This window comes from Wolbachia endosymbiont (group B) of Apotomis betuletana (genome assembly GCF_947250475.1).
Taxonomy (GTDB): Bacteria; Pseudomonadota; Alphaproteobacteria; order Rickettsiales; family Anaplasmataceae; genus Wolbachia.
This window is the reverse complement of sequence record NZ_OX366320.1, coordinates 57,672-980,417: the sequence shown is the minus strand read 5'-3', so window position 1 is coordinate 980,417 and position 922,746 is coordinate 57,672. Positions and strand designations below refer to the sequence as shown.

The 922,746-nt window shown below is 34.0% G+C and carries 762 protein-coding genes, 14 tRNA genes, 3 rRNA genes, 2 other RNA genes, 64 pseudogenes and 1 riboswitch (1 of these 846 cut by a window edge); of the genes and pseudogenes, 445 read left to right on the top strand and 400 right to left on the bottom strand.

The features are described 5' to 3' along the window. Positions 1 to 7 precede the first annotated feature (7 nt). Positions 8 to 1,027 carry an Mrp/NBP35 family ATP-binding protein gene (locus OOK82_RS04445; RefSeq protein ID WP_264686898.1) on the bottom strand — a complete coding sequence of 340 codons (1,020 nt, stop codon included), beginning with the start codon at positions 1,025 to 1,027 and terminating at the stop codon, positions 8 to 10. 79 nt (positions 1,028 to 1,106) lie between these two features. On the opposite strand from OOK82_RS04445, the gene OOK82_RS04440 reads away from it, so the two are divergent. Beyond that, entirely contained in the window at positions 1,107 to 1,343 is a 237-nt protein-coding gene (locus tag OOK82_RS04440) for a hypothetical protein (protein ID WP_264686899.1), read from the top strand. Positions 1,344 to 1,417: 74 nt separating this feature from the next. Beyond that, entirely contained in the window at positions 1,418 to 1,918 is a 501-nt protein-coding gene (locus tag OOK82_RS04435; RefSeq protein ID WP_264704499.1) for a WD_0033/WD_0034 family tandem repeat-containing protein, read from the top strand. Between the two features lie 79 nt (positions 1,919 to 1,997). Here the strand turns inward: OOK82_RS04435 and OOK82_RS04430 are convergent. Beyond that, positions 1,998 to 2,379: pseudogene (locus tag OOK82_RS04430) on the bottom strand (IS4-like element ISWosp8 family transposase); the annotation flags it as partial. 391 nt (positions 2,380 to 2,770) lie between these two features. On the opposite strand from OOK82_RS04430, the pseudogene OOK82_RS04425 reads away from it, so the two are divergent. Further along, a pseudogene (locus OOK82_RS04425) lies at positions 2,771 to 2,995 on the top strand (ankyrin repeat domain-containing protein); the annotation flags it as partial. A gap of 102 nt (positions 2,996 to 3,097) precedes the next feature. On the opposite strand, the gene tyrS reads toward OOK82_RS04425, so the two are convergent. Together tyrS and rsfS are read right to left on the bottom strand one after the other, a co-directional pair. After that, entirely contained in the window at positions 3,098 to 4,360 is a 1,263-nt protein-coding gene (gene tyrS, locus OOK82_RS04420) for a tyrosine--tRNA ligase (protein ID WP_264704498.1), read from the bottom strand. 230 nt (positions 4,361 to 4,590) lie between these two features. Then, entirely contained in the window at positions 4,591 to 4,908 is a 318-nt protein-coding gene (gene rsfS, locus OOK82_RS04415; RefSeq protein WP_264375992.1) for a ribosome silencing factor, read from the bottom strand. A 128-nt stretch (positions 4,909 to 5,036) separates the two neighbouring features. Between rsfS and OOK82_RS04410 the strand changes: the two genes are divergently transcribed. Genes OOK82_RS04410 through OOK82_RS04400 form a run of 3 tightly spaced genes read left to right on the top strand, consistent with a single transcriptional unit; the run spans position 5,037 to position 6,895 of the window. Then, positions 5,037 to 5,636 carry an AAA family ATPase gene (locus OOK82_RS04410; RefSeq protein ID WP_264704497.1) on the top strand — a complete coding sequence of 200 codons (600 nt, stop codon included), beginning with the start codon at positions 5,037 to 5,039 and terminating at the stop codon, positions 5,634 to 5,636. Continuing rightward, the gene (locus tag OOK82_RS04405) at positions 5,629 to 6,117 is read left to right on the top strand and encodes an RNA pyrophosphohydrolase (RefSeq protein ID WP_264686903.1); all 489 of its coding nucleotides are present in this window, start codon (positions 5,629 to 5,631) and stop codon (positions 6,115 to 6,117) included. The genes OOK82_RS04410 and OOK82_RS04405 overlap by 8 nt, the downstream gene beginning before the upstream one ends. Further along, the gene (locus OOK82_RS04400) at positions 6,107 to 6,895 is read left to right on the top strand and encodes a TatD family hydrolase (RefSeq protein ID WP_264704496.1); all 789 of its coding nucleotides are present in this window, start codon (positions 6,107 to 6,109) and stop codon (positions 6,893 to 6,895) included. The genes OOK82_RS04405 and OOK82_RS04400 overlap by 11 nt, the downstream gene beginning before the upstream one ends. Positions 6,896 to 6,900: 5 nt before the next feature. On the opposite strand, the gene mdh is transcribed toward OOK82_RS04400, so the two are convergent. The 7 genes from mdh to OOK82_RS04365 are packed head-to-tail and all read right to left on the bottom strand — an operon-like array spanning position 6,901 to position 10,685. Then, positions 6,901 to 7,845: a malate dehydrogenase gene (mdh, locus tag OOK82_RS04395; protein ID WP_211907691.1), complete on the bottom strand. Its 945-nt coding sequence runs from the start codon at positions 7,843 to 7,845 to the stop codon at positions 6,901 to 6,903. Positions 7,846 to 7,848: 3 nt separating this feature from the next. Continuing rightward, positions 7,849 to 8,424, bottom strand: a complete 576-nt coding sequence (locus OOK82_RS04390) for an NADH-quinone oxidoreductase subunit C (RefSeq protein WP_017532371.1) — start codon at positions 8,422 to 8,424, stop codon at positions 7,849 to 7,851. A gap of 1 nt (position 8,425) precedes the next feature. After that, positions 8,426 to 8,929: a NuoB/complex I 20 kDa subunit family protein gene (locus OOK82_RS04385; protein WP_007302257.1), complete on the bottom strand. Its 504-nt coding sequence runs from the start codon at positions 8,927 to 8,929 to the stop codon at positions 8,426 to 8,428. Further along, complete coding sequence (locus OOK82_RS04380; protein ID WP_064085468.1) at positions 8,920 to 9,273, bottom strand: NADH-quinone oxidoreductase subunit A; 354 nt, start codon at positions 9,271 to 9,273, stop codon at positions 8,920 to 8,922. The genes OOK82_RS04385 and OOK82_RS04380 overlap by 10 nt, the downstream gene beginning before the upstream one ends. Before the next feature lie 17 nt (positions 9,274 to 9,290). Beyond that, positions 9,291 to 9,659 (bottom strand): HIT domain-containing protein, encoded by a 369-nt coding sequence (locus tag OOK82_RS04375; protein WP_006014413.1) that lies wholly within the window; start codon positions 9,657 to 9,659, stop codon positions 9,291 to 9,293. A 6-nt stretch (positions 9,660 to 9,665) separates the two neighbouring features. After that, positions 9,666 to 9,947, bottom strand: coding sequence for a hypothetical protein (locus tag OOK82_RS04370; RefSeq protein WP_010403548.1), 282 nt, complete (start codon positions 9,945 to 9,947; stop codon positions 9,666 to 9,668). Between the two features lie 3 nt (positions 9,948 to 9,950). After that, positions 9,951 to 10,685, bottom strand: a complete 735-nt coding sequence (locus OOK82_RS04365) for a hypothetical protein (RefSeq protein WP_264686906.1) — start codon at positions 10,683 to 10,685, stop codon at positions 9,951 to 9,953. A gap of 184 nt (positions 10,686 to 10,869) precedes the next feature. Between OOK82_RS04365 and OOK82_RS04360 the strand changes: the two genes are divergently transcribed. Further along, positions 10,870 to 12,246: a UDP-N-acetylmuramoyl-tripeptide--D-alanyl-D-alanine ligase gene (locus OOK82_RS04360; RefSeq protein ID WP_264336529.1), complete on the top strand. Its 1,377-nt coding sequence runs from the start codon at positions 10,870 to 10,872 to the stop codon at positions 12,244 to 12,246. A 33-nt stretch (positions 12,247 to 12,279) separates the two neighbouring features. Beyond that, positions 12,280 to 13,245: a complex I NDUFA9 subunit family protein gene (locus tag OOK82_RS04355; RefSeq protein WP_064085471.1), complete on the top strand. Its 966-nt coding sequence runs from the start codon at positions 12,280 to 12,282 to the stop codon at positions 13,243 to 13,245. Positions 13,246 to 13,253: 8 nt separating this feature from the next. On the opposite strand, the gene OOK82_RS04350 is transcribed toward OOK82_RS04355, so the two are convergent. The 4 genes from OOK82_RS04350 to rpmF form a co-directional block, all read right to left on the bottom strand. Continuing rightward, positions 13,254 to 13,327: transfer RNA gene (locus tag OOK82_RS04350), tRNA-Arg, on the bottom strand. Positions 13,328 to 13,469: 142 nt separating this feature from the next. Continuing rightward, positions 13,470 to 14,426, bottom strand: coding sequence for a beta-ketoacyl-ACP synthase III (locus OOK82_RS04345; protein WP_264377619.1), 957 nt, complete (start codon positions 14,424 to 14,426; stop codon positions 13,470 to 13,472). Beyond that, positions 14,419 to 15,456, bottom strand: coding sequence for a phosphate acyltransferase PlsX (plsX, locus tag OOK82_RS04340; RefSeq protein ID WP_264704495.1), 1,038 nt, complete (start codon positions 15,454 to 15,456; stop codon positions 14,419 to 14,421). The genes OOK82_RS04345 and plsX overlap by 8 nt, the downstream gene beginning before the upstream one ends. A gap of 8 nt (positions 15,457 to 15,464) precedes the next feature. Continuing rightward, a complete protein-coding gene (gene rpmF / locus OOK82_RS04335; RefSeq protein ID WP_029237672.1) occupies positions 15,465 to 15,647 on the bottom strand; it encodes a 50S ribosomal protein L32 in 183 nt (60 codons plus the stop codon). Positions 15,648 to 15,881: 234 nt separating this feature from the next. Here rpmF and OOK82_RS04330 point away from each other — a divergent pair, with 234 nt between their 5' ends. After that, a complete protein-coding gene (locus OOK82_RS04330) occupies positions 15,882 to 16,664 on the top strand; it encodes an MlaE family ABC transporter permease (RefSeq protein ID WP_029237671.1) in 783 nt (260 codons plus the stop codon). After that, complete coding sequence (locus OOK82_RS04325) at positions 16,657 to 17,358, top strand: ABC transporter ATP-binding protein (RefSeq protein ID WP_010405332.1); 702 nt, start codon at positions 16,657 to 16,659, stop codon at positions 17,356 to 17,358. The genes OOK82_RS04330 and OOK82_RS04325 overlap by 8 nt, the downstream gene beginning before the upstream one ends. Before the next feature lie 259 nt (positions 17,359 to 17,617). Here the strand turns inward: OOK82_RS04325 and ffh are convergent, their stop codons facing one another. The 8 genes from ffh to rseP form a co-directional block, all read right to left on the bottom strand. Next, the gene (gene ffh, locus OOK82_RS04320) at positions 17,618 to 18,961 is read right to left on the bottom strand and encodes a signal recognition particle protein (protein ID WP_264377620.1); all 1,344 of its coding nucleotides are present in this window, start codon (positions 18,959 to 18,961) and stop codon (positions 17,618 to 17,620) included. Then, the gene (locus tag OOK82_RS04315) at positions 18,946 to 20,505 is read right to left on the bottom strand and encodes a proton-conducting transporter transmembrane domain-containing protein (protein ID WP_064085475.1); all 1,560 of its coding nucleotides are present in this window, start codon (positions 20,503 to 20,505) and stop codon (positions 18,946 to 18,948) included. Before OOK82_RS04315 ends, ffh begins: the two co-directional genes overlap by 16 nt. A 627-nt stretch (positions 20,506 to 21,132) precedes the next feature. Beyond that, positions 21,133 to 21,537, bottom strand: a complete 405-nt coding sequence (locus OOK82_RS04310) for a hypothetical protein (RefSeq protein WP_264377622.1) — start codon at positions 21,535 to 21,537, stop codon at positions 21,133 to 21,135. A gap of 85 nt (positions 21,538 to 21,622) precedes the next feature. Continuing rightward, positions 21,623 to 24,436, bottom strand: a complete 2,814-nt coding sequence (locus OOK82_RS04305) for an FAD-dependent oxidoreductase (protein WP_264686908.1) — start codon at positions 24,434 to 24,436, stop codon at positions 21,623 to 21,625. Positions 24,437 to 24,481: 45 nt separating this feature from the next. After that, on the bottom strand, positions 24,482 to 24,913 hold the full coding sequence (gene fabZ, locus OOK82_RS04300; RefSeq protein WP_264375982.1) for a 3-hydroxyacyl-ACP dehydratase FabZ: 432 nt from the start codon (positions 24,911 to 24,913) through the stop codon (positions 24,482 to 24,484). A 4-nt stretch (positions 24,914 to 24,917) separates the two neighbouring features. Beyond that, positions 24,918 to 25,478, bottom strand: coding sequence for an OmpH family outer membrane protein (locus OOK82_RS04295; protein WP_010404220.1), 561 nt, complete (start codon positions 25,476 to 25,478; stop codon positions 24,918 to 24,920). Continuing rightward, entirely contained in the window at positions 25,479 to 27,812 is a 2,334-nt protein-coding gene (gene bamA, locus OOK82_RS04290) for an outer membrane protein assembly factor BamA (RefSeq protein WP_264686909.1), read from the bottom strand. Between the two features lie 7 nt (positions 27,813 to 27,819). Beyond that, on the bottom strand, positions 27,820 to 28,935 hold the full coding sequence (gene rseP / locus OOK82_RS04285; RefSeq protein ID WP_264704494.1) for an RIP metalloprotease RseP: 1,116 nt from the start codon (positions 28,933 to 28,935) through the stop codon (positions 27,820 to 27,822). Between the two features lie 99 nt (positions 28,936 to 29,034). Here rseP and OOK82_RS04280 point away from each other — a divergent pair, with 99 nt between their 5' ends. Continuing rightward, the gene (locus OOK82_RS04280; protein ID WP_010404229.1) at positions 29,035 to 29,301 is read left to right on the top strand and encodes a succinate dehydrogenase assembly factor 2; all 267 of its coding nucleotides are present in this window, start codon (positions 29,035 to 29,037) and stop codon (positions 29,299 to 29,301) included. On the opposite strand, the gene OOK82_RS04275 is transcribed toward OOK82_RS04280, so the two are convergent. The 3 genes from OOK82_RS04275 to OOK82_RS04265 are packed head-to-tail and all read right to left on the bottom strand — an operon-like array spanning position 29,279 to position 31,590. Further along, the gene (locus OOK82_RS04275) at positions 29,279 to 29,596 is read right to left on the bottom strand and encodes a cell division protein ZapA (protein WP_010404232.1); all 318 of its coding nucleotides are present in this window, start codon (positions 29,594 to 29,596) and stop codon (positions 29,279 to 29,281) included. The genes OOK82_RS04280 and OOK82_RS04275 overlap by 23 nt on opposite strands. Before the next feature lie 43 nt (positions 29,597 to 29,639). Beyond that, the gene (locus OOK82_RS04270; protein ID WP_010404234.1) at positions 29,640 to 29,918 is read right to left on the bottom strand and encodes an HU family DNA-binding protein; all 279 of its coding nucleotides are present in this window, start codon (positions 29,916 to 29,918) and stop codon (positions 29,640 to 29,642) included. A 19-nt stretch (positions 29,919 to 29,937) separates the two neighbouring features. Beyond that, positions 29,938 to 31,590 carry a 30S ribosomal protein S1 gene (locus OOK82_RS04265; protein ID WP_264704493.1) on the bottom strand — a complete coding sequence of 551 codons (1,653 nt, stop codon included), beginning with the start codon at positions 31,588 to 31,590 and terminating at the stop codon, positions 29,938 to 29,940. Positions 31,591 to 31,693: 103 nt separating this feature from the next. Here OOK82_RS04265 and trmB point away from each other — a divergent pair, with 103 nt between their 5' ends. After that, entirely contained in the window at positions 31,694 to 32,338 is a 645-nt protein-coding gene (trmB, locus tag OOK82_RS04260) for a tRNA (guanosine(46)-N7)-methyltransferase TrmB (RefSeq protein ID WP_063631013.1), read from the top strand. 208 nt (positions 32,339 to 32,546) lie between these two features. Here the strand turns inward: trmB and OOK82_RS04255 are convergent, their stop codons facing one another. Together OOK82_RS04255 and terL are read right to left on the bottom strand one after the other, a co-directional pair. Next, positions 32,547 to 33,068, bottom strand: a complete 522-nt coding sequence (locus OOK82_RS04255; RefSeq protein ID WP_006013204.1) for a pyrimidine dimer DNA glycosylase/endonuclease V — start codon at positions 33,066 to 33,068, stop codon at positions 32,547 to 32,549. Between the two features lie 130 nt (positions 33,069 to 33,198). Then, a complete protein-coding gene (gene terL, locus OOK82_RS04250; protein WP_264686911.1) occupies positions 33,199 to 34,596 on the bottom strand; it encodes a phage terminase large subunit in 1,398 nt (465 codons plus the stop codon). 68 nt (positions 34,597 to 34,664) lie between these two features. Here terL and OOK82_RS04245 point away from each other — a divergent pair, with 68 nt between their 5' ends. Next, positions 34,665 to 35,807: an alpha/beta hydrolase family protein gene (locus OOK82_RS04245; RefSeq protein WP_264686912.1), complete on the top strand. Its 1,143-nt coding sequence runs from the start codon at positions 34,665 to 34,667 to the stop codon at positions 35,805 to 35,807. A gap of 666 nt (positions 35,808 to 36,473) precedes the next feature. On the opposite strand, the gene OOK82_RS04240 is transcribed toward OOK82_RS04245, so the two are convergent. From OOK82_RS04240 to purE, 7 genes are all read right to left on the bottom strand, one after another. Further along, positions 36,474 to 37,796 carry a hypothetical protein gene (locus OOK82_RS04240; RefSeq protein ID WP_264704491.1) on the bottom strand — a complete coding sequence of 441 codons (1,323 nt, stop codon included), beginning with the start codon at positions 37,794 to 37,796 and terminating at the stop codon, positions 36,474 to 36,476. 4 nt (positions 37,797 to 37,800) lie between these two features. Next, the gene (locus tag OOK82_RS04235) at positions 37,801 to 41,556 is read right to left on the bottom strand and encodes a collagen-like protein (protein WP_264704490.1); all 3,756 of its coding nucleotides are present in this window, start codon (positions 41,554 to 41,556) and stop codon (positions 37,801 to 37,803) included. Between the two features lie 372 nt (positions 41,557 to 41,928). After that, positions 41,929 to 43,392, bottom strand: coding sequence for a DegQ family serine endoprotease (locus tag OOK82_RS04230; RefSeq protein WP_264375972.1), 1,464 nt, complete (start codon positions 43,390 to 43,392; stop codon positions 41,929 to 41,931). A gap of 3 nt (positions 43,393 to 43,395) precedes the next feature. Continuing rightward, positions 43,396 to 44,268, bottom strand: coding sequence for a protease modulator HflC (gene hflC, locus OOK82_RS04225; RefSeq protein ID WP_010407101.1), 873 nt, complete (start codon positions 44,266 to 44,268; stop codon positions 43,396 to 43,398). Positions 44,269 to 44,270: 2 nt separating this feature from the next. Further along, complete coding sequence (hflK, locus tag OOK82_RS04220; protein WP_264375971.1) at positions 44,271 to 45,296, bottom strand: FtsH protease activity modulator HflK; 1,026 nt, start codon at positions 45,294 to 45,296, stop codon at positions 44,271 to 44,273. Positions 45,297 to 45,710: 414 nt separating this feature from the next. Then, positions 45,711 to 47,540, bottom strand: coding sequence for a DNA mismatch repair endonuclease MutL (gene mutL / locus OOK82_RS04215; RefSeq protein WP_007302432.1), 1,830 nt, complete (start codon positions 47,538 to 47,540; stop codon positions 45,711 to 45,713). Beyond that, positions 47,540 to 48,040, bottom strand: coding sequence for a 5-(carboxyamino)imidazole ribonucleotide mutase (purE, locus tag OOK82_RS04210; RefSeq protein WP_007302433.1), 501 nt, complete (start codon positions 48,038 to 48,040; stop codon positions 47,540 to 47,542). Before purE ends, mutL (OOK82_RS04215) begins: the two co-directional genes overlap by 1 nt. An 862-nt stretch (positions 48,041 to 48,902) precedes the next feature. Between purE and OOK82_RS04205 the strand changes: the two genes are divergently transcribed. The 10 genes from OOK82_RS04205 (at position 48,903) to OOK82_RS04160 (ending at position 54,411) form a co-directional block, all read left to right on the top strand. Beyond that, positions 48,903 to 49,199, top strand: a complete 297-nt coding sequence (locus OOK82_RS04205) for a helix-turn-helix domain-containing protein (protein ID WP_064085421.1) — start codon at positions 48,903 to 48,905, stop codon at positions 49,197 to 49,199. 60 nt (positions 49,200 to 49,259) lie between these two features. Beyond that, complete coding sequence (rpoZ, locus tag OOK82_RS04200; RefSeq protein WP_264682592.1) at positions 49,260 to 49,652, top strand: DNA-directed RNA polymerase subunit omega; 393 nt, start codon at positions 49,260 to 49,262, stop codon at positions 49,650 to 49,652. 29 nt (positions 49,653 to 49,681) lie between these two features. Beyond that, positions 49,682 to 49,927 (top strand): monovalent cation/H+ antiporter complex subunit F, encoded by a 246-nt coding sequence (locus OOK82_RS04195; RefSeq protein WP_010404268.1) that lies wholly within the window; start codon positions 49,682 to 49,684, stop codon positions 49,925 to 49,927. A 6-nt stretch (positions 49,928 to 49,933) separates the two neighbouring features. Then, a complete protein-coding gene (gene mnhG / locus OOK82_RS04190) occupies positions 49,934 to 50,206 on the top strand; it encodes a monovalent cation/H(+) antiporter subunit G (RefSeq protein WP_064085418.1) in 273 nt (90 codons plus the stop codon). Positions 50,207 to 50,217: 11 nt separating this feature from the next. Continuing rightward, complete coding sequence (locus tag OOK82_RS04185; protein WP_010404272.1) at positions 50,218 to 50,742, top strand: DUF4040 domain-containing protein; 525 nt, start codon at positions 50,218 to 50,220, stop codon at positions 50,740 to 50,742. Further along, the gene (locus OOK82_RS04180) at positions 50,735 to 51,154 is read left to right on the top strand and encodes a Na(+)/H(+) antiporter subunit B (protein ID WP_064085417.1); all 420 of its coding nucleotides are present in this window, start codon (positions 50,735 to 50,737) and stop codon (positions 51,152 to 51,154) included. Before OOK82_RS04185 ends, OOK82_RS04180 begins: the two co-directional genes overlap by 8 nt. Then, positions 51,151 to 51,453: a cation:proton antiporter subunit C gene (locus OOK82_RS04175; RefSeq protein ID WP_010404276.1), complete on the top strand. Its 303-nt coding sequence runs from the start codon at positions 51,151 to 51,153 to the stop codon at positions 51,451 to 51,453. The genes OOK82_RS04180 and OOK82_RS04175 overlap by 4 nt, the downstream gene beginning before the upstream one ends. Positions 51,454 to 51,592: 139 nt before the next feature. Then, a complete protein-coding gene (rpoD, locus tag OOK82_RS04170) occupies positions 51,593 to 53,491 on the top strand; it encodes an RNA polymerase sigma factor RpoD (protein ID WP_264376177.1) in 1,899 nt (632 codons plus the stop codon). A 616-nt stretch (positions 53,492 to 54,107) separates the two neighbouring features. Continuing rightward, positions 54,108 to 54,254 carry a GDSL family lipase gene (locus OOK82_RS04165; RefSeq protein ID WP_236607939.1) on the top strand — a complete coding sequence of 49 codons (147 nt, stop codon included), beginning with the start codon at positions 54,108 to 54,110 and terminating at the stop codon, positions 54,252 to 54,254. Positions 54,255 to 54,267: 13 nt separating this feature from the next. Continuing rightward, positions 54,268 to 54,411, top strand: a complete 144-nt coding sequence (locus tag OOK82_RS04160; protein WP_264686918.1) for a GDSL family lipase — start codon at positions 54,268 to 54,270, stop codon at positions 54,409 to 54,411. 707 nt (positions 54,412 to 55,118) lie between these two features. On the opposite strand, the gene OOK82_RS04155 is transcribed toward OOK82_RS04160, so the two are convergent. Next, a complete protein-coding gene (locus tag OOK82_RS04155; RefSeq protein ID WP_029237695.1) occupies positions 55,119 to 55,736 on the bottom strand; it encodes a hypothetical protein in 618 nt (205 codons plus the stop codon). Between the two features lie 153 nt (positions 55,737 to 55,889). On the opposite strand from OOK82_RS04155, the gene OOK82_RS04150 reads away from it, so the two are divergent. The 19 genes from OOK82_RS04150 to rnc all read left to right on the top strand — a co-directional run bounded on the left by OOK82_RS04150 (position 55,890) and on the right by rnc (position 75,821). Continuing rightward, positions 55,890 to 57,393: ribosomal RNA gene (locus OOK82_RS04150) — 16S ribosomal RNA — on the top strand. A 102-nt stretch (positions 57,394 to 57,495) separates the two neighbouring features. Then, positions 57,496 to 57,873, top strand: a complete 378-nt coding sequence (gene sdhC / locus OOK82_RS04145; RefSeq protein ID WP_010407125.1) for a succinate dehydrogenase, cytochrome b556 subunit — start codon at positions 57,496 to 57,498, stop codon at positions 57,871 to 57,873. Then, entirely contained in the window at positions 57,870 to 58,235 is a 366-nt protein-coding gene (sdhD, locus tag OOK82_RS04140) for a succinate dehydrogenase, hydrophobic membrane anchor protein (protein WP_064085698.1), read from the top strand. Before sdhC ends, sdhD begins: the two co-directional genes overlap by 4 nt. A gap of 76 nt (positions 58,236 to 58,311) precedes the next feature. After that, entirely contained in the window at positions 58,312 to 59,559 is a 1,248-nt protein-coding gene (locus tag OOK82_RS04135; protein ID WP_264704487.1) for a hypothetical protein, read from the top strand. A 109-nt stretch (positions 59,560 to 59,668) separates the two neighbouring features. Further along, on the top strand, positions 59,669 to 60,970 hold the full coding sequence (locus OOK82_RS04130; protein ID WP_264686920.1) for a sugar phosphate nucleotidyltransferase: 1,302 nt from the start codon (positions 59,669 to 59,671) through the stop codon (positions 60,968 to 60,970). A gap of 116 nt (positions 60,971 to 61,086) precedes the next feature. Then, on the top strand, positions 61,087 to 62,316 hold the full coding sequence (locus OOK82_RS04125) for a lipoprotein-releasing ABC transporter permease subunit (protein ID WP_264686921.1): 1,230 nt from the start codon (positions 61,087 to 61,089) through the stop codon (positions 62,314 to 62,316). Then, positions 62,309 to 63,040, top strand: a complete 732-nt coding sequence (locus tag OOK82_RS04120) for a hypothetical protein (protein WP_264686922.1) — start codon at positions 62,309 to 62,311, stop codon at positions 63,038 to 63,040. The genes OOK82_RS04125 and OOK82_RS04120 overlap by 8 nt, the downstream gene beginning before the upstream one ends. After that, a complete protein-coding gene (locus tag OOK82_RS04115; protein ID WP_010404310.1) occupies positions 63,037 to 64,257 on the top strand; it encodes a tetratricopeptide repeat protein in 1,221 nt (406 codons plus the stop codon). The genes OOK82_RS04120 and OOK82_RS04115 overlap by 4 nt, the downstream gene beginning before the upstream one ends. Before the next feature lie 166 nt (positions 64,258 to 64,423). Further along, entirely contained in the window at positions 64,424 to 65,296 is an 873-nt protein-coding gene (atpG, locus tag OOK82_RS04110) for an ATP synthase F1 subunit gamma (RefSeq protein ID WP_264686923.1), read from the top strand. An 18-nt stretch (positions 65,297 to 65,314) separates the two neighbouring features. Then, on the top strand, positions 65,315 to 66,649 hold the full coding sequence (locus tag OOK82_RS04105) for a TldD/PmbA family protein (RefSeq protein WP_264704485.1): 1,335 nt from the start codon (positions 65,315 to 65,317) through the stop codon (positions 66,647 to 66,649). Between the two features lie 174 nt (positions 66,650 to 66,823). After that, positions 66,824 to 67,075: a cold-shock protein gene (locus OOK82_RS04100; RefSeq protein ID WP_064085705.1), complete on the top strand. Its 252-nt coding sequence runs from the start codon at positions 66,824 to 66,826 to the stop codon at positions 67,073 to 67,075. A 34-nt stretch (positions 67,076 to 67,109) separates the two neighbouring features. Further along, positions 67,110 to 68,336, top strand: a complete 1,227-nt coding sequence (locus tag OOK82_RS04095; protein ID WP_010404320.1) for a DEAD/DEAH box helicase — start codon at positions 67,110 to 67,112, stop codon at positions 68,334 to 68,336. Between the two features lie 297 nt (positions 68,337 to 68,633). After that, positions 68,634 to 70,913: an AAA family ATPase gene (locus tag OOK82_RS04090; RefSeq protein WP_064085706.1), complete on the top strand. Its 2,280-nt coding sequence runs from the start codon at positions 68,634 to 68,636 to the stop codon at positions 70,911 to 70,913. A 353-nt stretch (positions 70,914 to 71,266) separates the two neighbouring features. Continuing rightward, positions 71,267 to 71,968: a hypothetical protein gene (locus OOK82_RS04085; RefSeq protein ID WP_264704484.1), complete on the top strand. Its 702-nt coding sequence runs from the start codon at positions 71,267 to 71,269 to the stop codon at positions 71,966 to 71,968. A gap of 58 nt (positions 71,969 to 72,026) precedes the next feature. Continuing rightward, positions 72,027 to 72,917 carry a class I fructose-bisphosphate aldolase gene (locus OOK82_RS04080; RefSeq protein ID WP_264336825.1) on the top strand — a complete coding sequence of 297 codons (891 nt, stop codon included), beginning with the start codon at positions 72,027 to 72,029 and terminating at the stop codon, positions 72,915 to 72,917. A 5-nt stretch (positions 72,918 to 72,922) separates the two neighbouring features. Further along, positions 72,923 to 72,994 (top strand) — tRNA-Cys (locus OOK82_RS04075). A 107-nt stretch (positions 72,995 to 73,101) separates the two neighbouring features. Continuing rightward, positions 73,102 to 73,899, top strand: a complete 798-nt coding sequence (locus tag OOK82_RS04070; protein WP_006015735.1) for a hypothetical protein — start codon at positions 73,102 to 73,104, stop codon at positions 73,897 to 73,899. A 72-nt stretch (positions 73,900 to 73,971) separates the two neighbouring features. After that, the gene (locus tag OOK82_RS04065; protein WP_264377646.1) at positions 73,972 to 75,039 is read left to right on the top strand and encodes a quinone-dependent dihydroorotate dehydrogenase; all 1,068 of its coding nucleotides are present in this window, start codon (positions 73,972 to 73,974) and stop codon (positions 75,037 to 75,039) included. A gap of 89 nt (positions 75,040 to 75,128) precedes the next feature. After that, a complete protein-coding gene (gene rnc, locus OOK82_RS04060) occupies positions 75,129 to 75,821 on the top strand; it encodes a ribonuclease III (RefSeq protein WP_264704659.1) in 693 nt (230 codons plus the stop codon). Between the two features lie 52 nt (positions 75,822 to 75,873). Here the strand turns inward: rnc and OOK82_RS04055 are convergent, their stop codons facing one another. From OOK82_RS04055 to OOK82_RS04045, 3 genes are read right to left on the bottom strand one after another with little or no spacing between them, the layout of a single operon-like run. After that, positions 75,874 to 76,473 (bottom strand): SCO family protein, encoded by a 600-nt coding sequence (locus OOK82_RS04055; protein WP_010404358.1) that lies wholly within the window; start codon positions 76,471 to 76,473, stop codon positions 75,874 to 75,876. Between the two features lie 35 nt (positions 76,474 to 76,508). Continuing rightward, positions 76,509 to 77,213, bottom strand: a complete 705-nt coding sequence (dnaQ, locus tag OOK82_RS04050) for a DNA polymerase III subunit epsilon (protein WP_010404360.1) — start codon at positions 77,211 to 77,213, stop codon at positions 76,509 to 76,511. Positions 77,214 to 77,227: 14 nt separating this feature from the next. After that, positions 77,228 to 77,887 (bottom strand): Tim44/TimA family putative adaptor protein, encoded by a 660-nt coding sequence (locus tag OOK82_RS04045; protein ID WP_010404363.1) that lies wholly within the window; start codon positions 77,885 to 77,887, stop codon positions 77,228 to 77,230. Between the two features lie 164 nt (positions 77,888 to 78,051). On the opposite strand from OOK82_RS04045, the gene secB reads away from it, so the two are divergent. The 14 genes from secB (at position 78,052) to uvrC (ending at position 98,020) form a co-directional block, all read left to right on the top strand. Next, a complete protein-coding gene (secB, locus tag OOK82_RS04040; protein ID WP_064085710.1) occupies positions 78,052 to 78,555 on the top strand; it encodes a protein-export chaperone SecB in 504 nt (167 codons plus the stop codon). A gap of 6 nt (positions 78,556 to 78,561) precedes the next feature. Next, positions 78,562 to 81,183: an aconitate hydratase AcnA gene (acnA, locus tag OOK82_RS04035; RefSeq protein ID WP_264704479.1), complete on the top strand. Its 2,622-nt coding sequence runs from the start codon at positions 78,562 to 78,564 to the stop codon at positions 81,181 to 81,183. A gap of 121 nt (positions 81,184 to 81,304) precedes the next feature. Further along, the gene (gene putA / locus OOK82_RS04030; protein WP_264686928.1) at positions 81,305 to 84,445 is read left to right on the top strand and encodes a bifunctional proline dehydrogenase/L-glutamate gamma-semialdehyde dehydrogenase PutA; all 3,141 of its coding nucleotides are present in this window, start codon (positions 81,305 to 81,307) and stop codon (positions 84,443 to 84,445) included. 166 nt (positions 84,446 to 84,611) lie between these two features. Continuing rightward, positions 84,612 to 85,253 (top strand): protocatechuate 3,4-dioxygenase, encoded by a 642-nt coding sequence (locus OOK82_RS04025; RefSeq protein WP_064085711.1) that lies wholly within the window; start codon positions 84,612 to 84,614, stop codon positions 85,251 to 85,253. Positions 85,254 to 85,349: 96 nt separating this feature from the next. After that, positions 85,350 to 86,846, top strand: coding sequence for a leucyl aminopeptidase (locus OOK82_RS04020; protein WP_264686929.1), 1,497 nt, complete (start codon positions 85,350 to 85,352; stop codon positions 86,844 to 86,846). Between the two features lie 257 nt (positions 86,847 to 87,103). Further along, a complete protein-coding gene (locus OOK82_RS04015; protein ID WP_006279675.1) occupies positions 87,104 to 87,316 on the top strand; it encodes a hypothetical protein in 213 nt (70 codons plus the stop codon). Between the two features lie 5 nt (positions 87,317 to 87,321). Beyond that, the gene (nuoG, locus tag OOK82_RS04010) at positions 87,322 to 89,370 is read left to right on the top strand and encodes an NADH-quinone oxidoreductase subunit NuoG (RefSeq protein ID WP_264704478.1); all 2,049 of its coding nucleotides are present in this window, start codon (positions 87,322 to 87,324) and stop codon (positions 89,368 to 89,370) included. Next, positions 89,354 to 89,803, top strand: a complete 450-nt coding sequence (locus OOK82_RS04005; RefSeq protein ID WP_010404400.1) for a hypothetical protein — start codon at positions 89,354 to 89,356, stop codon at positions 89,801 to 89,803. The genes nuoG and OOK82_RS04005 overlap by 17 nt, the downstream gene beginning before the upstream one ends. Next, the gene (gene nuoH, locus OOK82_RS04000) at positions 89,787 to 90,812 is read left to right on the top strand and encodes an NADH-quinone oxidoreductase subunit NuoH (protein ID WP_010404403.1); all 1,026 of its coding nucleotides are present in this window, start codon (positions 89,787 to 89,789) and stop codon (positions 90,810 to 90,812) included. Before OOK82_RS04005 ends, nuoH begins: the two co-directional genes overlap by 17 nt. Beyond that, positions 90,805 to 91,803, top strand: a complete 999-nt coding sequence (gene hemB, locus OOK82_RS03995) for a porphobilinogen synthase (protein WP_010404406.1) — start codon at positions 90,805 to 90,807, stop codon at positions 91,801 to 91,803. The genes nuoH and hemB overlap by 8 nt, the downstream gene beginning before the upstream one ends. Before the next feature lie 661 nt (positions 91,804 to 92,464). Then, on the top strand, positions 92,465 to 93,223 hold the full coding sequence (locus OOK82_RS03990) for a hypothetical protein (protein ID WP_010404500.1): 759 nt from the start codon (positions 92,465 to 92,467) through the stop codon (positions 93,221 to 93,223). 44 nt (positions 93,224 to 93,267) lie between these two features. After that, positions 93,268 to 94,107 carry a glycine--tRNA ligase subunit alpha gene (locus OOK82_RS03985; RefSeq protein ID WP_264374578.1) on the top strand — a complete coding sequence of 280 codons (840 nt, stop codon included), beginning with the start codon at positions 93,268 to 93,270 and terminating at the stop codon, positions 94,105 to 94,107. A 3-nt stretch (positions 94,108 to 94,110) separates the two neighbouring features. Next, positions 94,111 to 96,219 carry a glycine--tRNA ligase subunit beta gene (glyS, locus tag OOK82_RS03980; protein WP_264704477.1) on the top strand — a complete coding sequence of 703 codons (2,109 nt, stop codon included), beginning with the start codon at positions 94,111 to 94,113 and terminating at the stop codon, positions 96,217 to 96,219. After that, positions 96,203 to 98,020: an excinuclease ABC subunit UvrC gene (gene uvrC, locus OOK82_RS03975; protein WP_264686932.1), complete on the top strand. Its 1,818-nt coding sequence runs from the start codon at positions 96,203 to 96,205 to the stop codon at positions 98,018 to 98,020. The genes glyS and uvrC overlap by 17 nt, the downstream gene beginning before the upstream one ends. Before the next feature lie 11 nt (positions 98,021 to 98,031). Here the strand turns inward: uvrC and OOK82_RS03970 are convergent, their stop codons facing one another. After that, positions 98,032 to 98,523 (bottom strand): Smr/MutS family protein, encoded by a 492-nt coding sequence (locus OOK82_RS03970; protein ID WP_264374581.1) that lies wholly within the window; start codon positions 98,521 to 98,523, stop codon positions 98,032 to 98,034. Positions 98,524 to 98,615: 92 nt separating this feature from the next. Between OOK82_RS03970 and rlmB the strand changes: the two genes are divergently transcribed. Beyond that, a complete protein-coding gene (gene rlmB, locus OOK82_RS03965) occupies positions 98,616 to 99,383 on the top strand; it encodes a 23S rRNA (guanosine(2251)-2'-O)-methyltransferase RlmB (RefSeq protein ID WP_264704476.1) in 768 nt (255 codons plus the stop codon). Between the two features lie 210 nt (positions 99,384 to 99,593). On the opposite strand, the gene OOK82_RS03960 is transcribed toward rlmB, so the two are convergent. The 3 genes and pseudogenes from OOK82_RS03960 to OOK82_RS03950 all read right to left on the bottom strand — a co-directional run bounded on the left by OOK82_RS03960 (position 99,594) and on the right by OOK82_RS03950 (position 105,651). Then, positions 99,594 to 100,823 (bottom strand): IS256 family transposase, encoded by a 1,230-nt coding sequence (locus tag OOK82_RS03960; RefSeq protein WP_264704249.1) that lies wholly within the window; start codon positions 100,821 to 100,823, stop codon positions 99,594 to 99,596. 205 nt (positions 100,824 to 101,028) lie between these two features. Next, complete coding sequence (locus tag OOK82_RS03955; protein ID WP_264704475.1) at positions 101,029 to 101,886, bottom strand: hypothetical protein; 858 nt, start codon at positions 101,884 to 101,886, stop codon at positions 101,029 to 101,031. 299 nt (positions 101,887 to 102,185) lie between these two features. After that, positions 102,186 to 105,651 (bottom strand): annotated as a pseudogene (locus OOK82_RS03950) (peptidase M2). A gap of 529 nt (positions 105,652 to 106,180) precedes the next feature. Here OOK82_RS03950 and OOK82_RS03945 point away from each other — a divergent pair. The 3 genes from OOK82_RS03945 (at position 106,181) to OOK82_RS03935 (ending at position 109,045) form a co-directional block, all read left to right on the top strand. Beyond that, positions 106,181 to 106,253: transfer RNA gene (locus tag OOK82_RS03945), tRNA-Val, on the top strand. A gap of 28 nt (positions 106,254 to 106,281) precedes the next feature. Beyond that, on the top strand, positions 106,282 to 107,178 hold the full coding sequence (locus OOK82_RS03940; RefSeq protein WP_264704473.1) for a cation diffusion facilitator family transporter: 897 nt from the start codon (positions 106,282 to 106,284) through the stop codon (positions 107,176 to 107,178). A gap of 55 nt (positions 107,179 to 107,233) precedes the next feature. Next, positions 107,234 to 109,045: a hypothetical protein gene (locus OOK82_RS03935; protein WP_264686687.1), complete on the top strand. Its 1,812-nt coding sequence runs from the start codon at positions 107,234 to 107,236 to the stop codon at positions 109,043 to 109,045. Here OOK82_RS03935 and plsY read toward each other — a convergent pair. Genes plsY through OOK82_RS03910 form a run of 5 tightly spaced genes read right to left on the bottom strand, consistent with a single transcriptional unit; the run spans position 109,040 to position 113,904 of the window. Continuing rightward, positions 109,040 to 109,615, bottom strand: coding sequence for a glycerol-3-phosphate 1-O-acyltransferase PlsY (gene plsY, locus OOK82_RS03930; RefSeq protein ID WP_264704472.1), 576 nt, complete (start codon positions 109,613 to 109,615; stop codon positions 109,040 to 109,042). The two genes, OOK82_RS03935 and plsY, sit on opposite strands and share 6 nt — an antisense overlap. Before the next feature lie 12 nt (positions 109,616 to 109,627). Continuing rightward, the gene (locus OOK82_RS03925; protein WP_264704471.1) at positions 109,628 to 111,094 is read right to left on the bottom strand and encodes an alanine/glycine:cation symporter family protein; all 1,467 of its coding nucleotides are present in this window, start codon (positions 111,092 to 111,094) and stop codon (positions 109,628 to 109,630) included. A 2-nt stretch (positions 111,095 to 111,096) separates the two neighbouring features. Beyond that, positions 111,097 to 112,431: an alanine/glycine:cation symporter family protein gene (locus OOK82_RS03920; protein ID WP_264686685.1), complete on the bottom strand. Its 1,335-nt coding sequence runs from the start codon at positions 112,429 to 112,431 to the stop codon at positions 111,097 to 111,099. A gap of 22 nt (positions 112,432 to 112,453) precedes the next feature. After that, a complete protein-coding gene (locus OOK82_RS03915; protein WP_019236894.1) occupies positions 112,454 to 113,224 on the bottom strand; it encodes a CDP-alcohol phosphatidyltransferase family protein in 771 nt (256 codons plus the stop codon). Continuing rightward, on the bottom strand, positions 113,221 to 113,904 hold the full coding sequence (locus OOK82_RS03910; RefSeq protein WP_264686684.1) for a phosphatidylserine decarboxylase: 684 nt from the start codon (positions 113,902 to 113,904) through the stop codon (positions 113,221 to 113,223). Before OOK82_RS03910 ends, OOK82_RS03915 begins: the two co-directional genes overlap by 4 nt. A 218-nt stretch (positions 113,905 to 114,122) precedes the next feature. Between OOK82_RS03910 and OOK82_RS03905 the strand changes: the two are divergent. From OOK82_RS03905 to OOK82_RS03880, 6 genes and pseudogenes are all read left to right on the top strand, one after another. Beyond that, positions 114,123 to 114,893 (top strand): annotated as a pseudogene (locus OOK82_RS03905) (ankyrin repeat domain-containing protein); the annotation flags it as partial. Positions 114,894 to 115,343: 450 nt separating this feature from the next. Further along, positions 115,344 to 116,576, top strand: coding sequence for a hypothetical protein (locus tag OOK82_RS03900; RefSeq protein ID WP_264686682.1), 1,233 nt, complete (start codon positions 115,344 to 115,346; stop codon positions 116,574 to 116,576). Positions 116,577 to 116,797: 221 nt separating this feature from the next. Then, positions 116,798 to 119,170: a DNA topoisomerase (ATP-hydrolyzing) subunit B gene (gyrB, locus tag OOK82_RS03895; protein WP_264686681.1), complete on the top strand. Its 2,373-nt coding sequence runs from the start codon at positions 116,798 to 116,800 to the stop codon at positions 119,168 to 119,170. A 186-nt stretch (positions 119,171 to 119,356) separates the two neighbouring features. Continuing rightward, positions 119,357 to 120,823, top strand: a complete 1,467-nt coding sequence (gene gatA / locus OOK82_RS03890; RefSeq protein ID WP_064085246.1) for an Asp-tRNA(Asn)/Glu-tRNA(Gln) amidotransferase subunit GatA — start codon at positions 119,357 to 119,359, stop codon at positions 120,821 to 120,823. Positions 120,824 to 120,934: 111 nt separating this feature from the next. Further along, a complete protein-coding gene (polA, locus tag OOK82_RS03885; RefSeq protein WP_264704469.1) occupies positions 120,935 to 123,463 on the top strand; it encodes a DNA polymerase I in 2,529 nt (842 codons plus the stop codon). A 967-nt stretch (positions 123,464 to 124,430) separates the two neighbouring features. Next, positions 124,431 to 125,321 carry a hypothetical protein gene (locus OOK82_RS03880; protein ID WP_406718772.1) on the top strand — a complete coding sequence of 297 codons (891 nt, stop codon included), beginning with the start codon at positions 124,431 to 124,433 and terminating at the stop codon, positions 125,319 to 125,321. 8 nt (positions 125,322 to 125,329) lie between these two features. Here OOK82_RS03880 and OOK82_RS03875 read toward each other — a convergent pair whose 3' ends face one another. The 4 genes from OOK82_RS03875 to OOK82_RS03860 form a co-directional block, all read right to left on the bottom strand. Then, positions 125,330 to 126,112 carry an exodeoxyribonuclease III gene (locus OOK82_RS03875; RefSeq protein ID WP_017532452.1) on the bottom strand — a complete coding sequence of 261 codons (783 nt, stop codon included), beginning with the start codon at positions 126,110 to 126,112 and terminating at the stop codon, positions 125,330 to 125,332. Then, complete coding sequence (locus OOK82_RS03870) at positions 126,112 to 126,819, bottom strand: uroporphyrinogen-III synthase (protein ID WP_064085243.1); 708 nt, start codon at positions 126,817 to 126,819, stop codon at positions 126,112 to 126,114. The genes OOK82_RS03875 and OOK82_RS03870 overlap by 1 nt, the downstream gene beginning before the upstream one ends. A gap of 233 nt (positions 126,820 to 127,052) precedes the next feature. Then, entirely contained in the window at positions 127,053 to 128,582 is a 1,530-nt protein-coding gene (locus OOK82_RS03865; RefSeq protein ID WP_264686679.1) for an actin-bundling T4SS effector WalE1 family protein, read from the bottom strand. 193 nt (positions 128,583 to 128,775) lie between these two features. After that, positions 128,776 to 130,824, bottom strand: coding sequence for a coiled-coil domain-containing protein (locus OOK82_RS03860; RefSeq protein WP_264704468.1), 2,049 nt, complete (start codon positions 130,822 to 130,824; stop codon positions 128,776 to 128,778). Positions 130,825 to 130,953: 129 nt separating this feature from the next. Between OOK82_RS03860 and OOK82_RS03855 the strand changes: the two genes are divergently transcribed. Next, a complete protein-coding gene (locus OOK82_RS03855; RefSeq protein WP_010407162.1) occupies positions 130,954 to 132,279 on the top strand; it encodes a phosphomannomutase/phosphoglucomutase in 1,326 nt (441 codons plus the stop codon). Positions 132,280 to 132,409: 130 nt separating this feature from the next. Here the strand turns inward: OOK82_RS03855 and OOK82_RS03850 are convergent, their stop codons facing one another. The 3 genes from OOK82_RS03850 to OOK82_RS03840 are packed head-to-tail and all read right to left on the bottom strand — an operon-like array spanning position 132,410 to position 135,413. Then, positions 132,410 to 132,997 carry a CvpA family protein gene (locus OOK82_RS03850; RefSeq protein WP_064085309.1) on the bottom strand — a complete coding sequence of 196 codons (588 nt, stop codon included), beginning with the start codon at positions 132,995 to 132,997 and terminating at the stop codon, positions 132,410 to 132,412. Positions 132,998 to 133,054: 57 nt separating this feature from the next. Beyond that, positions 133,055 to 133,651 (bottom strand): riboflavin synthase, encoded by a 597-nt coding sequence (locus tag OOK82_RS03845; RefSeq protein ID WP_064085308.1) that lies wholly within the window; start codon positions 133,649 to 133,651, stop codon positions 133,055 to 133,057. A 40-nt stretch (positions 133,652 to 133,691) separates the two neighbouring features. Beyond that, positions 133,692 to 135,413 (bottom strand): hypothetical protein, encoded by a 1,722-nt coding sequence (locus tag OOK82_RS03840; RefSeq protein ID WP_264375932.1) that lies wholly within the window; start codon positions 135,411 to 135,413, stop codon positions 133,692 to 133,694. Between the two features lie 681 nt (positions 135,414 to 136,094). Between OOK82_RS03840 and pheS the strand changes: the two genes are divergently transcribed. The 13 genes and pseudogenes from pheS (at position 136,095) to ruvC (ending at position 145,341) form a co-directional block, all read left to right on the top strand. Next, entirely contained in the window at positions 136,095 to 137,138 is a 1,044-nt protein-coding gene (pheS, locus tag OOK82_RS03835; RefSeq protein ID WP_264686674.1) for a phenylalanine--tRNA ligase subunit alpha, read from the top strand. Continuing rightward, complete coding sequence (locus OOK82_RS03830) at positions 137,139 to 138,374, top strand: NTP transferase domain-containing protein (RefSeq protein WP_064085986.1); 1,236 nt, start codon at positions 137,139 to 137,141, stop codon at positions 138,372 to 138,374. A gap of 78 nt (positions 138,375 to 138,452) precedes the next feature. Next, on the top strand, positions 138,453 to 139,013 hold the full coding sequence (locus tag OOK82_RS03825; RefSeq protein WP_264377670.1) for a P44/Msp2 family outer membrane protein: 561 nt from the start codon (positions 138,453 to 138,455) through the stop codon (positions 139,011 to 139,013). A 235-nt stretch (positions 139,014 to 139,248) separates the two neighbouring features. Further along, a complete protein-coding gene (locus tag OOK82_RS03820; protein ID WP_007302508.1) occupies positions 139,249 to 139,719 on the top strand; it encodes a P44/Msp2 family outer membrane protein in 471 nt (156 codons plus the stop codon). 234 nt (positions 139,720 to 139,953) lie between these two features. Continuing rightward, a pseudogene (locus OOK82_RS03815) lies at positions 139,954 to 140,417 on the top strand (outer membrane beta-barrel protein). Between the two features lie 218 nt (positions 140,418 to 140,635). Further along, positions 140,636 to 140,938, top strand: coding sequence for a 50S ribosomal protein L21 (rplU, locus tag OOK82_RS03810; RefSeq protein ID WP_264686671.1), 303 nt, complete (start codon positions 140,636 to 140,638; stop codon positions 140,936 to 140,938). 10 nt (positions 140,939 to 140,948) lie between these two features. Further along, on the top strand, positions 140,949 to 141,218 hold the full coding sequence (rpmA, locus tag OOK82_RS03805; RefSeq protein WP_006012184.1) for a 50S ribosomal protein L27: 270 nt from the start codon (positions 140,949 to 140,951) through the stop codon (positions 141,216 to 141,218). Between the two features lie 8 nt (positions 141,219 to 141,226). Then, positions 141,227 to 141,303, top strand: a tRNA-Ile gene (locus tag OOK82_RS03800). A gap of 39 nt (positions 141,304 to 141,342) precedes the next feature. Continuing rightward, the gene (metK, locus tag OOK82_RS03795; RefSeq protein WP_264704467.1) at positions 141,343 to 142,509 is read left to right on the top strand and encodes a methionine adenosyltransferase; all 1,167 of its coding nucleotides are present in this window, start codon (positions 141,343 to 141,345) and stop codon (positions 142,507 to 142,509) included. 109 nt (positions 142,510 to 142,618) lie between these two features. Continuing rightward, positions 142,619 to 143,284: a TenA family protein gene (locus OOK82_RS03790; protein ID WP_264686669.1), complete on the top strand. Its 666-nt coding sequence runs from the start codon at positions 142,619 to 142,621 to the stop codon at positions 143,282 to 143,284. Between the two features lie 39 nt (positions 143,285 to 143,323). Continuing rightward, on the top strand, positions 143,324 to 143,983 hold the full coding sequence (locus OOK82_RS03785; RefSeq protein ID WP_264374610.1) for a TenA family protein: 660 nt from the start codon (positions 143,324 to 143,326) through the stop codon (positions 143,981 to 143,983). Between the two features lie 47 nt (positions 143,984 to 144,030). Continuing rightward, the gene (locus tag OOK82_RS03780) at positions 144,031 to 144,858 is read left to right on the top strand and encodes a cytochrome c oxidase subunit 3 (protein ID WP_264682306.1); all 828 of its coding nucleotides are present in this window, start codon (positions 144,031 to 144,033) and stop codon (positions 144,856 to 144,858) included. Beyond that, complete coding sequence (gene ruvC, locus OOK82_RS03775; protein ID WP_264686668.1) at positions 144,859 to 145,341, top strand: crossover junction endodeoxyribonuclease RuvC; 483 nt, start codon at positions 144,859 to 144,861, stop codon at positions 145,339 to 145,341. It begins immediately after the preceding gene. Between the two features lie 29 nt (positions 145,342 to 145,370). Here ruvC and ruvX read toward each other — a convergent pair whose 3' ends face one another. Genes ruvX through OOK82_RS03760 form a run of 3 tightly spaced genes read right to left on the bottom strand, consistent with a single transcriptional unit; the run spans position 145,371 to position 148,799 of the window. Continuing rightward, entirely contained in the window at positions 145,371 to 145,838 is a 468-nt protein-coding gene (gene ruvX, locus OOK82_RS03770; protein WP_264686667.1) for a Holliday junction resolvase RuvX, read from the bottom strand. 57 nt (positions 145,839 to 145,895) lie between these two features. Continuing rightward, positions 145,896 to 147,680: a ribonucleoside-diphosphate reductase subunit alpha gene (locus tag OOK82_RS03765; RefSeq protein WP_264686666.1), complete on the bottom strand. Its 1,785-nt coding sequence runs from the start codon at positions 147,678 to 147,680 to the stop codon at positions 145,896 to 145,898. A 48-nt stretch (positions 147,681 to 147,728) separates the two neighbouring features. Then, complete coding sequence (locus OOK82_RS03760) at positions 147,729 to 148,799, bottom strand: class I SAM-dependent DNA methyltransferase (RefSeq protein ID WP_264375925.1); 1,071 nt, start codon at positions 148,797 to 148,799, stop codon at positions 147,729 to 147,731. 331 nt (positions 148,800 to 149,130) lie between these two features. Here OOK82_RS03760 and OOK82_RS03755 point away from each other — a divergent pair. From OOK82_RS03755 to OOK82_RS03745, 3 genes and pseudogenes are all read left to right on the top strand, one after another. Beyond that, positions 149,131 to 151,895 (top strand): 23S ribosomal RNA (locus OOK82_RS03755). 67 nt (positions 151,896 to 151,962) lie between these two features. Beyond that, positions 151,963 to 152,069: ribosomal RNA gene (gene rrf, locus OOK82_RS03750) — 5S ribosomal RNA — on the top strand. Positions 152,070 to 152,259: 190 nt separating this feature from the next. Then, positions 152,260 to 153,070 (top strand): annotated as a pseudogene (locus OOK82_RS03745) (IS66 family transposase); the annotation flags it as partial. A gap of 32 nt (positions 153,071 to 153,102) precedes the next feature. Here the strand turns inward: OOK82_RS03745 and OOK82_RS03740 are convergent. The 3 genes from OOK82_RS03740 to rpmH form a co-directional block, all read right to left on the bottom strand. Beyond that, positions 153,103 to 153,312 carry a hypothetical protein gene (locus OOK82_RS03740; protein WP_264686664.1) on the bottom strand — a complete coding sequence of 70 codons (210 nt, stop codon included), beginning with the start codon at positions 153,310 to 153,312 and terminating at the stop codon, positions 153,103 to 153,105. 73 nt (positions 153,313 to 153,385) lie between these two features. Next, positions 153,386 to 153,763 carry a ribonuclease P protein component gene (gene rnpA, locus OOK82_RS03735; RefSeq protein WP_080589533.1) on the bottom strand — a complete coding sequence of 126 codons (378 nt, stop codon included), beginning with the start codon at positions 153,761 to 153,763 and terminating at the stop codon, positions 153,386 to 153,388. Beyond that, entirely contained in the window at positions 153,747 to 153,881 is a 135-nt protein-coding gene (gene rpmH / locus OOK82_RS03730) for a 50S ribosomal protein L34 (RefSeq protein ID WP_010404613.1), read from the bottom strand. Before rpmH ends, rnpA begins: the two co-directional genes overlap by 17 nt. 107 nt (positions 153,882 to 153,988) lie before the next feature. Between rpmH and pstC the strand changes: the two genes are divergently transcribed. The 3 genes from pstC to OOK82_RS03715 all read left to right on the top strand — a co-directional run bounded on the left by pstC (position 153,989) and on the right by OOK82_RS03715 (position 156,955). Then, positions 153,989 to 155,077: a phosphate ABC transporter permease subunit PstC gene (pstC, locus tag OOK82_RS03725; RefSeq protein WP_264375924.1), complete on the top strand. Its 1,089-nt coding sequence runs from the start codon at positions 153,989 to 153,991 to the stop codon at positions 155,075 to 155,077. A 94-nt stretch (positions 155,078 to 155,171) separates the two neighbouring features. Beyond that, a complete protein-coding gene (gene atpD / locus OOK82_RS03720) occupies positions 155,172 to 156,608 on the top strand; it encodes a F0F1 ATP synthase subunit beta (RefSeq protein ID WP_029237661.1) in 1,437 nt (478 codons plus the stop codon). A 5-nt stretch (positions 156,609 to 156,613) separates the two neighbouring features. Continuing rightward, positions 156,614 to 156,955, top strand: coding sequence for a F0F1 ATP synthase subunit epsilon (locus OOK82_RS03715; RefSeq protein WP_010404622.1), 342 nt, complete (start codon positions 156,614 to 156,616; stop codon positions 156,953 to 156,955). 362 nt (positions 156,956 to 157,317) lie between these two features. On the opposite strand, the gene OOK82_RS03710 is transcribed toward OOK82_RS03715, so the two are convergent. Beyond that, a complete protein-coding gene (locus tag OOK82_RS03710) occupies positions 157,318 to 159,600 on the bottom strand; it encodes a coiled-coil domain-containing protein (protein WP_264686663.1) in 2,283 nt (760 codons plus the stop codon). Between the two features lie 409 nt (positions 159,601 to 160,009). Between OOK82_RS03710 and fsa the strand changes: the two genes are divergently transcribed. After that, complete coding sequence (gene fsa, locus OOK82_RS03705; protein WP_007302527.1) at positions 160,010 to 160,654, top strand: fructose-6-phosphate aldolase; 645 nt, start codon at positions 160,010 to 160,012, stop codon at positions 160,652 to 160,654. A 774-nt stretch (positions 160,655 to 161,428) separates the two neighbouring features. Here fsa and OOK82_RS03700 read toward each other — a convergent pair. Together OOK82_RS03700 and OOK82_RS03695 are read right to left on the bottom strand one after the other, a co-directional pair. Beyond that, positions 161,429 to 161,896 carry a hypothetical protein gene (locus OOK82_RS03700; RefSeq protein ID WP_010407187.1) on the bottom strand — a complete coding sequence of 156 codons (468 nt, stop codon included), beginning with the start codon at positions 161,894 to 161,896 and terminating at the stop codon, positions 161,429 to 161,431. A 132-nt stretch (positions 161,897 to 162,028) separates the two neighbouring features. Continuing rightward, a complete protein-coding gene (locus OOK82_RS03695) occupies positions 162,029 to 162,658 on the bottom strand; it encodes an SDR family NAD(P)-dependent oxidoreductase (protein WP_264682331.1) in 630 nt (209 codons plus the stop codon). Positions 162,659 to 162,947: 289 nt separating this feature from the next. Between OOK82_RS03695 and carA the strand changes: the two genes are divergently transcribed. From carA to OOK82_RS03515, 36 genes are all read left to right on the top strand, one after another. After that, a complete protein-coding gene (gene carA / locus OOK82_RS03690; protein WP_264704465.1) occupies positions 162,948 to 164,036 on the top strand; it encodes a glutamine-hydrolyzing carbamoyl-phosphate synthase small subunit in 1,089 nt (362 codons plus the stop codon). Positions 164,037 to 164,145: 109 nt separating this feature from the next. Next, a tRNA-Tyr gene (locus OOK82_RS03685) sits at positions 164,146 to 164,227 on the top strand. 4 nt (positions 164,228 to 164,231) lie between these two features. Next, positions 164,232 to 164,302: transfer RNA gene (locus OOK82_RS03680), tRNA-Gly, on the top strand. 78 nt (positions 164,303 to 164,380) lie between these two features. Further along, entirely contained in the window at positions 164,381 to 165,553 is a 1,173-nt protein-coding gene (gene tuf / locus OOK82_RS03675) for an elongation factor Tu (RefSeq protein WP_264686636.1), read from the top strand. 14 nt (positions 165,554 to 165,567) lie between these two features. After that, a complete protein-coding gene (rpsJ, locus tag OOK82_RS03670; RefSeq protein ID WP_012482004.1) occupies positions 165,568 to 165,888 on the top strand; it encodes a 30S ribosomal protein S10 in 321 nt (106 codons plus the stop codon). 9 nt (positions 165,889 to 165,897) lie between these two features. After that, positions 165,898 to 166,620 (top strand): 50S ribosomal protein L3, encoded by a 723-nt coding sequence (gene rplC / locus OOK82_RS03665; RefSeq protein ID WP_264704463.1) that lies wholly within the window; start codon positions 165,898 to 165,900, stop codon positions 166,618 to 166,620. Positions 166,621 to 166,622: 2 nt separating this feature from the next. Then, the gene (gene rplD / locus OOK82_RS03660) at positions 166,623 to 167,237 is read left to right on the top strand and encodes a 50S ribosomal protein L4 (protein ID WP_006012216.1); all 615 of its coding nucleotides are present in this window, start codon (positions 166,623 to 166,625) and stop codon (positions 167,235 to 167,237) included. Beyond that, positions 167,234 to 167,521 (top strand): 50S ribosomal protein L23, encoded by a 288-nt coding sequence (locus tag OOK82_RS03655; RefSeq protein WP_264686659.1) that lies wholly within the window; start codon positions 167,234 to 167,236, stop codon positions 167,519 to 167,521. The genes rplD and OOK82_RS03655 overlap by 4 nt, the downstream gene beginning before the upstream one ends. 1 nt (position 167,522) lies before the next feature. Beyond that, a complete protein-coding gene (gene rplB / locus OOK82_RS03650; RefSeq protein ID WP_264686658.1) occupies positions 167,523 to 168,347 on the top strand; it encodes a 50S ribosomal protein L2 in 825 nt (274 codons plus the stop codon). A gap of 3 nt (positions 168,348 to 168,350) precedes the next feature. After that, complete coding sequence (gene rpsS, locus OOK82_RS03645) at positions 168,351 to 168,635, top strand: 30S ribosomal protein S19 (protein ID WP_010404687.1); 285 nt, start codon at positions 168,351 to 168,353, stop codon at positions 168,633 to 168,635. A 9-nt stretch (positions 168,636 to 168,644) separates the two neighbouring features. Further along, positions 168,645 to 168,995, top strand: a complete 351-nt coding sequence (gene rplV, locus OOK82_RS03640; protein WP_007302537.1) for a 50S ribosomal protein L22 — start codon at positions 168,645 to 168,647, stop codon at positions 168,993 to 168,995. Positions 168,996 to 169,034: 39 nt separating this feature from the next. Next, positions 169,035 to 169,655, top strand: coding sequence for a 30S ribosomal protein S3 (rpsC, locus tag OOK82_RS03635; protein WP_007302538.1), 621 nt, complete (start codon positions 169,035 to 169,037; stop codon positions 169,653 to 169,655). 11 nt (positions 169,656 to 169,666) lie between these two features. Then, complete coding sequence (gene rplP, locus OOK82_RS03630; RefSeq protein WP_006012233.1) at positions 169,667 to 170,080, top strand: 50S ribosomal protein L16; 414 nt, start codon at positions 169,667 to 169,669, stop codon at positions 170,078 to 170,080. An 11-nt stretch (positions 170,081 to 170,091) separates the two neighbouring features. Beyond that, positions 170,092 to 170,295 carry a 50S ribosomal protein L29 gene (gene rpmC, locus OOK82_RS03625; protein WP_007302540.1) on the top strand — a complete coding sequence of 68 codons (204 nt, stop codon included), beginning with the start codon at positions 170,092 to 170,094 and terminating at the stop codon, positions 170,293 to 170,295. Then, positions 170,288 to 170,518 (top strand): 30S ribosomal protein S17, encoded by a 231-nt coding sequence (rpsQ, locus tag OOK82_RS03620; RefSeq protein ID WP_010404696.1) that lies wholly within the window; start codon positions 170,288 to 170,290, stop codon positions 170,516 to 170,518. The genes rpmC and rpsQ overlap by 8 nt, the downstream gene beginning before the upstream one ends. Before the next feature lie 18 nt (positions 170,519 to 170,536). After that, positions 170,537 to 170,896 carry a 50S ribosomal protein L14 gene (rplN, locus tag OOK82_RS03615; protein ID WP_264686656.1) on the top strand — a complete coding sequence of 120 codons (360 nt, stop codon included), beginning with the start codon at positions 170,537 to 170,539 and terminating at the stop codon, positions 170,894 to 170,896. Then, positions 170,896 to 171,213 (top strand): 50S ribosomal protein L24, encoded by a 318-nt coding sequence (gene rplX / locus OOK82_RS03610; protein ID WP_010404700.1) that lies wholly within the window; start codon positions 170,896 to 170,898, stop codon positions 171,211 to 171,213. Before rplN ends, rplX begins: the two co-directional genes overlap by 1 nt. 6 nt (positions 171,214 to 171,219) lie before the next feature. Then, positions 171,220 to 171,756, top strand: a complete 537-nt coding sequence (gene rplE / locus OOK82_RS03605; RefSeq protein WP_264374629.1) for a 50S ribosomal protein L5 — start codon at positions 171,220 to 171,222, stop codon at positions 171,754 to 171,756. 12 nt (positions 171,757 to 171,768) lie between these two features. Further along, positions 171,769 to 172,077 carry a 30S ribosomal protein S14 gene (gene rpsN, locus OOK82_RS03600; protein ID WP_007302545.1) on the top strand — a complete coding sequence of 103 codons (309 nt, stop codon included), beginning with the start codon at positions 171,769 to 171,771 and terminating at the stop codon, positions 172,075 to 172,077. Between the two features lie 22 nt (positions 172,078 to 172,099). Further along, positions 172,100 to 172,495, top strand: coding sequence for a 30S ribosomal protein S8 (rpsH, locus tag OOK82_RS03595; protein ID WP_007302546.1), 396 nt, complete (start codon positions 172,100 to 172,102; stop codon positions 172,493 to 172,495). A gap of 16 nt (positions 172,496 to 172,511) precedes the next feature. Then, complete coding sequence (gene rplF, locus OOK82_RS03590) at positions 172,512 to 173,057, top strand: 50S ribosomal protein L6 (protein WP_010404706.1); 546 nt, start codon at positions 172,512 to 172,514, stop codon at positions 173,055 to 173,057. 5 nt (positions 173,058 to 173,062) lie between these two features. Continuing rightward, positions 173,063 to 173,434: a 50S ribosomal protein L18 gene (gene rplR, locus OOK82_RS03585; protein WP_052265059.1), complete on the top strand. Its 372-nt coding sequence runs from the start codon at positions 173,063 to 173,065 to the stop codon at positions 173,432 to 173,434. A 12-nt stretch (positions 173,435 to 173,446) separates the two neighbouring features. Beyond that, positions 173,447 to 173,959, top strand: a complete 513-nt coding sequence (gene rpsE, locus OOK82_RS03580; RefSeq protein ID WP_010404712.1) for a 30S ribosomal protein S5 — start codon at positions 173,447 to 173,449, stop codon at positions 173,957 to 173,959. Positions 173,960 to 173,962: 3 nt separating this feature from the next. Beyond that, the gene (gene rplO, locus OOK82_RS03575; RefSeq protein ID WP_006012263.1) at positions 173,963 to 174,433 is read left to right on the top strand and encodes a 50S ribosomal protein L15; all 471 of its coding nucleotides are present in this window, start codon (positions 173,963 to 173,965) and stop codon (positions 174,431 to 174,433) included. Between the two features lie 3 nt (positions 174,434 to 174,436). Next, the gene (secY, locus tag OOK82_RS03570; RefSeq protein WP_010404717.1) at positions 174,437 to 175,765 is read left to right on the top strand and encodes a preprotein translocase subunit SecY; all 1,329 of its coding nucleotides are present in this window, start codon (positions 174,437 to 174,439) and stop codon (positions 175,763 to 175,765) included. Then, entirely contained in the window at positions 175,762 to 176,403 is a 642-nt protein-coding gene (locus OOK82_RS03565) for an adenylate kinase family protein (RefSeq protein WP_052265056.1), read from the top strand. Before secY ends, OOK82_RS03565 begins: the two co-directional genes overlap by 4 nt. A 59-nt stretch (positions 176,404 to 176,462) precedes the next feature. Next, the gene (gene rpsM, locus OOK82_RS03560) at positions 176,463 to 176,831 is read left to right on the top strand and encodes a 30S ribosomal protein S13 (protein WP_006012270.1); all 369 of its coding nucleotides are present in this window, start codon (positions 176,463 to 176,465) and stop codon (positions 176,829 to 176,831) included. 24 nt (positions 176,832 to 176,855) lie between these two features. Then, positions 176,856 to 177,242 carry a 30S ribosomal protein S11 gene (gene rpsK / locus OOK82_RS03555; RefSeq protein ID WP_006012273.1) on the top strand — a complete coding sequence of 129 codons (387 nt, stop codon included), beginning with the start codon at positions 176,856 to 176,858 and terminating at the stop codon, positions 177,240 to 177,242. 20 nt (positions 177,243 to 177,262) lie between these two features. After that, a complete protein-coding gene (locus OOK82_RS03550) occupies positions 177,263 to 178,330 on the top strand; it encodes a DNA-directed RNA polymerase subunit alpha (protein ID WP_264375913.1) in 1,068 nt (355 codons plus the stop codon). Positions 178,331 to 178,337: 7 nt separating this feature from the next. After that, positions 178,338 to 178,766: a 50S ribosomal protein L17 gene (gene rplQ, locus OOK82_RS03545; RefSeq protein WP_010404731.1), complete on the top strand. Its 429-nt coding sequence runs from the start codon at positions 178,338 to 178,340 to the stop codon at positions 178,764 to 178,766. An 11-nt stretch (positions 178,767 to 178,777) separates the two neighbouring features. Beyond that, positions 178,778 to 179,131: a YraN family protein gene (locus tag OOK82_RS03540; protein WP_010404733.1), complete on the top strand. Its 354-nt coding sequence runs from the start codon at positions 178,778 to 178,780 to the stop codon at positions 179,129 to 179,131. A 38-nt stretch (positions 179,132 to 179,169) separates the two neighbouring features. After that, positions 179,170 to 179,718, top strand: coding sequence for an ATP synthase F1 subunit delta (gene atpH / locus OOK82_RS03535; protein WP_007302557.1), 549 nt, complete (start codon positions 179,170 to 179,172; stop codon positions 179,716 to 179,718). Further along, the gene (gene atpA, locus OOK82_RS03530; protein ID WP_007302558.1) at positions 179,715 to 181,256 is read left to right on the top strand and encodes a F0F1 ATP synthase subunit alpha; all 1,542 of its coding nucleotides are present in this window, start codon (positions 179,715 to 179,717) and stop codon (positions 181,254 to 181,256) included. The genes atpH and atpA overlap by 4 nt, the downstream gene beginning before the upstream one ends. 9 nt (positions 181,257 to 181,265) lie before the next feature. After that, entirely contained in the window at positions 181,266 to 181,760 is a 495-nt protein-coding gene (greA, locus tag OOK82_RS03525) for a transcription elongation factor GreA (protein WP_007302559.1), read from the top strand. Positions 181,761 to 181,763: 3 nt separating this feature from the next. Then, complete coding sequence (ribB, locus tag OOK82_RS03520; protein ID WP_007302560.1) at positions 181,764 to 182,408, top strand: 3,4-dihydroxy-2-butanone-4-phosphate synthase; 645 nt, start codon at positions 181,764 to 181,766, stop codon at positions 182,406 to 182,408. 71 nt (positions 182,409 to 182,479) lie between these two features. Beyond that, positions 182,480 to 183,769, top strand: a complete 1,290-nt coding sequence (locus OOK82_RS03515) for a M48 family metalloprotease (protein WP_264704462.1) — start codon at positions 182,480 to 182,482, stop codon at positions 183,767 to 183,769. A 1-nt stretch (position 183,770) separates the two neighbouring features. Here the strand turns inward: OOK82_RS03515 and OOK82_RS03510 are convergent, their stop codons facing one another. Both OOK82_RS03510 and fabG read right to left on the bottom strand, forming a co-directional pair. Continuing rightward, positions 183,771 to 184,106, bottom strand: coding sequence for a TrbC/VirB2 family protein (locus OOK82_RS03510; protein WP_007302562.1), 336 nt, complete (start codon positions 184,104 to 184,106; stop codon positions 183,771 to 183,773). Between the two features lie 95 nt (positions 184,107 to 184,201). After that, entirely contained in the window at positions 184,202 to 184,936 is a 735-nt protein-coding gene (fabG, locus tag OOK82_RS03505) for a 3-oxoacyl-[acyl-carrier-protein] reductase (protein WP_264704460.1), read from the bottom strand. Between the two features lie 566 nt (positions 184,937 to 185,502). On the opposite strand from fabG, the gene ppdK reads away from it, so the two are divergent. The 3 genes and pseudogenes from ppdK (at position 185,503) to OOK82_RS03485 (ending at position 190,976) form a co-directional block, all read left to right on the top strand. Beyond that, positions 185,503 to 188,130: a pyruvate, phosphate dikinase gene (gene ppdK, locus OOK82_RS03500; protein ID WP_264686654.1), complete on the top strand. Its 2,628-nt coding sequence runs from the start codon at positions 185,503 to 185,505 to the stop codon at positions 188,128 to 188,130. Positions 188,131 to 188,314: 184 nt separating this feature from the next. Next, a pseudogene (locus OOK82_RS07705) lies at positions 188,315 to 189,684 on the top strand (hypothetical protein). 257 nt (positions 189,685 to 189,941) lie between these two features. Next, entirely contained in the window at positions 189,942 to 190,976 is a 1,035-nt protein-coding gene (locus tag OOK82_RS03485) for an efflux RND transporter periplasmic adaptor subunit (protein WP_264375907.1), read from the top strand. A gap of 50 nt (positions 190,977 to 191,026) precedes the next feature. Here OOK82_RS03485 and OOK82_RS03480 read toward each other — a convergent pair. From OOK82_RS03480 to OOK82_RS03465, 4 genes and pseudogenes are all read right to left on the bottom strand, one after another. Beyond that, positions 191,027 to 191,847: pseudogene (locus OOK82_RS03480) on the bottom strand (IS630 family transposase). Between the two features lie 61 nt (positions 191,848 to 191,908). Beyond that, positions 191,909 to 192,222 (bottom strand): annotated as a pseudogene (locus tag OOK82_RS03475) (transposase); the annotation flags it as partial. A gap of 226 nt (positions 192,223 to 192,448) precedes the next feature. Beyond that, positions 192,449 to 193,207, bottom strand: a complete 759-nt coding sequence (locus OOK82_RS03470) for a cell division protein FtsQ/DivIB (protein WP_010401947.1) — start codon at positions 193,205 to 193,207, stop codon at positions 192,449 to 192,451. Beyond that, positions 193,188 to 194,141 carry a D-alanine--D-alanine ligase gene (locus OOK82_RS03465; RefSeq protein WP_039833309.1) on the bottom strand — a complete coding sequence of 318 codons (954 nt, stop codon included), beginning with the start codon at positions 194,139 to 194,141 and terminating at the stop codon, positions 193,188 to 193,190. Before OOK82_RS03465 ends, OOK82_RS03470 begins: the two co-directional genes overlap by 20 nt. A 449-nt stretch (positions 194,142 to 194,590) precedes the next feature. Between OOK82_RS03465 and OOK82_RS03460 the strand changes: the two genes are divergently transcribed. Together OOK82_RS03460 and OOK82_RS03455 are read left to right on the top strand one after the other, a co-directional pair. Further along, positions 194,591 to 194,914, top strand: coding sequence for a hypothetical protein (locus OOK82_RS03460; RefSeq protein ID WP_264686649.1), 324 nt, complete (start codon positions 194,591 to 194,593; stop codon positions 194,912 to 194,914). A gap of 160 nt (positions 194,915 to 195,074) precedes the next feature. Continuing rightward, positions 195,075 to 195,341 (top strand): hypothetical protein, encoded by a 267-nt coding sequence (locus tag OOK82_RS03455; RefSeq protein WP_264704457.1) that lies wholly within the window; start codon positions 195,075 to 195,077, stop codon positions 195,339 to 195,341. A 32-nt stretch (positions 195,342 to 195,373) separates the two neighbouring features. On the opposite strand, the gene OOK82_RS03450 is transcribed toward OOK82_RS03455, so the two are convergent. Then, on the bottom strand, positions 195,374 to 195,748 hold the full coding sequence (locus OOK82_RS03450; protein WP_010405211.1) for a ferredoxin family protein: 375 nt from the start codon (positions 195,746 to 195,748) through the stop codon (positions 195,374 to 195,376). Positions 195,749 to 195,809: 61 nt separating this feature from the next. Between OOK82_RS03450 and dprA the strand changes: the two genes are divergently transcribed. From dprA to OOK82_RS03435, 3 genes are all read left to right on the top strand, one after another. Beyond that, positions 195,810 to 196,886, top strand: a complete 1,077-nt coding sequence (gene dprA / locus OOK82_RS03445; protein ID WP_010405215.1) for a DNA-processing protein DprA — start codon at positions 195,810 to 195,812, stop codon at positions 196,884 to 196,886. A 254-nt stretch (positions 196,887 to 197,140) separates the two neighbouring features. After that, a complete protein-coding gene (locus OOK82_RS03440; protein WP_010405218.1) occupies positions 197,141 to 197,281 on the top strand; it encodes a hypothetical protein in 141 nt (46 codons plus the stop codon). 630 nt (positions 197,282 to 197,911) lie between these two features. Then, a complete protein-coding gene (locus OOK82_RS03435) occupies positions 197,912 to 198,220 on the top strand; it encodes a transposase (RefSeq protein ID WP_264375903.1) in 309 nt (102 codons plus the stop codon). Positions 198,221 to 198,350: 130 nt separating this feature from the next. On the opposite strand, the gene secA is transcribed toward OOK82_RS03435, so the two are convergent. Next, a complete protein-coding gene (gene secA / locus OOK82_RS03430; protein WP_010405317.1) occupies positions 198,351 to 201,002 on the bottom strand; it encodes a preprotein translocase subunit SecA in 2,652 nt (883 codons plus the stop codon). Between the two features lie 225 nt (positions 201,003 to 201,227). On the opposite strand from secA, the gene OOK82_RS03425 reads away from it, so the two are divergent. The 4 genes from OOK82_RS03425 to OOK82_RS03410 all read left to right on the top strand — a co-directional run bounded on the left by OOK82_RS03425 (position 201,228) and on the right by OOK82_RS03410 (position 206,092). Then, positions 201,228 to 202,250, top strand: coding sequence for a hypothetical protein (locus tag OOK82_RS03425; RefSeq protein WP_264686554.1), 1,023 nt, complete (start codon positions 201,228 to 201,230; stop codon positions 202,248 to 202,250). Positions 202,251 to 202,422: 172 nt separating this feature from the next. Continuing rightward, positions 202,423 to 203,067: a hypothetical protein gene (locus OOK82_RS03420; RefSeq protein ID WP_264686553.1), complete on the top strand. Its 645-nt coding sequence runs from the start codon at positions 202,423 to 202,425 to the stop codon at positions 203,065 to 203,067. Between the two features lie 260 nt (positions 203,068 to 203,327). Continuing rightward, positions 203,328 to 204,488 carry a porin gene (locus OOK82_RS03415; RefSeq protein WP_264375900.1) on the top strand — a complete coding sequence of 387 codons (1,161 nt, stop codon included), beginning with the start codon at positions 203,328 to 203,330 and terminating at the stop codon, positions 204,486 to 204,488. Between the two features lie 263 nt (positions 204,489 to 204,751). Continuing rightward, positions 204,752 to 206,092: a DNA recombination protein RmuC gene (locus OOK82_RS03410; protein WP_064085792.1), complete on the top strand. Its 1,341-nt coding sequence runs from the start codon at positions 204,752 to 204,754 to the stop codon at positions 206,090 to 206,092. Positions 206,093 to 206,124: 32 nt separating this feature from the next. On the opposite strand, the gene OOK82_RS03405 is transcribed toward OOK82_RS03410, so the two are convergent. Then, positions 206,125 to 207,231, bottom strand: a complete 1,107-nt coding sequence (locus OOK82_RS03405; protein WP_010405178.1) for a D-alanyl-D-alanine carboxypeptidase family protein — start codon at positions 207,229 to 207,231, stop codon at positions 206,125 to 206,127. A 649-nt stretch (positions 207,232 to 207,880) separates the two neighbouring features. On the opposite strand from OOK82_RS03405, the gene radC reads away from it, so the two are divergent. Then, entirely contained in the window at positions 207,881 to 208,561 is a 681-nt protein-coding gene (gene radC, locus OOK82_RS03400; protein WP_264375899.1) for a RadC family protein, read from the top strand. Between the two features lie 337 nt (positions 208,562 to 208,898). On the opposite strand, the gene OOK82_RS03395 is transcribed toward radC, so the two are convergent. Beyond that, on the bottom strand, positions 208,899 to 210,131 hold the full coding sequence (locus tag OOK82_RS03395; RefSeq protein ID WP_264704456.1) for a hypothetical protein: 1,233 nt from the start codon (positions 210,129 to 210,131) through the stop codon (positions 208,899 to 208,901). Positions 210,132 to 210,286: 155 nt separating this feature from the next. Here OOK82_RS03395 and OOK82_RS03390 point away from each other — a divergent pair, with 155 nt between their 5' ends. After that, the gene (locus OOK82_RS03390; RefSeq protein WP_458694684.1) at positions 210,287 to 212,359 is read left to right on the top strand and encodes a heme lyase CcmF/NrfE family subunit; all 2,073 of its coding nucleotides are present in this window, start codon (positions 210,287 to 210,289) and stop codon (positions 212,357 to 212,359) included. A gap of 41 nt (positions 212,360 to 212,400) precedes the next feature. Here OOK82_RS03390 and OOK82_RS03385 read toward each other — a convergent pair whose 3' ends face one another. Next, positions 212,401 to 214,941 carry an ankyrin repeat domain-containing protein gene (locus tag OOK82_RS03385; protein WP_264704455.1) on the bottom strand — a complete coding sequence of 847 codons (2,541 nt, stop codon included), beginning with the start codon at positions 214,939 to 214,941 and terminating at the stop codon, positions 212,401 to 212,403. A 113-nt stretch (positions 214,942 to 215,054) separates the two neighbouring features. On the opposite strand from OOK82_RS03385, the gene mutS reads away from it, so the two are divergent. After that, positions 215,055 to 217,565 carry a DNA mismatch repair protein MutS gene (mutS, locus tag OOK82_RS03380; protein ID WP_264704454.1) on the top strand — a complete coding sequence of 837 codons (2,511 nt, stop codon included), beginning with the start codon at positions 215,055 to 215,057 and terminating at the stop codon, positions 217,563 to 217,565. A gap of 61 nt (positions 217,566 to 217,626) precedes the next feature. Here the strand turns inward: mutS and OOK82_RS03375 are convergent, their stop codons facing one another. Further along, positions 217,627 to 219,003 carry an ankyrin repeat domain-containing protein gene (locus OOK82_RS03375; protein ID WP_264704452.1) on the bottom strand — a complete coding sequence of 459 codons (1,377 nt, stop codon included), beginning with the start codon at positions 219,001 to 219,003 and terminating at the stop codon, positions 217,627 to 217,629. A gap of 133 nt (positions 219,004 to 219,136) precedes the next feature. On the opposite strand from OOK82_RS03375, the gene aspS reads away from it, so the two are divergent. Together aspS and OOK82_RS03365 are read left to right on the top strand one after the other, a co-directional pair. After that, complete coding sequence (gene aspS, locus OOK82_RS03370) at positions 219,137 to 220,939, top strand: aspartate--tRNA ligase (protein WP_264686546.1); 1,803 nt, start codon at positions 219,137 to 219,139, stop codon at positions 220,937 to 220,939. Between the two features lie 35 nt (positions 220,940 to 220,974). Next, positions 220,975 to 222,237, top strand: a complete 1,263-nt coding sequence (locus tag OOK82_RS03365) for an MFS transporter (RefSeq protein ID WP_264704451.1) — start codon at positions 220,975 to 220,977, stop codon at positions 222,235 to 222,237. Between the two features lie 7 nt (positions 222,238 to 222,244). On the opposite strand, the gene OOK82_RS03360 is transcribed toward OOK82_RS03365, so the two are convergent. Both OOK82_RS03360 and OOK82_RS03355 read right to left on the bottom strand, forming a co-directional pair. Further along, the gene (locus OOK82_RS03360) at positions 222,245 to 223,168 is read right to left on the bottom strand and encodes an RluA family pseudouridine synthase (RefSeq protein ID WP_264704450.1); all 924 of its coding nucleotides are present in this window, start codon (positions 223,166 to 223,168) and stop codon (positions 222,245 to 222,247) included. Positions 223,169 to 223,276: 108 nt separating this feature from the next. Beyond that, the gene (locus tag OOK82_RS03355; RefSeq protein ID WP_264704449.1) at positions 223,277 to 225,634 is read right to left on the bottom strand and encodes an ankyrin repeat domain-containing protein; all 2,358 of its coding nucleotides are present in this window, start codon (positions 225,632 to 225,634) and stop codon (positions 223,277 to 223,279) included. Between the two features lie 173 nt (positions 225,635 to 225,807). Here OOK82_RS03355 and OOK82_RS03350 point away from each other — a divergent pair, with 173 nt between their 5' ends. Next, complete coding sequence (locus tag OOK82_RS03350; protein ID WP_211908158.1) at positions 225,808 to 227,094, top strand: Na+/H+ antiporter NhaC family protein; 1,287 nt, start codon at positions 225,808 to 225,810, stop codon at positions 227,092 to 227,094. A 174-nt stretch (positions 227,095 to 227,268) separates the two neighbouring features. On the opposite strand, the gene prfB is transcribed toward OOK82_RS03350, so the two are convergent. After that, positions 227,269 to 228,370, bottom strand: a protein-coding gene (gene prfB / locus OOK82_RS03345) for a peptide chain release factor 2 (RefSeq protein ID WP_264704448.1) whose coding sequence is annotated in 2 segments (ribosomal slippage) — positions 227,269 to 228,303 and positions 228,305 to 228,370 — 1,101 coding nt in all. Because the reading frame shifts where the segments join, the coding sequence is not laid out codon by codon here. A gap of 155 nt (positions 228,371 to 228,525) precedes the next feature. Here prfB and mgtE point away from each other — a divergent pair. The 8 genes from mgtE to OOK82_RS03305 all read left to right on the top strand — a co-directional run bounded on the left by mgtE (position 228,526) and on the right by OOK82_RS03305 (position 250,873). Beyond that, entirely contained in the window at positions 228,526 to 229,896 is a 1,371-nt protein-coding gene (gene mgtE / locus OOK82_RS03340; protein WP_064085731.1) for a magnesium transporter, read from the top strand. Positions 229,897 to 230,385: 489 nt separating this feature from the next. Further along, on the top strand, positions 230,386 to 233,637 hold the full coding sequence (locus OOK82_RS03335; protein ID WP_264704447.1) for an ankyrin repeat domain-containing protein: 3,252 nt from the start codon (positions 230,386 to 230,388) through the stop codon (positions 233,635 to 233,637). Between the two features lie 406 nt (positions 233,638 to 234,043). Then, positions 234,044 to 235,771, top strand: coding sequence for an ankyrin repeat domain-containing protein (locus OOK82_RS03330; protein ID WP_264704446.1), 1,728 nt, complete (start codon positions 234,044 to 234,046; stop codon positions 235,769 to 235,771). Positions 235,772 to 236,153: 382 nt separating this feature from the next. Continuing rightward, entirely contained in the window at positions 236,154 to 237,392 is a 1,239-nt protein-coding gene (locus tag OOK82_RS03325; RefSeq protein ID WP_264704445.1) for a hypothetical protein, read from the top strand. Between the two features lie 103 nt (positions 237,393 to 237,495). Further along, entirely contained in the window at positions 237,496 to 238,707 is a 1,212-nt protein-coding gene (locus OOK82_RS03320; protein WP_264704444.1) for a hypothetical protein, read from the top strand. Then, positions 238,673 to 243,529, top strand: a complete 4,857-nt coding sequence (locus OOK82_RS03315) for a hypothetical protein (RefSeq protein WP_264704443.1) — start codon at positions 238,673 to 238,675, stop codon at positions 243,527 to 243,529. Before OOK82_RS03320 ends, OOK82_RS03315 begins: the two co-directional genes overlap by 35 nt. Next, positions 243,499 to 244,926 carry an ankyrin repeat domain-containing protein gene (locus tag OOK82_RS03310; RefSeq protein WP_264704442.1) on the top strand — a complete coding sequence of 476 codons (1,428 nt, stop codon included), beginning with the start codon at positions 243,499 to 243,501 and terminating at the stop codon, positions 244,924 to 244,926. Before OOK82_RS03315 ends, OOK82_RS03310 begins: the two co-directional genes overlap by 31 nt. Before the next feature lie 61 nt (positions 244,927 to 244,987). Next, positions 244,988 to 250,873 (top strand): ankyrin repeat domain-containing protein, encoded by a 5,886-nt coding sequence (locus tag OOK82_RS03305; protein ID WP_264704441.1) that lies wholly within the window; start codon positions 244,988 to 244,990, stop codon positions 250,871 to 250,873. On the opposite strand, the gene OOK82_RS03300 is transcribed toward OOK82_RS03305, so the two are convergent. After that, positions 250,857 to 251,753, bottom strand: a complete 897-nt coding sequence (locus OOK82_RS03300; protein ID WP_264376226.1) for an Rpn family recombination-promoting nuclease/putative transposase — start codon at positions 251,751 to 251,753, stop codon at positions 250,857 to 250,859. The two genes, OOK82_RS03305 and OOK82_RS03300, sit on opposite strands and share 17 nt — an antisense overlap. Positions 251,754 to 252,117: 364 nt before the next feature. On the opposite strand from OOK82_RS03300, the gene wmk (OOK82_RS03295) reads away from it, so the two are divergent. The 6 genes from wmk (OOK82_RS03295) to wmk (OOK82_RS03270) all read left to right on the top strand — a co-directional run bounded on the left by wmk (OOK82_RS03295) (position 252,118) and on the right by wmk (OOK82_RS03270) (position 259,128). Then, positions 252,118 to 253,047 carry a WO male-killing family protein Wmk gene (gene wmk, locus OOK82_RS03295; protein ID WP_264704440.1) on the top strand — a complete coding sequence of 310 codons (930 nt, stop codon included), beginning with the start codon at positions 252,118 to 252,120 and terminating at the stop codon, positions 253,045 to 253,047. 171 nt (positions 253,048 to 253,218) lie between these two features. Further along, a complete protein-coding gene (locus OOK82_RS03290; RefSeq protein ID WP_264339511.1) occupies positions 253,219 to 253,884 on the top strand; it encodes a JAB domain-containing protein in 666 nt (221 codons plus the stop codon). A gap of 170 nt (positions 253,885 to 254,054) precedes the next feature. Further along, positions 254,055 to 255,242 carry a hypothetical protein gene (locus OOK82_RS03285; protein WP_264704381.1) on the top strand — a complete coding sequence of 396 codons (1,188 nt, stop codon included), beginning with the start codon at positions 254,055 to 254,057 and terminating at the stop codon, positions 255,240 to 255,242. Between the two features lie 572 nt (positions 255,243 to 255,814). Then, positions 255,815 to 257,086 carry a group II intron reverse transcriptase/maturase gene (gene ltrA, locus OOK82_RS03280; RefSeq protein ID WP_264377358.1) on the top strand — a complete coding sequence of 424 codons (1,272 nt, stop codon included), beginning with the start codon at positions 255,815 to 255,817 and terminating at the stop codon, positions 257,084 to 257,086. Between the two features lie 117 nt (positions 257,087 to 257,203). Further along, a complete protein-coding gene (wmk, locus tag OOK82_RS03275) occupies positions 257,204 to 258,112 on the top strand; it encodes a WO male-killing family protein Wmk (RefSeq protein WP_264374906.1) in 909 nt (302 codons plus the stop codon). 89 nt (positions 258,113 to 258,201) lie between these two features. Then, entirely contained in the window at positions 258,202 to 259,128 is a 927-nt protein-coding gene (gene wmk, locus OOK82_RS03270; protein ID WP_264704382.1) for a WO male-killing family protein Wmk, read from the top strand. 95 nt (positions 259,129 to 259,223) lie between these two features. On the opposite strand, the gene OOK82_RS03265 is transcribed toward wmk (OOK82_RS03270), so the two are convergent. The 13 genes and pseudogenes from OOK82_RS03265 to OOK82_RS03205 all read right to left on the bottom strand — a co-directional run bounded on the left by OOK82_RS03265 (position 259,224) and on the right by OOK82_RS03205 (position 268,542). Then, positions 259,224 to 260,138 (bottom strand): patatin-like phospholipase family protein, encoded by a 915-nt coding sequence (locus tag OOK82_RS03265; protein WP_264376222.1) that lies wholly within the window; start codon positions 260,136 to 260,138, stop codon positions 259,224 to 259,226. A gap of 14 nt (positions 260,139 to 260,152) precedes the next feature. Continuing rightward, entirely contained in the window at positions 260,153 to 260,374 is a 222-nt protein-coding gene (locus OOK82_RS03260) for a hypothetical protein (RefSeq protein WP_214303297.1), read from the bottom strand. Positions 260,375 to 260,441: 67 nt separating this feature from the next. Then, positions 260,442 to 260,987, bottom strand: coding sequence for an ankyrin repeat domain-containing protein (locus tag OOK82_RS03255; protein ID WP_214303457.1), 546 nt, complete (start codon positions 260,985 to 260,987; stop codon positions 260,442 to 260,444). Positions 260,988 to 261,045: 58 nt separating this feature from the next. Then, positions 261,046 to 262,011 carry a phage late control D family protein gene (locus OOK82_RS03250; RefSeq protein WP_264339203.1) on the bottom strand — a complete coding sequence of 322 codons (966 nt, stop codon included), beginning with the start codon at positions 262,009 to 262,011 and terminating at the stop codon, positions 261,046 to 261,048. Further along, positions 262,008 to 262,217, bottom strand: coding sequence for a tail protein X (locus OOK82_RS03245; protein ID WP_343327296.1), 210 nt, complete (start codon positions 262,215 to 262,217; stop codon positions 262,008 to 262,010). Before OOK82_RS03245 ends, OOK82_RS03250 begins: the two co-directional genes overlap by 4 nt. Continuing rightward, on the bottom strand, positions 262,214 to 262,561 hold the full coding sequence (locus OOK82_RS03240) for a phage tail protein (protein ID WP_214303300.1): 348 nt from the start codon (positions 262,559 to 262,561) through the stop codon (positions 262,214 to 262,216). The genes OOK82_RS03245 and OOK82_RS03240 overlap by 4 nt, the downstream gene beginning before the upstream one ends. Continuing rightward, positions 262,561 to 264,852, bottom strand: coding sequence for a phage tail tape measure protein (locus OOK82_RS03235; protein WP_264704383.1), 2,292 nt, complete (start codon positions 264,850 to 264,852; stop codon positions 262,561 to 262,563). The genes OOK82_RS03240 and OOK82_RS03235 overlap by 1 nt, the downstream gene beginning before the upstream one ends. Before the next feature lie 109 nt (positions 264,853 to 264,961). Continuing rightward, positions 264,962 to 265,219 (bottom strand): phage tail assembly protein, encoded by a 258-nt coding sequence (locus tag OOK82_RS03230; RefSeq protein ID WP_010405430.1) that lies wholly within the window; start codon positions 265,217 to 265,219, stop codon positions 264,962 to 264,964. A gap of 83 nt (positions 265,220 to 265,302) precedes the next feature. Then, positions 265,303 to 265,584 (bottom strand): type II toxin-antitoxin system RelE family toxin, encoded by a 282-nt coding sequence (locus tag OOK82_RS03225; protein ID WP_010082215.1) that lies wholly within the window; start codon positions 265,582 to 265,584, stop codon positions 265,303 to 265,305. Next, positions 265,568 to 265,768: a hypothetical protein gene (locus OOK82_RS03220; RefSeq protein ID WP_007303020.1), complete on the bottom strand. Its 201-nt coding sequence runs from the start codon at positions 265,766 to 265,768 to the stop codon at positions 265,568 to 265,570. Before OOK82_RS03220 ends, OOK82_RS03225 begins: the two co-directional genes overlap by 17 nt. Before the next feature lie 61 nt (positions 265,769 to 265,829). After that, a complete protein-coding gene (locus tag OOK82_RS03215; protein ID WP_264686530.1) occupies positions 265,830 to 266,336 on the bottom strand; it encodes a phage major tail tube protein in 507 nt (168 codons plus the stop codon). Positions 266,337 to 266,351: 15 nt separating this feature from the next. Next, positions 266,352 to 267,218: pseudogene (locus OOK82_RS03210) on the bottom strand (phage tail sheath family protein); the annotation flags it as partial. Continuing rightward, complete coding sequence (locus OOK82_RS03205) at positions 267,217 to 268,542, bottom strand: IS4 family transposase (protein WP_264686529.1); 1,326 nt, start codon at positions 268,540 to 268,542, stop codon at positions 267,217 to 267,219. The gene OOK82_RS03205 and the pseudogene OOK82_RS03210, both read right to left, overlap by 2 nt. A gap of 100 nt (positions 268,543 to 268,642) precedes the next feature. Here OOK82_RS03205 and OOK82_RS03200 point away from each other — a divergent pair. Further along, positions 268,643 to 268,987, top strand: a pseudogene (locus OOK82_RS03200) (baseplate assembly protein); the annotation flags it as partial. A 256-nt stretch (positions 268,988 to 269,243) separates the two neighbouring features. Beyond that, positions 269,244 to 270,203, top strand: coding sequence for a phage tail protein (locus OOK82_RS03195; RefSeq protein WP_264704384.1), 960 nt, complete (start codon positions 269,244 to 269,246; stop codon positions 270,201 to 270,203). Between the two features lie 81 nt (positions 270,204 to 270,284). On the opposite strand, the gene OOK82_RS03190 is transcribed toward OOK82_RS03195, so the two are convergent. Beyond that, entirely contained in the window at positions 270,285 to 271,229 is a 945-nt protein-coding gene (locus tag OOK82_RS03190; RefSeq protein WP_264336326.1) for an IS110 family RNA-guided transposase, read from the bottom strand. 425 nt (positions 271,230 to 271,654) lie between these two features. On the opposite strand from OOK82_RS03190, the gene OOK82_RS03185 reads away from it, so the two are divergent. From OOK82_RS03185 to OOK82_RS03135, 11 genes and pseudogenes are all read left to right on the top strand, one after another. Continuing rightward, positions 271,655 to 271,858, top strand: coding sequence for a hypothetical protein (locus OOK82_RS03185; protein ID WP_264377302.1), 204 nt, complete (start codon positions 271,655 to 271,657; stop codon positions 271,856 to 271,858). A 20-nt stretch (positions 271,859 to 271,878) separates the two neighbouring features. Continuing rightward, the gene (locus OOK82_RS03180; RefSeq protein ID WP_264378050.1) at positions 271,879 to 272,565 is read left to right on the top strand and encodes a hypothetical protein; all 687 of its coding nucleotides are present in this window, start codon (positions 271,879 to 271,881) and stop codon (positions 272,563 to 272,565) included. Between the two features lie 6 nt (positions 272,566 to 272,571). Continuing rightward, positions 272,572 to 274,503 carry a DUF4815 domain-containing protein gene (locus tag OOK82_RS03175; protein WP_264704385.1) on the top strand — a complete coding sequence of 644 codons (1,932 nt, stop codon included), beginning with the start codon at positions 272,572 to 272,574 and terminating at the stop codon, positions 274,501 to 274,503. Positions 274,504 to 274,517: 14 nt separating this feature from the next. Continuing rightward, positions 274,518 to 275,705 carry a hypothetical protein gene (locus OOK82_RS03170; protein ID WP_264685153.1) on the top strand — a complete coding sequence of 396 codons (1,188 nt, stop codon included), beginning with the start codon at positions 274,518 to 274,520 and terminating at the stop codon, positions 275,703 to 275,705. A gap of 4 nt (positions 275,706 to 275,709) precedes the next feature. Next, a complete protein-coding gene (locus OOK82_RS03165) occupies positions 275,710 to 275,904 on the top strand; it encodes a hypothetical protein (RefSeq protein ID WP_264685152.1) in 195 nt (64 codons plus the stop codon). After that, the gene (locus OOK82_RS03160; protein ID WP_264686604.1) at positions 275,901 to 277,349 is read left to right on the top strand and encodes a hypothetical protein; all 1,449 of its coding nucleotides are present in this window, start codon (positions 275,901 to 275,903) and stop codon (positions 277,347 to 277,349) included. The genes OOK82_RS03165 and OOK82_RS03160 overlap by 4 nt, the downstream gene beginning before the upstream one ends. 34 nt (positions 277,350 to 277,383) lie before the next feature. Further along, positions 277,384 to 277,884: a hypothetical protein gene (locus OOK82_RS03155; protein WP_264704657.1), complete on the top strand. Its 501-nt coding sequence runs from the start codon at positions 277,384 to 277,386 to the stop codon at positions 277,882 to 277,884. After that, positions 277,877 to 279,055, top strand: a complete 1,179-nt coding sequence (locus tag OOK82_RS03150; RefSeq protein WP_264704386.1) for a phage tail sheath subtilisin-like domain-containing protein — start codon at positions 277,877 to 277,879, stop codon at positions 279,053 to 279,055. Before OOK82_RS03155 ends, OOK82_RS03150 begins: the two co-directional genes overlap by 8 nt. 11 nt (positions 279,056 to 279,066) lie before the next feature. Then, entirely contained in the window at positions 279,067 to 279,573 is a 507-nt protein-coding gene (locus OOK82_RS03145) for a phage major tail tube protein (protein WP_264377165.1), read from the top strand. A gap of 87 nt (positions 279,574 to 279,660) precedes the next feature. Continuing rightward, positions 279,661 to 280,560, top strand: a complete 900-nt coding sequence (locus OOK82_RS03140) for an Rpn family recombination-promoting nuclease/putative transposase (RefSeq protein ID WP_264704439.1) — start codon at positions 279,661 to 279,663, stop codon at positions 280,558 to 280,560. Positions 280,561 to 280,681: 121 nt separating this feature from the next. Further along, a pseudogene (locus OOK82_RS03135) lies at positions 280,682 to 280,774 on the top strand (phage tail assembly protein); the annotation flags it as partial. A gap of 120 nt (positions 280,775 to 280,894) precedes the next feature. On the opposite strand, the gene OOK82_RS03130 reads toward OOK82_RS03135, so the two are convergent. The 6 genes and pseudogenes from OOK82_RS03130 to wmk (OOK82_RS03105) form a co-directional block, all read right to left on the bottom strand. Further along, positions 280,895 to 281,794, bottom strand: a complete 900-nt coding sequence (locus OOK82_RS03130; protein WP_264686951.1) for a DMT family transporter — start codon at positions 281,792 to 281,794, stop codon at positions 280,895 to 280,897. A gap of 456 nt (positions 281,795 to 282,250) precedes the next feature. Then, complete coding sequence (gene wmk, locus OOK82_RS03125) at positions 282,251 to 283,162, bottom strand: WO male-killing family protein Wmk (protein ID WP_264686952.1); 912 nt, start codon at positions 283,160 to 283,162, stop codon at positions 282,251 to 282,253. A 25-nt stretch (positions 283,163 to 283,187) separates the two neighbouring features. Next, a complete protein-coding gene (gene wmk / locus OOK82_RS03120; RefSeq protein WP_264704438.1) occupies positions 283,188 to 284,102 on the bottom strand; it encodes a WO male-killing family protein Wmk in 915 nt (304 codons plus the stop codon). 103 nt (positions 284,103 to 284,205) lie between these two features. Beyond that, positions 284,206 to 285,396 (bottom strand): hypothetical protein, encoded by a 1,191-nt coding sequence (locus tag OOK82_RS03115; RefSeq protein WP_264704437.1) that lies wholly within the window; start codon positions 285,394 to 285,396, stop codon positions 284,206 to 284,208. 101 nt (positions 285,397 to 285,497) lie between these two features. Continuing rightward, positions 285,498 to 286,154 (bottom strand): JAB domain-containing protein, encoded by a 657-nt coding sequence (locus OOK82_RS03110; RefSeq protein ID WP_264704436.1) that lies wholly within the window; start codon positions 286,152 to 286,154, stop codon positions 285,498 to 285,500. A gap of 169 nt (positions 286,155 to 286,323) precedes the next feature. Continuing rightward, positions 286,324 to 287,211 (bottom strand): annotated as a pseudogene (gene wmk / locus OOK82_RS03105) (WO male-killing family protein Wmk). Positions 287,212 to 287,573: 362 nt separating this feature from the next. On the opposite strand from wmk (OOK82_RS03105), the gene OOK82_RS03100 reads away from it, so the two are divergent. The 3 genes from OOK82_RS03100 to OOK82_RS03090 all read left to right on the top strand — a co-directional run bounded on the left by OOK82_RS03100 (position 287,574) and on the right by OOK82_RS03090 (position 293,663). After that, a complete protein-coding gene (locus tag OOK82_RS03100) occupies positions 287,574 to 288,494 on the top strand; it encodes an Rpn family recombination-promoting nuclease/putative transposase (RefSeq protein WP_264686955.1) in 921 nt (306 codons plus the stop codon). A 115-nt stretch (positions 288,495 to 288,609) separates the two neighbouring features. After that, on the top strand, positions 288,610 to 290,085 hold the full coding sequence (locus OOK82_RS03095) for a hypothetical protein (RefSeq protein ID WP_019236549.1): 1,476 nt from the start codon (positions 288,610 to 288,612) through the stop codon (positions 290,083 to 290,085). A gap of 53 nt (positions 290,086 to 290,138) precedes the next feature. Beyond that, a complete protein-coding gene (locus OOK82_RS03090; RefSeq protein WP_019236548.1) occupies positions 290,139 to 293,663 on the top strand; it encodes a cytoplasmic incompatibility factor CifB in 3,525 nt (1,174 codons plus the stop codon). 1,035 nt (positions 293,664 to 294,698) lie between these two features. Here the strand turns inward: OOK82_RS03090 and OOK82_RS03085 are convergent. Next, complete coding sequence (locus OOK82_RS03085) at positions 294,699 to 295,355, bottom strand: exopolysaccharide biosynthesis protein (RefSeq protein WP_141456732.1); 657 nt, start codon at positions 295,353 to 295,355, stop codon at positions 294,699 to 294,701. A 379-nt stretch (positions 295,356 to 295,734) separates the two neighbouring features. On the opposite strand from OOK82_RS03085, the gene OOK82_RS03080 reads away from it, so the two are divergent. Further along, positions 295,735 to 297,993 carry a hypothetical protein gene (locus OOK82_RS03080; protein ID WP_264704374.1) on the top strand — a complete coding sequence of 753 codons (2,259 nt, stop codon included), beginning with the start codon at positions 295,735 to 295,737 and terminating at the stop codon, positions 297,991 to 297,993. A gap of 179 nt (positions 297,994 to 298,172) precedes the next feature. Here OOK82_RS03080 and OOK82_RS03075 read toward each other — a convergent pair. Then, positions 298,173 to 299,136 (bottom strand): IS630 family transposase gene (locus OOK82_RS03075; RefSeq protein WP_264704656.1). Its coding sequence is split into 2 segments (ribosomal slippage): positions 298,173 to 298,721 and positions 298,723 to 299,136, totalling 963 coding nucleotides; the frame shifts between segments, so codons are not numbered across the junction. A gap of 302 nt (positions 299,137 to 299,438) precedes the next feature. On the opposite strand from OOK82_RS03075, the gene OOK82_RS03070 reads away from it, so the two are divergent. The 3 genes from OOK82_RS03070 (at position 299,439) to OOK82_RS03060 (ending at position 301,771) form a co-directional block, all read left to right on the top strand. Further along, positions 299,439 to 299,894 carry an Hsp20/alpha crystallin family protein gene (locus tag OOK82_RS03070; RefSeq protein WP_141456730.1) on the top strand — a complete coding sequence of 152 codons (456 nt, stop codon included), beginning with the start codon at positions 299,439 to 299,441 and terminating at the stop codon, positions 299,892 to 299,894. 197 nt (positions 299,895 to 300,091) lie between these two features. Beyond that, positions 300,092 to 301,174, top strand: a complete 1,083-nt coding sequence (locus OOK82_RS03065) for a hypothetical protein (RefSeq protein WP_264704373.1) — start codon at positions 300,092 to 300,094, stop codon at positions 301,172 to 301,174. Between the two features lie 384 nt (positions 301,175 to 301,558). Then, positions 301,559 to 301,771, top strand: coding sequence for a plasmid pRiA4b ORF-3 family protein (locus OOK82_RS03060; protein WP_141456728.1), 213 nt, complete (start codon positions 301,559 to 301,561; stop codon positions 301,769 to 301,771). A 117-nt stretch (positions 301,772 to 301,888) separates the two neighbouring features. Here OOK82_RS03060 and OOK82_RS03055 read toward each other — a convergent pair whose 3' ends face one another. The 6 genes and pseudogenes from OOK82_RS03055 to OOK82_RS03030 form a co-directional block, all read right to left on the bottom strand. Then, on the bottom strand, positions 301,889 to 302,899 hold the full coding sequence (locus OOK82_RS03055) for a hypothetical protein (RefSeq protein ID WP_141456727.1): 1,011 nt from the start codon (positions 302,897 to 302,899) through the stop codon (positions 301,889 to 301,891). Positions 302,900 to 302,965: 66 nt separating this feature from the next. Beyond that, positions 302,966 to 304,453: a recombinase family protein gene (locus tag OOK82_RS03050; RefSeq protein WP_264704372.1), complete on the bottom strand. Its 1,488-nt coding sequence runs from the start codon at positions 304,451 to 304,453 to the stop codon at positions 302,966 to 302,968. After that, complete coding sequence (locus OOK82_RS03045; protein ID WP_264704370.1) at positions 304,446 to 304,886, bottom strand: DUF2924 domain-containing protein; 441 nt, start codon at positions 304,884 to 304,886, stop codon at positions 304,446 to 304,448. The genes OOK82_RS03050 and OOK82_RS03045 overlap by 8 nt, the downstream gene beginning before the upstream one ends. 4 nt (positions 304,887 to 304,890) lie before the next feature. Continuing rightward, a complete protein-coding gene (locus tag OOK82_RS03040; RefSeq protein WP_264704369.1) occupies positions 304,891 to 305,352 on the bottom strand; it encodes an ankyrin repeat domain-containing protein in 462 nt (153 codons plus the stop codon). A 33-nt stretch (positions 305,353 to 305,385) separates the two neighbouring features. Then, positions 305,386 to 306,114 carry an ankyrin repeat domain-containing protein gene (locus tag OOK82_RS03035; protein ID WP_264704368.1) on the bottom strand — a complete coding sequence of 243 codons (729 nt, stop codon included), beginning with the start codon at positions 306,112 to 306,114 and terminating at the stop codon, positions 305,386 to 305,388. Positions 306,115 to 306,281: 167 nt separating this feature from the next. Continuing rightward, a pseudogene (locus OOK82_RS03030) lies at positions 306,282 to 306,656 on the bottom strand (phage tail protein); the annotation flags it as partial. A gap of 221 nt (positions 306,657 to 306,877) precedes the next feature. Between OOK82_RS03030 and OOK82_RS03025 the strand changes: the two are divergent. From OOK82_RS03025 to OOK82_RS03010, 4 genes and pseudogenes are all read left to right on the top strand, one after another. Continuing rightward, positions 306,878 to 307,822: an IS110 family RNA-guided transposase gene (locus OOK82_RS03025; RefSeq protein ID WP_264336326.1), complete on the top strand. Its 945-nt coding sequence runs from the start codon at positions 306,878 to 306,880 to the stop codon at positions 307,820 to 307,822. Positions 307,823 to 308,124: 302 nt separating this feature from the next. Continuing rightward, positions 308,125 to 309,174, top strand: coding sequence for an AAA family ATPase (locus tag OOK82_RS03020; RefSeq protein ID WP_264704435.1), 1,050 nt, complete (start codon positions 308,125 to 308,127; stop codon positions 309,172 to 309,174). Between the two features lie 514 nt (positions 309,175 to 309,688). Further along, the gene (gene ltrA, locus OOK82_RS03015) at positions 309,689 to 311,020 is read left to right on the top strand and encodes a group II intron reverse transcriptase/maturase (protein ID WP_264686936.1); all 1,332 of its coding nucleotides are present in this window, start codon (positions 309,689 to 309,691) and stop codon (positions 311,018 to 311,020) included. Between the two features lie 21 nt (positions 311,021 to 311,041). Continuing rightward, positions 311,042 to 312,999: pseudogene (locus OOK82_RS03010) on the top strand (AAA family ATPase). A 12-nt stretch (positions 313,000 to 313,011) separates the two neighbouring features. Here OOK82_RS03010 and OOK82_RS03005 read toward each other — a convergent pair. The 3 genes from OOK82_RS03005 to OOK82_RS02995 are packed head-to-tail and all read right to left on the bottom strand — an operon-like array spanning position 313,012 to position 315,283. Next, positions 313,012 to 313,455 (bottom strand): hypothetical protein, encoded by a 444-nt coding sequence (locus OOK82_RS03005; protein ID WP_264704434.1) that lies wholly within the window; start codon positions 313,453 to 313,455, stop codon positions 313,012 to 313,014. A 45-nt stretch (positions 313,456 to 313,500) separates the two neighbouring features. Next, positions 313,501 to 314,121 carry a hypothetical protein gene (locus OOK82_RS03000; RefSeq protein WP_264704433.1) on the bottom strand — a complete coding sequence of 207 codons (621 nt, stop codon included), beginning with the start codon at positions 314,119 to 314,121 and terminating at the stop codon, positions 313,501 to 313,503. Next, a complete protein-coding gene (locus tag OOK82_RS02995) occupies positions 314,087 to 315,283 on the bottom strand; it encodes a hypothetical protein (protein WP_264704432.1) in 1,197 nt (398 codons plus the stop codon). The genes OOK82_RS03000 and OOK82_RS02995 overlap by 35 nt, the downstream gene beginning before the upstream one ends. A gap of 342 nt (positions 315,284 to 315,625) precedes the next feature. Between OOK82_RS02995 and OOK82_RS02990 the strand changes: the two genes are divergently transcribed. Genes OOK82_RS02990 through OOK82_RS02970 form a run of 5 tightly spaced genes read left to right on the top strand, consistent with a single transcriptional unit; the run spans position 315,626 to position 320,360 of the window. Continuing rightward, on the top strand, positions 315,626 to 317,320 hold the full coding sequence (locus OOK82_RS02990) for a recombinase family protein (RefSeq protein WP_264704430.1): 1,695 nt from the start codon (positions 315,626 to 315,628) through the stop codon (positions 317,318 to 317,320). A gap of 48 nt (positions 317,321 to 317,368) precedes the next feature. Beyond that, positions 317,369 to 317,956 carry an L-threonylcarbamoyladenylate synthase gene (locus tag OOK82_RS02985; RefSeq protein ID WP_006013379.1) on the top strand — a complete coding sequence of 196 codons (588 nt, stop codon included), beginning with the start codon at positions 317,369 to 317,371 and terminating at the stop codon, positions 317,954 to 317,956. A 17-nt stretch (positions 317,957 to 317,973) separates the two neighbouring features. Beyond that, positions 317,974 to 318,825, top strand: a complete 852-nt coding sequence (locus OOK82_RS02980) for a DNA polymerase III subunit delta' (protein WP_211908312.1) — start codon at positions 317,974 to 317,976, stop codon at positions 318,823 to 318,825. Positions 318,826 to 318,861: 36 nt separating this feature from the next. Next, a complete protein-coding gene (locus OOK82_RS02975; RefSeq protein WP_264337251.1) occupies positions 318,862 to 319,656 on the top strand; it encodes a hypothetical protein in 795 nt (264 codons plus the stop codon). 44 nt (positions 319,657 to 319,700) lie between these two features. After that, on the top strand, positions 319,701 to 320,360 hold the full coding sequence (locus OOK82_RS02970; protein WP_139686506.1) for a VirB8/TrbF family protein: 660 nt from the start codon (positions 319,701 to 319,703) through the stop codon (positions 320,358 to 320,360). Between the two features lie 6 nt (positions 320,361 to 320,366). On the opposite strand, the gene OOK82_RS02965 is transcribed toward OOK82_RS02970, so the two are convergent. Next, positions 320,367 to 321,863: a proton-conducting transporter transmembrane domain-containing protein gene (locus OOK82_RS02965; protein ID WP_264687250.1), complete on the bottom strand. Its 1,497-nt coding sequence runs from the start codon at positions 321,861 to 321,863 to the stop codon at positions 320,367 to 320,369. 347 nt (positions 321,864 to 322,210) lie between these two features. Continuing rightward, positions 322,211 to 323,653 (bottom strand): replicative DNA helicase, encoded by a 1,443-nt coding sequence (locus tag OOK82_RS02960; RefSeq protein ID WP_139686507.1) that lies wholly within the window; start codon positions 323,651 to 323,653, stop codon positions 322,211 to 322,213. 102 nt (positions 323,654 to 323,755) lie between these two features. Here OOK82_RS02960 and OOK82_RS02955 point away from each other — a divergent pair. The 10 genes and pseudogenes from OOK82_RS02955 (at position 323,756) to OOK82_RS02910 (ending at position 332,365) form a co-directional block, all read left to right on the top strand. Then, positions 323,756 to 323,838, top strand: a tRNA-Leu gene (locus tag OOK82_RS02955). 22 nt (positions 323,839 to 323,860) lie between these two features. Beyond that, positions 323,861 to 324,478 (top strand): RDD family protein, encoded by a 618-nt coding sequence (locus OOK82_RS02950; protein ID WP_264704427.1) that lies wholly within the window; start codon positions 323,861 to 323,863, stop codon positions 324,476 to 324,478. Positions 324,479 to 324,544: 66 nt separating this feature from the next. After that, a pseudogene (locus tag OOK82_RS02945) lies at positions 324,545 to 325,172 on the top strand (IS6 family transposase). Between the two features lie 183 nt (positions 325,173 to 325,355). Next, entirely contained in the window at positions 325,356 to 325,634 is a 279-nt protein-coding gene (locus OOK82_RS02940; protein WP_010401649.1) for a YggT family protein, read from the top strand. Then, complete coding sequence (locus OOK82_RS02935) at positions 325,635 to 327,743, top strand: FtsK/SpoIIIE family DNA translocase (RefSeq protein ID WP_264687220.1); 2,109 nt, start codon at positions 325,635 to 325,637, stop codon at positions 327,741 to 327,743. A gap of 127 nt (positions 327,744 to 327,870) precedes the next feature. After that, the gene (locus OOK82_RS02930) at positions 327,871 to 328,416 is read left to right on the top strand and encodes a hypothetical protein (RefSeq protein WP_264687221.1); all 546 of its coding nucleotides are present in this window, start codon (positions 327,871 to 327,873) and stop codon (positions 328,414 to 328,416) included. A gap of 176 nt (positions 328,417 to 328,592) precedes the next feature. Then, positions 328,593 to 329,219, top strand: a complete 627-nt coding sequence (locus OOK82_RS02925) for a TRP75-related protein (protein ID WP_264330408.1) — start codon at positions 328,593 to 328,595, stop codon at positions 329,217 to 329,219. Positions 329,220 to 329,235: 16 nt separating this feature from the next. Continuing rightward, positions 329,236 to 330,516 (top strand): flavodoxin-dependent (E)-4-hydroxy-3-methylbut-2-enyl-diphosphate synthase, encoded by a 1,281-nt coding sequence (ispG, locus tag OOK82_RS02920; RefSeq protein WP_264687223.1) that lies wholly within the window; start codon positions 329,236 to 329,238, stop codon positions 330,514 to 330,516. A gap of 177 nt (positions 330,517 to 330,693) precedes the next feature. Next, a complete protein-coding gene (locus OOK82_RS02915; RefSeq protein WP_264704426.1) occupies positions 330,694 to 331,848 on the top strand; it encodes an ankyrin repeat domain-containing protein in 1,155 nt (384 codons plus the stop codon). A 27-nt stretch (positions 331,849 to 331,875) separates the two neighbouring features. Then, positions 331,876 to 332,365, top strand: a pseudogene (locus OOK82_RS02910) (transposase). Positions 332,366 to 332,588: 223 nt separating this feature from the next. Here the strand turns inward: OOK82_RS02910 and OOK82_RS02905 are convergent. Next, positions 332,589 to 332,918 (bottom strand): hypothetical protein, encoded by a 330-nt coding sequence (locus tag OOK82_RS02905; RefSeq protein WP_064085722.1) that lies wholly within the window; start codon positions 332,916 to 332,918, stop codon positions 332,589 to 332,591. A gap of 151 nt (positions 332,919 to 333,069) precedes the next feature. Between OOK82_RS02905 and gap the strand changes: the two genes are divergently transcribed. The 11 genes and pseudogenes from gap (at position 333,070) to OOK82_RS02855 (ending at position 348,649) form a co-directional block, all read left to right on the top strand. Beyond that, positions 333,070 to 334,041, top strand: coding sequence for a type I glyceraldehyde-3-phosphate dehydrogenase (gene gap / locus OOK82_RS02900; RefSeq protein WP_019236363.1), 972 nt, complete (start codon positions 333,070 to 333,072; stop codon positions 334,039 to 334,041). 3 nt (positions 334,042 to 334,044) lie between these two features. Beyond that, on the top strand, positions 334,045 to 334,803 hold the full coding sequence (gene tatC / locus OOK82_RS02895; protein WP_010401503.1) for a twin-arginine translocase subunit TatC: 759 nt from the start codon (positions 334,045 to 334,047) through the stop codon (positions 334,801 to 334,803). 155 nt (positions 334,804 to 334,958) lie between these two features. Continuing rightward, positions 334,959 to 336,392, top strand: a complete 1,434-nt coding sequence (locus OOK82_RS02890; protein WP_264704425.1) for a WD_0033/WD_0034 family tandem repeat-containing protein — start codon at positions 334,959 to 334,961, stop codon at positions 336,390 to 336,392. A gap of 188 nt (positions 336,393 to 336,580) precedes the next feature. Continuing rightward, positions 336,581 to 336,733 (top strand): annotated as a pseudogene (locus tag OOK82_RS07700) (IS630-like element ISWpi11 family transposase); the annotation flags it as partial. A gap of 93 nt (positions 336,734 to 336,826) precedes the next feature. After that, complete coding sequence (locus OOK82_RS02885; RefSeq protein WP_264704424.1) at positions 336,827 to 337,120, top strand: hypothetical protein; 294 nt, start codon at positions 336,827 to 336,829, stop codon at positions 337,118 to 337,120. Between the two features lie 267 nt (positions 337,121 to 337,387). Beyond that, on the top strand, positions 337,388 to 338,578 hold the full coding sequence (locus OOK82_RS02880) for a hypothetical protein (protein ID WP_264704423.1): 1,191 nt from the start codon (positions 337,388 to 337,390) through the stop codon (positions 338,576 to 338,578). A 142-nt stretch (positions 338,579 to 338,720) separates the two neighbouring features. Then, positions 338,721 to 339,348: pseudogene (locus OOK82_RS02875) on the top strand (IS6 family transposase). A gap of 397 nt (positions 339,349 to 339,745) precedes the next feature. Next, positions 339,746 to 342,307: an ATP-dependent chaperone ClpB gene (clpB, locus tag OOK82_RS02870; RefSeq protein WP_264704422.1), complete on the top strand. Its 2,562-nt coding sequence runs from the start codon at positions 339,746 to 339,748 to the stop codon at positions 342,305 to 342,307. Positions 342,308 to 342,334: 27 nt separating this feature from the next. Next, positions 342,335 to 347,005, top strand: a complete 4,671-nt coding sequence (locus tag OOK82_RS02865) for an NAD-glutamate dehydrogenase (RefSeq protein ID WP_264687229.1) — start codon at positions 342,335 to 342,337, stop codon at positions 347,003 to 347,005. A gap of 5 nt (positions 347,006 to 347,010) precedes the next feature. Then, entirely contained in the window at positions 347,011 to 347,301 is a 291-nt protein-coding gene (gene tatB / locus OOK82_RS02860; RefSeq protein ID WP_264687230.1) for a Sec-independent protein translocase subunit TatB, read from the top strand. Then, positions 347,273 to 348,649, top strand: a complete 1,377-nt coding sequence (locus OOK82_RS02855; protein WP_010401888.1) for a PleD family two-component system response regulator — start codon at positions 347,273 to 347,275, stop codon at positions 348,647 to 348,649. The genes tatB and OOK82_RS02855 overlap by 29 nt, the downstream gene beginning before the upstream one ends. A gap of 22 nt (positions 348,650 to 348,671) precedes the next feature. On the opposite strand, the gene recO is transcribed toward OOK82_RS02855, so the two are convergent. Next, positions 348,672 to 349,400: a DNA repair protein RecO gene (gene recO, locus OOK82_RS02850; RefSeq protein ID WP_007302913.1), complete on the bottom strand. Its 729-nt coding sequence runs from the start codon at positions 349,398 to 349,400 to the stop codon at positions 348,672 to 348,674. Between the two features lie 196 nt (positions 349,401 to 349,596). Between recO and OOK82_RS02845 the strand changes: the two genes are divergently transcribed. Beyond that, positions 349,597 to 350,124, top strand: coding sequence for a hypothetical protein (locus OOK82_RS02845; RefSeq protein WP_010401890.1), 528 nt, complete (start codon positions 349,597 to 349,599; stop codon positions 350,122 to 350,124). Positions 350,125 to 350,176: 52 nt separating this feature from the next. On the opposite strand, the gene OOK82_RS02840 is transcribed toward OOK82_RS02845, so the two are convergent. Further along, the gene (locus OOK82_RS02840) at positions 350,177 to 350,515 is read right to left on the bottom strand and encodes an outer membrane protein assembly factor BamE (RefSeq protein WP_029237605.1); all 339 of its coding nucleotides are present in this window, start codon (positions 350,513 to 350,515) and stop codon (positions 350,177 to 350,179) included. Positions 350,516 to 350,644: 129 nt separating this feature from the next. Between OOK82_RS02840 and OOK82_RS02835 the strand changes: the two genes are divergently transcribed. Both OOK82_RS02835 and OOK82_RS02830 read left to right on the top strand, forming a co-directional pair. Continuing rightward, positions 350,645 to 351,634: a ribonucleotide-diphosphate reductase subunit beta gene (locus tag OOK82_RS02835; RefSeq protein WP_264687232.1), complete on the top strand. Its 990-nt coding sequence runs from the start codon at positions 350,645 to 350,647 to the stop codon at positions 351,632 to 351,634. A gap of 131 nt (positions 351,635 to 351,765) precedes the next feature. Continuing rightward, positions 351,766 to 351,978, top strand: a complete 213-nt coding sequence (locus tag OOK82_RS02830) for an ankyrin repeat domain-containing protein (protein ID WP_064085231.1) — start codon at positions 351,766 to 351,768, stop codon at positions 351,976 to 351,978. A gap of 649 nt (positions 351,979 to 352,627) precedes the next feature. Here OOK82_RS02830 and tnpA (OOK82_RS07750) read toward each other — a convergent pair. The 3 genes and pseudogenes from tnpA (OOK82_RS07750) to ygfZ all read right to left on the bottom strand — a co-directional run bounded on the left by tnpA (OOK82_RS07750) (position 352,628) and on the right by ygfZ (position 355,119). Next, positions 352,628 to 353,047, bottom strand: a pseudogene (tnpA, locus tag OOK82_RS07750) (IS200/IS605 family transposase). Between the two features lie 380 nt (positions 353,048 to 353,427). Continuing rightward, on the bottom strand, positions 353,428 to 354,135 hold the full coding sequence (locus tag OOK82_RS02820) for a hypothetical protein (protein WP_264687234.1): 708 nt from the start codon (positions 354,133 to 354,135) through the stop codon (positions 353,428 to 353,430). A gap of 129 nt (positions 354,136 to 354,264) precedes the next feature. Next, on the bottom strand, positions 354,265 to 355,119 hold the full coding sequence (gene ygfZ, locus OOK82_RS02815) for a CAF17-like 4Fe-4S cluster assembly/insertion protein YgfZ (protein WP_264704421.1): 855 nt from the start codon (positions 355,117 to 355,119) through the stop codon (positions 354,265 to 354,267). Positions 355,120 to 355,231: 112 nt separating this feature from the next. Here ygfZ and OOK82_RS02810 point away from each other — a divergent pair, with 112 nt between their 5' ends. The 3 genes from OOK82_RS02810 (at position 355,232) to OOK82_RS02800 (ending at position 358,061) form a co-directional block, all read left to right on the top strand. After that, positions 355,232 to 355,522, top strand: coding sequence for a co-chaperone GroES (locus OOK82_RS02810; protein ID WP_007302813.1), 291 nt, complete (start codon positions 355,232 to 355,234; stop codon positions 355,520 to 355,522). Positions 355,523 to 355,611: 89 nt separating this feature from the next. After that, a complete protein-coding gene (gene groL, locus OOK82_RS02805) occupies positions 355,612 to 357,270 on the top strand; it encodes a chaperonin GroEL (RefSeq protein ID WP_264687237.1) in 1,659 nt (552 codons plus the stop codon). A 287-nt stretch (positions 357,271 to 357,557) separates the two neighbouring features. Then, positions 357,558 to 358,061: a protein-disulfide reductase DsbD domain-containing protein gene (locus OOK82_RS02800; protein ID WP_264376423.1), complete on the top strand. Its 504-nt coding sequence runs from the start codon at positions 357,558 to 357,560 to the stop codon at positions 358,059 to 358,061. A gap of 144 nt (positions 358,062 to 358,205) precedes the next feature. On the opposite strand, the gene OOK82_RS02795 is transcribed toward OOK82_RS02800, so the two are convergent. From OOK82_RS02795 to OOK82_RS02785, 3 genes are all read right to left on the bottom strand, one after another. Next, positions 358,206 to 358,685: a hypothetical protein gene (locus tag OOK82_RS02795; RefSeq protein WP_264704420.1), complete on the bottom strand. Its 480-nt coding sequence runs from the start codon at positions 358,683 to 358,685 to the stop codon at positions 358,206 to 358,208. Positions 358,686 to 358,844: 159 nt separating this feature from the next. Beyond that, positions 358,845 to 359,096 (bottom strand): hypothetical protein, encoded by a 252-nt coding sequence (locus OOK82_RS02790; RefSeq protein WP_264704419.1) that lies wholly within the window; start codon positions 359,094 to 359,096, stop codon positions 358,845 to 358,847. A 75-nt stretch (positions 359,097 to 359,171) separates the two neighbouring features. After that, a complete protein-coding gene (locus OOK82_RS02785; protein WP_064085506.1) occupies positions 359,172 to 359,399 on the bottom strand; it encodes a hypothetical protein in 228 nt (75 codons plus the stop codon). Between the two features lie 387 nt (positions 359,400 to 359,786). On the opposite strand from OOK82_RS02785, the gene OOK82_RS02780 reads away from it, so the two are divergent. Together OOK82_RS02780 and OOK82_RS02775 are read left to right on the top strand one after the other, a co-directional pair. Then, on the top strand, positions 359,787 to 361,124 hold the full coding sequence (locus OOK82_RS02780; protein WP_264687251.1) for an alanine:cation symporter family protein: 1,338 nt from the start codon (positions 359,787 to 359,789) through the stop codon (positions 361,122 to 361,124). A gap of 380 nt (positions 361,125 to 361,504) precedes the next feature. Continuing rightward, positions 361,505 to 363,772 (top strand): hypothetical protein, encoded by a 2,268-nt coding sequence (locus OOK82_RS02775; protein WP_264704418.1) that lies wholly within the window; start codon positions 361,505 to 361,507, stop codon positions 363,770 to 363,772. On the opposite strand, the gene OOK82_RS02770 is transcribed toward OOK82_RS02775, so the two are convergent. The 4 genes from OOK82_RS02770 to OOK82_RS02755 form a co-directional block, all read right to left on the bottom strand. Beyond that, on the bottom strand, positions 363,759 to 364,349 hold the full coding sequence (locus tag OOK82_RS02770; protein ID WP_264686397.1) for a Maf family nucleotide pyrophosphatase: 591 nt from the start codon (positions 364,347 to 364,349) through the stop codon (positions 363,759 to 363,761). The two genes, OOK82_RS02775 and OOK82_RS02770, sit on opposite strands and share 14 nt — an antisense overlap. Next, positions 364,327 to 364,590 (bottom strand): translation initiation factor IF-1, encoded by a 264-nt coding sequence (infA, locus tag OOK82_RS02765; RefSeq protein ID WP_052264695.1) that lies wholly within the window; start codon positions 364,588 to 364,590, stop codon positions 364,327 to 364,329. The genes OOK82_RS02770 and infA overlap by 23 nt, the downstream gene beginning before the upstream one ends. A gap of 71 nt (positions 364,591 to 364,661) precedes the next feature. Continuing rightward, positions 364,662 to 366,791, bottom strand: coding sequence for a hypothetical protein (locus OOK82_RS02760; protein ID WP_264704417.1), 2,130 nt, complete (start codon positions 366,789 to 366,791; stop codon positions 364,662 to 364,664). Positions 366,792 to 366,949: 158 nt separating this feature from the next. Then, entirely contained in the window at positions 366,950 to 368,227 is a 1,278-nt protein-coding gene (locus OOK82_RS02755) for an adenylosuccinate synthase (RefSeq protein WP_264686399.1), read from the bottom strand. A 179-nt stretch (positions 368,228 to 368,406) separates the two neighbouring features. On the opposite strand from OOK82_RS02755, the gene OOK82_RS02750 reads away from it, so the two are divergent. Then, complete coding sequence (locus OOK82_RS02750) at positions 368,407 to 369,939, top strand: hypothetical protein (protein WP_007302823.1); 1,533 nt, start codon at positions 368,407 to 368,409, stop codon at positions 369,937 to 369,939. A gap of 371 nt (positions 369,940 to 370,310) precedes the next feature. Here OOK82_RS02750 and argB read toward each other — a convergent pair whose 3' ends face one another. Beyond that, positions 370,311 to 371,249, bottom strand: coding sequence for an acetylglutamate kinase (gene argB, locus OOK82_RS02745; protein WP_017531630.1), 939 nt, complete (start codon positions 371,247 to 371,249; stop codon positions 370,311 to 370,313). Continuing rightward, positions 371,224 to 371,820 (bottom strand): ribosome biogenesis GTP-binding protein YihA/YsxC, encoded by a 597-nt coding sequence (gene yihA / locus OOK82_RS02740; protein ID WP_369800778.1) that lies wholly within the window; start codon positions 371,818 to 371,820, stop codon positions 371,224 to 371,226. Before yihA ends, argB begins: the two co-directional genes overlap by 26 nt. Before the next feature lie 110 nt (positions 371,821 to 371,930). Between yihA and prfA the strand changes: the two genes are divergently transcribed. The 3 genes from prfA to OOK82_RS02725 all read left to right on the top strand — a co-directional run bounded on the left by prfA (position 371,931) and on the right by OOK82_RS02725 (position 373,583). After that, entirely contained in the window at positions 371,931 to 373,022 is a 1,092-nt protein-coding gene (gene prfA / locus OOK82_RS02735) for a peptide chain release factor 1 (RefSeq protein WP_010401258.1), read from the top strand. Between the two features lie 118 nt (positions 373,023 to 373,140). After that, a complete protein-coding gene (locus OOK82_RS02730) occupies positions 373,141 to 373,404 on the top strand; it encodes a hypothetical protein (RefSeq protein WP_264375588.1) in 264 nt (87 codons plus the stop codon). Further along, complete coding sequence (locus OOK82_RS02725; protein WP_264686401.1) at positions 373,398 to 373,583, top strand: hypothetical protein; 186 nt, start codon at positions 373,398 to 373,400, stop codon at positions 373,581 to 373,583. The genes OOK82_RS02730 and OOK82_RS02725 overlap by 7 nt, the downstream gene beginning before the upstream one ends. 362 nt (positions 373,584 to 373,945) lie before the next feature. Here the strand turns inward: OOK82_RS02725 and OOK82_RS02720 are convergent, their stop codons facing one another. Continuing rightward, positions 373,946 to 374,875: an AEC family transporter gene (locus OOK82_RS02720; protein WP_064125222.1), complete on the bottom strand. Its 930-nt coding sequence runs from the start codon at positions 374,873 to 374,875 to the stop codon at positions 373,946 to 373,948. 254 nt (positions 374,876 to 375,129) lie between these two features. Continuing rightward, positions 375,130 to 375,687 carry an acetyltransferase gene (locus OOK82_RS02715; protein ID WP_264686402.1) on the bottom strand — a complete coding sequence of 186 codons (558 nt, stop codon included), beginning with the start codon at positions 375,685 to 375,687 and terminating at the stop codon, positions 375,130 to 375,132. Positions 375,688 to 375,703: 16 nt separating this feature from the next. Between OOK82_RS02715 and OOK82_RS02710 the strand changes: the two genes are divergently transcribed. Further along, the gene (locus OOK82_RS02710) at positions 375,704 to 376,864 is read left to right on the top strand and encodes a multidrug effflux MFS transporter (protein WP_064085443.1); all 1,161 of its coding nucleotides are present in this window, start codon (positions 375,704 to 375,706) and stop codon (positions 376,862 to 376,864) included. A gap of 424 nt (positions 376,865 to 377,288) precedes the next feature. Here the strand turns inward: OOK82_RS02710 and OOK82_RS02705 are convergent. After that, positions 377,289 to 378,077 (bottom strand): annotated as a pseudogene (locus OOK82_RS02705) (Mur ligase domain-containing protein); the annotation flags it as partial. A 52-nt stretch (positions 378,078 to 378,129) separates the two neighbouring features. Between OOK82_RS02705 and OOK82_RS02700 the strand changes: the two are divergent. The 13 genes and pseudogenes from OOK82_RS02700 to OOK82_RS02640 all read left to right on the top strand — a co-directional run bounded on the left by OOK82_RS02700 (position 378,130) and on the right by OOK82_RS02640 (position 386,803). Next, positions 378,130 to 378,757: pseudogene (locus OOK82_RS02700) on the top strand (IS6 family transposase). A 167-nt stretch (positions 378,758 to 378,924) separates the two neighbouring features. Continuing rightward, positions 378,925 to 379,566 (top strand): HAD family hydrolase, encoded by a 642-nt coding sequence (locus OOK82_RS02695; RefSeq protein WP_264704416.1) that lies wholly within the window; start codon positions 378,925 to 378,927, stop codon positions 379,564 to 379,566. Beyond that, a complete protein-coding gene (locus OOK82_RS02690; RefSeq protein ID WP_064085312.1) occupies positions 379,566 to 380,039 on the top strand; it encodes an RDD family protein in 474 nt (157 codons plus the stop codon). The genes OOK82_RS02695 and OOK82_RS02690 overlap by 1 nt, the downstream gene beginning before the upstream one ends. Positions 380,040 to 380,092: 53 nt before the next feature. Beyond that, positions 380,093 to 380,569, top strand: a complete 477-nt coding sequence (bfr, locus tag OOK82_RS02685) for a bacterioferritin (protein WP_007302660.1) — start codon at positions 380,093 to 380,095, stop codon at positions 380,567 to 380,569. A 1-nt stretch (position 380,570) separates the two neighbouring features. After that, positions 380,571 to 381,182, top strand: coding sequence for an SURF1 family protein (locus tag OOK82_RS02680; protein WP_052264983.1), 612 nt, complete (start codon positions 380,571 to 380,573; stop codon positions 381,180 to 381,182). A 9-nt stretch (positions 381,183 to 381,191) separates the two neighbouring features. Beyond that, positions 381,192 to 382,190: a recombinase zinc beta ribbon domain-containing protein gene (locus tag OOK82_RS02675; protein WP_179945640.1), complete on the top strand. Its 999-nt coding sequence runs from the start codon at positions 381,192 to 381,194 to the stop codon at positions 382,188 to 382,190. Positions 382,191 to 382,211: 21 nt separating this feature from the next. Then, a complete protein-coding gene (locus OOK82_RS02670) occupies positions 382,212 to 382,514 on the top strand; it encodes a WPE palindromic element domain-containing protein (RefSeq protein ID WP_264687165.1) in 303 nt (100 codons plus the stop codon). Next, positions 382,511 to 383,785 carry a phosphopyruvate hydratase gene (gene eno / locus OOK82_RS02665; RefSeq protein WP_264337087.1) on the top strand — a complete coding sequence of 425 codons (1,275 nt, stop codon included), beginning with the start codon at positions 382,511 to 382,513 and terminating at the stop codon, positions 383,783 to 383,785. Before OOK82_RS02670 ends, eno begins: the two co-directional genes overlap by 4 nt. After that, positions 383,773 to 384,786 (top strand): Obg family GTPase CgtA, encoded by a 1,014-nt coding sequence (gene cgtA, locus OOK82_RS02660; RefSeq protein ID WP_264704414.1) that lies wholly within the window; start codon positions 383,773 to 383,775, stop codon positions 384,784 to 384,786. Before eno ends, cgtA begins: the two co-directional genes overlap by 13 nt. A gap of 448 nt (positions 384,787 to 385,234) precedes the next feature. Then, positions 385,235 to 385,570, top strand: a transfer-messenger RNA (tmRNA) gene (gene ssrA / locus OOK82_RS02655). Positions 385,571 to 385,586: 16 nt separating this feature from the next. After that, positions 385,587 to 385,739, top strand: a complete 153-nt coding sequence (locus tag OOK82_RS02650; protein ID WP_264704413.1) for a hypothetical protein — start codon at positions 385,587 to 385,589, stop codon at positions 385,737 to 385,739. Between the two features lie 283 nt (positions 385,740 to 386,022). Continuing rightward, positions 386,023 to 386,358, top strand: a transfer-messenger RNA (tmRNA) gene (gene ssrA, locus OOK82_RS02645). Between the two features lie 16 nt (positions 386,359 to 386,374). After that, complete coding sequence (locus tag OOK82_RS02640) at positions 386,375 to 386,803, top strand: ClpXP protease specificity-enhancing factor SspB (protein ID WP_007302665.1); 429 nt, start codon at positions 386,375 to 386,377, stop codon at positions 386,801 to 386,803. Between the two features lie 212 nt (positions 386,804 to 387,015). Here OOK82_RS02640 and OOK82_RS02635 read toward each other — a convergent pair. Further along, a pseudogene (locus OOK82_RS02635) lies at positions 387,016 to 387,643 on the bottom strand (IS6 family transposase). A 291-nt stretch (positions 387,644 to 387,934) separates the two neighbouring features. Here OOK82_RS02635 and OOK82_RS02630 point away from each other — a divergent pair. Together OOK82_RS02630 and OOK82_RS02625 are read left to right on the top strand one after the other, a co-directional pair. Continuing rightward, positions 387,935 to 388,711, top strand: coding sequence for an enoyl-ACP reductase FabI (locus tag OOK82_RS02630; protein ID WP_010406361.1), 777 nt, complete (start codon positions 387,935 to 387,937; stop codon positions 388,709 to 388,711). A 198-nt stretch (positions 388,712 to 388,909) separates the two neighbouring features. Next, a complete protein-coding gene (locus OOK82_RS02625; RefSeq protein ID WP_010406363.1) occupies positions 388,910 to 389,035 on the top strand; it encodes a hypothetical protein in 126 nt (41 codons plus the stop codon). 71 nt (positions 389,036 to 389,106) lie between these two features. Here OOK82_RS02625 and OOK82_RS02620 read toward each other — a convergent pair whose 3' ends face one another. After that, positions 389,107 to 390,288, bottom strand: a complete 1,182-nt coding sequence (locus tag OOK82_RS02620) for a hypothetical protein (protein ID WP_264704412.1) — start codon at positions 390,286 to 390,288, stop codon at positions 389,107 to 389,109. Positions 390,289 to 390,406: 118 nt separating this feature from the next. On the opposite strand from OOK82_RS02620, the gene ychF reads away from it, so the two are divergent. Next, on the top strand, positions 390,407 to 391,501 hold the full coding sequence (gene ychF / locus OOK82_RS02615; protein WP_006013808.1) for a redox-regulated ATPase YchF: 1,095 nt from the start codon (positions 390,407 to 390,409) through the stop codon (positions 391,499 to 391,501). A gap of 7 nt (positions 391,502 to 391,508) precedes the next feature. On the opposite strand, the gene OOK82_RS02610 is transcribed toward ychF, so the two are convergent. Then, a complete protein-coding gene (locus tag OOK82_RS02610; RefSeq protein WP_264704411.1) occupies positions 391,509 to 392,945 on the bottom strand; it encodes a hypothetical protein in 1,437 nt (478 codons plus the stop codon). A 143-nt stretch (positions 392,946 to 393,088) separates the two neighbouring features. Beyond that, the gene (gene glpX / locus OOK82_RS02605; RefSeq protein WP_264376888.1) at positions 393,089 to 394,012 is read right to left on the bottom strand and encodes a class II fructose-bisphosphatase; all 924 of its coding nucleotides are present in this window, start codon (positions 394,010 to 394,012) and stop codon (positions 393,089 to 393,091) included. A 119-nt stretch (positions 394,013 to 394,131) separates the two neighbouring features. Between glpX and OOK82_RS02600 the strand changes: the two genes are divergently transcribed. Next, on the top strand, positions 394,132 to 395,973 hold the full coding sequence (locus OOK82_RS02600; protein WP_264687159.1) for an ankyrin repeat domain-containing protein: 1,842 nt from the start codon (positions 394,132 to 394,134) through the stop codon (positions 395,971 to 395,973). Between the two features lie 66 nt (positions 395,974 to 396,039). Here the strand turns inward: OOK82_RS02600 and OOK82_RS02595 are convergent. Further along, positions 396,040 to 396,113: transfer RNA gene (locus OOK82_RS02595), tRNA-Arg, on the bottom strand. Positions 396,114 to 396,264: 151 nt separating this feature from the next. On the opposite strand from OOK82_RS02595, the gene OOK82_RS02590 reads away from it, so the two are divergent. The 6 genes from OOK82_RS02590 to OOK82_RS07690 all read left to right on the top strand — a co-directional run bounded on the left by OOK82_RS02590 (position 396,265) and on the right by OOK82_RS07690 (position 400,630). Continuing rightward, positions 396,265 to 397,002 (top strand): ABC transporter ATP-binding protein, encoded by a 738-nt coding sequence (locus OOK82_RS02590; protein WP_007302769.1) that lies wholly within the window; start codon positions 396,265 to 396,267, stop codon positions 397,000 to 397,002. 140 nt (positions 397,003 to 397,142) lie between these two features. After that, complete coding sequence (gene tatA / locus OOK82_RS02585) at positions 397,143 to 397,310, top strand: twin-arginine translocase TatA (RefSeq protein WP_006013840.1); 168 nt, start codon at positions 397,143 to 397,145, stop codon at positions 397,308 to 397,310. A 126-nt stretch (positions 397,311 to 397,436) separates the two neighbouring features. Further along, a complete protein-coding gene (locus OOK82_RS02580; protein ID WP_264704410.1) occupies positions 397,437 to 398,090 on the top strand; it encodes an exopolysaccharide biosynthesis protein in 654 nt (217 codons plus the stop codon). 114 nt (positions 398,091 to 398,204) lie between these two features. Continuing rightward, positions 398,205 to 398,861, top strand: coding sequence for an exopolysaccharide biosynthesis protein (locus tag OOK82_RS02575; protein ID WP_007302767.1), 657 nt, complete (start codon positions 398,205 to 398,207; stop codon positions 398,859 to 398,861). After that, on the top strand, positions 398,854 to 400,248 hold the full coding sequence (gene cysS, locus OOK82_RS02570) for a cysteine--tRNA ligase (RefSeq protein WP_064085935.1): 1,395 nt from the start codon (positions 398,854 to 398,856) through the stop codon (positions 400,246 to 400,248). The genes OOK82_RS02575 and cysS overlap by 8 nt, the downstream gene beginning before the upstream one ends. After that, entirely contained in the window at positions 400,217 to 400,630 is a 414-nt protein-coding gene (locus OOK82_RS07690) for a YqaA family protein (RefSeq protein WP_012481730.1), read from the top strand. The genes cysS and OOK82_RS07690 overlap by 32 nt, the downstream gene beginning before the upstream one ends. Before the next feature lie 30 nt (positions 400,631 to 400,660). On the opposite strand, the gene OOK82_RS02565 is transcribed toward OOK82_RS07690, so the two are convergent. From OOK82_RS02565 to hemJ, 7 genes are all read right to left on the bottom strand, one after another. Next, complete coding sequence (locus tag OOK82_RS02565; protein WP_264704408.1) at positions 400,661 to 403,597, bottom strand: DUF3971 domain-containing protein; 2,937 nt, start codon at positions 403,595 to 403,597, stop codon at positions 400,661 to 400,663. Then, on the bottom strand, positions 403,590 to 404,027 hold the full coding sequence (rnhA, locus tag OOK82_RS02560) for a ribonuclease HI (protein WP_264704407.1): 438 nt from the start codon (positions 404,025 to 404,027) through the stop codon (positions 403,590 to 403,592). The genes OOK82_RS02565 and rnhA overlap by 8 nt, the downstream gene beginning before the upstream one ends. 175 nt (positions 404,028 to 404,202) lie before the next feature. Continuing rightward, complete coding sequence (locus OOK82_RS02555; protein ID WP_264704406.1) at positions 404,203 to 405,090, bottom strand: heme o synthase; 888 nt, start codon at positions 405,088 to 405,090, stop codon at positions 404,203 to 404,205. A 1-nt stretch (position 405,091) separates the two neighbouring features. Continuing rightward, positions 405,092 to 406,642 carry a cytochrome c oxidase subunit I gene (gene ctaD / locus OOK82_RS02550; RefSeq protein ID WP_139686463.1) on the bottom strand — a complete coding sequence of 517 codons (1,551 nt, stop codon included), beginning with the start codon at positions 406,640 to 406,642 and terminating at the stop codon, positions 405,092 to 405,094. Positions 406,643 to 406,657: 15 nt separating this feature from the next. Next, positions 406,658 to 407,422 carry a cytochrome c oxidase subunit II gene (gene coxB / locus OOK82_RS02545; RefSeq protein WP_264704405.1) on the bottom strand — a complete coding sequence of 255 codons (765 nt, stop codon included), beginning with the start codon at positions 407,420 to 407,422 and terminating at the stop codon, positions 406,658 to 406,660. Between the two features lie 556 nt (positions 407,423 to 407,978). Then, a complete protein-coding gene (locus tag OOK82_RS02540) occupies positions 407,979 to 409,490 on the bottom strand; it encodes an HlyD family type I secretion periplasmic adaptor subunit (RefSeq protein ID WP_264375606.1) in 1,512 nt (503 codons plus the stop codon). Positions 409,491 to 409,644: 154 nt separating this feature from the next. After that, positions 409,645 to 410,073 carry a protoporphyrinogen oxidase HemJ gene (gene hemJ / locus OOK82_RS02535; protein WP_264704404.1) on the bottom strand — a complete coding sequence of 143 codons (429 nt, stop codon included), beginning with the start codon at positions 410,071 to 410,073 and terminating at the stop codon, positions 409,645 to 409,647. A gap of 65 nt (positions 410,074 to 410,138) precedes the next feature. Between hemJ and pdhA the strand changes: the two genes are divergently transcribed. Together pdhA and gatB are read left to right on the top strand one after the other, a co-directional pair. Next, entirely contained in the window at positions 410,139 to 411,119 is a 981-nt protein-coding gene (pdhA, locus tag OOK82_RS02530) for a pyruvate dehydrogenase (acetyl-transferring) E1 component subunit alpha (protein ID WP_108784629.1), read from the top strand. 205 nt (positions 411,120 to 411,324) lie between these two features. After that, on the top strand, positions 411,325 to 412,755 hold the full coding sequence (gene gatB / locus OOK82_RS02525) for an Asp-tRNA(Asn)/Glu-tRNA(Gln) amidotransferase subunit GatB (RefSeq protein ID WP_264687148.1): 1,431 nt from the start codon (positions 411,325 to 411,327) through the stop codon (positions 412,753 to 412,755). Between the two features lie 213 nt (positions 412,756 to 412,968). On the opposite strand, the gene OOK82_RS02520 is transcribed toward gatB, so the two are convergent. The 4 genes from OOK82_RS02520 to OOK82_RS02505 form a co-directional block, all read right to left on the bottom strand. Continuing rightward, a complete protein-coding gene (locus OOK82_RS02520; protein ID WP_264704403.1) occupies positions 412,969 to 413,889 on the bottom strand; it encodes a tyrosine-type recombinase/integrase in 921 nt (306 codons plus the stop codon). A 2-nt stretch (positions 413,890 to 413,891) separates the two neighbouring features. Next, entirely contained in the window at positions 413,892 to 415,271 is a 1,380-nt protein-coding gene (lpdA, locus tag OOK82_RS02515) for a dihydrolipoyl dehydrogenase (protein ID WP_264687146.1), read from the bottom strand. Continuing rightward, positions 415,264 to 416,373 carry an outer membrane protein assembly factor BamB family protein gene (locus tag OOK82_RS02510; protein WP_264687145.1) on the bottom strand — a complete coding sequence of 370 codons (1,110 nt, stop codon included), beginning with the start codon at positions 416,371 to 416,373 and terminating at the stop codon, positions 415,264 to 415,266. Before OOK82_RS02510 ends, lpdA begins: the two co-directional genes overlap by 8 nt. An 84-nt stretch (positions 416,374 to 416,457) precedes the next feature. After that, positions 416,458 to 416,634 (bottom strand): hypothetical protein, encoded by a 177-nt coding sequence (locus OOK82_RS02505; protein WP_160141980.1) that lies wholly within the window; start codon positions 416,632 to 416,634, stop codon positions 416,458 to 416,460. Positions 416,635 to 416,696: 62 nt separating this feature from the next. On the opposite strand from OOK82_RS02505, the gene OOK82_RS02495 reads away from it, so the two are divergent. After that, positions 416,697 to 417,989 (top strand): cbb3-type cytochrome c oxidase subunit I, encoded by a 1,293-nt coding sequence (locus OOK82_RS02495; RefSeq protein ID WP_458694681.1) that lies wholly within the window; start codon positions 416,697 to 416,699, stop codon positions 417,987 to 417,989. Positions 417,990 to 418,101: 112 nt separating this feature from the next. Here the strand turns inward: OOK82_RS02495 and OOK82_RS02490 are convergent, their stop codons facing one another. Beyond that, the gene (locus OOK82_RS02490) at positions 418,102 to 418,761 is read right to left on the bottom strand and encodes a hypothetical protein (protein ID WP_264687144.1); all 660 of its coding nucleotides are present in this window, start codon (positions 418,759 to 418,761) and stop codon (positions 418,102 to 418,104) included. 157 nt (positions 418,762 to 418,918) lie between these two features. Here OOK82_RS02490 and OOK82_RS02485 point away from each other — a divergent pair, with 157 nt between their 5' ends. The 13 genes from OOK82_RS02485 (at position 418,919) to OOK82_RS02425 (ending at position 433,908) form a co-directional block, all read left to right on the top strand. After that, positions 418,919 to 421,483 (top strand): valine--tRNA ligase, encoded by a 2,565-nt coding sequence (locus tag OOK82_RS02485; protein ID WP_264687143.1) that lies wholly within the window; start codon positions 418,919 to 418,921, stop codon positions 421,481 to 421,483. Positions 421,484 to 421,524: 41 nt separating this feature from the next. Further along, positions 421,525 to 423,621 (top strand): coiled-coil domain-containing protein, encoded by a 2,097-nt coding sequence (locus tag OOK82_RS02480; RefSeq protein WP_264704402.1) that lies wholly within the window; start codon positions 421,525 to 421,527, stop codon positions 423,619 to 423,621. Between the two features lie 137 nt (positions 423,622 to 423,758). Continuing rightward, a complete protein-coding gene (locus OOK82_RS02475; protein ID WP_406718701.1) occupies positions 423,759 to 424,925 on the top strand; it encodes a hypothetical protein in 1,167 nt (388 codons plus the stop codon). Positions 424,926 to 424,968: 43 nt separating this feature from the next. Further along, positions 424,969 to 425,649 carry an orotidine-5'-phosphate decarboxylase gene (gene pyrF, locus OOK82_RS02470; protein ID WP_017532286.1) on the top strand — a complete coding sequence of 227 codons (681 nt, stop codon included), beginning with the start codon at positions 424,969 to 424,971 and terminating at the stop codon, positions 425,647 to 425,649. 891 nt (positions 425,650 to 426,540) lie between these two features. Next, positions 426,541 to 427,704 carry a phage major capsid protein gene (locus tag OOK82_RS02465; RefSeq protein ID WP_264704401.1) on the top strand — a complete coding sequence of 388 codons (1,164 nt, stop codon included), beginning with the start codon at positions 426,541 to 426,543 and terminating at the stop codon, positions 427,702 to 427,704. A 74-nt stretch (positions 427,705 to 427,778) separates the two neighbouring features. After that, on the top strand, positions 427,779 to 428,366 hold the full coding sequence (locus tag OOK82_RS02460; RefSeq protein ID WP_264687139.1) for a hypothetical protein: 588 nt from the start codon (positions 427,779 to 427,781) through the stop codon (positions 428,364 to 428,366). 131 nt (positions 428,367 to 428,497) lie between these two features. Beyond that, complete coding sequence (locus OOK82_RS02455) at positions 428,498 to 429,238, top strand: hypothetical protein (protein WP_264704400.1); 741 nt, start codon at positions 428,498 to 428,500, stop codon at positions 429,236 to 429,238. A 28-nt stretch (positions 429,239 to 429,266) separates the two neighbouring features. Continuing rightward, positions 429,267 to 429,731, top strand: a complete 465-nt coding sequence (locus OOK82_RS02450; protein ID WP_264687137.1) for a hypothetical protein — start codon at positions 429,267 to 429,269, stop codon at positions 429,729 to 429,731. Between the two features lie 141 nt (positions 429,732 to 429,872). Next, positions 429,873 to 430,070, top strand: a complete 198-nt coding sequence (locus tag OOK82_RS02445) for a hypothetical protein (protein ID WP_149168885.1) — start codon at positions 429,873 to 429,875, stop codon at positions 430,068 to 430,070. Positions 430,071 to 430,392: 322 nt separating this feature from the next. Further along, positions 430,393 to 431,220 (top strand): hypothetical protein, encoded by an 828-nt coding sequence (locus OOK82_RS02440; protein ID WP_264687136.1) that lies wholly within the window; start codon positions 430,393 to 430,395, stop codon positions 431,218 to 431,220. Positions 431,221 to 431,435: 215 nt separating this feature from the next. Next, positions 431,436 to 432,230, top strand: a complete 795-nt coding sequence (gene dapB, locus OOK82_RS02435) for a 4-hydroxy-tetrahydrodipicolinate reductase (RefSeq protein WP_264374698.1) — start codon at positions 431,436 to 431,438, stop codon at positions 432,228 to 432,230. Next, positions 432,227 to 432,985, top strand: a complete 759-nt coding sequence (pstB, locus tag OOK82_RS02430) for a phosphate ABC transporter ATP-binding protein PstB (protein ID WP_010401422.1) — start codon at positions 432,227 to 432,229, stop codon at positions 432,983 to 432,985. The genes dapB and pstB overlap by 4 nt, the downstream gene beginning before the upstream one ends. 68 nt (positions 432,986 to 433,053) lie before the next feature. Further along, entirely contained in the window at positions 433,054 to 433,908 is an 855-nt protein-coding gene (locus OOK82_RS02425) for an ankyrin repeat domain-containing protein (protein ID WP_264687135.1), read from the top strand. Positions 433,909 to 434,206: 298 nt separating this feature from the next. Here the strand turns inward: OOK82_RS02425 and dxr are convergent, their stop codons facing one another. Together dxr and OOK82_RS02415 are read right to left on the bottom strand one after the other, a co-directional pair. Continuing rightward, on the bottom strand, positions 434,207 to 435,382 hold the full coding sequence (dxr, locus tag OOK82_RS02420) for a 1-deoxy-D-xylulose-5-phosphate reductoisomerase (protein ID WP_264687134.1): 1,176 nt from the start codon (positions 435,380 to 435,382) through the stop codon (positions 434,207 to 434,209). Positions 435,383 to 435,409: 27 nt separating this feature from the next. Further along, a complete protein-coding gene (locus tag OOK82_RS02415) occupies positions 435,410 to 435,904 on the bottom strand; it encodes a hypothetical protein (RefSeq protein ID WP_010406678.1) in 495 nt (164 codons plus the stop codon). 777 nt (positions 435,905 to 436,681) lie between these two features. Here OOK82_RS02415 and ltrA (OOK82_RS02410) point away from each other — a divergent pair. The 5 genes from ltrA (OOK82_RS02410) (at position 436,682) to OOK82_RS02390 (ending at position 441,809) form a co-directional block, all read left to right on the top strand. Beyond that, the gene (ltrA, locus tag OOK82_RS02410) at positions 436,682 to 438,229 is read left to right on the top strand and encodes a group II intron reverse transcriptase/maturase (RefSeq protein WP_264330863.1); all 1,548 of its coding nucleotides are present in this window, start codon (positions 436,682 to 436,684) and stop codon (positions 438,227 to 438,229) included. Then, positions 438,226 to 438,357 carry a hypothetical protein gene (locus tag OOK82_RS02405; protein WP_256365558.1) on the top strand — a complete coding sequence of 44 codons (132 nt, stop codon included), beginning with the start codon at positions 438,226 to 438,228 and terminating at the stop codon, positions 438,355 to 438,357. The genes ltrA (OOK82_RS02410) and OOK82_RS02405 overlap by 4 nt, the downstream gene beginning before the upstream one ends. Before the next feature lie 166 nt (positions 438,358 to 438,523). After that, entirely contained in the window at positions 438,524 to 440,107 is a 1,584-nt protein-coding gene (locus OOK82_RS02400; RefSeq protein WP_264704399.1) for a WH2 domain-containing protein, read from the top strand. A 74-nt stretch (positions 440,108 to 440,181) separates the two neighbouring features. Next, entirely contained in the window at positions 440,182 to 441,441 is a 1,260-nt protein-coding gene (proS, locus tag OOK82_RS02395) for a proline--tRNA ligase (RefSeq protein ID WP_264704398.1), read from the top strand. Next, positions 441,438 to 441,809 carry a holo-[acyl-carrier-protein] synthase gene (locus OOK82_RS02390; RefSeq protein WP_264687132.1) on the top strand — a complete coding sequence of 124 codons (372 nt, stop codon included), beginning with the start codon at positions 441,438 to 441,440 and terminating at the stop codon, positions 441,807 to 441,809. Before proS ends, OOK82_RS02390 begins: the two co-directional genes overlap by 4 nt. Positions 441,810 to 441,861: 52 nt before the next feature. Here OOK82_RS02390 and OOK82_RS02385 read toward each other — a convergent pair whose 3' ends face one another. The 5 genes from OOK82_RS02385 to OOK82_RS02365 form a co-directional block, all read right to left on the bottom strand. Continuing rightward, positions 441,862 to 442,596 (bottom strand): hypothetical protein, encoded by a 735-nt coding sequence (locus OOK82_RS02385; RefSeq protein ID WP_264687131.1) that lies wholly within the window; start codon positions 442,594 to 442,596, stop codon positions 441,862 to 441,864. A gap of 58 nt (positions 442,597 to 442,654) precedes the next feature. Continuing rightward, on the bottom strand, positions 442,655 to 443,044 hold the full coding sequence (locus OOK82_RS02380; RefSeq protein ID WP_007302803.1) for a phage tail tube protein: 390 nt from the start codon (positions 443,042 to 443,044) through the stop codon (positions 442,655 to 442,657). Continuing rightward, on the bottom strand, positions 443,019 to 443,420 hold the full coding sequence (locus tag OOK82_RS02375) for a DUF3168 domain-containing protein (protein WP_264687246.1): 402 nt from the start codon (positions 443,418 to 443,420) through the stop codon (positions 443,019 to 443,021). Before OOK82_RS02375 ends, OOK82_RS02380 begins: the two co-directional genes overlap by 26 nt. A 510-nt stretch (positions 443,421 to 443,930) precedes the next feature. Beyond that, positions 443,931 to 444,461 (bottom strand): head-tail connector protein, encoded by a 531-nt coding sequence (locus OOK82_RS02370; RefSeq protein ID WP_007302801.1) that lies wholly within the window; start codon positions 444,459 to 444,461, stop codon positions 443,931 to 443,933. A gap of 102 nt (positions 444,462 to 444,563) precedes the next feature. Continuing rightward, positions 444,564 to 444,857, bottom strand: a complete 294-nt coding sequence (locus OOK82_RS02365) for a hypothetical protein (protein WP_139686435.1) — start codon at positions 444,855 to 444,857, stop codon at positions 444,564 to 444,566. Between the two features lie 632 nt (positions 444,858 to 445,489). Here OOK82_RS02365 and dut point away from each other — a divergent pair. Continuing rightward, positions 445,490 to 445,951, top strand: a complete 462-nt coding sequence (dut, locus tag OOK82_RS02360) for a dUTP diphosphatase (protein WP_264687129.1) — start codon at positions 445,490 to 445,492, stop codon at positions 445,949 to 445,951. A gap of 102 nt (positions 445,952 to 446,053) precedes the next feature. Here the strand turns inward: dut and OOK82_RS02355 are convergent, their stop codons facing one another. After that, positions 446,054 to 446,248 (bottom strand): hypothetical protein, encoded by a 195-nt coding sequence (locus tag OOK82_RS02355; RefSeq protein WP_039833188.1) that lies wholly within the window; start codon positions 446,246 to 446,248, stop codon positions 446,054 to 446,056. On the opposite strand from OOK82_RS02355, the gene OOK82_RS02350 reads away from it, so the two are divergent. Continuing rightward, the gene (locus OOK82_RS02350; RefSeq protein ID WP_264687128.1) at positions 446,247 to 446,657 is read left to right on the top strand and encodes a hypothetical protein; all 411 of its coding nucleotides are present in this window, start codon (positions 446,247 to 446,249) and stop codon (positions 446,655 to 446,657) included. The two genes, OOK82_RS02355 and OOK82_RS02350, sit on opposite strands and share 2 nt — an antisense overlap. A gap of 91 nt (positions 446,658 to 446,748) precedes the next feature. Here OOK82_RS02350 and OOK82_RS02345 read toward each other — a convergent pair whose 3' ends face one another. From OOK82_RS02345 to OOK82_RS02335, 3 genes are all read right to left on the bottom strand, one after another. Then, positions 446,749 to 447,978, bottom strand: coding sequence for an IS256 family transposase (locus OOK82_RS02345; RefSeq protein WP_264704249.1), 1,230 nt, complete (start codon positions 447,976 to 447,978; stop codon positions 446,749 to 446,751). A 195-nt stretch (positions 447,979 to 448,173) separates the two neighbouring features. After that, positions 448,174 to 450,264 carry a PD-(D/E)XK nuclease domain-containing protein gene (locus OOK82_RS02340; protein ID WP_264704248.1) on the bottom strand — a complete coding sequence of 697 codons (2,091 nt, stop codon included), beginning with the start codon at positions 450,262 to 450,264 and terminating at the stop codon, positions 448,174 to 448,176. An 8-nt stretch (positions 450,265 to 450,272) separates the two neighbouring features. Beyond that, the gene (locus OOK82_RS02335) at positions 450,273 to 451,745 is read right to left on the bottom strand and encodes a hypothetical protein (RefSeq protein ID WP_077188281.1); all 1,473 of its coding nucleotides are present in this window, start codon (positions 451,743 to 451,745) and stop codon (positions 450,273 to 450,275) included. A 408-nt stretch (positions 451,746 to 452,153) separates the two neighbouring features. Between OOK82_RS02335 and OOK82_RS02330 the strand changes: the two genes are divergently transcribed. Both OOK82_RS02330 and OOK82_RS02325 read left to right on the top strand, forming a co-directional pair. Further along, entirely contained in the window at positions 452,154 to 453,053 is a 900-nt protein-coding gene (locus OOK82_RS02330; protein WP_264704247.1) for a DMT family transporter, read from the top strand. A 39-nt stretch (positions 453,054 to 453,092) separates the two neighbouring features. After that, positions 453,093 to 454,400: a UDP-glucose dehydrogenase family protein gene (locus OOK82_RS02325; RefSeq protein ID WP_264704246.1), complete on the top strand. Its 1,308-nt coding sequence runs from the start codon at positions 453,093 to 453,095 to the stop codon at positions 454,398 to 454,400. A 17-nt stretch (positions 454,401 to 454,417) separates the two neighbouring features. Here the strand turns inward: OOK82_RS02325 and OOK82_RS02320 are convergent, their stop codons facing one another. The 13 genes from OOK82_RS02320 to OOK82_RS02260 all read right to left on the bottom strand — a co-directional run bounded on the left by OOK82_RS02320 (position 454,418) and on the right by OOK82_RS02260 (position 478,006). Then, positions 454,418 to 455,563: an MFS transporter gene (locus tag OOK82_RS02320; protein WP_406721478.1), complete on the bottom strand. Its 1,146-nt coding sequence runs from the start codon at positions 455,561 to 455,563 to the stop codon at positions 454,418 to 454,420. Positions 455,564 to 455,703: 140 nt separating this feature from the next. Next, positions 455,704 to 456,747: a threonine aldolase family protein gene (locus OOK82_RS02315; RefSeq protein ID WP_264704244.1), complete on the bottom strand. Its 1,044-nt coding sequence runs from the start codon at positions 456,745 to 456,747 to the stop codon at positions 455,704 to 455,706. Then, on the bottom strand, positions 456,744 to 457,793 hold the full coding sequence (locus OOK82_RS02310) for a threonine aldolase family protein (RefSeq protein ID WP_264704650.1): 1,050 nt from the start codon (positions 457,791 to 457,793) through the stop codon (positions 456,744 to 456,746). Before OOK82_RS02310 ends, OOK82_RS02315 begins: the two co-directional genes overlap by 4 nt. 1 nt (position 457,794) lies before the next feature. Then, the gene (locus tag OOK82_RS02305; RefSeq protein WP_264704243.1) at positions 457,795 to 459,570 is read right to left on the bottom strand and encodes an ABC transporter ATP-binding protein; all 1,776 of its coding nucleotides are present in this window, start codon (positions 459,568 to 459,570) and stop codon (positions 457,795 to 457,797) included. Further along, a complete protein-coding gene (locus tag OOK82_RS02300; protein ID WP_264686622.1) occupies positions 459,571 to 460,560 on the bottom strand; it encodes a phytanoyl-CoA dioxygenase family protein in 990 nt (329 codons plus the stop codon). A gap of 4 nt (positions 460,561 to 460,564) precedes the next feature. After that, entirely contained in the window at positions 460,565 to 462,241 is a 1,677-nt protein-coding gene (locus OOK82_RS02295; protein WP_264686621.1) for a WG repeat-containing protein, read from the bottom strand. Continuing rightward, positions 462,202 to 464,529 carry a glycosyltransferase gene (locus OOK82_RS02290; RefSeq protein WP_264686620.1) on the bottom strand — a complete coding sequence of 776 codons (2,328 nt, stop codon included), beginning with the start codon at positions 464,527 to 464,529 and terminating at the stop codon, positions 462,202 to 462,204. The genes OOK82_RS02295 and OOK82_RS02290 overlap by 40 nt, the downstream gene beginning before the upstream one ends. Then, a complete protein-coding gene (locus OOK82_RS02285) occupies positions 464,486 to 465,439 on the bottom strand; it encodes an NAD-dependent epimerase/dehydratase family protein (RefSeq protein ID WP_264704397.1) in 954 nt (317 codons plus the stop codon). Before OOK82_RS02285 ends, OOK82_RS02290 begins: the two co-directional genes overlap by 44 nt. Before the next feature lie 125 nt (positions 465,440 to 465,564). Continuing rightward, on the bottom strand, positions 465,565 to 466,314 hold the full coding sequence (locus tag OOK82_RS02280; RefSeq protein WP_264704396.1) for an NTP transferase domain-containing protein: 750 nt from the start codon (positions 466,312 to 466,314) through the stop codon (positions 465,565 to 465,567). 121 nt (positions 466,315 to 466,435) lie between these two features. Further along, positions 466,436 to 473,860 (bottom strand): ankyrin repeat domain-containing protein, encoded by a 7,425-nt coding sequence (locus OOK82_RS02275; protein ID WP_264704395.1) that lies wholly within the window; start codon positions 473,858 to 473,860, stop codon positions 466,436 to 466,438. A gap of 371 nt (positions 473,861 to 474,231) precedes the next feature. Then, entirely contained in the window at positions 474,232 to 475,311 is a 1,080-nt protein-coding gene (locus tag OOK82_RS02270) for an ankyrin repeat domain-containing protein (RefSeq protein WP_174516910.1), read from the bottom strand. Positions 475,312 to 475,406: 95 nt separating this feature from the next. Next, a complete protein-coding gene (locus OOK82_RS02265) occupies positions 475,407 to 477,803 on the bottom strand; it encodes an ankyrin repeat domain-containing protein (RefSeq protein WP_406721600.1) in 2,397 nt (798 codons plus the stop codon). 38 nt (positions 477,804 to 477,841) lie between these two features. Further along, on the bottom strand, positions 477,842 to 478,006 hold the full coding sequence (locus OOK82_RS02260) for an ankyrin repeat domain-containing protein (protein WP_264704393.1): 165 nt from the start codon (positions 478,004 to 478,006) through the stop codon (positions 477,842 to 477,844). Between the two features lie 517 nt (positions 478,007 to 478,523). Between OOK82_RS02260 and OOK82_RS02255 the strand changes: the two genes are divergently transcribed. Continuing rightward, a complete protein-coding gene (locus OOK82_RS02255; protein WP_174516912.1) occupies positions 478,524 to 478,676 on the top strand; it encodes a hypothetical protein in 153 nt (50 codons plus the stop codon). 201 nt (positions 478,677 to 478,877) lie between these two features. Here OOK82_RS02255 and OOK82_RS02250 read toward each other — a convergent pair whose 3' ends face one another. Next, the gene (locus tag OOK82_RS02250) at positions 478,878 to 479,798 is read right to left on the bottom strand and encodes a patatin-like phospholipase family protein (protein WP_264704392.1); all 921 of its coding nucleotides are present in this window, start codon (positions 479,796 to 479,798) and stop codon (positions 478,878 to 478,880) included. Beyond that, complete coding sequence (locus OOK82_RS02245) at positions 479,795 to 480,019, bottom strand: hypothetical protein (RefSeq protein WP_264377157.1); 225 nt, start codon at positions 480,017 to 480,019, stop codon at positions 479,795 to 479,797. Before OOK82_RS02245 ends, OOK82_RS02250 begins: the two co-directional genes overlap by 4 nt. Before the next feature lie 128 nt (positions 480,020 to 480,147). On the opposite strand from OOK82_RS02245, the gene OOK82_RS02240 reads away from it, so the two are divergent. Continuing rightward, complete coding sequence (locus tag OOK82_RS02240) at positions 480,148 to 480,696, top strand: ankyrin repeat domain-containing protein (RefSeq protein WP_264377158.1); 549 nt, start codon at positions 480,148 to 480,150, stop codon at positions 480,694 to 480,696. On the opposite strand, the gene OOK82_RS02235 is transcribed toward OOK82_RS02240, so the two are convergent. The 17 genes from OOK82_RS02235 to OOK82_RS02155 all read right to left on the bottom strand — a co-directional run bounded on the left by OOK82_RS02235 (position 480,633) and on the right by OOK82_RS02155 (position 493,868). Continuing rightward, complete coding sequence (locus tag OOK82_RS02235; protein WP_264704391.1) at positions 480,633 to 481,397, bottom strand: phage late control D family protein; 765 nt, start codon at positions 481,395 to 481,397, stop codon at positions 480,633 to 480,635. The two genes, OOK82_RS02240 and OOK82_RS02235, sit on opposite strands and share 64 nt — an antisense overlap. After that, positions 481,354 to 481,629 (bottom strand): hypothetical protein, encoded by a 276-nt coding sequence (locus OOK82_RS02230; RefSeq protein WP_264704390.1) that lies wholly within the window; start codon positions 481,627 to 481,629, stop codon positions 481,354 to 481,356. The genes OOK82_RS02235 and OOK82_RS02230 overlap by 44 nt, the downstream gene beginning before the upstream one ends. Position 481,630: 1 nt before the next feature. After that, on the bottom strand, positions 481,631 to 481,837 hold the full coding sequence (locus OOK82_RS02225) for a tail protein X (RefSeq protein WP_406718390.1): 207 nt from the start codon (positions 481,835 to 481,837) through the stop codon (positions 481,631 to 481,633). Then, positions 481,815 to 482,231 carry a phage tail protein gene (locus OOK82_RS02220; protein WP_264377161.1) on the bottom strand — a complete coding sequence of 139 codons (417 nt, stop codon included), beginning with the start codon at positions 482,229 to 482,231 and terminating at the stop codon, positions 481,815 to 481,817. Before OOK82_RS02220 ends, OOK82_RS02225 begins: the two co-directional genes overlap by 23 nt. 3 nt (positions 482,232 to 482,234) lie before the next feature. After that, the gene (locus OOK82_RS02215) at positions 482,235 to 483,944 is read right to left on the bottom strand and encodes a phage tail tape measure protein (RefSeq protein WP_264704389.1); all 1,710 of its coding nucleotides are present in this window, start codon (positions 483,942 to 483,944) and stop codon (positions 482,235 to 482,237) included. Between the two features lie 302 nt (positions 483,945 to 484,246). After that, positions 484,247 to 484,396: a hypothetical protein gene (locus tag OOK82_RS02210; RefSeq protein WP_264686608.1), complete on the bottom strand. Its 150-nt coding sequence runs from the start codon at positions 484,394 to 484,396 to the stop codon at positions 484,247 to 484,249. Between the two features lie 112 nt (positions 484,397 to 484,508). Then, the gene (locus OOK82_RS02205) at positions 484,509 to 484,760 is read right to left on the bottom strand and encodes a phage tail assembly protein (RefSeq protein ID WP_262986631.1); all 252 of its coding nucleotides are present in this window, start codon (positions 484,758 to 484,760) and stop codon (positions 484,509 to 484,511) included. Between the two features lie 118 nt (positions 484,761 to 484,878). Then, complete coding sequence (locus tag OOK82_RS02200) at positions 484,879 to 485,862, bottom strand: Rpn family recombination-promoting nuclease/putative transposase (RefSeq protein WP_264704387.1); 984 nt, start codon at positions 485,860 to 485,862, stop codon at positions 484,879 to 484,881. Between the two features lie 87 nt (positions 485,863 to 485,949). Beyond that, positions 485,950 to 486,456, bottom strand: a complete 507-nt coding sequence (locus OOK82_RS02195) for a phage major tail tube protein (RefSeq protein WP_264377165.1) — start codon at positions 486,454 to 486,456, stop codon at positions 485,950 to 485,952. Between the two features lie 11 nt (positions 486,457 to 486,467). Beyond that, entirely contained in the window at positions 486,468 to 487,646 is a 1,179-nt protein-coding gene (locus OOK82_RS02190) for a phage tail sheath subtilisin-like domain-containing protein (protein ID WP_264704386.1), read from the bottom strand. Next, positions 487,639 to 488,139 carry a hypothetical protein gene (locus OOK82_RS02185; RefSeq protein ID WP_264704657.1) on the bottom strand — a complete coding sequence of 167 codons (501 nt, stop codon included), beginning with the start codon at positions 488,137 to 488,139 and terminating at the stop codon, positions 487,639 to 487,641. The genes OOK82_RS02190 and OOK82_RS02185 overlap by 8 nt, the downstream gene beginning before the upstream one ends. A 34-nt stretch (positions 488,140 to 488,173) precedes the next feature. Beyond that, on the bottom strand, positions 488,174 to 489,622 hold the full coding sequence (locus OOK82_RS02180; protein ID WP_264686604.1) for a hypothetical protein: 1,449 nt from the start codon (positions 489,620 to 489,622) through the stop codon (positions 488,174 to 488,176). Beyond that, complete coding sequence (locus OOK82_RS02175) at positions 489,619 to 489,813, bottom strand: hypothetical protein (RefSeq protein ID WP_264685152.1); 195 nt, start codon at positions 489,811 to 489,813, stop codon at positions 489,619 to 489,621. The genes OOK82_RS02180 and OOK82_RS02175 overlap by 4 nt, the downstream gene beginning before the upstream one ends. Before the next feature lie 4 nt (positions 489,814 to 489,817). Next, positions 489,818 to 491,005 (bottom strand): hypothetical protein, encoded by a 1,188-nt coding sequence (locus tag OOK82_RS02170; RefSeq protein WP_264685153.1) that lies wholly within the window; start codon positions 491,003 to 491,005, stop codon positions 489,818 to 489,820. A 14-nt stretch (positions 491,006 to 491,019) separates the two neighbouring features. Continuing rightward, positions 491,020 to 492,951: a DUF4815 domain-containing protein gene (locus tag OOK82_RS02165; protein ID WP_264704385.1), complete on the bottom strand. Its 1,932-nt coding sequence runs from the start codon at positions 492,949 to 492,951 to the stop codon at positions 491,020 to 491,022. Between the two features lie 6 nt (positions 492,952 to 492,957). Continuing rightward, on the bottom strand, positions 492,958 to 493,644 hold the full coding sequence (locus tag OOK82_RS02160) for a hypothetical protein (RefSeq protein ID WP_264378050.1): 687 nt from the start codon (positions 493,642 to 493,644) through the stop codon (positions 492,958 to 492,960). 20 nt (positions 493,645 to 493,664) lie between these two features. Continuing rightward, on the bottom strand, positions 493,665 to 493,868 hold the full coding sequence (locus OOK82_RS02155) for a hypothetical protein (protein WP_264377302.1): 204 nt from the start codon (positions 493,866 to 493,868) through the stop codon (positions 493,665 to 493,667). 425 nt (positions 493,869 to 494,293) lie between these two features. Here OOK82_RS02155 and OOK82_RS02150 point away from each other — a divergent pair, with 425 nt between their 5' ends. Beyond that, positions 494,294 to 495,238 (top strand): IS110 family RNA-guided transposase, encoded by a 945-nt coding sequence (locus OOK82_RS02150; protein WP_264336326.1) that lies wholly within the window; start codon positions 494,294 to 494,296, stop codon positions 495,236 to 495,238. A gap of 81 nt (positions 495,239 to 495,319) precedes the next feature. On the opposite strand, the gene OOK82_RS02145 is transcribed toward OOK82_RS02150, so the two are convergent. Together OOK82_RS02145 and OOK82_RS02140 are read right to left on the bottom strand one after the other, a co-directional pair. Next, positions 495,320 to 496,279, bottom strand: a complete 960-nt coding sequence (locus OOK82_RS02145) for a phage tail protein (protein WP_264704384.1) — start codon at positions 496,277 to 496,279, stop codon at positions 495,320 to 495,322. A gap of 256 nt (positions 496,280 to 496,535) precedes the next feature. Then, a pseudogene (locus tag OOK82_RS02140) lies at positions 496,536 to 496,880 on the bottom strand (baseplate assembly protein); the annotation flags it as partial. Between the two features lie 100 nt (positions 496,881 to 496,980). Here OOK82_RS02140 and OOK82_RS02135 point away from each other — a divergent pair. The 13 genes and pseudogenes from OOK82_RS02135 (at position 496,981) to OOK82_RS02075 (ending at position 506,299) form a co-directional block, all read left to right on the top strand. Continuing rightward, the gene (locus OOK82_RS02135; RefSeq protein WP_264686529.1) at positions 496,981 to 498,306 is read left to right on the top strand and encodes an IS4 family transposase; all 1,326 of its coding nucleotides are present in this window, start codon (positions 496,981 to 496,983) and stop codon (positions 498,304 to 498,306) included. Then, positions 498,305 to 499,171: pseudogene (locus OOK82_RS02130) on the top strand (phage tail sheath family protein); the annotation flags it as partial. The gene OOK82_RS02135 and the pseudogene OOK82_RS02130, both read left to right, overlap by 2 nt. Positions 499,172 to 499,186: 15 nt before the next feature. Continuing rightward, the gene (locus tag OOK82_RS02125; RefSeq protein ID WP_264686530.1) at positions 499,187 to 499,693 is read left to right on the top strand and encodes a phage major tail tube protein; all 507 of its coding nucleotides are present in this window, start codon (positions 499,187 to 499,189) and stop codon (positions 499,691 to 499,693) included. A gap of 61 nt (positions 499,694 to 499,754) precedes the next feature. Further along, on the top strand, positions 499,755 to 499,955 hold the full coding sequence (locus tag OOK82_RS02120) for a hypothetical protein (protein ID WP_007303020.1): 201 nt from the start codon (positions 499,755 to 499,757) through the stop codon (positions 499,953 to 499,955). After that, positions 499,939 to 500,220, top strand: a complete 282-nt coding sequence (locus OOK82_RS02115; RefSeq protein WP_010082215.1) for a type II toxin-antitoxin system RelE family toxin — start codon at positions 499,939 to 499,941, stop codon at positions 500,218 to 500,220. The genes OOK82_RS02120 and OOK82_RS02115 overlap by 17 nt, the downstream gene beginning before the upstream one ends. Positions 500,221 to 500,303: 83 nt before the next feature. Continuing rightward, positions 500,304 to 500,561, top strand: a complete 258-nt coding sequence (locus OOK82_RS02110; RefSeq protein WP_010405430.1) for a phage tail assembly protein — start codon at positions 500,304 to 500,306, stop codon at positions 500,559 to 500,561. A gap of 109 nt (positions 500,562 to 500,670) precedes the next feature. After that, the gene (locus tag OOK82_RS02105; RefSeq protein ID WP_264704383.1) at positions 500,671 to 502,962 is read left to right on the top strand and encodes a phage tail tape measure protein; all 2,292 of its coding nucleotides are present in this window, start codon (positions 500,671 to 500,673) and stop codon (positions 502,960 to 502,962) included. Next, entirely contained in the window at positions 502,962 to 503,309 is a 348-nt protein-coding gene (locus OOK82_RS02100) for a phage tail protein (RefSeq protein ID WP_214303300.1), read from the top strand. The genes OOK82_RS02105 and OOK82_RS02100 overlap by 1 nt, the downstream gene beginning before the upstream one ends. Then, a complete protein-coding gene (locus OOK82_RS02095; RefSeq protein WP_343327296.1) occupies positions 503,306 to 503,515 on the top strand; it encodes a tail protein X in 210 nt (69 codons plus the stop codon). The genes OOK82_RS02100 and OOK82_RS02095 overlap by 4 nt, the downstream gene beginning before the upstream one ends. Further along, complete coding sequence (locus OOK82_RS02090) at positions 503,512 to 504,477, top strand: phage late control D family protein (RefSeq protein ID WP_264339203.1); 966 nt, start codon at positions 503,512 to 503,514, stop codon at positions 504,475 to 504,477. Before OOK82_RS02095 ends, OOK82_RS02090 begins: the two co-directional genes overlap by 4 nt. Positions 504,478 to 504,535: 58 nt before the next feature. Continuing rightward, on the top strand, positions 504,536 to 505,081 hold the full coding sequence (locus OOK82_RS02085; RefSeq protein ID WP_214303457.1) for an ankyrin repeat domain-containing protein: 546 nt from the start codon (positions 504,536 to 504,538) through the stop codon (positions 505,079 to 505,081). A 67-nt stretch (positions 505,082 to 505,148) separates the two neighbouring features. Next, a complete protein-coding gene (locus OOK82_RS02080) occupies positions 505,149 to 505,370 on the top strand; it encodes a hypothetical protein (RefSeq protein ID WP_214303297.1) in 222 nt (73 codons plus the stop codon). A gap of 14 nt (positions 505,371 to 505,384) precedes the next feature. Beyond that, complete coding sequence (locus OOK82_RS02075) at positions 505,385 to 506,299, top strand: patatin-like phospholipase family protein (protein WP_264376222.1); 915 nt, start codon at positions 505,385 to 505,387, stop codon at positions 506,297 to 506,299. A 95-nt stretch (positions 506,300 to 506,394) separates the two neighbouring features. Here OOK82_RS02075 and wmk (OOK82_RS02070) read toward each other — a convergent pair whose 3' ends face one another. From wmk (OOK82_RS02070) to mutL (OOK82_RS02040), 7 genes are all read right to left on the bottom strand, one after another. Then, positions 506,395 to 507,321: a WO male-killing family protein Wmk gene (wmk, locus tag OOK82_RS02070; RefSeq protein WP_264704382.1), complete on the bottom strand. Its 927-nt coding sequence runs from the start codon at positions 507,319 to 507,321 to the stop codon at positions 506,395 to 506,397. Positions 507,322 to 507,410: 89 nt separating this feature from the next. Further along, positions 507,411 to 508,319 (bottom strand): WO male-killing family protein Wmk, encoded by a 909-nt coding sequence (gene wmk, locus OOK82_RS02065; protein WP_264374906.1) that lies wholly within the window; start codon positions 508,317 to 508,319, stop codon positions 507,411 to 507,413. A 117-nt stretch (positions 508,320 to 508,436) separates the two neighbouring features. After that, the gene (gene ltrA / locus OOK82_RS02060) at positions 508,437 to 509,708 is read right to left on the bottom strand and encodes a group II intron reverse transcriptase/maturase (protein WP_264377358.1); all 1,272 of its coding nucleotides are present in this window, start codon (positions 509,706 to 509,708) and stop codon (positions 508,437 to 508,439) included. Between the two features lie 572 nt (positions 509,709 to 510,280). Then, positions 510,281 to 511,468: a hypothetical protein gene (locus OOK82_RS02055; protein ID WP_264704381.1), complete on the bottom strand. Its 1,188-nt coding sequence runs from the start codon at positions 511,466 to 511,468 to the stop codon at positions 510,281 to 510,283. A 170-nt stretch (positions 511,469 to 511,638) separates the two neighbouring features. Continuing rightward, positions 511,639 to 512,304 carry a JAB domain-containing protein gene (locus tag OOK82_RS02050; RefSeq protein WP_264339511.1) on the bottom strand — a complete coding sequence of 222 codons (666 nt, stop codon included), beginning with the start codon at positions 512,302 to 512,304 and terminating at the stop codon, positions 511,639 to 511,641. Between the two features lie 171 nt (positions 512,305 to 512,475). Beyond that, complete coding sequence (gene wmk / locus OOK82_RS02045) at positions 512,476 to 513,414, bottom strand: WO male-killing family protein Wmk (RefSeq protein WP_264704380.1); 939 nt, start codon at positions 513,412 to 513,414, stop codon at positions 512,476 to 512,478. 68 nt (positions 513,415 to 513,482) lie between these two features. Next, positions 513,483 to 515,273, bottom strand: coding sequence for a DNA mismatch repair endonuclease MutL (gene mutL, locus OOK82_RS02040; protein ID WP_264704378.1), 1,791 nt, complete (start codon positions 515,271 to 515,273; stop codon positions 513,483 to 513,485). A 205-nt stretch (positions 515,274 to 515,478) separates the two neighbouring features. On the opposite strand from mutL (OOK82_RS02040), the gene OOK82_RS02035 reads away from it, so the two are divergent. Next, on the top strand, positions 515,479 to 516,408 hold the full coding sequence (locus OOK82_RS02035) for an Rpn family recombination-promoting nuclease/putative transposase (RefSeq protein WP_264704377.1): 930 nt from the start codon (positions 515,479 to 515,481) through the stop codon (positions 516,406 to 516,408). A gap of 344 nt (positions 516,409 to 516,752) precedes the next feature. Here OOK82_RS02035 and OOK82_RS02030 read toward each other — a convergent pair whose 3' ends face one another. The 3 genes from OOK82_RS02030 to OOK82_RS02020 all read right to left on the bottom strand — a co-directional run bounded on the left by OOK82_RS02030 (position 516,753) and on the right by OOK82_RS02020 (position 528,996). Continuing rightward, positions 516,753 to 526,409: an ankyrin repeat domain-containing protein gene (locus OOK82_RS02030; RefSeq protein WP_264704376.1), complete on the bottom strand. Its 9,657-nt coding sequence runs from the start codon at positions 526,407 to 526,409 to the stop codon at positions 516,753 to 516,755. Between the two features lie 101 nt (positions 526,410 to 526,510). Continuing rightward, the gene (locus OOK82_RS02025; protein ID WP_264704375.1) at positions 526,511 to 527,746 is read right to left on the bottom strand and encodes a hypothetical protein; all 1,236 of its coding nucleotides are present in this window, start codon (positions 527,744 to 527,746) and stop codon (positions 526,511 to 526,513) included. Positions 527,747 to 528,339: 593 nt separating this feature from the next. Further along, on the bottom strand, positions 528,340 to 528,996 hold the full coding sequence (locus OOK82_RS02020; RefSeq protein WP_141456732.1) for an exopolysaccharide biosynthesis protein: 657 nt from the start codon (positions 528,994 to 528,996) through the stop codon (positions 528,340 to 528,342). 379 nt (positions 528,997 to 529,375) lie between these two features. On the opposite strand from OOK82_RS02020, the gene OOK82_RS02015 reads away from it, so the two are divergent. Then, a complete protein-coding gene (locus tag OOK82_RS02015) occupies positions 529,376 to 531,634 on the top strand; it encodes a hypothetical protein (protein ID WP_264704374.1) in 2,259 nt (752 codons plus the stop codon). Between the two features lie 179 nt (positions 531,635 to 531,813). On the opposite strand, the gene OOK82_RS02010 is transcribed toward OOK82_RS02015, so the two are convergent. Continuing rightward, positions 531,814 to 532,777, bottom strand: a protein-coding gene (locus OOK82_RS02010) for an IS630 family transposase (RefSeq protein WP_264704656.1) whose coding sequence is annotated in 2 segments (ribosomal slippage) — positions 531,814 to 532,362 and positions 532,364 to 532,777 — 963 coding nt in all. Because the reading frame shifts where the segments join, the coding sequence is not laid out codon by codon here. 302 nt (positions 532,778 to 533,079) lie between these two features. Between OOK82_RS02010 and OOK82_RS02005 the strand changes: the two genes are divergently transcribed. The 3 genes from OOK82_RS02005 (at position 533,080) to OOK82_RS01995 (ending at position 535,412) form a co-directional block, all read left to right on the top strand. Next, positions 533,080 to 533,535 (top strand): Hsp20/alpha crystallin family protein, encoded by a 456-nt coding sequence (locus OOK82_RS02005; protein ID WP_141456730.1) that lies wholly within the window; start codon positions 533,080 to 533,082, stop codon positions 533,533 to 533,535. Between the two features lie 197 nt (positions 533,536 to 533,732). Further along, positions 533,733 to 534,815, top strand: coding sequence for a hypothetical protein (locus OOK82_RS02000; RefSeq protein WP_264704373.1), 1,083 nt, complete (start codon positions 533,733 to 533,735; stop codon positions 534,813 to 534,815). A 384-nt stretch (positions 534,816 to 535,199) separates the two neighbouring features. Further along, on the top strand, positions 535,200 to 535,412 hold the full coding sequence (locus OOK82_RS01995; RefSeq protein WP_141456728.1) for a plasmid pRiA4b ORF-3 family protein: 213 nt from the start codon (positions 535,200 to 535,202) through the stop codon (positions 535,410 to 535,412). A gap of 117 nt (positions 535,413 to 535,529) precedes the next feature. Here the strand turns inward: OOK82_RS01995 and OOK82_RS01990 are convergent, their stop codons facing one another. The 6 genes and pseudogenes from OOK82_RS01990 to OOK82_RS01965 form a co-directional block, all read right to left on the bottom strand. After that, positions 535,530 to 536,540, bottom strand: a complete 1,011-nt coding sequence (locus OOK82_RS01990; protein WP_141456727.1) for a hypothetical protein — start codon at positions 536,538 to 536,540, stop codon at positions 535,530 to 535,532. Between the two features lie 66 nt (positions 536,541 to 536,606). Next, on the bottom strand, positions 536,607 to 538,094 hold the full coding sequence (locus OOK82_RS01985; protein ID WP_264704372.1) for a recombinase family protein: 1,488 nt from the start codon (positions 538,092 to 538,094) through the stop codon (positions 536,607 to 536,609). Then, positions 538,087 to 538,527, bottom strand: a complete 441-nt coding sequence (locus OOK82_RS01980) for a DUF2924 domain-containing protein (RefSeq protein ID WP_264704370.1) — start codon at positions 538,525 to 538,527, stop codon at positions 538,087 to 538,089. The genes OOK82_RS01985 and OOK82_RS01980 overlap by 8 nt, the downstream gene beginning before the upstream one ends. Positions 538,528 to 538,531: 4 nt before the next feature. Next, a complete protein-coding gene (locus OOK82_RS01975; RefSeq protein ID WP_264704369.1) occupies positions 538,532 to 538,993 on the bottom strand; it encodes an ankyrin repeat domain-containing protein in 462 nt (153 codons plus the stop codon). Positions 538,994 to 539,026: 33 nt separating this feature from the next. After that, positions 539,027 to 539,755 (bottom strand): ankyrin repeat domain-containing protein, encoded by a 729-nt coding sequence (locus tag OOK82_RS01970; RefSeq protein ID WP_264704368.1) that lies wholly within the window; start codon positions 539,753 to 539,755, stop codon positions 539,027 to 539,029. Positions 539,756 to 539,922: 167 nt separating this feature from the next. Continuing rightward, positions 539,923 to 540,297: pseudogene (locus OOK82_RS01965) on the bottom strand (phage tail protein); the annotation flags it as partial. A 221-nt stretch (positions 540,298 to 540,518) separates the two neighbouring features. Here OOK82_RS01965 and OOK82_RS01960 point away from each other — a divergent pair. Further along, positions 540,519 to 541,463, top strand: a complete 945-nt coding sequence (locus OOK82_RS01960; protein WP_264336326.1) for an IS110 family RNA-guided transposase — start codon at positions 540,519 to 540,521, stop codon at positions 541,461 to 541,463. A gap of 81 nt (positions 541,464 to 541,544) precedes the next feature. Here the strand turns inward: OOK82_RS01960 and OOK82_RS01955 are convergent, their stop codons facing one another. From OOK82_RS01955 to OOK82_RS01855, 21 genes are all read right to left on the bottom strand, one after another. Beyond that, positions 541,545 to 542,504: a phage tail protein gene (locus OOK82_RS01955; RefSeq protein WP_264704367.1), complete on the bottom strand. Its 960-nt coding sequence runs from the start codon at positions 542,502 to 542,504 to the stop codon at positions 541,545 to 541,547. 264 nt (positions 542,505 to 542,768) lie between these two features. Continuing rightward, a complete protein-coding gene (locus tag OOK82_RS01950) occupies positions 542,769 to 543,569 on the bottom strand; it encodes a baseplate assembly protein (RefSeq protein WP_264704366.1) in 801 nt (266 codons plus the stop codon). Positions 543,570 to 543,571: 2 nt separating this feature from the next. Next, positions 543,572 to 543,898, bottom strand: a complete 327-nt coding sequence (locus OOK82_RS01945) for a GPW/gp25 family protein (RefSeq protein WP_264704365.1) — start codon at positions 543,896 to 543,898, stop codon at positions 543,572 to 543,574. Positions 543,899 to 543,900: 2 nt separating this feature from the next. Next, entirely contained in the window at positions 543,901 to 544,155 is a 255-nt protein-coding gene (locus OOK82_RS01940; RefSeq protein WP_264704364.1) for a PAAR domain-containing protein, read from the bottom strand. Further along, on the bottom strand, positions 544,156 to 544,620 hold the full coding sequence (locus OOK82_RS01935; RefSeq protein WP_264685225.1) for a phage baseplate assembly protein V: 465 nt from the start codon (positions 544,618 to 544,620) through the stop codon (positions 544,156 to 544,158). After that, positions 544,607 to 545,077, bottom strand: a complete 471-nt coding sequence (locus OOK82_RS01930) for a hypothetical protein (protein WP_264704363.1) — start codon at positions 545,075 to 545,077, stop codon at positions 544,607 to 544,609. The genes OOK82_RS01935 and OOK82_RS01930 overlap by 14 nt, the downstream gene beginning before the upstream one ends. A 9-nt stretch (positions 545,078 to 545,086) precedes the next feature. Beyond that, positions 545,087 to 545,578 (bottom strand): phage tail protein, encoded by a 492-nt coding sequence (locus tag OOK82_RS01925; RefSeq protein ID WP_264704362.1) that lies wholly within the window; start codon positions 545,576 to 545,578, stop codon positions 545,087 to 545,089. A 1-nt stretch (position 545,579) separates the two neighbouring features. After that, complete coding sequence (locus OOK82_RS01920; RefSeq protein ID WP_264704361.1) at positions 545,580 to 545,885, bottom strand: head-tail joining protein; 306 nt, start codon at positions 545,883 to 545,885, stop codon at positions 545,580 to 545,582. Positions 545,886 to 545,984: 99 nt separating this feature from the next. Next, entirely contained in the window at positions 545,985 to 546,989 is a 1,005-nt protein-coding gene (locus OOK82_RS01915) for a major capsid protein (RefSeq protein ID WP_264704360.1), read from the bottom strand. Between the two features lie 32 nt (positions 546,990 to 547,021). After that, complete coding sequence (locus tag OOK82_RS01910) at positions 547,022 to 547,390, bottom strand: head decoration protein (protein WP_047759659.1); 369 nt, start codon at positions 547,388 to 547,390, stop codon at positions 547,022 to 547,024. A gap of 67 nt (positions 547,391 to 547,457) precedes the next feature. After that, positions 547,458 to 548,471, bottom strand: a complete 1,014-nt coding sequence (locus tag OOK82_RS01905; RefSeq protein WP_264704655.1) for a S49 family peptidase — start codon at positions 548,469 to 548,471, stop codon at positions 547,458 to 547,460. Then, positions 548,471 to 549,889 (bottom strand): phage portal protein, encoded by a 1,419-nt coding sequence (locus OOK82_RS01900; RefSeq protein ID WP_264704359.1) that lies wholly within the window; start codon positions 549,887 to 549,889, stop codon positions 548,471 to 548,473. Before OOK82_RS01900 ends, OOK82_RS01905 begins: the two co-directional genes overlap by 1 nt. Further along, the gene (locus OOK82_RS01895) at positions 549,886 to 550,590 is read right to left on the bottom strand and encodes a glycoside hydrolase family 25 protein (protein WP_264376381.1); all 705 of its coding nucleotides are present in this window, start codon (positions 550,588 to 550,590) and stop codon (positions 549,886 to 549,888) included. Before OOK82_RS01895 ends, OOK82_RS01900 begins: the two co-directional genes overlap by 4 nt. Beyond that, entirely contained in the window at positions 550,587 to 550,811 is a 225-nt protein-coding gene (locus tag OOK82_RS01890) for a gpW family head-tail joining protein (RefSeq protein ID WP_114517459.1), read from the bottom strand. The genes OOK82_RS01895 and OOK82_RS01890 overlap by 4 nt, the downstream gene beginning before the upstream one ends. After that, complete coding sequence (locus tag OOK82_RS01885; protein WP_264704358.1) at positions 550,812 to 552,638, bottom strand: phage terminase large subunit family protein; 1,827 nt, start codon at positions 552,636 to 552,638, stop codon at positions 550,812 to 550,814. Next, a complete protein-coding gene (locus OOK82_RS01880) occupies positions 552,638 to 554,137 on the bottom strand; it encodes an ankyrin repeat domain-containing protein (RefSeq protein WP_264704357.1) in 1,500 nt (499 codons plus the stop codon). Before OOK82_RS01880 ends, OOK82_RS01885 begins: the two co-directional genes overlap by 1 nt. A 3-nt stretch (positions 554,138 to 554,140) precedes the next feature. After that, positions 554,141 to 554,620: a hypothetical protein gene (locus OOK82_RS01875; protein ID WP_264378236.1), complete on the bottom strand. Its 480-nt coding sequence runs from the start codon at positions 554,618 to 554,620 to the stop codon at positions 554,141 to 554,143. A 33-nt stretch (positions 554,621 to 554,653) separates the two neighbouring features. After that, on the bottom strand, positions 554,654 to 555,865 hold the full coding sequence (locus OOK82_RS01870) for a DNA modification methylase (RefSeq protein ID WP_264704356.1): 1,212 nt from the start codon (positions 555,863 to 555,865) through the stop codon (positions 554,654 to 554,656). 114 nt (positions 555,866 to 555,979) lie between these two features. Further along, positions 555,980 to 556,429, bottom strand: a complete 450-nt coding sequence (locus OOK82_RS01865) for a crossover junction endodeoxyribonuclease RuvC (protein ID WP_026097221.1) — start codon at positions 556,427 to 556,429, stop codon at positions 555,980 to 555,982. Positions 556,430 to 557,367: 938 nt separating this feature from the next. Then, positions 557,368 to 558,786, bottom strand: a complete 1,419-nt coding sequence (locus OOK82_RS01860) for an AAA family ATPase (RefSeq protein WP_264704355.1) — start codon at positions 558,784 to 558,786, stop codon at positions 557,368 to 557,370. 886 nt (positions 558,787 to 559,672) lie between these two features. Further along, the gene (locus tag OOK82_RS01855; protein WP_264704354.1) at positions 559,673 to 561,742 is read right to left on the bottom strand and encodes an AAA family ATPase; all 2,070 of its coding nucleotides are present in this window, start codon (positions 561,740 to 561,742) and stop codon (positions 559,673 to 559,675) included. 230 nt (positions 561,743 to 561,972) lie between these two features. Between OOK82_RS01855 and OOK82_RS01850 the strand changes: the two genes are divergently transcribed. From OOK82_RS01850 to OOK82_RS01830, 5 genes are all read left to right on the top strand, one after another. Then, complete coding sequence (locus OOK82_RS01850; protein ID WP_264375668.1) at positions 561,973 to 562,467, top strand: RNA polymerase sigma factor; 495 nt, start codon at positions 561,973 to 561,975, stop codon at positions 562,465 to 562,467. 52 nt (positions 562,468 to 562,519) lie between these two features. Beyond that, positions 562,520 to 563,329: an ATP-binding protein gene (locus tag OOK82_RS01845; RefSeq protein ID WP_264375667.1), complete on the top strand. Its 810-nt coding sequence runs from the start codon at positions 562,520 to 562,522 to the stop codon at positions 563,327 to 563,329. A 23-nt stretch (positions 563,330 to 563,352) separates the two neighbouring features. Then, the gene (locus OOK82_RS01840) at positions 563,353 to 564,159 is read left to right on the top strand and encodes a helicase RepA family protein (protein WP_264704353.1); all 807 of its coding nucleotides are present in this window, start codon (positions 563,353 to 563,355) and stop codon (positions 564,157 to 564,159) included. Between the two features lie 33 nt (positions 564,160 to 564,192). Further along, entirely contained in the window at positions 564,193 to 564,693 is a 501-nt protein-coding gene (locus OOK82_RS01835) for a hypothetical protein (RefSeq protein WP_264375670.1), read from the top strand. A gap of 103 nt (positions 564,694 to 564,796) precedes the next feature. Further along, positions 564,797 to 564,946 carry a hypothetical protein gene (locus tag OOK82_RS01830; RefSeq protein ID WP_264704352.1) on the top strand — a complete coding sequence of 50 codons (150 nt, stop codon included), beginning with the start codon at positions 564,797 to 564,799 and terminating at the stop codon, positions 564,944 to 564,946. 191 nt (positions 564,947 to 565,137) lie between these two features. Here the strand turns inward: OOK82_RS01830 and OOK82_RS01825 are convergent, their stop codons facing one another. Both OOK82_RS01825 and OOK82_RS01820 read right to left on the bottom strand, forming a co-directional pair. Next, complete coding sequence (locus tag OOK82_RS01825; protein WP_264704351.1) at positions 565,138 to 566,208, bottom strand: hypothetical protein; 1,071 nt, start codon at positions 566,206 to 566,208, stop codon at positions 565,138 to 565,140. Next, positions 566,168 to 567,403: a hypothetical protein gene (locus OOK82_RS01820; protein ID WP_264704350.1), complete on the bottom strand. Its 1,236-nt coding sequence runs from the start codon at positions 567,401 to 567,403 to the stop codon at positions 566,168 to 566,170. Before OOK82_RS01820 ends, OOK82_RS01825 begins: the two co-directional genes overlap by 41 nt. A 146-nt stretch (positions 567,404 to 567,549) precedes the next feature. On the opposite strand from OOK82_RS01820, the gene OOK82_RS01815 reads away from it, so the two are divergent. The 14 genes and pseudogenes from OOK82_RS01815 (at position 567,550) to OOK82_RS01750 (ending at position 580,109) form a co-directional block, all read left to right on the top strand. Further along, positions 567,550 to 568,233: a hypothetical protein gene (locus OOK82_RS01815; RefSeq protein ID WP_264704349.1), complete on the top strand. Its 684-nt coding sequence runs from the start codon at positions 567,550 to 567,552 to the stop codon at positions 568,231 to 568,233. Positions 568,234 to 568,249: 16 nt separating this feature from the next. Beyond that, on the top strand, positions 568,250 to 570,184 hold the full coding sequence (locus OOK82_RS01810; RefSeq protein WP_264374867.1) for a DUF4815 domain-containing protein: 1,935 nt from the start codon (positions 568,250 to 568,252) through the stop codon (positions 570,182 to 570,184). Beyond that, entirely contained in the window at positions 570,156 to 571,385 is a 1,230-nt protein-coding gene (locus OOK82_RS01805; RefSeq protein WP_264704348.1) for a hypothetical protein, read from the top strand. Before OOK82_RS01810 ends, OOK82_RS01805 begins: the two co-directional genes overlap by 29 nt. Then, positions 571,385 to 571,579 carry a hypothetical protein gene (locus tag OOK82_RS01800; protein WP_114517444.1) on the top strand — a complete coding sequence of 65 codons (195 nt, stop codon included), beginning with the start codon at positions 571,385 to 571,387 and terminating at the stop codon, positions 571,577 to 571,579. Before OOK82_RS01805 ends, OOK82_RS01800 begins: the two co-directional genes overlap by 1 nt. After that, entirely contained in the window at positions 571,576 to 573,042 is a 1,467-nt protein-coding gene (locus OOK82_RS01795) for a hypothetical protein (RefSeq protein ID WP_264704347.1), read from the top strand. Before OOK82_RS01800 ends, OOK82_RS01795 begins: the two co-directional genes overlap by 4 nt. Positions 573,043 to 573,359: 317 nt before the next feature. Next, positions 573,360 to 574,540: pseudogene (locus OOK82_RS01790) on the top strand (phage tail sheath subtilisin-like domain-containing protein). A gap of 15 nt (positions 574,541 to 574,555) precedes the next feature. After that, entirely contained in the window at positions 574,556 to 575,062 is a 507-nt protein-coding gene (locus OOK82_RS01785; protein WP_264704346.1) for a phage major tail tube protein, read from the top strand. 82 nt (positions 575,063 to 575,144) lie between these two features. After that, on the top strand, positions 575,145 to 575,399 hold the full coding sequence (locus OOK82_RS01780) for a phage tail assembly protein (RefSeq protein WP_262986551.1): 255 nt from the start codon (positions 575,145 to 575,147) through the stop codon (positions 575,397 to 575,399). Between the two features lie 115 nt (positions 575,400 to 575,514). Continuing rightward, positions 575,515 to 577,794, top strand: a complete 2,280-nt coding sequence (locus OOK82_RS01775; RefSeq protein ID WP_264704345.1) for a phage tail tape measure protein — start codon at positions 575,515 to 575,517, stop codon at positions 577,792 to 577,794. After that, positions 577,794 to 578,150, top strand: a complete 357-nt coding sequence (locus OOK82_RS01770) for a phage tail protein (RefSeq protein WP_213863735.1) — start codon at positions 577,794 to 577,796, stop codon at positions 578,148 to 578,150. The genes OOK82_RS01775 and OOK82_RS01770 overlap by 1 nt, the downstream gene beginning before the upstream one ends. After that, on the top strand, positions 578,147 to 578,356 hold the full coding sequence (locus tag OOK82_RS01765; protein WP_264704344.1) for a tail protein X: 210 nt from the start codon (positions 578,147 to 578,149) through the stop codon (positions 578,354 to 578,356). The genes OOK82_RS01770 and OOK82_RS01765 overlap by 4 nt, the downstream gene beginning before the upstream one ends. Continuing rightward, positions 578,357 to 579,292 carry a phage late control D family protein gene (locus tag OOK82_RS01760; protein ID WP_264704343.1) on the top strand — a complete coding sequence of 312 codons (936 nt, stop codon included), beginning with the start codon at positions 578,357 to 578,359 and terminating at the stop codon, positions 579,290 to 579,292. A gap of 39 nt (positions 579,293 to 579,331) precedes the next feature. After that, positions 579,332 to 579,829: an ankyrin repeat domain-containing protein gene (locus OOK82_RS01755; RefSeq protein WP_264376280.1), complete on the top strand. Its 498-nt coding sequence runs from the start codon at positions 579,332 to 579,334 to the stop codon at positions 579,827 to 579,829. Between the two features lie 61 nt (positions 579,830 to 579,890). Next, positions 579,891 to 580,109, top strand: a complete 219-nt coding sequence (locus tag OOK82_RS01750; protein ID WP_264376279.1) for a hypothetical protein — start codon at positions 579,891 to 579,893, stop codon at positions 580,107 to 580,109. Here the strand turns inward: OOK82_RS01750 and OOK82_RS01745 are convergent. Next, positions 580,100 to 580,606: pseudogene (locus OOK82_RS01745) on the bottom strand (phospholipase D family nuclease); the annotation flags it as partial. The gene OOK82_RS01750 and the pseudogene OOK82_RS01745 sit on opposite strands and share 10 nt — an antisense overlap. Between OOK82_RS01745 and OOK82_RS01740 the strand changes: the two are divergent. Then, entirely contained in the window at positions 580,605 to 581,534 is a 930-nt protein-coding gene (locus OOK82_RS01740; protein WP_264704342.1) for a patatin-like phospholipase family protein, read from the top strand. The pseudogene OOK82_RS01745 and the gene OOK82_RS01740 overlap by 2 nt on opposite strands. 78 nt (positions 581,535 to 581,612) lie before the next feature. Here OOK82_RS01740 and OOK82_RS01735 read toward each other — a convergent pair whose 3' ends face one another. From OOK82_RS01735 to wmk (OOK82_RS01705), 7 genes are all read right to left on the bottom strand, one after another. After that, positions 581,613 to 581,945 carry a WD_0736 family protein gene (locus OOK82_RS01735; protein ID WP_264704341.1) on the bottom strand — a complete coding sequence of 111 codons (333 nt, stop codon included), beginning with the start codon at positions 581,943 to 581,945 and terminating at the stop codon, positions 581,613 to 581,615. Between the two features lie 296 nt (positions 581,946 to 582,241). Further along, positions 582,242 to 583,183 (bottom strand): WO male-killing family protein Wmk, encoded by a 942-nt coding sequence (wmk, locus tag OOK82_RS01730; RefSeq protein WP_264704334.1) that lies wholly within the window; start codon positions 583,181 to 583,183, stop codon positions 582,242 to 582,244. A 117-nt stretch (positions 583,184 to 583,300) separates the two neighbouring features. Continuing rightward, the gene (locus OOK82_RS01725) at positions 583,301 to 583,666 is read right to left on the bottom strand and encodes a hypothetical protein (RefSeq protein WP_264704332.1); all 366 of its coding nucleotides are present in this window, start codon (positions 583,664 to 583,666) and stop codon (positions 583,301 to 583,303) included. Beyond that, on the bottom strand, positions 583,620 to 585,287 hold the full coding sequence (locus tag OOK82_RS01720; protein WP_264704331.1) for a recombinase family protein: 1,668 nt from the start codon (positions 585,285 to 585,287) through the stop codon (positions 583,620 to 583,622). The genes OOK82_RS01725 and OOK82_RS01720 overlap by 47 nt, the downstream gene beginning before the upstream one ends. Positions 585,288 to 585,555: 268 nt before the next feature. After that, positions 585,556 to 586,506, bottom strand: coding sequence for a hypothetical protein (locus OOK82_RS01715; protein ID WP_264704330.1), 951 nt, complete (start codon positions 586,504 to 586,506; stop codon positions 585,556 to 585,558). A 288-nt stretch (positions 586,507 to 586,794) separates the two neighbouring features. Further along, on the bottom strand, positions 586,795 to 587,463 hold the full coding sequence (locus OOK82_RS01710; RefSeq protein WP_264704329.1) for a JAB domain-containing protein: 669 nt from the start codon (positions 587,461 to 587,463) through the stop codon (positions 586,795 to 586,797). Between the two features lie 187 nt (positions 587,464 to 587,650). Continuing rightward, positions 587,651 to 588,541 carry a WO male-killing family protein Wmk gene (gene wmk, locus OOK82_RS01705; RefSeq protein WP_264704328.1) on the bottom strand — a complete coding sequence of 297 codons (891 nt, stop codon included), beginning with the start codon at positions 588,539 to 588,541 and terminating at the stop codon, positions 587,651 to 587,653. 113 nt (positions 588,542 to 588,654) lie between these two features. Between wmk (OOK82_RS01705) and OOK82_RS01700 the strand changes: the two genes are divergently transcribed. Further along, complete coding sequence (locus OOK82_RS01700) at positions 588,655 to 589,608, top strand: Rpn family recombination-promoting nuclease/putative transposase (RefSeq protein ID WP_264704340.1); 954 nt, start codon at positions 588,655 to 588,657, stop codon at positions 589,606 to 589,608. Positions 589,609 to 589,956: 348 nt separating this feature from the next. Here OOK82_RS01700 and OOK82_RS01695 read toward each other — a convergent pair whose 3' ends face one another. Both OOK82_RS01695 and OOK82_RS01690 read right to left on the bottom strand, forming a co-directional pair. Further along, on the bottom strand, positions 589,957 to 600,513 hold the full coding sequence (locus tag OOK82_RS01695) for an ankyrin repeat domain-containing protein (RefSeq protein WP_264704339.1): 10,557 nt from the start codon (positions 600,511 to 600,513) through the stop codon (positions 589,957 to 589,959). 22 nt (positions 600,514 to 600,535) lie between these two features. Beyond that, on the bottom strand, positions 600,536 to 601,819 hold the full coding sequence (locus tag OOK82_RS01690; protein WP_264704338.1) for a hypothetical protein: 1,284 nt from the start codon (positions 601,817 to 601,819) through the stop codon (positions 600,536 to 600,538). A 955-nt stretch (positions 601,820 to 602,774) separates the two neighbouring features. Here OOK82_RS01690 and OOK82_RS01685 point away from each other — a divergent pair. The 4 genes and pseudogenes from OOK82_RS01685 (at position 602,775) to OOK82_RS01670 (ending at position 607,628) form a co-directional block, all read left to right on the top strand. Then, positions 602,775 to 604,763, top strand: a complete 1,989-nt coding sequence (locus OOK82_RS01685; protein ID WP_264704337.1) for an ankyrin repeat domain-containing protein — start codon at positions 602,775 to 602,777, stop codon at positions 604,761 to 604,763. Positions 604,764 to 605,119: 356 nt separating this feature from the next. Beyond that, a complete protein-coding gene (locus OOK82_RS01680) occupies positions 605,120 to 605,797 on the top strand; it encodes a hypothetical protein (RefSeq protein WP_246485338.1) in 678 nt (225 codons plus the stop codon). A gap of 282 nt (positions 605,798 to 606,079) precedes the next feature. Further along, positions 606,080 to 606,427, top strand: coding sequence for a hypothetical protein (locus OOK82_RS01675; RefSeq protein WP_264704336.1), 348 nt, complete (start codon positions 606,080 to 606,082; stop codon positions 606,425 to 606,427). A gap of 355 nt (positions 606,428 to 606,782) precedes the next feature. Further along, positions 606,783 to 607,628: pseudogene (locus tag OOK82_RS01670) on the top strand (IS982 family transposase). Positions 607,629 to 607,795: 167 nt separating this feature from the next. Here OOK82_RS01670 and OOK82_RS01665 read toward each other — a convergent pair. The 5 genes and pseudogenes from OOK82_RS01665 to OOK82_RS01645 form a co-directional block, all read right to left on the bottom strand. Continuing rightward, positions 607,796 to 609,352: a recombinase family protein gene (locus OOK82_RS01665; protein ID WP_096097267.1), complete on the bottom strand. Its 1,557-nt coding sequence runs from the start codon at positions 609,350 to 609,352 to the stop codon at positions 607,796 to 607,798. 2 nt (positions 609,353 to 609,354) lie between these two features. After that, the gene (locus tag OOK82_RS01660) at positions 609,355 to 609,777 is read right to left on the bottom strand and encodes a DUF2924 domain-containing protein (protein ID WP_019236408.1); all 423 of its coding nucleotides are present in this window, start codon (positions 609,775 to 609,777) and stop codon (positions 609,355 to 609,357) included. Positions 609,778 to 609,794: 17 nt separating this feature from the next. Continuing rightward, positions 609,795 to 610,364 carry an ankyrin repeat domain-containing protein gene (locus tag OOK82_RS01655; RefSeq protein WP_019236409.1) on the bottom strand — a complete coding sequence of 190 codons (570 nt, stop codon included), beginning with the start codon at positions 610,362 to 610,364 and terminating at the stop codon, positions 609,795 to 609,797. Further along, the gene (locus OOK82_RS01650) at positions 610,365 to 611,057 is read right to left on the bottom strand and encodes an ankyrin repeat domain-containing protein (protein ID WP_264704335.1); all 693 of its coding nucleotides are present in this window, start codon (positions 611,055 to 611,057) and stop codon (positions 610,365 to 610,367) included. A 168-nt stretch (positions 611,058 to 611,225) separates the two neighbouring features. Beyond that, positions 611,226 to 611,600: pseudogene (locus OOK82_RS01645) on the bottom strand (phage tail protein); the annotation flags it as partial. A 221-nt stretch (positions 611,601 to 611,821) separates the two neighbouring features. On the opposite strand from OOK82_RS01645, the gene OOK82_RS01640 reads away from it, so the two are divergent. Continuing rightward, the gene (locus OOK82_RS01640; protein WP_264336326.1) at positions 611,822 to 612,766 is read left to right on the top strand and encodes an IS110 family RNA-guided transposase; all 945 of its coding nucleotides are present in this window, start codon (positions 611,822 to 611,824) and stop codon (positions 612,764 to 612,766) included. A gap of 637 nt (positions 612,767 to 613,403) precedes the next feature. Here the strand turns inward: OOK82_RS01640 and wmk (OOK82_RS01635) are convergent. From wmk (OOK82_RS01635) to wmk (OOK82_RS01610), 6 genes are all read right to left on the bottom strand, one after another. Beyond that, positions 613,404 to 614,345, bottom strand: coding sequence for a WO male-killing family protein Wmk (gene wmk / locus OOK82_RS01635; RefSeq protein WP_264704334.1), 942 nt, complete (start codon positions 614,343 to 614,345; stop codon positions 613,404 to 613,406). A 117-nt stretch (positions 614,346 to 614,462) separates the two neighbouring features. Then, positions 614,463 to 614,828 carry a hypothetical protein gene (locus OOK82_RS01630; protein WP_264704332.1) on the bottom strand — a complete coding sequence of 122 codons (366 nt, stop codon included), beginning with the start codon at positions 614,826 to 614,828 and terminating at the stop codon, positions 614,463 to 614,465. Continuing rightward, a complete protein-coding gene (locus OOK82_RS01625; protein ID WP_264704331.1) occupies positions 614,782 to 616,449 on the bottom strand; it encodes a recombinase family protein in 1,668 nt (555 codons plus the stop codon). Before OOK82_RS01625 ends, OOK82_RS01630 begins: the two co-directional genes overlap by 47 nt. A gap of 268 nt (positions 616,450 to 616,717) precedes the next feature. After that, complete coding sequence (locus OOK82_RS01620; RefSeq protein WP_264704330.1) at positions 616,718 to 617,668, bottom strand: hypothetical protein; 951 nt, start codon at positions 617,666 to 617,668, stop codon at positions 616,718 to 616,720. A 288-nt stretch (positions 617,669 to 617,956) separates the two neighbouring features. Next, entirely contained in the window at positions 617,957 to 618,625 is a 669-nt protein-coding gene (locus OOK82_RS01615) for a JAB domain-containing protein (RefSeq protein WP_264704329.1), read from the bottom strand. A gap of 187 nt (positions 618,626 to 618,812) precedes the next feature. After that, on the bottom strand, positions 618,813 to 619,703 hold the full coding sequence (wmk, locus tag OOK82_RS01610) for a WO male-killing family protein Wmk (protein ID WP_264704328.1): 891 nt from the start codon (positions 619,701 to 619,703) through the stop codon (positions 618,813 to 618,815). Between the two features lie 113 nt (positions 619,704 to 619,816). Between wmk (OOK82_RS01610) and OOK82_RS01605 the strand changes: the two genes are divergently transcribed. Next, positions 619,817 to 620,746, top strand: a complete 930-nt coding sequence (locus OOK82_RS01605; protein WP_262986565.1) for an Rpn family recombination-promoting nuclease/putative transposase — start codon at positions 619,817 to 619,819, stop codon at positions 620,744 to 620,746. A 347-nt stretch (positions 620,747 to 621,093) separates the two neighbouring features. On the opposite strand, the gene OOK82_RS01600 is transcribed toward OOK82_RS01605, so the two are convergent. Beyond that, entirely contained in the window at positions 621,094 to 630,132 is a 9,039-nt protein-coding gene (locus tag OOK82_RS01600) for an ankyrin repeat domain-containing protein (protein WP_264704327.1), read from the bottom strand. A gap of 188 nt (positions 630,133 to 630,320) precedes the next feature. Beyond that, complete coding sequence (locus OOK82_RS01595) at positions 630,321 to 631,577, bottom strand: hypothetical protein (RefSeq protein WP_264376371.1); 1,257 nt, start codon at positions 631,575 to 631,577, stop codon at positions 630,321 to 630,323. A gap of 657 nt (positions 631,578 to 632,234) precedes the next feature. Here OOK82_RS01595 and OOK82_RS01590 point away from each other — a divergent pair. Next, entirely contained in the window at positions 632,235 to 634,733 is a 2,499-nt protein-coding gene (locus OOK82_RS01590) for a TomO hydrophobic C-terminal domain-containing protein (protein WP_264704326.1), read from the top strand. 89 nt (positions 634,734 to 634,822) lie between these two features. Here OOK82_RS01590 and OOK82_RS01585 read toward each other — a convergent pair. Continuing rightward, positions 634,823 to 635,376 (bottom strand): annotated as a pseudogene (locus tag OOK82_RS01585) (IS256 family transposase); the annotation flags it as partial. Positions 635,377 to 635,497: 121 nt separating this feature from the next. Between OOK82_RS01585 and OOK82_RS01580 the strand changes: the two are divergent. The 4 genes and pseudogenes from OOK82_RS01580 to OOK82_RS01565 form a co-directional block, all read left to right on the top strand. Further along, positions 635,498 to 635,711, top strand: a pseudogene (locus tag OOK82_RS01580) (transposase); the annotation flags it as partial. Positions 635,712 to 635,731: 20 nt separating this feature from the next. Continuing rightward, positions 635,732 to 635,989, top strand: a pseudogene (locus tag OOK82_RS01575) (ankyrin repeat domain-containing protein); the annotation flags it as partial. 38 nt (positions 635,990 to 636,027) lie between these two features. Next, on the top strand, positions 636,028 to 636,489 hold the full coding sequence (locus tag OOK82_RS01570) for an ankyrin repeat domain-containing protein (protein ID WP_264704325.1): 462 nt from the start codon (positions 636,028 to 636,030) through the stop codon (positions 636,487 to 636,489). A gap of 4 nt (positions 636,490 to 636,493) precedes the next feature. Then, a pseudogene (locus tag OOK82_RS01565) lies at positions 636,494 to 636,667 on the top strand (DUF2924 domain-containing protein); the annotation flags it as partial. Positions 636,668 to 636,903: 236 nt separating this feature from the next. On the opposite strand, the gene OOK82_RS01560 reads toward OOK82_RS01565, so the two are convergent. After that, complete coding sequence (locus OOK82_RS01560; RefSeq protein WP_264704324.1) at positions 636,904 to 637,842, bottom strand: TomO hydrophobic C-terminal domain-containing protein; 939 nt, start codon at positions 637,840 to 637,842, stop codon at positions 636,904 to 636,906. Between the two features lie 940 nt (positions 637,843 to 638,782). Here OOK82_RS01560 and OOK82_RS01555 point away from each other — a divergent pair. The 3 genes from OOK82_RS01555 to OOK82_RS07685 all read left to right on the top strand — a co-directional run bounded on the left by OOK82_RS01555 (position 638,783) and on the right by OOK82_RS07685 (position 649,867). Further along, on the top strand, positions 638,783 to 642,160 hold the full coding sequence (locus tag OOK82_RS01555) for a C48 family peptidase (protein WP_264704323.1): 3,378 nt from the start codon (positions 638,783 to 638,785) through the stop codon (positions 642,158 to 642,160). Between the two features lie 33 nt (positions 642,161 to 642,193). Then, positions 642,194 to 649,303, top strand: a complete 7,110-nt coding sequence (locus OOK82_RS01550; RefSeq protein WP_264704322.1) for an SET domain-containing protein — start codon at positions 642,194 to 642,196, stop codon at positions 649,301 to 649,303. Positions 649,304 to 649,630: 327 nt separating this feature from the next. Continuing rightward, positions 649,631 to 649,867: a hypothetical protein gene (locus OOK82_RS07685; RefSeq protein WP_406721504.1), complete on the top strand. Its 237-nt coding sequence runs from the start codon at positions 649,631 to 649,633 to the stop codon at positions 649,865 to 649,867. A 35-nt stretch (positions 649,868 to 649,902) separates the two neighbouring features. Here OOK82_RS07685 and OOK82_RS01540 read toward each other — a convergent pair. Further along, positions 649,903 to 650,504 (bottom strand): annotated as a pseudogene (locus OOK82_RS01540) (IS630 family transposase); the annotation flags it as partial. Between OOK82_RS01540 and OOK82_RS01535 the strand changes: the two are divergent. Further along, positions 650,478 to 651,137 carry a tetratricopeptide repeat protein gene (locus OOK82_RS01535; RefSeq protein ID WP_264704321.1) on the top strand — a complete coding sequence of 220 codons (660 nt, stop codon included), beginning with the start codon at positions 650,478 to 650,480 and terminating at the stop codon, positions 651,135 to 651,137. The pseudogene OOK82_RS01540 and the gene OOK82_RS01535 overlap by 27 nt on opposite strands. Before the next feature lie 77 nt (positions 651,138 to 651,214). Here OOK82_RS01535 and OOK82_RS01530 read toward each other — a convergent pair. Further along, positions 651,215 to 651,551, bottom strand: a pseudogene (locus OOK82_RS01530) (integrase core domain-containing protein); the annotation flags it as partial. 408 nt (positions 651,552 to 651,959) lie between these two features. Then, positions 651,960 to 652,586, bottom strand: a pseudogene (locus OOK82_RS01525) (recombinase zinc ribbon domain-containing protein); the annotation flags it as partial. A gap of 67 nt (positions 652,587 to 652,653) precedes the next feature. Here OOK82_RS01525 and OOK82_RS01520 point away from each other — a divergent pair. The 3 genes and pseudogenes from OOK82_RS01520 to OOK82_RS01510 form a co-directional block, all read left to right on the top strand. Continuing rightward, a pseudogene (locus tag OOK82_RS01520) lies at positions 652,654 to 653,281 on the top strand (IS6 family transposase). A 163-nt stretch (positions 653,282 to 653,444) separates the two neighbouring features. Then, complete coding sequence (locus OOK82_RS01515; protein WP_012481726.1) at positions 653,445 to 654,113, top strand: septal ring lytic transglycosylase RlpA family protein; 669 nt, start codon at positions 653,445 to 653,447, stop codon at positions 654,111 to 654,113. A 319-nt stretch (positions 654,114 to 654,432) separates the two neighbouring features. Continuing rightward, positions 654,433 to 654,616 (top strand): annotated as a pseudogene (locus OOK82_RS01510) (IS630-like element ISWpi11 family transposase); the annotation flags it as partial. A 29-nt stretch (positions 654,617 to 654,645) separates the two neighbouring features. Here the strand turns inward: OOK82_RS01510 and OOK82_RS01505 are convergent. From OOK82_RS01505 to OOK82_RS01495, 3 genes and pseudogenes are all read right to left on the bottom strand, one after another. After that, positions 654,646 to 655,466, bottom strand: a pseudogene (locus OOK82_RS01505) (IS630 family transposase). Between the two features lie 61 nt (positions 655,467 to 655,527). After that, positions 655,528 to 655,841 (bottom strand): annotated as a pseudogene (locus tag OOK82_RS01500) (transposase); the annotation flags it as partial. Between the two features lie 122 nt (positions 655,842 to 655,963). After that, on the bottom strand, positions 655,964 to 656,125 hold the full coding sequence (locus tag OOK82_RS01495; protein WP_264686405.1) for a hypothetical protein: 162 nt from the start codon (positions 656,123 to 656,125) through the stop codon (positions 655,964 to 655,966). 171 nt (positions 656,126 to 656,296) lie between these two features. On the opposite strand from OOK82_RS01495, the pseudogene OOK82_RS01490 reads away from it, so the two are divergent. The 3 genes and pseudogenes from OOK82_RS01490 to OOK82_RS01480 all read left to right on the top strand — a co-directional run. Further along, positions 656,297 to 656,707 (top strand): annotated as a pseudogene (locus OOK82_RS01490) (helix-turn-helix domain-containing protein); the annotation flags it as partial. A 237-nt stretch (positions 656,708 to 656,944) separates the two neighbouring features. After that, positions 656,945 to 658,254 (top strand): annotated as a pseudogene (locus OOK82_RS01485) (IS110 family RNA-guided transposase). Between the two features lie 219 nt (positions 658,255 to 658,473). Beyond that, a complete protein-coding gene (locus OOK82_RS01480; protein WP_264686406.1) occupies positions 658,474 to 658,728 on the top strand; it encodes a transposase family protein in 255 nt (84 codons plus the stop codon). Positions 658,729 to 658,744: 16 nt separating this feature from the next. Here OOK82_RS01480 and OOK82_RS01475 read toward each other — a convergent pair. From OOK82_RS01475 to OOK82_RS01460, 4 genes and pseudogenes are all read right to left on the bottom strand, one after another. Continuing rightward, positions 658,745 to 659,265 (bottom strand): annotated as a pseudogene (locus OOK82_RS01475) (IS6 family transposase); the annotation flags it as partial. A gap of 82 nt (positions 659,266 to 659,347) precedes the next feature. After that, the gene (gene fumC, locus OOK82_RS01470) at positions 659,348 to 660,736 is read right to left on the bottom strand and encodes a class II fumarate hydratase (RefSeq protein WP_264704320.1); all 1,389 of its coding nucleotides are present in this window, start codon (positions 660,734 to 660,736) and stop codon (positions 659,348 to 659,350) included. Positions 660,737 to 660,927: 191 nt separating this feature from the next. Beyond that, complete coding sequence (locus OOK82_RS01465) at positions 660,928 to 662,334, bottom strand: ankyrin repeat domain-containing protein (RefSeq protein ID WP_264704319.1); 1,407 nt, start codon at positions 662,332 to 662,334, stop codon at positions 660,928 to 660,930. Between the two features lie 215 nt (positions 662,335 to 662,549). Next, entirely contained in the window at positions 662,550 to 665,468 is a 2,919-nt protein-coding gene (locus OOK82_RS01460; RefSeq protein ID WP_264686408.1) for a PD-(D/E)XK nuclease family protein, read from the bottom strand. A 108-nt stretch (positions 665,469 to 665,576) separates the two neighbouring features. On the opposite strand from OOK82_RS01460, the gene OOK82_RS01455 reads away from it, so the two are divergent. The 6 genes from OOK82_RS01455 (at position 665,577) to OOK82_RS01430 (ending at position 674,301) form a co-directional block, all read left to right on the top strand. Further along, positions 665,577 to 668,663, top strand: coding sequence for a phosphoribosylformylglycinamidine synthase subunit PurL (locus tag OOK82_RS01455; RefSeq protein WP_264704318.1), 3,087 nt, complete (start codon positions 665,577 to 665,579; stop codon positions 668,661 to 668,663). A gap of 77 nt (positions 668,664 to 668,740) precedes the next feature. Further along, complete coding sequence (locus OOK82_RS01450; protein ID WP_264704317.1) at positions 668,741 to 669,253, top strand: hypothetical protein; 513 nt, start codon at positions 668,741 to 668,743, stop codon at positions 669,251 to 669,253. Between the two features lie 262 nt (positions 669,254 to 669,515). Next, positions 669,516 to 669,593: transfer RNA gene (locus OOK82_RS01445), tRNA-Arg, on the top strand. A gap of 82 nt (positions 669,594 to 669,675) precedes the next feature. Then, positions 669,676 to 670,794, top strand: a complete 1,119-nt coding sequence (gene dnaJ / locus OOK82_RS01440; protein ID WP_012481762.1) for a molecular chaperone DnaJ — start codon at positions 669,676 to 669,678, stop codon at positions 670,792 to 670,794. Positions 670,795 to 670,963: 169 nt separating this feature from the next. Further along, positions 670,964 to 672,598 (top strand): ribonuclease J, encoded by a 1,635-nt coding sequence (locus OOK82_RS01435; RefSeq protein WP_264704316.1) that lies wholly within the window; start codon positions 670,964 to 670,966, stop codon positions 672,596 to 672,598. A gap of 446 nt (positions 672,599 to 673,044) precedes the next feature. After that, positions 673,045 to 674,301, top strand: coding sequence for a Tol-Pal system protein TolB (locus OOK82_RS01430; RefSeq protein WP_064085826.1), 1,257 nt, complete (start codon positions 673,045 to 673,047; stop codon positions 674,299 to 674,301). A gap of 38 nt (positions 674,302 to 674,339) precedes the next feature. Here the strand turns inward: OOK82_RS01430 and gatC are convergent, their stop codons facing one another. Beyond that, on the bottom strand, positions 674,340 to 674,693 hold the full coding sequence (gene gatC, locus OOK82_RS01425; protein ID WP_010401704.1) for an Asp-tRNA(Asn)/Glu-tRNA(Gln) amidotransferase subunit GatC: 354 nt from the start codon (positions 674,691 to 674,693) through the stop codon (positions 674,340 to 674,342). Continuing rightward, positions 674,683 to 675,603, bottom strand: a complete 921-nt coding sequence (locus OOK82_RS01420) for a ribose-phosphate diphosphokinase (RefSeq protein ID WP_264686413.1) — start codon at positions 675,601 to 675,603, stop codon at positions 674,683 to 674,685. The genes gatC and OOK82_RS01420 overlap by 11 nt, the downstream gene beginning before the upstream one ends. Before the next feature lie 286 nt (positions 675,604 to 675,889). Between OOK82_RS01420 and OOK82_RS01415 the strand changes: the two genes are divergently transcribed. Further along, positions 675,890 to 677,893: an AAA family ATPase gene (locus OOK82_RS01415; protein WP_264704315.1), complete on the top strand. Its 2,004-nt coding sequence runs from the start codon at positions 675,890 to 675,892 to the stop codon at positions 677,891 to 677,893. Positions 677,894 to 678,239: 346 nt separating this feature from the next. On the opposite strand, the gene tkt is transcribed toward OOK82_RS01415, so the two are convergent. Continuing rightward, complete coding sequence (tkt, locus tag OOK82_RS01410; RefSeq protein WP_264686415.1) at positions 678,240 to 680,204, bottom strand: transketolase; 1,965 nt, start codon at positions 680,202 to 680,204, stop codon at positions 678,240 to 678,242. A gap of 113 nt (positions 680,205 to 680,317) precedes the next feature. Between tkt and rpsD the strand changes: the two genes are divergently transcribed. The 8 genes from rpsD to dnaQ (OOK82_RS01370) all read left to right on the top strand — a co-directional run bounded on the left by rpsD (position 680,318) and on the right by dnaQ (OOK82_RS01370) (position 684,551). Next, positions 680,318 to 680,932: a 30S ribosomal protein S4 gene (gene rpsD, locus OOK82_RS01405; RefSeq protein WP_006012690.1), complete on the top strand. Its 615-nt coding sequence runs from the start codon at positions 680,318 to 680,320 to the stop codon at positions 680,930 to 680,932. A 10-nt stretch (positions 680,933 to 680,942) separates the two neighbouring features. Next, positions 680,943 to 681,029, top strand: a tRNA-Leu gene (locus tag OOK82_RS01400). A gap of 20 nt (positions 681,030 to 681,049) precedes the next feature. Next, the gene (iscX, locus tag OOK82_RS01395) at positions 681,050 to 681,244 is read left to right on the top strand and encodes a Fe-S cluster assembly protein IscX (protein ID WP_007302643.1); all 195 of its coding nucleotides are present in this window, start codon (positions 681,050 to 681,052) and stop codon (positions 681,242 to 681,244) included. Positions 681,245 to 681,511: 267 nt separating this feature from the next. After that, positions 681,512 to 681,835, top strand: a complete 324-nt coding sequence (locus OOK82_RS01390) for a DUF721 domain-containing protein (RefSeq protein WP_006012687.1) — start codon at positions 681,512 to 681,514, stop codon at positions 681,833 to 681,835. Positions 681,836 to 681,889: 54 nt separating this feature from the next. After that, positions 681,890 to 682,204, top strand: a complete 315-nt coding sequence (gene rpmB, locus OOK82_RS01385) for a 50S ribosomal protein L28 (RefSeq protein ID WP_264704314.1) — start codon at positions 681,890 to 681,892, stop codon at positions 682,202 to 682,204. Then, positions 682,197 to 683,060: a lipoyl synthase gene (gene lipA, locus OOK82_RS01380; protein WP_264686416.1), complete on the top strand. Its 864-nt coding sequence runs from the start codon at positions 682,197 to 682,199 to the stop codon at positions 683,058 to 683,060. Before rpmB ends, lipA begins: the two co-directional genes overlap by 8 nt. Before the next feature lie 204 nt (positions 683,061 to 683,264). After that, entirely contained in the window at positions 683,265 to 683,450 is a 186-nt protein-coding gene (locus tag OOK82_RS01375; protein WP_264704313.1) for a hypothetical protein, read from the top strand. Between the two features lie 441 nt (positions 683,451 to 683,891). Then, positions 683,892 to 684,551 (top strand): DNA polymerase III subunit epsilon, encoded by a 660-nt coding sequence (gene dnaQ, locus OOK82_RS01370; RefSeq protein WP_372436136.1) that lies wholly within the window; start codon positions 683,892 to 683,894, stop codon positions 684,549 to 684,551. Positions 684,552 to 684,632: 81 nt separating this feature from the next. Here the strand turns inward: dnaQ (OOK82_RS01370) and OOK82_RS01365 are convergent, their stop codons facing one another. From OOK82_RS01365 to OOK82_RS01340, 6 genes and pseudogenes are all read right to left on the bottom strand, one after another. Continuing rightward, positions 684,633 to 685,460, bottom strand: a complete 828-nt coding sequence (locus tag OOK82_RS01365) for a hypothetical protein (RefSeq protein WP_264686417.1) — start codon at positions 685,458 to 685,460, stop codon at positions 684,633 to 684,635. Positions 685,461 to 685,551: 91 nt separating this feature from the next. Further along, a complete protein-coding gene (locus tag OOK82_RS01360) occupies positions 685,552 to 686,646 on the bottom strand; it encodes a hypothetical protein (RefSeq protein ID WP_264704312.1) in 1,095 nt (364 codons plus the stop codon). Between the two features lie 214 nt (positions 686,647 to 686,860). Further along, positions 686,861 to 688,024: pseudogene (locus OOK82_RS01355) on the bottom strand (hypothetical protein). Between the two features lie 88 nt (positions 688,025 to 688,112). Next, positions 688,113 to 691,307, bottom strand: coding sequence for a glycoside hydrolase/phage tail family protein (locus OOK82_RS01350; protein WP_264686421.1), 3,195 nt, complete (start codon positions 691,305 to 691,307; stop codon positions 688,113 to 688,115). Between the two features lie 511 nt (positions 691,308 to 691,818). Continuing rightward, positions 691,819 to 693,153, bottom strand: coding sequence for an AAA family ATPase (locus OOK82_RS01345; protein WP_264704311.1), 1,335 nt, complete (start codon positions 693,151 to 693,153; stop codon positions 691,819 to 691,821). Positions 693,154 to 693,458: 305 nt separating this feature from the next. Next, complete coding sequence (locus OOK82_RS01340) at positions 693,459 to 694,616, bottom strand: ankyrin repeat domain-containing protein (RefSeq protein ID WP_264704310.1); 1,158 nt, start codon at positions 694,614 to 694,616, stop codon at positions 693,459 to 693,461. Between the two features lie 482 nt (positions 694,617 to 695,098). On the opposite strand from OOK82_RS01340, the pseudogene OOK82_RS01335 reads away from it, so the two are divergent. Next, positions 695,099 to 695,380, top strand: a pseudogene (locus OOK82_RS01335) (transposase); the annotation flags it as partial. Between the two features lie 115 nt (positions 695,381 to 695,495). On the opposite strand, the gene OOK82_RS01330 reads toward OOK82_RS01335, so the two are convergent. Next, positions 695,496 to 696,200 carry a ComF family protein gene (locus OOK82_RS01330; RefSeq protein ID WP_264704309.1) on the bottom strand — a complete coding sequence of 235 codons (705 nt, stop codon included), beginning with the start codon at positions 696,198 to 696,200 and terminating at the stop codon, positions 695,496 to 695,498. A 51-nt stretch (positions 696,201 to 696,251) separates the two neighbouring features. Next, a complete protein-coding gene (gene uvrA / locus OOK82_RS01325) occupies positions 696,252 to 699,065 on the bottom strand; it encodes an excinuclease ABC subunit UvrA (RefSeq protein WP_010405033.1) in 2,814 nt (937 codons plus the stop codon). A gap of 325 nt (positions 699,066 to 699,390) precedes the next feature. Between uvrA and OOK82_RS01320 the strand changes: the two genes are divergently transcribed. Further along, positions 699,391 to 700,290, top strand: a complete 900-nt coding sequence (locus OOK82_RS01320) for an ankyrin repeat domain-containing protein (RefSeq protein WP_264704308.1) — start codon at positions 699,391 to 699,393, stop codon at positions 700,288 to 700,290. Between the two features lie 492 nt (positions 700,291 to 700,782). Next, positions 700,783 to 701,781, top strand: a complete 999-nt coding sequence (locus tag OOK82_RS01315; protein WP_264375491.1) for a pyruvate dehydrogenase complex E1 component subunit beta — start codon at positions 700,783 to 700,785, stop codon at positions 701,779 to 701,781. Positions 701,782 to 701,783: 2 nt separating this feature from the next. On the opposite strand, the gene OOK82_RS01310 is transcribed toward OOK82_RS01315, so the two are convergent. After that, entirely contained in the window at positions 701,784 to 702,140 is a 357-nt protein-coding gene (locus tag OOK82_RS01310) for a TrbC/VirB2 family protein (RefSeq protein WP_264704307.1), read from the bottom strand. A 199-nt stretch (positions 702,141 to 702,339) separates the two neighbouring features. Here OOK82_RS01310 and lepB point away from each other — a divergent pair, with 199 nt between their 5' ends. Beyond that, positions 702,340 to 703,125 (top strand): signal peptidase I, encoded by a 786-nt coding sequence (gene lepB, locus OOK82_RS01305; protein WP_264686426.1) that lies wholly within the window; start codon positions 702,340 to 702,342, stop codon positions 703,123 to 703,125. A gap of 3 nt (positions 703,126 to 703,128) precedes the next feature. On the opposite strand, the gene OOK82_RS01300 is transcribed toward lepB, so the two are convergent. Genes OOK82_RS01300 through iscU form a run of 4 tightly spaced genes read right to left on the bottom strand, consistent with a single transcriptional unit; the run spans position 703,129 to position 706,234 of the window. Further along, positions 703,129 to 705,030 (bottom strand): Hsp70 family protein, encoded by a 1,902-nt coding sequence (locus OOK82_RS01300; protein ID WP_264686427.1) that lies wholly within the window; start codon positions 705,028 to 705,030, stop codon positions 703,129 to 703,131. Beyond that, the gene (locus OOK82_RS01295; RefSeq protein ID WP_006012616.1) at positions 705,008 to 705,466 is read right to left on the bottom strand and encodes an iron-sulfur cluster co-chaperone HscB C-terminal domain-containing protein; all 459 of its coding nucleotides are present in this window, start codon (positions 705,464 to 705,466) and stop codon (positions 705,008 to 705,010) included. Before OOK82_RS01295 ends, OOK82_RS01300 begins: the two co-directional genes overlap by 23 nt. Continuing rightward, entirely contained in the window at positions 705,459 to 705,845 is a 387-nt protein-coding gene (locus OOK82_RS01290) for a HesB/IscA family protein (protein WP_006012614.1), read from the bottom strand. The genes OOK82_RS01295 and OOK82_RS01290 overlap by 8 nt, the downstream gene beginning before the upstream one ends. A 5-nt stretch (positions 705,846 to 705,850) precedes the next feature. Next, positions 705,851 to 706,234 (bottom strand): Fe-S cluster assembly scaffold IscU, encoded by a 384-nt coding sequence (gene iscU, locus OOK82_RS01285; protein ID WP_007302620.1) that lies wholly within the window; start codon positions 706,232 to 706,234, stop codon positions 705,851 to 705,853. A gap of 177 nt (positions 706,235 to 706,411) precedes the next feature. Between iscU and ftsY the strand changes: the two genes are divergently transcribed. Next, positions 706,412 to 707,323, top strand: a complete 912-nt coding sequence (gene ftsY / locus OOK82_RS01280; RefSeq protein WP_264375488.1) for a signal recognition particle-docking protein FtsY — start codon at positions 706,412 to 706,414, stop codon at positions 707,321 to 707,323. A 784-nt stretch (positions 707,324 to 708,107) separates the two neighbouring features. Here ftsY and radA read toward each other — a convergent pair. Together radA and OOK82_RS01270 are read right to left on the bottom strand one after the other, a co-directional pair. Next, positions 708,108 to 709,451 (bottom strand): DNA repair protein RadA, encoded by a 1,344-nt coding sequence (gene radA, locus OOK82_RS01275; protein ID WP_052264751.1) that lies wholly within the window; start codon positions 709,449 to 709,451, stop codon positions 708,108 to 708,110. A 66-nt stretch (positions 709,452 to 709,517) separates the two neighbouring features. Continuing rightward, on the bottom strand, positions 709,518 to 710,789 hold the full coding sequence (locus tag OOK82_RS01270; RefSeq protein WP_264686428.1) for an MFS transporter: 1,272 nt from the start codon (positions 710,787 to 710,789) through the stop codon (positions 709,518 to 709,520). A gap of 735 nt (positions 710,790 to 711,524) precedes the next feature. Between OOK82_RS01270 and topA the strand changes: the two genes are divergently transcribed. Next, positions 711,525 to 713,975 carry a type I DNA topoisomerase gene (gene topA, locus OOK82_RS01265; RefSeq protein ID WP_010404951.1) on the top strand — a complete coding sequence of 817 codons (2,451 nt, stop codon included), beginning with the start codon at positions 711,525 to 711,527 and terminating at the stop codon, positions 713,973 to 713,975. A 185-nt stretch (positions 713,976 to 714,160) separates the two neighbouring features. Here the strand turns inward: topA and OOK82_RS01260 are convergent, their stop codons facing one another. The 8 genes from OOK82_RS01260 to OOK82_RS01225 all read right to left on the bottom strand — a co-directional run bounded on the left by OOK82_RS01260 (position 714,161) and on the right by OOK82_RS01225 (position 722,441). Next, positions 714,161 to 715,045 (bottom strand): P44/Msp2 family outer membrane protein, encoded by an 885-nt coding sequence (locus OOK82_RS01260; RefSeq protein ID WP_264704305.1) that lies wholly within the window; start codon positions 715,043 to 715,045, stop codon positions 714,161 to 714,163. 100 nt (positions 715,046 to 715,145) lie between these two features. After that, a complete protein-coding gene (locus OOK82_RS01255; RefSeq protein WP_264704304.1) occupies positions 715,146 to 717,164 on the bottom strand; it encodes a type IV secretory system conjugative DNA transfer family protein in 2,019 nt (672 codons plus the stop codon). Between the two features lie 30 nt (positions 717,165 to 717,194). Then, positions 717,195 to 718,187: a P-type DNA transfer ATPase VirB11 gene (gene virB11, locus OOK82_RS01250; RefSeq protein ID WP_149168821.1), complete on the bottom strand. Its 993-nt coding sequence runs from the start codon at positions 718,185 to 718,187 to the stop codon at positions 717,195 to 717,197. Between the two features lies 1 nt (position 718,188). After that, positions 718,189 to 719,700 (bottom strand): TraB/TrbI/VirB10 family type IV secretion system protein, encoded by a 1,512-nt coding sequence (locus tag OOK82_RS01245; RefSeq protein ID WP_108784158.1) that lies wholly within the window; start codon positions 719,698 to 719,700, stop codon positions 718,189 to 718,191. 16 nt (positions 719,701 to 719,716) lie between these two features. Then, entirely contained in the window at positions 719,717 to 720,508 is a 792-nt protein-coding gene (gene virB9, locus OOK82_RS01240) for a P-type conjugative transfer protein VirB9 (RefSeq protein ID WP_264687249.1), read from the bottom strand. After that, entirely contained in the window at positions 720,495 to 721,175 is a 681-nt protein-coding gene (locus tag OOK82_RS01235) for a VirB8 family type IV secretion system protein (RefSeq protein WP_007302609.1), read from the bottom strand. Before OOK82_RS01235 ends, virB9 begins: the two co-directional genes overlap by 14 nt. Before the next feature lie 72 nt (positions 721,176 to 721,247). Further along, on the bottom strand, positions 721,248 to 722,333 hold the full coding sequence (locus OOK82_RS01230) for a GTP cyclohydrolase II (protein ID WP_264687212.1): 1,086 nt from the start codon (positions 722,331 to 722,333) through the stop codon (positions 721,248 to 721,250). A gap of 20 nt (positions 722,334 to 722,353) precedes the next feature. Beyond that, positions 722,354 to 722,441 (bottom strand) — tRNA-Leu (locus OOK82_RS01225). Between the two features lie 190 nt (positions 722,442 to 722,631). On the opposite strand from OOK82_RS01225, the gene OOK82_RS01220 reads away from it, so the two are divergent. Next, positions 722,632 to 723,867: a metallophosphoesterase family protein gene (locus tag OOK82_RS01220; protein WP_264704303.1), complete on the top strand. Its 1,236-nt coding sequence runs from the start codon at positions 722,632 to 722,634 to the stop codon at positions 723,865 to 723,867. A 15-nt stretch (positions 723,868 to 723,882) separates the two neighbouring features. Next, a pseudogene (locus tag OOK82_RS01215) lies at positions 723,883 to 724,223 on the top strand (transposase); the annotation flags it as partial. Positions 724,224 to 724,378: 155 nt separating this feature from the next. Here the strand turns inward: OOK82_RS01215 and dcd are convergent. Both dcd and OOK82_RS01205 read right to left on the bottom strand, forming a co-directional pair. Then, positions 724,379 to 724,936, bottom strand: a complete 558-nt coding sequence (gene dcd, locus OOK82_RS01210) for a dCTP deaminase (RefSeq protein ID WP_006012513.1) — start codon at positions 724,934 to 724,936, stop codon at positions 724,379 to 724,381. A 71-nt stretch (positions 724,937 to 725,007) separates the two neighbouring features. Then, positions 725,008 to 726,465, bottom strand: a complete 1,458-nt coding sequence (locus OOK82_RS01205) for a TrkH family potassium uptake protein (RefSeq protein ID WP_264687210.1) — start codon at positions 726,463 to 726,465, stop codon at positions 725,008 to 725,010. Between the two features lie 124 nt (positions 726,466 to 726,589). On the opposite strand from OOK82_RS01205, the gene OOK82_RS01200 reads away from it, so the two are divergent. Beyond that, on the top strand, positions 726,590 to 727,885 hold the full coding sequence (locus tag OOK82_RS01200; protein ID WP_264704302.1) for a hypothetical protein: 1,296 nt from the start codon (positions 726,590 to 726,592) through the stop codon (positions 727,883 to 727,885). A gap of 123 nt (positions 727,886 to 728,008) precedes the next feature. Here OOK82_RS01200 and OOK82_RS07680 read toward each other — a convergent pair. The 6 genes and pseudogenes from OOK82_RS07680 to OOK82_RS01190 form a co-directional block, all read right to left on the bottom strand. After that, a pseudogene (locus OOK82_RS07680) lies at positions 728,009 to 728,465 on the bottom strand (transposase). 19 nt (positions 728,466 to 728,484) lie between these two features. Next, positions 728,485 to 728,622: a hypothetical protein gene (locus tag OOK82_RS07675; RefSeq protein WP_010401598.1), complete on the bottom strand. Its 138-nt coding sequence runs from the start codon at positions 728,620 to 728,622 to the stop codon at positions 728,485 to 728,487. Positions 728,623 to 728,676: 54 nt separating this feature from the next. After that, positions 728,677 to 728,751, bottom strand: coding sequence for a hypothetical protein (locus tag OOK82_RS07670; RefSeq protein WP_264375244.1), 75 nt, complete (start codon positions 728,749 to 728,751; stop codon positions 728,677 to 728,679). After that, positions 728,739 to 728,924, bottom strand: coding sequence for a transposase (locus OOK82_RS07665; RefSeq protein ID WP_406721496.1), 186 nt, complete (start codon positions 728,922 to 728,924; stop codon positions 728,739 to 728,741). The genes OOK82_RS07670 and OOK82_RS07665 overlap by 13 nt, the downstream gene beginning before the upstream one ends. A gap of 56 nt (positions 728,925 to 728,980) precedes the next feature. Next, the gene (locus OOK82_RS07660; protein ID WP_010401597.1) at positions 728,981 to 729,151 is read right to left on the bottom strand and encodes a hypothetical protein; all 171 of its coding nucleotides are present in this window, start codon (positions 729,149 to 729,151) and stop codon (positions 728,981 to 728,983) included. Positions 729,152 to 729,586: 435 nt separating this feature from the next. After that, positions 729,587 to 731,482 (bottom strand): hypothetical protein, encoded by a 1,896-nt coding sequence (locus OOK82_RS01190; RefSeq protein ID WP_264704301.1) that lies wholly within the window; start codon positions 731,480 to 731,482, stop codon positions 729,587 to 729,589. A 436-nt stretch (positions 731,483 to 731,918) separates the two neighbouring features. On the opposite strand from OOK82_RS01190, the gene OOK82_RS01185 reads away from it, so the two are divergent. Together OOK82_RS01185 and ccmA are read left to right on the top strand one after the other, a co-directional pair. After that, positions 731,919 to 732,350, top strand: coding sequence for a hypothetical protein (locus OOK82_RS01185; RefSeq protein ID WP_064085636.1), 432 nt, complete (start codon positions 731,919 to 731,921; stop codon positions 732,348 to 732,350). Between the two features lie 347 nt (positions 732,351 to 732,697). Next, complete coding sequence (gene ccmA / locus OOK82_RS01180) at positions 732,698 to 733,321, top strand: heme ABC exporter ATP-binding protein CcmA (RefSeq protein WP_064085635.1); 624 nt, start codon at positions 732,698 to 732,700, stop codon at positions 733,319 to 733,321. Between the two features lie 62 nt (positions 733,322 to 733,383). Here the strand turns inward: ccmA and argS are convergent, their stop codons facing one another. The 3 genes from argS to OOK82_RS01165 all read right to left on the bottom strand — a co-directional run bounded on the left by argS (position 733,384) and on the right by OOK82_RS01165 (position 737,115). Next, entirely contained in the window at positions 733,384 to 735,090 is a 1,707-nt protein-coding gene (gene argS / locus OOK82_RS01175; protein WP_264687207.1) for an arginine--tRNA ligase, read from the bottom strand. A gap of 141 nt (positions 735,091 to 735,231) precedes the next feature. After that, complete coding sequence (locus tag OOK82_RS01170) at positions 735,232 to 736,455, bottom strand: ENY2 family protein (RefSeq protein ID WP_264704300.1); 1,224 nt, start codon at positions 736,453 to 736,455, stop codon at positions 735,232 to 735,234. An 87-nt stretch (positions 736,456 to 736,542) separates the two neighbouring features. Further along, a complete protein-coding gene (locus OOK82_RS01165) occupies positions 736,543 to 737,115 on the bottom strand; it encodes a hypothetical protein (RefSeq protein WP_264687205.1) in 573 nt (190 codons plus the stop codon). 64 nt (positions 737,116 to 737,179) lie between these two features. On the opposite strand from OOK82_RS01165, the gene OOK82_RS01160 reads away from it, so the two are divergent. Further along, positions 737,180 to 737,431 (top strand): hypothetical protein, encoded by a 252-nt coding sequence (locus OOK82_RS01160; protein ID WP_264704299.1) that lies wholly within the window; start codon positions 737,180 to 737,182, stop codon positions 737,429 to 737,431. Between the two features lie 335 nt (positions 737,432 to 737,766). Here the strand turns inward: OOK82_RS01160 and OOK82_RS01155 are convergent, their stop codons facing one another. Continuing rightward, positions 737,767 to 739,464 carry an ABC transporter ATP-binding protein gene (locus tag OOK82_RS01155; protein ID WP_264687204.1) on the bottom strand — a complete coding sequence of 566 codons (1,698 nt, stop codon included), beginning with the start codon at positions 739,462 to 739,464 and terminating at the stop codon, positions 737,767 to 737,769. A gap of 182 nt (positions 739,465 to 739,646) precedes the next feature. Beyond that, positions 739,647 to 740,345: a bifunctional demethylmenaquinone methyltransferase/2-methoxy-6-polyprenyl-1,4-benzoquinol methylase UbiE gene (gene ubiE, locus OOK82_RS01150; RefSeq protein ID WP_264704298.1), complete on the bottom strand. Its 699-nt coding sequence runs from the start codon at positions 740,343 to 740,345 to the stop codon at positions 739,647 to 739,649. Between the two features lie 149 nt (positions 740,346 to 740,494). On the opposite strand from ubiE, the gene OOK82_RS01145 reads away from it, so the two are divergent. The 3 genes from OOK82_RS01145 to OOK82_RS01135 all read left to right on the top strand — a co-directional run bounded on the left by OOK82_RS01145 (position 740,495) and on the right by OOK82_RS01135 (position 743,892). Continuing rightward, complete coding sequence (locus OOK82_RS01145; protein WP_264704297.1) at positions 740,495 to 741,649, top strand: Bcr/CflA family efflux MFS transporter; 1,155 nt, start codon at positions 740,495 to 740,497, stop codon at positions 741,647 to 741,649. A gap of 78 nt (positions 741,650 to 741,727) precedes the next feature. Beyond that, positions 741,728 to 743,701: an ankyrin repeat domain-containing protein gene (locus OOK82_RS01140; protein ID WP_264704296.1), complete on the top strand. Its 1,974-nt coding sequence runs from the start codon at positions 741,728 to 741,730 to the stop codon at positions 743,699 to 743,701. A 29-nt stretch (positions 743,702 to 743,730) separates the two neighbouring features. Then, positions 743,731 to 743,892, top strand: a complete 162-nt coding sequence (locus tag OOK82_RS01135; RefSeq protein ID WP_264687199.1) for a hypothetical protein — start codon at positions 743,731 to 743,733, stop codon at positions 743,890 to 743,892. Positions 743,893 to 744,321: 429 nt separating this feature from the next. Here the strand turns inward: OOK82_RS01135 and OOK82_RS01130 are convergent, their stop codons facing one another. The 8 genes from OOK82_RS01130 to pgsA all read right to left on the bottom strand — a co-directional run bounded on the left by OOK82_RS01130 (position 744,322) and on the right by pgsA (position 750,434). Beyond that, positions 744,322 to 745,002, bottom strand: coding sequence for a thiamine diphosphokinase (locus tag OOK82_RS01130; protein WP_319803546.1), 681 nt, complete (start codon positions 745,000 to 745,002; stop codon positions 744,322 to 744,324). Next, positions 744,974 to 745,258, bottom strand: a complete 285-nt coding sequence (locus tag OOK82_RS01125) for a SemiSWEET family sugar transporter (protein WP_017532519.1) — start codon at positions 745,256 to 745,258, stop codon at positions 744,974 to 744,976. Before OOK82_RS01125 ends, OOK82_RS01130 begins: the two co-directional genes overlap by 29 nt. Next, positions 745,247 to 745,349, bottom strand: a riboswitch (TPP riboswitch). (Overlaps the previous gene by 12 nt.) Positions 745,350 to 745,425: 76 nt before the next feature. Continuing rightward, positions 745,426 to 746,295, bottom strand: coding sequence for an SPFH domain-containing protein (locus OOK82_RS01120; protein WP_264687197.1), 870 nt, complete (start codon positions 746,293 to 746,295; stop codon positions 745,426 to 745,428). Next, a complete protein-coding gene (locus OOK82_RS01115; protein ID WP_264375469.1) occupies positions 746,279 to 747,337 on the bottom strand; it encodes a M23 family metallopeptidase in 1,059 nt (352 codons plus the stop codon). The genes OOK82_RS01120 and OOK82_RS01115 overlap by 17 nt, the downstream gene beginning before the upstream one ends. After that, positions 747,334 to 748,074, bottom strand: coding sequence for a YebC/PmpR family DNA-binding transcriptional regulator (locus OOK82_RS01110; RefSeq protein ID WP_264687196.1), 741 nt, complete (start codon positions 748,072 to 748,074; stop codon positions 747,334 to 747,336). The genes OOK82_RS01115 and OOK82_RS01110 overlap by 4 nt, the downstream gene beginning before the upstream one ends. A gap of 7 nt (positions 748,075 to 748,081) precedes the next feature. Further along, positions 748,082 to 748,768: an outer membrane protein assembly factor BamD gene (bamD, locus tag OOK82_RS01105; RefSeq protein ID WP_264704295.1), complete on the bottom strand. Its 687-nt coding sequence runs from the start codon at positions 748,766 to 748,768 to the stop codon at positions 748,082 to 748,084. A gap of 67 nt (positions 748,769 to 748,835) precedes the next feature. Then, complete coding sequence (locus OOK82_RS01100) at positions 748,836 to 749,792, bottom strand: hypothetical protein (protein WP_264704294.1); 957 nt, start codon at positions 749,790 to 749,792, stop codon at positions 748,836 to 748,838. A gap of 99 nt (positions 749,793 to 749,891) precedes the next feature. Continuing rightward, entirely contained in the window at positions 749,892 to 750,434 is a 543-nt protein-coding gene (gene pgsA, locus OOK82_RS01095; protein ID WP_006012406.1) for a CDP-diacylglycerol--glycerol-3-phosphate 3-phosphatidyltransferase, read from the bottom strand. Positions 750,435 to 750,555: 121 nt separating this feature from the next. Between pgsA and OOK82_RS01090 the strand changes: the two genes are divergently transcribed. From OOK82_RS01090 to grxD, 3 genes are read left to right on the top strand one after another with little or no spacing between them, the layout of a single operon-like run. Continuing rightward, a complete protein-coding gene (locus OOK82_RS01090; protein ID WP_264687195.1) occupies positions 750,556 to 751,875 on the top strand; it encodes a malic enzyme-like NAD(P)-binding protein in 1,320 nt (439 codons plus the stop codon). Between the two features lie 38 nt (positions 751,876 to 751,913). Beyond that, complete coding sequence (locus tag OOK82_RS01085) at positions 751,914 to 752,132, top strand: BolA/IbaG family iron-sulfur metabolism protein (protein ID WP_006012412.1); 219 nt, start codon at positions 751,914 to 751,916, stop codon at positions 752,130 to 752,132. Positions 752,133 to 752,148: 16 nt separating this feature from the next. Continuing rightward, positions 752,149 to 752,487 carry a Grx4 family monothiol glutaredoxin gene (gene grxD, locus OOK82_RS01080; protein ID WP_264687194.1) on the top strand — a complete coding sequence of 113 codons (339 nt, stop codon included), beginning with the start codon at positions 752,149 to 752,151 and terminating at the stop codon, positions 752,485 to 752,487. A gap of 57 nt (positions 752,488 to 752,544) precedes the next feature. On the opposite strand, the gene OOK82_RS01075 is transcribed toward grxD, so the two are convergent. Beyond that, the gene (locus OOK82_RS01075) at positions 752,545 to 753,516 is read right to left on the bottom strand and encodes an ankyrin repeat domain-containing protein (RefSeq protein WP_264687193.1); all 972 of its coding nucleotides are present in this window, start codon (positions 753,514 to 753,516) and stop codon (positions 752,545 to 752,547) included. Here OOK82_RS01075 and OOK82_RS01070 point away from each other — a divergent pair. Then, positions 753,497 to 754,116 (top strand): annotated as a pseudogene (locus tag OOK82_RS01070) (IS256 family transposase); the annotation flags it as partial. The gene OOK82_RS01075 and the pseudogene OOK82_RS01070 sit on opposite strands and share 20 nt — an antisense overlap. Positions 754,117 to 754,193: 77 nt before the next feature. On the opposite strand, the gene ligA reads toward OOK82_RS01070, so the two are convergent. Further along, positions 754,194 to 756,149, bottom strand: a complete 1,956-nt coding sequence (gene ligA, locus OOK82_RS01065) for an NAD-dependent DNA ligase LigA (RefSeq protein ID WP_264704293.1) — start codon at positions 756,147 to 756,149, stop codon at positions 754,194 to 754,196. Between the two features lie 154 nt (positions 756,150 to 756,303). Between ligA and OOK82_RS01060 the strand changes: the two genes are divergently transcribed. After that, a complete protein-coding gene (locus OOK82_RS01060; protein ID WP_264704292.1) occupies positions 756,304 to 757,032 on the top strand; it encodes a hypothetical protein in 729 nt (242 codons plus the stop codon). A 317-nt stretch (positions 757,033 to 757,349) separates the two neighbouring features. Further along, positions 757,350 to 758,412 (top strand): annotated as a pseudogene (locus OOK82_RS01055) (IS256 family transposase). Positions 758,413 to 758,453: 41 nt separating this feature from the next. Here the strand turns inward: OOK82_RS01055 and OOK82_RS01050 are convergent. Further along, a complete protein-coding gene (locus OOK82_RS01050) occupies positions 758,454 to 759,089 on the bottom strand; it encodes a hypothetical protein (RefSeq protein ID WP_264686455.1) in 636 nt (211 codons plus the stop codon). 161 nt (positions 759,090 to 759,250) lie between these two features. Between OOK82_RS01050 and ubiH the strand changes: the two genes are divergently transcribed. Continuing rightward, positions 759,251 to 760,420 (top strand): 2-octaprenyl-6-methoxyphenyl hydroxylase, encoded by a 1,170-nt coding sequence (ubiH, locus tag OOK82_RS01045; RefSeq protein WP_264686456.1) that lies wholly within the window; start codon positions 759,251 to 759,253, stop codon positions 760,418 to 760,420. Between the two features lie 46 nt (positions 760,421 to 760,466). Beyond that, a pseudogene (locus OOK82_RS01040) lies at positions 760,467 to 761,094 on the top strand (IS6 family transposase). A gap of 143 nt (positions 761,095 to 761,237) precedes the next feature. Here OOK82_RS01040 and metG read toward each other — a convergent pair. From metG to OOK82_RS01025, 3 genes are all read right to left on the bottom strand, one after another. Then, positions 761,238 to 762,767, bottom strand: a complete 1,530-nt coding sequence (gene metG / locus OOK82_RS01035) for a methionine--tRNA ligase (protein ID WP_264375458.1) — start codon at positions 762,765 to 762,767, stop codon at positions 761,238 to 761,240. A gap of 390 nt (positions 762,768 to 763,157) precedes the next feature. Continuing rightward, a complete protein-coding gene (locus OOK82_RS01030) occupies positions 763,158 to 764,051 on the bottom strand; it encodes a DUF1129 domain-containing protein (protein ID WP_264704290.1) in 894 nt (297 codons plus the stop codon). A gap of 81 nt (positions 764,052 to 764,132) precedes the next feature. After that, positions 764,133 to 765,536, bottom strand: a complete 1,404-nt coding sequence (locus OOK82_RS01025) for an NAD(P)H-dependent flavin oxidoreductase (RefSeq protein ID WP_264686461.1) — start codon at positions 765,534 to 765,536, stop codon at positions 764,133 to 764,135. 135 nt (positions 765,537 to 765,671) lie between these two features. On the opposite strand from OOK82_RS01025, the gene coaE reads away from it, so the two are divergent. Beyond that, entirely contained in the window at positions 765,672 to 766,250 is a 579-nt protein-coding gene (gene coaE, locus OOK82_RS01020; RefSeq protein ID WP_264686462.1) for a dephospho-CoA kinase, read from the top strand. Positions 766,251 to 766,533: 283 nt separating this feature from the next. Here the strand turns inward: coaE and OOK82_RS01015 are convergent, their stop codons facing one another. The 6 genes and pseudogenes from OOK82_RS01015 to OOK82_RS00990 form a co-directional block, all read right to left on the bottom strand. Then, on the bottom strand, positions 766,534 to 767,712 hold the full coding sequence (locus OOK82_RS01015; protein ID WP_029237687.1) for a ribonuclease D: 1,179 nt from the start codon (positions 767,710 to 767,712) through the stop codon (positions 766,534 to 766,536). A gap of 84 nt (positions 767,713 to 767,796) precedes the next feature. Continuing rightward, positions 767,797 to 769,116: a dihydroorotase gene (locus OOK82_RS01010; RefSeq protein WP_264686463.1), complete on the bottom strand. Its 1,320-nt coding sequence runs from the start codon at positions 769,114 to 769,116 to the stop codon at positions 767,797 to 767,799. A 104-nt stretch (positions 769,117 to 769,220) separates the two neighbouring features. Then, a pseudogene (locus tag OOK82_RS01005) lies at positions 769,221 to 769,478 on the bottom strand (TomO hydrophobic C-terminal domain-containing protein); the annotation flags it as partial. 132 nt (positions 769,479 to 769,610) lie between these two features. Continuing rightward, positions 769,611 to 770,238, bottom strand: a pseudogene (locus tag OOK82_RS01000) (IS6 family transposase). A gap of 300 nt (positions 770,239 to 770,538) precedes the next feature. Continuing rightward, positions 770,539 to 770,889: a transcriptional regulator gene (locus OOK82_RS00995; RefSeq protein WP_264704654.1), complete on the bottom strand. Its 351-nt coding sequence runs from the start codon at positions 770,887 to 770,889 to the stop codon at positions 770,539 to 770,541. Between the two features lie 16 nt (positions 770,890 to 770,905). Then, on the bottom strand, positions 770,906 to 771,451 hold the full coding sequence (locus OOK82_RS00990; protein WP_264686464.1) for a helix-turn-helix domain-containing protein: 546 nt from the start codon (positions 771,449 to 771,451) through the stop codon (positions 770,906 to 770,908). A 129-nt stretch (positions 771,452 to 771,580) separates the two neighbouring features. Here OOK82_RS00990 and OOK82_RS00985 point away from each other — a divergent pair, with 129 nt between their 5' ends. From OOK82_RS00985 to OOK82_RS00950, 8 genes and pseudogenes are all read left to right on the top strand, one after another. Next, positions 771,581 to 772,501: an Rpn family recombination-promoting nuclease/putative transposase gene (locus OOK82_RS00985; protein ID WP_264704288.1), complete on the top strand. Its 921-nt coding sequence runs from the start codon at positions 771,581 to 771,583 to the stop codon at positions 772,499 to 772,501. Positions 772,502 to 772,559: 58 nt separating this feature from the next. After that, positions 772,560 to 772,974 (top strand): annotated as a pseudogene (gene tnpA / locus OOK82_RS07745) (IS200/IS605 family transposase). A gap of 91 nt (positions 772,975 to 773,065) precedes the next feature. After that, positions 773,066 to 774,128 (top strand): annotated as a pseudogene (locus OOK82_RS00975) (IS256 family transposase). 302 nt (positions 774,129 to 774,430) lie between these two features. After that, positions 774,431 to 774,559, top strand: a complete 129-nt coding sequence (locus tag OOK82_RS00970; RefSeq protein ID WP_264375850.1) for a hypothetical protein — start codon at positions 774,431 to 774,433, stop codon at positions 774,557 to 774,559. Continuing rightward, on the top strand, positions 774,546 to 774,752 hold the full coding sequence (locus OOK82_RS00965) for a hypothetical protein (protein WP_264683336.1): 207 nt from the start codon (positions 774,546 to 774,548) through the stop codon (positions 774,750 to 774,752). Before OOK82_RS00970 ends, OOK82_RS00965 begins: the two co-directional genes overlap by 14 nt. 175 nt (positions 774,753 to 774,927) lie before the next feature. Next, positions 774,928 to 775,461 carry an HK97 family phage prohead protease gene (locus OOK82_RS00960; RefSeq protein ID WP_264374754.1) on the top strand — a complete coding sequence of 178 codons (534 nt, stop codon included), beginning with the start codon at positions 774,928 to 774,930 and terminating at the stop codon, positions 775,459 to 775,461. A 101-nt stretch (positions 775,462 to 775,562) separates the two neighbouring features. Then, a complete protein-coding gene (locus OOK82_RS00955) occupies positions 775,563 to 777,839 on the top strand; it encodes a coiled-coil domain-containing protein (protein ID WP_264704287.1) in 2,277 nt (758 codons plus the stop codon). Positions 777,840 to 777,874: 35 nt separating this feature from the next. Then, complete coding sequence (locus OOK82_RS00950) at positions 777,875 to 779,104, top strand: IS256 family transposase (RefSeq protein WP_264704249.1); 1,230 nt, start codon at positions 777,875 to 777,877, stop codon at positions 779,102 to 779,104. 104 nt (positions 779,105 to 779,208) lie between these two features. Here OOK82_RS00950 and OOK82_RS00945 read toward each other — a convergent pair whose 3' ends face one another. After that, positions 779,209 to 780,435 carry a CCA tRNA nucleotidyltransferase gene (locus tag OOK82_RS00945; protein ID WP_264686469.1) on the bottom strand — a complete coding sequence of 409 codons (1,227 nt, stop codon included), beginning with the start codon at positions 780,433 to 780,435 and terminating at the stop codon, positions 779,209 to 779,211. A 333-nt stretch (positions 780,436 to 780,768) separates the two neighbouring features. Next, positions 780,769 to 782,598 (bottom strand): translational GTPase TypA, encoded by a 1,830-nt coding sequence (gene typA, locus OOK82_RS00940; RefSeq protein ID WP_264704286.1) that lies wholly within the window; start codon positions 782,596 to 782,598, stop codon positions 780,769 to 780,771. Positions 782,599 to 782,820: 222 nt separating this feature from the next. Here typA and gltX point away from each other — a divergent pair, with 222 nt between their 5' ends. Next, positions 782,821 to 784,170, top strand: coding sequence for a glutamate--tRNA ligase (gene gltX, locus OOK82_RS00935; protein ID WP_064085301.1), 1,350 nt, complete (start codon positions 782,821 to 782,823; stop codon positions 784,168 to 784,170). Positions 784,171 to 784,377: 207 nt separating this feature from the next. Here gltX and holA read toward each other — a convergent pair whose 3' ends face one another. The 5 genes from holA to OOK82_RS00910 all read right to left on the bottom strand — a co-directional run bounded on the left by holA (position 784,378) and on the right by OOK82_RS00910 (position 787,720). After that, entirely contained in the window at positions 784,378 to 785,397 is a 1,020-nt protein-coding gene (holA, locus tag OOK82_RS00930; protein ID WP_007302689.1) for a DNA polymerase III subunit delta, read from the bottom strand. Between the two features lie 5 nt (positions 785,398 to 785,402). Further along, a complete protein-coding gene (locus OOK82_RS00925) occupies positions 785,403 to 785,585 on the bottom strand; it encodes a hypothetical protein (RefSeq protein WP_015588477.1) in 183 nt (60 codons plus the stop codon). Between the two features lie 114 nt (positions 785,586 to 785,699). Beyond that, positions 785,700 to 786,509, bottom strand: a complete 810-nt coding sequence (locus tag OOK82_RS00920; protein WP_007302687.1) for a metal ABC transporter permease — start codon at positions 786,507 to 786,509, stop codon at positions 785,700 to 785,702. Then, complete coding sequence (locus tag OOK82_RS00915; protein WP_264704284.1) at positions 786,503 to 786,850, bottom strand: Mth938-like domain-containing protein; 348 nt, start codon at positions 786,848 to 786,850, stop codon at positions 786,503 to 786,505. The genes OOK82_RS00920 and OOK82_RS00915 overlap by 7 nt, the downstream gene beginning before the upstream one ends. A gap of 3 nt (positions 786,851 to 786,853) precedes the next feature. Beyond that, positions 786,854 to 787,720, bottom strand: a complete 867-nt coding sequence (locus OOK82_RS00910; protein WP_264686446.1) for a 4-(cytidine 5'-diphospho)-2-C-methyl-D-erythritol kinase — start codon at positions 787,718 to 787,720, stop codon at positions 786,854 to 786,856. A 74-nt stretch (positions 787,721 to 787,794) separates the two neighbouring features. On the opposite strand from OOK82_RS00910, the gene OOK82_RS00905 reads away from it, so the two are divergent. Continuing rightward, entirely contained in the window at positions 787,795 to 791,064 is a 3,270-nt protein-coding gene (locus OOK82_RS00905) for a UvrD-helicase domain-containing protein (protein WP_264686447.1), read from the top strand. Positions 791,065 to 791,123: 59 nt separating this feature from the next. On the opposite strand, the gene OOK82_RS00900 is transcribed toward OOK82_RS00905, so the two are convergent. From OOK82_RS00900 to dnaG, 7 genes and pseudogenes are all read right to left on the bottom strand, one after another. Beyond that, positions 791,124 to 791,525, bottom strand: a complete 402-nt coding sequence (locus OOK82_RS00900) for a cytochrome c-type biogenesis protein (RefSeq protein ID WP_010401557.1) — start codon at positions 791,523 to 791,525, stop codon at positions 791,124 to 791,126. Then, positions 791,509 to 792,522, bottom strand: coding sequence for a hypothetical protein (locus OOK82_RS00895; protein ID WP_064085306.1), 1,014 nt, complete (start codon positions 792,520 to 792,522; stop codon positions 791,509 to 791,511). The genes OOK82_RS00900 and OOK82_RS00895 overlap by 17 nt, the downstream gene beginning before the upstream one ends. Before the next feature lie 7 nt (positions 792,523 to 792,529). Next, the gene (locus tag OOK82_RS00890; protein WP_006013713.1) at positions 792,530 to 792,877 is read right to left on the bottom strand and encodes a ferredoxin family 2Fe-2S iron-sulfur cluster binding protein; all 348 of its coding nucleotides are present in this window, start codon (positions 792,875 to 792,877) and stop codon (positions 792,530 to 792,532) included. A gap of 237 nt (positions 792,878 to 793,114) precedes the next feature. Beyond that, positions 793,115 to 794,401 (bottom strand): TomO hydrophobic C-terminal domain-containing protein, encoded by a 1,287-nt coding sequence (locus tag OOK82_RS07740; protein ID WP_458694683.1) that lies wholly within the window; start codon positions 794,399 to 794,401, stop codon positions 793,115 to 793,117. Positions 794,402 to 794,602: 201 nt separating this feature from the next. Then, positions 794,603 to 794,884: pseudogene (locus tag OOK82_RS00885) on the bottom strand (DnaJ domain-containing protein); the annotation flags it as partial. Positions 794,885 to 795,019: 135 nt separating this feature from the next. Beyond that, positions 795,020 to 796,318 carry a Na+/H+ antiporter NhaC family protein gene (locus OOK82_RS00880; protein ID WP_264686450.1) on the bottom strand — a complete coding sequence of 433 codons (1,299 nt, stop codon included), beginning with the start codon at positions 796,316 to 796,318 and terminating at the stop codon, positions 795,020 to 795,022. 98 nt (positions 796,319 to 796,416) lie between these two features. Next, entirely contained in the window at positions 796,417 to 798,150 is a 1,734-nt protein-coding gene (gene dnaG, locus OOK82_RS00875; RefSeq protein WP_264686451.1) for a DNA primase, read from the bottom strand. A 145-nt stretch (positions 798,151 to 798,295) separates the two neighbouring features. Here dnaG and ubiG point away from each other — a divergent pair, with 145 nt between their 5' ends. From ubiG to tsaB, 3 genes are all read left to right on the top strand, one after another. Next, on the top strand, positions 798,296 to 799,462 hold the full coding sequence (gene ubiG, locus OOK82_RS00870; protein ID WP_264704283.1) for a bifunctional 2-polyprenyl-6-hydroxyphenol methylase/3-demethylubiquinol 3-O-methyltransferase UbiG: 1,167 nt from the start codon (positions 798,296 to 798,298) through the stop codon (positions 799,460 to 799,462). A 107-nt stretch (positions 799,463 to 799,569) separates the two neighbouring features. Beyond that, positions 799,570 to 800,700, top strand: a complete 1,131-nt coding sequence (locus tag OOK82_RS00865) for a cation:dicarboxylate symporter family transporter (protein WP_064085278.1) — start codon at positions 799,570 to 799,572, stop codon at positions 800,698 to 800,700. Continuing rightward, complete coding sequence (gene tsaB / locus OOK82_RS00860) at positions 800,700 to 801,305, top strand: tRNA (adenosine(37)-N6)-threonylcarbamoyltransferase complex dimerization subunit type 1 TsaB (protein ID WP_007302675.1); 606 nt, start codon at positions 800,700 to 800,702, stop codon at positions 801,303 to 801,305. Before OOK82_RS00865 ends, tsaB begins: the two co-directional genes overlap by 1 nt. Here the strand turns inward: tsaB and OOK82_RS00855 are convergent. Continuing rightward, on the bottom strand, positions 801,275 to 801,859 hold the full coding sequence (locus tag OOK82_RS00855) for an AAA family ATPase (protein ID WP_264686453.1): 585 nt from the start codon (positions 801,857 to 801,859) through the stop codon (positions 801,275 to 801,277). The two genes, tsaB and OOK82_RS00855, sit on opposite strands and share 31 nt — an antisense overlap. 235 nt (positions 801,860 to 802,094) lie before the next feature. Between OOK82_RS00855 and OOK82_RS00850 the strand changes: the two genes are divergently transcribed. Continuing rightward, positions 802,095 to 802,805, top strand: coding sequence for a class II aldolase/adducin family protein (locus OOK82_RS00850; RefSeq protein ID WP_139686912.1), 711 nt, complete (start codon positions 802,095 to 802,097; stop codon positions 802,803 to 802,805). A 190-nt stretch (positions 802,806 to 802,995) separates the two neighbouring features. On the opposite strand, the pseudogene OOK82_RS00845 reads toward OOK82_RS00850, so the two are convergent. Together OOK82_RS00845 and OOK82_RS00840 are read right to left on the bottom strand one after the other, a co-directional pair. Next, positions 802,996 to 803,816, bottom strand: a pseudogene (locus tag OOK82_RS00845) (IS630 family transposase). Between the two features lie 78 nt (positions 803,817 to 803,894). Further along, positions 803,895 to 804,542: a heme exporter protein CcmB gene (locus OOK82_RS00840; protein WP_264686454.1), complete on the bottom strand. Its 648-nt coding sequence runs from the start codon at positions 804,540 to 804,542 to the stop codon at positions 803,895 to 803,897. 108 nt (positions 804,543 to 804,650) lie between these two features. Between OOK82_RS00840 and OOK82_RS00835 the strand changes: the two genes are divergently transcribed. Next, positions 804,651 to 805,028 carry a TraR/DksA family transcriptional regulator gene (locus OOK82_RS00835; RefSeq protein ID WP_007302671.1) on the top strand — a complete coding sequence of 126 codons (378 nt, stop codon included), beginning with the start codon at positions 804,651 to 804,653 and terminating at the stop codon, positions 805,026 to 805,028. Positions 805,029 to 805,164: 136 nt separating this feature from the next. Beyond that, positions 805,165 to 806,227: pseudogene (locus OOK82_RS00830) on the top strand (IS256 family transposase). A 158-nt stretch (positions 806,228 to 806,385) separates the two neighbouring features. Here OOK82_RS00830 and OOK82_RS00825 read toward each other — a convergent pair. From OOK82_RS00825 to secG, 4 genes are read right to left on the bottom strand one after another with little or no spacing between them, the layout of a single operon-like run. Beyond that, positions 806,386 to 806,793 carry a nucleoside deaminase gene (locus OOK82_RS00825; protein WP_010404879.1) on the bottom strand — a complete coding sequence of 136 codons (408 nt, stop codon included), beginning with the start codon at positions 806,791 to 806,793 and terminating at the stop codon, positions 806,386 to 806,388. A 17-nt stretch (positions 806,794 to 806,810) separates the two neighbouring features. Continuing rightward, a complete protein-coding gene (locus OOK82_RS00820) occupies positions 806,811 to 807,104 on the bottom strand; it encodes a hypothetical protein (RefSeq protein ID WP_007302591.1) in 294 nt (97 codons plus the stop codon). A gap of 39 nt (positions 807,105 to 807,143) precedes the next feature. After that, positions 807,144 to 808,751 carry a CTP synthase gene (locus OOK82_RS00815; protein ID WP_264704282.1) on the bottom strand — a complete coding sequence of 536 codons (1,608 nt, stop codon included), beginning with the start codon at positions 808,749 to 808,751 and terminating at the stop codon, positions 807,144 to 807,146. Further along, positions 808,751 to 809,071, bottom strand: coding sequence for a preprotein translocase subunit SecG (secG, locus tag OOK82_RS00810; RefSeq protein WP_007302593.1), 321 nt, complete (start codon positions 809,069 to 809,071; stop codon positions 808,751 to 808,753). Before secG ends, OOK82_RS00815 begins: the two co-directional genes overlap by 1 nt. Before the next feature lie 116 nt (positions 809,072 to 809,187). Between secG and OOK82_RS00805 the strand changes: the two genes are divergently transcribed. Continuing rightward, the gene (locus tag OOK82_RS00805; protein WP_010404888.1) at positions 809,188 to 809,712 is read left to right on the top strand and encodes a gamma carbonic anhydrase family protein; all 525 of its coding nucleotides are present in this window, start codon (positions 809,188 to 809,190) and stop codon (positions 809,710 to 809,712) included. Here OOK82_RS00805 and OOK82_RS00800 read toward each other — a convergent pair. Together OOK82_RS00800 and OOK82_RS00795 are read right to left on the bottom strand one after the other, a co-directional pair. Continuing rightward, positions 809,702 to 810,727: a hypothetical protein gene (locus tag OOK82_RS00800; RefSeq protein ID WP_264704281.1), complete on the bottom strand. Its 1,026-nt coding sequence runs from the start codon at positions 810,725 to 810,727 to the stop codon at positions 809,702 to 809,704. The genes OOK82_RS00805 and OOK82_RS00800 overlap by 11 nt on opposite strands. A gap of 226 nt (positions 810,728 to 810,953) precedes the next feature. Next, the gene (locus tag OOK82_RS00795) at positions 810,954 to 811,703 is read right to left on the bottom strand and encodes a hypothetical protein (RefSeq protein ID WP_010407202.1); all 750 of its coding nucleotides are present in this window, start codon (positions 811,701 to 811,703) and stop codon (positions 810,954 to 810,956) included. Between the two features lie 213 nt (positions 811,704 to 811,916). Between OOK82_RS00795 and OOK82_RS00790 the strand changes: the two are divergent. Beyond that, positions 811,917 to 812,093 (top strand): annotated as a pseudogene (locus OOK82_RS00790) (IS481 family transposase); the annotation flags it as partial. A gap of 232 nt (positions 812,094 to 812,325) precedes the next feature. Here OOK82_RS00790 and glmS read toward each other — a convergent pair. From glmS to OOK82_RS00775, 3 genes are all read right to left on the bottom strand, one after another. Next, the gene (gene glmS / locus OOK82_RS00785) at positions 812,326 to 814,137 is read right to left on the bottom strand and encodes a glutamine--fructose-6-phosphate transaminase (isomerizing) (protein WP_264704280.1); all 1,812 of its coding nucleotides are present in this window, start codon (positions 814,135 to 814,137) and stop codon (positions 812,326 to 812,328) included. A gap of 8 nt (positions 814,138 to 814,145) precedes the next feature. After that, positions 814,146 to 814,559: a preprotein translocase subunit YajC gene (yajC, locus tag OOK82_RS00780; protein ID WP_006012489.1), complete on the bottom strand. Its 414-nt coding sequence runs from the start codon at positions 814,557 to 814,559 to the stop codon at positions 814,146 to 814,148. Between the two features lie 130 nt (positions 814,560 to 814,689). After that, a tRNA-Asp gene (locus OOK82_RS00775) sits at positions 814,690 to 814,766 on the bottom strand. A 181-nt stretch (positions 814,767 to 814,947) separates the two neighbouring features. Between OOK82_RS00775 and rpsB the strand changes: the two genes are divergently transcribed. The 5 genes from rpsB (at position 814,948) to OOK82_RS00750 (ending at position 819,107) form a co-directional block, all read left to right on the top strand. Further along, positions 814,948 to 815,763, top strand: a complete 816-nt coding sequence (gene rpsB / locus OOK82_RS00770) for a 30S ribosomal protein S2 (RefSeq protein WP_139686382.1) — start codon at positions 814,948 to 814,950, stop codon at positions 815,761 to 815,763. Beyond that, the gene (gene tsf / locus OOK82_RS00765; protein WP_010407216.1) at positions 815,760 to 816,605 is read left to right on the top strand and encodes a translation elongation factor Ts; all 846 of its coding nucleotides are present in this window, start codon (positions 815,760 to 815,762) and stop codon (positions 816,603 to 816,605) included. The genes rpsB and tsf overlap by 4 nt, the downstream gene beginning before the upstream one ends. Next, a complete protein-coding gene (gene pyrH, locus OOK82_RS00760; RefSeq protein ID WP_010407219.1) occupies positions 816,589 to 817,332 on the top strand; it encodes a UMP kinase in 744 nt (247 codons plus the stop codon). The genes tsf and pyrH overlap by 17 nt, the downstream gene beginning before the upstream one ends. Before the next feature lie 7 nt (positions 817,333 to 817,339). Next, a complete protein-coding gene (frr, locus tag OOK82_RS00755) occupies positions 817,340 to 817,897 on the top strand; it encodes a ribosome recycling factor (protein ID WP_017532537.1) in 558 nt (185 codons plus the stop codon). A gap of 193 nt (positions 817,898 to 818,090) precedes the next feature. Then, a complete protein-coding gene (locus OOK82_RS00750) occupies positions 818,091 to 819,107 on the top strand; it encodes a substrate-binding domain-containing protein (protein ID WP_010407224.1) in 1,017 nt (338 codons plus the stop codon). A 632-nt stretch (positions 819,108 to 819,739) separates the two neighbouring features. On the opposite strand, the gene pyrE is transcribed toward OOK82_RS00750, so the two are convergent. Both pyrE and OOK82_RS00740 read right to left on the bottom strand, forming a co-directional pair. After that, positions 819,740 to 820,330, bottom strand: a complete 591-nt coding sequence (gene pyrE / locus OOK82_RS00745) for an orotate phosphoribosyltransferase (RefSeq protein ID WP_010402118.1) — start codon at positions 820,328 to 820,330, stop codon at positions 819,740 to 819,742. Beyond that, complete coding sequence (locus OOK82_RS00740; protein WP_010402120.1) at positions 820,327 to 821,511, bottom strand: dicarboxylate/amino acid:cation symporter; 1,185 nt, start codon at positions 821,509 to 821,511, stop codon at positions 820,327 to 820,329. Before OOK82_RS00740 ends, pyrE begins: the two co-directional genes overlap by 4 nt. 118 nt (positions 821,512 to 821,629) lie before the next feature. Between OOK82_RS00740 and OOK82_RS00735 the strand changes: the two genes are divergently transcribed. Then, complete coding sequence (locus tag OOK82_RS00735; protein ID WP_264704279.1) at positions 821,630 to 822,103, top strand: hypothetical protein; 474 nt, start codon at positions 821,630 to 821,632, stop codon at positions 822,101 to 822,103. Positions 822,104 to 822,185: 82 nt separating this feature from the next. Here the strand turns inward: OOK82_RS00735 and murB are convergent, their stop codons facing one another. Together murB and hemC are read right to left on the bottom strand one after the other, a co-directional pair. After that, the gene (gene murB, locus OOK82_RS00730; protein WP_012481841.1) at positions 822,186 to 823,070 is read right to left on the bottom strand and encodes a UDP-N-acetylmuramate dehydrogenase; all 885 of its coding nucleotides are present in this window, start codon (positions 823,068 to 823,070) and stop codon (positions 822,186 to 822,188) included. After that, positions 823,061 to 823,939, bottom strand: coding sequence for a hydroxymethylbilane synthase (hemC, locus tag OOK82_RS00725; protein ID WP_064085264.1), 879 nt, complete (start codon positions 823,937 to 823,939; stop codon positions 823,061 to 823,063). Before hemC ends, murB begins: the two co-directional genes overlap by 10 nt. Positions 823,940 to 824,058: 119 nt before the next feature. On the opposite strand from hemC, the gene OOK82_RS00720 reads away from it, so the two are divergent. Both OOK82_RS00720 and secD read left to right on the top strand, forming a co-directional pair. Further along, the gene (locus OOK82_RS00720) at positions 824,059 to 824,433 is read left to right on the top strand and encodes a hypothetical protein (RefSeq protein ID WP_264374926.1); all 375 of its coding nucleotides are present in this window, start codon (positions 824,059 to 824,061) and stop codon (positions 824,431 to 824,433) included. A 72-nt stretch (positions 824,434 to 824,505) separates the two neighbouring features. Beyond that, positions 824,506 to 826,020 carry a protein translocase subunit SecD gene (gene secD / locus OOK82_RS00715; RefSeq protein WP_010405309.1) on the top strand — a complete coding sequence of 505 codons (1,515 nt, stop codon included), beginning with the start codon at positions 824,506 to 824,508 and terminating at the stop codon, positions 826,018 to 826,020. Between the two features lie 279 nt (positions 826,021 to 826,299). Here the strand turns inward: secD and OOK82_RS00710 are convergent, their stop codons facing one another. The 3 genes from OOK82_RS00710 to OOK82_RS00700 all read right to left on the bottom strand — a co-directional run bounded on the left by OOK82_RS00710 (position 826,300) and on the right by OOK82_RS00700 (position 829,274). Then, the gene (locus tag OOK82_RS00710; protein ID WP_010402131.1) at positions 826,300 to 827,214 is read right to left on the bottom strand and encodes an outer membrane protein; all 915 of its coding nucleotides are present in this window, start codon (positions 827,212 to 827,214) and stop codon (positions 826,300 to 826,302) included. A gap of 59 nt (positions 827,215 to 827,273) precedes the next feature. Then, a complete protein-coding gene (gene mtaB, locus OOK82_RS00705) occupies positions 827,274 to 828,500 on the bottom strand; it encodes a tRNA (N(6)-L-threonylcarbamoyladenosine(37)-C(2))-methylthiotransferase MtaB (RefSeq protein WP_010402133.1) in 1,227 nt (408 codons plus the stop codon). Between the two features lie 219 nt (positions 828,501 to 828,719). Continuing rightward, the gene (locus OOK82_RS00700) at positions 828,720 to 829,274 is read right to left on the bottom strand and encodes a hypothetical protein (RefSeq protein WP_264704278.1); all 555 of its coding nucleotides are present in this window, start codon (positions 829,272 to 829,274) and stop codon (positions 828,720 to 828,722) included. A 363-nt stretch (positions 829,275 to 829,637) separates the two neighbouring features. On the opposite strand from OOK82_RS00700, the gene OOK82_RS00695 reads away from it, so the two are divergent. Continuing rightward, positions 829,638 to 829,886 (top strand): hypothetical protein, encoded by a 249-nt coding sequence (locus tag OOK82_RS00695; protein WP_007301923.1) that lies wholly within the window; start codon positions 829,638 to 829,640, stop codon positions 829,884 to 829,886. 372 nt (positions 829,887 to 830,258) lie between these two features. Here OOK82_RS00695 and OOK82_RS00690 read toward each other — a convergent pair whose 3' ends face one another. Further along, on the bottom strand, positions 830,259 to 831,203 hold the full coding sequence (locus tag OOK82_RS00690; protein ID WP_264704277.1) for a hypothetical protein: 945 nt from the start codon (positions 831,201 to 831,203) through the stop codon (positions 830,259 to 830,261). A gap of 144 nt (positions 831,204 to 831,347) precedes the next feature. Between OOK82_RS00690 and recG the strand changes: the two genes are divergently transcribed. Together recG and OOK82_RS00680 are read left to right on the top strand one after the other, a co-directional pair. Then, positions 831,348 to 833,387, top strand: coding sequence for an ATP-dependent DNA helicase RecG (recG, locus tag OOK82_RS00685; protein WP_264687184.1), 2,040 nt, complete (start codon positions 831,348 to 831,350; stop codon positions 833,385 to 833,387). Positions 833,388 to 833,716: 329 nt separating this feature from the next. Further along, positions 833,717 to 833,911, top strand: coding sequence for a hypothetical protein (locus tag OOK82_RS00680; protein WP_010402151.1), 195 nt, complete (start codon positions 833,717 to 833,719; stop codon positions 833,909 to 833,911). A gap of 212 nt (positions 833,912 to 834,123) precedes the next feature. On the opposite strand, the gene ykgO is transcribed toward OOK82_RS00680, so the two are convergent. Together ykgO and OOK82_RS00670 are read right to left on the bottom strand one after the other, a co-directional pair. Continuing rightward, positions 834,124 to 834,252 (bottom strand): type B 50S ribosomal protein L36, encoded by a 129-nt coding sequence (ykgO, locus tag OOK82_RS00675; protein ID WP_006015378.1) that lies wholly within the window; start codon positions 834,250 to 834,252, stop codon positions 834,124 to 834,126. Between the two features lie 69 nt (positions 834,253 to 834,321). Further along, positions 834,322 to 835,140: a pyruvate, water dikinase regulatory protein gene (locus tag OOK82_RS00670; RefSeq protein WP_010402159.1), complete on the bottom strand. Its 819-nt coding sequence runs from the start codon at positions 835,138 to 835,140 to the stop codon at positions 834,322 to 834,324. Positions 835,141 to 835,282: 142 nt separating this feature from the next. Here OOK82_RS00670 and ccmC point away from each other — a divergent pair, with 142 nt between their 5' ends. From ccmC to OOK82_RS00645, 5 genes are all read left to right on the top strand, one after another. Continuing rightward, the gene (ccmC, locus tag OOK82_RS00665; protein WP_264704276.1) at positions 835,283 to 835,993 is read left to right on the top strand and encodes a heme ABC transporter permease CcmC; all 711 of its coding nucleotides are present in this window, start codon (positions 835,283 to 835,285) and stop codon (positions 835,991 to 835,993) included. Positions 835,994 to 836,332: 339 nt separating this feature from the next. Next, entirely contained in the window at positions 836,333 to 836,929 is a 597-nt protein-coding gene (locus OOK82_RS00660; protein WP_241653902.1) for a hypothetical protein, read from the top strand. Between the two features lie 564 nt (positions 836,930 to 837,493). Then, on the top strand, positions 837,494 to 838,969 hold the full coding sequence (locus OOK82_RS00655; RefSeq protein WP_264377143.1) for a type II secretion system protein GspD: 1,476 nt from the start codon (positions 837,494 to 837,496) through the stop codon (positions 838,967 to 838,969). Positions 838,970 to 839,196: 227 nt separating this feature from the next. Continuing rightward, on the top strand, positions 839,197 to 840,759 hold the full coding sequence (gene guaA / locus OOK82_RS00650; protein ID WP_264687181.1) for a glutamine-hydrolyzing GMP synthase: 1,563 nt from the start codon (positions 839,197 to 839,199) through the stop codon (positions 840,757 to 840,759). Between the two features lie 272 nt (positions 840,760 to 841,031). Further along, complete coding sequence (locus tag OOK82_RS00645; protein ID WP_264704275.1) at positions 841,032 to 841,835, top strand: ankyrin repeat domain-containing protein; 804 nt, start codon at positions 841,032 to 841,034, stop codon at positions 841,833 to 841,835. A gap of 232 nt (positions 841,836 to 842,067) precedes the next feature. Here the strand turns inward: OOK82_RS00645 and OOK82_RS00640 are convergent, their stop codons facing one another. Further along, a complete protein-coding gene (locus OOK82_RS00640; RefSeq protein WP_029237607.1) occupies positions 842,068 to 842,760 on the bottom strand; it encodes a TerC family protein in 693 nt (230 codons plus the stop codon). Between the two features lie 282 nt (positions 842,761 to 843,042). Here OOK82_RS00640 and OOK82_RS00635 point away from each other — a divergent pair, with 282 nt between their 5' ends. The 3 genes from OOK82_RS00635 to lepA all read left to right on the top strand — a co-directional run bounded on the left by OOK82_RS00635 (position 843,043) and on the right by lepA (position 847,393). Beyond that, positions 843,043 to 844,419 carry a malonyl-CoA decarboxylase gene (locus OOK82_RS00635; protein ID WP_264704274.1) on the top strand — a complete coding sequence of 459 codons (1,377 nt, stop codon included), beginning with the start codon at positions 843,043 to 843,045 and terminating at the stop codon, positions 844,417 to 844,419. A 277-nt stretch (positions 844,420 to 844,696) separates the two neighbouring features. Next, positions 844,697 to 845,515: a hypothetical protein gene (locus OOK82_RS00630; protein WP_264687178.1), complete on the top strand. Its 819-nt coding sequence runs from the start codon at positions 844,697 to 844,699 to the stop codon at positions 845,513 to 845,515. A gap of 81 nt (positions 845,516 to 845,596) precedes the next feature. Then, a complete protein-coding gene (gene lepA, locus OOK82_RS00625; protein WP_264687177.1) occupies positions 845,597 to 847,393 on the top strand; it encodes a translation elongation factor 4 in 1,797 nt (598 codons plus the stop codon). 239 nt (positions 847,394 to 847,632) lie between these two features. On the opposite strand, the gene OOK82_RS00620 is transcribed toward lepA, so the two are convergent. Together OOK82_RS00620 and OOK82_RS00615 are read right to left on the bottom strand one after the other, a co-directional pair. Beyond that, positions 847,633 to 848,505 carry a hypothetical protein gene (locus OOK82_RS00620; protein ID WP_007301937.1) on the bottom strand — a complete coding sequence of 291 codons (873 nt, stop codon included), beginning with the start codon at positions 848,503 to 848,505 and terminating at the stop codon, positions 847,633 to 847,635. A gap of 95 nt (positions 848,506 to 848,600) precedes the next feature. Beyond that, positions 848,601 to 848,972, bottom strand: a complete 372-nt coding sequence (locus OOK82_RS00615; protein ID WP_006015443.1) for a glutaredoxin — start codon at positions 848,970 to 848,972, stop codon at positions 848,601 to 848,603. 68 nt (positions 848,973 to 849,040) lie between these two features. Here OOK82_RS00615 and ribF point away from each other — a divergent pair, with 68 nt between their 5' ends. Genes ribF through OOK82_RS00595 form a run of 4 tightly spaced genes read left to right on the top strand, consistent with a single transcriptional unit; the run spans position 849,041 to position 853,088 of the window. Further along, complete coding sequence (gene ribF / locus OOK82_RS00610) at positions 849,041 to 849,973, top strand: riboflavin biosynthesis protein RibF (RefSeq protein WP_264704273.1); 933 nt, start codon at positions 849,041 to 849,043, stop codon at positions 849,971 to 849,973. Next, entirely contained in the window at positions 849,970 to 850,446 is a 477-nt protein-coding gene (lspA, locus tag OOK82_RS00605; protein ID WP_007301940.1) for a signal peptidase II, read from the top strand. The genes ribF and lspA overlap by 4 nt, the downstream gene beginning before the upstream one ends. A gap of 4 nt (positions 850,447 to 850,450) precedes the next feature. Then, a complete protein-coding gene (locus tag OOK82_RS00600) occupies positions 850,451 to 851,779 on the top strand; it encodes a M16 family metallopeptidase (protein WP_264687259.1) in 1,329 nt (442 codons plus the stop codon). After that, positions 851,766 to 853,088 carry a M16 family metallopeptidase gene (locus OOK82_RS00595; RefSeq protein WP_264704272.1) on the top strand — a complete coding sequence of 441 codons (1,323 nt, stop codon included), beginning with the start codon at positions 851,766 to 851,768 and terminating at the stop codon, positions 853,086 to 853,088. Before OOK82_RS00600 ends, OOK82_RS00595 begins: the two co-directional genes overlap by 14 nt. On the opposite strand, the gene purN is transcribed toward OOK82_RS00595, so the two are convergent. Beyond that, on the bottom strand, positions 853,082 to 853,648 hold the full coding sequence (gene purN, locus OOK82_RS00590) for a phosphoribosylglycinamide formyltransferase (protein WP_264686556.1): 567 nt from the start codon (positions 853,646 to 853,648) through the stop codon (positions 853,082 to 853,084). The genes OOK82_RS00595 and purN overlap by 7 nt on opposite strands. A 266-nt stretch (positions 853,649 to 853,914) precedes the next feature. On the opposite strand from purN, the gene OOK82_RS00585 reads away from it, so the two are divergent. After that, positions 853,915 to 854,331: a hypothetical protein gene (locus OOK82_RS00585; RefSeq protein ID WP_007301944.1), complete on the top strand. Its 417-nt coding sequence runs from the start codon at positions 853,915 to 853,917 to the stop codon at positions 854,329 to 854,331. Here the strand turns inward: OOK82_RS00585 and OOK82_RS00580 are convergent. Further along, on the bottom strand, positions 854,324 to 854,845 hold the full coding sequence (locus OOK82_RS00580) for a Na+/H+ antiporter subunit E (RefSeq protein ID WP_006015458.1): 522 nt from the start codon (positions 854,843 to 854,845) through the stop codon (positions 854,324 to 854,326). The two genes, OOK82_RS00585 and OOK82_RS00580, sit on opposite strands and share 8 nt — an antisense overlap. 103 nt (positions 854,846 to 854,948) lie before the next feature. Here OOK82_RS00580 and OOK82_RS00575 point away from each other — a divergent pair, with 103 nt between their 5' ends. The 5 genes from OOK82_RS00575 to lgt all read left to right on the top strand — a co-directional run bounded on the left by OOK82_RS00575 (position 854,949) and on the right by lgt (position 857,200). Continuing rightward, entirely contained in the window at positions 854,949 to 855,311 is a 363-nt protein-coding gene (locus tag OOK82_RS00575; protein WP_264704271.1) for an ankyrin repeat domain-containing protein, read from the top strand. Between the two features lie 18 nt (positions 855,312 to 855,329). Then, on the top strand, positions 855,330 to 855,524 hold the full coding sequence (locus OOK82_RS00570; protein WP_264686558.1) for an ankyrin repeat domain-containing protein: 195 nt from the start codon (positions 855,330 to 855,332) through the stop codon (positions 855,522 to 855,524). Then, positions 855,505 to 855,864 carry an ankyrin repeat domain-containing protein gene (locus OOK82_RS00565; RefSeq protein ID WP_264686559.1) on the top strand — a complete coding sequence of 120 codons (360 nt, stop codon included), beginning with the start codon at positions 855,505 to 855,507 and terminating at the stop codon, positions 855,862 to 855,864. The genes OOK82_RS00570 and OOK82_RS00565 overlap by 20 nt, the downstream gene beginning before the upstream one ends. An 88-nt stretch (positions 855,865 to 855,952) precedes the next feature. After that, the gene (smpB, locus tag OOK82_RS00560; RefSeq protein ID WP_007301946.1) at positions 855,953 to 856,402 is read left to right on the top strand and encodes an SsrA-binding protein SmpB; all 450 of its coding nucleotides are present in this window, start codon (positions 855,953 to 855,955) and stop codon (positions 856,400 to 856,402) included. 6 nt (positions 856,403 to 856,408) lie between these two features. Next, a complete protein-coding gene (gene lgt / locus OOK82_RS00555; RefSeq protein WP_010402205.1) occupies positions 856,409 to 857,200 on the top strand; it encodes a prolipoprotein diacylglyceryl transferase in 792 nt (263 codons plus the stop codon). 214 nt (positions 857,201 to 857,414) lie between these two features. Here the strand turns inward: lgt and OOK82_RS00550 are convergent, their stop codons facing one another. The 4 genes from OOK82_RS00550 to OOK82_RS00535 all read right to left on the bottom strand — a co-directional run bounded on the left by OOK82_RS00550 (position 857,415) and on the right by OOK82_RS00535 (position 862,028). Beyond that, a complete protein-coding gene (locus OOK82_RS00550) occupies positions 857,415 to 857,957 on the bottom strand; it encodes a hypothetical protein (RefSeq protein WP_064085547.1) in 543 nt (180 codons plus the stop codon). A gap of 84 nt (positions 857,958 to 858,041) precedes the next feature. Further along, positions 858,042 to 858,569 carry a phospholipase D family nuclease gene (locus OOK82_RS00545; RefSeq protein ID WP_007301949.1) on the bottom strand — a complete coding sequence of 176 codons (528 nt, stop codon included), beginning with the start codon at positions 858,567 to 858,569 and terminating at the stop codon, positions 858,042 to 858,044. A 40-nt stretch (positions 858,570 to 858,609) separates the two neighbouring features. Then, positions 858,610 to 860,097, bottom strand: coding sequence for a UbiD family decarboxylase (locus tag OOK82_RS00540; protein WP_264686560.1), 1,488 nt, complete (start codon positions 860,095 to 860,097; stop codon positions 858,610 to 858,612). A 47-nt stretch (positions 860,098 to 860,144) separates the two neighbouring features. Beyond that, positions 860,145 to 862,028: a DUF3857 domain-containing protein gene (locus tag OOK82_RS00535; protein ID WP_264686561.1), complete on the bottom strand. Its 1,884-nt coding sequence runs from the start codon at positions 862,026 to 862,028 to the stop codon at positions 860,145 to 860,147. Positions 862,029 to 862,422: 394 nt separating this feature from the next. On the opposite strand from OOK82_RS00535, the gene OOK82_RS00530 reads away from it, so the two are divergent. From OOK82_RS00530 to OOK82_RS00520, 3 genes are all read left to right on the top strand, one after another. Beyond that, entirely contained in the window at positions 862,423 to 863,163 is a 741-nt protein-coding gene (locus OOK82_RS00530) for a DsbA family protein (RefSeq protein WP_264375692.1), read from the top strand. A 191-nt stretch (positions 863,164 to 863,354) separates the two neighbouring features. Continuing rightward, the gene (locus OOK82_RS00525; RefSeq protein WP_264686562.1) at positions 863,355 to 864,875 is read left to right on the top strand and encodes an OTU family ubiquitin thioesterase; all 1,521 of its coding nucleotides are present in this window, start codon (positions 863,355 to 863,357) and stop codon (positions 864,873 to 864,875) included. A 53-nt stretch (positions 864,876 to 864,928) separates the two neighbouring features. Beyond that, positions 864,929 to 865,522, top strand: coding sequence for a TIGR02217 family protein (locus OOK82_RS00520; protein ID WP_010405410.1), 594 nt, complete (start codon positions 864,929 to 864,931; stop codon positions 865,520 to 865,522). A 222-nt stretch (positions 865,523 to 865,744) separates the two neighbouring features. Here the strand turns inward: OOK82_RS00520 and OOK82_RS00515 are convergent, their stop codons facing one another. Further along, the gene (locus tag OOK82_RS00515) at positions 865,745 to 866,038 is read right to left on the bottom strand and encodes a hypothetical protein (protein ID WP_264375694.1); all 294 of its coding nucleotides are present in this window, start codon (positions 866,036 to 866,038) and stop codon (positions 865,745 to 865,747) included. A gap of 152 nt (positions 866,039 to 866,190) precedes the next feature. Then, on the bottom strand, positions 866,191 to 868,866 hold the full coding sequence (locus OOK82_RS00510) for a 2-oxoglutarate dehydrogenase E1 component (protein ID WP_264704270.1): 2,676 nt from the start codon (positions 868,864 to 868,866) through the stop codon (positions 866,191 to 866,193). A 392-nt stretch (positions 868,867 to 869,258) separates the two neighbouring features. Between OOK82_RS00510 and OOK82_RS00505 the strand changes: the two genes are divergently transcribed. Further along, positions 869,259 to 870,626, top strand: coding sequence for a hypothetical protein (locus OOK82_RS00505; protein WP_264704269.1), 1,368 nt, complete (start codon positions 869,259 to 869,261; stop codon positions 870,624 to 870,626). A gap of 7 nt (positions 870,627 to 870,633) precedes the next feature. On the opposite strand, the gene trpS is transcribed toward OOK82_RS00505, so the two are convergent. The 5 genes from trpS to OOK82_RS00480 form a co-directional block, all read right to left on the bottom strand. Further along, positions 870,634 to 871,632, bottom strand: a complete 999-nt coding sequence (trpS, locus tag OOK82_RS00500) for a tryptophan--tRNA ligase (protein WP_264686565.1) — start codon at positions 871,630 to 871,632, stop codon at positions 870,634 to 870,636. Between the two features lie 15 nt (positions 871,633 to 871,647). Then, positions 871,648 to 872,208 (bottom strand): nucleotide exchange factor GrpE, encoded by a 561-nt coding sequence (locus tag OOK82_RS00495; RefSeq protein WP_010402249.1) that lies wholly within the window; start codon positions 872,206 to 872,208, stop codon positions 871,648 to 871,650. A 62-nt stretch (positions 872,209 to 872,270) separates the two neighbouring features. Then, the gene (locus OOK82_RS00490; protein ID WP_264375699.1) at positions 872,271 to 873,257 is read right to left on the bottom strand and encodes a polyprenyl synthetase family protein; all 987 of its coding nucleotides are present in this window, start codon (positions 873,255 to 873,257) and stop codon (positions 872,271 to 872,273) included. A gap of 10 nt (positions 873,258 to 873,267) precedes the next feature. After that, the gene (gene rpsP / locus OOK82_RS00485) at positions 873,268 to 873,582 is read right to left on the bottom strand and encodes a 30S ribosomal protein S16 (RefSeq protein WP_006015540.1); all 315 of its coding nucleotides are present in this window, start codon (positions 873,580 to 873,582) and stop codon (positions 873,268 to 873,270) included. A 134-nt stretch (positions 873,583 to 873,716) separates the two neighbouring features. Further along, complete coding sequence (locus tag OOK82_RS00480; RefSeq protein WP_264686566.1) at positions 873,717 to 875,516, bottom strand: peptidylprolyl isomerase; 1,800 nt, start codon at positions 875,514 to 875,516, stop codon at positions 873,717 to 873,719. 189 nt (positions 875,517 to 875,705) lie between these two features. Between OOK82_RS00480 and OOK82_RS00475 the strand changes: the two are divergent. From OOK82_RS00475 to nth (OOK82_RS00465), 3 genes and pseudogenes are all read left to right on the top strand, one after another. After that, positions 875,706 to 876,448 (top strand): annotated as a pseudogene (locus OOK82_RS00475) (IS5 family transposase); the annotation flags it as partial. Positions 876,449 to 876,490: 42 nt separating this feature from the next. Further along, a pseudogene (locus OOK82_RS00470) lies at positions 876,491 to 876,862 on the top strand (molecular chaperone DnaJ); the annotation flags it as partial. A gap of 21 nt (positions 876,863 to 876,883) precedes the next feature. Continuing rightward, complete coding sequence (gene nth, locus OOK82_RS00465; protein WP_108784611.1) at positions 876,884 to 877,522, top strand: endonuclease III; 639 nt, start codon at positions 876,884 to 876,886, stop codon at positions 877,520 to 877,522. A gap of 297 nt (positions 877,523 to 877,819) precedes the next feature. Here nth (OOK82_RS00465) and alaS read toward each other — a convergent pair whose 3' ends face one another. Beyond that, a complete protein-coding gene (alaS, locus tag OOK82_RS00460; RefSeq protein ID WP_264686568.1) occupies positions 877,820 to 880,393 on the bottom strand; it encodes an alanine--tRNA ligase in 2,574 nt (857 codons plus the stop codon). Positions 880,394 to 880,611: 218 nt separating this feature from the next. Between alaS and OOK82_RS00455 the strand changes: the two genes are divergently transcribed. The 6 genes from OOK82_RS00455 to fmt all read left to right on the top strand — a co-directional run bounded on the left by OOK82_RS00455 (position 880,612) and on the right by fmt (position 884,869). Further along, entirely contained in the window at positions 880,612 to 881,568 is a 957-nt protein-coding gene (locus OOK82_RS00455) for a hypothetical protein (protein WP_064085574.1), read from the top strand. Positions 881,569 to 881,857: 289 nt separating this feature from the next. Next, on the top strand, positions 881,858 to 882,619 hold the full coding sequence (locus OOK82_RS00450; protein ID WP_010402780.1) for a hypothetical protein: 762 nt from the start codon (positions 881,858 to 881,860) through the stop codon (positions 882,617 to 882,619). A gap of 211 nt (positions 882,620 to 882,830) precedes the next feature. Then, the gene (locus tag OOK82_RS00445) at positions 882,831 to 883,274 is read left to right on the top strand and encodes a PAS domain-containing protein (protein WP_063630563.1); all 444 of its coding nucleotides are present in this window, start codon (positions 882,831 to 882,833) and stop codon (positions 883,272 to 883,274) included. Between the two features lie 98 nt (positions 883,275 to 883,372). Continuing rightward, on the top strand, positions 883,373 to 883,579 hold the full coding sequence (gene rpmI, locus OOK82_RS00440; RefSeq protein ID WP_010402777.1) for a 50S ribosomal protein L35: 207 nt from the start codon (positions 883,373 to 883,375) through the stop codon (positions 883,577 to 883,579). Positions 883,580 to 883,600: 21 nt separating this feature from the next. Then, entirely contained in the window at positions 883,601 to 883,957 is a 357-nt protein-coding gene (gene rplT, locus OOK82_RS00435; RefSeq protein ID WP_063630562.1) for a 50S ribosomal protein L20, read from the top strand. A 12-nt stretch (positions 883,958 to 883,969) separates the two neighbouring features. Beyond that, entirely contained in the window at positions 883,970 to 884,869 is a 900-nt protein-coding gene (gene fmt, locus OOK82_RS00430; RefSeq protein ID WP_264704268.1) for a methionyl-tRNA formyltransferase, read from the top strand. A gap of 87 nt (positions 884,870 to 884,956) precedes the next feature. Here fmt and OOK82_RS07650 read toward each other — a convergent pair. Next, a pseudogene (locus OOK82_RS07650) lies at positions 884,957 to 885,112 on the bottom strand (WPE palindromic element domain-containing protein); the annotation flags it as partial. A 152-nt stretch (positions 885,113 to 885,264) separates the two neighbouring features. Between OOK82_RS07650 and purH the strand changes: the two are divergent. Together purH and OOK82_RS00415 are read left to right on the top strand one after the other, a co-directional pair. Beyond that, on the top strand, positions 885,265 to 886,785 hold the full coding sequence (gene purH, locus OOK82_RS00420; RefSeq protein ID WP_006013536.1) for a bifunctional phosphoribosylaminoimidazolecarboxamide formyltransferase/IMP cyclohydrolase: 1,521 nt from the start codon (positions 885,265 to 885,267) through the stop codon (positions 886,783 to 886,785). A 476-nt stretch (positions 886,786 to 887,261) separates the two neighbouring features. Then, positions 887,262 to 887,333 (top strand) — tRNA-Asn (locus OOK82_RS00415). A gap of 87 nt (positions 887,334 to 887,420) precedes the next feature. On the opposite strand, the gene OOK82_RS00410 is transcribed toward OOK82_RS00415, so the two are convergent. Then, a complete protein-coding gene (locus OOK82_RS00410; protein ID WP_264686572.1) occupies positions 887,421 to 888,155 on the bottom strand; it encodes a leucine-rich repeat domain-containing protein in 735 nt (244 codons plus the stop codon). A gap of 195 nt (positions 888,156 to 888,350) precedes the next feature. Here OOK82_RS00410 and gpmI point away from each other — a divergent pair, with 195 nt between their 5' ends. Further along, a complete protein-coding gene (gpmI, locus tag OOK82_RS00405; protein WP_264704267.1) occupies positions 888,351 to 889,859 on the top strand; it encodes a 2,3-bisphosphoglycerate-independent phosphoglycerate mutase in 1,509 nt (502 codons plus the stop codon). On the opposite strand, the gene OOK82_RS00400 is transcribed toward gpmI, so the two are convergent. Next, positions 889,854 to 890,600, bottom strand: a complete 747-nt coding sequence (locus OOK82_RS00400) for a hypothetical protein (RefSeq protein ID WP_007302088.1) — start codon at positions 890,598 to 890,600, stop codon at positions 889,854 to 889,856. The genes gpmI and OOK82_RS00400 overlap by 6 nt on opposite strands. Positions 890,601 to 890,651: 51 nt before the next feature. Next, the gene (gene fabD / locus OOK82_RS00395) at positions 890,652 to 891,620 is read right to left on the bottom strand and encodes an ACP S-malonyltransferase (protein ID WP_264704653.1); all 969 of its coding nucleotides are present in this window, start codon (positions 891,618 to 891,620) and stop codon (positions 890,652 to 890,654) included. A gap of 125 nt (positions 891,621 to 891,745) precedes the next feature. Between fabD and rpmE the strand changes: the two genes are divergently transcribed. The 9 genes from rpmE to OOK82_RS00350 all read left to right on the top strand — a co-directional run bounded on the left by rpmE (position 891,746) and on the right by OOK82_RS00350 (position 902,730). After that, the gene (gene rpmE, locus OOK82_RS00390) at positions 891,746 to 891,958 is read left to right on the top strand and encodes a 50S ribosomal protein L31 (protein ID WP_006013575.1); all 213 of its coding nucleotides are present in this window, start codon (positions 891,746 to 891,748) and stop codon (positions 891,956 to 891,958) included. Positions 891,959 to 891,979: 21 nt separating this feature from the next. Continuing rightward, positions 891,980 to 892,765: an NAD kinase gene (locus OOK82_RS00385; protein ID WP_264704266.1), complete on the top strand. Its 786-nt coding sequence runs from the start codon at positions 891,980 to 891,982 to the stop codon at positions 892,763 to 892,765. A gap of 83 nt (positions 892,766 to 892,848) precedes the next feature. Continuing rightward, positions 892,849 to 894,012 (top strand): hypothetical protein, encoded by a 1,164-nt coding sequence (locus OOK82_RS00380; protein WP_264704265.1) that lies wholly within the window; start codon positions 892,849 to 892,851, stop codon positions 894,010 to 894,012. A 123-nt stretch (positions 894,013 to 894,135) separates the two neighbouring features. Continuing rightward, positions 894,136 to 895,152 (top strand): extracellular solute-binding protein, encoded by a 1,017-nt coding sequence (locus OOK82_RS00375; protein WP_264704264.1) that lies wholly within the window; start codon positions 894,136 to 894,138, stop codon positions 895,150 to 895,152. A gap of 80 nt (positions 895,153 to 895,232) precedes the next feature. Then, positions 895,233 to 896,120, top strand: coding sequence for an aspartate carbamoyltransferase catalytic subunit (locus tag OOK82_RS00370; protein ID WP_264686576.1), 888 nt, complete (start codon positions 895,233 to 895,235; stop codon positions 896,118 to 896,120). A 661-nt stretch (positions 896,121 to 896,781) separates the two neighbouring features. Beyond that, a complete protein-coding gene (locus OOK82_RS00365; RefSeq protein ID WP_264704652.1) occupies positions 896,782 to 897,756 on the top strand; it encodes an ankyrin repeat domain-containing protein in 975 nt (324 codons plus the stop codon). Next, positions 897,740 to 899,506, top strand: coding sequence for a pentapeptide repeat-containing protein (locus tag OOK82_RS00360; RefSeq protein ID WP_264704263.1), 1,767 nt, complete (start codon positions 897,740 to 897,742; stop codon positions 899,504 to 899,506). The genes OOK82_RS00365 and OOK82_RS00360 overlap by 17 nt, the downstream gene beginning before the upstream one ends. Before the next feature lie 35 nt (positions 899,507 to 899,541). Beyond that, entirely contained in the window at positions 899,542 to 900,150 is a 609-nt protein-coding gene (gene gmk, locus OOK82_RS00355) for a guanylate kinase (RefSeq protein WP_010406904.1), read from the top strand. A gap of 243 nt (positions 900,151 to 900,393) precedes the next feature. After that, positions 900,394 to 902,730 carry an ankyrin repeat domain-containing protein gene (locus tag OOK82_RS00350; protein WP_264704262.1) on the top strand — a complete coding sequence of 779 codons (2,337 nt, stop codon included), beginning with the start codon at positions 900,394 to 900,396 and terminating at the stop codon, positions 902,728 to 902,730. Here OOK82_RS00350 and sdhA read toward each other — a convergent pair. After that, positions 902,702 to 904,501 carry a succinate dehydrogenase flavoprotein subunit gene (gene sdhA, locus OOK82_RS00345; protein ID WP_264683083.1) on the bottom strand — a complete coding sequence of 600 codons (1,800 nt, stop codon included), beginning with the start codon at positions 904,499 to 904,501 and terminating at the stop codon, positions 902,702 to 902,704. The genes OOK82_RS00350 and sdhA overlap by 29 nt on opposite strands. A gap of 208 nt (positions 904,502 to 904,709) precedes the next feature. Further along, the gene (locus tag OOK82_RS00340; protein WP_010406912.1) at positions 904,710 to 905,120 is read right to left on the bottom strand and encodes a zinc-ribbon domain-containing protein; all 411 of its coding nucleotides are present in this window, start codon (positions 905,118 to 905,120) and stop codon (positions 904,710 to 904,712) included. A gap of 38 nt (positions 905,121 to 905,158) precedes the next feature. Here OOK82_RS00340 and dapD point away from each other — a divergent pair, with 38 nt between their 5' ends. Further along, on the top strand, positions 905,159 to 906,001 hold the full coding sequence (gene dapD, locus OOK82_RS00335) for a 2,3,4,5-tetrahydropyridine-2,6-dicarboxylate N-succinyltransferase (protein WP_010406915.1): 843 nt from the start codon (positions 905,159 to 905,161) through the stop codon (positions 905,999 to 906,001). Here dapD and OOK82_RS00330 read toward each other — a convergent pair whose 3' ends face one another. After that, a complete protein-coding gene (locus OOK82_RS00330; RefSeq protein WP_264686579.1) occupies positions 906,002 to 906,283 on the bottom strand; it encodes a DUF2610 domain-containing protein in 282 nt (93 codons plus the stop codon). Further along, positions 906,284 to 906,655, bottom strand: coding sequence for a hypothetical protein (locus OOK82_RS00325; RefSeq protein WP_264336858.1), 372 nt, complete (start codon positions 906,653 to 906,655; stop codon positions 906,284 to 906,286). It abuts the gene before it with no gap. Positions 906,656 to 906,750: 95 nt separating this feature from the next. On the opposite strand from OOK82_RS00325, the gene OOK82_RS00320 reads away from it, so the two are divergent. Further along, positions 906,751 to 907,779, top strand: a complete 1,029-nt coding sequence (locus tag OOK82_RS00320; RefSeq protein WP_264686580.1) for a class I SAM-dependent methyltransferase — start codon at positions 906,751 to 906,753, stop codon at positions 907,777 to 907,779. Between the two features lie 932 nt (positions 907,780 to 908,711). Here OOK82_RS00320 and OOK82_RS00315 read toward each other — a convergent pair. The 6 genes and pseudogenes from OOK82_RS00315 to OOK82_RS00290 form a co-directional block, all read right to left on the bottom strand. Beyond that, entirely contained in the window at positions 908,712 to 910,052 is a 1,341-nt protein-coding gene (locus OOK82_RS00315) for an ankyrin repeat domain-containing protein (RefSeq protein ID WP_264374963.1), read from the bottom strand. A gap of 110 nt (positions 910,053 to 910,162) precedes the next feature. Continuing rightward, a pseudogene (locus OOK82_RS00310) lies at positions 910,163 to 910,612 on the bottom strand (helix-turn-helix domain-containing protein); the annotation flags it as partial. Between the two features lie 339 nt (positions 910,613 to 910,951). Beyond that, a complete protein-coding gene (locus tag OOK82_RS00305) occupies positions 910,952 to 911,542 on the bottom strand; it encodes a COQ9 family protein (protein ID WP_007301970.1) in 591 nt (196 codons plus the stop codon). Positions 911,543 to 911,560: 18 nt separating this feature from the next. Next, a complete protein-coding gene (murD, locus tag OOK82_RS00300; protein WP_264704261.1) occupies positions 911,561 to 912,916 on the bottom strand; it encodes a UDP-N-acetylmuramoyl-L-alanine--D-glutamate ligase in 1,356 nt (451 codons plus the stop codon). Positions 912,917 to 913,066: 150 nt separating this feature from the next. Beyond that, positions 913,067 to 913,777: a triosephosphate isomerase gene (locus OOK82_RS00295; protein ID WP_264686627.1), complete on the bottom strand. Its 711-nt coding sequence runs from the start codon at positions 913,775 to 913,777 to the stop codon at positions 913,067 to 913,069. A 24-nt stretch (positions 913,778 to 913,801) separates the two neighbouring features. Next, positions 913,802 to 913,874 (bottom strand) — tRNA-Thr (locus OOK82_RS00290). Between the two features lie 77 nt (positions 913,875 to 913,951). On the opposite strand from OOK82_RS00290, the gene rsmA reads away from it, so the two are divergent. Together rsmA and guaB are read left to right on the top strand one after the other, a co-directional pair. Next, positions 913,952 to 914,746: a 16S rRNA (adenine(1518)-N(6)/adenine(1519)-N(6))-dimethyltransferase RsmA gene (rsmA, locus tag OOK82_RS00285; protein ID WP_264704260.1), complete on the top strand. Its 795-nt coding sequence runs from the start codon at positions 913,952 to 913,954 to the stop codon at positions 914,744 to 914,746. Positions 914,747 to 914,869: 123 nt separating this feature from the next. Then, entirely contained in the window at positions 914,870 to 916,357 is a 1,488-nt protein-coding gene (gene guaB, locus OOK82_RS00280) for an IMP dehydrogenase (protein ID WP_010402276.1), read from the top strand. 272 nt (positions 916,358 to 916,629) lie between these two features. Here the strand turns inward: guaB and rho are convergent, their stop codons facing one another. The 6 genes and pseudogenes from rho to icd all read right to left on the bottom strand — a co-directional run. After that, positions 916,630 to 918,036, bottom strand: a complete 1,407-nt coding sequence (gene rho / locus OOK82_RS00275; protein ID WP_264378026.1) for a transcription termination factor Rho — start codon at positions 918,034 to 918,036, stop codon at positions 916,630 to 916,632. Positions 918,037 to 918,230: 194 nt separating this feature from the next. Continuing rightward, a complete protein-coding gene (locus OOK82_RS00270; RefSeq protein WP_064086031.1) occupies positions 918,231 to 918,836 on the bottom strand; it encodes a cell cycle transcriptional regulator TrcR in 606 nt (201 codons plus the stop codon). Positions 918,837 to 918,950: 114 nt separating this feature from the next. Continuing rightward, positions 918,951 to 919,065, bottom strand: a pseudogene (locus OOK82_RS00265) (IS5/IS1182 family transposase); the annotation flags it as partial. 279 nt (positions 919,066 to 919,344) lie between these two features. Continuing rightward, the gene (gene nth, locus OOK82_RS00260; protein WP_010402332.1) at positions 919,345 to 919,992 is read right to left on the bottom strand and encodes an endonuclease III; all 648 of its coding nucleotides are present in this window, start codon (positions 919,990 to 919,992) and stop codon (positions 919,345 to 919,347) included. Positions 919,993 to 920,013: 21 nt separating this feature from the next. Next, complete coding sequence (locus OOK82_RS00255; protein ID WP_264704259.1) at positions 920,014 to 921,315, bottom strand: molecular chaperone DnaJ; 1,302 nt, start codon at positions 921,313 to 921,315, stop codon at positions 920,014 to 920,016. 66 nt (positions 921,316 to 921,381) lie between these two features. Continuing rightward, positions 921,382 to 922,746, bottom strand: the 3' portion of a protein-coding gene (gene icd, locus OOK82_RS00250) for an isocitrate dehydrogenase (protein WP_264686630.1). The gene runs 63 nt beyond the window's last position; 1,365 of the gene's 1,428 nt are visible here — the last part of the coding sequence; its start codon lies beyond the right edge, outside the window — the gene reads right to left on this strand; its stop codon occupies positions 921,382 to 921,384.

Here is a 922,746-nt window from a genome sequence, read left to right as displayed (position 1 = left end):
AAAAACTTTATAGACTGCATACAAAAGACCTAACATCTTTAGCAATGCCTTCATAAATCCTTACTAAATCCTCACTTAGTATTGAAGGATTTCCACAATCAGAAGCACTACATATTTGCGGATCTAGAGGAACTCTGCTCAAGAGTTTGACTCCCAGCTCTTCAGACATTTTTTTTGCACCACCTTTTCCAAATATGTGTATTTTTGAATTATCTTGAACAAAATAGCTCATATTTTCCACAATGCCGATAATTGGCACGCTGAGCTTTGTGAACATATCATAAATTTTTTGTGCATCGATTAAAGCAAGCTCCTGTGGAGTTGAAACTATTATTGCTCCAGTTAAACTAAAATTCTCCATCAGACTTAAATGTACATCGCCAGTGCCAGGCGGTGTATCAATGATTAAATATTCTATATCAGACCACCTTGTTCCCATTAGCAAATTGTAAAGTGCTTTTGTGATCATAGGTCCACGCCATATTACTGCGCGGTCCTTATCAATAAAATAGCCAATTGAAATAGTATAGAGACCATGTTTCTCTATAGGCATTGCTTTACCACTCTGTATTTCTGGTTTTAATTTCTCAGTGCCCAACATTTTAGGAATCGAAGGACCATATATATCTGCATCAACTAGCGCAACTTTATGTTTTAATTCTGCTAACGAAAGAGCTAGATTTAGTGCAACTGTCGACTTACCCACACCTCCTTTACCAGAAGCAACGACAATTATATTTTTCACTCCTTCGATATGAAGTTTAGCTTTTTGTTGCCTAGCTTGTTTTTGACCAGTAGCAACTACAGTAACCTTTCCTACTCCCGGTATCGCCTTAACAGCTTGCTCACAATTTTTTCTTAATTCTTCATTTGGCTCAGTAACTTCAAGAGCAAAAGCAACATCTTTACCTTTAATAATAATTGAGGATACTACACCAACATTCTTACCACTTTTCTTCTCTATAACCTTTTTTAGGCTCTCTCTTACGGTTTCCTCATTAACCTGTGTAAATTTTTTCCAGAACATATGATGAAATTTTTTCTATTGGTGTATACTAACATAGAATAATTAAACTGCACTGACTTTAAAACGAGGTTACAAGAATATGCTAAATGATAACAACTTAACACAAGCACAACGAAATTTGCATTTTAAGTTGAAAAAGGTAATATCAAATGGTGAGGGAATTAGTAATATCTTGAAAGTAGCCTCAGAGAATGATTTACTAAAAGTTCTTACAATAGGATATACTACACGATTTCCAACAGATGGAGGACGCACTTTAATACTGCTTAGCCTAGCTATACATAGAGACAATAATGAATGTGTTAATTCTATTTAGAACAAGCTCAAAACAATGGTATACTACAAGATATTCTTACTGCTCCAAATATTATAAATTATCAAGATGGTTTGATGTACAACTTAACATCGCTTAGCTTTGCCATACATTACAACAAGGAAAGATATGTTGATGTTATTTTAACAAAAGCCCAGGAAAATGGTATATTACAAGATATCCTTGCTTCTAGAAATATTGTACAGTATTTAAATATTATAGCGTATACTTTAACGCCACTTAACTTTGCTATATATAAAGGCAATAACAAGTGTATCAATTCTATTTTTATACGAGTTCAAAATAGTGATACACTACGAAATATCCTTACTTCTAAAGATATTGTGCAGCTTCCAGGCGTGACGTATGTCATTAAACCATTTGCCTTTGCTATACATAAAGGTAATATTGAATGTATTAATTCTATTATAGTACGAATTAATGACATACCACAATATATCTATGCCACTTTTCAACCAACTGCAGCGATTAATGAAAGGAATACTAGGATTAGTAGTGCATTAGATAATGTATCTATTTCTTCTAGGTATGTTAGAGAAAATAGCAAAGTTAATTAATTTCTTAAGTAACTCTTTCTTGCAAGTACTACTTTTTTATGTATCTGTTCAGGCAATGACGTTAACTTAAGAGAATAAATTAGCAAGCTCTCCTAAAGACATTATGGCGTTTAGGCTTATCTACTTTATTGCGGCTATACAATCTTCACGTTAACTTTAGTGCGTATTTTAAAAAGGGCTTGAAAGTTTTTTGGTGCTAATAAGCACCTGATAAAGTTTCTGTCTCATTACACCAAATAAAACTGAAAAATTTAAACGATACTCAGCAATTTGATCTGGGTTCCAAGGCTCTTGTGCATCACACATATGAAGTATTGCACATGACCAAGTTTGCACAAAATTCTTGTTTCTAAATTTATCCCAGAAAAATTCTCTAATTCTCCTTCTACTTTGAGTCGTTTATAGCACTCCTCTATGTGACACCTTAATAGATAAGCTTTACTGATATCTTCTTTATTGAAATAAAATAGAAACCAAAGGTCCTATTTTTCACAGTATTTTACTCCTTAACATCTTTCCTTAAGTTGACGCTATTGGGTTTTGTTGCATCGCTATCTACGATGGATAAAAGATAAAATGTAGAATATCAATAGCTTATTATTCTAGCATTTATAGTAAGGACAGTCAGTAAATATCTAAATTTAAGTAAAAGAAGTTTTACTATCATTCACTAATCTAGCTAGAATTCAAGCATTTCAATGCTTTAGCTATTTTAAGTAGAATTAAATTTACTAGTACAAACAATAAATTACTATTCTTAAATTTGATCAGATTGATTGCAAAAAATAAGATTTTCAATAAGCTGCTTGTATAGTTAGCCTTTCATAGATAGTGATGCAACAAAGCCCCGTTGGAGTAACTGCATTATTAGGTACTGCTATATCTATAGCACTTTTTACAGCCGGAGCAATTACAGCTGAGTTAATACCTATAGTTATAGCAGTAGTTGCAATTACAGCAACAGCACTAATAGTTGGCAATGCTATATATAAATTGTCAAAGCCTGATACTCAAGTTGATAAACCAATCTTAGCAAATCGACAGCAAGAAACTGCTAGCGATAGTAGGATTGCCTAGCGATTCTGCCACAGTGTCAGCTGCTTCAATGATATCCATTTGTTCCTATAATTATCTTTTCTTGGCTACCTTATTTTACCACTCTGCTGAACAGATACAAATTCACTTTCTTACTTCACTCACTAAAATTTTAATATGGCGTTTCTTTCCTGCAGATAATTTGATAAATGGCTGACCTTCAAAGCTTTCAGAGTTTATTGTATAGTTAACATCGTTTATAGTATTATCATTAACTTTACATCCATTTCCCTGTATTAAACGCTTTGCCGCACCTTTTGAAGGTTCAAAACCGGTGTCATGAAGCAAGTCTATCAGGAGTATGCCATTTGCAACTTGTTCTCTTGTGATAGTGTAACCAGAAAGCAATGAACTGTCTTCATTTTCAAAAGCAGAGATTGCAGCAGATCGTGCAAGTTTCGCTTCTTTGCAACCATGACATATTTTTGTCGCTTCTGTTGCCAAGACCTTTTTTGCTTCATTTATTTCTTGATCCTTCAAGGATTCTAGTTTTTTAATTTCATCAATTGATAAATCGGTGAAAAGCCTCAAAAAACGACCAACATCTTGATCATCAACATTGCGAAAATATTGCCAGTAGTCATAAGGCTTGAGCATGCTGCCATCGAGCCATATAGCTCCACTTTCAGTTTTGCCCATCTTTTTTCCTTGCGCGTTTAATAAAAGAGGTGTGGTAAGACCAAACAGCTCAGGTAAATTTAACTTTTTGCCAAGTTCAATTCCGTTTACTATATTTCCCCATTGGTCTGACCCTCCAATCTGGAGACGACAGCCATACTTTTTATTCAACTCGACAAAATCATAGGCTTGTAACAACATGTAATTAAACTCGAGAAAGCTTAGATTTTGCTCCCTATCTAGCCTAATTTTCACACTATCAAAGCCTAACATGCGATTTACAGAAAAATGTGTCCCTATATCACGCAAAAAATCTATATATTTTATGTTATCTAACCAATCTGCGTTGTTTACTATGATTGCACCAGTTTTTCCATAATCGAAAGATATCATCTTCTCGAGGGTTTTCTTTATACCAAGTATATTTTGATTGATATCTTCTATCGGCAAGACGCTTCTTGCTTTGTCTTTACCAGATGGGTCACCAATTTTTGTTGTGCCACCTCCAAGTAGAATTATTGGCTTATAACCGAATTTTTGTAGGTGACGGAGCATCATGATTTGAATGAGACTGCCAATATGCAAACTTGGTGCCGTACAATCAAACCCAATGTATGCAATTATATAATTATCTTGTGATAATAGCTGGTCTAACCTATCAATGTTTGTACATTGATATAGGTATCCTCTTTCTTGAATGAAGTTTAAAAACTCGGATTTATGTTTCATAATATGTTATTTTGTGTGTAAACGGTGTTGTTAACGATGGCGTCATTCCAGTGCTTGACGCTGGAATCCAGTTTATTATGAAATTTCATCAAAAATGTTGTATAGTGTGCTCGTTTATGATTAAGTTTTCTAGATTCCAGTGTCAAGCACTGGAATGACACCACCAACTTCATAAGGGTTGCCTTCAAAATTACAACATTTGAGCAAGTGTATACCAGCTACCTGGATAATCAATTCCATAACTCTTCTATCTTATAATATTCTCTTACTTCTGGCCTGAATAGGTGAACCATTATACCTTGAAAATTCACAATCACCCAGTTACCTTCATCCATACCTTCTACATCTATTTTATCATATTGCTTGAGATTTTTCATCACGTGCTCAGCTAATGCTTTTACATGGCGGCTCGAATCACCGGATGCAATGATCATATATTTTGCAATGACAGTTTTATTCTGCACATCAAAAGTAACTATATCTTGACCTTTGTTTTGATCTATTATATCTACAATCTTACTTTTTATTGATTCTGTATCACCATTCATTATTCTAAATTATATAATTTATCTGTAATGATACACTCAAAATTTCTGAATATGAACTATTTTTGATATGTTTCTAGTGTAACGTTTATAATACATATATTTGTAATATATGATAGTTTTCTGATGGTATGGTCATTTACTTAATCGGATTTCCGGGTAGTGGCAAACTTACGATTGCAAAAGAGCTGTGTAATATTATTGATGGGGTGATAGTAGACAATAACCTGTTTAATAATATTATATTTGATATGATTGATTTCAGAAACGCTGAGGTTACAAGTGAAATATGGGAAAAAATTTTTGTGATTAGAGAGAATATGTTAGCAATATTGGAAAAATACCATATAGAATCAAAGCATTATATATTTACAAACGAATTGATAAAAGGTGATTCCTATGATCAAAAAGTATATAACTCAGTGGTGAATTTAAGTAAAAAAATGAACGTGGAGATTCTCCCTGTGGTGTTATATTGTAATAGTGGAGAACTAGTAAAGCGCGTTCAATTAAAGGAAAGAGAGCAGGAGAGAAAAATTACTGATTCAGATTTTGCTATGAGAAGAATTAAAGGAAAGAAACTATTTGTGCCTCAAGGTTCACTTGAAATTGATAACTCAAACTTAAGCGAAAAAGAAGTTGCAAAAAAAATTGTTGAAAAAATGAATAGTAAAAAAGTAGTTGGAACTTCTATGATAGATAATTTAGCAACAGAGAGTATTTGTGATTAGTGAGGAGAAAGAGTATCGCCCTTGTGTTGGCATAATGTTATTTAACAAACAGGGAAATATTTTTATTGGAAAACGTTTTGATAGTGACTCTTATTGGCAGATGCCACAAGGAGGAGTTGATGAAGGTGAAGAGCTAGAGCAGGCAGCGCTACGTGAGCTATTGGAAGAAGTTGGTACTGATAAAGCAGAAATTGTGGCTAAAAATAAAGAGTGGATACACTATAACTTACCTGAGGAAGTTATACCAACATGCTGGAATGGGAGATATTCTGGCCAAAAGCAAAGGTGGTTCTTAATGAAATTTTGTGGGAAGGATAAGGATATTAATATTAACCATACTGATCATCCAGAGTTCAAAGAGTGGCGTTGGCAAAATGTGGATGATTTGGTAGCCAGTGCCATACCGTTCAAAAAAGAAGTTTATAAAAAAGTGATAGAAGAGTTTTCTTCTATCATAAAAGGATCTATTTATGATAGTTGATTCTCATTGTCATCTAATTTATTTTTCTTATGATGAAATACCAAAGGTAATTTCAAGAGCAGAGCAAAATGGTGTGAGAATTTTGCATAACATATGTATAAGCATTAATGATATCCCTAAATTATTAAAAATCTCTTCATCCTATGATCAAGTCTACTGCTCCGTTGGTATACATCCGCTTGATACTAATGTGGAAAAAGGTGAATGTATAAATGCTGATGAATTGATTGAATTTACTAAGGGCAAAAAGGTAATTAGTATCGGTGAAACCGGATTAGATTTTTATAAATCTGATAATAAAAGCAATCAAAAAAAAAGTTTTGCATCACATATAGAAGCGGCAAAAGTAACAGGATTACCTTTAGTTATTCACACTAGAAATGCTGATAGTGAGATGATTGATATTTTAAATTCAGAAATGAAGAAGGACGCTTTTAGTGGAGTAATGCATTGCTTTGCTTCTTCTAAAGAGCTTGCTTATAAGGCTATGGACTTGGGATTATACATTTCATTTTCTGGAATTATTACTTTTAAAAATGCGAACTTACTAAGAGAAATTGCACAAAATGTGCCACGTGAGCGTGTTTTAGTTGAAACTGATGCACCTTATCTATCTCCTGAGCCTTACAGAGGAAGAAAAAATGAACCGGCAATGGTGAAATATGTTGTGAATTGTTTAGCAGAATTATGGAATGAATCGCCGGAACAAGTAGCAAAAATAACTACAAATAATTTTTTTAGACTGTTTTCGAAGCTTGAGCTCAAAGAAATTCTATAGGGCAATTAATTTAGCTGACAGAGCTCTTTTACTGCACTTACAGATTTATAAAACATCTCTTGTTCACTATCGTTCATTTTAACTTCTAGAACTTTCTCAACTCCATTTTTGCCAATAATAGTAGGAACACCAATGAATAAGTCTTTCACACCATATTCACCATTAAGATAAGCAGCGCATGGTAATATACGCCTTTTATCTTTTAAGTATGATTCTAGCATACTTATGGCTGAAGATGCAGGAGCATAGTATGCAGATCCAGATTTAAGTAGATCAACTATTTCTTTTCCACCATTACGAGTGCGCTCAACTATTTCATCAACTTTTCCTCGCGTAATCAAACCCATCTCAATGATTTGGGTAAGTGGAATGCCAGCAATTGAAGCATAATTGATTAGTGGTACCATAGTGTCACCATGTCCTCCAAGCACAAAAGCAGATACATCTTCGACAGAAATATTTAACTCACTTGCAAGAAAATAACGAAAACGAGCAGAGTCAAGCACTCCTGCCATACCAACAATCATATTAGTTGGCAGACTTGAAGATTTGTATACTACTGAAACCATAGCATCTAAAGGATTGGTAACCACTATTACAAATGCGTTTGGAGAATGTTTTTTAATATTTTCCCCAACCTCTTTCATTACTGCAGCATTAGTTTGCAGAAGGTCATCTCTGCTCATTCCAGGTTTTCTGGCAATGCCAGCAGTTATTATAATTGCGTCAGAGTTTTTTATATCTTCATACCTATTTGTACCAGTAATATTGACATTAGATCGATCAATAGGAGATGATTCTGTAATGTCAAGCGCTTTACCTTGTGGTATTCCATCGCTTACATCAAGCAAAATAACATCTCCTAGCTCTCTTAGTGCAATCATATGGGCAAGAGTCCCACCGATATTTCCTGCACCAATCAAAGATATTTTTTTTCTTTGTGCTGTCATTTTCTACTCCTTTATATTTACTTTTGTGGCTTTACTACCTTCCCAAGGGGATAAGCTGTCAAACATACGAAAATCTTGTGGTAAGTCTATAGGATTATATACAACCTTTTTTGCCTCTATATCGTATCTTACTTCCTCGTAGCCAGTGAGAGGAAAATCTTTTAACATTGGATGACCTTTGAATCCATAATCCGTTAAAATCCTACGTAAATCTGGGTGATCAGAAAACTCTATTCCATACATATCAAATACTTCACGCTCAAACCACGAAGCTGCGTTAAATATCTTTGCTACACTTAGAGGTATATCACCTTCACATAACTGAAGCTTTATGTGCACTCTGATATTGTGTACAACGCTGAGCAAATTGTATATTAGCTCGAAACGTTTTTCTCTATCTGGGTAATCAACTCCAAAAACGTCAACTAATAATTCAAGCCTACACTTTTCATCATCACGTAGAAAGAGTAAGTGATTTTCAATGTCATTCAAAGCTGAATATATTACAATAGTGCCATCATTTTTCTGAATACATTCACATTTAGTCTTTTTTTGTATGTATTTTGCAGTTTTATCCATGCTATATATTTTTAGTTCGTTTTATTTTATTTTGTAGACATAGCATTCCATATAGCAACGCCTCAGCAGTTGGAGGGCATCCAGGAACATACACATCAACTGGCACAATTCTATCGCAACCACGGACTACTGAGTAAGAATAATGATAATAGCCACCGCCATTTGCACAACTTCCCATAGAGACGACGTATTTGGGATCTGCCATTTGATCATAAACTTTACGCAATGCTGCTGCCATTTTATTAGTTAACGTGCCAGCAACAATCATAACATCTGCTTGCCTTGGGCTTGCACGAAAGATTATGCCATATCTATCAAGATCATAACGACTGGATGCAGTGTGCATCATCTCTACTGCGCAACATGCAAGACCAAATGTCATTGGCCACAATGAACCAGACCTTGCCCAGTTCATTATATAATCTATTAAATCGCCAAATTTAGTGATAAGAAAACCTTCTTTTTTGTAACGATTCCAGTCGCCATTAGATAAATTTATTCCCATTCCAACGCACCTTTACACCACTCATAAATAAAGCCTATAGTAAGTATTGCAAGGAATATCATCATAGACCAAAATCCGCAATAGCTTATTTTAGATAAAGAAACGGCCCAAGGGAAAAGAAAAGCAATTTCTAAATCGAATATTATGAACAATATTGCAACTAAGTAAAATTTTATGTCGAAACTTTTTCTGGCTCTTGATAAAGGATTAAAGCCACACTCATATGTAGAAAGCTTTTCACCATCTGGGTTACTGACTGCAAGAAACATAGGTAATACACCTAAAGTAAAGGATACTACAATTGATACACAGATAAAAATTAATATGGTTAAATATTCACTCATTTAAAAAACATATAACACTATGAATTTACATGCTTTCCTAATCTTTTACCACCTAAAATATGTATGTGAAAGTGCGGTATAACTTGCTCTCCATCTTTACCGTGATTAGTAACTAATCTATATCCTGTTTTTTCTAAGTTATATTTATGTGCTATTTCTCTAACAGTTTTAAAAAAACTTACTATTTCCTCTTCGGAAGCTTTCAGAACAAAATCATCGTATGAAACGTATTGAGCTTTTGGTATAACTAGAATATGAACTGGTGCATCAGGATACTTATCACGAAAAGCTAGCACATTTTCATTTTTATGTATTTCCTCATAAGACAACTCACCTCTTAATATCTTAGCAAAAATATTAGTGTCATCATAAGCTGTACTACCCATACTTTATTAAATTCCTGGTCCTCTTCTATTTTGCTTATGATTTGGTGTAGAAGGTGGGCTTATTGCTGCTTCGCTAGAAGCATCTTCAAGACTTGAAACATCTTTTAGTTGTATATCTTGTCCACGCAAAACTGACCCATAGTCCATTTGGTGTCTTTTTGAAAACGTTTCTATTCTTTTTGCCCTTCTTGCAGCAATAACTTCTGGTTGTAAATGATACATATCTCCAGGAACAGTTAGGCTATGATACCTTTCCTCTATTTTAACTTCTTTCATAACACTCTCCATAATTTATTTCCCCCTACCTCTTATGCTTTCGCAACTTTCAAAATCTTGTTTAATAGCTTTTTGCCAATTATTTAAAATTTTCTCTGATGACTTTTCTTTACCTATAGACCTTATAACTTCTTGTGACTGTTGCTTTTTACTATCGTATCCACTATACAACTTTTCTGCAATATCATACAGCAACTTTCGGTCTGTGTGAACTTTAAACTCTCCACCAGTAATTTTTGCCAAATTTTTGAGATCATAATCAATTTTATTATAAATTTCTTCAAGAGCGTACTTTTTCATTACTTTTTCATCTATACCTGGATTTTTATCTTTTATTTCTTGGATAATCTTCTCAACATCAACTTCAATTACAATTTTGTTTTCTTCTCTAAAAATAGTTATATTTGGCAGATCTTTCCTTATTTTATCTAATTTCTCTGGACTCAAGTAAGGTATATCCTCCGTTAAAGTTCTTGACGCTAAAAAACTTACCTTACCTTTTTCTTGTTTTGTTATTTGTATGCCAAGGTACTTACTAGCTTCTGTGGTTTTTATAGGTGGGTCATATTTCTCTTCTTCTTTAGGTACATCACTCACAGCCTTTTTTAATGAAACTTTAGCATCATGCTTCATTTCATCAATTGAAGCAAACGGTTTCTTTATAGGATAAATAAGTGCTTTAGGCACAAGAAAAAACACGCCTTTTATCTTAGCCAAAATAGACTTTTTATTTGACTCATCTTTTGCCATACATACCTCCAAGTCACTTTCTACAATCAGATAGTAAAATACACCCAATTATAGACGAAAATATTTAAGCTTGTATATCTATTATAAGATGAAATTATAGAGATAGCAATCATTATTTGTACATTACCAAAGTATGTAGTATTTTTGCTGCTTTTCTTGTTCAAATTACCTTTAAAGATAAATTATGTTAAAATGGAACGCAAATAATATTATCGATGCTACTGGCGGAAGAGGGGAGGGTGTTTGTAATTCGGTATATAGCTCAAATATTTCAACGGATACAAGAAGCATAAAAAAAGGCGATTTATTTATTGCTCTCAAGGGAAAGAAATTTGATGGGCATGATTTTCTACATGAAGCATTTTTAAAAGGAGCTGTTGCTGCGGTAGTAAGCGAAGATAAATATAGAAATTTTCCTCTAATTATTGTGCAAGATACTCTAAAAGCTTTGCATAATATGGCATCATATTACATTAGAAATGTTCTTGTTAATGCTAAAGTTATTACAATTACAGGTAGTGTCGGGAAAACGACTACAAAGGACATGCTGCACACTGTTCTATCGCAATATGGAGCGTCTTATGCAAACAAAGATAACTTGAATAATAATATAGGATTACCTTTTACTATTCTAAAAGTCCCAAAAAACTGCCAGTACTTAATCCTTGAAATGGGAATGAATAGAGCTGGTGAGATAAAAGAGCTATCGAAGATTAGCAATCCGGATATTGCAGTTATTACCAACATCGAACCTGCGCATGTTGAAAATTTTTCATCTCTACTTGATATTGCGCAAGCGAAGTTAGAAGTCCTATGTGGTATGAAAAATAATGGTACTTTGATTTTGAACAAGGATAATAAACATTATGATTATCTTTTATCAAATGCTGACAGAAATGTAGTGAGCTTTGGTAAGAATGAAAGTGCTACTGTTCGTTTGTTAGACCTAATAAGAAACGATAGCGGTATAAATTTAAAAATTAAACCGCACAACGGTCAAATTATAAACTGTAATTTACGTTTGCGGGGTGAGCATTTTACATACTCTGCATTAGTTGTGACAGCAGTTGTGCAAAGTCTAGGACTTGATTTATCGAAATTACCACTAGCACTTGAGAATTTTACTGTAACAGAAGGTAGAGGTAATGTTCATCAAGCTAAATACAATGGAAAATTAGTACATTTGATTAACGACTCCTATAATGCTAACCCTACTTCAATGAAGGCTGCAATAAGAACTTTAGGTACATATTCTAATTTAAGAAAAGTGGCACTACTCGGCGATATGTTAGAACTTGGTAATGAAAGCATAGTATTTCATACAGAATTGCTTGATTCTATAGTAGAACAAAATGTGAATAAAGTTCATACAGTTGGTAAATTTATGTTAGAATTGAATAAACTTTTACCGGAGAATATAAAAGGCATGCATTTCGATGATTCTAACCAATTGAAAAGTAATTTAGCTAATATTGTTCAAGGTAATGATGTAATTTTAGTTAAAGGTTCTCATGGAATGAGAATGGACCTTATAGTGCAGGAATTCACAATAGAATATTAAATAAAACTATTGTATTAATTTAAAGTTAAGTTATTGGAAGTTTTAACTGTGATAAAACGTATAGTTATTTTTGGTGGAACGGGATTTATAGGAAAACACATCGTAAGACGCTTGGCAGCGGCGGGGTATTTAATAAGAATATTTACTCGTGATCAGGAAAAAGCTGCTTGTCTAAAGTTATGTGGCAACTTAGGGCAAATATCAATACTTGAAGGAGATTTTTTTAATGAAAAATCAATTTTAGAAAGTATGGAGGGGTGTGATGTTGTTATAAACTTAGTAGGAATATTATATGAAAAAAGAAAATACGATTTCTATACAGTTCATGTTGGAATAGCTGAAAGAATAGCAAAAGCTGCGCAAATAAAAAATGTATCCATGATGATACATTTTTCTGCCATGGGAATAGAAAATGATAAGTTATCAAAATATGCCCAAAGTAAATTGAAAGGTGAGAAAGCTGTAGCTTCGGCGTTTCAAGGAGCAATGATAATTAAGCCCAGTCTTGTATTTGGTAAAGAAGATAATTTCTTTAATAAATTTGCAAGATTAGCAACAATTCTTCCTTTTTTGCCGTTGATCGGTAGTGGAATAACGAAGTTTCAGCCGATATGTGTAACAAACTTAGCTGAAGTGGTATACCGTATTATCAGCTTTAATAAGCAAGATAAAAAAATTTATAATATAGGTGGATCAAAAGTTTACTCTTTTAAAAGCTTATTAAAGTTTATTCTGAATGTGACTAACAGAAAGTGTCTACTGATCAATGTACCTTTTCCAATGGCAAGATTGATAGCCTTTTTCTTAGAAAGTAAAGTTGTTTCTGTGCTGTTAAAACCTATAACTGGAGATGCAAGCCCTATACTTACTCGAGATCAGGTGAAAGTTATGATGAGTAGTTCAATCGAAAAGTCAGATGATCTCGAAACAATGAAAATTAGACCACTAGCAATTGAAAATGTGGTACCAGAATACTTGAAAATTTATAGAAAGCATTGATAGAAGAATGTGCCCGGTAGGATTCGAACCTACGACCCACAGCTTAGAAGGCTGTTGCTCTATCCAACTGAGCTACGGGCACACATCATATATAAAATGCTTCTTAGTACACGTGAAGTCAAGTATTTCTTGTGAATATAATGTTTGTGATAATATCTCAAAACTTTGTCAGTACAGCATGTAACGATAAAATTGAGAAAAAAGAAGCGTGGGTAATAGGAAGTCTAATAGCGCAGTAACACAGAACCCCAGGCTAAACCTGCACCTATTGAAATCAGCAATATCAGATTTCCTGACTTTATTTTTGATTCTTGTACTGCATAGTCTAAGGCTAGTGGAATTGACGCTGCTGAGGTGTTTGCATGCTTATCAACTGTATTAATTACTTTTTCTATAGGAAAATCTAATTTCTTTACTACTGCTTCAATAATGCGAATGTTTGCTTGATGGGGAATTAACCAGTCAATATCAGTAATCTTCAAACTATTGCATTTTAGAGTTTCCTCTACTGAGGCTGTTAATTTCTCTACTGCATGTTTAAACACTTCTCTTCCATTCATAAGTATCTTTCCAGAATCACGAGTAGAGGATATTCCTCCGTTTGTACATAATAAGTCCACATTGCCATCAGAGTGTAAGTTTGTTGATATAATGCTACTGCTACTCATTTCTGATTTCATTATCACTGCACCAGCACCATCACCAAAGAGTACACAAGTTGACCTATCTTCCCAATCAACAATCCTAGACATTATTTCAGCACCAATAACAAGCGCGTATTTAATTCTATCGTTAGACTTTATAAGTGAATCAGCAACTGTAACTGCATATATAAAACCAGAGCATGCTGCCTGTACATCAAAAGCAAATGCGTTTTTACACTTTAATTTACTTTGTATAATCGTTGCACAGCTAGGAAAAGTTTTGTCAGGTGTTGTTGTTGCAACTATGATCAAACCAATTTCATCTATTGAAATTTTCGCTTTTTCTATAGCATTTTTCGCTGCATTAACAGCTAAATCTGACGTTAGTTCTCCTTCATCTGCTATATGTCTTTGAACTATTCCTGTTCTTTGCCTTATCCATTCATCGTTTGTTTCAACTATCGATGCAATTTCGTTATTACTCAAAATTTTTTTTGGTAGGTAAGAACCAGTGCTCAATATGAAACTTTTATTCAATATGACTTACCCCGTTAATTATCTTCTGGTTTAAATTTTCACTGATTGCATTTACTGCAAATTTTATAGCGTGAGCAAAAGAAATAGCATCAGAATTTCCGTGGCTCTTTATAATGATACCATTTAGCCCTAAAAACATAGCTCCACTTCTAATTTTAGGATTAAAACGCTCTAATGCTTTATTTAGCTTGGGTTTCAACAATATGCCGACAAGCATTTTTGTCATCCATGAGTTAAATACTTCCTGTTTTATTAGACTGATAAAAGTACCAGCAGTTGCCTCAGCTGTCTTGAGCATTACATTACCAACAAAACCATCAGCAACAATTACGTCTATATTACCATCTAAAAATTCACTTGCCTCTATATATCCTTTGAAGTTAATACTTGGAGCATTTTTGAGTAACTCAAAAGCTCCTCTTACTGAGTCAGTACCTTTCACTTCTTCTGTACCAATGTTTAGCAAAGCGACTTCAGGATTTTCAACTTTTAATGCTATTTTTGCAAATATACTCCCCATTAATGCAAATTGAAATAATGAGTCAGTATTACAGTCAACATTTGCACCAAGATCAAGCAATGCAAAGCTTTTTGTCTTAGTTGGACAGACAGATGCAATAGCAGGACGATAGATATTGGGTAATGTTCCTAAAATAAATCTGGAGATAGCCATCAATGCTCCAGTGTTGCCTGAAGACACCATTCCAAAAGCTTTACCTTTTTTCACTGCTTCAACAGCTGCCTTCATACTTGAATCTTTGCGATGTTTCAGTGCAAAAGAGGGTTTATCATTTGGAAGAACATTATCAGAGCAATGGGTAAATTCGGAGCTATCGATTACTTTTTTGTATTTTGAAAGCAAAGGAGATATTTCTTTCTGATCTCCATAAATATGAAAAAAAACTTCAACACCTGGATCAACAAGATTATCCAAGAAAAAACTAGCACCCTGAATTACGGAAAGAGGTGCAAAATCCCCTCCCATAGCATCAAGTGCGATAACTATGTTGTTGTTGACCGTGGGTAACATATCATGAGTTACTCCGCCTTTTGTTTAATGAAAACACGTTTTCCTTTGTAACTATTGTCAACTGCTATGTTGTGAGGCAACATGAATTCTCCAGTTGTTGCACATACCACAATATTCTTAGGCTTAATAGTATGATGAGAACGATGCATATTACGCCTTGACTTTGACTTTTTTCTCTTCGGAACTGCCAAAACTTACTCCAATTCAATTATATAACACAATTTATTAGTAGCATGTTTTTTACAAGAAGTAAATAGCGAAATAAGTAAGGTTTTCTTATACAATTCAGTCTTATAAACTTAAACTCAAGCATTTTGATCAAAGTATATTGAACTTAAGATATATCTTGACTATATTCTGCGATAGAGTTAATAAAAATTTTAATAAAATCAGTAAAACTAATTTTTAGCTAAGATAAATGCAAAGTGAGTTCCTTTGATGTAAACAGTGTTAGAATAATCGGTAGGTGCTTTATCAACTTTCTGTTGAGGCTTGGTAACGCATTTGTGTTTTTTATTCAATCTCTATACCACTGCTTTGTGCCACCGTATTATTTTAGCAATGTAGCAAAACAAATTATAGAGATAGGCTTTTTCTCTTTACCAATTGTTGGGCTCACTGGAGTTTTTATAGGAGCGGTGATAGTTTTACAAAGTAGCTTAAGTGGTCTATTGATTAATCAAGAACAAGTAGTACCTAAGCTTGTTACGATCACTATCATTAAAGAGTTAGGGCCAGTTTTGATTAGCTTAATAATGGTAGGAAAGGTTGGGTCCTCAATTGCAGCAGAAATTGGCACGATGCGCATCACTGAACAAATAGATGCACTTACAACTTTGGACATCAATCCTTTCAAATATTTAATTGCACCAAGAATTCTAGCGTCAGTTATAGTATTTCCAATACTTACAGTATGTGCAGATCTAATAGGAATATTTGGAGGGTATGTCACCGCAGTCTTTGAATTTAACCACAATTTAAATATATACATAAAATATACAGCTCAATTCTTTAATATAAACGATTTTGTTGTTGGGCTAATGAAAGCGACTGCTTTTGGGGCTATAATTTCTGTTTCAAGTTGTTATTACGGTTACCATTGTAGAGAAGGTGCACGAGGAGTAGGTGTTGCTACAACATCAACTGTTGTTTTTTCGTCCATATTGATCATTTTAGCAAACTACTTGATTACTTTGATACATGTATAGCCCCATAATATCAATATTGAACCTAAGCTTGTCTTTTGATGATAGAACGATATTAAACAACATAAGTTTTAATATATCGAAGGGGGAATCATTAGTCATACTTGGCGGCTCAGGAAGTGGTAAATCTGTATTAACAAAAATAATCATTGGATTGCTAAAACCAGACTCAGGGTCTATTAAAATAAATAGTGAAAGCAAAAATAAATTTGGAGTCTTATTTCAAAATTCTGCTTTATTTGACTACGTTACAGTGTGGGAAAATATATCTTTTAATTATAAAAAGCGCTTTAATATCAGCGAAAAGGAGGCAAAACAGCTAGCAATCGAGAAGTTAAATGATGTTGGACTGGAGGAAAGCATAGCAGATATGTTTCCAATCGAGCTATCAGGCGGAATGAAAAAAAGAGTAGCACTTGCAAGGGCGATTGCGCACAATCCAGAAATTATTGTATTGGATGAGCCAACTTCAGGATTGGACCCAATTATGTCAGATATGGTAAACGAGATAATAATAAAATTATCTAAAGACTTTAACCCTACAATTATCACGATTACACATGATATTCATAGTGCATTTAAAATAGCTGATAAAATAGCAGTATTATACGAAGGGAATATTATCTACCACGGAACTGTCCAAGAAATACAAAATACTAATAACGAATATATAAAAAAATTCATTCATTATATATAGCTATAGGTTTACAAACGATATTGTGAATGCTATATCTAGCCTAACTTGAGCTACTGACAATTGTCGTTCTGTTACTAGTGTAGTGCCACGGTGGTATGGTGTGTTAGCTATAAAACAACGCATTAAATATAGCTAAAGTAACTTATATCAATTTTTATTATTATGCCAATTCCAACTGCGGAAATTTATTGAATTTGTTACTTCACTACTCAACAGCAATTACAACTGATGATTTTATTTCATTCTACTACCTGCTGATTTATTTTCTGCTCAGCATATCCATTAAATCAGATTCTTTGAGTTTATTATGATCAACTTTACTGAATTTATTCACCATAGAGCTCATTTGATTATACTGCTTAATTAGAAGATTAACGTCAGTTACACTTGTTCCGGACCCCTTAGAAATTCTAAGTCTTCTTTTGCCATTTAAAATATCTGGATTTTGCCTTTCTTTTTCGGTCATTGAGTTTATGATGGCTATATATTTTTTCACTTTATTGTCGTCTGGCACACTGCTACTTAGCTTTTTTGTGAATGAACTAGGGATGAATTTCATTATGTTGCTAATGCCATCCATTTTACTCAGAGTTTTTAACATTCCCACTAGGTCGTTTAGGTCGAATTTACCCTTTTTTACTTTCTTTTGTAACTTATCAATTTCTTCCTGACCAACAATCTCAGCAGCTTTTTCAACCAATGATACAACATCACCCATGCTAAGTATCCTTTTTGCAATTCTATCGGGATAAAAATCATCGAGGTCACTTAATTTTTCACCACAAGCAATAAATTTAATTGGACAATCGGTGATCATTTTCATAGAAAGAGCAGCACCACCACGTGCATCACCATCAACACGGGTGAGAATAATGCCGGTTACACCTATTACCTCATTGAATGATTTGGCAATGTTGACCGCATCCTGGCCTATCATTGCGTCGGCTACTAAAATAACTTCTGCAGGTGAAGCTATTTCCTTTACGGCTTTCAACTCATTCATCATATTATTGTCAATATGAAGCCTGCCTGCGGTGTCTAGTATTAATACATCATAATTATCGTTCTTTGCTGCTGCCAGTGCCCTTTTTGTAATTGCAATAGGCTCCTCATTTATTACTATAGATAAAGTTTGTACGTCTATCTGTTTACCCAGCACCTCAAGTTGTTTCTGGGCAGCCGGCCTATAAATGTCTAAAGAGGCAAGCATCACTTTTTTCTTTTGCTTTTTTAGCTTTAAAGCAAGCTTTCCTGAGGTAGTTGTTTTACCTGCACCTTGTAAGCCCACCATCATAATCACAGCAGGGGGTTTAACTGCTAGATTTAAGTCACTTTTCTCTGATCCGAGAACTGCAACTAAATTATCCTGCACAATTTTAATTATCATTTGTGCTGGAGAAACACTTTTTATGACTTTTTCCCCAATCACTTTATCTTTAATGTCGTTGATGAATTTTTTTGCAACTTCAAGTGAAACGTCAGCTTCAATTAAAGCTATACGTATTTCACGCATGGCAAGATTAAAATCATTTTCAGAAATGATCGACTTTCCTCTCAGTTTACTAAATACAGAATTTAAACTTTCAGTTAACGATTTAAACATAATAGCATTAGTAGAATACTCATTAAAAAGAGAGAAGAAGCTGAAACAAAACTTACTGAGTTATAACTTATCACTTCTTTAAGTTTAGTAATATTATTAAAGTATAAATTAGTAAGTGAATTAGTCAAGTTTTGCAGTACGTTGGCAGACATTTCTCTCACTTTAAAGACCAATTGATTGAACAGCAAGACAATATAGGGTACGAAAGCTCTAAAAATCCAATCAATATCCATTTTAAAATTTATTCTTGGGTAAAATAACTTGCGTAAAGGAATAAACAATAAAGTGGTACATAATAACAAATTAAATTGCGACAAAATATTTTTTGTGTTGTACACAAAATCGAAAATCGAAGGGTTATTGTAAATAGGCAAGTAAGGGTTGCCAGCAATTATACATATGAATGCTAAAATAATCATTGTTATTCTACCTTCTTTCCCTTCTGAAGGTTTGGACTTGCTTTTAGCGATAAATATGTAATAGAAAAACTTGAGCCCCACGCTTAAATAAAGCAGTAAATTTAGAATCTTGTATAAATTTTTATACACTTCTAAATTAGCACCACTTGCTTCAATCTCGGCTGTAATGTATGATTTGCTAATAAATCCAACGGTTCCAGGAAATGCAGCCACTGTGAATATCGCAATTATAGCACACATGCCTTCGACTGACATCAATTTACCCACTCCATTAAAACTAATTGTTTTTGTCCGCGAAATAATCGCATTGCTAACCACAAACAATAATGATTGATAAACAAGAGAGAAAATTATGTGTAGCATCAAAATTGGTATTGCCTTTTCCGAAGGGCTGAGTAAACCTCCTGCAATAATCAGCAAGCCCATTTGTCCTACAACATTATAGCATAGAAATCTACGAATATTTTGCTCAAGAGAAGCAAATATAATGCTGTAAATTACAGTGATGGCGCCTACAAGTGCTAATATTTCAGTACAATCTTGCCATAGGGTGTAAGTGTGTAAAAGCATCACTAAAAAAGAGACTTTAGTGGTAAATAAAGAGAGATATGTAGTGCCATGTAGTGATGCAGCAGGATATGCATCAACAACCCAAAACGAAAAAGGAAAACAAGCGCAGTTTATCAATAAACCCAAAATTATCAGGTTAGTGCTTTGAAGTGCCAATCCTGCTGTCAATATAACTCCAACCAAAAAGTGTACACAAGCGTACCTTATTGCAGATCCACTATCTCTACAGCTAGCTGCGATAATAAAAAATGCACTGATGGTCATTAATTCAAAGAATATTATAACCAACATTATCTGCTTGGATAAAATTGCACAGAGTGAGCAGGTAGTATAAGCAAAAAAAGATAGCATCTCTGAAAAAGTCAAATTTTGTGTTGGTAGAACAGCTAAAAATGCAACTGATAAAAAAGATATTAGTACGATACGAAAAGATAAATCAAAATTTAGAACTGGATGAGAGCAATTCAGTGTAGTACCTAAATTTTCAGGTAATATTAGGACTATCACTATTAATGTAGTCAACAGAAATAGCAATAAAAATTTATAAAGTTGCACAATGATGTAAAACAGTATGGTTTATGCTACCTCAACATACAAATAAAATCAATTTGCATATTAACCACTAGTTAAGCTAATTACCATATAATTATATCAGGGTTTAGAAGGTTATAGAGAAACCGGTCAGATTAGGTTTTTAATCTAATCTGACCGATAGCTTTAATAGTGAGGTAAGCTTTAATATAGCACTCCTAATTCACAGTGCTACACTCGTGCATAATTTATTTTTAATTTGTGCACGAGCGTTAGTAAATTATTTACTTTTTGAAATAAAATTTGGCATCAATTCAATATCCAGAACTTCAGTAAGTCTGATAGTTGAGAGTGATTTACTTTCTTTGTTTTAAGTATCTGCATAAATCTAATGGAGCTGCCAGTTTTCAATGCACTCATTCGACTTTTATGCTCTTCGCAATATTTGATTCTATTAAAGAATTCTTTGCTAATCTAGTCTTTAACGCTTTTTTTAGATACCGCCGCGGTGTCTCAGCATAGATTCCACTAACACGTAGCGGAATCTTAAATTGTTTTAGCTATAGATCCCTGTATCAAGTACTGTAATGACGGCATTCGAGTAGCGGACACTGGAATCAAGAAAGCTCTTTAGTAGCTGTATAATGAAAATTAGATCATAAAATCCTCTGACAGCATATTCTGTGTTTTACCGTCATCCATAACTGTGTAATCAATATCATATTTATCGAATTCATTGCGCATCCTAGTGAAATGTCCTTTATCATGATCCAAAAGAACACTTACGTATTTAAAGCTATCATTAAAAAGATCATTATAAATTACTGGAGATTGAACTGTGTAGGATTTTGTACACTCATCTTGACCGTTATTATCTTTACAAAGGGACATTTTTCCTGTTTTGCCAGTATCATCTTTAGTAGAAATAAGAAATTTCATACCTACGTCTTCGTTTTTTGCTATAAACTCCTTACACTTTCTACTTTTTGCAGAACATGGTCCTATATCTATAGAGTAGCTTTCTTTTGGAAGTGTGAATCTTAACTTATGTGTCATAATACTACCTTAATAAAAATCATTATTATAGTATAGATTTATTAATAAATAATATACATTATGGTATAATTAGTACAAAATAGGTTTAACCAATCTCAGTAGGACTGCCAGTTGGACCCATAAGAATTATTTGTTCACCTTTTTTAAAACATTTACATAAATTAGTGGAACCGCCAGTTTCAAGCACAATAGTAGAAATAAATCCTTTTTTTTTGTCTACTTCAGTGCCGGTTACTGCTATACCTTCCATAGTGAGGTGAGTTTTTCTGCTATTGGTTTCAAAATTTTGCAACCTAAAGAATTGTCCAGGTTTAAAATTCTTTGCCGCAAGTGGTGCTTTGATCACTATTTCCACAACTTTGTCTGTTAAATATTGAACTTTTATAACCTTTGCAGTGAATTGCTCTTTGATTCTATTAAAGAATTCTTTGTTAGCTTGACGGAACAGCGTCACTCCAGCGCGTGACGCTGGCTGATTAGCTGTTTGGATCACTCCACTCAAAAGCTGAGAAATAATAGGGTAGCCGTTCTTAGCACTTGCCATAGCTTTCACGACGCTGCCGCTATACGAAGGGTGAAGATCACCAAAAAAGCTGATTGTTTTATTGCCTTGCTTATACACTAATATTCTATCTTTATTTTGCATTTTAGGAGAAAATATTGGGTCTATTTCTTTTCCTGATGAATTCAAATGAGTAAAATACCCATTACTTAATTTAAAATGCTTTTTATCTTCTGTTGCAATAACTGTATTTGGCTCAGTACCTGCTGCTATAAAAATAGAACGTGCTTTTATACATTTGATTTCGCCGGATTTTGTGTCTATCAGTTTTATTGACTCAGCATGGTTATATTTATCTGTCACAACTTCAACTGGCTCTAAGTTTTCAATAAAGTAAATCCCTTCTGATAATGCGTTTTGCACCTCTTCGCTATTTAATCGATAACTTGGCGAGTCTTTCAGCTCTTTTCTATATACAACTTTCACTCCCCCAAGACTCTGCATTAACTCTAATATTTTTATTTCTCTACTTTCTTTTTTTGCTAATTCTTGCTCTGCTTGGATCAACTTTGCGTGCGATATGAGCTCATTCGCAATTTCGTGCTCTTCTTCTGTCCAATCTTTTTCAACACAGTCCTTTCCATACTTATCAACTAATATCTCATAACGAAGTAGAAATTTGTCTACTTGAATTGGATAATACGCTAAAGCTTCAGTGGCAGTGTCAATCGCAGTAAGCCCAGCCCCTATTACAACTATCGGCATACGAACTTGCAGACTTGCTATAGAATCAAATTTAAGAGCGCCAGTCAGTTGTAACGACATAAGAAAGTCAGATGCCATACGCACTCCACGAGCTAGTATATTCTTTATTTTGATCATTCGTGGCTTGCCAGAGCCAAGTGCTAGGGCGATGTGATCAAAACCCGAGTTGAACGCGTCATCAACATTAATCGTGCCACCAAAACGAATACCTCCATAAAGTGCGAAATTCTCACGTCTTTCCAGCAAAAGTCTAATGATTTTTAGATAATTTTTGTTCCATCTAGAGGTTATGCCATACTCTGCTACTCCACCAAATCCACCAGCTGTGCGTTCACTTAGTTTTTCATGCTCGAAATCTTTAATTAGCTGAAAATTATCGATCAAAGGTTCAATCTTTAGTCCATCAATGGCGATAACGTTATGCCCATCGTTTAATAAATGATGAGCTAAATTAAAACCCGCAGGACCAAGCCCTACAACTAGGACGTTTTTTCCTGTGTTTCCTTTTGGCAATGGACGCTGAAAATTTAAAGGATTCCAACGGCTAAGCAGAGAATATATTTCAAATCCATACGGTAAAATGAGCACATCATCTAGAATCCTTGTTTCAATCATTGGCACATTTACAGGCTCTTGTTTCTGATATATGCATGAGTTCATGCAATCATTGCATATTCTGTTCCCAGTAGCTGCACATAAGGGGTTATCTATTACCACAATTGCAAGGCTTGCTATGCTGTACCCTTCGCTTTTCACCAGATTCATTTCTGATATTTTTTGTTCTAGTGGACAGCCGTGCAATTCAACTTTGAGTGGGGACTGTTTAAAGGTATTGTCGTTATTACTTAGCCCCTTTGAACAACTGTCCTTATTTTGCTTATGACAAAATATGCAGTAATGAGCATTATCCAATGCTTTATTCAAACTCACCTTTTCACTTGTCAGATCAAAACCATGTCGTCTTTTTGTTTTGCTTGAATACAATACCTCAACTTCGTCTACTTCTTTTTTGAAGAACGATACGAGATTTTCGTGATCAATTTTTCTGTGAATACTAAAAAGTATACTCTGTTTATTTTTCACTCTCCACGCTGCATATTGCGCTGCAAGTTCTATTTCTTCTTTGTGATCCTCTTTATTTTCCAACCAACGCATCACCTGCTCAGCAAAATTTTTTTCTGTTGTTGGTAGGGCAAGAAAGCGATTTAATTTGCTGGTAACATAATCAATATCTATATCTGCTATATCAGTGTACTTCTTTAATGCATAGCGTTGAACAAATAACCTTTTACACTTATATATTGCAGCAAAGTCGTTGTGCTTTTTCTTTAGCTCCTCTGCTTCTTTTCCAATATTAAAAAGTTTTGCAATAAATTCATCAAGTAAATATGAGAGGTCTATTATTAACTGACTATCTGTCATTTGAGAGGCCAACATTGGTTGTTCTATGGATCCCAGTGTCAAGCACTGGGATGACATCAAAGAAGAAGCTGCTTTTTCTCTTGCTTCAATTAATGAACAAAACAAGCTTTCATCGCACGATTTTATATAATCTAAAAACGTCTCATCTAATTTTATTAATCCACTACAAGTGTATAAGTTTGAAAATGAGATTTTGAAATTCAGTTGCATTGTTATACTATACAGTGTACATACTGTTTCTTAGAGATGAAGATTTTATTTGTCTTGCAGTCTTGCTAAGATTGTTGCTTCTGCAGCTTTTTCTTCCCCAACATATGCAACACACTCAAATTTGCGTGCACCCAAACACGCATTTTTTATATTGGATTGAAGAACCAACGTGTCCCCTGGAATAACTGGTCTTCTGAATTTTGCGTTTTCAATAGACATAAAGTAAACAACTTTATTTTCTATTGTTTCTTTACCGAGGACACATATAGCAGATGCCTGAGCTAAAGACTCAACTATCAAAACTCCTGGCATTATCGGATGGCCAGGAAAATGGCCAATAAAAAATGGCTCATTGAAAGTCACATTTTTGATTGCTTTTATGCTTTTACCATGGTCACATTCTATTACTCTATCTACTAAGAGAAACGGATAAGAATGTGGTAGTATTTTTATAATATCACTGATATTAAATTGCATAAGCCTACTCAATGCTTTGCAAAGCAAATTCAGGTATTTCCTTATTTACATTTTTTAATACCACATCTGATAAATCAACCTCATCCATAGAGTATAGAACTTGGTTCTTTTTTGAAATAAATAGTACTAAATCTACATTGTTTTTTTCTGCCGTTCTTTTAGCCACTTCTTTTATTTTGTTAAAGACACTTTCTACTGCTTCTCTATAGTTTTCTTCTAAATTTGACATTTTCTTAGCGTAATTATCCCTAACGCTTACAGTGTACTTACTAAATTGTTCCGTCTTTTCTTTTTTTGCTTCTTCTGACAAAAGGTCAAATTCTTCTTTCGATGGCTTAAATTTTTCTAACTCATTTTCAAATTCTTGCTGTAATCTAGAATTCTGCTCCTTTATTTGTTGTTGTATATTTTGCAGAGCCAGAGATTCGTTGATAACTTTGTCACTATCAATAATGGCAGCCTTTGTATTAATCGCGCTCTGAGGTTGATACCCTACAAACTTATACCCTACAAATAAGGAAACAATTAAGGCAATGACTGATGTAAATAACTGTATATATTTCATTCAAATCCCCGCTTCAATAGAAATTTTAACGTTTGGTGATGGTATTATATCATAAGTTTCCTTTACTAAAGGAAACCCAAAATCTAATCTAAGTCTACCAAAAGGAGAGGGCATTGAAAAGCCAAAACCTGGTGATACTCTTATAAGCTTACTATCGTAATATTTTCCACTATATATCTCCTTTTCATCTAAACCAAAAAGTGTTGCGTAGTCAACAAATAGTGAGCCTTTGATACCAGCATAGTCGTATAATTTAGATAGTGGAAAATCTACTTGCTGTGTTAAATTAAAATAAGTTTTGCCTCCCAATGAGCTTTTATTTTTGTCTTCTGCTCTTGGTCCAATGCCGGAAAGGTCAAATCCTCTAATTTCATTACCACCTTTAAAAAAGTGCTGGCCAATATTTAGCTCTTTATCGGTATAAGAGAAAATATGACCTGCTGCTATTTTAAAGCGCAATGTTATATCATCATCAATTTTGCTTAGTATAGGGCGTGTATAAAAAGACAAAAACTCAGATTTTAGGAAATTTACATTTCCTCCCAATCCTGAAATATCCTGATTTAAGCGCAATAAATATCCCTCTTTAGGAGTATAGAGGTTATCCAGTTTATTGTATGATAACGTATATCCCACTGATGAAACCTGATACTCACCTTCTTGATCTCTTATTATCTCAGAGATATCCTCATCTTTTCCACTCTTATTGTCCATATGTATATGGTTATATTTATAAGAATAGCGAATAGAGTTGGTTAGATTTTCTAAAATTTTATAAGATAATTTTACTGTTCCTCCCCAGTCACAAGTATCAAAAGTGGTGTTTGGCTTATCTTGTTTTTCATAAAATATACCTACGCCTAATGACGTATCAGAATCGTTAAAATTATTTTCAACAGCGTCTATACTAGTAGAAAGAACATATTGACTTTTTTCAAGAGCAAAAGATACCTCTTTACCACTACCAAATAAATTACGATCTGTGAAATCGGTTTTAACAAATACTCCACCAGGAAGAGACATGCCACCTGTTAAAGATAACGAGGCAGTTCTTTTTTCTTTGACATTTAAATCAAGATTTACTGCATTTTCATCCACTATATAACTATTTATTTTTACTGTTTCAAAAAAATCGCTATATATAAGTTTTCTACGTGATTTTTGAATCTCAGATGTGTTATATGCGTCGCCTTCTGCCATGCTAAGTTTTCTTCTAATTACTTTATCTAAAGTGCGGTCATTGCCATCAATAGTAATTTGGTTTATATAAATCTTTTTACCTGGTAGCACTTTGTAAGTTACATCCACAATATTGTTATGTTGTGTATATTCTGGATTAACTTTTGCAAATATATATCCTTTTTCGTTTAAATGTTTACTTATTTTTTCTGCTGTATTGTTAATTTTAACTCTATTAAATATTTGATTATTTTCCTCTTTGATAAATTCTAATATTTCTTCCCTTAAACTTAAATCCTTAATCTCAGTTTCAATATCAACTTCATTATTTCCAAATAAGTATTGCTGCTTTTCATCAATCAAAAAAGTTAACTCTATTTGGTTGTTATTATCAACCTCAACAATTGGTTGGATATTATTTTGAATATATCCCTTAGATGAATAGAAGCGATCAAGCAGTTCTGTGTTAATCAGTAGATATTGAGGTGAATAATGAGTTCCGCTTTTAAAAATGGCTCTAAATAACTTACTAAATATATCATTGCTATGCCTTTTGATAACTTGCTCTAGCTCATTTGCTGAAAAGTTTTTATTACCTATGAATCGTAAACCCTTAATTTTAGACGTTCTTCCTTCTTTTATCTTAAAAATTAGGTTTATCCTATTGCTACCAAGCTTATCTAGCTCATATGCAATTTTAACACCAATTTTACCACTGTTCCTATAAAGAGTAGCTAGATTTATTAAATCGTTTTGTAATTTTGTTTCAGTGAAAATAGTTAGTGATTTTGACTGGATAACGTTATTTAGCAACTCTTTACTGTTAAATAACTTATTGCCTTTCAATATTACTTTGTTAATCAATGGATTCTCATGAATTTTTACTACTAAGTTTTTTTCATCATCGATATAGGCGTTAATACTAGCAAATAACTTTGTTTTGTATAAATCTTTTATAACTGAATCTACATCATCATCATTTATATGACTACCTGGTTCTAATTTTGTATAAAACCTTATTGTTTGATCACTTACTCGCTCATTGCCAATATACTTAATATTTTTTATCTGTACTTTTTCTTTATTTTCTAGAGCAACAAGTAGAGTGGGAAAAGAAATAAGTATTATTATTAGTATGTGAAATAACTTTTTCATATGTATCTTAAAAAAGATGCCTAATATCATTTGTGATTGCAACTGCCATCAACAAAAACAGTATGGTAGCACCAAAAGTGACTGCATATTTTTGATATTTCAAACTCAAATCTCTACGTATAACTGCTTCTATAATATAATGAAATAAATGCCCACCATCTAGTAGTGGTATTGGCAGCAAGTTAATTGCAGCTAAATTAGCTGCAATAATTGCCATAAAATATAGAACCATCATAAGTCCCTTTTTAGCTGATTGCCCTGAATATTTTGCAATTTTTATTGGCCCACCTATTTCATTTATACTCCTTTTACCAACAACAATTTGAAAGAGTGCTTTGATTGTTAAACACATAGTGTGGTAGGTTTCATTCACTGATAGGCTAGCAGCTCCAAGAAAAGATGACTGTTTTAACCCTATCATATTAATTGAGGTAATTCCTATAGTTTTTCTTTCTATTATGTTACCAAAGACATCTCTATCCTGAACTGTAAACGGAGTTAGAATAGTTCTGTACTCTTCGTTATTTCTGCTATACTTAATTTCTATTCTTGTTTCAGGATTGGACATTATCACGCGTGAAATATCTTCAAAGTATTTTATTTTGTACTCATTGATCTGTGTAATAGTGTCACCTGGTAATAGGCCAGCTTGCTTTGCTGCACTTTCTTCAATTACATTACCAATTACTGGTGGAGTACGATAATAACCTGCCACGCTGAAAAATATTGTGAAAGCTATAACGGTAAATATCATGTTTGCAAAAGGCCCTGCAAAAACTATTGCTGCTTTTTGATATCGAGGTTTTGTATGGAATGAGTATAATTTTTCTTCTTCAGTTAATTTTTGTTGATCAACAGGAACGCTTGCTGCATTAGTATCCCCTAACATTTTAACGTAGCCACCCAATGGAAAGGCACTTAATTTCCATCTAGTTCCAGACTTGTCGTTAAAACCAAAAATTTCAGGACCAAAGCCTATAGAAAAAGATTCAACTTTAACCTTGCATGCTTTAGCGACAATATAATGCCCATATTCATGCACGAATACTATGATAGAAATTATTAAAGAAAACGATAAAAAATAATATATTCCAGCGCTAAGTTGATGAGAAATTAATTCCACCTATGTTTTAAATCTTAATCAAACGTTGAGTATATTAAAATGCGCCTTGCTTGACAAGTATTTAGTTTAGTCTTTAAATTAAAAAAAAGTTTAATGACAATGATAGATATCTCCTTATTAAGAAGAAAACTGATGTATAGGAGTTGGCATAGGGGTTGTAAAGAAACTGATATACTTTTAGGGCATTTTGCATTGAAATATCTTGATAAATTTTCCTTAAGTGAACTAATTGAATACGAAAAAATAGTTGATCTTGATGATTGCGAATTATATTGTTACATCACTCGTAAGAAACTTCTCCCCCCTGATTTGAGTAGTGAGGTAGTCGATTTGATTGCTTGCTTTAATCACTTATGCACCCAATAATCTTGTTTACCCTATCTAATACTTCAGCATATTCTACTCTTTTTTCCTCCCTATACTTTTTGCATTCTTGATTTATTTCGTCTAATCGCTTTGTTAATTCTAAAATTTTGTCTTCGAGAGTCAATGCTGCAAGTAAGAAATTTAATGCATCTGAGCCCTTACCTCCAGTTCTTTGAGATATGGAGCTAACTAGCTTGTTGAAGCTATTAGCAAGTTGTAATAAATGGTCCTTCTTTTTACTTTCGCAAGATATTTTATATGTGTTATTATGTATAACTATTTCTACTACTTGCATATGATGCTATATTGTACAACTTTCAAAATTACAATATAGATTTTTATTCATTTATCAAGAGGGATAACTTTTTACTGCTACGAAAATAAGTTTTAAAGTATTGATGTTTTGCAACCTTCTGTGACGTCAAATTACTTGCTTCTTTCAAGTTATAGCTTCTAATTGAAAAAGAACCAAACCCCCTGATTTCAACTCTATTATGATATTTCAACGTGTTTGAAAACACTCGAAAGAAACTATCAACTATGTCTGCTATAATGACCTTATCTAACAAAAGGTGTTTTTTTGCCACTTTTGCTATTATATCAGATTTCGTTGCCATTTATATGAAGCACAAGAAGTTATTTGGCAGATAATATTATATTATATTTTTCAACACCTACTACTTCAACTTGTATTTTTTCTGATATAGAAAACTTTTTATTTTCTGGTAAATGCTCTTGATCTACTAAAAGGGTTACATTGTTCTCAACCTCAACGATTAGACCATTTTCCTCTCTCTTACTTACAGTAACCTGAATTTTATCCCCTACTTTAACTTTCTCTATCAGTTCTTCAAGAGGATCATACTCTATTTGCTTTACTCCAAGATAAATTCTTGTCCGATCTACGTTAGCCCTTATCACTTTTGCTTCTATTTCATCACCTACATTATACTTTTTTATCTCATCTGAATTGTTTTTCGACCAACTTAGATTTTGCATATAAATTGTTCCTTCTACGTCCTCAGATATCTCAGAATTATCAAAAGTCACAGATATTTGTGAACCATTGTTGCTTTTAACTTTACCAGAAACAATAGAACCAAGAGGATATTTATCAATAAATACTTGCCAAGGATTCTCTACGCACCTTTTTGTGCTTAAACTCATCTTATTTTTAATAATGTCAATACCGAGAATTTTTACATCCACTTCTTGTCCTATTGTTACAAAACTACTGATTGGTAAATTACTCTTGCTCCAAGTTATTTCTGATGAGTGTACCAAACCCGCAATCCCAGGTTTAATCTCAACAATGAATCCACAATCTTTTATACCCGTTACACATCCTTTGTGTATGCTGTTAATTGGACATTTTGACTCTAGATCTTGCCAAGGATTGTCTCCTAATTGTTTTACACCCAGGGAGATTTTTCCATTTTCTCTATCTATTTTTATAATTTTAGTTTTTATATGCTGACCATAAGAAAAAATTGCAGATGGATGACTTACATTACTCCAAGAGATATCTGTAATATGTAGCAGCCCATCTATAACTCCCACTGTATCTGATTCATGAATGCCAACAAATGCACCGTAGTGAGTGATGCTTTTTATTTTGCCTTCTACTACATCACCTTCATTTAAAGATTCTAAAAACTTAATTTTTTCACCAGCATGCAATTTCTCTAATACCAGCTTTCTTGATACTACAATATTCCCCTGCTTCTTATCCATTTTAAGCACGATGAATTTTTGTTCAGTTTCAATAAGGTGATTAGCATCTTTTATTTGCTTCAAATCCACATGACTCAGCGGTAAAAACGCACTTATTCCATCACCAAGATCAACAATAAAACCGCATTTAATTGAGCGTTTAATGATTCCTGTTACTTCATCTTTTGTAACTGCGCTTTCTTCCAATTTATTCCATTTTTTGTCTCTGATTGCTTTCTCACGACTAAGAACAACATTACCATGGTAATCTTCAATTCTCTCAACATAAACTCTAATTTTCGAGCCAACAGTGATATCATCATTACAACTGAGCTCCTTAATCAGAATTCTTCCGTCTGACTTTAAACCAACATCAACCACAATATCATTAGAATTTCTTCTTGTGATTATACCTTCTACCACATCTCCTTCTTTGATTTTGTTAGCAAAAGAATCTTCACAAAAGTCATTGTCTTGATTATCAAATTGATCTTGAAATATCTCTTCTATGAACCTATTTGATGATAGCCTCTTGATAGCAACTGTACTTTCCATACCTTTTAATTTTAACTTCATTAGAACTCATATATTATATAATATTAATAATTAGTGACAAGTAAATTCTCATTAATTCATTTCGAGAATTGTTTAAGCTATAAAAGATTAAGTTATGTAAGATATGTTATCTAGGAATAATAATTGGATTAGGTCATTTTCCAGAAGATCTAGGTTGAAGTTGAATGTTCTGGAGAAGTATTCTATTAAAAACAGCAAGGAATCTATAAAAAAGATCGTAGACTTACAAAAAAGAATACGGGTAGAAATAGGTTTCGGTAATGGTGAAAATATGCTCCATCAGGCATTCAATGAATCTGATCTATTATTTATAGGATGTGAGCCTTATTTAAAGGGGGTCTCTTCCTTGCTAAAAAGCATAGAAGCACACAGCATAAAAAATATTTTAATATGGACAGAAGATGCAAGAGAATTAATTGTCAATTTTCCTGACCACAGTGTTGAAAAATTCTTTATTCTCTTTCCAGATCCATGGCCAAAAAGAAGTCACAACAAAAGACGGTTAATTAATACGGAATTTTTAAATTTATTAGCAAAAAAAATACTTGTCACAGGTGAAATATTTATTGCAACTGATCATCAGGATTATGCAGAGTGGATAGAGTTACATATAAAGCAGTGTAATTTTTTAACCTATAAGGAAGATAGTTTTGCAAATTATACCCCAACAAAATACCACAGAAAAGCGCTAGAATATCAGCGTAAAATAAAGTTTTTTAAAGTAAATGTTATATCTAAACTGACTTAGATTTACCTCTGCTTGTTAGTACAGATGTGTACATGACACTCTATAGTGCAAGTAGCCTACCATATACTGGGAATAACAGTTTACTGAATTCTTTAATCTCACAAATAGAAAGATCAATAAACTTGATAAACATCAACATTATCAGCCAGCATTGCTTTTGCAACTTCAATTCTACCTTTTTTATGATCGGTTTGGATAATTTTATAACCTATAGCATTTTGTCTAGCAACCAATCTGGTGCTTCTCTACCTTTTTCCCACTTAGCAAATCTCATCTTTTCTTTTAGGTAATATTCTCTATATGCTTCTATTGGGTTACTACATTTATATCGATCAGGTAACGCTTGTGTAAAAGCTTGTATATCAGCTGATCGAAATATTAGCAAATCCTTGTTATTATCGCACCAATCTATAACTTCTTCGGATTTATGCGTTCTTTTGTATCGCAAGCTATATTCTATACACAATTCTTTTCCATGTTTTATTAACCAATCAAAGTTTCCTTTTGATTGTCTAGCCCATAAAGAACAAGGATGGTTTTTGTGAGTAAGTTTATATGGAACTTCTATATTCTGGTTTGTAATGCTGACTAAAGGATTTGGCTCTTTTAATGCTATTGAAAAAACACTGCTAAGCAATTGAGCAGTTTCTAGCGGCATTTTTACTATGTGCTTATCGCATAACATTTGTGCTGCAGTTACAGGATTTTCGTCTAATATAAAGATATTCATCTAAGCACCCAGAGATAGAATTTTTGCGTAGTATTTATTTCAATAAACCCTAAAATATCATTCAGAAAATGGATAAGTTAAATAAGCTCAGTTAAAAAAATTATACACAATTCCGAGGAACCTTTTCAAGCTACAATGAACGTATAGCTACCACTCTAGCAATATTATTTCTCACCCACTGAAGATATTGCACGGTACTGTCTACTTGATCGTCGTGACGGATTTCTGGAAACATTAAAATCTCATACTCAAAGTCGCTAAGCCATACTGCTTGGTTAGGGAGAAAAACCCGCTCAGATTCTATAATTGGGACAATTCGGTGAAATCGAGTTAATTTGTCATCATGTGGTACTATTTGAATAATAGGTAAATCACTGTTTTTCCTGAGCTCCTGAACCAATTGCTGACCGCTTGCTTTTGCTTCGATTAAAATTGCGTGTGGCTTCCACCTTGCAGCCAGCGACAGAACTTTCTCTTTAAGTTTTGGATATTCAAGTTTTGCGCGATATACATCGAGTAAATAGAATGTATTATCTACTTTTGTCCAGGTAGTGCAGACACTAAAGTCACTTGTATTGTTTGTTGAAATTGCAGTATCCCAACTTTGTGTTACATGCAAGAGGCTATCAGGAAAATTTTTATAGCGCTTCAACCACTCTCGTTTAATTATAGCACTTGAAAGTGGTAGAGGGTTTTGTTGGTATTGAGCAGCAAAACCATAACTCCCAAGTTCAGCTTTTATCATCTCAATTTCTTCTTTTCCTTCAGTTAGGGAATACAACAATTGACCTTCTTTTCTTGAGTATATTTCCTGTTCATGCTCTGGAATATGATTATTAACTGAATAAATAATCTCCTTATCTTCAGCTATTATTGGTAAACAGACATGATGCCATATGTTTCTTGGTTTACAGAGGAGGTGACCAGTTAAATCTTCTAAATGGAGTCTGTGCATCACAAGAACGATAACTCCTTTTTTTCTGTCGTTGAGCCTGGTTACTAAAGCCTGATCAAACCAGTTTGCAGCACGCTTTCTAAATGTTTCGCTCAAAGCTTGTGTGGGACTTAGTGGATCATCCACGATAATGAAATCTCCACCTTCACCGGTTAATGTTCCCCCAACTGAGGTTGCAATCCTACATCCTCTTTGCACTGTTTGAAATTTATATTTAGTGTTTTGATCTTTGCATAATTCTACTTTCGGAAATAGCTCTCTATACCAATCAGATTGCATTATGCACCTTGTATCGAGTGAGTGCTTTTCGCTAAGCAAACGAGAATAACTTGCAACTATTATTCTTGCAGTTGGCTGATTTCCAAGTATCCATGCGGGCCATGCAACACTTACACAAATGGACTTCATTGAACGCGGCGGCATATTGAATATTATTCTTCTTGCTTCACCAGCGCTTGCTGCTTCAAGCCTGTCTGCTATGACTTTTATATATTGATAATCATTATACTCACACCCCGGCACTACCGTTTGAAAGCATAATTCAATGAATTTGAGAAGGTTTATATTGTTCATAAATTAAGGTTTGTTGATTTTTTTAAGATTTTGTTGTGTAATTAAACCAGCATAGTGAGAGTTAAAATATGAAAGAAACAAGAGAGCAAACTGAGAGAGAATTTATAAAAACTCAAAACGGGATGAAAATAGAGACAATTACGCTTCTTGGTAAAAATCAAAACAATAATCGAGGTGAAAAACATCTGGTATATTTTATTGGCGGGAATAGAGCATTAAGTCCTAGTAAAGATTATTCCCAAAATTGGAATTGGGCTACAGAGCAAGGGATAACTGTACATCTTTTTAATTATCCTGGACTTGGTTTAAGTAAAAACAGTTCATTGATAAGTAGCAATAGGGTTAAATCTGGTGTAGCAGTTGTAACTAACTTATTGGAAAAGGGTATAAAGCCAGATGATATCATATTGTTTGGAGACTGCCTTGGTGGACATGTAGCTGCAGAGGTTCATAAAAATTTTAAGTATAAGGATATACATTTAAGATGCATCGTTAGCAATGCTGCAAGTTCACTTAAACAAGCTTCTCTTTATTATTTTGGATTCATAGCAAAATTAAAAATTTTTCTTGCTCCGATAATCAAATTGGTACTAAAGATTTTTGGCTGCCACTGGAAGACATATAAAATCGTAAATTCAATTACTCCTTATACAATGTACTTTAATCGAGAGGGAGATAAAACGATAAAACAGCCAGCGCAACTTGCAACAAAAATAGAAAAAACAGATCAAAGCGGTAGAAGGAAAGATTACCAAAAAAAAGAAGTATTTGAAGGATTTGAGGAATATGAAGGCTTTTTTAAGCAGCATACAACATTAAGAAAGAATGATAAATGTATTGATTCTAAAAAAGCTGATAAAGATATACATAAATTGCCAATTACGTGTTTAAAGTCTTCCAACAAAACTGATTACACTTTTCCTGAGTTGATTAGTTTATATATTTATATTACAGATGAATATTTTTCTAAATATGGCTCATTAAATAATGAAGAGAAGATTAAAGCATTTAAAGAAAGTAAATTTTATAAAGATTTTTCAAGCTGCAAAAATTCAAAGGACTTTTTGCATAATTACATGAAGAAGCAAGAGCATCCTTCGATGTCATTTCAGCATGTGACAATAGAATCTGAGGAAAAAAGACCTTTCTTAACAAGTCAAAGAAGGCTAGTTGCTCTTAACTTGACGCGTATGCTTTCTTCAATATTTTAGCCATCTGTATCTGTTCAGATGCATGCAAATATTGAAACCAGTGTTTCTTTTCTTATCATCCGAGTACTGGGATCCAGAAGAATTAATTGTGAACAAATAGCTATACGATATTTTCAATAAAATTACAAAAAAGATGGATTCCAGACTGGAATGACACCGTCATAAACTGCTAGGTCTTTATAATGTCATCCCGGCCCTCATGATGTCATCCCAGTGTCCTCTTTCTCTTGTCATCCCAGTACTTGATACTGGGATCCAGATGCATGGCTAATGCTGAAACCAATACTCCCTTTTCTTGTCATACGAGTACTGGGACCCAGAAGACTCAGGTAATAAGAACTAGATTCCAGCGCCACGCGCTGGAATGACACCGTCATAAACTGCTAGGTCTTCATAATATCATCCCAGTACTGGGATCCAACTAAATTGGTGAACACTTTACAGCATTTTTGATAGAAAGAACTAGATGCCAGTGTCAAGCACTGACCCATTTTTTCCTTAAGTTTTTGCAGCTTGTGTTCTATTACAAAACCACTGCGGTACTAACGAGCGGCAAAATGGTAGCGAATCTAAACTAAAAAAATACATTTTTACACTGCTTGAAAGTCTACTCGATTCAATTTTAAAAACAATTATTGAAACAATTATAATATACTTTGTGCGTGGTTAAGATAGCTCTGGAATAGTATAAAGAACTATGTCATCATTGAAGAGAAATTCATCTGTTGTTTTGTACTCTTTATTAATTTTATAAGAATCATAAACATCGTAATCTGCTTTTGTATGGTAATCACAATATTGAAACTTACCCTCTTTATTAAAAACGCCAAATTGATCAATTAATGTAGCCATTTTCTTACCTTTTCCACTTTTTGTTAATTCAAATACATCAGCTGGGCAGTGGCCTGAAGAATCTTGATTAGTAGTTCCTTTTGCAATAAAAAAAGATGGTTTATCGTTAAGTAACTTGCAGAAATTTGGCTTATATTCCTTTTTCATACAGTTTAAACTTATATATTGATATTTATCTGGAATATTTGAGTATTGAGAATCGTATTTTTTATGTTCAAAAAACTCATTACCTAAGAAATTACAAAACGTTAATTGATAATCATCATTACTACTGGACTTGACTACTTTAAGATAATGAAAGTCTCTAGGAATTTTTATCTCTTCTTCTGTAACGTGATTATGTATGACCAATTGGTCATCAAGCATGCAGTAACCTATTTTTGGTAAAGTAGCTACAAGCTTACCGTTTAACATGATATCTGCTTGATAGATATTATCCGATAATTCTTTTCCCTTTTGCAAAGTAAAATTCTGCCCTGCCTTAGCTGGTGCACTGCATTGCTCAGTTTTAGTTAAGTTTTTTATTATTGTTGATATCTCACTAATTTCTAATATATCATGTTCATTTTTTGTGTATTGATACTTATAGCAACTACCATCTTCACATACTGGAAGACATTTTCCTTCTTCATCTGATATATAGATATAATCACCTTCTATTGTAAAATAAAGTCCACCTTTTTCTTCTTGAATTTTTTGTAGTACTGGGTCATTTTCATCGTTAAAATTGATAAAATTGAGCATTCCAATAAAATTATTTCCATCATCATCACTCATTATGAGTTCAATAACAAAATTATTACTGTCTTTTATGTACTTACGTGAAATTAACGCTTCTTCTACTAATTTAAGCTGTTTTATAATATTCTCTTGATTCTCGCCTATGATAGCTTTTTGTTCTATAATAAAGTCCGTGCCATTTAATTTCAGAGGTGAGTTGTTTGTAAATAAAACTATCTCATCACCCTGCTCCTTTAACTTTAAATCATTAATATTCCCTACTTCAACTGTACCAATATGTGAAGAAACAGTATTAACATTACCATTTTCCTTTACTATGTAATATGCAGTGGGAAGTTTAATCAATTTTTTATAAAGCGGATTTTTATCGTCTATTTTAAATATATGTTTTTCCATGATATTACCTTAAATAACCAATAACTTGCTGATTAATGGCACTGAGGCTACTAGGAGGAGCAACATAACTCATAAAACTCCTTGGCTGCTCATTATCTGCCACTATTTTTTCAGTATTAACGAAAGCTCTTTTCTGCTCATTGTCTTTTAATCTTTTTTCCATATGATCTTTAAAAGTAAACAAACATTTACTAGTTTGTTTGTAATTAGGGAGTGATTTTTTTGCAGTTACACACAAGAACTTCAACAACTCATTATGATTTTCATCATTAAGTAATGACTTATTGATAATGGTTGACTGCAGTTCCACTGGATCAAAATTTAGACTTTTCTTTGAAATGCCACATTTCACAGCTGTTGCTCCCAATACTTCTTCAAATTTTGTTACAACATCTGCTGCATCTATTATTTTTGCCACTTCCTGTATTTCATTTTTTACTTTATATTCATCCTGTCCTACCGCAGGGTAAAAGAAATTTATTACTTGAGATATAAATGAAGTTGGTCTGCTTGCTCCGCTTGTCACTGATGATTTTTTAATTTCCCTCCTTCTTCTACGTGCACCACAAATTTGATCTGCTGGACTTGTTCTACAAAATATATCTTTTGTTTGACGATAGAGCGCCTCTGTGTCTCTTTGCGATCGCAAAGCTTGAGTGTTAAAACTTTTAGCATTTTTTGTAAAAATAGCTGTTTTATTGTGCAGTTCTTCGACTTTGTTTGTAAAACCTTCTGAAGCATTTTTAGCTGCCTCTGCTGCTTTTTTAGCATCCAGAGTTTCATTTTTTGCTTTTCTTATCTCACGTAAAAACTGATCAGCTAATGTAGCACCTATTCCATCTATACCTGGCTCACCTTTTATGCCTTGAGGACCAATATCTCCTTTTAATCCTTCTATACCCGGCTCACCCTTGTTACCTGTAAGACCTTGCGTACCATTGAAGCCCCTCAGACCTGGCTCTCCTTTTGAACCTGGCAACCCATCTGATCCTTTAGGACCTTCTGGACCTTGCAACCCATTCGCACCTGGTTCTCCTTTGTCACCTTTAGAACCTATCTCTCCTTTCTCACCCATATCACCTTTTATTCCCATGGCTCCGTCTAATCCTTTAGGACCAATATCTCCCTTTGTTCCATCTATACCTGGCTCACCTTTTATGCCTTGAGGACCAATATCTCCTTTTAATCCGTCTATACCGGGCTCACCCTTGTTACCTGTAAGACCTTGTGTACCATTGAAGCCCCTCAGACCTGGCTCTCCCTTAGGACCTTCTGGACCTTGCAATCCATTTGCACCTGGTTCTCCTTTCTCACCCATATCACCTTTTATTCCCATGGCTCCATCTAATCCTTTAGGACCAATATCTCCTTTTTCTCCCTTTGGACCTTGGACTTCTCCTGGATTTTTCCTTAGTTCTTCTGCAATGCTTTGTGTTAGCTCGGTATTATTTGCAAGGTTTTCTACTAATGTATGATTAGCATCACTTAGTAACACATCTGCTAGCTCTTCCATTCTGTTATCAGCTAATGCAATGGCTATTCCTGTTTGAATATCTTGATTACTAATAATTCTTCCTGCAACTTGCTTCTCTAATACTAAATCTCCGCCTTGGTCACGATATTCAAGCACCTGATTAGCAATAGTGCCATTATTAATTAATTTTTGTGCAACTTCTTCAGGACTTGCATCTCTACCTTTATCACCTTTAGACCCAGTATCTCCTTTGTCACCTTTAGAACCTATCTTTCCTTTCTCACCCATATCACCTTTTATTCCCATGGCTCCATCTAATCCTTTAGGACCAATATCTCCCTTTGTTCCATTTATACCTGGCTCACCTTTTATGCCTGGCTCTCCTTTAGGACCGATATCACCTTTTTGTCCTTGTGTGCCTGGAGGACCTTGATCACCTTTTGGTCCAGGTGCACCTGACGCTCCAGTATCTCCTTTGTTACCTTGAGGACCTAGCTCACCTTTTTGACCATTTCGGCCTGGTTCGCCCTTTTGGCCTGGAGGACCTTGTACGCCTTTATCACCTTTAGAACCAGGTATACCTTGTGCGCCAGTCTCACCTTTTTCGCCGTCACGACCTTTTTTACCTATCTGACCTACACCAGTTGCTCCCGGTTTACCTTGAGGACCTGGCAATCCAGCGTCTCCTTTATCGCCTTTTGATCCATGCGCACCTGACGCTCCAGTATCTCCTTTGTTACCTTGAGGACCAGGAAAACCTCGGTCACCCTTACCACCTTTGAAACCTTGGTTGCCCTTTAGACCTGGTTCGCCCTTTTGGCCTGGAGGACCTTGTACGCCTTTAACTAACGCTTTTAAAGAATCTTCTCGCTTTACACGCTCACCAAAAAAATGTGCTATTCTTTCTGAAAATCCCATGGAATTACGCTTATCTTCTTCCATTATAGCTGCTGCTAAAGGATATAGATGGGCTCTGTTAGAAGAAAATTCGGTAACAACTTGATTAATACTTGGAGTTATTCCATTAGTGCCTTGATTTCCTTTTTCTCCTTTAGGTCCTTGATCGCCTTTTGATCCATGCGCACCTGACGATCCAGTATCCCCCTTGTTACCTTGAGGACCAGGAAAACCTCGGTCACCCTTATCACCTCTGGAACCTTGTTTACCGTGGAACCCCGGTTCACCGGGTGCACCGGTATAACCTAGTTCGCCCTTTTGTCCTGGAGGACCTTGTATACCTTGAGGAGCAGGCTCTCCATCGAAGCCTCTATCACCTTTTTGTCCCCTTTCACCTGGCTCACCTTTAGGACCTTGTACACCAGTACGTTCTAATCTGTCTATTCTGCGTTTTAAAAGTTCAATTTCTGTTTCTAAATTTATATGTTCTTGAATATTCACATCAACCTCCAAAAAGTTATCAAAATTTTCTAAGTTATAATAATAAGGATATGGACCTGGTCTATTGTCGTGCTCATACCCAAAAGAATTAGGGTTAAAATTATAAAAATTTTTGCATGTGCTATTTTCATACGATATGCAACCAACATAACTATTGCCTAACTTTTTTACTGCGAAATAGGTATCTTGTGCTTTCAAGCTCTCCATTTCATGAAAAGGGAATAACTGGAATGTATTGCTTATACGAGTAAATACTGAAAGGATATTATTCAATATGCCAACTTTTCCACCAGTTAAATTATATACCTGAGCGCTCCTATATCCTTTGTACATATTTCTTGATTCTTTAAACAAATAGTCTCCTATTTTTATTTTGAGTCTTTTATCAGGTGAACTTTTAAGATCTTCCAAAATAAGACTGACATTTTCGCTACTAATTATGTCTTTTGGATCTATTAAAACCTTCCTGTTTTCTAGCAGTTCATAATAAATACTACAGTTTTCACGATTATATGCGTTAACATAGAAACCATTTGTGTAACCATGAGGTATACGATCAATAGTATCTATCATAGTATCGTTGCCATCATAGTAATAATAATAAGGTTGATCAGAGGTAGTAACTAAAGCGAATTTGTAATCATTTCTTACGCTTTCTAGCTTTAGTTGTAGCTCTTGAGATAAGTCGTTTAGTATACTTGCCACGTCATGCTTGAAATCCCAAATTTCAAAACGCTGACCAGTAGCGTCATCCTGAATAATGTAAGATACACTAGGCAGGCTAAATGTTGTTTTGTTATTTAATCTTATTTGTGCAGGTATCCTACGACCAGTTCTATTATTACAATCGTTTTGTGGAATATCTTCTTTTTCTAGTTTAAAACGCATCTCCACCTCCCTTTGCGATTAGATATAATTAATTTATGGGTATTAATTATTGATTAATAATGATGATAAGTAAATATGATTATGCTTTATACTAATTTAATTATAAATTAATTTGTGAAAGAAAGTTATCCTTTTTAAACTGATTATAAAAAGGCTTTATATCATCCAGTTTCTTACCACTACAGCTCTTTCATCTTATGGATGATATCGTTCCAGTGCTTGATACTGAAGTCTAGTTCTTTCATAACCTCGTTGGAAAGGTTTTCAGTATAGGGATAAATTTTATTAATCTACAGAAAAGCCCTCACCCTTAGGGTAAAGAAGCTAGTTAAATTTGTCAAGCAATTTTTTCATGACCAGCTAGATAAATAGCTACTTCTTCAATTTGATTGAAGTAAAAAACTGGTTTCCATTGCGGTAAATAAGCAACATTACTGAATCTTTGCCGTCTTTTTTTACTGCTGAATCAATTTGTTTTTGAAAATCATTAGTATTTTCAATATCGATTCCATCTAGTTGGATAATTATATCACCTTTCTTAATAACACGTAGTGTAGAATTACTACTACTATCTACACTGGTAACTACTACACCCTTTGTGGGTGCATTTTTTTTTAGTTCTTTTGGCAAATTTGAAACGGTTAAACCACTTATATAACTAGATGTTGATTTATTTTCTTCTTGATTATTACCTGAATCATCATTTGTAGATTCCTCGATTGCAACCTTGATATTGACTTCTTTACCTTTTCTAAGTAACTTAACCTGTACTTTCTTTCCGGGCTCAGTTCGTGAAACCATATGAGGTAATTGCGTCATTCTATCAATTTTTTTGCCGTCAAACTCTAATAGTATATCACCTACTTTGATTCCTCCTTTCTCTGCAGGACTGCCCTTTACTACGCTTGCAACTAATGCACCTTTGATATCTTTTAAACTCAAGGATTCAGCAAATTCTTTTGTTATAGGCTGAACTTGCACGCCAAGCCAACCATGTTTTATTTTTTTACCACTTTTTAATGTGTCAATAATTGAAATAGCTAGATTAGATGGTATAGCAAAGCCTATACCCACGTTACCGCCAGACTCAGATGGGGAATAAATAGCAGTATTAATACCTATAACTTTTCCATTTAGATGAAATAGTGGTCCCCCTGAGTTACCTCTATTAATTGCAGCATCAGTTTGAATAAATTCATTCATAGTACCAATACTAATGTCTCTAGATCTTGCAGACACAATTCCTGTACTTACAGAGCCACCCAAACCAAAAGGGTTGCCTATTGCAATAACTGTATCACCAACTCTTGCTTTATCAGAATTACCAAATTCAACAAAAGGAAGATCTTTATCAGAATTAATCTTAAGCACAGCAAGATCAGTTTTTGCATCATAGCCTAAAACTTCTGCTTTGAAATAAGTATTATCGTTCATAGTAACTGTAATATCTTGGGCATTTTTAATAACGTGATAGTTGGTTACTATGGTTCCACTTTTATCTATAATAAATCCAGACCCAAGTAACGTCACTTCTCTATTAATGCTAGGAGCTCTATCGAAAAATTGATCAAAATGCTCGAAAAATTCTCTAAAGTCATCAAAGAAATTATTTCTTGGCGTAAAGGGAATTTTAGTTCTACTGTTATTTTCTTGCTTAACTATTTGCTCACTTGAAATATTTACAACTGCGGGAATAAGTTCTTCCACTATATCAGCAAGCCCTTTATTACAACTACATACAGGATCTGCAACTGTTTTTGCAAACAGATTAGCATATGAAGAAAATGAAATTAAAAAATATGCAAATATAGATAAAATAAATGCTTTACTTTTCATAAACTATTTCCATCCCTTGTTCAAAATATCTAAGAAATTATTATTTGGTGAAAGCACAAATTTAGTATTACCCTCAGCAAATGATTTACTGTAAGCTTTCATAGAGCGATAAAAGTTAAAAAACTCTTCATCAACCTTGAATGCCTCATTATAGATTCTAGTTGCTTCAGCATAACCACGGCCTCTTATTTCATGTGATTCTTTTACTGCACTAGAGACAATTCCCCTTTTTAATTTATCAGCTTTTGATCTAATTTCTTGTCCAGCTTGTTCTCCTTCTGCTCTAATTTCTTTTGCTTCCTTTTCTCTTTCAGTTTGCATGCGGCGGAATATTGCAGAACTATTTTCTTCTGGTAGATCTGCTCTCTTAATTCTTACATCTATTATCTCTATGCCAAATTTTCCAGCTTCAGAATAAACTCCACGTTGAATTAATTGCATAACTTCTGATCTCTTTTCATTCAACAAACTAATTAATGAAAATCTTCCTATATTCTCCCTTATGTGAGCTTCTATGACAGGATATAATCTTCTAACTAGCCCTGATTCATTTTTCACAGTTTGATAAAAAGTAATAGGATCTATTATTTTATATTTTGCATAAGCATCTACTATAATACGCTTTTGATCTGCAGTTATCACTTCCCTTGGAGTTTTATCAGGACTTAAATCTAAAATTCTCTTATCAAGAAATTCTACGTTATTTATAAATGGCAATTTAAAATATAAACCACTGTCCCTAACATCTTTTACGACTTTACCGAGTTGTATAACTATTGCTTGTTTTGTTTCTTGAACAACGAAGATTGAATTAGATAAGGCAATCAATAATACAACAAATATAAAAGCAAAAACAATTTTTATATTACTACTCATGGCTATTTTCCTAAATTTGTAAGAGGTAAATAAGAGAACATACCTTTCAGATCGTCTGTTATAACAAACTTATCTACCTTGCTGAAAATATTTTCCATAGTTTCAAGATAAATACGATTCTTAACAAGAGAAGGATTTTGTCTATATTCTTCGTAAAGAGATAAAAAGCGATTTGCATTACCTTTTGCTTCATTTATTATTTCATTCTCGTATGCTTCTGCATCTAATTTTATCTTTATTGCTTCACCTTTTGCACGAGGTATAATATCATTACTGTAAGCGTATGCTTCGTTTATGGTACGCTCCTTATCTGCGCGAGCACTTTGTACATCCCTAAATGAGCTAATCACCTTTTCTGGTGGATCAATTTTTTTCATTTGAACGGATAAAATCTCTATACCCATTTGATATCCATCAAGAATCTGTTGCAATAAAATTATAGTATCTCTGGAAATTTCAGCTCTGCCTTGACCTTCGAGTGCAAAAGAGATCGTATTCTTACCTATTATTTCTCTCATAGCACTTTCAGCAGCATTTTTAACGCTAAAACCAGGTTTATAATCCCGCACTTTGAATAAATAATCTTTAGCATCCCTGACTCTCCATTGGACCTCAAAGTTAACGTTGACTATGTTCTCATCTCCGGTAAGCATCACTCCTTCACCACGATCTGTATCTCGCCCATAAGAGCTGCTTATCCCAATTTCTTCACGATTTACTTCTTTAACATTTACTTTAAAAACCTTACCAATAGGGTAGGGAAAGTGATAACGCAAACCAGATGTTTCTGTATTGGAATATTTGCCAAAAGTAAGTTCTATACCTTCCTCACTCGGATGGACAATATAGAAACCAGTACAAAGATAAAACAACAAAACAATAAAAATGATGAAATAAGGTTTTTTCCCTCTATTTCTGGTTAAGCCATTAAAAAAGCATCTTATATCAGACACAGCTTTACTTAAAATATCTTCATTACTTGAACCTGACGGTTTCTTTCCAAGATTCCAAGGATTACGCTCATCCATAAAAATTATTAATTGTATAACTAATACGCTGATATTACTTAATCTTATCAAAAAATGCAAAACTATTTTGTTTGCAGATTAATGATCGGAGTGAAGGATGTGATCATACACTTCCTTTTTCTCTATATGATATGGTCAATTCTACAGAATTTCTGGCTTTTTTTGAATTCTTTATTGTCGTTTTTGATAAGTATCTTTAGTTGTATATTAATTATTAACATAAAAGACAATGCCTGGGATTTAGGAAACTTAATTTTAATCAAGTAGCTGCATAATAAATCATCGTCAAGTAATAGAATGACATTATCTACTATACAAATTACCTGCAAATTGCAATGTTCGAACAATTGTGTATCTGAGTTTTGAGATGACGAAACTAGGGTTGTATAATCTATACACATTTGTGACAATTTCTTACCTTCGCTCAAATAACTTTTCAATATCGCTTAATTTCATTTCTATATAGGTTGGTCTTCCGTGATTGCATTGTCCAGAATATGGTGTTTTTTCTATTTGCCTCAACAACTCATTCATCTCCTCTAATTTCATCTTTCTACCTGCTCTAATTGATCCATGACAAGCAATTGTAGCTAGTATTTTATTTATTTTATCCTCTATAGGTAGAGTATCTTCTATTTCTATTAATCTATCCACTATATCAATTAGCATTTTCTTCACATCTATTGACCCTAAGATTGCAGGTATTTCTTTTACTATGATCGCATTTTCTGATTTAATTTCGATATCAAAGCCCATTTCGAAAAGCTTATCCTTATAAACTTCTATCATTTCCATACCGGCTTGACTTTTGATTTCAACCATTTCAGGCAAAAGAAGTTTTTGTCTTTTTATACTTGATTTCTCCTTTAAGCACTCGTATACTAGTCTTTCATGGGCTGCATGCTGATCTACTATAATTAGTTTGTCTCTTACCTCGGCAATAATATAAGTATTGTAGATTTGACAGTGTGCAAACCCAAGTGGATAGTCCCTTATTAGATCGGTTTGTTTCCTTTCCAAAATTGTAGTTTCTGCTCGTGGAGGAGATTTTTGCATACCAGTATAATCAAACGATTTTGAATGTTCTGATAAGCTTTTTGTCTCTATATTTGGAGAAGTAAATTTTCTCATTAACTGGTTTTCAAAAGGATCCGACCTTCTTCCATAAAATTCATTTTTAAGACTAGACCTACTAAAAGGATCTGATGATAGATGATTCGTTGTTGTTCCATTCTGAGCCAATACAGTTTCTGCAAGATCTATTCTCTTTGATAGCACTTTTATTAGCCCTCTTCTCACTATTTCATATATTAGCCTCTTGTTCTGAAACCTTACCTCTGATTTATTTGGATGCACATTTACATCAACTTGATCATACGGTATCTCTAAGTGCAGCGCTGCAAAAGGATATCTATTGCTTGGAATAAGGTCGTGATACGCATAACGAATTGCACCAATAAGTAGATTATCTTTAATTGGTCTACCATTAACAAATGTATAGATCTGAGTTGAATTGCTACGATTGACAGTAGGTTTACAGATGTATCCTGTAAGTCTAATGCCATCTTCTTCTTCACTAATTTGCAAAGAGTTTTCATGAAATTCTTCTTCTACTTCGCATAGCCTGCTAAATAATGAGTTCTGCTTAGCATACTTAAGAAGCTTCTTATTATCGGAGATAAGAGTAAACTCAATTCCATAATTGATCATTGCTAAGTTGTTTACAATATCAACAATGCTTTGTGTTTCTGCCCTTTCGGTTTTGAGAAATTTTAGTCTATTTGGTGTGGCAAAAAATAAATCTCGTACTTCAATATATGTTCCTATCGATAAAGGATAAGGAACAAGCTCTCCTATTTTTTCTCCCCCCTCATACCTTATAGACCATGCTTGATCTGCTTTGCTTGCCTTAGATGATAATTTTATTCTGCTTACTGCTGCAATTGAAGGCAAAGCTTCTCCTCTAAAGCCAAGATGCTTGATCTCTATCAATTCACTGTCACTCAATTTTGAAGTAGCATGGCGCATAAACGCAAGTTCTAAATCATCCTTTTTTACTCCGCTACCATCATCGATTACAGTAATGAGGTTACGCCCACCACTTTCTATCTTAATTTCTATCTCTGAGCTTCTGGCATCTATTGCATTTTCCACTAATTCCTTTACCACACTTGCAGGCCTTTCTATTACCTCTCCTGCTGCTATACGATTTATGGTTTTTGTATCTAAAAGAACTATTGCCATTATAATGTTGGTTTTTCTTTTACTGCTTTAGTTTGCCCCTCTCTCCATTTTTTTAATCTATCTGCAATTTCACTATTAGAAATCGACAATATAGATGCAGCAGTAATAGCGGCATTGCATGCTCCACTCTCTCCTATAGACATTGTTGCAACTGGAACACCTTTTGGCATCTGCACTATAGATAATAGACTATCTAGCCCATTTAATTGCTTGCTATGCACAGGAATACCGATAACAGGTAAATAAGTAAGCGATGCAGTCATACCAGGTAAATGAGCCGCTCCTCCTGCACCAGCTATAATAACCTTAAAGCCTTTTTCTTGAGCAGACTTAGTAAAATTAAAGAGTCTCTCTGGTGTTCTGTGTGCGGATATTATAAATACATCATGTGAAATTTCCAATTCTTTTAATAGGTTAATAGCATGCACCATAGTGCCATAATCCGACTCGCTTCCCATAATTACAGCAACATCCTTTTTCATTTTTTCTGTATTAGACATGATTTTATTTACTAACCAAATAGTATTTCAGAAGCAACAGATATTTAAATTAAATTACGAATGTGATATAGCATTCTTATTAAATAGAAACTTTAAAAATTGAAATGAATCCCTATATTAAAATATAGAGGTATAAATTTCGGATATAAGGGTCTATTCATAATCTTTTTAGAAGCAAAGCGGTGGAAGCAAGAAGACGATTTGTAAGCTAGTATTGAATTTTGCTTATCACAATTGTCTACACTTTTCTATAAGAGTATTAGAGACTTACCTTTTGACAATACGGCAAAGATTTCTACAGTTACATCCTTTTATTTGTTTCTTTGCAATTACTTTTTTATATATGTTTCAAAACACTTTCTTTACTTCCGCTATGTTTTTTACTTCATTTATTAAAATAATCTTGCCATTTTGAAAACATTGTTGATTCACTGAAGCCACTTTTTAGGACCTGTAACACTATGTAAAATATATCCTAAATCTTCTTGATTTTGTTTCTTTCTACAGAACTCTACTCAGTTTTTCTCCTACTCATCTTGCTCTGTTTTCATAATTTACATACTCTATCTCCTGCTTTATTCCTTTCTTGAGATCATGTACAGTCTCTAAAACGAGTTTGTAAAATGATTATTTCTGTATTTTAAACTTTGCAATTTCAACTTATTCTCTTTAATAGTAAGTTTTTTACAAAATAATAGTTTGAAATTACTAGTATTTTGATAAAAATTATAGTCAATTTAAAATTTTGAGTATCAGTATATCATTATAGTTATTGACAAATTATATAATATTAATATATTGGTATATTAAATATTATGATATAATATTTAATAAAGCTAGTTGGTATGTGAGAGTAAAAATTATGGAAACAATATCATTAAACAATCTGGATAGTGAAGCAATAAAAAAAAAATTGCTGAGCATAATAAGTAAAATTATAGGAAAAAATACTTGGACTCAAGCTTGTGCGGCTGAGAAACTTGGTATTGATCAACCAAAGGTGTCACAAATTAAAAGTGGTAAGACAAGTGGTTTTTCTTTAGAGAGACTGTTAGGTTTTTTGAAAAAGCTTGATCATGAAATAACAATTACAATAACAGAAAATCAATCAGTAAAAGCTAAAGAAGAAAAAGTAGAATGTAGAATTGGATCTCAATAGATCCGAAGTTGACATCTTATTTTTTGTGATATAGTATAAAGTTTATCAAGGTAGTATTTTATGATTGAGTCTATTGTAGAAAAGTGTGTAGAACAGGTACACAACCGTTTTAAATTGGTTCTGCTAGCAAGTCAAAGAACGCATGATTTGAGTACAGGGGCAAGCGATCCCGTTGAAATGGTTAAGTTTAAAGATCATAAGGATACGATAGTTTCTTTATATGAAATAGCAGAAAAGAAGGTGAATACTCATGAGTTGTTTAACCTTTTGGTGAAAAGGTGCAAGGAGCACATGAAAGGAAACACAGATAATACTTATATTAATAGTCCAAGTAAGCTAGCAAATTTGTTAAATTTTTCTGATCATCAACTTAACACAAGTCTGGATGTAAGTCAAGAAAGCCACGATGATGAAATAGATGATCAAGATAGTGGTGAAGAAGTACCGATTTAGAAATCTGCAGAGGTTATAATAGCTTATAAATGATTAGTATTGCTATCTATGCGCTTTTGTTCTGTATGAGTGTAATGTTATGTTGTATAGTATTTAGGTCAAGTGATGTGTACAATAAGATTTTAGCATTCAATAGTTTATCAACACAAGTAGTTTTACTCATAACAGCAATATCGATTACTCTGAATGATTTTTTTTTAATTGATATAGCATTACTATATGCTAGCATCAGCTTTATATCAACTATAGCGCTAATGAGATTAATGTTGTTTTGATAATTTATGGTAGCATCCATTCTCATATTTTTAGGTGTTTGTTTAATATTCATTTCAAGCGTAGGAGTAGTAGTATTTCCTGATTTCTATACTAGACTACATGCTGCAGGTATTGCAGATTCTAGTGGCGCAATGTTGTTGTTGATTGGTTTTGCTTGGCAAAATGAATTTTCAATCAATACTATTAAAGTTATATTATTGATTTTTATAATATGGATAGCCAATTCAACTAACAGTTATATTTTAGCGCGTACTTATTATAAAAGTAAAGACTATTAAAGAAGGTTAAGATGCTAGAAATACTGAATCTAATATTACTTTTGCTGTTACTCACGGTTACAGTTTTTATAGTTCTTTCGAAACATTTGGTTGTAAGTGCTGTTCTAATGTGTGTATTTAGTTCACTTATTGCACTTATGTACTTGATTATGAATGCGCCAGATGTTGCAATTACTGAAGCTTCTGTTGGTGCAGGATTGAGCACAGTCTTTACGTTTGCAGCACTCTCTTTGGTAAAGAATTACAAAGCAAATTTATCTCATAGCCCCACAACACTTTTTTTTATGTTATTTTTGACTGCATGTTTATCATACTTTATGATTCAATTACCAGATTTTGGCAGTCATAATGCTCCAGTTCACTTGCACGTTGCTCCTTATTATGTAGAAAATACTGAAAAAGCTATTGGTATTCCTAATATAGTGACAGCTGTTTTAGCAAGCTTTCGTGGCTATGACACATTTGGAGAAACTATAGTAGTTTTTACTGCTGCACTTTGTATAATGTTAATATTAGAAGAGAAAGAAAGTGATTAAAGATCCGGTATTAAGTGCAGTAACATTTTTGATGATACCTTTTATCATTTTGTTTGGTTTATACATACAGTTTCATGGTGACTATACTCCAGGTGGAGGTTTTCAGGCGGGAATAATTATTGCTTCTGGGATAATATTATATTCTATGTTATTTGATATACCTACAACTTTAAAAGCAATACCTTACTCTATTATCAAATTTACTAACGTACTAGGTATTTTAACCTATGGAGGAGCTGGTATTATAACAGTTTTATTTGGCCAAAATTTTTTATCCTATAGTATATTGTCAGCTGATAGTAGAACAGGTCAAAAATTGGGTATTTTCTTAGTGGAGCTGGGTGTATTGCTTACCGTCTCTTCTTCCATGTTAATCATATATATAAATTTCGCTCGCAGGAAAAAACAATGACTCTATATAATTATGTAGGCATTACTATATTAATGGTGCTAGGTTTCTATATCATTGTAAATGATAAAAACTTAATCAAAAAAATGATGGGATTAAGTGTCTTACAAGCATCTGTTTTGTTGTTTTACATATCTTTAGGGTATGTAAAAAGTTCTTTACCTCCTATATTGACTTCAAATTTTCACTTATATACCAATCCTATACCTCACGTCTTAATGCTTACTGCTATAGTGGTTGGAATTGCAACATTTTCAGTTGGATTGTCCATAGTAGTAAGAATGGAGAGATTAGTTGATTAAGAAGAGTGTGAATAAATTGACAGTATCTTAAACTATATGAAGTAGCAAGTAACTATAAATTAAGAATAAAACTATAAGCTTGCTAATTGTAAGTTTATTTGATAAATAAGAAATAAAATTATAAACTGTAAAGGTAATGATGTCAACTATTAATGGTACGGAAGATAGGAAAAAGATCATCAAAGATCTTGTAACCAAAAGTATAAGAAAGGGCGGTTTTATCACTTTTGATGATATAAATGATAAGTTGTCAGATGAAAGTTTTCCACCTGATTTTATAGATGATACTATAGCTTTATTGCAAGACTCTGGAATTAACATACTCGAAAGTAGTGAAGATGAGGAAGAAGCTCCTTCTAATGATGATGGTAATAAGCTTGATGATGATGAGACATCGTTGAATACTACTACAACTTTAGTGCAAAATGATGATCCAGTAAGGATTTATTTACAAGATATGAGCTCTGTAAAGCTTTTGTCACGAGCAGATGAAATTAAGATAGCAAAAAAAATTGAATCTGAAAAGCATAACATGTTACGTGCAATAATTGAAACATCAGTGGCATTCAACATGATCAAAACATGGCGTGATGATTTAAGTGGGGGAACTTTTTTGCTGAGAGAAATGATAAATCTAGATGCAATTTATAACTCTGATTTCAATATGGTAGCCAAAGAAGAAAGTGAAGCTGAAGATGTTAAAGATTATGTTGATGATGAGGAAAAAGGCAACGATGAAAAGGGAAATGAGAGTGAAGATATAAGTTCAGCGAATTTAAACATTTCTGTTCTTGAAATGGAAAGTGATTTATTGCCAAAGGTTATCACAGCATTGGATGAGATCATTACTTTAACAAATGAAGCATTGGTATTGAAAAAAAATTCTAAAGATTTCTCTAATGAGCTAGAAAATTTATATAATCAAATATGGTCTGTAGCATTACAAATTCAGTTTAGTGATGCTGCTATTGCCAGAATTACACAAAAACTTTACGAAATAAATAGACTAATCACGTTTGAAGAAGCTAATCTTATTACTGAGGCTAGAAAGTACGATATTGATAGAGAAAGTTTCTATAATATTTATTGTGCTGTGCTTTTAGAGCACGAATTGAGCGAAATCAGTCTTTTAAAGAAGAATGAAAATCATTCCCTTTTTACAGGTGAATTAAAAAATAAATTCTTAAGGTTTATAAACGATAACTATGAATATATAGCTAGTGCCTTAAGAAATATTAAGAGTTATGTACAAGGAGATAAAGTACAAGAGTTTAAGGAGCTAATCAAGAGAATACAAAAACACGAACGAGAAGTCTCTGAAGCAAAGCAAGAGATGATAAAGGCTAATTTAAGGCTAGTGGTTTCAATTGCTAAAAAGTATTCAAAAAGAGGACTTGATCTACTTGACTTGATACAAGAAGGCAATATTGGTCTTATGAAGGCTGTAGATAAGTTTGATTACAAACGTGGATATAAATTTTCGACTTATGGTACTTGGTGGGTAAAACAATCAATAACTAGGGCAATACCTGAACAGTCTAAAGTAGTTAGAATACCAGTTCATATGGTGGAAATTATCAGTAAAATCAATAAAGCATTAAGAAAGATGACTCATGGAATGGGTAGAGAGCCAACATTAGAGGAATTAAGTATAGAATTGGCAATGCCGATAGAAAGAATACGTAAAGTTATGAAAATAGCAAGAGATCCAGTAAGTCTTGAAGCTCCAACAGGAAAGGATGATAGTAGTACCTTCGGTGATTGTATAGAAGATAAGCGAGTTTCTAAACCAGAGGATGCTGCAATACTTGCCGACTTGCGTGGCATTACGACCAATGTTCTTGCAACTTTAACACCAAAAGAAGAAAGAATTCTAAGGATGCGCTTTGGCCTTGGTAAAGATGGAAAGGAGCATACCTTAGAAGAAGTAGGAAAAATTTTTAATGTTACACGTGAAAGAATTAGGCAAATAGAGGCAAAAGCACTACGTAAGTTGAAACATCCAAGCCGTGCTAAAAAACTTAGAGGTTTCTTTTAAGGCAGAAGGGCTGCTCAAAAAATAGGTAAAATTCAGCCAAAGTTCTATAATTTTACCCTATTTTTCTTTTTTTATAGGCTTCATAGAGCAGTATGATTAGATATTGAATGTTATGGCAAATGAAAAGAATAACTCTAATTCAAAGTGTAAAAATTTTTGTGTTCTGGGTGATAGTTTATCTGATAATGGTGTAATTATTGAAATTTTAATAACTTATCCTTTGTAAGAAACGTGAAACTTAATGCCCCTTTTTATTAAGGAGGATTTTTAGCAATGGCCTTACTGTTGTTGAATATGTAGCAAGGTATTTAGGTTTAGAAGAATTTAAGTCATCATGGAGATGCTCATTTTTTGATCGATACTATGAACAGTAAGGTCATAACTATGCGATTTTATATGCAACAGCATCTGAAATTCTTAACCCTATTTTTTCTTATTTCCTCAATAAATTTCGTTTAGTTAATCAGCTAAACGCAGTAATTAAACATCATCCAGACGTAGGTAAAGGAGATTTTATTTTTCATTATAATCGAGGAAATAATATTATGGGTGCCACTGCTTATAACAATGTTAAAGCAGAAAAAGTATTAAAATAAAGCGGTTAGTGAAATATGTAATGCATTTGGTTCTAAATGAATATGGTGTAAAGCATGTGATTGTTGCAAATGTGACTGAGGTTGGTTTGATACTAGCTTTAATAAAGACGAAAAGCAAGAGAGCTGGCTGCAAAGCTTACACAGAGTTTCAATACAAAATTAGCTAATGATTTAGATTATATGAAGAAAGGTGCAGATCTTGAAATAAAAGCATTCGATCTTAATTCTAAAATGAAAAGTATGCTTGGTAAATATAAGAGCAAAGGGTTAAATAATCGAGATGCATACCTATCAAACATCGTAGACCAGTTTGGGGGAGGGTGATTTGGAAAAAGTATAAAGATACTCTTGTTGATATTTAAAGGAAGGCTTGATACTTACTATAATTCTGGATGCAGCCAGAAATACTAAAGGATTATTTCTTTTTTGATTATTTTTATCCAACTGCAGAACCTTATTGTGAAGTTGGTAATGAAATGTATGAGTTGATAAAAAATTAGATTTCTTTTAAACATCTTTACGGTTTGTAGTAACTATCTGTGTAGCTGAATGGTAAAGGGAGGGGGTAAACAAAGTAATCTAAAATATAGAGAAAATACAACGGTGCTTGATACATAGCTATTGCAATTTTATCCTCTTTTTGTCATTTTAGTGCTAGAATGACATTCTGCGAGTGAAGTTTATTCTTTGATATATTAACTATAAATATAGAGAAGTCTTACTAAATAAAAAGGTAAAAGGAACCTCTGAGTAGTGAAATTTTGACTCTATATTACTGTAAGTGGTGCTGTAATAATGTTCTAACAAGCGCGACTTGGCTGAGTATAGAAAAAATTTAAAAAACCGCTATAATTTTACGTAATCTACCAATAAACACCTAAGTTTTTACTGGATTTTGTGATTGATCCTACAGTCAAAAACAAATTTTGAGTCATAAATACTTTTAGTGCCATAATAAAATAGGGAGGTTTGTCAAGTAAAGTTCTTTATTTCATCAGATGCGCTGCCAAATTGTTATGCAAGCAAGTTTTTTAGTTTTCGTATATCCGAAGTAATTCTTGTGCATTGGCCTTGATTAGAGTCGGACATTCTCTATCATTTAATAATGAATGCAATATTTCAATTGCACCTTTAATGTCGTTACTGTGTATCTTTACTATAGCGATAGCTTCTTGGCTTGAATAAGGGTACACTGCATTTGATTCTAAATTACTAATTTTATCTCTATTTGTTTTTTCACCGCTGGAGTGAAGTAAGCTCATTACTTCTAAGTATTGTGCTAACTCACGCAAAACATCAGGAGCATCTTTATCGTCTGCCAAATCATTATAAATAATAGATGCTGTGTCTGTTGGCATTGAATCTGAGATATGATTGAATGCGCGTTCAAAATTTGCTAAATACTCCCAATTTGAATCTATTTCTTCTAGCAGTGACTTATTATCTTTTTTTAAGAATAATACTTCGTAAAACTTGTCACCTGCAGTTATAGATTGTTTTGTGTTATCAATGTTGCGCAATAAGTATAATGTGATGCCAACTAACATTGGCGCGAGTGCAAGCAGAAAGATGTATTTTTTCATGGTAATATTCCAAATAGTTATATATTTATACATTAATGCTTTTGATTTGCAAAAACATATTGACATAGTGATTATATCACATAATAATATTCTTAGAGTTGTTTGAATAGTTGGAGATTAAAATATTTCTAAAGTAGAAATAAAGACAGCAGTATTAAGCTAAATTATTTTTTGTCGGATTTATCCGATGTACCTTCAACCTTTTATAGGTTGAAGTCTAAATTTGAGAGTTTGATCCTGGCTCAGAATGAACGCTGGCGGCAGGCCTAACACATGCAAGTCGAACGGAGTTATATTGTAGCTTGCTATGGTATAACTTAGTGGCAGACGGGTGAGTAATGTATAGGAATCTACCTAGTAGTACGGAATAATTGTTGGAAACGGCAACTAATACCGTATACGCCCTACGGGGGAAAAATTTATTGCTATTAGATGAGCCTATATTAGATTAGCTAGTTGGTGGAGTAATAGCCTACCAAGGCAATGATCTATAGCTGATCTGAGAGGATGATCAGCCACACTGGAACTGAGATACGGTCCAGACTCCTACGGGAGGCAGCAGTGGGGAATATTGGACAATGGGCGAAAGCCTGATCCAGCCATGCCGCATGAGTGAAGAAGGCCTTTGGGTTGTAAAGCTCTTTTAGTGAGGAAGATAATGACGGTACTCACAGAAGAAGTCCTGGCTAACTCCGTGCCAGCAGCCGCGGTAATACGGAGAGGGCTAGCGTTATTCGGAATTATTGGGCGTAAAGGGCGCGTAGGCTGGTTAATAAGTTAAAAGTGAAATCCCGAGGCTTAACCTTGGAATTGCTTTTAAAACTATTAATCTAGAGATTGAAAGAGGATAGAGGAATTCCTGATGTAGAGGTAAAATTCGTAAATATTAGGAGGAACACCAGTGGCGAAGGCGTCTATCTGGTTCAAATCTGACGCTGAAGCGCGAAGGCGTGGGGAGCAAACAGGATTAGATACCCTGGTAGTCCACGCTGTAAACGATGAATGTTAAATATGGGAAGTTTACTTTCTGTATTACAGCTAACGCGTTAAACATTCCGCCTGGGGACTACGGTCGCAAGATTAAAACTCAAAGGAATTGACGGGGACCCGCACAAGCGGTGGAGCATGTGGTTTAATTCGATGCAACGCGAAAAACCTTACCACTTCTTGACATGGAAATCATACCTATTCGAAGGGATAGGGTCGGTTCGGCCGGATTTTACACAAGTGTTGCATGGCTGTCGTCAGCTCGTGTCGTGAGATGTTGGGTTAAGTCCCGCAACGAGCGCAACCCTCATCCTTAGTTGCTATCAGGTAATGCTGAGTACTTTAAGGAAACTGCCAGTGATAAGCTGGAGGAAGGTGGGGATGATGTCAAGTCATCATGGCCTTTATGGAGTGGGCTACACACGTGCTACAATGGTGTCTACAATGGGCTGCAAGGTGCGCAAGCCTAAGCTAATCCCTAAAAGACATCTCAGTTCGGATTGTACTCTGCAACTCGAGTACATGAAGTTGGAATCGCTAGTAATCGTGGATCAGCATGCCACGGTGAATACGTTCTCGGGTCTTGTACACACTGCCCGTCACGCCATGGGAATTGGTTTCACTCGAAGCTAATGGCCTAACCGCAAGGAAGGAGTTATTTAAAGTGGGATCAGTGACTGGGGTGAAGTCGTAACAAGGTAGCAGTAGGGGAATCTGCAGCTGGATTACCTCCTTAGGCTTTGTACGTAATTCACCATTTCAAATAATAGTGTCATTATGTACTATACTGCTGTCTTTACTTCTACTTTATTTTTTAATTTCTCGATAACGAAATTTTATGAGTAACAGGCCTCTTTCCCCACATTTACAAATATATAAAGTACAAGTTACTAGTTTTTTTTCTATTATGCATAGATTGACTGGTATCTTGCTATTTCTTTTATTAATCATACTTTCTTGGTATTTTATATTATATGTTTACTCCCCTAAGTTAATTATAGTAAGGTGCTTAAATGCATTATTGTTCACTCCTGTTGCTAAATTAGCTTATATCTTATGCTTTGTAAGCTTTATGTATCATTTTCTTAATGGTATTCGTCATTTATTGTGGGATGCTGGGCTTAATTTAGAAATTGCTAGTGTTTTAAAAAGTGCTATATTACTAACAATAATGCTATTTCTTTCTACTATGGCTTTTTTATTTATATTTATATGAGTCAATCTGTAAATTCAGTACATCATTGGTGGATCCAGCGTGTTTCTGCGGTGATTTTGTTATTTTTATTTCCTTGGTTTATTTACTCATTTTCTTGCACATTTTATGTTGATAGCCCTTTATCTTTTAATGAAAAATTATTTCAGGCTATTAATCATCCACTAGAGCTTTTGTTTTTTGTTATACTGGTGTTTTGCATTTTTTGGCATGCAGTTCTTGGAATGCAGGTAGTGTGTGAAGATTATATAGACAGAGTACCTCTAAGGATTTTTACAATTACATGCATGAAATACTTATCAAGCATTACTTATATAGTCCTTGCTTTTACGACTTTTTTCTTTTATAGGCATATTTTCTTGTAAAGTTGCCAGTTCTATGTTAATATATTATTAGTGTACTAGTTTTATTATTGAACTATAGCGATTTTGGTTTAGCAATATGTTAGAGACATTGAAAAAGTGGGGAATAGACCTTACGCTAAAGGTGAAGGATCTATTTAGTTCATCTGAGTCTCAAGTTTATGTCAAAGACCTTAGAAAGGTAATGATATATGAGGATGGACGAAAGTGTCAATATCCAAAAAATTATGATCAGATTGTAGATTCTGGGAGAGTTGTAAAAAAAAATGACAAGCTTGTAAAAGATAAAGACGGAAATCCAGAGTACCAGCTTATATATAATGAATACAAATTTGATCTAGCCTTGGTTAAGGAAATTGATAAAAAATCTTACTTTACTATTGACTTTTTAGTTAGTGAAGGTAGGCGTGAGGTTAATGATTATAGTAAATTTTATAAGCCATTTAAGTTTTCAAAAATAGATCTTGAAAAACACTTGCCGGTCTTTGAGGTTGATACTAAGTTACTTAGATTAACTAATTCTTCTTTTCTTGCTAAAAAAGGTTGCTTCATCAATGATGACACGGGAGAAGTTGATGAGAAAGATAGAGATGAAAAAGGAAGAAATGGAAAATTACTATACGCTAGTGATTACAAGAAGCTAAGCACCCATTTTTCAGAAATTAGAGATCAGGATGGTAATCTAGAGCTAGATAAAAGTCTTATATCTGTTTCTATCGTTTTTGCTACAAGCTTGGCTAAAGTTTGTACTAAATTGTTGACCTCTCTTCCTATAAAGTTAGGGGAGTATTTAATAAGCGAACAAAACCCAATTGCAAAGTCTTTTGGCTATCTTTTGTTCACCCCTGCAATGGCAGTAAAAAATTTAGTGAATATGGGAGCTACCATACTTAAGGCTCCAATTTTATTGTTTGTAGCAAATGAGAAAAAGTATGGTGATGCTTATCTTACTATGTGGAAACACCAATTGAAAGAATGTTGGAAAGAAGTAAAAAGCGACTTTAATGTTGTTACAAATGGGGAAAGGCCAAAGCCGAAGCAGAAGGATCATAAGCCACTTAGCATAGCGGGTACATGGAAAGAGCTTAACGCTAGAAAATCAGATATTGAAAAAAACTTAGAGAAGGGGTTGAGCAAAAATAGTGAAAGTATAGATAAATCTAGAGAACTAGGTGTTGGAGAAAGCTTAAAGGAAAAGTTGCAAAACAAAACTGATGAAAAAGTAGCTGCAGCCGTTAATCAAAAAAGCAACACTCCTCATATTGATAGAGAGATAGAAAGAAGACAAGACTCATCACGAAATGTAGGGACTCCATCACGCTCGTAGTCAACCATCACTTTAAATTACTTTTTACTTTAATCATCTCACAATAAAAACTTGCATGCATTTTGCCGTTAGTATAAGATATTAATCAAATAATTAATATCTTAATTAAATGCGCCCTGTAATACTGTGTGGTGGTAGTGGCAGCAGACTTTGGCCTCTATCTAAGCCAAAGCAATTTCAGAAAATATTTAGTCAGAATACTATGTTTCACAACACTTTGTTGAGGCTAAAAGGCGATTATATGCCACCCATCATTACCACAAATATACAATATGAGTCATTATTGATGCAGGAATTACATGCATTGCAGGAATATAAAGTAGTTTTTGAACCAGTTAAAATTGGGACAGCGGCAGCAATACTAATTGCTGTGCTTCTCTGCGATAGGAACGAGACAATCTTAGTTCTGCCTTCAGACCATTTTATAGGTGATTTGAATAGTTTTTATGTTTCTATTGAGAAAGCGTCTAAGCTAGCCTCTGAAACTGACTCTATAGTCACTTTTGGGATAAAGCCTCATGAATTCAATTCGGAATACGGCTATATAAATGCAGTATATGGTCAGAAAGGGAAATATCACATAGTAAAGAGCTTTATAGAAAAGCCTGAATATGAGCTGGACAATAATCATTATTGGAACTCTGGAATATTTGTGTTTAGAGCAAAACGCTATATAGATGAGATAAAAAAAATTGCTCCGACTCTCTATAATTTATGTTGTGAAAGTATGAAGCATTTTGTACCACGAGAGAGATTTCTGTATTTAGAACAGCAAAATTGTGCAGGAATGGGTGATACATCTATTGATCACCTAGTGATAGAAAAAGCAGAAAATATTGCAATGGTAGAAGCTAATTTTGATTGGATGGATATTGGTACTTGGAGTTCAGTTTTAGAACTGAGTAAGAGATTTAGTGAGAATTTAGTTTCATTTCAGCATGTAGCAAAAGGAAGAGAGCCAGTTTTGATGACAGAAAATGATGAAAAGATTTTATTAGGTAGAGTTTATAAACGGCAAAATAAGAGCCTAATGTTGTTCATTAATAAAGTTAAAGAAGCAAAGCCAACAAGGAAAGAGATTAAGCCATGGGGATTTTATAGTGTGATTTTAATGGGTAAGGATTTTCTTATAAAATACCTTTTTATAAATCCACTGAGCTGCACTTCTAAGCAATTTCACCACTATAGAGATGAGTACCATATAATACTATCAGGGGTTGGATGCGTGAGTTTAGATGACAAAACATATGCTATAACAAAAAATCATGTAGTAGAGATTCCAAGGAAGGTGTTTCATAAAATTGAGAATAAAAGTACAAGATTTCCTCTTGAGATAGTTGAGTTTCAGGTAGGAAAGTTTTTATCTGATAATGATATAGTAAGATCGGACGATATATATGGAAGGTCTTAATATAGAATATTGAATATATTCTATAAGCTTGCTAAATTTAGACAACCTAATTTGAGGTAAAGGAAAAATTACAGTTATATGAAGCATAAAAAGTATGATATTTAAATCTTAGTATAATGTCTATTGCCTTTGAATTTACTATGGCTATTCGCTATTTGCGAGCAAAGAATTCTAGATTTTGCTCTATAATGGCCTTGTTTTCTATTATTGGTATTGCTCTTGGAGTTGCAACGCTAATAGTAGTAATGTCTGTAATGAATGGGTTCAGAGCAAAGCTGCTCGACTCTGTACTTGGCATTAATGGCCATATTAATGTTTACTTTGATAGAAGCATAAATTCAGATTACCACGCAGTGTTAAAATCTATTGAGAAAATCCCAGGTGTATTAAAAGCTACTTCTATGACCAATGATCAAGTAATCGTTGCAGCAAATGGTGGAATTGCAGGTAGTGTAGTTCGTGGTGTATCAGCTAAAGACTTATTTAATAACACTACCGTTACAAATAATGTGATTGTGGGTAATGTGGAAAAATTCGATGAAGGAGTAATAATAGGGGCACGATTGGCAGAAGCCTTGAATATTGATTATGGTGATAATATTATACTTGTATCTCCTGAAGGATTTGATGTATTGCTTGATGAAATGCCAAGAATGAAAGAATATAAAGTTGTAGCAATATTTGATATGGGTATGTTTGAGTACGATAATACCTTGATGTATATGCCCATGAAATCAGCTCAGGCTTTTTTTAATTATAAAGATAGTGTGAGAAATATAGAAGTGTTCATAGACGATATTGCTGCGGCTAATAAGCTAGCAAATGCTATAGTAGAAGAAACAGGAATGAAAGCTGAAAGTTGGCAATCTCAGCAAAGCCATTATGTTAATGCTTTAAAAACTGAAAGAAATGTGATGTTTTTAATTCTTACTTTGATTATAGTTGTGGCAGCATTCAATATTGTTTCAAGTTTGATGATGATAGTGCAAGAAAAGAAATCCGCAATTGCAATTATGCGTACGTTTGGTGCAACAAGTGGAAGCATTATGCGCATATTTTGTGCTTGTGGGCTATTAATTGGTTTTACAGGAACTTGTCTTGGCTCTGTTATAGGAGTTATTTTTTCTCTCAACATTGAAAATATTAGAGTGTTTTTAGAAAACATTACCAACATCAAGCTATTTGATCCTATGATATACTTTTTTTCAAGTTTGCCAGTGATATTAGTTTCTCAAGATGTAGTGAACATTTCTGCACTTGCATTGTTCTTGTCATTTTTAGCAACAATTCCTCCTGCATTGCAGGCAGCTGCACAAGACCCAGCGGAGATATTACGTTATGAATGATACTCGAAAAAAATGCATAGGTTGGTTCTTAATTATATTCTTATTTGTTAGCCATATTGCAATAAATAACATAATATTTTTCAAAATAAATCAGCAAGAAAGTGAAAATAGTATAAATGGTTTAACGGAAAAGATGGATGAACTTAGAGTATTGCTTGAAGTGAATCAATCTAGGGTAGAGAAAAGGATATTTGACTTAAAGAGAAATCTGCACACTCAATGTGAGCAAGGTGATGGTAGTTTAAGGCATAAGAACCTCGCAAAGTTGCTGCTACTTGTGATTAAGATGAAGAATTCGTTATTGCGAGAAGCCAAGTTTGATAATCATATAAATTCAATAAAGCCTTTGATATCAGAGCTTGACGATCCAGAGATAGAAAATGCAGTAAATGAATTGGAAAATTTGAAAGAGGTAGATACTTTACGCGGGTTGAAATTGTCTTTTGAGAAGAACATGACTGTTATTAACTACAATAAAAGTAACTTGTTTAAAAAAATCATTTCAAATTGGATAAAGATAGATGATCGTAGTGATCCACTCAGGTTAAAGCTTGCGGAAATTGAAGAATTAATAAGCGATAATGATTGGCAGAGCATAGCCACCGCAATAAGTGACTTAACATACCCAGAATTCAAACCATGGCTTAATAAATTGAATGATTTTATTGTAGCTTTCAAGAATACTTCAATAATATATCGTCACTTATTACAATACATCTCATGATTTATTTTATAATTTTTGCTTTTTCGTTTTTATTTGGCATATGGATCAAGGTAAGTGGTGAAGTAATAAAATTGGAATTAGGCAATTACACTATAAGTATTGATCTATATTTCGTTATTCTTGCTTGCGTAGTCTTATTATTTTTATTGATTGCAGTTGCACGTTTTTGTTCTTCTATTTCATCAACATTTGCTAACATAAAAAATAGAAGAAGAAGTAGGGAAGAATTGCTTCTCTTTGAAGCTTTCTTTAGCTTAGACTTAGGTAATATAGAGAACACCAATAAGCTAATTAAAAATCTAAATGAAGAAAGTGATAAATTATCTTTAGTAAAGCTCTTTAATTCAGGTAAAACGGGAAATTACAGCTTTTTCAGCCATAATTTAACGAGTATTGCAAGTAAAAATCGCAACTTAGCTCTACTTCTGATAAATAAACTGATTATTCACCTAAAGCAAGAAAGGTTAGTCTTTCAAAAATTTATAGAATATTGCTCTAGTTCAATTAATGATAAAATTTTGTCTATTCCCTTTCAAATAGAGCATTGTATATTGCAAGAAGATTGGATAAATGCAATTTCAAAGTTAAAGGAAGCTATCAAATTCAATATTTTTCTTCCCTTTGATCGTAAAAAGATGTTAGCGGTTTTTTATTGCGCTTTAGCAAAGCAATACGAAAGTAAAGGAAGTTTTTACAAAGCTATAGATTATTTAGCTAAAGCACAAAGTTATTATGCAACTTTTCAGCCCATCAATTATTTAAAGGCAGAATTATATATCAAGCTTGAAAAAATCAGAAAAGCTTCCACAGTATTAGAGGAAGAGTATAGAGTAAATCCTACTCCTCAATCAGCTAGAATGTATATCAAGTTAAATAATAAAGGCGCTGAAAGACTATATAACTTACGCCCTGATTATTATTTTAGTTATTGCTTGCTTGCTTTGTCTTCAATTAGCTTAGGGAAATATGATCTTGCAAGTCAGCATTTAGATATTGCTATGAAAAAAGCTAATTACATATCAATCTACCTTGTTATGGTACAGCTCAAGATTATGTTGCAAGAGTATGATCAAGCAATTTATTGGTTAAACAGGATGGACTCAGAAGCTGTGCCTGATCCAGGTTGGAAATGTGCTGATTGTAATAAAGAGCTAAAGCAATGGGATTATAAGTGCTCAAGTTGCAATAGTCTTAATTGTATTTACCTTATATTATAAGACTCCATAAGGTGTGATACTTTTACATCGAGATTGCTTTAATATAATCTTTATCTCAAAACAGTAAATCTGTGAGTTTCTTAGTTAGGTTTGACTCCAATGTCAAAAAAACTTGTTTTTAGACATTACCAGTTATATATTTTAATAAATTAGAATTATATACAAAATGAAGAGCTTAAAGGAATTATCCTTAAGAATTAAAAATATTAAGTCTGTGCAGAAAACCACGAAAATAATGCAAATGGTTTCTGCAGCAAAATTATTACAAAGCCAAAAGAAATTATCAAATTCAAAATTGCATATATCTAAGCTGCATAGCATTATTTCTTCACTAGCGCTATCAGCGGATCAAGAGTTACTAGCAAGAATTCTAAATATCAATAATGAAGATTCTTTCCTAGTATTTATTATTGCATCTGATCGTGGTTTATGTGGCAGCTTTAACTCCTCTGTTGTTAAATTCAGTCAGGAGCATATAAACAAATTAATTGCAAATGATAAGAAAGTAGAAATTGTTTTTTTTGGTAAGAAAGCTTTTGAGACAGGCAAAAATAGATTTAATTCTAAAAATATCTTGAAGGTTGAAAATAGTAAGGGAATCACACTAAAGCGTGTGGAAGCCTTGGTTAGTGATATAGATCTAAGTAAATACAATAAAGTTAAGGTTTTTTACAGTAAATTCTATAATACCTTCATGCAAAAGCCAATATTAGAAACAATAAAACCATGGAGTAAAGACTCATTATTAATTGATAATTCTGTAGTTAGTCCTCTAACAGATTACAGCTATGAGTATGAACCACAAAATATTGAGTTTATTTTAAAATCTTTGACTCAAGATTATGTTACAGCTGCTCTTTATTCTGCTTTACTTGAAAGTGCAGCAAGTGAAAATAGTGCTAGGATGGTTGCTATGGAATCAGCAAACAGAAATACAAAAGAAATGCTAAATAAACTAGCATTACTTTATAATCGTTCTCGTCAAGCAGCAATTACAACTGATTTGATTGAAGTTATAGGTGGTGCAGAATCTTTATAGAAACTCAAGGAACGAAAAATGAATATATTAAATATTGTAGCAGATATCACTAAACTAATAAAAAAGCAGAATCAAGACGCAGAAGTTACAATATATGAAACTAATAAGACCTCGGTTTCTCAGCGTCTATCAAAAATTGAACAAATATCACAATCTAGAAACTGTACTGTCGGAATTAGAGCTATAGCAGGTAAGAACAAAGCTGCGTATATTTCCACAAACGATTTGAATAATCTTAGTAGTGCAGTGAGCCAAGTGGTGGAAATGGCAAAGAATGCCCAGGAAGATCCTTATATTAGTTTTGCTGTAGATGGCAGTAATTATATCTCTTCTGCAGATTTAAATATCTCAGATAATAATGTTGTAACAATTGATAAATTAAAAGAAATTACTGAAGCTACAGAAAATTCAGCTCTTGCACATAAAAATATTATTAATTCCGAAGGAGCTTCATCTTCACATACTTCAGTAAATACAGTATTATCAACCGTTTCTGGTTTTGTTGGTTCATTTAGTAAGTCAACTTTTGTTAATCAGGTTTCTGTTGTTGCTGGAGAAAAGAGTGAAATGAAAATAGGCTACGATTACGATGTAGCATGCAACTTCAGTGATTTAAAAATACCGGAGTCAATAGGGAAAGGAGCAGCAAAAAGAGCAATAGATCAATTGGGTTCATGTACAATCAGGACAGGCAAATTTCCGGTTGTTTTTGAAAAAAGAGCAGCAAAAGAGCTAGTAAAGAGCTTTGCTTCTGCCATAAATGGTAGCAATATTGTAAATAATAGCTCTTTTTTGAGAAATAGTTTAAATAATCAAATTTTTAATACTGAGATTAGCATTATTGATGACCCATTGTTACCAAGGGGTATAACATCAAGACCGTTTGACGGGGAAGGAATAATGAGCAGAAGAAATGAATTTGTAAAAAATGGAGTACTGCAAAACTGGATTTTAGATCTATATTCGGCTAGGAAATTAAACTTGGAAACGACCGCAAATGCAACTCGTGCAAGTAATGCTGCAATTATTCCTTCAGCTAGTAATTTCTATTTCAAAAATGGTAATAGATCGTTTAAGGAATTAATTGACGAAGTAAAAGAAGGAATATATGTAACTGATTTATTTGGTTTTGGTGTTAATTTAATCAATGGCGATTATAGTCAAGGTGCATGCGGATTTTTTATAGAAGATGGTAAAATAACGTATCCAATACACGAGATTACTGTTGCCGACAATTTGAAAAATATGTTTAGCAATTTAGTTGTTGCAAATGACCTAACTTTCTGTGGGCAGTTTAATTCACCAACGATTAAAGTTAGCGAAATGACAGTAGCAGGTTCACTTAGTGATTAAAAATTTTAGTTGCATTAAGTACAATAATTGTGTACTATTACTATGTAATGTTAAGAATAGACTATGGAGTATAGAAGTTTAGTTGCAGTAACTAAGCTTAAAGCATTCTAAATCGTAATTTCAAAGTTTTTCATCACATTAATAATATTAGTTAGTAGTTTAGGAGTTATCCATATGGAATTTGGTAATATAAAATGGTTTAATGTTGAAAAAGGCTATGGTTTCATCAAGCCAGAAGGTAAAGGTGAGGACGTTTTTTTACATGTTAGTACATTAGAACGTTCAGGAATAAGACCTGATGCACTTCGAGGAGAGGATAAAAAGGGAGGAATGAAAGGGGAAAGAGTAAGTTATGAGCTTAAAGAAGAGCGTGGTAGGAACGGAGAAAATAAAAAGTCTGCAATAAATTTAAGATTGGAAGATTAGTCTATCGTGAAGCTTTTTAATAGGGTAATGTATTGTGAGTAATTTTCATGAAATGGGGCTTCCAACTTTGCTTAGGCAAGCTCTAAGTAAAAATAATCTTTGTGTTCCAACCCCGATTCAGGTGCAAGCGATTCCTCTAGCTCTTCAGGGCAAAGATATTCTTGGGTCTGCTCAAACGGGAACTGGAAAAACCTTAGCGTTTGCTATTCCACTGGTTGCTAAATTGATGAATGAGCCAAGCATTGGTTCAGCTTTAGTCATCGTGCCAACCAGAGAGCTTGCTCATCAGGTAACAAGTGAGATAAGAAAACTCTTATCTCAAAGTTCTTTACTAAGAGTTGCTTTGTTGATCGGAGGCGAGCCTATTTTTAGGCAGCTAAATCAGCTTCAGAAAAAACCACAAATTATAATAGGTACTCCTGGTCGTATTATAGACCATATTGAGCGTAAAACTTTAGTTACTCGGAATGTTGGTATTCTTGTGCTTGATGAGACGGATCGTATGTTTGATATGGGCTTTGGAATTCAGATTGAAGAAATTATGAAGCATTTGCCTAAAATAAGGCAAAATCTTATGTTTTCTGCAACTCTTCCTGGAGAAATAGTAAAACTTACTGAAAAATATCTTAATCAACCAGAGCGTGTTTCTGTTGATTGCCAGGCTACAACTTCTGTAAAAATTAAACAAGAAGTTGTTTATGCATCAGAATCAGAAAAATATGGCAAGCTTGTTACACAATTATGTCAGCGCAAAGGATCGATCATTATTTTTGTTAAAACAAAGCGAGGAGCGGATCAGCTAGCTGACAAATTGCACAAAGATGACTATAGCGCTTTGGCAATTCATGGTGATTTAAGGCAGCACAAGCGTGAAAGAGTCATTGATTCTTTTCGTCGTGGCCGCAATCAAATCATGGTTGCAACAGATGTTGCTTCTCGCGGCCTTGATATTCCGCACATTCAACATGTTATCAATTATGATGTACCACAATCGCAAGCTGATTATGTTCATCGTATAGGTAGAACTGCACGTGCGGGAGCTGAAGGATTTGCATTATCTTTTGTTACACCTCAAGATAAGAGAAGACTGCCTGCACTAGCAGATAAAGAAGGAGAGCCAAATTTTGATTGTAGTATGCAATCTCAAAAACGTAACAGCAAAAAGATCTTTAAAAGGCCAAGTACGTTAAAGGCTAAATACGGTAGAAAAAAGATCAATGTATTTAAGAAGAAAAGCAGAGTACTAGAAAAAGCGTATTAATGTACTTAACTATTCTTCTATTCTTTAAAAGCTCCAGTAAACTTGCTGCAAAGTGAAGTGATTGGAGGATGGTAGAAAGAATATATAGCTAGCCCAAATTAGATTTACCTACAATTTGATAATCTTAATTCTGCTGCTTATAACGTTTTGAGATTATCACAACGGTATAATGTTAGGCTGTGTGGACTATAATCTGTAGCTTAATTCAATTTGGCTACAACGAGCTGCTAGATTTCAGTTTTTTTAATAATTGTGTGCTACTAATTATATATAAATTTACACTTTTAAAGAGAATAGATGATTTCTAAAAATTTAGAGGCAAGTTTAAATAGAGCGTTACAGATTGCTTCTGATTGTAAGCTTAAATATGCAAAAGTGGAACATTTGTTGCTAGCATTAACCAAAGATGTGGATGTAAATTATGTTTTATCAAGATGTAACATCAGAGCTGGTGAAATCATAAATATAGATAATATTATATTAAGGAATGATCGTGGTAATAATACAAAAGGTTTTTTACAAGACAACTCCGAATTAACTGTCAATAAAGTTGAGCCTGATGTGCTATTTCAACGCATAATACATAAAGCCATGATACGAGCTCATCGTCTGGGAAGAAAAGAAATAAATGGAGCAAGTATTCTATTAGAGATTCTGTCTGAGCAAGATTTATATATTGAAGAGCTATTACGCAAACAGAATGCAAAGGATTCTAATTTGATTTATAACATATCCAATATAAAATATTCAGGTGATATAGAAGAATATGTAACTAATCGCAAGATAAAACTTGATAAGAATAACGATATCTCTACTGTAGCAAATAAAGGTGAATTATTAAAAGATGAAGAAGTTCTACAAAATTATTGTAGAAATTTAAATGATTATGCAAGAAGCAAAAAAATAGATTATGTCATTGGTCGTGATTATGAATTAAATCGCACTATAGAAATCTTGCTAAGACGCAGAAAAAATAACCCTTTATATGTCGGAGAACCAGGTGTTGGTAAAACAACAATAGTTGAAGGCTTGGTATTGAAAATTATTGAAGGTAGTGTTCCGAGTGCACTGAGATCCAGCATAATTTATGCTTTGGATTTAGGATCACTTCTTGCAGGAACACGCTATAGAGGTGACTTCGAAGAGAGAATAAAATCTATAATAAAAGTAATTGAGGCAAAACCTGGCGCTATTCTTTTCATTGATGAAATACACACTATTATTGGAGCAGGTTCAACAAGTGGCAGCTTTCTTGATGCTGGCAATCTGCTCAAACCTGCACTTGCAAGAGGTGCGTTGCGTTGTATAGGTGCAACTACATATAGAGAATATAGCAATAGCTTTGAAAAGGATAAAGCATTAGCAAGGAGGTTTCAAAAAATTAATGTAAAAGAGTCTTCTATTAATGATACAGTAAAGATACTAGATGGTATAAAGCATTACTATGAAAGGTATCATGGGGTATATTACACGAAACATGCCATTAAATCTGCAGCTGAACTTTCACACAAGTATATTACTGGGCGAATATTACCTGATAAAGCAGTTGATGTTATAGATGAAGCAGGGGCGTATTGTAAGTTACAAAAAAACAGGCGAAAAATTATAAACAGTAGAGATATTAAGAATACTATCACTAGGATTACAAACGTACCTTGCGAGCTTGATGATGTGCAAAGAGTAAAATCTTTGAAAGAAAATCTCAAGAAAGCCATTTTTGGTCAAGAGCAAGCGATAGAGTCTCTTGTTAATTCTATTAAAATTGCTAAATCTGGTCTGAGAAGTTACAGTAAACCCTTGGCAAATTATCTTTTTGCAGGACCAACTGGCGTAGGTAAGACTGAGCTTGCAAAGAAATTAGCACAGAATATGGGTATGAACCTTATACGATTTGATATGTCCGAGTATATGGAACCTCACACAATATCTAGAATGATTGGTTCCCCTCCTGGATATGTGGGTTACGACCAAGGTGGATTGCTTACAGAATCTGTATCTAACAATCAATATAGTGTGGTACTTCTTGATGAAATTGAGAAAGCTCATAGTGATATTTACAATATATTACTACAAGTCATGGATTATGGTTATGTTACAGATACTTACGGGCGTAAAGTTAATTTTTCCAATACAATTTTAATTATGACAACCAATGCAGGTGCATTTGAGCGTAGCAAAAGTTCTATTGGCTTTGGGTATAAGGACTTTAATATTGGTGATAGCGAAAAAGCAGTAGAACGGATTTTTAGCCCTGAATTTCGTAATCGCTTGGATGCAGTCATTTCTTTTTCTGACCTCAATTTAGATGTCATTTTGTATATTGTGGATAAATTTGTTCAAGAATTGAAAAAGCAACTTATGCAAAAGGGCATAAGTTGCTCAGTCGAAGAGGAAGTAAAGTTTTATCTTGCACAAACTGGCTACAGCAAAGAAATGGGAGCACGTCCGATAGAGAGGTTGATTGAAAAAGAGATAAAAAGTCATTTGGCTGAAGAAATGCTGAATCGTCAATTAATCAAAGGAAAGAAATTAAGGATTTATATGGATAAACAAGAAATTGCTTTTGATATAGTTTAAATTCTTGCTTGAGTATTAAATTTGTAGTATAGTCACTATTTTTTAATGAGGCTATAGTGGCAAGTTTAACCAGAAATCAATATTAAAGTAATCAAGATTTACAGAACTTATTTTCAAGGCTGGGAATAAAAGCAGAAGAAGTAATAAGCCAGGAGTTTGATGATGTACTTAAGTTAGTTGAGCGGCACTTTAGAAGAGCTTCATTAAAATGTCACCCTGATAAAGTAGTAGGAGAGAAAGAGAAAAAAATAGCTGAAGAAAAGTTTAAAAAACTTAGTGCAGATAAAGATAAGCTAGAGAAATATCTTAACGACTTAAAAGCAGCTGGCATATCTATAACATTACAGCGAGAAGTGCAGGAAAAACAAAGGAGAATCAATGAGATTCTATTGCGTAGAGAGAAAGCTGTGAATAGAGCATGTTTATTTTTTATATTAGCAAATGTGGTACTTGGTCCGTCGCCTCAAGTCAAATATTGCTTATCACAACTTGCTAACAGTGGCAAAGTGCAAAATATTGCTTATAAATTTTATGCATTCAGCATCGGAGTTTGGCCATGGTTATTTATTATATCCTTTTGTAGTATTATCTATGCAGCAAGTAAACAAAGAGGCTCACAAGAAGGAAATATGGATAGATTCAACCGAAGGTTTAATTTACTTATTGCTGCTGATAATTATGTGATATGTATTGCAGTAGCGTTTGCTGTGTGCAGTTTAGCATCGGAAATTGCACAAAATGGCTGGCCTGTTCAATATGGAACAATGCTGATAGTTAATTTGGCATTGGATTTATTATTGATTGCTTTACTTAGAACTTTTACGAAAGCTTCTGAATTATATAGTGAGCACTGCATCCAGCGTTTATACGAAGAAGATGCAGAATTTAGCTACAAGGAAAAGTTTGCATGGTATGACTATAAATTAGTGCTTATGTCGCTCATTCTTCCTATTGTTAAAATGTATTTTGAAGATTTAATTCAAGAAAAACCACAACAGCACACCACCGATCCTAAAGTTACACCTTTAAATATAGGTGTAGGAGCAAGAGTATAAAAAGGTCTTTGCTTCAACTATAGTTTTTGCTACACTTTAAGTAAATTTGAAGATATTAATGAGTGAAGAAGTAAAACAAATCCTAAGTTATTACGAAAGTGAAAATCCTGGAGTAAAAGCAAATCTTGCTCGTATTCTTATGCATGGAAAACTTAGTGGAATTGGCAAGTTAGTAATTCTTCCTGTAGATCAAGGATTTGAGCATGGGCCAATAAAAAGTTTTGAAGTTAATCCTGATGCTTACGATCCGCATTATCATTTTCAGCTTGCAGTTGATTCGGGAGTAAGCGCGTACGCTGCTCCGCTTGGTATGATCGAAGCTGGTGCTTCAACTTATGCTGGAATGCTACCACTTATTTTGAAGCTTAATAGTGCTAACTCCTTGCACTCGAAAAACTTAACTTCTGATCAAGCAATAACTGCTTCTGTAAAAGATGCGCTGCGTTTGGGTTGCGTAGCTGTTGGGTTTACTATATATCCTGGTTCTGCTAAGTGCTTCGATATGATGGAAGAAGCTCGCGAAATTATAGCTGAGGCTAAGTCTTGCGGCCTTGCCGTAGTGCTATGGTCTTATCCACGCGGTGAAGGAATTTCCAAAGAAGGTGAAACAGCAGTTGATGTTATTGCCTATGCTGCGCATATAGCGGCTTTGCTCGGTGCCAACATAATAAAAGTAAAACTTCCAACCAATCATCTGGAAAGAGAAAAAATAGAAAATATTGAGTCATTATCTAAAAGAATTGAATATGTTAAAAGATCTTGTTTTGCAGGGAAAAGAATAGTAGTTTTTTCTGGTGGCGAGTCAAAATCAGTGAATGACATATGCAATGAAGCGAAAGAAATTAAGCAAGGCGGTGGTAATGGTTCAATTATCGGGCGTAACACTTTTCAAAGAAAAAAAGAGGATGCTTTATCTATGCTAAAAGATATAATGGATATCTATGCATAAAAAACGGCTGGGTGGCAGAATGGCTTATGCGGAGGACTGCAAATCCTTTTATACCGGTTCAATTCCGGTCCCGGCCTCTTACTCCAATTAGATCGTTTTTTCTTCTGAAATTTTAACAAGAAGTGTGGCTTTTAATGAAATATTTAAAAAAATAAGATACTATATTCAAAATATAAGCAGTAAAATGCCAAAGAGATTAACAGAAGTTTTATTATTGATTGGTTTGCCCTTCTTGCTTACCAGTTGCACTTTTCACTATTTATTAAAGAGCTCGTATACTCATCTTGCACCAGAAAAGTACCCTTCATCCAACAAACAGCCGGTTTACGTCGGTACAGCTTACAGTGCACAGACTATATATAATGCGTTATTTAATGACTTTCTGTTAATAGGTAAGTCATCATTCACAGCCAAACATGGGCGTGCTAGTCAATATGTTAACTATGGAAGAGAAGTTGGAGCAGATGTGATAATCGTATCATTTCAAAATATGCAAAAGGATAAAGAGCATTTTAGCATCACAGAAAAACTATTATGGGACACAAGCTTAACAACATTTCATACAAGGACCATTATAAACTTTGATCAGGACGTACTCTTTCTAAAAAAGGTAGGTGATGCAAAAGCTCCATGGGAATATGTCAAAGGAGAGTTCAAGCTTCACGAAAAAGACGATACTGATCCATATCTAGGGAATTGGGTAGGGTATAGAATATGCAAGATTGCAATATCTTCTTCAGAAGATGAATACTTAGGATTTGTAAATGAAGATAATTGTAAAGAAAAATCTGGAATAAATAAGATGCTTGCTTGGAAAAATGGGGATGTAAGGTTGAGGATTAATAAACAATCAAAACAGGGATTTTATTTAAATCGAAATAAGATTCCTATACTAATAAAATCTCAAATTAACAAATTTGGCTACCTCGAATTAGTAGATAAAAATACTGATCAAGTTCTGGTTTCCCTTCAGAAAAATTAGTTTTTACTACTCATAGAAACTATATACTTACTATTTTGATAAACCTCAAGCTTTCTAAGTTATTCTTGTTGCATGGTAAAAAATAAACTAAAAATAAGCAAAGTGTTTTACAAAATGATATTACGTAATTTATTGTTTTTACTGCCGCCTGAAATTGCTCACTCCTTGGTAATAACGGCGTTAAAAAAGATGCCCTGTAGGAAACCTATAGAACTACCTAAGTCTTTAAATGTAAACTTTTTTGGTAATAAAATTAGGAGTCCTGTAGGTCTTGCTGCAGGTTTTGATAAAAATGCGGAAGTTGTAAAGCCGATGCTCTCATTTGGTTTTGGATTTATTGAGGCTGGTACTGTAACTAAACATCCCCAATATGGAAACAAGAAACCGAGAATTTTTCGATTAATTAAAGATGAAGGAATAATTAATAGATTGGGATTTAATAATAAAGGAATAGACTATCTTCTTAAACAGATCAGCGAAGCTAAGCTTGATGATTGCATTTTTGGCATCAATATAGGAAAAAACAGTACATCAAAGGATCAAATAAGCGATTATGTTGAGTTGCTAAAGATAGTATATGGAAAGAGCAATTATATAGTACTGAACATCTCATCTCCAAACACACCTAACTTGCGCAATTTGCACAATAAACAAGAATTATCCAAATTGTTGAAATCTATCACTCTAACCCGAAAATCAATCGATAGCTCTGAATCCATACCGATAATATTAAAAATTTCTCCAGATATAGATCAGCAAACAAAAGAAAATATCGCTGAGCTTACACTAGAATATAAAATTGACGGCTTAATAGTAAGCAACACTACGATAAGTCGAGATTCTTACTATAATGAGAGCGGTGGGTTGAGTGGCAGACCATTGTTTCAACTTTCAACTGAGTTATTGAGTGATATGTACAAGCTTACTAAGAGCAGAATTTTATTGATAGGATGTGGGGGAGTTTCAAGTGGTGTTGACGCATATGAAAAAATAAAGGCAGGAGCTTCTTTAGTCCAGCTATACACTGCTCTTGTATACCAGGGGCATCAAGTTGTGAACAAAATTAACCTGGAGCTTGCGGAACTAGTAAGAAGGGATGGATTTAGTAACGTTACTGAAGCGGTGGGTTGTATACATTAATTTTGGAAGTGGTGGTATTATTTTAATAAAATAAAACTAATTCTCTGGTATAAAGGTGGTAGAAAGCGTTTTTCTTTTGAATGATGAACATGAAAGTTTTGAACGATATAATATCTAAAGTTATTAATTATCAATTTACAGATCATGCAATATTAGAAGAGGCATTAACCCATCCAAGCGTAAATAAAAGGAATAGCGAAGACCAGATCGTAAGCTACGAAAGGCTAGAGTTTTTGGGCGATAGTATTTTGAACATGGTTGTATCTGCTATGCTGTTTAAAATGTTTCCTGAAGAAAAAGAAGGAGCATTGGCAAAAAGAAAAACGGATTTAGTTTGTGGTAGTACCATTGCTAATGTTGCTAAAGAAATAGAGTTAGGTAACTTTATTATCATGAATAATAGTGAACGTTGCAACGGAGGGAAATGTAACTTAAAAAATTTAGAAAATTCGCTTGAGGCACTAATAGGTGCAATTTATATTGACGGTGGACTTGAGAGTGTTGAAAAATTTATTATCCGACATTGGGAAAAGCTAGCTAAAGACATCCTCGATCCTCCTCAAGATCCTAAAACTTCACTGCAAGAGTGGACTCAGAAAAACAAATTACCTTTACCAGAGTATGAACTTGTAAAACAAACTGGAACAGCACACAATCCTGAGTTTACTATATCAATTTTCATAGAGAATTATGGCAAAGTTTCTGCATGCGCTTCTAGTAAGAAAATTGCTGAACAAAAAGCTGCTGAGTTGATCCTAGAAAAAATTAAAAAAACGACTTAGTTTAATCAAAATAGCTGTTAGCATAAATTTAAAGTAAGCTAAGCTCTTTAGTTCAGCTTACATATTTTTTTATCTCAGCCAGAATCTTATCAGATTGACTTTCATCTGAATTTAAATCAGCTACAAAGTGTGTGACATATTTTCCTTCAGGGCTAATAAGGTATATCATTGAAGAATGGTTAATTTCCTCTTCTCCATCTACTTTACTTGCATATACTTTATACTTTGCAACTACTTCATCTATTTTTTGTCTTTCACCAGTTAGCATTTGTATTCTATGGTCAAATTGCTGCTGAAATTCTTTAAGCCTTTCTGTGTTATCGCGCTCAGGATCAACTGTGATAAAAAATGTTTGTAGCTTATTGTCAGTTTTCTTATCTAACTTTGCAAGTGTTTCTGAAATTATGCCGAGATTCATAGGGCAAATTCTTTTGCATGAGGAAAATCCGAAAAAAATCATCATATACTTATTTTTAAAATCACTACTGCGTACTGTTTGTCCGTCTTGATTGATCAAAGAAAAATCTCCACCTACCTTAATTTCTGTATTTTGTGAAACAAATATGCCTTGCTTGGTAAAATAACAATAACCTAAGAAGATAGCTGCTACTGTTATTAGCAAACTAGACAATAACCTTATAAACTTTATCATTAAAGCGTTTCCAATAAAGTTAAATCATATATTGATTAGTTGATTGATTCAATATATTCCTTCCAAAGTGGGTTATTAATTTTATCTAACAATTTCTTATGCTCATCAATTTCTTTAATACTTGGTGAATGTTCTCTGCGAGCTAAATTACGCACTTTATGCTGAATAAACGTAGAGTTATTGTCCTGAGCACATTCATTATTAAATAAAAAGGTTTGCAATCCTCCTGTAAGCTCAACATAGACCTTTGCAAGCAATTGAGCATCAACTAATGCTCCGTGTAACTCTCTACCTTCTAGCGATATATCAAAACGCTTGCATAATGCATTTAAAGAAGCAGGTGATCCTACAAACTTTTTTCTTGCAAGTGGTAATGTATCTAGCACTCTATCTGAGGAAATTAACCCGGCATTCAACTTGTTTAACTCCATATTAAGGAACTTAATATCAAACTCAGCATTATGAATTACCAAGATGTCATTAGATATGAAGTCAAGAAATTCAAGTGCAACATCTGAAAATAGTGGCTTATCTTCCAAAAACTCCTCACTAATACCATGAATCTTAAATGAGTGGTAAGGTATATCTCTCTCTGGATTAAGATATCGATGAAATGTTTTACCTGTTGGAATACGGTTAATTAGTTCTACACATCCTATCTCAATAATTCGATGGCCAGACTCAGTGTCAAGACCTGTAGTTTCAGTATCAAGTACTATTTCTCGTAGCCTACTTTCCATCGGTGTAACTAATCTTACTTGTCATTTGCTGTTAAATTTTTATCGGTACTTGCCTTCTTGTAGTTAATGGAAACAAGCAACCAGGTTGGATCTGATGAATTAATATTTTTTTTGAATTGCCATACATCCTCAACTTTGTTAATAGTAGACATACTACCTGATATGATATCTCCTTCATTATTCTTAACGAAGTTAATTTGCTCTGAAAGGAAATATACTGCAATAAATATTACGTTTTTTACTAGCTTTATTTCTAAGATCTTTTGTGAAACGATAGAAACAATTATAGACTCGTGTATCTCTTTACGATGCTTAATCTTATCCACAAAGCTGTTATACAAATCTTTGTCCAGAAGGGATTTTAATTGAGGTAAATTCCCTTGGTTAAAATATTTAATTATTAATTCAAAAGCTATGCTTGAACCTTCTATAAAATTGGAAATAGAGAACTCTCTGTTTTTTTGTAATATTTGTTTATAAGTAGCTTCTATTGAACTTTTGTCGTTGCTATAAATATAATCTTCGATATTTTCTACCACATCCTCTTTACTTTGACTTGCATCCAATACAACTGTTAGCTTTTTTAGGTTGAGACTGGCTGATCTTCCTAAAGAATTGTATAAGCGTGAAAAAATAAACGCCGCTAGTAAAGCATATATTACAAGCTCTATCATGGTAACTTAACCCCTTGGTATATAAAGTATCTAAATATTATTAATTATTGATAAAAATATGTTTTGCATATTAGCCTATAGTTAGGTTTGCTATTCGTTTATAAATGAATATATTATATAAGAAAGTATTAAATATCTCAACTTAATTAAAGGAGAAGTAAGAAATGTTACAACACAAAATGAAAATTCATGGTCAGTATGTCAAAGATCTTTCGTTTGAGAATCCAAATTCGCCATTCCTTCCTTCTAGTAAAGCTCCCGATATTAATGTAACGGTTAATATTAATTCAGCAAAATTAGAAGGAACGGAAAGCAAAGAAGGAATAAATGAAGAAAAACCTTTTCATGAAATTACTTTGCATATAGAAGTCAAAGCGACGGTAAAAGATGAAGATATAAAAAATGGTATAGCTTTCATTTGTGAGATAAAGTATTGTGGTATTTTTTCAATAGAAAATTTGAAAGAGTTGAGTGAAGAGGAAGTAAGACAAGCTTTGTTTATTGGCGGGCCTACTTTTCTTTTTCCTTTTGCAAGAGAAGTAATTGCAAGAACTACAAGTAGTGGTGGGTTTCCTCCACTTATGCTAGATCCTATAGATTTTGAAACTATGTATCAGCAGCAAAGTCAACAACAAAAAAGTAGCGCTAGTAATTCCAATTTTAACTAATACAGGATGAACAATTCTTTAAATGCAAAGACGACTTTAAATATTGATGGAAGGTTATATAACTACTTTAACCTAAGTAACGCTGGTAAATTCTTAGGAGTAAATTTAACCAAATTGCCTTGTTCACTCAAGGTATTGCTTGAAAATTTATTGCGCAACGAAGATGGAGTAAGCGTTAAATTAGATGACATAAAGATATTAGCAAATTGCGTCAAGAAACACATTAATCACGAAATTAGCTACAAGCCAGCAAGGGTTTTGATGCAGGATTTCACAGGAGTTCCTGCTGTCGTTGACTTAGCTTCAATGCGTAATTATGTGAAGAAAAACGGAGGTAACCCAAGCAAAATAAATCCATCTGTAACTGTTGATCTTGTGATCGATCACTCTGTTCAAGTAGATAGTTATGGAAGCACTTCCGCATTCAGTAAAAATGTTGAGCTAGAAGTAAAAAGAAATTTGGAGAGATATCAATTTTTAAAGTGGGGAGAGTCGTCCTTCACAAATTTTAGAGTAGTACCACCAGGTACTGGAATTTGCCATCAAGTAAACCTTGAGTATTTAGCGCAAGTTGTGTGTAATAATGATGGGGTCATATATCCTGACACTTTAGTTGGTACTGACAGTCACACTACAATGATTAACGGGTTATCAGTCCTTGGTTGGGGTGTTGGAGGCATAGAAGCTGAGTCTGTGATGCTTGGTCAACCAATTAGTATGGTGATTCCAGAAGTAGTTGGATTTAAATTAATTGGCAGACTACCGGAAGGAGTAACTGCGACTGATTTAGTGCTGACGGTTACCAGTATCCTAAGAACAAAAGGTGTTGTTGGTAAATTTGTAGAATTTTATGGTGATGGTTTAGATTATTTATCTCTAGCAGACAGGGCCACTATAGCTAACATGGCCCCAGAGTATGGTGCAACTTGTGGGTTTTTTCCAATTGATCAGAAAACACTCGATTATTTACATTTAACAGGGCGACCAGAAGAGCTGATCAAATTAGTTGAAGTCTATTCAAAAGAGCAGGGATTGTGGCGTAGCAGTAATGAGTTAGCATTTTTTGACACACTAGAGCTTGATTTATCAAGCGTAAAGCCAGTGATGGCTGGTCCTAAAAGAACACAGGATAAGGTTTTCCTTTCAGAAGTAGCGGAATCTTTTTCTACATCTTTTCCTATTAATGAGACAAACAGACCTCCGTTGGAACCTATCTATGGCGATCAGCTCCAGAGTGGCAGCGTAGTGATTGCAGCAATAACAAGCTGCACTAACACCTCAAATCCAAGTGTGATGATTGCTGCAGGTCTTGTAGCTCGTAATGCAATTAAACTTGGATTAAAATCAAAGCCTTGGGTTAAAACTTCTCTTGCTCCAGGGTCACAAGTTGTGACAGAATATTTAGAAAAGTCTGGATTACAGGTAGATCTAAATGCTTTGGGTTTTAATCTAGTTGGATATGGCTGCACAACTTGCATTGGAAATTCTGGTCCACTTAATAAGGATATAGAGGATGATATAAAAAACAAAAACTTAACTGTTGCTGCAGTTTTGTCTGGCAATCGTAACTTTGAAGGAAGAATTCATCCGTTAGTCAAAGCTAATTACTTGGCATCTCCGCCACTTATTGTTGCATATGCACTTGCAGGCACTGTGCAAATTGATTTGACAAAAGATTCAATATGCAAAGATAAGAATGGAAATGATGTCTATCTCAAAGATATATGGCCAACAAATAATGAAGTTGAGAGCTGTGTTAAAAGTGTTGTGACGCGTGAAATGTTCATACAAAAGTATAAGGATGTTTTTTCTGGTGATGAGCATTGGCAAAAGATAAAGTGTGAGAAAGGTGAAATCTATGATTGGGACACGAAAAGCACTTATATACAAAACCCTCCCTATTTTGATAATTTATCGACTAAGAACAATGGAAGCAACATAGTTGATATAAAGAATGCGCAAATACTAGCGATGTTTGGCGATAGCGTCACTACCGACCACATTTCCCCTGCTGGAAATATTGCCTCAAATAGTCCTGCAGGCATATATTTAAAAGGTCTTGGAGTTGAACCGCAAGATTTCAATTCATATGGATCTCGCCGCGGTAACCACAACGTAATGATGCGTGGAACCTTTGCTAATATCAGAATAAGAAATAAAATGGTGAGCGCTGAGGGTGGCTATACAAAACATATTCCTTCTCAAGAAACTATGTCAATTTTTGATGCAGCAATGCAATATAAAAGAGAAGCTGTTCCATTAGTTGTCATTGCAGGAAAAGAATATGGTACAGGTTCAAGTAGGGATTGGGCAGCAAAGGGTACTGCATTACTGGGAATTAAAGCTGTGATTGCAGAAAGTTTTGAACGCATACATAGGTCCAACTTGGTCGGCATGGGTGTTCTTCCACTTATATTCCAAAATGGAATAACCAGAAAGATATTTGATGGTAGTGAGATAATAAGCATAAAAGGTGAAATAGTATCAAATGGAAATCTAGAATGTATCATTAAAAGACAGGATAATTCAAAGCAATCAATACAACTCAAATGCTGTGTACAAACCGCAACTGAGATTAAATACTTAATGAGTGGTGGAGTGTTAAGCTACATACTTCTTTCGACTTAGTAAAAGTAAGTACTAGACTTCTTTTAGCTCCAGCCCTGGTCCTTTTAAATAATGATTTGTTCTATGCGAAGTTATGATATAATTTTACCTTACATATAGTAAAGGTGTTTTATAGATAATTATGATTAGCTCTATACAAGAACCTAATGAACTCAGAAAACGTTTACAAGGATTTTATCGTACTGATGAAAAAAGCTGTGTACGTTATCTTGTAGAAAAAGTAGAACTTTCGGTTGATTCGAAAAACAGAATTTACAATATTGCAAAACAAGTTATTGAAAAAATCAAACACAATAAATTAAGTATTGTAGATTCCTTTATGCAGCAATATTCGCTTTCCAATGATGAAGGAATAGCATTGATGTGCCTTGCTGAATCGCTACTTAGAATACCAGATGATTACACAATAGACGAATTGATCAAAGATAAAATTACCAACCAAGAATGGAATAAACACTTGGGGCGTTCCTCTTCATTGTTTGTTAATGCTTCCACATGGAGCTTGATGATAGGTAGCAGTATATTGAGAGATAATGAAGGCGATTCGAAGTTCTATTACGCAATTTCTAAGTTACTTAAGAATTTAGGAGAACCGATCATTCGCAAAGCAGTAAAACAAGCAATGTCTATGCTTGGTAATCATTTTGTTGTTGGAGAAACCATAGAAGAAGCTTTAAGATATGCAAAACTAGATGACAATAGTAAGTTTTTATACTCTTTTGATATGCTTGGCGAAGCTGCTCACACAGCTGAAGATGCAGAAGAGTGTTTTGATTCATACATGCACTCAATAAAAGCTATAGGTGCAACTACTGAAGTGAATGATTGTTTTAAATCCCATGGAATTTCAATAAAACTTTCTGCTTTGCACCCACGTTATGAATTTGGTCAATTTGACCGAATTGCTGGTGAGATATTTACTAGGGTTTTAGAGCTCTGTCGTGAAGCAAAAAAATACAACATTTCACTATGCATAGATGCAGAAGAATCAGAAAGACTTGAGATGTCATTAGTTTTATTCGAGCAACTGCGTCTTGATGAGTCACTTTCTCAGTGGGGAGGGCTTGGCTTGGCTGTACAAGCATATCAAAAACGTGCTTTATCTGTGCTTGATTTTGTTGAGGATGTTGCTATCCGATCAAAGCATAAAATTATGGTGAGGCTTGTGAAAGGTGCATATTGGGACTCAGAAATCAAGTGTGCACAAGAGCTAGGGTTAAGTGGTTATTCAATATTTACAAGAAAAAGCTATACTGATGTATGCTACCTTGCGTGTGCACAGAAGCTTTTAAGCAAAGTAAATCACTTTTACCCATGCTTTGGAACTCATAATGCCTATACTTTTGCTACTATAATAGAGCTTGCTGACAAAGATCATCCTGGATTTGAGTTTCAGCGTTTACACGGAATGGGTGAGGATTTATATGATTATGCAATGTCAGAACTTGCAACAAGCATCAGCTGTCGTATATATGCACCAATTGGTAAACGTAGTGATTTATTACCATATCTTGTTAAGCGTCTTCTTGAAAATGGAGCTAATAGTTCGTTCGTCAATCAAATAAATGATCCTAACGTTAAAATTGAAGAATTAGTCTCGGATCCATTAGAAAAAGCTAAAAGTTTAGAATATGAACCTCATCAAAACATTCCATTGCCACAAGATATTTTTGGAGAGGAAAGAAAAAACTCCTTGGGGATGGATATTAGTGATTCAATTACAGTTTCGCAATTTGCAAATGATATAAAAAAATTTAGTGAAAAGAAATGGCAAGTTGGGCCAATAATTGATGGAAAGGCACTACTTGATAGTGCTGAATTTATCGAAGTAGTAAATCCTGCACATTTGGAAAATGTAATTGGAGAAGTGTCAAGTACAACAAGCGCTCAGGCTTTAAATGCTCTTGAAATAGCACATAGTGCTTTTACTAAGTGGCAGAATATTTCAGCAGAAGAGCGCGCTAAATGCCTTGAAAAAGCTGCAGATTTGCTTGAGGAAAGGATGAAAGAGTTGGTTTACATTCTGATCTTGGAAGCAGGAAAAATTTTATCCGATGCAATAGCAGAAGTAAGAGAGGCAATCGACTTTTTGCGCTATTATGCAATGATAGCAAAAAACGAACTGAATGACTGGAAAAAATTGCCAGGTCCAACAGGTGAAGATAACTTCATCTTTTTTGAGGGCAGAGGAGTTTTCTTATGCATATCACCGTGGAATTTTCCACTTGCTATCTTCATTGGGCAGGTTTCAGCTGCACTTGTAGCAGGTAATGCAGTGCTGGCAAAACCGGCAGAGCAAACGCCGATTATTGCCTATGAAGCCGTTAAGATACTACACGAAGCTGGAATACCAAAAAATGTATTACATCTTGTTCCAGGAGATGGTCGATATTTAGGTAAAATATTAGTGCCAGATAATAGAATTTCCGGTGTAGCTTTTACCGGCTCAACACAGACCGCTCAAATAATTAATAGAATGCTTGCCAGCAGAGATGGTCCTATTGTGCCACTTATCGCTGAAACTGGTGGATTAAATGCTATGATTGTTGATAGTTCTGCTCTTTTAGAGCAGGTAACTAAGGATGTTTTAATTTCTGCATTTCGCAGTGGCGGTCAACGTTGTTCTGCTCTCAGAGTGCTATTTATTCAAGAAGATATAGCAGAAAAACAGATAAAAATGATATGCAATGCAGCTCAAGAACTAAAGATAGGTGACCCAATACAACTGAGCACAGATATTGGTCCAATAATTGACAAAGCATCTATTGATATGCTCACTAAACATACGGAAAAAATATCAAGGGATGAAGATTCAAACCTTTTGTCCAAGGTACCCATGGATACAAATTCTTATAATGGTTATTTCTTTCCTCCGTACATTTATGAGATACAAAAAATTTCGCAATTAAAGCAAGAAGTGTTTGGGCCTATTTTACATATCATACGTTTTAATAAGTCGCAGTTAAATGAAGTTATAAGTGATATAAACAATACAGGATATGGACTTACGTTTTCTTTGCAAAGCCGTGTACAAAGTAAGATCGATTTAATAAGCAAGAAAATATCAGTTGGAAATGTATACATCAATCGCAATCAAATAGGTGCAGCAGTTGGAATGCAACCATTTGGCGGTAGAGGACTGTCAGGTACCGGACCAAAAGCTGGTGGTCCTAATTATCTGCAACGTTTTTCTATAGAAAAGGTTGTAAGTGTCAACACTACAGCATGTGGCGGTAACATTACACTTGCGTGTTTGGATTGATTTGCAATTTCTAAATTGGAAGTCCGTGCAGTTGTGTATGCAGTACTAAAACCTAAAACTCATACACTGAAAGGATAGTTGTGATTCTAAGGAGGATTCAAAGAAAGTCTTGTCTTTAATAAAAGAAAAAGGTTGCTATAATTCTGATAAAAGCACTATAAACAAAATGAATGTAAAAAATATCTTATTAGCGTTTTTAGTACAATTTATATTCGATTTGTCATTATTTGCGGCTGATCCTATTTTGCTTAATTGTATTGAAACTCCAGGGATTTATGATCTTGAAACAAGGCCAAAAAGCTTTAACTCTTCAAATAATTTAAGAAGAAAACCTGGCTCTCCAAATAATGCAGCAGGAGAATTAATAAATGTAGTGGGTAGAGTTACTGATGTAAATTGCTTACCGATACAAAATGCTGTGGTTTCTATATGGCACGCAGACTCACTTGGCATGAGCTATTATGATGAAAATGTGGAGCTTGATCCAAATTTTGCTGGATCAGGAAGATTTGTAGTAAATAACCTTGGCTATTATAATTTTATTACAATAGTACCAGGTAAAATTGGTGATAGGGCTCCACACATCAACTTTTTGGTCCAACATCCAGATTTTCCAGAATTCACAACACAAATGTTTTTTGCTGATCATAATTGCGATAACTGTGATGATCTTCTTCTTGGTAATCTTATTGAGAGTGGACTTGCAAGCCTTCTGATAGCACCATTTACTTATAACAATCAGGCCATGAAGACCTACACATTTAATATAACCCTAGGTGGGCATAACAAATTTTCTGATAAAAGATAAAGCCCTTGCATATCAGGGGAGTTCATAGTAGTCTTAAGCGCTATTGTACTTAAAATGTATATGAAAAATATCTTACTAATGTTTTTACTATGTTTTATGTGCAGCTTACAATTATTTGCAACGGAGATGTCAACGATGAAGATAACAATTTCTAAAGCTTTACCCGATTTTGAGACGCTAGTGGTAGGTTTGTTTGAGGGTGATAAGCTCATAACTAATGTTCTACAAGATAAGCAAGCTATAGATAACATCAAGAAATTTAGTGGTTTTAATGGAGGTTTTGGTGAATTTTTCTCCGTTACTTCATCAGAGGGAAAAAATATTATAGTTGCTGGTCTTGGAATGAGAGATGAATGGGATGAAAGCAAAGGATTAAATATTGGTGGTAAAATATATTGTGAGCTAAGCAGATTAAGAATCAAGCGAGCAGCTATTTCAATCGAGGGCAGTACAGCAAATGTTGCATATGGAGCATTTCTGCGCAGTTTCAAGTTTAATAAGTATAAAACTAAAAAGGATGAAAAAATTACAGAAGTAGAGGAAATTACATTATTAGTAAAAGATGAACAGTTAAGTAGCATTGAAAAATCATTTGAGCGTTTAAAACACGAAGGTGAAGGTATCTTTCTTGCACGTGCTTTTACTACTGAGCCACCTAATATTTTATATCCAGAGTCTTACGCTAATCGTATAAAAGCTGAACTTACTAAACTTGGTCTTGAGGTTGAAGTGCTTGATAAAAAGCAAATGGAAGAGAAAAAAATGGGAGCCCTGCTTGGAGTAGCACAAGGAAGTAGTAAAGAGCCAAAGTTAGTGGTGATAAAATGGAATGGGGCTTCTCAAGAACAAAAACCAATAGCTTTTATAGGCAAGGGTATAACGTTTGACACTGGTGGAGTGTCACTTAAACCCTCACGCGGTATGGAGTCAATGAAATATGACATGGCAGGTTCTGCTACTGTAGTTGGAGTGATGCATACTCTAGCTGGGCGAAAAGCAAAAGTAAATGCAATTGGTGTGGTTGCACTTGCAGAAAATGCAGTGGATGGTAATGCTCAAAGACCGAGCGATGTAGTCACTTCAATGTCTGGACAAACAATAGAAATATTAAATACCGATGCAGAGGGAAGACTAATACTTGCGGATGCTTTATGGTATACACAAGATAGATTTGCACCGAAATTTATGATCGACCTTGCAACTTTAACTGGTGCTATAGTGGTTGCACTGGGAAATAATGAATATGCTGGTCTTTTTTCAAATAACGATGAATTAGCGAATCATCTGATTGATGCAGGAAATGAAGTAAATGAGAAATTATGGCGTTTTCCTATGAATGAAACTTATAACAAAATTATTGATTCGCCGATTGCTGATGTGCAAAATATAGCTCCTGCAGGTTCTGGTGGAGATAGTATAATGGCTGCACAGTTTCTACAGCGTTTTGTAAACGACACTTGTTGGGCACATTTAGACATTGCAGGCACTGCTTGGCACGAAAAAGGCACTGATATTTCTCCAAGAGGGGCAGTAGGTTTCGGTGTAAGGTTGCTAAATAAGTTGGTTGAGAAGTACTATGAGATTAATAATTAAGGATCTTTGTATTGAGTTTATAGCTTAATTTACGGCTACATGAATGTCTATTTATAAGACGTAGAAAATGATATCATCAAAGTAACTTACATTTTCTTTTTTGGGGATTCTAAAGTTACACACTTGAGCAGCATCAAGAGAAAGTATTTTGTTCAAATGATGATTGTAATGATGGACTATTAAAACTTTAAAGCTATTTGGTATTGACGGTATATACTTAAGTGTTAGAATAAAATAGGAAGTTTTTAGGAGTTTATATGGCAGCAGGCGGAAAAGCGAAAACAGCTAGTAAAAATAACCCTACTCAGCGTAAGAAAGCAGAACAAAAAATGTATAAGGATAAACCGGTAAAGCCGGTTAGATATATAGACCGTGATTCACGTATGAACTATATGTCTGCTCAATACGATAACGGCAATCTAGTTGAAGATGAGGTAAGCGGCAATCCTATAAAGTGGGAAGCTGTATAGTAGTTGTGGTTAAAGTTACTATTAATTCTAAGGAATGTGAAGTAGAGCATGGGCTCACTATAATTCAAGCTTGTGAAGTTGTGGGCGTTGAAGTTCCGCGGTTTTGTTATTATGAGCGTTTAGCAATTGCTGGTAACTGCAGAATGTGTTTGGTTGAAGTTGAGGGTAGCCCTCCAAAACCAGTAGCCTCTTGTGCAATGCCAGTTGCAGAAGGGATGGTTATTCACACTGATACCCCTAAGGTTAAAAAAGCACGTGAAGGTGTGCTTGAGTTTTTGCTAATTAACCACCCGCTTGATTGCCCAATTTGCGATCAAGGTGGTGAATGCGATTTGCAAGATATCACGATGGCTTATGGTAAAGGAATCAGCAGACTTGATGAATATAAGAGGGCTGTGCCAAAAAAACATTTTGGTCCGCTGATTGAAACTGCAATGAACAGGTGTATTCATTGCACTCGGTGTGTTAGATTTTTGTCTGATGTTGCAGGTACAAATGAACTTGGAGGAATTGGAAGGGGAGAAAATATAGAGATTAGTACTTACATAAAAAGGCATATTAGCTCTGAATTATCTGGGAATATTATAGATCTTTGCCCGGTGGGAGCTTTAACTTCAAAGCCCTATTCTTTTACAGCACGTCCATGGGAGCTATCACATTGTGAAACTATAGATGTGCTAGATGCTGTGGGAAGTAATATTAGAGTTGATTGTCGTGGTCCTGAAGTTATGCGAATATTGCCAAGACTCAATGAAGAAGTGAACGAAGAATGGATATCAGACAAAACTCGTTTTGCTTACGATGGACTCAAAGTACAACGCCTCGATCGACCTTATATAAAAAAAGAGGGCAAATTAATTCCAGTTGATTGGAATGAAGCATTGGCTTTTGCTGCAAAGAAACTAAAGAGTACGAAATCAAACAAAATAGCTGCAATTGCAGGTGATTTAGCAGATTGTGAGTCTATGCTTCTACTCAAAGAAGTGATGCAGAAGCTTGGTTCGGGGAATATAGACTGCAGGCAAGATGGTGCAAATCTTATATCAAGTAATCGTGGATCTTATGTGTTCAATACCACTATTCAGGGTATAGAAAGTGCAGATTTATGCTTGCTAATCAATACGAATCCAAGGATAGAAGCACCAATCATTAATGCAAGATTGAGAAAGAGATATTTACAAGGCAATTTTCCTATTGCAAGCATTGGCCCTAACGTTGAGTATTTATACCATGTTGAGAGGTTAGGCAATAACCCAAATATCTTAGACGAAATAGCAAAAGGAAATCATAAATTTTGCAAGCTGCTGAGTGTTGCCTCAAATCCTATGCTCATCATCGGTCAAGATGCATTAGTAAGAGATGATTCTGAATCAATTTTAGCGCTAACTGGCAAAATTGCAGAAAAATTTAACATGATCAGAGATAACTGGAATGGCTTTAACGTACTGCATAAGGCTGCAGCAAGAGTTGGTGGACTCGATATTGGATTTGTTCCTAAAAAAGATGGAAAAGATATTAGTCAAATACTAAAGCAAGCAGAAAGTGGCGAGGTGGAAGTTGTTTATCTTCTTGGTGCAGATGAAATTGATACATCAAAATTAGAAAATACATTTGTAATTTATCAAGGCCACCATGGTGATAGGGGAGCGCATATAGCAGATGTCATTCTACCTGGAGCTGCATACACAGAAAAATATGCAACTTATGTAAATACTGAAGGGCGAGTACAGAGAACAAATTTAGCTGTTTTTCCTCCTGGTGAAGCAAAGGAAGATTGGTTGATTATTAAAAATTTATCCCAATATTTGAGCCTTTCCTTGTTATATGATAGTTTATTTGATGTGAGAAAAAAATTAGATACTATCGGTCCACAGTTTAGAAGTGTTGATCAAGTGGTAAAAAATACATGGGTACCAATCAGCAATGGTAAAATAAATTTAAGTAATACGCCTTTTACTTTAAAGGAGTGTAATTTTTATATGACAGACTCAATAGGTCGTGCTTCAAAAATAATGGCAGATTGTACTAAGGATTTTTATGAACACTCTACTTAATATTTTATTTATTCTAACACCATTATTACTAATAACTCTGGTATATTTTCAACGAAAATTAAACTCTATATTTTTGTGTAAAGAACAAAATACATTAGAAAAACAGTTCGTTTATAAGCTAGTTGATTTTATCAATGATATTATTGCACTATTTACGGAAGGATATGTATGGATGGCAATAACATTTATTATAGTTACCGAGGGAAGAGGGAATTATTTGCCTCTCACAATGATCTTAATTATGATGTCACTAGTGTCATTCATATGCATATCATTTTACTATTCTATTAAGCTAAATGCTGTACAGAAAAGTGTTGTCCTATTGATTTCAATAGGGACATTGTCTTTTGTGTCTAGAGCATTTGCTGTATTTTTTATTGCCACAATTATGAACTATTTTTTTGATTTAGGGTTGCATGTACTTGATATTTGATATTCTTTTTCTTCTTATTCCACTTTTGCTTTCAGTAGCATATTTAGTGTACTTTGAGCGTAAAGTTATTGGTGCAATTCAACTAAGGCATGGTCCAAGTGTAGTAGGGCCATTTGGGCTACTACAGCCATTTGCAGATGCTATCAAATTGATAATTAAAGAGCCGATAATACCATTTAGAGCAAACACCATACTGTTTATTATGGCTCCAATGCTCACCTTTATTTTAGCATTAATTTCCTGGGCAGTTATACCATTTGGAGCTGAAATAATTACAGAAAATGGACAGCAGGTAATAATCCCTAAGGTAATATCAAATATTAATGTTGGAGTGCTTTATGTGCTAGCTATATCCTCTTTGGGAATATATGGCATTATTATTGCAGGCTGGTCTAGTAATTCTAATTATGCATTTCTTGGCGCTATAAGGTCAGCTGCTCAAATGATTTCATATGAAGTTTCAATAGGTCTAATAGTTGCTACAGTTGTTATTACAACTGGCACATTAAATCTTGGAGAGATGGTGGTAGCGAAACATAATATGCCATTTTGGATTGATTTATTACTAATGCCTATAGGAATAATATTTTTTATTTCTTTGCTTGCCGAAACTAATCGTCACCCATTTGACTTACCAGAAGCTGAAGCAGAGCTCGTCTCTGGGTATAACGTCGAGTATTCATCAATGCCTTTTGCTCTCTTTTTCTTGGGAGAATATGCAAATATGATTTTAGCAAGCGCTATGATGACAATATTCTTTCTAGGAGGGTGGTATCCTCCATTAGAGCTTAGTTTGCTGTATAAAATTCCTAGTTTAATCTGGTTTGTTTTGAAGATAGTTGTACTTTTGTTTATATTTGTTTGGATTAGAGCTACAATACCTCGTTATCGTTATGATCAATTAATGCGTCTTGGTTGGAAAGTATTTTTGCCAATATCGGTACTTTGGGTAATACTCATTTCAGGAGTGTTGCTTTTTACTGGGAATTTGCCTGGATCCAATGTTTAATTTCCCAAATACAAGGTTAAGGCGTAGGCGCTCAGGCAAGTGGATTCGCAATTTAACAAGTGAAAGCACTTTATCAGTAAATGATTTGATTTTTCCCTTATTTGTTCATGACGGAGAAGAAACAATTGAGCCAATTTCTGGCTTACCTGATATCAAATGTTATTCAATAGATGGATTAATTTCTATAATTCAGAAAGCTAAGGACTCGGGGATTAATGCTGTTGCAATTTTTCCTGTAGTTGATAGTAAACTAAAATCTGAAAACGCCGAGGAAGCGTACAATCCTGACAATTTAATCTGTAAAGCAATTTGTGCTGTAAAATCAAATGTACCGGATATTGGCATTATTGCAGACATTGCACTAGACCCATACACTACTCACGGTCATGATGGCATTTTAAAAAGCAGTAGGATAGATGTAGAAAATGACGAGACTGTGTCAGCATTATGTAAGCAAGCACTTGTTTTAGCAAAAGCAGGATGCGATATAGTTGCTCCTTCTGATATGATGGATGGCAGGATAGGAAAAATAAGAAAAACATTGGATGATAATAACTTTCAGAATGTGTCAATATTGTCCTATGCAGTAAAGTACTGTTCTAGCTTCTATGCGCCGTTCAGGCAAGTTGTCGGTTCGTGCGCATCATCAAATTTCATCGACAAAAGTGGTTATCAAATGGATTATAGAAATGCACGTGAAGCAATCTGCGAAATCGAAATGGATATAGATGAAGGTGCAGATTTTATTATGATAAAGCCGGGTATGCCATACTTAGATGTAATAAAAACAGCAAGTGAAAAGTTTAATTTTCCGATTTTTGCTTACCAAGTAAGCGGTGAATACGCAATGATAAAAGCTGCAGCAAATAATGGCTGGTTGGATTATAACAGAGTGATTTATGAGTCCTTAATTGGTTTTAAACGTGCAGGTGCAAGTGCAATATTTACCTATGCTGCACTTGATGTTGCAAAAAATTTGGTATCTACTTAGCAGTGTGGAACATCTAAGTAGGTAGCTGGCCGAAGTGACTTGACAAACCTTCCCACTTTCCTTATCATATCAATAAAAGTATTTATCCTTGTTTTTAATCTCTGCAGATTTAACAACAAAAATTCAGTAAAAAACTCAGGTATTTATTGGCAAATTACATAAAATTATAGCGGCTGCATGTCTTTTTTATTTTTTCTACGTTCAGCCAAATCGCGCTTGTTAGCACATTATTACAACGCCAATTTAAATTATAAAACTCGCTATAAGGGGGTTCTTTTGCCTTTTTTTATTTAGTAAATTTTTTAATATTTTGAATTAGCTATACATACTGACATCATATCACAGTGCGTGACACTGTGATCCAGAAAAACTAACCGCAAATTGAATCATAATAAAGACTAGATTCCAGCGTCATGAGCTGGAATGACATCAACTTTTGAATTCCAGTTATGCAAGAGATCTAATGACGCAAAGGGGCTACTTGAATGACAGGAAAAGGAGCACTGGGATAGAGGCACTAATATGAAGAAAGAAGGGATAACGGTTATTGGTAAATTTAGATCGTTTTTAACTATTTGCCTTTTTTCTATGCAAGAAGTGTATTGATAAGTCCATTACAATTCAGTATTGTGAAAAATATAAGTCAAGTGTTAGTTAGGACATGGGGATTTTTTTTCAATTTTTGGGTAAGGTGCTAGGCAAGGTTTTTCCTGCCAAAATAGTAAGCTCTTTTTTAGGAGTAGGATATTTACCGGGTTGGCAGCATTATTGGTCTTCTTTTCTAATATTATTTATTACCGACATTATATTAATGCTTACATACGGAGGTGATTTTATACTATATAAAATGCCGAATTCAGGCATAGTTGTAGCTGCTATTTTTACCAAGCTAGCAATAGTTATGTTAGTGCTGCAATTAGTTGGCATATCTATTTTTCATACTCAAGATCCTTCAGCCAGCAGTGATGAGAATATAGTAATACAAATAGCATCAGGACAGGTGATGACTGTTGCGTTTTCGATGCCGGCAATAATGTCAATTTATTATATTGTAAGTAAATTCTATTTAAGTATATGCAAGGCAATACTTCAATGTCCATTTTGGTTTAATGATCTTATGCATTTGTTCTTTTTCTTTATAATACCTTATTTATTTTTTAATATTGTAGAAGTAATAAAACCATGGCCGATAAGTACGATACAGCTTAGTTATAACAATGCAATATCAATCACATTTGAAGGGATTTTTCATGTGTTTTATGCAGTGATTTTATTGTACTTGACTGCATTTATATTCTGCGATCTGACTATGCATGATGCGATTGTTTTAAACAAAAGCATATTTGAGTATGTAAAAGAAAGTTCAATAGCCTTGAGTGACTATTTTCATGGCACTATTAAAAAAATAAGTATAGAATAGTACTTATTTGCTTATGTATTCAGTTTAAAAGATATACAGTTTGCGTGAATCTACAGGATATAATAAAGGGATTACAAGATTTTTGGGCAGATGAAGGGTGTACTATACTTCATCCATATACGTCTGAAGTTGGAGCTGGAACACTACATCCCGCAACAATCATGTCAGCGATTGACGAAAAATCAACAAAAATTGCGTATCTACAACCAGTAATCAGACCTGCAGACGGACGCTATGGCGACAACCCTAATCGTTTATATCAGCATCATCAATACCAAGTTATAATAAAACCATCTGGCAGCAATTTGCAAGATATTTACTTAAATAGCTTAAAAGCTCTTGGTGTATCGACAAAAGAATATGATATTAAGTTTATTGAAGATGATTGGGAAAACCCAAGTGTTGGCGCATCCGGTCTTGGTTGGGAGGTTACATGCAACGGAATGGAAGTAACACAACTTACTTATATACAGCAAGTGGGAGGTATTGACTGCAGAATAATTCCTGGTGAAGTAGCATATGGGTTAGAGCGTTTAGCAATGTGCATACAGGGTGTAGATAATGTTTACGACATAATGTGGAACGGTAGCGGTGCAACTTATGGAGATATTTTTAAACAAAGAGAGCGAGAGTTTTCTTACCTGGCACTTGATTATTATGATACTAAAGTAGTACAACAGCAGTTTGAGGATACAGAAAAACTGTGTAAATTCCTTGTTGAAAAAGAATTGCCGATAGCAGCTTATGACCAATGTATTAAAACGAGCCATCTACTTAATCTACTTGATGCAAGAGGTGTGCTTGGTGTGAATGAACGTACAGCCTATATTGGTAGAGTGAGAGAGTTAACAAAAAAATGCTGTGAATTATATAGAGCAAAGTAGAATATGTTGTCACAATTATTGTTTGAATGTCTTTCAGAAGAAATTCCATCAAGAATGCAGAATTCATCTGCAGCTCAGGTTAAGAGCTATATCACTAATGCTTTTAGTAAAAATAATGTGAAATTTGCATCTATAGAAGTTTATGTGACTGCACGTCGCATTGCTCTTTTTATTGATGGCATAAGTGCTTTGGAGCTAAAAGATTCTAACAATGAGATTAAAGGACCAAGAGTTAATGCACCGAAAAGTGCTATCGAAGGTTTTTTGAGAAAAAATCGGAAAGGTGAAGAAGATTTACTCATTCGCAAAGTAAACGATGAAGATTTTTACTTCATTAAGAGAGAAAGCTGCTTATTTAACATCAACGGGTTTCTCAAAAATCAACTGGAGGAAATGCTAAAAAACTTTTCTTGGCCAAAGAGTATGAGATGGAGTGAAAGAAAAGAGAGATGGGTTAGGCCAATTAAAAATATTCTATGTATTTTAAATGACGAAATAATACCTATATCTTTTGCAGGGGTTACAGCATGCAACGTGACGTATGGTCATAGGTTTCTTTCAGGTGATGCAGTACTTACTGTTAAAACACCCAAAGACTATTTTGAATTGTTAGAAAAAAATAATGTCATTCTCCAGTTGGACAAAAGAAAGCAATTTATACTAGATCAGATTAATAAGTTTACAAAAGAGGAGAACTTACAACTTGAAAAAAATGATTATTTACTTAATGAATTGGCAGGGCTTATAGAGTGGCCAATAGTATTATTTGGTAAAGTAAAATCATCAGAATTACCGAAGGAAGTAATACTTAGTATAATTAATACGCAGCAAAAGTATCTTGCTTTAAGTGATGGACAGAAAATATCACATTTTGTTACTGTTGTAAATGTTAACAACAATGAAGTTGTCAAAGGCCATGAAAGAATATTAGAAGCACGTCTTGCTGATGCCCAGTTTTTGATATCTCAAGACAAGAAGGAAAACCTAGATTACTATGTCAAAAAATTGAGCTCTATTTCATTTCATGCTTCGCTCGGTAGCGTAGAAGAAAAAGTGAAGCGTATTATCGCTCTTTCAAAGTATGTAGCGATATTTATTCCACATGCTTCATTAATTAAAGTTGAACGTGCTGCATATTTAGCAAAGGCAGATCTTGCAACGTTGATAGTGAAAGAATTTCCGGGATTGCAAGGAGTAATGAGTGGATACTACGCTTCTTATTTTCAAGAGGATAAAGAAGTAGTGGAAGCTATAACTGAGCACTATAAGCCAATTGGATCGGACCAAGAATGCCCTAAATCTCCTACTGCGATTGCTGTAGCTATTGCAGACAAAATGGATAGTTTGGTTGGCTTAATTGCAGCAGGTGAGAAAATCTCTGGTTCGTATGATCAGTTTGGTTTGCGGAGAATGACAATTGGTATAATTAGAACAATACTTGAAAATAATTTGCATATTCCAATTAGATTGCTGATAGATAAGTCAGTATCTTTATGTTCAAGGCTTCTATTGAATAAAAATATAACTCCAGTTGATAAGCCAAGTGAAAAACAAATTTCAGAACTAGTATTTAAATTCTGCTTAGAAAGGTTCAAGATTATTTTAAAAAATAGAAATATAAGGCAAGATGTTGTAGATTCAATACTATATAAAGTCGATATTAATGATCTGCTGAAAGCGGAAAAGCAAACTGTGATATTGGATCGTTATCTTAGTACAAAAGAAGGTGAACAGGTTCTAAGCACTTATAAAAGAGCCAGTAACATGATGAGCAAAGTGAGAAAAAGTGATGGCACTACTTATAATGCATCTTACAGTAAGAAGTTTTTGATTGAAGATGAGGAGATTGCGCTATCAAATTGTGCTATAGCTGCTTGTAAAAACATCAAACAAGCGATAGAAAATAACGACTTTAATACAGCGCTTGATGAACTTGCTCGTTTTGCTCCATTTATCAATCAATTTATGGACAGTGTAAAGATTAACTGTGATTCTAATGAGCTTAGAATAAACAGGTTATCTTTGCTTGCAAATGTTGTTTCTACCTTTCATTTAGTAGCAGAGTTTAACCTTATACAGGTTAAACAATTGATAAATGCTCAGGCAATATAAGGAACAAATCAAATCATCTCCACAATCCTGTGGCGTTTATAAGATGATTGGAGATAAGAATAAGGTTTTATACATTGGTAAAGCAAAAAACTTGAAGTCGAGATTATCCGACTACCTTCAATTCGAAAACCTTTCTGAACGAATCAGAGTAATGATCTTACAGGTTATTAAGGTTGAAATATTCATCACTGAGAATGAAATCGAAGCATTGCTTCTTGAAGCACAGTTAATAAAATCGTTAAAACCATCTTATAATATTTTGCTTAGGGATGGAAAATCTTATCCTTATATAACAATTTCTAAGCATGATTATCCAAGAATAGCGAAATATAGAGGTAAGTTTAAGAAGAATGAGTTTCATTACTACGGCCCTTTTCCATCTGCCGCTGCTGTTAAGAACACTATATTATCATTGCAAAAAGCTTTTCTCTTAAGAGTATGTTCAGATCAATATTTCTCTTCAACAAAAAGACCATGTCTTGAGTATCAAGTTAAGCGCTGTTCAGCACCATGCGTAGATAAAATTACAAAAGATGATTACTGCAAATCAGTAAAACAAGCACAAGATACTCTGCTAGGAAGGAATAAAGAAGTGCAAAGACAGCTATTTTCTACAATGGAAAAGTGCAGTAGGGAGATGAACTACGAGCTTGCTGCTGTCTATAGAGATCGATTGAAATTTCTTCAGCAAATTCAAATGCAGCCAATGGATTTTTCTTTTGAAGAAGATGCAGATTTCTTCAGCATTGTACGTGAGGCAGACTTAGCATGCATTGGTGTACTATCTTTCAGAGATAAAGGTAACTATGGAAGCATTCCTTACTTCATTGAGAATTGTAGTGATCATCCAAATGATGAAATTTTATCCACCTTTTTGGTCAATTTGTATAATCCAGTTAATACACCACCAGCACAAATTTACGTTCCCGATTTTATTAAGGATAAGGAAATTATAGAGCAAGCACTTTATGCTCTTACTCAAAAATCAATAAAAGTTTTGTATGCGAAAAATAGTAAAGAGCGTGATTTGTTGAATTTTATTTACAATAATTCTAAGCATAGCCTAGAGCAGAAGCTTACTGATTATAGAAATAACCTAGAAAAGCTCGAAGAGCTTAGCAAAATCTTTTTGTTACCAAATATTCCAAAGCGTATCGAGGTTTATGATAATAGCCATATATCTGGAAATCAACAAGTTGGTGTGATGATTGTTGCAGGGCAGGAAGGTTTTTTAAAAAGTGAGTACAGAAAATTTACTATAAAAGAAGAAATTTCAGGTGATGACTATAAAATGATGAGAGAAGTGCTTACTAGACGTTTCTCTGGCAATATAAAAGACATCATTCCTGATTTTTTACTGATAGATGGTGGGCCAGGACATGTTTCCATAGTGCAGAATGTGTTGGAGATATTGAATATAAACGTTCCTTTTGCTTGTATGGCAAAAGGTCATGATCGTAACGCAGGAAATGAAAGATTTTATGTGCCGAGCAGAGAAGAATTTACTCTAGCAAGTGACAGCAAGGTCATGCTTTATTTACAATTGCTGCGTAATGAAGCTCACCGTTTTGCGATAACTTCGCATAGAAAAAAACGCGATAAACAGTTTTTTGCTTCACAATTAAGTAAAATATCTGGTGTTGGCAGTAAAAGAAAGAAGGCACTCATGTCTCATTTTGGTTCGGTAGAAAACATAAGCAAAGCTTCTCTAGCTGAAATTCAAAACGTACCTGGAATTAGTAAAGGTTTAGCAGAAATCATTCTTCAACACGTGAATTCTAAGAAAGGTACTCCTAAATAGGTACTCTAAAATTAACCTTTATTTCTTCTTAATAAGACATAAAAAGCTCCTTTGCCACCATGTTTTTTTATGGCTTGCTGATAGTATAAGATCATATTTCGAACTTTTGTGTCATTCAACCACTTATTTAAGCTATTCTTTATAGTGTCTATTTTATCTGTACTATTACCATGCCCCGTAATTACCAATAAGCACCTATTCCTTGCTTGATAATTTTTGATAATAAAATCTATCAATTTACAATAAGCATTATCTATACTATAGCCATGCAAATCGAGTTTATCGCTTATAAAATATTTGCCCCTATCGATCTTTAATTTTGTATTGTAGTCAAGACAAAATGATGAATCACCATTATCAGTATTAAGAAAATTTTCTTGTAAGCCAGAGATACCTTTATCAATCATAGATTTTATATTTACTTTGTGATCAACTTTCAAAGTAACTTTTCCACATTCTATTGGCTTAACATTTTTTTGCCAATCTAACTCATCATCTGACATAAATTCATTAATTGAACTGCATAATTTTACAACAATATATAAACACAGTAAAATATTGCTTACTCTATAAAAATCTGATTTTTAATAATGAGATGAAATCATCAAAAGCTAATGAAAACTGTTGGATATATGGAAAGCACACTTGTATTTCAGCATTAAGAAACAAAAATAGGCGGTGTATAGAACTGTTAGTAACAGAAAATTTCTACAGAGAATTTGAGAAAGAAATTAAACAATGTGCAGATAGTAAGGGCATTAAAGCTCGACTGGTAGAGAACAAAATGTTCAATGATGTTTTACCCAAAGGTGTAAATCACCAAGGAATTGCTTTAAAAGTTACTCCTATTTTTCACAGCTTAAATATTAAAGAAATAGCTGAAAGATCAGGTGAAAACTCTACTATAGTCATTTTAGATCAAATTACTGATACACACAATATAGGGTCGATTTTAAGAACCTCAGCTTGTTTCAACATTGATGCATTGGTTTTACCGTATCACCATTCACCAAGCGAAAATGCATCTATCGCAAAAACAGCAAGTGGCGCATTAGACATTGTTCCTCTAATATACGTTACAAACATAGTAAAGACGATGGAGTCTTTAAAAAAGATAGGCTACTGGTGTTATGGGTTTGATTGCAATGCAAAGGAAAATATAGATGAAATAAAGAATTTTGGGCAAAAAAGAGTAATTGTTTTTGGTTCTGAAGAGAAAGGAATGCGGAGACTAGTTAAAGAAAATTGTGATTATCTTTTAAAAATCCCAATGTCAAACGTAATTAACAGTCTAAATGTTTCAAACGCAGCAGCAATAGGACTATATTCCATCTACATTAAAACAAAAATCACTGCAAATTAGTTGCAATGAAAAATATACTTTTTGCCTGCTATCAAGACCGTTGGAATCTAGAAAAAAGAATGCCATTTTAGCTTCACATGCACAGCTGGAAGATGTCATCCCAGTGCGTGACACTGGGATCCAGTTAAATTTGCGAGTATAAAAAAAATATAACGTTTCTGATGATGATGGAAAAAGGGAATGTTCAAAAAAGTGTGTCAAAGCGAATTTTTAGTTCAACTCAATTTTTAACCTATCAGGAAAAAAGATATCAAGTTGAGATATAGTTAGAGCCCAATTAGGCAAAGCCATAGCCCATTTTTGCTCTATCTTTTTTATAGCACAATATACCAATTTGTACAAGGCATTTGTACTGGTAAATGAACCTTTGGTTTTAGTAAATTTTCTGATTTGTCTGTGCAACCCCTCAATTGGATTGGTGGTATAAATTAGCCTTCTAACAGGGCCAGAATACTTAAAATAACTAGACAAATTTTCCCAATTGTTTTGCCACGATTTTATGACTAAAGGATATTTTTCACCCCATTTTTCCTCCAGTTCAAGTAAATAATTTTCGGCGATTTCTCTACTTGTAGCACGGTATATTTTTTTCAAATCATTCATAAAAACTTTTATATCTTTGCTGGATACGTATTTTAGTGAATTTCTTATTTGGTGCACAATGCATAACTGTACCTCAGCATTGGGAAATACGCTATTTATAGCTGTAGGGAAGCTTTTCAGACCGTCAACACAAGCTATCAAAATGTCTTCTACTCCTCTCTCTTTTAAGTCATTTAATACGCCTAGCCAGAAGTTAGCTCCCTCACTTTCTGCTAAGTAAAAACCCAGTACTTCTTTTCTGCCATTTTGGTCTATTCCTAATATATTGTACATGCATTTACTTATGCAATGTCCATTCTCTTTGACCTTAAAAAACATCCCATCCATAAATACTATCGGGTATACTGATTGTAGGGGACGACTCCTCCATTCATTGATTATAGGCAGTAATTTATCTGTAATTCCAGATATCTCTGCTGCAGATATTTTATGGTCATAGATTTCTTCCACATAGGATGCTATATCCCTGTATCCCACACCGCTTGCAAACATGTTCAAGACCTTTGTTTCAAGTTCTGTTGTTTGCCTTTTTTTCACTATCTGTGGTTCGAAACTTCCCTCTCTATCTCTTGGTGTCAATAGTTCAAATGAACCTGCACTCGTCTTCAAAGTTTTGCCATTCTTTCCGTTTCTTCGATTCTTTTCTTCTCTTTCATTGGATAAATGATGCTCTATTTCACCTTCTAGACTTGCTTCCAGCAGCCTTTTTACAAATGGTGTTAATGCTCCATCTCTCCCCATCAATGGTTTACCTTCCCTTATTGATGACAGTATATTTGCTTCCAGCTCTTTGTAATCTACCAGGCCAGTCGTTCCATTTTCTATTTTGTAACTCATATATCAAACCTCTATTTTTTGTTTCTATTTTATTTTTATTTCTCGGTTTGACACACTTTTTTGAACATTCCCTGGAAAAATGGATGCCAGTGTCTGGGCACTGGCATGACATCTTCCTACAGAATAATGTTCGTACAGCTGTGTATCACATGCTGTAATGACAACAGTGAATGACATCTTGCGATGTCATTCACTAGCACTTACATTACCAATCCCAAGAAAGAGGTGAACTTGAATCTGTTGGAATCTCGAAGGATGGCTGTGACACTATCTCTTTTATCTCATTTCTAAGCCATTCGCTACCATCTTCTCCAGCTTCTTTAATAGCTTTCTTGAAACTGCTCTCTAGTACAGCTTTAGCAGCTGCAGTGACGTGACCATTACCATTTATAGCATTTCCTATTGTAGTTAACTTAATTAACTCATCGTTTAAGTCATCAGGCATCTTATCAGTCTTAGTTTGTATTGCAGTAACCTTATTTCCTAAATTAGCAGCACTTGTAGCATCTTTTATAGCAGCAACATCAGCAGTAAAGGTATCTGTAATCTTATCAGTCTTAGTTTGTATTGCAGTAACCTTGTCTCCTAAATTAGCAGCATTTGTAGCAGTTTCTATAGCAGTTACTTTAGCTGTTAAGTCAGCTGGAATAGTATCAGTTTTAGCCTTTATAGCAGTGACATCAGCTCCTAAGGTATCTGTAATCTTATCAGTCTTAGCCTTTATTCCTGATATCAGATCTGTTCCGACTTGAGTTTTTATGGTAACTAAGTCAGCGCTTAAGTCAGCTGGAATAGAATCAGTCTTAGTTTTTATTGCATCTACATTAGTTCCAATACCTAATAATGTAGCAATTGCACCTCCAGTCATGAAGTTTGTTGCTGTAGCACTGTAATCTATTTCAGCAGCACCATTAGGTTCATACTTAAAAGTGTTGAAAACATTAGTAGCATTGTCTACACCAAAGGTATACTTATTCTGTGCAGCATCTTCATAAATTATGCTTTCAATGTTAGGGGATGGTACATTTGCTCCAGAGTTGTCTTTAAAAGTTAAACTAGCCATATCACTTTCCGTTAATTATAAAAACCATAATGTGCATGAAAATAATATAAATTCCGTAAATACTAGATTTTGCATAAGATTTCCTTGAAGCTTTTCGCTTCAGAATTCTTCTCTTGTGATCTAAGTATGTAGCAGACGATGTCATCCTAGTAGCCCCTTTGGTGTTATTCCAGTGCTTGACACTGGAATCCATTTTTCCATCATAAGAAACGTTGATTACTTTTATACTAGCAAATTTAACTGGATGCCAGTGTCTGGGCATTGGAATAACAAAAAGAGGGCAGGGCCCTCCTTGTATATTAGATATAGGCTGAGTTATGATCGTGATAAACGTGATCGCTTGCGCAGGTCGAACATTTTCACAAAACCATTCTCTAGATAGAGATTATATTCATGATGTTGATCTAATAACTCAAAGTTATCTTGTGTTTCTAAGCTGAAGTGACTTGAATCTGATAGCAATTCGTAATTTGGATTATCTATTTTACTAATGCTGCTTATTACTTTGCCATTACCATTTGATATAGCCAAACTATAACTATCACCATCCTTCATTATTTTGATGGATACCTTATCTTCAGGTAACACTATAAGCTTTTTCGTGTCACTATCGTGAATTAGAAATTTGCCATCTTTAAAGTAATACTTGTCTTCCGGCAAAGCACCAATCTTATAATCCCATGTATGCAGTTTGTTCCAAAAATCTAACACAGATTGCTTATCTGCTCCTTCTGCTCTATTATACAAGGCTTTCACATCATTATAATCTATGATTACATTTGCCTTATGCTTTCCTTCTACATCTCGATCATAGCTCTTTTCTATTTTCAAGATTGTGTCTTTCAACACTACCTGCTCTTTCTCCTCCACTGAAGCTGACCTTTTTGCCCTTGTTGGAATTTGTGGTTGATCAGACTGTATTTCACTATTGTCGTTTGATACAGTTCTCTCTTCAGCAACAACATTAGTAGTACTATGAACTTCTGTCTTAGTTTCACTTAATTGCCCTTTTGGACTTTCGGTTTGTTTCTCTTTTGTGAATATTCTCTGATAGTCCGTGTAGCCTCTGTTAGTATCGCCGATATCGCCACTGCCTTGATCGAAAGTTATTTTTTTGCTTCCATTTCCCATATTCTCAATTTCAACTTGAGGAGAAACAGATGCGAGGAAATCATTATAGCTGTAGTTATAATCAGCAGAAAAGAATATTTTTCCTTTGAAGTTATGGAAATTATTAGATAACATTCCAATTTCTTCATCAGTATCACCATCAAATAGTTTTACTTTAGTGAAATATGTTTGATCTTTTATTCTAACTATTTGACCACTCGAGTTTCTTTGTATCTGATAATCATTTGGATCATGTTTAATTGTAAAAAGTTTACCAGGGGCATATTTTTCTAAGTTTATAAGGCCCACATTTATATGTTTATGAGAATAATCTCTCTTTTCATATTCATGTGCAAATACTGGGTCAATATATTTGTATTCGTCTGGTATGCTACTGTATTCTCTTCCTTCAGAATCAGATGGTGCTAATTTATATTGTCCATCTTTTTCCACCAATTTTAGGTGAGTAACATTGCCTGGCAATTGAAACCTTACGTTTTTTCCATGATCATGAATGAACAAGTTACTTTCATTTATAACTTCACCTCTTTCATTTTTCATCTCTTCAGTGATATAGAAGCCCATATTTTTGAATGCATGTAGATTTTCGCCTCCTTGCTTTACAACCGCTTCGTATACATCGTCGTCTGTTCTATCAGTCCCTTTATCATCCAATAATGTTCCTTTTTCTACGATTACGCCGCTTTCTCTTTGCTCATCAGAATATTGAGCATGCTTTGAATCCTGATGATTTAGAATTTTGGTCCCTCTAAGAAGCAGAGAATCTAAATCTTTTTGAATGTGTCCAGTGCTAGGATGCAACAATTCATTTTCATGTAAATGTGCTTCATCAAAGTATTCATCACGTTCAACTGTTCTGCCATCTATCAGAGAAGCTTTATAATGACCATTTTCTTTTGTAATAGCCATATAAGCACCACCGTCATATTGAGTATTCAAGTTGTGCAATATGTCCTCAAAAACAAAAGTTTCTTTAGTTTGACCTTCAACTTGCTTAAAAAAGCCCGATTCGCTCGACAACTCTCCAAGCTTTGTATTCCCATCATATATAGATAGTGCACCCATATCTCCGTGACCAAGAGCTTTGATAGAGAAAACTTTACCTTCTTGTAGATTAATATGAGCACCTCTGATTAGGTTTGGATCGATATTAACCATCTCTTCTAACATCTTTTCTACGTCAATGTTCTGAGTTTCTTTTACTTGTTTCAAGCCAGCGTTTATGGTTTTATCAAGCAAATCATCTTTCAGTTGTGTATATTTGTCCTGTGTAGTATTATATAATCTCTTATCTTCATTATGATAATTAGTGCTGGCTGAATTGCATTTTTCTACAAATTTCTCATAAGAGATCTCTCCTCTTTTGTATTGCTCGTATGCATCATGACGCTGTGTTTCTTCCTGTTCACGCAGGCTTTTCAACACATCATTATATTTTATATCCTTCTGCTTATCTAAGTCTTCTTTCCCATCATAGTAAGATTTTCTAAGATCTTCACCATGTTTTGATAATATCCTCAAAGCTTGCATTTTATACTCTTGACTGTTTTGATATTCATTACCTTGTTGATCAGAGTAAGTCAGCTTAACCTGCCCATCAGTAGTTTTTACTGCCTTTAAGAAATGATATTCCTTTGATATATCGAGGGTATCATTTGTTGCCCTATTAACAGCACGAGCATAATCGTAAAATGACACATGCTCTACAGCAGAGAAACTTCCAACGTTTTCTCCATCTATTTTTTCTATATTTGCTTTATAATACGATACATCTTTAATTTCTCCACCCACTATTTCTTGACCAGTTGCTATAAAATCTCCTTTTGTAACTTGCAAAGCGTTGAGATGTTCCATTGCAGTTTCTGTATCATTCTCAGCAAGCCAACTTTTGAAGTCAGCATCATGTCCTTTTATGTCTTTCAAGAAACTTTTTGATTCATCTGAGTTACCTTGACGTAAAGCATCTAGGTAGTCTCTTAATAAACTAGGATCTTTTTCCTGTAAGTACATTATCAACGCATGACCAGTTTTATACACTAAACTGTTTTCTTCACCATTGGCTGAGTATTGTAAATTTAAAATTCCACCTAGATCCAAATTTGCGGCTTCAGTTTTATCAATGCTTGACCCTTGAGCATTGAACTTGTGATCTGAATGATGTTCAAAGTAATCTGCAATTCCCTCCATTAATACTGTAGGTAGAGATTTTCCTCCTGTAGCCAAGTAAGTTAAACCATGTGCAAATTCATGCTGAAGGTTATGAACGCCACCTTGCTGATAGACATACATCTCAGCAAAAATATCAGCTTCTCCTTTGTAGTAACATTTACCACCTTCATCTCCAAGGTAAGAACCAAAACGTTCGCTTCCACCAAGGTGAGTGTAATCAGCCTTATCATCAAACACATAAATTTTGAATGTTTGTTCTGAGCTACCAGGCTCCAGCTTAAATGCATCTTTAAAATTAGTAGCTGTTTCTCTTATCTCACTTTCAATGTGAGCAACTTTACTTGTTCTTAAATCATGAGAATGAACCTCTACTTTGATATTTAAATCTTTAACTTCTATGATATGCTTATTGTTAAAATATTCTTCTTTAGTTATATTTTTATTTACTTGTTGACTGATTGTCATAACTTTAACCTCTAATTTATTAGTCTCCACAATATCAAGCATAAAGCTACTTCCGCTAAGAAAGTGTAAATTCTCATATTGATATAATTTATATCTTAATAAAAAAGTATAGATAGTTAACTCAATATGAAAAATCGAGAATATAGCTAAAATTCCATGGCTGTTAATAAGTAGCGGAATTATAATTAAGAAATTTACTGAGTAGAAAAAAAGGTAAAAAAATCCTTTAGTAGCGAGTTTTATAATGTAAATTGGCGTTGTAATAATGTGCTAACAAGCGCGATTTGGCTGAATGTAGAAAAAATAAAAAAGACATGCAGCCGCTATAATTTTTATGTAATTTGCGAATAAATATCTGAGTTTTTTACTGAATTTTTGTTGTTGAACCCGCGAGGATCAAAAACAAGGATAAGTACTCTTATTGGTATGATAAGGAAAGTGGGAAGGTTTGTCAAGGAGTTTCATTCAGCAAGAAGTCTAAAAGCAAATTGACTTTCATTTCACTGAAGCACTATACTAAGGTTAAGATGGGTAATTAGCTCAGTTGGTAGAGCACTTGCTTGACGTGCAAGGGGTCGCTGGTTCGAGCCCAGTGTTACCCACGTTTTTTTGCTCATAAAAAGATTTTGTATGACAGCAGTGCACAATGGCAAACACTCAATAGCAGAGTCCAAGCGCTTAATTTATTCTATAATAATAGTTGCAATAACAATGCTTATGGAAATAGCAGGTGGAATGATTTCACACTCACTTGCTCTGTTATCAGATGCAGGACATATGCTCACTGATCTTTTTGCCTTGGTTTTAAGCTGGATAGCACACAAATTTTCAGCTAAGAAATCTGATTTACAGAGGTCATATGGGTATCACAGATTGCAGATAATTGCAGCATTTGTTAATGGTTTAACTCTATTTTTCATTGCAGCGGTCATTATAATTGAATCAATAAAGAGATTCATTTGTCCGGTCAATGTTGAATGGAAAGTAATGCTAATAATTGCCACACTTGGCCTGATCTCTAACATTATAGTCTTTTTTATATTACATAGTAAATGCGAAAGTAATATAAACATAAAAAGTGCTGTATTGCATGTTATCGGAGATATTTTAGGTTCTGTAGCTGCTATACTTGCATCCATAATTATCATGTTTACCGGATGGCAAATAGTGGACCCTATTTTGTCAGTATTTGTCAGTGTAATAATCTTAAACAGTGGCTATAAAATTCTCAAGAATTCTTGCCATATACTCCTTGAAGGTACACCTGAGAGTGTATCTGCTGAGGAGATAAAAAGTGAGATTGTATCTAAGTTACCTGAAGTGATAGATGTGCATCATATACATACATGGTCACTATCTGATAATTATTTTATACTTACTATGCATGCCAAGATAAAGCAAAATGGACAACACACTAATATTTTGTATGAGATAAAAAAAATACTATTAAATAGGTTCGAAATTGCGCACTCTACAGTTGAAATTGAATACGATGAGTGCGTAGACAGTAAAATACTTAAGCATTGACATCTGTAGGCTATTTGTTATTACTACAATATCATAATATTATAGAGAGTAGGCTATGATAGGTGTTTCCCAAATACAATTTCCTGGAAAGGATTCTTACAGATTAAAGACAGCAAGTTACTTCGCAGCTTTTGTTTCTTTAAGCATTTTAGTTAATCCTGCCAATGTCTTTTTATCTTTTGCCACATTGTTTTTTAGATCTGAAATAAAAACTTTTTACGTTTATAAAGACATAAAAGCTGCAAAGCAGGAAAAAATAAGTAAAAAGGAATATTGGGAAATATTTTTTGAGAAAAATAAAATTAAGATAGCATCTTTCCTTTTATTTTTTGCTTCTGTAACATATCTAACTTTTACAATTACTTTTCTACTTGTTTCGTTACTTGCAACAATACCACTTGCAATGGTTTTAATTCTATTACAAAGTGAATTAAGGCCAAAGGATTTTAATCCATTTACGTTACTCAAAGCTGCTATTAGTTTCTTTTTAGAAGGCATAAAAGAAAATACTCGCAGTATGACAAATAAGTTTGATGGTACTTATGAGCATTTACTGCCCCATCAATTGAATGACGATATTAGTAATAATATTAGTAAGTTAATACGCAAATATGATCCAGTACCAGAAGACACTATTAATGATGAGGGATTTAAAGAGTTTATTGAATATATAAATCACTTACATATGCTTGATGGTCAACCATTTAGTAATGAGAATAAGGGAAAATTAGTAATGTTTTTGCAAGATTTTTGCAAAGGTAATGAGAAACATAGCTCTGGTTTCACTGGTGGACAAATTCTTCTGTTAGTTCTTAGAGCCTGCAATGATGGAGATAGAGAAGCTGTAAAAAATAAAAAAGACGCGTTAATTGCAAATTTACTGGATAGTCAAACTTTCTCTAGAAAAGAACGAATTCCTAACACATGTTTTACTGGTGTTATCTACAGAATGTTAAGTACATTAGAGGGTATTCATTCCGATCCAGAGATTAAATTTACACCACCTAGACAAATGCTCCTTACAGAAGCAGAAAATGAAGCACGTAAGTTTATGTTAGACAGGCTAAAAAATAAGAAGAACAGTAAAGAAATTCTTAGGGCTTGGCATAACGCCCAAAATAATTATGAAGATGATAAAAGTCAAAAAGTAGTTGATGATTTTATTGCAGAAGTAAGCGTTCCTTTAATGAGAAGGTTGCTAAGTTTTACTTCTCAGTATAGTGAACAAATTGTGCTGACATTAATGAAAAATATCAGCTCTGTAAAGTTAAATAAATTAGAGCACTTTGTGTTGGGTCAGCACATGAGAGATAGACTGCAGGAGCATGCTTTAGATGACCAACTCGAAAATATCAAAGAAAAAGTCTTTTTGAAGCTTTTAAACCAAAATTTACTTAGGATAGATTTTTCTCTTAAGGATTCATTTTTGAATGAAGCTAAGGGAATAGCTGACGAAATAATAAAAGAAGAAGTAGAGAAATTTAGGTCAGAAACTGCTGAAAAGGCTAGGAAAGTTAACCCTATAGAAGCTCAAATAGATGCTACATTGCAAAATCTGTCAGCCTTGCCACGAGAAAGGAAGTGTTGCATTGCATATAACAGACTAAATGGACAATATAAAGGTGATGAAAGAGAAATAATGGAGAACATCTTACTAAAAAAATTAGAGATAACGAAAGAAGAAATGAATAAGATGCTAGAAGAGTATGATATACGTAAGCTAAAATTAGCACTTGATGATGCATGTAAAAAAAGTGGAAAAAACATGGAAGAAATAATAAAAGAAGTAGAAGAAGTGGTCTCAAGTCGTCTCTCACATGGAGTATCCGCTAGTAATGTAGCAGAAGGAATGAGACATAGCTCATAAAAACTTACGTTCTCTGCCTTGCAGAAGATTTGCAATATTTTTGTAATGCTTCAAGAAAATTAATATCGCTACAGTGAGTAGTATAAGGAATAACTCCTTTTGAAAAAAGAAAGATGCTATAACAGCTGCTGCAGTAGCAGCCAAGGAAGCAAGAGAGGAGTACCGAAAGATAAAAAATACTATTAGCCAGACAAATACAAATGCTAATGCTATAGAAATGTTAAGTACTATCAAAACTCCCAAAGTTGTTGCAACCCCTTTTCCTCCATTGAACCTTAGCCAAATAGGAAACATATGCCCTAGAACTGCTAAAATTGCAGATACATATATATAAAAATCGTTATTATCACAAAATTGTTGTGCTGTATAAACCGCGACAAATCCTTTCAAAGAGTCTAAAAATAATGCGAGGACAGCAAGTCTCTTATTTCCTGTTCTTGCAACATTTGTAGCACCAATGTTTCCTGAACCTACTTCTCTTAAATTTATACCATTTATTTTTGCAATAATTAAGCTAAACGGTATTGAACCGATTACGTAAGATAATATAAGAATTATATATTTCTCCATTATACTAAAAATCTAGTTGATCTTGTTATTCCTCAGTCTTTTTAGATAGCATTGAACTTCATCATTAATCTGATTGCTAAACAGTATAAGTGCTGTCATATTGATGAGTGCTAAACAAGAGAATAAAGCCCCACCAATATTAGCAATAGCCATTATATCTTTAGACAAACCTGACAAAAATGCAACTACCACCACCGCTATACGATATATTACTACACTTTTTACACCAAACAAATACAGCCATCCCATTTCACAACAATATACAAATGAAATTACTGAGGAAAACGCAAACAAAGGCGCAGCGATGGTTAAAAGTATAGGAAACCAAGAAGAAACTGTTTCAAATGCTTTTTGGGTGATCAATATTCCCTCGCCAATGCCAGTCTGGTATGCGCCTGTTATTACTATTGTTATTCCTGTCAAACAACAAATTAACATTGTATCGAAGCATGGTTCTATCATAGCAACTAGACCAGTCCTAACCGGCTCCTCATCTTTAGCTACAGCGTGAGTAATTGCAGCAGAACCAACACCTGCTTCACTGGCAAAAATTGCCCTTTGAATCCCAGCGACAAATGCTCCTACTACTCCACCACCAACAGCATTGAAGTCTATCATACTGGAAAACAATATTTTTAATGTATTGCTAAAATTGTGAATATTGAATGCAATAATCGTGAAACAACTCAAAATATATATGAGTGACATAATAGGCACTAGTGCAGAAGATACTCTAGCTATTCTCCTGATTCCACCGATAATCACTAGAGCAAGTAATGTAGAAATTATGAAGGAAAGAACCCAACGATGACTATCTATCCAGCTTGAATAGCCAGATAATATTGAAACCATTTGATTAGTCTGAAATGCTACACTTCCACCAAGACCTGACAATACAAAAAACACTGCATATATTGCAGCTATCACAATACCAAGCTTCTTAAATCCAAATTCCTCTAGTCCATTTCTTATATATTGAAAGGGACCACTGAATAACTGCTCCTGGCCTTCTGTTCTGTGTCTGAATGCTAAAGTTACTTCAGCAAACTTTGCAGACATACCAAAAAAGCCTGTGATCATCATCCAAGGTACCGCTCCTGGCCCTCCCATTGAAATTGCAATTGCAACACCAGCAACAGTTCCAAGGCCGACTGTACTTGAAAGTGCAGTTACAAATGCCTGAAAATGAGTAATGTGACCATCGTGATGATCTGTGTCATATTTTCCACATAAAATAGCGAACGCATGCTTAAACATCCTTATGTTGAGAAATCTAAAACGTAGTGTTAGAAATATATAACCAAAGGCCAATAAAAGAATTATAAATGGTACGTGAAAGATCTTGAAAAACAACACTTCATTCATGAAGTTGCTTACTCCATTTAATGCAGTGTCATAACTTTTATGAAAAACTGAAGCAGCGTATACATCGTTAAACGATAGGCAAAATAACATCATGCAAAGCAATCTATAAATCATGTTTAATACCTTTTGTAATAAGAATCTATTGTATTTAAGACTTCCCTTCTCAGTAGATATATTGCAACAGCATTTGGAATCATAAGGCACATAAACAGGCTATCACCTAAATAAGATATAAATTCTATATTTTTTGATATACAGCTGATATACACTGAACCCACTATAAAAAACTGAAACAATATTAGTACTTTTTTGTTACCAAATAAGTACACTAGGGCAACTTCACAGTAGTAATAGTAAGCTATTATTGTGGAAAATGCAAAGGAAAACATTATCAGCGGAAGAGCTAGCTTGCTCAATAAAGGCAAGGCTGTTGAAAATGCTGAGCTAACTAACGTAATATCACCTACGGTATTAGTGCTATGCATATCGGTGATAATTATCACAATACCAGTCAAAAATGAGACTAATATTGTGTCTACAAATGGTGCAATCATTGCAACACTTCCAACTTTAACTGGGTCTTTCTCTTTTACAATCGAATGTGCTATAGCTGCTGTTCCAGTACCTGCTTCATTAGCAAACACTGACCTTCTTACCCCTGCTATTAATCCACTCAATACTCCACCTCCTATAGCTGATTTGTTAAAGATATCTTGAAATATTATAGATAGAGCATTCAGTAGATTATTTCCGTTTACACAGATTAAATATATACACATGCCTATATATAACATTATCATGATCGGCCCTAAACCTGTTGCAACTAAAGCAATTCGCTTTATTCCTCCCAGTATTACAATTAATACAAATAGCGAGATAATAACAGATGTGTTGTATTCAAATAAGTTACTTGACAACGCTGCAATTTGATTTGCCTGAAATGGTATGCCGCCTAGAATCATTGCAACAAGCAGCATAACTGCGTAGATAAATGCAAGGAATTTGCCAGTCTTCATAAATCCAATCTTTGCAAGTCCATGTTCCATATAATAAAAAGCCCCACCAGTTGTGTTTTCAGAGCGATGAGTAAATGCAAGCACTACTTCAGCAAATTTTATTGACATGCCAAGTACTCCGGTAATTATCATCCAAAAAACTGCACTTGGCCCCCCTATTGTAATAGCTATTGCAACTCCTGATATTGTTCCAAGACCAACTGTTCCTGAAATTACCGTTGCAAATGCCTGAATGTGGGTGATTATGCCGTTATTATTATGGCTCTCTAGGTTGAATAGTGTTTGTATCCCATATTTGAACAACCTAAAGTTAATGAATTTGAATCGAATCGTACAAAAAACCCCAGTTGCAATTACCCAAATAATTATAAATGGTATGTTGAATATCTTTATATATAAAAAAGAGTTTAATAGATCAGTTGCTTTTACAATCATGCTGCTCACTACTTTTATATATCTAATGAGTTTTATATGTGTAGTATATATAAAGTCCAGTGCTTATTGGAATAGTAAGTATATACAATGCGCCTAAAATTGGTAGTGTTATCCAGGGCTTGCTTATAAACAGTATGATCAATATTCCAAAAAACGACACAAATATATAGGATAGGCTTCTAGGAACATAAATGTACTTTGCAGAGAAAGTTGGAATATGACTTATCGAAAAAAATGAAATGGCCAAAAAGTAACAAGCTGTATTCTTTACGTTAAAAAATTGCTCTATAAGAAGTAAGTATTCACTCTCATGAGATTGAAAGGTAATAATTATTGGTAACAGAGCAAGTAAAGCGCATACAGGAGCTGGAACGCCGGAAAAGAAAAATTTTTTCCAGTATAATTGTTCTGAATGTAACGAAACATTGAATCTGGCAAGTCTTATTGATATGCAGATTACATATATCATTACTAAAATCCATCCTACAACTTTAATTTCATTTAACTTCCAAAAATATAAAAGAAAAGCAGGTGCTGAACCAAAATTTAGAAAATCTGCAAAAGAATCGAGTTGTGCTCCAAAATCGCTAGTTGATTTTAAAATTCTGGCTATCCTGCCATCCATTCCATCTATTATTGCTGCAATGATAATAAAAATTGCTGAAAATTCCCATTGTTCATTAAATGTGAATTTAAGTGAAGTAAGGCCAGCACATAAACCCAGTAAAGTTATAAAATTTGGAAATAACTTGGTAATAGGTAAGGATTTACCGTTACTTTCATCGTTATTCATACAATGTCAAAGGTAAGCTTCTCTTGTTTATTTAAATCTGCTATAACTGTCTCACCACCAATAACAGTTTGGCCTTCTGAGACTCTTACCTCTATTCCAGCAGGGATATAAATATTTACTCTACTGCCAAATCTTATAATTCCAAACCTTTCACCTGCTTTTACATTCTGAGACGCTCTTAAATTACAAACAATGCGGCGTGCGATAAATCCAGCTATTTGTTCCACAATGATTTCTTTTCCCTTTTCATATTCAATCACAATAATCTGCTTTTCATTTTCATTACTGGATCTATTACTCATTGCAGAAACAAACTTGCCTTTTTTATAGTTCATTTCCTTTATCGTACCAGATATTGGTATACGATTCACATGGACATTCAAAACGCTTAGAAATATGCTGACAAGTGTAAATTTCTTTTCTTCTTCATTCTCTTCTGATAAAGAGTAACTAACTTCTTCTATCTTTGAAATCACACCATCAGCGGGGCTTAATATAAAATCCTTATTGCTTGGTACAGCTCTTGCTGGATCACGAAAAAAATAGGTACATAATAACGTTGGAAATAAGCAAGTAATTCCAGCTCCCCAAGATATAGAGAATGCTATACATGTTACGATAAAGGAAACAACTATAAATAAATAACCTTCTCTGTTTATGTTAGGTAAACCAAAGCACATAATTTATTCTTGATAATTCATTATTAACAATTTATCATTTATAATTTCTCATGAAAAGCTTTTTTTCACTTCTTCACTTTTGGAATGCTTATATAAGCATTGATGGATATTAAATCTTTAATAAAAATTAAAGATTTTTAGCTGTTGTTAATATTATTTTAATAAAAAATTAACAATAATTCTTAATAATGTATGAATTATTATGTTCGTAATTTCGTATGACAGGGGAAATAGAAAAAGATGAATCTCCTTCCTTATACTCTGCAATTCGGATGGGTGATATTGAAGCTACAGAGCTGCTAATAAAGTTTGGTGCAAATGTCAATGATAATTATGAACGTAATCGTACACCACTACATATTGCTATCGGGTATAAGCAGTTTGAAATAGCGAAATTGCTGATAAATAACGGAGCAAACGTTAACGCAAAAACTGGAAATCATGGCAAAGATGACTTAACACCAATGCACCTTGCAATTTTTGCAAACACGCCAGAGTTTATAGAATTGCTAGCTAGCAATGGTGCGTTAATTAATGAAAGGGAAAGCACTGAAGGACATACACCTTTTCACCTTGCTGCTTTATATGGGAATAAAAGTGTAATACAAGCCTTAGTTGATAAGGGACAGGATATTGAAGATATTGATAATAATGGGCGGACAGCTTTATTTTTAGCTATTAGACAATGCACTGAAGCAAAGGATGATAGCAGAGTAGAAGTTATCGAGTATTTGATAAATAAACTCAAAGCAGACATAACGAAAAAAGATAATAATAACAACACAATACTTTTTCCTGCTGCTAATAATTGTCCTGGAAAAGTAGTGGAACTCATCATTAAACAATATATAGAAAGCTTTGGTAGAGATCGGTTGAAGAATTTTATCAACCACAAAAATAAAGCTGGAATGGATGCCTTGGATATTGCACTCAATAGTGGAAATGAAGAGGCCATTGAAGTACTTAGATCATATGGAGCAGACATTGAGAAGATAGAGGGTGAAAGTCGTCTATTTCGTACAGTAAAAGAAGGTAATATAGAAAAAACGAGGCTTCTTTTAGAGCAAGGAGCAAACGTTAATATAAAAAATGGAAAGGGGCTTACTCCTTTAGATATTGAGATGCGGGAAAACGATCAAGACATGGCTCGATTCCTAAGAGAGAATAAAGCAAAAACAAGTTTAGAGATAAAAGTTCAGTTAGCGGCATTAGTTATGCTAACTATTATAACTCTTGGTTTAGCACTAGTAGTGTATTTTGTTGTGAAAGGTATTCAAGAAATTGCTGCACAAAAAACAGGCAGTACTCTCAATAATGTAGAAAGTACAAAGATAGAACCTCCTATCAAGCAAAAATAAAGCTTTTTACAGGTAGTTGATAAGTTTCTTGCTTTATTTACATTCTTTCTATAGTATGATATATTAATGTTAGAATAGGGTATGTTTGCAGGTCAAAATAATAATCAACAGCAAAATAGAAATAGAGTACAGGCTTTAATAGAAAGAGTGCAAAATGCTTACAACAACACTAATAAAATTAAAAGATTCATTAATATAGTTTTATTAGTAAGTATGATTCCTTCATTTTTTCTTCTTGTACAGCTCTCTTTGTATTTATCATTAGTAAATTATTTTTTCAAACCAAGGGAAAATGAAAAAAGATTATCAGCGTGGCCAAAAAATGTTATTAGAATAACATTAAGCATTTTTTTAATTATACACATTATTAATTCCTGTGTGCTTTTGGTACTGCCTATATTGTGCTTATGGTTGCTAAACAAATCACTCATTGAAGAAATACAGCAGTTTAACGATTTAATACAACAAATTCCAGAGGAAGAAAGGCCTATTTTCTTTCAAGATTTAGCAGCCATTCCTTTTATGGCACAAACTACTCATGACCCAAGTGCAGTTGCTAGTATAAACTTGAGTGTTGATAGACTCATAGAAAAGTATAAAGAGAATTTAAGCAAAGATGAATTCTATGTACAGCTAAATAGAGGCAACACAACCGACATTGAAGAGTACATCAAACAGTTAAGTGAGTTTACAGAAGGCGATAAATCTCATGCACTTGAGTGCTTAAGATTTATCAATAGAACAGGAGATAATTTTAAAGACAATCATAGTAAGTTAACACTAAAGCAAGCAGCTATTTTATGTTGGAAAGCCTGCAATGATAGAAATACAGGAACAGAGAATCAAAGAATTCCTTTGAGTGATGCAGGCATAAAAAATAGAAAGGATATGTTTGTAAAAGGTCTTGTAGACGCTGCAACAACTTACGGTAATCAAGGTCAAAGTTGTGCAGGTGGAACATACAATAAATTATTTGAGTCTTTATCTGGCTTACATCCATCAGTGGTTATTACACTCGATGGAGAAGAGGCTAGAGAAATGATAAAAGAAACGATCACACAAAAATTCCCTGAAATGGCCAGAGCCAATTTCACCAATTTCTCTGGAACAGAACAAGAAAGGATCCGTAGCGAGTTACCAGAGTTATCATCTGAAACAGTAAGGTATATTATGACTACGCATTCAGCTCTTGAGAGAAGGTGTCAAGAGTTCAGCAATAGATTAAACAATGATAAAAAGAATGAAATATTAGAAGAGTGTATGAGCAACTTATCCTATGTTAAATTGGAAAATCTAAGTGGAAGGAAAAGGTAAATTGTATTTGATTGTAGCCATTTATCTTGAAATATGAAGCAGAGTTTTGTATGATTATTTGAACTTAAGTTTATGTATTGAAATAACATGTAAAACCACTTCGTGTAGGTGATGTATTATATTTTATCTACATGTCAAGGATCCTTCTTTCAACTTAAAGATGTTGCTAATCAGCACATACAAATGTAATATTAATTAATATTTATAAATAAAGCAATTCCATGGAAAGTAACTACAACGCTGACGCAATAAAAATCCTAAGAGGTCTTGATGCTGTAAGAAAGCGTCCAGGTATGTACATTGGTGATACTGATGATGGATCTGGTCTGCACCATATGGTGTACGAGGTTGTTGACAATGCGATAGATGAGTCTTTAGCTGGTTATTGTAGTAAGATTGAAGTTAGCATAAATGAAGATGGCTCAGTATCTGTAACCGATAATGGTCGTGGCATTCCAACTGATATTCATGCAGAGGAAGGAATATCAGCAGCAGAAGTAATAATGACCCAATTGCATGCAGGAGGTAAATTTGACAGCAATACCTATAAGGTTTCTGGAGGATTACATGGTGTTGGAATTTCAGTTGTTAATGCGTTATCGAGTTGGCTGGAATTAACCATCTGGCGCAATAAGAAGGAATATTTCATACGCTTTGAAGATGGTGAGTCTGTTGAATCTTTAAAGGTAATTAATGAAAACACAAATAAAAGAGGAACTAGAGTAACGTTTATGCCATCAACGGGGACTTTTAGTAGTATTGATTTTAGTTACTCCACTCTTGAGAGTCGCATCAGAGAATTGGCATTTTTAAACTCAAATATTGAGATCATTTTGTGTGATCTCCGTAATAAACCACATGTAAAGTCTCATTTTAACGATAGTAAAGAGTCTGAAGATAATTTTGGTACAGCTAATTTTGTACGGTACTTAGACAAGAATAAGACACATGTTACTAAAATTGCCAGCATTAGAGATGATGTAAAAGATCTAGGTACCAGTGTAGAAATATCAATGGAGTGGAATGATTCCTACTATGAGAATATGCTATGCTTCACAAATAATATAAGACAACGGGATGGTGGTACGCATTTGGCAGGGTTTAGATCTGCACTAACCAGATGTATCAATAACTATGCAAACAATGAAGGTTTTTTGAAGAAGGCAAAAGTGAATTTGACTGGAGAAGATGTTAGAGAAGGCTTAACTTGTGTTTTATCTCTCAAGATGCCTGATCCTAAATTTTCTTCACAGACAAAAGATAAATTGGTCAGTTCTGAAGCGCGGGCAGTTGTAGAGAGCATAGTTTTTGACAAGTTGAGTACAATACTTGAAACTGACCCCAAGTTAGCAGCAAGTATAGTAGAAAGAGCGATTAGGTCAGCAAAAGGAAGAGAAGCAGCAAGAAAAGCACGAGAGTTAGTTAAAAATAAAAACAATATTAATATTGCAACTCTACCTGGAAAGCTTGCCGATTGTCAGGAAAAAGTTCCTGAGTTATCGGAATTGTTTATAGTAGAGGGTAATTCCGCAGGTGGTACTGCAAAGCAGGGACGTAATCGTAAAACACAGGCGGTACTTGCTTTAAGAGGGAAAATTCTAAACGTAGAACGTGCAGGGCTGGATCGTATTTTTTCATCTGCAGAAATTGGCTCTCTGATCACGGCAATTGGGGCTGGAATAGGGAGTGAGCACTTCGATATTGAAAAAACTAGGTATCATAAAATTATCATTATGACAGACGCAGATGTTGATGGCTCGCATATAAGAACTTTGATTCTAACTTTCTTTTTTAGACATATGCGTGAAGTAATTGAAAAAGGATATTTATACATAGCGCAGCCACCGCTCTATAAAGTTACAAAAAATGCTAAAGATACTTATATCAAAGATGATGAAACTTTTGAAGAGTATATAGTAAATTCAGCGATTAAAAGATTAACATTAAATGGTGTAGGCAAAGATTTGCGTTTCGTTTTGAATAAGTGCCTCAGTATTTCAAACATTAGCAAAAATTATGATAGGGAAATACCAAAAGATCTCTTAGAATCATTGCTAATTTTAAGCAAAAAGAATGCTCTATTGTCTGCTGATGAGATATTAAAATATTTAAAATTGATGTATAGTGAATATAATTGGGAAGTAGAAGTAAAAGATGAGGAAATTCACATTGCTAAATTGTTTCAAGGGTTAGCAGACAAATATGTATTCTCGCTTAGTATGCTTGAAAGTAAAGAAATACGGAATATATTGAGTTCTCTTGATAACATAATTGACTTATTTAATGGTGATTCATTTTTACAGTCACAAGAAACTGAAATAAAAATAAAGTCTCCAAGTGCACTCGCAAAAATAGTGATGGATTATGGTAAAAAAGGTTTAACTCTGCAGAGATTTAAAGGCCTTGGTGAAATGAATGCTGATCAGCTTTGGGAAACTACACTCAATCCAGAAACTAGAACTCTGCTAAAAGTTGAAATAAAAGATTGTGAAGAAGCAGATAGCATATTCTCGGTGCTAATGGGTGATATAGTTGAACCACGTCGTGACTTTATAAATAACAATGCACTTAACGTGCATGATGTTGATATTTGATTTTAGAAACGCTAAACCCTTATGGCTTAGCATTGTGTGCCAAACCGGCTATTTAAAACGTACTACTAACCAATCCATTTCAGAAATCTGAATTGATCTCGGTTGTATTCCCGTTTTCGATCATAAATATATAGATTTTCTGTCCTATTGTTGTTATAATTAATGCCTCGATAAAATTGAATATTAATGAATGAATTGAGAAGGCTCACTATTACAGAGATGCATGATGGACTTAGGCGGGGGGATTTTTCTGCTGTTGAGCTTGTAGAGACGCATGTTAATGCAGTTGAAAATGAGCAACTAAATGCATTTGTAACAAAAACCCCAGAAATCGCGATAAAAGCTGCTAAAATAGCAGATGAATACTTCTTGAAACAAAAAGATAATATTTCACCACTTATGGGCATACCAGTTGGTGTTAAAGATTTATTCTGTACAAAAGGAATAAAAACAACAGCATGCTCAAAAATGCTGGAAAATTTCATCCCGACTTATGAATCTACGGTATCTAACTTGCTTTTAAAAAATGGAGCAGCCATGCTTGGTAAACTTAACATGGATGAGTTTGCTATGGGTTCTGCGAACACAAATAGCTATTTTGGTCCTGTTAAAAATGTATGGATTAGAAAAAGTGACGGAGAAAAAGTTGTTCCTGGTGGATCATCTGGTGGATCTGCAGCATCAGTTGCTGGGTTTTTATGTGCTGGAGCACTAGGAAGTGATACTGGTGGTTCTGTACGCCAACCAGCAGCTTATTGTGGAGTTGTTGGAATAAAGCCAACTTATGGAAGGTGTTCGCGTTTTGGTATGATTGCGTTTGCAAGTTCTCTCGATCAAGCAGGAGTAATTACTCGTTCCGTTTCTGATTCAGCATTAATGCTTGAAATAATTTGTGGCTATGATGAAAAAGATTCAACATCGAGCAAAAGGACAGTGCCTAAATTTTCCAGTTTTATAAATGGTGATATTAAGGGTAAGCGCATTGGTATACCAAAAGAGTATAAGATGGATGGAATTTCAGATGAAATAGTTCATAATTGGGAAAAAATTGCTTCCTATTTAAAAGAAAACGGTGCTGAAGTTGTTGACATTACTCTGCCTCATACTAAATATGCGATACCGGTTTACTATCTAATTTGTTCTGCTGAAACTTCATCTAACCTTGCTCGCTATGATGGTGTACGTTACGGATTCAGGGTTGATGCTGATACCCTTGAAGAAATGTATTCGCTAACAAGAGCAGAAGGTTTTGGTAAAGAAGTGAAAAGGAGAATTTTAATTGGTGCTTATGCGCTTTCTTCAGGTCATTACAATGAGTATTATGAAAAAGCACAGTGCATTAGGGCATTAATTAGAAATGATTTTATAAAAGCGTTTGAAAAAATAGATTACATACTTGTGCCATCTGCTCCAACAGAAGCTTTTGGCTTAAATGAAAAGCCAGACCCGCTAATTATGTGCATCAATGATGTGTTTACCGTGCCGGCAAGCTTAGCGGGGTTACCTGCTATTTCTGTTCCTGTTGGACTTTCCAATGAAGGCTTACCACTTGCTTTGCAAGTAATTGGAAATTATTACGATGAAGCTGGAATATTAAATATGGCAAGTGTGATAGAGCAAAATTGTGGCAGAATAGTTAATTCCCTTACGTAATATGTTTTCTTATAGTAACTATAGCATTATGATTATTTTGGCTATAGGAAACAAGAGCTTGATTTTTATAGCTAAATAACAGACCATCAAAGGCACACATAAATATCTACAATGAAAGAAAAAACTTTCACAATCATTGATGGTTATGGTTTTCTTTTCAGAGCTTATTACGTTTTGCATCATTTGACTACCACAGCTGGTATTCCAGTAGGTGCTGTGTACGGTTTTCTTAATATGGTTCTGAAGTATATTTCCCATTCGGACTACTTAACTATAGCACTTGATTCTGGCAAAAAAAATTTCAGGCACAGTTTATATTCTGAGTACAAAGCAAACAGAGTAACACCTCCTGAGGATCTAATTCCACAATTTACAATACTGAGAGAAGCGGTAGAAGCTTTTAACTTCAGCTATGAAGAGATTGAAGGCTATGAAGCAGATGACATAATTGCAACACTAGCTGCAAAATATGCCAACCACGAAGACTTTAAAGTAGTAGTAGTCTCATCAGATAAAGACTTATTTCAACTTTTGAATTACAACATTCTAATATTTGATCCTATCAAAAATATATACGTAGATGAAAAACAAGTGATAGAAAAATTTGGTGTAAATTCAAATAAGCTTCTTGATTTATTTTCTCTAACTGGAGATGCATCTGATAACATTCCAGGCGTTCCAGGAATAGGCCCAAAAACTGCAGCTAAATTGCTGGATAAATTTGATTCGTTGGATAACATTATAGAAAACATCAATAACATTGAGCAAACAAGAGTTCGTAATATTCTTACTGAGCATAAGGAAAAAGCACTAATTTCAAGAGAACTTTTGTCACTATGCAAAAAAGTAGATCTTCAACATGATATTGTAAAATATGAAGTCCATCCTCCAAATATGGAAAAATTGTTATCCTTTTTGAAGAAATATGAATTTAATTCATTGATAGGAAAAGTAGAAAAGCTCTTTTCTTATAGTGGATCTAGCACAAAAGAGAAAATAGAATATAGTAGTGAAGAATTAGAAAAATTTTTGGAGCATTGCAGATATGAAGGTAAAATTGCAATTCATTGCCACTTTGAAAACAATAGATTGAACAAAATCTCCTTATCTTGCAGTGAAGATAATATTTTCTACATAGATCAAAGCTGCCTACAAGATGCACTTACTATAATAAATTCAACTTTATTTTCAAATGGGGTGCTTAAAATAGTACATGATATTAGAAAGATCAGAGAAATATTTCCTACAATAGAGAGAGTGCTAGACTCAATTTATGACCTGATGATCATGTCATACAGCCTTGACACAGGTAAGCATGATCACAGCATTCCAAACATAATTGCACACAATTTAAGTAAAAATGTAGAAACTTTCTCGGCAAAAATTTTAATAGCGATCCATGAGAAACTGACACAAAGATTATTTCAGGAAAAACTTTTTACGATTTACGAGCGCTTTGATAGACCTCTCATGAAAGTAATATTTGATATGGAGCAAAATGGAATACTGCTCAATATTCAAAAACTACAGGAATTGTCTGATAAGTTTGAGCAGCTAATTGCTGTACTTGAAAACGATATACATAATTTAGCAGGAGAAAAATTCAACATTGCATCGCCAAAACAATTAAGTGATGTTTTGTTTAATAAAATGGAGCTAAGTAAAAAGAAAAAGTCAAAATCTGGGTCTTATAGCACAAACTCTGAAGTTCTAGAGGCACTTGAAGAGGAGGGGACAGAAATCGCAGGTAAAATTTTAAGTTGGCGACATTCAAGTAAATTAAAGGGTACCTATACTGACACGTTAATAAAACAGGTTGATCCGCTTGATGGTAGAATACATACAAGCTTTTCAATCACTGTGACTGCAACTGGAAGGCTGAGCTCTAGCAATCCTAATTTACAAAATATTCCTATCAGAAGCGAAGAAGGTAGTCTTATCAGGCAAGCCTTTATTGTGCCAAAAGGTTGCAAGATAATTTCTGCTGACTATTCACAAATAGAATTAAAAATCCTGGCACACGTTGCAAATGTTACCGCATTTAAAGAAGCTTTTGCAAACAGGCAAGATATTCATGATATCACTGCAAGACAAGTTTTTGGAGTGCAAGAAATAGATGAGCAATTAAGACGCAAAGCAAAAACCATTAATTTTGGCATTATATATGGCATTAGTCCATTTGGCCTTGCAAAGCGACTTGGCATTACCTTTCAAGAGGCTGCTGAATACATTAATTACTATTTTTCTTGTTACCCAGAAATAAAGGTCTATATGGAAAAAGCAGTATCTATCGCGAGAAATCATGGTTATGTAGAGACTTTGTTTGGTAGAAGATGTTTTGTAAGAGACATCAACAATAAAATTCCTTATCTAAGACAATTTGCAGAAAGGGCAGCAATAAATGGACCACTGCAGGGAACTGCCGCTGATATAATAAAACGCGCGATGATTCGGCTTTTTGATCAGTTAAAGTCAGGTAAAATAATCCTCCAGGTTCATGATGAATTACTTGTAGAAGTGGAAGAGAGCAGAGTGCAAGAAACAGCAAAACTTATGAAAGATATAATGGAAAATGCAGTAGAAATTTCTATACCACTTGAAGTAGAAATAAAAATTAGCGACAACTGGGGCTTTTCTTAATTATACCGTAGACCCTAAGAACCTGTCTTGAAAGGACTTAAGTAGTATCTGTTCAGATGCATGGCTAATGTGTAAATATTGAAGCAAAAGTAATGTCATCCCAGTGCTTGACACTGGGATCCAAATTGCTCACAAGCAACCTAATCATAGATATTAAAAGCAACGCTTTCAATGAGACTACAAAAGGCTGGATTCCAGTGTCAAGCACTGGAATGACACCTTATTGTTGTAAATTCACTTTTACCTTATTTTGCCACACCCCTGAACGGATGCCTTGAGTGGTTAATTTCGTAAGTATAATAGTAGTCATATTAAAGAGTTCTTGAAGTAAGGAGAGTACACTCATACGTCAAGCAAACAACATTTACCTAAAATTCTGTGACATTAGCAGCTTTCTTGCCCCGTTTTCAGTAAACAGTGATTTTGTAATTCTTCTATATATTAGAAAAATTTTTATTTTAATTAGCGTTAAACAATAGGCGCCTATTGGTTTTTAGCTAAAATAAAGGTCAAGTATCTGGAATTCTGAACATAAAATCCCCCTGTGTAAAAAAGATTAGAAAAAAGTGCAGCGCACATACGACAGAGATTAAGTATACGTGTATACACTGAAGAAGATACACTACATTTTTTAATTAATTTGATTGTTTAGTAGAAAAAGTCTGCAGACAAAGATAAGTTTTTGAGCTCTCAAAATATCTCTAACTGTAATTATAATCAGATTTAAAATATATGGAAGCAATTTTTTACATTCCCTTATCATTTGTTACTTTTCTATTTCTTGCTTTATTCTTTTCTTTTTTCCCTTTCAAGACAGGTTCTAAGAAATTTGAATTAATGCGAAAAATATGCTATAATTAAAGCATAGGTTAGTACGGATAGATCAGTTATGACAGGAATACCAATTTCACAATCAAAGAATCAGGAACCTTCGAAGCCACCTGTTCAGGCGGTGGAGAAAAATGAGATGGTCCTCAAGGAGGAACATAGGGTAATTTATGATGACTTTGTGAAAGTGCTACAAGATAAGGCCAAAGAGAATCAAGGAATAACTAATGCTTTCATATCAGTTTATAAGGACATACTACTTAATAATGTCAATCCGGAAAAAATAAGACCACTCAGTGAAGAGAATTTTTGTCAGTTTTTACTTTCTGTATTTAAAGAAGTTAGAGAGAAAAAATTAGCGAACAAAGAGAATGTCAAGAATGTTGAAATAAAGAAAGTAGATGATTGTGTAGCTGATATACGTGGTACAGAAGCTAAGGATTCACTAATAAAACTTGTTGGGTTACCATTGGGAATAAAAATAGACCCGAAAAATATTTCTGATTCTTGTATGAGTGGGCTAAAAGAGAAAATACCATTCTTAGGCGGTGGTAAAAAAGAGGATGATGAACCACTACTTAGTGATGAAGAGATGGTAACAAAGTTCTTACGTAAAGTTTTTCTTCCTATTCTTTTTTCCATTGCTTCAATATTAATTTTTGGTCCTACTACACTTGCGATAATTGCTGCTGTTATTGGTACAATATTTGCTGTAAAGGGAGGAATTGAAGTTCTTTTTTCAAATAATAGGCCAGGTACTTTATATGACCCTAGCTCACCAGATAAAGATGATACAGAAAAGAGAGAAAAATTGAATGAAAAAATTCGCAATGGCATTGATGATATTTTAAAAACCGAAATCAAAGAGATTACTGAACAAATTTCTCAGGGAGACGGAGAGAATAAACAGCATTTTACTTCTGAGCGAGTTTGCAGTCCACGAAAAGAAACACCTGCTACCCTTAAACAACCTACTTTAGATCAGCCAGCTAAAAGTACAGGACAGCAAACAGATTTACCAAATATGTAAGAGGTCTTTTATTGTTTTATAACACATACAACAGGAGTATGATCAGATGGGTTTTCTAGTTTACGCAACCTATCATCTATGTAACATGTTTCCAATTTATCTGCAGCTTGTGGCGATAGCAGCATATGATCTATTCGCATTCCTTGATTGTTTCTGAGTGAATTACCTTGATAATGCCACCAAGTGAATTGTTGTAAGTTGAGGTGAGATATTCTAAATGCATCTTTAAAACCAAGATTCAAGATCGCTCTTAATTTCTCACGCTCTTTTATATGAAAGCACACTTGGCCATTTAATAAATTTGAATCAAAAACATCAATTTCATCCAGTGCAACATTATAATCGCCAGCTATAATAGTTAACTCTTCATTTTTCAACAAAGTGCCCATCCTTTCATATAGGTTATCAAAAAACTTGAGTTTATACTCAAAAGTATGAGAGTCTGGGCTTTGACCGTTTGGAACGTATACACTTCCTACCCTTACCTTATTATTGGTGTGTTTTATCACACACTCTATATAACGTGCTTCTTGATGACTCTCTACAATATCAATTTTAAACTTCTCCAGTATTGGATATTTAGATAAAACACAAACACCATTTCTTGCAACCTGTCCATAGACAGCATATTCATATCCTAATTCTTCTATCTCTGCATAAGGAAATTGCTCTTCTGTACATTTTATCTCTTGCAGCAAAACTATATCTATCTGACTATCAACTATAAAACTACAAAGTTGGTTAATTCTTTTACGTATGGAGTTTACATTCCAAGTTGCAATCTTTAGCATCAACAATCCTTATTAATTATATCAATTAAACTCTCCCCTGTAGGCAACCTCGATGTTATAATTTTTTTCCACTTGATTAACTTTAAACTATCAGCAATGTTTTTACTCATGGTATATGCAACTGTATTATTCATCACAGGAGATAGCCCACTTTTTAGAACTAATGAACAAAATACCCTTGCAGTTTGTGAGGAAAAAAAAGCAACGCTATCAATTTTACCGTCCAATAGTAAATTTTTACACCTATTAGTTAGACTCCTTTTAGTAATTGTTTTATAGAGTACAACTTCTCTTACGTTAAAACCTTCTTCAGATAATCTTTTTTTTAGGTCACATGATACTTCTTGTCCCCTTATATATAAGAACTTTATTGCATTTGAATAATGAGATTTTATGAATGATATCAGACCATCAACGTTGCTGTCTGCTGAGATTATATCGGAAAATCCCAAATTTTTTGCAGCCTGCATAGTTGAATTACCAACTGTAATAATCGAAAAGTTATCCTCTTTGCATATTTGACTGAAAGCCTTTACACTGTTTTTACTTGTAGATATCACAACATCAAATTCGTGCGCGGATATATCAGGATTTAAGTACTTTATTGTGAATACTGGCTCTATAAAAACTTTGTATCCATATTTTTTTAGCGTGCTTCTTGTGCTCAACGAATCTAATAAAGGCCTTGTCAATAAAATAGACTTCATTCTGGTTTATTTCGCTAGCAGTAAAATGATATCCCTTATACACAAATTATTGAATAAAAATTTTATTTTTCAAGTTTCTTGCATAACCTAGAAAAAAGGCAAAAGAAACTCCATAATTGGCCCAGTGCTAGAAAACTGATCTTAAATAAGCGAATGTTTTTGATCAAATGAAAAAAAGATGTTACTCAGTGAGTAACATCTTTTTTAAGAAGATAGATAGTTTTGTTTACTCTCTATATCTTCATTTTTGGAGCTTGATGCTCTACATCGACTTCAGCAGTTACTGTTGAAGAAGGTCCCACCAATTTTTCCAAAGAACCTGTCTTTCTTAAGTTATCTTGGGTTTTTAACTTGCCATTTTTCTCAGTGAACATACCATGTTGCGGAGAAGAACTTGGTGAATTGAACCCACTATCAGAATTACGACGGTAACTGGCAAAGCTAGAAGTTGTAGCAGTACTGTCAGTGCTTAAAGAACCCGTTGAATTGCTTCTTGGCGGTTTCTCCGGAGCAACATAAAAACGGCTATTTCCTATCTCCGCAGATTGTATCTGATCCAACTCAGAATCTTGATATCTTATATAAGTAGCTTCCTCTGGCTTTTTGCCACCTTTTAGTGATGGTAACAACTTGCTCCAAAATGAAGTAGGTTCTTTTACTTCCTTATGCTCATTAGGATTTAATAATTCTGCTTTGCTGCTAACAGTACTTATAGAACTCGTTGAACTACTACCTGATAAGCTATTTTCCAGTGAATTCATAGAACTTGCTTTATGCCTTTTTGCTGACTTATTAAGCCTTTCTAAAGTATTAAAACGAGTATGCTCTTCCTTGCATTCTTTAATAACTTCCTTAATCTCATCATGATATTCAGAAAAAATTTCATATAGGCTGCTATTATCTTTAGCTAACAAATGTTGCAACTTCTTAGCATCTAATTTATTGATAAAATCTATTTGCTGCTTCAATCGGTTGATCAACTGGTCCTTTTTGGCACTGTGTTGACCATCAACAGAATAAGCTTTCTCTAATATTTTTTCCCCCAGCTTAGAAAATATTTTCCTAGTTAAAGCAGAGCTATTCACACCTTTGTCTTCAAAAACTTCCTTGACAAACATTTCCTTTACACTATTAAAACTTCTCGTTTTTTCTTTTGTTTTCAAAATAACAGTTTGATCTTCATTACCTATTGAATATGCGATGCCATCTAAACTAGACATGCTTGCACCACTATCACTCATCTTCCTTCCAAGGTTTTGAATGTTATCCCCCATTTTTCTTAATGTAGAGCTAGCTCTCTCTTGTGTTGCCTGTTTTACAGAACTTGCAGTTTCTTTTACCGAATTCTTGGCATATACAGCACCATCTTTGATTTTTCCGCCAATATGCTTCGCTCCTTCAACTGTTTTTTCTGCTGACCATTTGAGCCCTTTATATCCAGATTGAACTGCTTTTACAGCAACTTTCGCAGCGAAAAATAGAGTAAGACCAACTATAGCACTTGGTATAGCAAGTGTTGCACCAACTGCCAAAAATGGTAACACTGCTGCAAATAATCCACTTGCTGTACCTACTACAAGGGCCTTATCTCCTTGCTTCATCTTGGAGAATTCTGTATCTCCTTTTAACAGATCCATAATTCTGTCTTTTAGCTTCTTGGGATCGTGAATGATATCTGAATTTAATGAAGAATCTTGAATCATTTTAAGATCATCTTGCTTAGTTTCAACAAAATTTGAAGAGTTTTTTTCACTAGGTGACATTTTAAACCTCACTATTAATTAAACATACTAATATTGTATATATCTGATTCTTAAGTTAGGGTTAATTCATCTAACAATGTCCACTTACTCTCAAATGATTTTGCTTGATGTGTTTTTTTGAAAGCACAGAAAATTAGTGATTATTGCAATATAATATCTCGTTTGGATTAGCTATAGTTGAAGTAAAAACTCATCATCCTAAAGGGGTAGATTTTTCCGTAGTCTTAGCAGGAACTGTGTTTGGATTTGATAGTTCTGTATTGACCTTAGTTGGTTCTAATGGAGTTTGCTGTTTTTCCGGTTTATCATTCGGAATTGGAACAGGCCAATCCATAATGTTTTGTGGTATGTTTGTTCGAGCTTCTTCTTCCTTAGTCTTTTTTTGATCTGTTGAAGATGATGCATCAACACCTGTACCTTTAGTAGCTTTTTGTCTTAGTTGTGTGTTTTCTTCTTGTAATTGTTTTAAATTTTTCTTTAACTCATCAATCTCTTTTGTTTTTTGTTTTAATTGTTCAGATATCATTAGTTTGTCCCTAGCCAAACTTTTATTTTCCTTTCCTAATTTACTAATTCTTTTGCTTGAAGATTTATCCGCAGCTTGTGTACCTTGGTCTTGTGTTTTAGGAACTGTAGTTTCGTGATCACTTGCCTGGATTCTTCTACTTTCATATTCAACTTCAGTTTGAGTTGAAGTAGCTACTTTCGCATTTACTTCACTGAACTCATCCGCAAGTGATCTTCCAGATTTAAGTTGCCAAATTTCCCTTTCTAAATTTCCCTTTTCTTTTTGCAGTTGATTTAATTCTCTAGCTAATTGATTTACTTTATCAGTCAATTTTTCGTTTTCATTTTTTGCTTCCATCCATTGTTCTACAAACTGCTTTTCGTGATTATCTTGTGAACCTTCTACCAATATTTTCTTGAGATCATTTTCAAAATTTGTATTCTTTTTTTCTAGTGTACTTAACTTAGCTTCACTTTGCTTAAATTTTTCCTGTAGTTCCGCATTTATTCTATTTGTTGACTGAATCTCACTTTCTTTATCTTTCAATTGATTAATTAAATCTTTTATTCTAGCATTTTTATCTTTTTGACTTTGTTCTAGTACGGTTACTTTTTGTGCTAATCGATCTATGTCTTTATCCTTTTCAGCTAACTCTTTTTCCTTTCTTTTCAATTCATCTTTAAGTCTTGTGACTTCTTTTGCCAAATCTTGCTTTTCCTCGATTAATTGACTTGCTTCTGCTTCACCTTCTTCTGTTATCTTCGTATTACGGCTTTTTAACTCCGCGTTTTCCTTCTTGAGATATGTGTTTTCTTCCTCTAACTCATTTCCTTCTTGTTTGTTCTCTTCTTCATCACTAAACGTATCACTCTCAAATATTTCATCTTCACCATTAAATTCACTACTAATAGACAAAGAACTTCTGCGTGAAGAAGGTGTATTAAGAGAAGAATATCCACTGCTACTTGGTGTAGCTGACTGTGGTGAATCTTTTGTAAATGTTTCCTCTGCTGGTGTTTGCTGCTCGTTCACACTTTTGACCATGTCAGTGAAAGTTTGATATAGAGTTTTGCCATTGATAAAAACTTCTTTATTCTGCTCAACTAATTTTAATACCTCTTCTGGGTCAGTTATTTCTCCAAATTTTGGTTCATCAATCACTCTTTTTATGCCCTTAGAATTTACTTCTACAGTCATGCTACAATCTATGCTATTGCCTTTAGAATCCTTAGCTTGCCAGTTAATGGTCATCTCACATGAGCTTGAACCAGTAAAATCATAGTGCCTTTCGCTGCCTTTTTTGGTTGCAGTTATTTGACTATCTTTCCCTAAAGATAGGTTATAAACCTTGCCTTCGTCACTGACTCTTAAAAGGGTGCTAATCTCTATTGGTTTTTCTTTATTTTCAAATCTAATTTTAAATTCATTATCTTGTGTTGTATATACTAAGAAATTTTCACTTGGTAGAGATTCTGCGAATTTTTTATGTGTTGCATTTATTGATTGCTCAAACTTTTGAAACTCCTCTTTCCACTTTGAACTTACCTGTTCTTTAATGTTCTCATCTTTGTGTAAAGGACCAATAAAGTACCAGATTAAATTTTCTTCTTCTAGTTTTCTGATAAAATCCTGAAAATTTTTGCAAGATTTAATGAAACTTAAAATATCATTTTTCTTTTGCTCATCTACATCTAAACCTTGATTTTCAGCTATAAATAAGTTTTCTTTTAGCATAATTTCTATTTTTAGAGAACTATATTATAATATTAGCATATTTTCTTAAAAAATCAACTAATCTTATAGTTAAATAAACTTGAGTATTTGGCGGGAATGTTATATATTAACCACTCCAAGAAGTGCAGTATGGACAATACTATTATAAGAAAATACGATATTAGAGGTGTGGTAGGCAGAGACCTGCAAATCAGTGATGGGTATGAAATAGGTAGAAAATTCGGTCAAACTGCAGCTAACGTTTGTGTAGGCTATGACAGCAGGATAGATTCACCAAGCATAGAAAAAGAATTAATCAGAGGCTTGATTTTATCCGGTGCGAATGTTATACGCGTTGGGCTCTGTTCTTCACCTATGCTCTACGCTGCAACAATGCAGGCAGATCTTGGGATTATGATCACTGCTTCTCATAATCCCAGAGAATATAACGGCTTTAAATTTTTCAGTAGTAAAAAAGTTTACTCAGATCAAGAAATGAAGGAAATTATAGGCAATACAATTAAAAACAGCACGAAAATTGGAAGCTTAATTAACACGAATATATATAGTGAGTACGTTAACATATTAAAAAATGCGCTCAAGAATAACGCTACACAAAAACTAAAAATAGCTTGGGATTTTGGCAATAGCCCAACAATTGTAAGGTATATTGAAAAGATTTTACCAGATCATATACACATCGTAACCAATAGCTTTATAGATGGAACGTTTCCACTGCATGACCCAGATCCCATAGAAGAGAAAAATCTTGCTCAGTTAATAGATATTGTCAAGAAAGATAAATGTGATCTTGGTATTGCACTTGATGGTGATGGTGATAGGGTACGCTTGATTGATAATAAAGGTAATGTTGTTTCCAATGATCACTTGTTTATGATTTTTTCACGTGAAGTATTGGCGGAACACCCAAAAAGCAAGGTTATTGCCAACGTAAAAATGAGTATGAAAGTGCATGATTTCGTTAGCAAATTAGGAGGGCAAATAATTACCTGTGCCACTGGACACTCACTAGTTAAGAAAAAGATGGTAGAAGAAGGAGCAAAGTTTGCCGGTGAACTGAGTGGACATTTTTTCTTTTCTGAGCTAGGTTTTGATGATGGACTATATTCTGCTATTAAAGCCATTGACATTTTACTTAAGAAAAACCAAAGCCTATCTGAGATGATTAAAGATTTACCAAAGTTATATATCACTCATGAAGTGAAAATTGTAGTGAAGGATGAGAAAAAATTTCAAATAATTGAATCAATAAAGGAGACACTAAAGCAGCAAAACATTGTATTTTCAGAGCTTGATGGAATTAAGGTAACTGATGATAAAGGTTGGTGGCTTCTTAGAGTATCAAATACGCAAAACTGCATAACAGCAAGATGTGAAGGAAATACCTTAGAAGATTTTGAATTCACTAAAAAAGTTTTGTTGTATTACATTGATGAACTAAAATTATACATTTAAATTTTTTTGATGATTTACTTATTCGTCAATGTTTGCAGTTTTGTTTGATTAGTAATAGGAATTGGTAACCTATGGCGCACTGCTGTGGATAACAGCTGTCTAAGCTAATTTAGCTATAGAAAATGAACACTCACTTTTCTTTATTGTTTTGAGATTTTTCTTGATCAACCATTTCCTCACCAATCTCTTTTATTTTTAGTATCAATGACTCTGGTACATACATGTTAATTACTTCTTCTGTTGTCACAAATAAAGCCTGATAAGAGTGTGAATTTATTATCCAATTGGGCAATATGTCTTCTGCGTCTATTTTAGACTCTCCCTCTTTTTTATCATATACTGTGTGGCAATATAAGTGCACAGCAAAAAATAGTACATAAGAAAGCAATATTCCTCTGAGTGCTCCGACAAAGATTCCAGTAACTCTATCCATTAATCCCAACCTTATAGGTGATAATATGTACATTAGCCAGTTATTCATTGTCATGAATGTAAGATTAAGTATGATAAATACAGAGATTGTAGAAAGTATGTTTTGTGTAACTTTAGAGTCAAAATACTTACTATAATTTATAATAAAAAAATCATAGTAACTAGCTGTCAAAAAGACTGATAAGAGCAAGAACATTAATGCACATAGCTCTTTTATAAAACCTCTAGTTATCGATATTATTACACACAAGACAATAATAAAGATAATTAGGCTATCGAAAAACATATTTTGTATCTATATGATTTTCAAGATATAATAGTTGTAAATAACAAAGTTGTAAAATTAATTGTGTTGATATTTTATCAGCTGGTCTAAGTACCGAGCAATCATATCAACTTCTAAATTTAGGTAATTACCTGTTTTGTTATATTGAAAAGTTGTATTTTTCCATGTGTAGGGAATAATGTTCACAGTGAATTCTTGATCGACAACTGAATTTACTGTAAGGGAAACTCCATCTAGCGTTACAGAACCTTTTTTTGCAACAAATTTAATTAATTCTTGTGGGCATGATAGTCTGATTTCATGAGATTCTAAATTTTGATTGATTGTTAAAATTTCTGTTGTGTCATCCACATGACCCTGAACCAAGTGGCCGTCAATTCTGTCACTCAGTTTCATTGCTTGTTCTAGGTTTATTTTTTTCCCTGTTTTCCACGTATTTAAGTTAGAAACCTTCATGGTTTCTTGAGATACTTGAACTGTGAATACATTGCTCATTATGTTGACAACAGTTAAACACACTCCGGAGCAGGATATTGAATCTCCTTTGTTTATAGAGGATAAATTTTGTGTCTCAATATGGAAGATTTGATCAGAGTTAGGGTGGATAGTGATATCAGTTATAGTGCCAATATCTTTGATAATTCCTTTAAACATGCAATAAAATAAATAATTATATCACAAAAGATCTTATTTGTTAGGTGCGCAAAGGAAGATCTTTTTTACTTATCTGCTCAATAGATTCTACAGAATATTCAGAATATAGAAAGTAAGCCAGGTTCAAAACGCACAGTGTAATTAATATTGGTAACCCTATGTTTAATGTTAGACCGATACTTTCCCTTTTTTCTGTTAGCACCAATTCCTTTAAAATTGACACTTTTCCCAGCGGCAAGTGCCATAGGCAGAGTGCTGATATAGAAGCTGCTACTAAAAATAGACAAAAATAAGTCTCTTTCGAAGAAAACATAGCTTTTAATGGTGATTTGAGCCTAATATTAGTAGGCAATCGAGTTTTAGCTTCATTTGTTTTTGGTAAATGGTCTACAGCTTTGCTTGGTAAAATTTCATGAGAAACATTTTTAGGCTGTGGAGAAGGTTGGCCTGAAACTAATTTAATCAACTGCTCTTTTTTTCTATATACTTGCTTGTGTAAATACTCTTTTGGAAAAGAAGATTTGCCGGCTGTTTGTGGTATCTTCAGCATTTCTAATGCTTCTGATATCTCATCTGGTTCTAATACTTCATGTAGTTGTTTATCTTGGAAATAAATAATATTAAACATTGAGTTGAAAATATTGTGAAATATTTCTGGATCTTGATTTTTATATTCACTTACTACTTCTACGAATATTTCATCGAGTTTTTTTCCCTTGTGCTTAGCTACATTATCTATCATAGCTACTCTAGCATCAATTTGAGCTTGTTTTATGATTGATTGTTTTTCTTCTTGCAATAATTCTTTAGCCTGCTTTTTTGACTTCTTTTTTCTATTAGCCTTAAAATAATCTGTGTGTGACCTAATTTGACCTATATCCCGCTCTGTTTCTTGAGGGACTAAATTTCCTATACTACCCTCTGTTATCCGAGTGTCTAACACTGGTTCTTTTTCTTTTTGGTCAAGTGCTGGAATAACACCAGGTGGCATATTGTTACTCTGTATAGAAAATTTGGGCAGTTGTGGGAAAAAGAATTGTGCCGTATTAAAAAAATTGAATGGCTGAAAAAGAGACCTAAGCCAGGAAATATTTTCATGCATTGCAGCAACAATTACTGGTGCGCGTGTAATTTGCTTTCTGTTACTTACTATATTGTAGCCAAACGAACCTTGCACAATTTGTTTATCTTGCTTGTTCCTTTTTTCAACCACATTTTCGTTTTTATTTTCAGTTTCTTCTACTTGTGATATATCTTGACTTTGCTCCTCATTTTTGGCTTTTTCTACATGTTTTAGCTTCTCATTTAAGAGTGCCTCGATTTGTTGCAAGCTATCTAGATTGATGTTTTTGTCTGTTTTTAGCGTTATCGTTATGCCCTGCAGAAGGATTTGAATTGAAGCATTACTTATGAATTCTTCTACAGTTTTATTCGCTTTATGGTGGTTGTTGTATAGTTCTTCACTTTCTTTTGGTACTTTTATATTGGCTGTGAAGTTTTTCTCCTGAGAAAGGCAGATTTTAAAAAAGTCAATTAAATGTTTTATTTGAGCTAATATTGTATTAGGGTTTACCTCTGTTAGCAGTTTGAGCTTAAATGAAAACTCTTGTGTATCACTTACAACACTTCTTGAGCGAATGGTGCTAATCTCCAGTACTTCATTAGAAAATGCCTTACTTATTTTTTTAGATCTATCCTTAAAAAACTTAGGTAAACCCTCAATTTCGTATTTTTTCTTAGTTTCTATGTTACTACTATGCATGAGTAAATTTTTTAATGTAGAGTGAAATAAAAAACATAATTAGTCAATAAATTAATAATTATAGCACCCTTGCATAACAGCGGCGCGTTGGATTCAATAAGAGCAGAAGAAGTTACTTTACAAACCTCATCAGTTTCCTTATCATGACAATAAGAGTATTTATCCTTGTTTTTGATCTGCGCAGATTCAATGACAAAATTCAGTAAAAAAACTCAGATATTTATTGGCAAATTACATAAAATTATAGCGGCTGCATGTCTTTTTTATTTTTTCTACATTCAGCCAAAATCCGCTTAAAATAAGCGTTAGAACATTATTACAATGCCAATTTACATTATAAAACTCACTACTGGGAGATTCTTTTGCCTTTTTTTTGCTTGGTGAATTTCTTAATATTTTGGATTGGTTAGGAGTCCTATAGAGATGTCATTCCAGCACTTGATGCTGGAATTCAGGAATTTTTTGAGCACGAAAGTTATGCTAAGTTTTTATTGTTAAGTAAAGGCTGGATTCCAGTGTCGTAGCACTGGAATGACAGAAGAAGGAAACACTCGGATAGGGGCAATTTTAATGATACCATCATAGAGATCAGCTACTCTGATGACAACTTTTTATGCGAATAGTTTTATTGATGATATTAAAGACTTCACTATAATGAAAGTTTAAGCTAGCGTTTTTAAGGTGAATAAAGAGCTAATAAGTGAAATACCTTTACTTGAAGATAAGGCAGTTTCTGAGATTGAAAATGCTGCTTCTTTGCAAGATTTAGAAAAAGTTAGGTTGTCATACTTGGGGAGAAAGGGTCTAATAAAGGCTTATTTCGATGACTTAAAGAATATAGATGATGCAGGAGAAAAACGCGACCTAGGTGCAGTGATTAATGTTTTACGCAATAAGATAGACCAGCTTATAACAAGCAAAGAAAATGAACTAAAAGATAAAGAAGTTAAGTTAAAACTGCAAAATGAAGCAGTTGATATCACACTGCCTGTCAGACCAGAAAGAATTGGCAAGATTCATCCACTGAGCAAAGTTATAAGTGAAGTAAAGCTCATTTTTGCACATATGGGCTTCAAAGCAGTTGATGGTCCTGATATTGAAGATGAATTTCACGTGTTTGATGCGCTAAATACTCCAAGTCATCATCCTGCGCGAGAGGAGCAAGATACCTTCTACTTAAAGAATAAAATAAACGATAAAAGAATGGTGCTGCGCACTCATACCTCATCTGTGCAGATTAGAACTATGGAAAAGATAAAAGCTTTTCCAATTAAAATAGTTGCTGCAGGCAGGGTATACAGAAATGACTTTGATGCAACTCACACTCCTATGTTTCATCAGATAGAAGGGCTTTATGTTAATGAAAATGTCAATATGGGCCAATTAAAATTTACTATTCATCGCTTCCTTAGTAAATTTTTCGGAGATAAAGGTCTAAAAATACGCTTTCGTAATAGTTTTTTTCCTTTTACTGAGCCTTCTGCAGAAGTGGACATAAGTTATAAAGGTAGTAAATGGATTGAAGTACTTGGATGTGGTATGGTGCATCCAAATGTCTTTAAAAATGTTGGAATAGACCATACTAAATACAGTGGCTTTGCATTTGGGATTGGTATAGAAAGGCTAGCAATGCTGAAATATCAAATTAGTGATCTAAGGAGCTTTTACGACAATAGAGTTAGTTGGCTCAACCATTATGGGTTTCATTTTTCGTCTTTAAGATAAGTGACAAATAAATCTTATACATTTGTTGTACTTGCTGCTGGGCATGGTAAACGAATGAATTCAAGCTTGCCTAAGGTTCTGCACAAAATAGGTAATTTCTCCATGCTTGAGCATGTCATTTACAATGCAAAGCAGCTGAATCCTGAAAAAATAGTTATTGTAGTCGATTTGCCTTTAACTCAAAGGCTGAAATGCTTTGAGGGTATAAAACTAATTACACAAGAGTCAACGCTCGGTACAGGGGATGCAGTCAAAATTGCAATGAGAAACCTGAAAGAATTGTCAGATATAGTTGTTGTGCAGTATGGGGATACTCCACTAATAAAAAGCAGCACAATAACTAAAATGATAAGCTGCTTAGGAGAGAGCAATGCTTTAGTTTGTCTTGGGTTTAAAACTAATAATAAAGGATACGGTAGACTAATTATTGAGAACGGTTCCCTAAGAGAAATCGTAGAAGCACAAAATGGTAGAAATAATGATGAGGAATTTCTTGCTAATGCCGGAATAATGGTTGCACGTGAAAAGAATCTACGTGAATTGGTGGAGAAAATAGAGTGTAATAACCAAGCTCATGAATATTACTTGACCGATATCGTTGCCATTGCAGTAAAGAGTAATTTAAATGTCGGCTATGTTATTGCTGATGAGGAGGAGGCAACTGGCATAAATAATAGGAATGACCTTGCAACGGCCGAGTTTTACTTTCAAGAAGAAAAAAGAAAGTTTTTCACTAACTCTGGAGTAACGCTTGTTGCTCCAGAAACTGTTTTCTTCTCTCTTGATACGCAAATTGGTATGGATTCGATTGTTTACCCATACGTTTTTTTTGGTCCTGGAGTAAAAATAGGATCTGGTGTTAGGGTTGGTCCATTTGCCAAATGTGAAAATACAACAATAGGTGATGGTGCAATCATAGGTAATTTTGTTGAAACAAAAGCAAGTGATATAGGTATAAATACTAAGATAAAGCATTTAAGTTATATAGGAAATACTCAGGTAGGGCAGGGGAGTAACATAGGTGCAGGTACCGTTATTTGTAATTATGATGGAAAAAAAAAACATAAAACAAATATTGGAAGCAATTGTTTTATTGGTGCCAATAGTTCATTAATTGCACCGCTTAATGTTCATGATGACTCTCTAGTTGCAGCAGGTAGCGTTATAGTAGAGGATGTGCCAGAGAAAAGTCTTGCAATTGCAAGAGAAAGGCAAATAACTAAGAAAATAAAATAACTCTAATTTTTATTACACGAATTATGTTATTTTTAACATATATATTAGTATACATGTATATCAATATACATGTTAAAAATGAAAAAGTTGCTTATTTTGGTGGTCTGTTGTTTCCTGTCAGTACCGTCTTTTGGAGTTGATTGGATTAAAGATAGAATTTATACTTCTTTGTCATATAGCCGACTTGGTGTTAATTATGACGTTGGTTTTCACTATACAGATAGCGTTAAAATTTCAGTTGGCTATGTAATCAAACCTATTATTAATTCTCTAATCAAACCTACTCTTGATGAAGAATTTGGAGCAGTGGTGGGGCTTATGGCAAAGCTTCATTATCATCATAAATTTGAAAATACGGGTATTACTCCTTATATTACTGCTGGTGTTGGTGCTGTTATAGTGCGTACAATGAAGGCTAAACCTAATGTAGGTAGAGCTGATAGTATAGGTGAAAACATAAGTGCTCTACTTGGAGAGGCTTTCAAAGCTGTAGTCAATGATGAATTTTTTTCTTATCAAATAGGTTCTGGTATTAATCTTCCACTTTCTGAAAGAACAAGTGTTTTTGCTGGCTACAAATTGCAAAGGTTTCATAAAATTTTCCATGGAATTGAGCTAGGAGTGAGTTTTAATTTATAAACTCTGATTGAATATTTTTAGTAAAGGCTAGTGGGAAATTATATTGAAGTGAAAGTAAGTGATGTAGACTCAAATGATGATTGCAGCAGATAGTGAAAGATATGCCAATTTGCAATTGCAAGAGAAAGACAAATAACAAAAAAAATAAAATAATTCCAATTTTTTACTTGCAATTTATACTATTTTTAATATTTATATGCTTGTATGTGCATATATTAATCTTTGGAGGATAAAAATGAAAAAGTTACTTACTTTCTTGGCTTGCTGTTCTTTGTCAGCACCGTCTTTTGGAGTTGATTGGGTTAAAGATAGAACCTACACCTCTTCGTCGTATGGTATGCTTGGTATTAATTATGATCTTGGCTATCATTGTACAGATAGCATTAAAATTTCATTTGGTCCTGCAGTTAAACTTGTTATGAGTGAAGGGATTTTAGACGCGGGACTTATGACAAAGCTTCATTATCATTATAAATTTGAAAATACAGATATTACTCCTTATGTTACTTTTGGTGTAGGAGGAGTTGCTAAAATTCCTCTTTCAGAAAATCAAGGGCCAGACGTAGAAGAATTTTTTTCTTATCAAATAGGTTCTGGTATTAATCTTCCACTTTCTGAGAGAACAAGTGTTTTTGCTGGCTACAAGCTGCAGAAGTTTCATGAACTTTCGCATGGGGTTGAATTTGGAATGAGTTTTAATTTGTAAGCTCCGATTGAATGTTTTTAGTGAAGTCTGGTTTGAATTTTTGTTGAAAAAAAGCAAGTGATATAGGCTAAAATGATGATTGCGGTAGGTAACAAAATGTGACAAAGAGAAGTTTGGCAATTGCAAGAGAAAGGCAAGTAGCTAAGAAAGTGATTCCGATTTTATTATGTAAGTTATGTAATTTTTAACTTTTCTGTGAGTATATATGCGTATATTCATGGTTAGAGGGTAAAAATGAAAAAATTACTTACTTTAGTAGTCTGCTGTTCTCTGTCAGCACCGTCTTTTGGAGTTGATTGGATTAGAGATAGAATCTATACTTCGTCGTCATATGGCAATCTTGGTGTTAATTATGATCTTGGTTATCACTATACAGATAGTGTTAAATTTCGGTTGGTTCTGTAGTTAAACCTACTCTCAATAGTCAGTATAACCTTGCTGGACTAGAGTTGGGACTTATGGCAAAGCTTCATTATCATCATCAATTTGAAAGTACGGATATTACTCCTTATATTACTTTTGGCACAGGAGGCATTATTGCAATGTCTCAAAAACAAGAAGGATTTTTTTCCTACCAGATAGGTGCTGGTATTAATCTTCCACTTTCTGAGAGAACGAATGTTTTCGCTGGCTATAAACTTCACAAGTTCAGTGATTTTTCTCATGGGTTTGAACTTGGAATGAGTTTTAATTTATAAGCTCCGATTGAATGTTTTTAGTGAAAGCTTGAGTTTTTATTAACGTCGTAAAGTTTTCATGAGACTAAGAGAATTTGAGAGTAGTCAAGTTTTAAAACTTGACTACTCTCCACGAGGAAAAGCAGATAAAGGTAGAAGTATTTCATGTTTTTATTTATATTGACAGTATGTGTAACATCATTTACGATTAGTGTTAATAACAATAATTGATATTTGTCATGTTTGCAGTAATCGAAACTGGTGGAAAGCAGTATTTAGTAAAAAAAGGCAGCATAATTAAAGTAGAAAGATTACAAGCTGAAGAAAAAGAGGAAGTGGAAATCAATAAAGTGATTTGTGTTTCAAACAATGGCTTATCTTGTTCATCCAATGCTGTTATTAAAGCTGAAGTACTGGAGCAGTGTAGAGATAAGAAAATTATAATCTTTAAGAAAAAGAGAAGAAAAAATTACCGTAGGAAAAATGGTCATAGGCAGTATATTACTGTTCTTCGTATCAATGAAATTAGTCTTCAAAAGTAAGAGGTAAGATATGGCAACTAAAAAATCAGGTGGTAGTTCCTGTAATGGTAGAGATTCGGCAGGGCGTCGACTCGGGATAAAGAAGAATGGTGAGGTTATTCCAGGTAACATAATTGTACGTCAAAGAGGTACAAAATTTCATCCTGGAAAGAATGTTGGTATGGGTAAAGATCATACGATTTTTGCTAAAACGAAAGGCTGGGTGAGTTTTAGAAAATCAGCAAATAAAAAGACGTTTATTGATGTTGTGCCTACAGATGATATGCAAGCCTTGGCTTGAATAGATACGGGTCTGTAGCTCAGGTGGTTAGAGCGCACGCCTGATAAGCGTGAGGTCGGAGGTTCAACTCTTCCCAGACCCACCATTTAAATTTGCAATAGTTTTGATATCGTGTAACTAAGCGATGGTTTTACATAAGAATTCAGTAACCAGTGAATCAGTAGCAGCCGGTCATCCAGACAAAGTAGCAGACCAGATTTCAGATGCAATACTTGACGAATACCTTTTTAATGACTCTTCCTCTCGTACTGCAATAGAGACTTTAGTTACTAAAGATAATGTTATTATAGCTGGGGAAGTATTTGGGCCGAACATTGAAAATAGCAAGATTGAAAGTATTGTACGGAATACAATAAAAGATATTGGTTATGAGCATGATGGTTTCCACTGGGAAACAGTGAAAGTAAATATATTGCTACATGAACAATCAAATGACATTGCAATAGGTGTGGATCAAGGTGCTGGGGATCAGGGCATAATGTATGGCTATGCAACAATAGAGACAGAAAGCCTCATGCCAGCACCCATTTTTTATGCACACTCGATTCTGAGAAATATCATGAGTATGGTCAAAGAGGTAAAGCTTGGTCCGGATGCAAAATCGCAAATCACTTTGGCGTATGAGAATAACCTTCCAGTGCGTGCTGAAAGTATTGTTGTTTCAATACAGCATCTTGAGGATCTGAGTCAATCGAAAGTGAAGGAAATAATTTATCCTTACATAGCTTCATCTTTACCTGAAGGGTGGATGTGCCCTAAAGAAAATCTCTTAGTCAATCCAACAGGTAGATTTGTTATTGGCGGACCAGTTGGTGATTGTGGATTAACCGGACGAAAAGTTATGGTTGATACTTATGGAGGCTATATTCCACACGGTGGAGGAGCGTTTTCTGGAAAAGATGCAACAAAAGTTGATAGATCCGCAGCTTATATGGCGAGATACCTTGCTAAAAATATTGTCTTTGCAGGTTTAGCTGAACGTTGTCTTGTGCAGCTTTCTTATGCAATTGGTGTCTCAAAACCTACTTCATTTTACATTGATACATTTGGCACGAATACAATAGATGAAGAGAGGATTAAAGGGTTTATTGAAGGTAACATAGATTTATCAACTAAAGGCATAATAAGACATTTATCACTTAACCATCCTATATATAAACGTACAGCCTGCTATGGGCATTTTGGTAAAGAATCGGAAAGTGATGGTGGATTTTCTTGGGAAGGTGTGGACTTATCTACTGATTTTTGTAAAGAATTTAATATAGAAGAAGAAAAGAGAGAATTTCTTTAAACTATTAAACTCTTTTATTTCTAGCTTGATACTTATATAATAACTTATTATAAATTGTAAGTAACTCTTTAGTAACTATACTAGTTTTAATATTTATGAGGCTTGCAAGATGTCCGACAAACCAAAAGAAGAATTTTATGATATTGCTATAAAAGAATCATCTGGTCTTATTGAAAAAATAAAAGGACATCCTTTCAATGTTGAGTTGATGAATAATACGCTAGATTATGAAAAGTTCAAATTTTATCTTCAGCAGGATTTTTTATATTTAGTGGACTGTACTCGTGCTTTATTGATTATTGCAGCTAAAGTTCATGATATTGAAATAATGAGCAGCTTAATAAATGTGGCAAGAGGAATATTTGATGTTCGGAGGCAATATAAAGAACATTTTGGAGATTGTGATTTATCTGATAATCACAAAAAATCAAGATCCTGTTCTGCCTTTACTGACTTTTTCATGCGCGCTGCATATCACAGTTCTGTTGCTGAAGCTTTATCAGCATCTTACCCTTGCTTTAACATATACCAAATCATTCTACATAATATGATGAGTGAGGTAACACCTGATGAGGTTAAAAATAGCAAGTACGAAGGATGGATCAATATTTACAATAGCAAAGCAATGAATGCTGCAATTGATGAGTTTACTAATGTTACGAATAAATTTTATAAGAAAGCTGGCGATTGTGAAAAAAGAAGGATGCATGAGTTTTTTAAGAGAGGTCTAGAGCTAGAAATAATGTTTTGGGATGAGATGTATTCTCTAGCATAGTCTGTAGTATTAACACTAAATTATGTTATAATTTATGTGATGTTCAGTGGTATAATTAAGAGCTATTATGGGTCAAATCTTTTAAAGGATATTATTGAGCATCCTTTCAATGTTGAATTAGCAAATAATACTTTAAACATAGAAAACTTCAAATTTTATATACAACAAGATGCATTCTTTTTAGCTGATTATGTTCGTACTGTTTTAATGATTGCATCAAAAATGGAGAGTTGTAACAACATTGTTCCATTTATTGAGGTGGCTAAAGGGGTAGTAGAGATTATGAAAGTGTTATACAACCACTACTTTGCTGTGTATTCCATAAATCGTGGAGAAAAGTCGCTTGAGTGTTTCAATTTTACTAACTTTCTTTTGTCTACTTCATATAGTAACGTTTATGAAGCTGTAACAGTTCTCTACTCTTGCCATTTTATATATAAAGTTGTTGTTAATAGTATGAGAAATAAAATTAAAAAAAATAATAGGTATAAGGATTGGCTTGATTTTTTTGGCAGTAGCTTGATGGAATCTGGATGTGTTGCTTTGGAAGGTATTGTTGACGAGTATTGTAACAAAGTAAGGGAAAGTGAAAGGACCAGAATGCTTGAATTATTTAAAATAACTGCACAATTTGAGTTAGACTTTTGGAACAGCGCATATAATTTTTCAAGATTTAATCAATTTCCTAAGAAATATTGACAATTTTAAGCTAATTTGTATGCTTAATACGTATTTTTGAAGATGATATGAAAAGTAAAGAACATGATTTTCATTTAGTGGACCCAAGTCCCTGGCCAATTGCTATATCAGCAGCAATTTTTGTTCTTGCACTTGGGTTAGTTGGTGTATTTCATAAACAAACTTCTGGAATATTTGGTTTAGTTTTAGGAATCTCTGCAGTATCAGGTGTACTGTTTTATTGGTGGAGAGATGTAATAAGAGAAGCAATTTATGATAAATGCCATACTGCCATTGTAAAACATGGACTCAAGCTTGCAATGTACTTATTTATCCTCTCGGAAGTTGTGTTTTTTATAGCGTTCTTTTGTTCATTCTTTAAAGCCTGGCTTGATCCGGTTTTTTTATTTGAAGCGTTTTCTCCTACAAAAAAAGTTGAATGGCCCCCTGAAGGGATTTTACCACCGGATCCGTGGTCTTTACCATTTATGAATACACTAATATTATTGCTTTCTGGTACAACAATTACTTCAGCACATCATTTTTTACTTGAAAATGATAAAAAAAGCATGATTAAAATGCTGTCTATAACTATATTGCTTGGGATGTTCTTTATAATAGTGCAAGCAATCGAATATCATGAAGCAAGTTTTTCTTTGCGAGAAACAGGAGAAAAACTTATTTATACATCTAACTTTTACATGATTACTGGTTTTCATTGTGTGCATGTTATAATAGGTATAATATTTTTGTCAGTATGTTTATTTAGAGCTCGAAAAGATCAATTTACACCTCAAGATCACTTATGCTTTGAGTTTGCTTCTTGGTATTGGCACTTTGTCGATCTAGTCTGGATATTTTTATTTCTGTTTATTTATTGGTTAAGCCTTTATTAAGTGATTAAAATAATAGGCCTAGATCCAGGGATGAGTAAGACTGGTTGGGCCATTATTAGACTGGAAGAAAAGAATAATATTAAATTTTTGGGTGGCGGTACCATATCAACTGATGGTAAATTGGGTGTAGGTGAACGTCTACATATAATTTTTGAACAATTAAAGAAAGTAATTTTCCTATACTCTCCAAATGAAGCTGCTGTGGAAAAAATTTTTATTAATAAGAATCCAAAATCTTCGCTAACTTTAGGATATGCAAGAGCAATTGCAATTTTAATATTACGAATGACGGATTTACCCATGAATGAATATGATGCAAACTATATAAAAAAGAGCATTACTGGAAATGGTCATGCTGATAAGGGTCAGATTATATTTATGGTAAAGCAAATAGTTAAAAGCTCAAATATAAAATGTCACCATACTGCTGATGCTCTTGCTACAGCAATTTGTCATGCTTATACGAAAAATTTTTGTTATTGAGTAGTTTTACATGAATTCAGTTTAAAAAACTATTTGATGGCGTTTATCTTATCTAATGTTTGTTGTAGAATAATACATGCAGCAATTTTATCATCTATTTTTTTTGATTTTGTGATTGATATTCCAGTAATTTTTAGTGCGTGAGTTGCAAGAGATGTTGATAGACTTTCGTCTTGTAGGTATATGTGTACTTTGCATTTTTTTATTATTTTATTTGCAAACTGGATTATTACTTTGCACCATTCGGTCTCTTGTTCATCTATTGTGAATGGTAGTCCTATTACCATTGATCCAGCTTCATTTTCTTTAAGCACTCTATTTAGATAACCTAAATCTTTGCTCATATTTCTTCTATAATATATACTATGAGGTGTAGCTATAAGCTGTGTTTTATCACTAAATGCTATGCCTATTTGTTTTTCTCCCATATCAAGGCACATTATACGTTTATCTCTTGGAATAGACTTTAGAAATTCATCTGGATTTCTATGTAGCATCTATGAAAACATAACTTTTGTACAATTGTATTTTTGTGACAGTAAGTTATGTACAGTCTACTGGCATGATAGACATTCATCATAATTAATATCTGTTTTTTGTTGCAATATTTCACTTTTTTTGAATATGTCATGTGAGACCTTGTCAGCTCTCTGCATTGATTGTGATCTGCAATAATACAAGCTTTTTAATCCTTTTTTCCAAGCAAGCATATGTATTTTGTGTAAGTAACGTTTATGCACATTGGCAGGTAAGAACAGATTTACTGATTGAGATTGACAAATATAAGGAGTTCTATCACTTGCATGTTCTATGATCCATTGTTGATCAAGTTCGTATGCTGTTTTAAATGTCAGTTTTTCATGCTTGCTAAGAAAATCTAAATGCTGAACAGAACCCTCATTTGTTGAAATTGAGGACCATGTTTCATCATTGTCTTGATTTTTTTCTGCTAGTAGTTTTTGCAAGAATTTATTTCGTACTACAAATGAACCTGTAAGTGTCTTCTGTATAAATACGTTTGCTGCATACGGCTCTATTCCAGGAGAAGTGTTGCCTGCGATAATCGAAATTGAGGCAGTTGGAGCAATAGCGAGCTTATGTGTAAACCTTTCCATTAGATCGATTTCTTTAGCGTCAAGACATGGCCCTTTTTCTTCTGCTAATTTTTTAGAAACTACATCCGCTTGCTCGCGCAAATGCTTAAATACTTTTTTATTCCATTGTTGGGCTGTTACTGATTCAAAAGGAACCATTTTACTTTGTAAAAATGAATGAAAGCCCATCACACCAAGACCGATACTACGCTCTCTTATTGCGGAATATTTTGCTCGCTGTATTTCATTTGGTGCGTGGTTTATGAAATCCTCTAATACATTATCAAGAAAACGCATTATATCTTCTATGAAAAGCTCATTATCTTTCCATTCTTCGTAGTATTCAAGATTTACGGATGATAAACAACATACAGCAGTGCGTGACTTTTTCAGGTGATCGTAACCTGTAGTTAAAGTTATTTCACTGCATAGGTTTGACATTTTGATATCTAAATTGAGCTTTTTGTAAGGTTCTGGTTTATTGTTATTTGTTGCATTAAGAAAGATAATATAAGGTTCTCCAGTTTCAATTCTTGCTGTTAATATTTTAATCCATATATCCCGTGCTTTTACTGTTGAAATAACTTTATTGTTATGAGGGCTTATTAAATCCCATTCTTGATCATCTTCAACAGCTTGCATAAACTTATCTGTTACTATTACAGCATGATGTATATTTAATGCTTTGCGATTTGGGTCACCACCAGTTGGCTTACGTAAGTCTAGAAACTCTTCTATTTCTGGATGCCATACAGGAAGATAAACTGCTGAGCTTCCTCTTCTTAAGGATCCTTGGCTGATTGCAAGCGTCAGAGCGTTTTGTACTACGATAAATGGCACAATTCCTGATGTTTTACCGCTACCTTTGACACTTTCACCAATTGAACGTAAATTTCCCCAATAACTACCTATTCCACCACCACGTGCAGCGAGCCAAACATTTTCATTCCATAGATCAACTATTCCCTTCAAGCTATCTTCAGTTTCATTAAGAAAGCAGGAAATAGGCAATCCTCTTTTGGTACCGCCGTTACTAAGTATTGGTGTTGAAGGCATGAACCACAAGTTGCTCATGTAATCATAAAGACGTTGTGCATGTTTTCTATCATCAGAATAGTAATTAGCAATACGTATAAAGAGATCTTGATAACTTTCATTTTCTATTAAATACCTATCCAATAGAACTGCTTTTCCAAAATCGGTTAATTTACTATCTTTTGCGTAATTAATAGTAATGTAATTCATAAGGCTCCTTTTATGATAATATAGAAATTTATTTGAGCGATTTCTCGATTAAGTTGTTGAATTTGTTTGTGGATGTTGTAATGCAAATAAGATACCATCAACCTGACTGCCATATATTTTACAGTAACTCATTTGACTTATTTGCATATTTGTTTCTTTTGCAACATGCTGAATATAATCTTCTGAATGACGAAAATAATCTCCTTTGTTTACAAAGTCAATACCTTTACCTTCCTTTCTTCTTACTAAACATACAATAACCCCTTTTTTGTTTGTCAATCCTTTTGCTAGTTCCAATTCTGCTAGAAAATCATGTAGATAGTGTAGCACTTCAGCAAAGATAATTACATCATACTGCTGGTTCTTCTCTTGTTTAAGAAATTCTTTCATTTCTGTATGTATTAACTCATCGTAAACAGGTTTACCTTTTATAAGGCATCCTCTTGCAATATTGAGCATTCTATTTGAGATGTCAACTCCTGTTATGCGACTTCTAATATTACTTATTTTTAGGAAGTGACCACATATTCCAGTACCGCAACCAAGGTCGAGTATATTCAGTTTAGAAGTGGAGTTGTTAAAGACTTTTGTAATTATCATGTGTACTAGTTCATGCCCTCTGTATTGTTTGGCAATTAGCCAATGCTCAACAAAATATTCACCTGTGTAATCAAAATATTGTTTTATGAGATTTTCAGGCAATTCTACGATATCTGATGTGTTTGTTATTTTTTTTAAGTAGTAAGAAGCTTCTTTGTGACTACTATCTAATTTTAGTGTCTTTGTTAAATAATTATAAGCTTTATTAGTATTTCCTACTGCAAAATGACATCTTCCAATATTATAACAGACTAGAGGTAAATTGGGGTAGAATATGCTAATTAACCAAAATCTTAACTTTGCATCTGATATATTACCTTTATAGAAGTGATATAACCCGATTTCAATGTTGGTATTTAACAGGTTTTTAGATTTTTCAAGAAACACTACAATTTCTTTATGGAGAGTATTGTATTTATCCATAATGAAATTTTTTACTTTTTTAATATTTAATAAGCCAGTGAGCTTAGATATACAATTTAAAGCAAAGTTTTTTATAAAAGATAGATTACTTTTCATACATTAGAAATACTCCAAATGTTCATTTTCATTTTTAGGTAACTAATTTTAACACATTTTATCTTACAAAATATCTTTTTCATTAATTTTTCTGTACATATCAATTTGTCGAATATTTCTCAGATTGTACTGTTTAAGATTGCTGGTATATTGTTGTTGATAATAATAGGTAAATGTTTTGTGTAAAAAGGCGTTGACATATGATTTATCAGATTGTAACATATAAAAGATTAGTTTTTAGATGTTTGAAAAGTTTTATGGTAGAGATTATTTAATCTCAATTCAATTATAAGTTAATATTTAACTCTGCATATTCTACATATAGTCAGATAAATAAATTATTAAGAGCACTTGATGGATGCCTTGGCGTTAAGAGGCGATGAAGGACGTGGCAGGCTGCGATAAGCTGTGGGAAATTGTCAACAAATTTTGATCCGCAGATTTCCGAATGGGGAAACCCAACTAGCTTAGCTAGTTATTATATACTAAGTATATAAAGCAAACTTGGTGAACTGAAATATCTAAGTAGCCAAAGGAAAAGAAATCAACCGAGATTCTGTTAGTAGTGACGAGCGAAAGCGGAAAAGGCTAGTGATTTAAAAATAAGAATTAGAATACTCTGGAAATGGTAACCATAGAAGGTGATAGTCCTGTATAAATAGAAAGTTTTTAAATCCTTGAGTAGAGCGGGGCACGTGAAATCCTGTTTGAATATGGGGGGACCATCCTCCAAGCCTAAATACTCCTTAACGACCGATAGTGAACAAGTACCGTGAGGGAAAGGTGAAAAGAACCCCGGGAGGGGAGTGAAATAGAATCTGAAATCAAGTGCTTACAAACAGTTGGAGCTCTATATCAATTTATTGATATTTAGAGTGACAGCGTACCTTTTGCATAATGGGTCAGCGAGTTAATCTATGAAGCAAGCTTAAGCCGGTAGGTGTAGGCGTAGCGAAAGCAAGTCTGAATAGGGCGTTTAGTTTTATGGATTAGACCCGAAACCAAGTGATCTAGTCATGACCAGATTGAAGGTATGGTAAAACATACTGAAGGATCGAACCAGTTAATGTTGCAACATTATTGGATGAGTTGTGATTAGGGGTGAAAGGCCAATCAAACTTGGAAATAGCTGGTTCTCCGCGAAATCTATTTAGGTAGAGCGTTGTATGTATGTTGTTGGGGGTAGAGCACTGGATAGACTAGGGGGATTCATCATCTTACCAAATCTAACCAAACTCCGAATACCAACAATTAATTATACAGCAGACACACTAAGGGTGCTAAGTCCGTGGTGGAAAGGGAAACAGCCCAGATCACTATCTAAGGTCCCAAAATTACAGCTAAGTGGGGAAGGAAGTGGAAAAACCATTACAGCTAGGAGGTTGGCTTGGAAGCAGCCATCCTTTAAAGAAAGCGTAACAGCTCACTTGTCTAAATAAGTTTTTCTGCACCGAAAATGTACCGGGGCTAAAGCTGTATACCGAAGATGTGGGTGCTTATTAATTTCGATTAATAGGCGCGGTAGCGGAGCGTTCCGTAAGTCTGTGAAGGCGGTTTGTGAAAACTGCTGGAGATATCGGAAGTGAGAATGCTGACATAAGTAGCGTAAAAGAGTGTGAAAAACACTCTCACCAAAAATCTAAGGGTTCCTACGTTAAGTTAATCTGCGTAGGGTTAGTCGGTTCCTAAGGCGAGTCCGTAAAGGAGTAGTCGATGGCAATTAGGTTAATATTCCTAAACCTCTTAAGTGTGACGGGTTTTGTATTTGTATAGGTCTTATTGGATTGATCTATGCTTAAAAGAAGCTCCAGGAAATAGCACTTATATTTATGAGGCCGTACCGTAAACCGACACTGGTGGATGAGTAGAGTATACTAAGGTGTTGAAAGAATGATGTTGAAGGAACTCGGCAAATTATACCTGTAACTTCGGAAGAAGGGTAACCTGCTTTTAGGCAACTATGAGTAGGTGGCACAAAATAGGGAGTAGCGACTGTTTACTAAAAACACAGGACTCTGCAAACACGTAAGTGGAAGTATAGGGTCTGACGCCTGCCCGGTGCTGGAAGGTTAATAGGAGGGGTGCAAGCTCTGAATTGAAGCCCCAGTAAACGGCGGCCGTAACACTGACGGTCCTAAGGTAGCGAAATTCCTTGTCGGGTAAGTTCCGACCCGCACGAATGGCGTAACGATTTCTCCACTGTCTCCAACATCACTTCAGCGAAATTGAATTCCCCGTGCAGATGCGGGGTACCCGCGGTTAGACGAAGAGACCCCGTGCACCTTTACTATAGCTTTACATTGCTATTAAAAGTGTGATGTGCAGGATAGGTGGGAGACTTTGAAGTTATGGCGCTAGCTATAATGGAGTCAACCTTGAGATACCACCCTTTACACTTTTGATATCTAACTACGTTTCATTATCTGGAACTAGGACATTGTATGGTGGGTAGTTTGACTGGGGCGGTCGCCTCCTAAAAAGTAACGGAGGCGTGCGAAGGTAAGCTAGAGCTGGTCGGAAATCAGCTTGATAGTACAATGGCATAAGCTTGCCTGACTGCGAGGCTGACAAGCCAAGCAGAGACGAAAGTCGGTCATAGTGATCCGGTGATTCTGTATGGAAGGGTCATCGCTCAACGGATAAAAGGTACGCCGGGGATAACAGGCTGATGGTGTTCGAGAGTTCATATCGACGACACCGTTTGGCACCTCGATGTCGACTCATCACATCCTGGGGCTGGAGAAGGTCCCAAGGGTTCGGCTGTTCGCCGATTAAAGTGTTACGTGAGTTGGGTTTAGAACGTCGTGAGACAGTTCGGTTTCTATCTGCCGTGGGTGAAGGAAATTTGAGAAGATCTGACTCTAGTACGAGAGGACCGAGATGGATATACCTCTGGTGTACCAGCTGTTATGCCAATAGCATCGCTGGGTAGCTATGTATAGATGGGATAATTGCTGAAAGCATATAAGCAAGAAACCCTCTTCAAAAAGATTTCCCAATTAAGGCCGTGGAAGACTACCACGTTGATAGGCTAGGTGTGGAAGCATGGTAACATGTGAAGCTAACTAGTACTAATAGCCTGATTGATTTATTTCCTTTCTATATGTGCATATGCAGTGTTAAATATTAAATTGAAATTTGTTAAGTCAGAAATTTTTATTGACTTGGTGACTATAGCAAAAATGAACCACCCGATCTCATTTCGAACTCGGAAGTGAAACTTTTTAGCGCCGATGATACTTAAAAAGGGAAAGTAGGTCGTTGCCAAGTTTATAAAAATTTCTTTTTATTTATATCTGTTCAGTAGAGCGATGAAACAAGGTAAACATAGAGTAGCTGTGAGGTAATATAACTGATCTTTTAGAACTTTGCGAAAACTTTAAAATAAAAGTAGAAAATTTAAAAGTAGAATTTGTTACCTATTTGCAAATGAGGAGAGAGATAGCAACATTTAACAAATCATCAAACAATTGGTCTTCCGAAAATCAAACTTTATATAATTGAATATTAATTAAGTTGTTGGAGATGAGGAGAAAGAAGAAGTAGCAAACTACCAAAAAGCAGATACATTTGGTCCAATAGTTAGGTGATAATTGTAGCACTCAGTGGATTTTATAAAAATTAAAAACGTGAAAATTATAAGTGATGTTTTTAATGTGAATTGAAAGCGTATCAAATAGTGAATATAGAATTCCCTCAAAATGCAAAAAGGTGTATGAGCAAATCGAATAAGAAAAGTGAGGTTTTGCGCATCAACGTGTTATAATAAAGGTAAACTTGGTTAGTGCTGAAGCAATACTGCAAGTTTTAAAGGGAAAGAAGATTTAAAAGACAGTGTATGTTGCAATCGTAATAGTCGCTGACAGGTACTTTGAAACATAGCTGGACTATTGAAGTTAAAATTCTGGGCTGTTACTTAAAAAACGCATCCACTGAATTATTTATGCTAAAAAAAGCTTTATTAAAAAATGAAACAGAAGTGTAAGAAAGTTGCAAAACGTATAAGGTATTACTTGAAGCTACCTATCTGAAGCAACTGGAGCTTTTCAAGTTGCGAAAAATATTTTAAAATCTGAAAGAATGATGTGAAATTTTTTAAGTAAACCAGAAAGTATTCCACTATCGCGCTGAACAGCAAATTAGGCATTATATCATTTACTGTAAAAGCTCATATTTTACGTAATCAGAGCTAGGAATTTGAAAGGATAATTTCATTATACTTAACATGGAAACAAAGAGAACTATACAATCCCCTGCCTATCGTTTCTTGAACCACTCCCCTGAACGGGTACTTTTACTTTTATCAAACTATTCTCTTATTGTAATAAGTTGCTTCTATATTCAAATTTAGCAACTTCCCTCTAGGATTATCCTTATTTTGTTCTAAGTATTGGCTTTGTTCAAATGCCATTCCCCATTGTGTACGATAGCTAGACTTTCTATATTCATAAAAACTCTCTTCAGCATTATTTGTATCGAGCTTTTTATCTTGTTTTCTTATACTCTCTACCATCAAGCACCCACATCTATTAATTTATTTTAAAAAGTTTACTTATCTTATCATAAAAAATATAGCTGTAAATACTTTAGTGAAAATTTCTTCTTATTTTATCTTTCTTTAAGCAAATATTGAGGTCTTTTTGTAAATTTTTATAGCCTGCTTGCATAATGTTTTTATGGGTTAGTATTATGTAATAGTATCCTACATTACTTATATTAGAAATGCTAACTTTAGCTAGCATTCGTAATTGCCTTTTTATTTTATTTCTTTTTGCTGCTTTTCCGACTTTTTTACTGATAGCCAGACCTACTCTAATAACATGAATATACTTTTCAGGTTCTCTTTCTTTTATAGCATATAGTGATATATATACCCCTCGATAAAAAAGACTGTCAGGTGCTAATCTGTTTTTAAAAGCAAAGGAAAACTCTTTTTTTTTATGCTTACTATGCGCATAATTTATTACACCCTAATGAGCGACGCTTATTAAGAATTTTTCTTCCAGCTTTTGTTGACATACGTGAACGAAATCCATGTTTGTGCTTTTTTTTTAAATTTTTTGGTTGAAATGTTCTTTTCATTGTTTTTATATTAATATAACTATTTATTTTAAATTATTTTTCTCTATTGTCAAATAATGGTCAACTTCTATGGCATTCTTATTGAATAAAATTTGATATATGGAAAAATGAATTTAATTATAGGCGTACCTGTTTTACTAATCCTTTTATTTTGTTTGAGTAAGTTTCAAGCAGTAAGTAAAGTTAAGTCTTATATATATTTGAGTTGTATGTGGATGCTACCTTGTTTGTTAGCATTCTATGATGGTTATTTTATAACTTCTATTTCTATAGCGTTACTTTTTTTTATGCTGATTTTTATCTTTAAAGGTAAAAGAAATAAGATGGTAAAATTTTTGTTATTTATGGCTTTAGCAATATCACTTTTTATCACTTTATTTATAATGCTATCTATTTTTGTTCAGTCCATTTCTTTTTTTAATAAAGTAGCTATTTCAGAATTCTTATTTTGCTTAAAATGGAAGCATAATGTAGCTATTATTGGTGAAGGAGAGGTGGGGTGTTTTGGTATAGCGCCACTTTTAGTGGGGACATTACTTATAACTATTGTAGCAATGTTAGTTGCGGTGCCGCTTGGTTTATTTTCTGCAATATATATTAGTGAGTATGCGAGTGAAAAAGTGCGTTATGTTATTAATACAGCCTTACAGGTTTTGTCTGCTATTCCTACTGTTGTATATGGATACTTCTCAGTTGTATTTTTGTCTTTTTTTATAAAGCAGGTAGCGAATTTTTTTAATCTAAGTATACACTCAGAAAGTGCTTTGATTGCTGGTTTATCGATTGGAATAATGATTCTTCCTTTTATTATTTCTTTGCTTGAAGATGCTATAAGATCTGTTCCAAAAAGTTTACGTTATGGTTTTATGGCGCTTGGCGCAACACCAGCGGAAACTATATGGCATATAACAATACCTTATGCAATGCCTACAATTTTAAGTGCAGTTTTATTATCAATTTCAAGGGTGATAGGTGAAACAATGATTGTACTAATGGCTGTGGGAATCAATGCAAATTTGACCTTTAATCCTCTCAATTCAGTTACTACTATCACTGTACAAATTGCTACATTACTTACCGGAGATCAGGATTTCAATAGTGTGCAAACTCTTGCTGCTTATGCGCTTAGTTTGGTGCTGTTTGTTATTACTTGGCTATTGAATGCATTTGCACTATTTATAATGAAACGTAACTAGTAAGTGTTTTAATATTGCAAAATTTCTGTTAATAATATAAGATTTATTTTTTAGAAGTTCTTTTATAGAATTATAGTGTTAGGTGATGAAAGAGATGAATATAGGTAGAACGGTTAAGATAACTCAAGCAGTTGTTGATCTAAAATTTGAAGGCGAGTTACCTAAGATATTTAATGCTTTAAAAAGCAAACTAAAATGTAAGGGCAAGGAGCTAGTTTTAGAGGTTTCACAACATATAGGTGACAATATAGTTCGTTGCATTGCTATGGATAGCACAGATGGTATGTCAAGAGGTGATGAGTTTGTTGATACAGGTGCACCAATATCAGTTCCGGTTGGACGCTCAACTTTAGGAAGGATTTTTAATGTTGTAGGGGAGCTTATAGATGAGTGTGGTCCTTTAAAAGGAAAGTATAATTTAGAACCTATACATAGATCACCTCCAAGTTTTACCGAGCAGAAGATACAGGAAGAGGTTTTAGTCACAGGAATAAAGGTTATAGATCTTCTTGCTCCTTATCTTAAAGGAGGAAAAATTGGCTTATTTGGTGGAGCTGGTGTTGGTAAAACAGTTCTGATAATGGAGCTGATTAACAACATAGCAAAAGCTCATAAAGGATTTTCTGTGTTTGCCGGAGTAGGAGAGAGAACGCGTGAAGGTAATGATCTTTATAACGAGATGATTACTTCGAATGTAATAGATATAAATGAGCACGAAAAATCTCAAGCCGTTTTGGTTTATGGTCAAATGAATGAACCTCCTGGAGCAAGAGCTAGGGTTGCTTTAACAGCACTAACTATGGCGGAGTATTTTCGTGATCATGAAAATCAAGATGTTCTATTTTTTGTAGATAATATCTTCCGTTTTACTCAAGCTGGCTCTGAAATTTCTGCTTTGCTTGGAAGAATACCGTCTGCTGTTGGTTATCAGCCAACTCTTGCGACTGATATGGGCGCTATGCAAGAGAGAATAGCCTCAACTACTGCTGGTTCTATTACTTCTGTACAGGCTATATATGTTCCTGCAGACGATTTGACCGATCCAGCTCCAGCAACGACATTCTCTCATCTTGATGCAACCACAGTGTTGTCAAGGCAGATAGCTGAAATGGGTATATATCCTGCTGTTGATCCACTTGACTCAACTTCTCAGTCTTTATCTGCTGAAATCATTGGTGAAGAGCATTATAATGTGGCTTCTGAAGTGAAACGTATATTGCAAACTTATAAGTCGCTGCAAGATATTATCGCAATACTTGGTATGGATGAACTATCTGATGAAGATAAAATTATTGTTGATAGAGCTCGTAAAATTCAGAAGTTTCTTTCTCAACCTTTTCATGTTGCGGAGGTATTTACTGGCATGTCTGGCAAATTTGTTTCACTTTCTGATACTATTTCTAGTTTTAAAGGAATTATTGAAGGTAAATATGATCACCTGCCAGAAGCTGCTTTTTATATGGTGGGAAGTATAAGTGAAGCAATAGAAAAGGCTGAATCAATAAAAGCTGAAGTTGGAGCCGGACATTAAAGATTATGAACACTTTTAAGGTGCAATTTTTTTCTCCTGATAATCGAATTTCATTCGATGAAGTGGTTTCGCTTTCAGTGAATGGGCTTGAAGGAGAGCTAGTGATTTTAGCTTACCATTCTCCTTACTTAATTTATTTATTGCCTGGTATAATTACTGTTCAAATGAGTAACCAGACAAAGGAAAAAGTTGTAATTGATAATGGTATATTAGAGGTTGCAAATAATAATTGTAGCATTATAACGAATCAAATTCAGGTTTTTGATCATTTGACTCATGATGAGGAATCATTAAAAAATAAGAGAGTTGGTATATATTTAAGTTATCTTGATGTCAAATCTCTTTAGGGGCTCTTTTTGTGTTCAAGAAATGAGTTTACTCTTGTCATTCCCACTTCAAGTAGCTGACACACAACTGTACGAACATTATGGTTCAGGGAAGATGTCATTCCAGTATCTTCCTTCTTGTCATCCCAGTGCGTGACACTGGGATCCAGATATAAAAAGTATTTGAAAATTATGCAGTAAACAATAGTTCTTAAGGACATATGTCAAAAACAATGTCCAAAAACTAGATCCCAGTGTCTAGGCACTGGCATGACATTATTTATTATGTGCCGTATTGCAATGTTCGTACAGCTATGTCTCACACTACTCGGATGACAAGAGGGGCTACTTGAATAAAGAAGCCGCTGGTCTCATGTGCATCTTTAAACATTTTCACGCTGACTTTGGCTACACACCTTTGAGGGACTGCTGATTAAGTCTAGAAGTGAATTACAGTGATCGCTATGAAATGCGCTATCAAGGCTTAAAGACCTAGATTTTTTTTCTGAATCATCAATTTTCTCTGTAAGCTGGTAAAACATTTTTGAATTATTATCAAAAACTTCCTTTTTATTAACAAGTACTTGATCAATTACTGGACTTAACAGTTCTACTTGGCTATTTAAGTATTGTACTTTATCGTTTAGCTCTTTTTTTTCTCTTATTAATCTTTCAATCTCATCTTCATATTCTTTAAACTTTAATTCCAGTGATGGACGGTACTTATTAACTATTTCTTCTTCTATCTCCTGCCGTAATTGCCCTCTTATTGTCTCGATCTGCTCATCTTTAAGCTCTAGCTCGTTCTTTAACGTTTCAAAATCCCACGTTAGCTGATCTGCCTCTTGTTCATCAGATTCCAAATGTGCGTTATGCTCATTTTCTAAATTTTGTATTTGAGATTTATAACTCGCTATACACTTATCCCTTGCACTTATCATGTGTTCTGCTTCCTCTATCTCTTCCTCTTTTTTTTCAAACTGGTTCAATTTACCTTGTCGTTTCTCTTGTTCTGCATTAGCAGTTTTTAGCTTTTCCTTCAGTTCTTCTACCTTTTCTTCCAGTTCCTTATTTTTTCCATAAATTTCTTGAATTTTCTGCTCTTGCTCCTTATTGAGCTGGATTATTCGCTCATCTGTTTTACTCATTTCTTTCTCAAGTCTTTGTTCCTTTTCTTTACACTCAACTTGTAAATCATTGCACTGTTCCTCCAATTCCTCAATTTTTTGCTTAGCCTCCACGAGTTCTTGTTCTGATTCTACTTGCTTTGCTTTTAACATTTGATTTGCTTCTTTCAGTAATAATAACTCTTCTTTCAAATCTGATATTTGTTGTTCACTGCTTTCTTTTGTACTATTGCTATAGTGTTCTAATTGATCAAGCTTGTCTTCCAAACTATACTTTTCTTCTTTCAGTTGATTTAATTCCTCGTGCAATTTTCTTAACTCACTTATCAACTCTTCTTTTCCTGCATTGGCAACTTCCAGCTTTTTCTTCAGGTCTTTCTTTTCTTCATATGCACCTTCAAGTTCTTGCGCTCTTTCTTGCAGCTCTGTTGACATATTTGCTAGCTTTGCATTTTTTTGTGTCAGTTCAGCTTGCAATTTTGCATTTTTTTGCTTTTCTTCTCCAAGTTCATTCTGTAAATCACTATTATGCTTTTCAAATTCTTGCTTGGCCTCTTCGAGCCTATGCTGTAAATTGTTCCTCTGCTCATTTAATTCTCTAATTTCTTGCTCAGCTTTTGTAAGCTTTTGATCTAGTTGTTGTGAATTAACTTCTGTTTGAGTTGCAATTGCCTGAGTTGCAATCTGCTGTGGATTAACCTCTGATACATTGTTGCTAGTGAAAGAAAGAATAGGATTGCTTTTAGCATCATTTTCAAGATCTTTCATCTTTTCGTCTTGATTGATTACGATATGTTCGTTATTTTGCAGATTACTAACAGCCGGTGCAATGTTAGCATTTTTGTTCTTTTTCAATAATGCTTTTACAGCATCATGTAGAGAGAGGCCTTGAATATATAATTCCTCATTTTGTCTTATTAATTCCAAAAACTCCTCAGGTGGCGATTCAAAATCTTTACCATTAAACTGTAGTACTTTAGTTATACCAGAATTACTTACATTCATAACCATAGTACAGGTAAAAGTTTTCCCATCCTTGTCCTGCACAGGCCAAGTGCTTGTCATTTCATAATATGCACCCTCTTTAAATTCATAATGTCTTTCCTTACCTTTTCGGTAAGCGTATATGTCATGCTTTTTATCGCAATAGATATTCAATGTGCTAATATCCCTTTCTTGCTGTAAGATATCACTAATTCTTATTGGCTCACTTCTATTGTAATTAATAAGATTAATGTTTAACACTTTATCAGAATTGTTAGTTTCTACATAAAAAGCTCGAAGGTCTATGTCTTTGTCTCTAAAATACTTACTTACAGCTTTTTTTGCCTGATTTGCTAATTCTATAAAGTTTTTTTTAAAGCTCTTGTTGAAAGATAGATCTATATATGCTTGCTTAAAATTTTCATCATTTGTTAAATCCATGAGCAAGTCATAAACCTCCCATTTTTCCTGACAATGTTCTTCTAAAACAGTAATGCTATTTTTTCTTTTCAGCTCTGCTAATATGTTTTTCAATGTCGGGAAATTTGTTGACATAGTATACCCCTTGTTACTATTGTTCTGATAATATATTTACTTTAGGAGTGATTAACTCCTTTTATATTAACCTTTTTAGTTGAATTTAATTGCGAGCGTTAAACTCGAACTTAGTCATTTTGTTTATTGTTCCTCACTACCTATTTGTGTTACTATACTAATAGTAGCACTAAGTTTTAGGCTATGCAAGAATTTCTATTGAACGTAAAGCTAGTAAACTTCAGAAATTGGTTATGCTAATTTTGTTAATAAAATGCAACCAATTAAGGAAAGCGCTATACTGTGTCTCAGTGCAATATTTTCTTTCCTAACGGACTGAAAATTGAGTTGAGTTAAAAATCCGATTTTATTTAATACTTTTCAAAGATGACAATATTTTGTAAAAATAGGTTTTTAATAGGACAATAATATGGAAATTTTTCTTGATAGTGTTGATTTGAATGAAATTAAGGAGCTAAAAGAGTTCATTGATGGTATAACAACTAATCCTTCTTTAATAGCAAAATCTGGACATAAAGATAAGTACGAAGATTTAGTAAGCGAAATATGTTCTATTATAAAAGGACCTGTTAGTGTTGAAGTTGTTGCAGATAGCCATGAAGATATGGTTAAGGAAGGCCTTAAGTTAGCGAAAATCGCTAGTAATATCGTAGTAAAGTTACCCCTTACACATGAAGGATTAATTTCTTGTAAAAAGTTGTGGACAGAACATAAAATACCTGCTAATATCACATTATGTTTTTCTCCTGGACAAGCACTGTTTGCCGCTAAGGCCGGTGCTTGTTTTATTTCTCCCTTTGTTGGTCGCCTTGATGATATAAGCTATGATGGCTTATCGCTAATAGAAGATATATGCACTATATATTCTAATTATAATTTTAAGACAAAAGTTCTTGTTGCATCAGTAAGAAGTCCAGCACATGTAATAGAAGCTGCACGGCTCGGTGCTCATTCAATTACTGTGCCAGCAAAAATACTTAGACAGTTAATTAATCATCCACTTACTGATCAAGGGCTCGCAATATTTGAAAAAGACTGGGGCGTAAAACAATAAATGACATTGCTAAAAAAGACATAAAAACACAATAATTTATATAAAAAGGACATAGGTACCATCTGTCCTTTAAAGACATGTAGGTCAATGATATGCGTAATTCAGTGTTTTAAACATGATAGTCCTCCACTAATAAAAAAGATTGAGAAAAATGTATACAGCTACGACCGAAGTATAGCTAAAATATATTTTAACTGAAGATTATAGATTAGTTGAATTGAAAAGTCTGCAGACGAAGATAGATTCCGAGCTCTAAAACACCTTCACTGTGCATGGTAACAAAACTATTAGAGTTTGTCAAGTAATTTTTTATCGTAATTTTACGAACGTGCCATGCCAGTAATTATATCTAGTTAAATTTGTAAAGTAATACAGTGTTTTCGATAGTTATAAAAAAGCTGGATTTCAGTACTGGAGTAACATTTTGGAAATTGGGATGAAAAGAGGGAAAGTACTGGTTTGAAATTAAGTTTTCTGGATTCCAGTGCTGGAATGACAAGAGAGGAGCTCCAGGTACAGCTGTTACCTATAGAATGGCAGTACTAGAATGATAACAAACTGAATGACATATTTAATCTCTATACAGATGTACATCACGCACCGATTTCCATTCAAGGTAATGTCATTCCAGCATTGGAATCCAGTTAGATTTGCGAGTATAAAAGTAATACAACATTTTTGATGATGGAAGCCATTACTAGGATAACAAGAAAGGAAGTGCTGATTTCAGTGTTTATACGTTAGCCATGCATCTAAAAATTTATAAACAAAAGATTACACTTCACAACTTTGTGATGGAATAAGTTTTTCAATGCTGTTGACGCAAAACTCAGTTGTATTATTAGCTATTTCATCGAATTTATCATTTATATCCTTACCTATTTTTTCATCTTTAATATATTCATACAGAGCTAAAATAGCTATAGTTGAACATATTGCGATGAAACCAACTTTTGCTGTAATAAGTAATGATATCCCACCTGCAAGTATGGACACTGCTCCAATAGCTAGGTTTATAATTTTATTTTGTGTTGATTGATTCTCTTTATCCTCTAAAACGTTTGATATTGCTTTTGAGGCAATTTTTATTGCTATTGCTGTAGTTGAGATTATAACAAACATCATAGCTATTTTTGCTAAGAGAAAAATTGATGGTAGCATTATTACAAGAAACAGTGAAGCACCTCCTATAAATAACCATTTCTCATTTATTTTTTTAGACTGATCTGTATTATTAGGCATTGCAACCCTCCACTTTCATTAACAGTTTATTCATATAATATGAAACATGCGATAGTCAAGATGTTTTTGTGTGGAGAAGCTTGCGATTGAGTTTTGAAGAGCTTTAGCTTTACAAGATGGTAGATTTGGTGATTATCGTAAGATTCTTGCAGTCATTTTAGTGGGAAGAATTTGTAAAATATGAAAAAATAACCGCCAGAAAATTGGAAACGCTATAACTTTCTTTCCTTTAAATATACTTTTTAAAATATATGCTGCAGCTTTTTCTGGCTCCCATATGAAGGGAAGTGGTTTATTAGACTTAAACATATCTGTTTTTACTGGCCCTGGCATTATGGTGATAAACTTTGTGCTACTGTTAGCATATTGGATTTTTAGTGATTGAAAACAACTTTTTAGTGCTGCTTTGCTGGCACAGTATGCAGAAGCATGTGGTGTTGCATGCATAGCAACAAGAGAAGATATAACCGCAAAAGTTGCCAAGGAATTATGATGAATCCATTCTTCAATCCAGTTGATAACTCCAAAATAATTGGTTTCAAATGTTTTTCTATGAATGTTGGTATGAAACTTATCTTCTATTTCGCCACATCCTGCATTAAGAAAAAAGAGATTTGGTATAATATTTTGCTTTTTTAAAAAATCAGACGAGTTTTTAATATTTTCACTTTTGCTTACATCACATGTTATAGGTAAAAAATTACTACCTAATTCTTCTTTTAATTTTTCCAGTTTTTCAGTGCGCCTTGCAATGCCAACCACAAATCATCCATCTTTAATGAGCAACCGTGCTAGACTTTCTCCAATGACAGATGATGCTCCTGTAATGAGACAAGTTTTTCTATCCATGTGAATTTATATAACATGAAGTATGAATGTAATGACTATTGCCTATTCACACAAGTTAAGTTTGCTATAATTTTGCTAAATAATAAAAAAAGAAAGCTACTTATAATTTTGAATTTTATATAAACTTAAAGGGAAGTTTAGTATTTGCTTACTTGTAATTTAAAATTCTTATATAATATTTTAAATGAGTTGAGAGAATTAAATGCAGGATGCAGCTTTAGTTTTACAAGATGGCAAGTGCTTTTTGGGAAAATCGGTAGGTAAAAGAGGCAAATGTATAGGTGAAGTTTGTTTTACCACTGGTATGACCGGGTATCAACATACTATAACCGATCCTTCTTTTGCTAATCAAATCATAGCGTTCACTTTTCCTCATATTGGTAATGTTGGAATAAATCATAAAGATAATGAAGGAGAGAAAATTTTTGCAAGTGGTGTGGTTATGCGTGAACTTTCTCCTATGTCTCACTCTTCTTCATATATTAGTTTAAATGATTGGTTGGAGAAAAATAATGTAGTTGGGATATCGGGAATTGATACTAGAGCTTTGACGACATATTTGAGAAAACATGGATCTCAAAATGGAATGATATGTCCGTCAAGTGAGGCACATATATTAGATGAATTGAAGAAATACAAATCTGTAAATGGAATAGAAATAACTAAGAAAGTCAGTTTAAGTAATAACTTTCAAAGCGCTCTTAATGCAAAATATAGGGTTGTAATTGTTGATTTCGGTGTAAAAAATAGTATAATCTCACGCTTAGTAGAACTTGATTGTACGGTTGAATTAGTCAAACCAGATACAGGTTTTGCTCACAAAATATTAAGCATGAATCCAGATGGTATAGTGCTTTCAAATGGCCCTGGTGATCCACAAGAGATAGGAGAGAGTGTAACTTCAGAAATAGAAATTATTGTGAAATCTAAAATACCAGTTTTTGGAATATGCCTGGGCCATCAATTACTTGCAGTTACTTTGGGAGCAAAGACTGTCAAGATGGATATTGGTCATCGAGGGAGTAATCATCCAGTTTATGATCTGGAGAGTAAAAAAGTTGAGATAACTAGCCAAAATCATGGTTTTGTTGTTGATTCAGCTTCTCTTCCAAGTAACGTTGAAGTTACTCATATTTCTCTATTTGATAATAGTGTAGAGGGGATAATGATGAAGGATTACCCAGTCTTTTCTACTCAATACCATCCAGAAGAAGCGCCAGGTACACATGATTCACATTATTTATTTGGGCGTTTTATTGACAATATTTTGTTATATAAAAGTAAAATCTAACTGAAATCAGTTAGATTAGCTTTTATTACTTGATCTTTTGGATTTGGATGTTTAATATTAGGAATAATAAAACTTAAGTTAAGGTAGTGTTCTCTTAACAGATTTTTGTGGAGGAGTGACCGAGTGGTTAAAGGTAACAGACTGTAAATCTGTCCGCATTGCGTACGTAGGTTCGAATCCTACCTCCTCCATTGTGCGGGTATAGCTCAATGGTAGAGCTCTAGCCTTCCAAGCTAGTGACGTGGGTTCGATTCCCACTATCCGCTCTTTTTTTTGTTGTATTTATATGAAATCAACATATTATTTATTGATGTATTTGTATTTTAGGTAGAAGAGTTAAGATTATGACAGCGATAGTAGAAGCATTTGGAAAGCCGCATGTAAACGTGGGAACGATAGGACATGTGGATCATGGGAAGACAACGTTAACAGCGGCGATAACAAAGCATTATGGTAATTTTGTAGCATATGATCAAATAGATAAAGCGCCAGAAGAGAGAAAGAGAGGTATAACAATAGCAACAGCGCATGTTGAATATCAAACAGAAAAGAGACACTATGCACACGTTGATTGCCCTGGACATGCTGATTATGTAAAGAATATGATAGTAGGTGCAGCACAGATGGATGCAGCGATATTGGTAGTGTCAGGGGTTGATGGGCCGATGCCACAAACGAGAGAGCATATATTGCTGGCAAAACAGGTGGGTGTTGGATATATCGTGGTATATATAAATAAAGCTGATGTTGCTGATGCTGATATGATAGATTTGGTAGAAATGGAAGTGAGAGAGTTGCTGAGTAAGTATGGATTTCCAGGTGATGAAGTGCCTGTGATAGTTGGGTCTGCGTTAAAAGCATTAGAGGATGATAATAGTGAGTATGGAAAGAAATCAATAGATAAATTGATGGAGAAGTTAGATGAGTATGTGGCAGTACCTCCAAGGCCTGTAGATTTGCCGTTTTTGTTGCCAATAGAAGATGTATTTTCAATATCGGGCCGAGGGACGGTAGTAACAGGAAGAATAGAGAAGGGGGAGATAAAGACAGGGGATGATATAGAGATAATAGGTCTGAAAGCGACGCAAAAGACGACATGTACTGGTGTTGAGATGTTTAAGAAGTTGCTAGATAAGGGAAGTGCAGGACTCAATGTAGGAATACTACTAAGAGGAACAAAGAGAGAAGAAGTGGAGAGAGGGCAAGTATTGGCAAAACCAGGGACAATAACCCCGCATAAGAAATTTAATGCGGAGGTGTATATATTGAAGAAAGAAGAAGGAGGAAGGCATACACCATTTTTTGGAAATTATCAGCCACAGTTTTATTTAAGGACAACGGATGTAACTGGGAGCATAAAATTGCTAGATGGAAAGGAGATGGTAATGCCAGGGGACAATGTAAGTATAGAAGTGGAGTTGCAAGTACCAATAGCAATGGATAAAGGATTACGTTTTGCGATAAGAGAAGGTGGTAGAACTGTTGGTTCTGGCGTTGTTTCGGAAATTTTAGAATGAGTATAATAACTAAGATGAAGCAAGATATATATATTAGAATCAAAGCTTTCGATTGTTCTTTGTTGGAAAAGTGTATTCGCGAGTTTATTGATCAATTAAAGCAGTTTAATGCAGATTTATCTGGTCCGATTGCGTTGCCAAGAAAAGATTCTAAATTTACTGTTAATAGGTCTCCTCATGTTGATAAAAAATCTCGTGAGCAATTTGAAATGAGAATTTCTAAGCGGTTAATTATTGTGCATAATCCTACTTCTACTATGATGAAGATGCTTGCAGATTTATCTTTTTCTGCTGGTGTAGAAGTGGATTTAAAGGTTAAGGAAGTTAATATTTAGGAAAAGGAAATGAAGAGAATAAATTCGCTTAGGAGAATTGGTTTGTTAATGACGAATGTTGGCCATACTGCTATGTATTTTGATAATAGTCGCATGGCTGTAACCTTATTGCATCTCAGCGAAACTTATATTATCGATATAAAAGGACAAGATAAATGTGGCTACAATTCAGTCATTTTAGGCACAGGAGATTTAAAAAAAATAGTAAAACCTCAGTTGGAATATTTAAAGAAAAAGGGTATAAATAGTAAATGTAAATTATACGAAAGTAGATTAACTGATCTATTCGGAATAGAATGTGGTAAAAAGGTGGGGGTTAATCATTTTGTAGTTGGTCAATATCTTGACATTACGGGTTATTCTTTAGGTAAAGGGTTTGCTGGTGTGATGAAGCGGCATAACTTCAGTGGGCTTAGGGCATCTCATGGCGTTTCTATTGCTCATAGATCACAAGGTTCTACTGGTCAATGTCAAGATCCTGGTAGAGTATTCAAGGGGAAGAAAATGGCTGGTCATTTAGGTAATAGCAGAGTAACTGTACAGAATATGAAAATATTATCCATTGATTATGAAAATAGCATAATTGCTGTAAAGGGTAATAATGTTCCTGGGTTTAAAAACTCTTATGTTTTTGTGAGAGATGCAGTTAAAAAGCCTTTACATAAAGATGTTCCTTTTCCAGCAGGTCTGCTGTTGAATATGAGTGATGATGCTAATAATTTGGTGAGTTAGTTATGGAATGTGAATTAGTTGATCTATCTAATAATAATGTAGGTAGTGTTGAGCTTAATCCCTTGATATTTTCTGCCAAGCAAAAATTGAGTATTTTGCATGATATAGTGAGATGGCAATTAGCAAAGAGAAGAGTTGGTGCTCATAAAACAAAGGGTATCAGTGATGTTTCTGGTACAACAGCTAAGCCGTATGGTCAAAAACGTACCGGTAGGGCGAGACAGGGGAGCTTGCGATCTCCTCAGTTTAGAGGTGGTGGAATTATTTTTGGTCCTGTTGTGAGGAGTCATGCTTATTCTCTTAATAAAAAAGTACGTAAATTTGGTTTGAAAATTGCTTTATCTCTAAAATATTTAAATAATCAAGTTATTGTTCTTGATAGTTTGAATGTTGATGTGAAGAAAACATCTAAAATGTGTGAATATATTAAAAATTTTAAATTTTCTTCTTTTTTAATAGTTGGTGATTATGGAGATGATTTGTTACGTGCTGCTAAAAATTTGCATTATGTAGATTTAATCAAACCTATTGGGTTAAATGTTTTTGATATATTGAATCATGAATGCGTGATGTTAACAAAAGACACTTTAAAGCATCTTGAAGGTAGATTGTTATGATTAAATATAATAATATAATAAAATCTCCTGTAATCACAGAAAAGGCTTCTCTTTTAAGAGAGAAGTTTAATAAATACTCTTTGTATGTTTCTGTAAATGTAAATAAGCGTCAAATAAAATCGGCAATAGAGTCTTTATTTAATGTCAGAACTTCTTCTATAAATGTTATTAGAGTTAAACCTAAATATAGACGTTTCAGGGGTGTGGTTGGTTGTAAAAAACAGAGAAAAAAGGTTTATTTTTCTTTGATGGATGGTCAAAAATTAGATATAATGAGCGTTTAATATGGGTATGAAATTTTTTAATCCTGTTACTCCGTCTTCTCGTGGGACTATATTAATAAGTAAAGTTGGTTTATCAAAAGATAAGCCGGAGAAGTCTCTTGTATTTGGTAAAAAATCCAGTGGTGGAAGAAATAATCATGGTAGAATTACAACTCGTCATAGAGGTGGTGGTCACAAGAAGAAGTATAGAGTTATAGATTTCAAACGTAATAGAAGTGATCAGGGTATAGTTGAGAAAATAGAGTATGATCCAAATAGAAGTGGGTTTTTAGCATTAATATCATATAAGGAAGATGATACTAAATCTTATATATTAGCTCCTCAAGGTATGAAGCCTGGTGATGTTGTGACAGCTGGAGATGATGCTGATATTTTGCCAGGGAATTGTTTACTACTCAAGCATATACCTGTTGGTTCTTTCGTTCATAATGTTGAGCTGAAGCCAGGTAATGGTGCTGCGATTGCTAGAGCTGCTGGTTGTTATGCACAAATCGTTGGTCGTGATGGCCAATATGTTTTATTACGACTCAGGTCTGGTCAAATTAGGTTGATTTTATCTTCTTGCAAGGCTACTATTGGTGTAGTATCTAACCCTGACCATAAGAATAGAAAGTTGGGTAAAGCTGGGAGAAGTAGGTGGCTTGGGATTAGACCTACTGTACGTGGAGTTGCAATGAATCCGGTTGACCATCCTCATGGAGGTGGAGAGGGAAAAACTTCTGGCGGTCGTCATCCTGTTACTCCTTGGGGTGTTGCAACAAAAGGAAAAAAAACTAGGAAAAAAAATAAATCTAGTGATAAGTATATAAAAAAATTGAAAGGTTAATTTATGAGTAGATCTGTATGGAAACCACCTTTTTTACACCCATCTGTACTAAGATTAGTTCAGAGAGCTTTAAAAGAGGGTTCTATTAATAAGGTGATAAAAATTCATTCCAGGGCTTCTGTAATTCTTCCTAATTGTTTGGGTTTAAAATTTGCTGTTTATAATGGTAAAGATTACATTCCTGTTAGTGTTGATAATCAGAATATGATAGGTCATAAATTCGGTGAATTTTCACCTACTCGTAAATTTACTGGGCATGGTGGTGATAAAAAGGCAACAAGAAGGTAGGCAATTGATATGAAAAATAGGGATATAATAGTTGAGGCTGGTTCTAAGGTTTTAAGATCAACTCCTCGCAAATTAAATTTGGTTGCTGATTTAGTGCGTAATAAAAAAGTTTCTTTTGCTAATGTACAATTAAGATTTTGTGAAAAAAAGGCTGCCGGTTTTATAATGAAGGTGTTGAATTCTGCAATTGCTAATGCTCAAAATAATTATGGATTGAACGTTGATAATTTATATATAAAGGAAATTTTAATAGGTAAGTCACTTACTTTGCGTAGAGTATATCCAAAAGCTATGGGTAGGGCTAATAGAATGAGCAAATTTTATAGTAATATAACTATAAAATTGAAAGAAATTGTATGATTTATAGAAATGGAAAATTAATAAGGAAAGTGTAAAAATATGGGACAGAAGGTTAATCCTAAAGTATTTAGATTGCAAATAAATAGTAATACCTGGGATTCTGTTTGGTGTGCTACGGACGATTATAAACAGAAATTGCATCAAGATCTATTTATTCGCAGTTATATAAATGAATCCTTTAAGCATGCTGGTATTTCTAAAGTAACTGTAGAGCGTACAGTTACTTTAGTGTCTGTAATAATACATTCTTCTAAACCTGGGGTTATAATAGGTAAGAAAGGTTTGGATGTTGAGAAGATAAAGCAAAAAATAGCTAAAAAAGTAGAAAGTAGTGTCGAAGTGAATGTAGTAGGAGTTAAAAAGTCTGAAATAGATGCAGTTTTAATATCAAGGAGTATTACACATCAGCTAGAAAAAAGGATTTCATGTAGAAGAGCGATGAAAAAAGCTATTCAAAATTGTTTGAAGATGGGTGCTGAGGGTATTAAAGTAAGTTGCTCTGGGCGTCTTGGCGGAGCTGAAATAGCTCGTACTGAATGGTACAAAGAAGGTCGTTTGCCTTTACACACTTTGCGTGCTAATATAGATTATGCTTTTTGTGAAGCGAAGACTATATGTGGTATTATAGGAGTTAAAGTTTGGGTTTATGTTGGTAGTTAAGGTATATTGAAATGTTTGTTCCCAAAAAGAGTAAATATAAAAAGGTATTTAAGGGGAGAATTAAGGGTAATGCTAAGGGTGGTAGCACGCTGTCTTTTGGAGATTATGGATTAAAAGCTATGGAAGTAGGTAAGGTTCAGTCTAAGCATATTGAAACTGCAAGGCGTGTAATATCTAGAACGTTAAAACGCTCTGGTAAAGTGTGGATAAGAATTTTTCCTGATACCCCGGTTAGTAAAAAGCCAGCAGATGTACGTATGGGTAAAGGGAAAGGTAGTGTTGAATTTTGGGTATTTAAAGCTAAGCCCGGTAGGGTTTTGTTTGAAATTAGTAGTGATGTTCCCATGCATTTAGCAAGATTGGCGCTTGAAAAAGCGACTGCTAAGCTTCCTATGAAGTGTAAATTTATATCTAATCATAATTGAATGGAGTTGCAATGGATATAGTTAAATTTGAATCAGAATCTTCACAAGGATTACATGAACTTCTTGTGAATTTGAGGAAAGAATTTGTTAATTTGGCTTTTCAAAAAAAGCTGGGCCAGTGCAACAATTTTTCGCGTTTTAGCTTAATAAGAAAGAGCATAGCTCGTAGTCTAACTGTATTAAATAGAAGAAAGAGAGAGGGAAAAAATGCCTAAGAAGGTTTTTTGTGGTGTCGTAACTAATGCTGAGTCTGATAAGACTGTAAAGGTTTCGGTGTTACAAGTGTATAAGGATAGGCTGTATAAAAAAGTTATTAAAAAATACAAGAAGTATACAGCACATGATGAGAATAATAGTTGCAAAAAGGGAGATAGGGTTTTAATACAGGAACATAAGCCTATTTCTGTTACTAAAAAATGGGTTGTTATCAATAGCTAAAAAGGAATAGGTATTTATATGATTCAAAAAAATACATTGTTAGAAGTAGCTGATAATTCTGGTGCGCGTGCAGTGCTTTGTATTGGCTTGTTAGGTGGTAGGAAATCTGCATCTGTAGGTGATACGATTATTATATCTACTAAGTCTATTAACCCAAAAGGTAAAGTTGAAAAAGGAAAAGTATATAAAGCAGTTGTTGTTAGAGTAAAAAATAGTGTTAAGAAATCTGATGGTTCTGTAATTCGTTTTTCTAGCAATGCTGTGGTTTTAATTAATGCTCAAGGTGAACCACTTGGCACTCGGGTGTTTGGTCCAGTAAAAAAGTTGTTATCTGGTTCTTTTATGAAAATAATGTCATTAGCTGATGAGGTTTTATAATGAGTGCTAAAATAAAAAGTGGTGATGATATTATAGTTTTAACTGGTAAAGATAAGAGAAAAATTGGTAAGGTAATCAAAGTTATAATACGTGATGCTAAAAAGAAAGTAGTTGTTTCTGGCGTAAATGTGTGTAAGAGACATACTAAACCAAGAGCTGGTAGTGGTGGTGGTATATTGAATAAAGAGTTAGCTATTGATGTATCCAATGTTGCAATATTGGATCCTAAGTGTAAAACTCCAACTAAAGTAGGATTTAAGATTATAGATGGTAGAAAAGTGCGTTTTGCAAAAGTTTCTGGAGAAGTGATAGATTAGGTTGATATGTTTAAACAATTGTATAAAGATAATATAGTAAAATCCTTAAAGGATAAGTTTAATTACGGCAATGTAATGCAAGTGCCTAAACTTGTCAAGGTGTGTATCAATATGGGCGTTGGAGATGCTGCTACGGACAATAAAGCGATAAATGAGCCATTTGATAATCTACATTTGATTGCTGGGCAAAAGCCTGTGTTAACCTTTGCAAAAAAATCTATTTCTGGTTTCAAAATTAGAAAAGGTGCAACTGTAGGTTGTAAAGTGACTTTGCGTAGAAATAAAATGTATGAATTCTTAGAAAGATTAATATATATTGCTTTGCCAAGGGAAAAAGATTTTAGAGGGTTTAGTGTGAAGCAATTTGATGGTCATGGTAATTTTTCCCTTGGTATCAAGGAGCATATATCATTTTTAGAAATAGACTATGATAAAATAAGTAAAATTAGAGGTATGGATATTAATATTATAACAAGTGCAGTTAGTGATAAGGAAGCAAAGGAATTATTACTGGCTCTTAAATTCCCTTTTTTTGATAATTGAGAGAAAATATATATGGCAAAAAAATCCATGATACAGAAGAATCTTCGTAGAATAAAGTTATGCGATCAGTATAGGGAGAGAAGGGAAGAATTAAAATCTATAATGAATAATAAGGATTTATCTATTGCAAAAAGGTTTGCAGCTCAAAGTAAGCTGATTAAAAAATTGCCTAGAGATTCTTCTAAAATCAGAATTAGGAATAGATGCGCTTTAACTGGTAGGCCGAGAGGAGTATATAGAAAATTTGGTTTATGTAGGATTGTTTTACGTGATTTGTGTTCTTTTGGACAAGTTCCAGGGGTTACAAAATCTAGTTGGTAAATGTGATATAAGGAGTGTAATAGTGTCGTTATCTGATGGTATTGGTGATTTTTTAACAAGAATACGTAATGCTCAATTGGCAATGCATAGGGAAACAAGAGTCCTATTCTCTAAAGTGAATTCTTCTATATTGAAGATCTTAAAAGAGGAAGGGTATATTCTTAATTATGAAAAGCAAGAGAGTGATAGTATCCCTTCGCTTGTTGTGCAGTTGAAGTATTATGATAAATCACCTGTGATTAATGATATAGCTAGGGTATCAAAGCCCGGTTGTCGTTATTATTCTAAGTGTAAGGACATTTCTAAAGCATATAATGGTCTTGGAATTTTTATTATATCTACACCGAAAGGAGTGATGACCGATTATAATGCACGTAGATTAAAAGTTGGTGGAGAAGTTTTGTGTCGTGTATTTTAAATGATAGGAGAAATGTATGTCTCGTATAGGTGCCGCACCTATCAATATTCCTGCTGATCTTTCAGTTGAATATAATGATGGTAGGGTATTAATAAGAAGTGTTAGGGCAGAAAAAGAGCTGAACTTGTGTAGTGGCATTCTGTGTCAGATAGTTGATAATCAATTGTTACTTTCTGTTGATCAAGGCAGGGATGATTATGATAAAATAAAATCTATATGGGGCACTTATAGAAGTAATATTAATAACATGATTAACGGTATGGTTAATGATTTTTCTGTTGATCTTGAGATTAATGGTGTGGGGTATAAAGCAGAATGTGATGATAAGTATTTGACTTTATATCTTGGTTATAGTCATAATATTAAGTATAAAGTGCCTAAAGACGTTGAGATTAAGTGTATAAAGCCAACTCATTTAGTGATTCGCGGTATGGATAAGCAAAAAGTCTATATGGTGGCTTCTGATATATGCAAAATTAGAAAATATGATCCTTATAAAGGTAAGGGTATTGTAATAAAAGGCAAATTTATGCTGCGTAAGGTTGTAAATAAAAAGAAGTAATTAAAATGAAAAGATTGTATAATTTTTTAAGTAGCTATGAAAAAAGGAAACTTCGTAATAGAGCGAAGCTCGATAAGAGCGCTGGACGTTTACGTATATCCGTATTTAAGTCTAATAAACATTTTTACGTTCAGTTGATTAACGATGCAAAAGGAATAACCCTAGCTTCTGCTTCTACTTTGGATGATAAAATTAGGAATGTATGTAAAGGTAGGGTCAATGCTGAAACTATAAAACAGGTTTCTTCTTTATTGATTGAGCGTCTGCCTAGTACAAAATTGCAGCAGCGGTTCGTCTTTGATCGGGGAGCATATAAGTATACAGGATTGATTTCTCAATTTGCTGAGGCTTTAAGAAGCTCTGGATTTAAATTTTAGAAGGTTTTAAATATGGCTGTAAAGAATTTACAAAATAATAATGATTTATCAGAACTTTTGGTTTCAGTGCGAAGGGTAACAACGGTTACTAAAGGTGGTAGAAGATTTTCATTTTCAACTTTGGTTGTTGTTGGTGATGGTAAGGGTAGGGTAGGATGTGGAATAGGTAAACACGCAGAGGTTGCTGAAGCAAGAGTGAAAGCTGTAAATGCTGCAAAGAAGTCGATGATTAGGGTGTACTTACGTGAAGGTAGAACTTTACATCATGATATTAAAGCTAAATTTTGTTCTGGTGAGATAGTTTTAAGAGCTGCAAGAACTGGAACAGGTATTATTGCTGGTGGAGCAATGAGGTCGGTTTTTGAGGTATTAGGTATAAAGGATGTGGTAGCTAAGTCTACTAGATCAAATGATCCCCATAATATTATATGTGCAGTATTTAAGGCTTTTGATGTTATGTTATCTCCTCGCCAAGTGGCAGGTAAGAGGGGTAAAAAGATTAGTGAGATAGTTGGAAATAGGTAAAGTATGAATGATGCTGTAAAATTAAATTCTGTGTTTACCAAATTATCTAAGAAAAAGAAGCCTAAATTATTAGGTAGAGGTATTGGTTGTGGTAAAGGTAAAACATCTGGTAGGGGGCATAAAGGGCAAAAAGCGAGAAGTGGCGTTTCTATAAATGGTTTTGAAGGTGGACAGCAGTCTATATATACTCGTTTACCTAAAAGAGGTTTTAAGCCTATACGCAAAAACTTATACTCTATATTTAATGTTGGTGATGTACAGTGCTTAATGGAAGCTAAAAAAATAGTCAAGGATTCTATCATAGATAAGGAGCTACTGCATAAATTAGGTTTTATCAGATCTGTTAAAAGTAAAATCAAACTTCTTAATAAGGGTAAATTAAGCGAAAAATTTGTGTTTCATGTTGATTTTGCATCAGAAGCTGCAAAAAGATCTGTAGCTTCAGTTGGTGGTAGTGTAGAAATACTATCGTAAATCATGAGCAGTAAATTTGCATTTAATAGTTTGGATTCTACGTTGTTATATAAAAGTGATTTACTAAAGCGTATATTTTTTACGCTAATGGCTTTAGTTTGTTATCGTTTAGGCACTTATGTTCCTATTCCTGGAGTTAATCTTGATATAATCAATGATATATTTCCAAAAGAGAGTTCTGGTGTTTTTGGAGTATTTAATTTATTTTCTGGTGGCGCTTTAGCTAGAATGACGATCTTGGCGTTAAACGTTATGCCATACATAGTTGCATCCATAGTTATGCAATTATTATCTTCTGCCGTTAAAGGAATCAATGAAATTAAAAATGAAGGAGAGTTAGGACGTCGAAAGATGAACTCTTATATACGCTATATGACTATAGTGTTTTGTATCTTTCAATCAATTACGATCTTAATAGGGTTAGAAAGAATGAATAGGGAAGGGGTATTAGTTGTAGTTGAACCTGGTATTATGTTTCGTACTATAGGTGTCTTTAGCCTTTTAGGTGGAACTATATTTTTAATATGGCTTGGTGAGCGGATCAGTGTGAGCGGTATAGGCAATGGTATCTCATTAATCATTTTTACTGGCATAACATCTGAATTACATAATGCTTTATCATCTCTGCTAACATTAAATAAAAATGGTAGTATGTCGTTTTTCATTACCCTTTTTGTTATAGCATTGTTTTTTTTACTGCTCCTTTTAGTCATTTTTACAGAATCTTCTTATAGAAAGGTAATTGTTCAATATCCCAAAAAACAGTTTAAAAAATTACATAATGATGATTTTACTTACATTCCATTGAAGATCAATTTATCTGGTGTAATACCAACTATTTTTGCTAACGCAATTCTATTAACACCTATTTCAATTGCAAATTTCTATAAAGGTCATGCCATTGCTGATTTTATTTTAAACTACTTTATGGCAAATAAAGTGATGTACATTATAACTTACTTAATACTCATAGTACTTTTTAATTTTTTCTATACCAATTTTATATTTAATCCAGAGGAAAATGCTGATTTTCTTAGGAAAAATGGTGGTTTTATTCCTGGTAGAGGGCCTGGAAAACATACTTCTGATTATCTTCAAGATATAGTTTTTAAATTAACATTTATTGGGTCTGCGTATTTGGTGGTAATATGTACTATACCTGAAATTATGAGGTATCATTATGATATACCATTTATTTTTGGTGGGACGAGCTTGCTGATTATAGTTAACGTTATTACTGATACTATTATGCAAGTACAATCTTATGTTTTTTCAAATAGGTACGATAGTTGGATAAAGAAATATGAGTCTAAAACAAGGAGACTAAAGTGATTATTACAATTTTTGGTCCTCCTGGCTCTGGTAAGGGTACTCAGTCCAGTTTGTTAATAGCAAAGTATAATTTTAAATTAGTTTCAGTAGGAGATTTATTAAGGAATATTATATCTAGTGGGAGTAAATTAGGTAAAGGAATAAAGGATACTGTTGAATCTGGTAATTTAATTCAAGATGAAGTTATATGTAAATTATTGTGTGACCAGCTTGCATTAATAGATGGTGATTTTTTGTTAGATGGTTTTCCAAGAAATTTAAATCAAGCTCATTTTTTAACTCAAGTTTTGCAAAAAAGATGCAATAGGGATGTTGATCTTGTAATTGAGTTGCAGCTTGACGATAATATTGCAATTGATAGATTAAAAGATCGTCTTACTTGTTTGGATTGTAAAAGTATATATAGTATATCTTCTTTTAAGAATACTACTTGTGCTAAATGTAAAAGTACGAGATTGGAGAAGAGAATTGATGATGCTAATATGCTTGCAATTAATAAGAGGATAAGAGAATATCATTCTCAGATAGAGGGTTTGCGCGAGTATTATAAGGACAAGTTGTTAACAATTAACGCTAATTTGAGTGTTGATAGAGTAATGCAAGAGATTGAAAGTAAAATTTCTTGTAATTTGATTTGACTATAAGTTGTTTTATGGTATAAATTAAGAGTTATTATTAATAAAGTATCGAGGTATCAGTGGCACGTATTGCAGGCATAAATGTTCCGGTGAAGAAGTGTATTCCTTTTGCATTAACTTATATACATGGTATAGGTATTACTACTGCGAATATAATTTGTCGTAGCTGTAAAATTGATGAGCGTAAGCGTGTTTCAGAATTACAAGATGAAGATATAGAGAAAATTAGTAGTTTTATTAGGCAAAAATATGTCATAGAGGGTGAGCTCAGAAAAAAAGTGGCTATGGATATAAAATCTTTAATGGAAATCGGTTGCTATAGAGGATTAAGGCATAGAAAAGGTTTGCCTGTGAGGGGACAAAGAACCCATACTAATGCTAAAACTCGTAAAGGCAGATCTAAATTGCCTATTGCTGGAAAAAAATAAAATTTGTTATTATCGTGAGTTTTTATGAAAAAAGTTAAAACGGTTGGTAAGAATACAAAAAGGTTTATTACTGGTATTGTCCATATTCGTGCAACTTTTAATAATACTTTTGTAAATGTGACTGATGTTTGTGGTAATACGCTTTACCAGACTTCTGTTGGTGCATGTGGTTTTTCTGGTTCGAGAAAATCTACACCTTATGCTGCAGGTAAGGTTGCCGATTCTGCTGCGAAGAAAGTAATAGAGAGATTTGGTATGAAGGTTGTTTCTGTAATAATTCGTGGTCCTGGTTTTGGTGCAGAAGCTGCAGTTAAAGCACTTAGGAATTGTGGATTGACTGTCACTTCAATTGCAGATAAAACGGCGATACCTCATAATGGGTGTAGACTAAGGAAAAAAAGAAGAGTATAGGATATTTGGAAGGTTTTTGTATGTATTATAGTGATAATGTCTCTTTCTGTGGAAATTTAGATAGATTAACTAAGCCTAATGCGATTAAGGTAATATCAGGTGATTCAAGTAAAAAAGGTGATATAGTTCTAGAACCTTTGGAAAGTGGTTTTGCTTTAACGTTGGGTCATGCATTAAGGCGTGTAATGTTGTCTTCTCTTCGCGGTAGTGCTGTTTATGGAATAAAAATTGAAGGCGTGAATCATGAATTTACTTCGATCCAAGGAGTTAGGGAAGACATAACTGATATAGCATTAAATATGGGCATGTTGAGATGTAAGCTAAATAACACGTCTAATAAGTGCTTAAATTTGAGCGCTAAAGGGCCTTGTCAAGTATTAGCTGGAATGATAGAAACTGATGACCAATGCTCTATTGTTAATAAAGATTTGGTGATATGTACACTAGGTCAAGATGTGGAGCTTAACATTACTATATATGTTGCTAGCGGAAAAGGTTATCTTCCTGTAAATAAATATAAAGAAAATGAATTTTTAAAGCTTATGAATGAACAAGATTTAATTGGTTTTATTCCAGTTAATGCTTTATATAGTCCTGTCGAGAGGGTTTCGTATAGAGTAGAGAATAGTCGTGTTGGTCAAGTTACTGATAAAGATAAGCTAATATTGTCAATTGAAACTGATGGTACAATCTCTCCAAGTCAAGCTGTTGACTATGCTGCAAGAATATTACAGGAGCAATTTCAGCCTTTTATTAGTTCTGATATGAGTTATAAAAAATCGCAGGTTTCTTTGTCTAGTGGTGCTAAAGATTTGGGCTATGATCCTGTTCTATTGCGTAAAGTAGATGAAATGGAATTATCTGTTAGATCTCATAACTGTCTGAAAAATGAAAATATCACTTATATAGGTGATCTTGTGCAAAAGACGGAAGTTGAAATGTTAAGAACTGCTAATTTTGGCCGAAAGTCTTTGAATGAAATCAAGGCAATTTTAAATAATTCAGGTTTGTCTTTGGGTATGAATATACCAAATTGGCCGCCTAAGGATATAGATGAACTGGCTAAACAACATACTGATGAGGATTAGGTAGTATATGAAACATGGAATAAAGAAAAATAAACTGTCTCGTTGTACCGAGCATAGGTTATCAATGTTAAAGAATCTATCTATCTCGTTAATTAATCATGAGCAGATTGTAACTACTTTACCAAAGGCTAAAGCACTTCGTCCATATGTGGAAAAGTTTATTACAATTGCTAAGAATAACGATTCTTTACATGGTAGAAGGCTTTTGCTTTCACGTCTTCATAATAGTAAGTTAGTAGTTGATAAATTATTAAGCGTTCTAGCTAATCGTTATCAAGACCGTAAAGGTGGATATTCTAGAATAATAAAATTTGGTACTCGAAAGGGTGATTGCGCTCCAATGGCAGTGATAGAGCTAGTTGATAGAGATATTTCAGCAAAAGGTGAGATTTATAGTAAAAATAAAAAAGGAAGCAAAGTAGTTACACAAAGCTAATTATTCTTTTTATGGTAAGTAGGTTACGCTATTTTGTAGGTTACTTTGGAGAATTGTTAGTTTCGATATATTTAAAGCTGAAATTCTATAATGTTATAAAACGTCGCTTCCGTTGTAAGTTGGGTGAAATTGACTTAATTGTATCTAAAAAAAGGGAGCTGATTTTTATAGAAGTTAAAACAAGTTTATTTGGAAAAGAAGTACCGATATCTCATTTTCAGTGTCAGTCTATTATAAATTCTTCTAAATATTTCTTAAGTAAAAATCTTGATTTTTTAGATTATTCAGTCAGATATGATTTATGTTTTCTTTCCTTAAGGAGAAGACCTATTTATATAAAAAATGCTTGGATTGAACAATGGTAGCTAAAATAATTTAGATTTACTAGAACAGGTAATTGAATATGAAAAACAATAATTTAGTTTCATCTTATGCTAGAGCACTGTTTCATGTCTCAGGAAGCAGATTAGGTATTATAAGAAAAGAAGTAGAATTTTTGTTAGCTTTTTTTAAAGATCAAGATGTTTTTGTGTATCTATCTCATCCTATGGTTTCTCTTTTGCACAAAAAAGAAGCGATACTTTCTATAAAGGAGAACTTGAGTGAAAACTTAGTCAAATTTATTATGGTTACACTTGCAAACAAGCGCTCCCGTTTATTAATCCTTATATTAGAAAAATTCTTAAATCTTGTAAGGGAAAGTGAAAATGAATTGGAAATTACTATAAAATCAGCAGAGATTTTAAAGAAACCTGATATAAAAATAATTACTGAATCTTTGAACTTTCTTGGTAAAATAATAAAAGTCAGTCATGTGGTTGATCCTTCTATACTAGGTGGCTTTGTAGTTAGGTATGGTTTTAACGTGATTGATGCTTCGCTTAAGAGTTATTTGGATAGATTGGTTGATTTGAGTAAAATGGAAATGTTGAAAATAAGGAATTGTATATGAAGAATAGCATAAATGCCTCTGAAGTAGTAAACATAATAAAAGAGAAGGTTGAGACATTTGATAATCCTATAAAACGAGAAAATATAGGTGAAGTAATTTCAGTAACGGATGGTATCACATTGGTCTATGGGCTGGAAAAAGCAAAGTTTGGTGAAAAGGTATCTTTTGCAAGCGGTGTAGAAGGAATAGTTCTTGATTTAGATCATGATACAGCTGGAATAGTTGTGCTTGGCAATGACCGTGATGTAAAAGAAGGGGACGTTGTAAAATGTAGTGGTGATGTTGTACAGGTGCCTGTAGGTCATGAATTATTAGGGAGAGTTGTAAATGCATTAGGCGATCCTATAGACGATGGCGGAGAAATTAGAGCCAAGAACAAAATGTATATAGAATCTAAAGCGCCAGGTATTATTGACCGTAAATCTGTGCATGAACCTCTGCAGACAGGAATTAAAATTATAGATTTGTTGATTCCTATAGGTAGAGGGCAACGTGAATTAATTATTGGCGATAGACAAATTGGTAAAACCACTATTGCGATTGATACTATTATCAATCAGAAGAAGATTAACGATGAGGTAAACGAAAATCAAAAAATTTACTGTGTTTATGTTGCTATTGGACAAAAAATTTCGACAGTAGCAAAAGTGGTGAATAAGCTAAAAGAAAGTGGAGCATTAGAGTATACAACCGTAGTTGTGGCTAGCGCATCTGACTGCGCGCCTATGCAATTTTTAGCACCTTATACCGGTTGCACTATTGGAGAATTTTTCCGTGATAATGGAATGCATTGCTTGGTGGTATATGATGATTTATCTAAGCATGCTGTGGCATATAGGCAGATGTCCTTATTGCTCAGACGTCCTCCTGGTCGTGAAGCTTATCCTGGAGATATATTCTATGTACACTCTCGCTTGCTTGAAAGAGCTGCCAAAATGTCTGATGAAAAAGGACAGGGATCTTTGACTGCTTTGCCGATTATTGAGACTCAGGCTGGCGATGTATCTGCATATGTTCCAACTAATGTGATTTCAATTACAGATGGACAAATTTTTCTTGAGTCTGAATTGTTTCACAAAGGATTTCGCCCTGCAGTGAATATAGGTTTATCGGTTTCTCGGGTTGGCTCTGCTGCACAATTGAAATCTGTGAAAAAAGTTGCTGGTTCTATAAAGCTGAGTTTGGCCCAATATAGAGAACTGGAAGACTTTGCTAAATTTGGTTCTGATCTTGATGCTACTGTTCAATTGTCCTTAAACAAAGGTAAATACCTTATTGAATTATTAAAGCAAAAACAGTATTCACCTATGCAAATAGAAGAGCAAGTATTGCTTATGTATATCTTTTCTAATCTGTATGGTCAATTAAATAAGGTACAGGTGAGCAACATCAATAGGTTCGAGTGTGATCTTATCAATTATTTTCAAACTGTTCACCCTGGAGTTTTAAAAAAGTTGTCAGGTGACATGAATGATGATATAAAAGATGATATTCTTGGTATTGTGAGTGATTTTGTCACTCAATTTAATTGCGTTTAGGCGGTGATTATGACTTCATCCATTGTTAACAAGTTTCCTATTACAAGGGAAGGTTTTGAGAGTATGCAAGTTGAACTTGAGAAATTAAAGGAAGAAAAACCTTCTATCATACAGGCTATTTCTGATGCTCGTGATCAAGGCGATTTATCTGAAAATGCAGAATATCATGCAGCACGGGAAAGATTAAGTTTTATTGAAGGCCGCATAATTGAGGTAGAGAGTAAACTTTCACATGCAGAAGTGATAGAAGTAAAAAATTTGTCTGGTGATACAGTAATGTTTGGTGCAACTGTTACGGTAAGCATGCTCGGTGATGATAACAGTGAAATAGAATATGTTTATAAGATTGTAGGTGGGTATGAAGCTGATGCTTCAAAGCAGTTGATCTCTACGGATTCACCACTCGGTAGTGCTTTAATTGGCAAAAAAGTTGGTGAGTATGTGGAAGTGATAGTGCCAAATGGAGAGAAATTGTATAAAATAGTTAAGATTGAGTTTAAGTAAATCATGGTACAAGTAACTTATCCTTCAATTAGTCTACCCGGTATTTCTTCTGTGGAAGATGTATTGAGGGATGCTAGTTCTGGTAAATTATTCATTTTAGTTGACGATGAAAACAGAGAGAATGAAGGTGATCTGATTGTATTAGCTGAGAAATTAGAGCCAGAACATGTGGCTTTTATGGTTAGATACGGTACAGGGATTGTTTGTTTAGCAATGACTAAAGTTCACATGAAAAGGTTAGGCCTTAGTTTCATGGAAAAAAAAAATGTTGGTGAAAATCATACTGCTTTTACTACATCAATTGATGCACGTTATGGTATTACTACGGGTGTTTCAGCTGAGGATAGAACAAAAACTATACATGTTGCTATTGATAAAAATAGAACTCAGGATGACATTATAACTCCCGGTCATATTTTTCCTGTGATTGCACATGAGGGTGGAGTAGAGCAACGTGCTGGTCATACTGAAGCAAGTGTTGAGATAGCTAAGTTAGTGGGATGTAATCATTCTGCAGTTATTTGTGAATTAGTGAATGATGATGGCTCTATGATGCGCTTACCCCAGTTGCTTGAATTTGCTGAACAACATAATATTAAGTTAACTACCATTGATAAACTTATCAGTTACGTTCAAAATTTAAACTAGCGTTTATAGATTCGTATAGTTTAAGTGTTAAAATATAAAATTCCTCAAAGTTATACAAACAAGGAATTTCCATGTCTAAGCTTTTTGTTTTACTATTTTTTTTCGTATACTGTAATAGCGCTTACTCTGTTAGTATTATTAGAGATAGTGAAGTGGAAGCGGTAGTTAAGGATCTAGCGCAACCTTTATTTTCTGCTGCGGGTATTGATAATGATAAAATAAAAGTTTTTATAGTTGATGATAGATCGATTAATGCTTTTGTAATTAACAATAATAGCATTTTCATTCATTTAGGGCTTTTACAATATTCGACTGAACCTTATGTCTTACTTGGTATATTAGCACATGAAATTGCTCATATATCTGCTGGTCATGTATTACAAATGAGTAGTGCTGTAGGTTATTTTCAATCAATAGCAATGATTAGTTATATGGTAGGATTAGTTTCTAGTATTGTCATTAACCCTCAGGTTGCGAGTGCAATCTTGCTTAGTGGTGTAACGCTTAGTTCAAGGTTGTTTTTTAACTATTCTCAAGAGCAAGAGAGTGTAGCAGATAGCTATGCTTTAAGATACCTAGATGAATCTGGCTATGATAATTTGGGTATGAAAGAGATTTTTGACTATTTTAAGAGTATTGAGCATGAAAACACTGAAGAGTATTTCCGCACTCACCCACTTAGTGATAAGCGTATATTTGCTGTACAGAATTATAAGGTTAAAAACAATATAAAACCAATCCTTGCAGATAAATTGCTGAAGTTTGAGCGTATGGTTGCAAAGCTAGACTCTTTCTTTGCTCCTATTCATGTGTTATCTAATAAATATGAAGGTAGTTCTAAGTATGTAAATTCTGTAATTCACTATAGGCAAGGAAAGATCGAAGAGGCTATTACTAAAGTTAATTCATTGATTCAAGAGTCACGCAATGATCCTTATTTATATGAATTAAAAGCGGAGATGTTATACAAAGCTGGAAATTTAAGTGAAGCAATAAAAATGTATGAAGAATCACTTAGATATTTATCTGAGAAGAATAACTATTTAGTGAAACTTGCATTATCTCATACTTTATTGTTATACGGTGACGTAGAGAAGGCAATTTTTTACCTGGAGCAGATTGCAAGCGTAGAAGCAAATAACGCTTTTGTCTGGAAGTATTTAAGTATTGCATATAAACGTAGCGCTGATATGGCAATGTATTACTTTGCTTTGACAAAGAAGGCTTGTATTGAAGGTGATTTAGAGAAATTTATGAAATACGCTGAGGTAGCTGTTAAAACTTTACCGAAAGACAGTCATTATTTGTTACAGATTGAAGACATGAAGGAACAATACACACAAAAATATCCTGATTTTTAAGTTATTTTTCCCCACACTTGCTCAACATACTATCTTGTTTAATGCTATCGGGTATAATTTTCATTATAATCGCTTTGGCACCAAAAAATACACCACAAAACATACCTAGGGCAAAGAGAGCTGGCCATGGCATTCTACCAAATATTGCAAGCAAAGCTGCACCTATTATGACTACAGTCATAAGTGGCCCACCTATTCCCCAAATATAACCAATAATATTGCATATTACTTGGGCAGTTGTATCATCTATATCAGTAGCAGCATTTGCGTAATCTGAAAAAGAGAGAAACAGCACTATACATAAAGCATTAAAAAATTTTTTTATTATATAGCTCATTCTTTTGCCTCCAAGTAATAAACTAGTGTGAATCTAAATTTATATATATATTTATTTTAGGGTAAAACTCATAGTTTGTCCATAAATAAGTGTTGCTACATAAATAGCCCACCATTGATGTTAAGCACATGCCCCGTTATATATCTTGCTTCGTCGCTTGCTAAAAACAATACTCCTGCTGCTATTTCTTTCCCTGTTCCCATTCTTTGCATTGGAATATTATCTAATATTTTTTCTTTTTGTTTTTCATTTAAAACTTCAGTCATCTTAGTATCTATAAACCCAGGAGCAATGCAATTTACTGTTACACCGCGACTTGCAACTTCTTTTGCTATAGATTTACTCATGGCTATTATCCCAGCTTTAGAAGCTGCATAATTTGCTTGCCCGGCATTGCCTGTTAAACCTACTATTGAGGAAACATTTATAATTCTTCCCCAGCTATTTTTAATTAATTTCCTGCATGCTTCTCTATTTAGTGTAAATGTAGAGCTCAAATTAATATCAATCACCTTTTGCCATGATTCATCTGTCATTCTCAGTAATAAACTGTCTTGTGTAATGCCTGCATTGCATATGAGCCCATCAAAGCCTTTCATCAACTCACTTGCTTTATTTATTAGTTGATTTACCTCTTCAGGATTTGATAAGTCGCAAGGAAGTACATAAATGTTTTTTTCATATTTTTTAGCAACTTCTTCTAGTACTTCTTTTTTTGTGCCAGAGATACATAAAGTTGCTCCGGCTTTATGCATAACCTCTACAATTGCCTGCCCTATTCCGCCTGATGCACCAGTAATCAGAAATTTCCTGTCTTCTAATCCGAACATGATAATTTTTATATTATCCCAGCTCTTAACAGAATATTAAAAGACTTGCAATAGATTTTTTTCATAACTTTCATTTAATAGAAGATTCTTGACAAATCTTGTGTTTATTGGCGAAATTATGGCGGCTGCATGCCTTTTTTTATTTTTTTCTATTCAGCCTAAACACGCTTCGTTTAAGCGTTAGCACATTATCAATTACAGTAATAAAATCAGCACCATGTGGATTCTTTTGCCTTTTTTTGATTGGTAAATTTCTTAACACTTATAGCTAAAGTAATTTAAGAGAGCCAGCGCGTGACTAGTTCTTATTACTTGATCAGTCTTCTGGATCCCAGTGTCTGGGCACTGGGATGACAGGAGTGTGAGATAAGGCTACATTCATACTCCAACAGGAATGACATCATAGAGGTCATTGAGATGACAGACTTGAATGACAATAGGGACACTAGAATGAAAGGGAGAGAGGCTATTTAATTGTGCTGAATTTTACAAAATTTATTACTCCTGCCTGACAAATTTATTAGAATAGTATGTATAGTATGTTTATTAGTGAAAATCCGAAAAAAATGCAAGAAAAGTTAATATATTACTTTAGCCAAAGCAACTGTGAAGGTAATGCAGCAATGAGAAATCTACTAGGAGGGAAGGGAGCAAATCTGGCAGAGATGTGTAACATTGGCATTCCTGTTCCACCTGGTTTTACAATTTCCACTGCTGTTTGTCAGGCCTATTGTCAAGATAATGAATTGTCTTGTGATCTACGTAACGAGATAAAAAACTACATGGCGATGCTCGAAAGTGACATCGGTTGTAAATTCAGGGATTCAAATAATCCTTTATTAGTTTCCATACGCTCTGGTAGTGTGAATTCAATGCCGGGCATGCTTGATACTATTTTAAATGTTGGTCTAAATGATGAAACCGTTGTTGGGCTTGCAAAAAAAAGTGGCGAACGTTTTGCTTACGATAGCTACTGCCGTTTCATCATGATGTACTCCAATGTTGTACTACAGCTTGATCATCACCTATTTCAAGATGTTATTGATAATGAGCAGCAAAAGAGTGGAGCAAAAAGCTTAGCTGATCTTGATGTTAATGTTTTAAAGAAAATTGTTAATGATTTTAAAGAGATAGTATGTGAGAAAATAGGAAAAAATTTCCCGCAGAACGTTGAAGAGCAATTGTTAAACTCAGTTAATGCAGTATTTGCCTCTTGGAAAAATGATAGGGCTGTTTCCTATAGAAGAATACATAATATTCCTGAAAACCTTGGAACAGCGGTCAACGTGCAAGCAATGGTTTTTGGTAATTTAAATGATAATTCTGCAACCGGCGTGATATTTACACGTAATCCTTCAACTGGAGAAAAAAAGCTTTTTGGTGAGTTTTTAGTTAATGCTCAGGGTGAGGATGTGGTTTCTGGTGTTTATACTCCTATGCCAATTGACGGGGAGCAAGAAAGTACCATGGAGAAGTTGCTACCAAGTGTCTACCGAGAATTATGCGCGGTATGTGAAAAACTTGAAAGTCATAATAAGGACATGCAGGATATCGAATTTACTGTACAGGACGGTAAGTTATGGATTTTGCAGACTAGGTCTGGCAAGCGCACAGCCGAAGCTGCTATTCGCATAATAGTTGATATGGTAAACGAAGGAGTGATTACAAAAGAGGAAGGAATATTGAGAATTGATCCAAAAACTTTTGACAATTTATTGCATCCAGTTCTTGATGTTAAAATCGATCAAGAAGTAATAGGCAAAGGACTGCCAGCTTCTCCAGGTGTTGCTTCTGGATATGTAGTATTCAGTGCAAGTGATGCTGAAAAAGCTGCAGAGCAGGGTAAAAAAGTAATTTTGGTAAGATCAGAGACGAGCCCTGAAGATATTAATGGAATGAATGCTGCAAGTGGAATAGTAACAGCGCGAGGAGGTATGACCTCGCATGCCGCTGTTGTAACTCGTGGAATGGGTAAACCATGCATTTGTAGTCTAAATGGACTTTATATTGATAAAGATGAAAAATTTCTTTCTATGGGGGATATAAAAGTAAATAAAGGTGAATCAATCACCATCAATGGAGGAACAGGAGAGGTTATGCTTGGTATTCTTCCTACAATTTTGCCTGAATTATCTCAAGAATTCAAAACGATAATTAACTGGGTAGATGAAATCAAAACAGTGAAGGTGAGAGCGAATGCTGATACTCCAAAAGATGCAAAAATTGCAAAAGAATTCGGTTCAGAAGGTATAGGATTATGTCGCACAGAACATATGTTTTTTGCTAGTGATAGAATCGAATTCATTCAAAAGTTGATAATAGCTGATGATGAAAATGAAAGGACAAATGCATTAAATAAACTCGAAGAAATGCAAAAGTCTGATTTCAAAGAAATATTTTCTATTATGGAGGGCAGGGAGGTTACTATACGTTTACTTGATCCACCTCTACATGAGTTTTTGCCCCACAATCAATCTATTATAGAGAAAATTGCCAAATCACTGAATAAGTCAGTTGAATCAGTAAAAAATAAAATAGCACAGTTATCAGAAAAAAATCCAATGCTTGGCCATCGAGGTTGTAGACTTGCTATTTCTCATCCTGAAATATATAAAATGCAGATTAGGGCAATACTCAGTGCTGCAAGTGAATTAAGGAAAGAAAAGAAGATAGAAGTGAAACCTGAAATCATGATTCCTTTTATCATGAGTGAGAAAGAGTTTATTCTGATATGCGAGTTAATAAAGAAAGAAGCCGAAAATTTCGATGTGAACTATTCAATTGGAACGATGATAGAACTGCCAAGAGCAGCACTTATTGCTGACAAACTCGCAAAACACGCAGAATTTTTTAGTTTTGGCACTAATGATTTAACACAAACAACTATGGGACTTTCACGAGATGATTCAGTTAATTTTCTCGATTCTTATAAGGAAAGCAACATATTCAAAAACGATCCCTTTGAGGTGCTAGATGTCGAAGGGGTAGGGGAATTAATCAGAATAGCTATCGAAAGGGGCAAAAAAACCAGAAAAGAAATTAAACTTGGTATATGTGGAGAGCATGGAGCGAATCCACAGTCCATAGAGTTTTTCATCAAATCAGGGGTTGATTATGTGTCATGCTCGCCTTATAGAGTACTGGTTGCAAAATTAGTGGCAGCACAGCTTAGCATAAGTTTGTTGGGTAAATAGCGATAACTAACTGTGCGAACATAGATTCCGCTAACAAGTAGCGGAATGATGATTTTTCAAATTGTCGATAAATCTAAGTCAGTTTAGCTATTTTGCTGCTGCTTTTTCTTTTCTTAATATCTTAAGAAAGATTGACTTTTTGTCTAAAATAATATAGGATAAAATAATAGTGAGTGAGGTAAAAATGTCAATATCAAAAGAACGTAAGGAATATTTACTAGAAAAGTTTAAATATGCTGCCAAAGAATTTGGCAAGTCTGGTACAAAGTCCAATCATCTAGCAGTACCAAAGGAACAGCAACTCTCTATTGATTTAGGTAATAGAAAAGTTTTTGGTATCATAAATAAGATTCTGTATTGGATAGAGAATAATTTTACTTATTTTTTTCCACGATATAATTTGTTTCCAGAAGTTGGAGTTGAAGGAAGAAAAATTCCTGGAACTAATACAAGGGTTAAGTATTTTAACTCTGATGAACAATTTGATCAAAGAAAATTTATTGGCGAGCAAGATGGGGAACTTAAGTTATACAACTTAGAGGGCAAATTATATGATACAACTGATAAAATTAGTAAGGGTAAAAAGGTTGTGTAGCTTATGTTATCACGCTTGATGGAAAATTAGTAACTCATGAACATATTAATGTTAACAAAAGCGAATGGGCTTATCGTCATTCAACTCTTGCAGGCGGTAAGCCGATTTTATGTTCTGGTTTAATGAAAGTGGTAAATGGTAAAATAACTTATATAGACAATAATAGCGGGCATTATAAACCAGAATCAGCAAACTTATACAATGCAGTGAAAAAGTTAGAAGGTCTATTTTCGAAAGATGCGAAAGTTGTTTGCTTACCATATTGGATTAGCTTGAAAAAACAAATTCCGCTTACACGCAAAATTAATCTAGCCAAACGAGAGCCAGTAGAGGAATTCTTGAAAAGGATGGAGAAAAAAGGGAAAGATGGATTGACTCAATATGAAAGACATTTTGAAAAGATAAAGAAATTTAATGAGCAATATGAACAAAAATTGCTTCTTGCAAACTATAAGTCACCTACAAATGAACTGTCCTACAAACCAACTATACATAAAAAACACAGATTGAAATACTCTGAATATATTAACTTACACCTTAATTTTTTGAAAGAGTTTGATGAAAGTCCTGAAGTGCAAAAAATAGCAATAGAACATTCAATAAGAAGGGTTATTGGAGCAAATTATGGCCATAAGCCTACAGTTGCGCTTGCTAAGGCACAGGTAATAGATAAAGATGGAAAGCTGCAAGAAACGGACGAAATAGTAGGTGTAAATGTTGCTTTTCACCATGAGAATGATCGTGATGGCTTTGCTAAACTTCTAGATTTTAAAAAGTATAGCTATATTTGCGAACCTCATTTGCAAGATAAAAAAAATAGAGCAGATATGGAAAAATTAATGCCCAATAAACATACAGTTTTTATGAGTACAGACCAGGCTAATAAATTTATAAAGGGCACTTTACAAATTAAAATTGATAGTGTTGAGCAATTGGGTGTTGGTTTAGTGATGGGCTAAAGCTCTGTTTAAATATATATTTAGTTTTGTTACAATATTCTTATTTTCATCATATAATATGATGGAAATTTTATGCACAACTTTTTTATTTGATTAAAAATTGCATTTTTGCAATAAAAACTTATTTATTGTAAGAAAACTTGCTCATATAAAACTATTTATAGAGTGACAATAGCTGTGTTATACTTACACTTCTGATTCGAAAACTTATGCAGTTATTTCTAACAAGATTGGTCAATAAATTTTACTGTTTAAGGATGAGAAACAAAGTAATCATCGTTTCTGGTATTGCTCTTATTCTACTGTTTTTTATCAACAGTACATTTTTAAAAAAAGATCAGGCGGTTCATAGTGATAATCCAATTAGTAGTTTTTCAGTAAAAACTCAGGATTATACTCCACAAAATCGCACTGTATATTTAAATTTTTCTGGTACGGTAAATCCCTTGCATAGGGTCAGCCTTGTCTCAAGAACAAGTGGTCAAGTTATTGCTATTTATTTGTCTGATGGTGAAAAAGTAAAAAGAGGCGATGTAATTTTAAAGATAGAAGATTATGACAGAGTTGCACAGGTTGAGAAAGCCAAAGCTTTATTAAATCAGCGTGAAATTGAGTATGATTCCTCTCGAAAATTGAATAAAAAAGGCTATGGAGCACAGATAAGAGTGGAATCAGCTTTTACTGCATTGCAGAGTGCAAAAGCTGACCTAAAAAGGCTAGAATTGGATTTAGAAAACACTGCGATTAAATCTCCTATTGATGGTTATATAGATAAGATCAACGTAAATGAAGGGGATTTTGTTAATCTTGGACATAAGATAACTGACATAGTTAATTTTGATCAGGTTCTTGTAGTGTTGTATGTTTCAGAAAATGAAGTAAATAAAATAAAACTGGGTAGTGCAGCGCAAATTAATTTGCTAGACGGAAGGGAATTAGTAGGTGAAGTGAGTTTTATTAGTAAAATTGCTGAGCCTAAAACTGGATCTTATAGAGTGGAGGTCAAGGTAACTGATAATGAAATTATATCCTTGCAAGGACTGACTGCTAGTGTAAGCCTACCTTCAGGTGAAAAATTTGCATATAAAATTCCTTCTTCAGCCTTGAGCTTAAGTGACGATGGTGTTCTTGGAATAAAGATTGTTGATGACAATAATTATGTAGTATTTACACCAATAGAAATTGTTGATCATGAAAACGATGGTGTTTGGGTGGTGGTAAATAACGAAGATAAGCCTATAAAGTTAATAACATTGGGCCATCTATTTGTTAAGCCTGGTGATAAGGTTTAAGACATAACTTCAGTATCAGTTATAGCCCTTCCCATAATAGTCCAAAAAGGTCATAAGAAAGAAGAATCGACAGCATGACGAAAAGATTTGAATAAAGGAATGTTTTTCCTGGTTCTGTTTTTTATAGCAAACCAATAATATTCAATTTTGTTAAAATCTGGAGAATATGGAGGAAGATATAAAATTTCTGCACCAACTCCTTTAGCAAATCTTATTAGACTTATGAAAAGTAGCATTATCAAGGATAACAGTTTGTCCAGGTTCCAAAATCGGTGTCAGAAACTGCTCAAACCATTTATTAAAGATATCCATATTGCAGTGGCCTTCAAAGGTTAACGGAGCAATTATTTTTCTTCCACTTAAGGCTGCAACCATGCTAATTCGTTGAGTTTTCTTCCCAGATTTTAGGGCATAAAACCGCTGTCCTTTCTGGCAATAACCATAGGTTCAGTGTCCAGACTCATCTATATACACTAATTCTTTAGGTTCTTTTGTTGCTATAACCTTTGAAAATTGAGCTCGCTTTTCTTCATTTCTTTCTTTATATCTGTAGGTCTTTTTTTTCTTGTGAATCCTATATTTTTAAGTGCTCGATGAATTGTTTGTCTACTAATATTGCCCCAGCATCTCTGACTGAGTTTTGCCACCTTGCTCATTTGCAAATTCGGCAAATGCATTCCAGTCGGTAATTTTATGCCACGCTTCCAGGCTTTTTTGACTGAAAATCTCCCGTTTTCTCACGTCTTTTCTTCCACTCATATAAAGTTGTTTTTCCGATCTTAAATCTCTTGGCAACAGTTTCTCCACTCTCTCCTTCATCCAATGCTTCCATTACCTTTTTTCTTAAGTCATAACTATTTGCTACTGGCATCCTTACCTTCCACTACTATCAATCCATCTTACTCTTTTTGGACTATTATGAGAAGGGCTATACTTAAAACCTTTGCTTCAAGTTCGGTTGTTTGCCTTTTTCTGACTACTTGTGGCTCGAAACTTCCTTCTCTATCTCTTGGTGTCAATAGTTCAAATACTTGTCCGTAAAGTCTTTGAATTTCTTCGGTTGTTTTCTTCGCTTTCAGCTGACAAATGGTTTTCTATCTCGCCTTCCCTCTAGCAGTTTTTTTATAAATGGTGTTAATGCTCCATCTCTTCCTGTCAATGGTCTTCCTTCTCGTATAGATGATAAGATATTTGTTTCTAATTCTTTATAGTCTACCAAACCGGTAGTTGTGTTTGCTTGACTCATTGTCAAACCTCCATTTTTTTATCAATTTATTACTTTACTTCTCGGTTTGACACAGTTTATTTAACACTCCCCTTTTTGTTTAGTAATGGTTAATGCTTCCTTCTATAATGCAAAACCCATACTCACCCAACCCAATCAATTACTTGCAATCTGGATTCCAGTTTTAAGCTACTCATATGACAGAGAAAGGGCTACTTGCATGAAATGAAAAGGAGCACCGAGCAGATCACTTCTTCACAAAGATCTTATCAGCAACACGCATATCAATTATGCTCCAATTGCTAAAAGTAAAGTCGGTTGTATTTTGCAAGTGGCTTAAATAATCCCATGCGCTATAAGGATTATCTTCAGGCAATTTTACTGTGGCACTGTTATCGAGTATGATATTCCATCTTCTATTGCCTACATAAACACAAGAAGAAATATGATCACTTAATTGAGTTTTCCTCTCTAGTATATCTTTAATGAATTTTAGGCTTGATAACGAATTTTGTCCTTTGATTATAACGAGGTTATCTATCTGGTAATCATCTACGATTACTTTACCTTCAGAGTCAATTACTGAAGTTCTGTTATCATCTTTCCAAAGAGCAAAAGGTTTGTGTTCATTTACATCAATGCGTAAGGTGTTGGGTAAAATCCTATAAATTCTTACATGTTTTATCCATTCGCTTACAGATTGTATATTATCTGTTAGTTTTGAGAGTGATACATACATGATAGGTTGTGTTCTATCTACTAAACTTAGAATGTCCTGTTCATTTGTAAATTTGTTTCCAGTAACGGTTACTTTGTCGATTGAAAATCCATTGCTAATTAATAAGCTCGATAAGCGATCGTTACACCAAGTAAAGTAGTAATTGAATCGATTTGTTATTTTATCAAGTGAACTATAAAGTACTAGTGTAAGGAAAAGTGCAGTTATAATCATGAAAGCACACTTGCGCAAAAAACTCCTTTGGCTTCTAGTAACATTGTTCAACATCGGCTTGATCTCTAATATTCTTGTGGTGTAAACTGTCTTTGACAATAATTTTAATTAATTCATTAAAATCAATTCCTTTTGTCAATTTTGCAATTTCTGGTACTAACGATAATTCAGTAAAGCCAGGATGTGTATTAATCTCAAGCATTTTTAAAGTGTTATTTTGGGGATTATAACGGAAGTCTGAGCGGGAAACAGTTTTGCATCCTAAAAATTGATGAACTTTTAGTGCGTGTTCCAAGGTCATTCTATATATGTTGTCAGGAATTTTAGCAGGAAATATATGTTCTGCAAATCCATCTGTATACTTTGCTTCATAATCATAGAATTTATTTTTTGGTCGTATTTCCATAGTGCCAATTGCTTCATTCAGCAACACAGCAGTATGTAACTCTATACCCGGTATGTATTCTTCTATGATCATCTTTTCCATTATAGTAGAACTGTTATTTTTCAGCTCTAAGTAATCCTCATGTGAGAAAATCATGTGTACTCCAATGCTTGAGCCTTCGTTAATCGGTTTTAAGACGTACGGATAATCAACTTTAATATTATTTTTTAGCACATCTTCTCGACTAATTACATAACCTCTTGGAGTGTCGATATTAAGAGAATGGAATATATGCTTTGACATCACTTTATTCATAGCAACAGCCGAAGCCATAACTTCTGAGTGTGTATATTTTATACCTAAAATCTCCAGTAAACCTTGAATACAGCCATCTTCACCATAAGGTCCATGTAGAGCAATAAAAGCAAGAGCGGGATTAGTTTTTTTAAGCTTTTGAGCAATGTTGCTATCAACATCTATTTCTATTGCATTATATGAAAGGCTATCAAGCGCCTTCTTTACTGCTTTTCCGCTCATAAGCGATATTTCTCTTTCGCAAGAAAATCCACCACTTAAAATTGCTATAGTTGGAACCATAAGCACCCTAATATTTTGCTATATATCATATATAAAAGATACTTTTATCTTCAATAGAAAAAACGCTTTGAAAAATTCCACAGCTGTACAGATATTGCAATTTGCAGGTGGCAAGTAGTTTTATGTAAACTGGTTCCTTTGTGATCAGACACCAGATTGCAAGTAATACATTGGGTTTTGCATTATAGAATAGGGTTATTGCAAAACATATTTCCTTCAAACGTAAATGGTGTCCCTATATCCTATTGTAACGATAGTTACTTCATGTTTTTGGTGTCTGTATAATACACATCGCCAACTCTTAGTCTTCTAAACCCTTTAAAGCTATGGTGCAAGATTCACTGAATCAACTGTAAGACGTTCCTGTATTGCTTTATTTACTTTTGATTCCATATTTAATATAGTATTAATACTTTTATACTATATTAAATATAATATTAATTAAGGAGAATATTATGTCAGAAAAAGATAATAATCAATGTTCATTAAGTAAAGTTTGTATTAAATCAATCACTGGACCGTTATGGGGAGCGCATTATAACTCAAAGAAGACAATTGAAACAATTAAAGAAGATTTCAAGAATCTAAGCAATAATATTCATTTAACCAATACCAAGTTATGGGGAGAGTATGGTAATTTAAAGAAGACAATTGAAACAATTCAAAAAGATTTCGAGAATCTGAACAATGAACTTAAACCAGACAATATTGATAGTAATATATCATCTGCTGATATATTTTCTGATGAAACGCACATTTACGATTCAATGTCTATTTAACCAAAAAGATGTGAGGCTTCTTTTGTACTCTCTATTTATTCTGAACTTTTCAATAAAGTAATAAACGTATCTGAAAAGTAATTATGCTAATATAAATATTACAATTTTATTAACACATAAATGCTACCGTGGAGTTAGTTTTTTAATTTAGGAGTATATTATGGTTATGTCTACACAAAACTCGAATTCATTAACGTTTCAGGCACGCAACCTATCTCATATTTGCCATAAAAACTGTGAAGAGGCGCTCAATGAAACAGACAAACCTCTGTGCAAGGCTAGATGTGATGCTTTCTTTTCAGTGCCTGAACCTCGTTCACAAATTAGTGAGAAATTAATAGACATTGCAAACAATCTCCGTTTTGAGAGTGCACAATTATCGTCTATGGCAGATGAAATAGATGCTTACAATTCAATGTCTATTTAATCAAAAAAGTGTGAGTCCACTTTCGTACTCTATTACCCTAAATTTTCGTCAAAATAAGCTGTTTTATCCTTTTTTTCTTTATACTCTTCTGCTGTATCTAGGGGTTGCTTTTTAGCTGTGACATTTGGCCACTTTTGCGAATATTCTACATTTATGTTGTAAAATGATTTAAAGATTTTTTGTTCATTGTTCAGTAAGCCTTCATCTAGCTCTAGAATATCTTTTATGGAATCATCAGTTACAATTGCATCTACTGGACATTCAGGTATACACACTCCACAATCAATACACTCATCTGGGTTAATCACGAGCATATTTTTACCTTCATAAAAGCAGTCAACGGGACATACTTCTACACAGTCCGTATATTTACATTTTATGCATTTATCTGTAACAAAATGCGTCATAAAATACTGTATATTTGCATTATCTTGGGTACACTAAACTGATAAGAAATTCAAGCCTTTTATGAAGATAAATAAATTAAATAACGAAGAATTAGAAATATGGCTAAGCTTGGCTAGAACTGTGGGACCAGTAAAGTTTTTTAGTATACTAAGAGCATGTGGCTCACTAGATGAAGTGCTTAAGTATCTTAATGAATTGGCTAACAAGGATTATGGAATTAAAAATGTACAAGAAGAAATTAAGAATGCAGAAAAAATTGGAGCCAAAATAATACCAGCATGTGATCCAGATTACCCTGACATTTTAAGGAATATACCGAGTTGTCCTCCTGTAATAACTACACTTGGTGATATATCATTGTTAAGCCGTGAGATAATTGCAATAATCGGTGGACGTAATTCTTCAATCAATGGAAGAAATTTTGCCAATAAGTTGGCACTTGATTTAAGCGAAGTTGGTTTCATCGTAATTTCTGGACTTGCAAGAGGGATCGATACTGCAGCAAACAGTGTAATATACAAAAATCACCCAACCATTGCTGTCACAGCAAGCGGAATTGACGTAGTATACCCAAGAGAAAATTTTGATCTATACAAAAGAATCACTGAAAATGGCGGGTTAGTAATTACCGAGCTTCCATTTGCTACTAAACCAAAGCCTCAGTATTTTCCCCAAAGAAACCGAATTATATCTGGCCTTTCACTCGGTGTTGTGGTAATTGAAGCATCAAAAAAGTCTGGTTCTCTCATCACAGCAGATTTTGCTTTGAATCAAGGAAGAGAGGTGTTTGCAGTTTCTGGTTTCCCTTTAGATTCACGCTGTAGTGGTAGTAATTATTTAATTAAGAACGGCGCTAAACTTGTTGAATCCGCTGATGATATAGTAGAGAGCGTGAGATTTAGTTTACCGCTTCAGCAAAAAAATCTATTTGATACCGTTGCTGACCAAAAACAAGAAAAATTACAACAGGCAAAATCTGTTATAGTTGATCATATTAACTCTGTACCTGTTGATATAGATGAACTTATATTAGCAAGCGGACTTTCTACCAACATAGCTCTAATGGCTCTTTTGGAACTAGAGACGGAAAATAAAATAGAGCGTTTGCCGGGGAATAAAATATCATTAATTTTCTAGATTGCTTTAGTTATAAATCCACAACCGTACAAACATTATGATTTGAGTCCACCAAGAAAGATGTCATTCCAGCGTGTGACGCTGGCTTTCCGTAATCTCACTAAAAACGTTGTATTTTTACATAACTTTTATACTTACTAACTTAATATATAATCAGAATTCCTAGATTCCAGACTCATGCATCAATAGACCTGCTGCAAAAGGTAATGATAAAATGATGAAAGAGGAATAAGCAGATAGAGTAAGGTAAAAAAATGAGCTTTAGTTACTACAATATAAAGAAACACCCAAGAAATTTTCGTAATATAACAGGCTTAACTGTAGAAGAATTTGAAAAGGTGATAGAAAAAGTGGGGAACGTTCAAAAAAGTGTGTCAAGCCGAAAAGAAAAGTAATAAATTGATATAAAAAATGGAGGTTTGAAATGAGTCAAGCAAATAGAACTACCGGATTAGTAGACTATAAAGAACTAGAATCAAATATTTTATCATCTATAGCTAACCCAAGAAAGGTTTAGCTATATGGCAAAATTGGTTAGAATGGTATAATAAGTAATGAGAAAGAAGAAGATGCCAAGTCCATATAGTGAGGATCTGAAAGAACGTGTTCTCAAAGGAGTCGATAAAAAAACAATGACGATAAAAAAATCAGTCAAATATTCAAAGTGAGCATAAAACCAATATATTTGTGGAGGAAAAGGAAAAAAGAAACAGAAACCATCTTCAGGCTATCACAAAGGATATGGTCATAAGATTAAAGACTTAGATAGATTTGCCAAATTTCTGAATGGAAATTAAGATATTAGAATTGAAAAGATAATTGAAGAATTTGGTAATATGTGTAGAAGCACAGTATATAACTACCTTAGCAAAGTAAACTATACATATAAAAAAAACTTTTCTTTATCGAGAAAGAGATAAAGAGAAACGCAAAGAGTTCATAAAAAAAGTAGAAGAAATAAATAAAGGAAACTTGATATACATAGATGAGTCTGGAATAGAGGACAATGAATTTTATGAATATGGGTGGTCTCAAAGAGGCAAGAGGTTATTTGCCCAGGGTTTAAAAGAAAGAGGGTAAGCATAATTGGAGCACTGAATGAAGGAAAAGTTAAAGCATCATGGATAATTGATGGCTACTGCAACAGGGAGATTTTTGATGCTTATGTAGAAAATGTACTTGTTCCTGTATTTAAACCTGGACAGACTATTGTTCTCGACAATGCGAGCTTTTATAAATCTGCAAGGATGAAAAATTTGATAGAAAATATTGGGTGTAAAATTTTGTTCTTGCCTCCATACTCGCCAGATTTAAATCCGATTGAGAAGTTCTGATCAAGCACGCCATAAGAAAGGCTCTACAAACCTTTTGGCCCAATATTAATTCGGCTATTGATTTTGTTTTTTAGTGCTCGGGCAAATCTTACTTCGGTTAGCTATAGCAGCTATAATGTGCTTGCAACAACTAATTCACTACGGCAACTGCACCGTGACAGTGTTTGTATTTTTTTCCAGAGTTACAAGGGCACTTGTCATTTCTTGAAACTTTTGGAAGTCTGCTATTTTTAGTAGAGCGTGACCTATTGCCTATTTCTTGATTGTCTAGCAACTTAAAGTGCGCTAGGCGGTGAATGGTAAGCTCCCCCCACTTTTCAAGCATCGACTCAAACATTAAGAAAGCTTCGCGTTTAAATTCATTCAGTGGGTCTTTTTGCCCCATGGCACGCAAATTTATGCTTTGTCTTAGGCTCTCTAAGACCGAAAGGTGCTCCCTCCATAAATGATCAAGTGTCATGATCATCACTTGTTTCACTATCGTATTCCACAAATCTGTAGTTTGTTGACTATTGAAATATTTTTCTTTCTCAGTAAAAAATTCTTGTATCTTGTCATTTATATAATCCAAGGCTTCTTGTTTATTCAAAAACTCTTCTAGATTAAGCGTTATCCCGTATCTTATGTGGAATTCTTTTGCAATATCTTCAACATAATCTTCGTAATAACCACTTTGTACTATACCTTCTATTATATCCTCATTTACTTCACTATATACTTCAACTAAATCATTGATTTCATTGTTTAAAATATGATTTCTCTGCTTAAAAATAACTTTACGTTGATTGTTGATTACATCATCAAACTTTAGCAAAGACTTCCGCACATCATAATTTCTAACTTCAACTTTCTTCTGTGCTTTTTCAAGTGCTTTATTAATCCATGGATGATGAATAGCCTCGTTGTTCTTTAGTCCCACTTTTTGCAAAAAATTCCTCATTCTATCAGAACCAAATATCCTCATTAAATCATCTTCAAGTGATAGAAAGAACTTAGAAAGTCCAGGGTCACCTTGGCGGCCAGAACGTCCACGTAATTGATCATCTATTCTCCTGCTTTCATGCCTTTCGGTTCCAATAACACATAAGCCACCAGCTTTTATAGCAATTTCCTTATCTTTTTTTACTCTTTTGACTATTTCTTGATATTTTTTTTCTCTTTCATCAGCATTTTTTATTTTCTCGAGCTCTATTTTTGCAATCATTTCAACATTTCCACCAAGCTGAATATCAGTTCCACGTCCTGCCATGTTTGTTGCTATAGTAATGCTGCCTGGTATTCCAGCTTGCGCTATTATATACGCTTCTTGTTCATGATAACGAGCATTCAATACTGAATGCTTAAGAGAATGGCTTTTCAAAAGATCGGAAAGTTTTTCAGAATTTTCAATACTCACAGTGCCAACAAGCACTGGTTGAAGGCGTTTGTGACATTCCGCTATAAACTTCAATACAGCACTAAATTTTTCTTTTTCTGTGCCATAAATTTCATCATCAACATCTATTCTTTTAACAGGCACATTAGTTGGAATTTTTACTACATTTAATCTATATATATCACGAAATTCTTCTGCCTCTGTTGCTGCTGTTCCTGTCATACCAGAAAGTTTGTTGTACATACGAAAGTAGTTCTGAAATGTGACTGATGCTAAAGTTTGACTTTCATGCTGAATTTCAAGATTCTCCTTTGCCTCCAGTGCCTGGTGAAGACCATCAGAATATCTCCTACCTTCCATCATGCGCCCAGTAAACTCATCAATAATTACCACCTTACCGTTTTTCACTATATAATCTTTATCAGCAGTAAACAGCTTATGTGCACGAAGTGCTTGATCTATATAATGAGTCAGTATAATATTGCTAGTATCATAGAGCGAGGAATTTTCAGGAATGAGGTTATACGATTTTAGTAATTCCTCCACTCGTGAAATGCCATTTTCAGTGAGGAACACTGCTCTACTCTTTTCATCGACTTCATAGTCAGAATCAACTAATTTGATTACTATTTTATTGATATGCTTATATATCTGATTATTTTCCTCAAGTGGGCCAGAAATAATGAGCGGAGTACGCGCTTCATCAATCAGTATGGAGTCTACTTCGTCTACTATTGCATAATTGAAGCCTCTCTGAACCATATCTTCTTGAGAAAATTTCATATTATCTCGTAGATAATCAAAGGCAAGTTCATTATTTGTTGAGTATACGATATCTGCGCTATAAGCCTTTTTTCTCTCGTCGTCTGTCAAATTATTTGTAATAAATGCAACAGAAACTCCAAGAGAATTATATAATTTACTCATCCACTCTGTATCTCGTTTTGCAAGATAGTCGTTAACAGTTACGACGTGCACACCTTTTCCTTCTAAAGAATTTAGATATGCGGCTAAAGTTGCGACGAGTGTCTTTCCTTCTCCTGTTTTCATTTCTGATATCATGCCATTATGGAGAACCATGCCACCAATTAGCTGAACGTCGAAATGCCTCATGTTAAGGAATCTTCGTGATGCTTCTCGTACAACCGCAAATGCAGGTACGAGAAGGTCATTTAGTGTTTTTCCATTTTTCAGTTCTTGTTTTAATTCCGCAGTTTTACTAGCAAGATCCTCATCAGATAAGCTCTGCATTTCTTGCTCTAGCGCATTAATCTGCTGAGCAATTTTTCTGAAGGATTTTATTATCTTCTTGTTCGTTGATCCAAATATCCTTTTTATAAAAAAAAGTGACAACGTAAAGATGAAGAATATAAGAATAGTTGTTAAAACTAACGTAGAGTCTGGCATAAACTTAGGTAAAGTTTTATTTAATATGAGATTATATTACTAAACGTAACCTGCGGCAATTAGATTCAGAAAATCTTTATTTACAAACTAAGCAAAAGATTCTTGCAGATGAAATGTAAAAGAGTCTATTTATTTTATTAAATATTATAATTAATAATTAAACTTTCTTAATAAATTATTAAAATAGTGTTAAGCTACATGTATAAAACGGTTAGTGGAGTTACAATGTTAAGCAATATTATAAAAGTAAAATTAGAGGAAAATAGTTGTCCTTTTGAAGAATTAGAAGAATTTTTTGCTTCATTAAAATTTGGTACAAAAGGGTTTAAAGATTCTTCAATAAAATTAGTTTGCCAAGTATTGGAAGATTTCACCTTAATTCTACCAAGAGAGGCAGTACCTAATTCTTTCGCTTTGAAGCTTTTATCTTTGCTTAGTAAGGGAAATGAGCTAGCTTTACCTATTATATTAAAATACCTTTCTTGCAGAACTGTATTTAAAGATTTTGGTCAAAAACTACAGGATAAAGTGGATCAAGATATAAAAGGACAAAACGATTCTAAAATTTCTCAGGAGATTGAGTTATGCAAAAAAGACATTTTAAATCTTCTCAATGGTGGTAAATCAGTATTAGACGTTCAATTGAAGCAGCGGTATAAAAAATACTATTCGTTAATAGATAATGAGATTGAAGAGTTAAAGACTCAAATTTTAAAAGAACTAGAAGATTATATTAGCAATACTAACGTTAATAAAATGTATCGAAGCCTTAATAATAAAAAGAAAAACGAAGAATCATTAAAAGAAGTAGCGTTAGGATCTTGTTCATTGGGTGGAATTTGCGTGTTAATATTTTTTTCACTTGGTTTTTTTATTTTTTTGGCAACAACCATTGACCCACCTGCTCATATGAGTATGTATAAAGTAAAGGTTTTTAGGTGTATAGGAGCTTCACCTTTAGTTTTTGTAGCATTAGCACTAACAGTAGCAGGTGTAGCTTACTTAACAAGTTGTTATCTAAATCATAGTTTTACAAAAGAAATACAAGACTATATAGAGCAACCAATAAAATGTATGGATAAGGCAACTAATAATAAAGAATTAGACAATTTTCCTTCTGACAATTATGAAAAAGTACAACCTTCAGCACCGCTTGAGGAACTACTACCTTCATACGAAGAATCGTGTTACAGTATTTTAGGTTATATTCAACCATCTAATCCAATACAGCAAAATAAGTTGTTGTAGTGAAGGTATAAAGAGAATAAGCAAAATTATATTTGTAATTTTGATTCCTTTATCATGACTTAGAACATGCAGCAACATGACGATTTTTCTATACTTTATCAAGTATATTAATGGGTAAATGAATTTTAATACAATCTTATTATACTTATAAATACGTTATATGTGAGAAGATATGGAAGATTTTATAACTGAAAGAAGGAAAGATGATGCTGTGATATCTGTTTGTCAGGATAATGAGAAAAAGAACGTATTAATCTTGGGACTCAATCAAGCTGCAAGGAATTTATTAAAATGTGAGGGAGAGAATTTACTTAATAAGCCGTTAATCAATATTTTAAGTAAAAGAGCAGCTGAAGATATGAAAAGCTATTTGGAGTATACTGAAGATGGGCGCGATTTGCCCGATATATTGCCAAAAGTGATAGGCTTTTCTTTAATCGACGCTAAAGGAGAAGATATAAAAACAAAGGTAAAAGTTTTTCGCACAACTCAATTTACTAATAGCAAGATTAATTATGAGCTATTGATACGTGACATTAGCCTGTTTCATAAGCTAGCAATGTTTAGGGATAAATATCTGATGGGTAAGAAATATAAAAAACACAACTTGTTTGATATACCAGACAATAATTCAACGATTTTGGAGTTATATGTCATATTGAATTTTGCCTTTGAATATCAAATTAATGCAGTTATAGGAATAATAGGCTTCAATAATAAATTTAATGAGATAAACGATGCATTGAGTATGATCACAGAGCATTTTTATAAAAATTGCCGTAGTGATGATTTTCTAGGATTTATTGATGAGAACTAAGGTGCTTTTTATTTTGATTAACTGTGATGCAAAGAACACATCTAAAATAATTAGTCGTATATATTCTACCATTAATAAGCAGTTACTAAAGCGAAAGTTACCAAGTATATCAATTATTTATGGAAATATAATTCAAAAACATAGTGTGAAGAATGCTTAAACGCTTTTGTCATTAATTGGTTTGTAGTATCTAAGTTCTACACAATATAAGAATTGTTTTTTATTTCTATTAAGCTTATATTAAAAATTTAAGCTTAACTATGAGGTTACTGATCAAACTATTTTCATTATTATTCGTGGTAGGGAGTGTCAATGCTAGGGTAATTCTAGATAAGGAGATATTTTATGCAGAACTAGATGGAAAAATAGATTTAAGATTTGGCTACGCTTTCAACAGAGATTCTTTTAGCTCTACAAAAGACAAGACCTCAAGCTATTCAGACCTGCGCTTGCTTTATTTACAGCAAGTTTATCCAAATACTAAAATGGGTTTTGATGTTAAGGCAGGAGTTTCTGGTATTGCAAACTTAAAGGCACTAGACATAGAAAAGTTAGAAATGGAGAAGTGGTATTTTATCATAAAGAATCAGGAGTTTGGATCATTTGAATATGGTAAAGGAAGTTTAGTTAGTCAGAGTATGTTAATTAACACTTCAAAAATTTATACAGCTGCTGGGGGAATAAATGGTCATTGGACAAACTATGCAAATCTGCGCGGTAATGGAAAAAAAGATGATGACCCTGGGTATGATAAGGACAAGGTATTTTGGGTAAAACCCAATGTTTACAGCGACTATAATGGACTAGAGCTGAAGTTAAAACAACCAATGATAAACTATATTTCTCCTGAAATTCATAACTTTCAACTTGGATTCAGTTATGTTCCAGGTAAAAATAATTTACAATATAATAATTTAATAGCCGCTGGTCTTTCCTATAAAAATGCCCTATCAGATGAAATAAATTTTACTACTGCTTTGACTGGTGAATTTGCAAGGGAAAATTTAACTGATTGTACAAACAAAAATTCTAGCGATCTTCAGTGTCATAATCAATTACTACACTGGAATTTTGGTGTGAAACTAAAGCTTTTTGAACTTGATTGCATTTTGTCGTACGGGAATGGTGGTAAATCTGGTGAGAAGCGTAGTCATGAAACAAATAATATGCATTATGTAAATGCAGGTATTGCTTATCATTCTGATTCTCGTAAAGTGAGCTTAACATATTTTAATAGTGTTAGGGATATTGCAGACAAAGGTACAAACGAATTAACATCACAGGCTTTCAGTCTTGAATATCCATTAGCTGTTGGTACTTCATATTACTTTGATATTGTAAGATTTAGTACTAAGGAGCTTGCAGTGGAAGATAATAACTCCGGATATGTGCTTTTGGCCGGATTGAAGCTAAGTTTTTAGTGAAGTAACTGGTATGTAAGTATTGTAATAATGAGAGTAAAATTGAGTTGTTAATATATGTGCTATTTGATATTATAAAAATAACTATTACATAAGATTTTCAATAAAAAGACATTCTGTTACTAATCCAAGTGTAGAAGAAAACGGTTATTAATTAGCAAACCAAGCCCTTCAGTAAGCGCATCTCTTCAGGTGCTCTTTTTTTCTTTTTTATATATAAAAAAATTAGATAGTATTGTGAGTGCGGTTTTTTCTGTGTTCTGATGCTTTTCAATTCTATAGCTTTTGTATTGAATTTCCTTTTTTTACTACTATTTCTCTATATTGTTGTAAGAAAGAACAGAAAATTTAGTGAGAATCTTGAGAAGAATTTACTTAAAGTAGAACATGAACTTCAAGAGGCAAAACAGTCTTTAGTAGATAAAAATAAGGAAATAGTTGATTTGAAAGTGAGGAACGCAGAACTTGAAGTAATTCTTCAAAAAGAGCGTGAAGAAAAGAAAAAGGAAATAGAATTACTAACAAAAGCAGAGGAGAGGCTTACGAACACTTTTAAAGCACTTTCTCTTGATGCTCTTCAGGTAAACAATAATAATTTTCTGAACTTAGCAAAAGAAGTGATCGATAATAAGCTAAAAGAAACAGAAAGTGACTTCAAAAAAAGGCAAGCAACGATCAACGAAGTTATCACTCCAATAAAAGAAAAATTAGAAAAATTCGACAGTGAAATACGTGAGCTAGAGAAAGAGAGGGTAGGGGCCTATGAAGGTTTAAGGGAGCAAATTGGAGCATTAATGAGTCAAACCTCTAACCTTGCTAACGCCCTGAGGAAACCTCACATTAGGGGTAAGTGGGGTGAAATGCAGCTCAAAAGAGTGGTAGAAATGGCGGGAATGGTTGAATATTGCGATTTTTTTACTCAAGCTTCAGTGGTTGATAAAAATGAGGATAATTTGTTACGTCCTGATTTAATAATAAAAATGCCATCAGGAAAGCAAATAATAATAGATGCTAAAGTGCCACTTGATTCTTATATGGATGCTATGTCACAAAATGATTTGCAGATACAAAGGGAAAAGTTGAAGAATCATTCTCTGGCGATAAAAAAACATATAAACGATCTAGGCAGAAAGGAATATTGGAACCAATTTGAAAATACGCCAGAGTTTGTGGTGCTTTTTTTAACAGGAGAAGGGGTTTTCAGCGCAGCACTAGAATGTGAACCAGCTTTGATAGAAATTGGAATAGAAAAAAAAGTAATTATTGCAACACCAATCACTTTAATCGCGCTACTTAGGGCAGTAGCCTATGGATGGAAGCAAGAGATGATAGCTGAAAATGCAAAGAAAATAAGTGAACTAGGCCATATTTTATATGAGCGAATCTGCACAATGGGCGAAAATTTTGATAATTTACGCAGAAGCTTAAAAAGTGCTGTTGATCATTACAATAAAACTGCTGGTTCGCTTGAGGCAAGAGTGTTTCCTGCTGCCCGAGAATTCAATAAGCTTGGTATACATGCAAAAAATAAAGAACTCACTGCTGCAAAAGAGTTGGAATCTTTACCACGCAGTTTACATGCTGAGAGGTTGAAAGTAGATTAGTATTTCAGGTCTCCTTAACTTACATTTGCTGATTAAAACAACTTTCTAAAAATTTTTTTTATATAGCTCAATTTCTGCACATCATTTGCTGCATAAACAGGTATAGTTTGTTGCTCAGTACCAGGTATTTCTACAAAAATTTTGCCCACTTCTTGACCTTTTTTAATTGGTGCGGGTACCATATCTTTATACTCAATACGCACTTTAATTTTATCATGTAATCTGCGGTTATAAGTTATGGTAACATCGTTTGCAACTGTAACGGGCACTTTTTTATCTTTTCCATAAACAATATTTATTTCTTCAACTACGCTATCCTTAGCAAATATTTTCTTGGTGTTAAAATGATTTAAGGAATATTGTATTAGTCTTTTTGCTTCCTCTATTCGCTCTTTCTCGGTGTCCAAACCATTCACGACAGCAAAAATTCTTCTATCGTTCCGTTTTGCAGATGCTATAATGCCATAACCACCAGCACTTGTATGACCTGTCTTTAGACCATCAACTCCAATATCATGGAAAAGTAAAAGATTTTTATTTTTTTGTACAATATCGTTATATGTCAAATATTGTTCAGAGAATAGATCATAGTATTCAGGAAAATCAGTAAAAATCCTTTTTGCCAGTGTTACCAAGTCTTTTGCGCTCATAAAATGGTTTTCATCTGGCCACCCGCTTGAGTTAACAAAATGACTATCATTAAGATTTAAATCTTGTGCAACTTCATTCATTTCAGCAACAAAATTCTCCTCTGATCCTGCAATACCCTCGGCTAGCGCTATGCATGCATCATTACCTGAGGCAATTGTAACTCCTTCAAGTAGTTCTTTTACCGTAACAAATTGACCTTCTTTCAAAAACATAGAAGAGCCTTTCCTTTCCCATGCTTTTCTACTTACTCGAAATTTATCTTCCATTTTTATTATTCCAGCTTTTAGATAATCAAAAGCTACATATAAAGTCATCAATTTGCTCATTGAAGATGGGGCCATTTTTTCCCTGGAATTGTGTTCAAAAATGAACGAGTCTGAAGCTAAATCTAAGACAATTGCTTGCTTTGCTTTGGTTCTAAACTGATATGAGTATGAGTAAAAAGGAAATATAAAAATTAATAGCAAAGTTACTAATTTGCTTAACATATTTATAATTTTAAATTTATAGTGTACTAATTAATAGTATGATTTTGCACGAGCATTTCAATAGATCTCTCGCATAAAACTTCCTTGACAAACTGCGCCAGCCCCCTTATTATGACAATAAGAGTATTTATCCTTGTTTTCGATCCGCGCGGGTTCAACAACAAAAATTCAGTAAAAAACTCAGATATTTATTGGCAAATTACATAGAAATTATAGCGGCTGCATGTCTTTTTTATTTTTTCTACATTCAGCCAAAACGCGCTTATTTTAAGCGTTAGCACATTATTACAGCGCCAATTTACATTATTATAGGGTCAAAACTCGTTACACGGGGATTTTTTTGCCTTTTTTTTCGCTTGGTAAATTTCTTAACATTTACAGCTAAAGCTTCAGGCCAGCACTTGATGCTGGAAATTTTTTGAGCACAAAAGTTATGCTAGGTTTTTGTTGGTAAGAAACCAGTGTCAAGCACTGGGATGACATAGAAGGAGCACTGGGATGACATAGAAGGAGGGAGCAGGAGATGACAAGAGAGGGGCTACTTTCATTTGCTGTCTTCAAAAATTTACAATTATGCTTCATATATTTTATTAAATATTTTACTTAAAAATTCAATTTCTTATTATAAGAGATAAGCAATTCATGAATAATGAAAGATTACAAAAAAGGTCATAGAAAGCGCCTAAGAGAGAGAATTATTTCAGATAACGGACAATCATTACTTGATTATGAGATTTTAGAACACATTTTATATTCAGCATATAGTAGAATTGATGTAAAGCCAGTAGCAAAGAGTTTGATAGAAAATTTTGGTAGTTTAAATAAGGTTTTTAATGCCGATTTAGAAGCACTGCAGAATATCGAAGGAGTTAGTAATGCAGCTATATCTGCTATCTTTTGTGTTAAACAGGCTTTTGTTCGTTCTGCACGAGAAGAAGTAAAGGACCTACCTATAATCAATAATTGGGAAAAATTGCTTGATTATTTAAAAGCAAGTATAGGAAGCCTTAATAAAGAAAATTTTCGCGTTATCTATATGAATAAAAGATATCGTCTAATAGCAGAAGATCTACAAAACTTTGGTACAATAGATCAAACTCCTCTTTATGTTAGAGAGATCATAAAACGCGCTCTTTTGATTGGCTCAACATCGATTGTAATATCCCACAATCACCCAAGTGGAGATATACAGCCTTCAAGTAGCGATATGTTTCTCACCAGACAGCTTGCAGAAGCTTGCAAAAGCATAGGAATAGAATTAATAGATCATATTATTATCACATTTAGTAGCTATTTTAGTTTCAAGGAAAATAGGCTTTTATTAGAGTAGATCTAAAATTGCTTTTGCCATTTTTCTTATTATGGAAGTATAGCTCTTCTTATAATAGTCCGAACGGAGGTAAAAACGTCTTTATAGCTATTATAAGCCAAGAGGCCAGCAGTATGTTATTATGACCTGTTCGGATTATTGTGAGAAGAGCTATAAAGCTATACATGAGGTGGTTGCCAGTGGAACAAAAATTTTCCTTCTGGAAGACAATGTGTGATTTAGATGGCGTAATAGTGGCAAATTGAAAGAAATACATGGTATTTGCCACTATTAGAAATCTCCTGTTTTGATAAGACTTATGAGGTCTTTATTGGTTTTTTGAATTTTGTTGAAGCACTCACATGCTTACTCTAATATTTTGTTCACAGAGCCTAGTTAGCTCAATTTCAACGTTAATTTGTGAAGCTCTGAGTTCTGTTAGGGGATTTTCTGGTTGAATATCTAGCTTATTCTGTATGTTCGGTAAACAAATTAAAGCCGAATCAAAAATTTCATCATACTGCTCTGCTTCATGCACACAATTGATTATTTCCTTCACATCTTGCGGCGTATCTTTTAATATTGCTCTTATTTGGTTTAGGTTTTGACGAATTTTTTCCTGATATCCAGCAATTCTCTCTTGATATATATCAATCATTTTTTGACATGAGGTGCCTCTAAATGGGTGTTCTGCTTTTTCCTTTATGTAGGAGCTCTGAAAATTTTTGCAATTAAGGACTGCTTCTCTACATTTTTTTATGTCACTAATTATACTGGTTATTGACTTACTTGCTTTCTCATGCTCTTCTTTTTTGATTATACATTCATTCTTTGTTTGGCTCATTTTATCATACAGATTTCTGCATTCTTTATATGATACCAGCGGTTGTAGTATTCCTTCCTCTACACCTTTATTATAAAAATTCTTCAACTCATCGCTTGATAGTATTCGTATAGCATCTTCTCTTTTACCTTGTGATTTAGGATACTTTTTGTTCAGTGAACTAATATAATTTAATAGGAAACTCTTAGTTAAATCTTCCTTTTTAACTTCTGATAATTTTTCTAGTGTTTCTATATATTTCAAAGTTTCCGCAAAAAGCTGCGCACCAGATATAGCAAATCCTGGCAGTGGTTTGCTCTGCGCCTTATAAAAATCGGTTTGTAAAAAATCTTCTGCTTGTTTTTTTATTACTGAAAGTTCATTGAAGGCTTTTTCTGGATTGATTTTTTTTAAAATACTAGTAGCTTTTTTAATCGCTCTTTCTCTCTTTTTATTATCTTGTTTTTCGTTTAAGATTAAGCTTTCAGCTTCAGTAAAAGCATTGCCTTGGGCACTTTTGGCAATATTACAAACAACGTTTTTTACAACTTTTTCAGTTGCTGCATAATCTATTTCCTTTGTAAAGCAATCAATAAATAGCTGCCAAATTTTTTTGTTAACGGACTTACTTGTCTTATGTTCTAAATCTTCTACATCTTTGAATCCTAAAATAGTATAGAGATTTTTTTCAATTATTGGTTCAGCATGTTGTTTTGCCACTTTACCTTTTATATTGAATAGAAATTCACTAATCTTAGTTGTGCCCATAATATTACCTCACAATATTAATGCTATATAATATAAAGTATAAAAGCTTAATGCTTAATTTTTACTTACTATTAATATAATTGAAGATTAACTTTGTTCCTATATTAAAACTTTAACTCCCAATTTATTATTAGTAATATCATTATATGAATCTTATGCCTGAATTTGGGAATATATTGTTATTGGTAGCCTGTTTGTTATCTTTAACGTATTTGTTTCTACCGTTTAGTTCTTACCGATTCGTCTCCTCTGCCATATTTTTTTGTGTGTCAGCATCAATGGCTATTTTGATCTACTGCCACATTAAAAATGATTTCTCACTTGAAAACGTATATTACCACTCACACACAACAAAACCTTTGATCTATAAGATTTGTGGTGTTTGGGGAAATAAAGAAGGGTCTATGTTGCTTTGGACCTTAGTGCTTGTCATGTATTTATTACTAATGGATATTTATATACCTTCTGTCATCCCAGTCTGGGATCCAGAAAGTTTGATTACAAATGAACACACTAGAAAGTTATATAATAAGAACTGGATTCCAGTGTCAAGCACTGGAATGACACCAGAACGAACTAATGGTAGTAAATTAAAAAAAATATCTCTTATCACCCAAGGCTTGATTTGCTTTTGTTTTTTACTGTTCACTTTACTTGAATCCAGCCCCTTCACTAAAATGCCAGGCATTGAAACAGATGGACTGGGTTTTAATCCGATATTGCAGGATATAGGCCTTGCTATTCATCCACCGGTATTATATTTGGGGTACCTTGGATTTAGCGTTCCTTTTTCGCTCTCTATAGCTGGATTAATTTTAAATACTGAAGGAAATGTTTGGGCTAAAATTGTCAGGCCTTGGGTACTTATTTCTTGGTCGCTGCTCACTTTGGGCATCAGCTTGGGTAGCTGGTGGGCATATCGTGAACTCGGTTGGGGTGGATTTTGGTTTTGGGATCCAGTGGAAAACGTTTCTTTGATGCCGTGGCTAATTGCAGTGGCGCTGACACATTTGTTGCTCGTTGTACGAAATTTCAATACTTTAAGGAATTTTACTATTTTACTTACGCTCACAACTTTTATATTGAGTGTGACTGGAACATTTCTAGTCCGCTCAGGAATACTTACCTCAGTGCACACGTTTGCAGATGACCCAAGATATGGACTGTATATATTAGCTCTACTTGGTGTAATTACAGTCAGTAGCTTAGTAATATTTGTAGTGTTTACGAGAAAGAATCACACATCTTTCCAGTATTCGATATTGGAATCTGAAAAGAAATCTGCTACTCAAGTGACAGAGGGTAGAAGATTCTTTTCACGCCTTACGATGATGCTGATGAACAATTTATTATTCATCACTGCCTTTTTCATCGTGTTTGTTGGCACTTTATACCCTACAGTGCTTGAGTATTTAACCGGTGAATTAATTTCAGTTGGAGCACCATATTACAATTCTTTATTTAACTCTATTGCACTAGCTATTCTAGTGCTCACCATGATAGGGCAATACTGCAGTTGGCAGGGAAATAGTCTATTGCCAATATTCCGTGAATATAGATTTTCATTTTGTAGTGCTGCAGCTATTTTGCCGTTTATCTTTCACATGGAGCTAATGATTGTGCTATCAATTACCATCTCCATAGCATTATTAATCTTTGTTTTAGAAGCATATAGTAAAAGAATTTGTTTATTTAAGGTAGCATTTGGTGAATCAATTTTATTAGCAAGAAGAGTTTCTAAGTCCTACTATGCAATGATGCTTGCTCATGCTGGAGTGGCAATTCTAGTGCTTGGTATATCTTATTCAGTTGGTTGGCAGGAGAAAAAAGAAAACTACTTGGGAATAGGAGACAGCATAACAGTCAATAAATTTAAAGTTACTTTACGAAATATTGAGCTAATAAAAGAAAAAAATTTCCATGCAGTGAGGGGTACAATGGATATCAGGAATTTGCTGAATAATAAGATATTAGGTGAAGTAACTCCTGAATATAGATTTTACCTTGCGGAAGGTCAGAAAAATGTTGAAAGCAGTATCTACCACAATTTATTTTCTGATATTTATGTTGTAATTGGAGAGATTGATAAGAGTAAGAGCAAAATTGCAGCTAAAGTGCACTATAAACCTGGAATGTCTATAATCTGGCTTGGATCCTTTCTTATCGCTTTTGGTTCGCTCCTTGCTGCTTTGCCTTCTAGCAAAAAAGTAGTTCCTTCAGTATCATAAAGTTTGCATTTTTTTGCAATTTAAACTTAAGCTAAGCAACACTAACCTTGCTGGCGAATTTTCTCTATGTTCTGTTGTACAATAGGAAATAAAGATATATTTTCTAATGAAGAACTTACATGATATATGGAATCTACTTCCTCAGGCCTTTTAAAATATCCCTGCTTAATAGCGTCGTAGACAGAAGAACCACCAAGCAAGCAGTTCTCACCTAACTCTTCTTTATAATTTTTAAACTTTTCCAATATTTCCTCCTTGTTACTCACTTCTACTATAATTTTTCCTTCATCTTGGACATCAGAATACAATCTAGCATCTACTTTTCCCAAATCAGTATGAAAAGTCAGTACTATATTACCTATAAGGTCAGTATAATTTCTTACCCCACCTTCTGTTAAAATTTCTGTCTCGCTTTCACCGATTGCTATCACGTCTCTTCGAAATTCTGTGCTTTCATCTGTTCCATTTACGATTTTTGCAACCTCGACTATACTATTCTTTGAGTATTTCAAGTAGAAAGTGAAGTTGTCCATTTTTGCCTCTTTTACCTTACCAGTAGTTGCGTTTTTTGCAGCTTCCAAAAACCTTAGAGAGTAATGTATATAGCTTTTACGTGCTTCTTTAAGATTAGCTTTGTGGTCTTTAAACTTCTCTAGTTTATCAATTACAATTATACTACTTAGAGTTTCAAATACTGCACCTCTTTTTACCAAATTACATACTATGCGACTAGCAACTTCTATGTCCCTTTCACCTTGAAAAATCTTTAATTCACTAATTCTTCTTATTACATAATCTGTAAAATTATACCTACTCTCATAAGTATTTTCATATATATTTCCCTCACGAGTAAGATTGAACCTTACCCTAGATTTTATAGCTTCATTTACAACCTGTTCTAGCTGATTTATGTCTTGAACTTCATCTAATTTACAAAAATATTTACCTGGATCTTGCTCATCTAGTAGAAAATCCTCCCCCCATAGATTTACACTTTTGCACAAATACTTTTTTCCATTATAGTCAACTTGTGTTTTTTTACGAAAAGTTCCATAAATAACATCATCAGTTAAAAAGTACTCTTTAGTATTAAGGTTGGGATTATTAACTGCAAATTCTATTGGGGTTTTACCTTTTTTATCCTTTATATCAAGATTAGCTCCTTTCCTTAGAAGCAATTTGATAATTGTATCACAATGACCAGAACGAGTAGCATAATGTAAAGGTGTTCTTCCTGTGTCGTCCTTTTCATTAGGATCAGCACCTGAATTCAACAGTAAATCTATGAATTCTCCCGCATTGCTACATTCCATACTTGATAGAATATGCAGTATTGTCAGTTTAGATTCTCCTCTTTTAAGGTTGAGGATGGTTTTTAGATCTTGATTACTTTTATGATCCAGTAAAAATTTTTTAATTTTTTCAACATCGTTCTTATAATCCTTATAAGTAACATGTGGAAAGTCTTTAAAAGTACTTAAGAATTTTTTATTCAACTCCTTCTGACTCTCTGTTAAGTTGGACATGTCAACAAGCCACGTAGATATCAACTTACCAAATGCACCTCTTTCAGCAATATCAGTTAAAGAACAGTCATTGCGAAGTACCAGTGAGTATTTAATCAATTCATATTCATCATCCTCTTGTTGCTGTGTTTCTTCTGCTTTCTTAGAGTGCTTAAAATCATTTTTTATTAATTCAATCAAGAGCTTTAATGTGTTAAAACTTTTATGTCCCAATAAAGGATCTGCTTTGTTTTCAAGTAGAATTCTTGCTATTTCTGAATAGCCATTTCTAATAGCCCAGCATAACGGAGTACGCCCGTATTTATCCGCTATGTCAACAGCAGCTTCCTTTTCTATGATAGCTTTTACTATTTCCACTTGGCAATTTTCAGCAGAAACAGCATGATGTAATGCAGTACTCTCAGCCTGACTTACTGCATCAACATTAGCTCCCGTGTCTAATAGGAGTTCTACTATCTCTTTATTTTCATTGTGAGCAGCACAATGCAAAGGAGTACACCCATTTTGATCTGCTGTATTAACATTAGCCCCGTTTGCTATGAGAACTTTTATTATCTCTGTATAACCAAAGCGAACAGCAGCGTGTAAAGGAGTTATCTTAACTTTACCTACTGCATCAACATTAGCCCCCGTGTCTAATAGGAGTTCTACTATCTCTTTATGTCCATTGTGAGCAGCACAATGCAAAGGAGTACACCCATCTTGATTTGCTGCATTAACATTAGCCCCGTTTGCTATGAGAATCTCTACCACTCCTATACTACCACTTGCAGCAGCAAAGTGTAAAGGATTCCATCCATCTTGATCTGCTGTATTAACATTACCCCCTTTTTTTATTAAAAGCTCTGCTATCTTTACAAGATCATTTCTAGCAGCTATATGTAACAATGTACTTTGATCATCGAATGTATAATTTATGTTAAATCCATTATCTTGCCACTTTTTATACGTGTCTGGATCTTCTTTTTCCAATTCCTCTTTTACCCTTTCGATTATATTGTTCTCATTTAAGTCACTTATTGTCCTTAATATTTTTAACAACCGTTCATATTCCATAATTCTACCTCAAACTATTTGTTTTTGTACTATAGCTAAAAAAAATTATTGATCCATAATAAAATAACCAACACCAGAGTAAGTGGTTTGCTGCTAACATATTTAAAAATGTTATGAACTTAATAAGAGAAAAAAATACCCCTGTAATGGAGCAATATTTAAATTTGAAAGCTCAATACACGGATCATCTATTGTTTTATAGACTGGGCGATTTTTATGAATTGTTTTTCGATGATGCTATTAAAGCTGCGAAATTGCTGAATATAGTGCTAACCAAGAGGGGCAATTCAAATGGGCAAGAAATACCAATGTGTGGAGTGCCAGCACACAGTAGTGAGTCTTACCTGCACAAGCTAATAGATTTAGGATTCAAAGTAGCAATCTGTGACCAATTAGAAACTGCTGATGAAGCAAAAAAGAGGGGCTATAAATCCATAGTAAAACGTGATGTAGTGCGAGTTGTAACTCCAGGTACAATTATAGAAGATTCACTACTGGAGGATAAAAGCAATAATTATCTCGCATCCATAGTTGAACAAAATGACGAATATGCTATTAGTTGGCTTGAATTATCGACGGGAAAATTTTTTCACATTTTAACGAGTTTGAAAGCTCTAGATAGTGATTTATTGCGTATATCACCAAGAGAATTATTAATTTCTGAAAAATTCACTGAGGACGAAAAAATTAGATCGATTTTAAAAAATTATAAAATATCAATTACGCAACACGCACAGAGCTTTTTTGAGTATAGTAAATCTCACAGAACGTTATGCGAGTTTTATAAAATCAGGGAACTTGGGAGTATAGGAAATTTCAGCAAAGTAGAAATCATGGCGTGTGGTGCACTGCTTGAATATGTCAGAGTAACACAAAGGGGCTCCATTCCAAGACTTGAATTCCCAAAAACCTATAAGCAACAAAATTTCATGCTTATTGATGCTTCAGCAAGGAGAAACCTTGAGTTGTTTTCAACTCAATTTGGTGAAAAGAAAGGTTCACTAATTTCAGTTATTGATCACACAGTAACAGCCTCTGGTGGACGCCTGCTCAAACAAATGCTCGCTTCACCCCTTGCTTGCTCTAAGGCAATTAATTTGAGGCTCAGCACCGCTCAATTTTTTGTAAATAATCATGAGCCACGCAGAAAAATACGAGAGATATTATCTAACATTCCAGATATTGAGAGGTCTTTATCGCGCTTAATACTAGGGCGTGGTTCACCAAAGGATATGAACCTATTAAAAATAGGCCTAGGAAAAACTTTAGAGTTGTCTGAGTTTCTGTCTAACTTGCATAATTATTGTTTAAGTGAAAAATCAGAAATTAACTCTCAGATGTCATTCCAGTGCTTGACCAGAGAAAAGGAACCAGTGTCTACTACTCAGGTGATAAGTAGTGACGAAAGTGAACTAAGCACAATACATAAAAGCCTTGGCAATCATAAAGACCTATTTGAACTGTTAAATAGTGCTATACTTGATAATAACCTCAGTTCCGTGAAAGAAGGAGGATTTATTCACTCAAAATACAACTCAGAATTATCTGAGTTATCCTACATATTAAATAATAGTAATAAACTAATAACCAAACTCCGTGAATCTTATCGCGACCTAACTGGTATTGCCGCACTTAAAATATTACATAACAACATACTCGGTTATTACGTTGAAGTGTCGGCAAATCACAAAATAACTTCGGATATATTTATTCATAGACAAAGCTTAGCAAATAGCATGCGCTACACTACTAATGAGTTGAAAGAACTAGAAAGTAAAATTCTTACGGCACGTGATGCTGCAATCGGCTTAGAAATGAAAATTTTTAGTGAACTGTGTAGTGAAGTCGCTCAAGAATCTGAAAAAATTGCTCTTGCTGCAAATGCTTTGGCAAAACTTGATATTAGAACCGCGTTTGCAGAGCTTGCAGTGCAAAATAATTACGTAAAACCCATCATTGATGACAGCAAAGAGTTCAATATCTGTAGCGGAAGACATCCAGTGGTTGAAGTTAACGATAAATTCATTGCAAATAGCATCAATTTAGCTGGTATACATCTAATTACTGGTCCTAATATGGCTGGAAAAAGCACTTTCTTGAGGCAAAACGCTCTCATTGCAGTTTTAGCTCATATGGGGTCATTTGTGCCAGCAGAGAGTGCGCATATTGGAGTGATTGACAAGATATTCAGCAGGGTTGGCGCAACGGATAATATAACAGCTGGTTATTCTACCTTCATGGTAGAGATGATCGAAACAGCAACGATAGTAAATCAGGCAACGGACCGTTCCTTGGTGATACTTGATGAAATTGGTAGGGGCACAGGGGTGTATGATGGATTATCTATTGCACAGGCGGTGATTGAACATATTCACAATGTAAATAAGTGCCGCGCCATTTTTGCAACTCATTATCATGAATTAACTAAAGTAGGTGAATACTTAGAAAATGTGAAATGTTTTTGTATGAAAATAAAAGAATGGAACGGAGAGGTTATCTTTCTACATGAAGTAATTGAAGGCATTGCAGATGAGTCATATGGAATACATGTAGCAAAACTTGCTGGTTTTCCTGACTCTGTTTTAAATAGAGCAAGTGAAGTGTTTGAGGAGCTAAAGGCTTGAGGAAAGTAACATTATATTACTCCACAATTATGGAGTTTTAGCAATCTATGGCGCTTTAATTTTAGTCAGCTTTCTGAGTAGCTGAATTAACGTAGCATTGATCTATTGCCACATTGGTCAAGATTCCAATTCCACCACCTACAACTGCACCTACAGCTCCTAATGCTAGTTGAGTACCAATTCCAGCAGAAGACCCAATGATTAATGGAGCAAGAAAATATAATGCTAAAGCGCAAGTTATTGCAGCTACACTTATAACAGCCAGCTTTCTCGGACAAAAATTTTCTGGTGCCTCAGCACTAGATATGAATGATGATTTTACTAGATTTTTTCTACTTTCATGATCTAAAAAGCCACTCACTGTTCTCATTATAGGACGGGTAGAGCCGTCACCAGTCAAGTCAATTCTATCTTCCACTATATCATGAAGTTCTTTAACTTGAGCTTTATATTCGTCCCAGTAGACTGATAACTCTTGTTGGTCATTGAGAAGATCTGGTTTATTTGAAGTTGTTAACCAGTGTGAGTCATGTTCCAAAATATATCGAATTGTAGCTTTCCCTATATCTATATGCCCTTCAGTAATTGCATACTTTAAGACACCTTCTGCTTTTTCCCTTCCAACATTAAGATCAGCACCAGCTTTTATCAATAATTCTACTATCTTTGGAGAATTATGAAATATAGCAATATCTAAAGGGACCATCTCATTACAATCTTTAATATTTAAGTTTGCTTTTTGTTCTATTAAATAACTTATAAATTTTAAGGTTTCATCAGATTTTTGATCGTCTATGTCTTTATATTTGTAATATATTCTAATTGCAAAATTCAACGCAGTTTCACCCTTTAAAGCACTACCACCAATAATTAAGTTCTGATAGCTTTTTACCTCTTGATTTATTAAGTTAACATCCGCGCCGTTTTCTATTAAAGCCTTAGCTCCTTTGAAATTGCTTTTTGCAATTTGCAGATGAAGTAAGTAACGACCAAGATGATCAGTTGCATTAGGATTTGCACCTTGTTCAATCAAATACCTTGCAATTTTATCATTAAATTTGTGATCATAAGTTGCAGATTGTAGTGGCTCAGGATTTTGCTGTAACTCATGTTTAGCTATTGATTTATTTATCTCACAGATTGATTTTACTAACCCTAAATTTCTTTTCATAATCGCCTTTTTGACTGCAGCGCTGAAACTTACACCTTGCTCTATTAAATACTTAGCTATTTCTTCATCAACAGCATCACCTAATAAATTTGTACCGCTTTGGGAATTAACGTCAGTAACAACATCTCGAATAATGGAACTATTTTTCTCAAAAATTGACTTTACTTTTTCTGAATCATTTTTGGTAACAGTATCAACAAGATCTTTTATTACAGCATCCACCCTCTTTTTTTTAGCCAACATTTCCTCTAATTCTTCAGAATTCATAAGTATACCTCAACACACACAATCAAAAAAATTATATCCAAATCAGAATTGTTTGTAAAGGATTTTTAGATATTAGCTTGCCCAAAGGTTAATTTATTTTATAATCTTTCTGTATTCTAGAAATTTCAATTAAATGAACTGCTATAAAACTCACGCGTGTAATGAATTAAGGAAGAATGATGTAGAAAAGGAAGTTACTCTCTCTGGGTGGCTGTACCGTAAACGTGACCATGGTAACCTAATCTTTGTTGATTTAAGAGATTTTTATGGAATTACTCAACTGGTATTCAATAATGACAAAGACTTTTTTGATGAAATTTCAAATTTAAAATCAGAAAGTGTGATTACTGTCACAGGAATAGTCAAAGCTAGAACTGAAGACACGGTAAATAGCTCTATTTCCACAGGAGAAATTGAAGTTATAGTTAGTAATTTACAAGTTGAATCGGAAGTTGAGTTCCACTGTGATGAAGAAATAGCAAAAGAAGAAAGGAGTATATTAGCAAGTATCGCCGGTGAGCAAGAATACCCAGAAAACATGAGATTTAAATATCGTTTTCTTGACTTAAGACGTGAAAAAGCCCGTAACAACATTATTCTGCGTTCACAGATCATTTCAGAGCTCAGGAGGCTCATGATAGAGCAAGGATTTTTGGAAATTCAAACTCCAATACTTACTGCCTCTTCTCCTGAAGGTGCACGTGACTACTTAGTGCCAAGCAGACTAAATCCTGGTAAATTCTATGCATTACCACAAGCTCCACAGATTTTTAAGCAGTTGCTTATGGTTTCAGGGTTTGATAAATATTTTCAAATTGCACCTTGTTTTCGTGATGAGGACGCAAGGGCTGACCGTTCTCCTGGGGAGTTTTATCAGCTCGACCTTGAAATGTCTTTTGTGACTCAAGAAGATATATTTCAGGTTATTGAGTCTAGCTTATACAAAGTATTTGCCAAATTTTCTCGCAAGTCTGTCGATAAAGATTTTCCACGCATTACATACAAAGATGCAATGCTCAAATATGGCTCTGATAAGCCAGATTTGCGTAATCCGTTATTAATCAGCGATGTTACGGAAATTTTCTGTGATTCAGAGTTCAATATTTTCAAAAACAATATCGAGCGTGGTATGGTAGTGAGAGCCATTCCTGCTCCTAAAACAGCAGAGGAACCACGCAGCTTCTTTGATAAAAAGATAGAACATGCGCAAAGAGAATTCGGTGCTAAGGGCCTTGGATATATAACGTTTGATAAAGATGGTACTGCGAAAGGCCCGATTGCTAAATTCCTCGATGACAATAGGCTAAACTACATAAGAGAAGTAACGAATGTAGGGCCTGGAGATAGTGTGTTTTTTGCTTCTGACAAAGAGAATGAGGCAGCAATAATTGCAGGGAAAGTGCGTATTCTTTTGGGATCAGAACTAGGTCTTATAGATGACAATATCTTCAAATTCTGTTGGGTGATTGATTTTCCTTACTTTGCGTATGACGATAAAAGTAAAAAAATTGATTTCTTTCATAATCCATTTTCTATGCCACATGGTGGCTTGAAAGATTTAGAAGAAAAGAATCCACTGGATATCCTTGCTTACCAATATGATCTTGTTTGCAATGGAATAGAGCTGTCAAGTGGAGCAATTCGTAATAACAAACTAGATATTATGTACAGAGCTTTTGCCATTGCAGGCTACAGTAAAGAGGAAGTTGATACAAAATTCGGTGCGCTCGTGCGTGCATTTAGGTTTGGAGTGCCACCTCATGGTGGAATAGCACCAGGGGTTGATAGAATGGTTATGCTGCTTGCTGATGAGCCGAACATTCGTGAAGTAATCTGTTTTCCTATGAATCAGCAAGGTGAAGATGTTCTAATGGGTGCTCCTTCTAAAGTAGAGGATAAGCATTTACGTGAGTTGTCTTTAAAGGTTGTTGAATAAAAATTTTTATAGCGGAGTGTGGTAAACTGGAAGTTATGAACAATATTCAAAAAGCAATACTATCAAGCATAATCTGCAATATGATTATATGGTATGAAGTAACTCTGTTTGGAGTTTTAAAGCATATAATAAGCAACGTTTTTTTTCCTTCAGAAAGTGATTATTTAAGCACAATCAAATTTCTTGGCAGTTTTGCAATTGGATTTGGATTTAGACCACTTGGTGCATTTATTTTTGGTTACATTGGAGATAAATACGGCAGAAGGAAAATTTTGCTGACTTCCGTAATATTAGCTTCGATATCATCTACTGCAATTGCGATTATACCAAGCTTTAAAGAAATAGGAATATTTTCTCCTATGCTGCTTCTGCTTTGTAGAATAACACAAGGAATGGCAGCAGGTGGAGAAACAAGTATCAATTCAGCTTTTTTAATAGAGCATTCAAGCGATAAAAAAAATCTAGGCTTTTTAGGTAGCATGAAAGCTTTTAGTGGTGCTCTTGGTTCTATTACATGCTTTGTAATGATAGCTGTTTGCAAAAAGTTTACAGGTGAAAATTATGAAATTTGGGGCTGGAGGTTGCTCTTCTATTTCTGCTCTGTTATGGGTGTAATAGGCTTTTTAATAAGGTACATAATGGAAGATAGTCTAGCATATAAAACTCATGACCAAAATAAAAGCTTATCTAATTCTCCCTTTTTAGAATTAATCAAGAATTATAAAAGAGCATTTGTGATAGCAATTGGACTTGGCATTGCTCAAAACGCAATTGTTTATTCAGTAATCATGTTTTACAACATATCTGTAAAAGAGCTTATTCTTTCAGATATTGATATTAAAAATGTAGTAAGGATTATGGTTGAAATTACATTTGGGACGTCTGCAGTGCTGTTTGCAATACTGTCTGATAAAGTTGGAAGAAAAAACGTGATCATTCCTACGTTATTAGCTTTAGCTTGTGTCAGTTTGCCGGTACTTTCGCTATTATCAAATGATAACCACTATATTGTAACGCTCACTTTTCTATTAATAAGTGTGCCGATAGGCGCATCTTTTGGAATATATAATTCTCTCGCCTGCGAGTTATTTCCAACAAAAGTTAGATGCACTGGCTTTAGCCTCGCACATAACATATCTGCAGGTATTTTTGGCGGCCTTTCTCCATCGATATGCATGTGGCTTATAGAAAAAACTGAAACAAAACTTGCAGCAGGCATTTATCTTACTATCTGTGCATTAATTAGCCTAATATCTGTACTTCAAATTAAAGCCAAAGATAGAAAAGTTGATTGGTGAAATCGTTTCAGTTGAAAGATAGCACTTCAATAGATTTTTCGATGTGCCTAGGGATAGGAGCAGTAATAGTGATTACTTTATTATTTGGCAATTTTAAAGATAAAGAATGCGAATGAAGGTGGATCTGATTTACTACCCCATCGATAAAAGCTTTTTTGCCACCATATTTACCGTCACCAAGAATAGGGCAATTTATATGAGCTAAATGTGCACGCAACTGATGTGTCCTGCCGGTAATTGGTTGTAATTTTAAATAAGCAACATTATGTTTTAATCTTGATATAATTGAAAAATGCGTAGTGGCATTTTGAGGTGAGTCTTCATCAATAACTACTTTTTCTTGCCCTGAAATATATTTTTTCACCAACGGGTAGTTTATTATTCCATTATCTTTGCTCGGTATACCAGAAGTTAATGCTAGGTAAGTTTTTTTTATCCTCCGTCCTTTAAATTCTTCCATAAGGTATCTTGCAACACTGGCATTGCACGCGAATATTATTACTCCGCTTGTATCTCTATCAAGTCTATGGACAATTTTAAATACTTCCCCTTCTCTTATTTGGTCAAGCAAGTCACTAATGCTAATTTTTACCTTTATACCGCCTTGAACGATTATTCCTGCTGACTTGTTTATAGCTAATATATACTCGTCTTCATATAGTATGTTGTCTCTCAGTAAATTTACTAATTTTTCATTATATTTACGATCAGAATTAGTGTTTTCAATATAATCTAAGTATCTTATCGTTATAGTTTGCCCAGAATTCACTCTATCGCTGGATTTTGCCGTGCAATTATCAACCTTGATTAATCCTTTCCTTAAAGACTTCTCAATTGCAGATTGTTTCAAATTGGGAAAAATTCTTCTAATGTACCTATCGAGCCTAACGTTATTGTCTTCTACTAATATGGTTTTGATACCTTCTGACATCTTACTTATAAAAATTTTATTGTGTAAACTAAAATCTAACATACCTAATGTACTCCTCAGTTTCAGCTACTTGCATCGAGTGCTGCGTGCTGGAATTTAGAGGATTATTTAACTCTTTATAACAGCTTCATATTTTCCTACAGCTGAGTAAAGTGGTAACAATGATAGTTTCTCGATCATAGAGAGGTGAGTATTAGGCTCTTTAGTACTAGGGCCTGGACACGCTTCAGTGTTAGGCCCTGACTTCATACACTCAATGCCGTTAGCTAAAGATGTTACTCTTCCTACATTAACATTTTTAGTGCGATATGACCACCTGTAAGGACTATGTAATATTTGTTCTTTTACTCCATCCATTTCATCTGGACACGCTTTAGTGTTAGTCCCTAACTGCACACATTTAATGCGGTCAGTTATAAGTGCTACTCCTTTTCCATTAAGTTTAGCGTTATACTGTAATTGTTCAATTTGATTAGCTTGATCTCTTATCATACGTTCAAAGCTGATAGATAGATTATGTGATTCTATTTCTCTCAACATATGTGATTCTATGTGTTGCACTGTCATTAATTTTTTGTTTCTGAGTATACTTGATTCTAAGTCAAGCTGTGTAAGTATAGCTATTGCTCTTTGTTCTGCTTCCACTAGAAGATTACTTATACCTTGACGTTCAGCTAAATCTCTTACAGTTTCACCACAGTGATCAGGCAATGAAGTATTTGCGCGATAACATAGTAAGGTCATTACTACTATCCAGTGTCTACGTTCGACAGCATAAGCTAAAGGAGATTGCCCAGAGCTATCCTGTGCATTAACATCTACTCCATATAAAATTAAGATCCTTACTACTTCCGGATGGTTATACTTGGCAGCTTTATGTAAAGCAGTTGATCCTAAATCATCATCTGCATTAGCATTTACTCCAGCTTCTAATAGAGCATGTACCATTAGTGTATCACCATGTCTGGCAGCACAACGTAAAAACTCAGCTCCCATCAATTTCATCACATCCTTCCATATTCCAAGTTGTATCATAGTAGTTACTGCTTCTAGATAATTATATGGACAAATAGAAAGTAATATTTTCTGTGAATCATTCGTCTCAATACTTGCTCCATGGGCTATTAGATAATACATTACTTTTCTATTGCCTTTTGTAGCAGCACAATTAAAAGGAGTCCATCCCCATGCATCCTTATGGTTAACATTTGCTCCATATTTTATTAAGAGCTCTACTGCTCCCACATTACCATTCGTAGCAGCAATATGTAAGGGAGATCGTCCAATTAAATTATCCTCTAGATTAACATCTGCTCCATGTTCTGATATGCACTTTAATAGGTCTTCTAATATTGAAATATCGTTCTTTGTAACAGCCCAATATAGAGGAGTCCATCCAAATACATCTACTATCTCAATATTTTTGTCGATATTCTTGTCGTTTTTTATTATACAATCCACCATTGCTCTATCAACATTTGCAACAGCAATATGTAAAGGAGTAAGTTTAAGCGCCCCATTCTTCTTAACATCTGCTCCATTATTCATTAATAACCTTACTACTTCTTTATGGCCATTCCTGGCAGCTTCATATAAAGCAGTCAAGTTCATCAGATCTTCCACATTAGGATTTACCTTCTTCGTTACTAAGATTTTTATTATTTCTATATCGCCATTTACAGCTGGCTGATATAAAGTAGTCCGTTGAGATGAATCCAACAGATTAACATCTGCCCCTTTTTCTATTAGCTTGCGTGCTACTTCTATGTTCCTATCTTCAACAGCCCAATGTAAAGCAGTCCATTTGAACAACGGACTTGTTGCATTAATATCGACTCCTTCTACTTTAAGCATAGCATTGATTAAATTGTTCAGCTCAAAATCAATAGCTAAATATAATAACGTGTATGAAAAGCGTTCATGCAAACGATCTATTTCAAACCAATAATTTACATTAAACTTATTTTCTTCCCACTCTTTATACACATTTCCACTTTCTTTCTTTAGTCTATTTAGTGTTTCTAGTATCTTTTGTGTATCTAGCATCACTGGTACCTTTTCTGAGATCTTTCGTGCATTTAGCACATCCTCTAGCGCCACTGCTTTTGATTCTTCTGATGTCTCTTGTACACCTAACCTTTTTAGCATTCTTTTTACCATCTGTTGCGCATTTGATACCCTTGACTCCTTTAGTATCTTTTTTACTTCTTCTTTTGTCTGCGGTACATTTACCACCTTTAGTCTCTTTTTTAATGGCTCTTGTGTCTCTTGTACTCTTGTACTCTCGCCTGATACTTCTAATCCATGCGATATCTCTTCTAACATTCTTGATGTTTCTGCTTGCCCTAGTATCTTTACTTCCTTTAATAGCTCTTTTATTCTTTCAATTACATTGTCTTTACTTAAATTTACCTCTTGATCAATTACACCTAATATTATGTTACACTGTTCATATGTCATTACCATAGCTTTACCTCATACTATAGAGTATTTTTTGATGCTATATATTATGGTAGAATAGTCAACGCATTTTCCATAGCGTAACTTGAGAGTCTAAAAGGACTGTTATTAACTTACAGAAAACCAAGCTTGCCTGAAACCACTTAATTGATTATAATCATAGGTTTTAAGGCAGTAAAATGACAGCTTTTTTTCCTTTGGTTATTTTTTTAATCTTATACCTTGGAAGTGGTGTCTATTTTTCCTTTATTGGAATTGATAATCCGCTTCGCCAAGTTTCACCGGTAATTTGCCTACTACCGGCGCTATTTTTTGCTGTTGCATGCAGTGCAGGTAAAATTCAACGTAACATCGATACTGTCATCGAGGGTATGGGCGATAAAAACACCCTTACTATGTGTTTAACTTTTCTATTTTCTGGAGCATTTTCTGTGGTGACTCAATCAATTGGTAGTGCAGATACTGTTGCTGATTTAATTCTCAATTTCCTTCCAGCAAGATTACTACTGCCTGGAGTATTTTTGGCTTCCGCTTTTATATCAACTGCAATTGGTACGTCTATGGGAGTTGTTGTATTAATGGTACCAATAGCTGTTAACTTAGCAAAAAGTGGGGCTTTTGGTCTTGAAATAGGAACTGCAACTGTAGTTGGAGGTGCCGTATTTGGTGATAATCTTTCAATGATATCTGACACTACTATTGCATCTGTTTCTTCACAGGGGGCCACGATAAAGGATAAACTTAAAGTGAATTCTAAAGTAGCATTTGTTGCCAGCATTATAACGCTTGTCTATCTGGCAATTATGGCAGATAGTACAAAAATTATTCCTACATCAAATTTAGATTATTTATCAGTAATAAAGATTATTCCTTATATTTCTTTAATAATCATGGGGTTATTTGAAGTTACTACTTTAGTAACAATAACTATAAATATAATTGTTGCTAGTGTATTAGGGATGACTTTTTTTGACTATACTATCATTCAACTCTCTCATGACATATATGACGGTTTCAAAAAAGTAAACGAGATAGTGATATTTGCTCTATTTATTGGCGGATTGAGTCATATAATGTACAAGCAGGGTCAAAAGGCATTACACAAACTTATCGATGAAAGCAATATCACAAAAACTAAAGCTGAATTTGTAATAGCGGGCATAGCATCTATGTTTACTGTTTTAGTTGCTAATAATACCATTGCTATTTTATTAAGTGGCGATATTGCAAAAAGGCTCGCGCAAAAGCATAATATTCCGTCATACCGTAGTGCATACTTGTTAGACATTTTTGCTTGCGTTACAAAAGGCATTTTGCCTTATGGTTCCCAGCTGCTGCTAGCAGGTAGCATTGCTTCTGTCTCACCTATTTCTTTGTTAACACAAGTTTATTACTGCTTTATTTTAGCAGCAGTTACAGTAGGTGAAATAATCATCAATGGCAGACGTTGCGCGGCTACAACTTAATGTACGAAGATTTCTCTTCATATTACATTTTTGTGCCCATAAGAAATGAGTTGCCATTTTCATCAGCTACTTGGATAATAGATATATTCACAAAATTGTTCCATTTTTCTCAATAGATTTTGATTTTCTTTTCCCCTTATTAGCAGAGCATAAAACTTAGCTTTTTAATAAATCTCATTTTAACTCCAATACACTAACTATGAAACAATCTATATTGCCATCAAAAACGGAATTTATATTGCCAACTTCATGTCCAGTCCTTAAATCCTTTACCATTTGATATGGATGCATAACATACGATCTGATCTGACTGCCCCAACCTATATCGCATTTCTTGCCATATTCTTCGGCCATTTTCTGTTCTTTTTTTTCCAATTCAATTTGATATAAACGTCCTTTAAGTAGTGTAAGTGCTTCATCTTTATTTTTATGTTGAGAACGACCATTTTGGCATTGAGCTACAACGCCTGTTGGAATATGCGTAATACGTACCGCGCTTTCAGTCTTATTTACATGCTGACCACCTGCTCCAGAAGCACGGTAAGTGTCGATCTTTAAATCCTTTTCATCCACAACAATATCTATTGAATCTTCAATCACTGGAGTTACTCCTACACTTGCAAAACTGGTATGACGTTTACCATTTGCATCAAATGGTGATATTCTAACCAATCTATGAACTCCACTTTCGCTTTTTGCCCACCCGTAAGCTTTTTCTCCGATGATCTTTATTGTTGTAGATTTTATACCAACTGCATCACCATCTAATTTTTCTACAACTTCAACTTTAAAATTGTGATAAATTTCTGCCCATCTTGTATACATGCGCATGAGCATCTCAGTCCAATCATTGCTCTCTGTTCCACCAGCTCCTGAGTGGATTTCTAAAAAGCAGTTATTGTTATCTGCTTCACCAGTAAATAAGGATTCTGTCTCTTTAAGTTTGATTAATTTCTCTAGCTTTACTAACTCACCTTTAACTTCAGAAAAAAATTCTTCATCATTCTCATCAATAGCAGATTTCATCAAGCTGATAGCATCGTTGTAATCGCTTTCTAGCTTTGAAAACGATTCTATGTCATGCTTAATTTTAGAGCGTTCTTTTAAAATTTCTTGTGCTTTTTGATTGTCTTGCCACAGATTATCATTCAACGCTTGAGAATCCAGCTCTTCAAGACGCAACTTCAATTTTTCTATGTCAAAGACACCTCCTGATAAGAGAAATACTTTTATTTAAGCCTTGAAAGTATTCAAGGATTTCTGGATGGGTTTTCATTATACTTTAGACTTTAATATATTTATTATCACTAACAATAACAGCAAACAAAATAGAAATTTAACCATATAATAGTTAATTCAAAATAATTTTATTATACTTGAATGTTCAATAAAATCAAGTGTGTATATTTATTAAAAAAATAAGGTAAAGTAATGAATATTAAAACAAGTTCTCATTATGGTTTAGACAAAAAGGCTATTGATGATTTAATAGAGTCTCTCGATAATCAAGAATTAGAGAATGTTCGTAATATTGTAAAAACGATAGATAGCGTTCAGTTAGCTTATTTTTTATCTACTTCGATCAGTGATCACAGGGAGAAATTAGTTAATATCCTCGATCAACATTTGTTAAGTGATGCCTTAGTACATGTAGTACCAGATTTACAAGTAGAGATCATAGAAATATTGGGAATAGAAAATACAGCAAAGTTACTAATGCTTCTTGATATAGAAGACATAGTAGCTATAGTGAAAGATTTAGATAGAAAGTCTATAGAAAATATACTTAACTACTTACCCAATGCAACTCAAAAATTAGTAGAGGAATTGTTATCATACCCAGAAGAAAGTGCAGGAAGGTTGATACATAAAAATATGGTTATAGCTCCATATTATTGGACGATAAATCAGCTAATGGAATTCTTGCGCAACTATAAAAAAATACCAGAAACATTTTATCAAATTTTCATCATTAACTCAAAATTAGAACCCATAGGCATTTTCAACTTAAATAAGGTAATATCTCACTCAGGAGAAACAATAATAAAAGAGATAATGAGTCAAGATATAAAAATAATTAAAACTGGAATGGACCAAGAAGAAGTAGCAAGAATATTTAAAGATTACGCTCTATTATCAGCTCCAGTAGTAAATAAGAATGGTAAAATTATAGGTGTAATCCTTATTGAAGATGTAATCAAAATTGTTCAACAAGAAGCAGAAGAGGATGTGCTTAAAATAAGCGGTGTATCTTCTAAATCTGATATAAATGCCCCTATACATAAAACTATAATTAAAAGACTACCTTGGTTACTGTTTAACCTCTTAGCTGCAACAATATGTTCTATAGTAGTTGGCTTTTTCGATAACGTAATACAAAGTTTTATAGTACTGCCAATAATTATGCCAATCATTGCATCGATGAGCGGAAATGCAGGATCCCAAACAGTAACACTAACTATCCGGGCAATCGCAACAAAATATCTAACTGAGCAAAATGCAAAAAGAATACTGATGAAAGAATTTTTAATAGGTCTTATAAACGGGGTGATCTTATCTACTATTTCATTAGTAGTGTTAGCAATAAGGTTTCACAATGTCAAAGTGGAGATGATTTTTGTGGTCTCCATGATTATGATGTCAATTATTGCAACGTTCATCGGAACTTTCATTCCTATAATGCTTCATCGTTTAAGATCCGATCCTGCTGTTTCGTCTTCAATCTTAACATCAGCAACAACTGATATTCTCTCAGCTCTTATATTTTTTGGTCTAGCCACGATCTTTTTATTAAATAGCTGAATCTTGCTATATAAAAAAATTGCTTTACAAGCTTTACCGTCCACGTTATCATTACTCATAGATGCATTGAAGAAGAAAAATAACAGTCGATAAAGAAATAAAAGTACATGAAACTGAGCTGCTTTAGTTTTAAAATAAAAACTAAAATAAGATGCTAAAGTATGCAAAAAAATTCTTGCTTTGCTAGATCTTTTTAGCTACAATGCAGTCTAACGTAATGAAAACATGGGGTGTGAGCTAGATGCATTGTATTATGTATATCACTCAGAAAGCAATTCTCGATTTTTTAAGAATATATCTATTTTAGTCAGAAGTCAAAAGAAAAGCACACTGTTACTCAGCAATTAAAGTTACTTAGGATTACCGTAAGGTTTCTACAGCAAATTGGTTTGGTACAGCTGCATAAGAATCAAATGTTGAAATCAATCTTCAGAAAAGAGGTTTACGACAAAACAATCAAAATATGAATATTAAAATATAGGCGGCTTTATGTTAGGTAAAGAAAATATAGGAGAACAAGTAGCAGATAATCAAATGGATTATGTAGATGCTGGATCAGCAATAGTTGATTATGAAAATATATTATCTAGTGAAGAACTTCAGTGTGGACGAAGTCAGGAGAGCCCTAGAGTAACAAGATCTTCATCTATAGGCAGCAGTAGTACATCGACTGATGATGAAGAAATGTTTAGCTGTATAAGCATTACAAGTGATGAAATAGTGAAAAAAGCAACTTTTTTTGTTAAGACTTTTGTTAAAGAATTCGAGGAAAAACTATCTGAATGTTCTAAAGAAGCAAAACCAGGTTCAAAAGTACGTAAAACAGGTAAAGTAGTAGCTAAGGTTGTATCAACTGTGGGTAATTATATTCCACCAAGTGTGGAGAAAGTAGGTACTTCTCAAGTTATGGAGTGTGTGAGTTTTGTTTCTACAAACCAACATAGGAAAAAAGCAAAAATATTTTCTACAATAGTTGCGCCTTCAGAAGGTAACTTAAGAAAGATTTTAATAGAAGCTGGCTTGGAAATTTTTCAAAGTTTTGAGAAGCAATTCACTAAAATTGTGGATACTAATCAGTTGTCTTGTAATAGGGGGATTGAGAAGTTAGCAATGGATACTGTATCCAGAGTAATAAATTACACTACATCTTGCAACGAGAAAGGAGAGCTTCCCGTTTCTCGCATAATTAAAGGTGTTGTTTTAGGTAAATCAAAAAGTGACACACTTGCTAAGCAATATTTATGTAAACCAGCGAAATCTTTAGATTCAGAAGTATTTCAACCTGGGTTTCGAGTACAAGATAAGCAAAGTGGTGAAATTTTGCTAACTTCAGCATTATATGAAAATGTAGGAATAAAAAAAATAGAAGGTAATGCTACTAAGTATTATCAATTGAATGAGCATGAAAAATACGGCTATCGGCTTTCCTTTACGTGGGAATTAGAAGAATGGTGGAAGGTAAGCAAAAAATATATGCCCGCTGACCCACCTAAAGAAGAATATGTGTATATCTTAGATGAGGAAAAAAAGAAAAAGTTAGTTAGTAATATATTGAAAGAGATTAATGGAAACGATCCAGTGAGAAAAAAAGATATAGAAAAACTGAATGAAAGGATCGAGAAATTGCACGTATATAGTGAAAACAAAGATAAAAATATATTTTCCTTTAATTTTGGCCACTTACCAGAATTCTTTATAAAAAGAGAGGTGATGTTAGATGAATTAAAAAAGAAGTTAGACAGTAAAAATCAAGAAGTGGAAATGTCACGAGTGGTCTTAATTAATGGGAAACATGGAACAGGAAAAAGTGAATTGGCTAAGAACTGCGTATATAGTAAGAAGAATGACTGGAAGAAAATTGCATGGATAGATGCTACAACATATAGTACTCTTTCACAATCATTTCGTAATTTAGCTAAAGAATTAGAAATTCCTACAGAAAATGATAATGATATGGATTTTAATGTTGTTCGAGATAGAGAAATAGAATCTATTGTCCAGGATGTATACCAGTATTTTCGAGACGTAAAAAGTCTTTTCATCTTTGATAACACCAGTAAGTATAAGGAGATCGAAAAATTTTTACCATCCTATTTTCCTAATTTGTTTTTTCATGGAGAAAAGCCTTACGTTTTAATTACTTCTCGTAGCAAGAATTGGGAAAAAGAAATAGAAAAGACACAGTTGAATGATGGATTTTCTCTAGGAGAAGCTATAACATTTATTGAAAGGGCCTTAGGGATAAAAGATAAATTAGAGAATCGCTATCTAGTAGAGTTAGCAGAAGCGTTGAATTATCTACCATTAGCTTTGGTGCAAGGAGCAGCATATATAAAACAAGAAAAGATTAGTATTAGCGAATATCTAAAACGCTATAATGAAGCAATACAAAAATCAAATCCTGGTCTTTTGGAAGCATTAGGTATCACCAAAGAATTATTTACAACTTTGAAGCTTAACCTTAATAAAATAAGAAGAGAAAAAAATGTTGGGCAGCAATCGCATGATATTGTATCATATATGGCTTACTTGGATCCCAATCAAATTGATATAGAAGAAATTTTTCTCCAGAAGAAATCAGAAAAAGGTAAGCAACAAGTTTTGGATGCTCTTAATCTACTCAATAAGTTTTCAGTGATTGAGCTAGAGGAGTCAATAGCAAGAGTTCATAAAGGGATACAAAAAACAGTAAGAGTAGAGAAAGAACGAACAGGAATAGAAGAAGAAACTTTAAGAGAAATTATGACATCATTTTGCCTTACGAATCCAAATCACGTTAAGTCTGTTTGGAGTCATGCAAGTAAATATAGTAGATTAGTTAATGAATTTATTGATTCTATTTATGATGGAGGTACTATCTTACATTTGCTAGCCAAAGATGGTAATGAAAAGGTTATTAAGCTGATATTAGAGAAAATATATCCTGATAAATTAAGTAAAGTTATTAATGCTATTGATGAAAAGAATTTTACTTCTTTAGATTATGCTATCATACATGGTCACTTAGGTACTGTTCAGCATCTTGTAAGGAAAGGGGGTGATGTAAATCTAAATAACACAAAAGGTATGAATCCTTTGCACTTTGCTGCCGTATATGGTCACTTAGATATTGCTAAATACCTTGTAGCGCAAGGGGCTATAATAAAATCATTAAACAAAGATAGTATGTGTCCTTTGCACTTTGCTGCTATATATGGTCACTTAGATATTATTAAATACCTTGTAGAGGAAGGAGCTAGTATAAATATAAAGGATAAAAATAACATGCGTCCTTTGCACTTTGCTGTTATATATGGTAGATTGGATATTGTGAAATATCTTGTAGAGAAAAGAGCTAATATAAATCTACGTAGCAAAGAAGGTGAGAGTACTTTGCACTTTGCTGTTATGCATGGTCAGTTAGATATTGTTGAATACCTTATAGAGAAAGGAGCTATTATAGATAGACAAAATGAAAAAAATATGAGTCCTTTGGACTATGTTATTGTATATTCTAACTCAGAAGAAATTATTTATTATCTTGAAGATATGCACTTAGCTCCAGACTTAAAAACACAATCACATAAAAGAAACCTAGAGACATTTGATGAACATACACTACCTAAAAAAAGAAAATTAAAAAATATAAGTGAAGCATTGCAATTTGAAGATAAAAGCACAGTTAACTTAACTCATAGGTCACCTATATCTTCATTTAACAGCGTCTCTGTACAACCTGCAAACAAGGACTTAAGACTATAATTTTACAGTAAGCTATTTAATTTTATGAGGGGAATTTCAAAAAAACAGAGAAATAAAGTAATAAATTGATATAAATTCGCGTAGAACAAGTGGTAGACCAAGATCCCAAAACAAATTCTTCTCTCACTAGCTAATGTTGTTTGCTGGAAATGGTTATATTGTTTAAATTTTTAGCAATATGTAATACTAATTCATTAAAAAATGGAAAAGAAGAATTATGGTAAGAAAAGTTTATGCTTATCTTATAATAAAAGTGCAATAGAAATTTTCCTAAAGAAAGCAAAAATCGCAGAAGTATACAAAAAAAAATATAAGCATTTATAGTACTCAAAAATGTAAGTACAGTAATGTTAAGAACTATTAAGTATTTATGCTGCATAATGTATCTATAGGTTAGAGGTAATTTATGAACAGAAACACACAATCACAGAAAAATATTCAATATAAAATGTTAATAGCGGCTGCTAATTATAAAGCATTTAGGGAAGCTGCTACTGAAGGTAATATTGAAACGTTGAAATTTCTATTGGACAGAGCGAAACTACTAGATTTACAGTGTAAAATGTTGGCAGTTAATGATTATGAAGTATTTAGAGAAGCTGCCGGTAATGATAATGCTGAAGTATTAGAGCTGCTGCTGAATAGAGTAGAATTACCAGAAGAACTACATACAATGTTAGCAGTGAAGAATTATGAAGCATTTAGAGAAGCTGCTGTTGAAAGTAATATTAAAGTATTGGAGCTTCTATTGGACAAAGCAAAATTACTAGATGTAAAGTATAAAATGTTGGCAGCTAATAATTATGAAGCATTTAGAGTAGCTGCTTATGCAGGGCACACTGAAGTACTGAAACTCTTATTGAATAGAACAGAATCATCAAATGTACAGCGTGAAATGTTGGCGGCTAATAATTATGAAGCGTTTAGAGTAGCTGCAGATGATGATGGTGATATTGAAACGTTGGAGTTTCTATTGGACAGAGCGAAACTACTAGATTTACAGTGTGAAATGTTGGCGGCTAATAATTACGAAGCGTTTTGGGAAGCTATCAGTGAAGGTAATATTAAAGTGTCGAAGTTGCTCCTGGATAGAGCAGGATCACTAGAAGAACAACATGCAATGTTAGCAGTGGAGAATTATGAAGCATTTAGGGCAGCTGCTGACAGTGGTAATATTAAAACGTTGGAGTTTCTATTGGATAAAGCGAAATTACTAGATGTACAGAGTAAAATATTGGCAGCTAATAATTATGAAGTATTTAGAGTAGCTGCTACCGGTAATGGTAATATTGAAGTGTTGAAACTACTGCTGGATAGAGTAGAATTGCCAGAAGAACGACATAAAATGTTGGTGGCTAATAATTATGAAGCATTTAGAGAAGCTGCTGCTGAAAGTAATATTAAAGCATTGGAGTTTTTATTGGATAGAGCAGGATTGCCAGAAGAACAATATGCAATGTTGGTGGCTAATGCTTGTCAAGCACTCAGAATAGCTGCCAGTGAAGGTAATATTGAAGTGTTGGAGCTACTATTGGATAAAGCAGGATCTCCAGAAAAACGACATGCAATGTTGGCGGCTAATAATTATGAAGCGTTTAGGGTAAATACTGTTCATGTTGACATTAAAGTATTAGAATTTCTATTAGATAAAGTAGGATCACCAGAAAAACGACATGCAATGTTGGCGGCCAATAATTATGAAGCATTTAGAGAAGCTGCTGCTGAAGTTGATATTGAAGTGTTAGAATTTCTATTAGATAAAGCAGGATCACCAAAAGAACAATATGCAATGTTAGCAGCTTATAATCATAAAATGCTTTCTTCCCATATAATTGAGAGCCATGAATATTCTTCTGAGGAGTTCAAAAGGATGTGTCTTGAAGCTGTGATAAACTATAATAGTAAGGAAATGCTTGATACAGTGCAGTCAAACCTTTTCCCTTCCAGTACCCGTCAAGAAGTAGATGAATCTTATCAAGAGAGAAAGAGAAAATTTGAGGCAATAGAAGATTTATCAAAATCACAGCCAGGACCTTCTGGGTATAAACCACTATCAAGGCATCCTCAAAGAAAAATGTCATGTGTAAATATTGAGCCAGGAAATGGAGAAAGAGAGAAGGTAATGAAATGTTGAGAAAACATTCAAAAAAGTGTGTCAAATCAAAAAATAAATTAATATAAAGAAAAGTTTTTATGTATTGAGTGGTAGACCATGCCATCCCAAGAAAAACACTTCTCACCGACTTTGATTTTGAACGCTGGAAGTGGTTATTTTACTTGAGATCTTAATAATATATTTTGCTAAATTAATACTAGTTTATTTTAGAATAATCACTAAGGTAGACTTATAAAAAACAGAATTAAAAAATGAACAAAAGATCGTATATTAAGACTATTAAGAGCCTTTTACTGAAAACCACTTTAGGTTAGAAAATTTTTCTATAATAGTAATTGACAAAGTTTTAAAGGTAGAGCAATATGCCTAAAATATATTCAATCTTGTTAGGGGGATAAGTATGGATTACGAAAATGTACAAAAGATATTACTAACGTCTATTAAAGAAGATGACCCTCATAAAGGGTTCAAAGAGTTAGAGATTAAGAGATATTGTATTGCATATCAGACATTATTGCGTGAATGGGACAGGACAATAATAACACCATTGATTAAGGAAATTTTAGAAAGCGGAACCTGTTGGAAAGTTGATGATACCTCAGGTCATGTTGAGCTTGATAGGTATGCACTAGGGAAAAAATTATTAACCTTAAAAACTGAAGATGGACAGAAATCTCTTCTTGATTCCTTTGACCGTTATAGAATTGCCTGCTGGTGTTGTTTTGAAGACGAGATAAGAGCTATTTTTGAAGAATTTAAATTAACATTAGGTAGTAAACCAGTAGAGAGTCTAGTTAAGGGATGTGATAAAGGTGCTTTAATGATCTACTGGTCACATGCTATGAATAACCAAGAACATCAGTTGAAGTTAAATAATGAGCATCCATACGTTTATGCTTTTAAGTGTGCAATGCTAGAAAAGCATGTTGAAGCTTTGGAATTCTTCTGGAATAAGTTACAGTCAATTGGTTCTGTATCCCCAAAAAGGAAGGAAGATTTATTAATGGAGGTAGCATATAATAAAGGGCGTTTTTCCACTGACGATGTTGGTATGGTTGATTTCTGTCTACGTTACCTTCATGAAGATAAGTATCATGAGTTATTGAAAAGGGATTTTAAACAACATGGGTGTTATTATACTTTAAGTATATTAAGAAGAAACCATTCTTTCGAAAATGCTAGAAAGCTATTTGAACATTTAAAGCCAGAAGATTTATCTCCTGAAGCTTATAGTACATCAATGTTTTCGGCATTAAACTCGCTTGTTTCTGCACCAGATGATAATTTTATCAAATCTGGTAGTGATATGCTTACCTCTATGTGGAATAGTCCTGGCTTTGAGTCTCATAAACAACACTATTTAAATAAGCTAAGCGAACAACTCTCATCAACCAGAGATTTGGTTGCTTCTCTTATTAAGGGAAATAAAGCTGTTAAAATATTATCTGAAATTGTTAACTCCCTTAGCCAAGAGCAAATGTACTCTATTATGGAAGAAGATAAATCAGAATATGAGCTGTTTATGAGAGTTAGAAACACGCAATTGCATCGTGGGGCAGGTGATACTCAGTTACCAAGTTCATCATTAGATGTAGAAACTATACAGCAGAAGGTAAGTGGTGTTAGAGGCGAAGTGTAGAGTTTCTCTTTTGGAAAATTCAGTTACTTGGACTTATAATGAAAGCATGCAAAGAGTTTAAATAAGAGTAAAAATTGTAAAAGGTTAAAATCAGGAGGAGGTTATGGTTGATAACAATCAACAGCAAGAAAAACCACAAGGTTTCGAGTTAATTGAGTTGCTTTTGGGGAAAGTAGATTCTTCAACTTCTAATGCAGTAGATCAATCTTTTGAAGCAAGATATCAGTCGTTGGTTGATCAAATACAATCTTATTTACATTCTAGTGAAAAGCCTGGCTTTTTTCCTCATCGATTTTTAGGTTCTTTTTCCAGTGTATTAGATACTAAACTTAATGACAAGTTAGGCATAAAGAAATTGCACTTTCGTTTTGAGGGGGCGAGAACTTTAAAAGTTGTAGCAGAAACAGAATCCAAAATACATGTTTTTATTTTCACTGAAGATATAGAAGCTCAACATTCTAAACAAACAAATACTAAGAATTTCGAATTCACCACAGGTGAGTGGAAGAATGTGATGGGTAGAGATTATACTAAATCAGATGCGCATAAGCTTCAAATTGATGTAATAAAAATTTTAAAAGATAAGTATGAGTTAGTAAAAAGCAAGCCTAAATCAGACAAAGATGTTAAATCAAAGAAGTTATACTTATATCTGAAAAGGGATGGTGTGCTAGAGTATAAAGCTAAGAATGTATATGGTAATGTTAAAACAATCGAGGTTAGTCTTGACCAATTGAAAGGCAAGGTTTTCGATGAAGTCAAGCAGTTTCTAGGCAAGCAAGGTAAAGATCTTAGTGATGATGCCAGGAAGGAGTTATCAAGAATCACGTCAGCAAAAGGATATACCTTAAAGAGTGATGGAGAAGATGAAAAAATAAACATTAAGGTAGAAAGTAAAAAGAAGATTGTAGATCAACCCATCGAGCCTATAGTGAAGTTTCAGGAAGTGACAAAAAGGTTGGGTAAGTCTGTTTATTTAGAAAGTTATATTGAAAAGCTTGCTAACCCAGATGCAGAAATAGATCAAGTTCAGGAAAATCTTAAAGCCATTCTAAATTATATTAAAAAAATTCATACCAATTTAGACTTACAAGCTAATGTTTATGGCATTAAGGCTCGTGAAGCTGATCAACATGGTTTTGTAGCAGGAATATTCGATAATTTTCGATATCGTGATAATACCAAACTCTATTTGGAACAATTTGCTGGAGGGGGTTACGCTGATATTGTTTTGCTTGTTCGTGGGCCTAATCGTGCTGTTGATTCAGTTCCAATTCTTATTGAACTCAAGGCTGGAACTGAAGGCTGGAACTGAAGGACAAATTGATCCAAGTGATGCACTTGAGCAAGCTAAAGATTATATAAAAGGTTTTAGACCAAATAAGATGAGGATTTTAACCAATGCAGATAATGCCATTGCTGTTGGGTTAAATTTAGATGACGCGGAACCGTTTAAAACCGAAGTACAACCTATTAAACAACCACCAGCTCCTTTGATGGAGGAATTTATCGAACTAGTTGGCGAGTGGGATAATCAACAAATTTCTGAGGAAGATTTTAAGCAAGAAATAACGGATTTGTTATCAAGTGAATACCATACTTTTCCAGCAAATAAAGAAACAAAAGATCATTACTATTTCAGTCGAGACATATTAGGTCAATCAATTTTAATCAACAAGATTGGTCAAGATCAAAGTAACATTAAAAAATATATATACTCATATGGTGAGTACCCTCTGGATTGGTCTGGAGGAACGGAGTACACTTTGTCCAAAAGCCCGGTTATGACATTAATATTTGTTCAAGGTAATGAAGGGCAAGAAAACACAGCATTCATTTTTCATATACGAGAGTCCAATACAAAGGAATTCTATGCTGATAAAAAAATTCCAGTGCTGAACATACCTGAAATAGGAGGAGTAGGAAATGTCATAGAAATTAAAATGAGTCTCAAAAAATATGAAATAGGGTTATCTTTTGAAGACCTTTTTGAAATAGAACAGATAAGTAAATATAAACCAAGTGGTGCAGATCAGCCATTTACAGGTAATTTTCTCAAGATACCTAATTCTGATGAATTAAAGGCAAAACTTGATCAAGCAATCACTTCTCAACATGCTTCTGATGGTGAGGGTTCATTGCAAGCGTATAAAGTGTTGCTTACTGAAGTAGCAGATAAGATTTACCCTATTAAAGATTTGATTACTAATGAAGCAAGATTACAAGCTGTTCTTAATGGTTTGCTTAGTAGCTATAGTGATTTAAAGCTACAGGAGACTTCTGCGAAGACTGTAATTATACCTGAATTTCAAGTAGGAGCAGGTGGTCGTGTAGATATGGTAATTCAAGGTATTGGTCCTTCGTCTCAGGGTACTAAAGAATACACTCCTATAGCGCTGGAATTTAAGCTTATAAATAAAAACTTAGATGAAGAAGGAATGAAAAAAGAAGTTGATAAATTAACAAAAGAACAAAATATTAGATATGCTAAAGGGGCGGTACTGAAAGCAATCACAGATAGTGACAAAATGCTTTTCATGGGAGTAGTTGTTAATGTGAAAGCTAAAGATAAAAATTCTTTAATATTAACAAGTGATAAGTTTGTTCCTGCTCTAGTAGTTCATAGTTCTATTGACATAGCTAAGAGAAAACATTTAGAAGGAATACAAGAAGTAACCCAGAGACTCAAAGATATGGGTATACAAGAAGAGAACCTAAGTACATTAGAGTCTGCAACAGCAGAAAAGGATTATCATTACTGGCTTCAACAACACGATATAGCTGATATTGCAAGAATAGAATATGGCTATGGTACTGATGGGGCTAACACATTGTTTGAAGTAGTGGGATCACCGAAGCATATAGCTAATCAATTACAACAGTTTCAGAATAGCGTAGCAACAAGAGGTGAAAAACGGCCATTAACTTTAATTGTTAATTTAGATAATAATCACTGGGTTACGTTAGTCATTTCCCATCAAAATGGGCAATATAATGGATACTATGTAGACTCGTTGGGTAATGATATTCCAGGTAATATTCGTCAAGTTCTAGAACGTGCTCGAATTACCGTTAATGACGTTTCTATTGCTCAACAAACAGATGGTCACAATTGCGGCTTATGGGCATTAGAAAATGCTCACTCCCTAAACCAAATGATAGCAAATGGCTATGATTCCGATTGGGTTAGAGATCTGTTACTATTTAATCGAAATGAAGCATATTTTCAAGAACAAAGAGAAAATATTTCAGATAGATTAAGTATAGATCCACAACGTATAGCTAACTTAGATGAAGCTATACTTGCTGAAACACAAGCAAATAGGAAGAAATTCAACCTAAACAGTTGTGTAAGGTCTGGTGGTAGAAGCAAAAGAAGTGTCAATCCTTGTTTATTTTCAAAGAGTGATGTAGAAAAGTTTAGTAAAGGAAAGGTAGATGAAAATAATGTAGACAAAACTATAATTGATAGTGAAAAGTTCCTAACTTATGTTAAAAATAGTCAAGATGAAGCAAAAAACGCTCAACTAGTAGAGTTTGTTGGAGATAAAAGTATTGAAGGTGATCGTAAGTATTTACTTGATAAGGTTGTTGGAGATCAAGGGTATGAACGCTATGTTCAGAATGAACGTGTTAAGAATTTGCATGGAGATATCTCACAGCAAGCTAGCAGTGCAACAAAAGGCTCAAAATTAAAAGGCAGGTTAATGAATGCTGCTGGTGGGATACAATTAATAAGAGGGATCCATGGTGCTATCGTATCTTGCAAGGAAGGGACAGCTACAGATTGTGGATTAAATCTAGGCGGAATAGGATGGTCTTTTGCATCTCAACCGATTGAAAATGTAATGGTTAAAATTACTCCAAAAGTTGTAGCATCAGCTGAAAAGGTTGTGGGAAAAATTATACCAGGTACTTTAGGTAAACAGACAAAATTTGCTATTCGAGTTGTGGGAGTAAAATTTGGAAGTACAATAGCAAGAGGTACAGCAGGAGCTGTAACTGATGTCTTTGATATTGTTGATATAGGCATGTCAGTAAACAATCTTGTTGATTGTAAAAAAAGAGAGAATAGTGATAATCCATGTGGAGAGAAAGAAATAAGAGATAATATAGCAACTATATCTTTTTCCACTATATCGTTTGTGTCTGGTGTTGCTCTTACAGCACTTGGTATGCCTGGAATCGGCATTGCAGTTGGAGTTGCATTGATGGTAGCTTCCGGAGTTTATAGTGGTGTTAGCAATATCGTGGAGTACGAGAAAAAGTATGATACAACCCATGATGAAAATTGGCGTATTTTTTGGCATACATTTGCTTTTCAACCTGTACCACAAGATGTACAACATCTTGCAGCAAGAAAGGAAATGGTTAATAGTCTAGCTAAAGGAGTTTGGAAAGCTTTAAATAATGACCCTAGTAATGTTGTTGCTTATAGTATTGGTCTTGGAAAAATAAACGGTAATACTCTTCGTCCAGATTATGCAACGATTATGATGAATAGAACAAATGCCAATACAAAAAATCTTTCACGTGTTGTACCTGATTATATCAAAGGTGCTGACAGGATTTGTTTACCACAGATTACTAATCAAGATTATGAAAAAGGTATTAAAAGCTCAGTTAAGTCGGCTGTATACTACTGTGAAAATGCAATGATTATTGACCACGGTGGTAGAGTAAAGATGAAACAGAAAGACAAGACGATTGTTTACGATTTACAAAATGTGGACAGAGGTACCATTGCTGGAAGTAATGTGTGGAACAATAATTTTCTAATTTACTCAGGTACAGCAGGAATAACTGGTGGCAATAATGTAGCAAACAGATTTGTTCTTGTAAATAACCCTAGCTTTTCAGGTAAAATTATTGGTGGAAGCAACTCTACTAATATACTTGATTTAAGCCAGTTAACAAAAGAGAAAGTTATAGGAGTAAATGTTGACTATCGTTTTAAGCCTAGTGCATATGGAAGATTAAAGGTAAAAATAAATAGTCGTTTGTTGATTGATGATTATGTTAGTAATAACCTCTTTAATTACCATTATGTTGGAAGGAAGGACAAGGTAGATAAGATCTTGTGCATGGGTTATTCTGAACACTTTACAGGAACCGATGATCGTGACGTTATCATAGATAGTGGTGGTGGCTCTAACAACAATGAGAAAGATGTAGTTGAAAGTTGCAAAAAAGTAATTATTTCGCCGTATACTAGAGTCAAAGGTAGAAAAAGCAATTATACTTTTTACGTAAAAACTGCAGACTATAAGGGTAGGGGGTTATATTCAGAAATTGACGTAGATGGAACAGGAACTGTAAGTTTTCCTGAATTTGATTTATTAAGTGATTGTGATCAAATAACTTACTCTAAAAACAGTAATACTTTATCTTTGAAAATAAATTTTGGTCAAAATAATCAATTTACTCTCGATATAAAAAATTACGTTGAGCGAAGCAGTAATAAGCCTTACTTTGTACTAATAGATAAAAATGGTAGTAATATTGTTCCTAAGATTGAAAGATCAGATTCATCAACTATAAAAATCACCTCATTTGAATTACATTCAGAACATTCTCTAAAGGGTTTTAGAGCTGTAGAAAATCATTACAAGAAAATTCTAAATAATCATAAGGGTTATAAAGTCTTGAGCGTTGTTAGAGGTAAAACACAAAGTCAAAATAATAGTGTAGTTTCACACATGGTTTTTGGTTCTTCAGGAGATGATATAATTAACTTCGATCAAGGAACTATGTTTGCTAGGGGAGGAGGAGGAAGTGATGTGTATTTTATTAGCAATGATATAAATAGTAGAGAAGTAAAAATTGATAATAACTCAAGTGATAAAAAACTAGATACACTATTTATGTCGGCAGTTGAGAAAGATTTTTCAATCCAGCAATGTGATCTGTATTTAAAATACAATAATAGTAACATTCGAGTGAAAAACTACTTTCAAGATCCTAATTATAGGCATCTTATAATTATGAACAAAAAAGGAGAAACTTTTATCCCCAATATACAATCAATGTCTTGTTCTCCCTTTTCTTCGGGAAAGGATAAATTAGTTCCTTTTTTACAGGCTACACAAACTCAGAATATGTTTTATTGCCTAAAGATTTTGAAGATGATCATGTAGTGATAGATTCCCGTCTTGAAGATATTGAGAAATATAAAGATAAGGATGATCTCTTATTAATAAGAGAAAGTGAAAATCCTTTTATCATTAGAATAGAAGGATTCTATACTGATCGAAGTAAATGGGAAAATATTTCTTATTCTTTATGGAATAATAATGACCTTTTCCTATCTTCTGGCTTATTAGAAAATGTTAATAATGTAGTGGAGTATAAGGATAAACTTAGAGGTGATTATGAAAGAATTGTAAAAGAATATATTGAAGACTTTAGTGATTCTACTAGTATCATTCAGCACAATCAAAAATTAGAAAAAAATATCTCTACTTCTGTAGGACAAGATGAGGAACGAATAGGAGTAATGGTACTAAAAAATATTACTCCTGATCAGGTTGAAGTTTCTAGTAGTGGTACAGATCTGATATTTCGTGATAAGAAGTCTAATCATACGATCAACATAAACAATTGGAATAATTCTGAATCTTATAGAATTTCCACATTGGAATTCGATCTGGGTTTAGAACCAATAACAATCCGTAAGTTAGATAGGTTTAGTTTGCCTGAGGTAAGAAAAATACAAGCTTTAATTGATAAAGCTTCAGAAAATTATCAAAATAGAAGTAAATATACCCCTAAAGTAGAAAATGACTTTAAATGTTTAATATCAGTTGACGATTTTGAAAGAGAAAATAGAGATCCAGTACATCAATGTCTTGGTTTTCCTTCACTGCAAGACCGGGTTAGCTTTACAGAAAGTTCCTGTAGTTTAGAACAAATTGAGGAATTAAAAAATAAAACGCCAAGTAGTAATCAGATTTTAACATTGCTTGAAAAGTTAGAAAACAACCTTTTGCTGAATGGCTATGATTCAAACATAATAGATCAGTGCAATAAGTGGATGATCACTTCAGGATTGGGAGTATTGAAACCTTTGGTAAGCACAGCAATTTATGAAGGTAAATGGGATGAAGTTAAAACTCTTCTTGATAAAACTGCTAGAAAAAGTAAAGCTGATGTTGAGTATAAAAACCAGTGTTCAAAGAACTGGACGACTTTGAATCATGCTGTTTATAACGGTAATGTGAAATTAAGCGAAAGTATATTTAAATCATTTTTAGAGAAGAAAGGTGACATTAATGCCTTAACTAGTTGTAACAATGATAATTGGGCGCTTTTACACTATGCTGTTCATTACGGCAATCTTGATATGGTTAGCTTTCTCGTAGATAAGGGTGCTAACGTTGAAATTAGAAGTAAGGAGGGTAAGACACCTCTGTATTTGGCTGTTGAAGAAGCCAAGCAAAACATAATTAATCTTCTTCTTGATAGAGGTGCTGATATTGAGGCTAAAAACAACGATGGTAAAACACCTCTGTACTTAGCCGCTTACAATAAATGACTCAGATATAATCGAGCTTCTTTGTAACAGGATCAAGACTAAAAGTAATGATGCATTTAAAATGATAAAACAGGTTGAATTTTTAAAGAAGGAAGTTGTTAACCAAGCAAATATTCCATCTAACGCAAAAAGATTGGTAGAGTTTTGTATAAGTAGTTTAAGAGGTTTGATAAAAAGTACAGCAAAAAAGGTGCTAAAGGATGGTATGCTGCATAATCGTAGTGCTTCGACTATTGAACTTTTGGATGAGGTTTATAATTTTGATGAAAAGTTGTTTGATGGAGCAATTAAGGAAGCTGTAAATGACACATATTCAAGTGTAGGTATAGAAGGAATATTAAAGTTTATAGGCAGTCACAATTATATTGGTCAGTTTATTTCAGGTTACATAGCTGTGTTTGACAAAATACCAGAGAATGATGGTGCAATGTTTAAATTAGCTTACTCTATTAGAGAGACCATGAAAATGCCTAGGGTCAATTCAGAAGAGAAATCTGATCTTGAAAGGCTAAAAAATAAATTACCAGAATCAGTGAGAAATGCAGTATTTTCATCAGAAGTATGTATTAAAAATGTTGAGTATGGAAGGTACTTGTACTCACCTAATAATGATTGTATGTACCACTTAAACAATTGTGACAGGGATAGGCGGTATGTGTTCACTTGGCCTTCAAATGGAAATGGTGATCAATTTAAGTGGAAGGTTGAGCTCAATGGCGATAATGTGTATCTAAAGAATGTTGAGTATGGAAGGTACTTGTATTCACCTAATGATGATTGTATGTACCACTTAAACAATTGTGACAGGGATAGGCGGTATGTATTTACCTGGCCTTCAAAGCTAGGAAACAATGGCAAGTGGAAAGTTGAGCTTGATGGTGGTAATGTGTATCTAAAAAATGTTGAGTATGGAAGGTACTTGTACTCACCTAATAATGATTGTATGTACCACTTAAACAATTGTGACAGGGATAGGCGGTATGTGTTCACTTGGCCTTCAAATAGAAATAATGATCAATTTAAGTGGAAAATTGAAGATTGTGGATCTACTCGCAAGAGACGTAGCATACAAGAATTAAATGGTTATAATCAAACTGTAGTAGACTATCAGTCAATATTGACTGAAGAAAATAGTCAGCAAATAGCAAGTAGAATATCTGCTATAGTTGAAGATGTTGAAAGGCACACCTTTTTAAATCAGTCAAAAAATAAGTTAGATTTAGATATTTATTTAAATAATAGAGGGAGAAGCAATGCTGCGGATTCTATGAGGAGAGATGTATGTAGTGAACTCAATGCAAGTGGGAGAAGAAATATTGTTCTAAGCGGAAACGATGTATGTGCAATTACTTCAGGTTATGAAACACTTGATATTGAAAACTTCCCTATTCAAGAAGTAGTGATTAATGATGATGTCAATGGAAAGAAAAGTTTAAGAAGTACATTAGATTTACATCAGTTGGTGCAACAAGTAGATAGGGATTTGAGTATAAAACCGATACCAACAGTTATTAAAGACAAAAGTGATTTATTAATTAAGTTATCTATATCAGCTACCGGCTTGCAGCAAGATGTAGTAACAGTTAGGCTAAAAGATGCCCTTGTAAATAAGTGGTATAAAAAATTACAAATTATTCTTGATAATGCACCGATGGAAATAGATGATAGTTTAGGTTTAAAGTCTTCGTTCTTTATTTCTGATGAAAAAATTATTGTAGTAACACCTCAAGACATAGAAGAAAAGAATAAATTAGTAATATCTAAAAAAGCAGGGCAGTATACCTATCTTCATGATAAGTACGACTTGATAGTTACCAATGCCTTTAATGCTGATATAGAGGCAAGTGAGTTATGTATTATACGGTTTAAGGATTTCTATAAAGAATCTAAAATGAAAACATTAACTATAAAATTTACTGACAAAGAGATATTATTAAGTAACGAAATGGATAAAATAAATAATTCAGACAGTATTGATAAATTAAATAATGTGAGTTCTATTGTTAATTCACAAGAGAGTTCTATACATTCAGAGGTTCCAAACAGTGGAGACATAAATGCTCAAGGTAAACTTGACAGAACACTGTTGCATCTTGCTTCCGAGGCGGGTGAATTTGATAAGGTGAAACTTCTTCTTGATAGAGGTGCTAATATTGAAGTTCAAGATAAATTTGGGTACACACCAATATTTCTCGCTACTCAGTCAGGTAGGTGGAGTGTAGTAGAACTTCTTCTTAATAGAGGAGCTAATGTTGATGTTCAAGATAAGGAAGGTAAAACACTTTTACACTTTGCTACTCAAAAGGATAATTTGGACATGGTTGAGTTCCTTATTGATAGAAGTGCTAATATTGAAATTAAAGATAATATTGCTTGGACACCGATACTTTATGCTGCTCAGTTAGGTAAATGGGGTGCAGTAAAGCTTCTTATTGGTAACGGTGCTAAATTTAATAATGAAATAACGATTCAAGGAACGCCTTTACATTTTGCTGTGCAAGAGGGTAATTTAGATATGGTCAGATTTCTTCTTGATGAAGGTGTTGATACCGAATCTCAAGACAAAGATAATAAAAAGCCTTTGCATCTTGCTGTTGATGCGAACAGGTTGAGTGTAGTCAAACTCCTTCTTGATAGAGGTGCTAGTGTCAACGTTACGGACATGAATAGCCAAACGCCTTTAGGTTTAGCTACTAAAGGAAATATGATAGAAATTTTGAAGAAGGCGGAGTTGGATCAAGGGTTATTAATTAATGCAAGGGGTGGTAATCTTGATAAAGTAAAAGATCTTATCGCTCAAGGTGCAAATTTAGAGACTAAAGATAATACTCCTCTACATAATGCTTGTAATAATGATCGCTTAAAAGTAGTAGAATATCTTATAGAAAAAGGAGCTAGTTTAAAGGCTAAAAATAAAGATGGTAAAATACCTTTAGAGTTGGCTGAGCAAAAGGGTTACACAGATATAGTAGAAATTTTAAAACAAACACAATTAAATCTGGATAGAGAGTTATTGATTGCTGTAGAAAAAGAAGATCTTGGCAAAGTTAAAGACAATATCAGACGAGGTGCTAATGTTAATGCTCAAAGTAGGCTGGGTTGGGCCTCTGTGTTCTGGGCAATTCAAAAGAATAATTTAAATATAGTTAAACTTCTCGTAAATAACGGTGCTGATATTAATGCCAAAGATAATGAAAGTTGGATGCCTCTTCATTGGGCTGTTCAATTGGGTTCATTAGATGTAGTTAAGTATCTTGTTGAGAGAGGCGCTAATATTAATGCTTTAACTGCTGACGGTAGAACATCTTTAGAATTAGCCGTTCAAAAGAATTGCGTAGATACAATAGAATTTTTGAAAAAAGCACAGTTGGATTTAGACAAAGGATTATTGACTGCAGTGCAAGATGGAGATCTCAATAAAGTTGAAGGCCTTGCAAATCGAGGTGCTAGCTTGGATACTAAAGATAATAATGATTGGATACTCTTACACTTTGCTGCTTCTAGCAACAAGTTCGACATAGTTAAGTTTCTTCTTGATAAGAACGCTAATATCAAAGCTAAAGATGTGTATGGCAATACACCTTTACATGTGGCTGCTCAGTATGATAGTAAGCTTGAAATAGTTGAATTTCTTTTAGATAAAAATGCTAGTGGCATTAATGATGTAAATAATAACGGTTCAACACCTTTACATTTAGCTATACAAGGAAATAAACCAAGTACAGTCAAACTTCTTCTCAATAAAGGTGCTAATATTAACGCTAAAGACAAGGATGGTAAAACACCTTTGGATTTGGCTGTGCAAGAAGGTTATACAGATATAGTACAAATAATAGAACAAGTACAGTCAGATTTAGATAAAGAATTGCTGACTGCAGTACAAAATGGCGATCTCAATAAAGTGAAGAGTCTTATTAGTCGAAATGCTAATGTTAATACTAGAGATAAGTACAGTTGGACACCACTACATTGGGCTGCATACAAAGGTCATTTAGAAGTTGCAGAGTTTTTGGTAAAGAAAGCCGCTGATATTAATGCTGCAGATAAAGGCCCTTATGGTAAAAAGTCTATACATGTTGCTGCTGAGAATAATAGTAAAGATATCATAGAGTTTTTTCTTAGCAAGGGAGTAAGTATTAATGATACTGATAAACAAGGTTACACACCACTGCACTATGCTGCATGGAGAGGACGTTTAGAGGTTGCAAAGTTTTTGATAAAAGAATACGCTGATTCAATATTTAAATACAATAATGGTAGCACTCTTCCATGTAATGCTTCTTTAGGTAATCATTTAGATATAATTAAATGTTCTATAGGTGAGAAAAATATTTTAGAAATCAGAGATAATAGTGGCAGAGTTCCCCTGCACTGTGCTGCTTCCAACGGTAAATTAGATATAGTAAAATATTTTATAGATGAAGAGAAAGTCGATGTTAATATAATAGATAATGGTTACTGGACACCACTACATTGGGCTTCTTGGGGTGGGTATCTAAATATAACAAAGTATCTTGTAGATAAAAGGGCTAATATTAATGCCAAAGACAAGGGTAGTAAAACACCGTTAAATGTTGCTATCGATCAAAAACATAATAATGTTGTAAAATATCTAGAACAAGCACAATTAGATTTGAATAAAGAATTGTTAATCGCAGCAAAAGGTGGTAATCTTAATAAAGTTATAGATCTGATAAGCAAGGGAGCTAATGTTAATGTTAAAGATAACAATGATGATACTCCTCTGCACCTTGCTGTTGGTTATTTAGATGTAGTAAAATACCTTATAAGTAAGGGAGCCAACATTAATGCTAAGTGCAAGGCTGGTAAAACACCGCTAGATATTGCTGCCTATCAAAAACTTAGTGATGTTGTAGAATATTTGAAGCAAACGCAATTAGACTTAGATAAAAAATTGTTGATCGCAGCAAAAGGTGGTGATCTTAATAAGGCTATAGATCTGATAAGCAAGGGAGCTAACGTTAATGATACTGATACACAAGGTCATACACCACTGCACTGGGCTTCTTGGAGTGGTCATTTGGATGTAGTAGAGTACCTTATAGTTAAGGGGGCCAACATTAATGCTAAATGTAATGCTGATGGAACACCGCTAGATATTGCTAGAAGCGAAGGACACAATGATATTGTGGAATATTTAAAAGAAAAACTCAAGGAAGAAAGAGAAAAACCTGTGCAACGCAGACGTCGTCATCACCATGGAGATCATGCTCGTCATCATATTTCAAGAAAACCACTTGCTATAAATCAACCTGAGATAGCAGCAAGTAGTGGCACAAGACCATCTTCATGGATAAATGTATTTGGTTGGATAAGAAGCTCTGTGAGTGGGTTATTAGGTTCTAGAGCTGCTTTACCTGAGAAAACATTCACTCAAAGTTCAATCTCACAAATTAGTCCACCAATCGATGTAAATGGTACAATAATGTTACTTGATTTATTAATTAGAAAAGTTACAGGTCAAAAGTATATTTCTACAGTAGGTCAGTCTATATCCCCACTAGAAGCACAGGGCTATGCATTAAATATTACAAAGGAATTTGAGAAAGTAGTAGAGCAAGCTGGATTAAAAAGTGGTGTATCAATGCATCGATTGAATATTGATTTTGTGGGAATGCACAAAGAGATTACTGGAAAAATCATGGGTGGTAAATTCAATGAAATTTCAGGGATTTTAAAATCGTATGTAGAGAAAGCATGTCCTGATGAAGAAGCTGGTAAATTAAATCCGAAGAAATTTGACAAGTTTATAGCTCAATTTAATAAGGGTCTGCTAAATCAATCAATAGAGCAGATATTACACAACAGAGATGGTAGATTAGAAGTTGATGATGCAAAGCAAATGAGTTTAGAGCCTCAAAGTTATTTAAGTAATGCTTCAGTTCAAGGCCATTTGACTAGGAATAAGGTTAAATTAATTTCTTAATCTCATCTAAAGAAAGGCCCGTAGTTTGTGATACAACGTCAATAGAGATGCCAGCTTTAAGTAAATTTTTTGCAACTTCAATTTTACCTTCAATTTTACCTTTTTGATGGCCGATTTGGATACCTTCTTGTCTACCTTCATGTTTAGCATCATCGAGTTTTTGTTCCAAGATAGCAGCTTCTTTCTGTAAATCCATGACCCTTTCTTCATAAGCTACGAGATCTTTCTCATTCCAATGAAACTTGTCTAATTCATCATATGCTAGCTTTATTATCGGTGACTTTTCTGCTATTTTCCTTAAATCTTCATCAGTTGTTTCTTCTGCATATTTGAAGAAAAATAGCCAACGATCTACTACATTTTCTAGCTGTTCTTCTCTACTCTTAGGAAACTTTGGTAACTCAATGAAAATAAATTGAAAATCTTTTAAGTCATGCTCGTTAGTTTTTTCATCTCTTATGGTATGGCTAGATATATAATCAGGCTTATCAGGAAATAAATTACAATTGGAAATAGCAATAAAGAAAACCTTCTTTAAATCAATGTACTTACCACCTTTATCAGCCTGCCTTGAGTAAGCCTTAGCAGCATATAATTGAGCACGTTTTTCAAAGCCTTTATCACGAGCGAGTTGCATCTCAATCACGTATCTGGCACCAGTGGAATCTCTGCACAGAACATCAACAATACTCTGCTTATCAGAGGCAATTTCAGGGTCCATAATGGTGCTGAGGAACTCAACATCTTGAATAGCATTGACTCCAGTAAAGCCTAAGATATCATTCAAAAAGTGAATAAGGATATTCTTATTTTTTTCAGTACCGAATATTTTTTTAAATGTTAAGTCTAATTTTGGATCGAGAAACTTCGAAAGAGCCATAGCGCGAGTACCTAAAAAGCATTAATAATTATACACAATTGTGAAGAAATATTCAACGTTTTTATGCCAAAGTCTATTAAAGTTAGCTAAATTTCAAGAGTTGGTAAAAAACTACCTTCATAGATGACCCTAGTACGCACCTTGGACGTCCTTTTATAGATCTTTTTATCAACTCTTCTATAAGGTACATTAAAAGGCCAACAAATGGATTCGTGATTTAGCAGCCTCAAAGATACCTATTTAAAGTGTGAACTTCTTAGCTTGTCACAGCATAGAAGTTTAATATACTACTCTTCAATAAAGATAACAATATGCTAGCAAAACTTCTATATAAAATTTCTAAAATGGCAGGTTACGAAAAAGAATGACCGCTAGCGACCTTGAATCTTTAGATTACAAACTAGGACAGAAAGTAAGAAGTTGTAGGTTAGCAAAAGGATATACTCAAAAAGATTTAGCGGGAAAAATCGGAACAACATATCAGGTAATACTGCAATATGAAAAAGGAACACGCAGAATTTCAATTAAGAAATTATATGAGTTAGCAGAAGCATTATCAACAACTGCTAGAGACCTAGCTTGCGGACAAGAAGTATCAAATGAGAAAGGGTATGAGGGAGAGGAGGTACTAAATCTAGTAAGAAGACATAAAGAGATTAAGGATCAAGAATTACGTGAAACGTTTTATTTATTAACTAAATTCATCCGTATTAGTGAGGAAGAAAGTGGAAAGGCAGTAAAAGTAGAGGTGGCAAAGGGTTTAGTTAAGGAAGGAGTTTCTGCTCATGTTATCTCTCGAACAACCAATTTATCTGTTGATGAATATGATAATGATGAGAAAAAAATTTCCATTCCGTATAGAGTAGGTCAAAGAATAAAAGAATGGAGGTTGAGAAGAGGATACACTCAGGAAGATTTAGCAAGTAAAGTGGGCATAATAAATCAAAGAATATATGAATATGAACAAGGACGAGCTGCTGTTTCTCTTAAAATGTTAGATGAAATAGCAAAGGTACTATTAATTAATATTACAGATCTGCTTCCAGAAACAAGAGAAAATGAGAATAGTGAAGCAGAGCTATCAAAGTTAATAGAAGAATACAAAAAGATTAAAAGCCAAGAACTACGTAATGTACTAATAAAATCTCTGTTTGAAAGTATACAAGTTTGCAAAGAGAAAGTGGAGAGAGTAGAAAAGATGAAAATTGCAAAGAATTTAGTTAAGGAAGGAATTTCTATCAATATTATTTTAAAAACAGTAGGCCTCTCCTTGAACGAAATTCAACAAATTTAAAATAAAGAAATCGCCATATATTAATATCTTTACCTATTCATGAAAAAATAAGCAAAAAAGATTGAAAAATTGATTTGACTTCACTCACAAGCTATGGCTTTATGCCAATGCTGACAAAAAAACAGCAGTAAATATATAAAAACATTTTGTTATTAGTGAAGGGTAATTTTTATGAATAATAAGAAAGATCGTAGAGAAGAAATAGAATTCAGAGCATTAGAAAGCAACGGTAAAGCTCTACTTGATCGTGAAGTAATAGAAACGTTTCTAAGTGCAGTGCATGACAGGGAAGAAGCTCGAATTATTGCTAGAAAGCTAATAGATAGTTTTGGAATAGGAGGAATTTTAGGCCAGGAAATAGATGACTTGAAAACTATAGAAGGGATAACTGACTCTACAGTAGCAGCAATTTTATGCCTAAAGGAAGCTTCAAAGAGGGTACCAAGAGAAGAGTTAAAGAAAGGACCTATAATGGATAACTTGGAAACCATCGTAAAATATTTAAGGGTGAGTATTGGTTATTCAGAGGAGGAAAAGATGAAAATAATATATTTTGATCAAAAGTGCCGTTTAAAGGGGGAAGAAGTGTTTACTGGTACAGTGGATAAGGTACCTTTTTACATAAGAGAAGTAACAAGAAAGGCATTAATAAGAAAAGCGACGTCAATAATAATATCGCATAACCACCCAGAAGGAAGGTTAAAGCCATCTGATGAGGATCAAGCTGTAACTAAAGACTTGGCTGAAGCTTGTCAGACTATAGGGATTAGGTTACTGGATCACATTATCATTACAAGTGTTGGATATTTTAGTTTTAAAGAGCAAGGACTGTTATAAAGCAGATATTTGAAGATTTTCATGAGTTGTTTAACTACTTGAATGAAGAAAATATTTGCAAGTACATTAACCATTGCTTATAATTAATGAGAAAGTATATATTGAATTAATAATAAAGTAATAAAGTCGGTTGTAGACTTAGTAAAGTATATTTAATAGCGGAGGCTAATATGAGTAATAAAATAATTGTACCTTTTGATGATCAAGAAGGAGGTACTTACGAGTTAAACATTGATCTTGATAGATTATCAAAAGGTGAGGTGTTAAATGCTATTGTAGGAATTGGTCGTACTAAGGAGCAATCCACCTTTGTAAGCAAAATTAATAAGGCTAAAAAGCCTGAAGAAATAGCACCTTTCCCTGGTAGAGAAGTTCGCGAAAACAAAATCAACTATGGGAAAGGATTTGACTATGTTTATGGCACAAAACCTGTAAGTGATCAAGAAGATAAAAATCCATTTGCTTCAGCTTTGAAAAAAATAAAGCCAAGTGCAGAAAAGTTGAGCTGGTTTAAGAGTGCTGTGGTAAGAGCAAAAAGTCCAAATGAACTGCACAAGGTTGTAGACGAAGCACTAGCTGCTGGAGAAAGGCTAAATGCATGTAATGATGGGGAATGGAGCTTTGCTGAGTATGTAATATTGGGTACACATTTTCATAAATTTGATAAGGCTGATCGTAAAAAGCTAATACGTAAACTAATGCTAAACGGTGCAGAGTTTCATGATACTTTATTGGAGAATAAATTGATAGGTGAAATCTATAATGAGCTACAACCAGAAGTTCAGCCACAGATAGATGAGAGACTAGAAGAACTAGAGAAAGCTGGAGAAAGTGCTGTGCAAGAAGGAGAATTAATAGATGTTGAAATAGATAATACAACATCGTATATAGAATTTTCTGGGGATAGCAAGGTAGAGGTAGCCAAAATACTGAGAGAGTTAGGAAGTAATATTTTAAAAATTGGCAATGATGCAGTTGAGGTAAAAAGTGAGAAGGGAGGTATAAGAAACTATATCGATATGTCAGATGGAAGCTCTATTATATTAGAATTTCCTACAAGCATTGGTAAGCTAGATATTATATTGTACCACGATGTAAAAAAATATGATCAAGTACAAGTCAGAGTAGAAAATAAGGAAATGTGGTCTAAATTACAAGAAAGAGGCGAAGAAATAGGAAAAAATTGTCTTTTTGCTGGAGTAAAACTTAAAGAAGCAGTAGAAAAGGGAAGTTTTATGAGATGTGGCATATGGAATAGCAAGCAGCTTATGAAGGAGGTTGATAGCCCAAGTGAAAAATTGTCTTCATGGGTAGATAAAGTACGTGAAAATAGTAAAGAAACTTTTAGGGGGCTTTAATTCATTTATTTTAAGGTTCCAGAGTCTAGTGTGCCGTAGAGACACAAGGAATGTTCAAGTAAGAGCAAACTAAGTGCAAAAGCTACGCAATAGATGGGGGTGGGCCCCTCGGAGCCGGCTTACAAGAGCAGGCTTCAAACAACCATAAGCTGCTTTGGTAAAAAGCTAAGGTAGTGAGCGTTATGGAAAAGGCGCAAATATGCGTCATGTGTAAAATAGAGAGATGAATGAAAATGAACCACTGATAAAGTGTCGAAAGGAATTGGATGATGTCAAAACCAGGGGTTAGACTTAACCTGGGATAAATCTATCGGGAGCTTGTTTACTGGATAGATGGCGTCCGGCATAGAGGTGGCATGAATCTATTTTGGGCTATTGCGTGGAACTGCGGGAACCTGTCGTTTCGATGATAAGGGAGAAATCCAAGGAGCTGATCTCTGAGGATGAGAGTACCGATGCGGAAAACAGGGGCGGATCAGCTCGTAGTAGTGAAGAAGTTTCTGTAATGGAAATGGAGCGAAGGAGCTGAGTTATTTAGTTTTAGTTATTTATCAACCGAAAGGGAGGAGTTAATGAATAAAACAAAGTCTTTTGATATACCAAAGCAACTTATTTGGAGAGCTTATAAACAAGTATCGAAAAATAGAGGTGCTGCTGGTGTAGATGGGGTTTCGATAACAAAGTTTGAGGAAAATCTAAAAGATAATCTATACAAACTATGGAATCGTATGACATCCGGAAGTTATTTTCCAGAGCCTGTAAAAGCTGTAGCAATACCGAAAGATATGGGAGGAGGACAAAGAATTTTATGTGTTCCTTCAGTATCAGATAGGATAGCGCAAACAGCAGCAACAATGTATCTCGAACCGTTAGTGGAGCCAAAATTCCATGAGGATTCATATGGTTATAGATCGAATAAATCAGCATTGGATGCGGTAGATACAGCGCGTAAGAGATGCTGGAAGTACGATTGGGTGGTAGACCTTGATATATCAGGGTTCTTCGACAATCTGGATCACGACTTAGCACTTCAGGCTATCAAGAAACACACAGACTGCAAATGGGTCATACTATATGTTGAAAGGTGGATGAAATCCCCTATACAACTTGCAGATGGCAGTAAAGTAGTTAGGGATAAAGGAGTTCCGCAAGGAGGTTCAGTTAGCCCAATCATCTCTAATATATTCATGCATCATGTGTTTGATATATGGATGAAAAAGAACTATCCGACGGTACCATTTGAGAGATATGTGGACGATGCGATAGTGCACTGCAGAACAGAGAAACAGACAAGATTTGTGAAAGTAATGATCGAAGAAAGATTGGCTGAGTATAGGTTGAAATTACATCCTAAAAAGACACAGATAGTGTACTGTAAGGATGACAATAGGAGAGATGAATTTCCTAAACAAAGTTTTGATTTTCTGGGTTACACATTCAGACCCAGGTTAGCAAGAAATAAAATAGGGAAGCATTTTGTTTCATTTCTCCCAGCAATTAGCAACAAGGCCAAGAAAAAGATTACTACAACCATAAGATCATGGAAAATGCTACGAAATACGCATATAACATTAGAGGAGATATCAGGAAAAGTAAATCCAATAGTCAGAGGCTGGTATCAGTACTATGGCAAATTTTACAGAACTGAGGTCTACAAATCTCTAAAGAATGTAGAGCGGCATCTAGAAAAGTGGGTCAAAAGGAAATATAAGAGACTCAGGAGTCACGGAAGACTAGCAAGACAATTTCTAGGAAAGGTGAGAGATAGGTCTCCAAATATTTTCTATCATTGGACACTAGGTTTAGGGTCAAAAAGGCTAAATAATGGGAGCTGTATAAGCTGAGAGGTTTATGTACAGTTCTGCGAGAGACTGGTAGGGGAAGTTCCACTGGTCTACTCTCCCCATTATATCTGGAGCCTTTGAGCTATAGTAGAAAATATTATATGTATGGTTCTTTGTATGGAAAAAAGTCTAGACTGTGAGGTAGGGCAAAAAGTAAAAAATTGGAGGTTAGAGAGAGGGTATACTCAGAAGGATTTAGCGGAGAAGGTTGGTGTAAAGTACTGGGCAATACTGCAATATGAAAAAGGGAGTCGTAAAATTCCAATTAAGAAATTATATGCTATAGCAGAAGCATTATCAGTAAATGTTAAAGGTCTAGTTTGTGGAGAGACGCTACCAAATGAAAAAAGATATTTTGAAGATGAAGAAATATTAAATTTAGTAAAGGGTTATAAAGATAAAGAATTAAGCGAGGTATTTTATTTATTAACCAAATTTATTCGTTTGAGTGAGGAAAGAAGCAGAAAAGCGGTAAAAATAGAAGTAGCAAGGGGTTTGATGAAAGTAGGAGTTTCTGCTCATGTTATCTCTCGAACAACTAACTTATCTATTGGTGAGTGTGAGGAGAACAAAATTCCCATTCCATACAAAGTAGGGCAAAGGATAAAAGAGTGGAGATTGATACGAGGATATACACAAAAAGATTTAGCGAATAAAGTTGGCATAACAAATCAAGGAATATACGAGTATGAACAAGGGAGAGCTGCTGTCTCACTTGAAATGTTAGATGAAATAGCAAAGGTATTATCAATCAGTATCATAGATCTACTTCCCGAATCAGATGAGGATAGTGAAGCGGAAGAAAAGCTATCAAAGTTGATAGAAGAATACAAAAAGATTGAGAGTCGGGAATTACGCGATATGCTAATCAAGTCTTTATTTGAAGGTATACATGTTTGTAGAGAAAAGGTCAGAGAGGAAAAGAAGATTGAAGTTGCAAGGAATTTAGTGAAAGAAGGAATTTCTGTTGATATTATCTTGCAAACGACAGGCTTATCAAATTATATGATTGAGGAATTTTTGTGATTTCATAAAAACTTAGCCAATAGTGGATTTTTTTGTGATAGAATATATGTTTGCTTCTGTAGGAAAAACAGCTTTTAGAGGATTTATCTATGATAATTCAGAGCATATTGAGCTACGAGCTGGGGAAAAAAATAGAAGGTTGTAGGATAGTACAAGGGTATACTCAGGCAAAATTAGCAAGCAAAATTGGTTTAACATATAAGGAAATACATAACTTTGAACTAGGGTGCAAGGCTATTACAATCAAAGAATCGTATATAATAGCAGGAGCATTATCAGTTAATGTTATAGATCTACTTCCAGTACCAACAGTACTAAGAGAAAACAGTTGGTATGAAGATGAGGATAAAGAAATAGTCTATCTAACAAAAATACATAGAGAAATTAAGGATCAGGAATTACGCAAGAAGCTGTATCCATTAGTAAGGTTTGTATATATTAGCGAGAAAATTAGCCAAGAAGAAGCGAAAATAGAAGTAGCAAAGAATCTAGTGAAAGAAGGAGTTTCAGTTGATATTATTTCCCAAGTGACTCGCTTATCTACTTATGAATATGATGATATAGAGAAAGAAATTTGTACTGATTCTATACTCTACAAAGTGGGGAAAAGGATAAAAGAGCAGAGATTAATACGGGAATACACTCAGGAGGACTTGGCAAATAAAATCGGTTCAACACCTAAAGAAATACACGACTATGAACGAGGATATACAGACATTCCAATTGAAATATTATATAAGATAGCAAAGACATTATCAGTTAACATTAAAGCTCTTGGACTAACAGAATATGAAAATGAGCCAGTTTTTGGGTTTATAGGTAAATGCGAAAAAATTGAGGATCAAGAATTACTGGATACGGTAGCCAGATCTTTATCTGAAGGAATGCAAACTGGTAAAGAAAAGGTTAAAAAAGCAGAGAAAATCAAGATTGCAAAAGATCTAGTTAAGGAAGGTGTTGCTATTGATATTATTGTGCGAGCAAGTGGCCTAACTGCTGATGAGTGTGAAAATTGAATGTGTTTAAGATATAAGTAAAGTTAGTTAATGATTTAACCAGTAGAATTTGCTAACCAACTTTTTTGGCTCAGTTGAATTTTGCTTGGTATAAATTAAGATATGAAATCGCAAAGTTTATCTATTAATTTCTGGTTGTCCTTTATCATTGCATTTGCCTCTTGCTGAAGAGATTTGATATTTTTGAGTGTAATATTGTCCATCTCAGTCGATGCTACTTTCAATTGCGATTGTATTCTTATGTATTTATCATCTATTACTTGTTCTAGTTGATAATCAACGCAATCCAATCCAGAAGCAAACATCACATTCAGTAGTGGCTTGATCCACCCTATTTTGCCAAATCTCCTTGAGTTAGCATACTTTATACTTCTATTTGTTCCACCAGTACCTATTGATAGCAGTATAATCTCATCATTTGGAAATAACCTTTTACCACTTGCATATGCACAAGCCGCTGGATTATTGGCAAACACTCCGCCATCTATCAACACTCTCTCTGTTTGGCTAATTTTCAGACGTTTTGGTGTGAAGTACGTTGGAGCAGCTGTTGTAGCTCTGAGTGCATCTTTTAACTTAATGTTTTCTTCTTTCCAACTTTTGAAGAAAAATTCACAACTATTGTGAATGTCATAACTGGTGAGTAGTAGATTACTCGCAACATCGGCCATAGTACTTTCACCAAAGTATTTGTTGAGAATAAATTCCATATTTCTATATGAGTACTGAGAACCACTCAGCCAAGAAGCAATTGATTTTCTCCAAAATGATGATTGAAAGATATATGCTCCATACTCTTGGTAAAGTTCAACCAAATCATTGGCAGAGTATTGAAGTTTATTGCTTTTACAAAGTCCAGCAACAATAATCCCACCGGTTGAGGTTCCTGCCATTAAATCAAAAATCTGGGAAATTGGCTTTTTTGTCCTAGATTCAATTTCTGCTAGAATAATGGCAGGTATTATCCCTCTAATGCCACCTCCATCTACAGATAAAATGTACTTTGTCACTGAAAATTTAGTTCTTATTTGTGTTTGTGAATAGCTTCAAGTTCATTGACTTCTTCAGTGAGGTTTTTCACTCTCTCTTCAAGTCGATAAACTGTTTCCATTAGTTCGTGATTTCGTTCTATAAATTGATCATGAATTTGTACTTTTAAATCAAGCTTAGCGAGCCACCAAATTGTTGCTATGGTCTGTATTACCATCGTTACTATTACTGTGATTGGGATTTTTTGCTTTTTCATGTGAAAATATTAACTTGTTATAGATAGTTTTAGAAGTTTATATACAGATTATAGAAAACTTACAGCTTTAGTGATTTCTTTCTATTGATTTGTATCGATCCTCTGCTTCTGCAAGTAGCTTTATTATTTCTCTGTAAGGTTTATCTTTGTTGTGCCTTGATGCCATTACAGCTATTCTTCTAGGGCTTTTTCCATTGCTATCCTTTATGTTAGGATTCGCTCCTTTTTCTAATAGAAACTCAACGATTTCTAAATAGCCTTGATCTGCAGCAGAATGTAGCGCTGTCCATTTAAATTTATTAGTAGCATTAATATCAATACCATCTTCTACTAAAAACCTTACGATTTCTAAACATCCTTCTCCTGCAACATAACGTAATGATTTTTCACCAATACTTATATTATCTTTTATCAAGGATTTCACAGTTTCCAAGTCACAGTTCTTAGCTGCGATTTCTAATGTGGCGCTGTAACTCTCATCTCCTTTTTTAAACAAGGAAAAATATATAACCACAATACACACCGTTAGCACTATAAGAAAAATTAATCCATCAAATTCTCCTTGACGTATAATTGAATTTTTATGAAAAAGCCTTCTTACATTTCTGCTCATGTAGTACTGCAATAATTATACCCATCTAGAATTAAATAATCATTTGCTTAAGTTTCACTTAAACAGCTTTGCTCACTGTTGCCTCTACTATAGTTTGATATCCCCTATTATTGAGAATATGTTCTGCCTTGCTAATTATCCATTCACCTTCAATTTCCTGACAAAATCCTGAAAGGCTGATCTTAGCTTCTGCAAATAATTCTGGATTACCAGGAACAGTTACATTTAAGTTTGATGTACTACGTTTTAGTTGTCTTAACTTAGCTGCTGCTGCACTAATTGCTGATTCTGCGGTAGAGTAAAGCGTTTGCAGGGTATAACTTGGACCCTCATTTCCCACTTTCTCTTCTATAGTTTCTCCCTTTTCATAACTGTGCCATTTTGCAATAACAGATCCATATTTGTTACGCACATTAAAATTTACCTCCCAATTTATAACATCTTTAGGTGTAAGTACTGTTGTGCCTAACATCTTTCCAGTTGCTGATCTTGCTTCTCCCTTTGGAATAAAAATTATATATCCTCCTGCTGGTTTTACTAGTGCATCATATTTTTTCCCTAACCCTTCCAAAAAACTCATGTCGCTTTCATCTGCTTGAATGATATGTGGTATAAATATATTTTCAAATCTTTCAGCGACTTTACCTTCATACCCATGCTTTTGTGCTATTTCTTTAATTAAATCTCCTAAGGTAATGTCCTTCCATTCCTTTGATTTTCTTTCCTTTAATGATCCTCTTAAACTTGCAGCATCACATTTTATTCTTAAAGTTTGCGGTGGACTTTGTATTGTAATTTGATTTGCCTTATATACTCCCATAGGCAATAAACCTGTTTCTTTGTATCCGAGAAAAATTTGTAAATTACCCTTAAGTTCTAAAGCGCTAGAGTTATAACTAATATATATCTCAGCTTCGTCACTTGTAGTACCGGATCCATCAGTAACACGTAATAATATTAAACTCTTTTTTAAAACCTCTGTTACTGGGTTATTTTTTGCTACTATATCAAAGTCTGGCGTCATTCATCTAAAATATTTATGACAGATTCTTTCGATATTTTCTGAATTTTAGGAAGCTTAATTCTTAATCCAGCGGGCAAAAAGCTTGCGTATTCTGCAAGGCCTGGATTTTCAAGCAATACTTCCTCCACTGCTCCACTACTGTATCCATAATGTTTCCAGCAAATGTAATCCAACATTTCGTTTTCTTTCGTGTAATAATAAATCACTTACTGTAACTTTTTAACTTCAAAATAAACTCAACTTTTCTCGGTTTTCCATCAGGAAAAAATAATATCTGCTTTTCTTCTACATTAGTAATGACAAAATTTCCAAATACACTTCCTGAATTATCAACTAGAACGTGTGGTTCTTGAGTGTTACGTATATTTTTTAGCTGTTCTAAGCCATTACTCTGATAACGTGAATAAATCACTCCTGTTAAATCAATACATTCAATTCCTGAACCAATGTTTTGTAGCGACGTTTTTTCAATACATTCAATTGTATACCACCTTTCTTCTTTACTGTATCTTAGGCTTGTTGGTTCAAGCTTACATTTTCCAAACAACATTAATGCAACTCTTCAACTATATCAAAAAGTGCTCCACGTGCTTGTTCTCTAAATCTTTCTATTACTGCATCAGCAACGCTGAGCACATCTTCAGACTTAATATTGATATTAAACGTTTGATAGAATGCTTGGTTATATACTTTCGATTCCCTATTTTCACATCTACTTTTCTTGAATGCTTTCTCAACTTCTTCTTGCTCCATAGCTCTTTTTTCTTCTATAACACTTTTAACTTTAAAACTTTCAAAATTGCTTTTGCTATTTTCTGAAAATTGTTTAATAGCACTATTATTTGTCAATGGGTTTCCATTACTGAAAATACTATTTTTAGAAAGCTTATTAACAGAATTTCTATTATTTTCAAATTTTCTAATCGGGCTATTCTCAGCAAATATGCTACTAACTGTATTTCCCATCCATGAAAAGGTTTCTCCTATAGGTTTAATGAGTGATTTCCAAAAGCTAGAGAAAAAGTCTTTCACTTTTTGCCAGTTAGTGATAACAAGAGCTGCACCAGTGACAAGACTTGCTACTAAAAGTCCAATCGGGTTACTCATTACAGCAAACGTTATTGCTCTTAGTCCTGTTACTACTGCAGGAAAAACTGTAGCTGATAAAAATGAAAATACTCCAAGTAGGTTTGCTTTCAGACCAAAAATCGTACTTCCTAGCAATGTAAATCCGTATCCTAGTCCTACTGCTGCAATTTTTAAACTTATCAAAGCTGCTAAAGTACTCATGATTGCCGTAGTTAAAGTTGGATGTTTTTCTGCAAAAGAAGCTATACGCTCTGTTATTGTTTTCAAACTTCCAGCTACATAATTTAAAGTAGGTAACATTACTGACCCTAGATTCATTCCAGCTTCAAATACTGCATTTTTAAGTAATTGTAATTTATTAGCTGTAGTATTTGCCCGATTGTTAAATTCGTCCTTCATTGAAGCGTTATATTTTTCTTTATCAGCTAAATGTTCAATAGCTTTCTTGTAAATGTCTAAGCTTCCTACTAAAAGAGCAATGTCATCTTGAAACCCAGCACCAAATAGATTCATAAGAATACCGGCACGCTCTTGATCATCTATTTCTTTTAAAGTTTCAAGAAATTGTAATATTGCCTCTTGAGGATTTTTTTTAATGGTTTGTTCAAGCTCTTCTATACTTGTTCCCATCTCATCTAATGCATCATGAAATTCAGGACTTTGCTCTCTTGCAGTCTGTAGTTTACTAAGAAAGTTATTTATAGCAGTTGCTGCTTTTTCAGGTTGTTTACCTAAGCTTATGAACGCACTTGCTAAGCTACTTGCTTGATCAATTTCTAAACCAAACTGTTTAGCATTACCACCAATTCTATTCAGTGTAAGAAACATTTCCTTAGCTTTGGCAGCAGTATTATCTGAAAGATGGTTTATTATGTTACCTACATTTTCCATACCATCAACTTTAATTCCATAGACATTGGATATTTTCGCAATAGCATTACCAGCTTCTTCTGAAGACATGTCAAACGCTGTGGTCATTTTAGCAACTACTGTTGTAAACTTCATAAGATCATCTTTGTCAATACCAAGTTGACCACCACTTGCAGCTATTTGTGCTAATTCTGCAGCTGACAAGGGTATTTCACGAGATAATTTCTTTAATTCTTTAGCAAACTTTGATGCTTCATCTTTAGTGTCATTTTGCACAAATTTTACTACTTTTTTTACATCAGCCATAGCACTTTCAAAATCAATCGCAACCTTGATCGGAGCTGCAAGCGAAAGACCTAGTCCAATAGTCTCTATAATTTGTGACTTAAAATGTGCCTTACTTGCTAAAAAACTTTGGTGACTACGTATTGCAGACCCAAGCTTACCATACTTGCCTTTCAGCGCTTCAATGGACGAGCCAAGTTTATATTGGTCACTTACTAATGACTTAATATTTCTTCCACTTTTTCTTACTTCTTCATTAAATGAATGTAAAGCATCTCTCTTTTTCAAATATGCTTCTTTTGCTTTTGTTGCGGAGGTTTTGGCCTTGTCAAACTCTGCTTTTAAAGTTTTGCTTGGTTTCTCCACCGCTTTCATTTGTTTAGCTAAAGATTTTACTTGATCTTCAAAGCCCTTCCACGACCTCCTGCTGGTCAAAACATCATGACCTAACTGTTTAAACTTTGATACTGACTTTAAAGATGAATCAAGCTTTCTTATATTCTCACCAAGATTAGAGAGTTGACTACTACTTCCCTTTATTACAGTATTAAAACTGCCATCTAAAACTGCTCCGATTTTTATAGATAATGTTGACATTGTACCTTCCTCGCTGCTTTATGCCATAAGATAAATTCATTAATCTCCATATCAAGTATTTGTTCAACCCCGCCTCCTACAACAGAGCTGAACATTAATACTTCTAATCTCAAGTTTTTTGGATAATCGGTGAAAAAAAATCCTTTAATACCTCTTGAATTTTCACATAATCAGCAATATCTAACTCTTCAATTGCTTCTTTTGCAACTGATGTCAAATTAGCAGTCAAAGTTACTTCTTTACTAAGGTCACTACCATTTAAGCGTTCAATTGCAAGATAGTCTCTAACTTTTGGACGTCTAACAGTAAGTTCTGAGACAGAAATTCCATCAACTGTTATTGGGTTATTAAGTGTTATAGCTTGCATGTTCCTCCTTAAAAAGTTAATTAAATAAAAGTCTATATCGGCTTTTACATAACTAATTTCTTTGTATGGTGCTATAAATAGGATTAGCTTTGATAAGAATCTTTTCTGTGTTCAATTGAAGTAATAACTACTGTATGTTCTGGTACATCTATATAATAAAGTATACGATAGGTACTCACCCGTAGACTACGTTGCCCACTTAAGTTGTGCTTTAATGGCTTTCCAAGTCCAATTGGATCAACTGTTAGACGCTCCATTATTGCCTTCTTAATCATTAACTTTACTTTTGCTGGAAGAGCCGGAATGTCTTTCTTTATAACAGATTCTGAATAGTCTATATTGTAAGGCTTAATCCCAGAAGGCATCTTGATGTTTAACCCTCTTTTCTTTATAGCGTTCGTCAGCAATCTTAGATAATTCCATATCTTCGATTTCTTCTTCCATTAATTCAGTTAATAACTTTAAAACGGACTTGTCTTGAGATTGTGCTACACTAACAAGTAAACCAGTTAGCTGCTCTATGGAATTTGTATGAGCTTTAGAATCCATATTAACTATATACCTACAACTTCTTATATTTTAACGTTTTTATGTAATTTTGTCAACCATATTAGATCCCTAGAATCGTTTGTAGCAAAGCCATCTGATCAACACCATTTATCTTTCTAATCATATTTTCAGCATCGATTTCTATTAACTCATTACCACCTATAGTAAGTTTATAGTAATGAGCAGCTACAGTACACTTCAGCGTTGCTTTTTCAGCAGGTTTCCAGTTACCAAAATCAAACTCTTTAAAAATGCCTCTTAAATTGATTATTACTGCTTCAATATCATTACTACCACTCCCTTGCATTCCACCTCTGAGTGTCAAAGAAACTGAATTCCCATTTATTAGACCAAATAGCCTAAAGAGTTCTGTATCGTATTCAGAAAAAGTGAAATCTGCTTCAAGCTTTTCCATACCCATATCGATATTTATTGGAATATCCATACCACCAGCTCTGTACTCTTCAGTTTTTATGGTAAGCTTCGGCAAGGTTATTTCATCTATTTTTCCTGCATAACCACGGCCATCAACAAATATGTTAAAATTCTTTAAAATCTTTGGTAGCATTTCTCTTTCTCCTTTTTACAATATTGCGCCACTCACAAGGTGTGACCTAAAAGTAATCTGTTCTGCCGGATACGGTGGTGTAAATTCAAAGTCAAAATATACTTTTCCACTTGCAATGTTTGCCGGTGTATTGAGTTCTGGTGTTGCATAACATTTTCCGCTAATAATCGCTCCTTGGGCTTTTAAATTGGCCAAATAAGAATTCACCCCCTCAATCACATCATCTATGTAAGTTTTGGTAATATTGCGATCAACTGCCCATAGATGAGCTCTAAGTAGACTGTCATTAATAAGGTCTGCAGTCCTTCTCACTGATAAAAAAGCCCATTTTGAGTCATTTGAACATGTTCTATTTCCCCAAAGCCTATAGCCATTTTGATGAATTATCGTTGTTACTTCATTTTCATTCAAGTGGTTTGCTCTACAATTTGCATAACCTAAGCTAAAATCAATAGGCCTGCTTGTTCCAACAATACCATTTATCTCTTTATTTGAAGGTGAGTGCCAAAATCCTTGTTCGCTATCTACTTTCGCTATTAAACCAGCTACAAATGGACTCGATGGCAAGATTTCTTCTTCAATAAATACCTTAACCCATGGATCAACTACGTAAATTCTTGAGCTGCCTACACTTTTTCTCCATTTTATTGCTTCTTCATCATTAGTATTTGGTCCATCTGCAACAATAATTGCTCTTAATTTTTCTGCTATGGAAATTAAAGCACTCACTACTGGATTTACTCCATCTATTTCAGGTAACTGATGAGTAAACTGAGGTGCAATTAATATTCTTGGAGCAATATGAACTATGCTTTCACTACTGAGGAATGCCTCTATCCCTTGATACTCTCCAGTCTCTTTATCAACCATACGCGTCAAGTTAAGAGATTGTGAGCAAATTTAGAGAGGTTAAAGTGGATACTCTAGCCCTTCTACGTTTGTCTTTTAATGAAAATAGCGACCAAGTTATAGTGAGTTTTTTAAGAAATGCTTTTAAACTATTAATTTTGGTTAATACTAAAAATAACTCTCTAACCCGCCTTTTTAGCTCAATAAATGCCTTTGTTAAGCTAAGTTCTGTATTCTTTTTCACTTCTGTGCAACCAACTATGCCGTGAAATATAAGAATTGCGCACAATTTAGCATATAGTTCACATAATACTCTGCATGGCTTTCCTTTTAGCTTATCAAGCCTGATATGGCTTTTATACAATTTAAATAATAACTCAATTTGACACCTTACTCTGTAAATCGTTAATACTTGCTCAGCACTAATTTTATTTTCTGGAACATTAGTTATAAATATTGACCAGTTCAACAATTTTTGATTTCTTTTAGAGGATGTATATCCCTGCGATCTTGCTAATCTATTAGCTTTCCTTCTTCTGGCCATAGACTGTTCTTCAGTTAGTTTCTGACATATAATTCTTACTCTAATTTTTGCTTCTTTTCCTAACAATACCTCGTTTTCTAAAAATAACTTATCCTCTAAACATTCTAATAACTCCATTTTTTGATTTGTTTCTACATCATATATGTTGGTATCGGATTTATAACGACTTATGAAATAAGCTCCTATTTCATTGATTTGTTTAAAAGAACTTGGCACAAAATAACCGAGATCAGATATTAGCAAATCATTGCTTAATATATTACTTAAATGTTTCCTATATCCCTGGTCTGATCTTACCCCCTCCGTTAAATTAAGTTGGTCTATTATCTGATTCATGTAGTCGAAAACTAATTGTAACTTTATTCCAGACTTAGTATTGCTTTCATAGCCACTGTAGCTAGTACCATAACCTTTATACATCTCTTCCATACTGTTAGGTAGAGTAATATAGCTACTGTCCAATAATTTAACACTATTAAATTGCTGTAAGATTTTGCAATCAACTTGCAAGATATTTTTAAAGAGAATCACAGATTCATTATACATCCTTTTCATAAATTCCACTGCTTCTTCAGTAAATCTAAAATCCAAACCTTGTTTTGTTATATCTATCGAGTCCTCGTTTAGTAATTGACACATTGTTTCTACGCTACAATTATCAACTCCTATATTACCCAAGACCATGGCTTTTACGAATGATGAACCTTTTAGCTTTCTCTTTCTTTTTATAAACCTTGTTGTAATTGAGATTTTCTCTGCTTTTTCATTAAAAAATTCTTTGAGCTTTTTTGATAAGCAAGTTATTTTATTCATTGGTTCTCTCACTAAAAGTATATCTGGGAGAACTTATACCTTATTATTCTATCTCTTTCATACCTTTATTTCCTTAACTTGACGCGTATGGTTATCCACAGTGCCAGAAGACCTACTTGAAATTGTAAAAAAGCAGGTTACCAGAGATGATATAAGGGTTTTAACAGATACGATAACAGTAATTGGTTGCAATATTACGGAAATAGATATTCACAGCAGAATGAGTATAAGTCCTATAATATCAAAGGAGGAAATCAAGAAGCAGTTTATTAAGAAGTTTGAAGCAAATAGAAGGCTGGGATGGAATGTTACAAGATCTTGGATAATAGCAAATTTGTTTGTAGAGGGTGTAGAAAACGTAGAATTAATCGAGCCAAGAGAGGATGTTGTGGTTCTGGGGAATGAGTGTGCAGTGCTTGGCTACGTCAAGTTAGATAGGATTTAAAACGTATTTTTTTTGTTTTGTGCCAGTGAGGGGATTGCGTGCAATAAGTGGTTTACTGGATCCAATGTTAGGGAGAGGAAAGTATTGATTTTCTTCCAGAAGTTGTAATTTGTTTTTTAAAGTATGGATAATATGGTCAAATATTAAGGAAAGTGTTTTTGATATTAAGAACATCTTTATTTTTCTGGAATGACCTCTTGCTTACTCATAAGCTACCTAAATAAAGGGAATTAAAGCAACTTGAAAGAAAAGACAAATGAAAAGTTTATTACCGCCAAACGCAACAAAGCAAGAGCAAGCACTGGTTGATGCAACAGATTATAAGGTTGATCCGAGCTGTATCAGAGGATTTAAGTTTAGTCTTAAAGAAGAAACATTGCCTTGGATAATAGAAGAATATGGTTTAGAAGAAATACTGCGCTGGGTAAAAGATAGAAGAAAAGCCGTAATAGAAGGAGTAAAATTTCAAAGACTGAGAGGAACTCCAGCATCACTAAAAATAGCACTAAAATGGGCAAATATAGAAGATATTACAATCATCGAAGAACCACCTGGTAAACACTTCTTTGAATTACAAATAGGAATAAAAGATGTTCCAAATGACTTTTTTGTAGATGCAGTAGTAGAACTTGCAAAACTATCATTACCAGCAAGATCAAGGCTAATGAGGATTTTTAATGACTACTATAACGTTGATAGGTTTATATTAGATGAAAGTATATTCGGCAGCTTATTATCAGACTATTCAGGTAGAAAAGTTGAAAAAAATGGGCCAGTGTTATCGTTTGGAAGAATAAATTTTTTCAGTTCTAGAGGTCCGTTAGTAGAGATTGTAGACAACTATTTAAGAGAGCATTATGAACAAGCATTTAGTAATGACATATATCGATTAGATGTAGCAGTACTTGGAGAAACAGAGGCTCATACAAAGGATTACAAAGGCATCTATGAAAGAGATCATTTGTGGTACAACTTAAAAGCGCTATATCCGCTACCACAGAGCTTATTACCGGCAATTAAGTTTGCGAAAGCGCAAGTTATATTATCGGATCAACTATGTTTTTTAAAATTTTTTGAATTTAGTTTCATTACAACTTTTGTTTGTAATTTTGTTTTTTATTCGAGTAAAAAGTGCATTTTTGACAATAAAAACCCTAACTTAATCATAGAAAAATTTTGTATCAAACAACAGTTACTGCTTAGATCTTATGGTTAACGAATATGTGGATAAATACTTTAAATGTGTGTAGACGTATTTATCCACATATTCGTTAACCTATTTTCTATGCAGATTTTTTTAATTCACATTGACTGCTTCTTTAAGCCTCGCATTGGCAATTACTATGATTTTACGCATTAGAGCTGTCATAGCCACCATCTTCTTTTTACCTTTACCAACAAGCCTTGAATAGAAGGCACCAAGCGCAGACTTAGACCTTGAAGCAGACATCGCAGCTGTAAAAAGCTTTTCACGAACGTTGCTTCTGCCACCACTTATTCTGCGATAACCAATAGTTTTACCACTTTCTTTCGGATGAGGTGCAACTCCAGCAAGACTTGCAATTTCTCCCCTACTTACATAACCAAGTTCTGGCATTAGACACAGAAAATCTTGAGATAATTTTGCACCTATTCCTGGAACTGTTTTAAGGATTTTTTGGCGCTTTTGTAACTCTGGATTCTCATCAATAATTTTTTGTATGGTATTGTTGAGCTCATCTATCTGGCTATTAAAGAATTCAATAGTTTTCTGACAGCTTTCTTTTATATGGTCGTTTTCAGGTGCTGCAAGCCTAGATTTCTCTTGAGCTCTCATTTTTGTAATGTCATCACGACGTTGACAAAGTGCAACTAAGGTTGTTTGTTCTTTTGACATAGGTGCAAATAGAGATAGAGTACTATAGCGTTCAAACCCATACTGAGCAAGGGCTCTTGCATCTGATTGATCAGACTTTGCTAAAGTTCCATGAGATAGAACAAAGCTTTTTACTTTGCGAGTATTAGCTCGATGTACAGCAATATCTTTATCAACAAGAAAATGTGCTAAGCCAAGCTCATATTTTCCAGTGTTTTCCAGAGTTACTAAAGAATTAGGTAAGATATTTGAAAAATCTTGAAACAATTGTTGCCAGCCAGCAGTATCATTGTCGAATTCGACAGCGTTCTTCTGTTTGTGAACTGCAACAACATTTTTAAATTTTCCGATATCAATGCCAATAAAATTTTGATAAGATGTAATCATAATAACCTCGATTAGTTTTAATTAATTTAAGATTGTAAACGGGTGCATACATATGTCCCATGCAACTATTCAAACGTATCGAGAGATGGGCTAGTGTACCTTGATCCGAACGGTTATAATACCAACAGTTGGTCGGTCGCACACGCCCGTGATAACTCTATTCCTATAGTGAGTAGGGTTATCTTCCCTCTTATCTCCTTTATATCATATTTTTAACTTACAATAGTTGGAATTTAGGGGATATCAATGCTTGTTTTGCATCAACTACTTATGAAGAAATAGAGCATACACTTCACTTAAGTGAAGATAAACTTTCTGAGCAGATTTGGAATTTTCAACGTACACCAATTTTAGAGCGATTTAGTATAACTTATTACTATGAAGCGAAGAATTTTACTGATCAAAAAATAATAGAGTCTAATTTAGTGGAATATCATGTTGATTGTCAAAATGATTCAGATTCAAAACAGAAAGATCCCATTCATGAGCTAGAAAATTACGTAGCAGCATTCTATTCAGGTATGGTTACTTGGCATGAACATCGCCACTTAAATCGCCCTTGGAAAGATTTTGATCCTATTATTGCAAAAAAATTGGACGTTTTTTCTACGGATCTTGTATATACATAATATCAACTGCACAATCAACTATGTCAGTACTCACACAATCAGGCAGAGCAGCTATTGCTGCGAGCATAAAAGAGCAACCGATACATCTTGCTTGGGGATCTGGAGATTCTACCTGGGAAAGCAGCTACAAAGTTGAAAAAACTTTTGCAGCAGGCGGCAAGATAAGTTTAGATCACCACACTATTAAAGATGTAAAAGTTTATACAGGGCAAACAATTTATCAGTCAAGCATAGATTATATAGTTGATAGTAGCTCAGGCACTATTGAGCGTGTAGAAAATGGTGCAATTATAGCAGATAGCGTAATCACTATAGAGTACACTCAAGACACACCACCGGAACTAATTACTTCTGCAACATTAATTAAGGAAGTTGGACGTCGTGTTGTTGATGAGATACTCTTTTGTACTGGTGATGATGATGGAGAGCTTCTAACTCCCACAGGTAGGTTTAAACCCTCTAATGTACCAACTAATAATCTCTATCTTAAATTTACTTTCGATTTCACGGACGCAGCAAATCAAGTAATAAGGGAGCTCGGAGTTATGGTTGGTACAAAGGTAAAGGAAAAAGTGTCATCTGGGCAGAGATATTTTGAGCCAAAAGACGTGGAAAATCCGGGAATTTTGTTAGTTTTAGAACACACCGTGCCACTTATCAGAACATCTGCAACTCGGGAAACTTTTTCATTTGTTGTAACTTTTTGAAACAAAATGACCTTAAATAGTTATTATAACCGCTTTAATCCTGACAAAGAATACGAAAAAAGCTTGTTTCTTGCAGGAAGAGGTCTACAGTCAGCAGAATTAAACGAGACGCAAGAATATGCTCTCTCTAAGCTTAAAGGCATAGGTGATGCAATATTCCGTGATGGCGATGTTATAACAGGCAGCAATTGTATTATAGATAGAGAAACTGGTAAAGTTACACTTGAAGGAGGAAAAATCTATCTTCGTGGAGCGGTGAGAAAGGTAGAGGCAAAAGAGTTTGTTATTCCACTGAGTACCACAGTTCGTATAGGTGTTTATTATCTAGAATCTACGATTACAGAACTTGAGGACGAAAATCTTCGTGATCCTGCTGTTGGTACACGTAATTATCAAGAAGTAGGAGCTGCAAGGCTTAAAGTTTCCACCATTTGGGGTTATCAAGCAGAAGGTCTTTCTCCACGTTTTTCTGCAGGAGAGTTTTATCCAATCTATAACATTGAAAATGGAGTATTAATAGAACATTCACCACCACCACAAGCAAACATAGTAACTACTGCTCTTGCTCGTTATGACAAAGAAGCTAATGGTTCCTACGTTGTAAATGGCCTTGAAGTAATGTTTTTGCAAAAGGAAGAAGAGGGCAAAAAACAAGTATTCGTGATTAATGAGGGAAAAGCTCATGTTGATGGCTATGAGATTGAGTTACCTCATAGTATTCGTGTTTCTTTTGATCAAGATCCGAATATAAAATCAGTTGAATCAGAACCACATACTTTTCAGCTAAATAGCCAAAGAGTAATGGAACTTAAAGTTAATGATTTTCCAATAAGTGAAATCAAAAAAGTAGATATAACTGTTCAGAAAACCACTACTGTTACTCATGGTTCATACTCAGGAGCTGTTGATCCGATACCTGACTCTGCAGTACTTGAGATTATTCAAGTTAAACAAGGCAATGTTATTTATGAAAATAGTACAGACTATAAGTTAAATGCAGGAAACGTTGATTGGTCATTACCTGGCAAAGAACCAGCTCCTGGGAGTAGTTACCTGATAACCTATCGCTGTCGTACTCATGTAAGTCCTGAAGATATAAGTGAAGAGGGATGCAAAGTAAAAGGAGCAGTTGATAACAGCTTGGTTCTGATTGATTACACCTGGAAAATGCCCCGCTTTGATTTAATTACTATCGATAGCAAAGGAGTGGTGAGAAGAATCAAGGGAATTGCCCATCCCTGGAGACCATCAATGCCTAGAGCGCCTAGTGGACAACTTTTGCTCTGCTACATTCATCAGACATGGAAAAACGGAGAAAAAGAAGGGGTAAAAATAGTGAATAATGCTATTCATGCTGTACCGATGAATGAGCTTGAAGCAATGAAAAAAGGAATAAATGATCTTTATGCGCTAGTTGCACAGGAACGTTTACGCAGTGATGCAAATTCAAGAGAACCTACAACGAAAAAAGGAGTGTTTGTAGATTCGTTCTTTGACGATGATATGCGTGATCAAGGAGTTTCGCAGTCTGCAGCGATAGTAAATAAGGAACTAATTTTACCGATAGACGTAGAAATTATTGATGTTGAAAAGAGCACAAAACCTTATCTTTTACCGTATGAACTTGAGCCGGTATTAGAACAGCTTTTACAGACTAAAAGTGAAAAAATTAATCCGTATCAAGCTTTTGATAAAATAACCGCAAAAGTTACCATAAATAAAAACATTGATCACTGGACGGAGGTAAAAACAAATTGGAAAAGTCCAGTAACTAGAGAATTTAATACTAGAGAGACCACAGAGCTATTATCAAGTAATTCTTATGAAACTGAATTTATGAGAGAAGCAATACAGAATTTTGAAATTGAAGGTTTTGAGCCAAATGAGAAGCTTAAAGAGATAAAATTTGACGGAATAAACATTCAACCTATAACTTAAAACTGGAAAACCAAATGTTAACAGCTAACAATCAGGGAAAATTAAAGGGAAAAATAAAAATCCCAGCAAACATTCCAGCAGGTACTAAATTGGTGCAATTTTATGGGAATAAAGGAAGCTATGGAGAAGCAACTTATACTGGTAAAAAAACAATTACCATAGAAGAAAGAAGAAGAGTGATCGCAGCAAGACGAGTTGATCCTTTAGCACAAACATTTACTTTAAATGAGAGCAGACACATAGGGGGTCTAGATTTATGGTTCACAAATAGCGGCAAAAAACGTGTTGTTGTGCAGATTAGAGAAACAGCAGTGGGAATGCCCTCGCAGACTGTCATTGCTGAAAGTTATATTGAGCCAAAAGATATAAAGATAGATGGCACAGCAACACGTATAGAGTGGTCACCAGTGTTTTGCCATGCAGGAGAGGAGTATTCAATAGTACTGCTTACTGATGATCCTGGTACTGCAGTAAAGATAGCAGAACTTGGCAAATATGATGCAGTAAATAGCCGTTGGGTAACAAGTCAGCCATATCAAGTAGGAGTATTACTTTCATCTAGCAACGCAAGTACTTGGACACCACATCAAAATTTAGATCTAACTTTTAGGCTTTTAGCAGCGAAGTTCACTGAAAATTCTCACGTTATTGATCTTGGTAAAGTTACTGCAAACAATACTTCAGATTTAATTGTTTTGACGAACGTCGAAAAAGTAGCATTTGATACCAATGTAGAATTTATTCTGATAGATGAAGAGGGAAAAGAAAATTTTCTATCTGATAACTTGTCGCTCGCGCTGCGTGAAAGACTATCTGGAGAGTTAACAGTAAAGGCAAATTTAAAAGGGTCAAAAGAAAAAAGTCCAGTGCTATATCCTGGGTTACAGCTAGTTATGGGTAATATAGGGGAAAAAGGAGATTATGTTACAAGAAGCATTACAGCAGGAGCTAACACTAAAATTACCATAACATATGATGCGCTAATACCTGGCACTGCAGACATTAAAACTTATGTAGAGAAAAACGTGGGAGAATGGCAATTAGTAAATTTAACATCAGGAAAACCAATTGGAGAAAATTGGGTAGAGAGAACTCATGTGCTGACAAACTTTAATGGCAATGAGACAAGGATAAAATTAGTTTTAAGTGGAACAGTTATCTATCGTCCTAAAGTCAAAAATCTACGAATCATTGTTACATAGAAGAATGTCAAATGATAAAACGAGTAGAGGGTATCCACTACCTCATCCAGAAAACATTGCAGTGGAAGATGTAGTACGTATTCGTACCACAATTGAGAAAATAGATGAAGATATGAGTGAGAGAGAAAATAAACATAATCAACTGAAAAGTAATTTTGAACGATTTAGATTTGAAACTTTTTTGAATTTTTGGGAATGAAAGAAGCAATATACCAAAGGATAAAGGATTTAGCAGTAAGTAGCACAGCTGATCAACTGGCATATCTTGCAAAATCGCTGGAATTGATAGCAGATAAAAAAGCTATTTCCAACGTTGTGCAGATGACTGAAGTAAAAGGAATAATTGATGCACTACAAAAAAGACTTAAGGATTTAGCAGAAAACAGTACTCCAGATCAATTAGCATATCTTGCTAAAGCATTGGAATCAATAGTCGACAAAAGTGCAGTTTCTGAAATTGTACAGATGACTGATGGTAAGCTAAAAGAACTTCTTGATAGTGCAAAAAAACACTTAACTGATCTGGATAATAAAAAAGCTAGTTCTTTAGCAGTGATCTCTGAATCAGAGAAGCAATTATTAAAGAGAATTGATGAAAAAGGGACAACAAATTTATCGCTACTTGATACGAGAAAGAATGCCAACATTGCAGCAATAAATAGTGTTGGCAATGATCATAAAGATGGTCTAAAAGGTTTAGTGAATAACTTCCGTACTGTTAATGATGTGCCAAGTGGTTCATCGATTATGAGGGAGATAAGGAGCAGAGAACCAACCAAGCTTAACTCCATAAATGATGTACCAAGTGGCTCATCAATCATGAAAGAAGTAAGAAATCGTCATATGATTGAACCTGGAGCATTACCTTTTTTATTTGGTGTACTAAGTAGAAAAAATAATTACTTTGGCCACGGAACTTTTACAACTGAGCTTGGAGAGTGGAGCGGTGATATAACAAAAACAGACTATATGCTGCAACTACTTGCAGGTACTCACACGTACGATACAAGCTATGTTAGTTTTTATCGGCCAAGACAACTCAGTTTTTTTGAAGGAAGTAAAGGTACATTTATCTACGGAGAATCATACCCAAGATTCATGTATGATGGATTTTCGGAGCAATTCAATATGTTGAAATATCCTTATGCTGCACTAGGAGTAATATTCGTAAAAAACACAAGCAATGTAGATATAAGTAAAACTCTAAACTTTGTTGGATCTGCAATGTGGTATAAAGATGAAGTTAATTATGGAGGAGCAGGATTATTTATAGGTACACCTGATAAAACTAATACAAGGAAGTCAGAGATTTCGAGAATTACTTGGACACGTATTTACCAGCATGAAATTAACAGTCCTGAATTTATTGCATCAGGTAACATACTCATTCCAGCAGGAAAAACTGTTACAGTGTTACTTTATACGTCATCCAATCTTCACTCAGGAGGTGAAAGAGTTGGTGAGACACCTGAGTTCTTTGCGAGTGAGCATACGTATAGCACAATCTATGGTCAATTTATTCAGTGGGGAATATATAACTTTCGCAGTAATTTTTTAACCACAGGACTTGAGATCGATGTAGAGAGAACGCTAAGAGCGTGGCAGTGTCCAGGGCTAGATGCAACATATAAACTTTGGCAGTAAAAGAGGAAGAAAATACGCTTACAAATAAGTTGAAATAACAACACTTGAAAACAAGCCAACTGGAAATGATTGGTATGAAGCACCAAAGAATTTTGACTGGCAAAAAAGTTATTGTTTAACAGAAGGAGAGAAAATTGTTGAAAGGAATAAGGAAGATATTGAGCTGGAATTATTGGAAAATGCGAAGCTTTCTGCACTTCGTTTTTATTTTAATAACTATACTAACGAATACGCTGGAAATTCTCACCAAAAAGCTAAATCGTATCAAATACAAGAAAAAGCCGCAAAAAGCATTCTAGCAGCACCAGAGTCTATAAGTAAAAAGGATACAGAAATTATAGAACCATTAGCAAAAGTCCGTGGTATTACAGTTATTGAAATGGCAAGAATAATTGAAGAAAAAGCAAAAAAAGCAGTAAAAGAAATAATTAAATGTGAAGAGTTGGAAGACATTACCAAGAAGAAAATTGCAGAAGCCAAAAGTGTAGAGAACTTACTAAACGATTTTAAACAAAAGATACAAAGAAATGGCTGAAGAATTTTTACATGGCGTAAATGTTATAGAGGTTACCTCAGGGACAAGATCAGTACGTACAGCTAAATCATCAGTGATAGGTGTAATTGGTACTGCATTCGAAGCTGATGAGCAAAAATTTCCACTGAATAAACCAGTACTGATAGCAGGAAGTTTAAAGGAAGCAGCAAAGCTTGGAAAGAGTGGAAGTTTACCTTCTGCAGTAAATGGAATATTTTCCCAGATTGGTGCAACAGTAGTAGTTATTCGAGTTAAAGAAAGTGAAAACAGCGATCCAAAATTAAAAGAAGAAGAGACGCTGAAAAATATAATTGGCGGTGTTGATAAAGAGACTGGAGAGTATCAAGGGATAGAGGCATTCCTCAGTAGTGAAAGCATAGTTCATATTGCGCCAAGAATACTCATTGCACCTCAGTTTACTCATCAGTTACCTGAAATAGATGGAGTAAATCCAGTAGTGAGTGCTTTAATTTCCATAGCAGAAAAATTAAGAGCAATTATTGTTGCAGATGGACCAAATACTAATGATGAAGAAGCAATAAAATGGAGAAAAAGTGTAGGCAGCTCAAGAGTTTATGTGGTTGACCCATGGATTAAGGTATTTATTGAAGGAAAAGAAGAAATCTTGCCATCGAGTCCATTTGTAGCTGGTTTAATAGCTAAGATAGACAGCGAGCAAGGCTTCTGGCACTCACCTTCAAATAAAGAGATAAATGGTATTGTTGGAACAAGCAGGCCTATTGATTTTACGCTCGGTAATACAAATTGTAGAGCAAACCACTTAAATGAAAATGAAGTAACAACGATAATTGATCAAAACGGCTATAGGCTTTGGGGAAATAGAACATGTTCAAATGACTCAAAATGGGCTTTTCTGTCAGTGAGAAGGACTGCAGATTTAATCAATGATAGTCTACTTCGAGCTCATTTATGGGCAGTTGATCGCAATATCACCAAAACTTATATAGATGATGTGATTGAGGGGGTGAATTCTTATTTGGCCAATTTAAAAGCACAAGGAGCTATTATCAGCGGAAAATGTTATGCAACTCCAGAGCTCAATACACCAGCAAATATTGCAAGTGGAAAAGTATACTTTGACTTTGAGTTTACACCACCATATCCGGCAGAACAAATAATATTCAGATCTCATCTCGTAAATATAAGTTAGGAGAAAGCAAAGTGTTACCGAAAATACTGAGAAATTTTAACGTATTTGTTGATGGTCGTGGTTATGCTGGTCGTATCGATGAGATCACTCTGCCAAAACTCACCATTAAAACAGAGGAATATAGAGCTGGTGGTATGGATATTCCAATAAATATTGATATGGGCATGGAGAAACTGGAAGCAGATTTCACTCTTTCTGAATATGATACAGAGCTCTTTCGGCTATTTGGGTTGATAAATGGAAACTCTGTATCTTTAACTCTTCGTGGTGGAATGCAAGGAAGTGGAAGTAATGAAGTTGAAGGAGTTATTATCAACCTTAGGGGCATATTTAAAGAATTTGATTTTGGTAGTTGGAAACCTGCTGAAAAAGCAACGCTGAAGTGTACTGTAGCTGCCCATTACTATAAACTTACTATAGGTGGTAATGAATTAATAGAAATCGATGCTGAAAATATGATCCGTAAGATTAACGGTGTTGATCAAATGGCTTTGTTGCAAACGATTCTAGGGATTTAATGGAATGGACGAATGCCTTTTCACTTTTTTATTGAAAAATTACTGATAATACTGTATAATTACTAACGTTTTTTAGGCATTTTTGCTATGGCTTTATCTAAATTTCTTGACCCTAAAAATGATATAGCATTTCGCCGTATCTTTGGTACTGAAAAGAATAAAGACATTCTCATTCACTTCCTCAATGATATCTTGAGCTTTACTGGCAAAAATGCAATACAGGATATAGAGTTTTTAAGTACTATTCAAGACCCTGATATCGCATCTAAAAAGCAAAGTATTGTTGATGTGCTATGTAGAGATTCAACAGGAGTGCAATGGATAATTGAGATGCAGGTCGCTAAAACCAAAGGCTTTGAAAAACGTGCCCAATATTACGCTGCTAAAGCCTATTCAAGACAAGCAGATAAAGGTGATCAATACCATGACCTTAAGGAAATTATCTTTATTGCTATAGCAGATTGTATTTTATTTCCTGATAAGTCCGAGTATAAATCAAAGCACACTATTCGCGATGAAGATACTAATGAACATGATCTAAAAGATTTTTATTTTGTATTTATTGAATTGCCTAAATTTCCCAAAACCAAAGAAGATCAACTTTCAAATATAGTTGAGAAGTGGGTGTATTTTTTTAAGTACGCTGATGAAACAAGTGAAGAAGAATTGGAAAGAATAATAGGAAGTGACGGAATAATCAAAAAAGCGTATGAAGAGCTAAACAGGTTTAACTGGTCAGAAAAAGAGTTTATAGCATATGAACAGGAGAGCAAGCGTATTCGTGATGAACAGGCTGTCCTTGCTCAAAAACTTGATGATGCTAAAGAGGAAGGAATCAAAATTGGTGAAGAGAAAGGAAAGATTGAAGGAAAGATTGAAGTTGCAAAAGCGATGCTGACTAATAATGTTGATGTTAACACTATTGTCAAATGTACAGGTCTTTCTGTCGATGAAGTTCAAGAATTAATCCAAGTGGAAAGGAAATAACCCCTACTACAACTTTTATATTAGGTTGCCTCTTCAATCAAACACAAAAACTGTAATAAAAAAAATTAGTTATGTAAAAGCCGATATGGACTTTTATTTAATTAACTTTTTCAGGAGAAGTATGCAAGCTATAACACTTAATAACCCAATAACAGTTGATGGAATTTCTGTCTCAGAACTTACCGTTAGACGTCCAAAAGTTAGAGATTATCTTGTATCTTGAAAAAAGCATCTGGTGTTTTAAGCTTAAGCATTAGGTGGAGAAGGGAATAACTTTGAAGATTATCTTAGATATAAAATCTGTTAGCAAGACAAGAGTTCCCTGCTTATATCTTTATTTGTTACTACCCAAAAGTATTACACTATTTTTCTTAATTGCCTTACCTTCCGAATAAGCTATAAATAAGGTTGATGGTATTAATATCAAAGTACCATATAAAGCACTTTTATCAGGTAATTCATTAAATATAACGTATGTTACTATTGCAGAAATTATTAGCTCTATGTATCTATACGGTGCAAGTGCAGTAGCATCAGTAAGAGCAAAAGCTTTTAACATGAAGAACAGAATTAGGTTTGAACTTATTCCTAAAATCAGCAGTAATATTAATTCTGACAAGGAAGGCATATGCCAATAAAATAACAAAGATGGAGTGGAAAAAATTGTTGTTGTTAGAGCTGAGTAAAATAATATACTTATTATTGTCTCCTTCATTACAAGCTTCTTATTAAGTACATCTAGTATAGCGAAGATTAATGCGGATACAATAAAAATAAGAATTTTAGGATTAAAATCCTCACTATAAGCTTTAGTAGTAATAGCAATACCAATAAAACCAATGACAGCTACTACCCATCTTTGCCAAATTATATTTTCTTCCAGAAAAGGAATTGCAAGAAGCATAACAAATAATGGTATTGAGAAACCTATAATTGTTGCAGTTACTATTGGGCAAATAGTCAACCCATAGGTCCATAAGGTCATTCCACAAAACAACAATGCACCTCTAGTTATTTGAATAGATATTCGACTTGTTTTACAAACTCCTATTCCATAGTAAAATATAAAAGGTATAAGAGTAATAGTGCTAAATAAAAAACGGAAAAAGATTATCTCAAAACTTTGAAGGTGTAAACCGAGACACTTTGATATAGTATCATTAACTACACTACTAAGTAAACTGAGTATAAACCAGGTAACTCCAAGCAAATAAGCTCTTAGTCTGTGATCCATAAAACTCCCAATTTAATATTTTATGAGATAACTTTACTGTACAAAAGATCAATAATAGAAAAGGTTTCTTCTATCTACTGTTTAACCATATTCATAAATATTTAGTAGAAATAATTTGAGAAGTGTTATATAAAATGCAGCTTTATTGCATAATTTTAATAAACAGAAATGCTAACTGATTTTTTTGTAATATATGATAATACTTGCGAATACTATCACATTATCAGGAAAAGTAATCGGGAGTACTGACGGCTGTGGCGATTTTACCAACTAGCTCCTCTGCTAGCATTAGCAATATGTGTTTTCAGCATCAATTTTAAAAGCATTAAATTTGAAGTTTATCAAACAACACGAATTAGCAGCAAAACTTTATGAAAATGCTTCAGTTGAGTCAGCTAAACAAGGATTTAGAATGGTTAATATATTGACTACTTTTACTTATATCTTAAACACAATTCAATTTTCACACTCACCTAACTCATCAACAGTTAGGCCACTTGCTCGCAAAATAACATCAGTAGAAACACCCGCCTTCACTAGATTTTTTGCAACCTTGATCCTTTCTGTTTTTTTAACTTTTTCCTTGCCACTTTTCATATTTTCAGATAGAGATTTGACTAATGATTCTTGTTCTCCGTACTCATCCATTAAACTCAATAGCTTTTTGCTTTCTCTTGTTTTAGGTAGCAGAACTTTAATATTCACTGATAATGCATCTGATATTTCATATAATTTATCAAATGTTATAGCAGTATACCCTCTTTCATAGTCGTGTATTTCCTTGAGTGTTAAACCAACTTTGTTTGCTAAATCTTTCTGAGTATACCTTTTTATCAATCTCCATTCTCTTATTCTTTGCCCTACTCTGTAGTATATAGAATCAGTGCAGACTTCTTTCTCTGTATTATCATACTCGTAAATAGATAAGCCGGTTGCTTGGGAAATTATGTCAACTGAAACTCCTTCTTTAACTAGATTTTTTGCTACTTCTAATCTTGCCTCCTCTTGATTGATTTTCTCGCTAATATGAACAAACCTGACTAATGAAGGTACTATTTTGCCTAACTTTTGATTCTCGTATATTTTCGTTAGATAGAGTATTTCTTCGTCTTCATCTTCATACTCTCTTACTACTACTAGTTCAGGTAGCAGATCTATAGCACTAACCGATAGTTCTTTTGCTATCGTATATAATACTTCAATTGGAATAGCGCTATATCCACTCTCATAGCTGTCCACCTCTTGATATGTTAAACCTATTTTACTTGCTAATTCTATTTGAGTATGCCCTCGCATTAACCTGCTATTTTCTATTTTTTGTCCTATTTCATAGCTTATAGAACTAATATCTCTTACAGAAACAAACATATATACCTTATTTAGAAATAAATTTTCATGCAATTTGATCAGCAGATAAGCCGACTATTTGCAAAATAATATCAATAGAAATTCCCCTTTTTACTAAATTCTTTGCAACTTTGATCCTTTCTGCCTCTCTCACTTTCTCCTCACAAATCCGTATCCCCTCAAACAAAGATTTTATTAGTGCATTACGTAGTTCTTGGCTCTCAATTTCTTTGTATTCTTTAATCAAATCAAGCAGCTCATTTTCCACTTTACTACCTTCATCTTTTTCTATTAGTAGATCTGTAATATTAATCGATAATGCTTCTGCCATTTTATATAATTTATCAAGTGGAACAGCAGTCCTTCCTTGCTCATAGTTGCTTATTTCGTCACGTGTTGTACTCATTTTTTCTGCTAAATCTTTTTGAGTATACTCTCTCACTAGCCTCCATTCTTTTATCTTCTTTCCTATTTGGCAGTAGATAGAACCAACTTTTTCTTCAACACATTCATCAGCAGAGAGACCTATTGTTTTTGCAACGATACCAACAGAAATTCCTTCTTTAACCAAACCCTTTGCAATTTTTACTTTCTCTGCTTTCCTACTACTTTTCTCACTGACTTGGACAAATTTGGTTAGCAAACAAAACATTCTACGTAACTCCTGATCATTAATCTTTTTATATTCTCTTACTAGATCTAATATTTCTTCTCCCTCATCTTCAAGACAGCTTTTTGATACAGGAATAAGATCCGTAATACTGATTGATAGTGCCTCAGCTATAGCATACAACCTTTCAATTGAAATTCTACGGTTCCCTTTCTCATATTGCAGTATTACCCAGTATTTTACACCAATTTTCTCAGCTAAATCTTTCTGAGTATACCCCCTCTCTAACCTCCAACTTTTCACTTTTTCCCCTACTTCATAGTCTAGAATTTTTTCCACGCAAAGAACCATACATATAATATTTTCTATTATAGCTCAATTTTGTTGAGGCTTCAGTAAAAGAAAATTTCTTGAACCTTGAAGTTAATCCGTAAAATGAAGAAAGAAGGCTTGGTTAAAGTCCCCTAAAGGTTTCTTTACTACCTCTACATATCCTATTTACCCATGAAGACAACACTTCATCATTGCTAACTTCTTTTATAGCATACTTTTCACTCCATAAGCCACATCTAGTGAAATTACCTCTCTCTACTGCTTCTTTAAGTTTTACTCCAGCAAAAAGACAATTTTTTCCTATTTCTTCTCCTCTTTGTTGTAATTCAGCCCACATTTCCTTGTTTTCTACTCTGACTTGTACTTGATCATATTTTTTTACATCGTGGTACAATATAATATTTAGCTTACCAATGCTTGTAGGAAATTCTAACATGATAGAGCTGCCATCTGAAATATCGGTATAGTTTCTTATACCTCCCTTCTCACTTTTAACTTCAACTGCATCATTACCAATTTTTAAGATATTACTTCCTAACTTTCTGTTTGCTTCCAGTATTTTGGCTACCTCTACCTTACTATTCCCAGAAAATTCTATATACGATGTTGTATTATCTATCTCAACATCTATTAATTCTCCTTCTTGCACAGCATTTTCGCCAGCTTCCTCTAGCTCTTCTAGTTGCTTATCTATCTGTGGTTGAACTTCTGGTTGTAGCTCGTTATAGATTTCACCTATCAGTTTATTCTGCAGTAGAGTATCATGAAACTCTGCACCGCTTAGCATTAATTTACGTATTAGCTTTTTTCGATCACTTTTTTCTAATCTGTGAAAATGTGTACCTAATACTACATATGCTGCAAAACTCCATTCCCCATCATTACATGCATTTAGCCTTGCTCCAGCAGCTAGTGCTTCGTCTACAGCCTTGTGCAGTTCATTTGGACTTTTTGCTCTTACCACAGTACTCTTAAACCAGCTCAACTTTTCACTTTCACCTCTACTTGGCTTTATTTTTTGCAAGGCAGAGGTAAATGGATTTTTATCTTCTTGATCACTTATAGGTTTTGTGCCATATATATAATCAAGTCCCTTTCCGTAGTTGATTTGAACGTCTCTATTAGGGAAGGGCACTTCTCCAGGTTTTTTAGCCTTATTGGTTTTGCTTACAAAGGTGGACTGCTGGTTAACACGACCAATTCCTATAATAGCATTTAACATCTCACCTTCTGATAATTTATCAAGATCAACGTTTAATTGATAAGTACCTCCTTTCTTATCATCAAAAGGTACAATTATTTTATTACCCATATTATCCTCACTATTAAAAATACTTTTTAAGCGTACAATAAACTTTATACATCTCATTACTCATTATAAATTATAGTGAGTAGATTTACAAATATTTTCTGCTATAACAATCCGTTTTCTCGAAAGCTGAAATAGCCTCCACTTGTGATGATAATATGGTCAAACAATTTTACGCTTACAGTACTACATGCTGCTGCCAAGCTCTTTGTTACTGCTTGATCTTCTTCTGAAGGTTCTAAGCTTCCTCCAGGATGGTTATGTGACATTATTATTGATGTTGCATTTTTTATTAATGCTTTTCTTGTAATTTCCTTTATGTATACTGGTGCTTTTTCCATTTCACCAATATAGGATTCTTCTCCGATTAATTGGCACCTTTTATTCAAGTACAGTATTTTTACACATTCCCTCTCTGCATGACCTATACTTACGTTCAAGTATTCTACTAGCCCTTGTAAGTCCATGATTGGTTCTCCCTTGAGCTTTTCTCTCAGTACCCTTTCTAGCGTTTCCTTAACACACATAATCATTGCTACTGCAGAATCAGTTACTCCTTCTATAACTTTCAGGTCATCCATTTCTCGACCTAAAATCCTTCCTACTCCTGTATAGCTATTCACCAGATTTTTAGCAATTTCTTGAGCTTGTGGCCTTTCATGTACTGCACTTAGAAATGTTTCCATTATTTCACGATCAAGTAGTGCTTTGCCTTTGCTTTCTAATATTCTGAATTCGATTTCTTCTTTACCTTTATTCATATAATTTACCTTTCACTAACAACAAACTTTTTTTAGATATTTACTGCTGTTTTTTATCAGCATTGGCATAGAGCCATAGCTTTCGAGTGAAGTCAAATCAATTTTTAAATCTTTTTTGCTTATTTTTTCATCAAGAAATTAAGATATTAATAGATGCTGATTTTTTTACTTAAATTTGTTGAATTTCGTCTAAAGAGATGCCTACCGCTTGCAAAATAATATCAATAGAAATTCCTCCTTTCACTAAATCCTTTATCTTTTCTGCTCTTTTCACCTTCTCTTCCCAAATTCGCATGCTTTCAAACAGAGATTTTATTAGTGCATTACTTGGCTTTCAATCTTTTTGTATTCTTCAATTAAATTCGGTAATTCATTTTCTACTATCTCATCTTCTTCTATTAGCAGATCTGTAATACTAATTGATAATGTTTCTGCTATTCCATATAATTTATCAAGTGGAATAGCAACCCTTCCTTGCTCATAGTTACTTACTTCATCACGTGTTGTAGTCATTTTCTCTGCTAAATCCTTCTGAGTATATTCCCGTCCATTCTTTTATCTTCTTTCCTATTTGGCAGTAAATAGAACCTCCTTTTTCTTCAACGCATTCATCAGCAGAGAGACCAATTGTTTTTGCAGCAATATCAACAGAAACTCCTGCTTTAACCAAACCTTTTGCAATCTTTATTTTCTCTGCTTTTTTACTACTTTTCTCACTAACTTGAATAAATTTGGTCAGTAAAAAAAACATTCTACGTAACTCCTGACCACCAATCCTTTTATATTCTCTTATTAAATTTAGTTCTTCATTTTTAAAGCAGATTTTCTCATTTGATACAGGAATAAGATCCGTAATATTAATTGATAACACCTTTGCTATAGAGTACAACTTTTCAATCGAAATTTTACGTGTTCCTTTTTCATATTGTAGTACTATTTGATACGTTACACCGATTTTTCCCGCTAAATCTTTTTGAGTATAACCCTCTGCTAACCTAAAACTTCTTACCTTCTTTCCTACTTCGTGATCTAAAGAATTAGTATAGCTAACGGTCATTCTTTTTCATAACCTGCCGTTTTAAAAGTTTCAGATAGAAATTTTGCTAGCATATGTTACCTTTGTTGAGAACTAGTATATTAAATGCCTATAATGTGACAAGCTAAGAAGTTCTCACTTTAAATAGGTATCTTTGGAGGCTGCTAAATCATGAATCCATTTGTTGGCATTTTAATATACTTATAGAAGAGTTGATAAAAAGATCTACAAAAGGGCGTCTAAGGTGCATACTAGGGTTATCTATGAAGGTAATTTTTCCCAACTCTTGAAATTTAGCTAACTTTAATAGGCTTTAGTATAAAAACGTTGTATATTTCTTCACAATTGTGTATAATAATTAATGCTTTTTATCTTACTTTCTCATGGCTCTTTCGAAGTTTCTTGATCCCAAAAATGATGTCGCCTTTCGCCGTATCTTTGGTACTGAAAAGAATAAAGATATTCTCATTCACTTCCTCAATGATATTCTGGGTTTTACTGGCAAAAATGCAATACAGGATATAGAGTTTTTAAGTACTATTCAAGACCCTGATATTGCCTCTAAAAAGCAAAGTATTGTTGATGTCCTCTGTAGAGATTCCACGGGGGTGCAATGGATTATTGAAATGCAGGTCGCTAAAACCAAAGGCTTCGAGAAACGTGCCCAATACTATGCTGCTAAAGCCTATTCAAGACAAGCCGATAAAGGTGATCAATACCAGGACCTTAAGGAAATTATCTTTATTGCTATAGCAGATTGTATTTTATTTCCTGATAAGTCTGAGTACAAATCAAAGCATACTATTCGCGATGAAGATACTAATGAACGTGATCTAAAAGATTTTTACTTTATATTTATTGAGTTGCCTAAATTTCCAAAAACAAAAGAAGATCAGCTTTCAAGTATAGTTGAAAAATGGGTCTACTTCTTTAGATATGCAGATGAAACTAGTGAAGAAGAGCTAGAGAGAATAATAGGAAGTGATCTAATAATTAAAAGAGCGTATGAAGAATTAAATAGGTTCAACTGGTCAGAAAAAGAATTTATAGCCTATGAACAAGAGATAAAGCGTATTCGTGATGAACAGGCTGTCCTCGCTCAAAAACTCGATGATGCCACTCAAAAAGGTAGACAAGAAGGTAGACAAGAAGGCATCCAAATCGGCCATGAAAAAGGCAGAAAAGCAGAGAAAATTGAGGTTGCAAAGAATCTACTTAAAGCAGGAGTTTCTATTGACATTATAACTCAAACTACTGGTCTTTCTGTTGATTATATTGAGAAAATTCAAGAAAAGAAGTTTTAGCCATAACGTTTTTTTATTAAACCCTCTATTCTGGTAATTTTAATATTGCAATCCATTCTAATTTCTGTATAATGCCTTTTTTACATGACACTGTTAATACTTAATAGGGGGGATAATGCCAACACAGAAAGAGCTTCGGGCTACGATGTCCAAAAAATTACAGGAAGCTATTAAACATCCAGATCCAGCAGTTGTTGCCGGGAGGAAGTCAGCTATCAAGAGATGGGTGGGAGTCCTTCAAGATAACTTTATGGAGCACATAAAATACTTTAAGGGTGATAAGTTGAAGTTTTTGCACAATGTATTTCAAGATGAAGGTTGCTGGTCAGGTGTAAGGTTGGATAATGCTGCTTTAGGTCAAAGGTTTACTGAAGAAAAAATAGGTGGAATAGATAATCCACTTCGCAAATATGAGATGGCTTGTAGTTACTGTGTAGTGGATAAAATTCATCCTCTCTTTCAAAAAAGATTTGAATCTTATAGGAACAAGTTTCCTCCTGGTGCATTTGATGGTAAAACTGAAACTGAATTTGGCAAATACGTACGAAACTCGTTACTAGATAGCATAAAGAGGAAAGGTCCTGTATTTGATTTCTGGATCGATAGAGAATCTGGGGAATTAAAGAAGTATGATGCAGTAGAAGGTTTTGACAGTGCTGTAAAACTTAAGTGGAGTGAAGGGGTAGAGTATTTTTATAATCATTTAAAAGAAGAAGATAAGGAAAAGAAGCTCACAGAAGCTATTCTTGCTCTTTCTCGCGTTCAATCTGTTGAGAAAGACGCCCCTATTTTAGATTTTTGTGTAAATAAGATAGTCGATAAAGATACTCTTTTACAGAAATTATCACAGAAAGATAAAGGAGTATATTCCCTTTTTGCTGAATTAATAGAGTCATGTTTTTTTGATACGGTTCATGATTTGGTACAGTGCTGGTGTTATAAAGAAGTTTCAGCAAGAGGAGACTGTTCGGACAAAATATTCTCACAGCGAGACTATGAGCTTTTTCTTTCCTCTCTTTCAGATGTGATGTTGAAAAATCCTGAATCAAATGTTCAAGCTAGATCTCTTATTATGGAATTTTGGGAATGTGGTAGCTTGTATCAATACAGAAAAGCTGCTGTTAATACTTCTAATTATACAGTTCCTACAAGTGGTGTATTTGCAGAGTTAATAGTCAATTGGAGACGAGAAGACATTTATAAGACTGATGAAGAAAAAGAAATAGAGAAAAAAGAAATATTAGATATGATGTCATTTGCCAAAGATTGCTTTCCTGAAAAGTTTGAGCTCTTTAAAAAACTAATAATAAGAGACCTTAGATTATGCGGTAGGGAAGGTAAAAGAGTAAATGTAGATTACGGTCTGTTTGCAGAAGAATTATTCTCTGAGTTAGAGAAAACAATTTTACCACCTGGTCCTGTAGGTGATGGTCCTTGCAGTAATTTGCGATCACGATCTAAAGCTCATGGTAGTAAGAAAACAACTTTGCCAGTTGATGATAGTCCGCAGTCTGAGCTTGGAACTCCTAGTGTAAGTGGTGTTTCTTCTTATAAGAAAAAAAGCGTCTTTACGCTTAGTGGTAATAAGTAATCCACTTATGAACTCTTGGTGTTTCTGGTCGTAGTAAATAAGGGGTATTTTGTATGAGTAATGGTGATGGACTTATTAGGAGTTTGGTGGATGGAGATCTTGAAGGATTCAGACAAGGATTTGAATCTTTTTTAGATCAATGTCCATCTTTCTTGTATCATGTAAGTGCAGGTCGTTTCCTTCCTGTATTCTTTTTTAGTATGTTTTCTACTGCACATGATGCTAATATCTTAAATGCAAATGAGAGAGTCTATTTTCGTTTTGATAACCATGGTGTTAATCCACGTAATGGTGAAAATCGAAATACGGCAAACCTAAAAGTTGCTGTTTATCGTGACGGACAGCAAGTTGTCAGATGCTACAGTATTTCTGATCGTCCTAATAGTGATGGGTTGAGGTTCAGTACAAGGGAGAGAAATGCTCTAGTACAAGAGATTAGACGGCAAAATCCAAATTTAAGGGAAGAAGACCTAAATTTTGAGCAATACAAAGTATGCATGCACGGAAAGGGCAAGAGTCAGGGAGAGGCAATTGCAACGGTATTCGAGGTAATTCGTGAAAAAGATCGTCAAGGTAGGGATAAATTTGCCAAATATTCAGCATCTGAAATCAATCTTATTAGACGGCTCTTAGGAGATCACAGACTAACAATTAAGGAAATAGAAGGAAGACAACTCAATCAAAATCAGCGTAGACAACTTGGTAGGTTGGTCAATTTTGCGCAAGTAGCACAGGGTCAACAAGGAATTGATAATTTTATGGAAATGCTAGCGAGTGATAGAAGACAAGATGTAAGAGATAGAATACGCAGAGAAATTTTGCCATACATAACTGACATCTATAATAATTACAGACAAGTACTGGAAAATAATATTGAAAATCGCAATCAAAGATTTGAGGGTCACGGGTTTTTATTAGGTTTCTTAGCAAATTTTAGTCATCGCTACACAATAGGCATCGATCTTGATTTATCTCCTAGAAACACACATGTTGCATTTCTTGTACGTCATCAAGCAGAAAGAGAAAATATTCCTATTGTTATTAATCTTGCTATATTTGACACACCGTCAGATGTTACATTAAACTGTGCCATAGGCTACGCTGGAAGGTTACACACTTCTTCATTTATACCTATCCATACTGAATCAAGAAATACTGTCTGTGTTGGATTAAATTTTAATTTAGATCTAGATCCTTTTAGTGTTGATACAGTAGAACTTCAACAGGATAGATTTCCTTTAGTACAAAGATTATTTGAGTGTTTGGAGAATGAAGGCATTAGAGAAAATGTTAGAGATTTCTTGCTTCACCATCTTCCTGCTGAAATACCAAGAAATGCAGAGAATTATAATAGAATATTTGATTGCATAACTGGCTTTGCTTTTGGAAGTAGTGCTTTTGATAGGCACCCTTTAGAACTAGAAGAGGAAGACGAAGCACCTATAACAAAGTACATATTTAGACATGGTGATGAGGGTTTAAGATGTTTAACTATGGTCTTTCATGCTGAAGGTTCTGATATAGTTATACTTCATATTAGAGCTCACGATGCGCAACAACAAGGAGCCATCAATTTACAGACTCTTAATGTTAATGGAAATGATGTTCATGTGTGGGAAGTTTCATGCACACTTAATAATCAACTTGAACTAGATATTGATCTACCAAATGACCTTGGTTTATATCACGATTACCAAAATAATAATGCAAATAATTTTCTTGCTGGTGATCTTGTACAAGTGCCCAATACTGAAAATGTACATAATACTTTAAATCAAGTTGTGAATGATGGCTGGAAAAATATAGCTCAGCATAGAGGATTATTTCAAGAGATCTCTGGAGCATTGATGCCGCTTGTGGATACAATAAATGTTAATAGTGAGGATAAGTTCCGTTCTATACTACATGGTACATTTTATGCTAGTGATAATCCTTATAAAGTGCTTGCTATGTATAAAGTTGGTCAAACATATAGTTTAAAAAGGGGGCAGGAAGAAGAAGGAGAAAGGGTAATACTCACAAGAATTACAGAACAGAGATTAGATCTTTTATTATTAAGACAACCTAGAGAGAATGACCTAGATACTCACCCAATTGGATATGTGTTAAGACTTGCTAATAATGCAGAAGAAGTAGGACAACAGCAAAATGATGCGAGACAAGAAATCGGAAGACTTAAGAAACAACACAGAGGATTTATACCTATTACTTCTGGAAATGAGGTGGTTTTGTTTCCTATTGTGTTTAATAGAGATGCACGCGAAGCAGGTAATCTTATACTTTTCCCAGAAGGGATAGGAAGAGAAGAGTATGTACACAAGCTTGATCGTCATGTTCGCGGTTCAAGACCAGGAGGATTAGTGGGACCTGAAAGTGTTATTGATGAGAATCCACCAGAAGGTCTATTATCAGATCAGACTCGTGAAAACTTTAGGCGTTTTTACGAAGAAAAAGCACCAGGACAAAATTCGATTTTTTTGCTTGATATAGGCGACAATCTACATGTTCCGTTTAGTTACTTGCAAGGTACTAGAGCACAGGTAATAGAAACATTAAAGTCAAGAATAAGGGGAGGTGGTACTCCTACAGCACAAGGAATATTACAACAAATAAATGCTATCCTTCGTAGAAACAACGCTCGTGAGATAGAAGATGTGCATGATCTACTTGCACTAGACTTTGCAACAGATAATCAAAATTATCGTTATTGGCTACAAACTCATGACATGTTTTTCGCTGCACAACAATATACTTTCTATGATGATCGATCTAATCCAACTAATAATCGTCATGATTTTACAATAACTTCAGTAGGAGTCGATGGAAATCAAAATGATCCAACAGGTAGGGGCTTATTAAGTAGTCACATAGCTAACTTTAAACAAAAAGTAGATTCGGGTGAAAAAGATAGATTAATTGCTATTATTAATGTAGGTAATCGTCATTGGGTTACATTAGTTATTGTACACCAAAATGGAAATTATTATGGGTATTATGCTGATTCACTTGGTCCAGATAGTGGTATTGACAATAATATTCGAGGAGCTTTAAGAGAATGTGATATTAACGATGATAATGTCCATAATGTTTCCGTTCATCAGCAAACAGATGGCCATAATTGTGGCATATGGGTATACGAAAATGCTAGGGATATTAACCAAGCTATTGATCAAGCTTTACAGGGAAATAATAACTTTGGAGAGAAAGGTGAGGGTATTATAGGTTATATACGTGGTCTTCTTAGTGTAGGCATTGGAAATGACACTAGACAATCTCAAAGAAATGAACAATACTTTAAAAATCGGAGAAGAAATATTTCACAATTATTCCAAAATGATCCTCTATCTTCTCCTAGGGGTAGACTGATTCAAGATCATCCAGGAATTCAACATGAAATTGATCCATTACTATTACAATTTTTAGGACTCCAATACCCACAGCGTGGAGGTGGAGGAGCATTACAATTAGGCGGAGAAAGAGTGATATCAATTGATTTTGGTAACCCGCAGTCTGCATTAGATAAAATTGATGGAGTGAGTAGAGTTTATAACCATAGCAATAGTAGAGGTAGTAGGTAGAAGTTAATAGGTGGATGAAGTTTTCTTTACTCTATATTTACGCATTGGTTGTAATCGGTCTTCTAGGTTGTTTCTGCATATTTTATCTTACTATTACCCACAAATATAAATGTTTGTTGCGTAGCTCTTAATGGCATAACTTTTGCTTGAAATAACTGTTTATATGGTGCAATTTACAGCTTTTAGTTGCTAAAATTATAACTCTTAGTTTAATAATTTTAATCCAATAAGCTTTCAGGTTAATAAAATTAAATTATTTGAGTAAATACAATACTATGTTTTTATTTGTGGGTAATAGTAAGATATTTTATGGTGGTGTTTATTAACAATAATATAGAAGACTATTATTAAGACTCTTGTCCGTAAAGCACCTTCATTTGCTCCTCTCATGAGAGTGATATTTCCTTCAAATCAGCTAGTTTTAGATGCTGAGGTTGTGTGCCGTTTAAAATGGCTTCCTTAATTTTGGGTATCAAATAATTTAAACGTAAGACCCATTGTAAAAGATAAGATTTAATTTGAAAGAAAAATTGATGTGGTTAAAACTTGACCTTGCGCAGTATAGGAATATTTTTTATAAAAAGAACAATATCGATTTGAAATGTAAAATTATCATAAATTTTTCTTTTTATTCTCAAATGAATTACTATTAATTCAGTAAACTATATTATTAATATCTCAAGTAAATCAACCATTTTCAGCGCTCAAAACCAAGTGCGGTGAGAACAAGTTTTTTTGGTATGGATTGGACTTCCAAACGATACATACGAACTTTTTTATATGGTGATTTTATTATACGCTGAAATCACCTATATTGCCTTACTTTCGCTAAATCTACATATGAACTGTTTTGCCTAACTTTGTTGTAAAAATTCCAAGCTTTTACTTTTAAAACGCCGCTTTTGTTTAAATTGTTCTCACAACAGTACGTACTTTTTTATGCTTTTGAGACACAAACAGTAAACAAAAGAATTTGCTTCCACACTGGTTGCCATGGTATTTCTATAGAATATCTAATTTGCTAATAGCTCAAGATTAACCGTATGCAAAACTCTTGAGAAAAGAAAACGCACTAATTATAAGCTGTGGACCTTTTACTATTACAATAAGAGCAAATAATATTCCACACAAGGATACCAACACTCCAAGTATCGAGACAAGCCCGTCTTTATTCATAATACCAAGTGAAATAAGAGTCGTACCGATTGCTGGAATGAAGTGAGTCAACGGAAACGGATTGGCTATCACCAATACGCAAACCAGCATTATAAATGCCAAAATCTTTTCACCTGGCCCACAGAAGATAAAAGACATTCTCGGTTTCATGAACTTTTCTATTTTTTTTAATGCAGGTAAAGTTTTTTTAACCACAAGGGCTAATGTTGAACGTTTAAAGGATTTCCTTTCCAACCAACGTGGCATCCAGGGAGAATGAAACCCAAGCAGAAGTTGTAATGAAAACAAGATTAAAGGTATAGAAAGAATAGTTGTATAACCAGGTGGAACCGGTATAGGCACCGATAGCGGCAAGGAGAAGATGATTATTAAAATACCAAAACCACGTTCTTGTAAAGCTGTTTTAATGTCAAACAATGTCACTTTATCACTATCAGCAGTACCAGTACCTGCAACCTCTTTTAGAATATCAGATGCTAATTTTTTATCTTCAGTCAAATTCTTACCCCTTTTCACAATTACCTTTTAACCAAACGACCCAATAATTAGCATAATCACTACTATAACACAACATCTATTCTTGATTTAACTGATTCATTCCTCTTTGAATTTCATACTTATGGTCTTATCTGTTTCGATACAAATTTTCGTTATTAGAAGATAAATGAGGTATATTATGAATTTGCTTAAACTCTTCAATTATAGGCAAAAAGGCCCTTTATACTGTACTAATAATGGTATTAGCTACGTGCTTTAACGTTATTATAATATTTTGCATATAAACCTATTTTATAAAAATTCACAATATGAATTAGTAAATAAATTATGTTTAAATCAGTTGCGTATATAGTAAATATAATGCATTGTGTGCCTTTGTTAATAGAAAGGTATAAGTATGCCTAGTTCAAGGCAGGTAGTACAATATAACTCATTTGATAGTAATAACCTTGAAGACACTACTTTGCCTTGCGTATTTAAAGATTTTACGATTACTTCTGAAGAGATATTTGAGATTGGTAGTGAGGGTAACCAAGTAATAGATAATTCAGATGGTGAAATAGAAAGGCTGCAACAAGAAAACTTTGATCTCAAGAAAAATGAAAAGCTCTTGGAATGCTATAAAGGTATAGCGGAAGAGTATGATCAAGAAGTGAGTGAGCTCAGCAAGAAAAATCAGATCCTAGAAAAGAAAATTAAAGAGCTTGAAGCTCAATTACAAAGAAAAACAAGAGAATTAACTAAAAATGGCCAAGAAATTGAACAGCTAAAACAAGAAATAGAAAAAGTATTATTGGACGTGAAGAATAAAAATGACATAATAGGGAACTTGGACAGCAAATTAGAAGATATGAAGAGTGAAATACAGATGATAGACAAAAAAAATGAAGAGTTACAGCAAAGGTTAAATTTGGTTGAATCTAACTCAAGTAGACTAAGAAAAGAAAGTGTAGTGCTGGTAGACAGTATAGAGGATTTGAAGAGTAATTATGAAAACCAGATATTAGAAAAAGATAAGGAACTTAATGATGTAATAGGCCAGCTCTATGTTTATTTATCAGAGCGTGAAGAACTGTTTGCAGAATTTAGTTCATTGCAGAATGAAAATGAGAGTTTAAAACAGAAAAACTTCTATATTAGTAATGAAGTGTCTCTTGAAGATGAATTAAACAAAGAAAACGTAAGAAAAGAAATAGTAAGACCTCAGTCTACAACAAAAGTGGAAATGAGGCGTATCAATGATAATGATGACCAGGAATCAATATGGCTATATAGAGAAGCAGAAGATTATCAAACAGGTGAAGATAAAAAACCTAAAAATACTAACTACGACATTGGAGTATGGAATGAAGATGACGATGAAAGTAGCGATGATCAAAAATCAACCTGGCTGTACGAAAAAGTAGAAAACAATCAAGATTATCGAACAAGTGAAGACAAAAACCTTGAAAACACTGATTACGATATTGAAGTATGGAATAAAGATGACGATGAAAGTAGCAATGATCAGGAATCAACTAGTGAAAGTGACTATAATGTTAGCTATTGCTTTGATTATGATGAAATTGTTGGTAGGACCTACGGTCAACTAGTCTACAATGCAAACATAATACGTAAAAAAGATTCTTTTTCCTTAGCAAAAGTAAAATTAAGAGAAAGAGAAAGAGAAAAATATGAAAGTATTTGGCAAAAAATAGATAATATTCATGATGAATTGGATGCTTTGGGTAACTATGGTAATGAAGAGGATTATGAAGAGTGCAATAAAAGACTTGATAAAATTGTAAGCGAGGCGCTGAAACAAAGAGTAATGTTCACTCTTCCGTATAAAGCTAATATATCTTTAGTGGATCGCATAATTGATACATTGCAAAAGCTATATTTTTCTTACGATACTACCCGAATTTATGGATTTTTAGATGAGAAAAAGATATTGCAAATAGTATCAAGAGGTGCGTCTTTAAATAGATTTAGCGATGAAGAACATGGCGATTTCGTGAACATAATTTGCTCAGATAGATACGCTCTAGATCAACGAGAAAAAATACTTTTAGAACTTAAGGACTTGGTGTACAAAAGTATCGTAGACGTAAGTGTAAAAACTGATGATCATGATTTTGAGTTAGAGATGGACAATGGACACTTTTGTATAAAATATCCAAAAGATAGTGTTGTCGAAGTTGCAAGAATATTCAACAATAAAAAAGCTAAAAATTTAGGTCTGGAAATTGGTATGCTTCAAGTTGGAGAAAGTATAGTTAGAGTTGAAAATGAAGAAGGAGTTAGGAATTACACCGACATTTCGGAGGGTAGAATTGAAATGTCTTTTACTACTTACTTTGGGAAGGTCAGTGTTTATTTATCTCCTAGTGATAGAGATAATAATAAAATAGAAGTAAAGCTCGCCAACGAAGAAAGCATAGCACGTTTTAGTAAGTTGGAGGATAAATCAAGTTTAGGGGGGAGCTGTCTTTTAGGAGGAAAAAATGTTTCTATAGGCATAGAAGATGGTTATTTTGAAATAAACAGTGACGTTTCTGAAGAGTTAGCTAAAACTATGAAACAGTCAGATTGTACAATAGAAAAATCATATGTTCCATCTAGCTTTATGAAAGAAGCTTATTGCAATCAGTTAGTAAATGAAAGGGGAATTTAAAAATCAGGCTCAAATATTTCAAAAATAACCATTCAAAGCAGCATTTTTTATACAACTTCGTTTTCAATCTATCTGGAAAGAAGATATCAAGTATTCAAAGTCCAATTCGACAAATCCATAGTCCATTCTTCCTCTAGCTTTTTTATCACTAATCCAAAATTTAGGTATAATACCAAATATCATAAATAAGTAGGCAAATAACTCACAGAACAAATAGTTTTGATCGAACTTTCCGTAATATTACGAATGAATGCACATATAGTATCCTCCAATAAACTAACAGAGTCATATATTCTATTTTTAATGAGATTGTCTTTCAAATATTGCCATAAACGCTCTACTGGATTTAACTCTGGTGAATATGGAGGTAAGTAGATTAAGGTAATATTTTGTGGTATTTTTAAACCTTTGGATCTATGCCATCCTGCACAATCCACAATAAGAAATGCCTCCCTTGTTCCTAAATATTGTGACATCTGCTCAAGGAATATATTCATACAATCAGTATTGACGTTTGGTGCGAATAAACTAGAAGTCTCTCCATTTCTAGGATTAACTGCACTATAGAGATAAAAGTTTTGCCTACCTAATTTCACCTTAACCTGTGTCCTAATGCCTTTTTTAAACCACCCGTGTCCAATCTTTGAATGTGTGCCAAACCGCGATTCATCGAAGAAAAATAGCTCTTTTTCGGGATACGTGACAATAGTTTCATTAAGATTTTTTTTTAAACTTTTCTTGTTTATTTTTATCCTGTTTATTGTGCACAGGCCTTGGAGTAATATACGAAAAACCTAACTTTTGCATCAGTCCATGTGCTGTAGACTTACTTACCTCAATAGAAAACATTTTCTCAATTATGATTTTTAATTTCTTAGCCGTTAGGTTGGCTCCTTCTTCTGCTATGACATTTTTAATTTCTTCTTGCTGCTTGTAGCTCAACTTCGGCTTTACTCCACGTCCTGGTTGTATTTTAAACGCATCGACTCCTCCTTCCTTAAATCTTGTAATCCACTTCATCAATGTAGTTCTAGTAATTCGGTATATTTGAGCAACTTTTGTTATTCCATATTCTTTTCCAGATATTATTGCCTGTAATCTTCTTCCTATCTCTCCTCTTATTCCGTGCTTCTTTAATTCCAGGTTACACTTATTATATCATTCTTCTCCTATTGCTTTACTTTTTCCTGCCATAACTCCTCACTAATTCTTAAATTGTTCTATTTTAGAAATTTTTCTTTATTTGTCTATTTATTTTTAGGAATTGGTATTAGTTTATTGGAGGATACTATATGTGCATTCATTCGTAATATTACGGAAAGTTCGATCAAAACTATTTGTTCTGTGAGTTATTTGCCTACTTATTTATGATATTTGGTATAAGGTATTGAAACTAACAAGTGGAATGATTACATAATGCACATATTAGTGAAAGGAGGTACAACATGAGTAATATAGTTCATTCAAATAAAAACAATAACCGTGATAACTTTAGTGTAAGAGGGTTACAAAGGGCCGTTGATGACATATTTGATAGCTTCTTTACAGGATGGAATCCAGAGCTTTCCAGAAGAAGCAACAGTCTATTACCAGCTTGTGACTTTTATGAAACAAAGGAAAGCTATTGCCTCTCATTAGAGTTACCAGGTATTTCCAAAGAAAGCATAGATATTAGTATATCTGGCGATAGCTTAATAGTGAAGGGTGAAAAGACATGTGATAACGAGTCAAAAGATAAGCAGTTTTATCATCGAGAAAGGTACTATGGCTCTTTCTATAGGTCTATTCAGCTTCCAGTAAATGTGGAGCGAGATAAAGTATCTGCTAGTTTTTCAGATGGAGTATTACATGTAACCATACCTAAGTCAGAGAAACACATCAAGAAGATTGATGTAAAGTAACCAGTAAGTGGTAGCAGGCTTCTAGTTTGAGGCTTGCTATTTTGAATCATTATAGATAGAATATAATAAAGTTCTATTGTCTTTGCGTATTTGTTGTACAGATGGTGTAAGGCCTTTGTTGCGTTTAGGTGTTGTTAATAATCTATTAATGGTTCTTATGTTATAATCAAGTTTAGGGGCTTTAATAAGTACGGACTATGACAGAAGCAAATCCAATAGTTACGTTGAAGGTTAAAATTAAAGAATTTAGCTTTAGTAAATTAAAGGCTGGCGAGAGCAATAAATCAGCACACTCTGGTGAAACAATGTATTTCGATCTTCCAAGAATGAACTTTGTTATTAATGGAAAGATTATAGATACAGTTTTAACCTCTGTGTTAATGGAAGGAGCGAAATATCGCAAAAGCAACCTTTTTAATAGTTATGATATATATAGCGCTGAAGCCGCAAGCAAAAAACAAAGAGAAATAGATAAAGATCATGGCAGGGCTTTTGTTAATTCAGTCCTTAAGGATCTTGAAAAAGAACTTGCATATAACGCGTTAAGTGAATTGTGGGAAAGTCATTGTGAAAATCCTGAAATTCCTGATTATCAGAAAACCAATTCGTACGGTAGAGATTTTGAGAGATTTTACAATGCTGGAAGAGAGCATATGCATCTATTACTCAAAGTAGGAGATGAGAATAAGAACTACCGACCATTTGTAAAGGAAATTTTTAAGGAAATGTTTAAATATGCTGAAGCAGAAGTTCCGAGTGCCCCTATCTTAGAAGAACTAGTTACTAATTGTAATCAAGCAGGATACTTAGCAGGTATATTTATTGAATATCACTCTGCACTTAGCAATTATCGATTAACAACGCAAGACCCTGACAAAGTAATGAATATTGATTACACTGACCATAATAACATAAGAGTAAAGTCTGATATGGAAATACCTGTAATCAAATTTGATAATCCAGGGGAAAAAATATGTGGTCTATCCACCTCACTGGAATTTACACTTGAGTCTCAAGATGGAAAAGATGGTGTAACCTATAAAGACGGTAAATTATCACTCACTGTTCCCAAGGAATTAAAAAATTATAAAGAAGGAGATAGAAACTTGCTCTCTATTATTAGAGAATACTTTCAAAAATTCTGTGAAAAATTGGGATTTAAATTTGAGATGGAAACACAAAAAATAGAGCATGATTTAGACGATTTGCCGAAAGTAAACAGTCATCTTCAAGGCCTAAGAACGCCTATTTCCAGCAACGACCATATCATCGGTCATTAAAAGTAAGTATGTGTTGTCAGAACGAATGAAAGTTCAGTTAAGCTTTTTCTAAAGTATAGCATTTCTCCTAATAGTCCGAATAGGGTAAGATATGTGGGTAAGGTTATGTTTGACTTGTGTTGTTTTTTTGCTATTGGTTAATTTAATGTAAGTTAAAGATAAATTAAGTGGATAAGAAAAAGAAAGTATACTTATTTAAAGTTTCTCTAGACAAAAAAATCTACCGTGAGATGGAATTGAAAGCTGTCTTTATAAATTTGCAGAAACTATCATAAAGGTCTTTAGTTTTGAGTTAGATCATTAATTTGGTTTTTATAGTAACATAAACGATATTTATGAAAGTAATGAAGTATACACTTTATTTTATAATACTGATTATAGTTTATGCCTAATGAAAAAAGCGTCAAAAATTCTTATATCTACAAGGTTTTTGAGCCAGATAAAAAAATGATTTTTCTTTTTGATTATGGCGATAATTGGGAATTTTTAGTAGAATGTTGTGGCATTATTGAAGCAGAAGCTGGAACAAGATATCCAAAAGTTACTAAAAAGCAAGGAGAGGCTCCTCCACAATATCCTGACTACGAAGATGAGTAGTGTAAACAATATACCTATTAAGTTGATGGATTGCCTTGAGGAAAATAGCAGCAGGTTTAGTACTTGGTTAGTAAATTAGAAGTATTTCTTAGGAAATTATTTTAATATCTGTGTTTTTTAGGAATGTTCTCTTGCGTTGGATCGGAAGAGCTCTTCTACCTTCTCTAGCTTTGTACTCGGTTCTAGGGTACTGTACAACGCAAAGCTTATGCATGCCAATCCAGCAATCACTCCAACTGTTCCTATAGTAGGCATTTTCATAATATGTGATACAATACCACTTACCAGTAGCACCACCCCAACGGCACCAGTCAGAATCGCTCTCCGTTGCATTGCTTTTGTTGATGATTCTTCATCTGCAATTTTGAAAGATTTATCGTTAACACAAGGGTTAGAAGAAAAGATTCTTAAAGCATTCAGCTCTTTTACCACCGTTCTTCCTGAGTTAGCGAAATTCCCTTGATTTTCTTCATTCCTTTCATAATCTTCACCATTATTAATCTTCTTGCACGGCTGAGTGCCAGTTTCTGCGGTTTCTTCTTGTTGTTCTCCATAAAAATTTTCTTTATTCTTATCCGAAACTTCTTCAATATCTTCTGAAATATTATAAGCCACTGATCCTTCCATAATAGTTTCTATTAACGAGTTTTTTTCTTCTTTGTCACTTGTCATATTTGGATTCATCACTTCCTTATCATCCCAAGGCTCAAAACCTTCTACCCTTACTACACCATCTTTAACAGTACTATATGTACGTATTAATTCTCCATGACTTCCTAAGTAGTCCGAGACTATTTTCGTACGATTAAACTCCTTAAAAAGCCCATGTTTTTTAGCTTCTTCTAAAAGATCATTCTCAGCTTGCTTATTCTTGCAAAATCTAGCATAATGTAATAGTGTGAATACGTCTCTTCTACGTTCATATATATCAACTATTAGTATCCACGGAATCTTTCGTGTATCATGAAAGGATTTACTAATTTTTTCACTGATACTTTTACCCTCTTGTATCCTTTTTAATAGCTTAAAAAGCTCCTTTTTATCTTTGCTTGTTAACTGATCTTGATCAAATGGCAACTCATAGGTTATATCTGCTTCATTAGTTTTTCCGGTAATTAGTTTTCTCATATTATTTTTTTCTTTGTATCTCTTATGTAGCTAATTTGTATTAGTAAAGTATTAATCGTGTGATTTTTAAATCGCTAATTTGCAAAATTTCTTCATCTGCTCACTCCACAGCATTGGTATTTCCCTCAATTCAACTAACTTCAAACCCTTTGGCTGCCTCCCATTTACTATGTCTTCTTTGATCTTTGGTGCTAAATAATTTAACCTTAAAATTTGTTGTATACGTCTTGTACCTATATTAATTTTGGCACTTAGCTCTCCTACGCTTGCATATTTTCCCTCTTCTAGCTGACGTTTCCATAGGTGGGCTCCTACCACTGCTTTCAGTAACGCATTGTTTGTTTTACCTTCTGGCTCAATCACTGTACATTTATTTCCTTTCTTCTTCATTATTGGTATAAATTCCACCTTATCCTCCGAACCCATTTCTATTCCATCTTCTTTTACCATTACTCCTTTTATTAACTTTTTCACTACTTCTTTCTGTTTTCCAAAACTTAAATTTTTCCACTCTTCCGCTTTTTTTCCCCATTTTTCATATAGCTGTTCAGCTTTCTTCATCACTTCTTTTTCCACTTCTCCCGCTACTATAGTTCTGTTTATTGATTCACAACCTTTTCCCCTTAAGTGATTGTTACATATGTAATATCGATATCTTTTATTTTCTTTTTTTGAGTATGTCAGCGTCATGTTCACATTACAACTCTTGCACTTAATTATTCCCCTAAGTAGCGCTTCCTCATATTTTGCTTTTCTATATGGTTGATTCTTTATCAATTCCTGCGCTTTTTGCCATTTTTCTTCCTCTATTATTGCTTCATGTTTTCCTTCATACTCTTTCTCATAATGCCGTATTTTTCCCATATATATTGGATTTGTTATTATTCTTCTCACCGTCGCTTTTTTAAAGATATCTGATTTCGTATGGTACCCTTGGCTATTTAACTCTCTTGCCAACTCTGCCATTGACTTCAGCTCCAAATATCTTGCAAATATATGCTTTACTATTTTTGCTTCTTTCTCATTTATTATTAATTCTTTATCTTTTACATCATACCCAAACGGCAAAGTTCCTCCCATCCATAGTCCGTGTTCTTTTGATGTTGCTATTTTATTTTTTACCCTCTCTACTATCATTTCTCTTTCTAGTTGTGCGGCTCCTGATAACACCGTTTGTACGAACTTTCCCATTGGCGTATTATTGTCAAATATCTGCGTTACTGCTACAAAATTTACTCTATGTCTTCTAAAAAATGATGTTACTTCGATGCTGTCTTTTGTTTCCCTTGATAATCTATCTAGCGTATATACTACTACACAATCTACTTCTCCTTTTTTTACATCTTCAAATAATTCCTTTATTGCTGGTCTTTCTAAATTCTTTCCTGAGAAACCTCCATCGTCGTACCTTTTGGCCAATGCTACCCAGCCTTCTTTGCTCTTTATGTACTTCTCACATGCTACTCGTTGCGCATCTAAACTGTTAAACTTCTGCTCTAGACCGTCTTCATTTGACTTTCTCGTATATATTCCACATCTTATCCCTTTACACATTTTCCCTTCCCTTTTGATCACGCAAACCAAATAGGAGCGGCCCATTGTAACTCATTCCCATTATTTTTCCGGCTACTGCTGATAATGATGTGAAAAATTCTTCTCTGTAGATTAAACCCTTATCTGTTACCATTACTGCGTGAGTCTCTTCCCCTCTCTCTAATATTAGCTCTGTTCCCTCTACTGGCAGTTTATCGCTACTTATTCTTTTTCCCTTCTCTAGCCGATCTGCCAGATACTCTAGTCTTTTTGTCCCCTTTCTTGACATTTCTCCATACGCTTTTTCCTGCATTCTATAAGCTAATCTTGGTATCAGATATTTCTTTGAGTATCTAGGCGCCTCTTCCCCAAATACCTTCTTCCACGTTTTTCTCAGCTCACCCAAAGGTTTTCTCTCTAAATTCATTACTTTCTTTTCTATTTCTTCCTCCATATTTTTAGCCTTTCATAAATAACTTTTCAATTCTGTCTGTTTCTTTCTTTAATACCTCGGTTACTTCTTTACTATAATCCATTGCTGTCATTCCAAATTTATCCGCTTGCTCTATTTCTGCTCCTGCTTCCACTAACTCTTCTACTATTTCCACTTTCCCCACCATACATGCAAGGTGCAATGGAGTGCATTTACTTCCATATTCCTCAGCATTTACGTCTGCTCCTGATTTTATCAATTCCCTCACGATTTCTAGACGTTTCTCCGTTACCGCTAGATGCAGTGCTGTATATCCTCCTATATCTGTTGCATTCACATTCACTCCTTTTTCAACTAATAACCTCACTGTTTTTGCGTCTACTGCATAATGTAGAGCTGTTCTTCCTTTTTCGTCTCTTTCATAAATATTTTTACATGAGTTCTCTAATAATTCTTTTGCTGACTTCTCTTTCTCTTTTTTACTCATAATTTACCTCACCTTTTCTTTAAATTTAAACCCCTAAGCCTTCCTTCTCACCACCTCATCTATCATTTCATTCACTTGGCTCATTATCTTGCTTGCTAAATTTTTACACTCTTCCTTTATTAGTGACTTATCTTTCTTCCTTATTTCTTCTATCTCTATTATTTTGAACTCAGGTAAATAGCTCCTATCCAACATATCTGCTATTTCTTCCACTATCCTCTCTATTCCATAGCACGTCAGTTCTCTACTTTTTGTTATTCCTCCTTTTTCTCTCAGAAATTTACTCGCCCTTTCACTCTCTTTGCTATCACATAGACGATACTTTTCACTTTCCCAAATGTAATACATTGGTGTTGCACCATATTTATTCAGTTGATTAACCTCAGCTCCTGCTTTTACTAGCTCTTTTATTATTTCAACTCCTGCTCCTCCTATTTTGCATGCAGAGTGTAGTGGCGTACATCCAGTGACATATTGAGTGGCATTTACTTCTGCTCCTTCCCTTAGCAGCACTTTTACATTTTCTAAGCTTTTCGCAAATACTGCACAGTGTAGTGGTGTATAACCATTTTTATCTCTTGCATTTACCTCTGCCCCTTTTTTTATTAATAACCTCGCTGTTTTGTAATCAGAGATTTCTACTGCTTGGTGCAATATCGTCTCTCCTTCTTCATTTCTTTTATTAATGTTTTTAAACCCGTTACTTGATACTTCTTTAAAAAACTTACTAAAAGATTCTCTCTTTTCTTCGCTAAACTTCATACTTACCTCACAAAATTAGCTTTTCTAGCGCCAGATAAATTTCTTATGTTTACCTGCTGCTATTTAATTCATGTCCTTTTTAGCATAAGAAAGCAAGTCCTTTTCTTTTTATTTCATACGTTTTAACCTATTATTAACATAATACATGAGGATCTAAATATAAGTATTTAACTTATTACACATATTGCTTGACTATTTTTCCAACTTCTGTGCAAATGTCGATGTTCGTGCCACTTCAGTACTCCTGGGTAAAACACTAAAATGTAATTTTCTAATTCGTGTATTGAGTCTTTTTGCTCTGAATCTGAGTCATTTTTATAGTAAACGTTGTGTTCTGCTAAAACATATTTTCTGACCTTCTGATCTGTATAATTTTTTGCTTTATAGTTGTGAGTAACGCTAAATCTTTCTAAAATTGGCTTGTGTTTTAAATTCCAATATTGCCCTGAAAGTTTATCGCTTCCCAATACAAATTTATTTCCTCTTTCTTCTACGCTACTAACTGGAAAGCACGTATTTATGTCTCCTAAATCCCAACTGTTGTAAGTTAAAAATATGATATAAAGGAGATAAGAGGGAAGATAACCCTACTCACTATAGGAATAGAGTTATCACGGGCGTGTGCGACCGACCAACTGTTGGTATTATAACCGTTCGGATCAAGGTACACTAGCCCATCTCTCGATACGTTTGAATAGTTGCATGGGACATATGTATGCACCCGTTTACAATCTTAAATTAATTAAAACTAATCGAGGTTATTATGATTACATCTTATCAAAATTTTATTGGCATTGATATCGGAAAATTTAAAAATGTTGTTGCAGTTCACAAACAGAAGAACGCTGTCGAATTCGACAATGATACTGCTGGCTGGCAACAATTGTTTCAAGATTTTTCAAATATCTTACCTAATTCTTTAGTAACTCTGGAAAACACTGGAAAATATGAGCTTGGCTTAGCACATTTTCTTGTTGATAAAGATATTGCTGTACATCGAGCTAATACTCGCAAAGTAAAAAGCTTTGTTCTATCTCATGGAACTTTAGCAAAGTCTGATCAATCAGATGCAAGAGCCCTTGCTCAGTATGGGTTTGAACGCTATAGTACTCTATCTCTATTTGCACCTATGTCAAAAGAACAAACAACCTTAGTTGCACTTTGTCAACGTCGTGATGACATTACAAAAATGAGAGCTCAAGAGAAATCTAGGCTTGCAGCACCTGAAAACGACCATATAAAAGAAAGCTGTCAGAAAACTATTGAATTCTTTAATAGCCAGATAGATGAGCTCAACAATACCATACAAAAAATTATTGATGAGAATCCAGAGTTACAAAAGCGCCAAAAAATCCTTAAAACAGTTCCAGGAATAGGTGCAAAATTATCTCAAGATTTTCTGTGTCTAATGCCAGAACTTGGTTATGTAAGTAGGGGAGAAATTGCAAGTCTTGCTGGAGTTGCACCTCATCCGAAAGAAAGTGGTAAAACTATTGGTTATCGCAGAATAAGTGGTGGCAGAAGCAACGTTCGTGAAAAGCTTTTTACAGCTGCGATGTCTGCTTCAAGGTCTAAGTCTGCGCTTGGTGCCTTCTATTCAAGGCTTGTTGGTAAAGGTAAAAAGAAGATGGTGGCTATGACAGCTCTAATGCGTAAAATCATAGTAATTGCCAATGCGAGGCTTAAAGAAGCAGTCAATGTGAATTAAAAAAATCTGCATAGAAAATAGGTTAACGAATATGTGGATAAATACGTCTACACACATTTAAAGTATTTATCCACATATTCGTTAACCATAAGATCTAAGCAGTAACTGTTGTTTGATACAAAATTTTTCTATGATTAAGTTAGGGTTTTTATTGTCAAAAATGCACTTTTTACTCGAATAAAAAACAAAATTACAAACAAAAGTTGTAATGAAACTAAATTCAAAAAATTTTAAAAAACATAGTTGATTGTGAGCTAGCTAATCTCAACTTTACACGTATGAAAAATATGTATGGGAATTTTATGTCTAAAAAGCAAAAAGAGTTAAAGATGTTATTGATTGATAATATCAAGGAGTGTGTTTCTTACCTACTTCCAAATGGTGAGTTTTACCGAGAAAAAACTTATATCGGAAACTTAAATGGAAATACAATTACAGTTAAAATAGTAGGTAAGGAAGCTGGTGATTGGCGTAATTTTACCAAAGGGACTAGCGGTGATATTATTGATCTTTGGATTTTGATTAAAGGTGATATATATTCTGCTAGAAAGTGGCTCAATAAAAAATCAAAGAGTGGAGAAAAAAAAGGGGGGAAAAGAGAAGAAAAAATATTTTCTGTAAAGCAGTACTTAAGTGATCAATCACCAATACCAGAAGATATAATAGCTCCACGAATTCTCACTCCAGGTGGTCTTTTAGTCATTGGTGGTACGCCAAAGGTTGGCAAAAGTTATTTTCTTCTCTCTTTGCTTGCACATCTTGCAGCAGGAGTGTCGTTTCTTAAGATGAAGTCAGCAAGGCCACTAAAAATAATCTATCTGCAAAATGAGATGGAGTACAATTATATCAGGGAACGCATACAACAAATCATAACTAATCAAAGGCTGCCAAATCTAGCAGAGGAAAACTTGATTGTTACTACAAAGATGAGATTAACTTTAAATGATGAAGGTATAGAGAGAATAAAAGAGATCATAGGGGAAAAATTTAAAACGATAGATCTTATCGTCTTGGATTCGATTGACTATGAAAATATATTTTCTGGCCTGCAAAGCAGAATAGAAAAATTACGTTCTATAATTAATCCTATGGCTGGAATCATTATTACACGTCATACCAGAAAAGTATCCACAGCTACACTCGCAAAAAGTCCTTTTCAAGCTTTAATTGGTGCTAATGCTTTAAGAAGTTTTTATACATCTGGTATGGTAATGTTTCAACCAAATAAACGTGCAAATGTCTTGCAAGTAGTATATGAGCTAAGAAACGGTAAATCAATACCAGCAAAATTCATTAGCAGAGTAAATGGGCGTTGGCAGAACTCTAAAGTTATAGCTACAGGTGCGCCGTAGAGACATGGAAAGTGTTGAAGCTGCATGATAGATGAGGGTGGGCCCCTCGGAGCCGGTTTACAAGAGCAGGCTTTAAACAACCATAAGCTGCTTTGGTAAAGAGCCAAGGTGGTGAGCGTTATGGAAAAGGTGCAACTATGCATCATGTGTGAAGTAGAGAGATGAACGAAAGTGAACCACTGATGAAGTGTCGAAAATGACAATTAGGAGGCGTCAAAACCAGGGGTTCTGTAGTAACCTGGGATAAGTCTATCAGGAGCTTGTTTACTGGGTAGATGGCGTCCGGCATAGAGGTGGCATGAATCTATTTTAGGCTATTGTGCGGAACTACGGGAACCTGTCGTTTCGATGATAAGGAAGAAATCCAAGGAGCTAAACTCTAAGGATGAGAGTACCGATGCGAAAAACAGGGGCGGATCAGCTCGTAGTAGTGAAGAAGTTTCTGTAATGGGAATGGAGCGAAGGGGCTGAGTTATTTAGTTTTAGTTATTTATCAACCGCAAGGGAGGAGTTAATGAATAAAACAAAGTCTTTTGATATACCAAAGCAACTTATTTGGAGAGCTTATAAACAAGTATCGAGAAATAAGGGTGCTGCTGGTGTAGATGAGGTTTCGATAACAAAATTTGAGGAAAATCTAAAAGATAATCTGTACAAACTATGGAATCGGATGTCATCTGGAAGTTATTTTCCAGAAGCTGTAAAAGCTGTTGCAATACCGAAAGGTACAGGAAGAGGACAAAGAATTTTAGGTGTTCCTTCAGTAATCGACAGGATAGGGCAAACAGTAGCTTCTATGTATCTTGAGCCGCTAGTAGAGCCAAAATTCCACGAAGATTCATATGGTTATAGACCAAATAGATCTGCATTGGATGCGGTAGACACAGCGCGTAAAAGATGCTGGAGGTACGATTGGGTGATAGATCTTGATATATCAGGATTTTTCGACAATTTAGACCACAAGTTGGCATTGCAAGCTATCAAGAAGCACACAGACTGCAAATGGGTCATACTGTATGTTGAAAGATGGATGAAAGCTCCAATTCAGCAAACAGATGGCAGTAAGGTAATCAGGGATAAAGGAGTTCCACAGGGAGGTTCAATAAGCCCGATAATCTCAAACATATTTATGCATCATGTATTTGATGAGTGGATGAGACAAAAGTGCCCAACAATACCATTTGAGAGGTATGTAGATGATGCGATAGTGCACTGTAAGACTCAGAAGCAGGCGGAATTTATGAAGATAGCAATTGAAGAAAGATTGGCTGAGCATAAGCTAAAATTACATCCTGAAAAGACACAAATTGTGTACTGCAAGGATGACAATAGAAAAAGTGAATTTCCTACGCAAAGTTTTGATTTTCTGGGCTACACATATAGACCAAGGTTAGCAAAAAGTAAAATAGGAAAGCATTTTGTTTCATTTCTTCCTGCAATTAGCAACAAAGCCAAGAAAAATATTACTACAACCATAAGGTCATGGAAAATACTACGAAATACACACAAAACATTAGAGGAAATATCAAAGATAGTAAATCCAATAGTCAGAGGATGGTATCAGTACTATGGCAGGTTTTACAGGAAAGAGATATACAAACCTCTGAGAAACATAGAGCGGCACCTAGAAAAGTGGGTCAGAAGAAAGTACAAGAAACTTCGAACTCATGGAAGACTAGCAAGGCAACTTCTAGGAAAAATGAGAAAGGAAGGGCCAGAAACTTTCTACCACTGGATATTAGGTTTAGGTCAAAAGATGAATAATGGAAGCTGTGTGAGTCGAGAGGTTCATGCACAGTTTTGCGAGGGGCTCGTGGGGAAGTTCCACCGGTCTACTCTCCCTTAATTTGTCCGCAAAACGGACACTATGGTAGAGCTCAAAACTCAGCTTTTGCAAAACATCAGATCTTGTCTTTTTCACCTACTACCAAGAGGAACATTTCGTGGTGATAAGTTTTATGTAGGTGATGTACAGGGTAACAAAGGCAAAAGCACTGTAATAGAGTTAACAGGTGAAAGAGCTGGATTATGGAAAGATTTTGCAACAGGAGAAGGTGGTGACATTATTGACCTTTGGGCAACAGTACACGGGAAGAATGCAAAAACAGAGTTTCCTGAAGTAATGCTCTCAATAAGTGAATGGCTTGGCATCAAAGAAAAAAATAATATTAGAGATCTAGAACAATACCTGACTTGTAGTTGGAACTACTACGATGAAAATAACCAAGTAATCGTAATAGTCTACCGTTATGATCCTCCTTTAGAGAAAAAACAGTTTAAACCATTTGATGCTAAAAAGCAGAGATTCAAAGAGCCAGAGATAAGGCCGCTCTACAACATTCCAGGTATCTTAAAATCAGATAAGGTTGTTCTGGTTGAAGGAGAAAAATGCGCAGAAGTACTTATAGAGAAAGGAATAACTGCAACAACAGCAATGTTTGGAGCAAATGCACCTATTGATAAAACAGATTGGACTCCGCTAAAAGGTAAACATATTATCATTTGGCCAGACAATGATGAAGCAGGTAATAAATATGCTAAAAACGCTGAAAAGAAACTTTTAGAACTTGGTGTTGCATCACTTGCTACGCTTAGGATTCCACCAGATAAACTAAGGAGTTGGGATGCTGCTGATGCTGTACAAGAGAATATAGATATTTTTGACTTCATCGAAAAAAACTCAAGAAAAATAATTATTAAATCACCGCTTGATATTTTTAGCTGGAGTGTGGAGCGTTTTGTAGGTCCAGTACCAAAGCAAAGATTCTTAGTTGAAGGATTATTTCCTTTGGGTGTCACATCTATTTTAGCTGCAATGGGTGATACTGGTAAAGGCATGCTTCTTCTTGACCTAGCCCTCAAGGTTGCAGCTAGCATAGATCAGGTATGCGGATTTGGCCAACTTGTTACTGAACATGGATCTGTGGTGGTATTTTCTGCGGAGGATGATACAAATGAAATACATCGTCGCTTAGAACGACTTGATCCAAAATGCGAGAGATTGAAATATAAAGGTAGGCTATTTATTGTACCATTACCAAACATCGGAGGATCTCTTACCATACTTAAGAACGTTCGCGGTAAAGTTGTAGAAATCTCTCCAGAATTTGAGTCGGTAATGAAGCAGCTGAGCAGGATAAAGGATTTAAAGCTCATTATATTTGATCCCCTTGCTTCTTTCATTCATGTAGCACTGGAGCTTCAATAATTACTGCACATCATATGAGAAAGCTGAAGGGAGAAAAGCCTATATCAACAGTAGAGCAAGCACGAGATGCTATTCGAGGCACTTCTGCTCTCGTAAATGGAGTCAGGTGTTCTTTTGCTTTTTGGCCTGTTGAAGATATGACTAAACCAATGATTTTTAGGTCAATTGGAAAAATCCCAAGACAAAATGCACTATTTTATGGAGCTGTTGTTAAAGCAAATGGCCTGGCTGATCGTACCATACGCACTTACCTAAGAAATGAAGAAACAGGGCTATTGGAAGACATCACTGAACAATTAAAAGCTCAAAATATTAGCGATAAAGATCTTAAAATATATCTTATTGATTCAATTGCGCGAGCTGCTATTTCAGGACATCCATTTACTCACACAGGAAGTGCAGGAATACATAAACAACGACATAGACTGCCTGAAGTTTTTCATAGTATGGGAAGAGATAGATTAGAGCGTATAGTGCAAGAGCTTTTACAGGCAAAGCAAATAGTTAAAGGAATGGCTAATGGTTCAAAAGAGGATAAATGGCTCGATATTAAAACAGGACCATTTGCACGTGGAGTGGGAAAATTTATTCATGGAGCTGAAAAAAACTATTTTTGATAACAAAAAACTCTATTTTTTTATAGTCAAAGTAAAAGGGTTAATACGATAACCATGTGATGATCTTTGCCAACCAAGGGTTTGTATTACATCATCACGTTCAATACTTAATCCTAATTTCTCAGCCAATGTAGCTTTGATCGTTTTTTGCATCTTGTTTAATGGTTTTCTGATTTGATGTTCTAAATCTGCTTCTAAACTAAGTCCCAAGAGTTTTTCTAACTGATTAATATTGAGAAGTGTATGTTTTTCAGGTGGTAACTCTTTCTCACAGTCATGTAAAAATTGCTTGAACAATATTCGAAAAATATTAAGGCATGATGCAGCTTTTTTATTTATAACTTCAACGCTATTAACATATACCATACCTTTAACTACCTGTAACTCCAAAAGCTTTATTGGCACAATTGGTTCAACACGTTTAAGCGAAATATATGAAGCTGGTAAAACTTGCAAAGAAGTATTTTCTACTACCTCTGGTACTCCTTTTTTAGCTGCCTCTTAGAATATCTCAGTTACAGTCTTATACTGGCAAAACAGTTCTACCATTCGCACTACATATAGGCTCAATAATAGATTAGGTATATCTTTTTTTAGAGTAATGAGAACTGTCGGATGGACTCTCAGTTTATCTATGGTTAAAAATATCGCATCAGTACAAAAATCAAGGATTATTAGATTTACAATATGACCTTGATCACAAGTATAATAAACTCCTTTTTCCATTTTTCCCCACATAAGTCTTGAATCATTCAACTTTGTTTCAAACCAGTCTATGATTTTCTCTATATTTAAGTATATGGATAAGAGATGAAATCTCTGTTTTTTATAAGTATTAGGCAAAATATGACGAGAACAGTTTTCACAAATAGCGTCATCACATGCTTCATCAAAGTCTGGATCGATAAAAATCTCATTGCTACAACTTGGATCAATTACATTTGGCCAATCAAGATGATCTTCTTCACGAGAGCAAACAATATAGTACCTTTCTTGCATTTTTATCAATCCAAGATCAAATAAGTATCTTGCTGCTTTAATGTGATTTTGACTTGGATTAACCCAAGAACTATTTGAACTTAAAAGATCAGCAATTTGCTCGTGAAAGGATTTTAAGACCATAAGATTGTTCCATATGTTTCTTCAGGTCCTCTCTTTCTTTTTTATTGAGCGGATGCTCTGAATAATAAATTTCCCCACTTGATTTGAAAGAAAATGTTACCTTTTTGTTTTGGAACATTACTTTAGCTGATTGAATAGATTGTAGTATGTTGCCAATAGCTGGCTTTAAAATATGTAACTCTGGTGCAATAGGATCATACGGCTTTACACTTAAAGTAAGATATGTATTACTATTTTTAAAATAATCTGACTTAAAATTTAACTCAAATATACAAATATTAGGGTCAGAACCCTCTATACATGCTTGAAGGAATTTATGCACTTGTAGTAGAAAGTTCTTATCCTGTATATTTACAAAAGTACATTCGCAGTTAAAATAACCACTTACAATACTATTTGCTATTTCCACAGCTTTATTGGTATTTTTAGCACAGAGATTAACCTTTGTACCATCAATCGAAAAATCTAAAATCATCCACTCAGGTTTATGGCCATGAACAACTTTGTTTGAGTTAAGCAGTAAATCCATGTCACTTCCTCGACGTACAAACATATATATTCGATCTTGATGATGGAAAAAACCCTGCAACTGGTCATCATCCTTAAGTATCTGCTCTACGGATTCTTGTGACATAAATTCCTTAAATGAAGTATTTATTTGTCTTGGTGGTTTCTGTAGAGCAAATGATACGAAGCCTTTCTTTTGTACTTTATCAAAGTGATAGACAGATTTTAGAAGTTCGCAACTTATGTGAAACAGTAAAAATAACAAGGATCTTTTATCGTACTTAGTATTATTTTTGATCAGGTACGATCTCATTAACTCTTGAGTGAGGGCAAATCTTGCTACTTCACTAACTGTAGCCTCAAGTTTCGTGCGATCAAAGTGGCTAATGAGATAATAGTCAAAAAGAGAGTCAGAGTAACTGGTAAGTATCTTACGTTTTTGTTGAGTCGATCTATCGTCATAATCTCCGTCCTGAAAAAGTTGCCCATTTAAATGATTTTTAAAGCAATGCTGAAAAATGATACTCAATTGTCTACCAGAAAGAGAATCAAGCCATAGTTTACGTAATTCTAAATCTTGAAAGCGATCTAGCAAGAGATTAACGGGAACCTCTAAATCACTCTCCCAGAATTCATAACTTGGATGAACATTCATGATACTTTAAATAAGCCATATCATACATAATATGATAATTCAAGTAAAGATTTTTTGGACATAATTTTTTCAAATCTTGTATATTGATTAGGGAGAATTTCTTGTTTGCGCGAACTAGACAGCTTTTTTAAATTAAGGTGTTTAGTTTAAAATGGTAAACGTTTTCTTTTAGCTATGGCAATAGAAGTCTCCTAACCTATAAGAAAATTCACAGGAAGAAAAACATGCAAAAAGGGGATTTAACTATTTATTGCCGTTATGAGCCCAGTCGGTTGGCAGGTACATATTTGGCAGATGCTTATGAACAATTATTGAAATATAAAATAAAGGAGGTAGAAGAAAATGACAACCGTAAGCTTGTATGCAAGAGTTTCATCAAGACAACAGGCACAAGAGAATACGATAGAGAGTCAGATTGTAGAATTGGAGCGTCGCATTAGTAGCGATGGACATGAGTTATTAGATGAGCATAGGTTCATCGATAATGGCTACAGTGGATCAAACTTAGAACGTCCTGGCTTAGAGAGTTTACGTGATAGAGTAGCAGAAGGTAAGATTGATAAGATATATATTCATTCACCTGATCGGCTATCACGGAAATTTTCATATCAAATGATCTTACTCGAAGAGTTTAAAAAGGCTGGATCTGAAATAGTATTTTTAAATCATAAGTTTGATGATAATCCTGATTCCCATTTATTTCTACAGATTCAAGGAGCAATAGCAGAGTATGAACGTGCAAAGATTATGGAACGAAATCGCAGAGGAAAACTTCATGCAGCTAAAGCTGGGTGTATAAGTGTGATGGGTAGGGCGCCTTACGGTTATCGCTACATAGCAAAACACGTAGGTGAAGGAAGTGCTCAATTTGAGGTTGATGAAGAAGAGGCAAATATAGTGCGTAAAATATTTAGTCGGGTTGGCCAAGAAAGAGCAAGTATAGGAGAAGTTGTACATGAACTGAATAAGATACCGGTAATAACACGAACAGGAAAAAGGTATTGGAAAAGGAGCACTATTTGGAACATGTTAAAAAATCCTGCTTATATAGGACAAGCAGCTTATGGTAAAACTAGGACATGCTCAAAACCACAAGTAAAAAAATCAAAAAAAGGAACTTGTGGTAAACTTAAAAGTGGTCGCTTTAATAGTGATAAAGAGAATTGGACTTATATTCCAGTACCAAAAATAATCAATGAGCATTTATTTGATTCAGTGCAGGCACAACTAACTGAAAATAGGCAAAGAGCAAGAGTACGACAAAGAAGAGAAACATATTTATTGCAAGGTTTAATGGTATGTCAACGTTGTCAATATACTTATTGTGGTACAAACCACGTTCATAAAAAGTCGACATATTATTACTATCGTTGCTCTGGTACAAACTCTAGCAAATTCAATGGCAATAAAATCTGCGATAATAAATCAATACGCACTGATATATTAGATGGAGTTATATGGGAAGAAGTCAAGAGTATCTTGAAAGAGCCAGATAGGATTGCAAATGAATATCAACGTAGATTGTCAGAGAACAAAAAACCTTTACATAATCAAACACGTGAAAAGCAAGAAAGTAAGCTAAGATTAAGTATCAAAAAATTTATTGATAGCTATGCCAAAGGGTTTATAAGCCAAGAAGAATTTGAACCAAGAATCACAACAATGAAACAACATTTGAAAGAAATTGAAGAAGAGAAAGAAAGAACGCTTGATCAAAAAAAACTACAACAAGAATTGAGCCTTGTTACAGATAGCTTGAAAAACTTTTCCTCAAGTGTTGAATCAAAGCTTGATCAAGTGGATTGGCAGACTAAGCAAAATATTATTAGAATGTTAATTCATCAAATTGAAATCAACCACAATCACCTATATATAGTATTTCGCATAAAAAGTCTTGCAAATTTTGATCAAAATAGCCATAATAGAATTATGCAATGTTGTACTAGCAGTCAAAACGAGCAGTTGCTAATAAAATTTACTGTAAGTATACAACAGATGCGTGCTAGCCATTTCGGTATCTTAATTGCTACCATATAGCGAGATAACTGTAAACCCAGAGCTATTGTAGACATAAGTTTTAGCTATATGGTATTTGAAGTAATAAATGCAATAAAAAATAATTTGTTAGCATGCTTTCCAACAGAGACAGTATATGCTCTTTCTTGTAATGCGCTAGGTAACGAATCTATAGAAAAAATATATCGAATAAAAAAGCGTTCTCAAAACAAGCCGCTCTCTGTATTTGTTAGTAATATTGATAGTTTGATAAATATAGCAAAGGTAAAGGAAGAGTATATCGATTTAATAAACTATTTTTCTCCTGGACCAATGACCTATATTTTACCACTTCAAGATAACAGTATATTACCAAATGAGTTCTTTAAAGATAGTATAGGCATAAGAATTCCTGATCATCCTATTGCGATTTCAATATTAAATGAACTGAAAACTCCAGTAGTTGCAACTAGTATTAACATTTCAGGAGAAAAAAGTATATGCAAAGCAAGAGATATACCTCAGTCTATTAAGCAACACTTATCTGCAGTAATTGAAGATGATGAATTAGTTTCTGGTATAGAATCTACTATTATTGACTTAACTGGAGACAAGATTAAGGTTTTAAGAAAAGGTAAAATTTCATTACAAACAATAAATAACGAATTTTCAAACTAAGATCTATAGGAGAAAGAATGAAAAAGGTGATAGGCCATAACCAAGCAAAAAAAAAGATAATGAACAACTTGTCTGTTCAATCTTGGCTGATCTGTGGTAAAAAAGGTATAGGAAAAGCAACATTCGCAAAATCCTTTTCTAATTGGTTTCTTATAAAAAATTACGATGAAGTAGCATTAGACTTACACATTGTTGAAGGTGATACAATAGGAGTGGAAAAGGTGAGAGAAATGAAAAACTTTTTGCACTTAAGCCCCATTCAATCAGAATATAAAATAGCTATAATAGATAGCTTAGAGTCAATGACTAATAATGCTAAAAATGCAATATTAAAAATATTAGAGGAGCCGCCACAAAATTCTAAAATATTTGTAATTAGCCATAAGCCATATGATGTACAAACCACCATCCGGTGTAGGTGTTTTCAGCTGAATTTACTTCCATTAACTTACGATGAAACAAAGCAGGTTGTTTCATCTCAGTGTAAATTCGACGATAAAATATTTAGTGAGATCATTACTTTGTTTCCTGGAACTCCGGGAGTAATAATAAATGCAATAAACAGTGGTGCTTATGAGTCACATAAGCATTTTTATACATTTTTCCGTAATCTAAATAATTCTGATATAGTTAATAAAATAATTAATAGTGAGATTGAGCTAGAACTAGCATCACATATAATTCAAACCTCCATTTTAGAAAGTATAAAGAAAGAAGTAAATAATGTTGAAATTCTACTAAGTCAATGGAAAGAAATAGATGAACTTTTCGTTGCTGCAAAGCAATTTCGCTTAGATAAAAAGCATGTTTTAGCTAATGTAGTTAACATCATGACACAAAAATGTAATACTTTTAACATAAATTTATGATAAAATTCTGCTAATTTAATACTGAAAGTATATAACTTGAATGATAATAAATTAACTGTATGGCAATCAATAGAAGTTTTAACAAACACTATACTGAACATGCAGAAAGAATTGAGTTTAATCAAGAATACATCTTTAGATCAAGACGTCACTTTAGAAAAAGGGAAGGAGCTATCAAGTGGCATCTATGAGGCAAATTTTAAGCTAAACAAGGCAATCAATATAGCTACTTTGCCAAGAATTGGCTATTATATGATTAATGATGAACTTGTTGTACGTAATCATATTACGAAAGAGGAAGTAAAGATCCCTAGAGATTTTCATTACTTTAAAGTTGTTAAATCCAATCACGATGATTGTAAATTAACGTTTTGTAATTTTTTAGGTAATGAGTTTTTTGAATATAAAAAGTATGATCCACAATATTCTGGTCTTTCAGATGAATATAAACTCATGGATTTTGGTAGTATAAAAAAGACTAATAATCTAAAACTTAAGGAGTATGTTGGTCATGCACCTAAATTTTTTGCTGTAGAAGGATCTATTGAGCCTGGATCTGAAAACCATGTAATTGATCTATTTGAGCTAGTCAGAGACGGTAAAGGCAAAAAAGTGGGAACTCTTGCTGATGAATTTGGTTATTTTGATGATCAAAATAAATTACACTACTATAATTATCACAAAAGTGCAGAAAGTAATACTTATGATCCTGAAAGCTTCAGTGTAAAAATGATAAATTTAGATGTGAGCAAAATTGATAAATTTCACCTTATTGCAGAACAAGGTGATATAATAATTCATCCCATTTTGGAAAATTTAGACATATTTTAAAGTTTTTTAGAGTATCCAGTATATTATATAATTGGGTTTGTATTATGGAAGATAAATTACTTGAATCAGTAAAAAACAAAAGTTACTTCAGGAAAGCAGTTGAATGGTATTGCCACAGATACCTGTTCTGCGTTGTAGAAAGATCTTGGATGGCGTTAATAGCGTTACTTCTCTTAGTATGTTTATTTTTATCACTACTAAACATATACCTATTACTTCCTGTTAAAAAAGATTTAAATTTTGTGAAGTATATGAACCACACAGAAGATGAGTTCTCTGCAATACATAAACTTAGTTTTAGTAAAAAAGAAGATGAGTACATTTCCATAGCAAGGTATTTAATAAGTAAATATATTGAAACATATGAGTCCTCTCGGACTGTTGAGCCAAAGTATCAAGAAAATTTTATAAAAAACAATTCTGTATACAAAATCTACCAAAACTTTCAGGAAAAAGTGAACAATGAAGCTGTTTCATCCACAAGAAAAATTACCAACATAAACGTAACAACATTATCTATTGACCGGTTGACCAAGAACTTAGTTACATTTGCTGGAAACGCTACTGTAGTTTTTACAGCTGAGCAAAATAAGAAGATGAAAGATTATGCTGTGGAGGTCAGCTTCACTTTGTCAAATATAAAAGCAACTCTAGCTGGAATAGTGCCATTTAAATTTATTGTTAATAGCTATAAATATAGATGATTATATTTATAACATTATTTGGTAGCTAAAAAAAATAACTAAAGTGCATATAGCAGTAATAACTGGGGGTAAAACTAGAAGCATTGGTGTCTTTTTAATAAAATAATTTCTAGAAGGTTTTGAGAAAAAGGCGTTGTAAATTATTGGTAAAAAGTATAGAGCATTGAGTATAGTACTAACAATTAACACTAGAGTTACAAACACAGAAAGTGTTACATTACTAGAGTTGAAAACAGCTTGAAAGATGAGAAATTTGCTCCAAAAAGTCGGAGCAGGAGGTACTCCTATCATGGACAATGCACCTATAGTGAATGCTATCATGCTAATTGGCATACTACGTCCTATACCGTGAATTCTATCTATATATTTTTCACCCGTTTTCGTTATTATGATACCTGCAAAAAAAAATAAAGTAATTTTTGCAAATGCATGGCAAACTAATTGAAAGATTGCAATCTTCATGCTGAATTCACTAAAAATTGAAGCGAACAATATAATATACGACAATTGGGAGATGGTAGAGTAAGCAAGCAATTTCTTTAATTCCTTTTGCTTTAATGCAATCAACGATGCAGTAATGATAGTAAATCCAGCAGCGTACGGAAGCCACCCTCCAGCAAACCAATTTTGCTGCACAAAACGTTGCATATTATCGACGCCAAAAGTGTATAATATAACTTTGATGATGATGAAAACTCCGGATTTCACAACAGCAACAGCATGTAATAGTGCACTCACAGGAGTTGGTGCAACCATTGCTTTTGGTAACCAAAAATGCATTGGCATTAATGCAGCTTTTCCTATTCCATAAATCAGCATAGCAAAACACACTGCAATAAAAGTGATGAGTGAAGTATCAAACTTGAATATTCCACCACTTACAAAATCTAAAGTATGGAATTCATTATATAATAGGCCTATTGCAGGAAAAAATAATACTAAAGAAGAGAAAAATAGTAAACCAAAGTAATAGCGTCCTGCAATTACTGATTCATTTGTTGAGTTGTAAGTAATCAGAGGGTATGTACTAATAGTTAGAAGCTCATAAAAGACAAATGTAGTGAGCAAATCTCCAGAAAAAGCAATAAACATTGCACAACTGATTGATGTTGAAAAAAAGCATAGAAAACTTGAGTGATTGCTATCAGCATAGTTATTTCTCATATAACATATTGCATATATACTGGTTAGTACCCACAAAAATGATATTAATAAACTGAATATTGCTCCACTAGACTCTAGCTTTAAACTAATATGCAAATTATTACCAAAATCCATGAGAATAAATTGAGAATGATCACCATATACCAAATATAAAGTGCATAGAGATGTATACGCAAATAGAAGCATAGAAGAAGCAACAGTAACGCCACTGCTTACTCTTGGCCATTTACTAGTAAAAGAAATAGCTAATGCACTTAAAAGTGGGATCAACGCAGTAATTAACAAATAATTCTCAGTAATAAAAAGTGGCAAGGAAAGAGATATTAAAACAAAATCCATTAAGTAATTCATCTTTCTGTTTAGGTAAAGCTAAAATTATATTCAAGTTATAGAGAATTTGCTATTTTTTAGTTGTATATCGGAAGTGTTAAATAAACCATACGCATCAAGTTAAGAAAAAGTGGCGTAAGGAAGAAAGGAAATAAGAAAAAACTATTTTATATATTAAGTAATAAAGTTAGTAATTTATAGATTTTTCTAAAAAAATATCTTATCCTAGATAAGAATTTCCTAAAAAAATAAATGTAACAAATAAAATGCCAATCTTAAATATTGCTATATTTCACGATAGCTACTTAATTTGGCACGTATGGTTTGTTAAACACTTCCAGAATTACTCAAAACCGCTACAGACTATATCTTTCTGTATAATCTTTAAATGCACCTCTATTGGAGTCAAAATGTAGTTTCACACTACCAATTGGCCCGTTTCTTTGTTTTGCAATGATCAGTTCTGCAATATTTCTAATTTTCTCCATTTTCTCTTGCCACTCTCGATGTTTATTACTTCCTTCATTTGGTTGCTTTCTTAATTCATAATATTCTTCTCTATAAAGGAACATTACTATATCCGCATCCTGCTCTATGCTTCCTGAATCACGTAAATCAGAAAGTTGTGGTTTTTTATCATCCCTTTGCTCAACAGAACGAGAGAGCTGTGATAGTGCAACAATGGGAATATTTAGTTCCTTTGCAATTGCTTTTAAACCCTGCGTCACTTCTGAGATTTCTTGCACTCTATTTTCACTACTCCTTTTTGTTGTTCCTCGAATTAACTGCAGATAATCGATAAAGACCAACTCTACATTATATAGTTGATAGAGAAGACGTATTCTGGTACGAAGAGCACTAATTGATAACGCAGGAGTGTCATCTATGATGAAAGGTAATTCGGATAGATCTGTACTAGCATTAATGAATTCGTGTAATTCAAAATCACTAATTCTCCCAGTCAGTGCCTTATAATAACCAATGCCTGAATCTATAGTAATCAATCTTGCGGTCAATTGCTCTGCTGACATTTCAAGTGAAAAGAATGCTACATAATGTTGTTTATCTGTTCTTTTTTGCAAAATCTTACAAGCATTAAGTGCGATGTTCAGCGCCAATGCTGTCTTTCCCATTGAGGGCCTTGCAGCTATAATTAACAGATCAGATTTCTGCAAACCACCAAGAAGCTGGTTTAGGTCTTGAAGTCCGGTTGTAATACCTAGAGCCTCTGGGTTATTCTTCAGCTTGCTGATCTTCTCAACCACATCTTTAATTGAACTTGCAAGCTTTATATATGTCTTATCACCTTGCTTTTTTACTGCTAAGTTGAACAACTTTGTCATTGCCTGCTCAATTTGTACCTGTGCAGGATTTTCAATGTCGTAGTTGTAACTATCGTCAACTATCTCCTGTCCGAGCTTGATTAAGCATCTCCTTAAATAAGTATCACGGATTATTCTGGTCAAGCTATAGATGTCAAGCGCAATGCTTGCCTTTGCTGCAAGTTTTGCTAGGTACTCAACTCCACCACATTCGGCAAATGCTTTATCATTCTCGAAAAACATCTTGAGGCTCAGTTCATTAGCAACTATACCGTGTTTTCTGGTTTTAGATATCTGGGTAAAAATGCTTTGATGTAGTGGATCATAGAAATTATCTGCTGCAATTATATCTTCGACTGCATCACAAATTCTATTATCACGAACCATTGCACCAATGAGCATTTGCTCTGCTTCTAAATTGTGTGGCAATTTACATATTTCTTCTCTTGAATCAATAAGATTGGCTAATTCATTCATTTTAATTTTTCAGAGTAATGATTGATTATTGTAGAATATTCAGTCCTTACTTGAAAGAGAAAAAATTTGACTAATCCTGTGTTACTTATAGCATTAAAGTAGGCCCCTGTGGTGGAATGGTAGACACGGCAGACTCAAAATCTGTTGCTTGCAAAAGCATGCTGGTTCAAGTCCGGCCAGGGGCACTCAAATATTGGAAAATGCTTTATGTTACACAAGTTTTTTAATCGTTTATTTTCCATTCTTTCTTCGATAAATGCTATTCAAAGGGTAAAGAAAGATGAAAATGGAATATGTTACGTAACAGGACTTAGACGCTATTTGTCAGTGCTGCTTGATTTAATTATCATCGTTTTGTTCTTGCAGCTTTGCGGCCAAGCCTTAAGCCAACTCTTCATGAACTCAGAGAGCAGTAAAATATTAGGCCAAATTGCTGCGAAATATCAGATGCAAACACCATTATCTGCAGAGGAAAAAGCAATGCAGAGTAAACTAATCAAGTTACTAGTTCTAAATCAGATAGTTCAATTTATTATGCTTTTTAGTTATGTAGCATATATGTGGATAAGATTTGGCGCTACACCTGGAAAGTTATTACTTGGACTCAGAGTTGTAAATGCACAAACTTTTAAAAAATTGACTCTAAAACAAGCAATAAAGAGGTTTTTTTCCTTTATATTGTCAACTTCACCACTATTCTTAGGTTTCATATGGGCAAGCTTCGACAAACGTTGCCAAACTTGGCACGATAAGATTGCAGGCACAGTAGTTGTAACAAGTAAAAGTCTTAGATGTATGGTCTCAGAACATAATAGAGTGGATTAAGGGTTCTGTCGCATTTGTAGGGAAGTAGAAAGAAGAATGATATAATTGTCTAAAAAAAAAGCAAAGATGTTTCGTATCAATCAAAAATTGTTGCTATATTTCAAAGGATTTAGCTTTTCAGCGGATGTTATCTGTATACATGAAATGTCGATTCTCTTTGAGCTATCGAGATTTGGAAGAAATGATGAGTATAAGGGGAGCAAAATGCTACGTTACAAAGGTGGGTTATCACCACTGATAGATGAGGCAGTAAGGAAAAGAAAGAAGCAGGTTGGTAGTAGTTGGAGAGACTTACATTAAATTAAACGGTAAATGGGTTTATTTATATACTGTAGACTTCCTCTTGTGTGTTAGTAGAGACAAGTCTGCAGCACTTGCATTCTTTCGTAAAGCCTTCAGGAGTAACTATCTTCCTGAGAAAATTGTAATTGATAAAAGCGGCAGTAATACTGCTGCTCTTGATGATTTGAATGCAGAAATTTCTGAAGATTACAGTTCTTCAAATAAAATATCTAAATAATATTGTTGATAGATTTATCAAAAAACTAATAAAGCCAATGCTTGGGTTTAAAAGCTTCCATTCCGCCAAGATTACCATCACAGGCATAGAAAATATTCGTATGATTCAAAAAAGACAAATTATTAAAATAATGTTTCTACTTTTGAGAATTTTGCTATGTTAATGGCTTCATAACTCCTATAATCCCACCTTTAATGATCTTCTTTCCTATGGTTTATAGATTCGACAGAACCGACATATCAGTTGATAAACAGACTAATCAGTTATTGTTTATATCTATTTCAGCATGAAAATTATTGTGAGGCTTGATTTTATATATATCACTACACATAATAGACTTTAGTATAAATTAGTAATATGCATCCAATCATATACTTACTTAACCTGCTACTTGATCTTTACAGCTTCATTCTAATATGCTCAGTTGTTCTCGATTTGTTGATTAAATTGAATGTAGTGAACATGTATAATGAAGTTGTAAGCAACATAATGCAAACTTTAAACCGACTTACCCATCCTCCACTAAAGGTTATCAGAAGGTATATACAACCGTTCAATGGATTAGATTTATCCGTGATGATATTGATAATAGCAATTCACTTTGTAAAATATACAATTACTTATTACTTTAAGTAGATGTTAAAAAAACAGCTAAAATCAGCGATATACCTGTTACTCTTAATGTATATATATATATCGGTTTTTAGCTATAATTATCAAGATCCATCCTTAAATACAGCTACAAATCAGGAAGTAACAAATTTGGGCGGAGTGGTAGGTTCATATTTAGCTGATATATTGGTTCAATTTCTTGGACTCGCTAGTATTACAATAGCTACAACCGTAGTTTACTTTTTGATATCAAAAAGGCTGCTGAAAATTCTCTATTTAATATTAATCAATTTAGGAATATGCGCTACATTAGCGCAACTTTCGCTCGGTATCACTGCAAGGTATGTGCATGGCGGAATGATAGGAAATGCACTAATTAGTAACTACCCATTTTACATCTTTGCAGTAGCAGCATCAATAGGTTTTGTAGGGTTAATTGGTTGGAAGAGAACGGTTTATTCTTTACTTTTCCTATGTAAAAAAATATTTTCCCTTTTTACAAAGGTTCTGTTTTTCAGGTTACGTAAAACTACTGATTATTCAATAGCACCGTTAGTAGTAGAAGAAAAATATAGAACCACTAGACAACAACCAAAAGAAAGACAGAAAAAAGCTACCGAAGAGATTTTTAAACCACCTTCTAGCGAGTTTGAGTTTCCAAGCATTCACTTACTTTCTAAAGTAGAAGAATCTGTGCAGAGAAAACAGTTGAATGCATTAGAGAGCAATAAGAATTTATCTCTGCTCGAGCAGGTTCTAAGTGATTTTGGCGTGCAAGGAAAAATTATAAGTGTATGTTATGGACCGGTTGTGACTTTATACAAACTTGAACCACAAGCAGGCACAAAATCTGCAAGAGTGATTGGTCTTGCAGATGATATTGCACGTTCAATGAGTGCACTTTCTGCACGTATTTCAATAATTCGTGGACAAAATGCAATGGGAATAGAATTGCCAAATAAAGAACGAGAAATTGTTATGCTGCGTGATTTACTGGAATCGCCAGAATACCAAAATGCAAACTTAAATCTTCCGATTGCACTAGGCAAGGAAATAAGCGGAAAACCAATTATTGCAGATCTGACTAAAATGCCCCACTTGCTTGTTGCCGGAACTACAGGATCAGGTAAATCAGTTGCGATTAACACGATGATTCTGTCGCTTGTTTATCGATTAAGTCCTGATGAATGCAAGATGATAATGATCGACCCAAAGATGCTTGAGCTTTCAATATATGATGCAATACCGCATCTAATAACACCAGTGGTAACAGAGCCAAAAAAAGCTGTTATTGCTCTTAAGTGGATCGTGAAAGAGATGGAAAATCGCTATCGTATGATGTCATATTTAAATGTGCGGAATGTAATAAACTATAATCAAAAAATTACAGAAGCGATGAATAGCGGAATAGAATTGGAACGTGTTGTACAGATTGGCTTTAACTCAACAACTGGTAAACCTTTGTTTGAAAAAATACCGATTAAAATGGAGACATTTCCGTATATTGTGGTGATTGTAGATGAAATGGCAGATTTAATGCTTGTTGCTGGCAAAGATATAGAATGCTCTATTCAACGTTTAGCTCAGATGGCTCGTGCTGCAGGAATACACATCATAATGGCAACGCAACGTCCGTCTGTAGATGTGATAACAGGTGTGATAAAAGCAAACTTTCCAACGAGAATTAGTTTTGCTGTTACTTCTAAGATAGATAGCCGTACAATACTTGGTGAACAAGGGGCTGAACAATTGCTCGGTATGGGTGATATGCTCTATATGGCTTCTGGTGGTAAGATTATTCGAGTTCACGGTCCATTTGTAAGTGATGATGAGGTGCAAAATATAGTTGATCATCTAAAAACGCAAGGTGAGCCAAACTACATGGAGGAAATCACTCAAGAAGATGAAAATTCTTTCGCGGAATTAGAAGGTGAAACAGAAGATGAAGAGAACGATCTATACAAGCAAGCAGTGGCCATCATTCAGAGAGATCAAAAGGTTTCAACTAGTTACATTCAAAGGCAACTTAGAATAGGCTATAACAGAGCTGCAAATATTGTTGAAAGAATGGAGAAAGAAGGTATTGTCAGTGCTCCGAGTTACTCAGGAAAGAGAGAGATATTGGTAGAATGATCGCTAGCTTAAACTTTCAGGTCGGGGAAAGTTATTTTAAGATCAATGTATAATGATAGTTAATTTAATAATAATTTAAACATTGGGAATGTAAAATTATAATATATTAATTAGCTAGGGGGTTAAAATGGTAAAAGGAATTTTGCGCAATTGGTTAGGTGTAACAGAATTGCAAGAAAGTCAAAAGATAGATGCTGAGAAGTTTGAAAAAGTTTTTGGTGAATTAAAAAAATGGCAAGAAGCTCAAAATATTGATGCTAAGCAGTTTGAAGAGGTATTTAGTGCATTAAAAGAATGGCAAGAAGCTCAAAAGATAGATGTTGAGCAGTTTGAAAAAGTTTTTGGCGCATTAGAAGAAAAGATTGGTATTGAGCAGTTTCAAGGTATGCAAGAGCACTTAAACGGCCTGCAAGAAAAATTTACAGGTTTAGAAGAAAAAGTAGAGACATTTGCAGACATGGTAGGGGGACAAGAACAAGCAATACTATGTGCCATAGTCAGTGCTGTTGCTGTAATAGCGGTAACTAGCTTTGTTGCATTCTGTATCTATCAGGGAGTTAAGCTTGATAAAGAGAAGAAAAATGACTTGTCTCAAGATAAACCAAATGGGAAGTTTAGTAATGTAGGTGATACCGAAAAACTGAATAATAATTTACAACAAGTAAGAGCGTAATGCTCTTCTTGAAAAGGTGTTACGTAAAATTTGTAACACCTTAAATTTCCTTTAGATTATGTAGGTTTTGGTAGTAAATTTTTTAGAAAGATGTTTGTATTATAAAGTTGGTAGAGATTCTGATTTACTTGAAGTTTGTTAATTGGTATCTTTTAAAGCACAATATTCACTATAGTATGCTTAAGATCTTTTCTAAAGTTTTATTTATATTAATACTTTTGGTTTCTAGTTTCTTTACTGTACATAATGTTGAAGCGAAGTCTAAGGTAAAGTTCAGTAAGAGGTACATACCTCCTGGTAACCCTGGTGGTGCAAACTTTCATGCAGACGAGGATTTTGCTGAGTCATATAAACTGTATGAGAAGCGTAGGGAGCTCCTCAAGAAAAAAAAGTTACAAGATCTAGCTATAAATAAAGAAGATCTAATCAAAAAATTAAAAGAAAAAAAAATTGCTAGCCTTGATAACGAGCCAAACAACGTGGGAGCTTGCATAGTTGAAGATGGGGAGGATGCTATGATCAATCAGCATGGTATTAATCTTGCACGTTTAAAGGGTGCTGTATTTATAGATCAAGAGCCAGTTTCTCAGTATGAAAGTAAGCAGCATAAAAGTGAACAACAAAAAGGGAAAAAAGTTACTTCAACACGAGAAAAAAAAGTTTCCCCTATAAATGTTACTATAAAAGAAAGTCCATCAAGAAGAACGTGCTCTCATGATTCTATTACTGATCTAAATAGAACACCACAGCATAGTTTAAATGGTTCAAGTTCATTTGGCAGTGTAGTTGACACAGTAAAATAGTGTCACGATTAATAATATGCTAGATAGAGACCTGACACTGAGTGATGATGCATATGAGTCATCGCCGGTTTCCAGGCATAAAACTCATACTGTAAAAGTTGGACAAGTGAAGATAGGTGGAAATAATCCTATAGTTGTTCAATCCATGTCACTTGGTGCACATATAGATTCTGACAACATAAAAAGCAGTGCTCAGAAATATGCAAAAGAAGTAATAGAACTAGCGCATGCAGGTTCAGAGTTGGTGCGAATTGCTTTGAACTCAGAGGAAGTAGCAAAAGCAATACCTTATATAGTAGAGGAAATAAATAAAGAAGGCTTTGATGGTAAGATATTAGTAGGCTGTGGACAATATGAGCTCTACAGGCTGATTCAGGATTATCCAGACAACATTAAAATTCTGGGTAAAATTAGGATAAATCCAGGTAATATAGGCTTTGGTGATAAACGTGATGAAAAATTCGAAAAAATTATAGAGTATGCAATAACGCATGATCTTCCTGTCAGAATTGGAGTAAATTGGGGTAGTCTTGATAAGTACCTTTCACAAAAATTAATGGATGAAAACTCCTTGTCTAGTAATCCAAAAACTTCTGATGTTATATTACGTAAGACGCTTGTAATGTCTGCTCTTGGTAGTGCAAAAAAAGCTGAAAAGATTGGCCTTAATGCAGAGAAAATAATCATTTCATGTAAAGTCAGTAGAGTGCAGGATTTAATTTTAGTTTATACGGCACTTGCAAAATCTTCCAATTATGCGCTGCATTTGGGTTTAACCGAAGCTGGTATGGGTAACAAAGGCGTAGTAAATACCACAGCAGGGCTTACTTATTTATTGCAAAATGGTATTGGAGACACTATCCGGGCTTCTTTAACTCAGCGCCCTGGTGAATCACGCACTAATGAGGTGGTAGTATGTCAGGAAATACTGCAGTCTATAGGTTTACGTCACTTTAACCCTCAGGTGAGTTCATGTCCTGGTTGTGGACGCACAAGTAGCGATCGTTTTCGTATATTAACTGAGGAAGTAAATGGCTACATAAAAACTCATATGCCGGTATGGAAGAAAAATAATCCTGGTGTAGAGTATATGAAAGTTGCTGTTATGGGATGCATAGTAAATGGTCCTGGAGAGAGCAAACATGCAAATCTGGGGATCAGCCTGCCTGGGTATGGAGAAAAACCTGTTTCAGCAGTCTACAAAGACGGCAAATATTTCAAAACTTTACAAGGTGATAATATTTTTGAAGAATTTAAGGCAATTATTAGTGATTATGTGGAGAAGCATTACACGTGACAGGTTCATGATTACTGTAAATCTGATGTGAAAAATGAATTTTATGAGAGGGGATTAAATTTTTCTAAAAACCAGCTAATGGAAAAATTTGCTTTTCTAGATTATCGGGAATTACTTGATTTTATATCATAGATATTATATAATAAACTATATATATAAATTTATTAAAGAAACATTATGACCATACAAAGAGACGAAGCTTTAAAAATATTAGGTTTTGAATCAAGTGATGAGCCTAGTAAACAAGAAATTAAATCAGCTTATAGAAAATTAGCTTTGAAATATCATCCTGATAAACATTCAGGTAAAAATGAGGTTGTGAAGAAACAAAATGAAGAGAAATTTAAGCAGCTAGGTTCTGCATATGAATTTCTCACTAAGAAAAATATAGAAGAGGTTACAAATCTAACTGACGAAAATTTAAATGGAATTAATTCGCCTGAAGATTTGAGGTTTTACTTATGTTGGGCTATCCGCAATCAGGATATAGCGTTTCTTAAAAAGCTTTTTTCCAAATTCAAAAATGGTAAAGATGAAAGATTTGGTGATTACATCAATGAAGAAATTTATATTTACTTTCCATTATCTATTGCTTTAGATTCAAGAAATTATAGTATTCTGAAACTTCTTTTAGAAAATGGTGCTGATCCTAATATAAAGCTATTACATAATGAAGCTTCGTTACACTATTATATGGTTCTCGATGACAGCAGAATTGTAGAGTTATTGTTACAATATGGTGCTGATCCTAATATGGTAGATAGAAATGGTAAAAATCCGTTGTTTGAAGCGTTTTTGTGTTATGATGATCATACTATGGAAATACTTTTGAAATATGGTGCTAATCCTAATATGTTAGATAAAAATGATCGAGGTCCATTATATCAAGCAATCAATTTTGACAACGATAAACGCGAAAAATATGTAGAGTTGCTTCTAAAGTATGGTGCAGATCCTAATCAGAAGGTTAATGGCTCCAGAGTTATAGAGTATGCTCCATATTTCATTAATAATGGTATAATGAATTGGATTAAAACGCTTACTTTGCCATACGGTAACAATGATAAAGTTAAAAGGTTGATGGCTGAGTACGGTGGAGTTGATAGACGTTATCTACGTGATCAAACGATACTGACTTGTTGTTGCTTAATCGTCGCTTCTGCTACTTTTTTTAGTATAGCTTCTCCTTTGCGCTATGTACCGACAGCAATATTTGCACTTGCTGCATGTTTTTTTATTAAAAATGCTGTACATGCTGCATTTTTTGCAAAAGAACCTTCTACTGAGTTTACCGAAGCTAGAGCTTGTCCAGAGATTAGTAAAAGGCTATAATATCTAAAGTTTTAGTGCTGGGTAAAGATGAGAAAAAAGCATCCAGCAGACCTAAGTCAAAGGGAATGGACAAGAATAGAAAGCTACTCCAGAGTATCATACAGGAAAGGAGGAAGGTCGTCAAAGTATAGCAAAAGAGAAATATTAGAAGCAATTTTCTATGTATTGTGTACAGGTGTAAATGGCGGTATTTACTATGTGATGGGATACCAAGGAGAAAATTTAAAAAATCATATAAAGGAAGAATATGGTATGGATATTGAGATTGTCAAAAGGCCTTCATGTAGGTTCTAAGTCAACAAAGACACACCGCCTTAGCTACTACCAATGAGGGGTTTAAAGTACAGCCAAGAAGGTGGGTTGTAGAAAGGACTTTTGCTTTAGGAATAGAAGACTATCGAAAGAATAAGATTTACTCACTGAAAATTTCATATATCTGGCTATGAGTAGAGTTATGTTAAGGAGAGAAATATGCTTGAGTTTATCAATTCCCGGACAAGTTGGGAGTGTTAAATAAACCATACGCGTCAAGTTAAGGAAATATCGTGAAATATAGCAACATTTGAGATGGGCATTTTATTTGTTACATTTATTTTTTTAGGGAGTTCTTATCTAGAAGAAGATGATTTTTTCAGAAGAATCTATAAATTAATAACTTTATTACTTAATATATAAAATAGTTTTTTTCGTTTCCTTTCTTCCTTATACCACTTTTCCTTAACTTGACGCGTATGGTTTATTTAACACTCCCGCATTTCCAAATTTTGTGAAGATTCAAATTCTTCTTGCATATCCAGTATGTCTTCTATTACTTGCTGATCTTCATCTCTTTCTTCTAATTGAAATGCTGCTGCTTCTTGAGGTGTTTCTAGCAGTTTTTTTAATATTTCTGTGCGCAGTTTCTCTGGTATTGATTTCCACTGTAGCATTACTAGCATTTCATTGTGCAGCACTGACATTTTCTGTAGTGTTTTCACTTTTTCTGACAGTCCTTTATTTTCTTTTTGCAATGCTTCTATTTTTCTTTGCTGATACTGATTATCTGAATTTGTCATTGGTAATCCATGCATAACCTACTCCAAGTTAAAATTTAGATATTATTAATTAAGTGATACAGTTTCTTTAGTCAATCAATATATTATAACATTAGGATTAACAGCTAAAAGAATAGAATGAAATATCAGGCAATATCCTCTATAATTAAACTTTTAAGATGGAAAAATGACAATTCGTGTAGGAATTAATGGTCTTGGTAGAATAGGCAGAAGTGTATTGCGTGCTATTTTTGAAGTAGAAAACTATAGCGAGCAAATAGAAGTTGTGGCGGTAAATGGGTCGCTCAGTGCTGAGCAGCATGCACATTTGATTAAATATGACTCTGTTCATGGCAAATTTAACGGCGATATTGATTTTAACGAGTCTGAAAATTGGCTATCTATAAATGGCAGGAAATTTTCTTTATATAGAGAACGTAGCCCTGAAAATATTCCTTGGAATGTTGATGTAGTGCTTGAATGCACTGGTGCATTCAACAAGCGTGCGGAAGCAGCAAAGCATAATGCAGAGAGAGTAATTGTCTCTGCTCCAGTTTCAGATGCTGATGTAACTGTAGTTTACGGCGTAAATAACGATATGCTAAAAAAGGAGCATAAAGTGATCTCAGCAGGTTCTTGTACTACAAACTGTCTGGCTCCGATTGTACACGTTTTACACTCCAATTTAGGTATAAAAAGCGGTTTTATGACCACTATACATGCCTATACGAATGATCAAAATATTCTTGATGGCAACCATAGAGACTTACGTAGGGCAAGAGCTTGTGGCCTTTCTATGGTGCCAACTACAACTGGAGCAGCAAAAACAATTGGTTCTGTCATTCCTCAGTTAAAGGGTAAGCTAGATGGTACTGCTATTAGAGTTCCGGTTAGCAACGTTTCTATGGTTGATTTTAAATTTACGACTGATAAGAAGGTAACAGCTGGAGAAATAAATGAAATGTTTAAGAATTCAGCAAATCATGTGCTTTCCGTATGTAACGAGCCTTTAGTTTCAATAGACTTTGTCCATAACCCTTATAGTGCAATTGTGGATTTAGCTGGTACATATGTCACAGGTGATATCTGTAGAGTTGCAGCGTGGTACGATAATGAATGGGCTTTTTCACTGAGAATGTTAGATATAGCTTTATTGTAAAGTATGAACGAAAACTCACAAAAATATGCTTCATTTTATGAGCACTTTGCGGAACTTAGAAAAAGGGTTATTTTTTGCTTTCTATTTTTTTGTGTTACCTTCGGGTTTTGTTACTACTTTAAAGAAAATATATACCGCTTTTTACTTGCACCTTTAATAGAAGTTACAAAAGATAGCAATGATTTTTCTCTAATCTATACAGACTTAACAGAAGCGTTTTTTGTATATCTCAGGGTTGCAATAATGAGTGCACTGTTGTTTTCTTTTCCTGTGTTTGCATGGCAATTCTATATGTTTCTAGCACCTGGCTTATATAAAAGAGAAAGGGCAGTGTTATTGCCATACTTAATTGCAACACCGGTTTTGTTTGTAACGGGAGCCGCTGTAGTTTACTACTACATATTTCCCCTAGCCTGGAAATTTTTTATTGCTTTTGAACATAGCGGTAAATCTTTCGGTATACCAATAGAGTTTATGCCATCAGTTAGTGAATATTTAGACCTTGTTCTTCAATTCATGTTTGCGTTTGGTACTGCATTTCAAATTCCAGTCATACTAACCTTAATGGTGAGAGTAGGGCTAATCACTGCACAAAGTTTGTCAAATAAACGCAGAATTGCGATAGTGGTAATTTTCATTATTGCTGCAATCTTAACTCCACCTGATGTACTAAGCCAAGTAGGGCTTGCAATTCCAATGTTGGTATTATATGAGCTGTCTATCCTAATATGTAGATATATTGAGAAGAAAGCAAAGGATTGAATTAAGAATATTATTTATAAACAAAGAATGAGCACCGGAGCACTTTTTCTTGTTTGAGTGTTTTTGGCACCACAGCATTTTATTGATTTATTGACTTGTTTGCTTAAATATATAATAATTAAAGTATATTATTATTTTGAATAGGAGAATTTGATATGCTAAGTTATGAAGAGTTAAACAAAACACAACAAGGATTATATGATAAGTTAAAGACTACAATACGAAATCAAGATAATATTAATGATCTTTACGAAGATATTAGTTGTGCTATTTATGAAGACATTCCAGCAAAAGAGGATTGGGAGCAAGTTCTTACTCATGTGAAATGTGTTAATTGCGATGATCAAGAGCATACTCTAACACTGCTTGGCTTTGTTATAAATCAAAAACAACAGGAAAGCATTCAAGGTATTCTAGATGTAGCTAAAAGAAATAGTATATTAGAAAAAATTCTTACTACTGCGAATATAAAGATCAAGTTTTCAAATGGTCAAGAAATTACTTTAACACCACTTGCCTATGCTATAATTCTTAATAATCAGATAGGCATTGACACTATTCTAAATATAGCCAAAAAAGATAAAGAGTTATTAGAAAAAGTTCTTACTGCTGCGAATATAAAGATCAGGCCTTCAGGTAATCACGAATATACTCTAACACCCCTTACCTATGCTATAAATCTTACTAATCAGGAAGCTAGTCATAAAAGCATTGAAGCTATTCTAGATGCAGCTAAAAATGATAATATGTTAGAAAAAGTTTTCGCTAGTGTAAGAAAAGATTATCTTAACAAAACCAAGAAGATTTTAGAAATATTAAAAAATCAAGAACAAGATGAAAAGGAAAAAACTAAAATTGATGGTTGGCTAGAAGTACTTGCAAAGAGCATATCTAGTTGTGAAAGTAAAGATGATCTTAACAAAATTACAATGCACGATAGAGTTCAAGAGATATTTAAAAAGCAAGAGCAAGAGGATTGGAAAGTAACCCTTGAAAGGATCGTGCCTAATCACAAAAATAAAGATATTTGTGATGTACTTAAGGAGATTTTAGACCCATCATCAAAAGATCCACAGCAAATTGCTGATAGGCTAACAGTACTTAAAAAGATCATGTCTGGTTGCGAAATTCAGGAACAATCTTCAGTAGCTGAAAGCAGCGTTCCTAAAACTGAAGGAAATATAACTGATGAAAGTAGTACATCTGAAATAAGTATTATGCCCGATTGTGAAAGTAATGAACAGTCTTCAATGGCTGAAAGCATCGTTCCTAAAACTGAAGGAAATATAACTGATGAAAGTAGTACATCTGAAATAGAGAATAGTAAACAAAAAGACAAAGTAAAAACTACTAATAAACCAATAATAATTGGCTGTGTTTATGGTGCTATAGCTGCATTGGCAACTGGTGGTGGATGTTTTGCTGCTGGTGTTGCATTACCGATATTGGCTTTAATTGGTATAGCTATAGCTGCTGCTGTAGTAGTTGGACTTATTGCTGGTGGTATTACATATGTAATTTCAAAGCCTAGTGAGAATCTAGATAGAGCTAATGTAGAGCAAAGAGTTAGTATAGGGTTAACAGCGTAGTTAAGTAAAAGGAAGAAGTCTATTCTTCCTTTTCTCAAAGTTTTTTTGTTGATCATATATTCACAGCATTAAGTTCTATAGGTTGCTGCGTAAAAGATTAGGAAGTAGTTTTGTTAGTGTTGAAAATTATAGCTCTTTTCCTAATAGTGTGAACATGATGGAATAGGTAAAGTAGCGAGGAGATATAAATGCCAGCAGCATATAGTTATGATTTAAGGAAAAAAGCATTGGATGTAGGGGAAAGTAGAGCATTTGTAGCCAAGAAGTTTAAAGTTAACATTCTATGAATGGCAAAAAGGTGCAAGAAAATAGGCGATTTTAAATCAAAATGTAGATCCAATAGAGCGTGATTGATATCTTGCTAGTAATAGTGTAACAGCTTTTATTAAGATATTTTTTTGCCATACGGCAGCAATAACAAAATTAGAAAATTGATGGCTGAATATGTTGGCATTGATAAACAGTATATTATGCTTCAAGCAATATTTACTTTAGTAGCTTCTACAACTTTTTTTAGTATAGCTTCTCCTTGGTGCTGTGTACCAACAGCAGTATTTGCACTTGCTACGTGTTTCTTTGTTAAAAATGATGTACATGCTGCATTTTCTGCAAAAGAACTTTCTCCTGAGTTTGCCGAAATTATTACTGAAAAAGTAGTAAATAATGTTGAGCTCAATGCAGAAGACAACTCTCAATCGAGAAGCTATAGCTTTTTCACAATAATCTGAACGTATCGTAATACGCTACTGGCCTACTATCGACATAAATACATATCTTATCACGTTCGAACTATTATAAGAAAGGCTATACTTGTATGAGACTGTGGTTATATAGCGAAACTAGATTTCACTTTTACACACCTAGATAAGGGGTAACAGCAGACACTAGAATGACGAAATCGTTATTCTGCTAAGTGTTATCGCTGTATATGAACTAAAAAGCTAATATTTACTAGATCTTAATACTTATACCTTATATTTTAATGAAAAGCTGCAATGAGTATGCATGATCCATTTAAAAGTGAGGATTATAAAAAAAATCTTGATTCTCTGATCAAAGCTATAAATCTAGGAAATCCAGAGAAACAATGTTATAAAACAGTAACAGATCTGTCTCATGCTTTAGAGGGTTTTACAGATAAGGCAGAAGATGTAGCTAAGCTTGTTATACGTGATGACTTGAATAATTGTGTAAAGAAGGCAAATAAAAAGCCATTAATTCTTAGGATATTCAATAGAATATTAGGAAGAGATGTTTCGATTAGGAATATAAGTAATTTTATAAAAGATAAATTGCCTCCTTCAACTGCTAGAACAGCAATCGAATATACAGATGTTATTCAAAAAATTTCAGATTTAGAGCGAATAGAAAGAAGTCTACCTAAATATAGGTCATATGGAATAAATTTAGAAAATAGACAGCAAAAGAAAAATCTCTTATATGAGCGAGAAGATTCAGGTTATGGAGGTTCATTAAACGAAGATCCTGAGTATGAAGAAATATCAAATTATCAAGAGGAAAAAAGTAAATCTTTAACAAAAGATTTGCGTAATCTACAATCAATTAAAGAGGAGCCGATTTATGCAACAATCTCTAAAGAATATATAGAAGCAAAAAGAGAACATAGGAAGAAACAACAACTTCAATCTCTTGCACCACCAAAACCACCAAGAGTACCACCAGTACCAGAGAAAATGTTTACTGCCAATCAAAAAATTAGACAAGAACCGAAAAAAGATAAACCTGCAGTACCACCAAAGCCTAAAGATTTAGGCGAAAAAGTAAGCACAGAGCAAAAAATAGTAGTGGAAAAATCAGCTGAGAGTAAACCTACACTACCACTAAAATCTGAAAATCAAGATGGTAAAGAATCAGCAAAAAAAGCTGATGGACCAAAAGTACTAGTAGTTGCTATGAAAAAAGAAGTGACTCGCGAGAGTAGTAAAGTAAAGGCATTAAAAGAAAGATTTGAGCGAAATCAAGTAAAGAACGTGTTGCCTGCTGAAAACAAAACTGCTTCAGTAACACAAACGGATATCAGTGTGAAGAGAAAACAATCTCGTTCATTTCCAGTAGGGAATAAAAAATCTTCGATCAACCATCTTGCCAGCAAAAATTTACCTTCCACGAATGTAAGTGTAAAAGAAATGGTTAAAAAATTTGAAGGGAGAAAAGGTGAAAGATAGTAATATTTGGGTATTTCCCTACTCATGAAAATTAGCTCTTATCATAACATTTTTACAGCCATAAGAGGAAGTTTTTCGGTTCTATCGCATTTGTAGGGAAGTAGAAAGAAGAATGATATAATTGTCTAAAAAAAAAGCAAAGATGTTTCGTATCAATCAAAAATTGTTGCTATATTTCAAAGGATTTAGCTTTTCAGCGGATGTTATCTGTATACATGAAATGTCGATTCTCTTTGAGCTATCGAGATTTGGAAGAAATGATGAGTATAAGGGGAGCAAAATGCTACGTTACAAAGGTGGGTTATCACCACTGATAGATGAGGCAGTAAGGAAAAGAAAGAAGCAGGTTGGTAGTAGTTGGAGAGACTTACATTAAATTAAACGGTAAATGGGTTTATTTATATACTGTAGACTTCCTCTTGTGTGTTAGTAGAGACAAGTCTGCAGCACTTGCATTCTTTCGTAAAGCCTTCAGGAGTAACTATCTTCCTGAGAAAATTGTAATTGATAAAAGCGGCAGTAATACTGCTGCTCTTGATGATTTGAATGCAGAAATTTCTGAAGATTACAGTTCTTCAAATAAAATATCTAAATAATATTGTTGATAGATTTATCAAAAAACTAATAAAGCCAATGCTTGGGTTTAAAAGCTTCCATTCCGCCAAGATTACCATCACAGGCATAGAAAATATTCGTATGATTCAAAAAAGACGAATTATTAAAATAATGTTTCTACTTTTGAGAATTTTGCTATGTTAATGGCTTCATAACTCCTATAATCCCACCTTTAATGATCTTCTTTCCTATGGTTTATAGATTCGACAGAACCTATAATATACCCTGTATTCCAGGTTTGATTATGTCTGGAACAAGCCTAACGCCATTCTTTATTTCTTGTACTATAGAAATTGTTGTTAAGTTCTTTATGTTAAAATCATTGATATTCATTGCTCTTTTATAAAAAAATTAAGCTATATGCTTTATATCTTAACATTAGTTTAGTTTTAAAACAAATTAATATTTTAATATAAGTTTTCTCTTTTGTAGAGAATCTGCTTTTTCTTGTTTTGTATGAACTTAGAAAATTTTTATTGATGAATGACTTTAAGTTTAAAATTGAGAAAGTAGTTGTTATATATACCAGCAAGTATGAGTTAAATTTGTATTATGGACTTGAATAAATTTACCGAAAAAGCAAAAAGCCTAATCCAGAGCGCTCAAATGAAAGCATTGGGAGCTGGGCATCAGATTTTTATGCCTGAACATTTACTTAAAGTAATGCTTGAAGATGAGTCAGGTTTAGTTCAGGATTTGATAGGCGCTTGTGGTGGAAATGTTCAGAATATTTCTGATGCTGTGAGTAGTGCAATTAAAAAGTTTCCAGTGGTTGGAGGACCAGGTAGTGGTGGACTTCAGCTTTCAAGAGAGGTAGCAAAAGTTTTTGATGATTCAATTGGTATTGCGAGGAGAAATAAAGACACATTTGTTACTGTTGAGCGGTTACTGCAGGGCCTTGCTGCACAAAAAGATGAAATTGTAGGTAAAATTTTAGCAGAAGGTGGTGTAACACCGCAAAAATTAAATTCAGTTATTGCAGAAATGAGAAAAGGTGGCAGTGCAGACTCTCCAAATAGCGAGGAAAAATTAAATGCGGCAAAGAGGTATACAAAAGATATTACAGAGCTTGCTATGCAAGGTAAGCTTGATCCTGTAATTGGTCGTGATGAGGAAATCAGAAGAACTATGCAGGTATCGTTGAGGCGAACAAAAAATAATCCAGTACTGATAGGTGAACCTGGTGTTGGAAAAACTGCAATAGTTGAAGGTTTAGCAAACAGAATTGTTGCAAATGATGTACCACTTGGTTTGCGTGATGCAAAAGTTTTAGCTTTGGATCTAGGTGCGTTAATTGCTGGAACAAAATTCAGAGGAGAATTCGAAGAAAGATTAAAAGCAGTAATCAATGATATTTCAAAAGCAGAGGGGAAAGTTATCTTATTTATAGATGAGCTTCATACTTTAGTTGGAGCAGGAGCAACAAGTGGTGCAATGGACGCTTCAAATTTGCTAAAGCCTGCTCTTGCGCGTGGAGAAATTCGCTGTATAGGAGCTACAACTTTAGATGAGTATCGTCAACATATAGAGAAAGATCCTGCGCTTGCAAGGCGTTTTCAGCCTGTGTTTATTTCTCAACCAACTGAAACTGATACTATTTCAATACTGAGAGGTTTGAAGGAGAGATATGAGGTGCATCATGGTATTAGAATCACAGATGGTGCAATAATTTCTTCTGCAACGCTTTCTAATAGATATATAACAGATAGATTTTTACCTGATAAAGCGATTGATTTAATTGATGAGGCAGCAAGCAGAGTAAGAATTGAGATGGATAGCAAACCTGAGGTTATTGACGAACTTGAGAGAAAGATTATACAACTAAAAATTGAATCAGAGGCTTTGAAAAAAGAAAGTGATGAAAACTCTAAGCAACGTTTAAAAAAGATAAATGAGGAAATTGAGAGTCTAAACAGTAAATTTGCTGACTTAAGCAGTAAATGGCAGATGGAAAAGAATAAGATAGCTAAAATACAAGAAACAGCTGAAAAATTGGATAACTCGAGAAAAGAGTTGGAACTGGCTCAGCGTAATGGAAATTTAGGAAGGGCAGGGGAATTGATGTATGGTGTGATTCCTCAACTTGAAAATGAGTTAAAAAATCAGGAAAAAGTTACTGATAGTTTCCTAAAGAAAGAAGTTACTGAGAGTGATATTGCAAATATTGTTTCAAAATGGACAGGCATTCCAGTTGATAACATGATACATAGTGAAAAGGAAAAGCTCCTTAACATGGAAAATGAAATAGGAAAAAGAGTAATAGGGCAGAGAGATGCAATTGAAGCGATAAGTAATGCAGTAAGGCGCTCCCGCTCTGGTGTTCAGGATACTAATCGACCTTTTGGTTCATTTTTATTCTTAGGTCCAACCGGAGTTGGAAAAACAGAGTTGGCAAAATCCCTTGCCGAATTTTTGTTTGATGATCAATCAGCACTTCTACGCTTTGATATGTCAGAATATATGGAAAAACACTCCGTTTCAAAGTTAATTGGTGCGCCTCCAGGATATGTTGGCTATGAACAAGGTGGCAGGTTAACTGAGGCAGTAAGGAGAAGACCATATCAGGTAATTTTGTTTGATGAGATAGAAAAGGCAAATCCAGATATATTTAATATATTGCTGCAGATCTTGGATGAAGGCAGGCTCACCGATAGCCACGGTAAATTGATTGATTTTCGCAATACCATACTGATTCTAACTTCTAACCTTGGTGCTGAGGTGATGCTAAGAGGAGCTACCGAATCTGTGAAAGATGAGGTGATGAAAATAGTTAAGTCAGCGTTTCGTCCAGAATTTTTAAATAGACTGGATGAAATTATTATATTCCACAGCTTAACCAAAGATGACATTGATAAAATTATAGATGTTCAATTCTCTTATTTACAAAAGATGCTTGCTAAGCGTAAACTGAGTATTAGTTTATCGCAAGAAGCTAAAGAACTAATAGCACAAACTGGATATGACCCTGAATATGGAGCGCGGCCTCTGAAAAGGGTAATACAAGAATGCATTCAAAATAATCTAGCTAAGTTAGTTTTATCGGGGGAAATAGTAGAAGGAGATGAGCTAATAGTGTATACTTCTGGTAACGAAATCTTAGTTAAAAAGATCTAGATTCGCTGTGTATTTTTGTTTTGAAAAATGTGTATAAATCATAATGTTAATGTTGAGTCTTTATTTAAGCTAGTTGATCAAGGGAATAAAAAAGAGAAAGCAAAAATTAAAGAGTTTATACAGTACTTTTATAATTTTGTTTATAATAGTGACCTAAAAGTCAACGATAAATTTCTTTTATACATTGCAGAAGATGCATACAACTTCATTCTTAAAAAAGAAAAAGAAGAAAGTAAATTGGCAGTAAGTAATGTAAATGATATTTCAGGAATAGAAGGCAATTTCACTATAATTAAAATCACAAATTATGACATGCCCTTTTTAGTGGATTCTGTCATTTCCACTATTAAGTCACACGGTTTAACTATATGCTATTATAGTAACAGCATAATTAATGTTCAAAGAAAAAATAGCCTAATAGATAAAATTCATCTTTTGGAAGAAAGTAATGGAATCAAAGAGTCAGTAATATATGTAATTATTAAAGGCATAAGTGATAGCTTTGTTGATACACTAGAAGAATCTCTACGAAAGACGCTAAAAGCAGTTAACTGCGTTGTAAAGGACTGGCAATGGATGCTCAAGAAGCTTCTTGAGCATCCGGCATTGGATGCTGGAGGCAGAGATTTTCTAGCTTGGTTGAAAAATAACAATTTTGTATTTTTAGGTTATCAAGAATACATTACTAATAAAGAAGGAAAGCTTGCTCTAAGTGGTAAGGAGAGCCTCGGGTTAATGAGAGCAAGTGAAGAGTACCAAAATTCATCAATTTTTTCTGAAAGCTTGAATTCTTTATACATACTAAGATCAGACCTAATCTCAATAGTTCATCGGCGTACCTATATGAATTGTATAGGAGTGAAAGAATTTAATGATCAGGGTGATGTAATAAGGGAACAGCATTTTTTTGGGCTATTTACTTCTATAGCAGAAGTTCAAGATATTCGAACTATTCCGGTAATAAAGGATAAGGTTACAACAATAGAAAAAAAGGCAGGATTTGTTCCTGGTGGCCATAACAATAAAGCTTTAATTTCCATTTTACAGGCATTTTCTTGTGACGAATTATTCCAATCAAATGAAGACGAGTTATTTGAAATTTGCACCTCGATCATGTCTCTTGCGATTAGACCAAGAGTCAAATTATTTTTGAGAAAGGTAGGGAACTTTATTAGTTGCATAGTATTGATACCGATGCGTTATGCTAGTGCAAGACTAATGTTTAAGATACGCGATATATTGAAAGATGAAACGAATGCAGAAAGTTCAGATATTTATAACAATCACATTATCAATGAATATGATTTGATGAAATTACACGTGGTGCTAAGAACCAAAAGCGCTAGCGTTTTTGATGATGAAGTTTTGCGTATCGAAAACAAGTTAAGAAACATTACAGAAAAGTGGGAAGATCGTTTTATAGACAATTTATATAATACTTTTAGCACTGTTGAGGATATATTTATCCGCTATTGCAAGGCATTTCCGATAAGTTATCAAGAGAATTTTGAACCTCATGATGCGTATTATGATATGAAAAAATTGGAGATAGTGAGAAAGAAAAAAGTCAGTGAAGTTGATTTGAGGCTTACTCGTGACAATCTCAACTATCAATTGAAGGTTTACACTCCAAGCAACGGAGGCCTTGAATTGTCAAAGATATTAAAGGTTACTAAGAATTTAGGGGCTAAGATTCTATCTCATAATGGTTCTTATATAGAAATCAACGGTGGAATATGGATACATCATTTTGTGTTGTCAAGAGTTGATGAATTAATAGACAACATTACTTTAAAAGAGCAGTTTGAGGTAACACTTGTAAAAGTGTTCAGCAAGGAAATAAAAAATGACTATTTTAACAGCTTGATCATTATTGCTGGGCTCGAGTGGAAGGAAGTGCTTCTGATTAGAGCGCTAAGCGCCTACCTAAAGCAGACATCATTTAGCTATAACCCAGAATATATCCAGAAAGTAGTATCAGAGTATCCAAAAGTAGTAAGGTATTTAGTAGAATTATTTCATTCAAGATTTGATACTAAAATAGATATTGATAGGGCAGAAACTACTAGCATTTTGATAGAAAAAATTGAAGAACTACTAAAAGAGATCAGCAACGTTTCACATGATTACGTTTTGCGTTCGATATTTAACTTGATAATGGCAATTTTGAGAACCAGTTATTATCAAGATGATAAGCCATACTTATCTATCAAATTTGATTCAAGTAAAATAAATGGGTTACCTGATCCTCGCCCGTATCGTGAATTATATGTCTATTCGAACCTTTTTGAGGGAATACATCTAAGAGGAGGGAAGTTGGCTCGTGGTGGTTTGAGATGGTCGGATAGAACGGAAGATTTTCGCACTGAAGTTTTGGGACTCATGAAAGCCCAGATGACAAAAAATGCGGTCATTGTACCTGTTGGCGCAAAGGGTGGGTTTGTAATAAAGCAAGTTTATAAAGACAAAAACATTTTAAGGGAGAAAGGTGTTGAATGCTATAAGAATTTCATCAGAGGAATGCTTGATATTACTGATAATGTAGTTGATGGCAAAATAACTCCACCAGAAAATGTGATTAGGTATGACGAAGATGATCCATATTTGGTAGTTGCAGCAGATAAAGGCACTGCTTCATTTTCTGATTATGCAAACGAAATATCCTCTGAATGTAACTTTTGGCTCGAAGATGCATTTGCATCTGGTGGATCAGCAGGTTATGACCACAAAAAGATGGGTATTACAGCAAGAGGTGCATGGATTGCAGCACAACGCCATTTTTGGAGAATGAATAAGGATATTTACCAGGATACAACTGTTATTGGAATTGGAGATATGGCTGGCGATCTATTTGGGAACGGCATGCTGCTTTCAAGAAATATGAGTTTAATTGGAGCATTTAATCATATGCATATTTTTGTTGATCCAAATCCTGATGCGGAAAAGAGTTTCGTGGAGCGTAAACGGCTCTTTGAATTACCGTTTTCCACTTGGATGGATTACAATAGAGATTTGATTTCTCATGGTGGCGGGGTATTTGAACGTAGTAGCAAACAAGTAGAAATTTCTCAAGAAATGAAAAAGTGCTTTGATATAACGGAAGATACATTATCTCCAAATGATTTGATTCGATATTTGCTCAAGGCAAAAGTGGATTTCATATGGAATGGAGGAATTGGCACCTTTGTTAAGGCAAAAAGTGAAAGCCATGGCATGGTTGGCGATAAAGCAAATGATGAATTAAGAGTAAACGGTCATGATATTAGAGCTTCTATGTTTATAGAGGGTGGCAACCTTGGTTGCACGCAGCTTGGAAGGGTAGAATACGCTAAAATAGGTGGGTATATCAATGCAGATTTTATTGATAATTCAGCAGGAGTAATATGTTCTGATCTTGAAGTTAACATCAAGATTGCTTTTGTTGCAATTATGAAAGAAGGGGGAATTTCCTTGGAAAAAAGGAATGAAATACTGGCTAGCATGATAGATGAAGTTGCATCTAAGGTACTTGAAAACCATAACAGGATTGAAACAAAAGCATTGCTTCTTGAGTGTTTGCAAGCTAAAGAAAAGTTGGAGCAGCACCATAAATTATTACTCAGTTTAGAGAAATTTGGGCTGCTAAACCGAGATGTAGAATTTCTTCCAGCTGAAGAAGAGGTAGCAAGAATGTTAACTGATGGAGAAGGTTTCTGTTCTCCTCAGCTTTCTGTTCTGATGTCTTATGCAAGAACAGCAATAAAAAATGAAGTTATACACTCTGAGCTACCTGAAAAAGATTTTTTGTGCCGTGATTACTTACTAAATTACTTTCCACAAAGGATGGTAACAGAGTTCAAGGATTCCATATTGAAACACCAACTTTGTAGGGAAATTATTTCTACTTGCATTACAAACGATGTAGTAAATAGGATGGGCTGTATATTTATTAATAATTTGGTTGAGAGTACTGGAATTAAAGTACATGAAGCAGTTAACATATATATCGTTGTTAATCACCTATATAATTTAAGTAGCCTTTGGCAGAAAATTGATGAATTGGATGGAAAAATTGATGTTGATTCATATTTGCAAGTAGTGAGAAGTGTGCAAAAATTTATTGGTAGGGTATCATTTTGGTTAGTAAAAAATCTTGGTAAGCTTAATCTTGTAGAACTAGATGGTGTTACAAAATTTAGGGGTGCAATTGAAACTTTAGGCCATGATATTTTAGATGAGCACCTATTAGAGGTCTATAATCATGGATTAGCTTCTTTGTTAGAGCTTAACATAAATAAAGATCTAGCAAAAAGGGTTGCTGATCTACGTATTCTTATTTATGCGCTGGACGTTATATCTGTTGCTGAGCAGACATCTTTGTCCATCCTTGAGGCTGGTAGAATATACTTTGAATTAAAGTCGCTGCTAAGATTTGATATGATTAGAACAGTTGCTGGCAAGATGAAAAGCCATTCTTCCTATTGGGATCGCAGCTTAATTAATGATTTATTAGATGATTTAAGCAATTATCAACATAAGCTAGCTGTTAAAGTTATAAAAGCTACTGATAATCATGTAGACAAGGTTCAAACTTGGGCTATTAATGATAAGGATTATATAGAGCGCTACAATAGCTTTTTAGATGAGATGGTCGCTTATAAACTTGATTTAAGTAAATTAATACTCATAATCAGAAGAGTTAAAATACTTGCTTCATAGGAAAAATGTTTAATATAGGTCTGTCAGAAGTTTTAGTTGTAGCTTTAGTGAGTATAATGGTTCTTGATAAAAGTAAAGTACCTGTATTTCTTAATCTTATTAAAAATATATATAGGTATTTCTGGGTTGTAAAATCAAGAGTTAGGAAATTGTTGAAGGATACCGGAATTAAAGAATTATATGAAGAGCATAACGTTGAAAAAGTCAATTACATAATTGGTGAAGATGGCAAGCTTTATCCTACTTACAATGTAGATAGTACAAAAAATGACAGCAAAAATCCTAGTAGTAGATGATATACCATCTAATGTTAAGCTTTTGGAGGCTCAGCTAAAAGCAGAGTACTATACAGTTATTGTAGCTTATGATGGCGAGGAGGCGATAGATTTAGTAGCGGAACAGCAGCCAGATATTATCTTACTTGATGTCATGATGCCAAAAATGAGTGGTTTTGAGGTTTGTAAGAAGCTAAAGAATGATCCCTTAACGACTTATATTCCAATAATTATGGTAACTGCGCTGCATGACACTCATGATAGAGTGGAAGGAATTAATGCTGGTGCGGATGACTTTCTAACTAAGCCGATAGATGAAACTGCTTTATCTGCAAGAATTAAGTCTCTTGTGCGCTTAAAGATGATAATAGATGAGTTGTGCTTGAGAGGAGAAACTAATGCTGAGATTGGTGGAGTAGCAGAAAGCAGTATTATGGATTATTCTAATCAGATTTTTGATGCTAACATACTTGTTGTAGATGAGGACACCTTTCAAGCAGAGCAGATACACAATGTTCTAAAGCAACGCTTCAGATCAATTAAAATACTGCACGATCCAAAAGAAGCATTAAAGGTTGGTATTAAGGATAATTACGACCTGATTATTTCTGACATGCAGTTTTCAAAAACTGACGGCCTACGGTTGTGTTCTAAGTTTCGTAGTAAAGTAGAAACACGTTATACACCAATTCTGATCCTTTCTGAAGATTATGATAAAAGCAATTTAGTAAAGGCACTTGATGTAGGTGCTAATGATTATTTAACAGTACCTTTAGATGAGAGTGAATTAATAGCTAGGGTTAATTTGCAAGTGAAACGCAAAAGGTATCAAGATGCCTTGAGAATGAATTTATTTAATAATGTGGAAATGTCTATAAAGGATCCATTAACTAACTGTTATAATAGAAGATATTTTGATGCACACTTAAGAAATATTGTTAAGGATTCTGTGGAAAAAGATAGAAGTTTATCTCTTATGATACTTGATATAGATTATTTTAAGATGGTGAATGATAACTTTGGGCATAATGCTGGAGATGAACTTTTAAAGGAAATACAGAAAAGAATTTCTGAAAATATCAGAGTGACAGATTTATTAGCTAGGTTTGGTGGTGAGGAATTTGTTGTTGTAATGCCAGATACCAATGTATCAGATGCGTATACTATTGCAGAGAGAATAAGGAAAATTATTGCCAAAGAACCTTTTATACTTGTGGATAAAAATACAACCCATAATTTAACTGTGAGCATTGGAATTTCAGCAATGCAAAGATCTGACCTTGATGATGTTAAAAAATTTATAGTACGTGCTGACAAATATTTATATAAAGCAAAAAACAGTGGTAGAAATAGAGTGGTTACTGGTTGAAGTTCTTTTAAATAAGTAGTAACTAAGATTCAAATGATAGCATAAAATTTCTCAACTCCGGAAATTTCGCATTTAACTGCAGAAATAGATATTTATTTAAAAAATACCCTGTAATTTTTAACCCTAGTCTGAATTCTTGATATGAGTAGCTATTTTGTAGGTTGTTATTGTATACATCATGCAACATCTGTGGAAAAGGTAGTAATTTATCTGCATAACAGTCACCTACTTTTTTTGACACTGCTCTACCAGTTTTTGGAGAAATAAATTGTAGATTTTCTTTCACACCTGTTACAGCACATTTTGATAGGTCTAACTTAAATCCAAGTTGCGTAAGAAGCAGAAGCTCTAAGTTAAGGTAATGACTTTGCCAAAACTGGCTATTATGTTTTATTACATCGATGAAGTGTCTAAAATTATCATACAACTTGATGCAGGATTCACTTTCTGGAAGCACTTTTTCTAATATAGACGAGAAAGAAACAATAGCAATGCTTTTTAACCTATCTTGAAAGAAATGATGAAATGGAGATTCAATCAATTCGCACTTTAAAAAACCTAGATTTTCAGGTAGCTTAGCACTCCATTCTGCATGTAATAGATTACTTATTTGAAACTTATAATTGCTATTGTTTGTTAACCTAGTTAATCCTCTGCACTTTCCATGATTTTTTGTAAATAGAGAAAGAATTAAATTTTTATCACCGTATTTTTTAACAGCTATAATAACACCTTCATCTTTCCATCTCATTTAGAGTATATTGACCATATGATATTATAGAGATAATAAAATTAGTGTAGCAAATTTGAGTTTAAGTCAACTGAAATATATTGACTTTATGTGCAATATTAGCTTTAAACCAGTAAAACAAGCTGCTTAACATATGCGCCCTCTCTATTTTAATTATATTCTTCTTTTGTCTCTATGTTGTTTTTTGCTTTTTTCAATGAAAGCCCAAACGAATGATTCATCAGTTATTCCTATACCACAAAGAAAAAAAGAATTAGTTGAGTTAGTACAACCGAGGCAAATTATTGAAATACAGGAAATTGATGAGGGTATTCCAATTCCCAAAAGAAAAAAGGGTGTAGAAAGAAAACTAAGAGAAGACATCAAAGAGGTGAAAAATGAAATAAGAGATAAGAAAAATATTGAGAACAAAGATGATGAATTGGCTGTAACAGAAATTATTAATTCTATAAGGGATAAACTGACAGAGTGTTGGAGCATTCCTGAGGGCATAGTTTATAAAGAAAATTTTAGTATAAAAATTAACTTATTATTATCCAGTAAAGGCGAGATCGTTGTAGCCAACGTAGCAGATAGTAGTTCTTATCAAAATAATCCTCTTTTTAGATCAGCAGCAGATAATGCAATGCGTGCAGTGTATAAATGTAGCCCGTTAATTGGCTTACCTGCTGAGCATCATCACATTTGGCGCGAAGTCACGTTAGATTTTATTCTAAATAGGTGAATTTACGTTACCTGAATTAGTTACTTGTGATGAAAAATAGATCAGCAAATTTTCAATCAACAACAGCTAAAGACCTTTCTGCAACGTTGATTTCTCTTATATCTGTAACTTCGTCATTCTGATTAAACGAAATTTGCAGAGACTTACTACTGTACTTCCTTTTTCCCAAGAAGTTAGCTTGTTTAATTTTATATGAGACATAGTACCAAACATTTTCGTCGAACTTTGATACTAATGTTGGCAATCCTAAAGTATGAACAACTTTTTCTCTATCATCACCTACTTTTATTTTGCTCCACAGTTCAACATTAATGCCAGGAACTCCGTGATTATAGATAGTGTGCATGCAGCCTACTGAAAACAGCAAAACAGAAAATATTAATACTCGCATTTTGTCAATTAGTTATTTGAAATCATAATACACTGATAAACTATCTGTCGTCAAATTTCAAAAAAGTTAAATTGACTGATTCTCAATATCATTTAATATAATATTTACTTCAAAATAATTAGGTACCTTATGTCATTGCTAGAAGCAGATCCAATATACAAGCCTTTTAATTATCCTTGGGCATATGATGCATGGTTGCAGCAACAAAGGATACACTGGATACCTGAAGAAGTTCCGCTTGCTGATGATGTGAAAGATTGGAAAACTAAACTTTCTAATGTAGAGAAAAATTTATTGACCCAGATTTTTAGGTTTTTTACTCAAGCAGATATTGAAGTAAATAATTGCTATATGAGGCATTATTCAAATATATTTAAGCCAACAGAAATATGTATGATGCTTGCAAGCTTTTCCAATATGGAGACTATACACATTGCAGCCTATTCATACCTTCTAGATACGATTGGCATGCCAGAAAGTGAATATCAAGCATTCTTAAAATATGATGCTATGAGAAAGAAGTATGAATACATGTTAGAATTTGAGGAAGGTAAAAAGCACGATAAAAAACATGTTGCTAAAACTTTAGCAGTATTTGGTGCCTTCACTGAAGGATTGCAGTTATTTGCATCATTTGCAATTTTGCTCAATTTTCAACGGTTTGGAAAAATGAAAGGTATGGGGCAAATAATTGCTTGGTCAGCACGTGACGAAACCTTGCATACCAATTCAATTATCAATTTGTTCAATACGTTTATTAAAGAGAATAATGAAATTTGGAATGACGAGTTCAAAGAAGAATTATATTCTGCATGTCGCACTATTGTTGAACTTGAAGATGAATTTATAAGTCTTGCTTTTGATTTAGGAGATGTTGAAGGGCTATCTGCAGAGGAAGTGCGCAATTATATACGTTACATAGCAAACAGAAGGTTAACGCAATTAGGTCTTAAATCTATATATAATGTTAAAGATAACCCTATTCCGTGGCTTGATGAAATACTAAATGGCGTGGAACATACAAATTTCTTTGAAAATAGAGTAACAGAGTATAGCCGTGCAGCAACTCAAGGCACTTGGGAGGAAGCTTTTGCTAAAAACTATACAAAAAGTGAATAGCAGTAACTTCACCCTTTTTTATCGTTTCAACGGAAGCTTGCGATACATATCAAAGGTGGAAGGAGGAAGAATTTGATATAAATCATCTATTTAGCTTAGAGAAAAGAGAGTATAGATATAAAGTTACATTATTGCATGTAATAGTTGGAGATTTTGATTGCTTAGAGGAGGAGGAGAAGAAGTTAATACGATATCTATTAGACAAAGGTGCTAATGTTAATGCACGAGATTCTTTTGGAAAAACTCCTTTGCACAATAGTCATGACAAAGAGGTAACACAAATTTTACTAGATGCAGGTGCTAATCTTTTTATAAAGGATCATTATGGAATGACTGCAAGATAGCGTTGATGCAGAACAAAAAGCTAGTACAGCGGCAAGTATTGTAGTGTAGTTAAGTAAAAAAAGGAAGAAGAGACTTCTTCCTCTTTTCTCCAAATTTTTTATATATAATTGAGAATAAAAAAACTGTGGATAACTCTGAAAAAGATCAAAAAAGACATCAAAAAGAGTATGATTAGATTGAAATATTTACAGAAAAACTTACTCAATTGATAAATATCTTAACGCTTTTTAAGAAAAGACAAATAGAGGGTCGTATTGGAGCTAAAGGTTGAAATTTTAAGTGCTTCTTAATACTTAAAGAGGTACTTTAATAGTTCCTTTTAAGTACTAATCCGGAGGTTCGATAGGTTGTTGTTTAAAAGATTGGGAAATAGTTTTATTAGTATTGAAAATTACATAATGTATATTATGGAAAATATAAGAAACACAAGCTTTCAGCAAGAGAAAATTCAATTTTTGCTCTTCTCAAACAGCATAAAAAAGTGCCTGTTGAACTCCCAGATTAGCATCCAAAAACACTCAAGTATTACTTTAAGAGTATTTAAAATCTTAACTTAAAGACCATTCCTTACTCCCTTATTGGCTCTTATTAGAAAAATATCAAAATCACAACTCAACAACCATCACCTACAAGGTGAAGGGTTAAATTTTAATCAATTTGAAATTGATCATTGTCATGAAGTGGCTCGCCTTCCTGGATAGATATGTACTCTTGTATAACCTCGTCTGTCAGAACTTACGGCTCAATATCCACGTGCCCAAAGGTGCCTGCCCCAAAATTGCTTACTTAGACTTGCAAAATCTTGCATCAGCAACCTTGAACTTGTTCCTTTCAAAAGTTATACAATTTTACTAACACTTTGCTGTGGTTTATATGATATAAACATATGAATATGATCTACTGCAACTTTGCCTGAGATAATTTGAATCTCATTTTCCATAGTAACCTGCCTTAGCAGCTCCCTAACTCTAACAGCAATTTGGCCTATTAGCACCCTTTTGCGATATCATACCAAGTGTACTTTCATATATCGTACTTAGAGTGTGCATTATACCCATAACGTCGCATACGCGACTATTGTAACTTGCCCTTCGCCTCAAGGCGGGACAATCCCCGAAGGGGGACACTAAAAAAGATTAAAATTGATATAATTTTTTAGAGTTGTCCACTTTATTATGAATCTCCGAAGTACTCATAATGTGTAAAATATGTATTTCTCTGGGTTATCAACTTAGTTATTAACAATTCTGTGAATAACTAAAACAAGAAAAAGGGGCTTCTAATCAAATGGAAATAGTGTCATTCTTTAAAAAACGACGCTAAAAACATTGTTTCTGTTCGAGCAATGGTTACACCTATTATCAGATCTAGGTACCCTGAATAGGATTAAGGGTACCTAACGAAGTAAAAAACTTGGAGAAAAGGAAGAAGTCTTTTCTTCCTTTTACTTAATTTGGCTGAGGCAAACATTGTTCTGTTGCCGACCTTGATGTGTCAGGATTTTCTATCTTAGTAGATACTGCATATGTAATACCACCAGCAATAAGTCCAGTGAGTACAGCAGCAGCTACAACTATACCAACTAAAACCAGTATTGGTAATGCAGCATCAGCAGCAAAACACCCACCACCAACTGCTAATGCAGTTACAACACTACAAACTCTAATTGCTCTATTAGTTGCTATGCTTTTTTCAATTTTATAAATCTCGTTTAGTGTATCCTGGTCTTTATTTTCTTTTAAGAAAATCTTAAGAAAATCTTTTTGATTAAGAACTCCTTTAACATCAAGAACTTCTTTTAATACACCATTCTCCTTAGCTAGATTTATAATAAGTCTAATGCATGAATAATATTTTAACATAATAGCACTTTGAAGCGGTGTAATTAATTCATATTGTGATATCTTTCCAATAAGAACTTCTTTTAATATACCATTCTCTTTAGCTACATCTATAATAGATTGAACGCTTCTATAATGCTCTTTCATTATAGCATAGACAAAAATTTCAGAGTGTAATCGAGGGAAATGAAGAACAGTAAGCAAATCCTTTTTTTCAACTTTTTTAAGAAGAGCAGTAATATCCTTTCTCTTTTCTATTGCAGATATTAACTCAGTGTATAAATCATACATATTGTTCGTTTGTGAAATCTTCATATCTCAAAATATCAAACCGTAATTAAAAAGTATTTTAATTATCATACATTTAAGTAAGAAAGTCAACAATTTAACTAAGTATCACAAACACTTAAACAAGAAAAAGGTGCTTTTACCCGAATAGATATTTTATAACGTCTTAATGCTAACTCCACCGACATATAAATTTGCGTGGCTTTTTCCAGTATTAAGCAATGCAAGTCCAATATTGTCGACACTAGAGCGTAGTTCTCCTACTTCTTCATTATGTTCACTGATTACTTTAGTGCCAATATTTGGAAGTGCATTTTTTCCCTCAACAAGGTAAAGTTTCCTTCTGAATTTTTCTTGTCTGCTCATTCGACTTACAACTTCCTGACCTATATAGCACCCTTTATTAAAGCTTATACCATTTATCTTATCGATTAAATATTGCAGCGGAAATGATGAATTTTGCACCATATCTTTTGCTCCATCTGGGACAAGGTTTTTAATTCTTACTTTTTCATATTGGGCAAAATCCCCAACTGATTCCTTTATTTCATCTTTGTGTATGATTCTAATTCCCAAAGATTTATGCCTTGGATCTTGAAAAGCGATGTGCATGACGCTGGAATTCAGTAGATCTAGTGTTATTCCAGTGTGTAATGCTCCAGTGTCCGCCACTTGGATGACAGAGGGAGACTCAGTATTAAACAAAACTCCAACCTTATATAGTGAACTAATGTCTTTAATCCTCACTCTAAGGTAAGTTTTGAGCAAGTCTAATTTTTCAATTATTTGCTGTAGATGGGCATTTTCACACTCCAAATAAATATATTTATCATGCTCAATGAGGAAAAAATCGTACAGATATTTTCCCTGAGGGTTGAGTAATAAAGAGTAAATTGCCTGCTGGCTACTTAGTTTATTAATATCATTTGTTATAACACCCTGAAGAAAATCTCTCGTATCTGGTCCGTATAAAGATATTAGACTACGGTTTGCTAGCGGTATGTAACCCATAAAACTTCTGTTCAAACCTTAATTATACACTTTTACTAACTCCAACCCTTGAAATGTAACCTTTAGATGACTACATAGAATTGTAGGTTAATCTATTAATGAGGAAACATAAATGTCAAGTGTAAATTTGAATGTATTAGATGATAACGTGCTAATAAAGCCTATTACTGAAGAAAAACAAGGTGGAATTGTACTACCATCAAGTGCTGAAAAGAAGCCTACTAAAGGTGAAGTTATAGCAATTGGTAGTGGTTCACGCAACTCAAGCGGAGAGCGTATAGCTTTAACTGTAAAAACTGGTGATAAGGTTTTCTACAGGCAGTGGGCTGGGACAGAAGTAGAGCATGATAATGAAAAGTATGTCGTGATGAAGGAGTCAGACCTACTTGCTGTTATCAAGTAGGTATTCCTATTTTACTAAACTAATGCGCTATATAGTGCATTATGTATTTTAATATTCTAAATTTTTTATTAATTTAAGGAGTGATAAAAATGGCTAACATAGTAGTATCAGGCGAACAGTTGCAAGAAGCCTTTCGTGAAGTTGCAGCAATGGTTGACTCAACGGTGGGAGCAACTGCAGGGCCTAGGGGAAATACAGTAGGAATTAGTAAGCCATATGGTGGACCAGAGGTCACAAAGGATGGCTATAAGGTAATGAAAGGTATAAAGCCTGAAAAACCATTACACTCTGCGATAGTAAGCACCATTGCTCAAAGTGCTTCTCAGTGTAATGACAAAGTTGGTGATGGTACCACAACATGCTCAATACTGACTAGCAATATGATAATGGAAGCTTCAAAGTCAATTGCAGCTGGAAATGATCGTATTTGTATCAAAAATGGAATACAGAAGGCAAAAGATGTGATATTAAAGGAGATTACATCAATGTCTCGCACAATTTCTTTAGAGAAAATGGATGAAGTTGCACAAGTTGCAATAATTTCTGCAAATGGTGATAAAGATATTGGTGATAGCATTGCTGATGCTGTTAAAAAGGTTGGAAAAGAAGGCGTCATCACTGTTGAAGAGAGTAAGGGTTCAAAAGAATTAGAAGTTGAACATACAACTGGTATGCAGTTTGACCGTGGTTATCTCTCTCCATACTTTGTTACAAATAATGAAAAGATGAGCGTGGAACTTGATGATCCATATTTGCTGATTACAGAAAAAAAACTTAATATTATTCAACCTTTACTTCCTATTCTTGAGGCTATTTTTAAGTCTGGTAAACCTTTGTTTATCATTGCAGAAGATGTTGAAGGTGAAGCATTAAGCACTTTAGTGATCAACAAATTACGTGGTCTAAAAGTTGCTGCAGTAAAAGCTCCAGGTTTTGGTGATAGGAGAAAGGAGATGCTCGAAGATATAGCAGCTTTAACAGGTGCTAAGTATGTCATAAAAGATGAGCTTGGAATCAAGATGGAAGATTTGACTCTTGAAGATCTTGGTACTGCTAAAAATGTTAAAATCACTAAAGACAATACCACAATTGTTAGTGAAGACAGCGACTCTGATAAAAAAAACAGAGTAGATGCTAGAGTTAACCAGATTAAATCTCAGATTGAAACTTCAACCTCTGATTATGATAAAGAAAAGCTGAGAGAGCGTTTAGCGAAATTATCAGGCGGTGTTGCTGTGCTCAAAGTTGGTGGAGCAACCGAAGTAGAAGTAAAAGAACGCAGAGATAGAGTTGAAGATGCACTTCACGCAACAAGAGCTGCAATTGAAGAAGGTATAGTTCCCGGTGGTGGAGTTGCACTTCTTTACGCTGCATCTGCTCTTGATAAGCTAAAAGCTTCAAGCGATGAAGAGCAAATAGGTATCAACATTGTCAAAAAAGTTCTCAGTGCTCCAATCAAAAGATTGGTTAAAAATGCTGGTCTTGAATCTGCTGTTATAATTGACTATTTGATTAATCAGAATGATAAAGAGCTTATATACAACGTTGAGGCTATGAACTACGCTAATGCATCAACAGCTGGTGTAATTGATCCGGCAAAAGTAGTTCGTATTGCTTTTGAAACGGCAGTGTCTGTAGCAAGCGCACTTATTACTACTGAATCTATGATAGTTGATCTACCAAACAAAGAAGAAAATGCTTCATCACCTATGGGTGCAGGAGCAATGGGCGGAATGGGTGGATTCTAAGTAAACAAGAGCCTTGGAGCAACTTGCTCCAAGGTATCTTTCTAGTTCTAAAAAGTCTTACATTTATAAAGGAAATAAATTTGTGACTTTCTATGCAAAGCCACTACTATTTATATTTGTTACGTCTCTTTAATATTATAACTGCTTAAAAATAAAAAAATAATATATGAAAGTTATAATTGCTACTATATCTGTATTAGCATAATATTATATTAACAAATGATTTATATAATATTTTTATTATAATAGATAGAACTTAAATTATTTTCTTCATAAATAGAGTATTTATGAAAATACGTATATACTCAATCCTACTTTTACTTTTTTCTTGCACTCAATTGTGCGCTGAAGAAGAAGTTGCAAAATTTGATCTGCTCATTGGTAAGGTAAATAAAGCAAACCTTACCATTGAAGGCGCAATAAAGGTTACAATAAAACCAGGTTGGCATATATATTACAAAGACCCTGGAGATTTCGGCCTTCCTACTTCCTTTGACTGTCAGGGTAACATATCAAATATAGATATTCATTGGCCTACTCCCAAGGAACATGAAGATAAAGTTGGGGAAGTTACATTTGTTAGCAACATATATGAAGATATGGTGTTATTTCCCTTTAAAAACAATATCATTCCAAATCAGGAATACGCTGATATTAACTTTCATATAAAGTACGCAATATGTAAAGATAGGTGTATCCCTAAAAATGCCGAGATAAAAACCAGTCAACCACTAAAGGATTTTATAGATTCTGATATCAATAAACTCATAAATGAGTGGTATGAAAAATAGAGCTCCCAGCGAGCAAGTGATAGTTATACGATAGCTTAAAAATGTTATTCCTGTCCCTGAATTTTCCAATAAAGATCTTTCCAAAAATTTCGATCATGAAGCCTTTTGGTCCCCAAAAGGCTTCATTTCAATCAATAACGAAAATTATGACTTTGAAAGAGCTGCTTGCTTATTAACTCCTGTAGTAATTTGTATGCTTTCCACACTTGTTGGAGGATAAAATCCTTTTATTACTTCAGAGCCTTCTCGCTTTAAATATGACAATGCTTCATATAAAGTCTTCGCTTCATATTGTCTTCCTACTTTTACTTCTTTATGTGCAGCTAATTGATCCCAAGTAACACCATTGCTTTCAATAAACTCTACAGAACCATTATCGCTAATGCTAATTTTCATTTTACGCTCTTTCCCCTCAACATACCAATTTAAATTCATATAATATGAGCCATTAGCTACTTCATAAATTCTTACTCCATTCTCATCAACTCTGCAGCGTATTCCCCTTGTTTCACACTTGCTTTTACTAGGCAGTAATAATGTAATTCCATCTACACCATATTTTCTGCATAGATCACTATTTAAAACATCAACCACATTTATTGATTTTGTAGAATCGCCAAGCATAATTCTGAGTGCAGGCTTAATCTTACCTTTCTTTCTACTTTCTTTAATTCCTATATATTCTAAAGTATTGTCTTTTATACTTTCAATTACATCTTGTGCAATTTTTTTAGCAATTTTGCCTACAATATTTTTGCTATCGTACTTATTAGCATATTTGTATTAATATCTTCCATTAACTTCATATCTATACTTTTCCTGTCCTTCTTCACTAGGAACCACAGTAGAAAAGTGTTTAAACCACACTTCATCATCATCAATACTAACTTCTTCGTTCTTATCTCCAGAATCTACAGATATTTTGCTACCTGGGCTTACATTTTTAAAGAACTTATCCTTTGCACGTAAATAAAAATTTTCATTTGTATTTTGATTCAGGTCAGTTTTAATTAGACCTTTAGGATTATCTAACATATACCTCCACACATTAAATTATATAGAGGTATATCAGTGTTGACCTTCTAGGTCAACACTAAACAATAACAAAAACTATAGTTGTTTCTTTTCACCTGCTAAAGATTGTGCTTGTGCTCCATCTACACTTGTTGAATGTTGCTTCAATATGTGATTTAGATATTCTCGTACTTCATCAGTGTATTTAATGCTCTTGTAGCTTAAACTTCTTATCAACACCTTGCCTAAATGAAAAATATTTCCTCTTTCTTGGAGAAATTTGTTATATTCATTGCAGTTACTGACTTTCATTTGCTGTGGCATATTTTTTCTTCAATGGTTAAATGGCTATTCTATAATGAATTTTGTCAGTAACTGCCAGTTCTTTTCTCTTGAGTGATGCAACAAAGCCATCCCAGTGTCAAGCACTGGAATGACACCCATTTCTTTCTAGTGTCCCCTTTCTTGTCATTCAAGTATCCTTTTCTTATCATCCGAGTAGCTAAAACTATGATCCATTGTTCATTTTCTGGATTCCAGTCTGGAATGACATTGTTTTAACATTGTACCATATTACAATGTTCATACAGTTGTGATTGGTATGACAAGATAAGAGGTGCTAGAATAATGGAACCGAAGTCATACATAGAAAATAGGTTAGGTATTTTTCAACTTTTGCTATATACTCAAGTAAAAATCTCTCTTTTACAGATGGATACAGTAAAGTTTATTTTATTACTGCCAACAATACTACTCATACTAGTTGCTGGTGTTTACCTATCGGTTAAACTAAAATGGTTACAGATATTTAGACTACCGTATGCCCTTTCACTTATTGGAGCTAAAAGAGGAGAAAATAAATTTTCTTCTATAGCTGCTCTGTTTACAATCTTAGGGGGAAATTTAGGAGTAGGAAATATTTCAGGAACTGCTGTTGCTCTAAAAACCGGAGGACCGGGATCCATTTTATGGATGGCAATCATTATTGTTGTTACTTCTGTGATAAAATATGTTACTTGTTACCTAAGTATAAAAACCAGAAAAGAAAAAAATGGACGGTTTATAGGTGGACCTGTAGCCTACATGAATGACTCATTTAACTCTAGCAAAGCTACAATTGTGTTTCTAATTGTTATGGTAATAGTTTCAATAACAGTTGGTAATCTTGTTCAGGTAAATTCTCTATCAATACCACTCAGCATGGTAGATGTACCTGTAGTTATTGGCGGCATTGTAATGGCCATAATATTTTTTGTTGTTGCAGCTCTCAGCTTAAAAAAAATTAAAATTTTTATATCGGCTATGATACCGATAATGACGGTGAGTTACCTTACACTTTGCGGTATAATATTATTTAAGTTTAGTGAAAATATCCTTCCTTCTCTAAAATTAATAACAAGCAGTTTTTTTACAACTAGTAGCTTTAACTCTGGTTTATCTTTAGGTTTAATTTTAGAAATGTTGACTATTATTCAAGTTGGAACTTTGCGAGGTATTTTTGCAACAGATATAGGACTTGGCCTCGAAGGAATTGTACACTCCTCGATTACTCCTAAAAAAAATAACAATAAATTTATCATTGAACAGAGTCTAATCACAATAATATCTCCTTTTATAGTTGCACTCATAGTATTCATTACAACAATGGTACTGCTTGTCACAGATTCTTGGATTACTGATTTAGAGAGCACTAACATGTGCATATTTGCTTTTAGAAAAGCTATGAATTGGCCCTATATTGACTATTTTATTATGACCATAATGTTTTGCTTTGCATTTACTACTATTTTTACTTGGTTTTTTTGTTCAAAACAAACAATACGCTATGTATCTATGGATAATAAATACACCAAAATCTGGACTGTAGTTTTTACCTTAATCATTCCATTTGGTGCAATTGGTGGAGTTAAGTTACTCTGGGATATAGCTGATATCTCGATTGCTGCTTTGCTTTTTATTAACATACTTGCTATACTCAAGCTCACTTCTCAAGATCCAGAAGTATTTACTATGAGTAGCAAATACTTGAAGTTGCAAAAACAGAGCTAAAGCAATATTTTAAGTTGTCATCCCAGTCTGGAATCCAGCCTTTCATGAACTTCATCAAAAATGTTATGTTTTAACATAATAATTTTATGCTCACTAACTGAGTGCGACTGGATCCCAGTGTCAGCTACTAGAATGACATACTTTTTGGTGAAAATTACTCTTATATTATAACGTTTGTAGTTATGAATTTGACTATAGGATCAAGTCTAGAAAAATCTAGATTCCAGACTGGAATGACAACTTAAATTGCTTGATGTGAACATAAAATAGCTCATGTCATCACGTTAGCAATACAACTTCTTTAATAAAAACTAAATCAATTCCCGTAATAATTGTACTAGCTAAGGCTAAAAGGCAGAGGGTTATTAGTGAGGGAAAATATGAATACTCAAAGCACACAACAATATCATGAATTCATTCGAGGATTTTTTACTTTATTCGATGAAATAAAAAAGGAAGACGACCCAATTTATAATTCCAGAGTTGGTTTTAATGCAGTAAAGTTTCTAATAAAGCACCCCATCTGGAATTTGGAGATAGATGAAGACAAAAATAAAGCTTATGAAGTTATTCTTCCAGAGCAGAACAAGATAAAGAAAGCCGAACAAAAGCTTGAAAGTGAAGTTAAAGCAAGGTTAAAAGAGTATGTTGATGATATCGCAGGAGTTTCAATATATGGCGATCACGCAAGTATTACACTGGGAGATGACAAAAAAGAGTTTAAAATCAGCGAGTTTTTAAATAGTGACTTTTGTCAGAAGAAAGGAATTTCGGGATTTTCAACGCTGCATAGTGATGGAAAGAGCGGAATGCACGGTTTTGTTGCCGAAGAAGGAGAGAAAAGAATAAGGCATTATGTTGTAACCGATGGTTCATATGAAATGACTTTGAATTGGCATGACAAAAATGGAAAAAAATGTACTATCAAAATCAAGATTGATAAAGATGGTGTAGATCTAACTGAACGTAATGGTGTTACTGAGGAACAATTAAAAGCAAACACAGATGTAAAAATAGGTGGCTTATTCCTATATCAAATACAATTCAAGGAGAAAGGACAAGAACAAGAGAAACAACAATCATCTGAAACTTTCATAGAAAGTGATATTAGTAAAGGTATTGGCGTTCAAGCTACTCAAGATCAAGAAGTTGAGTTTAAGCATGTAACGACTAGCACTACAAATTCTAATAACGCATCTGCTAAAAAGATTCCACCGTCACTTCCACCTAGAGCTAGTTCATTACCTAATAATCAGAAAAAAGATGAGTATCAGCCAATACGGATTAATAGTAGAAATAACTACAATTCTCCATATTCTGATGCTTCTTCAAGCAGTACTATTTTCACCAAGTCTGTAATCTACAATCAAGATAATACACAAGAGGATGAACGGTATGACAATCCTACATTTGCTACATTTGGACATGCTGTACCTGGAAGCCGAAAATCAGATGAAAGTGAGCAAATATCTAATAATCGGCAAAAAGGTGCAATTTTTGATCCTACAACTACTGAAAGCGCTGCACCAGTACAAGACGTTGCATTCAAAAAAGTTAAAGATGCATTTAAGTATGAAAACGCTAAAGAATCACGCAATACTGGAAATAAGCAACCACTAAATGATGTAGCTTCGATTCTTGCATGGAAAGCAAAAAATGAGTTATTACGTAGTGAAAGTGAGTATGATGAAGAATTTTCTGACTTCGAAGATGGTTGGAGCGATAACGAAGATGAGTATATAACGCTTTCAAATCCTCAATCAGATTATAAACAAGAAAAAGATTATCTTAGCACTAAGGAAAACGAAGAAAGAGGAAACAATAAACAAAAAGAAACCGAAGATAAATTACAAGAAAATGAATCTCTAGAATACAGCTCAACAGACATAAAAACAAACGATTCGGGCTATTCATCTCCAACTCACTCTAATCATGAAAAATCTCGAGTAAATTCTGGACAGTTAAAAGCGAGCCTAATGAATGTTGAACAAAGAGATGATACCCTACTTACGGAATTTACCAGTAAGTTGGATAAAGAAACTCAGAAGTTCCCACTAAAACCGGTGGATCAGAAAGAAATGAGCGAACAAATCAAAGAACATTTATTAGCAGCTGGATTGCTAAAAGACAATGCAGAGGAGAAAGAAATAAACGACTCAGGTTACTCATCTCCAACTTACACTAGTAACTATAATTTTCAGGTCAATTCTGAGCAATTAGAGAAGAAATTAGAAACCATTGAACCAAAAGATACATTGGAAAAATTGAATAAAGGATTGAGAGAACCTTCACACCAGGCTACTAAAGATTTATTCTCAGAAAGTATGTTGAAAGAAATAAAAGAAGGTAAAAAATATGACCCTGTACGTAAGTTATTAGAAAGAAAAGTGGCAGAACAAGAAGCAGAACAAGAAAATGATAATACTAATCTGACTATAGACAAAAATAGCGAACTATATAAATTGCTAGAAAAAGATGCAGCACAACTGAAAGCTGGAATAGTAGAAGAGGAAAGAAAAGATACTTTAACAGAACGCAATGATAGTCCTGATCGCAATAGAATTGCATTAGCAAATAGAAATAGAATCTGGGCTAAACTTATTGCTGAAGAAAAACAAAAAAAGGACAGTGGTATTAGTATAGGTTAAAGTAATTACTTAGCAAGCAATGGGTTTCATGTAATGGTAACCCTATTACAGAAGAGTATGAGCCACGTAAAAATAATACAAACATTCCTGCAAGACCTTGTATGTTGCACCCCCCTGCCCTGTTTTTCCACTCTTCTGATGCTAAATAATATTTAATTTCTTGTTCGCTGAGACGCTTAAATTTCACTATTGTAACTACAGTCCTAATATGCTGTTTAGATTGATCAGGAGTTAATAAACACACACTGGTGTATACTCTATGCCTTCTTCCTGATAACAAGCGAACGCATTTTTCTGCTTGCTCAACGTTTTCAGCTTTGAGCAGTATCCTTCTACCACAAGCAACAACTGTATCAACACCAAGCACAAAGTAATTTGGATTTGAACTTTGTGTTTTCTCAGCTTTACTTTTTGCCATACGGATTGAGTAATCTCTTGGAAGTTCCTTTTTTAAAGGAACTTCATCTATGTCTGCTGGCAAAATTAAACCTGGCTCAATATTTATTTGTTTTAGTAAAGCTATACGCCTTTTCGATGATGAAGCAAGAATAAGATTATTTAGAGATCGTCCTGTCACTTGTACCTTTAAGCCTTCTAATTATCCTACCCTTTTTTGCATTCCTATCATAAACACTCATCTCAACCAACACCCTATCGCCTATAATTATGCGTATTTTACTTCTTCTCACTTTCCCTGATACATGACAGATAATCTCATGTTCATTGTCCAGCTTCACTCTAAATTCTGCTGCAGGTAGTAAAGCAGTTACTGCCCCTTCCACTTCAAAAATTGTTTTTGATTTGTCTTCTTTTATCATTGTCGTATTATAATTTAATAATCTTTTTCAGTCTACTATAGATTTTAAATTATTATCAATACAGGAGATTTTTATACTCTACTTGAGTATTGCTCTTGCAACTTAACTCCAATCATCTCCTTAACAATGCAAGAGGAAAGCGAGCTACCTACGCTTCTACTCTCTACTACCTTCTCAATAGAAGTTATGTTAGAAGATAAATCATTATCACAATTTTCCTCATCGCTATCAAGTCCACTATCAAAACTTGAAGATCTGGATAACTCTGTCTTCTTTTGTGAGGCACTATCAGGCTCACTAAAAACGTTTCCTGCTAGAGTATAAAATTGATGATTGAAGCTTCTTTGTTCAATAGAACTCATGTTAGAAGATAAACCATTATCACTACCATATCCGCCATCAGAGCTTGAAGATCTGAGTAACGTCATCTTTTCTTCCAGTGGAACACAAGACTCATTATTAGTCTCATTAAAAATATTTCTTGTTGGAGTATAAAATTGATTATTGAGGCTTCTTTGTTCATCAGCATGAATTTTTTCTCCCAGTCCATCAGCTATTTCTACAACTTTATCATCCCATTCATTCTCACACTCTAGCTTGCTTCTTAACTCTTCAACTTCCCATGCTAGTTTGCATATCTCTTGTTCATAAGATTCCAGTTGTGCTTTATGCTCATCTTTCAACTCTTGCACTTGAAGTTTTAAATTGCTTATATACTTCTCCTTTTCCTTCATTATGTGTGCTGCTTCTTTTAATTTGTCTTCTAACTCCTTCTTTTCTGTATTAACACCTTTTAGCTTACCCTCTAGCTTTCCTTTTGCTTCACATACATTTTTAAGTTCTTGTGCTTTCTCTTGTAACTCTGCTAACACACTTGCTAACTTTTCATCTTTTTGTGCCAGTTCAGTTTGCAATTCCGTGTTTTTTCGCTCTTCTTTTCCAAAACTGTTTTGTAAATCAGTTATTTGTTGTGAAGCAATTTCTGGTTGAGTTTCAGTGTGCTGTAAATTGGCTTCCAATGCATTGCTATTAATAGAAGGAGAAGAAGGAAGGCTATTATCAGCATCAACTTTATGATCTAACTTCCCCTCTGGTTCCTTACCTTGATAAGCCACCATAGATTCATTGTAAAGATTAATAGGAGTAGCCCTATTCTCTTCTAGTGATTCCATTACAGCATCATATAAGGAGAGACCTTGAATATATAATTCATCGTTTTGCTTTATTAATTCTAGAATCTCCTTCGATGAAACAAAATCTTCACCATTAAATTTTAGTATTTCAGTTATGCCATCGCTACTCACATTCATAATCATGGTACACATTCCTGATCCATCTTTTGCAGCCCAAGTGCTTTTCATTTCATAATATGCACCTTCTTTAAATTCATAATATCTTTTCTTATCTTTTTTATGAGCGTGTATTTCATGTTTTTTATTGCAATAGATATTCAGTTCTTTAATATCTTTCTCTTGCTGTAAAACGTCACTAATCTTTGTTGGCTCACTATTGTCGTAATGAGTAAGGTTAATATTCAAAACTTTATTATTATTGTCAATTTCTTCACAGTAAACTTGAAAGTCCTCTTTCCATTTTCCAAAATACCTACTTGCAACTTCTTTTCCTTCCTTTACTAACTCTATGTATTTACCTATATTTTTCTCAAAGTCCTCATTAACAGGCTTTTCTCTTTCTTTTACTGCTTCATCCACATACATTCGCTTAAAATCATTATCACCTATTAGATTACTAAAACGCCAATTACCATAAGCTTTTTGTATATCAGTAAAGTCCATCTTTTCTCTCAAAAGCGCTAATAAGCTTATCTTATCTCTCAAATTTTCTAACTCACAATCGAGAAAATCATCGAAACTGCATAACTTTTTATACAGTTCCCTATCTTCTATAATTGAGCGAAGAAATTTCATTATAGTAAGGTTCTTAATGGAAGGCTCATTTTTTTCTGCATCATTAATATAGCTTTTGAGAAATTGAAATATACCAAGCCCATCACTATCTTGGACAAACTTCTCTCTATCATTAACACAATTGTTGCCCTGTGATGAACATAATCTATTATGCAATTTTTGCAAGTCATGTATTGACTTAACTACATATTCTGCAACTGACAATTCTCTCGGCTGATCACTTGTTTTTTCCGCTCTTACTGCTTTGTCTCCCTTAGTCAAACCTGCAATCATAATACGCCTCCTTTAACTATGTTTATATTATAACAATCAACATGTATTTAAGAAAAATCACACTGCTCACTGTATGTTTACGCTGCTACTTTGCATAATAGATTGCTTGAAGTCACACAAGTATCGTTTTTTATTAGATAAAAGTTAACAAGACGTTTTCATAGATTTTTAAGCTTAATAACATCCTCTCTATTGGGACTAGTTGAAATTAGATGAATTGGTACACCTATTAATTCTTCTATTTTTCTCACATATTTCATCAAATTTGCAGGTAATTCCTTAACTGACCTTTTGCCTTGAGTTTTCTCTTTCCAACCAGGAAATTCTTCATATATTGGCTCTAATTCTTTTTGTATTGAATGTGATGCGGGTAAATAATCATACATTTTTCCGCCATACTTATAACCAGTGCCTATTTTAATAGTATCAAAAGAATCAAGAATATCTAATTTGGTTAATACAATGCTTGAAACTCCAGAGAGTTGTACGGCCTGGCGCACTAAAACTGCGTCAAACCATCCGCAGCGCCTTCTTCTATTGCTTACTGTTCCAAGTTCCTTACCTATAGAAAATAAGCTGTCTCCAATCTCGTTATTTTGTTCAGTAGGAAATGGACCATTACCCACTCTTGTTGTATACGCTTTTGCTACACCAATAATGTGAGCATTGTAGGATAATCCTGAGCCTGTTATCGCTTGCGATGCTACGGTATTACTTGAAGTAACAAAAGGGTAAGTTCCGTGGTCGATATCTAAAAATGCGCCTTGAGCGCCTTCAAATATTATTTTCTTACCTTCTTTCATAAAATCATTTAGTATCTTCCACACAGGTTTTTTATATAAAAGAATTTTTTCTGAAATCTCTTGAATTTCCTTTAATATTTCTTCTTTTTTAACTACCTGGTAGTTAAGTCCTTTTCTGATAACATTATGGTAACTCAGGAGAGCATCCACTCTTTGATTGAGCTCATCTGTGTTTTCTAAGTCACAAAGGCGTATAGCTCTCCTGCCAACTTTATCTTCATAACATGGCCCTATCCCTTTGTTTGTTGTACCAATTTTGTGATTTCCGTTTAAATCTTCAAATAGCTTTTCCTTGTCCTTATGTACGCTAAGTATTAATGGACAGCTCTCGGATACCATCAAGTTGTTATAGTTTACGTCCACTCCTTTAACTTTCAATGACTCTATTTCTGAGACTAGAGCATGTGAATCAAGAGCAACACCGTTTCCTATAATAGATATTTTGTCCGCTCTCAAAACAGCAGAGGGCAGTAAATTTAATTTATAAACCTCATCATCTATTACTATAGTGTGCCCTGCATTATTTCCTCCCTGAAATCTCACAACTACATCTGCATTCTCAGAAAGATAATCTACTATTTTACCCTTGCCTTCGTCACCCCATTGCAGACCAACAATTACAATATTATTCATCACTATTTTCTAGATTAATACGTAAATATTAATGCAGCATGCTACAAATGAAAAGAGAAATCTACGCCTTTCCTATATCCCTAAAATAAAGAAATAGACTATCGACTTTTTTATATATTATAAAATTATTCATCATTATATGGTACAACTTACAGCATATTTATAGTAAGGTGTTAATTATGAAAGAGGCAAAGAAGAGTCCGGTAGTTAGATTAAAGGCCACAGCTAAAGAATTCAATTTTAGTAAATTAAGAGCAGATCAAGATAATAAATTAGCGAATTCCGGTGAAACAATGTTCTTAGATTTTCAAAGAATGAATTTTATTATTAATGAAAAAGAAATAGATAAAAATTTTATTATTGCATTTAAGGAAGGAGCTAAAGATTATAAAAATGAGATTTTTAACCGTGATAATTTTGATAACCTCTCTGAAGAAGGTAAAGCTTTTATGGAACCAGTACTTAAGGAGCTTGATCAAGATAGACTATCTGAAGTTTGGGAAAATCATTGTAATAGCCCTACAGTTGCTGATGAAAAAAAAATTGATGAATATAGAAAGGAATTTGAGAGATTTTATAACGCAGGGAGAAGCTCTTATCATCTATTCTCCAAAAAAGATTACCGTGCATTAGCAAAGGAAATTTTCAAGGAAATGTTCAGGTACGCTGGGGCAGAAGTTCCAAGTAATGCTATTTTAGAAGAGCTAGTCACCAATTGTAATCAAGCAGGGTATGAAGCTGGTATATTTAATGAATCTCATGCAGCACTCAGTAGTTGTAGCTTGATTCCACATAGTCCTAAAAAAGCGCTAAACATTTACTGCACTGATCACAACCACATAAAAGTGAAGTCTGATATGGCAATGCCTATAACCACGCTTAACAATCCGAAAGAGAAAATATGTGACCTATCCAGCTCATTAGAATTCACACTTGAATCTCAAGATAGCAAAAATGGTATAATATATAAAGAAGGTAAGTTATCACTTACTATTCCTGAAGAGCTAAAAAACTATAAAGATAATGGCAAGAGCTTGTTTGACATTATTAAAGAATATTTTCAGAAATTCTGTGCAGAACTAGGATTTAAATATGAGACAAAAATACAAATAGAGCATGACTTAGGTACTCAAATCAAAGTAAATAACTATTTAGATGGTACGATATCAACCATAGGATCAGATGCAAATGAAGAATTTATTAATCTTTTAAGCAAAAACCTCAGAGAGAAGTTATTGGAATCAGGAGTTGCTCTAGGAGGTGAAGATGTTGATGATATTATTGAAGTCAGAGTATCTGCAGTTATGGATCTACTGCGTGATTATACTAAATTGGAAGATAATAAAGAAAACAGAGAGTTATTAATAAGTGAAGTAGCAGATAATTTAGGGCTTTCCACTCAAGATAAAACAGCATCAGAAGTATTGATGGAATTAAACTCTTTACCTTCTTCGATAAAAGGTCAGGTTAATCATAATCAAGTGCAGTTTGTTGTAAATATTTTTACCAATTTAATTGTTGAAGGAAAAAGCGAAGTATACAAAGAAAAAAATGCAATTAATGCAATTGATGCAATTCATCAGAAGATAGATAAGGCAATTGTTGAGCAAGAAAAAAGAGCAACCAACAAACAAGATATAGAGAATGATAAATGGACAGATAAAATAAAAAAACAGAGATTATCTATGGAATCACATGGGCATTTGCATTAAAGATACTGTGTACAGAGGCGTAGTATGCTCAATTTTCGCCTTTCATTTAAAGCACTCAAATTGATCAAACACACTCAATCCAAAGCGTTTGTAGATTCGATATCTTGAGTAACTTGACGCAGAGAGAATTGTATACCTTAGTCAACTTTTCTAGCGGTATCCATAAGGTAAATCATTATTTGAGTGTTACACCCAAGCCCTCTTTATTTTCCTCTGTTATCAAGCTAAAAATACCATTTGCTTTCATTATGTATACGAAACTATTATGCTTGCAAGAAAAAAAAACCTAAAAAACTGGAAAAGAGAATAGGAATTTGACATAAGCTATTCCCAAATTTTCAATGTTCATATGGTTATAAGCAGTACAGCTATTAATCGTCCATTATTGATATACCTGAATTATTCTCAGTAAATAAATCAAGTATAATGTTAGGTACTCTACCATCAACTATGTGAACAACCCCTGCACATTCTTCTACCATTTTAGTATATGACATAAGCCTTTCAACAAATTTTTCTCCTTTAATTTTTCCACAATCAATCGATTCTTTTAAATTTTTAATCAAGACTCTTCCATTGCCAACTTTGTTTATTTCTTCATCTGTATCACTCAAGATTATCATTTTAGATGCGTAAACTGCAAGTGCAATTGCACTTGCAGTGCTATCAGTATCAATATGATATGTTTCTCCATTTTTTCCATAACCGATAGGTGCAATAACTGGTATAGAATCTGATTCTTCAATAAAGAATAATATATCAGGATTGATTTCAGTTGGTCTACCGATAAATCCCATGTCTAGTATTTTTTCAATATTATTTAATCTATTTTCCCTAAGCGTAGTGCTTATCTTTTCAGCTTTTATGAGGTTGCCATCTTTTCCACATAGTCCAATAGCTGAACCACCAGCAGAATTTATATGCTGAACAATTTTTTTATTAATTGAACCACACAGTGCCATTTCAATAATTTTCATAGTGCTTTTGTCTGTAAGTCTGACACCATTTATAAACTTATCATTCATACCTAGCATTTTTAACACTAAGTTAATTTCATATTCTCCGTCATGAACTACCACCGGATTTATACCAAGCTGTTTCAACAGAACAACATTATGCGCAAAAGCACTAAGCAGCGTTTCATCTGAGATTATTACACTGCTGCATTTGATGATAAAAGTTTCGCCTACAAATTTAGGTATGTTAGACAGAACTTCAAATAATATTTCTGTTTTTTCCTTCAATGGCATCTTACCATTTAAAGATTCATCACTTTTCATTTTTTTATCTTGTAAATTTGAAAAACTCATCTCTTACCTTGGTGATTTTATGCTTAACACGAATGCTTATTTGATGAATTGATACATGTTCATTATTAACCCACTTTTGAGTATTTTCTAGAATAGCATCTAGACTTTCCTGATTCACTTTATCTATTTTTGTTAGCACAATATTAAAGTTAATATTATTACATATTAACCAATAAACAAAGTCTTTGTCTATTTCTTTTAATCCTACCTTGCTATCTATAAGCACAAACACTCTTTTTAGATTTCTCCTGTGAATTAGATAGTACTCAATTAGGTTTAAGTATTGTACTGCTTCTTCCTTGCTTGCACAAGAATAGCCATAACCCGGTAGGTCGACAATCCTAAACTTATCATTGTACATAGAGTAAAAATTTATTTGTCTAGTGCATCCAGGTTTAGAAGAAACTCTTGCAGCTTTTTTGCTGTTTATCAGCAAGTTGATTAAACTTGATTTTCCTACGTTTGATCTACCAGCAAATGCAATCTCTGGAGCCGACTCATCTGGTAATGATTTTTTGTCTGAAGCTCCAAATATGAAGCTGCAGATTGATGTTATCTGTTTTGCCATTATACTTAGGTAGAAATATTCGAGACAATTATAGTGTTATTGCTTGATATAAGAAATTTTTTATTTCAGTATATATTACTTACTTAAACAGCTGAAAACTAGACCTGTACTATATGGATATAGAGAATAATTTACAAGACTTAAAAAAAAAGTTTTCTGATGTAGAGAGAAATCTGGAAAACCCTACCAATTTGAGTCAAAAAGAATTCGTTAGTTTTTCAAAGGAATACTCTGAACTCAGACCAATTATCGAGATAATCGATGAATATAATATATTAAAAGAGGAAATTTCAGATTTAGAAGAAATCATGAAAGATGAGAACAGCGATGGTGATATAAAAGAGTTAGCAAAAGAAGAACTTCTTGAGAAGCAAAAGATACTATTACCGAAAGTAAAAGCAAAACTAAAGTTGGCATTATTACCCAAAGATGAAGATGACTCAAGAAATGCAATATTAGAAATTAGAGCAGGCACAGGCGGAGAAGAAGCAGCATTATTTGCAGCGATGTTATTTCGTATGTATCAAAAATATGCAGAAAGAAGAAATTGGAAGTTTGAGCCAATAAGTATTTCTAATACAGGTATAGGTGGCTATAAGGAAGCTTCTGCACTCATTAATGGAACAGAAGTTTTTGCAAGACTGAAATTTGAGTCAGGGGTGCACAGAGTACAAAGAGTGCCAGAAACTGAATCCTCAGGAAGATTGCACACTTCCGCAGCTACTGTTGCAATATTACCTGAAGTAGAAGAGGTTGACTTTGAAATAGAAGAAAAAGATTTACGCATAGATGTTTATAGATCCAGTGGTCCTGGAGGGCAATCAGTGAATACAACTGACAGCGCAGTAAGGGTCACCCACTTGCCAACAGGGATAGTTGTAATACAGCAAGATGAAAAATCGCAGCACAAAAATAAGGCTAAAGCGCTCAAAGTGTTGAGAGCAAGGCTATACGAAATTGAAAGACAAAAAAAAGAAATGGAAAGGTCAACAATGAGGAAAAGCCAAATTGGTTCTGGAGATCGCTCTGAACGTATAAGAACTTATAACTTTCCACAATCAAGAATAACAGATCATAGAATTAATCTCACTTCACATCGACTAGAACAGATTATAAAAGAAGGTGAACTAGATGAATTTATTGAGGCATTGATTTCACGAAATGAAGCAGAAAGGTTGACTGGAGGGGGTAATGTTACTTTTTGATGGAAATTTGAAACAAAGCATAGGTATCAGGTTAAAAAGAAGTAAAGTTAGTTGTTCATAAGGTTGACAATTATTTAAATTTATGCTATAATTAGCAGCTCTATAACTTACAGAAACCATGGAAGTTGACTTTAATCAATATGTTAATAGTAACACCTTAGAGTTAAATAATCTATATGTATATATGGAAAAGCTAGTAAACTTTTTACAGAAAAAGCAAAATATTACAAGCTTGACTTTATCTAATTGTTATATTGATGCTCAGTGCGGAGAAGTTTTAAATGAAGCATTAGAGAATATTAATCTTCCAAATATTACTGAGTGTAAATTAACTTCTAGCATTATTGGCGCAGAAGGCTCAATAGCAATCACTAAATGTTAAAGAATGGTAACTTTCCAAATCTTATTAAACTTGATTTAATTTCTAATGATATTGATGTTGAAAGTGGAATAATATTAATGAGTGCGCTAAGGGGTGGTAGTTTTTCAAATATTAAAGAATTTAATTTACTTTATGACAACGTCTGCAACGAAGGCATAGCAGCATTACGTGAATCATAGAACAACAATATGCTTCCAAATCTTATTAAGTTTAGTTTTCCCTTTAGTATTACTAATGATAACAAAGATATGGAAATGTCAAGCGAATACCTATTCGGTTAATAGCATCATATAGAAAAAGGCTAGTTACATTTATTTGTTGCTGCTCATAGAACATCCAAATTCAACTATAGACCTGCTAAAAGGTGTAGGAAATCTTACTGCTATTGACATTATTGCGAAAATTCCATCAATTGATAACTTCCTATTCTGTGTAAAAAAATAAGAAAGGAGAGGAAAAAAGGATTAGTTTCTTTTATGATTATCCAAGAAGTCTAGTCTAAATTCAAGTTTTGTGAATAGGCTAGCGCTTAAATTTTTGATCAAAAAGGGACAAGTTTAGTAAAAAATAATGATATTATAAGTGGAACATAAAATAGTCCCACTGCAGTACTAATTAGGAGCAATAAAGTAGCTTTATCTGGTTGGTAATTTAAAATATTAGCAAGTATTATACTGGATCCAGAAATCGGAATAATAGCCAGTAACATCAGTGCTTTATAGATGCTTTCATCGTATATACCTGTAACATGCTTGTCTAGCAAGACAATTCCCAAAACAAATGACGGCCAGAATATGTACTTTGCTACAATAGTGGTCAAGGCAAGCTTCCAATCTACTTTAAAATTTGTAATTTGTGCAATACTTACTCCAAGCAGCACCATTCCTAATGTGATAAATGTACTTCTGATATTTATCATAACATCTGTCAAAAAAGTGGGTATTTGTATATCATATATACTTAAAAAGAAACCTAGAATCATTGCATATAATGAGGGAAGTTTGAGTAACTTTAATACGCATTCTTTTGCAGTATAGATACCATTTGCAGCTATATAAAATCCCAAACTATTTTCAAATAGTGCCATTCCTATGTAACAGACAACATACACAGACACTGAATCTTCATCAAATAAAGCCATGGCAATCGGTAGACCAAAATAACCCATACTTGTGCTGCCCGAGCTAAACGCTAATATGTTTCTCGTGTTGTCCTTAAATAAAAAAGAAGAAAGATAATACACTGATAAGGACATAGTACTACCTATAAACCATATCAAAATCGGCAGAGAAATTACTTTTAAATTAACTTCTGTATGAGATACTCCGTATAAAATCACTATTGGATTAGCTATATAAAAGAGTATTTGAGATATAGTATTTCTATCAATTTTAAGATATCTTCCTGCTAAGTAACCAATAAGTATTGTAATGTAAATAGGTAATATTTTGAGGAAAAGAGTAAAGAACATACTAGCCTATTGTGATATCTTTGCTGATAAAGTGATATTAGATTTTAAGGTATTGTAAAAGTAAGTAAAATTTATTTTCCAATTAATCAAGTTCATAGTTAGTTAAAAAAAGATTCACTGAGTGCCAAAATTTGTTCTTATATAGGACTTAATAATGATATTTTTATGATTAAATTATGTTAAGTTTGTATAAAGCTCCTTGTATATTTTTATAAACCACTTGTAGTAATTTAGGTAGATTGTTGAAAAAACACTCATCTTGAATGGTTCTCAGGAATTCTTGCCTTAATCATTAAAATCGCACTATTACTTTCCATAATTTTTTTAAAGCCAACTTTTTCGTAAACACGGATTGCACAAACATTTGCTATACCTGGGTCGACAAAGGCATTCTCATAAACTTTAAAGACAAATTTGTTTAAAAATATATTCAAAGCTTGTGAACCAACTCCTTTACCTACATAATTCAGCTCTCCGATATACCAGTCTATAGCAGCACAACTTTCTGGAAGTTCTAAAGTGTTATAGACCTGTTCAGGTGGGAAATCATGTTTGTTGTAATATTGAATATAACCAATATCAACTCCATCACAATTAATAATGAATGCGTGCATTGGTTTTTCAATAATTTGTGTCTTAGATTTCAAACGTTTGAATCCTTTAACGTAGTTGCTATATTTTTTCTCAATTAACTCTGGTGTCCAATTTATATCCGCATCCCACCACTTCTTTATATGGTGTGTTTCTACCCATTTTAATAATAGTGAAAAATGTTCTTCTTTCAACGCTTTAAATGTGATATTTTTATTCATTAATTAAAGATTTTAAGTGTTACTACCGTTTTTATTAATTCTATCTCTAATTGCTAAGTTCATTGAAATTGATATTTCTGTACCTAGTTTTCCTGATATAGTACGCTATTTTAACGTACCGGAAGGCACAATTCAATTAACTATTGCTTATAATTTTTTAGGCGTTTGCATAGGAGGGTTATTTTTTGGTCCATTGTCTGAATGCTATGGCAGAAGAAGGATGATGATCATAGGCAACACTTTGCTACTCATCGGTGCTGTTGGCTGTGTTTTTGCGCTGTCAGTTTCTTGGCTTTTAATCTCTCGCTTTATTCAAGGCATTGGTGTTAGCACATCTGTAGTTGTGTTTGCAATTATTGCAGACAGCTATAAAGGCAACGAAGCAGTAAAATTTATTGGAATCATGAATTCTATTCTCACAGTTCTCATAGCAATTGCACCAGTATTAGGCAGTTTCATCAACAAAATTGTTGGGTGGCGTGGCAACTATGCAACTGTTGCAATACTTTGTTTCATCTCTTGGGTTTTGCTGCTTTTTCTGTTACCAGAAACAAAAAAGGACCGTGATATTTTTAGTCTAAAAAAAATGATGAAAGACTATAAAAAATTATTATCAAGTTCAAAATTTATGGTGTTGTCTTTGGCACAGAGCCTTTTTTCTGCGGCTTATATGTCATTCATCACTTGTGGACCTTTTCTGTATATGAAGACTTTTGGTTTATCTAGCACTATTTATGCGCTACATCAAGGTGCAATAGTTGGGTCCTTCTCACTTATTAGCCTGTTTTCCAGTAAGATCTTAAAGAAACTTGGAGCAATTTGGTGTGTAATTTCCGGTACAGGCGTAATTGCTATTGGATCCCTATCACTTTTAATATTCAGTATAATCATGCCCAGTGCTTACTACTTAGTAACGCTGTCTATGGCTATTTTTTGTATTGGCTGTGGAATTTGTCAAGCAGTCATTTTCAATGCATCATTAAATATTTTCCCTGAAATGAAAGGCACAACTTCTTCTGCAATTTCATTTATTAGAGCTTCTATCATGGCTATTTTTATCGGCTTAACAAGCTACGTTTACGATGGTCAAGCAACCAGTGTAGCTATTCTTGTTTTTTTTGCAGTAGTTCTAATTTACTGTCTATTTATTGTTTTCAAGATCTGGAAAAATCTATAATCACCATATAGATCCTTCTCATTTCTAGTTATTGCGGTAATATGTATTGTAACTTTGCCAGCTGCTCTAGATGTATCTCTTCCAAATCACCTAATCTATATTAGTTAAAGAGTATTATCTTGCTCATGCGTCTAAAGTTTGAGAGCCAAATTTCAGCAATCCAATCAAATTCCAAATTTTTTCAAACAACTGTTTCTTGCTATTTTTGTACCTTAAAAAATTTAGCTTACTTTTGCGCTAGTTCGTTCAAATAGCATTAGTACGATTTACTTTTTTTGGGATGTAGAGATTTTCTAGGGATTGTCTTCTTGAGTTCTATAGTATTTTGTTCAACATTGAAACGAGAGTCCCGTTTCAAGCATTGAAGTGACGAATCAAGAGCTGCTTTTATCCCATCCCTATCAACTATTTGAGTAGTTGACAATGGAATCCAGTTATTTTCGTTTATACTAATCAATACATCAAATTCTATGCTATTATTGTGTTGTTTGACGTTGCTGGCTCTAATCTTATCATTCCCAAACCCAAACGTTATAGAATTATTCTCATCATAATTGACGCTTGCAGAATCAGGTAAAACCGCAAAATCCGCGTTGTTTACAAATCGAGAAAATGCATTTTTGATTTCGTTAAATGTACCGTAATGGTCTATATGGTCGTCATTAATACTTGTTACAACAGCAATATTTGCAGGAATTTTTAACATAGTTCCATCAGACTCATCAGCCTCGATTAAAAAAATGTCACTCTTGCCAAGTTTTGAATTACTCTGATAGGAGTTTAATACTCCTCCCACAATTACAGTAGCATCAGTACCAGAATGATCAAAAATGGAAGCAATCATAGCTGTTGTTGTTGTCTTGCCACTTGAACCAGAAACCGCTATCACATATTTACCTTTCATAATTTTAGCCAGCATGTCTGACCTATGCAAAACTGTTTTATTGTTATTTCTTGCTGCAACTAGCTCCACATTATCAGGTTTTATTGCGGAAGAATGTACAACTATTTGAGCTTGTCTAATACTACTTGCATCGTGACCAATATAGACCTCTATACCTAATTTTTGTAACCTATCTATATTGTCGTTTGATCGCGTATCACTGCCTTGAATTTTATAACTGGAATTATGAAGAATTTCAGCAATTGCGCTCATTCCAATTCCACCTATACCGATTATATGTATTACTTCTTTTTTAGGGTTCTGTCGCATTTGTAGGGAAGTAGAAAGAAGAATGATATAATTGTCTAAAAAAAAAGCAAAGATGTTTCGTATCAATCAAAAATTGTTGCCATATTTCAAAGGATTTAGCTTTTCAGCGGATGTTATCTGTATACATGAAATGTCGATTCTCTTTGAGCTATCGAGATTTGGAAGAAATGATGAGTATAAGGGGAGCAAAATGCTACGTTACAAAGGTGGGTTATCACCACTGATAGATGAGGCAGTAAGGAAAAGAAAGAAGCAGGTTGGTAGTAGTTGGAGAGACTTACATTAAATTAAACGGTAAATGGGTTTATTTATATACTGTAGACTTCCTCTTGTGTGTTAGTAGAGACAAGTCTGCAGCACTTGCATTCTTTCGTAAAGCCTTCAGGAGTAACTATCTTCCTGAGAAAATTGTAATTGATAAAAGCGGCAGTAATACTGCTGCTCTTGATGATTTGAATGCAGAAATTTCTGAAGATTACAGTTCTTCAAATAAAATATCTAAATAATATTGTTGATAGATTTATCAAAAAACTAATAAAGCCAATGCTTGGGTTTAAAAGCTTCCATTCCGCCAAGATTACCATCACAGGCATAGAAAATATTCGTATGATTCAAAAAAGACGAATTATTAAAATAATGTTTCTACTTTTGAGAATTTTGCTATGTTAATGGCTTCATAACTCCTATAATCCCACCTTTAATGATCTTCTTTCCTGTGGTTTATAGATGCGACAGAACCATATAATATAACCAGTGTATTAGGTTACTATGTAAAAATGATTAACATAGAAGCTTTATCATCAAAATATTATTTACTTATTAGTTTAAAATACGTCACAATATAAAAATGAAAAATAGCCGATTAGCGGTAGTATTCGATTGGGATAATACCTTAGTTGATACTCAAGGTAATATTTCTAATGCCATTAAGCATACTTTAGATTTGATGGGATCTGGCAGTAAAGTTGTTGATAGAAATTCTCATGAATCAAGAAAGAGCTACATGGTCAATTTGTTTGGTGATCAGTGGAAAAAAGCGAATCAGATATATCAAAAATACCTAGATAATGCATTGTTACAAAATATTACTCTGAATGAAGGAGTAGAGAAAATGCTGCAGACACTGAAAAGCCACAATATTTACCTAGCGATAGTTAGCAATAAGAAAAATACTAATTTACGTCAAGAAGTTGCCTACTTTAAACTAGATTCTTACTTTGAAAGAATAGTTGGATCATGTGATACTGCAGAAGATAAGCCATCTGCAACTCCACTGCTATTTGCACTAGAGGAGAGTACGCTACCTGTAAATAGAGAAAATGTGTTTTTTGTTGGTGACAGCATCACAGACATTCTATGTGCACAAAATGCAAATTTCTTACCTATTGTATACGGACAATCAATAAGAGGTTATGAAGATTTGTTATATTTTCAACATTTTAATAAACTTACAGAATTCATAGTAAAGTATTTGAAAGATAGGTGGTAATGACAGAGATCGCTAGTGTACACAGGCGCTTTTGCGCATATTTAATAGATGTAGCAATTTTATTAATTCCAACCTTACTAATTGTGTTGTCATTAGGGGATTTTCCATTAATTTTACACCTGTCATACATGTGTATAAATTGTGGCTACTTTACATATTTTATATCTTCAACAGCTCAAGCAACTCCTGGTCAACAGTTAATGAATATATATACTATCACTTTAGATAGTTCTAAAATAGGTTTGAGCTTAGCATTTGATCGCACTATCTCTCAGTTTTTTCTTCCTATGCTAAATAATTCAATTATCACCTTTATCAAACTTTTTCAAACATCAGTAAATGCTTTAAGTACACTAGAAGTGATTATAGTGATGCTTACCTTCAGTTGGTATTTAGTTGCTTGCTTCTCTCAGAGGAAACAGGCATTTCATGATGTGCTATTTGATACGATTGTTGTGAGAAAAATGAATTGATGTTGCCTTGATTGTTATGTAGATTACATTGGTATATTAGCTAAAGAAAGGTTATGAATAAAGAAATAGTAGAACATTTAAATAAATTACTTACAAATGAGCTGACTTCTGTACGCCAGTATCTTTTGCATTTTGCGATTCTTAAAGATAGCGGAATTAATAAACTTGCAGAAAAGATGAAAAACGAGCTTAATGAAGAACTTGAGCATGCAAATAGGCTAGCAGAAAGAATTTTACTGCTTAAGGGCATGCCAAATTTTCAAGATACAAATAAAATCTCAAAGTATGAAGGAAAGTTCACAAAAGATACAATGCAGAAAATCTTAGAAGATAATTCTAACTTAGAAGAAGAAGGTATTAAGGGCATCAAAGAGGCAATTTCCGTTGCTGAAAAAGAAAAGGATTTCGTGAGTGTAATGTTATTAGAAGGACTACTGAAAAATGAGGAAGAGCACTTACATTGGATCAAAGAACAGATTGACCTTATTGAGCTTATGGGTATTGAAAATTACTTGAGAACACAAATATAGAGTGTTAAGAAAAACAGTATTTATTTTCATTATACCTTTTTTACTTCTTTTTTCACTCGGGTTATGGCAGTTATTTAGATTGAGCTGGAAGAATAATATTATCAAAAATATGGATCTTCCAGTTATTCATCTACTGCCTAGTGATAATCTTTCAAAGTTTAACTACAGAAACGTTAAAATCGACGGAATTTTAAGTGATATAGAACTATATGTTTTCGCAGGTCAACGTGGCTATCATGTGCTGTCTCCTATGTTGCTTATCAATGGACATTACATGTTAATAAATAAAGGAATAGTCAGAGAAAAAAAAGAAGAAAAAGCAAAAATTGAAAAAGTAGCTGCTGATGGCGTTTTGTATTGTGATGGTAGCAAAAATTGGTTTATCAAAAATGATATTGCTTCAAATACATGGTTTACCTTAAGTACAGAAGAAATCTCCAATGATCTAGGTATTAAGCTAGAGAAATGTATATTGTGGCAAGATAATTTTGGTGGCAAATTGACTATACAGCCAATAAAGCATCTTGAATACGCAATTACTTGGTTTGCACTTTCCTTGATTTGGCTCATTATGTGCGTATTTTACTATAGGCAAAATATATATAAGTCGTAGAGATACAGTGTGGAAAAAGAAAAGCTACAAATAGAAAAAATGCAACAAAGTGGAAGAAAATACTTATTACAAGGGTTAGTGATATGTCAGTGTTGCAAATCCGTTTATTATGGAATGAGTAATGCTAAGGGAGGAAGAAGTTACTATCGTTGTCCTGGAAAACGTTTTGGTGAATGTAACAGCAAATCAATACGCGCGGATATACTAGAAGAGGTAGTATGGGAAGAAGTTAAGATGGTAAGAGAGCACATAACGAAGGAAAAGTGTGATTTATCAGAGGCAGATTGGGAGACTAAACTTAATATAATTAGAAAATTAGTTCAACGCATTGAAATTGATGATGATAATGTACATATAGTGTTTCGATTAAAAGAACTCGCTCTCGAAAGACAAAAAGAAGATATTCAACCTTGTACCAGAATTATAAAGAATGTAGTGCTATCAAATGCAATAGGAATGCATAAAGTTAGCAATGCCCTGGCTGCAATATCAGTTGCAGTGAAACTTGGAATTAGTGATGAAGAGATTAAAAAAGGTCTTTTGGAATTTAAAGGAGTAGCAAGGAGATTTTCTTTAATTGCCGATATTAAAGGTGTTAAGTTAATTGAGGACTATGCTCATCATCCAAATGAAATACAAGCAACCCTGGCAGCAGCACGTTTGACCACTAAAGGAAAGGTAACAGGAATTATCGAGCCGCTTCGTTTTGCTCGTGTTCGTAATTTTTTTGATGAGTTCGTACGAATTTTCATGATGTTTGATTATGTAATTCTCACTCCTGTCCATCCTCCAGAAGATAAGCCTATTCCTGGCTGTGGAATTGATGATATACAAAAAGCCTTGATCAGTAATGGGTTTAATGATGTGAAGATTATGAATGATGCTTTACTCATTTCACATTTTATTAGTAATTCGACAAGTTCAGGAGATGTAGTATTATTTATTGGTGCTGGTAGTAATATAGCTAAACTAGCGAAAGAAACTGCAAAGCTGCTGCTAGTAAAATAAACTTAAGCATTGGTGATTTATATGATAAAATTGTGTAGTAAAACTGGATCCCAGTGTCTAGGCAAACAACTGTACAGACATTGCGATATGGGGATAGCTTCCATTAAGAATGGTGTCATCCCAGTGCCCAGACACTGGGATCCAGAAGACTTAACTTTAAATAAGTGGCTGTATAATAAAAACTGGATTCCAGTGTCAAGCACTGACCATCCGCTACTCAAATTACCTGTATATTGCAATGTTCGTACACTGGAATGTTACAGCGCTGGGGTGACATTTCCCGAACGTGCACACAATTGTGAATCTAGTAGAGGTTTAGCATGATGAAAAAGACAATTAGCAGTGTATTTGCAAGAGAAATTTTAGATAGCAGGGGTTACCCAACAATTGAGGTAGAAATAGAACTATGTGATGGAGCAACAGGTAGAGCCGCTGTCCCTTCTGGGGCTTCGACCGGTAAACTAGAAGCATTGGAGCTGAGAGATCAAGATGAAAAAAGGTATTGTGGTAAAGGAGTGCTGAAAGCTGTTCAATCTGTGAGTGAAGTGATAGCAAATAAAATCATTGGCATGGATGCAGCAAACCAGAGTGCAATTGATAAAGTTTTAATTGAACTAGATGGAACAAAAAATAAATCTAAACTTGGAGCAAATGCAACTTTGGGTGTGTCTCTTGCTGTTGCAAAAGCAGCAGCAAACAGTTTCAAAACACCGTTATATAAATATTTGGGCGTAGGGGAGAAGCAGATGCCAGTTCCGCTAATTAACGTCATTAATGGTGGAGTACATGCGGATAATAAACTCGATTTTCAAGAATTTATGATTCTTCCTGTTGGTGCTGAAACTTTCAGTGAAGCAATAAGAATATCTGCAGAGGTATTTCATAACTTGCGCAGCATTCTTAAGAAAAAAGGTTATAGTACAAACGTAGGAGATGAAGGTGGTTTTGCACCAAACATTGGAAGCACTGAAGAAGCTCTTAATTTGATAATTCAGGCTGTTGAATCTGCCGGTTATTCGATGAAAAATCACTTTGCACTGGGTCTTGATGTTGCTGCATCTACTTTTTATGAAGATGGAGTTTATAAATTTGAAAACAGAGAACTCACTTCAGAGGAATTGGTTCAGTATTATTTTGACCTTGTAGGCAAATATCCAATAATTTCTATAGAAGATGCAATGAATGAAGACGACTATGAAGGTTGGAAATTACTTACTGTAAAACTTGGGAATAAAGTTCAATTGGTTGGAGATGATTTATTTGTTACAAATTGTAAACTAATAAGTAAAGGAATAGAGGAGAAAATGGCAAATGCTGTACTAATCAAGCCAAACCAGATAGGAACACTTACGGAAACTTTTGCTGCTATTGAAATGGCAAAATTAAATGGCTACAGGGCTATTATTTCACATCGCTCAGGTGAAACAGAAGACACAACGATATCCCACATATCAGTTGCGTCGAATTGTGGGCAAATAAAGACTGGCTCGCTGTCGCGTTCTGATAGGCTTGCAAAGTATAATGAATTGATGAGAATAGAAAGTTCATTAGGAGAAAATGCTAAATATTATCGTGGGTTGGCATGGATTTCATAGATGAAGTTAAATTATATTTAAAAGCAGGTGATGGTGGCGATGGCTGCGCTAGTTTTCGTCGAGAAAAATTCGTTGAATTTGGTGGCCCAAACGGTGGTAATGGGGGCAGGGGAGGAGACATAATTTTCATCAGTGATGCAAATCTCAACACTTTGCTTAATTTTCGTTGTCGAAGACACATTAAAGCGAGTAATGGAAAAAGTGGTACGAGTAGAGATAGATCTGGCACAGCAGGAAAAGATATTATACTTAAAGTTCCAGTTGGTACACAAATAATCGATGAAGAAAGTGAGGAAGTGATAGTAGATCTTGATAAACCCGACATCGAATTTCAAGTAGTGCAAGGTGGAAAAGGTGGGCTTGGAAATACTAACTTTAAATCTGCTACCAATAGGGCACCAAGACATTTTACCCATGGTCAGCCTGGCGAAGAAAGAAATATAATATTGAAGCTAAAAGTTTTATCTGATGTTGGCATTATTGGTATGCCAAATGTAGGTAAATCTAAATTTTTAACCCGCTGCTCGAATTCTGATACGAAAGTAGGCGATTATGAATTTACTACTATAAGACCACATTTAGGTGTAGCAAAAGTGGATTATAGCGAAATTGTAATAGCAGATATTCCTGGAATAATCGCTGATGCTCATCTTGGAGTTGGGCTCGGACACAAATTTTTAAAGCACATAGAAAGGTGCAAAATTTTACTGCATTTAATTGATGTAACGCGCGATGACATTATTTCAGCTTATAATTGTACGCATAATGAACTGAAGCTTTACAATAGCGATCTTGTTGAAAAAGAGGAAATTGTAGTGTTAAATAAATGTGACTTATTGGAAGAAACAGAAATTCTTGAGAAGAAGAATCATTTAGCCAATTATCTTGATAGAGAAGTACTGTGCTTATCAATCGACGATGATTTACAGCCCATCTTAAGATTATTAAATGAAAAAGTGAAAATTAAGGAAATTAATGTATATGATCCTTTTAAGATGTGAATTTTTTATTTGACAATCAAAGTCTGGATTCCAGTGGGTAATTTTCCACAGTTGTCTGCATTTTTTGTTCCACAACTTATCTTTTTTTCGGCTTGTGCCATTTCTCATACTGTCTCTTGCTTTCTTGAACTCAGAAATTCAATAGCTACAAAAGCATTTGAGTAGTTTTTTGTTAAGAATTAGGCATAGAATCCCCCATATTTATTAATAAAGAACAGAAAAAATGTAACGCACATACGACAGAGATTAAGCATATGTGTGCACCCATTTGCGCTGAAGAAGATACTCTACATTCTTTACTGAGTTTGATTATTTGATAAAAAAGTCTGCAGACGAAGATAGATTTTGAGCTCTAAAAATATCTCTACTTTGATTATACTAAGATTAGATAAATAGGCGAAGTAATTTTTATATTAATTTTTTAGCTTACAACCGATTTTACGTTCAACAACTTGACATTTATTCAATACTACTGTATAATAAAGATGTGCATTTTTTGTACTATGGTAATAAAATTACCTTGTAATAGGTGTATTGGACCCGAGGGCAGTACTCGGCGCCTCCACCATATTTTTTGATTGATACGGGGGCGAGTAAGGATCGACATGCATAGTAAAGATGGTAGCTTTGCTCGGTTAGATACCACCGCTAAGAGTTCACAATTTAGATGCAAACGATAACTTTGCTGCTGAAGACAATGTTGCATTAGCTGCTTAATTTAGGCACTATAACTTCATTGCTATAAGCACGGTTTAGGGAACGCCGGGTAACAGAAGTTCCCCCAAACATGTAAGGGTTATATGGATAAAACAGATTATCAGAAGTCGCTTAGTTATGCTAAATTTCAAGTTATCAAAAAGGCTTTGAATACTATTTCGGCTTGTGCCATTTCTCATACTGTCTCTTGCTTTCTTGAACTCAGAAATTCAATAGCTACAAAAGCATTTGAGTAGTTTTTTGTTAAGAATTAGGCATAGAATCCCCCATATTTATTAATAAAGAACAGAAAAAATGTAACGCACATACGACAGAGATTAAGCATATGTGTGCACCCATTTGCGCTGAAGAAGATACTCTACATTCTTTACTGAGTTTGATTATTTGATAAAAAAGTCTGCAGACGAAGATAGATTTTGAGCTCTAAAAATATCTCTACTTTGATTATACTAAGATTAGATAAATAGGCGAAGTAATTTTTATATTAATTTTTTAGCTTACAACCGATTTTACGTTCAACAACTTGACATTTATTCAATACTACTGTATAATAAAGATGTGCATTTTTTGTACTATGGTAATAAAATTACCTTGTAATAGGTGTATTGGACCCGAGGGCAGTACTCGGCGCCTCCACCATATTTTTTGATTGATACGGGGGCGAGTAAGGATCGACATGCATAGTAAAGATGGTAGCTTTGCTCGGTTAGATACCACCGCTAAGAGTTCACAATTTAGATGCAAACGATAACTTTGCTGCTGAAGACAATGTTGCATTAGCTGCTTAATTTAGGCACTATAACTTCATTGCTATAAGCACGGTTTAGGGAACGCCGGGTAACAGAAGTTCCCCCAAACATGTAAGGGTTATATGGATAAAACAGATTATCAGAAGTCGCTTAGTTATGCTAAATTTCAAGTTATCAAAAAGGCTTTGAATACTATATTAGATAATGTTTTTACTCCTCACTTAGAAATAGTATTTTTTACGCGCTTTAATGGTGTTGTCATGCCAGACTACTTGAAAGAATCATACCCTACTCAAATGCTTATTATATTACAGCATCAATTTTTTGGTCTAAAAGTTCTTGAAGATAAGTTTAGCGTTAGTTTGAGCTTTCGTGGAAAACAAGAACAAGTCACTGTACCGTTTTTTGCTATTAGTGAGTTTCATGATAAAATTTCAGGAGATACTTTAGTATTTAGCGTTGATTCTGATAAAGAATATGAAAGTGAGAAATGTGCTGAAAAGTCATCAAATGGTAGTATTATATCTATAGATCAACTTTACGATAAGTAGTTACTTCATTTTATAAATAAAAAATATTGTATCTGTTCAGGATATCGACAAGACCATAGAGTAAAAGTGAGTTTATAACAAATGGTATCATTTGAGTAGCTGACATTGGCTTTCACATAAAAAACGTTGTAAAGCGCTTTCATGTTTACCAACGTTTCTGTCGCATCTATAAACCACAGGAAAGAAGATCATTAAAGGTGGGATTATAGGAGTTATGAAGCCATTAACATAGCAAAATTCTCAAAAGTAGAAACATTATTTTAATAATTCGTCTTTTTTGAATCATACGAATATTTTCTATGCCTGTGATGGTAATCTTGGCGGAATGGAAGCTTTTAAACCCAAGCATTGGCTTTATTAGTTTTTTGATAAATCTATCAACAATATTATTTAGATATTTTATTTGAAGAACTGTAATCTTCAGAAATTTCTGCATTCAAATCATCAAGAGCAGCAGTATTACTGCCGCTTTTATCAATTACAATTTTCTCAGGAAGATAGTTACTCCTGAAGGCTTTACGAAAGAATGCAAGTGCTGCAGACTTGTCTCTACTAACACACAAGAGGAAGTCTACAGTATATAAATAAACCCATTTACCGTTTAATTTAATGTAAGTCTCTCCAACTACTACCAACCTGCTTCTTTCTTTTCCTTACTGCCTCATCTATCAGTGGTGATAACCCACCTTTGTAACGTAGCATTTTGCTCCCCTTATACTCATCATTTCTTCCAAATCTCGATAGCTCAAAGAGAATCGACATTTCATGTATACAGATAACATCCGCTGAAAAGCTAAATCCTTTGAAATATGGCAACAATTTTTGATTGATACGAAACATCTTTGCTTTTTTTTTAGACAATTATATCATTCTTCTTTCTACTTCCCTACAAATGCGACAGAACCGAAAATATTCGTATGATTCAAAAAAGACAAATTATTAAATAATGTTTCTACTTTTGAGAATTTTGCTATGTTAATGGCTTCATAACTCCTATAATCCCACCTTTAATGATCTTCTTTCCTATGGTTTATAGATGCGACAGAACCTTTTTTATACGTTAGCTACAGTTAAAACATAATTGACTTTGCCTAGTTAATATTTCAAATTATAAAAAAGGCAAATAATTCTATGATATTGCAGGGCAAAAAAGGGTTAATAACCGGAATAATAAATAAAAGGTCAATAGCATATGGTATAGCACAGACCCTCTCAGAACATGGAGCTGAGCTTGCAATCACTTATCAAAATGAAACAATAAAAGAGAAATTATTACCAATAGCAAGTGAATTAAATGTAGAGTTAATATTGCACTGTAATGTTTCAAATGAGGAAACTATAGATAATGCTTTTAAGGAAATAAAGGAGAAGTGGGGTGCTATTGATTTTTTGGTACATGCAATAGCATTCTCCGATAAAAATGAGCTAAATGGTAAATATGTCAATACTTCACTAAACAACTTTATTAATGCAATGCATATATCGTGCTATTCTTTTACTGCTTTAGCGCAAAGAGCGGAAAAAATGATGTTAAATGGCGGTAGTTTACTTACTTTATCCTACTATGGTGCTGAAAAAGTTATGCCAAATTATAATGTGATGGGTTTATGTAAAGCAGCACTTGAAGCAAGTGTAAAATATATAGCATGTGATCTCGGACCACAGAACATCAGAGTAAATGCAATTTCTGCTGGTCCAATCAGAACTTTGGCATCTTCTGGAATAAGTGACTTTCACTCCATATCGGAATGGAATAGAAGTAATTCTCCACTTAGACGCAATGTTACAATAGAAGATGTTGGCAAGGCAGCACTATACTTATTAAGCGACCTGAGTAGTGGTACAACTGGAGAAATTTTACATGTTGATTCAGGGTATAATGTTGTGGGAATGAAGATAGTAGACTAATACAGTACTGCAGATGCATGTGAAGCCTGTGTTTTTTTGTTATCCGAGTAATTGACATTGGAGCCCAGTGTCAGCTACTCGAATGACAACATTTTTTAATTAAATCTCGCACATTAACCATAGAGTTATTATTTTATAAGTATTTGTTGCTGCTGATCTTCTATTTTTACTTCCTCCATTTGGGTTAAGGGATTGTGCGTGAGGGTTGCTCTTGAAGTTGCCTTGCAAGGAAAAAGTCTTTTTCCTCCCGATCTTGGAGTTGCTTTGCAAGCAAGAAATCCTATTGTTCTTGTGTTTGTTTTGCTAAGACTTTATTCTTATTAAGCAGTGGTTAAAAATGAGCATGGCTTTTATTATAGAATGCCCCCCTATAGAAGTATATAGACTATGAAGACTTATCTTACAGGTTGTGGTACTTGTTGTTGATAAAATGTTTTTTCTACACGTGCTTCTTCCACACTGCACCTTCTTGATAAGACTGGCTCCTCAAGGCATTTTATACGTTGCTGTACATCATTAATGCACTGCCCTATAACATCACCAATTTTTCCATCAGCATTTTTTGCCAATAACTCATCAAACTCCCTCTCAATCTCTACTCTCTCAGAGATATCCTTTGAAAGATCACAATATTCCAAAATTTCATCTATCTGAAGTTGTTTTGCTAATAGAAAGTCTTCTTGCTCCTGCTGCTGTTTTATTAACTCTTGAGTTACAATTTTAGCCCTAGAGTAATGATTTCCTTCAAGATATATTGTTTCTCTCTCTTTACTACCCCATAACTCGTCATTTAATTTATAACTCGCACGATTAAACATCTGATTTAGTTGATCATTGTTTATCATTTCAGGATTTGGTTCAAACTTTTGTTGTTTCTCTCTGCCGCTAACTTTACAATGGACATTAATTTCAATGTTAGCTAAAGAAGCTAATAATTGAATTTCTTCAATAAAAGGAAAATAACTTTTACTTTCTATTGCTTCTAGATAGGATTGATAGAGTTCAGGTTTGTCAAGAAATGAGCGTGTAATAAAATCACTGTTATATTCGGCATTATAGTCACTCTCACCAATGCCATCAAGAGCCTCTGCATATTCACTTAGATTAAGCACAGCTTGATTATGCGATATATTAAATTTGCTAACAGCTCTACTTACTAACCTCTTCACATTACCTTCAGCATTTTCAATTTTCCTATTTGTTTGCTTAACCAGACCCTTTATTTTATCAGACTTGCCAGTTAAATCCCCTGGCTTATTAAAAAACATATTAAAAACCTTTTCTAGCTGATCCTTTAAAGGAGCTGGCATACTTGGATCATCTAAAGACGTAAATCGACTTAAAAATTTGTGCCATTCCATTCTCATATCTTGCGCTCTTTCAGCTTTATATGTACCAGAACTGTTATCACCAAACACTGCATGAAAAAAGCAATTGCCATCACCTGCAGTATCATATTTAACTACTTGGTTATTAGAAGGTTCTTTTTCTACATTACTCTCTGAAGTCTTGCGTCCTTTAGCATTTTCAATACTGTCAAAACCATTTGGTAATTTCCGTTTTCTAAGCCCAACCATAATTTCTACCTTAATTCAAGCTATATGTTATTATATTAACTAACTTATTAATAAGTAACTAATTAGGTATAGCAAAAATTTTTTAATTATGCAATAATTAAGGCTTTAAATAGCAAATATGAGCTTTAACTGTGGTATAGTTGGGTTACCAAATATAGGAAAATCAACTTTATTTAATGCACTTACAGAGTCAAGTGCAGCTGAAGCTGCAAATTATCCTTTTTGCACAATCGAGCCAAATGTTGGCAAAGTGCCAATACGAGATCAGCGTTTGAAACAAATTGCCTCGATTGCTCACTCGGGGAAAATAATCTACAATCAACTGGAAGTTGTCGATATTGCCGGCTTGGTTAAGGGTGCGAGCAAGGGTGAAGGACTAGGAAATAAATTTTTGAGTCATATCAGAGAAGTTGATGCCATTGTTCATCTGCTCAGGTGCTTTACGGATGACGATATCAGCCATGTAAACAGTAAAATAGATCCAATATCAGATGCTGAAATAGTGGAAATGGAGTTAATTCTAGCTGATATTGATAGCATAGAAAAAAGGCTTCCTCAATTGGAAAAGAAAGCAAAGCAAGGTGATAAAGAGCTAAAGAGACAACTTGAATTAATGCAAGAGGTATTAGCTACTTTAAAATTAGGTAAACCGGCAAGAAGCTTGGAGAATATCGATGAAGATGAAATGAAGTTGCTTCAATTGCTAACAACAAAGCCGGTTATGTACGTCTGCAATGTTGAAGATACACATATCATAACTGGCAATGAACTATCTAAAAGAGTGGAAAAAATGGCGAAGGAAAATAAAAGCAAATTTTATTGTATTTCAGCGAAACTTGAAGCAGATATTGCAAATCTTGATAGTGAAGAGGAAAAACAGAATTTTTTATCAGAATTTGGCTTACAAGAATCAGGACTTGATGGAGTAGCACGTATTATGTATGAAGTGCTAAGTATGATAACTTTTTTTACTGTGGGCCCCAAAGAAGCACGTGCATGGCCAATAAAGATAGGATCAACAGCTGACAAAGCAGCAGGTGTAATTCACACTGATTTTGAAAAGGGCTTTATAAAAGCAGAAACCATAAGCTTTGAAGACTATATAAAATATGGAAGCGAATTAGCTTGCAAAGATGCAGGGAAAATTCGCTTCGAAGGCAGAGACTATATAGTGCAAGATGGTGATATAATGCACTTTAGGTTTAATGTGTAGTATACATCTAACTACCAAAGTACCAGTGAGTCCAGCCTTTCTTTATGGCTTCCTCTTCGCTGATCTCATCTAGTTCCACGTCATGGAGAATGGAGCTAGGTGTTGTAACAACTTCTTTCCCCTGTGGTTGTATATTCTTCTCCTCCTCACATAGTACGTACTCCAGACGTTCTTCTAAAAATTCATGTAAAGCTTTACCTTCTATAAGCACATCTTCGTTTTGCTCATCTAATTTCAAAATTTCGTCTAGTTCAACATCTTTACCATTAATAGTTGCCTTACCAATCTCAATTTCACTAGGATTTGCATTTAAACTAATAAAGCAGTCAACAGAATTACCTTTCTCATCTTCTGCACTCCACCTAATTTTCATGTTGCATGTTGCATCTTTTGCAAAGCGGTAATTTCTTTTTCCATTATCATTCTTCTCAACCGTTGCTATTCTTTTATCGTTACTGTATATTTCTACTATCTTTACCTCATTTTTATTTCTTTCCATCCCTTCAATTTTGTCAGTGAAAAGAAGGCTGATTTCTAAGCTACACCCAGGCTTAGAAATATTAATACTAAGATGATCATAATGATTAAGAGAACGTTTTGCATATGCGCATGGCACATAACATCCATCAAAAAAGGCAACTGCACTATCAGTTTTGAGAAATTCCTGTCCGTTACTCATCCCTTCTTCGACTCGAAGAAGATATCTACCCAACCTCTTTTTAAAATTCTTTCGCTTGTCTTCAGGAATAGACTTTTCATTCAATATACTTATTATTTCTTTTTGCTTACTTAATACTACATAATTAAAAAGGAAAATGTTCTTATTCCATCGATAATAATTCGCTATTTTGTCAAATGGATCTGCAGGCCAGCCTTTATTATAATTTACGTTATCCTTATCATCTTTACACAAATTATCCTTAAGGCCAAAATTCAATTTTCTAAAATCTGATAATACTTCTTCTACCCTATCTTCAAAAAATTGAAGTTTATTTTGAAATTCTTTCCCATAATTCATTTTCTCATTTATTTTAAGAAGATATTCACTAAATTTCTTCCTAAAATTTTCTTGATCTTTGTGGGCAAGCCTCTGATCTAATATATCTGTTATGTATTTTCGCTTATTCAATATTACGTAGTTAAAAAGGTCACTTTTTTTCCTCCTTTCATAATCTTCTGCTATTTCGTTAAAACACTCATTACTGTTCTTAAAATCCAATTTTTCGAAGTCTTGGAGCACGTTTTTTACATCATCCTCACTAAATTGAAGATTTGTTTGAGGAGACACGTCAGTTCTACTTTGATCATCAAGTTGAGGATTTTTTTTAGTAGATTGGACTAATAAACTTTCTGTGCTGTTAGAGAAAGAATGATTATTTTCTTCAGATTGAGAACTTTTCTTTTTAGACGTATTAGTAAAAAAATTAGTTAGTGAACTAAACATTAAGCACCTCTTAGTATTACTATTTAACTATAACTTAATGCCAAATGTTGTAAAGCTAAAATTAATATGTAAATTCATTTTTTTAAGACAATTATAAGTATCTTCCTTCTATAAAAATTTTATAATCAGCATATAACAAATGTTTAAGATATTGATTTTGTTTGTATTTTTATTACTTTACCAGGCAATATTATTAATGAATTAGTCAGACAAATATCTTGGCCAAACTTTACTCCATCCACAAACTCTCCATTTGTTACTCCAGTTGCAATGAACACTGATTCACTTCTTGCCATGTCTTTCACGGTGTAGATTTTTTCTGGGTCAGTGATATTCAAATTTTTTGCTCTTTCTTTTAATTGATCCGTGTCAAATATTAATCTTCCTTCTATCTGCCCACCGATTGAGCTTAGCGCTGCTGCTGCAAGCACTCCTTCTGGAGCTCCTCCTGTGCCGATATACATATCGTGATTGCCATTTATTAGCGAAACTATGGCTGCAACATCACCATCATCTATTAATTTCACTTTTGCTCCTAGCTTCCTAATTTTTGCTATTAATTCATCATGTCTTTCACGTTTAAGTACAGTTACTATAAGATCACTTGCTTTACATCCTTTTGCCTTGGCTAAATTGTCCAGATTCTTCTCAATCCTATTTTTTAGTGAGACTACACCCTCTGGGAGATTTTTTCCCACTGCTATCTTTTCCATATAAACATCAGGTGCATGTAAAAAATTACCTTTTTTTGTTGCAGCAAGAACAGACATTGCCCCTTGTTTATAATGAGCGCAAATCGTAGTGCCTTCAAGTGGATCAACAGCAATGTCAATCTCAGGGCCACTTCCTGTGCCAACTTTTTCTCCGATATATAGCATCGGTGCTTCGTCCCTCTCCCCTTCCCCAATCACAATTGTACCATTTATTTCAATTGAGTTTAGCACCGTACGCATTGCATCAACTGCAACCTGATCGGCCTTTTTTTCATTACCAAGGCCTGCCAATTTATATGCAGCAAGTGCTGCAGCTTCGGTTACTTTCACTAACTTATAGGCTAAATCTTCTATCATTTGCTCGAGAATCATAAATCAATATATATCATGCCATTTGATACTGCAAGATTACTTGACGGAATAATGAAAAAGTTGATATAATAAGCGTATAGCAATAATAGTAAGATTTGAATATGATCGGTAATTTAACTTATGAAGATGTAAAGAAATTTGTAACTGATAATCCTAATATAGCTGCTCAGGAATTTGGTGAGAAGCTAAAACAAAGTGGGCCAACAGATGCAAAGATTTGTGATTTGTTTATGGATATTCTCCGCTCAGGGACAAGCAGTATTTTAAATGATTATGATACATTTCTAAAAATTGTTGAATTGCTCGCAAAGTCAAATATTAAAATTGATATTGGAGATACTACTTCTAAAACTGTATTAGATTACGCTGTGTCAGGTGAAAAACCTAACGTTATAAAGATATTTTTGGATAGCGATAAATTTGATCAAGAAAGAAAATCGAATGCTTTGTTGACCGCCGTTAATGAAGGTAAAGTTCAAGAGTTTGAGATATTTTTAGATTACATAGATCATACGAAAATACTAGAGGTTCTTAACACAGCTACTTGCAATGAGGACACTGACATTATGAAGGTACTCTTGGATAACAAAAGATTTACTGGAGAAGAAAAAGTTCAGGCTCTGAGTCATGCCTCTATAGGTGGTGAACTAACAAAAGTTAGGTTACTTTTAAAGTATATGAAAGGCGTACCAGAAGATGGCATAAGAAATCTTTTAGGAATAATTGAAGAGAAAAAATTATCACTTAGAAAAGAACTTAAAATAGATTCTGAATTTAAAGTCGATTTCAGCAATTCTGATCACAATAAATATCTCTCAAGCTGTGTAATAATTGCACTGCTTAGATCAGCAATAAACAAGAAGCAAAACACACCTGATGGAGCGGAGTCCAATGTCAGTAATACAAGCACTGGTCTCACGCTAAATAATGATGACATTAGGAATCTGTGTCTTGATATAGATAGGGTTACAAAACAGGATAGCACAGTTACTAGTTTTGAAGATTTGCAAAAAAGGTTAAAAAGGAAGGGAATTAATCTTCAGAGCAAATGTGAAAAAAATGCTGTACTAGAATATGCAATTAAAGATCAAAATTTGAACGTTATAAAATTTCTCTTACAAAATGGAATGACCATCATCAATGCAATCGGTCAAGAAGGAAGGTATTACGTTAGCAAAATTGAAGGAGAAAAATCTATATTATGCTTTGTTGTCTCTTACACTGATGATGACAATGCTGAGATTCTGAGCACGTTACTGCAAAGTGTTAATGCAGAGCAATCAAAACTAGATCCTGAAAGTGAATTGTACAGATTATATCAACAGTTAAAGGATGATGCATTCTGCACTGCTATTGCAGAAAATAATTCTGTAGCAGCGACAGTGCTAATACAGAACGATCAAGAAACACGCGCATCAGCAGTAAACAAGGATGAAACACCTGTAGTAACAGGGACTGACCAGGTTGTTACTACGCCAAGCGTAGAAGAAAATAGAACAGAACCTAACAAAAATATTAGTAATAAACCTACGGCAACAGCGCCTCCAGTTAGTACTAATGGTAATAATAACAAAAATGAAGCACCTGTATCAACAAGGACTGGCCCAACTGTCACACCAAATAATGATAAGAAAGCTAACGGCTTTGTAGAGGCTCAATTTTCTCCACCACATGAAAAAGAAACTAAATACAAAAAAAGTAAGGAGAGTTTTTACGCCTCATTAAGGAGTGATGTTGTTGGAGTTGTTATTGCAGGATTGTTTGTTGCTGCTGCTGTGACGGTTCCATCTTTAGCTGGTGCATTAGTTTGCAGTGTCCTAGCTATTTTAGTTGTAATGGTAACTGGATTACATGTAAAAAATTTTACACTTCCAAGTTACAGCGAAATGAGAGAAAATAAGGTTGAACCTGTAAATTCAAGTTTGAGAAACCATGCAATCTAGCTCCTAGAATCACTTTTCAAACCAATTATAATTTCTTGATTGTTAAACCACTTTATCAAAATTAAGTGGGACTAGTGCGATTCGAACGCACGGCCTTCGGATTAGGAATCCAACGCTCTATCCTACTGAGCTATAGTCCCATGTCTTCTGCTATTTATGCAAAATTATAGCAAAAAGTCTCGCATTTTTCTAGGCACCCTGTACAATTAATTCACAATAATAAAAAATATTTCTGTATTTCTTGAATGTAATACTGTTATATTTAATAATACGATTCCAATTGAAAGATTAATGCTAGTTAACAATATTAGTTACTTTTATAGTAATCAAGATGGCTTTGCTTTAAGCAACATCAACATTCAAGTGAAGAAAGGAAGTGTTGCCTGTTTACTAGGTCATTCTGGCTGTGGCAAGTCAACAATTCTAAAATTAATCGCAGGAATAGAAAATCCAAAATCTGGAACCATTGTTATAAATGATAAATTAGTTGCAAGTAACAAAGTGTCAATTGCTATAGAGCGTAGAAATATCGGATTGATTTTTCAGCATTCTGCATTATTTCCTCATAAAACAGTAATAGAAAATATAACTTTTGCTATTTGCAGTACTTCTAAGAAAGAAAAATACCTTACTGCATTGGAAATCTTAAAGCTATTTAATATAGAAAAATATGAAAACATGTACCCTCATGCTTTATCAGGAGGACAGCAACAATTAGTTGCAATAGCAAGAGTAATGGCGCAAAATCCTGATGTTGTTTTGCTCGATGAACCATTTTCTAATTTAGATATACTGCTCAAATATCGAATAAGGCACCATATATTGTCACTTTTTAGAAGCAAAAATATTCCTGTACTCATGGTAACTCATGATCCGCAAGAAGCGTTGAAAGTTGCAGATTTTATTTACGTGATGAAAAATGGTAAAATTATTCAATCAGGAGTTCCTAGCTACATATACCACAGACCTAAAGATGATACGTTAGCAAAATTTTTTAGTGAGCTTCCTTTTACTCTACAGCTAAACTAAACTTAATGTTAGGCTAAAACTATTATAAGATAATTAAAAACTCTTGATTTATAATTCAATAAAAGTGATATAATTTATGTATCACTTGGCTTCAGTCAAGTTTTAATACCTAAAAGTTAATATTTTCAACGGAGGTACAAATGAGTTTAGGTCCATGGCAGCTGTTTCTAGTCTTAATAATAATCTTAGTTCTGTTTGGTGCAGGTAGGTTACCACAAGTTATGGGTGATTTAGGCAAAGGCATTAAAAACCTTAAACAAGAACTTAAGGATTCAGAGAAACTATCATCTAATGAACCAGATCGTTAGCTTCCTTATGTTTCGTGACACGCACTAAAGTGCGTGTCATTTGTTTAAACAAGGCTAAAGAATTGAAGAGGTATGATTGAAGTACAGTAATAATTATGTTAGTTAGAATGTTATTAAAGGTTAATCGTGGAAGAAAGTGAGAAATTGACTGAAGATAAAAAATTGGCCTCTGATATTCTAAAAGAGGTTGCAGATACCAATAACAACGATAGTGATAAAGTAACATTGTTCGACATCAAAACAGCTTTACATGAGCGCGGTTTTGGTATTTTAATAATCATCTTCTCTTTACCGCTATCAGTACCTATACCTGTTCCACCTGGCTATACAACCATTCTTTCTATACCTTTAATCTTATTTTCACTGCAGCTTCTATTTGGGTTTGATTCTCCTTGGATGCCTAATTGGCTAGAAAGGAAATCTTTTCAACGTTCAACACTAGCTCTCGTGGTAGAGAAAACTTCACCTATATTAAAAAAAATAGAAAAGTTCATGAAACCAAAAATGTCTTTTATTTTTCTTGGTCCAGGTGAAAAGATTCTAGCTTTTATGATGTTGCTTTGTGCAATAATAATAGCTCTTCCATTACCTTTTACTCACTTCCTTCCTGCAATTGGTATAACTCTTATTTCACTCGGCATTATGGGTAAAGATGGATTTTTATCTACGTTAGGAGTGTTAGTTTCATTCTGTGCGTTATTGGTTACCCTTATTGTAATAGTTAAAGGACCAAAACTTATAGCCGGAACACTTTCTCTTCTTAAAAGCCTTATAACTTAAAAGCTTTACAACACTTTAATAAAAGAATGAAGTACAGCATGAAATGAATAATCGATATTGAAATATAGCAATAACTATGTTAGTTAGAAGTTATATTGTTATTAAAGGGTAACTGTGGAAAAAAGTGTGAAATTGACTGAAGATAAAAAATTGGCCTCTGATATTCTAAAAGAGGTTGCAGATACTAATAATAACGATAATGATAAAGTAACATTATTTGATATTAAAACAGCTTTACATGAGCGTGGTTTTGGTATTTTAATAATCATCTTCTCTTTACCGCTATCAGTACCTATACCTGTTCCACCTGGCTATACAACCATTCTTTCTATACCTTTAATCTTATTTTCACTGCAGCTTCTATTTGGGTTTGATTCTCCTTGGATGCCTAATTGGCTAGAAAGGAAATCTTTTCAACGTTCAACACTAGCTCTCGTGGTAGAGAAAACTTCACCTACATTAAAAAAAATAGAAAAGTTCATGAAACCAAGAATGTCTTTCATTTTTCGTGGTCCTGGTGAAAATATTTTAGCATTTATAATGCTGCTTTGTGCATTATCGATAGCAATCCCACTTCCTTTAACTAACTTCATTCCTGCAATTGGTACAACTCTCATTTCACTGGGTATCATGAGCAAAGATGGATTTCTCTCTATAATGGGAGTATTAGTATCATTGTGTGGGTTATTACTTACTCTTGTCGTAATAGTTAAAGGACCACAGCTTATATTTGGAGCATTTTCTTTTCTAAAAAGCTTTGTATATGGTTAAGCTTTACAACACTTTAACAAAAAAAAAAGAGCCCTTTACACCGATCGATAAAGATCATATAAAAATGTACGTTTGTGGGCCAACAGTATATGATACAGCACATATAGGTAATGCACGTTCTATTGTTGTTTACGATGTATTATTTCGACTGCTTAAATTTTGTTATGGAAAAGTTACTTATGTGCGTAATATAACCGACATCGATGACAAGATAATCAATGCAGCAAATGAGAAAAATAGTAATATAGAAAGCATTAGCAAATATTACACTAAAACTTTTCATGAAGACATGGAAAGCATAAATTGTGCAGAACCAACATATGAACCAAAAGCAACGGAAAACATAGATAACATTATCAAGTTAATTGAGTCTTTGCTGCAAGCTGGTCATGCTTATGAATCCAATAAACATGTATATTTTAGTGTAGAATCTTACCCTGAATACGGCGTTTTATCAGGAAAAAAAATTGATGAATTAAACTACGGTAGTAGAGTTGAAGTTGGTGAAAATAAAAAACACCCAGGAGACTTCGTACTTTGGAAACCTGCAAACGAAACTGACTATAAACTTTCAAGTCACTGGAATAGTCCATGGGGAGAGGGAAGACCAGGGTGGCATATAGAATGTTCAGCAATGTCATATGCTTACCTTGGCAAAGATTTTGACATTCACGGTGGGGGTATAGACTTGCAATTTCCTCATCATGAGAATGAAATTGCACAGAGTAAATCTGCATTTGCTGAGTCAACGTTTGCAAAATATTGGGTACACAACGGGTTTCTTACGGTAAATGAAGAGAAAATGAGCAAATCCTTATTTAATATAGTCAAAGTAAGGGATTTGTTAGATAGTGGAATAAAGGGTGAAGTAATACGTTATGCGCTGCTTAAAACTCACTACAGAAAACCACTTGATTGGACAGAAAATGTTATCTCTGAGTCGCAAGAAACTTTAAACAAGTTTTATCGGTTATTACGTAGTACATGTATTGAGGAAAGTGATGCAGAAGTCTCTAAAGATTTTATAGAGGCTTTGAAAAACGATTTAAACATTCCTGAAGCTGTAGCCATATTGCATGAAATGGCTACAGAAATCAATAAGACAAGTAATGAATGTGAGAGGCTCAAATTAACTAAGAAGTTTGTTAAAAGCGCAAGGTTCATTGGTATTCTTGAGTCAAGTTATCAAGAGTGGTTTGCAAGTGGTGTGAGTCATCAAGAAATAGAAAGGTTGATAGACTTAAGAAAAGTAGCAAAACAAAATAAAGATTATGATACTGCAGACAAAATAAGAGAGCAATTGAAACAAATGGGGGTTACAATTTCTGACAACGAAGATGGTACAACAACTTGGTATGGAAAATTATCTCCTATTGTTTATAGATAGCCTAGTATCATCGCTTATCTTACCCATACATCAAGGTTTTGTACTTTACACTATGTTATGCTTTAGGTCAAACTACGATCAACTACTTATATTACTTTTTGGAGTATTAGGATCCAGTCTTGGTGGAATAGCTAACTGGTATTTAGGTAGAATAACAATTTTTATCAGAAGATCACATCACAAATTAGAGAATGAAGACAAAACACCAAAAATTGTAAGGCACCTACTGATTTGTGCAGTTGCATTGCTTTCGTGGGTACCAGCACTTGGAAGTGTGACTCAGATTTTATCCGGTTACTTCAAGTTAAACCTTTATATTCTTGTTCCCTTAATTATTTTATCTAACTTCCTCTGTTTGTTGTATCTAACGTTTACCATCTAACTAAACATCAATAAACAACTTTTCTTCTGGTCATATTGAGCTAAATTTCTTCTTCAAACTACCTTTTAAAATGCTTTTATTAGTTTTTGTCATAATACGATCAAATACTCCTAATAACCTCTTAAGTAAGCTTGGGGTTAGCGAAGAGATAGGATTAACAGATACGTTGTTGTTTTTATCATCACCATTTGCTTTGTAGTCTATTGAAATAATCCCCCTACTCTTCCCACCAGTCAGAAGTTTTCCGATTATAGGGATTTTCAACAAAGATTTGTTAATTGAGTATGCCGGTATTACTTGTCCTTCAACCTGGAATTTATAACCCTTAATATCGAGCGTACCACTAGTGCTAATGCCTAGTTCCGCTCCTTCAAGCCAAGATTCTTCAATTTCAACAGTGCCATCTTTATATGAAAAAGGTGCATTACACTTATAAAAATGTACACCTTCGTTCTTTATAGCATTTACAATACCAGGCAGTGAAGACATTGATAATAAAGTGGTAAGCAGTGGAGCATCTTTGATATAGAAATTGCTGATAGATAACATACCATAATGTTCTCCATTTTCTCTCTTAGAAGATAGATAAAGAGATAATTTGCCATTTTTAACTGATTTACCAATACCTAAAGAACGCAAAAGCATACCTGAATTATCCGAATATATTTCAAGCCCTATTTCACTATGTTCTACTAGTATATTACTGTTATCTTCTAAAAACTGTCCTGTGAATTGACTTCCACTACAATCACCTTTAGCACAAGTTACATTTAGCTTAGCATCTTTTATGATAATTCCTTCTTTCATAATTATATTATCAACATTCATAGTAACTTCTATTTTGTTATTTAATCGATTACTATCTTTGCCAAGTAAACCTAACACATCACTTAAGTTGATTTTCTCACCGTGAATAGTTATGGCATTTTTCTCCTTACCTGATTCAATTTCTATACTAAAATTATTATCAGGTAATTTAAAGTTGCTAGAATTTAAATATAGATTTCCATTTTCTACTCTTCCGCTAAATTTTATGTCTAGATCATTTCCTACAACGTCTAGTTTGTCTATTAGCAACTTACCTGCTCCTTTTAGCCTTGTAGAAAATAAAACTTCATTGTGATCTTCAAAATGGTTTTTCCACCCTAAGTAGCTTGAACGCAACTCGAGCTCTGATAAATCTATATTACCATTAACGTACCCTGTTTTGTCTTGATACATTACTGACTCTATATTTGCATTGATATAACCATCACCGAAATTAAGTATTTGAGCAGGTAAATCTCCAGTCAAACTCCAGACAAAATTTTCATTTTTATTGCTACTTTTGAGGTCAAATAGAAGCTGTGTATTATTTACCATACCACTGCCATTTAAATCTATAAAGTCACTCCCAAAATCGAGCTTAATATCATACTTACCAAAACTTCCATTATACACCACCAAATTATCAATTTCAGAATGAAATTTGGCCGAAAAATCTACTTTTTTATCACTAGAGTTTAGATTAAAAATGCGAAAATTGAATACAGACTTTGCTATTCCACCTACTTTATCTCTTTCAAGTTTTACCACATCATCCAGCTTAAATCTTATAGGCTCATATAACCCATAAGCATCACTTACAGCCTGACCATTAATGGTAAGAACAGAATCTTCTTTATTGAGAGAGTTCATTTCAATATGACCACTATTGATAGTAAAATTCTGAAACTTAGCTCTATTTACAATAATTTTGAGATTGTTATCCTTGAGAGTTAACTCACCGTTCAACTTCTCCACTCGTTCAAAATCCTCATCAAATTGAACGCTGCCATTTTCTATATCAGCAACAATTACAATACCTGACAGATCATCATTTATTAAACTATCGATTTTACCGTTAAAACTTATAATTGTATTTATAATATTCCCATCAATATTATTACAATACCACTTTCTAAATTCATTGTTCACTAGACCATCTGGTACATAAGTACATAAATCTTTTGCAACAAGTTTACTAATATTAACTCTAAGCAAAGCATGATTTGTGCCAAAGTTCATTTTGCCAATCAAAGAAAGGTAAGTATCATTTAACTTAAAATGAAAGTTTTTTACGCTAATGATTTCATTACTATATGTCAAATTTACATTTACATTAGTCAAGGCTAAGTTTTTACCTGAGTGACTCTCTGTATTTAACACGTATATGTTTCCATCCATAACTTCATCCTTTCCATTAATTCTCATTGAGAAGTTCCCTTTGAACCCTATTTCTTTGTCCAAATTGTAACTTTTAACTAGTGTGGAAAACTCGTTAAATAGCCCCAACTTTAGGTTATAAAATGTTCCATACAAATTTAACAAATTATTGCGATTTTTTATCATAATAGATAAATCATCTAGAATCCCCTTTTTATCTTTTGTATGAACACGAATATCCAAAACATTAAAATTTTCCTCCTTTCCTACATATACTTTATCAATGAAGAATTCACCTTCCGTGCTTTTATTGACAGCAATGTTAGTAATTTCAATCCTTGAGTCTGCATTTAAGTAGAAAAAAATTTTTCTTATTGTCTTCAGCAGATTTTTTGTACTACTCATCTTATCTGTCATTACAGATGTTGTTATTCCTCTGGTCTCTTCCTTCTTGATATATATGTGTACATTACCAGCTAAAACCTGAGAGAACTTTTTGGAACTTAACTTAAAGTGTACGAAAAGCTCAGGAACTTCTATGGTAAAGTCAGGATTTGTTATTTTTAAATCTGTAATGACTAGCTTGCCATCTTTCTGCCAAATAACCGAGGTACTCTCCATGCTGACATCCGAATTGGTAAATATCTTTAATATTTTTTTCTTTATATAAAAATTAATATAACTAATATTGATTTCTAAAGGACCTTCCCCTTTAAAAGGGATAAAGAAGCAGAATATAAATAATAAAATTATAGAAAATGATAGAGCTATTTTTTTAAGCATCGATTATTGCTTTTCTTGCTAAGCTGTCGGCTTCTTCATTGTATTTATCACCATTATGCGCTTTAACCCACTTCCAGTTAATCTCATGTTGCAAAGCAACATCGTCTAATTCTTTCCATAATTCTATATTTTTTACTGACTTCTTATTACTTGTCTTCCAGCCGTTCATTTTCCACTTCTTTATCCATTCTGTTATACCGTATTTAATATAGAGGCTATCCGTATACAAACTGATATTACAAGGAAATTTTAATACCTTCAGTCCATTGATCACTGCTGTTAACTCCATTTTATTATTTGTAGTATTTTCTTCTCTACCACAGATGTTCTTTCTATGATTTTGAAATAATATGATTGCTGCCCACCCTCCTGTCCCTGGGTTACCAGAGCATGCTCCATCTGTGTATATTGTCACTTCCTTTTTCTTCATCTTTAACTGTAGTGAATTAATAAAGTATATCGTTGCTTCTATAAAATCACAATTTTTATAGATATAGAGGCAATTTAAGCCGCACCTTTAAATTTTATTATGGAAATAAAAAAAAGTGCTACAACGAGCATTATTAGAAGAGAAAGTAAAAGATAGTTTTTATGTTCTTTCATGGTTAAAACAAATCAATAGAGCAGTAAATAACGCTGGCAAACAGAGAAAATAGATAAGAAATCGAATAAGAAAACATTTTTTTCTGCGAGCTATGACTCTTAAGCCTTATAACGGATGCAGCAAACCAAATAAAAACACACCCTTCAATAATTGCCATACTGAGGTAAAATAGAGCCTTTTTCAAAAATAGTGCTGGAAGTAAGCTAGTTAATACGAGTAACACGCTATAGATTAATATATATTTCCTCGTTTTTTCTGGACCATAAACGATATTGAACATTGGAATCGATGCTTTTGTATAATCTTCAGATCTATTTAAGGATAGAGCCCAAAAATGTGGTGGAGTCCACATAAAAATTATTAAAAATAGAATACAACTTTCCCAGCTTACAGAGTCAGTTACAACCGCCCAGCCAATCATTGGAGGAAAAGCACCTGCTGCACCACCAATAACAATATTCTGCGGAGTACGCCTTTTGAGCCAAATTGTATACACAAAAACATAAAATAATATGCTAATTGCAAGCAAAGCAGCAGAAACATAGTTCACTGCTATTGCCATGATAAATACTGACAATATTCCAAGAGTTATGCCAAATTCAAGCGCGCTTTCTGCAGAAACTCTACCTGAATGTATAGGGCGGTTTTTTGTTCTCTCCATAAGCAAGTCTATATCTCTGTCATACCACATATTTATTGCACCTGCAGATCCTGAACCAAGAGCAATGCACATAAGAGATATTAGTGCAAGGAAAGGATGAATGCTACCTGGTGCAGCAACCATTCCAGCAATTGCAGTAAACACTACAAGGTACATTATCCTTGGCTTCAGCAAATGCCAAAAATCCAGTATTGTTGATTCAACATTTAGCAAAACACTTGTGTACATTCTATTTTATCACTGGTGGTTTTTCAAAAGTATGAAAAGGTGGTGGTGAAGATACCGTCCATTCTAAAGTGTCACCTTCCCAAGGATTATCTCCAGTTTTTTTGCCCCACTTAAAGAGATGTATAACTATAAATACAAAAAACATAACTGAAAGAAAGGACATATATGAGCCAATTGAGGATATATAATTCCAAGGGATAAACGCGTCGGGATAATCAGGTATACGCCTTGGCATACCTGCTAATCCCAGGAAATGCTGGGGTAAGAAAGTGACATTGGTGCTAATAAAAGTGAGCCAAAAGTGTATCTTTCCTAAACACTCGTTATATTGCTTACCTGACATTTTGCCTATCCAATAATAAAAACCGGCGAAAGCTCCAAATAATGCAGCAAGCGACATGACATAGTGAAAGTGAGCAACGACATAATAGGTATCGTGCAAAAGCTTATCTATTCCACCGTGAGAAAGAATTATTCCGGTTATACCACCTCCAACAAACATGAAAATAAAACCTAATGCAAACAGCATTGGTGTCTTCAATTCAATCGCTCCACCCCACATAGTTGCAATCCAACTAAAGACTTTTACACCAGTTATAACACCAATGAAAATTGTGCTAGTGCTAAAAAATATAGCAGCATCCTCGCTAAGCCCAACAGTAAACATATGGTGAGCCCAAACCATGAAGCCAAACGTTGCTATTCCTATCATGGCATAAACCATTCCCATATAACCAAATACTGGCCTATGAGAAAAAGTTGACACAATCTGACTGATGATACCAAATGCAGGAAAAATAATTATGTAAACTTCTGGATGACCAAAAAACCAAAACAGATGTTGAAATAACACAGGATCACCACCACCAGCAGGATCAAAAAAGGAGGTACCTATATTACGATCAGTGAGCAGCATAGTTATAGCACCAGCAAGTACCGGTAAGGCAACAATTAACATAAATGACGTGAGTAAAATAGACCAAACAAATAGTGGTATCTTAGTTAGTGACATACCTTTTGCACGCATATTGAATATGGTAACTATAAAGTTGATCGCCCCAACAATTGATGACATACCAGCAATATGAAGTGCAAGTATAGCAAGATCAACTCCTGCACTTGGGTGGGACATAATTTGCGACAAAGGTGGGTATAAAGTCCATCCTGTTCCAGGACCTTCGCCAGCAAATACCGAGAGGATAAGCAAAATAAAAGATGAAACTAACAACCAAAAACTTAAATTATTCATACGAGGAAATGCCATATCTGGTGCACCAATCATGAGAGGTACGAACCAATTACCAAATCCTCCCATTAAGGCTGGCATTATCATAAAAAACACCATTATTACCGCATGCCCTGTAATCATTACGTTATATAGCTGGTAATTATTGTTAAGTATATTAATGTGCATTAGCTGAGTACGAATAATTACCGATAATAATCCACCAATAATTCCAGCTAATATGGAAAAAATAATGTATAGTGTCCCTATATCTTTGTGATTAGTAGAAAACAGCCAACGTCTTATACCTTTTGGTACATCACTCATATCTATACTCCAAACTTAACTTACTAATTTTTTATCTTCAATCCACTTATTAAAATCTTCTTTACTCACTGCTTCAACAACAATTGGCATAAATCCATGACCTTGACCACATAGTTCATAACATTGCCCATAATAAATACCGGGCTTTGTAACGTTAAACCATGCTTCATTCAGCCTACCTGGTATTGCATCAATTTTTATACCAAAAGCCGGTATTCCCCAGCTATGTATTACATCTCCTGCTGTCACTTGTAAACGAATATTAGTATTGATAGGTAAAATAACGTTATTATCAACAGAGAATAGTTTTAAATCTCTTTCGGTAAAGTCTTCTTTTCCTTTTATATAGCTGTCAAATGAAATACCTTGATATTCTGGGTACTGGTAACTCCAATACCATTGATGACCAATAACTTTTAGTGTTATGTCAGCTTTTGGCACTTTCTCCTGTAGTTTAATTAATTCAGCATTTTTAAAAGCCAATACCCCAACAATAATCGTTGGTATAACAAACCAGATAATTTCTACAAAGATATTATGAGTTATTTTACTGACATTTTTCACTTTGCCCTTACGAAAGCGAAATACTATATAAGCAAGCAGGGCCCATACAAAAAGCATAATTGCAATCATTACACTCATCACAAACGAATGTGACTTAACTACAGCCTCCATTATCTCAGTTGCAGGCGCAGGAAATCCAAATTGCCAAGAAGTAGGAGCAGAAGCAATTGATATGTTTGAGTAAAACATTATCAATAATGCAAATAACTTCACCATATTTTTTGCTGTAAAACTAACTGTATAATAATATATATACACTTACTATGCAAACAGAGATTATAGAATGTACACAAGTGTTTTGCTAAATATTGAATCAAAAGTAAATGATGATTAATGTTTTTTTAGCATTTAATAAATATACTAATACGATACTAACTTGAGGAAAAAGCATTTACATGAATCTATTTTAAGTTAAAATATTATAATATTTTAAGTTAAGTATTTACTTTAAGGAAGTTCTATAATAAGTTTAATAGTGTCTGTTATTGCTAATAACCCTCTAGCCTCACACCTAAAAGCAGTAACAGACACTATTAAACTTTAGGTAAGTTTGCCTATTTATAATTCATTGAGGTAAAAATCTTACTAATTCCTTTAATTCTATTATACAGCTGAGTTTACTAATTAACCTTTAATGTTTACGTTAGCATTTGCATCTTAAATCAAAGATTTACATATTATAGAAAATAATTATAAAATAATACACTACTTGTGTGTAAATTTTTTTGCATATCAAACTCTGTAAACAAATTTTTTAGAAAAGCAAAATAAATTATCTCTCTATGAAAGATCTATCGAATGTTGCAATTATAGGTGTAAACAAGAACGATAAAAGAGTGCGGGATTGAGTAACTATATATACTTCTGCTGGCATACCAGGATATAGGTATACGTTTTTAAATTGAGCAAGTTCTGATTTTGGTATCACCACTCGCACTGAATAATAACGCCCCATCCTTGGATCATCAAGAGCATCAGGGGAAATATGGTTTACTATACCGTTAATTAAACTTAAGCGACGTGCACTATAAGCGCTCAGCCTTACTTTAACTTTTAGCCCTTCTAGTCCGTCGACAGAGACTATATTGCTATCTTTCTTTTTTGCTGACAGTATCTCTTCTATGTTTCTGGTTAGAACTTTAGCATCTATTATTAGATCATCATCTGATGGTACTATACTCATGATTGGAACTCCAGATTGTATAACACCACCTTCAGTGTGGTATCTTATATCTGTAACTATACCATCTTGAGGTGATTTAATTATTGTACGTGCTAACGAATCTTCAGCAACCATCAGCCTCTCTTTTAAGTCTGCAATAGATGTATTGACTTCCTTAAGCTCAGCATTTGCTCTTTCTTGAGCATCATTCTTCACATTTATAATCTCTAACTCATTTTCTCCAATCTTTTGCTGTACTTGAGATATTGCAGAACGGTAATGTCCAACTCTACCCTCAATTTCAGCAAACTGTTTTTCTAAAGCTAAAATGTGTGGTTTGCTTATATGGCCACTATCAAGTAATTGTCTTTTTGTTTCTAACTCCTCAGTTATCAAGTCATATTGCTTATGGGCTGCATTTAGTTGAAAATTTAGCCCTGCTAATTCATCATTTAACTGCTTTATACGTTGTTGCAGTATGTCAGTTTTTCCTAATATACTCTTTCTCTGAGAGTTGAACAACTTTACCTGATTCTTTATCGCTTTATTTACAAGTTCATCGTTAGATAATCTTTTAACCTCATCAGAAAATTCTAGCGTATCTAAGTCTCCCCTAATTGCAATAAGTCTTGCTTCAGTTGCCAAAAGTGATAAGAGTTTTTCTTTAATTATACTCAAATTTGCCTTTTCGTTAACATCACTTAATAAAACTAAAGGCTCATCTTTTTTAACTGTTTGACCTTCTTTTACTAAAATTTTGCTTATTATTCCCCCACCCAAGTGTTGCACTATTTTTCTATTTGAAGAGACAATAACTTCTCCACTTGCATGCACTGCTCCGTCAATTGGAGCTATAGCCGACCAAATACCACCTATTCCAAAAAAGATGAATATCACGACTAAACCAAAAAATAGTGGTCCCCATGTGACTTTTAGGACTTCATTTGCGTTATTACTCTCACGTTTAAAAATAAAATTTATCATCGCATCAATCCATGCGAACGTCTTATCCAAAAATTGATATTTCTTCTTTCTATTTCCTGCCCTTTGCATATCTATATCATCACTACCAATCAGGCCTGTCAAAGAAAGTCCAGCACTAAGCTTTTTTAACTTACTCATTATAATACTACTGCGAATTCTTGTTAATCAGGATAACACACAAAAACAAAGAATCTATATCTTAAGTACTCTACTTAGACTATGGAACATCAGAATAAACTATTTAGTAACAATTCTTATACTCTATTGAATGGTTCAGCATTAGGCTAGAAAATCAAAAAGGTTTTACAATAACCATAATAACTATAATTATTATTAACACTGTTACTGCTTCGTTTAAAACACGAAAATAAACGTGAGTTTTCTTATTCAAGCCCACTACAAAATTTTTCCTATGCTTTGCAAGTAGGAAATGAATAGCAAACATTAAGAATAATGCTAGCGCTTTTACATGAAACCACCCTTCGTGATATGGTTCCCTAATAATCATTAGCATAATTCCAAAACTAAGGGAGAAAAGCATTGCAGGGTTTATGATATATCTAAGGAGTCTCTTCTCCATTATTTGAAGTAAGCTGTCATTTTCTGACCCTGGTTTTACAGATGCATGGTAAACATAAAGCCTTGGCAAATAGAGCATACCTGCCACCCACATAATTACAGAGATAACGTGAAAAGCTTCAAACCAGTGATAGTAGTCCATATAGATAGTATTATAAAATGTTAAAAATTTCTGGTATGATCTCAATTTAATAAAAGAAAGTCAATATGAAAGCAGAAAATTTCACTAAAGAACAGGTGATTGGATTCTACAGAAAAATGCTTCTCATACGCAGATTTGAGGAAAAAGCAGGACAATTATACGGAATGGGATTAATAGGCGGATTCTGTCACTTATCAATAGGGCAAGAAGCAGTTGCAGTTGGGACTCAAGCTGCATCAAAATCTGGTGATGCTTTTATCACAAGCTATAGAGACCATGGCTTAATGCTTGCATGTAATTCTGATCCGAATGTTGTGATGGCAGAACTAACCGGCAAAGAAACAGGGTGTTCAAAAGGCAAAGGTGGCTCCATGCACATATTTGATGTTGAAAAAAATTTCTTTGGTGGACATGGAATAGTAGGTGCACAAGTCCCAATTGGCACAGGAATAGCATTTGCTAATAAATACAAGAAAAAAGATAACGTTGTATTCACATATTTTGGTGACGGTGCTGCAAATCAAGGACAAGTATATGAATCATTTAATATGGCATCTTTGTGGAAGTTACCTGTGGTTTATATCATAGAAAATAACGAATACGCAATGGGAACTTCTGTACAAAGATCAACTTTAGTAACTGAACTATATAAAAGAGGAGAGAGTTTTGGTATTCCTGGAAAACAAGTTGATGGAATGGATTTTTTCTCTGTCTATGAGTTAACAAGTGAAATAGCTGAGCACGTACGTGGGGGAAAAGGACCTATCTTGCTTGAAATGAAGACATATCGATATCGTGGACATTCAATGTCAGATCCTGCTACTTATCGCTCAAAAGAAGAAGTTGAAGATATGAAGCAAAATCATGATCCTATAAGCACCCTAAAGCAGTATATAACAGACAATAAAATCGCTTCTGATGAAGAATGCAAAGCTATTGATAAGGAAATACGAGATTTAGTAAAAAAGTCAGAAGATTTTGCTAAAAATAGTAAAGAGCCAGGCATTGATGAACTATATACTGATGTTTATAAATTTGTTAGCTAATCAGTTGCCATCAAAATTATGTTTTGGCCTACTATAGATATTTTTTGGCAGCACTTAACTTTATTATATAACAGCCTAGTCAATAGAAACTGTAGTAACTCTTATATTATTGATATACACCGCTCTTGGATCATAGGTTAAATGAGTTTTATTTGACTTTTTGTGCTAGTTTGCAGAATATAAAGTTATTAATTGAATAAAATACATGACAAAAGAAAACTGGGAGACAGTAATTGGACTTGAGGTACACGCTCAGGTTTCTTCTAAGACAAAGCTATTTTCTAGTTCACTAACGGAATTTGGCACTGAGCACAATACTCAAGTTTCTCTAGTTGATGCAGCAATGCCAGGCACACTACCAGTATTAAATTATAGCTGCATAGAGCAAGCAATATGCACCGGACTTGCAATTTCTGCAGAAATTAATAAATGCTCTTACTTTGACCGGAAAAATTATTTTTATCCCGATTTACCACAAGGTTATCAAATAACCCAGTTCTTTGAGCCAATAGTTAAAAATGGCAAAGTTTTTATCAATAATAATGAAAAAGAAATAAGAATCGCAAGAATTCACTTAGAGCAAGATGCAGGAAAGAGTATTCATGAAGAAAGCAAAACTTACATAGATTTAAATCGTGCAGGTGTTGCTTTAATGGAAATTGTTTCAGAGCCAGATCTTCGTTCATCTGCAGAAGCTGCAGAATTCATGAAAAAATTGAGGCAGATTTTGCGTTACATCGGTTCATGTGATGGTGATATGGAAAAGGGGTCACTTCGCTGTGATGCAAATGTTTCTGTTCGCCCAAAGGGCAGTAGCACATTTGGCACTCGTTGTGAAATAAAAAACTTAAATTCAATACGTTATATTGTACAAGCTATAGATTATGAAGCACAAAGGCAGATCAAAATTTTGGAAAGCGGAGGAGAAATAAGTCAAGATACCTTATTGTTTGATGTCACTTTAGGAAAAACAAAAGTGATGAGAAGCAAAGAAGATTCAAGTGACTATAGATATTTCCCTGAACCTGATTTGCTACCTGTTGAAATAAGCCAAGACAAAATTGATTCTATTAAATCATCTTTACCCGAGTTGCCAGATCAAAAAAAACTTCGATACATAGCGGAATTAGGTATCAATGAATATGATGCAGACGTTATCACTTCTGATAAAGAAATTGCCGATTATTTTGAAAAATTAGCAAAAAAGCATGATTCAAAGATTGCAGTTACCTGGTTAACCGTCGAGCTTTTCGGTCGTTTAAATAAAACAAATATTGATATTGTTAGCTCTCCAATTAAAGCAGATGCTTTATCCGAGCTCCTCGACTTTATCGTCGATGGAACGATCTCTGCTAAACTTGGTAAACAAGTTTTTGATATTATGTTTGAAACTGGAAAGCCTGCATCCCTTATTATAGAAGAGCAGAATCTCAAGCAAATAACTGACACATGTCAAATCTCAGAGGTAATAGATAAAATCATCAATGACAACCAAGATAAAGTTCAAGAATATAAGGGTGGTAAAACAAGATTGTATGGGTTCTTTGTTGGTGAAGTCATGAAATCCACCAAAGGAAAAGCCAGCCCTGATGTCGTAAACTTGGTTTTGAGTGAAAAATTAAAATTGAGTGCCTAGGTGTACGGTCCCAGATCTTTTGCTATTTGCTTGACTTGTTTCTTTAAATAGCTTCTAATTTAAATTCTGCTGTCTATTCTCTTTCATTCATAACCTTTTGCAAAACGTTTTTGCTTTCTTCTCTGCTGGTCACTATTGCTTATATAAAGCAAGTACAGTACTGAATGATGTTGCAAGCACTCAGTTCGGCAATACTATCGATTTAAGACGAAGTTAAGATTTCGATTTTTTATTCAAACTTTTCTGAAAGTTTTTATACATATTGAAGACATCTTGATAATTTAGGTGAGTGTAAACTTGAGTAGTTTCAAGGCTTGAGTGGCCAAGCAGCTGTTGTATTGATCTTATGTCAATATTTTCCTGAAGCAAATGAGTAGCAAAACTATGGCGAAATGCATGTGGAGATAAAATTTCTGGTAAGTTTAAAAATCTTCTTATTTTTTGCAAACGATTAGCAACATAAGTTCTTCCCAATTTTTTTCCTCTTACCCCCACAAAAAGATGTCCCGCTTCGTCAAAGTGGGGACAAGCTTTTATATATTTTTGTATACACTTTTTTACTACTGGAAGAATAAATACCTGCCTTTGTTTATCTCCCTTACCTGTTACTATTAAACTTTCATTGCTAATATCACTAACCTTAAGATTCAGTGCTTCAGTGATTCTTAAGCCCGTACCATATAGCAGAACGACAATTGCAATTTCTCTTTTTACCACCCAAGGCTCGCCTAGATCAGGCAATTTCATTTCTTTCAATAGAGTTTCTATGTTAGATATTGAAAGTGCTTTAGGTAGAGTTCTTCTCTGAATTGGCCTTGATAAAGAAAATACCGCTTCATTATTTATTTCATAATTGTTTTTTATATATTTGAAAAAATTTCTGATTACTGACAATGCGCGAGTGTTAGATCTCGCATTTACACCTCTTGCATAACGAGAGGTAAACCAACTTCTCAGTTCAGGTATGCTTAATTTTTCTAAAGAGCCAACATTTACTTCTTCACCAATGTGAGTATTTAGGAAATTTATAAGATCTTTGAGGTCCCTCATGTATGACTCCAAAGTGTTTGGTGAGTAAGACCTGTTGTACTTTAGCCAATCATACCATTTTTCAATGATTGAACCGAGGTCCACAGTTACTTTTTAAAGAAAGCATCGATGCACGCATCCCTAAAGGCTTCATTTATATCAGGATGAGAGTGACAAATTCTGTATATATCCTCTGCTGCTGCACCATATGCCATTGCAACCGCTGCTTCATTGATTAGCGTATCAGCGTATGCTCCTATGATATGTACACCGAGTATTGTATCTGCTTGGCTACAAGTCAGAACTTTCACGAATCCCTCAGCATCGTCAGTGACTTTTGCTCTACCGTTTGCAGCAAATTGACATTTACCAACTTTATACTTTCGACCAGCACTTTTTAGTTCTTCTTCAGTTTTACCGATTGAAGAAACTGCAGGGTGGGTGTAAATGACTGACGGTATGATTTCATAATCAACGTGAGGCAATTGCCTTGCTAGTATCTCTGCAACTGCCACCCCTTCTTCCTCAGCTTTGTGAGCAAGCATTGCTCCGCCAATCACATCACCAATAGCAAATATTCCTTTTACGTTGGTTTCATAACTATTGTTGACTTTAATAAAGCCACGACTGTCTTTTTCTATTTTTTCAAGACCCTCAGAGCATGGTTTGCGTCCTGCTGCCACCAATACCTTATCCGCCTCTATAGTATTTGTTTGATTATCTTTTACAGAGCAAACTTTCACACTCAAAGAGTTACTACTTTGTTTTATTCCCTCAACTTTAGTGCTAAGTAAAAATTTTATTCCTTGTTTTTGTAGACTAGAAAGTAGAGACTTACTTAATTCTCCATCCATTGCTGCAGCGATTCTGTCAAAAAATTCTACTACAGTGACTTCAGACCCTAGCCTCCTCCATACAGAAGACATTTCAAGCCCTATTGCCCCGGCTCCGATTACGACAAGTTTTTTTGGTACTTCAGTTAAAGACAATGCACCAGTTGATGAAATAATACTTTTCTCATCGATATTAATTCCTGGCAAAGAAATAACGTCAGAACCGGTTGCAATTACTATATTTTTTGTCTTCAGCACCTTACCTTCAACTGAAACTTCAAGGTTGCCTTGATCAAAAGAAGTAATTTTTCCAAGTCCATTGATCTTAGTAATTTTGTAAAGGTTAAACAGATATTCTATGCCTTTTCCAAGTTCCTGAACTCTAGCGTCTTTATAGCCTATCATTTCTCTCAAATCGAGACTTACATCCTTAACTTTTATGCCAAGTTTTGATAGATTATTTTTCGCGCTAGCATACTGATAAGAGGAATGGAGTAATGCTTTTGATGGTATACACCCAACTCGCAAACACGTGCCACCAAAAATGCTATTTTTGTCTATACAAGCAACTTTGAGTCCAAGTTTTGCAGCAGCAATAGCGCATTTGTAACCACCTGGACCACCACCTATAATAATCAAATCATAATCAGTCATAAAAAACAAACCTATTTTCTAAAGAATAAACACCATTTCCTTCAGTCGTTATATACATCTTACCATGGGTAAATACTGGAGCATGAAACACATTACCGGGTATTTTAATTACCCTTCCTGTACTTTCAGATCCAGGAAAAGCAAATATTGAACCTTTATTACTTGTTACCCAAAGCGTATGGGCATACATAATTGGAACAAACAATTGCACATTCTCTATAAAATCAGATGTCCAAACTGTTTTTCCACTTTGTATGTCGATGCCAATTACCTTATTATCTTTAGTCACCATGAAAATTCTTCCGCCTTCTTTTTGTTTCTCTGCAGGAATAAGAGGGCTATAATATGACTCAATGTTTGATATACTTTTTACTTGTAGTGGCCTTGACCATAAAATATTTCCTGAGTTTACGTCAATGCTATAAATATAAGAGTTGCTCGTAGCTATTAAGATATTATCGTGTACTCTAGGTGTAGTAGTTACATCTGTAAGCTGTGTGTCTAAAAGATTTGTAGCTAATTTTTGGCTCCATAGTTTTTTACCTTCTTCATTAAAAGCTATTAACTCGCCATTTGAAAATGGTGCCATTATTTTATCATTAGAGACTGCTGGTGAGATGGAATATAAACCTCGAACCTCATTTATACCATTTTGATAAGCCCAAATGGGGCTGCCATCTTTTATATCAAATACATGTAGATAGTTATCAATAGTCAATACTACCAACTTATTGTTTATTACTATTGCTTTCCCTCTTGCCGGAGCTCTTAATTCTTTTTCCCATTGAATCTCCCCTGTTTTCGCATCTATTGTGTGTAGAATGTTATCCACTACAAAGAAAACATTTTCTTTGTAGCTCGATAAACTCATATTACCAATTTTTTTCCTACTTGAGAGGTATAATTTCCAATTTATAACTCTTGGGTTATCGATATCAAAGGAATATAAGGTACCGTGCTTGTCTGGTAAAATAACGCTATTTTCTGTAAGTATTGGAGCTACATATCCTTGAGATAATTTTTTATCTACTAAACTTATTCGTTCGCTTGCCATTGTATAGTTACTATACAATAACATTATCATGACAATTATTATTTTCATTATTTAGTGAAAACAAGATTTATTAATATACATACTAGAAACGTAAATCACAACGAAAATGTTCTTAATTGTGGATCAAAAGCATTAACGTAATGTCATGCCATTATGTAAAGATTCTCTTACTGTAATAATTTTTATCAAGTATTGATTAAAACACATTTCGATAGCCCAGACTAACGCTGTCAGTAATATTACCATAATATGAAATGGAAATGGACGCAGCATTTTCACGATGAAAGATATTGTTGTAATGTCATTCATTTAAACTATGCATATCAATTTGAAAAATGTACATTGTCTTATGCTATAGTACCTAAAAGTAAATGCTCAACATACAAAATAACGCTTCACTTTGCAGGCAATGGATATTCTTGGCAGTACTTGCTCTTGCTTGTTCTGGACTGCTGTCAATAATTGTTATTTTTCTACGATTGCCTTTTATTTCTTCTCTCATTCCTTCTGCACAATATATCTTTGATAATGCACTGGTGATACACGTAAATTTGTCAATTTTGGTATGGATGTGCTCTATAATATCTCTGCTCTTCATCATAAACTTAAAAAACACCAATCATTGGTTTAACTTCTCATGGATTCTCTCAATCCTTTCCATGCTGCTAATGTTTATATCTGCATTTGTTCCAAATACTGAAGTTATCAAAAGTAACTATATACCTGTATTACAAAACAAATTATTTTTACTTGGACTCAGTCTTTTCATTACCAGCATATTGATAAATACAGCTCTAGCCTACATATCAAATAAACAAGACTCATATCTTTCAATCGGACAAATTGGCCTGGTCATTATACTTGTGTCATCATTTCTTTGTGTTGTTTTAGCACATAAAAATACGCCTCCAGGTCTATATCACTCAGACAAGAATTTATTTTATGAATATCTCTTTTGGGGAGGCGGACATTTACTGCAGTTTGCCTTTGCTCAAGCAATGTTTTTAGTTTATTTGATCATACTGAATGCTCGCTATATTAGTCTAAATAAAATTACCATTTTACCACTATTTATAAACACAGTTTTGACCGTAGGTGCGCCGTTTATATACTTTATTTATTCGGCGGATAGTGCTGAATTGATACAGTTTTTTACCTGGCATATGAGAATTGCTGGAGCAGTTCTGCCGTGCTTTTTAACAATATTAGTATATTGCAACATAAAAACTCTGCTCAATGATAAGGGCAATTATCTTCTCCACTCGTTTGTATTGTTCATTTATGGAGGTGTGCTTGGAGTGCTAACTATTGAAGGAAATGTCACTATCCCTGCGCATTATCACGGTTCTGTGGTTGGTATTACTATAGCTTTTATGAATTTTGTCTACTGGCTGTTACCAAAATTGGGCTGTAAAGAAATAAAAAGCTCCATAGTAAGATTACAGATTTATGCATATAGCTTGGGACATTTTCTCCACATTACTGGACTTGTTTGGCTTGGTGGATATGGTGCATTAAGAAAAGTTGCAGATCTGCCAAGTATTTCATCAATGTTGGCACGTGCTTGTTTTATTACGGGTGGAGCTATATCAGTTATTGGTGGAATGTTATTCGTAATAATTGTGATTTTACATCTTCTTAAAGGCAAGGCTCGTACCAACTAACCCACAGAAACAAAACTAAAAATTTCAGTGTAAAATTACTATATTTACTTTGTACTATGGCTCAAACAACCTGCTTCAAATTTGGAAAGGCAGTGAAATGAAAAAAACTATATCAAGCTACTGAATTCTTATTTGCTACTCCTTGTGGTTCTTGCGTTTCACTTACTTGAGAACTAGGTTTAAGTGCTAAGTATGTCAGACTAGTAGCTATGAGTGCAGGTACTACTGCTATACTAACCATTAACCATATATCTAATTTAGTTGTATGTTCAAGTGCAGTATATACTACTAACCCAACAGCAAGACCAGTACTAGCAGTAGCGATGTATGTTGCTTTTTCTTTTAGTTGTTTATTTGCTTCATTTTTGGTTTCTAATATTTTCTTTTCTTGCTGTAACTGCTGGATTTGAGTATTTAGTTTATTTTTTTCAGCTTTTAATTCTATATTTTTGTTCTGAGCTATCTCCCTTTTATGTTCTAAGGCTATGTTTAACCGTTCAGCCTGATCCTTTTTAGTTTTTAATTCTATATTTTCATTCTCTAGCTGCTCAAATTTATTTATCTTTTGTTTCATTTCACTTTTTATTTCATTTTTTAATTCATTTCTTATTTTATCTTTCAATGTAGCTATTGCATCTTCTGAGCTTTTTTTACCTTCTAATTCCAGCACGTCTTCAAGCAATTCTACTAAGTCTACTTTTGCTGGGTGAGGCACATAGTATGGATTACTTAGAATATCTATAAGCTCTTTTAAGTTATGAAAGTTAAGCATAATAAACCTCAATACTAAAAATTTATTATGTAATACATTAAAAATTATAAGGTCAAGAAGTATTTGTATCATAACAAGGCTAAATTAAATGATAGACATTAAAATTGCTGTATTTGCTCAATTGTGCTAACTTAAAGCTTAAAACTGAAAAATATTTATGTTAGAAGAAAAATACAGCTTTAGAGAAATTGAAAACAAATACAACATATTATGGGAAGGGAGTAAAGTTTATAAATGGAATGGTGAAAAGGATAATACTTTCACTATAGATACGCCTCCACCAACGATATCGGGAAAGTTACACATCGGTCACATATTTAGCTATTGCCATACGGATTTTATTGCAAGGTTTCAACGTATGCTGGGGAAAGATGTATTTTATCCAATTGGGTTTGATGATAATGGGCTTCCCACTGAAAGGTTAGTTGAGCAAACCTATAGAACCCGCGCAAAAGAAGTTGGCAGAGAAAAATTTATAGAGATGTGCCATGAGGTTATTGAGAAGTCAAAGCAAGAATTCAAGGAGTTATTTAAATCGGTCGGCATTAGTTATGATTGGAGTTTGGAATATCACACGATCAGCAAGGAAGCTGTGGCACTTTCTCAAATGTCATTTGTTGATTTATATAATAAGGGATATGCATACAGGAAAATGCAACCTATTCTTTGGGACCCAGTTGATAAAACCGCAATTGCACAAGCGGAAATAGAAGATAAAATTTTTGAGTCATCTTTAAATACAATAGTTTTTTCCACTGAAGAAAATGAGCAGATTCACATCGCAACTACACGACCTGAGTTGCTTCCAGCATGCGTTGCGGTTTTTTGTCACCCAGAGGATGAACGCTATACTCAGCTGATTGGTAAGATAGCCATAGTGCCAATGACAGGGGCAAAAGTTCCAATAATAGCTGATGATAAGGTTAAAATAGATAAAGGCACTGGGCTTGTTATGTGCTGTACATTCGGTGATGAGCTCGACATATACTGGCAGCAAAAGCATAATCTGCCGGTGACAATTATAATTGATCAGGATGGAAGGATAAACCTGCATGCAGTGTGTGATCAAAAATGGATCCCAGTGTCACGCACTGGGATGACAGGGGAGAAAGATGCCCAGTATCAAGCTACTCAGGTGACAGAGGAGACACATGCCGGTGTCATCCGAGTAGCTGACACTGGGATCCATGGACTAAAAGTTAAAGAAGCAAGAAAGAGGATCATTGAAATCCTCAGTGGAAAAGGACTTTTAATAGAAAGCACTAGCATTTCTCATTCTGTTAAATGTGCTGAAAGATCTGGTGCGCCGCTTGAAATATTACCTACTTATCAATGGTTTGTCAAGACTTTAGAGCAAAAAACTCAAGTATTAGATAAAGTGAGTAAATGTAATTGGCATCCAGAATCTATGCGTAAACGTATGGAGGTGTGGATAGAAGGGCTAAGTTGGGATTGGTGCATCTCAAGACAGCGTTATTTTGGTGTACCATTTCCAGTTTGGTATTCAAAACGTAAGGGAGAAGAAGGCAAAATCATTCTAGCTGAAGTAAAGGATTTACCTGTAGATCCACTCAAAGATTTGCCGAAAGGGTATATTAAAGAAGAAGTTACTCCAGATCAAGATGTGATGGATACTTGGGCAACAAGTGCGATCACTCCTCAATTAAGTGCACTGGCAGTAAACAGTGAGCTCGGTTTACCAAGCCATCGGTATGATAAGATATTTCCTGCAGATCTGCGCAGCCAAAGCCATGAGATAATAAGAACTTGGGCTTTTTATACGATTTTGAAGGCACATTATCATGCAGATTCACTGCCGTGGAAAAATATCATGATTAGTGGTTGGTGTTTGGCTGATGATAAAAAAAAGATGAGTAAATCAAAAGGTAATATCATCACTCCTCATGTAATGCTTGAAACCTATGGAGCTGACGTAGTACGCTATTGGGCAGCAAACTCAAGACTTGGAGTTGACACAGTCTACTCTGAAAATATCTTCAAAATTGGCAAACGACTTGTTACGAAACTTTGGAATGCTAGCAAATTTGTTTCCATGTTTATGGAAAAACATCAAGCATTGAGCATAAATTCCATCAGTGAGACGATGGATAAGTGGATATTGTCCAAATTATATAAAGTGATAGAAAAAACGACGAACAACCTATTACAGTTTGAATACTGCGAAGCTTTGAGCGCAATAGAAGAATTTTTTTGGAAAGATTTTTGTGATAATTACTTAGAGTTAGTTAAAAAACGTGCATATGGAGATGCATTGGACAGCGAGGCAAACATGAGTGCGAAACAGAGTTTGGCATATGTACTCAATATTATTTTGCGGTTATTTGCACCATTTTTGCCATACATTACAGAGGAAATATATCATCAGTTGTATAGTTATAACTCCGTTCACAATAAAAGTAATTGGCCTAACAAGGAAGAACTTACCTATGATAAGTATTCTGAGGAAATGGGAGATAATTTCGTGCAGATATTAAACCTTGTGAGAAAAATAAAAGCAGATAATAACGTATCAGTTAAGCATCTTATACAAAAGTTGATGATAAAAGCGAGTGTAAAAGAGGATGAGTTAAATTATTCTGCTCAGCATGATTTGCAGTCAGTTTGCAATGCTGAAGTGATAGAATGGGTTGAGAGTACAGAAGCAGAGCTTATAACTGAGAATGGAAAATTTACTGTAAGTTTATTGATTGATGTAACTTAGCATTCGTATTACTATACTAATTATTTAGTTGTGAGGTAATAATGATTGGTAATTCATATAATAATAAAATTGAAGAGCAAAAAGATGATTATCATGACTTCATTCAAAGGTTTTTGTTTTTGCTCGGTAAGATAAAAGAAAAGAATAAATCAATTCACACTGCTGTAGCTAGTTTTCACATATTATCTTTTTTAATAAAATACAATGCCAATTTTAATGAAGATGAAGTGTATAAAGCCGTTATCCAAGATTTCAATAATGTAAAGGAGGAGAGACTAGAGCTTCAAGATAAGGCTAAAAAAGTATTGAATGGGTATATTGAAAGTGGTGTTGAAACAGTGTCAATATATGGTAGTTGTGCAGAAGTTAAATTGGGAGCTAATAAAAACAAATTCAAAGTCAGTGAGTTTTTGAATAGTAATTTCTGTCAAGATAATGGAATTTCAGGATTTTCAACTCTGCATAGCAATGGAAAAAATGGAATGCACGGTTTTGTTTCTGAAGAAGGAATAAGGCACTATGTTGTAACTGATGGTGCATACGAAATGACTCTGAATTGGTGTGATGAGGACGGAAAAAAGTGCACTATTATAATTAATATTGATGCTAATGGTATAGAACTTATCGAGCGTAATCGTGTTACTGATGATCAATTGAAAGCAAATAAAGATGTAAAAATAGGTAACTTATTCTTGTATCAAATAAAATTTAGAAATAAGGAGAAAGGCAATCATAAATCATCTGAGATTGTGATAGAAAATAGTAATAGAAATATTAACATTCAAACAACTCAAGAAATTGAGCGTGGCAGAAAAGAAGCTCAAATAGGCAGTACTAAAATGCAAGACAAAATTGCACAAGTTGTAGATGACAGCTTAAACGAAAGAATTAATAAATTGGAAAAAGAAAATACAAGATTAACTGGAAATAATCAAACTATATTAGAACAATTACAGCAAAAAATGAGAGAGGTGGAGGAATTAAATGGAAAGGTAAGGGAAAAAGATGAAGTTTTGGCTGAAGTAACACAAAAACTCAAGCAGCTAAGTGATTCGGTAGAGAGTGAATTTGAAAGGAGAAAAGTAGAGAAGGAAAAGTTAGAGGAGAAGTTAAGGAAAGCGCAAAAAGAGATACAAAAGTTAAGTAAAGAAAAAGCTGAATTAGTGCAAGAAAAGCAAGGCTTGGAAGAATATGCTAAAATTCTAGTTGTCAAAATACAAAAACTAGTTAATCAAATAGGGCGATCAGAGCTTAAACTGGATGAATCAATAAATGAAAATAAAAGGTTAGAACAAGAATTGAATGATACTAAAAAAGATTTAGGTGATAAATATAGTGAAATCCAGAGATTAGAAAGTCAATCACATGAATTAGAATCTAAAAAAGTAACAGAATTGATGACATGTTTAGAAAAGAAAGAGAAAAAAATAGCAGAGTTAGAAGCGCAGTTGCAAAAAGAAAGTTCTGAAACTTATGATTTAATACTTAAATCATCGGATTTAGAAGAAGAAAAAAGACGATTACAAGAAAAGTTAAATGAAAAAACTCAAGAAGTGATTAAACTAACTGTAGATTTAGAAGAACTAAGTAAGCAATCGGAAGAGAAAGAAACTAAATATTTCAGTAAGATTAAAGAGTTAGAAAAAATTCTTAATAAAGAAAGAAAAAACAGTGAAGAGTTGGAAAATTATAGCATCAATCTGGAGGAAGAAAGTCAAATTCAACATGAAAAGTACAAAGAGTTACTATTTGAGAAGCATTCTATAAAAGAAGAAATTTCAGATTTGAATGATCAATCTTCATTAGTTCATCAGAATCGTGTGAGCTTAGCACAAGATTTGGCAAAAAACATGATATATTTGTTCAAAGAGAATGTAAGAGAAGGAGATAAAGTGATTATATCGCAGGAAACTGTATTAGAGATTTTGAATAGATTGAAGGAATTAATCAAGAATGTTGGAGTCAGTGATCAAGAAATAAAAGGAGTAATTGAAGAAATATCTGTACAAACTAATGATAGCCCTGCTTCTTCAAATATGAGTAATGGGGATTTATCAGCACTACCAAATAAAGAGCTGGATGAAACTTCATATTCAGAAGATTTTGGATATTCTAGTAGATGTTCTACTCCTGTCTGATGCCACCTTGCATTTTGAGTTTAGTTAGAATATCAACTAAAGTTTATCACTGGTAAAATTGTGATAAGTGTTCTCCTCTACAGGTAAGACAATTTTAATCAATATATACAAGACTGCTGAAGTTTTGTATATGGGTGATGAGCAATTTACTTAATAAATATAATACATTTTATTTTATAGCTAGTTCTCTGGCTACTCTCACGTTACTTACATCTTTAGCGCTTATTAATGTACCTAGTTCTTTAATTCTCGCTTTAGCTGTATTATCTGTTTTGGCTTTTATGATTTTGTATAAAATAATTATTGACACTAGTAAAGTGGAGAAGAAATTTGCTCACAAAGAGCGTGAGTTGACTCAAGAAAAGCACAATTTATACGAGGAAGAAAGAAAATTTGGTCAAAAAATAGAAGCTGAGAGGAAATCTTTTCTTAAAGAAAAAAAATCTTTGGAGGAGAAATTAGAAGCAAAAATGATCCATATAATTGGAATAACAGACGAATTAGAAAAAGTAACGAAGGAGAAAGATGAGCTTGCTGCACAAGAAAAAGAACTACTCCATAAAATCTCATATTTGTGTAAACAGTTACAGGAAAAAGAAGCTGATCTAACTGAGAGGAAAAAACTTATAATCGAATTGAAAAGAAAAATAGACAATGATAAATATGAGGAATTATATAAGGAAGTAGAGAAATTATCTAAAGAAAAAGAGGAGTTATCTAAGGAAATAGACAAATTACGTAAAGAGAAACATATACTATATATGAAAAAAGAAGAATTACATAAAAGAAAAGAAGAACTTTGTGTGAAATTAGATGAATTACAATGTAAATTTAAAGAAATTGATCAGAAAAATAAAAACTTATCTCAAGAGTTAAAAAGGAAATTTGAAGAGCTAGATAAAGCAGACGGTTTAATTAAAAATCAATCTTTTGAGTTAGACAGAATAAGACAAGATTGTAATAACGAAGTGAAAAATTTAAGAAATTCACTTTTAGAGCGAGACAGTCAAATAAAACAACTTCAATATGTGATAGATAAGATAGAAGAATCGATAAGAGAAAATGAAACAATTAAAGATTATAGCAAAAAAATAATATTAGGGGAGACTCAGAAAATAAAATTTATATTAGGGCAGCTTGTGCAATTCAAGCCAATGAAAGGTTCCAAAACATCGGAGGAAACGTCTGATTCTTTACAGGAAGATCTTGGATATGCCAGTCGTTCACCCACTCCGACCAGATTATCGTGTTCAGTGTCTGTACAAAGCATTGCAAGTGGACCAATCCCTGAATATGGATTGTAAAATGCAACAATTACTCTTATTATAAAAAAAATTATACAAGATAATGAACCCAATAATATGCGCACTGGATACACAAGATTTGAATGAAGCCATATCTTGGGCTAATGGTCTGCGTGATAAGGTTGGCATGGTAAAACTTGGGTTAGAATTTTTTGCTGCACATGGTCCTTCTGGAGTGAGAGAAGTTGCAAAATGCAATGTACCAATTTTTTTAGATCTAAAATTGTATGATATTCCAAACACTGTAGCTAGAACAGTTGAAGCAATAAAAGCTCTAGATGTTGAAATGCTAACATTGCATATCAGTGGTGGAACAAAAATGCTTAAAGAAGCACTAAGTATAGTGCAAGGAAAGAAAATAAAGCTAATTGGAGTAACAGTACTAACTAGTATGGGCAATGAAGATCTGAGTGAACTCGGAGTAGCAAGGGAAGCAAAATCACAGGTAATTTTGCTAGCAAAGCTTGCAAAAAAGATTGGACTACATGGAGTAGTTTGCTCTGCACTAGAAGCTCAAGAAGTGCGCCAAGAATGTGGTAAAGACTTTAAAATTATTACTCCAGGAATCCGTATGAATCGAGGTCATGATGATCAAAAAAGGACAGCAACACCAAAAGAAGCAATAAATTCAGGAGCTGATTATATCGTAATTGGCAGACCAATTACAAAAAGCGGCAATCCCGCAAGTAGTGCAGAATTAATATTGAAATCCCTTACTGATTGAAGCAGGAGAGCGGCAAGGTAGATAAGGTACCATAGAATAAAAGCAACAAACGGTATGTATCCGTTCAGCAGGGTGGCAAAACAAGGTAGACGAGAAAAGATAACTAAATGGGTGTCATCCTAGTGCTTGACACTGGGATCCAGATATAAAAAGTATTTGCAAATTATGCAGTAAACAATAGTCCTTAAGGACATATGTCAAAAACAATGTCCAAAAACTAGATCCCAGTGTCAAGCACTGGGATGACATCATAGACACGCAAAGCTACTTGTTTCAAAAACAGTATGTTAAACTAATTTTGCCTCGAACACAAAGGCAGTGCTTGACACTGTTTACTATGCAAATTGCCACAATGTTCGTACAGCTGTGACTGAAATGATAAAAAGAGGATAATTAAAGGATACCATTTATTGTTTTGGCAAATTTGTACAGCTACGTACTTTATTTGCACATTCTTCTGAACAGATACGCAGCGAAAAAAAATGCTTGACACAAAAAAATGGATGCTGTATAGTGCTAACAATTAATTATAATATTTACCGTGGTGTAATACTACACTGCTTTTTTTACTTCAACAAGTAATCAGTATAATTTTTCTCTCGTTACCAAGCGCCTTACGTTTATTTGTATCTACCATGAAGCCAATGCTGGAATCCAGAAAAAAGACCGGTGAATGGCAGTATACATATACAGTTGTATGAACGTTGTTTACCATGAGGGCGCCTCCCAGCACTGGGATCCATATTGTAAACAAGCGTTTGAGTTATACTAAGCTGCCATTCACCGGTCTTTTTTCTGAATGCAGTTTGCATAACAACGAAAAGGTACTGAGATTAAAGATTACCTTCAAATTACAATACTATTCTAATTTTATTTTTAAAGGAGGCTATTATGTCACTTACTGATATCGCTCACCGTGTTAATGAACTCGCTTCATCATGGGAGCAATTTAAATTAATAAATGATCGCAAACTAAAAGAAATCGAAAGCAAAGGACCTGAGCAGCTATGCAAGATAAATAGTAATATTGATAATTGCAAAGAGCGCTTAGATTTTATTGAAACTTCAGCTCAACGTCCAGAAATTAGCACAGATTTTAACATGGGTGATAAATATTTTTCTGATTATATCCGCAAAGGAATGGAAAGTAGGTTATCACATAAAACCCTAAGTGGAGATGACAATGATATTGGAGGGTATTTAGTTACTCCTCACATTGTAAAACGGATAAACAAGCGTATAGCTGATTCATCTCCAATGCGGCAAATATGTTCTAGTCAAAGAATCTCTACTGAAACATTGGATTATATTATAGAAGATTGTGACCGTGCTGGTGCGGGTTGGAGTGGTGAAGTCGTAGAGGACGAAGATGGTGGCTATAAATCCAAGTATGATTTTGCACAAGACACAAGTACACCTAAAATTCAAAAGATTTCCATCACAACTTATGAGCTCTATGCTCAGCCGCAAATATCACAAAAATTGCTCGATGATGCATTTGTCAATGTTGAAAATTGGCTTGTAGAAAAGGTTGCCGAAACTTTCAGTAAGAAGGAGAATGAAGCCTTTATTAAAGGTGATGGCACTTTTCAACCTAAAGGAATTTTAACTTACGAAAATGGAAATGGTCATAATAAGATAGAGCAAATTAAAGCTGATAAGCTAGACAGCGATGCCATAATGATATTGTACTACTCTCTAAATGAACATTACTCTAAAAATGCATCATTTTTGATGAACAGGAGTACGTTAAAGGACGTTAGGCTACTAAAATCTGAAACAGGTCAGTATCTTTGGCAGCCGAGTTTATCGCTTGAAACTCCAGATACTTTAATGGGAATACCAGTATATCAATCTGCTGATATGCCACCTACAATGATTGCAGTAGCGGATTTCAAACAAGCTTATAAGATCGTAGATAACAGAGGAATGAGAATACTTAGAGACCCTTATACAAACAAACCTTATGTTAGATTTTTTGTTACTAAGCGTGTTGGCGGGGAAGTTGTCAACACCAGAGCTATTAAATTGTTGAAAATTGCGAGCAAGTACTAAAATTTTTATGAAATAATTGACATATTATACTTTTTATGTAATAATTAAATTATTATTAATTTAAGGAGTAAAATATGTTAGGAAAAATAAAAAACTTTTTTCAGTCGATTGCAGGAGGTATTGCATCAATCTGGAACAGCATTAAAAACTTGTGGTCTAGTAAACCGCAAAAAAATAGTGTAATTGAACTAGTGAAGGGTGAATCCAATCATTGGGGTGTTATTAAAGAAAATGGTAATAAGCAGTTAGTACTGCATACAAACAAAAAGAATGTACCAGAAATTATGGATTGGAGAAATATTGATTGTAAAAGTCCATCAAAATATCATGTAAATATCAAATCTGGCAAAGCTATATTCAAAATTGCTTACAGCGAACTTGTTGCCACGAACGATAATTCGGTATCCTTTATAGTGGACTCGGTAGATGATGGTAAAACTTTGTCTTGTGAGTTAGAAGGAATGAAAAAGATGTTGGGTTTAAATAGTAAGCGTACAGTTGGTACTATAGATAAAATATCTCAGAAACCTGAAGTTGTAAGTTCTACATCTAAAGTGCCTGCAAGTGATAGCAAGGTACTAAGCTCAGAAGCTGGTAAACCTAGTAAGGTGCTAGATAAGCCAGCTATAAATTCATCAATACCTATTATGCCATTTTCATAAAGAGTATCTTTTCTTCACAAAAGAGCACCTCCTTTGGTGCTCTTTTTTCTTTATAAGTTTTCTCCATAGGAGAAAATTGACAAATTAAACTTTATATATAATAATTAAATTATTAATTTAAGGAGTAAAGTATGTGGGAAAGTATAAAAAACTTTTTTAAGTGGATTGCTGATCGTAGAGGAATTTCATGGATTGCAAGAAAAATTTCATCAGGTTGGAATTGGTTATTTAGCAGTAAAGCAAATACTGCTCAAGAAAATATATCACCAAAGAGACCTTCAGATGAGAATGTAAATAAAAGTCCAACTGTTAGCACCCCTATGCAAAATGAGACTGAAGAACCTGTATCTAAAACAGGTACAAACGTCGAGCCAGCAGAAAATTTTCCAGAAAAATCAGAACAACCAAGAAGGCACGTAAATCCTAATAAACCTAATGTTATTCAACAAAGCACAAATCCAGAGAGTTATTTTGAATTTATCGATAACAAATTACTATTTGTTATAACAAACGAGAATTATAAACGTCTTGAAGAAAAATGTAAAAATGAAGACAAAAATGGTAAAGTTATACCTGGAGAATTTCGTATATTTGTAGAGTGTGAAAGTAACAAGTTTTGTATTACTGGCCCTTATAGTTCATGTCAAGATGTAGATGATGGAAAGAAATCTGTATCCATAACTTCAGTGAAGAAACAGCATGACAAGGGAACTATTTCAAAAGACCCATTAGAAATGATGTATAAAGTAGGCTTGGATGAGAACAAAAAGCTTGTTAAAATAACTAAAATGTCCAAAAAGCCATTTGAAATTACAACAACTAATCTTCCAGAACTTGTTGCTAATGAACCTAAAACCGGTAGGTTATATTGAACTTGACGAGAATTACTTATGGTTAAATTTGGAAGAGAGTATAAAAGTTCAGGATTATCAAGGTAGTCAAAACGAGGTAGAACCCCTTTTTAATCTTCTTATATATCTAAGATGTGATAAAGAAGAATATCGCATTACTGGTGTTGATAATTGTATCAATGATTGTTTTGGTATATCTGTAAAATCAATAATAAAGAAGAATAGAGATGGTAATTATATCGATGACGATAAAATATTAGTTCAAGACAATATTGAGCATGTGAAAGAAATGTTAGGATTGAAAGATGATGTAACAGAGATTAAAGTAGATAGTATATCTAATGAACCATTTGGAGTGAAAATACCTACTACTACGTCACAACAAATGGTTAACAATAAGGAAGTGACTACTGAATCAGAGAAGCCTTATGATACAATAGATACACAACCAAGTCTAACAATTGGAGTACCATCAACAGAGAGACATTATGTCACTAATCCAAGTGTAGATTGAAACGGTTATTGTTAAAACAAACCCTTCACAAAAGAGCACCTCCTTTGGTGCTCTTTTTTTCTTTATACGTTCTCTATAGAAAAAGTTGACATACTATGCTTTTTATATAATAATATAAATTATTAATTTAAGGAGTAAAATATGTTTAAAAAAATAAAAAACTTTTTTAAGTGGATTGCTGATCACATAGGAATTTCATGGATTGCAAGAAAAATTTCATCAGGCTGTAAGCGGCTGTTTGGTGGTAAAAAAAGTGAAACAAGTGTTGCGAAACAAAGCATATCACAGCAAGGACAATCTTCAGGTAAAACTACTATTGAAGAAAAAAACAAGAGTTAATAAATGCTTTTACTGCATCTCTTTCTAAGTTTAGAGAAGATTTATCTGATCTTACTCTGAGGAAGTGACTACTGAATCAGAGGAGTTTTATGATGCAGAAGTTACATAACCAAGTTCAACAACTCGAGCACTAGCAACAGAAAGACATTGTGTCTCTAATCCGAGCAAAGTAGGAAGCGGTTATTATTAATTAGTAAACAAATCCTTCACAAAAGAGCACCTCCTTTGGTGCTCTTTTTTTCTTTATACGTTTTCCATAGGAGAAAATTGACAAATTAAACTTTATATATAATAATTAAATTATTAATTTAAGGAGTAAAGTATGTGGGAAAGTATAAAAAACTTTTTTAAGTGGATTGCTGATCGTAGAGGAATTTCATGGATTGCAAGAAAAATTTCATCAGGTTGGAATTGGTTATTTAGCAGTAAAGCAAATACTGCTCAAGAAAATATATCACCAAAGAGACCTTCAGATGAGAATGTAAATAAAAGTCCAACTGTTAGCACCCCTATGCAAAATGAGACTGAAGAATCTGTATCTAAAACAGATATAAACGTAGAGCCAGCAGAAAATTTTCCAGAAAAATCAAATGATGAGCCTAAAGGAGTAGGTTATATTAAACTTGAAAAGAATCACTTATATTTACGTTTGGAAAAGGGTATAAAAATTAAGGATTATAAATATAGTTTAACCCAGGACAAATTTTCTCCTCAGCTTCTTGTATATCTAAGGTGTGATAAAGGAGAATATCGCATTACTGGTAGTGGTAATAATTACTATGGCGTTTCTGAATATGTAATTGTAAAATCAGTACTAAAGAAGAAAGAAGATGGTAATTATATCGATGACGATAAAATATTAGTGCAAGACAATATTGAGCATGTGAAAGAAATGTTAGGATTGAAAGATGATGTAACAGAGATTAAAGTAGATAATATATCTAATCAGCCGTTTGAAGGTACAGCGTTGGAGCAGCATAATCTCAATCCTACTACGGCACAACAAATGGTTAACAATAAGGAAGTGACTACTGAATCAGAGAAGCTTTATGATACAATAGATACACAACCAAGTCTAACAATTGGAGTATCATCAACAGAGAGACATTATGTCACTAATCCCAGTGTAAATGGAAACGGTTATTATTAAAACAAACCCTTCACAAAAGAGCACCAAAGTTGGTGCTCTTTTTTTCTTTATAAGTTTTCTCCATAGGAGAAAATTGACTAATTACAATTTTTCGTATCAATTTTCAATAGATTCATCGATGTATAGCTATAGTTTTATCAGTGTAAGGCTAAATATGCTAAGCTTATAAAGATGACAAAGCTTCAAAAAAAGCCTAACATAGTGGAAAAAGCTTTATGAAAATCAAAGTTGGAGTAATAGGCTGCTTAGGCAGAATGGGTAAGAAAATACTCAATGAATTAATTACGAATACCAAAGTGGAAATAGCAGGTGCTGTTGCTCGCTTGGGCAGTGAGTATATAGGCTTAGATATTGGGCCTATTGTAGGCAATAATTGCAATTTGGGAATCAAAGTTACAAGTTCCATTAATGAGGTATTTGAATCGTCCGATGTTGTAATAGATTTTACAACTAAAGAATGTATGCTAGAATGCCTTAAGGCGGCCGTGAAATTTAAAAAACCGCTAGTTAGTGGCACAACTGGAATAGAAGGTCTAAATTTAAAAGAATATGCTGCTAAAGTTCCAATATTATGGTCAGCAAATATGAGTGTTGGAGTTAATGTGTTGCTGAAATTGGTAAAAGAAGCTGCCAAGCTTTTAGGTAATGAGTATGACGTTGAAATTTGGGAAATGCATCACAATTTAAAAAAGGATTCACCATCTGGAACAGCTATAGAGTTTGGTAAAGCAGTTGCTAACGCTGCAAAAGTGGATTTTGAGCTCAATCAATATTCACATAATAATTCAAATATAAGAGGGAAAGGAGGAATAGGCTTTGCAGTATCTCGTGGAGGTGGAGTAATAGGAGATCACAGTGTCATGTTTGTCAATTCCGATGAACGAGTAGAATTAAATCACAAGGCAATTGACCGCACAACGTTTGCTAGAGGGGCGGTTCAAGCAGCAATATGGTTGTGCGAGAATAAACAGGAAATACCAGGACTTTATTCAATGCAGGATTTAGTATGAGCGATAAATACGCTTTCGTTAAAAATTTAAATCTTTGGTATGGCTCTAAACAAGTTTTATTCGATATAAATTTGAATATTTGCAAAAAGAAAGTCACAACTTTTATCGGACCTTCTGGGTGCGGTAAATCGACATTTTTGCGTTGTTTCAATCGTATGAATGATTACGTACCTGGATGTAGAGCGACTGGTGAACTGGTAATCGATGGGCTGGGTAATATATATTCACGTGATATGGATGTTGTATTGCTCAGAGCAAAAGTTGGTATGGTATTTCAAAAACCCAATCCTTTTCCAAAGTCAATATATGATAATGTTGCTTATGGGCCTAAATTGCATGGCATGGTGAAAAATAAGCAAAAATTAGATGAAATAGTAGAAAGTAGTTTAACTAAGGTTGGTTTATGGGAAGAGTTGAAAGATAGATTGCAAGATAGTGCACTAAATTTATCTGGTGGCCAGCAACAAAGATTATGCATTGCTCGTGCAATTGCAGTAAAGCCAACTATTTTATTAATGGATGAACCATGCTCTGCTCTTGATCCAATGGCAACCAATGCAATCGAAAATCTTATACAAGAATTGAAATTGAGGTTCACCATAATTATGGTAACTCATTCGATGAAGCAAGCTAAAAAATTATCTGACAGCATAGTTTTCTTTTGCAATGGCAAGATTGTTGAATTCGGAAGTACTCAAGAAATCTTTGAAAATGCTCAGTCTCCTTTAACGAAGGAGTATATTCTGGATCATTAGCTTAATAGTTGATATTTTAATTTTTTCTATGTATAATTTTATCAAGTTTGTTGTGATAGGTGGTTAAAATGTTTAGTACAAGTGAAGCAACAAAAAAGTTGTTTAAAGCTATTGAATTTCAAAATGCTAGTGGTGAAAGAATAACACCTGAGGAAGCTTGGAATCATTTTCAACAAGCATTGAAAGAAGGAGCGAATGTTAACGCTTTTGAGGATGGGATGACACCTTTGATGTGCATTATTTCAGCTTTTGTTACTAGTAATAACGATGAACATCAATATTTAGAGCTTATGGCTAAGTTGCTTGTAGAACATAAAAAAATCGATTTAAATATTAAAAGCAAGCAAGCTGTTATTGAGAGAAAACCAAAGAAACATGATGGTTATCCAGTGTACGAATTTGAGGGGAGAGAAGTAGTAGATCAGGGTAGAGGGGGTTGTGTATACCTTAACAATTCACAACCTGTTAATGAAGGATTTATACCTCAAAATTATGCTCGTGCAGAGGAGGAAATTAAGACCGGCAAGAAGGAAAAAAATACAGCTCTACACATTGCTTGCAAGTTGGGAAATGTAGACATGATAAAAATATTACTTACACATCCAAATATCAAACCTAATATTCAAAACTATGAAAACAAAAGTCCAAGAGATTGTATTGCAGGACATGTCAAGAAAGCAATAGAACCAGAATTCCTAAAGATAGAAGCAGTCGCTCAAAAAAGGAAACAAACTAATTATGCTTGTGCTTTTTTGTTATCTGGAGTACTTGCTGTTGGTCTATGTTTCACAGTTTATAACCCAGTTCCGTTTGCTGCAGCTGCATTGCTGTTCTTTGCAATAGGGTGTGGTTGTCTGTATAGAGCAAATACAGTTCTTAACGATGTAAATTTCTCTCAGGTTGATTTCGAACATGCTAAGTGATTTATCTGTTCAGGTAAGGTATCATTCCAGCACTTGATGCTGGAATCAAGCTAATTTGGTAAATACCTTACAATGTTTGATGACTAAAAGACTGGATGCCAGACTGGCATGACACCCATTTCTTTCTAGTCTTGTCATTCGAGTAGCTGAAACTAGCTGCTTTTCTGTATTCCAGTGTCAGCTACTGGAATGACATTATGGAATACAGCTTTTTGATCGAAAATGTTGTCTTATCTGCAATGAATTTTGCTGGATAGCTACACCCATTTAGTTGTCTTTTCTCGTCTACCTTATTTTATCACTCTGCTGAACAGATACCTTTACTTTTTATGATTTCATTGGCAAGAATACGGCTTTCAAAATCGATACTTGTTATGTCGGATAGTGAGTTAATATCAGAGTACTTGTCAAAGTTTTCTATTGTTGATTTTACTACCTCTACTACTTCTAAAAAGCCGATTCGTGACTTCAAAAATTCGTTAACAGCTATCTCATTTGCAGCGTTCAAAACAATACTATTTGTATGTGGAGAAGAAGAATTTAACACTTCCATGCTTAGCTTTAGTGAAGAAAAACATTTGTGGTCTGGTTCTTGAAAGGTCAATTTTCCTTGCTTTGTTAAATCTAATTTATGATTTAAAGTTGATCTTTCTGGCCAAGACAAAGCATATGCAATGGGAATTTCCATATCAGTTTCTGCAAGCACAGCAAAGCTGAATCCATCGTGATAAACGACAATTCCATGTACTATCGATTCAGGGTGCACTACTGCTTCAATTCTATTTGGACTAATATTAAACAAATGATGTGCTTCTATTATTTCTAGTGCTTTATTCATCATTGTTGCACTATCAACTGAGATTTTCTTTCCCATTTTCCAAGTAGGGTGATTTAGTGCCTGATCTACTGTAATATCTTTTAATTGTTCAAGGCTATAATTTAAAAATGGTCCACCAGAGGCAGTGAGTATAATCTTTTCTACACATTTATCATCATTTTGCAAAACTTGAAAAATTGCGTTGTGTTCAGAGTCAATAGGGATTATTTGTACGTTTCTTTCTTTAGCTTTTTCAAGCAGTAACTTGCCACCACAAACAATGCTTTCTTTATTTGCCAGGGCAATAACTTTAGTACCGCTTTCTATAACCTTTATAACTGGCTCAAGTCCTGCGATGCCAACTATTGCAATAACTGAGAGATCAACGGGTAGAGAAGCAACATTTGCTAGACCTGGAGCACCAACTTCTACTTTGACGTTTGTACCAAGTAGATCTTCTTTTAAATCTTTGTAGAACCTTTCATCAGAAATGGCAGCATATTTTGCATTAAGTAGATTTGCCTGTTGTGCTAGCAGAGCAAAGTTAGAATTGGCACTTAGTGCTTCCACCTGATATTCTTCCTTTCTCTTTAAGAGCAAATCTACAGTCTTTTTTCCAATGCTTCCTGTTGATCCTAAAACTGAAACTTTTTTCACTAATTACAATAAAATCTTCTTAGTTATTTAGTAACCAAGCTCATGATCATCACCAACAGATGGTGAAGGACCAGGTGAAAAAGATTGGCCATGATGATCACCTGCATCATGCATATCATGCAAACCATCGGCACTTTGAGCTATTTCATTGTTAGAGTGGGGATAATCATCCGGATGATGCCCCTCATCACCGTAGTCCATACCCATTCCTTCTGATGGCATATCTTCTCCACCACCACCTGAAAAATATTCAGCAAGACTTTCAAGAAATTTTATGCCAAACATATTACCTGATTTCCCAAATAACGTTACTAGACTGCTACCACTGACCAAACCTTCAAACACATTATTATAAGCAGCAATTGCTCCTTCATGAAAGTTGAACATCCACTTCATTCCATCCACAATTGTTGCAACAGAGTCACTATGACCAAGACCGAAACCACTTTTCTCACTAGCGGCTTCCTGGTGTTGCTGCTGTGCCTGCCATTCTGCAATATTTGGACCTTGTGCTTCACTCATAAACTTTTATTCTAAGCCTTAAGCTATTATTTTACCAAAAACACTGTAAAATATCAATTGTTTAAGAGAGGTTATCATAAAAATAGCTAACACTAAGCTATTTTTATGATTCTGATTACTCTATACCAAAACATCGATGATGTGGTGCGACCTGAAAGTCTTCGGTCATATTGTTTAAAAGGAGAGGAATTCATTCAGAAAGAAACTGAAAGGATTCTAAAACTTATTAAACCAGATGTTTTGCCGTCTGAGTCTACGCATCAGTGCGAATCGGGCAACCGGTTGGTGCCAAGCGATGCGGACAATGAACCTCCTCTTGAAAAAGAAGATGCTCAATCGTGAGAGGGGCATAAACTGCAAGCATCATGTGGTTGGAGGGCTAGGCTAGTGGTATGGTGAACGTAAGTGAAGCTTTATAAGTACCGATACGATGAAAGAGCTAAAGATGCTGATAAGCTCTGACCAAAAGGTAATGTGGATAAGTTACATTTTTCATTTCTAGATGTACGCAAATAATAACTCCACCGGTATAGAGAAGCCACCTAACCCACTATTGTATGACTGGAGAAACAGGGTAAGCCTGTATTTTCGCCTACATGGCAAGCAAACCGCAAGGAATGCTGATGGAAGTGCAGGTAAAGGAGAATGGAGAAAGCGAATGCCATTTTGTAACGAAATGGATAGAATTTGTAACATTAATTCGCGTGAAAACGAGCAGACTTCCGTTTGGTCCCTCGTGACAAGAAACTTTGTTAACCACTTAAGGGAGGAAAGCAGATGATTACAAGTAAACCTGTAAGTGCATCTACCAAAAGCTTTGAAGCATGGAAGCAGTTGCCATGGAAGAAATGCCAGAAAGTTATTGTGAGGCTACAAAGACGTATTGTTAAGGCTGTCCAAGAAGGAAGATGGGGTAAGGTAAAAACTTTACAACATCTTCTCACACGCTCTTTTAGCGGAAAAGCTTTGGCTGTTAAGAGAGTAACTGAAAACCAAGGAAAAAACACAGCGGGTGTAGATCGTCAACTATGGTCAACTTGCAATGCTAAATTTCAAGGAATAAAGCAGTTAAAGCAAAGAGGATATAAACCTTCTCCGCTAAAACGGATTTATATCAGTAAATCTAATGGCAAAAGAAGACCTCTTGGAATACCAACGATAAAAGATAGAGCCATGCAAGCATTATATCTGTTTGCTCTGGAACCGATAGCTGAAACGATCAGTGATCGTCACTCCTATGGCTTTAGACCTAAAAGATCCTGTGCAGATGCTACAGTAGCTTGTCATTTGTTACTGGCAAGTCGTAATCAACTACAATGGATACTTGAAGGTGATATCAAAGGATGCTTTGACAACATTAATCATGAATGGCTTATGAAGCATATTCCTATGGAGAAAAAAATTCTGCATAGTTGGTTAAAAGCTGGCTTCCTAGAATCAAAAACTCTGTATCCCACAACTGCAGGTACCCCGCAAGGTGGTATAATTTCTCCAATACTAGCCAATTTAGCCTTAAACGGACTTGAAAAGTTATTGGAAAGTCGATTTGGTAAACTCGGCAGTAGAAAAAGAAACAAAATCAGAAGTGGAGTGAATGTAATCAGATACGCAGACGACTTTATTATTTCAGGTTTCACACATGAAGTACTGGAAAAGGAAGTTAAGCCTTTAGTATCATCTTTTCTTCATGAGCGAGGTTTAATTCTGTCAGAAGAGAAGACAAAGATTACATCTATCACAACAGGGTTTGACTTTCTTGGTTGTAATGTACGTAGATATAATAAGAAGTTAATTATTAAACCTTCGAAAGAAAGTATTAAAAGACTTCTGAATAAAGCACGTACATTGATAAAAGCAAATATAGCGAACACTCAGGCTATAGTAATTAAGTCACTCAACTCTCTACTGAGAGGATGGGGAAATTACTATCACCATGTGTGTGCTAAAAAAGCGTTTAGAAAGATCGACAATGAAATTTGGCATAGTTTATGGAAATGGGCAAAGAAAAGACATCCTCGTAAAGGATTACGTTGGATAAAGAATCGTTACTTCAAAGTAATGGGTCAACGCCAATGGGTTTTTGCTGCACCCCTATGCAAGAACAAACCAAAAGAGATACGGTATTTAAGACTGCTTAAGCTGATTGATATACCTATCAGACGACATGTTAAAATCAGAGCGGATGCAAATCCCCTTGACTTAAAATGGAAAAAGTATTTTGATGAGAGAGTGAAACGAACAAGAATGTTAGCAAGCTCTTTCTCAAGAGAAGGTTCTCTACTGTTGGTGTCACCATTAAGAATGATGTTTCCTGAGGAATCATGAAGGACAAGCCGGTTCTAGAAAAGAAGAACTTAGATAAGGGGCTCAAGCGTAGTGTTGGGAAACCTGCATGCTGCGTTTCTAAGGGAGGGGGTAGTAGTAATACTGCTTCCTTACCTGACCTGTGGTAACAAAGTGATGACTTGAGGTTTAAGATAGCTTCTATTTCTTCTTAGAAGACTGCTCCTCTCTCTTTCCTTTTTATTTTATTATCTTAATACTAACTTACTCATAAATTATTGACAAGTACTAATAATTTAATTATTATTAATATTATATTAATAATAAGGAAGAGGAATGCTTACTAATAATAATAACACACCATCATCAGCTCCGCCACCACCCCCACCTCCACCACCTGCAGATTGGAGAAAAAATTGGAAGCCAGCGAAAAATAACGATAAAAATGAAAACACTCTTGGTAGTACTCCATCAAAAACCAGCAATAGCACTCAATTAAAAAAAGTTCAATCTAAGAGTCCTGTTCAACAATCACCTTTCAATTTTGAAGAGAGTTTAGTATTTAAGAAAATACAAGAAAAAAATAATGTGGATAGCGAAACTGCAGATGAAGGAAGCAATATTAGACAGAGTGAGCCAAATAGAGGATTAACTCCCAAGCCTGTATCACCTAGAGTTTTGAGTCCTCAACAAGATAATTGTAATAGTAACAAACCTTCAGGAACTAACAATAGTACTCAATCAGAAAAAGGGCTATCTGAGAATCCTATTCAACTTGCAACAGAACAAAAAATCGATACTCCCATTTTGATTAATACTTTAGTTGGAATAAGTAAGACAGCTGCCTTAAAATATTCAATTGCTACTTTGTTGCTATGTATATCTAGTGTTACAGCTGGTATATATACATATCTTTCGATTTCAGTAACACTAAGTGATCCAGTACTTTTCACAGTTATTGCTTTTGTTTCTGCATCGGTTATGTTGAGCTTAGCTGCATATCTTATCAATTCACACCTTTCTGCAATAAACAGCGAGAAAAAAGTTGATCCTGGTAGAAAACAATCACAAGATTTACAGAAAGCAAAAGGACTTGAACACAGCAATACTCATACATCATCACCTCCAGTAGCGCTTAGAACATCCAGTGTACCGACACCACCACCTCCTCCATTGCCACAAAATGCTGCACCACTACCATCTCCGCCGCCTCCTCCTACAGCTTCCAAGTATACGGAGAAACCTAAGAATGGTGCACCGAAAAAGGCTAATGAATCTAAGCATGATCGTTCTGATCTGCTTGAACAGATAAGAAAAGGTACGAAGTTAAAACCTATTAATGATGGTGCACCGGAGAAGGCTATTGATTCTGAACAAAACAAGTCATTACCTGCGGGTGCCAAACAAGAAACAAAAGAAGAGTATTTTGCAAGAATTGAGAAGTTGCGAGAAGAGAATAAGCAACGTACAATGAGGAATGCTCAATGTCATGATTCTGGGATAGCTAATATCCTGAAGAGGAGACCAGCAATAGAATTTTCTAGTAGTGAAAGTGAAGTTTCTGACCACAGTGACAGTGATGATTGGAGCAATGATAAATCGAAAAAACCGAAAGAGAAAAAGCTGACAAAATCCAGGAAAAAACCTACGCCTTCAAACTCCCAACCAGAAGATGAAAGAGGAAGCAAGAGTCCTGACAGTGGTCATGAATCTGATGATAATGTAAAACCTAAATCCACAACTCCACCACGTTCTACACTAAAGGCAGAGAAGCCACCGATATCGCCTAAGCCTGTTAATTCAAAAACGAAATCTGAAGCTTCTCCTGCAGCACAAGCAAATAATGTTGACTCAGTGAATAGTGAGGTGCAAAAACCATTTCAAGTTCAAAGTGTTGTAGATCGAGGTAAGAGAAAGTAGTACACTCTTCTTAAAATAAGTTTACCTACAGGCCTGATTGTATTAAGATTACTTAGTACAATCAGATTTATCAAATGCGTTTATCTCAATATTACCTGCCAACTTTAAAAGAAACCCCGGCTGGTGCTGAAATTATTTCTCATCAATATTTGTTACGTGCGGGCTTAATCAAGCAGACAGCATCTGGAATTTATTCTTGGCTGCCGCTTGGTCTTTTGGTACTTAAAAATATTGAAAATATTATCAGAGATGAAATTGGTGCAATTGAAGTGTTGATGCCTTGTGTGCAGCCAGCAAGTCTTTGGCGAGAGTCAGGACGTTACGATGATTACGGCAAAGAAATGCTACGTATTAAAGATAGGCATGAAAGCGATATGCTTTTTGGTCCAACACATGAGGAGGTGGTAACTGATTTGATTAGAAATACGGTAAAAAGTTACAAAGATTTACCACTTTGTTTATATCAAATTCAGTGGAAGTTTCGTGACGAAGTAAGACCTCGTTATGGCGTTATGAGAGGCAGGGAATTTCTGATGAAGGATGCATACAGTTTTGATGTAGATTACGAAGGTGCACTGAATTCATATAATTTGATGTATAAAACTTACATAAAAATCTTCAAACGCATGGGACTTACTCCAATTGGAGTGAGGGCAGATACAGGACCAATTGGAGGAAATTTAAGTCATGAATTTCATATATTGGCAAACACCGGTGAGAGCACTCTATATTATGACAATAAACTTTTTGAATTACTAGAAAGCGAAGATATTGAAAGCCTGAAGAGCATATATGCAGTTGCAGACGATATGCATGATCCTAAAATTTGTCCTATACCGCAAGAACAGTTAAATGTTAGCAAGGGTATTGAAATAGGGCATATTTTTTATTTTGGTGATAAATATTCGAAACCTATGAAGGCAAGTGTTACTTCTCAAGATGGAAAAAATGTTAACATGCATATGGGTTCGTATGGTATTGGAGTTTCAAGGCTTGTTGGCGCAATAATAGAAGCTTTCCATGATGATAAAGGAATTATCTGGCCAGAGGCAGTAGCTCCTTTTAAAGTTGGTTTGATCAATTTACAAACAAAAGTAACGGAGGCTGCAGATAAAATATACAAAGCTTTGAAAAGCGATGAAGTGCTTTATGATGATACGGACGAAAGTGTAGGAGTGAAATTTGCCAGAATGGATCTGATAGGCTTGCCGTGGCAAATAATTATTGGAAAGAAAGCAGTAACTTCAAATATAGTTGAAGTAAAAAATAGGGCAACTGGAGAGGTAGAGAAAATACAAGTTGAAGAAGCAATAAATCGTTTTAGTGCAAAATGATATACGGTATTGGCACTGACATAGTATATATACCCAGAATATTGAGAATATCACAAAAATACGGGGAAAAATTTCTCAATAAAGTCTATACTAAGAAGGAGATAGAGATAAGCAAAAAATATAATAGCCAAGAAGTAAGAGCAAAATATTTTGCTAAACGCTTTGCTGCAAAGGAAGCTTTTGTTAAAGCGCTAGGCACTGGATTCAGCCAAGGAATTATAATGAAAGATATAGAAATATACAGTAATATCAGGGGAAAACCACATCTTGCTATCACAAAGGATTTCATCTCGAAATACAAGATACACCTTTCTCTAAGTGATGATCAAGATTATGCTACTGCGTTTGTTGTAATTTGCGTTGAGTAGATATTGTTTAGTACATACGATTTCAAAAATTTTTTTGAAATTATACTTTGACCTACACAGATCGACCTTTCTGTGAATCCTGGTTTCTGCTTTCTTCAACTTGTTTTGCAAAAGACGTCTCTTGTGTATTCATATGTTGAAGTGGTTTAGCAATTTCGCGCACAACAGCAGCAACTGCAGTTAAAAACGCCTTGAATAATCCACCTAAAACTCCACCAACTGCTTCTCTACCGTACATACGAGCTTGCTTTTCATTGTCATCAGCAGTTTCCCCTGCCCTCCTTCGTGGATCCATTCTATGAGCAATAACTGAAAACAACACTCCCTTAATTGAAGACTTCACTCGTGCTTTTGCCTTCTGAATATCTTCATCACTTACTACTTCATGTTTTTCCCTACTATTCATTAGCTCCTTTTGTTGTTGAGCACTTAAGATCTCTTCCATCAATTGTTTCTTTCTCTTTTCCAGAACTCTTTTCTTGGACTCTGATTTATCGCGAGTGTGTTTTGTGGTTTCAAGTTCTACATCAATATCCTCAGATGCTGCTTGGCTATATAAGGTTTCTATGAGCCTATCTATACTTCGCTTTACTTGCATAGTCCTTTCGTAACTATCTAAATTATCAACTCCTTCATCAATTTGACTTAAAATATCCTCAAAAGGTTTTAAATACTCTTTAAATTGCTCTTCGAGCTGATTTTCATTCTTCAAATTCCTTTCTCTTCTGTCATCGCTATTCTCTTCAACATTATCATCGCCTTCTTCGAAAAGATCCTCATCGTTCATAATTTTTTTTAATTTATTCCCACTTATTATTATTGTATATGAAAAAATTAAATTAACACTAATGAAAAGTGTTCACAACTTCAGCACTGGCTAAAACTACAGTGAAGCTGTCAAAAGTGGCAGGATCATAATATCTCTCATACAATTCAACCGAACACCTGAGTTTTATCTTCTCCTTAGCATTAAAACTAATCTCATAATCATTATTAGAGTTTAACATTGCAGAATTACGCAATAATTCATCAGCCAATACTGAATTTAAAATGCCATTAATTTTTATTGTAATCTTTCTACTTCCAGCACAATCAAGCACTTTTCTCCAGCCAAAAGAGGAAATATCTTTCATCTCCTCTTTGTTATTACGCAAAGTAAACCTTAAGTTTCGTATATTATTCAGCACAACAAAATTATTGTCATGACCTTTAATTTTCAGCTGTAATTTGCTCATCGCTACCTCCTTGTATTAAAATATCAAAATTAATTGTTGAATGTAAAACTTCATCATGCTGATTTATAGCACAATTACTTTCCAAAATGGTCTCACTACTAATGCTCTTTACCACCAAGCCAACATGCTTTATAGCAGCAAGCATGCTGCTTATATGATAAGTATATATGTCGCATGAAAATCTTACTTTTGTAGCAAAATTAGATAGCATATGCAGGTTAACATAATTTACTATGCGCAATCTCAGATAAGGAATAGTAACCTGCTTAGGCAGGTAATCATAGATGTTAGTAACATATTTCTTTAAATCAGAGTTTGCTTTTAATGTTGCATAAATACTATTATACAACTCATTTATAATTTGAATTTTTTCCATCTCACAGATACGGTTACGAAGATTGCAATTTGCAGGTACAACAGATGGTATCATCCTAGTGCTTACTGTACGAACATTATCTGTCAAGAAGATGTCATCCCATCCCCAGACACTGGTTCACTTTATAATGATGTCGTTCCAGTAGCTCTTTCTTGTCATCCCAGTACTGGGATCCAGCTTTACCTAACTATTTTTCTTGTTGGTCATTTTATTGAAAATGTTTGCTCATTTAGAATTAATTTTCCTGGATCCCAGTACTGGGATGACACCTTCCTTTATGGAATTAAGTTACAATGTTTTTACAGTAAGCGCTGGAATGACACCTTCCCTTATGGAATTAAGTTACAATTTTTGTACAGTAAGCACTGGAATCCAGTTTTCTTAACCAAAAACACTTCATTCTATAATGCAAAACCCATACTCACAAAACCCAATTCATTACTCGCAATCTTGATCCAAGTACTGGTATGACACCATCTGTTGTATCTGCTATTGAATGACAAACAGGAACTACAAAACAACCTTTGGTTCGCGAAATGGAGAATACACCTTCTTTACCTCAGATAAATGGCTACTTACTTCTGATTCACGATTTTTATAGAGAGCAGAAACATGCTGTATAATACCTAGCTTTATTTGCTCAGGAACACTATCATAACCAGCTTCATATACAACATCAGCCCTTATTATGTTCAAATAATTGAAAAATTCAATATAGCTTCCTATATCACTAAAATAATAACTAAGTTTTCTATTCTTATCAGTAGCCAATATTATTTTATTCACAGGACCATAGCTTAAATAGATTCTACGAGGTATATAACCTTCATATGAAACTTGCCACGTTTGCTTTACTAGAGACTTTTCCATATGCCACTGAGCATAATCAGTTGCCATAAAAATAAAACTTGAAATCAACTTATCATCTTGATCATTTTCAATTCGTAAAAAAGATTTAACCTCTCCTAAAGTTACTGGAAAAGATTTAGGCTTAGACTTACGTTGTATATTTATAATTGGATACTTTAGTCTTGTTGACATAACAACCCTCCTTTTCTATATATAGCTAAAATAAGTAAGACTTATCCATAAAAAATCTTACTTATTTTAGTTATCACTTAATATTAAATTGCAGCAGCAACTCTATCGTACAAGTATATTGAGAAGAGAACGTATTAACGCTGTTTCTCCTTTTTTATTGATCAAGTTTACTAAGCCAGATTTTAGTAGATTGACATTCTGAGAATGAATGTTATTGAAAGTGGAGTTTATTTCTTTAGCAAGTAGACTGCGAAATTTCTGCACACTTTCATATGCGATATTTTCAAGTTCATGTGCAAACTTATCTTGAGCTACAGCTGATATGTCTTCAACTTTCTCATTGAACTCTTCTAGCTTTCTTTCCTTACCTTTAAAATTTTTTGCAAAAGTTTTCATATTAATTGGCCTCAACTATTCTTGTAATTATAATGACAATAAAAAGACTACCGAAGTAAAAAATTAGCACTACAATACTGCAAACAACAGCAGCACACCAAACCGGTTCACTTTATAGCGTAAATTCAAGTATGTCATTCAAGTAGCCCTTTTTTGTCATCCCAGTGCCCAGACACTGGGATCTAAGTTGCTCACAAGCAAACTAGCATAGAAAGGTGGTACAACGTTTTCGATGAGATTGCAGAAAGGCTGGATTCCAGCATCAAGTGCTGGAATGACACCCTCTATATAAACGTTAAGAAATTTACTAATAAAAAAAGGCAAAAGCGTTAGCTAGTTGTTACTCTCTCATCCTAAAAATTGGCGTTCTATACTGTATTTAAACATTTTATAAGCCCGCTTCAGCTTATATTAGGTAGAAATTATTGTGAAGACATAAAGTGCACATAGCGGAAAGATTTATAAGACGCCAACTGTATAATACTTTTGTCGTTTAATCTGAACAGATTGAAGGTAATAAAACACTTTGAATTTTATAGTAAGGAAGCTGAAAGATTTGTCAAGTAGTTTTCTTATCTTTTACAGGCATAATTTACATGCTACAATCAAATTTTCATAACTGGTGAATAAAAATGCAAAGAGATAAAATTAAAGTAGAAATAAAAAAGTTATCACATGGCAAAAGCTTGCCTCTTCCCTGTTATGCAACTATGCAGAGTGCTGGCATGGATCTTTATGCTGCATTGGACGACTCTGTTATTTTAAATCCACTTGAAAGGTTACTTATTCCAACTGGCATTGTAATTGCAATACCAAACGGTTTTGAAGGACAAGTTCGCCCACGTTCTGGGCTTGCTGCAAAACATGGAATCACTGTCTTAAATTCTCCGGGCACTATAGACTCCGATTATCGAGGTGAAGTTAAAGTTTGCCTAATCAATCTAAGTAATCAACCATATGAAATAAAAAGAGGAGATAGAATCGCACAAATCCTCATCACTCCTGTATCTCAAGTAATTTGGGATGACAGAGAAGAATTCTACACAGAAGAAACCGTCCGCAATGAAGGGGGCTTTGGCTCAAGTGGTAGGTAGTTTTTTATATGTAAGTTGACTGTATTGATTTTTTTATATATAATATTAATATATTATTAACTTATTTTAAGAGGAAATTATATCAATTTTTAAAAACCACCGTCACAAAACAAACATTGCACTTGTAGCGCTTACTTCTCTGTATGTTATAGGCACAGCAGTAGCACTTTCAACACCGTATTGGGTGTCTTCAACTTCGATTTTAGCGCCAATTGCAGTTTTTGCAGCTACACCACTTGGAATAAGTGTTTTAGCATTTGCTGCTGTTGCACTGGCTAGTTTAGCAATATATTCCATGACTAAAACTCCGGTAGTTTCTATTATCAAAAAGACAGGAGATCTATTTGTGAAAGTAAAAGATGAAGATTTTGAGTATATCAAAAAACACAACCGAAATAAGAATCCAGATGGCAGTATTATCACCGATGAGTATCTTATATATTTTAGCTTAGAAAGTAAAAGTTACTACATTACTGCTACAAGTAAGGAAATGAATAACAATGATGGATTATTAAAGATAAATTCATTAGGAAGAAAAAATGATAAATGTGAGTATGAATTAATACATGAAGAAAAGTCAAAAACGTTAGGTTTAGACTCTGAAGAAAATGATGATAAAGAACTAATCATTAGACTTGTGCCAAGCTCAATTGTTAAATCACCAGAAGCTGAACAACAAAAGAAAGGAAGATCATCACCCAACTAAGTATAAAAGGGGTAGACTAAATAAGTCTGCCCTTCATTTTTTAGTGTTAGTTATTTAGGGAATGTTCAAAAAAGTGTGTCAAAGCGAATTTTTAGTTCAACTCAATTTTTAACCTATCAGGAAAAAAGATATCAAGTTGAGATATAGTTAGAGCCCAATTAGGCAAAGCCATAGCCCATTTTTGCTCTATCTTTTTTATAGCACAATATACCAATTTGTACAAGGCATTTGTACTGGTAAATGAACCTTTGGTTTTAGTAAATTTTCTGATTTGTCTGTGCAACCCCTCAATTGGATTGGTGGTATAAATTAGCCTTCTAACAGGGCCAGAATACTTAAAATAACTAGACAAATTTTCCCAATTGTTTTGCCACGATTTTATGACTAAAGGATATTTTTCACCCCATTTTTCCTCCAGTTCAAGTAAATAATTTTCGGCGATTTCTCTACTTGTAGCACGGTATATTTTTTTCAAATCATTCATAAAAACTTTTATATCTTTGCTGGATACGTATTTTAGTGAATTTCTTATTTGGTGCACAATGCATAACTGTACCTCAGCATTGGGAAATACGCTATTTATAGCTGTAGGGAAGCTTTTCAGACCGTCAACACAAGCTATCAAAATGTCTTCTACTCCTCTCTCTTTTAAGTCATTTAATACGCCTAGCCAGAAGTTAGCTCCCTCACTTTCTGCTAAGTAAAAACCCAGTACTTCTTTTCTGCCATTTTGGTCTATTCCTAATATATTGTACATGCATTTACTTATGCAATGTCCATTCTCTTTGACCTTAAAAAACATCCCATCCATAAATACTATCGGGTATACTGATTGTAGGGGACGACTCCTCCATTCATTGATTATAGGCAGTAATTTATCTGTAATTCCAGATATCTCTGCTGCAGATATTTTATGGTCATAGATTTCTTCCACATAGGATGCTATATCCCTGTATCCCACACCGCTTGCAAACATGTTCAAGACCTTTGTTTCAAGTTCTGTTGTTTGCCTTTTTTTCACTATCTGTGGTTCGAAACTTCCCTCTCTATCTCTTGGTGTCAATAGTTCAAATGAACCTGCACTCGTCTTCAAAGTTTTGCCATTCTTTCCGTTTCTTCGATTCTTTTCTTCTCTTTCATTGGATAAATGATGCTCTATTTCACCTTCTAGACTTGCTTCCAGCAGCCTTTTTACAAATGGTGTTAATGCTCCATCTCTCCCCATCAATGGTTTACCTTCCCTTATTGATGACAGTATATTTGCTTCCAGCTCTTTGTAATCTACCAGGCCAGTCGTTCCATTTTCTATTTTGTAACTCATATATCAAACCTCTATTTTTTGTTTCTATTTTATTTTTATTTCTCGGTTTGACACACTTTTTTGAACATTCCCAAACATCAAATTTTCTTGCTCAAAGACCTTGCTTTTTCTCCAACCTTACTCAAACGTACTCTAGCTTAATGCATAATTTTACCCATAAACAACCTTATCTTTGGTACTTTTATTAGTTACAAGTCATCTAGAAAACCCAGATGCTCTACGAAGCCCACCAATCAATATCAGATCCTGCTCTTGTCCTACAGCATTTAATATAGCGTATAACAAAACCATCGCATCTCCCCCAGTAATACGCTTGCATCCTCCACAAAATTCGTATTCACTTAACTGTCGATTTGCCTCCACCCTTTTTCGTTCAACTTGTTCTGCGGTGTTAGCATACTTCAACTCTATTCCAATTGGATGAGTATCATCATTTTCCGCAGATTTTGATAATACTAGGTCTATTTTCCTTCCTCTCTGTAGCTGGAACTCAATAATTACCTTGGCAGGATTATCGCAACTTTGAAATATCCCACGCAACAAAGCCTGAAATTTAGCTTCATTGTTCACGAGTAGACGGTTTCCATTTAATAACGGAGACAACAGACGAGAAATCTCATTAAATAAAACTTCATACCTAGCCCTGTACTCACCATTAACATTACCATCATTACCAAAATTAGGCTCAGCACTCATCAACTGATCTGCAAGTTGATGTAAATTCCTAACATTACCCATTTGTTCTGAAAACCTTCCCTCGAAATAACCTTCACTATGAGAACGTGAGTAAGCACGTAGTGATTCGAATTTCTTTGCAGAAGCCACTTCCAGATGACCCTGGACATCTACTTCACAAAGTACTTGACGCACCTTAGCATCATCTGTGGCTTGAGGCAGTAACGACAGGTTCAATGCCTTGTCTGGTAAAGTCTGCCACTTTAAACGACGAAAAATGTGAAGCACAACAAAACCAATATTTGATAAAAATAGAGCTAAAGTTAACGCATGGCTTACAATATCTGCTGCATCTCCCCTACCACCTGTACGTTTCATTTTCTCTCCCTGAGAGTGGTTAAATAGATACTTGGTAACCCTTACCTCCCGCCCATCATTTGTTTCTAAGTCCCTCCTTGTAGATAAAACATTTCCAAAAACAAACGATGACGTACAGGAAAAAGTGTTACAATGAGGCGATTGAGTGAACTCTGATGCTATGGGTTGTAAAAAACGTTTTACATTTCCCCTAACTCCATTTCCATGAGGATGTAGTAAACCCGGTATTAAGGAAAGACCACCTTCTGAAAAGGCCTGCACAGAAGTTCGGAGACCAGCACCTCCACGTAATTGAAAATTTAACGCTACACAAACAGCACTTGGTGATGAGGTATGAATAGGCAAAGACGAAACAGAACAACTTTTAGCATAATCTTTAGCTTGCTCTAATCCTTCCTCATCACCAACCTTCAACTCAATTATAATTGGAACCGAATCATTTGTCTGATCAACACCACGAACAAGCAAAACAACATCTGCATAACCTTTTCCTATAAGTAGCTCTGGGTAGAAATCAGCCACAGCTCGGTATCTAAAATTTACTAAAAACCCACACAGAAAACCGTGGTAATCAGACTCTGCACGAAACACTAAGCTATCTTCATGTTCATCATGGATATCAATAACATATTCCAAAATTCTTTTAACATTAGTACGCACTTCTCCTGTATCATCATTTGCCAACTCACTCATCAGGTCTAACAATTCACCTTGTTCTCTGATTGGGTTAATTTCATGAAAAATTGGAGCTCCAGGTTCATCACGTTGAGGAAATCTATCTATTTCATGAATAAACCTACATTCTTCTCCAAACCGAAATATTTTATACTCTTCCCAATCCAGATCCTCATCTTCCTGTAATTCTTGTGGAAGATTCTCTTCTACCTGCTGCTTCTCTTCTGCACTAAACCTTGACCCAGGGCTGTTCTCATTATCAGCAACAGTATAACACCTGACTATTCTTCTATTTTCTTTATTAGTGAGAACAGCAACTTTTAGATTTCCATAATTGTCAAAACGAAAATAGACTCTTTCATCTTCAACTAATATACCTGCATCATGTGCAGTAGAAAACATACCAAAAAAGAATGTAGGAAAAAAGCCAGGCTTATTAGCCGAATGCAAAAAAGATGGACAGTTGTTTAAAAAACCTACAAATTGTCTACTAAACTCATCACAACCTCCACTTAATAAAGCCCTAACTAATTCACGATCTTCATTATTACCATGCATAAATACTCCTATTTGTTAACAACTGCAGCAGGCGAAATACTAACATTAGTACCCACTAACGTAGATTGAGGACCTTCAGTGCTAGCAGAGAATAAATTCAAATTTCTCGCTGACTTACACAACTCTTCTATTAAATTGCAGGAGCTAGTTGCATCTATCATCTTAGAATTCCTTGTTTTATCTAAACTATTTGCTATCCTCTCTTTTAATGATTTAAAGCTTTTGTCTGAACAACAATCTTTAGCAAACTTTAAAATACTCAAGACCAAATCAACTTTTTCACCATCGCCAGCACTTTGAGTATCCTTGCTGTTCTCCTGATCTACAATCAAATTTGAAATTGCATTTTCCATTGCAACAAAAGCAATCCTATCTTTAAAAGGATCGACAACATTTATTTTATTTTGGTTAAATACACTAGATTCCCAAAGACTGCTAATAGCTGACCTTGCTTCATTCCTGTTATCCAAGTCATAATCTTTAGAAACTACAACAAATGAAAGCGATGAGAGAAGATGTGCATATCCTCTAGGTGAAAGCATTTTCTCTACTTCAGATCTTGAACATCCCTCGCTCAAGTACTGGATAACATACTTAGTTGTGCAAAGAAAACCGTGCTCTACTAAGTAACTAAGAGGACGATAGATCACACCCCTATCTTTCTTATTCGGTAGCCCAAGTAGTGACTTATGATCTACTTTTGCGCTTATGACTTTACCTAGAAGGGAACTTAAGGTAGAAGCAAGTTTATAGCTAGATTGCAATGGAGATAATTTTGCAATAGCAGAAACTAGCAATTTTTCTCTCTCTTCTTTCACTAATTTTTCTTCAGAACACAGACGATTATAGAAGTGTTCCACTCCCTTACTCCACTTGAAATCTACAGCCTTATTAAATCCATCTTCTGCTTCTATATTTTCTCTAAGGTTACCTGATTCTTGATCAATCCAGAAATTGAAAACAGGATCACGTCTTCCCATGGAACTTAACAATTCAACTCTTGCAAGCTTATCACTGCAAGCTAAATTCCTATCTTCCTCACATGCACCTTTATGAGATAAGTCAGATCTAAAAGACTCTAACGCCTTGTCAAATAATTGCTTAATTTCACTCTCTACACACTCAATACATGCTATTTTATATATAGCAAATGGATTCAACACACCTGATTTAGCTAATTCTCCTACCAATTTAGCAACATCTAGTGTCGCACCTGACCAACAAGATTCATCACGAAACGCATTACATAAGAGGTCCGATTGCTCAACGGTTAGACCCTCTACTGTTACAGGGTGAGCCTTGACCCATTCCTCAATAGCTGAAGTTCTATCACCTTTAACAACATCCTTCAGCTTACTTATTACTTTGCTAGAGATAATCTCTTTATTTTTTTTAGGATCAGAACTGAGACGAGATCTTTTGCTTGGGCCTGCATTACCCTTCAAATCTTCCGTTCCACGTTTAGTTTTACTTTTTGGCATCTAATTACCTCAAAATCAAATATTCAATGAAGGTATTATACAAGCATTAGAATAATATATAAATCGAAAAATTAGTGTGCACCTAAATTTAAGCAGTAATTATAGACCTGCTGCAAAAGAGGAGATATTAAAGAGAGATGTAGCAAGAGGGAATGAGCTTAAATTATCAAATTAACGTTATTCTACTTTACCTCACTAGCATTTTCCTTACCTTGAGCCTTACTATTACTCACAAATATAAACGTTCGTTACATAGCTCTTAATATGTCTAAAGAGACGAAATTTCCCGAATTATTTATAATGAACCCTTACGATCACATTCTGGGGACGTACATCAGAAAACTTTTATATTATTAGTTTTGTAGTAAAATTATATGAGTACATCGTATCTATTAAATCAGAAGCTTTATGGATTACAGATTGAGAGCTTATTTGTTTGGGGTTATCTGGTTTATACTTAGCTTACTTAGTAGTGTAGCTAATGATACTATATCAAAATATCTAAGTTTACATCTTCAGAGTTTTGAAATAATTTTTTTCCGCTTTCTGTTTACCACTATTACCCTTGTACCTTTTATGTTTTACTATGGAATGGAAGCTTTTAAAACAAGTCAAATATCTATTCAAATAACTAGAGGTGCATTGTTGTTTTGTGGAATGTTCTTATGGACCTATGGATTGAGTATTTTCCCCATAGTAACTGCAACGATTATAAGTTTTTCTATACCATTATTTGTTATACTTCTTGCAATCCCTTTACTAAACGAAAATATAATTTGGCAAAGATGGATAGTAACTATTATTGGTTTTGTTGGTATTGCTATTACCACCAAAGCTCATAGTGAAGACTTTAATCCTAAAATTCTTATTTTTATTGTATCTGCGTTAATCTTTGCTATATTAGACATACTTAATAAGAAACTTGTGATAAAAGAGTCAGTAATAAGTATGTTATTTTATTCAGCTCTAACGACAACTATTTTTTCTACTCCACCTTTGTTATTTTATTGGCATATGCCTTCCTTGTTGGAATTAATATTACTGCTGATTCTGGGAATTAATTCAAATCTAATTTTGCTCTTTATGTTAAAAGCTTTTACTCTTACTGATGCTACTGCACTTGCACCTTATAGGTACATAGAGCTAATAATTTCTGCAATAGTAACATACGTTATATTTAATGAATTACCTGATAAAAGTGCTTTATATGGTACTTTGATATTAATACCATCAACCTTATTTATAATTTATTCGAAAGGTAAGGCAATTAAGCAAAATAATGTAACAACAAAAGTTTATAATTGTTAATGGTATTTATTTAAGCTACATTTTTAAGGTGATAGTAAAATGCACATAACTATTATAGGAGTAGGGTATGTAGGATTAGTATCTGGTACAATGTTATCGGAGCAGGGCCATAAAGTTGATTGCATTGACATAAATACTGAGAAGATTGAACTTTTGAAATCAGGGAAAATTCCCTTATATGAACCTGGATTAGCAGATTATTTAGAGAATAATATAAAGTCACAAAGGATAAGATTTTTTGATTCGTATTCTCAAATAAATCCCAATGCAGAAGTAGTATTTGTAACTGTAGATACTCCATCAGACTCCCTAGGAAATGCAAATTTAAAGAATGTATATAATGCAGTAAGTGAAGTTTCTGAGAGAGTTAATCAAGATTGCTTAATAGTGATAAAGTCAACTGTTCCTCCTGGTACTGCAGAAAATATACATAATTATTTATCTAATAAGGGCTATAACTTTGATTTAGGAGTTAATCCAGAGTTTCTCAAGCAAGGCTCTGCAGTATCAGATTTTTTATACCCAGATAGGATAATAATAGGAGTAAAAACTAAGCTAGCTAGGGCAAAACTAGAAGTTATATATAGATCATTTATAGATAAGAATATTCCGTTAATAGTCACTGATACAGTTACTGCTGAAATGATTAAATATGCTTCTAATGCCTTTCTAGCAACAAAGGTTGCTTTTATCAATGAGATGGCAGGTTTATGTGAGCTATTAGGAGCAGACATTGACCTTTTAGCTAACAGTATGGGAATGGACCATAGAATAGGTAAGGAATTTCTCAAAGCTGGTCCAGGATTTGGAGGATCATGTTTTCCTAAAGATTTGTCAGCTTTAATAAGGCTTGCTGAAGACCACAATGTTAAGCTACAAATTTTAAATTCAGTTAAGGAATCTAACTATAATCATATAACAAACATTGCTAAAAAGGTAGAATATGTATTAAATGGAGTCCAAAATAAAAAAATAGCGATATGGGGGCTAACTTTTAAGTCTGGTACTGATGATGTAAGAAATAGCCCAGCTATAGATATTGCACAATTGTTAGTGAATAACAAGGCTAAAGTTACTGCATATGATCCAATGGGGATGGATAATGCTAGGCAAGTTCTAAAGGATATAGAGTACGCAGACAATGCTATAGGGGCTGCAAGGGACGCGGAAGCCTTGTTATTGTTAACGGAGTGGAAAGAATTTAAAAATCAAGATTTTGCAAGTTTAAAGAGTATTATGGCTGCACCTAATGTTTTTGATTTCCGTAATTTATTAGATAGTGAGCTGTTACTAAGATATGGTTACCATGTTTATTCCTTGGGTAAAAAATCTATCTACAAAGTTTAACTGTTGAGAAATGTTTTTTACACCGCTTTACTTAGTTTTTTAAGGCCTTTGCTTGATAGTATGGAAAAGCAAACGAGTGCAACAACAGAGCAAATGGAAAAAAATGAAAACATAATACTGTTACCACAGTGCTTAACAAGCACTCCTAAGAGCACGCATGAAAATATTGAACTTGCAATATACCCAAATAATCCTGTTAAGCTTACAATTGCACATACATTATTTTGTGGAGCAATTTCTACAGCTATAACACCTGTCAGTACTTGCACTCCAAATATAAAGAATCCTGATAAGATTGCACCAAGGTTCATAAGAATTATATTTTGACCAAAGTTCATTGCAATAAAAGTGAGTGCTATACCCAACATATAAAGTGATGCCAGCAAGCTTCTATTTTGAAAGAAGTACATATCACTAATTCTTCCTGTGATTAAAGTTCCAAGGATTCCACCTAAATCATATACGCCTGTTATTAGTGAGGATTGTACAAGAGAAATTTGTAATTTATCCTTTAAAATTATAGGAAACCAAAAGAAGATTCCCATTTTTATAATATAAGCACAAAAAGTAGCACAACATAGAAACCATATAGAACTTTTCACTTTGATACCTATCTGAGATTTTTGCACCTTATAATAGGTAGTAAAGTTGGCACTTTCTTTGTAATATGCTTTTAATATTATATAAATTCCAAAAAGTAAGCATAAGAGACCAGAGTACAAAAATGCACTTTTTGCATCATAAATTTTAATTATGCTTGGTAATATAATCAAAGTAACACAAGAACCAAGTTGCTGAGATGCGCTCATAACTCCCCATGATGATGCAATTGAAGAGATGCTAGAGTTTGTAACCATAAACTTGGTAATAGCTGGCCAACCTAACCCTTGTGTCCAAGCTAATAATATTAATGTTAACAGTAATAAAGTTAGATTATTATATGATAAAGTTATACCAATGGTTAATAATCCAGTTGCAATATTGCATAGCCCAAACATAAATAATGGATTATTTTTGGAGTCCATGATTATTCCATTAACGAATTTTGATACTCCATAAAAAAAAGAAAAGCAGGCAAAAAAATAGCTTAATTTTACATGGTCAGTATCTATTAACAGTGGTAGAGCAATTGGTATACTTTGTCTTGATAAATAAAGCAGCATATATCCACAGAAGAATAGCAAATATTGAAAGAAGACAAAGTTCACACCTATTCCCAAATAGCTCTATGCAGATGCTAGCATAATACTATATTGGTATAATATTGTTTGACAAGAAGTTTGCAAACAATTAGTGCAGAAAATTACTTACTTAGTATCTTTCTTATAGCAGATACAGTAGTATTAATATCTTCATAGCTTATATCTCTATGTGTTATAGCTCTGATTTTACCTCTTATGTTAGCCATTCTAATTCCATAATTTGTAACTAGTACGTTTATTAATTCTTGAGTAGATATACAATTAGTACGTAATGAAAAATACGCTATATTAGTTTTGTATAGGTCGATATCAATTATAACTTGATCTATGGAGTCTAGGCCTTCTATAAGGTGCTTCATCTTTTTATGATCTTCCTCTAAACAATTTATATTATTATGTAAAGCATATAAACATGCAGCTGAAATAATGCCAGCTTGGTGCATACCTCCGCCAATTTGAAACTTATAGTACCAAGCTTTTTCAATAAACTCTTCACTTCCAAGCAATATTGCGCCCATTGGAGCACCTAATCCTTTACTAAAATCAATGAATACCGAATCAAAATAACTTGCATACTCTTTTGGAGATATTTTAGTATGAGCACAAGCGTTGAACAGTCTTGCTCCATCTAAATGAGTGAATACGTCATTCTCTTTGCAGAGACTTGAGATCTCTTGAATATATTCTAAAGGCCACACAGCTCCACCACCAAAATTTGTCGTTTGTTCGATAGAAACAAGCCCAACTCTCGGAATATTTCTTAAACTAGGACGAGTAATAAACTCAACAATTTGTTCTCCAGTAAATATTCCTCTCGTACCTTTGATGGGCAAAGGAGTGGCATGTGCCTGGGCTGCGATCAAGCCAGATTGTACTATGAGTGGATGTGAAGTTTCATCAAGCAGCAAGTAATCACCAGGTCTTTGAATGTGTACTTTATAAGCAATTACATTGGACATCGTTCCTGAAATCAAAAAGATTCCTGCAGGTTTACCTAATATTTTACATGCGGTTGCCACTAATTCGTTTACAGTTGGATCTTCACATGCAGCTTCGTTTCCAACTTTTGCTTTAGCCATCGCTTCCCTCATTTTAGCTGAAGGGTCAGTGTTTGAATCGCTAAAGAAATCTATTTTTATTCTCATATTAAATTTAACACAACCTCCTTTATAATTTCAGCAGCTTTCATGATGTCTGTTTCCTTTGTGCCAAGATGGGTAACTGCTCTTATATGAGACTCGAGCCAAGGAAAAAGTAATAAACCATAAGCTTGGCACTTACTCAAGAAAACCTCATTAGTTACATTTAGTGCTTTTATACTAAAGCTTACTATATTAGTTTCTGGATAAGGTAGTACCAGTTTTATGTGTGGAATTTCCTTAATCTTGTCTGCAAACAGTTTGGTGAGTTTATTGTCTTCTTTAAGCCTAGAAATATTGTTCTGTAGTACATACTTTGCTGCATTAGCACAATACCCTATCTGATGATAACCACTACCTAGCCAAACCTGTAGCTTTTTAGCCCTTTCAATTATCTCTCTTTTACCCATAAGCATTGAACCAAAAGGAGCGCCAAGTCCTTTAGTAAAAGAAAAGCTCATTGTATCCACATATTTAGCATAATCTGCTAAAGCAATATTTGTTTCGATATGAGCATTAAATATTCTTGCACCGTCTAAATGAAGATTTACATTGTGAGCTTTTAAAAAGTGATATAACTCAACTTGTTTTTCAAAAGGATAAATTTTACCATTAAACCCATTTATACTATTTTCTATAGAAACAAGACTCACCTGAGCAAAAATTTTATACCTCGGCTTAGAATTAATAGCATATTCTACTTCATCAACATCTAAGATTCCGCTATTATTTCTAATACAATTAAATACGATATTATTTACTTTTGCATTGCCTGCGCTATCGAAAAAATTAACGTGATAATTATAATGAGTTATTAGTTCATCACCAGGACTTGTTTGACTGGCAATGGCTAATCTATTTGCAAGCATACCGCTGGTTACAAATAATGCTTCTTCTACTTTGAATAATTGTTTGCAATATTCTGATAAGTCATTACAGCTTTTGTCTTCACCATAAGCAAAATCTCCAACAGTTGCATTACTTATTGCATGTATAACGTTGGAGCTCTGCAGAGTTGTAGTGTCACTTCTCAGATCAATAATTTTTTCCATCTTATTTTTTGCCATTCAAACAACCAATTTGAGCATTCCAAAGTTCTTTATAAAGACCGTGCTTAGAAACTAGTTCAGCGTGTTTACCATCTTGGACAATTTTTCCTTTGTTAAATACTAGAATTCGGTCCATGTGTAAAAGTGTAGAAATACGGTGTGCTATAGTAATCGTAGTTTTATTTTTCATCAGTTTAAATAAACTCATTTGAATTGTTTTTTCTGTTATAGAATCTAACTGACTAGTTGGTTCATCGAGAAATAATATTGGAGCGTTTTTTAAAAATGCCCTGGCTATTATTATTCTTTGTCTTTCTCCTCCAGATAGCTTGATGCCTTTTTCTCCAACTGTAGTTCCATATTGATCTGGTAGAGTCATAATGAAATCGTGAATACCAGCCAGCTTTGCAGCTCTCATTATTTCTTCTATAGTAGATTGAAGTTTACCATATATGATGTTTGCTAAAATAGTATCATGAAATAACAATGGGTCTTGAGGTATTACAGATATTTGTTGCCTCAAAGAACTCTGTGTAACTTCTGATACTATTTGATTATCAATCTGTATATTACCTTTTTTAACATCAAATAGCCTTAGAATTAAGTTTATAAAAGTAGATTTACCACCTCCAGAATAACCAACTAGACCTACCTTTTCGCAAGGATTAATGGTAACTGAGAAATCTTGAAATAATGGCTCCTTACCTTCATAAGAAAAAGAAACATTGTTAAACGTTATTCTTCCACTTAATAAATTTAATTCTTTAGCATTTTCCTTATCTTGAATTTCTGGTACGGTAGTCAAGATTGGCAATGCATCTGAAACTTTGCCGAAATGAGTAGAAAATTGGGTAAGATTCCTAGTTAGATGGTTAAGAAACTCTATAATCGATATATTAATTCCAAGTACAAGAACAATATCTCCTATTGCGATTTTGTTCAATTGATAATCATGAATTAAAAAATACAAGTTTACTGCTTGGAGTATATCGAATGAATAGCCATATATAAACCAAAGACAAAAGTATGCCCATTGTAATTTTCTCTCTGCAATAGTTCTTTTCTTGCATATTTGAAAAAATTTGTGTCTCTCATGTGCTTGCTGAGAAAATAACCTTACTGATATAACATTTAAAATACTATCTGCTATACTAGCTATTACTTGTGAATTTTGTTTAGAGTAATTATCAGCTAGTTCAGTAAGTACACGAAAGCTGAAAATCGATACTAAAATAAAAATGCTTACCCAAGTGAATGTAGCGATTGCAAATTTTATGTTTACTAATGATAAGGTATAAATAGCTAAGACTAATGCTATGCTGTAACCGAAAAAACAATCTATAAGCAATCTTATTAACTCTATCACACTATCCATTAAGTTACTGACCTTATGTACTAAGCTTCCAGATAAATTGTTCTGATAATAGGAATGGTCGTGTTGGAGTAGCCTACAAAAAGACATATCAGCTATCTTTTGACGCATTAAGGTAAACATTCGAATGTCAACAAAATAGCCATAGAATCTAAAAGCAGTAGTGATAAGTAATGCCATACCAAGATAAGCGCTTACAGGTAATAAAAGATTTTCAATTACATTACCTTCCTGATATTTTACAGCTGTATCTAGAATATTTTTTACTAAATACTTTCTAAAAGACAAATCAACAGCTACCACCAGGGCAACTAAAGACATTATAAGTACATTAAGTTTGAATTTAGATACTATATTCAGGATGAACATCAATACACATTTGAAGCTATCAACTCTACTTCTGTTCATTTATAATGCTAGCTCCACTACGTTGACTTTTTTATTGAGAAATACAAGTAGTGAAAACCATAAATTTTTGTATATTTTTCCTGAGATGTCTCCAGCATCATGTAGTGCTGATGCTTGATTGAGAATAAGTAGCTTATATAAATCTCGCTTAGCCTTAGTAGTGTCGATCTCAGAAATATTTGTAGTTGTGTCTGTAATAAAGGCTAACCAGCTCTTGATAAGTTCTTCCATGTTTTTTGCTTTTATACTTTCCTGGTAGCCAAATAATGACAAGCATTCTCTCAGTATAGATTCTGTTAACTCACCACAATTGAGTATACCAAAAACTGAAGGCTGAGGTTTTGGCACATAGGGAAGGTTTTGATCTTTTACAATCCACCTTGTTACATAAGCAAATCTATCTTTAGCATCTGTATTCTTATCACTACCATGCCATAACCGTGAATCAAAAATTATTGCATCTCCTGCTGAAATAGGTAGTGACTTAATTTTGTAATTTTCTCGGTTATTTGAGTACTGATCAAAAAAATATGGGTACCAAAAATCAACTAAAGGCTGTATTTTCCATTTATGACTGTTTTCTATAATTTGTAGTGCACCTGAAGTTTCACTGACATTATTCAAAGCTAACCAAACGGAAAAGTGGTAAGGATCATCGAAACTATAGGAGATGTCTTGATGGAAGGGAACTGCATCTATTAAATCAGCAGTTTTACATATAACATTTGATTTTTTCTGCAGTATCTGACACTGAAGTGACTTTTCAAGGTAATTTTTAATAATTTTATCTAATGCTTGAGAGATAATTCTAGTTACTTGAGATAACATGCCCCATCTGCCGGTACAGTTTAAGTAGTCAGAAGTTGAAACACTTAATTCTTGGGATAGCTTTGATATTTTATTTGTTATATCACTTAAAGACTGAGTTATTAGCTTTAAAGGAACCAGATTTTTGATAATAAAAAAACCATTTTTTTGTAATGTTTCCATGTGATTAACATCTGACATCAATAACTGATAAGTAATCTGTTAAAGGTAAAACAGCAAAAATTTTGAATCCTTTTACTTGTTTGAGTATTTTTTCCCAATCGTTTAATGTTCTTAGTTTACCTCCTGTTTCAACCATGACATTAATATCTACAGAGCCTCCAGTTGGAGAGCGGTAATCTAAAATAGTTTCTATCAATAAAATACGAGATATTCCTTTGACCAATTTTAAATAAGACAATACTTTATCATCATCATAGTGCTGTAGAAAGCGGCAAAAGACACCTAATTCATAATTTGTAACTGATAGTTCTTCCTGAGTTATAAGTTTGACTTTTAAATTTTCTACTAACTGTCTTGGTACTTTATGTTCGTTATATAGGCCTATAGAACCTTTATTGTGTATATCAGAATAAGCAAGAAATAAAGAGTGTACACCAAATAGCAATATATTCTTAGCATCATCTATATTAATTCTAGAATTAAACTCTTTAGTATCAAACCTAGAATATCCTAGCAATGCTTGGTAAAACGCTATTTTCTTATTTTCTGATGCTTCTCTTTCCTTAAAAGATTCAAATGAAGAGATTGACTTCTGTTTTAGTATATCGGCAATATTTAACCAATTCTTTTCAGCGGCAACTCTTGCCCACATCGTTGCTGCTTTTGGCAAAAATGGTATTCCCTTAAAACACTTACCTTTTGATGATAGTTGCCATAAGTCCTTGTCCTTATCGTAATCAATAAACCCTATTTCCCACAACGCCCTTAACAGCCTTTCTAGATTTGGTACGATAATGTTTAACTTTTTAGATAAAACTGGCGTAGTTGCAGGTAAAATATTTAACAAATCAAGTTCAATAGCAACGCTTGTTAGGTAAGTTTTCCAAAAGGCTGAAAGTTCTGCAGAAATCCTATGCACTTGAGATTCTTTACCTAAATCAAAAATACTAAACTTTACATTTCCGGTAATATCGATTTGTCCTAACACACCTTCAAAAGTTTCAACTTTTGCCATCCCATTATAAAATGCTTCTACCATTTTAAATCTCTGCTGGTAAACAGGATCACCATTAATATCTATATGAAACCAACCATGTTGATCTTCTGCAATAGAATACCCTTTATGAAAAACATTAAGTTTTTTATACCATTTATTATGTACTAACTTTCCATGATGATTAATATGTGTAGCTTTACTATCCTTATAGACTACAGCGATACCATCCTTAAAATCTCCAACATAATCATATTCCTCCTGATAAATCCTGTTGCCATTTAAATTAATATGAAAACATTTATCATGTCTTCTAACTACACAAGCATCTTCCTGATAATTTCCAATCCATTGATACGACTGTTTGTATACTCTACATCCAGATGAATCAATATGGTAACACCCTGTATCATCTTCTACAGCCGCTCTATTAAAGTAGAATCCAAAAGTTTTTAGAAATCTATGATGATAAACTGCTTCTCCTCTCACATTGATATGATAAGCGCCTATCTGATCATAAACCGGTGCAAGAACGGGCTCATGAAATTTACCAACCTTTATAAACCTATTTTCATACAAAGGATTTCCTAGCAACTCGTGAAACCTCTCACACGGTGAAATTTTAATAGATCTAAGATTATCTTTGATTAATTGATCAAAGGTTTTCTCATGTTGCATGTTTTGCATAATTTGTAATTTAAATAATTCTTTTGTAAGCTTAGGTACTCACTACTCTGCCATATTTCCTCGAGTTTAACCTCATTAACATTACCAAAATTTCCTAATGTCTTACGGAGTTCATCTGGGGCACAGCAAGGACTAAACTTTCCTTCATTGTTTATCCATGCTTCTTTACCTAAAAATGGGCATTGACCACCTGGAGCCAAATCCTTAATACCTTCTTGAGAAAGGATTGTGAAATTTTCTAATTTTATCTTTTTACCATTTGGCAATAGCATATTATCTCTAAGTTCGTATAACCTTCTCACCTCCGTGTTCCATCTACTAATTGCTAATTCATCTCTTCTCATAGATAGATCCTTAATTTCCTCAAAATGTGCCCAAAGATGATGTCCTTTAACTCTATCTATGCCATTTTTTATGGCCATCTTAACTATGTCATAGAGTTCATGTAAATTACTTTCCAAAAATGTTAATTGTAAAGTAACGGTACACCTTTCACCTGTATCGCTAAAGTATTTATCTCTAACTTCAAGGAAAGTTTTTAAATTTTCTGTCACTACTTCCCATTTTGAACCTTTCATGATTCTTTCATGAGTTTCTTTAGTTGCCCCATTCCAGGAAATCTTAACATCAGATAAAATTGGTACCAATAGTTCAGCCCATTTTCTAGCTCCTTTAATAGGAAAAGAACCATTGGTTGTGAGGTTAAGCTTAAGGCTGAACTCATGGCACAAATTGATTATTTCATCAAAGCTTTTATACATTAAAGGCTCACCCATAGTAGAAGGAATGATTTCCCTTAAAGGTGTGCCAGCTGCTTCCTTAATTACTTTTCTGATAGTTTCTATCGACAGTATCTTAGGTTTTATTCCTTTAGCTTTCTTTTCTTCTTTAACTTTGCTGTATGGTGAAAAACATTCGCACATTATACAAGCAAAATTACAGTAATCTGGATTAGTATCAAAAGTAATTCTCCAAGGACCGGGTTTAACAGCTACTGATTTGCCTTTCTTTTCAATAGCATTACGGTAAATCTTGTTAAGTTTTTCAGTATGCTCACTTATAGAAGGTATATTTCCATTTTCAGTATAAGGATAGCCTTTTTGGGTAAGTTTATTGTATAACTCCTGATTTGTAGATAGGACTTGCATTTTTTCTGACAAACTACTTGCATCTCTGCGCTTAAATAATAGTCCATCTCTTACATATTCTGCCATACCACCATAATCGGCTGTTATAACTGGTATTCTAAGTTGCTGTGCTTCATGTATTACTAACGGTGAATTTTCACCCCAAATTGAAGGAACGACTATTGCATCGACTTTATTAAATACGTCAGTAACTATATTCTTATTATCATAACTTCCCATCCACTCTATTCTTTCTTTAACAACAGGTGAAAACTGATCGGCAATTGCTTTTAAAGCTTTAGTTTCTTCTCTTGCTGCTCCCCAGATTCTAAGTTTTGCTTTAGATGGTAAGTGAGAAAAAGCCTTTAGTAATAGGTCAACACCTTTTTCGGGAGTATGAGTACCAATATAACCGAAAATAAACTCTTTTTCTTGTACTCTATTTCTATTCTTAAGACGATTGAGATCAAAACCATAATCAAGATAAGAAATTTTGTTTATCGGAACATTAAAATCCTGAGTAAATTTATCCATCAAGAATTTCGATGGGGAAATAAAGTAATCTATATAGTCTATTATTTTCCTTGTGTACTTCATTCTAGTTGCAACCCATTGTTCCCAATAATTTAGGTCTAAATTCAGGAATTCTTCATCTCCTGTAAAATATCCCTTGTAACATTGGGTTGCACATTTTTGATCCTTTTGTCCATCACAAAGCCGTAATAAATCTTCAGAATTGCGTTGAATAAACCTTCCTCTTGGACACATTAACCAAAAGTCATGTAGCGTAAAAATTGTAGGTATATTTTCTTTAAAAGCAATTTCTGGTAAAGTAATTGATAGATGATTAAGATGACCAAAATGTATAAGATCTGGCTGAAAGTTATCTATTACTCTTTTAAATTTTATATCTACTTCTTCATTAATAAATTTGTAACGATATTTAGTTATGGGTATATTAATTAAATGCAGTAAGATTCGTGAATCACTACGATCTAGTACTGTAGTGTAATAAAAATCAGGTAAAAAGCTATTTTCATACCTAGTAAATACTTGTACCTCATTGTTATTTGCTAGTTCATGAGCAAGAGTTTGGCTATAAACCTCTGAACCAGCACTATAATAAGGAGGGTAACCATGAATAACTTTTAATATTTTCATATTTTACCATATCTATATTGTTAGGATATTCTTGTGTATTGTTTTGTAGACTTTTTATAAAATTGCTTAATCCTACTTCTAATGAATGCTTTGGAGACCAACCAAGTAGCTCTTTAGCTCTAGTAAAATCACCATGGAACTTAGTTACATCAAAATTTCTTGGAGGATAAAAATCAATTCTAGAATCACTTTTTGTGACTTTTAATATTGTTTTTGCTAAGTTTTCTAAAGTACATGGGCTATTAGTAGTAAGATGAATAGCAGGAAGAGAAGATTTTTCACTTTGTAAATATTTAACAGTTAAGCATATACCCTCTATAACATCATCCAAGTAGGTAAAATCAAAAACACATTCTTTACCTTCTATTTTAATTGGATCACCTCTTAATGCATTAATACAGAGTGCAGGAATTACTCTACTGTTATGATCTAGTAAACCACCGTATACATTTGAAAAGCGTAATATTGCTACATTAAAATCTTTTAAACTTGTTATTTGCTTCTCAATAAATGCTTTACCTTTGGCATAATTATTTATTGGATTGATACTAGCAGATTCTGTAACCGGCAGTTCCTTCTGCTCTCCATAGACTTCCCTACTACTTGCATATATAAACCACGGTTTATTTGGAAGTGAATTACATAACCCTAAAAACTGCATTGTACCATCAACATTAATTTTTTGACACAGTTGAGGATAAAGTTCACCATGTATAACTCGAGAAATTGCAGCCAGATGAATAATTCCTGTACACTTAGCAAGTAGTGGTACTACATCTTCTAAAAAAAAACTGAGTGGATTATCGCGAAACCTAATATCGCAGCTTATTACTTCATGGCCTTGGTTTTCTAACTTTTTCACCAAGGTCGACCCTATCAAACCTGCAGCACCTGTTATTAATATCCCCATGTATACCCTCTCACTACAACTAGGAAAATTTGTCGTACCAATTATCTTACAAGTAAGAATCAAAAGGTATTATAAAATCAGTATAAAACAAATGTCAACTTAAATTAATGAATAAAAAAATGTGATTATGAAAGAAGAGTTGGCTGCCTTTTTTTTTGAAAATAGTGTTCGGCTTTAATCAAATCCTCTTTATTATTTACTCCCATTGCTTCTCTTTCATCAGAAACTACATAACCTACACTCAAGTTATTGGTTGCTGCAATGGGCACTATATCATTAAGACAATATTCATTGGTCGAATTATTAAATTTTATTTCTTTTACTAAGGTAAAGAGATCTTTAGCATATAAAGCCATTATTCCAGAGTTTGCAAGAAGCATTTTATCTCCATTTTTTAGGATTTTTTGAACATTTCCATAATTATCAATTACTAATCTTCCATATTGTTCATCTTGACTATTGAATCCAAGAAGAACTAAATTATTATACTTTAAACAATCAGTCATTTTCATAACTGTATCGCTAGATATAAAAGGAGTGTCTCCGTACTGTATTAAAACTATGTCTTGATCAGATAACTCCTCCAGATTTTCTAGAGCAATTTTAACTGCAGTGCCAGTACCTGTAATATCTTCTTGAATTATTAGTTTTATATTGTATTGATCGATTATACTTTTTAGAGTATCAAAGTTTTCTAAATCTTTTAGAAGGGAGTTGTTAACAACAATTGATAAGCTTTTTAGACTCAGCGATTTTGCATTAGAAATTATATGTTCTAAAAGAGTAAGATTTCCCACTTGGTGCAACGCTTTTGAATATTCAGAATTCATTCTACTGCTCTTTCCTGCTGCTAATATTATCAAAATTTTACTCATACATAACTCAGGAATTGATTAGGTAGTAAGTTAATTTATAATTAGTAAGATGTAAAGTCCACTGTAATTTTTATATATTTTCTAGATCTTGGCACCCTCATTAGAGTTTCATTTAAGAGAGCTATAACTTTAAACTCTTTACTCGATTTTCTACGCTGACATCTTGTAAACTCTGATCTGGACTTTTTAATATTTCTAATAATCTACTTGCAAGGTTTGAGTGTTTATTGATTACTGCAACCTGGACTAATGACTTGTCTTGATCATTACGAGCATTTGTTACAGCTACGCGCTCATCAGGTTTTATTGCTTTCAGCTTACTGATAATTTCAACATTACCATTTTTTGCATTCTCAAACAGCTCTTCTACTAATTTCAATAGGTTAGTAATATTTTGGTCTCGAGAAAGATCAAGTGGTGCTTTACCTTCTTTATTCTTGATGTTATAAATTGCACCATGTTTTAATAAAGATTTTACAACTTCCAAGGAGCCACCTTTAGCTGCAACATGAAGTGATGTAGTACCACTAGAAGTAGTTTTAGCATTAACAAAGTCATTTAATTTATCACGACTGATATGTTGTAACAGAACCTCAACAATTTCTTTGTAACATTTGGAAGTAGCAGTGTGTAATGGTGTATTACCTTTATTAGTAACTTGACTAACATTAGCTCCATTTGTTAGTAAGATGTTTACTATATCTATGTGTCCATTGCTAACAGCGTAATGCAACGGTGTTCTTCCATCAATATCTTTATCGTTGGCATCAGCTCCATCTTTTAACAGACGCTGAACAGTTCGTATATCACCTTTACTAGCAGCAATGTTGATATCTTTCTGCAGATGCTGGAGAACCTCTGATGCTTCGCTACCCTCAAGCTTAAATCTAAAATTAATCATCTCTATCTTTTTTAAAATATCTAAAACACTCGGATGACTTGGTCCAAAAACAGCTTTTCTTTGATCAAAACTTTCTCTGTAGACTTTAAGTGCGCTGATCCATTTCCCTTGAGCAAAAAGTACATTTGCTATGTTGTATTGAGTATTCAAGGTTTCTGGGTGATTTTGTTGTAAAGCTTTTTTCTGGATATTTAAAACCTCTTGAAAAGCTTTCAAGGCTTCATGATGTTTATTTTGATTGAAGAGTACCCCAGCAATGTTATGTAACGTTCTCAAGGTATCAGCATGATTAATACCTAAAATTATTTTCTTCTTTTCAAAAACCTCTTTATAGATTTTTAAGGACTCTTCGTATTTACCTTGGTTAGCTAGTACCATTGCTATATTATTTTTGGCACTCACAGTGGCTAGATCATGTGTACCTAGTGTTTCTTTCCTCTTTTCAAAAACTGCCCTATTGATATTTAACGCTTCTTCATATTTTCCCTGTTTATCTAATACTAATGCCATGTGAAACTGAGTATTTAAGGTATCTGAATGATTTGACCCTAGTATTTCCTTTTGTCTCTGATAGACTTCTTGATAAATATTAAAAGCTTCTTCATCTTTCCCCTGTCTATGCAGCACTAAAGCGATTGTACTTCTTGTACTTAAAGTATCCTTATCGTTTAAACCCAGCATTTCTTTTTGTTTCTGAAAAATCTCTTCAAGCATATTTAAAGCTTCTTGGTAAATTCCTTGCTTATATAGCACTTTGGCTATATATGTCTGAATATCTAAAGTACCAGGATTGTCTGGTCCTAGTATTTCTTTTCTTCTTTCAAATGCGCTTCTGAAAATACTTAAGGCTTTTTGGTAATTGCCTTGATTCAAGAGCACTAAAGCTGTATCAATCTGAGCGGATACGTCACTTTGCGATATCTGCTTCAACTGCTCGACTTTTGAAAAGTTACTATGTACTGCAGCAACTACTAACGTTTTGTTCTCTCTATTACGAGCACTCATCACTGCTTTTACTGTATCAATATCCTTTATCTTATTTAGGTCATTAATAACTTGAGCATTACCATCTTTAACCTTTTTAAATGATTCACTGACTAGTTTAAATAAGCTAGTTATACTTTTATCCACAGTAAAATCTGATGGTGTTTTCCCACTGTCAGAGACAGCATTGTATACTGCACCATTAGACAATAGGGCCTTTACAACTTTTAAGTGAGAGAACTTAGCAGCATAATGCAGAGGAGTAAACCCCTTGTTACCAACCACATTAGGATTAGCTTTATTTTGTAATAGAATATTGACAACTCCATCATAGCCCTTCCATGCAGCATAATATAATGGTGTTACACTATCAGCATTTTTGGCATTAACAAACGCTCCTGCTTGAATGTAATTCTCAACCTCTGAAGAGCTATTACGTTTTACAGCCTCAAATAATTTCTCAGTTGATGCTAATAGATTGATAACGTCTTTATCGTTAGTCATTTCTAATGGTCTTCTACAAAGCTTGTCAACAGCGTTATAAACTGCACCATTTTTTAATAAAACTTCAATAACGTCTTTATAACCAAAATTAGCAGCAATATGCATAGGGGTTAAGCCATTAGTATCTTTAGCATTAACGTCAGCACCTTGTGCTATCAAATACTTTACAACTTCTAACCGACCTTTCATTGCAGCATAGTGTAGTAATGTCTGGTTAGCTGCACCAAGCTCATTAATACTCAACCCCTTGCTAAGGAAAAACTCTACGGTATTTTTATAACCTTCTCTAGCTGCAATGTGTATAGGCTTTGATCCAGAGGCATTTTTAGCATTAATATTAGACCCTTCATCTACTAGACATTTTACCATTTCCAAGTTACTTTCCTGTGAAGCAATGTGCAGTATAGTCCAATCATCATTGCCTTTAGCATTCATATCTACTTTTTTATACTGCAGTAACATTTTAACCACTTGCAAATGACCATGTGACACTGCTAATTCTAAAGATGTTCTACTCTTATTGTCTTTAACATTAATTTTTGCTCCATTACTTAATAGGACTTCAACAACATTATCATGGCCGTGTCCTGCAGCTATATGTAGCGGAGCACCTTCAACATTTACAATGTTAACATTAGCCCTATTTGCTATCAAAGTTTCAGCAATTTCCCCATGACCTTCTTGTGCTGCAAGATATAACGGTGTTGTACCATTAATAGTCATAGCATCAACATTAGCTCCTTTTGTTATCAGAGCATTTACTATCTCCTTATCACCTCTTTTAGCAGCCAAATGCAATAGTGTAGTATTTTCAGGACCTTTTGTGTTAACATAAGCTTTATTTCTTAGCAAAATCTCTACAATATCTCTGTAGCCAGCAAGAACTGCGAGTAATAAAGGTTCACCACCTTCTACATTAACACTAGCTCCATTTGCTATAAGAACTTCGACGATTTCCTTATGATTATATTTAATAGCAGAAAGCAATGGTGTTAGGTTATTGCTCTTAACATTAACATTGGCTCCATTTGCTACCAGAATCTCAACGATTTCCTTATGACCTGTTTCCACAGCTACATGTAATGGTGTACTGCCTGCAATACCTTCCGCGTTAACTTTAGCTTTATTTTTTATTAAAAGATTAACAACGTCTTTATGGTCTTCTACAACAGCTGCATGTAACGGTGTAAGACCATAATTAGCTTTAGCATTTACTTCAGCTTTATTTTTTATTAGGAAAACAACAGCATCTCCACGGCCATTTAGAGCAGCTGAATGTAATGGTGTCATACCATCATTAGTTCTAGCATCGACTTCAGCTTTATTTTTTATCAAGAGATCAATAACATCTTTGCTACCGTTCATAGCAGCTGCATGTAATGGTGTACTACCCTTAATGTCTTGAGCTCTAACTTCAGCTTTATTTCTTATTAGGAGTTCAATAATATCTTTGTGACCTTTCAGAGCAGCTACATGTAATGGTGTTAGATTATTATTGGCTTTATCATTGATTTCTACTCCATTTTTTATTAAAAGCTCAGCAACTGCCTTATGACCACTCTCTGCTGCATAGTGTAATGGCGTAGCATTATTTTTATCTTTAGCGCGAATGTTAACCCCATGCTCAAGAAGAGCAACAACTATCTTCAAGTGGCCACTCTGCACTGCAAAATGTAGTGGGGTTATACCTTCCACAGTGGCAATACTAGCATTTGCCTTATTTGTCAGTAAAGCCTTAACAATTTTCTCATGTCCATCTTTTGCTGCGTAGTGCAAAGGTGTGTTATTATAGGTTTTGTCAACAACATTAACATTAGCTCCATGCTTCAATAAAATATTAGCTATCTTTTCATGACCGTTTTCTATTGCATAGTGTAATGGTGTACAACCATTTATGACACTAGCATTAACATTTGCCCCTTTCAGAATTAAAGCGTTTACTATTTCCAGATGGCCATTAAACGCCGCTGCATGTAATGGTGTCCAATCTCTGTCATTTCTAGCATTAACGTCTGCCTTATTTTGAAGTAAGAAATTAACTAACTCCAGGTGACCACTTTCTGCAGCTTCATGCAATGGAGTAAAGCCACCCATGGCCTCATTAATATCAACATTCGTATCTTTTTCTAGTAGAACCTTAGCAACATTAACATGATTATTTCTTATTGCATAATATAAAGGTGAAAGACCACTCATATCTTGAGTAACAGTACTGGCTTTATTTTTTAATAAAACCTCAACAGTATCCTTGTGACCATTTTGGGCTGCAATGTGTAGTGGTGTTTTGCCATGATTATCTGCATCATCAACATATAAACCAGCTTCCCCTACAAAAAACTTCACAATATTTTTTCTTCCATGTGCAGCAGCGATCTGTAGTGGGCTTTGACCATTAATATCTTTAACATTAACGTCTAAATTTTGATTAAGAACAAATTTTACAATTTCAAGACTAGGTCCCTTAGCAGCAAAATGTAATGTAGTCCATAAGTTAATACTTCTAGCATTGATGTCTGCTCCTTTTTTGAGATAACTCTTTAAGTCTTCGAGATTCCCTTCTTCCAATGCGACAAACATTCTTTCCTGATTAGTAATAGTAATAAGACCTTGATCGTATTTATCCTTCAATTTGGAAGGATCGTCTCTCACTAACTTGCCAACTTTTTTCTTACTTTTCATTATGTTTTCTGAAGTAAGTTTTTTAGCGTTTAAGATAACTGCTATTGAGGGATCAGATAACAATACATCAACCAAGGCATTATCGTGTGCTAAGTGATTACGCAAACATTTTCCAGTTAGTAAAGGAGTATTCTCATCTAAGAAAAGTAAATTGTTTTCTAGATAATTCTTTGAGGTGCCTAAGATTGACATTATATCCAGAACAAGCATTTCTACTACTGCTTGCAATTTCTTATTACTCTTATAGGAAGGGAGTTTTTCAATTAATTTACCACTCAATGCGTTATTCCTTAAAATACTTTTCAGTTCAGATAGCTTCAGTGCAAGTTGGTTATTATATTTTTCTTCTGTTATATTGTAAGTCTTCTTTTGTTTGTATGCAGGAATAAAAGAACCTTTCTCATTCAACTTTTCTCTTAATTCCTCAATCCATTTGATATCACCTGTTCCAAATTCAGCAATATAAAAAATTTCGCAAGTTAATCTATTTACTTCATCAAGGTTGTCTTCTTGTATTCTTGACTTAACACTATGAGAAATCTTCTTCGATAGCTCAGCAATCTCTTTAAGGCTGTGAGATTCTATTCGGGGAACAATATTCTCTAATGTTTTATTAGCACGAAATTTCATTCCCCTAATAACGTTATGGTCAATCTTATTATCACTAAAGCCAATACTTAAACTCTTTAATAATGCAAACCCTGTAATATAATCAGTTCTGATATTTTCTGATTGAGTTCCTGCACAATTGATTATGTTATTAATTTTATTAAACAGCTCTTGCTCGTGACTTGTCTTTTCAGTTACACTATTGCTTAGTTCTGCAATGAGCTTTTTAAGCTTTTCGTGTTCCATTGTTACAAAGTTTCCTGAGGTTATTTCATCTAATTTAGCGTTGCTAAACGCTTCGGTGACTTCTTTTATCTCATCCAAGTTCTCACTATTAATAATTTTTCTTAGAAGTATTCTGACAGTTTTAATTTTGTTGTCATAAAGAATACTAGTAATCACATCACCAACTTTCTTAGTGTCATTTTGAACACCAATAAAAAAATTAACATCTGTATTTTCCTCAATCTCTGTTCTTTTAGAGAGTGAATAAGCATGTGATAGTGAGTTACGTAAATCTATAATGACTTCTCTTGTGTTCTTTGGTAATGATAGTAGAAGAAGCTCGCTTGTAGTGCTAGATAACTTGGGAGATTCTAGAGTGTTTTTTAAATATTCACCAATAACCTGTAAAACCCTTGTAATAATTAACTGTCCTTCCCTTTCTTTAGGATTAGCTGATAATGCCAACTTTATATAATCACTTATTTTCTCTAAAGAATGAATATCCCTAATTTGTTGATAATCGCTATACAACTCTCCAAATTGAGGATAATTGCTAACGATCTCTGCAACAACCTTCTCACGTTTTAACTTCGGGAGATCAGCAAATTTACCAATGTCCACACCTTCTATAATATCTTTTTCTTCTTTAAGTTTCTTTGCAAAATTTTCCAAGTGGTCTAGTATTTTACTTTTATTCAATGTGGCATTATAGAATAGATTCATTTCCTGTCGTTTTATGTGAGAAGAAACAAAACTGATCAAACAAAATTCCATTTCTTCCCAAGGTAGTCTATCGTAGGTTGATTTCAACTGCCGCTTTAATATATGAATATTTTGTGCAATAAATTTTGCTATGAATAAAAACTTTTCATCTACTTTTTCTGTGTTTGAATACTCTGCCTTTAACAGGCTAATATTTTGAAGTACTAACTCAATCCGCTCTCTTATGTTATTAAGATAACTCTTCACATTCTGATCTTGTCCAGAAGCACTAGAGAAAAAACGGAGGTTTATCAACTTATTTTCAACAAAAATTTCTATCTCTTCTGACAAGAATACGTTCTTTAGTTTTAATTCCTCATAAGCTCGTGAAAGAATTTCATCTAATTCCCTGAAATGAACAGCAAAATAATTACCTGGCCATTTATTAATGAGTGTATCAAGAAGTTCAACATTACCTGAACGTATAGCATAATAAAACGCATTATGGCATGTTTCATCCTCATCATCTGGTAATATAGTAGTTTCTCTGATGCCAACAGATAAATTACTGAGAATTTTACTATTATTGCCAAGTAGGTATTCTAAAATCTTTACCTTATTGTGTTTACAAGCTAAGATAACTAAGTTAGTACTCTTAACAGGATTGTTAGCATTATCATAATAGTCTCTCAAAGTTACTTGATCTTCTGCATCAGTTATGTAATCAATAAAATTGCTTAATTTTTTTAAGCTGTCGACATTACCATCTGATATTGCCTCTTCGAGTTCAGTTAAAACCAGGAGATAAAGTTCTTCAGCTTTTGCTTTTCTGCGGTAGAGCTTTTTATATTCTCTAATAAACTCCTCTTTTGATGTGTAAGAACGTGATAAAAACTGTTTATCTTCTTGATAAAAACTGGTTTGTTGTTTAGGTACATGCATAAACCCTCTCTGAGATATATTTACACCAGTATTAGAATAGCAAAGTTTACTTAATATGGCAAAAATTAAAATAGCATCTTTTGTTAATAAAATATTTTTGAGAGAATATCTACTAATCCTGCAATTTCAGGACGAAAAGCCTTCACAACATTTGATTTTGGGTGTGGGAAATGTGTTGGTTGTTTAAATTTTAGTAACACCTACTAATAATAACCCGTTTGAAAACAACAAAGAGAAATGATGATCAACTTACATAAAAAAGCACTAAGTTTAGTGTTTTGGCATTATAGCAATCTCTTATGTATCACCTCTCTGGAACCATACGACTAATTGTTGTTCATAAAAAACTCTAGTACTGACAAAAAATGTATTTATTCTAATCTTGCACGTTTGGTATCATTACTTATAGAAGTTTCATAAAGTCTTGTACCAGGCTCTACGAGATTATTTAAGGAACTTAAAGATTGAAAAGTACGTTTATTGGAATCATCAAACGCTACTATAAAGTTTAACAAGTTATCATTAGATAGATATTCAGTTATATTATATGTAGAATCATGATCCAGAATAATTTTCTTTTCTTTGGCATCTTGATCTGCCACATCTAATTTAGTATAAAATTGTATCTTACTTAACTTATTTAACAAATCTGCTCTTTCTAAAAAAGGTTTTACCTTATCTAATATGATATCATTATATATAGGATAGCGTATGGAATAATCAATTTTTGCTAGTCTTACAGATAATTGATTATTATATAGTACATGTATGTTGAAATTATTTGTAACAAATTCATATAGTGGAAGGCTATCTTTTATTTCATCTGTTTTCATTTGAAGAATTTCACAAACACAGTCATCTAGATAACTTGATAATTTACTGTAATTACTGCATCCTTTATAAGGAGATAAGTCAATAATTTTTCCGTAATCCTTATTGAAGTTCCTTACTAAAGTAAATTTAATCAACAATTTAGCGCATGCTAGATCACTTACAGCGTTATCTAAAGATGTGGAACAATTATCATAAAGCCGTCGTTCACGATTTCTTATATTAATATCAGCTCCATATTCTAATAGTTCTTTAACTACTTCCAGATTTTTACCACTTTTTTTTACAGCATGGTTCAGTGCAGTATTGCCTTTACGGTTTGTTGCATTTACATCAGCACCATGTTTCAGAAGTTCTCTAACTAATTCTAATTCCTTCCCCAGTGTTATAGCAGAATGTAGTGGAGTTTCACTATACATGTTTCTTGAATTGACTTCGGCACCACCTAACAAAAGCTCTTTAGTAATTTCTACACTACTAGTAGTATGAAGTAACGTATCTCTATTCCTTTCTACTCTAAGGTTAGCATTAGCACCTGCAGACAAAAGAGCTTTAACTTTTTCTAAGTTTCGTTCATAGACTGCTTTTTCTAATTCTTTGTTAATATTATTATTTAGCATATTTTTAAAATCCTCCTAAATTTCACTATTTTGTAACAAAATTTTTGTATATTTTCTAGATCTTGGCACCCTCATTAGAGTTTCATTTAAGAGAGCTATAACTTTAAACTCTTTACTCGATTTTCTACGCTGACATCTTGTAAACTCTGATCTGGACTTTTTAATATTTCTAATAATCTACTTGCAAGGTTTGAGTGTTTATTGATTACTGCAACCTGGACTAATGACTTGCCTTGATCATCACGAGCATTTGTTACAGCTACGCGCTCATCGGGTTTTATTGCTCTCAGCTTACTGATAATTTCAATATTACCATTTTTTGCATTCTCAAACAGCTCTTCTACTAATTTCAATAGGTTAGTAATATTTTGGTCTCGAGAAAGATCAAGTGGTATTTTACCTTCCTTATTCTTGATGTTATAAATTGCACCATGTTTCAACAAAGACTTTACAGCTTCAAAAAAGCTATTTTCAGTAGCAACATGCAACGATGCAGTGCCTTTAACTATTGTTTTAGCATTAATAAAATCACTCAATTTATTGTGGCTTACACGTTGTAACAAAGCTTCAATAATTTCTTTATGACCTTTGGAAGCAGCAGTGTGTAATGGTGTATTACCTTTGTTAGTAACTTTAGTAGCATCAGCTCCATTTGCTAGCAAGATATTTACAACTTTTATGTGCCCATTATTAACAGCATAATGTAATGGCGTTCTTCCATCCACGTTTTTCGAATCAATGATTGCTCCATCTCTAATGGAACTCTCAATTCCTAAATAATTATTATCTTCTATAGCCTTAAATAACTTCTCAACCAATTTTAGTAATTTTATGACTTCTGGGTTTCCTCTTCTTTCTGCAAAGTGTAATGGTAAAACATATCTACCTCCTTCAGCTCTAGCATTAAAGTATGCTCCGCTCATAAGCAGAGACCTAACTATATCTAAATTACCAATTTGTGCCCCTAAGTGTAAAGGTGTAGCATTTTTATCCATTTTTGCATTAACATTTGCTCCACTTATAATAAGGGTTTTGACTACCTTAGGATGACCATATTGAGCTGCAAGATGTAGGGCTGTGCCTTTATTTTGACTTTCTTTTACACTTACATCAGCGCCATGTTTCAATAGAACGGTTGCTATCTGATCATAACCTTTTTCTGCTGCAAAATGTAAAGGAGTCCAATTTGTGTGATCTAAAGCATTAATATCTGCTTCCTTTTCTAAGAGCAATTCAACCACCTCTAAATGATCATGGTCTACTGCAAAGTGTAGAGGTGTAGTACTTTTAACTGTTTTAGCATTAATGTCTACTCCTTTATCAAGCAAAGATTTAGCAACTTCTAAATTACCATCATATGCTGCACAATGTAGAGGAGTCCAACTTCTGTTATCTAGAGCATTAATATCTGCTCCATTTTCAATCAAGAAATTCATTATTTCCAAGTGATTATGTTCTGCTGCCAAATGTAGAGCTCTTCTACCATCATCCATCTTTGCATTTATATTTGCTCCTTTTGCAATTAAGCTCTCTACTATTTTTAAAGAAAAACCATTATATGCTGCATTATGTAAAGGAGTCCAATTCTGATCATCCACGGTGTTAATGTTTGCTCCATTTTTAATTAAAAAATCACTCACCTCGAAATGACTTTGCTGAATTGCTAGATGCAAAGGTGTAAAACCTTCGTTTTTTTTAGCATTAACATTGGCTTTTTTCTCTATTAGTAGCTTCACTACTTCTAAGTGACCATTCTGAGATCCTATATGTAAAGCTGTGGAATTATCGTGGTCCTTAGCATTAACATCAATTCCCCTTACGAGAAGAAGAGACTTAACTACTCCAAAGTGATTACGTTCTGCTGCTAAATGTAGAGGTGTAAGATTCTCATAATCCTTAGCATTAACATTAGATTTTGCTTTTAGTAAAATGTCTACTAACTCTAAAAAGCCATTTTGAGACGCTAAATGTAGAGGTGTAATCTTATCATCTGTTTTTGCATTAACGTTTGCTCCCGCTTCAAGCAGAACTTTAACTATATCTAACCTACCAGTTTGTGTTCCCAGATGTAAGGGTGTAATGTTTGCATCAACTTTATGATTACCTATGCCTGAAGATCCAGCGTTAATATTAGACCCTTGTGAAATAAGAGCTTTAACTACTTCGAGGTTACCATTTTGTACTGCAGAATGCAAAGGTCTTGCTCGATCATTATTTACAGCATTAACATCTAATCCCTTTTCAATAAAAACATTTACTATATCTAGATGACCATTTTCTGCTGCTAGGTGTAAAGGTGTATTAAGTTTATCTGTTTTAGTACTAAGATCTGCTCCATTTGCAATCAAGGTGTTGACTATATCTAAATATCCTTGCTGGGATGCAAAACTTAAAGGTGTAAAGCCTAGAATGGTCTTATGGTTTACATCTGCTCCATGAGCAATAAGAAAGTTAACCATCTCTAAGCGATTTTTTGCAATTGAAAAATACAGTGGCGTAAAGGCATCGTACTTAATCTCTGAGTTAATATCTAAACCCTCTCCAATAAAGTGTTGACTAAATCCAACTGACCATTTCCTGCTGCTAAATGTAGCGGCGTAAGACTAAGATGTTTCTGAGTTTCATAGTTTTCATTTAAAAACTCTACAAAAAATTGCAGCTGATCCAGATTATTAGATATTCTATTAGTAAACATAAAGGCCTCGCATGAAGAATTTATGTAAAATATAGTATCTACAAGTTTTTAAGCAAGATAAATCTTCTTCTTAAAAAAGATACTGTGATCCAATCTGTGTGCTTATAACTTTTTTATTTGATCATGAGTGATCAGCTGTCTCAGCTGCAATAGAGACACCTGCCTTAAGTAGTTACATCAATTTTCTCTGTTTTTGCCCCTTTTTTTTCTGATGAAGATGTCTTCATTCTTCTCAGTAGCCAACATTCTTTTTAAAGTATAATCGTTACGTGCACCAAAGCATTAATAATTATACACAATTGTGAAGAAATATTCAATCTTTTTATTGTTTTGAATGTGTTGATGAAAAAAACGTCTGTCAGAGATCATCTGAGAATTGCATTTTAGGCTTTAGATGTAGAAGGGGTCTTATCGTCTTTTTATAAATACTCTAAAAATAGGCTTAAATCGCCAAGAGATGGATATCATGAATTTAGTAGCGTAAAAACATCAAAGATACCTCATATCATAAAGTTTAATGTCAACATTTGGTGCAACATTCCTGATTTACAAAGCAGAGTCAATAAAGGTTGCAAATAATCTACTTATGTTGGACGTTTCTGTTAATGCTATTTCTAAAATAACAGATTTATCTATTGAGGAACTTGAAAATCATGCTTCCAAAACTTAACCTGAATTAAAAGCAACATTAGTTTACTGATTTCTACACAATATATTAAAATACCAACAAAGGTGATTACATAATTAATTATCTGCATTACTGGATGAAATTCTTGTGCTTCTGTATTCAATATATAATATTAAAAAAATATTTTAGTAAATTTATTAAAGTAGATACTAGAAACTCGCTTATTTTGTTTTTCTAGCTCAGTTATAGTTTTCGATTTTGCTTGCAGAATTTGTCTATCACTTTCTGGTTATCCTCTATCATTTTACTTGCCTCTTGCTGAAGAAATTTGATATTTCTGAGTGTAATATTTTCCATCTCAGTCGATGCTACTTTCAATTGCGATTGTATTCTTATGTATTTATCATCTATTACTTGTTCTAGTTGATAATCAACGCAATCCAATCCAGAAGCGAACATCACATTCAGTAGTGGCTTGATCCACCCTATTTTGCCAAATTTCCTTGAGTTAGCATACTTTATACTTCTATCTGTTCCACCAGTGCCTATTGATAGCAGTATAATCTCATCATCTCGAAATAACTTCTTAGCACTTGCATATGCACAAGCCGCTGGATTATTGGCAAACACTCCGCCATCTATCAATACTCTCTCTGTTTGGCTAATTTTCAGACGTTTTGGTGTGAAGTACGTTGGGGCAGCTGTTGTAGCTCTGAGTGCATCTTTCAACTTAATGTTTTCTTCTTTCCAACTTTTGAAGAAAAATTCACAATTGTTGTGAATGTCATAACTAGTGAGCAGTAGATTACTCGCAACATCGGCCATAGTGCTTTCGCCGAAGTATTTGTTGAGAATAAATTCCATATTTTTATATGAGTACTGAGAACCACTCAGCCAAGAAGCGATTGATTTTCTCCAAAGTGATGCTTGAAAGATATATGCTCCATACTCTTGGTAAAGTTCAACCAAATCATTGGCAGAGTATTGAAGTTTATTGCTTTTACAAAGTCCAGCAACAATAATTCCACCGGTTGAGGTACCTGCCATTAAATCAAAGATCTGAGAAATTGGCTTTTTTATCCTAGATTCAATTTCTGCTAGAATAATTGCAGGAATTATTCCTCTAATTCCTCCTCCATCAACCGATAAAATGTACTTTGTCATTTTTGTCTCTGCTCAAGCTCGTTAACTTCTTCAGCAAGGTTTTTGACTCTTTCTTCAAGACGATAGATGATTTCTGTAGTCCTTTGATTTTGCTCTATAAACCTGTCATGTATCTGCACTCTTAAGTCAAGTTTGGCCAGCCACCAGATAAATGCTATTGTTTGTATTACCATAGTAGCAATTACTGCTACAGGGATCTTTCCTGTACTTTGGTTTTTCATGTTTTTGTACAAAAAGCTGTATACTAATATATACAAGATTTGTCAAAAATACGTCCAAAAAAATCTTAAGAATTTTTCTTAAAGCTAACTCATTGCATTAAGCAAGTAATGTAAATAATATCATAGATATGAAATTCAGCCTTTTTCGAAAACTGTTAGTAAATTCGATAATACCAATAATATGTGTTATCTTTTTGTTTCAGCATTGTAAACCATCAAAAATTATACCAATAAAAAGTAAGGTAAATGGCAATGATCTTGAAACATTGTCTACTGCAGCTCAAAAGTGTAACTTCGATGCTGTAAGATCCTTAATAAAAAATACAATAGATATCAATGCTACTCATCATTTTGGTGCAACATCATTACACTATGCTACAAGTGGAGGCTGTTTAGAAGTTATAAAATTTCTGGTTGAAGAAGGCATTGATATAAATACTACTGATGCTTTTGGCTGGACAGCTTTGCATTATGCTGCACGAAAAGGACATCTAGAAATCACTAAATTTCTACTGGAAAACGGAGCAAATCCTCTTGCTAAAAACAAAGATAAAAAAACTCCTTTAGATCTTGCTGTAGAGGAATTAAATAATAATAAAGAAAAAAAAGATATCTATGAGGAAATTATCAATTTACTTTCCCGTGCCTCCGTAACAGCTGTTATCATACTACGATAGCCCAGGTTATCAATTACATGCTCAGCTTTATTTATTATCCAACCACCATAAACTCCTTTGCGAAATCCCAAAAGGTTGATCTTTGCTTCGGTAAATAATTCAGGATTTCCTGCCATTGTAATGTTGAGTGTTGCTGTACTGCTCATCAGCTGATTTAATTTTGCAGATGCTGCACTTTGCGCCAAATCACTGCTTGCATAAACATCTCGCAGAATATAGCTTGGTTCTTGATCACCTATTTTTTCTGTTATAGTCTCTGCTTTTTCATAATCATACCAATAGGAAAGAACCGAGCCATATTGATTACGCTCATTAAATCTTACTTGCCAACTTGTAATATTTCCAGGTGTTAAAGTAATAGTGCTTAAAGTTTTTCCGGTAACTGATTTTGCTTTTCCTTTTGAAACAAAAAGTAAATATCCTCCTGCAGGTTTTGCTATTGCTCCATAAATTTGAGCAAGCCTGGTCAAAAAATGCATGTCGCTCTCTGCAGTTTGATCAATATGTGATATCATGATATTTGCAAACTCTGCAGCAACTTTAGCTTTATAGCTATGTTTATTTGCAATTTTTTCCACCAAATCATTTAAAGTAATTTGATGCCACTCATTAAATACTTGTTCCTTTAAAGACTGTTTTAAGTCTGCTGCATGACTCTTAATTTTTAACGCCTTGTGGTGGACCTTGTAGCGTAATTTCATTCACTATGTAATCTCCCATTGGCACAATACCAGTTTCTTTATATCCAAGTAAAATATTCAGCTTTGCTCCAGTTCTAGGAATCTCAAATAACGAATCACGGTCATCAAGGTGAATTATAGCAGTATCGCTTATTACTCCAGCTTCATCAGTAATATGAATTGATACTAACCGACTCTTTATCAACTCAGTGATGGAAATTCCTTCTACTGAAATACTAAAATCTGGTGTCACTTCAATCCCATAGTTTTACTACTTGCTTTTGTATTGCTTTTTGAATTACAGGCAGTTTAACGGTTAACCCTGCAGGAAGAAGCTCGTACTCTGCAAGCCCAGGATTAGCTTTCAATACAACCTCAACTGTGCCAGAGCTGAATCCATAGTGTCTCCAGCAAATAAAATCTAACATGTCATTTTCTTTAGTTTTGTAGTACATCATCATCAAATTGTATATCGTCAACGGGATTATTTAGTGATCCATCTAACAACACGTTATCGTAGTGTTTCAGGCTTAAATGAAACTCAATCTTCCTTGGTTCTCCATTTGGAAAAAAATATTTCTGTGTTTCTTCTATTTTTACGATAACAAAATGGCCTAAAATGTTACCCTGGCCATCAATAAGTAAAAGAGGTTTCGATGAATTTCGCATATTATTTATTTGCTTCATCCCTCCTGAATAGATTACTCCTGCAAGCTCAACAATGTCCTCTCCAGGACCAATACTTTGAAGCAATGGCTTTTCCCCAATACGCTCAAGTGCAGGCCAGCGATATTCACTTCTACGTGTAAAACCTTGCTCAGTTAATGCAAATCTATATGGACCAAGAGATAACATAATTTAATTTATATCGTAAAGTGCGCCACTAAATTGTTCTCTAATTCTCTCCATTACTTCATCAGCAATGCTGCGTGCATTCTGCTCAGGTCTTGAATGAATATTAATACTAAATTGCATTTTGTTCTCTATAGTCTTATTTTGTGCTGTAATGGGGTGCTTAAGAGAATCGCTGACAACGTTATTTACAGAGCTAACTTCTAATCTGGCCTCATTTTTTTTGCTCCACAGATTATTGATTGTTTTAAAAGGCTGAGTAATATTATTCCAAAATTTTCCTACCCAATCAGAAAAAGACTTCCATACAATTTTCACTGATTCCCAGATAGTAACAAAAAAGTTCTTTACTGCTTGCCATTTGGTAATTATCAAAGTTGCAGCAACAGCAAAACCACCAATAACCAGTCCCATAGGGTTGCTCATTAAGGCAATTGTCAATGCTTTAAATCCAGCAATTATTGCTGGAAAAACTGCAGAAAGACCTATTTTTACCAAAGTAATAACAGATCCAAACACTTTCCAAGTAAACAAAAGAGCGAATAAGGAACCTTTTACAAAAGTCCAAGCATATCCAAGAGATATGGCTGCTATTTTAATGCTAATCAAAGCAGTAATTGTGCTCATGATTACTGTAGTCAGTATTGGATATTCTTTTGCATACAGCGCTACTTGTGTAGTTGCTGACCTGAGAAGATTAACAGTAAAATTTAAAGATGGTAATAATACAAAGCCAAGATTCATTCCCACTTCTGCTATTGAGTTTTTAAGTAACTGAAGATTATTTGCTGTAGTATTTGCTCTATTTTCAAACTCTCTTTGCATTGAGCCATGATATTCTTCGTTTATTAGTCGCAAAGATTTTCTATACTCATCAAGACTACCAGTAAGTAGCGCTATATCATCTTGATATTCAAGACCAAAGAGATCAAAGAGAACGCTAGAACGTTCTTGCTTATCTAATTTTGCAACTGTTTCTAAAAATTTAACTAATGTACCTTGTGCATTCTTACCGATTGCTTTCTCAAACTCCTGAGCGTTTATTTTTAGCACTTGAAACGCTTTTTGAAAATTGCCACCTTGTTTACTTGCTGTTTGTAGTTTGCTAAGCATGGCATTGATTGCTGTTCCTGCCTTTTCAGGAGCTTTACCAAGACTAATAAAGCTGCTTGCTAAAGCTCCTGCCTCCACTGCAGTTAAGCCAAATTGCCTTGCTGTACCACCAATTCTGTTTAGCGTCGGAACAATTTCCTTGGCCTTTGCTGCAGTGTTATCAGAGATATGGTTTATCGCATCACCAACGCTTTTCATTTCACCAATTTCAATTTGGTAAATATTAGAAAGCTTAGCAATAGCTTCTCCTGCTTCTTCTGCTGACATATCAAATGCGGTTGCCATTTTGGCCACAGTATCTGTAAAAATTGCAAGATCTTTAGCTGCAATACCAAGTTGACCACCACTTGCAGTAATTTGCGCAAGTTCTGCTGCAGATAGCGGAATTGTTCGTGACATTGCCTTTAATGTTTCCCCAAGCTTTGTTAACCCATTTACATCTTTATCTTCAAATTTTACAACTTTTTTTACATCAGCCATAGCACTCTCAAAACTAATTGCAGCTTTAAGTGGTGCTGCAAGGGTGAGTCCAAGTGTTACAGCATCTATCATTTGAGCTTTGAAATTTACTCTTTGCGCTAGAACTCCTTTACGTTTTTGCATTACGGAATTTAAAGCCGTATAGTTATTTTTAAGCTTTTCAATAGAAGAGCCAAGTTTAGCTTGATCTCCAATAAGAGATTTTATGTCTCTACCACTTTTACTGAACTCCGTGCGTAAATGGTGAAGAGCACTTCTTTTTTGTAAATAAGCCGTTTTAGCTTTCAGTGCTGCAGCTTTAGATCTTGTAAATTCATTTTGCAGATTCTTACTTGGTTCTTCTGCGTTTTTTATCTGCTGAGCAAGAGATTTTGTTTTTATTTCCAGTTCATTCCAAGAACGCCGAGCAAGCAGAGCATCGTGGCTTAATTGTTTAACTTGGATACTGATTTACTTGATGATTCAAGTTGTTTTATCGTACTACCAATACGAGAAAGTTGCTTCGTGCTACCTGCTATCGTACTATTAAAACTGCTTTGCAGTGTTGCTCCAATTACTATAGAAATTGCTTTCATTTGTATAACTTTTTGCTACTTTCAAACCACGTAATAAATTCTTTAATATCCATATCAAGCCACTGATTGATTCCACCACCAACCATTGAGCTAAGCGACAATATGCTCAGCCTCAAGTCTTCTGCTGAGACAAAAAACCTTGTAACGCTTCTTGAATCTTACTGTAGTCTGCAAGATCAAGTTCTTCTACTGCTTCTCTTGAAATACTTGCAAGATTTGCAATTAGTGCTACTTCTTTCTCTGCATCGTTATTACTCATACGTTCAACAGCTAAACGATCTCGCACTTTTGGACGGCGCAGAGTTAGCTCTGAGAGTAAAATTCCTTCTACTGTTATTGGGTTATTAAGTTCTACTGTTGTCATGTTTTCCCCTAAAAGTTAATTAAATAAAAACTTCATAGCTTTTACATAACTAATTTTTTTTATTACAGTTTTTGTGTTTGATTGAAGAGGCAACCTAATATAAAAGTTATAGTAGGGGTTATTTCTCTTCAACTTGAATTAATTCTTGAACTTCATCGACAGAAAGACCTGTACACTTGACAATAGTGTTAATATCAACATTATTAGTCAACATCGCTTTTGCAACTTCAATCTTTCCTTCAATCTTTCCTTCAATCTTTCCTTCAATCTTTCCTTCAATCTTTCCTTCAATCTTTCCTTCAATCTTTCCTTCAATCTTTCCTTCAATCTTTCCTTTCTCTTCACCAATTTTGATTCCTTCCTCTTTAGCATCATCAAGTTTTTGAGCAAGGACAGCCTGTTCATCACGAATACGCTTGCTCTCCTGTTCATATGCTATAAACTCTTTTTCTGACCAGTTAAACCTGTTTAGCTCTTCATACGCTTTTTTGATTATTCCGTCACTTCCTATTATTCTTTCCAATTCTTCTTCACTTGTTTCATCAGCGTACTTAAAAAAATACACCCACTTCTCAACTATATTTGAAAGTTGATCTTCTTTGGTTTTGGGAAATTTAGGCAATTCAATAAATACAAAATAAAAATCTTTTAGATCATGTTCATTAGTATCTTCATCGCGAATAGTGTGCTTTGATTTATACTCGGACTTATCAGGAAATAAAATACAATCTGCTATAGCAATAAAGATAATTTCCTTAAGGTCATGGTATTGATCACCTTTATCTGCTTGTCTTGAATAGGCTTTAGCAGCGTAATATTGGGCACGTTTTTCAAAGCCTTTGGTTTTAGCGACCTGCATCTCAATTATCCATTGCACTCCTGTTGAATCTCTACATAGCACATCAACAATACTTTGCTTTTTAGATGCGATATCAGGGTCTTGAATAGTACTTAAAAACTCTATATCCTGTATTGCATTTTTGCCAGTAAAGCTCAAGATATCATTGAGGAAGTGAATGAGAATGTCTTTATTCTTTTCAGTACCAAAGATACGGCGAAATGCTATATCATTTTTAGGGTCAAGAAATTTAGATAAAGCCATAGCAAAAATGCCTAAAAAACGTTAGTAATTATACAGTATTATCAGTAATTTTTCAATAAAAAAGTGAAAAGGCATTCGTCCATTCCATTAAATCCCTAGAATCGTTTGCAACAAAGCCATTTGATCAACACCGTTAATCTTACGGATCATATTTTCAGCATCGATTTCTATTAATTCATTACCACCTATAGTAAGTTTATAGTAATGGGCAGCTACAGTACACTTCAGCGTTGCTTTTTCAGCAGGTTTCCAACTACCAAAATCAAATTCTTTAAATATGCCCCTAAGGTTGATAATAACTCCTTCAACTTCATTACTTCCACTTCCTTGCATTCCACCACGAAGAGTTAAAGATACAGAGTTTCCATTTATCAACCCAAATAGCCGAAAGAGCTCTGTATCATATTCAGAAAGAGTGAAATCTGCTTCCAGTTTCTCCATGCCCATATCAATATTTATTGGAATATCCATACCACCAGCTCTATATTCCTCTGTTTTAATGGTGAGTTTTGGCAGAGTGATCTCATCGATACGACCAGCATAACCACGACCATCAACAAATACGTTAAAATTTCTCAGTATTTTCGGTAACACTTTGCTTTCTCCTAACTTATATTTACGAGATGAGATCTGAATATTATTTGTTCTGCCGGATATGGTGGTGTAAACTCAAAGTCAAAGTATACTTTTCCACTTGCAATATTTGCTGGTGTATTGAGCTCTGGAGTTGCATAACATTTTCCGCTGATAATAGCTCCTTGTGCTTTTAAATTGGCCAAATAAGAATTCACCCCCTCAATCACATCATCTATATAAGTTTTGGTGATATTGCGATCAACTGCCCATAAATGAGCTCGAAGTAGACTATCATTGATTAAATCTGCAGTCCTTCTCACTGACAGAAAAGCCCATTTTGAGTCATTTGAACATGTTCTATTTCCCCAAAGCCTATAGCCGTTTTGATCAATTATCGTTGTTACTTCATTTTCATTTAAGTGGTTTGCTCTACAATTTGTATTACCGAGCGTAAAATCAATAGGCCTGCTTGTTCCAACAATACCATTTATCTCTTTATTTGAAGGTGAGTGCCAGAAGCCTTGCTCGCTGTCTATCTTAGCTATTAAACCAGCTACAAATGGACTCGATGGCAAGATTTCTTCTTTTCCTTCAATAAATACCTTAATCCATGGGTCAACCACATAAACTCTTGAGCTGCCTACACTTTTTCTCCATTTTATTGCTTCTTCATCATTAGTATTTGGTCCATCTGCAACAATAATTGCTCTTAATTTTTCTGCTATGGAAATTAAAGCACTCACTACTGGATTTACTCCATCTATTTCAGGTAACTGATGAGTAAACTGAGGTGCAATGAGTATTCTTGGCGCAATATGAACTATGCTTTCACTACTGAGGAATGCCTCTATCCCTTGATACTCTCCAGTCTCTTTATCAACACCGCCAATTATATTTTTCAGCGTCTCTTCTTCTTTTAATTTTGGATCGCTGTTTTCACTTTCTTTAACTCGAATAACTACTACTGTTGCACCAATCTGGGAAAATATTCCATTTACTGCAGAAGGTAAACTTCCACTCTTTCCAAGCTTTGCTGCTTCCTTTAAACTTCCTGCTATCAGTACTGGTTTATTCAGTGGAAATTTTTGCTCATCAGCTTCGAATGCAGTACCAATTACACCTATCACTGATGATTTAGCTGTACGTACTGATCTTGTCCCTGAGGTAACCTCTATAACATTTACGCCATGTAAAAATTCTTCAGCCATTTCTTTGTATCTTTTGTTTAAAATCGTTTAGTAAGTTCTCTACACTTTTGGCTTCTGCAATTTTCTTCTTGGTAATGTCTTCCAACTCTTCACATTTAATTATTTCTTTTACTGCTTTTTTTGCTTTTTCTTCAATTATTCTTGCCATTTCAATAACTGTAATACCACGGACTTTTGCTAATGGTTCTATAATTTCTGTATCCTTTTTACTTATAGACTCTGGTGCTGCTAGAATGCTTTTTGCGGCTTTTTCTTGTATTTGATACGATTTAGCTTTTTGGTGAGAATTTCCAGCGTATTCGTTAGTATAGTTATTAAAATAAAAACGAAGTGCAGAAAGCTTCGCATTTTCCAATAATTCCAGCTCAATATCTTCCTTATTCCTTTCAACAATTTTCTCTCCTTCTGTTAAACAATAACTTTTTTGCCAGTCAAAATTCTTTGGTGCTTCATACCAATCATTTCCAGTTGGCTTGTTTTCAAGTGTTGTTATTTCAACTTATTTGTAAGCGTATTTTCTTCCTCTTTTACTGCCAAAGTTTATATGTTGCATCTAGCCCTGGACACTGCCACGCTCTTAGCGTTCTCTCTACATCGATCTCAAGTCCTGTGGTTAAAAAATTACTGCGAAAGTTATATATTCCCCACTGAATAAATTGACCATAGATTGTGCTATACGTATGCTCACTCGCAAAGAACTCAGGTGTCTCACCAACTCTTTCACCTCCTGAGTGAAGATTGGATGACGTATAAAGTAACACTGTAACAGTTTTTCCTGCTGGAATGAGTATGTTACCTGATGCAATAAATTCAGGACTGTTAATTTCATGCTGGTAAATACGTGTCCAAGTAATTCTCGAAATCTCTGACTTCCTTGTATTAGTTTTATCAGGTGTACCTATAAATAATCCTGCTCCTCCATAATTAACTTCATCTTTATACCACATTGCAGATCCAACAAAGTTTAGAGTTTTACTTATATCTACATTGCTTGTGTTTTTTACGAATATTACTCCTAGTGCAGCATAAGGATATTTCAACATATTGAATTGCTCCGAAAATCCATCATACATGAATCTTGGGTATGATTCTCCGTAGATAAATGTACCTTTACTTCCTTCAAAAAAACTGAGTTGTCTTGGCCGATAAAAACTAACATAGCTTGTATCGTACGTGTGAGTACCTGCAAGTAGTTGCAGCATATAGTCTGTTTTTGTTATATCACCGCTCCACTCTCCAAGCTCAGTTGTAAAAGTTCCGTGGCCAAAGTAATTATTTTTTCTACTTAGTACACCAAATAAAAAAGGTAATGCTCCAGGTTCAATCATATGACGATTTCTTACTTCTTTCATGATTGATGAGCCACTTGGTACATCATTTATGGAGTTAAGCTTGGTTGGTTCTCTGCTCCTTATCTCCCTCATAATCGATGAACCACTTGGCACATCATTAACAGTACGGAAGTTATTCACTAAACCTTTTAGACCATCTTTATGATCATTGCCAACACTATTTATTGCTGCAATGTTGGCATTCTTTCTCGTATCAAGTAGCGATAAATTTGTTGTCCCTTTTTCATCAATTCTCTTTAATAATTGCTTCTCTGATTCAGAGATCACTGCTAAAGAACTAGCTTTTTTATTATCCAGATCAGTTAAGTGTTTTTTTGCACTATCAAGAAGTTCTTTTAGCTTACCATCAGTCATCTGTACAATTTCAGAAACTGCACTTTTGTCGACTATTGATTCCAATGCTTTAGCAAGATATGCTAATTGATCTGGAGTACTGTTTTCTGCTAAATCCTTAAGTCTTTTTTGTAGTGCATCAATTATTCCTTTTACTTCAGTCATCTGCACAACGTTGGAAATAGCTTTTTTATCTGCTATCAATTCCAGCGATTTTGCAAGATATGCCAGTTGATCAGCTGTGCTACTTACTGCTAAATCCTTTATCCTTTGGTATATTGCTTCTTTCATTCCCAAAAATTCAAAAAAGTTTCAAATCTAAATCGTTCAAAATTACTTTTCAGTTGATTATGTTTATTTTCTCTCTCACTCATATCTTCATCTATTTTCTCAATTGTGGTACGAATACGTACTACATCTTCCACTGCAATGTTTTCTGGATGAGGTAGTGGATACCCTCTACTCGTTTTATCATTTGACATTCTTCTATGTAACAATGATTCGTAGATTTTTGACTTTAGGACGATAGATAACTGTTCCACTTAAAACTAATTTTATCCTTGTCTCATTGCCATTAAAGTTTGTCAGCACATGAGTTCTCTCTACCCAATTTTCTCCAATTGGTTTTCCTGATGTTAAATTTACTAATTGCCATTCTCCCACGTTTTTCTCTACATAAGTTTTAATGTCTGCAGTGCCAGGTATTAGCGCATCATATGTTATGGTAATTTTAGTGTTAGCTCCTGCTGTAATGCTTCTTGTAACATAATCTCCTTTTTCCCCTATATTACCCATAACTAGCTGTAACCCAGGATATAGCACTGGACTTTTTTCTTTTGACCCTTTTAAATTTGCCTTTACTGTTAACTCTCCAGATAGTCTTTCACGCAGCGCGAGCGACAAGTTATCAGATAGAAAATTTTCTTTTCCCTCTTCATCTATCAGAATAAATTCTACATTGGTATCAAATGCTACTTTTTCGACGTTCGTCAAAACAATTAAATCTGAAGTATTGTTTGCAGTAACTTTACCAAGATCAATAACGTGAGAATTTTCAGTGAACTTCGCTGCTAAAAGCCTAAAAGTTAGATCTAAATTTTGATGTGGTGTCCAAGTACTTGCGTTGCTAGATGAAAGTAATACTCCTACTTGATATGGCTGACTTGTTACCCAACGGCTATTTACTGCATCATATTTGCCAAGTTCTGCTATCTTTACTGCAGTACCAGGATCATCAGTAAGCAGTACTATTGAATACTCCTCTCCTGCATGGCAAAACACTGGTGACCACTCTATACGTGTTGCTGTGCCATCTATCTTTATATCTTTTGGCTCAATATAACTTTCAGCAATGACAGTCTGCGAGGGCATTCCCACTGCTGTTTCTCTAATCTGCACAACAACACGTTTTTTGCCGCTATTTGTGAACCATAAATCTAGACCCCCTATGTGTCTGCTCTCATTTAAAGTAAATGTTTGTGCTAAAGGATCAACTCGTCTTGCTGCGATCACTCTTCTTCTTTCTTCTATGGTAATTGTTTTTTTACCAGTATAAGTTGCTTCTCCATAGCTTCCTTTATTCCCATAAAATTGCACCAATTTAGTACCTGCTGGAATGTTTGCTGGGATTTTTATTTTTCCCTTTAATTTTCCCTGATTGTTAGCTGTTAACATTTGGTTTTCCAGTTTTAAGTTATAGGTTGAATGTTTATTCCGTCAAATTTTATCTCTTTAAGCTTCTCATTTGGCTCAAAACCTTCAATTTCAAAATTCTGTATTGCTTCTCTCATAAATTCAGTTTCATAAGAATTACTTGATAATAGCTCTGTGGTCTCTCTAGTATTAAATTCTCTAGTTACTGGACTTTTCCAATTTGTTTTTACCTCCGTCCAGTGATCAATGTTTTTATTTATGGTAACTTTTGCGGTTATTTTATCAAAAGCTTGATACGGATTAATTTTTTCACTTTTAGTCTGTAAAAGCTGTTCTAATACCGGCTCAAGTTCATACGGTAAAAGATAAGGTTTTGTGCTCTTTTCAACATCAATAATTTCTACGTCTATCGGTAAAATTAGTTCCTTATTTACTATCGCTGCAGACTGCGAAACTCCTTGATCACGCATATCATCGTCAAAGAACGAATCTACAAACACTCCTTTTTTCGTTGTAGGTTCTCTTGAATTTGCATCACTGCGTAAACGTTCCTGTGCAACTAGCGCATAAAGATCATTTATTCCTTTTTTCATTGCTTCAAGCTCATTCATCGGTACAGCATGAATAGCATTATTCACTATTTTTACCCCTTCTTTTTCTCCGTTTTTCCATGTCTGATGAATGTAGCAGAGCAAAAGTTGTCCACTAGGCGCTCTAGGCATTGATGGTCTCCAGGGATGGGCAATTCCCTTGATTCTTCTCACCACTCCTTTGCTATCGATAGTAATTAAATCAAAGCGGGGCATTTTCCAGGTGTAATCAATCAGAACCAAGCTGTTATCAACTGCTCCTTTTACTTTGCATCCCTCTTCACTTATATCTTCAGGACTTACATGAGTACGACAGCGATAGGTTATCAGGTAACTACTCCCAGGAGCTGGTTCTTTGCCAGGTAATGACCAATCAACGTTTCCTGCATTTAACTTATAGTCTGTACTATTTTCATAAATAACATTGCCTTGTTTAACTTGAATAATCTCAAGTACTGCAGAGTCAGGTATCGGATCAACAGCTCCTGAGTATGAACCATGAGTAACAGTAGTGGTTTTCTGAACAGTTATATCTACTTTTTTGATTTCACTTATTGGAAAATCATTAACTTTAAGTTCCATTACTCTTTGGCTATTTAGCTGAAAAGTATGTGGTTCTGATTCAACTGATTTTATATTCGGATCTTGATCAAAAGAAACACGAATACTATGAGGTAACTCAATCTCATAGCCATCAACATGAGCTTTTCCCTCATTAATCACGAATACTTGTTTTTTGCCCTCTTCTTCCTTTTGCAAAAACATTACTTCAAGGCCATTTACAACGTAGGAACCATTAGCTTCTTTGTCATAACGAGCAAGAGCAGTAGTTACTATGTTTGCTTGTGGTGGTGGTGAATGTTCTATTAATACTCCATTTTCAATGTTATAGATTGGATAAAACTCTCCTGCAGAAAAACGTGGAGAAAGACCTTCTGCTTGATAACCCCAAATGGTGGAAACTTTAAGCCTTGCAGCTCCTACTTCTTGATAATTACGTGTACCAACAGCAGGATCACGAAGATTTTCGTCCTCAAGTTCTGTAATCGTAGATTCTAGATAATAAACACCTATACGAACTGTGGTACTCAGTGGAATAACAAACTCTTTTGCCTCTACCTTTCTCACCGCTCCACGAAGATAGATTTTTCCTCCTTCAAGTGTAACTTTACCAGTTTCTCTATCTATAATACAATTGCTGCCTGTTATAACATCGCCATCACGGAATATTGCATCACCTATGCCTTTAAGCTTAGAGAGAGCATATTCTTGCGTCTCGTTTAATTCTGCTGACTGTAGACCTCTTCCTGCAAGAAACAAGCTTTTTTCGTATTCTTTGTCAGGATTAAAGCGGTTATAATAACTATTTAAGGTCATTTTGTTTCAAAAAGTTACAACAAATGAAAAAGTTTCCCGAGTTGCAGATGTTCTGATAAGTGGCACGGTGTGTTCTAAAACTAACAAAATTCCCGGATTTTCCACGTCTTTTGGCTCAAAATATCTCTGCCCAGATGACACTTTTTCCTTTACCTTTGTACCAACCATAACTCCGAGCTCCCTTATTACTTGATTTGCTGCGTCCGTGAAATCGAAAGTAAATTTAAGATAGAGATTATTAGTTGGTACATTAGAGGGTTTAAACCTACCTGTGGGAGTTAGAAGCTCTCCATCATCATCACCAGTACAAAAGAGTATCTCATCAACAACACGACGTCCAACTTCCTTAATTAATGTTGCAGAAGTAATTAGTTCCGGTGGTGTGTCTTGAGTGTACTCTATAGTGATTACGCTATCTGCTATAATTGCACCATTTTCTACACGCTCAATAGTGCCTGAGCTACTATCAACTATATAATCTATGCTTGACTGATAAATTGTTTGCCCTGTATAAACTTTTACATCTTTAATAGTGTGGTGATCTAAACTTATCTTGCCGCCTGCTGCAAAAGTTTTTTCAACTTTGTAGCTGCTTTCCCAGGTAGAATCTCCAGATCCCCAAGCAAGATGTATCGGTTGCTCTTTTATGCTCGCAGCAATAGCTGCTCTGCCTGATTGTGTGAGTACTGACATAGTTGATTGTGCAGTTGATATTATGTATATACAAGATCCGTAGAAAAAACGTCCAATTTTTTTGCAATAATAGGATCAAAATCTTTCCAAGGGCGATTTAAGTGGCGATGTTCATGCCAAGTAACCATACCTGAATAGAATGCTGCTACGTAATTTTCTAGCTCATGAATGGGATCTTTCTGTTTTGAATCTGAATCATTTTGACAATCAACATGATATTCCACTAAATTAGACTCTATTATTTTTTGATCAGTAAAATTCTTCGCTTCATAGTAATAAGTTATACTAAATCGCTCTAAAATTGGTGTACGTTGAAAATTCCAAATCTGCTCAGAAAGTTTATCTTCACTTAAGTGAAGTGTATGCTCTATTTCTTCATAAGTAGTTGATGCAAAACAAGCATTGATATCCCCTAAATTCCAACTATTGTAAGTTAAAAATATGATATAAAGGAGATAAGAGGGAAGATAACCCTACTCACTATAGGAATAGAGTTATCACGGGCGTGTGCGACCGACCAACTGTTGGTATTATAACCGTTCGGATCAAGGTACACTAGCCCATCTCTCGATACGTTTGAATAGTTGCATGGGACATATGTATGCACCCGTTTACAATCTTAAATTAATTAAAACTAATCGAGGTTATTATGATTACATCTTATCAAAATTTTATTGGCATTGATATCGGAAAATTTAAAAATGTTGTTGCAGTTCACAAACAGAAGAACGCTGTCGAATTCGACAATGATACTGCTGGCTGGCAACAATTGTTTCAAGATTTTTCAAATATCTTACCTAATTCTTTAGTAACTCTGGAAAACACTGGAAAATATGAGCTTGGCTTAGCACATTTTCTTGTTGATAAAGATATTGCTGTACATCGAGCTAATACTCGCAAAGTAAAAAGCTTTGTTCTATCTCATGGAACTTTAGCAAAGTCTGATCAATCAGATGCAAGAGCCCTTGCTCAGTATGGGTTTGAACGCTATAGTACTCTATCTCTATTTGCACCTATGTCAAAAGAACAAACAACCTTAGTTGCACTTTGTCAACGTCGTGATGACATTACAAAAATGAGAGCTCAAGAGAAATCTAGGCTTGCAGCACCTGAAAACGACCATATAAAAGAAAGCTGTCAGAAAACTATTGAATTCTTTAATAGCCAGATAGATGAGCTCAACAATACCATACAAAAAATTATTGATGAGAATCCAGAGTTACAAAAGCGCCAAAAAATCCTTAAAACAGTTCCAGGAATAGGTGCAAAATTATCTCAAGATTTTCTGTGTCTAATGCCAGAACTTGGTTATGTAAGTAGGGGAGAAATTGCAAGTCTTGCTGGAGTTGCACCTCATCCGAAAGAAAGTGGTAAAACTATTGGTTATCGCAGAATAAGTGGTGGCAGAAGCAACGTTCGTGAAAAGCTTTTTACAGCTGCGATGTCTGCTTCAAGGTCTAAGTCTGCGCTTGGTGCCTTCTATTCAAGGCTTGTTGGTAAAGGTAAAAAGAAGATGGTGGCTATGACAGCTCTAATGCGTAAAATCATAGTAATTGCCAATGCGAGGCTTAAAGAAGCAGTCAATGTGAATTAAAAAAATCTGCATAGAAAATAGGTTAACGAATATGTGGATAAATACGTCTACACACATTTAAAGTATTTATCCACATATTCGTTAACCATAAGATCTAAGCAGTAACTGTTGTTTGATACAAAATTTTTCTATGATTAAGTTAGGGTTTTTATTGTCAAAAATGCACTTTTTACTCGAATAAAAAACAAAATTACAAACAAAAGTTGTAATGAAACTAAATTCAAAAAATTTTAAAAAACATAGTTGATCCGATAATATAACTTGCGCTTTCGCAAACTTAATTGCCGGTAATAAGCTCTGTGGTAGCGGATATAGCGCTTTTAAGTTGTACCACAAATGATCTCTTTCATAGATGCCTTTGTAATCCTTTGTATGAGCCTCTGTTTCTCCAAGTACTGCTACATCTAATCGATATATGTCATTACTAAATGCTTGTTCATAATGCTCTCTTAAATAGTTGTCTACAATCTCTACTAACGGACCTCTAGAACTGAAAAAATTTATTCTTCCAAACGATAACACTGGCCCATTTTTTTCAACTTTTCTACCTGAATAGTCTGATAATAAGCTGCCGAATATACTTTCATCTAATATAAACCTATCAACGTTATAGTAGTCATTAAAAATCCTCATTAGCCTTGATCTTGCTGGTAATGATAGTTTTGCAAGTTCTACTACTGCATCTACAAAAAAGTCATTTGGAACATCTTTTATTCCTATTTGTAATTCAAAGAAGTGTTTACCAGGTGGTTCTTCGATGATTGTAATATCTTCTATATTTGCCCATTTTAGTGCTATTTTTAGTGATGCTGGAGTTCCTCTCAGTCTTTGAAATTTTACTCCTTCTATTACGGCTTTTCTTCTATCTTTTACCCAGCGCAGTATTTCTTCTAAACCATATTCTTCTATTATCCAAGGCAATGTTTCTTCTTTAAGACTAAACTTAAATCCTCTGATACAGCTCGGATCAACCTTATAATCTGTTGCATCAACCAGTGCTTGCTCTTGCTTTGTTGCGTTTGGCGGTAATAAACTTTTCATTTGTCTTTTCTTTCAAGTTGCTTTAATTCCCTTTATTTAGGTAGCTTATGAGTAAGCAAGAGGTCATTCCAGAAAAATAAAGATGTTCTTAATATCAAAAACACTTTCCTTAATATTTGACCATATTATCCATACTTTAAAAAACAAATTACAACTTCTGGAAGAAAATCAATACTTTCCTCTCCCTAACATTGGATCCAGTAAACCACTTATTGCACGCAATCCCCTCACTGGCACAAAACAAAAAAAATACGTTTTAAATCCTATCTAACTTGACGTAGCCAAGCACTGCACACTCATTCCCCAGAACCACAACATCCTCTCTTGGCTCGATTAATTCTACGTTTTCTACACCCTCTACAAACAAATTTGCTATTATCCAAGATCTTGTAACATTCCATCCCAGCCTTCTATTTGCTTCAAACTTCTTAATAAACTGCTTCTTGATTTCCTCCTTTGATATTATAGGACTTATACTCATTCTGCTGTGAATATCTATTTCCGTAATATTGCAACCAATTACTGTTATCGTATCTGTTAAAACCCTTATATCATCTCTGGTAACCTGCTTTTTTACAATTTCAAGTAGGTCTTCTGGCACTGTGGATAACCATACGCGTCAAGTTAAGGAAATAAAGGTATGAAAGAGATAGAATAATAAGGTATAAGTTCTCCCAGATATACTTTTAGTGAGAGAACCAATGAATAAAATAACTTGCTTATCAAAAAAGCTCAAAGAATTTTTTAATGAAAAAGCAGAGAAAATCTCAATTACAACAAGGTTTATAAAAAGAAAGAGAAAGCTAAAAGGTTCATCATTCGTAAAAGCCATGGTCTTGGGTAATATAGGAGTTGATAATTGTAGCGTAGAAACAATGTGTCAATTACTAAACGAGGACTCGATAGATATAACAAAACAAGGTTTGGATTTTAGATTTACTGAAGAAGCAGTGGAATTTATGAAAAGGATGTATAATGAATCTGTGATTCTCTTTAAAAATATCTTGCAAGTTGATTGCAAAATCTTACAGCAATTTAATAGTGTTAAATTATTGGACAGTAGCTATATTACTCTACCTAACAGTATGGAAGAGATGTATAAAGGTTATGGTACTAGCTACAGTGGCTATGAAAGCAATACTAAGTCTGGAATAAAGTTACAATTAGTTTTCGACTACATGAATCAGATAATAGACCAACTTAATTTAACGGAGGGGGTAAGATCAGACCAGGGATATAGGAAACATTTAAGTAATATATTAAGCAATGATTTGCTAATATCTGATCTCGGTTATTTTGTGCCAAGTTCTTTTAAACAAATCAATGAAATAGGAGCTTATTTCATAAGTCGTTATAAATCCGATACCAACATATATGATGTAGAAACAAATCAAAAAATGGAGTTATTAGAATGTTTAGAGGATAAGTTATTTTTAGAAAACGAGGTATTGTTAGGAAAAGAAGCAAAAATTAGAGTAAGAATTATATGTCAGAAACTAACTGAAGAACAGTCTATGGCCAGAAGAAGGAAAGCTAATAGATTAGCAAGATCGCAGGGATATACATCCTCTAAAAGAAATCAAAAATTGTTGAACTGGTCAATATTTATAACTAATGTTCCAGAAAATAAAATTAGTGCTGAGCAAGTATTAACGATTTACAGAGTAAGGTGTCAAATTGAGTTATTATTTAAATTGTATAAAAGCCATATCAGGCTTGATAAGCTAAAAGGAAAGCCATGCAGAGTATTATGTGAACTATATGCTAAATTGTGCGCAATTCTTATATTTCACGGCATAGTTGGTTGCACAGAAGTGAAAAAGAATACAGAACTTAGCTTAACAAAGGCATTTATTGAGCTAAAAAGGCGGGTTAGAGAGTTATTTTTAGTATTAACCAAAATTAATAGTTTAAAAGCATTTCTTAAAAAACTCACTATAACTTGGTCGCTATTTTCATTAAAAGACAAACGTAGAAGGGCTAGAGTATCCACTTTAACCTCTCTAAATTTGCTCACAATCTCTTAACTTGACGCGTATGGTTGATAAAGAGACTGGAGAGTATCAAGGGATAGAGGCATTCCTCAGTAGTGAAAGCATAGTTCATATTGCTCCAAGAATATTAATTGCACCTCAGTTTACTCATCAGTTACCTGAAATAGATGGAGTAAATCCAGTAGTGAGTGCTTTAATTTCCATAGCAGAAAAATTAAGAGCAATTATTGTTGCAGATGGACCAAATACTAATGATGAAGAAGCAATAAAATGGAGAAAAAGTGTAGGCAGCTCAAGAATTTACGTAGTTGATCCATGGGTTAAGGTATTTATTGAAGAAGAAATCTTGCCATCGAGTCCATTTGTAGCTGGTTTAATAGCGAAAGTAGATAGCGAACAAGGATTTTGGCACTCACCTTCAAATAAAGAGATAAATGGTATTGTTGGAACAAGCAGGCCTATTGATTTTAGCTTAGGTTATGCAAATTGTAGAGCAAACCACTTGAATGAAAATGAAGTAACAACGATAATTCATCAAAATGGCTATAGGCTTTGGGGAAATAGAACATGTTCAAATGACTCAAAATGGGCTTTTTTATCAGTGAGAAGGACTGCAGACCTTATTAATGACAGTCTACTTAGAGCTCATCTATGGGCAGTTGATCGCAATATTACCAAAACTTACATAGATGATGTGATTGAGGGGGTGAATTCTTATTTGGCCAATTTAAAAGCCCAAGGAGCGATTATTAGCGGAAAATGTTATGCAACACCAGAACTCAATACACCGGCAAACATTGCAAGTGGAAAAGTATATTTTGACTTTGAATTTACACCACCGTATCCGGCAGAACAGATTACTTTTAGGTCACACCTTGTGAGTGGCGCAATATTGTAAAAAGGAGAAAGAGAAATGCTACCAAAGATTTTAAAGAATTTTAACATATTTGTTGATGGCCGTGGTTATGCAGGAAAAATAGATGAAATAACCTTGCCGAAGCTTACCATAAAAACTGAAGAGTACAGAGCTGGTGGTATGGATATTCCAATAAATATCGATATGGGTATGGAAAAGCTTGAAGCAGATTTCACTTTTTCTGAATACGATACAGAACTCTTTAGGCTATTTGGTCTAATAAATGGGAATTCAGTTTCTTTGACACTCAGAGGTGGAATGCAAGGGAGTGGTAGTAATGATATTGAAGCAGTAATAATCAATTTAAGAGGCATTTTTAAAGAGTTTGATTTTGGTAACTGGAAACCTGCTGAAAAAGCAACGCTGAAGTGTACTGTAGCTGCTCATTACTATAAACTTACTATAGGTGGTAATGAGTTAATAGAAATCGATGCTGAAAATATGATTAGAAAGATAAATGGTGTTGATCAGATGGCTTTGCTACAAACGATTCTAGGGATCTAATATGGTTGACAAAATTACATAAAAACGTTAAAATATAAGAAGTTGTAGGTATATAGTTAATATGGATTCTAAAGCTCATACAAATTCCATAGAGCAGCTAACTGGTTTACTTGTTAGTGTAGCACAATCTCAAGACAAGTCCGTTTTAAAGTTATTAACTGAATTAATGGAAGAAGAAATCGAAGATATGGAATTATCTAAGATTGCTGACGAACGCTATAAAGAAAAGAGGGTTAAACATCAAGATGCCTTCTGGGATTAAGCCTTACAATATAGACTATTCAGAATCTGTTATAAAGAAAGACATTCCGGCTCTTCCAGCAAAAGTAAAGTTAATGATTAAGAAGGCAATAATGGAGCGTCTAACAGTTGATCCAATTGGACTTGGAAAGCCATTAAAGCACAACTTAAGTGGGCAACGTAGTCTACGGGTGAGTACCTATCGTATACTTTATTATATAGATGTACCAGAACATACAGTAGTTATTACTTCAATTGAACACAGAAAAGATTCTTATCAAAGCTAATCCTATTTATAGCACCATACAAAGAAATTAGTTATGTAAAAGCCGATATAGACTTTTATTTAATTAACTTTTTAAGGAGGAACATGCAAGCTATAACACTTAATAACCCAATAACAGTTGATGGAATTTCTGTCTCAGAACTTACTGTTAGACGTCCAAAAGTTAGAGACTATCTTGCAATTGAACGCTTAAATGGTAGTGACCTTAGTAAAGAAGTAACTTTGACTGCTAATTTGACATCAGTTGCAAAAGAAGCAATTGAAGAGTTAGATATTGCTGATTATGTGAAAATTCAAGAGGTATTAAAGGATTTTTTTTCACCGATTATCCAAAAAACTTGAGATTAGAAGTATTAATGTTCAGCTCTGTTGTAGGAGGCGGGGTTGAACAAATACTTGATATGGAGATTAATGAATTTATCTTATGGCATAAAGCAGCGAGGAAGGTACAATGTCAACATTATCTATAAAAATCGGAGCAGTTTTAGATGGCAGTTTTAATACTGTAATAAAGGGAAGTAGTAGTCAACTCTCTAATCTTGGTGAGAATATAAGAAAGCTTGATTCATCTTTAAAGTCAGTATCAAAGTTTAAACAGTTAGGTCATGATGTTTTGACCAGCAGGAGGTCGTGGAAGGGCTTTGAAGATCAAGTAAAATCTTTAGCTAAACAAATGAAAGCGGTGGAGAAACCAAGCAAAACTTTAAAAGCAGAGTTTGACAAGGCCAAAACCTCCGCAACAAAAGCAAAAGAAGCATATTTGAAAAAGAGAGATGCTTTACATTCATTTAATGAAGAAGTAAGAAAAAGTGGAAGAAATATTAAGTCATTAGTAAGTGACCAATATAAACTTGGCTCGTCCATTGAAGCGCTGAAAGGCAAGTATGGTAAGCTTGGGTCTGCAATACGTAGTCACCAAAGTTTTTTAGCAAGTAAGGCACATTTTAAGTCACAAATTATAGAGACTATTGGACTAGGTCTTTCGCTTGCAGCTCCGATCAAGGTTGCGATTGATTTTGAAAGTGCTATGGCTGATGTAAAAAAAGTAGTAAAATTTGTGCAAAATGACACTAAAGATGAAGCATCAAAGTTTGCTAAAGAATTAAAGAAATTATCTCGTGAAATACCCTTGTCAGCTGCAGAATTAGCACAAATAGCTGCAAGTGGTGGTCAACTTGGTATTGACAAAGATGATCTTATGAAGTTTACAACAGTAGTTGCTAAAATGACCACAGCGTTTGACATGTCTTCAGAAGAAGCTGGTAATGCTATTGCGAAAATATCCAATGTCTATGGAATTAAAGTTGATGGTATGGAAAATGTAGGTAACATAATAAACCATCTTTCAGATAATACTGCTGCCAAAGCTAAGGAAATGTTTCTTACACTGAATAGAATTGGTGGTAATGCTAAACAGTTTGGTTTAGAAATTGATCAAGCAAGTAGCTTAGCAAGTGCGTTCATAAGCTTAGGTAAACAACCTGAAAAAGCAGCAACTGCTATAAATAACTTTCTTAGTAAACTACAGACTGCAAGAGAGCAAAGTCCTGAATTTCATGATGCATTAGATGAGATGGGAACAAGTATAGAAGAGCTTGAACAAACCATTAAAAAAAATCCTCAAGAGGCAATATTACAATTTCTTGAAACTTTAAAAGAAATAGATGATCAAGAGCGTGCCGGTATTCTTATGAATCTATTTGGTGCTGGGTTTCAAGATGACATTGCTCTTTTAGTAGGAAGCTTAGACATTTACAAGAAAGCTATTGAACATTTAGCTGATAAAGAAAAATATAACGCTTCAATGAAGGACGAATTTAACAATCGGGCAAATACTACAGCTAATAAATTACAATTACTTAAAAATGCAGTATTTGAAGCTGGAATGAATCTAGGGTCAGTAATGTTACCTACTTTAAATTATGTAGCTGGAAGTTTGAAAACAATAACAGAGCGTATAGCTTCTTTTGCAGAAAAACATCCAACTTTAACTACGGCAATCATGAGTACTTTAGCAGCTTTGATAAGTTTAAAAATTGCAGCAGTAGGACTAGGATACGGATTTACATTGCTAGGAAGTACGATTTTTGGTCTGAAAGCAAACCTACTTGGAGTATTTTCATTTTTATCAGCTACAGTTTTTCCTGCAGTAGTAACAGGACTAAGAGCAATAACGTTTGCTGTAATGAGTAACCCGATTGGACTTTTAGTAGCAAGTCTTGTCACTGGTGCAGCTCTTGTTATCACTAACTGGCAAAAAGTGAAAGACTTTTTCTCTAGCTTTTGGAAATCACTCATTAAACCTATAGGAGAAACCTTTTCATGGATGGGAAATACAGTTAGTAGCATATTTGCTGAGAATAGCCCGATTAGAAAATTTGAAAATAATAGAAATTCTGTTAATAAGCTTTCTAAAAATAGTATTTTCAGTAATGGAAACCCATTGACAAATAATAGTGCTATTAAACAATTTTCAGAAAATAGCAAAAGCAATTTTGAAAGTTTTAAAGTTAAAAGTGTTATAGAAGAAAAAAGAGCTATGGAGCAAGAAGAAGTTGAGAAAGCATTCAAGAAAAGTAGATGTGAAAATAGGGAATCGAAAGTATATAACCAAGCATTCTATCAAACGTTTAATATCAATATTAAGTCTGAAGATGTGCTCAGCGTTGCTGATGCAGTAATAGAAAGATTTAGAGAACAAGCACGTGGAGCACTTTTTGATATAGTTGAAGAGTTGCATTAATGTTGTTTGGAAAATGTAAGCTTGAACCAACAAGCCTAAGATACAGTAAAGAAGAAAGGTGGTATACAATTGAATGTATTGAAAAAACGTCGCTACAAAACATTGGTTCAGGAATTGAATGTATTGATTTAACAGGAGTGATTTATTCACGTTATCAGAGTAATGGCTTAGAACAGCTAAAAAATATACGTAACACTCAAGAACCACACGTTCTAGTTGATAATTCAGGAAGTGTATTTGGAAATTTTGTCATTACTAATGTAGAAGAAAAGCAGATATTATTTTTTCCTGATGGAAAACCGAGAAAAGTTGAGTTTATTTTGAAGTTAAAAAGTTACAGTAAGTGATTTATTATTACACGAAAGAAAACGAAATGTTGGATTACATTTGCTGGAAACATTATGGATACAGTAGTGGAGCAGTGGAGGAAGTATTGCTTGAAAATCCAGGCCTTGCAGAATACGCAAGCTTTTTGCCCGCTGGATTAAGAATTAAGCTTCCTAAAATTCAGAAAATATCGAAAGAATCTGTCATAAATATTTTAGATGAATGACGCCAGACTTTGATATAGTAGCAAAAAATAACCCAGTAACAGAGGTTTTAAAAAAGAGTTTAATATTATTACGTGTTACTGATGGATCCGGTACTACAAGTGACGAAGCTGAGATATATATTAGTTATAACTCTAGCGCTTTAGAACTTAAGGGTAATTTACAAATTTTTCTCGGATACAAAGAAACAGGTTTATTGCCTATGGGAGTATATAAGGCAAATCAAATTACAATACAAAGTCCACCGCAAACTTTAAGAATAAAATGTGATGCTGCAAGTTTAAGAGGATCATTAAAGGAAAGAAAATCAAAGGAATGGAAGGACATTACCTTAGGAGATTTAATTAAAGAAATAGCACAAAAGCATGGGTATGAAGGTAAAGTCGCTGAAAGATTTGAAAATATATTTATACCACATATCATTCAAGCAGATGAAAGCGACATGAGTTTTTTGGAAGGGTTAGGGAAAAAATATGATGCACTAGTAAAACCAGCAGGAGGATATATAATTTTTATTCCAAAGGGAGAAGCAAGATCAGCAACTGGAAAGATGTTAGGCACAACAGTACTTACACCTAAAGATGTTATAAATTGGGAGGTAAATTTTAATGTGCGTAACAAATATGGATCTGTTATTGCAAAATGGCACAGTTATGAAAAGGGAGAAACTATAGAAGAGAAAGTGGGAAATGAGGGTCCAAGTTATACCCTGCAAACGCTTTACTCTACCGCAGAATCAGCAATTAGTGCAGCAGCAGCTAAGTTAAGACAACTAAAACGTAGTACATCAAACTTAAATGTAACTGTTCCTGGTAATCCAGAATTATTTGCAGAAGCTAAGATCAGCCTTTCAGGATTTTGTCAGGAAATTGAAGGTGAATGGATAATTAGCAAGGCAGAACATATTCTCAATAATAGGGGATATCAAACTATAGTAGAGGCAACAGTGAGCAAAGCTGTTTAAGTGAAACTTAAGCAAATGATTATTTAATTCTAGATGGGTATAATTATTGCAGTACTACATGAGCAGAAATGTAAGAAGGCTTTTTCATAAAAATTCAATTATACGTCAAGGAGAATTTGATGGATTAATTTTTCTTATAGTGCTAACGGTGTGTATTGTGGTTATATATTTTTCCTTGTTTAAAAAAGGAGATGAGAGTTACAGCGCCACATTAGAAATCGCAGCTAAGAACTGTGACTTGGAAACTGTGAAATCCTTGATAAAAGATAATATAAGTATTGGTGAAAAATCATTACGTTATGTTGCAGGAGAAGGATGTTTAGAAATCGTAAGGTTTTTAGTAGAAGATGGTATTGATATTAATGCTACTAATAAATTTAAATGGACAGCGCTACATTCTGCTGCAGATCAAGGCTATTTAGAAATCGTTGAGTTTCTATTAGAAAAAGGAGCGAATCCTAACATAAAGGATAGCAATGGAAAAAGCCCTAGAAGAATAGCTGTAATGGCATCAAGGCACAACAAAGATAAACCTTACAGAGAAATAATAAAGCTACTTGCAGAAGCAGAGGATCGATACAAATCAATAGAAAGAAATCACTAAAGCTGTAAGTTTTCTATAATCTGTATATAAACTTCTAAAACTATCTATAACAAGTTAATATTTTCACATGAAAAAGCAAAAAATCCCAATCACAGTAATAGTAACGATGGTAATACAGACCATAGCAACAATTTGGTGGCTCGCTAAGCTTGATTTAAAAGTACAAATTCATGATCAATTTATAGAACGAAATCACGAACTAATGGAAACAGTTTATCGACTTGAAGAGAGAGTGAAAAACCTCACTGAAGAAGTCAATGAACTTGAAGCTATTCACAAACACAAATAAGAACTAAATTTTCAGTGACAAAGTACATTTTATCTGTAGATGGAGGTGGCATTAGAGGGATAATACCTGCCATTATTCTAGCAGAAATTGAATCTAGGACAAAAAAGCCAATTTCCCAGATTTTTGATTTAATGGCAGGAACCTCAACCGGTGGGATTATTGTTGCTGGACTTTGTAAAAGCAATAAACTTCAATACTCTGCCAATGATTTGGTTGAACTTTACCAAGAGTATGGAGCATATATCTTTCAATCATCATTTTGGAGAAAATCAATTGCTTCTTGGCTGAGTGGTTCTCAGTACTCATATAGAAATATGGAATTTATTCTCAACAAATACTTTGGTGAAAGTACTATGGCCGATGTTGCGAGTAATCTACTACTCACCAGTTATGACATTCACAATAGTTGTGAATTTTTCTTCAAAAGTTGGAAAGAAGAAAACATTAAGTTAAAAGATGCACTCAGAGCTACAACAGCTGCTCCAACGTACTTCACACCAAAACGTCTGAAAATTAGCCAAACAGAGAGAGTGTTGATAGATGGCGGAGTGTTTGCCAATAATCCAGCGGCTTGTGCATATGCAAGTGGTAAAAGGTTATTTCCAAATGATGAGATTATACTGCTATCAATAGGTACTGGTGGAACAAATAGAAGTATAAAGTATGCTAACTCAAGGAGATTTGGCAAAATAGGGTGGATCAAGCCACTACTGAATGTGATGTTTGCTTCTGGATTGGATTGCGTTGATTATCAACTAGAACAAGTAATAGATGATAAATACATAAGAATACAATCGCAATTGAAAGTAGCATCGACTGAGATGGACAATATTACACTCAAAAATATCAAATCTCTTCAGCAAGAGGCAAATGCAATGATAAAGGACAACCAGAAATTAATAGATAAACTTTGCGATTTCATATCTTAATTTATACCAAGCAAAATTCAACTGAGCCAAAAAAGTTGGTTAGCAAATTCTACTGGTTAAATCATTAACTAACTTTACTTATATCTTAAACACATTCAATTTTCACACTCATCAGCAGTTAGGCCACTTGCTCGCACAATAATATCAATAGCAACACCTTCCTTAACTAGATCTTTTGCAATCTTGATTTTCTCTGCTTTTTTAACCTTTTCTTTACCAGTTTGCATTCCTTCAGATAAAGATCTGGCTACCGTATCCAGTAATTCTTGATCCTCAATTTTTTCGCATTTACCTATAAACCCAAAAACTGGCTCATTTTCATATTCTGTTAGTCCAAGAGCTTTAATGTTAACTGATAATGTCTTTGCTATCTTATATAATATTTCAATTGGAATGTCTGTATATCCTCGTTCATAGTCGTGTATTTCTTTAGGTGTTGAACCGATTTTATTTGCCAAGTCCTCCTGAGTGTATTCCCGTATTAATCTCTGCTCTTTTATCCTTTTCCCCACTTTGTAGAGTATAGAATCAGTACAAATTTCTTTCTCTATATCATCATATTCATAAGTAGATAAGCGAGTCACTTGGGAAATAATATCAACTGAAACTCCTTCTTTCACTAGATTCTTTGCTACTTCTATTTTCGCTTCTTCTTGGCTAATTTTCTCGCTAATATATACAAACCTTACTAATGGATACAGCTTCTTGCGTAATTCCTGATCCTTAATTTCTCTATGTATTTTTGTTAGATAGACTATTTCTTTATCCTCATCTTCATACCAACTGTTTTCTCTTAGTACTGTTGGTACTGGAAGTAGATCTATAACATTAACTGATAATGCTCCTGCTATTATATACGATTCTTTGATTGTAATAGCCTTGCACCCTAGTTCAAAGTTATGTATTTCCTTATATGTTAAACCAATTTTGCTTGCTAATTTTGCCTGAGTATACCCTTGTACTATCCTACAACCTTCTATTTTTTTCCCCAGCTCGTAGCTCAATATGCTCTGAATTATCATAGATAAATCCTCTAAAAGCTGTTTTTCCTACAGAAGCAAACATATATTCTATCACAAAAAAATCCACTATTGGCTAAGTTTTTATGAAATCACAAAAATTCCTCAATCATATAATTTGATAAGCCTGTCGTTTGCAAGATAATATCAACAGAAATTCCTTCTTTCACTAAATTCCTTGCAACTTCAATCTTCTTTTCCTCTCTGACCTTTTCTCTACAAACATGTATACCTTCAAATAAAGACTTGATTAGCATATCGCGTAATTCCCGACTCTCAATCTTTTTGTATTCTTCTATCAACTTTGATAGCTTTTCTTCCGCTTCACTATCCTCATCTGATTCGGGAAGTAGATCTATGATACTGATTGATAATACCTTTGCTATTTCATCTAACATTTCAAGTGAGACAGCAGCTCTCCCTTGTTCATACTCGTATATTCCTTGATTTGTTATGCCAACTTTATTCGCTAAATCTTTTTGTGTATATCCTCGTATCAATCTCCACTCTTTTATCCTTTGCCCTACTTTGTATGGAATGGGAATTTTGTTCTCCTCACACTCACCAATAGATAAGTTAGTTGTTCGAGAGATAACATGAGCAGAAACTCCTACTTTCATCAAACCCCTTGCTACTTCTATTTTTACCGCTTTTCTGCTTCTTTCCTCACTCAAACGAATAAATTTGGTTAATAAATAAAATACCTCGCTTAATTCTTTATCTTTATAACCCTTTACTAAATTTAATATTTCTTCATCTTCAAAATATCTTTTTTCATTTGGTAGCGTCTCTCCACAAACTAGACCTTTAACATTTACTGATAATGCTTCTGCTATAGCATATAATTTCTTAATTGGAATTTTACGACTCCCTTTTTCATATTGCAGTATTGCCCAGTACTTTACACCAACCTTCTCCGCTAAATCCTTCTGAGTATACCCTCTCTCTAACCTCCAATTTTTTACTTTTTGCCCTACCTCACAGTCTAGACTTTTTTCCATACAAAGAACCATACATATAATATTTTCTACTATAGCTCAAAGGCTCCAGATATAATGGGGAGAGTAGACCAGTGGAACTTCCCCTACCAGTCTCTCGCAGAACTGTACATAAACCTCTCAGCTTATACAGCTCCCATTATTTAGCCTTTTTGACCCTAAACCTAGTGTCCAATGATAGAAAATATTTGGAGACCTATCTCTCACCTTTCCTAGAAATTGTCTTGCTAGTCTTCCGTGACTCCTGAGTCTCTTATATTTCCTTTTGACCCACTTTTCTAGATGCCGCTCTACATTCTTTAGAGATTTGTAGACCTCAGTTCTGTAAAATTTGCCATAGTACTGATACCAGCCTCTGACTATTGGATTTACTTTTCCTGATATCTCCTCTAATGTTATATGCGTATTTCGTAGCATTTTCCATGATCTTATGGTTGTAGTAATCTTTTTCTTGGCCTTGTTGCTAATTGCTGGGAGAAATGAAACAAAATGCTTCCCTATTTTATTTCTTGCTAACCTGGGTCTGAATGTGTAACCCAGAAAATCAAAACTTTGTTTAGGAAATTCATCTCTCCTATTGTCATCCTTACAGTACACTATCTGTGTCTTTTTAGGATGTAATTTCAACCTATACTCAGCCAATCTTTCTTCGATCATTACTTTCACAAATCTTGTCTGTTTCTCTGTTCTGCAGTGCACTATCGCATCGTCCACATATCTCTCAAATGGTACCGTCGGATAGTTCTTTTTCATCCATATATCAAACACATGATGCATGAATATATTAGAGATGATTGGGCTAACTGAACCTCCTTGCGGAACTCCTTTATCCCTAACTACTTTACTGCCATCTGCAAGTTGTATAGGGGATTTCATCCACCTTTCAACATATAGTATGACCCATTTGCAGTCTGTGTGTTTCTTGATAGCCTGAAGTGCTAAGTCGTGATCCAGATTGTCGAAGAACCCTGATATATCAAGGTCTACCACCCAATCGTACTTCCAGCATCTCTTACGCGCTGTATCTACCGCATCCAATGCTGATTTATTCGATCTATAACCATATGAATCCTCATGGAATTTTGGCTCCACTAACGGTTCGAGATACATTGTTGCTGCTGTTTGCGCTATCCTATCTGATACTGAAGGAACACATAAAATTCTTTGTCCTCCTCCCATATCTTTCGGTATTGCTACAGCTTTTACAGGCTCTGGAAAATAACTTCCGGATGTCATACGATTCCATAGTTTGTATAGATTATCTTTTAGATTTTCCTCAAACTTTGTTATCGAAACCCCATCTACACCAGCAGCACCTCTATTTTTCGATACTTGTTTATAAGCTCTCCAAATAAGTTGCTTTGGTATATCAAAAGACTTTGTTTTATTCATTAACTCCTCCCTTTCGGTTGATAAATAACTAAAACTAAATAACTCAGCTCCTTCGCTCCATTTCCATTACAGAAACTTCTTCACTACTACGAGCTGATCCGCCCCTGTTTTCCGCATCGGTACTCTCATCCTCAGAGATCAGCTCCTTGGATTTCTCCCTTATCATCGAAACGACAGGTTCCCGCAGTTCCACGCAATAGCCCAAAATAGATTCATGCCACCTCTATGCCGGACGCCATCTATCCAGTAAACAAGCTCCCGATAGATTTATCCCAGGTTAAGTCTAACCCCTGGTTTTGACATCATCCAATTCCTTTCGACACTTTATCAGTGGTTCATTTTCATTCATCTCTCTATTTTACACATGACGCATATTTGCGCCTTTTCCATAACGCTCACTACCTTAGCTTTTTACCAAAGCAGCTTATGGTTGTTTGAAGCCTGCTCTTGTAAGCCGGCTCCGAGGGGCCCACCCCCATCTATTGCGTAGCTTTTGCACTTAGTTTGCTCTTACTTGAACATTCCTTGTGTCTCTACGGCACACTAGACTCTGGAACCTTAAAATAAATGAATTAAAGCCCCCTAAAAGTTTCTTTACTATTTTCACGTACTTTATCTACCCATGAAGACAATTTTTCACTTGGGCTATCAACCTCCTTCATAAGCTGCTTGCTATTCCATATGCCACATCTCATAAAACTTCCCTTTTCTACTGCTTCTTTAAGTTTTACTCCAGCAAAAAGACAATTTTTTCCTATTTCTTCGCCTCTTTCTTGTAATTTAGACCACATTTCCTTATTTTCTACTCTGACTTGTACTTGATCATATTTTTTTACATCGTGGTACAATATAATATCTAGCTTACCAATGCTTGTAGGAAATTCTAATATAATAGAGCTTCCATCTGACATATCGATATAGTTTCTTATACCTCCCTTCTCACTTTTTACCTCAACTGCATCATTGCCAATTTTTAAAATATTACTTCCTAACTCTCTCAGTATTTTGGCTACCTCTACCTTGCTATCCCCAGAAAATTCTATATACGATGTTGTATTATCTATTTCAACATCTATTAATTCTCCTTCTTGCACAGCACTTTCTCCAGCTTTCTCTAGTTCTTCTAGTCTCTCATCTATCTGTGGCTGAACTTCTGGTTGTAGCTCATTATAGATTTCACCTATCAATTTATTCTCCAATAAAGTATCATGAAACTCTGCACCGTTTAGCATTAGTTTACGTATTAGCTTTTTACGATCAGCCTTATCAAATTTATGAAAATGTGTACCCAATATTACATACTCAGCAAAGCTCCATTCCCCATCATTACATGCATTTAGCCTTTCTCCAGCAGCTAGTGCTTCGTCTACAACCTTGTGCAGTTCATTTGGACTTTTTGCTCTTACCACAGCACTCTTAAACCAGCTCAACTTTTCTGCACTTGGCTTTATTTTTTTCAAAGCTGAAGCAAATGGATTTTTATCTTCTTGATCACTTACAGGTTTTGTGCCATAAACATAGTCAAATCCTTTCCCATAGTTGATTTTGTTTTCGCGAACTTCTCTACCAGGGAAAGGTGCTATTTCTTCAGGCTTTTTAGCCTTATTAATTTTGCTTACAAAGGTGGATTGCTCCTTAGTACGACCAATTCCTACAATAGCATTTAACACCTCACCTTTTGATAATCTATCAAGATCAATGTTTAACTCGTAAGTACCTCCTTCTTGATCATCAAAAGGTACAATTATTTTATTACTCATATTAGCCTCCGCTATTAAATATACTTTACTAAGTCTACAACCGACTTTATTACTTTATTATTAATTCAATATATACTTTCTCATTAATTATAAGCAATGGTTAATGTACTTGCAAATATTTTCTTCATTCAAGTAGTTAAACAACTCATGAAAATCTTCAAATATCTGCTTTATAACAGTCCTTGCTCTTTAAAACTAAAATATCCAACACTTGTAATGATAATGTGATCCAGTAACCTAATCCCTATAGTCTGACAAGCTTCAGCCAAGTCTTTAGTTACAGCTTGATCCTCATCAGATGGCTTTAACCTTCCTTCTGGGTGGTTATGCGATATTATTATTGACGTCGCTTTTCTTATTAATGCCTTTCTTGTTACTTCTCTTATGTAAAAAGGTACCTTATCCACTGTACCAGTAAACACTTCTTCCCCCTTTAAACGGCACTTTTGATCAAAATATATTATTTTCATCTTTTCCTCCTCTGAATAACCAATACTCACCCTTAAATATTTTACGATGGTTTCCAAGTTATCCATTATAGGTCCTTTCTTTAACTCTTCTCTTGGTACCCTCTTTGAAGCTTCCTTTAGGCATAAAATTGCTGCTACTGTAGAGTCAGTTATCCCTTCTATAGTTTTCAAGTCATCTATTTCCTGGCCTAAAATTCCTCCTATTCCAAAACTATCTATTAGCTTTCTAGCAATAATTCGAGCTTCTTCCCTGTCATGCACTGCACTTAGAAACGTTTCTATTACTTCACGATCAAGTAGAGCTTTACCGTTGCTTTCTAATGCTCTGAATTCTATTTCTTCTCTACGATCTTTCTTATTATTCATAAAAATTACCCTTCACTAATAACAAAATGTTTTTATATATTTACTGCTGTTTTTTTGTCAGCATTGGCATAAAGCCATAGCTTGTGAGTGAAGTCAAATCAATTTTTCAATCTTTTTTGCTTATTTTTTCATGAATAGGTAAAGATATTAATATATGGCGATTTCTTTATTTTAAATTTGTTGAATTTCGTTCAAGGAGAGGCCTACTGTTTTTAAAATAATATTGATAGAAATTCCTTCCTTAACTAAATTCTTTGCAATTTTCATCTTTTCTACTCTCTCCACTTTCTCTTTGCAAACTTGTATACTTTCAAACAGAGATTTTATTAGTACATTACGTAGTTCTTGGCTTTTAATCTTTTTGTATTCTTCTATTAACTTTGATAGCTCTGCTTCACTATTCTCATTTTCTCTTGTTTCTGGAAGCAGATCTGTAATATTAATTAATAGTACCTTTGCTATTTCATCTAACATTTTAAGAGAAACAGCAGCTCGTCCTTGTTCATATTCATATATTCTTTGATTTATTATGCCCACTTTACTTGCTAAATCTTCCTGAGTGTATCCTCTTCTCAACCTCCATTCTTTTATTCTTTGACCTACTCTATACGGAATGGAAATTTTTTTCTCATCATTATCATATTCATCAACAGATAAATTGGTTGTTCGAGAGATAACATGAGCAGAAACTCCTTCCTTAACTAAACCCTTTGCCACCTCTACTTTTACTGCCTTTCCACTTTCTTCCTCACTAATACGGATGAATTTAGTTAATAAATAAAACGTTTCACGTAATTCTTGATCCTTAATCTCTTTATGTCTTCTTACTAGATTTAGTACCTCCTCTCCCTCATACCCTTTCTCATTTGATACTTCTTGTCCGCAAGCTAGGTCTCTAGCAGTTGTTGATAATGCTTCTGCTAACTCATATAATTTCTTAATTGAAATTCTGCGTGTTCCTTTTTCATATTGCAGTATTACCTGATATGTTGTTCCGATTTTTCCCGCTAAATCTTTTTGAGTATATCCCTTTGCTAATCTACGATTTCTTACTTCCTGTCCTATCACTTTGTAATCTAAAAAATTAGAGCATTTATTCTCTTTTTTCAAATTTTATACTCCATAATCAGAAGAGCTGTTACGTATACTTAATTGGCAACCTTTTTGACAAACTGAACTCATCTCCTTTCAAACAATTTTTCTATATCACTTAGTTTCATTTCTATATACGTTGGTCTTCCGTGATCAGAACATGGAGTTTTCTCAATTTGTCTTAGTATCTCATTCATCTCCTCCAATTTCATTTTTCTTCCTGCTCCATGGCAAGCGATTGTGGCTGATATTTTATTCACCTTATCCTCTATTGGCAACGTATCTTCCATTTCCGTTAACTTATCTACTATATCAACTAGCATCTCTTTTATATCCATTGTTCCCAAGATTGAAGGTATTTCTTTCACCATTATTTTATCTTCTGATTCTATTTCAATACCAAAACCCATTTCAAAAAGCTTATCTTTATAAGTTTCAACCATCTCCATCCCTGCTTGGTTTTTAATCTCAACTATTTCAGGAAGGAGAAGTTTTTGTCTTTTTACGCCTGATTTTTGCTTTAAGCACTCGTATATCAATCTCTCATGGGCTGCATGTTGATCTACTATAATCAGCCTATCTCCAGCCTCAGCAATAATGTAAGTATTGTAGACCTGACAGCGTGCATATCCTAGAGGGTGATCCTCTATCAAATCAATTTGCTTCCTTTCTAAAACCATCGTTCCCTTTTGGGGTGGAGATTCTCCATATTTAAACGTTTCTGGTAAGCTTCGCCTTCTTTCATCTGGTGCATTGAATTCTTTCATTAGACGATTTTCTAAAAGACTTGGTCTCTTTTCATAAAACTCTTTTTGATTTTTTTCCTCTTTACTGTTAACCTGCTCTTGGCTATCAAACTCTTCAATACTGTGAGACTCAACATCACTTGCTGCGAACCTAGTCGATAATGCTTTTATTATCCCTCTTCTCACTATTTCATATATTAACCTTTTATTCTGAAATCTTACTTCTGATTTATTTGGATGCACATTTACATCCACTTGGTCGTACGGTATTTCTAACTGCAGCACTGTAACAGGATACTTTCCAGTTGGAATAAAATCTTGATATGCATATCGAATTGCACCAACAAGTAAATTGTCTTTTATTGGCCTTCCATTAACAAACGTATAGATTTGAGTTGAATTACCACGACTAATAGTTGGTTTACAGATGTGTCCCGTAAGTTTTATGCCGTCTTCTTCCTCTTTAACTTCCAGTGAATTGCTTTGAAGTTCTTCTTCTACTTCACATAATCTGTTAAATAATGAGGTTTGCTTAACATATTTTAAGAGCTTTTTATTACCGGAAGTGAGAGTAAACCCAATACTATAGTTAATCATTGCCAAGTTATTTACAATGTCAACAATGCTTTGTGTTTCTGCCCTCTCGGTTTTTAGAAATTTTAATCTATTTGGTGTGGCAAAAAATAAGTCACGAACTTCAATATATGTACCCTGTAGCAAAGAACAAGGGATAACCTCTCCTATTTTTTCTCCTCCTTCATACCTTATAGACCATGCTTCCTTTGCTCCACTTGCCTTGGATGATAATTTCATTCTGCTTACTGCTGCAATTGAAGGCAGAGCCTCTCCTCTAAAGCCAAGATGTCTGATCTCTATTAATTCACTATCGCTTAATTTTGAAGTAGCGTGGCGCATAAACGCAAGTTCCAAATCCTCCTTTTCTATTCCATTTCCATCGTCTGTTACAGTTATAAGATTACGCCCACCACTTTCTATTTTGATCTCTATCTCTGAACTTCCAGCATCTATTGCATTTTCTACTAATTCCTTTACTACACTTGCTGGCCTTTCGATTACTTCACCTGCTGCTATACGATTTATTGTTTTTGTATCTAAAAGAATTATTGCCATATTTCCAACTCTCAGTCTGATGAAGATATAGCTTTAATGTTAATAAAAATCAATCTCTATTAGGCATCTTCACTAATTTCAAAACAGAAATAATTGTAAAAAACCCAGGCCAAAATTTTATGGCAAGCTCTCCTGTAGTTTAATTTTAGTTGAATATTTCTTCACAATTGTGTATAATTATTAATGTTTTCTAGGTTAACCCGTCATGGCTCTTTCGAAGTTTCTCGATCCAAAATTAGACTTAACATTTAAGAAAATTTTTGGTACTGAAAAAAATAAGAATATCCTTATCCATTTTTTGAATGATATCTTAGGCTTTACTGGAGTCAATACTATTCAGGATGTTGAGTTCCTCAGCACCATTATGAATCCTGAGATTGCTTCTGATAAACAAAGCATCGTTGATGTCCTCTGTAAGGATTCTCTCGGAAATAGGTATATTGCGGAAATGCAGCTTGCTCGTGATAAAGGCTTTGAAAAACGTGCTCAACTTTATGCTGCTAAGGCTTACTCAAGGCAGGCTGATAAAGGTGGTAAGTACATTGATTTAAAGAAGGTTTTCTTTATTGCTATTTCTAATTGTAATTTATTTCCTGATAAGCTTGATTATATATCTAGCCATACCATAAGAGATGAAAAAACTAATGAGCATGATTTAAAAGATTTTCAATTTGTTTTCATTGAGTTGCCAAAGTTTCCTAAGAGTAGAGAAGAACAACTAGAAAGTGTCGTAGATCGTTGGCTATTTTTCTTTAAATATGCAGAAGAAACGACCGATGAAGATTTAAGAAAAATAGCAGAAAAATCACCAATAATAAAGCTAGCATATGATGAGTTAGATAAGTTTCATTGGAATGAGAAAGATCTTGTAGCTTATGAAGAAAGGGTCATGGATTTACAGAAAGAAGCTGCTATCTTAGAACAAAAACTTGATGATGCTACTGCAAAAGGCTTGAAAATTGGCAGACAAGAAGGCATCCAAATCGGCCATCAAAAAGGTAAAATTGAAGGTAAAATTGAAGGTAAAATTGAAGTTGCAAAAAATTCACTCAAGGCCGGTGTCCCTATAGATGTTATAGCTCAAATTACCGGTCTCTCTCATTCTGAAATTTTACAACTTAAGAAAAAAACATAATATTCCTACTTATTCACTTATGAAAACCTTTCCTCAGTTAAACATATCCTATAATTAAGAGTCTAATGAACTGTCTAAAACAGCTATAAAGATTGCACATAGAATTATATAAATTACTATCATAACGTTACCCAAACTTCTATATCAAAGCTACGTGCTGTAAGTTTAATACGGATAGTATATTAACCATTTATTCCCCAACTCTAGTCTTGTATTCCTACTTCATTCATGTTAGTATTAGAACCATCAACTTGCTACTGGTATACCTAATTATTTTGTGGCTAATTTTGCCACCTTCACTTTAAATTTTCCACTACTTGGCATATTACCTCTTATATTATAACCTACCTATTGAGATTACCTCCAAGTTTGGTTACTCCTACATCAGAAAGACAAGTTGATACTTTTGAATGGCTTTGAATAGAAGCATTACTTAAATAACTTTGAGGCTCTAAACTCATTTGCTTTGCACCATCAACTTCTAATCTACCATCTCCGTTGTGTAATGTCCTTTGTATTGATCGATTTAGTACAACATTTAGCCTGCTATTAAACTCTACCATAAACTTGTCAAGCTTCTTCGAACTTAACTTACCAGGACATCCTGCTTCTCTACCAGGACATGCTTTCTCTAAATACGAACTTAAAACTCCTGAGATCTCATCAAATTTACCACTCATGATTTTCCCTGTAACTTCTTTCTGTATTTCCACAAAATCAATATTCAATCGATGCATTGATACACCACTTTTTAATCCAGCTTGCTCTACTACTTTCTCAAATTCCTTTGTAATATTGAGTGTATATCCCTGTGCCTCTAGTGGGGATATAGACTGACCTACTGTAGAAATATACTTTTGACCTGTAACTTTTCTAATTAATAAATCAAGTAACATTATTGTACCATTTACATCAATTGGTGCACTAATTTGTGAGATTGAACTTTGAGTGAATGTTTTCTCAGGTAAAGCAGCTCTAGAACCTAATAACCCACCTATAGAGCTCTTTACCCAACCAAATAAATCATTTATCCATGAAGATGGTCTTGTACCACTACTTGCTACTATTTCGGGTTGATTACTCGAATCTATACTACGAAGCTTGCGTGATAAGTGATGAGAATTGTAATCTCCATGATGATGAAGGCGTTTACGTCGTACAGGTTTTTCTCTTTCTTTACTGAGCTCTTCCTCTAAATAATTTACAACATTATCATATCCTTTATCTCTAGCAATATCTAGAGGTGTTCTACCGTCAGCAGTTGAGGCATTAAAATCAGCACCTCTTTCAACAAGACGCTCAACGACGTCTAATGAACCCAACTGCACAGCCAAATGAAGAGGTGTCCAAGCTTCATTATCTTTGACCTTAATATCAGCACTGTTATCTAAAAGAAGTTCAACTATATTAAAATTATTGTTTTGAATGGCCAAGAACACAGGAGTCCAACCCTGCCCATCCTGAACATTAACGTTAGCACCTTGTCTGATACCGTCTCTAACTTTTTCAAGATCTCCTTTTTCTGTAGAAATTAATAATTCTTTATCTAGATCCAATTGTTTTTGTTTCAAAACTCCTACTATATCTTCGTAACCCTTTTGAATAGCTAGGTCTAAAGATGTCCTGCCGTACATGTCTGTAGCCTTTAAATTAGCACCCCTGTCAAGAAGTAGATTTACTACATTCAACCTATTTGCGTCAACAGCAAGATGCAAGGGTTTTTCATTATATGTATTTTCAACCTCAATATCAGCACCTTTATCAAGAAGAAATTGAGCTATATCCAAATTACCCCCTTGAGCAGCATAAAGTATCGGTGTCCAATCACGCCCGTCTTGAACTTCGATACTTGCACCTCTGTCAAGAAGGAATTGAACCATATCCAAATTATTTCCTGATGCAGCAAAGTGTAAAAGTGTTTTACCTTCCTTGTCTTGAGCATCAATATTAGCTCCTCTATCAAGAAGAAGTTCTACCACGCTCCATTTACCTGATTGAGTAGCAAGAAATATTGGTGTGTAACCAAACTCATCTTGAACTTCGATATTAGCGCTCTCATCAAGAAGAAGCTTCACCTTATCCCATTCACCCGCTTCGGAAGCAAGATGCAAAGATGTCCTATCAAGTTTACCTCGAGCATTTATTTCTCCACTGTTTGTAACTTCAAAAGACGCAGAACTTTCCTGTAAATTGAGAATAGAGCTAACATAATTTAATTTATCAGCACTTTCTGATTTGTATATTTTATCTATTTCATCAATTAATAACACCTCTTTATCAGCAAACCTTATGGATAAAGTTTTCATTTCAGGTTCTTTATAGAAATCTCTAAAATATATAATATACAACTCATTTGCTTCTATGTCAGCATCAAAGGCATTGGTAACTATCAAGTCATACTTATCATGAAGGTAGGTATACTGCCCTGCTTTTTTAGATATAATTAGTTTACTATTTTCTTCTATTTCTTGAGGTCTTACTAAAGTAATTTTTTCATCAGAAATAAAGAGTGAAGGCTTTAAATCTAAACTATCACCTATTTCCATAGGTGCATTATTAAAAATAATTTGTAATTTCTTATACCACTTATTTATCAGTGCATCTTTTAGCCTAACTGTTATTATATCTTGCCTTAAGCCAGTAGCTGATATAGACAACTTAATTAATAAATCACTTGCATCTTCAACAACTATTGGTATCGGTCTGATATTCAAAGTATTATCTACTTGCTTCACTAATTGACGAAAATCTAGTGTTCTCTTTAAACTCTTCTTTCTATTAACATCATCATTTATTACTTTTTCTTGAATAGGTAAGTCTTCTATATCGAGTGTTTCATGGTCTGAAGTAATCACACGTATACTGCTTTCTTCTACAACAATATTTCTTTTTTCACTCTCTTCTCTATTAAGTTCATTGTGTATATTTTCCAAAAACGCTGGACAAAAATCAGAGCTTCTTTTCCTCCTTTTACTTAAACATCTACCTAAATCTAACTTATTTTCTGATTGGCTGAGGAAAGTAGATTCTTCAACACTTTTAACCATGGAAGATATTTTACTCTGCTGATTATTTTCCTCAGTCAATATTAATTTAGAGCACTTACCTACTATATTTTGATCATATCCATTTAATAAAAGATTGTTTTGTAAATTCTTTGATAACGCTGAAACCTGAGTGCTCTTCGATTTATCTCTAAATTCAGTGAGTTGTTCTAAACTACAGAAATTTTCAGTAAAGCTAATTTGATTTTGGACTGACGAAAAACCTAAACATTGATACGTTGAATTTTTATTTGCAAAACCATCAATTGATATTAAACATTTAAAGTCAGTTTCTACTTTAGGAGTATATTTACTTCTATTGTGGTAATTTTCTGAAGCTTTATCAATTAAAGCTTGTATTTTTCTTACCTCAGATAAACTAAACCTATCTAATCTACGGATTACTATTGGTTCTAAACCTAGATCAAATTCCAACGTAGAAATTCTATGAAATTCATTATTATCCCAATCTTTTATATTGATCGTGTGATTAGACATCTTATCGCGAAATATCAGATCTGCACCATTGCTGAAAATTTCAACTTGACCAGGAGTAATATTCTTTAATATCATTACTCCTATACGTTCCTCATCTTGTTCTATAGAAGTAGAGATATTTTCTTCCAACTTTTGATTGTGATGAATAATACTAGTAGAGTCACTGAAATCTTCAGTGTATTCTTTAAAAATTCTTTCATAATCATTTCTAAGTTTATCCTTATACTCCATTACATTATCAATGTTTCCTAATAACCCAGGAGATGGTAAAAGATCATTGTTATTCCAGAGAGAATAAGAAATATTTTCCCATTTACTTCGATCAGTATAGAATCCTTCTATTCTAATGATAAAAGGATTTTCACTTTCTCTTATTAATAAGAGATCATCCTTATCTTTATATTTCTCAATATCTTCAAGACGGGAATCTATCACTACATGATCATCTTCAAAATCTTTAGGCAATAAAAACATATTCTGAGTTTGTGTAGCTTGTAAAAAAGGAACTAATTTCCCTTTTTTTGAAGAAGAACATGACATTGATTGTACATAAGGAATAAATGCTTCTCCTTTGTGATTCATAATTATAAGATGCCTATAATTAGGATCTCGAAGGTAGCTTTTCACTCGAATGTTACTATTATTGTATTTTAAACGCAGATCACATTTGTAGATTGAAAAATCTTTTTCAACTATTCGCATAAATAGTATATCCAGTTTTTTATCATTTGAATTATTATCAATCTTAACTTCTTTATTACCTATACTATCACCAACAACATATACATCATTTCCTTTTCCCCCTCTAGCAAACACAGTTCCTTGATCGAAGTTTATTATATCATCTTCCAGAGAACCAAAAACCATGTGTGGAACTATACTATCACTCTGATTTTGCACTTTACCTCTAATAACACTCAAAACTTTATAGCTCTTGTCATTATTTAGAATCTTTTTGTAATGATTTTCAACATCATCAAAATTATCTAGAGAATGTTCTGAATGTAACTCAAATGATTTAATTTCCATAGTTGGTGAGTCTGATCTTTCAATTTTAGGAACAATATTACTACCATTTTTGTCTATTACTGTAAAGTGAGGTTTATTACTGCTTTGTTCAACATAATTTTTTATATCAAGAGTAAATTGATTATTTTGACCAAAATTTATTTTCAAAGATAAAGTATTACTGTTTTTAGAGTAAGTTATTTGATCACAATCACTTAATAAATCAAATTCAGGAAAACTTACAGTTCCTATTCCATCTACGTCAATTTCTGAATATAACCCCCTACCCTTATAGTCTGCAGTTTTTACGTAAAAAGTATAATTGCTTTTTCTACCTTTGACTCTAGTATACGGCGAAATAATCACTTTTCTACAATTTTCGACTACATCTTCCTTATTTCTATTAAAACCACCGCCACTATCTATGATAACATCACGTTTATCATTATAACCCATACACAAGATCTTATCCACCTTATTCTGCCTTCCAATATAATGGTAATTAAAGAGGTTGTTACTAACATAATCATCAATTAATAAACAATTATTTATTTTTACCTTTAATTGTCCATAGGCACTAGGCTTAAAACGATAGTCAATCACACCTGTAACTTTATTTTCTGCTAATTGACTTAGATCAAGTATATTAATAGAGTTACTTCCACCAATCATTTTGCCTGAAAAGCTAGGGTTATTTACAAGAACAAACCTGTTCACTACATTATTACCACCAGTTATTTCTGCTGTACCTGAGCCAATTAAAAAATTATTGTTCCATTCGTTATTTCCAACGATGGTACCTTTGTTTACATTGCTTAAATCATAAACAATTGTTTTATCCTTTTGTTTCCCCTTTACCCTATTATCGTGACTAATAACCATTGAATTTTCACAATAATACGAAGCAAAGTCGAATGAATTTTTTGTACCTTCTTTTTCATAATCTTGGTCAGTAACCTGTGGTAAACAAATTCTGCTAGCATCTTCAATACGATGAGGTATAACACGTGAAAGACTTCTTGTATTAGCCCTTTCTTCTTTATTCATAAGAATCTTTGCATAATCTGGACGAAGAGTATTACCACTTACTTTTCCAAGACCAATACCATAAGCAACAACACTATTAGGAGCATTATTTAAAGCCTTCCATACTTCTTTAGCTAGACTATCAACTGTGTTTCTTCTATCTGCAAGGTGTTGCACATCAGCTGCCATATCCTTAAATAGAATCGTTCTCCAAAATATGCTCCAGTTTTCTCCATGGGTTGTATCATACTTTTTCTTGTACTCTACGATATTGCTAACACCACTATAAATTCCATAACCTACCATGAGCCCAAATCCAACTGCAATACCAACTACCGGCATACTTGCTGCTGTAAGAGCAACACCAGAAACAAATGACACACCAGAAAAAGATATAGATGCTATATTATCTCTTATTTCTTTCTCTCCACATGGATTATCACTATTCTCTCTTTTTTTACAATCTACAAGATTACTTGCTGACATGCCTATATCAACAATATCAAAGACACCAGTTAAAGCTCCTGCTGTACCTTTCGCTATTGTACTTCCAAATTTTACTCCTGCAACTCGAATAGCAAATTTTGTCTGTTTACCTAAAGCACCTGGTATAACTTTTCCTACAACCTTTTCAGCTGATGTTACAACTCTTGGAGTAATTTTAACCATTACATTCTCAATTGGTTGAGATGCAAAAGACCATCCTATTCCGCCTAGATTTAATCCACAATCCGTTGCTGTTCCATCCTTACAAGACACAATGGCACCATGGATTCCTCTTATTAATTGTATCCCACCTGCAGCATTCATTAACCTGCTTTTTAGCTTTAGATTTTTTGTTAAACTACTCTCTTGATGTACAATATCACCGTGCAAATCCTTGATACGTTCATTCTGGACATAGCGCTCATATCCTTGATCTTCAATTACCTTATCAACTAAATATTTATAGTCACCTTCAATATTTTTGTTCCTAACAAACTCCACTAGTTGAGCATTTTTTGCTTCATCTTGACTGTTTTTAACATAAGTTAGAAATTTTTCGCTATCAACTATAATTTTGTCCACATTATTTCCATCTACTTTGCCTTTACTAAACTTTTCTACATCACCCTTTGAAAATAAACAAGAATTGATACTTCTTCTACTTCTACCTCCTCCTACGCAACTATTTAGGTCGAATTTTGGTTGTTGTGTCCCAGCAAGTACAGCCTCTAAGTTAGCTATACGTTGTGGATCTATACTTAATGTGTTTGAAATACCTTCTCTCATACGTATAAAATGATTTTCTCTCCTTGGAATTCGCAAATGGTTACGTATTTCATCAGGAATATTACTTAATCTATTTCCTTGCAACACAGTATTAATATCTCTAGCGTTTTCTAATGCCCATAAGCCGCAATTATAACCATCTCTTTGTTGAATAACAGAAACATCATTAACGGTAATTTGAGCCTGTTGTAAAACTTGACGAATATTATCTGGAACATTATTACCCAACGAGTCTACATAGTATCCATTATACTGCCCATTTTGATGGGAGATGACCAACGTAACCCAGTGATTATTATCTAAATTAACAATTAAAGTTAATGGCCTTCTTTCACCTCTTGTTGTTACGCTATCTTGAAACTGTTGCAATTGATTAACTATATGTTCTGGTGATCCCACTATTTCAAACAATGTGTCAATTCCATAACCATATTTTATTCTTGCAATATCAGCTATATCATGTTGCTGCAGCCAATAATGATAATCTCGTTCTGCTGTTGCAGATTCTAACGTACGTAGATTCTCCTCTTGTATACCAGTATTTTTAAGTCTCTGAGTTACCTCTTGTATTCCTTCTAAATGTTTTCTCTTAGCTATGTCAATAGAACTATGAACTACTAGAGCAGGAACAAACTCATCACTCGTTAATATTAAAGAATTTTTATCCTTAGCCTTCACATTAACAACTACACCCATGAAAAACATTTTATCACTATCTGTAATTGCTTTCAGTGCCGCACCTTTAGCATACCTAATGTTTTGTTCTTTTGTTAATTTATCAACTTCCTGTTTTAGCTGATCTTGATTTAAGTTTTTACCTATAAGCTTAAATTCCATTGCTATAGGAGTGTATTCTTTAGCACCCTGAGGTGAAGGACCAATACCTTGAATTACCATATCGACACGACCACCTGCTCCTACTTGAAATTCAGGTATAATTATAATTTTTGCAGAATCCTCTTGGTTTGTAGAAGTCTCTTTTAGCTTCAAATCACTATAACTACTAAGGAAGCCATTAAGCACAGCTTGTAATCTTGCTTCATTAGTAATCAAATCTTTGATAGGGTAAATAGTATCTGCTACTTCAGTAAGCAACTCTTTATATGCTTGCAATGAATCCTCACCGTCAGAAGCATGTTGAGAAGTGATTGCTTGATCAAATTTTGCCTTTAATTCATCAGAATTAGGTATATCAATAAATTTGCCATCTGTAAATTGCTGATCATTACCACTTGATTCATATTTACTTATCTGTTCTATTTCAAAAAGGTTTTCAAATGATGCACCTGTTTGATATTTTGCTAAACTCATTTTAATTTCTATGGCATTTCCTACTCCAGGTATGTTCAGCACTGGAATTCTTTTATCAGCATAGAATTCCTTTGTATTGGACTCTCGTATATGAAAAATGAATGCTGTTTTTTCTTGCCCTTCATTACCTTGAACAAATATTAATGTCATAACCGGGCTTTTGGACAAAGTGTACTCCGTTCCTCCAGACCAATCCAGAGGGTACTCACCATATGAGTATATATATTTTTTAATGTTACTTTGATCTTGACCAATCTTGTTGATTAAAATTGATTGACCTAATATGTCTCGACTGAAATAGTAATGATCTTTTGTTTCTTTATTTGCTGGAAAAGTATGGTATTCACTTGATAACAAATCCGTTATTTCTTGCTTAAAATCTTCTTCAGAAATCTGCTGATTATTCCATCTATGAGCTAACTTTATAAATTCTTCCATCAAAGGAGCTGGTGGTTGTTTAATAGATTGTACTTCGGTTTTAAACGGTTCCGCGTCATCTAAATTTAACCCAACAGCAATGGCATTATCTGCATTGGTTAAAATCCTCATCTTATTTGGTCTAAAACCTTTTATATAATCTTTAGCTTGCTCAAGTGCATCACTTGGATCAACTTGTCCTTCAGTCCCAGCCTTGAGTTCAATAAGAATTGGAACTGAATCAATAGCACGATTAGGCCCACGAACAAGCAAAACAATATCAGCGTAACCTCCACCAGCAAATTGTTCCAAATAGAGTTTGGTATTATCACGATATCGAAAGTTATCAAATATTCCTGCTACAAAGCCATGTTGAGCAGCTTCGCGAGCTTTAATACCATAAACATTGCCCTGTAAATTTAAATTGGTATGAACTTTCTTAATATAATTGAGAATGTCTTCGAGATTATCCTGAACTTGATCTATTTCTGCATCTGGATTAACAAGCTTTTCAATATAATTTTCTAGATAGACAGATTTATCTAACTTTTTTGTCACTTCTTGAAACTTTACTGTAGGCTCGATGGGTTGATCTACAATCTTCTTTTTACTTTCTACCTTAATGTTTATTTTTTCATCTTCTCCATCACTCTTTAAGGTATATCCCTTTGCTGACGTGATTCTTGATAACTCCTTTCTAACATCATCACTAAGATCTTTACCTGACCTCAGAAACTGCTTGATTTCATCAAAAAATTTATTTTTAAACGCATTATTACCTTTCAATTCATCACGATTAATTTGTATTGCTTTATTACCTCCATGTATGTCCTTAGCTACATACTCTAACACACCATCCCTTTTCAGATATAAGTATAACTTCTTTGATTTAACATCTTTGTCTGGTTTAGGTTTGGTTTTTACTAACTCATATTTATCTTTTAGAATTTTTATCACATCAATTTGAAGCTTACGCGCATCTGATTTAGTATAATCTCTACCCATCACATTCTTCCACTCACCTGTGGTGAATTCGAAATTCTTAGTATTTGTTTGTTTAGAATGCTGAGCTTCTATCTCTTCAGTGAAAATAAAAATATGTGTTTTGGACTCTGTTTCTGCTACAATCTTTAAAGTTCTTGCTCCCTCAAAACGAAAATGTAACTTCTTTATACCTAGCTTGTCATTAAGTTTAGTATCTAATACACTGGAAAAAGAACCTAAAAATCTATGAGGAAAAAAGCCAGGCTTTTCACTAGAATGTAAATAGGATTGTATTTGATCAACCAATGACTGATATCTTGCTTCAAAAGATTTATCCAGTGAATCCGCTGTATCAGAAGTTGAAGAATCTACCTTACCAAAAAGTAACTCCATTAGCTCGAAATCTTGTGGTTTTTCTTGCTGTTGATTGTTATTAACCATAACTAGCCCCCGATTTTAACCCTTTACAAATTTTATCCTCACTAAGCTCTTTGCATGCTTTCGTTTAAGTCTAAGTAACTGAATTTCCTAAAACAGAAACACTACACTTTGCTTCTAATATCAGTAACTTCCTGTTTTACAGATTCTACATCTAATGATGAACTTGGTAACTGACTATCACCTGCTCCGCTATCTAATTGCCTGTTTCTAATTCCAGTAAATATCTCATGTATTGATTTATCTTCTTCCATAATATATTGCATTTGCTCTTGATTAAGAGATTTAATAATTTCCGGCAATATCTTAATATCCGCATTCTTCTTGATCAGACAAGCAATTCTATTTCTAGATGCATATCCTACACCCAACTTATCTAAAAAGTGTTGCTTATGAGTTTCAAAGCCAGGACGATTCCACATGGAGGTGAGCATGTCACTGCCAGATTTAACACAATTATCATCTGGTGCAGAAACAAGCGAGTTTAATGCTGAAAACATTGATGTACTGTAAGCTTCAGGAGATAAATCTTCTGGCTTTAAATGTTCAAATAGCTTTCTAGCATTTTCGAAAGAATGGTTTCTTCTTAATATACTTAAAGTATAATAACACCCATGTTGTTTAAAATCCCTTTTCAATAACTCATGATACTTATCTTCATGAAGGTAACGTAGACAGAAATCAACCATACCAACATCGTCAGTGGAAAAACGCCCTTTATTATATGCTACCTCCATTAATAAATCTTCCTTCCTTTTTGGGGATACAGAACCAATTGACTGTAACTTATTCCAGAAGAATTCCAAAGCTTCAACATGCTTTTCTAGCATTGCACACTTAAAAGCATAAACGTATGGATGCTCATTATTTAACTTCAACTGATGTTCTTGGTTATTCATAGCATGTGACCAGTAGATCATTAAAGCACCTTTATCACATCCCTTAACTAGACTCTCTACTGGTTTACTACCTAATGTTAATTTAAATTCTTCAAAAATAGCTCTTATCTCGTCTTCAAAACAACACCAGCAGGCAATTCTATAACGGTCAAAGGAATCAAGAAGAGATTTCTGTCCATCTTCAGTTTTTAAGGTTAATAATTTTTTCCCTAGTGCATACCTATCAAGCTCAACATGACCTGAGGTATCATCAACTTTCCAACAGGTTCCGCTTTCTAAAATTTCCTTAATCAATGGTGTTATTATTGTCCTGTCCCATTCACGCAATAATGTCTGATATGCAATACAATATCTCTTAATCTCTAACTCTTTGAACCCTTTATGAGGGTCATCTTCTTTAATAGACGTTAGTAATATCTTTTGTACATTTTCGTAATCCATACTTATCCCCCTAACAAGATTGAATATATTTTAGGCATATTGCTCTACCTTTAAAACTTTGTCAATTACTATTATAGAAAAATTTTCTAACCTAAAGTAGTTTTCTGCAAAAGGCTCTTAATAGACTCAATACATGACATTTTATTTATTTTGAATTTTGTTTCATCATGAGCTTGTCTTAATTATTCTTCCGCAAGCAAACTACTATTAATTTAGCAAAACATATTATTAAGATCTCAAGCAAATTAACCATTTTCAGCGCTCAAAACCAAGTGCGGTGAGAACAAGTTTTTTTGGTATGGATTGGACTTCCAAACGATACATACGAACTTTTTTATATGGTGATTTTATTATACGCTGAAATCACCTATATTGCCTTACTTTCGCTAAATCTACATATGAACTGTTTTGCCTAACTTTGTTGTAAAAATTCCAAGCTTTTACTTTTAAAACGCCGCTTTTGTTTAAATTGTTCTCACAACAGTACGTACTTTTTTATGCTTTTGAGACACAAACAGTAAACAAAAGAATTTGCTTCCACACTGGTTGCCATGGTATTTCTATAGAATATCTAATTTGCTAATAGCTCAAGATTAACCGTATGCAAAACTCTTGAGAAAAGAAAACGCACTAATTATAAGCTGTGGACCTTTTACTATTACAATAAGAGCAAATAATATTCCACACAAGGATACCAACACTCCAAGTATCGAGACAAGCCCGTCTTTATTCATAATACCAAGTGAAATAAGAGTCGTACCGATTGCTGGAATGAAGTGAGTCAACGGAAACGGATTGGCTATCACCAATACGCAAACCAGCATTATAAATGCCAAAATCTTTTCACCTGGCCCACAGAAGATAAAAGACATTCTCGGTTTCATGAACTTTTCTATTTTTTTTAATGCAGGTAAAGTTTTTTTAACCACAAGGGCTAATGTTGAACGTTTAAAGGATTTCCTTTCCAACCAACGTGGCATCCAGGGAGAATGAAACCCAAGCAGAAGTTGTAATGAAAACAAGATTAAAGGTATAGAAAGAATAGTTGTATAACCAGGTGGAACCGGTATAGGCACCGATAGCGGCAAGGAGAAGATGATTATTAAAATACCAAAACCACGTTCTTGTAAAGCTGTTTTAATGTCAAACAATGTCACTTTATCACTATCAGCAGTACCAGTACCTGCAACCTCTTTTAGAATATCAGATGCTAATTTTTTATCTTCAGTCAAATTCTTACCCCTTTTCACAATTACCTTTTAACCAAACGACCCAATAATTAGCATAATCACTACTATAACACAACATCTATTCTTGATTTAACTGATTCATTCCTCTTTGAATTTCATACTTATGGTCTTATCTGTTTCGATACAAATTTTCGTTATTAGAAGATAAATGAGGTATATTATGAATTTGCTTAAACTCTTCAATTATAGGCAAAAAGGCCCTTTATACTGTACTAATAATGGTATTAGCTACGTGCTTTAACGTTATTATAATATTTTGCATATAAACCTATTTTATAAAAATTCACAATATGAATTAGTAAATAAATTATGTTTAAATCAGTTGCGTATATAGTAAATATAATGCATTGTGTGCCTTTGTTAATAGAAAGGTATAAGTATGCCTAGTTCAAGGCAGGTAGTACAATATAACTCATTTGATAGTAATAACCTTGAAGACACTACTTTGCCTTGCGTATTTAAAGATTTTACGATTACTTCTGAAGAGATATTTGAGATTGGTAGTGAGGGTAACCAAGTAATAGATAATTCAGATGGTGAAATAGAAAGGCTGCAACAAGAAAACTTTGATCTCAAGAAAAATGAAAAGCTCTTGGAATGCTATAAAGGTATAGCGGAAGAGTATGATCAAGAAGTGAGTGAGCTCAGCAAGAAAAATCAGATCCTAGAAAAGAAAATTAAAGAGCTTGAAGCTCAATTACAAAGAAAAACAAGAGAATTAACTAAAAATGGCCAAGAAATTGAACAGCTAAAACAAGAAATAGAAAAAGTATTATTGGACGTGAAGAATAAAAATGACATAATAGGGAACTTGGACAGCAAATTAGAAGATATGAAGAGTGAAATACAGATGATAGACAAAAAAAATGAAGAGTTACAGCAAAGGTTAAATTTGGTTGAATCTAACTCAAGTAGACTAAGAAAAGAAAGTGTAGTGCTGGTAGACAGTATAGAGGATTTGAAGAGTAATTATGAAAACCAGATATTAGAAAAAGATAAGGAACTTAATGATGTAATAGGCCAGCTCTATGTTTATTTATCAGAGCGTGAAGAACTGTTTGCAGAATTTAGTTCATTGCAGAATGAAAATGAGAGTTTAAAACAGAAAAACTTCTATATTAGTAATGAAGTGTCTCTTGAAGATGAATTAAACAAAGAAAACGTAAGAAAAGAAATAGTAAGACCTCAGTCTACAACAAAAGTGGAAATGAGGCGTATCAATGATAATGATGACCAGGAATCAATATGGCTATATAGAGAAGCAGAAGATTATCAAACAGGTGAAGATAAAAAACCTAAAAATACTAACTACGACATTGGAGTATGGAATGAAGATGACGATGAAAGTAGCGATGATCAAAAATCAACCTGGCTGTACGAAAAAGTAGAAAACAATCAAGATTATCGAACAAGTGAAGACAAAAACCTTGAAAACACTGATTACGATATTGAAGTATGGAATAAAGATGACGATGAAAGTAGCAATGATCAGGAATCAACTAGTGAAAGTGACTATAATGTTAGCTATTGCTTTGATTATGATGAAATTGTTGGTAGGACCTACGGTCAACTAGTCTACAATGCAAACATAATACGTAAAAAAGATTCTTTTTCCTTAGCAAAAGTAAAATTAAGAGAAAGAGAAAGAGAAAAATATGAAAGTATTTGGCAAAAAATAGATAATATTCATGATGAATTGGATGCTTTGGGTAACTATGGTAATGAAGAGGATTATGAAGAGTGCAATAAAAGACTTGATAAAATTGTAAGCGAGGCGCTGAAACAAAGAGTAATGTTCACTCTTCCGTATAAAGCTAATATATCTTTAGTGGATCGCATAATTGATACATTGCAAAAGCTATATTTTTCTTACGATACTACCCGAATTTATGGATTTTTAGATGAGAAAAAGATATTGCAAATAGTATCAAGAGGTGCGTCTTTAAATAGATTTAGCGATGAAGAACATGGCGATTTCGTGAACATAATTTGCTCAGATAGATACGCTCTAGATCAACGAGAAAAAATACTTTTAGAACTTAAGGACTTGGTGTACAAAAGTATCGTAGACGTAAGTGTAAAAACTGATGATCATGATTTTGAGTTAGAGATGGACAATGGACACTTTTGTATAAAATATCCAAAAGATAGTGTTGTCGAAGTTGCAAGAATATTCAACAATAAAAAAGCTAAAAATTTAGGTCTGGAAATTGGTATGCTTCAAGTTGGAGAAAGTATAGTTAGAGTTGAAAATGAAGAAGGAGTTAGGAATTACACCGACATTTCGGAGGGTAGAATTGAAATGTCTTTTACTACTTACTTTGGGAAGGTCAGTGTTTATTTATCTCCTAGTGATAGAGATAATAATAAAATAGAAGTAAAGCTCGCCAACGAAGAAAGCATAGCACGTTTTAGTAAGTTGGAGGATAAATCAAGTTTAGGGGGGAGCTGTCTTTTAGGAGGAAAAAATGTTTCTATAGGCATAGAAGATGGTTATTTTGAAATAAACAGTGACGTTTCTGAAGAGTTAGCTAAAACTATGAAACAGTCAGATTGTACAATAGAAAAATCATATGTTCCATCTAGCTTTATGAAAGAAGCTTATTGCAATCAGTTAGTAAATGAAAGGGGAATTTAAAAATCAGGCTCAAATATTTCAAAAATAACCATTCAAAGCAGCATTTTTTATACAACTTCGTTTTCAATCTATCTGGAAAGAAGATATCAAGTATTCAAAGTCCAATTCGACAAATCCATAGTCCATTCTTCCTCTAGCTTTTTTATCACTAATCCAAAATTTAGGTATAATACCAAATATCATAAATAAGTAGGCAAATAACTCACAGAACAAATAGTTTTGATCGAACTTTCCGTAATATTACGAATGAATGCACATATAGTATCCTCCAATAAACTAACAGAGTCATATATTCTATTTTTAATGAGATTGTCTTTCAAATATTGCCATAAACGCTCTACTGGATTTAACTCTGGTGAATATGGAGGTAAGTAGATTAAGGTAATATTTTGTGGTATTTTTAAACCTTTGGATCTATGCCATCCTGCACAATCCACAATAAGAAATGCCTCCCTTGTTCCTAAATATTGTGACATCTGCTCAAGGAATATATTCATACAATCAGTATTGACGTTTGGTGCGAATAAACTAGAAGTCTCTCCATTTCTAGGATTAACTGCACTATAGAGATAAAAGTTTTGCCTACCTAATTTCACCTTAACCTGTGTCCTAATGCCTTTTTTAAACCACCCGTGTCCAATCTTTGAATGTGTGCCAAACCGCGATTCATCGAAGAAAAATAGCTCTTTTTCGGGATACGTGACAATAGTTTCATTAAGATTTTTTTTTAAACTTTTCTTGTTTATTTTTATCCTGTTTATTGTGCACAGGCCTTGGAGTAATATACGAAAAACCTAACTTTTGCATCAGTCCATGTGCTGTAGACTTACTTACCTCAATAGAAAACATTTTCTCAATTATGATTTTTAATTTCTTAGCCGTTAGGTTGGCTCCTTCTTCTGCTATGACATTTTTAATTTCTTCTTGCTGCTTGTAGCTCAACTTCGGCTTTACTCCACGTCCTGGTTGTATTTTAAACGCATCGACTCCTCCTTCCTTAAATCTTGTAATCCACTTCATCAATGTAGTTCTAGTAATTCGGTATATTTGAGCAACTTTTGTTATTCCATATTCTTTTCCAGATATTATTGCCTGTAATCTTCTTCCTATCTCTCCTCTTATTCCGTGCTTCTTTAATTCCAGGTTACACTTATTATATCATTCTTCTCCTATTGCTTTACTTTTTCCTGCCATAACTCCTCACTAATTCTTAAATTGTTCTATTTTAGAAATTTTTCTTTATTTGTCTATTTATTTTTAGGAATTGGTATTAGTTTATTGGAGGATACTATATGTGCATTCATTCGTAATATTACGGAAAGTTCGATCAAAACTATTTGTTCTGTGAGTTATTTGCCTACTTATTTATGATATTTGGTATAAGGTATTGAAACTAACAAGTGGAATGATTACATAATGCACATATTAGTGAAAGGAGGTACAACATGAGTAATATAGTTCATTCAAATAAAAACAATAACCGTGATAACTTTAGTGTAAGAGGGTTACAAAGGGCCGTTGATGACATATTTGATAGCTTCTTTACAGGATGGAATCCAGAGCTTTCCAGAAGAAGCAACAGTCTATTACCAGCTTGTGACTTTTATGAAACAAAGGAAAGCTATTGCCTCTCATTAGAGTTACCAGGTATTTCCAAAGAAAGCATAGATATTAGTATATCTGGCGATAGCTTAATAGTGAAGGGTGAAAAGACATGTGATAACGAGTCAAAAGATAAGCAGTTTTATCATCGAGAAAGGTACTATGGCTCTTTCTATAGGTCTATTCAGCTTCCAGTAAATGTGGAGCGAGATAAAGTATCTGCTAGTTTTTCAGATGGAGTATTACATGTAACCATACCTAAGTCAGAGAAACACATCAAGAAGATTGATGTAAAGTAACCAGTAAGTGGTAGCAGGCTTCTAGTTTGAGGCTTGCTATTTTGAATCATTATAGATAGAATATAATAAAGTTCTATTGTCTTTGCGTATTTGTTGTACAGATGGTGTAAGGCCTTTGTTGCGTTTAGGTGTTGTTAATAATCTATTAATGGTTCTTATGTTATAATCAAGTTTAGGGGCTTTAATAAGTACGGACTATGACAGAAGCAAATCCAATAGTTACGTTGAAGGTTAAAATTAAAGAATTTAGCTTTAGTAAATTAAAGGCTGGCGAGAGCAATAAATCAGCACACTCTGGTGAAACAATGTATTTCGATCTTCCAAGAATGAACTTTGTTATTAATGGAAAGATTATAGATACAGTTTTAACCTCTGTGTTAATGGAAGGAGCGAAATATCGCAAAAGCAACCTTTTTAATAGTTATGATATATATAGCGCTGAAGCCGCAAGCAAAAAACAAAGAGAAATAGATAAAGATCATGGCAGGGCTTTTGTTAATTCAGTCCTTAAGGATCTTGAAAAAGAACTTGCATATAACGCGTTAAGTGAATTGTGGGAAAGTCATTGTGAAAATCCTGAAATTCCTGATTATCAGAAAACCAATTCGTACGGTAGAGATTTTGAGAGATTTTACAATGCTGGAAGAGAGCATATGCATCTATTACTCAAAGTAGGAGATGAGAATAAGAACTACCGACCATTTGTAAAGGAAATTTTTAAGGAAATGTTTAAATATGCTGAAGCAGAAGTTCCGAGTGCCCCTATCTTAGAAGAACTAGTTACTAATTGTAATCAAGCAGGATACTTAGCAGGTATATTTATTGAATATCACTCTGCACTTAGCAATTATCGATTAACAACGCAAGACCCTGACAAAGTAATGAATATTGATTACACTGACCATAATAACATAAGAGTAAAGTCTGATATGGAAATACCTGTAATCAAATTTGATAATCCAGGGGAAAAAATATGTGGTCTATCCACCTCACTGGAATTTACACTTGAGTCTCAAGATGGAAAAGATGGTGTAACCTATAAAGACGGTAAATTATCACTCACTGTTCCCAAGGAATTAAAAAATTATAAAGAAGGAGATAGAAACTTGCTCTCTATTATTAGAGAATACTTTCAAAAATTCTGTGAAAAATTGGGATTTAAATTTGAGATGGAAACACAAAAAATAGAGCATGATTTAGACGATTTGCCGAAAGTAAACAGTCATCTTCAAGGCCTAAGAACGCCTATTTCCAGCAACGACCATATCATCGGTCATTAAAAGTAAGTATGTGTTGTCAGAACGAATGAAAGTTCAGTTAAGCTTTTTCTAAAGTATAGCATTTCTCCTAATAGTCCGAATAGGGTAAGATATGTGGGTAAGGTTATGTTTGACTTGTGTTGTTTTTTTGCTATTGGTTAATTTAATGTAAGTTAAAGATAAATTAAGTGGATAAGAAAAAGAAAGTATACTTATTTAAAGTTTCTCTAGACAAAAAAATCTACCGTGAGATGGAATTGAAAGCTGTCTTTATAAATTTGCAGAAACTATCATAAAGGTCTTTAGTTTTGAGTTAGATCATTAATTTGGTTTTTATAGTAACATAAACGATATTTATGAAAGTAATGAAGTATACACTTTATTTTATAATACTGATTATAGTTTATGCCTAATGAAAAAAGCGTCAAAAATTCTTATATCTACAAGGTTTTTGAGCCAGATAAAAAAATGATTTTTCTTTTTGATTATGGCGATAATTGGGAATTTTTAGTAGAATGTTGTGGCATTATTGAAGCAGAAGCTGGAACAAGATATCCAAAAGTTACTAAAAAGCAAGGAGAGGCTCCTCCACAATATCCTGACTACGAAGATGAGTAGTGTAAACAATATACCTATTAAGTTGATGGATTGCCTTGAGGAAAATAGCAGCAGGTTTAGTACTTGGTTAGTAAATTAGAAGTATTTCTTAGGAAATTATTTTAATATCTGTGTTTTTTAGGAATGTTCTCTTGCGTTGGATCGGAAGAGCTCTTCTACCTTCTCTAGCTTTGTACTCGGTTCTAGGGTACTGTACAACGCAAAGCTTATGCATGCCAATCCAGCAATCACTCCAACTGTTCCTATAGTAGGCATTTTCATAATATGTGATACAATACCACTTACCAGTAGCACCACCCCAACGGCACCAGTCAGAATCGCTCTCCGTTGCATTGCTTTTGTTGATGATTCTTCATCTGCAATTTTGAAAGATTTATCGTTAACACAAGGGTTAGAAGAAAAGATTCTTAAAGCATTCAGCTCTTTTACCACCGTTCTTCCTGAGTTAGCGAAATTCCCTTGATTTTCTTCATTCCTTTCATAATCTTCACCATTATTAATCTTCTTGCACGGCTGAGTGCCAGTTTCTGCGGTTTCTTCTTGTTGTTCTCCATAAAAATTTTCTTTATTCTTATCCGAAACTTCTTCAATATCTTCTGAAATATTATAAGCCACTGATCCTTCCATAATAGTTTCTATTAACGAGTTTTTTTCTTCTTTGTCACTTGTCATATTTGGATTCATCACTTCCTTATCATCCCAAGGCTCAAAACCTTCTACCCTTACTACACCATCTTTAACAGTACTATATGTACGTATTAATTCTCCATGACTTCCTAAGTAGTCCGAGACTATTTTCGTACGATTAAACTCCTTAAAAAGCCCATGTTTTTTAGCTTCTTCTAAAAGATCATTCTCAGCTTGCTTATTCTTGCAAAATCTAGCATAATGTAATAGTGTGAATACGTCTCTTCTACGTTCATATATATCAACTATTAGTATCCACGGAATCTTTCGTGTATCATGAAAGGATTTACTAATTTTTTCACTGATACTTTTACCCTCTTGTATCCTTTTTAATAGCTTAAAAAGCTCCTTTTTATCTTTGCTTGTTAACTGATCTTGATCAAATGGCAACTCATAGGTTATATCTGCTTCATTAGTTTTTCCGGTAATTAGTTTTCTCATATTATTTTTTTCTTTGTATCTCTTATGTAGCTAATTTGTATTAGTAAAGTATTAATCGTGTGATTTTTAAATCGCTAATTTGCAAAATTTCTTCATCTGCTCACTCCACAGCATTGGTATTTCCCTCAATTCAACTAACTTCAAACCCTTTGGCTGCCTCCCATTTACTATGTCTTCTTTGATCTTTGGTGCTAAATAATTTAACCTTAAAATTTGTTGTATACGTCTTGTACCTATATTAATTTTGGCACTTAGCTCTCCTACGCTTGCATATTTTCCCTCTTCTAGCTGACGTTTCCATAGGTGGGCTCCTACCACTGCTTTCAGTAACGCATTGTTTGTTTTACCTTCTGGCTCAATCACTGTACATTTATTTCCTTTCTTCTTCATTATTGGTATAAATTCCACCTTATCCTCCGAACCCATTTCTATTCCATCTTCTTTTACCATTACTCCTTTTATTAACTTTTTCACTACTTCTTTCTGTTTTCCAAAACTTAAATTTTTCCACTCTTCCGCTTTTTTTCCCCATTTTTCATATAGCTGTTCAGCTTTCTTCATCACTTCTTTTTCCACTTCTCCCGCTACTATAGTTCTGTTTATTGATTCACAACCTTTTCCCCTTAAGTGATTGTTACATATGTAATATCGATATCTTTTATTTTCTTTTTTTGAGTATGTCAGCGTCATGTTCACATTACAACTCTTGCACTTAATTATTCCCCTAAGTAGCGCTTCCTCATATTTTGCTTTTCTATATGGTTGATTCTTTATCAATTCCTGCGCTTTTTGCCATTTTTCTTCCTCTATTATTGCTTCATGTTTTCCTTCATACTCTTTCTCATAATGCCGTATTTTTCCCATATATATTGGATTTGTTATTATTCTTCTCACCGTCGCTTTTTTAAAGATATCTGATTTCGTATGGTACCCTTGGCTATTTAACTCTCTTGCCAACTCTGCCATTGACTTCAGCTCCAAATATCTTGCAAATATATGCTTTACTATTTTTGCTTCTTTCTCATTTATTATTAATTCTTTATCTTTTACATCATACCCAAACGGCAAAGTTCCTCCCATCCATAGTCCGTGTTCTTTTGATGTTGCTATTTTATTTTTTACCCTCTCTACTATCATTTCTCTTTCTAGTTGTGCGGCTCCTGATAACACCGTTTGTACGAACTTTCCCATTGGCGTATTATTGTCAAATATCTGCGTTACTGCTACAAAATTTACTCTATGTCTTCTAAAAAATGATGTTACTTCGATGCTGTCTTTTGTTTCCCTTGATAATCTATCTAGCGTATATACTACTACACAATCTACTTCTCCTTTTTTTACATCTTCAAATAATTCCTTTATTGCTGGTCTTTCTAAATTCTTTCCTGAGAAACCTCCATCGTCGTACCTTTTGGCCAATGCTACCCAGCCTTCTTTGCTCTTTATGTACTTCTCACATGCTACTCGTTGCGCATCTAAACTGTTAAACTTCTGCTCTAGACCGTCTTCATTTGACTTTCTCGTATATATTCCACATCTTATCCCTTTACACATTTTCCCTTCCCTTTTGATCACGCAAACCAAATAGGAGCGGCCCATTGTAACTCATTCCCATTATTTTTCCGGCTACTGCTGATAATGATGTGAAAAATTCTTCTCTGTAGATTAAACCCTTATCTGTTACCATTACTGCGTGAGTCTCTTCCCCTCTCTCTAATATTAGCTCTGTTCCCTCTACTGGCAGTTTATCGCTACTTATTCTTTTTCCCTTCTCTAGCCGATCTGCCAGATACTCTAGTCTTTTTGTCCCCTTTCTTGACATTTCTCCATACGCTTTTTCCTGCATTCTATAAGCTAATCTTGGTATCAGATATTTCTTTGAGTATCTAGGCGCCTCTTCCCCAAATACCTTCTTCCACGTTTTTCTCAGCTCACCCAAAGGTTTTCTCTCTAAATTCATTACTTTCTTTTCTATTTCTTCCTCCATATTTTTAGCCTTTCATAAATAACTTTTCAATTCTGTCTGTTTCTTTCTTTAATACCTCGGTTACTTCTTTACTATAATCCATTGCTGTCATTCCAAATTTATCCGCTTGCTCTATTTCTGCTCCTGCTTCCACTAACTCTTCTACTATTTCCACTTTCCCCACCATACATGCAAGGTGCAATGGAGTGCATTTACTTCCATATTCCTCAGCATTTACGTCTGCTCCTGATTTTATCAATTCCCTCACGATTTCTAGACGTTTCTCCGTTACCGCTAGATGCAGTGCTGTATATCCTCCTATATCTGTTGCATTCACATTCACTCCTTTTTCAACTAATAACCTCACTGTTTTTGCGTCTACTGCATAATGTAGAGCTGTTCTTCCTTTTTCGTCTCTTTCATAAATATTTTTACATGAGTTCTCTAATAATTCTTTTGCTGACTTCTCTTTCTCTTTTTTACTCATAATTTACCTCACCTTTTCTTTAAATTTAAACCCCTAAGCCTTCCTTCTCACCACCTCATCTATCATTTCATTCACTTGGCTCATTATCTTGCTTGCTAAATTTTTACACTCTTCCTTTATTAGTGACTTATCTTTCTTCCTTATTTCTTCTATCTCTATTATTTTGAACTCAGGTAAATAGCTCCTATCCAACATATCTGCTATTTCTTCCACTATCCTCTCTATTCCATAGCACGTCAGTTCTCTACTTTTTGTTATTCCTCCTTTTTCTCTCAGAAATTTACTCGCCCTTTCACTCTCTTTGCTATCACATAGACGATACTTTTCACTTTCCCAAATGTAATACATTGGTGTTGCACCATATTTATTCAGTTGATTAACCTCAGCTCCTGCTTTTACTAGCTCTTTTATTATTTCAACTCCTGCTCCTCCTATTTTGCATGCAGAGTGTAGTGGCGTACATCCAGTGACATATTGAGTGGCATTTACTTCTGCTCCTTCCCTTAGCAGCACTTTTACATTTTCTAAGCTTTTCGCAAATACTGCACAGTGTAGTGGTGTATAACCATTTTTATCTCTTGCATTTACCTCTGCCCCTTTTTTTATTAATAACCTCGCTGTTTTGTAATCAGAGATTTCTACTGCTTGGTGCAATATCGTCTCTCCTTCTTCATTTCTTTTATTAATGTTTTTAAACCCGTTACTTGATACTTCTTTAAAAAACTTACTAAAAGATTCTCTCTTTTCTTCGCTAAACTTCATACTTACCTCACAAAATTAGCTTTTCTAGCGCCAGATAAATTTCTTATGTTTACCTGCTGCTATTTAATTCATGTCCTTTTTAGCATAAGAAAGCAAGTCCTTTTCTTTTTATTTCATACGTTTTAACCTATTATTAACATAATACATGAGGATCTAAATATAAGTATTTAACTTATTACACATATTGCTTGACTATTTTTCCAACTTCTGTGCAAATGTCGATGTTCGTGCCACTTCAGTACTCCTGGGTAAAACACTAAAATGTAATTTTCTAATTCGTGTATTGAGTCTTTTTGCTCTGAATCTGAGTCATTTTTATAGTAAACGTTGTGTTCTGCTAAAACATATTTTCTGACCTTCTGATCTGTATAATTTTTTGCTTTATAGTTGTGAGTAACGCTAAATCTTTCTAAAATTGGCTTGTGTTTTAAATTCCAATATTGCCCTGAAAGTTTATCGCTTCCCAATACAAATTTATTTCCTCTTTCTTCTACGCTACTAACTGGAAAGCACGTATTTATGTCTCCTAAATCCCAACTGTTGTAAGTTAAAAATATGATATAAAGGAGATAAGAGGGAAGATAACCCTACTCACTATAGGAATAGAGTTATCACGGGCGTGTGCGACCGACCAACTGTTGGTATTATAACCGTTCGGATCAAGGTACACTAGCCCATCTCTCGATACGTTTGAATAGTTGCATGGGACATATGTATGCACCCGTTTACAATCTTAAATTAATTAAAACTAATCGAGGTTATTATGATTACATCTTATCAAAATTTTATTGGCATTGATATCGGAAAATTTAAAAATGTTGTTGCAGTTCACAAACAGAAGAACGCTGTCGAATTCGACAATGATACTGCTGGCTGGCAACAATTGTTTCAAGATTTTTCAAATATCTTACCTAATTCTTTAGTAACTCTGGAAAACACTGGAAAATATGAGCTTGGCTTAGCACATTTTCTTGTTGATAAAGATATTGCTGTACATCGAGCTAATACTCGCAAAGTAAAAAGCTTTGTTCTATCTCATGGAACTTTAGCAAAGTCTGATCAATCAGATGCAAGAGCCCTTGCTCAGTATGGGTTTGAACGCTATAGTACTCTATCTCTATTTGCACCTATGTCAAAAGAACAAACAACCTTAGTTGCACTTTGTCAACGTCGTGATGACATTACAAAAATGAGAGCTCAAGAGAAATCTAGGCTTGCAGCACCTGAAAACGACCATATAAAAGAAAGCTGTCAGAAAACTATTGAATTCTTTAATAGCCAGATAGATGAGCTCAACAATACCATACAAAAAATTATTGATGAGAATCCAGAGTTACAAAAGCGCCAAAAAATCCTTAAAACAGTTCCAGGAATAGGTGCAAAATTATCTCAAGATTTTCTGTGTCTAATGCCAGAACTTGGTTATGTAAGTAGGGGAGAAATTGCAAGTCTTGCTGGAGTTGCACCTCATCCGAAAGAAAGTGGTAAAACTATTGGTTATCGCAGAATAAGTGGTGGCAGAAGCAACGTTCGTGAAAAGCTTTTTACAGCTGCGATGTCTGCTTCAAGGTCTAAGTCTGCGCTTGGTGCCTTCTATTCAAGGCTTGTTGGTAAAGGTAAAAAGAAGATGGTGGCTATGACAGCTCTAATGCGTAAAATCATAGTAATTGCCAATGCGAGGCTTAAAGAAGCAGTCAATGTGAATTAAAAAAATCTGCATAGAAAATAGGTTAACGAATATGTGGATAAATACGTCTACACACATTTAAAGTATTTATCCACATATTCGTTAACCATAAGATCTAAGCAGTAACTGTTGTTTGATACAAAATTTTTCTATGATTAAGTTAGGGTTTTTATTGTCAAAAATGCACTTTTTACTCGAATAAAAAACAAAATTACAAACAAAAGTTGTAATGAAACTAAATTCAAAAAATTTTAAAAAACATAGTTGATCTGATAATACTATCTGCGCTTTTGCAAATTTAATCGATGGTAATAAACTCTGTGGTAATGGATATAGTGCTTTTAAGTTGTACCACAAATGATTTCTTTCATAAATACCGTTATAATTCTTTGTGTGAGGCTCGGTTTCTCCAAGGATTGCTACATCTAGGCGATATATATCATTGCTTAAAGCTCGTTCATAATGATCGCGTAGATAGTTTTCTATAATCCTAATAACTGGACCACTAGACCTGAAAAAATTTACTCTTCCAAATGATAACACTGGTCCATCTTTTTCTATTTTTACCCCTGAATAATCAGAAAGAAGATCTCCAAATAAACTCTCATCCAATATAAATCTCTGCGCATTATAATAATCGTTAAAAATCCTCATCAATCTGGATCTTACAGGCAGTAATAGTTTTGCCAGCTCTACTACTGCATCTACGAAGAAGTCATTTGGTACCTCTTTTATCCCTACTTGCAACTCAAAAAAATGTTTACCAGGTGGTTCTTCGATAATTTTAATATCTTCTATATTTGCCCATTTTAGTGCTATTTTTAGTGATGCTGGAGTTCCTCTCAGTCTTTGAAATTTTACTCCTTCTACTACGGCTTTTCTTTTATCCCTTATCCAACGTAGAATTTCCCCCAATCCATATTCTTCAACTAACCACGGCAATGTTTCTTCTTTAAGACTAAACTTAAATCCTCTGATACAGCTCGGATCAACCTTATAATCTATTGCATTAACCAGCGCTTTTTCTTGCTTTGTTGCGTTTGGCGGTAATAAACTTTTCATTTGTCTTTTCTTTCAAGTTGCTTTAATTTCCTTTATTTAGGTAGCTTATGAGTAAGCAAGAGATCATTTCAGAACTGATCAAAAATAAAGATGTTCTTAATATCGAAAACACTTTCCATAATATTTGACCATACTATCCATACTTTAAAAAACAAGTTACAACTTCTGGAAGAAAATCAATACTTTCGTCTCCCTAACATTGGATCCAGTAAACCACTTATTGCACGCAATCCCCTCACTGGCACAAAACAAAAAAAATACGTTTTAAATCCTATCTAACTTGACGTAGCCAAGCACTGCACACTCATTCCCCAGAACCACAACATCCTCTCTTGGCTCGATTAATTCTACGTTTTCTACACCCTCTACAAATAGGTTTGCTATTATCCAAGATCTTGTAACATTCCATCCTAATCTTTTTGCTAATTCAAACTTCTTAATAAACTGCTTCTTGATTTCCTCCTTCGATATCACAGGACTTATGCTCATTCTGCTGTGAATATCTATTTCCGTAATATTGCAACCTATCACTGTTAATGTATCGGTTAAAACCCTTATATCATCTCTAGTAACCTGCTTTTTTACAATTTTAAGTAGTTCTTCTGATACTATGCCAGTTGTGGATAATTGTGTTGATAAGATTGAAATTTGTACTTTTCCTGGTATAGGTGATTCTACTAATGCATCTTTTACTCTACTATCTGCTGACAGTGCATGATACCTATAATACTCCTTGCTTCCACACGTGCTTGAGCCTACTATCTTTGCTTTAATTCTTTTTCTAAATCGTTCATCATCTTCTTCTTTTTGCCTCTCCACTCCATAAAACTCAGCTAAATTATCAAGATCTTCTCCCATTGCAAATTTTAGTAAATTGCTCTTTACTGATTCATTTATTCTTTGTCTTAGTAACAATTCCCTCCATGCTGCTACTTCTAATACCTTCATCGCTGGGTCACTTTCTACTAATGCTGTAAAACTTGCATCACACTTCACTAACTCTTCCTTCATCCGAGACAGAATTTCTTCGAAGTTCAGTCGCTCAATAATGTTAGTCTGCTGCATCTTTATACTATAAAGCGAATGTTTTTCCCACTTGGTACGTATAATCCTTCTAGGTCAAGCGTTACTTTTCCTTCTTTCACCTCTGTTATTTTTACTTTTTCTAATTTAAATCTTTTTTCCCATTTCCCTAAAGCTTCTGCTGTTGCTGCATATATCTCAAGTGTTAAATCTCTACTGATTGGTTTATCCACTAATTCAAATAGTCTAGACCCATAATCCCTTCTCATTATCCTACTGTTAATAGGAGTGGTCAGTATATCAATTATTGATTGTTTCAGATGTTCTATTCCTTCTAATTCTTTTCCTGTTTTGGAGTCCATCCCTTCCATTTTTAGCCTGCAAACACGTTTTCACTGCCTTTTATTACTTTAAACCCACATGAAACTATATCTCCTACTCTTCCCGCTCCAAACCCATTTGCAAACACTGTTTTTGATCCTTCAGTTAATGCTCTTCCTTCACTAAATTTGTCTCCTTGTCTGCACATTGGCTTACCATTTACAGAAACATTGTTACTCCCACTAATGCAAAAATGCGGTGTTACTTCTACACAATAATCTCCTACTCGTACAACCGATTTATTCATTTAATTAAGGTTTATTCTATCTGCTTTCAGTTTTATTTCGCTCTTCGTCATCTCTATGCTCGATTCCCCAGCTTTCAGTGTTATTTTGTCTACTACTTCAATCTCTAAATGATGCTTCTCTTTATCATATAACAATCTTGTTCCATCCTGAAACTTCACACTATTTATTTCTTTTTTATCCTCTGGTGCAGAGTATTTTTCCTGATATATTCCTCCTAATACCACTCCTAATGATAGTTCACCAAGAGGAGAAAATACCATTACTTGTTCATCGATATCTGGTGGAGACCAATTTCTATCTTTTCCTGCTTTGCTTGTTATCCATGGTAAATAATCTGTTAAAAATTCTCCTATTTTCACTCTTACTTTTGCTTTTTCACAATCTATTTCTTTTACAACTCCTATACGGACAATATTGGCTAATTTCCTCTGTAATTCTGCAATCGCAAAATTATTCTCTAACATTTATTTCACCGATTTCTATTTTGTGTGGCATAAATTTTCCTTCTTTCCAAATAGATCGCCCTACGTGTATTGTATGCACCCATTCTACCATCCACACAAGATATGCATCTAATTCAGGTCTAAATTCGTCAACTTCTGCAGAGATAAATTCTCCTGGTGAAACATTTTTTACGTTCCAAGTATTTTTATTTACTACTTTTGCAACTTCGCTAGCTAATGTTCTAACAACTACCGAGGAATCCTCTACTGTGCCATCAACTACAATCCTCGCCTCAAACCTGGCTTTCAATGCTAATTCATCTTTACCTGGTTCTAAACTTGTTAGTTCTACAAACACCGCTGGCGCTACTAATTCTTTCCTTATTGCTGGATAAATTTCACATGTCTGTATAGCCAGTATTTCTTCCTTCAGTGTGCTGCAAATTGCTTTATGTAAATCTTTCCAGAACTTTGTCATGCATATAATTTAACTCATGTAATGTATAAAATATTTTTCAAATACCTTTTCAACTTCATAATTAACAAGATTCCCTATTATCCTTGAAGCCTCTGGTTCCAGTGGTAGTTTTACTTCCTTTATTGGCAATGCTGCTCTTCCTTCACGTTTAAAAATACCGCTATTTCCTTTTGGCATAACTGCTGCAAATCCTCCTATAAACTCATGCTTTCCTACTTTCGATCCTCTTCTTGTTTTTTGTATTTTGCCAATTGTCGATGCTCTAATGTCATAGAGATTTGCTCTAATTAACACGTCTAATCTGCTAGTTTTCGCCTTAAAAATTCTTAATCTCTTTCTTATTAAACTTAATTTTACCTTCTTTTCCTCACTGATTTCCTTAGCTGCTTGCGCTTTTAACCATAGTGCCGTTCTGTTTAATGCTCTCACTATTGCTAATTCTATTTTTTTTCTTTTAGCGTTTACACTTTCTATACTATTAACTTCTATATGAATAGACATTTTACACTCCAGATGCTTTGATTTTCCACGTTATTCCAGACTTGTCTCTAAGTGGCGGTGAGTGCACCTTATACTTACAGTTACCAATAACGAAGATATCTCCTACCATTGGCTTTAATATATCAAAGACACTCACCTCCAAAATCAACATCTCCCCCACAAATTGTCCTTCACCAATCTCGTATAATTTATCTGGCTGTTGCTTTAATACTTGTACCATATATGACTTATCCTTTGATTTATATAAAGCTACTTCTCCTAAATGGGCAAAACAATCTTTCAATAATCGCTTAATATTTTCTTGCACATTTCTCCGCTATATACTAACATTTACATGCTAAGAAGGGGCACACAGGTAAAGCATTCTTCTGCCTCACACTGCTTTATAATTGCTCTACCTGTGTTGTTATGTTGCAACAACCTTGACTAATACCCCTGGTCTATGGCACATTGGCAGAGGATTTGACTGCGTATGTAAATCTGTTCCTCTATCAAACCTCCTTGGCTCTTGTTTTGCATATAGTGGCTGTCCAAGAGTGTTTACTGTCTCATTAAAGTCTGCTGGTGCAAAGTATGTTGTAAATGTGCTTGCTGTTCCTAGTGGAAAACAGTGCCCTGTATCTTTGTCAATAAATCTTCTAACCGTTCCTTCAGGGTCAGTTGCTTGCCCTCTATATTCCTCAAATGTTATGCCACAGAACGTAAATCCTGACCTCATATCATTTCGAAGTGCTGCTCCTTCTTGCCATCTTTCATATGCTTCTTTTACTTTAGCATGAGAAGTTAATGCATCAAAAAACTCAGGGCTTACCAAGGCATGAATTCCAGTCATATATTCACCACTTAGGTTATCTTCTATATGCCGCAATACTTCCAGACACTTACGTTTTACGTCAGTTGTTGCTGTTCCAAGGGCAAAATTTACTACTTTTGGTGTTATTTCAAATTCGTTGTACAGATTTAATAATTCTGACCCATCAGCATCAAGAATAATTCCCTTCAGCGCTCCCATTCGCAAATGCTCTAATGTTATTGCATGTTTGTTTCTCATTAGCTGCAAATGATCAGTTATTACATCTGCAAGCGCTTTAAGTTCACTCTCTGATCCAAATGCCCTTATTCCTTGTACTTCTTCTGGCAGCACTACATCATCATGCGGAATGTGCGGAATCGTAAATGTTCTTACCTTTCTTTTTCCTCTTTTTCCTACTGTTGCTGGCGCCCCTGGTACTTGCGTTGGTAATAAACTTAATACTCCGTTGTGTTCTTCTATGGTAATATGTCTAAATCTTACTGACCTACTTGGAAACAAATTTAGATTTTCAACTCGTCCATAATTTATCGGCAATATATTTATCGCATTTGTTAGTGCCGTCATGCTAAATGCTGTATTTGTAAATGGATTTTGCATTTTTTCTCTCCTTTTTTTCCTATTAATTTTAGTTAAATTCCCTTGCGGACAATGATCCCTCGTGCTTCAAGTTGCTTTATTGCTGCAGCTTTCTGCTCTTCAGTGATATTTGCTGGCCACACAACCGCATGATCTGCTAGTATTGCACAACGAGTAATAATTACTGCTTTAGCATTTTCTGTCGCATTTACATCACTTACTACTGCACCTATCGCTGTTTGTGTACCATCTGTGGCAGTTGGATTTATTATCTTAACCATGCTATCTTTATCGAGAGCCACTACTGTACCAAGCTTTAGGTTCTGCCCTTTTGCTACTGTTATCTGATCTCTTGAATATAGACTTGATGCCTCATACTTTAATAAGTCACCCAGATTATTTTGTTCGCTTATACAACTCATAAATTTCTCTCCTTAACTGCTTACCGCCGCTTTTATCAATGCTATATACGGCGGTTATAAAAATACTTTAACTCCTACGACTTCTTGCTACCTGTGTCATCAAATCTTCCTGCGAATTCTGTGGTACTGCACTCAGTATCTCTGTCTTCTTCGTTCTTTCTGCAAGTAATTCCATCAAAACCTCCCTTGCTTGCTCAACACTTACGCTTTGCTCAATAAATTCTCCTATCTTTTCTGGCATCTTTGATACATTACATAATCTTATTATCTCTAAAATTTCTCTACGACAGTTCTCCTCAATAGTTGTCATACTAACACTCCTACTTTTATGATTGTTGATAAATTCAAAAAATGTTGTAACTCCATCTGCAAGACCTATTTCTACTGCTTTCTCGCCAAAATACAGCCCTGCTTCTGTTGATCGAATCTTTTCAATTGAAAGACCTCTGTTCCTTGCTATCAGCTGCACAAACATTTCATATAGTCGGTCTACTTCTTTTTGTAAGCTTCCCAGACTTTCAGACGTCATTGGCTCATGCGGGTTTAAATCATTCTTTCGACTACCAGCAAAGATTGTGGTGTACTTAATACCTTGCCTTTCATCAAACCCACTTTGATCTATGTGGCTTGCTATTACTCCAATACTGCCAACACCAGAAGTTCTGCTCACAAATACCTTCTCAGCGCTAGAGGCTATAGCATATGCAGCAGAGTATGCATCATCATTGGCCATCGCAATAATCCTTTTTTTTGCTCTTGATTCGTAAATAAAATCAGCCAGGTCAAATACACCGTTTACTTCCCCTCCTGGACTGTCTATGTCAAGTAGAATCGTCTCTATGCTTTTATCTCCTAAAGCACTCTCTATCTCTTCATGAATATTTTCATACGAAGTCATATCTAAAATATGATCAAAAGCTTCTGTTTTTTTTGTCAAAACTCCATAAATACGTATTATTGCTATTCCTTTTGGGTTTATATGAAAATGCTTTAAGTTCTTAAAGATAGGTTGTTTGCTGTTATATAATGATAGTAGTTCAAAGCTTCTTCTCTCTACCACTATTGGCTTATTTATCCACATCACCTTCCTTCCCTTTTATGATTAACGTCAGAATCGAAACAAAGTCCAAAAGAATTAGCACGCTTTTGATCTTCTGCTATTTCTTGGTCAATTTCTTCTACATCGTAACCCATTTCTGATACTACTTCTGCTCGACTCTTAAATCCATTTCTTACTGCCATTTGCTGTGCTTGCTGATCTTTCAGTGGATCTACCCAATCAAATCCCTGTGGTATCCATTTTACTTCTTCTTTCGCTGCTTTTACTACTTTTTCATCTATACTCAGTTCTCCACAAAGTACTGCTAACTCTAGCCATCTATTCCAAATAGGTCTACAAAACTGGAACACTATCACGTTATGCTGCAACATTGCACACCTTCTGCGAAACTCTATCAGCCCTGCTCGAATGGATGAATAATTAACGCCTGTTAAATCTCCTGTTAGCTGTTCATATGTTATCCCTGTACCTATTGCTATTGCCCTGAGTTGCTGTCTCATAAACGCTTCATAACTTCCTCCTACATCTGACGGCTCTGAAAATTTTATATCTTCTCCTGGGTCTAAAAGCTGCATTGTTCCTGGCTCTAAACCTGATAATGCTACTCCTTGCTCATTACTTTCACTTTCTCCTAAAATATTTGCTTCAGGATCAAGTCTTGTAATAAACCCTGCAAACATTGCTGCAGTTTTCTTTCTCACCAGCTCTGCATCATCATATTGATCAAGCTCATAAAGCTTCAGCAGTATATTAGAAAGCCATGGCTCCCCTCTGATTTGCCCAGGTCTTAATGGTCTATAAATATGTAAAACATCATTTGCTGGCACTCTCACTGATTCACCAAACGAGCCTTCACCAGGGTGTTCTTTAAATAGGTAATATGCTTCTCTTTGCCCAAGCTTGTTAAACTCAATCCCGTTTCTTATTACATTACCATTTCCTAAAGTTTGATTTGTTTTATTATCTAGATGTTCAGACTCAAGTACTTGCAGTTGTAATGGCACAGAAAATCTATCTTCCAGCTTTCTCGTTCTTAAACGTACAAAACATTCTCCTCCCTCTATCATACTTCTGCATACTAGAGCTTGTAATCCATAAAAATCACTTACCCCGCTACTGTCTGCTTCATCTGTCCATCTTAGCCATAATTCTTGCACCTTCTTTCGAAATTCTCCATCTCTTGCTTTTGATTGCGGTTTTATTCCTGTTCCAATAGAGTTACTTACTATTGTATCAATGATATTTGCCGCATATGGATTTTTCCTTACCATATCTCGAGAGCGACTACGCAGGTGCTCAAGGCTTTGAGAGAGTAAATTATTTATGCTTCCTGCTTCTCCTTGCCAATACATTACCCTTCTTCCTGACCCTGCTGCATCCCAGGCTGAACTTTTGATTTTTGGCTTGCTAAATAGTTGTTTGAATTTTTTCAGCATCATACTAACCAAAATTCTCTTAATTCTTTCAAAGTTCCGTTAAATTTATTTCTGTCACATTTTCCAATTCCACTTACTTCATCTGGCTCTGGACCTATTTTACCGTCAGTATATTGCCATAAAATCCAATCATTCCAGCCTTTTGGTAATGTGAGTTCTTTTCTCCAGCTTGCTATCCATAATGGACATTTTGTCAAAATTGGTGTGGCAAAATCTTTCAAAAAATTAGCACCTCCATACACTAAAGGTAAACGCCCTGTTTCTTCTTGAATTTTTTTAACAAAATCTTCTGCTTGTTTTGGCTCTATATTTTTTCCACTTTCGTTCTCTTCAATATCAAGCACAACAATTGTATTTTTAGTTTCACCCACTGTATTCAAAAAGTGATTTGCTTGATCCTTTCCATCTTCCCCTACACCGAAATGATATGAACCCCATAATAGACCCAAGTCTTCAGCTTCTTTTCTTCTTTCTTTGTATTTTGAATCTATGTACTCTGTTCCTTGTGTTGCCTTATGAATTACTCCAACTATACCACTCTCTTTAGCTAACTCAAAATCCACATTTTCTTGCCAATGTGACAAATCTATTATTCCATTTACTGAACTCTCTCTATTCTCCCATAGTTTTATGAAAGTTTTTAATTGCTCTAAAAATTCAGAATATTCCTCTTTTACAACTTTTCTCAGAAAATTTTCCCTCATATAACTCCTTTATTTGTTGCAAAAATAATCTTTCGTTTAGGCTTCATTCCAGCAATCTTTAGTTCACCTTTGATGCGTTGTCTGAGGCTGAGCAAATCATTTATCTGAACTTCAGCATATCTCACCACATGGTCACCATATGCAATTGATACCACTCTTTCGCCACTCTGAAGCTTCTTTATTGCTTGTTCAACTTGAATTAAATAATCTTCGTTATACATTTATTGCTTGCTGATCCATTTGCTTTTCACTATTTTCTTTGATTTTTTACTTTCTGGTTTTTCACTTAAACTATTCCATTTACTCTCTGGCCATCTATCTATTCCCAGTGCTATCGATGCTGCTCTTGCATAAATCCTACAGTCTAATACTTCATTTCTTTCTCTTACCTTTTGCCACTCTTGTTTGGTATAACCTTTTACTACTTTGCTGACTAATTGCTCTGCCGTTAGCTGCTTAAAATATTCAGGTGCATACTCGGGAAAATGACAGTATCCTGCTGGAGCTTCTTCACCGTCCTTTAAAACATTAAGTAATTGAAAAAGTTCTGACTTTAAAATCGATACTCCCACTGGCCAGAGCTTTATTCCTCTTTTTAGCTTTTGACCACCAACTGTTATATCTACTCTACTTGGGCTGCTAAGTGGTACTAGAGCTTTATTTACACCTTTCACTGCCATTACTCTTCCAGAGCCTTGATGACCTCTTACCCAATTGTATACTTCTTGTGTCGCATACCCAGCATCAACCGCCATCATACTTATCATGTATTCAAGACCATTTTCACCGATAAAATGATGATTTAAGAGCTCAGAGAGTTTTCCCCATACTTCTCCTCTTCCAGTATCACCTTCAAATACTCGGTATTCTATTGACCAACTTTCGCGGCTTTTTCCCCATGCTACAACTTCTACTTCTAAACGATCTTTTTGGACATCTACTCCTGCAGTAAGCACCACTTCTCTCCTAGGTACTGTGCCTACGGGAAAAAATTCTCTCCTGTTAAATAATTGCTTCCAATCTGGTACTTCTCCTTTGTCTACCCAGGTTTCTCCAAGCGTAGTATTTATCCATACTTTTAGTAATTGTTCACTTTCTTTTGCATGAAGAAAATCTTCTACTGCTTGAGTCCAGCTATACCAGCCTACTGGACTATAAAGACTTGAAAGATGAAATCCTTTTTTCTCACCTTTTACTCTATTAGTAGGTCTCCATTCTCCACGCTCAAGCATCTCTGTCTTTTGATGATTTTCTATTTTGCCGCTACATTCAGTGCAGACATAATGTGCTGTTCTTGAGTCGTTGTTTTCCCATTTAATTTGTGACCATTTTAGAACTTGATAGTAATTACAATACGGACATGGTACAAAAAAGTACTGCTTATCTGTTGCTTCAAATTCTTTCTCAATTCTGCTTATTCCATGAATCGTTGGTGTTGATACTAAAAAAATCTTTCGCCGTGCAAATGTATTAGTTCGAGCAATACTGAGCAGCACTGGATCTCCTTCACCACCTGAATCTCCTGGATAGGCGTCTATTTCATCAAGAAAGAGATATTTTACTGGCATAGACCTCAGTCCTACACTGCTGTTTGCTCCAGTTATTACTACTATTCCACCTGGAAATTCCTTACTTTGTACAGTATTGCCTGAGTCTCTTGACCTTGGGTCTTTTACTTTACTCTTTAAACATGGCGTACTCTCTATTAACGGCGCAAATCTTCCTTTTGACCAACGCTTTCCCATTTCAACTGTTGGCTGCACAACTAACATTGGACCAGGAGTCTGATCTATAATATAGCCTATCCAATTGTTACCAGCTTCTGTTCCTCCAATCTGCGCTCCTTTCATGAATACTACTTTTTCTGCAGTTGAAGACGGAGATAGTGAATCCATGATTTCTTTTAAATAAGGAGTTCTTTCCGTTCTCCACTTCCCTGGCTCTGATGCTGCAGTTGCTGCTAGAACTCGATACTCATTCGCCCACTCTGATACTTTAAGCTGGGGATCTGGCTTTAATCCTGAATAAAAGCTGGCACTGTAGATCACTATGCTCCACTCAAACAATTCCTGTGTAAGCTTTCTACTTCAACACTATCAATTTCTGATCTGACATTTTCTGTGCCTTTCTGCCCTTCTAATTCCATAAACATCTTCTTCTGAGATTCATTTTCTATGTACTTTTGTGTAAGACCACTCATAACTATTGCTACAGTGAATGCAACTATTGCTGTTACTATTATCAGAGTAAGCATTTGATATATTGTTGTTGCTGTTAAGCCTATATATGCTGCCATTGCTACTGCACTTACTGAAGTAAAAATGCAGATCACATTATTGTATTTTCTTACTTTTACTTCTCTATGTTCTATACACCTATTCAGAGCACAATAAACTGGTGAATTTATTACAGATACTCTCCTTTCGTCTGGTAATTTGACGTTCTTTTCTTTAAACAAAGCTTTAAGTAACTCTAAATTATTTGACTTGATTGCTAAATGCAAAACAGGTGTGTAATTTGCTCCTTTTTTCAGCAGTAACTTTACTACATGTAAATGCCCTTTTTCTGCAGCAAGGTAAATCGGTGATAGACTTTTATTATTTGAAACGTCAATATCAATTTCTTCTTTTAAAATAGACTCTACAATCTCAATTTCTCCTCTTTGTGCAGCTAAATGGAGTAGACTATTCTTTTCAGAACCGTATTTATTACTTATCAAAGCCTTCTTTATCTCAGGTTTAGCGTAATCAAATGGTGTCTTGCCGCTATCGTCTTTTACCAATGGATCTATATCTTCTCGCGTTAGTAAAACTTCTATTGTTTTAAGTCTTTCAGCATAATGTAGTGGTGTTTTATTTTCATAGTCTTGCAAATTGACTTGAGCATTAGGCTCCTTTATTAAGGATTTGAGGATATCAAGACATAAGTCTCTTTCATCATAATTAGTATTACTTACAGCTATATGCACAGGCGACAATTTCATTGAGTTTTGTCCCATGCGCGTGCTATTTACATCTGCTCCAAGCTTCAGCAGTAACTTTACTATCTCCAACTTTTTATTATTAACTGCATAGTGCATTGGTGTCTGATTTCGTGCATCAAAGACATCTATTTCAGCATTTCCTTCTCTAATTAAAATTTCTACTATTTGTTCATGCCCAGCTCCTGCCGCTAAGTGTAACGGTGTATGTAGTAAAGCATTCTGCTCATTAACATTAGTCCCTTTGTCGAGTAAAAACCTTACAGCATTTGCTTCATTCAACATCGCAGCTAAGTGAAGTAAGCTATCTTTCTCCAATCCATATTTGTGATTGATTAGTGCTTGTAATATCTCTTCTCTTGCACAATCCAGCGCACTTTTACCATTATCATCAGTGATCAGTGGATTAATATTTTTCCTATTTAGTAAGAGAGCAACCATACTAAGCTCGTTAATTTCTACTGCATAATGTAGTGGGGTTTTCCCATTTAATCCTCTAACATTTACATCCACTCCTGGTTGATTAATAAGACACTTTATTAATTCTAAACTTAAGTTAGCAGACATTATTTAAAACTTAATATTAGATAATTCTTGTAATGAGTTTGTAATCTCTTCGGTTAGCGCCATATGAATCTTTTCAGTGTCACTCAGTGATGCAAGCAGTGCTGAAACTCTATTTGGAATATTAAGCAAATTATTACGTACAACTCTTGCTACATTAAATGCATCGCGCTTTACTTCCTCTACTGCTACAAGTTCTCCTATCTCAGCCTTAGCTTTCGCCTCAAGAAGTTTACCTCGTTCCATTTCATTTTTTATTCGAGTTTTTAGCAACATCGTGGAAAGGTTACTTGTATTTTCGTTTTCTGGATTTTTCCTCCTAAGTGGCTGACTTGGATCTCTTATTGCCGCTACTGCTTCATTTGCTTGTTCTCTATTGATCAAACCATCCTCCAACTCAACTATCCCTTTCTTTACTAAATAACAGACATATTGCTTTGATACTCCTATCTCTCTTGCCCATTCTGTTTGTGTTATTTTTTTCACTTTTTTTTTTCTTCTCTCTTTTTTGCCTATTTTTTACGAATTTTCTTCTTGAGTCTCTGAAAAGGTTTTACCAGTACCGGCTAAAATGGCATCTCTTCCCGTGTATACTTGCCAACGTTTTATCGTTACATCTACAAACTTTGAATCTAGCTCTATTGTTCTGCAAATTCTTCCTGTTCTCTCACATGCAATCAATGTGCTACCAGAACCACTAAATGGATCAAGTACTATATCTCCTGGTCTACTGCTATTAACTATTGCTCTTTCCATTAATTCTACTGGCTTCATCGTTGGATGTAGTGTATTGTGCGTTGGCTTATCATAAAACCACAGATCACTTTGATTTCTTCCTCCATGCCACTCACGTTTATTGCCGCTTTTCCATCCATAGAGCATTGCTTCGTATTGTCTTTGATAATCTGATCTGCCTAGCGTAAAGTGATTCTTTGCCCAAATGATAAATGTTGACCATTTTCCTCCTGCCTCTTCAAATGCTTTTTGCAACGTTGAAAACTCTGATGATGATATGCAAATGTAAATTGCACCTTTCGTATATGCTAAAATATGGGAACAGATATCGTAGAGAAAAAGTTCGTACTTTTCACCTTGATTATCATTTAATATCTTTTTATCTTGACTATTACCATAATCAACGTTATACGGAGGATCACAAACCGTAATGTCTGCCATTTTATCATCTAAAAGCGCTTTATATGATTCAACTACAGAGCTATCACCACAATAGATTCGATGATCACCTAAAATCCATAAATCACCTGGTTTTGTTATTTCTACCCTTTTTTCATCACCAACCAAGTCAGAAAAATCTTCTTCTTCTCTATCTAAATCATCAAGAAAGTTTTGAACTTTTTCCAATTCAAATCCTGTCATTTTAAGATCAAACTGCAGATTTTCTAATTCTTGAATTTCCACTTTTAAAAGCTCATCATCCCACTTTGCCCAATTAGCTGATTGATTTGCCAGTAATCGAAAAGCTTTGGTTTGTGGTTCATTTAGATTATCACTTAAAACCACTGGAATACTCTCCATACCAAGTTTTCTTGCTGCTTTAAGTCTTAAATGACCATCAACCACAGTGCCATCGCTTTTTGCAACTATTGGTATACGAAAGCCGAATTCCCTGATTGAAGCACACATTCTGTTTACTACGTCATCATTTTTACGAGGATTACGCTTATATTCGACGAGGTTTTCAACAGGATAGTAGTGGATTGCTAAATTCATATCTTAATAATTAAAAAGTTAATATTCAAAATATCTCTGACACTAGAAAAGGCCTGGGGTCAGCACCACCAAACCCGCCATTATGGCCGAAAGGACCCACTTTTTATGAGCTTATTAATATCTTTCCATAACATAGAACATCAAAGCTAAAGCATCTGCTTGATTATCATCTCTAGGTGAAAAACCTTTTTCACGTATCGCTTCAATAACTTCACTCTTACTTGCATTGCCTTTGCCTGTTATAAAGCGTTTTATAGTCTTAACAGGAACACTCTGATAGGGAATATGATTCTCTTCACACCAAGCAGAGAGAACTGCAAGAAAACCACCATAACAATGCGCTGCATCAGTTCCAAGGTGTCTTCTCACTTCCTCAAAATAAACTGTTTCAATACTTGGAAATTTTTCTTTCATTTCATTCAACCACTTACGAAAATTTAGAAATACCATGCCACCTCCACTGAAACGACTACCATGAAAACTTTTGCTTCCACTTTCAATTACTCCATCTGTTAGAATTGCCCAGCCTGTTTGTTTGCCGAGGTCCAGTGTTAGGATTGACATACTACTTTCTAAAATTAAAAGGACTTATCTATAGCTTGCAGACAAATAAAGTCTTTTGTGGTATAAATTCTTTATATGAAAATGAGTTCTTTAAAGTTGAAAAATCTATTGCTTTTATCATAAAACCACTAAAACATTGACTATAAGTAGCACTGATTCCAAAATATCGTTTGGTTCCTGCAAAATACACTAGCAATTCATAGGTTTTTGTAGTCCAACAACGAGAATTATGTGCTACTGCAGAAAGTTGTTTTCTTGTTATATATATTCACCAAAATTACGAAAACTGTTCACTTTTTTTTGCAAAGGATAAAAACCTTGTTAAACTTGTCTGCAGGTTTGTTTTATAACAGTAGAATTACTAAGGATAGCTTTTATTTGAGTTTAAAGGCTATTATAGACGTTCTTTGGTGAGCAGTGATAGTTTTTTCCCTAAAGCCATATCTAGCTTTAAAACACAGTTTTTGCCTTATTTAAAAAAATATAAATTCTCAATTACGTAAAAGCCTAGATTTCTTTTGCTTTCTGTTTTCCAACTTTTCTGTTTGAAGCACATCTACACTCAATGCCCCTATACTAAATATATACCGGATTTCTTACTACTTTTTCCGGGATTTTTTGAAAAAAAGTTAAAATAATTTTAAATTACCAAAAGAATTAAAGAGAGCCTAAACTTTAAGAACCCACTAAACGTAAGTCCGACCTCCTAGACACCTTACTATTTGAGTTGAGAGGAGACTACACGAGCTTTTGATCCCCCTATCTAGATCATCAATAACGCTATAATAGCCCTTTAAATGGTTTAAAGAATTATGTTGCAGTAGAGAGATTGTTTTGGCTCCATCCCCTTTTTGTAAAGCTAAAGATACTAATGTTAGCAAACTCTATGAATTTAAGAATAACTGTAGAAACTACCATTGTTTAAGTCAGGAAAAATATTACTTACAATTTAATAATTTTCCAAAATCAATTATGTTTGAAAAGTAATCACTATCTATAACATCATCACTTACATCATTGACGTGGATAAGGACTGGACGACATGAAAAGCCTTTTGGACGATTTAGTGCATCTATTTTCTTTTGTACCTCTTGTATTATTGAATGACCAATTTTATCTTTTGAAAATTTGATTTCGCAAATGTAGAGAGTATTAAACTTTGTTTGAATCATATAATCAATTTGACAGCCTGCGCTATTACGCGTTCTTTTCTGAAAAAATGGATTTTCGCTTATTATTCCATCAATTCCTAAGATATTATGTATACTCTTTCTATTGTTCAGCACCAAATTTTCAAATTGAAGCCCAATAATTGTATACCACTCTGGTAAGAACCCTATAGAATAGGTGTCACGACTAATTTTCCCTAGATCTTTTTCGATATATTTTAGATAAAACCTTAAATAATTATCTTGAAGTCTGTATCTCCTGAGTCGTGAATCAGTACCAGTTTTTATACTCCAAGTATGATCTTTTGCAATAAAACCAGCAAGCTCAAGCTCATGTAGATACTCAGAAATGCGTCCATGTCTTACGATATTTAAAGTAGCACAAATTTCTTCTTGTTCTTTAGCTCCAGTAGAAAGAGCTCTGACTATTTGCTTATAAAAAGCCGTTTTTCGCATGAATAAATCTGAGAATATTTGATTAAATTCTTCAACTAAAAACCCACCTTTTGTAAAACAAAGCCTTTTAATATTTTCTTCAGCGCTATGTTTAAAATTTACCTCCTCTAAATACTTTGGAATTCCGCCAGTTACTGCAAGCACCTTAAATTTTTCATATGCTGAAATATTTTTTGGCCAAAATTCGTTGCAATCAGAAAGTGATAATTCTCCGAGTGTTAAAGTCAACGATATTCTCCCTACGAAACCAGTACTACTAAGTATATTTTTCTCGATCCAGGATGAAGCTGATCCACAAACAACAAAAATTAGCTTGTTATTATTTTTTAGCTGCGTATCCCAAAAATTTTTTATTTTTCCTAAAAAGGTTGGATCTTTTGAGCCCATCCAAGAAATTTCATCAAACAGCACTAATGTTTTTCCTGATAGTAGACGTTCACCAACTGCCCATAGTAAATCGCTCCAGTCATCATACCTAGCAAAAGATGTATTAAATTGTCTAGCAACTTGTCTAGAAAATTCATTAAGTTGGTAGGACATTGTAGTATGCTTTTCTGGTGGCAAACCTATAAAGGAGTAATATTGTTCAAAATACTTACCAAACTCTTGAATTAAACGACTTTTTCCTATACGACGCCTTCCTTTGACTACTACAAAAGATGCAGTATTTTTTTCTGTAAGCTCCAGTAGTTGTTTTAACTCAGTTTGCCTACCAATAAATGATGGAGACATAAAATACGAAATATAAATCTTTGTCTCCGTTATACTAGATAAAATTGGAGACGTAAATAAATAAATTTAGATCTTTGTCTCCATCTTGAACTATTGAGAGGGTTTTGTAGCTTATGTTTATGGCAGCAACTTTTTTCCTTTAGCTTCATTTACAAATTATTTATAGAGATTACCTAAAGACTCAACTTAAGAATTTTAGATAAAAGTCGTTATATCTCAATAAGACCTCCAAAACCAGCTCTTGTTTCACCTAAATTACAAAAACTTTTCACTTTTTTGAAAAAAATGTTTTACAACGAATAAAAAGCGTGATAGGGTACAATAAGGGTTTTTTTATAACAAGTAAAACTTTAAAGCAAGAAATAATTTAGAAATGCCTCATAATCGAGTTTTAAGCTACCCTACGTGAGTAACTTAGGTCTTGGTGGTATAATTGTACCCTGAGGTTGTAGAATCGCTTTAAAATCCAATTACGGTTCATTTGTTTTTTCTGAGCATTGTCTTTCATTTCTTTTATCAGATAATTTTGAAAGAGAGCTTTATACGTATCCATAGCTTATTATTGTAGACTGGTTAGTAACCGAACAGAGTAGTATGTTTTAAAGTCATACTACTATATTATTATTATATAATAATAGGAAATTTTGGAAACTGGAGACTGGTCAAAACTCCTCAATACTCCTAAGCTTTTTGCCACCTAAACCAGATTACAGCTCAGAAATCTGTCAACCATTAAACCATTGAAAATCTAGCATTTTTTTACTACCAGAAAGTACCAGATCTCATAAACTGCACCAGATTCTGCCAAGACTGAAGAGTTCTGGAGTCTGAAATAATCAATATACTTCGTAAGTAACCTTATTACTGTAAATGATATAGAAGAGATCTAATTATAGTAAAGCCAAATGTTTGAATCTTCAACTGGCATAATACTGCCATATTCTGGCGATTTATAATCGGTTGGTAAAATCTTCTCATATACTGTAATATCCTTATTTAGTTGGTTTGTAACTTTCTTTTCCATATCTTCAACACAAAGTATCCCATACTTACTTCTTTCAGCATTTTTATCATTCCTGTTAAACTTAATGTAACCTTTTGCAGCAAGAACATCAATGCGTTCACGAATGGAGTTTTTACTACCAAGACCTGCTTTATTTTCAAATACCTCACAGAATGTATTGATTGTATATACTTTCCCTCTATTTCTCGCCTCGTCGTAAATTAATTGCAGTATAATATCATATCTACGAGAACGCTCTGCATCTAATTTTTGTCCATAATCTTTATGTATCAGTCTCTGTGACTCATAATCAAGTATTTGCCAGCAGTTATCGATTTTATCAACACATTTTGATGGAATAGCATGACCATTACGTAATTCAAACATCAGTTGACGACTACTTTGCCGTTCATCTGGCTTAAACATTATCATTCCTGTAGTATAAAAGCTTCTTAACGAACCAGCACCACTGAAACTCTGAAAAGGATCTTCTTCTAATGATTTCTTTTGCATCTTCTTCGTGTGATGTACTAAAATGACTCCTGCATTCGGATTAACTAACGCTCTCAATTTTTCAACTCTTTCTTGCAGGAAAAATAGCATAGCATTGTTATCATTTTCACTACTGTTCTCGCCAGCATCAAAAACGTTACGTAGTGGATCAATAGCTATAATATCAACTGTATTTGAATCAAATGATTTTTTTATTTCATCAAGAACTTCATCTATACTATTATCATTTAAGAGTAGCTTTGTTTGAGGTGTAATGACTAAGTTATCCAAAGCAATCTCAAGCAGTTCTTCATTGATTTTTAGTTGCTGTAGACGTTCACGCATATAGTGGTAGCCAATTTCAGTTTGAAGATAAAAGATTCTTAAAGGCCTTTTAGGTACCATATCAAGAAATTGAACTCCTGCTGCCATGTAAATTAGCCAAGAAATTAAAAAGTCACTTTTTCCTACTTTAGGTGCTCCAGCAAACACTAAAAGTCCACTTGGAGTTAAAATTCGAGGAGCAACTATATCTTCTGGCATCGGTGATTTATCGTTAAAGTATTGCCTTGCAGAAAATGAAATCAAACTTTTTGTACTTAGAGTATTAGTAGTAAGTGCAGTTGAAGCTAAAAATTCTTTAACATTTATTCCTTCCTCTACACAATCAGCAGCATCCCAACCTTTTGTTTTATTTTGTGGAATATTCAGAACAACAAGTGATTCAACTCCGATTTCTAAAAGCTTTTCTTCAGCATTTTTTGCGTATTTATTACCTGCTTCATCATTGTCTGGCCATATAATAATGTGTTTACCTTTTAGCGGAGTCCAATCAGTTTTCTCAATAGGTGCATTTGCTCCAGACATCGCTGTTGTTGCAGTTATTCCTTTCTCTATCAGCACTTCTGCACATTTTTCCCCTTCCACCAGAACAATTTTATCAGACTTTAAGATTCCTGGAATGTTGTAGATTGGCCTTATTCCTGGTGAACCATATCTGCCTCGCTTAACATCAAAAGGCTTGTATACTTTTTTCTTTCCGGGAGGGTCAGAACGGTAAACTTTTACAATCACCTGACCATTTTCATCATAATAATTCCAACTTTGGGTAATAAATTTCTCGAAGTCTTCATCAACATATTCTCTGTATTTTTTATTATTTCCGAGCCATTCACTTATTGAAGCCATTACCTCAGGAAACTCTGTCCTTGCATTCTTTCTATGCACAGCTGCCCAAAGGTCGATAATGTCACCACCTTCTCCAGTTGCAAAATCATTCCATAATCCTGCTCTACTGCCACTTAGTTCTACTCTTAAACTTTGTCCTTTGTTACCATGCACATCACCTATTCGAAATTCATCACCATGGAAGGTACCATTGGGGAAAAGGTAAGAAAGGCATGATCTTAAATTCAACAATAGTTGTGCTTTAATCTCTGGAACATTGTATGAAACACTCATAATTAACCTTTAAATTCGGAGTCTTGTTCTATATATTCACCGGATTTACAAAAACTGTTCAGTTCGTAAGTGCATTGTCTGATCAAAGTTTTGAGTGTCTGAGGTTTGAAAAAAGATTCCAGGTTTTCAGAGGGTAAAAAACTCACGATTGTCTGAGGTATTTTTTTCATGTCCTACAATATTTACTAAGAAAGTTTCATCCTTAAGTCTTTCATTTAAGGATACATCTTATGAAATCTCGAAACTCTTATTCAGGTATTGATCCTAAAGTTGTTAATTTAATAAAATTTTACGCAAAACATTATAAGTCGCTTACTGATCAAGATATTGAAGACATAGAACAGGACCTCTTCTGTGAGTTTCTTTCATGCATAGATCAGTATGATAAGACTAAGGGCAGTCTTTCAACTTTTGCTAAGCAAGTTGTTAAAAATCGTATTAATAATCTAGTCCGTAAACACTCACGTACTACTCCTAAACTTGAAAATAATGTGCAACAGGAAAGTTACTGTTTTGAAGATGAATCGATACTACGTATTGATGTTGAGCAAATTATTTCAAAGTTACCAAAGAAGTGGCAGGTTTTATGTGAACAACTAAAACACCACAGCATTGCTGAAGTTGCAGATATGAACAATATATCACGGACTACTTTGTACAACATTCTCAAGAAAATGCGATCTAAATTTGCATCTCTTTATGAAAAAAAATACAAAAAAAAGTGAACAGTTTTTTGAAATTTGGTGAATTTATATATAAGTCCATACAGGTAAAAATATGAAAATAGTAAATAGTGAAGAAAGAGCAAAAATGGTCACAGGTGTGAAGGTAGTAATCTTCGGACCTTATGGAATTGGCAAGACCAGTCTGCTCAAAACCATCGATGAATCAACAACACTCTGTCTTGATTTTGAAGCAGGACTTCTAGCTGTACAAGACTGGAAAGGAGATTCAACTGAGATTCGCACTTGGAATGAGGCCAGAGACATTGCTTGCCTAATTGGTGGTCCTAATCCTGCGCTGAAATCTGATCAAGCGTATAGTCAAAAACACTATGAACATGTATCTGGCAAGTATAAAGATCTTCTTTCTGAAGTTTCTAAATACCAATGCATCTTTGTAGATAGTATAACCGTTGCTTCACGTTTATGTCTTTTATGGGCAAGGATGCAACCTGAGTGTTTTTCTGATAGATCGGGAAAAGAAGACAAAAGAGCTGCTTATGGGTTACTTGCTCAAGAGATGATGGCTTGGCTCAATCAGTTTCAACATATCAGAGATAAAGACATCATCATAGTTGGCACACTAGGTCAATATCTCGATGACTGTAATCGTTCAATTTGGCTACCTCAATGTGAAGGGGCTAAAACTGCTAGTGAGATTCCAGGGATAGTTGATGAGGTAATCAGCATGGTTGGAATCAAGAAAGATGATGGCACAGAAAAACGTTCATTTGTCTGTCAGACTATTAATACTTGGGGATACCCTGCTAAAGATCGAAGTGGATGCCTGAATATGGTTGAAGAACCGCATCTTGGTAAATTACTTGCGAAAATTAAAGCCAAAACTTTTGCGCCTATTGCTTAATTAAAAATTGGAGAATAGTTATTATGGAACAAAGCTTTTTCAATATCGGTCAAAAAATTCCCTTTTTCAGCGTAAAAGAGTATTTAAACGACAAAGCACCGATACCAGAAGATATAATCTCACCAAGGATTTTAACAAAAAGAGGTCTATTGGTACTAGGTGGCCCACCTAAAATTGGCAAAAGCGATTTTCTAATTTCATGGCTTGTCCACATGGCTGCTGGAGTTTCATTTTTGGGTATGACTCCAAGCAAACCTATGAAAATTTTCTATCTGCAAACTGAAATTGAATATGAATATATGAAAGAACGTTTGCAACAACTTCAACTGGATAACGAACTTTTGAATATAGCTGCCAATAACTTAATCATTACACCAAGAGTACAATTATCTTTCACCAGTGAAGAAATAGATGAAATTAAAAATGTTATTAAAGAGCGTTTTAAACCTGATATTATTGCAATCGATCCTCTTCGCAACATCTTCAACTCAAGTGAATATGGCAATGAAAATGACAATAGCGCTATGCTATTCTTTTTGCAAAAAACGCTTGAAAGACTGAGAAATGTTATCAATCCAGATTCGGGCATAATACTCACTCACCACACAAAAAAACTGTCCAAAAAGATGCTGGAAGAAGATCCATTTCAAGGCCTAAGCGGTGCTGGATCTTTACGTGGATTTTATAGCACTGGCATGGTGATGTTTGCTCATGATGAGGAAAGCACTGTCCGTCAAATAGTATTTGAGCTTCGTAATGGTGAACGTGTAGCAAGTAAGCTTGTTGATAAGATAGATAGTCGTTGGAAGCTTGCAGACCAATGGAGTTGATTCCTTTTTTTCACTTAATTTATAGGAGACAATATGTTATCAGATTTTTTAACTGATTTTAATACTGCAAAATTACAAAGTAATTTAATACCAAAAGGTACAATAGTCAAGGTAAAAATGGCAATTAAACCAGGAGGTTATGAAAATTGGTTCACTAAAAGCTACACTACTGGTAGCATCTATTTAAACGCTGAATTTACGGTCACTGAAGGTCCATATACAAAACGTAAGATTTATCAAGTAATTGGTATTAAAAGTGGCAAAGCAAGCGTTGAAGGAGAAGATACTTGGGGAGAAATGGGTCGTTCTATGCTTAGAAGTATTTTAGAGTCAGCACGGAACATTCATTCAAATGACACTTCAGAAAAAGCAGTTATTGCTAGAAAAGTCAACTCTATAGCTGATTTTAATGGGTTAGAGTTTACTGCAAAAGTTGGTATTGAGGCTGATCGATATGGAGAGAAAAACAAGATTGCTACGGTTATTACTCAAGAGCAACATCAAAATACTGAGCGTGATTGGATACCTTTCTAAAGCTGCTGTGTTTATTTGAAACAATTTTTATAGATGAATAAATCCCAAAAAACACTATTGATTTAAAGAATGTCTGTCTTATTTATCGCCTGGTATTAGTGATATGAATGCTGAACAACAGGTTTCTAAAGATAAAAACGGTGATATAGCTGAATTTTTGAGTTCAATTATGAGTGACATAAACTTTGTTAAATTACTAAACATAAAGGAACCATACGCTGGAAGAGAGAATATGATACTGTTTTACAGTTAATTAATGAGGAAGGGACGCTTTTTTACTAAAACCCAATTTTGCTATTTTTTTGAATGGTCTTAAGAGTCATCATTCTATTCTTAGATATATTAATGCCTTAGTTACTGAAGGTTATATAAAATTTCGTGAAAAACAAGAAATAACAGACGCGTTAAAGTTATGTTACCATTAGACTGTTTTTAGCAATAGGGCTAGTTAGCACTTAAGTTAATGGTAGATGGATTAAGCCGATAGCCTGACCAGTTACACGCTTGTATCACATCATCGCGTTTTATATTTAGTCCCAAGGTGCTAGCTAGCTTTTCTGCTATTGTTTTTTGCATTCTGTTAAGAGGTCTGCGTACTTGCTGTTCTGGGTCTTCAATACCTAAACTATCTGCTATTTGAATGATACTAAGAAATTTATATTCTTTAACTGCTTCCAAGTCACGCAAAAATTGTTTAAGTAATACTCTAAAGATGCGGATGCTCGAAATTGCTTGTTTGCCTATAATTTCAATGTCATTAACATAAATAGTATTATCTTCAACTTTTAATCGCAGTATCTTTTTTTCTGGAAGAGTTGTTTCTTGCAGTGGAACATAAGGGAATGCTTGAAAAGAAACATTAGGTAATAGCTCTGGTACTCCTTTTTCAACTGCTTCGCTTAGTATTTGATTTAGAGTTTGATGTTTACAAATTAAATCAGCCATGGAAACAGTGTATAGGCTTAACAATATTTTTAAGTCTTCCTTTCCAAAAGTTATAAGAACGGCAACATTAGTTCTTAACCTATCTACAGTTAAATATGACTTATCAGTACATAAAGTTGGTATGATAATGCTTACTATTTTACTTTTAAAGCTTATATGATATATCCCATTTGCTGCCTTTTCCCATATGAGCCCTGTCAATAATTTTTCAAACCAATTTATAATTTTTTCCGTATTAAGTTTAATTGAAAGCACAAGATAACGCTGTTTTTTATAAGTATTAGGAAAAATATCACGACCACAATCCTCGCAAGCTAGATCATCACACTCTTCATCAAAATCATGAGAAATGATAACCTCGTTTTTGCAATAAGGATTTTGTATATTTGGAAAATCAAGATCTAAATCATTAGCGCAAATAACGAAGTAATGCTTCTCAAGTTTAACAAAATCAATCTGGTTGAGATACTCTGCAGCATCTATATAGTTCTCATCAGGATCTACCCAGGACCTATTTACTAACATAGTATCAATATCTTGAGAGTGTTTTCGACAAAACGGTAATTCCATAGCTATCTCTAATTAAAGACTTAAAATCATCTCGTTCTTTTCTATTGAGAACATATTCTGAGTAATCAATTTCTATATAATTTGCGTATTGCGTGTCTGTCTGAAAGGATAAAGTAACTTTTTTACTTTTGAACAATACTTTGATATGCTGAACAAGCGAAACATCATGCAGTACACTACCAACCGAAGGCTCTATCTTCTGCAACCACTCTTCAATATTATCCGTGTTTAACGTAAGATTAGTTTTAGATTTAGATGGACCAAATTTCAATTCAAATAGGCGAATATCAGGTACATGTTGTTTTACACAGTCATTCAAAAAAGTACTCACTTGTGCTGTTGTATTTTGGTGGCGCATGTTAGTAAATGAACATTCTCGTTGAAAATAACAGCTTGCTATTCTATTTGCTATTTTTAATCCTTGATCAAAACTTTGAATAGATAGATTTACTTGGTTAGCATTTAAAGCAAAGTCAATAATAATTCTACTAGGTTTATAACCGTGTATTACCTTATTTGAACTCATTACCAAATCTTCATCTTTACTAGCACGTCGTATAAATAAGTAAATACTATTTTGGTAGTAAAAGAGTTCTTGAAACTGACTTTCAAAACTATCATTTTCGAATAGATCATGCTGTTTTAATATTTCCTGTATCGTACTTTTTGATAAAAAATCCTTAAATGAAGTGGACTTTTGTCTTGGAGGATTTTTTAATACGAAAGGTAAAAAACCTTTTTTCTGCACTTGATTAAAGCAGAAAATTTGTTTCAGTAAGTTATGATTAATTATAAAGAGAGTAAACAACAAGGACTTTTTGTCATATTTGTTATTTTGCAACAGAAATGATTTCAGAAGATCTTGGCTTAATACAGACTGTGCTACTTCAGCTATAGTTGTTTCTGATTTTGCACGACTAAAACGATTGACTAAGTAATAATCAAACAGAGATTCAGAAATTTTAATAAGCATCTTACGCTTTTGCTGAGTTGAAATATCATCGGATTTTTCGTAGTCTTTAAATAATTGCCTATTTTGCTTATTCTGAAAATAGTGGTTAAAAATCACACTTAATTGTCTAGCAGAAAGAGAATTAAGCCAACTTTCACGTAAACTTGGATTTTGAAAGTCCTTAAGCAAAAAGGATACTGGCATTTCTAAATTATTTTCCCAAAATTCCTCACTAGCTATCATATATCTAAAAGTAAATATATTATGTCTAAAATAGATTAAAGATTAGTCAACAAAAATTTATTATGAAATAAAAGAAGAATTTTCCTAAAAAAACTGAACAGTTTTTGTAATTTTGGTGAATATATATACAGGGGTCAAACTTTAAAATGTCAATACTCACACAATCAGGAAGAGCAGCAATAGCAGCAAGTATAAAAGAGCAGTCTATCCACCTTGCTTGGGGAACAGGTGATACGAGCTGGGAAAGTAGCCATCAGGTCGAAAAAGTTTTTATTGAGGGTGAAATAGCTCTAGATCACCACACTATTAAAGACGTAAGGGTTTTTACAGGACAAACAGTGTATAAATCCAGTATTGACTATATAGTTGATAGCAGTAGTGGTGTAATAAAACGTACGGAAAATAGCTCTATCACGGCAAATAGTGCAGTTACTATAGAGTATACTGAAAGCACACCACCAGAGCTGATAACTTCTGAAAAACTGCTCAATGAGCTTGGTAGACGTACTGCAGATGAAGTTCTCTTTTGCACAGGTGATGAGAATGGAGAGCTTTTGACTCCAACAGGGAGGTTTAACCCTTCTAATGTACCAACTAATAACTTATATCTTAAATTTAACTTCGATTTCAACGATGCTGCAAATCAAGTTATACGGGAATTAGGGGTTATGGTTGGTACTAAAATAAAAGAAGGATTACCTGAAGGACAGAGATATTTTGAACCAAAAGACGTGGAAAATCCTGGAATTTTGTTAGTTTTAGAACACACCGTACCACTTATCAGAACTGCAGCAACCAGGGAAACTTTTTCATTTGTTGTAACTTTTTGAATTTTTCTAGCATTAAATGACTTTAAACGCCTATTATAACCGCTTTAATCCTGACAAAGAATATGAGAAAAGCTTATTTCTTGCTGGAAGAGGTCTACAGTCTGCAGAATTAAATGAGACTCAGGAGTATGCTCTTTCTAAGCTTAAAGGCATAGGAGATGCAATATTTCGTGATGGTGATGTGATAACGGGAAGCAATTGTATTATAGATAGAGAAACTGGTAAAGTTACGCTTGAATCAGGAAAAATCTATCTGCGCGGTGCAGTTAGAAAAGTTGAAAAAGAAGAATTTGTTATTCCACTGAGTACCACAGTTCGCATAGGTGTTTATTATGTAGAATCTACGATTACAGAACTTGAGGATGAAAACCTTCGTGATCCTGCTATTGGTACAAGAAACTATCAGGAAGTAGGAGCTGCAAGGCTTAGAGCTACTATCACTTGGGGTTATCAAGCAGAAGGTCTTTCTCCACGTTTTTCTGAAGGAGAGTTTTATCCAATCTATAACATTGAAAATGGAGTATTAATAGAACATTCACCACCTCCACAAGCAAACATAGTAACTACTGCTCTTGCTCGTTATGACAAAGAGGCAAATGGTTCCTACGTCGTAAATGGTCTTGAAGTAATGTTCCTGCAAAAGGAAGAGGGAGAAGGAGGAAAAAAAATATTTGTGATTAATGAGGGCAAAGCTCATGTTGATGGCTATGAGATTGAACTTCCTCACAGTATTCGTGTTTCTTTTGATGAAGATCCGGATATAAAATCAGTTGAATCAGAACCACATACTTTTCAGCCAAATAGCCAAAGAGTAATGGAACTGAAGGTTAATGATTTTCCAATAAGTGAAATCAAAAAAGTAGATATAACCGTTCAAAAAACCATTACCATTACTCACGGTTCATACTCAGGAGCTGTTGATCCAATACCTGACTCTGCGGTACTTGAGATTATTCAAATTAAACAAGGCAATGTTATTTATGAAAATAGTATAGACTATAAGTTAAATGCAGGAAACGTTGATTGGTCATTACCAGGTAAAGAGCCAGCTCCTGGAAGTAGTTATCAAATAACTTACCGCTGTCGTACTCATGTAAGCCCTGAAGATATAAGTGAAGAGGGATGCAAAGTAAAAGGAGCAGTTGATAACAGCTTGGTTCTGATTGATTACACCTGGAAAATGCCCCGCTTTGATTTAATTACTATCGATAGCAAAGGAGCAGTAAGGAGAATAAAAGGTATAGCTCACCCTTGGCGACCATCAATGCCTAAAGCACCTAGCGGACAACTTTTGCTCTGCTACATTCATCAGACATGGAAAAACGGAGAAAAAGAAGGGGTAAAAATAGTGAATAATGCTATTCATGCTGTACCGATGAATGAGCTTGAAGCAATGAAAAAAGGAATAAATGATCTTTATGCGTTGGTTGCACAGGAACGTTTACGCAGTGATGCAAATTCAAGAGAACCTACCACCAAAAAAGGAGTATTTGTTGACCCATTCTTTGATGATGATATGCGTGATCAAGGAATTTCGCAGTTTGCAGCAATAGTAAATAGAGAGCTAGTTCTGCCAATAGATGTAGAAGTTGCAGATATTGAAAAAGGTGGGGAAAGATATCTTTTGCCATATGAACTTGAACCGGTACTGGAGCAGCTTTTACAGACTAAAGGAGAAAAGATCAATCCATATCAAGCTTTTGATCCAGTTCCGGCACAAATTACTCTAAATAAAAACATTGATCACTGGACGGAGGTAAAAACAAATTGGAAAAGTCCAGTAACCAGAGTATTTAATGCTAAAGAAACGACAGAGCTGCTGTCAAGTACTTCATACGAAACTGAATTTATGAGAGAAGCAGTACAGAATTTTGAAATTGAAGGTTTTGAGCCAGATGAAAAGCTTAAGGAAATAAAATTTGATGGCATTTCTATTATACCTATGGCATAGAGGAAAAAAAGTGGAAAAAAGAGCTAACAACCAGGGAAAATTAAAGGGAAAGGTGAAAGTACCAGCAAACATTCCAGCAGGTACTAAATTAGTACAGTTTTATGGGGATAAAGGAAGCTATGGAGAGGCAACTTATACTGGTAAAAAAACTATTACTATAGAAGAAAGAAGAAGAGTTATCGCAGCAAGAAGAGTTGATCCTTTAGCACAAACATTTACTTTAAATGAGAGCAGACACATAGGAGGTCTAGAGTTATGGTTTGTAAATAACGGCAAAAAACGTGTTGCTGTGCAGATTAGAGAAACAGCAGTGGGAATGCCCTCGCAGACTGTCATTGCTGAAAGTTATATTGAGCCAAAAGATATAAAGATAGATGGCACAGCAACACGTATAGAGTGGTCACCAGTGTTTTGCCATGCAGGAGAGGAGTATGCAATAGTATTACTTACTGATGATCCTGGTACTGCAGTAAAAATAGCAGAACTTGGCAAATATGATGCAGTAAATAGCCGCTGGGTAACGAGTCAACCATATCAAGTAGGAGTATTACTTTCATCAAGCAATGCAAGTACCTGGACTCCACATCAAAATTTAGATTTAACGTTTCGACTACTAGCTGCAAAATTTAGTGAAGTTTCTCATGTTGTTGATCTGGGCAAAGTTACTGTAAATAATGTATCAGATTTAATTGTTTTGACGAACGTCGAAAAAGTAGCATTTGATACCAATGTAGAATTTATCTTAACGGATGAAGAGGGAAGAGAAAACTTTTTGTCTGATAATTTGCCGCTTGCACTGCGTGAAAGAATAAATGGGGAATTAACGGTAAAAGCAAGCCTAAAAGGAGGTCAAGAAAAAAGTCCAGTTCTTTATCCTGGGTTACAGCTAGTTATGGGTAATATAGGGGAAAAAGGAGATTATGTAACTAGGAGCATTACAGCAGGAGCTAACACTAAGATTACCATAACATATGATGCGCTAATACCTGGCACTGCAGATGTTAAAGCATATGTGGAACAAAGCGTCAAAGGATGGCAATTAGTAAATTTAACATCAGGAAAACCAATTGGAGAAAATTGGGTAGAGAGAACTCATGTGCTGACAAACTTTAATGGCAATGAGACTAGGGTAAAATTAGTTTTAAGTGGAACAGTTGTTTATCGCCCTAAGGTAAAAAATCTCAGAGTGATTGTCACATAATGACTGTTGACCAAACCAAACGAGGATATCCACTGCCTCATCCAGAAAATATTGCAGTTCAAGATGTGGTACGTATTCGAAGAGCTATAGAAAAAATAGATGAAGATATTACCGAAAGAGAAGATGAGCATAATCAACTAAAAAATAATTTTAAACGATTTAGATTTGAAACTTTTTTGAATTTTTGGGAATGAAAGAAGCAATAGAAGCGTTACATCAAAGGATAAAGGATTTAGCAGCAAGTAGCACACCTGATCAACTGGCATATCTTGCAAAATCGCTGGAATTGATAGCAGATAAAAAAGCTATTTCTAATATTGTGCAAATGGCTAAAATAAAAGAAATAATTGACGCACTACAAAAAAGACTTAAGGATTTAGCGGCAAATAGTACACCAGATCAATTAGCATATCTTGCTAAAGCACTGGAATCAATAATCGGCAAAAGTTCAGTTTCTGAAATTGTACAGATGACAGATGGTAAGTTAAAAGAACTTCTTGATAGTGCAAAAAAACACTTAACTGATCTGGATAATAAAAAAGCTAGTTCTTTAGCAGTGATCTCTGAATCAGAGAAGCAGTTATTAAAGAGAATTGATGAAAAAGGAACAACAAATTTATCACTACTTGATACGAGAAAGAATGCCAATATTGCAGCAATAAACAGTGTTGGCAATGATCATAAAGATGGTCTAAAAGGTTTAGTGAATAACTTCCGTACTGTTAATGATGTGCCAAGCGGTTCATCGATTATGAGGGAGATAAGGAGCAGAGAAAATCAACTAACAACTAAGCTTAACTCTATAAATGATGTACCAAGCGGCTCATCAATCATGAAAGAAGTAAGAAATCGTCACATGATTGAACCTGGAGCATTACCTTTTTTATTTGGTGTACTAAGTAGAAAAAATAATTACTTTGGTCACGGAACTTTTACAACTGAGCTTGGTCAGTGGAGTAGTGATATAACAAAAACAGACTATATGCTACAACTACTAGCAGGTACTCACACATATGATACAAGCTATGTTAGTTTTTATCGGCCAAGACAATTGTGCTTTTTAGAGGGAAGCAAAGGTACATTTATCTATGGAGAATCATACCCAAGATTCATGTATGATGGATTTTCTGAGCAATTCAATATGCTGAAATACCCTTATGCTGCATTGGGAGTAATATTCGTAAAAAACACAAGCAATGTAGATATAAGTAAAACTATAAACTTTGTTGGATCTGCAATGTGGTATAAAGATGAAGTTAATTATGGAGGAGCAGGATTATTTATAGGTACACCTGATAAAACTAATACAAGGAAGTCAGAGATTTCGAGAATTACTTGGACACGTATTTACCAGCATGAAATTAGCAGTTCTGAATTTATTGGATCAGGTAACATAATCATTCCAGCAGGAAAAACTGTTACAGTGTTACTTTATACGTCATCTAATCTTCACTCAGAAGGTGAAAGAGTTGGTGAGACACCTGAGTTCTTTGCAAGTGAGCATACGTATAGCACAATCTATGGTCAATTTATCCAGTGGGGAATATACAATTTTCGCAGCAATTTTTTAACTACAGGGCTTGAGGTGGACGTAGAGAGGACGCTAAGAGCTTGGCAATGTCCAGGGTTAGATGCAACATATAAACTTTGGCATTAAAAAAATATATAAGTTGAAACCAAAATACTTGTATCTTTCACTACGTAAGATATTAGAGCTTAAAAACAAGCCATAGGCACCAAAGAATTTTTATTGGTAAAAAAAGTTACTATTTAACAAAAGAGTATTAAACGAAGTGAAAAGAATATTCAAGAAGACTTATTACAAAATGCGTAGTTTTCTATATTTTCTAGTTTTTGTCTTTATTTTAATAAATATACTAAATCTTAAAAAGTAGTAATCAAAAGAAAATCAAAGAGTTTTCTTAACAATTTTAAAAAGCAAGTGAAGAATTCTTTAGAAAGTTTATAATAGCTATGACAGAACAATTTTTACATGGGGTAAATGTTATTGAGGTTACCTCAGGGACAAGATCAGTGCATACAGCTAAATCATCAGTGATAGGTGTAATTGGTACTGCACCTGAAGCCGATGAGCAAAAATTTCCGCTAAATAAACCAGTGTTAATTGCAGGAAGCTTAAAAGAAGCAGCAAAGCTTGGAAAGAGTGGCAGTTTACCTTCTGCAATAAATGGAATATTGTCCCAAATTGGTGCAACAGTAGTAGTTATTCGAGTTAAAGAAAGTGAAAACAGCGATTCAAAGCTCAAAGAAAGTGAAACTATCCAAAATATAATTGGCGGTGTTGATAAAGAGACTGGAGAGTATCAAGGGATAGAGGCATTCCTCAGTAGTGAAAGCATAGTTCATGTTGCTCCAAGAATATTAATTGCACCTCAATTTACTCACCAACTACCAGAAGATGGCAAAAATCCAGTGGTTGCAGCATTAATTCCTATAGCAGAAAAGCTGAGAAGCATAATAGTAGCAGATGGACCAAATACTAATGATGAAGAAGCAATAAAATGGCGAAAGAGCATCGGCAGCTCAAGAGTTTACGTCGTTGATCCATGGATTAAGTTATTTATTGAAGGAAAAGAAGAAATCTTGCCAGCAAGCCCATTTGTAGCTGGTTTAATAGCGAAAGTAGATAGCGAACAAGGATTCTGGCACTCACCTTCAAATAAAGAAATAAACGGTATTGTTGGAACAAGCAGGCCTATTGATTTTACGCTCGGTAATACAAATTGTAGAGCAAACCATTTAAATGAAAATGAAGTAACACGATAATTCATCAAAATGGCTACAGGCTTTGGGGCAATAGAACATGTTCAGATGACTCAAAATGGGCTTTTTTATCAGTGAGGCGTACTGCAGATTTGATTAATGATAGTTTACTTCGAGCTCATTTATGGGCAGTTGATCGAAATATCACCAAAACTTACATAGATGATGTAATTGAGGGGGTGAATTCTTATTTGGCCAATTTAAAAGCGCAAGGAGCGATTATCAGTGGAAAATGTTACGCAACTCCAGAGCTCAATACACCGGCAAACATTGCAAGCGGGAAAGTGTATTTTGACTTCGAGTTTACACCACCATATCCGGCAGAACAGATTACTTTCAGGTCACATCTTGTGAGTGGTACAATATTATAAAAATGGGAGAAAGAGATGTTACCGAAGATTTTAAAAAATTTTAATGTATTCGTAGATGGTCGGGGTTATGCAGGAAAAATAGATGAAATAACCTTACCGAAGCTTACCATAAAAACTGAAGAATATAGAGCTGGTGGTATGGATATTCCAATAAATATTGACATGGGCATGGAAAAGCTTGAAGCAGATTTTACTTTTGCAGAATATGATTCAGAACTTTTTAGACTTTTTGGTTTGATAGATGGAAATTCAGTAGCTTTGACGCTCCGTGGTGGAATGCAAGGGAGTGGTAGTAACGATATTGAAGCTGTAGTAATCAATCTCAGGGGAATATTCAAAGAATTTGACTTTGGTAGCTGGAAACCTGCTGAAAAAGCCACTCTCAAATGCACTGTAGCTGCTCATTACTATAAACTTACTATAGGTGGTAATGAGTTAATAGAAATCGATGCTGAAAATATGATTAGAAAGATAAATGGTGTTGATCAGATGGCACTACTTCAAACGGTGCTTGGAATATGAAGATTTTTAGAATTCTATTTTTTAGATGTTGATCAAATAGTTACAACATTTTACAAGATTTTATTTTTTATAGGAGAATTTTATGCAAACTATAACACTAAACAACCCAATAACAGTTGATGGTATTTCTGTCTCAGAGTTATCGATGCGTGAACCTAAAGTAAGAGATTTACTTACTATAGAACGCATAGAAGGCGAAGCTTTGAAAGAGGTAGCTTTAATTGCTAATCTAGCATCTGTGCCAAAAGAAGTAGTTGAAGATTTATGTATTAAAGATTATGTAGAAATACAAAAGGTACTAAAAGATTTTTTGTCGCCGCTGGAACAGAGGAGTTAAGATTCAATATTTTAAAACTTAGCTCAACAACAGGAAGTGGAATTGAGCAAATTATTAATATGAGTATAAAAGAGTTTCTAAAGTGGTTAGAAGTAAGTGAAGGAGTAACAAAAAAATGTCAATGCTTTCAATAAAGATCGGTGCAACGTTAGATGGCAGTTTTAATAGTGCAATGACAGGTAGTACAGCAAAGCTTTCTAAGTTGGGTGATAGTATAAAGCAGCTTGATTCGTCAATGAAATCTGTTTCCAAATTTAAGCAACTAAATCATGATGCCCTTGAAGCCATGAAGAATTGGAAGGAAGCGGAGAAGAAAGCAAAAGAATCAGCTGCAGTAATTGCTAAAGAGAAGAAGGAAAAAAAAGAACCAAGCAAAGCACTGAGAAATGAATTCGAAAAATTGAAAGCATCGGCATCAAAGGCAAAAGAGGCTTATATCAAAAAGAGAGATACACTTCACACATTAAATGAAGAAATAAGGAAAAGTGGAAAGGATATTAAATCTTTAGTGAGGGATCAAACTAAACTTGGTTCATCTATTGAAGTACTTAAAGGGAAATACAGTAAATTAGGATCTGTAATACAAAAACAGCAAAATGCTCTGGCAAAAAAAGCTTATTATAGGTCACAAGTAATGGAAACTATAGGACTAGGACTTTCACTTACAGCACCAATTAAAGTTGCGATTGACTTTGAAAGTGCTATGGCTGATGTTAAAAAAGTAGTGAGATTTGCTGAAGATGAGGCAGCTCACAATCAAGGAGCCGCAGAATTTGGTCAGACATTGAAGGAACTGTCCCATACGATACCACTGTCGGCTGCTGAGTTAGCTCAAATTGCTGCAAGTGGTGGCCAGCTTGGTATCGACAAAGATAAGCTACTTGGATTTACCACAACAGTAGCTAAAATGGCCACGGCATTCGATATGTCCGCTGAACAAGCTGGTGATTCTATAGCTAAACTTTCTAACGTTTATGGAATTGATGTTAGCAAAATGGAACACGTTGGTAATGTAATCAATCACTTATCAGATAATACTGCTGCCAAAGCAAAAGATATGGTTGAAACTCTAGCAATAGTTGGTGGTACTGCAAAACAATTTGGTCTTGACATCAAGGAAACAAGTAGTTTAGTAAATGCCTTCGTTAGTTTAGGTAAACAACCAGCAAAAGCAGGAACTGCCATAAATGCTTTACTTTCTAAGCTCCAAACTGCTGAAGGGCAAGGCAAAGAATTTAAAGCAGCATTGGAATCCATAGGCATAACTGCAGAAGAGATGTCACAAAAAATTGCTCAAAATGGTCAAGAAGCATTACTATACTTTTTTAAAACTTTAGAGAAAACAGATAAACAAGAACGTTCGCAAATTCTTCTCAACCTCTTCGGTCAAGAATATCAGGATGATATTGCACTACTAGTTGGAAGCTTAAAGAATTATAAAGATGCCATAAATCATTTAGCTGACGAGAAAAAATTTAAAAAGTCCATGCAAGAAGAGTTTAATAATCGTGCAGCAACTACAGCAAATAACTTGCGATTATTGAAGAATGCGATAGCAGAGTTAGGAATGAACCTGGGCTCAGTAATGCTACCTCCTTTAAAGTGGATAAGTAATATTCTAAGAGAGATAACTAACCTCATAGCTTGGTTTGCAGAGAAGTGTCCAATTTTGACTACAGGAGTTATGAGCATAATTTCAGCTCTTATTATTGGTAAGATTGCAGTGGTAGGTTTTGGTTATGCATTTGCATTGGCTGGAGGTGGAATATTAACTTTTAAGGCTATTTTGCAGGGAACACTTTTGCCAGTATTAACTTCGTTATCAGCTCGAGTAATTCCAGCAGTGATCATGGGACTGAAAGCTTTAACGCTAACCAATCCTATAGGAGCTGCTATTGCTGGACTATCAATTGGTGCAGCGCTTGTAATCGCTAATTGGCAAAAGGTAAAGAACTTTTTCTCAAGTATCTGGAAATCAGTGACAAAACCTATAGAAAATTGGATTAGTGTAGAAAAATTGTTTAATGATAGTCCAATAAAAGCATTAAAGAAACCAGTAGAAGCAAAAATAGGCAGTGCAACTAGTGAAAATAGAAATGTTTTTAGTAAAGGAAATCCTTTATTAAATAATAATGCTTTTAGTGGAATTTCGAATAGTAGAACGAATATTGAAAGTGTGATTACAGAAAAAAGTTCTGCAGGAGATAATTCAGAGAAAGTTTTAAAAGACTGTGAAAAGTGTGAACAAAAAATTTTCAATCAAACTTTTACATTTAATATAAGTATAAAAGCAGAACCTAACCAAGATGTACGTAGTCTTGCTGATGCAGTAATAAAAAGAATAAGAGAAAAATCGCGAGACGTTCTATTTGATTCAATAGAACCAATTTACTAATGCTATCACTTGGTCAACATAAGTTTTCTCCAACAAGTGTAAGGTATAGTAAAGAAAATCGTTGGAGTACAATTGAGTCTATTGGTAAAATACCTTCATTACAAAATATTGGCCAAGGTACAGAAAATATAGACTTAGAAGGAATAATTTATTTCCATAATCTCAATGATTTAAATCAATTAAAAAGTATGAAAGAAGCTGAGAAAAATCAGGAACCAAGTATCTTAGTAGATAGTTTAGGAAATGTTTTGGGAAGATTTGTTATTGTGCGGTTAGAAGAAAAGCAAATGTCGTATTTTCCCTGTGGATTACCAAAAAAGGTTGAATTTAGCTTAAGTTTAAGGAGTTATGTATGACAGTACATTATATAGCACGAGAAAATGAAATGTTGGATTACATATGCTTTAAACACTATGGACATAGCTCTGGAGCAGTAGAAATAGTATTGAAGGAAAATCCTGGACTTGCGGAGTATGGAAGTTTTTTGCCTGCAGGATTAAAAATTAAGTTACCTATAATACAAGAGCAATTAAAAAAATCGAAGTTAAAAGTGTGGGAGTAAATGAAACCTGAATTTAGCATTGAAGGAATAAAAGATCCTGTAATATCGGTGCATCTCACTGATGAATCTGGTACTATAGATGATGTCGCAGAGGTATGCGTTGATTATGGCAATGAAAATGTAGAAGTTCCAAATGAATTGAACATAGTACTAGGTTATAAGGAAACGGGAATCTTTCCAATGGGTATATATACAGTCAACGAAGTTACTATACAAGGCCCACCTAAAACTCTACTAATAAAAGCTCATGCAACAAATTTAAGAATATCTTTAAAAGCAAAGGTATCAAAAGAATGGCATCAAATTACCATAGAAAACTTAGTGAAAGAAATAGCTCAAAAACATGGGTATGGATATAAAGTTGCTGAAGAATTTAAGAATGTATTGATACCCCATATTAATCAGGTAGATGAAAGTGATATAAGTCTGTTAACAAAGATCTCAACAGAGCGTGAAGCAATGGCAAAATTAGCTGGTGGGTATATATTATTTATTTCAAAAAACATGGCAAAATCAGCCACAGGAAAAGCTTTAGGAACAACGACTATTAGACCTCAAGACACAATTAATTGGAAAGTGCATTTTACCGTACGTGATAAATACAATTCAGTAGTAGCAAAATGGCACAGCTATGAAAAGGGCGAAACTATTAAAGAAACAGTTGGTAGTAGCGAGCCAAGTTATATTATGCTGGAACTTTACTCTAATGCAGAGTCAGCGCTGAGTGCAGCAAATGCCAAATTGAAACAATTGAAGCGTAATAATGAAACTTTAGATATAACTATGCCTGGTAATCCAGAGTTATTCGCAGAAGCTAAACTTAATCTTATAGGTTTTAATCAAGCAGTAGATGGTGAATGGATAGTTAATAGAGCGGAGCATACTCTAAATAGCTCGGGTTACCTTACTATGTTGTCAGCGTCTTTGAGTAAGTGAGATTTTATGTTAAGAGAAAGTAAGTAAATTGCTGATTTAATGCTAAACATGAGCAAGATAGCAAGAAACAGGTTTTTGTGGTTTATAGTAGCAGTAGTATGTGTTGTTATTGCGTATGACTATCAGAAATCTAAGGCTGCTGAGAAGTATCAGAAAATGTTAGAAATAGCAGCTAAGAACTGTGACTTAGAAATTATGAAATCATTAATAAAAGAAAGTAGAGATGATTCAAGTGTTAGTAAAAAGGCATTATATTATGCTTCAGAGAAAGGATGCTTAGAAATTGTTGCATTTCTATTAGATGAAGGAGTAGATATAAATATTAGTTTAGCACTACTCGGTGCTGCCAACGGTGGTCAATTAGAAGTTGTAAAACTCTTACTGAAGAGAGGAGCTAACCCTCATATTGGAGACTGGAAAGGAAGAACTGCAAAAACTATAGCTGTCAGGTTATCCTATCACGAAAGTAGTAAACCTTATAGAGAAATTGCAGATCTTCTTCATAAATCGGAAAAACAATATAAGCGAGAGCAATAAAATTGTAGTTATTTTCTCACAACACGCAGTACAAATTCTCAATAACACAAATTAAATCATTATGCAAAATCAAAAAATCCCAATTACAGTAATTATCACGTTATTAATCCAAACCGTAGCAATCATATGGTGGTTATCCAAGCTAGACTCAAGGGTACAATTTCACGATAAACTTATTGAATATGGTTTAATGGAAAAAGTGTTAGTACTTGAGGAAAGGGTAAAAAATCTTTCTGAGGAATTAGATGAATTCAAAGATAACTTAAAGTCTGGTGTATAATGCTTAGACTGCGATTGGCGATTTTTCCAATTTTTGACGTATTGTCCAACTAGTGGAGAATCTCCTGTTATGATCAGTAGGTTTTCAGCATTTCTTTGCTGAGCGGCATCTGAAAAGTTAAATGATCCGGTTATGATTTTTTGCTCATCAATAATAATTACCTTGCTATGAGCAATAGCGGGTTTAAAGTCAATCCATATCGGGATTTTGTGCTCAAATAATTCGTTAATTACACTATGTTTTGAACTAGTTTGTGATTCATCTAGAATAACCTTAATATCAACTCCACGCTTTTTAGCTTGAACCAAGGATTCAGCAATAGGCTTTGAGGTAAATTGGTATGCCTGAACCAACAAGGATTTTTTAGCATGATCCACGGAATCAATTATTAGGTTGGTGCAATTTTCTCTAGGAGTGAAGCAGACTGTGGCTTTTGGGCAGGAAACACATCCCGATAAAAGCGAACAAGTTAATAAAATCAATAAATACCTAACCATGGCAAAATACATCCTTTCAGTTGACGGCGGAGGCATAAGAGGCATCATACCAGCCATAATATTAGCAGAAATAGAAAAAAGAACAAGAAGAACTATAGCTGAAATCTTTCACTTAATGGCAGGAACCTCAACCGGTGGAATTGTTATAGCAGGATTATGTAAAAAAGATAAACAAGGAAATCCCCAATATTCAGCTAGTGATTTAGTCGAGCTTTACCAAAAATACGGGTCATATATTTTTAAATCTTCATTTTTGAGAAGATCAATATTTTCTTGGCTTAATTGCGCACAATACCCACATAAAAATATTGAATTTGTACTGGATAAATATTTTGGCGATGATATCCTTAAAAACACTTTAAGTAATGTGTTGATTACGAGTTACGATATTCACAATAACTGCCCATTTTTCTTCAAAAGCTGGAAAGAGGATAGAAATTTTATTAAATTAAGGGATGTATTAAGAGCAGCAACTGCAGCACCTACTTACTTTGCACCTAAATATCTTAAAATTAACCAAAAGGAAATGGTATTAGTGGATGGCGGGGTTTTTGCCAATAATCCTGCGGCTTGCGCATATGCAAGTGGTAAGAGGTTATTTCCTAATGATGATATTATAATTCTATCAATTGGTACTGGCAGAACAGATAGAAGTATAAGGTATTCTAACTCGAGGAAATTTGGAAAGATAGGTTGGATAAAACCGCTGTTGAACGTAATGTTTGCCTCAAGTTTAGATGCAGTAAATTACCAACTTGATCAAGTTATATCTGATAAATATATACGCATACAATCGCAACTGAAAATAGCATCACCTGACATGGATAATATTACATCAAAAAATATCAAATCTCTTCAGGAGGAGGCAAATGCAATGATAGAAGGCAATCAAAAAGTAATCGATAAATTTTGTGACATTGTATCTTAATTTACATCAAGTAAAATCTAAAGCTTTAGTTGAACCAGAAAAGTAAAATAAGCAAATTTGCCTTGTTGAGAAATCTTATTATCTTTGTGTACTACTTTCTTTTTCACTACTAAAAAATCCACATGAATGGTTAAAAACCTTTTCAATAAAAAGCTCGCTTTCCTTTCCTGTAAAAGCTTCTTTTATTTCATGCAAACTACTTGTTACCTTATTGCTATTTTTTATGACTGAGTAGCTTTCAATAGCTTGGCAAGCAGACAAAATAGTTATTGCCCCTATTATAGTTGAAATAATTATGGCAATTAAAGGTGCTATTGTTGTAAGTACTGCTGCAATTAATGAGATGCCAACACAAAACGCAATAGCTGAAATGCAAAATGCTACTGTATGTTTCCTTTCATGACTAACCATACACATCTTCTTAATAAATCTGTTAAAAGGATAACTTATTTTTTTAGTACCGTCAATATTTTTAGAAAAATTGGCATACTCAAGATAATCATTTGTGATACCAATGAATTACATTAAGCAAATTTCTACTACCTAATTTAGTTAATTCACTTCAATCTATTTGAACATTATATATTAAATACAGAAGCACAAGAATTTCATTCAGTAATTTAGATATATTAAATATACAACTATTTTTATTGATATTTTAATGTATTATTTATGAGTCAGTAAGCTACTGCAGTTTTTAAACCAGGCTAAGTTTTAAAAGCATAATTTTCAAGCTCCTCAATAGATAAGCCCGTTATTTCAGAAATAGCATCAATAGAAACGTCCAACATACGTAAATTATTCGCAACTTTTATTGCCTCTGCTTTGTAAATCTTTTCTTTGTAAACTTGCTTTCTTTGCGATAAAAATTCTACCCATATGTCCAGTTCATCTCGTGATTCTTGATTGTTAATTTTTTTTAACTCTCTTGCCAAGCTTAATAGCTCTTTTTCTCCTTCATCATCCTCATAACAATCTTTTTCCCTTATCAAATCTTCAGCATTCACCGATAATTTTTCTGCTATTTCCCATAGCCTTTCACTTAAAATTGTCACACTCCCCTGTTCATAATGATGTATCTGCGAGGGTCCCACATTAAGCTTTTTTGCTAACTCTTCTTGTGTATATCCTCTGATTATTCTCCACTTCTTGATCTCTTGTCCTCCGTTTTGGCTTGTATAATGTATACTCTCTTTATCAGAATATTCTTCAGTTGATAAACCTACTGCTCGGTAAATTATATCATTAGTAAACCCTGCCTTTAAAATATTTTTTGCTATTTTTATTCTTGCAGCTTTTACATTACTTTCCTCTTCAGCTCCAATAGATTTAGTTAATGCATAAATTGCCTTGCGTCCTCTTGTTTTTGCTATAAAATTATACATCCATTCGATCTTACTTTCGTCAAAACAACCACTTTCTCTTAGCGCTTTTCGCCTAGGAAATAGATTTCTAACATGGATTGATAATTCCTCTGCTATCACTTTTAACTTTTCAATTGGAATGCCACATGCTCCTTGCTCATATCTTAACAAGGTATGATATTTTATGCCGGTTTTATCTACTAAATCTTTTAGGGTATACTTTTGTTTTAACCTCCAGCTTCTTATTTTTTGTGCTATTTTATATCTTATAGAGATATTTGCCATATCGTAACAATTTTACCGAAATAAACATCTGTTATTTTGCTACAACCTAAGTTTAGCTTATAAAGATTTTGTAATTTTATGATTTTGGTTAAAGAAGGGAAGAAAACCTCCCTTCGTTTAAAGTTTCCGAGAGGTCTCTTTACTACCTCCATATATCCTATCAACCCATGATAATGCTTCATTATTACTAATCGCCCTTATTTCTTCTTTTGCCTTTTCTTTACTCCACTTACCACTCCTAGGGAAACTTCCTTTTTCTACCGCTTCTGTGACCGTCATTCCTCCAAAAAAACACCCTTTTCCTATATTTTCCCCTCTCTTTTGTAGTTCAGACCACATTTCTTTATCTGCTACTCTGACCTCTACTTGACTGTCATTTTCCGCATTATGGTATACTACAATTTTTAGGCTACCAATACTTGTAGGAAATGTTATCTCAAATACACCTACGACAATGTTGCAAATTTTTATTTTCCTTTCCATTATGTCCAGAAGAGTTCGGTAGCTCTTTTACGCGAAATACCACATTTACGTCCTCAAGGTTAATTTCAATTCTCTTGACCAATGTTCTGATAATATCACGTTTAGTTAACCAGTCTGCGTTATCAAGGTTTAACGTAATATTGGAAGAAAAGTCTTCTAAATTGGCCACAACCAGAGTTACCTCCTGTTCTAATTCCTTTTGATAAAATATCTTTTTCTTCTCTTCTTTAATTGTTTTTAAGCTTTGTTTCATTGCTTTAATTCGTGGTTCAAATTCCTCTTGATTGATATATTCTTGAGCATAACTATCGATAAGTCTAGCAATACCACGTTTTAATTTATTTTCTTGTTTCTCTAGCAGGTCACTTTTTTGATCCAATGATGATTTTTTTAGTTCTGAAAGCCTACGCTTGTATTCTTCTAAAATCCTGTTTGGATTTTTCAATAACTGCTTAACCTCTTCCCACACAGCTGTTTCTAATGCATCTGAGCGAATGGGTTTATTGTCACAAATCTTATTACCACCAAAACGGTAAGAATCTTTACCACTACAACGGTAATATGCATAATGACCACCTTCTTCTTCTCGTCTACTTCTCATGCAAGTTCCGTAACATCCGTAATTACAACGCTTACATATGACTAAACCTTGTAGTAAGTACTTTGCTCCTCTTTTTCTTGTCCTTGCTACTTTTCTATTTTCAGCTAATTGTTCTTGAACAATATCAAATATATCTTCATCTACTATATTTGGCACTTTAATATAAATCCAATTTGCTTTTTCAACAGGATAGACAGAGTGGTTACTTTTTGGCTGCTCACAAGAGCCTTTCTGTGGTCTTACTTGCTTTAATCTTACTCCTAACCTTCTTCTACCAAAAGCTGCTTGTCCTTTGTAAGCAGGGTTTTTCAACATACTCCAAATTGTACCTTTATTCCAGCGTTCTTTTCCTTTTTGTGTCTTAATGGACATAGTATTTAGCCGACGACATACTTCCCCAATACTTGTTCTTTCTCTGCCTATCCACAAAAATACTTTACGAACGACATCAGCTTCTTTTTCGTTAATCTCAAATAAAGCTTGTCCTCCTCCCATATGCTTATCTATATAACGATAACCATAAGGAGCTCCTCCCATTACATTTACATAGCCTTTGTTAGCTGCATAGATTTTACCACGACGACTTCGTTCCATAATTTTCGCACGTTCATATTCTGCTATCATACCTTGCATTTGTAACAGTAATTGAGATTCTGGGTTACCGTTAATCTCATAATTTAAAAAAACCACTTTTGCTCCTGCTTTTTCAAATTCTTCAATCAGCACCATTTGATATGCATATTTTCTAGATAAACGATCAGGAGAATGAATGTAAATCTTATCAATTTTACCTTCTGTTACTTTATCACGTAATTTTTCTAAATCAGGGCGGACTAAATGAGATCCACTGTAGCCGTTATCAATAAATTTATACTCACTTAACAATCTGTATCCGTCCAGATTAATTTGCTTCTCTAAAGCTGCAATTTGACTTTCTATCGTATTTCCTTCTACTTGTTTCCCCGAAGAAACTCTCGCATATAAACATACTGTTACCATTTGACCCTCCTTGAATCCCATTTTTATGTTTTAAGTTTTTTTGACTTATTTCCTTTGACACTACCTTTTCATAAGCATCTGATAAGCATTGTTCTGCTAACCGATTAGGTTCATAGCTACAGCTAATTTGGATAGCTAATCTCTTGTTTCTCATGACTTTTCCTTGAAATAATATGTTCATATCATTCCTTAAAGCCGATGGTTAATTGATTATTAGCGCTATAAGTAAATCGGACTCTTGGTTCTGGACACAGAAGTTTTCGAGAAATGGTTTTCTCTAGTTTTATTTTTATGTTTTTTGCAACATTGTCGGTAGTGTAAAAGCACTATTGTCAGACACATCAACGTAATTCCTCTCACCTTCTTTTTCACTTCTAACCTCAACCTTACTATTTCCCATTTCTATAACATCACCTCCTAATTTTACCTCTCCTGTCGTTAACCCTAAATTTTTTGTACCTTCCAATACTCTTGCAATATTTACCTTACTATTCTCAGAAAATTTCATAAAAAACGTCTGATTATCCATTTCCACGTCTTCTATGATTCCTTCATTTTCAATAGCACTTTCACCGATTTCTCTCAGTTCTTTTAGCCACTTATCTATCTGTGGACGAATCTCTTGATAGAGTTTGTTATGCATTTCACTTATTCCCTTATCCTGCAATAGATCGTAACTAAATATCGCTCCATTTAGCATCAATTCACATATTATATCTTCCTTCTCATTTTCTTTGCATTTGATCAAAGGCATTTTCGATATTACTGTATCAGCAAAACTCTTCTGCCCTTCGCTATACGCATTTATCCTGATTCCAGCACTTAGTGCTTGGTCTATAGTCTTGTTCAGTTCTTCTACGCTTTTTGCCTTTACCACTCTACTTTTAAACCACCTCAATTCTGCATTTTCACTTGCACTTGGCTCTATCTTGCTTAAAGATGGAATAAACGGATTTTGACGATTTGAAGATTTTTTGTTATAAACCTCACGTCCTTCTCCAAGATTGATTGATTTTCCAGAAACATCGCTAGGGGAAGGCACACCTTCAGGCTTCTCAAACCTGCTTTTATCATCAAATATTTTCGGATCAGTCTCATCTACAAGTATAAGCTGCTGATTTTTTTTGCTAGTACGCCTAATAGCACTATATAGTCCTTTTGGTAACTTTTTAGAATCAATGATTAACTCATAAGTATTTCCATCCATATCATCAAATGATACTGTTTTTTTAGTAGTCATATACCCTCCTATATTAAGCATATTATTCAAGTCTATAGAGCAATTTATTGCTTTACGATTAACTTAATACGCAAATTATAAAAAGATCTTGTATATTCTGCAACTATTTATAATAAAAGAATAGCTTTTTCAGGACTTTTATTCTTTAATCACGACTTAATATACAAGCTATACAAAGATCTTTTGTATTGTGCAGTTCTTGCTCTTCAGATTCTTGACTAAGTTTTTTTGCTACTTGATTTTATATTTCATTGTGTAGCCAAACTTCTCAAGCAATTGAAATTTGGTTTATAACAGCTCTCTTTCCTTAAAACTGCAATACCCTTTATCTGTCATAATAATGTGATCCTCTAGTTCAATTCCCACTCCTTGACATGCTGATACTAATTCTCTAGTCATAACCTTATCATCTTCTGATGGCTCTAAACTCCCTCCTGGATGATTGTGAGATAATATTATCGATGCTGCTTCCATTGATAACGCCTTTTTTACCACTTTCCTTTCAGATAGGTGTACCTCATCTATTGTACCAAAATACACTTCATCTCTTATAAGACGGTTCTGTTTATCCAAGTATATTATCAGGACAGCTTCTTTTGCTGAAAAGCCTATGTTTACCCTTACATACTCTATCAGCTTTTCTTGGCTATCCATTACTGGGCCTCTCTTTAATCCTTCTCTGAGTGCTCTTTTATAAGCTTCTTTAACACATTCAATTGCTGCAGCTGCATGTTCAGTCATTCCTTCTATCATTTTCAGATCATCGATTTCTCGTCCCAAAATTTCTCCTATTCCCGGGCAGTTATCCATTAGAGTTTTAGTAACATCTTGTGCTTGCTTTCTGTCGTGAACTGCTCCTAGAAGCACTGACACTATCTCACGATCAAATAGAGCACTTCCTCCTCCACTCTGTAATACTCTCTCTATTTCTTCTGTAAGTTTTTCACTATTATTCATAAAATATACTCCTCATTAATAACAAATTGTTTTTAATTATTTACTGCTGTTTTTTATCAGCATTGGCATAAAGCCATAGCTTTCGAGTGAAGTCAAATAAATTTCTCAATCTTTTTTACTTATTTTTTCATGAATAGGTAAAGATATTAATACATATTTATTTTCAAGTTATGTAAAAAGGTTGTTGTTAATCAATTATTTTAGAAATAACATCAGTAGAAAAACCTAACTGAAGTAAATTATTTGCAACTTTCATTTCCTCTGTTTTGTAAATCTTTTCTTTGTAAATTTGCTTTCTTTGCAAGAAAAATTCTACCCATATATTCAGTTCATTTCGTGATTCTTGATTGTCAATTTTTCTATATTCTCTTGCCAAACTTAATAATTCATTTTCTCCTTCACAATCACTTTCTTTGTATTCCTTTATTAGATCTTCAGCATTCACTGATAATTCTTTTGCTATTTCCCACAACCTTTCACTTAAAATAGTAACACTACCTTGTTCATAATGATGTATTTGCGAAGGTCCTACATTAAGCTTTTTCGCTAATTCTTCTTGAGTATAGCCTCTGATTATTCTCCACTTTTTTATCTCTTGTCCTCCGTTTTGCTCGTATCTCTCTTTATCAGCATATTCTTCCGTTGATAAGCCTGTTGCTCGATAGATAATGTCATTATCAAACCCTGCCTTAACTAGATTCCTTGCAATTCTTATTCTTGCTGCTTTTATATTACTTTCTTCCTCAGCTCGGATAGATTTGGTTAATGCATAAATTGCTTTGTGTCCTCCTGTTTTTTCTATAAAATTATACATTTCCTCGGTCTTAGCTTTCTCGAAACAACTACTTTCTTTTAGTACTTTTCGCCCAGGAAAGAGATTTCCAACAGGAATTGATAATGCCCCTGCTAATATTTTTAACTTTTCAATTGGAATGCCACATGTTCCTTGTTCATATCTTAGCAGTGTATGATAGTTTATGTTTGCTTTGCCTGCTAAGTTTTTCAGGGTATATTTTCTTTTTAACCTCCAGCTCCTTACTTTTTGTGCTATCTGATACCTTATCAAGATATTTGCCATAAATATTATACAGGTTAATACTACCAAATAAAGATATACAAAATGTTTGCATTTTAGTTGAATATTTCTTCACAATTGTGTATAATTATTAATGCTTTTTATCTTACTCTCTCATGGCTCTTTCCAAGTTTCTCGATCCAAAATTAGACTTAACATTTAAAAAAATATTCGGTACTGAAAAAAATAAGAATATCCTTATCCACTTTTTGAATGATATTTTAGGGTTTACTGAAATAAATACTATACAAGAAGTCGAATTCCTTAGCACCATTATGGACCCTGAAATTGCTTCTGATAAGCAGAGTATTGTTGATGTCCTGTGCAGGGATTCTACTGGGGCAAGGTACGTGATTGAGATGCAACTCGCTCGTGATAAAGGATTTGAAAAACGCGCTCAACTTTACGCTGCTAAGGCTTATTCAAGACAGGCTGATAAAGGCGGTAAGTATATTGATTTAAAGAAGGTTTTCTTTATTGCTATTTCCAATTGTAATTTATTTCCTGATAAGCTTGATTATATATCTAGCCATACCATAAGAGATGAAAAAACTAACGAGCATGATTTAAAAGATTTTCAATTTATCTTCATTGAGTTGCCAAAGTTTCCTAAGAGCAGAGAAGAGCAGCTAGAAAATGTAGTAGATCGTTGGCTATTTTTCTTCAAATACGCAGAAGAGACAACTGATGAAGATTTAAGAAAAATAGCAGAAAAGTCACCGATAATAAAGTTAGCATATGATGAGTTAGATAAGTTTCATTGGAATGAGAAAGATCTTGTAGCTTATGAAGAAAGGGTAATGGATTTACAAAAAGAAGCTGCTATCTTAGAACAAAAACTTGACGATGCTAAACATGAAGGAATCCAAATTGGAGAAGAGAAGGGCAGGAAAGAAGGCATCCAAATCGGCCATGAAAAAGGTAGACAGGAAGGCAAGGCAGAGGGCGAAAAACAAGCTAAAATAGCTGTGGCAAAAAAACTACTTAAAGCTGGTGTCTCTACTGATATCATATCACAAACTACAGGTTTTTCTCATTCTGAAATTTCACAACTCAAAGAAAAAACATAATATCCCTACTTATTCACTTCAACATTGATGAAAATCTTTCCTAAGTTAGACATATCCCCTAATTAAGAATCTAGTGAACTGTCTAAAATGGCTATAAAGATTGCACATAGAATTATATAAATTACTATCATAACATTACCCAAACTTCTATATCAAAGCTACGTGCTGTAAGTTCAATATGGAAAACACATTAACCACTTATTTACCAATTCTAGTCTTGTATTTCTTATTCCTATTTCATCCATTTTAGTATTGGGATCATCAAACTTAGTCTGGTATCCCTAATTATTTTGGCTACCCTCACTTTAAATTTTCCACTACTTGGCATATTACCTCTTATATTATAAACTACCTATTGAGATTACCTCCAAGCTTGGTTACTCCTATCTCAGAAAGATAAGTTGATACTTTATCTTTTTGTAGGACATTTGTACAAAAGCGCTTCTTGGACTTTTCTAAAACATTATCTAACCCAACATTACCACTAAATTCAACTCCTCTTTCCAAGCTTGCTATTATTTCTGGATACGCATCTTTAAGTTCAACACGTATTCTAGCTTGTTCTTTTGATTCTAGGTTTCTTATTTTATCTTCTACAAATGAATTAAATTTTTTAAGAGCAAATTCAACTGCAACTCTGCTGCTTGGCACAACTTCTACTCCTTTACTCATTAAACCTTGATAGCGCCTACTTGGAGTATTATCTAATGCATCGGCAACACAACTCGCAAGAGCAATATTTTCATTATTTAGGAATTTATTCCAACCAACAGATGATGTACTTTGTGGTATTTTTTTATTATCACTTTTTACATTATTCTTGTCTGCAATGTTGTATTGAGAGGGTAATGCAGGAATTATAGAGAAAGTGCTAGCTGCTAATTTTTTCGCCCAAGAAATACAATTATTTATCCATGAAGATGGTCTTGTACCACTACTTGCTGCTATCTCAGGTTGATTACTCGAACCTAGCAACTCACTCAGTAAATGACGGCGTTTACGTTGTACAGCTTCTCCTCTTTTCTGCTTGAGTTTTTCTAAGCACTGCACAATATCACTACATTCTTTGTTTTTACCACGTTCTCTTAGTTTCTCTTTAGCAATATCTAGTGGCGTTTTACCATCCTTTTTAGCATCAACATCAGCCCCTTGACTAATAAGCTCTCTAACTTTAAGGAGATTTTCTTCTCTTACAGCAGTAAACAACTTCCTGCGTAATTGCTCCTGTTCTAAAACTCTCACTATATGACCTTGTTGGGTGAACAATAATGAACTATTGAGAGATTCCTGATTCTCTTCAAGAACGTTCTTTGTATTAATAGCAAACTCTAGCGGTGTTTTACCATTCTTGTTTTTAGTATCAACATTAGCTCCTCGACTTATAAGCTCTTCAACTCTAGGAAGATTAAATTCTCTCACAGCAGTAAATAACTCTTTACCTAATCGTTCCCGTTCCAAAGCTTTAACTATATCTGTGTAACCCTTTTGAATAGCCAATCCCAAAGGTGTTTGGTTATGAATGTCCTTGACTTCAATATCAGCACCTCTATCAAGAAGGAATTTGACTGTATCTAATTTGTTTCCCTCTACAGCTACATGTAAAAGTGTAGAGTGGTCATTAGTTACATCATTAATATCACTAGCATCCTTATCTAAAAGAAATTCAACTATTTCAAGCTTACTACTATACTGAGCAGCCAGATGCAAAGGTGTATCGCCGTAGATATCTCTAGCTTTAATATTAGCGTTCTTATTGAACAGAAACTTAACTATGTCAAACTTGTCACTAGAAGCAGCAAAGTGTAAAGGTGTCCATCCATATTTGTCTTTGGCTTCAATCTTAGCACCCCTATCAAGGAAAAATTGGACCATGCCCAAATCTCCTTCTTGAGCGGCAAAATGCAAAGGTGTTTTTCCTTCCTTATCTTGAGCATCAATGTTAGCATCGTCCAAACTAGCACCTCGATTTACAAGATCTTTAACTTTTTTAAAATTACCACCTTGCACTGCAGCCAGTAATTGCTCATTTAATTGAGCTTGTTTTAAGTATTTTACGATGCTATCATGCTTTCGGTCGATGGCGATATCTAGCGGTGTCTTACCATCCTTATCTTTAGCTTTGATATCTGCTCCCTTACTTGCAAGATACCCCATTACATCCAGATGGCCGCCACCAGAAGCCATGTGCAATGCTGTCTGCCCATCACTATCTTTTAGATTAACATCAACTTCCCCTTCATCTACAAAATACTTTACCACATCTAGCTTACCATTGTAAGCAGCATAGTGCAGGGGAACTCTACCGCCATTATCTTTAATTTCTAAGCTATTTTTTGCATCTGCTACAAAATATTTTACTATATCCAGATTACCACCATAAGCAGCAGAATGCATAACAGTCATCCCATTACTATACTTAGCATTCAAGCTAGCCCCTTGACTTACAAGATCTCTAACTTCATCAAAATTACCATATTGTGCTGCAATAAGTAATTCTTGATTTAGCTGCACTTGTTTTAAATACCCTACAACATCTTCATGTTTTTGATCAGTAGCAGCATCCAGCGATGTCTCACCACCTTTGTCCTGAGCATTAATGTCAGCTCCCTTTTCTACAAGGTACTTCACTACACCTAAGTGACCATTCCAAGAAGCACAGTATAGTGGTGTTCGACCATATCTATCAACATCATCGATGCTCATTCCCTTGCTGAGAAAAAATTCTATAATGTTTGTATTATTATTTTCAGCAGCAACATGTATAGGTTTCCTACCAAAAATATTCTCAGCATTAATATCGGCTCCCTTCTCGACTAATGATCTAGTATCATTTAATTGACCTTTCCATGCAGCTAAGTGTAGCGGCGTCCAACCATTTTCATCTTTAGAATGAACATCAACATTTTCTCCAAAATGACTATTCACAGAAACATTGCAAACAGGAGGCTCTATTAGGCTTTGATTAAAACTAAAAGCTCCGCCATTATTGTCTCTAGAGCCAGTACCTGTACTCTGGCTTCTACCTTTTCTTATAGTAGATCCACAATCTTCAATCTTCCATACACCTTGTGTAACCTCTCCCCCTGGAATCCAAGTGAATACGCTTCTTCTATCTTTGTCATGTTTAGCATAATCAGCAGCATACACATATTCTTTAAGCTTAACATTCATTATAGAGCAGTCGTTACCATCAGGTTTAATCATCCACACATCTCGTGCAACTCCTCCCCCTGAAACCCAAGTAAATACCATTCTCCTGTCGTTGTCATAATTGAAATAATCACTAGCAGCATACAGATTTTCATTAAATCCAGCATTCACTATATTAAAGTTATCACCATCAGGTTTAATCATCCACCTAAACTTATCATTTTTTTCATTCTTTGGAGTCCAAGTAAATACCTTTCTTCTATTGCTGTCATAATTAAAACAACTATCAGCAGCATATAAATATTCATTTTGATAAGTATTTTTAATACATACTTCTGACGCAAATACTATATTCTTTACTGACTCTGGCAATCTGCTTTTTAGCTCCTCAAGGTTAGATCTTTTTTCTAACCGGGCATTAGCATAGTTATCAAAATTCATTGTTTCTTTTATATAGTAAGCTAACTTAAATACTGCACCATTATTTAAATCATCATTCTCTTGCATTGCATCAAACACAGCTACGTAACTTAAAATAAGCTGATCAATATAACCATGACTTCGTACAAAACTTAATATTTTTTTTGTATCTACTTTTCCATACACATCATTTATAACTCCTTTAATTATATCATCAAACAACTTTCCATCTGATCTATAAATTTCATCAGCAAGTTTATTAACTGAACTATATCCATTATGCAACATGCCATCCTTTAGCTTCTCTTTTGCTACACTTTTTATTGAGTATCTTAACTTCTCTACAAAAAACTCTGCCCATTTTTTTACATTAGCCGCAGTATCTGCTTGGTTAATAATTTCTTTTTTTAGAACATCAACCATCTTCATCATCTTATATGGGTCATTATTCTCGATACTTGCATTCTTATCAAGAAAGAACTTAACCATCTCTAAATCACCGTTGTAAGCGGCCATACGTAGAGGTGTTCTACCATCTTTATCTTTAGCCCTAATATCAGCACCTTTATCAACAAGAAACTTAGCTATATTCAATTTACCTTCTTGAGCAGCTAAGTACAGAGGGTAGGTGTCCTTATTTTCAACACTAAAATCCTTTCTATCAAAAAGAACTTTTACTACATCTAACCTACCTCCTTGAATAGCCATATATAAAGGTGTTAATTCATGCTTACTTTCAGTATTCACACTTTCAATTTTTCTAATTAAACCTTTAGCTTCATTAATATTGTTTCGCACTATAGCATCAAACATTTTCTCCTTTAATAAAGTTACTTTCTCCTTATTAAAGTCCTCTATAATATCTTCTGAATTACAAGCAGAGACTATGCATTTCAAATTAGAAACCATCGTATCATTAAAAGCAAACATCATTTCTCTTGCTAGTTGATAACTATTCCAATTTTCTACTTTCGCTAAGGTATTATTCTTATGTGATAACACTAAACTATCATCAGTAATCTCGGCATCAAAATCCAATATAGACTTATCTCTAAAATCAACCAAACCAATATCATTCTTATCGATAGGTTGATTATGATAAATTTGTAACCCTTGTTCCTCTGGTTGATAGTATCTGAAAGAGTCCGGGTTCATTTCTACATGCTCAAGCTTTAAGTTTGTACTATCTATTTTATAAATCTCATTGTTTATTCGTAATACAATTTGTTGATTCTCTGGATTTTTAAAATAATCAACTAAACCAATAGACAAAGACCATTTATTACCTTTGCTATCAAGTATAGTAATATCTTTTATCTCTAAGCTATCCTCTGTAAGGTCAGAGATTGATTTGCTATAGCATGCATTTATATAACTCCTTTTACCTTCTTCTATTCTTATACTATCAACATCTGTTACATTTAACTCAGCAAAATCAATGATACTATAAGGTATGTTTTGATAAGACACCACTTTGTTTTTTATTTTTAAATTGAGCCTTATTGGCGACGACGAAATTTTACTATTTAATGTATCTGGCAGTTTGATAATATACTGGTGTTGCCCTTTCTCTCCTTCTATTGTAATATCCTGATAGTAATTACATAGCATCACGTAGTCATCATAACCATAGCCCTGTCCATTATTAAGGTATTTCTGATAACTACTTGTAACATCAAAATTATTGTAACTAAAATCAACAATTACCTGATCTGAGTACATTCCAGCAATTATCACTTTTTCATTAGGTACTCCCATGTGATTTTTAATAACTTCTACTTGAGATACTGGTATGTCAAAATTATTGTTATTGGCAATATCTTTTGCAATTTGGTAAGTATCAAGTAATTCTTGGTCTAGTATACTTGCTTGTATAAATGCTTTTAACTTTTTTCCACTATTTTGTATGACTTCTCTATTAACATCATTTCCTGAATTTCTCAACTTTTGACATCTAATATCTTCTATTGTATCAGACAAAGACTTATCTTGTATTGTAACAGACTCTGTTATCCCTTGGCAATTTACTTGAATTACTAGACTTTTAAAATCATTGACTTTAGTACTTGAAACAATAGTCTGTCCATTATTAGCTAAAAGATCTAAGCTATAACTACCTTTTTCTATATCCTCACTTATTCCCCACTGTATGATATTACTAACTTGAATCCTTATTACGTCAATATTTCCTTTTATTTTTCCTGTATCTCCTAAATCATTTACTATCCTCACATTATCACTATCTTCATTAACAACAAATATTGTTTGCTTTAATCCCCTGTGATGCACATTTTCTTTGTTAACTACTCTAACTTCATAATCTTTGTCTGTGCAGTTAAGTGAATTCTGCCAGACTTCTGCATTTTTTACATTAATAAATCTTGTTTTACAGTGAGTAGTAATATTTTGCTTGCTGTCAGAACTAGATACGTAGTTATGTGTGTTGACCAATCTTATGTTGTTGCTATTACCGTAATTTAACATTCCATTGTGCAAATCAGCAACGATATTATTAGCTTTAACATTCATTACCACAGTATTTTCTTTTCCTGCTCCACCTTCAAGAGTACCAGATGTAAAGCTGTCAACAACAAAGATAGTTTCATTATTTTTTGAGCCAATATAACGTATATTACTACCTTCTGGAATATGCATTACTGCTGGATAATTTGCAGCTGCTATTAATGTTTTTGGCCCTGAAATATATAACACTGATCCTTTAGGAAATGTTTGCTTTTTTGTATTACTAGGATCTTTTCTTGTTGGATTAGTGAAAATAAAAGGTTCTTCTGAAAGAACAAAAGTATTTTGACACTCTCTGTAGACTTTGTTGCTGTTACATGGGTAGTACAAATTGCCATTCTTATGTTGTGTAGTGATTACTTTACCGCATTGCGATTTTGGTCCTGAGTATTTTAACGGTACCTTTACAATTCTTAAGCCAAGGTTTTCATATTCATACTTGGTCAGATGAGGAATATGCTTTGCATCCGTATTAACAACATAAACTTTTTTTTCATCTATCTCCTGATGACATTGATGGTTATTTTTTATATCACAGATAAACCTTTCCCAACCTTCATTCATAACCAAAGTATAAGGTGCCATACCTAGTATTTTAGAGATATCAAGAGAATATAAATCATTCTTTACATTAGAAGCTGTATTAACCTTACTAAAAGAAATACTATTGTATCTTTTTTCCAACCCACATATCCACACCATCCGCTCTACACAACCGAGATCCTCTCCTATATTAGGATTATACGGGGGATACATAACACACATGGGCTTTACTTCCTTATCTTTAATCACCTCACTATATTTCTCTTCAATGGAGATTACGTATTGTACAACCGCAGCTATGTCATAATTATCATTTAACAGTTTTATAGCTACTTCTTTTACAGAATTTAAATAACCCTTTATTCTAATTTTGTCTTCATATTCCTTTTCTACATTTTTTCCTGTAAAAAACTTGATTACTCCTGCAAAAAATACTTCCGCTTGTTCACCACCAGGTAGTAGAGGTACTTGTTCTGCTATTGCTTTTGTATACTCTATTCTCTCATGAATTTCTACACCAATTGTTATTAATACATCAGCAACCATAGTAACTACTGCTACCCTACCTAAAACTTTACCTGCAGCAGATAACCCTCTTAAAATCTTAGTAGTAGCACTTACACTTTTTACTGTAAAGCTAACACTTGCACTTATAGGCCTTATGCTCATACTTGCTAGTTTTACACCACTACTAGCTGTCCAATAATAATTTAATGGATGATGATTACCTTGAGCTATTTCATTTATACTATACCCAAATTGATAAGCAATAGTTGCAAATGTAATACTTTGAACTATGGGGTTACTGATAATCTTAACAAACGTTTGACGTACAGGTTGTGGTACTTTACTAATCAATTTTCCTACTTTACTATTAGAAGAAATACTTACACTCGTCCTAACATCATCCATAGCATCTAGTATACCATTGATACCAAATACTTGCTTTAAAGCATTATTATCATGTCGTCCAAGTGTTGCTGTATCACCTATACTATCAAGCAAGTCATATATAGCCATCATGGAAAAAAACTTTCCACCTTTTGCTCCTTTTATTTTCGCTGAATCAAATTTATCACGATCAAATGCAATTCCTTTTTCTTGAAGGCTGCTTTCTACATTACTAATATAATCTGCAAAAACTTTTTCACCAAGATCATCAAAATGATTTTTAAACGTATCAAAAGTATCTTCCCTAACACCTTTTGCTAGCAAGTTCTGTTTAATTTCCTCTACAATATTAGAGTAATCTTGATTAGTTTGAACATCACCTATATCTTCAATGTATTTTTTATTCTCTAACAACTGCTTATCATTTGATAGTTGATGTAATTTATTATGAATTTTCTCTCTTTCTGCATCTGTAGTAAAATTTTTAATTATATCATCGAATTTTACTTCATAGCCATCGATGCTTAAATAATACTCAATATTTTGTCCTTTTATTTTTTCTTTTATAACGCGATCCTTATCTCTGCCTACTTTTACTAAGATCTCAATACCATCACTATAATCATCTACAAAATATCTTTCTGCATTCTTCATTTCTATAATATCACCTATTATCAATTTTTTATCATTACCATTGTTATCTTTTACTTTTACATATACATCAGTCCTATCAGCATTGCCTATCATATCAAACACTTGCTCACGACCTATATCTACAATTTCATTAGTTAAATCCTTAGCATTATCAATATCAAATAGCTCTTTAACACGTTGCTTTTTTTCTTCCTTTGTAACCTTTTCTTCATCACGTGAATCTATGCATGGTATACCTATATCACGTCTTTTTCTTGTTGCACATTGGCTAAAACTAAAAATGGAGCTATGAACTACCTTAACAGGAGTAAATTCATCTTTACTTACTAAAATAAGAGAATTTGTATTACTCGCCCCTTTGTCAAAAATAACACCCATAAAAGCAACTTTGTTGCCATCTGTAAGCGTTTTATAAGTAACACCTTTTGTATACTCTTTAGTTATTTGATTATTTGCTTCTGTTATTAATGCATCAGCTGTCTTACCTTCCCTTGGTCCTTTAACCTCCAATCCTACCGGATCATACTCTTTAGCACTGCTGGCTTGGTTTGCAAACTTAATACCATGAACTAGCATATCAATGCGTTTTCCCCTACCTGTTTGAAACTCTGTTAATATTAACGCTCTATCTTCTTGTTGTGGTTCTCCTAGCTTGATATCACTATAATGGTCAAATGCTCCATGCAATACTGCCTGAGTATGTGCTTCTTTTTCTATTAAACCTTTAAGAGGTAATATTGCCTCGCCTACTTTGCCAAATAACTTCTTGTACTTACCTATTGATGAAGATTGATCTTGTAAAGAAGCAAGCTGAGATACTAGTACTTCATCAAATGTTTTCTTAAAATCCTTAGGATAAGGAATATCTTTAAAATTACCTTCAAATTTATTAGTTTCTCTTCTATTATACTGCTCTAGGGAAACGGATTCTCCCACCTCCACGCTAAAATACTCTTCAAATTTTGATTTTTTCTTAATGTTAAAACTAAGGTTTAGTTCAACTATTTTCCTGTTTCCTATTTCTTGCTGAAGTTGATCAAGAGGAATTCCCTTGTTCATCGCATTATCTCTTCCATCTGTTTCAACAATATTCATCACACAAACTGATTTTTGAACATTGATTGGAATAAATACCATTGTCACAACTCCATGGCTTTGATCCAAGTTAGATGGTTGACTGGCACCTTGCCCTTTACTTTTCTGATCTTTAAGACGTTGAGATTTAGGTTCAGGTTGAGCTTCTGTGGGTATATTTTCTCCATAAATAAAAACGTGCTTTTTAAAACTGCTTTCTAAAACTTGAACTTCATTTAATAACAGAGACTGCCCTAACAAAAACCTACTAAAATAATGATTATCTCCCTTCTCTCCTGTACCAGGAAATGTATGGTAGATACGCTCTATGTTATTTTGAACTTTCTCCTTCAGCCCTTCTTCATTAATTCTACCATTATTTCGTCCATCAATAGATTCCATTATATCATTAAAAAGAGGGGTGATTTCTTGATCACGTGATTTAGCAACGATATTCGAAACAGGAGATGGATGATCAAGGTTTACACCAACGCATAGCATGTCATTTGCAGTAGTTAAAATTCTCATTACATTCGGTTGAAAACCTTTTGTATAATCCTCAGCTTGCTTTAAAGCAGTAGTTGGTGCAGTTCCACTCTTTTCTCCTATTTTACCTTCTTCTAACTCTGCTTTAGTAGCAGCCTTCATTTCTATAATAATAGGAATAGCATTCAATGACCTATCCTTACCACGAGGCACTAAAACAATATCAGCGTAACCTCTCCCTGCAAATTGCTCTAGATAAACCCTAAGATTATGTCTATAGCGAAAATTCACTAGGGCGCCTGCTATAAACCCATGATGTGCTGTTTCCCGGAATTGAACGGTAACCTTTTTGCCATTGGATAGCGTACGCTTTTTTTCACCGTACATAAGTGAATCCTTATATTCAGAGTGAATTTTACTAACTTTTTTTAGAATATTCTCAATAGGCTCTTTCACTTTTTCCACATCAGGATTAGTCAGCTTCGCTATATCACTTTCTGGATTACTCCACAACCCTCCTTTTACCTCATGAAAACCTTTGCTAACAGCGGAATTAAGTACTCTCGTATCTATTACTTCAACATTAATACCCTCTTTGTTAATATTATTTCTGGAAATATGTATTAACCTAAAGTCCATTTCTAATACAGAATCTATCGGACCTTTAAATGCATCTTTTATATCTTGAGCTTCAGCTTGTATACTTTTACCTTTAGGTGAAGTAAGACACTTCTTCAATATCTCTACCAGATCACCTGAAGTAAACTTACAGTTTTTATTATCAGAGTTATGCTCTGAGATAGAAATTAATTTTACATGATTCTTAACGTCCTCATAAGATTGTATTTTATCATTACTAATAACAGCTACTTTTAATGTACCCGAAGTATCAAATCTAAAATATATTTTTTTAATCTTCAGCTTTTTCGCAATTTCTGTATTTATCAAGGTAGAAAAGCTTCCTAGAAAGAAATGAGGAAAAAATCCTTCTTTACCTACCGAATGTAAATATGATGGAATCTGATCAATATATGACTGAAATCTTGCTTTGAAAGATTTAAAATCACTTCCCTGTTGAGTTGAAGTACTTGCTACATCTGAACTCACCTCTCTAATTAATAGTTCTATTAACTCAAAATCTTGTGGTCTTTCTTCGTTCGGCATATAACCCTCCTTTTAGATCTTTTTAATGATCACCTAACCCCATATAAGATTGTTTACTAATCTCTACCTCAGCTAAATCACCGCTTGGGCCAGGTATGTTTTTTTGATCGAGTTCTTTATCAGCAGACTTGCCATACGCTAAAAACTTATTTAATGAAACATGATCTCCTTGCTCTAATATAGAACGTATGTAATTTGCTTTTTCAGAAGACATGAACTCCTTGATTTGTCTAAAATTAGCATTATCTAACATTGCCCACACTGGCTTCATAAAACCTTTTTCAATCAAATGTACTGAAAATTTTCCTTGAAAAGAAGAATCTTCCATCATTTCCCCGTCTAATGTGAAAGCACGATGACTATCAAATCCTTCCTTCATCCACATATGCATAAAAACTCCCACACCCTCACCTAAATAATACTCTGGACAGTCCTTTATCATGAATTTTGACCAGAGACGATAATCATCTTCTGTAATATCACTTGGCTTTAAACAATCGAACAATTCCTGAAATTTATCAAAGCTAAGCACGTCCTTCATTTTATTCAAAGAACCGTAATAACCATTTTTCTCCAAATCTCTTTTTAAAAGCTCTGGATATCTATCAGGATTTATCTGATCAAGGAAAAACTCAAATATATCAGGGTAAACGCGAAAATTAGGTCCTGCCGAATACACTGCATTTTTCATGAAGATCTCATCCTTTTTCTGTGCACTCATTTTATTGTCAGGCAAGGATTTTATCTTATTACAAAAGAATTCCACTGCTTCTACTCTGTGCCAACCTACTGCACAGTCAAGCCCACACTCATATAGATGACGACCCCTCAAATCCAATTTATCAAGATACCCACTAATGAAATGTGACCAAAACTGTGCTATAGGACCTTCTCCAAAGCACTTAACTAAGTGGTTATACTCTAGCAAGCTACTTCTACCTTGAGCAGACAATTCCTCTTTTCTTTCCTCAAATATAGCTCGTATTTCATCCTCTAAACAACACTCACATGCAATTTTGTATCTACTTGCCCTGCCAAAAGCATTATCCGAATCTGGTAGTGTAGTAAGCCTTTTACCTACCTCCCGTCTATTAAGCTTGACTCCATGCAATCCTCCTACCTCCTCCCAAGACTGCTTGTCAGATAACACTTGTGCAATAAGATTGTGTCCTTTTTGACCACTTCTTTCAATTATTTTTGAATGTGTATAGCACCAGCGTTCAATTTGGAGGAGCTTAGATGCCTTGTAAGGATCATCCTCCTTAACAGATGAAAACAAAACTTCCGGAATATCTCCACGGTCCATAATTACCCCTCTTTACAAATGAATGAAAAAATACTTTGATTCTTAACCCTCTCACGTACCATAATGAACTAGCCTCTATTATACTCTAGGTATATTACTCTGTCTTTAAAACCTGTCAATCATGATTTTAGAAATTTTTCCAACCCAAAGTAACTTTCGATGAAAGACTCTTAACAGGATCAATTTGTTTTTATATTCTATTTTTATCATACACTTGTTAATTCTTTCACAAGTAAAATGCTATTAATTTAGCAAAACATATTATTAGGATCTCAAGCAAATTAACCATTTCCAGCGTTCAAAACCAAGGGCGGTGAGAATTGTTCGTTTTGGGATGGGATGGTCTACCAAACGATACATACGAACTTTTTAATATAGTGATTTCATTATACGCTAAAATCAGCCATATTAGCCCATTTCATCCATATCTACATACGAACTGTTTTGCCTAAGCTTATTGAAATAATTTAAATCTTCTATTTTTATAACCTTATTTTTACGCTGCTTGTTCTCACAAATATACGATGTTTTTTATGTTTTTGGAGAAAGTCAATAATTCAATTCTTTAACTAGCATGGTATCCTCACTAAAATATTTTTAAAAAAGCTAGTTGACTTATAAATAACTCTCTACTAATACTAGCATGTGTTTGTTTATTCTGCTGAAGTTGCTCCGTACAAGTTTGTTGTAAAAAAACTTCAGCAGTTTCCGTACTCATTTAAAGCATCATGCTCTTATAGTAGTGATATCAAATATAGGTCTTAACTATGTTCATCTATAGTAAAATTAGCTCAAATTTACAGTCATAAGCAACTTTTAACCTATCTATATACTCCATTGTTACTCACCATAAAAACTTAACAAGAGCTTAACAATATGAGTAGTAAAAAGATTATGGTATTGACTTAATGTTATATATCGCATATAATGTACTATGTATCTTAGAGGGGTAAGTATGAGTGAGTCTACTGGGATAGTAAAATCTATCATCAATTTACTAAAACCAAAATCCAAACCAGAACTATATGATTTTGAATATGAATCCATTATAGAACATTTATCATCTAAAGAGCATTTATTAAATGAACTGATGAATGATATGTGGTACTCAGGAGATTTACCATCAGTTAGAAATTATAATGAACCATCATCTTTGATAGATAGCAAACTTGGATTAAGTGAACAGATTTGTGTTTGGTTTGCTCTAGATCACGATCTTACGCCAAGTCAAAAAAATTTAAATAAAAGGTTACTTAGTGCTCTAAAATGTTTAGCTTCTAACTGTGGTTCATTTGATAATACTGAGCCCCTTGAAGAATTTTTACATGATAATAAAAACAATAAAGATTTAAAAGTAATTCTTAACCTAAGAAGAGGAGAATCTCAGTCAACAGTATTGCATGCAATTGCAGGAGCAAATATTGGTGGATTTCGTCGCACAGGAAATCAGGCTATAGATTTACTCTTAGAAGCAGGTGCAGATCCTAACATACAAGATAATAAAGGAAAAACACCACTATACCTTGCTGCTGCTAAAGGTCATTACGATAATGCAAACTCTCTTCTCTTGAAAGGAGCTAACCCTAATATAACAAGTAGAAAGGGGAGAACTCCACAACAAATAGCAACTAATAAACTCTGCTATAATATAGAAGAATTATTTCTAACTGATAAACAGAAAAAGTTAAATGCAGAATTGTATGACTTACTTGTACTCGATTCAGACTGCACTAAAAATTTAAAGGAGTTTTTAAGTAAGCATAAAAGAGATTCAGACCTAAAAGTGGTGCTAAATATTCGGCAAGGAATGGGTGAATCAAAAGTGTTTTCTTATGTTGATCGTTTTTCTTGGGACAATGAAGGTCTTATTCAAGAGTTAAGAAAGATATTTTTAGAAGCAGGAGCATTATATTATGGTATAAATATTTATCGTCAGCAAAAGGAAGGACAGGCCAGTAAATTACTCGTTAATTTAACTTCAAATCAAAAGGAAAAGTTAAATAAGTTTTCTGATAAGGTATTGCGAGCTCAAAATATGGCTGAACTTGAAGAGATTGTAAATGATGCTATAAAGTCTGGTATACGATTAAACTATTCTTTTTCACAAGATTTTTTTTCAGGTAATGAGTACACTTTTACCGATTATGTGATGAAAAAAATCAGTGAGTTGGAAAAAAATCCTAAAGTTTCTAGTAGTATAATATGTCAATTAGTATCAAAAGGGGCAGTGTTTGGTAATACAGTTGATGCTAACACACTGACATCAGAATTTAAAGAGCATAAAACTAACCTAAAAAAAGCTTATATAGATTATGTTAGCAATTCTCATAAATTTATTGAAATCGCAAAAAGTGCAACCAATAGAGAGCTAAAAGATGCAAGAGTAGACAACTCCGTTTTTTACTTAGAATATTCTAAAGATAGTAAAATAGACATTATAAAGATAACAGATGGGGTAAGGGATTTAGGTCTAACCGATGGAGAGATAAAGTGTGGAAGAAATATAGTAAAGATCGGTAGAAGTGAAGTAGAAATTAAAACTGAAAATGGCATAAGGAATTATACAGATCTTACAGAAGGCAGCAGTATAGTATTAACTTTCTATACTAGTTTGGGAGAATTAGAAGTTAGATTATGCCCTCATGAAGAAAATAAAAATTGGATAAAAGTAGAGGTGAGTGAAGAAGGCCTACTTCTACTCGATGAAATAGACAGTTATAATGAAGCAATAGAAGATTGCAATGAAGGAATAGAAAATTATGAAAAGATAGGACAAAATTGCTTATTGGGAGGTTTATCGGTTATTGAAGCTATAGACCGAGGTGTTTTTGCTAGATCCGGTGGATTAATGCATCCTGAAGTAATAAGCGAGTCTAACAACAAATGGACAGAACGTGAAGAGTTAAGAAGAGTTTCTGACTCTAGGGGAGAAATTGCTAGGTAAATTATGCAGCTAACCACTTTTGCATCTAGAGTGATTATGCTTTAGTATATAATCAAGTTCTGTAACACTGTTCTAACCCCAACTATGAATTAGATTGTAGGTAAATTATTGAAAATCACTACTTTTTTAGTTAAGTTTGATCAAATTTAAAAGTAGCGTATGCATCATGCAGCTAATACCAACACTCATTGTTGGGAACGCAAATGATAAATTTGTTTAACTTCTCAATTATAGGCAAAAACAGCTCTTTTTCATGTGTTTCATAACTAACGGAAATTGGTATTAGAAAAATTATACTTGCATTAGCTTTTATTCATGCTAATTATGTACATAATATATCTATAGATTGAGGGATTATGATATTAGAATATATTTTAGGAACTAAGCAAGTTCATGCAAATGGTGGATTAGCTACTGAAGAACAGCACATGGAACGTTTTGGTCAGCAAACTCTGGAGCCTAGTCCATCATTGTTAGATCAAGAACAAACTGATGACTGGCATGAGTCCGTTGTTGAAGACAACAATACTGTTGTTGAAAGTTCTTTTATTCCAGAGAACTCAATTTTAATGAATTTAGCAAATCTGTTAACTGAAAGCGAAAAAGTTTCGATTGATGAATTTCATGACAAGATGGAAAGTATAATGAAAGAGTTTCATGAAAATAGATACGAAAGTTCTGCAAAGGTCACTCTAGAAAAGATGGAACGTTTAATAGATGAACATTTGAAAAGAAAAATAAAGCTAAATTTACGCTGTGATCACTATGAACGTAGTGTGTCGAATTTTATATTTAAAAAAATAATTGACATTGCTAATGCTAGCAGTGTTATGCGTATAACTCCTACTACTATATCACGTTATAAGGACAATGGGGAAGAGGCAATAGATGAGTGGGAAGAGGCTTTAGAACCTTTATTCAATATTGTCAATAAGCTACTATTAGCAGGTGCAAAAATAGAGTCTGATTTTTACAATGATAGAATGATAGGTGAAACTATGTGGGGAAGTGATGAGCCTATTTTTACAGAGTGAAAAAAAATTAAGGACAAACTGAAAAGTATCGCATATGAAGGTTTAATAAATAAGAATGAACAAGTTCAAGATGATGATCTGCAAGTAGAAGTAGATAACAATCTTGTTCTTTTTAGGTGGCCAAAAAACAGTATTGTTGAAGTTGGAAAGGTTATGAATAGTAAGGTGAATGAAAACTTTAGTATAGAAAGTAGCATCCTACAGATTGGAGAGAGTATAGTAAGAGTTGAAAATATATGAGGAAAAAGAAATTATACAGATGTCTTAGGAGATAGCATTGAAATGTCCTTTACCACTGAAGTAGGCGAGATTAGTATTCATCTGTATCCTAGTGATAGTAATATAATAAAAGTAAAGCTTGATGGAGAGAACCAGGAGAAGTTTAACAAATTAAAAGATAAATCAAGTCTAGGAGAAAGCTGCTTTTTAGGAGGAAAAAGTGTTCTACAAGCTGTTAACGATAAAGGTTTTGAAAGAAACGGTAGAATACTTATAGAGTCAGCTGAAACTATTAAACAATCAAATTTTGTAGTGAAAGAATCAGGTGTCCCATCTACTCTTATGAGGCCAATCGATAGTTTAGACCAGCTGCAAAAGGTGGGAGCTTCGAAAGAAATAGTAGTGTGTTAATGAAGTCAACTAAAATTAGTAAACAAAAGAAAGGTCTTGGAGGGTAAAAAAATTGATGTATCTTCAAAGTAAGATTTTCTTAGGTATAAACTATACTCTCAAGGTGAGAAGAAATAGTAGGGGGATAAGTGTTGACTTAATAATTTAGAGATTCTTCTAAAGAAATTATTTTTCTCTCTTGATGTTTATTCTTTTATAGGTATAGCCTTTTGTGTTTGATTGAATTGACTTTTGTGATACCTACAGAATTTCCTTTATCACCCCAACTATGGATTAAATAAAGAGATAAAAGTGCAGCTAAGAAGAGGAAAACAGGGTAAGCTCAAGTATTTTATCAATAATTAAGAGGTTACCCATGAAGAAAGATATTACAGAACTTTACTGTTGCGTCGAGGATTTTTGTCGCACAGTCGATGATAATTTTGCTAATATGCTCCTATCAAAAGGAAGAAAACCCACTAGAATACCGGACTTCGGAAATTCTCACCATAATTCTATTATATCATCAATCCCCTTGCAAAAGTTTCAAAGCTTTTTACCTACTTTATCTGCCACTTTATAAATCTGAGTTTTCTAAATTGCCAACATATGACCGATTTATCGCTCTTAAATCACGGGTTTTATGGATTACTTTTGCAATGGTTCTGCAAACAAGCAAAAATGACAGGTATTGCCTACATAGACACTTCTACAATCGCTGTTTGCCACAAAAAAAGAATCTCCAAGAACAAAGTTTTTGATGGTTTGGCAGAAATTAGTAAGAGCACATATGGTTGGTTTTTTGGCTTTAAATTGCACTTGGTAATTAATGAAATTGGAATCACTTACTCTAACCAAAGGTAACGTTGATGACAGAAAACCTGTGCCAACTCTCACTAAAAGACTGACCGGACTTTTGTTTGGAGATAAGGGCTATATAAAGAAAGAGCTCTTTGAGAAACTCTTTGATAGAGGCCTAAAACTCGTCACTAAAGTAAAAAAAGGTATGAAAAACGTACTCATTTCACTTAAAGAGAAGATTTTACTAAGGAAAAGATCGATTGTTGAGACTGTTTTCGACTCCTTGAAAAACAAATTTGAGATTGAGCACACAAGACACAGATCGCCAACAAATTTCCTAATTCATGTTTTTTCTGTTCTGATTTCCTATTCCATGCAGTCGAAAAAGCCCTCTATTTCTATGCCTTTCTTTGCTGGCTAATCCATAGTTGGGGTTTTATCAGACCCACCACATGATTCAGCGGGAGAAGGGCTATCAGGTTCTTACGCAATAACTTTGGAGTTCTGGAATCGTTTCATATGTATGTTTAAGATTATCACTATTTTTATTACATAGTTAAGTATCAGTTCCTGTAAAACTAGTTTACCTTAATTCTTTGTTTTAAAGTATTGGTTTTCTGGCACATAGTCTTTTCCATTGCCTATTGCTTTTGTAAATTGAGATTCTAAGCCGTAAAACTTCTCCAATTGGTCACTCCATAACATTGGTACTTCTCTTAAATAAGCTAGCTTCAAATCTCTTGGCTGTCTCCCATTTACTATGTCTTCCTTTATTTTTGGAGCTAAATAATTTAATCTCAAAATTTGCTGTATACGTCTTGTACCTATATTAATTTTGGCACTCATCTCTTTAACACTTCTATACTTTCCCTCTTCTAGCTGACGTTTCCATAGGTGAGCTCTCACCACTGCTTTCAGTAGTGCATTATTTGTTTTCCCTTCTGGCTCTACTACTGTGCATTTATTTCCTTTCTTTTTTATTGGTATAAATGTTTCCTCTGACTCAGAATGTACCTCTATTCCATCTTCTCTTATCATTACTCCCTTTATTAACTTTTTCACTACTTCTTTCTGCTTTCCAAAACTTAAATTTTCCCATTTTTCTTCGGTCTTTTCTCTCCAATTTTCATATATCTGCTCCGCTTTCCTCATCACTTCTTTTTCTACTTCTCCTGCTATTACATTTCGGTTTTCTGATTCACAACCTTTTCCCCTTAAATGATTGTTGCATACGTAATATCGATATCTCTTATTCTCCTTTTTTGCATATGTCAGTGTCATATTCACATCACAGCTCTTGCACTTAATTATTCCCCTAAGCAGTGCTTCCTCATATTTTGCTTTTCTATATGGTTGATTCCTTATCAATTCCTGCGCTTTTTGCCACTTTTCTTCTTCTATTATTGCTTCATGCTTTCCCTCATACTCTTTTTCATAATGTTTGATTTTTCCCATATATATTGGATTTGTTATTATTCTCCTTACCGTCGCTTTTTTAAAGATATCTGATTTTGTCCGGTATCCTTGACTATTTAACTCCCTTGCCAATTCTGCCATTGATTTTAGCTCCAAATATCTTTCAAATATGTGCCCTACTATTTTTGCTTCTTTTTCATTTATTATTAATTCTTTATCTTTTACATCATACCCAAGCGGTAAAGTTCCACCCATCCATAATCCCTGCTCTTTTGATGTTGCTATTTTATTTTTTACCCTTTCTACAATCATCTCTCTTTCTAGCTGTGCTGCTCCTGATAACACTGTTTGTACAAACTTTCCCATTGGCGTATTATTATCAAATATCTGCGTTACTGCTACAAAATTTACTCGGTGCCTTCTAAAAAATGATGTTACTTCAATGCTGTCTTTTGTCTCCCTTGATAGCCTATCCAGAGTATACACTACCACACAATCTACTTCTCCTCCTTTAACATCTTCAAATAATTCCTTTATTGCTGGTCTTTCTAAATTCTTTCCTGAGAAACCTCCATCATCGTACCTTTTGGCCAATACTACCCAACCCTCTCTGCTCTTTATGTACTTTTCACATGCTACTCGCTGCGCATCTAAACTGTTAAACTTTTGTTCTAGACCGTCTTCATTTGACTTTCTCGTATATATCGTGCATCTTACTTCTTTTAGCATTTTCAACTTCCATTTTTATCACGCATTCCAAATAATAAAGGTCCGTTGTAACTCATTCCCATTATTTTTCCGGCTACTGCTGACAATGATGTGAAAAATTCTTCTCGGTAGATTAAACCCTTGTCTGTTACCATTACCGCATGCGTTTCTTCCCCTCTCTCTAATATTAGCTCTGTTCCTGCTACTGGCAATTTGTCACTACTTATTCTTTTTCCCTTCTCTAGTCGATCTGCCAGATACTCTAGTCTTTTTGACCCTTTTCTTGACATTTTTCCATATGCTTCCTCCTGCATTCTATATGATAGTCTTGGTATCAGATATTTCTTTGAATGTTTAGGTGCCTCTTCCCCATATACCTTCTTCCATATTTTTCTCAGTTCTGATAACGATTTTCTCTCTAATAACAACACTTCCTTTTCTACCATTTTCTTCCTTTTCTCAATCAACTTCCATAACCTTCTACTAATTCTCTCATGATCTCTTCGCTATTTCCCATATATGCCAAATCTATCGGTGTATATCCTTTATCATCTTTCTCATTTACATCTCCCCTGGCTTCTAATATTGCTCTTACGTTCTTTATCTCCCTCATAAATACTGCTCCGTGTAGTGGCGTCCTTCCTATATAATTTCTAGTATTTACATCTGATCCTGCTTTTATTAGCTCCCTTACCGTTTTTTCACAGCTCATCATGCTTGCACAATGTAATGCCGTATATCCTCCATCATTTTTAGCATTTACTTCTCCTCCTCCTTTTATCAGTGCCTTAATATTTTCTACCTTTCCCAGAAATGCTGCTAGGTGTAACGGTGTATCTCCGCTATTATTTTCTATATTTATTTCTGCTCCCCTTTCTATCAGTAACTTGACTACTTTTTCATCAGAGAATTGTGCTGCTAGATGCAATACTGTATTACCACCTTCGTCTTTTTCATTTATTACATAAAATGAATTCTTCTTTAATTTTTCCAATCTCTTATTTAAATTGAACATCTTAGTTACCCCACCCATTTACCACCTTAAGTCTGTCTCATTAATCATTTCATTCACTTGGCTGATTATCTTGCTTGCTAAATTTTGACATTCTTTCTTTATTAGTGATTTGTCTCTCTTTCTTATTTCTTCTATCTCTATTATTTTTAGCTCCGGCATGTAGCTTCCATTCAACATGTCTGCTATTTCTCCCACTAGCCCCTCTATTCCATAGCACGTCAGTTCTCTACTTTTTGTTACTCCACCTTTTTCTCTCAAAAATTTACTTGCCTTTTCACTCTCTTTGCTATCACATAGACGATACTTTTCACTTTCCCAGATGTAATACATTGGTGTTGCACCATACTTATTCAGTTGATTAACCTCAGCCCCTGCCTTTACTAGCTCTTTTATTATTTCAACTCCTGCTCCTTTGCACGCAGAGTGGAGTGGCGTACATCCACTGACATATTGAGTGGCATTTACTTCTGCTCCCGACCTTAGCAGCACTTTTACATTTTCTAAGCTTTTCGCAAATACTGCACAGTGTAGTGGTGTATAACCATTTTTATCTCTTGCATTTACCTCTGCCCCTTTTTTTATTAATAACTTCACTGTTTTGTAATTGGAGATTTCTACTGCTTGATGCAAGATCGTCTCTCCTTCTTCATTTCTTTTATTAATGTTTTTACTTGATACTTCTTTAAAAAACTTACTCTTGCTAAAACTCATTTCATACCTCACAAAATTAGCTTTTCTAGCGCCAGATAAATTTCTTATATTTACCTGCTGCTATTCAAGTCATGTCCTTTTTAGCATGAGAAAGCAAGTCCTTTTCTTTTTATTTCATACATTTTAACCTATTATTAATATAATATATGAGGATCTAAATATAAGTACTTAACTTATTACACATATTACTTGACTATTTTTCCAACTTCTGTGCAAATGTCGATGTTCATGCCACTTCAGTACTCCCGGGTAAAATACTAAAATGTAATTTTCTAATTCGTGTATCGAATCTTTTTGCTCTGAATCTAAATCGTTTTCATACTTAATATTGTGTTCTGCTAAACCATATTTTGTAATCTTCTGATCTGTATAGTTTTCTACTTTGTAATTGTGAGTAATGCTAAACCTTTCTAAAATTGGCTTGTGTTTTAAATTCCAACGTTGCCCTGAAAGTTTATCGTTTCCCAATACAAATTTATTTCCTTCTTCTTCTATTCTACCAACCGGAAAACAGCTATTTATTTCTCCTAATTTCCAGCTATTGTAAGTTAAAAATATGATATAAAGGAGATAAGAGGGAAGATAACCCTACTCACTATAGGAATAGAGTTATCACGGGCGTGTGCGACCGACCAACTGTTGGTATTATAACCGTTCGGATCAAGGTACACTAGCCCATCTCTCGATACGTTTGAATAGTTGCATGGGACATATGTATGCACCCGTTTACAATCTTAAATTAATTAAAACTAATCGAGGTTATTATGATTACATCTTATCAAAATTTTATTGGCATTGATATCGGAAAATTTAAAAATGTTGTTGCAGTTCACAAACAGAAGAACGCTGTCGAATTCGACAATGATACTGCTGGCTGGCAACAATTGTTTCAAGATTTTTCAAATATCTTACCTAATTCTTTAGTAACTCTGGAAAACACTGGAAAATATGAGCTTGGCTTAGCACATTTTCTTGTTGATAAAGATATTGCTGTACATCGAGCTAATACTCGCAAAGTAAAAAGCTTTGTTCTATCTCATGGAACTTTAGCAAAGTCTGATCAATCAGATGCAAGAGCCCTTGCTCAGTATGGGTTTGAACGCTATAGTACTCTATCTCTATTTGCACCTATGTCAAAAGAACAAACAACCTTAGTTGCACTTTGTCAACGTCGTGATGACATTACAAAAATGAGAGCTCAAGAGAAATCTAGGCTTGCAGCACCTGAAAACGACCATATAAAAGAAAGCTGTCAGAAAACTATTGAATTCTTTAATAGCCAGATAGATGAGCTCAACAATACCATACAAAAAATTATTGATGAGAATCCAGAGTTACAAAAGCGCCAAAAAATCCTTAAAACAGTTCCAGGAATAGGTGCAAAATTATCTCAAGATTTTCTGTGTCTAATGCCAGAACTTGGTTATGTAAGTAGGGGAGAAATTGCAAGTCTTGCTGGAGTTGCACCTCATCCGAAAGAAAGTGGTAAAACTATTGGTTATCGCAGAATAAGTGGTGGCAGAAGCAACGTTCGTGAAAAGCTTTTTACAGCTGCGATGTCTGCTTCAAGGTCTAAGTCTGCGCTTGGTGCCTTCTATTCAAGGCTTGTTGGTAAAGGTAAAAAGAAGATGGTGGCTATGACAGCTCTAATGCGTAAAATCATAGTAATTGCCAATGCGAGGCTTAAAGAAGCAGTCAATGTGAATTAAAAAAATCTGCATAGAAAATAGGTTAACGAATATGTGGATAAATACGTCTACACACATTTAAAGTATTTATCCACATATTCGTTAACCATAAGATCTAAGCAGTAACTGTTGTTTGATACAAAATTTTTCTATGATTAAGTTAGGGTTTTTATTGTCAAAAATGCACTTTTTACTCGAATAAAAAACAAAATTACAAACAAAAGTTGTAATGAAACTAAATTCAAAAAATTTTAAAAAACATAGTTGATTGTAAGTACTGCTGCAATTAATGAGATGCCAACACAAAACGCAATAGCTGAAATGCAAAATGCTACTGTATGTTTCCTTTCATGACTAACCATACACATCTTCTTAATAAATCTGTTAAAAGGATAACTTATTTTTTTAGTACCGTCAATATTTTTAGAAAAATTGGCATACTCAAGATAATCATTTGTGATACCAATGAATTACATTAAGCAAATTTCTACTACCTAATTTAGTTAATTCACTTCAATCTATTTGAACATTATATATTAAATACAGAAGCACAAGAATTTCATTCAGTAATTTAGATATATTAAATATACAACTATTTTTATTGATATTTTAATGTATTATTTATGAGTCAGTAAGCTACTGCAGTTTTTAAACCAGGCTAAGTTTTAAAAGCATAATTTTCAAGCTCCTCAATAGATAAGCCCGTTATTTCAGAAATAGCATCAATAGAAACGTCCAACATACGTAAATTATTCGCAACTTTTATTGCCTCTGCTTTGTAAATCTTTTCTTTGTAAACTTGCTTTCTTTGCGATAAAAATTCTACCCATATGTCCAGTTCATCTCGTGATTCTTGATTGTTAATTTTTTTTAACTCTCTTGCCAAGCTTAATAGCTCTTTTTCTCCTTCATCATCCTCATAACAATCTTTTTCCCTTATCAAATCTTCAGCATTCACCGATAATTTTTCTGCTATTTCCCATAGCCTTTCACTTAAAATTGTCACACTCCCCTGTTCATAATGATGTATCTGCGAGGGTCCCACATTAAGCTTTTTTGCTAACTCTTCTTGTGTATATCCTCTGATTATTCTCCACTTCTTGATCTCTTGTCCTCCGTTTTGGCTTGTATAATGTATACTCTCTTTATCAGAATATTCTTCAGTTGATAAACCTACTGCTCGGTAAATTATATCATTAGTAAACCCTGCCTTTAAAATATTTTTTGCTATTTTTATTCTTGCAGCTTTTACATTACTTTCCTCTTCAGCTCCAATAGATTTAGTTAATGCATAAATTGCCTTGCGTCCTCTTGTTTTTGCTATAAAATTATACATCCATTCGATCTTACTTTCGTCAAAACAACCACTTTCTCTTAGCGCTTTTCGCCTAGGAAATAGATTTCTAACATGGATTGATAATTCCTCTGCTATCACTTTTAACTTTTCAATTGGAATGCCACATGCTCCTTGCTCATATCTTAACAAGGTATGATATTTTATGCCGGTTTTATCTACTAAATCTTTTAGGGTATACTTTTGTTTTAACCTCCAGCTTCTTATTTTTTGTGCTATTTTATATCTTATAGAGATATTTGCCATATCGTAACAATTTTACCGAAATAAACATCTGTTATTTTGCTACAACCTAAGTTTAGCTTATAAAGATTTTGTAATTTTATGATTTTGGTTAAAGAAGGGAAGAAAACCTCCCTTCGTTTAAAGTTTCCGAGAGGTCTCTTTACTACCTCCATATATCCTATCAACCCATGATAATGCTTCATTATTACTAATCGCCCTTATTTCTTCTTTTGCCTTTTCTTTACTCCACTTACCACTCCTAGGGAAACTTCCTTTTTCTACCGCTTCTGTGACCGTCATTCCTCCAAAAAAACACCCTTTTCCTATATTTTCCCCTCTCTTTTGTAGTTCAGACCACATTTCTTTATCTGCTACTCTGACCTCTACTTGACTGTCATTTTCCGCATTATGGTATACTACAATTTTTAGGCTACCAATACTTGTAGGAAATGTTATCTCAAATACACCTACGACAATGTTGCAAATTTTTATTTTCCTTTCCATTATGTCCAGAAGAGTTCGGTAGCTCTTTTACGCGAAATACCACATTTACGTCCTCAAGGTTAATTTCAATTCTCTTGACCAATGTTCTGATAATATCACGTTTAGTTAACCAGTCTGCGTTATCAAGGTTTAACGTAATATTGGAAGAAAAGTCTTCTAAATTGGCCACAACCAGAGTTACCTCCTGTTCTAATTCCTTTTGATAAAATATCTTTTTCTTCTCTTCTTTAATTGTTTTTAAGCTTTGTTTCATTGCTTTAATTCGTGGTTCAAATTCCTCTTGATTGATATATTCTTGAGCATAACTATCGATAAGTCTAGCAATACCACGTTTTAATTTATTTTCTTGTTTCTCTAGCAGGTCACTTTTTTGATCCAATGATGATTTTTTTAGTTCTGAAAGCCTACGCTTGTATTCTTCTAAAATCCTGTTTGGATTTTTCAATAACTGCTTAACCTCTTCCCACACAGCTGTTTCTAATGCATCTGAGCGAATGGGTTTATTGTCACAAATCTTATTACCACCAAAACGGTAAGAATCTTTACCACTACAACGGTAATATGCATAATGACCACCTTCTTCTTCTCGTCTACTTCTCATGCAAGTTCCGTAACATCCGTAATTACAACGCTTACATATGACTAAACCTTGTAGTAAGTACTTTGCTCCTCTTTTTCTTGTCCTTGCTACTTTTCTATTTTCAGCTAATTGTTCTTGAACAATATCAAATATATCTTCATCTACTATATTTGGCACTTTAATATAAATCCAATTTGCTTTTTCAACAGGATAGACAGAGTGGTTACTTTTTGGCTGCTCACAAGAGCCTTTCTGTGGTCTTACTTGCTTTAATCTTACTCCTAACCTTCTTCTACCAAAAGCTGCTTGTCCTTTGTAAGCAGGGTTTTTCAACATACTCCAAATTGTACCTTTATTCCAGCGTTCTTTTCCTTTTTGTGTCTTAATGGACATAGTATTTAGCCGACGACATACTTCCCCAATACTTGTTCTTTCTCTGCCTATCCACAAAAATACTTTACGAACGACATCAGCTTCTTTTTCGTTAATCTCAAATAAAGCTTGTCCTCCTCCCATATGCTTATCTATATAACGATAACCATAAGGAGCTCCTCCCATTACATTTACATAGCCTTTGTTAGCTGCATAGATTTTACCACGACGACTTCGTTCCATAATTTTCGCACGTTCATATTCTGCTATCATACCTTGCATTTGTAACAGTAATTGAGATTCTGGGTTACCGTTAATCTCATAATTTAAAAAAACCACTTTTGCTCCTGCTTTTTCAAATTCTTCAATCAGCACCATTTGATATGCATATTTTCTAGATAAACGATCAGGAGAATGAATGTAAATCTTATCAATTTTACCTTCTGTTACTTTATCACGTAATTTTTCTAAATCAGGGCGGACTAAATGAGATCCACTGTAGCCGTTATCAATAAATTTATACTCACTTAACAATCTGTATCCGTCCAGATTAATTTGCTTCTCTAAAGCTGCAATTTGACTTTCTATCGTATTTCCTTCTACTTGTTTCCCCGAAGAAACTCTCGCATATAAACATACTGTTACCATTTGACCCTCCTTGAATCCCATTTTTATGTTTTAAGTTTTTTTGACTTATTTCCTTTGACACTACCTTTTCATAAGCATCTGATAAGCATTGTTCTGCTAACCGATTAGGTTCATAGCTACAGCTAATTTGGATAGCTAATCTCTTGTTTCTCATGACTTTTCCTTGAAATAATATGTTCATATCATTCCTTAAAGCCGATGGTTAATTGATTATTAGCGCTATAAGTAAATCGGACTCTTGGTTCTGGACACAGAAGTTTTCGAGAAATGGTTTTCTCTAGTTTTATTTTTATGTTTTTTGCAACATTGTCGGTAGTGTAAAAGCACTATTGTCAGACACATCAACGTAATTCCTCTCACCTTCTTTTTCACTTCTAACCTCAACCTTACTATTTCCCATTTCTATAACATCACCTCCTAATTTTACCTCTCCTGTCGTTAACCCTAAATTTTTTGTACCTTCCAATACTCTTGCAATATTTACCTTACTATTCTCAGAAAATTTCATAAAAAACGTCTGATTATCCATTTCCACGTCTTCTATGATTCCTTCATTTTCAATAGCACTTTCACCGATTTCTCTCAGTTCTTTTAGCCACTTATCTATCTGTGGACGAATCTCTTGATAGAGTTTGTTATGCATTTCACTTATTCCCTTATCCTGCAATAGATCGTAACTAAATATCGCTCCATTTAGCATCAATTCACATATTATATCTTCCTTCTCATTTTCTTTGCATTTGATCAAAGGCATTTTCGATATTACTGTATCAGCAAAACTCTTCTGCCCTTCGCTATACGCATTTATCCTGATTCCAGCACTTAGTGCTTGGTCTATAGTCTTGTTCAGTTCTTCTACGCTTTTTGCCTTTACCACTCTACTTTTAAACCACCTCAATTCTGCATTTTCACTTGCACTTGGCTCTATCTTGCTTAAAGATGGAATAAACGGATTTTGACGATTTGAAGATTTTTTGTTATAAACCTCACGTCCTTCTCCAAGATTGATTGATTTTCCAGAAACATCGCTAGGGGAAGGCACACCTTCAGGCTTCTCAAACCTGCTTTTATCATCAAATATTTTCGGATCAGTCTCATCTACAAGTATAAGCTGCTGATTTTTTTTGCTAGTACGCCTAATAGCACTATATAGTCCTTTTGGTAACTTTTTAGAATCAATGATTAACTCATAAGTATTTCCATCCATATCATCAAATGATACTGTTTTTTTAGTAGTCATATACCCTCCTATATTAAGCATATTATTCAAGTCTATAGAGCAATTTATTGCTTTACGATTAACTTAATACGCAAATTATAAAAAGATCTTGTATATTCTGCAACTATTTATAATAAAAGAATAGCTTTTTCAGGACTTTTATTCTTTAATCACGACTTAATATACAAGCTATACAAAGATCTTTTGTATTGTGCAGTTCTTGCTCTTCAGATTCTTGACTAAGTTTTTTTGCTACTTGATTTTATATTTCATTGTGTAGCCAAACTTCTCAAGCAATTGAAATTTGGTTTATAACAGCTCTCTTTCCTTAAAACTGCAATACCCTTTATCTGTCATAATAATGTGATCCTCTAGTTCAATTCCCACTCCTTGACATGCTGATACTAATTCTCTAGTCATAACCTTATCATCTTCTGATGGCTCTAAACTCCCTCCTGGATGATTGTGAGATAATATTATCGATGCTGCTTCCATTGATAACGCCTTTTTTACCACTTTCCTTTCAGATAGGTGTACCTCATCTATTGTACCAAAATACACTTCATCTCTTATAAGACGGTTCTGTTTATCCAAGTATATTATCAGGACAGCTTCTTTTGCTGAAAAGCCTATGTTTACCCTTACATACTCTATCAGCTTTTCTTGGCTATCCATTACTGGGCCTCTCTTTAATCCTTCTCTGAGTGCTCTTTTATAAGCTTCTTTAACACATTCAATTGCTGCAGCTGCATGTTCAGTCATTCCTTCTATCATTTTCAGATCATCGATTTCTCGTCCCAAAATTTCTCCTATTCCCGGGCAGTTATCCATTAGAGTTTTAGTAACATCTTGTGCTTGCTTTCTGTCGTGAACTGCTCCTAGAAGCACTGACACTATCTCACGATCAAATAGAGCACTTCCTCCTCCACTCTGTAATACTCTCTCTATTTCTTCTGTAAGTTTTTCACTATTATTCATAAAATATACTCCTCATTAATAACAAATTGTTTTTAATTATTTACTGCTGTTTTTTATCAGCATTGGCATAAAGCCATAGCTTTCGAGTGAAGTCAAATAAATTTCTCAATCTTTTTTACTTATTTTTTCATGAATAGGTAAAGATATTAATACATATTTATTTTCAAGTTATGTAAAAAGGTTGTTGTTAATCAATTATTTTAGAAATAACATCAGTAGAAAAACCTAACTGAAGTAAATTATTTGCAACTTTCATTTCCTCTGTTTTGTAAATCTTTTCTTTGTAAATTTGCTTTCTTTGCAAGAAAAATTCTACCCATATATTCAGTTCATTTCGTGATTCTTGATTGTCAATTTTTCTATATTCTCTTGCCAAACTTAATAATTCATTTTCTCCTTCACAATCACTTTCTTTGTATTCCTTTATTAGATCTTCAGCATTCACTGATAATTCTTTTGCTATTTCCCACAACCTTTCACTTAAAATAGTAACACTACCTTGTTCATAATGATGTATTTGCGAAGGTCCTACATTAAGCTTTTTCGCTAATTCTTCTTGAGTATAGCCTCTGATTATTCTCCACTTTTTTATCTCTTGTCCTCCGTTTTGCTCGTATCTCTCTTTATCAGCATATTCTTCCGTTGATAAGCCTGTTGCTCGATAGATAATGTCATTATCAAACCCTGCCTTAACTAGATTCCTTGCAATTCTTATTCTTGCTGCTTTTATATTACTTTCTTCCTCAGCTCGGATAGATTTGGTTAATGCATAAATTGCTTTGTGTCCTCCTGTTTTTTCTATAAAATTATACATTTCCTCGGTCTTAGCTTTCTCGAAACAACTACTTTCTTTTAGTACTTTTCGCCCAGGAAAGAGATTTCCAACAGGAATTGATAATGCCCCTGCTAATATTTTTAACTTTTCAATTGGAATGCCACATGTTCCTTGTTCATATCTTAGCAGTGTATGATAGTTTATGTTTGCTTTGCCTGCTAAGTTTTTCAGGGTATATTTTCTTTTTAACCTCCAGCTCCTTACTTTTTGTGCTATCTGATACCTTATCAAGATATTTGCCATAAATATTATACAGGTTAATACTACCAAATAAAGATATACAAAATGTTTGCATTTTAGTTGAATATTTCTTCACAATTGTGTATAATTATTAATGCTTTTTAGGTTAATTCGTCATGGCTCTTTCGAAATTTCTTGATCCCAAAAATGACTTGAGCTTTAAAAAGATCTTTGGCTCTGAAAAGAATAAAAATATCTTAATTCACTTCCTCAACGATATCTTAGGTTTTTCTACTTCTGATCAAATAATGGAAATTGAATTCCTTAGTACCATTATGGATCCTGAAATTGCCTCTGACAAACAAAGCATTGTTGATGTTCTTTGCAAAGACTCTATTGGTAATAGATTTGTTATCGAAATGCAACTCGCTCGTGATAAAGGCTTTGAGAAACGTGCTCAACTTTATGCTGCTAAAGCTTACTCTCGGCAATTAGATAAATCTGGTAATTACATTCATCTTCAGAAAGTCTTCTTTATTGCTATTTCCAATTGTAACCTTCTGCCTGAAGAAGTTGACTATATTTCTACTCATAATATACGCGATATCAAAACCAATGGGCATTACTTGAAAGATTTACAATTTGTCTTTATTGAGTTGCCTAAATTTACAAAAAATAAGGTAGAGCAATTAGAGAATACTACAGAGAGATGGTGTTTCTTTTTTAAATACGCAGAAGATACAACTGAAGAAGATCTAAAAAAGATAGCAGCAGAAGCTCCGATAATAAAGCTAGCATATGATGAATTAGACAGGTTTCGCTGGAATGAAAAGGATTTGATCGCATATGAAGAAAGAATATTGAGCGTGCAGAAAGAAAACGCTATCCTTGCTCAAAAACTCGATGATGCTAAACATGAAGGAATCCAAATTGGAGAAGAGAAAGGCAGGAAAGAAGGCATCCAAATCGGCCATGAAAAAGGTAAAATTGAAGGTAAAATTGAAGTTGCAAAAAATTCACTCAAGGCCGATGTCCCTATAGATGTTATAGCTCAAATTACCGGTCTCTCTCATTCTGAAATTTTACAACTCAGGGAAAAAACATAAATACTACAACTTATTCACTTCAACATTTATGAAAATCTTCTTTAAGTTAGATATATTCCCTAATTAAGAATCTAATGAACTGTCTAAAATAGCTATAAGGATTGCACATAGAATTATATAAATTACTATCATAACGTTACTCAAACTTCTATATCAAAGCTACGTGCTGTAAGTTCAATATGGAAAACACATTAACCACTTAGTATTTAATGTCTACTTCATCCATTTTAGTATTAGGACCATCAAACTTGCTACTGGTTTCCCTAATTATTTTGGCTAATTTTGCTACCTTCACTTTAAAATTTTCACTACTTGGCATTTTATAGCTGCACCTCTTATATTATAACCTACCTATTGATATTACCTCCAAGCTTGGTTACTCCTATCTCAGAAAGACAAGTTGATACTTCTGAATGGCTGTGAACTGAAGCATTACTTAAATAACTTTGAGGCTCTAAACTTATCTGCTGTTTTTTTGTACCATCAACTTCTAATCTACCATCTCTGTTGTGTAATATCTGCTCTATTGATTGATTTAGCAGACCCTTATTAAATTGAGCTATAAACTTTTCAAATTTCTTCGGACTTAATTTACCAGCTTCTTTACCAGAACATGCTTTCTCTACATATGAGTTGAAAATCCCCGAAATCTCATCAAATTTACCACTCATGATTTTTCCTGTAACTTCTTTCTGTATTTCCACAAAATCAATATTTAATCGATGCATTGACACACCACTTTTTAATCCAGCTTGCTCTACTACTTTCTCAAATCCCTTTGTAATATTGAGTGTATATTCCTGTGCCTCTAGTGGAGATATAGACTGATCTATTGTAGAAATATACTTTTGACCTGTAACCCTTCTAATCAATAAGTCAAATAAAGTTATTGTACCATTAAAGTCAACCTGTGATAGATAGTGATCTCCCATTTCTAATATTGTATTTCTATCCTTAGGCTTAAATTTAACAGGTGCTTGCCTTTCACACATTCGTTTTAGATTTGCATTTACATAATCGACGTTGTCTCGAAAGAAACCTCCATTTTCTTGTCTTTTATCTGTACCATCAGATGGTAGTGTGGTACCTGTGAAACTACTATTACTTATCGACGCTTTGGCAAATTGCCCATCAACTTGTGATAATGAACTTGCAGTCCCCTCAGATTTAGAACTCAATAATCTACCTACAGAGCTTTTCACCCGACTAAATAAATCATTTATCCATGAAGATGGTTTTGCGCCACTGCTTGTTGCTATCTGAGGTTGGTCTATAGCAAGGGGTTTGCGTGATAAGTTATGAGAATTGTGATCTCCATGGTGATGACGGCGTTTGCGTTCTCCTCTTCCTCCCCTGAGCTTTTTTTCTAAGTATTCCACAATATTATTGTGCCCCTTGTCTTTCGCAATATCTAGCGGTGTTTTACCGTAATTACCTTTAGCACCAAGATTAGCATGAGCATCGACAAGAACTTTTACTATATCAGGACTGTTGGTATCAGCACCATAATGTAAAGGTGTCCAATTGTCTTTGTCTTCAGCGTTAACATTTGCACCACGATTAAGAAGTAATTTGACTACATCTATCCTGTAGTTTTCAACCGCTCCATGCAATGGAGTTGCTTGATATTCTCCGTTTTTAGCTTCAATATTAGCACCATTATCAAGAAGGAGTTTAACTAGGTTTAAATCACCGATTTCAGCAGCTGAATACAGTAGTGTATTACCGTTCTTGTCATTGGTATCAATGTTAGCACCCTGAGCAATAAGACCTTTAGCTTCATTAAAACCACCGCTTTCCACAATAGTCAACAATTTTCTATCTAATTGTACTTGCTTCAAAATTCCTGCTATATCTAGGTAACCTTTTCGAGTAGCCAAATCTAAAGATGTTTGGTTATAAATATCTCTAACTTCAATATCAGCACCTCTGCCAAGAAGGAGTTCGACTGTATTTAATTTGTTTCCTTGTATAGCTACATGCAATGGTGTCCAACCATTATTGGTTATATTATTAATACCGCTAATATCCTTGTCTAAAAGAAACTTAACTATTTCAAGACTACTACTGTACTGGGCAGCTACATGTAATGGTGTATTACCATACACATCTTTAGCATTAATATTAGCATTGTTATTGAAGAGAAACTCAACTACACTAAGTTTATCACGAGAAGCAGCAAAGTGTAAAAGCGTCCAACCGTACATGTCTTTAGCATTAATATTAGCCTTCTGATTAATAAGATCTTTAACTTCATTAAGACCTGCATCTTGCACTGCAGCTAACAATTTTTTATCTAATTCCGTTTGCTTTAGAAACTCTGCTACATTTGTGTCATTCTCTTGAGCAGCTAAGTCTAAAGGTGTTTTACTATCCTTATCTTTAACACTGATATCAGCTCCTTTGTTCACAAGAAATTTTACCACATCTAAAGCATTGTAATATACAGCATAGTGTAGAGGTGTCCAATCACTACTGTCTTTAGTATTAATCATAGTTTCTTTATCTGAAAGAAATTGAAATATATCATTAAATAGACTCATATTACCATTGTAAACGGCATAGTGCACGGTAGTCCAGCTTGTTGAGAATTTATCTTTATCTGCAACGTCATCTTGATTTCTTTCAGCAGTTTTATCAAGGAAAAGATTAACTATATCCCACTTGCCATTTTTAGCAGCATATTGTAGCGGTGTATAACCGAACTTATCTTTTTCATTTATGAGAGACTTTAATCTTTCTCTTTGGCGAACTGCTTTTACTAGTTCATCAGGTTCTGAATACAAATTATCTTCAAAATTCATACTTTCAATTTTACCTATAAGAAACCTAATAGAACGCAATTTGCCTTCTTGAGCAGCAACATGAAAAAGTGTTTGGCCATCGTTATTTTTAGCTTCAATGTTAGCTTCGCACCCAGCCTTCTTTTGGCAAATCTCTGAAGCTTTATTAATCAGACCTTGTATTTCTGCTATATCAGACAAACTAAACCTGTCTAATCTCCGGATTATTATTGGTTCTAACCCTAAATCGAATTCCAATGTAGAAATCCTATAAGACTCAGAATTATTCCAATTTTTTACATTGATTACATGGTTAGATACTTCGTCGGAAAACACCAAATCTGTATTACTACTGGAAACCCTAATCTGATCTGGAGTAATATCTTTTAATATCACTACTCCTATGCGTTCTTCATCTTGCCCCACCGAAGTTAAAGTGCCATCTTGATTATGTGTGATACTGATAGACTTAGTGAAATCTATAACATATTCTTTTATAATTTTTTCATAATCATTCTTAAGTTTATCTTGATAGTCCATTATTCCATCAACCTCTTGCTGTAAACCTAAATATGGAAAAAAATTACCATTGTTCCACAGAAGAAAATTAACATCTCTCCATTTACTTTGGTCATTATAAAAATCTTCTACTCTAATAATAAAAGGAATCTCACCTTCTCTTGTTAATAAGAGATCATCTTCATCTTTATATTTCTCGATATCTTCAAGATTAGAATCAATCACTAAATGATCACCTTCAAAATCCTTAGGCAACAAAAACATATTCTGAGTCTGTGTGGCATGGAAAAAGGGAGATAATTTGCCACTTTCTACGGAAGAGCCAGCACATGACATTGATTGTACATAAGGAATAAAGGTTTCTCCTTTACTGTTCATAACCATAAGGTGCCTATAGCTGTTACCCTTAAGATAATTTCTTACTTGAACATGAGTATTACTATAGTTTAAATGCAAGTTACACTGTTGAATTGAAAACTCCTCAGGAACTTCTGGCATAACCAACATATCTAATTTTTTATCACCTGAGTTATTATCAATAATAATCTCTCTTTTCTCTGTGTTGCTATCAATAACATACATATCACTTCCATTTCCACCTCTAGCAAACATACTCCTTTGGTCAAAATTTATTATATCTTCTCCTGAAGAACCAAATACCATATGTTGGAATGCGCTATTGCTTTGTAGTTTTGCTCTAACAACACCAAAGACTTTATAGTCCTTATTATTAATGAGTATTTCCTTGTAATGATTTTCTGCAGCATCAAAGCTATCAAGAGAATGTTCTGTATGTAACTCGAACGAGTTAATTTTTGTAATGGATGATTCTAGTTTCTCAATTTTAGGAATAATATTACTACCATTTTTATCTATCAGCATAAAATTAGGTTGATTACTGCCTTGCTTAATATAATTTTTAATATCAAGGGTATATTGATTACCTTGACCCAGCCCTATTTTTAAAGATAAAGTATTATTAGTCGAGAAATAAGATATTTCATCACAATCATCTAGCAGATTAGTTTCCGGAAAGATTACAGTTCCCGTTCCTTTTACATCAATTTCTGAATATAAATCTTTAGCCTCGTAATCTGTGGTTTTTATATAAAAGGTATAATCATTTTCTGCACCTGTAACTTTAGTGTATGGCGCAATAGCTACTTTTTTACAATTATCAACTGTATCCTTCTCATTTTTGCTCAAACCTCCACCACTATTTATAAAGACGTCACGATTATCGTTTCTAGTAAGGCGCCTAGAATTATATGTACATAAAACATTATCTGTCTTATTTTGCCTTCCAATATAGCTATACCTGAAAGCATCGACATTGCTATCAACATAATCATTGATCAATCGATGAAGATTTGTTGTTAACCTTAAAAGACCGGGAGCGTTAGGTCTAAAACGATAGTCAATTTTTGCTTGTACAAAGTCGTATTCTGTTGATTGACTTAGGTCAAGTATATTAGTAGCATTACTTCCACCAATAATTTTACCCGAAAAACCTCCAGGTTTCACAAGAATAAATTTGTTAACAGTATTATTACCACCAGTTATTCCTGTGTTTCCTCTAAAAATCAAGAAGTAGTTATTTAATGTATTACTTCCAACAATGGTACCTTCATCTATGCTTTCTAAATTATAAAGAATTATTGTACCATTTTGCATTCTTCTTCTATCAGCAATAACCATTGTATTTTCACAGTGATGCACAGCTGTTGGAACTGATTTTTTAATACCTTTTTCATAAATTTCGCTAGTGACTTGTGGTAAGCAAATCATCGTAGCATTTTGAATTGGGTCAGGTATAACACGTGAAAGGTTTGTTGTATCAGCATCTGTTCTATTCATTAGAATCTTTCCATACCCTGCATGAAGAGATGGCGTGTCGCTATCCACCCCAAAACCAACTCCATAGGCAACTACATCATTAGGGCTATCACTTAAAGCTTTCCAGGCTCTTTTAGCTTGACTATTAACCATATTATTTCTGGCTGCAAGGTGTTCCAGATCATATGGCATAGATGAAAGTAAAAGCGTATGCAAAAAGATATCGAAATTCTCACCATGAGTTGTATCATACTTCTTTTCATACTCTATAATATTGCTAATACCACTATAAACTCCATGAGTTACCATGAGTCCAAATCCAACTCCAATACCAACTCCAGGCAGACTAGCTGCTGTAAGAGCAACACCAGAAACAAATGACACACCAGAAAAGGCTATAGAAGCTATATTATCTCTTATCTCCTTTTCTCCACATGGATTATTACTATCTTCTCTATTTTTACAGTCTACAAGGTTATTTGCTGATATGCCTATATCAATAATATCAAATATACCAGCTATAGCTCCTGCCGTGCCTTTCGCTATTTTACTTCCAAATTTTACTCCTGCAACTTGAACAACAAATTTTGTCTGCTTACCTAAAGTACCCGGTATAATCCTTCCTACAACTTTTTCAGCTGATGTTACAACTTTTGGAGCAATTTTAACCATTACATTCTCAATTGGTTGAGACGCAAAAGACCATCCTATTCCACCTAGATTTAATCCACAATCCGTTGCTGTTCCATCCTTGCAAGATACAATAGCACCATGAATTCCTCTTATTAATTGTATTCCACCTGCAGCATTCATTAATCTGCTTTTTAATTTCGGGTTTTTTGTTAAATCACTGTTTTGCTGTAAAACGTCACCATATAAATCCTTGATACGCTCATTCTGAATATAGCGCTCATACCCTTGGTCTCCAATCACCTTATCAACTAAATATTTATAGTCACCCTCAATATTTTTGTTTCCAATAAACTCTATTAGCTGAGCATTTTTCCCTTCATCTTGACTGCTTTTAACATAAGTTAGGAACTTTTCACTATCAATTATAACCTTACCTACATTATTTTTATCTACCCTTCCTTTACTAAACTTTTCCACATCATCCTTTGAAAATAAACATTTAATACTTCTCTTCTTTCTATTGCTTTGCTTTGCACAGCCATTAAGATTTAACTTATTCAAAGATTGTGTTGCTTCACCAGTAGGCAGCATATGAACTGAACTATGAACTACTTCAACAGGAATAAATCCTTCCTTGGTTGTCCTACTTGTTAAAATAAGTTTATTCGGATTATTAGATCCTTTATCGAAAACAACACCGATAAATTTTACCTCATCACCATCTGTAAGTGTTTTATAGGTAACACCTTCTTTGTACTCTTCATTTATTTGATCATTTGCTTCCCTCAATAAAGCTTGAGCCCCTTTACCCTGCCTTGATGCCTTAAGTTCTAACCCTATTGGAGTGTACTCCTCAGCATTTCCACCTTGAGCCACAAACTTAATACCATGAACTAGCATGTCAATACGTTCCCCTCTACCAGTTTGAAACTCAGTTAAAACTAATGCTCTAGTTTCTGGTGATTCCTGTAATTTTAAGTCACTATAATAACTAAACACTCCATTCAATATTCCCTGGAAATGAGCTTCTTTATTAACGAGACTCTTAAAAGGAAAGATTCCTTCTCCAATTTTTTCTAATAATCTACTATATCCTCTTATTGATAAGGATTGGATATCTAGTGCTTTATCAAATGTTTCTTTTAACTCATTAGGATAAGTAACTTCTTTAAAAGTACCTTGAAATCTATTATCTCCGTTGTTGTACTCTTGTAAAGAATTGTATTTTTCAGCCCAAATAGTAAGATATCTTTTAAAATCTGACTTGTATCTAGTATCAAAATTAAGACTTAATTCGATTATTTCCCTATTCCCTATTTCTCTATTTAATCTATCAAGAGGAAGAACTTCATTCAGCCCGTTCAAAACATCTTTTCTGTTAGCTTCAACAATATTCATCACATAAACCAACTTCTCTGTATTTTCTGGGATGAGCACCATTGTTACAACTGCATGGCTTGCATCAAGGTTAGCTGACAGTCTTTCTCTGGCTCTTTGAGCTGCCGGACGTCCAAGCCTACGAAGATTAGGATGCACTTCAGTAGGTATATTGTCTCCATAGATAAAAATATACTTTTTTAAACTTGTTCCTGAATCTTCACTTAATAATAATGATTGCCCTAGTAAAAACCTACTAAAATAATGATTATCTCCCTTCTCTGATGTACCAGGAAACGTATGATAAATACGTTCCATATTATCTTTTATCTGTTCTTTTAATTCTCTTTTACCAATCTCTTGCGTATCCCAATCATCAGAGGATTTTAACATATCTTGAAAAAGAGGAATTATTTCTTCTCCACGATTTGATACTTTAATATCAGAGATAGGAGACGGATTATCAAGGTTGACACCAACATATAAAATGTTATCTGCAGTAGTTAAAACTCGCTGAACATTTGGTTGGAAACCTTGTGCATACCTTTCTGCTTGCTGCAAAGCCTTATCTGGAGTAGCATTAGAACCTGCTCCCGCTTTTAATTCAATAATAATGGGAATAGAATCCAATGCACGATCAGGACCACGAGCCAGCAAGATAATATCTGCATAACCCCTTCCTGCAAATTGCTCTGGGTAAACTCTAAGATTATACCTATAGTGGAAATTCATGAAAACGCCTACCATAAATCCATGATGTGCTGCTTCACGTGCACTATTATCATAGACTACTGATCCTACATACTCAGAATGAACGTTATTAATTTTTTCAAGAACTTTTTTTAAAGACCTGCTAACTGTTTGCGCATCAGAATCAGATAGCTTCGCTATATCACCTTCCGGATTATTCCATATTCCTTTTTCTATTTCATAAAATTCCTTGCTAGTAGCAGAATCAAGTATCTCTTTAGCTTCCATATTAACAAAAATATCACCCTTTCCTTTATAGATCTGTACTAATCTAGATTTTATTCTATCTTGAATTTCATTCTTAATATTTAGGATCTCATTCTCAACATCCCGATCTCTAATCTTACTCCTATCTATATTCTTTCTTAATATGTTCTCCAACTCATTAACAGTAAACTGATGGCCACGCTTACCTTCTGAAATGGAAAATAAATCTATATTATTAATAGCATCTTCAGCATTTCCAATTTGACCATTTTTAACAATAGCTACTTTTAAAGTTTTTGAAGTATCAAAACTAAAATAAATCTTTTTAATATTTAACTTTTCTGCAATTTTTATATCTGGCAAAGTAGAAAAGCTCCCTAGGAAGAAGTGTGTAAAAAATCCTGCTTTTTCTACAGAGTGTAAATAAGATGGAATCTGATCCACAAATGACTGAAATCTCGGTTCAAAAGATTTAAAATCCTCATCTTGCTGGCTTATACCAACTTCTTTACTTGCTTCCTCTATCAATAACTGTATTAACTCAAAGTCTTGTGGTCTTACTTTACCCATGACTCTTTTTAAGCCTTTTGCAAGCTCTTTATCATTATCAATAATATTCCTTTCAAGACCAAAATTATAATGGTTTCGTTTACCTGGTGCACCAACATGAAATAACTGTATTTGAGTATTTCCATTACCATATTGAGTTTCAACCTCACCAGAAACACTAATCGTTGCGCTAAGCATTCCACTCATTGCTCTTATTTCAGGTTCACCTCCCCAAGTATCAGGGTTCCTCATGTTTTCCAAGTAACGCTCAAAATCACCTTCAACAAAATCTCTGAACTCATTTCTATAAGAACTTATGTGATCAACTACTCGATTACGAAATACGTTTCTTACTAAATTTGCAAATGTATCATCATAATTCGCAGCACCTAAATTCCGAACCAAACCTCTAATATGATCTAAATTTTGGGTTACAGTTCCATCATTTCCAAATAGTACTTCATACCTTTGTCGAAATAAAGCATCGTCGTTTCTGACGGGTATTAAGTAAGCCATAGTAACAGACCAAAATAAGCAACTACCGTCTCCTGGAACATCGATTCTCTTAACCTGACTTCCACTTTCGGAATCAACATCAGATCTACGATAACGCTTAAGTTGATAAAATTCTTTAGCTTGCTCTATATATTGTATTTGATCCGATAATTCGGTAATCTTTGAATTAACGCCTTCTTTTTTTAGGTGATCTGTTAGATATTGTGTCTTAAACATAAAGCCCCCTTCATTACATTATACCAAATCCACTATTTATTATCAGAGATATCAACAATATAAGCTATTTTTACCTGCATACTAACTTGGATATATAACATTTATATTATAATGCAACGCCTTTTTGACAGAAGCTAAAGTAGTAACAAGAAACCATCACCTGTTTTATAGAATTGCCTTATAATACCTTAATTGCCCAACCCTAATTGCTCACATGCTTTGCTTAATTTAACCTCAGTCAAGCTAGTAAACCCTTCAGCTGTAGACTTACCGTATGATAAAAATTTATTTAATGAATCAATATCTCTTTGCTCTAACACAGATCGTATATACTCCGCTTGCCTAGAATCCATAAATTCTTTAATTTGATCAGAATTAGCCTTATCTAATATTGCCCATACCGGTTCCATGTAATTTTGATTTACCCAAGGTACTAATAAACTTGTAACAAGAAAGCAAGATCTATTACAAACTTCTTCCTTCAGCACATAAGTACGATGGCTATCAAATCCCTCCTTTCTCCACATATGCATGAAAAGCTTTGCACCTTCACCAGCATAATATGAGCTGTTTTCTGTTTTTATATAGTGTAGCCAGACAAGATATTTATCTTCTGAAACATTACTTGGTTTCAAATAGTCAAACAATGCTTGAAATTGATCAAAGCGAAGTGCACCCTGTAGCGTGTTTAGACTACCATAATAACCATTTTCAGCTAAGTCTCTTTTTAGAAGTTCTGGATATTTATCAGGACTTATTTGACTAAAATAAAACTCGAATATTTCAGGATAACTATTACAACGGTTCCCTGCTACATATACTGCTGTCTTCATCAAGATTTCATCCTTTTTCTGTTCGCTCATCTCACTTTCAGGTAATGATTTTATTTTATTCCAGAAGAATTCCACTGCCTGCTCTTGCTTAAGACTCACAGCACATTTAAGCCCGTACTCATATGGATGACAGCCATCTAAATTTAGTTTAGAGATGTAACCACTAACAAAATGTGACCAAAAAACTATTAAAAGGTTGCCTCCTAGAGTCTTAACTAAGTGACCATACTCCAACAGACTGCTCTTACCTTGAGCTGATAGTTTATTTTTTCTCTCTTCAAATAGAGCAATAATATCTTCTTCCAGGCAATAACGACAGGCAATCTCATATCTTTTATCAGTACTAAAAGGACTATTTGAATTTTGCACAATCAATTTTTTACCTACCATTTGCCTATCAAGCTTAACTCCGTGTAAATTGTCTACTTTTTTCCAACAATCCTCGCTAGACAATACCTGTGCAAGAAAATTACGTCCTTTCTTGCCACTTTTTTGGTGCAGACGCCAATTTGCATAGCACCAGCGTTCAATTTGAAAAAGCTTAGATGCTCTATGGGGATCATCCTCTTTAATAGACGAAAACAAAACTTTTGGAATATCTGAACGCAACATAGCCACTACCTTAATTAATTAGATTATCAATTACATTTTAAGTATAGTATTCTATCTTTAAAACTTGTCAATCATTATTGTAGAAAATTTTCTAACCCAAAGTAGTTTTAGGCAAAAGTCTCTTAAGAAGGTCGGTACGGGATTTTTCTTTACCTTCAAATTCTGTTTTCATTATGAGTTTGCCTTAAATTCCTCCTTAAGAAAATTAGTATTAATCTAACAACGTATTTTACTAATAGCTTAAATAATATAGCCATTTTCAGTGCTCAAAACCAGGGACGGTGAGAACAATTTTTCTTGGAATCAGTTGGTCTACCAAGTGATACGTTCAAATTTTTGTTTATAATAATTTTACTATACGCTAAAATTAACCATATTGGCTCACTTTCGCTAAATCTACATACGAACTAATTTGCCTGATTTTGTTGCAAAATTTTACATCTTTATTTTCACAATCCTGCTTTTATTTGAGCTGCTCTCACAAATGTATGTACTTTTTTGCGATTTTTAAAAGAGTAAATGATCAAATTTGTTGTAACGCTATAGAATCTAGTATTTTCTGCAAACTATAATATAGTTCAGTTAATATATTAGTAAAGTTGATAATTGTAAAACAATTTGTTATAATTGTTAATTAAATAACATTAGTAGGTAAAAATGATTTTCAGTCAGTATGTTGAAGGCAACAGATTACATTTGTATGATAAAAAAGTAGATATCAATAATTTGATAAGCTATTTGCAAGAGAACAAAAATATTAAAGAACTTTCTCTCAGTTCGTGTAAGATTGGTAACGAAGGAGCAAAAGCTTTAGCTGATGGTAATCTTACAAACCTTACTCAACTTGATTTAAGTCTCAATATGATTGGTAAAGAAGGAGCAGAAGCTTTAGCTAATCTTACAAACCTTACTCAACTTAATTTGAAGAATAATAGTATTGGTAACGAAGGAGCAGAAGCTTTAGCTAATCTTACAAACCTTACTCAACTTAATTTGGCGGATAATAATATTGGTAACGAAGGAGCAAAAGCTTTAGCTGATGGTAATCTTACAAAGCTTACTCGACTTTATTTAACTAAAAACAATATTGCTAACGAAGGAGCAGAAGCTTTAGCTAATGGTAATCTTACAAAGCTTACTCGACTTTATTTAAATGACAATAATATTGATGCAAAAGGAGCAAAAGCTTTAGCCGAATCTGAGAAATACTGCGAATTCATAGATAAAATTACTCATATAAAAGGTAATAACGAACCTATGGGTTTTTGTAAACGTCTGAAAAAATCATGGTCTCAAGCAAGAGCAAAATCTAAGAGTAATGTTCGCAAGCTAGATGAAAGCACTATAAGAAGTTTGTTTTTTGATCTTGCACAACACGGTTATACAGGGGGAATAGAGGTTTTGCTGGATGACTATGATAAATATCCTTTTCTAATTAATTCAAGAAATGAGCAAGGACACACACTATCTCATTTCTATAATCACGACCCTGGAATGCAAAGGTTTTTCTTTGAACGTGGTATGATACCTAAACAAAGACCTGAACAAAAAAGAGATGACTTGCGCATTGCACGAGATAGCCAATCTGTCCATGCAAGTCCAGCAGTTAAAAAAACAAACTTTCTTGCTAAAAAACTTGTTGAATCGACGAAAGCAGATGAAGAACAGTTAAAGCAAGCAGCGACTTCTTACGTAGAAAGTATAGAACTACTTAAACAATATCAGAATGATCCAATAAGACTAAATCTTCTTAGTGTAAATGACAAAGAAAAAAGAGATGTGATGGAGAAAACATTAGGTGATAATCCTGTGCCTAATGATAAAGATTTTATTGGGGATATTATTGATAAAGTTAAGGAAGCACTAAAAAAGAAGTATTTAAAAAAGAACTCCCACGATGAATATGGCAAAGGATATCCTACACAAGGATTACAATATGATTATACAAAAGATGATGCAAAAATTACTATACCTGAATCTATAGGCCGTATAAAACTACTTATTGATAATTTTTCCATTCCATTGAAAGAAAAAAAAGAATTGCTAGTTACTCTCATGGCACAAAACCAATATTTAGTAATGAGCAAACTCTCTGCAGTAAAGAGAGAACTTGGAGATTTCGATACAGAACAACTTGATAAAACGAAACTACATACATTGTTAAATGATATAGACGACAATAAAAAAGTAGATGTGTTATTTAAAGAAATCAGTGATCTAGATATAGAAAAGATCTGGAGAGAGCAAAAAGAGTTCATTCTTCTAAAACAAATATATATAGCGTCAACAACATATGGTGAAGGTAGCAGTGCCTGCATTCAAGGTACATGGACCCACATTATTAATAGTATAGACGAAATTAGCTCTGAGATCTTGGAACAATATGATCATTATTTAGAAGAAGAACAAAAGCTAGAAGCACAAAAAGATGTTATTACAGAAGAGAACATTGAGCCATTTATGGAAGATTTGGCTAAGAATCTAGTTCAACATGCGGAATCTCATCCAGAATTGAAAGAAGCTCTTGAAGATTTTGCTGTGTGCAATGTAAATATTGATAATCCTGAAGAAATTACCTTTGAACGGCAAAAAATTTTAGCAGAGATAAATAAGTACTTTAGCGTAAGTATTAAAAACGTTTTACCTAATTACAATAGAAATATACCAAATAGGGATGAATATCGCATCATCATCGATGGACTATTAAAAGTGGCGGTAATGCAAAACTTTGCAATAGCAGTTCAAGAGCAGTCTAATGCAGAAGATAATAGTAATAATTATGCAACTATTAGAGAGAGCAACACAGATGAAGAACCGTTAGTTCCAGAAAGGTTATACTCAGAAACTTCAGTTGTAGCAACAGATCAAACAAATGGTATTCAAAATAATAATCAACAGCCGAGTAATTTAAATAATGATGCTCCACGAAGTAAAGAAAAAAATAAACTGCCTACTGTATGTGCTTTCACATTAGCAATAGCTGGAATTGTTTCAGGAATAGCTATTGCAGTTTACTCAGGAATGTTAGCGGTAGGAATAGCAGTTGGAGTTTTTTGTCTAATTGCTGCTGAAATCATATACTATTGTAATAAGCCTTCAAAGTTACTTGAGAATAGCAATGCTGAAGTTATAGTGAATCAAATAACAGTGGAATGATTATAACTCAAGGTAAGGAGAAATAGCAGGAGGGTTGAGTTTGCTATCTATAAAAGGGAATGTTCAAAAAAGTGTGTCAAGCCGCATTTTTAGTTCAACTCAATTTTCAATCTATCTGGAAAGAAAATATCAAGTTGAGACATAGTTAAAGCCCAATTAGGTAGAGCCATAATCCACTTTTGCTCTACCTTTTTTATAGCACAATATACCTGTTTGTACAAGGCATTTGTACTAGTAAATGAACCCTTAGTTTTAGTAAATTTCCTGATTTGTCTATGCAACCCCTCAATTGGATTAGTGGTGTAAATCAGCTTCCTAACTGGCCCATAATACTTAAAATAACTGGATAAGTTTTCCCAATTGTTCTGCCAGGATTTTATAACTAAAGGATACTTTTCTCCCCATTTTTCTTCCAGCTCAAGAAGATAATTCTCAGCAATTTCTTTACTTGAAGCACGATATATTTTTTTCAGATCATTCATGAAAACTTTCACTCGATACATATTTCAGAGAATTTCTTATCTGATGTACTATACATAACTGTACTTCTGCTTTAGGAAATACGCTATTTATAGCTGTAGGAAAGCTTTTTAACACAAGCTATCAGAATATCATCTACTCCTCTCTCCTTTAGGTCATTTATAGCCCTTCTCATAATAGTCCAAAAAGAGTAAGATATGGATTGATAGTAGTGGAAGGTAAGGATGCCAGTAGCATATAGTTATGACTTAAGAAAAAAGGTAATGGAAGCATTGGATGAAGGAGAGAGTGGAGAAACTGTTATCCTTGATAATGCTACTTTTCATAAGTCTAATAAGATTTGCTAAAGGAGTTGGTGCAGAAATTTTATATCTTCCTCCATATTCTCCAGATTTTAACAAAATTGAACATTATTGGTTTGCTATAAAAAACAGAACCAGGAAAAACATTCCTTTATTCAAATCTTTTCGTCATGCTGTCGATTCTTCTTTCTTATGACCTTTTTGGACTATTATGGGAAGGGCTATAAATTTTTGAGAGAAAAAGGAGGAATAACAAAAAGTAGAGAACTGACGTGCTATGGAATAGAGGGGCTAGTGGGAGAAATAGCAGACATGTTGAATGGAAGCTATATGCCGGAACTAAAAATAATAGAGATAGGAGAAATAAGGAAGAGAGACAAATCGCTAATAAAGGAAGAATGTGAAAATTTAGCAAGCAAAATAATGAGCCAAGTAAATGAGATGATAGATGAGGTGGTGAAAAGGAGGGCTTAGAAAAGGGATTTAAATTCAAAGAAAAGGTGAGGTAGGTCATGAGTAAAAAAGGAAAAGAGGAGTCACTATTAGAGAACTCATATAAAAATATTTATGCAAGAGACGAGAATGGAAGAACAGCTCTACATTATGCAGTAGAGGTAAAAACAGTGGAGTTATTAGTCGAAAAAGGAGCGAATGTGAATGCTAAAGATATAGAAGGATATACAGCACTGTACCTAGCAGTAACGGAGAAACGTCTAGAAACAGTTAGAGAATTGATAAAGTCAGGAGCAAATGTAAATGCTGAGGAATATGGAGGTAAATGCACTCCATTGCACCTTGCATGTATGGTGGGGAAAGTGGAAATAGTAAAAGAGTTAGTGGAAGCAGGAGCAGAAATAGAGCAAGCGGATAAATTTGGAATGATAGCGATGGATTATGCGAAAAACAGTAAAGAAGTAACTGAAGTATTGAAGAAAGAAACAGACAGAATTGAAAAGTTATTTATGAAAGGCTAAAAATATGGAGGAAGAAATAGAAAAGAAAGTAATGAATTTAGAGAAAAAAACGTTAGAAGAGCTAAGGAGAATGTGGAAGAAGGTGTTTGGGGAAGAAGCACCTAGACACTCAAAGAAATATCTGATACCGAGATTAGCTTATAGAATGCAGGAAAAAGCGTATGGAGAAATTTTACGGGTTTAAGCAAGCTGTCTGCCAATAAAAAATAAGATAATTTCTTCGGAAGAATCTATAAATTATTTACAATTCTTTAATCTCAATTATGGAAAGATTAGTAAACTTAACACTCCAACTAAATTGGATAAACTGATTACAAAAAATAAGATTTTCAATAAGTTGCTTGTATAATCGACCTTTCATAGGTAACAAAGCCAACTCTCCTGCTATATCTCCTTACCCCTTAAGTTATAATTTTACACTGTTATTTGATTTACTACAGCTTCAGCATTGCTATTCTCAAGTGAGTTTAAAGGGTTATTACAATAGTATATGACTGCATCAGCAATTAGACAACAAACTCCAACTGCTATTCCTACCGCTAACATTCCTGAGTAAACTGCAATAGCTATCCCTGAAATAATTACAGCTACTACAAGTGCAGAAGTAGCTACAATATACATTTTTTTATTTTGAGAAATCACATTATTTTCTTTCGGTTTACTTTCTTCTGGATAATGATTGTTCATCTTTGCAAGATATTTTGTCAACTCCATCCAAAACTCATATTCAGTAGATTTTTCTTGTTTTTTTATTTTCTTTGCTAGCTCTTTTACTACTTTGCTATCTGCAAATGCTTTTATATATGTTCCTCGAATAACAGGACAAAAAGTTTGAGAGAATCGTCTGTGACATATATACCCAATAGTCTGAAAACGTTCATTTTTTATCGAGTATGTTAGTATATTAATTAAACTCTTTAAAAGAACTTGCTGTCCTTCCAGGTTGTTTTTTATATTCCTTTCAACCAAGTCTAACATTTTTTTTATAAGTTGCTTGTTATCAATTAATGAAGCTATAGCTAAAATTGCTTCGATCTGTCCTACTTTTCCACTAATGATCTGATTAAGACTTCTTTCATTAAGCTTGGCAATATCATTGCTTACAATTATAAGGGCATTTTTATATATTTCCCGAGTAATTGGGAGTAATGAATCATGGTACTTGCATCCATTTTCAGTGAGTTTTTGTGTAAAACGTTCGGATAGATTTATAATAGTTGAAACATCTTGTTTATCTATAGCCTCCCTTAAAAAAAGAACCAACGTTTCCTTTAAGTTAGTTTGTTTATCTATATCCATTGAAATTTTAGGATCACTTGCTACATCTAATATTTCTCTCCACTCTAAAGTCATAATTTTTTCTATTAAAATAATATGGTTTAATTATTTGCTATTTTTATGAAAAAATCAAGACTTATATATTTTTTTATATTATATATAAGATTATTAATATTCATTTTAGCTTCAGAAACGTACTAAAAATTAGTGTGACAAAAATCTTGAATGTTTACTTTTTTAACAAGTAAAAAACGTCATATATTTTTGAGAATAAGCCGCGTAAAACAGGGTTGTAAAAATAAAAACGTAAAGTTATTGCAACAAAGCTAAGCAAACTAGTTTATATGTAAATTTAGCGAAAGTTAGCTAATACAGCTGATTTTAGCGCACAGTGAAATTGCCATATAAAAAAGTTCGTACTGGTTATTTGGTAGACCAATCTACCCCAAAACGAACGATTCTCACCGCCTGTGGCTTTGGTTGCTGAAAATGGTTAATTCAATTGATATATTAAGTAATATATTTTGCTAAATTAATATTATCTTGCTTGCAAGAAGGATTAACGAACTTATAACAAAAACAAAATTTAAAATAAACAAGAGTTCATGTATGGAGCTCGTTATCAAAAATTATTCCAAATCTAAAAAATCTTCTAAAATGATGGTTGACAAATTTTAAGGGTGTGGTAGCTTCGACTATCTATGATACACAAATTAAGAAATGAGTAGTAAATGGCGCAAGGAGTGCGGGCGTTTGTGCTTGTTCGCCATATAGGGGCTAGAGGAATAATGTTTTATGGGTATTGATAAAATACCTACATATAAGTTTTGAGTGAATAAAGATAAAGCAGCAGAACCGTTGCCACAACGTCATCCTAGATTTGCAGTACGATCGAGGAGCTGATTTGTAGGAAAGATTTTGCTTGGATCAATATAGATATAAAACTTTCAAGAGATATTGTGATTCACTTGCAACATACACCGAAAGTTTTATATCTATATTTATAAGTAAAGCTATGTTAAGTAGAAATATGTCTGATTTACCTGTTTGTAAACAAACTACAAGAGTTTGTGAAACAGTGGGTGATGGTAACTGTTTTTTTCATGCAGTGTTTGGTGACTATACACCTGATGGGTATCGGGCTGAAAGAGCGCAAGATATGAGAATGGAATGGCATAGATTTCTTAATCAATTTACGTGTTTAAACGATGAAAGCATGCCTGCTGATTTAAAGAGTCAGTTGTACTCAGTTCTAACTACCTTTTTAGGTGAACCAGAAAAGTTAGGTAGTAACTCTCATAAAATAAAGGATTTCGCTAAAGAAGTAAATGATAAGGTTGATAAAGCTTCTAATGACATTCGAGAATTAAGAGAAGCAATTGCAGCAAAGTTTCGTGAGGATGACGAATTTGCAAAGATAATATATTCAGTAATAACTGATGTGTATAATACCAGATCTTTAGGAAATAAGAAAGTTTCTCTTACTATCTCAGATTTACGTAAAGAAGAAAACAAGAATAAACTACTTGCTCCTATCGAGGAAGACACTTTCCCCTATTTATCATGTTACATTCCTGGTCTTCATATTAGAGACTATGACGTTAGATACAATCCTAAATTCATAAGCGACACGTTTATTGAAAGTGAATCCTTATATCAAGCCTATCTAGAAGAAATACAAAGTCAAAGTTATTTTATTTTCATTGAAGAAGTTCCTATTTTAGCTTCCCTATCTAATACTAGAATTATCGTCAATATTGAAGGTAATTCTGAGCAAAATGTACATGATTTTAAACCAGACTCAAGAATGATAAATACTAAGTATGTAAGGGTAGATAAATTATGGGGTAGTAAAGAGCAAGAAACAATATTTTTATCAACAGGGCATTTCTCTAGACTCGTGCTAGGTCCAGAACAAATAGCAGGTGATTTAGTAGGTCCAAGCTGTGCAAAACAAGGATCTTCTACTGATATAAGTAGTTCTAAAAATGAAACACAAAAGCAGTCATCAATATTAAAAGGGCCTCCTGTTACAAAGAATCAAAAAAAGGCGGGACCTGCTTCAGGTATATGTCTTCTGAGTAAAGATTTTCAAGAGAACTTGACAGGTAATAATTGTCGATCTTTTCTTGAAAATTACGTTATCTCGGATCTTGGAAAGCATATCTATAAATGGACTGAAAGTAATGATATAATTTTTGGAGTTGAAGGTTGTGGAATCTTACGAGCGCAATTAAACAAGTTCAAGAAGAATAGAGATAAGAAATTAATATACATTCTTAATCAAAATTCTAACCACTGGGTAACATTGGTTGCTATCCGTGATAATAGGAAGGAAGATATTTTTTTCTATTCAGATTCTCTTGGAGAAGGTATCGAAACGTGTCTTGTAAGTGCTACTGGTAGATGTAATGTCGGTCGTAATATGAAGAATAAAGCTTCTTCTGTTAAACGGACTTGCTTAGATGAGTTTTTAGAAAGCAATGGATACTCGAAGAATAATATTTACGATGTATCTTGCAAACAGCAGCATGACAGTCATAATTGTGGAGTATTTGCTGTGGAAAATGCGAAAGAGATTTTAAATGTAATAGGGAGTGGAAACTATGATCACGTTAAGGTAAGGGAGAGCTTAAAAAGCTTAAAAAAAGATCCTGTCTCTTTAAGAAAGGGTTTTGCTGAAGGTCTTAAAGAAATTTTAAATTCTGAGTCTACGGTAGCTAATAATGATGATTCTTTTTTTTGCTTTTTAAGAACAAAAGAAGAGAAAGCGATGTTTGACTTCTTGTCTAAAAATCAATATATAAGCGGTATACAGTCTATTATTCGTGGATCGGGATGTAAGTCTGAAGAAGCATTCAAGGCAGCATATAATACTTTCTTTGATTCGAACGGAAAAAAAACAGATGAGCTACAACATGTATTAGGTATTGGGTTCACTATGAATCATGTATTCTCCATTATGACTAATTCGGGAGTGAGGGTGGGGAAGTTATTCAATGAATTTCATAATGCTGTGTGCACTAAAGAAGGAGAAAAAACACCAGAACTAGAGCATATCTTGAGTACTGGACTGACTCTGTATGATGTAAAAAATATTATGAGAGGAGTAAGAGGAAAGGCTGCAGAAATTTTTAGGAAGTTTTATGATGTATTTTTTTTTGAAGGAAAGCCCAAAGCGATACTAATCCGTCTGTCAGCAAGTGTTATGAGTATGCAAGACTTGGTCACTATTCTGGGTATGAGAGGGATCGCGCATGTGGAAGTATTGGAGAAGTTGATAAATAAGTTTTTTGATAGCGAGGGGAAAGCAAAACAGGAACTAGAGCATATGTTAAATGCTGGGTGCACTATGCATGATATATCTTACATTTTAAGTGGGTCAGGAAGGCATACTCTAAAAGTATTCAATGACTTGCATAATATTTGGTTTGATAAGGAAGGAAGAAAAAAAAAGGAGCTGTCTTGCATGTTAAACTTTGGGTTTGATTGGAAGAGTATCTCTCGTGCTTTGGGTAAATCAGGAGACAAGTCTCCAGAAATGTTTAATCAACTTCATAGTATATTTTTTTCGAAAGATGGATCGGAAAAGTTAAGGCTCATGTTAGATAATGGATTGACTGTCTCTCATATCCTATCCATTGTAAATAAATCAAAATTAAATTTTTCAAAAGCATTCGACTCGTTCTATAAAGTATTGTTTGATGAAAAAAAAGAAAGAACAAAAGAATTCAACGATTACTTAGAATGCGATTTTACTTTAACTAGAATATTCAACGTTATATCTATATCATCAGCAAAGATTGCAGATGTATTTAAGGATTTCCATGATGCTTTGTTTTTTATCGTAAATCAAGAAAGCAGGATATCCTATATATCGCGCAGATGTCTGAATAGTGAGAAGGTGTCCTCCTTAATGATTGGAGCGGGATCAAAGGCTCCAGGAGCATTCGAGAAATTGTATGATGCCTTATTTGATAATAGAGGACAGCCATCATCAAAACTACAGGATATACTAAGAGCTGGATTATCTTTGACTGTTGTGTTCAGCATCCTAGGTGGATCGGGAGCAAAGGTTGCAGAAGCATTCGAGAATTTGCATGGTATTTTATTTAAGTCGGATGGAGAGAAAACAAATGAGCTAAATCATATAATAGGTAGCGGGATATATTTGCCTGGTATAGCCAGCGTTTTGCATGGATCAGGAGCAAAGGCTGCAGAGGCATTCAAGAATTTGCATGATGTTTTATTTGAGTCGGATGGAGGGAAAACAGATGAGCTAAGTCATATAATAGATAGCGGGATACATTTTTCTAGTATAACCAGTATCCTAGGTGGATCAGGAGCAAAGGCTGCAGAGGCATTCAAGAATTTGCATGATGTTTTATTTTAGTCGGATGGACAACAAACAGATGAGCTAAGTCGTATGTTAAATTGCGGGGTGAGATTTTTTTGCATATCCAACGTTTTGAGTGGAGCGGGATTAAAGGCTGCAGAAGCATTCAAGAATTTGCATAATGCTTTATTTGATAAGGAAGGAAAGGCCACAAATATTCTATCAAGTATTACAAATAGCGGTCTCAAGTTATCTTTCGTGTTTAGCTTGATAAATAAAGCAAAGGCAGCGGCTGCAGATGAATTAAAGAATTTACATAAGATCTTTTTTGATAATAAAAGCAAAAAAATACAGAATATGTTAAGTAAAAGTGTAGATTTTGCCAGTTTGTCCAGTATTTTAGGTGGATCAGGATCAAAGGCTTCAGAAACATTCAATAATTTGTATGATATTTTGTTTAAGTCGGACGGAGAGAAAACAAATAAGCTAAATCATATAATAGATAGCGATATAGATTTTGCCAATTTATCCAGTATTTTAAGTGGATCAGGAGTAAAGGCTCCAAAAGTATTCAACGATTTGTATGGTGTTTTGTTTGATTTGGACGACAATCAACAATGCAGGCTGGATTATATATTACGAAGCGGGATTAGGTTTTCTAGCATATCTAGTATTTTATGCGGATCAGGAGCAAAGGCTGCAGAAGCATTCAAGAATTTGTATGATGTTTTGTTTGATGGTTCGGGAAGAAAAAAAACAGAGTTAGAGCATATACTAAACGAAGGTATAGATTTTGCCAGTTTGTCCAATATTTTAAGTAGATCAGGAGCAAAGGCTGCAGAAGCATTCAAGAAATTGCATAATGTTTTATTTGATTCGAACGGAAATCAAAAAAGTAGGCTAAAGTGTATATTAAGTAGCGAGATAAATTTTTCTAGCATATCCCATATTTTGAATAAGGTAGGAGCAAATGCTCCAGAGGCATTCAAGAATTTGTATGATGTTTTGTTTGATGATTCGGGAAGAAAAAAAACAGAGTTAGAGCATATACTAAACGAAGGTATAGATTTTGCCAGTGTGTCCAGTATTTTAAGTGGATCAGGAGCAAAGGCTGCAGAGGCATTCAAGAAATTATATGATGTTTTGTTTAAGTCAGATGGGAGGAAAACAGATGAGCTAATTGATATGACAGATAGGGGTATAGATTTTGCCAGCCTTTCCAATATTCTATCTTCGGCGGGAGCTGGGATTGGAGAAGTATTCTATGAGCTCTACTATGCATTTGATTTGAAGGGAAAAGAAACAGGTAAGCTAAGTCGTATATTAGATATCGGTATAGATTTTGTGAGCATTTCGACTATTATGGCTAGGTTAGGACCACGTGCTCCAGAAGTATTTAATAGTTTGTATGATGCTTTGTTTTCTTTGGATAAAAGTCAACGATGCAAGATAGAGTATATGCTAAAAAGAAAAGTGAACTTTTCTAGCATATCTTCTATTTTAAAAAGGACAGGAGTAGAGGCTCCAAAAGCATTCAATGGGTTGTATGATGCTTTGTTTGATTTTAATGGAAGAGAAACAGATAAGCTAACGAATGTATTAAGTAGCGGGATAGCTTTTTCTAGCATATCTGGTATTTTATGCGGATCAGGAATAAAGGCTCCAGAAGCATTCAAGAATTTGTATAGTGTTTTGTTTGATTCGAGCGGAAATCAAAAAAGTAGGCTAGAGTGTATATTAAATAGCAGGTTAGGTTTTTCTAGCATATCCCATATTTTGACCGAGACAGGAGCAAATGCTCCAGAGGCATTCAAGAATTTGTATGATGTTTTGTTTGATAGCTCGGGAAGAGAAAGACCAGAGTTAGAGCGTATATTAAACATAGATATAAATTTTTCCAGCCTTTCCCATATTATAGGGGTGGGAGCAAATGCTCCAGAGGCATTCAAGAATTTGTATGATGTTTTGTTTGATAGTTCGGGAAGAGAAAGACCAGAGTTAGAGCGTATATTAAAAATTGGTGTAGATTTTACCAATGTGTCCAGTATTTTAAGTGGATCAGGAACAAAGGCTGCAGAAGCATTCAAGAAATTATGTAATGTTTTGTTTGATTTGGACGACAATCAACTATGCAAGCTGGATTATATATTACAAAGCGGGATAGCTTTTTCTAGAATATCTAGTATTTTAAGTGGATCAGGAACAAAGGCTGCAGAAGCATTTAAGAATTTGTATGGTGTTTTGTTTAAGTCAGATGGAGGGAAAACAGATGAGCTAAGTCATATAATAGATAGCGGTATAGATTTTGCCAGTGTGTCCAGTATTTTAAGTGGATCAGGAGCAAAGGCTGCAGAAGCATTCAAGAATTTGTATGGTGTTTTGTTTAAGTCAGATGGAGGGAAAACAGATGAGCTAAGTCATATAATAGATAGCGGTATAGATTTTGCCAGTTTGTCCAGTATTTTAAGTGGATCAGGAGCAAAGGCTGCAGAAGCATTTAAGAATTTGTATGGTGTTTTGTTTAAGTCAGATGGAGGGAAAACAGATGAGCTAAGTCATATAATAGATAGCGGTATAGATTTTGCCAGTTTGTCCAGTATTTTAAGTGGATCAGGAGCAAAGGCTGCAGAGGCATTCAAGAAATTATATGATGTTTTGTTTGATTCGAGCGGAAATCAAAAGTGTATATTTGATCAAGAGTTAAATGTAACTCATTTTTTCAATATTTTAGCCTGTTCTGGAGAAAAGGCTCCAGAAATTCTCAAGGATTTTTATGATGCTTTTTCTGATAATGAAGTGGACCTAGAAGCGGATTTACAATGTATGTTAAGCAACCAAATGGCTCCGGACAATATATCCGATATTTTATATGGATCAGGATTGAATGCTAAAAGTTGTTTTAAGGACTTGCGGTATGCTCTTTTTGATAGTAATGGAGCTGTGGTGCAAGATCTGGACGATATGTTAAAAAATGAAATAACTATATGTGATCTATCCAATATATTAAGTAAAGCAGGAATAAAGGCTCCAGAAGTATTCAAGAGATTTTATCATGTTTTGTTTGATGATAAAAGAAAGCCGAAACGAGAGCTAAAGGATATGTTGTTTCACAAGATAAGTCTTGGGGATATATTCAACATTTTGGGTGGAGAAGGAGAAGTTTCTCCAGAAGCATTCAGGAAATTGCACGGTGTTTTGTTTAAGTCAGATGGGAGGAAAACAGATGAGCTAAGTCATATAATAGATAGCGGTATAGATTTTGCCAGTGTATCCAGTATTTTAAGTGGATCAGGAGCAAAGGCTGCAGAAGCATTTAAAGATTTTTATGATGCTTTATTTGATAAGGAGGGAGGTAAAAAACCAAATCTAGAACGTATATTGAATGAAAAAATAAGTTTTGTTGAAATATCTCGTGTCTTGTATGGAACAGGAGCGAAAGCTAAAGAGCGTTTTAATCAGTTATGTGGTTTTTGGTTTGATTTTGAGGGAGAAGAAGTGAGCGATGTTTATATAGCTTCTATCTTTAATCTTAAGGTGCTCAAAAACAATTCAGTATTTGGTCTTCCTGAAAATATTGCTCAAATCTGTGTCTGCTTATCAACATGGTCATCAGAGATGCTAATGGGTAAGAATGTCCAATCCCTCAGTGATAAGCTTATAAAAAATGTAAAAAAAATCTCCGCGCAGTTTAAGTTTCAGGATATTGCTCCTATCTATAATGCGATAACAAAATTATATGAAAGTAAACAACGATCAGCTAGTTTTTCTCATGCTAATTTTGATAACAGTATTTACAATGATTGTGTTTCTGATCTTGCAGCTCGTGCTATTGCCATCGCTCCTGTAAAACATAATATACGATACATTATGAATACAGTCTTTAGCTTATCTAGATTGACCCATGCAGGTTTAGTGATAGATGAAGACCTATTATGTGAGTTAATTCGTTCTTTGACAAAAGGCCTTGGTGATTGTCGATTAGATAGTAGCTATTCCGATGAAAATTACTTATGTATTCGTGTTCTTGTTAATTCTTTATGTACACTTGTTTATCTCATTTATCAAAACGGAGAAAGAGATGCTATTATTAATAAGGAGCTTGCTCAAGGTATGCTAAGAATGGTTTCTAATTTAAATAGTCTTCAGAAGGATGTTAAATCTTCTACTGAGATATTGTCTATATTAGGTAGAGTATCTAAATTGACGAAAGACAAAGTAGAGATAAAATTCTTCCAAAGGACTATTGGTAGGGTATTATACAGACTACACTTTATTGGTGAGCATCGAAATGATGATTTAGAAAAAAAAGCTCTTTCCGTCTTTCATGAGTTGTCAGATGAATTAAAAAATTTACTACATTCAGATTGGTACCTGGACTATCTTTTAGGCAAAACAAGAGTGGAAGGTCATTTGAAGCGCACGAAAGGAGAATCTCCAATCACTAGTGATAATATACTTATTGATGAGGACCAACCAGAAAAGTATACGTTAAAACAAATTAAGGAACAAGGCAAAATTAAGTACAAGGCAGGTATTGAAGATCAAATTAAGTATAATTACCGTGCATTGGGCTTAAATTCTGACTTTAATGTAGAGAAAAATGATTCTAGTATTATACTTGCAAAAATTGCCTGCTTAGAAGAAGAAACGGTTTATGGGTTGTTTTTGAATACCCAAGAAAGAATATCTCCTAAAGCTTTCTTGGGAACGGGTAATAGGGAAATGAACGAGTGTACTCTGGAACGTTATTCACAAATATCTACAAATTCAGAGAAAGAAAGAAACTGGGTAAGTTACTTAAATCATGCATCGATAGGCACCAGTAATGTTGTTGCCACTTTAAATAGGATTCAAAGACATGCCTGTTTCATCTTGAGTACAAGTAGAGAAATTTTGCCTGGTCATCAACTGCTTTTTAATTATAAGCAAGATTGTTCTCGTAAATTAGATTCTACTCCTATCTACCTGCATTACACTGATAATTACAAGTCACCTTCACAACGTTATAATAGCGCAAAAGATTTTTATTATGATTATGTTTTCTCTTTAGAGAAAGAGATTGCTAGAGGTTTAGGGTACCGCGGGCAAAAGTATTTTGTGGTAACTAAATTATTCAAAGAAATATACGATAATAGTCTTTCGCAGGCAGGTTGTGCGCCAGACACTATAGCTGCATTGTCAGAAGGATCGAATATGCCGATCTATGCGGTAACTTTGAAAAATAAGAAATGGAATTTTGATAAATATAGCGAACAACAACAGATAGTTCCTTTAATGCTTGCATGTTATTTGGGACAGGAGGATATCATAAAAGTGTTATTGGAAAGAGATTACGTTGATGTTACTCGTCGTTCATTACATGATGGATATAATGCATTGACTTTTACAGTCATCAGTAGAAGAACTGATTCAGAAACAAAAAAAAGGATCCTTGGTCGTTTGATTGAGAAGATAAGTACAATAGATAAGATGCATGACAATGCAAAGCAGGTAGTGATGTTTGTACCTGAGGTGCTATGTTCTACCGATTCCCTTGGTTACAACCTATTTGATCACCTGATGAGTGCGGGTGAGTATTTGTTGTATCAAGAATTTTACAAAAAACTTTCTCCGCAATCGCAGAGGAAAGTTGCAAGAAAGTTTATAATTGAAAGAGGAATATTCAATGTTGTATTTAGCTTGGGTGATTTAGAATATATTAAAATAGTAAACTTATTGCTAAAAAAAGTTTCAGTCAAAATGATAAAAGAATGTTTAGAAAATCATGAAAAAAGAGGTGTTGATTGTAATGAGGAACTTGCAGACTTACTATCTAATAACAGAGATATGAGGTTGAGTAACTTTGGCAAGCTTACAAGTCTTAGTGAACCTATAAAGCGGAAGATATTTAGTTTTTTAGTAGGAGAGGAGTCGCCTCAGGAGGGAGTCAGTCCTAATGTAGCAGGAGAGGAGCTGTCTCAGGAAAGAGCCCGTCCTAATGTGGTAGAAGAGCAGCCTCAGGAGGGAGTCAATCCTACTCGGAAGAGAGCCCGTCCTAATGTGGTAGAAGAGCAGCCTCAGGAGGGAGTCAATCCTACTCGGAAGAGAGCCCGTCCTAATGTAGCAGGGGGAGAGGAGCTGCCTCAGAAGAGAGCCCGTACTAGTAAGGAAGGAGAAGTAGATTTATTAGTTAATCTAGCTAATTGGAATGCAGATGTTGATGAATACTATAAAATATCAGGCAAGTGTAAAGGTAAAATTTTTAAATCTTTAGTAGATCAAAGGGATTCAAATTATGTGAATTTCAATACAGATTTTATAAAAAAAACAATAAGGAATATGAGATTGAGTAAATCTCATCTATCTTCTTGTAATAAAGAAAGGTTATTCAAGTGTCTTTTATGGGATGTATTAAGGTTTGCTCATAAAAATGAGCTCAAAGAAGTGTTTTCTTTAGCTTCCGATCTGGGTTGTGATGTAAAAAAGGTCCTTAGTGATTTGTCATATCATTCTGTTAGATGTGCTATCTCTTCTGGTAATACTGATTTTGTAAAGTTTATATTAGACAAAGTAGATCAAGATTTTGATAAAGAGAAGATGAAGGATGCTATCTTATATGCTACACTTTTGGCTGTGCGGGATGTAGAAACAAGTGATTTTAAAATTCTGTTGTCTCTACTGAATAATGTGGAAGAGGGAGAAAAAATGTATTTTTTAAGTGAAATCATAAAAACTACTATTTACTTGCATAGTAAAACCTATATATATGAAAAATTAGATAGCACAAAAGTTTTTTGCTATTTTGCTAATATGATCACTTATGATGATAGGGAAGCTATATTTAAATCTGTCAATGCTTCTTATAAAGTAAATTTAGAGCTTTTGAAGGAGAAGCTGGTAGTATCTTCTGTGAGAGAAGATGCCTCTATTAATATAGAGGAGCCGCCTCAGGAGGGAGTCAGTCCTAATGTAGCAGGAGAGGAGCTGTCTCAGGAAAGAGCCCGTCCTAATGTGGTAGAAGAGCAGCCTCAGGAAGGAGCCCATCCTAATGCAGTAGGAGAGGAGCTGTCTCAGGAAAGAGGAGTACGATTACGTGAGTGTTCTACTTTTGAACAAAAATTGAGAAAGTTACAGGCTTTTCCGGGGAATTCTCTTACTCCATCAAGCGCTCTATATGATTTATCACTTCGAGAGATAAAAAGAAGAGAGAGTACACTCTGAAGAGTTATTATACCTTCTCATCCTTCTAACCAAGCAATAACAATTCATATCATTTTCTTCTCTAATCAGTTCAAAAACATACTCCAAGAAGTCGATTAGTTCATAGAGAGCTACATCAAAATATCACTGGTGGTAGGTTGAACATTTTTGTGAGGACCTTTCTGCTTTTTGCGGTATGGAGGGAAAAGACCTCGTGAGGGAGGTTAGTTGCCTCTGTCACCGAAAACCATCGTGCGGCCTATAAAATTGAGTGATTACGTATAGGAGAATGGACCAACTGATAATATTCTACTCTGATATGTTGGGGTATTCAATAAGAAGAAATTTGTGCGTTATATAGGTGTTGATTTACATACTAATAACCCCAGTTATGGATTAGAAAGTAGAATTAATAAAGAGAGGAATAGGGTAAACTCAAGTATTTTAGCAATAATTAAGAGGTTACCCATGAAGAAAGATATTACAGAACTTTACTGTTTCATAGAAGATTTTTGTCGCATTGCTGATGAAAAACTTTCAGAAAAGCTTCTATCAAGTGGCAAAAAAAACAACAAGAATACCTGAAATTACCGCGCCAGAAATACTTATACCAAAATCCATTACTGAGCGAACAAATAAGAAACATTACAAACTCGTTTAATAGTAGTGCTGGAAATATTAACAATAAAATTACACAAAACATCTTCAAGTAAACCTATGGTACCGTAGATACTATTGCGTAAAGTATTGTATTTGATATATTGCCACAACCTTTCAACAGGATTCAGTTCCGGTGAATAAGGAGGCAAGTATATGATGGTAATGTTTTCCTGAATTTTCAAACTTTTTGATCTATGCCAACTTGCACAATCCATTACAAGAAAGGCTTCTTTCGTGCCTAAATCTTTCGACATTTGCTCCAGAAATATATTCATACAATCAGTGTTTACATATGGAGCAAGTAGGCTAATTTTCTTACCACTTCTTGGATTTACCGCCCTGTAGATATAGAAATTTTGTCTACCAATTTTCATTTTAACCTGCGTTCTGACCCCCTTTTTAAACCATCCGTGTCCGATTTTTGAATGAGTCCCAAATCGTGATTCATCAAAAAAAACACCCCCCTTTTAGAGTGGAAATTGACTATTTTATTGCAGTATCTTTTAAACTCTTCTTGCTTGTTTTTATCTTGTTTATGGTGCATTGGCCTCGGTGTCTGATAAATCAAGAGAGTAGTCAGTACTTACAACCGGCTCCTTATTTTGTTGCAATAGAGGTAGGAAAAGTAATTCAAAGAGAATTAAGAGAGAAAGCATTGCAATATTTTGAGAAAGTGCTGAAGCTACAAAAAAATTATGGATTTTTAGATAATCATCCTAACGTACTATCTGTGAAGTTTTATATAGCTGTTTTACATAGTTGCTTAGAGGATAAAGAAAAAGCATTACAAGAACTTCAACGATTGCAAGAATTACAAGAGAAGGTTATAGGGATAAATCATCTTGATACTTTAGATACTGTATATGCTATACAAAAGTTGTTTACTAGAGATGAAGATAAATCAACATATTTAAAAAATGAGGTAGAAAAAAGAGAATCGCTCTTACAATTTGAAAAATCTGATTTGAATGCTAAGGGTGTCTCAATCTTAAAAGAGCTTTATGTAGAAAAAAATAGCGAAAGTTCTTCTTCAGTATCAAGTGAAGAGTTACTGCTAGGAAACAAAAGGTTTCTAGACACAGAGAGTACAAAAACTAAAAGGAGAAAAATAGATAACCAGCCAGCCATTAAGAGTTATCTTAACGATGTCAACGTAAATCTTAGCCGTCAGCAAGATGCTATAGTCAATTTATAATATTGACTGGCAAAACATTATCTTCTTACAACAGATGGGTCTAGATGCTTAAATTTTTAATATTATTTAATGATAATCTAAGGACAATTACAGTAAGGTTTCAGCAGAAGTTTAGATACATGGTTCCAGAGTGTGATGGTAGTGTAAATAAATGAGGAGCACTGTAAACATATAAATTCGAAAGGTGTAAGACCATTAAGAGTTTTAATTCTTCTAGCATAATTGTAAGCCATCATAAAATTGTAAAGATGCTTTTTGAGCTGCTGATGTGAGCGGTGGTAATATTTTTTAACTGTAGCATTTTTAAAAGTTTTATTCATACGTTCAACTTGCCCATTTGTCCAAGACTTTTGTCAAATGGTGTTCAGTGTCATTTTCTTCACAAACTCTATTAAATATGTGTTGAAAAGCGTATTTATGGTGCTTCTGGGAGGCTTTGTTGAATGGCAAGGAATGAGGAGGAGTAATGAAAGGAATTTACGAGGCAAATTTGAAAATAGGCATACCTATATCAGTAAAGTTATTAATCAAATAGCATTTTAAAAGCACCTCTTTGAGAGGGAGTGTTAAATAAACCATACGCGTCAAGTTAAGGAAAAGTGGTATAAGGAAGAAAGGAAACGAAAAAAACTATTTTATATATTAAGTAATAAAGTTATTAATTTATAGATTCTTCTGAAAAAATCATCTTCTTCTAGATAAGAACTCCCTAAAAAAATAAATGTAACAAATAAAATGCCCATCTCAAATGTTGCTATATTTCACGATATTTCCTTAACTTGACGCGTATGGTTTATTTAACACTCCCATTTATCTTATTTTTTATTGGCAGACAGCTTGCTTAAACCCATAAAATCTCTTCATCTGCTCACTCCACAGCATCGGTATTTCTCTCAAGTCAACCAACTTCAAATCTCTTGGCTGCCTTCCATTTACTATATCTTCTTTAATTTTTGGTGCTAAATAATTTAATCTTAAAATTTGGTGTATACGTCTTGTACCTATATTAATTTTGGCACTCAGCTCTTTCACACTTCTGTATTTTCCTTCTTCTAGTTGCCGTTTCCACAGATGGGCTCTTACCACTGCTTTGAGTAACGCATTATTTGTTTTTCCTTCTGGCTCGATTACTGTGCATTTGTTTCCTTTCTTCTTCATTGGTATAAATTTTTCCTCTGATTCAGAACTCACCTCTATTCCATCCTCTCTCACCAATACTGTTCTTATTAACTTTTTCACTACTTCTTTCTGTTTTCCAAAACTTAAATTTTTCCACTCTTCTGCTTTTTCTCTCCATTTTTCATATAGCTGCTCCGCTTTCTTCATTATTTCTTTTTCCACTTCTCCTGCTACTATTGTTCGGTTTATTGATTCACAATTCTTTCCCCTTAAGTGATTGTTGCATACGTAATATCGGTACCTTTTATTCTCTTTTTTTGAGTACGTCAAAGGGTTCTGTCGCATTTGTAGGGAAGTAGAAAGAAGAATGATATAATTGTCTAAAAAAAAAGCAAAGATGTTTCGTATCAATCAAAAATTGTTGCCATATTTCAAAGGATTTAGCTTTTCAGCGGATGTTATCTGTATACATGAAATGTCGATTCTCTTTGAGCTATCGAGATTTGGAAGAAATGATGAGTATAAGGGGAGCAAAATGCTACGTTACAAAGGTGGGTTATCACCACTGATAGATGAGGCAGTAAGGAAAAGAAAGAAGCAGGTTGGTAGTAGTTGGAGAGACTTACATTAAATTAAACGGTAAATGGGTTTATTTATATACTGTAGACTTCCTCTTGTGTGTTAGTAGAGACAAGTCTGCAGCACTTGCATTCTTTCGTAAAGCCTTCAGGAGTAACTATCTTCCTGAGAAAATTGTAATTGATAAAAGCGGCAGTAATACTGCTGCTCTTGATGATTTGAATGCAGAAATTTCTGAAGATTACAGTTCTTCAAATAAAATATCTAAATAATATTGTTGATAGATTTATCAAAAAACTAATAAAGCCAATGCTTGGGTTTAAAAGCTTCCATTCCGCCAAGATTACCATCACAGGCATAGAAAATATTCGTATGATTCAAAAAAGACGAATTATTAAAATAATGTTTCTACTTTTGAGAATTTTGCTATGTTAATGGCTTCATAACTCCTATAATCCCACCTTTAATGATCTTCTTTCCTATGGTTTATAGATGCGACAGAACCTTTTTTAGTGCTGTGCATATTTGGCAGTAGACGTTTACTTATTACTAAATTTATTATAGTATAATTTAAAATCCTCATGGTATCGAACCATTTCACTAAGTACAATGATAAAAAAACTAGCCTTTCTATGTCTAATATTCGTTTTGATGAGTAGTTGTAGTTTTAGCAATAGGTGTAATCACACTGCAGGTCATTATAAAATTGGCAATAGCTATACAATAAATGGTATCACCTACCACCCAAAATACTGTAGCTGTTACGAAGAAGTAGGAATAGCATCGTGGTATGGAATAGAAGATCATGGCACAATTACAGCCAACGGTGAAGTGTTTAATCGTCACTTGATTTCTGCAGCACATAAGACCTTGCCCCTACCCTGCTTTGTTCGTGTTACTAATTTAGAAAATGGAAGAAAGCTTGTTATAAGAGTTAATGATAGAGGGCCATTTGTTGAAGGTAGAATAATAGACTTGTCAGAAAAAGCAGCACAAGTTTTAGGACTTCATAAGTCTGGGCTTGCGAAGGTAAAAGTCGAGTACTTAAGAAAGAGGTCAGAACAATTGATACAAAATACTCCTCATTACAAAAGGCAATATGAAAAAGAAATGCAGAAACGTCACCCAAAACAAAACAATGCAGAAAGTAAGGGATATGTAGCATTTTTTGTAAACGCTCAAGTAGCTAAATCAGCTGCATCAAAGCTTCGTAATCAAGGAATAGAAAATGTTAGATTGCTTTTCAAGAATGATCAATATTGCGTAAAAGTAAGTTAAAACCTGCATTACAGATTGTGTAGCATGCCAGAAACTATTTGACAAATGAGAATGTTCCAAAAGCATGTGCGTCAAGTTGAGAAACTATCGTGAAATATAGCAATATTTAAGATTGGTATTTTATTTGTTACATTTCAGGTAGTGACAGCTACCTCAGCTAGAGCTGTAAAAAATAATCTACCACTCAAGAAATTTCATTAAAAAAATAGCATAATCTTTCTCGGGAGTGTTAAATAAACTGTGTCAAACCGAGAAGTATAGCTCTTTTCATAATAGTCCAAACGAGGTAAAATAAGGTTTTATAGTAGTGAAGGTAAGGATGCCAGCAGCATATAGTTATAAAAAAAGCAATGGAAGCACTAGAAGAAGGAGAAAGCAGGGAAACGGTGGCAGCAAGATTTAAAATTGGAAGAACTACGTTATGGGAGTGGCAGCAAAGAAGAAAAGAAACAGGAGATTTTCAGTCAAAAAAACTTGGAAATGGAGGTTATAATCACAAAATTATAGCCCTTCCCATAATAGTCCAAAAAGGTCATAAGAAAGAAGAATCGACAGCATGACGAAAAGATTTGAATAAAGGAATGTTTTTCCTGGTTCTGTTTTTTATAGCAAACCAATAATGTTCAATTTTGTTAAAATCTGGAGAATATGGAGGAAGATATAAAATTTCTGCACCAACTCCTTTAGCAAATCTTATTAGACTTATGAAAAGTAGCATTATCAAGGATAACAGTTTGTCCAGGTTCCAAAATCGGTGTCAGAAACTGCTCAAACCATTTATTAAAGATATCCATATTGCAGTGGCCTTCAAAGGTTAACGGAGCAATTATTTTTCTTCCACTTAAGGCTGCAACCATGCTAATTCGTTGAGTTTTCTTCCCAGATTTTAGGGCATAAAACCGCTGTCCTTTCTGGCAATAACCATAGGTTCAGTGTCCAGACTCATCTATATACACTAATTCTTTAGGTTCTTTTGTTGCTATAACCTTTGAAAATTGAGCTCGCTTTTCTTCATTTCTTTCTTTATATCTGTAGGTCTTTTTTTTCTTGTGAATCCTATATTTTTAAGTGCTCGATGAATTGTTTGTCTACTAATATTGCCCCAGCATCTCTGACTGAGTTTTGCCACCTTGCTCATTTGCAAATTCGGCAAATGCATTCCAGTCGGTAATTTTATGCCACGCTTCCAGGCTTTTTTGACTGAAAATCTCCCGTTTTCTCACGTCTTTTCTTCCACTCATATAAAGTTGTTTTTCCGATCTTAAATCTCTTGGCAACAGTTTCTCCACTCTCTCCTTCATCCAATGCTTCCATTACCTTTTTTCTTAAGTCATAACTATTTGCTACTGGCATCCTTACCTTCCACTACTATCAATCCATCTTACTCTTTTTGGACTATTATGAGAAGGGCTATACTTAAAACCTTTGCTTCAAGTTCGGTTGTTTGCCTTTTTCTGACTACTTGTGGCTCGAAACTTCCTTCTCTATCTCTTGGTGTCAATAGTTCAAATACTTGTCCGTAAAGTCTTTGAATTTCTTCGGTTGTTTTCTTCGCTTTCAGCTGACAAATGGTTTTCTATCTCGCCTTCCCTCTAGCAGTTTTTTTATAAATGGTGTTAATGCTCCATCTCTTCCTGTCAATGGTCTTCCTTCTCGTATAGATGATAAGATATTTGTTTCTAATTCTTTATAGTCTACCAAACCGGTAGTTGTGTTTGCTTGACTCATTGTCAAACCTCCATTTTTTTATCAATTTATTACTTTACTTCTCGGTTTGACACAGTTTATTTAACACTCCCGGGCCACTTGAAACTGATTTTTCTTTGCATTCCAGTTATGCAAGAAATCTATTATATAATATTATTATCACCCTCTTGATAGTTTGTTAGCTCCTCTCCTCCTGAGTTACTTGGTGCAATTATTTGATCAGATTCAGTTGATGGTTCATCAGATCCAAACAACCATGAAAAGAAATTACCAAAAAATGACCCTATTAAAGAAAAAGGCTTCATAAGTATACTAAACAAGTTACTAAAAAAAGAACTTTCTGTCTCTGTAGATTCTGGAGTAGAAGCAGCATAAGCTTGTACATCTGTTTCTTCTAAAGACCTGCTGCAAAAGGTGATTGAAAAAATGATGTGAGAGAGGTAGAAGAAGAATAAGCAGATCAAGTAAGGAAAAAAATGAGCTTTAGTTACTATAATATGAAAAAACACCCAAGAAACTTTCGTAATATAACAGGTTTAACTATAGAGGAGTTCGAAAAGGTGGTGGAAAAAGTGAGGTCTGGATGGGAAAAACTTGAAAAACAGAAAAAGTGTCATGGTAGAAGATCAAAACTACCAACTCTGGAAGATAAGTTGTTTTGCGTAATTTTGTACTATCGCACTTACATAACGCATAGATTTTTAGGATGCCTATTCAATGTACACAACGCAAATGTATGTAGGTTACTTAAGAGAATAGAGCCATTACTCGCCAAAAAAGTGACTATAACAAAAGATAGAAGTATGACGCCAGAAAAAATACTGAAGATTTTGGCTGATGTTACAGAACAGCGCCGGACAGATAAAACCTGTCAAACCAAAAAGAAACTTCCTAGCTGAGTGTATGGCAAATTTTATGTATAATTTTGTAGAGAAGAGCTTTTTGCAGTTATAGCCGAACTGTGCAATGGTGCCTTAAGTGCCCGTAGGACAGCGTGGCTTTGGAGGAACGGTCGAACCACTGATTGAGCCTTTTGGGCTACCTCGATTAGAAGAATGTATAACTCAACCGTCCCAAGCTTAAGCACTTCTCAATTATGGATTATTATATAATGGAGATTAAAAATGGCAAAGTTCAAAAGTAAATTAGAGATCTAATGCAGCAGGAATCGATGTTGGCTCGGCTGTACATTATGTATGTGTACCCGAAGGAAGCGATGAACAACGTATACAAAAATTTAGCTGCTTTACGGAAGATCTCTACAACATAGCAAAATGGTTGAAAAAATGTAAAGTTAATACAGTAGCCATGGAGTCAACAGGAGTGTACTGGATTCCTTTGTTTCAAGTACTTGAATCACACGGATTTGAAGTAAAACTGGTAAACGCAAAACATGTTAAAAATGTACCTGGGAGAAAATCAGATGTGCAAATGGATTCAACAACTACACAGTTACGGGTTACTCCAAGGGTCATTTAGGCCAGATGATCAAATGTGTGTATTGCGTAGTTATGTTCGGCAACGTAAAAATTTAATTGAAAATGCTTCTACACATACTTTGCGTATGCAAAAAGCGCTAACACAAATGAATATTCAACTACATAAAGTTATAAGCGATACAACTGGTGTAACTGGAATGCAAATTATTAAAGCAATAATAGATGGTGAGAATAATCCTGAAAAATTGGCTGAACTAAGAGATGGACGAATAAAAAGTGATAAATCTGTTATTGCAAAAGCATTAGCAGGAAACTATAGAAAAGAACACCTATTTACATTAAAGCAAGAATTTGAGCTATATAATATTTATCAGGAAAAAGTAGCAGAATGTGACAGGAGCATTTAAGAATATTATAAAACATTTGAGATAAAGTCTGATGAGAGTAAAAAGTTAGGTGAAGAGAAAAATAAGCACAGAAAAAGTAAACCAAACTTTGCTTTGCATGAAGAATTATATCGAGTAACTGGTATAGATTTTACCAAAATTCCTGGATTGGATATACTAACTGTACAAACTATCATTTCGGAAGTTGGTATTAACTATAATAAATGGCGATCAGAAAAGCATTTTACTTCGTGGTTGGGGCTAAGCCCTGCTAATAAAATTACAGGGGAAAAAGTGTTTAGCACAAGAACACGTAAAGTCATTAATCGTGCCGCGAATGCATTTCGAATGGCTGCTCACTGTGTATCAAGAAGCAATAGCGGAATAGGTGCATATTGTAGAAGGTTAAAAAAACGACTAGGTGCACCAAAAGCGATTACTGCTACGGCAAGGAAATTAGCATGTATCTTTTATAGTATGTTGAAGTATGGACAAGAATATGTAGAAAGAGGAATAGATTATTATGAAACACGTTACAAAGAGAAAGTTGTAAAAAATTTAATCAAAAAGGCACAGGAATTCGGTTATATCTTAGTTCAACAGGAATAACTAATGGGAAGTTTCTTAGAAGCAAATACAGAGACCAGAAGATAGTAAAAAAAGTATATTCAGGAAAAAAAGAACCAACACCATGAAAACTGAATCGAAGAAGTAGGAAGAATGTTATCAGTGTCAAAGCCATATCGTGTAGTGATTTTCGCATAAGGAAACAAGAAACCACTTGATAGCATAAAACATGCCGATTCTGGATATCAAGGTTGGCAAAAATTGCAAAGCAATGTTATAATTCCATATAAAAAGTATCGTAAAAAGCCATTAACTCCAGAGCAGAAAGAGCATAATAGAAGATTAGCATCATTTAGAATGAGAGTAGAAAATAAGATCCGTGAGGTAAAAGATTATGTCCCATGTTTACCGCAATTTTCAGAAAAAATACAACCTGAGATTATTGCTGGTATTGTAGCACGCCTTTTAGTTAACCTTCATTTTAGTCACCCTCCTTTCCTTCTTTTTATCGCTTGATTCGCAGCAGGTCTTTTGCGGAATGGAAGCTTTTAAACCCAAGCATTGGCTTTATTAGTTTTTTGATAAATCTATCAACAATATTATTTAGATATTTTATTTGAAGAACTGTAATCTTCAGAAATTTCTGCATTCAAATCATCAAGAGCAGCAGTATTACTGCCGCTTTTATCAATTACAATTTTCTCAGGAAGATAGTTACTCCTGAAGGCTTTACGAAAGAATGCAAGTGCTGCAGACTTGTCTCTACTAACACACAAGAGGAAGTCTACAGTATATAAATAAACCCATTTACCGTTTAATTTAATGTAAGTCTCTCCAACTACTACCAACCTGCTTCTTTCTTTTCCTTACTGCCTCATCTATCAGTGGTGATAACCCACCTTTGTAACGTAGCATTTTGCTCCCCTTATACTCATCATTTCTTCCAAATCTCGATAGCTCAAAGAGAATCGACATTTCATGTATACAGATAACATCCGCTGAAAAGCTAAATCCTTTGAAATATGGCAACAATTTTTGATTGATACGAAACATCTTTGCTTTTTTTTTAGACAATTATATCATTCTTCTTTCTACTTCCCTACAAATGCGACAGAACCCTAAAAAAGGTGGTAGTTTAACCTACCATCTCCTCTGGTTTCACTATCCTTTCAAACTCCTCCTCAGTGAGCAGTTGAAGTTTTGCTGCTGCTTCTTTTAGAGTGATATTTTCTTTATAAGCAAGCTTCGCTATTTTTGCTGCATTGTCATATCCTATATGCGTATTTAATATAGTAACTAGCATTAACGACTGATTTAGTAAATCCTTTATTCTTTCTTCGTTTGCTTTAATATCAACTACGCATTTCTCTGCAAAATTTAAACTTGTATCAGCTAAAAGTCTTATAGACTGCAAAACATTGTAAATTATCACCGGCTTAAACACGTTCAATTCAAAGTGACCATTTGAGCCACCAATTGTCACTGCAACATGATTTCCCATAACTTGAGCACATACCATAGTCACTGCTTCGCATTGAGTTGGATTCACCTTACCCGGCATGATTGAAGAGCCAGGCTCATTTTCTGGTAAAATTATTTCTCCAATTCCACATCTTGGACCAGAACCAAGTAACCTTATATCATTTGCAATTTTCATCAAGCTTACTGCTACTGTATTGAGTGCTCCACTGAGCTCAACTAAAGCATCATTTGCTGCTAGTGCTTCAAACTTATTTTTTGCTGAAATAAATGGAAAATTAGTGATTTTTGCCACTTCTTTAGCAAAATCCTCAGCAAAACCCTTTTTAGTATTGATTCCCGTGCCAACTGCAGTGCCACCTTGTGCAAGTTCATATACATTGCTTAGAGTTGACTTTACTCTCTCTATTCCCTTTTTAATCTGAACTGCATAGCCAGAAAATTCCTGCCCAAGTGTTAGAGGAGTTGCATCTTGCAGATGAGTACGCCCTACTTTTATTATATCTTTAAATTCATGAACCTTATTATTTAGCGCTTTATATAATTCTTCAAGATTGGGAATAAGCAAGCGGTCTATTTGTTCTGCTACTGCTATATGCATTGCTGTTGGAAAAGTGTCATTTGATGACTGACCACAGTTTACATGATCATTTGGATGCACTGGAGATTTACTACCTAAATCACCGCCCAAAATTTCTATTGCACGATTGCTGATCACTTCATTCACATTCATATTGGTCTGCGTCCCAGACCCGGTTTGCCAAACAACAAGTGGAAATTGATTATTAAATTTACCGTCTATTATTTCCTTTGCAGCTGAGCAGATTGCATCCCCTACTCTATTATCTATGCTACCCTGCTTCATGTTAACACGTGCTGCTGCAAGTTTTACTATTGCTAGCGCTTTAATCAGGGGCTCTGGCATTTTCTCTGTACCAATTTTGAAATTTTCCAAAGAACGCTGAGTCTGCGCTCCCCAGTAATGTTCACTTGGTACTTTTACTTCTCCTAAGCTATCTGATTCTATTCTAACTTTTTTATCCATATTTCCTCATTCTAGTGTTTGACATTACCTACATATATGATTAGTTAAATCAAATTGTATTTCAGTGTCAAGTTGAGACATTTTTAGTTAAGACCTTAGAAAACTTTCAAGCCATATCTTTTGCTTCTATTATTTTTTTATTGTTATTAAGGCAATCATGCAACCTTCAGCAATAAACCTACTTTCACTCTCTATAAGGCTATTCTACTTAGAGCTTGAATAGTGAAAACATCTTTAAGCGCAGAAGCTATACCTGTGTTTGCTTTCTCTTTTTTTACTTCTACAACTGTATAACCAAAAATTGCACCTAACGCTAGACTAATGGTAGCTGATGCTGCACAAACTGCAATCGCTGCTCCCGCAGAACATGATATTGTCATACCTGCAACATAACCTATTGCACCACTCACGCCAATGCAGACGTATTTCTTCCGCAGTTCTTTTTGTATGTAACCTTTCAGATATTCTTTTACATCTAAATGCCCGTTTCTAGTAGCATAATTCAGAGCAGTGTTTTCATAGCCATCTTTCACATTAACATTTGCTTTTGCTGTTTCTATCAGGTACTGTACTACCTCTAAATAGCCATTTCCAGCAGCCCACATTAGAGCAGTTCTTCCATAGTGATCTGTTGAATTAATATCTTCTTTCTGTTTTTCTATCAGGTATCTTACTGTTTCTAATTGACCATTTTTGGCAGCTGAAAATAATCCTGCATGATTGTTAATCATTTGTGCAAATGATAATGTTTTTAGTTTAGGGGGTTGTAACTCTTGAGTATTAAAGTTTAATTGTGCTGGAACAATTTCTACTTCAAGCTCTACATGTTCTCTTGTGAAACGATCAAGTAGCCTTTTTACCTGATCAATTGTTTGAATTCTTACCTTATAATACCGCGATAAAGAATTGATTATTTCCCTGTTGTTAAGAAAAAATATCACTAATTCTATTTTACCTGTTAAATCTTTAGCATAGATTGAGTATTCTATATTTAATCTATCTTGTGAAATATTTCGTATTGTCTCACTCTCTGTCCAAATTCTTACCTGTTCATTAATTCTCTTACTTACAAGAAAATTATATAATTCACTATCTTCTTCCTTCATTTTATTGAGCTCATCCTTACAGTCATACCAATAAGATGATAACTCTGGTATGCAAGTAGGAAGAGGCAAGCGAGGTATTGACATATCAAGATTAGCTATTAAATGATATCTAGTTAGAAGCTTTGCTACCTCCGTATGGCCATTTATAATAGCAAATGTTAGAGCAGGGAATTGACCTTTATGTTTCACATTTAAATTAGCTCCATTTGCTATTAGAAGTTGTATGACCTCAAGATGACCATTGGCAGCAGCATGAATTAGAGCAGTTATGTTTCCCGGAGATTCTGCATTAACATTTGCTCCCTCTTCTATCAAGTATTGTAATATCTCTAGTTGACCATTGTCAGCAGCCCATATTAAAGCAGTTCTCCCATAATCATCATCTATTGTATTAATAATTGCTCCACCCTGTATAGCTTGCTGAACAAAATCTAGCTGTCCTTTTTTAGCAGCATCAATTAGCTGCGCATTTAGCTGTTTTTGTGATGGCATATACCCCTCCTAAAATAAATATACAATTTAAAGCTATTTTAGCCACTATTCAAGTTTTAATGGCTAAAATTGATTGAATCACTTTTTAGTGTTTTTTTATGGTTGTTTGAGTCTAGCAAAGATGAGTCTATATCACAATCTAGTAATTCTCCTACTGCACTTAGTAAACCAGCTGTACAACCAGCTATTTTGATCTGGATGAGAGGAGATATAATTTATAACCACTCCCCTATCCTTTCTAGTTGTTTGTAGATGTTAAATCTCAGGAATTTATCAAAATAAGGAGAGGCAATGAAGGGAGTAGTATCTCTTAAATAATTAGATAAGAAATCTGGTAGAATATTCTGAAATTCATGCATTTTTTGTCTATAATCTTTCAAAGCAATAACCTTTATTTTATCATAATCAAGTTTCCAATAAGCAAGCTCCGAGACTTCTTTTTTTGTTGTGTATTCCACTGCTAAAGCTTGTAAAATTAATTGCGGGAAAAATCCTGACATAACTTCCTCATTGGAAGGTGGTGAACCAAGTTTATAGTCTATAATTGCTACTTGCCCACCTGGTAGATACTCAACTCTATCACATCTTGCTGTCAATAAAATTTCTTCTGTCATTCGAGTATCTGACCAGCTCTTATTACACAATTGTCTGGTGTGTTCATTTGCAATCAAATTTTCTGGATCCAAGTAGTCAAGCACTGGGATGACACCCTTATTCTTAGTGGAAGTTGTACAGCATCCGCGCAGTTGTGTGTCACGCGCTGGAATATGAAATATCGGATAGGAAAAGCTCTTCTCCAACTCAACTTGATTGTTTCCAGTCCTATCAAACTCAACAAAAGATTGAATTATCCTCTGCAACCTTACCCACCACATATTTGAAAAGTGGAATCGATTAGACGAGAATATTTCTCGTGCAATACTCATCAGCGACTTTTCGTTGCGTAAATATCTTGCAAGAATATTGTGTACCATAGTGCCAAACTCCAATATCGATGGCTTAAAATTTAAGTCTTTCAACTGTCTAAGGTTCAGTATGTATTCAACATAAAATGAATAAGGGTTACGAATCAGTTTTTCTACCGCACTGCAAGACATCACTTGCATTTTTTCTTCTCTGACTTTGGCTTGAGGTTTTGGCATAGGCTGAGTACATGGAACAATGCACTCAGGTGTATTTAATATTCTTAGCCAATTGCGATAAGGATATTTTGGTTCTTGTAACAGAACTTCCAAACGGCGCAATAGAATTGATTTTCTATCACTCACTAGCCTCGTAATATAAACCTTGCCGGCACCAAATAAATTGCGCAAAGTATACAAAAAGTACCCTTGCTCTTCTTGCACAGAATGAAGGTTAAATTTTTCTCTATTCAGTGCACTCAAAAACGGATTCTGAAAATTTGGTATATCATTAAATCCAGCAAGTATTACAACTTTATTTTGATATAAGCTAAATTTATCAAAGTTATTTTCTGGAGAAAAAAACTTCCTTTTTAAAAATAATATCAGGATTTGACTATATAACTCTAAGGAACACTCAATTGCTATACCGTCACATGCATTTAAGAAATCACGAGTAAAATTACCTATTTCACCATTTAGCTCTAGAAAATTCACATTAGAAAGCACATTAACACACTGTAAATGAGCTGCTGCTATATCAGAAATAGGATAATTTATAAGATTAAGTAAAAGATTAAATATAGTTTCTAATCTACTGATAATAATTAATATATCTTCTTTATATCTTAGCTTTTTACAAGTACTAATAGCGTTGATAATATCCTTAAGACCATTTATATCAAAGCTACGCAATACTTCTATCTCAAACTCAGATAAAATACGAGTGTACTCTTCTTGAGCGTAACCAAAAGTCACTAGCCTATGTTTAAGAAGAGAAAGCAATGCCACACCGTTCCATTTTGAGTTCAAAATCTCAATACTATAAAGCAGAAGCGTCACATAAGAATAGTTTTTCGATATGGGGCACACCATACGAACTGCAAGTAATTTATCAAAAACAAACAAAGAAACGTTTTCATAACCTTCATTCTCCATAATTAGTGACGTCACCTGTGCTTCTTCCTCTCTGGAATCACAAGTGATGACTTCAATATTGCCAATATATCCATTACTAACTTTACTTAGATCGGCAGTTGTATCAAAGACATAATCTAGTTCAGGACTGCCTGTCATCACAGCCCTCTGATTTTTAGTGTACGAACATTGTAATTTGCAGGTAATTTGAGTAGTAGATGATGTCATTCCAGTGCTTGACACTGGAATCCAGTTTCTATTGTACAGCAACCTGGTGCACTCATTTAAAGTTAAGTTTTCTGGATCCGAGTGTCTGGACACTGGAATGACATCAGAACACGCTTCTGGCAGAAAACTTACATCCTCTCTGCCTATACTTAAATAATCGAGCAGATCTTTCAGGCAATATTGATAATGTTTTTTATCAAGTGATTGCCAATCTTTCTCTTTAATTTTCAAATTCAGATTAGGTAAAATTATCTTTCCAAATGGCAGGTCGTATACAGCTTTAATCAACAACTTATAAATCTCCTCCTTTCCAATTCCAATAAAGATCATATGCTGATCTTTCTTCAGGGAGGCTATCATATTGTTTATGTAGTCACTCTTATGCTTTAGTATATCTACTACTCCTAAATTTTTTAAAGTGTTACTCCAAGTTTTGATAAGTAAGTTTATGAAATTCTCCATTTTCTTCGAATGCTCATCAAGCTGATAACAATCCGCTATTTGGGTATATTGAAGTAATGACGGCAAACTGTAAACTAGATCGATTGGAAAACTATCATTGTGTTTTTTATTCCACTCCAATATAAATTGAATGAGTAGCAGCGTTCTCTTTGTCGGGTTAATAACTTTAACTCTATCAAGATTTAATATTAAATCTTCTTCATCAATGTTTTCTAGTGAAACTATCTCTGGCAAAATTATAGTTCTGTAATTCTTGAATGCACTCAGCAATGCTATCACATCCCTCTTGCAGGGAAGTATGATCTTTATCTTGGGAATTTTTTCTCTTTCATATTCAGAAAATATGTGCTGAACCAGCACATCAAAAAGGGACTCATTCACATTAACAGTAAAAACTCTTCCCACTAACAGTAACAATTAATACAACACTTTTATTGTATAGAAATTATTTAAAATATAAATGTGCTCGCAGTTTCTTATGCTATGATATATTAAAGTCTTTCACAATATTACATGGCAAACATCAGAATAGAAGTTTTTAATAAATGTGAACAAGTTGGCCGCAGAAGGGTAGTTAATGTTTACTTGATTTACATAAGCAAAGAATTACCATCAAAATTACATGAAGAAATTTGTGGGCTATTTTATAATAAAGTCATACAAGACTGCCGTTATTATTCCTACAATGAAAACCTTGAAAAAGTTCAATATAACTTCATAGAATCACAAGCAAAGTGGGGCTTGGAGATAAGCTTTTTACCTGGCATGACCGATAACGTAGGAAACACGGCAAAACAAATTGTTAGAGAATATCTAATGAGCAAAGGCCACATTGATGAAAGTGTTTCTATCAAGGCAAGAAGTTCAAAATTGATTCTAAGTCAAGGAGGTTTTCCAACCGAAGATGACATAAAACAGGAATTCAATCCTATTACTGAATATTGCACACTTGTCTATAAAGAAAACGGCAATTGCCATTGGAAGTATTACAGTAAACCAAATACCCCACCTGGTGTCATTACAGCGCGTGACCAGGAAAAAAAAGAATGGATTCCAGTGTCAAGCACTGGGATGACACCAGGTAATAATGGAGCAAAATCTGTCAAACTCAATGTAAGTGACCAAGAGCTTGAAAAAATCAGCAGAGATGGAATCGATGGTAATGGCACTTTAGGGCTCTCGCTGGCAGCAATGAAAGCTATAAAGGATTACTTTAAAAAACTCGGTAGAAATCCATATGATATTGAACTTGAGTCTCTGGCACAGACTTGGTCTGAACATTGTAAACACAATATTTTTTGCTCCCCTATTGATGAAATAAAAGATGGTCTATATGCTCATTATATTAAGCGTGCAACGCGTGAGATAAATTCTAACATATGCGTGTCAGTTTTCTCCGACAACGCAGGAGGAATAATTTTTGATGACGATTACTTGATTGTAGATAAAGTTGAAACTCACAATAGTCCTTCAGCTCTCGATCCGTTCGGTGGAGCAATGACTGGAGTGCTTGGAGTTAATCGAGATATAGTCGGTTTTGGCAAAGGTGCAGAACCTATCATGAATACTTATTACTTTTGCTTTGCCAAAGAATCAAAAGGCAAACTTTATAGAGATAAAGAGCGTACTGATAAAATCTTACCACCAAAATATATAATGAAAGAAGTGATTCACGGTGTTAATGTTGCTGGTAATTGCTCCGGTATTCCAACGCAACTTGGATCGGTATACTTTGACGATAGATTCTGTGGAAAGCCATTAGTTTTTGTTGGAAGCATCGGAATTATTCCACGGAATATAAATAATGCACCTTCACACATAAAAGAACCCAAAAACGGTGATAAAATCGTAATTATTGGTGGAAGAGTTGGAAGGGACGGAATTCACGGTGCAACTTTTTCTTCAGAGGCATTGTCGGGAAACAGCCCTTCAACAATTGTGCAAATTGGTGATCCTATAACACAAAAAAAATTATCCAACGCCGTCGTAAAAGCAAGAGATCTTGGTCTTTATAATGCAATAACGGATAATGGAGCAGGCGGTCTATCATCGTCCATTGGTGAAATGGGAAAAGACGGATTTGAAGTTGATTTGAGCAAGGTTCTCCTTAAAAACGATGGTATGGCTCCGTGGGAAATATGGATATCAGAATCACAAGAGAGAATGACCTTAGCAGTGCCAGAAGAAAATCTTCCTGCGTTTAAGCAAATCATGAAAACACATGATGTGGAGGTCTGTGTAATTGGAGAATTCAACAAAAGTGGCAAAGCCGTTGTTAAATGTCCCCCAGGGGCAGTAATAATGGACATCGAAACTGAATTTCTGCATGATGGTAATCCTAAAATGCATTTACAGACAAAGCCATGGTCTGGAAAATCTAACCCATACGCTGTCATTCCAGAATTCTCTCCTGTTATCCCAGTTCTTGACACTGGAATCCAGCAGGCTTTGTCTGCAAATAAATCTAAAACTTTATGTAAAAATACGTGCGATGGCAGAGTTGAGCTTGAGATAGATTCCAGTGTCAAGCACTGGAATGACACCTTTGCACTAAAAGAAATGCTAAGCAGACCAAACATACGCAGCAAAGAGTTTATAGTGGTGCAATATGACCATGAGGTTCAAGGATCGTCAATACTGAAACCACTGCAAGGCAAGGGAAGAGTGTGCAGTGAAGCTGTTGTCTCGAGGCCAGTCCTTTCTTCAAACAAAGGTGTTGTAAAATCGCAGGGATTTGGCTCAAGTTATGGAGAAATTGACACTTATCACATGGCAGCATGTGCGATTGACACTGCAATACGCAACTACGTAGCTGCAGGAGGAAATATAAATCATCTAGCGTTGCTCGACAATTTTTGCTGGTGCGATGCTTATAATCCAGAAAGATTGTGGCAACTAAAGAGATCTGCAGAGGCTTGTTACAACTTTGCAACTGCATTTAAAACGCCATTCATATCCGGAAAAGACAGTATGTTCAATGACTTCAAGGGATATGACGAAAATGGCGAGAAAGTGATGATATCTGCACCACCTTCACTACTCATTTCAGCAATTGGAGTTATAGACAATATTGAAAATGCGGTATCGCTTGATGTGAAAATGCCAGGGGACTTGATATATGTGCTTGGTACAACCTACGATGAGCTTGGTAGATCTGAATATCAGTTATATAGTGGAATAGATAATAACAACGTGCCAAAAGTTAATGCAAAGAGCGCTAGGAAGTTGTATGAACGTTACAACCAGGCAATAAAAGATGGCATAATTGTCTCTGCAATTGCACCAAACTTAGGCGGCTTAATTATTGCTTTGGCAAAATCGCTAATTGCAGGAGACCTTGGTGCTGAAATTGATCTTTCACTAGTACCAATAGGAAAAACACAAAATACAGACATAATAAACAAGATAATAATGTTTTCTGAATCGCAAAGTAGAATATTAGTAACCATTGCCCCGCAAAATCAGCGGAAGTTTGAAGAATTGTTTAAAGGTATAGTTTTTTCATGTATTGGAAAAGTGACAGAGGAGAAAGCTCTCAATATAAAGGATATTATAAGAATAGATTTGAAAGACTTAGGTACTAGTTTAAATAACTTTTGATTACGCTAGACAAATTTTTCATTATGTGTAATGTCTGATTAAAATAAATGCATATTATTAAATTTGGGTAGGTGATTATGTCCATTTTATCAATACTCTTGCTTATCAGTCTTTCTTTACTTAACACTTCAAATAAATTAATGATATGTGCTGCCTTATTTGTGGGAGCTACTTTAGTTGTAAACTCAATGGTTGAGTTTTATGGTAGAAGCAAAGCTACTTACAGCTTAATAGTGTGTACAGTGATATGCTGTCTTTTTAAATTGCAAAATTTTAGTTTTATGATACTGGTTCTATATACTGCAATTTTAATCTCTCTTCTCTCAAGCATAGTTGTTTTTGAAGAATTAAAGTCGAAATTGAATTTTCATATGGCAAATTTCATCACTTTAATTATAGCATCGGTCATTGATAGTACGATTATTTGTGTTGGACTACTATACAAAATTTCTGCAGGTAAATACTTATCAATATATATTAAAGATTTAATTTTCAAGTTTTCCTATGCATCGATATTGAGTATCTGCTTGTTTGTAGGAATGTATTTATTCTCCTTGGCAAGCAAGAAGTATTTTAAGGTTTCTGCATAACCCGTCTTCTGATATAGCCAAAATAGTTTAGATTTAACTATAACCGTCATTCCGCTATTTGTTAGCAGCTTGGAAGTATAATGTGAAAAGCTCTTATTCGGATAGCGGTTCTAAAATCACAGTAATTGGAAACTGTTAACTTAAGTTATCCTTTAAGAGAGCTAGTACAATTTCTTACAGGTTTCATACATGATAAGAGTTTTATTTTTAGCTAAACCAATTGAAATAAGCTATAAAATCTGTTAAAGTCAGCTTTGTGCAAGCACCCTTAGCTCAGTTGGATTAGAGCATTTGACTACGGATCAAAAGGTCGGGCGTTCAAGTCGCTCAGGGTGCACCATATTTTATAGGAAATAGAGGTCATACTTGAAATTCATATATGTAATACCTATCTTTAAAGGTAAAATACTGAGCTATTATATATGAACAAAAAAGACTACTATGATCTGCTAGAAGTGAGCAGAAATGCTAGTACTGACGAGATAAAAAAAGCATATAAAAAACTAGCATTAAAATATCATCCTGACAGAAACCCTGGTAATAAGGAAGCAGAGGAAAAATTTAAAGAAGTAACAGCTGCATATGAAGTTCTATCTGACTCTGAAAAAAGAGCAGGTTATGATCGTTATGGTCACGATGGTGCTTCCGGTGGATTTGATTTCAGCCAAGCTGGAGGGGATTTTAGCGATATATTTAACGATTTTTTTGGTGGAGGATTCGGCGGCAGTACAAGTAGGTCAAGAACAAAAAGAAGTACAACAGGAGTATCTGGAGCAGATCTGCGCTACGACCTTAAAATTACCTTGGAAGATGCATTTAAAGGAATACAAGCACCTATACATTATGTGACAAATATAAAATGTAATACATGCCAAGGCACAGGTAGCGAAGGAGCAATCAAACCAGTTCAGTGCAACACATGCCAGGGAAGCGGTAGAATTAGAACTCAACAGGGCTTTTTTACCATTGAAAGAACGTGTACTACATGCTATGGGGAAGGAGAAATAATACAAAATAAATGTAAGAAATGCGGTGGAAGTGGACGTAAAAGAGATGAAGTAAATATCTCCGTTTCAATTCCAAAAGGCATAGAAGAAGGAGCTAAAGTAAGGGTCAGTGGTAAAGGAGAAGCTGGAGCAAGAGGTGGAAAAAGCGGAGATTTATACGTATGTGTGAAAATAGCTACTCATCAGATCTTCACTCGCAATAGAGCAGATTTACACTGTAAAGTGCCTATAAGAATGACACTAGCAGTACTTGGTGGTGAAATCGATATTCAATCAATTGATGGAGCTAAAATAAAAGTAAAGGTCCCTGAAGGCACTCAAACTGGTACCAAACTACGTTGTAGGGAAAAGGGTATGCCATATATGAACTCACATGCTCGTGGTGATTTATACGTACAGGTAATAGTTGAGACTTTAAATCCAAAGAATTTAACCCAAAAGCAGATTGAGCTATTAAAAGCGCTTGAGGAAGAGGAACATGAAAGTGTAGAGCAGAAATCTGAAGGATTCTTTGGAAAAGTAAAAAAAAAATGAGAAATTTGCTAAATGATATAAAGAGGTAGCTGTATACACTTAATTCTTTTTACCAATTTGAAAGCCTTCTCTTTTAGTGAAAAGATTTTTTTAAGTTATGCAAAAGTGATAAATTCCTTTATTTAAGGTCGAAGTTTTGCTATCCTCGCATTTTAATAATTTAAAATTAATGAACATAAACAAAAATGAGTTTTTATTTCTTCCTCTTGGAGGAGTAGGAAGAATTGGGATGAACGTTAGCCTATATCATTATCAAGGCAAGTGGATTATGATCGACCTTGGTATCGGTTTTGCAGATGAAACTATGCCAGGTGTTGAGCTGCTCATCGCTGATGTAGATTTTATTGCTCAAAGAAAAAAAGATTTGCTTGGAATAATAATTACACATGCACATGAAGATCACTGTGGTGCAGTGCCTCATCTGTGGGAAGAGTTAGAATGTCCCATATATACAACAAAGTTTACGGTTAACTTTCTCAAAGAAAAATTGAAAGAATTTCGATTGGAAGGTATAGTGCCTTTGAAAGAGGTGGACATAAATGGCAGCATAAATTTGGGTCCTTTTACCGTTGAGTTTATAAATGTAACTCATTCAATTCCTGAAGCAAATTCAATATTAATTAGCACTGAAGCAGGTAGTGCACTTCATACTGGGGACTGGAAATTTGATCCAAAACCTGTTGTTGGATTAATTTCTAATATAGAGCGTTTAAAAGAAATTGGCGATAAAGGTGATCTACTTGCAGCAATTTGTGATTCAACAAACATACTGAGCAAACACGACCCTGAATCAGAAAGTGAAATTTATGATAATATTTACAATATAATAAAGCGGTCTAAAAAATTGATTGCTGTATCGCTATTTGCCTCAAATGTGGCGCGAATTGAGACTATCGCTAAAGCTGCACAAGCACTAAATAGAAAAGTGATTTTACTTGGCAGATCTTTATGGAGAATAGTGAAAGTTGCTCAGGATAGTGGTTATTTAACTGATTCTCCTGAGTTTCTAGAAGCAAAGGAGGCAGTAAATTTTCCAAGGGAAAAGCTGGTGCTACTTTGCACAGGTTGTCAAGGTGAGCCACTGGCAGCAACCTCAAGGCTTGCTAATAAGAGTCATCAAGCATTTAAAATGCAGCAAGGTGATACCATGATCTTTTCATCAAAAATCATTCCTGGCAATGAAACTCGTGCACATAACATGCTCAATGCCTTTATTGAGATGGGAGTGGAAGTTATTACTGAAAAAACAGAGAATGTTCATGCTTCCGGACATCCAGTAAAAGCAGAGCTAAGGGAAATGTATTCTTTGATAAAACCTAAGATAGCTATTCCAGTTCATGGTGAGTATATTCATACGGATGCACATGTAAAGTTCGCTAAAGAGTGCGGTGTGAAAAAAGCAATAATGATTGCACCAGGTGATATTGTTAATTTGGAGAATGGAGAAAAAGTTAGTTCAATTGATGTTGACTACTTTGGTATTGATGGTACGTTGCTACGCCATCCAGAATGCAGCATTATAAAGATGCGTGAGAGAATGAGAGATGCTGGGGTTATTGTAGTAACAGCAATTGTGAATAAGAAAAACAAATTGCTCGCTAAGCCAAAAGTATTTGCACCTGGTGTTTTCGAAGCGCAAGAAGATGCAGCCATTATGCAAAAGATCATAGAGAAGGTTGAGTCAGCATTTAGTCCACAACCGATAAAAAAAATAAGAAATAAGATTGAAAGTTCAATATTTAGTATCTTAAAGGAATATTTACTAAAAAGACCTATAATTGAAGTCCAAATAGAACAGGTATAGAAATATACCTCTTTTTATTAACCATTATTTGAGTAAGAAGTTAACAATGTATTCTTTGATGTTATTTCAGCATGCAATACTGGAATCCGTAAAAAAAAATCAGTGTCAGATCACACAACTATACAAACATTGTGATTTGAATCTACCAGAAGGGTGCCATCTCAACGCCCAGGCAAACATTGTAGTTTTAGAGCAATCTCCACCAGTAGAGTGTCATCCCAGTGCTCTGACACTGGAATCCAGTTTTTCATGCAACCTTGTCAAAGACGTTTATTTTAGAATAAAACAGCTACTTTTATGCTTGCCACCTCAGTGCACTTACTTGCAGTCAAATTTCTGGATTCCAGTGTCAAGTACTGCAGAAATTGATTTACTCTACTGTCATGCAGTTTAACTTCAAAAGTAAGCTATTTGCTGAGATGACAGGAGGTAATGCAAGAAATCTAATGAAGCTATTCGTTCAACTGGTGTTATTTATTTCGTTATTTATTCCTTATTCCACAAAAGCTGTTTTATATGTTGATATAAAAAAAAGCAATATTGGTAATATTGATCTTGTTGTATCTAAATGTGCATGCAAGACAGAAGTGGAAAGTGAGCTAAGTGAAAGCATCACAAAAGTAATTGAAACAAATCTATCTAATTGTGGCTTATTTAATGTGAAACGTAACACGAAAGTTGAGTCTTGGAAAAGCGATACTGTAGTCACAGTAAGTTTAAGTGAAGTATCAAACAGAAATTTAGAGCTATCTTTTCGTTTATCTGACAGCTTTACAAACAGAGAATTACTTACTCAGTCGGTTGTTTTTCTAGCAAAAGACTGGAGGAAAATTAGTCATCTTGTTTCAGATGTGATACATGATAGATTGATTGGTGAGAAAGGGCATTTCAATACAAAAATTACATATATCGCTGAAGAAAAAGATAGCAATTACAAATCCGTCCGTAAAATTGCTGTGATGAATCAAGATGGAAGTAATATAAAGTACTTAACAAATGGTGAGAAATTTGTGTCAACACCAAGATTTTCACCAAATGGAAAGGGTATTGTTTATATCTCATACACAAATGGTAAAAGTTATATAATATTAAAAAATTTAAAAGATAACACTGAATCAATAATCAGCGCATTTGAAGGAGTTATTTCTGCACCAAGATTTTCTCCTGATGGTAAATCTCTTTTTATTTCCCACTCATTGAGTGGTGAAACAAATATATTATCTCTAGACTTAAGTAGTAAACGAACAAAAAAAATTACTAAAGGTTCAGCTATAAGTACTTCTCCCTCTTTGTCTCCAGATCAAAAGTACATGGTTTTTAGTTCTGATATAAGTGGAAGTCAGCAACTATATATCATAGATTTCACTAAAAAAAGCAAAAAACCCAAGAGAATTAGTTTTGGAAATGGAAGATATGCTACACCTGTTTGGTCGCCAAAAGGAGATCTGATAGCTTTTACAAAAATTCAGTCAGGAAAATTTTACATAGGAGTTATGAAGCCAGATGGCAAAGAAGAGCGCTTGCTTTCAGAGGGACATAAAATTGAATCTCCGGCATGGCTACCAAATGGCAGAGAAATTATCTTTACTAACGCAGAATCACCAAGCAACTCTAAATTATATTTAGTAGATTTAGTAAAGAAAAATCAAAAAATGGTTTTTACTCCAACGAATGCTTCTTTACCAGATTGGTCTTATTTTTGAAAGTAGATCTATAAAATCGGTATAAATCTTGCTTTATCTTAATCGTTTATAACCTTCGGTACTACGAAATACCCATGCTCCGATTTTGTATTGGATAATATTTCTTCTTTAATGTTTTGAGAATTTATAATATCATCGCGTACATGGACATCCTTATCTATAGTTCCATAACGCATAGGAGAAACACCTTCAGTATTAACTTTCAACAAAGTATCATGTATCCAATCCAGCATTGTCAGTTCTTTTGAGTAGTATTGAATCTCATCATCGGATAACTTAATCCTCACAAGCTGTGCAGTTTTAAGCATTTCTTCCTTAGTAATTGTTATTTTTCTCTTATTTGCAAATTCTATTAACGAAGTGATAACATCTTCTGTTGATCTAGCTGGCACTTTTACCTCCTTGCATAAAGCAAATTAAAATATTTACAATTGAAACAACCTCTATCTTATCATTTTTTTCAAATTTGTGAAATACGGTGTCCGTAATTACTAATTTATCCAGAGAAGAGGAAGAGATTTTCTCAACTGCATTTCCTGAAAGTATTCCATGTGTAATGCACGAAACTACAGACTTTGCTCCTCGGTTTTTTAAAGCAAGAGCTGCATTACATAATGTTCCGCCAGAGTCAACTATATCATCAACAATGACGCAATTTTTGTTTGCAACTTCTCCGATTACATTCATTACCTCAGATGTACCTGCTTTTTCTCTATATTTATCTACTACAACAATATCATTATCCAACTTGTGTTTTTCCTCTAAAATCTTTGCAAAAGTACGAGCTCTGCCAATTGCTCCAACATCAGGCGCAACTATTGCCAAGTTTTCCTTGTATATAGAGTTAACAAATACTTCAAAACAGCTTAGATTAGTAACTGGTATATCAAAAAAACCTTCAATTTGACTTGAATGCAAATCAATAGCAGCAACACTGTTTGCACCAGCTGTTTGAATAAGATTTGCAGTTAATTTAGCACTTAAAGCAGATTGCATATTATTGTTTTTAATAACCCTATCCTGCCTACTGTATCCGTAATAAGGAATAATAGCTGTTATTCTCTTGGCTCCAGATCTCTTTGCTGCATCAATTGTAAGCAGAAGCTCCATAAGGTTATCATTTACAGGGGAAGAAAGAGATTGTACTATATATACCTCTTGATTACGTAGATCATTTGCTACTTCTACATTTACCTCACCATCGGCAAATCTTGACACCTGATTGGGGAATAGCTGAGCATTTAGCCCACTTGCTATTGAATCTCCTAATCGTTTACTAGCGCTACCTATTATTACCTTCATATATACCAATTAAGTTTTGAAAATTATACAGAAACCATGGAACGATTAAAACTTTATTCTTGCCGCCAAGTGGATCATAGAAACGAAAAAGTTACTCGAAACATTTCACCAGCTTTCTTATCATGCAACTCGTTTTCACAAAGGTACGTACTATTTTTCTACTTAAAAATAAAGTAAATTTTTTGTGATGCTAAGCATTTTCTATAATTTTTCATTAGATTTATTAAAAATTTGACAATTATTAAAATATAGGCTAAAATATCTATATATTTAATGGAGAAACGAAATGGATTTTAGTCAATTTGTTCGAGACGACTTTCTTGATTTGCACTCGAAAACAATAAACATAAGTGAATTAGTAAGATTTTTACAGAGCAATCCTAATATTACAAAGCTTAGTTTAAAACACTGTTATATTGATGATGAAGGAGCAGAAGCTTTAGCTAATGGTAATCTTGCAAACCTTACTCAACTTAATTTAAGTTCGAACAGTATTGGTGATGAAGGAGCAAAAGCTTTAGCTAATGGTAATCTTGCAAACCTTACTCAACTTAATTTAAGTTGGAACAGTATTGGTGATGAAGGAGCAGAAGCTTTAGCTAATGGTAATCTTACAAACCTTACTTCACTTGATGTAGCTTTGAACAACATTGGTGATAAAGGAGAAAAAGCTTTAGCTGGTCTTAAAAAAGTTAATGTTAAAGGTATAGAAAATTTTAGAACAATGGATAGTTTGATAAATAAATTCACACAAAGTAACTCTTCAATAGAAATTTTTGATCCAGCTAAATCGGAAAATAAAACAACACTTGATGATATTATAATTCCAGAAAGCGTTAAAAAGGAGCTAAACAAGATTCTTGGTACTATTCCAGAAAGAAATAAAGAATTACTTAAAAAGACAGGTTACAAACCAGAAAAAGGCTATCTTTTTTATGGTCCACCCGGAAATGGTAAAACCAAAATTGCTCGTGCAATTGCATGTCAAGCTAATGCAAAGTTTATTAGTGTTTCTGCATCTGAATTTCTGAAATCGTATATTGGTGAAGGTGAAAAGTACGTAAGAGAAATTTTTAAAAAGGCAAGAGCAAATGCTCCTTGTATAATTTTTATAGATGAAATTGATTGTATTGCTACAAAACGTGGTAGCGGTGGTAGTTCTAGTCATGCTCAATCATGCGACAGCCTTGTGAATCAGTTTTTAACCGAGCTCGATGGTTTCAACCCACTAGAAGGTGTAACAGTAATTGCTGCAACTAATCGTAGAGATGTTTTAGACACAGCGTTTACTAGGCCAGGCCGTCTCTATAATCATATTGAAATTCCTTTACCAGATAAGACCCAGCGTAAGGATATATTGGACTTATATATAAAAAAATTCAAAGATACCGAAGGGTTGGAAGTTACAGTAGATACTGGAAAACTTGCAGATAAAACTGATGGTTTCTCGGGAGCTGAGTTAGAATATTTAATAAATAAAACAGCATGGGATATTATATATAATGCTACAACTGAAGGAAAAGTCGCTATTAACAAGAATCACTTCATTAAGGCAATTAAGAAGAAGAAATCTCAAGGGCCTGAAAGTGAGCAAGTTAATAATGATCTAGAGTCACTCAATAGTCCTGTTGATAATGAAAATAATGTAGAAAGTCATAGCTCTGCAAATAGTGGTCCAAATGTTGTAGATACTCAACAGTTGGCTAAAGTGACTAAATTACTTAATGATATACAAATTAAAATTAATGCGCTACAGGAAGAACGTGAGGAAATATTTGAAGAACTTGACTCTATGAGCAGTAACTTAGAACAGGGCCTAGATTCTGTAAGGAAAGACTTAATTAAAGTAACTCAATGTGCTGAAGAACACACTCAATTAAAGAATAATAATCTAAAGACTATCACTGAAAAATATACTCAACTAAAGAGTGAATTAGAGAGTATGGTAACAACCGAACTCAAGAAACATGAAAGCACATTAGAGAATCGTGTTAAAGATCTACAAAAACAATTTGAAGGTAAAAATAAAGAGCTAAATAGTAAATATGAAAAATTCTTAGGAGCAAGCAACAATAGTAAAAGGCAAGGTAGTTACGCCTCTATTTCTTTTGTATTATCTGGAGCATCTGCTGTTGGTGCAAGTTTGACAATGTTTCATTTAGCAATGTGTCTTTCACTCGCTGTAGCCGCATTAATTTTTCTTGCAGCAGGATGTTACTGTTTGTATAAGGCAAATACAACACTTAGTAATGTTGAAATTGATCAAACTACTAATCTTGTAGTTGTTTAGATAGTTTTTAGGCTTTTAAATCTGTACCTGTTTGGCAAGTTAAAAAGTCCTTGCTGGTGCTGTAGCTTAAATTGAAGAAAATGGCGGAAGTGTAGAGTGAGGTAGTTTTTGATCAAAAATTTAAGATATTTTTAAAAAAACCACCTTTCTTGACGCGTATGAACACTCCCAAATTTTTTATAGGTTTGACTTCACCTGATTTACAAATAGAAATTGGTTGAGTGTTTGCCATTTATTCTTATAAACAGCATTTTGCTTTTTTTAGCACGTAGCAATTCTTGAATTCTATGATATTATTTTTGTAAAATTGTTATATATATCATAATAACGGCACTGGCTGAGTTCATTAAGTAATTTTATGGGCAGTGGAATGATAAAAAGCGTTTTCACAAACACATTTTACTACATAATCAGCGCTAATATTAAAATGCTTATAAAGAGCTTCATAAGGTGCTGATTCTCCAAAATTTTTCATGCCAATAAATATACCGTTTGAACCTATATATTTATGCCAACCCACTTCACTTCCAGCTTCAATTGCAACTTTAATACTATCATTATTTAATATTACCCCTTTATATTCATCACTTTGCTCGTCAAAAAGCCTCCAAGACGGCATAGAAATGACCCTTGTACCTACACCTTTTTCCTGTAATTTTTCTCTTGCCTCAACTGCAATTTCAACTTCAGATCCGGTAGCAAATATCGTCACTTCTAGCTTCCCTGAATATTCGCATAGTATATATGCACCAAATTTTGATAGGTTGGCCAATTGGTCAGTATAAGAGTGCATGTAATTAATATTTTGCCTTGAAAGCGCAAATAGTGCAGGTGACTCTTTTTTTTCAAGTGCAATGCTAATGCACTCCAAAGTTTCAATTGCATCTGCTGGCCTAAAAACATACAGATTTGGTATAGCTCTCAGAGAAGCTAAATGCTCTATTGGCTGGTGAGTTGGACCATCTTCTCCTACTCCAATTGAGTCATGAGTCATTACATATATAACCTGCTGTTTCATCAAGGCTGAAAGACGTATAGCAGGGCGGCAGTAGTCGGAAAACACTAAAAAAGTTCCACCATAAGGAATAATCCCACCATGAAGAGCCATACCATTCATACAAGCTGCCATAGCGTGCTCTCTCACTCCATAGTGTACATAAGAGCCACTATAATTATTACTATCTATTGCCTGCATGTGCTTATATTTAGTACAATTTGAACCGGTAAGATCAGCAGAGCCACCAATTAGTTCTGGCATAGACTTAGTTAATAGTTCCATTACTCTGCCGAAAGAAGATCGAGTAGCTTCGTTTGGCATTAGCTTACATATTTGTTTCTTCAGATCAGCCAAATCACTCTCGATATTATTCGGCAAACGTTTCTCAAGTCTTCTTTGTAGTTCTTTATTGATCAAGGATGTATAGTTTTGCTTTGCCCTCTTAACTGTTTCTATCCAAGCGTTTCTCACATCTTCTGGTACATGAAATGGTTCATAGTCCCAATTTAATTTTTCTCTCATCTGTTTTACATCTTCCTCTGTAAAGGCACCACTATGAGCAGAAGATGTGCCAGCACGGCTCGAAAATTTTCCGATAATAGTTTTGCAACAGATTAGTGTAGGTTTATCAGACTTTTGCGCCTGCTCTATTGCAAGGGATATAGCATCAAAGTCATGCCCATCGATTTTGTCAACATTCCATCCATACGCTGAAAAACGCTTTTCTACATCATCAGAGCAAGAGAGGCTAGTAGAGCCGTCTATAGAGATGTCATTGTCGTCAAAAAGTGCTATCAGCTTATTTAATTTAAGATGCCCAGCAAGGGACGCTGCTTCATGGCTTATACCTTCCATAAGACAACCATCTCCTAGCATTACATAAGTGTAGTGACTGATTTCAAACTGCTTTTCAAGAATCGATTCAGCAAGTGCCATGCCAACAGCAGTGGCAAATCCCTGACCAAGCGGGCCTGTTGTTGCTTCTATACCAGAAGTTAAGCCAAATTCTGGGTGACCTGGAGTTTTTGATGTAAGTTGCCTGAAGTTTTTTAGTTCATCTATACTAATGTAGCCTGTCAGATATAATATAGAGTATTGCAACATTGAACCGTGACCATTTGATAGGACGAAACGATCTCTACTGATCCATTGAGAATCATCAGGGTTATGGTTTAGATATTTAGCAAATAATACAGTGGCAACATCTGCCATGCCAAGTGGCATACCTGGATGTCCAGAATTTGCTTTTTGTACTGCATCAATTGATAAAAAGCGGACAGCATTTGCCATGGATTTTAGTAGTAGATGATTCATGTATTAATAGGAAAACTTAAAAGTGAAGTATACTATATCATAGTGGCAAAAACAAGTTGACACTTAATGTTAAAATCATTAATAATTTATAGTTAGATTGTGAGAATTTTTGTATGACAACTGTTATCAATAGAAAGTATAGAATCAGTCGCAGGCTTGGTGTAAACTTATGGGGTAGAGCAAAAGATTCGGTCAATAAAAGAAAATACCCTCCAGGTCAGCATGGTATTCTTGGATTTAAGAAGTTATCTGATTTTGGTAAGCAGTTTGCTGCACATAAAAAATTTAAGTTCTACTATGCAATTTCAAGTAAGCAGCTTAGACGTACATTTTTAGATGCCTACAAAAGAAAGGGTTATACGGCTGATAATTTTATTGGTGCCTTAGAATCAAGGTTAAGTTCTGTTTTATATCACTCTGGTTTTGTGCCAACAATTTACTCGGCAAAACAGCTTATATCTCATAAACATGTTACAGTTAATGATAAGGTGGTTAACATATCAAGTTATAGAGTGAAGCCTGGTGATATAGTAAAAATAAGGGAAAGAGCAGCAAAAATTCCTATATTAATAGAGGCTGAACAAAAACAAGAACGTAAGGCTCCAGATTATTTAGAGGCAGACAGCAAAGCACTTTCAGTGAAGTATTTGAGAGCGCCTCAATATTCCGAAGTCCCCTATTCAGCAGACATGGAAGTCAATTTAGTAGTAGAATTTTACTCTAGATAAACAACATAAGGCCCGTGTGGCGGAATCGGTAGACGCAGCGGACTTAAAATCCGTGGGTTTTGCGACCTTGGGAGTTCAAGTCTCCCCATGGGCACCAGTTTAATTTATTAAAAAAGTATGAAATGGCTTGATATAGAAGATATTGCAGAAGCTCTAGAAGAGAAATTTCCAAATGAAGATATAATTAGTATTAGATTCACTGAACTTAAAAGAAAAGTCTTGGATTTAGAAGAGTTTGATGATGATGAAAAGTATTGTAATGAAAAAATATTAGAGGCCATTCAAGCAGCTTGGATTGCAGAAAGATCTTAAAAAACAGATAGCTATAAGAAAATTACTGCATACAGTAAAAAGATAATCTTCTTGGAAATACTATACTTTACTCGAATTTTAATTAGCTTCATAATAATTTAACAAATTAAAATTAAAAATGATTACAAGGTAGGAAACACAAAATTCTGGCAAATGCTAGATATACAAATACTGCTTTTTATGTGTGAGGCCGAGGATTATGAAAACAATAAGTTAGTTTTTTGTATAAGAAAGTTGTAATATAATTTAATTTTAAGCACTGGAAAGATGTTTAAATATAGCGGGCCAAAGAAATTAAAATCTATAATAGAAAACTATGCATTAAAATGCATGAAAAATAAGATCAGCAAAAATGAAATACGTCTTATTTTAAACTGGAAAAGTATAGTTGGAGAGGAATTAGCAGAATGTACAAAACCACAAAAGATCTCATACGCACAAAACGTAAATTCTGGTGTTCTGCATCTGTTAGTAACAAATGGCAGTAAAGCATTAGAAATGCAGCATATGGTTTCTCTTGTAATAGAAAAAATTACAGTGTTTTTTGGCTATAAAGCAGTATACGGTATAAAAATCAAGCAAGGGAGTTGACTATTTAACTATATAAGGTTAACCTAGTTACATAGGATAAATTGGTATATTGAAGTGAGTAGAATTTGTGAATTAACAAATAGAAAAAAGTCTTTTGGTAATAAGGTATCGCACTCAAATCGTAAAACAAAGCGTACCTTTCTCTTAAATTTACATAAGGTTACATTAACGAGTAATATATTAGAAAAAAAGTTTAGCTTTCGTATAGCGGCAAGAACTTTAAGAACTATAGATTACAAAGGTGATCTTGATGCTTTCTTGCTCAACACAAAAACAATTAAACTAAGTAAAGAAGCGCAAAAGATAAAAAGAAGATTAAAGAAAGTTTTAGCAAAACAAGAGGTAGAGCTAGCTGTTTCAGATGCATAGTAAGCCTACATGGCTCAGAGCAAAAGCTCCAGCTGGTAAAGTATTCAATGAAACCTTAAACACTGTTAAGCTACATAACTTACATACAGTATGCGAAGAAGCTGCGTGTCCAAATATTGGTGAATGTTGGAATAAACGTCATGCTACTGTGATGATTCTCGGTTCTGTTTGTACTCGTGCTTGTGCGTTTTGCAACGTTGCAACTGGCATTCCTGATAAGCTCGATCCTCATGAACCAGAAAATTTAGCAAAAGCAATAAAAAAGTTAAATTTAAAGCACGTTGTCATTACCTCTGTTGACCGTGACGATTTACCAGATGGTGGTGCAAATCAGTTTATAAGGTGTATAGAAGAAATTAGAAAGATAACTTCGGAAACAACAATAGAGATTCTCACTCCTGATTTTTTAAATAAGAAAGGAGCATTTGAAGCAATAGCTATTGCATCACCTGATGTTTATAACCACAACATCGAAACAGTACCAAGGCTGTATGCAAAAATAAGACCAAGAGCTCGTTATTTTCATTCACTATATTTGCTAAAGATGGTGAAACAGATTAATCCTAAACTTTTCACGAAGTCAGGGCTTATGGTTGGTCTTGGAGAAACAAAAGAAGAAATCTTTCAGGTTATGGATGATTTACGTAGCGCCGAAGTTGATTTCATTACAATTGGTCAATATCTGCAACCAACTCCAAAGCATGCAAAAATTGATAGATATGTTACTCCAGAAGAGTTTGAGCATTATAAATATATTGCTTATTCTAAAGGCTTCTTGGTAGTTGCATCAAGTCCATTAACCCGTTCATCATATCACGCTGAAGAAGATTTTAACAGGCTCAAGTCCTGTAATTGACATCTCGATTTTATTGTCCCAAATTTGGGACAATAAGTCAGGAAAGCTTAGTGTGTTGCCCTGGGCTTAACTTTTTACTTAGCTGATCACAAAAAGTATGAATTTTACAGCACCTAAACCAGCTGTTTAAGATCTTATATAAGCAATTGACAGCTACTGAGATGCCAGCTAAAATATTTACATAGTATATTAACATAGGGTAAGGTGAACTTTAGTGACTATGTACATGACAAAATTTTAACAATATCAGATATAAGTGCTAAGATTGATGTAAGAGATCTAGTAAACTTTCTAAAGAATAAAAAAGATATTAACGAGCTTAATTTAATAAATGTAGAGATTGATAGTAAAGATGTAAAAGAGTTAGGTAAACTTACACATCTTACTTAGCTTACTCTAAGGAACAATAAACTTGGTTTTGAAGGTGCAGGATATATAGGTAAAAGCAATCTAAAAAACCTTACTTTACTTGAAATAAGTAATAACAATATTGGAGACATAGGTTTTGCATTTTTGATTGGCAGCAAACGTCTCCCAAATCTTACTTTATTAAATGTAGAAAACAACAACATTGTTGGAGTGTGGCGCCACCACTATGGAGGAGATATAGCACTCAAAAATCTCACCTCACTTTATGTAGAAGGTAACGGTAAAAAATTCTTAAATGATAAAGAAGTTATCCTTGATAGTATAAAAAAAAGCTCAATAACCGAAGCGCCTGGACACTCTAGAGTAAAAGATGGTGAAGGTGCTACAAAAAAATTAGTAGCTAAAAGAAAAAAAACGATACAAGCTACCAATAGTCAGTCAGATCCTAGTAGTAGGTTAAGTATAGAACTTTCCAAACAAGATGGGCTGCGTGAAATAGTACTTGACACTGAAACTACAGGTCTTGATGTCAATAGCCATCGAATTATCGAAATAGGGTGTGTAGAACTAATTAATCATATTCCAACAGGCAAAGTATTCCATCGATACATCAACCCAGAAAGGAGCATAGACAAAGGTGCATTTAAAGTTCACGGTATCAGCGAAGAATTTCTAAAGGATAAGCCATTATTTTCAGAGATTGCATCTGAATTTCTTAATTTTATATCTAGCGATACTTTGGTAATTCACAATGCTGGATTTGACATTAAATTTTTGAACATGGAACTTGGTAAACTGAATGCCAAATTAATCTCTTCAGACAGAGTGTTAGATACATTACCGCTTGCAAGAAAGAAATTTGGACCACCGGCTTCTTTAAGTGCATTGTGTGAGCGTTTTGGTATATCGCTAGAGAGTAGGGAGTTACATGGAGCGCTAATTGACGCTGAGTTGCTAGCAAAAGTATATGTTGAGCGATTACAAACTCCTTTGGATCGATGTCAGCATGCAGTACGTAACTTATCTCTTAGAGGACACTTGCCAAGTAATGAAGAAGTTAGTGAGCAGTTAGATGAGATTAACGTATCTGTTCATGAGGGAGTAGTAGATAGAAGATTGTAAAAACGCCTTTTTGCTTTCAGTAGCGAAATTATTCTCTCAATGAATGTGTTTTCTAGCTTTAAAAATGCGAATCTCAATATCTTATCTTGAATTACTTAACTGTTGGTTCAAGTTTAAGTTCTTATCATGGTATGTATTTACATCTTTTAACACTTTAAGTGGTTCACCTAGAATATGTTCCACTTTTGTCTCAAATTTAAATCCCAAATTTCCAAAAAATTCTTGAAAATACTCAATAGTAATGTCACACAAACTTCTACCACTTGCTTTATAATTTTTCAGCTCTTTCGGAATATTAATAAGCACTTTACCATCCTCATATGTTACATTTCGACCCTTACATTTTAGTTTAAATTCTACTGAACTGCAAAAACCTGGTGTTTTAATATCATTAACAAGATCACTGCTGCACACCTTTATACAATCCATGCTAAAATTAAATTTTAGACAATTGGAGTCACGGCAATCCATACTATAAGTTATTGTTATGCTAGAATCTAACACAAGCAAGCCAAATGGAGAAAGAGCCTTTAATATATGAAGAAACAGAAAATGATTATACCCTTCTTGATGATAGTTAGTTATCAATTCTTCCATGATAGAGTCACTCGGAACTTCTGCACCAGCATATTCAAATATTTTTATGAAAATTTGCTTAAGAAATGGACTATAGTTCTTTCTTCCATTCTCATCTTCTAAAATGAGATCTTTATGTTTTGAATATAGCTTCTCAATAAGCTCATTAGGCACTTCTTTCTCATTAATAGTAAGGTTGTGTGATCTACCAAGGTCAATATATGTGTTGTAACCAGAGTTCCAACAATCTGATTTTATTGGCACAGATTTTAAATCAGCATACTTGAGCTTTTCCACTTCAGATTTTAATGCATTAACTATTTTTTTTGCCATATTATTCCCTCTATCACATAGATTAATACTAGTATTATATTTTATTGACTGTCAATTATTTAGAACCTTTGCTTTAAAGGACTTTCTATCTTTAACAACTGTTATGCAAGCGCATTGCTACCCTGTCTACTTCTGCTCCTTCCAGCTTGTTATCTACTCGTTCATGGTATAGATCTTTTCCCTTCGTCCAGGATAGGTCACCATTTATTGTACAAACGTAATTGCCATTGTTCTTTTCGAAAAAAAATAGCCCTAGTTTGCTTTCGTCTTGACCGATCAATCCATTACGGACTACTTCCACGGTATAAAATTGACCTAAATTTAAACCTATTTCACGATACCTAGAATAATGACAGACTAGCGGATCATATAGTTCTCTTATCTTACCATTTCTTAGATCAACTATTTTGCGCTCTATCTTATCTAATTCCTCTATAACACTCTTCCCTTTTTTCTTCGCTTCATCATCTAACAGCTGTTTCTCTCCCAACCCTTTATAAATAGCAAAAAACCGTAGTTTTTCTTTTTTCACAAAATTAGATAAACGCTCTGCTAACTCATAGCACATTTTTTCTTGACTCAGTATTGCGCTTTTATATTGAGATAAAATATTAATCGCTATATGTGGACAACTTACTGCAATCAGATCATTATTTAAATCCGTTTTAATAATTTTGCCGGTCTCTTGATTAACATGTGCAGTAATTTGCCCTAATAAAATTCCCTCAGGAATTGTTATATCCTTCCCTATATGAGAGTCAATGGCTTTTAAAGAATCAAAATCTATATATATCCCACCTTCGTGTCCTGTAAACTGCTTTAAGAGTGCCAGAGCAACTAATCTAAAAGTATCTATTTCAACAGCAAAGTATGTTCTTTGTTCATCTGTCATGTTATACATATCTCTAAAGAAATCTTTGATACTAGTATCTTTACCATCTATCTTCCATCCTTGATCTATTTCGCTCCAGTCATACTGATGCAAGTCTATAACATGTACTCCTTCAATTCCTTTCAGTTCACATTTTAAATCATCTATTTGATTTTCTTTGAATCCAGGACCGTTGATAATCAAATATATATCCCTCTCTTCTTTATTTATTAATTTATGATTTTTTATTATATCTAAGTAATTAAGGTCACTGTTTTTACCATCTGGTAAAGATGCACCATGTACTCTTGGCACCCAAGTTAGTATTATTGGCGCTTCATTTGATAATTTTTTTACCTCAACACATTGATATACTTATATTATTATAATGAAATTCTAGCAAAGCATAAGTAAAATTTAAGTATTCTCCAAAAATTCTCGCTTCCTTACTACCTACCATAAGTTTTAGTTTACAGTCTCTGCTTCAAAGAACTTTCTATTTTTAATATAGAAAGTCCTTTAATAACTGTTATGCAAGCGATAGCTTTTCCATTGCCATCTGGTCTATTTTTGCTTCTTCCAGCTTGTTATCTACTCGTTCATGGTATAGATCTTTTCCCTTCATCCAGGATAGGTCGCTCTCTTACTTAAAAACATAATTACCATTGTTCCCTCCAAAAGTAAATAACTTACATCTGCTAACTTCTTCACCAATCAGTCCTTTAGTAACTACCTTTTGAATGTGTACGTGACCTAAGTTAAAACCTGTTGAAGAACAACCAAGATATGATGAATTAAGATATTGAAAATTTTGTGATTGCGTATCATACAACGCTACTATTCCTCTCTTTTCAAGATCATCTACGTATCTGTTTACCTCTTTGGTTGTTTTTTTTACCTTTCCCTCAATTATTTCTATTTGTTCCTCTGTAATTTTTTTCTTTTCTCTCAGCTTCGCAAGATCTTTATCCAATAGTTCATCCATTAACAATGGTAAACGTTGTTTTATATCACTGCACATTTCTTTTTGGCTTAATATTTTATCCTTATACTCAGATAAAATATCAGCTGCTACGCTTGAATCATTTATTGCAACTAGATCATTATTTAAGGCTATTTGAATAATTCTTCCACTATTCTGGTCAGGCATTACCAATACAGCCCCTAACAATATTCCCTCAGGGATTGTTATATCCTTCCCTATATGAGTGTCAATGGCTTTTAAAGAATCAAAGTCTATATATATTGCACCTCTCTCTCCTGTCATTTTTTCTGAAAGAGCAAGAGCAATTAATCTAAAAGTATCTATTTCAATAGCAAAATACATCCTTTGCTCCTCCGACATATTATACATATTTTTGAAGAAGTCCTTTATGCTAATATCTTTACCATCTATTTTCCATCCTTCATCTATCTCACTCCAGTCATATTGGTGTAAGTCTACAACATGCACTCCTTTAATTTCTTTCAGTTCACGCTTTAAATTATCTATTTGATTTTCTTCAAATCCAGGACCATTTATAACCAGATATATGTCTCTCTCCTCTTTGTTTTTTAATTTATGATTTTTAATTATTTCTAAATAATTCAGGGTACTATTTTTACCATCTGGTAAAGATGCACCATGTACTCTTGGCACCCATGTTAGTATTATTGGCGCTTCATTTGATAATTTTTTTATATTACCGATCATTATTTTACCTTACTATATTGCTATGTTTATAATATAGTAGATTTTTTAATAAAATGCAAGTAGACATTAAGATTTCACTTACGCTCTCTCAGTTTACAATTTTTGTTTCCGTATTATCTAATGAATCACCGTAAGTGACTGCCTTAAGATAAAACTTTCTCCCTTTTTGCACTTCAAAAGAAATTATTGAATCATCAAGTAGAATAAATTTTTCACCTGAGGTGTGTTCATATTTCTTAGTACCCTCTTGTTCTCTAATTAGGTCACTAAGCTTATATTTGTTTTTACCTATAAGCTCAGCATTTTGGAATTTTATTATCTCTTTGCCAACGAGTGCTGATGCAGTTGCATCCAGCTTGCCAAAGCGTAATACTACTACAATTTCCTCATTGCTAGATTCCATAACATATCCGTAAGTAGATTGTGTGTTTGCACTTGCGATAGGCTTATAATCTTTATCATCATACGAAATAAAGAGCGTTGCTCCTTTCCAATTCTCTTCTTCACCAATTAAAGTAAAGCTTGCGATATTACCTTTAATATGCGGTAAATCTATCATTTCCACGATAGATTTACTGACGCGAGAAGGAGGGTATTCTTTAAGCATAAGTGATCTTGTTGAAGGAAAGGAGAGCTTGTATATAGAGGGATCATAACCAACTCCCATTACTTGAATGGACATGCTTTCAAACTTTGTTTTTATAATTCTCATCGTATGTCTTTTCTCGCCATCTGAAATTGCTATGACATCACTTGGTAAAAGCCATGCATATTTTATCGGGAGCTTAAAGTTGTATACATTTCTCTCTTGCCACGAAGAATAAAGTAAAACTTCAGCTATATTTTGCGCCTCCCCTTCCTCCATAATGAGAGGTATTTCAACTGTTGCAGCATTGCCCTGCTTTGGCAGTTCAGCATATTTCACATCAATTGGATAGCCAAAATTGCGGTTAAAATAGACAACATTGACTTTACTATTTAAATCTAGCTGACTAATATTAACAAGTTTTGCAACGTTATTGGTAACCATCTCGCCAATTGGTATTTCAGTTTTCACTCCCCTGCCCTTTTGAATAAATTTCAGTTTTGAGTTCTGTTCAACCACATCAAAAAAATAGCACCTTCGCAGCATTTTAATAATTGAGCGTACGGGTTGCTGATCATTTATTACATACCCAGATAGTAATCCTTTAACATCACTTGTATCAAACTGATCGCCTTTGAGACCTACCTTTTGCAACAGATCAGACAAAACATCGGAAACATTAAGTTGTGAAATTTTTCCCTGAATCCAGTGCCCGGTCTGCCAGTTATGGCAGTCAGCCCACATGTCACATAAATTGGGGAAATAAGGAAATGGCCTTGCATCCCACGCCCAGAGGAACATTTTCTCCACCATTTCTGAGCTTTGCCACTTTTTTAATGTTCCTTCGATTGCAGTTTTCTGCGAAAGAAAGCTCACCTCTCCGTTTGAGTATCGTGGATATTTACTCTCTATACTACCTTTATCAACAAACACATTGGGCTCATTAGTGCAGCCGTTCATACTGGGAAATCCATATTCGGTAAACCATATTTTCTTCATTTTTGGTTGCCATTTTGTTTTACTACCACCTGGATTTACATGAACTTCACTCCACCATTTCTCGATATTTTTCCACGCATATTCGCTGTCATTATACTTTATTTTCTCAGGATCACTTTTTGAGTAATCGTAAAAATAATCATACCCTACCCCACTGCTCCAACCACCCGTTACATCTTTCGCGGAATAGCCAAAAGGAGGTTCTGGGCCATCGGTGAGTGGAAAGTAAGCATCTATGCCAATAACATCGATGAACTGTGAAGACCATAGTTCATCCATATTATACCAACCATCATATGAATGATACTCACTCCAATCGGCAGCGTAAGTTACGTTTACTTCTTTTCCAAGCTGAAGCTTTACTTGCTTTGCAACTTTAACTAGCTCTGCTACTGCAGGATAGTTACCCTCTACATCTTTTACTCTGGTAAGCTGAGCAAACTCAGAACCAATAATAAACCCTTCCACTTTAGTTTGTTTGGCAATGCTCGTGTAATGCTCTATGAATTTGCTATACTGATTCTCAAAAAAATCACTTATATCCTGAGGAGTACCGCTCAATTTTCCTCGCCACTCTTTGTTTTTTGTGTCAAGCAAGAGCATTAGATAGAGCATCACCTTATAACCTCTGCTATGCAGCTCTTCTATATATCTTATTAGTGCTGCATCGCTAACTGTACCACCATATCTTGGATTTCCATGATTATCTTTTGAAATGAGCTGGGCATTATCCCTGGTTATATTTCCCACTTGCCAATCATCAGGCACTATAGCAGAATCGTCTTGAAATTCAACTGCAGGATATATTTTACAATCTTTGATATTCAAACTGCTTGCAAACCAATTAACCACTACCGATGCCCATTCAACATTTGGTAAACTTTCCTTCAATTGGTCCAAAGAAAGCATAGCATCGCTCTTTTTTGTGTGATTATTGTGATTTACTCTTTGTACCGGTCCATAGGGAATATATTGACTACTGCTTATTTTTTCTCGTGCAATTTTCTTCTGTATTTTCGTATCATACACAAACTCCCCTGAACCTGGTATGATATTGATATTTTTAATGTTTTCTGCTACTGAGAATCCACTGAGCTTCAGTGCAGTTTGCACTTCAAATGTAAACACCGGAACACGATTACTATAGTCTGCCAAAGGGAAATTTTTGATGACTATGTAAGATATTCCTCTATAAGCTGGTACATTCTTCTCACCTTCGATTGATAACATAAACGGATCAGGGTTTTGGTCTTCTCTGCCGTGGTAAAAAGTATAATCTATTTCATCAAAACTAAGCGATTTTATATCCGCCCAGATTCTATTTAATTTTTCTACTTTCCCCTTGCAAATTGCAATTGCGAGTGTTGCATAGTAGTTATATGTAATATTTATACCTCTTCCTGTTTTATTTTGAGTGGTTATCGCCTCCTCTTTTATTGGCTGTGACCAAATAATGTTTCCAGCAATGCGAGCAGTGCCATAGATAATTGGAATTGCTTTGCCATAAGTTGAGGTTTGAACTTGCAGATTTTTCAGCCTCGCCCCATGCGTTATCTTTTGCTCGGCATCAAGACCAAATATTACATTATCAAGCTGTGCACCAAGCAGAGCACCGAGTTCTGATCCAGCAATCTGGCCAATTGGCCCAAAAATACTGCCCGCTTTACTTAAAATTGATGATAAAATTATTGTAGACATAATATTCTCCTTTTTAATAGATTGTTTTGAATTTTTGAAAGAAGATCCCAGACTGGGATAAAATTGGGACCTACTATATAGTAGTGTCATGCGACTGGTATCCAGGAAAAAAAGGATGTAATCCGAGTAGCCCTTTTCCTGTCATCCGAGTAGCTGACACTGGGATCCATTGTTCTTTATTTCTGAATTCCAGCGTCACGCGCTGGAATGACATTAAATGATTTTTCTTTGAATTTGAGTTATGCAAGCAAGCCCCTTTGTTGTCATGCAAGTAGCCCCTTCGATCTCACCCGAGTAGCCCTCTTCCTGTCATCCCAGTACTGGGATCCAGCCTTTCTTACCAACAAAAAACTTGGCATAACTTGCGTGCTCAAAAAATTCCTAGATTCCAGTACTGGAATGACACCCTTTTAGAAGTTCAATGACCCTTCTGGATAAAAACTATTGTCAAGCACTGGAATGACATGATTCGACTTGCATGGCGTCATCCCAGACTGTGTAGTAATTCTCTTTATTCCTCGATTTGCCACTTACTTCCTCGAGAAGATACATCACTCAATGAAGAGCTTACTGATGAACTTCTAGATAAGCTTCCAGATGATAGCCTTGTATCCTTGTTTTTAGTTTTTCCGTTACTATGTTTCTCATTCTTCTTATCTTCAATGTTATGTTCCTTCTTAAATCTTTCACATAAAGTGAAAATAGGAGTGCTTTTGCCTTTACTTTTCTCCTCTCGTATATACTTGGCTAAACCAATCAGATTTGCTGGTGAAAAACCATTAGTACTCTTTACAATAGTTTCAATATTTAGAGGGCTTAATTCTTTGAGATATTCTTTTAGTATTCCCCTACGTGTACTTTCTTTATCCAGCCCAGGAACCTCAATACACTCCAAACGACCACCCCTAGTAAACGCAGTATCTAAATGATCCTTATGATTAGTTGCAGCAATCACCGTTATATTTTTTGAGGATAAAAACTCTTTATCCAATTTAGTGAGTAAATAAGTTAAAGGCCCTGCATCCTCATTAACAGTTCGCTTTTTACCAACTCCGTCAATCTCATCTATAAAAATCATACAAGGACTGTTTGTCTCTGCTTTCTCAAAAACTTGATCTATATTCCTTTGACTAGACAAGCAAGACGCAGAAACAGACATAAACGCAAACAGAGATTTAGTTTGATTTGCAATTGCCTTACTAATACTAGTCTTACCAGTTCCTGGTGGACCGTACAAGAGATATCCTCCGCTTTTTGACTCACAAATTCCTCTCAACTTTTCTTTTATGTCATTTGGTAATATAATATCACTAAATGTTGTATTCCACCCTCTTTCTTCATCTTTTGCGTAAAATTCCATATTCAGCTTTGCTTCTACTTCATTTTTTGTTGCAGGACTATTAATTAACCTTGCAGAAAGATCACTAACCTCTTTTTTTAACCCATTCACTTCATCTTTCGTTACAAAATTCTCTGAAATTCTATGAACTTTTTCTTCTAGATCACTAAACCCGTATTTATTTTCTTTATCCTTTCCATCTTCTAATTCTTCTTTAATTGGAGTTAGCTTATTTTCTTCTTTCCTTAACCCTTTATTCGGCTCTTCGACTTCAGCTTTCGAGTTTTCTTGAGATTTTTTATTTTGTTTAATCATTTTATATGAAAACACAATTACTACTGCAGAAAGCGCAAATAAAATAAAAATAACAGGGGGAGCTATATTTAAAGCTGCAACTGAAGATAAAAATGCAACGTAAGGAGCTACAGCAAAAACTCCAGATGTAATTAATGTAAGGGAAGCAATAGCACCAGCTATAAAAAAAGTTATATTAGCTCTATTAGACATATTTTAGCTTATAAACAGTTAATTTATAAATAATACATTTAAAGAGTACAAGCTTTTCATAGTAAAGCAAGACTAACTTAAGGCATCCTTAATCAATCTATGATCGAGGTATTATGCAGTATTAAGATATAAGATGGTATGTTGTATTTTTAATTCAGTGTTCTTTTTCTTTCATTCCAGGGTACTGGAATGATAGATGCTATGATAAGAAATTCAATAACTTAAAGTAGGTAATTAAAGCCTCTAATTAAGATCTAAATCTATAGTTATTATAAGCAACACTAAAGAAGTGCGGAAGTAAAAATTTACGAAAGAGCATTATGTATACATATGCTTTGTAGATCTACACTTTGCCACCCTTCTGTTAAGCTTTGCCTCCCTTCCATTACGTTTTGTCGCTCTTTTATTTCTTTTATTTCGTTATCGAATTTTGACATTAGATATTTAGCATAACCAGATGTTAATGCTGTTGATGCAGATACAGCTATTGCTGCCGTAACAGATGTTAATGTAATTTCCATTGTCTCGGTTATAAAAAGCGTCGATGTTACAAAATTCCCTAACATGGCAACTAAGCCACCAACAACTACACTACCTTGAACTACTTTATTTTTTAAAAACCCTTTTATACTCTCTACCATATCTTCTTGGTGATTTATAATGGCATAATACAAAGGAGTTTTCTGCAAACTATCTTTTTCATAAACATCTGCACCTCTGTCTAGTAGAGCATCTACTATCTCTAAATAGCCATTTTTAGCAGCATAATGCAAAGGAGTACTACCATTTCTATCTTTTACATGAACACTTGCGCCTTCAGCTAACAGAGCATCTACTACCTCTATATGGTTACTTAAAGTAGAATAATGCAAAGGAGTACTACCACTTCTGTCTTTTACATTCACATCAGCACCTGTTTTTAGTAGAACATTTACTACATCTATGAATTTATATATAGTAGCATAATGCAAAGGAGTACTACCACTTCTGTCTTTTACATTAACATCAGCACCTTTTTTTAGTAGAACATTTACTACATCTATGAATTTATATATAGTAGCATAATGCAAAGGAGTACTACCACTTCTGTCTTTTACATTAACATCAGCACCTTTTTTTAGTAGAGCATTTACTACACCTACACATCGACTATAAACGGCATGATGCAAAGCAGTCTCTCTATTTTCACCTTCTACATGAACATCCGCATGCCTATCTAATAAAACATTCACTAAATCCTTACAGCCAGCTGCTGCAGCTGCAATTAATAATGTAAATTCGGCATCAGGATCACTTTGGATGAATGTATGATTTATACTAAAATTTTTATTTTCCCACTCTTGATACGCTATTGTATCTTCCCTTCGCAATACCTCTTTTATTTTATTAATTACATTATCTTTATTTACACTTGCATCTTTATCAATTGCACTTAATATCTTTTTCAGATTTTCAAAATCCATCTTTACCTCCTATAACTTTACGTTGCAGTTACTACACAATTACAAACAAAAGTAAACACATTTTTGGAAATTATTTAGAAAAAGAATCCATTAAAAAAGTCAGTGATTTGTAATAAATAACTGATCCATTTAATTGAAAGAAATATGTGATGTAACTATAGTCATTATAAACAACAATAGAAAAAACACGGAAGTAAAAAATTTATATTGATCTTATCATATTTATTATTAGCATAATTATAAACATGGGAAAGCAAATACAAGTCAACTTATCTAAAAAAATAGTGAGAGGGTCTTATCTGGCGCAAAATGGATGGCCAACCTTAGTGAAAATTATTTTGCATCATTGAATAATAACAGCATTAAACCAGCCAGCTCTATAAGAAAACTAATAGAGGCTTTTTTACTTGTTCCAATTATTACATCCAGTGCTATTACACTAGCATGTACCTATTTTTTTCTGAATGCAGTGAGTATTCAAAAATATGATTGCAGCTTTGAATAAGGGAAAAATTATGGCGCCTATGATTTTTGAAGGCTATTGCGATACAGACGTTTTTAATAGCTAGTTCAAGCTTTTTGCTGGGTGATTTTGGATAATGCAACTTTTCATAGAAAATAAGTGACTTTGTTAAAAGTGTCGGTGCTGAAGTTATATATCTGCCTCCATATTCTCCTGATTTTAATCAAACCATTGGTTTGTTATAAAAAATTTAGCCAGAAAGAATATTCAGCTATTCGAACTATTAGAAAAAGAGCTATAATTATAGACTCCGTATACACTATAACTAGACTTTTTTTTAAGAGGAATGATACAGAAGTTAGTACTAAGACACTAAACAGTTTTCAAAAATGAAAATTATACCTTAAAGCTGATTTTCATACAGTTCTTGCAAGCGATAGCACTCTCACTTCTCTTGCACCAGAGTTTAAAATTTCCTGAGAGCAAGACCTTGCGGTTGCGCCAGTTGTTACTACATCATCAACCAATATCACGATTTTGTTTTTGATAATTTCGCTGTTACTTACTTTAAAAGTATTTTTCAAATTTTTTTCACGCTGTTTAAGTGAAAGACCAGCTTGAGGTTTGGTGTGACAAATACGTTTTATTGCAAATGGTGTATAAGATAAATTAGATAACTTACTTAATTCCTTCGCGAGCAATGATGCTTGATTATATTTACGTTTAAATAAGCGTATTTTATGTAGCGGTATGGGAACTATGACCTCTGCATTTTGAAACATGTCTTTGTTAGCTTTGTACATCCACTTTGCATAGACTTTCACATAATTTAAATTATCAAAAAATTTAAAATTTATAATCATATTTTTGCTATGTTCATCATAAGCAAAAACTGATCTTAATACTTTAAATGGTGAAGGGTTACTGATGCATTTACCACATGTATCAATGTTATCTGGAATTACTACACCACAAACATTACAGTAATGCTTAGTTAAAAAATTGATTTTTTTATTGCATTCACTACATAAATCATAACTTTTATCAATTATACGTTCACAACTTACGCATACGTTTGGAAATATGAGATCTGTAGCTTTTTTTAATAAGAGAAGATTCATGAATTAAATATGTTAGGTATACCTTTTAAAATGCTCCTCATAACCTAATTATTAAGAAATAGTCGATACTTGATCCAATAAATATGTTTTAAGATACTTGCCTGTAACGCTTTTTGGAGTCTGTGCAACTTTTTCTGGAGTTCCTACAGCAACCACTTCGCCACCTTTTACTCCACCCTCTGGACCAATATCTATTATGTAATCAGCAGTTTTTATAACATGTAAATTGTGCTCAATAACTATAACAGTATTTCCTAAATCAACTAGCCTATGGAGTATTTTCAGTAAATTATTTACATCTTCAAAATGTAACCCAGTTGTTGGCTCATCGAGAATATACAATGTTTTCCCGGTAAATCGCTTTGATAGTTCCTTAGACAGCTTTATTCGTTGTGCTTCACCCCCGGACAACGTTGTTGACGACTGTCCAAGCGTTATATAGCCAAGCCCTACTTCCTGTAAAGAAATCAACTTTTCCTTTATCATTGGAAGATTTTCAAAAAAGTCACATGCTTGATCTATTGTCATATCAAGCACATCAGAAATTGATTTTCCCTTGTAAGTAACTTCCAATGTTTCTCGGTTATACCTCTGTCCTCTACATTGCTCACATTTCACATAAACGTCCGGTAGGAAATGCATCTCGATCTTTAAATGCCCATCACCTTTACAAGCTTCACATCTTCCTCCCTTGGTATTAAATGAAAATCGGCCTATATTGTAACCTCGTGCCTTCGACTCTGGGAGACCTGCAAACCAATTTCTGATGTGAGTAAACATACCAACATATGTTGCTGGATTTGATGCTGGGGTCCTACCAATTGGCGATTGATCAACTTCTATAATTTTATCTATATACTCAAGGCCTTCTATTTTGTCGCATTGACCATGCCTTGCAGATGAATGATTTATCTTGTGTGCTGAGTATTTATATAATGTTTCTATCACTAAACTTGATTTCCCTCCTCCTGATATTCCAGTAACACAAATAAAATTCCCTATAGGAAATTCAACATTTATATTTTTTAAGTTGTTCTCACAAGCATTAACTACCTTTATGAACTGAGTTGTTTGCTTTCTTCTTTTTGAAATTGAAATTTCCTTCTTTCCACTTAAATACTGTCCTGTTATGCTTTCTGAATTTTTTTGTACCTGATCTGGTGTTCCTTCTGCAACGATTTTTCCTCCATTCACGCCAGCTCCAGGACCAATATCAATCACATAATCAGCAGCCATTATTGTGTCTTCATCATGTTCAACAACAATCACAGTATTACCCATGTCTCTCAGATTTTTAAGTGTGGTAATTAATCGATCATTATCACATTGATGAAGGCCAATTGAGGGCTCATCAAGCACGTATAGCACTCCTGTTAAACCAGAGCCAATTTGCGAAGCAAGCCTGATCCTCTGGCTTTCACCACCAGAGAGAGTGCTAGATTCACGGTCAAGTGTAAGGTAATTTAGCCCTACATTCTTTAAAAATGTCAGCCTTTTGATTATTTCGTTTAATATTTTATTTGAAATTTGCCTTTGTTGTTCTGTAAGTTTGTCTGATAAATTTCCAAACCACTTAAGGGATTCATCGATGCTGAGCCTTGATATTTCACCTATATGTTTTTCGTCAATTTTCACTGTAAGTGCTTCTTTTCTCAATCTATAGCCAGCACATTCTTTGCAGTCAGTAACAGAACAATACCTATCAATAAGTGATGCATCGTAATCCATCTGGCGTTCTAGGATACTGACCAAACCTTGAAATTTCATTTCTCTAGAGCCAAAAAGTATTAAATCCTTCACTTTTTGGTCTATATTCTTCCACGGAACATCAAGGCTAAATTTGCAATTTTCAGCCAGTGATAGAATTGCATTTTTTAGCAATCCATAGTTTGTATGCACTTGACGGAACATTGATCCAATTGGCTTTAAAGCACCTTCAGATATCGAGAGCGTTTCGTCTGGCACTATTAGCTTTGCATCAACACTTAGTTTTTTACCGAGCCCACTGCATGAACTGCATGCACCGTAGGGGCTGTTAAAAGAAAACAATCTTGGCTCTATTTCTTCAAGAGTAAAGCCAGACTCAGGACATGCAAAATTCTCTGAGAAAGTTAAAGTTTGACCATTTTTATACTCGGAATTGTGGTTATCAGGTAAGTTCACTATTTCTGCATACATTAAGCCATGGCCCAGCCTCAATGCTGATTCTATACTGCCTGGTAGTCGATTTCCTATATCATCTGACATGGAGATTCTATCTGCAATAACAAAAATATCATGTTTCTTGTTTTTGTCGAGTTTAGGCAAGTCATCTATATTGTATGTTTCACCATCTATTTTTAGTCTCACGTAACCCTGCTTTTTAATTTCCAATATCTCTTTGAAGTGCTCTCCTTTTCTGCCACGCACAATAGGAGCAAGTATATATATTTTAGTTTCTAAAGGTAATGCTATAATAGTATCTACAATTTGAGATACAGCCTGTTTCGTTATTGGCAACCCAGTTACAGGCGAATAAGGTATTCCCACTCGTGCATATATCAAACGTACATAATCGTAAATTTCAGTAACGGTTCCAACAGTTGATCTTGGATTTTTTGAGATCGACTTTTGATTAATTGATATTGCAGGAGAGAGGCCTGTGATTGACTCAACATCTGGTTTATCTTGAATATTAAGAAATTGACGTGCATAAGCCGATAGACTTTCGACGTATCGGCGTTGGCCTTCTGCATAAATCGTATCGAATGCAAGGCTAGACTTACCAGAACCACTTAGTCCAGTTATAACAACTAACTTATTTTTTGGTATATTGACATCAATACCCTGCAAATTATGCTCTCTTGCACCTTTAACTCTGATCATACTTCATGTACCTTTGACCATTACAGCCTCAAAATACATAAACTCACAACAACTTGCTACTAATTTTTTTAACTGTTATGGAAAACAAAGTAGCATAACTAGTGCAAAACATTTTGCCACACAACTATATGAACATCTGTTTTCGCCAAGTTAGTTCGTACAACAAATGGTGTCATAAAAGTATGTTTTCTACAATCTCATCAAAAACATGCTTATCAATTTTTGGAAACAGGAAATTTTATTTTATATAAAATATAGAATTTTGATAAATTTAACTTTTTTGTGAGATTATGCAGTGATAAAAATAAATTGAGAGGGAAAGGTTGTGGCAATAGAGAAGGAGAAGTTTTTTGAAATAATAAATGAGGTAAGTAAAAGTGGAGGTTTGGATGAAGATAATTTACTTGAAAGAATAAAGAATGAGTTAAAAGGAAAAGATGCAGGAGAGTACAACAAGTTTAGTAAAAATTTTAGTAAAGAACATCAATTTAGTATAAAAATTTTAGAAGAAGCTGCAGAAGATTGGACGTTGTTACATCTTGCTACAGCATGCAACAATATGTTAATAGTGGAACTTTTACTAAAAAAGAAAGCAAGTGTTAGCGCTCGAGTAAAAGATGGCTCTAAAAATGATGGGCTAACTGCTTTGCATATTGCTGCTTCTTGTGGACATAAAGACATGGTAAAACGGTTACTAAATGACAATCGAGTCAATCCTTCATTAAAAAGCAAAAATAAGACTCCAAGAGAGATAGTTGGTAATACAGAGAATAAAGAAGCTATAGAGGAAATGTTAAAGAAAGCAGAACAAAATTTTTATACAAAGCATGAGAAAAAAACTGATGTATCAGCAGATGTTATAAATTCTGTGAAACAATACAATACCATACGTAGTGGTGCACAGGCTCCTGTTACGTGCGAAAGTAGTGACAGTATAGTAAGTGAGCAATACTTACATGCTGGTGTTAAGAATATGGTAGAAAAATTTGAGTCACCACAAAGAGGAAGTGTTACATATAGTGGTAAACAGACTCCTATTGGTGAAAGCGTTAGTAGTGACGACAACGGTTTAGCACTTGAAACTACGTTTGATACTTCTTCCTACTCCGAAATAAATTACGACGGGGCAGCTAATGAAGTTGATAACCAAACTTTAGAAAGCCTGCAAACTCAAGTTCAGTTGAAAGATAGCCAAATTCGGAAGTTAGAAAAGCCAGGTAAATAATTAAAACATGTTGAGAAAGAACTAGAAAAATCAAAGAGTGACGTAGCTGGACATGAGACTCGGTTAGAAATAGTTGATAAGCTCAGTAAAGAGAATCAATCACTAAAGCAAAAAATAAAAGATCTGGAAAACGAGAATACAACACTTAATAGTGAATTAAGCAAAACCAAAGCAAATAAAGTATTACTAGAAAAAACAGAAAAAAGACAACTGTCTTTCTTAAAAATTGCTTCTGTAAACTTTGCAATCATGTTGACAGTAGGTGTTGCCTTTAGTATAGCCTTCCAATTACCAATTCTATTGATGATTGCAACTTCTGTGATGTCTTCATTGATAGTCGGTGGAGTTACATACGCACTATCACCGCAACCTACTGAATTAAAAGAAGTAAGTATTCAATGCTCAATGCAACATGATGCTTGTAAAACTTAACTTGTGCGCTTCCTGGTAATTTTGATATAGTTATTTCAGTTGAAATCTACAGGTTTACAAATGGCAATCTTAAGTGTAAGAGAAGCTTTATGCACAGCGATCAGAGAAGAAATGCAAAATGACCCTGATATATTTATCATGGGTGAAGAAGTTGCAGAGTATGATGGTGCTTATAAAGTAACGAAAGGATTACTGAAAGAGTTTGGAGAAAATAGGGTAGTTGATACACCCATTACTGAACATGGATTTGCTGGTCTTGCTGTTGGAGCAGCATTTGCTGGACTGAGGCCAATAGTCGAGTTTATGACTTTTAATTTTTCTATGCAGGCTATCGACCAAATTGTGAATTCCGCAGCAAAAACAAATTATATGTCGGGTGGACAACTTGGATGCCCTATAGTATTTCGTGGACCAAATGGTGCTGCAGCAAGAGTTGCAGCACAACATTCTCAGTGCTTTGCATCTTGGTATTCGCATGTTCCAGGGTTGAAAGTAATAGCACCTTACTTTGCCTCCGATTGCAGAGGTCTGCTTAAAGCTGCAATTCGTGACCCTAATCCGGTAATATTTCTAGAAAACGAGATCGCTTATGGACATGAGCATGAAGTTCCTGACTCTGAGCTATCAAACAAAGATTATCTACTTGAGATAGGCAAAGCTGCTGTTATACGGGAAGGAAAGGATGTAACTATCACTGCTTTTTCATTGAAACTAATGGATGCGTTAAATGCAGCAGATTTACTCTCTAGTGAAGGAATAGAAGCTGAAGTTATCGACCTCAGAACCTTAAGACCACTTGACACTGAAACAGTTATTAACTCTATTAAGAAGACCAATAGATTAGTAAGCATAGAAGAGGGTTGGCCATTTGCAGGAATAGGAGCAGAACTCTCAGCCATGGTTATGGAACAAGGATTTGACTACCTTGACGCTCCGGTTGTACGGGTAACCGGCAAGGATGTCCCCTTACCTTATGCTGCAAACCTAGAAAAGAAAGCATTACCACAAGTGGAAGATATAGTTGAAGCTGTGCACCAAGTCTGCTTTAGAAAGAAATAGTCCTATTGACTCTTTTTTTTATCTCCCGTTCCACATTCTTCCATAAAAGAGTCATTTGTAGAGTTTATACCACCCATTACTTTTATGACAATAGTTTTAGCGCCAAAAAACACAGCGCAAAATACACCGAGGGCGAAAAGAGCAGGCCACGGCATTCTACCAAATATTGCAAGTAAAGCTGCTCCTATTATCACTACGGTCATAAGCGGTCCACCTATTCCCCAAACGTAGCCAATAATATTACATATTACTTGAGCAGTTGTATCGTCATTAGAGTTAGCAGCACTTCCAACATGAGAAAAAGAAATAAATAATACTATAAGTAGAATACAAAAAACCTTTCTAATTGTAGGGTTCATCCCTATACCTTAAGTTTAAATATTATAATTATATCTAAAATAGTATAATTTTCAGTAAAACTAGCATTGTGATTTATACAATATTGCATAGCAAATGATGTCTATTGGTTATCAATCACTGTCAATTACTTGAGAGCTTATTTCGACTTTCGAAAAAGAGCAATAACACCCATGAGTAAAATTTCACATTACCACTTTTATGTGTTATGATAAGCTTAAATTTACAAAGAAAATAAAATTGAAAGAATTGAGAGAGAACCGGATAGCAAGAACGAGAAAGTTTTTATCTTCACTGTTTTTTTTGCTACTAATTGCGCTATCAATACGTAGTTTTTTATTTGAGCCATTTCATATTCCTTCTGGTTCAATGAAAAGCACTCTACTTGAGGGAGATTATATTTTTACTAGTAAATATTCATATGGTTATAGTAAACACTCTTTTCCATTTTCTCCAAACATCTTTAGCGGTAGAATCTTTTATACCCCTCCGGAGCGTGGTGATATAATAGTTTTCAAGCCTACAAGAAATGACAGCATTAGATTTGTTAAGCGGGTAATAGGAATACCGGGCGATAAAGTGCAAATGATAGAGGGGGAGTTATATTTAAATGATCAGAAAGTAAAGCGAAGACAAATTGAAAATTTTTTTGATTATGAGTCAAAGCGTAATATAGCAAGATACATCGAAACACTCCCGAGCGGCAAGGAGCATGAAATTCTAATAGATAATCTTTCTAATAAGTTATCATACAATACTCCAGTTTATTATGTGCCTGATGATCAATTTTTTGTTATGGGAGACAATAGAAATAATTCTTTTGATAGCAGGTTTTCTGAAATTGGGTTAATACCAACTGAAAATATAGTTGGGCGCGTAAGCATGGTTGGTTTATCGTTTAAATTAGGCAAAGTTGATTGGTTGCCGTTTGATTTTAGGTTACCTATTGCTCTGAGATTTGACAGGGTACTTCACAAAGTTTTATGAACTCTATCTGTCTGCTGATTCGCATAATTCTAAAGCAGAGTTTTCTAACTCAGAGATAGCATTATTAATGTTGTCTAAGTCATTTTCCTGTAAAGCGTCTTTTGCGTTCTGTAGTAAAATTTTTAACTTTTGCTCAGTGGAAACATTTTCAACTAGATGTATGAGCTTGTTACCGTTAATTTTAGCCTCTGCAAGGGAACGAGCCTTCATGTCTTCATCAAAGTTACTTACTGACTGATTGACCATATCTTGAATATCTTCTTCACTTAAGCCAGAGCTTGAATTTATTTCAACTGTCTGTTCGACTCCAGTAGTTTTTTCTCTTGCAGTGACAGTCAATATTCCATCAATGCTAACTGTAAATCCTATTTCAACTTTTGCAGAACCTGCAGGCAATTGTGGTATACCTTTGAGTTCAAATCGTGCTAGAGATTTATTATCTTTTATCATTTCACGTTCTCCTTGACAAACGTGAATTTTCATTGCTGTTTGCCCGTTAGCGTAAGTTGTAAACTCTTTTATTTCTGAAACTGGTAGTGGTGTATTTCTTGGTATAATTTTTTCAACTATTCCCCCCATAGTTTCTATGCCAAGTGATAAAGGCAGCACATCAAGGAGAATATTCCTATCTTTTGAGTTTGAAGTTAAATAATGAGCCTGCAAAGCTGCCCCATTGGCAACTGCTTTGTCCGGATCCACATCATTCAGCACTTTATTGCCAAAGAGTTTGATTAGTGAATTTTGCACTAATGGCACTCTAGTTGCGCCACCAACTAAAATTACCCCTTTTATATCATCGATTTTAAGATCTATGTTGCTTATAGTACGAGTAACTATATTTATAGTCTTATTAACCAAAGGACTGATTGCTTGCTCGAATTCTTCTTTGGTAATTTTGCACTTAAATAATTCACCATTGATGCTGAATTCAAAAGTGCCAGAGGTATCTTCACTTAGGTACTCTTTTATAGCACGTATATTGCAGATACCAGTTTTAGTGTATGAATGTTGTAATTTGTAGGTAGTTGTATCAGATGGTGTCATTCCAGTGCTTGACACTGGAATCCAGTTCTTATTATATAACTTTCTGGTGTGTTCACTTGCAATCAAACTTTCTGGATCCCAGTGTCGGAGCACTGGGATGACACTAGAGCATTTTTTATTTAAACCTACCTGTTCTCTATACTTTTCAAGCACGATTAAACTAAGTAGATGATCAAAATCATCACCACCAAGTTTAGTATCACCACCAACTGCAAGAACTTGAAACACTCCTTGATGTAATTTTAATATTGAAATGTCAAATGTTCCACCACCGAGGTCATAAACTGCATATATGCCACTGTTATTGTTCTTTCCAATGGAGTAAGAAAGTGCTGCAGCGGTTGGTTCATTAATGAGGCGAAGAACATCTATGCCAGCTAATTTTGCTGCATATTTGGTTGCGTTACGTGCTGAATCATCAAAATAAGCTGGTACAGTAATCACTGCTTTGTTAACTTTCATCCCTGTGAATTTTTTTACCCTCTTGCATAGAGTTTTTAGTATCTCAGCAGAGATCTCAATAGGAGTGAGATACTTTTCTTCTGAGCATTTTACCCTAATAACTTTTTCACTTTCGTTATCTATTTCACAATTGATACCTTCTTTATGCAAGTCTTTAACACTTTTACCCATTAAGCGTTTTATAGAGCAGATAGCGTTTTCGCCAACATCGTAGCCTACTTTTAGTACATCCTTTTCATATGAAATGACAGAAGGTAATAGTTCACGACCTTGCTCATCTTTAAATATTTCTACATTGCCAGCTTTATTTACCATGGCAATTAAAGAGTTAGTAGTTCCAAGATCTATACCAAAAACTACCTCATTTGAACTTGGTTCAGAAATTTGAACTGGCCGCATTTTCCTTTATCTCCTCAAATGACTTATATAAATATCTCAATCTAAAAACTTGCGTAGCAGCTTCATCAAAATTTTTTGTAGCAAAAGCATTAATTAGGTTTTTAGTACAATCTTTTACCTTTTCATCAATCATCCTACTTGCAAATTGTAAATCATCGCAGTCTAGAAAGTATTCTCTTATTTCCATTGATTCATTTAATATTTCAGGATCAAGATGCTCTTTTTTGCTTTGTACGTCAAAAAGATCCAACAAATGTTCGGCACGCTTTAGCGGTGACTTCAGTACCTGATAAGCTTTGTTGATATTTTCCATATTTTTGGACTCTCTTTCATTTATATCAGTTTTGCTTAGCTCAATATATTTTTTCTCCAGCTCATCAAAGCTGATGTTAAAAGCCGGTTCAATTCCAAATAATGTGAAATGGTTGCTAGACATGAAAACTCTCTCCACAACCACATTTTCCTTTCTCATTAGGATTTTTGAAAATAAAACCTGATGAGAATTTTTCCTCTACATAATCCATTTCAGAGCCAAGGATAAACATGATAGATTTTGGATCGATCAGCACCTTGACTTTTTGATCATCACTGCAGCTTTCTTCAATTACCGACTCCAAAGGACGAACATCATATGCATATTCAATATCATATTTTAAACCAGAGCATCCTTTTTGCTTAATTAGAACTCTTATTCCTATTGCTTCTTCAAGGTTAGCATGCTTCTTTTTGTCCAATAAAAACCTTACCCTCTCTACTGCATTTGCAGTTAGAGTGATAGGTTTTTTAACAGAATTTACTCCTTGAAATTCACTCATATTCCTCAATGTTTTTGTTTATTTTGATAATCATGAATAGCAGCTTTTATAGCATCCTCAGCAAGTACTGAACAGTGTATCTTTACTGGCGGCAAAGACAATTCTTCCACTATTTGAGTATTCTTTATCTTTGTTACATTCTCAATAGTTTTTCCTTTGATCATTTCTGTAAGCAAAGAACTTGAAGCTATAGCAGAACCACAACCAAAAGTTTTAAATTTTGCGTCTTCAATAACACCTTTATCGTTGACCTTTATTTGCAGTTTCATTACATCTCCGCATGATGGTGCACCAACTAAACCAGTACCAACATTTGGATCATTTTTATCCAGAGAACCAACATTCCTTGGATTTTCGTAATGATCTAAAATTTTCTCATTATAACTCATAGAACTACCCGTAAACCATTACTTACATTATAACATATTTAGGTTAAAAACTAAAGTAAAATACACTAGCAAGCGGTACATTTTACTCACAAAATATATAGGTTACTAGTGTATTTACTTTACAAATACATATAGTGCATGTCATTCTTTATATGGTAATTTTAGAAGGAGTATTTCTTGAGTTTATTAAGTAATCTTTATCAAGGACTATTAAAAACCTCCTCCCGTTTTAGTGATGGAGTAAAAAATATTTTTTCTGGCAAAAAAAAATTAGATCAGTCGCTTTTAGATGATCTGGAAGAGCTGCTGATCAGCATGGACATAGGTCATAAAACTTCTAGATTGCTTATTGATAAGCTCGCAAGTATCAAATTTGAATCAGAAGTTGAACATAACATTATCACACAGCAGTTAATGAGCGAAATAGAAACAATATTAAACCCTGTTGTGCAGCCGCTCATTTTGAATAAAAAACCACACATAATAATGGTATGCGGAGTGAATGGTAATGGAAAAACTACAACTATAGGTAAACTTGCCTATAAATATAAGGAAAAAGGAAAATCCGTTATGCTTGTTGCGTGCGACACATTCAGAGCTGCTGCGAGTGAGCAATTAAATATTTGGGCAGAACGTTCTGATTGCTCTATTGTTACTGGAGAGCACGGTAGCGATTCTGCAAGTGTGGCATATAGAGCTGTAAATCAAGCGATAAAAGATAGCGTTGATGTTGTTTTGATTGATACAGCGGGAAGGCTACAAAACAATGTAAATCTCATGCAAGAGCTGTCAAAAATACATAGAACGATAAAGAAATTGGATGATACTGCTCCTCATGATGTTATTTTAGTTCTTGATGCAACTACTGGCCAAAATGCTTATAGCCAATTAGAGGCCTTTAGTAAAATGGTTGGTGTTACCGGGTTAATTGTAACAAAGCTAGATGGTACTGCCAAAGGTGGAGTAGTGATTGGGCTTGCAGAAGCTTATAAGGTGAAATTACACGCTATAGGAATTGGTGAAAGTATAGAAGACCTGAGGGAATTTACTGGCAAAGAGTTTGCTGAAGCGCTGTTTAAATCTGATTGAAGATCTCTTTAATTTTCTCATATGACCAAGCTTAATTATCATGAGAAGCCGTTTTTAGATGGTATCATTCCAGTACTTCCTATTTGAGTAGCCTTTTCTTGTCATCCCAGTCTGGGATCCAGATTGCAAGTGGGTTGGGTGAGCCGTTAACGTATAAAAATTACTTCCGCATATTTTCAATCTCATTATAATTACAAATAGAGATATTTTAAGAGCTCAAAATCTATCTTTAGTCTGCAGACTTTTTAATCAAACTTATTAAAAAATGTATTCTTCAGTGTATATCTGTCGTATGTGCACTGCATTTTTTTCTAACTCTTTTTTATACAGGAGGATTTTATGTCCAGAATTCCAGATACTTGACCTTTACTTTAGCTAAAAACCAACTGGTACCTATGGTTTTAGAAAGTGTAGGAAATAGAAACGTTTCTGTTTTTTGAGTAATTAAAAACCACTTCAGCTTGTCACTCATGCTTAAAAAGTTATTATATTAATGTAATATTGATACTTGTATACTAACATAAATATATTTTAAAAATTTAAGGAGTATATTATGACAATGTCTACCACAAATTAGTGAGAAATTAGCAGCTAGAGCAAAAAGTCTCTTTGATGAGAGCGAAAAATTATTGCTTATAGCAGAGGAAATATATAATCAAGATCCAATGAATTTTTAATTACAGTAAAAACAGTAAAAAAAGAAGCCAGTGTCACCTACTCAGATGACATTATGGAAGCTGGGATAACATCCTTCCCACAAGCAAAATGTTCATGCAGATAATATTTAACTGTGATTGAAGATCTCTTTTAACTCTTTTATATGACCAAGCTTAATTATCTCAATATCATGAGAAGAATAATTGCCATTTTTAGGCATAATCGCTTTTTTAAATCCTAACTTTTGTGCTTCCCTTAGTCTGAGATCAGCATGCGAAACATTTCTAATTTCTCCTGAAAGTGCAACCTCACCGCAGATTATTGAAGAAGTTGGTAGCGGTAAATTTACTAAACTTGAAATAAGAGAAGCAGCAACAGCAAGATCAGCTGATGGTTCCTGTATTTTGAGTCCTCCTGCAATGTTTAGGTATACTTCTTTATCATGCAAAAACATTTTACAACGAGCACTTAGAACCGCGATTATCATAGCTAATCTATTAATATCCCAACCAACTACTGCTCTTCTTGGAGTTGCCATATTAGTCCTTGCTATTAATGCTTGCACTTCCATTAAGATTGGTCTTGAGCCTTCAACTCCTGCAAATACGGCGCTGCCAACTACTTCTCTATCATGTACGGTCAAGAATAATGATGATGGATTATCAACAGGCATGAGTCCTGCTTTAGACATCTCAAAAACACCAATTTCATTTGCAGGGCCAAATCTATTTTTAATAGTACGTAAAATGCGATATTGATTACTATTTTCACCCTCAAAATATAGTACTGTATCTACCATATGCTCCAGGGTTTTAGGTCCCGCTATTTGTCCATCTTTCGTTATATGGCCAACTATTAAGAGAGAAACACCATATTGCTTTGCAAGAACAGTCAATTCATGAGCGCAGGTACGGACTTGAGTTACAGTTCCTGGTGCTGATGTGACTTTGCTATCATACATAGTTTGTATAGAATCAATTATCAAGAACTTAATACTTTTATTTTTCCTTATTGTTGCTACTACATCAGTTAAAGATACTGTAGATAAAAGCTTAATTTTAGGTTCATTTATCTTAAGACGCTTTGCTCTGAGGCTCACTTGCTCTAAAGATTCCTCGCCAGATACATAAAGACATTCAAAAGAGGAAAGTTGTACAACATTAGCTGCAATCCTAAGCAAAAGAGTAGATTTTCCAATTCCAGGTTCACCACCAATTAAAATGCTAGCACCTTGAACGATACCTCCACCAAAAACTCTATCTAACTCTTCTATTCCTGTTAAAAAACGATCGGGGGTAATAATTTCACTATCTGATAACGCTTTTATTGAAATTGGTGCAGATGTACTTCTCGTTTCTGTTTTTAGTACTATTTCTTCGACAACCGTATCCCAACTGTCACATGCAATACACCTTCCTACCCACCTTCCAGTGCTATGACCGCAGAATTGACATACGTATGCAGTTTTCATAAAAGCCAAAATTATAATTGTAATAAAAATTAGCTAAATAAGTGAAATAAATTTAAATAGAGAAAATTACCAATCACACTTTTTATCTTGTGGTTTTATTTGCAATATTGCTACTAAGCTGACTAATAAGCAAAAAATTACATAAAGCCCAGCAGCAAAGTCTATTTTAGGAAACATTATAGTAAACCAAGTGCATATCATAGGAGTAAATCCACCATGCAGGGCATAAGAAATGTTACGTGATAAACTCACACCACTAAATCTAACATTAGTAGGAAAAAGCTCAGCAGTAACTATCCCTATAGGATTAATACCCCTCTCGATTATAGAAAGAGCCATCACACTCAACATAATTATTAGGTAGCTTTTATAGTAATATGCAATAGATAACATAGGACAACATATTACCATTGTTATCACTATAAATAAGATTGCAGTGCGTTCTCTTCCTGTTTTATCAGCTAAAATTCCAAGCACTATTGAAGATATCGGCATTAATATACTGGTTATAATGAGTACAACTTCGTTGACATACGTTGTTACATAAGTTTCAACAGACACTATTTCTTTTGCAATTGTTCTAAGAAATATGGTAAATCCAACAGCAACATTAACAGGTACAGATATTAAAATGGCAAGTATCAGGGCTCTTTTATAGCGTTTTGTAAGCTCTATTATTGGTACATTAGGTAAATTTCTTTGTTCTCGATTTTTTTCATACGCTGGAGTTTCTCCTAGTGTATATATACTATATGCGCTTATTAATCCTAAAATGGCTGAAAAAATAAACGGCAGCCTCCAACCCCAAGCGTTAAAATCAGTGGTTTTTTTACAAATGATCACTGCAACCACAGAGAGCAATATGCCAATAGAGCGACCAAAACTTATTATTCCAAAAAACATTCCTAGTTTTTTCTTATTAGGTAAATGCTCTATGAGATAAACAGAGCTACCTCCTTGCTCAGCGCCAAGTGCAACCCCTTGTATCAGATGGATTGTAAGAAGCAACATAGTAGAGGTTATTCCTATTTTACTATAACTTGGAATAAACGCAACGAGACTAGAAGGAATCGATATTAGCAAGATAGCAATCGTTAACGCCATTCTCCTTCCATACCTATCACCAATGTGACCAAATACGAATGCACCAAGTGGTCTTACCATAGCGCCCAGTCCTGCAATTCCAAACAATTGCAATATGCTGTAGTAGATATCTTTTGCATAACAAAATTCTCTACTAATTATATTAACCAGATCAATAAAGAGCATATGGTCATACCATATTGCGATTCTACAGAGTATTGTTGCAATCAATACTCTTGTTTGTTGATTGTACACTTAGTTTAATTTGTAAATGTCTACTTATTTTTATTTTGGCTGCTTTTTAGAACTTTGCAACTCAAGCGTATGGCTTATATGTAAATATTATTAAAATTGGAACTTGCATAACCAGCCAGTCTGGGATCAAATAAAAAAATCTGGTCATCCGCTGGAATGACATGGTGGAATGTCCTTCTTGTCATTCCAGTACTCCTTTTCTTGTCATCCCAGTGCTCCGACACTGGGATCCATTTTTCCATCATCAGAAACGTTGATTACTTTTATACTCGTAAATTTAACTGGATCCCAGTGTCGGAGCACTGGGATGACACCTCTCTTAAATTACTTTAGCTACAAATATCAAGAAATTTACCAAGTAGAAAAAAGACAAAAGAAACCCCCTATTAGCTAGCTCTAATCCTGAAAATTGGCCTGTCTTAAACAGCCCGTTTCAGCTTATATGGTTAAAAAACTGGAAGTTTTGTAAAGAAATAAGATGCACATAGTGCAAAAAATTAAAAATAAGACGACAACTGCGTTATGCTTTTGTCGTTTAATCTCCACAGACGAAGATAAATAGTATAGCGTTATCCTTATGGTAAGGGAGTTGGGAAAATTTGTAAAGTAGGCTCTTTCATTAGGTTTTTTGCTAACATTAAAACAATTCACTTAAAAAACTGAGAAGACCATTAAAATATTTTTTTACTTTTTATTCTATATATTTCAACATATTACCTTTAAGTACTAATAATTATGGCATTATTGATAGTTGAGTCGCCGGCAAAGGCAAAGACGATAGGTAAATATTTGAGTAAAGAATTTAAAGTGGCTGCATCCTTTGGCCACGTCAGAGATCTGCCAGCTAAGAATGGTTCTGTTGATCCTGATAATGACTTTGCCATGAAGTATGAGATTATTGAAAAAGCAGAAAAGTATGTAAAAGAGTTAGTCAAGGAAGCTAGTAAAACATCAGATATATACCTTGCAACAGATCCAGACAGAGAAGGGGAAGCAATAGCTTGGAATGTGATAGAGGCACTAAAGGAAAGAAAAGCAATCAATGATGAAAGCAACATTCATAGAGTAGTCTTTAACGAAATAACAAAAAGAGCAGTGCAAGAAGCTATAAAAAATCCACGTGAAATTAATATGGACTTAGTGCGTGCACAGCAAGCACGCAGAGCTTTGGATTATCTAGTTGGATTTAGCTTGTCACCGCTGCTGTGGACAAAATTGTCGGGAAGCAAATCTGCAGGGCGAGTGCAGTCTGTTGCATTAAAGCTTATATGCGAACGAGAGGATGAAATCAGTAAGTTTATAACACAGGAGTATTGGAGCATAAAGGCAGAAATGCAAAATAGCAAAGATGAGGCTTTTTTTGCTATGCTAAGCCACTATGACAATAAAAAGCTAGAAAAATTTGATATTAAGAATGAAGAAGAGGCAAAGAACTTAGTCAGGGAGATCGAGTCAAGGCAGTATGCTGTAAGCACAGTAGAACGCAAGCAAGTTAAGAGAAACCCGCTTCCTCCATTTATCACCTCAAGTCTTCAGCAAGATGCAGTGAATAAACTGTATTTTAATGTGAAAAATGTTATGCGAGTAGCGCAAAATTTATATGAAGGTATCAATATTGGTGGTGAAACCGTAGGGTTGATAACTTACATGCGTACAGATGGGTTTCATATTGCAGATGAGGCTATAAACTCAATCAGGGGATCAATTAAGTCATTATATGGTGATAAATATTTACCGCATTCTCCTCGTAAATATGTAAAAAAGGTCAAAAATGCTCAAGAAGCACATGAAGCAATCCGGCCAACTGATATTAATAGAACACCGGGTAGTATTAAGGATTACTTAACGCCAGAGCAATTTAAATTGTACGATTTAATCTGGAAAAGAACCATTGCAAGTCAAATGGAATCGGCGATTCTTGATCAAGTGGTAGTTGAAATTAGTTCTATTGACCAGAAAGTGATTCTGCGAGCAAGTGGATCAAGTATATTCTTTGATGGTTTTTATAAAGTCTATCAAGATAACATAGAAGCCGAAAATGAAGGCCTGCTACCTGCCATGAAGGAAGAGGAAGCGTGCAAGTTGATTTCTGTTGATCCGAAACAGCATTTTACTCAACCGCCACCTCGTTATAGTGAAGCGAGTATAGTAAAAAAAATGGAAGAAGTCGGTATAGGTCGCCCATCAACTTATGCAACAATTATTTCGGTATTACAAGATCGTGAATATGTTTCATTGGATAACAAAAGATTTATTCCAAGCAGCCGCGGTAAGATCGTGACTATATTTTTGGAAACTTTTTTTCAGCGTTGTGTAGAGTATGACTTTACAGCACAAATGGAAGAAAGGCTTGATTCAATCTCAAATGGACATGCAGATTGGAAAAAAGAACTAGGCTATTTTTGGGTGCCATTTTTTAATCATGTAAATTCTGTTAAGCAAATGACACATGATGAGATTTTTAGTGGTATTCATGATTTGGTAGTCAATTGGTTTTGCTCAGAGGAAGGAAAGGAAGAAATAGGTAAAAAATGTCCTAATTGCTCTGGTGGTATATTGAAATTAAATTTTGGAAAAGCCGGTGTGTTTCTTGGATGTTCTAACTATCCTGCATGCAATCATACAAAAGAAATTACGGGCAGTAATGACAATTCAGAATATCCAAAAAGTTTGGGTATAGATGATGTGACAGGCCAAGAGGTAATGATCAAAAAAGGTCCTTTTGGACTTTATCTGGAGTTTAATAGTGAGTCAGAAAAGAAAAAAAAGATTTCTGTACCAAAAGATATAAATGTTAATGATATTGATCTAAATACCGCCACTCGATTACTTTCCCTGCCGAAAATAATCGGAGAACACCCAGAAACTGGAAAGGAAGTAAAAATAGGTCTTGGACGATTTGGGTACTATATTCTCTATGATGGTCGATACTTTTCTCTTAAAAAAAGCTCTAAGGAGGTATTAGACACACAATTAAACGAAGCTATACAAATTATTGAGAGCAGCCCACGCAAAGAGCTAAAATCTCTTGGTTTTAATGAAAAGGGAAAAGAAGTTTTTATCTGCAACGGTAGGTACGGATTCTATATAAAATGCGGTAAAACGAACGTTGCTTTGGGCAAGAATGCAGATATTGAAAGTATAGATCTGAAGAAGGCTTTAGAGTTAATTAAGAATAAAAAGTAGACTTCTTGCATAACCATTCTTTATATGTTCTTTATTGTTGTTCCAGCGCTACACGCTGGAACTGAGAAAAAAAGAGCCTGAATTACAAGAAAGAAAATATTCAGATAACGAGAAAGTTGTCATCTGGTTAGCAGCTACAGTCGTGTGACGCAGACGTGCTAACAGGAAAATAGTCTCTATCAGAGTTAAGCTTTGCTGGCAAAATGAAAAGTAAGACCAGCTTCTATACCGTGTGTGTGAAACACTTGATTGCCTATACTGATACTTTCTTTGTGTAACTTCTGGTCCGATGGTTTTTGATTTTTATTCAATTCTAATATCTTTTTTCCATCTGAGTTTACCTGTTGCTTTGCTTTCATTTCTCCTAACACCTCTGCTTCAAAATCAACATTACTACCAAGAACACCAAAACCTCTATATCCGATGTGCATATTTACATCTTCGTTTATACGATAATCAAAGCCAGCTTTCAATTGACCTGCAGGTCTTATTGACGATTTTTCAAACATCGTCATTCTTGTTCCACCAACTCCAATACCAACGTAAGGAGAAAAAGAAAAACTATCACTTTTCCAATAATGATAAACATTTGCCATTACAGATGCGTTTTCTACTTGGTCATGATTAATTACAGTTTTATACATATAAGTTTTTTTATTAGTACTCTCACCAACGTCTTTTAGATACGAAACAGTTACTTGATTACTTGATAAACCAATATTATCTACTTTTACAGAAGAGTACATCCCTTCCAATTCAGCTCTATAGCTATTATTGCCTAGTTCTCCTGTGTAACCAAACGTTACATTTGCAGCAAAAGGTGGGTTATAATCTCCTTTATACTTACTTATTAACTGACCTTCTGTTCTCTGAGCGTCTATGTCATTTATAGATACACGGTTATCATCTGCAGCATCTTTGCCTCCAATTTTTGCTTTCAACTTACCCAAGTTCAAATATTGACCGTAATATCCACCACCAAAGTAAAATCCTTCCGTTTCACTTGCAAAAGATTGTTGTGACAACAATAAAGCAAGTGCTGTAACTGCTAATGTTTTTTTACTCATCATGACTATTCCTCTAGTTAAAATAGCTAATCTAGTACTAATTAATTAAAAATGATTTAATATGAAAAAACTAATTATTTTCTAAGCTAAAAAATAGGTAAAATTAACCTCTATCCTCGATTTTATTGCCGTCTAGTTTGTCCTCATCTTCAAATTCATCATCATCGTCAAATTCATCCTTACTGTCTTCATCATCAAACTCATCATCGTCTTCCTCATCATCAAACCCATCACCACCTTCAAACTTATCATCAATATCCTCGTCTTCAAATCCATCTTCAATCTCTGGCTCATCGTATATTGCATCTTCAGTTTTAGCTTCAACAGGATAATCAGCAGCTTCAATAGCATTACTCTCTTCTTCATTACTAATCTTATCTTTGTTAGCAGCAGAAAAGACCTTGTTTGGATCATATGGCTCTTGTGTAGGCACACGTGTTGGTTTAATCAGCCTTCTTGTGAATGTGCTATCACTATAGTACAAAATTTTCTTTGACTTAATTGGATAAGTCGATTCTATCAAAATTATCTGATCATCACGTGGCAGCATAATAATTTCTTGAGGTAAGAGCAATGCTCTCTGTGTTTCAGAGATATGCAATGATCTTGATGCAGGATTCAAGTCTAAAAATTTAGGTTTGTTTAATGATTCTTGTTGTACAGTTTTGTTTCCTATAAGCTGAGATATCAAATTAGCCGTTTCAATATTATTGGCTGCAAAAGTTATTCTATAGGTTGAGTTTGATAAAAAGGAGTTCATTCCTGCTTCTTCATATATTCCTTTAAGCTGTTCAGTATCTTGAACAATTAAAAATAACCTTACTCGATAGCCACGAAAGTATGCGATGCCCGTTTGAAATTGCTCCATTTTTCCAAGTGTTGGAAACTCATCCATTAAAAATAATACGCCGTAAGGCTCGTCATCCGATGGCAATTTTCTACATAAAAACTCAGTTGCCTGTTGGTAAAACACCTGCATTAAAGGCCTGAGCCTAGTTAAGTTATCAGGAGTTAAACCAACATAAACTGTAGTTTTCTTCTTTTTAAAATCCAAAATATTAAAATCACTTGATGCAGTTGCAGTATCGATCAATGGGTTTGCCCACAATTCAAGCGACGAGTTCATAGTTGACACAACACCTGATCTTTCTTTGTCAGCCTTTTGCAAAAAAGCTGCAATGTTCATATACGCTACCGGATGTATTATTTTACCCATTGTGTCCAAAACTACAGCAAGATTGTAAACTACGTCATCGCTACGCATCGTACGCACAACCTCACCAAAAGATTTAACTTTCTCTGGTGCAGCAAGTAAATATAGTACCACCCCAACAAATAAGCTTCTTGCTTCGTTTTGCCAAAAATCTTGTTCAGGCATGATTAGGTTAGCTATTTTTTGCACATCGTCAACCATCTGTCCAGGTTTTTCACTAATCCATTCCAGTGGATTATAACAATGGCTTACCCCATCTGGCTGCGCTGGGTTCCATACATATACTTTTTGTCCTTGTCGCTCTCGCCAACCACTTGTTATTTCATAGTTTTCTAATTTTATATCATGCACAATTACCGAATCATTCCAAAATAACAAATTAGGAATTACAAAACCAACACCTTTACCAGAGCCTGTAGGTGCAAAGAGCAATGCATGCTGAAACCCATCAGCAATAAAATATCCTCTCTTATCTTTACCAAGCAATAGACCTTTTTTGCTTCTTAATCCCGCTTTTCGTATGTCTTTCTCTGATGCCCACTGTGAATCTCCATGAAGTGATTCTTTCTTTTTAAATGGCCGCCACTCAATTAGTCTTTCTCTCACATTCCACAAAATAATCATCAAAACAATTTGAGGCAGTAGAGAAGATACAACTAATTTAATTTTGAGCTCAAAGCTATATAGCCCTGGATGATGCCAACAATATTGTATATGATCAAAAATTGTCGGCCAGAGAGCTTGAGGAAAAGGTGTCAAGCTAGGATTAATTGCTCTAAAATCTACACCATCTGGACCGTCAACAAACAGGTAGAATAATATACCAGACAAATAGAAGCAAAATTCAAATATGCTAAAAGATACTACACCTCCTATGAGAATATTGCGTAGGTGATTTCCATTACTCATAAACTACTTTTTCTTAACTTACGTATAAATTTAAGTATTTTCATTTGAAGATCTAGTAAATAATATCTCAGAAATGCTTCTTTTGCCTCCACTGGTTCTTTTTAGCTGAATAACAATATCAATTACATTTCTAATGTATGGTATGATCTGATCTGGGGGAATTCCAAGATTTGCTTGCATAACCATAAGTTTTATTTGCTCAAGAGCCATTGCCGGACTATCCGCATGAAGAGTTGATATTGACCCTGGGTGGCCAGTGTTTATTGCTCTAAGAAAACTAAAAGCTTCTGCTCCACGCAGCTCACCAACTATTATTCTATCTGGTCTTAAACGTAAACATGCCTCTATCAAATCTTGAGTGGTCACTTTTGCCCTGCCTTGCCCTCCTTTAGAAGCAATTAAATGGACTTTATTGGGATGATCATTCAAAACTATCTCTCTTGCATCTTCAACAGTAATAATTCTTTCTTCAGATGGAATAGCACGCAAAGTAGCATTAGTAAAAGTGGTTTTACCAGTGGAAGTTCCACCACTAATTATGATATTTTTCTTACTTATTACAGCATATTCTAAAAACTCTTTTATTTTTTTTTGTTTCAGTAGCAAATCTAGGTGACGATCTACTGGATTATCGGTCACTCCTATAACAGTGTTAGAAAAAGCCCCCATTTTTTCATAATCATCCAATGCCAATTGCATAGAAGAAGGTTTACGAATTGAAATGACTACTTTATCAGGCTCACATGCTGGAGGAAACACTATCTGTATACGATAACCATTTGGTAATGTAGCTGAAAGCAGCGGTGTCTCTTCGCTCAGTTTTTGTTCTGTAGCTTGAGCAATCAACCTGCTAAGAGATTTTAAATGATTAAGATCAAATATTTCTAACTTTTCGCATCTTATTTCACCGCGATTTTCAATCCATACTTCCTTCGGTTTATTTATTGATATTTCATTTACACCTTCCTCTTGAAATATCCCTTGTAATGGCTCCAAGTATGTATCAAGTGCAGCATAGTTCATTTCAGTTATTTAATATTGACTGTGGAGGAAATACTATATCTTGGTTAACAAATACTTTCAATGCAGTTCCTTGATTAACATAAATAGTTGGTTTTTTATCTACACTCCTATCAACTATATCTCGCATGTCTTTGGAAAAATCATTGATTGACTTCCCAATTGCTTCATCATAAACAGATTTGCTTCTTTTCTGAGTTTGCCTCAACAGTTGACGTACATCGTCTAAAGTTATACCGATATTGTCACTAGTAATTGTATCAACTCCACTAGCTCCAGAACTTTTTATCACACTTACTATTTCTTCCTTTATTATTCTCAGCAAATCCTGATCACTTTTAGCATTTCGAATTTTTTCAATAGCCCTAATACCCAATTTCCATTTTTCGTCTCCTACCTTCCCAACTTCAGTTTTTATAGAATTCTCCAATCTCTCAACAATAGCCCCTTTGAGAGAAGAAATATCTATTTCAGTTGCAGTAATAGACTTCACTGCATCCATGGCAGTTAGCGCATCGATAAGATTAGAGGCTTTTTGTCCTACAACAGCTGAACCAATCGAAACACCAGCAAGTGCCACTGAAGAGAATAATGCACTTGCTATTTTATTATCAACTATTCCAGCTATCCCTGCCCTTCCAAGCTCATCGGTACCAGATGATGCAATAGCAACATCTATACCATGAGGAAGAATGATCCTATTCCAATTTATGTTCACGCGGGCTTTTGCAACGTTTGAGTCAAATGAATAACCACCTATTAACCTTGAACCTTTTGGTATTAAAATTGTATCACCAGTTTCTGCATAAACGTCTCTACTAACAACAGCACGGAGCATTCCTTGTAAGTCAGAACTTATTGCAGTTTCAAGAATAGCGTCAATAACTTTACCTTGAATAATCATTAAACCAAGCTTTCCAGCTTTGGTAGCTTTGCTCGATTGTGCTGAGGTATTGGATAAAACAGCATCTGTAGCTTTACCTTCCCCACTACTACCTGAAATTGCTAACATTTGTGCACTACGTCTGTCTCTAGGATAACCGCCACCCCCTATTGTAGGAAATGAAGTAGGCAAATTGCTAATAACATTACCAGAAGGAAAATTTTGCTTTGGTAAAACAGGTATATTTGACAAGGGAATTTCTTTTAGTTGCTCTTCTTTTTTTGTCACTTCCTCTTTTTTGATTTGTTTTACTTCTGGTATGACTTGTGGAATAGGAAGAGGAGGTAAGGGTGGCAAGAGATCAGTTGCTATCCTCTCGGAAACTACTACATTATCTGGAACTTGTTCTAACTTTCCTTTCAATTCTTGAATGTTTTGCTTTGTTTCCTCTTTTTTAACAATCTCTGGACCCTCTTTATTAGAAGGACTAAAATAAAGATAGTACACTCCACCAACTAAGAGCGCTACCATAACTATCATCAATGCCTTATAACCTTGATTAGAGCCAACTGTTACTACCTTGCTTTCTATCTCTGATTCATCTTCTACACTATTATGCCTTTCTTTACTCATATTATATGTACCACAACTAAAGTGACCTATTTATAACTTCAACTTCACTACCTTCATAACGCATTAATAGCTTTTTATGTACTCCTTTTATTACAACATAATCATCAAATAACAGCCTTTTACAGGATTCGCCTTCTATAAAAATCTGAGGAATTTTATTACTATTTCTAAACTTTAAATAGGTTAAATAACCATCATCGAATAACTCAATTGGAACTATATCTACGTTACCACCTTCATCAATATATGTATAGTTGTACCTCGTATTATTTTCTTGTATTATTTTTTCTGGCTTTTCTGTAATGTATTGCATTTGAGTAGGTAAAGAAACCTCATCTAAATCAACATCAAATTCATCTTCTTCTTGAGGATAATAAAAACGTATTACGTAAGATATATCCTTTTCAACGGAATAATCATGATCCACTTTTTTAGCATTAGTATCTGGGTATTTATCGTAATTTGGTCTTGAAATTAGATCAAAAATGTAATTTCTCTTTTTAGTTGTCGTAATAATCATGTTAGTGCGACTACTGACTTCAAATGGCATGACAAGCAGTTTATTATCATAAGGATTAATTTTCCAACTTGATGCATCACCAACAGCAATATTTTTGACTTTTTCCCCTTCTGCAAACTCAATATAAGAATAGTAACCTTGACTAAAAATTACTGTAAACACCTCATTAGGGCTATATACAAAAGTCTTTATTCTACTATCTACAGAAATAGGTTTATTATTAATAGATGCATTTAAGTTGCCACTTATTAGTAAAGCTAAAACTAACAATATCCTACACATATTCATCATCTACTCTATATGAAATAACTTGAAACCCTAACGGGTTAATATATCTTTGCTGATCATTCATTTCAAGCGATGCATATTTATACGACATCACAACTATCTTATTTTTCCTTGAGGAATTTCCATCTTTTCGTGTAAATTCTATAGAAAATCTCACTTGAAGAGCATCATTACCTAATTTTTGAATTGAACGAATTTTCAACTCACCTTTAGCATCTGAATATAAATTAAAAAGGTCATTCATATTCTGCGATTTTATATAATTGCTAAATTCACTATATACACTAGGCGAAGAAAACAACCTTACTTTTGTATAATAATTATAATTATAATTATATGGGTCAAAAACCTCCCTTGCTTTTATATACTCTGAAATAAAATAATCGTTCAGCGTTTCATTTGCAGAATATTGTTTTACTGTAACAGGATCAACCAATTGCACTATGCCTGACTTTTTATCAATTTCTATAACGAATGGCTCAATAGTGCTACTTGTGCTAATTTTAAATATAGCTAATATGCTTATAGAAATTGCAACTAGTAATATTAATGTAAATAAAAGTAAAGTATTTCTCTGAGCAACAACTGTGCTATAGCGACTTGAATTCCAATTTATATCCTTATCCAATGACTCATTACTTTTTTCTTGTTTTAAAAATTTCAGCATCTCAATATTCTTAAAAATCTTAACTTATATTAATTAACATAGCAAGCTAACAAAGTAGTTATAACAAAAAAGCTAATAAACCCTTAATCCATGGCCTAACTTGCCAAATTTTGTTTCCATATATGAATCATTATATTCATTGCGTTCCATAATAAGTGGTACACACTTTGTAACTTCTATACCGTTATTTTTCAACTCTGATAACTTTCTACCATTGTTTGTAAGTAATTGTATTTTGTTAATGTTCAATTTCTTAAGTATTTTAGCTGCAACAGCAAAGCTCCTTTCATCATCTTCAAAACCCAATACTCTATTTGCATCAACAGTATCAAGATTATATTTTCTTTGCATACTGTATGCTCTTAACTTATTAGTTAAACCAATGCCTCTCCCATCTTGCATCAAGTATAATATAATGCCATTCCCAAAGTCGGTCATTATTTGAATCGCTTGATGTAACTGGCTTCTGCAATCACATGATAAGCTGTCTAATAAGTCTCCTGTATAGCATGCAGAATGAATTCTCACTAATGGCTCATTATCTTTATCTGGATTGCCAATGATAATTGCATAATGTTCTCTTCCGCCACTTTTGGTTCTATAAGATATGATATCTACTTCTTGAGTCTGTTTTAAAAATAATGATGTTTTGCACACTTCATACACACTATGATTTTGTTGAAAATCATTCACAAGTAACGTATTTAGTACAATAATGTCATTTTCTTCACACCAATTTCGCATTTCATGTTTATTCTCAAAAGTCATATCAGCCACTAACGCGTATGGCAATAATTCTGAGAACTTAAGCAAGGCAACAGCATACGCATCTATTGTCTTTGAGCATTGCAACTCTTTTATGCTACCTTCCTTTGAACAGTTTATTAAATGGAGCAGTTCATCAAAATTGCTTATCAACAGACGTTTGCTACTATGTTCTTTACTCTGACATATGTATTTTACCTTACTTGCAGTCAAAGTAACATACACATTACCTGATATAAGCTTATATTGACTAAATAAATTTTTTTCTAAAGTTTCAGCAGCAGCAAGCAATAGATAGTTATTTTCATCATCATATATTAAAATTGGAAGACCACGCCTGATTTCGCTGATAGCTCTTTCTACCTTATTGCTACTTTGATTTCCTATAAACATTTCACCTACACCAAACAACTTGGTGCGGTCGAGAAGACTTGAACTTCCAAGGCTTTGTGAGCCACAGCGACCTCAACGCTGCGTGTCTACCAATTCCACCACGACCGCACTTTATTCTAGTTTCTATATAATTACTTTAAATTACTTAATCATTTTAGGATTTTTCATCTAAAGTGTCAATCTGGTACTAGGATAATTTAGGAAATACCTGTATAATTTAACTATGAACTTTATGGTTACAAACTTTAATCATTTAAGATAATCTTACTACTAATTATTAATTTAGGTTTTTATACAAATGAAAATAGCTAATATCTTCATTTTTTTAATTCTATCTCTTACAATTAGCTTTCACTCCACTCATGCACAAATATTGTACACATGGTCTCAAATCATTCCAGAAAATAAATTAAGCATACGTGCGATTATAGACAATAACATGTGTCCCATTGCTTACGTCGATAATAAGGAAGTAGAAATGCTAAGTCGCAGCTCAATTAACAATACCGAAACAGTTTGTGAACTGATAGTAGAAACAAATGCTCAAAACATTAGTATTGACAATATAAAAGTTCCCGTATTAGCAGAAAAGATCAGCAAAATTGCCTTCATTGGCGATACAGGATGTAGAATAAATATGTTATTTCAGCAAGAATGTAATTCTGTAGATAGCTGGCCTTTGAAAAAAAATTTAGATTCAATCGCTTTTCATAAACCAGATTTAATTATCCATGTTGGTGATTATCATTATAGACAAACAAAATGTAGAAACACAAAAAAGTGCGGCGATATTTATGGATATAGCAAAGAAGCTTGGTACGCTGATTGGTTTGAGCCTGCAAAAGATATTTTAACACAATCTCCTTTTCTTTTTGTTCGTGGAAATCATGAGAGTTGTAATAGAGCTTATGAAGGATGGTTCAGATATTTAGATTCATACCCCTTTTTCTCTCAAAAATGTGAAGATCTTATTTCCAGTTGGTTCTTAGATGCTGGGCCGATGAAGTTTTTTATCTTCGACTCTTCATCCGGTGAGGAAATTTTTACAACCCAAAGCACAGTTGATGCTTTTGAGAGGCAGTTTGATAAATTGATACAAGATAAGCCCACGTGGTTTTTGACTCATAAACCATTTTGGAGATCTCCAAAAAAAGAATTTTTGACATTAAAAAGCCATGGTAATCTTACACAAATTGAAGCTTTTGGAGATAAATTTCCAAGCAATGTTACTACCATAGTTTCTGGCCACATTCATATAGCCCAGATTTTATTAATGGATAATGTTCCAGATCAGATTATAGTTGGAAACGGCGGTGCATTATTACACGCTCAAGATCAAGAACCTGTTTATCAAAACGTAGAATTTAACTATCCAAATAGTAGAAATTACTTAGCACACGAAGTTAGAAACTTTTTCGGCTTTGGCTTTGCAATATTAGGTTTAGACGATCACAAATTTACTTTCTATAACCAAGATAATAAGGAAATGTATTCTGCAAACCTAACGAAAGACTTTAAACTTAAAACAAATTAAAATTAGGACTATTTAAGGACGCAGAAAAAACGTGCTGAGCTTAAAAAACTCATAGCAACAAAAAACACTGAAATTCTTGTATATATCGACTAATCTGGAATTGATAACACAAAAGTCAGCGTATTAGTATGATTGCAGCTTTGAATAAGGGAAAAATTATGGCGCCTATGATTTTTGAAGGCTACTGCGATACAGACGTTTTTAATAGCTAGTTCAAACTTTTTGCTGGGTGATTTTGGATAATGCAACTTTTCATAGAAAATAAGTGAATTTGTTAAAAGTGTCAGTGCTGAAGTTATATATCTGCCTCCATATTCTCCTGATTTTAATCAAACCATTGGTTTGTTATAAAAAATTGAGCCAGAAAGAATATCCAGCTATTCGAACTATTAGAAAAAGAGCTATATATGAGCATGTTTTAGCACAGACATTATTTTTGTAACTAGGCAAATGCAATCAGTGTTAGCGGCTTGAAAGGATATCAATTAATAAAGAAATGCATCTAAAGTAATCACTTAACTAACGGCAAAGTGATACCATGTTGGTTCATATATTTTCCTTTCATATCATCATATGATTTCTCGCATTCACTTTCGCCGCTTAAAAACACAAATTGGCATGCGCCTTCATTAGCGTAAATTTTTGCAGGAAGTGGAGTGGTGTTCGAGAATTCAAGTGTGACGTGACCTTCCCATCCAGGTTCTAAGGGAGTAACGTTTACTATAATACCACACCTTGCATAAGTTGACTTACCAACACAAATTACCAGTACATTCCTTGGTATACGAAAATACTCCACTGTGCTGGCAAGTACAAAACTATTTGGTGGAATTATACATACATCTGTTTCCTTATCTATGAAACTATTCTCAGAAAAATTCTTGGGGTCTACAATAGCTGAATTAACATTAGTAAAAATCTTAAACTTATTACTAACTCTTGCATCATAGCCATAAGATGATAATCCGAAAGATACAACACCCTTACTGCTTTTATGATTCACAAAAGGCTCTATCATTCTAGAGTTTTCAGCCTTTTCCCTTATCCATTTATCTGGCATAACTGCCATAATTGTCCTTTAAAGTTTTGTAATACTTATAATAATATGTAATAGAATTTAAATGTAAACCTGAATTAGCGTTACACTCTGGAATGGCAAAGTTTCCAGTATAAACTACCTATACAAAAATAAATTGGCAATATTTCAAGCCTGCCAAGCAGCATCAAAAACGATAGAAATAGCTTTACTCCACCACTAAAGGAGGAATAATTACCTGAAGGACCTATTAGGTTACTAAATCCTGGGCCAGAATTTGTAAGCATTGCAGAAACAGAGCTGATGCTAGTTATAAAGTCCGCATTGCTCAAGTAAGACATCACTATTGATGATATAGCGAACGTTAACATGTAAATCGCAAAAAACGTAAAGACAGATTGAACTTCATCATTCTCCAGTATTTTACCATTGAGTTTTACTCTATCGCTTTCACTTGGATTTAATAAAGAGCTAAAGTAATTCCTTATAGATTTTAGAAAAATGACTAAACGGAAGATTTTGATTCCACCACTAGCAGAACCACCACATCCACCAATAAAGGCTAAAAAGAAAGCTAAGACTGAAATAAAGCTCCAATTCAAGTAGTTGCACATTATATAGCCAGTTGATGTGATAAAGGAGGTAATGGTGAATGTGCTGTACCTAAATGATAAAAATACTCCTAAGTCAAAATTTTTATATAACCAAAAACAAGCAAGCAAAGATGAAATAACAACTATCTTAATAAAGTAAGAGACCTGTTCATCATAACAAACGTCTAATCGTCTTACAATTTTTAAATAGCTCAGAAAAGGTAAAGAGCCTAAAATCATAAAGATAATTGTTATGACCTCCAATATAGGGTTATTGTAGTAGCCTATAGAATCGTTATAGTTAGCAAATCCACCAGTTGATACAGCGGACATTCCGTGACATACTGCGTCAAATAATGGCATGCCAGCTAGATAATAGGAAAATATGCACAATAAAATTAGGCAGTAATATATTTCTGCAATATGTATTACTACGCTTCGCGTATGTGGTAACTTTCTTTTAAGAGCATCTGAGTACTCAGAATAGAGTAAATTATTTAAGCTCAAAACCTTAAATATGGGAAAAATTGCAATTCCTACTGTAATTACTCCAAAACCACCTATACCGTGTAGCATTGCTCTCCACAGTAGTATCCCCGGAGATTGTTGCTCGATGTAACTTAGAACAGTTGCTCCTGTGGTTGTAATCCCAGATACTGCTTCAAACAGTGCATCAATGTAGCTTAAACTATCAAGATAAAATGGAATAGCTGCAAACAGAGATAATGCAATCCAGGTACAACTGGTAATCGCAAAAATTGCCGGCATTCCATGTACCCTATTTAGTTTACCCAGTAGAATAAAAGTCGCACTAAATGTGCAGGTAACTATAAATCCAACCAGAAAATTTTTCCATTCGTAACCTAGATAATTATTAGTAATAGCAGGAATAAGCATTGCTACGCCAAACAACAATAGGAAAATTCCCACAATAAATACAATTGAACGTAAAATTTGCAAATTTTCCATAGATAGTACAGTGAAAGCTATATGTTATTAAAAATTCAACTACTTTGCTAATTTTTTCTCTTGACTTGATTATAAATACGTATAATTATAGCGCTAAATTTGCCATAAGAGATAGAGGTAGGGTATGGTATTAGATTGTGGCCTTATTAAAACTCAAGAATCATTATATTTTGCAATTTTGAATAACAATCTTCAAGAGGTCCAGAATATATTCAATATTAATTCTTACAGTAATATACAAAAGGTTTTCAGAAGCCAATTCCCGAGTGGTCGTACAATCTTTGATGTTGCTAAATCCATAGGAAATGAAGAAATCATTCAGACACTTCAGCAGAAAGCTAATGAATACACTAATGCTTTATGGAATAAGCGTAAAGAAACTCAAAATTCATTACGTCTTGCAATTGTGAATAGCAATCTTCGAGAGGTCCTGAGCATACTCGAAAAAATTAATTCTGAGGAGGGTATAGATTATACACAAGAGGTTTTAAGGAGTAAGTTCGATGGTAATTATACTATCTTAGATTTTGCTATTTTACAACGAGAAAAAGATATCGTTAAGGCACTTTGGCAGGAAGCTAATGAAGACACTCGTGTCTTCTTGAGTAATAGCGCAATCAAATTAGCTAATAAGAGTTCAGATTATGATGTTAAAAAATTTATTCCAGAAGTTAAGGATTATAATAGAAAGTACACTGAAAAAGCCACTAAACAAACTTATGAAGAATCTAATCAGAAAAATGGTATTTGTGGTAGAGCTATACAAAAAGTGGAAAATTTAGAGAGAACAAGTGATCTTCACCATAAATTACGTCAAGCAATAGATTATTTAGATGTTAAAAAAGTTAAAGCAGTATTAGAAGATTGTGATACAAATCTAGCAATGATTTTAAATAGACCTATACATTCACAGAGCAAAACTACCTTTTTACTTTATCCTCTGCAAGTTGGTCTTAATAAACGATATATAGGTGATGGTAAAAGATTGAAACAAGAAGATCTGAGAAATATAAAAGAAATTACTAAACTTCTTTGGGATAAAGCTTCTCCTGATATTCGCAATTTCTGGTTTAAATTCCATCAAGATCAACAAGAAGAAAGTACAAAAGACACAAAAGCAACCTTTGAAGCTCATTTGAAAAAAGCTCCTCCTGATATTCGTGACTTGTGGCTTAAATATCAAAGAGTGCCTGAAAATCAAGGTGCAGCTGTAATAAAACTTCTTAAAGGTGAGCAACAACGACATGCCAAGATAGGTAGTGAGAAGTGGCTTGAAGATTTCATTCAAGAAGTTAAAGATTACAGAGAACAAAAAACCATAGAAGAAAACCTTGAAATAGCTACAGAGAAACCTACAACAAAATCTGTTCTACAAGACGCACAACTTTCTCAAATAAATAGAACTTGTTGTATTTTGTAGTAAATAAGTTCTTAGGAAATCTAAGTATGATAACAATAAAAACAAGAAATTTAAACGTTCTATTTTTAACCTAGTATCCAGAATAAAAAGGGAGTGTTAAATAAACTGTGTCAAACCTAATTTTTAGCTCAACTCAATTTTCAATCTACCAGGAAAGAAAATGTCGAGCTGGGATATGGTTAATGCCCAATCATGTACAGGCATAGTCCATTTCTCTTCCACCTTTTTTATAGCACAATATACCTGTTTATACAAGGCACTTATGCTGGTAAATGAGCCTTTGGTCTTGGTGAACTTTCTAATTTGCCTATGCAGCCCCTCTATGGGATTGGTAGTGTAAATTACCCTTCTGACTGGGCCTGAATACTTAAAATAACCAGATAAATTCTCCCAATTGTTCTGCCAAAACCATAGGATACTTTGCACCCCATTTTTCATCCAATTCCAATAAATAATTCTCAGCAACTTCCTTGCTTGAAGCTTGATATACCTTCTTCAAATCACTTAAAAAGCTCTTTACATCTTTGCTAGCCACGTACTTCAATGAGTTGCGTATTTGGTGCACTATACACAGCTGCACTTCTGCATTAGGAAAGACGCTATTTATAGCTGTAGGAAAGCTTTTTAACACAAGCTATCAGAATATCATCTACTCCTCTCTCCTTTAGGTCATTTAGTACTCCCAACCAGAACTTCACTTTCAGCCAAATAAAAACCCAAAACTTCTTTTCTGCCATTTTGCTAATATGTTATACATACATTTGCTTACACAATGCCCGTCCTCCTTGACCTTAAAAAACCATGAACACTATTGGATATACAGATTGCAGCGGACGACTGCGCCATTCGTTGATTACTGGTAGCAATTTGTCAGTAATACTTGATATCTCTGCTGCAGATATTTTATATTTCTTCTACATGCGATGCTATATCCCATGCCACTGGCATATGTACTTAAAACCTTTGCTTCAAGTTCGGTTGTTTGCCTTTTTCTGACTACTTGTAGCTCGAAACTTCCTTCTCTATCTCTTGGTGTCAATAGTTCAAATACTTGTCCGTAAAGTCTTTGAATTTCTTCGGTTGTTTTCTTCGCTTTCAGCCGACAAATGGTTTTCTATCTCGCCTTCCCTCTAGCAGTTTTTTGATAAATGGTGTTAATGCTCCATCTCTTCCTGTCAATGGTCTTCCTTCTCGTATAGATGATAAGATATTTGTTTCTAATTCTTTATAGTCTACCAAACCGGTAGTTGTGTTTGCTTGACTCATTGTCAAACCTCCATTTTTTTATCAATTTATTACTTTACTTCTCGGTTTGACACAGTTTATTTAACACTCCCCCGTTGCAGAAAAGTTTACTCAAAAGGGAGCTTCTTATTGATACTTCTCAACGTTCTGTTCAACAAACTAGAACTTCCATATTTAAACACGTAGAAATTAGATTTCTTGCACTACTGGAATTTAAAGAGTTCCAGCGCGTAACGCTGGAATCTAGATTTTCTTGCTAAATCCCAGCTGGGATGACGCTTAGTTATGCAAGAAATCTATTTTTTATCATAAATAACTTAAATATTATATTATAAACTCTGCTAAATTTATTCTCACAACAAAAACTTCTTCTCTACTTTTTTTTGAGTAAGGTCACCAATTCTATTTTTCTAAAAAAGTGTTTTCTGAGCTGAAAAGCCCAGAAAACATTTAGTCTTATATAAAATTAGTATCATCAGAAACAGGATTATCTTCATAGTAAGGACTCGCTCTTTGCATATCATCAAAAACAGTTTTTAACAGTACTTCCTTATCAGTATCCCATGCAACTTTCTTCATGATTGGAATATAATCCTTACACTTTTGGTCATTTCCACAGTCCTTGATTTTACCATTAGCCTTTAGATAAGGCTTTAATAAATTATAGTGTATTTGAGTGTTATTGCCCTCTTTATCTATCATTTGTCCTGAGTTATTAACAAGTATCAATGGTGCAACTTGTTTTGCTTTCATAACATTTATTTCACCGAACTCTTTAACGAGATCAGGACATGATTCTCTAGAAAAAAAATTCTTGTTGCATTCTTTAGTAGCATAGTAGTCGTTAGAGTAGCAGAAACTCTTAATCCCTTCTTCTTGACACGCTAACTCTTGTGGACTATTAATGCATTTATCACATTTTATATCACTAAAGTAGCCTATTGAACTAAGAGTATCAGTAAAGGCAAATTTAAAATTTACTGCACCATAACCACCCTCTGCTCCCTTTTCTATATATGGTGCAATTTTAGGATTACCGTACATCTCAGAATACAAATTCTTTAATAAATCAGATGTATTAAAACCTTGATAACCTATCTTTCCATTTTCTCCATAAAAACGAGCATAAGATCCACAAATTTCTTCCTTGCTACAATCTGGGGTTATTTTTTGAGACGTAATTTCTCTATTTTCATCCCTTCCTCCATTAGTAACAGGTTTGACTACATTAGTTTCATCTCCTCCTCCATTAGTAACAGGTTTGACTACATTAGTTTCATCTCCTCCTCCATTAGTAACAGGTTTGACTACATTAGTTCCACCTCCTCCATTGGGACAAGGTTTATCTGTACCACTTCCTTTCTCTTTTTTACATTCTTCAGCTTCTTTTTTATACCACTCAGTCTCTGCTTTTGCCGTGTCAATTTTACACTGTATAAGTTCTTCTTTATCACTTCCTTTCTCTTTTTTACATTCTTCAGCTGCTTTTTTATAACACTTATTCTCTGCTTTTGCCATGTCAATTTTATACTGCATAAGTTCTTCTTTTACCTTGTCAATTTTACACCGCATAACTTCTTCTCTCTCTTGTCCAATTTCGCACCTCAAAGCTTCTATTCTTGCTTGCTCAGCTTCCAATTTTGCTTGCTTAGCTTCCAATTTTGCTTGCTTAGCTTCTAATTTTGCTTGTTTAGCTTCTGCTTGAGCATCATCATACTTTGCCTGATTAATTGCCTGTTCAGAGCCTTCTTTCATCTTCTCAGCATCTTTTTTACACTGTATTAACTCATCTTTTGCTTCCTTAGCTTCATTCTTAGTTTGTTCTACCTTCTCCCTTTCTTTTTGAACCTGTAATTTTAACTCATCAACTTCTGCTTTTGCTGCCTCAGTTTCATTCTTAGTTTGTTCTACCTTCCCTTTCTCTTCTTGAACCTGTAATTTTAACTCATCAACTTTTGCCTCAGCTTCATTCTTAGTTTGTTCTACCTTCTCTCTTTCTTCTTGAACCTGTAATTTTAACTTATCAACTTTTGCCTCAGCTTCATTCTTAGTTTGTTCTACCTTCTCTCTTTCTTCTTGAACCTGTGACTTTAATTCACTAGCTTCTGCTTCTAATTTTGTAATTTCTCTTTGTGATTCCACAGCATCTTTTTTACACTGTATTAACTTATCTTTTGCCTTCTTAGTTTCATCTCTACAGTCACGAAGTAAATCCTCTTCTAATTTATCATCCTCTTTTCCCGCAACCTGATCTCCTAGATTTTCGACTTGCTCACCCTCTTCATCATAAAAAAGTTTGTTGGCATATAAATTACTATTATCAACTTGATCGCTATAGATATTGTTTGACATTGTGACCTCCTATATAGTCAAAACTGGAATTAAATTAGAGTATAAAAGCTAGGAATTCAACATGGGTAAAAGAAACCACAGCTCAGGAAATCTAAGGTTAACTCAGAAATTATTATAAGCCAAAATGATTAAAAATTTTACAACTTATATTGTAGATCTAGCATGATAACCAACAATTAGATTTTCTTCAATTTCCACCTTACTCACCAGCTTGACACAGTCCACCTTTATTCATTAGAGAGCCGTGATTCCTCTACTCTCCAATGATTAATCACTTGTCAGTTTTGAGTGTAGTAGTTGATAGCCTGTACGTAAATACGTTGCTTTTGTTCTTTAGAAATTTTTAGTCTACTATCTTTATCCAGAAAAAAATTGTAAAATTTCTATAGTTATGGTATAATTGTAAATACCGCTTGCCAATAAGCTGAGTATAAAAATGCCGTTCGGACAAATCATTACATATAGCACGATATTACTTACTATAATTGCAGTATTTCTCTTTTTGAGAAAAATATACAAAAATCATATTAGAAAAATTATATTTCCTCTAAAAGTTCTCAAAGAAGAGTGGGAAGAAAATAGAAGATTTAACGAATTATATCAAAAAAATAAGCAAAAAGAGTTGATGAAACAACAGGAAATGCTAAGGGAGAAACAAAAGAATATGCAAGTTTACAAAGAAGATCTAGAAATAGTTGATATAGCAAAACCGTTAGGTAAATGGACAAAGATGGTTATGATGGGTAATAGTTTAATGAAACATTTTGCACAATTGATACACAGAGAAGGTGATAAGAAAGGATTTTGGGAGCTATTTATAAAAGCTCAGTCTTCAACTAAGGGTAAATATAAAGGAAAAGGCAGATGACGTATCCGTTGTATAACCTGCTTTCTGGCATTAAACTTCTTAAGTGTTATAGTCAGTCAAGTATAAGGGTGTCATCCCAGTGCTTGACACTGGGATCCAGCTCTTCATGTAATCTAGTTAAAAATATTAATTTTAACATAAAGCAACTACTTTTATGCCAACCAGCTCAGCGTGCTTACTTAAAATTCCTGGATCCCAGTGTCAAGCACTGGGATGACACCATCTGCTACCTACAAACCCAATGTTCGTACAGTTGTATGTCAAACACTGACTGTTTGTTGTGCAAGCTATCCAATGTTCATACACTGAAGTGTTTAGGCTCCAAGTTCTCTTTAAAGGTCCAATAGATGCTTGAATGTAAAAATCTATCCTGTGCTCGTAATAACAAAGTATTATTTAAAAACCTCAATTTTAAAGCTGAGCCAAAATCAAAAATCTTAATCACTGGTCCAAATGGTAGCGGCAAAACCAGCTTAATCAGAAGTTTATCTGGACTCTTACCGCCAGTATCAGGCAATATAAGATACTGCGGAAAAGACATATATGATGATCCAAAATCCTTTATATCTTCCATGGTTTACGTAGGACATAAAAACGCCTGTAAAGATAGTTTAACAATTGGTGAAAACATAGAATTCTGGGCAAGAATACGGAACACTAGAGAATCAGTTATGGCAGCTGCTTATTGTTTAGAGTTGCAGCCTGTATTTAACATTAGATATGGTGAACTTTCTGCAGGCTGGAAAAGAAGAGTTGCGCTTGCTCGCCTTTTAATTTCTAATGCAAACATTTGGCTGATAGATGAACCATTCTGTAATCTTGATAGCACAACATGTGAATTAGTATTGAACCTAATCTCAATACGCTCTGAGCAGAACGGTACAGTAATTATTACAGGACATAGCTCTACAGAACAATTGTGTGACTTCAAGACAATCGACATACGTGATTTTAACAGACCTCTTGTATAATTTTTGGCCTTATTGTACTTACATCAATAATTTATTATCACATTTAATATTACGCATTAAAATTAACTCATCTCTTTCAAAGGCTCTATATTAAAAATCGAAAGTCCAGAAGCAATGACGTGTGCTAAGGCTTGGACGAGAAACATTCTTGCAGCGGTGAAATTTAAGTTATTCTCCAGTATAAAACGCATATTTAAATCACTTTTGCCATATCCCCATAAAACGTGAAACGCTTCTGCAACTTCAAGTAAGTAGAAAGTGATTCTGTGTGGCTCACAAAGCCTTGCAGATATTTCTACCACATCTGGCCACTTTGCTAAGGTTTTTATGAGGAATAGCTCCCCATCTGTCTTTAAAAGTGAAGGGTCTGCTGTTGGGAGCTCTTTTGGAGCATTACGCATTAACGAATGAGCACGGGCGTGCGCATATTGCACATAAAAAATAGGGTTGTCTTTTGACTGTTCTTTAACTTTAGCAAAATCAAAGTCCAAGACCATATCATTCTTGCGTGTTAACATTATAAAACGAGTTATATCCCTGCCAACCTCTTCCACTACATCCCTAGCTGTAAGAAAATTTCCTGATCTTTTCGACATCTTAACAGGTTTGCCATTTTCGAAGAAATTCACAATATTATGCAGTTTTACCTCTATCTTTGCTTGATCATCACTGAGCGCAGAGACAACTGCTCTAAGCCTTTTAATATAACCGCCATGGTCACTGCCGAGCTCTACGATCATATTGTTAAAACCACGTGATATCTTATCAAAATGGTAAGCAATATCCGATGCAAAATAAGTCCAGCTACCATCCTCTTTTTTTAGTGCGCGGTCAACATCATCACCAAATTTTGTAGAGCAAAATAACATTTCTTTTCTGGAAATCCAATTTTCATTCTCTTTACCTTTTGGTTTCTCCAGGTACCCTTCATACACTAGACCCTTATCAGATAATATCTTTATACTCTCTTCGATTTTGCCACTTTTTTGTAGCTCATACTCTGAAGTAAAGACATCATGACTTACTCCAAGTAAGTTCATGTCTTCCTTTATTATCTCTAAAATGGAACTTAAAGTATACTCTCTAATTATTTGATTATCATCCTCTTCTCTAAGCTCCTTGCCATATTTTTTAGCTAGCCCCTCCCCTATTGGTTTTAAATATTCACCTGGGTATAAACCTTTTTCGATGCTAATTTTCTCTCCCAGAGCTTCCTTATACCGCAAATATACTGACCGAATTAGCGTATCTATCTGCGCTCCAGCATCATTGATATAGTACTCCTTAGTAACTTTATAACCAACTTTCTTTAGCAAATTTGCTAAAACATCACCAAACACTGCCCCTCTTGCATGACCAATATGTAGTGGCCCAGTTGGATTTGCGGATACAAACTCAACATTGATGGCCTGATTGTTTCCAATGTTGAGAGTGCCAAACTCCGTTTTTAGCTCATTTATTTGCTTTAAAATTCCATGCCATACTTCTATTTTTAAGTGCATATTGATGAACCCAGGACCTGCTATTTCCACTTTTGCAACTTCATCAAAAGATTTAAATTCTTCTGCTAAGATCCCTGCAATCTCAACTGGATTCTTTTTTTCATGCTTTGCAAGCACCATAGCAACATTTGTGTAAATATCTCCATGCGCTCTATTGCTCGGAGGCTCTACAATAAAGTTTGTTGCATTCGTACTTATAACACCCCTTTGCTTCAACTCATTTAATTTACTAAAGATTAGAGAGGCAACCTGTTTAAAAATGTTCATTAACTAGAAAAACTATGAAAACCTCCAACAATATAGCAAATAAGTGGGGCTAGTTGAAGGTTTATCTTATGATTTTCTCTCTATTCTCTGTTTGGTGTAAGGCGACCTTTTCTGGGTCGAAAGAACCAGAAAAGTTATGGTTTATATTAAGTCGTTATTGCTAGTATAATAAGAAGCGTTATTGTTCTCATTTTCATATATACTTGTTGCACTTGTTGCCATATCGGACTTAAGCATCTGGTCATTAAACGCAGGAATTTTTAATATAATCGTTTTATCTCCAGCATCCCAAATGGATTCGTTCAGTGTTTTAATGCACTTCTTGCAGGCTTCACCATTACCACAATCCTCTATCGATTTAGGTCTACCATCATCTTTAAGGTAATGCTGACATACAGCATAATGCTGATCAGTTTCTTCACCATCTTTATTTATTATCTTTCCTGTTTTGTAATTAACAAGCAACAGAGGCATACCCTGCTTCGTAATTATATTTTGTTCTTCCGATCCCATTTGAATAGGTTTACTAACAAGGTTAGGACATTCTTCATTAAAGAAGTTTTTGCTATATTCTTTAGTGTCGTAACTGCTCTTTGCAGAATAACAAAGACTTTTATTCTCTTTGTCACTCTTGCAAACGTAGTCATTGGGAAGTTCTGTACACTTTTGACACCACATGTTGCTAGGGCTACCCCACGCATAGTTAATATCATCTGAAAAAGCAAGCTTAAAATTATGTGCTGAATATGGAGCATTTGCACCTGATTTTATGTGTTCCATAATTTTAGGGTTATCAAACATCTCAGGATACAGTTTCTTTAGTATATCTGATGTATTAAAAGCATAATGACCTACCTGATTCTCAGGAGAGTATTTATAATAGCCAGAGTAAGCTCCGCATTTGTTAATCATAGCGTGTTCTGGAGTGATTACTTTAGGCGTAACAATAATACCATCTTCAGGAGGACGTTCTTTATTAATATTATCTTTGACTTCGTCAATTACAGGATCTTTAATAAGTTCTTTCTTAACCTCATCCTTTATTAACTTGTCTTTTATTTTATCCTCTATCTCCTTCTGTATTGCATCCTTATCACATTTACAATCTATCTCATCCTTTACTTCGTCTTTTATTTTATTTTTCAATTTCTCCTTAGTCTTATCATCAAATTCACACTTAAGATCTTTCTCTAGTTCATTTTTAATCTTTTCTTTCAGTTCATTCTTAGTTTTATCATCAATCTTGGATTTAGGGTCTTTACCATCATCTAGCCTTGTATGTAAATTAATTTTCAATATATGTGGCAGTTGACATATATGACTTACATGCCTATTATTTGAATAAGGGGAAGTGTTCTTTAACATAAAATTGCTCCATTAATAAATAAAGGTTACTAAAAAGTTAACATAAGATAGAAGTGTATACTAACAATGTATACACCTTCATTACTTTCATATAATATAAACAATACCTTCTGGTACTGACATTTGTTCAGGAGAAAATGCTGATTCTGTGCGCGTATCTATTATAGAAGCATTTATCGCATCCACACAAGCTTTGCATTCAGGATTACTATCACATCCTCCTTTGAGACGATTGTCTGGACCAATTTCAAGATTGTTGTCACTTTTATCAATAATTTCTTTACATTTTGCAAACATTAAACCACTAGATTTCTTAGTAATGGCATCTTTAATCTCTCCAGAAACTGCATCAACTACTATTGAAAGCTTTGAAAAGTCAATTGGTTTTTTAGGTTCTGGACAAGCAGGACACTCAGGACAAGGAGGTATTTTTACCTCAGGACATTTTACATCAGGACAAGGAGGTATTTTTATATCAGGAAGCTGTATATTTAATTCGAGTCTATCACAACACGGATCAAAGTGGTCATGGCAATGTGGGTTAAAGTATTTATGACAATGTGGACCAAAATTATTATGGTACCGTGGGTCAGTTGTGCAAGCTGTGCGCGTAGGAATACATGAACCAACACGTGGAGATGAGGAAAAATTATAATTCATAAGAATCCTTTAAAAAATAACTATTAGATTATTATAGGATAAAAAAGTTAATGATTTAATAATTTTGAGGCTAAAATTAGAATATACAAACTTACAGTACATTTCAAAATACGACTTTAATATAGAAGATATTCGCATTGAAAAGCTTTGCCACAGCAAAATGCTGCTAAGATTTCAAGAAAAAGCTGTCAGTAGTCAAATTTATTGTATTTTAAAGCAAAATGTGAAGCACATGGTTTCCCATGTGCTATTGGAAGTACGTATAGCAAGAGTGAAAGAACGTACGTTTGTGAGTGATTTAAATCTAATCTCTTAGCAGAAAAAATCAAACGTATCACAAGGATTATAACATGTATCATAATAGTTATGATATGAGTTAAAATGATTGTGGCAGGAATTAGTAGCACAAGGTACAAATGGAGGTGTACAAGCTTGTGCACAATTCAATACTGGTCCTTGTAAGGCTGGTACTGGCAAATTATAACCCGTAAATGGTAGTTTTGGTAAATTACTGTAATTATAAACCATAATGATCCTTAAAAAAATACTATGATATTATTATAAGTTAAAATGATTAAAGATTTAATAATTTTCATTATCAATCTAGCATAACAACCAACAAGTATGACTCAAATTTTCCTTCAGTTTTTACTATATCTTCGCCAATTTTGCATACAGCCCATCTTTACTCATTAGAGAATCATGAGTTCCCACTTCTTCTACTTTCCCGCAATTAATCACTATAATCTTGTCAGTTTTGAGTGCGGTTGATAGCCTGTGCGTAATTATGATTGTTGTTCTATTTTGCATTAATTTGCTAAGTGCTTTTTGCACTAGGTTCTCACTTTTATAATCAAGAGCAGAAGTTGCTTCATCAAGTATTAAAACCTGAGGATTTTTTAGTATTGCTCTTGCTATTATGATGCGTTGTTTTTGTCCTTCAGAAAGTTTTAATCCTCTTTTTCCTACAAATGTATCAAATTTATCCGGCAGTTTATCAATAAATTCCATCGCATAAGCGCTGATAGCAGCTCGCCTGACTTCCTCATATTCAGCACCCGGTTTGCCGTATAGTATATTTTCCATTATTGAGCAAGAAAATATCATGTGATCTTGTGGTACTAAGCCAAACAGCGATCTTAGATCATTTAGCGCAATTGTCTTAATATTCTGTCCATCGATAGTAATACTGCCTTCACTTGGATCGTGAAAACGGAGCAGAAGCTTTAAAATGGTGCTCTTGCCACTGCCAGATGGTCCAACAATTGATACTGATTGGCCTGCCTCTATAGAAAATGATACGTTATTTAATGCTGGCTTATCAGCATAAAAAAATGTTACATCGTTAAACGCAATTTCTTTTTGAATACTATTAATTCTTATAGGATTTTCGCCATTTACTATAGAGCTTTTCATGTTCGTAAACTCAAACAAACGCTCTACTATTCCAAGACCTCGTTGTAAATCACTGATATTATCGCTCAAATTATTTATAGCTCCTGCCGCAAGCGCTGAATAAAACACAAATGAGGAGAGTTCTCCAATGGTCATATTATTACTTAAGACTTCTTTTATTCCAAAAAAAAGCAAAATAACTAGCGAACCTATCACACACGTGATAACTAGAGTTACTAAAATAGCACGCAAGAGTACTAATTTTACGTATGATTTTGATACTGAGTTTAGATGTTTCTGAAAACGAATTTTTTCATTTTCTTCTAGTACAAATGATTTAATGGTTACTATAGATCTAAAATTTTCCTCACTAAATGATGCAAGCTCACTTAATTTATCCTGAGCAAAGCGTGCATAATTGCGAACTTTTTTTCCAAGTGAAGTCATGATAATGAGCAGTATGGGTATTATTGCAGCTGCATATGCGGTTAAATGTAGATTTGTGTATAACAGCATTGCAACACTACCAGTCAGTACCACTGCATTCCTCAATATTGTCAGTAAGCTGCTGTTTATTATCGATTGCAATGCAGAGGTATCAGTAATGAGTGCTGAGATAACATCTTGTACGCCTGTGTTCTCAAAGAAACTTGGTTGCAAGTCAGTGATACTGCTATATAAGTCGTATCTGATTCTTGCGATAACTTTCTCGCTGCCAATGCCAATGAAATATAACCGAATAAATGCAGTGAAAGAAATGCCTAAAACTATCAGTATTGAAACTACGAGCTTGGTAGTAAAGTTATGCTCTGCGCCAGAATCAATTATGTTGCTTAAGCCCTTACCAAAAAGAAGAATCGTTAAAGCTGAAAATAGAACTGCAATAAAAGCTACGGTAAAATAATGTAGATTAGGTTTTATATAATAAAATAACTGCTTAATGTTAGATCGCATTTTATTTTTAAGTTAATTATATAGATTTTAGCTTCAGGAAAAAGTTACAATATTAGTTTACAGTGTACTTCGTTAGAGCAATACGTTCAAGAAACTTTAGCTTGATTTCTACTGAAGGAAAAACGCTGCGAAATTACAGAAAGTTAGCAAAAAAAACTACTGAATAGACCAGAGTTTAATATTCATTTTGTTCCAATATGTAATGCTACTATTCCATAGCTCATATTATAGAACTCAACATTCTTAAAGCCTATCTCTTCAATTTCCATTTTAAAATTAGTTTGAGTTGGAAATTCTCTGATGCTTTTCACTAAATATTCATAAGAACCCTTATCTTTAGCAACTATGCTACCAATTTTAGGAATTACTTTAAATGAGTATAAGTCATAAAATTTGGTGAATATCTCATTTTGATAATGCATAGGGGCAAATTCCAAGCAGACAAATTGTCCATTTTGCTTCAATACCCTATATGCTTCACTTAAAGCCTTCTTACGGTCGGAAAAGTTTCGAATACCAAAAGCTACTGTATAATAATCAAATTCGGAATCTTCAAATGGTAAGCTCTCTGCATTTGCACATACCCAATTGAAATTTAGCTGATTTGAATTTATTGCTTTATCACGCCCTTTGTCCAGCATGTTTTGATTTATATCACATACTGTAACTTGAGTACTTGGTTCACCTCTTGCTATTCTTATAGCTATATCTCCGGTTCCTCCAGCAATATCCAAAACCTTGGAGTTCTTTTTAAAATGCACACTACTTACCATCTTCTCTTTCCATAGCCTGTGCATTCCAAGACTCATTATATCATTCATGATGTCGTAGCAATTTGCTACAGAATCGAAAATCTCTTTAACTAGTTGTGATTTATCCATATTTTATATAGAGATTGCTTACATAATTATTTTAAACTTTAGCAGTTAAATTAATATACTAATGAGAAAAATATACTACAATTAAACATATTTAATCCAGTAAATCATTAGTGTCGACAGCTTTTTCACAAAATATCATCTCTCTTATTATGATATTATCTGTAGCAGTTGTTGATATGGCAACAGACTTATACTCAGTTGCATTGCCAAGTATTGCCAACTATTTTAAGGTGAAAGGTAATATAGCGCAGCTTACGATCAGTTTAAATTTAGTAGGAGTTGCAATATCTGGATTAATTTATGGCCCACTGTCAGACTATTATGGTAGGCGCCTAATAATGCTGATTGGTATGACAATTTTTACTTTGGCAAGTATTGTATGTTACATAGCTGATAATATTATACTTTTAATATTAATCCGGTTTATACAAGGAGCTGGAGCTGGTGTTGCAGGCGTTGTCGGATATGCAGCAATCAGAGATATGTACTCAGGTAGTGAATACTCAAGAGTAATCTCAAAGTTAAATATGGTAGTAGCGCTTTCACCTGGAATAGCTCCAGTAATAGGCAGTTATATGATTTCACATGGATATAGTTGGAAATTTTTGTTTTTTATCATATCATTTGCAGCAATTGTTATGCTCATTTTTATTTACTTGAAGCTGCAAGAAACGCTCACTGTAAATAAAAATCAAACCAACATAGCAATCAATATCTTCAAGCAATATATATCAATATTCAGGAATTATCGTTTCCTTGGGTTTTCAGCCATTCATGGATTAACTTTCATGTGGCTTTGGGCATACATTGCTAACTATCCGTTCATATTTGAATCAATGGGTATTGAAGTACAATATTTTGGCTATCTCATATCAATCATAGTCATATTTTACGTAATCGGCACTTTAATTAACAGAAGGTACGTACCAAAAATAGGAGTGAGCAAGATGCTAATCATAGGTTTGGTATTACCAATAATATCTGATGGTTTATTGGTATATTTTTATTTCATGAACAAATTGAACGTACTTATTCTTCAAGTTCTTTGGATTCCAAGCAATATAGGACTTGCACTCGTAATCAGCAATAACGTAACTTCTGCTTTAGAAACGGTCAAAAGTATAGGGCTTGGTAGTGCAGTTCTCTCATTTTGCAATATGATGTTTGGGGCTATTGGAATATACATAGTAGGAAAATTCTTTTCTTATGGCATTTTACCAAATTTACTATTAACAGTTGTATGTTCTATAATTGCAATTCTTATATATAGTTTACTTAAATATACTGAAAAACACGAAGGATAATCATTATTTCTACAACCCAGATTTCATGAATTATTAATTACCTTACTATAGTAATGCAATTTTATAGAGAAGTGTTAAATGGATTATTTAATCAGAGATATAGATGCTGCTTTACTTGATGCTGCTAAAAGAGGTGATCTTAATGAAGCAAAGCGCCTAATAATTGAAGAAGCTGATGTTAATGCATATGATGGATCTCAAGGTAATTCTCTATATTGGGCTGTTAAAAATAATCATTCTGATATAGCAAAAGTTCTATTAGATAATGGAGCAGATTTTATTGCTTATGACTCTTCTCGAGAACGCCACGTGTTAAATAAATACGAAGAAGTAAAAGCTGAGCATTGTAAGGTTTCTCTACATCTGGCTGCCAGACTTGGCGACTTGAAAGCAGTAGAAGACCTATTAAAGAAAGAAGCAAATGTTAATACAAAAAATGATAAAGGACAGACTCCTTTAGATTTAGCTAAGACAGAAGAAATAAAAAATCTATTACAAAGCATAAAAGATGCCAATGACAAATTGCTTGAAGCTGCTAAAAGCGGTAATATTGATGATGTAGAAAATCTGTTAAATAGAGAAGAAAAAGTACAGGTTAACGCAGAAAATGAATTTGAAGAGACCCCTCTACACTTATCTGCTCAAAATGGACATAAAGACGTAGTGGAATTTCTACTCAGCAAAGGAGCAAAAATTGATGCAAAAAATGAATTTGAAGAGACTCCTCTACATTTGGCTGCTCAAAATGGACATAAAGGTGTAGTAGAATTTCTATTCAGTAAAGGAGCAAAGGTTGATGCACAAAGTGATGATCTAAGCACCCCTTTACATTTTGCTGCTAAATATGGACATAAAGACGTAGTAGAATTTCTACTCAGCAAAGGAGCAAAGGTTGATGTAAAAAATGAATTTGAAGAGACTCCTCTGCATTTTGCTGCTAAAAGTAGATATAAAGATACAGAAAGGATAGTAGAATTTCTACTTGATAAAGGAGCAGACGTTAATGCACAAAATAATGCAGGAGAAACCCCTTTACATTTAATTCTTCAAAAAATAGACCTAGATATAGATACAGATAAATTCTACACTCTACTGAACAAAAAAGGCATCAATGTTAATCTAACAGATAAAAATAAAGAGACTCCTTTGCATTTTTTTTTAAAAAAGAAAGCGATGGAGATACCTGAATTGGACGATCTACTGAAAGTAGAAAGTATCAATGTTAATTTACAAAATATAGATGGAAAGACTCCTTTACACCTGGTAATTGAAAAAAACAACTGGAATACATTACCTAATGTATCGTGGAGCCGTGAAAAGATGGTCGATATTCTAATAGAAATGAAGGCAAATGTTAATGCAGTAGATAAGGATGAGAGGACTCCTTTACATTGGGCTGCAGGATATGGTAGAAAAGAGATAGTAAAAGCTCTAATAAACGCAGAAGTAAATGTTAACGCAGTAGATAAGGATAAGAGGACTCCTTTACATTGGGCTGCAAACTATGATAGAAAAGAGATAGTAGAAGCTCTAATAAACGCAGAAGCAAATGTTAATGCACAAGATAAATATGGAAAGACTCCTTTAGATTTAGCTAGCACAGAAGAAATAAAAACTCTATTACTAAAACCCCCCAAAAAAATTGATGACAGTATAGCATCAAAAGATAATGAAGTAGGTCAAGAGGAAGATGCTGGACAAGAAGGTAATGTCCAACCAAGTTTACAAGAACAAAAGGAGATCAGTGCAAAAAAAGAAAGTGATGTAAAAATTGAAGCTGCTGATAATGGACATTCTATTGACATAACACTTACACACAATGATGTTAGTCCACGAAGTGAATCATCAACAAATGAAGAACACCCCAGCTCTTTTTTTGATAATTTGCTTAATATAATTATGAAGCCCTTTTCTTTAATTGCATCATTTTTTGGTGGGTTTTTTTCATGGTTGTTTGGGTCTGACACTGACGAATCTACATCACAAACCGATGCTAGATGCGAAGGAGAGAGTAGTAGTTGCGATTACGATGCAACGAGAATAGATGAGTAGGATAACGCAAGAGATCTCTACAAGGAAGGGTGTCATCCCAGTGTCTGGGCACTGGGATGACACCTCTGGGCACTGCCGTCATAAAGGAACCAGTGTCAGCTATTCGGATGACACCATCTTGGATGGAAATAACGTCACGCACTGGAATGACAGCAGCAGATACTGGGGACAGGAAAAGGCCACTTAAATGACAAGAAAAGGCTACTCGGATAACAAGAAGGGGAACACCGGTTTCAATACTTGCACATTAAAGTTTCTAGGTTTGAGTAGTGGAATCCGATTCAGTGTGAAAATTAGCAAACTCCTTTTTGAGCTGTAGAATAAAATTTTTTATTTTAATGAAAAAATTGCTTCCGCATACTCAAGATGCCATTATAATGATGGTAGAGATATTTAGAGAGCTCAAAATCTATCTCAGTCTGCAGACCTTTTAACCAATTTTTCAATAAAAATTCAGCCACATCTGTTGTGTGTACATTCTGAATCTTTTTTATACAGGAGGATTTTATGTCCAGAATTCCAGATATTTGACCTTTACTTTAGCTAATAACAGGCGCCTGTAGTTTTTATAATTAGTGTTAACACGGTTTTTCTACTTTTTTTTTTCTTAATGTTTTAACTCAATACACACCATCATCATTTACTGCTTCTAAATATATCATTGCTAAACACACGCCGCTGTGTATTTCTATAGATAACTCATTGCCTAAACTTCGATTAAAGCAAGAATTCTTTCCTGGAAAAGCAAGGTGACTAAGGTACAGTTCCCATTGTAATCCTTTAGTTGATATTTGAGCTTTCGGTATACCAAGTAAGGATATTTTAGTATTTTTTAGCAAAGAGGAAAAATAGCTAATACCTTTTTGTAAGGCGTACCCCACCATGGGAGGCGAAGGCATATAAAAGATACTATCTGTACTTAAAAAAAAGTTAATATTTTGTAGTATATGATCAATTGCTCCTCCAGTAATACCCGTTACTATTGATGGCAATAACTTTACTGTTTTTAAGTGAGCCATTGCTTTAGAAAAGTCGCAATAATCTTGATCAGGTAGATATACTGTATTTAAATTAGCACGTAAATTCGGATTTATACTATCCAAATCTCCTATTACAAGATCAGGTTTTACGCCAATTGATAGAAGCTTATTTGCTCCTCCATCTACAGCAATAACAGGTATATCTTGTTTAAAAAACGATGAATCAGGTATTTCTCCATTTAGTACTACAATAGAACGATATTCTTGCTCCACGCTACAATGTAGCATATGGTTATAAAACGCTTCGTGCAGTTTTTGCATCGTAGTAACATTTTTGAACAATTGATATTATACTGATCACTAATCCAGCAATATTACTGAGTATCACAAAAGTTAAACCCTGACAAATACCGTAAATAAGCCAAGATGATGAACAAATAAGATAATTCACCAACATTAGCATCGATACGTCACGAGTAAGTTTTGTGATATATGCTCTATATACTTGAGGCAATAACCCAATGAGAGATGTAATGAACGCGATGAAGCCAAAGCATTCTTCAATATTTATATACATACATTTTCCTACGTTTGTTTTAACAAGATCAGGTTCAAAGGGTTGTACTTTATGTACTCTCAGCTTTTTTAGAGCACCCCTAATGCGTGTAATTTATAACATCATTTAGTCTATTAATCAAGAAATTAACAGTGACTTGCATTCATGAAACCCAATCGGCTTCTATGCTAATTATTATCCAAACTAATAGTCGGCTGTGCATCCTGCTCAGAGATCAGAGCAACTAGCAAATTGTTTATCAATTGAACCTTTTGTTTTCCATCCAATTGTAAGCTTTTATTTTTTTCAAAATGGGCTATTACTTCTTCGATAATTCCTATTGCATTTTGCACTATATGCCTTCTTGCAGAGGTGATGGCATGTGCTTGTTGACGTCTCAGCATTGCTTGTGCAATCTCAGATGAATACGCCAAATGCGATATTCTCGCTTCTGTAATTTCAATTCCAGCAATATTCAATCTTTGTTGTAGCATTGATCTCAATTCATTTGAAATTTTATCAGAATTTTTACGCAAAGATTCCTCATCGTTTTCGCTATCATACGGATAATTACTTGCCAGTTCTCTAATTACCGAGTCACTTTGCACAAAAACAAAATCATGATAATTATTAACATTATAATATGCCTTCGCAGGACTGCTCACTCTCCAAACAATTACTACTGAAATCTCTATCGGACTTCCATTAGCATCATTAACTTTAATTTTTTCTGTATTGATATTCTGAAATTTCAAAGAAACTCTATATTTACTCGAAAATGGAAGCGTTACGCATATTCCAGACTTAAAATAAGTTCCAATATAATGACCAAAAAACTCTATCACTCTTGCTTCATTAGGATCATTAACGAAAAATCCTTGAGAAAAAGTCAATATTGAAACAGCAGCAACTCCAAGTGCAATTGTGCTGTCATACACAAAAAGTACCAATAAAATTAACCCTAGCGCTATTAGTACAGGAAAAGCCCGAATTTTACTTAGATTTCTATCATTTATTGTATTTTTATCTGTACTGTCTTCATCAGATTGCTTTTTCACTTGCACCCTCTCTGCTGATTATTTCATCTACCTTACTTACAAATAATTTAAACTCTCTTAATTCACGATCAGGCAACTTTATCTCATTGCCATGAGCTATCGTAAGCGGATCAATATGTTTACCATTATATATAACTTCATAATGTAAATGAGGTCCTGTTGCAACACCAGTGCTGCCAACATAAGCAATGATTTGTCCCTGCTTTACTTTAGAGCCTAACTTTACATCGCTACTAAATTTGCTTATATGTGCGTAACAAGTTGAATATTTATTGTTGTGCTTTATTTTGATGTAATTCCCATAGCCACCATTCTTTCCTATATATTCTATTACACCTTCTGCAGTGGCGTGTATAGGAGTGCCAAGTTTAGCTGCATAATCTACTCCTTTATGAAAAGCAATTTTACCATGAATGGGATGCTTTCTATTACCAAAATTCGAGGATATACGAAAATCTCCGTTTAAAGGATTTACAAAAATTTCGCTACTCTTCAAGCTTACCCCCTCTTTATTAAAATACACTTCTTTTGCTTCTTGTGACTCATAATGATACAAGCTAATGACCTTTTTATCTGTTGTCAGTGAAGTATATAAAATTTTTTCTTCAGCCTTCTGATTACTGAGTGATTTTTCACACAGCACCTCCAATTTGCTTTTGGGCACAATGTCTTTTTTAAAATCTACACCATAACCTTTATATATGTCGATTAATCTCATTACTGTATTTGGCGCCAAACCTTCTGCGTCAAAAAAAGAGGATTTTATGTCACTGGATATGAATAACAACTTTCTATCACTTTCTGTCACCAAAGCAGCTTTTTTTTTCCTGATCCCGTGCTGAAGTAACGCTGGAAAGTGGTTTAGGTTGCTTTCTGTTATTCCAGTGCTTGAACAGTTTTTTAATCGAAAATGTTGTATAGCGTGCTGTTTACAATCAATTTCCAGTGTCTGGGCACTGGAATGACAATAGTATTTCTGCGCAAATGTTTCAGTTGCATATGCTGGTAAAATACAAAGCAGTGGAAGTATTACCAGCCTCATAGTTTATCAGCAAAAATAAAATTACCTTCAACATACTGCACATCATCATTATCTTCTAGCTCTTCAACTAATGTAGATAATTTATCAATTAATTCTTTGTCGCTCACTTCAATCAGGTCCTTTGGTTGCCATGAAAGACGAGCAAGTTCTGGTTCTCCAAATTTTGTATAGAAAGCATCACGCACTCTACCAAAATCTTTCACTTCACAAGTTATAACATATAATTCTTCCTTGTTATTTTCCTCAACATTCAATACTTCTAATTCAATTCCATAGTTAAATAAATCTTCAAAATTTATACCCTCTGCTTTATAGACAATTAAGCCTACATGATCGAAAAGGTAACTCACACATCCTGTTTCTCCCAAATTACCGCCTTTGCGAGAAAAGATATAACGTATCTCAGAAGCAGTTCGGTTGCGATTATTTGTCAGAGCATGGACAATAAGTGCAGCACCAGAAGGTCCGCAGCCTTCATATTGTATTTCTTCATAACTTTCTCCAGCAACGTTACCAGCTGCATTTTTTATTGCTGTTTCTATTTTATCTTTTGGTAGATTTTCCTTTCGCGCAGAAAAGATAGCAGAGCGAAGACGTGGATTAAGCTCGGGATCAGGTAGCCCTTGTTTTGCAGCAACTGTTATTTCCCTAATGAGCTTCGTAAATTTTTGCGAGCGCTTTGCATCCTGAGCACCTTTTCGATGTTTTATATTTGAAAACTGTGAATGACCAGCCATAAGAAAACTAATTCACCCCTTCTACTAACATATTTTCATACTGCTCAGCTTCTAAGTCAAGGCCAAGAGCTAAGTGAGCTGTTATTAAATAACTAATAACTCTAGAAGAATATTTAGAATCTTTATCGCTTATCATATCTTGAAAACGCTTAATTGCTGCTAAATATTCACCACGCTTTAGGTAAAATTCACCAATAGAATACTCTTTTTTTGATATATGTTCTGTGATTAATTTTTCTTTTTCTTTGATCTCTTCTATATATTCGCTATTCGGAAAAAGATTAATATATTCAGTAGCTAGCTCTAAAGTTTTATATGTAATTTGTTGCCCAAGCTGCACTTTGTTAATTTGCATGTAATAAGATAATACTCTTAAGTAATATACATATGGCAAATCTTCACCATTTGGATAAACGTATATATAATCATCCATATCACTTGCAGCACCGCTGTATTTACCCATATTATAGTGAGAAACCCCAGACAATAATTTGGCTTTCATTGCCCAATAAGATAAAGGATACAAATCCTCTATCTTTTGAAATGCTCTAATAGCTTGCTTATATTTTTTCTGATCATAAAGCTTAACTGCCTCCTCATATAGTTCAGTTTCAGTGTGTTCAAGATCATTCGCATACGACTGCGTGAAGGGGCAAGTCAGAAGAAAAAAGCATATGATTAAAGTCTTATACATAAGATTTTTTTTGATCAAAATAAAGTATAGACTAAATATTACCTAAATAAACAAATTTTTGGCATTATCATCGAACGAAAAGCGTCTCTTGGCCACCATTACCTATATTGCTCGCACCACCACCTATTGCAACACCCTTTCCACTCACTTCTACGTTCTCTAGCTTTCTACTATAAGAATGTGTGATCAATCCACTTCCTACCATCAAAAGAGCAATACCTACCAGACCTAAAGCAGGCCCAACAGCAGATGATGCTAATGCTACTCCAGAAATCAATATTATTTTCCTGATTAGTAATAAAGAAGAACCAGCGAGCATTAACTTAGCTGAAGACATATTGCTTGTCTTTTTTTCAAACTTCTCATCAAAGTCTTGCTCTTTTTCTACTTCATATTTTTTACTTTTCTTGTACTCGCGATAGCAGAAAGTAGCACTCGCTACAAAGTAAAATAGACTAGAAATTGAAAAAGCTACGTCTCCTATTATTCCTTGCTCCAATGCTTCACCTACTATGCTAGCCACAATAACTAATGTAACTAAAGCAGCATCAGCATAGTTAAAGTAATCATCAACGGTACAAGGAAGGTCTCTCTTTTCTTTTTCTACTGTTTTCCCACTTTCAATATTCTCCAATTCTCGTTCTTTTTGTGCTATTTTTCTATTATTATAAATTAAATATAGCGTGCAAATAAGGGATAAGACTGTGAAAGGTAATATAGTATGGCCTAATGAGCTGCTTATAAGGCCAAGTAATACCTGACCGCTACATGTTTTTTCGAGCTCAATTGCCATCAATAATGCAAATGGAACCATTGTTACCAATGATACACATTTCCTATGTAGCTCTCTTTTTTTTAGTGTTAATAGTTCTTGTTCGAGCTTTTTGCTTTTTTCTTCCTCTCTTTCTTTTCTGACTTCTTCATCAACTGTTGGCCAAAAATCCCAGAAAAAATCTTCCATTTTAGCACCTTTTTTACCTTTGGATCTTTTTAAAAAAAACTTAGTGCCTGTAATACTAGTCATATGAACAGACCAACTTATGAACTAATACATTATATAGGATTTTAATTACTAAGTCAATGTTATGAAATTATTAACCTTCTTTGTATACTCTTAAGCAATTTAGTCAATCTGTTTGATGCCAGCTAGAACGTAATTATAGCCTGACCACATAGTCATAACAGCCGCAGCCCATAAGCAAACCACACCTATATATTTAGTTGCTTCATAATCACTCATTATTAACGCTACTATAGCAACCATCTGCAAAAATGTTTTAATTTTCCCAGCCTTACTCACAGGTAAACTAACGTTTGTAGCTATCAAGAACTCCCGCAAGCCTGAAACTAATATCTCCCTACAAACAATTATAACTGACGGTATAATTGTAATATCATCTATCTTATGCTTATAAACTAGCATGATTATTGTTGAAGCTACTACTAACTTGTCGGCAATTGGATCAAATAACTTGCCAAAATTCGATTGGACTTTCCATGCACGCGCTAAATAACCATCAAAAAAATCTGTAATGCACGCAAACATAAAGATCAATATTGTTATTAGACTTGCATACTTACTCTCTATATAAAAGCTTGATATTATTGCCGGTATTGCGAGCGCACGAGAAATTGTTAGCAAATTAGGCACGTTTTTCTTAAGCATGTCACATCACCCTACGTAGTAGATAAATTTATACAGAAGTACAATAGAGTTCACAAGCTAATAGTTGAACATTCATAAAAACCCCATATACTTAGGAAATTACTAACAATAAGCTCAAAGCATGAATAATGATTTAGATAACACCACAAAACAAGAAGCACTTAAGTACCATAATAAAAGTGGTAAACCTGGTAAGGTATCAGTTATACCAACAAAACCCTTATCCACACAGCATGACCTATCACTTGCTTATTCCCCTGGTGTTGCAGCCCCATGCCTTGCAATAGCTAAAAATCCTAAAGCTGTTTATGATTACACGGCAAAAAGCAATTATGTGGCTGTCATTTCAAATGGCACCGCAGTGCTGGGACTTGGCAATATCGGTCCTCTTGCTTCAAAACCCGTCATGGAAGGCAAAGCTGTTTTATTTAAGCGTTTTGCTGACATTGATGCAATTGATATAGAAGTTGACACAGAAAACATAGAAGATTTCATCAATGCAGTAAGGTATCTTGGTCCAAGTTGGGGGGGAATAAATCTAGAAGATATAAGATCTCCTGATTGTTTTATAATAGAGAAACGTCTAAATGAGTTGATGGATATTCCGGTGTTCCACGATGATCAACATGGCACTGCAGTAGTTGTTGCAGCTGGTATAGAAAATGCCCTCGATATTGCTGAAAAGAAATTAGAGAATGTCAAGATCATCATGAATGGTGCTGGAGCAGCTGGTATTGCGTGTTTGGAAATACTAAAGTCCATGGGCGCTAAGAACATAGTGCTATGTGACAAACAAGGAGTAATACACAAAGACAGAAAAGAGGACATGAATAAGTGGAAGGAAAAATATGCAATTGACACTAAAGAACGTTCTCTACTTGATGCCATAAAAGGCGCTGATGTATTCATCGGACTCTCTGCAAAGGATGTGCTCAGCGAAGAGATGTTAAAAAGCATGGGTAAAGACCCGATCATTTTTGCTCTTGCTAATCCTGATCCAGAAATAAGGCCTGAATTTGCAAAGTCTGTAAGGCCAGATGCAATAATTGCAACTGGTAGGTCAGACTATAACAACCAAGTCAATAACGTAATGGGGTTTCCTTATATATTCAGAGGAGCACTTGATGTACATGCAACGACAATAAATGAAGAAATGAAAATTGCAGCTGCAGATGCAATAGCGAAGCTTGCCCGCGAATCAGTGCCAAATGAGATATCTGCAGCCTATGGCGGTCGTAAAATGAGCTATGGACGTGAATATATAATACCTACTCCATTTGATCCAAGATTAATTTCTATGGTATCTCCTGCTGTTGCAAAAGCTGCCGTTACCTCAGGTGTGGCAAGAAAGGAAATAGAGGACTGGAATGAGTATGCAAGTCAATTAAAATCTCGTCTTGCTAGTGCTCTCAGCACGCTGAATCTATTGTCTTCACAATAATCAATTGCATATTTTAGACTTATAATTAAAATAAACCAATGACTATTACAATTCACGAGTTAGAGAAAATTATCAAACAATCATTTCCTGATGCTGATATAAAGATTAAGGACCTTGCTGGAGATGATGATCATTATCATTTAAAAATAACTTCCAAGTGTTTTTCTGGAAAGACAAAAATAGAACAACACAGAATGGTATATAAGGCTCTTGAAGGTCAGTCTATACATGCATTGCAACTAGAAACTGGAGCTTAAAATTAAGGTGATATTTATGAACAACTTTCAACAAATAAAAAAAGACATAGCAGAAAACGATGTAGTGCTGTATATGAAAGGCACCTCTGACTTTCCTCAATGTGGATTCTCTGGACTCGTCGTGTCAATTCTCAAAAAATTGAATGTAAAGTTTAAATGCATCAACGTACTTGAGAATGATGAAATACGTCAGTCCATAAAAAGTTTCTCTGATTGGCCAACAATTCCACAATTATATATAAAGGGAGAGTTTGTTGGTGGCTGTGACATAACCCGCGAGATGTATGAAAAAGGTGAGTTACAAAATTTGCTAAAAGAAAAAAAGGTTACACAAATACATCAAGAGATGGGCTAATGTACCCCCGTCTCGGTTGTACATGCCCACTTATCTCCTTTACATCACATTTTCAACTTATTGTCTTTGTGCTTTTCTTGATTTAGCATAAGATTCTACTTTTGCCTCTTTTACAGTCGTACCTGGAGCAGTATCTCCGTCACTTTCTAAGCTATCATTAGAAGAAGCTCTCCTGTCACTTTTTAAATTGTCATTGGAAATATCCATATCTTTAGCTTCTATGTTAGCACTTTGCTCAATAAGATTTTTAACTTTTTGGATAGTTTCTTCCGCAACTGCAGTCATCTTTTGGCCTAATTGTGGTTGCATTAGAGAACTTACTATTTCCATGTGATTTCTTTCGCGGGCTAGATCTAAAGGTGTTTTATTATTCTTATTTTTAGCTTCTATGTTAGCATGTTGACCCAGGAGAAATTCACAAAGCTCTAAGTGGTTATAAGCAGCAGCATAGTGTAAAGATGTCCATTTATCATTATCAGCATCATCAACCCCTATTCCCTTACTAAGAAAAAATTCCACTATTTCTTTATAACCTTTTTTAGCAGCAGCATGTATAGGCTTTTTACCATCACTATTAATTCTAGCATTAATATTAGCTTTTTTTTCATTCACAAGAAATTTAACAATCTCTTTATGGCCTCTCTCAGCAGCACGGTGCAATGGCGTCCATCCATTATTGTCTTTAGCTTCTATGTTAGCATGTTGACCCAGGAGAAATTTAGAAAGCTCTAAGTGATTATAACGAGCAGCATAGTGTAAAGGTGTCCATTTATCATTATCAGCATCATCAACCCCTATTCCTTTACTAAGAAAAAATTCTACTATTTCTTTATGACCTGCTTTAGCAGCAGCATGTATAGGCTTTTTACTATCACCATTAGCTTTAGCATTAATATTAGCTTCTTCTTCATCCACAAGAAATTCAACAATTTCTTTACGGCCTTTCCATGCAGCATAGTGTAAAAGTGTCCATCCATCATCGTCTTTAGCTTCTATGTTAGCACGTTGATCAAAATGTATGTATAACATATTAGCAAAATGGCAGAAAAGAAGTTTTGGGTTTTTATTTGGCTGAAAGTGAAGTTCTGGTTGGGAGTACTAAATGACCTAAAGGAGAGAGGAGTAGATGATATTCTGATAGCTTGTGTTAAAAAGCTTTCCTACAGCTATAAATAGCGTATTTCCTAAAGCAGAAATGTATAGTACATCAGATAAGAAATTCACTGAAATATGTATCGAGCAAAAGTTTTCATGAATGATTTGAAAAAAACATATCAAGTAGAGAAATAGCCGAAAATTATTTGCTTGAGCTAGAGGAAAAATGGGGAGAAAAATATACTTTAGTTTTGGGAGAATAATTGGGAAAATCTGTCTAGTTATTTTAAATATTCCGGCCCTGTAAGAAAATTAATTTATACCACAAATCCTATTGAAGGGTTACATAGACAGATCAGAAAATTTACTAAAACTAAGGGCTCATTTACTAGCACAAATGCCTTGTATAAACAGGTATATTGTGCTATAAAGAAGGCAGGAGAGAAATGGACTATGCCTGTACATGATTGGGCATTAACCATATCCCAGCTCGACATTTTCTTTCCTGGTAGATTGAAAATTGAGTTGAGCTAAAAATGCGATTTGACACAGTTTATTTAACACTCCCATTCTTCTATCAGTTAATTCATTCCCGTCAGATTAAGTTGTGTTTAGCACAATTTGTTCCACTGTTCTTCATCTAAAATTTCCACACCCAATTCCATTGCTTTTTTATATTTTGAACCTGGATCTTCTCCTGCAATTAAATAGTCAGTTTTAGTAGAAAGGCTTGAACTGATCTTTGCCCCTAAAACTTTAGCTCTTACTTTTGCCTCCCCTCTGCTCATAGCACGTAGCTTACCAGTAAACACTATAATTTTGTTATTCAAAAAAGAATCGCTAGAGTTGGAGCTCACGGGAAGAATTTGCAGATATGCAGTAAGATCATTTAACATTTTAATGTTACGTTCCTGAGAAAAAAACGATTTTAAAGATTCAGCTACTTTTTCTCCTATACCATCTATACCTACCAACTCAACATCATTTGATGACATCGAATTATACCAGTTATCATAAGATACATAATAATTTGCGAGCAATTCTGCTGCAACTTGGCCGATAAATCTGATACCCAAAGAAAATATGAACCTATCTAGAGAGATTACTCTTCTGCTTTGTATAGCACTTAATAGATTAGCTATTGACTTCTCGCCCCAACCATGATGCTCTTTTAAGGAAAACTCTTTTAATCTTTCCTCTAAAATAAAAATGTCTGGAATTTGTCTTATTAGTTCCAGATCATAAAAAAACTTTATTTGTTTTTCACCAAGGCCAACAATGTCAAATGCATCTTTTGACACAAAATGTTTTAGTTTTTCTACTATTTGAGCCTTGCAATTAAATTCTTCAGGACATCTTACTGCAACTCCTTCAATCTGCACTTTACTACCACATTCAGGACATATGTCAGGAAACACAAATTCAGGCATATTTGCATGACGAGAACCTTCATCTACTTTGACAATTTGAGGAATTACATCTCCAGCTCTTTTAATTATTACAACATCTCCTTCTCTTATGTCTTTACGTTTTATCTCATCTTGGTTATGTAGACTTGCTCTGCTAACTAGCACTCCGCCAATATTGACTGGTACCAAATCTGCAACTGGAGTTAAAACCCCCGTTCTACCCACCTGTATAAATATTTTATTTAACTTTGTCTTTGCATAAATCGCAGAAAATTTATATGCAAGCGCTGAGCGTGGCGCTTTGTGTGTACTTCCCAGACGACTTTGTAGCACCAAATCATTCACTTTATAGACTATCCCATCGATATCATAATCCAAGTTATAACGATAATCATAGATCTCGTTATAGAACTTTAGCATTCCATTCAAACTACTTGTTAAGGAACGATGCTCATTTACGCAAAAACCAAGTTTCTCAAGTTTTTCTAGTACTTCACTTTGACTTTTCTCTATTCCACCAATTAAAGAATAAGCAAAATATCTAAGAGGCCTTTTTGCTGTAATGTTCGCATTCAATTGCTTTAAAGAACCAGCAGCTGCATTTCGAGGATTAGCGAATTCATTATTTTCATTTAACTTTAAAAAGTCGCTGTTACTGATATATATTTCACCCCTTACTTCTAGTCTTCCTTGAACATCTTGTAAAAACTTAGGAAAGCCTTTTATTGTTGCAACATTGTGAGTTACATCCTCTCCTACAAAACCGTCACCTCGAGTTGCAGCTTTAACAAATTTCCCATCTTCATAAATTGCAGAAAATGACAATCCATCAATTTTTGGCTCACATAATATCTCTATTTCATCTGCAATTAAAAATCTCTTTATTTTAGACAAAAATTTTTCTACACCTTGTTCATCATAAGCATTCTCAAGAGAAAGCATAGGTTCTTGATGTTCCACCTTAGAAAATCTCTCATCAGGCGGAGCACCAACACTATCTTGTGTTGCATAAGCTTCTGGCTCTATTGCAGCTAACTTTTTTTTCAGTTCATCATATTCAGCATCACTTATCTCTGGCTTACTTTTTTGATAATATAAGATATTATGATAATTAATTTGATTTTGCAGTTTTTCTCTCATCTTTTCCAAGTCAGTCATGATACCAATATAATGCTCTTTGCCGTCAAGTCATGAATTTTTTCAAAAGGTACTATAAATTTATACTACTGCCCTGAAAAGCAATACTAATATTAATATAATTTTTGTACTTGTATATTAATGTTAGTATAGTTTTTAAATTAAGGAGTACATTATGAAAGAATACAATTACAAAAATTTGGCTGACGAATCAAACTTCGGCTCTCAAGTGTATCGTGCAGGAATGTTTGATAAAATTCTTGGTATAAGCAAAACAGCAAAAGAAGCTGCGAATCAAGTAATATCTAAAATGGGTAACGATTTAAAACTAGAAGCTAGAAAAGCAGCTCAAGATGAAGTAAAAAAAATAGAAGGAAAAATGCTAACTTTAGCTGAAGAGAAAGCTAACAAAATAGCTAGCGAAAAAGCTAATCAAATAGAAAAAAAAATATCGACTTCAATTGATAAGACAGTAAAGTCAGTAGAAGCAAATGCTGAAAAAGCAGCAAAAAATGCAGCTGAAAAAGCAGTGAAAAAAGTAGGACCAGAAGTTGCAGATTTGCTAAAGCCAGAAATAAAAACTCAGGTAGAAGAAGCAGTAAAAAAATATACTGAAGAAAAAATTGAAAGCCTTATAAAACCTGAAATTACAAGCAAAATAAATGATCTTGTCACTACACAAAGTAAAGAAGTAAGTACACTTTTAGAAGATGAAATGAATAAATTAGTCGAAGATGCACATAAAAATTTGAATGGGAAAATAGATCAGATTAAATGTGAACTTACAAAAGTAAAATCTGATCTCTTAGAAGCTAGTGCAAACAGTTTCCTTGAGAGCACAAAATTATTGTCGCTTATGGCAGAAAATGAAACATGTGAAAACCAAGATTTAGTGTATTTTTAATCACAACAGGGGTTTTATATAAGGTTTTTATGGGTTTTTTAACCCATAAAAACCTTAGGATAAATGAAGAGAAAAGTATCTGTTAAGTTGCATGGCTACTGTGCAAAATATTGAAGCAAAAAGGTTTCATCCCAGTACTTCCTACCTTGTCATCCCAGTGCTCAGACACTGGGATCCATTGTTCCTTTCGGGAGTGTTAAATAAACTGTGTCAAACCGAGAAGTAAAGTAATAAATTGATAAAAAAATGGAGGTTTGACAATGAGTCAAGCAAACACAACTACCGGTTTGGTAGACTATAAAGAATGAGAAACAAATATCTTATCATCTATACGAGAAGGAAGACCATTGACAGGAAGAGATGGAGCATTAACACCATTTATCAAAAAACTGCTAGAGGGAAGGCGAGATAGAAAACCATTTGTCGGCTGAAAGCGAAGAAAACAACCGAAGAAATTCAAAGACTTTACGGACAAGTATTTGAACTATTGACACCAAGAGATAGAGAAGGAAGTTTCGAGCCACAAGTAGTCAGAAAAAGGCAAACAACCGAACTTGAAGCAAAGGTTTTAAGTACATATGCCAGTGGCATGGGATATAGCATCGCATGTAGAAGAAATATAAAATATCTGCAGCAGAGATATCAAGTATTACTGACAAATTGTTACCGGTAATCAACGAATGGCGCAGTCGTCCGCTGCAATCTGTATATCCAATAGTGTTCATGGTTTTTTAAGGTCAAGGAGGACGGGCATTGTGTAAGCAAATGTATGTATAACATATTAGCAAAATGGCAGAAAAGAAGTTTTGGGTTTTTATTTGGCTGAAAGTGAAGTTCTGGTTGGGAGTACTAAATGACCTAAAGGAGAGAGGAGTAGATGATATTCTGATAGCTTGTGTTAAAAAGCTTTCCTACAGCTATAAATAGCGTATTTCCTAAAGCAGAAATGTATAGTACATCAGATAAGAAATTCACTGAAATATGTATCGAGCAAAAGTTTTCATGAATGATTTGAAAAAAACATATCAAGTAGAGAAATAGCCGAGAATTATTTACTTGAGCTAGAGGAAAAATGGGGAGAAAAATATACTTTAGTTTTGGGAGAATAATTGGGAAAATCTGTCTAGTTATTTTAAATATTCCGGCCCTGTAAGAAAGTTAATTTATACCACAAATCCTATTGAAGGGTTACATAGACAGATCAGAAAATTTACTAAAACTAAGGGCTCATTTACCAGCACAAATGCCTTGCATAAACAGGTATATTGTGCTATAAAGAAGGCAGGAGAGAAATGGACTATGCCTATACATGATTGGGCTTTAACTATCTCTCAACTTGATATCTTTTTTCCTGGTAGGTTAAAAATCGAGTTGAACTAAAAATGCGATTTGACACAGTTTATTTAACACTCCCTATTTCTCTAAAAAATACTATCTTCAACTTGAATATGTTGAAAAATATTTTGCGTATTATCCAAAAAGTCATCCTTTATAGCAGCTAGCTCGGATTGTTTTTGAGATAGATTATCTTCTATTGTTCTATTGAAACAATCAAGATCATTGCATTTTAGTTGAGAGTGCATGTCTCCATTTTCATATAAACCTCGTATAACGTCATAATATGCTCGAGTTTCATCAGTTTCTGGTTGTTGCTTTTCTTTGAGTATTGCCTTTAATTTCGAATCTATGTCTAATTCTTTTTTTATAGCTTCAGTAGCATTTTCATGATACTGTTTATAATCCTCAAGACTCTTTGATATTTTATTTTTTACTTCGTTTTGTAACATCCCTAGAAAATCTTTAGCGTGAGATTTTTCAATTTTTTCCTTCCACTCATCATACGTATATTCTTGTCGACTACCATATTTTGTATCTTGACACTCACTTCCTATGTTAAACAACTCTTTGTTACAGATTTTATCACCCTGATAAAAGTAATCGCTTATATTAATTTTATCGCTAGTTAAAGTTTGTCTAATTGCTGCTTTATTTTCTGCAAGTTCTTCTCTGTACTTGCTAATGCAATTTAGTAATTCTTTTTTGCAATCTGTAGTCATAAGCTGTTTCCTTTAATAAAATAAAACCTATTTTAGCATGAAATAATTAATACTTTATTACTAATCTGAGGTATACTAAGGTAGTGATAAGAAGTCCAGCATCTACAAAGTTTGTTTAAACTATTTTCAAAACGAATAAAATGTAATTTTAGGTAAATAAAATGAATTACGATGTAATCATTTCAGGTGGTGGGCTAATTGGTCTTATTACTGCTATTGGCCTGAGTAATGACTCTGTATCTGTAGCCGTAATTGAGAAAAATAGTTTACCACGTGCAGTTGATGATAATCGAGCATTTGCTATTTCTCAAGGGTCAAAAAAAATACTAGAAAAATTAGGAATTTGGCAGTTCTTAGAAGATGAAGCTGAACCAATACTTGATATATGCATATTAGATGGAGATAGCCCATTTACTGTTCATTATGACCATAAAATGGTTGGTGAAGAGCCAATGGGTTATGTAATCAAGAGCGCTATTATATGGAATGCAATTAATAATAATTTTTTGCATAAACTCAATATATATTCTCCACGTTTCTATAAAACAATCGCTTGTGACGAAGGATACGTGGAAGTTACTCTTGATAATGATCAAAAATTGATATCATCGCTATTTATCTGCGCTGAAGGTAAAAACTCTAAGCTGCCAGAGTTGTTTTCTATAACAATAATAAAATTTGATTATAAACAAAATAGCATGGTATTTAATGTAAAACATGAACTACATCACCAAAACTTAGCTGTAGAGAGGTTTTTTCCTGGTGGTCCATTTGCAATTTTGCCAATGAAAGGTGGCTATACTTCTTCAATAGTTTGGACAGAAAAATGCGAAATTTCAAAAATGCTGATGAGCTTATCTGAAGAGGAGTTTATCATAGAACTCAAAAAAAGATTTGGTTCTTATTTGGGAGAAATTGAATTAGAGGGTGAAAGAAAATCTTACCCTTTGAGTTTTACTTTTGCGAGAAAGCTTCATAAAAGCAGAATTTTGCTTATTGGCGATGCAGCACATTCAATCCATCCAGTTGCAGGTCAAGGACTTAACCTTGGAATGAGAGATGTAGAGAGTGTTATTAGACAAATAACTGCTGCAAAATCCTCTGGCATTGATGTTGGCAGTAATTATCTATTGAAGAAAATTTCACGTGATAGATACTTTGATAATTTTACTATGGCACTTGCAACTGATGGACTAAATAGAATATTTTCCAACAGAATACTTTGCGTTAAAGTTCTGAGCAATCTTGGTTTAATGGTAGTTGAAAATTCAGATTTTCTTAAAAAACGCTTCATTCGTCACGCTATGGGGTTGGTTCTGTCGCATTTGTAGGGAAGTAGAAAGAAGAATGATATAATTGTCTAAAAAAAAAGCAAAGATGTTTCGTATCAATCAAAAATTGTTGCCATATTTCAAAGGATTTAGCTTTTCAGCGGATGTTATCTGTATACATGAAATGTCGATTCTCTTTGAGCTATCGAGATTTGGAAGAAATGATGAGTATAAGGGGAGCAAAATGCTACGTTACAAAGGTGGGTTATCACCACTGATAGATGAGGCAGTAAGGAAAAGAAAGAAGCAGGTTGGTAGTAGTTGGAGAGACTTACATTAAATTAAACGGTAAATGGGTTTATTTATATACTGTAGACTTCCTCTTGTGTGTTAGTAGAGACAAGTCTGCAGCACTTGCATTCTTTCGTAAAGCCTTCAGGAGTAACTATCTTCCTGAGAAAATTGTAATTGATAAAAGCGGCAGTAATACTGCTGCTCTTGATGATTTGAATGCAGAAATTTCTGAAGATTACAGTTCTTCAAATAAAATATCTAAATAATATTGTTGATAGATTTATCAAAAAACTAATAAAGCCAATGCTTGGGTTTAAAAGCTTCCATTCCGCCAAGATTACCATCACAGGCATAGAAAATATTCGTATGATTCAAAAAAGACGAATTATTAAAATAATGTTTCTACTTTTGAGAATTTTGCTATGTTAATGGCTTCATAACTCCTATAATCCCACCTTTAATGATCTTCTTTCCTATGGTTTATAGATGCGACAGAACCTTTTTTTTGACTCTGTTGAATTAAAAAGGCTAACTACAGAACGGCCAACTCAGTCTAGTCTTGTAACGGCTTACTAAGGATTCTTTAAATATCGATCCTCAAAAAAATCGGCGTAGGTTTAGGCAGTGTAATGCCTAAGCTTACACATGCGTTGCACAGAGATTTTAAATCACGTTGTTCTTTTGGAATTTGCAACTGATCGAGTATCATTTTTGCTGACTTTGGAGCAATTGGCTGCAGCAAAATGCCAATCATTCTAATGTATTCAAGTAATTTGTAGATTACTAAATCCATGCGCTCTCTATCGGTTTTACTGAGTGTCCAGGGTGCACTTTTATCTATGTAAGCATTGGCCTTGGAAGAGATATTGATAATCAGGAGTATAATCTGGTTAAATTCATACTTTGATAGATGATCCATTACTTGATCAATTATGGCTTTGCAATTTGGTAAACTCTCATCATCTTTAAGCAAATTGCGATCGACCACTGGTACAACTCCAAAGCATTGCTTGTGCAGAAATGAAATTGTTCTTTGCACTAAATTGCCTATATTGTTTGCCAGCTCTGAGTTTATGCGGCTGATCATGTTCTTCTTACTGAAATTACCATCTTGACCGAAACTTGCTTCCCGAAGGAGAAAATAGCGTAGTTGATCAACACCAAACTCTTCTGCCAGACCAATTGGATCTATAACGTTACCAAGGGATTTGGATATTTTTTCCCCCTCGTTCAGCCACCAACCATGAACTGCAATTTGCTTTGGCAGTGATAAATCTGCTGCAAGGAGGATCGCTGGCCAGTATACAGCGTGAAAACGCAATATGTCTTTACCGATCACATGAACGTTGAAGGAGTTTGTCCAAAATTTCTTATATTCCTCATCTTCTATATTAGGAAAGCCTATTGATGTGAGATAGTTAGTGAGCGCATCTATCCAAACATAAATTACGTGCTTGTCATTCCCTGGTACTTTTATTCCCCAATTAAAACTAGTACGAGAAATCGAAAGGTCAGTAAGTCCTGATTTTACAAACGATACCACCTCGTTTTTTCTGCTCTCAGGAAAGATGAAATTCGGCTGATTTTCGTATAACTCTAGTAATTTATTTTGCCAACTTGACAAACGAAAAAAGTAGCTCTCTTCTTTTATCCACTGAACTTCAGCACCTGTTGGTGCTCTGCCATCTATCAACTCTGATTCCTGATAAAACGCTTCATCACGAACTGAATACCAACCTGAGTAAGAATCCAGATATATTTGCCCTCTCTCTTCAAGCCTATTCCATAAAGCTATAACTGCTTTTTCATGACGTTCTTCTGTGGTGCGAATAAAATCATCATAATCAAAGTTCATTAGCTCAGCCAATTTTCTGAACGTAACACTTATTTCATCTGTAAATTCTTTTGGCTCTATTCCCTTTACCTTAGCCGCTTTTTCAATTTTCTGTCCATGTTCATCTGTACCAGTGGTAAATTTGACGTTCTTTCCAGCTAATTTCATAAATCTAGCTGTAACATCACAGATAAGGGAAGTATATGCGTGGCCGATATGTGGCTTGTCGTTTACGTAATATATTGGCGTAGTGATGTAAAAGCTCTCAAATTGCTCCATTTTGTACTGTTTAAAGCTTTATCGTATCTGCACTAGTAATAAAAATCAATATATATCCTATCGTACAAGCAATCTGAAAAGCCATTATACCGCTGCGTTTTGCAGCGGTATAATGTGAGTAACTTACGTTTGAGTTGCTATGATATTGTTGTCCATAACTTCACAACTGTACAAACATTCGTCTGTGAAAGCAGTGTGTTAAATATTATAGCAGATTTTGCCTCAAACACAAAAATGTCATCCCAGTGCCCAGACACTGGGATCCAGAAGAATTAATTGTAAACAAACGACTATACAACATGTTCAATAAAATTACAAAAAAGCTGGATTCCAGTGTCAAGCACTGGAATGACACTATTTGCTGTACAATTTACCTTCTAAAATCAATGTTCATACATTACATCCATGATTTCCAGAATGTTTTTCCGCATTAGAATGAGAAAACAACCCACCAGGTCTGGTGTTATCATAAGAAGGAGCACTTGAAACAGTATTAGGGTAAGGAGGTGGTGGTGAATCATAACCTCCACAACTACGCCCTTGTCCAGGATAGCTATCTACCGCTTCTTCAGCCTTCTTAATATTTTCTGACTCTTTCTTATGTTTCATATGAAAAGCCACACCACCAGCAAGACACACAAGAGAATTAATGCCAAGAATGACTAAACCCCAAACTGGTAAGACTGGGTTAATAGCGCAACCTATCAAAGCTGCTAAAGAAATTGCACCAACTGCAAATTCTATATTTCTGAACATTTTAAGTTGACTATCTAGATAATCTATTTTTTCTGACTTTCTAGCCGTTTTTTCGCTGCTGTTGTACCAAACACACATTAAAGCATGGAAAGCAACACACGCAACTACAGCTACTATCCCTAAAGCTAATAATTTCCTGCTGTCTTCTGAGTCTTTTTTCTTATCTTCTCTGCTTTGGTAGCCAACAGTATCAAAACCAGGGTTATTTATAACTGTAGTACGACCACCAAACAGGTTGCTAAGTAGTAAATAATCCCAAAAATCTAAACCTCTATTATCGTTTATATGTACGTGCGTGACTTGAGGGCCTGTAGTTTGTTGCCTATTGCTTCTATCATATTCTGTACTGTTCTGCTCATTAGTTAGATTACTGAGCTTAAATTCCTTATACGCATCTTCAAAAATTTTATCACTCCAGTTCTCAATATTTTGCATACCACGAGAACGTAAAAATTCTTGAACACCATTGTCACTGCCATTTTCTTTTATATAGGCAAGTGCATACCTTTTTAAAACACTACTACGCATAAAAATTCCCCCAGAATTAAGATTAAATTAATAAAGAATTATTATAACAGAGTAACGTTTTCTTGTCAATTCAACCATACCCTAATACCCAGTTAATATCCTTTCCACCAATTCTTTTACTGTCGGTACGTAGCCATTCTCATAAAATGGGTCTTGCTTAAATCTGTAAACATTGTGTCCAGAAAACATGAGTTCATTTTCAACATTGCCGTCATGTACAATGTTTTGCAGTGTCTTTTGTATACAGAAACTCCGTGGATCTGGCTTTCGCCCTGTTGAATGGTCACCATGATCTTTCCAATTGCTAAACAGACAATGGCTCAAACATCCCATGCAATTAATTTGATCTTGTCTTATCTCCGCAAATTTGCTTGGTGTCACAAAAATAACAGTTGTATCTGGAGTTTTCATTGCCTCTGTATAACCTTCCTGAGTCCACTTATCTGCCAGTTCTTTGTCTTGTGCAGTAAGGTAAATCTTTCTACCTCTGCTGCCCATTGCAAATTCATTGTTAAACTCTCCGCTTGCACTTTCCGAAAATTTTATTTGACGTGAATTCCTCTCCTGTAGCTCACGTATGAAGTTATTTCTTACTGCAGATGAGTAAAACCCTGTTGGACTAAATTTGTTTAAAAATACATCACCTTCTTCTAAAGTAAGTAACTTCTTTTTCCACTCTGTAGAAATCGGGCTTTCTTTTGTTAAAAGTGGACGAGTACCAAGCTGAAAAGCTATTGGTCCGATTTGTAAATTGTCAAACCAATGTTCCCAATCCTTCAAATGCCACACTCCCCCTGCCATAACAATTGGCGTTTCAGCAAGACCAACTTCGTTCATGAAAGATCTAAGCTCTGCAACTCTTTCAAATGGAGCCTGTAGTAATTCCGGATCTTCACTATTACTTAGTCCATTGTGACCACCAGCAAGCCACGGATCCTCGTATACTACTCCACCAAGTAAAAAAGAAGATATTTTTTGGTAAGCACGTTTCCATAACGCTTTAAAAGCGCGTGCTGATGAGATAATAGGGTAATAATAAACTTGATATTTAGCTGCAATTTCTCCGAGTCTGTAAGGCATACCAGCACCGCAAGTGATGCCATGAACTAAGCCTTTTGCTTTTTCTAATATGCCATGAAGCACTTGTTCTGCTGCCCCCATTTCCCAAAGTACATTCATATGTACTCTCCCATGGCCTTTTGATATTTCATTTGCTATTCTTGCTTGACTAACTCCAGCCTCAATGCTATATTTAATTAGCTCTTCGTGCTTTTCATTTCTTGTTTTGCCTTTATAAATTAGTGGTACCAGCTCGCCATTGTCATCGATAAGTTTAGCATTTGCACCAGAAAACGTACCAACAGCATCCGCTGCAGCAAATGCCCCACTTGACCTTCCATCACTAATTGCAATACCTTTACCGCCCTCGATGATTGGCCACACTTCTTTTCCTGAAATCAATATCTTTTTTATCTTATTTTTCAAAATCTCCTCTTAATCTTTCACTCTATTTTACTTAATTGCTAAAAAAATAATAGCTTTTCTTTTGATACGCATGAATTCAGTTTTAAATAGACATAGCAGCTACTATAAATATAGTTTTACAAGGAATTTTGCTATATGATCATAGGTTTAACAGGTGGGATTGCAGTTGGAAAGAGCTTTGTAGCCAATTGCTTTAAAGAATTTGGTGCCGCTTTGTTTGATGCTGACTCTGTCGTGCACCAGCTTTATAAAGTGGACAAAAACATAATAAGTTATGCAGAAGAAAAATTTCCTGGGGTGATAGTAAATGGTGAAATAGACAGAGCAGTATTGTCTAAATATTTTTTGGCCTACGATGAAAATTGGAAGCAATTTCAATCTTTAGTGCATTCTGCTGTGCAGAGTGAATTAGCAATTTTTATTGCTCAGGAGAAAAAAAATGATAGAAAATCTCTAGTTCTAGACATTCCACTCTTGCTGGAAACAAGATTCCGTTTATATTGCGATTTTATTGTTTTTATCCATGCAGATAGCGCTGTACAAGCTCAAAGGCTCAGTGAGCGTAATATGGATAAAGAAAAGCTGAATCTAATGTCCAGTATTCAGCTACCTATTGAAGAAAAAAGGCAAATGAGTGATTTCATCATCGATACCAGCGCAAATGTTTTTTCTCAAGTAAAAAAAATAGTGGATTCATTAAACCTAAACACGTAGCTTTACGTCATACCGTCACTTGGCCGCTAACAAGCAGCGGGATGACGGTTGTCAGGGTAGCTGTCATCCCAGTAGCCTCCCTCTCCTGTCATCCCAGTGCTTGACACTGGGATCTAGCTTTTTGGTAATTTTATCGAAAATGTTTGCTCGTTTACAATCAATTTTCCTGGATCCCAGTGTCTGGGCACTTGGGATGACACCCTACTTAACCGTCATACCGCCGCGGTATCTCTTAGCCACTAACACGTAGCGGGATGACGATTGTCGATAAATCTAAGTTACTTTAGCAACAGTTATTCTCCACCAGATTACTCCGAATTTTAGCTGTACTATCAGCAGATTTTACCATTAAAATCTCAAACCTTGAGCCTGCGTTCAAAAATGATTCAACTGACTTACCGAAAAAATCATATCTCCACCCCTTGAATAGTTTATCTATCTGCCCAGATATTGAACCAGCTAACTCATCTTTTGATGAAACTAACTTTCTTGATATGTTATTTTCCTTACATTTGCTCTCTAAAATAATCGAGAGTATATCAAATACAGATTTATCATAATTATCTGACAGAGTATAATTTTGCTGCACAAACTCCTTCTCATTCTCATTGAAAATATTCATAAATTCTAATAAATCTTCCTCTTTTATATTTTTTGTGTTCCTCTCAAGATCATCTAAAACCTCGTCAATACGCTCCACATTTTTTTCAATAAGACCAATTATTACAGCATTATTAATTACTTTATTACGATTGATGTTATAGCGTTGTGCTAAAGTCTCTTGCCACTCACTCACTGCTTTAACAACTAACATTAGCCTCGGATTTGCTTCATAGTTAAATTTAATCCTCCTCCATGCATCTTTTGGACTATGCAAATACTTATTTATATCAACCAATAATTCCATCTCTTCTTGAAACCAACTCATCCTATTACTTTCTTCAAGTTTATTGCACAATATTTGGTATAGATCATATAGATATACCACGTCGTTTATTGCATAGTCTAGTTGATCCTCAGACAATGGACGCCTTAACCAGTCTGAATTTTTAGCTTTAATTTTATCCAGTGCTATTCCTTGATATTGCTCTACTACTTTTGAATAACCAATAAAGTCATGATAATAATGGCAAAACATAGCAGCAACTTGGGTATCAAAAATAGGAGTGGGAACACATTTAAACACAGTGAGTAAGGATTCTATATCCTGCCGGCAGCTATGAAACACTTTGATTATTCCCTGATTTAGCATCATTTTCTTAATGAATGATAAATCAATTTCTGGCACTAATGCATCTACAATAAAACTCTTCTCTCCGTAAGAAATTTGAATTAACGATAATTTTGGGTAGTAGGTTAAATTATTTCTAATGAACTCCGTGTCAATTGCTATAAATTTTGGATCTTTTTCCATCAATTCTTTACATGCATTTTCCAGTTCCGATGTCGTACTAATTAGCATATATTTTTTATTCAGTGGCTATATTTTACCACTTATATTAAATCTTTACAATTGATTGAAATTGAGAGCACAATTGTATAATAACTAACTCTTCTGTAAATATACAGTTTTGCCAGACACAACGGTACGTACTACGTGCCCTTTCACTTTGCGTCCACCGAAAGGCGAATTCTTTGATTTACTAGCAAAGTTGTCAACTTTAATTTCCCATTCATGATCCAAATCAACTAAAATTAAGTCCGCTACAAGGTTTTTCTGTATGCGGCCACGTGGCATATGTATGATATCTGCAGGCTTATATGTCAATTTTGCAAGCACATCAAGTAGACCCATTTGTCCACTATGATATAGTTCAAGTGAAAGGGGCAGCATTGTTTCAAGGCCAATAATACCAAATGCAGCATTTTCAAGTGGCAGATCTTTAGAACTAAGATCATGCGGAGCATGATCGGTTGCAATGCAATCAATCACACCTGTCTTTAAACCTTCAATCATAGCTAAACGATCCTCTTCAGTGCGAAGCGGCGGGTTCATTTTTGCGATTGCTCCGTGTTGTTTTACTATATCTTCAGTTAAAGTAAAGTGATGAGGAGTTACTTCACACGTAACATTTAATCCCAAATCTTTTGCACGTTTAATAGCATCAAGTGAATCTTTTGAAGAGACATGTAAAATATGGTAGTGTACATTTTCTATGTTCTTCATTAGCAGTATATCACGAGTTACCATAACCGATTCCGATGCACTCAAGATTCCCTTTACTCCCAATTCTTCAGAAATCTTACCCTCGTTAATTACGCCACCAGCAGATAGATTCAAATCCTCTGCGTGTTGAGCAATAGGAACACCAAGCATACTTGAATAAAGCAGTGCCTGTCTCATAATCATTGGATTCATAACTGGCATACCATCATCGGTGAACCCAACTGCACCTGCTTCCTTTAAGAGTGCCATTTCAGTTAATTTTTCTTCCGAAGTGGTGATTTTAGCGTAAAATTGAACATTCACATGCGAAGTTTCAAATGCTCTATATTTCAAATACTTAGCGAAGACAACACTATCAATCGCTGGAACAGTGTTTGGCTGGCAAACTACAGTTGTAACGCCCCCTGCAGCTGCAGATTTGCTGCCTGTATGTATAGTTTCTTTATGCTCTTGACCTGGTTCACGAAAATGTACGTGAATGTCAATAAGGCCTGGCATTAGAACAAGCCCTTTACAGTCTATTATTTCATCAACTCCACTTGTTGAAAATAATGATTCGCCAAAATCAACAATTTTACCCCCTTCAGTCAATAATGAACCTTTTATATCAAGTTTAGTTTCCGGGTCAATAATACGAGCATTGGTATACGCAATTTTATAGCCTTCCTTTTGCCCTGTCTGCAATAAATTCCAAATCATATTTGAGTATCGATTATAAAATAAATCTAAAGTTTTTTTAGTAAAATACAACCAAATTAAAGTGATGATATAAAACTAGCAATAAAGAATATTTAAATTAATACTCAAGCAGCTATTCTATAACTACCATTTTCGATTTCAACGTTATTAAGTGCGGTATTTGCGTTATAAGAACAGTAACATCCTACTGCAAGAAAAGTTAATGCAGCTACAGCAAGCGAAACACACATTGCTAAATGAACCATTGTTAGACTTGTACCAACAGCAAATGCTCCAGATAATACAAAAGAAACAGAAGCATAATTACCTTGCCTTTTACTATAAATTTTTGCTTTCAAGAATTTTTCATTTAGCTCTTCATCCTTGCTTTCAGATTGTTTCTATTGAGTTACTTCATCAGTTAGACCTTGCCTTGTATCATTCAGCTGCCCTTCCGGTTCTGTCGCATCTATAAACCATAGGAAAGAAGATCATTAAAGGTGGGATTATAGGAGTTATGAAGCCATTAACATAGCAAAATTCTCAAAAGTAGAAACATTATTTTAATAATTCGTCTTTTTTGAATCATACGAATATTTTCTATGCCTGTGATGGTAATCTTGGCGGAATGGAAGCTTTTAAACCCAAGCATTGGCTTTATTAGTTTTTTGATAAATCTATCAACAATATTATTTAGATATTTTATTTGAAGAACTGTAATCTTCAGAAATTTCTGCATTCAAATCATCAAGAGCAGCAGTATTACTGCCGCTTTTATCAATTACAATTTTCTCAGGAAGATAGTTACTCCTGAAGGCTTTACGAAAGAATGCAAGTGCTGCAGACTTGTCTCTACTAACACACAAGAGGAAGTCTACAGTATATAAATAAACCCATTTACCGTTTAATTTAATGTAAGTCTCTCCAACTACTACCAACCTGCTTCTTTCTTTTCCTTACTGCCTCATCTATCAGTGGTGATAACCCACCTTTGTAACGTAGCATTTTGCTCCCCTTATACTCATCATTTCTTCCAAATCTCGATAGCTCAAAGAGAATCGACATTTCATGTATACAGATAACATCCGCTGAAAAGCTAAATCCTTTGAAATATGGCAACAATTTTTGATTGATACGAAACATCTTTGCTTTTTTTTTAGACAATTATATCATTCTTCTTTCTACTTCCCTACAAATGCGACAGAACCCTTTGTAGTACTCTCTCAATTTCTTCTGTAAGTTTTTTACCATTATTCATAAAATATACTCCTCGTTAATAACAAATTGTTTTTAATTATTTACTGCTGTTTTTTATCAGCATTGGCATAAGGCCATAGCTTTCGAGTGAAGTCAAATCAATTTTTCAATCTTTTTTACTTATTTTTTCATCAAGAAATTAAGATATTAATAGATGCTTATTTTATCTAATTGAAAATTAATTCTTTATGTAAAAGAAGTTGTTACTATTTTAGAAATAACATCAGTAGAAAAACCTAACTTGAGTAAATTATTTGCAACTTTCATTTCCTCTACTTTATCAATCTTCTCTTTGTAAATTTGCTTTCTTTGCAATAAAAATTCTACCCATATATTCAGTTCATCTAGTGATTCTTGATTATCAATTTTTCTATATTCTCTTGCCCAACTTAATAATTCATTTTCTGCTTCACCATCTTTGCAATCATTTTCTTTATATTCCTTTATCAAATCTTCAACATCCACTGATAATTCTCTTACTATTTTCCATAACCTTTCACTTAAAATCGTAACACTCCCTTGCTCGTAGTGATGTATCTGTGAGGGTCCTATATTAAGCTTTTTTGCTAATTCTTCTTGCGTATAGCCTCTTCCACTTTTTTATCTCTTGTCCTCTGTTTGGCTCGTATCTCTCTTTATCAGCATATTCTTCGGTTGATAAGCCTGTTGCTTGATAGATAATCTCAGTATCAAGCCCTACCTTAACTAGATCCTTTGCAATTTTTATTCTTGCTGCTTTTATATTACTTTCTTCCTCAGTTCGGATAGATTTGGTTAATGCATAAATTGCTTTGCGTCCTTCTATTCTTTTGTATTTTTCTATGAAATTATACATTTCCTGGATCTTAGCTTTATCAAAACAACTGTTTTCTTTTAGTACTTTTTGTCTTGGAAAGAGATTTCTAATAGGAATTGATAACACCTCTGCTATAACTTTTAGCTTTTCAGTTGGAATGCCACATGTTCCTTGCTCATATCTTAGCAGTGTATGATAGTTTATGCCTGCCTTTTCTGCTAAGTTTTTCAGGGTATATTTTTGTTTTAACCCCCAGCTCCTTACTTTTTGTGCTATCTGGTACCTTATCGAGATGTTTATCATAAATATTATACAGGTTAATACTACCAAATAAAGATATACAAAAGGGATGCTTCTTTCTATGTTTGAATTTTAGTTGAATATTTCTTCACAATTGTGTATAATTATTAATGCTTTTTAAGTGGATTTTCTATGGCTCTCTCAAGATTTTTAGATCCTAAGCTTGATTTAACATTTAAGAAAATTTTTGGTACTGAAAAAAATAAGAATATCCTTATCCACTTTTTGAATGATATTTTGGGGTTTACTGAAATAAATACTATACAAGAAGTTGAATTCCTTAGCACCATTATGGACCCTGAAATTGCCTCTGATAAGCAGAGTATTGTCGATGTTCTGTGCAGAGATTCTACTGGGGCCAGATACGTGATTGAGATGCAACTCGCTCGTGATAAAGGCTTCGAAAAACGGGCTCAATTATATGATGCTAAGGCTTACTCAAGGCAGGCTGATAAAGGTGGTAAGTACATTGATTTAAAGAAGGTTTTCTTTATTGCTATTTCTAACTGTAATTTATTTCCTGATAAGCTTGATTATATATCTAGCCATACCATAAGAGATGAAAAAACTAACGAGCATGACTTAAAAGATTTTCAATTTATTTTCATTGAGTTACCAAAGTTTCCTAAGAGTAGAGAAGAGCAGCTAGAAAATGTAGTAGATCGTTGGCTATTTTTCTTCAAATATGCAGAAGAAACGACCGATGAAGATTTAAGAAAAATAGCAGAAAAATCACCAATAATAAAGCTAGCATATGATGAGTTAGATAAGTTTCATTGGAATGAGAAGGATCTTATAGCTTATGAAGAAAGGGTAATGGATTTACAGAAAGAAGCTGCTATCTTAGAACAAAAACTCGATGATGCTACTCAAAAAGGCATCCAAATCGGCCATAAAAAAGGTAAAGCGGAAGGTAGGGAAGAGGGCGAAAAACAGGCTAAAATAGCAGTGGCAAAAAATTTACTTGAAGCTGGTGTATCTATTGACTTAATAGCTGAATCTACTGGTCTTCCTCAAGCTGACATTACACAACTTAAGGAAGAAATTTTTTAGTGTCCCCCTTCGGGGATTGTCCCGCCTTGAGGCGAAGGGCAAGTTACAATAGTCGCGTATGCGACGTTATGGGTATAATGCACACTCTAAGTACGATATGAAAGTACACTTGGTATGATATCGCAAAAGGGTGCTAATAGGCCAAATTGCTGTTAGAGTTAGGGAGCTGTTAAGGCAGGTTACTATGGAAAATGAGATCCAAATTATCTCAGGCAAAGTTGCAGTAGATCATATTCATATGTTTATATCATATAAACCACAGCAAAGTGTTAGTAAAATTGTACAATTTTTGAAAGGAACAAGTTCAAGGTTGCTGATGCAAGATTTTGCAAGTCTAAGTAAGCAATTTTGGGGCAGGCACCTTTGGGCACGTGGATATTGAGCCGTAAGTTCTGACAGACGAGGTTATACAAGAGTACATATCTATCCAGAAGGCGGGAGTGTTAAATAAACTGTGTCAAACCGAGAAGTAAAGTAATAAATTGATAAAAAAATGGAGGTTTGACAATGAGTCAAGCAAACACAACTACCGGTTTGGTAGACTATAAAGAATGAGAAACAAATATCTTATCATCTATACGAGAAGGAAGACCATTGACAGGAAGAGATGGAGCATTAACACCATTTATCAAAAAACTGCTAGAGGGAAGGCGAGATAGAAAACCATTTGTCGGCTGAAAGCGAAGAAAACAACCGAAGAAATTCAAAGACTTTACGGACAAGTATTTGAACTATTGACACCAAGAGATAGAGAAGGAAGTTTCGAGCCACAAGTAGTCAGAAAAAGGCAAACAACCGAACTTGAAGCAAAGGTTTTAAGTACATATGCCAGTGGCATGGGATATAGCATCGCATGTAGAAGAAATATAAAATATCTGCAGCAGAGATATCAAGTATTACTGACAAATTGTTACCGGTAATCAACGAATGGCGCAGTCGTCCGCTGCAATCTGTATATCCAATAGTGTTCATGGTTTTTTAAGGTCAAGGAGGACGGGCATTGTGTAAGCAAATGTATGTATAACATATTAGCAAAATGGCAGAAAAGAAGTTTTGGGTTTTTATTTGGCTGAAAGTGAAGTTCTGGTTGGGAGTACTAAATGACCTAAAGGAGAGAGGAGTAGATGATATTCTGATAGCTTGTGTTAAAAAGCTTTCCTACAGCTATAAATAGCGTATTTCCTAAAGCAGAAATGTATAGTACATCAGATAAGAAATTCACTGAAATATGTATCGAGCAAAAGTTTTCATGAATGATTTGAAAAAAACATATCAAGTAGAGAAATAGCCGAGAATTATTTACTTGAGCTAGAGGAAAAATGGGGAGAAAAATATACTTTAGTTTTGGGAGAATAATTGGGAAAATCTGTCTAGTTATTTTAAATATTCCGGCCCTGTAAGAAAGTTAATTTATACCACAAATCCTATTGAAGGGTTACATAGACAGATCAGAAAATTTACTAAAACTAAGGGCTCATTTACCAGCACAAATGCCTTGCATAAACAGGTATATTGTGCTATAAAGAAGGCAGGAGAGAAATGGACTATGCCTATACATGATTGGGCTTTAACTATCTCTCAACTTGATATCTTTTTTCCTGGTAGGTTAAAAATCGAGTTGAACTAAAAATGCGATTTGACACAGTTTATTTAACACTCCCGAAAATGCTACCACTGAACAACAAAATATTCAAGGACAGAGCATATAGCTACTTTTACCGTTATCCCAGTGTTGTAAAACTGGGGTAACACCTTCCGCTACGCAAATCACCTACAAAACACAATCTTTTTATTCCCCCAAACAATTAGTTGTGAATTTAAGCAATCATATTAATATAGTAAATATTTACTTAATATACTAGTATTTACCTTGACTAAACAATTATAGTGCTGTATGATTTGTACTTAAGCTTTAATAGTGAGGTGTTGATGGACACACAAGAATTAGAAAACTTACAGAAAAGTTCATCAACAAAATCCCAAGATGCTGAGGAGAAAACATCAGAAGAGTTGGAAAGAAATTTAAACCCGAATGAAGCCAATAATGATATATTCTAAAATCTATCAAGAATACGAGGGAGAAACATGGACAGAGTCATTAATGAATGGTTTTATAGCAGCTGTTTCTTTGGGATTTGGCTTCCTTCTAGGAAAAATAATTACTCCTACAAACGAAGCTGTTTCTACAAATCTAGAAAACGCTGCTGTTGAACAACCCAATGTGCAACAAACCCTACCCTTATATATATAAAATGACAAATTTTATAACTAAAAAAGTACTTCCCCATTTTCAAAGCACTGCATACAATAGAATTATATTGCAGTGCCTTATACTCATCCTGAGATATAGGAAAACAATCTATACAACATTTTAAGCTGGCTCAGAGCGCTGGCAAACCCAATACCATAATTTACAAGGAGGACTTATGAATAAGAAATTTCTCTATTCACCATTGTCAATAAAAAGCATAGAAGAAAACGGAGTATTTTCTGGCTATGCGAGCGTTTTTAATATAGTTGATAAGCAAAATGATCTGATATTACCAGGAGCATTTAAGAATAACTTAAATAAAAGTCAGATAAAACTTCTTTGGCAGCACAATCCGAGCGAGCCTATAGGTAATATTACGGATATTTGCGAAAATGATGTTGGCCTATATATAACTGCACATTTGCTTTTTGGTATTCAAAAAGCAGAGGAAGCATATTTAATGCTCAAAACTGGAACTATTAACGGGCTTTCGATTGGCTATATACCAATAGAGTATGATGTTGATCATGAAAGCGGAGCTCGAGTGTTAAAACAAGTGGAGCTATGGGAAGTTAGTTTAGTCACTTTCCCTGCAAATTTGTCAGCTCAGGTAATCAATGTGAAGAATCATTACAATGAACAAGAAATGTTAGCAAGAGCAATAGAAAAAGCAAATTCTGTGCTTACGAACATGTGTATTTCTACTTAAAATCTATAAAAATTTTCACACAATTTAACATTTATATTATTATTTATTTAATAATTATATTAATATATATAACTTCAATACTTTAAAAATTAGGTAATTTTATGCTAAATGCTAACAATAAGGTTAATTACGAACCTAGTATTAAACAAAAGGAAAAAAAATACAGCTTATCCACTGTGCTTGCTTGGCTATATCTAAAAACAATCGGACGAATATTGCCAGGGAGATGGAATAAATGGGCAGAGAATATCCTACACCACAATAAAGTTATTGTGAATAATGGAGTTCAAACTGATGCTCCCGAAGTAGTAGATCAAAGTGTTCAAATTTCTGAAGTTGTAGCACAAGAGGTCCAAAGTAAAATAATTAGTGAAGGTAAAACTACATTTAAAGATACAGAAATTCAGACTGAATTTGTTGAGACAGAGGATAAGAATGAAAAATTAAAGGAGCAACTGGAAGGTGTAAGTCAGGCACTAGAGGTGTTCATTGAGCTCTGTAATAATCAAGCAGAGTATATTGAAAATTTACAATTAGAGAGTGATTTTTTAAAAGAGGAAAAAGAACAATTAAACTCCTTAATTAAAAAACTTAAAGAGAGTTATAAAGAATTAGCAAAAGTTGCACGAAAAAGAGGAGAAGAATTTTTAGTACAGTTGAAGAAAAAGTCTGAAGAGATATTACGTTTGCAGAAAGAATTAACTGAGCGCAGTAAAGAATTTGCAAATAAAATAGAAATGCTCTCAGTAAGGGTAGAAGAAAAAGATGGGGAAATAGGTAGATTAACGCAATTAAATGAAGTATTAGAACAAGAGAAAAAGGAAATGGAGACTAAAAATAACGAACAAAAGCAAGTTATATCTGATCTAGAGAAAAGAATAAAAGAGCAAGAGGATTTAATAAAGTCATTTCATGAAAATAAAGATATAAATGAAACTGTGAAGAAAGAGAATGAAAACCTACGAGTGCAAAAAACAGAACTTGAGAATGAAGTTAGTAAGTTAAAAAACGAATTTGATACTAAAATAAAGCAATTAAATGAACAAAAAAAAGCAGAATTAGAGCAAGCTAAGAAAAAAGATGCTGAATTTAGAAAAAAATTGGAAAGTGCTCAGCAACAATTAGAGCAAGAAAAGACTAATCTAAATACCATTGAAAAAAAGAAACAAGATTTAGAAAGTGAAATTAATGAATTGAAAGAACAAGCTAAGGGAAAAGATGCTGAAGTAGAGAATCTTAAACAACAATTAGAGAAAGACAAAAGTGATTCAATTAGTAAACTAAATGCTACTGAAACAGAGAAAAAAGAATTAGAAAGTAAGATTACTAGTCTACAAGAACAAGTACAGGCATTAGAAAAAAGTAAAGAGTGGGAATCAGCGGGAATAGATGATAGCTTAAAGGAAACTCATTCGAATCTGACAGAAATGTTAAAAGAAGAACTTGCAAAGCAAGAGAAGCAGATTAAGCAGTTACAAGAGGAACATAAGCAAGCAGAAAATCGATCGAAAATTGATATTACAAAACTACAGGAAGAAAATAAAGGTCTGTTAGCTGAAATAGATCAATTAAAGAGAAGCTTATCAAGCACGCCAAAGCAGTTGGAGCAACAGCAATTGTCAAATAATCAAGAACAACAAAAGTTACAAAACAAGCAAAAAGACGCTAGTAAAAAGCCAGAAGATATTAATAAAAAAACTAAAGCAGATACAAAGAGTATTTTTTCTACTTCTGGTTCTGTGAAGTCAAAATTTTCAAATACTTTATCTAAGCTTCGCGGGAATGACAGTCTCGATAAATTTTTATCTGATCAAAATACAAAGTTGAAAAAAAGTTTTCCTGAATTTGAAGGAAAACACTTTTGCCATAACGTGCTTGATGAAACTATAAAATCTTTATCAAATCAAGGTGATGGTAAACTTGAAAGTGATAAATTACTTGAGTTATTGAAAAGTAATTTGATGAAATCTGGAAGAGCGATTATAGAAATTAAGGTTAACACAGTTGTTGAAAAAGTTGGTAAAAAGCATTCTATCGAACAGGTAATTTTTGTTCAAGAGTGTGCAAAAGGGTTATATTTAAATGAAGAAGATAGTCAAGCAATAATAAGTTCCTTAATGGAATTTTTAGCTCACAAAAATAATAGCAATAATGATTCAGTCAAAAAATTTGTTGTGCAGAAGTTAACGGAAGCTGAAATGAAATGTTTTTCAGATAAGATTCAAGGATTACAACTAGCATCAAGCATACGAGATAAATTTTTATCTCCAGATCAGAAAATGTGCGTTCAAACTTCAAAAGAAAACAATGAATATGAATTAACAGATAAAGCTAAAAAAGAGGGAATGTTCAAAAAAGTGTGTCAAACCGAGAAATAAAAATAAAATAGAAACAAAAAATAGAGGTTTGATATATGAGTTACAAAATAGAAAATGGAACGACTGGCCTGGTAGATTACAAAGAGCTGGAAGCAAATATACTGTCATCAATAAGGGAAGGTAAACCATTGATGGGGAGAGATGGAGCATTAACACCATTTGTAAAAAGGCTGCTGGAAGCAAGTCTAGAAGGTGAAATAGAGCATCATTTATCCAATGAAAGAGAAGAAAAGAATCGAAGAAACGGAAAGAATGGCAAAACTTTGAAGACGAGTGCAGGTTCATTTGAACTATTGACACCAAGAGATAGAGAGGGAAGTTTCGAACCACAGATAGTGAAAAAAAGGCAAACAACAGAACTTGAAACAAAGGTCTTGAACATGTTTGCAAGCGGTGTGGGATACAGGGATATAGCATCCTATGTGGAAGAAATCTATGACCATAAAATATCTGCAGCAGAGATATCTGGAATTACAGATAAATTACTGCCTATAATCAATGAATGGAGGAGTCGTCCCCTACAATCAGTATACCCGATAGTATTTATGGATGGGATGTTTTTTAAGGTCAAAGAGAATGGACATTGCATAAGTAAATGCATGTACAATATATTAGGAATAGACCAAAATGGCAGAAAAGAAGTACTGGGTTTTTACTTAGCAGAAAGTGAGGGAGCTAACTTCTGGCTAGGCGTATTAAATGACTTAAAAGAGAGAGGAGTAGAAGACATTTTGATAGCTTGTGTTGACGGTCTGAAAAGCTTCCCTACAGCTATAAATAGCGTATTTCCCAATGCTGAGGTACAGTTATGCATTGTGCACCAAATAAGAAATTCACTAAAATACGTATCCAGCAAAGATATAAAAGTTTTTATGAATGATTTGAAAAAAATATACCGTGCTACAAGTAGAGAAATCGCCGAAAATTATTTACTTGAACTGGAGGAAAAATGGGGTGAAAAATATCCTTTAGTCATAAAATCGTGGCAAAACAATTGGGAAAATTTGTCTAGTTATTTTAAGTATTCTGGCCCTGTTAGAAGGCTAATTTATACCACCAATCCAATTGAGGGGTTGCACAGACAAATCAGAAAATTTACTAAAACCAAAGGTTCATTTACCAGTACAAATGCCTTGTACAAATTGGTATATTGTGCTATAAAAAAGATAGAGCAAAAATGGGCTATGGCTTTGCCTAATTGGGCTCTAACTATATCTCAACTTGATATCTTTTTTCCTGATAGGTTAAAAATTGAGTTGAACTAAAAATTCGCTTTGACACACTTTTTTGAACATTCCCAAAAAAGAATACGAATTAACACCTAACTCTTCCATGCGTCACACTACTTCATCAAACATTCAGAGAGTAACTAGAGTAGGCTCTTAGCATAAAGTATCAGCTCCTCCTTTGTTAAAGTGTAGGAGCTGTCTTCCCAATGTTGTCGTAGCAATTCCAAGTTTCTACCTAAACTTTTCCCTGGTTGATGACCTATAGTTATTAAATCATCACCAGATAAAGGAAATTTTGGAATGTTAAACATCTTAGCAAATGAAATATACTCATCAACATTTATTCCAGACTCAATACCACAAATCTTCATTAAGTCACAATATAATTCCTTACCAAATAAAGATATGTATTTCTTTTGCTCTTTTTCTGAAAGCTCTGTTTTGATATTGTTTGATAATAAAAATAATATTTTTTTCTTTTGCTTATTTGAAAGACGTAGAAGTTTGCTTACATATTCTCCAAGATTAAGCCTATCTTCAGCAGTCCTAAGAAGCAGCGCTAATTTTGTTAGTGCATCGATTGTGGGATCTAGGAAAGGCGTATGGACATACGCTGAGGGTTTTGTAGGAGGTTTAGTGTTGATAAGAAGTGGTGAAGATAAAATTTCGCATTTTACTTCTTTTGGAATAATTTTTTGTAAAACATCAGATTTTTGCATGCTCTTAAGTGTTGGAGCAGGATCATTGCATTCCAAGAGTTTAAATATTTCTTCTCTTATTCTCTCTCCAGAGAGGTTTTGAATCATGTGTGAATGCTTTTTGCACACATCCAATATTTCATCACTTAAATCTCCTATGCATATTTTAGCGTGAAAACGAAACGCTCTTAAAATACGTAGATAGTCTTCCTTAATCCTATCTTCAGCGTTACCTATAAAGTTTAACTTTCGTGCTTTTAAGTCCTGAATGCCACCAAAGTAGTCGTATATATGGCCATATTTGTCTGCATAAAGAGCATTAAACGTAAAGTCGCGCCTTGAAGCATCAGCTTGCCAATCATTAGTAAATTCTACCTTCGCATGTCTACCGTCACACTTTACATCATGCCTTAGCGTTGTAATCTCAAAGGATCTTTTATTTAAAATCGCAGTAATAGTTCCATGTTTTAAGCCAGTTGGAATAGTTTTTATATTACGGAGTTTTAACGCTTTAACTGCTTGATTAGGCAGCAGATTAGTAGCAAGATCGATGTCGTGAATGTCACGCTGTAAAATTGAATCTCTAACACATCCACCAACAAGCCTTGCCTCACCACCAAATTTCTCTATGGCCTCAATAATTACACTAGTTTCGTGATCAATTTGCATTTAGGTTACACATACTGAAAATCATGTTACAAAAAATGCGAAACTTTTGCAAAAATCCTCATATAAAAATATATAGGCAGGAGAGTGGTAAAATAAGAGGGTAAAGTGATAGAGTAAGTCTACAACAAATCCAGTGCCTAGAAACTTATAAGTATAAAAGTAATGTTAAAATACAATGTTTTCGATGATTATAAAAAAGCTGGATGAGCTACTTGCATGACACCTTTGTAGCCTTCTCTTGTCATCCCAGTACCTGCTCAAGTAACTGACACTGGTTCCCTTTATGATGGTGTTATCCGAGTAGCTCATCCAGCTTTTTATCAGGAACGTTGATTACTCTTTATTCTTCGCCCTTCCTGCACGTTTACGTTCATTTGGATCGAGGAACTTCTTACGCAAACGTATAGATTTTGGAGTTACTTCTACCAATTCATCATCGTCTATATATGCTATCATATCCTCCAGTGTCATTATTTTTGGTGGAGTAAGCTTTATAGCTTCATCGCTACCTGAAGCTCTTACGTTTGTTAATTGCTTACCTTTAAGTACATTTATTTCTAAATCATTGTCACGACTATGCTGACCGACAATCATACCACAATATACCTTATCTTGTGGCTTAACAAACATAATTCCCCTATCTTGCAGATTGAAAATTGCATACGCTACTGCTTCGCCTTTGTCTGTTGAAATTAAAACCCCATTACGCCTTCCGGAAATTGAACCTTTATGTGGAGCATAACTGTGAAATAAACGGTTGATTATACCAGTGCCGCGAGAATCAGTTAAAAATTCTCCTTGATAGCCAATTAATCCCCTTGATGGCACTAAAAATGTCAACCTAGTTCTGCCACTACCAGAAGGTCTCATATCAGTTACTTCACCTTTTCGAAAGCTAAGTTTTTCCATGATGATTCCACTATACTCATCATCTACATCAATTACTACTTCCTCTATAGGTTCAAGTTTTTTGCCATCTTCTTCTTTAAACAGCACTCGAGGCCGTGAAACTGAAAGTTCAAAACCTTCCCTTCTCATATTTTCAATCAGTACCCCAAGCTGCAACTCACCACGTCCACCTACTTCAAATGCTTCACCACTTGGAGCCAAAGTTACAGTAATTGCAACGTTTGTTTCTGCTTCTGCATATAAACGATCTTTTATAACAGTTGAGGTAAGTTTTGTTCCCTCTTGCCCAGCAAAAGGTGAGTCATTAACGCTTATAGTAATCGCCATTGTTGGCGGGTCAACTGGAGTTGAGCTGATCGCAGTTGTAACTTCTGGTGCTGCTATAGTGTCTGAAACTGAAGCTTTCTCAAGTCCTGCAATGGCAATGATATCACCAGCTACAGCTTGCTCTACTGGAACGCGTTTTAAGCCAGAAAATGAGAGTAACTTAGTTAATCTCCCTCGCTCAACCACTTGACCATCAAGATCAATTACCTTAAGATCTGAGTTAACTTGCGCGATTCCTTGGTAAATCTTTCCTGTCAATATTCTGCCAAGAAATTTATCAGATTCAAGTAAAGTAACTAGCATAGCAAAAGGTGCATTTTGATCATAAACGGAAGGTTTTATGTAATCTATCACCGTTGAAAATAATGGGCTTAAATCTTTTCTCTCATCAGATATCTCCTTAGCACACCAACCATTTCTACCTGAAGCATAGAGTACTGGAAAATCTAGTTGCTCGTTGGTTGCATCAAGGTTAAAAAATAACTCATATATTTCATTTAGTACTTCATCAATTCTGCTGTCTGGTCGATCAACCTTATTGATTATCACAATCGGTTTTAAATTTGCCTTTAGTGCTTTTGACAACACAAACTTAGTCTGTGGCATTGGACCTTCTGCAGCATCAACCAGTAGTAATACACCATCTGCCATGCAGAGCACCCTTTCCACTTCTCCACCAAAATCCGCATGTCCTGGTGTATCAATGATATTGATTTTCTCATCACCCCACATTATTGACGTACATTTTGCAAGTATTGTAATCCCACGTTCACGTTCTTGATCACCACTATCCATCACTCGTTCTTGAACTTCTTGATTCTCACGAAACGTGCCACTTTGTTTTAACATGTTATCAAGTAAAGTAGTTTTTCCGTGGTCAACGTGTGCAATTATTGCAATATTGCGGATTGATTTAAATTCACTCATTTCTTATCATTTCAAATTTAATTTAATAACAAGTATACGTATAATATATTTAGAGTAAATAACTAAAGCCGTGCTTTCAGAGTATTTTAGGCAGATCATGGAACTCTAACAAAAAGGTTTCATGTTCGCTGTACTTTGTAGCAACTAACACCAAGACAAAGAAGAATCTTGCTTTAGCAGTACATTTATATAAAATTAAAATAAACTAAAGTAATCATTTAAATGCTAACAAGATTCGCTCCAAGCCCAACTGGCTACCTACATGTAGGAAACATACGCACTGCACTCATTTGTTGGATGTACACACGTAATCAAAATGGAAAATTTTTACTACGTTTTGATGATACTGATCTTGAGCGTTCAGATATCAAATATGTAGATAATATCATAGAAGACCTAAAATGGATTGGCATAAATTGGAATTCAAGTTTTAAGCAATCAGAGCGTTTTGAGAGCTATAACGAGGTGTTCTTACAGTTAATGAAAGAAGGTCATATTTATGCATGTTATGAAACAAGAGAAGAATTAGACACTAAACGAAAATTGCAATTAAAACAAGGTCTTCCCCCTGTTTACGATAGAGGTGCGTTGCTTCTAACTGAGCAAGAGAAAATTCGTTATGAGCAAGAAGGACGAAAACCACATTTCAGATTTAAATTGAATAGAAACGAAATTGTAAAATGGAATGATGAAGTTAAAGGTGAAATAAATATTGCAACAATTCACATTAGCGATCCTGTGGTAAAAAGAGAAGATGGAATTTATACATACATGTTACCTTCTGTTGTTGATGATGTTGACTTTAATGTAACCCATGTTGTACGCGGGGAAGATCATGTAACTAATACCGCAGTTCAGATCCAAATTATTAAAGCATTAAAAGCGAAAATTCCTATATTTGCTCACCTTCCCCTACTACATTTTGATGATAGCAAGATATCGAAACGGAAAGGTGGGTTGGATATTAAGTCCATAAGAGAAGATGAGATTGAGCCAATGGCGCTAACTAGCTATTTAGCAAAACTTGGCACATCTGATCCGATAGAAGCTCATGTTGATATGCAGTCTTTAATTAACTCATTTGATATTAAAAAATTTAGCTCAGCATCTGCACAATTCAGCTTGAGTGAAATGTATAAGCTAAATAGCAAAGTGCTGCAACAAATGCCATTTGAAATGGTGCAAGATCGTTTAAGTCAAATTGGCTCAGAGTTTTGGTATTTTATAAGGAGTAATATAGAAAAGTTTTCTGAGGTGGCCAAATGGTGGAAAACATGCAAATTTGGTATAGAGCCTGTGGTTCTTAATAAAGAGTTTATAAAAATAGCGCTAAGTTCATTGCCTAAAGGTGATTGTAATGAAAACACATTATCAGAGTGGGTTAAAAATATTCGACAGACAGTTGATATAAAGGCAAAAGATCTATTTATGCAGTTGCGCCTCGCTTTAACAGGAACAGAAACAGGTCCAGAACTCGCTAAATTATTAATTTTTATCGGTAGAGAGAGCATTGTTGCAAGGTTAGAAGAAAATCATACAAAAGGTTTAAATGCACCGAATGTATTTGAATGACACCAATAAGCATTGTTCAGGAAATGTGAAAATATTAGATTTCTTGTCATTCCAGTTTCTGCTCCTGTCATTCCAGTGCTTGACACTGGAATCCATAATCTTGCCAAAACGTTGTATTTTAAAATAACTTCTACACATATCCCATATTTCTGGATCCCAGTGTCAGCTACTTTCATGACAACATTTAGTTGTTTTTTCTCGTCTACCTTATTTTACTACTCTGCTGAACGAATAACACCAATAGTTAATCTCATGCTGAAAGATCATTTTATGGTCCAAGTCAGTTCTTTTACAAGTCACTTCCAAGCTCATCAAATTTTCTAAGATCTTCTTAAGTTCTGAAAGTTGCAAACTTTTCAAATGAGATTTAAAACTCTGCAATTGTTTGAAGAACAATGGAGGACTCAGCTGGTCAATTGCAGCTTGTTCATTCATTCCATTTTGTATTAACAGCAAAACGCTTTCTAGCCGTAGAAAATAATTTGATATAATACGGATTAATGCTATCGGTGAAAAATTCTCTTGTAATATCAATACATCGGAAATTTTGATGAATTGTCCCATGTCTTTACTCACTATTGCAGAGCACAGATTATCAAGTGTAACATAATCATTGCCGGAGGTTGAAAAGCATAGATCTATATCAGCAAGTTTAAGATCTTTTCTTTTTCCTAGATATAAAACTAATTTTTCAAGCTCTGAATATATAGGCAGTTTGCTATGATTAAAATAAGACTGCAAGTGGTAGATTATCTCACTTGTGCACTCTATATCATTTTGTTTCAAGTAACTTGATATAATATCACAAAGATTACTACCGCTGTCCTTATAGCAGGTAATGACACCGAAAATTTTTGAGCTTTCCATATAACTTTTAGTTGTAGAACTATATGGAAGATCATTTGCTATCATTACTATATAATGATCGCCTATATTATGATCCAATATGTTTCTTAACTCTTTAGATATACTTCCACTGACATTTATCAGCTTAACTAACCTTTTTTTAGTAAACATCGAAATGTTTGCCAACTCGGAAAATAACAAGCCAGGCGACTTATTCACTACTGCAAAATCCATCACCTGAACTGAATACTCATTCAAGTTGGCAATTATTTCCTGTACAAAAATATCGACCTTACTATTGTCACTCCCATGAATTAATACACCACTTAAAGTATCGGGTTTCTCAAGGAATTTTTTAACTTTAGATGGCGTGATTCTCATGCCATCTATATTATATTATCACTACTTGGTGGTACATCATTTGATTGCACATCAGTTTCCAACAATTCTGAGCTTTCTTGATTTGCTGTATTCTGCATATCATCAGACACTTCTTTCTTTCCCGTAACATAATTATAAAAATTTTTTATAGGCTGTCCTATATATCTAGAAAAAAATCCTTCGGCCATATCTTTCACTCCACAAATTAACAATTAGCACATAAAAACAACGTAGCAAAAACTACTTTACGCTCAGATAGTTACACTCATTTGTTAATGAATTATGAACTTCCAAGACCAAAATTAAGTCGATCTACTTAACACCAATCTTATAAAATAAGCAATGATTAAATACACAGCTGCGATAAGTATAATTGCAGGTCCAGTTAATAAGTCAAAACTTGCAGATAATATCAAACCTGATACTCCAGAAATCACAGAAAAAACTGTTGCAACAATAATCATTTGCATTGGAGTTTTTGAAATGAGTCTTGCTGATGCAGCAGGTATTAACAAAAATGCAGCAATGAGTAATATTCCTATTAATTGAGCAGAAATTGCAATAAAGATAGCGAGTATAATCAAAAATTCTAGCCTAACAAAATTAACATGTACTTTCTCAACTGTTGCCAAATCTTGATTAATCGAAATCATCAGCCAATAGCGCCATCTAAATATTAATATCAAAGTAACTATTACGGAGGTTAGAAAAATTGATATTATATTACTTTGGTCAATCATTAATATGTCACCAAAAAGTGAGCTAATAATACTATTATTACCTGATGGAAGAAAAGACATAAGTATTAAACTCGATGATAAAACTACATTGGTAACTATGTTCAATATCGTATCAGCAGAGTATAATTTATTAAAATTAAGAGAAAGTAGTATAGCAAACATAATTGCAATGAGCATTATACTTACCGATGGGCTGATATTAAAGATCAAAGCAAGTGCAATACCAAGCAATGAAGAATGGGACAAACTATCACCTAAATACGATAACCTTTGCCATATCATAAATGACCCTAGAGCTCCTGTGACTAGGCTAATCATAATTACCGCAATTAGACTGTTTATAAAAAAACTCTGTGTAAATATCTCTAACATGCTATCAGATAACTGACAACAAATCTATCTTCAGATATTAAAACGTTATGGGTTCTGCATGCAGAACCCGTCGTCATAAATTCAAAATTTAAATTCTTTTGCTCCATAAGATAAGACTTCATTGAACAATCGCGTATCTTACCAGTACCTATTATCAAAATCTCTATTTCCTCTGTTAAAAAAGATTTAAAATACTCCTTGTTATTTATATCACTTTCTTTCAATTTAATCACCTTTTCAGGAAAAATTATAATTGAGCCATGATATTCTTGATTATTTACCCAAAATATTTCTTCCCTGTAACCATCTATAAGATTTTTCTTCTTGGAAATTAAGGGCATAAATCAAACTATTAATTCCGTGTCGCACACCCACCATTCTGGATATTCCTTTTTGATATTTGCCGCTGCAGCTTTTGCATTTTCTTCACTATCAAACATTCCAAAACACGCTACACCACTACCTGACATACGAGAAAGTATAGAGCCTTCTTGTGACTCTAGTGTTGATATTACATTCTGAATTTCAGGTACAAGACTTATTGCTGCTTCTTGCAGGTCATTTTTTGTCTCTTTAAGAAGCTCTAACAAATTCTCCTCAGTGTTATCACTCCACTTAATTGGCTGAGAGAAATCCTCTTTATACTTGGAAAATACTTCTGATGTATTCAAAAACTTTTTTTTCGGTTTCACAAGTACCAGACTTGTGGGTAAAGAGCATTGTTTAATGGGGCATAATTCCTCACCAACACCTCTGACAAAAACTGGCTTACTATCTATACTTGCAGGCACATCAGCACCAACTCTTAAAGCTATATCATTTAAAATTTGCCTATCAATGTTCCAAAGCTCTCCCAGCATGCGTATCACAGCTCCAGCATCTGAGGAACCACTACCAAATCCCGCAGCAATTGGTACATTTTTTACAACCTTCACAGTGACTTTAGTGCGTACAGGAGCATGCCTAAGCAGTAGACTCAATGCTTTCGTTATAGTATTATATCGATAATTTATTTTAAACTCAGAGTTTACAAATTGAACTGTAGAGTTATCATATCTAAAGTTTTTTTCTCCTACTTTTATCTCTAAAAAATTAGAAAGTTTAGCAAAGACAACCAAACTTTCAATTAAATGATACCCTCTTTCTTCTCTATTTATAATATGTAAAAAAAGATTGATCTTTGCAGGAGCCTTTACACAAAAACTTTCCATCTGTATATCTTCACTAACACTATCTTATTTACTATACTTGAAATGCCACTTCAGTCAAACTTTATACACTCCTAATGAGATCAAATACCATAAATCCTAACTTCTCTGTATGGGTAAGTGCATCAGCTGGTACAGGTAAAACAAAGATCTTAATAGACAGAGTATTAAGACTTCTATTAGAGAATAAGAGAAATATTCTCTGCTTAACATTTACCAATGCTGCAGCAAATGAAATGGAGGATCGCATTTACAGTACACTTAGTAAGTGGGCAATATGTCCAGAGGGTATATTGGTCACAGATTTAGAACAATTAGCCCAGTGTGTGACCAGAGAAAATAAAGATTATTTAACAAGAGCAAGAAGGCTTTTTTCTGAACTGGAAAATATTGGTCTTAATATTCAAACTATACACGCCTTTTGTTACAAATTAATCTCCAGCTTTCCTACAGAAGCTGGTATCGCTCCAAATCGTACGTTGAGCGAATGTAAAGAATTGCATTCCATCGTATTTGAAAAAACGCTTCATAATGAAACTGTGCAGGACGATATAAATATCATTGCAGCTGAAATTGATGAAAACAAGCTGAGTGATTTACTCTATACCTTATGTATAAAGAGATCAGCTCTAGAAAATAATTTAGGGTATATCAAAGATAAACTAAGTGCCCCAGATAAGATTCACGATTTACAGAGTGAAACGATTGAGCAGATAAAAAGATTAGCTAAAATATTAAGTGAGGGCAGCAAAAGAGATCAGAGTTACAGTGCGATACTTTATGATTGGTGTAATAGCACAAAATCGTCCGTACCAAATGTTGTCATCCCAGTGCTTGACACTGGGATCCAAAAAAAAAGAAATATGGATCCCAGTGTCAAGCACTGGGATGACAACAAGATAGAGAACTTAGCTAAAGTATTTCTCAAATCAGAATCGTACGAAAAAAAGAGCATATCATCCATTATAACAAAGGGTGCTTTGGAAAAATTTGAAGACGTAGAGCAAATGATAGAAAGCATTCAAAATGCATTGTTTACCCATGTAAAGGATATAAATTCTTATCAAATATTCGCAAGAACCAGTAGTTTACTTAGTATATTTAAAGTATATGTTGATCTATATAATAGTGAAAAATCAAAGAATGCACTGCTTGATTATGATGATATCATCAATTTAGCAACAAATCTCCTTAGCAATCCAGGCTATAAAGATTGGATATTGTTTAATCTAGATCAAAAAATAGACCACATTCTTGTTGACGAGGCACAAGACAATAGTATCAGTCAATGGAAAATTATAACAAATCTCTGCAATGAATTTTTTACCGGTGGTGACGAAAAGAGAACTTTATTCGTTGTTGGAGATGTAAAACAATCAATTTACAGATTTCAAGGAGCAAATCCCCATCTATTTAATTACATGCAGCAATATTTTCACACGAAAACCGGTGGCAGAGATTGGTTATCATGTCAACTTGAAAAGTCATTTCGCTCAACTCCAGAAGTTTTGATGCTTGTAGACAGAATATTTAACAATTTTCGTGAAGAAATATCTTTCAATGAGAACAAGATAAAACATATTCCATATAGAGAAAACGATCAAGGGTACATTGAAATCTGGCCGTTACTGCCAAGGTATAAAGAGGAAGAGCAGCAAGCCTTACAAATTCATTTAATACAGAGGAAAGATTATGTAGTAACAGATCGATTACTTGCTCAGGCAATAGCCCAAAGAATTCACAATTGGTTAAACGAAGGGCGGATTTTAGTCGCCAAAGATCGTCATATAGAACCAAGGGATATTATGATTTTGGTACGGCAGCGAAATGTGTTAGTTGATTACATAATAAGTGAACTAAAAAAAGTAAATGTACCAGTTATAGGCCGAGATTATTTTAGAATTATGGATTACATAGCTGTGCAGGACTTAATAGCTTTAGCTGAATTTTTGCTCCTCCAGGCAAATGATCTTGCTCTTGCAAATGTTTTAAAATCACCGCTATTTAACTTTACTGAGGACGATTTATTCAATATTGCATATAATCGTAAAGAGCAGTCATTGTGGGAAAAAATTCATGATTATCATGAGGTTATTTATAGCGAATTAAACTATCTGATTAACTTATCTCAGACAAAATCCCCTCTTACATTATTCACGCATATATTACGCACAGGTAAAAAGAAATTTGCTGCAAGGCTAGGTCTTGAGTGCTTCGAGATTCTAGACGAATTTATGAACCTCGTATTGCAATTTGAGCACCCATCTCTTCAAGCATTTGTTCAGTGGATCAAAGAAAATAATCCTGAGATTAAAAACGATATGCAATCAGAACTCAATGCTGTACGAATAATGACAATTCATAAATCAAAAGGTCTACAAGCTCCAATAGTGTTTTTAGTTGACACAAATACAGTACCAAGAAACAGCGAAAATATTTTGTTTGATGCAACGGAAGCACCATTTTGGTGTGGCAAAAATAGTAATGCTTATTGTAATCAAGTAAAAAGAGAGAAAAAACTAGAGGATTATAACGAATATTTGCGTTTGCTGTACGTGGCACTTACGCGTGCTGAAGATGAGTTATACATTTTAGGCAAAGAGCCAGTGCAAAAGGGCTCTTGGTATGATCTAGTTATTCAATATGGAGCATTATATGAGAGGAAAAAACTATACTTACAGCCGATATTTAAAGAAAAAGTTGAAGTGCTATGCATGAATGCAAACTACCCTTCTATTTATAAAAAACGTGATTATTTTGATGTTCCAGTGATTTCACCTCCATCAAACCTATCAATGTCATTGCAGCACGTAACGCTGGAACCTGGAGAAAAAAAGCCAGTGTCAAGCACTGGGATGACAGATGAGAATGCTGGAATGACAAAAAGGAGCATTGGGACGACAGACAGCTATGCAAGAGGCTTAATAATTCACAGTATATTGCAATATATGCCCAAGATAGAGAAAGACAGGAGAAAAAATTGGGTTAGGAAATATATTGATAGCATAAACACTAGTGAAGATAAGGATGAAATTTACAGCAAAATATTAACCTTTAATGAAAAATATGATTACCTGTTCGACTTGGAGGGCAAATCAGAAATTTCACTTAGTGGAACAATTGACGGAAAACCAGTATTAGTGCGGCTAGACAGACTGTGTATAACAGAAGACAAAGCAATCATAATTGACTATAAATCACACCATAACGTTTCTATTTCCTCATCAAATGAAATAAAAAAGCAAATGTTGATCTATAAAACCTTAGTGCAAGAAGTCTACCCAGATAAGCAGGTAGAGTGCGTGGTTATTTGGATGGAAGATTTAACCTTACAATCTTTGATCTAAACTCAAATGTTCGTATAGTAGCTACTTGCATTTGTTGTAAACTCACTTTTACTCTATAGTTATCTTTTTACTACTTTATCTATTTTCTGAACTGATTTTCGTATTAGAAAACATCCAATAAGAAGAATTATAAAAGGAATAAACCATAAAATGTAGGTACTAGATTTTACAGGTGGTACAATGATAATTGAATCTCCATAAGAATTTTTTAACTCTGAAACTATTTGCTCGTTAGTATATCCATCACTGATCTTCTTGCGAATTGTCTTACGCATACCATATGCAACTTGAGACTCAGATTCGGATAATAATTCACCAGAGCATACTGGACACTTTATTACTGCAAATAAGCTACTTGCTCGCTCTTCCATGCTTTCGTCTCTTAGTTTATCATCCAAAGTAAAAGCATTTATGCTTAAATGGAATATCAATGTAAAAAGTAAGCTAATTACTATTCTCATTCTTGGTGAATTGAGTGATAAAATCAGTAGTGGATAATTTTCCAATAAAGCCTGAACCTACATTATTGTCGTACTTTATTGAAAATTGAATGTCGTTATCAGTGATTTTTTCTGATAAGGAAGATATTGATTTTTCCAATTTATCTGCAGTCTTTGAATCATTAGTCATAAACGAAATTAATTCTTTATAATTTGATATGGCTACATTGATTTTATCTTCAAATGAAGATGTAACTAAATTGTAATTACTTACTCCACCATTCGCAGCAATAGAAAAGTTATTACTCTCAATCAAAAATTTTTCTATGTTGAAATTAATCTTAGAAGCTGAAATATGGTTTACAAATTCATAATCTAATTTAGCGTCGACACTAAGGTAATTTTCAGGACTTGCAGTATGTTTATAACGGTAAGTATAAAAATCAAATTCTAGTTTAGTATTTTCATTCAGTTCTTTATCAAAGTGAAATTGAATGTAATTACTTTTATCATTCACTTCAGTTATAACACTTTGCTGATTTTCTAAAACATCACATTTTAATCCATAATCTTCGTAACGAAATGTATCTATATAGTCTATTACAGTGCTATTTCTGTTGAATTTTAATGAAGATAGTAAATCATTTAGTTTAACAACAAAGTGGCTACTCACGTGTGTGTGACACTTTATATTCTTTTTCTCATCACTACGGACAGCAATGTTTACTTTGTTGCTTGGTATATAGATATATACTGACTTATCAAATAATCTGTTTTTTATCACTAAAGCTTCAGATGAAACAGTTAATTGCTCATTAGAAAATTTTGGATTCGTTACACGAAAAACTAGGTTAAAAGGAAATCCCTTAAAATCATGTGAAATATCAACTTTTTCGTCATTAATGTAATCAGTTAAAAGACTTTTTACCTTAAATGCAGAAAAATACCAAAAACCACTATACGCTAGAGGAATAAACAAAGGTAAGGAGATGAGAATATAGATAAAAATTTTACGCATTATCCTCTTATTTATCTAATGATATATTTCTTGTACCTCTGGGCACGGTTACGCACAAACCGTCAATATCTTTTGTGATTTTTATTTGGCATCCAAGCCTCGATGTCTCTGTTAAACCGAAAGCTAGATCCAGCATGTCATTTTCCTCATCAGATATAGGATTATGTGTTTCTACAACATCATAAAATTTTGGATCAACAATCACATGGCATGTAGAGCAAGCAAGAGAACCTTCACATGCACCTTCAAGCAGATCTGGATCACTTCTATGGGCTAAATTAAGAAGAGTTTCTCCCTCTGCAGCTTCATAACTTTTCTTACTTCCATCAGGTAAAATAAAAGTAACGGATGGCATACTATTAAAATCTCTACTAATTTCTCTATATTCTACAAATAATAACTAATATTTGCAAACTCTTTGTAATTCCATTGCCTATCTCTTGTCATCTATATTCCTATCAAGAAAGTAAGATAGATACCACCAGCATCTCACAGAGTTGCAAGTATAGAATTTTCTTAGTTTTAGATTTTACTAAATATATTACTGAATTAACACTATTAAACTTGATCTGCCATTTCTTCTGATCTTAAGTTATAATTTTACTAATGCCATTTGATTAATTGCAACTTCAGCATTGCTATCTTTCAATAAATTTCCAGGACTATTACAATGGTATATGATTGCAGCAACAACAAGACAACAAACTCCAATTCCTATCCCTAACGCTAACATTCCTGAGTAAACTGCAATAGCTACTTCTAAAGCAACTCCTACTACTGCTAACGTAGAAGCAACTATGATAGAAGTATTACGACACTTAATACGAAGCTCATTTAGTTTATCTAATGCAGTAGTACCATCTTTATATTTTAGCTCTCTTAGTACATCTTTATTTTCACATTTGTTAAGCAACTTCCAAGCATAACTTAACCTTGACGCTTGACCATAAAACCCCTTCTCAACATATTCAACCAAGAGATCAAACGGAGTTTCACCTTGGTCATTTTTAACATCAAATCTCGCACCTGCACTCACAAGTGATTCAACTTTGCAAAGCATTGACTTATCGAAGTGCAAGTTTCTTAAAGCATGATGTAGAGCTGTATCCCCACTTTCATCTTGATAGTCAATTTTATTTTTATGTAAAAAGCAACCAAAAATCTCTTCATTGCAATCGCTTGTCACGATATTTTCTAAAGTAATACTTGAAATTTTTATGTTATTTTCGACTAGGAGATCTAAAGCTTCTTTATGGTTACATTTAACAATAATATCTACTAGTTTATTTAATGCAGGTGTACCTTCTAGCTTCTTTAGCTCATCAGTTTTACAACAACTAAGCACCACCGAAAGATTATTTAATCTTTCTATTTTTTTCTTACGAGAGCAGTATGTAGCATAATTGACCAAGAGATCAAATGGAGTTTCATCTTTGCTATTTTTAACATCAAGCCTTGCACCTTTACTAAGAAGTGACTTGACAAAACCTTGGTATTTTGATTTATCCAAATCCAACCATTTTAATGTATGATGTAAAGATGTATTTCCTTTTTCATCTTTATAGTTGATATTTAATTTATCTAAGCACTCATTAAAAAAATAATCCAAAAACTTTTCAGATTGGTATTCATAAGCATATCTTAAGATTTCATTTAGTGATATTTCTATCCTTCCTTCAAAGAGCTCGAAAAATTCCACACGATCGTACGTAATAGCAATTTGCACTAGAAATGTAATGTCACCAGCAGCAATTGTAACTTTCTTTATTATATCACAAAACTCTTCATACTCATTTGACTGGATATTTAACAACAATTTCGGAATAGTGTCTACATATTCGAGTTCGGTTAATTTTTCAGTCTCTTTAGCTTTGCCCATCTTGCCTATTTGTTTAAAACGCTTGATTACCCTTTCTGATTCCTCTTTGATTAATTTTTGACTTTTCAACAAATACATATTACATATTTCATAAAAAATTTTCATTCTTTTATTTTCTTGTTTAAGTTTACTTATCAGTTCCATCAGTTTTGCCCGCAACAACTCCAGTTCATCACTACAATCCCCATCCTCATACTTTCCTCTATCGTACTGGCTTCTTGTTGTTGGGTTAGATAACACTTCGTGTGCTACTGATATTTCCTTGAACTTTGTCAATTTCTCTTCAAGTTGAGTCCGTTGATCTTCTTCCGACTGTGATAGTAGCTTTCCGTCCTTCTTCTTTCCTTCTAGCCTATCTAGCTCTTTCACTTCGTCAAGCAATTTATCTGGATGAAGCTTCAATGCTAATTTGCGATATGCTTTTTTTATCTCATCGTGAGTAGCATCTCTTTTTACTCCTAATATTTCATAATAATCAGGCATTTGTTTCTCCACTATTTTGATACATTTTTTATAACATTAGTAATACTATGTCTTTAAAAGAATTGGTACTATATAAGTATTTTAGCAAATATTATAATATTTATCAACAAATTGAGTGAAAATTTAAAGAGTTATTTATGGTAATTGAGGAGCTACAACCGCACGACGTCTGCCGTTAATAACTATTTCACCTATCGCAACTGCTGCAAAAACAAAACAATAATATACTTTTGTTAGTACGATGATAGGTGACAGAGAGGCAATGCTGCTTGCTAGTAATACGTGAGAACCATAAGGTAAGATACTTTTTGTGATAGAAGTAAATATCTCTAATAAGTACGCACTACGGTGTGGTGCAATGTTATATCTTTGCGCAAGCCTTTTAGCAATATTACTAGTTAATAAAATAGCAACAACATTGCTGGAAACTAAAATAGTAAACAGAGATGATATTCCCGCAATCATAAGTTCAGCTTGACTTCTTGTGAGATTCACCTCATCGGTGAATTTATCTATCTTTTTCTGACTGTATTCGTACATTAAGTGGCTTAATCCACTACTGAAGAGAATAAATATCATTACTTCATTCATCTTATAAAAACCCCTATATATGTCACGAGAATATTCAATAAGAGAATAATCAAAAAAAGCTATTCCTAATATCCCAGCAATAACCATATTAATAGCTAATGTTACCAGAGTGTTTATTTCAAATAAACCCATAATTATTAAAGATATATAAGGGATAATTTTGACTATGGATAAATAATTCAGACTTGAGATAGAAACAACTTCTGTACTATTTGAAATTATTACTAGATAAATAAGTATTATAAGACCTGTAACAGATCCTGTCTTGAAAGTGAGTTTTATTTTATCCTTTACTGAAGCTCCTTGTGAAGAAGTAGCAGCAATAGTAGTGTCAGATATCATTGAAAGGTTGCTGCCAAACATAGCTCCACCTATCACAGCTCCAACACCCACTGCACAATCAAAAGCTCCATTTTGTGCTAAATTAACAGCTATTGGTGTTATAAGTGCAATAACTCCGATTGATGTGCCGATTGCACTTGAAATAAAAGTAGAAAGTAAAAACATTCCAGGAAGTAATAATCGTGCTGGAAGAAAGCGAATAGTTAAGTTAGTAATAACATTTATACTACCAAGCGATTCAGTAATAGTAGAAAATGCTCCAGCAAATAGAAAAATCAAACACACGGTAAGAGTAGTTTTATTACCCATACCTTTTATAAGTGTATCAATACTATGCTGAATTTTGTTTTTATTGAATAGAACAGCAAAAAATAATGCTGGTAATAAGCAAACTAACGGTGAAATTTGATGAAGAGGATTGCCAAGTCCGATAAAAGAAAAATAAATACCACTTCCAAGGTATAAAGCTAGAAAGATAATGAGAGGAAGAAATGCAAACACTTATCGTAGTTGAACAAATCGGAAGTATACTAGAACAAGCTATTTTAAGCAATCATCAATATATTGTTTTTCTACCAATTTTGAACATCTTAAGCCATCTACTTTTGAATAAATTCCATTTGCATTTCTTGTATACTATCCTCTATTTGCTTTATTTGTTCTATTAGCCTTTCCTCTAAGTCAAAATTACCGCCCAGCCTTGCTTTAATTTTTTCTTCTTGTAATACATTTAATTCTTTCCGTAATACTATGTTATTCCAGACAGTTTCTGCCGATCTCTTCTCACTTAATTGACTATTTAATACGCTAGTTTTTTCAAATATAAACTTTATAACACTAGACTCCTGTAGCAGAATTTCTTTATTAAAGTTGCTCTCATTAGTTACCATATTAATTACGCACTGTTGTAATTTTTTCATCTCATTAGTAAATTCGAAATGAGAAAATTGCTCAAAAAATATAGGACGGTTCAAGATTTCAGGAAATTCTACGGCTATACGCAAAATTATGGCCTGATTTTGCTCTGCTTCAATTAGCTCTGGAGATTTATTGTAAAGATACTCACCTTTTGTTGCTTTGCTATTAAAAATCAGCTTTTTAAAGTTTCTTCTTAATTCACTGACCTTATTGTAAAAATAATCTCTATAATACCTTCTAATACTGCTGTTACCGATAGCATTGACATATTTCATGAACTTGTGCTCAAGAATTGAATATTTTTCCGGAGCAAATTTTTCATAATTTTGCAAATTGCTACCAATTATGTGATGCCATAAATATTCAGAGTGCAGTTCTGTTGAGCGGTTAAAAGCGGATAGTACATCTTCCGTCTTATATTCTAGTTCATTGCATATATCGTATGGGTCCTTGTTGCTTGGCAAAGTTACAAACTTCAATGTATACCCAGGCTTGAGTATCGGAAGAGCAAATTCCGCAACTCGGGTGGCGGCACGACGTCCGGCACTATCGCCATCCATACAGATGGAGATTTCTTTAGCAAATCTCCATAGATTTTTTATCTGCTCTGCAGAAATCGCAGTGCCAAGCGGGGCAACTGTATTGCTAATTCCCGCCTGATGTAGTGCTATTACATCCATATATCCTTCAACAACAAATAGATGCTGTTTTTTGCGTATTTCACTCAAAGCAAAGTTTAATCCATATAAATTTTCTCTTTTCTTAAAGAGCTGACTTTCTGGGCTGTTTAAATACTTCGGCTGTTGCTCAGAGTTCAGCGCACGTCCGCCAAAACCAATAACTTTGCCCGTGATGTTGTGTATAGGAAATATCAGCCGATCATAGAAATAATCACGAGAATTCTTATTTATTAAGCCAACATCAATCAAAATCTCGTCTTTAATACCAGAGGAGTTCAAATATTCTTTTAAACCAGAGCTTGGCGCATAACCTATTCTAAATTTATCTATGATTTCAGGTGAGATCTTGCGCTGCCTTAAATAAGCCATAACACCTCGATTTTTCTGCACGAACCAACTTGCAGCTAAGTCTAGCGTTGAAAACAGTGTGTCGTTTTCCTCGGTAGCATCAGAGTTTTCAGGTAACTCAACACCTGTAACTGACGCTAATCTCTCCAATGCTTCTTGAAAGTTCAGCCCTTCAGTTTGTGAAATAAACTCAAACACATCACCATGAGCTGAGCAACCAAAACAGTAGTAAAATCCTTCAGTGTCGCTCACAAAAAAAGATGGAGTTTTTTCGTTATGAAATGGGCAAAGTCCCACGAAATTATTTCCTCTTTTTATTAACCTAACTTTCTTACCTACTATGTCAGATAACAATAATTTCGATTTTATAATATCTATATGATCCATTTTACCGAATGAGTAGTGGTAGGATAAAAATTATATAGAATTTATGCATATCTGACTCGAAATTTATTCAGAAAGATCAGGAGAGCTTGACAAAAAGCTCAAAATAAATTACCCATATAAATATCCTTAAGTTGCAATTTCTTATATGTCAGATGTGATATCAATTGCTTCAGACCATGCCGGTTATGAATTGAAATCGGAGATAAAACCTTACCTGGAAACCCTGGGTTATGCAGTGATAGATCGTGGCTGCACTGCTAAGCAAAAAAGTGTAGATTACCCAGACTATGCTGTCAAAATTGTGGAAGATATAACAAACAAAAAAGCAAATTATGGAATATTAATTTGCGGTACAGGTTTGGGCATGAGTACTGTGGCAAATCGTTTTGAAGGAATCTACGCTGCTTTATGTAATAGTGTTGAGATCGCAAAATTAGCTCGCGAGCATGGCAACGCGAATATACTGTGTCTTGGTGCAGGGTTTACTGCGAGTGGATTAGCAAAAGACATAGTCAAACAATTCCTCGAAACAGAATTTTCAAAAGAAAGTAGACATAAAGAACGCCTTGATAAACTTAGCAATATTAGCAAGAAAAAAACCACAAAAACTTATAATGAAGATGAAATATCAAAATTCGCTAAAATAGCAGGTGAATGGTGGGATGAGAATGGCAAGTTCAAGCCATTGCACATGATGAATCCTGTGAGAGTATCATACATCGTTGAGAAAATAAAAGAATTAAAAAAATGCGATTTAAAAGAACTATCATTGCTCGATGTTGGTTGTGGTGGTGGCATTTTGTCAGAGTCAATGGCGCGTATTGGTATTAGCGTTGCGGGAATAGATGTATGTGAGGAAAACATAAAAGTGGCACAGTCGCATGCGAAGAAAGTAGGGTTAAATATAGAATACACACACACTAGCATTGAAGAGCTAAGCAATGACAAGAAGTATGACGTGGTTTTGTTGATGGAAGTGGTTGAACATGTCGATAATTTAGAGTTTTTCATGAAAAAAGCAATAGAGCTGTTGAAGCCAGAAGGGCTAATTTTTATATCGACGATAAATAGAACTATTAAATCCTTCTGTCTTGCAATAGTCGGCGCAGAGTACATATTAAACTGGCTGCCAAAAGGCACACATAATTGGAATAAATTTCTCAAGCCATCAGAAATTGCAAATCATCTAAGGGAAAACAATGTAACACTACAAGATATGACTGGTATGGAATATAATGTAATAAAGCGTGAATGGAACTTGACCAAAGGTGTGGATGTTAATTATATACTTTGTGGAAACGTTGTAATTTGAAATCTCATTCAAGTACTAGAAGGTAATGCAAATATTTTAGGCAGTTTTACTTTACTTAGCAGCTAATTTATCATATGTATTTCCATAGGATATCGCTATATTAGAATATGTTACAATTACTAACCTTACTTGCTGTTATCACTTCGGTTGTATTTTTTGGTCATCTAGTTCCAATGGAAGTGAAAACCTTCTTGTATTCAATAAGCCTTAGTATAAAAGAGATCTTACTATTTATAATGCCTTTTATTGTTTTTGCATTAATCTTTAGTAGTGTTAACAATCTTAAGCAGTCGGCTATAAAGTTTATATTGTTACTTATTATAACGATTTTCTTGTCGAATCTAGCTTCAAGTTTAATAGCTTATTCTGTTGGGCATTTCATCACACAAAACACTTATTCAATACAAGATATAACATATGAAGAAACAATTGTTCCTTTATGGTCATTTAGGATACCTGCATTGCTTTCTAATTTTTATGCCCTTGCTTGTGGATTTGTATTAAGCATATTAGTGTCCACAATATTACCAAAAAAAAGCAAAGAGCTCTCGAACAAAATGTTAGATTTAACTCTCTTTATTTTGAAGACATTTTTGACGCCAATTATTCCAATGTTTGTACTTGGTCTTGCTTTAAAAATGGAACATGATCAGGTTTTACCCATAATATTTAAGGATTACTCAATAATTTTTATTATTATATCATCTTCAACTTACCTTTATGTTTTTCTCTTATATGGAGCAGCAAATTCGTTCAAGATCACAAGCTGGATAGCTAGTATAGGTAATATGATACCAGCATTTATTACTGCAATGAGCACAATGTCTAGTAATGCAGCTATGCCGCTTACTCTTGAAGGAAGCAAAAAAAATGTAAAGCAGCATGATATAGCATCGTCTGTTGTGCCAATAACTGCTAGCTTTCATTTAGTAGGTGATTGCTTTTTTATTATAATACTATCAATGATAATGACTTTTGGTGGTGCATTGTCTGCAACAGACTATGTGACTTTCCTTCTCTACTTTCTGTTATTTAAATTTGCTATTGTTGCAGTTCCAGCGGGAGGAATTATGGTAATGTTGCCTGTTCTTGAGAAGTATCTTAAATTCTCTCCAGAGATGCTTTCATTAATTACAGCATTGTATATAGTGTTTGACCCAATAATAACTTCAGCAAATGTTATGGGTAACGGTGCGTTCACTATGATGTTTACAAAGCTCTATGATAAGCTTAAGTGATGTCCATTCTAGCAATTAATACTGTAGGTGCTGGTAGTTCAATAGCAGTAATTGATTACGATGGTAATTGTTTTGTAGAACGCAATTCTGCAAACAATAGCCATGCAGAATCATTTTTTCAAATACTGAATACTTTGTTTGATAAGCATAATTACAGCTACGATAAAATAGACCATTTAGCAGTGATAGTTGGACCAGGAAGTTTTACTGGAATCAGAGTTGGTATATCAACTGCACAAGGTATAAATCTTGCTACAAATAAGCCGTTATATGGGGTTAGTGCCCTGGAAGCTCAAGCATATGCAATATCGCTACTTTGTACAAATAGCAAAAAAAATATTAAAGCTATAATCGAAGATGATCAAAAGTTTTATACGCAGTTATTTGATTTCAATTTGTTACCGCTATCAAATCCTGCTGTAGTAAGTGAACTCCAGCCTGAAACGCACTGCATTACATATATGGATTGCAGTTTACCAAAGTTGGATGCTAGCCATGCAGGGCTATTAGTCCGTTATAGACTAAAAAATAAACAAAAATTAAATGGAGTTGAGGCTCTATATTTAAATGAGCCTCAGTATATGAAATCGTTGCCTATTGCGTAAACACTATTAATTTGGCCAAGTTTGTACATCTGACTTACTATTTCTTCTGCTACTTCTTTTATACTCATATTTGAATTTTCTACCTCTATAGCATTTTGTGGTACAAATAAATCTTCCTCCCTAAATTTAATACTATTTATATTAGTAACCTTCCTATTTTTTCTTTGCTTTTTTGATATAGTACGCTCTTGTAATATCAATGGATTGCACCTAAGTACTATAGGGAGGATTTTTGTGCTCATTTTTTTACTAAGTTCTACTACTGAGTTATATATTCTTATGTTGTAATCATTATTTTTAATTAATTCATCAACAAATATATAATTTTTTGAGTCAATAGGATAGGCTTCTATTGCCTGAAACATAACATGTGTAGCGTTATATATTCTATCTCGAGCTTCTTTGGAAGTTTGATTATATTCAAGTCCACTTACAATTACTGCATTTATCATACTAGATAATACTATTGCTGTAGAAAGTTTACCACTTCCTGGAAGAACAGTGATATATATGAAAAATTTTGTTAGCTGTTTTTTTATGTCAACGTTTATCATATTATTTTTAATATTAAAACCTACAATTATAATAACATAAAAACAAGGCTTTAAAACATATGAAATATTACATAAAAAGTCGCTTTTATAGTTAAAATACTATGTAATCTAGAAATGTAAACTCTAATCACCTAAGGCAAGTAAAAGTGCTTAGTATTTTAACGTAGGTTCACCTTTTAGTTTGTAATAAACTTTTTTTTACGTATAAATCTTTAGAAAATTTTAGTCAAGAGCTATGTTATTAACAAATAGTGAGTTGAAAAGAGACCTAGTTAACGCCTATCAAATTTTATCTTATCTTAAATTAGATGATCATACGTATACTCATCTCTCTGTACGTTCTGAAGATAAAAAGTCATTTTATGTTTATCCGTTTGGTATACGTTTTTATGAAGTAGATGAAAGTTCATTGATGAAAGTATCGTTTGATGGGAATATAATTGAAGGCAAAGAATATCAATATAATAAAACTGGCTATGTAATCCATGGCTTCATTTATCAAGCAAGGAAAGATATTCAAGCAATTTTTCATCTACATACACCTTCTATTGTAGCAGTTTCTTCTCTCAAGGATGGATTACTCCCAATAAGTCAGTGGGCGCTGCACTTTTATAATAAGGTATCTTACCATGATTATAATTCCCTGGCACTTGATGATACAGAAGGAAAAAGATTAATAGCTGATTTGAAAGAAAATTTTGTGATGTTAATGCGCAATCATGGATCTATAACATGTGGTCAGACTATACAAGAAGCAATGTTTTATACGTATCACTTAGAACAAGCTTGTAAAACTCAATGCCTGACGCTAGCAATGAATAGGGAGTTGTCAATTCCAAGTGAAGAAATTTGCTCAAAAGCCGTAAAGGATCTTCTGTCTTTCGAAAGCAATCTTGGTGAGAGAGATTGGCACGCATGGGTTAGGTTGATTAAAGGTAAGTTATAAAAGTTTCTGACTCTTCGATAGATATTAGATTTCTTGCATAACCAGCCAGTCTGAAATCCAATAATGGTTTCACACGCTGTAACTCTTCAATTCATGTAAGAAGTCTAATGTCTCCATCTCTACTTAAGTTAACACCCTTAACTAAGCAGATACAAGTAAATATAGCCCTTCCCATAATAGTCCAAAAAGGTCATAAGAAAGAAGAATCGACAGCATGACGAAAAGATTTGAATAAAGGAATGTTTTTCCTGGTTCTGTTTTTTATAGCAAACCAATAATGTTCAATTTTGTTAAAATCTGGAGAATATGGAGGAAGATATAAAATTTCTGCACCAACTCCTTTAGCAAATCTTATTAGACTTATGAAAAGTAGCATTATCAAGGATAACAGTTTGTCCAGGTTCCAAAATCGGTGTCAGAAACTGCTCAAACCATTTATTAAAGATATCCATATTGCAGTGGCCTTCAAAGGTTAACGGAGCAATTATTTTTCTTCCACTTAAGGCTGCAACCATGCTAATTCGTTGAGTTTTCTTCCCAGATTTTAGGGCATAAAACCGCTGTCCTTTCTGGCAATAACCATAGGTTCAGTGTCCAGACTCATCTATATACACTAATTCTTTAGGTTCTTTTGTTGCTATAACCTTTGAAAATTGAGCTCGCTTTTCTTCATTTCTTTCTTTATATCTGTAGGTCTTTTTTTTCTTGTGAATCCTATATTTTTAAGTGCTCGATGAATTGTTTGTCTACTAATATTGCCCCAGCATCTCTGACTGAGTTTTGCCACCTTGCTCATTTGCAAATTCGGCAAATGCATTCCAGTCGGTAATTTTATGCCACGCTTCCAGGCTTTTTTGACTGAAAATCTCCCGTTTTCTCACGTCTTTTCTTCCACTCATATAAAGTTGTTTTTCCGATCTTAAATCTCTTGGCAACAGTTTCTCCACTCTCTCCTTCATCCAATGCTTCCATTACCTTTTTTCTTAAGTCATAACTATATGCTACTGGCATCCTTACCTTCCACTACTATCAATCCATATCTTACTCTTTTTGGACTATTATGAGAAGGGCTATAACTAGTAAGTTTTTTCAATCCTGCTCCACAGCAAATTTTAATGCTATGTGAGTAGTTATAGTGCTGTTAACAATTAAAATGACAAAAACTAAGATGGTGATTAGTAGTGTATAAATATTCAAGGATAAATTTTCAAATTGAGTTAGCAATTTGAAATATACAAAAGTTGGCATTATCATTGGCAAAACAAGAATTTGCGACACTCCTGATGCTAAGTTATTTCGACCAATCATCAATGCATTTCCAGTAGCTGAAATATTAATGATTATCAGCGTATTAAATAATAAAGACACTCCAACTGCTATTGAATGTTCAATATTATTGCCTAGAATTGCAAAGCTGAACATGAAAGAAATCACTGAAATCGGTAACCCAAATAACAACCAGTGAGCGAAGATTTTATAAGCAACTATCAGCCTAGAAGAGAGTGGCTGTAAAAAGATTTGCTCTAATATTCCATCATGATAATCAGATGTAAATAAATTATTTGTAGAGATCTGCAAAACAAATGTAGCACATATCCATGTTAATGTTAATATGACTTCTTGTTTACTGTTGTTTTCAAGTGTATATGAAGATAAACTTAACATTATAATAAAAATACATACTATATAAGCAAGATTATTATCATTTATTACTAATTTTTTTACCAAACTAATCATACCAGGATTTTAAATGTTTATTATAAATTATAGTGTTTACTTTGAGGGTAGTATAATTTTTTGTGTTTATAAGTTATATAAGTTTTAATATATTTTATTGATAATGCTATGGAAAAATTAATAAAAATAAAGTTACCGGAAGATTACGTTCCTTCAGAAAATGAAGAATATATGAACGTAAAACAACTGGAATACTTTAGCTTAAAGTTACAATCAATACTCTCTGAACTGGAGAAACAAGATCTAGAAGATAGTAGTATTTATTCTGATAGTGAAAATGGAGAATTAATTAAGCGCCGAAAAGATAGAAAAGAAAAAATTAAGGAGGCGTTGGAAAAAATAAAATTAGGCATTTATGGTTACTGCGATGGAACGGGAGAAGAAATAGGAGTCGAAAGACTTAAAGCTAATCCGCTTGCTATGTATTGTATTGAAGAACAAGAGAGAATAGAAAAAGAAAAGAACGTGTATAACATTAATGATTAGAACTTGTCGGGAGTGTTAAATAAACTGTGTCAAACCGAGAAGTAAAGTAATAAATTGATAAAAAAATGGAGGTTTGACAATGAGTCAAGCAAACACAACTACCGGTTTGGTAGACTATAAAGAATGAGAAACAAATATCTTATCATCTATACGAGAAGGAAGACCATTGACAGGAAGAGATGGAGCATTAACACCATTTATCAAAAAACTGCTAGAGGGAAGGCGAGATAGAAAACCATTTGTCGGCTGAAAGCGAAGAAAACAACCGAAGAAATTCAAAGACTTTACGGACAAGTATTTGAACTATTGACACCAAGAGATAGAGAAGGAAGTTTCGAGCCACAAGTAGTCAGAAAAAGGCAAACAACCGAACTTGAAGCAAAGGTTTTAAGTACATATGCCAGTGGCATGGGATATAGCATCGCATGTAGAAGAAATATAAAATATCTGCAGCAGAGATATCAAGTATTACTGACAAATTGTTACCGGTAATCAACGAATGGCGCAGTCGTCCGCTGCAATCTGTATATCCAATAGTGTTCATGGTTTTTTAAGGTCAAGGAGGACGGGCATTGTGTAAGCAAATGTATGTATAACATATTAGCAAAATGGCAGAAAAGAAGTTTTGGGTTTTTATTTGGCTGAAAGTGAAGTTCTGGTTGGGAGTACTAAATGACCTAAAGGAGAGAGGAGTAGATGATATTCTGATAGCTTGTGTTAAAAAGCTTTCCTACAGCTATAAATAGCGTATTTCCTAAAGCAGAAATGTATAGTACATCAGATAAGAAATTCACTGAAATATGTATCGAGCAAAAGTTTTCATGAATGATTTGAAAAAAACATATCAAGTAGAGAAATAGCCGAGAATTATTTACTTGAGCTAGAGGAAAAATGGGGAGAAAAATATACTTTAGTTTTGGGAGAATAATTGGGAAAATCTGTCTAGTTATTTTAAATATTCCGGCCCTGTAAGAAAGTTAATTTATACCACAAATCCTATTGAAGGGTTACATAGACAGATCAGAAAATTTACTAAAACTAAGGGCTCATTTACCAGCACAAATGCCTTGCATAAACAGGTATATTGTGCTATAAAGAAGGCAGGAGAGAAATGGACTATGCCTATACATGATTGGGCTTTAACTATCTCTCAACTTGATATCTTTTTTCCTGGTAGGTTAAAAATCGAGTTGAACTAAAAATGCGATTTGACACAGTTTATTTAACACTCCCTGCAACGGAGTTATCGTAATAACACCCCTTATGTACGTTGCATGAGCAAATTGGTCAAATATACGAAAGAGTTATAATACAGATTTTACTCAAAAAATATTGAAACAATCTCACACATCTTAAACTAAGTTCTCAATTTCTCAAAGAAATCTTTTAACAAAAGAGAACATTTTGTTTCTAATATTCCACCATAAACTTCAGGTATGTGGTTACAGAATTGAAATATTCTAGTGCCGTTTTCAACTCCTCCACCTTTGGGATTGTAAGCCCCGAAGTACAGACGTTTAATTTTTGCAAAAGAGATAGCTTGAGCGCACATCGGGCACGGCTCTAACGTTACGTACATTTCAGCTTCATAAAGCGTGGAAGTTGAAAATGCTTGTCTAATTGTTAACATTTCTGCATGTGCAGTTGGATCATTAGATATATTGTGTGCAGAGGAGATGATATTGTTTCCATTAACTATTACAGCACCTATTGGCACTTCGCCATCTTTCTGAGCAAGTTTTGCTTGCTCTATGGCAAGTTCCATGTATTGGTACTTAAACATTAGGTGCTTGGGTAAATATAATTTTCTTTTCTTGGCTTTTCTATTTTTTCTAGGTTATAGAATTCACTAAGGACTATTGTCCTTTTTACAAGGCTATCTATTTCTCGCTTTAAATATTTTTTTATTTCTTCTACCGATTTTAGTTCGTTTATAGCTACAACTACTTCTTCCATTATATCCTCTATAATTTGATCCTCCTCTAATTTATATATTATTTGTTCTACATGCCTATTCAATTCCTCGAAGGTCGCAGATCCATATGTAATGCTATCTTTACTATTTCTTAGTAACATTTTTTACCTCTCTATTAGAATAGAGTTTATTCAGTTCTATTAAACTCTATTGTCAATAGCTGCCTTAATAAATGATGTAAAGAGAGGATGAGGAGAAAATGGTCTTGATTGAAATTCTGGATGAAATTGCACACCAATAAACCATGAGTGATTTTTTAGCTCCACTGCCTCTATGCATGTTTTATCTTCTGATATACCACTGCATATCATTCCATTCTCTTCTAAGTTATTTTTATAATCTAAATTAACTATATATCTGTGTCTGTGTCTTTCTGAAATAGTGACACTACTATACACATTTGCCATTTTTGAATTTGGATTTACATTACACTTGTATGTTCCAAGTCTCATGGTTCCACCAAGATCAACGCTCTTACCATCAGCGAGCTTGATGATTGGGTGTTTGCAAGTATAAAATTCTTCAGAGTGTACATCTTCAAGCTTAATAACGTTACGAGCAAATTCAATCACTGCAAGCTGCATACCAAGACATATTCCTAAAAAAGGAATGTTATTTACACGGGCATAGTTTATTGCTAATATTTTACCTTCTATTCCGTTATCACCAAATCCTCCTGGAACAAGGACTGAATTAGAGCTTTGTAATTTTTCTCTGATAAACTTTGCATCTATAGATTTTCCATTCTCTTCTCTTGAGTTGACCCAATTTATCTTCACTCTAGCTTTATTACTAATTGCACCATGGTTTAATGCTTCAATCAGTGATTTATATGCGTCAGGAAATTCAGTATATTTTCCTACTATGGAAACGATAACTTCTTGTGTTGGATGTCTCATAGAGTGTACTATTTGGTCCCATTCAGGTAAGCTTGGTTTTGGCTTACTTAAGTGAAAGTGATCCAAAATTTGTGTCCCGAGCCCACATTGATTATACAAGGACGGTAACTCGTATATATGGTTTACATCAGGAGCAGGTATTACGTTAGATAAAGAAACATTGCAAAGATTGGCTATCTTTTCTTTTTGATTATCGGAAATTTCTTTTTCACTGCGACATAATATAATATCTGGTTGTAACCCCGCAGAGTTTAACTCTCGAACTGAATGCTGTGTCGGTTTTGTCTTTAATTCTTGTGCTGCAGTGAGATATGGTATTAAAGTTAAGTGAATAAGGATAACTTTTTGCTTTCCTAGTTTATAATTAACTTGGCGTATAGCTTCCAAAAACGGTTGGCTTTCAATATCACCTACGGTTCCGCCTATTTCGCATATTACAAAATCTAAATCTTCTGTACCATTAAAAATGAAAGATTTGATTAAATCTGTCACATGAGGAATGATTTGCACAGTTTTGCCTAGATAATCACCACACCTTTCCTTCTTTAATAATTTATTATATACTTTACCAGTTGTTATATTGTCGTCCTTGGTTGCTTTAATTTTAGTAAAACGCTCGTAATGTCCAAGGTCTAAATCAGTTTCAGCACCATCCTCAGTAACAAATACTTCCCCGTGCTGAGCTGGGCTCATTGTTCCAGGATCAATGTTGAGATATGGGTCAAGCTTTCTGATGCGAACATTGAATCCATGAGCTTGAAGAAGTGCTCCCACACTTGAAGCAACTAAACCCTTACCAAGTGATGAAACAACTCCACCTGTAACAAAGATAAACTTGGTTTCTTTCATTAATTTTCAAATGGAACAGAAGTTGATTGGCCTTCTTGCTTCTTTTCTGATATAATCTTCTCTGCAATTGATTTTTTATGTACATCTTTTGAACATAATCCTGATAGTAACAGTGTATTTATAATGAACAGCCCAGCAACTATAGAAGTTATTCTACTGAGTGGATTTTCAGAAGACTTTACCGGAATTATTGAATTCATTCCCTGTTGTGAATTACTAAAGCCACTTAATGAACTACTTCCAGGTGGCTGCAGGAGCACTAAAATTACCAATACAACAACTAATATTATTTGAAGTACACTAAGTACTGTTACTGACATTATAAATAGAGCTAAAAATAAAGATTTTAGGAGCATAAGGATCATAAGTCAAGAATATCTTTACCCGAGTAACTTGACTACTGGAACCCAAGTATGTATTAAACCTTATTTAAATTATGAGCTATCACATTTTAAAATACAAAGATTATGAACCAAAAATGGATGAAAGTTCTTTTATCGCAGATGGTGTGCGTATTATAGGTAACGTTGAAATAGGAAGGAATGCGAGTATCTGGTTTAATTGTGTGATCAGAGGAGATGTTGGATCAATCGAAATAGGTGATGAAACGAATATTCAAGATGGCACCGTAATTCATGTAGATAGAAATCCAGGCGGTGACACGATTATTGGTAGTATGGTGACGGTTGGACATTTTTGTGTGTTACATGCATGCACGATACATGATAAAGCATTTATTGGTATGGGCTCTGTTATAATGGATCATGCGATTGTCGAGTCTGAAGCTATGGTAGCTGCTGGTTCACTGGTGACACATGGAAAAGTGATAAAAAGTGGTGAAGTATGGGCTGGCAGGCCAGCACAATTCTTCAAAAAAATGTCAAATGAAGAAATAAAACATATTACACAATCTGCACAAAATTATATCATGCTGATGAAAGAATATAAGGCTATATGCTAGGTTGAGAAATCTTCAGCTCTGATGCACATTCTACGTTAACTACTTCAAAAGTTTCTTCAACTATATAATGCTTATCAATATAAGCTTCTTCAACTCTAGGAATATGCTGATTAATAAAACTACCTCTGACTAGAATATCCTTTATTGGCCAGTTTGTTTCTGTTGGAGTACCTGATAGCATAGCTGCATATTGTGCTTTTGCTGATTTTAGAGAAAAAGACATAATATTGTTTAAGTTAAGAAAGAAATTTACACGACTCCTGCAGTATTCAAGCGATTTGCCCACTGGATAATATGGTATTTCACCTACAACCTTTCTTATTAACCAATTGCACTCTTTGGTCAGTATGCTTGCTTCTTTTGGAACTTGTAGCGGTATTATAATATCATTGCTAATTCTATTTTCTTCTTGAGAAAAAAGTTCGGTGTAAGCTCCTTTTTTTCTGTGTTTCTCAAAATACTTAGGAAAATAAATATTGAGATATTCAGAGTGTAATTCTATTCGATTTTTCTGATCATTTTCTAAGATAAACGTATATTTATCACCATTTTGCTTAAGTTCGCATAACTTAAATTTACTAAGGTCAGAGTCTGGAAATGGCTTTTCAATTTCAAAAGCAAGTGTAAGAGTGTGCGTTGTGTGATCAAATTCATTTTTTTCTTGTAGACCATCTTGTAGACTATAGTACTTATTTTTTTCATACTCTTTTCCTTCTATGTTAGCACTCACTTCCTCTTCATCCAAATTTTCAATAGCATCAAAAAATTCTTCTTCATCCAGATCTCTTTCTTTTTCACCTGGCTCTTGTTCTTTCAGAGAATCATACCATACATCCTCTTCATTAACTTTCGCCTCTATTGTATTTTCTACACTTATTTTTCTTGTATGATCATTTCCATTGCTAGCAGTTGTTTGATAATGTGTATCGTTAGTTTGAAAAAAGCTCTTTACTTTTGATATTAAGCTAATCCATGAAAGTCTGACTTGATTAAGTAGCAATTTAAAACTCTTCATTGTTTTACCCAACCTAATTACTAAAAATTGTAACAGAATAAATTAAATATGTCAATAAGATACACAAATTGTACTAACTGGGAATTAGTGGCAGCACTTAACATCTGTGTAAATTTTGACATAGGCGTTTTCTGCATTTTAACCAAATCAGTAAGGAGAACACCATTGATATTCTCCTTTTAGAAGCAACTTGAATAAAACTGATAAAGTTTGAATTAAAGTGTGATTAGGAAAGTGAGTGATGAGAACTCTTTATTTGGACTTCTTTTGATTCATCTATTTTAGTATTAGGTCTTAGTGCTGCATATGTAGCACCACCAGCTACGAGTGCAGATGATGTAGCTATGCCAATTATTGCTAACATACTTAGTCTAGTTGTATGTTCAAGTATAGTACTTGCTACCAGCCCAACAGCAAGACCAACACCAATAACAGCAGTGTACAACATTCTAGGATTATTTGAATTAGGCATATAGCTCACTAACTCTCTGCAACACTTTTCTGATTCTTTCTTTATGTCCTCGAGCTTATTTAGATCTTCTTCTTCTATTTTAGCATTTAATTCTAGTTTCTTACATAATTCTTGCATTTCTTTTACTTGTTTTTCTAATTTTTTTAAAAAATTTATTATTTTTGTTCCTTGTAATTTTATTATTGTTTCCTTAAGTAGTAACGTTGATATTGGCATTGCTATTTCTTCTATCTCTTTTTCTGTTTTCCTTTCCAATTCCACTACTTTTTCTATTCCTTCGTCTGATATTTCAGTGTCTTTTTTTAGTTCTATTTCAAACTTTCTTTTTTTTAACTCTGATTTTGCTTCTTGTAACGATTCTAATGCATTCCATAGCTTTTCACCAGAATTCCGACTCCGTTTTGGTGACATTTGTTGACTACTTTTGGACTTTTTTGGTGACATAAGCTGAAATTTAATTTCTTTGAGCTTTCTTGCGCTTTCACCTGCATTTACTTTAGCCATAATAAACCTCGCATATTAAATAATGCTATTACATAATATCTTTAAAGCTCAAGGTCAAATAGTATCTTTACATAATATAAATCATAAACAGAAAATTTTAGTGTAAATTGCCATATTTACTTTGTGCTACGGTTTGAGATAGAATAACAACTTGCTTCAAATATGGAAAGGCAGTACAACTCTATAATCAAGTTACTGAACTCTCATTTACTCCTCTTTTTTTGTAAAACAATCTACAATTCATTAGAAGATCTTCAGATAGACGTTGATCATTGGTTGTGTTTTTACAATGAGACAAGACCTCATTCTAGTAAATATTGTTATGGCAATGTAGACTTTCCTGAATAGAAAACATATTGCTTTTAGAAAAATATTAGTAGCATTACATAAGAGACTGATATTAGTTTTCAATTTTTCTGTTAGTTAATTCTTGCTTGCTAGGTTAAGTTGTGTCTAGTAACCATAATGGCAAATCTTGTTAATTTGAGGCGTGGATTTTAGCCTCTCTCATCCTTACATTAGTTACATATTCTTTCGCAGAGGGCTAATGAATTTATTAGTAAAATTCAGTAATTTATAACTGATAATTAGAGCTGTTAATTAGCAACTCACTTTAAATAAGTTACTCAACTGTGACAGATTTAGCTAAATTTCTCGGACAATCTACATCTAACCCTTTTTTTTCTGCAATAGAATAAGCAAGAAATTGCATAGCAACACTGTAGATAATTGGAGAAACAAAATTGTCAACTTCTGGAAGTTGCACCACATCTATGCAAATTCCCTTTAAGAGCGGTACTCCTTGCTTATCACTAAAGGCAATTACTTTACCTTTTCTTGCAATAATCTCTTGTATATTGGATAGCGTTTTAAAGAATAAATTATCGTAAGGAATAATTGCGATAACAAGTACAGTAGAGTCTATCAAAGCGATAGAACCGTGCTTCATTTCTCCCGCTGCAATACCAATTGTGTTGATATATGAAAGCTCTTTTATCTTCAATGCACCTTCCATTGCAACTCCATATGAGCTTCCTCTCCCAATTATAATTATATTATTGTGCTCTAATATACTGCCTGATATATGTTGTATTTCCATCACATTCAAAACATGCTCTACATGTTCGGGAATGGAATTAATAGCACCGCTTAGTTCCTTTATCCTCTCTCTACCCAGTATACCTTTTATTTTTCCAAGCTCTACAGCAAAGCATGCTAAAATTGCAAGCTGCGTAGAAAAGGTTTTTGTCGAAGCAACACCAATCTCAGGTCCAGCAAGAGTATGCAATACAATATCTGAGGCTTTTTCTATGCTGCTATTAAATGTATTAATTATGCTAATGATCATTTGTTTCTGCAATCTCGCATAACGTAGTGCTTCCATAGTATCTGCAGTTTCACCAGATTGAGAAATGAATAAGCCAATACTACCTTCTTCGAGCTTGACGCTGCTATACCTAAATTCTGACGAGATTTCTAGATATACCCGAATTTGAGCAATACTTTCCAGCCAACACTTTGCTATTAGTCCAGCAAAATAGGATGAACCGCATCCAACTATAGTAATGTAACCTAGTTCAGAAAATAATTCTTTGTTGATTTCTTTATATTGTTTATAAAATTGATTTATTGTTTTGTTTAATGCATACGGTTGCTCAAAAATTTCTTTTAGCATAAAGCTAGGGTAACCATTTTTACTAATTAGAAAATTTCTTGGACTGCTATTTTCTGTTCTGCGTTTAACTTGTATACCATTATTATATATACTGAATTCGTTAGATTTTATTACTGCAATATCATTATCTTCTAAATGCAATATTTTTTCTACAAATGAATTCAAAGTATTAGTATCAGAAGCAGCAAACACTTTATTACAGTTATATCCTATTGCTAAAGGCAAATTTCTTTTTGCAACAAATAAAGTATCTGGATATTCTGCAAATAATAAAGCCAAAGCAAGTGAACCTTGTAAATTGTTTAGACACTGTAATATAGAATCAACTGGTGATAACCCTTCATCAAGATATGAAGTTAATATGTTTGGTATCACTTCTGTATCAGTATCGGTGTGGAAAGATACTCCCTTTTCCTCCAGATCCTTTTTTAATATATTGTAATTTTCAATTATGCCATTATGAGCAACAACAACATTATTTATATAAATGGGATGAGCATTTTTAAGATTTGGAGCTCCATGTGTAGCCCAACGAGTATGTGCTATACCAACTTTGCTACTAGATATCTTGCTCTCATGAACAACTTCACACAATCTTTCAACTTTACCTTCTGATTTTTTTACTTCTATCTTACCTCTATTATTTATAATTGCTATACCTGAAGAGTCATAACCTCTGTATTCCAATTTTTGCAACGCGGTTAGTAAAGTTGGTATTACTGAATCACCGCTACTTACTATACCTAATATTCCACACACTTCTTAAATTATGAAGCATTTTTGTCTTTTTTACTTTCCTCTAGTTTATTTTTCTTGCCATTCTTTTCAACTTTGCTTTTTTCAATAGATTTAGCTACTGGCTTTTGAATTTCTTTATTTAAGATTTCAGATATAGCAGACTTTAGGATTTTTATTTCAATTTTTGGTGCTATTTCTAGTATTAGTTGTGCATTTACTTCGTCAACTTTGTTTACTTCACCTATTATTCCACTAGAAGTAATAACCGTATCACCACGTTTTATTTGATCTATCATCCTTCTATGTTCTTTTAGTTTTTTGTGATTGGGGCGAATAATGAGAAAATAAAATACTACAAATATTAAAATGAGTGGAATAAAGCTAGCAACAGATGCTGATACATTGTTAGTCGCATCTGCCGCAAAAACCTCAGAAATGAACATATTTAATCCCAATTATTAATGATAAAATTAAATAGATTAAGCAGCAATTACAATATCATGTCAAGTCTCTGAAAGAAATTAATTCAAATTAATAAGAAAGTTAAAGAATTTTAAGATGTTTCTGCTGTAATGGCGGGAGTGATGAGACTTGAACTCACGACCTCATGCGTGACAGGCATGCGCTCTAACCAACTGAGCTACACCCCCCATTGCTTTTTAACGTTTGCAACCTTAAAGCTAATCAACGTGTTGCCACTTGTCAATATTTTTTGTTTGCGCTTTTTTGTCTTTTTTATTACTATGTAAATAACTTAATTTCACACATGGCTTATGCAAGTAGTCCCGTTAGGGTTATGCCATGGAGGATAAACTATTTGGAGGAGTAAATATGACAAATTTGCCTAAAGTCACTATACGTGATTTAGCTGAATCTGGTGTGCATTTTGGCCATAAAGTTAGTCGCTGGAATGCGAAAATGGCCCCATATATATATGGTATACATCAAGAGAATCGTATACACATAATAGACTTACGAAAAACATTACCATTGTTAGAGGCGGCGATGAAAGCTTTATACGATGTTGCATCTCAAGATGGTCGCATTTTATTTGTTGGTACAAAATTTCAAGCTTTAGATATTGTTGCAAGTGAAGCAGTTCGTTGTGGTCAGTATTATGTAAATGATCGATGGCTTGGTGGTATGCTTACTAATTGGAACACTGTTTCTTCTTCGATAAAAACTTTGATACAATATGAGAAAATATCCAATGATGAAGATAGCATCTTAACAAAAAAAGAATTAGGAAACATTGAAAAGAAAAGAAAAAAGCTTGATAAAGAATTGGGTGGAATTAGAGAAATGGGAGCAGTTCCTGATATTTTATTTATTATTGATACTAACAAAGAGCATATAGCGGTTAAAGAGGCCAAAAAACTGGGTATTCCTGTAGTTGGAGTACTTGATACCAATTCTGACCCAGATGGTATTGCCTATCCTATACCAGGAAATGATGATTCAAGAAAATCAATAGAGCTCTATTGTAAATTAGTTGCTGATTCTATATTAGCTGGAATAGAGTCTAGTTTGACAAGGTCTAGAGTTAAGGATGATGAGCTTATTCAAGAAAAAGAAGAGGATATTGTGCAAACTAAAAAGAAGCGTATTAAGGTTGAAACAGAAAAGGAGGTAATAGTAAGTAAATGAAGATGGATTCAAGTAGTATAAGGGAATTACGCGATAGAACAGGGCTTGGCTTAAGCGATTGTAAGAAAGCGTTAGAAGAGTGTGATGGTGATATTAAGAAAGCCGTTGATAGGTTGCGTACAATAGGATTTGCTAAAGCTGACAAAAAGTCTGATAGAGTAGCTTCGGACGGGCTTATTGCTATGTGCTTGGCTAAAAATTATGGTGTATTGGTTAAAGTCAATTGTGAAACTGATTTTGTTGCTAGAAATGAGAAGTTCATAGCATTAGTTTCAAATTTAGCATCAATTGCTTGTCAAGAACGTTGTACTAGTCTTGATGAGTTAAAAAATGCAAAATATGAAGATGTTGGTACAGTGCAGGAAGCTATTATGAGTGATACATCGGTTCTTGGTGAGAAGTTAGAGTTAAGCAATCTTTGCTACCTAGAGACTAAAGATGGGATTATTTCTGGATACGTACATGGTGATATGCCTGGCTTAGGTAAGATTGGTGCTTTAGTAGCATTGCAGTCATCTGGTGATAAAAAAGAGATTGGAAAGCAAATAGCTATGCATGTAGTTGCTATGAAACCTGAAGCTTTATCTATAAATGATTTAGATCAAGAAAAATTAAAAAATGAGCGTTCTATAATCGAGGAGCAAGTAAAGAGCTTAAATAAACCTGAAGAGGTAGCGAAAAAAATAGTAGATGGACGAATGGCTAAATACTATGAAGAAGTTGTTCTGCTAGAGCAGAAGTTTATAAAAGATGATAAAATGAAGATTGCTGATTTTATAGAATCAAGTGCTGTTAAATTAGCTAATTATAAGTTACTTACTTTGGATGGTGCAAATAAGTAACAAAACTTCAGAAGTAAAGTACCCCAGAGTGTTATTCAAAATCTCTGGGGAGGCTTTGATGGGATCAAAGCTATTTGGCCATGATATGGAAGTTATAGATAAACTATCCAAAGACATAGTTGAAGTTTGTAATCTCGGAGTTCAAGTTTGTATTGTTGTTGGTGGTGGGAATATTTTTCGTGGTGCATCAGCATCTTTAAGTGGCTGTGAAAGAGCAAGCAGTGATTATATTGGAATGCTTGGTACTGTCATTAATGCTTTAATTTTGCAAAATTTTTTAGAAAAAAGCTCTATAGTCTCTAGGGTGTTGTCTGCTATACCCATGACTACTATATGTGAGCCTTATATAAGAAGGAAGGCTATTCATCATTTAGAGAAAGGTAGAGTGGTCATTTTTGCAGCAGGCACAGGTAACCCATTTTTTACTACAGATACAGCTGCAGCTTTACGTGCTGTTGAAATGAATTGTGATGTTATTTTAAAAGGTACTCAAGTAAGTGGTGTATATTCTGCCGATCCAAAAAAAAATGAGAATGCTGTGATGTATGATAGGCTTTCTTATACAGATCTGCTAACTCGTGATTTAAAAGTTATGGATGCATCAGCAATTTCACTTGCTCGTGAGAATTCTATCCCAATTGTAGTTTTTTCTTTAAAAAGAGAAAAAATGGTTGATATTATTAAGGGTCAAGGCACTTATACTATAGTTTCAGATTGTAAACATTAGGTAATTTATGTTAAACGAAATAAAAGCTAAAACAAAAGAAAGAATGCTAAAAACTATTCAGTCTTTTCACGATGATATGAAAGGTGTACGTACTGGTAGAGCTAACGCATCATTACTTGATGGTATAGTTGTAAATATCTATGGTGGACATCAAAAACTGAACCAAGTTGCAGGCGTTTCAGCTATAGATAACAAAACTCTATCAGTTAAAGTTTGGGATGCTACTGTTATCGGTGAAGTAAAAAATGCGATAATCAATGCTAACCTGAATTTAAATCCTGTTGTTGAAGGAAATACTATACGTATAGTTCTTCCAGACTTAACACAAGAAACTCGTGAAAAATTAGTGAAATTATTGCATCAATTTTCTGAAAATGCACGAGTTGCAATTAGAAATATACGCAGAGATGTTATGGAAGAAATAGAGGAAATGAAGAAAAATAAGGAAATCTCAGAAGATGATTTTCATGTTGCCAAAAAGGAAATACAAAACATTACTGATGATAATGTAAAAAAAGTCGATGATGACTTATCTATTAAAGAAAAGGATATATTGCATCATTAAGTTAATATGAAAGAATTTTTCAGTATTGAAAAACATAAGAGGATTCGATATAGATACAGTTGTATGAATGCTGTGATTCAGATCTCATCATTACACACACATTTGATCGTTATACCTTTTGAAATCTAGAAAAAAAGCTTTTCAGTTTGATTTTTTATTACGATAATTAAGTTTACACTCTTGAGCGAAAACGATGCTGAAACGCCTTTTCCTTATTTTTGCATTTGTATTACTCATCCCACTGTCAAATGTTGATGCCAGAAGATATATCAGAATTGTTGGATCTTCAACTGTTTTTCCTTTTATCTCATTTATATCTGAAGAATTCAGCCGTATATTTTCCTTTAAAACTCCAGTTGTAGAATCGATAGGAAGTGGATCAGGGTTCAAAATGTTTTGTTCAGGAATAGGGGAAGGCACACCAGATATCACTACTTCATCTCGCCCTATGAAGGAAGTAGAGAGAGAATTATGTAAAAGAAATAAAGTGAATGAAGTAATAGAGATCATAATTGGCTATGATGGAATTGTTATTGCAAATTCAAATCAAAGCCATAGATTTGATTTTACAAAAAATGACCTGTTTGAAACTTTATCTTCATATTCTGAAGACAATGATAGATTAGTAAAGAATAACAAGAAATTTTGGTCTGATGTAAATCAAGCTCTACCAAAAACAGAAATTAAAATCTATGGCCCACATCAAAATACAGGTACACATGAAACTTTGATTAATTTTATTATGCTTGATCAATATTCATGTATGAACTCAAGGATTTTCAAAGAGAATTATCAAGACCAAGAAAAAAGAAAGAAAGCATGTAGTAATATCAGAGATGATGGAAGATATATAGAAGTTGGAATTAATGAAAACATAATAATACAAAAATTGAAGAGCAATAAAAATGCTTTAGGAATATTTAGCTTCAGCTTTTTAGCGAAAAACCAAGATGAGATTCAAGGAAGCACAATCGCAGGAATTGAGCCAACTTATAAAAATATATCATCGGGGGAGTATATGTTAGCAAGGCCTTTATATCTTTATATAAAGAAAGAACACTTAGATACTGTTGATGGATTAAGGGAATTCATTAGAGAAGTTATAGACTCTATTAGTACTGAAGGTGGATATTTATCTAGGCTTGGCTTAATTCCACTTTCAAGCGAAAATATGAAAAAAGTCTTGGAAAAGGTTCGTGATATAATATGATGACTTTGATATTTTTTTATTGGAAGTGTTAAATAAACCATACGCGTCAAGTTAAGGAAATATCGTGAAATATAGCAACATTTGAGATGGGCATTTTATTTGTTACATTTATTTTTTTAGGGAGTTCTTATCTAGAAGAAGATGATTTTTTCAGAAGAACCTATAAATTAATAACTTTATTACTTAATATATAAAATAGTTTTTTTTCGTTTCCTTTCTTCCTTATACCACTTTTCCTTAACTTGACGCGTATGGTTTATTTAACACTCCCTTCCTTTCTGGATTACAGCGTCACGCGCTGGAATGACACCTATTTGTTTTAGTAGTTCCTTTCCTGTCATTCAAGTAGCCTTTTCTTGTCATTCCAGTGCCCAGACACTGGTGCTCACAAGCAAACTAATCATAGGAGGTATTATAATAAAAACAACGTTTTCAATGAAACTACATAAAGCAAGTGTCACGAACCGGAATGACACCTATTATTGTTTTTACTTTATATCTTTATTTGTCTATCTTATTTTGCCATTCTGTTGAACGAATACAGGAAAATAAACTGTAATATCTAACTTTGATGCAAAAAGATTAACATATAACACGTAAAAGTTACTGAATCACTTTAGCCATATATAGAATTATTTTGTTAAATATTCTCTACTCCCAGGTTTCATTATAGGTAATTGTTTTAATTCACTTGGCAGTTCTTCCTCGCTATAGTTTTTGATATTTAGTTCAATCAAAGATATTACAGGAAAGGGCAGTTTTGTTTCACTATTTCTCTTGATCAAAGAAGCTCCAGCAACAACTTTACCTCCCTTCTCTTCTGCACATTTTACTGCTTCAAGTGAAGATTTACCTGTGGTAATCACATCTTCAATTAGTAAGATTTTCTCACCTTGTTTAATCTCAAATCCACGGCGTAATTCAAATTTACCATTAACACGTTCGCAAAATATTGTTCGGATTCCAAGCTGTCTACCAATCTCATAACCCACGATTATTCCACCAATCGCAGGAGATAGTATTAAATCTATGGGTTCAATAAGCTCTTTTCTTATTTTATTCGCCAATAGCTCACAAACGTTCATTGCTCTGCTTGGATTTTCAAAAATTTTAGCGCATTGTATGTAAGTGTTGCTGTGCAGCCCTGACGAGAGTACAAAATGTCCGTGCAAAATCGCACCAGCCTCTTCAAATTCTTTTATTATTGTATTATCTAATATCATTCTTGAGTTTGAAATTCTTTATTAATTATCTGCGTTATACAGATATCAGACCACACATTTATTGCAGTTTCAAACATATCAATGATTGTATAAATAGGCAAAATCAATCCCATAATGTACAAAGGAACATTCATTGATACCAAATAACTAGTTGCCATAAAATAGCACCCCATCGGCACTCCAGCGTTACCAATTGCAGCTCCTGTAGCTAAAAAAATCCATATGAACATCTCACTTAAGGAAAATGTGTGCCCATTCATCTCTGCAACAAACATCACTGTGATTAAAATAAATGCAGCACACGCATTCATATTGACTGTTGTGCATATTGGTAGAATAAAAGATGACAATTTCTTTGGTACCTTTAGCTGATTTTGCACACATTCTATAGTTGTAGGCAGCGTTGCACTAGATGATTTAGAAAAAAACGCAAGTGTAAGTGCTGGCATAACACCTTTCATCGTTTGAATTGGTGATATACCTTTATACCACATGAGTAGTGGCAAAATCACAAATGCTTGCACGAAATTTGCAGACATTATGCAAGCAAAATACCAAAAAAGACTATGGAATTCGCTGCCACCTTTTAACTCGTATAAAAAACATGTGATAAAAGACCATACAGCAAGAGGAATAAACTTTAATAACCCTTGAGCAATTCTAAGAAGTGTATCAAATAGTGCAGAAAATATTTGGTGTAATATATCTTGTTTTTCTTTTGAGAGCGAAATAATAGCTCCACCCATCAAAAAAGCAATCAATATGCTACCAATAACATTATTTTCAAGAAAAACTTGCACAAAATTCGAAGGAATGAGTGATTTTAAGTATGAAAAGTAATTGTGGTTGCTGTCACTCACACTTTCTATTGTGTTACTTATGAAATTTTTTCTTACTGGATCTATGAATAAATAGAAAGATAGCGCAACAAATGCAGCTATAATGGTTGTAAGCAGCGTATAAAACAGCGTCTTCTTAAGTAATACTTTAATTTCAATTGAGTCTTTAAGCCCTGAAATTGTGGACACTATAGATAGAAAAACTAAAGGTAAGCTAATCAATTTCAACAGACTGATGAATATATCGCTAAATAGCTTTGCTATTTCAAATATTACTTCATTGTTTAAATAGTAAGCAATTACCGCAAACAGTATAGAAAAGAGTATTGCAAGTTTGCGCATTGAAAATAAAACCTCAAAATGATATTATACAATAATTTTTGAAATTAGGTTAAGATAACTTTACAGGTTAAGTAAAGATGAGTAACATTTTATTATTAATTAAGTGTTAAGGAGGGGTATGGATAAAAAAACTAAAGAAGAGTTAATCCTTGTTGGAATATTAATGGGAATGAATATTTCAATAGGAGTGCTTGTAGGTCTTGGTCCAAGTTTCGCAATTTTATCACCTTCCATTATAGGTGGAATTATTGCTGCTGTTTCTACAATATTATCTATCGCATACCTTACATATTGTGATTATAAGGAAGATAAAGTAAATCGAGAATGCATTTTCCCTATATTTTGTATGGGCGTTACTAGCACTGCAATCGGGATTGGTCTTGGTGCAGCTATAGGTGCTATTTTTCCTGGTGTAATGTTAAATACAGGATCAGCAGTTTTGATGGGTGCGACAATAGGAATTATTGCCCCAATTACAGGCCTTATTGTTGTAAATATGATTGTAGAACCTATGATTAAGAAAATAAATCACTACATTATAGAGCCGGTAATTGAAAAAATAAAAGAATGCTTTTCTTCAAAGGAAGCATAAATTATCCTCGCAAAATAGTGTACCTTGGACTTAAATTGAAGTGTACTCAATTGAAATAGGTCATATTAGAGAAGGTTAGAAGTTACCTACCCAAAACCCTTATCTCCCACTCAAGTTCAATGTTAAATTTATCTTTTACTGCATCTTTTACTCTGTTGCCAAGGTTTTCTAAGTCAAGTGCAGTTGCATTATTGTAATTGAGTAGAAAATTACAATGTTTCTTAGAAATTTTAGCTACACCATTATCTAATCCTCGGCAGCCAGATTCATCAATCAGTTTCCATGCCTTGCAGCCTATTGGATTTTTGAATATACAACCAGCAGTTTTTCCTCTTACTGGTTGACTTTTATTTTTTTTATCAATAACTTCTTTCAATCTTTGCAATATAAGCTCATACTCTGAACTTACTCCTTTAAATTCAGCTTCAATAAAAATCCACCTGCCTTTTAGACTATGTCCACGATAAAAATATCCCATTTCTTCGCTGGAGAATTCATATAAATTTCCATCTTCTAGATTCACTGCCCTTATAAATTTTACAACACTCGCAATATCACTACCATATGCACCTGCATTCATTTCTATTCCACCGCCAACTGTTCCTGGAATTCCAGCAAGAAACTCAAGCCCACTAATTTGCTGTTCCCCTGCAAAGTAGGCAAGGTTACTAAGCAGTGCAGCACCACCTGCAACTATGGAGCTATTATCTTTACATTTAATATACGCAAATTCCTTACCTAATTTCACCGTTATTCCTCGAATGCCACTATCTCGAATTATTATGTTGGATGTTGCACCGATAACGCTAATTGGTAACTCCGCATCTTTTATCAAGCACATTAGATCTTCAATGTCACGTGGCTTAAATAGTACATCAGCTTGGCCACCAACATTTAACCAAGTCATTTTAGACATTGAAACATTATAACGGTAGATTCCACATACTTTAGGTAAGCTTATAAGCATTTTGATTTTAACTCTAATCCTGCATCCATACCCATTTTTTCTGCATCTTCTACAAACGAAGTGCGTTCAGTAAAGTATATAACTCTCTCGCCCGCTAACATACAATAAAGATGTAGCATGTTTTCACTCACATATTCTGCTAAAGCTGCAAGCGGTGTAAAGCATGAACCATTTACTGTCTTCATGAAACTGCGCTCTGATTTTGCCCTTATAAAAGACATATTATTATTAATTTTCTCTAAAAGATCGATAACTTTTATATCATTCTTTCGGCATTGAATGCAAATTGCCCCCTGCCCTACTGCGCTTAACATGACTTTTGGTGGCAATACCTCTGTAATTAAGTGATATTTTTTTAATCTTATCAGCCCTGCTTCAGCTAAAATCATTCCATCAAAATTCTGATTTTGCAGTCTAGTTGTCACATTTCCACGCAGTGTCACTACATTTAAGTCTGGCCTGAGATTTAACAGCTGAACTTTTCTTCTTATTGAAGAAGTTGCAATTGTAGCCTGCTGTGGCAAAGTTTTTAGGCTCTTATATTTATGAGAAATAAATACATCACATGGACTTATCCTCTCTAAAACACAAGGAATTGTTAAGTCCTTCGAGAAAAACGCAGGTACATCTTTTAGCGAATGAACCGCCATATCTATATTATTTTTGAGTAATTCAGCCTCAATCTCCCTGAGGAACAGTCCTTTACCTCCTATTTCAGCAAGGGTTACATTAGCATATTTATCACCAGAAGTTTTGATTTTAATGATCTCAACGGATAGATTAGGAAAAGACTCTAATAATCTTTGTTTTGCTTCCAAAGCTTGGATGATCGCAAGGTCGCTTCCTCTCGTACCTATTTTAACTAGCATATATCCTTCATATTATATGTCTATATTCTATGTCCATTTTTTATTATCTCCAGTTTAGTTATTGAATACTTTATAATTAGTGCATAGTATCACGAACATTTAGTAATCGACGAGTATGTATGTTTGATATTTTAAAAGATTCTAATGGCAGATTTAATAAAAAGAATATTTTACCCCTTGTAGGTGCCACTGTCGCTATTATTCTAACAGCATTAAGTTCAGTAGTAGCAATTCCCAGATTTTCCTCTCATCCTTCTCTATCTAGTCCTCTCGGTTGGAAAGATCCAAGTTATAGTGAATTTCTTGCTATTCACATACCAGCTACCATAGTTACTTTCTCAATACTTGGTTTATGCATTTACCTTCCGATTGATAGCATTAGAAAAAATAAACAAATAGAGAATCTTAAAGCTACCTCTGAACCTCATTCATGGATTTATAATGATATTTTAGAAAAACAAACGCAGACCATCAATTATAGATCAGGGCTTTAGGCGGTCCTAATCTTTTAGGTGCTTGTGATTAGCAACTATTCGGTCTACAATGCACTAATATAGTTTAAATTTATGCCAAACAAGATAATAGTTAAATCTCTTTCAGTGTTACTAATTTTTTTGCTGTCCTTATATATAATACTGCCAAATTTTATTGATAATAAGTTCTTTACCTCAAAAAAGAGAATAAATTTAGGGCTTGACCTGAAAGGTGGATCATCTCTGCTTCTAAATGTAGACTTAGATTTTTACTTCAAAGAGAAACTAAGCATGCTAACCGATGAAATAAAAGAAGGTCTGTTAACACAAAAGATTGAATTTAGCGCAAAAAACGATAAACAAGTGGTTGTAACTTTAAATAATATTGATGATTACAAAAAAGTTTCAACGTTAATACATAAAATAAACCCAAATTTAGAATTGAGTAGAAAAAATACTGCAATTTTCATTTCATATAAACCGCATTATAAGAATTCATTAATCAATGAAGTAGTTTCAGAGTCAATAGTTAATGTTCAAAGACGCTTAGATAAGCTTGGTACTAAGGAAGTAAGTGTGCAAAAACAAGGACAAAATAAGATATTAGTCCAAGTTCCTGGAGTAGAAGACACTCAGCAGATAAAATCTCTGCTTGGCAAAACAGCCAAGCTGGCCTTCCATTTGGCAAACACCAATGTAGCTAAAATGCAAGATATCGATCATGACACTACGATTATGCTCAAGGATTCTTTGGGTAATTCCTACCCGATATTCCGCAAAACTGAAATAGGCGGTGATTCATTAGTTAACGCATCAGTTAGATTTGGCAATTTAGGTAAACCAACAGTACATTTCAAATTCGACAGCATAGCAAGTAAAAAATTTGCAAAAATTACTAAAGAAAATGTAGGAAAGCCTTTTGCAATTGTTTTAGATAACACAGTCTTAACTGTACCAACAATACGTGAACCTATTCTAAATGGAGAGGGAGAAATTAGCGGTAATTTCACTGAAAAACAAGCGAGTGAACTTGCAATACTTTTAAAATCAGGTGCACTACCTGCACCACTTAAAATAATTGAAGAAAAAAACATTGGTCCAAGCCTTGGAGAAGAGTCAATAAAAGCAGGAGAAATTGCAGCAATAATCTCTATCATAGCCGTTGGTTTATCTATAATCATTACTTACGGCAAATTAGGCTTATTAGCGTCTGTTGCACTCGTTTTTAATGTAATCTCTATACTACTCATTCTTACCTTACTTGAAGCAACTCTTACTCTCCCTGGAATTGCTGGAATTGCGCTAACTGTTGGCATGTCAGTGGATGCAAATGTTTTAATATTTGAACGCATCCGCGAAGAAATAAGAGCAGGAAAAAGAACAGCTCGTGCCATTGAAGAAGGATTTAAAAACGCAATAAAAACAATTCTTGACTCAAACCTCACTACACTGATTGCTGCAGGAATAATGTTCATTATTGGTAGCGGAGCAATTAGAGGGTTTTCTGTCACTTTATCGATAGGAATCCTGTGCTCGATGTTTTCTGCAATTATAGTCACAAAACTTCTGATAGAATTGTGCATCAACCCACAAAAGCTAGTACTTTAGTATCTGTTCAGCAGAGTGACAAAATAAGATAGACGAGAAAAGACAACTAAATGGTTGTCATGAAAGTAGCTATCCAGTCTTTTCGTCGTCAAAAACGTTGTAACATGCTCACCAATTTAGTGAGCATAAAACCAATATATTTGTGGAGGAAAAGGAAAAAAGAAACAGAAACCATCTTCAGGCTATCACAAAGGATATGGCCATAAGATTAAAGATATGGATAGATTTATCAAATTTCTGAATGGAAATCAGGATATTAGAATTGAAAAGATATTATTACTAAAAATTAAACATCAAACCAACTTCAATATTATGAGTGGATATATCGTCTGCAATAGGTGTTGGAATATTAAAGTAACGATAGCCGAGAAAGGTTTTAACTTCTGGAATTACTGAGTAATCAACACCAAGCTTTATTTGATAAACAAGCCAAGGAACATTCAGTGGCATTAAATTTTTAGATGATTTATCAATCCTTTTTAATCTAAAAACTGTTGATCCTATACCAAGACCAATATACGGAGCAAATTGAGTATTTTGAACATTAGGGTTATAGTAAAAATTTAATAAGAATGCAGATACACTTGCTGATTTATCAAATACCGGAGGAGAGTTACTATCTTCAATATTGACTTTAGAATACATGGTCTCAAAATCAACTCGGCCATTTTCTCCAGCATAGTAACCTACAGATATGCTGCTAAGCCACTGAAAATCAATTTTACCGTTAAATTTTTTTATGTTTTTAATTTCATCTCCTAAGAATAGGTCTAAAAGAAAACCACCATAACGGCCCTCAGCTAAAGCAAGAATTCTTTTTCCTATTGCACGTATACCCTCCACAAATACTTCTGAGCTATCAGAATATATCTTACCACCATTAGCACTAACATAGAAATCAAGTTTTTTTGATTTTTCCTTTGTAGGTTCAGCTTGATCTGCAATACTTGGCCACATATTTTTCTGATTAGCTACTTGGAAAACAGAAGGTGAACTACTTTCAAGTTCTTGACATTTTATTGGCACTTCTTTTTCAGTAACTTCTTCAGAATGTATCACACTTTCATTATTGTCCGTTTCTAATTTTAAGGGCTGCACTTGCTCAATGTGTGTATTGTTACTGATATAAGTAATAAAAAAATAGACACACGGAATGAAGATGAAAAATAAAGCAATAGATATTCTAATTATCATAAATGAATTATCACTTATAGTATAACTACTATATCATATATTCCTTTAATGTACAAAAATTAAGAAATAATATTTCCAATTAAACAATTATTTTCTATTCCTTTAACATGAGCTTTCACAATACTTTTAGCTTGAACTCTTGATGTAAGTTTTATTAATGCAAAATTTTCTGTTCTACCAATATTATTCTGCTCAACCAAAACGCTTTGCTCAGTGCCGAGCAAAGATTGATAAAAACTGCTCATCATTTCTTTATTTATTTCTCTTAGATGCTTTACTCGTTCTTTACGTACATTCTCTGGTATTTGTGGCATCCGTGCAGCAGGTGTGTTTTTCCGCTCTGAATATGGAAAAGCATGTAGATAAACTACATTTATTTTTTTCAGTAAATCAACTGTATCCTGAAACATTTCATCAGTTTCTGTTGGAAATCCAGCAATAATATCAGCGCCAAATGCTATATTAGGTCTTAAGCTCTTCATTTTATGATAAAATTCTATCACTTGTTCTCTATTGTGACGACGTTTCATTCTCTTTAGTATTAAATTATTACCAGACTGTAGACTCAAGTGTAAGTGAGGCATAAGTCTTGACTCATTAGCTATTAAATCCATTAGTTCATCATCAACTTCAGCAACATCAATAGAGGAAAGTCTTAGTCTCTTTAACTGTGGTATATCCTTTAAAACTCTTCTAATCATTGAACTGAGTGATTGCTTACCAAACAAATCTGTACCAAAGTCAGTAATATCAACACCTGTAAACACCACTTCTTGATACCCATTTTCTATAAAAATCTTAATTTGCTCTATAATATTGTTTACTGGCACAGATCGATTATTTCCTCTTGCCTCAGTAATTGAGCAAAATGTACAACTATGATTACAACCATTTTGAATTTCAATAAATGCCCTTGATTTATCTTCAAATCCATTAATGAGAATAGGTTCTACTTGGTTATCACTGACTAAGATTTCATCATTATTTAGTAGATAATTTTCAGCTCTTAGCTTGTCTTGATTACCTAGCACTTTACTTACACCAGGAATATCACTATATGATTTAGGATCTAATTGAACGGCACAGCCAACTACGATAATTTCTTTACTTGGGTCGTTTTTATAGATCTTACGTATTTTTTGCTTCACTTGGCGTTCTGCTTCGTTTGTCACTGCACAGCTATGCACTACAACAACATTTTCTCTCTTTGCTTTTTTTAATGCTTCTTTGATTAACTCACTCTCGTAGAAATTTAGACGACAACCAAATGTTATTACTTCATTCATGCTTTTGCTTTAATAGATCTAAATTATATCAAATATCCAAGCAAAATGACTATTTTTTTGGTAGATATTATAATTTAAACATAACCTCTAGAGTTGAAAATCACAGGAAGAATTTGTAGATATACAGTAAGATCATTTAGCATTAAAAAAAGCTTAATGCCAATGATGTTAACCTCAAGCGAATATAAACCAAAAAACATTTTGCTAAACCTTGAAGCTCTACCATGCAAATTCATCTATATCATTTGGTACATAAGTGTCAGAATAAGCTTCATCCAAACTTTCTGCTTTCCATGGAAGCCATGAAGAAGGTTTTATCTTCTCTAAAACTTTACCTGGTATTGATGTTATCTCTTGCTTTACGTCTTCTTTTAATTTTTCTATTTGTAACCGAGCAAAATCTTCCACGCGAACCATGAGTTTATCTGTTAGCTCTTTTATCATGTCTTGATTTTGTTCTGCAACTTTCTTTGTAATAGGTACGACAATTTTACTTATAATCTCTGTTCCTAATGGAACAACGATTTGCTTTGCAACCTGATCACTAACAGGTTTAATAAGGTAATCTGCTATACTCTTTGCTGTATCTCCAGTCAGATTTGTTATTTTTTTTAAACTATCACCAATAATACCATAGTTTTTTTGGTACATCATATCTTCATCAGCAACTTCATATCTTCCTAAATCATCATACATTCCCATTTCTTGGTGAGACAATCCATTTGCATCAGATACATATCCGTATTTATTAAGTGAATTGGAATTAGACCGCATAACATTCTCCTAATTATTTATATATGCCTATTTCAGTATAAAACAACTAACAAAACATTAACTTTGAAGAACTCTTCTCAATTAATACATCAATAAAGGTAAGACCATATAATTTTCTCCTTTCTTGATACTATTCTCCTCCGAACTTAGTTCACACAGTTATTCAGACACTTCTGAATTTACCACCCCCAATTCCACTGCTTTTTTATATTTTGACTAGGTCTTCTCCTACAATTAGATAATCAGTACTCTTATCTGAAATGTACCATATAACTACACCAAGCTACAAATATGACACAAGAGTTTAGATTATTTTAGTTATTCTCTTGTATAAGATACTCTTTATATCAAAAAGAGGACCATATGAGTGAAGCAACTTTTTCTGAAAAAAATCAGCTTTCTAGAGAAGACATAGCAGAGTTAACAGAACTTATGTGTCTTGAACGAAGTGAAGTAAGTGAAAGTGGAACAGGGCTATTAGAACTTATAGCTGAACAGGAGCAAATACTTGAGGATTTAGGAATAGAATCAAAAGAGCTTTTATGTTCTCAGCATACAGGAATGTATGAGAACCTTAGTCAGCCCTATTCTACGGATCTCGAGGTTTTATAGCAGATATATAGATTATCATTATTATTGATACCTACTCAAGAGTTGCTATGGCAAACAGAGAAAACTGCAATTACTGCCGCTAATCTTTTTAATATATCTTTCTTTGATGGTGCTATTATCGCGCATTTTGACTGATATGGGCTATGATAAACCAGAAAATCACAGCTATATTTAGGAATTGAGACAAGGCCTCATTTAGGTAAATATTGCTATGCAGACTTTTCTTGATAGCAAGCATATTGCTTTTTAGAAAAATATTAGTAGCATCAAACATAGAGATTGATATTAGTTTTTCTGTCAGATTAAGTTGCGTCTAGTACAACTGACTATGCAAATAAGCTAACAGCGCTTGAAATATTTTAACTATTAGTTTTAGGGTGCATTTTCGTGTTCATTGCTATGAATGGGCAGAGCTACCTCTTCGAGGTAGCTCATCGGATCACCTAAATCATGCTCTATTTCTACTTCAAACTTGAACCCTAACTTCTCGCAGAATTTGTAGAAATATTCTTTAATAATATCAAATAAACTTCTGCCATCAATTTTGTAATCTCTCAATTTTCGGGGCACAGTAAGTGACAATTTGCCATCTTTATATATCACATCATCTTTCCCATCTTGAGATTCAAGTGTAAATTCCAGTGAGCTGGATAGATCACATACCTTGTCACCGAATTGACCATCACTCTCTTGGAAGAGTATCGGTAGTTTCATATCAGACCTAATACTCACATTATTTTGGTTAACATAATCGATATTTATAACTTTTTCAGGGGAACGTACTACAAGTGAATATTGTTCAAGCGCAATTTGAGATTCTATAAATACAATAGCTTCATACCCTGCTTGGTTGCAATTAACAATTAACTCCTCGAGGATAGAATCGCTTGGAACTTGAACTTCAGCACATTCAAATATTTCCTTAAAAACTTCTTTTACAAATGGTCGATAATTTCCGTTCTCTTCCTTTGGTAATAGGTGAGCATAATCTGCACCGAGATTGTAAAATTTTTCAAATTTCTTTTTGTATTGGTCAGTTTTTTTATTATCAGGAGTTTTTTCGTTTTTGTAATGTTCTGCCCAAACCTTGTCAAATTCTTTTTTGTCTTTATTTATCAGTGCTTTAATTAAGATTTTATCTACACTTTGACCATTAATAGTAAAATCCATTCTGTCAATGTCTTGATACGCCTGATAACCAGATTTCGCTTCAACACTATCTTCACGCGCTTTTAGCATACTAAAATTAAACTTTTCTGCCTGAGCTTTGAGTGTAACTACTGGATTTCCCTTTTTTTCCTGTATAGAGTTGTTCATTGTTAATACTTTGATATGAATTGCTGATAGTATAATAATACATAAAAATAGTTAATATGTCAATAATATACTTAACATAGACAGTCATAATAGGGTGACAGGATTTTAGTAAGGCTCTATTATGAATAAACGGTTTTACACAGTATGAATGTTGATGAGCAGTCAAGTGTGCTGACTTTTCTAAATAGTAAAATTGAGAATATACCAAGGTTTCATTCCGCAATATTGCCTAAACTTTGCGGTGGAGACAGAGTAATGGACTTGCTGTTTTATAGGCCGCTCAGTTATGTGGATAGAAGTAAATCACTACCTGATGCTCAAGTGGGAGAATTTACAACTTTTGTGGCAAAAGTGTATGAGCACCAGCGCCCCACTGTTAGAGGTAGGCCATATAAAATAATCGTTGAAAGTGAAAGTCAGTATTTATTTATAGTTTTTTTTAATTACTCAGTTAAATATTTGTATAAATTATTTCCAGTTGGAACAGATATAGTAATCAGTGGTAAACTTGAAAAGTTTGCCGAACATTGGCAAATTACTCACCCAGATTACATGTTGTCTGATATCAATCTATTTAAAGAAATAGCCTGCATAGAGCCAGTTTACCAATTATGTCGCGGTATTACTAACAAGAGCATTAGAAACATAATAAGTTCTAATCTAAAAGATTTGCCTGATTTATCAGAGTGGATAGATGAAACATTAATCAAGCAAAAGAAATGGCTGAATTGGAAAGAAAGCATCATAAGATTGCACAGACCGAGCTCACTCGTAGAAGCAGAAGTTTGCAGAGAAAGACTTGCTTATGATGAGCTATGTGCCTATCAGCTGGCGCTAAAACTTGCGAGGGAAAATCATGTAAAAAAAGGAGGAAGGGAATTTGTAATATTGAATAAATACAAAGAGCAGGTCTTAAATGAATTACCGTTCCAATTAACAAATGATCAAATTCGAGCGATAGGTGAAATTTCAGAGAGACAAAAATCTAAATACCGCATGGTAAGTCTGCTGCAAGGTGACGTTGGGAGTGGCAAAACTGTAGTTGCACTCTTTGCGATGCTGAATGTGGTAGAAAATAACATGCAAGTAGCTCTAATGGCACCAACTACTATCTTGGCTGAGCAACATTATAATTGGATCGAAGAAGCTCTATCTTGTACTGATATAAAAGTTGCTTTGCTTACCGGTAAAACTGCGCGCAAGGAAAGAAAGATTATTATGAACGAACTTGCAAGTGGTATTTTAAATATAGTAATTGGTACTCATGCATTATTTCAAGCCAACGTTACATTTAAAAATTTAGGACTCGCAGTCATAGACGAACAACAGCGATTTGGAGTGATACAGAGGAATCGGTTGGTAGGAAAAGGAGAAAATACCGATATACTTTTTGTTACTGCAACTCCCATTCCAAGAACCTTGCAGCAAGCTATGTATGGTGATGTTGAATGTTCTATTTTAAGGGAAAAACCAAAATCTAGATTGCCAATAAAAACCGTTATTATGAACGTTAAAAAAGTATCAGATATTATTCAAAAACTGAAAGATGCTATAAATAGAGGCGAAAAAGCATATTGGATTTGTCCATATATAGAAGAAAACGAAGAACTCAATATTGCCGCAGCAGAAATGCGCTTTCAGGAACTACAAAAGACATTTTTTGATAGAGTTGGAATAATACACGGAAAACTAACTCAAGAGCAGAAAGATCAAGTGATGTTTTCCTTCAAGAGAAATGAATTTTCTCTGCTTGTTGCAACTACTGTGATAGAAGTTGGCATAGATGTACCAGATGCAACTATTATGATTATAGAGAATGCAGAGCAGTTCGGGTTATCGCAATTACATCAGTTAAGAGGTAGAGTAGGACGAGGAAATAAACCGTCTTTTTGTGTACTGTTATATGACAATCTCAGTAAAAGTTCGTATTCAAAGTTAAAGATTATGTGTGAGTCACAAGATGGATTTTATATTGCTGAAAAGGATATGATGCTGAGGGGTAGCGGAGATATTCTAGGCACAAAACAATCAGGGTGCATGGAGTTTAAATTTGCTGATTTATATGAGGACAGAGAATTGCTCAACCTTGCATATAATAGTGCAAAAGGTACAATAGCTAATTTTGAATTACTGCTTGATATATTTGAATATAGAAGTAGACTACATTTTTCAAAATTTCAGTAATCTTCCAAGCCATAACCTTCATGAGTAGAAATTCCTTGACAGACGGGAGTATTTAAAAAACCATACGCGTCAAGTTAAGGAAAAATAAGAGTGAAGAAGAAGTTTTTACCATAAGAATAAATTGTGCAGAGTTAATAGCAGGCCCTGTAAACAAAATGTTAGCAGGTCAAATTAATCAAGGGCAGGAAGTATAAAAATGGAAAAAAAGCGGTAACTTAGCCTAATGACAATAAATATATATATAGAAGGTACCGTTTTAAAGAGCACAAAAGGAATACACAGTAAAAGCGAGAAGAAGTTGAGAATATGTATGGAAGCAGTGTGGAGAAGTGGCTGCCAATGATCAAAAATTTACCACAATTACAGAAGTATACACAAGAGGTTTAAAAGGTGATGCAAAAAGGGAATTTTGGCAAAATGACTTAAGTATGCACAACAAGATCCAGATTTGCATAATTGATGATCAGATGTCATTCATGCTCAGCCTATATATAGAAAAAATTCTCAAGCTCAAGAGGGCTTAGGGTGGAACTAAAATTCATGGACTTGTTGACGCACGTAATTAATTTCTTTTTTTTAAGTTAATTAATGTTAACAAGCCACGTCTGCCTGTAATCATGTTAATACCAAAATATAATGTAAGAGAAGAAATGGGCAGTGCTATGCAACAATTTTTGTTTCTTTCTAACCATGCTTCCATATGAAAAACATATGACATAAAAAGGAAAACAAAAAGCTAAGAACCTTGACGCGCTTTACATCTTGGCTTTACCTTATTTATAATATAAACCTTACCACCCCTTTTCACAACTTTACAATTTTTATCTCTGTTACGATGAGATTTTAGTGACCCTTTAACTTTCATATCTACAGTAAGAATAGAATTACCTTACATTATGATCACTGACAGAGAGTTAGTCAATTGATAAATTTTTCACATTTTATTAAAATACTGTATAATTGTTGCTGATACTTCTTCGATTGACCTTTGCGTGACATCAATAATTGGCCAGTTATTTTGCTTAAAGAACTCCTCTGCTTCTTTAATTTCCTTTTCTACTTTTCTAGGGTCAGCATATATATTATTACCTTCATTATTAATTGAAGTCAGTCTATTTTTGCGTATTTCTATTAGCCTTCTTACGTCTATTGTTACTCCTATAGTCAGTTTATTTTTTAATTTTGCTAAGTCGACGTAAAAGGGTATCTCGCTAACAAAAGGAACATTTGCAACTTTATAGCCTCGGTAAGCTAAATACATACTGGTGGGAGATTTTGATGTGCGTGAAACTCCAACCAAAATTATATCGGCTTTATCAATATCTTGAATATTTTGTCCATCATCATGATTAATGGTATAGTTTATTGCCTCAATGCGCTGAAAATATTCGTTATTTATCTCAGCATGTAAGTCAAGTTTTTCGTCTTTTTCAATTTCAAGATAGGATGAGATTTCCCTAATAATGTGTGATAATATCGCTCTGTAGGGAATTTTTAGCTTTATACAATTATTTTTTAGATATTTTCTTAGCTCATCATTAGTAATAGTGCATATAACAAAATTATGCTCATCACTTTTTCTATTAATTTCCTCTAAAATTTTGTCAATCTGCTCTTCTCCTTTTACGAAAGACCAAACATATTCGATCGTTTCTACAGAACGAAAGTGTTTCAGAGCTGATTTTGCAACTGATATAACAGTTTCACCACTTGAATCTGACACTAAGTGTAGGTTAAGCTTTTTAAGGATCATCAACGTTATACTAAAAATAATAGCAAGCAATCTGCTACTGAAATTGTGCTAATTTATTATACTACGTAAATATAGAAAAACTATCTTGTTGATAAAACTCAAACTAATTGATAAATTCTTAACACAATTATTCTCAAAACGAATGTTTTTATTAAAGCCTACAAATTTCACTTCTTTTGCTAAAAAAGCTCTACCTTGGCTTGGGGTTATTTGTTTCTCATGTTTTTTAATTGGAATGTTCTTGGCATTATTCTTCTCCCCAGGAGATTATAAACAAGGAGAAATTGTACGAATTATGTATCTTCATGTGCCTTCTGCATGGCTTGCTCTTGGAATATACGGACTCATTGCATCACTCAGTTTCATTTCGTTGGTATGGAACAATAGTGTTGCTAGTGTTTTGGCACATGCTGCTGCTCCTTCAGGGACAGTCTTTTCGGCAATATGCTTAATCACAGGTAGCGTCTGGGGAAAAGGAACATGGGGTACTTGGTGGGTATGGGATGCAAGGCTTACTTCAATGCTGATTTTGTTTTTTCTGTATGTTGGTTATCTTTCATTGTGGAGCGCTTTTGATAATCAAGCAAGAGCAGAGAAATCATCAGCAGTATTTGCCATTTTTAGTGCTATAAATATTCCCATAGTAAAATTTTCTGTGAATTTATGGTCTACTCTTCATCAGCCAGCAAGTATTTTTAGAAAAGGTGGAGTAGCAATAGAAGGTTCTTTACTGCTGCCACTCATTGCAATGTTTATATTTTGTACCACACTTTTTTTAGTAGTGTGGATACTTAATGCCCTTCATTTAATTAATTTGCAGAAGATAAAGAGAGAAATCAGCATGCGATATTAGGTATGCAGTTCCAGAGTGTAATGTTGTGAACAGCTACGGAAATTAAAATGTAGAGCAATCATCAGCAGAGACTAAGTGGTATAAAAAATAGCTGAAGAATGTAAAAAAGGAAGTGGTATAGATAAACCTGTTACCGATAGAGAAGGTGAAATTGATACGGGCGAACCTGTTACTGATGAAGGAGAGAATGAAAATGGAGAAATTACATCTCGAAAAGTAACCTCAGATTGTTCCAAGTATGAAAATTGTGGGCCATATTCTCATTTTTATAAAGTTGATAATAAGATAGGTTGTCAAGGTTTTAGTGCATCTGATTTACTAAAGGAATTATATCCTGAGATGTACAGTAATCCTAAGATTGCAAAATATATAGAAGAGGGAGCAAATGGTAATTATGGTGCAGTAAATTTTAAATTTGCCTTTACAGAGGATCTTAATTCAATATCCTGGCTTGGTAATATAGAATGTGAAAAATGTGTCGATGATCAAATAGAGTTAGCGTGTCAAGAAGAAGAGATTAAGAGTTTCTGTTACCCGAACGTTTACCGTAGTAATCCAGAATTCAACAAGAGCTTTTTTTCCAGAGGAGCATGTCCTAATCTCTTTAGAGAGTCCAGTGAAACAAGTGTTGTAAAAGCAAAACAAGTTGCACCATTGATACTTGTTAATACCTTAGGACAAATGATAGATAAAGAGGGTAATAACACTAAAGTATACTATGATGCATTGAAGCGTTATCTAAATGATGATAGTAAAATCAAGGATTGTGGAGATAATCAAAAGTGTAAGGATTATATTCCAATTATGGAGAAAGTTGCATGGAATAGTGATAAGGAAGTACTATTAAAAACTGCTGTTAATAATACGCAAGAAGCAAATCCTTACTATTATGGAAATGAGGATAATTCTACTTCCGTTGAATTTGGTTCTATATAAGGCTGAATTTGTCTAATTTTTTCTACACTCGACACAATTTAGTCGTATCTGAACAAATACATAATCTATATAAAGAGGACGTAGGTACCATCTGTCCTTTTAAGGCATTTATGTCAATGATATGCGTAATCCATGATTTTAAACATGATGATCCTCCTAAGTAATACAAAAAAACTCAGAAAAATGTACATAGCTATGATAGAAGTTATCTATACATAAGTACAATATACTTTAATTAGAGATTATAAATTAATTAAGTTGAAAAGTCTGCAGACGAAGATAGATTTCGAGCTCTAGAATATCTTCACTATCAAAATAACAAAGCTGTCAAAATTTGTCAAGTAATTTTTATCGCAACTGTACAAACATTGCACAGGACAAATTTAAAATGCTGTAAAATGGTGTCTGTTCAGACACATGTGAAACCAGTGCTTCTTTTCATCCCACTTCCATACGGCTAAACCCTTTTCATAATCTCCTATCTATCATTTCTTAAACCACTCCCCTGAACGGATACAATTAAATACATTTTTAACATTTTTATAGAAAACTATTAGTATAGATTTGTATGCTGCCCTCATGGCTATTTTAAAATGTTTAATACTCCTTTTCATTATTTCTTGTACACATCTACCTAACAAGCAACATTCTGTTAATATAGACAATTATAAGCACGATTATTCGTTGCAACAATATAATACTCCTTTGAAGAATAACGAACCAGCAATACCAGAAATGATACCTTTACCGGTAGAGTTTCCCGATCTTACAACCAGTAATCAGTTTCTTTCGATTAATGTTGATGAAAAAGTACCAGTAAAGGATTTACTGATTGAGATAGGAAAACTTTCTGACGTTAACTTAGACATAGATCCCAAAATATCAGGTAATATTATTTTAAAGCTAAAAGATAAGAACATAAACGAAGTAATTCAGAATATAGCCAACAGCGCCAAATTGCGTTACTCAATGAATAATGGTGTAATTAGAATTGAACAAGATTTGCCATATGCACAAAATTATTACGTAGACTTCATCAATATTCAACACTCTGCGCAAAGGAGTTTTATCATTGGTAACAATATTACCGACAGTGATGGTGATAGAAACTATATGAAATCTCAATATAGTAGTGATTTATGGAATTCATTAGAAAAAGGCTTAAATGCAATAATGGATGTTAACGGAGTAGATGATGGTGAGTTTCTTTCATCCAACAGAGAAGCTGGTGTCATTATTCTAAATGCTAGAAAAGATATTCACAAAGCTGTTGAAGAATATATTAATAAAGTTAAGAAATTGGCGTCTTCTCAAGTAATGATCGAGGCCAAAATAGTTGAAGTTTTATTAGACGATAAATACCTTTCTGGTATCAACTTAAATGATTTGCATAATGAAACCAAATCTATAACAAATCAAGGTAACTCTATTATTGACCTAGCAATTAACTCTAGTGTGAGTGATTTAGGAGATTTAGTAAAAATTTTAAATAAATTTGGCACTTCAACCGTAATTTCAAGCCCTAGAGTACATGCTATAAATAATCAGCAAGCAATGATTTCATTTACTAAAAACCATATCTATTTTACTTCCGATATACAGAAAGATACCGGAAACTCCAATCATGCCTTAATTACCAAGATGAATAGCACTCCAATAGGTGTGGTGTTAATAATCCACCCAAGCATTAACATTGATACTAATGAAATATTCATGGATATACATCCAACCTTATCAAGAATTAACGATTACACTAAAGACCCAAATATAGAATATGTCGCACAGCAGAATAAAATGAAATTAAATAGTGACATTCCAATTATTGAAACCAGAGAAATGCACTCTACGTTAAAAATTAAGAGCGGCGAAGTTATGGTAATTGGTGGGCTTATAGAGCATAGAAAAGATAACCAAAACTTATTGCATCAAAAGTCAAAAAAACTGGCTAAGACAGTAGAAACCGTCATCTTCCTGAAAGCAACAATCGTACCAACACTTGGTTTATTAGATATAAAAGATAGGAATTTATATATATATTAAACGTATCCGTTCAGGCAATGGCATCAACTTAAGGAAAGATGTTGGGGTTGCTATTATGATAAGAAGAGAGTATCAGAATGATAATTAAGACAGCTTAATCACAAATCTGTTGCGGTAAATTTAAGTTACTTTAGTCATATATTAAAGTTTTTAAACAGGTCTTAGTTTACTTACTTTATTGTTTTCTTTATTATCAAATATTGCTTTAAATAATATGGAGGAGCACATTGTCAGCAATTGCCGTTATTGATTTTGGTTCACAGTTTACACAGCTTATTGCAAGACAAATCAGGGAAATGGGCGTTTACTGTGAAATATTTCCAAGCAATATCGATTTCGAAACAGTATCAAAATTCAATGGATTTATTTTTTCTGGAGGACCGCAATCTGTAAATGACAATTGCTCTGAAGTAAGTGAAGTAGCACATAAAATTATAAAACTTAACGAAACAATAAACACTCCTATACTTGGAATATGTTATGGACAGCAACTCATTTGTCATTATTTCGGGGCAAAGGTAAGAAAAGAATTCAATCAGGAATTTGGCAAAACTAAAATCAAGATACTAAAAGAATCCCCAATTATAAAGGATACTTGGAACGTTAATTCCGAAGTCGATGTGCTAATGAACCATGCAGACAGTGTCGAAACTATACCGCAAGGATTTACTGCTATTGCCTCAGGTATAATAAATCAAACAATCGCAATAATTGCCAACGAACAGCGGAAGATTTACTGTACTCAGTTCCATCCTGAAGTTAAGCCTACGACAAATGGTAGTAAACTTCTCTCTAATTTCTTAGATATTGCAAATTGTGAGAGAGATTGGACAATGAAGTCATTCGTTGAAAAACAGAAGGAAAAAATTCAAAACTTAGTAGGGGAGAAAAAAGTAATTGCTGCAGTAAGTGGGGGGGTTGATTCAAGTGTTGCAGCAGTTCTTACACACAAAGCTATAGGAAAACAATTAAACTGTATTTTTATCGATACTGGGTTATTGCGTAAGAGCCAGACCACTACTATGTTAAAAGAAATTCCAATAAATTACGTTGATAAATCAAACTTGTTTTTAAGTAGGTTAAAGGGAATAACTGATCCGGAAGAAAAGCGAAAAATTATCGGCAATACTTTTATCGAAGTATTTGAAGAAGAGGCAAAAAAAATAGGTGATGTGGATTTTTTAATGCAAGGCACCATTTACTCTGATGTAGTTGAATCAGGGCACGCTTCAGGAAACACTAGTACAATTAAATCTCATCACAATGTTGGTGGGTTGCCAGAAAAAATGAATCTGAAACTAGTAGAACCTTTACGCTATCTCTTTAAAGATGAAGTAAGGCTGCTTGGCAAAGAAATTGGGCTTTCAGATGAGATAATATTTCAACATCCATTTCCTGGGCCTGGACTTGCAGTGAGGATCATAGGTGAGGTTGATGAAGAAAAGGTACGAATATTGCAAGAAGTAGATGAAATATATATCAACACAATGAAAAATTATGATCTGTATGATAAAATATGGCAGGCTTTTGCTGTACTGTTACCAGTAAAAACTGTGGGAGTTATGGGAGATAATCGTACATACGGATATGTTTGCGCTTTAAGGGCTGTGACTTCATCTGATGGCATGACAGCTGATGCATTTCCATTTGAAAATAAAGATCAACATTCGTTAGTATTTTGGAGGTTTTTGCAAGACGTCAGTAGTATAATTGTTAACAAAGTTTCCGGAATAAATCGAGTTGTGTATGATTTAACTTCCAAGCCACCAGCAACTATTGAGTGGGAGTAGCAATAATTTCATTCCAGTTTCAGCTACTCGAATCACACCAAAGAGGCTGCTTGCATAACTCAAATTTTAAGGAAAACTATTTAATGTCATTCCAGCGCGTGACGCTGGTTCCTGGATCCCAGTACTGGGATGACAACGAAGTTGAATGACACCACAGAGGCTACTTGAATCTAATTTACTATTCACAATCCCAGTTATTAGCTTGTTTTAATTGACTTTTTATCATAATCATGTAATAATTAAACATATAGTTTGATATTGAAGGTAAAATCATGACAGGAGAATGTGAATCACTGGAAACAGTACTGAGGACGATTGAGGCTAAGAAAGATTTAAATAAATATAATATAATTGAGAAAATACAAGAAGAACTAAAGGAACAGAATCAAGATCTATATCAAGAGTGGGAGAAAGGTAATTTTGATGTAAATCATGTATTTGATATTTACCCATACGAAAAGTGGACGTTATTAATTATAGCTGCTGAGAATGGTTACAAAAAGACAGTAGGGTTTTTAATCGGAGCAAAAGCAGATGTTAATGTGATAGATAAAAATGGGTGCACTGCTTTGTACTATCCTGCTTTGTATGGTTTCAAAGAGGTATTAGAGGTTTTAATCGGAGCAGGAGCAGATGTTAATGTGAGAGATAAAAGTGGGTACACTGCTTTGCACTTTGCTGCTTACACAGAGATAGTAGAGGTTTTACTCAAAGAAGGAGCAAAAGTTAATGCAGTAGATAAAGATGGAAAGACTCCTTTAGATCATGCTAAGAGTCAAGACGTAGTAAAAGCTCTATTAGACGCAGGAGGAGGCTCTTTTGTAAAAGCGCGTAATAAAGCAAAGATTGCCGGTGGAGTAACTGGATTATTAGGCACTGCTATAGCAGTGGCACTTTTTACAACTGGAACAATTACAGCTCAGTTGACACCTATCGTTATAGCAGTGGTTGCAGTTACAGCAGCAGCACTGGTAGTTGGTTGTGCTACATATGCATTACTAAAGCCTAGTACTAAAGTTGATGGAGCAGAGAAACCATCTGCCGCCTTAATAAATGGACAGCAAGCACCTACTTGACAGTAGAGCGTGTGACGCACAGCTGTATGAACATTATCTGTAGGATGCCAGTGTCTGGGCACTGGCATCCAGTTAAGTTGGTAAGCATAAAAGTAATGTAAAAATACAATGTTTTTGATGATGGAAAAATGGATCCCAGTGTCAAGCATTGGGATGACACCTTCCTGCTAGAAAATGTTCGCACAGTTGTACGTCACGCACTGATTGGATTTTTGCTTCGTGTAAAATAGTTTCAAGGCTGTATTTTCTTTATTTTGCTTATAGCTTCCACAAGCAATGCAAACATAAATGAAGAATACAAACATGCTTTTGGTAGTTCTATGTGAAGCCCTTCAAGTGTTAGATATACACCGACGAGTAAAATAAATAGAATGGCAATTACTTTTAAGCTTGGGTTGGATTTTATTACCTGAGCGGTATAACTTGATGAAAATAGCATCGCTAGTATGGAAAATGTAAATGCTATGGCAATGATTATCATATTGTGAGTTAATGCTATGGCAGTTAATATCGAATCAACCGAAAAAACTAAATCTATTAATATAATTTGTAGCACAACTAAAAAAAATTGTGATTTAACATTTGCCTTTGTTTTATTCTCCTTATGTACAAAAATGTCGCTCCATAACTCCATAGAGCTTTTAACAATAAGGAATAACCCTCCTGCAATCATAAGTAAATCCTTTACTGAGATATCCAGAGATACAGTGTGAAATATAGGCTTTTGCATTGATAATATATATGATGTAAAAAATAGTATTACAAAACGCATCAATAGCGCCAAGCCAAAACCTATAAGGCGGGCTCTTTCTCTCAGCAGATTTGGCACCTTATCTATTGCTAGAGAAATAAAGATTAAATTGTCTATACCAAGTATAGTTTCAAGTAGCGTAAGTATCAATAAAGTCCAAGCATCAGCTAGCATTTTCATTCCAAAGTCAGATTTTGTACTTTACAATAGATGTGTAAAAATTAAGTAACTTCGCCTAGGTAATTAAAAAATCAGCCTTACCCGAAAAAGGAAGAGAAAAAAGGTCATTTTTATAATAAAAGTACTTTTATAAGAAGAATAATAAAATTAAAAATCTAACTCTCTTTACGAAAATTTTAAATAGATTATAAAATAGTTGTACCATGAAAGTATATGCCTTCTTTGTAGACTAAGATTTTTCTTTAAATTAAGATAGATACATAGTAAAAGGAATTTATGACAAAAGAATCATTAGCAAAAACTGATATAGTGAAAGTTGAAGATCAGAAAGCACCAAAGAGCTTTTTTAAGATACTAGGTGAAGTAGCAAACGCTGTAAGATCATGGGTTGGCAATATTAACCCTGATTTAAGTAGTAGTCGCGATGTCGATAGTTTAGTCTTGAAGATGAACGAATGCTTAAACCCAAAGGGGGGTGAAGTCTCAGCACGTAAGAACACCGTATCTCTTGGTAATTTGTACTTGAGTTTATCAGAGGCAGGTCAAATAAAATTTTTACAAACCCTGGCAGAAAAGTTCAATCCGGATAAAACGAAAATAGATGAAGAAATAAAAGTATATAAGAAAAATCAAGATTCTGAGTCGAGCTATAAGTTTGAACAAGACTTAATAAAAGTCCTTGAATCACCACGCTCTAAAATATTGAAGCAGTTTATCTCCTTACCAGAAGGTCTTAAGTTTATTGTTGATATGCGCTCTGATGTGCTTAAGCTAAAGAACCAATATGAAAATCTAAACCCACTAGAAAATGAATTAAAAAATATACTCTGTACTTTGGTTGATGTTGATCTACTTGATCTTCATCAAATCACCTGGGATTCACCTGCATCATTGTTGGAAAAACTTATAAAATATGAAGCTGTACATAAAATTTCTTCTTGGGGTGACCTAAAAAATAGGCTAGATTCTGATCGTCTCTGTTTTGCTTTCTTTCATTACAAAATACCAAACGAACCTCTAATTTTTGTAGAGGTTGCATTGATGAATGAGATTTCAGATAGTATTCAACACCTTTTGGATGAGTCAGTGCCCTCAAGTGACCCAAGCAGTGCAAGTACTGCTATATTCTATTCAATATCAAACACTCAAACTGGTTTATCTGGAATTAGCCTCGGTAACTTTTTAATAAAGAGAGTCGTAGAAAAACTATCGCAAGAATTTAAAAGCGTAAAAGTGTATGCAACTCTTTCTCCAGTTCCTGGATTTACAAAATGGCTAAAAAATCAAGACGTAGCTTTATTAGGTAAGCTTAATATAAAACAATCAGGTACAGAAATTTTAGAAAGCATAAAAACTAACATTGAATGCGAAAAACAGTCCCTACTGAAACTTTGTGCACATTATTTGCTAAAGGTTAAAAGCAGTGGTGGGGGTGCTTATGATCCAGTAGCACACTTTCATTTAAGCAATGGTGCATCAATCAAACAAATCAACTGGATGGCTGATACTTCTGAAAAAGGCATTAGTCAGTCAGCCGGGATAATGGTGAATTATTTGTATGAATTGCCTAAAATAGGTAACAATCATGAGAATTATATGATTAATAAAGTGATTTCTCATTCAAAAAAAGTGTCAGCTATGTTAAAGGAATAATAGGAAGTGCGCAAGCATATAGAAAGTGCTAACATTCCCTAATGTTTATGTATATAATATTGAATAGTTTTATGAGGTAAAATGTATTAGTAGTGAGATATTAAAAAAAATAAAACAAAAAATACAAGATAGAGTAACACGTAAAGAACTGTACAGTGTCTTTACATATTCTGAAGAAATAAAGTCATTTAATGATTATGTTAGTAGTATTAAACGTGATGGAATAAACTCAGAGAAATCAAGTCTATTGAAAGATATTTATGAAGGCCTTAATTCTATGTTTACTAACATTGCTATCGACTGGGATAGCAATCGAGGTAGCCTAAGTAGTGAAAAAATTAATATACATTATCAAAACTTAGGGTCTATCTTAGAGATGGTAATCATAATTGAAGGATTGAAGACAGGATTGGGCCAAGCATACGTGATACTCGGCATTGATGAATCCACGTTAATTTGTGATATCGAATCACTTCAGAAAAAAATGGAAGAAAAGCTAAAAGGAATGCAACAACAAAATGAAGCAAGGCAAGAAGAATTAGAAAAGAAAATTGAAGAAAAGTTTAGAAAGTATATAGAAAACGGCACTATTGATGCAGTATCAATTGAAAAATATGATAATTGTAGTTTGTGTGATGCAGTAATCAATCTAAAAGACAACAGTAAAAGCATAAATATTGAGATAAGCGAGTTTTTAAATAATGATTTTCGTAAAAAAAACAATATTCATGAAATTCGTATTTTAAATGGCGATCAAGAAGAAGTTGTCTGTGGCTTTGTAGATAAAAATGGAGTGAGGTGTTATAATTTAGGTACTGCAGCTCAATATGGAATAAAGTTTAATTGGTATATAGATGAAAGGGAATTTATCATTATATTAAGTGCTAATAGCGATGGCACTATTAAAATAGCAAGTGATAAGCCAGATGATAAAGATTTAGAAGAAAATAAAGATGTAAGAATTAAAGTTGGTAATGATTACCTAAGCCTTGCTGATGCAGTAAAAACATGCAAGCAGGAAAAGAATGAGGAAAGTAGCAAACTGAGTCAACCATCAACTACTGAATACTTCCGACCAGTACAGACGCCAGCTTAATGTTTTCAGCAAAAAGGAAGATAAGTAATTGCTCTTGTAATACTTAAAATGTAAAATAGATCTACTTAAATAAGTAGATCTATGAACAATATAAGAAATTTTGCAATAATAGCACATATAGATCATGGTAAGTCAACTCTTGCTGATCGTTTGATAGAAGAATGTAACGGTCTTGAGACAAGGGAAATGACCAATCAGGTACTTGACTCAATGGATATAGAGCGTGAACGCGGAATCACAATCAAAGCACAAACGGTAAGACTCAATTACACTGCAAATAATGGTAATAAATATTGCCTCAACCTCATGGACACACCAGGTCATGTTGACTTTTCATATGAAGTCAGCCGAAGCTTAGCCGCATGTGAAGGCTCACTTTTGGTAGTAGATAGCAGCCAAGGAGTTGAAGCTCAGACTCTGGCAAATGTCTACAAGGCAATTGACAATAATCATGAGATAATAGTTGTGCTTAATAAAGTCGATCTTCCTGCTGCAGATCCAGAAAGGATAAAGCTTCAGATTGAAGAGGTAATCGGAATTGATGCAACTGAGTCAATTTTGATATCGGCAAAAACTGGTCTTGGGATAAAGGATGTACTTGAAGCTATAGTGACAAAACTTCCCGCTCCTCAAGGTGATACAAATGCTCCACTGCAAGCAATTTTAGTTGATAGTTGGTATGATCCTTACCTAGGAGTAGTAATTTTAGTGCGAGTTAAAAATGGAGTACTAAAAAAAGGCATGAGAATCGTTATGATGTCTAATAATGCTACATATCAGGTCGATAATATCGGTATTTTCACTCCTAAAAAAGTTATGACTGGTGAACTTTCAGCAGGTGAAGTTGGTTTTATAACTGCTTCAATGAAAGAAGTAGCTGACTGCAAAGTAGGAGACACTATTACTGAAGAGAAAAGGCCGTGCAGCAAGGCATTACCTGGCTTTAAAGAAGTACATCCTGTAGTATTTTGCAGTATTTTTCCCAATAACACAGATGATTTTAAATATTTAAGGGAAGCACTAGAAAAATTACATTTAAATGATGCTAGTTTTACATTTGATGCTGAAACGTCAAATGCCCTAGGTTATGGATTTCGTTGCGGTTTCTTAGGAATGCTACATCTTGAAGTCATTCAAGAAAGACTCGAAAGAGAATTTGATTTAGATCTAACAGCAACTGCACCGAGTGTTATATATAAAGTTGCAACACAAAATGGTAAAGTTTTAAATATCCATAACCCAAGCGATATGCCAGACCCTACAAAAATTGAAATAGTGGAAGAACCGTGGATCACTGCAACTATAATGGTACCTGATCAATATTTAGGAGAGATTCTATCTCTGTGTGAAGAGAGGAGAGGAGAACAGCAGGATTTATCTTATGTTGGTAATACGACAACAGCACTACTGAAGTATAAATTACCGCTGTCTGAGGTTGTTTTTGATTTTTACGATAGACTAAAATCAATTTCCAAGGGATATGCAAGTTTAGATTGGGAAATATCCGATTATCAGGAAAGTCAGATAGATAAATTAAGTTTTTTAGTTAATGGAGAACCTGTGGATGCGTTAGCCTGCATTGTTCATAAAAGCAGGGCAGAAAAAAGAGGCCGTGAAATATGTGCACGTTTGAAAGACTTGATACCACGCCAGCAATATAAAATCGCGATTCAAGCGGCAGTAGGCGGAAAAATTATTGCTAGAGAAACGATTAACCCGTATAGAAAAGATGTAACAGCCAAGCTCTATGGTGGAGACGTCACACGAAGGATGAAGCTGCTTGAAAAGCAGAAGAAAGGTAAGAAAAGATTGCATTCTGTAGGAAACATAAACATCCCACAAAATGCTTTTATTGAGGCTTTGAAAATAAATGATTAATATATATCCAAAAACATAAATTTAAAGAACTAAGTGATATTTTCTCAATAAATTTACTGACATTGATATGGGTAAATTTGAAATAGCTATGTGAATTTGTAAAACACTATATAAGATACCATACAACGAAATCATCCCAGTGTTAAACGCTGGGATGACAGAGAGCAGCTCAATTGCTCCACTCAATCAGTAAAAATCAGATATATGTAGACATTGGCTAAAACCATTCCAACAACATTTTAGTGAAACTTAACAAGCTTATCTATAGTTTTAGTGATGATTCTTGGAGTATTTGGAGAGACTTCTGAGCCCAGTCTATTTAACCGCTCTATAGCAAACCCGCTGTTCTCATTTATTATGAAATCACATAAAATATTTTCTATATCTTTAATAACACTTTCATGCTTTCTCAGAGGATGGTTATTCGGATATCTATGAATGGTTTTGATGCTAGAATACTCAACGAAAGCTTGATCTTTAAAAGCAAGTTGTCTCAATTTCTCTTTGAATTTTTCTTCTTCATCTCTTGCTAAAAGGCAAGACTTTATCAGTGATTTTATAATCGAGTTTATAGCCTGATGTATTTCAGAATGCACTATAACTTTGATGATATTTTCTTCCACTATGCAATCATAAGTGCTTTTTTCGCTCTTTAATGACTCTATAAGCATTTTGCTATTTTGCGAATTCAATTCCAGATTCTCTTCACTTATAGGAGTCATTATAAAGGTATTCTTATTTACCCTGATGTAAAATTGTGGCAACCCTTTAGAACAGGCAAATGCTACATCCTTAGACTCAAGTGCGTGATTGTATGAAGAAGAAAGGGTGCTTGCTATAACGCTACTTGGTACTTTCATTCCATGATTACTTAGGTGATTTAACACATTCTCAACATCATGATATGTAAAACCTGTATCTTTTATCAATTCAACAACTTCTATGCAATTGTGTTGTTTATACTCTATTGTCACTTCTTCTGTAAAAAGAGTTTTAGCTGCTATATGCTTATCAAGCACTGTGAAAATCTTGATGAAACTCTCTAAATCTTGTTTGTTAATTAATTCAATACTAATTAAGTTTTTGCTAACAATTATAATATTTTTTATCATTTTTTCCCACTAAAAAAACTCACTAGATGAATTGTATTTTTAATTCATTAAAAATTGTTTAAAGTGGGTATGCCAGCAACAGTAAGACAAAAAAATCACATAAAATCTTCATTATGTATTATATTACATCCCTCGTGTTCATCACTGCCGCTTGTGTAAGCTGTTGCATTAATGCTATCTTCATTGTTATTTAACATATTATCCAACTTTCCTTCTTTTTCAAGATCCATCAATTTGTCACATCCAGCAATATGATGTACATAATCACCATTTTCATCAGTAATAAAAATTTGTGGAACTGTCCTGACGTTATATTTTGATTTTATACCGTCAAACAAATCCGAGTTTCTAAGTACATCAATTTCTTCGTATTTCACACCTTTTTCATCCAATAACTCTTTTGCTTTCTTGCAGAATGGGCAGTACTTCTTCACATATATTACAACTTTTCCTTTAGTGTTTTTCACGATTTATCTCCATAGTTTATAAAATACAACTATTATATATAAAAAATATATATAAAATATCAAATTGTATGAAAATTATTTACAACTGTGAGCAAGGGATAAAAGATAATGTGGCACTAACTTTCGGAAATTTCGATGGCGTTCATTTAGGACATAAGTTTGCAATTTCCAATCTAAAGAATGTAGCACAAGAAAGAGGATTACCCTCTGCAGTTTTAACTTTTGAGCCTCACCCATCAACTGTTTTATTTAGTAGGAACAATTTTAGGTTAATAGATCAAGAACAAAAAAAGGAACTAATCAGCAGCTATGGTATAGATTACTTGTATATTATTAATTTTAGTAGAGGTTTTTCTGAGGTTAGCTGCGATGACTTTATTGGTAAGATTTTGGTAAAGAAGTATGGTGCTAAACATATAACTGTTGGAGAAAGTTGTACTTTTGGTCACAAACGATTGGGTAACATATTAACTCTAGAAAAATATTCTCAGATGTATGAATATTCTTTAACTAAATTAGAGCCATTGATAATCGATAGAAAAATTTGCTCTTCTTCCTCAATCAGGGAGTGTTTACAAAAAGGAGAAATAGAAATTGCTAATAAATTGCTTGGTAGGTCTTATCAAGTTTCTGGTATTGTAACAAAAGGTGCATGTAGAGGTAGAGAAATAGGGTTTCCAACCATAAACATTCCGATAGAAGATTACATGATAAAACCTAAGTTTGGTACATATTACGCCAAAGTTGCATTTTCTGAAAATAGTTCAAGTTGGCTATATGGAGTAGTCAACATTGGTATGAGACCTACATTTAAGGACTTAAAAAAACCTATAGTAGAAATGCATATATTTGACTTCAACGAAAATGTATACAATTTTAAGGTTGATATACAATTTTTAAAATTTATTAGGGCAGAAAAAAAATTCCATAGTATTAACGAGTTAACAAAACAGATAGATCGTGATATAATGAAGGCTTACCAGTTAAAGATAAATTTATGAAAAGGATATGTTTAGTTATTATATTGATTATAGTATCATTCGATCAAACAAGTAAATTGTATATAAACTCTTTGATTGATGAGGGGGAGTCAATCGAGATTACTAGTTTTATGAAATTAGTTGAAGTTTGGAATTCAGGAATTAGCTTTGGAATGTGTAGTACTCTGCCGCATGGCAGCTTCTTTTTTTCAGCATGTTCAATATTAATAATTGGTATACTTGCATACTTGATATATAAATCTAATGATAAGTCAATTTACCTTAGTTTTTCTCTGATGATTGGTGGAGCGATCGGAAATGTAATTGATAGAATCTATTGGGGAGCTGTATATGACTTCATATATTTTCATATCAATGATTGGTATTGGCCAGCCTTTAATTTAGCAGATCTATCTATAGTTTGTGGAATGTGTACATTGTTATATAAGTGGTATATATATGATAGGTCTATCTCTAAGCAAAATGAGGAATGAAATAATGCTTCGCAAATTCTTTAGTTTTTTTATACTATCTGTGTTTTTTTTCATTTGTCCGATTTCTTTGGAAGCTGAAATCATAAAGCATGCTAAGCTCAGTAACGGATTGGATGTTTATGTAGTACCTAATCACCGAATTCCAGCTGTTTTTCATGCAATAATATATAAAGTTGGGGGAATGGATGACCCAATTGGCAAAGCAGGCTTGGCTCACTACTTTGAACACTTAATGTTTGAAACTACAGGAAAATTTAAAGACATAGAATCCACTTTGGGCAGCATTGGGGCCCAATTTAATGCTTTTACCACTAAAGAATACACCTGCTACTACGAATTAGTTCTCAAAAAAGATTTACCACTAGCAATGGAAATTGAAGCAGATAGAATGGGCAATTTTGATGTTACTCAAGACAAAATAGATAGAGAAAAAAATATCGTATTAGAAGAAAGAAAGATGAGATTTGATAATAATCCTGAAGCTTTACTATGGGAGGAAATGAACAGTGCATTTTATCGTAATGGCTATGGTAGGTCTGTTATTGGTTGGGAGAGCGATATTAAAACTTACAATCAAGATGACATAACAAGGTTTCATGATAACTATTATCATCCAGGTAATGCTATACTGCTCGTTGTTGGTGATGTAGAATTTGAAGAAGTAGCGGGATTAGCAAAGGAAAAATATGGTGCAATTAAAGCTGAGCCTGTAGTTAAGCATTATCCGAACCAAGATTCAATACATAATGCAGATATATCGGTAATTTTAGAAAGCACTGAAGTAAAAGAGCCAGTTTTATACTTTCGCTATAGTGTTCCTTTATTTGAGCAAATAAGTGAAACTTTTCCTGTTGATTTGGCAGTTGATGTTTTGGGGAATGGCAAGTCTAGTAAGCTATATAAAGATTTAGTTCTAGATAAGAATGTAGCAGTAGAAGTGTTTGCTTATTATAATAGCTTAGCTTTTAGTAATGGTTACATTGAGATTCGGGTAACTCCAAAAAGCGGGGTGAATTTGGATGCTGTTGCAAGAGAGTTAGAAAATTCTATTAATCACTTTAACTCTGAAGGAATAACAAGTGAAGAGTTGCAAAGTACAAAGTCTAAATACAAAGCAGCACAGCTTGATAATCTATCTGATTTAACTAATATAGCAATGTTTTATATACCACGTCTAGCACTAGGTATTCCACTTGATGAAATAGACATTTCATATAGCAAAATTAATGATGTCAATCTAGAGGATGTAAATAATAAAGTTCACACTATCTTTTCTACTAATAAATTAGTTGGTCGTTTGCTACCAAAAGGAGGTAATAATGAAGATAAGTAAATATGTATTTCTATTTTTTTTCTGTCTAGGCTTTAATTTGCAAGCAAGCAGTCACTTAAATATAGAGGAGGTTACTACTAATAAAGGATTTAAGTTTTTATTTGTTGAAAACCATGATCTACCAAAAGTTTCACTTAATATATCATTCAAAGATGCAGGTTGTGTGTATGAAAGTGCAGAAAAGCAGGGGCTTGCTTGGTTTACTTCTCTTGTAATTCAAGAAGGAGCAGGAAAAAATGATGCCAAAGATTTTGCGAAAAAGCTTGAGGATAAAGGAATTAGTTTAAATTTTACTGCTGGTTTAGAAGCATTTAGGGTTTCATTAAACACTTTATCTGAGAATCTAGAGGATGCAATTTCACTACTGAGTGATGCTATAATGCGCCCTAAAGTTGATCCTGAGGGGTTAAATAGAGTATTCGAAAAAGTCAAAGTAAACTTTAATAATTTTGAAAAAGACCCTTATTTTATTGCTGCAAAAGAGTTAGATACATTGTTGTTCAAAAAACATCCTTACTCAAGAGATCCATATGGAACTCTAGACACTATAATGAACATTACTAGAGACGATGTTTTAACATACATAAAGCGTAGTTTTACTAAGGATAATATCGTTATTAGTATTGTTGGTTGTGCAACAAAAGAAGAAGTTAGTACGCTGCTCGATAAATATTTATCTAAGTTACCATCAAAAAGATCGAAAGTTAGGAAGGTATCTGTAAAAAATGAATTTGGGCCTGCAGAAAGTAAGAGCGTTTTTATGGATATACCACAGAGTGTAATACTTTTTGCTCAAAAAGGCATAGCATATGAAGACCCTAATTACTATAATGCTAGTGTTTTGATTAATGCGCTTGGTGGTATGAGTCTAAACTCAATACTGATGAAAGAGTTGAGACAAAATCTAGGTATTACTTATGGTGTTAGTGCACGTAATGTTCCTAATAAGCATGGAAATATTATATCTGGATTTATGAGTACTGATAGTTCCACTGCTAACAAAGCTATATCAGCAGTAAAAGATACATTTAGCAGAATAAAAGAGGAAGGAATTGACGAACAATTATTCAAGGATGCAAAAACCAGTTTAGTAAATAACCTTATCTTCTCTTTTCTATCCAATAATGCGAATACAGCAACGTTACTGGATAGTATGCAGATAGATGATCGTGATATTAACCATATAAATAATTATGCAAATATCATTAATGATGTTCAATTGGAAAAAGTAAACAAGCTGGCAAGTTCTTTACTGAATCCTGAAAATTTATTTTTTGTTGAAGTTGGAAGAAACGCTCAAGGTCAATAGTTAATACCTTCTACTATTGATCTTACTGCTTTTACATAACACTTATGCTCTTCAGCTAGAATGCGCTCTGAGAGACTGTGAACATCATCATTTGGTAACACTGGAACAGTAGCTTGAGCGATTATGGCTCCAGCATCAATTTCAGGAGTAACATAATGCACAGTACATCCTGTAATTTTTACACCCGCTTTCAGAGCTTGCTCCTGAGCATTTAGGCCCTTAAATGACGGAAGTAAAGAGGGATGAATATTTATAACTTTGTTATGCCATTTATTCAGGAAATTGGCCTTTATAATTCTCATAAACCCTGCAAGGCAAATTAAATCAACCTTATGTTGAACAAGTATTTCATGAATTTTATCAGTATCAAGTGGCTTATCTTCAACAACAAACGCTGAAACTCCTTCTTGCTTTGCTATTTTAAGGCCTCCAGCTTCACTATTATTTGTGATAACACACACAGTTTCAGCAGGGAAATTCTGATCTTGACATGCTTCTATTAAAGCCTGCATGTTTGATCCTCTACCTGAAATTAGTATTCCGAGTTTTATCTTTTTCATTTTAGTGCAGCCGTAAGAATGGATATTAATAAAATAGCTCAAAAGGAAAGTTTATTTTAGAATAAATACTATTGTGTAGCAATATTTTACACTGCTGGATAACATGGAATTAAAGAAATCATTCAGTTTGAAGTAACTTTAACATTTAATTTTAGGAATATTATATAATTTATGGTAAATAAATGCATATTTTTATGGCTGCGTTATTATTTATTTAACAAAGTATTAGTATAATTTACTACACTGAATTAAATGGAGAAAATTCAATGAATAAATTACCAAGCAATGCAAAAACAAGCAAGTCTCAGGTTACTCAGTGGGAGGTAATAAAAAATTGTGAATATTCTGATAATTGTTTATCAAAAGTAGTAACTTTATACGTCATTAAAATGGCAGAATTATCAGATATTTATACGAGTAATGAACCTGAAATTAATACTATACTTACAAGAATAAGCATAACAAGTGAAAATGCATTTTTAAATAAGGTTGTTGATATTGAAATTATGGAGGGCATTTTTCCGTACAAATTCAACAGCAAGAAGAAAAATAACATATCAAGGCTAGAAGATTTGTACAATTATTTATGTTCTACTGTTATTGATAGCCTTCCAAAAGAAATGCTTGAAAGCCTAAGAAGAGAATACAGAGACGCTGTTAACTTATTTAAAGCAATTACTTAACTAGGTGTAGCATTTTTAAGACTTTACCTTCTATTTCAGAAATGCCACTTTCAAGATCTTTATCTATCAAACATATGGTAGATAAATATGTTTTCTGCTTCTTTTCAACATTGATAGTTAAAGTTCCAGGAGTAATCGTAACCGAGTTAGCAAATAATGCAATGGTCTTATCATTATGTCCTATGCATTCTCTTACAATAACAATTGGCTCAACTGTAGATTTGAATCGTAGCACCTTTTTTGTTACATAAATACTTGAAAAAATAATTTGGTAAATTAGCCAAGGTATATAACTTATAAGCTGATAAAGTGACAGCCTACCACTATCATTTAGAATTTGACTAAGGGCACTTTCAGCATCAATTAACCTTTTAAAGATAATCAATGTGAACACAGAAGAAAATACTCCACAGAGAATAAAAAAAGGCTCAAAATAACCAGACAATGTAATCCATAGAGAAGACAAAATCACAAATGATAGAGAAAAAAACTTAATATTTTGCCTGACTTTCATGATTTGGAGTATAACTTAAATGATTTTTTAGGAAAATAAAAAGTTCTTGATTTTTGTGTCAAAGAACATAATAACCAAGTTATTTTAATAAGTAGTGGAGATTATGACGCTTGATGATTTTCTAAAAATGCTTGAAGAAATAAATGATACTTCAGGTTTAAGCAAGAACAACATAGTTGAACGAATAAAAATAAAATTAGAAAGAATTGATTTACGGAGGTGGGAAGATAGTGGATTTAATATCAATCATATATTCACTACACATAGTGATCTAGATCCTGTAGAAACTACATTGTTGCATTTTGCTGCTAAGAGTGGCTATGAGAACATAGTAATAGCTCTAATTGAATATGGAGCATATGTTGATGCATGGGACAGCGATGGATGCACTCCTTTACATTTTGCTTCTGAATGGAACCACAAAGGCATATTAGATATTTTAATTGAAAGTGGAGCAAATGTTTAATGCGTGGGACAATGATGTATGTATACACCTTTACATCTTGCTGCCGAAGGTGGGAATGAAAGTGTAGTAAGAGCTCTAATTGCATGTGGAGCAGATGTTAACGCGCAGAACAATGATGGACACACTCCTCTACATTTTGCTACTAAGAGTGGCTATGAGAACATAGTAATAGCTCTAATTGAACACGGAGCATATGTTCGATGCGTGGGATAATTATAGAAGCACTCCCTTGCATTTTGCTGCTGAAAGTGATAATGAAAACATAGTAAGAACTCTGATTGAACATGGAGCATGTGTTAATGTGTGGGATAGTTGTGGACGCACTCCTTTGCATTTTGCTAGCGATCATGAAAGTATAAGAGATATTTTAATTGAAAGTGGGGCATATGTTAGTAAACAGAACAATAATAGATATGCTCCTTTACACTTTGCTATTGAATGGGGCTGCAAAGATGTGATAAGTTCTTTGTCAGGTAATGCTAGTCCTAGGGCTGAAATGGCAGTAGGAAGAGTGGAACAAATTACACTTGCAGGAAGATTGGAGCTTTTTTAACCAAACTTGCATTTACTGAGATAATTGTTTTGTTATGAATTAAACCAAAAGTTCTGTAATATATTGAAGCTTAAAGATATCTTTAGATATGGAAGTTATTGCAGAAAATAGAAAAGCAAGGTTTGAATACTTTATCTTAGAAGAATTTGAAGCAGGTATGATCCTCTTAAGTAGTGAAGTGAAATCACTAAGGGAAAGAAAAGCAAACATTTCTGATGCTTACGTTACTGAAAAAAAAGGTGAAATATGGCTAAACAATATGCATATCGCAGAGTATAAAGCTGCAAACCAAAAGAATCACAAGCCAAAAAGAGAACGAAAATTGCTTTTGCATAAAAAAGAGATAAATAAGCTAATTGGTCAAATCAAAACCTCTGGAATAACTGTTGTGCCACTTTCTATCTATTTTAATGATAAAGGGTTGGCAAAAACTAAAATTGCCATTGTGAAAGGAAAAAAACTCTATGATAAGAGAGCAACCATAAAGCAGAGAGAGTGGGAACGTGAGAAAAGTAGATTGTCTAAGAATAATTTGTAGTAAAATATGTCTTTAAGTCCAGTTATTTTTAGCATCGGTCCTGTTTCTATATATTGGTACTCTTTAGCATATGTTTTGGGTATAGTTTTTGCATATTGGTATTTACATAAGCTAGACAATCAAAAAATATTTACTAAGAATTTTTACGATTCGTTATTAACAGCCGTTATTATAGGCATTATCCTTGGAGGTAGGCTTGGGTACGTATTGATATATGATCCAGTTCTCTATATAAGCAATCCTATCGAAATACTAAAGACCTGGGAAGGAGGTATGTCATTTCATGGAGGTGCTATAGGAGTTTTGCTTGCAGTAATAATCTCCTGTAGAAGACATAACATTCCTATATTTTACACACTGGATCTAATTTCTTGTGGAGTTCCGATAGGTTTACTTCTAGGCCGCATAGGTAATTTTATAAATGGAGAGTTATTTGGCAGGGTTACAAATATGCCGTGGGGTATGGTATTTCCAGAAAATGGTGATAATTTATTGCGCCATCCAAGCCAACTTTATGAGGCATTTTTTGAAGGAGCGCTACTTTTTGTAGTTGCAAATTCACTGTTTTTCTTGACTAGAGTGAAACTGTATTACGGTGCAACAACTGGTATTGCAGTTATGTGGTATGGAATAGCACGTTTTGTGGTTGAATTTTTCCGCGAGCCAGACTATCAAATTGGCTATTTATGGTTCAATTTAACTATGGGACAATTTCTTTCTATACCTATGATTTTGCTGGGAATGCTTATATATTTAGGTGCGTTGAGCTTAAGATTTAATACGAAATCTGTTCAATAGAGAAAAGGTAAGTTTAATCGAAAAATATAGTGGAAGTTTATTTATTCCATACTATGTACAATTATGTGAATTTTTTGTCTTGCAGAGAATAAATGTAAGACCAGCAAACCTTCGTTGTATAGCTATAAGAAAAACTTAGTAGCTACTGACCAAATTCATTACTAAGTAGATATTCATTTTCCACCAGAATGTTCCTGATTGAGAAGCTACTTTATTAAAACATATTTTTAAATTTTTGCCAAAAACCTGGTTGATTATCATTAACCTTTGTAAAGGCTATGTTTAAACTGTATCTCAGATCATTTGGCATATCATATCTAATATTCAGTATTGAAACTTCGTTTTTATTATGAACAGAAACATCGTCATATGATAACTTTGTCGTGTAGCACTTTATATGCTTTTGCTTATCATATACTATATCACCTGATTCCCCTTCTAGTTCTACAAATTTAGTTTTTTTCTGACATTCTTTTATTTTTATTAGATCCTTGTCTAGTGATATTGAAACCGGTAGTGTATTACCAGCATACTCTTTAGCTAAAAGCTCACTTTGAGGATACATTTTTATTTCCCTTCCAAAATGTGAGTCTATAAAATTATTGCTCCAAAATTTGTCTCCAGAATGTACATATTCGTCAGTAGCATACGGTACACCACCATAATTGCATTGAACTTTGTAATCTCCAACACCATTATTTTGAAAAAAATCATGAATGGCAGCGTAACTATCAGCAGCATCATTTATGTAATCCATTACCTACCCCTTAAAACCTTTTAATTTATTATATCACAAGAAATTAAATCTATCAATAAAAAGACTTTTTTTGATATCAAGTATCTAGGGAGCATATTGATAGGATTGTGACATTCGTATTTCCCAGTTCTTCACATACTGCTGGACTAATTCAGGATAATTTTCAATAATTAATAAATTTTCAGCGTTTCCCTTTTCAGCTGTCTTACTGAGGTTAAACGATCCTGTGATGACTTTTTGATTATCAACAATTATTACCTTATTATGAGCAATTTTTGGCTTATTATCGATCCAAATCGGTATTCCATTTGAAAACAATTCGCTTATGACACTATATTTTGAATGGAGTTGTGATTTATCTAAGACGACTTTAACATCAACACCACGCTCTTTGGCGTTAATCAAAGATTTTGCAACTGTTCCAAGAGTAAATGTATATTCTTGAACTAAGATAGATTCTTTAGATTGGTCTATCTCGCTGATTATCGGTACAGCACAGTCTTCTTCAGGTGAGAAGCAAACTGTTGCTTTTGGGCAAGGCGAGAATGTAGGACCCACATAGTAATACAGAGAAAAACATGCCGACAAAAATAAAAGATATAAAAGCCTCACAAACCACACCTAAATACACGGCGGTAGTCTACATCATATCTCAATCATCTGTCAACCCATATTCCTCCCACTTCTCTGTAACTTTCTTTATTATTTCCTCGCTCATTTCAATTTTTCTTCCCCATTCTCGTTTGGTTTCAGGTGGAAGTTTGTTTGTTGCATCAAACCCTATTTTACCTCCGAGACCGCTTTCAGGGGAAGCAAAATCTAAATAATCAATTGGGGCATTCTCTATCGTAATTGTATCACGCACAGGGTCCATTCTTGTTGACATTGCCCACATTACCTCTTTCCAATCACGTATATTTATATCATAATCAACAACTATAATAAATTTGGTGTATAAGAACTGTTTGAGAAAAGCGAGTATGCCCATAATAATTCTTTTTGCATGCCCTGGATAAGCCTTTTTTATCGACACTACCGCTATTCTATATGAACAACCTTCTGGAGGCAGATAAAAATCTACTATCTCCGGAAACTGATTGGTGAGAATCGGCACAAAAATTTCGTTGAGTGCTTCACCAAGAATTGATGGTTCATCTGGTGGCTTGCCAGTGAAAGTGCTGAGATAAATTGGATCTTTGCGCATTGTAATTGCAGTAATGTTAAACTCAGGAAACTGTTCAACAGCATTATAGTAACCGGTATGGTCTCCGTATGGCCCTTCATCTCTATACTTATCTAAACTTACATATCCTTCCAGAACGATCTCAGCATGAGCTGGAACCTGAAGAGGAATAGTTTTACAATTTACAAGCTCAAGTGGTTTTTTTCGCAGCAGCCCGGCAAATTGGTATTCTGATAAAGTCTCCGGCACCGGAGTTACTGCAGCAATAATCGTTGCAGGATCGCTACCAATCACAGCAGCCGCAGGAAACTTCATATTTTGCCCCCTCTCCTTCCACCGTTTATGGTGACCTGCACCACCACGATGTGCAAGCCAGCGCATGAGAGTCGTTTTTTTATTCACAACCTGCATACGATATATTCCAAGATTGAAATTATCTTGCTTGTCTGCTGTTGGTCCTTTTGTTACCACAAGTGGCCAAGTGATAAGCGGTGCAGGCTCGTTTGGCCAGCATGTCTGAATAGGTAGCAAACTAAGATCCACCTTATCCCCAGTTAGCACCAGCTCTTGACATGGGGCTTTGCTCACAACTTTGCTCCGCATCGACAATACAACTTTTAGTAGAGGAAACATTTTCACAGCATCTTTTAAGGTTTTTGGCGGCTCAGGTGATCGCAAAAATGCTAGAAGTTTACCCAGATCCCTTAATTCATCAGAATTTATACCAAGTCCGAATGCAATTCTCTCAATAGTACCAAATAAATTCACTAAAACGGGAATTGAATTTTTGCCATTTTCTGTGACAACATTTTCAAAGATGATAGCTGGTCCCTTGTTTGACAAAACCCTACGATGAATTTCTGTCATTTCAAGAATAGTTGAAACTTCTTTTTTAATTCTAATTAGATCTTTTTTTTCTTCTAATGCTCTGATGAAGTCGCGTAAGTTATTGTACATATTTTAAAAATTTTAAGCCTTTTAAGAAGTGCTTTTCCCAGCACAACTCATTCACTTATTATTATAGAGGCTCTAGAAAAATTATTCTCCAATTCGCTTTTTAAGTTTTTATATTCAGCAGTCTTTAACTCTTCATTGGTAATAAAACTTTTCTTTATGGTTATTAAATTGCTAAATTCGGTTCCATCATTTTGATATTTACACGACCTATTTACATATAACCAAGGAGAATTTATTTCAAAATTCAAATTTTCACAATTTTTAATTTTGATATCTTTTATTATCATATGGCTTTCCTTAGTTTTAGGAACACCAATAAAAAGGTCTGACACTTGGTCAGAAGCTGTATTGACAACATCATTAAGCCAATTATCTCCTAAATTCAAAGCCGGCCCTAGATTTGTCTTGAAAATCTTATTTTTTTGCTGGAACTCATATTTAATTGTCAGATCCTCTACATTACGCAAGGTAAGGTCAGGCAATTCTAAGAACTTCTTTTCTTCTTCATCAAGATATACTCCACTAATCATACGAAAAACAGAATCTCTTAATTGCTCATCTGAATAATATAATCCAACACCTGTTAAGCCTAAGGCTGCTTCCCCTTGCACGGTAAGCTGGCCATATTCATTTACAACATTATCTTCTATAGTTAATTCACTATGGGATATCACTTTTGAATTTTCACCTTGTACAGCAGGAATCTTTATGTAATCTGCTTCCTCAGAATCCAGTACTAGAGCACTCCTATCAGCAATGTCTGGAAAAATACCCTGTGCCATACTGACGGTATTAGTTGGATCGATCCAATATATTTTCCCACCTCTATTTGTTACTTTGAGCATCACATGATTAAAATTACCCATATTAGGTAATGCTTCAGGATTAGAAGTGCTAGTAGTTCCTCTCATAACTAAAATAGGTTGAACTTTATAACCAAGTTTTTGCAGAATAGCAGCCGTGCTAGCAGAAAAGTCTTTGCAATCCCCGACTTGAGAATCAGCAATTTTCTCTAAATCTCGTGGAAAATATTTTCCTGAGACTGTGCGCCAATCTCCCATATATTGAACTTTTTCATTCAATAAAGAAGTGACTGCATTAATTTTCTCCTCATCAGTATTTTTATTGGCAGCAGATTCTGCTATAGCTATAAAAGTTGCAGGAAGTGGCTGATTAATGACGCTATGATATCCAGGAGCTAATTTTTTAGCTAAATCATCCCATTTAGATAGGCTCGACAATGATACCCAAGTGTTGTGTTTTGTATTCAATATTCCATTATGTGGCTCATTTATTGTGTTTTCATAAACTGCTTTCTTTAAGGTAATGTTTATATAATGTACACCATCCTTTTTTTCCTCAGCAATCTCTAATACGCTTCTTGGATCATTAACTTTAATCTCTAGAGGCAATTCAGAATTGATTTTAGTATTTTCTGCTTGTAAATAATCCCCATAATACGAAAAGCTCAAGCCATAAAAATTATCAACGGGAACCTTTTTGTTAACTTGCTTATATCTTAAATATACTTCCGTACCAATTTCTATTTTAGGGAATGAGATGGTTACTTGCCTTAACTGATCGAAACCTTTGCTAGGGCTAGCCAGCGGTTTATCCTCCATCATGTCTTCAGTTACTATATATTCTTCTCCGTTGTAAGTTGTTTTAGCCTCTAAAACAGTAAAATCTGCACTATCATCATTGTAAACAAGACTGTATAGAGAGAACCTATCACGTCCGGATTCCTTGAGTATTTTTGCTTGTAGTTCTACTTCCGTTTCGTAGGTACCATCTCTATTAACATTAATGTTAACATTAGAAAACTTAACCTCAACAGAAGCATCTTCGTACTTGCTCCACCTTGCTTCAGCTATAGTAGACATGAAAAATACTAGTAATGCTAAGTTAAAGATAGTTTTTAGAAATTTCATTACGTCACCACATTTACTGAAAAATTATTTTACTAGACTTGTACAATTCCACCTACAATACAAACAGCCAACTGATTAGGGAAGAAGCTTATTTTCTAGAATGGCTATTTCTTTCTCTCTACCAATTATTGGTTCGCTCATATAATTCACCGCCGTGTTTGTCAGCATTATATGCGGCGGTTATAAAATAATCAACTTTTTTACCGCCGCGGTTACAATTGTTATACGCGGCGGTAAGGATTGCTTAAATTTCTCAAATGCCTTATTCTACACAAGTTTTCGTTACTTAATATCACCAGATTCTCTGATATAACATATATAAAGTTTGCATTTCTTGATAAAAATGTTTTAACATTGAGCATTTCTTTAATATTTGTATTCTTTAAGTAAGTATATGTCTAAGATACCATTTTTATTGATTTTTATACTTGCAGTAGCAAGTTTACCAGTAATAAACAATTGGCTTTCACACCGCAGTCAGAACTTAAATGATGATTATATAGGTGAGAGATTGGATAATTACATCAGTAAAAATTTTGATAGAGTTCTAAAAGCTCTCCAGGAAGAGTCAGCTAAAAATAGTTATGCTAATGCAACCAAAAATAAAATTTCTCAGCATAAAAATGAAATATTCGACTCCACTTATCCTTACTCAGGAAATGAAAATAGCAATGTCATAGCTGTAGGGTTCTTTGACTATTCTTGTGGCTATTGTAAGGCAATAAAGAATGACATAAAACAGTTGATCAATGATGGCAAAATTAAATATATCTTTAGGGATGCTCCAATACTTGGTAACAACTCCTTAAAGGCAGCAAAAGGTGCTTTAGCAACTTATTTTATCGATAAAGAAAAGTACTTAGATTTTCACTATGCTGCACTAGATCACAGAGGAGAATTTTCAGACGAAACTATATTGGATATAGTAAAAAGTATAGGGATTAACGAGGAAGATTTTAATAACTCTATGAAAAATAATGCAGACAAAATTGAGCACATGATAAACAATAGTAAACTTTTAGTAAGGGAGTTGGGAGTAGGCGGTACACCTTTTTTGATAATAGGAGATAGTCTTTTTGTAGGAAAAACTGATTTGAATATATTACGCAAAAAAGTGAATGGGTTAAAAGATTAATAAATTTCCTGCTTGACAGCATAAGAGAGTTTAAGTATAGTTAAGATATACTAAGTAACAATATGTATATGCTACATATTAGTTCAAGAAGAATAGGTGATGTTTGCTTGCAACATAGCACGACCTTAAGTAATTAGCCTTCCTAGGCTGATTAATCTATTAAAATACAATTATTATTTTGGAGTTATAACATGAAAAATTTCAACAGAGAACCAATTGCTCTTTTTCAACAAATCGAAGAAAAGAAAAAACCAAGTAATTTATTGGATAATTTAAAGAGTACTTATCCTAGAGAACTAAAAATCGGGGCTGCTATAAAGACAGGGGATTGCTTTTTTGACTCTGTGGCTCAAGGGTTGAATGAGCTAAATATAAAACCTGGTCATTATTTTACTGCAAAATCATTAAGAAAAGACTGCGCAGATTATGTTGAGCAACATGGTGAACAAGATAGTTGGACCTATAAAGCAGTAATAAAAGACGCTGCTATTGGTGGCTACTTTGCTGCGCTAGAAGGTCCACATGGTCCTATACAGGATCCAAAAACTAAAATGAATATAATAGATGAAGAGAAGACTTTTCGTCAGTACTTAAAAAACATTAAGAATATGGCTACAAGAAATGATTCTTCACCTATATGGGGTCGTCCAGAGATTGAAGGGAGAATGATATGCGACAAGTACAAAGTGGAACTTTATATTTATTCAATAGAGGAAGGTAGTCAAAAAGTTACGGGAACTAAAATTACAGCACATGATGATGATCCAGCAGTTTTTATACAAGATATAGATCTCAATCAACTAGAGATAGATAGTAGCAAAAAAACTGTAGGAGTAGTGAATTACATGAGGCATTTTGTGCCACTTCTTAGCAAAATCCCTTCTGATATAACAGAAAATCAATCAGTTTCTAATGAAGAAATCTTTGGTGAGGTTACAGAAGCTTCTGCTTCTGAGCAACCAGTACGACAAAAAAGCAGCACTAGTGAGCCGATTTTTTCGAATAAAAGCACTCCTATTTCTAATCAATCAGAGCAGAAACCACTAAAAGAAAGAGCTGCTAACAGAAGTATTGGTGAAAGAAATTCACAAAATCATGAAGCAATGTTAGAAAAAACACACAGTAAAACTTGTGAAAATACAGCAAAGATCTTGAGTGAAACTTCTAAGGATATGAAAAAAAATTCCAGTAAAGAAATTCTTGAAGTAGGTAACAGAGTTCCTGCTTCTGAGCAACCAAAGCAAGAAGAACAATATAATATCAGAACTAGCAAAGCAGCAATTGCGCAAGATCATAAAGAACAAAAAACACAAAAAGAGAGAATTAATACCAGCGCTAGTGAGCCAATTCATACGGATACAGTAATTACTATTTCTCATCCGCACGAGCAAAAAACACAACAAGAGGAAATACAAAAGAAATTAATCAATAGTTACAGAGGCGAAGCTATTTATAGCATAACTACTGTAATAACAGCTATAGCATTCACAGCATCTGCTATAGCTGCTGTTTTTACTCAACCAATTCCTTTAGCATGTCTTGCTGGAGTTGCTTTAGCCATTGCATGTGTTTGTGTATATCAGTTAACGCAGAGTCATCAAGACATTAACGAACTGAAAGGTAAGGTAGGAGAAAACAACACCTTTACTTTTTTAGAAGAAACGGGATTTAAAATTTATAGCCTGATTGATAAAGCAGCTTCAAAAATTTAAGATCTTTCCTACTTCATCTATATCAACTCAATTTTATTTTTACAGGAGGGCATATGTCATTTACAGAAATTAGATTTCCAGAAAATATATCTTATGGCTCTACTGGAGGACCTGAATTTTCGACTGACGTTGTAACAACTCATAATGGTTGTGAGCAGCGCAATATTAATTGGTCTCGTGCACGTGCCAGGTATAACATAGCTTATGGAGTTAGGTCAAACGAGCAGCTAACAGAACTCATAACATTTTTTCAGGCACGAAAAGGTAAAGCAATAGGGTTTCGTTTTAAGGATTGGTCAGACTTTACAGTTATCAATCAAGAAATTGGCATAGGAGACGATAAAAAAACGATCTTTCAACTGATGAAAACTTACATAAGTGGAAAAGACAAGCATACACGAACTATTAAAAAGCCAGTGCATGATACAATAAAAATTTACCTAGATGGTGAAAAGACAGAAAAATATTCAGTGAATTATTCAACTGGAGAAATAGCATTTATGAAACCACCAGCAAAAGGTACAATAATCACCGCAAGCTTCGAATTTGATGTACCAGTACGATTTGATACAGATTACCTAAACGCTTCTATTGATAACTATGGCAGCAACAGCTGGAATAATATTCCCTTAGTGGAAGTGAAATAAATTAAGTGGGCTACCATAAGCAATGCTAAGCCTCAGTAATCAACCATATATTTATCGAGGGTTGCTGTAAGTTATCTGGGTGTACATAGGCTCAACGAGCCTATGTCTAAATTCTATTGAGCACTATTGATTTCAGATTAAGCACAATATTCGAAAATATATTCGCTGATTTTTCTGACTCCATTTATTTTATTCTTAAAAATGCCTCTCTACCTTTACGTCTTAAGTTTCAATCCAGGTAACTGTTATTATAGCAGCATTAAATGCATCCATACAAGCTTGGCATTCACTATCATTGCACTCTCCTTCAAGCCTATCGTATTGGTTAAGTGTAATATTATCTTTATTCTTTAGCATAACTTTAAAGCATTCTTCATAATTTTTGCCAGTAGATTCACCTGTTTTGACATCAATAAGCTCGTCATTTTCAACCTTAAGTTCTATTCGAGAATTTGGTCTCTCTTCTTTTTTTGTAATAGCATGGGATTGTAATGGAAAAGTGTTATTATTACTCATAAAATACTCCTTAAAATTTATTCTAGTTATAGAATATAAAGTTTAAGAATCTGTAAACTAGTTTTGCTTGCCAAAATCTTCTTTGTGATATGGAAATTTTTTTATTGCTATAAGTTATCTAGGTACAATTAATGAGCCTGACCAATTGCCATTTAGTGTTTGCACAATTGTACATGCACAACTTGCTTCAAAATTTCTGCTTGTTGTTGAGCATGGACATTAGCATAACCACATGCAGGAGATGCAGCAGCAGGTCTTGCAATGCACTTAGGTCTTTTTGCTTGAGCATTGAGGCCAGACAATACCTCTTCTATCAATGGGTTGACAAAGAACCATCCTCCCATATTTTTTGGTTCCTCTTGACACCATGTAATTTCAGCGTTCTTATATTTTTCAAGTTCACTGCCTAGTTTATCGGCCGGGAATGGATAAAATTGTTCTAAACGCACTACTGCTATATCGTTTATTTTTTGTGCTTCAAGCATTTCAATTATGTCGTAATAAACTTTACCACTACATATTACAACTTTACGTATTTTATCACTTGCAACTAAACCTTTTCTACACTCTGGAATTACCGTAAGAAATTTTCCTTCAAAGTCAGAAAGGTTAGAAACTGCGCTTTTATGACGCAATAGTGATTTAGGTGTAAACACCACTAAAGGCTTATGAAAATCTCGATTAATTTGTCGGCGTAAAGCATGAAAATAATTCGCAGGAGTAGAGCAATTAACCACCTGCATATTATCCTCTGCACAGAGCTGCAAAAACCTCTCTATACGAGCAGAACTATGCTCAGGCCCCTGCCCTTCATAACCATGAGGCAAAAGTAAAACTAGACCACTTGACCGCAACCACTTTGTTTCTGCAGATGAGATAAATTGGTCGATCATAATTTGCGCGCCATTTGCAAAATCACCGAACTGCCCTTCCCAGAGCACAAGTGAATAAGGAGAATCAAGGCTATATCCATATTCAAAACCCATCACAGCATACTCAGATAGTGCGCTATCTATAACTTCAAAGCGAGCTTGCTTCTCACTTATGTTGTTCAGTGGAATAAACGTTTCTTCTGTTACTTGATCAACAAGTCTTGAATGACGGTGCGAGAAGGTACCGCGACCAGAATCTTGTCCTGACAAGCGCACTCCTATTCCTTCTTTAAGCAATGACGCGAATGCAAGACTTTCAGCAGTTGCCCAGTCTATGTTGCTACCGGAATTTATACTGTCTATTCTGCCATCAAGTATTCTTCTGACTTTATTATTGAGATTAAAACTACTTGGAATATTGCTATTTATGTGTACACCTAATTTTTTTAGCTCATCTGGTGAAACACCAGAGTCCGTATAATATTCACTCAAATCGTTCAACTTTGCTCTCCTGAGTTTTAACCACACTCCATCAAACCAGTCAGCTTTCTTCGGAGTATAAGTCGTTGACTCAGTAAGGCTTTTATCTAATCTTGTTCTAAATTCGCTGCGTAATTTACTTACTTCATCGCTACCTAGCACTTTCTCTGCAGTCAGCTTCTCTTCGTACAGCGTGCCTGGAGTTTTATGCTTTGATATTGCTTTATACATAAGTGGCTGAGTAAAATTTGGCTCATCGCCTTCATTATGGCCATATTTGCGGTAGCATATTATGTCAATCACCACATCCTTTTTAAATTTCTGCACATACTCCATTGCCAAATTCGCAACAAAACTCACAGCTTCTGGATTATCTCCATTAACATGAAATATTGGAGCTTCTATTGATTTTGCTACATCAGTGCAATAAAAAGATGAGCGTGCGCAGGATGGGTTGGCGGTAAAACCAACTTGGTTATTAATAACAATATGCACGATACCACCTACTGTATAACCTTCAATGTTGCTCAAAGTCAGGGTTTCAGCAACCACTCCCTGCCCGATGAAAGCTGCATCACCATGAATTGACACTCCAAGCACAGATCTTATATTTTGCTTCGCTCTTACTCTTCCAGCTAGAACTGGATTTACCGCCTCAAGGTGAGATGGGTTAGGACATAAACTTAAGTGTATTTTTTTACCACCAGCAAGTGCTCGATCAGAAGAGTAACCAAGGTGATATTTGACATCACCAGATACCTCAAGACCACTTGGGTATGCAAGATTGCCTTGAAATTCAGACAGCATTGCCGCATATTCTTTCCCCATAACTTTGGTTAGAACATTAAGCCGTCCTCGGTGGGCCATACCAAGAACTATTTCTTCAATACCAAAAGCTGCAGAATCACTAATAACTCTTTCAATTGCAACAATGGCTGACTCCCCACCTTCGATAGAAAAACGCTTATATCCAGGAAATTTCATATGGAGAAATTGCTCGAACATCTCAGATTCAATCAAGTGCCTTAGTATTTCTTTTTTATCCTGAGGGCTTAGCGTATAGACCTGATTTTCAATTTTCTCCTGCAGCCACACTCTTTCCTCATAAGAGGAAATATGCATAAATTCAAACCCGATGTTCTTGCAGTAAATATCTCTATATATTTCAGCATCATACGCTGGAGAGATATTCAAATATTTCTGATAATCTATTTCTTTATTTACATGCGGTGATAATGGATTTAAGTCCGCAAAAAAATGACCGTAAGATCTGAAGAAATTTGCTAAGCTAGAAATTGAATCATCCGACTTGACTGCGTGCTGTGCATTGCAGGCTTCCGTTTTATTCATTTCTAAATTGCTTGAAAAAATCCTATTCCAATCCTCCCCGATTGATTTATCGCCCTGCAGATAACGGCTATACATTTCTTCTACAAATTCTGCATTATCACCATAAAGGCAGCTTAGACTTAGCATAATCACTACAAAAGATATCAAATACTTATAAGTATAACTTAAGTTTTTTAAAAAAGAACTCCTTTAGTTTCTAATTATTAAGTTATACAAACACTGTAATCCGAGTTTTCCAGAAAGGGTGTCATTCTAGACTGACATCTAATCTTTCCATAAATGCTGTATTTCAACATAAAACAACTATACTCATCAACTTGTGCCCAATCATAATTCCTAGATTCCAGTGTTAGCTACTTGTTTTTTGGATTTCTATACTATTGCTGATTGAAGATTATTGAAATTTTTTGCACATTAAGGAACGCAAGCGTTTATGAGTCAGAGGATAAGTCATATAACATTTACTCGGTCTTAATACTTTGAATTTATATTTAAGTAAACGATAAACAGTAATTGGTATGAGTGATCTATTTAAAAGTGACAATTATGATAAAAATCTCAATTCTTTGATAAGAGTCATAAAGCTGAAGGATACAAAAAAAATTAATGAACAATATGATGAAACACTGAAAGATTTATCTCAAGCTCTGAAGAATTTTACAAACAACGCAAAAGATGTAGCCAAATTTGTTATATATAGCGACTTGAATAATTATGTAGAACCTTTGAGCACAAAGCCACTCGGTTTTATTGGAACATTAAAAGGGATATTAGATAGAGTCTTGGGAAAAGATATTCCAACTAATGATAATGACATAAAAAATTTTGTTGGTGATGAATTATCAGGTTTCACTATAGAAAAAGCAGCCGAATACACAAATATTTTAAGTACAATTAATCTATTCAAGAAAGGACTTAAAGAAATTTTAGATTCGAAACAGAGTGGAAAAGGCAATAAAGAACATAAATCATACGAAGTAAGCACGGAAAATAAAACGACATCAAAGCAGAAGGAAGATACTCCTAAGCTGCAAGAAGGAAAACAGCCGGTAGGAAAATTAGTTATGAAGAGAATAAAACGGCCAACAACAGCACCTCCGCCACCTCCTACTGCCTCAAAAAAGGTACACTTTAAACCAGAAATAGAGAATGTATCTCCTGAAGATTCAGGCTATGAAAGTTCATTAAGTGAAGAGTCTGGACATGAGGAAATATCAAATTATCAAGAGAAAAGCAGTAAATCTTCAACAAAAGATTCGGAAGACTCAAAGTTAGCTAAAAAGGAGCCAACTCACAAAACGAAACCTAAGAAAAATGCAGGAACAAGAAGAGGATATAAAAAGAGACAGGCTCCAGAGCCACCAGCGCTAAACGCTACCAATCAAGAAATTAGGCAAGAAACTAAAGAAGATAAATCTGAAATACTGTCAAATCCTAAAAGGCTAGATATTGTTGATCAACAAGTGAGCACGAAACCAATAATAGTAGAAGTGACTTCGCAAAAATCAGCTGAAAGTAAACCAATCCTGAAAAAATCTGCTGATAAAGCAGCATCAGAAGTAAAAGCGGTTATTATAAAAGAAAAAGTAAATAGCAAGAAGGACGGTAGAGTAAAGTCAATAGTAGGAAAATTTGAGCAAAATCAAGTTGCTAAGAGCAAAGCCACCCCTGCAACACAAGCAGATATCGGTATGAAGAAAGATCCTGCACCATCGCAAAAAACTGCCTCCCAATCTCACTCATTTCCGGTAGGAAATAAAAGATCTAAAATGAACCCCATAACAGCAAAGTCCGATTCTAAACTTCCGGTTAGTAAAAAACCTCTTCTCACTCATGTTAGTGTAAAGAAAATAGCTGCACGATTTGAAAGCCATGGGAAGAAATAGTTGTAACCTATTGAACAAACCCTATAATATCCTTGATCTTTTTTATATTGTTATTTGCAATCTCTGCTGCTTTTTCTGTACCTTCTTTTAATATTTTATGTAAATGGAGCTGATCCTTCAAAAGACCGTTCAACTTCTCACGTATGGGTGATATAACACTGATGATTAAGCCAGCTAACTCTTTTTTAAAGTGTTTCATATCATGTTTATTCACTTCTTCACACACTTTTTCCACATTTAAATCACTAAGCACTGAATAAATGTTTACCAAATTGTTTACTTCTGGACGGCACTTTAAAGTAGCAAAATCAAAGCCTAGAATTGAATCTGTTTTTGCTTTTTCTATTTTCTTGACAATCAAGTCATCTGTATCGTCAAGGTTAATGCATGAGTATTCTGAAGAATCAGATTTGCTCATCTTGCTTGCTCCATCTCTTAAGCTCATTATTCTTGATGTGCAATCCAAAGTTAAGATTTCAGGTATGATGAAATGACTACATTTATAATGATTGTTAAAAGCTGATGCAATATCACGTGCAAGTTCTAAATGCTGTTTTTGATCATCGCCAACAGGAACATATTTAGTTTGATACAGCAATATATCCGCAGCCATAAGTACTGGGTAGCTATATAACCCAAGAGAAGCTTTTTGTCTATCGCTTCCAGCCTTATCTTTAAATTGAGTCATACGATTAAGCCAACCAATTGGTGTATAGCACCCTAGCAGCCAGCCCAATTCTGCATGACCACTAACTGCGGATTGATTGAAAATAATCGACTTTTCCGGATCTATTCCACATGCAATATAAGTTGCTGCTGCTTTAAAAATATTATTTTTTAATTCATTTGCGGGAAGCTTATTTGCTGTGATTGCATGCAGATCAACAACACAAAAAAGAGATTTATATTTATCCTGCAAGCCTATCCACTGCTTAATTGCACCAAGATAATTGCCCAAGTGTAATACTCCACTTGGCTGAATACCTGAGAAGACAACTTCTTCCATACCTTGAGTGTGTTATTAGTTACTTTCGCAATCAGCAGATTTTTTAGAAAGAATAACCATTGCAGGACGAAGCAACCTATTTTTAATTGTATAACCAGTTTGTAGTACTTCTACAATAGTGCCAGGCTCTTTTTCATTATCTTCTCTTTCCACAACAGCTTGATGTAAATTGCTGTCAAAAGAGTTACCTATTGGATCTATTTCTTCTATTCCATGTTTTTTTAGATCACTCACAATCTTTTGGTGCGCCACTTTTATTCCTTCATGAATAGGATCATCATCTTTCAAGTTTTCCATTGCTTTTTTTAAATTGTCACAAGAGTCGATCATATCACGTGCAAATTTTGTGACTGCATAATCACTTGCATCGCTAATTTGCTTTTGCATTATACGTTTAACGTTTTCATTATCCGCAACAGCGCGACGTAAATGATCTTCAAGCTGAACTGCGCGTTCTTTTAATATATTAAGCTCTTCACTTAAATCACCTGTTTGCTGATCTTCTTGATCATCCCCTTTTCGTTTACTGACCATATCGGCAAATTTCTTTTTTTTCTCTTTATTACTATCTGACATATCATTCACCCTTACAAACTTAATAAATATATAACAATCAATCTAAAAATATCAAGCGTTAGCTATCCTTGTCTTTCTATGCTTGCATTTAAAAAGTCAATCAAAGCAGTTTTATAAAGAGAATCAGAAAAAGTATCAATATTACTTTGCGCCATATTAATATAGTGTTTAGCTTCTTCCATAGAAACATGAATGGCATTATGATGATTAATATATTGTAATGCTTGGTCAAAATTGTGTCTAGCTGAAGAAAAAGATTTCTCCCAGAATTTTTGTTCTGATGGGCTGCCTTTTTCATATGCTATAATAGAAGGTAAAGTAACTTTACCTTCAAAGAAATCTTTTCCAAGTTGCTTTCCTAAAGTGCCTTGATTAGCAGTATAATCTAGCACGTCATCAATTATTTGGAATGCCATACCAAAATTAAACCCGAAATTCCTTAGCCTCTCTGTTTCGTCACTTGTGGCTCCAGATACTACTGATGCAGCCTCGCAGCATGCAGAAAATAAAGATGCTGTTTTTTCTCCAATGATATTAAAATAATTTTTCCTAATTGTGTTAGGGTCAAAACGCGTTGTCATCTGCTTTATCTCACCCTTGACAAGCAAATTAGATGCCTTAGATAAAATAGAGAGAACACTTAAATTCCCACATTCTATAAGCCATCTAAATGCTAAGGTCAATAATAGATCACCAACTAAAATGCTTGATTTATTCCCCCAAATTTTATTTGCTGTTGCAACTCCATGGCGTGCCTTACTTTCATCAAGCACATCATCATGAAGTAAAGTAGCGTTGTGTATAAATTCTACCGATGCAGCAATGTTGACCCTACTCTCTCCAGAGTAATTCAGCATTTTACACATAATAAAAATGAGCTTAGGCCTTATCTTTTTTCCTCCTGAATTAATAAGATGAGATGTAATATCGGTAGCAAGCTTAGTACCTTCATCATTGACATTTTTGAAGATAAAGTCATTCATAGCCAATAAATCAGAAGATACAATATCATCTAATTTACTACTTTTTGTTAAATCAGTGTTTAGCATTTAATAGGACTTATGCTTCTTGCCCTTGTACTTTCTCAACTTTTTTCTTTTCTATTTTTTTCGATTCTGTTTCTAAATCTACTATGCCTTTTTTAATGAACCACATTACCCTTTCAGTTGCTTGCGCTCCTACACTTAGCCAATGTTTTAATCTATCAGCTTTTACCACAACACGATTTTTATTGTCTTTTGGCAACATTGGATCATATTGTCCTATTCTCTCAATAAAGCGCCCATCTCTTGGTGCTCGTGAATCGGCTACAACTATCCTATAAAAAGGACGTTTCTTTGCCCCAAACCTTGCTAACCTTATTTTAACTGCCATGTCAACCTTTATTCATATATTAATTACAATTTAAATACAATAAACAGCTCAAGTCAAACTAATTGTACCTCTTTTACCTAAAAATACAATATAGCCCCCTCCAATCACTCATAAAAGGAAGATAATAAACTTTTTTATATATCATCAATCATAGCATGATTAACTTCTACTCTATACTTTGATTTTAGATAGCTAATTAACTGTTCCTTTAGCGATATCATCACACGTTTTCCGGTGTCAAGCATGTTTAATTTACCATTTGATGAATGCATTTCTTTTAGAACTCCTATTATAATTTCATTATTGTATTGAATAGGATCTGTTACCGAATTAGTTGTTTTCATATTGAAAATCTCTTCTATGAAAGAAAAAGGGTAGTTTTGTTCATTGCGTTGTATTTGCTGGCCTTTAACCAATTTTATACCTTGCATTTCTTCCAAATCTGTCTTTTCTCTTAATTGAACTGCTACTTCTTGTCCCATTTTAAACATTCTTTCTTTTATAAATTCACTACGCCAAAGCTTTATGGCTGATTCCCTACTTTCTTCAAAATTTTGTAATTTAGGAGGAACGATATCACTGATTTTCACACCAACAACAGTATCTCCAACACCCTTAAAATAACTCTTCTGATCTTTCTCGCGTGAAAAAATGAAAGAAATGAAATCACTGGAATTTCCTACTTCATTACCACTTTGGTCTTTTCCACTAGCATCTACTGGACCAATGGTTTGTATAGGTAAATTGTAATTATTGGAGATTTCTTCAATCGTTGCACCATTGTATATCTTATAATTCACTTGATTTATGAAATCATTGACTTTTTCAAAAGACTTTTGATTGGTTAAAACTGACCTTATGTCTTTTTTTAAATCAACCAAGTCTTCATCAGAGATTTGATGTATGCTTTCTACCTTTATTACGTGCCATCCAAAATTGCTTGTTAAAACTTCACTTACTTCACCTGTTTTAAGAGCAAATACCTTTTCTCTCATATTTTCAGGTAAGAAATCCTTAGTTATATTATTTACTCTGGTTTCATCGAGTTTCACTTTATTAAACTCTTCTATTATTTGTTCAAAGCTTGCTTTACTTTCTTCAAGTGCTCTTCTTGCTATTTCAGCTTTTTCTTTGGTAGGAAATATCACATTGAATATGTCTCTTTGATTTTTAAGTTCCTGATGTTCTATTATACTATCAACCTCTTCATCTGAAATTCTGATTTGATCTTCAAAATATTTTTGATCCAGAGAAATGTATTGCGCAGTTCGATACTCAGGGTAATAAAAATTGGACTTATTTCTTTCATACAAATCAAGTAAGGCTTGATCATCTGGTTCAGGAACGTCTGTAATTGCATCCTCAGTTATTTTAACAATATCAACTACTCTAGTTTGGTAGCGATTTTTGTATATCTGCTCATCAACACCCTCACCAAAAGTTACCGGATAATTATCTTTAAATAACGAAGTCATGAACATCATTGCAGGCAGGATTTTCTCTAGTTTTTCTATATATTCCTTTTCTGTTATATGCAGGCTATTTAGAGTTTGATGGAATTTATTATGGTCAAATTCTCCTTTATCGTCCTGAAAGTACTTGGTATTTTTTATATGGCTTTTGATAGATTCTTCTCCAACTTTTAATCCAAGTTCGCTAATTAGGTTAAACAATAGTTTTTGCTCTATAAGTGCGTTAAGTAAATCATATTTCAGCTTTTTTACTTGTTCTTTACTTACATCAGATCCAGAAATTTGCTTTTCATAATTTTGATATAGTAATTTATATTCATCTGATGTTATAACTTCCTTTCCTACTTTAGCTAATTCTTTCCTTTCATCATCATTTGATAAAAGATTGCCAATCCCCATAAAGATTAATAAGCAAACTAAAAGGAGAACGATTGCCTTGGTAAAAAAATTTCTAATACTCATTGTAAACTCAGTTAACTAACACTTAAATTTAGAATAGCAATAATTTAATATTTGTAAATCTATTAACAAATTAGCTAATATATGTAATATTGTAGTGTATTAAATTGAGTGGAAGCTTATATTAACCTAAGAGCCTGTAAGTGATCTCTGAATATGGTAAGATGAGGTATAGTTGACATGAGGCAAAGTATGAGGAATACATATCCAAGTGACATAAGTTGTGAAAAATTCGAAAAGATTAGACTAATTTTAGAAAGCGTGCGAAAGAAAACAAAGCCAAGAAGATTAGGTTTATATGAGTTATTTTGTGGTGTGCTTTATGTACTAAAAAGTGGCTGTCAATGGCGAATGCTTCCAAAAGAGTTTCCAAGATGGCGAAATTTTTACGATTACTTCAAGAAATGGAGTAAAAAAACGAATGAAGATAGAGAAAATGTTCTAGAAATTGTCTTAAAAAAAATTGGTTGGAGAGAACAGTGGTCGGAATACCAAAACAAGCTTCTGCATCATTGATGCCCAAAGTGTAAAAAATACCGATACTGCTGAAGAAAAAGGTTATGATGCTGGCAAGAAAATTTCAGTAATAAAGCGTCATATCGCAGTTGATACACAAGGTTTGACACACGCAATTCATATAACAACGGCAGAAATAACTGATCGTAGCAGTGCTTTGACAATGGTTAAAAATGCTAAAGAAAGTCTCTCTGAAGTTAAAAACATACTGGTTGATGCAGGCTACACTGGAGAAAATTTTGCAACACAGATGAAAGTAACTATTGGTGCAACTGTTGAGGTGAAGCACCTTTGCTGTATTGCCAAAAAGATGGGTTGTTGAGAGATCTTCTTTTGCCTGGTTGGAAAAATGTAGGCGACTTTGGAAAAATTGCGAGCGTAAACTTAATACTAGCCTACAAATTTGCTTTTACTTCTTTCCTCCTCAAAAGATTATGAACAGGTTCTTTGATGATAGAGGGTTTATTTCTAATAGTCTTTATGTTGATGTGACAATATTTGGTACTTTGTCATTGTTAGCACTGCTAGCTACTGAGATATTTAGTCCTACATTTTCAAAAGGTTGTGAAATATACACTGAAAAACACATGAAAGATTTACTTGAGGAAGATCCAAGAGATAGAGTGCAAAAGGAGACTGATCTGTTAGGACGGTATGATCCACGAAGGCTATTAATGCCGATAATTATGCCTCTTGTTAGAAAGTATTTTGAAAAAGTGGCAAGCGAATTTGCTGAGAGGAATTTTGATGAGGTAAAAACTGATATGTCTGATGTTAATATTGAAGGACTATCTAATCCTCAAGCAATTGAATTTGCACAGCAAACAGTATAGTATAAGCTTTTAGCTCTATGCATGGACTCAAAAAAAGTAGAATTAATATTTGAAAAATTTCAACAGTCAAATCCTGCGCCAAAAATAGAGCTAAATTATACCAATCATTTTACATTATTAGTTGCAATAGTTCTGTCAGCGCGGACGACCGATATAAGTGTTAATAAAATTACAAAGGAGCTATTTAGTATCGCTGATACGCCAGAAAAAATGTTGAATCTTGGGCAAAGTGAGCTGAGAAAATGCATAAGCAGTATTGGTTTATATAATTCCAAAGCAAAAAATATAATCGGGCTCAGTAAAATATTGATTGAGAGGTACAATAGCAAAGTGCCTACTAATTTCGATGATTTGGTATCTTTACCAGGGGTTGGGAGAAAGAGCGCTAATGTGTTCTTAAATTCAGGGCTTGGTATTCCAACATTGGCAGTTGATACTCACGTTTTTAGAGTGAGCAATAGAGTTGGGCTTGTGAAAGAAAAAGATGTACTTAAAACAGAGCAGTCTCTTTTGAATGTAGTGCCAAAAAAATACCTACTTTATGCTCATCATTGGCTAGTTTTGCATGGTAGATATGTTTGCAAAGCGCAAAAACCTTCGTGTGAAACATGCATAATTCATGATTTATGTGAGTTTGAATGTAAGAGGTATAAAGTCTAGCACAACACTTCGATATTTCTTACTTTTATCATCCAAGTAGCTGATCTCTATGATGGTGTCATCCGAGTAGCTGACACTGGGATGACAATGAAGGGCTACTTGATGACGCCTCTGTGCACTGCCGTTATAAAGCTGCTACTTTGATGAATAAAATGATGTCATTCCAGAGCATGGAGCTGTAATCCAGTTCTTATTACCTGATATGCTCATTTGACAGTTAAGTCTTCTCTACCCCTATTTGCATAATACCTTGACGATTCCGTTCACGGTTAAAAGATACCGAGGTAGTAGGGTGTATTAGTTTTTGCAAGCTGTTATTTTGCTATGGATTGCTGTAATGGCATCATCTATTTTATTGTTATCACAGCCTGTTTGGGCAAGTTCGGCATTTCCACCGCAATCCCTTCTGGTTACAGTAGATACTAGCTCTTTTGCATTGATCTTATTAGTTAAATCTTTACTTACTTTGACAATCAAAACTGTTTTATCCTTTTCTGTTACCATGAAGGCTATTACAGTTTTCGGTTTTTGTTGCTGTAGAGCAAATTCCCTTATTATACTTCCTGGAACGTTATTGAAAGTGTGGCTTACGAAATTTATTCCATTTATTTCGGTACTTTTTACAGTTTCTACACTGATAAGCTTTTTATAAAGATTTTTTATTTTGACTTCAAATTCTTTGCGCTCCTGGCTTAAAATACTGAGTCGACTTATTATTTCATTTACTGGTGCTTTTACGCATTCTGCAACTTTTTTTAAGCTAATTTCGTTATTGCGTACATAATTAATTGCTTCTTGACCGGTTAAAGCTTCAATTCTTCTTACTCGAGATGCAACGGAACATTCTGCTGCTATCTTAAACAAACCAATTTCTCCGGTACGCTCCACGTGTGTACCACCACATAATTCTTTTGAATCTCCAATTTTTACAACCCTAACATTATCACCATATTTTTCACCAAATAAGGCCATCGCTCCTTCGTCTATTGCCTCATCCATACCTTGAACTTTTGTGGACGTAGAAAGATTTTCTCTGATTAGAGAGTTTACTATATCTTCTACTGAAGACAGCTGATCCTGAGTGACTGGCTTATTGTGACTAAAGTCAAATCTTAGTCTATTTGGTGCTACTAGAGAACCTTTTTGAGTAACGTGATCACCTAAGATTTTTCTGAGTGCAAAGTGTAGAAGATGTGTAGCTGAATGATTTCTTCTTAAGTCTTGTCTTCTTTTTTTATTAATACTAGCTGTAACTGTGTTACCTTTACAAATTGAGCCGACGCACCTGTGCAAATACAAGTCATTAATCTTGTTGGTATTTTCGACTGTTACCATACTTCCATCAGACTGTATAAGATTTCCAATATCTCCCACTTGTCCACCTGACTCTCCATAAAAAGGTGTTTTATCAAGTATAATAGTTATCTTTTCTCCTTCTTTTGCAGAATCAATTACTTCATTTTTAGAGGAAATTATTGCGAGTACTGTTGCATCCTTTACTTCATCACGTTCATAACCAACAAATTCCGTTTTGCCAAACTGATCGATTAAATTAAACCATACTTGTTCAACAGATTTTTCACCAGATCCAGTCCAATTAGCACGTGCTCTTTCTTTTTGCTCTTTCATTGCATTATCAAAACCTTTTTGGTCAAAATTTATTTTCCTTTCTTTCAAAATATCAAGTGTGATATCCAAAGGAAATCCATAAGTGTCATATAGTTTGAATGCTGATTCTCCAGATAGAGTGTCACCTGATTTTAAATCTGCAGTGAATTTGTCCAAGAGATTAATGCCTTTCATTAAAGTGTCTTTAAAGTTTTCTTCCTCTGATTTTAACGTTGTTTCTATTAAGCTTTTAGCTCTGATTAGCTCTGGATAAGCATCTCCCATATAAGCCAAACTTGTGCCATCTATGAGTGCAGGAAAAACAAGGTTCAATAGAGAATCATTATATCCAAGTAGGTGGATATAACGTACTGCTCTCCTGATCAATCTGCGTAGTACATAATTTCTTCCTTCATTTCCAGGAAGCACTCCTTCTGCGATGAGAAGTGCAGCTGCACGAAGGTGATCTGCGATAATCTTATGAGCTACTTTATTTTCCGTATTTCCACAGTACTCTTGCGATTTACTTACCAGAGCAGAAAATAGGTCAATATCATAGTTATCATGAACGTTCTGCATAACAGCTGCTATTCTTTCAAGGCCCATTCCGGTATCGATGCATTTTTTTGGTAATTTTTGTAAATTACCTTCTTCATCTTTATTAAATTCCATGAACACCAGGTTCCAAATTTCAACAATTCTGTCGTCTTCATGTAAAGCGGAATTTCCATGATCGTAAAAGATTTCAGAACATGGGCCACATGGACCAGTATTGCCCATGCTCCAAAAGTTATCATCTGTTGTAATTCTTATGATTTTATCATCTGAAAAGCCACTTATCTTACGCCAAATTTCATATGCTTCATCATCAGTGTGGTAAACAGTTATGGATAGTCTGTTTTTATCAAGAGACAATTCTTCAGTAATAAATTTCCACGCAAATTCTATCGCAGTTTCTTTAAAGTAATCACCAAAGCTAAAATTTCCGAGCATTTCAAAAAATGTGTGATGCCGAGATGTATAGCCAACATTTTCAAGATCATTGTGTTTACCACCTGCTCTGAGACACTTTTGACTTGAGACGGCACGTTTCATTTCAGTTTTTTGCGTGCCGGTAAAGATGTTTTTGAACTGTACCATACCAGCATTTGTAAACATGAGTGTTGGATCATGCTCTGGAATCAAAGGAGAAGAAGGAACTTGCTCATGATTATTATTTACAAAAAATTTTATAAATCTTTCTCTAATTTCGTTTAGCTTCATCGTTTTTACTGAGGTTATCTATGCATAATAAGTTGTAACAGAAGTAAAATCAATTTATCAATCTAAATATTAATATATACATTACTTAGTATAATAAGGGTAACTTTTACATAAAAATTTTAATAAAAAGATATAGGTTTAAATATTTTATCCACTAACATAGAGAAGTATTTGTTAATTCAAATAATACTTTTATTAATTCATTTAAGGAGTGTGAAATGCCAAAAAAATTCCAAAACACTAAGAATAGCATGCGAAAGAGAGAAACAACAAATAAGCAGGAGATGGATGGTCCAACAATTAGAATTGTATCTGACTTGGAAAGTATAAAACAAAACAGAAGAGTAGAATTTTTAATTAAAGGAGAGAATTTAACAGTAAAAGACCTCTCTATATCTTCTAGAGCAGCTGAGATAGGCTTGGTTACAGGAATAGTAAATTCAATAGACATTCCTCAAGCAATTCGTGAATCGACAATAGATGGAATTATTTTAGGTCTTAAGAGTGGAGAAATAGAAAAAGGTAAAGAATATAATTATAGAGAATTTAAGAAAATATATCTAAAAAACCTTGTAGATGAATTGGGTAAGGATAGTTCAAAAAAGCTAAAAGAAAGAACTGATGAAAATAGCCAATTGAGAGAATCTACTACTGAAGAAATTGATTATCAGATGCAGGAAGATGTAACTATCGAATCAGCTTCTTTAACAAAACAAGAATTCGATTTTGCATCAAGCAAAGTAACTACTAAAGAGATTAATGACGTAATAAATGAAATAGAAGAATCAAATGCTAGTTATGGAATTACTCCTGAAGATATAAGTAGTGTTTCCCGTTTTGATAGTAATTCACAAGAAGTGTTAGATCATTCTATATTTAATAGCACAGATGTGGAAGGGCCTAAATTACCCGAAATAAATGGAGGACAGTATATAGGAATAGCAGGGATTGCTGGTGGTATATTGGGTGGAGTGCTAGCAGTAGCTTTTGCAGGATTAGGATACTTTGTATGGCATAGAAAAAATAGGGAAGGTAGCTACGATGTTGAAAAAGCGATGAAAAACCTTCCTGAACAAGCTCAACTTGAGCATTCCGGATCTACATCAGAAATAGAATCTTTGCTCAGCAATGCTACATCGGTAGCACATCTATCTTCTCAGATTAGTGTCGAGTAAGATTCCAGAGTTTGATGGCACAACAGTGCCATCAACTTAGCTCTTACAGCACTTATATGCTCTGGAACCAAAGGAGAAGAAATTTTCCTGTCTTACAAAAAATTTTATAACTCTTTCTCTAATTTTATATCGTTTTTACTAAGGTATAATAAATTGCAATGAGAAATTCAGATATTAATATATGTATTATTTAGTATAATAAAAATATAAAAATCTTAGTGAAAAGATGTGGACTTAAATAATTTATCTTTTATACATAAGGAAATATTGGTCAGCTTGGGGGTCATATATGTCAAGAAGATTTAAAAATACTGTAGGAAAAAAAAGATCAATCAATAAAGAAAAAAGGAATAGATGGATTAGTATTGAATCAGAATTGCGAGATGTAGAACAAAACAGAACAATATATTTTCTATTGGGAGGAGGTGATTTAAAACTTAAGTATGTATGTATGCTTGACGATACATCTTATCGTATTCTTGTTGCTGAAGGAGAAATAGTGCATGCAGAAAATCCAAAAGTGATGATTGATGATATTGTTTCTGATCTCAAGAGTGGGAAAATACGAAGTTATAAAAGATATAATGCCAAAGAGTTTTATGAAAAGTATCTCAAAGAGTTTTTGAGTAATGAGAACTTGCAAAAGCTGGAAGCTGGTGATATTGAAAATACAACAACAGAACTACCAAACTTAAAACAAGTAATGGAAGAAATGAAAAAATCAAACGCTAGCAATGGAATTACAATGCGAAATATAGAAAGTGTTCAAAATACGACGAATATTTTGGGTAATCCTATGATTCATGATACAAACTTGAGAGGGTTTAAATTATTGGAAACACCTTCAAACGAGAAAAATAATATAGTGTTCACAGTAGGTATGTTAGCAGTAGCAGTAGCTTTGGTAGCAGCTATCGCAGCAGCTGTACCATTTAAATGTTGGTTTTATAATAGAAAAAATAAAAGCCATAGTAGTGCTAAGGAAGAAACTCCATCTAGTTATTTATTAAGTGCAATAACTTTAGAAAGTGGAACTAATTCTATTCGTTAGCCAAAATATTGCAAAAATAGAATTTTTTTATTATTTTTTTACAGTTTCCTCATTTAATAATTTTTATGCTCTAATTATTATACTTAATTTATCATTACCTGTTGTGTAAACAGGATGAGAATTTTCAATAATCTACATCCTTTAGTAAGAAAAAATCAATACATTCACGATAAATTTACCTCATATCTGTGTTTTATATGTGGAATTTCGAATGGAAAATTATGCAGGCAAAGAAAGAAGAATAGTGAATATAGTTACTCAACATTGGAGTGATATAAAAGGATCAGAGAGAGAATGGCCAGAAAGACATGAAATAGACACTGCAGAAATCATGGAGTCATGGCAGCATTGTTTTATCATTGAAGTTAAAGATCGAGGTTATATTTGTGAAAATGCAGGAGAAAAAGCTATTGAATTTTATGGTTTTGAAAAAAAGATGTACATCGATAATAAATATGCAATTGATGCACCATTTTTGCGGCTATATAAAATAGATGCAGTTATTGATAAACTTGAGACTGTAATAGAGAGTAAATGCTCAATTAACGAAGAGGAAGAAAGTGAAAGTGTTAAAATGAGGCAAGTATTGTTGCCAATTGGAGATAAAGAAGGTATAACACATATACTGGGTGTGATTACATTCAAGCTGCTTTAAAATACAATTTTAATTTGATTTTTTAATAAAGTTATCTATACTCATACTTAATTACTAATAAAGAACTAAATAGTGGTGTTTGTAAATTTGTTTAGAATATGACGAAAATAAAATTAAAAACCAAATCTTCTGTCAAAAAGCGCTTTCACCTTACAGCTAAGGGTAAAGTCATCTCTACTCAGTCAGGTAAAAGACATGGTATGGTAAAGAGAAGTAAATCTAATATTCGTAATCAGCGTGGTACGACGATTCTTAGTAAATCTGACTCGCGTATAGTTAAGCTTTATATGCCTTATGGTATTTAACAAAATGGAGGTAAAATAAAAATGGCTCGAGTAAAACGTGGAGTCACTACTCATGCTCGTCATAAAAAAATATTGAAACTAGCAAAGGGTTATAGAGGACGGGCAAAAAATTGTTATAGAATTGCATTACAAAGAGTTGAAAAAGCACTCCAATATGCTTACAGAGACAGAAGAACCTGTAAACGTGATTTTCGTGGTTTGTGGATAATACGTATTAATGCAGCAGTAAGAGAACATGGACTTACTTACGGTAGATTTATGCATGGTCTTAAACTTGCTGAAATTGATTTAAATAGGAAAATTCTTGCTGAGATGGCTGTTAATCATAAGGATGATTTTGCTAAATTAATAGAAATTGTAAATAGTAAGTTAGCTTAAAGCAAAAACACCATGAGAATTATTTTCATGGGGTCACCGGAGTTTGCTGTTGGTGCGTTAAACTTACTATTGAAATTACAGAGTGAAATAGTAGCAGTATATACCAAAGCTCCAAAACCTTCTGGACGTGGGCAGAGGTTAACAAAATCCCCAGTACACATCGTTGCTGAAAAAAGTGACATAGAGGTATGTACTCCTGCCTCTTTAAAATCTTCGATAGAGCAAGAAAAGTTTGGAAATTTTAAGCCAGACGTTGCAGTTGTTGCTGCGTATGGATTGATACTTCCAAAAGAAATTTTAAATATTCCCAAATATGGTTGTATTAATATTCATCCATCATTGCTGCCTAGGTGGCGCGGTGCAGCTCCGATACAGCACACAATTTTAGCCGGAGATCAAGAAACCGGAGTTAGCATTATGCAGCTAGATGAAGGATTAGATTCTGGCCCTATTTTAAAACAGAAAAAATTTCTTATTGAAAAAAGCGATAATTATAAGACGTTGTATGATAAATTGTCTGAATTAGGTAGTGATTTACTGCTGAAAGTACTAAACGAAATTGAAAAGCAAGTTCCCTTAAAACAGAGCGATAACGATGCGTGCTATGCTGACAAAGTAAAAGACTATAAAATTTACGCAAGTGACGCCTGTGAAATTGCTTATAGAAAGGTTAAAGCATTTTATCCAAAAGCATTCATTAAGGTAGAGAATAAACGTATCAAGATACTTGATGCTGAATTTGAAGCCTTCACTTCAGGACAAGGTGAGATCATTAATGATAATATGCATATAAGTTTAAAAGGTGGTACTTTAATTCCTAAAGTTGTACAAATGGAAGGAAGAAATCCTTGCAATATTAAAGACTTTGTTCGTGGCTTAAAATCAAGTTTAACAAAAAAATTTATAGAATAGACTACTTTGAAAGGAGGGTGAGGAGAGCTAAAGCAACTTCTACAATTTGGTATTCCGCTGCTTGTTAGCGGAATCTACAACAAGATACCGCGTTTTGGTGTACGAACATTGCAATTTGCAGGTAATTTGAGTAGTAGATGGTGTCATTCCAGTGCTTGACACTGGAATCCAGTTTCTATTGTACAGCCACCTGGTGTGCTCATTTAAAGTGAAGTTTTCTGGATCCCAGTGTCTGGGGACTGGGATGACATCTTTCTTGGTCTCTTGTATCACAATGTTCGTACAGCTATGTGCTTGTTAGCGGAATCTACAACGAGATACCGCAGTGGTATGACGTAGTAGCTATATATAGACAAATTTTCTTTTCTTAGATATAATCTTAAGAAACCTTCCATATGAAAATTAAAAGAGCTTTAATATCAGTATACGATAAGACAAATATAATTGAACTTGCATCGTTTTTGATGCAGCAACAAATAGAAATTCTCTCAACAGGGAATACTTATAAAGTGCTATCAGGTGCGGGAATAAAAACGCAAGAAGTTTCAGATTACACACAATTTCCAGAAATACTAGATGGCAGAGTGAAAACTTTACATCCTAAAATTCATGGAGGAATACTCTGTGATCGAAAAAGGCACGAAAAGGAAATGCAGAATCTAGAAATTAAGCCGATAGATCTGCTTATAACTAACTTATATCCATTTTGGAAAACGGTTAATAGCAACTCAAGTGAGAAGCAAATCATAGAACAAATAGATATAGGTGGAGTAGCATTAATTAGAGCTACAGCAAAAAACTTTCATTTCACTTCAGTGATTTCTAGCATTCAAGATTACGAAACACTGAAAGCTGAGATGATCAAAAATAACAATCAGACAACATTAGAATATAGAAAACATCTAGCAACTAAAGCATTTGCTCTGACTGCACAGTATGATTCTAATATTTACAATTGGTTTTTATCACAGGGTAAAAGCAATGAGTTACCAGAGTTTTTTACTTTATATGGATGTAAAGCACAAGGACTCAGATATGGTGAAAATCCTCATCAAAAAGCTGCATTTTATAGCAATCAATTTAGCAAGTATCCACTGGAGAAAATACATGGAAAAGAGTTGAGCTATAATAATATAGTCGACATAGAGTCTGCACTTAACATAATTTCTGAGTTTCAAGAACCTGCAGCAGTGATAATAAAGCACAATAATCCATGTGGCGCTGCTGTTAGTGATAGTGCTTTAAAAGCATATGAAAAAGCTCTATCATGTGATGAAATAAGCAGTTTTGGTGGAATAGTTGCTTTCAATCGGGAGATAGATTTAAAGCTAGCAGAGAAATTAAACGAGATATTTTTGGAAGTGGTGATAGCACCATCGGTAAACAATGAGGCACTAAAAATTTTACAAAAAAAGAAAAATTTAAGAGTGATTATTCATCAATCTCTTCAGCAAAATGCAAAATATCAAATCAAAAATGTTGTTGGCGGGTTCTTAGTGCAAGAAAATAATAACCATACAGTAAAAGTAGAAGAAATAAACCGAGTGACAGAATGCACTACAACAAAAAAAGAGAAGGAAGATCTTATTTTTGCTTGGAAAATATGTAAACATGTAAAATCCAATGCAATAGTAATAGCAAAAGACGGTTGTGCTATTGGCATCGGTGCAGGACAAACAAGCAGAATAGATAGTGTGAATATTGCAGTAAAAAAAGCAGGTGAAAAATGTAAAGGCGCAGCGCTTGCTTCAGATGCATTTTTTCCATTTCCAGATAGTATAGTAGAAAGTGCAAAGCATGGAATTACAGCTATAATTCAGCCAGGTGGCTCATTGAAAGATCAAGACGTGATAGCAGCTGCAAATGAGAATAAAATTGCCATGTTTTTCACTGATGTTCGTAACTTTCTCCATTAAGCTTTGTATCCTGTCAAAATTATACCCACACAGGGCTTTGTTGCATAGCAGCTTATAGGTATGAAAATTGTAGTAAATTTATGTAGTTACTTTAAACTCAACTATACCTATCTGTAATTGTAAGCTGTACTCTTGAGCTCCTGATGCGATTTATAGCAAATCCTAAAATGCCTTGCTGTTTTTCCTTATAGACATTCAGCTTACCTTGTACATTAGTCTATCTGGATGACATTTTACTTTTTCTAGAATATAATAATTCCCTAGAAATTACCCTACTCAATTCTATTGTACCTTGTTTAACATTGAAACATGAGTCTGGAATCTAGAAATTTTTTAAGAACAAAAGTTATTCTAAGTTTTTGTTGGTAAGAAAAACTGGATTACAGCTCCATGCACTGGAATGATATCTAGGTCTAAAGTCTACATAAAAATCGTTTACAATCGGCGTTCAATGTGATAAGTTGAAAGCAGTTTATTCCTCGGTAGCTCAGTGGTAGAGCAGTTGGCTGTTAACCAATTGGTCGCTGGTTCGAATCCGGCCCGGGGAGCACTATTTTATACAATCTGTACATTTCACTTTTAGCACAAAATTCACTACCTTTTTTTTGTCTCTTAAACAGACAAAACGTGTGAAGTTATATAGTTTTAAGGCCTTTACTGTCAAAATGCAAAGATGTCTGCGCTTCACTTAGCTTGCTATCTGGCTCCTCTCCTATTTTTCTTTTATTACATTTCCTTTTTAATTGAGGAAGGACATTTTTTGGCAATGTTTCATCAATACTGCAATAATTGTAAATGAGCGAAGTAAGACGCACCAAATTTCCACTCGCCAAAGTCTGTACATCTCTGTAATTAATGCTGTTATCATATACTTTAAGTGTAATAAGATTTTTAAGATTTCCACTTGCTAAAGCCTCTGCACCTTCATTACTGATTTCATTCCATCCTAAACTCAGTAAAGTAAGCTTTTGAAGGTTTCCACTTGCTAAAGCTTTTGCCCCCCTATCGCTAATTTTATTATCATATAATTTAAGCTCAGTAAGACTTGTAAGATTTCCACTGGCTAAAGCCTCTACACCTTCATCACCAATTTCGTTTCCTCCTAAATCAAGCGAAGTAAGATTTATAAGATTCCCGCTTGCTAAAATCTTTGCACCTTCTGTACCAACATAACTGCAACTTAGATCAAGTGAAGTAAGATGAGAAAGCTGAGCTAATTCTTTTATAACCTCATAATTAATTTTTGAACATCGTAAAATAAGTCTTGTAATGTTTGTATTGTTTTTTAAAAAGTTTACTAATCTATCAACATTAATTATAGCACCTGATGTTGCTAAAGTATTATCCTTTACATATTGACTATAACTCATTTGACCTCACTATTAAAGCTATGCAAGTGTTTTAGTAAACACTTCAGCAACTGTCAATCACTTTGATAAAATATTTTATGAAAAACTTCATATACCATTGCCTCCAAGCAGCTTTTTCTATCTCTTATTTTAACACAAAAGTTGTGAGAAGAGTTTGTTTTTGGTACCATTGAGGGTTTCGATGTTAACTTTTATATGAACTTTAAATCAGTCGTTTTATGTATACTAGATGGCTGGGGTAATGGAATAGAAAATAGTAAATACAATGCTATTAGCAATTCAAATCCACCTTGTTGGCAACATATTAGCTCTAATTATCCAAAGTGCAGTTTATCTGCCTGTGGAACTGATGTTGGATTACCAGAAGGCCAAATAGGCAATTCAGAAGTTGGTCACATGAATATTGGTAGCGGTAGAGTGGTAATGCAAAGCCTTCAGCGTATTAATCAAGCAATCGAAACGATAGAAAATAATGCAAATCTACAGAATTTTATTAATGATCTAAAAAGTAAGAATGGCATATGCCATATAATGGGATTGATATCAGATGGCGGTGTTCATTCGCATCAAAAGCACATTTCAGCTTTAGCAAACAAGATATCACAGCGCGGAATTAAAGTTGTAATACACGCATTTTTAGATGGCAGAGACACACTGCTAAATTCAGGGAAAAGATGCATTCAAGAATTTACAGAAAGCATAAAGGAAAATGATATAAGAATCGCCACTGTCTCTGGGCGTTATTATGCTATGGACCGTGATAATAGGTGGGAAAGAACAATTGAAGCTTATGAAGCCATCGCATTTGCAAAGGCGCCTCGTTATGATGATGCAGTATCGCTTATTGATGAAAATTACCAAAATAATATAACCGATGAATTTATCAGGCCCGCAATAATAGGAGATTATCAAGGTATAAAACCAGAAGATGGATTGCTATTGGCTAACTTTCGTGCTGATCGAATGATACAATTGGCAAGTATTTGTCTTGGTAAAGCAGGCTATACTGAAGTGGCAAAATTCTCTTCAATTTTAAGTATGATGCAATATAAAGCGAACTTAAAAATCCCTTATCTCTTTCCTCCTGAATCTTTTGCCAACACTTTGGGACAGATAATAGAAGACAATAAATTACGGCAACTGCGCATTGCAGAAACTGAGAAATATGCGCATGTGACTTTCTTTTTTAATTGTGGAAGAGAAGAACCTTTTTCTGGTGAAGAAAGAATACTCATTCCTTCACCAAAAGTTAAAACTTATGACCTGCAGCCTGAAATGTCAGCCTTTGAGCTCACAGAAGAGCTTGTAAAAAAAATTCATTCTCAAGAATTTGCGCTGATAGTTGTAAACTACGCTAACCCTGATATGGTGGGACACACAGGTAATATAAAAGCAGCCGAGCAAGCTGTGCTCGCTGTAGATGATTGCCTTGCAAAAGTACTCAGCGTTGTCAAAGAAGTGGGTAATACTGCACTCATTGTTACAGCAGACCATGGTAATGTGGAATGTATGTTCGATGAAGAAAATAATACACCTCACACAGCTCACACTTTAAATAAAGTGCCATTTATTATATCTTGTGACAATTTAAAACTAAGAGATGGAAAATTATCTGATATTGCTCCTACTATTTTACAGCTACTTGGGCTCAAAAAGCCAAACGAGATGACAGGTAGTTCGTTAGTGCGTTCCATGTTGCTATAACTCTATTGTTAAGGGTTGAGGAAATAAAACACTGTGTATAGAAGATAGCATATCTATTTGCTGCTCTAAATGATCATGCTCAGCTTCCACATTAGAGTACCGAATATTATTCTTCCCTACATATACAGATAAAGAACCATCATCTTCAACTGCTTTGTTATTTTGCAATACTATATTAAAAATTTCTTTCTGTTTTAAAGCATCGAACCAATCTTCAACTGTCGTATAGAAAAACTCACCCGTTCCACTTTCCGGACACACTTCTGGAGAAATCTTTAGCACATCATGAGAAAGTGGTGGAGAAAAATAGCTCTTGAATGAGTAGCTGGGAGAATTGTAGTTATTGTGCAGAGCGATAACGTGATCTTGACCAGGAAGTAAAAAATCTAAAATTCTTTCTGCAAAGTTTCTAACAGCTCTCAAAGCATCTTCTGAAACACTGCCAAACTCTCTTAAGCTAGCTTCTGCACCTACATCATCAAACATGCGATTGGGATCGAATTCATACCGCTCACCATTTAAGTAAAATTCTACATTACGCGGAGTACCATCACCATGAGTAATGTATAGCATTCTTCCACCAAACTGCTGGAGTATATGCTCACCAGCCCCTTTTGAAGTTACTTCATTTTGATGCACATTAATAAAATTGATCCCACTTGTATCGCTACTTTTAATAAAAAGCTTAACCGTGGTATCACCCAACGCTAGATCATATTCTTTAGTGTCGATGTTTGACATTCCGCTGCTATCAATAATCAAAGCAAAAAATAGTACAAATTTTACTTTATGTTAGTTATAAGCTTTTATTTTTAAATTTTTTGCTGTCAACATTAATGATTCATCAAAGAAGCTATTAATATCACCAATACTATCTATATTTTTCACACTGATAGATTGGTCAATTCTTTTAACTAGATTAGATAAAACTTTGTTAGGGCCAACTTCAACAAACTTATTAGTGCCATGGCTTATCATATATAAAACCATCTCTCTCCATCTTACTCTACTTACAACTTGCTTAGCGAGCAAAGCTCTTATGATCTCTGGATCACTTTCTTCCTTAGCTGTAACGTTTGATACAAAAGGAATCGAAGGGCGAGTTATGTTGATGCTTTTTAAAAATTCCAGAAGTTTTTCATCAGCAGGTTTCATAAAAGATGAGTGAAAAGGCCCACTAACTTGTAATTTTATCATTTTCTTGACACTTGAGTTTTTGAATAAATCAGGTAAGACCTCAAGAGCCTCTGCAGTACCACTCACCACTACCTGCCCACCACCATTATCGTTTGCAATTTCACAATCAATTTGAGCTGATTTTAATATACCTTCTACTTCACTTATTTCTGCTCCAAGTAGAGCAAACATTCCACCTTTGCATTTTAGTGAAGCTTCATGCATTGCTTCGCTACGAACTTTTAGCAATTTGACCGCAGACTCAAGCGTCAATGCCCCTGCAGCACACAGCGCTGTATACTCGCCAACTGAATGCCCACAAACATACTGAACGCTGTAAAGAGATTCACCAAATACGTGCTTCATAACACGTAGCGTTGCAATTGACACCGCCATTATAGCTGGCTGAGCGTTTTCCGTGATGGTTAATTTCTCAATAGGGCCATTGAAAATCAAATGAGACAGCTTTCTACCCAATATGTCATCTACTTCATCAAATACGTTCCTTGCAACTGAAAATTCATCATATAAACTCTTTCCCATTCCTACAAATTGGGAGCCCTGACCAGGAAAAGCAAAAATCATAAAAAATTTTTCATTCTTCATTGAGAATACTACTTTATTTATTTTTTGTCAATATTTCACAATAATGATTGACCAAATGAACCAGATTCACTAAAATCTTAGCTGGTAAGAAATTTGTAAGAACAATGGCAGAAATCGATTATCACAAAGTTACTATAGTTATGACAGATGGTCAAGAGTTTGAAACTTATTCCACTTATGGAAAAGAAGGTCAAAGAATAAAGCTTGATAGAGATCCTCTTACTCATCCTGCATGGACTGGAAGTTTGACAAGCGGTTCAGGGGAGAAGGATAGTAAAATAGCTAAGTTTAATGATAAATACGGGAGTCTTTTTTAGTTCCTCCCCTCTTTATTTAACATGTATAAATATAAAAATGTAGGCTATATTGCTTCTTCGCTACCCAAGCCTCAGGAAGTATCTAAACTACTACAGAAACTCAATTTTATCAATATAGCAGAAGCAGGTAAGCATGAAGTTGATCTGCTGATAGTTGTTGGTGGCGATGGTTTTATGCTACGCACCCTACACAACTACGTCATAGGAAATAAAGATATACATGTGTATGGAATAAATACCGGTAACGTCGGATTTTTGATGAATAAATGCTTTGAAGATCTAATTGATCATATAGAACATGCAGTTCCTACTCAGCTAACTTTACTAAAAATGGAAGCCACAGACATAAGTGGCAAAAAACACCATTACATCGCAGTAAATGAAGTGTATGTCTTTAGAAATGCAAATCAAATAGTGGAGATGAATATTACCATTAATGATAAGCTAAAAGTAGAAAAATTCAGAGGAGATGGAATTATATTGTCTACCCCAACAGGTAGCACTGCATATAACTTCTCTGCCGGTGGGCCAATCTTACCACTTAATTCAAATTTACTTGCACTGACTTCCATTAATAGCTACTACCCAAGGCGTTGGAATGGAGCGTTAATCTCAAATGATACAATAGTGCAAATTGATATCAACGACGTGGAAAATCGTCCAGCACTTGTAGTATCAGATTACAAGGAATTTCACTACATATCGCAGGTAAAAATACAGAAAGATCACGAAAATACAGTCACTCTACTTTTTGACAAAGATTGCCCTTTGAATGAAAGGATCTTTGATCAGCAGTTCTTATACTAATATTTATTCTTAAATTAGTATTCACTATATCTTAATAACTATAGCGTAATCAACATAACATTGTAATTAATTTTGGAGCGAATATGCCTGGATCAGGAAATAAAGATAACGTCACACTGGTTTCTCATACAACGGTGAGTGAAAATAGTGCAGCAACTTCACCAACACCAGCACCTAGAAACACAGCGTTACAAACAAATTCGGCTAGCGAATCAAGTTCTGATGAAGAAAGGCAAAAAGAATCGAATGTTGCAAATACAGAAACTATTTATGCATCCATAGAGCCAAATACAAAATCTTCAAAAAAGAGTTCAGATAGTGTATCAGCTAGCAGATCATCTTCTCCTCTACCATCATATCAAACAGACGGCTCTGAAAATTCTTTGCTTGGAGATAATAAAAAAACAAACAGATTTTTACAGAAAGTAAAATATACGATGCAAAAGAAGAAAGTTACAATGCCTTTCGTAGGTCTTATTACGGCATGTTGTATTACGTCAATCGTTTTAGCTGTGAAGCAAAGAGAATTCATTGGATTCATCGGCAGCATAAATCCTGTTACTATATTTGGCGGAGTATTAGCGTCTTGTTTAGCCTTGGGAATTATGTGGGAATTTATGCAAGCAGTACGTACTAAGGAGCACAAGATCACAAAAAGAGATACTCAAGAAGTTTTAGATGAGATATCAAATACACTTTCAAAAGACGAGGAATGCATCAAATCTTTGGTATTAAAATATAGCAACGGTAATCGTGTTTACTTTACGTTTCACTCTCTTCCAGAAAAAGCAAAAAGTAATCCGAACATCGTAGAACTTACAGGCCAGCCAATCTATTACAAGAGTAAAGTAAATTCATTAATCAATGATAGAATATGGCTTCCTATCTTAGGAACAGTTCTTATTACTGGAAACATAACCTTCCCTTTAGCACTTTATTCAACAGGTGGTTTGAGCAACATAGTAAGTTCATACACAAATCCTACTATTTACTGGCCAATCGTTGCAATTTCAGGCACTCTACTGCTTTTCACTTTAGCTTGCACAATTCATCATTGGAGCAAAACTGATTTTAAAGATTACTTGTTATTAGATACAAAAGATGCTAATAGTGAAAATCCTAATGAAACAGCTAATGAAACAGCTATTAAAACTGTAAAAAGCAGTCAAGAAAAGATTAGTTCAAAATTGTTACAAGTAGTTGCTGAACGATGTGGCCATCCAGATATTACTTATATTATTAATTAAATCTGGCTCGTACTTCTTTTTATCGCTATTCCAGTACTGTAACTGCAACGTTTTGAAGATTTACACTTGCTAAGACCTTGCTATTTTGATAGCTTGAGATGATGACAAGGAAGGGGTTTGTTTATGAAAAAAGGTTTAATATTTATATCTTTAGTAGCGGCTTTATTGATAGTCGTTAATTTTTTATATAAAAATAGCGGAATTGATGATTCACAAGTAGTAAACGTTTATTCATCACGTAAAGAAGAATTAGTACATAGTTTGTTTGATGATTTTACAAAAACCACTGGCATCAAGGTACGTTATATCATTGACGATTATTCCCAATTGCTTTCACGCATGGAAAATGGTGGTGAAGCTGATTTGTTTTTAACTGCAGATGCAGTGAATTTGATTTTAGCCAAAAAAAGAGGGCTCTTATCTCAAGTGGATTCAGAGACTCTAAAAAATGCCATACCTGCAAAATTTAGAGATCATGAAGATTATTGGTTTGGTCTCACAAAAAGAGCTAGAATATTGGTTTACAATAAAGAATCAGTAGATCCTAAGGAATTAAGTACCTATGAAGATTTAGCGAATGAAAAATGGAAAGGGAAAATATTAGTACGCTCTTCCACAAGTCCATATAACCGATCATTGATCGCTTTTATGATTGCAAAAAATGGTTTTGAAAAAACAAAAGAATGGGTGAGTGGAATTGTAAGCAACATGGCAAGAAAACCAAGCGGTGGTGACACAGATCAAATTTATGCTGTAGCCGCTGGTGAAGGCAATGTTGCAATAGTAAATAGCTACTACTTTGCAAGAATCCTTTCATCAGAAAATAAAAAGAATATCACAGAAAAGTTAGGAGCTTTCTTTCCGAGTGATGGTGTAATGGTGAATATTAGTGGTGCAGCAGTAACAAAAAACGCAAAACACAGAGAAAATGCCATAGCTTTATTGGAGTTTTTTGTAAGCAAACAGGCTCAAGAGCTATATGCTAAAAAAAATCAAGAATATCCTATTGTTGAAGGTATTGAAACTTCTGATGTGTTAAAATCTTGGGGAAATTACCTACAAAGTACTCTGCCTATAAGTGAGCTTGAGAAGCATCTCTTTGAGGCTGTTATGATAGCAGATGAATGTAAGTGGAAATAAAATTTTATAGCTTCCTTCTACTTTACTTTACAGTTGTGTAATTGAAATTAAGAAAGTAGAATAAGCTCAAAAAAGGAGCTATGGACAAGAGAAGGAATTTATTAAATATCTCAGACCTCACAATCGGTGATGTAGAAAATATAACTAAATTAGCCAACCAATACCTTGAAGAAAAAGTTGAAAATAGTCATGTTCTGAAAAATAAAATAGTCATAAACCTATTCTTTGAAGATTCAACACGTACGCTCGCATCTTTTGAAATAGCAGCAAAAAGCCTTGGAGCAAATGTTATAACTTTACCAATAAAATCTTCTTCTATTAACAAAGGGGAAGATCTAAAAGATATGATAAAAACACTAAATGCAATGAATCCTGACTATATGATAATCAGGCATAAAAGTAGTGGTATTATTAATACATTGGCAAAGCATGTCAACTGCTCGCTAATCAACGCAGGCGATGGAAGCAGTGAACACCCAACTCAAGCTCTTGCAGATTATCTCGTAATTATCAGTCATAAAAAGCAAATAAAAAACCTCAAAATTGTGATATGTGGAGATATTTTGCACAGTAGAGTTGCAAGATCAAATATAAGATTGCTAAAAATGTTTGGAGCAAAAATAAGCTTAGTTGCACCACCAGCTTTGATGTGTAAACATTTTTCTGAAGTAGATTCACTTCACTACTCACTAACTGAAGGTATAAAGGATGCTGACGTAATTATGCTTTTAAGGTTGCAAAAAGAGCGCATGAATAATAATTATTCAGAAAAAGAATATTTTCACTTGTATGGACTTGATGCACAAAAACTATCGCACGCAAAACCAGATGCAATTGTTATGCACCCAGGACCAACAAATAGAGGTATCGAAATTAGCAATGATATAGCAGATTGTGTTATTTTACAGCAAGTAAAGTTTGGATTAGCAACGCGTAAGGCAGTACTGCACTATTTAATAAATGTTTAAGTTAAAAATTAATGTTTAAGGAATTTTAGACATAATGACCCTCCTATAAAGAAAAGATTTAGAAAAATATAACACACCTTATGACAGAAATTAAGCGTACGTGTACGCACTGAAGTAGACTGTGCTATATTTTTTATTGAGAAATTAATTGAAAAGTCTGCAGACTTGAATAAGGTGGATTTCGAGCTCTAAAATACCCTCATTTTTACTGACAATAATCAACTTACCAAATGTGTCAAGTATTTTTTTGCATTTAATTTACAACTACGAACGTTTATTTGCAAAAAATACTATAAACATAAAATGATAGATGTCATAAAAGTAGCCAGTACTGGCATCCAGTTAAATTTGTGAGTTAAAAGTTATGCTAAAATATAACGTTTCTAATGATGATGGAAAATGGATCCCAGTGTCGGAGCACTGGGATGACATTGTTTAGTACGCAAATTACCACAATGTTCATACAGCTGTATACTGATTTCTTTAATGTCCGTACAGTTGTATGTCAGCTACTCGAATGACAATTTCAGATAAAACCTAGATAAAAGAGAAAAATAAATTTTTACATAATCATACTTGTACAATAACTAAAGCACTTTTTACTGTAGATTAATCATTTGATTATAGTATCATTTTAATTAAGCCTATATTTGCAATGTTTATGAAATATAAAGCATTCTTCATACTATTAATTGTTATATCTAACCTGCTTGCTGCAGAACAGCCTGAAGAAAATAAAAATGAAAGCAGTATAAATCAAGAAGACGTATCGAAAAGCAACACTGATGCTGAAAAAACTTCTCCGCTTCTGAGCGAACTCAAAGAAATCACAGACCCAACAAATGTAATCAATAAAGAAGTACCTTCAAGTAATCAAACAAACCTACAGTCTGAAGAGGAGACTAATATAAAAGATACCAAAGCTCTAACAAGTCCTTTATCAGAAGAAAAAAAAGAAGAACCTGAAGAGAAGAAAATCAGTTACAATAATCAAACAAACCTACAGCCTGAAGAGGAGATTAGCAAAAAAGACACCGAACTTTCAACAAGCCAATTAACAGAGAAAAAGAAAGAAGAACAGCCTGACAATATAACACCTGTGAACAAAGAAAATGAAGAAAGCGAAAAATGGACAAAGCTAAACAAAGAAATAAAAAAACATAAAAGCAAGTCTATATATAAAAGACAATATGATAGCCTAAATGAGCACCTTCCTAAAACTATATTTACTGATGATTACAGTAAGCAATTTTTTTACTGCATCAAGAAGGGCAACTTAATTTGTCTAAGAGGAGTAATAAATAAGCTAGAAAAAATTGGATTAACAATTCAAGAAATACTAAGATTTAGAAATAAATTGGGTGATACTCCTCTAATTTATGCAGTGAAACAAGGTCAAATAGACACAGTTCGCTTTCTCTTATTACAAGGTGCTGATCCTAGAGTAGTTGATAATAATTTTAAGTCCCCTATTGAAATAGCAATCGAAAGGAATCAGATCAACATAATAAACGCAATTGCCGAAATGATGCCATACCTTTTAGAGGATAAAGAAATAAACAATCAAGAAAACTCAGAGATGTATAACTTTGCTATAAAAACAAAAGAAAACACGTGTGATGCAAAAGATAATTAGACTTTTGATATTAATTTTAGTTGGTCATTTATGCTATGGAGATGATGCAATCAATGATTTTTTAAGCGCTCTGCATGATGTAAAATACGTATCTTACAATACAAAAGATTTTGCTAAATTTTTAGTACAGTGTAATAAAGCCAGCATACCACAAGATTTTAAGAAAGGTTTTGGTCCTAATTTAAATGGTGCTAATTTTAGTCAATTGTATTTAAGCAAATCTATTTTTGATGGAGTAAGTTTAATTGGTGCCGATTTTTCTAACACCGATTTATCAGATGTGTCTTTTATCGATGTTGATTTACGTGGTGCCAATTTTTCCAATGCTAATTTACATGGCGTTAAAATAAAAGGCACAAATTTAAGTTTTTCAAAATTTGCTTCTACAAATTTAACAGATATCATATTTGATCAGTCTAATATCAGTTATGCTGATTTTATCAATTCTAATCTCAACAAAGTAAGTATGCGTAATATAATTGGTTTGCATACCAAGTTTTTGAATGTAAAAATGAATTTCTCCAATTTATCAAACTCAAGTGCCAGCTACATCAATTTTAGTGATAGTGAAATAAACGACACTGTTATGCAGAAAAATAATTTCGACAACGCAAGTTTCTTTGGAGTGGATGCACATAAGCTCAAGGTACAATTTTCTTCATTAAAAAATGCTAACATATATGGTGCAGAAATAAAAAAATCGGATTTTACAGGTAGCAATCTTTCAAACGCCTATTTTAATTCTTCCATTATAGTCAACAGTAATTTCGAAAAAGCCAATTTAAGAAATTCACAAATTTCCTATGTGAAAGGGGATAATTCAAACTTCATTAAATCTATACTAAATGGTTCCAAGATAAAACATGCATATGTTTTCGAAGCAGACCTTCAGGATGCTGACTTATCTAATATTGATTTTAGTTTTAGTGAATTGTATAAAGTTAACGCCTATGATGCTAACATTTGTCACGGAAAGTTTCATAATACTAAAGTTGTGAATTCTGACATGAATGGTTCGTTCTTTGACCATTCATTGTTTACCTCTGCAAAAATAGAAGATTCAGATCTTTCCACAACTTCAATGTATAAGACAAAAATTAAAGACTCTCAAATTTATAATAGTACTCTTTCCCACCATAATATGGATTCGAGTGAGATAGAAAATTCAATATTCTTCAAATTATTAGCTGATAATTCGAGCTGGTCTAAGTCAAAAGTCACTAATTCAAACTTTATTGAAAGTGATTTCAAATCCTCCGTGTTTTATGATAATGCCTTTAGAAAGACTAGTTTTTTTCTTAGCAATTTGAGTAATTCAACAGTGAGTGATGTCTCTTTCCTCTCTTCAAGCATATATAAAAGTTCAATTGCTGATATTCATTTAACAGATTGCAAATTTGATAATTCAATTTTGATTGACAATCAAGGACAGACAAAAATTACAAATCTAGAGAATGCCATAACTTCAATTAAAGATCTGCAAGAGAAAATATCGCAGGGCAAAAAATTTGATGTAAATTATTCTTACTTTGAGTTTAAGGATATGAATTTAGAAAATGCTAATTTTTCTAATTCAATATTAAGTAGAGCAAAGTTTGTAAACGTTAATTTGAATAAGGCAAATCTTGAAAAAGCCGATTTACGTTATACTGTCTTTGATAATTCCTCTCTTATTGATGCCAATTTATCAAATTCTAATTTAGAGGGCTCTAGTCTTTTAAACTTTGATTCAAAAAATACAAAGTCTTAAAAAAGCTCTATAATGTACTTGTTAAATAAAGAAAAATGACCGTAAAAAATGAGGGCATACTACTGATTCTATCCTCTCCTTCTGGAGCTGGAAAAACTACTATATCAGAAAAATTACTTGAGCAATCAACTGATTTAGTTATGTCTGTTTCTATGACTACACGCAAACCTCGTCCCGGTGAAGTAAACGGAAAAGACTATTTTTTCGTTACTGAAGAAAAGTTTCACGAACTATGTAAGGCTGGTCAAATGCTTGAATATGCCAAAGTTTTTGAGAATTTTTACGGTATACCAAAAGATTTTATAGAACAAAACCTGAGCAGTGGAATAAGTGTTTTACTGAATATAGATTGGCAAGGAGCATTTCATTTGTTTGAAATCTTAAGAGAAAAAGTTGTAAGTGTTTTTATACTACCTCCCTCAATGGAAGAGCTTAGACTGCGTCTACAAAGGCGTAATAGTGATGATGAAATTGAAATAGAGCGTAGATTAGCCGAAGCGCAAAAAGAGATAAGTAAAAGTAATAAATATGATTACGTAATAATTAATGATGATCTTGATAAAAGCGTAGAAGAGATAAAATCAATACTAAGTAAAGGAATGCTTAAAAAATTAGAAGAAAAATCAAGTTTGAAAGATCTATAAAAACATTGGTTTGTCTCTTTCAGAGCACTCATGCTTCACAGTTTAGCCACATTTATTATTTTTTAAGATAAAATAGTTAAAATAGTAGACAAGTGCTAAAGTGGGGATTTGACTATGACAATAGATTTTCTAATAGAAACTAGTTTTCTGCCTTTTCACCTATATTTCGATAACATCTAGCTCAATTTAAAAGTTTAATACAATTCGTTAACGCCAAATAGCTTTTAATATTGAGGTTTTAATATGAGTATAGATCTAAGTGTATCAGTTACTAATGCAAACAAACTAGATAAACATATAAACAAAAATGAAAAACAAGATAAAAAAGACAAGCAATTGTATAATATTATAGAGAGAAAGGTAAAAAAAGAAAAACATCAGCATGAAAAACCAGGAAGTCGAGATGGAACACTCAAGGAATGTAAAAGGTTATTTAAGGAAGGCGCTAGTCCTGAAGTATTAACTAAATTAGAAGAATCGCTTAGAGAACAGGAAAAATATCACAGATATTATGTCCAATGTTTCCTTCCAGTGCTAGGTGAAGTAATAGAACGATCGAAAAGAATATCAAATGAAACAAAAAAACAAGTAATTTCTGAAGTCACTAAAAGTTGTTTTAGTAGGCACAGCGAACAAGACAGTGGCTACGGTAGCGATTTTGAAGATGAAATAAACGGAATATCAGATTCTGATAGCGATTTTGAAGATGGAATAAACGGAATATCGGATTCTGATAATGACGTTCAATTACTAAATGCAATCCAAAATGGAAACAACAGGAAATTTAGAAAATACCTAAAAGATTGCACAAATGTCAGTGGCATAACAGATGAAAAAGGAAATAATATTTTACACCTTATTGCATCGCTCAAAAAGAAACAAAAGCTTAAGTTTCTAGATACCTTGATAAAAATAGCTAACGAGAAAAATTTAGTACAACTTGTTGATAGTGAAAATCAAGAAGGAAAGACTCCTTTTCAGGTAGCACTAATTAACAAGATAAAAAAAGGGAAACATGATTCTCACACAATCCAAGATAACGATAACACACTTAAGTTTCTTGTAAAATTGTTAAAGTATAGAGCCAAGCTAAGCTTACCTACAGAGGATTTAGAAAAATTATCTAAAAAGCAAAATGAATACTATCTTAAATTTTTAGAAAAATTGGCTGAGCGAAAACCAGAAATAAAAACAAAAGTTGAAGAAGTTATAGCCCATACCATAAATACTCCAGATAGTAATGATAATTATCAACTACATTTAGCAATTAAAGATAATGATAAAGAACGTTTTGAAGAGTTATTGCAAAAAGGGGCAGATATTAGCCTGAAAGATACAGATGGTAATAATGCTTTACATCTAATAGTTTTAGAATTAAAGCAAAAACGAAAGTTTGAATTTTCAAATATAATATTAAATGTAAGTAAGGAGGAAGAAAAAGAGTATCTTAAAGCACAGTTTAAAAAAGCTATAAATGCTGAAAATACAGCAAAACAAACACCTCTACATCAGTTATTCCAGCATATAAAAGAAAAAAATGAGAATCGATCATGTACAGATAAAAAATTTGAAAAAACAAATAGATATAAAGCCTTAGAGTTATTTCTCCAAAATGGCGCTGATATCACTGCTCAAGATAAAGAGGGTAATAATATTCTGCATCACATTGCTTCGCTAAAAGGAGAACAAAAGGTTGCATGTTTGGAGTTGATTTCCAGTTTAGTAAAAGAAAAAGAAATATCTGAAGATCAGTTGGGTAAGGCCATAAAGGCCATTAACGAAGAAGGACAAACACCGCTACAAGTATCACTAACAAAAAAAGCAGAAAAAGGCAACCACCTTTCGCAAATGAAAACAATTTTTGATCTAGGGAAAAAGTACGACAATACAACAAAGTTTTGTGCAAAGCTGCTAGAAATAGGTGCTGATTCCCGTTCTCTGAAACTAAAAGATCGAGAATTTCATACTGAAAAATATTATTGCACTTTACGTAATTTAGAAAATTACTCAAAAACTCCACAAGAAGGAAAGGTAAAAGCTAAAGAACTAAGGAAAAAACTTGAAAAAAAATATAACGTTAGAACTTTTTCAAAAAAATGTCAGCATATTCTACACAAAACAGGAGATGGCCTAAAAGCTGCATGGAAATGCATTGATCCGGGCAGGAGAGCTAGTGTATTGTTAGCAATCACAGTAGCAACTACTATTATTACAATGGTAACACTTTCTTGCTTCCAAGGACAAATTGCAATTGGAGCAGCGTTACCCATCATAGCTATAACAGGAGTGGTGTGTCTGATATTCACTTTGGAACTTAGCGGCATTAGGAAGTCTGTTAAGGAATTAACCAACGATAAGCAAAGCCGTAAAGATGATCACCTAGCTGCAAAACAACCTGAAAATATTACTGAACAACAAAATTTAGCTAACAACTCAGCAGAGCAAGAAGTACAAAGATCGTCAAATCAATCGGAGCATAAAGAAAGCCCAGCTACTCAAATGAACTATGTATCAATACTACGTCAATTTATAAATAAACCAGATGGGTTAACTAATAAATTCTCTTTTCCGGGGCGATGAAATCAATCTCATCGCTCAGAGTTTTTTCAGCAACTTTTTTATAGTCAATTTCTACACTGACTTGGCTTTTCTCTTCTTTAAGCCATGCCATAGTATGTTTCATCCAATTTTTATCATCACGCTCGGGAAAATCTTCACGAGCATGAGCACCCCTGCTTTCCTCGCGATTAGCTGCGCATTCCATGGTAATAACTGCTTGTGGAATCATATTGGCAAGCTCCAGCGCTTCAACCAAATCACTATTCCATATCATACTGCGATCTTCAACTGCAATGTTAGGCATCATTTTTGCTACTTCTTTTATAGCTTTTTTACCTTCCTCTAAAACTTCAGCAACACGGAATACCGATGCATATTTCTGCATAGTGTGCTGCATTTCACTTCGTATTTTTGCTACTTTGAACTCTCCAGAAGCAAATCGCATTTTATTAAATCTATCTACTATCAAGTCTGTGCAGTCTGAATGCAATTTTTTATGTGGTGTATCAGGTTTCAATTTTTCTTTTGCCCTAAGCGCGGCAGCTCTACCAAAAACCACAAGATCAAGAAGCGAGTTAGAGCCAAGTCGATTTGCACCATGTACAGAAACACATGCCGCTTCTCCAATTGCAAACAATCCATCCACTACTTCTTCCTTACCTTCCTTCAGTGTTATCACTTCTCCATGATAGTTGGTTGGAATACCGCCCATGTTGTAGTGAACAGTTGGAATAACAGGTATCGGATCTTTAGTAACATCAACTCCTGCAAAGGTCTTTGCTGTTTCACTAATACCTGGCAATCTGAGCTTTATTACTTCCGGATCAAGATGAGCTATATTCAAGTACATGTGATCTTTCTTTGGCCCAACTCCCCTTCCCTCTCTAATTTCAATTGTCATTGCTCGACTTACTACATCACGAGAAGCCAAATCTTTTGCCTTTGGCGCATAACGTTCCATAAACTTCTCACCCTGAGAATTAACGAGGTACCCACCTTCACCGCGGCATCCTTCCGTCATCAAGCACCCTGAGCCATATATTCCTGTTGGATGAAATTGCACAAACTCCATATCTTCAAGTGGCAACCCAGCTCTTACCACCATGCCATTACCATCACCTGTGCAGGTGTGTGCACTTGTTGCAGAAAAATAAACACGTCCATAACCACCTGTTGCTATTACCACAGAATGTGCACGAAATCTATGCAACGTACCATCACACAGCGACCAAGCTATCACCCCACAGCATGTCCCTTTGTCCATAATCAAATCGATTACAAAATATTCGACAAAAAATTCAGCGTTAAATTTAAGACATTGCTGATATAGAGTATGAAGAATTGCATGCCCAGTTTTATCTGCTGCTGCACAAGTACGCTGAGCCGATTTTCCTTTACCAAAGTGAGTTGTCATTCCACCAAAGGCACGCTGATATATTTTTCCATCTTCCGTACGAGAAAAGGGTACACCAAAATTTTCAAGTTCAATCACAGCTTTGGCAGCATTTTTACACATATACTCTATTGCATCTTGATCGCCAAGCCAGTCTGAACCTTTTATTGTATCATATGCATGCCAGCGCCAGTCATCTTCAGCAATATTACTCAAAGCTGCACTAATTCCTCCTTGCGCTGCAACTGTATGACTTCGTGTAGGGAAAATTTTAGAAATGCAGGCAACTGAAAAATTAGTTGCAGCCATTCCAAGTGTTGCTCTAAGCCCTGCTCCACCTGCACCTACTATCACCACATCATACTCATGCTCTATGATTTCATACGCTGACTTATCCATATCCACTTATTTTATCATCACAGGCTTATAATATCACAGAAGTAGAAAAAATCTATACAAGTTTTCTGGATGTAAGCTTCTGAAACAAATCTATAGTAAACGATGTAATAACAATCATAGGGCGTCATGAAAGTAGCTGAAATTGGAATGACACTATCATAAAGGAATAAGTGTAGTTATTTGCATAACATTGATGACTTATGCCTATTTAATTAGATCTAAAATTAGATAGAAAAAGGTAATCTTGATAAAACTCATTTACAACAAGTTCTCTCGCACTTGAATTTTCCGTTTGCACTTTTTTGTATCCTAATTTATGGCTTATTGAATCTTTATATGCACTAACTGCTTTATATATCTTACTTACCTCTCCTGGAAAGATACCACCAACAATTATAACGCATAACCCTGCAACTGTTGCAAAAGCTAGAGTTAAACTTTGCCTCCAGTTAGCTTTTTTTTCTTGTATACCAGCAGGGCACAATTCACTTGACATTTCTTTTAGATACTCATGCCACATGTGATTGCAGTTTGTACATTTCACTTTTCTTCCAGATTCACCTATTTGCCCACGAGATACTAAGTAAGTTTTAGTACAATTATGACATTGTATTTTCATAGTGCTTACGTATAAAATAATATAAATTTGATATCAATATGTATATAATAAATGAAAAATTTGCAACTAAAAAATTACAAGATGAGATAGAAAATATTTGGAAAGATAAAGAAAAACTTAACGACTATAATCTAAAACACGAAGCAAGATTAATAATCAAAGAGGTAATTGAGTTACTTGACAGTGGTAAAATTAGAGTAGCAGAAAAGCTATCAAGTGGAGAATGGATAGTACATAAGTGGATAAAGCAGTCAATATTATTACATTTCCTCACTGAGGAAAGCAAAATAATAGACAACACCAATTGCTGGTTTGACAAAATCGGTAGTAAGTTTAGTGAATGGAATGAAGAAAAATTTTACCATTCAAAAATTAGAGCAGTTCCTGGGTGTTTTGTCCGCCAATCTGCTTACATAGGTAAAAATGTTGTTCTAATGCCAAGCTTTATCAACGTTGGTGCATACATTGATTCTGGCACAATGATAGACACTTGGTCAACAGTTGGTAGTTGTGCACAAATAGGGAAAAACTGCCATATTTCCGGTGGAGTGGGAATAGGCGGAGTTCTTGAGCCCATTCAAGCTTCTCCAGTCATTATAGAAGATAATTGCTTCATTGGAGCGCGTAGTGAGGTAGCCGAAGGTGTTATAATAAGAGAAGGATCAGTCCTTGGCATGGGTGTGTTTATTGGAGCATCAACAAAAATTATTGACAGAGAAACAAGCAAGGTATTTTATGGTGAAGTACCACCTTACTCTGTAGTTGTACCAGGATCTACTCCACCTAAAAATAACATTTCAACCTATTGTGCAGTTATAGTAAAAAAAGTGGACGAGAAGACGAGATCAAAAACTTCTATAAATGAAATATTGAGAACCTAACTACTTGCAGTCATTTTTTTTATCATTATTACTAACTACAGTAATAGCATATGCGCATAATTCTGGAAAAGAGATCCCGTTTTCTTGAGACAGCTTGTATAATTTTTGCAAACTTTCTTTAACTTTATTAGGAATGTTTCCTCCACGCTCCTTTGCAAGCCATGAATCTTGATGGTGAATTGGATGAGTATCACCCTTTGGATTTCCTATATATACTGCAAAAGGTGCATTCTGTCCTTTGAAATCACACTGTACAGTAAATTTTTTTATAGACTCAGCCATTTAAAGACCTCTACTTTTCTTTTTAACCGATTTTATAGAAGATACAAGAGGTGGTTTTTTGATAAAATCTTGCCTATTAAACACACTTTCTTTGCCTTCTAAAGCTCGACGAACATCGGCTCTGCTTAGCTGTGACTCTTTTGCTAACCTCATTCCATGCTTTACCATAATATTAGCATATGCTAACACTTTTTTTACTAACTCTAGGTCACCATTCAGCATTTTAACTAATGCTTGAAATACCTCCGCTAAAGTTAATCCATCAGCACCTACAACCTTATTTTCTACAAAATTGACAACTTCTTCAAATTTATATTCAACACCATCATCTTGAGGTATAAGGGTAACATAATCCGTATCTTGACTATTCATAACCAAAGCACTATCGCCTTTAAACTTATATTATATATATAAATACTCCACTATTTTATAGTATGGCACGCTATAGTTAAACATTTATTAATAATATGCTTACTTATATACACGAATTAATTGATAAAAGCCAAGGATCAATATCCATCAGTAATTTTATGAATGCTGCTCTATATCATAAAGAGTACGGCTATTACATGAATAAATTACCACTTGGCAAAGATGGTGACTTCATTACTGCACCTGAAATTAGTCAGCTATTTGGTGAAACAATTGCAGTGTGGATAATGAATACATGGGAAAAATTAGGAAAGCCATCAAAATTTTCTCTAGTTGAACTTGGGCCAGGTAAAGGAACACTCATTCATGATGTAATAAGAGTCACCAAAAAATATAGCTGTTTTTTTAGCTCAATGGACATTCATCTAGTTGAGATAAGCCCTATTTTACAGAAAATACAAAAGGAAAAATTAAAGGGATTAGATATTAATTGGCACACAGATGTCGACAACTTACCAAATCAGCCAACTATTTTTTTTGCAAATGAGTTATTTGACGCCCTTCCAATTGACCAATTTATTTATCGTGATGAGCAGTGGTATGAAAATAGAGTAATAAAACAAGATGATGGTAGTCTTTCATTGTCACTCCAGTGCTTAACCAGACCAAAAACTGGATTCCAGACTGGAATGACAGGGGGTTTCAATGGTGCAGTAGTGGAAGTATGCCTAGCCGGAATCGAAATATTAAAGAAACTTGAGAATAAGATAGTCAATAACGGAGGAGCTGCCCTGATTATAGATTATGGTTATGTATATCCTGAATATAAGAGCACTTTGCAATCGATAAGGCAGCATAAATATACTAATTTTCTTGAAAACGTCGGTAATAGTGATATTACTGCACTTGTGAACTTTCAATCATTAAAAGATTCATTAAAATACTTAAATTGTGAGATTTTAACTCAAAGAGAATTTTTATATTTGTTTGGTATAAAGGAAAGAGCGCAAGCTTTAATGGAAAATGCAAGTAATGAACAGAAGAATAAGATCTTCAGTGAATTTTTAAGGTTAACTGAAAATATGGGTACTCTCTTTAAGGTAATGCTGATTCACCATTTGTAGTCTTGTGTAGTTCTTATGTTAAACATACAAATACTAAAAAATTTACAGAATAAAAAAGGTAAAAAAAACGTATCTGTTCAGCAGAGTAGCAAAATAAGATAGACAGATAAGACTATCATAGGAACAAATAGGTGTCATGCAAGTAGCTGACACTGGCATGACAACAAAAAAGTTACTCAAATGACACCCTTTTGATGCACAATTTTTGGTGCATCACGTACTGATTTTCATCCAAGACGATGTCATGCAAGTAGCTGACACTGGCATCCAGCCTTTTCGCGCAAAAAACGTTGTAAAGTGTTTACCAACTTAGTTGGATCCCAGCTGGAATGACACTTGGTTATGCAAGAAATCTATTGTCAAAAAAAATTACTTCCGCATATTTTGAATCTGATTATAATAACAATTAGAGATATTTTAAGAGCTCAAAATCTATCTTTGTCTGCAGACTTTCAGTTAACTTTTCAATAAAAAACGTAGCGTATCTTTTTCAGCGTATACACACATCTGTCATATGTGCGCTGCATTTTTTTTCTAATCTTTTCATACAGGAGGATTTTATGTCCAGAATTCCAGATACTTGACCTTTACTTTAGCTAATAACAGGCGCCTGTGATTTTTATAAAGAAAGTGTAGGAAAAACTGTTTCCAGGCATAAATTTGCCATGTATACCTAAAAAGTAATTATATTAGCATAATATTCATACTTATATGCCAATATTAATATTCTTTGAATGGAATACGAAATTAATGTTGAAAAAATATGTACCAAAAAATTTATGTGGGATCTATGCCGAAGCTCAAATTGCATGACACCATTTATTTTTATGGTTTTGTCTATTTTATTTTGCCACTCTGCTAAACGGATACATTTAATTCCATTTTTATCGAGCAGATAATTGTCATATATTAGCTTAGTTCTCCTGTTATACTTAAATATAAATCAGCATAGCCCTAATTTTTTTATATATTTTACTTCTTTCTCTATATTTAATAATAGGCTTGAAAATAAATGGTAAACCTATAATTGTTAAGCTTAGAGCTAGGATTGAAAGTACACAAAAGGCTTTGTGTTTACTATGTAGCTCTTTCAAGTAAAGCATCAAAAACCTACAAAATTTTTTGTAATTTTCTTCAATATTTTTTTTGCTATGAGCCTTGTCAATAAACATATCTATTGCAGTATAATCATTACTACAATTAATTGCCCCTTTTTCTATTAATAGCTGAGCTATATCAAAATAATCCTTTTGAATAGTAAGATGCAGAGGTGTAAAACCTTGTTGATCACAAATATTCATATTGGCTTTTACTGCTAACAACATTCTTACAATTTCTACATGGCCTTTTTTAGCTGCAAGTAGCAGAGGAGTTCTGTTGCATCTAGTGACGGCATTAACGTTTACCTTAAGCTCCAATAAGAACTTAACTGCTTTAGTATCACCATTATAGCTAGCTTTATGTAACCTGGTGTTACCGCTACAATCTTGGTCATCTGCTTCTATTCCCTTTGAAACAAGAAATGTTACCATTTGCCTATTATTATGCTTAATAGCGCAATCCAGTGCATCAAAACCATGTTTATTTTTTGTGCAAATAAACTCTTTTAACTTAGCTTTTGCTTGCTTTACAATAAGCTTTACCAGTTGCATTTTGTTGTTATATGCTGCTAGAAAAAGCGTAGTATTATTTTCTGCATCTTTTGCTTCTATGTTTGCACCTTTCTTTATCAGATATTCTATAATCTCTGCTCTACTTTCATAATGTGTAGTACATTGATAAATGGTCAAAAATAAAGGAGTACGAAAGTTATTATCTTCACATTCAAGATTTGCTCCGCTATCAATTAAAATCTGGACGCTCTTTTTAGAACCGTATAATGAAGCTATGTGAAGAGGAGTATAGCCTTCCTCAGCATCTTTTTCATTAACTTTTGCGCCTTTTGTTATTAAAAAATCCATTAATTCTGTGTCATCTTGTAGTGTAGCAAGGTGAAGTGGAGTAAATCCATTTTTATCTCTAGAATTAATTGTCAGTTGATTAACAAGAAGTTTAGCAATTTTTTTGTGTCCATGCATAATAGCATAATGCAGTGGATTTCTATTTTCATTGTCCACAACATTAAAGTCAGCTTCGTGCTCTAATAATGATTTTACTCCAACTAAATCGCCTTCTTTTGTAAACTTATGCAAGAGAGTGACTCCGCTTACATCTTTTGAGTTAATATCAAATCCACTTTCTACCAATTGATGTATGTCTTCCTCACACGCCATACCATTTTAATTAAACCCTTTTCGCATTAACAATACTCCCACTTAATTAAGTTTGAATGAATCTGTAAGAGATATATCACAATTTATTGAAGTTACTAAATTCCGATATATTAAAGTCCACAATTTCCTGAATAAAGCCCTGACGATATTTTGCACACATCCATCTGCACACGCTCTCCAGGTACTTTACAGTTATAACGCTTGACCTGTTTGCGATAATGACGTTTAACATGCAGAAGACTTACATCATGTTTTTTGAAAATTTTGTGTATAGTAGCCAATGACAAGGATAAATCATATAGACGTCTTAACTCGGTTTGAATACGCCTTGCCCCTAGCTTTCTAGTTTGTCTTAGATGAAGAATAAGCTGCTCATCTGGTTCATTGATCTTTTGCAAAGGTGAAGTTTTAGGCTTACTACTGAGATCTACTAATCCTTTTTCACCTAACTCTTCATAACGTTTGTACCATTTGCGTAAGGTAAAACGTGAAACACCATAATGCTGACATACCTTTCCTGCATGACCCAACTCTTTGTATAGTTTTATCCAACTCAGACGTAGTTTAACCCTAGATTAACTAATTTATCCTTTGCAATTGTAATAAGGTCTATAAACTACTGCAAATCCAAATTTCTATTTGATCTTACATTCTTATTGTAATAACCTCTATGGATCACACAGCATTAGTCGTGTATCTGAACAGATACTTTTGTACATGGATCAGCTTTATGTGTATCAATTCTGTCTACTTCAAGTTTCCAGTAAAACTACTTTCTAATGTATTGCTTTCAATCAAGTTCTTTGTTAAGCTCACTGTTAGTGGATGTTCAATTATCTTAACATAAAAATCAAGGCAGCTTTAGGTATAAATACGAGTAACTCGTATAAGTAAAGAGGCTATAAGAAGTTTCTTACCATTCTATTCAAACGGGTTTTAAACTTTTGAAATGTCATGACATTGTTGATACGTTTGTCAAGAAACGACAGGGTATCTGCAAAATCTTCTGAATAATCATTGATAAAAAAAAGTATCGTACTTAAGTACACTCCAGCTAATATTGCTCTTTTTGTATAGTAGTTAAAATCTGTTGATTGATCATGAATGCCATACCAAATCGCGCTAACAGTTCTGTACAAGAGTTTACTAGAAAAATATGTATTTTGGGGTAATATAGAGAATGATAAAACATTTTTTAAAAACTCTCTGTAATTTTGTAACTTAGCATAGTTTGAAAGGCGTATTTGGACAGCTAACTTTATCCGCTCTCTTACCTTCATATCTTCTAAATTGGAATTCCAAAGTTCAGTTTCCATTGAGCTATTTAAGTCCTCTGCTATGTACTCCAAAGCACTATATATTCCATTTTGAAATTTACAAAAACTATTGGCTAGGTTAAGGTTCGTGCACACTTTCAATAAGGTTGCATCACTTATTCCTTCAAATGGAATAACCTTAATCAGCTCATCTACTATTAACTTTTGTTCCATACAATACTATACTAAACATCACATATAATTGTACCTGAGATTTTCAAACATTCTGCAAAATGCTTCACCGCGCTCTTCAAAATTTTTCCACTGATCAAAAGAAGAACATGCAGGAGAAAGTAATATCGCTACTTCTTCTTTGCTATTTATGGCCTCTTCAAAAGCCAGTTTAAATGCGTTTTCTAGATTATAGCACTTCATATAATCTATTTTGTTCTCCATAATGTTTGCAAAAACTTCAGTTGATTCTCCAATAAGAAAAGCTTTTCTAATCTTGGTGAAATGCTTGCTTAATGATTCTATTCCGCCTTTTTTGCTTTTTCCGCCAACAATCCAATATATGTTTTTATAAGATAAAATTGCCTTTTCGGTCGATTCTGCATTGGTTGCTTTGCTATCGTTGATAAAAAGTACATTATGTATTTTGCCAAGAAATTCATTTCTGTGTCTTAGCCCTGGAAAGGATTTGATTTCATTGACAATAGTGCTGCTATCTACTCCAAGTAACTTGCACACAGCGTGTGCAGCTACTATATTTTCTACATTGGATACTAGGTTTATTTTCACGTCGCTTACTGATAAGCTATGATTCTCTAGTTTCCCAGTGCCTAGGCACTGGGATGACAAAGAGGGTGACATCGAAGCTGAGATTGGAATTTTGTTCCCAGTGAATTTATTGAATACATCAGCGGTAATTTTGTTATCACATCCTATCACGGCAATCTTGCTACTGTTTATCAGTTTTAATTTAGTTGCTATGTAGTTATTCATACTTCCATGTCTATCTATGTGGTCTGGTGTGATGTTGAGCAATACAGAAATGTCTACATTCATTTTATTTATTAGCTCCAATTGAAAAGAGGAGAATTCAATTACATAAATTTCTGCATCTCTTTCTAAATCCAAAATAGGCACACCTAAATTCCCGCCAATAGCTACTTTTTTCCCTGTGGATTTTAATATGTGCCCTATTAGTGACGTGGTGGTTGATTTGCCATTTGTTCCAGTGATGCCTACAACCTTCTGGCTTGTAGTTTTAGTTTCAAGAAATAGCTCAATGTCTGATTTTATTTTGCAGTCAAAGCTTCTTGCAAGTTTTACTACCCAATGCGTTGGTATTGGCACTCCAGGGCTCAAAATTAGTGTGCTTATCTCATGCCAATTATACTCATTGGGATGAGTAAAGTTACACTCTTTATATATCTTTTTTGCATTTGCTATTTGCTCTTTATTATCATCCCATGCATATATTTTTGCACTGCTTTTTGTTAGAGCATTAATAACGGACAAACCAGTTTTACCAAGGCCGAAAACCGCAACACTTTGATTTTTGTATTTGTTTAGTTGCACTTCTAGATAACTTATGCGAACCATTTTATAAAGATATAATACAAATTATAATGACTTCTTCCATAGTTTTTGGCAGTGCTTAACTTTATTGTCACAACCTTAGCCAATAGAAAACTCCTTGACACATTTTGCCAACTCCCTTGCCATGACAATAAGAGTATTTATCCTTTAGAATTAATTAAGAGAAAATTTTTTCTTGACTTGTTGTATAATTTGATAAAAGTGATCAAAATCTAAGCTTGCACTACCAATTAAAACTCCCAATAGATTTGGAATACTGAGCAAGTTTCCTATATTTTCTGAGCTGACTGAGCCACCATATATAATGTGTTTTTTACCAGTACACAATTTTATTATCTCTATCACCTCAGCAATTGCGTCATTATTTGGCACATTTCCTGTTCCTATTGCCCATATCGGTTCGTATGCTATGGTATATTCACCTTGTGTTGGCAAACGGTTTTTGCATTGATATTCTATTACTTCTTTTGTTTTTTTATTTTTATAATCTTCTGAGTTTTCACCTACACAGATGATTGGGTGTAATCCTGATTCTATTGCTGTTTTCGATTTAAGTTTTATTTCACTATCTTTTTCATGAGCCCTTTCAGAATGTCCAAGTATTACGTAACTACATCCTAGTTCCTTCAACATTCCTGCACTAATTTCACCTGTGTAAGAACCGAACTCTTTATGATGGCAATTCTGTCCTCCTATTTTAATATTGTTATTCAACTCTATATTGCTTGGAAATGATGTAAAAGGAGGGCAAATTACTAATTTAGAGGTAATTTCGTTGCTCTTGTTGTTAAGTTTGCCTATAAAGTCAACAAATGAAGAACGTGTTCCATTCATTTTCCAATTTGCTACTATTAAAAAAGACATCAATTTTTCTTATATGAATGAGAGTGCCGGCTGTCGGACTTGAACTGACAACCTACTGATTACAAGTCAGTTGCTCTACCAATTGAGCTAAGCCGGCATTAAATACACTGACAATATACAATTATTGATGAATTTTCGTCAACTAATTTTTAAAATACTGCATACTAAGATCATATGAAAAAATTTTTACTGAAGCCAAAAAAGAGTCTAGGGCAAAATTTTATTTTATCGAATGAGATAATAAAAAGAATAGTTGCCTTAGCTGGTAGCCTGAAAGATTTTAATGTTATTGAAATTGGTCCTGGGTATGGTGCGTTAACAAGAGAAATATTGGCATATAATCCAAAGTTTCTACTTTCTATAGAAAAAGATAGTAGTTTAGTGAAACATCACGAACAATTGCTAAATGAGCATCAGGGAAAATATAGAATTATAGAAGCAGATGCACTTAATGTTGTAGAAAAAGAGCTGGTAGAATGTCCAGTCAAAGTCATTGCTAACTTGCCTTACAATATCTCAGTAGCGTTATTTTTAAAGTGGTTAAATAATATAAAATTTTTTACGAATTTGACGTTAATGTTCCAAAAGGAGGTAGCAGAGCGTATTACAGCAGAACCTAATTCTAAAGATTATGGTTCCCTATCAGTGCTAAGCCAGTTACTATGCGACATAAAAAAGGAATTTGATATTGAACCTAAGGAATTTTTTCCAAGACCAAAAGTATATTCTTCAGTAATTACAGTAAAACCTTTACCCACTCCAAGATTTGCAGTAAATTTAGAAACCTTAACAAAGCTAACACGTGCTGTGTTCGCTCAAAGAAGAAAGATGCTGAGAAATAGCTTGCAAAGTATAACTAGTGATGTCTCAACTACTCTTGAGAATGCTAAACTGAGTGGAGACGAACGTCCAGAAAGCTTAACTATTGAGCAGTTCTGTTTGATAGCAAATAATATAATTATGCGATAAATATATTAGGAGCTACATACCTCTTCTATCCTATTTTGATCTAAAAATAGCTGGAGCCAGGCTAATTTTGCAAAAGCTCTATTGCAATTTCATTAATTGGCGTATAAGCTTTAAATAAAGCATATGAAAAAAATGGAAGCTTGTTATTCGTTTGACGATGTACTTCTCTTACCGGCCTATTCTGATGTATTGCCTCGTGATGCAGACACAAGAACTTATCTAACAAATAATATAGAACTAAATATCCCTCTCATATCCTCTGCAATGGACACTGTCACTGAATCAGGCTTTGCAATAGCTATTGCCCAACATGGTGGAATAGGTTGCATACATAAGAATTTATCAATAGATGAACAAGTGTTAGAAGTAAGAAGGGTGAAAAAATATGAAAGCTGGATCGTGTATAACCCAATTACAATTTCCCCAGATAAAACGGTTGCAGAAGCAGTTTCATTAATGAGAGAGTATAATTATTCCGGCATTCCTGTAGTTGATCAACGCAAGTTAGTGGGAATTTTAACTAATCGAGATGTGAGGTTTATTGAAGACCAGAACATGAATATAAAAGTTTCCGAGGTAATGACAAAAGATAAGTTAGTAACAGTTCGAGAGCAGGCAGTAAACAGCGCCTCAGCAATGAAATTGTTGCATGCAAATAGAATAGAGAAGCTTTTGGTTGTTGATGAAAATTCTTGTTGCATAGGTCTAATCACAGTTAAAGACATCGAAAAATACAATAGATATCCAAATTCATGTAAAGACAGTAAAGGTCGACTCAGAGTTGCCGCTGCAATTGGTACTGGTAAAAAAGATGGTATAGAAAGATGTGAAGCTTTGATCGGAGAGGAAGTCGATGTGGTTATTGTAGATACCGCTCACGGTCATTCCGAGAACGTTATCAGCACCATTAAGGAAATAAAAAAGATGTATCCGAATACGCAATTAATCGGCGGAAATATTACAACAAAGGAGGCTGCTGAAGCGTTAATTGATGCTGGTGTTGATGCAGTAAAGGTTGGAATAGGGCCCGGATCAATTTGTACTACCAGAATAGTTACAGGTGTTGGTATGCCGCAATTCTCTGCAATCAAGAATGTTGCAGAGGTGTGTAGAGCAAAAAACGTCAGACTAATTGCTGATGGTGGAATAAAATATTCGGGAGATGTTGCAAAAGCTATTGCAGCTGGTGCTGATACTGTGATGATAGGTTCAATCTTTGCTGGTACTGAGGAAAGCCCAGGTGAGATTATCATGTATAAGGGTAGAGCATATAAGGAATATCGAGGAATGGGATCTATTAGTGCAATGAAACGAGGGTCAGCTAGCCGTTATTTTCAAGATTCAAAACTTGATTTAGTCCCACAAGGAGTAGAAGCAAGAGTTCCTTTTAAAGGTCCAGCTTCAGGAGTGATCTGTCAGTTAATTGGTGGGTTGCAAGCTGCAATGGGTTACACTGGCAACCGTAATATAGAAGAGATGAAAAAAAACTGCAAATTTGTCACTATTACTTCATCAGGGTTAAGAGAAAGTCATGCTCATGATATAATCATTACACAGGAAGCTCCAAATTACGCTTACCAAGCATCTAATTTATCATCTGATTCAGAGTAAATACAATCCCCTTTTGAGTGGGTCATTTCAACACTGGTACACAATTGTATAAACATATTAATATTAAGAGTCAAAAAGATGTCATCTAAGTGGCTGACACTGGAAAATCGATTGTAAATAAACTGACTACATAAAATTTTTGATCAAAATCAGTGCTATAAGTTGGAATAGCAACTTAAGGTAGATTGCCAGCTTAATATATTTTGATAAATCCAAATTATTTTAGCTATAAGAGAGCTTTGCTTTTTTGCTCCATCAGAATTGGCTTACTTTTAGTGATTCATGGAGTTAAAAAAGTCAGCATTGCTCTTTGTTAAAAGTAATTTGTCACGTAAAAACTCCATTGCTTCAACAGATCCCATAGGGTTAAGTATCCTACGCAATACCCATATTTTATTTAGTATGGCCTTATCAACTAATAGCTCTTCCTTCCTTGTTCCGGATTTTGTAATATCAATAGCAGGGAATATACGTTTATCAGCAAGTTTTCTATCTAGTATAATTTCAGCATTACCTGTGCCTTTAAACTCTTCAAAAATAACATCATCCATTTTTGAACCAGTTTCTATAAGGGCTGTAGCGATGATTGTCAAAGAACCACCATTTTCAATATTACGAGCTGCTCCAAAAAAGCGTTTTGGTCTTTGCAGCGCATTTGAATCTACACCACCGGTTAGAACCTTTCCAGACGAAGGAATGACTGCATTATAAGCACGTGCAAGGCGAGTTATAGAATCAAGCAAAATCACTACATCTTTTTTGTGTTCAACCATTCTTTTAGCTTTTTCTATTACTATTTCAGCAAGTTGGACATGACGGTAGGCAGGTTCATCAAATGTAGAGCTTACCACTTCACCCTTTACAGAGCGTATCATATCTGTTACCTCTTCGGGTCTTTCATCTATAAGTAATACTATTAGTTCTATTTCAGGATGATTTGTAGCTATAGAGTGAGCCATTTGCTGAAGCAATATCGTTTTTCCTGTACGAGGTGGAGCAACTATCAATGCTCTTTGTCCTTTTCCAAGAGGTGTAACTATATCTACAGCACGCATGTTTATATCTTTTTTATTATCTCCGCTACTGTTGTTTTCAAGGATGAGGCTTTTTTCAGGATAAAGTGGAAGCAAATTATCAAAATGTACGTACTTTCTTAATTCACTGATTTCAGTAGAGTTTATACTGTGAACCTTAGTTAAAGTAAAATATCTTTCCTTATCACCAGGTGGCCTTATTTCTCCACATGCCATATCTCCTGTACGTAAATTAAACTTCTTTATTTGGCCATTGGAAATATAAACATCATCGGTACTTGGAGCATAATTTGCACTTGATGAACGTAAGAAACCAAAACCATCAGGCAATATTTCCACTACTCCACTTCCTGTGGTTATGCCTCCTTCTTCACTCATTTTCTTCATTAAACTGAATATCATTTCCTGTTTTAGCATCCTGCCATTGCCTTTACCACTAGTTGAAATTTTTCTTTCTTCAGCTAGCTCTAACAATTCTTCTGCTGTTTTCTCTTTCAATTCGCTCAGGTCCAACGTTTTCTTGTTTTTTTCAGCACCTTCACTGGTCATTTGTTTTACTGCGTCAGCATTATGAATTTGTTCGCTTTTTTCAGGTTGACCTACAACCTCTCCTTTTGCTAAGACATCTTCATTGATTGTTGTCATAATCCTCCAAAAATTTTAATTGATGCTTACTAACCTAAAATGTGAGTATAAAACAATAAATTAGGCTGAGCTAGTTTTTAGTGCGTATTTAGACTTAATTATTATTAAACTAGATACTTTACTTACATTATACTGATAAAAACTAACAAGTCAAGTCAATTTAATATTAACAAAGTACAAGAATTTGAGAATCATCAATAGCTATTATTTATATTTTTTAATCTTTGTTTCTTCTCTTCTTCTACTTTCGCTTTTTCTACTTCCGCTTCTAAATTTTCCTGGCTACATAAACCAAGTAGTACAGGATCTTGAGGTTTGATATTGAGTATGTTATGATGAGATCCATCTCTTACCTGCTCAACTGTGTAATTTGTTGTACTAACTAGCTTAGCTATCACATTATTGTTCAAGATAGGAAATTTTTTTACCAAATAATAAATCGCATTAGGTTTATCTCTACGCCTTGCTGTGGAAGCAAAGGCAAGAAAGCTAATCGTCTTTGCCCTTTTTTTCATATTTTTTATAATCAAATTTGGTACACGATTTGGATTTTTTTTGCAATTATCGATTTCTTTTTCAGTAATTATTTCAGAAATAATAGGGTCATACTTTTCAACTTCTATTTCCTCATCAGCTATGTCTTGTACTTTTTCAAGGGATAACTTGCAACATTGTGCTATTTGATCAAAAGTTAAGCTAGTGTTATCAACCAACCAAGCAGCTACTTGCATGAGAAATTGTTCATTTCTATCTTTATTGTCTTTAGAAGATTCCATTGACATCGAAAAAACATCTCCCATTTTAATATTCCTTTACTGTTATAGAAATAAAATATAAACCATTAAAACTAAAAAAGCATTAACTTTGTCATCCAATGGCTTTTTGGTTTATATTTCTTATCTCTTAGAACCTGTTCATAATCTTTTGAGGAGGAAAGAAGTAAAAGCAAATTTGTAGGCTAGTATTAAGTTTACGCTCGCAATTTTTCCAAAGTCGCCTACATTTTTCCAACCAGGCAAAAGATCTCTTACGTTAGCTAGTTGTTACTCTCTAATCCTGAAAATTGGCGTTCTATACTGTCTTAAACGTTTTATAAGCTCGTTTCAGCTTATGTAGGTAAAAACCTAGAAATATTGTGAAGACATAAGGTGCACATAGTGCAAAAAATTAAAAATAAGACGCCAACTGTATAATACTTTTGTCGTTTAATCTGCACAGATTGAAGATAATAAAATACCTTCAGTCTTATGATAAGGAAAATGGAAAAATGTGTAAAGTAATCTTTTTCACCTCTGTGAGCTACTTGAATTAAAAAAGAAGAGATACTAACCTCTTGCATTCAAACTCACATAAATCATGAATTATGCATGTTTCACACGAAGGTTTTTGCGCTTTGCAAACATATCTACCATGCAAAACTAGCCAATGATGAGCATAAAGTAGGTATTTTTTTGGCACTACATTCAAAAGAGACTGCTCTGTTTTAAGTACATCTTTTTCTTTCACAAGCCCAACTCTATTGCTCACTCTAAAAACGTGAGTATCAACTGCCAATGTTGGAATACCAAGCCCTGAATTTAAGAACACATTAGCGCTCTTTCTCCCAACCCCTGGTAAAGATACCAAATCATCGAAATTAGTAGGCACTTTGCTATTGTACCTCTCAATCAATATTTTACTGAGCCCGATTATATTTTTTGCTTTGGAATTATATAAACCAATACTGCTTATGCATTTTCTCAGCTCACTTTGCCCAAGATTCAACATTTTTTCTGGCGTATCAGCGATACTAAATAGCTCCTTTGTAATTTTATTAACACTTATATCGGTCGTCCGCGCTGACAGAACTATTGCAACTAATAACGTAAAATGATTGGTATAATTTAGCTCTATTTTTGGCGCAGGATTTGACTGTTGAAATTTTTCAAATATTAATTCTACTTTTTTTGAGTCCATGCATAGAGCTAAAAGCTTATACTATACTGTTTGCTGTGCAAATTCAATTGCTCGAGGATGAGGTAGTCCTTCAGTATTAACATCAGACATATCAGTTTTTACCTCATCAAAATTCCTTTCAGCAAACTCGCTTGCCACTTCTGCAAAACATTTTCTAACAAGAGGCATGATAATTGGCATTAACAGTTTTCGTGGATCATACCGTCCTAACAGATCAGTCTCCTTTTGCACTCTATCTCTTGGATCCTCTTCTAGTAAATCTTTTGTGTGCTTGTCAGCATATATTTCACAGCCTTTTGAGAAAATAGGAGCTAATGCTTCAATTAATACTGCCAATAACAATAGTGGACCAAGTACAGCTCCACCAACAGTTAATCCATTAGCAATGAAATTTATTGTAACTAAATAAACAGAAAAAGCAGCTAAAGGATAGTTGATAAGAAGTTTACTGCTTAGCTCGATATAGCTCATCTTACTTATGAATTCATCAGTAGAAATTTCTGAATTGGCATGCTTTTTCATATAATGACCTACTAATAAACGAGAGGCGTTATCAATAATGATATTAAGTGCTATGATCCACCATGAAAAATAGCAACCTATAGTAATTATAGTTAATATAGCTAAAGGCAGAAAACTTATTTTTGGTACTAACATTAGAGCATTTTTGCGCTCTATAAATTTCAATGCTAATGTCTTTTTATCTTCTTCAATTAGGCTTCTCTTTTCTTTTAGAGGAGTAATATAATTGAATAATTGTATGCTTGGCTTTGCTATATATTGATATAACTCTTGCATTAACTTTGCACTTTGTACACTCTTCTGAAAATTATCTAAATTTGGATTTAGCAAAATCCTCTCTATTTGAGCCTGAAGTTCATTATAGCTTTTTAGGTCTTCTCCAAACGAACAATCATTTCTTTTTAGTATAGCAATCAACCCATCAAAATCTTTACCTACAGCTTCTTCCTCACTGATTTTTAGCTCGTTAAACAACTTTCTCCTATAGTGAAACTCTCTTGCCGTTAAACGTCCATTACTTTCAGCACCAACACTGACTTTAACACAAGGATTTCCTGACTCCAAAGGTTCAATGTACTTTTTTAGCTCTTGATAAGCTTTATAAATCTGATCAAATCTATTTTTGTCTCCACCTTTGTCAGGATGGTTTACAAGAATTAACTTCTTATGCTGCTTCTTCAAAATTGCGCTAAGCTCTTCATAATTCTTGTCTACAACTTGCTTAGCTTCTATTTCTAATATGTCGAACAGATTAGCATTATCACGAAACTCCTGATTAGTTAACTTAAAATGTTGACTCATTACTATTCCTCACATAAATATATCATATTTAGTGTTTTACGCAAACACAAAAACATTAAGCAATAATCAGGAGAAAAAACCCTCTTTTCCATCATATAAATACAATTTATCCATTCTCACCACGTCAAAGCTATTTTCTTCAAGTTTGATTAGCAAGTTATTCACATCAATATTTGTAATAGCTTGCTTTTCATTATTTGCGATAAACCTGCAGGTTATTTGGTCACTTGAAGATTTTGAGCCTCCTGGCCAAATTGCAAGTCCTTTTGAGTATATTGCTATCATTTTCAGATTACTCGATTCAAATAATCTTACTATTTGATCAAAATTGTTGGATTTGTCCCAAGCAAGCGCTATATCACTACCCACTAGCTTTTTAACTTTGTAATCTTGTTCGTAATGGTCTTGTACTTTATTTATTTTACTATCCAAATCACTGCTAATTATAATCTCAGGTAATGTTGCAGGTTTCTTTCCTAGATTATCTATAACAGCTTGTGCAAATTCTTTTGTCCCAACTTTCTGCTTGCTCTTTTTCTCCTTATATAAATCAGCAGTGTGTATTCCATCTTCTAAGGTTTTTAACCATGCATTGTAAATTAGCTTTGCAGTACTCACTTGACCGATATAGACCAACATATGCACTGCAGCATTTAAAAGACCAGAAGGATTAGCTATGTTTTTTCCTGCAATATCAGGAGCAGAGCCGTGAACCGCTTCAAACATTGCATATTCATTACCTATATTGCTACTTCCTGCAAGCCCTACAGAACCTGAGGTTTGTGCCACTATATCTGATAATATGTCGCCATATAGATTTTCAGTTACTATAACATCGAAATTCTCGGGTTCTGTGGCAACACGTGCCATTCCAATATCAACTATATAATGTTCCGCCTTTATATCCGGATATTCTTTTGCAATACGATCAAACGCTGCATGAAAAGCGCCGTCAGTCATTTTCATTATGTTGTCTTTAGTCAGGCAAGTTACTTTCTTTCTGTTATGTTTTTTCGCATATTCAAAAGCGTACCTGCATATTTTTTCTGAGCCAGATCTAGTAATAATTTTAGTGCATTGGTACGAGTCACCAGTGAGCCTATGCTCTATTCCGGTGTAAACATCTTCTTCATTTTCGCGTATTACTACGATATCAAACTTACCGAATTTATTTTCTATAACAGGATGATATGAAATGCATGATCTGATATTTGCATATAACCCTAGGTTCTTTCTGAGCGCCACATTTAGGCTTTTGTGCCCTTTGCCTTGAGGAGTTGTCGTCGGAGATTTTAGTAATATCTTTGTCCTTTCAATAGATTCCCAACCACTTGGAGAAATGCCGTGAGACCATTCTTTACTATAAACACACTCTCCTATTTCAATAATATCTACTGAAATCTTTGCTTTCGCTTCACGCAATATCGACAG

Bases quoted from the DNA above. Each gene is read 5' to 3' on its own strand.
- OOK82_RS04445 (WP_264686898.1), bottom strand. From the start codon at position 1,027: ATGTTCTGGAAAAAATTTACACAGGTTAATGAGGAAACCGTAAGAGAG.
- OOK82_RS04440 (WP_264686899.1), top strand. From the start codon at position 1,107: ATGCTAAATGATAACAACTTAACACAAGCACAACGAAATTTGCATTTT.
- OOK82_RS04435 (WP_264704499.1), top strand. From the start codon at position 1,418: ATGTACAACTTAACATCGCTTAGCTTTGCCATACATTACAACAAGGAA.
- tyrS (WP_264704498.1), bottom strand. From the start codon at position 4,360: ATGAAACATAAATCCGAGTTTTTAAACTTCATTCAAGAAAGAGGATAC.
- rsfS (WP_264375992.1), bottom strand. From the start codon at position 4,908: ATGAATGGTGATACAGAATCAATAAAAAGTAAGATTGTAGATATAATA.
- OOK82_RS04410 (WP_264704497.1), top strand. From the start codon at position 5,037: ATGGTCATTTACTTAATCGGATTTCCGGGTAGTGGCAAACTTACGATT.
- OOK82_RS04400 (WP_264704496.1), top strand. From the start codon at position 6,107: ATGATAGTTGATTCTCATTGTCATCTAATTTATTTTTCTTATGATGAA.
- mdh (WP_211907691.1), bottom strand. From the start codon at position 7,845: ATGACAGCACAAAGAAAAAAAATATCTTTGATTGGTGCAGGAAATATC.
- OOK82_RS04390 (WP_017532371.1), bottom strand. From the start codon at position 8,424: ATGGATAAAACTGCAAAATACATACAAAAAAAGACTAAATGTGAATGT.
- OOK82_RS04385 (WP_007302257.1), bottom strand. From the start codon at position 8,929: ATGGGAATAAATTTATCTAATGGCGACTGGAATCGTTACAAAAAAGAA.
- OOK82_RS04380 (WP_064085468.1), bottom strand. From the start codon at position 9,273: ATGAGTGAATATTTAACCATATTAATTTTTATCTGTGTATCAATTGTA.
- OOK82_RS04375 (WP_006014413.1), bottom strand. From the start codon at position 9,659: ATGGGTAGTACAGCTTATGATGACACTAATATTTTTGCTAAGATATTA.
- OOK82_RS04370 (WP_010403548.1), bottom strand. From the start codon at position 9,947: ATGGAGAGTGTTATGAAAGAAGTTAAAATAGAGGAAAGGTATCATAGC.
- OOK82_RS04365 (WP_264686906.1), bottom strand. From the start codon at position 10,685: ATGGCAAAAGATGAGTCAAATAAAAAGTCTATTTTGGCTAAGATAAAA.
- OOK82_RS04360 (WP_264336529.1), top strand. From the start codon at position 10,870: ATGTTAAAATGGAACGCAAATAATATTATCGATGCTACTGGCGGAAGA.
- plsX (WP_264704495.1), bottom strand. From the start codon at position 15,456: ATGTTACCCACGGTCAACAACAACATAGTTATCGCACTTGATGCTATG.
- OOK82_RS04325 (WP_010405332.1), top strand. From the start codon at position 16,657: ATGTATAGCCCCATAATATCAATATTGAACCTAAGCTTGTCTTTTGAT.
- ffh (WP_264377620.1), bottom strand. From the start codon at position 18,961: ATGTTTAAATCGTTAACTGAAAGTTTAAATTCTGTATTTAGTAAACTG.
- OOK82_RS04310 (WP_264377622.1), bottom strand. From the start codon at position 21,537: ATGACACATAAGTTAAGATTCACACTTCCAAAAGAAAGCTACTCTATA.
- OOK82_RS04305 (WP_264686908.1), bottom strand. From the start codon at position 24,436: ATGCAACTGAATTTCAAAATCTCATTTTCAAACTTATACACTTGTAGT.
- fabZ (WP_264375982.1), bottom strand. From the start codon at position 24,913: ATGCAATTTAATATCAGTGATATTATAAAAATACTACCACATTCTTAT.
- OOK82_RS04295 (WP_010404220.1), bottom strand. From the start codon at position 25,478: ATGAAATATATACAGTTATTTACATCAGTCATTGCCTTAATTGTTTCC.
- bamA (WP_264686909.1), bottom strand. From the start codon at position 27,812: ATGAAAAAGTTATTTCACATACTAATAATAATACTTATTTCTTTTCCC.
- OOK82_RS04280 (WP_010404229.1), top strand. From the start codon at position 29,035: ATGATAGATATCTCCTTATTAAGAAGAAAACTGATGTATAGGAGTTGG.
- OOK82_RS04275 (WP_010404232.1), bottom strand. From the start codon at position 29,596: ATGCAAGTAGTAGAAATAGTTATACATAATAACACATATAAAATATCT.
- OOK82_RS04270 (WP_010404234.1), bottom strand. From the start codon at position 29,918: ATGGCAACGAAATCTGATATAATAGCAAAAGTGGCAAAAAAACACCTT.
- OOK82_RS04265 (WP_264704493.1), bottom strand. From the start codon at position 31,590: ATGAAGTTAAAATTAAAAGGTATGGAAAGTACAGTTGCTATCAAGAGG.
- trmB (WP_063631013.1), top strand. From the start codon at position 31,694: ATGTTATCTAGGAATAATAATTGGATTAGGTCATTTTCCAGAAGATCT.
- OOK82_RS04255 (WP_006013204.1), bottom strand. From the start codon at position 33,068: ATGAATATCTTTATATTAGACGAAAATCCTGTAACTGCAGCACAAATG.
- terL (WP_264686911.1), bottom strand. From the start codon at position 34,596: ATGAACAATATAAACCTTCTCAAATTCATTGAATTATGCTTTCAAACG.
- OOK82_RS04245 (WP_264686912.1), top strand. From the start codon at position 34,665: ATGAAAGAAACAAGAGAGCAAACTGAGAGAGAATTTATAAAAACTCAA.
- OOK82_RS04240 (WP_264704491.1), bottom strand. From the start codon at position 37,796: ATGGAAAAACATATATTTAAAATAGACGATAAAAATCCGCTTTATAAA.
- OOK82_RS04235 (WP_264704490.1), bottom strand. From the start codon at position 41,556: ATGCGTTTTAAACTAGAAAAAGAAGATATTCCACAAAACGATTGTAAT.
- OOK82_RS04230 (WP_264375972.1), bottom strand. From the start codon at position 43,392: ATGAAAAGTAAAGCATTTATTTTATCTATATTTGCATATTTTTTAATT.
- hflC (WP_010407101.1), bottom strand. From the start codon at position 44,268: ATGAGTAGTAATATAAAAATTGTTTTTGCTTTTATATTTGTTGTATTA.
- hflK (WP_264375971.1), bottom strand. From the start codon at position 45,296: ATGGATGAGCGTAATCCTTGGAATCTTGGAAAGAAACCGTCAGGTTCA.
- mutL (WP_007302432.1), bottom strand. From the start codon at position 47,540: ATGGCAATAGTTCTTTTAGATACAAAAACCATAAATCGTATAGCAGCA.
- purE (WP_007302433.1), bottom strand. From the start codon at position 48,040: ATGTCTAATACAGAAAAAATGAAAAAGGATGTTGCTGTAATTATGGGA.
- OOK82_RS04205 (WP_064085421.1), top strand. From the start codon at position 48,903: ATGGAAACAATATCATTAAACAATCTGGATAGTGAAGCAATAAAAAAA.
- rpoZ (WP_264682592.1), top strand. From the start codon at position 49,260: ATGATTGAGTCTATTGTAGAAAAGTGTGTAGAACAGGTACACAACCGT.
- OOK82_RS04195 (WP_010404268.1), top strand. From the start codon at position 49,682: ATGATTAGTATTGCTATCTATGCGCTTTTGTTCTGTATGAGTGTAATG.
- mnhG (WP_064085418.1), top strand. From the start codon at position 49,934: ATGGTAGCATCCATTCTCATATTTTTAGGTGTTTGTTTAATATTCATT.
- OOK82_RS04185 (WP_010404272.1), top strand. From the start codon at position 50,218: ATGCTAGAAATACTGAATCTAATATTACTTTTGCTGTTACTCACGGTT.
- OOK82_RS04175 (WP_010404276.1), top strand. From the start codon at position 51,151: ATGACTCTATATAATTATGTAGGCATTACTATATTAATGGTGCTAGGT.
- rpoD (WP_264376177.1), top strand. From the start codon at position 51,593: ATGTCAACTATTAATGGTACGGAAGATAGGAAAAAGATCATCAAAGAT.
- OOK82_RS04165 (WP_236607939.1), top strand. From the start codon at position 54,108: ATGCATTTGGTTCTAAATGAATATGGTGTAAAGCATGTGATTGTTGCA.
- OOK82_RS04160 (WP_264686918.1), top strand. From the start codon at position 54,268: ATGAAGAAAGGTGCAGATCTTGAAATAAAAGCATTCGATCTTAATTCT.
- OOK82_RS04155 (WP_029237695.1), bottom strand. From the start codon at position 55,736: ATGTCAATATGTTTTTGCAAATCAAAAGCATTAATGTATAAATATATA.
- sdhC (WP_010407125.1), top strand. From the start codon at position 57,496: ATGAGTAACAGGCCTCTTTCCCCACATTTACAAATATATAAAGTACAA.
- sdhD (WP_064085698.1), top strand. From the start codon at position 57,870: ATGAGTCAATCTGTAAATTCAGTACATCATTGGTGGATCCAGCGTGTT.
- OOK82_RS04135 (WP_264704487.1), top strand. From the start codon at position 58,312: ATGTTAGAGACATTGAAAAAGTGGGGAATAGACCTTACGCTAAAGGTG.
- OOK82_RS04130 (WP_264686920.1), top strand. From the start codon at position 59,669: ATGCGCCCTGTAATACTGTGTGGTGGTAGTGGCAGCAGACTTTGGCCT.
- OOK82_RS04125 (WP_264686921.1), top strand. From the start codon at position 61,087: ATGTCTATTGCCTTTGAATTTACTATGGCTATTCGCTATTTGCGAGCA.
- OOK82_RS04120 (WP_264686922.1), top strand. From the start codon at position 62,309: ATGAATGATACTCGAAAAAAATGCATAGGTTGGTTCTTAATTATATTC.
- OOK82_RS04115 (WP_010404310.1), top strand. From the start codon at position 63,037: ATGATTTATTTTATAATTTTTGCTTTTTCGTTTTTATTTGGCATATGG.
- atpG (WP_264686923.1), top strand. From the start codon at position 64,424: ATGAAGAGCTTAAAGGAATTATCCTTAAGAATTAAAAATATTAAGTCT.
- OOK82_RS04105 (WP_264704485.1), top strand. From the start codon at position 65,315: ATGAATATATTAAATATTGTAGCAGATATCACTAAACTAATAAAAAAG.
- OOK82_RS04100 (WP_064085705.1), top strand. From the start codon at position 66,824: ATGGAATTTGGTAATATAAAATGGTTTAATGTTGAAAAAGGCTATGGT.
- OOK82_RS04090 (WP_064085706.1), top strand. From the start codon at position 68,634: ATGATTTCTAAAAATTTAGAGGCAAGTTTAAATAGAGCGTTACAGATT.
- OOK82_RS04080 (WP_264336825.1), top strand. From the start codon at position 72,027: ATGAGTGAAGAAGTAAAACAAATCCTAAGTTATTACGAAAGTGAAAAT.
- OOK82_RS04070 (WP_006015735.1), top strand. From the start codon at position 73,102: ATGCCAAAGAGATTAACAGAAGTTTTATTATTGATTGGTTTGCCCTTC.
- OOK82_RS04065 (WP_264377646.1), top strand. From the start codon at position 73,972: ATGGTAAAAAATAAACTAAAAATAAGCAAAGTGTTTTACAAAATGATA.
- rnc (WP_264704659.1), top strand. From the start codon at position 75,129: ATGAAAGTTTTGAACGATATAATATCTAAAGTTATTAATTATCAATTT.
- OOK82_RS04055 (WP_010404358.1), bottom strand. From the start codon at position 76,473: ATGATAAAGTTTATAAGGTTATTGTCTAGTTTGCTAATAACAGTAGCA.
- dnaQ (WP_010404360.1), bottom strand. From the start codon at position 77,213: ATGGAAAGTAGGCTACGAGAAATAGTACTTGATACTGAAACTACAGGT.
- OOK82_RS04045 (WP_010404363.1), bottom strand. From the start codon at position 77,887: ATGATAGAGCTTGTAATATATGCTTTACTAGCGGCGTTTATTTTTTCA.
- secB (WP_064085710.1), top strand. From the start codon at position 78,052: ATGTTACAACACAAAATGAAAATTCATGGTCAGTATGTCAAAGATCTT.
- acnA (WP_264704479.1), top strand. From the start codon at position 78,562: ATGAACAATTCTTTAAATGCAAAGACGACTTTAAATATTGATGGAAGG.
- putA (WP_264686928.1), top strand. From the start codon at position 81,305: ATGATTAGCTCTATACAAGAACCTAATGAACTCAGAAAACGTTTACAA.
- OOK82_RS04025 (WP_064085711.1), top strand. From the start codon at position 84,612: ATGAATGTAAAAAATATCTTATTAGCGTTTTTAGTACAATTTATATTC.
- OOK82_RS04020 (WP_264686929.1), top strand. From the start codon at position 85,350: ATGTGCAGCTTACAATTATTTGCAACGGAGATGTCAACGATGAAGATA.
- OOK82_RS04015 (WP_006279675.1), top strand. From the start codon at position 87,104: ATGGCAGCAGGCGGAAAAGCGAAAACAGCTAGTAAAAATAACCCTACT.
- OOK82_RS04005 (WP_010404400.1), top strand. From the start codon at position 89,354: ATGAACACTCTACTTAATATTTTATTTATTCTAACACCATTATTACTA.
- nuoH (WP_010404403.1), top strand. From the start codon at position 89,787: ATGTACTTGATATTTGATATTCTTTTTCTTCTTATTCCACTTTTGCTT.
- hemB (WP_010404406.1), top strand. From the start codon at position 90,805: ATGTTTAATTTCCCAAATACAAGGTTAAGGCGTAGGCGCTCAGGCAAG.
- OOK82_RS03990 (WP_010404500.1), top strand. From the start codon at position 92,465: ATGGGGATTTTTTTTCAATTTTTGGGTAAGGTGCTAGGCAAGGTTTTT.
- glyS (WP_264704477.1), top strand. From the start codon at position 94,111: ATGTTGTCACAATTATTGTTTGAATGTCTTTCAGAAGAAATTCCATCA.
- uvrC (WP_264686932.1), top strand. From the start codon at position 96,203: ATGCTCAGGCAATATAAGGAACAAATCAAATCATCTCCACAATCCTGT.
- OOK82_RS03970 (WP_264374581.1), bottom strand. From the start codon at position 98,523: ATGTCAGATGATGAGTTAGATTGGCAAAAAAATGTTAAGCCAATAGAA.
- rlmB (WP_264704476.1), top strand. From the start codon at position 98,616: ATGAAATCATCAAAAGCTAATGAAAACTGTTGGATATATGGAAAGCAC.
- OOK82_RS03960 (WP_264704249.1), bottom strand. From the start codon at position 100,823: ATGAGTTACAAAATAGAAAATGGAACGACTGGCCTGGTAGATTACAAA.
- OOK82_RS03955 (WP_264704475.1), bottom strand. From the start codon at position 101,886: ATGGCTAGTTTAACTTTTAAAGACAACTCTGGAGCAAATGTACCATCC.
- OOK82_RS03940 (WP_264704473.1), top strand. From the start codon at position 106,282: ATGACAGCAGTGCACAATGGCAAACACTCAATAGCAGAGTCCAAGCGC.
- OOK82_RS03935 (WP_264686687.1), top strand. From the start codon at position 107,234: ATGATAGGTGTTTCCCAAATACAATTTCCTGGAAAGGATTCTTACAGA.
- plsY (WP_264704472.1), bottom strand. From the start codon at position 109,615: ATGGAGAAATATATAATTCTTATATTATCTTACGTAATCGGTTCAATA.
- OOK82_RS03925 (WP_264704471.1), bottom strand. From the start codon at position 111,094: ATGATTTATAGATTGCTTTGCATGATGTTATTTTGCCTATCGTTTAAC.
- OOK82_RS03920 (WP_264686685.1), bottom strand. From the start codon at position 112,431: ATGATTGTAAAAGCAACTGATCTATTAAACTCTTTTTTATATATAAAG.
- OOK82_RS03915 (WP_019236894.1), bottom strand. From the start codon at position 113,224: ATGAATAACGATGAAAGTAACGGTAAATCCTTACCTATTACCAAGTTA.
- OOK82_RS03910 (WP_264686684.1), bottom strand. From the start codon at position 113,904: ATGTGCTTTGGTTTACCTAACATAAACAGAGAAGGTTATTTATTTATA.
- OOK82_RS03900 (WP_264686682.1), top strand. From the start codon at position 115,344: ATGTTTGCAGGTCAAAATAATAATCAACAGCAAAATAGAAATAGAGTA.
- gyrB (WP_264686681.1), top strand. From the start codon at position 116,798: ATGGAAAGTAACTACAACGCTGACGCAATAAAAATCCTAAGAGGTCTT.
- gatA (WP_064085246.1), top strand. From the start codon at position 119,357: ATGAATGAATTGAGAAGGCTCACTATTACAGAGATGCATGATGGACTT.
- polA (WP_264704469.1), top strand. From the start codon at position 120,935: ATGAAAGAAAAAACTTTCACAATCATTGATGGTTATGGTTTTCTTTTC.
- OOK82_RS03880 (WP_406718772.1), top strand. From the start codon at position 124,431: ATGGTCCTCAAGGAGGAACATAGGGTAATTTATGATGACTTTGTGAAA.
- OOK82_RS03875 (WP_017532452.1), bottom strand. From the start codon at position 126,112: ATGCTAAAGATTGCAACTTGGAATGTAAACTCCATACGTAAAAGAATT.
- OOK82_RS03870 (WP_064085243.1), bottom strand. From the start codon at position 126,819: ATGAAGTCTATTTTATTGACAAGGCCTTTATTAGATTCGTTGAGCACA.
- OOK82_RS03865 (WP_264686679.1), bottom strand. From the start codon at position 128,582: ATGTCACCTAGTGAAAAAAACTCTTCAAATTTTGTTGAAACTAAGCAA.
- OOK82_RS03860 (WP_264704468.1), bottom strand. From the start codon at position 130,824: ATGCTAAAAGAAAACTTATTTATAGCTGAAAATCAAGGTTTAGATGTA.
- OOK82_RS03855 (WP_010407162.1), top strand. From the start codon at position 130,954: ATGGACAATACTATTATAAGAAAATACGATATTAGAGGTGTGGTAGGC.
- OOK82_RS03850 (WP_064085309.1), bottom strand. From the start codon at position 132,997: ATGTTTTTCGATAGCCTAATTATCTTTATTATTGTCTTGTGTGTAATA.
- OOK82_RS03845 (WP_064085308.1), bottom strand. From the start codon at position 133,651: ATGTTTAAAGGAATTATCAAAGATATTGGCACTATAACTGATATCACT.
- OOK82_RS03840 (WP_264375932.1), bottom strand. From the start codon at position 135,413: ATGCATAGTAGTAACATAGAAACTAAGAAAAAATACGAAATTGAGGGT.
- OOK82_RS03825 (WP_264377670.1), top strand. From the start codon at position 138,453: ATGAAAAAGTTGCTTATTTTGGTGGTCTGTTGTTTCCTGTCAGTACCG.
- OOK82_RS03820 (WP_007302508.1), top strand. From the start codon at position 139,249: ATGAAAAAGTTACTTACTTTCTTGGCTTGCTGTTCTTTGTCAGCACCG.
- rplU (WP_264686671.1), top strand. From the start codon at position 140,636: ATGTTTGCAGTAATCGAAACTGGTGGAAAGCAGTATTTAGTAAAAAAA.
- rpmA (WP_006012184.1), top strand. From the start codon at position 140,949: ATGGCAACTAAAAAATCAGGTGGTAGTTCCTGTAATGGTAGAGATTCG.
- metK (WP_264704467.1), top strand. From the start codon at position 141,343: ATGGTTTTACATAAGAATTCAGTAACCAGTGAATCAGTAGCAGCCGGT.
- OOK82_RS03790 (WP_264686669.1), top strand. From the start codon at position 142,619: ATGTCCGACAAACCAAAAGAAGAATTTTATGATATTGCTATAAAAGAA.
- OOK82_RS03785 (WP_264374610.1), top strand. From the start codon at position 143,324: ATGTTCAGTGGTATAATTAAGAGCTATTATGGGTCAAATCTTTTAAAG.
- OOK82_RS03780 (WP_264682306.1), top strand. From the start codon at position 144,031: ATGAAAAGTAAAGAACATGATTTTCATTTAGTGGACCCAAGTCCCTGG.
- ruvX (WP_264686667.1), bottom strand. From the start codon at position 145,838: ATGCTACATAGAAATCCAGATGAATTTCTAAAGTCTATTCCAAGAGAT.
- OOK82_RS03765 (WP_264686666.1), bottom strand. From the start codon at position 147,680: ATGAATTACATTACTATTAATTACGCAAAAGATAGTAAATTAACCGAT.
- OOK82_RS03760 (WP_264375925.1), bottom strand. From the start codon at position 148,799: ATGAAAAGTAATCTATCTTTTATAAAAAACTTTGCTTTAAATTGTATA.
- OOK82_RS03740 (WP_264686664.1), bottom strand. From the start codon at position 153,312: ATGGTAGAGAGTATAAGAAAACAAGATAAAAAGCTCGATACAAATAAT.
- rpmH (WP_010404613.1), bottom strand. From the start codon at position 153,881: ATGAAAAGAACATTTCAACCAAAAAATTTAAAAAAAAAGCACAAACAT.
- pstC (WP_264375924.1), top strand. From the start codon at position 153,989: ATGAATTTAATTATAGGCGTACCTGTTTTACTAATCCTTTTATTTTGT.
- atpD (WP_029237661.1), top strand. From the start codon at position 155,172: ATGAATATAGGTAGAACGGTTAAGATAACTCAAGCAGTTGTTGATCTA.
- OOK82_RS03715 (WP_010404622.1), top strand. From the start codon at position 156,614: ATGAACACTTTTAAGGTGCAATTTTTTTCTCCTGATAATCGAATTTCA.
- OOK82_RS03710 (WP_264686663.1), bottom strand. From the start codon at position 159,600: ATGTCAACAAATTTCCCGACATTGAAAAACATATTAGCAGAGCTGAAA.
- fsa (WP_007302527.1), top strand. From the start codon at position 160,010: ATGGAAATTTTTCTTGATAGTGTTGATTTGAATGAAATTAAGGAGCTA.
- OOK82_RS03700 (WP_010407187.1), bottom strand. From the start codon at position 161,896: ATGCCTAATAATACAGATCAGTCTAAAAAAATAAATGAGAAATGGTTA.
- carA (WP_264704465.1), top strand. From the start codon at position 162,948: ATGCAGGATGCAGCTTTAGTTTTACAAGATGGCAAGTGCTTTTTGGGA.
- tuf (WP_264686636.1), top strand. From the start codon at position 164,381: ATGACAGCGATAGTAGAAGCATTTGGAAAGCCGCATGTAAACGTGGGA.
- rpsJ (WP_012482004.1), top strand. From the start codon at position 165,568: ATGAAGCAAGATATATATATTAGAATCAAAGCTTTCGATTGTTCTTTG.
- rplC (WP_264704463.1), top strand. From the start codon at position 165,898: ATGAAGAGAATAAATTCGCTTAGGAGAATTGGTTTGTTAATGACGAAT.
- rplD (WP_006012216.1), top strand. From the start codon at position 166,623: ATGGAATGTGAATTAGTTGATCTATCTAATAATAATGTAGGTAGTGTT.
- OOK82_RS03655 (WP_264686659.1), top strand. From the start codon at position 167,234: ATGATTAAATATAATAATATAATAAAATCTCCTGTAATCACAGAAAAG.
- rplB (WP_264686658.1), top strand. From the start codon at position 167,523: ATGGGTATGAAATTTTTTAATCCTGTTACTCCGTCTTCTCGTGGGACT.
- rpsS (WP_010404687.1), top strand. From the start codon at position 168,351: ATGAGTAGATCTGTATGGAAACCACCTTTTTTACACCCATCTGTACTA.
- rplV (WP_007302537.1), top strand. From the start codon at position 168,645: ATGAAAAATAGGGATATAATAGTTGAGGCTGGTTCTAAGGTTTTAAGA.
- rpsC (WP_007302538.1), top strand. From the start codon at position 169,035: ATGGGACAGAAGGTTAATCCTAAAGTATTTAGATTGCAAATAAATAGT.
- rplP (WP_006012233.1), top strand. From the start codon at position 169,667: ATGTTTGTTCCCAAAAAGAGTAAATATAAAAAGGTATTTAAGGGGAGA.
- rpmC (WP_007302540.1), top strand. From the start codon at position 170,092: ATGGATATAGTTAAATTTGAATCAGAATCTTCACAAGGATTACATGAA.
- rpsQ (WP_010404696.1), top strand. From the start codon at position 170,288: ATGCCTAAGAAGGTTTTTTGTGGTGTCGTAACTAATGCTGAGTCTGAT.
- rplN (WP_264686656.1), top strand. From the start codon at position 170,537: ATGATTCAAAAAAATACATTGTTAGAAGTAGCTGATAATTCTGGTGCG.
- rplX (WP_010404700.1), top strand. From the start codon at position 170,896: ATGAGTGCTAAAATAAAAAGTGGTGATGATATTATAGTTTTAACTGGT.
- rplE (WP_264374629.1), top strand. From the start codon at position 171,220: ATGTTTAAACAATTGTATAAAGATAATATAGTAAAATCCTTAAAGGAT.
- rpsN (WP_007302545.1), top strand. From the start codon at position 171,769: ATGGCAAAAAAATCCATGATACAGAAGAATCTTCGTAGAATAAAGTTA.
- rplF (WP_010404706.1), top strand. From the start codon at position 172,512: ATGTCTCGTATAGGTGCCGCACCTATCAATATTCCTGCTGATCTTTCA.
- rplR (WP_052265059.1), top strand. From the start codon at position 173,063: ATGAAAAGATTGTATAATTTTTTAAGTAGCTATGAAAAAAGGAAACTT.
- rpsE (WP_010404712.1), top strand. From the start codon at position 173,447: ATGGCTGTAAAGAATTTACAAAATAATAATGATTTATCAGAACTTTTG.
- rplO (WP_006012263.1), top strand. From the start codon at position 173,963: ATGAATGATGCTGTAAAATTAAATTCTGTGTTTACCAAATTATCTAAG.
- secY (WP_010404717.1), top strand. From the start codon at position 174,437: ATGAGCAGTAAATTTGCATTTAATAGTTTGGATTCTACGTTGTTATAT.
- rpsK (WP_006012273.1), top strand. From the start codon at position 176,856: ATGAAAAAAGTTAAAACGGTTGGTAAGAATACAAAAAGGTTTATTACT.
- OOK82_RS03550 (WP_264375913.1), top strand. From the start codon at position 177,263: ATGTATTATAGTGATAATGTCTCTTTCTGTGGAAATTTAGATAGATTA.
- rplQ (WP_010404731.1), top strand. From the start codon at position 178,338: ATGAAACATGGAATAAAGAAAAATAAACTGTCTCGTTGTACCGAGCAT.
- OOK82_RS03540 (WP_010404733.1), top strand. From the start codon at position 178,778: ATGGTAAGTAGGTTACGCTATTTTGTAGGTTACTTTGGAGAATTGTTA.
- atpH (WP_007302557.1), top strand. From the start codon at position 179,170: ATGAAAAACAATAATTTAGTTTCATCTTATGCTAGAGCACTGTTTCAT.
- atpA (WP_007302558.1), top strand. From the start codon at position 179,715: ATGAAGAATAGCATAAATGCCTCTGAAGTAGTAAACATAATAAAAGAG.
- greA (WP_007302559.1), top strand. From the start codon at position 181,266: ATGACTTCATCCATTGTTAACAAGTTTCCTATTACAAGGGAAGGTTTT.
- ribB (WP_007302560.1), top strand. From the start codon at position 181,764: ATGGTACAAGTAACTTATCCTTCAATTAGTCTACCCGGTATTTCTTCT.
- OOK82_RS03515 (WP_264704462.1), top strand. From the start codon at position 182,480: ATGTCTAAGCTTTTTGTTTTACTATTTTTTTTCGTATACTGTAATAGC.
- OOK82_RS03510 (WP_007302562.1), bottom strand. From the start codon at position 184,106: ATGAGCTATATAATAAAAAAATTTTTTAATGCTTTATGTATAGTGCTG.
- fabG (WP_264704460.1), bottom strand. From the start codon at position 184,936: ATGTTCGGATTAGAAGACAGGAAATTTCTGATTACTGGTGCATCAGGC.
- ppdK (WP_264686654.1), top strand. From the start codon at position 185,503: ATGCAAGAAAAGTTAATATATTACTTTAGCCAAAGCAACTGTGAAGGT.
- OOK82_RS03485 (WP_264375907.1), top strand. From the start codon at position 189,942: ATGAGAAACAAAGTAATCATCGTTTCTGGTATTGCTCTTATTCTACTG.
- OOK82_RS03470 (WP_010401947.1), bottom strand. From the start codon at position 193,207: ATGTTGAACAATGTTACTAGAAGCCAAAGGAGTTTTTTGCGCAAGTGT.
- OOK82_RS03460 (WP_264686649.1), top strand. From the start codon at position 194,591: ATGTCAGAAAAAGATAATAATCAATGTTCATTAAGTAAAGTTTGTATT.
- OOK82_RS03455 (WP_264704457.1), top strand. From the start codon at position 195,075: ATGGTTATGTCTACACAAAACTCGAATTCATTAACGTTTCAGGCACGC.
- OOK82_RS03450 (WP_010405211.1), bottom strand. From the start codon at position 195,748: ATGACGCATTTTGTTACAGATAAATGCATAAAATGTAAATATACGGAC.
- dprA (WP_010405215.1), top strand. From the start codon at position 195,810: ATGAAGATAAATAAATTAAATAACGAAGAATTAGAAATATGGCTAAGC.
- OOK82_RS03440 (WP_010405218.1), top strand. From the start codon at position 197,141: ATGAGCTTTAGTTACTACAATATAAAGAAACACCCAAGAAATTTTCGT.
- secA (WP_010405317.1), bottom strand. From the start codon at position 201,002: ATGCCAGACTCTACGTTAGTTTTAACAACTATTCTTATATTCTTCATC.
- OOK82_RS03425 (WP_264686554.1), top strand. From the start codon at position 201,228: ATGTTAAGCAATATTATAAAAGTAAAATTAGAGGAAAATAGTTGTCCT.
- OOK82_RS03420 (WP_264686553.1), top strand. From the start codon at position 202,423: ATGGAAGATTTTATAACTGAAAGAAGGAAAGATGATGCTGTGATATCT.
- OOK82_RS03415 (WP_264375900.1), top strand. From the start codon at position 203,328: ATGAGGTTACTGATCAAACTATTTTCATTATTATTCGTGGTAGGGAGT.
- OOK82_RS03410 (WP_064085792.1), top strand. From the start codon at position 204,752: ATGCTTTTCAATTCTATAGCTTTTGTATTGAATTTCCTTTTTTTACTA.
- OOK82_RS03405 (WP_010405178.1), bottom strand. From the start codon at position 207,231: ATGTTAAGCAAATTAGTAACTTTGCTATTAATTTTTATATTTCCTTTT.
- radC (WP_264375899.1), top strand. From the start codon at position 207,881: ATGAAAGATTACAAAAAAGGTCATAGAAAGCGCCTAAGAGAGAGAATT.
- OOK82_RS03395 (WP_264704456.1), bottom strand. From the start codon at position 210,131: ATGGGCACAACTAAGATTAGTGAATTTCTATTCAATATAAAAGGTAAA.
- OOK82_RS03390 (WP_458694684.1), top strand. From the start codon at position 210,287: ATGCCTGAATTTGGGAATATATTGTTATTGGTAGCCTGTTTGTTATCT.
- OOK82_RS03385 (WP_264704455.1), bottom strand. From the start codon at position 214,941: ATGGAATATGAACGGTTGTTAAAAATATTAAGGACAATAAGTGACTTA.
- mutS (WP_264704454.1), top strand. From the start codon at position 215,055: ATGAACTTAATAAGAGAAAAAAATACCCCTGTAATGGAGCAATATTTA.
- OOK82_RS03375 (WP_264704452.1), bottom strand. From the start codon at position 219,003: ATGAATTCTGAAGAATTAGAGGAAATGTTGGCTAAAAAAAAGAGGGTG.
- aspS (WP_264686546.1), top strand. From the start codon at position 219,137: ATGAACTGCTATAAAACTCACGCGTGTAATGAATTAAGGAAGAATGAT.
- OOK82_RS03365 (WP_264704451.1), top strand. From the start codon at position 220,975: ATGAACAATATTCAAAAAGCAATACTATCAAGCATAATCTGCAATATG.
- OOK82_RS03360 (WP_264704450.1), bottom strand. From the start codon at position 223,168: ATGTCAGAAGGTATCAAAACCATATTAGTAGAAGACAATAACGTTAGG.
- OOK82_RS03355 (WP_264704449.1), bottom strand. From the start codon at position 225,634: ATGGTAATGACATATGAACAGTGTAACATAATATTAGGTGTAATTGAT.
- OOK82_RS03350 (WP_211908158.1), top strand. From the start codon at position 225,808: ATGACAGCTTTTTTTCCTTTGGTTATTTTTTTAATCTTATACCTTGGA.
- mgtE (WP_064085731.1), top strand. From the start codon at position 228,526: ATGAATATTAAAACAAGTTCTCATTATGGTTTAGACAAAAAGGCTATT.
- OOK82_RS03335 (WP_264704447.1), top strand. From the start codon at position 230,386: ATGTTAGGTAAAGAAAATATAGGAGAACAAGTAGCAGATAATCAAATG.
- OOK82_RS03330 (WP_264704446.1), top strand. From the start codon at position 234,044: ATGAACAGAAACACACAATCACAGAAAAATATTCAATATAAAATGTTA.
- OOK82_RS03325 (WP_264704445.1), top strand. From the start codon at position 236,154: ATGGATTACGAAAATGTACAAAAGATATTACTAACGTCTATTAAAGAA.
- OOK82_RS03320 (WP_264704444.1), top strand. From the start codon at position 237,496: ATGGTTGATAACAATCAACAGCAAGAAAAACCACAAGGTTTCGAGTTA.
- OOK82_RS03305 (WP_264704441.1), top strand. From the start codon at position 244,988: ATGATAAAACAGGTTGAATTTTTAAAGAAGGAAGTTGTTAACCAAGCA.
- OOK82_RS03300 (WP_264376226.1), bottom strand. From the start codon at position 251,753: ATGGCTCTTTCGAAGTTTCTCGATCCAAAATTAGACTTAACATTTAAA.
- wmk (WP_264704440.1), top strand. From the start codon at position 252,118: ATGACCGCTAGCGACCTTGAATCTTTAGATTACAAACTAGGACAGAAA.
- OOK82_RS03290 (WP_264339511.1), top strand. From the start codon at position 253,219: ATGAATAATAAGAAAGATCGTAGAGAAGAAATAGAATTCAGAGCATTA.
- OOK82_RS03285 (WP_264704381.1), top strand. From the start codon at position 254,055: ATGAGTAATAAAATAATTGTACCTTTTGATGATCAAGAAGGAGGTACT.
- ltrA (WP_264377358.1), top strand. From the start codon at position 255,815: ATGAATAAAACAAAGTCTTTTGATATACCAAAGCAACTTATTTGGAGA.
- wmk (WP_264374906.1), top strand. From the start codon at position 257,204: ATGGAAAAAAGTCTAGACTGTGAGGTAGGGCAAAAAGTAAAAAATTGG.
- wmk (WP_264704382.1), top strand. From the start codon at position 258,202: ATGATAATTCAGAGCATATTGAGCTACGAGCTGGGGAAAAAAATAGAA.
- OOK82_RS03260 (WP_214303297.1), bottom strand. From the start codon at position 260,374: ATGAAAAAGCAAAAAATCCCAATCACAGTAATAGTAACGATGGTAATA.
- OOK82_RS03255 (WP_214303457.1), bottom strand. From the start codon at position 260,987: ATGAGCAGAAATGTAAGAAGGCTTTTTCATAAAAATTCAATTATACGT.
- OOK82_RS03250 (WP_264339203.1), bottom strand. From the start codon at position 262,011: ATGACGCCAGACTTTGATATAGTAGCAAAAAATAACCCAGTAACAGAG.
- OOK82_RS03240 (WP_214303300.1), bottom strand. From the start codon at position 262,561: ATGTTGTTTGGAAAATGTAAGCTTGAACCAACAAGCCTAAGATACAGT.
- OOK82_RS03235 (WP_264704383.1), bottom strand. From the start codon at position 264,852: ATGTCAACATTATCTATAAAAATCGGAGCAGTTTTAGATGGCAGTTTT.
- OOK82_RS03230 (WP_010405430.1), bottom strand. From the start codon at position 265,219: ATGCAAGCTATAACACTTAATAACCCAATAACAGTTGATGGAATTTCT.
- OOK82_RS03225 (WP_010082215.1), bottom strand. From the start codon at position 265,584: ATGCCTTCTGGGATTAAGCCTTACAATATAGACTATTCAGAATCTGTT.
- OOK82_RS03220 (WP_007303020.1), bottom strand. From the start codon at position 265,768: ATGGATTCTAAAGCTCATACAAATTCCATAGAGCAGCTAACTGGTTTA.
- OOK82_RS03215 (WP_264686530.1), bottom strand. From the start codon at position 266,336: ATGCTACCAAAGATTTTAAAGAATTTTAACATATTTGTTGATGGCCGT.
- OOK82_RS03205 (WP_264686529.1), bottom strand. From the start codon at position 268,542: ATGAATAAAATAACTTGCTTATCAAAAAAGCTCAAAGAATTTTTTAAT.
- OOK82_RS03195 (WP_264704384.1), top strand. From the start codon at position 269,244: ATGAAAAGTTTATTACCGCCAAACGCAACAAAGCAAGAGCAAGCACTG.
- OOK82_RS03190 (WP_264336326.1), bottom strand. From the start codon at position 271,229: ATGATTACATCTTATCAAAATTTTATTGGCATTGATATCGGAAAATTT.
- OOK82_RS03180 (WP_264378050.1), top strand. From the start codon at position 271,879: ATGTCAGTACTCACACAATCAGGCAGAGCAGCTATTGCTGCGAGCATA.
- OOK82_RS03175 (WP_264704385.1), top strand. From the start codon at position 272,572: ATGACCTTAAATAGTTATTATAACCGCTTTAATCCTGACAAAGAATAC.
- OOK82_RS03170 (WP_264685153.1), top strand. From the start codon at position 274,518: ATGTTAACAGCTAACAATCAGGGAAAATTAAAGGGAAAAATAAAAATC.
- OOK82_RS03165 (WP_264685152.1), top strand. From the start codon at position 275,710: ATGTCAAATGATAAAACGAGTAGAGGGTATCCACTACCTCATCCAGAA.
- OOK82_RS03160 (WP_264686604.1), top strand. From the start codon at position 275,901: ATGAAAGAAGCAATATACCAAAGGATAAAGGATTTAGCAGTAAGTAGC.
- OOK82_RS03150 (WP_264704386.1), top strand. From the start codon at position 277,877: ATGGCTGAAGAATTTTTACATGGCGTAAATGTTATAGAGGTTACCTCA.
- OOK82_RS03140 (WP_264704439.1), top strand. From the start codon at position 279,661: ATGGCTTTATCTAAATTTCTTGACCCTAAAAATGATATAGCATTTCGC.
- OOK82_RS03130 (WP_264686951.1), bottom strand. From the start codon at position 281,794: ATGGATCACAGACTAAGAGCTTATTTGCTTGGAGTTACCTGGTTTATA.
- wmk (WP_264686952.1), bottom strand. From the start codon at position 283,162: ATGTTTGTTTCTGTAAGAGATATTAGTTCTATAAGCTATGAAATAGGA.
- wmk (WP_264704438.1), bottom strand. From the start codon at position 284,102: ATGGTTCTTTGCGTGGAAAAAATTCTAGACTATGAAGTAGGGGAAAAA.
- OOK82_RS03115 (WP_264704437.1), bottom strand. From the start codon at position 285,396: ATGGGTAATAAAATAATTGTACCTTTTGATGATAAGAAAGGAGGTACT.
- OOK82_RS03110 (WP_264704436.1), bottom strand. From the start codon at position 286,154: ATGAATAAAGGTAAAGAAGAAATCGAATTCAGAATATTAGAAAGCAAA.
- OOK82_RS03100 (WP_264686955.1), top strand. From the start codon at position 287,574: ATGGCTCTTTCGAAGTTTCTTGATCCCAAAAATGATGTCGCCTTTCGC.
- OOK82_RS03095 (WP_019236549.1), top strand. From the start codon at position 288,610: ATGCCAACACAGAAAGAGCTTCGGGCTACGATGTCCAAAAAATTACAG.
- OOK82_RS03090 (WP_019236548.1), top strand. From the start codon at position 290,139: ATGAGTAATGGTGATGGACTTATTAGGAGTTTGGTGGATGGAGATCTT.
- OOK82_RS03080 (WP_264704374.1), top strand. From the start codon at position 295,735: ATGCCTAGTTCAAGGCAGGTAGTACAATATAACTCATTTGATAGTAAT.
- OOK82_RS03070 (WP_141456730.1), top strand. From the start codon at position 299,439: ATGAGTAATATAGTTCATTCAAATAAAAACAATAACCGTGATAACTTT.
- OOK82_RS03065 (WP_264704373.1), top strand. From the start codon at position 300,092: ATGACAGAAGCAAATCCAATAGTTACGTTGAAGGTTAAAATTAAAGAA.
- OOK82_RS03060 (WP_141456728.1), top strand. From the start codon at position 301,559: ATGCCTAATGAAAAAAGCGTCAAAAATTCTTATATCTACAAGGTTTTT.
- OOK82_RS03055 (WP_141456727.1), bottom strand. From the start codon at position 302,899: ATGAGAAAACTAATTACCGGAAAAACTAATGAAGCAGATATAACCTAT.
- OOK82_RS03050 (WP_264704372.1), bottom strand. From the start codon at position 304,453: ATGTGTAAAGGGATAAGATGTGGAATATATACGAGAAAGTCAAATGAA.
- OOK82_RS03045 (WP_264704370.1), bottom strand. From the start codon at position 304,886: ATGGAGGAAGAAATAGAAAAGAAAGTAATGAATTTAGAGAGAAAACCT.
- OOK82_RS03040 (WP_264704369.1), bottom strand. From the start codon at position 305,352: ATGAGTAAAAAAGAGAAAGAGAAGTCAGCAAAAGAATTATTAGAGAAC.
- OOK82_RS03035 (WP_264704368.1), bottom strand. From the start codon at position 306,114: ATGAAGTTTAGCGAAGAAAAGAGAGAATCTTTTAGTAAGTTTTTTAAA.
- OOK82_RS03025 (WP_264336326.1), top strand. From the start codon at position 306,878: ATGATTACATCTTATCAAAATTTTATTGGCATTGATATCGGAAAATTT.
- OOK82_RS03020 (WP_264704435.1), top strand. From the start codon at position 308,125: ATGTCTAAAAAGCAAAAAGAGTTAAAGATGTTATTGATTGATAATATC.
- ltrA (WP_264686936.1), top strand. From the start codon at position 309,689: ATGAATAAAACAAAGTCTTTTGATATACCAAAGCAACTTATTTGGAGA.
- OOK82_RS03000 (WP_264704433.1), bottom strand. From the start codon at position 314,121: ATGGTCTTAAAATCCTTTCACGAGCAAATTGCTGATCTTTTAAGTTCA.
- OOK82_RS02995 (WP_264704432.1), bottom strand. From the start codon at position 315,283: ATGAATGTTCATCCAAGTTATGAATTCTGGGAGAGTGATTTAGAGGTT.
- OOK82_RS02990 (WP_264704430.1), top strand. From the start codon at position 315,626: ATGACAACCGTAAGCTTGTATGCAAGAGTTTCATCAAGACAACAGGCA.
- OOK82_RS02985 (WP_006013379.1), top strand. From the start codon at position 317,369: ATGGTATTTGAAGTAATAAATGCAATAAAAAATAATTTGTTAGCATGC.
- OOK82_RS02980 (WP_211908312.1), top strand. From the start codon at position 317,974: ATGAAAAAGGTGATAGGCCATAACCAAGCAAAAAAAAAGATAATGAAC.
- OOK82_RS02970 (WP_139686506.1), top strand. From the start codon at position 319,701: ATGGAAGATAAATTACTTGAATCAGTAAAAAACAAAAGTTACTTCAGG.
- OOK82_RS02965 (WP_264687250.1), bottom strand. From the start codon at position 321,863: ATGGATTTTGTTTTAATATCTCTTTCCTTGCCACTTTTTATTACTGAG.
- OOK82_RS02960 (WP_139686507.1), bottom strand. From the start codon at position 323,653: ATGAATGAATTAGCCAATCTTATTGATTCAAGAGAAGAAATATGTAAA.
- OOK82_RS02950 (WP_264704427.1), top strand. From the start codon at position 323,861: ATGTTACACAAGTTTTTTAATCGTTTATTTTCCATTCTTTCTTCGATA.
- OOK82_RS02940 (WP_010401649.1), top strand. From the start codon at position 325,356: ATGCATCCAATCATATACTTACTTAACCTGCTACTTGATCTTTACAGC.
- OOK82_RS02935 (WP_264687220.1), top strand. From the start codon at position 325,635: ATGTTAAAAAAACAGCTAAAATCAGCGATATACCTGTTACTCTTAATG.
- OOK82_RS02930 (WP_264687221.1), top strand. From the start codon at position 327,871: ATGGTAAAAGGAATTTTGCGCAATTGGTTAGGTGTAACAGAATTGCAA.
- OOK82_RS02925 (WP_264330408.1), top strand. From the start codon at position 328,593: ATGCTTAAGATCTTTTCTAAAGTTTTATTTATATTAATACTTTTGGTT.
- ispG (WP_264687223.1), top strand. From the start codon at position 329,236: ATGCTAGATAGAGACCTGACACTGAGTGATGATGCATATGAGTCATCG.
- OOK82_RS02915 (WP_264704426.1), top strand. From the start codon at position 330,694: ATGACCATACAAAGAGACGAAGCTTTAAAAATATTAGGTTTTGAATCA.
- OOK82_RS02905 (WP_064085722.1), bottom strand. From the start codon at position 332,918: ATGCATGGATTACCAATGACAAATTCAGATAATCAGTATCAGCAAAGA.
- gap (WP_019236363.1), top strand. From the start codon at position 333,070: ATGACAATTCGTGTAGGAATTAATGGTCTTGGTAGAATAGGCAGAAGT.
- tatC (WP_010401503.1), top strand. From the start codon at position 334,045: ATGAACGAAAACTCACAAAAATATGCTTCATTTTATGAGCACTTTGCG.
- OOK82_RS02890 (WP_264704425.1), top strand. From the start codon at position 334,959: ATGCTAAGTTATGAAGAGTTAAACAAAACACAACAAGGATTATATGAT.
- OOK82_RS02885 (WP_264704424.1), top strand. From the start codon at position 336,827: ATGGCTGAATATGTTGGCATTGATAAACAGTATATTATGCTTCAAGCA.
- OOK82_RS02880 (WP_264704423.1), top strand. From the start codon at position 337,388: ATGAGTATGCATGATCCATTTAAAAGTGAGGATTATAAAAAAAATCTT.
- clpB (WP_264704422.1), top strand. From the start codon at position 339,746: ATGGACTTGAATAAATTTACCGAAAAAGCAAAAAGCCTAATCCAGAGC.
- OOK82_RS02865 (WP_264687229.1), top strand. From the start codon at position 342,335: ATGTGTATAAATCATAATGTTAATGTTGAGTCTTTATTTAAGCTAGTT.
- tatB (WP_264687230.1), top strand. From the start codon at position 347,011: ATGTTTAATATAGGTCTGTCAGAAGTTTTAGTTGTAGCTTTAGTGAGT.
- OOK82_RS02855 (WP_010401888.1), top strand. From the start codon at position 347,273: ATGACAGCAAAAATCCTAGTAGTAGATGATATACCATCTAATGTTAAG.
- recO (WP_007302913.1), bottom strand. From the start codon at position 349,400: ATGAGATGGAAAGATGAAGGTGTTATTATAGCTGTTAAAAAATACGGT.
- OOK82_RS02845 (WP_010401890.1), top strand. From the start codon at position 349,597: ATGAAAGCCCAAACGAATGATTCATCAGTTATTCCTATACCACAAAGA.
- OOK82_RS02840 (WP_029237605.1), bottom strand. From the start codon at position 350,515: ATGCGAGTATTAATATTTTCTGTTTTGCTGTTTTCAGTAGGCTGCATG.
- OOK82_RS02835 (WP_264687232.1), top strand. From the start codon at position 350,645: ATGTCATTGCTAGAAGCAGATCCAATATACAAGCCTTTTAATTATCCT.
- OOK82_RS02820 (WP_264687234.1), bottom strand. From the start codon at position 354,135: ATGAAGATTTCACAAACGAACAATATGTATGATTTATACACTGAGTTA.
- ygfZ (WP_264704421.1), bottom strand. From the start codon at position 355,119: ATGGGTTACATACCGCTAGCAAACCGTAGTCTAATATCTTTATACGGA.
- OOK82_RS02810 (WP_007302813.1), top strand. From the start codon at position 355,232: ATGTCAAGTGTAAATTTGAATGTATTAGATGATAACGTGCTAATAAAG.
- groL (WP_264687237.1), top strand. From the start codon at position 355,612: ATGGCTAACATAGTAGTATCAGGCGAACAGTTGCAAGAAGCCTTTCGT.
- OOK82_RS02800 (WP_264376423.1), top strand. From the start codon at position 357,558: ATGAAAATACGTATATACTCAATCCTACTTTTACTTTTTTCTTGCACT.
- OOK82_RS02795 (WP_264704420.1), bottom strand. From the start codon at position 358,685: ATGCTTGGCGATTCTACAAAATCAATAAATGTGGTTGATGTTTTAAAT.
- OOK82_RS02790 (WP_264704419.1), bottom strand. From the start codon at position 359,096: ATGTTAGATAATCCTAAAGGTCTAATTAAAACTGACCTGAATCAAAAT.
- OOK82_RS02785 (WP_064085506.1), bottom strand. From the start codon at position 359,399: ATGCCACAGCAAATGAAAGTCAGTAACTGCAATGAATATAACAAATTT.
- OOK82_RS02780 (WP_264687251.1), top strand. From the start codon at position 359,787: ATGGATACAGTAAAGTTTATTTTATTACTGCCAACAATACTACTCATA.
- OOK82_RS02775 (WP_264704418.1), top strand. From the start codon at position 361,505: ATGAATACTCAAAGCACACAACAATATCATGAATTCATTCGAGGATTT.
- infA (WP_052264695.1), bottom strand. From the start codon at position 364,590: ATGATAAAAGAAGACAAATCAAAAACAATTTTTGAAGTGGAAGGGGCA.
- OOK82_RS02760 (WP_264704417.1), bottom strand. From the start codon at position 366,791: ATGATTGCAGGTTTGACTAAGGGAGACAAAGCAGTAAGAGCGGAAAAA.
- OOK82_RS02755 (WP_264686399.1), bottom strand. From the start codon at position 368,227: ATGAATAATATTGTAATTGTTGGTCTGCAATGGGGTGACGAAGGCAAG.
- OOK82_RS02750 (WP_007302823.1), top strand. From the start codon at position 368,407: ATGAAAGAGGCAAAGAAGAGTCCGGTAGTTAGATTAAAGGCCACAGCT.
- argB (WP_017531630.1), bottom strand. From the start codon at position 371,249: ATGAGTTTTTCAAATTTACAAGATAAAAAAATGAAAAGTGATGAATCT.
- prfA (WP_010401258.1), top strand. From the start codon at position 371,931: ATGGATATAGAGAATAATTTACAAGACTTAAAAAAAAAGTTTTCTGAT.
- OOK82_RS02730 (WP_264375588.1), top strand. From the start codon at position 373,141: ATGGAAGTTGACTTTAATCAATATGTTAATAGTAACACCTTAGAGTTA.
- OOK82_RS02725 (WP_264686401.1), top strand. From the start codon at position 373,398: ATGTTAAAGAATGGTAACTTTCCAAATCTTATTAAACTTGATTTAATT.
- OOK82_RS02720 (WP_064125222.1), bottom strand. From the start codon at position 374,875: ATGTTCTTTACTCTTTTCCTCAAAATATTACCTATTTACATTACAATA.
- OOK82_RS02715 (WP_264686402.1), bottom strand. From the start codon at position 375,687: ATGAATAAAAATATCACATTTAAAGCGTTGAAAGAAGAACATTTTTCA.
- OOK82_RS02695 (WP_264704416.1), top strand. From the start codon at position 378,925: ATGAAAAATAGCCGATTAGCGGTAGTATTCGATTGGGATAATACCTTA.
- OOK82_RS02690 (WP_064085312.1), top strand. From the start codon at position 379,566: ATGACAGAGATCGCTAGTGTACACAGGCGCTTTTGCGCATATTTAATA.
- bfr (WP_007302660.1), top strand. From the start codon at position 380,093: ATGAATAAAGAAATAGTAGAACATTTAAATAAATTACTTACAAATGAG.
- OOK82_RS02670 (WP_264687165.1), top strand. From the start codon at position 382,212: ATGATAAAATTGTGTAGTAAAACTGGATCCCAGTGTCTAGGCAAACAA.
- eno (WP_264337087.1), top strand. From the start codon at position 382,511: ATGATGAAAAAGACAATTAGCAGTGTATTTGCAAGAGAAATTTTAGAT.
- cgtA (WP_264704414.1), top strand. From the start codon at position 383,773: ATGGATTTCATAGATGAAGTTAAATTATATTTAAAAGCAGGTGATGGT.
- OOK82_RS02650 (WP_264704413.1), top strand. From the start codon at position 385,587: ATGGATAAAACAGATTATCAGAAGTCGCTTAGTTATGCTAAATTTCAA.
- OOK82_RS02640 (WP_007302665.1), top strand. From the start codon at position 386,375: ATGGATAAAACAGATTATCAGAAGTCGCTTAGTTATGCTAAATTTCAA.
- OOK82_RS02630 (WP_010406361.1), top strand. From the start codon at position 387,935: ATGATATTGCAGGGCAAAAAAGGGTTAATAACCGGAATAATAAATAAA.
- OOK82_RS02620 (WP_264704412.1), bottom strand. From the start codon at position 390,288: ATGGTTGGGCTTAGAAAACGGAAATTACCAAATGGTTTTGACAGTATT.
- ychF (WP_006013808.1), top strand. From the start codon at position 390,407: ATGAGCTTTAACTGTGGTATAGTTGGGTTACCAAATATAGGAAAATCA.
- OOK82_RS02610 (WP_264704411.1), bottom strand. From the start codon at position 392,945: ATGTTTAGTTCACTAACTAATTTTTTTACTAATACGTCTAAAAAGAAA.
- OOK82_RS02600 (WP_264687159.1), top strand. From the start codon at position 394,132: ATGATCGGTAATTTAACTTATGAAGATGTAAAGAAATTTGTAACTGAT.
- OOK82_RS02590 (WP_007302769.1), top strand. From the start codon at position 396,265: ATGCTAGTTAACAATATTAGTTACTTTTATAGTAATCAAGATGGCTTT.
- tatA (WP_006013840.1), top strand. From the start codon at position 397,143: ATGAGTTTAGGTCCATGGCAGCTGTTTCTAGTCTTAATAATAATCTTA.
- cysS (WP_064085935.1), top strand. From the start codon at position 398,854: ATGGTTAAGCTTTACAACACTTTAACAAAAAAAAAAGAGCCCTTTACA.
- OOK82_RS07690 (WP_012481730.1), top strand. From the start codon at position 400,217: ATGGAAAATTATCTCCTATTGTTTATAGATAGCCTAGTATCATCGCTT.
- OOK82_RS02565 (WP_264704408.1), bottom strand. From the start codon at position 403,597: ATGCTTAAAAAAATAGCTCTATCATTTTCTATAATTTTATTATTTATA.
- rnhA (WP_264704407.1), bottom strand. From the start codon at position 404,027: ATGAAGAAAAAGGAAGTGACAATATACACAGATGGAGCATGCTCTGGT.
- OOK82_RS02555 (WP_264704406.1), bottom strand. From the start codon at position 405,090: ATGTACACAAGTGTTTTGCTAAATGTTGAATCAACAATACTGGATTTT.
- ctaD (WP_139686463.1), bottom strand. From the start codon at position 406,642: ATGAGTGATGTACCAAAAGGTATAAGACGTTGGCTGTTTTCTACTAAT.
- coxB (WP_264704405.1), bottom strand. From the start codon at position 407,422: ATGGTGAAGTTATTTGCATTATTGATAATGTTTTACTCAAACATATCA.
- OOK82_RS02540 (WP_264375606.1), bottom strand. From the start codon at position 409,490: ATGAGTAAGTTAAAAAAGCTTAGTGCTGGACTTTCTTTGACAGGCCTG.
- hemJ (WP_264704404.1), bottom strand. From the start codon at position 410,073: ATGGACTACTATCACTGGTTTGAAGCTTTTCACGTTATCTCTGTAATT.
- pdhA (WP_108784629.1), top strand. From the start codon at position 410,139: ATGAAAGCAGAAAATTTCACTAAAGAACAGGTGATTGGATTCTACAGA.
- gatB (WP_264687148.1), top strand. From the start codon at position 411,325: ATGACAAAAGAAAACTGGGAGACAGTAATTGGACTTGAGGTACACGCT.
- lpdA (WP_264687146.1), bottom strand. From the start codon at position 415,271: ATGACTGATTATGATTTGATTATTATAGGTGGTGGTCCAGGTGGTTAC.
- OOK82_RS02510 (WP_264687145.1), bottom strand. From the start codon at position 416,373: ATGAAAATAATAATTGTCATGATAATGTTATTGTATAGTAACTATACA.
- OOK82_RS02505 (WP_160141980.1), bottom strand. From the start codon at position 416,634: ATGAATGACATTACAACAATATCTTTCATCGTGAAAATGCTGCGTCCA.
- OOK82_RS02495 (WP_458694681.1), top strand. From the start codon at position 416,697: ATGCTCAACATACAAAATAACGCTTCACTTTGCAGGCAATGGATATTC.
- OOK82_RS02490 (WP_264687144.1), bottom strand. From the start codon at position 418,761: ATGCTTAACTTTCATAACTTAAAAGAGCTTATAGATATTCTAAGTAAT.
- OOK82_RS02485 (WP_264687143.1), top strand. From the start codon at position 418,919: ATGTTAGAAGAAAAATACAGCTTTAGAGAAATTGAAAACAAATACAAC.
- OOK82_RS02480 (WP_264704402.1), top strand. From the start codon at position 421,525: ATGATTGGTAATTCATATAATAATAAAATTGAAGAGCAAAAAGATGAT.
- OOK82_RS02475 (WP_406718701.1), top strand. From the start codon at position 423,759: ATGAGCAATTTACTTAATAAATATAATACATTTTATTTTATAGCTAGT.
- pyrF (WP_017532286.1), top strand. From the start codon at position 424,969: ATGAACCCAATAATATGCGCACTGGATACACAAGATTTGAATGAAGCC.
- OOK82_RS02465 (WP_264704401.1), top strand. From the start codon at position 426,541: ATGTCACTTACTGATATCGCTCACCGTGTTAATGAACTCGCTTCATCA.
- OOK82_RS02460 (WP_264687139.1), top strand. From the start codon at position 427,779: ATGTTAGGAAAAATAAAAAACTTTTTTCAGTCGATTGCAGGAGGTATT.
- OOK82_RS02455 (WP_264704400.1), top strand. From the start codon at position 428,498: ATGTGGGAAAGTATAAAAAACTTTTTTAAGTGGATTGCTGATCGTAGA.
- OOK82_RS02445 (WP_149168885.1), top strand. From the start codon at position 429,873: ATGTTTAAAAAAATAAAAAACTTTTTTAAGTGGATTGCTGATCACATA.
- OOK82_RS02440 (WP_264687136.1), top strand. From the start codon at position 430,393: ATGTGGGAAAGTATAAAAAACTTTTTTAAGTGGATTGCTGATCGTAGA.
- dapB (WP_264374698.1), top strand. From the start codon at position 431,436: ATGAAAATCAAAGTTGGAGTAATAGGCTGCTTAGGCAGAATGGGTAAG.
- pstB (WP_010401422.1), top strand. From the start codon at position 432,227: ATGAGCGATAAATACGCTTTCGTTAAAAATTTAAATCTTTGGTATGGC.
- OOK82_RS02425 (WP_264687135.1), top strand. From the start codon at position 433,054: ATGTTTAGTACAAGTGAAGCAACAAAAAAGTTGTTTAAAGCTATTGAA.
- OOK82_RS02415 (WP_010406678.1), bottom strand. From the start codon at position 435,904: ATGAGTGAAGCACAAGGTCCAAATATTGCAGAATGGCAGGCACAGCAG.
- ltrA (WP_264330863.1), top strand. From the start codon at position 436,682: ATGATTACAAGTAAACCTGTAAGTGCATCTACCAAAAGCTTTGAAGCA.
- OOK82_RS02405 (WP_256365558.1), top strand. From the start codon at position 438,226: ATGAAGGACAAGCCGGTTCTAGAAAAGAAGAACTTAGATAAGGGGCTC.
- OOK82_RS02400 (WP_264704399.1), top strand. From the start codon at position 438,524: ATGCTTACTAATAATAATAACACACCATCATCAGCTCCGCCACCACCC.
- proS (WP_264704398.1), top strand. From the start codon at position 440,182: ATGCGTTTATCTCAATATTACCTGCCAACTTTAAAAGAAACCCCGGCT.
- OOK82_RS02390 (WP_264687132.1), top strand. From the start codon at position 441,438: ATGATATACGGTATTGGCACTGACATAGTATATATACCCAGAATATTG.
- OOK82_RS02385 (WP_264687131.1), bottom strand. From the start codon at position 442,596: ATGAACGATGAGGATCTTTTCGAAGAAGGCGATGATAATGTTGAAGAG.
- OOK82_RS02380 (WP_007302803.1), bottom strand. From the start codon at position 443,044: ATGAGCAAATTACAGCTGAAAATTAAAGGTCATGACAATAATTTTGTT.
- OOK82_RS02375 (WP_264687246.1), bottom strand. From the start codon at position 443,420: ATGGAAAAAATTCAAATTATAAATGAGTTGTATAATAGTATTTATGCA.
- OOK82_RS02370 (WP_007302801.1), bottom strand. From the start codon at position 444,461: ATGTCAACAAGACTAAAGTATCCAATTATAAATATACAACGTAAGTCT.
- OOK82_RS02365 (WP_139686435.1), bottom strand. From the start codon at position 444,857: ATGAAAACTTTTGCAAAAAATTTTAAAGGTAAGGAAAGAAAGCTAGAA.
- dut (WP_264687129.1), top strand. From the start codon at position 445,490: ATGCAAAGAGATAAAATTAAAGTAGAAATAAAAAAGTTATCACATGGC.
- OOK82_RS02350 (WP_264687128.1), top strand. From the start codon at position 446,247: ATGACTAAAACTCCGGTAGTTTCTATTATCAAAAAGACAGGAGATCTA.
- OOK82_RS02355 (WP_039833188.1), bottom strand. From the start codon at position 446,248: ATGGAATATATTGCTAAACTAGCCAGTGCAACAGCAGCAAATGCTAAA.
- OOK82_RS02345 (WP_264704249.1), bottom strand. From the start codon at position 447,978: ATGAGTTACAAAATAGAAAATGGAACGACTGGCCTGGTAGATTACAAA.
- OOK82_RS02340 (WP_264704248.1), bottom strand. From the start codon at position 450,264: ATGCATGGTAATAATGAAGATCGTGAATTAGTTAGGGCTTTATTAAGT.
- OOK82_RS02335 (WP_077188281.1), bottom strand. From the start codon at position 451,745: ATGCCAAAAAGTAAAACTAAACGTGGAACGGAAGATTTGAAGGGTAAT.
- OOK82_RS02330 (WP_264704247.1), top strand. From the start codon at position 452,154: ATGGATTACAGATTGAGAGCTTATTTGTTTGGGGTTATCTGGTTTATA.
- OOK82_RS02325 (WP_264704246.1), top strand. From the start codon at position 453,093: ATGCACATAACTATTATAGGAGTAGGGTATGTAGGATTAGTATCTGGT.
- OOK82_RS02320 (WP_406721478.1), bottom strand. From the start codon at position 455,563: ATGCTGCTTTATTTATCAAGACAAAGTATACCAATTGCTCTACCACTG.
- OOK82_RS02315 (WP_264704244.1), bottom strand. From the start codon at position 456,747: ATGAGAATAAAAATAGATTTCTTTAGCGATTCAAACACTGACCCTTCA.
- OOK82_RS02310 (WP_264704650.1), bottom strand. From the start codon at position 457,793: ATGGAAAAAATTATTGATCTGAGAAGTGACACTACAACTCTGCAGAGC.
- OOK82_RS02305 (WP_264704243.1), bottom strand. From the start codon at position 459,570: ATGAACAGAAGTAGAGTTGATAGCTTCAAATGTGTATTGATGTTCATC.
- OOK82_RS02300 (WP_264686622.1), bottom strand. From the start codon at position 460,560: ATGGAAACATTACAAAAAAATGGTTTTTTTATTATCAAAAATCTGGTT.
- OOK82_RS02295 (WP_264686621.1), bottom strand. From the start codon at position 462,241: ATGCAAAACATGCAACATGAGAAAACCTTTGATCAATTAATCAAAGAT.
- OOK82_RS02290 (WP_264686620.1), bottom strand. From the start codon at position 464,529: ATGAAAATATTAAAAGTTATTCATGGTTACCCTCCTTATTATAGTGCT.
- OOK82_RS02285 (WP_264704397.1), bottom strand. From the start codon at position 465,439: ATGGGGATATTAATAACAGGTGCTGCAGGTTTGATAGGGTCGACCTTG.
- OOK82_RS02280 (WP_264704396.1), bottom strand. From the start codon at position 466,314: ATGAGTAAAATTTTGATAATATTAGCAGCAGGAAAGAGCAGTAGAATG.
- OOK82_RS02275 (WP_264704395.1), bottom strand. From the start codon at position 473,860: ATGCATGTACCTAAACAACAAACCAGTTTTTATCAAGAAGATAAACAG.
- OOK82_RS02270 (WP_174516910.1), bottom strand. From the start codon at position 475,311: ATGCTAAATAATAATATTAACAAAGAATTAGAAAAAGCAGTCTATGAA.
- OOK82_RS02260 (WP_264704393.1), bottom strand. From the start codon at position 478,006: ATGTTTACTAATAGAATATCTAATAATCTGGATCAGCTGCAATTTTTT.
- OOK82_RS02255 (WP_174516912.1), top strand. From the start codon at position 478,524: ATGTCAACATTTGGTGCAACATTCCTGATTTACAAAGCAGAGTCAATA.
- OOK82_RS02250 (WP_264704392.1), bottom strand. From the start codon at position 479,798: ATGACAAAGTACATTTTATCGGTTGATGGAGGAGGAATTAGAGGAATA.
- OOK82_RS02245 (WP_264377157.1), bottom strand. From the start codon at position 480,019: ATGAAAAACCAAAGTACAGGAAAGATCCCTGTAGCAGTAATTGCTACT.
- OOK82_RS02240 (WP_264377158.1), top strand. From the start codon at position 480,148: ATGAAATTCAGCCTTTTTCGAAAACTGTTAGTAAATTCGATAATACCA.
- OOK82_RS02235 (WP_264704391.1), bottom strand. From the start codon at position 481,397: ATGAAATTACGCTACAAGGTCCACCACAAGGCGTTAAAAATTAAGAGT.
- OOK82_RS02225 (WP_406718390.1), bottom strand. From the start codon at position 481,837: ATGATGATGTACTACAAAACTAAAGAAAATGACATGTTAGATTTTATT.
- OOK82_RS02220 (WP_264377161.1), bottom strand. From the start codon at position 482,231: ATGTTATCTCTTGGTCCATATAGATTTGCATTAACTGAGCAAGGTTTT.
- OOK82_RS02215 (WP_264704389.1), bottom strand. From the start codon at position 483,944: ATGCAAAAACGTAAAGGAGTTCTAGCGCAAAGAGTAAATTTCAAAGCT.
- OOK82_RS02210 (WP_264686608.1), bottom strand. From the start codon at position 484,396: ATGAAAGCAATTTCTATAGTAATTGGAGCAACACTGCAAAGCAGTTTT.
- OOK82_RS02205 (WP_262986631.1), bottom strand. From the start codon at position 484,760: ATGACAACAGTAGAACTTAATAACCCAATAACAGTAGAAGGAATTTTA.
- OOK82_RS02200 (WP_264704387.1), bottom strand. From the start codon at position 485,862: ATGGCTTTATCTAAATTTCTTGACCCTAAAAATGATATAGCATTTCGC.
- OOK82_RS02190 (WP_264704386.1), bottom strand. From the start codon at position 487,646: ATGGCTGAAGAATTTTTACATGGCGTAAATGTTATAGAGGTTACCTCA.
- OOK82_RS02180 (WP_264686604.1), bottom strand. From the start codon at position 489,622: ATGAAAGAAGCAATATACCAAAGGATAAAGGATTTAGCAGTAAGTAGC.
- OOK82_RS02175 (WP_264685152.1), bottom strand. From the start codon at position 489,813: ATGTCAAATGATAAAACGAGTAGAGGGTATCCACTACCTCATCCAGAA.
- OOK82_RS02170 (WP_264685153.1), bottom strand. From the start codon at position 491,005: ATGTTAACAGCTAACAATCAGGGAAAATTAAAGGGAAAAATAAAAATC.
- OOK82_RS02165 (WP_264704385.1), bottom strand. From the start codon at position 492,951: ATGACCTTAAATAGTTATTATAACCGCTTTAATCCTGACAAAGAATAC.
- OOK82_RS02160 (WP_264378050.1), bottom strand. From the start codon at position 493,644: ATGTCAGTACTCACACAATCAGGCAGAGCAGCTATTGCTGCGAGCATA.
- OOK82_RS02150 (WP_264336326.1), top strand. From the start codon at position 494,294: ATGATTACATCTTATCAAAATTTTATTGGCATTGATATCGGAAAATTT.
- OOK82_RS02145 (WP_264704384.1), bottom strand. From the start codon at position 496,279: ATGAAAAGTTTATTACCGCCAAACGCAACAAAGCAAGAGCAAGCACTG.
- OOK82_RS02135 (WP_264686529.1), top strand. From the start codon at position 496,981: ATGAATAAAATAACTTGCTTATCAAAAAAGCTCAAAGAATTTTTTAAT.
- OOK82_RS02125 (WP_264686530.1), top strand. From the start codon at position 499,187: ATGCTACCAAAGATTTTAAAGAATTTTAACATATTTGTTGATGGCCGT.
- OOK82_RS02120 (WP_007303020.1), top strand. From the start codon at position 499,755: ATGGATTCTAAAGCTCATACAAATTCCATAGAGCAGCTAACTGGTTTA.
- OOK82_RS02115 (WP_010082215.1), top strand. From the start codon at position 499,939: ATGCCTTCTGGGATTAAGCCTTACAATATAGACTATTCAGAATCTGTT.
- OOK82_RS02110 (WP_010405430.1), top strand. From the start codon at position 500,304: ATGCAAGCTATAACACTTAATAACCCAATAACAGTTGATGGAATTTCT.
- OOK82_RS02105 (WP_264704383.1), top strand. From the start codon at position 500,671: ATGTCAACATTATCTATAAAAATCGGAGCAGTTTTAGATGGCAGTTTT.
- OOK82_RS02100 (WP_214303300.1), top strand. From the start codon at position 502,962: ATGTTGTTTGGAAAATGTAAGCTTGAACCAACAAGCCTAAGATACAGT.
- OOK82_RS02090 (WP_264339203.1), top strand. From the start codon at position 503,512: ATGACGCCAGACTTTGATATAGTAGCAAAAAATAACCCAGTAACAGAG.
- OOK82_RS02085 (WP_214303457.1), top strand. From the start codon at position 504,536: ATGAGCAGAAATGTAAGAAGGCTTTTTCATAAAAATTCAATTATACGT.
- OOK82_RS02080 (WP_214303297.1), top strand. From the start codon at position 505,149: ATGAAAAAGCAAAAAATCCCAATCACAGTAATAGTAACGATGGTAATA.
- wmk (WP_264704382.1), bottom strand. From the start codon at position 507,321: ATGATAATTCAGAGCATATTGAGCTACGAGCTGGGGAAAAAAATAGAA.
- wmk (WP_264374906.1), bottom strand. From the start codon at position 508,319: ATGGAAAAAAGTCTAGACTGTGAGGTAGGGCAAAAAGTAAAAAATTGG.
- ltrA (WP_264377358.1), bottom strand. From the start codon at position 509,708: ATGAATAAAACAAAGTCTTTTGATATACCAAAGCAACTTATTTGGAGA.
- OOK82_RS02055 (WP_264704381.1), bottom strand. From the start codon at position 511,468: ATGAGTAATAAAATAATTGTACCTTTTGATGATCAAGAAGGAGGTACT.
- OOK82_RS02050 (WP_264339511.1), bottom strand. From the start codon at position 512,304: ATGAATAATAAGAAAGATCGTAGAGAAGAAATAGAATTCAGAGCATTA.
- mutL (WP_264704378.1), bottom strand. From the start codon at position 515,273: ATGGCAATAATTCTTTTAGATACAAAAACAATAAATCGTATAGCAGCA.
- OOK82_RS02035 (WP_264704377.1), top strand. From the start codon at position 515,479: ATGGCTCTTTCGAAGTTTCTCGATCCAAAATTAGACTTAACATTTAAG.
- OOK82_RS02030 (WP_264704376.1), bottom strand. From the start codon at position 526,409: ATGGTTAATAACAATCAACAGCAAGAAAAACCACAAGATTTCGAGCTA.
- OOK82_RS02025 (WP_264704375.1), bottom strand. From the start codon at position 527,746: ATGGATTACGAAAATGTACAAAAGATATTACTAACGTCTATTAAAGAA.
- OOK82_RS02015 (WP_264704374.1), top strand. From the start codon at position 529,376: ATGCCTAGTTCAAGGCAGGTAGTACAATATAACTCATTTGATAGTAAT.
- OOK82_RS02005 (WP_141456730.1), top strand. From the start codon at position 533,080: ATGAGTAATATAGTTCATTCAAATAAAAACAATAACCGTGATAACTTT.
- OOK82_RS02000 (WP_264704373.1), top strand. From the start codon at position 533,733: ATGACAGAAGCAAATCCAATAGTTACGTTGAAGGTTAAAATTAAAGAA.
- OOK82_RS01995 (WP_141456728.1), top strand. From the start codon at position 535,200: ATGCCTAATGAAAAAAGCGTCAAAAATTCTTATATCTACAAGGTTTTT.
- OOK82_RS01990 (WP_141456727.1), bottom strand. From the start codon at position 536,540: ATGAGAAAACTAATTACCGGAAAAACTAATGAAGCAGATATAACCTAT.
- OOK82_RS01985 (WP_264704372.1), bottom strand. From the start codon at position 538,094: ATGTGTAAAGGGATAAGATGTGGAATATATACGAGAAAGTCAAATGAA.
- OOK82_RS01980 (WP_264704370.1), bottom strand. From the start codon at position 538,527: ATGGAGGAAGAAATAGAAAAGAAAGTAATGAATTTAGAGAGAAAACCT.
- OOK82_RS01975 (WP_264704369.1), bottom strand. From the start codon at position 538,993: ATGAGTAAAAAAGAGAAAGAGAAGTCAGCAAAAGAATTATTAGAGAAC.
- OOK82_RS01970 (WP_264704368.1), bottom strand. From the start codon at position 539,755: ATGAAGTTTAGCGAAGAAAAGAGAGAATCTTTTAGTAAGTTTTTTAAA.
- OOK82_RS01960 (WP_264336326.1), top strand. From the start codon at position 540,519: ATGATTACATCTTATCAAAATTTTATTGGCATTGATATCGGAAAATTT.
- OOK82_RS01955 (WP_264704367.1), bottom strand. From the start codon at position 542,504: ATGAAAAGTTTATTACCGCCAAACGCAACAAAGCAAGAAAAAGCGCTG.
- OOK82_RS01950 (WP_264704366.1), bottom strand. From the start codon at position 543,569: ATGCAGCAGACTAACATTATTGAGCGACTGAACTTCGAAGAAATTCTG.
- OOK82_RS01945 (WP_264704365.1), bottom strand. From the start codon at position 543,898: ATGGAAGGGATGGACTCCAAAACAGGAAAAGAATTAGAAGGAATAGAA.
- OOK82_RS01940 (WP_264704364.1), bottom strand. From the start codon at position 544,155: ATGAATAAATCGGTTGTACGAGTAGGAGATTATTGTGTAGAAGTAACA.
- OOK82_RS01935 (WP_264685225.1), bottom strand. From the start codon at position 544,620: ATGTTAGAGAATAATTTTGCGATTGCAGAATTACAGAGGAAATTAGCC.
- OOK82_RS01930 (WP_264704363.1), bottom strand. From the start codon at position 545,077: ATGACAAAGTTCTGGAAAGATTTACATAAAGCAATTTGCAGCACACTG.
- OOK82_RS01925 (WP_264704362.1), bottom strand. From the start codon at position 545,578: ATGTCTATTCATATAGAAGTTAATAGTATAGAAAGTGTAAACGCTAAA.
- OOK82_RS01915 (WP_264704360.1), bottom strand. From the start codon at position 546,989: ATGCAAAATCCATTTACAAATACAGCATTTAGCATGACGGCACTAACA.
- OOK82_RS01910 (WP_047759659.1), bottom strand. From the start codon at position 547,390: ATGAGTTGTATAAGCGAACAAAATAATCTGGGTGACTTATTAAAGTAT.
- OOK82_RS01905 (WP_264704655.1), bottom strand. From the start codon at position 548,471: ATGTGGATAAATAAGCCAATAGTGGTAGAGAGAAGAAGCTTTGAACTA.
- OOK82_RS01900 (WP_264704359.1), bottom strand. From the start codon at position 549,889: ATGATGCTGAAAAAATTCAAACAACTATTTAGCAAGCCAAAAATCAAA.
- OOK82_RS01895 (WP_264376381.1), bottom strand. From the start codon at position 550,590: ATGAGGGAAAATTTTCTGAGAAAAGTTGTAAAAGAGGAATATTCTGAA.
- OOK82_RS01890 (WP_114517459.1), bottom strand. From the start codon at position 550,811: ATGTATAACGAAGATTATTTAATTCAAGTTGAACAAGCAATAAAGAAG.
- OOK82_RS01880 (WP_264704357.1), bottom strand. From the start codon at position 554,137: ATGTCTGCTAACTTAAGTTTAGAATTAATAAAGTGTCTTATTAATCAA.
- OOK82_RS01870 (WP_264704356.1), bottom strand. From the start codon at position 555,865: ATGAATTTAGCAATCCACTACTATCCTGTTGAAAACCTCGTCGAATAT.
- OOK82_RS01865 (WP_026097221.1), bottom strand. From the start codon at position 556,429: ATGTCAATCCTAACACTGGACCTCGGCAAACAAACAGGCTGGGCAATT.
- OOK82_RS01860 (WP_264704355.1), bottom strand. From the start codon at position 558,786: ATGTCTCCATCATTTATTGGTAGGCAAACTGAGTTAAAACAACTACTG.
- OOK82_RS01855 (WP_264704354.1), bottom strand. From the start codon at position 561,742: ATGAGTGTTTCATACAATGTTCCAGAGATTAAAGCACAACTATTGTTG.
- OOK82_RS01850 (WP_264375668.1), top strand. From the start codon at position 561,973: ATGAAATCTCGAAACTCTTATTCAGGTATTGATCCTAAAGTTGTTAAT.
- OOK82_RS01845 (WP_264375667.1), top strand. From the start codon at position 562,520: ATGAAAATAGTAAATAGTGAAGAAAGAGCAAAAATGGTCACAGGTGTG.
- OOK82_RS01840 (WP_264704353.1), top strand. From the start codon at position 563,353: ATGGAACAAAGCTTTTTCAATATCGGTCAAAAAATTCCCTTTTTCAGC.
- OOK82_RS01835 (WP_264375670.1), top strand. From the start codon at position 564,193: ATGTTATCAGATTTTTTAACTGATTTTAATACTGCAAAATTACAAAGT.
- OOK82_RS01830 (WP_264704352.1), top strand. From the start codon at position 564,797: ATGAATGCTGAACAACAGGTTTCTAAAGATAAAAACGGTGATATAGCT.
- OOK82_RS01825 (WP_264704351.1), bottom strand. From the start codon at position 566,208: ATGGAATTACCGTTTTGTCGAAAACACTCTCAAGATATTGATACTATG.
- OOK82_RS01820 (WP_264704350.1), bottom strand. From the start codon at position 567,403: ATGATAGCTAGTGAGGAATTTTGGGAAAATAATTTAGAAATGCCAGTA.
- OOK82_RS01815 (WP_264704349.1), top strand. From the start codon at position 567,550: ATGTCAATACTCACACAATCAGGAAGAGCAGCAATAGCAGCAAGTATA.
- OOK82_RS01810 (WP_264374867.1), top strand. From the start codon at position 568,250: ATGACTTTAAACGCCTATTATAACCGCTTTAATCCTGACAAAGAATAT.
- OOK82_RS01805 (WP_264704348.1), top strand. From the start codon at position 570,156: ATGGCATTTCTATTATACCTATGGCATAGAGGAAAAAAAGTGGAAAAA.
- OOK82_RS01800 (WP_114517444.1), top strand. From the start codon at position 571,385: ATGACTGTTGACCAAACCAAACGAGGATATCCACTGCCTCATCCAGAA.
- OOK82_RS01795 (WP_264704347.1), top strand. From the start codon at position 571,576: ATGAAAGAAGCAATAGAAGCGTTACATCAAAGGATAAAGGATTTAGCA.
- OOK82_RS01785 (WP_264704346.1), top strand. From the start codon at position 574,556: ATGTTACCGAAGATTTTAAAAAATTTTAATGTATTCGTAGATGGTCGG.
- OOK82_RS01780 (WP_262986551.1), top strand. From the start codon at position 575,145: ATGCAAACTATAACACTAAACAACCCAATAACAGTTGATGGTATTTCT.
- OOK82_RS01775 (WP_264704345.1), top strand. From the start codon at position 575,515: ATGTCAATGCTTTCAATAAAGATCGGTGCAACGTTAGATGGCAGTTTT.
- OOK82_RS01770 (WP_213863735.1), top strand. From the start codon at position 577,794: ATGCTATCACTTGGTCAACATAAGTTTTCTCCAACAAGTGTAAGGTAT.
- OOK82_RS01765 (WP_264704344.1), top strand. From the start codon at position 578,147: ATGACAGTACATTATATAGCACGAGAAAATGAAATGTTGGATTACATA.
- OOK82_RS01760 (WP_264704343.1), top strand. From the start codon at position 578,357: ATGAAACCTGAATTTAGCATTGAAGGAATAAAAGATCCTGTAATATCG.
- OOK82_RS01755 (WP_264376280.1), top strand. From the start codon at position 579,332: ATGCTAAACATGAGCAAGATAGCAAGAAACAGGTTTTTGTGGTTTATA.
- OOK82_RS01750 (WP_264376279.1), top strand. From the start codon at position 579,891: ATGCAAAATCAAAAAATCCCAATTACAGTAATTATCACGTTATTAATC.
- OOK82_RS01740 (WP_264704342.1), top strand. From the start codon at position 580,605: ATGGCAAAATACATCCTTTCAGTTGACGGCGGAGGCATAAGAGGCATC.
- OOK82_RS01735 (WP_264704341.1), bottom strand. From the start codon at position 581,945: ATGGTTAGTCATGAAAGGAAACATACAGTAGCATTTTGCATTTCAGCT.
- wmk (WP_264704334.1), bottom strand. From the start codon at position 583,183: ATGGCAAATATCTCTATAAGATATAAAATAGCACAAAAAATAAGAAGC.
- OOK82_RS01725 (WP_264704332.1), bottom strand. From the start codon at position 583,666: ATGGAAAGGAAAATAAAAATTTGCAACATTGTCGTAGGTGTATTTGAG.
- OOK82_RS01720 (WP_264704331.1), bottom strand. From the start codon at position 585,287: ATGGGATTCAAGGAGGGTCAAATGGTAACAGTATGTTTATATGCGAGA.
- OOK82_RS01715 (WP_264704330.1), bottom strand. From the start codon at position 586,506: ATGACTACTAAAAAAACAGTATCATTTGATGATATGGATGGAAATACT.
- OOK82_RS01710 (WP_264704329.1), bottom strand. From the start codon at position 587,463: ATGAATAATAGTGAAAAACTTACAGAAGAAATAGAGAGAGTATTACAG.
- wmk (WP_264704328.1), bottom strand. From the start codon at position 588,541: ATGGCAAATATCTTGATAAGGTATCAGATAGCACAAAAAGTAAGGAGC.
- OOK82_RS01700 (WP_264704340.1), top strand. From the start codon at position 588,655: ATGGCTCTTTCCAAGTTTCTCGATCCAAAATTAGACTTAACATTTAAA.
- OOK82_RS01695 (WP_264704339.1), bottom strand. From the start codon at position 600,513: ATGCCGAACGAAGAAAGACCACAAGATTTTGAGTTAATAGAACTATTA.
- OOK82_RS01690 (WP_264704338.1), bottom strand. From the start codon at position 601,819: ATGGACCGTGGAGATATTCCGGAAGTTTTGTTTTCATCTGTTAAGGAG.
- OOK82_RS01685 (WP_264704337.1), top strand. From the start codon at position 602,775: ATGAGTGAGTCTACTGGGATAGTAAAATCTATCATCAATTTACTAAAA.
- OOK82_RS01680 (WP_246485338.1), top strand. From the start codon at position 605,120: ATGATATTAGAATATATTTTAGGAACTAAGCAAGTTCATGCAAATGGT.
- OOK82_RS01675 (WP_264704336.1), top strand. From the start codon at position 606,080: ATGTCCTTTACCACTGAAGTAGGCGAGATTAGTATTCATCTGTATCCT.
- OOK82_RS01665 (WP_096097267.1), bottom strand. From the start codon at position 609,352: ATGCTAAAAGAAGTAAGATGCACGATATATACGAGAAAGTCAAATGAA.
- OOK82_RS01660 (WP_019236408.1), bottom strand. From the start codon at position 609,777: ATGGTAGAAAAGGAAGTGTTGTTATTAGAGAGAAAATCGTTATCAGAA.
- OOK82_RS01655 (WP_019236409.1), bottom strand. From the start codon at position 610,364: ATGGGTGGGGTAACTAAGATGTTCAATTTAAATAAGAGATTGGAAAAA.
- OOK82_RS01650 (WP_264704335.1), bottom strand. From the start codon at position 611,057: ATGAGTTTTAGCAAGAGTAAGTTTTTTAAAGAAGTATCAAGTAAAAAC.
- OOK82_RS01640 (WP_264336326.1), top strand. From the start codon at position 611,822: ATGATTACATCTTATCAAAATTTTATTGGCATTGATATCGGAAAATTT.
- wmk (WP_264704334.1), bottom strand. From the start codon at position 614,345: ATGGCAAATATCTCTATAAGATATAAAATAGCACAAAAAATAAGAAGC.
- OOK82_RS01630 (WP_264704332.1), bottom strand. From the start codon at position 614,828: ATGGAAAGGAAAATAAAAATTTGCAACATTGTCGTAGGTGTATTTGAG.
- OOK82_RS01625 (WP_264704331.1), bottom strand. From the start codon at position 616,449: ATGGGATTCAAGGAGGGTCAAATGGTAACAGTATGTTTATATGCGAGA.
- OOK82_RS01620 (WP_264704330.1), bottom strand. From the start codon at position 617,668: ATGACTACTAAAAAAACAGTATCATTTGATGATATGGATGGAAATACT.
- OOK82_RS01615 (WP_264704329.1), bottom strand. From the start codon at position 618,625: ATGAATAATAGTGAAAAACTTACAGAAGAAATAGAGAGAGTATTACAG.
- wmk (WP_264704328.1), bottom strand. From the start codon at position 619,703: ATGGCAAATATCTTGATAAGGTATCAGATAGCACAAAAAGTAAGGAGC.
- OOK82_RS01605 (WP_262986565.1), top strand. From the start codon at position 619,817: ATGGCTCTTTCGAAATTTCTTGATCCCAAAAATGACTTGAGCTTTAAA.
- OOK82_RS01600 (WP_264704327.1), bottom strand. From the start codon at position 630,132: ATGTTTAAGACACAATATCTAACAGATCACCTAAAAAAAGAAGGCGTT.
- OOK82_RS01595 (WP_264376371.1), bottom strand. From the start codon at position 631,577: ATGTTGCGTTCAGATATTCCAAAAGTTTTGTTTTCGTCTATTAAAGAG.
- OOK82_RS01590 (WP_264704326.1), top strand. From the start codon at position 632,235: ATGATTTTCAGTCAGTATGTTGAAGGCAACAGATTACATTTGTATGAT.
- OOK82_RS01570 (WP_264704325.1), top strand. From the start codon at position 636,028: ATGAGTAAAAAAGGAAAAGAGGAGTCACTATTAGAGAACTCATATAAA.
- OOK82_RS01560 (WP_264704324.1), bottom strand. From the start codon at position 637,842: ATGACTTTAGAGTGGAGAGAAATATTAGATGTAGCAAGTGATCCTAAA.
- OOK82_RS01555 (WP_264704323.1), top strand. From the start codon at position 638,783: ATGTTAAGTAGAAATATGTCTGATTTACCTGTTTGTAAACAAACTACA.
- OOK82_RS01550 (WP_264704322.1), top strand. From the start codon at position 642,194: ATGTTAAATTGCGGGGTGAGATTTTTTTGCATATCCAACGTTTTGAGT.
- OOK82_RS01535 (WP_264704321.1), top strand. From the start codon at position 650,478: ATGGTGCATTGGCCTCGGTGTCTGATAAATCAAGAGAGTAGTCAGTAC.
- OOK82_RS01515 (WP_012481726.1), top strand. From the start codon at position 653,445: ATGATAAAAAAACTAGCCTTTCTATGTCTAATATTCGTTTTGATGAGT.
- OOK82_RS01495 (WP_264686405.1), bottom strand. From the start codon at position 656,125: ATGAAGCCTTTTTCTTTAATAGGGTCATTTTTTGGTAATTTCTTTTCA.
- fumC (WP_264704320.1), bottom strand. From the start codon at position 660,736: ATGGATAAAAAAGTTAGAATAGAATCAGATAGCTTAGGAGAAGTAAAA.
- OOK82_RS01465 (WP_264704319.1), bottom strand. From the start codon at position 662,334: ATGCCATCACAAAAACAGCTAAATGCGCAGCTAATTGATGCTGCTAAA.
- OOK82_RS01455 (WP_264704318.1), top strand. From the start codon at position 665,577: ATGGCAAACATCAGAATAGAAGTTTTTAATAAATGTGAACAAGTTGGC.
- OOK82_RS01450 (WP_264704317.1), top strand. From the start codon at position 668,741: ATGTCCATTTTATCAATACTCTTGCTTATCAGTCTTTCTTTACTTAAC.
- dnaJ (WP_012481762.1), top strand. From the start codon at position 669,676: ATGAACAAAAAAGACTACTATGATCTGCTAGAAGTGAGCAGAAATGCT.
- OOK82_RS01435 (WP_264704316.1), top strand. From the start codon at position 670,964: ATGAACATAAACAAAAATGAGTTTTTATTTCTTCCTCTTGGAGGAGTA.
- OOK82_RS01430 (WP_064085826.1), top strand. From the start codon at position 673,045: ATGAAGCTATTCGTTCAACTGGTGTTATTTATTTCGTTATTTATTCCT.
- OOK82_RS01420 (WP_264686413.1), bottom strand. From the start codon at position 675,603: ATGAAGGTAATAATAGGTAGCGCTAGTAAACGATTAGGAGATTCAATA.
- OOK82_RS01415 (WP_264704315.1), top strand. From the start codon at position 675,890: ATGGATTTTAGTCAATTTGTTCGAGACGACTTTCTTGATTTGCACTCG.
- tkt (WP_264686415.1), bottom strand. From the start codon at position 680,204: ATGAATCATCTACTACTAAAATCCATGGCAAATGCTGTCCGCTTTTTA.
- rpsD (WP_006012690.1), top strand. From the start codon at position 680,318: ATGACAACTGTTATCAATAGAAAGTATAGAATCAGTCGCAGGCTTGGT.
- iscX (WP_007302643.1), top strand. From the start codon at position 681,050: ATGAAATGGCTTGATATAGAAGATATTGCAGAAGCTCTAGAAGAGAAA.
- OOK82_RS01390 (WP_006012687.1), top strand. From the start codon at position 681,512: ATGTTTAAATATAGCGGGCCAAAGAAATTAAAATCTATAATAGAAAAC.
- lipA (WP_264686416.1), top strand. From the start codon at position 682,197: ATGCATAGTAAGCCTACATGGCTCAGAGCAAAAGCTCCAGCTGGTAAA.
- OOK82_RS01365 (WP_264686417.1), bottom strand. From the start codon at position 685,460: ATGGCAAAAAAAATAGTTAATGCATTAAAATCTGAAGTGGAAAAGCTC.
- OOK82_RS01350 (WP_264686421.1), bottom strand. From the start codon at position 691,307: ATGTCTACAATAATTTTATCATCAATTTTAAGTAAAGCGGGCAGTATT.
- OOK82_RS01345 (WP_264704311.1), bottom strand. From the start codon at position 693,153: ATGTCTAATAGAGCTAATATAACTTTTTTTATAGCTGGTGCTATTGCT.
- OOK82_RS01340 (WP_264704310.1), bottom strand. From the start codon at position 694,616: ATGGATTTTGAAAATCTGAAAAAGATATTAAGTGCAATTGATAAAGAT.
- OOK82_RS01330 (WP_264704309.1), bottom strand. From the start codon at position 696,200: ATGAATCTTCTCTTATTAAAAAAAGCTACAGATCTCATATTTCCAAAC.
- uvrA (WP_010405033.1), bottom strand. From the start codon at position 699,065: ATGATCAGAGTTAAAGGTGCAAGAGAGCATAATTTGCAGGGTATTGAT.
- OOK82_RS01315 (WP_264375491.1), top strand. From the start codon at position 700,783: ATGGCAATCTTAAGTGTAAGAGAAGCTTTATGCACAGCGATCAGAGAA.
- OOK82_RS01310 (WP_264704307.1), bottom strand. From the start codon at position 702,140: ATGAACCCTACAATTAGAAAGGTTTTTTGTATTCTACTTATAGTATTA.
- lepB (WP_264686426.1), top strand. From the start codon at position 702,340: ATGTGTTATGATAAGCTTAAATTTACAAAGAAAATAAAATTGAAAGAA.
- OOK82_RS01300 (WP_264686427.1), bottom strand. From the start codon at position 705,030: ATGCGGCCAGTTCAAATTTCTGAACCAAGTTCAAATGAGGTAGTTTTT.
- OOK82_RS01295 (WP_006012616.1), bottom strand. From the start codon at position 705,466: ATGTCTAGCAACCATTTCACATTATTTGGAATTGAACCGGCTTTTAAC.
- OOK82_RS01290 (WP_006012614.1), bottom strand. From the start codon at position 705,845: ATGAGTGAATTTCAAGGAGTAAATTCTGTTAAAAAACCTATCACTCTA.
- iscU (WP_007302620.1), bottom strand. From the start codon at position 706,234: ATGAGTTATAATGAGAAAATTTTAGATCATTACGAAAATCCAAGGAAT.
- radA (WP_052264751.1), bottom strand. From the start codon at position 709,451: ATGAAAACTGCATACGTATGTCAATTCTGCGGTCATAGCACTGGAAGG.
- topA (WP_010404951.1), top strand. From the start codon at position 711,525: ATGGCATTATTGATAGTTGAGTCGCCGGCAAAGGCAAAGACGATAGGT.
- OOK82_RS01260 (WP_264704305.1), bottom strand. From the start codon at position 715,045: ATGATGAGTAAAAAAACATTAGCAGTTACAGCACTTGCTTTATTGTTG.
- OOK82_RS01255 (WP_264704304.1), bottom strand. From the start codon at position 717,164: ATGAGTAATGGAAATCACCTACGCAATATTCTCATAGGAGGTGTAGTA.
- virB11 (WP_149168821.1), bottom strand. From the start codon at position 718,187: ATGAACTATGCTGCACTTGATACATACTTGGAGCCATTACAAGGGATA.
- OOK82_RS01245 (WP_108784158.1), bottom strand. From the start codon at position 719,700: ATGAGTAAAGAAAGGCATAATAGTGTAGAAGATGAATCAGAGATAGAA.
- virB9 (WP_264687249.1), bottom strand. From the start codon at position 720,508: ATGAATATGTGTAGGATATTGTTAGTTTTAGCTTTACTAATAAGTGGC.
- OOK82_RS01235 (WP_007302609.1), bottom strand. From the start codon at position 721,175: ATGCTGAAATTTTTAAAACAAGAAAAAAGTAATGAGTCATTGGATAAG.
- OOK82_RS01230 (WP_264687212.1), bottom strand. From the start codon at position 722,333: ATGTTTATAGGAAATCAAAGTAGCAATAAGGTAGAAAGAGCTATCAGC.
- OOK82_RS01220 (WP_264704303.1), top strand. From the start codon at position 722,632: ATGAAAATAGCTAATATCTTCATTTTTTTAATTCTATCTCTTACAATT.
- dcd (WP_006012513.1), bottom strand. From the start codon at position 724,936: ATGGCAGTTATGCCAGATAAATGGATAAGGGAAAAGGCTGAAAACTCT.
- OOK82_RS01205 (WP_264687210.1), bottom strand. From the start codon at position 726,465: ATGGAAAATTTGCAAATTTTACGTTCAATTGTATTTATTGTGGGAATT.
- OOK82_RS01200 (WP_264704302.1), top strand. From the start codon at position 726,590: ATGGTATTAGATTGTGGCCTTATTAAAACTCAAGAATCATTATATTTT.
- OOK82_RS07675 (WP_010401598.1), bottom strand. From the start codon at position 728,622: ATGGCAGAAAAGAAGTTTTGGGTTTTTATTTGGCTGAAAGTGAAGTTC.
- OOK82_RS07660 (WP_010401597.1), bottom strand. From the start codon at position 729,151: ATGAGTCAAGCAAACACAACTACCGGTTTGGTAGACTATAAAGAATTA.
- OOK82_RS01190 (WP_264704301.1), bottom strand. From the start codon at position 731,482: ATGTCAAACAATATCTATAGCGATCAAGTTGATAATAGTAATTTATAT.
- OOK82_RS01185 (WP_064085636.1), top strand. From the start codon at position 731,919: ATGCCGTTCGGACAAATCATTACATATAGCACGATATTACTTACTATA.
- ccmA (WP_064085635.1), top strand. From the start codon at position 732,698: ATGCTTGAATGTAAAAATCTATCCTGTGCTCGTAATAACAAAGTATTA.
- argS (WP_264687207.1), bottom strand. From the start codon at position 735,090: ATGAACATTTTTAAACAGGTTGCCTCTCTAATCTTTAGTAAATTAAAT.
- OOK82_RS01170 (WP_264704300.1), bottom strand. From the start codon at position 736,455: ATGTTAAAGAACACTTCCCCTTATTCAAATAATAGGCATGTAAGTCAT.
- OOK82_RS01165 (WP_264687205.1), bottom strand. From the start codon at position 737,115: ATGAATTATAATTTTTCCTCATCTCCACGTGTTGGTTCATGTATTCCT.
- OOK82_RS01155 (WP_264687204.1), bottom strand. From the start codon at position 739,464: ATGCGATCTAACATTAAGCAGTTATTTTATTATATAAAACCTAATCTA.
- ubiE (WP_264704298.1), bottom strand. From the start codon at position 740,345: ATGGATAAATCACAACTAGTTAAAGAGATTTTCGATTCTGTAGCAAAT.
- OOK82_RS01145 (WP_264704297.1), top strand. From the start codon at position 740,495: ATGATATTATCTGTAGCAGTTGTTGATATGGCAACAGACTTATACTCA.
- OOK82_RS01140 (WP_264704296.1), top strand. From the start codon at position 741,728: ATGGATTATTTAATCAGAGATATAGATGCTGCTTTACTTGATGCTGCT.
- OOK82_RS01130 (WP_319803546.1), bottom strand. From the start codon at position 745,002: ATGCAAAAACTGCACGAAGCGTTTTATAACCATATGCTACATTGTAGC.
- OOK82_RS01125 (WP_017532519.1), bottom strand. From the start codon at position 745,258: ATGTATATAAATATTGAAGAATGCTTTGGCTTCATCGCGTTCATTACA.
- OOK82_RS01115 (WP_264375469.1), bottom strand. From the start codon at position 747,337: ATGAGGCTGGTAATACTTCCACTGCTTTGTATTTTACCAGCATATGCA.
- OOK82_RS01110 (WP_264687196.1), bottom strand. From the start codon at position 748,074: ATGGCTGGTCATTCACAGTTTTCAAATATAAAACATCGAAAAGGTGCT.
- bamD (WP_264704295.1), bottom strand. From the start codon at position 748,768: ATGTATAAGACTTTAATCATATGCTTTTTTCTTCTGACTTGCCCCTTC.
- OOK82_RS01100 (WP_264704294.1), bottom strand. From the start codon at position 749,792: ATGACTAGTATTACAGGCACTAAGTTTTTTTTAAAAAGATCCAAAGGT.
- pgsA (WP_006012406.1), bottom strand. From the start codon at position 750,434: ATGCTTAAGAAAAACGTGCCTAATTTGCTAACAATTTCTCGTGCGCTC.
- OOK82_RS01090 (WP_264687195.1), top strand. From the start codon at position 750,556: ATGAATAATGATTTAGATAACACCACAAAACAAGAAGCACTTAAGTAC.
- OOK82_RS01085 (WP_006012412.1), top strand. From the start codon at position 751,914: ATGACTATTACAATTCACGAGTTAGAGAAAATTATCAAACAATCATTT.
- grxD (WP_264687194.1), top strand. From the start codon at position 752,149: ATGAACAACTTTCAACAAATAAAAAAAGACATAGCAGAAAACGATGTA.
- OOK82_RS01075 (WP_264687193.1), bottom strand. From the start codon at position 753,516: ATGTTATACATACATTTTGATCAACGTGCTAACATAGAAGCTAAAGAC.
- ligA (WP_264704293.1), bottom strand. From the start codon at position 756,149: ATGACTGACTTGGAAAAGATGAGAGAAAAACTGCAAAATCAAATTAAT.
- OOK82_RS01060 (WP_264704292.1), top strand. From the start codon at position 756,304: ATGAAAGAATACAATTACAAAAATTTGGCTGACGAATCAAACTTCGGC.
- OOK82_RS01050 (WP_264686455.1), bottom strand. From the start codon at position 759,089: ATGACTACAGATTGCAAAAAAGAATTACTAAATTGCATTAGCAAGTAC.
- ubiH (WP_264686456.1), top strand. From the start codon at position 759,251: ATGAATTACGATGTAATCATTTCAGGTGGTGGGCTAATTGGTCTTATT.
- metG (WP_264375458.1), bottom strand. From the start codon at position 762,767: ATGGAGCAATTTGAGAGCTTTTACATCACTACGCCAATATATTACGTA.
- OOK82_RS01030 (WP_264704290.1), bottom strand. From the start codon at position 764,051: ATGCGTAGTAGTGTTTTAAAAAGGTATGCACTTGCCTATATAAAAGAA.
- coaE (WP_264686462.1), top strand. From the start codon at position 765,672: ATGATCATAGGTTTAACAGGTGGGATTGCAGTTGGAAAGAGCTTTGTA.
- OOK82_RS01015 (WP_029237687.1), bottom strand. From the start codon at position 767,712: ATGCTAATTAGTACGACATCGGAACTGGAAAATGCATGTAAAGAATTG.
- OOK82_RS01010 (WP_264686463.1), bottom strand. From the start codon at position 769,116: ATGATTTGGAATTTATTGCAGACAGGGCAAAAGGAAGGCTATAAAATT.
- OOK82_RS00990 (WP_264686464.1), bottom strand. From the start codon at position 771,451: ATGATAAACATCTCGATAAGGTACCAGATAGCACAAAAAGTAAGGAGC.
- OOK82_RS00985 (WP_264704288.1), top strand. From the start codon at position 771,581: ATGGCTCTCTCAAGATTTTTAGATCCTAAGCTTGATTTAACATTTAAG.
- OOK82_RS00970 (WP_264375850.1), top strand. From the start codon at position 774,431: ATGGACACACAAGAATTAGAAAACTTACAGAAAAGTTCATCAACAAAA.
- OOK82_RS00965 (WP_264683336.1), top strand. From the start codon at position 774,546: ATGATATATTCTAAAATCTATCAAGAATACGAGGGAGAAACATGGACA.
- OOK82_RS00960 (WP_264374754.1), top strand. From the start codon at position 774,928: ATGAATAAGAAATTTCTCTATTCACCATTGTCAATAAAAAGCATAGAA.
- OOK82_RS00955 (WP_264704287.1), top strand. From the start codon at position 775,563: ATGCTAAATGCTAACAATAAGGTTAATTACGAACCTAGTATTAAACAA.
- OOK82_RS00950 (WP_264704249.1), top strand. From the start codon at position 777,875: ATGAGTTACAAAATAGAAAATGGAACGACTGGCCTGGTAGATTACAAA.
- OOK82_RS00945 (WP_264686469.1), bottom strand. From the start codon at position 780,435: ATGCAAATTGATCACGAAACTAGTGTAATTATTGAGGCCATAGAGAAA.
- typA (WP_264704286.1), bottom strand. From the start codon at position 782,598: ATGAGTGAATTTAAATCAATCCGCAATATTGCAATAATTGCACACGTT.
- gltX (WP_064085301.1), top strand. From the start codon at position 782,821: ATGCTAACAAGATTCGCTCCAAGCCCAACTGGCTACCTACATGTAGGA.
- holA (WP_007302689.1), bottom strand. From the start codon at position 785,397: ATGAGAATCACGCCATCTAAAGTTAAAAAATTCCTTGAGAAACCCGAT.
- OOK82_RS00925 (WP_015588477.1), bottom strand. From the start codon at position 785,585: ATGGCCGAAGGATTTTTTTCTAGATATATAGGACAGCCTATAAAAAAT.
- OOK82_RS00920 (WP_007302687.1), bottom strand. From the start codon at position 786,509: ATGTTAGAGATATTTACACAGAGTTTTTTTATAAACAGTCTAATTGCG.
- OOK82_RS00915 (WP_264704284.1), bottom strand. From the start codon at position 786,850: ATGCCCTTAATTTCCAAGAAGAAAAATCTTATAGATGGTTACAGGGAA.
- OOK82_RS00910 (WP_264686446.1), bottom strand. From the start codon at position 787,720: ATGGAAAGTTTTTGTGTAAAGGCTCCTGCAAAGATCAATCTTTTTTTA.
- OOK82_RS00905 (WP_264686447.1), top strand. From the start codon at position 787,795: ATGAGATCAAATACCATAAATCCTAACTTCTCTGTATGGGTAAGTGCA.
- OOK82_RS00900 (WP_010401557.1), bottom strand. From the start codon at position 791,525: ATGAGAATAGTAATTAGCTTACTTTTTACATTGATATTCCATTTAAGC.
- OOK82_RS00895 (WP_064085306.1), bottom strand. From the start codon at position 792,522: ATGCGTAAAATTTTTATCTATATTCTCATCTCCTTACCTTTGTTTATT.
- OOK82_RS00890 (WP_006013713.1), bottom strand. From the start codon at position 792,877: ATGCCATCCGTTACTTTTATTTTACCTGATGGAAGTAAGAAAAGTTAT.
- OOK82_RS07740 (WP_458694683.1), bottom strand. From the start codon at position 794,401: ATGGGCAAAGCTAAAGAGACTGAAAAATTAACCGAACTCGAATATGTA.
- dnaG (WP_264686451.1), bottom strand. From the start codon at position 798,150: ATGGATCATATAGATATTATAAAATCGAAATTATTGTTATCTGACATA.
- ubiG (WP_264704283.1), top strand. From the start codon at position 798,296: ATGTCAGATGTGATATCAATTGCTTCAGACCATGCCGGTTATGAATTG.
- OOK82_RS00865 (WP_064085278.1), top strand. From the start codon at position 799,570: ATGTTACAATTACTAACCTTACTTGCTGTTATCACTTCGGTTGTATTT.
- tsaB (WP_007302675.1), top strand. From the start codon at position 800,700: ATGTCCATTCTAGCAATTAATACTGTAGGTGCTGGTAGTTCAATAGCA.
- OOK82_RS00855 (WP_264686453.1), bottom strand. From the start codon at position 801,859: ATGATAAACGTTGACATAAAAAAACAGCTAACAAAATTTTTCATATAT.
- OOK82_RS00850 (WP_139686912.1), top strand. From the start codon at position 802,095: ATGTTATTAACAAATAGTGAGTTGAAAAGAGACCTAGTTAACGCCTAT.
- OOK82_RS00840 (WP_264686454.1), bottom strand. From the start codon at position 804,542: ATGATTAGTTTGGTAAAAAAATTAGTAATAAATGATAATAATCTTGCT.
- OOK82_RS00835 (WP_007302671.1), top strand. From the start codon at position 804,651: ATGGAAAAATTAATAAAAATAAAGTTACCGGAAGATTACGTTCCTTCA.
- OOK82_RS00825 (WP_010404879.1), bottom strand. From the start codon at position 806,793: ATGGAACTTGCCATAGAGCAAGCAAAACTTGCTCAGAAAGATGGCGAA.
- OOK82_RS00820 (WP_007302591.1), bottom strand. From the start codon at position 807,104: ATGTTACTAAGAAATAGTAAAGATAGCATTACATATGGATCTGCGACC.
- OOK82_RS00815 (WP_264704282.1), bottom strand. From the start codon at position 808,751: ATGAAAGAAACCAAGTTTATCTTTGTTACAGGTGGAGTTGTTTCATCA.
- secG (WP_007302593.1), bottom strand. From the start codon at position 809,071: ATGTCAGTAACAGTACTTAGTGTACTTCAAATAATATTAGTTGTTGTA.
- OOK82_RS00805 (WP_010404888.1), top strand. From the start codon at position 809,188: ATGAGCTATCACATTTTAAAATACAAAGATTATGAACCAAAAATGGAT.
- OOK82_RS00800 (WP_264704281.1), bottom strand. From the start codon at position 810,727: ATGAAGAGTTTTAAATTGCTACTTAATCAAGTCAGACTTTCATGGATT.
- OOK82_RS00795 (WP_010407202.1), bottom strand. From the start codon at position 811,703: ATGGCTAAAGTAAATGCAGGTGAAAGCGCAAGAAAGCTCAAAGAAATT.
- yajC (WP_006012489.1), bottom strand. From the start codon at position 814,559: ATGTTCATTTCTGAGGTTTTTGCGGCAGATGCGACTAACAATGTATCA.
- rpsB (WP_139686382.1), top strand. From the start codon at position 814,948: ATGACAAATTTGCCTAAAGTCACTATACGTGATTTAGCTGAATCTGGT.
- tsf (WP_010407216.1), top strand. From the start codon at position 815,760: ATGAAGATGGATTCAAGTAGTATAAGGGAATTACGCGATAGAACAGGG.
- pyrH (WP_010407219.1), top strand. From the start codon at position 816,589: ATGGTGCAAATAAGTAACAAAACTTCAGAAGTAAAGTACCCCAGAGTG.
- frr (WP_017532537.1), top strand. From the start codon at position 817,340: ATGTTAAACGAAATAAAAGCTAAAACAAAAGAAAGAATGCTAAAAACT.
- OOK82_RS00750 (WP_010407224.1), top strand. From the start codon at position 818,091: ATGCTGAAACGCCTTTTCCTTATTTTTGCATTTGTATTACTCATCCCA.
- pyrE (WP_010402118.1), bottom strand. From the start codon at position 820,330: ATGATATTAGATAATACAATAATAAAAGAATTTGAAGAGGCTGGTGCG.
- OOK82_RS00740 (WP_010402120.1), bottom strand. From the start codon at position 821,511: ATGCGCAAACTTGCAATACTCTTTTCTATACTGTTTGCGGTAATTGCT.
- OOK82_RS00735 (WP_264704279.1), top strand. From the start codon at position 821,630: ATGGATAAAAAAACTAAAGAAGAGTTAATCCTTGTTGGAATATTAATG.
- murB (WP_012481841.1), bottom strand. From the start codon at position 823,070: ATGCTTATAAGCTTACCTAAAGTATGTGGAATCTACCGTTATAATGTT.
- hemC (WP_064085264.1), bottom strand. From the start codon at position 823,939: ATGCTAGTTAAAATAGGTACGAGAGGAAGCGACCTTGCGATCATCCAA.
- OOK82_RS00720 (WP_264374926.1), top strand. From the start codon at position 824,059: ATGTTTGATATTTTAAAAGATTCTAATGGCAGATTTAATAAAAAGAAT.
- secD (WP_010405309.1), top strand. From the start codon at position 824,506: ATGCCAAACAAGATAATAGTTAAATCTCTTTCAGTGTTACTAATTTTT.
- OOK82_RS00710 (WP_010402131.1), bottom strand. From the start codon at position 827,214: ATGATAATTAGAATATCTATTGCTTTATTTTTCATCTTCATTCCGTGT.
- mtaB (WP_010402133.1), bottom strand. From the start codon at position 828,500: ATGAATGAAGTAATAACATTTGGTTGTCGTCTAAATTTCTACGAGAGT.
- OOK82_RS00700 (WP_264704278.1), bottom strand. From the start codon at position 829,274: ATGCGGTCTAATTCCAATTCACTTAATAAATACGGATATGTATCTGAT.
- OOK82_RS00695 (WP_007301923.1), top strand. From the start codon at position 829,638: ATGAGTGAAGCAACTTTTTCTGAAAAAAATCAGCTTTCTAGAGAAGAC.
- OOK82_RS00690 (WP_264704277.1), bottom strand. From the start codon at position 831,203: ATGAACAACTCTATACAGGAAAAAAAGGGAAATCCAGTAGTTACACTC.
- recG (WP_264687184.1), top strand. From the start codon at position 831,348: ATGAATGTTGATGAGCAGTCAAGTGTGCTGACTTTTCTAAATAGTAAA.
- ykgO (WP_006015378.1), bottom strand. From the start codon at position 834,252: ATGAAAGTTAAAGGGTCACTAAAATCTCATCGTAACAGAGATAAAAAT.
- OOK82_RS00670 (WP_010402159.1), bottom strand. From the start codon at position 835,140: ATGATCCTTAAAAAGCTTAACCTACACTTAGTGTCAGATTCAAGTGGT.
- ccmC (WP_264704276.1), top strand. From the start codon at position 835,283: ATGTTTTTATTAAAGCCTACAAATTTCACTTCTTTTGCTAAAAAAGCT.
- OOK82_RS00660 (WP_241653902.1), top strand. From the start codon at position 836,333: ATGTACAGTAATCCTAAGATTGCAAAATATATAGAAGAGGGAGCAAAT.
- OOK82_RS00645 (WP_264704275.1), top strand. From the start codon at position 841,032: ATGACAGGAGAATGTGAATCACTGGAAACAGTACTGAGGACGATTGAG.
- OOK82_RS00640 (WP_029237607.1), bottom strand. From the start codon at position 842,760: ATGCTAGCTGATGCTTGGACTTTATTGATACTTACGCTACTTGAAACT.
- OOK82_RS00635 (WP_264704274.1), top strand. From the start codon at position 843,043: ATGACAAAAGAATCATTAGCAAAAACTGATATAGTGAAAGTTGAAGAT.
- OOK82_RS00630 (WP_264687178.1), top strand. From the start codon at position 844,697: ATGTTTACTAACATTGCTATCGACTGGGATAGCAATCGAGGTAGCCTA.
- lepA (WP_264687177.1), top strand. From the start codon at position 845,597: ATGAACAATATAAGAAATTTTGCAATAATAGCACATATAGATCATGGT.
- OOK82_RS00620 (WP_007301937.1), bottom strand. From the start codon at position 848,505: ATGATAAAAAATATTATAATTGTTAGCAAAAACTTAATTAGTATTGAA.
- ribF (WP_264704273.1), top strand. From the start codon at position 849,041: ATGAAAATTATTTACAACTGTGAGCAAGGGATAAAAGATAATGTGGCA.
- lspA (WP_007301940.1), top strand. From the start codon at position 849,970: ATGAAAAGGATATGTTTAGTTATTATATTGATTATAGTATCATTCGAT.
- OOK82_RS00600 (WP_264687259.1), top strand. From the start codon at position 850,451: ATGCTTCGCAAATTCTTTAGTTTTTTTATACTATCTGTGTTTTTTTTC.
- OOK82_RS00595 (WP_264704272.1), top strand. From the start codon at position 851,766: ATGAAGATAAGTAAATATGTATTTCTATTTTTTTTCTGTCTAGGCTTT.
- purN (WP_264686556.1), bottom strand. From the start codon at position 853,648: ATGAAAAAGATAAAACTCGGAATACTAATTTCAGGTAGAGGATCAAAC.
- OOK82_RS00585 (WP_007301944.1), top strand. From the start codon at position 853,915: ATGAATAAATTACCAAGCAATGCAAAAACAAGCAAGTCTCAGGTTACT.
- OOK82_RS00580 (WP_006015458.1), bottom strand. From the start codon at position 854,845: ATGAAAGTCAGGCAAAATATTAAGTTTTTTTCTCTATCATTTGTGATT.
- OOK82_RS00575 (WP_264704271.1), top strand. From the start codon at position 854,949: ATGACGCTTGATGATTTTCTAAAAATGCTTGAAGAAATAAATGATACT.
- OOK82_RS00570 (WP_264686558.1), top strand. From the start codon at position 855,330: ATGTATACACCTTTACATCTTGCTGCCGAAGGTGGGAATGAAAGTGTA.
- OOK82_RS00565 (WP_264686559.1), top strand. From the start codon at position 855,505: ATGTTCGATGCGTGGGATAATTATAGAAGCACTCCCTTGCATTTTGCT.
- smpB (WP_007301946.1), top strand. From the start codon at position 855,953: ATGGAAGTTATTGCAGAAAATAGAAAAGCAAGGTTTGAATACTTTATC.
- lgt (WP_010402205.1), top strand. From the start codon at position 856,409: ATGTCTTTAAGTCCAGTTATTTTTAGCATCGGTCCTGTTTCTATATAT.
- OOK82_RS00550 (WP_064085547.1), bottom strand. From the start codon at position 857,957: ATGGATTACATAAATGATGCTGCTGATAGTTACGCTGCCATTCATGAT.
- OOK82_RS00540 (WP_264686560.1), bottom strand. From the start codon at position 860,097: ATGTACAATAACTTACGCGACTTCATCAGAGCATTAGAAGAAAAAAAA.
- OOK82_RS00535 (WP_264686561.1), bottom strand. From the start codon at position 862,028: ATGAAATTTCTAAAAACTATCTTTAACTTAGCATTACTAGTATTTTTC.
- OOK82_RS00530 (WP_264375692.1), top strand. From the start codon at position 862,423: ATGTCTAAGATACCATTTTTATTGATTTTTATACTTGCAGTAGCAAGT.
- OOK82_RS00525 (WP_264686562.1), top strand. From the start codon at position 863,355: ATGAAAAATTTCAACAGAGAACCAATTGCTCTTTTTCAACAAATCGAA.
- OOK82_RS00520 (WP_010405410.1), top strand. From the start codon at position 864,929: ATGTCATTTACAGAAATTAGATTTCCAGAAAATATATCTTATGGCTCT.
- OOK82_RS00515 (WP_264375694.1), bottom strand. From the start codon at position 866,038: ATGAGTAATAATAACACTTTTCCATTACAATCCCATGCTATTACAAAA.
- OOK82_RS00510 (WP_264704270.1), bottom strand. From the start codon at position 868,866: ATGCTAAGTCTAAGCTGCCTTTATGGTGATAATGCAGAATTTGTAGAA.
- OOK82_RS00505 (WP_264704269.1), top strand. From the start codon at position 869,259: ATGAGTGATCTATTTAAAAGTGACAATTATGATAAAAATCTCAATTCT.
- trpS (WP_264686565.1), bottom strand. From the start codon at position 871,632: ATGGAAGAAGTTGTCTTCTCAGGTATTCAGCCAAGTGGAGTATTACAC.
- OOK82_RS00495 (WP_010402249.1), bottom strand. From the start codon at position 872,208: ATGTCAGATAGTAATAAAGAGAAAAAAAAGAAATTTGCCGATATGGTC.
- OOK82_RS00490 (WP_264375699.1), bottom strand. From the start codon at position 873,257: ATGCTAAACACTGATTTAACAAAAAGTAGTAAATTAGATGATATTGTA.
- rpsP (WP_006015540.1), bottom strand. From the start codon at position 873,582: ATGGCAGTTAAAATAAGGTTAGCAAGGTTTGGGGCAAAGAAACGTCCT.
- OOK82_RS00480 (WP_264686566.1), bottom strand. From the start codon at position 875,516: ATGAGTATTAGAAATTTTTTTACCAAGGCAATCGTTCTCCTTTTAGTT.
- nth (WP_108784611.1), top strand. From the start codon at position 876,884: ATGGACTCAAAAAAAGTAGAATTAATATTTGAAAAATTTCAACAGTCA.
- alaS (WP_264686568.1), bottom strand. From the start codon at position 880,393: ATGAAGCTAAACGAAATTAGAGAAAGATTTATAAAATTTTTTGTAAAT.
- OOK82_RS00455 (WP_064085574.1), top strand. From the start codon at position 880,612: ATGCCAAAAAAATTCCAAAACACTAAGAATAGCATGCGAAAGAGAGAA.
- OOK82_RS00450 (WP_010402780.1), top strand. From the start codon at position 881,858: ATGTCAAGAAGATTTAAAAATACTGTAGGAAAAAAAAGATCAATCAAT.
- OOK82_RS00445 (WP_063630563.1), top strand. From the start codon at position 882,831: ATGGAAAATTATGCAGGCAAAGAAAGAAGAATAGTGAATATAGTTACT.
- rpmI (WP_010402777.1), top strand. From the start codon at position 883,373: ATGACGAAAATAAAATTAAAAACCAAATCTTCTGTCAAAAAGCGCTTT.
- rplT (WP_063630562.1), top strand. From the start codon at position 883,601: ATGGCTCGAGTAAAACGTGGAGTCACTACTCATGCTCGTCATAAAAAA.
- fmt (WP_264704268.1), top strand. From the start codon at position 883,970: ATGAGAATTATTTTCATGGGGTCACCGGAGTTTGCTGTTGGTGCGTTA.
- purH (WP_006013536.1), top strand. From the start codon at position 885,265: ATGAAAATTAAAAGAGCTTTAATATCAGTATACGATAAGACAAATATA.
- OOK82_RS00410 (WP_264686572.1), bottom strand. From the start codon at position 888,155: ATGAGTTATAGTCAATATGTAAAGGATAATACTTTAGCAACATCAGGT.
- gpmI (WP_264704267.1), top strand. From the start codon at position 888,351: ATGAACTTTAAATCAGTCGTTTTATGTATACTAGATGGCTGGGGTAAT.
- OOK82_RS00400 (WP_007302088.1), bottom strand. From the start codon at position 890,600: ATGTCAAACATCGACACTAAAGAATATGATCTAGCGTTGGGTGATACC.
- fabD (WP_264704653.1), bottom strand. From the start codon at position 891,620: ATGATTTTTGCTTTTCCTGGTCAGGGCTCCCAATTTGTAGGAATGGGA.
- rpmE (WP_006013575.1), top strand. From the start codon at position 891,746: ATGGCAGAAATCGATTATCACAAAGTTACTATAGTTATGACAGATGGT.
- OOK82_RS00385 (WP_264704266.1), top strand. From the start codon at position 891,980: ATGTATAAATATAAAAATGTAGGCTATATTGCTTCTTCGCTACCCAAG.
- OOK82_RS00380 (WP_264704265.1), top strand. From the start codon at position 892,849: ATGCCTGGATCAGGAAATAAAGATAACGTCACACTGGTTTCTCATACA.
- OOK82_RS00375 (WP_264704264.1), top strand. From the start codon at position 894,136: ATGAAAAAAGGTTTAATATTTATATCTTTAGTAGCGGCTTTATTGATA.
- OOK82_RS00370 (WP_264686576.1), top strand. From the start codon at position 895,233: ATGGACAAGAGAAGGAATTTATTAAATATCTCAGACCTCACAATCGGT.
- OOK82_RS00365 (WP_264704652.1), top strand. From the start codon at position 896,782: ATGAAATATAAAGCATTCTTCATACTATTAATTGTTATATCTAACCTG.
- OOK82_RS00360 (WP_264704263.1), top strand. From the start codon at position 897,740: ATGCAAAAGATAATTAGACTTTTGATATTAATTTTAGTTGGTCATTTA.
- gmk (WP_010406904.1), top strand. From the start codon at position 899,542: ATGACCGTAAAAAATGAGGGCATACTACTGATTCTATCCTCTCCTTCT.
- OOK82_RS00350 (WP_264704262.1), top strand. From the start codon at position 900,394: ATGAGTATAGATCTAAGTGTATCAGTTACTAATGCAAACAAACTAGAT.
- sdhA (WP_264683083.1), bottom strand. From the start codon at position 904,501: ATGGATAAGTCAGCGTATGAAATCATAGAGCATGAGTATGATGTGGTG.
- OOK82_RS00340 (WP_010406912.1), bottom strand. From the start codon at position 905,120: ATGAAAATACAATGTCATAATTGTACTAAAACTTACTTAGTATCTCGT.
- dapD (WP_010406915.1), top strand. From the start codon at position 905,159: ATGTATATAATAAATGAAAAATTTGCAACTAAAAAATTACAAGATGAG.
- OOK82_RS00330 (WP_264686579.1), bottom strand. From the start codon at position 906,283: ATGGCTGAGTCTATAAAAAAATTTACTGTACAGTGTGATTTCAAAGGA.
- OOK82_RS00325 (WP_264336858.1), bottom strand. From the start codon at position 906,655: ATGAATAGTCAAGATACGGATTATGTTACCCTTATACCTCAAGATGAT.
- OOK82_RS00320 (WP_264686580.1), top strand. From the start codon at position 906,751: ATGCTTACTTATATACACGAATTAATTGATAAAAGCCAAGGATCAATA.
- OOK82_RS00315 (WP_264374963.1), bottom strand. From the start codon at position 910,052: ATGGCGTGTGAGGAAGACATACATCAATTGGTAGAAAGTGGATTTGAT.
- OOK82_RS00305 (WP_007301970.1), bottom strand. From the start codon at position 911,542: ATGGAACAAAAGTTAATAGTAGATGAGCTGATTAAGGTTATTCCATTT.
- murD (WP_264704261.1), bottom strand. From the start codon at position 912,916: ATGGTTCGCATAAGTTATCTAGAAGTGCAACTAAACAAATACAAAAAT.
- OOK82_RS00295 (WP_264686627.1), bottom strand. From the start codon at position 913,777: ATGTCTTTTTTAATAGTAGCAAATTGGAAAATGAATGGAACACGTTCT.
- rsmA (WP_264704260.1), top strand. From the start codon at position 913,952: ATGAAAAAATTTTTACTGAAGCCAAAAAAGAGTCTAGGGCAAAATTTT.
- guaB (WP_010402276.1), top strand. From the start codon at position 914,870: ATGAAAAAAATGGAAGCTTGTTATTCGTTTGACGATGTACTTCTCTTA.
- rho (WP_264378026.1), bottom strand. From the start codon at position 918,036: ATGACAACAATCAATGAAGATGTCTTAGCAAAAGGAGAGGTTGTAGGT.
- OOK82_RS00270 (WP_064086031.1), bottom strand. From the start codon at position 918,836: ATGGGAGATGTTTTTTCGATGTCAATGGAATCTTCTAAAGACAATAAA.
- nth (WP_010402332.1), bottom strand. From the start codon at position 919,992: ATGGACTCAAAAAAAGTAGAATTAATATTTGAAAAATTTCAACAGTCA.
- OOK82_RS00255 (WP_264704259.1), bottom strand. From the start codon at position 921,315: ATGAGTCAACATTTTAAGTTAACTAATCAGGAGTTTCGTGATAATGCT.